The 911083-nt window shown below is 55.5% G+C and carries 910 protein-coding genes, 13 tRNA genes, 3 rRNA genes, 1 other RNA gene, 11 pseudogenes and 3 riboswitches (1 of these 941 cut by a window edge); of the genes and pseudogenes, 473 read left to right on the forward strand and 465 right to left on the reverse strand.

The features are described 5' to 3' along the window. Positions 1-418 (forward strand): annotated as a pseudogene (locus RCCS2_RS00005) (acetyl-CoA carboxylase biotin carboxylase subunit); the annotation flags it as partial. A 4-nt stretch (positions 419-422) separates the two neighbouring features. Then, positions 423-1073: a leucyl/phenylalanyl-tRNA--protein transferase gene (gene aat, locus RCCS2_RS00010; protein ID WP_008230344.1), complete on the forward strand. Its 651-nt coding sequence runs from the start codon at positions 423-425 to the stop codon at positions 1071-1073. Here the strand turns inward: aat and RCCS2_RS00015 are convergent. The 6 genes from RCCS2_RS00015 to RCCS2_RS00040 form a co-directional block, all read right to left on the reverse strand. Then, the gene (locus RCCS2_RS00015; protein ID WP_008230345.1) at positions 1037-1477 is read right to left on the reverse strand and encodes a DUF2155 domain-containing protein; all 441 of its coding nucleotides are present in this window, start codon (positions 1475-1477) and stop codon (positions 1037-1039) included. The two genes, aat and RCCS2_RS00015, sit on opposite strands and share 37 nt — an antisense overlap. A 46-nt stretch (positions 1478-1523) precedes the next feature. Continuing rightward, complete coding sequence (locus tag RCCS2_RS00020; RefSeq protein ID WP_008230348.1) at positions 1524-1907, reverse strand: NADH:ubiquinone oxidoreductase subunit NDUFA12; 384 nt, start codon at positions 1905-1907, stop codon at positions 1524-1526. A 60-nt stretch (positions 1908-1967) separates the two neighbouring features. Continuing rightward, entirely contained in the window at positions 1968-2351 is a 384-nt protein-coding gene (locus RCCS2_RS00025; protein ID WP_008230351.1) for a RidA family protein, read from the reverse strand. Next, positions 2348-2716 (reverse strand): glyoxalase superfamily protein, encoded by a 369-nt coding sequence (locus tag RCCS2_RS00030; RefSeq protein ID WP_037292923.1) that lies wholly within the window; start codon positions 2714-2716, stop codon positions 2348-2350. The genes RCCS2_RS00025 and RCCS2_RS00030 overlap by 4 nt, the downstream gene beginning before the upstream one ends. Positions 2717-2718: 2 nt before the next feature. Next, positions 2719-3984 carry an ATP-dependent Clp protease ATP-binding subunit ClpX gene (clpX, locus tag RCCS2_RS00035; RefSeq protein ID WP_008230358.1) on the reverse strand — a complete coding sequence of 422 codons (1266 nt, stop codon included), beginning with the start codon at positions 3982-3984 and terminating at the stop codon, positions 2719-2721. Between the two features lie 222 nt (positions 3985-4206). Further along, complete coding sequence (locus RCCS2_RS00040) at positions 4207-4827, reverse strand: ATP-dependent Clp protease proteolytic subunit (RefSeq protein ID WP_008230360.1); 621 nt, start codon at positions 4825-4827, stop codon at positions 4207-4209. Between the two features lie 131 nt (positions 4828-4958). On the opposite strand from RCCS2_RS00040, the gene RCCS2_RS00045 reads away from it, so the two are divergent. The 3 genes from RCCS2_RS00045 to RCCS2_RS00055 all read left to right on the forward strand — a co-directional run bounded on the left by RCCS2_RS00045 (position 4959) and on the right by RCCS2_RS00055 (position 6570). Then, positions 4959-5288 (forward strand): ArsR/SmtB family transcription factor, encoded by a 330-nt coding sequence (locus RCCS2_RS00045; protein ID WP_008230362.1) that lies wholly within the window; start codon positions 4959-4961, stop codon positions 5286-5288. Then, positions 5272-5721 carry an SRPBCC family protein gene (locus tag RCCS2_RS00050; protein ID WP_008230364.1) on the forward strand — a complete coding sequence of 150 codons (450 nt, stop codon included), beginning with the start codon at positions 5272-5274 and terminating at the stop codon, positions 5719-5721. The genes RCCS2_RS00045 and RCCS2_RS00050 overlap by 17 nt, the downstream gene beginning before the upstream one ends. A gap of 75 nt (positions 5722-5796) precedes the next feature. Beyond that, positions 5797-6570, forward strand: a complete 774-nt coding sequence (locus RCCS2_RS00055; RefSeq protein WP_008230366.1) for a fumarylacetoacetate hydrolase family protein — start codon at positions 5797-5799, stop codon at positions 6568-6570. Here RCCS2_RS00055 and folE2 read toward each other — a convergent pair. Then, a complete protein-coding gene (folE2, locus tag RCCS2_RS00060) occupies positions 6567-7670 on the reverse strand; it encodes a GTP cyclohydrolase FolE2 (RefSeq protein ID WP_083791157.1) in 1104 nt (367 codons plus the stop codon). The genes RCCS2_RS00055 and folE2 overlap by 4 nt on opposite strands. 307 nt (positions 7671-7977) lie before the next feature. Then, on the reverse strand, positions 7978-9153 hold the full coding sequence (metZ, locus tag RCCS2_RS00065) for an O-succinylhomoserine sulfhydrylase (RefSeq protein ID WP_008230370.1): 1176 nt from the start codon (positions 9151-9153) through the stop codon (positions 7978-7980). Between the two features lie 62 nt (positions 9154-9215). After that, a riboswitch (SAM riboswitch) is annotated at positions 9216-9293 on the reverse strand. Between the two features lie 88 nt (positions 9294-9381). Here metZ and RCCS2_RS00070 point away from each other — a divergent pair. Continuing rightward, a complete protein-coding gene (locus RCCS2_RS00070) occupies positions 9382-10089 on the forward strand; it encodes a glutathione S-transferase N-terminal domain-containing protein (RefSeq protein WP_008230373.1) in 708 nt (235 codons plus the stop codon). 58 nt (positions 10090-10147) lie between these two features. Beyond that, positions 10148-10474: a PilZ domain-containing protein gene (locus RCCS2_RS00075; protein ID WP_008230374.1), complete on the forward strand. Its 327-nt coding sequence runs from the start codon at positions 10148-10150 to the stop codon at positions 10472-10474. A 13-nt stretch (positions 10475-10487) separates the two neighbouring features. Here the strand turns inward: RCCS2_RS00075 and RCCS2_RS00080 are convergent, their stop codons facing one another. The 5 genes from RCCS2_RS00080 to RCCS2_RS00105 form a co-directional block, all read right to left on the reverse strand. Continuing rightward, the gene (locus RCCS2_RS00080) at positions 10488-11099 is read right to left on the reverse strand and encodes an inner membrane-spanning protein YciB (protein WP_008230375.1); all 612 of its coding nucleotides are present in this window, start codon (positions 11097-11099) and stop codon (positions 10488-10490) included. 11 nt (positions 11100-11110) lie between these two features. After that, positions 11111-12013 (reverse strand): DMT family transporter, encoded by a 903-nt coding sequence (locus RCCS2_RS00085; RefSeq protein ID WP_156788440.1) that lies wholly within the window; start codon positions 12011-12013, stop codon positions 11111-11113. A 5-nt stretch (positions 12014-12018) separates the two neighbouring features. Continuing rightward, positions 12019-12837 (reverse strand): hypothetical protein, encoded by an 819-nt coding sequence (locus tag RCCS2_RS00090; protein WP_008230378.1) that lies wholly within the window; start codon positions 12835-12837, stop codon positions 12019-12021. Next, positions 12834-14345, reverse strand: a complete 1512-nt coding sequence (gene ftsY, locus RCCS2_RS18045; protein WP_083791118.1) for a signal recognition particle-docking protein FtsY — start codon at positions 14343-14345, stop codon at positions 12834-12836. Before ftsY ends, RCCS2_RS00090 begins: the two co-directional genes overlap by 4 nt. A gap of 70 nt (positions 14346-14415) precedes the next feature. Beyond that, complete coding sequence (locus RCCS2_RS00105; RefSeq protein ID WP_008230381.1) at positions 14416-16107, reverse strand: NAD(P)H-dependent oxidoreductase subunit E; 1692 nt, start codon at positions 16105-16107, stop codon at positions 14416-14418. Between the two features lie 142 nt (positions 16108-16249). On the opposite strand from RCCS2_RS00105, the gene RCCS2_RS00110 reads away from it, so the two are divergent. Next, positions 16250-17266 (forward strand): alkane 1-monooxygenase, encoded by a 1017-nt coding sequence (locus RCCS2_RS00110; RefSeq protein ID WP_008230382.1) that lies wholly within the window; start codon positions 16250-16252, stop codon positions 17264-17266. Next, positions 17259-17648, forward strand: a complete 390-nt coding sequence (locus tag RCCS2_RS00115) for a hypothetical protein (RefSeq protein ID WP_008230383.1) — start codon at positions 17259-17261, stop codon at positions 17646-17648. Before RCCS2_RS00110 ends, RCCS2_RS00115 begins: the two co-directional genes overlap by 8 nt. Before the next feature lie 22 nt (positions 17649-17670). Here the strand turns inward: RCCS2_RS00115 and xseA are convergent, their stop codons facing one another. After that, a complete protein-coding gene (gene xseA / locus RCCS2_RS00120; RefSeq protein WP_008230384.1) occupies positions 17671-19158 on the reverse strand; it encodes an exodeoxyribonuclease VII large subunit in 1488 nt (495 codons plus the stop codon). Further along, the gene (locus RCCS2_RS00125; protein ID WP_008230385.1) at positions 19155-19748 is read right to left on the reverse strand and encodes a glycine-rich domain-containing protein; all 594 of its coding nucleotides are present in this window, start codon (positions 19746-19748) and stop codon (positions 19155-19157) included. The genes xseA and RCCS2_RS00125 overlap by 4 nt, the downstream gene beginning before the upstream one ends. Positions 19749-19909: 161 nt before the next feature. Here RCCS2_RS00125 and purD point away from each other — a divergent pair, with 161 nt between their 5' ends. Together purD and RCCS2_RS00135 are read left to right on the forward strand one after the other, a co-directional pair. Then, complete coding sequence (gene purD / locus RCCS2_RS00130; RefSeq protein WP_037292928.1) at positions 19910-21172, forward strand: phosphoribosylamine--glycine ligase; 1263 nt, start codon at positions 19910-19912, stop codon at positions 21170-21172. Positions 21173-21423: 251 nt separating this feature from the next. Further along, on the forward strand, positions 21424-21681 hold the full coding sequence (locus RCCS2_RS00135) for a hypothetical protein (RefSeq protein ID WP_008230393.1): 258 nt from the start codon (positions 21424-21426) through the stop codon (positions 21679-21681). Between the two features lie 183 nt (positions 21682-21864). On the opposite strand, the gene RCCS2_RS00140 is transcribed toward RCCS2_RS00135, so the two are convergent. Both RCCS2_RS00140 and fdxA read right to left on the reverse strand, forming a co-directional pair. Then, the gene (locus RCCS2_RS00140) at positions 21865-22371 is read right to left on the reverse strand and encodes a CarD family transcriptional regulator (RefSeq protein ID WP_008230395.1); all 507 of its coding nucleotides are present in this window, start codon (positions 22369-22371) and stop codon (positions 21865-21867) included. A 212-nt stretch (positions 22372-22583) separates the two neighbouring features. Beyond that, entirely contained in the window at positions 22584-22919 is a 336-nt protein-coding gene (gene fdxA / locus RCCS2_RS00145) for a ferredoxin FdxA (protein WP_008230397.1), read from the reverse strand. 218 nt (positions 22920-23137) lie between these two features. On the opposite strand from fdxA, the gene RCCS2_RS00150 reads away from it, so the two are divergent. Beyond that, entirely contained in the window at positions 23138-23854 is a 717-nt protein-coding gene (locus RCCS2_RS00150) for a DUF533 domain-containing protein (protein ID WP_008230398.1), read from the forward strand. On the opposite strand, the gene RCCS2_RS00155 is transcribed toward RCCS2_RS00150, so the two are convergent. The 3 genes from RCCS2_RS00155 to RCCS2_RS00165 are packed head-to-tail and all read right to left on the reverse strand — an operon-like array spanning position 23851 to position 27645. Further along, a complete protein-coding gene (locus RCCS2_RS00155; protein WP_008230400.1) occupies positions 23851-24222 on the reverse strand; it encodes an RNA-binding S4 domain-containing protein in 372 nt (123 codons plus the stop codon). The two genes, RCCS2_RS00150 and RCCS2_RS00155, sit on opposite strands and share 4 nt — an antisense overlap. Continuing rightward, positions 24219-27053, reverse strand: coding sequence for a helicase-related protein (locus RCCS2_RS00160; protein WP_008230402.1), 2835 nt, complete (start codon positions 27051-27053; stop codon positions 24219-24221). The genes RCCS2_RS00155 and RCCS2_RS00160 overlap by 4 nt, the downstream gene beginning before the upstream one ends. A gap of 31 nt (positions 27054-27084) precedes the next feature. Then, positions 27085-27645 carry a tetratricopeptide repeat protein gene (locus RCCS2_RS00165; protein WP_008230404.1) on the reverse strand — a complete coding sequence of 187 codons (561 nt, stop codon included), beginning with the start codon at positions 27643-27645 and terminating at the stop codon, positions 27085-27087. A 75-nt stretch (positions 27646-27720) separates the two neighbouring features. Here RCCS2_RS00165 and RCCS2_RS00170 point away from each other — a divergent pair, with 75 nt between their 5' ends. Together RCCS2_RS00170 and RCCS2_RS00175 are read left to right on the forward strand one after the other, a co-directional pair. Next, positions 27721-28011: an SCP2 sterol-binding domain-containing protein gene (locus RCCS2_RS00170; RefSeq protein WP_008230406.1), complete on the forward strand. Its 291-nt coding sequence runs from the start codon at positions 27721-27723 to the stop codon at positions 28009-28011. Next, positions 28011-28961, forward strand: a complete 951-nt coding sequence (locus RCCS2_RS00175) for an alpha/beta hydrolase (RefSeq protein WP_008230407.1) — start codon at positions 28011-28013, stop codon at positions 28959-28961. Before RCCS2_RS00170 ends, RCCS2_RS00175 begins: the two co-directional genes overlap by 1 nt. Here the strand turns inward: RCCS2_RS00175 and RCCS2_RS00180 are convergent. Continuing rightward, the gene (locus RCCS2_RS00180) at positions 28958-30172 is read right to left on the reverse strand and encodes a threonine ammonia-lyase (protein ID WP_008230408.1); all 1215 of its coding nucleotides are present in this window, start codon (positions 30170-30172) and stop codon (positions 28958-28960) included. The two genes, RCCS2_RS00175 and RCCS2_RS00180, sit on opposite strands and share 4 nt — an antisense overlap. Positions 30173-30275: 103 nt before the next feature. Between RCCS2_RS00180 and RCCS2_RS00185 the strand changes: the two genes are divergently transcribed. From RCCS2_RS00185 to RCCS2_RS00200, 4 genes are all read left to right on the forward strand, one after another. Further along, positions 30276-31289: a ligase-associated DNA damage response exonuclease gene (locus tag RCCS2_RS00185; protein WP_008230409.1), complete on the forward strand. Its 1014-nt coding sequence runs from the start codon at positions 30276-30278 to the stop codon at positions 31287-31289. Beyond that, positions 31286-32875: an ATP-dependent DNA ligase gene (locus RCCS2_RS00190; RefSeq protein WP_008230410.1), complete on the forward strand. Its 1590-nt coding sequence runs from the start codon at positions 31286-31288 to the stop codon at positions 32873-32875. Before RCCS2_RS00185 ends, RCCS2_RS00190 begins: the two co-directional genes overlap by 4 nt. A 64-nt stretch (positions 32876-32939) precedes the next feature. Beyond that, entirely contained in the window at positions 32940-34757 is a 1818-nt protein-coding gene (locus RCCS2_RS00195; RefSeq protein ID WP_008230411.1) for a M3 family oligoendopeptidase, read from the forward strand. Continuing rightward, positions 34754-35236, forward strand: coding sequence for a GNAT family N-acetyltransferase (locus RCCS2_RS00200; protein WP_008230412.1), 483 nt, complete (start codon positions 34754-34756; stop codon positions 35234-35236). The genes RCCS2_RS00195 and RCCS2_RS00200 overlap by 4 nt, the downstream gene beginning before the upstream one ends. On the opposite strand, the gene RCCS2_RS00205 is transcribed toward RCCS2_RS00200, so the two are convergent. From RCCS2_RS00205 to RCCS2_RS00230, 6 genes are all read right to left on the reverse strand, one after another. Beyond that, entirely contained in the window at positions 35233-35520 is a 288-nt protein-coding gene (locus RCCS2_RS00205; protein ID WP_008230414.1) for a DUF4389 domain-containing protein, read from the reverse strand. The two genes, RCCS2_RS00200 and RCCS2_RS00205, sit on opposite strands and share 4 nt — an antisense overlap. 9 nt (positions 35521-35529) lie before the next feature. Further along, on the reverse strand, positions 35530-36504 hold the full coding sequence (locus tag RCCS2_RS00210; protein WP_008230416.1) for a Gfo/Idh/MocA family protein: 975 nt from the start codon (positions 36502-36504) through the stop codon (positions 35530-35532). A gap of 125 nt (positions 36505-36629) precedes the next feature. Then, positions 36630-37526, reverse strand: a complete 897-nt coding sequence (gene rpoH / locus RCCS2_RS00215; RefSeq protein ID WP_008230418.1) for an RNA polymerase sigma factor RpoH — start codon at positions 37524-37526, stop codon at positions 36630-36632. Between the two features lie 168 nt (positions 37527-37694). After that, positions 37695-38720, reverse strand: a complete 1026-nt coding sequence (locus RCCS2_RS00220) for an RluA family pseudouridine synthase (protein ID WP_008230420.1) — start codon at positions 38718-38720, stop codon at positions 37695-37697. Positions 38721-38748: 28 nt separating this feature from the next. Then, a tRNA-His gene (locus RCCS2_RS00225) sits at positions 38749-38825 on the reverse strand. A 43-nt stretch (positions 38826-38868) separates the two neighbouring features. Continuing rightward, positions 38869-39348 (reverse strand): GNAT family N-acetyltransferase, encoded by a 480-nt coding sequence (locus RCCS2_RS00230; protein WP_008230422.1) that lies wholly within the window; start codon positions 39346-39348, stop codon positions 38869-38871. 81 nt (positions 39349-39429) lie between these two features. Between RCCS2_RS00230 and RCCS2_RS00235 the strand changes: the two genes are divergently transcribed. Both RCCS2_RS00235 and RCCS2_RS00240 read left to right on the forward strand, forming a co-directional pair. Beyond that, the gene (locus tag RCCS2_RS00235; protein WP_037292936.1) at positions 39430-39618 is read left to right on the forward strand and encodes a DUF6324 family protein; all 189 of its coding nucleotides are present in this window, start codon (positions 39430-39432) and stop codon (positions 39616-39618) included. A gap of 203 nt (positions 39619-39821) precedes the next feature. Further along, positions 39822-40487, forward strand: a complete 666-nt coding sequence (locus RCCS2_RS00240; protein ID WP_008230424.1) for a hypothetical protein — start codon at positions 39822-39824, stop codon at positions 40485-40487. A 153-nt stretch (positions 40488-40640) separates the two neighbouring features. On the opposite strand, the gene RCCS2_RS00245 is transcribed toward RCCS2_RS00240, so the two are convergent. Continuing rightward, positions 40641-41114: an MmcB family DNA repair protein gene (locus tag RCCS2_RS00245; RefSeq protein WP_008230425.1), complete on the reverse strand. Its 474-nt coding sequence runs from the start codon at positions 41112-41114 to the stop codon at positions 40641-40643. 476 nt (positions 41115-41590) lie between these two features. Between RCCS2_RS00245 and RCCS2_RS18485 the strand changes: the two genes are divergently transcribed. Then, a complete protein-coding gene (locus tag RCCS2_RS18485; RefSeq protein WP_198007018.1) occupies positions 41591-41737 on the forward strand; it encodes a hypothetical protein in 147 nt (48 codons plus the stop codon). A 698-nt stretch (positions 41738-42435) separates the two neighbouring features. Here the strand turns inward: RCCS2_RS18485 and RCCS2_RS00255 are convergent. The 7 genes from RCCS2_RS00255 to RCCS2_RS00285 form a co-directional block, all read right to left on the reverse strand. Continuing rightward, a complete protein-coding gene (locus RCCS2_RS00255; RefSeq protein ID WP_008230432.1) occupies positions 42436-42753 on the reverse strand; it encodes a hypothetical protein in 318 nt (105 codons plus the stop codon). 50 nt (positions 42754-42803) lie between these two features. After that, positions 42804-43283: a transcription antitermination factor NusB gene (gene nusB / locus RCCS2_RS00260; protein WP_008230433.1), complete on the reverse strand. Its 480-nt coding sequence runs from the start codon at positions 43281-43283 to the stop codon at positions 42804-42806. Beyond that, positions 43280-43819: a 6,7-dimethyl-8-ribityllumazine synthase gene (locus tag RCCS2_RS00265; RefSeq protein ID WP_008230434.1), complete on the reverse strand. Its 540-nt coding sequence runs from the start codon at positions 43817-43819 to the stop codon at positions 43280-43282. The genes nusB and RCCS2_RS00265 overlap by 4 nt, the downstream gene beginning before the upstream one ends. Beyond that, on the reverse strand, positions 43819-44949 hold the full coding sequence (gene ribB / locus RCCS2_RS00270; protein ID WP_008230435.1) for a 3,4-dihydroxy-2-butanone-4-phosphate synthase: 1131 nt from the start codon (positions 44947-44949) through the stop codon (positions 43819-43821). Before ribB ends, RCCS2_RS00265 begins: the two co-directional genes overlap by 1 nt. Positions 44950-45049: 100 nt before the next feature. Further along, positions 45050-45610, reverse strand: coding sequence for a hypothetical protein (locus RCCS2_RS00275; RefSeq protein WP_037293292.1), 561 nt, complete (start codon positions 45608-45610; stop codon positions 45050-45052). Further along, positions 45607-45828, reverse strand: coding sequence for a hypothetical protein (locus RCCS2_RS00280; RefSeq protein WP_008230437.1), 222 nt, complete (start codon positions 45826-45828; stop codon positions 45607-45609). The genes RCCS2_RS00275 and RCCS2_RS00280 overlap by 4 nt, the downstream gene beginning before the upstream one ends. Then, positions 45828-46424, reverse strand: a complete 597-nt coding sequence (locus tag RCCS2_RS00285; protein ID WP_008230438.1) for a riboflavin synthase — start codon at positions 46422-46424, stop codon at positions 45828-45830. The genes RCCS2_RS00280 and RCCS2_RS00285 overlap by 1 nt, the downstream gene beginning before the upstream one ends. Before the next feature lie 125 nt (positions 46425-46549). Between RCCS2_RS00285 and RCCS2_RS00290 the strand changes: the two genes are divergently transcribed. Together RCCS2_RS00290 and RCCS2_RS00295 are read left to right on the forward strand one after the other, a co-directional pair. Then, the gene (locus tag RCCS2_RS00290; protein WP_037293295.1) at positions 46550-47845 is read left to right on the forward strand and encodes a capsule biosynthesis protein; all 1296 of its coding nucleotides are present in this window, start codon (positions 46550-46552) and stop codon (positions 47843-47845) included. A 10-nt stretch (positions 47846-47855) separates the two neighbouring features. Beyond that, positions 47856-49850 (forward strand): capsular polysaccharide biosynthesis protein, encoded by a 1995-nt coding sequence (locus tag RCCS2_RS00295; protein ID WP_008230440.1) that lies wholly within the window; start codon positions 47856-47858, stop codon positions 49848-49850. On the opposite strand, the gene ribD is transcribed toward RCCS2_RS00295, so the two are convergent. From ribD to RCCS2_RS00315, 4 genes are all read right to left on the reverse strand, one after another. Next, positions 49847-50956 carry a bifunctional diaminohydroxyphosphoribosylaminopyrimidine deaminase/5-amino-6-(5-phosphoribosylamino)uracil reductase RibD gene (ribD, locus tag RCCS2_RS00300; protein ID WP_008230441.1) on the reverse strand — a complete coding sequence of 370 codons (1110 nt, stop codon included), beginning with the start codon at positions 50954-50956 and terminating at the stop codon, positions 49847-49849. The two genes, RCCS2_RS00295 and ribD, sit on opposite strands and share 4 nt — an antisense overlap. Then, positions 50953-51426: a transcriptional regulator NrdR gene (nrdR, locus tag RCCS2_RS00305; RefSeq protein ID WP_008230443.1), complete on the reverse strand. Its 474-nt coding sequence runs from the start codon at positions 51424-51426 to the stop codon at positions 50953-50955. The genes ribD and nrdR overlap by 4 nt, the downstream gene beginning before the upstream one ends. A gap of 154 nt (positions 51427-51580) precedes the next feature. After that, the gene (locus RCCS2_RS00310) at positions 51581-51985 is read right to left on the reverse strand and encodes a secondary thiamine-phosphate synthase enzyme YjbQ (RefSeq protein ID WP_008230444.1); all 405 of its coding nucleotides are present in this window, start codon (positions 51983-51985) and stop codon (positions 51581-51583) included. A 17-nt stretch (positions 51986-52002) separates the two neighbouring features. Then, positions 52003-52263, reverse strand: a complete 261-nt coding sequence (locus tag RCCS2_RS00315; RefSeq protein WP_008230445.1) for an HlyU family transcriptional regulator — start codon at positions 52261-52263, stop codon at positions 52003-52005. A gap of 190 nt (positions 52264-52453) precedes the next feature. Between RCCS2_RS00315 and RCCS2_RS00320 the strand changes: the two genes are divergently transcribed. Further along, positions 52454-52858 (forward strand): hypothetical protein, encoded by a 405-nt coding sequence (locus tag RCCS2_RS00320; RefSeq protein ID WP_156788384.1) that lies wholly within the window; start codon positions 52454-52456, stop codon positions 52856-52858. Between the two features lie 26 nt (positions 52859-52884). Here RCCS2_RS00320 and rpoD read toward each other — a convergent pair whose 3' ends face one another. From rpoD to RCCS2_RS00350, 6 genes are all read right to left on the reverse strand, one after another. Further along, complete coding sequence (gene rpoD, locus RCCS2_RS00325) at positions 52885-54867, reverse strand: RNA polymerase sigma factor RpoD (protein WP_008230448.1); 1983 nt, start codon at positions 54865-54867, stop codon at positions 52885-52887. A 130-nt stretch (positions 54868-54997) separates the two neighbouring features. Beyond that, a complete protein-coding gene (dnaG, locus tag RCCS2_RS00330; RefSeq protein WP_037293298.1) occupies positions 54998-56965 on the reverse strand; it encodes a DNA primase in 1968 nt (655 codons plus the stop codon). 89 nt (positions 56966-57054) lie between these two features. Next, the gene (locus RCCS2_RS00335) at positions 57055-57576 is read right to left on the reverse strand and encodes a sarcosine oxidase subunit gamma (protein WP_037293301.1); all 522 of its coding nucleotides are present in this window, start codon (positions 57574-57576) and stop codon (positions 57055-57057) included. Next, on the reverse strand, positions 57569-60475 hold the full coding sequence (locus RCCS2_RS00340; RefSeq protein WP_008230451.1) for a sarcosine oxidase subunit alpha family protein: 2907 nt from the start codon (positions 60473-60475) through the stop codon (positions 57569-57571). The genes RCCS2_RS00335 and RCCS2_RS00340 overlap by 8 nt, the downstream gene beginning before the upstream one ends. Next, the gene (locus RCCS2_RS00345; protein ID WP_008230453.1) at positions 60472-60735 is read right to left on the reverse strand and encodes a sarcosine oxidase subunit delta; all 264 of its coding nucleotides are present in this window, start codon (positions 60733-60735) and stop codon (positions 60472-60474) included. The genes RCCS2_RS00340 and RCCS2_RS00345 overlap by 4 nt, the downstream gene beginning before the upstream one ends. A 50-nt stretch (positions 60736-60785) precedes the next feature. Beyond that, positions 60786-62039, reverse strand: a complete 1254-nt coding sequence (locus RCCS2_RS00350; protein ID WP_008230454.1) for a sarcosine oxidase subunit beta family protein — start codon at positions 62037-62039, stop codon at positions 60786-60788. Positions 62040-62359: 320 nt separating this feature from the next. On the opposite strand from RCCS2_RS00350, the gene RCCS2_RS17760 reads away from it, so the two are divergent. The 3 genes from RCCS2_RS17760 to RCCS2_RS18245 are packed head-to-tail and all read left to right on the forward strand — an operon-like array spanning position 62360 to position 65446. Beyond that, positions 62360-64258: a Tad domain-containing protein gene (locus RCCS2_RS17760; protein ID WP_008230455.1), complete on the forward strand. Its 1899-nt coding sequence runs from the start codon at positions 62360-62362 to the stop codon at positions 64256-64258. A 16-nt stretch (positions 64259-64274) separates the two neighbouring features. Further along, positions 64275-64841: a TadE/TadG family type IV pilus assembly protein gene (locus tag RCCS2_RS00360; RefSeq protein ID WP_008230456.1), complete on the forward strand. Its 567-nt coding sequence runs from the start codon at positions 64275-64277 to the stop codon at positions 64839-64841. Beyond that, positions 64838-65446 (forward strand): TadE/TadG family type IV pilus assembly protein, encoded by a 609-nt coding sequence (locus RCCS2_RS18245; RefSeq protein ID WP_156788385.1) that lies wholly within the window; start codon positions 64838-64840, stop codon positions 65444-65446. The genes RCCS2_RS00360 and RCCS2_RS18245 overlap by 4 nt, the downstream gene beginning before the upstream one ends. On the opposite strand, the gene RCCS2_RS00370 is transcribed toward RCCS2_RS18245, so the two are convergent. Together RCCS2_RS00370 and RCCS2_RS00375 are read right to left on the reverse strand one after the other, a co-directional pair. Continuing rightward, complete coding sequence (locus RCCS2_RS00370; RefSeq protein ID WP_008230458.1) at positions 65443-65919, reverse strand: hypothetical protein; 477 nt, start codon at positions 65917-65919, stop codon at positions 65443-65445. The genes RCCS2_RS18245 and RCCS2_RS00370 overlap by 4 nt on opposite strands. Before the next feature lie 50 nt (positions 65920-65969). Beyond that, positions 65970-66557, reverse strand: coding sequence for a TetR/AcrR family transcriptional regulator (locus tag RCCS2_RS00375; protein ID WP_037293308.1), 588 nt, complete (start codon positions 66555-66557; stop codon positions 65970-65972). Positions 66558-66644: 87 nt separating this feature from the next. Here RCCS2_RS00375 and RCCS2_RS00380 point away from each other — a divergent pair, with 87 nt between their 5' ends. From RCCS2_RS00380 to RCCS2_RS00400, 6 genes are all read left to right on the forward strand, one after another. Beyond that, positions 66645-66875, forward strand: coding sequence for a hypothetical protein (locus tag RCCS2_RS00380; RefSeq protein WP_008230461.1), 231 nt, complete (start codon positions 66645-66647; stop codon positions 66873-66875). Between the two features lie 54 nt (positions 66876-66929). Further along, the gene (locus RCCS2_RS00385) at positions 66930-68216 is read left to right on the forward strand and encodes a homoserine dehydrogenase (protein WP_008230462.1); all 1287 of its coding nucleotides are present in this window, start codon (positions 66930-66932) and stop codon (positions 68214-68216) included. Positions 68217-68285: 69 nt separating this feature from the next. Continuing rightward, positions 68286-69251 carry a class II fructose-bisphosphatase gene (gene glpX, locus RCCS2_RS00390; protein ID WP_008230463.1) on the forward strand — a complete coding sequence of 322 codons (966 nt, stop codon included), beginning with the start codon at positions 68286-68288 and terminating at the stop codon, positions 69249-69251. Positions 69252-69373: 122 nt separating this feature from the next. Then, positions 69374-69730: a hypothetical protein gene (locus RCCS2_RS18820; protein WP_442852253.1), complete on the forward strand. Its 357-nt coding sequence runs from the start codon at positions 69374-69376 to the stop codon at positions 69728-69730. After that, positions 69714-71090: a single-stranded-DNA-specific exonuclease RecJ gene (gene recJ / locus RCCS2_RS00395; RefSeq protein WP_008230465.1), complete on the forward strand. Its 1377-nt coding sequence runs from the start codon at positions 69714-69716 to the stop codon at positions 71088-71090. Before RCCS2_RS18820 ends, recJ begins: the two co-directional genes overlap by 17 nt. A 74-nt stretch (positions 71091-71164) precedes the next feature. After that, a tRNA-Glu gene (locus RCCS2_RS00400) sits at positions 71165-71239 on the forward strand. 41 nt (positions 71240-71280) lie between these two features. Here RCCS2_RS00400 and RCCS2_RS00405 read toward each other — a convergent pair. From RCCS2_RS00405 to RCCS2_RS00470, 15 genes and pseudogenes are all read right to left on the reverse strand, one after another. Further along, positions 71281-72336, reverse strand: coding sequence for an ABC transporter ATP-binding protein (locus RCCS2_RS00405; protein ID WP_008230466.1), 1056 nt, complete (start codon positions 72334-72336; stop codon positions 71281-71283). 3 nt (positions 72337-72339) lie between these two features. After that, on the reverse strand, positions 72340-73176 hold the full coding sequence (gene ugpE / locus RCCS2_RS00410; protein WP_008230467.1) for a sn-glycerol-3-phosphate ABC transporter permease UgpE: 837 nt from the start codon (positions 73174-73176) through the stop codon (positions 72340-72342). A 20-nt stretch (positions 73177-73196) separates the two neighbouring features. Then, positions 73197-74078: a sn-glycerol-3-phosphate ABC transporter permease UgpA gene (gene ugpA, locus RCCS2_RS00415; protein ID WP_008230468.1), complete on the reverse strand. Its 882-nt coding sequence runs from the start codon at positions 74076-74078 to the stop codon at positions 73197-73199. Between the two features lie 51 nt (positions 74079-74129). Then, positions 74130-75440, reverse strand: a complete 1311-nt coding sequence (gene ugpB, locus RCCS2_RS00420; RefSeq protein WP_037292943.1) for a sn-glycerol-3-phosphate ABC transporter substrate-binding protein UgpB — start codon at positions 75438-75440, stop codon at positions 74130-74132. A 219-nt stretch (positions 75441-75659) separates the two neighbouring features. Continuing rightward, positions 75660-75947, reverse strand: a complete 288-nt coding sequence (locus tag RCCS2_RS18625) for a hypothetical protein (protein ID WP_232204211.1) — start codon at positions 75945-75947, stop codon at positions 75660-75662. A gap of 54 nt (positions 75948-76001) precedes the next feature. Continuing rightward, positions 76002-76217, reverse strand: a pseudogene (locus RCCS2_RS18825) (M56 family metallopeptidase); the annotation flags it as partial. Then, entirely contained in the window at positions 76127-76666 is a 540-nt protein-coding gene (locus tag RCCS2_RS18490) for a hypothetical protein (protein ID WP_198006994.1), read from the reverse strand. The pseudogene RCCS2_RS18825 and the gene RCCS2_RS18490, both read right to left, overlap by 91 nt. Positions 76667-76760: 94 nt before the next feature. Beyond that, positions 76761-77156, reverse strand: a complete 396-nt coding sequence (locus RCCS2_RS00435) for a BlaI/MecI/CopY family transcriptional regulator (protein WP_008230472.1) — start codon at positions 77154-77156, stop codon at positions 76761-76763. A gap of 82 nt (positions 77157-77238) precedes the next feature. After that, a complete protein-coding gene (locus tag RCCS2_RS00440; protein WP_008230473.1) occupies positions 77239-77517 on the reverse strand; it encodes a DUF2160 domain-containing protein in 279 nt (92 codons plus the stop codon). Between the two features lies 1 nt (position 77518). Further along, positions 77519-78316, reverse strand: coding sequence for a carbohydrate ABC transporter permease (locus tag RCCS2_RS00445; RefSeq protein WP_008230474.1), 798 nt, complete (start codon positions 78314-78316; stop codon positions 77519-77521). Further along, on the reverse strand, positions 78313-79176 hold the full coding sequence (locus RCCS2_RS00450) for a carbohydrate ABC transporter permease (RefSeq protein WP_008230475.1): 864 nt from the start codon (positions 79174-79176) through the stop codon (positions 78313-78315). The genes RCCS2_RS00445 and RCCS2_RS00450 overlap by 4 nt, the downstream gene beginning before the upstream one ends. Further along, positions 79173-80249 (reverse strand): ABC transporter ATP-binding protein, encoded by a 1077-nt coding sequence (locus RCCS2_RS00455; protein ID WP_008230476.1) that lies wholly within the window; start codon positions 80247-80249, stop codon positions 79173-79175. Before RCCS2_RS00455 ends, RCCS2_RS00450 begins: the two co-directional genes overlap by 4 nt. Further along, positions 80249-81322 (reverse strand): ABC transporter ATP-binding protein, encoded by a 1074-nt coding sequence (locus RCCS2_RS00460; protein WP_008230477.1) that lies wholly within the window; start codon positions 81320-81322, stop codon positions 80249-80251. Before RCCS2_RS00460 ends, RCCS2_RS00455 begins: the two co-directional genes overlap by 1 nt. An 88-nt stretch (positions 81323-81410) precedes the next feature. Next, positions 81411-83147 (reverse strand): ABC transporter substrate-binding protein, encoded by a 1737-nt coding sequence (locus RCCS2_RS00465; RefSeq protein WP_008230478.1) that lies wholly within the window; start codon positions 83145-83147, stop codon positions 81411-81413. Positions 83148-83537: 390 nt separating this feature from the next. After that, positions 83538-85100: a bifunctional metallophosphatase/5'-nucleotidase gene (locus RCCS2_RS00470; RefSeq protein WP_008230480.1), complete on the reverse strand. Its 1563-nt coding sequence runs from the start codon at positions 85098-85100 to the stop codon at positions 83538-83540. A gap of 154 nt (positions 85101-85254) precedes the next feature. Between RCCS2_RS00470 and RCCS2_RS00475 the strand changes: the two genes are divergently transcribed. Then, positions 85255-85587 (forward strand): DUF952 domain-containing protein, encoded by a 333-nt coding sequence (locus RCCS2_RS00475; protein ID WP_008230481.1) that lies wholly within the window; start codon positions 85255-85257, stop codon positions 85585-85587. Continuing rightward, positions 85584-86636, forward strand: a complete 1053-nt coding sequence (locus RCCS2_RS00480; protein WP_008230482.1) for a quinone-dependent dihydroorotate dehydrogenase — start codon at positions 85584-85586, stop codon at positions 86634-86636. The genes RCCS2_RS00475 and RCCS2_RS00480 overlap by 4 nt, the downstream gene beginning before the upstream one ends. Here the strand turns inward: RCCS2_RS00480 and RCCS2_RS00485 are convergent. Genes RCCS2_RS00485 through RCCS2_RS00495 form a run of 3 tightly spaced genes read right to left on the reverse strand, consistent with a single transcriptional unit; the run spans position 86613 to position 88874 of the window. Beyond that, the gene (locus RCCS2_RS00485; protein ID WP_008230485.1) at positions 86613-87950 is read right to left on the reverse strand and encodes an MATE family efflux transporter; all 1338 of its coding nucleotides are present in this window, start codon (positions 87948-87950) and stop codon (positions 86613-86615) included. The two genes, RCCS2_RS00480 and RCCS2_RS00485, sit on opposite strands and share 24 nt — an antisense overlap. Continuing rightward, the gene (locus tag RCCS2_RS00490; protein ID WP_008230488.1) at positions 87943-88437 is read right to left on the reverse strand and encodes a PaaI family thioesterase; all 495 of its coding nucleotides are present in this window, start codon (positions 88435-88437) and stop codon (positions 87943-87945) included. The genes RCCS2_RS00485 and RCCS2_RS00490 overlap by 8 nt, the downstream gene beginning before the upstream one ends. Beyond that, positions 88434-88874, reverse strand: coding sequence for a PaaI family thioesterase (locus RCCS2_RS00495; RefSeq protein WP_008230489.1), 441 nt, complete (start codon positions 88872-88874; stop codon positions 88434-88436). The genes RCCS2_RS00490 and RCCS2_RS00495 overlap by 4 nt, the downstream gene beginning before the upstream one ends. 135 nt (positions 88875-89009) lie before the next feature. Here RCCS2_RS00495 and RCCS2_RS00500 point away from each other — a divergent pair, with 135 nt between their 5' ends. The 7 genes from RCCS2_RS00500 to RCCS2_RS00530 all read left to right on the forward strand — a co-directional run bounded on the left by RCCS2_RS00500 (position 89010) and on the right by RCCS2_RS00530 (position 96599). After that, positions 89010-89378, forward strand: coding sequence for a MerR family transcriptional regulator (locus RCCS2_RS00500; protein ID WP_008230491.1), 369 nt, complete (start codon positions 89010-89012; stop codon positions 89376-89378). A gap of 323 nt (positions 89379-89701) precedes the next feature. Continuing rightward, positions 89702-90103 carry a MerR family transcriptional regulator gene (locus RCCS2_RS00505; protein WP_008230493.1) on the forward strand — a complete coding sequence of 134 codons (402 nt, stop codon included), beginning with the start codon at positions 89702-89704 and terminating at the stop codon, positions 90101-90103. Between the two features lie 44 nt (positions 90104-90147). Beyond that, complete coding sequence (locus RCCS2_RS00510) at positions 90148-91923, forward strand: acyl-CoA dehydrogenase C-terminal domain-containing protein (RefSeq protein WP_008230495.1); 1776 nt, start codon at positions 90148-90150, stop codon at positions 91921-91923. 87 nt (positions 91924-92010) lie between these two features. Beyond that, on the forward strand, positions 92011-92637 hold the full coding sequence (locus RCCS2_RS00515; RefSeq protein ID WP_008230496.1) for a glutathione S-transferase family protein: 627 nt from the start codon (positions 92011-92013) through the stop codon (positions 92635-92637). 27 nt (positions 92638-92664) lie between these two features. After that, on the forward strand, positions 92665-93876 hold the full coding sequence (locus RCCS2_RS00520; RefSeq protein WP_008230497.1) for an acetyl-CoA C-acetyltransferase: 1212 nt from the start codon (positions 92665-92667) through the stop codon (positions 93874-93876). 5 nt (positions 93877-93881) lie between these two features. Next, positions 93882-94340: a hypothetical protein gene (locus tag RCCS2_RS00525; protein WP_008230498.1), complete on the forward strand. Its 459-nt coding sequence runs from the start codon at positions 93882-93884 to the stop codon at positions 94338-94340. 60 nt (positions 94341-94400) lie between these two features. Then, positions 94401-96599 carry a 3-hydroxyacyl-CoA dehydrogenase NAD-binding domain-containing protein gene (locus tag RCCS2_RS00530; RefSeq protein ID WP_037292949.1) on the forward strand — a complete coding sequence of 733 codons (2199 nt, stop codon included), beginning with the start codon at positions 94401-94403 and terminating at the stop codon, positions 96597-96599. 178 nt (positions 96600-96777) lie between these two features. Here RCCS2_RS00530 and RCCS2_RS00535 read toward each other — a convergent pair whose 3' ends face one another. Continuing rightward, entirely contained in the window at positions 96778-97668 is an 891-nt protein-coding gene (locus RCCS2_RS00535) for a DMT family transporter (protein ID WP_008230501.1), read from the reverse strand. Between the two features lie 81 nt (positions 97669-97749). On the opposite strand from RCCS2_RS00535, the gene RCCS2_RS00540 reads away from it, so the two are divergent. Both RCCS2_RS00540 and RCCS2_RS00545 read left to right on the forward strand, forming a co-directional pair. Continuing rightward, positions 97750-99375, forward strand: coding sequence for an AMP-binding protein (locus RCCS2_RS00540; protein ID WP_008230503.1), 1626 nt, complete (start codon positions 97750-97752; stop codon positions 99373-99375). 123 nt (positions 99376-99498) lie between these two features. Beyond that, entirely contained in the window at positions 99499-100515 is a 1017-nt protein-coding gene (locus RCCS2_RS00545) for a hypothetical protein (RefSeq protein WP_037293310.1), read from the forward strand. Positions 100516-100518: 3 nt separating this feature from the next. On the opposite strand, the gene upp is transcribed toward RCCS2_RS00545, so the two are convergent. Genes upp through RCCS2_RS00570 form a run of 5 tightly spaced genes read right to left on the reverse strand, consistent with a single transcriptional unit; the run spans position 100519 to position 105028 of the window. Next, on the reverse strand, positions 100519-101151 hold the full coding sequence (upp, locus tag RCCS2_RS00550) for a uracil phosphoribosyltransferase (protein ID WP_008230507.1): 633 nt from the start codon (positions 101149-101151) through the stop codon (positions 100519-100521). Beyond that, the gene (locus tag RCCS2_RS00555; protein WP_008230512.1) at positions 101148-102137 is read right to left on the reverse strand and encodes an adenosine deaminase; all 990 of its coding nucleotides are present in this window, start codon (positions 102135-102137) and stop codon (positions 101148-101150) included. Before RCCS2_RS00555 ends, upp begins: the two co-directional genes overlap by 4 nt. Beyond that, positions 102134-103309, reverse strand: a complete 1176-nt coding sequence (locus RCCS2_RS00560; RefSeq protein WP_008230514.1) for a phosphopentomutase — start codon at positions 103307-103309, stop codon at positions 102134-102136. Before RCCS2_RS00560 ends, RCCS2_RS00555 begins: the two co-directional genes overlap by 4 nt. Beyond that, positions 103309-104610 carry a thymidine phosphorylase gene (locus tag RCCS2_RS00565; protein ID WP_008230515.1) on the reverse strand — a complete coding sequence of 434 codons (1302 nt, stop codon included), beginning with the start codon at positions 104608-104610 and terminating at the stop codon, positions 103309-103311. The genes RCCS2_RS00560 and RCCS2_RS00565 overlap by 1 nt, the downstream gene beginning before the upstream one ends. Position 104611: 1 nt before the next feature. Further along, positions 104612-105028 carry a cytidine deaminase gene (locus RCCS2_RS00570; RefSeq protein WP_269571744.1) on the reverse strand — a complete coding sequence of 139 codons (417 nt, stop codon included), beginning with the start codon at positions 105026-105028 and terminating at the stop codon, positions 104612-104614. Between the two features lie 92 nt (positions 105029-105120). Here RCCS2_RS00570 and RCCS2_RS00575 point away from each other — a divergent pair, with 92 nt between their 5' ends. Then, a complete protein-coding gene (locus tag RCCS2_RS00575) occupies positions 105121-105330 on the forward strand; it encodes a DUF3072 domain-containing protein (protein WP_008230517.1) in 210 nt (69 codons plus the stop codon). On the opposite strand, the gene RCCS2_RS00580 is transcribed toward RCCS2_RS00575, so the two are convergent. Continuing rightward, entirely contained in the window at positions 105327-106409 is a 1083-nt protein-coding gene (locus RCCS2_RS00580; RefSeq protein ID WP_008230518.1) for a cupin domain-containing protein, read from the reverse strand. The two genes, RCCS2_RS00575 and RCCS2_RS00580, sit on opposite strands and share 4 nt — an antisense overlap. Before the next feature lie 123 nt (positions 106410-106532). Between RCCS2_RS00580 and RCCS2_RS00585 the strand changes: the two genes are divergently transcribed. From RCCS2_RS00585 to RCCS2_RS00600, 4 genes are all read left to right on the forward strand, one after another. After that, positions 106533-108812 (forward strand): NADP-dependent malic enzyme, encoded by a 2280-nt coding sequence (locus RCCS2_RS00585; protein ID WP_008230519.1) that lies wholly within the window; start codon positions 106533-106535, stop codon positions 108810-108812. A 98-nt stretch (positions 108813-108910) separates the two neighbouring features. After that, the gene (gene prpE, locus RCCS2_RS00590) at positions 108911-110800 is read left to right on the forward strand and encodes a propionate-CoA ligase PrpE (RefSeq protein WP_008230520.1); all 1890 of its coding nucleotides are present in this window, start codon (positions 108911-108913) and stop codon (positions 110798-110800) included. A gap of 51 nt (positions 110801-110851) precedes the next feature. Continuing rightward, a complete protein-coding gene (locus RCCS2_RS00595) occupies positions 110852-111391 on the forward strand; it encodes a CIA30 family protein (RefSeq protein WP_008230521.1) in 540 nt (179 codons plus the stop codon). A gap of 39 nt (positions 111392-111430) precedes the next feature. Beyond that, positions 111431-111940, forward strand: coding sequence for a BLUF domain-containing protein (locus tag RCCS2_RS00600; RefSeq protein WP_156788386.1), 510 nt, complete (start codon positions 111431-111433; stop codon positions 111938-111940). A gap of 68 nt (positions 111941-112008) precedes the next feature. Here the strand turns inward: RCCS2_RS00600 and RCCS2_RS00605 are convergent, their stop codons facing one another. After that, positions 112009-112773 (reverse strand): NAD kinase, encoded by a 765-nt coding sequence (locus tag RCCS2_RS00605; RefSeq protein WP_008230524.1) that lies wholly within the window; start codon positions 112771-112773, stop codon positions 112009-112011. 186 nt (positions 112774-112959) lie between these two features. On the opposite strand from RCCS2_RS00605, the gene glyA reads away from it, so the two are divergent. Further along, a complete protein-coding gene (glyA, locus tag RCCS2_RS00610; protein WP_008230526.1) occupies positions 112960-114255 on the forward strand; it encodes a serine hydroxymethyltransferase in 1296 nt (431 codons plus the stop codon). 39 nt (positions 114256-114294) lie between these two features. Here glyA and RCCS2_RS00615 read toward each other — a convergent pair whose 3' ends face one another. Then, complete coding sequence (locus RCCS2_RS00615) at positions 114295-114699, reverse strand: hypothetical protein (protein WP_156788387.1); 405 nt, start codon at positions 114697-114699, stop codon at positions 114295-114297. A gap of 43 nt (positions 114700-114742) precedes the next feature. Between RCCS2_RS00615 and RCCS2_RS00620 the strand changes: the two genes are divergently transcribed. Both RCCS2_RS00620 and RCCS2_RS00625 read left to right on the forward strand, forming a co-directional pair. Continuing rightward, on the forward strand, positions 114743-115480 hold the full coding sequence (locus tag RCCS2_RS00620) for an alpha/beta fold hydrolase (protein ID WP_008230529.1): 738 nt from the start codon (positions 114743-114745) through the stop codon (positions 115478-115480). A 118-nt stretch (positions 115481-115598) separates the two neighbouring features. Continuing rightward, entirely contained in the window at positions 115599-115712 is a 114-nt protein-coding gene (locus RCCS2_RS00625) for an entericidin A/B family lipoprotein (RefSeq protein ID WP_008230530.1), read from the forward strand. On the opposite strand, the gene RCCS2_RS00630 is transcribed toward RCCS2_RS00625, so the two are convergent. From RCCS2_RS00630 to RCCS2_RS00650, 5 genes are all read right to left on the reverse strand, one after another. Continuing rightward, a complete protein-coding gene (locus RCCS2_RS00630) occupies positions 115709-116029 on the reverse strand; it encodes a hypothetical protein (protein WP_008230531.1) in 321 nt (106 codons plus the stop codon). The two genes, RCCS2_RS00625 and RCCS2_RS00630, sit on opposite strands and share 4 nt — an antisense overlap. A gap of 5 nt (positions 116030-116034) precedes the next feature. Next, the gene (locus RCCS2_RS00635; RefSeq protein ID WP_008230532.1) at positions 116035-116541 is read right to left on the reverse strand and encodes an alkylphosphonate utilization protein; all 507 of its coding nucleotides are present in this window, start codon (positions 116539-116541) and stop codon (positions 116035-116037) included. Between the two features lie 183 nt (positions 116542-116724). Beyond that, positions 116725-117423: a class I SAM-dependent methyltransferase gene (locus tag RCCS2_RS18050; RefSeq protein WP_198006995.1), complete on the reverse strand. Its 699-nt coding sequence runs from the start codon at positions 117421-117423 to the stop codon at positions 116725-116727. 141 nt (positions 117424-117564) lie between these two features. Further along, on the reverse strand, positions 117565-119364 hold the full coding sequence (lepA, locus tag RCCS2_RS00645) for a translation elongation factor 4 (RefSeq protein ID WP_008230534.1): 1800 nt from the start codon (positions 119362-119364) through the stop codon (positions 117565-117567). Between the two features lie 79 nt (positions 119365-119443). After that, complete coding sequence (locus tag RCCS2_RS00650; RefSeq protein ID WP_008230535.1) at positions 119444-120997, reverse strand: DUF4034 domain-containing protein; 1554 nt, start codon at positions 120995-120997, stop codon at positions 119444-119446. A 178-nt stretch (positions 120998-121175) separates the two neighbouring features. Between RCCS2_RS00650 and RCCS2_RS00655 the strand changes: the two genes are divergently transcribed. After that, a complete protein-coding gene (locus RCCS2_RS00655; RefSeq protein WP_037292955.1) occupies positions 121176-121499 on the forward strand; it encodes a hypothetical protein in 324 nt (107 codons plus the stop codon). On the opposite strand, the gene RCCS2_RS00660 is transcribed toward RCCS2_RS00655, so the two are convergent. After that, positions 121456-121884, reverse strand: coding sequence for a low molecular weight protein-tyrosine-phosphatase (locus RCCS2_RS00660; RefSeq protein WP_008230537.1), 429 nt, complete (start codon positions 121882-121884; stop codon positions 121456-121458). The genes RCCS2_RS00655 and RCCS2_RS00660 overlap by 44 nt on opposite strands. Then, positions 121884-122315, reverse strand: a complete 432-nt coding sequence (locus RCCS2_RS00665; protein WP_008230538.1) for a hypothetical protein — start codon at positions 122313-122315, stop codon at positions 121884-121886. Before RCCS2_RS00665 ends, RCCS2_RS00660 begins: the two co-directional genes overlap by 1 nt. 107 nt (positions 122316-122422) lie before the next feature. Here RCCS2_RS00665 and RCCS2_RS00670 point away from each other — a divergent pair, with 107 nt between their 5' ends. The 7 genes from RCCS2_RS00670 to RCCS2_RS00700 all read left to right on the forward strand — a co-directional run bounded on the left by RCCS2_RS00670 (position 122423) and on the right by RCCS2_RS00700 (position 129257). Beyond that, the gene (locus RCCS2_RS00670; protein ID WP_198007011.1) at positions 122423-123097 is read left to right on the forward strand and encodes an NAD-dependent deacylase; all 675 of its coding nucleotides are present in this window, start codon (positions 122423-122425) and stop codon (positions 123095-123097) included. Positions 123098-123136: 39 nt separating this feature from the next. Further along, complete coding sequence (gene meaB / locus RCCS2_RS00675) at positions 123137-124132, forward strand: methylmalonyl Co-A mutase-associated GTPase MeaB (protein WP_008230541.1); 996 nt, start codon at positions 123137-123139, stop codon at positions 124130-124132. After that, positions 124133-124780 carry a phytanoyl-CoA dioxygenase family protein gene (locus RCCS2_RS00680; protein ID WP_008230542.1) on the forward strand — a complete coding sequence of 216 codons (648 nt, stop codon included), beginning with the start codon at positions 124133-124135 and terminating at the stop codon, positions 124778-124780. It begins immediately after the preceding gene. Positions 124781-124935: 155 nt separating this feature from the next. Further along, entirely contained in the window at positions 124936-125220 is a 285-nt protein-coding gene (gene rpmB / locus RCCS2_RS00685; RefSeq protein ID WP_037292956.1) for a 50S ribosomal protein L28, read from the forward strand. Between the two features lie 179 nt (positions 125221-125399). Then, on the forward strand, positions 125400-127805 hold the full coding sequence (hrpB, locus tag RCCS2_RS00690) for an ATP-dependent helicase HrpB (RefSeq protein WP_008230544.1): 2406 nt from the start codon (positions 125400-125402) through the stop codon (positions 127803-127805). A gap of 67 nt (positions 127806-127872) precedes the next feature. Continuing rightward, the gene (locus RCCS2_RS00695) at positions 127873-128331 is read left to right on the forward strand and encodes an NUDIX hydrolase (RefSeq protein WP_008230545.1); all 459 of its coding nucleotides are present in this window, start codon (positions 127873-127875) and stop codon (positions 128329-128331) included. Positions 128332-128411: 80 nt separating this feature from the next. Continuing rightward, positions 128412-129257 (forward strand): EamA family transporter, encoded by an 846-nt coding sequence (locus RCCS2_RS00700; protein ID WP_008230546.1) that lies wholly within the window; start codon positions 128412-128414, stop codon positions 129255-129257. Between the two features lie 108 nt (positions 129258-129365). On the opposite strand, the gene argF is transcribed toward RCCS2_RS00700, so the two are convergent. The 3 genes from argF to RCCS2_RS00715 are packed head-to-tail and all read right to left on the reverse strand — an operon-like array spanning position 129366 to position 131967. Then, a complete protein-coding gene (gene argF / locus RCCS2_RS00705; protein ID WP_008230548.1) occupies positions 129366-130271 on the reverse strand; it encodes an ornithine carbamoyltransferase in 906 nt (301 codons plus the stop codon). Between the two features lie 39 nt (positions 130272-130310). Further along, complete coding sequence (locus RCCS2_RS00710; RefSeq protein WP_008230549.1) at positions 130311-130793, reverse strand: GNAT family N-acetyltransferase; 483 nt, start codon at positions 130791-130793, stop codon at positions 130311-130313. Further along, positions 130786-131967, reverse strand: a complete 1182-nt coding sequence (locus RCCS2_RS00715; RefSeq protein ID WP_008230550.1) for an aspartate aminotransferase family protein — start codon at positions 131965-131967, stop codon at positions 130786-130788. The genes RCCS2_RS00710 and RCCS2_RS00715 overlap by 8 nt, the downstream gene beginning before the upstream one ends. Before the next feature lie 183 nt (positions 131968-132150). Between RCCS2_RS00715 and RCCS2_RS00720 the strand changes: the two genes are divergently transcribed. Genes RCCS2_RS00720 through RCCS2_RS00730 form a run of 3 tightly spaced genes read left to right on the forward strand, consistent with a single transcriptional unit; the run spans position 132151 to position 133779 of the window. Next, a complete protein-coding gene (locus RCCS2_RS00720; RefSeq protein WP_008230551.1) occupies positions 132151-132375 on the forward strand; it encodes a hypothetical protein in 225 nt (74 codons plus the stop codon). 45 nt (positions 132376-132420) lie between these two features. Further along, entirely contained in the window at positions 132421-133323 is a 903-nt protein-coding gene (locus tag RCCS2_RS00725) for a DMT family transporter (protein WP_008230552.1), read from the forward strand. A 42-nt stretch (positions 133324-133365) separates the two neighbouring features. Further along, positions 133366-133779 carry a hypothetical protein gene (locus RCCS2_RS00730; protein WP_008230553.1) on the forward strand — a complete coding sequence of 138 codons (414 nt, stop codon included), beginning with the start codon at positions 133366-133368 and terminating at the stop codon, positions 133777-133779. Here RCCS2_RS00730 and RCCS2_RS00735 read toward each other — a convergent pair. After that, on the reverse strand, positions 133776-134579 hold the full coding sequence (locus RCCS2_RS00735) for an ABC transporter permease (RefSeq protein ID WP_037292959.1): 804 nt from the start codon (positions 134577-134579) through the stop codon (positions 133776-133778). The genes RCCS2_RS00730 and RCCS2_RS00735 overlap by 4 nt on opposite strands. 114 nt (positions 134580-134693) lie before the next feature. Here RCCS2_RS00735 and RCCS2_RS00740 point away from each other — a divergent pair, with 114 nt between their 5' ends. Both RCCS2_RS00740 and RCCS2_RS00745 read left to right on the forward strand, forming a co-directional pair. Beyond that, positions 134694-135305: an SH3 domain-containing protein gene (locus RCCS2_RS00740; RefSeq protein ID WP_008230556.1), complete on the forward strand. Its 612-nt coding sequence runs from the start codon at positions 134694-134696 to the stop codon at positions 135303-135305. Positions 135306-135458: 153 nt separating this feature from the next. Beyond that, complete coding sequence (locus RCCS2_RS00745) at positions 135459-136049, forward strand: GcrA family cell cycle regulator (protein ID WP_008230557.1); 591 nt, start codon at positions 135459-135461, stop codon at positions 136047-136049. A gap of 75 nt (positions 136050-136124) precedes the next feature. Here RCCS2_RS00745 and RCCS2_RS00750 read toward each other — a convergent pair whose 3' ends face one another. Both RCCS2_RS00750 and RCCS2_RS00755 read right to left on the reverse strand, forming a co-directional pair. Further along, on the reverse strand, positions 136125-137039 hold the full coding sequence (locus tag RCCS2_RS00750) for an acyl-CoA desaturase (protein WP_232204212.1): 915 nt from the start codon (positions 137037-137039) through the stop codon (positions 136125-136127). 10 nt (positions 137040-137049) lie between these two features. Next, positions 137050-138087: a hypothetical protein gene (locus RCCS2_RS00755; protein WP_156788388.1), complete on the reverse strand. Its 1038-nt coding sequence runs from the start codon at positions 138085-138087 to the stop codon at positions 137050-137052. Between the two features lie 75 nt (positions 138088-138162). Here RCCS2_RS00755 and rimO point away from each other — a divergent pair, with 75 nt between their 5' ends. Continuing rightward, positions 138163-139566 (forward strand): 30S ribosomal protein S12 methylthiotransferase RimO, encoded by a 1404-nt coding sequence (rimO, locus tag RCCS2_RS00760; protein WP_037293323.1) that lies wholly within the window; start codon positions 138163-138165, stop codon positions 139564-139566. 190 nt (positions 139567-139756) lie between these two features. Further along, positions 139757-140890 carry a sulfotransferase family protein gene (locus tag RCCS2_RS00765; RefSeq protein WP_008230561.1) on the forward strand — a complete coding sequence of 378 codons (1134 nt, stop codon included), beginning with the start codon at positions 139757-139759 and terminating at the stop codon, positions 140888-140890. 37 nt (positions 140891-140927) lie between these two features. Here RCCS2_RS00765 and RCCS2_RS00770 read toward each other — a convergent pair whose 3' ends face one another. After that, positions 140928-141164, reverse strand: coding sequence for a hypothetical protein (locus RCCS2_RS00770; protein WP_050770763.1), 237 nt, complete (start codon positions 141162-141164; stop codon positions 140928-140930). Between the two features lie 143 nt (positions 141165-141307). Between RCCS2_RS00770 and ppk2 the strand changes: the two genes are divergently transcribed. Genes ppk2 through RCCS2_RS00790 form a run of 4 tightly spaced genes read left to right on the forward strand, consistent with a single transcriptional unit; the run spans position 141308 to position 143444 of the window. Further along, positions 141308-142174 (forward strand): polyphosphate kinase 2, encoded by an 867-nt coding sequence (gene ppk2, locus RCCS2_RS00775; protein WP_008230563.1) that lies wholly within the window; start codon positions 141308-141310, stop codon positions 142172-142174. Between the two features lie 44 nt (positions 142175-142218). After that, entirely contained in the window at positions 142219-142839 is a 621-nt protein-coding gene (locus RCCS2_RS00780) for an MFS transporter (protein ID WP_008230564.1), read from the forward strand. 39 nt (positions 142840-142878) lie between these two features. Beyond that, positions 142879-143163 carry a hypothetical protein gene (locus tag RCCS2_RS00785; RefSeq protein WP_156788389.1) on the forward strand — a complete coding sequence of 95 codons (285 nt, stop codon included), beginning with the start codon at positions 142879-142881 and terminating at the stop codon, positions 143161-143163. A 2-nt stretch (positions 143164-143165) separates the two neighbouring features. Continuing rightward, positions 143166-143444, forward strand: coding sequence for a hypothetical protein (locus tag RCCS2_RS00790; protein ID WP_156788390.1), 279 nt, complete (start codon positions 143166-143168; stop codon positions 143442-143444). Here the strand turns inward: RCCS2_RS00790 and RCCS2_RS00795 are convergent. Both RCCS2_RS00795 and RCCS2_RS00800 read right to left on the reverse strand, forming a co-directional pair. Next, on the reverse strand, positions 143441-143737 hold the full coding sequence (locus tag RCCS2_RS00795; RefSeq protein WP_156788391.1) for a hypothetical protein: 297 nt from the start codon (positions 143735-143737) through the stop codon (positions 143441-143443). The two genes, RCCS2_RS00790 and RCCS2_RS00795, sit on opposite strands and share 4 nt — an antisense overlap. 30 nt (positions 143738-143767) lie before the next feature. Continuing rightward, positions 143768-144022 carry a DUF6455 family protein gene (locus tag RCCS2_RS00800; protein ID WP_008230568.1) on the reverse strand — a complete coding sequence of 85 codons (255 nt, stop codon included), beginning with the start codon at positions 144020-144022 and terminating at the stop codon, positions 143768-143770. Between the two features lie 123 nt (positions 144023-144145). Here RCCS2_RS00800 and RCCS2_RS00805 point away from each other — a divergent pair, with 123 nt between their 5' ends. From RCCS2_RS00805 to RCCS2_RS00815, 3 genes are all read left to right on the forward strand, one after another. Then, positions 144146-144994, forward strand: coding sequence for an MBL fold metallo-hydrolase (locus tag RCCS2_RS00805; protein ID WP_037292960.1), 849 nt, complete (start codon positions 144146-144148; stop codon positions 144992-144994). A 74-nt stretch (positions 144995-145068) separates the two neighbouring features. Then, positions 145069-146724 carry an energy-dependent translational throttle protein EttA gene (gene ettA / locus RCCS2_RS00810; protein WP_008230570.1) on the forward strand — a complete coding sequence of 552 codons (1656 nt, stop codon included), beginning with the start codon at positions 145069-145071 and terminating at the stop codon, positions 146722-146724. A gap of 199 nt (positions 146725-146923) precedes the next feature. Beyond that, positions 146924-147658, forward strand: a complete 735-nt coding sequence (locus RCCS2_RS00815) for a hypothetical protein (protein ID WP_008230571.1) — start codon at positions 146924-146926, stop codon at positions 147656-147658. Positions 147659-147774: 116 nt separating this feature from the next. Here RCCS2_RS00815 and RCCS2_RS00820 read toward each other — a convergent pair whose 3' ends face one another. Beyond that, on the reverse strand, positions 147775-148137 hold the full coding sequence (locus RCCS2_RS00820; RefSeq protein WP_008230572.1) for a diacylglycerol kinase: 363 nt from the start codon (positions 148135-148137) through the stop codon (positions 147775-147777). Between the two features lie 119 nt (positions 148138-148256). On the opposite strand from RCCS2_RS00820, the gene trhA reads away from it, so the two are divergent. After that, the gene (gene trhA, locus RCCS2_RS00825) at positions 148257-148913 is read left to right on the forward strand and encodes a PAQR family membrane homeostasis protein TrhA (RefSeq protein WP_008230573.1); all 657 of its coding nucleotides are present in this window, start codon (positions 148257-148259) and stop codon (positions 148911-148913) included. On the opposite strand, the gene RCCS2_RS00830 is transcribed toward trhA, so the two are convergent. Beyond that, the gene (locus tag RCCS2_RS00830) at positions 148910-149263 is read right to left on the reverse strand and encodes a GFA family protein (protein ID WP_008230574.1); all 354 of its coding nucleotides are present in this window, start codon (positions 149261-149263) and stop codon (positions 148910-148912) included. The genes trhA and RCCS2_RS00830 overlap by 4 nt on opposite strands. A gap of 148 nt (positions 149264-149411) precedes the next feature. Here RCCS2_RS00830 and RCCS2_RS00835 point away from each other — a divergent pair, with 148 nt between their 5' ends. Continuing rightward, positions 149412-149696 (forward strand): CBU_0592 family membrane protein, encoded by a 285-nt coding sequence (locus tag RCCS2_RS00835; protein WP_008230576.1) that lies wholly within the window; start codon positions 149412-149414, stop codon positions 149694-149696. Here the strand turns inward: RCCS2_RS00835 and RCCS2_RS00840 are convergent. After that, entirely contained in the window at positions 149693-150403 is a 711-nt protein-coding gene (locus tag RCCS2_RS00840) for a M48 family metallopeptidase (protein ID WP_008230577.1), read from the reverse strand. The two genes, RCCS2_RS00835 and RCCS2_RS00840, sit on opposite strands and share 4 nt — an antisense overlap. Positions 150404-150505: 102 nt before the next feature. Between RCCS2_RS00840 and RCCS2_RS00845 the strand changes: the two genes are divergently transcribed. The 4 genes from RCCS2_RS00845 to RCCS2_RS00860 all read left to right on the forward strand — a co-directional run bounded on the left by RCCS2_RS00845 (position 150506) and on the right by RCCS2_RS00860 (position 153268). After that, positions 150506-150739: a hypothetical protein gene (locus tag RCCS2_RS00845; RefSeq protein WP_008230579.1), complete on the forward strand. Its 234-nt coding sequence runs from the start codon at positions 150506-150508 to the stop codon at positions 150737-150739. Positions 150740-150804: 65 nt separating this feature from the next. Continuing rightward, positions 150805-151902 (forward strand): class II histone deacetylase, encoded by a 1098-nt coding sequence (locus RCCS2_RS00850; protein WP_008230580.1) that lies wholly within the window; start codon positions 150805-150807, stop codon positions 151900-151902. 101 nt (positions 151903-152003) lie between these two features. After that, a complete protein-coding gene (locus tag RCCS2_RS00855; protein WP_008230581.1) occupies positions 152004-152582 on the forward strand; it encodes a nitroreductase family protein in 579 nt (192 codons plus the stop codon). Further along, entirely contained in the window at positions 152579-153268 is a 690-nt protein-coding gene (locus RCCS2_RS00860; RefSeq protein WP_008230582.1) for an EI24 domain-containing protein, read from the forward strand. The genes RCCS2_RS00855 and RCCS2_RS00860 overlap by 4 nt, the downstream gene beginning before the upstream one ends. Here the strand turns inward: RCCS2_RS00860 and RCCS2_RS00865 are convergent. Both RCCS2_RS00865 and mce read right to left on the reverse strand, forming a co-directional pair. Then, on the reverse strand, positions 153255-153542 hold the full coding sequence (locus RCCS2_RS00865; RefSeq protein ID WP_008230583.1) for a DUF1467 family protein: 288 nt from the start codon (positions 153540-153542) through the stop codon (positions 153255-153257). The genes RCCS2_RS00860 and RCCS2_RS00865 overlap by 14 nt on opposite strands. Positions 153543-153605: 63 nt before the next feature. Beyond that, complete coding sequence (gene mce / locus RCCS2_RS00870) at positions 153606-154010, reverse strand: methylmalonyl-CoA epimerase (protein WP_008230585.1); 405 nt, start codon at positions 154008-154010, stop codon at positions 153606-153608. Positions 154011-154137: 127 nt separating this feature from the next. Between mce and RCCS2_RS00875 the strand changes: the two genes are divergently transcribed. Next, positions 154138-154851 carry a response regulator gene (locus RCCS2_RS00875; RefSeq protein WP_008230586.1) on the forward strand — a complete coding sequence of 238 codons (714 nt, stop codon included), beginning with the start codon at positions 154138-154140 and terminating at the stop codon, positions 154849-154851. Here the strand turns inward: RCCS2_RS00875 and aspS are convergent. Beyond that, complete coding sequence (gene aspS, locus RCCS2_RS00880; protein ID WP_008230587.1) at positions 154848-156701, reverse strand: aspartate--tRNA ligase; 1854 nt, start codon at positions 156699-156701, stop codon at positions 154848-154850. The genes RCCS2_RS00875 and aspS overlap by 4 nt on opposite strands. 184 nt (positions 156702-156885) lie before the next feature. On the opposite strand from aspS, the gene carB reads away from it, so the two are divergent. Both carB and RCCS2_RS17775 read left to right on the forward strand, forming a co-directional pair. Beyond that, entirely contained in the window at positions 156886-160215 is a 3330-nt protein-coding gene (gene carB / locus RCCS2_RS00885) for a carbamoyl-phosphate synthase large subunit (RefSeq protein ID WP_008230588.1), read from the forward strand. A gap of 42 nt (positions 160216-160257) precedes the next feature. Then, positions 160258-160983: a hypothetical protein gene (locus tag RCCS2_RS17775; protein WP_008230589.1), complete on the forward strand. Its 726-nt coding sequence runs from the start codon at positions 160258-160260 to the stop codon at positions 160981-160983. Positions 160984-161008: 25 nt separating this feature from the next. Here the strand turns inward: RCCS2_RS17775 and RCCS2_RS00895 are convergent, their stop codons facing one another. Next, positions 161009-161542: a BrnA antitoxin family protein gene (locus RCCS2_RS00895; RefSeq protein WP_232204214.1), complete on the reverse strand. Its 534-nt coding sequence runs from the start codon at positions 161540-161542 to the stop codon at positions 161009-161011. 73 nt (positions 161543-161615) lie between these two features. Here RCCS2_RS00895 and RCCS2_RS00900 point away from each other — a divergent pair, with 73 nt between their 5' ends. Then, positions 161616-162734, forward strand: coding sequence for a beta-ketoacyl-ACP synthase III (locus tag RCCS2_RS00900; protein ID WP_008230591.1), 1119 nt, complete (start codon positions 161616-161618; stop codon positions 162732-162734). An 83-nt stretch (positions 162735-162817) separates the two neighbouring features. Here the strand turns inward: RCCS2_RS00900 and arsH are convergent, their stop codons facing one another. Beyond that, the gene (gene arsH / locus RCCS2_RS00905; protein ID WP_008230597.1) at positions 162818-163531 is read right to left on the reverse strand and encodes an arsenical resistance protein ArsH; all 714 of its coding nucleotides are present in this window, start codon (positions 163529-163531) and stop codon (positions 162818-162820) included. After that, a complete protein-coding gene (locus RCCS2_RS00910; RefSeq protein ID WP_008230599.1) occupies positions 163531-163980 on the reverse strand; it encodes a hypothetical protein in 450 nt (149 codons plus the stop codon). The genes arsH and RCCS2_RS00910 overlap by 1 nt, the downstream gene beginning before the upstream one ends. A gap of 267 nt (positions 163981-164247) precedes the next feature. Here RCCS2_RS00910 and RCCS2_RS00915 point away from each other — a divergent pair, with 267 nt between their 5' ends. Next, positions 164248-164847 (forward strand): thymidine kinase, encoded by a 600-nt coding sequence (locus tag RCCS2_RS00915; protein ID WP_008230601.1) that lies wholly within the window; start codon positions 164248-164250, stop codon positions 164845-164847. A gap of 46 nt (positions 164848-164893) precedes the next feature. On the opposite strand, the gene RCCS2_RS00920 is transcribed toward RCCS2_RS00915, so the two are convergent. Continuing rightward, on the reverse strand, positions 164894-167086 hold the full coding sequence (locus RCCS2_RS00920; protein WP_008230603.1) for a primosomal protein N': 2193 nt from the start codon (positions 167084-167086) through the stop codon (positions 164894-164896). Between the two features lie 83 nt (positions 167087-167169). On the opposite strand from RCCS2_RS00920, the gene fsa reads away from it, so the two are divergent. The 4 genes from fsa to RCCS2_RS00940 all read left to right on the forward strand — a co-directional run bounded on the left by fsa (position 167170) and on the right by RCCS2_RS00940 (position 170327). After that, on the forward strand, positions 167170-167823 hold the full coding sequence (fsa, locus tag RCCS2_RS00925; RefSeq protein ID WP_008230605.1) for a fructose-6-phosphate aldolase: 654 nt from the start codon (positions 167170-167172) through the stop codon (positions 167821-167823). A gap of 151 nt (positions 167824-167974) precedes the next feature. Continuing rightward, complete coding sequence (locus RCCS2_RS00930; protein WP_008230606.1) at positions 167975-168670, forward strand: DUF484 family protein; 696 nt, start codon at positions 167975-167977, stop codon at positions 168668-168670. Between the two features lies 1 nt (position 168671). Beyond that, positions 168672-169586, forward strand: coding sequence for a tyrosine recombinase XerC (locus RCCS2_RS00935; protein WP_008230607.1), 915 nt, complete (start codon positions 168672-168674; stop codon positions 169584-169586). A gap of 42 nt (positions 169587-169628) precedes the next feature. Continuing rightward, entirely contained in the window at positions 169629-170327 is a 699-nt protein-coding gene (locus tag RCCS2_RS00940; protein WP_008230608.1) for a CDP-alcohol phosphatidyltransferase family protein, read from the forward strand. Here the strand turns inward: RCCS2_RS00940 and RCCS2_RS00945 are convergent. The 4 genes from RCCS2_RS00945 to RCCS2_RS00960 form a co-directional block, all read right to left on the reverse strand. Then, positions 170324-170773, reverse strand: coding sequence for a methylated-DNA--[protein]-cysteine S-methyltransferase (locus tag RCCS2_RS00945; RefSeq protein WP_008230617.1), 450 nt, complete (start codon positions 170771-170773; stop codon positions 170324-170326). The genes RCCS2_RS00940 and RCCS2_RS00945 overlap by 4 nt on opposite strands. Continuing rightward, positions 170770-171207: a PaaI family thioesterase gene (locus tag RCCS2_RS00950; RefSeq protein WP_008230618.1), complete on the reverse strand. Its 438-nt coding sequence runs from the start codon at positions 171205-171207 to the stop codon at positions 170770-170772. The genes RCCS2_RS00945 and RCCS2_RS00950 overlap by 4 nt, the downstream gene beginning before the upstream one ends. Further along, on the reverse strand, positions 171207-174098 hold the full coding sequence (ileS, locus tag RCCS2_RS00955; protein ID WP_008230619.1) for an isoleucine--tRNA ligase: 2892 nt from the start codon (positions 174096-174098) through the stop codon (positions 171207-171209). The genes RCCS2_RS00950 and ileS overlap by 1 nt, the downstream gene beginning before the upstream one ends. Positions 174099-174277: 179 nt before the next feature. Beyond that, positions 174278-175900 carry an FAD-dependent oxidoreductase gene (locus RCCS2_RS00960; RefSeq protein ID WP_008230620.1) on the reverse strand — a complete coding sequence of 541 codons (1623 nt, stop codon included), beginning with the start codon at positions 175898-175900 and terminating at the stop codon, positions 174278-174280. 128 nt (positions 175901-176028) lie between these two features. On the opposite strand from RCCS2_RS00960, the gene RCCS2_RS00965 reads away from it, so the two are divergent. Further along, positions 176029-177210 (forward strand): FAD-dependent oxidoreductase, encoded by a 1182-nt coding sequence (locus tag RCCS2_RS00965; protein ID WP_008230621.1) that lies wholly within the window; start codon positions 176029-176031, stop codon positions 177208-177210. Here RCCS2_RS00965 and RCCS2_RS00970 read toward each other — a convergent pair. The 4 genes from RCCS2_RS00970 to rpsD form a co-directional block, all read right to left on the reverse strand. Then, on the reverse strand, positions 177207-178109 hold the full coding sequence (locus RCCS2_RS00970) for an extensin-like domain-containing protein (protein WP_008230622.1): 903 nt from the start codon (positions 178107-178109) through the stop codon (positions 177207-177209). The two genes, RCCS2_RS00965 and RCCS2_RS00970, sit on opposite strands and share 4 nt — an antisense overlap. Continuing rightward, positions 178106-179029 carry a prephenate/arogenate dehydrogenase family protein gene (locus RCCS2_RS00975; protein WP_008230623.1) on the reverse strand — a complete coding sequence of 308 codons (924 nt, stop codon included), beginning with the start codon at positions 179027-179029 and terminating at the stop codon, positions 178106-178108. The genes RCCS2_RS00970 and RCCS2_RS00975 overlap by 4 nt, the downstream gene beginning before the upstream one ends. After that, a complete protein-coding gene (gene hisC, locus RCCS2_RS00980) occupies positions 179026-180114 on the reverse strand; it encodes a histidinol-phosphate transaminase (RefSeq protein WP_008230624.1) in 1089 nt (362 codons plus the stop codon). The genes RCCS2_RS00975 and hisC overlap by 4 nt, the downstream gene beginning before the upstream one ends. A gap of 148 nt (positions 180115-180262) precedes the next feature. Continuing rightward, on the reverse strand, positions 180263-180883 hold the full coding sequence (gene rpsD / locus RCCS2_RS00985) for a 30S ribosomal protein S4 (RefSeq protein ID WP_008230625.1): 621 nt from the start codon (positions 180881-180883) through the stop codon (positions 180263-180265). Between the two features lie 703 nt (positions 180884-181586). Here rpsD and RCCS2_RS00995 point away from each other — a divergent pair. Together RCCS2_RS00995 and RCCS2_RS01000 are read left to right on the forward strand one after the other, a co-directional pair. Then, positions 181587-182054, forward strand: coding sequence for a DMT family transporter (locus tag RCCS2_RS00995; RefSeq protein WP_008230627.1), 468 nt, complete (start codon positions 181587-181589; stop codon positions 182052-182054). Beyond that, positions 182051-182482, forward strand: a complete 432-nt coding sequence (locus RCCS2_RS01000) for a DMT family transporter (RefSeq protein ID WP_008230628.1) — start codon at positions 182051-182053, stop codon at positions 182480-182482. The genes RCCS2_RS00995 and RCCS2_RS01000 overlap by 4 nt, the downstream gene beginning before the upstream one ends. Here the strand turns inward: RCCS2_RS01000 and RCCS2_RS01005 are convergent. The 6 genes from RCCS2_RS01005 to RCCS2_RS01030 form a co-directional block, all read right to left on the reverse strand. Continuing rightward, complete coding sequence (locus tag RCCS2_RS01005; RefSeq protein WP_008230629.1) at positions 182479-183315, reverse strand: NAD-dependent epimerase/dehydratase family protein; 837 nt, start codon at positions 183313-183315, stop codon at positions 182479-182481. The two genes, RCCS2_RS01000 and RCCS2_RS01005, sit on opposite strands and share 4 nt — an antisense overlap. Further along, positions 183312-184097 (reverse strand): HpcH/HpaI aldolase family protein, encoded by a 786-nt coding sequence (locus tag RCCS2_RS01010; RefSeq protein WP_008230630.1) that lies wholly within the window; start codon positions 184095-184097, stop codon positions 183312-183314. The genes RCCS2_RS01005 and RCCS2_RS01010 overlap by 4 nt, the downstream gene beginning before the upstream one ends. After that, positions 184094-185299: an NAD(P)/FAD-dependent oxidoreductase gene (locus RCCS2_RS01015; protein WP_008230631.1), complete on the reverse strand. Its 1206-nt coding sequence runs from the start codon at positions 185297-185299 to the stop codon at positions 184094-184096. The genes RCCS2_RS01010 and RCCS2_RS01015 overlap by 4 nt, the downstream gene beginning before the upstream one ends. Further along, positions 185296-186981 (reverse strand): hydantoinase B/oxoprolinase family protein, encoded by a 1686-nt coding sequence (locus RCCS2_RS01020; RefSeq protein ID WP_008230632.1) that lies wholly within the window; start codon positions 186979-186981, stop codon positions 185296-185298. Before RCCS2_RS01020 ends, RCCS2_RS01015 begins: the two co-directional genes overlap by 4 nt. Beyond that, positions 186978-189056 (reverse strand): hydantoinase/oxoprolinase family protein, encoded by a 2079-nt coding sequence (locus tag RCCS2_RS01025; protein WP_008230633.1) that lies wholly within the window; start codon positions 189054-189056, stop codon positions 186978-186980. Before RCCS2_RS01025 ends, RCCS2_RS01020 begins: the two co-directional genes overlap by 4 nt. 81 nt (positions 189057-189137) lie before the next feature. Further along, complete coding sequence (locus tag RCCS2_RS01030) at positions 189138-190022, reverse strand: LysR family transcriptional regulator (protein WP_008230634.1); 885 nt, start codon at positions 190020-190022, stop codon at positions 189138-189140. A 158-nt stretch (positions 190023-190180) separates the two neighbouring features. On the opposite strand from RCCS2_RS01030, the gene RCCS2_RS01035 reads away from it, so the two are divergent. Further along, positions 190181-191320, forward strand: coding sequence for an Acg family FMN-binding oxidoreductase (locus tag RCCS2_RS01035; protein WP_008230635.1), 1140 nt, complete (start codon positions 190181-190183; stop codon positions 191318-191320). Between the two features lie 7 nt (positions 191321-191327). Next, positions 191328-191774 carry a MarR family winged helix-turn-helix transcriptional regulator gene (locus RCCS2_RS01040; protein WP_008230636.1) on the forward strand — a complete coding sequence of 149 codons (447 nt, stop codon included), beginning with the start codon at positions 191328-191330 and terminating at the stop codon, positions 191772-191774. Positions 191775-191782: 8 nt separating this feature from the next. Here RCCS2_RS01040 and RCCS2_RS01045 read toward each other — a convergent pair whose 3' ends face one another. From RCCS2_RS01045 to RCCS2_RS01055, 3 genes are read right to left on the reverse strand one after another with little or no spacing between them, the layout of a single operon-like run. Continuing rightward, positions 191783-195088, reverse strand: a complete 3306-nt coding sequence (locus RCCS2_RS01045; protein WP_008230637.1) for an error-prone DNA polymerase — start codon at positions 195086-195088, stop codon at positions 191783-191785. After that, positions 195088-196554: a Y-family DNA polymerase gene (locus RCCS2_RS01050; protein WP_008230639.1), complete on the reverse strand. Its 1467-nt coding sequence runs from the start codon at positions 196552-196554 to the stop codon at positions 195088-195090. The genes RCCS2_RS01045 and RCCS2_RS01050 overlap by 1 nt, the downstream gene beginning before the upstream one ends. Further along, entirely contained in the window at positions 196523-197143 is a 621-nt protein-coding gene (locus RCCS2_RS01055; RefSeq protein ID WP_156788392.1) for an ImuA family protein, read from the reverse strand. Before RCCS2_RS01055 ends, RCCS2_RS01050 begins: the two co-directional genes overlap by 32 nt. Before the next feature lie 232 nt (positions 197144-197375). On the opposite strand from RCCS2_RS01055, the gene RCCS2_RS01060 reads away from it, so the two are divergent. From RCCS2_RS01060 to RCCS2_RS01080, 5 genes are all read left to right on the forward strand, one after another. Beyond that, positions 197376-197465 (forward strand) — tRNA-Ser (locus tag RCCS2_RS01060). A 95-nt stretch (positions 197466-197560) separates the two neighbouring features. Then, a complete protein-coding gene (locus tag RCCS2_RS01065) occupies positions 197561-199294 on the forward strand; it encodes a site-specific integrase (protein WP_083791121.1) in 1734 nt (577 codons plus the stop codon). Further along, positions 199288-199884: a hypothetical protein gene (locus tag RCCS2_RS01070; protein ID WP_008230646.1), complete on the forward strand. Its 597-nt coding sequence runs from the start codon at positions 199288-199290 to the stop codon at positions 199882-199884. Before RCCS2_RS01065 ends, RCCS2_RS01070 begins: the two co-directional genes overlap by 7 nt. Positions 199885-200596: 712 nt before the next feature. Next, entirely contained in the window at positions 200597-201511 is a 915-nt protein-coding gene (locus RCCS2_RS01075) for a hypothetical protein (RefSeq protein WP_008230649.1), read from the forward strand. Then, entirely contained in the window at positions 201508-202476 is a 969-nt protein-coding gene (locus RCCS2_RS01080) for a site-specific integrase (RefSeq protein WP_008230651.1), read from the forward strand. Before RCCS2_RS01075 ends, RCCS2_RS01080 begins: the two co-directional genes overlap by 4 nt. A 93-nt stretch (positions 202477-202569) precedes the next feature. On the opposite strand, the gene RCCS2_RS01085 is transcribed toward RCCS2_RS01080, so the two are convergent. From RCCS2_RS01085 to RCCS2_RS01110, 6 genes are all read right to left on the reverse strand, one after another. Then, on the reverse strand, positions 202570-203565 hold the full coding sequence (locus RCCS2_RS01085; protein WP_008230653.1) for a metallophosphoesterase family protein: 996 nt from the start codon (positions 203563-203565) through the stop codon (positions 202570-202572). An 8-nt stretch (positions 203566-203573) separates the two neighbouring features. Continuing rightward, positions 203574-204485 carry a hypothetical protein gene (locus tag RCCS2_RS01090; RefSeq protein WP_008230654.1) on the reverse strand — a complete coding sequence of 304 codons (912 nt, stop codon included), beginning with the start codon at positions 204483-204485 and terminating at the stop codon, positions 203574-203576. Continuing rightward, positions 204475-205107 (reverse strand): hypothetical protein, encoded by a 633-nt coding sequence (locus tag RCCS2_RS01095; protein ID WP_008230655.1) that lies wholly within the window; start codon positions 205105-205107, stop codon positions 204475-204477. The genes RCCS2_RS01090 and RCCS2_RS01095 overlap by 11 nt, the downstream gene beginning before the upstream one ends. 502 nt (positions 205108-205609) lie before the next feature. Continuing rightward, the gene (locus RCCS2_RS01100; RefSeq protein ID WP_008230656.1) at positions 205610-206620 is read right to left on the reverse strand and encodes an NAD-dependent epimerase/dehydratase family protein; all 1011 of its coding nucleotides are present in this window, start codon (positions 206618-206620) and stop codon (positions 205610-205612) included. Positions 206621-206632: 12 nt separating this feature from the next. Further along, on the reverse strand, positions 206633-207799 hold the full coding sequence (locus tag RCCS2_RS01105) for a nucleotide sugar dehydrogenase (protein WP_008230658.1): 1167 nt from the start codon (positions 207797-207799) through the stop codon (positions 206633-206635). A gap of 185 nt (positions 207800-207984) precedes the next feature. Beyond that, the gene (locus RCCS2_RS01110; protein WP_008230661.1) at positions 207985-208503 is read right to left on the reverse strand and encodes a type VI secretion system-associated protein TagO; all 519 of its coding nucleotides are present in this window, start codon (positions 208501-208503) and stop codon (positions 207985-207987) included. Between the two features lie 466 nt (positions 208504-208969). Between RCCS2_RS01110 and RCCS2_RS01115 the strand changes: the two genes are divergently transcribed. Next, the gene (locus RCCS2_RS01115; RefSeq protein ID WP_008230663.1) at positions 208970-209722 is read left to right on the forward strand and encodes a sugar transferase; all 753 of its coding nucleotides are present in this window, start codon (positions 208970-208972) and stop codon (positions 209720-209722) included. 39 nt (positions 209723-209761) lie between these two features. On the opposite strand, the gene RCCS2_RS01120 is transcribed toward RCCS2_RS01115, so the two are convergent. Next, positions 209762-209959, reverse strand: coding sequence for a hypothetical protein (locus RCCS2_RS01120; RefSeq protein WP_037292974.1), 198 nt, complete (start codon positions 209957-209959; stop codon positions 209762-209764). A gap of 459 nt (positions 209960-210418) precedes the next feature. On the opposite strand from RCCS2_RS01120, the gene RCCS2_RS01125 reads away from it, so the two are divergent. Together RCCS2_RS01125 and RCCS2_RS01130 are read left to right on the forward strand one after the other, a co-directional pair. After that, positions 210419-211546, forward strand: coding sequence for a glycosyltransferase family 4 protein (locus RCCS2_RS01125; RefSeq protein WP_008230664.1), 1128 nt, complete (start codon positions 210419-210421; stop codon positions 211544-211546). Continuing rightward, on the forward strand, positions 211500-212921 hold the full coding sequence (locus tag RCCS2_RS01130) for a right-handed parallel beta-helix repeat-containing protein (RefSeq protein WP_156788394.1): 1422 nt from the start codon (positions 211500-211502) through the stop codon (positions 212919-212921). The genes RCCS2_RS01125 and RCCS2_RS01130 overlap by 47 nt, the downstream gene beginning before the upstream one ends. A gap of 6 nt (positions 212922-212927) precedes the next feature. Here the strand turns inward: RCCS2_RS01130 and RCCS2_RS01135 are convergent, their stop codons facing one another. Continuing rightward, entirely contained in the window at positions 212928-213548 is a 621-nt protein-coding gene (locus RCCS2_RS01135) for a sulfotransferase family 2 domain-containing protein (protein WP_008230666.1), read from the reverse strand. A 179-nt stretch (positions 213549-213727) separates the two neighbouring features. Between RCCS2_RS01135 and RCCS2_RS17780 the strand changes: the two genes are divergently transcribed. Further along, positions 213728-214564, forward strand: coding sequence for a sulfotransferase family protein (locus RCCS2_RS17780; protein ID WP_008230667.1), 837 nt, complete (start codon positions 213728-213730; stop codon positions 214562-214564). Positions 214565-214618: 54 nt separating this feature from the next. Here RCCS2_RS17780 and RCCS2_RS01145 read toward each other — a convergent pair whose 3' ends face one another. Beyond that, positions 214619-216154 carry a lipopolysaccharide biosynthesis protein gene (locus RCCS2_RS01145; RefSeq protein ID WP_008230668.1) on the reverse strand — a complete coding sequence of 512 codons (1536 nt, stop codon included), beginning with the start codon at positions 216152-216154 and terminating at the stop codon, positions 214619-214621. Between the two features lie 230 nt (positions 216155-216384). Between RCCS2_RS01145 and RCCS2_RS01150 the strand changes: the two genes are divergently transcribed. The 6 genes from RCCS2_RS01150 (at position 216385) to RCCS2_RS01175 (ending at position 224682) form a co-directional block, all read left to right on the forward strand. After that, on the forward strand, positions 216385-217521 hold the full coding sequence (locus tag RCCS2_RS01150; protein ID WP_008230669.1) for a glycosyltransferase: 1137 nt from the start codon (positions 216385-216387) through the stop codon (positions 217519-217521). Then, positions 217518-218807, forward strand: a complete 1290-nt coding sequence (locus RCCS2_RS01155) for an O-antigen ligase family protein (RefSeq protein WP_008230670.1) — start codon at positions 217518-217520, stop codon at positions 218805-218807. Before RCCS2_RS01150 ends, RCCS2_RS01155 begins: the two co-directional genes overlap by 4 nt. Next, positions 218804-219991 (forward strand): glycosyltransferase, encoded by a 1188-nt coding sequence (locus tag RCCS2_RS01160; protein WP_083791125.1) that lies wholly within the window; start codon positions 218804-218806, stop codon positions 219989-219991. The genes RCCS2_RS01155 and RCCS2_RS01160 overlap by 4 nt, the downstream gene beginning before the upstream one ends. A 121-nt stretch (positions 219992-220112) precedes the next feature. After that, the gene (locus tag RCCS2_RS01165) at positions 220113-221321 is read left to right on the forward strand and encodes a polysaccharide biosynthesis/export family protein (protein WP_008230673.1); all 1209 of its coding nucleotides are present in this window, start codon (positions 220113-220115) and stop codon (positions 221319-221321) included. Between the two features lie 132 nt (positions 221322-221453). Further along, entirely contained in the window at positions 221454-223814 is a 2361-nt protein-coding gene (locus RCCS2_RS01170; protein ID WP_008230674.1) for an exopolysaccharide transport family protein, read from the forward strand. Between the two features lie 28 nt (positions 223815-223842). Next, positions 223843-224682: a sulfotransferase domain-containing protein gene (locus RCCS2_RS01175; protein ID WP_008230675.1), complete on the forward strand. Its 840-nt coding sequence runs from the start codon at positions 223843-223845 to the stop codon at positions 224680-224682. 48 nt (positions 224683-224730) lie between these two features. Here the strand turns inward: RCCS2_RS01175 and RCCS2_RS01180 are convergent, their stop codons facing one another. Both RCCS2_RS01180 and RCCS2_RS01185 read right to left on the reverse strand, forming a co-directional pair. Further along, the gene (locus RCCS2_RS01180) at positions 224731-226362 is read right to left on the reverse strand and encodes an alpha-D-glucose phosphate-specific phosphoglucomutase (RefSeq protein WP_008230676.1); all 1632 of its coding nucleotides are present in this window, start codon (positions 226360-226362) and stop codon (positions 224731-224733) included. A gap of 109 nt (positions 226363-226471) precedes the next feature. Beyond that, a complete protein-coding gene (locus tag RCCS2_RS01185) occupies positions 226472-226813 on the reverse strand; it encodes a RidA family protein (protein ID WP_008230677.1) in 342 nt (113 codons plus the stop codon). A 223-nt stretch (positions 226814-227036) separates the two neighbouring features. Between RCCS2_RS01185 and RCCS2_RS01190 the strand changes: the two genes are divergently transcribed. Together RCCS2_RS01190 and RCCS2_RS01195 are read left to right on the forward strand one after the other, a co-directional pair. Then, positions 227037-228488: an aldehyde dehydrogenase family protein gene (locus tag RCCS2_RS01190; RefSeq protein ID WP_008230680.1), complete on the forward strand. Its 1452-nt coding sequence runs from the start codon at positions 227037-227039 to the stop codon at positions 228486-228488. Next, complete coding sequence (locus RCCS2_RS01195; protein ID WP_008230681.1) at positions 228488-229462, forward strand: membrane dipeptidase; 975 nt, start codon at positions 228488-228490, stop codon at positions 229460-229462. The genes RCCS2_RS01190 and RCCS2_RS01195 overlap by 1 nt, the downstream gene beginning before the upstream one ends. Here the strand turns inward: RCCS2_RS01195 and RCCS2_RS01200 are convergent. From RCCS2_RS01200 to RCCS2_RS01215, 4 genes are all read right to left on the reverse strand, one after another. Continuing rightward, positions 229456-230910, reverse strand: coding sequence for an aldehyde dehydrogenase family protein (locus tag RCCS2_RS01200; protein WP_008230682.1), 1455 nt, complete (start codon positions 230908-230910; stop codon positions 229456-229458). The two genes, RCCS2_RS01195 and RCCS2_RS01200, sit on opposite strands and share 7 nt — an antisense overlap. Further along, the gene (locus tag RCCS2_RS01205) at positions 230910-232358 is read right to left on the reverse strand and encodes a TRAP transporter large permease (RefSeq protein ID WP_008230684.1); all 1449 of its coding nucleotides are present in this window, start codon (positions 232356-232358) and stop codon (positions 230910-230912) included. Before RCCS2_RS01205 ends, RCCS2_RS01200 begins: the two co-directional genes overlap by 1 nt. A gap of 3 nt (positions 232359-232361) precedes the next feature. Then, on the reverse strand, positions 232362-233165 hold the full coding sequence (locus RCCS2_RS01210) for a TRAP transporter small permease subunit (protein ID WP_008230687.1): 804 nt from the start codon (positions 233163-233165) through the stop codon (positions 232362-232364). Positions 233166-233250: 85 nt separating this feature from the next. Then, complete coding sequence (locus RCCS2_RS01215; protein ID WP_037292978.1) at positions 233251-234297, reverse strand: TRAP transporter substrate-binding protein; 1047 nt, start codon at positions 234295-234297, stop codon at positions 233251-233253. A gap of 367 nt (positions 234298-234664) precedes the next feature. On the opposite strand from RCCS2_RS01215, the gene RCCS2_RS01220 reads away from it, so the two are divergent. After that, entirely contained in the window at positions 234665-235567 is a 903-nt protein-coding gene (locus RCCS2_RS01220) for a LysR family transcriptional regulator (protein WP_008230697.1), read from the forward strand. Between the two features lie 335 nt (positions 235568-235902). Here RCCS2_RS01220 and RCCS2_RS01225 read toward each other — a convergent pair whose 3' ends face one another. Next, complete coding sequence (locus RCCS2_RS01225) at positions 235903-237375, reverse strand: hypothetical protein (RefSeq protein ID WP_008230698.1); 1473 nt, start codon at positions 237373-237375, stop codon at positions 235903-235905. Between the two features lie 251 nt (positions 237376-237626). On the opposite strand from RCCS2_RS01225, the gene RCCS2_RS01235 reads away from it, so the two are divergent. Further along, entirely contained in the window at positions 237627-238034 is a 408-nt protein-coding gene (locus RCCS2_RS01235; RefSeq protein ID WP_156788395.1) for a hypothetical protein, read from the forward strand. A 25-nt stretch (positions 238035-238059) separates the two neighbouring features. Here the strand turns inward: RCCS2_RS01235 and RCCS2_RS01240 are convergent. The 3 genes from RCCS2_RS01240 to RCCS2_RS01250 all read right to left on the reverse strand — a co-directional run bounded on the left by RCCS2_RS01240 (position 238060) and on the right by RCCS2_RS01250 (position 239395). After that, a tRNA-Leu gene (locus tag RCCS2_RS01240) sits at positions 238060-238145 on the reverse strand. 182 nt (positions 238146-238327) lie between these two features. Beyond that, complete coding sequence (locus RCCS2_RS01245) at positions 238328-238867, reverse strand: tetratricopeptide repeat protein (RefSeq protein ID WP_037292989.1); 540 nt, start codon at positions 238865-238867, stop codon at positions 238328-238330. Between the two features lie 36 nt (positions 238868-238903). Beyond that, the gene (locus RCCS2_RS01250) at positions 238904-239395 is read right to left on the reverse strand and encodes an Lrp/AsnC family transcriptional regulator (protein WP_008230701.1); all 492 of its coding nucleotides are present in this window, start codon (positions 239393-239395) and stop codon (positions 238904-238906) included. Positions 239396-239501: 106 nt separating this feature from the next. Between RCCS2_RS01250 and putA the strand changes: the two genes are divergently transcribed. Then, complete coding sequence (gene putA, locus RCCS2_RS01255) at positions 239502-242975, forward strand: bifunctional proline dehydrogenase/L-glutamate gamma-semialdehyde dehydrogenase PutA (RefSeq protein WP_008230702.1); 3474 nt, start codon at positions 239502-239504, stop codon at positions 242973-242975. 31 nt (positions 242976-243006) lie between these two features. Beyond that, complete coding sequence (locus tag RCCS2_RS01260) at positions 243007-243741, forward strand: rhomboid family intramembrane serine protease (protein WP_008230703.1); 735 nt, start codon at positions 243007-243009, stop codon at positions 243739-243741. On the opposite strand, the gene RCCS2_RS01265 is transcribed toward RCCS2_RS01260, so the two are convergent. Next, positions 243738-244526 (reverse strand): inositol monophosphatase family protein, encoded by a 789-nt coding sequence (locus RCCS2_RS01265; protein ID WP_008230704.1) that lies wholly within the window; start codon positions 244524-244526, stop codon positions 243738-243740. The genes RCCS2_RS01260 and RCCS2_RS01265 overlap by 4 nt on opposite strands. A 161-nt stretch (positions 244527-244687) precedes the next feature. On the opposite strand from RCCS2_RS01265, the gene RCCS2_RS17785 reads away from it, so the two are divergent. Continuing rightward, positions 244688-246640, forward strand: coding sequence for a putative bifunctional diguanylate cyclase/phosphodiesterase (locus RCCS2_RS17785; protein ID WP_050770764.1), 1953 nt, complete (start codon positions 244688-244690; stop codon positions 246638-246640). Here the strand turns inward: RCCS2_RS17785 and RCCS2_RS01275 are convergent. Next, a complete protein-coding gene (locus RCCS2_RS01275) occupies positions 246637-247545 on the reverse strand; it encodes a LysR family transcriptional regulator (RefSeq protein ID WP_008230706.1) in 909 nt (302 codons plus the stop codon). The two genes, RCCS2_RS17785 and RCCS2_RS01275, sit on opposite strands and share 4 nt — an antisense overlap. A gap of 93 nt (positions 247546-247638) precedes the next feature. Here RCCS2_RS01275 and metF point away from each other — a divergent pair, with 93 nt between their 5' ends. After that, complete coding sequence (metF, locus tag RCCS2_RS01280; protein ID WP_008230707.1) at positions 247639-248505, forward strand: methylenetetrahydrofolate reductase [NAD(P)H]; 867 nt, start codon at positions 247639-247641, stop codon at positions 248503-248505. Between the two features lie 18 nt (positions 248506-248523). Further along, positions 248524-249009 (forward strand): PaaI family thioesterase, encoded by a 486-nt coding sequence (locus RCCS2_RS01285; RefSeq protein ID WP_008230708.1) that lies wholly within the window; start codon positions 248524-248526, stop codon positions 249007-249009. Here the strand turns inward: RCCS2_RS01285 and RCCS2_RS01290 are convergent. After that, positions 248971-250038, reverse strand: a complete 1068-nt coding sequence (locus tag RCCS2_RS01290; protein ID WP_008230709.1) for a DUF2235 domain-containing protein — start codon at positions 250036-250038, stop codon at positions 248971-248973. The genes RCCS2_RS01285 and RCCS2_RS01290 overlap by 39 nt on opposite strands. Before the next feature lie 217 nt (positions 250039-250255). On the opposite strand from RCCS2_RS01290, the gene RCCS2_RS01295 reads away from it, so the two are divergent. Continuing rightward, on the forward strand, positions 250256-253342 hold the full coding sequence (locus tag RCCS2_RS01295; RefSeq protein WP_037292992.1) for a valine--tRNA ligase: 3087 nt from the start codon (positions 250256-250258) through the stop codon (positions 253340-253342). Positions 253343-253375: 33 nt separating this feature from the next. Here the strand turns inward: RCCS2_RS01295 and RCCS2_RS01300 are convergent, their stop codons facing one another. Continuing rightward, positions 253376-253537 (reverse strand): hypothetical protein, encoded by a 162-nt coding sequence (locus tag RCCS2_RS01300; protein WP_008230711.1) that lies wholly within the window; start codon positions 253535-253537, stop codon positions 253376-253378. Between the two features lie 77 nt (positions 253538-253614). On the opposite strand from RCCS2_RS01300, the gene RCCS2_RS01305 reads away from it, so the two are divergent. Together RCCS2_RS01305 and RCCS2_RS01310 are read left to right on the forward strand one after the other, a co-directional pair. After that, a complete protein-coding gene (locus RCCS2_RS01305) occupies positions 253615-254730 on the forward strand; it encodes a pyridoxal phosphate-dependent aminotransferase (protein ID WP_008230712.1) in 1116 nt (371 codons plus the stop codon). Between the two features lie 47 nt (positions 254731-254777). Next, positions 254778-254963 (forward strand): hypothetical protein, encoded by a 186-nt coding sequence (locus tag RCCS2_RS01310; RefSeq protein ID WP_008230713.1) that lies wholly within the window; start codon positions 254778-254780, stop codon positions 254961-254963. Here RCCS2_RS01310 and RCCS2_RS01315 read toward each other — a convergent pair. Continuing rightward, entirely contained in the window at positions 254960-256156 is a 1197-nt protein-coding gene (locus RCCS2_RS01315) for a pyridoxal-phosphate-dependent aminotransferase family protein (RefSeq protein WP_008230714.1), read from the reverse strand. The genes RCCS2_RS01310 and RCCS2_RS01315 overlap by 4 nt on opposite strands. Before the next feature lie 117 nt (positions 256157-256273). On the opposite strand from RCCS2_RS01315, the gene RCCS2_RS01320 reads away from it, so the two are divergent. Next, the gene (locus tag RCCS2_RS01320) at positions 256274-258064 is read left to right on the forward strand and encodes an ABC transporter ATP-binding protein (protein ID WP_008230716.1); all 1791 of its coding nucleotides are present in this window, start codon (positions 256274-256276) and stop codon (positions 258062-258064) included. After that, complete coding sequence (ygfZ, locus tag RCCS2_RS01325; protein ID WP_008230717.1) at positions 258057-258791, forward strand: CAF17-like 4Fe-4S cluster assembly/insertion protein YgfZ; 735 nt, start codon at positions 258057-258059, stop codon at positions 258789-258791. The genes RCCS2_RS01320 and ygfZ overlap by 8 nt, the downstream gene beginning before the upstream one ends. A gap of 2 nt (positions 258792-258793) precedes the next feature. Here the strand turns inward: ygfZ and efp are convergent, their stop codons facing one another. Next, the gene (gene efp, locus RCCS2_RS01330; RefSeq protein ID WP_008230718.1) at positions 258794-259357 is read right to left on the reverse strand and encodes an elongation factor P; all 564 of its coding nucleotides are present in this window, start codon (positions 259355-259357) and stop codon (positions 258794-258796) included. A gap of 224 nt (positions 259358-259581) precedes the next feature. On the opposite strand from efp, the gene RCCS2_RS01335 reads away from it, so the two are divergent. Further along, positions 259582-259905 carry a DUF6280 family protein gene (locus RCCS2_RS01335; RefSeq protein ID WP_008230719.1) on the forward strand — a complete coding sequence of 108 codons (324 nt, stop codon included), beginning with the start codon at positions 259582-259584 and terminating at the stop codon, positions 259903-259905. Between the two features lie 56 nt (positions 259906-259961). On the opposite strand, the gene RCCS2_RS01340 is transcribed toward RCCS2_RS01335, so the two are convergent. Then, a complete protein-coding gene (locus RCCS2_RS01340) occupies positions 259962-260540 on the reverse strand; it encodes a hypothetical protein (protein WP_008230720.1) in 579 nt (192 codons plus the stop codon). Positions 260541-260592: 52 nt separating this feature from the next. Between RCCS2_RS01340 and RCCS2_RS01345 the strand changes: the two genes are divergently transcribed. Continuing rightward, positions 260593-262038, forward strand: coding sequence for a cobyric acid synthase (locus RCCS2_RS01345; RefSeq protein WP_037292996.1), 1446 nt, complete (start codon positions 260593-260595; stop codon positions 262036-262038). On the opposite strand, the gene RCCS2_RS01350 is transcribed toward RCCS2_RS01345, so the two are convergent. The 7 genes from RCCS2_RS01350 to RCCS2_RS01380 all read right to left on the reverse strand — a co-directional run bounded on the left by RCCS2_RS01350 (position 262035) and on the right by RCCS2_RS01380 (position 267470). Then, entirely contained in the window at positions 262035-262727 is a 693-nt protein-coding gene (locus RCCS2_RS01350) for a hypothetical protein (RefSeq protein ID WP_050770765.1), read from the reverse strand. The genes RCCS2_RS01345 and RCCS2_RS01350 overlap by 4 nt on opposite strands. Before the next feature lie 79 nt (positions 262728-262806). After that, on the reverse strand, positions 262807-264180 hold the full coding sequence (locus tag RCCS2_RS01355) for a TolC family outer membrane protein (RefSeq protein ID WP_008230723.1): 1374 nt from the start codon (positions 264178-264180) through the stop codon (positions 262807-262809). Between the two features lie 58 nt (positions 264181-264238). Further along, positions 264239-264892 carry a protein-L-isoaspartate O-methyltransferase family protein gene (locus RCCS2_RS01360; RefSeq protein WP_037293009.1) on the reverse strand — a complete coding sequence of 218 codons (654 nt, stop codon included), beginning with the start codon at positions 264890-264892 and terminating at the stop codon, positions 264239-264241. A 302-nt stretch (positions 264893-265194) separates the two neighbouring features. After that, positions 265195-265271 (reverse strand) — tRNA-Arg (locus RCCS2_RS01365). 57 nt (positions 265272-265328) lie between these two features. Continuing rightward, positions 265329-265640 carry an ETC complex I subunit gene (locus tag RCCS2_RS01370; protein ID WP_008230729.1) on the reverse strand — a complete coding sequence of 104 codons (312 nt, stop codon included), beginning with the start codon at positions 265638-265640 and terminating at the stop codon, positions 265329-265331. Positions 265641-265703: 63 nt separating this feature from the next. Beyond that, positions 265704-266939, reverse strand: a complete 1236-nt coding sequence (locus tag RCCS2_RS01375; protein ID WP_156788396.1) for an aminopeptidase — start codon at positions 266937-266939, stop codon at positions 265704-265706. A 75-nt stretch (positions 266940-267014) separates the two neighbouring features. Next, positions 267015-267470: a DUF6636 domain-containing protein gene (locus tag RCCS2_RS01380; protein WP_008230731.1), complete on the reverse strand. Its 456-nt coding sequence runs from the start codon at positions 267468-267470 to the stop codon at positions 267015-267017. A gap of 248 nt (positions 267471-267718) precedes the next feature. Between RCCS2_RS01380 and RCCS2_RS01385 the strand changes: the two genes are divergently transcribed. From RCCS2_RS01385 to uvrB, 3 genes are all read left to right on the forward strand, one after another. Continuing rightward, positions 267719-268573, forward strand: a complete 855-nt coding sequence (locus RCCS2_RS01385) for an aminoglycoside phosphotransferase family protein (RefSeq protein ID WP_008230735.1) — start codon at positions 267719-267721, stop codon at positions 268571-268573. A 186-nt stretch (positions 268574-268759) separates the two neighbouring features. After that, positions 268760-269632: an aminoglycoside phosphotransferase family protein gene (locus RCCS2_RS01390; RefSeq protein ID WP_008230736.1), complete on the forward strand. Its 873-nt coding sequence runs from the start codon at positions 268760-268762 to the stop codon at positions 269630-269632. Positions 269633-269728: 96 nt separating this feature from the next. Beyond that, on the forward strand, positions 269729-271939 hold the full coding sequence (gene uvrB / locus RCCS2_RS01395; RefSeq protein ID WP_008230737.1) for an excinuclease ABC subunit UvrB: 2211 nt from the start codon (positions 269729-269731) through the stop codon (positions 271937-271939). 120 nt (positions 271940-272059) lie between these two features. Here uvrB and RCCS2_RS01400 read toward each other — a convergent pair whose 3' ends face one another. After that, a complete protein-coding gene (locus tag RCCS2_RS01400) occupies positions 272060-272761 on the reverse strand; it encodes a DUF3800 domain-containing protein (RefSeq protein ID WP_232204216.1) in 702 nt (233 codons plus the stop codon). Positions 272762-273030: 269 nt separating this feature from the next. On the opposite strand from RCCS2_RS01400, the gene RCCS2_RS01405 reads away from it, so the two are divergent. Continuing rightward, entirely contained in the window at positions 273031-273459 is a 429-nt protein-coding gene (locus RCCS2_RS01405) for a hypothetical protein (protein ID WP_008230741.1), read from the forward strand. Here RCCS2_RS01405 and RCCS2_RS01410 read toward each other — a convergent pair. The 4 genes from RCCS2_RS01410 to RCCS2_RS01425 form a co-directional block, all read right to left on the reverse strand. Next, positions 273456-273971: an NYN domain-containing protein gene (locus RCCS2_RS01410; RefSeq protein ID WP_232204217.1), complete on the reverse strand. Its 516-nt coding sequence runs from the start codon at positions 273969-273971 to the stop codon at positions 273456-273458. The two genes, RCCS2_RS01405 and RCCS2_RS01410, sit on opposite strands and share 4 nt — an antisense overlap. 74 nt (positions 273972-274045) lie before the next feature. Then, positions 274046-275278: an ABC transporter permease subunit gene (locus tag RCCS2_RS01415; RefSeq protein ID WP_050770787.1), complete on the reverse strand. Its 1233-nt coding sequence runs from the start codon at positions 275276-275278 to the stop codon at positions 274046-274048. Between the two features lie 101 nt (positions 275279-275379). Then, positions 275380-276183, reverse strand: coding sequence for a taurine ABC transporter ATP-binding protein (locus RCCS2_RS01420; protein WP_037293011.1), 804 nt, complete (start codon positions 276181-276183; stop codon positions 275380-275382). Between the two features lie 106 nt (positions 276184-276289). After that, positions 276290-277291 carry a taurine ABC transporter substrate-binding protein gene (locus tag RCCS2_RS01425; RefSeq protein WP_156788397.1) on the reverse strand — a complete coding sequence of 334 codons (1002 nt, stop codon included), beginning with the start codon at positions 277289-277291 and terminating at the stop codon, positions 276290-276292. 484 nt (positions 277292-277775) lie between these two features. Between RCCS2_RS01425 and RCCS2_RS01430 the strand changes: the two genes are divergently transcribed. Then, positions 277776-279158, forward strand: a complete 1383-nt coding sequence (locus tag RCCS2_RS01430; protein WP_037293360.1) for an aminotransferase family protein — start codon at positions 277776-277778, stop codon at positions 279156-279158. On the opposite strand, the gene RCCS2_RS18250 is transcribed toward RCCS2_RS01430, so the two are convergent. Then, complete coding sequence (locus RCCS2_RS18250; RefSeq protein WP_156788398.1) at positions 279155-279292, reverse strand: hypothetical protein; 138 nt, start codon at positions 279290-279292, stop codon at positions 279155-279157. The two genes, RCCS2_RS01430 and RCCS2_RS18250, sit on opposite strands and share 4 nt — an antisense overlap. Positions 279293-279449: 157 nt before the next feature. Between RCCS2_RS18250 and pdxR the strand changes: the two genes are divergently transcribed. The 10 genes from pdxR (at position 279450) to RCCS2_RS01480 (ending at position 290981) form a co-directional block, all read left to right on the forward strand. Beyond that, complete coding sequence (gene pdxR, locus RCCS2_RS01440) at positions 279450-280910, forward strand: MocR-like pyridoxine biosynthesis transcription factor PdxR (protein ID WP_008230748.1); 1461 nt, start codon at positions 279450-279452, stop codon at positions 280908-280910. A gap of 161 nt (positions 280911-281071) precedes the next feature. Next, positions 281072-282844: a sulfoacetaldehyde acetyltransferase gene (gene xsc, locus RCCS2_RS01445; protein ID WP_008230749.1), complete on the forward strand. Its 1773-nt coding sequence runs from the start codon at positions 281072-281074 to the stop codon at positions 282842-282844. Positions 282845-282846: 2 nt separating this feature from the next. Continuing rightward, a complete protein-coding gene (locus RCCS2_RS01450) occupies positions 282847-283593 on the forward strand; it encodes a sulfite exporter TauE/SafE family protein (protein ID WP_008230750.1) in 747 nt (248 codons plus the stop codon). 1 nt (position 283594) lies between these two features. Next, complete coding sequence (locus tag RCCS2_RS01455; RefSeq protein ID WP_008230751.1) at positions 283595-284530, forward strand: phosphate acyltransferase; 936 nt, start codon at positions 283595-283597, stop codon at positions 284528-284530. Continuing rightward, on the forward strand, positions 284527-285591 hold the full coding sequence (locus RCCS2_RS01460) for an acetate/propionate family kinase (RefSeq protein WP_008230752.1): 1065 nt from the start codon (positions 284527-284529) through the stop codon (positions 285589-285591). Before RCCS2_RS01455 ends, RCCS2_RS01460 begins: the two co-directional genes overlap by 4 nt. After that, positions 285592-286356 (forward strand): sulfite exporter TauE/SafE family protein, encoded by a 765-nt coding sequence (locus RCCS2_RS01465; RefSeq protein ID WP_008230753.1) that lies wholly within the window; start codon positions 285592-285594, stop codon positions 286354-286356. Between the two features lie 11 nt (positions 286357-286367). Beyond that, complete coding sequence (locus RCCS2_RS01470) at positions 286368-289196, forward strand: molybdopterin oxidoreductase family protein (RefSeq protein WP_008230754.1); 2829 nt, start codon at positions 286368-286370, stop codon at positions 289194-289196. Further along, positions 289193-289339, forward strand: a complete 147-nt coding sequence (locus RCCS2_RS18495) for a hypothetical protein (RefSeq protein WP_008230756.1) — start codon at positions 289193-289195, stop codon at positions 289337-289339. The genes RCCS2_RS01470 and RCCS2_RS18495 overlap by 4 nt, the downstream gene beginning before the upstream one ends. Further along, a complete protein-coding gene (locus RCCS2_RS01475; protein WP_008230757.1) occupies positions 289336-290097 on the forward strand; it encodes a 4Fe-4S dicluster domain-containing protein in 762 nt (253 codons plus the stop codon). Before RCCS2_RS18495 ends, RCCS2_RS01475 begins: the two co-directional genes overlap by 4 nt. Next, entirely contained in the window at positions 290097-290981 is an 885-nt protein-coding gene (locus RCCS2_RS01480; protein WP_008230763.1) for a dimethyl sulfoxide reductase anchor subunit family protein, read from the forward strand. The genes RCCS2_RS01475 and RCCS2_RS01480 overlap by 1 nt, the downstream gene beginning before the upstream one ends. 52 nt (positions 290982-291033) lie before the next feature. On the opposite strand, the gene RCCS2_RS01485 is transcribed toward RCCS2_RS01480, so the two are convergent. Both RCCS2_RS01485 and RCCS2_RS01490 read right to left on the reverse strand, forming a co-directional pair. Beyond that, positions 291034-292095: an ABC transporter ATP-binding protein gene (locus RCCS2_RS01485; RefSeq protein ID WP_008230764.1), complete on the reverse strand. Its 1062-nt coding sequence runs from the start codon at positions 292093-292095 to the stop codon at positions 291034-291036. A gap of 3 nt (positions 292096-292098) precedes the next feature. Beyond that, on the reverse strand, positions 292099-292905 hold the full coding sequence (locus tag RCCS2_RS01490; RefSeq protein ID WP_008230765.1) for an IclR family transcriptional regulator: 807 nt from the start codon (positions 292903-292905) through the stop codon (positions 292099-292101). 160 nt (positions 292906-293065) lie between these two features. Here RCCS2_RS01490 and RCCS2_RS01495 point away from each other — a divergent pair, with 160 nt between their 5' ends. From RCCS2_RS01495 to RCCS2_RS01565, 15 genes are all read left to right on the forward strand, one after another. Beyond that, positions 293066-294322: an ABC transporter substrate-binding protein gene (locus RCCS2_RS01495; RefSeq protein WP_008230766.1), complete on the forward strand. Its 1257-nt coding sequence runs from the start codon at positions 293066-293068 to the stop codon at positions 294320-294322. A gap of 129 nt (positions 294323-294451) precedes the next feature. Then, positions 294452-295405, forward strand: coding sequence for a carbohydrate ABC transporter permease (locus RCCS2_RS01500; RefSeq protein ID WP_008230767.1), 954 nt, complete (start codon positions 294452-294454; stop codon positions 295403-295405). Then, entirely contained in the window at positions 295405-296253 is an 849-nt protein-coding gene (locus tag RCCS2_RS01505; protein WP_008230768.1) for a carbohydrate ABC transporter permease, read from the forward strand. Before RCCS2_RS01500 ends, RCCS2_RS01505 begins: the two co-directional genes overlap by 1 nt. Before the next feature lie 6 nt (positions 296254-296259). Then, positions 296260-298341 carry an alpha-galactosidase gene (locus tag RCCS2_RS01510; RefSeq protein ID WP_008230769.1) on the forward strand — a complete coding sequence of 694 codons (2082 nt, stop codon included), beginning with the start codon at positions 296260-296262 and terminating at the stop codon, positions 298339-298341. Next, entirely contained in the window at positions 298338-299096 is a 759-nt protein-coding gene (locus tag RCCS2_RS01515; RefSeq protein ID WP_008230771.1) for an SDR family NAD(P)-dependent oxidoreductase, read from the forward strand. The genes RCCS2_RS01510 and RCCS2_RS01515 overlap by 4 nt, the downstream gene beginning before the upstream one ends. Beyond that, entirely contained in the window at positions 299093-299998 is a 906-nt protein-coding gene (locus RCCS2_RS01520; RefSeq protein ID WP_008230772.1) for a 2-dehydro-3-deoxygalactonokinase, read from the forward strand. Before RCCS2_RS01515 ends, RCCS2_RS01520 begins: the two co-directional genes overlap by 4 nt. Before the next feature lie 3 nt (positions 299999-300001). Next, positions 300002-300607, forward strand: coding sequence for a 2-dehydro-3-deoxy-6-phosphogalactonate aldolase (locus tag RCCS2_RS01525; RefSeq protein ID WP_008230773.1), 606 nt, complete (start codon positions 300002-300004; stop codon positions 300605-300607). Continuing rightward, positions 300604-301425, forward strand: coding sequence for an SMP-30/gluconolactonase/LRE family protein (locus RCCS2_RS01530; protein WP_008230774.1), 822 nt, complete (start codon positions 300604-300606; stop codon positions 301423-301425). Before RCCS2_RS01525 ends, RCCS2_RS01530 begins: the two co-directional genes overlap by 4 nt. A 41-nt stretch (positions 301426-301466) precedes the next feature. Further along, positions 301467-303368: a beta-galactosidase gene (locus RCCS2_RS01535; protein ID WP_037293021.1), complete on the forward strand. Its 1902-nt coding sequence runs from the start codon at positions 301467-301469 to the stop codon at positions 303366-303368. After that, positions 303368-304333, forward strand: a complete 966-nt coding sequence (locus tag RCCS2_RS01540) for an aldose epimerase family protein (RefSeq protein ID WP_008230776.1) — start codon at positions 303368-303370, stop codon at positions 304331-304333. Before RCCS2_RS01535 ends, RCCS2_RS01540 begins: the two co-directional genes overlap by 1 nt. Positions 304334-304508: 175 nt before the next feature. After that, entirely contained in the window at positions 304509-305903 is a 1395-nt protein-coding gene (locus RCCS2_RS01545; RefSeq protein ID WP_008230777.1) for a cytochrome ubiquinol oxidase subunit I, read from the forward strand. 4 nt (positions 305904-305907) lie between these two features. Next, a complete protein-coding gene (locus RCCS2_RS01550) occupies positions 305908-306918 on the forward strand; it encodes a cytochrome d ubiquinol oxidase subunit II (RefSeq protein WP_008230778.1) in 1011 nt (336 codons plus the stop codon). A 129-nt stretch (positions 306919-307047) separates the two neighbouring features. Next, positions 307048-307124, forward strand: a tRNA-Met gene (locus tag RCCS2_RS01555). A gap of 179 nt (positions 307125-307303) precedes the next feature. Next, positions 307304-307843 (forward strand): GNAT family N-acetyltransferase, encoded by a 540-nt coding sequence (locus RCCS2_RS01560; protein ID WP_008230779.1) that lies wholly within the window; start codon positions 307304-307306, stop codon positions 307841-307843. A gap of 66 nt (positions 307844-307909) precedes the next feature. Beyond that, complete coding sequence (locus RCCS2_RS01565) at positions 307910-309319, forward strand: FAD-binding oxidoreductase (protein WP_008230780.1); 1410 nt, start codon at positions 307910-307912, stop codon at positions 309317-309319. A 1-nt stretch (position 309320) separates the two neighbouring features. Here RCCS2_RS01565 and hemC read toward each other — a convergent pair whose 3' ends face one another. Further along, complete coding sequence (hemC, locus tag RCCS2_RS01570; protein WP_008230781.1) at positions 309321-310256, reverse strand: hydroxymethylbilane synthase; 936 nt, start codon at positions 310254-310256, stop codon at positions 309321-309323. 94 nt (positions 310257-310350) lie between these two features. Between hemC and hemE the strand changes: the two genes are divergently transcribed. Together hemE and RCCS2_RS01580 are read left to right on the forward strand one after the other, a co-directional pair. Further along, positions 310351-311385 carry a uroporphyrinogen decarboxylase gene (gene hemE, locus RCCS2_RS01575; protein WP_008230782.1) on the forward strand — a complete coding sequence of 345 codons (1035 nt, stop codon included), beginning with the start codon at positions 310351-310353 and terminating at the stop codon, positions 311383-311385. 48 nt (positions 311386-311433) lie between these two features. Beyond that, positions 311434-311820 (forward strand): hypothetical protein, encoded by a 387-nt coding sequence (locus RCCS2_RS01580; RefSeq protein WP_008230783.1) that lies wholly within the window; start codon positions 311434-311436, stop codon positions 311818-311820. 1 nt (position 311821) lies between these two features. On the opposite strand, the gene hemF is transcribed toward RCCS2_RS01580, so the two are convergent. After that, the gene (gene hemF / locus RCCS2_RS01585) at positions 311822-312700 is read right to left on the reverse strand and encodes an oxygen-dependent coproporphyrinogen oxidase (RefSeq protein ID WP_037293364.1); all 879 of its coding nucleotides are present in this window, start codon (positions 312698-312700) and stop codon (positions 311822-311824) included. A 100-nt stretch (positions 312701-312800) separates the two neighbouring features. On the opposite strand from hemF, the gene RCCS2_RS01590 reads away from it, so the two are divergent. Then, the gene (locus RCCS2_RS01590; protein WP_008230788.1) at positions 312801-313187 is read left to right on the forward strand and encodes a hypothetical protein; all 387 of its coding nucleotides are present in this window, start codon (positions 312801-312803) and stop codon (positions 313185-313187) included. On the opposite strand, the gene RCCS2_RS01595 is transcribed toward RCCS2_RS01590, so the two are convergent. Genes RCCS2_RS01595 through clpS form a run of 3 tightly spaced genes read right to left on the reverse strand, consistent with a single transcriptional unit; the run spans position 313188 to position 315347 of the window. Next, positions 313188-313991 carry an SDR family NAD(P)-dependent oxidoreductase gene (locus RCCS2_RS01595; RefSeq protein WP_008230789.1) on the reverse strand — a complete coding sequence of 268 codons (804 nt, stop codon included), beginning with the start codon at positions 313989-313991 and terminating at the stop codon, positions 313188-313190. Positions 313992-314012: 21 nt separating this feature from the next. Beyond that, on the reverse strand, positions 314013-314981 hold the full coding sequence (locus tag RCCS2_RS01600) for a class I SAM-dependent methyltransferase (RefSeq protein ID WP_008230790.1): 969 nt from the start codon (positions 314979-314981) through the stop codon (positions 314013-314015). A 24-nt stretch (positions 314982-315005) separates the two neighbouring features. After that, positions 315006-315347 carry an ATP-dependent Clp protease adapter ClpS gene (clpS, locus tag RCCS2_RS01605; protein ID WP_008230791.1) on the reverse strand — a complete coding sequence of 114 codons (342 nt, stop codon included), beginning with the start codon at positions 315345-315347 and terminating at the stop codon, positions 315006-315008. Positions 315348-315708: 361 nt separating this feature from the next. Here clpS and RCCS2_RS01610 point away from each other — a divergent pair, with 361 nt between their 5' ends. Continuing rightward, positions 315709-317103: a serine hydrolase gene (locus RCCS2_RS01610; protein ID WP_008230792.1), complete on the forward strand. Its 1395-nt coding sequence runs from the start codon at positions 315709-315711 to the stop codon at positions 317101-317103. A 5-nt stretch (positions 317104-317108) separates the two neighbouring features. Here RCCS2_RS01610 and RCCS2_RS01615 read toward each other — a convergent pair whose 3' ends face one another. The 5 genes from RCCS2_RS01615 to RCCS2_RS01635 form a co-directional block, all read right to left on the reverse strand. Then, entirely contained in the window at positions 317109-318707 is a 1599-nt protein-coding gene (locus RCCS2_RS01615; protein ID WP_008230793.1) for an ABC transporter ATP-binding protein, read from the reverse strand. Further along, positions 318704-319900, reverse strand: coding sequence for an ABC transporter permease (locus RCCS2_RS01620; protein WP_008230794.1), 1197 nt, complete (start codon positions 319898-319900; stop codon positions 318704-318706). Before RCCS2_RS01620 ends, RCCS2_RS01615 begins: the two co-directional genes overlap by 4 nt. Beyond that, entirely contained in the window at positions 319900-320979 is a 1080-nt protein-coding gene (locus RCCS2_RS01625) for a microcin C ABC transporter permease YejB (RefSeq protein WP_008230795.1), read from the reverse strand. The genes RCCS2_RS01620 and RCCS2_RS01625 overlap by 1 nt, the downstream gene beginning before the upstream one ends. Positions 320980-320988: 9 nt before the next feature. After that, entirely contained in the window at positions 320989-322812 is a 1824-nt protein-coding gene (locus RCCS2_RS01630) for an extracellular solute-binding protein (protein ID WP_232204220.1), read from the reverse strand. Between the two features lie 258 nt (positions 322813-323070). Continuing rightward, entirely contained in the window at positions 323071-323589 is a 519-nt protein-coding gene (locus RCCS2_RS01635; RefSeq protein ID WP_037293368.1) for a c-type cytochrome, read from the reverse strand. A gap of 121 nt (positions 323590-323710) precedes the next feature. Between RCCS2_RS01635 and RCCS2_RS01640 the strand changes: the two genes are divergently transcribed. After that, on the forward strand, positions 323711-324553 hold the full coding sequence (locus tag RCCS2_RS01640) for a prephenate dehydratase (RefSeq protein WP_037293370.1): 843 nt from the start codon (positions 323711-323713) through the stop codon (positions 324551-324553). On the opposite strand, the gene RCCS2_RS01645 is transcribed toward RCCS2_RS01640, so the two are convergent. Both RCCS2_RS01645 and nudC read right to left on the reverse strand, forming a co-directional pair. Then, positions 324550-325014: an SRPBCC family protein gene (locus RCCS2_RS01645; RefSeq protein WP_008230801.1), complete on the reverse strand. Its 465-nt coding sequence runs from the start codon at positions 325012-325014 to the stop codon at positions 324550-324552. The two genes, RCCS2_RS01640 and RCCS2_RS01645, sit on opposite strands and share 4 nt — an antisense overlap. Before the next feature lie 23 nt (positions 325015-325037). Further along, on the reverse strand, positions 325038-325985 hold the full coding sequence (gene nudC / locus RCCS2_RS01650; RefSeq protein WP_037293373.1) for an NAD(+) diphosphatase: 948 nt from the start codon (positions 325983-325985) through the stop codon (positions 325038-325040). A gap of 90 nt (positions 325986-326075) precedes the next feature. On the opposite strand from nudC, the gene RCCS2_RS01655 reads away from it, so the two are divergent. From RCCS2_RS01655 to rsgA, 3 genes are all read left to right on the forward strand, one after another. Continuing rightward, positions 326076-327923 carry a bifunctional 2',3'-cyclic-nucleotide 2'-phosphodiesterase/3'-nucleotidase gene (locus tag RCCS2_RS01655; protein WP_008230804.1) on the forward strand — a complete coding sequence of 616 codons (1848 nt, stop codon included), beginning with the start codon at positions 326076-326078 and terminating at the stop codon, positions 327921-327923. A gap of 38 nt (positions 327924-327961) precedes the next feature. Next, an RNA gene (ffs, locus tag RCCS2_RS18055) (signal recognition particle sRNA small type) lies at positions 327962-328059 on the forward strand. A 177-nt stretch (positions 328060-328236) separates the two neighbouring features. Next, the gene (rsgA, locus tag RCCS2_RS01660; protein WP_008230805.1) at positions 328237-329268 is read left to right on the forward strand and encodes a ribosome small subunit-dependent GTPase A; all 1032 of its coding nucleotides are present in this window, start codon (positions 328237-328239) and stop codon (positions 329266-329268) included. 30 nt (positions 329269-329298) lie between these two features. Here rsgA and RCCS2_RS01665 read toward each other — a convergent pair whose 3' ends face one another. Further along, entirely contained in the window at positions 329299-329772 is a 474-nt protein-coding gene (locus tag RCCS2_RS01665) for a protein-tyrosine phosphatase family protein (protein ID WP_008230806.1), read from the reverse strand. 91 nt (positions 329773-329863) lie between these two features. On the opposite strand from RCCS2_RS01665, the gene RCCS2_RS01670 reads away from it, so the two are divergent. The 7 genes from RCCS2_RS01670 (at position 329864) to RCCS2_RS01700 (ending at position 335838) form a co-directional block, all read left to right on the forward strand. Then, positions 329864-331609 (forward strand): DNA polymerase III subunit gamma/tau, encoded by a 1746-nt coding sequence (locus RCCS2_RS01670; RefSeq protein ID WP_037293377.1) that lies wholly within the window; start codon positions 329864-329866, stop codon positions 331607-331609. Then, the gene (locus tag RCCS2_RS01675) at positions 331585-331998 is read left to right on the forward strand and encodes a hypothetical protein (RefSeq protein ID WP_156788399.1); all 414 of its coding nucleotides are present in this window, start codon (positions 331585-331587) and stop codon (positions 331996-331998) included. The genes RCCS2_RS01670 and RCCS2_RS01675 overlap by 25 nt, the downstream gene beginning before the upstream one ends. 1 nt (position 331999) lies before the next feature. Then, a complete protein-coding gene (locus RCCS2_RS01680; RefSeq protein ID WP_008230809.1) occupies positions 332000-332344 on the forward strand; it encodes a YbaB/EbfC family nucleoid-associated protein in 345 nt (114 codons plus the stop codon). 43 nt (positions 332345-332387) lie between these two features. Then, on the forward strand, positions 332388-332981 hold the full coding sequence (gene recR / locus RCCS2_RS01685) for a recombination mediator RecR (RefSeq protein WP_008230810.1): 594 nt from the start codon (positions 332388-332390) through the stop codon (positions 332979-332981). Positions 332982-333078: 97 nt separating this feature from the next. Further along, positions 333079-334368, forward strand: coding sequence for a hypothetical protein (locus RCCS2_RS01690; RefSeq protein ID WP_008230820.1), 1290 nt, complete (start codon positions 333079-333081; stop codon positions 334366-334368). Beyond that, entirely contained in the window at positions 334365-335204 is an 840-nt protein-coding gene (locus RCCS2_RS01695) for a hypothetical protein (protein ID WP_008230821.1), read from the forward strand. Before RCCS2_RS01690 ends, RCCS2_RS01695 begins: the two co-directional genes overlap by 4 nt. 10 nt (positions 335205-335214) lie before the next feature. Continuing rightward, entirely contained in the window at positions 335215-335838 is a 624-nt protein-coding gene (locus RCCS2_RS01700; protein WP_008230822.1) for a class I SAM-dependent methyltransferase, read from the forward strand. Between the two features lie 50 nt (positions 335839-335888). Here the strand turns inward: RCCS2_RS01700 and RCCS2_RS01705 are convergent, their stop codons facing one another. Then, the gene (locus RCCS2_RS01705; protein WP_008230823.1) at positions 335889-336647 is read right to left on the reverse strand and encodes a DUF1013 domain-containing protein; all 759 of its coding nucleotides are present in this window, start codon (positions 336645-336647) and stop codon (positions 335889-335891) included. Positions 336648-336785: 138 nt separating this feature from the next. Between RCCS2_RS01705 and RCCS2_RS01710 the strand changes: the two genes are divergently transcribed. Continuing rightward, positions 336786-337415, forward strand: coding sequence for a ribonuclease T2 family protein (locus tag RCCS2_RS01710; protein WP_037293026.1), 630 nt, complete (start codon positions 336786-336788; stop codon positions 337413-337415). Between the two features lie 72 nt (positions 337416-337487). Here the strand turns inward: RCCS2_RS01710 and RCCS2_RS01715 are convergent, their stop codons facing one another. Both RCCS2_RS01715 and RCCS2_RS01720 read right to left on the reverse strand, forming a co-directional pair. Next, a complete protein-coding gene (locus RCCS2_RS01715) occupies positions 337488-337793 on the reverse strand; it encodes a hypothetical protein (RefSeq protein ID WP_008230825.1) in 306 nt (101 codons plus the stop codon). Between the two features lie 107 nt (positions 337794-337900). Then, a complete protein-coding gene (locus RCCS2_RS01720) occupies positions 337901-338674 on the reverse strand; it encodes an alpha/beta hydrolase (protein ID WP_008230826.1) in 774 nt (257 codons plus the stop codon). 66 nt (positions 338675-338740) lie between these two features. Here RCCS2_RS01720 and RCCS2_RS01725 point away from each other — a divergent pair, with 66 nt between their 5' ends. The 4 genes from RCCS2_RS01725 (at position 338741) to RCCS2_RS01740 (ending at position 343890) form a co-directional block, all read left to right on the forward strand. After that, positions 338741-340219, forward strand: a complete 1479-nt coding sequence (locus RCCS2_RS01725) for an NAD-dependent succinate-semialdehyde dehydrogenase (RefSeq protein ID WP_008230832.1) — start codon at positions 338741-338743, stop codon at positions 340217-340219. Between the two features lie 254 nt (positions 340220-340473). Then, positions 340474-340980, forward strand: coding sequence for a porin family protein (locus RCCS2_RS01730; protein WP_008230834.1), 507 nt, complete (start codon positions 340474-340476; stop codon positions 340978-340980). A gap of 277 nt (positions 340981-341257) precedes the next feature. Beyond that, entirely contained in the window at positions 341258-341794 is a 537-nt protein-coding gene (locus RCCS2_RS01735) for an RNA polymerase sigma factor (protein WP_050770788.1), read from the forward strand. Beyond that, entirely contained in the window at positions 341791-343890 is a 2100-nt protein-coding gene (locus tag RCCS2_RS01740) for a vWA domain-containing protein (protein ID WP_008230836.1), read from the forward strand. The genes RCCS2_RS01735 and RCCS2_RS01740 overlap by 4 nt, the downstream gene beginning before the upstream one ends. 39 nt (positions 343891-343929) lie before the next feature. Here the strand turns inward: RCCS2_RS01740 and RCCS2_RS01745 are convergent, their stop codons facing one another. The 6 genes from RCCS2_RS01745 to RCCS2_RS01770 all read right to left on the reverse strand — a co-directional run bounded on the left by RCCS2_RS01745 (position 343930) and on the right by RCCS2_RS01770 (position 348130). Beyond that, complete coding sequence (locus RCCS2_RS01745) at positions 343930-344931, reverse strand: serine hydrolase domain-containing protein (RefSeq protein WP_008230837.1); 1002 nt, start codon at positions 344929-344931, stop codon at positions 343930-343932. A gap of 79 nt (positions 344932-345010) precedes the next feature. Further along, positions 345011-345694, reverse strand: a complete 684-nt coding sequence (locus tag RCCS2_RS01750; protein WP_008230838.1) for a helix-turn-helix transcriptional regulator — start codon at positions 345692-345694, stop codon at positions 345011-345013. Beyond that, positions 345695-346060: a VOC family protein gene (locus RCCS2_RS01755; protein WP_037293029.1), complete on the reverse strand. Its 366-nt coding sequence runs from the start codon at positions 346058-346060 to the stop codon at positions 345695-345697. An 89-nt stretch (positions 346061-346149) separates the two neighbouring features. Then, the gene (locus RCCS2_RS01760) at positions 346150-346905 is read right to left on the reverse strand and encodes a hydroxypyruvate isomerase family protein (protein WP_037293385.1); all 756 of its coding nucleotides are present in this window, start codon (positions 346903-346905) and stop codon (positions 346150-346152) included. Between the two features lie 226 nt (positions 346906-347131). Further along, positions 347132-347452, reverse strand: a complete 321-nt coding sequence (locus tag RCCS2_RS01765; protein WP_008230843.1) for a DUF1801 domain-containing protein — start codon at positions 347450-347452, stop codon at positions 347132-347134. Positions 347453-347554: 102 nt separating this feature from the next. Next, positions 347555-348130 carry a DUF1285 domain-containing protein gene (locus tag RCCS2_RS01770; RefSeq protein ID WP_037293031.1) on the reverse strand — a complete coding sequence of 192 codons (576 nt, stop codon included), beginning with the start codon at positions 348128-348130 and terminating at the stop codon, positions 347555-347557. Between the two features lie 69 nt (positions 348131-348199). On the opposite strand from RCCS2_RS01770, the gene RCCS2_RS01775 reads away from it, so the two are divergent. Genes RCCS2_RS01775 through RCCS2_RS01795 form a run of 5 tightly spaced genes read left to right on the forward strand, consistent with a single transcriptional unit; the run spans position 348200 to position 355822 of the window. Further along, the gene (locus tag RCCS2_RS01775) at positions 348200-349207 is read left to right on the forward strand and encodes an AAA family ATPase (RefSeq protein WP_008230847.1); all 1008 of its coding nucleotides are present in this window, start codon (positions 348200-348202) and stop codon (positions 349205-349207) included. Then, positions 349204-350076: a DUF58 domain-containing protein gene (locus RCCS2_RS01780; RefSeq protein ID WP_008230849.1), complete on the forward strand. Its 873-nt coding sequence runs from the start codon at positions 349204-349206 to the stop codon at positions 350074-350076. The genes RCCS2_RS01775 and RCCS2_RS01780 overlap by 4 nt, the downstream gene beginning before the upstream one ends. Further along, on the forward strand, positions 350076-352829 hold the full coding sequence (locus tag RCCS2_RS01785; RefSeq protein ID WP_008230851.1) for a DUF4159 domain-containing protein: 2754 nt from the start codon (positions 350076-350078) through the stop codon (positions 352827-352829). The genes RCCS2_RS01780 and RCCS2_RS01785 overlap by 1 nt, the downstream gene beginning before the upstream one ends. Before the next feature lies 1 nt (position 352830). Then, positions 352831-354897 (forward strand): membrane protein, encoded by a 2067-nt coding sequence (locus RCCS2_RS01790; RefSeq protein WP_037293387.1) that lies wholly within the window; start codon positions 352831-352833, stop codon positions 354895-354897. 4 nt (positions 354898-354901) lie between these two features. Continuing rightward, complete coding sequence (locus tag RCCS2_RS01795) at positions 354902-355822, forward strand: endonuclease (protein WP_008230854.1); 921 nt, start codon at positions 354902-354904, stop codon at positions 355820-355822. Here the strand turns inward: RCCS2_RS01795 and RCCS2_RS01800 are convergent. Then, positions 355819-356157 carry a hypothetical protein gene (locus RCCS2_RS01800; RefSeq protein WP_008230856.1) on the reverse strand — a complete coding sequence of 113 codons (339 nt, stop codon included), beginning with the start codon at positions 356155-356157 and terminating at the stop codon, positions 355819-355821. The genes RCCS2_RS01795 and RCCS2_RS01800 overlap by 4 nt on opposite strands. Then, the gene (locus tag RCCS2_RS01805) at positions 356154-356852 is read right to left on the reverse strand and encodes a DUF599 domain-containing protein (RefSeq protein WP_008230858.1); all 699 of its coding nucleotides are present in this window, start codon (positions 356850-356852) and stop codon (positions 356154-356156) included. The genes RCCS2_RS01800 and RCCS2_RS01805 overlap by 4 nt, the downstream gene beginning before the upstream one ends. 92 nt (positions 356853-356944) lie before the next feature. On the opposite strand from RCCS2_RS01805, the gene RCCS2_RS01810 reads away from it, so the two are divergent. The 9 genes and pseudogenes from RCCS2_RS01810 to RCCS2_RS01850 all read left to right on the forward strand — a co-directional run bounded on the left by RCCS2_RS01810 (position 356945) and on the right by RCCS2_RS01850 (position 364309). Then, positions 356945-358378, forward strand: a complete 1434-nt coding sequence (locus RCCS2_RS01810; RefSeq protein WP_037293033.1) for an FAD-linked oxidase C-terminal domain-containing protein — start codon at positions 356945-356947, stop codon at positions 358376-358378. Between the two features lie 58 nt (positions 358379-358436). After that, the gene (locus RCCS2_RS01815) at positions 358437-359558 is read left to right on the forward strand and encodes an FAD-binding protein (RefSeq protein WP_008230860.1); all 1122 of its coding nucleotides are present in this window, start codon (positions 358437-358439) and stop codon (positions 359556-359558) included. Beyond that, entirely contained in the window at positions 359558-360877 is a 1320-nt protein-coding gene (gene glcF / locus RCCS2_RS01820) for a glycolate oxidase subunit GlcF (protein WP_008230861.1), read from the forward strand. The genes RCCS2_RS01815 and glcF overlap by 1 nt, the downstream gene beginning before the upstream one ends. 39 nt (positions 360878-360916) lie before the next feature. Continuing rightward, entirely contained in the window at positions 360917-361741 is an 825-nt protein-coding gene (locus tag RCCS2_RS01825) for a trypsin-like serine peptidase (protein WP_008230862.1), read from the forward strand. Between the two features lie 132 nt (positions 361742-361873). Then, complete coding sequence (locus RCCS2_RS01830) at positions 361874-362341, forward strand: Hsp20 family protein (RefSeq protein WP_008230863.1); 468 nt, start codon at positions 361874-361876, stop codon at positions 362339-362341. Positions 362342-362487: 146 nt separating this feature from the next. Next, positions 362488-363201, forward strand: coding sequence for a helix-turn-helix domain-containing protein (locus RCCS2_RS01835; protein WP_156788400.1), 714 nt, complete (start codon positions 362488-362490; stop codon positions 363199-363201). A gap of 78 nt (positions 363202-363279) precedes the next feature. After that, entirely contained in the window at positions 363280-363603 is a 324-nt protein-coding gene (locus RCCS2_RS01840; protein ID WP_008230865.1) for a VOC family protein, read from the forward strand. A gap of 18 nt (positions 363604-363621) precedes the next feature. Then, a pseudogene (locus tag RCCS2_RS01845) lies at positions 363622-363912 on the forward strand (transposase domain-containing protein); the annotation flags it as partial. Positions 363913-363958: 46 nt separating this feature from the next. Then, positions 363959-364309 (forward strand): hypothetical protein, encoded by a 351-nt coding sequence (locus tag RCCS2_RS01850; RefSeq protein ID WP_156788401.1) that lies wholly within the window; start codon positions 363959-363961, stop codon positions 364307-364309. Between the two features lie 144 nt (positions 364310-364453). On the opposite strand, the gene RCCS2_RS01855 is transcribed toward RCCS2_RS01850, so the two are convergent. Further along, on the reverse strand, positions 364454-366694 hold the full coding sequence (locus RCCS2_RS01855; RefSeq protein ID WP_008230871.1) for a UvrD-helicase domain-containing protein: 2241 nt from the start codon (positions 366692-366694) through the stop codon (positions 364454-364456). Positions 366695-366980: 286 nt separating this feature from the next. Then, on the reverse strand, positions 366981-367553 hold the full coding sequence (locus RCCS2_RS01865; protein WP_008230873.1) for a hypothetical protein: 573 nt from the start codon (positions 367551-367553) through the stop codon (positions 366981-366983). Positions 367554-367757: 204 nt separating this feature from the next. Here RCCS2_RS01865 and RCCS2_RS18060 point away from each other — a divergent pair, with 204 nt between their 5' ends. After that, entirely contained in the window at positions 367758-368357 is a 600-nt protein-coding gene (locus RCCS2_RS18060; protein WP_008230874.1) for a recombinase family protein, read from the forward strand. Here the strand turns inward: RCCS2_RS18060 and RCCS2_RS18830 are convergent. Then, positions 368349-368990, reverse strand: a pseudogene (locus RCCS2_RS18830) (alginate lyase family protein); the annotation flags it as partial. The gene RCCS2_RS18060 and the pseudogene RCCS2_RS18830 overlap by 9 nt on opposite strands. Between RCCS2_RS18830 and RCCS2_RS18255 the strand changes: the two are divergent. From RCCS2_RS18255 to RCCS2_RS18510, 3 genes are read left to right on the forward strand one after another with little or no spacing between them, the layout of a single operon-like run. After that, positions 368966-369304 carry a hypothetical protein gene (locus RCCS2_RS18255; RefSeq protein WP_008230877.1) on the forward strand — a complete coding sequence of 113 codons (339 nt, stop codon included), beginning with the start codon at positions 368966-368968 and terminating at the stop codon, positions 369302-369304. The pseudogene RCCS2_RS18830 and the gene RCCS2_RS18255 overlap by 25 nt on opposite strands. A 7-nt stretch (positions 369305-369311) precedes the next feature. Next, positions 369312-369605 (forward strand): tyrosine-type recombinase/integrase, encoded by a 294-nt coding sequence (locus tag RCCS2_RS18505; protein ID WP_198006997.1) that lies wholly within the window; start codon positions 369312-369314, stop codon positions 369603-369605. A 3-nt stretch (positions 369606-369608) separates the two neighbouring features. Continuing rightward, the gene (locus tag RCCS2_RS18510) at positions 369609-369854 is read left to right on the forward strand and encodes a site-specific integrase (protein WP_008230879.1); all 246 of its coding nucleotides are present in this window, start codon (positions 369609-369611) and stop codon (positions 369852-369854) included. Between the two features lie 68 nt (positions 369855-369922). On the opposite strand, the gene RCCS2_RS01885 is transcribed toward RCCS2_RS18510, so the two are convergent. Next, a tRNA-Cys gene (locus RCCS2_RS01885) sits at positions 369923-369996 on the reverse strand. Between the two features lie 186 nt (positions 369997-370182). On the opposite strand from RCCS2_RS01885, the gene neuC reads away from it, so the two are divergent. The 3 genes from neuC to RCCS2_RS01900 are packed head-to-tail and all read left to right on the forward strand — an operon-like array spanning position 370183 to position 373832. After that, entirely contained in the window at positions 370183-371307 is a 1125-nt protein-coding gene (gene neuC / locus RCCS2_RS01890; protein WP_037293039.1) for a UDP-N-acetylglucosamine 2-epimerase, read from the forward strand. Beyond that, the gene (locus tag RCCS2_RS01895; protein ID WP_008230881.1) at positions 371291-372550 is read left to right on the forward strand and encodes a 3-deoxy-D-manno-octulosonic acid transferase; all 1260 of its coding nucleotides are present in this window, start codon (positions 371291-371293) and stop codon (positions 372548-372550) included. The genes neuC and RCCS2_RS01895 overlap by 17 nt, the downstream gene beginning before the upstream one ends. After that, positions 372540-373832, forward strand: a complete 1293-nt coding sequence (locus RCCS2_RS01900; RefSeq protein ID WP_008230882.1) for a 3-deoxy-D-manno-octulosonic acid transferase — start codon at positions 372540-372542, stop codon at positions 373830-373832. The genes RCCS2_RS01895 and RCCS2_RS01900 overlap by 11 nt, the downstream gene beginning before the upstream one ends. On the opposite strand, the gene modC is transcribed toward RCCS2_RS01900, so the two are convergent. From modC to RCCS2_RS01920, 4 genes are read right to left on the reverse strand one after another with little or no spacing between them, the layout of a single operon-like run. Then, the gene (gene modC / locus RCCS2_RS01905; RefSeq protein ID WP_008230884.1) at positions 373829-374890 is read right to left on the reverse strand and encodes a molybdenum ABC transporter ATP-binding protein; all 1062 of its coding nucleotides are present in this window, start codon (positions 374888-374890) and stop codon (positions 373829-373831) included. The genes RCCS2_RS01900 and modC overlap by 4 nt on opposite strands. Beyond that, positions 374887-375582, reverse strand: coding sequence for a molybdate ABC transporter permease subunit (modB, locus tag RCCS2_RS01910; protein ID WP_008230886.1), 696 nt, complete (start codon positions 375580-375582; stop codon positions 374887-374889). The genes modC and modB overlap by 4 nt, the downstream gene beginning before the upstream one ends. Then, positions 375582-376325 carry a molybdate ABC transporter substrate-binding protein gene (gene modA / locus RCCS2_RS01915; RefSeq protein ID WP_008230887.1) on the reverse strand — a complete coding sequence of 248 codons (744 nt, stop codon included), beginning with the start codon at positions 376323-376325 and terminating at the stop codon, positions 375582-375584. Before modA ends, modB begins: the two co-directional genes overlap by 1 nt. Positions 376326-376363: 38 nt before the next feature. After that, positions 376364-377527, reverse strand: coding sequence for an acetoin utilization protein AcuC (locus tag RCCS2_RS01920; protein ID WP_008230888.1), 1164 nt, complete (start codon positions 377525-377527; stop codon positions 376364-376366). A 27-nt stretch (positions 377528-377554) separates the two neighbouring features. On the opposite strand from RCCS2_RS01920, the gene RCCS2_RS01925 reads away from it, so the two are divergent. The 5 genes from RCCS2_RS01925 (at position 377555) to ptsP (ending at position 382753) form a co-directional block, all read left to right on the forward strand. Then, positions 377555-378028, forward strand: a complete 474-nt coding sequence (locus RCCS2_RS01925) for an NUDIX hydrolase (protein ID WP_008230889.1) — start codon at positions 377555-377557, stop codon at positions 378026-378028. A 62-nt stretch (positions 378029-378090) separates the two neighbouring features. Beyond that, positions 378091-378495 (forward strand): DUF1178 family protein, encoded by a 405-nt coding sequence (locus RCCS2_RS01930; RefSeq protein WP_008230890.1) that lies wholly within the window; start codon positions 378091-378093, stop codon positions 378493-378495. An 18-nt stretch (positions 378496-378513) separates the two neighbouring features. Then, entirely contained in the window at positions 378514-379164 is a 651-nt protein-coding gene (locus RCCS2_RS01935) for an SDR family NAD(P)-dependent oxidoreductase (protein WP_008230891.1), read from the forward strand. Positions 379165-379234: 70 nt separating this feature from the next. Then, on the forward strand, positions 379235-380473 hold the full coding sequence (locus RCCS2_RS01940; RefSeq protein WP_008230892.1) for an aspartate kinase: 1239 nt from the start codon (positions 379235-379237) through the stop codon (positions 380471-380473). Between the two features lie 36 nt (positions 380474-380509). After that, positions 380510-382753, forward strand: a complete 2244-nt coding sequence (gene ptsP / locus RCCS2_RS01945) for a phosphoenolpyruvate--protein phosphotransferase (RefSeq protein ID WP_037293393.1) — start codon at positions 380510-380512, stop codon at positions 382751-382753. On the opposite strand, the gene RCCS2_RS01950 is transcribed toward ptsP, so the two are convergent. Together RCCS2_RS01950 and RCCS2_RS01955 are read right to left on the reverse strand one after the other, a co-directional pair. Continuing rightward, complete coding sequence (locus RCCS2_RS01950; protein WP_008230895.1) at positions 382744-383547, reverse strand: EcsC family protein; 804 nt, start codon at positions 383545-383547, stop codon at positions 382744-382746. The two genes, ptsP and RCCS2_RS01950, sit on opposite strands and share 10 nt — an antisense overlap. Positions 383548-383578: 31 nt before the next feature. Next, positions 383579-384079: a GNAT family N-acetyltransferase gene (locus tag RCCS2_RS01955; protein WP_008230896.1), complete on the reverse strand. Its 501-nt coding sequence runs from the start codon at positions 384077-384079 to the stop codon at positions 383579-383581. Positions 384080-384148: 69 nt separating this feature from the next. Between RCCS2_RS01955 and RCCS2_RS01960 the strand changes: the two genes are divergently transcribed. Continuing rightward, positions 384149-384754, forward strand: coding sequence for a flavin reductase family protein (locus tag RCCS2_RS01960; RefSeq protein WP_008230900.1), 606 nt, complete (start codon positions 384149-384151; stop codon positions 384752-384754). Here the strand turns inward: RCCS2_RS01960 and RCCS2_RS01965 are convergent. After that, positions 384751-386373, reverse strand: coding sequence for a SulP family inorganic anion transporter (locus RCCS2_RS01965; protein ID WP_008230901.1), 1623 nt, complete (start codon positions 386371-386373; stop codon positions 384751-384753). The genes RCCS2_RS01960 and RCCS2_RS01965 overlap by 4 nt on opposite strands. Positions 386374-386545: 172 nt before the next feature. Here RCCS2_RS01965 and RCCS2_RS01970 point away from each other — a divergent pair, with 172 nt between their 5' ends. Further along, positions 386546-387412, forward strand: coding sequence for an S-methyl-5'-thioadenosine phosphorylase (locus tag RCCS2_RS01970; protein WP_037293396.1), 867 nt, complete (start codon positions 386546-386548; stop codon positions 387410-387412). 11 nt (positions 387413-387423) lie between these two features. Further along, positions 387424-387954, forward strand: a complete 531-nt coding sequence (locus RCCS2_RS01975) for an adenine phosphoribosyltransferase (protein WP_008230903.1) — start codon at positions 387424-387426, stop codon at positions 387952-387954. 66 nt (positions 387955-388020) lie between these two features. On the opposite strand, the gene RCCS2_RS01980 is transcribed toward RCCS2_RS01975, so the two are convergent. From RCCS2_RS01980 to RCCS2_RS02030, 11 genes are all read right to left on the reverse strand, one after another. Continuing rightward, positions 388021-389433 (reverse strand): FAD-binding oxidoreductase, encoded by a 1413-nt coding sequence (locus RCCS2_RS01980; RefSeq protein ID WP_008230904.1) that lies wholly within the window; start codon positions 389431-389433, stop codon positions 388021-388023. Positions 389434-389493: 60 nt separating this feature from the next. Beyond that, positions 389494-390618: a cobalamin-independent methionine synthase II family protein gene (locus RCCS2_RS01985; RefSeq protein ID WP_008230905.1), complete on the reverse strand. Its 1125-nt coding sequence runs from the start codon at positions 390616-390618 to the stop codon at positions 389494-389496. A 78-nt stretch (positions 390619-390696) separates the two neighbouring features. Beyond that, positions 390697-391662 (reverse strand): cupin domain-containing protein, encoded by a 966-nt coding sequence (locus tag RCCS2_RS01990; RefSeq protein WP_008230906.1) that lies wholly within the window; start codon positions 391660-391662, stop codon positions 390697-390699. Further along, entirely contained in the window at positions 391659-392651 is a 993-nt protein-coding gene (locus RCCS2_RS01995) for a nuclear transport factor 2 family protein (protein WP_008230908.1), read from the reverse strand. Before RCCS2_RS01995 ends, RCCS2_RS01990 begins: the two co-directional genes overlap by 4 nt. After that, entirely contained in the window at positions 392648-393652 is a 1005-nt protein-coding gene (locus RCCS2_RS02000) for a LacI family DNA-binding transcriptional regulator (RefSeq protein ID WP_008230911.1), read from the reverse strand. The genes RCCS2_RS01995 and RCCS2_RS02000 overlap by 4 nt, the downstream gene beginning before the upstream one ends. Next, positions 393652-394416, reverse strand: a complete 765-nt coding sequence (locus RCCS2_RS02005) for an SDR family NAD(P)-dependent oxidoreductase (protein ID WP_008230912.1) — start codon at positions 394414-394416, stop codon at positions 393652-393654. The genes RCCS2_RS02000 and RCCS2_RS02005 overlap by 1 nt, the downstream gene beginning before the upstream one ends. Next, a complete protein-coding gene (locus RCCS2_RS02010) occupies positions 394417-395091 on the reverse strand; it encodes a hypothetical protein (RefSeq protein WP_008230913.1) in 675 nt (224 codons plus the stop codon). A gap of 75 nt (positions 395092-395166) precedes the next feature. Next, the gene (gene hisD, locus RCCS2_RS02015) at positions 395167-396477 is read right to left on the reverse strand and encodes a histidinol dehydrogenase (protein WP_008230914.1); all 1311 of its coding nucleotides are present in this window, start codon (positions 396475-396477) and stop codon (positions 395167-395169) included. A gap of 12 nt (positions 396478-396489) precedes the next feature. Further along, positions 396490-397500 carry a nuclear transport factor 2 family protein gene (locus RCCS2_RS02020; protein ID WP_008230915.1) on the reverse strand — a complete coding sequence of 337 codons (1011 nt, stop codon included), beginning with the start codon at positions 397498-397500 and terminating at the stop codon, positions 396490-396492. Further along, positions 397500-397991, reverse strand: coding sequence for an ester cyclase (locus RCCS2_RS02025; protein ID WP_008230916.1), 492 nt, complete (start codon positions 397989-397991; stop codon positions 397500-397502). The genes RCCS2_RS02020 and RCCS2_RS02025 overlap by 1 nt, the downstream gene beginning before the upstream one ends. Before the next feature lie 47 nt (positions 397992-398038). Continuing rightward, positions 398039-399085, reverse strand: a complete 1047-nt coding sequence (locus RCCS2_RS02030; protein ID WP_008230917.1) for an ABC transporter ATP-binding protein — start codon at positions 399083-399085, stop codon at positions 398039-398041. Between the two features lie 227 nt (positions 399086-399312). Here RCCS2_RS02030 and RCCS2_RS02035 point away from each other — a divergent pair, with 227 nt between their 5' ends. The 4 genes from RCCS2_RS02035 to RCCS2_RS02050 are packed head-to-tail and all read left to right on the forward strand — an operon-like array spanning position 399313 to position 403503. Beyond that, on the forward strand, positions 399313-400542 hold the full coding sequence (locus RCCS2_RS02035) for an ABC transporter substrate-binding protein (RefSeq protein WP_008230918.1): 1230 nt from the start codon (positions 399313-399315) through the stop codon (positions 400540-400542). 58 nt (positions 400543-400600) lie between these two features. Beyond that, on the forward strand, positions 400601-401626 hold the full coding sequence (locus RCCS2_RS02040) for a carbohydrate ABC transporter permease (RefSeq protein WP_008230919.1): 1026 nt from the start codon (positions 400601-400603) through the stop codon (positions 401624-401626). 4 nt (positions 401627-401630) lie between these two features. Next, positions 401631-402509 carry a carbohydrate ABC transporter permease gene (locus tag RCCS2_RS02045; protein ID WP_008230920.1) on the forward strand — a complete coding sequence of 293 codons (879 nt, stop codon included), beginning with the start codon at positions 401631-401633 and terminating at the stop codon, positions 402507-402509. Positions 402510-402513: 4 nt separating this feature from the next. Beyond that, positions 402514-403503 carry a nuclear transport factor 2 family protein gene (locus RCCS2_RS02050; protein WP_008230922.1) on the forward strand — a complete coding sequence of 330 codons (990 nt, stop codon included), beginning with the start codon at positions 402514-402516 and terminating at the stop codon, positions 403501-403503. A 14-nt stretch (positions 403504-403517) separates the two neighbouring features. On the opposite strand, the gene RCCS2_RS02055 is transcribed toward RCCS2_RS02050, so the two are convergent. The 11 genes from RCCS2_RS02055 to coxB form a co-directional block, all read right to left on the reverse strand. Beyond that, the gene (locus tag RCCS2_RS02055) at positions 403518-404717 is read right to left on the reverse strand and encodes a tetracycline resistance MFS efflux pump (RefSeq protein ID WP_008230923.1); all 1200 of its coding nucleotides are present in this window, start codon (positions 404715-404717) and stop codon (positions 403518-403520) included. Positions 404718-404829: 112 nt separating this feature from the next. Next, positions 404830-406194 carry a sensor histidine kinase gene (locus RCCS2_RS17800; RefSeq protein ID WP_008230924.1) on the reverse strand — a complete coding sequence of 455 codons (1365 nt, stop codon included), beginning with the start codon at positions 406192-406194 and terminating at the stop codon, positions 404830-404832. A gap of 130 nt (positions 406195-406324) precedes the next feature. Beyond that, complete coding sequence (locus tag RCCS2_RS02065) at positions 406325-406909, reverse strand: GNAT family N-acetyltransferase (protein WP_008230934.1); 585 nt, start codon at positions 406907-406909, stop codon at positions 406325-406327. Further along, positions 406909-408177, reverse strand: coding sequence for a M16 family metallopeptidase (locus RCCS2_RS02070; protein WP_008230935.1), 1269 nt, complete (start codon positions 408175-408177; stop codon positions 406909-406911). The genes RCCS2_RS02065 and RCCS2_RS02070 overlap by 1 nt, the downstream gene beginning before the upstream one ends. After that, complete coding sequence (gene thrC / locus RCCS2_RS02075; protein WP_008230936.1) at positions 408174-409559, reverse strand: threonine synthase; 1386 nt, start codon at positions 409557-409559, stop codon at positions 408174-408176. The genes RCCS2_RS02070 and thrC overlap by 4 nt, the downstream gene beginning before the upstream one ends. Continuing rightward, positions 409559-410242 carry an SURF1 family protein gene (locus RCCS2_RS02080; protein ID WP_008230937.1) on the reverse strand — a complete coding sequence of 228 codons (684 nt, stop codon included), beginning with the start codon at positions 410240-410242 and terminating at the stop codon, positions 409559-409561. Before RCCS2_RS02080 ends, thrC begins: the two co-directional genes overlap by 1 nt. A gap of 93 nt (positions 410243-410335) precedes the next feature. Beyond that, positions 410336-411139, reverse strand: coding sequence for a cytochrome c oxidase subunit 3 (locus RCCS2_RS02085; RefSeq protein ID WP_037293041.1), 804 nt, complete (start codon positions 411137-411139; stop codon positions 410336-410338). 26 nt (positions 411140-411165) lie between these two features. After that, entirely contained in the window at positions 411166-411780 is a 615-nt protein-coding gene (locus RCCS2_RS02090; protein ID WP_008230940.1) for a cytochrome c oxidase assembly protein, read from the reverse strand. Further along, on the reverse strand, positions 411777-411980 hold the full coding sequence (locus tag RCCS2_RS02095; RefSeq protein ID WP_008230941.1) for a hypothetical protein: 204 nt from the start codon (positions 411978-411980) through the stop codon (positions 411777-411779). The genes RCCS2_RS02090 and RCCS2_RS02095 overlap by 4 nt, the downstream gene beginning before the upstream one ends. Next, on the reverse strand, positions 411980-412912 hold the full coding sequence (gene cyoE, locus RCCS2_RS02100; RefSeq protein ID WP_008230942.1) for a heme o synthase: 933 nt from the start codon (positions 412910-412912) through the stop codon (positions 411980-411982). The genes RCCS2_RS02095 and cyoE overlap by 1 nt, the downstream gene beginning before the upstream one ends. A 74-nt stretch (positions 412913-412986) precedes the next feature. Further along, positions 412987-413811, reverse strand: a complete 825-nt coding sequence (gene coxB, locus RCCS2_RS02105; RefSeq protein WP_008230943.1) for a cytochrome c oxidase subunit II — start codon at positions 413809-413811, stop codon at positions 412987-412989. A gap of 183 nt (positions 413812-413994) precedes the next feature. On the opposite strand from coxB, the gene tldD reads away from it, so the two are divergent. From tldD to RCCS2_RS02135, 6 genes are all read left to right on the forward strand, one after another. Beyond that, positions 413995-415416, forward strand: coding sequence for a metalloprotease TldD (gene tldD / locus RCCS2_RS02110; RefSeq protein WP_037293407.1), 1422 nt, complete (start codon positions 413995-413997; stop codon positions 415414-415416). Between the two features lie 188 nt (positions 415417-415604). Then, positions 415605-416744 (forward strand): DNA-processing protein DprA, encoded by a 1140-nt coding sequence (gene dprA / locus RCCS2_RS02115; RefSeq protein ID WP_008230946.1) that lies wholly within the window; start codon positions 415605-415607, stop codon positions 416742-416744. A 106-nt stretch (positions 416745-416850) separates the two neighbouring features. Continuing rightward, positions 416851-419451 carry a type I DNA topoisomerase gene (gene topA / locus RCCS2_RS02120; RefSeq protein ID WP_008230948.1) on the forward strand — a complete coding sequence of 867 codons (2601 nt, stop codon included), beginning with the start codon at positions 416851-416853 and terminating at the stop codon, positions 419449-419451. 83 nt (positions 419452-419534) lie between these two features. Then, entirely contained in the window at positions 419535-420230 is a 696-nt protein-coding gene (locus RCCS2_RS02125; RefSeq protein ID WP_008230949.1) for a CoA transferase subunit A, read from the forward strand. 3 nt (positions 420231-420233) lie between these two features. Further along, positions 420234-420857 carry a 3-oxoacid CoA-transferase subunit B gene (locus RCCS2_RS02130; RefSeq protein ID WP_008230953.1) on the forward strand — a complete coding sequence of 208 codons (624 nt, stop codon included), beginning with the start codon at positions 420234-420236 and terminating at the stop codon, positions 420855-420857. A 10-nt stretch (positions 420858-420867) separates the two neighbouring features. Continuing rightward, positions 420868-421140, forward strand: a complete 273-nt coding sequence (locus tag RCCS2_RS02135) for a GNAT family N-acetyltransferase (protein ID WP_008230955.1) — start codon at positions 420868-420870, stop codon at positions 421138-421140. Here the strand turns inward: RCCS2_RS02135 and RCCS2_RS02140 are convergent. Further along, positions 421137-421970: a lytic transglycosylase domain-containing protein gene (locus RCCS2_RS02140; RefSeq protein WP_050770767.1), complete on the reverse strand. Its 834-nt coding sequence runs from the start codon at positions 421968-421970 to the stop codon at positions 421137-421139. The genes RCCS2_RS02135 and RCCS2_RS02140 overlap by 4 nt on opposite strands. A gap of 352 nt (positions 421971-422322) precedes the next feature. On the opposite strand from RCCS2_RS02140, the gene RCCS2_RS02145 reads away from it, so the two are divergent. From RCCS2_RS02145 to pdeM, 16 genes are all read left to right on the forward strand, one after another. Beyond that, a complete protein-coding gene (locus RCCS2_RS02145) occupies positions 422323-422511 on the forward strand; it encodes a Flp family type IVb pilin (protein WP_037293047.1) in 189 nt (62 codons plus the stop codon). A gap of 132 nt (positions 422512-422643) precedes the next feature. Next, positions 422644-422877, forward strand: coding sequence for a hypothetical protein (locus RCCS2_RS02150; protein ID WP_232204223.1), 234 nt, complete (start codon positions 422644-422646; stop codon positions 422875-422877). 438 nt (positions 422878-423315) lie between these two features. After that, the gene (gene cpaB, locus RCCS2_RS02155; protein ID WP_037293049.1) at positions 423316-424128 is read left to right on the forward strand and encodes a Flp pilus assembly protein CpaB; all 813 of its coding nucleotides are present in this window, start codon (positions 423316-423318) and stop codon (positions 424126-424128) included. Between the two features lie 224 nt (positions 424129-424352). Continuing rightward, positions 424353-425783 carry a type II and III secretion system protein family protein gene (locus RCCS2_RS02160; protein WP_008230963.1) on the forward strand — a complete coding sequence of 477 codons (1431 nt, stop codon included), beginning with the start codon at positions 424353-424355 and terminating at the stop codon, positions 425781-425783. Between the two features lie 15 nt (positions 425784-425798). After that, complete coding sequence (locus RCCS2_RS02165; protein ID WP_008230964.1) at positions 425799-426449, forward strand: OmpA family protein; 651 nt, start codon at positions 425799-425801, stop codon at positions 426447-426449. 243 nt (positions 426450-426692) lie between these two features. Then, a complete protein-coding gene (locus tag RCCS2_RS02170; protein WP_037293410.1) occupies positions 426693-427937 on the forward strand; it encodes an AAA family ATPase in 1245 nt (414 codons plus the stop codon). A gap of 11 nt (positions 427938-427948) precedes the next feature. Continuing rightward, entirely contained in the window at positions 427949-429409 is a 1461-nt protein-coding gene (locus RCCS2_RS02175) for a CpaF family protein (protein WP_008230966.1), read from the forward strand. A gap of 5 nt (positions 429410-429414) precedes the next feature. Then, positions 429415-430380 carry a type II secretion system F family protein gene (locus tag RCCS2_RS02180; protein WP_008230967.1) on the forward strand — a complete coding sequence of 322 codons (966 nt, stop codon included), beginning with the start codon at positions 429415-429417 and terminating at the stop codon, positions 430378-430380. Between the two features lie 9 nt (positions 430381-430389). Beyond that, positions 430390-431355: a type II secretion system F family protein gene (locus RCCS2_RS02185; RefSeq protein WP_008230968.1), complete on the forward strand. Its 966-nt coding sequence runs from the start codon at positions 430390-430392 to the stop codon at positions 431353-431355. Beyond that, the gene (locus RCCS2_RS02190; protein WP_008230969.1) at positions 431355-431915 is read left to right on the forward strand and encodes a tetratricopeptide repeat protein; all 561 of its coding nucleotides are present in this window, start codon (positions 431355-431357) and stop codon (positions 431913-431915) included. Before RCCS2_RS02185 ends, RCCS2_RS02190 begins: the two co-directional genes overlap by 1 nt. Positions 431916-431942: 27 nt before the next feature. Further along, positions 431943-432797 carry a tetratricopeptide repeat protein gene (locus tag RCCS2_RS02195; protein WP_008230971.1) on the forward strand — a complete coding sequence of 285 codons (855 nt, stop codon included), beginning with the start codon at positions 431943-431945 and terminating at the stop codon, positions 432795-432797. Between the two features lie 5 nt (positions 432798-432802). Next, a complete protein-coding gene (locus RCCS2_RS02200) occupies positions 432803-433294 on the forward strand; it encodes a prepilin peptidase (RefSeq protein ID WP_008230972.1) in 492 nt (163 codons plus the stop codon). A gap of 125 nt (positions 433295-433419) precedes the next feature. Beyond that, positions 433420-434730, forward strand: a complete 1311-nt coding sequence (locus RCCS2_RS02205) for an ATPase (RefSeq protein ID WP_037293050.1) — start codon at positions 433420-433422, stop codon at positions 434728-434730. A 70-nt stretch (positions 434731-434800) separates the two neighbouring features. Then, entirely contained in the window at positions 434801-435586 is a 786-nt protein-coding gene (locus RCCS2_RS02210) for an NAD(P)-dependent oxidoreductase (protein WP_008230976.1), read from the forward strand. A gap of 42 nt (positions 435587-435628) precedes the next feature. After that, the gene (locus RCCS2_RS02215) at positions 435629-438034 is read left to right on the forward strand and encodes a ligase-associated DNA damage response DEXH box helicase (RefSeq protein ID WP_008230977.1); all 2406 of its coding nucleotides are present in this window, start codon (positions 435629-435631) and stop codon (positions 438032-438034) included. 38 nt (positions 438035-438072) lie between these two features. Beyond that, positions 438073-438717, forward strand: a complete 645-nt coding sequence (gene pdeM / locus RCCS2_RS02220) for a ligase-associated DNA damage response endonuclease PdeM (protein ID WP_008230978.1) — start codon at positions 438073-438075, stop codon at positions 438715-438717. Here the strand turns inward: pdeM and folD are convergent. The 20 genes from folD to RCCS2_RS02320 all read right to left on the reverse strand — a co-directional run bounded on the left by folD (position 438714) and on the right by RCCS2_RS02320 (position 457441). Continuing rightward, positions 438714-439607: a bifunctional methylenetetrahydrofolate dehydrogenase/methenyltetrahydrofolate cyclohydrolase FolD gene (gene folD / locus RCCS2_RS02225; protein WP_008230979.1), complete on the reverse strand. Its 894-nt coding sequence runs from the start codon at positions 439605-439607 to the stop codon at positions 438714-438716. The two genes, pdeM and folD, sit on opposite strands and share 4 nt — an antisense overlap. A gap of 94 nt (positions 439608-439701) precedes the next feature. After that, positions 439702-441378, reverse strand: a complete 1677-nt coding sequence (locus RCCS2_RS02230) for a formate--tetrahydrofolate ligase (RefSeq protein WP_008230980.1) — start codon at positions 441376-441378, stop codon at positions 439702-439704. 141 nt (positions 441379-441519) lie between these two features. Beyond that, the gene (locus tag RCCS2_RS02235; RefSeq protein WP_008230981.1) at positions 441520-442098 is read right to left on the reverse strand and encodes an MOSC domain-containing protein; all 579 of its coding nucleotides are present in this window, start codon (positions 442096-442098) and stop codon (positions 441520-441522) included. Positions 442099-442226: 128 nt separating this feature from the next. Further along, positions 442227-444146, reverse strand: coding sequence for an ATP-dependent zinc metalloprotease FtsH (gene ftsH, locus RCCS2_RS02240; RefSeq protein WP_269571712.1), 1920 nt, complete (start codon positions 444144-444146; stop codon positions 442227-442229). A gap of 79 nt (positions 444147-444225) precedes the next feature. Beyond that, on the reverse strand, positions 444226-445500 hold the full coding sequence (gene tilS, locus RCCS2_RS02245) for a tRNA lysidine(34) synthetase TilS (protein WP_008230987.1): 1275 nt from the start codon (positions 445498-445500) through the stop codon (positions 444226-444228). Continuing rightward, positions 445491-446306, reverse strand: coding sequence for a tol-pal system protein YbgF (gene ybgF, locus RCCS2_RS02250; RefSeq protein ID WP_008230989.1), 816 nt, complete (start codon positions 446304-446306; stop codon positions 445491-445493). The genes tilS and ybgF overlap by 10 nt, the downstream gene beginning before the upstream one ends. A gap of 23 nt (positions 446307-446329) precedes the next feature. Further along, positions 446330-446851: a peptidoglycan-associated lipoprotein Pal gene (gene pal / locus RCCS2_RS02255; RefSeq protein ID WP_008230990.1), complete on the reverse strand. Its 522-nt coding sequence runs from the start codon at positions 446849-446851 to the stop codon at positions 446330-446332. 78 nt (positions 446852-446929) lie between these two features. After that, positions 446930-448246, reverse strand: coding sequence for a Tol-Pal system beta propeller repeat protein TolB (tolB, locus tag RCCS2_RS02260; protein WP_008230991.1), 1317 nt, complete (start codon positions 448244-448246; stop codon positions 446930-446932). Positions 448247-448351: 105 nt separating this feature from the next. Further along, positions 448352-449458 (reverse strand): hypothetical protein, encoded by a 1107-nt coding sequence (locus RCCS2_RS02265; protein WP_008230992.1) that lies wholly within the window; start codon positions 449456-449458, stop codon positions 448352-448354. A gap of 3 nt (positions 449459-449461) precedes the next feature. Next, positions 449462-449938, reverse strand: coding sequence for an ExbD/TolR family protein (locus RCCS2_RS02270; RefSeq protein ID WP_008230993.1), 477 nt, complete (start codon positions 449936-449938; stop codon positions 449462-449464). Positions 449939-449940: 2 nt separating this feature from the next. Next, positions 449941-450615: a protein TolQ gene (tolQ, locus tag RCCS2_RS02275; protein ID WP_008230994.1), complete on the reverse strand. Its 675-nt coding sequence runs from the start codon at positions 450613-450615 to the stop codon at positions 449941-449943. A gap of 113 nt (positions 450616-450728) precedes the next feature. Then, complete coding sequence (gene ybgC, locus RCCS2_RS02280; protein WP_008230996.1) at positions 450729-451115, reverse strand: tol-pal system-associated acyl-CoA thioesterase; 387 nt, start codon at positions 451113-451115, stop codon at positions 450729-450731. After that, complete coding sequence (locus RCCS2_RS02285) at positions 451112-451741, reverse strand: hypothetical protein (protein WP_008230998.1); 630 nt, start codon at positions 451739-451741, stop codon at positions 451112-451114. The genes ybgC and RCCS2_RS02285 overlap by 4 nt, the downstream gene beginning before the upstream one ends. 28 nt (positions 451742-451769) lie before the next feature. Further along, positions 451770-452789, reverse strand: a complete 1020-nt coding sequence (gene ruvB / locus RCCS2_RS02290) for a Holliday junction branch migration DNA helicase RuvB (RefSeq protein WP_008230999.1) — start codon at positions 452787-452789, stop codon at positions 451770-451772. 9 nt (positions 452790-452798) lie between these two features. Further along, complete coding sequence (ruvA, locus tag RCCS2_RS02295; protein ID WP_008231000.1) at positions 452799-453458, reverse strand: Holliday junction branch migration protein RuvA; 660 nt, start codon at positions 453456-453458, stop codon at positions 452799-452801. Beyond that, complete coding sequence (gene ruvC, locus RCCS2_RS02300) at positions 453455-453961, reverse strand: crossover junction endodeoxyribonuclease RuvC (RefSeq protein ID WP_008231001.1); 507 nt, start codon at positions 453959-453961, stop codon at positions 453455-453457. Before ruvC ends, ruvA begins: the two co-directional genes overlap by 4 nt. 123 nt (positions 453962-454084) lie before the next feature. After that, positions 454085-454894, reverse strand: coding sequence for an ABC transporter permease (locus RCCS2_RS02305; RefSeq protein WP_008231002.1), 810 nt, complete (start codon positions 454892-454894; stop codon positions 454085-454087). Then, positions 454887-455654 (reverse strand): ABC transporter ATP-binding protein, encoded by a 768-nt coding sequence (locus RCCS2_RS02310; protein ID WP_008231003.1) that lies wholly within the window; start codon positions 455652-455654, stop codon positions 454887-454889. Before RCCS2_RS02310 ends, RCCS2_RS02305 begins: the two co-directional genes overlap by 8 nt. Positions 455655-455713: 59 nt before the next feature. Beyond that, positions 455714-456733 carry an ABC transporter substrate-binding protein gene (locus RCCS2_RS02315; RefSeq protein ID WP_008231004.1) on the reverse strand — a complete coding sequence of 340 codons (1020 nt, stop codon included), beginning with the start codon at positions 456731-456733 and terminating at the stop codon, positions 455714-455716. Positions 456734-456766: 33 nt separating this feature from the next. Further along, the gene (locus RCCS2_RS02320) at positions 456767-457441 is read right to left on the reverse strand and encodes a GntR family transcriptional regulator (RefSeq protein WP_008231005.1); all 675 of its coding nucleotides are present in this window, start codon (positions 457439-457441) and stop codon (positions 456767-456769) included. A gap of 342 nt (positions 457442-457783) precedes the next feature. Between RCCS2_RS02320 and RCCS2_RS02325 the strand changes: the two genes are divergently transcribed. Continuing rightward, the gene (locus RCCS2_RS02325; RefSeq protein ID WP_008231008.1) at positions 457784-457993 is read left to right on the forward strand and encodes a DUF1127 domain-containing protein; all 210 of its coding nucleotides are present in this window, start codon (positions 457784-457786) and stop codon (positions 457991-457993) included. A 74-nt stretch (positions 457994-458067) separates the two neighbouring features. Here RCCS2_RS02325 and RCCS2_RS02330 read toward each other — a convergent pair whose 3' ends face one another. The 5 genes from RCCS2_RS02330 to RCCS2_RS02350 all read right to left on the reverse strand — a co-directional run bounded on the left by RCCS2_RS02330 (position 458068) and on the right by RCCS2_RS02350 (position 461052). Then, the gene (locus tag RCCS2_RS02330; RefSeq protein WP_037293066.1) at positions 458068-458415 is read right to left on the reverse strand and encodes a hypothetical protein; all 348 of its coding nucleotides are present in this window, start codon (positions 458413-458415) and stop codon (positions 458068-458070) included. A gap of 95 nt (positions 458416-458510) precedes the next feature. After that, complete coding sequence (locus RCCS2_RS02335; protein WP_037293068.1) at positions 458511-459395, reverse strand: 50S ribosomal protein L11 methyltransferase; 885 nt, start codon at positions 459393-459395, stop codon at positions 458511-458513. A 31-nt stretch (positions 459396-459426) separates the two neighbouring features. Beyond that, positions 459427-460188 carry an SGNH/GDSL hydrolase family protein gene (locus RCCS2_RS02340; RefSeq protein ID WP_008231012.1) on the reverse strand — a complete coding sequence of 254 codons (762 nt, stop codon included), beginning with the start codon at positions 460186-460188 and terminating at the stop codon, positions 459427-459429. Next, on the reverse strand, positions 460172-460822 hold the full coding sequence (gene msrA / locus RCCS2_RS02345) for a peptide-methionine (S)-S-oxide reductase MsrA (protein WP_008231013.1): 651 nt from the start codon (positions 460820-460822) through the stop codon (positions 460172-460174). The genes RCCS2_RS02340 and msrA overlap by 17 nt, the downstream gene beginning before the upstream one ends. Continuing rightward, entirely contained in the window at positions 460822-461052 is a 231-nt protein-coding gene (locus RCCS2_RS02350; protein ID WP_156788402.1) for a hypothetical protein, read from the reverse strand. The genes msrA and RCCS2_RS02350 overlap by 1 nt, the downstream gene beginning before the upstream one ends. A gap of 84 nt (positions 461053-461136) precedes the next feature. Between RCCS2_RS02350 and RCCS2_RS02355 the strand changes: the two genes are divergently transcribed. Further along, positions 461137-461571 carry a hypothetical protein gene (locus tag RCCS2_RS02355; protein WP_008231015.1) on the forward strand — a complete coding sequence of 145 codons (435 nt, stop codon included), beginning with the start codon at positions 461137-461139 and terminating at the stop codon, positions 461569-461571. 2 nt (positions 461572-461573) lie between these two features. Here the strand turns inward: RCCS2_RS02355 and RCCS2_RS02360 are convergent, their stop codons facing one another. Continuing rightward, complete coding sequence (locus RCCS2_RS02360) at positions 461574-462803, reverse strand: MFS transporter (RefSeq protein WP_008231016.1); 1230 nt, start codon at positions 462801-462803, stop codon at positions 461574-461576. A gap of 169 nt (positions 462804-462972) precedes the next feature. Here RCCS2_RS02360 and RCCS2_RS02365 point away from each other — a divergent pair, with 169 nt between their 5' ends. The 11 genes from RCCS2_RS02365 to RCCS2_RS02415 all read left to right on the forward strand — a co-directional run bounded on the left by RCCS2_RS02365 (position 462973) and on the right by RCCS2_RS02415 (position 473171). After that, positions 462973-463296 carry a hypothetical protein gene (locus RCCS2_RS02365; RefSeq protein WP_008231018.1) on the forward strand — a complete coding sequence of 108 codons (324 nt, stop codon included), beginning with the start codon at positions 462973-462975 and terminating at the stop codon, positions 463294-463296. Positions 463297-463467: 171 nt separating this feature from the next. Further along, the gene (ccoG, locus tag RCCS2_RS02370) at positions 463468-464880 is read left to right on the forward strand and encodes a cytochrome c oxidase accessory protein CcoG (protein ID WP_037293070.1); all 1413 of its coding nucleotides are present in this window, start codon (positions 463468-463470) and stop codon (positions 464878-464880) included. Next, entirely contained in the window at positions 464880-465332 is a 453-nt protein-coding gene (locus tag RCCS2_RS02375; RefSeq protein WP_008231022.1) for a FixH family protein, read from the forward strand. Before ccoG ends, RCCS2_RS02375 begins: the two co-directional genes overlap by 1 nt. Beyond that, positions 465329-467476 (forward strand): heavy metal translocating P-type ATPase, encoded by a 2148-nt coding sequence (locus RCCS2_RS02380; protein ID WP_008231024.1) that lies wholly within the window; start codon positions 465329-465331, stop codon positions 467474-467476. The genes RCCS2_RS02375 and RCCS2_RS02380 overlap by 4 nt, the downstream gene beginning before the upstream one ends. Then, complete coding sequence (gene ccoS / locus RCCS2_RS02385; RefSeq protein ID WP_008231026.1) at positions 467473-467634, forward strand: cbb3-type cytochrome oxidase assembly protein CcoS; 162 nt, start codon at positions 467473-467475, stop codon at positions 467632-467634. The genes RCCS2_RS02380 and ccoS overlap by 4 nt, the downstream gene beginning before the upstream one ends. A gap of 144 nt (positions 467635-467778) precedes the next feature. Beyond that, positions 467779-468063: a co-chaperone GroES gene (locus tag RCCS2_RS02390; protein WP_008231027.1), complete on the forward strand. Its 285-nt coding sequence runs from the start codon at positions 467779-467781 to the stop codon at positions 468061-468063. Positions 468064-468111: 48 nt separating this feature from the next. Further along, positions 468112-469755, forward strand: a complete 1644-nt coding sequence (groL, locus tag RCCS2_RS02395) for a chaperonin GroEL (protein WP_037293423.1) — start codon at positions 468112-468114, stop codon at positions 469753-469755. 228 nt (positions 469756-469983) lie between these two features. After that, entirely contained in the window at positions 469984-470607 is a 624-nt protein-coding gene (locus RCCS2_RS02400; RefSeq protein WP_156788451.1) for a LysE family translocator, read from the forward strand. Positions 470608-470689: 82 nt separating this feature from the next. Further along, a complete protein-coding gene (locus RCCS2_RS02405; protein WP_008231033.1) occupies positions 470690-471535 on the forward strand; it encodes an NAD(P)-dependent oxidoreductase in 846 nt (281 codons plus the stop codon). A gap of 21 nt (positions 471536-471556) precedes the next feature. Further along, complete coding sequence (locus tag RCCS2_RS02410) at positions 471557-472402, forward strand: DMT family transporter (RefSeq protein ID WP_008231034.1); 846 nt, start codon at positions 471557-471559, stop codon at positions 472400-472402. Positions 472403-472445: 43 nt separating this feature from the next. Then, positions 472446-473171 (forward strand): alpha/beta fold hydrolase, encoded by a 726-nt coding sequence (locus RCCS2_RS02415; RefSeq protein ID WP_008231035.1) that lies wholly within the window; start codon positions 472446-472448, stop codon positions 473169-473171. 4 nt (positions 473172-473175) lie between these two features. Here RCCS2_RS02415 and RCCS2_RS02420 read toward each other — a convergent pair whose 3' ends face one another. The 3 genes from RCCS2_RS02420 to RCCS2_RS02430 form a co-directional block, all read right to left on the reverse strand. Then, positions 473176-474249 carry a 5-(carboxyamino)imidazole ribonucleotide synthase gene (locus tag RCCS2_RS02420; protein WP_037293072.1) on the reverse strand — a complete coding sequence of 358 codons (1074 nt, stop codon included), beginning with the start codon at positions 474247-474249 and terminating at the stop codon, positions 473176-473178. Next, positions 474242-474730, reverse strand: a complete 489-nt coding sequence (gene purE / locus RCCS2_RS02425) for a 5-(carboxyamino)imidazole ribonucleotide mutase (protein ID WP_008231037.1) — start codon at positions 474728-474730, stop codon at positions 474242-474244. The genes RCCS2_RS02420 and purE overlap by 8 nt, the downstream gene beginning before the upstream one ends. Positions 474731-474793: 63 nt before the next feature. Continuing rightward, a complete protein-coding gene (locus RCCS2_RS02430) occupies positions 474794-475012 on the reverse strand; it encodes a YdcH family protein (protein ID WP_037293428.1) in 219 nt (72 codons plus the stop codon). Positions 475013-475178: 166 nt separating this feature from the next. On the opposite strand from RCCS2_RS02430, the gene RCCS2_RS02435 reads away from it, so the two are divergent. Next, positions 475179-475592 (forward strand): Hsp20 family protein, encoded by a 414-nt coding sequence (locus RCCS2_RS02435; RefSeq protein WP_037293074.1) that lies wholly within the window; start codon positions 475179-475181, stop codon positions 475590-475592. Positions 475593-475595: 3 nt separating this feature from the next. Further along, positions 475596-475820, forward strand: coding sequence for a DUF1150 family protein (locus RCCS2_RS02440; RefSeq protein WP_008231040.1), 225 nt, complete (start codon positions 475596-475598; stop codon positions 475818-475820). A 28-nt stretch (positions 475821-475848) separates the two neighbouring features. Here RCCS2_RS02440 and RCCS2_RS02445 read toward each other — a convergent pair whose 3' ends face one another. From RCCS2_RS02445 to trxB, 3 genes are all read right to left on the reverse strand, one after another. Then, positions 475849-476445 (reverse strand): RNA ligase family protein, encoded by a 597-nt coding sequence (locus tag RCCS2_RS02445; protein WP_008231041.1) that lies wholly within the window; start codon positions 476443-476445, stop codon positions 475849-475851. An 85-nt stretch (positions 476446-476530) separates the two neighbouring features. Then, on the reverse strand, positions 476531-478240 hold the full coding sequence (locus RCCS2_RS02450; protein ID WP_037293431.1) for a bifunctional sulfate adenylyltransferase/adenylylsulfate kinase: 1710 nt from the start codon (positions 478238-478240) through the stop codon (positions 476531-476533). A gap of 178 nt (positions 478241-478418) precedes the next feature. After that, on the reverse strand, positions 478419-479387 hold the full coding sequence (gene trxB / locus RCCS2_RS02455; protein WP_037293433.1) for a thioredoxin-disulfide reductase: 969 nt from the start codon (positions 479385-479387) through the stop codon (positions 478419-478421). 164 nt (positions 479388-479551) lie between these two features. Between trxB and RCCS2_RS02460 the strand changes: the two genes are divergently transcribed. Continuing rightward, positions 479552-480052 (forward strand): Lrp/AsnC family transcriptional regulator, encoded by a 501-nt coding sequence (locus RCCS2_RS02460; RefSeq protein ID WP_008231049.1) that lies wholly within the window; start codon positions 479552-479554, stop codon positions 480050-480052. Between the two features lie 111 nt (positions 480053-480163). After that, positions 480164-480451, forward strand: a complete 288-nt coding sequence (locus tag RCCS2_RS02465; protein WP_008231050.1) for an SH3 domain-containing protein — start codon at positions 480164-480166, stop codon at positions 480449-480451. A 117-nt stretch (positions 480452-480568) separates the two neighbouring features. Here the strand turns inward: RCCS2_RS02465 and ccoP are convergent, their stop codons facing one another. The 4 genes from ccoP to ccoN are packed head-to-tail and all read right to left on the reverse strand — an operon-like array spanning position 480569 to position 484012. Further along, positions 480569-481441 (reverse strand): cytochrome-c oxidase, cbb3-type subunit III, encoded by an 873-nt coding sequence (gene ccoP, locus RCCS2_RS02470; protein WP_008231051.1) that lies wholly within the window; start codon positions 481439-481441, stop codon positions 480569-480571. Continuing rightward, positions 481438-481629 carry a CcoQ/FixQ family Cbb3-type cytochrome c oxidase assembly chaperone gene (locus tag RCCS2_RS02475; RefSeq protein WP_008231052.1) on the reverse strand — a complete coding sequence of 64 codons (192 nt, stop codon included), beginning with the start codon at positions 481627-481629 and terminating at the stop codon, positions 481438-481440. Before RCCS2_RS02475 ends, ccoP begins: the two co-directional genes overlap by 4 nt. Before the next feature lie 12 nt (positions 481630-481641). After that, the gene (gene ccoO / locus RCCS2_RS02480; protein ID WP_008231053.1) at positions 481642-482403 is read right to left on the reverse strand and encodes a cytochrome-c oxidase, cbb3-type subunit II; all 762 of its coding nucleotides are present in this window, start codon (positions 482401-482403) and stop codon (positions 481642-481644) included. Positions 482404-482416: 13 nt separating this feature from the next. Then, entirely contained in the window at positions 482417-484012 is a 1596-nt protein-coding gene (gene ccoN / locus RCCS2_RS02485) for a cytochrome-c oxidase, cbb3-type subunit I (RefSeq protein ID WP_008231054.1), read from the reverse strand. Between the two features lie 220 nt (positions 484013-484232). Here ccoN and RCCS2_RS02490 point away from each other — a divergent pair, with 220 nt between their 5' ends. After that, positions 484233-485066 carry a universal stress protein gene (locus tag RCCS2_RS02490; RefSeq protein WP_037293079.1) on the forward strand — a complete coding sequence of 278 codons (834 nt, stop codon included), beginning with the start codon at positions 484233-484235 and terminating at the stop codon, positions 485064-485066. Positions 485067-485201: 135 nt separating this feature from the next. Here RCCS2_RS02490 and RCCS2_RS02495 read toward each other — a convergent pair whose 3' ends face one another. Together RCCS2_RS02495 and fnrL are read right to left on the reverse strand one after the other, a co-directional pair. After that, entirely contained in the window at positions 485202-486131 is a 930-nt protein-coding gene (locus tag RCCS2_RS02495) for a hypothetical protein (RefSeq protein WP_156788403.1), read from the reverse strand. 371 nt (positions 486132-486502) lie between these two features. After that, positions 486503-487222 (reverse strand): transcriptional regulator FnrL, encoded by a 720-nt coding sequence (gene fnrL / locus RCCS2_RS02500; protein WP_008231059.1) that lies wholly within the window; start codon positions 487220-487222, stop codon positions 486503-486505. Between the two features lie 185 nt (positions 487223-487407). Between fnrL and RCCS2_RS02505 the strand changes: the two are divergent. Further along, positions 487408-487602 (forward strand): annotated as a pseudogene (locus tag RCCS2_RS02505) (hypothetical protein); the annotation flags it as partial. Here the strand turns inward: RCCS2_RS02505 and RCCS2_RS02510 are convergent. From RCCS2_RS02510 to RCCS2_RS02525, 4 genes are all read right to left on the reverse strand, one after another. Further along, positions 487599-488366, reverse strand: coding sequence for an IclR family transcriptional regulator (locus tag RCCS2_RS02510; protein ID WP_008231061.1), 768 nt, complete (start codon positions 488364-488366; stop codon positions 487599-487601). The pseudogene RCCS2_RS02505 and the gene RCCS2_RS02510 overlap by 4 nt on opposite strands. 18 nt (positions 488367-488384) lie before the next feature. Beyond that, on the reverse strand, positions 488385-489743 hold the full coding sequence (locus RCCS2_RS02515) for a TRAP transporter large permease (RefSeq protein WP_008231062.1): 1359 nt from the start codon (positions 489741-489743) through the stop codon (positions 488385-488387). Next, on the reverse strand, positions 489743-490411 hold the full coding sequence (locus RCCS2_RS02520) for a TRAP transporter small permease (RefSeq protein ID WP_008231063.1): 669 nt from the start codon (positions 490409-490411) through the stop codon (positions 489743-489745). The genes RCCS2_RS02515 and RCCS2_RS02520 overlap by 1 nt, the downstream gene beginning before the upstream one ends. A 121-nt stretch (positions 490412-490532) precedes the next feature. Next, positions 490533-491765: a TRAP transporter substrate-binding protein gene (locus RCCS2_RS02525; RefSeq protein WP_008231065.1), complete on the reverse strand. Its 1233-nt coding sequence runs from the start codon at positions 491763-491765 to the stop codon at positions 490533-490535. Between the two features lie 90 nt (positions 491766-491855). On the opposite strand from RCCS2_RS02525, the gene RCCS2_RS02530 reads away from it, so the two are divergent. From RCCS2_RS02530 to RCCS2_RS02555, 6 genes are all read left to right on the forward strand, one after another. Next, complete coding sequence (locus RCCS2_RS02530; RefSeq protein WP_008231067.1) at positions 491856-493466, forward strand: GMC family oxidoreductase; 1611 nt, start codon at positions 491856-491858, stop codon at positions 493464-493466. 10 nt (positions 493467-493476) lie between these two features. Beyond that, positions 493477-493815, forward strand: coding sequence for a hypothetical protein (locus RCCS2_RS02535; protein ID WP_156788404.1), 339 nt, complete (start codon positions 493477-493479; stop codon positions 493813-493815). An 84-nt stretch (positions 493816-493899) separates the two neighbouring features. Next, positions 493900-494118: riboswitch (cobalamin riboswitch) on the forward strand. A 119-nt stretch (positions 494119-494237) separates the two neighbouring features. Then, the gene (locus tag RCCS2_RS02540; protein ID WP_008231071.1) at positions 494238-494645 is read left to right on the forward strand and encodes a DUF1636 family protein; all 408 of its coding nucleotides are present in this window, start codon (positions 494238-494240) and stop codon (positions 494643-494645) included. Then, positions 494642-495424: an ABC transporter ATP-binding protein gene (locus RCCS2_RS02545; RefSeq protein ID WP_008231073.1), complete on the forward strand. Its 783-nt coding sequence runs from the start codon at positions 494642-494644 to the stop codon at positions 495422-495424. Before RCCS2_RS02540 ends, RCCS2_RS02545 begins: the two co-directional genes overlap by 4 nt. A gap of 11 nt (positions 495425-495435) precedes the next feature. Next, on the forward strand, positions 495436-496371 hold the full coding sequence (locus RCCS2_RS02550) for an ABC transporter substrate-binding protein (RefSeq protein ID WP_008231075.1): 936 nt from the start codon (positions 495436-495438) through the stop codon (positions 496369-496371). A gap of 3 nt (positions 496372-496374) precedes the next feature. Further along, a complete protein-coding gene (locus RCCS2_RS02555; RefSeq protein ID WP_008231077.1) occupies positions 496375-497430 on the forward strand; it encodes a FecCD family ABC transporter permease in 1056 nt (351 codons plus the stop codon). On the opposite strand, the gene RCCS2_RS02560 is transcribed toward RCCS2_RS02555, so the two are convergent. Further along, on the reverse strand, positions 497427-499709 hold the full coding sequence (locus RCCS2_RS02560; protein WP_008231078.1) for an adenosylcobalamin-dependent ribonucleoside-diphosphate reductase: 2283 nt from the start codon (positions 499707-499709) through the stop codon (positions 497427-497429). The two genes, RCCS2_RS02555 and RCCS2_RS02560, sit on opposite strands and share 4 nt — an antisense overlap. Positions 499710-499924: 215 nt before the next feature. On the opposite strand from RCCS2_RS02560, the gene RCCS2_RS02565 reads away from it, so the two are divergent. From RCCS2_RS02565 to RCCS2_RS02575, 3 genes are all read left to right on the forward strand, one after another. After that, positions 499925-500356, forward strand: a complete 432-nt coding sequence (locus RCCS2_RS02565) for a DUF1489 family protein (protein WP_008231080.1) — start codon at positions 499925-499927, stop codon at positions 500354-500356. 46 nt (positions 500357-500402) lie between these two features. Next, complete coding sequence (locus RCCS2_RS02570) at positions 500403-501935, forward strand: AMP-binding protein (RefSeq protein ID WP_008231081.1); 1533 nt, start codon at positions 500403-500405, stop codon at positions 501933-501935. Between the two features lie 61 nt (positions 501936-501996). Beyond that, positions 501997-502788, forward strand: a complete 792-nt coding sequence (locus RCCS2_RS02575; protein ID WP_008231082.1) for a YkgJ family cysteine cluster protein — start codon at positions 501997-501999, stop codon at positions 502786-502788. Positions 502789-502819: 31 nt separating this feature from the next. Here the strand turns inward: RCCS2_RS02575 and hisG are convergent, their stop codons facing one another. The 4 genes from hisG to hisS are packed head-to-tail and all read right to left on the reverse strand — an operon-like array spanning position 502820 to position 506381. After that, positions 502820-503509 carry an ATP phosphoribosyltransferase gene (gene hisG / locus RCCS2_RS02580; RefSeq protein WP_008231083.1) on the reverse strand — a complete coding sequence of 230 codons (690 nt, stop codon included), beginning with the start codon at positions 503507-503509 and terminating at the stop codon, positions 502820-502822. Continuing rightward, entirely contained in the window at positions 503503-504582 is a 1080-nt protein-coding gene (locus RCCS2_RS02585) for an ATP phosphoribosyltransferase regulatory subunit (protein WP_008231084.1), read from the reverse strand. The genes hisG and RCCS2_RS02585 overlap by 7 nt, the downstream gene beginning before the upstream one ends. After that, entirely contained in the window at positions 504582-504758 is a 177-nt protein-coding gene (locus RCCS2_RS18260) for a hypothetical protein (RefSeq protein WP_008231085.1), read from the reverse strand. The genes RCCS2_RS02585 and RCCS2_RS18260 overlap by 1 nt, the downstream gene beginning before the upstream one ends. Positions 504759-504761: 3 nt before the next feature. Beyond that, positions 504762-506381 carry a histidine--tRNA ligase gene (gene hisS / locus RCCS2_RS02590; protein WP_008231086.1) on the reverse strand — a complete coding sequence of 540 codons (1620 nt, stop codon included), beginning with the start codon at positions 506379-506381 and terminating at the stop codon, positions 504762-504764. A gap of 112 nt (positions 506382-506493) precedes the next feature. Between hisS and RCCS2_RS02595 the strand changes: the two genes are divergently transcribed. Next, positions 506494-506697 carry a SlyX family protein gene (locus RCCS2_RS02595; protein ID WP_008231087.1) on the forward strand — a complete coding sequence of 68 codons (204 nt, stop codon included), beginning with the start codon at positions 506494-506496 and terminating at the stop codon, positions 506695-506697. A gap of 40 nt (positions 506698-506737) precedes the next feature. On the opposite strand, the gene dnaE is transcribed toward RCCS2_RS02595, so the two are convergent. Beyond that, on the reverse strand, positions 506738-510235 hold the full coding sequence (dnaE, locus tag RCCS2_RS02600) for a DNA polymerase III subunit alpha (protein WP_008231088.1): 3498 nt from the start codon (positions 510233-510235) through the stop codon (positions 506738-506740). A 106-nt stretch (positions 510236-510341) separates the two neighbouring features. Here dnaE and RCCS2_RS02605 point away from each other — a divergent pair, with 106 nt between their 5' ends. The 21 genes from RCCS2_RS02605 (at position 510342) to RCCS2_RS02700 (ending at position 531428) form a co-directional block, all read left to right on the forward strand. Next, complete coding sequence (locus RCCS2_RS02605; protein WP_037293086.1) at positions 510342-510674, forward strand: ArsR/SmtB family transcription factor; 333 nt, start codon at positions 510342-510344, stop codon at positions 510672-510674. A 3-nt stretch (positions 510675-510677) separates the two neighbouring features. Continuing rightward, entirely contained in the window at positions 510678-511142 is a 465-nt protein-coding gene (locus tag RCCS2_RS02610) for an SRPBCC family protein (RefSeq protein WP_008231090.1), read from the forward strand. Between the two features lie 168 nt (positions 511143-511310). After that, positions 511311-512666, forward strand: a complete 1356-nt coding sequence (gene xdhA / locus RCCS2_RS02615; RefSeq protein WP_008231093.1) for a xanthine dehydrogenase small subunit — start codon at positions 511311-511313, stop codon at positions 512664-512666. Further along, positions 512663-515050: a xanthine dehydrogenase molybdopterin binding subunit gene (xdhB, locus tag RCCS2_RS02620; RefSeq protein WP_008231094.1), complete on the forward strand. Its 2388-nt coding sequence runs from the start codon at positions 512663-512665 to the stop codon at positions 515048-515050. The genes xdhA and xdhB overlap by 4 nt, the downstream gene beginning before the upstream one ends. After that, on the forward strand, positions 515047-515784 hold the full coding sequence (gene xdhC / locus RCCS2_RS02625; protein ID WP_008231095.1) for a xanthine dehydrogenase accessory protein XdhC: 738 nt from the start codon (positions 515047-515049) through the stop codon (positions 515782-515784). Before xdhB ends, xdhC begins: the two co-directional genes overlap by 4 nt. Next, on the forward strand, positions 515781-517304 hold the full coding sequence (locus tag RCCS2_RS02630) for an ABC transporter ATP-binding protein (protein WP_008231096.1): 1524 nt from the start codon (positions 515781-515783) through the stop codon (positions 517302-517304). Before xdhC ends, RCCS2_RS02630 begins: the two co-directional genes overlap by 4 nt. A 51-nt stretch (positions 517305-517355) precedes the next feature. Next, complete coding sequence (locus RCCS2_RS02635; protein ID WP_008231097.1) at positions 517356-518438, forward strand: ABC transporter permease; 1083 nt, start codon at positions 517356-517358, stop codon at positions 518436-518438. After that, entirely contained in the window at positions 518438-519352 is a 915-nt protein-coding gene (locus RCCS2_RS02640) for an ABC transporter permease (protein ID WP_008231101.1), read from the forward strand. Before RCCS2_RS02635 ends, RCCS2_RS02640 begins: the two co-directional genes overlap by 1 nt. Before the next feature lie 30 nt (positions 519353-519382). Continuing rightward, positions 519383-520456, forward strand: a complete 1074-nt coding sequence (locus RCCS2_RS02645; protein ID WP_008231102.1) for a BMP family ABC transporter substrate-binding protein — start codon at positions 519383-519385, stop codon at positions 520454-520456. 306 nt (positions 520457-520762) lie between these two features. After that, positions 520763-521701 carry a type IV pili methyl-accepting chemotaxis transducer N-terminal domain-containing protein gene (locus RCCS2_RS02650; RefSeq protein ID WP_198006998.1) on the forward strand — a complete coding sequence of 313 codons (939 nt, stop codon included), beginning with the start codon at positions 520763-520765 and terminating at the stop codon, positions 521699-521701. A gap of 170 nt (positions 521702-521871) precedes the next feature. Then, positions 521872-522684, forward strand: coding sequence for a type IV pili methyl-accepting chemotaxis transducer N-terminal domain-containing protein (locus RCCS2_RS02655; RefSeq protein WP_008231105.1), 813 nt, complete (start codon positions 521872-521874; stop codon positions 522682-522684). Then, on the forward strand, positions 522669-522818 hold the full coding sequence (locus RCCS2_RS18265) for a hypothetical protein (RefSeq protein ID WP_008231107.1): 150 nt from the start codon (positions 522669-522671) through the stop codon (positions 522816-522818). The genes RCCS2_RS02655 and RCCS2_RS18265 overlap by 16 nt, the downstream gene beginning before the upstream one ends. Before the next feature lie 166 nt (positions 522819-522984). Next, positions 522985-524010, forward strand: a complete 1026-nt coding sequence (locus RCCS2_RS02660; protein WP_008231108.1) for a LacI family DNA-binding transcriptional regulator — start codon at positions 522985-522987, stop codon at positions 524008-524010. Between the two features lie 95 nt (positions 524011-524105). Continuing rightward, a complete protein-coding gene (locus RCCS2_RS02665) occupies positions 524106-525419 on the forward strand; it encodes an ABC transporter substrate-binding protein (RefSeq protein ID WP_008231110.1) in 1314 nt (437 codons plus the stop codon). 130 nt (positions 525420-525549) lie between these two features. Continuing rightward, complete coding sequence (locus RCCS2_RS02670; RefSeq protein ID WP_008231111.1) at positions 525550-526413, forward strand: carbohydrate ABC transporter permease; 864 nt, start codon at positions 525550-525552, stop codon at positions 526411-526413. Between the two features lie 4 nt (positions 526414-526417). Further along, complete coding sequence (locus tag RCCS2_RS02675; protein ID WP_008231112.1) at positions 526418-527248, forward strand: carbohydrate ABC transporter permease; 831 nt, start codon at positions 526418-526420, stop codon at positions 527246-527248. Positions 527249-527260: 12 nt separating this feature from the next. Beyond that, the gene (locus RCCS2_RS02680; protein ID WP_008231114.1) at positions 527261-528265 is read left to right on the forward strand and encodes an ABC transporter ATP-binding protein; all 1005 of its coding nucleotides are present in this window, start codon (positions 527261-527263) and stop codon (positions 528263-528265) included. After that, positions 528262-529035 (forward strand): L-iditol 2-dehydrogenase, encoded by a 774-nt coding sequence (locus RCCS2_RS02685; protein WP_008231116.1) that lies wholly within the window; start codon positions 528262-528264, stop codon positions 529033-529035. Before RCCS2_RS02680 ends, RCCS2_RS02685 begins: the two co-directional genes overlap by 4 nt. Continuing rightward, positions 529035-530540 carry a mannitol dehydrogenase family protein gene (locus RCCS2_RS02690; RefSeq protein ID WP_008231130.1) on the forward strand — a complete coding sequence of 502 codons (1506 nt, stop codon included), beginning with the start codon at positions 529035-529037 and terminating at the stop codon, positions 530538-530540. The genes RCCS2_RS02685 and RCCS2_RS02690 overlap by 1 nt, the downstream gene beginning before the upstream one ends. A 240-nt stretch (positions 530541-530780) precedes the next feature. Continuing rightward, positions 530781-530987, forward strand: coding sequence for a cold-shock protein (locus RCCS2_RS02695; protein WP_008231132.1), 207 nt, complete (start codon positions 530781-530783; stop codon positions 530985-530987). Positions 530988-531218: 231 nt separating this feature from the next. After that, a complete protein-coding gene (locus RCCS2_RS02700) occupies positions 531219-531428 on the forward strand; it encodes a cold-shock protein (RefSeq protein ID WP_008231133.1) in 210 nt (69 codons plus the stop codon). A 58-nt stretch (positions 531429-531486) separates the two neighbouring features. Here RCCS2_RS02700 and RCCS2_RS02705 read toward each other — a convergent pair whose 3' ends face one another. The 3 genes from RCCS2_RS02705 to RCCS2_RS02715 are packed head-to-tail and all read right to left on the reverse strand — an operon-like array spanning position 531487 to position 533019. Next, positions 531487-531687: a dodecin family protein gene (locus tag RCCS2_RS02705; RefSeq protein ID WP_008231134.1), complete on the reverse strand. Its 201-nt coding sequence runs from the start codon at positions 531685-531687 to the stop codon at positions 531487-531489. 42 nt (positions 531688-531729) lie between these two features. Continuing rightward, positions 531730-532311, reverse strand: coding sequence for an SOS response-associated peptidase (locus RCCS2_RS02710; protein ID WP_008231135.1), 582 nt, complete (start codon positions 532309-532311; stop codon positions 531730-531732). Between the two features lie 3 nt (positions 532312-532314). Then, positions 532315-533019, reverse strand: coding sequence for an arylesterase (locus RCCS2_RS02715; RefSeq protein WP_083791129.1), 705 nt, complete (start codon positions 533017-533019; stop codon positions 532315-532317). On the opposite strand from RCCS2_RS02715, the gene RCCS2_RS02720 reads away from it, so the two are divergent. From RCCS2_RS02720 to RCCS2_RS02730, 3 genes are read left to right on the forward strand one after another with little or no spacing between them, the layout of a single operon-like run. Beyond that, positions 532997-533689 carry an ABC transporter ATP-binding protein gene (locus tag RCCS2_RS02720; RefSeq protein ID WP_037293099.1) on the forward strand — a complete coding sequence of 231 codons (693 nt, stop codon included), beginning with the start codon at positions 532997-532999 and terminating at the stop codon, positions 533687-533689. The genes RCCS2_RS02715 and RCCS2_RS02720 overlap by 23 nt on opposite strands. Then, positions 533686-536202 carry an ABC transporter permease gene (locus RCCS2_RS02725; protein WP_008231138.1) on the forward strand — a complete coding sequence of 839 codons (2517 nt, stop codon included), beginning with the start codon at positions 533686-533688 and terminating at the stop codon, positions 536200-536202. The genes RCCS2_RS02720 and RCCS2_RS02725 overlap by 4 nt, the downstream gene beginning before the upstream one ends. Next, positions 536199-536753 (forward strand): gamma-glutamylcyclotransferase, encoded by a 555-nt coding sequence (locus RCCS2_RS02730; protein WP_037293101.1) that lies wholly within the window; start codon positions 536199-536201, stop codon positions 536751-536753. The genes RCCS2_RS02725 and RCCS2_RS02730 overlap by 4 nt, the downstream gene beginning before the upstream one ends. On the opposite strand, the gene RCCS2_RS02735 is transcribed toward RCCS2_RS02730, so the two are convergent. The 5 genes from RCCS2_RS02735 to RCCS2_RS02755 form a co-directional block, all read right to left on the reverse strand. Beyond that, positions 536724-538136 carry an MATE family efflux transporter gene (locus tag RCCS2_RS02735; protein ID WP_008231140.1) on the reverse strand — a complete coding sequence of 471 codons (1413 nt, stop codon included), beginning with the start codon at positions 538134-538136 and terminating at the stop codon, positions 536724-536726. The two genes, RCCS2_RS02730 and RCCS2_RS02735, sit on opposite strands and share 30 nt — an antisense overlap. Positions 538137-538219: 83 nt before the next feature. Further along, on the reverse strand, positions 538220-539545 hold the full coding sequence (gltX, locus tag RCCS2_RS02740; RefSeq protein ID WP_008231141.1) for a glutamate--tRNA ligase: 1326 nt from the start codon (positions 539543-539545) through the stop codon (positions 538220-538222). A 125-nt stretch (positions 539546-539670) separates the two neighbouring features. Then, the gene (locus RCCS2_RS02745) at positions 539671-540099 is read right to left on the reverse strand and encodes a DUF1801 domain-containing protein (protein WP_037293103.1); all 429 of its coding nucleotides are present in this window, start codon (positions 540097-540099) and stop codon (positions 539671-539673) included. Between the two features lie 53 nt (positions 540100-540152). After that, a complete protein-coding gene (locus tag RCCS2_RS02750) occupies positions 540153-540986 on the reverse strand; it encodes a hypothetical protein (RefSeq protein ID WP_008231143.1) in 834 nt (277 codons plus the stop codon). Beyond that, positions 540976-542637, reverse strand: a complete 1662-nt coding sequence (locus tag RCCS2_RS02755) for an NAD+ synthase (protein WP_008231144.1) — start codon at positions 542635-542637, stop codon at positions 540976-540978. The genes RCCS2_RS02750 and RCCS2_RS02755 overlap by 11 nt, the downstream gene beginning before the upstream one ends. Positions 542638-542784: 147 nt before the next feature. Here RCCS2_RS02755 and RCCS2_RS02760 point away from each other — a divergent pair, with 147 nt between their 5' ends. After that, entirely contained in the window at positions 542785-544191 is a 1407-nt protein-coding gene (locus RCCS2_RS02760; RefSeq protein WP_037293438.1) for a 2-isopropylmalate synthase, read from the forward strand. A 61-nt stretch (positions 544192-544252) separates the two neighbouring features. Here the strand turns inward: RCCS2_RS02760 and RCCS2_RS02765 are convergent, their stop codons facing one another. Then, positions 544253-545776, reverse strand: a complete 1524-nt coding sequence (locus RCCS2_RS02765) for a cryptochrome/photolyase family protein (RefSeq protein WP_008231148.1) — start codon at positions 545774-545776, stop codon at positions 544253-544255. Then, positions 545773-546435: an SDR family NAD(P)-dependent oxidoreductase gene (locus RCCS2_RS02770; RefSeq protein WP_008231149.1), complete on the reverse strand. Its 663-nt coding sequence runs from the start codon at positions 546433-546435 to the stop codon at positions 545773-545775. Before RCCS2_RS02770 ends, RCCS2_RS02765 begins: the two co-directional genes overlap by 4 nt. A gap of 264 nt (positions 546436-546699) precedes the next feature. Here RCCS2_RS02770 and RCCS2_RS02775 point away from each other — a divergent pair, with 264 nt between their 5' ends. From RCCS2_RS02775 to RCCS2_RS02805, 7 genes are all read left to right on the forward strand, one after another. Then, positions 546700-548259, forward strand: coding sequence for a 2-isopropylmalate synthase (locus RCCS2_RS02775; protein WP_008231150.1), 1560 nt, complete (start codon positions 546700-546702; stop codon positions 548257-548259). A 309-nt stretch (positions 548260-548568) separates the two neighbouring features. Then, positions 548569-549606 (forward strand): rod shape-determining protein, encoded by a 1038-nt coding sequence (locus RCCS2_RS02780; RefSeq protein WP_008231151.1) that lies wholly within the window; start codon positions 548569-548571, stop codon positions 549604-549606. A 24-nt stretch (positions 549607-549630) separates the two neighbouring features. Continuing rightward, on the forward strand, positions 549631-550554 hold the full coding sequence (gene mreC / locus RCCS2_RS02785) for a rod shape-determining protein MreC (protein WP_008231153.1): 924 nt from the start codon (positions 549631-549633) through the stop codon (positions 550552-550554). Then, positions 550547-551086 (forward strand): hypothetical protein, encoded by a 540-nt coding sequence (locus RCCS2_RS02790; RefSeq protein WP_008231155.1) that lies wholly within the window; start codon positions 550547-550549, stop codon positions 551084-551086. Before mreC ends, RCCS2_RS02790 begins: the two co-directional genes overlap by 8 nt. Next, a complete protein-coding gene (gene mrdA / locus RCCS2_RS02795; RefSeq protein ID WP_008231156.1) occupies positions 551083-553023 on the forward strand; it encodes a penicillin-binding protein 2 in 1941 nt (646 codons plus the stop codon). Before RCCS2_RS02790 ends, mrdA begins: the two co-directional genes overlap by 4 nt. Further along, a complete protein-coding gene (gene rodA / locus RCCS2_RS02800; RefSeq protein WP_008231158.1) occupies positions 553020-554159 on the forward strand; it encodes a rod shape-determining protein RodA in 1140 nt (379 codons plus the stop codon). The genes mrdA and rodA overlap by 4 nt, the downstream gene beginning before the upstream one ends. Next, positions 554159-555091, forward strand: coding sequence for a 2-hydroxyacid dehydrogenase (locus RCCS2_RS02805; protein ID WP_008231159.1), 933 nt, complete (start codon positions 554159-554161; stop codon positions 555089-555091). Before rodA ends, RCCS2_RS02805 begins: the two co-directional genes overlap by 1 nt. Here RCCS2_RS02805 and RCCS2_RS02810 read toward each other — a convergent pair. Beyond that, entirely contained in the window at positions 555088-555864 is a 777-nt protein-coding gene (locus tag RCCS2_RS02810) for an SseB family protein (protein ID WP_008231160.1), read from the reverse strand. The genes RCCS2_RS02805 and RCCS2_RS02810 overlap by 4 nt on opposite strands. Beyond that, on the reverse strand, positions 555861-556442 hold the full coding sequence (locus RCCS2_RS02815; RefSeq protein ID WP_008231161.1) for a uracil-DNA glycosylase family protein: 582 nt from the start codon (positions 556440-556442) through the stop codon (positions 555861-555863). The genes RCCS2_RS02810 and RCCS2_RS02815 overlap by 4 nt, the downstream gene beginning before the upstream one ends. Before the next feature lie 242 nt (positions 556443-556684). On the opposite strand from RCCS2_RS02815, the gene RCCS2_RS02820 reads away from it, so the two are divergent. From RCCS2_RS02820 to RCCS2_RS02845, 6 genes are all read left to right on the forward strand, one after another. Beyond that, positions 556685-557338: an ABC transporter ATP-binding protein gene (locus tag RCCS2_RS02820; RefSeq protein ID WP_037293441.1), complete on the forward strand. Its 654-nt coding sequence runs from the start codon at positions 556685-556687 to the stop codon at positions 557336-557338. Then, on the forward strand, positions 557322-558875 hold the full coding sequence (locus RCCS2_RS02825) for a capsule polysaccharide transporter (protein ID WP_008231163.1): 1554 nt from the start codon (positions 557322-557324) through the stop codon (positions 558873-558875). The genes RCCS2_RS02820 and RCCS2_RS02825 overlap by 17 nt, the downstream gene beginning before the upstream one ends. Continuing rightward, positions 558875-559708: a 3-deoxy-8-phosphooctulonate synthase gene (gene kdsA, locus RCCS2_RS02830; protein WP_008231164.1), complete on the forward strand. Its 834-nt coding sequence runs from the start codon at positions 558875-558877 to the stop codon at positions 559706-559708. The genes RCCS2_RS02825 and kdsA overlap by 1 nt, the downstream gene beginning before the upstream one ends. Before the next feature lie 52 nt (positions 559709-559760). Further along, on the forward strand, positions 559761-561047 hold the full coding sequence (locus tag RCCS2_RS02835; RefSeq protein WP_008231165.1) for a mechanosensitive ion channel domain-containing protein: 1287 nt from the start codon (positions 559761-559763) through the stop codon (positions 561045-561047). A 63-nt stretch (positions 561048-561110) separates the two neighbouring features. Further along, positions 561111-561185, forward strand: a tRNA-Gln gene (locus RCCS2_RS02840). A 284-nt stretch (positions 561186-561469) separates the two neighbouring features. Next, entirely contained in the window at positions 561470-561694 is a 225-nt protein-coding gene (locus RCCS2_RS02845) for a hypothetical protein (RefSeq protein ID WP_008231166.1), read from the forward strand. Between the two features lie 137 nt (positions 561695-561831). Here the strand turns inward: RCCS2_RS02845 and RCCS2_RS02850 are convergent, their stop codons facing one another. From RCCS2_RS02850 to RCCS2_RS18070, 3 genes are all read right to left on the reverse strand, one after another. Next, a complete protein-coding gene (locus RCCS2_RS02850; RefSeq protein WP_008231167.1) occupies positions 561832-567453 on the reverse strand; it encodes a RecQ family ATP-dependent DNA helicase in 5622 nt (1873 codons plus the stop codon). Positions 567454-567609: 156 nt separating this feature from the next. Continuing rightward, positions 567610-568509 (reverse strand): HNH endonuclease, encoded by a 900-nt coding sequence (locus RCCS2_RS02855; protein WP_008231168.1) that lies wholly within the window; start codon positions 568507-568509, stop codon positions 567610-567612. A gap of 262 nt (positions 568510-568771) precedes the next feature. Then, positions 568772-568999 (reverse strand): helix-turn-helix domain-containing protein, encoded by a 228-nt coding sequence (locus tag RCCS2_RS18070; RefSeq protein WP_008231170.1) that lies wholly within the window; start codon positions 568997-568999, stop codon positions 568772-568774. 222 nt (positions 569000-569221) lie between these two features. Between RCCS2_RS18070 and RCCS2_RS18835 the strand changes: the two genes are divergently transcribed. From RCCS2_RS18835 to RCCS2_RS02870, 4 genes are all read left to right on the forward strand, one after another. Further along, the gene (locus tag RCCS2_RS18835; protein ID WP_198006999.1) at positions 569222-569479 is read left to right on the forward strand and encodes a nucleotide-binding protein; all 258 of its coding nucleotides are present in this window, start codon (positions 569222-569224) and stop codon (positions 569477-569479) included. A gap of 13 nt (positions 569480-569492) precedes the next feature. Further along, positions 569493-570053 carry a hypothetical protein gene (locus RCCS2_RS02860; RefSeq protein ID WP_083791131.1) on the forward strand — a complete coding sequence of 187 codons (561 nt, stop codon included), beginning with the start codon at positions 569493-569495 and terminating at the stop codon, positions 570051-570053. A 431-nt stretch (positions 570054-570484) separates the two neighbouring features. After that, a complete protein-coding gene (locus tag RCCS2_RS02865; RefSeq protein ID WP_008231173.1) occupies positions 570485-571042 on the forward strand; it encodes an FMN-dependent NADH-azoreductase in 558 nt (185 codons plus the stop codon). Beyond that, entirely contained in the window at positions 571042-571554 is a 513-nt protein-coding gene (locus RCCS2_RS02870; RefSeq protein WP_008231174.1) for a VOC family protein, read from the forward strand. Before RCCS2_RS02865 ends, RCCS2_RS02870 begins: the two co-directional genes overlap by 1 nt. Before the next feature lie 19 nt (positions 571555-571573). On the opposite strand, the gene RCCS2_RS02875 is transcribed toward RCCS2_RS02870, so the two are convergent. Further along, positions 571574-572446 carry an NAD(P)H-binding protein gene (locus RCCS2_RS02875; RefSeq protein WP_008231175.1) on the reverse strand — a complete coding sequence of 291 codons (873 nt, stop codon included), beginning with the start codon at positions 572444-572446 and terminating at the stop codon, positions 571574-571576. A gap of 83 nt (positions 572447-572529) precedes the next feature. After that, positions 572530-573117, reverse strand: a complete 588-nt coding sequence (locus tag RCCS2_RS17805) for a YybH family protein (protein WP_083791132.1) — start codon at positions 573115-573117, stop codon at positions 572530-572532. A gap of 97 nt (positions 573118-573214) precedes the next feature. Here RCCS2_RS17805 and RCCS2_RS02885 point away from each other — a divergent pair, with 97 nt between their 5' ends. Then, complete coding sequence (locus RCCS2_RS02885) at positions 573215-574120, forward strand: AraC family transcriptional regulator (RefSeq protein ID WP_008231177.1); 906 nt, start codon at positions 573215-573217, stop codon at positions 574118-574120. A gap of 119 nt (positions 574121-574239) precedes the next feature. Here RCCS2_RS02885 and RCCS2_RS02890 read toward each other — a convergent pair whose 3' ends face one another. Both RCCS2_RS02890 and RCCS2_RS02895 read right to left on the reverse strand, forming a co-directional pair. Further along, positions 574240-574902 carry a DNA-3-methyladenine glycosylase I gene (locus RCCS2_RS02890; protein ID WP_008231178.1) on the reverse strand — a complete coding sequence of 221 codons (663 nt, stop codon included), beginning with the start codon at positions 574900-574902 and terminating at the stop codon, positions 574240-574242. 24 nt (positions 574903-574926) lie between these two features. Next, a complete protein-coding gene (locus RCCS2_RS02895; RefSeq protein WP_156788405.1) occupies positions 574927-575331 on the reverse strand; it encodes a hypothetical protein in 405 nt (134 codons plus the stop codon). Between the two features lie 161 nt (positions 575332-575492). Between RCCS2_RS02895 and RCCS2_RS02900 the strand changes: the two genes are divergently transcribed. Then, positions 575493-575819, forward strand: a complete 327-nt coding sequence (locus RCCS2_RS02900) for a hypothetical protein (protein ID WP_008231180.1) — start codon at positions 575493-575495, stop codon at positions 575817-575819. A 262-nt stretch (positions 575820-576081) separates the two neighbouring features. Here the strand turns inward: RCCS2_RS02900 and RCCS2_RS02905 are convergent, their stop codons facing one another. Further along, on the reverse strand, positions 576082-576990 hold the full coding sequence (locus RCCS2_RS02905) for a LysR family transcriptional regulator (RefSeq protein ID WP_008231181.1): 909 nt from the start codon (positions 576988-576990) through the stop codon (positions 576082-576084). Positions 576991-577100: 110 nt separating this feature from the next. Between RCCS2_RS02905 and RCCS2_RS02910 the strand changes: the two genes are divergently transcribed. From RCCS2_RS02910 to RCCS2_RS02935, 6 genes are read left to right on the forward strand one after another with little or no spacing between them, the layout of a single operon-like run. Then, on the forward strand, positions 577101-578162 hold the full coding sequence (locus RCCS2_RS02910) for a dipeptidase (RefSeq protein WP_008231182.1): 1062 nt from the start codon (positions 577101-577103) through the stop codon (positions 578160-578162). A 54-nt stretch (positions 578163-578216) separates the two neighbouring features. Further along, positions 578217-579812 carry an ABC transporter substrate-binding protein gene (locus RCCS2_RS02915; protein WP_037293108.1) on the forward strand — a complete coding sequence of 532 codons (1596 nt, stop codon included), beginning with the start codon at positions 578217-578219 and terminating at the stop codon, positions 579810-579812. Beyond that, on the forward strand, positions 579813-580886 hold the full coding sequence (locus RCCS2_RS02920) for an ABC transporter permease (protein ID WP_008231184.1): 1074 nt from the start codon (positions 579813-579815) through the stop codon (positions 580884-580886). Then, on the forward strand, positions 580886-581797 hold the full coding sequence (locus tag RCCS2_RS02925) for an ABC transporter permease (protein ID WP_008231185.1): 912 nt from the start codon (positions 580886-580888) through the stop codon (positions 581795-581797). Before RCCS2_RS02920 ends, RCCS2_RS02925 begins: the two co-directional genes overlap by 1 nt. After that, positions 581797-582654, forward strand: a complete 858-nt coding sequence (locus tag RCCS2_RS02930; RefSeq protein WP_008231186.1) for an ABC transporter ATP-binding protein — start codon at positions 581797-581799, stop codon at positions 582652-582654. The genes RCCS2_RS02925 and RCCS2_RS02930 overlap by 1 nt, the downstream gene beginning before the upstream one ends. Beyond that, entirely contained in the window at positions 582651-583391 is a 741-nt protein-coding gene (locus RCCS2_RS02935) for an ABC transporter ATP-binding protein (protein ID WP_008231187.1), read from the forward strand. The genes RCCS2_RS02930 and RCCS2_RS02935 overlap by 4 nt, the downstream gene beginning before the upstream one ends. Positions 583392-583432: 41 nt before the next feature. On the opposite strand, the gene RCCS2_RS02940 is transcribed toward RCCS2_RS02935, so the two are convergent. Continuing rightward, the gene (locus RCCS2_RS02940) at positions 583433-584203 is read right to left on the reverse strand and encodes a sulfite exporter TauE/SafE family protein (protein WP_008231188.1); all 771 of its coding nucleotides are present in this window, start codon (positions 584201-584203) and stop codon (positions 583433-583435) included. Positions 584204-584350: 147 nt separating this feature from the next. Between RCCS2_RS02940 and RCCS2_RS02945 the strand changes: the two genes are divergently transcribed. Both RCCS2_RS02945 and RCCS2_RS02950 read left to right on the forward strand, forming a co-directional pair. Beyond that, complete coding sequence (locus RCCS2_RS02945; protein ID WP_008231189.1) at positions 584351-586036, forward strand: acyl-CoA dehydrogenase family protein; 1686 nt, start codon at positions 584351-584353, stop codon at positions 586034-586036. 58 nt (positions 586037-586094) lie between these two features. After that, positions 586095-587123, forward strand: coding sequence for an SDR family oxidoreductase (locus RCCS2_RS02950; protein ID WP_037293110.1), 1029 nt, complete (start codon positions 586095-586097; stop codon positions 587121-587123). Here the strand turns inward: RCCS2_RS02950 and recO are convergent. The 11 genes from recO to folK form a co-directional block, all read right to left on the reverse strand. Beyond that, positions 587120-587854 carry a DNA repair protein RecO gene (gene recO, locus RCCS2_RS02955; RefSeq protein ID WP_008231193.1) on the reverse strand — a complete coding sequence of 245 codons (735 nt, stop codon included), beginning with the start codon at positions 587852-587854 and terminating at the stop codon, positions 587120-587122. The two genes, RCCS2_RS02950 and recO, sit on opposite strands and share 4 nt — an antisense overlap. Before the next feature lie 105 nt (positions 587855-587959). After that, entirely contained in the window at positions 587960-588286 is a 327-nt protein-coding gene (locus RCCS2_RS02960; protein ID WP_008231195.1) for a DUF1491 family protein, read from the reverse strand. Further along, on the reverse strand, positions 588283-589200 hold the full coding sequence (gene era, locus RCCS2_RS02965) for a GTPase Era (RefSeq protein WP_008231196.1): 918 nt from the start codon (positions 589198-589200) through the stop codon (positions 588283-588285). The genes RCCS2_RS02960 and era overlap by 4 nt, the downstream gene beginning before the upstream one ends. Continuing rightward, positions 589197-589877, reverse strand: coding sequence for a ribonuclease III (gene rnc / locus RCCS2_RS02970; RefSeq protein WP_008231197.1), 681 nt, complete (start codon positions 589875-589877; stop codon positions 589197-589199). The genes era and rnc overlap by 4 nt, the downstream gene beginning before the upstream one ends. Then, the gene (gene lepB, locus RCCS2_RS02975; RefSeq protein ID WP_008231198.1) at positions 589874-590716 is read right to left on the reverse strand and encodes a signal peptidase I; all 843 of its coding nucleotides are present in this window, start codon (positions 590714-590716) and stop codon (positions 589874-589876) included. Before lepB ends, rnc begins: the two co-directional genes overlap by 4 nt. 53 nt (positions 590717-590769) lie before the next feature. Beyond that, positions 590770-591171, reverse strand: a complete 402-nt coding sequence (acpS, locus tag RCCS2_RS02980; RefSeq protein WP_008231199.1) for a holo-ACP synthase — start codon at positions 591169-591171, stop codon at positions 590770-590772. Continuing rightward, positions 591168-591911: a pyridoxine 5'-phosphate synthase gene (locus tag RCCS2_RS02985; RefSeq protein ID WP_008231201.1), complete on the reverse strand. Its 744-nt coding sequence runs from the start codon at positions 591909-591911 to the stop codon at positions 591168-591170. Before RCCS2_RS02985 ends, acpS begins: the two co-directional genes overlap by 4 nt. Before the next feature lie 27 nt (positions 591912-591938). Further along, entirely contained in the window at positions 591939-592580 is a 642-nt protein-coding gene (locus RCCS2_RS02990) for a DUF2062 domain-containing protein (protein ID WP_008231202.1), read from the reverse strand. A gap of 6 nt (positions 592581-592586) precedes the next feature. Beyond that, the gene (locus RCCS2_RS02995) at positions 592587-594737 is read right to left on the reverse strand and encodes a RelA/SpoT family protein (RefSeq protein WP_008231203.1); all 2151 of its coding nucleotides are present in this window, start codon (positions 594735-594737) and stop codon (positions 592587-592589) included. Positions 594738-594777: 40 nt separating this feature from the next. After that, a complete protein-coding gene (gene rpoZ / locus RCCS2_RS03000; protein WP_008231204.1) occupies positions 594778-595131 on the reverse strand; it encodes a DNA-directed RNA polymerase subunit omega in 354 nt (117 codons plus the stop codon). Between the two features lie 100 nt (positions 595132-595231). Beyond that, positions 595232-595819: a 2-amino-4-hydroxy-6-hydroxymethyldihydropteridine diphosphokinase gene (folK, locus tag RCCS2_RS03005; protein WP_008231205.1), complete on the reverse strand. Its 588-nt coding sequence runs from the start codon at positions 595817-595819 to the stop codon at positions 595232-595234. A 112-nt stretch (positions 595820-595931) separates the two neighbouring features. Here folK and RCCS2_RS03010 point away from each other — a divergent pair, with 112 nt between their 5' ends. The 8 genes from RCCS2_RS03010 to RCCS2_RS03045 all read left to right on the forward strand — a co-directional run bounded on the left by RCCS2_RS03010 (position 595932) and on the right by RCCS2_RS03045 (position 601066). Next, entirely contained in the window at positions 595932-596513 is a 582-nt protein-coding gene (locus RCCS2_RS03010; protein WP_008231206.1) for a LabA-like NYN domain-containing protein, read from the forward strand. Between the two features lie 111 nt (positions 596514-596624). Next, positions 596625-597575, forward strand: coding sequence for a 4-hydroxy-3-methylbut-2-enyl diphosphate reductase (gene ispH, locus RCCS2_RS03015; RefSeq protein WP_008231208.1), 951 nt, complete (start codon positions 596625-596627; stop codon positions 597573-597575). Then, the gene (locus RCCS2_RS03020; RefSeq protein WP_008231209.1) at positions 597575-598189 is read left to right on the forward strand and encodes a LysE family translocator; all 615 of its coding nucleotides are present in this window, start codon (positions 597575-597577) and stop codon (positions 598187-598189) included. Before ispH ends, RCCS2_RS03020 begins: the two co-directional genes overlap by 1 nt. Further along, a complete protein-coding gene (locus RCCS2_RS03025) occupies positions 598186-598635 on the forward strand; it encodes a DUF3429 domain-containing protein (protein ID WP_008231210.1) in 450 nt (149 codons plus the stop codon). Before RCCS2_RS03020 ends, RCCS2_RS03025 begins: the two co-directional genes overlap by 4 nt. Next, positions 598635-599228 (forward strand): class I SAM-dependent DNA methyltransferase, encoded by a 594-nt coding sequence (locus RCCS2_RS03030; protein WP_008231211.1) that lies wholly within the window; start codon positions 598635-598637, stop codon positions 599226-599228. Before RCCS2_RS03025 ends, RCCS2_RS03030 begins: the two co-directional genes overlap by 1 nt. 1 nt (position 599229) lies before the next feature. Further along, a complete protein-coding gene (gene rnhA / locus RCCS2_RS03035; protein WP_008231214.1) occupies positions 599230-599682 on the forward strand; it encodes a ribonuclease HI in 453 nt (150 codons plus the stop codon). Then, positions 599679-600374, forward strand: coding sequence for an alpha/beta fold hydrolase (locus RCCS2_RS03040; RefSeq protein ID WP_008231215.1), 696 nt, complete (start codon positions 599679-599681; stop codon positions 600372-600374). The genes rnhA and RCCS2_RS03040 overlap by 4 nt, the downstream gene beginning before the upstream one ends. Further along, entirely contained in the window at positions 600359-601066 is a 708-nt protein-coding gene (locus RCCS2_RS03045; protein ID WP_008231216.1) for an RraA family protein, read from the forward strand. The genes RCCS2_RS03040 and RCCS2_RS03045 overlap by 16 nt, the downstream gene beginning before the upstream one ends. A gap of 6 nt (positions 601067-601072) precedes the next feature. On the opposite strand, the gene RCCS2_RS03050 is transcribed toward RCCS2_RS03045, so the two are convergent. Together RCCS2_RS03050 and RCCS2_RS03055 are read right to left on the reverse strand one after the other, a co-directional pair. Then, positions 601073-602044, reverse strand: a complete 972-nt coding sequence (locus RCCS2_RS03050; protein ID WP_008231217.1) for an NAD(P)H-quinone oxidoreductase — start codon at positions 602042-602044, stop codon at positions 601073-601075. 12 nt (positions 602045-602056) lie between these two features. Continuing rightward, positions 602057-602755 carry a COQ9 family protein gene (locus RCCS2_RS03055; protein ID WP_008231218.1) on the reverse strand — a complete coding sequence of 233 codons (699 nt, stop codon included), beginning with the start codon at positions 602753-602755 and terminating at the stop codon, positions 602057-602059. A 107-nt stretch (positions 602756-602862) separates the two neighbouring features. Here RCCS2_RS03055 and rpsU point away from each other — a divergent pair, with 107 nt between their 5' ends. Continuing rightward, positions 602863-603069: a 30S ribosomal protein S21 gene (gene rpsU, locus RCCS2_RS03060; protein WP_008231221.1), complete on the forward strand. Its 207-nt coding sequence runs from the start codon at positions 602863-602865 to the stop codon at positions 603067-603069. Positions 603070-603130: 61 nt separating this feature from the next. Here the strand turns inward: rpsU and cueR are convergent, their stop codons facing one another. The 3 genes from cueR to RCCS2_RS03075 are packed head-to-tail and all read right to left on the reverse strand — an operon-like array spanning position 603131 to position 606804. Further along, a complete protein-coding gene (gene cueR, locus RCCS2_RS03065; RefSeq protein ID WP_008231223.1) occupies positions 603131-603526 on the reverse strand; it encodes a Cu(I)-responsive transcriptional regulator in 396 nt (131 codons plus the stop codon). Further along, positions 603523-606015: a heavy metal translocating P-type ATPase gene (locus RCCS2_RS03070; protein WP_037293114.1), complete on the reverse strand. Its 2493-nt coding sequence runs from the start codon at positions 606013-606015 to the stop codon at positions 603523-603525. Before RCCS2_RS03070 ends, cueR begins: the two co-directional genes overlap by 4 nt. A 60-nt stretch (positions 606016-606075) precedes the next feature. Then, positions 606076-606804 (reverse strand): DsbA family protein, encoded by a 729-nt coding sequence (locus RCCS2_RS03075; protein ID WP_008231226.1) that lies wholly within the window; start codon positions 606802-606804, stop codon positions 606076-606078. A 266-nt stretch (positions 606805-607070) separates the two neighbouring features. Here RCCS2_RS03075 and RCCS2_RS03080 point away from each other — a divergent pair, with 266 nt between their 5' ends. Continuing rightward, the gene (locus RCCS2_RS03080) at positions 607071-608651 is read left to right on the forward strand and encodes an ABC transporter permease (protein WP_442852255.1); all 1581 of its coding nucleotides are present in this window, start codon (positions 607071-607073) and stop codon (positions 608649-608651) included. A gap of 57 nt (positions 608652-608708) precedes the next feature. Here RCCS2_RS03080 and RCCS2_RS03085 read toward each other — a convergent pair whose 3' ends face one another. The 4 genes and pseudogenes from RCCS2_RS03085 to RCCS2_RS03100 form a co-directional block, all read right to left on the reverse strand. After that, positions 608709-609743, reverse strand: coding sequence for a Fe(3+) ABC transporter substrate-binding protein (locus RCCS2_RS03085; protein ID WP_008231228.1), 1035 nt, complete (start codon positions 609741-609743; stop codon positions 608709-608711). 122 nt (positions 609744-609865) lie between these two features. Then, positions 609866-610135: pseudogene (locus RCCS2_RS03090) on the reverse strand (enoyl-CoA hydratase-related protein); the annotation flags it as partial. A 28-nt stretch (positions 610136-610163) separates the two neighbouring features. Continuing rightward, positions 610164-610934 (reverse strand): annotated as a pseudogene (locus RCCS2_RS18080) (CoA-binding protein); the annotation flags it as partial. Positions 610935-610948: 14 nt separating this feature from the next. After that, positions 610949-611122 (reverse strand): annotated as a pseudogene (locus tag RCCS2_RS03100) (acyl-CoA dehydrogenase family protein); the annotation flags it as partial. A gap of 114 nt (positions 611123-611236) precedes the next feature. Between RCCS2_RS03100 and RCCS2_RS03105 the strand changes: the two are divergent. Next, a complete protein-coding gene (locus tag RCCS2_RS03105; RefSeq protein WP_008231233.1) occupies positions 611237-611515 on the forward strand; it encodes a hypothetical protein in 279 nt (92 codons plus the stop codon). Here the strand turns inward: RCCS2_RS03105 and bhcR are convergent. After that, positions 611512-612339, reverse strand: coding sequence for an HTH-type transcriptional regulator BhcR (bhcR, locus tag RCCS2_RS03110; protein ID WP_008231234.1), 828 nt, complete (start codon positions 612337-612339; stop codon positions 611512-611514). The two genes, RCCS2_RS03105 and bhcR, sit on opposite strands and share 4 nt — an antisense overlap. A 163-nt stretch (positions 612340-612502) precedes the next feature. On the opposite strand from bhcR, the gene bhcA reads away from it, so the two are divergent. From bhcA to bhcD, 4 genes are all read left to right on the forward strand, one after another. Further along, positions 612503-613693: an L-aspartate--glyoxylate aminotransferase BhcA gene (gene bhcA / locus RCCS2_RS03115; RefSeq protein WP_037293454.1), complete on the forward strand. Its 1191-nt coding sequence runs from the start codon at positions 612503-612505 to the stop codon at positions 613691-613693. Continuing rightward, the gene (gene bhcB, locus RCCS2_RS03120; protein WP_008231236.1) at positions 613693-614679 is read left to right on the forward strand and encodes a beta-hydroxyaspartate dehydratase BhcB; all 987 of its coding nucleotides are present in this window, start codon (positions 613693-613695) and stop codon (positions 614677-614679) included. Before bhcA ends, bhcB begins: the two co-directional genes overlap by 1 nt. A gap of 12 nt (positions 614680-614691) precedes the next feature. Beyond that, positions 614692-615855: a 3-hydroxy-D-aspartate aldolase BhcC gene (gene bhcC, locus RCCS2_RS03125; protein ID WP_008231237.1), complete on the forward strand. Its 1164-nt coding sequence runs from the start codon at positions 614692-614694 to the stop codon at positions 615853-615855. A gap of 81 nt (positions 615856-615936) precedes the next feature. Continuing rightward, complete coding sequence (bhcD, locus tag RCCS2_RS03130; RefSeq protein WP_008231238.1) at positions 615937-616902, forward strand: iminosuccinate reductase BhcD; 966 nt, start codon at positions 615937-615939, stop codon at positions 616900-616902. 63 nt (positions 616903-616965) lie between these two features. Here the strand turns inward: bhcD and RCCS2_RS03135 are convergent, their stop codons facing one another. From RCCS2_RS03135 to RCCS2_RS18270, 5 genes are all read right to left on the reverse strand, one after another. Next, positions 616966-617892, reverse strand: a complete 927-nt coding sequence (locus tag RCCS2_RS03135; RefSeq protein WP_008231240.1) for an ATP-binding protein — start codon at positions 617890-617892, stop codon at positions 616966-616968. Continuing rightward, positions 617877-618557, reverse strand: a complete 681-nt coding sequence (locus tag RCCS2_RS03140) for a response regulator transcription factor (RefSeq protein ID WP_008231242.1) — start codon at positions 618555-618557, stop codon at positions 617877-617879. The genes RCCS2_RS03135 and RCCS2_RS03140 overlap by 16 nt, the downstream gene beginning before the upstream one ends. Then, positions 618554-619990 (reverse strand): DUF4153 domain-containing protein, encoded by a 1437-nt coding sequence (locus tag RCCS2_RS03145; RefSeq protein WP_037293118.1) that lies wholly within the window; start codon positions 619988-619990, stop codon positions 618554-618556. The genes RCCS2_RS03140 and RCCS2_RS03145 overlap by 4 nt, the downstream gene beginning before the upstream one ends. Positions 619991-620080: 90 nt before the next feature. After that, positions 620081-620764, reverse strand: a complete 684-nt coding sequence (gene rpe / locus RCCS2_RS03150; protein WP_008231244.1) for a ribulose-phosphate 3-epimerase — start codon at positions 620762-620764, stop codon at positions 620081-620083. A 155-nt stretch (positions 620765-620919) separates the two neighbouring features. After that, positions 620920-621063, reverse strand: coding sequence for a hypothetical protein (locus RCCS2_RS18270; RefSeq protein ID WP_008231245.1), 144 nt, complete (start codon positions 621061-621063; stop codon positions 620920-620922). A gap of 57 nt (positions 621064-621120) precedes the next feature. Here RCCS2_RS18270 and RCCS2_RS03160 point away from each other — a divergent pair, with 57 nt between their 5' ends. From RCCS2_RS03160 to RCCS2_RS03170, 3 genes are all read left to right on the forward strand, one after another. Next, a complete protein-coding gene (locus RCCS2_RS03160) occupies positions 621121-621954 on the forward strand; it encodes a helix-turn-helix transcriptional regulator (RefSeq protein WP_008231246.1) in 834 nt (277 codons plus the stop codon). A gap of 171 nt (positions 621955-622125) precedes the next feature. Further along, positions 622126-623049, forward strand: coding sequence for a deoxyribose-phosphate aldolase (gene deoC / locus RCCS2_RS03165; protein ID WP_008231247.1), 924 nt, complete (start codon positions 622126-622128; stop codon positions 623047-623049). Positions 623050-623052: 3 nt separating this feature from the next. Beyond that, the gene (locus tag RCCS2_RS03170; RefSeq protein WP_008231248.1) at positions 623053-625371 is read left to right on the forward strand and encodes an aldehyde dehydrogenase family protein; all 2319 of its coding nucleotides are present in this window, start codon (positions 623053-623055) and stop codon (positions 625369-625371) included. Between the two features lie 71 nt (positions 625372-625442). Here the strand turns inward: RCCS2_RS03170 and RCCS2_RS03175 are convergent, their stop codons facing one another. From RCCS2_RS03175 to def (RCCS2_RS03235), 13 genes are all read right to left on the reverse strand, one after another. Next, complete coding sequence (locus RCCS2_RS03175) at positions 625443-626141, reverse strand: DUF1523 family protein (protein ID WP_008231249.1); 699 nt, start codon at positions 626139-626141, stop codon at positions 625443-625445. Positions 626142-626151: 10 nt separating this feature from the next. Next, the gene (locus RCCS2_RS03180) at positions 626152-626427 is read right to left on the reverse strand and encodes a hypothetical protein (protein WP_008231250.1); all 276 of its coding nucleotides are present in this window, start codon (positions 626425-626427) and stop codon (positions 626152-626154) included. After that, positions 626427-627779: a DUF6638 family protein gene (locus RCCS2_RS03185; RefSeq protein WP_008231251.1), complete on the reverse strand. Its 1353-nt coding sequence runs from the start codon at positions 627777-627779 to the stop codon at positions 626427-626429. The genes RCCS2_RS03180 and RCCS2_RS03185 overlap by 1 nt, the downstream gene beginning before the upstream one ends. A gap of 1 nt (position 627780) precedes the next feature. Beyond that, positions 627781-628125 (reverse strand): hypothetical protein, encoded by a 345-nt coding sequence (locus tag RCCS2_RS03190; RefSeq protein ID WP_008231252.1) that lies wholly within the window; start codon positions 628123-628125, stop codon positions 627781-627783. Continuing rightward, on the reverse strand, positions 628122-630068 hold the full coding sequence (locus RCCS2_RS03195) for an AAA family ATPase (RefSeq protein ID WP_008231253.1): 1947 nt from the start codon (positions 630066-630068) through the stop codon (positions 628122-628124). Before RCCS2_RS03195 ends, RCCS2_RS03190 begins: the two co-directional genes overlap by 4 nt. Before the next feature lie 121 nt (positions 630069-630189). Then, positions 630190-631305, reverse strand: a complete 1116-nt coding sequence (locus RCCS2_RS03200; RefSeq protein ID WP_008231255.1) for a hypothetical protein — start codon at positions 631303-631305, stop codon at positions 630190-630192. Next, a complete protein-coding gene (locus tag RCCS2_RS18275; RefSeq protein WP_156788408.1) occupies positions 631298-631447 on the reverse strand; it encodes a hypothetical protein in 150 nt (49 codons plus the stop codon). Before RCCS2_RS18275 ends, RCCS2_RS03200 begins: the two co-directional genes overlap by 8 nt. Before the next feature lie 89 nt (positions 631448-631536). Beyond that, positions 631537-632619: a hypothetical protein gene (locus RCCS2_RS03210; protein ID WP_008231263.1), complete on the reverse strand. Its 1083-nt coding sequence runs from the start codon at positions 632617-632619 to the stop codon at positions 631537-631539. Between the two features lie 130 nt (positions 632620-632749). Continuing rightward, positions 632750-633544 carry a L,D-transpeptidase gene (locus RCCS2_RS03215; protein ID WP_037293124.1) on the reverse strand — a complete coding sequence of 265 codons (795 nt, stop codon included), beginning with the start codon at positions 633542-633544 and terminating at the stop codon, positions 632750-632752. 137 nt (positions 633545-633681) lie between these two features. Next, positions 633682-634581: a methionyl-tRNA formyltransferase gene (gene fmt / locus RCCS2_RS03220; protein WP_037293126.1), complete on the reverse strand. Its 900-nt coding sequence runs from the start codon at positions 634579-634581 to the stop codon at positions 633682-633684. A gap of 52 nt (positions 634582-634633) precedes the next feature. After that, complete coding sequence (gene def / locus RCCS2_RS03225; RefSeq protein ID WP_008231266.1) at positions 634634-635134, reverse strand: peptide deformylase; 501 nt, start codon at positions 635132-635134, stop codon at positions 634634-634636. Continuing rightward, a complete protein-coding gene (def, locus tag RCCS2_RS03230) occupies positions 635131-635592 on the reverse strand; it encodes a peptide deformylase (RefSeq protein ID WP_008231267.1) in 462 nt (153 codons plus the stop codon). The genes def (RCCS2_RS03225) and def (RCCS2_RS03230) overlap by 4 nt, the downstream gene beginning before the upstream one ends. A gap of 3 nt (positions 635593-635595) precedes the next feature. Beyond that, on the reverse strand, positions 635596-636117 hold the full coding sequence (gene def / locus RCCS2_RS03235; RefSeq protein WP_008231268.1) for a peptide deformylase: 522 nt from the start codon (positions 636115-636117) through the stop codon (positions 635596-635598). A gap of 117 nt (positions 636118-636234) precedes the next feature. On the opposite strand from def (RCCS2_RS03235), the gene RCCS2_RS03240 reads away from it, so the two are divergent. The 3 genes from RCCS2_RS03240 to RCCS2_RS03250 are packed head-to-tail and all read left to right on the forward strand — an operon-like array spanning position 636235 to position 638071. Beyond that, the gene (locus tag RCCS2_RS03240; protein ID WP_008231269.1) at positions 636235-636642 is read left to right on the forward strand and encodes a hypothetical protein; all 408 of its coding nucleotides are present in this window, start codon (positions 636235-636237) and stop codon (positions 636640-636642) included. After that, complete coding sequence (locus RCCS2_RS03245; protein ID WP_008231271.1) at positions 636639-636845, forward strand: helix-turn-helix transcriptional regulator; 207 nt, start codon at positions 636639-636641, stop codon at positions 636843-636845. Before RCCS2_RS03240 ends, RCCS2_RS03245 begins: the two co-directional genes overlap by 4 nt. A 56-nt stretch (positions 636846-636901) precedes the next feature. Next, on the forward strand, positions 636902-638071 hold the full coding sequence (locus tag RCCS2_RS03250; protein WP_008231272.1) for a MalY/PatB family protein: 1170 nt from the start codon (positions 636902-636904) through the stop codon (positions 638069-638071). Position 638072: 1 nt separating this feature from the next. Here the strand turns inward: RCCS2_RS03250 and RCCS2_RS03255 are convergent, their stop codons facing one another. The 8 genes from RCCS2_RS03255 to RCCS2_RS03290 all read right to left on the reverse strand — a co-directional run bounded on the left by RCCS2_RS03255 (position 638073) and on the right by RCCS2_RS03290 (position 645146). Further along, entirely contained in the window at positions 638073-638420 is a 348-nt protein-coding gene (locus RCCS2_RS03255) for a hypothetical protein (RefSeq protein ID WP_008231274.1), read from the reverse strand. 89 nt (positions 638421-638509) lie between these two features. Further along, positions 638510-639277, reverse strand: a complete 768-nt coding sequence (gene cobM / locus RCCS2_RS03260) for a precorrin-4 C(11)-methyltransferase (RefSeq protein WP_008231275.1) — start codon at positions 639275-639277, stop codon at positions 638510-638512. Next, the gene (gene cobJ, locus RCCS2_RS03265) at positions 639274-641082 is read right to left on the reverse strand and encodes a precorrin-3B C(17)-methyltransferase (protein WP_037293128.1); all 1809 of its coding nucleotides are present in this window, start codon (positions 641080-641082) and stop codon (positions 639274-639276) included. The genes cobM and cobJ overlap by 4 nt, the downstream gene beginning before the upstream one ends. Next, positions 641073-641774, reverse strand: coding sequence for a precorrin-2 C(20)-methyltransferase (gene cobI / locus RCCS2_RS03270; RefSeq protein WP_037293130.1), 702 nt, complete (start codon positions 641772-641774; stop codon positions 641073-641075). The genes cobJ and cobI overlap by 10 nt, the downstream gene beginning before the upstream one ends. Continuing rightward, positions 641771-642973 (reverse strand): bifunctional cobalt-precorrin-7 (C(5))-methyltransferase/cobalt-precorrin-6B (C(15))-methyltransferase, encoded by a 1203-nt coding sequence (locus RCCS2_RS03275; protein WP_008231278.1) that lies wholly within the window; start codon positions 642971-642973, stop codon positions 641771-641773. The genes cobI and RCCS2_RS03275 overlap by 4 nt, the downstream gene beginning before the upstream one ends. Before the next feature lie 62 nt (positions 642974-643035). Continuing rightward, complete coding sequence (locus RCCS2_RS03280; RefSeq protein WP_008231279.1) at positions 643036-643671, reverse strand: precorrin-8X methylmutase; 636 nt, start codon at positions 643669-643671, stop codon at positions 643036-643038. 66 nt (positions 643672-643737) lie between these two features. Continuing rightward, a complete protein-coding gene (locus RCCS2_RS03285) occupies positions 643738-644934 on the reverse strand; it encodes a sirohydrochlorin chelatase (protein ID WP_008231280.1) in 1197 nt (398 codons plus the stop codon). Then, positions 644931-645146, reverse strand: a complete 216-nt coding sequence (locus RCCS2_RS03290) for a DUF6732 family protein (RefSeq protein ID WP_037293133.1) — start codon at positions 645144-645146, stop codon at positions 644931-644933. The genes RCCS2_RS03285 and RCCS2_RS03290 overlap by 4 nt, the downstream gene beginning before the upstream one ends. Positions 645147-645460: 314 nt before the next feature. Here RCCS2_RS03290 and RCCS2_RS03295 point away from each other — a divergent pair, with 314 nt between their 5' ends. Further along, positions 645461-646438 carry a glutathione S-transferase family protein gene (locus RCCS2_RS03295; protein ID WP_008231282.1) on the forward strand — a complete coding sequence of 326 codons (978 nt, stop codon included), beginning with the start codon at positions 645461-645463 and terminating at the stop codon, positions 646436-646438. Here RCCS2_RS03295 and RCCS2_RS03300 read toward each other — a convergent pair. Continuing rightward, positions 646392-646709: a hypothetical protein gene (locus tag RCCS2_RS03300; RefSeq protein ID WP_332249290.1), complete on the reverse strand. Its 318-nt coding sequence runs from the start codon at positions 646707-646709 to the stop codon at positions 646392-646394. The two genes, RCCS2_RS03295 and RCCS2_RS03300, sit on opposite strands and share 47 nt — an antisense overlap. Positions 646710-646989: 280 nt before the next feature. Between RCCS2_RS03300 and RCCS2_RS03305 the strand changes: the two genes are divergently transcribed. From RCCS2_RS03305 to RCCS2_RS03320, 4 genes are all read left to right on the forward strand, one after another. Beyond that, the gene (locus tag RCCS2_RS03305) at positions 646990-647364 is read left to right on the forward strand and encodes a DUF1636 family protein (protein ID WP_037293136.1); all 375 of its coding nucleotides are present in this window, start codon (positions 646990-646992) and stop codon (positions 647362-647364) included. Further along, positions 647361-648296, forward strand: coding sequence for a threonine-phosphate decarboxylase (locus RCCS2_RS03310; RefSeq protein WP_008231285.1), 936 nt, complete (start codon positions 647361-647363; stop codon positions 648294-648296). The genes RCCS2_RS03305 and RCCS2_RS03310 overlap by 4 nt, the downstream gene beginning before the upstream one ends. Next, positions 648293-649192 (forward strand): adenosylcobinamide-phosphate synthase CbiB, encoded by a 900-nt coding sequence (cbiB, locus tag RCCS2_RS03315; protein WP_083791161.1) that lies wholly within the window; start codon positions 648293-648295, stop codon positions 649190-649192. The genes RCCS2_RS03310 and cbiB overlap by 4 nt, the downstream gene beginning before the upstream one ends. 96 nt (positions 649193-649288) lie before the next feature. Next, positions 649289-650455, forward strand: a complete 1167-nt coding sequence (locus RCCS2_RS03320; RefSeq protein ID WP_008231287.1) for a lytic murein transglycosylase — start codon at positions 649289-649291, stop codon at positions 650453-650455. Here the strand turns inward: RCCS2_RS03320 and smc are convergent. Beyond that, positions 650452-653907, reverse strand: coding sequence for a chromosome segregation protein SMC (gene smc / locus RCCS2_RS03325; protein WP_008231288.1), 3456 nt, complete (start codon positions 653905-653907; stop codon positions 650452-650454). The two genes, RCCS2_RS03320 and smc, sit on opposite strands and share 4 nt — an antisense overlap. Positions 653908-654214: 307 nt before the next feature. On the opposite strand from smc, the gene cobW reads away from it, so the two are divergent. Genes cobW through bluB form a run of 8 tightly spaced genes read left to right on the forward strand, consistent with a single transcriptional unit; the run spans position 654215 to position 662116 of the window. After that, the gene (gene cobW / locus RCCS2_RS03330) at positions 654215-655282 is read left to right on the forward strand and encodes a cobalamin biosynthesis protein CobW (RefSeq protein WP_008231289.1); all 1068 of its coding nucleotides are present in this window, start codon (positions 654215-654217) and stop codon (positions 655280-655282) included. Further along, the gene (locus RCCS2_RS03335; RefSeq protein WP_008231290.1) at positions 655279-655731 is read left to right on the forward strand and encodes a GNAT family N-acetyltransferase; all 453 of its coding nucleotides are present in this window, start codon (positions 655279-655281) and stop codon (positions 655729-655731) included. Before cobW ends, RCCS2_RS03335 begins: the two co-directional genes overlap by 4 nt. Continuing rightward, entirely contained in the window at positions 655731-659429 is a 3699-nt protein-coding gene (cobN, locus tag RCCS2_RS03340) for a cobaltochelatase subunit CobN (RefSeq protein ID WP_008231291.1), read from the forward strand. Before RCCS2_RS03335 ends, cobN begins: the two co-directional genes overlap by 1 nt. A 34-nt stretch (positions 659430-659463) precedes the next feature. Continuing rightward, entirely contained in the window at positions 659464-660099 is a 636-nt protein-coding gene (gene cobO, locus RCCS2_RS03345; protein ID WP_037293458.1) for a cob(I)yrinic acid a,c-diamide adenosyltransferase, read from the forward strand. 14 nt (positions 660100-660113) lie between these two features. Further along, positions 660114-660773 carry a YrbL family protein gene (locus RCCS2_RS03350; protein WP_008231293.1) on the forward strand — a complete coding sequence of 220 codons (660 nt, stop codon included), beginning with the start codon at positions 660114-660116 and terminating at the stop codon, positions 660771-660773. A 15-nt stretch (positions 660774-660788) separates the two neighbouring features. Then, positions 660789-661133 carry a Lin0512 family protein gene (locus RCCS2_RS03355; protein ID WP_008231294.1) on the forward strand — a complete coding sequence of 115 codons (345 nt, stop codon included), beginning with the start codon at positions 660789-660791 and terminating at the stop codon, positions 661131-661133. Then, positions 661133-661492 carry a Lin0512 family protein gene (locus RCCS2_RS03360; protein ID WP_008231295.1) on the forward strand — a complete coding sequence of 120 codons (360 nt, stop codon included), beginning with the start codon at positions 661133-661135 and terminating at the stop codon, positions 661490-661492. Before RCCS2_RS03355 ends, RCCS2_RS03360 begins: the two co-directional genes overlap by 1 nt. Beyond that, positions 661493-662116: a 5,6-dimethylbenzimidazole synthase gene (gene bluB / locus RCCS2_RS03365; RefSeq protein ID WP_008231296.1), complete on the forward strand. Its 624-nt coding sequence runs from the start codon at positions 661493-661495 to the stop codon at positions 662114-662116. On the opposite strand, the gene RCCS2_RS03370 is transcribed toward bluB, so the two are convergent. After that, positions 662117-663769 carry a thiamine pyrophosphate-binding protein gene (locus RCCS2_RS03370; RefSeq protein WP_037293460.1) on the reverse strand — a complete coding sequence of 551 codons (1653 nt, stop codon included), beginning with the start codon at positions 663767-663769 and terminating at the stop codon, positions 662117-662119. 117 nt (positions 663770-663886) lie between these two features. Between RCCS2_RS03370 and RCCS2_RS03375 the strand changes: the two genes are divergently transcribed. Next, the gene (locus RCCS2_RS03375; protein WP_008231298.1) at positions 663887-664417 is read left to right on the forward strand and encodes an NADPH-dependent FMN reductase; all 531 of its coding nucleotides are present in this window, start codon (positions 663887-663889) and stop codon (positions 664415-664417) included. A 112-nt stretch (positions 664418-664529) separates the two neighbouring features. After that, positions 664530-664922 carry a hypothetical protein gene (locus RCCS2_RS03380; protein ID WP_008231299.1) on the forward strand — a complete coding sequence of 131 codons (393 nt, stop codon included), beginning with the start codon at positions 664530-664532 and terminating at the stop codon, positions 664920-664922. A 300-nt stretch (positions 664923-665222) separates the two neighbouring features. On the opposite strand, the gene RCCS2_RS03390 is transcribed toward RCCS2_RS03380, so the two are convergent. After that, entirely contained in the window at positions 665223-666797 is a 1575-nt protein-coding gene (locus RCCS2_RS03390) for a gamma-glutamyltransferase family protein (protein WP_008231304.1), read from the reverse strand. A gap of 128 nt (positions 666798-666925) precedes the next feature. On the opposite strand from RCCS2_RS03390, the gene RCCS2_RS03395 reads away from it, so the two are divergent. The 10 genes from RCCS2_RS03395 (at position 666926) to RCCS2_RS03440 (ending at position 678251) form a co-directional block, all read left to right on the forward strand. Next, a complete protein-coding gene (locus tag RCCS2_RS03395; RefSeq protein ID WP_008231305.1) occupies positions 666926-668080 on the forward strand; it encodes an acetyl-CoA C-acyltransferase in 1155 nt (384 codons plus the stop codon). A 372-nt stretch (positions 668081-668452) separates the two neighbouring features. Continuing rightward, positions 668453-668905, forward strand: coding sequence for a GAF domain-containing protein (locus tag RCCS2_RS03400; protein ID WP_008231308.1), 453 nt, complete (start codon positions 668453-668455; stop codon positions 668903-668905). Positions 668906-668972: 67 nt separating this feature from the next. Then, on the forward strand, positions 668973-669563 hold the full coding sequence (locus RCCS2_RS03405) for a helix-turn-helix domain-containing protein (RefSeq protein ID WP_008231309.1): 591 nt from the start codon (positions 668973-668975) through the stop codon (positions 669561-669563). An 8-nt stretch (positions 669564-669571) separates the two neighbouring features. Further along, entirely contained in the window at positions 669572-669955 is a 384-nt protein-coding gene (locus RCCS2_RS03410; RefSeq protein ID WP_008231310.1) for a GFA family protein, read from the forward strand. A gap of 14 nt (positions 669956-669969) precedes the next feature. Then, the gene (locus tag RCCS2_RS03415) at positions 669970-672423 is read left to right on the forward strand and encodes a GcvT family protein (protein WP_008231311.1); all 2454 of its coding nucleotides are present in this window, start codon (positions 669970-669972) and stop codon (positions 672421-672423) included. After that, the gene (locus RCCS2_RS03420) at positions 672423-672878 is read left to right on the forward strand and encodes a pyridoxamine 5'-phosphate oxidase family protein (protein ID WP_008231312.1); all 456 of its coding nucleotides are present in this window, start codon (positions 672423-672425) and stop codon (positions 672876-672878) included. The genes RCCS2_RS03415 and RCCS2_RS03420 overlap by 1 nt, the downstream gene beginning before the upstream one ends. After that, positions 672875-673753: a homocysteine S-methyltransferase family protein gene (locus tag RCCS2_RS03425; protein ID WP_008231313.1), complete on the forward strand. Its 879-nt coding sequence runs from the start codon at positions 672875-672877 to the stop codon at positions 673751-673753. The genes RCCS2_RS03420 and RCCS2_RS03425 overlap by 4 nt, the downstream gene beginning before the upstream one ends. Continuing rightward, positions 673750-674694 (forward strand): GlxA family transcriptional regulator, encoded by a 945-nt coding sequence (locus tag RCCS2_RS03430; protein ID WP_008231314.1) that lies wholly within the window; start codon positions 673750-673752, stop codon positions 674692-674694. The genes RCCS2_RS03425 and RCCS2_RS03430 overlap by 4 nt, the downstream gene beginning before the upstream one ends. A gap of 92 nt (positions 674695-674786) precedes the next feature. Beyond that, positions 674787-677231, forward strand: coding sequence for a GcvT family protein (locus RCCS2_RS03435; RefSeq protein ID WP_037293140.1), 2445 nt, complete (start codon positions 674787-674789; stop codon positions 677229-677231). Positions 677232-677732: 501 nt separating this feature from the next. Then, entirely contained in the window at positions 677733-678251 is a 519-nt protein-coding gene (locus RCCS2_RS03440) for an acyloxyacyl hydrolase (RefSeq protein ID WP_008231316.1), read from the forward strand. Between the two features lie 289 nt (positions 678252-678540). Here RCCS2_RS03440 and RCCS2_RS03445 read toward each other — a convergent pair whose 3' ends face one another. From RCCS2_RS03445 to RCCS2_RS03490, 10 genes are all read right to left on the reverse strand, one after another. Further along, positions 678541-679272 (reverse strand): amino acid ABC transporter ATP-binding protein, encoded by a 732-nt coding sequence (locus tag RCCS2_RS03445; protein ID WP_008231317.1) that lies wholly within the window; start codon positions 679270-679272, stop codon positions 678541-678543. After that, a complete protein-coding gene (locus RCCS2_RS03450) occupies positions 679272-680105 on the reverse strand; it encodes an amino acid ABC transporter permease (RefSeq protein WP_008231318.1) in 834 nt (277 codons plus the stop codon). The genes RCCS2_RS03445 and RCCS2_RS03450 overlap by 1 nt, the downstream gene beginning before the upstream one ends. Before the next feature lies 1 nt (position 680106). Further along, positions 680107-680925: an ABC transporter substrate-binding protein gene (locus RCCS2_RS03455; RefSeq protein ID WP_008231319.1), complete on the reverse strand. Its 819-nt coding sequence runs from the start codon at positions 680923-680925 to the stop codon at positions 680107-680109. Positions 680926-681052: 127 nt separating this feature from the next. Next, on the reverse strand, positions 681053-681976 hold the full coding sequence (locus tag RCCS2_RS03460; protein ID WP_008231320.1) for an MBL fold metallo-hydrolase: 924 nt from the start codon (positions 681974-681976) through the stop codon (positions 681053-681055). Between the two features lie 100 nt (positions 681977-682076). Then, a complete protein-coding gene (locus RCCS2_RS03465; RefSeq protein ID WP_008231321.1) occupies positions 682077-683420 on the reverse strand; it encodes a S41 family peptidase in 1344 nt (447 codons plus the stop codon). A gap of 13 nt (positions 683421-683433) precedes the next feature. Continuing rightward, entirely contained in the window at positions 683434-684507 is a 1074-nt protein-coding gene (locus RCCS2_RS03470; RefSeq protein ID WP_008231324.1) for a murein hydrolase activator EnvC family protein, read from the reverse strand. After that, the gene (gene gpmI / locus RCCS2_RS03475) at positions 684504-686018 is read right to left on the reverse strand and encodes a 2,3-bisphosphoglycerate-independent phosphoglycerate mutase (RefSeq protein WP_008231325.1); all 1515 of its coding nucleotides are present in this window, start codon (positions 686016-686018) and stop codon (positions 684504-684506) included. The genes RCCS2_RS03470 and gpmI overlap by 4 nt, the downstream gene beginning before the upstream one ends. A gap of 57 nt (positions 686019-686075) precedes the next feature. After that, positions 686076-686546 carry a 23S rRNA (pseudouridine(1915)-N(3))-methyltransferase RlmH gene (rlmH, locus tag RCCS2_RS03480; protein ID WP_008231326.1) on the reverse strand — a complete coding sequence of 157 codons (471 nt, stop codon included), beginning with the start codon at positions 686544-686546 and terminating at the stop codon, positions 686076-686078. After that, positions 686546-687001, reverse strand: coding sequence for a ribosome silencing factor (gene rsfS, locus RCCS2_RS03485; RefSeq protein WP_008231327.1), 456 nt, complete (start codon positions 686999-687001; stop codon positions 686546-686548). The genes rlmH and rsfS overlap by 1 nt, the downstream gene beginning before the upstream one ends. A 43-nt stretch (positions 687002-687044) precedes the next feature. After that, on the reverse strand, positions 687045-687560 hold the full coding sequence (locus RCCS2_RS03490) for a hypothetical protein (RefSeq protein WP_008231331.1): 516 nt from the start codon (positions 687558-687560) through the stop codon (positions 687045-687047). Positions 687561-687626: 66 nt separating this feature from the next. Here RCCS2_RS03490 and RCCS2_RS03495 point away from each other — a divergent pair, with 66 nt between their 5' ends. Next, complete coding sequence (locus RCCS2_RS03495; RefSeq protein ID WP_008231332.1) at positions 687627-688163, forward strand: hypothetical protein; 537 nt, start codon at positions 687627-687629, stop codon at positions 688161-688163. Positions 688164-688168: 5 nt separating this feature from the next. Next, positions 688169-688408 carry a helix-turn-helix domain-containing protein gene (locus RCCS2_RS03500; RefSeq protein ID WP_037293469.1) on the forward strand — a complete coding sequence of 80 codons (240 nt, stop codon included), beginning with the start codon at positions 688169-688171 and terminating at the stop codon, positions 688406-688408. Here RCCS2_RS03500 and RCCS2_RS03505 read toward each other — a convergent pair. Genes RCCS2_RS03505 through RCCS2_RS03520 form a run of 4 tightly spaced genes read right to left on the reverse strand, consistent with a single transcriptional unit; the run spans position 688389 to position 692416 of the window. Then, positions 688389-689414 carry a zinc-binding dehydrogenase gene (locus tag RCCS2_RS03505; protein ID WP_008231334.1) on the reverse strand — a complete coding sequence of 342 codons (1026 nt, stop codon included), beginning with the start codon at positions 689412-689414 and terminating at the stop codon, positions 688389-688391. The two genes, RCCS2_RS03500 and RCCS2_RS03505, sit on opposite strands and share 20 nt — an antisense overlap. Positions 689415-689428: 14 nt before the next feature. After that, positions 689429-690577, reverse strand: coding sequence for a DUF6630 family protein (locus tag RCCS2_RS03510; protein ID WP_008231335.1), 1149 nt, complete (start codon positions 690575-690577; stop codon positions 689429-689431). Between the two features lie 24 nt (positions 690578-690601). Next, a complete protein-coding gene (locus RCCS2_RS03515) occupies positions 690602-691390 on the reverse strand; it encodes an exodeoxyribonuclease III (protein WP_008231337.1) in 789 nt (262 codons plus the stop codon). A 33-nt stretch (positions 691391-691423) separates the two neighbouring features. Then, complete coding sequence (locus RCCS2_RS03520; RefSeq protein ID WP_008231340.1) at positions 691424-692416, reverse strand: asparaginase; 993 nt, start codon at positions 692414-692416, stop codon at positions 691424-691426. Positions 692417-692606: 190 nt separating this feature from the next. Between RCCS2_RS03520 and RCCS2_RS03525 the strand changes: the two genes are divergently transcribed. The 3 genes from RCCS2_RS03525 (at position 692607) to RCCS2_RS03535 (ending at position 694774) form a co-directional block, all read left to right on the forward strand. Next, entirely contained in the window at positions 692607-693137 is a 531-nt protein-coding gene (locus RCCS2_RS03525) for an invasion associated locus B family protein (protein ID WP_198007000.1), read from the forward strand. A gap of 98 nt (positions 693138-693235) precedes the next feature. After that, entirely contained in the window at positions 693236-694411 is a 1176-nt protein-coding gene (gene rlmN / locus RCCS2_RS03530) for a 23S rRNA (adenine(2503)-C(2))-methyltransferase RlmN (RefSeq protein ID WP_008231344.1), read from the forward strand. Positions 694412-694531: 120 nt separating this feature from the next. Further along, positions 694532-694774 (forward strand): hypothetical protein, encoded by a 243-nt coding sequence (locus tag RCCS2_RS03535; protein ID WP_008231345.1) that lies wholly within the window; start codon positions 694532-694534, stop codon positions 694772-694774. Here RCCS2_RS03535 and RCCS2_RS03540 read toward each other — a convergent pair. Beyond that, positions 694771-695616, reverse strand: coding sequence for a TIGR00730 family Rossman fold protein (locus RCCS2_RS03540; protein WP_008231347.1), 846 nt, complete (start codon positions 695614-695616; stop codon positions 694771-694773). The genes RCCS2_RS03535 and RCCS2_RS03540 overlap by 4 nt on opposite strands. Positions 695617-695753: 137 nt before the next feature. Here RCCS2_RS03540 and dapD point away from each other — a divergent pair, with 137 nt between their 5' ends. The 8 genes from dapD to rnr all read left to right on the forward strand — a co-directional run bounded on the left by dapD (position 695754) and on the right by rnr (position 701997). Next, positions 695754-696581, forward strand: a complete 828-nt coding sequence (gene dapD, locus RCCS2_RS03545) for a 2,3,4,5-tetrahydropyridine-2,6-dicarboxylate N-succinyltransferase (RefSeq protein ID WP_008231349.1) — start codon at positions 695754-695756, stop codon at positions 696579-696581. Then, positions 696582-696863 carry a hypothetical protein gene (locus tag RCCS2_RS03550; protein WP_008231354.1) on the forward strand — a complete coding sequence of 94 codons (282 nt, stop codon included), beginning with the start codon at positions 696582-696584 and terminating at the stop codon, positions 696861-696863. Then, on the forward strand, positions 696860-697189 hold the full coding sequence (locus RCCS2_RS03555; protein WP_008231356.1) for a hypothetical protein: 330 nt from the start codon (positions 696860-696862) through the stop codon (positions 697187-697189). The genes RCCS2_RS03550 and RCCS2_RS03555 overlap by 4 nt, the downstream gene beginning before the upstream one ends. A 15-nt stretch (positions 697190-697204) precedes the next feature. Continuing rightward, positions 697205-697927, forward strand: a complete 723-nt coding sequence (locus tag RCCS2_RS03560; RefSeq protein ID WP_008231369.1) for a heme-dependent oxidative N-demethylase family protein — start codon at positions 697205-697207, stop codon at positions 697925-697927. A 41-nt stretch (positions 697928-697968) separates the two neighbouring features. After that, positions 697969-698091, forward strand: coding sequence for a hypothetical protein (locus tag RCCS2_RS18745; RefSeq protein ID WP_008231371.1), 123 nt, complete (start codon positions 697969-697971; stop codon positions 698089-698091). A 63-nt stretch (positions 698092-698154) separates the two neighbouring features. Then, positions 698155-699297: a succinyl-diaminopimelate desuccinylase gene (dapE, locus tag RCCS2_RS03565; RefSeq protein ID WP_008231372.1), complete on the forward strand. Its 1143-nt coding sequence runs from the start codon at positions 698155-698157 to the stop codon at positions 699295-699297. Next, complete coding sequence (locus RCCS2_RS03570; RefSeq protein ID WP_008231380.1) at positions 699294-699707, forward strand: GNAT family N-acetyltransferase; 414 nt, start codon at positions 699294-699296, stop codon at positions 699705-699707. Before dapE ends, RCCS2_RS03570 begins: the two co-directional genes overlap by 4 nt. A 34-nt stretch (positions 699708-699741) precedes the next feature. Beyond that, the gene (rnr, locus tag RCCS2_RS03575) at positions 699742-701997 is read left to right on the forward strand and encodes a ribonuclease R (protein ID WP_008231381.1); all 2256 of its coding nucleotides are present in this window, start codon (positions 699742-699744) and stop codon (positions 701995-701997) included. 6 nt (positions 701998-702003) lie between these two features. On the opposite strand, the gene RCCS2_RS03580 is transcribed toward rnr, so the two are convergent. Continuing rightward, the gene (locus RCCS2_RS03580; RefSeq protein ID WP_008231382.1) at positions 702004-702423 is read right to left on the reverse strand and encodes a DUF1801 domain-containing protein; all 420 of its coding nucleotides are present in this window, start codon (positions 702421-702423) and stop codon (positions 702004-702006) included. Between the two features lie 130 nt (positions 702424-702553). Between RCCS2_RS03580 and RCCS2_RS03585 the strand changes: the two genes are divergently transcribed. After that, positions 702554-703741, forward strand: a complete 1188-nt coding sequence (locus tag RCCS2_RS03585) for a lytic murein transglycosylase (protein WP_156788410.1) — start codon at positions 702554-702556, stop codon at positions 703739-703741. Here the strand turns inward: RCCS2_RS03585 and RCCS2_RS03590 are convergent. The 3 genes from RCCS2_RS03590 to RCCS2_RS03600 all read right to left on the reverse strand — a co-directional run bounded on the left by RCCS2_RS03590 (position 703721) and on the right by RCCS2_RS03600 (position 705324). Then, positions 703721-704206 carry a hypothetical protein gene (locus RCCS2_RS03590; protein WP_008231384.1) on the reverse strand — a complete coding sequence of 162 codons (486 nt, stop codon included), beginning with the start codon at positions 704204-704206 and terminating at the stop codon, positions 703721-703723. The two genes, RCCS2_RS03585 and RCCS2_RS03590, sit on opposite strands and share 21 nt — an antisense overlap. A 73-nt stretch (positions 704207-704279) precedes the next feature. After that, the gene (locus RCCS2_RS03595; protein ID WP_037293478.1) at positions 704280-704762 is read right to left on the reverse strand and encodes an RNA pyrophosphohydrolase; all 483 of its coding nucleotides are present in this window, start codon (positions 704760-704762) and stop codon (positions 704280-704282) included. A gap of 67 nt (positions 704763-704829) precedes the next feature. Continuing rightward, positions 704830-705324, reverse strand: a complete 495-nt coding sequence (locus RCCS2_RS03600; RefSeq protein WP_008231389.1) for a L,D-transpeptidase family protein — start codon at positions 705322-705324, stop codon at positions 704830-704832. A gap of 128 nt (positions 705325-705452) precedes the next feature. Between RCCS2_RS03600 and RCCS2_RS03605 the strand changes: the two genes are divergently transcribed. Beyond that, positions 705453-706004, forward strand: a complete 552-nt coding sequence (locus tag RCCS2_RS03605; RefSeq protein ID WP_008231391.1) for a pyridoxamine 5'-phosphate oxidase family protein — start codon at positions 705453-705455, stop codon at positions 706002-706004. Positions 706005-706016: 12 nt separating this feature from the next. Here RCCS2_RS03605 and RCCS2_RS03610 read toward each other — a convergent pair whose 3' ends face one another. Next, positions 706017-706703, reverse strand: coding sequence for a hypothetical protein (locus RCCS2_RS03610; RefSeq protein WP_008231392.1), 687 nt, complete (start codon positions 706701-706703; stop codon positions 706017-706019). Positions 706704-706726: 23 nt separating this feature from the next. Next, positions 706727-707803: a GTP cyclohydrolase II gene (gene ribA, locus RCCS2_RS03615; RefSeq protein ID WP_008231393.1), complete on the reverse strand. Its 1077-nt coding sequence runs from the start codon at positions 707801-707803 to the stop codon at positions 706727-706729. Positions 707804-707958: 155 nt separating this feature from the next. Here ribA and RCCS2_RS03620 point away from each other — a divergent pair, with 155 nt between their 5' ends. Next, positions 707959-708645: a response regulator transcription factor gene (locus RCCS2_RS03620; protein WP_008231394.1), complete on the forward strand. Its 687-nt coding sequence runs from the start codon at positions 707959-707961 to the stop codon at positions 708643-708645. Positions 708646-708772: 127 nt separating this feature from the next. Here RCCS2_RS03620 and RCCS2_RS03625 read toward each other — a convergent pair whose 3' ends face one another. Then, on the reverse strand, positions 708773-710119 hold the full coding sequence (locus tag RCCS2_RS03625; RefSeq protein ID WP_008231396.1) for a TrkH family potassium uptake protein: 1347 nt from the start codon (positions 710117-710119) through the stop codon (positions 708773-708775). Between the two features lie 113 nt (positions 710120-710232). On the opposite strand from RCCS2_RS03625, the gene RCCS2_RS03630 reads away from it, so the two are divergent. Further along, positions 710233-710607, forward strand: a complete 375-nt coding sequence (locus RCCS2_RS03630) for a rhodanese-like domain-containing protein (RefSeq protein WP_008231397.1) — start codon at positions 710233-710235, stop codon at positions 710605-710607. Here the strand turns inward: RCCS2_RS03630 and RCCS2_RS03635 are convergent. From RCCS2_RS03635 to RCCS2_RS18085, 3 genes are read right to left on the reverse strand one after another with little or no spacing between them, the layout of a single operon-like run. Further along, complete coding sequence (locus tag RCCS2_RS03635; RefSeq protein WP_008231400.1) at positions 710604-711725, reverse strand: trans-sulfuration enzyme family protein; 1122 nt, start codon at positions 711723-711725, stop codon at positions 710604-710606. The genes RCCS2_RS03630 and RCCS2_RS03635 overlap by 4 nt on opposite strands. A gap of 42 nt (positions 711726-711767) precedes the next feature. Beyond that, positions 711768-712643, reverse strand: coding sequence for a phosphoserine phosphatase SerB (serB, locus tag RCCS2_RS03640; protein WP_008231402.1), 876 nt, complete (start codon positions 712641-712643; stop codon positions 711768-711770). A gap of 58 nt (positions 712644-712701) precedes the next feature. Then, on the reverse strand, positions 712702-712941 hold the full coding sequence (locus RCCS2_RS18085; protein WP_083791134.1) for a TFIIB-type zinc ribbon-containing protein: 240 nt from the start codon (positions 712939-712941) through the stop codon (positions 712702-712704). 231 nt (positions 712942-713172) lie between these two features. Between RCCS2_RS18085 and RCCS2_RS03650 the strand changes: the two genes are divergently transcribed. Genes RCCS2_RS03650 through RCCS2_RS03660 form a run of 3 tightly spaced genes read left to right on the forward strand, consistent with a single transcriptional unit; the run spans position 713173 to position 716745 of the window. Next, complete coding sequence (locus RCCS2_RS03650; protein ID WP_037293148.1) at positions 713173-714312, forward strand: phosphoserine transaminase; 1140 nt, start codon at positions 713173-713175, stop codon at positions 714310-714312. Positions 714313-714356: 44 nt separating this feature from the next. Continuing rightward, entirely contained in the window at positions 714357-715949 is a 1593-nt protein-coding gene (serA, locus tag RCCS2_RS03655) for a phosphoglycerate dehydrogenase (RefSeq protein ID WP_008231426.1), read from the forward strand. Positions 715950-715956: 7 nt separating this feature from the next. Next, entirely contained in the window at positions 715957-716745 is a 789-nt protein-coding gene (locus RCCS2_RS03660; RefSeq protein WP_008231429.1) for a metallophosphoesterase family protein, read from the forward strand. Here the strand turns inward: RCCS2_RS03660 and RCCS2_RS03665 are convergent. Further along, on the reverse strand, positions 716742-718667 hold the full coding sequence (locus tag RCCS2_RS03665) for a hypothetical protein (RefSeq protein WP_008231431.1): 1926 nt from the start codon (positions 718665-718667) through the stop codon (positions 716742-716744). The two genes, RCCS2_RS03660 and RCCS2_RS03665, sit on opposite strands and share 4 nt — an antisense overlap. 82 nt (positions 718668-718749) lie before the next feature. Between RCCS2_RS03665 and mnmH the strand changes: the two genes are divergently transcribed. Next, entirely contained in the window at positions 718750-719802 is a 1053-nt protein-coding gene (gene mnmH / locus RCCS2_RS03670; RefSeq protein WP_008231432.1) for a tRNA 2-selenouridine(34) synthase MnmH, read from the forward strand. On the opposite strand, the gene selD is transcribed toward mnmH, so the two are convergent. The 6 genes from selD to RCCS2_RS03700 form a co-directional block, all read right to left on the reverse strand. Further along, complete coding sequence (gene selD, locus RCCS2_RS03675) at positions 719789-721885, reverse strand: selenide, water dikinase SelD (RefSeq protein WP_008231433.1); 2097 nt, start codon at positions 721883-721885, stop codon at positions 719789-719791. The genes mnmH and selD overlap by 14 nt on opposite strands. A 24-nt stretch (positions 721886-721909) precedes the next feature. After that, the gene (locus RCCS2_RS03680) at positions 721910-722467 is read right to left on the reverse strand and encodes a pyridoxamine 5'-phosphate oxidase family protein (protein ID WP_008231434.1); all 558 of its coding nucleotides are present in this window, start codon (positions 722465-722467) and stop codon (positions 721910-721912) included. Beyond that, the gene (locus RCCS2_RS03685) at positions 722460-723488 is read right to left on the reverse strand and encodes a lipocalin-like domain-containing protein (RefSeq protein WP_008231435.1); all 1029 of its coding nucleotides are present in this window, start codon (positions 723486-723488) and stop codon (positions 722460-722462) included. The genes RCCS2_RS03680 and RCCS2_RS03685 overlap by 8 nt, the downstream gene beginning before the upstream one ends. Beyond that, entirely contained in the window at positions 723478-725862 is a 2385-nt protein-coding gene (locus tag RCCS2_RS03690) for an ABC transporter permease (RefSeq protein WP_008231436.1), read from the reverse strand. The genes RCCS2_RS03685 and RCCS2_RS03690 overlap by 11 nt, the downstream gene beginning before the upstream one ends. Further along, a complete protein-coding gene (locus RCCS2_RS03695) occupies positions 725859-726515 on the reverse strand; it encodes an ABC transporter ATP-binding protein (protein ID WP_037293152.1) in 657 nt (218 codons plus the stop codon). Before RCCS2_RS03695 ends, RCCS2_RS03690 begins: the two co-directional genes overlap by 4 nt. Positions 726516-726615: 100 nt before the next feature. Beyond that, positions 726616-726978: a VOC family protein gene (locus RCCS2_RS03700; protein ID WP_008231438.1), complete on the reverse strand. Its 363-nt coding sequence runs from the start codon at positions 726976-726978 to the stop codon at positions 726616-726618. Positions 726979-727229: 251 nt separating this feature from the next. Between RCCS2_RS03700 and RCCS2_RS03705 the strand changes: the two genes are divergently transcribed. From RCCS2_RS03705 to RCCS2_RS03715, 3 genes are all read left to right on the forward strand, one after another. Beyond that, entirely contained in the window at positions 727230-728405 is a 1176-nt protein-coding gene (locus tag RCCS2_RS03705; protein ID WP_198007001.1) for an acetyl-CoA C-acyltransferase family protein, read from the forward strand. Between the two features lie 33 nt (positions 728406-728438). Then, complete coding sequence (locus RCCS2_RS03710) at positions 728439-728774, forward strand: Dabb family protein (protein ID WP_008231441.1); 336 nt, start codon at positions 728439-728441, stop codon at positions 728772-728774. 188 nt (positions 728775-728962) lie between these two features. Continuing rightward, positions 728963-729802: a DUF2927 domain-containing protein gene (locus tag RCCS2_RS03715; protein ID WP_083791135.1), complete on the forward strand. Its 840-nt coding sequence runs from the start codon at positions 728963-728965 to the stop codon at positions 729800-729802. Here RCCS2_RS03715 and yaaA read toward each other — a convergent pair. Further along, positions 729799-730575: a peroxide stress protein YaaA gene (gene yaaA, locus RCCS2_RS03720; protein WP_037293154.1), complete on the reverse strand. Its 777-nt coding sequence runs from the start codon at positions 730573-730575 to the stop codon at positions 729799-729801. The two genes, RCCS2_RS03715 and yaaA, sit on opposite strands and share 4 nt — an antisense overlap. 98 nt (positions 730576-730673) lie before the next feature. Here yaaA and RCCS2_RS03725 point away from each other — a divergent pair, with 98 nt between their 5' ends. After that, entirely contained in the window at positions 730674-731513 is an 840-nt protein-coding gene (locus tag RCCS2_RS03725) for a fumarylacetoacetate hydrolase family protein (RefSeq protein ID WP_037293481.1), read from the forward strand. On the opposite strand, the gene hspQ is transcribed toward RCCS2_RS03725, so the two are convergent. After that, positions 731510-731836, reverse strand: coding sequence for a heat shock protein HspQ (gene hspQ / locus RCCS2_RS03730; protein WP_008231445.1), 327 nt, complete (start codon positions 731834-731836; stop codon positions 731510-731512). The two genes, RCCS2_RS03725 and hspQ, sit on opposite strands and share 4 nt — an antisense overlap. Positions 731837-731917: 81 nt before the next feature. Here hspQ and RCCS2_RS03735 point away from each other — a divergent pair, with 81 nt between their 5' ends. Together RCCS2_RS03735 and RCCS2_RS03740 are read left to right on the forward strand one after the other, a co-directional pair. Continuing rightward, complete coding sequence (locus RCCS2_RS03735) at positions 731918-732799, forward strand: AEC family transporter (RefSeq protein WP_008231446.1); 882 nt, start codon at positions 731918-731920, stop codon at positions 732797-732799. A gap of 75 nt (positions 732800-732874) precedes the next feature. Beyond that, the gene (locus RCCS2_RS03740; protein ID WP_008231448.1) at positions 732875-733465 is read left to right on the forward strand and encodes a transglycosylase SLT domain-containing protein; all 591 of its coding nucleotides are present in this window, start codon (positions 732875-732877) and stop codon (positions 733463-733465) included. A gap of 53 nt (positions 733466-733518) precedes the next feature. Here RCCS2_RS03740 and RCCS2_RS03745 read toward each other — a convergent pair whose 3' ends face one another. Together RCCS2_RS03745 and RCCS2_RS03750 are read right to left on the reverse strand one after the other, a co-directional pair. Continuing rightward, positions 733519-734124, reverse strand: a complete 606-nt coding sequence (locus RCCS2_RS03745; protein WP_008231450.1) for a LolA family protein — start codon at positions 734122-734124, stop codon at positions 733519-733521. A 116-nt stretch (positions 734125-734240) separates the two neighbouring features. Beyond that, positions 734241-735833: a PstS family phosphate ABC transporter substrate-binding protein gene (locus RCCS2_RS03750; RefSeq protein ID WP_198007002.1), complete on the reverse strand. Its 1593-nt coding sequence runs from the start codon at positions 735831-735833 to the stop codon at positions 734241-734243. A 428-nt stretch (positions 735834-736261) separates the two neighbouring features. On the opposite strand from RCCS2_RS03750, the gene RCCS2_RS03755 reads away from it, so the two are divergent. Continuing rightward, positions 736262-736798 carry a DUF3833 family protein gene (locus RCCS2_RS03755; protein WP_037293484.1) on the forward strand — a complete coding sequence of 179 codons (537 nt, stop codon included), beginning with the start codon at positions 736262-736264 and terminating at the stop codon, positions 736796-736798. Between the two features lie 4 nt (positions 736799-736802). On the opposite strand, the gene yidD is transcribed toward RCCS2_RS03755, so the two are convergent. From yidD to rpmH, 3 genes are read right to left on the reverse strand one after another with little or no spacing between them, the layout of a single operon-like run. Then, positions 736803-737024 (reverse strand): membrane protein insertion efficiency factor YidD, encoded by a 222-nt coding sequence (yidD, locus tag RCCS2_RS03760; RefSeq protein WP_008231454.1) that lies wholly within the window; start codon positions 737022-737024, stop codon positions 736803-736805. Continuing rightward, positions 737021-737407 (reverse strand): ribonuclease P protein component, encoded by a 387-nt coding sequence (gene rnpA / locus RCCS2_RS03765; protein ID WP_050770791.1) that lies wholly within the window; start codon positions 737405-737407, stop codon positions 737021-737023. Before rnpA ends, yidD begins: the two co-directional genes overlap by 4 nt. A gap of 14 nt (positions 737408-737421) precedes the next feature. Then, positions 737422-737556 (reverse strand): 50S ribosomal protein L34, encoded by a 135-nt coding sequence (gene rpmH / locus RCCS2_RS18090; protein ID WP_008231458.1) that lies wholly within the window; start codon positions 737554-737556, stop codon positions 737422-737424. A 290-nt stretch (positions 737557-737846) separates the two neighbouring features. Here rpmH and RCCS2_RS03770 point away from each other — a divergent pair, with 290 nt between their 5' ends. The 5 genes from RCCS2_RS03770 to RCCS2_RS03790 all read left to right on the forward strand — a co-directional run bounded on the left by RCCS2_RS03770 (position 737847) and on the right by RCCS2_RS03790 (position 745129). After that, positions 737847-738578, forward strand: coding sequence for a TVP38/TMEM64 family protein (locus RCCS2_RS03770; protein WP_008231460.1), 732 nt, complete (start codon positions 737847-737849; stop codon positions 738576-738578). Positions 738579-738580: 2 nt separating this feature from the next. Further along, positions 738581-739999, forward strand: coding sequence for a dihydrolipoyl dehydrogenase family protein (locus RCCS2_RS03775; protein WP_008231462.1), 1419 nt, complete (start codon positions 738581-738583; stop codon positions 739997-739999). Between the two features lie 16 nt (positions 740000-740015). Next, positions 740016-741416, forward strand: coding sequence for a sensor histidine kinase (locus tag RCCS2_RS03780; RefSeq protein WP_008231464.1), 1401 nt, complete (start codon positions 740016-740018; stop codon positions 741414-741416). A 60-nt stretch (positions 741417-741476) separates the two neighbouring features. Then, positions 741477-741553 (forward strand) — tRNA-Arg (locus RCCS2_RS03785). Between the two features lie 663 nt (positions 741554-742216). After that, positions 742217-745129: a leucine-rich repeat domain-containing protein gene (locus RCCS2_RS03790; protein WP_008231466.1), complete on the forward strand. Its 2913-nt coding sequence runs from the start codon at positions 742217-742219 to the stop codon at positions 745127-745129. A gap of 203 nt (positions 745130-745332) precedes the next feature. On the opposite strand, the gene RCCS2_RS18280 is transcribed toward RCCS2_RS03790, so the two are convergent. Then, positions 745333-745683: a hypothetical protein gene (locus RCCS2_RS18280; protein ID WP_156788413.1), complete on the reverse strand. Its 351-nt coding sequence runs from the start codon at positions 745681-745683 to the stop codon at positions 745333-745335. 364 nt (positions 745684-746047) lie between these two features. Between RCCS2_RS18280 and RCCS2_RS18095 the strand changes: the two genes are divergently transcribed. The 6 genes from RCCS2_RS18095 (at position 746048) to RCCS2_RS17820 (ending at position 752728) form a co-directional block, all read left to right on the forward strand. Next, the gene (locus RCCS2_RS18095; RefSeq protein ID WP_083791136.1) at positions 746048-746296 is read left to right on the forward strand and encodes a helix-turn-helix domain-containing protein; all 249 of its coding nucleotides are present in this window, start codon (positions 746048-746050) and stop codon (positions 746294-746296) included. 228 nt (positions 746297-746524) lie between these two features. Beyond that, positions 746525-747220: a hypothetical protein gene (locus RCCS2_RS03800; RefSeq protein ID WP_008231479.1), complete on the forward strand. Its 696-nt coding sequence runs from the start codon at positions 746525-746527 to the stop codon at positions 747218-747220. Further along, entirely contained in the window at positions 747217-749364 is a 2148-nt protein-coding gene (locus RCCS2_RS03805) for a Mu transposase C-terminal domain-containing protein (RefSeq protein ID WP_083791137.1), read from the forward strand. Before RCCS2_RS03800 ends, RCCS2_RS03805 begins: the two co-directional genes overlap by 4 nt. After that, positions 749357-750322, forward strand: coding sequence for an ATP-binding protein (locus tag RCCS2_RS03810; protein ID WP_008231483.1), 966 nt, complete (start codon positions 749357-749359; stop codon positions 750320-750322). The genes RCCS2_RS03805 and RCCS2_RS03810 overlap by 8 nt, the downstream gene beginning before the upstream one ends. Further along, a complete protein-coding gene (locus tag RCCS2_RS03815; protein ID WP_008231484.1) occupies positions 750323-752182 on the forward strand; it encodes a TniQ family protein in 1860 nt (619 codons plus the stop codon). Between the two features lie 75 nt (positions 752183-752257). Further along, entirely contained in the window at positions 752258-752728 is a 471-nt protein-coding gene (locus RCCS2_RS17820) for a HigA family addiction module antitoxin (RefSeq protein ID WP_008231485.1), read from the forward strand. 237 nt (positions 752729-752965) lie between these two features. On the opposite strand, the gene RCCS2_RS18515 is transcribed toward RCCS2_RS17820, so the two are convergent. Together RCCS2_RS18515 and RCCS2_RS03830 are read right to left on the reverse strand one after the other, a co-directional pair. Then, positions 752966-753244: a hypothetical protein gene (locus RCCS2_RS18515; protein WP_008231487.1), complete on the reverse strand. Its 279-nt coding sequence runs from the start codon at positions 753242-753244 to the stop codon at positions 752966-752968. Positions 753245-753297: 53 nt separating this feature from the next. Then, positions 753298-754299 (reverse strand): ABC transporter substrate-binding protein, encoded by a 1002-nt coding sequence (locus RCCS2_RS03830; RefSeq protein ID WP_198007003.1) that lies wholly within the window; start codon positions 754297-754299, stop codon positions 753298-753300. A gap of 311 nt (positions 754300-754610) precedes the next feature. On the opposite strand from RCCS2_RS03830, the gene RCCS2_RS03835 reads away from it, so the two are divergent. Genes RCCS2_RS03835 through RCCS2_RS03865 form a run of 7 tightly spaced genes read left to right on the forward strand, consistent with a single transcriptional unit; the run spans position 754611 to position 761405 of the window. Then, positions 754611-755459 carry an ABC transporter ATP-binding protein gene (locus RCCS2_RS03835; protein ID WP_008231490.1) on the forward strand — a complete coding sequence of 283 codons (849 nt, stop codon included), beginning with the start codon at positions 754611-754613 and terminating at the stop codon, positions 755457-755459. Further along, positions 755456-756442: a FecCD family ABC transporter permease gene (locus RCCS2_RS03840; protein WP_008231496.1), complete on the forward strand. Its 987-nt coding sequence runs from the start codon at positions 755456-755458 to the stop codon at positions 756440-756442. The genes RCCS2_RS03835 and RCCS2_RS03840 overlap by 4 nt, the downstream gene beginning before the upstream one ends. Further along, positions 756439-757488 (forward strand): FecCD family ABC transporter permease, encoded by a 1050-nt coding sequence (locus tag RCCS2_RS03845; RefSeq protein ID WP_008231498.1) that lies wholly within the window; start codon positions 756439-756441, stop codon positions 757486-757488. Before RCCS2_RS03840 ends, RCCS2_RS03845 begins: the two co-directional genes overlap by 4 nt. Before the next feature lie 49 nt (positions 757489-757537). Continuing rightward, on the forward strand, positions 757538-758491 hold the full coding sequence (locus RCCS2_RS03850) for an ABC transporter substrate-binding protein (RefSeq protein WP_008231500.1): 954 nt from the start codon (positions 757538-757540) through the stop codon (positions 758489-758491). Then, positions 758488-759486 carry an ABC transporter substrate-binding protein gene (locus RCCS2_RS03855; RefSeq protein ID WP_008231501.1) on the forward strand — a complete coding sequence of 333 codons (999 nt, stop codon included), beginning with the start codon at positions 758488-758490 and terminating at the stop codon, positions 759484-759486. The genes RCCS2_RS03850 and RCCS2_RS03855 overlap by 4 nt, the downstream gene beginning before the upstream one ends. A gap of 17 nt (positions 759487-759503) precedes the next feature. Then, positions 759504-760490 carry an ABC transporter substrate-binding protein gene (locus RCCS2_RS17825; protein ID WP_050770770.1) on the forward strand — a complete coding sequence of 329 codons (987 nt, stop codon included), beginning with the start codon at positions 759504-759506 and terminating at the stop codon, positions 760488-760490. A 12-nt stretch (positions 760491-760502) separates the two neighbouring features. Further along, complete coding sequence (locus RCCS2_RS03865) at positions 760503-761405, forward strand: sucrase ferredoxin (protein WP_008231503.1); 903 nt, start codon at positions 760503-760505, stop codon at positions 761403-761405. 173 nt (positions 761406-761578) lie between these two features. On the opposite strand, the gene RCCS2_RS18285 is transcribed toward RCCS2_RS03865, so the two are convergent. The 4 genes and pseudogenes from RCCS2_RS18285 to RCCS2_RS03880 all read right to left on the reverse strand — a co-directional run. Beyond that, positions 761579-761779 carry a hypothetical protein gene (locus RCCS2_RS18285; protein ID WP_156788414.1) on the reverse strand — a complete coding sequence of 67 codons (201 nt, stop codon included), beginning with the start codon at positions 761777-761779 and terminating at the stop codon, positions 761579-761581. A gap of 40 nt (positions 761780-761819) precedes the next feature. Further along, positions 761820-762719, reverse strand: a complete 900-nt coding sequence (locus RCCS2_RS03870) for a plasmid partitioning protein RepB C-terminal domain-containing protein (RefSeq protein ID WP_008231506.1) — start codon at positions 762717-762719, stop codon at positions 761820-761822. After that, positions 762716-763618 (reverse strand): plasmid partitioning protein RepB C-terminal domain-containing protein, encoded by a 903-nt coding sequence (locus RCCS2_RS03875; protein WP_008231507.1) that lies wholly within the window; start codon positions 763616-763618, stop codon positions 762716-762718. Before RCCS2_RS03875 ends, RCCS2_RS03870 begins: the two co-directional genes overlap by 4 nt. Further along, a pseudogene (locus tag RCCS2_RS03880) lies at positions 763615-765126 on the reverse strand (recombinase family protein); the annotation flags it as partial. The pseudogene RCCS2_RS03880 and the gene RCCS2_RS03875, both read right to left, overlap by 4 nt. 133 nt (positions 765127-765259) lie before the next feature. Between RCCS2_RS03880 and RCCS2_RS03885 the strand changes: the two are divergent. Continuing rightward, positions 765260-765628 carry a hypothetical protein gene (locus RCCS2_RS03885; protein WP_008231509.1) on the forward strand — a complete coding sequence of 123 codons (369 nt, stop codon included), beginning with the start codon at positions 765260-765262 and terminating at the stop codon, positions 765626-765628. A 449-nt stretch (positions 765629-766077) separates the two neighbouring features. Further along, positions 766078-768861, forward strand: coding sequence for an AMP-binding protein (locus RCCS2_RS03890; RefSeq protein ID WP_008231510.1), 2784 nt, complete (start codon positions 766078-766080; stop codon positions 768859-768861). Here RCCS2_RS03890 and RCCS2_RS03895 read toward each other — a convergent pair. The 5 genes from RCCS2_RS03895 to pyk form a co-directional block, all read right to left on the reverse strand. Then, positions 768834-769607 carry an SDR family NAD(P)-dependent oxidoreductase gene (locus tag RCCS2_RS03895; protein WP_008231512.1) on the reverse strand — a complete coding sequence of 258 codons (774 nt, stop codon included), beginning with the start codon at positions 769605-769607 and terminating at the stop codon, positions 768834-768836. The genes RCCS2_RS03890 and RCCS2_RS03895 overlap by 28 nt on opposite strands. A 339-nt stretch (positions 769608-769946) precedes the next feature. Then, positions 769947-770309, reverse strand: a complete 363-nt coding sequence (gene rplT / locus RCCS2_RS03905) for a 50S ribosomal protein L20 (protein ID WP_008231517.1) — start codon at positions 770307-770309, stop codon at positions 769947-769949. A gap of 17 nt (positions 770310-770326) precedes the next feature. Beyond that, on the reverse strand, positions 770327-770527 hold the full coding sequence (gene rpmI / locus RCCS2_RS03910; RefSeq protein ID WP_008231519.1) for a 50S ribosomal protein L35: 201 nt from the start codon (positions 770525-770527) through the stop codon (positions 770327-770329). 117 nt (positions 770528-770644) lie between these two features. Continuing rightward, on the reverse strand, positions 770645-770872 hold the full coding sequence (locus RCCS2_RS03915; RefSeq protein WP_008231521.1) for a hypothetical protein: 228 nt from the start codon (positions 770870-770872) through the stop codon (positions 770645-770647). A gap of 34 nt (positions 770873-770906) precedes the next feature. Beyond that, positions 770907-772352 (reverse strand): pyruvate kinase, encoded by a 1446-nt coding sequence (pyk, locus tag RCCS2_RS03920; protein WP_037293513.1) that lies wholly within the window; start codon positions 772350-772352, stop codon positions 770907-770909. Between the two features lie 130 nt (positions 772353-772482). On the opposite strand from pyk, the gene RCCS2_RS03925 reads away from it, so the two are divergent. The 4 genes from RCCS2_RS03925 to RCCS2_RS03940 all read left to right on the forward strand — a co-directional run bounded on the left by RCCS2_RS03925 (position 772483) and on the right by RCCS2_RS03940 (position 775127). Continuing rightward, a complete protein-coding gene (locus RCCS2_RS03925; protein WP_008231527.1) occupies positions 772483-773220 on the forward strand; it encodes an N-formylglutamate amidohydrolase in 738 nt (245 codons plus the stop codon). An 11-nt stretch (positions 773221-773231) separates the two neighbouring features. Continuing rightward, the gene (locus RCCS2_RS03930; protein WP_008231529.1) at positions 773232-773525 is read left to right on the forward strand and encodes a DUF1244 domain-containing protein; all 294 of its coding nucleotides are present in this window, start codon (positions 773232-773234) and stop codon (positions 773523-773525) included. Between the two features lie 9 nt (positions 773526-773534). Next, positions 773535-773975, forward strand: coding sequence for a TerB family tellurite resistance protein (locus RCCS2_RS03935; RefSeq protein ID WP_008231532.1), 441 nt, complete (start codon positions 773535-773537; stop codon positions 773973-773975). A 342-nt stretch (positions 773976-774317) separates the two neighbouring features. Beyond that, positions 774318-775127, forward strand: coding sequence for an aminoglycoside 6-adenylyltransferase (locus tag RCCS2_RS03940; protein WP_008231535.1), 810 nt, complete (start codon positions 774318-774320; stop codon positions 775125-775127). A 48-nt stretch (positions 775128-775175) separates the two neighbouring features. On the opposite strand, the gene RCCS2_RS03945 is transcribed toward RCCS2_RS03940, so the two are convergent. The 5 genes from RCCS2_RS03945 to RCCS2_RS03965 form a co-directional block, all read right to left on the reverse strand. Beyond that, positions 775176-776042, reverse strand: coding sequence for a D-amino-acid transaminase (locus RCCS2_RS03945; protein ID WP_008231537.1), 867 nt, complete (start codon positions 776040-776042; stop codon positions 775176-775178). Further along, positions 776039-776998, reverse strand: coding sequence for an N-acetyl-D-Glu racemase DgcA (gene dgcA / locus RCCS2_RS03950; protein ID WP_008231540.1), 960 nt, complete (start codon positions 776996-776998; stop codon positions 776039-776041). Before dgcA ends, RCCS2_RS03945 begins: the two co-directional genes overlap by 4 nt. A gap of 41 nt (positions 776999-777039) precedes the next feature. Further along, the gene (dgcN, locus tag RCCS2_RS03955) at positions 777040-778041 is read right to left on the reverse strand and encodes an N-acetyltransferase DgcN (protein ID WP_008231542.1); all 1002 of its coding nucleotides are present in this window, start codon (positions 778039-778041) and stop codon (positions 777040-777042) included. Positions 778042-778275: 234 nt separating this feature from the next. Next, positions 778276-779622, reverse strand: a complete 1347-nt coding sequence (gene amt, locus RCCS2_RS03960; protein WP_037293515.1) for an ammonium transporter — start codon at positions 779620-779622, stop codon at positions 778276-778278. A 169-nt stretch (positions 779623-779791) separates the two neighbouring features. Next, positions 779792-780130 (reverse strand): P-II family nitrogen regulator, encoded by a 339-nt coding sequence (locus tag RCCS2_RS03965; RefSeq protein ID WP_008231546.1) that lies wholly within the window; start codon positions 780128-780130, stop codon positions 779792-779794. Positions 780131-780409: 279 nt separating this feature from the next. On the opposite strand from RCCS2_RS03965, the gene RCCS2_RS03970 reads away from it, so the two are divergent. The 6 genes from RCCS2_RS03970 (at position 780410) to RCCS2_RS03995 (ending at position 786224) form a co-directional block, all read left to right on the forward strand. Next, positions 780410-782572, forward strand: a complete 2163-nt coding sequence (locus tag RCCS2_RS03970) for a transglycosylase domain-containing protein (RefSeq protein WP_008231548.1) — start codon at positions 780410-780412, stop codon at positions 782570-782572. An 82-nt stretch (positions 782573-782654) separates the two neighbouring features. After that, on the forward strand, positions 782655-783116 hold the full coding sequence (locus RCCS2_RS03975; RefSeq protein ID WP_008231550.1) for a RidA family protein: 462 nt from the start codon (positions 782655-782657) through the stop codon (positions 783114-783116). Next, positions 783113-783865, forward strand: coding sequence for a glycerophosphodiester phosphodiesterase family protein (locus RCCS2_RS03980; protein ID WP_008231552.1), 753 nt, complete (start codon positions 783113-783115; stop codon positions 783863-783865). Before RCCS2_RS03975 ends, RCCS2_RS03980 begins: the two co-directional genes overlap by 4 nt. 31 nt (positions 783866-783896) lie before the next feature. After that, positions 783897-785081 (forward strand): GNAT family N-acetyltransferase, encoded by a 1185-nt coding sequence (locus tag RCCS2_RS03985; RefSeq protein ID WP_008231555.1) that lies wholly within the window; start codon positions 783897-783899, stop codon positions 785079-785081. After that, positions 785078-785377, forward strand: coding sequence for a 4a-hydroxytetrahydrobiopterin dehydratase (locus RCCS2_RS03990; RefSeq protein ID WP_008231557.1), 300 nt, complete (start codon positions 785078-785080; stop codon positions 785375-785377). The genes RCCS2_RS03985 and RCCS2_RS03990 overlap by 4 nt, the downstream gene beginning before the upstream one ends. A gap of 1 nt (position 785378) precedes the next feature. Beyond that, positions 785379-786224 carry a mechanosensitive ion channel family protein gene (locus RCCS2_RS03995; RefSeq protein ID WP_008231558.1) on the forward strand — a complete coding sequence of 282 codons (846 nt, stop codon included), beginning with the start codon at positions 785379-785381 and terminating at the stop codon, positions 786222-786224. Between the two features lie 215 nt (positions 786225-786439). On the opposite strand, the gene RCCS2_RS04000 is transcribed toward RCCS2_RS03995, so the two are convergent. Both RCCS2_RS04000 and RCCS2_RS04005 read right to left on the reverse strand, forming a co-directional pair. Next, positions 786440-786919 (reverse strand): hypothetical protein, encoded by a 480-nt coding sequence (locus RCCS2_RS04000; RefSeq protein WP_008231560.1) that lies wholly within the window; start codon positions 786917-786919, stop codon positions 786440-786442. A 182-nt stretch (positions 786920-787101) separates the two neighbouring features. Continuing rightward, a complete protein-coding gene (locus tag RCCS2_RS04005) occupies positions 787102-787614 on the reverse strand; it encodes a peroxiredoxin (protein WP_037293159.1) in 513 nt (170 codons plus the stop codon). Positions 787615-787707: 93 nt separating this feature from the next. On the opposite strand from RCCS2_RS04005, the gene RCCS2_RS04010 reads away from it, so the two are divergent. The 3 genes from RCCS2_RS04010 to RCCS2_RS04020 are packed head-to-tail and all read left to right on the forward strand — an operon-like array spanning position 787708 to position 789701. After that, positions 787708-788922: an NAD(P)/FAD-dependent oxidoreductase gene (locus RCCS2_RS04010; protein ID WP_008231563.1), complete on the forward strand. Its 1215-nt coding sequence runs from the start codon at positions 787708-787710 to the stop codon at positions 788920-788922. Further along, the gene (rsmD, locus tag RCCS2_RS04015; protein ID WP_008231564.1) at positions 788919-789476 is read left to right on the forward strand and encodes a 16S rRNA (guanine(966)-N(2))-methyltransferase RsmD; all 558 of its coding nucleotides are present in this window, start codon (positions 788919-788921) and stop codon (positions 789474-789476) included. The genes RCCS2_RS04010 and rsmD overlap by 4 nt, the downstream gene beginning before the upstream one ends. Positions 789477-789512: 36 nt before the next feature. After that, on the forward strand, positions 789513-789701 hold the full coding sequence (locus tag RCCS2_RS04020; protein WP_008231565.1) for a hypothetical protein: 189 nt from the start codon (positions 789513-789515) through the stop codon (positions 789699-789701). Here RCCS2_RS04020 and RCCS2_RS04025 read toward each other — a convergent pair. The 9 genes and pseudogenes from RCCS2_RS04025 to RCCS2_RS04050 all read right to left on the reverse strand — a co-directional run bounded on the left by RCCS2_RS04025 (position 789698) and on the right by RCCS2_RS04050 (position 796196). Then, complete coding sequence (locus tag RCCS2_RS04025) at positions 789698-790585, reverse strand: 4-(cytidine 5'-diphospho)-2-C-methyl-D-erythritol kinase (RefSeq protein ID WP_442852254.1); 888 nt, start codon at positions 790583-790585, stop codon at positions 789698-789700. The two genes, RCCS2_RS04020 and RCCS2_RS04025, sit on opposite strands and share 4 nt — an antisense overlap. After that, positions 790542-790883: a tetratricopeptide repeat protein gene (locus tag RCCS2_RS18630; RefSeq protein ID WP_232204242.1), complete on the reverse strand. Its 342-nt coding sequence runs from the start codon at positions 790881-790883 to the stop codon at positions 790542-790544. The genes RCCS2_RS04025 and RCCS2_RS18630 overlap by 44 nt, the downstream gene beginning before the upstream one ends. Before the next feature lie 24 nt (positions 790884-790907). After that, a pseudogene (locus RCCS2_RS18635) lies at positions 790908-791279 on the reverse strand (tetratricopeptide repeat protein); the annotation flags it as partial. Next, positions 791189-792043, reverse strand: a complete 855-nt coding sequence (locus RCCS2_RS18640; protein ID WP_332249301.1) for a tetratricopeptide repeat protein — start codon at positions 792041-792043, stop codon at positions 791189-791191. The gene RCCS2_RS18640 and the pseudogene RCCS2_RS18635, both read right to left, overlap by 91 nt. Before the next feature lie 470 nt (positions 792044-792513). Further along, complete coding sequence (locus RCCS2_RS04035; RefSeq protein ID WP_037293161.1) at positions 792514-793017, reverse strand: hypothetical protein; 504 nt, start codon at positions 793015-793017, stop codon at positions 792514-792516. Further along, a complete protein-coding gene (locus RCCS2_RS04040; protein ID WP_156788454.1) occupies positions 793017-794258 on the reverse strand; it encodes a bifunctional folylpolyglutamate synthase/dihydrofolate synthase in 1242 nt (413 codons plus the stop codon). Before RCCS2_RS04040 ends, RCCS2_RS04035 begins: the two co-directional genes overlap by 1 nt. 29 nt (positions 794259-794287) lie before the next feature. After that, entirely contained in the window at positions 794288-795232 is a 945-nt protein-coding gene (accD, locus tag RCCS2_RS04045) for an acetyl-CoA carboxylase, carboxyltransferase subunit beta (RefSeq protein ID WP_008231571.1), read from the reverse strand. A gap of 59 nt (positions 795233-795291) precedes the next feature. Continuing rightward, positions 795292-795564 (reverse strand): hypothetical protein, encoded by a 273-nt coding sequence (locus RCCS2_RS18520; protein WP_008231572.1) that lies wholly within the window; start codon positions 795562-795564, stop codon positions 795292-795294. After that, positions 795546-796196, reverse strand: coding sequence for a CPBP family intramembrane glutamic endopeptidase (locus RCCS2_RS04050; protein ID WP_008231573.1), 651 nt, complete (start codon positions 796194-796196; stop codon positions 795546-795548). Before RCCS2_RS04050 ends, RCCS2_RS18520 begins: the two co-directional genes overlap by 19 nt. A gap of 87 nt (positions 796197-796283) precedes the next feature. On the opposite strand from RCCS2_RS04050, the gene ilvD reads away from it, so the two are divergent. From ilvD to RCCS2_RS04080, 6 genes are all read left to right on the forward strand, one after another. Further along, positions 796284-798017, forward strand: coding sequence for a dihydroxy-acid dehydratase (gene ilvD, locus RCCS2_RS04055; RefSeq protein WP_008231574.1), 1734 nt, complete (start codon positions 796284-796286; stop codon positions 798015-798017). Positions 798018-798022: 5 nt separating this feature from the next. Beyond that, complete coding sequence (locus tag RCCS2_RS04060) at positions 798023-798634, forward strand: hypothetical protein (RefSeq protein ID WP_008231575.1); 612 nt, start codon at positions 798023-798025, stop codon at positions 798632-798634. Between the two features lie 131 nt (positions 798635-798765). Next, complete coding sequence (locus RCCS2_RS04065) at positions 798766-799548, forward strand: GNAT family N-acetyltransferase (RefSeq protein WP_008231576.1); 783 nt, start codon at positions 798766-798768, stop codon at positions 799546-799548. Between the two features lie 128 nt (positions 799549-799676). Further along, entirely contained in the window at positions 799677-800450 is a 774-nt protein-coding gene (locus tag RCCS2_RS04070) for a DUF6478 family protein (RefSeq protein WP_008231577.1), read from the forward strand. Between the two features lie 11 nt (positions 800451-800461). Further along, positions 800462-800818, forward strand: coding sequence for a hypothetical protein (locus RCCS2_RS04075; RefSeq protein ID WP_008231580.1), 357 nt, complete (start codon positions 800462-800464; stop codon positions 800816-800818). Positions 800819-800947: 129 nt separating this feature from the next. Beyond that, entirely contained in the window at positions 800948-801439 is a 492-nt protein-coding gene (locus RCCS2_RS04080; RefSeq protein WP_037293163.1) for a fasciclin domain-containing protein, read from the forward strand. Between the two features lie 216 nt (positions 801440-801655). On the opposite strand, the gene RCCS2_RS04085 is transcribed toward RCCS2_RS04080, so the two are convergent. The 3 genes from RCCS2_RS04085 to RCCS2_RS04095 form a co-directional block, all read right to left on the reverse strand. Further along, positions 801656-801931, reverse strand: a complete 276-nt coding sequence (locus tag RCCS2_RS04085; protein ID WP_008231586.1) for a hypothetical protein — start codon at positions 801929-801931, stop codon at positions 801656-801658. 506 nt (positions 801932-802437) lie between these two features. Beyond that, positions 802438-803280 carry a sugar phosphate isomerase/epimerase family protein gene (locus RCCS2_RS04090; RefSeq protein WP_037293167.1) on the reverse strand — a complete coding sequence of 281 codons (843 nt, stop codon included), beginning with the start codon at positions 803278-803280 and terminating at the stop codon, positions 802438-802440. After that, positions 803277-804260, reverse strand: coding sequence for a fatty acid desaturase (locus tag RCCS2_RS04095; RefSeq protein WP_008231591.1), 984 nt, complete (start codon positions 804258-804260; stop codon positions 803277-803279). The genes RCCS2_RS04090 and RCCS2_RS04095 overlap by 4 nt, the downstream gene beginning before the upstream one ends. A 156-nt stretch (positions 804261-804416) precedes the next feature. Between RCCS2_RS04095 and RCCS2_RS04100 the strand changes: the two genes are divergently transcribed. The 4 genes from RCCS2_RS04100 to RCCS2_RS04115 all read left to right on the forward strand — a co-directional run bounded on the left by RCCS2_RS04100 (position 804417) and on the right by RCCS2_RS04115 (position 809869). Then, a complete protein-coding gene (locus RCCS2_RS04100; RefSeq protein ID WP_037293170.1) occupies positions 804417-806441 on the forward strand; it encodes an NADPH-dependent 2,4-dienoyl-CoA reductase in 2025 nt (674 codons plus the stop codon). A 43-nt stretch (positions 806442-806484) separates the two neighbouring features. Continuing rightward, positions 806485-807894 carry a hypothetical protein gene (locus tag RCCS2_RS04105; RefSeq protein ID WP_008231597.1) on the forward strand — a complete coding sequence of 470 codons (1410 nt, stop codon included), beginning with the start codon at positions 806485-806487 and terminating at the stop codon, positions 807892-807894. Between the two features lie 186 nt (positions 807895-808080). Continuing rightward, positions 808081-808986, forward strand: a complete 906-nt coding sequence (locus RCCS2_RS04110) for a LysR family transcriptional regulator (protein WP_037293173.1) — start codon at positions 808081-808083, stop codon at positions 808984-808986. A gap of 124 nt (positions 808987-809110) precedes the next feature. Continuing rightward, positions 809111-809869, forward strand: coding sequence for a GGDEF domain-containing protein (locus RCCS2_RS04115; RefSeq protein ID WP_008231599.1), 759 nt, complete (start codon positions 809111-809113; stop codon positions 809867-809869). A 4-nt stretch (positions 809870-809873) separates the two neighbouring features. Here the strand turns inward: RCCS2_RS04115 and RCCS2_RS04120 are convergent, their stop codons facing one another. From RCCS2_RS04120 to RCCS2_RS04135, 4 genes are read right to left on the reverse strand one after another with little or no spacing between them, the layout of a single operon-like run. Further along, the gene (locus RCCS2_RS04120; RefSeq protein WP_008231601.1) at positions 809874-810812 is read right to left on the reverse strand and encodes an OmpA family protein; all 939 of its coding nucleotides are present in this window, start codon (positions 810810-810812) and stop codon (positions 809874-809876) included. After that, positions 810809-811375: a peroxidase-related enzyme gene (locus tag RCCS2_RS04125; protein WP_008231603.1), complete on the reverse strand. Its 567-nt coding sequence runs from the start codon at positions 811373-811375 to the stop codon at positions 810809-810811. Before RCCS2_RS04125 ends, RCCS2_RS04120 begins: the two co-directional genes overlap by 4 nt. A gap of 4 nt (positions 811376-811379) precedes the next feature. Further along, positions 811380-812105: a GNAT family N-acetyltransferase gene (locus RCCS2_RS04130; protein WP_008231605.1), complete on the reverse strand. Its 726-nt coding sequence runs from the start codon at positions 812103-812105 to the stop codon at positions 811380-811382. After that, entirely contained in the window at positions 812102-812824 is a 723-nt protein-coding gene (locus tag RCCS2_RS04135; RefSeq protein WP_008231608.1) for a competence/damage-inducible protein A, read from the reverse strand. Before RCCS2_RS04135 ends, RCCS2_RS04130 begins: the two co-directional genes overlap by 4 nt. A 42-nt stretch (positions 812825-812866) precedes the next feature. On the opposite strand from RCCS2_RS04135, the gene sfsA reads away from it, so the two are divergent. The 4 genes from sfsA (at position 812867) to RCCS2_RS04155 (ending at position 817089) form a co-directional block, all read left to right on the forward strand. Beyond that, positions 812867-813568, forward strand: coding sequence for a DNA/RNA nuclease SfsA (gene sfsA / locus RCCS2_RS04140; protein ID WP_008231610.1), 702 nt, complete (start codon positions 812867-812869; stop codon positions 813566-813568). Positions 813569-813624: 56 nt separating this feature from the next. Then, positions 813625-814434 carry a type I methionyl aminopeptidase gene (gene map / locus RCCS2_RS04145; RefSeq protein WP_008231612.1) on the forward strand — a complete coding sequence of 270 codons (810 nt, stop codon included), beginning with the start codon at positions 813625-813627 and terminating at the stop codon, positions 814432-814434. 119 nt (positions 814435-814553) lie between these two features. Continuing rightward, positions 814554-815591: a TRAP transporter substrate-binding protein gene (locus RCCS2_RS04150; RefSeq protein WP_050770771.1), complete on the forward strand. Its 1038-nt coding sequence runs from the start codon at positions 814554-814556 to the stop codon at positions 815589-815591. Positions 815592-815817: 226 nt separating this feature from the next. Next, positions 815818-817089 carry an O-antigen ligase family protein gene (locus RCCS2_RS04155; RefSeq protein ID WP_008231628.1) on the forward strand — a complete coding sequence of 424 codons (1272 nt, stop codon included), beginning with the start codon at positions 815818-815820 and terminating at the stop codon, positions 817087-817089. Between the two features lie 72 nt (positions 817090-817161). Here the strand turns inward: RCCS2_RS04155 and RCCS2_RS04160 are convergent, their stop codons facing one another. After that, positions 817162-818160, reverse strand: coding sequence for a polyprenyl synthetase family protein (locus RCCS2_RS04160; RefSeq protein ID WP_008231630.1), 999 nt, complete (start codon positions 818158-818160; stop codon positions 817162-817164). A 55-nt stretch (positions 818161-818215) separates the two neighbouring features. Between RCCS2_RS04160 and RCCS2_RS04165 the strand changes: the two genes are divergently transcribed. From RCCS2_RS04165 to RCCS2_RS18105, 3 genes are all read left to right on the forward strand, one after another. Next, positions 818216-818434, forward strand: coding sequence for a putative signal transducing protein (locus RCCS2_RS04165; protein WP_008231632.1), 219 nt, complete (start codon positions 818216-818218; stop codon positions 818432-818434). Then, on the forward strand, positions 818427-819182 hold the full coding sequence (locus RCCS2_RS04170; RefSeq protein ID WP_008231635.1) for a tRNA1(Val) (adenine(37)-N6)-methyltransferase: 756 nt from the start codon (positions 818427-818429) through the stop codon (positions 819180-819182). The genes RCCS2_RS04165 and RCCS2_RS04170 overlap by 8 nt, the downstream gene beginning before the upstream one ends. A 116-nt stretch (positions 819183-819298) precedes the next feature. Continuing rightward, a complete protein-coding gene (locus RCCS2_RS18105) occupies positions 819299-819466 on the forward strand; it encodes a YdcH family protein (RefSeq protein ID WP_083791140.1) in 168 nt (55 codons plus the stop codon). 42 nt (positions 819467-819508) lie between these two features. On the opposite strand, the gene RCCS2_RS04175 is transcribed toward RCCS2_RS18105, so the two are convergent. From RCCS2_RS04175 to RCCS2_RS04190, 4 genes are all read right to left on the reverse strand, one after another. After that, the gene (locus tag RCCS2_RS04175; RefSeq protein ID WP_008231637.1) at positions 819509-820450 is read right to left on the reverse strand and encodes a transcriptional regulator GcvA; all 942 of its coding nucleotides are present in this window, start codon (positions 820448-820450) and stop codon (positions 819509-819511) included. Positions 820451-820761: 311 nt separating this feature from the next. Then, on the reverse strand, positions 820762-821487 hold the full coding sequence (gene phbB, locus RCCS2_RS04180) for an acetoacetyl-CoA reductase (protein WP_008231638.1): 726 nt from the start codon (positions 821485-821487) through the stop codon (positions 820762-820764). A 79-nt stretch (positions 821488-821566) separates the two neighbouring features. Then, on the reverse strand, positions 821567-822742 hold the full coding sequence (locus RCCS2_RS04185; protein ID WP_008231639.1) for an acetyl-CoA C-acetyltransferase: 1176 nt from the start codon (positions 822740-822742) through the stop codon (positions 821567-821569). A 152-nt stretch (positions 822743-822894) separates the two neighbouring features. Then, positions 822895-823701 (reverse strand): EAL domain-containing protein, encoded by an 807-nt coding sequence (locus RCCS2_RS04190; protein ID WP_008231641.1) that lies wholly within the window; start codon positions 823699-823701, stop codon positions 822895-822897. A gap of 68 nt (positions 823702-823769) precedes the next feature. On the opposite strand from RCCS2_RS04190, the gene RCCS2_RS04195 reads away from it, so the two are divergent. Then, complete coding sequence (locus RCCS2_RS04195) at positions 823770-824372, forward strand: DNA-3-methyladenine glycosylase I (protein ID WP_008231643.1); 603 nt, start codon at positions 823770-823772, stop codon at positions 824370-824372. On the opposite strand, the gene RCCS2_RS04200 is transcribed toward RCCS2_RS04195, so the two are convergent. From RCCS2_RS04200 to pgsA, 3 genes are read right to left on the reverse strand one after another with little or no spacing between them, the layout of a single operon-like run. Next, positions 824359-824799 carry a molybdenum cofactor biosynthesis protein MoaE gene (locus RCCS2_RS04200; protein ID WP_008231644.1) on the reverse strand — a complete coding sequence of 147 codons (441 nt, stop codon included), beginning with the start codon at positions 824797-824799 and terminating at the stop codon, positions 824359-824361. The genes RCCS2_RS04195 and RCCS2_RS04200 overlap by 14 nt on opposite strands. Continuing rightward, positions 824799-825044: a molybdopterin converting factor subunit 1 gene (moaD, locus tag RCCS2_RS04205; protein WP_008231645.1), complete on the reverse strand. Its 246-nt coding sequence runs from the start codon at positions 825042-825044 to the stop codon at positions 824799-824801. Before moaD ends, RCCS2_RS04200 begins: the two co-directional genes overlap by 1 nt. Then, complete coding sequence (pgsA, locus tag RCCS2_RS04210; protein ID WP_008231646.1) at positions 825041-825709, reverse strand: CDP-diacylglycerol--glycerol-3-phosphate 3-phosphatidyltransferase; 669 nt, start codon at positions 825707-825709, stop codon at positions 825041-825043. Before pgsA ends, moaD begins: the two co-directional genes overlap by 4 nt. Positions 825710-825873: 164 nt before the next feature. On the opposite strand from pgsA, the gene RCCS2_RS04215 reads away from it, so the two are divergent. From RCCS2_RS04215 to RCCS2_RS04230, 4 genes are read left to right on the forward strand one after another with little or no spacing between them, the layout of a single operon-like run. Next, positions 825874-826737, forward strand: a complete 864-nt coding sequence (locus tag RCCS2_RS04215) for an FAD binding domain-containing protein (protein WP_037293175.1) — start codon at positions 825874-825876, stop codon at positions 826735-826737. After that, positions 826734-827210 carry a (2Fe-2S)-binding protein gene (locus RCCS2_RS04220; protein ID WP_008231649.1) on the forward strand — a complete coding sequence of 159 codons (477 nt, stop codon included), beginning with the start codon at positions 826734-826736 and terminating at the stop codon, positions 827208-827210. Before RCCS2_RS04215 ends, RCCS2_RS04220 begins: the two co-directional genes overlap by 4 nt. Position 827211: 1 nt before the next feature. After that, positions 827212-829449 carry a xanthine dehydrogenase family protein molybdopterin-binding subunit gene (locus RCCS2_RS04225; RefSeq protein WP_008231650.1) on the forward strand — a complete coding sequence of 746 codons (2238 nt, stop codon included), beginning with the start codon at positions 827212-827214 and terminating at the stop codon, positions 829447-829449. A 4-nt stretch (positions 829450-829453) separates the two neighbouring features. Continuing rightward, a complete protein-coding gene (locus RCCS2_RS04230; RefSeq protein ID WP_008231651.1) occupies positions 829454-829699 on the forward strand; it encodes a MoaD/ThiS family protein in 246 nt (81 codons plus the stop codon). A gap of 183 nt (positions 829700-829882) precedes the next feature. On the opposite strand, the gene RCCS2_RS04235 is transcribed toward RCCS2_RS04230, so the two are convergent. From RCCS2_RS04235 to RCCS2_RS04275, 9 genes are all read right to left on the reverse strand, one after another. Then, entirely contained in the window at positions 829883-830440 is a 558-nt protein-coding gene (locus RCCS2_RS04235) for a hypothetical protein (RefSeq protein ID WP_008231652.1), read from the reverse strand. Between the two features lie 274 nt (positions 830441-830714). Next, the gene (gene uvrC / locus RCCS2_RS04240; RefSeq protein WP_008231653.1) at positions 830715-832583 is read right to left on the reverse strand and encodes an excinuclease ABC subunit UvrC; all 1869 of its coding nucleotides are present in this window, start codon (positions 832581-832583) and stop codon (positions 830715-830717) included. A gap of 285 nt (positions 832584-832868) precedes the next feature. Further along, positions 832869-833645, reverse strand: coding sequence for an SDR family oxidoreductase (locus tag RCCS2_RS04245; protein ID WP_008231654.1), 777 nt, complete (start codon positions 833643-833645; stop codon positions 832869-832871). Then, the gene (locus RCCS2_RS18290) at positions 833642-833809 is read right to left on the reverse strand and encodes a hypothetical protein (RefSeq protein ID WP_008231656.1); all 168 of its coding nucleotides are present in this window, start codon (positions 833807-833809) and stop codon (positions 833642-833644) included. The genes RCCS2_RS04245 and RCCS2_RS18290 overlap by 4 nt, the downstream gene beginning before the upstream one ends. Further along, on the reverse strand, positions 833806-834600 hold the full coding sequence (locus tag RCCS2_RS04255) for a S49 family peptidase (RefSeq protein WP_008231661.1): 795 nt from the start codon (positions 834598-834600) through the stop codon (positions 833806-833808). Before RCCS2_RS04255 ends, RCCS2_RS18290 begins: the two co-directional genes overlap by 4 nt. Positions 834601-834638: 38 nt before the next feature. Continuing rightward, the gene (locus tag RCCS2_RS04260; protein WP_008231664.1) at positions 834639-835400 is read right to left on the reverse strand and encodes an ABC transporter permease; all 762 of its coding nucleotides are present in this window, start codon (positions 835398-835400) and stop codon (positions 834639-834641) included. After that, entirely contained in the window at positions 835397-836323 is a 927-nt protein-coding gene (locus RCCS2_RS04265; RefSeq protein ID WP_008231666.1) for an ABC transporter ATP-binding protein, read from the reverse strand. The genes RCCS2_RS04260 and RCCS2_RS04265 overlap by 4 nt, the downstream gene beginning before the upstream one ends. Before the next feature lie 143 nt (positions 836324-836466). Next, positions 836467-836760 (reverse strand): hypothetical protein, encoded by a 294-nt coding sequence (locus RCCS2_RS04270; RefSeq protein WP_156788415.1) that lies wholly within the window; start codon positions 836758-836760, stop codon positions 836467-836469. Positions 836761-836886: 126 nt separating this feature from the next. Further along, complete coding sequence (locus RCCS2_RS04275; RefSeq protein WP_008231669.1) at positions 836887-837864, reverse strand: type I glyceraldehyde-3-phosphate dehydrogenase; 978 nt, start codon at positions 837862-837864, stop codon at positions 836887-836889. 469 nt (positions 837865-838333) lie between these two features. On the opposite strand from RCCS2_RS04275, the gene RCCS2_RS04280 reads away from it, so the two are divergent. The 9 genes from RCCS2_RS04280 to RCCS2_RS04320 all read left to right on the forward strand — a co-directional run bounded on the left by RCCS2_RS04280 (position 838334) and on the right by RCCS2_RS04320 (position 849330). Beyond that, positions 838334-840607, forward strand: a complete 2274-nt coding sequence (locus tag RCCS2_RS04280; RefSeq protein ID WP_008231671.1) for a serine/threonine-protein kinase — start codon at positions 838334-838336, stop codon at positions 840605-840607. Between the two features lie 57 nt (positions 840608-840664). Continuing rightward, entirely contained in the window at positions 840665-841498 is an 834-nt protein-coding gene (locus RCCS2_RS04285) for an FHA domain-containing protein (protein ID WP_008231673.1), read from the forward strand. Then, positions 841482-842549, forward strand: coding sequence for a PP2C family protein-serine/threonine phosphatase (locus RCCS2_RS04290; RefSeq protein ID WP_008231675.1), 1068 nt, complete (start codon positions 841482-841484; stop codon positions 842547-842549). The genes RCCS2_RS04285 and RCCS2_RS04290 overlap by 17 nt, the downstream gene beginning before the upstream one ends. Then, positions 842549-844030: a hypothetical protein gene (locus RCCS2_RS04295; protein WP_008231676.1), complete on the forward strand. Its 1482-nt coding sequence runs from the start codon at positions 842549-842551 to the stop codon at positions 844028-844030. Before RCCS2_RS04290 ends, RCCS2_RS04295 begins: the two co-directional genes overlap by 1 nt. Positions 844031-844191: 161 nt before the next feature. Further along, on the forward strand, positions 844192-846279 hold the full coding sequence (locus RCCS2_RS04300) for a dynamin family protein (protein ID WP_008231677.1): 2088 nt from the start codon (positions 844192-844194) through the stop codon (positions 846277-846279). Continuing rightward, entirely contained in the window at positions 846276-847163 is an 888-nt protein-coding gene (locus RCCS2_RS04305) for a dynamin family protein (RefSeq protein ID WP_008231678.1), read from the forward strand. Before RCCS2_RS04300 ends, RCCS2_RS04305 begins: the two co-directional genes overlap by 4 nt. A gap of 82 nt (positions 847164-847245) precedes the next feature. After that, positions 847246-847608, forward strand: coding sequence for a hypothetical protein (locus RCCS2_RS04310; protein ID WP_008231679.1), 363 nt, complete (start codon positions 847246-847248; stop codon positions 847606-847608). A gap of 31 nt (positions 847609-847639) precedes the next feature. Further along, positions 847640-848413: a hypothetical protein gene (locus RCCS2_RS04315; RefSeq protein ID WP_008231680.1), complete on the forward strand. Its 774-nt coding sequence runs from the start codon at positions 847640-847642 to the stop codon at positions 848411-848413. After that, positions 848413-849330 carry an alpha/beta fold hydrolase gene (locus RCCS2_RS04320; RefSeq protein WP_008231681.1) on the forward strand — a complete coding sequence of 306 codons (918 nt, stop codon included), beginning with the start codon at positions 848413-848415 and terminating at the stop codon, positions 849328-849330. Before RCCS2_RS04315 ends, RCCS2_RS04320 begins: the two co-directional genes overlap by 1 nt. Before the next feature lie 143 nt (positions 849331-849473). Here RCCS2_RS04320 and RCCS2_RS04325 read toward each other — a convergent pair whose 3' ends face one another. The 11 genes from RCCS2_RS04325 to msrP all read right to left on the reverse strand — a co-directional run bounded on the left by RCCS2_RS04325 (position 849474) and on the right by msrP (position 859404). Then, on the reverse strand, positions 849474-850178 hold the full coding sequence (locus RCCS2_RS04325; RefSeq protein WP_156788416.1) for a hypothetical protein: 705 nt from the start codon (positions 850176-850178) through the stop codon (positions 849474-849476). 384 nt (positions 850179-850562) lie between these two features. Beyond that, positions 850563-850639 (reverse strand) — tRNA-Met (locus RCCS2_RS04330). A gap of 102 nt (positions 850640-850741) precedes the next feature. Further along, positions 850742-851263, reverse strand: coding sequence for a hypothetical protein (locus RCCS2_RS04335; RefSeq protein ID WP_008231687.1), 522 nt, complete (start codon positions 851261-851263; stop codon positions 850742-850744). Between the two features lie 5 nt (positions 851264-851268). Then, on the reverse strand, positions 851269-851781 hold the full coding sequence (locus RCCS2_RS04340; protein ID WP_156788417.1) for a hypothetical protein: 513 nt from the start codon (positions 851779-851781) through the stop codon (positions 851269-851271). 136 nt (positions 851782-851917) lie between these two features. Continuing rightward, positions 851918-852032: ribosomal RNA gene (gene rrf, locus RCCS2_RS04345) — 5S ribosomal RNA — on the reverse strand. Positions 852033-852154: 122 nt separating this feature from the next. After that, positions 852155-854984: ribosomal RNA gene (locus RCCS2_RS04350) — 23S ribosomal RNA — on the reverse strand. A 346-nt stretch (positions 854985-855330) separates the two neighbouring features. Next, positions 855331-855407 (reverse strand) — tRNA-Ile (locus RCCS2_RS04355). Positions 855408-855410: 3 nt separating this feature from the next. Beyond that, positions 855411-855486 (reverse strand) — tRNA-Ala (locus RCCS2_RS04360). A gap of 165 nt (positions 855487-855651) precedes the next feature. Continuing rightward, positions 855652-857115: ribosomal RNA gene (locus RCCS2_RS04365) — 16S ribosomal RNA — on the reverse strand. Together the 16S, 23S and 5S rRNA genes with 2 tRNA genes alongside form the textbook arrangement of a ribosomal RNA operon. Before the next feature lie 770 nt (positions 857116-857885). Next, positions 857886-858503, reverse strand: coding sequence for a protein-methionine-sulfoxide reductase heme-binding subunit MsrQ (msrQ, locus tag RCCS2_RS04370; RefSeq protein ID WP_008231690.1), 618 nt, complete (start codon positions 858501-858503; stop codon positions 857886-857888). 1 nt (position 858504) lies between these two features. Beyond that, the gene (gene msrP, locus RCCS2_RS04375) at positions 858505-859404 is read right to left on the reverse strand and encodes a protein-methionine-sulfoxide reductase catalytic subunit MsrP (protein ID WP_008231691.1); all 900 of its coding nucleotides are present in this window, start codon (positions 859402-859404) and stop codon (positions 858505-858507) included. Positions 859405-859684: 280 nt separating this feature from the next. On the opposite strand from msrP, the gene RCCS2_RS04380 reads away from it, so the two are divergent. Beyond that, positions 859685-860158 (forward strand): fasciclin domain-containing protein, encoded by a 474-nt coding sequence (locus tag RCCS2_RS04380; protein WP_008231692.1) that lies wholly within the window; start codon positions 859685-859687, stop codon positions 860156-860158. A 180-nt stretch (positions 860159-860338) separates the two neighbouring features. Then, on the forward strand, positions 860339-860953 hold the full coding sequence (locus RCCS2_RS04385) for a hypothetical protein (RefSeq protein WP_008231693.1): 615 nt from the start codon (positions 860339-860341) through the stop codon (positions 860951-860953). Positions 860954-861091: 138 nt separating this feature from the next. Here RCCS2_RS04385 and RCCS2_RS04390 read toward each other — a convergent pair whose 3' ends face one another. From RCCS2_RS04390 to RCCS2_RS04400, 3 genes are all read right to left on the reverse strand, one after another. Beyond that, a complete protein-coding gene (locus RCCS2_RS04390) occupies positions 861092-861703 on the reverse strand; it encodes a YitT family protein (RefSeq protein WP_008231694.1) in 612 nt (203 codons plus the stop codon). A gap of 326 nt (positions 861704-862029) precedes the next feature. Further along, positions 862030-864645: an ATP-dependent chaperone ClpB gene (clpB, locus tag RCCS2_RS04395; protein ID WP_008231695.1), complete on the reverse strand. Its 2616-nt coding sequence runs from the start codon at positions 864643-864645 to the stop codon at positions 862030-862032. 302 nt (positions 864646-864947) lie between these two features. Beyond that, on the reverse strand, positions 864948-865397 hold the full coding sequence (locus RCCS2_RS04400) for a HEAT repeat domain-containing protein (RefSeq protein WP_008231696.1): 450 nt from the start codon (positions 865395-865397) through the stop codon (positions 864948-864950). 77 nt (positions 865398-865474) lie between these two features. On the opposite strand from RCCS2_RS04400, the gene pyrF reads away from it, so the two are divergent. Continuing rightward, positions 865475-866191, forward strand: coding sequence for an orotidine-5'-phosphate decarboxylase (gene pyrF, locus RCCS2_RS04405; protein WP_008231697.1), 717 nt, complete (start codon positions 865475-865477; stop codon positions 866189-866191). Between the two features lie 33 nt (positions 866192-866224). On the opposite strand, the gene RCCS2_RS04410 is transcribed toward pyrF, so the two are convergent. The 4 genes from RCCS2_RS04410 to RCCS2_RS04425 form a co-directional block, all read right to left on the reverse strand. Beyond that, positions 866225-866500 carry an NfeD family protein gene (locus RCCS2_RS04410; RefSeq protein WP_008231699.1) on the reverse strand — a complete coding sequence of 92 codons (276 nt, stop codon included), beginning with the start codon at positions 866498-866500 and terminating at the stop codon, positions 866225-866227. Continuing rightward, entirely contained in the window at positions 866500-867393 is an 894-nt protein-coding gene (locus RCCS2_RS04415; protein ID WP_008231700.1) for an SPFH domain-containing protein, read from the reverse strand. The genes RCCS2_RS04410 and RCCS2_RS04415 overlap by 1 nt, the downstream gene beginning before the upstream one ends. Positions 867394-867434: 41 nt before the next feature. Continuing rightward, positions 867435-868676: a D-amino acid dehydrogenase gene (locus tag RCCS2_RS04420; protein ID WP_008231701.1), complete on the reverse strand. Its 1242-nt coding sequence runs from the start codon at positions 868674-868676 to the stop codon at positions 867435-867437. A gap of 17 nt (positions 868677-868693) precedes the next feature. Further along, a riboswitch (glycine riboswitch) is annotated at positions 868694-868786 on the reverse strand. A gap of 177 nt (positions 868787-868963) precedes the next feature. Further along, positions 868964-869401, reverse strand: coding sequence for an NUDIX hydrolase (locus tag RCCS2_RS04425; RefSeq protein ID WP_008231702.1), 438 nt, complete (start codon positions 869399-869401; stop codon positions 868964-868966). A gap of 92 nt (positions 869402-869493) precedes the next feature. On the opposite strand from RCCS2_RS04425, the gene RCCS2_RS04430 reads away from it, so the two are divergent. Then, positions 869494-870747 (forward strand): DNA polymerase IV, encoded by a 1254-nt coding sequence (locus tag RCCS2_RS04430; protein ID WP_037293524.1) that lies wholly within the window; start codon positions 869494-869496, stop codon positions 870745-870747. Positions 870748-871186: 439 nt separating this feature from the next. Here RCCS2_RS04430 and RCCS2_RS04435 read toward each other — a convergent pair whose 3' ends face one another. Beyond that, the gene (locus RCCS2_RS04435; RefSeq protein ID WP_008231706.1) at positions 871187-872050 is read right to left on the reverse strand and encodes an N-formylglutamate amidohydrolase; all 864 of its coding nucleotides are present in this window, start codon (positions 872048-872050) and stop codon (positions 871187-871189) included. A 154-nt stretch (positions 872051-872204) separates the two neighbouring features. Here RCCS2_RS04435 and RCCS2_RS04440 point away from each other — a divergent pair. The 5 genes from RCCS2_RS04440 to RCCS2_RS04455 all read left to right on the forward strand — a co-directional run bounded on the left by RCCS2_RS04440 (position 872205) and on the right by RCCS2_RS04455 (position 875877). After that, a tRNA-Val gene (locus tag RCCS2_RS04440) sits at positions 872205-872279 on the forward strand. Positions 872280-872355: 76 nt separating this feature from the next. Beyond that, on the forward strand, positions 872356-872481 hold the full coding sequence (gene ykgO, locus RCCS2_RS18110) for a type B 50S ribosomal protein L36 (protein ID WP_008231708.1): 126 nt from the start codon (positions 872356-872358) through the stop codon (positions 872479-872481). A 144-nt stretch (positions 872482-872625) separates the two neighbouring features. Then, positions 872626-873327, forward strand: a complete 702-nt coding sequence (locus RCCS2_RS04445) for a hypothetical protein (RefSeq protein WP_008231709.1) — start codon at positions 872626-872628, stop codon at positions 873325-873327. Positions 873328-873372: 45 nt separating this feature from the next. Next, entirely contained in the window at positions 873373-874563 is a 1191-nt protein-coding gene (locus RCCS2_RS04450; protein ID WP_008231710.1) for an oxidoreductase, read from the forward strand. Between the two features lie 117 nt (positions 874564-874680). After that, a complete protein-coding gene (locus RCCS2_RS04455) occupies positions 874681-875877 on the forward strand; it encodes a DVUA0089 family protein (RefSeq protein ID WP_008231712.1) in 1197 nt (398 codons plus the stop codon). Between the two features lie 120 nt (positions 875878-875997). Here the strand turns inward: RCCS2_RS04455 and RCCS2_RS04460 are convergent, their stop codons facing one another. The 5 genes from RCCS2_RS04460 to RCCS2_RS04480 form a co-directional block, all read right to left on the reverse strand. Continuing rightward, positions 875998-877467 carry a peptidoglycan-binding domain-containing protein gene (locus RCCS2_RS04460; RefSeq protein WP_008231713.1) on the reverse strand — a complete coding sequence of 490 codons (1470 nt, stop codon included), beginning with the start codon at positions 877465-877467 and terminating at the stop codon, positions 875998-876000. Positions 877468-877593: 126 nt separating this feature from the next. Next, complete coding sequence (fdhF, locus tag RCCS2_RS04465; RefSeq protein WP_008231714.1) at positions 877594-880362, reverse strand: formate dehydrogenase subunit alpha; 2769 nt, start codon at positions 880360-880362, stop codon at positions 877594-877596. A 135-nt stretch (positions 880363-880497) separates the two neighbouring features. Next, positions 880498-881337: a PA2778 family cysteine peptidase gene (locus RCCS2_RS04470; RefSeq protein WP_232204227.1), complete on the reverse strand. Its 840-nt coding sequence runs from the start codon at positions 881335-881337 to the stop codon at positions 880498-880500. After that, positions 881325-881726, reverse strand: a complete 402-nt coding sequence (locus tag RCCS2_RS04475; RefSeq protein ID WP_008231717.1) for a PA2779 family protein — start codon at positions 881724-881726, stop codon at positions 881325-881327. The genes RCCS2_RS04470 and RCCS2_RS04475 overlap by 13 nt, the downstream gene beginning before the upstream one ends. A 129-nt stretch (positions 881727-881855) precedes the next feature. Then, complete coding sequence (locus tag RCCS2_RS04480) at positions 881856-882143, reverse strand: YggT family protein (protein WP_037293176.1); 288 nt, start codon at positions 882141-882143, stop codon at positions 881856-881858. A gap of 139 nt (positions 882144-882282) precedes the next feature. Between RCCS2_RS04480 and RCCS2_RS04485 the strand changes: the two genes are divergently transcribed. From RCCS2_RS04485 to RCCS2_RS04515, 7 genes are all read left to right on the forward strand, one after another. Beyond that, a complete protein-coding gene (locus RCCS2_RS04485; protein ID WP_037293178.1) occupies positions 882283-882828 on the forward strand; it encodes an acyl-CoA thioesterase in 546 nt (181 codons plus the stop codon). A 66-nt stretch (positions 882829-882894) separates the two neighbouring features. Continuing rightward, positions 882895-884271 carry an MFS transporter gene (locus tag RCCS2_RS04490; protein ID WP_008231723.1) on the forward strand — a complete coding sequence of 459 codons (1377 nt, stop codon included), beginning with the start codon at positions 882895-882897 and terminating at the stop codon, positions 884269-884271. Then, positions 884256-885158 carry a penicillin-insensitive murein endopeptidase gene (gene mepA, locus RCCS2_RS04495; RefSeq protein ID WP_008231724.1) on the forward strand — a complete coding sequence of 301 codons (903 nt, stop codon included), beginning with the start codon at positions 884256-884258 and terminating at the stop codon, positions 885156-885158. The genes RCCS2_RS04490 and mepA overlap by 16 nt, the downstream gene beginning before the upstream one ends. A gap of 39 nt (positions 885159-885197) precedes the next feature. Then, positions 885198-886010: an esterase-like activity of phytase family protein gene (locus RCCS2_RS04500; protein ID WP_232204228.1), complete on the forward strand. Its 813-nt coding sequence runs from the start codon at positions 885198-885200 to the stop codon at positions 886008-886010. Between the two features lie 77 nt (positions 886011-886087). After that, positions 886088-886729, forward strand: coding sequence for a queuosine precursor transporter (locus RCCS2_RS04505; RefSeq protein ID WP_008231728.1), 642 nt, complete (start codon positions 886088-886090; stop codon positions 886727-886729). A 335-nt stretch (positions 886730-887064) separates the two neighbouring features. Then, positions 887065-887481, forward strand: a complete 417-nt coding sequence (gene arfB / locus RCCS2_RS04510) for an alternative ribosome rescue aminoacyl-tRNA hydrolase ArfB (protein ID WP_008231730.1) — start codon at positions 887065-887067, stop codon at positions 887479-887481. A 73-nt stretch (positions 887482-887554) separates the two neighbouring features. Continuing rightward, positions 887555-888652 carry a GGDEF domain-containing protein gene (locus tag RCCS2_RS04515; RefSeq protein WP_198007005.1) on the forward strand — a complete coding sequence of 366 codons (1098 nt, stop codon included), beginning with the start codon at positions 887555-887557 and terminating at the stop codon, positions 888650-888652. A gap of 58 nt (positions 888653-888710) precedes the next feature. Here RCCS2_RS04515 and pncB read toward each other — a convergent pair whose 3' ends face one another. Beyond that, positions 888711-890003, reverse strand: a complete 1293-nt coding sequence (gene pncB, locus RCCS2_RS04520) for a nicotinate phosphoribosyltransferase (RefSeq protein WP_008231732.1) — start codon at positions 890001-890003, stop codon at positions 888711-888713. Between the two features lie 72 nt (positions 890004-890075). Here pncB and RCCS2_RS04525 point away from each other — a divergent pair, with 72 nt between their 5' ends. After that, positions 890076-890612 carry a hypothetical protein gene (locus RCCS2_RS04525; protein ID WP_008231733.1) on the forward strand — a complete coding sequence of 179 codons (537 nt, stop codon included), beginning with the start codon at positions 890076-890078 and terminating at the stop codon, positions 890610-890612. A gap of 41 nt (positions 890613-890653) precedes the next feature. After that, positions 890654-891511: a DMT family transporter gene (locus RCCS2_RS04530; RefSeq protein ID WP_008231735.1), complete on the forward strand. Its 858-nt coding sequence runs from the start codon at positions 890654-890656 to the stop codon at positions 891509-891511. Here RCCS2_RS04530 and pncA read toward each other — a convergent pair. Beyond that, the gene (gene pncA, locus RCCS2_RS04535) at positions 891508-892101 is read right to left on the reverse strand and encodes a bifunctional nicotinamidase/pyrazinamidase (RefSeq protein WP_008231736.1); all 594 of its coding nucleotides are present in this window, start codon (positions 892099-892101) and stop codon (positions 891508-891510) included. The two genes, RCCS2_RS04530 and pncA, sit on opposite strands and share 4 nt — an antisense overlap. Before the next feature lie 144 nt (positions 892102-892245). Here pncA and RCCS2_RS04540 point away from each other — a divergent pair, with 144 nt between their 5' ends. The 3 genes from RCCS2_RS04540 to RCCS2_RS04550 are packed head-to-tail and all read left to right on the forward strand — an operon-like array spanning position 892246 to position 895485. Then, a complete protein-coding gene (locus RCCS2_RS04540; RefSeq protein WP_037293181.1) occupies positions 892246-893493 on the forward strand; it encodes an Hsp70 family protein in 1248 nt (415 codons plus the stop codon). 24 nt (positions 893494-893517) lie between these two features. Next, entirely contained in the window at positions 893518-894423 is a 906-nt protein-coding gene (gene trhO, locus RCCS2_RS04545) for an oxygen-dependent tRNA uridine(34) hydroxylase TrhO (protein ID WP_008231738.1), read from the forward strand. Positions 894424-894432: 9 nt separating this feature from the next. Beyond that, complete coding sequence (locus tag RCCS2_RS04550) at positions 894433-895485, forward strand: AbrB family transcriptional regulator (RefSeq protein ID WP_008231739.1); 1053 nt, start codon at positions 894433-894435, stop codon at positions 895483-895485. Positions 895486-895505: 20 nt separating this feature from the next. Here the strand turns inward: RCCS2_RS04550 and gyrB are convergent. The 10 genes and pseudogenes from gyrB to RCCS2_RS04605 all read right to left on the reverse strand — a co-directional run bounded on the left by gyrB (position 895506) and on the right by RCCS2_RS04605 (position 906353). Continuing rightward, positions 895506-897919: pseudogene (gene gyrB, locus RCCS2_RS18750) on the reverse strand (DNA topoisomerase (ATP-hydrolyzing) subunit B). 94 nt (positions 897920-898013) lie between these two features. Continuing rightward, positions 898014-898634, reverse strand: a complete 621-nt coding sequence (locus RCCS2_RS04560; protein WP_008231744.1) for a LysE family translocator — start codon at positions 898632-898634, stop codon at positions 898014-898016. Continuing rightward, on the reverse strand, positions 898631-899059 hold the full coding sequence (locus RCCS2_RS04565) for a VOC family protein (RefSeq protein ID WP_008231745.1): 429 nt from the start codon (positions 899057-899059) through the stop codon (positions 898631-898633). The genes RCCS2_RS04560 and RCCS2_RS04565 overlap by 4 nt, the downstream gene beginning before the upstream one ends. Then, positions 899056-900156: a DNA replication/repair protein RecF gene (recF, locus tag RCCS2_RS04570; RefSeq protein ID WP_008231746.1), complete on the reverse strand. Its 1101-nt coding sequence runs from the start codon at positions 900154-900156 to the stop codon at positions 899056-899058. Before recF ends, RCCS2_RS04565 begins: the two co-directional genes overlap by 4 nt. Further along, complete coding sequence (gene dnaN / locus RCCS2_RS04575) at positions 900153-901271, reverse strand: DNA polymerase III subunit beta (protein WP_008231747.1); 1119 nt, start codon at positions 901269-901271, stop codon at positions 900153-900155. The genes recF and dnaN overlap by 4 nt, the downstream gene beginning before the upstream one ends. A 138-nt stretch (positions 901272-901409) precedes the next feature. Further along, positions 901410-902747 (reverse strand): chromosomal replication initiator protein DnaA, encoded by a 1338-nt coding sequence (gene dnaA, locus RCCS2_RS04580; RefSeq protein WP_008231748.1) that lies wholly within the window; start codon positions 902745-902747, stop codon positions 901410-901412. 600 nt (positions 902748-903347) lie between these two features. Then, positions 903348-903611 carry a 30S ribosomal protein S20 gene (gene rpsT / locus RCCS2_RS04590; RefSeq protein WP_008231751.1) on the reverse strand — a complete coding sequence of 88 codons (264 nt, stop codon included), beginning with the start codon at positions 903609-903611 and terminating at the stop codon, positions 903348-903350. Between the two features lie 385 nt (positions 903612-903996). Next, on the reverse strand, positions 903997-904773 hold the full coding sequence (locus RCCS2_RS04595; RefSeq protein WP_008231767.1) for an enoyl-CoA hydratase: 777 nt from the start codon (positions 904771-904773) through the stop codon (positions 903997-903999). 63 nt (positions 904774-904836) lie between these two features. Continuing rightward, complete coding sequence (mutM, locus tag RCCS2_RS04600) at positions 904837-905688, reverse strand: bifunctional DNA-formamidopyrimidine glycosylase/DNA-(apurinic or apyrimidinic site) lyase (protein WP_008231774.1); 852 nt, start codon at positions 905686-905688, stop codon at positions 904837-904839. Next, positions 905688-906353, reverse strand: a complete 666-nt coding sequence (locus RCCS2_RS04605; RefSeq protein WP_008231775.1) for a hypothetical protein — start codon at positions 906351-906353, stop codon at positions 905688-905690. Before RCCS2_RS04605 ends, mutM begins: the two co-directional genes overlap by 1 nt. Positions 906354-906440: 87 nt before the next feature. Here RCCS2_RS04605 and ubiE point away from each other — a divergent pair, with 87 nt between their 5' ends. Both ubiE and ubiB read left to right on the forward strand, forming a co-directional pair. After that, positions 906441-907193 carry a bifunctional demethylmenaquinone methyltransferase/2-methoxy-6-polyprenyl-1,4-benzoquinol methylase UbiE gene (gene ubiE / locus RCCS2_RS04610; RefSeq protein ID WP_008231776.1) on the forward strand — a complete coding sequence of 251 codons (753 nt, stop codon included), beginning with the start codon at positions 906441-906443 and terminating at the stop codon, positions 907191-907193. A 2-nt stretch (positions 907194-907195) separates the two neighbouring features. Continuing rightward, positions 907196-908725, forward strand: a complete 1530-nt coding sequence (gene ubiB / locus RCCS2_RS04615; protein WP_037293184.1) for a 2-polyprenylphenol 6-hydroxylase — start codon at positions 907196-907198, stop codon at positions 908723-908725. Between the two features lie 2 nt (positions 908726-908727). Here the strand turns inward: ubiB and RCCS2_RS04620 are convergent, their stop codons facing one another. Further along, positions 908728-909390 (reverse strand): flagellar hook capping FlgD N-terminal domain-containing protein, encoded by a 663-nt coding sequence (locus RCCS2_RS04620; RefSeq protein ID WP_008231779.1) that lies wholly within the window; start codon positions 909388-909390, stop codon positions 908728-908730. A 9-nt stretch (positions 909391-909399) separates the two neighbouring features. Next, a complete protein-coding gene (locus tag RCCS2_RS04625) occupies positions 909400-910692 on the reverse strand; it encodes a flagellar hook-length control protein FliK (protein WP_008231781.1) in 1293 nt (430 codons plus the stop codon). A 105-nt stretch (positions 910693-910797) separates the two neighbouring features. On the opposite strand from RCCS2_RS04625, the gene RCCS2_RS04630 reads away from it, so the two are divergent. After that, positions 910798-911083 carry the 5' portion of a rod-binding protein gene (locus RCCS2_RS04630; protein WP_008231783.1) on the forward strand. The gene runs 8 nt beyond the window's last position, so only the first 286 of its 294 coding nucleotides appear in the window; the start codon lies at positions 910798-910800; its stop codon lies off the right edge, out of view.

The raw sequence follows: 911083 nt of genomic DNA on the forward strand, positions 1-911083 counted from the left end.
ACAGTTGCGCGTGGCGTCGGGCATGCCAATGTCATTCGGTCAGGACGATCTGAAAATCAATGGCCACGCCATCGAAGTACGGATCAACGCCGAAAAGCTGCCCAATTTCGCACCCTGCCCCGGCACGATCACACAGTATCACGCGCCCGGCGGTTTGGGTGTGCGGATGGATTCAGCCCTATATGATGGCTACCGCATCCCGCCTTACTACGACAGTTTGATCGGCAAGCTGATCGTGCATGGGCGTGACCGTCCCGAGGCACTGGCGCGCCTGGAACGGGCCTTGGGTGAGTTGATCGTGGATGGTGTCGATACCACCGTGCCGCTGTTCCATGCGCTTTTGGCCGAAGAGGCCGTGCAAACCGGTGAATACAACATTCACTGGCTTGAACACTGGCTCGAAGAAAATCTGAACTAGGGCGGTGAAGGACAGCGGCCCCACCCTGACGGCAGACCTGCTTTTGCAGGCCTATCAGGTGGGGGTTTTTCCAATGTCCGAAGGGCGCAACGACCCGGAGGTGTTCTGGGTCGATCCGCGCATGCGTGGCGTTTTTCCCTTGGATGGTTTTCGTATTTCACGCAGTCTGGCCCGTAGAATGCGCCGCGGCGGGTTCACCATAGCCAGCGACACCGCCTTTCAACAGGTCGTTCAGGGCTGTGCGGACCGGGATGAAACCTGGATCAACGAAACGATCTTTGATTTGTACTGCCAGTTGCATGCCGGTGGTGTCGCCCATTCGATTGAGGTTTGGAACGATCGTGATTTGGTCGGCGGTGTCTATGGTGTCACGATTGGCGCCGCTTTTTTTGGCGAAAGCATGTTCAGCCGCGCCACGGATGCATCAAAACTGGCGCTGGCTTATCTTGTCGACAGGCTGCGCCTTGGTGGGTTTCAGCTTTTCGATACGCAATTCATCACGCCACATCTGGAAAGCCTTGGTGCTGTTGAAATTCCGCGCGATCACTATCGGGCGATGCTGATGGAAGCACTGGCAAAAGAGGCTTCATTCGACAGTCCCGGCCCTATACCGCCCGCTCAGGACGTCATACAGCGCAACGCCCAGACGTCGTAACGCGGGTGATCCATAGCATTCAATGCAGGAGCAGAGGCCAGCATCCAACCGGAAAACAAAGTGCCCTCGTTATCGCGCACCACAATCTGGGTGAATGCATCGCCAGATGGGTTCTCAATCGGATAGCGGCATTCGTTTAACTTAACAGACAAGAAACCCAGCGTGGCCGTTTGGCCAGTTTCAAGCGACACATCACTGACCTGTCCGGTCAGTTTGTCCAAAATCCGCAAGTCACCACCGGATGCTGTCGCCACGTCCTGCATGACAGCCTCGGTCGAGGTGGTGAGGAATTCTTCTTCCTCTTCGGTGGGTGTTGTTGTCAGTTGACCGATCAGCTCATCCAAGGGGATTTCTTCGATGGGCGTCGTCACGATTTCCTGCGCGGCCAAAGGCCAAGCCAGCATTGAAACTATTAAGATTGAAGTGACCGATACCCGCATGAACAAGACCCTATTCCGGCGTCCACGCCTCATAGTCCGACCGCTCCACAGGGGCTGTGCGGCGGATCGAACCGGCCGGCGCATAGGCCGCCATTGTTCCGGTCAGGTTTTCCTGATGTGGCTTTTCCCAGTCTTTACGGGGCAATGCCGCTTCGGTTGGTGGCTCGTCCCATGTGCGGTGCAGCCAGCCGTGCCATTCCGGGGCGACGCGCGACGCCTCGTTTTCGCCATTGTAAATCACCCAGCGGCGGCTGTCGTCGCTGTTGCGGTAGAATACGTTGCCTTGCGCATCTTCGCCTACTTTGGTGCCATTGCGGCTGGTCCACAGCTGGGTGCCGAACGACTGTCCATCCCACCAGGTAAAGATACGTTTAAAGTTGTGAGCAAGGCCCATATCGCGTCTCCGATTGCGTTGCTTATCCATGCACCAATAGGGCTGAAAGGTCCAGTGGGATCAGGCGGGGACCCGCGCAGTTACCTCGATTTCGATCAGCATTTCGGGGTTCTGTAAGCCAGCTGAAATCATGGTCGCCGCAGGCTTTGCCTTGGCAAACACCTCTGACGTAATCGGCCAGCATTCAGGCCAGACGTCTGCATTCGGCACGATATAGGTCACGCGCACAACATGATCGAGGCCACTGCCCGCCTCTTCCAACGCTTTGCCGATCGTCGCAAGCGCATTACGACACTGCGCCACAATACCCTCTGGCATTTTCATACTCTTGTAGTCGTAGCCGGTTGTACCCGCCACAAAGACCCAACCATCAATCACCACAGCGCGGCTGTAGCCGATTTGCGCCTCAAAGGAGGATCCGGTGCTGATATGGCGCACTGTCACGTCCCTTCCTCATAAAAGGTGATCCGATTGCCGAATGGGTCAGTCAGCGCCAGCTCGATATCACCCCAAGACTGCATCTGTGGTGGACCCAACCGTAAAGAGCTTTCGGGCCGCGATTGAAGGTCGTCGTAAAGGCCAGTGATGTTATCGCAGACGACACGGATACGCGTACCGGGCGTTGTGTCGCCACTATGACCGCTGAGGTGCAGGATAAATCCGTCCCGCTGCAAGCCAAGGTAAAGCGGCATGTCCGGTCCAAAACGATGTTCGAACAAAACAGAGCATCCTATCCAGCGCACATAAAAATCTCGCGCACGATCTTCGTCAAACATGCGAAAAATCGGTGTCGCAGGACCTAGTTTCATGTCTAGCTCGCGGTTGCAGGCTCTTTCTTTTTGCCTTCATCGTGGATCATCAATGGGGCGACTTCGGAATTAACGGCCTCTTCGTTGACCACAACTTCGGTTACCGTATCCATGCCCGGCAGATCAAACATGGTGTCCAGCAGGATATCTTCCATGATGGACCGCAAACCACGCGCACCCGTTTTGCGTTCGATGGCACGTTTCGCAATCGCGGCAAGCGCATCTTCGGTGAAGGTCAGTTTGGTGTCTTCCAGATCAAACAGGCGTTGGTACTGCTTGACCAATGCGTTCTTCGGCTTGGTCAGAATCGTGATCAGCGCGTCTTCGTCCAGATCGGTCAATGTCGCGATGACAGGCAAACGGCCCACAAATTCCGGGATTAGACCAAACTTCAGCAAATCTTCTGGTTCCAGATCGGTGAAAATTTCGCCAATACCGCGGTCATCATCTTCGCGCACATCCGCACCAAAGCCCATGGCAGATCCCTTACCGCGCTGCGCGATGATCTTATCCAGACCCGCGAACGCACCGCCACAGATAAACAGGATGTTTGTCGTGTCCACTTGCAGGAATTCCTGCTGCGGATGCTTGCGCCCACCTTGCGGCGGCACAGAGGCCACGGTGCCCTCCATGATCTTCAACAGCGCCTGCTGCACGCCCTCACCCGACACATCACGGGTGATGGATGGGTTGTCAGACTTGCGCGTAATCTTATCGACCTCGTCAATATAGACGATCCCGCGCTGCGCGCGCTCAACATTATATTCGGATGCCTGCAACAGCTTGAGGATAATGTTTTCAACATCCTCACCCACATAACCCGCTTCGGTCAGCGTTGTTGCATCGGCCATCGTAAACGGCACATCCAGAATACGTGCCAAGGTTTGCGCCAGCAGCGTTTTACCGCAACCGGTTGGACCAATCAGCATGATATTGGATTTCGCCAGTTCAATGTCTGATTTCTCAGCATGGTTCAGGCGTTTGTAATGGTTATGCACCGCCACAGACAGCACGCGCTTGGCATGCATCTGACCAATCACATAATCATCCAACACGCCACAAATCTCAGATGGTGTCGGCACACCGTCGCCCGCTTTCAGACCTGCTGTCTTGGTCTCTTCGCGGATGATATCCATGCAAAGTTCGACACATTCGTCGCAGATGAAAACAGTCGGCCCCGCGATCAGCTTGCGCACTTCGTGCTGACTCTTACCGCAGAAACTACAGTAAAGGGTGTTTTTGCTGTCGGTGCCGCTTGTATTCGCCATCTCAAACCTCTTGGCCCATAGGCCGATCAAACATCAATAGGACTGCTTTAACGCCAACACTAGGACAGCCCGCCGAGGTCCACAATGTCAAAATGAACTTGCGCAGTTTGTCGTTAACAATCCGCTAATGCCCCCGGCAAACCGTTCATAAAATGACATTTGGTCAGAAAAATGACAAACGCGACCAAAGCCGCGTTTGTACGTCAACGGGCGTTGACAGACTTAGTCGTCAGATTTCGTCCGGTTTTCGACGATTTCGTCGATCAGACCCCATTCTTTGGCCTCTTCCGGTGACATAAAGTTGTCACGCTCAAGGGCCGCTTCGACCTTTTTCAGCGTGTTACCGGTGTGCTTGACATAAATCTCGTTCAAACGCGTCTTCAGCTTTTGGGTTTCTGCCGCGTGGATCATGATATCGGTCGCCTGCCCCTGATACCCGCCGGATGGCTGGTGCACCATCACGCGGCTGTTGGGCAGCGAGAAACGCATGCCTTCGGACCCAGCGGTCAACAGCAGTGACCCCATAGATGCCGCCTGCCCGATCACCAACGTGCTAACCTTGGGGCGGATGTACTGCATCGTGTCATAGATCGACAAACCAGATGTCACCACGCCGCCGGGGCTGTTGATGTACATGCTGATTTCTTTCTTGGGGTTCTCGGATTCGAGGTGCAACAGTTGTGCGACGATCAGCTGGCTCATGCCGTCATGCACAGGACCATTGACGAAAATGATCCGCTCTTTGAGCAAACGGGAAAAGATATCGTAAGCGCGCTCGCCCCGTGCGGTCTGTTCGACCACCATTGGGACAAGGTTCATATAAGTCTCGGTGGGGTCTTGCATATTTACTGCCTCATGTTTGGACGGGACCGTCCTAGTTCAAATATCCTGACAGAGTCTTAGTGTTCGGGGTCAGGGGCTTCAAGGGCGCACGAAAGGTTTGACGAATCGTAAGCAATGACTTACGGTAAGTTATGGATTACGAAGATGCAATCACCGCCCTCGCCGACCCTACGCGCCGGATCATCATCGACCGGCTGCGCGGTGGTTCCCTGCCTGTTGCTGCCATCGCCAAAGGCATGGACGTCAGCCGCCCCGCGGTCAGTCAGCACCTGCGCGTGCTATCCGACGCAGGGCTGTTGACGGTGACACCAAAGGGCAATCGCAGACTTTACGCCATCGCGCCTGATGGTGTGGATGGGTTGCGCCGCTATCTTGATACGCTTTGGGATGATGCGCTTGCCGCCTTTGCCCGGGCTGCCGCAGAACAAGCAAAGGAAAACGCAAATGAACGATCCGATTAAGAAAACCTTGACCGTGCCACTCACCGCGGAAGAGGCCTTCACGCTGTTCACGACAAAGATGGACACGTGGTGGCCCAGCGCGAAATTCTCGGTGTTTGGCGAGAAGGCGAAGATCACGTTTCCCAACCACAAAGGCGGCGACATTGTTGAAACCAGCGAAGATGGGCAGCGCGATGTTTGGGGCACACTGATCGCTTATGATCCGGGTGTGTTCTTGTCGTTTACCTGGCACCCGGGCCGTCCCGCATCTGAGGCGACAGTTGTAACTGTTGAATTCACCCAAACCGAGGCGGGTACAAAGTGCGATCTGACGCATGGTGGCTTTGGCATCCTGGGCGATACGGCCGATGCGGTCAGCAACAGTTATCTGACAGGTTGGGACCTTGTGCTTGGCTGCTATGCCAGCGCAGTAAAAGTTCCAGCGATGGCCTAATTCAAGTCCTTGCGGCAGTATCCCTAAAATTGCATCCTGCGGGTGGTTTTATCATTCAAAACAGGAGGCAACGTCATGGAATGGGCACGCATTAAGACCGAAAGCGGTGAGGTTTTGACCGGCGTCATCCAAGACGGCATGTTGCATCCGCGCGCGGCACTGGGTGCGGATGCAACCGCGGGCGATCCAGTATCGATGGCTGGCAACACCTTGCTGCCGCCGTGCGAGCCGGGCAAGTTTATCGGGCTGTGGAACAACTTCCACGCAGCAGCAGAGCGTAACAAGCTCGATATACCGCAGCATCCGCTTTTCTTTTTGAAACCACTGTCATCCTTGGCCGGTCCAAACGCGCAGGTTGCCCTGCCGCCAAATATCGGGCGCGTTGTTTATGAAGGTGAGCTGGGCATTGTTATCGGCAAGACATGCAAGAACATCAGTGTCGATGCGGCCGAAAGCGCCATCCTTGGCTATACTTGCGTCAATGACATCACCGCATTGGACATTCTGTTCGAAGACCCATCATTCCCGCAATGGACACGGGCCAAAGGGTACGACGGGTTCGGCGTGATCGGCCCTGTCATTCAAACGGATTTAAACTGGCGTGATCTGACGGTGAAAGTCATGGTGAACGACCGCGAAAGGCAATCTTACCCCGCCTCAGACATGATCATGAATCCAGCGCAGATCGTCAGTCAGCTATCGACAGATATGACGCTTGAACCCGGCGATGTGATTGCCTGTGGCACATCCATCGGCGCGCGACCCATCAAGGCGGACATGGAAATCGTTGTTGTGATCGAAGGCATCGGTACGTTGCCGGTCACCATCACGGCGACCGACGCAGATTAACCGATGTGAAACAACGACTGAAACAGGCGTGGATCAATGCTCTCTGCAGCAAAAGTCTTGCCTTCAGTCAGAACTGACACAGCATCATGGCTGTGTAGGCTTTCTTGGTGGCTGGCGATTACCCGGAAGTCAGAAATCCGCGTATCCAACTGTAATTGCTCCGTAAACAGACGCGCGGCATCCTCAACGAAAATTGGGTTCGCGGCGTTCAGTTCTGCAAAAGCCTGCTCATCCTCGCGCTTGACCATCACTTGCGTTTCGGTGGGCACAGCGGCGCGGGCGCGATCAATCAGGTCCTCGAACCACAACACATCGCCACCGTTCTCTAGCAAGACCGAAATACGGGCGACAGAGCGTTGCGAATGCGGCGTCGCCAGCTGACCGCGAAACTGACGCGCGTGTTCGGACAATTCCAGCGAACATGGGCAGGTGGACGAGTAGACATAATCCAGATGTACGATCTTCTTACGGACCCCTGCACTTTCAACCAGCTCAAGCGCGATATCGTAATACTGATACCCCGACAGGCCGGACCGCAGGCTGTCAACTTTCATGGGAAAGCTGAAACGCATCTGAATGCGGGCATCAAAGCTTTCCAAATCGGTTTTGTAAGCGTCCAACGCCCGTTCGATTACTTCAAAACTGAACGTCTCTTCGGCATGCTTGTAAAATGTCCGCATGATGCGGGACATATTGATGCCCTTCTTTTCAGCTTCCAACGATACAGTGCCAGTGACCGATGTCTCAAGCGTCAGATCACCATTGTCGCGGGTATGAAACCGGATCGGCAAGCGGAAGTTGGAAATGCCAACGTGCTGAATTTGCTGCTGTGCACCACGGATCAAGCTAGCTGGACCATTTTGCAAATCAGGCATCGACGCCTTATAAGCATCATCCACCTCAAAAGCGTCAGGATAGGCACGGGCCAGGGCCGGATAGTTCGACACCTCTTGTCCGGGGATCAAACGCGACACGAGCGGATCAAGCGTTGCAACTTCCTCTGCCGTGACATCGCCGGCCCAGCGGCGTAGCAAAGTTAGTGCGGCCTCGGCTTCTGCGCGGGTTGGTTCACGATCCATATCAGGCGAATGGATATTCATGTCAGTACCCCCCATCGGTGCGTTAGACACCCCAACATGGGGCCGCTCATCGGAATTTCCAATGATTTCTTTGCAGATACGTTGCAATTCAGCGCGTGGATCAGTCACGAAAGTTGGCCTATCTTAGGGCTAAGCCTGCCAAAGTTAACCAGTTTTTTGCCCGCCGTCACGCCTTCTGTGTAACGCCAATTGACACTTGTCTGTGTCAGCTTGACGCGTCTTCAGGGGCAAAAGTACAAACCTTTAACCTTGGTCACACACAGATCTAACATCGTGCATCACGCCATATGATCGACGTAGCGCGCCCTCAAAGCCCATTGATCGCGTCGCGAAGATCGTCCAGCAGATCATCGCAATCCTCTAGCCCTACACTTAGTCGCAGCAGCCCCGGTGTGATCCCAAGCATGGCTTTGGTGTCGTCCGACAGACGTTGATGGGTCGTGGTCGCAGGATGCGTTACAATGGATTTTGCATCGCCAAGGTTATTTGAAATGGTCCAAATATCCAGCGCGTTCAGCAATTTAAATGCCGCTTCTTGCGTTCCAGCATCAATGGCCAGCACTGTACCACCTGCCCCCATCTGCGCGTTGGTCAAGCTATGTTGCGGGTGGCTGGCAAGGCCGGGATAAATCACGCTGGACAGCGTGCCATCGCCCTCTAGCCCTTGGGCCACATACAGCGCCGTCGCCGTTTGCGCCCGCACGCGCAGGTCCATGGTTTCCAAGCCTTTCAGCATAATCCAAGCCGTAAACGGGGACATCGCGCCGCCTGTGTGCTTCATGTAAGGCTCTACGGTCTTGCGAATAAAATCCTCAGTGCCAAGGATGACACCGCCCAATGCACGGCCCTGGCCGTCAATATGCTTGGTCGCCGAATAGATGATGACATCGGCCCCCTGCGCAACGGCCTTGGAATAGACCGGCGTGGCAAAAACATTGTCAACGACCACTGTCGCATCAACAGCATGGGCCAATTTTGACACCTCTGCGATGTCAATGACTTCCAGTGTGGGGTTCGAAATGCTTTCGAAAAAAACAACTTTCGTATCAGGCCGGATCGCGGCCTGCCACGCGGCAAGATCAGTGCCATCAACGAAAGTTACCTCGACACCATAACGGGTCAAGATTTCTTCCAAGATGTACAGGCAGGACCCAAACAAAGCGCGCGCAGACACGACGTGATCACCCGCCTTCAATATCGACGTCAACGCGCCATTCACAGCCGCCATGCCAGAGGCGGTTGCAAACCCAGCTTCGGCCCCTTCCAAGGCGGCAATTCGGTCCTCGAACATCGCAACCGTCGGGTTGCCGTAGCGGGCGTAGATGAATTCATCTTCACCGGCTTTGATAAACCGCGCCTCAGCATCCTCGGCTGTGTCGTAGACAAAGCCCTGGGTCAGATAGATCGCTTCACTGACCTCGTTATACTGGCTGCGTCTGATCCCCGCGTGCACCGCATTGGTGCGCTTTTTCCACGTTTTCATCTTCTGTCCTCGCGCATCTGTCGCGCAATAAAAAACCCCGACACCGGAAAAAGGTATCGAGGCGTAAAAACCTGCAATCCTCTTTAGCGGCATGTTTAACGTGGCCCGCAATCCGGTAACAAATCGCCACATGGCTACGCATACGCCTGTGCCATGTCTGCGTCAAGACGGGACCCTTGCCCTTTGAAACCATGATGCGATGGTATGTCTAATGCGAAAGGATATACCATGGCCCCACCACTTGACCTTTATTTCTGGCCCACACCGAACGGTTGGAAAGCCTCTGTCATGCTTGAAGAATTGGAATTGCCGTATCAATTGCATCTTGTCGATATCGGCGCAGGGGATCAGTTCAAACCTGATTTTCTGAAGATTTCACCCAACAACCGCATGCCTGCAATTGTTGATCATGATGGGCCAGATGGCGCACCAATCTCTATCTTTGAGTCCGGTGCGATCCTGCAATATCTCGCCCGCAAGACTGGCCGGTTTTGTGGCAAAACCGAACGTGATCGGATCAGTGTTGATCAATGGCTGATGTGGCAGATGGGCGGGCTTGGGCCAATGGGCGGACAGGCGCATCATTTCTTGAAATATGCGCCCGCAATGGACCCACCCAATGATCTGCCCTACGCAAAGGACCGGTATCGCAAGGAAACCGGGCGGCTATATGGGGTGTTGGACCGACAATTGGCGCAGCATGAATTTGTCGCCGGAGATTTCTTTTCGATTGCTGATATCGCGATCTGGGGCTGGGCGTCGCTTTGGGAGGGACAACAGCAAACATTGGATGACAAGCCACATATGGCCCGCTGGCTTGACACGATGTGGGCACGCCCAGGCGTTAAGCGTGGACGTGCCGTAGCGGCCGAAAAGCGTGGTGACTTTCGCAAAGACACCGCGGCACAGAATATTCTGTTCACGAAACAAAAGTAACCATTTGTTAGAATTGATGCCGTAAATCGAAGGGAACTTAATCAGATGAGGTCCCGATATGCAGTATCGTTCACATCGTTACCAAACCGAATTCCCTATTCAGTTGACAACACCAACTGGACGCCAGCAATGCCACGTCACCGACGTGAACAGTACAGGTGCCCGCCTTGTTGGTCCGCAAACGTTACAACGTGGCGATAAGGTCAGGTTCAAAGTGTTGAATTACGACGTAATGGGCGTGGTCTGTTGGTCTTTCGGCGATAAGGCTGGCATTACATTCCGGCCCCATCTTTCATCCATGCAAGTGGATATGTTGCGCTACCGTCGTGACGCAGCCCCCAACCGACCGCGCGGCGCAGTTGGTTTTGCATTTGCTGAACTATAGGCCAGATTAGGATTTACTTTTCTGGCACCTCTGGCTGTTCAATAAAGTATTCCTGCAATCTGTAGATTTGCACCCATAAAAACACCACCAAGACCACCGGAAATGCGAAAGTTTCCAGCTTGACCCATACGTCGGTGGTTTGCGTGCGCCAGATGATTTCGTTTGCCACACCCAATGCCGCAAACATAAAGCACAGACGGCGGGTAAATATCATCCAGCCTTCTTTGCGCATCGGTAGGAATTCTTCCATCACGTATTGAAGATAGCTTTGGCCACGCAGCAGGCCAATGCCCAACAGCCCCGCCATGACACCATAGACAATCGTGGTCTTCATTTTGAAGAAACGCTCATCATTGAAATAGGCCGTCAGACCCCCAAAGAAGATCACCATGAAGGCGGTAAAAACCTGCATCCGGCTCAACTTGCCCGTCAGCGCCCATAGAATGCCCATCGCCGCCAGCAAGATCGGGATGAAAATCAACGCCGCGACGATAAATCCGGTGTATTCCGTGCCAGCAATCGTAAAATTCTCATCACGGATGCGTAGATAGATTAGGAAAAACGCAAGCGTTGGCCCCAGTTCCAGAACCTGTTTGACCACCGGATTAATCGTTTTTTCTGCCATAGACATCTCCCTTAGCCACCCATTTCCACGATGACAGCGCCAAGTGCAACCAAGCACATCAAAAACAGGCGACGCGGCCCGACTTTTTCACCCATGATAAACCACCCGATGAAGGCGGCAAAAACAACTGATGTCTCACGCAGGACCGCCGCTTCACCCACTTTGTCCAACCGCGTGGCCATTAGCACACCGCCAAAACTGATCCATGCGATCAGGGCCCCGACAAAACCGCGCCAGACCAAGGGACCCAAGACAGGCTGCACCTTGAGCCGTTTATAGTGCCATGTCGCAAGTAGTGGAAAATCAATCGCGGTCACAAAAAAGAACCACGCCAAAAAGGTAAAAGGATCAGGGGTTTGGCGGATGCCGTAAGCATCGTATGTGGTATAAATCGCAACAAGACAGCCCCCCGCCAATGCCCACAATAGCCCTATTTTCAACGTGCGTGGGTCTATCACCTCTTCCGCGATGTTGCGCACCGCCAGCAATAAAATACCCCCTGACAGGCAAGCAACACCCAACCACTGGACAGGTGTGAAGTATTCGCCAAAGAACAGTAATGCTGCAATCACAGTGACCAAAGGCCCGGTGCCGCGCACGACAGGATAGACCACAGTATAAGCCGCACGTTCATACGCCAACGCCATGGTCACTTTATAGGCAAAATGCACAACAATCGCACCAGCCAGAATGAGTGCGGTCGTCAGATTGGGCCACGGCACAACAAACAGGGCGATTGGTGCCGATAATATGCAAAGCCACGCATCAATCGCGCCGCGCGTCAGCCAAGGGTCATAACGACCCTTCTGCATTGCGCCGAAAACGGCATGTGCCAAAGCTGAAACTAAAGCAAGGATCGTGGCAAGCTGCGCGCCCTCGGGCGTGCCTGCGACCGAGACTAACCATGCGCCCAGATCGTTCACATACGCCCCGGCTTCCAGGCAAGATCAATCTGTATCCCATCCAACGCCCGATCAAACGCATAGGCGATATCGGCATCACTGGGCGCCCGTCCAAGCGCTGCAAATGGCCTCACCACATCAATCATACGCGCATCATCGGCCATCTGCACGGCGATGCTAAGCGTCCCTTGCGCGTTTGGCATCGCACCAACAAATCGCAAAAACGCGCGTCGCGCCTTACCACTAATTTGCATATCACTCACATCGCGCAACGCGCGATCAAATGATGCGCGATCAATCTGCGCAAAATCGATCCCGGTATCAGCCAAGGCGGCAGGTGTGACGATAATATCAATGTCCGCAAACTGCGCGTCCGCCGCATTTTGGGACTGATGCTGGACCGGAAAAACAAGAACCCCATCCAGTTCTGCTTGCGCCGTTGCACGCACGCCGCGACCGTCTTGGCCAAGAAAACGCAACGCATGCAGGCGCACAAAGCCAGTGTCCGCGTGCATGCTTAATGCAACTGTGCCGTCAAACGTGCCAAACGGTGTGTCCACACCTTCAAGATCAAATTCAATTGTGCGGCTGTCATCCGGCGCAGATTGCATCTGATCAACCCGAAACGCCGCTTTTTCAATCTGCGTATCAACAAAAGTCGTGTGCGCCAGATCAACGTCACACCACCCATTCGCACCAACGGTAACCGCTTCAGCCCCCGAACCGCCGACCACAGTAGCAATATCTGCCCAAGCCTCAGCACAGGCAATGCGCGCGTCGCTGATGCTCGCCGTGGGCAACACCGCCAAAAGAATGGTAGCCAGCAGGTGCTTCATCGGTCCAGTCCGACCAAAGCGGCCGCGAAATCATCCGGGTCGAATGGGGCAAGGTCATCAATCTGCTCACCCACCCCGATCGCATGGATGGGCAGGCCGAATTTGTCAGCAAGCGCCACCAACACACCGCCCTTTGCCGTGCCATCCAGCTTGGTCATCACCAGCCCGGAAACATCTGCAAGCTCTTGAAATACCTTGACTTGCTGCACCGCGTTTTGCCCTGTGGTCGCATCAAGCACTAGCAAAGTGTTATGCGGCGCATCGGGATCTTTCTTTCGGATCACCCGCACGATTTTGGCCAATTCCTCCATCAAATCAGCGCGGTTCTGCAATCGCCCCGCCGTGTCGATCATCAACAAATCAGCGCCATCGGCCTGCGCTTGCGTCATCGCATCAAAGGCAAGGCTGGCAGGGTCCGATCCTTCGGGTGCTGTCAACACAGGCACATCGGCGCGTTCGCCCCAGACCTGTAATTGTTCAACAGCCGCCGCGCGAAACGTATCGCCCGCGGCAATCACAACCTTTTTGCCTGCGGCGCGGAATTGGCTGGCCAGCTTACCAATTGTTGTCGTTTTGCCAGAGCCGTTCACACCAACGACCAATACGACCTGCGGCGTTTTGGTGTAAAGCGGCATAGGCCGCGCGACCGGTTCCATGATCCGGCTGACCTCTTGCGCCATGAGTTCTTTAATCTCCTGCACCGACAGTTTGCGCCCCAGGCGTCCTTCGGCCATGTTTGCTGTAACGCGCAGTGCGGTATCCACGCCCATGTCTGCTGTGATCAACAACTCTTCCAATTGTTCAAGCATGTCATCGTCAAGTGTGCGTTTGACAACAGTTTTCGCCTCAGCCCCGCCAAAAAAACGCCCCAAGAGACCCTTTTTTTCAGGCTCTGGCGTGGCATCTTCGGTCAAAGGTGCGGTCAGGTCGACGTCAAACTGCACCGGGGTAGGCTCAGCAGCCTCCTGCGCTTCAATCTCCGGCTCTGGGCTTGGCACCGGTTCCGCAGCCCGCACCTCATCCGCATCCGGCTCATAAACTGTCGGCTCTGGCTCTGGCTCTGGCTCTGGCTCTGGCTCTGGCTCTGGCTCTGGCTCTGGCTCTGGCTCTGGCTCTGGCTCTGGCTCTGGCTCTGGCTCTGGCTCTGGCTCTGGCTCTGGCTCTGGCTCTGGCTCTGGCTCTGGCTCTGGCTCTGGCTCTGGCTCTGGCTCTGGCTCTGGCTCTGGCTCTGGCTCTGGCTCTGGCTCTGGCTCTGGCTCTGGCTCTGGCTCTGGCTCTGGCTCTGGCTCTGGCTCTGGCTCTGGCTCTGGCTCTGGCTCTGGCTCTGGCTCTGGCTCTGGCTCTGGCTCTGGCTCTGGAATAGGGTTCGCCACGGGCGATACCGCCGCAACCTCTTTTTCCACAACTTCCTCTGCTTCACCGCCATCTTGCACGATAGCGTCCAATCCTTCGTCGATCTTGGACGAGGATTTGAACATCCGGTCTTTAAGCTTTTTGAAAAACGACATGCTGTTTAACCATTTCTGCGTTGCATATCACCTAATGATGATCAGCAGATTTGGAAAGCCCGCATGCCGCTTAACCACTCACCTCATCTTTGAAGTGCTGCATCACCAGTTTAATCGGGTTCGGTGCCGCCTGCCCCAAACCACAGATTGAAGCATCCGCCATTGCGGTGCACAAATCCTCCAGTAACGGCTGGTCCCATGCGTCCGCTTGCATCAGCTTGACCGCCTTCTCACAGCCAACCCGGCACGGTGTGCACTGCCCACAGCTTTCATCCTCAAAGAACCGCAACATATTCAGCGCAGCATCGCGGGCGCGGTCCTGGTCCGATAGCACCACCACAGCAGCGGAACCGATGAAAGTGCCCAAAGGTTGCAACGTGTCAAAATCCAACGGGACATCGTTGATCGTTGCAGGCAGCAGGCCCGAAGACGGCCCACCTGGCTGATAGGCTTTGAACACATGGCCTGCCGCCATGCCGCCAGCTGCTTCGATAATATCAGTGATTGTTGACCCGGCAGGCAGCAAATAGACGCCGGGTTGCGCAACTCGTCCCGAGACCGAGTAAGACCGCAAGCCGACACGCCCGTTCTTTTCGGTTGAATTCAGCACCTCTGGACCTTCGCGACAGATCCGCGCCACCCAAAGCAAAGTCTCAACATTGTGCACCAGCGTTGGCCGATCAAAGATGCCAACCTGCGCCACAAACGGCGGCCGATGGCGGGGCAGCCCGCGTTTACCCTCGATGCTTTCAATCATCGCGGATTCTTCGCCGCAGATGTAGGCCCCCGCCCCGCGTCGCAGGTCAATATAGCCTTCCGCCACAATACCAGCGCCTTCCAACGCTTTGATCTCAAGCGCCAAAATATCAAGCACCGCGGGGTATTCATCGCGCATGTAGATAAAGCATGTGTCAGCTTCAACCGCCCAAGCGGCGATCAACATACCTTCCAAAAACAGATGCGGCATGCGTTCCAGATAATAGCGGTCTTTGAATGTGCCAGGCTCGCCCTCGTCCCCATTTACTGCCAGATAACGGGGGCATGCGTTACCGCGCACAAACCCCCATTTTTTGCCTGATGGGAAACCAGCGCCACCCAATCCGCGCAGACCAGAGGCCAGCACTTTGTCCTGCACGTCCTCCCAATCACCGCCTTCGCGCAGCGCTTGCAATTGCGCATAGCCGCCATTCGCGACATAAGCAGAATAGCCTTCATAATCAGGCACATGCGCATGCGTATCGCCCGCCGCAATTGCCGCCGCGACCTTGTCGAAGGTCGCATGATCAATGTGGTTATGGCCCAACTCAAGCGCGGGTGCTGTATCACATCGCCCCATGCAAGGCGCCCGAAGAACACGCACCTCGGACGCATCCAAACCATCCTCTAATGCTGTCTTTAATTGTTGTGCGCCTGCCAATTCACACGACAGCGAGTCGCAGATCCGGATCGTCAGCGCGGGGGGCACAGGTTCGCCTTCCTTGACCACATCGAAATGGGCATAGAAGGTGGCAACTTCGTAAACCTCGGCCTGGCTTAGCCGCATTTCTTCGGCCAGCGCCCGCAGATGGGCGGCTGACAAACAGCCATGCGCGTCTTGGATCAGGTGTAAAAATTCGATCAGCAGATCGCGGTGGCGAGGCCTGTCACCCAAAAGTGCCTGCACTTCGGCCCAGGCGGCATCATCCAGCTGGCGGCCTTTGGGGCGATGCCGCCCTTTGCCCTTGCCGGATTTCCAAACACCTTTGCGGTTGTCCAAAGCCATTGTGCTGTTCCTTCTCAGTCACCGCCAACATAGCTAGCGTCGGCCACGCAAACCACGCAAAAGCGACACCAGAGTGGACCAATACGCGCAGGTTTGCAGTTTCCACTACATTGGACGGAAACACGTGCTAACAATGCGAAACATGACATCCCGGCTTTGGCATTTTGGATTTGCGACGCTTGCACCAGCAGCACTGATTGCGCTGGGGTCCGTTTGGGGTGGTATCTGGATTTTTGCCGCTGTGATCCACCTGACTGCGATGACAACTGTATTGGACAGGCTGATAAAACCTGATGAAACAGCCGAGGCTAGTCAAAGCGACACAGCGCTTTCGGTGGTTATTGCAGCGGCGCATTTCGCCTTGCTGCCTTTGGTGATTGGCGCGCTTGTCAATCCGCAACTGGGCGCGCTGGAAAAGATCGCACTCTTTTTCGCCGCTGGTCTGTGGTTTGGACAAGTCAGCAATGCAAACGCGCATGAACTGATCCACCGCCAAAGCCGCGCGTTGCATCGGCTGGGCATGTGGTCTTACATCACGTTGCTTTTCGGGCATCACACATCTGCTCATGTTCTTGTGCATCATCAACACGTTGCGACACGCGCCGATCCGAACACCTCGCGGAAGGGTGAAAGCCTTTATCGTTATATGGTTCGCGCTTGGGTCGGTTCCTTTCAGCAAGGCTATGTTGCGGAACGCGATCGCCTTGTGCGGATCGAACGATCTGCTTGGCGTAACCCTTATGTGGTTTATGTTGGCGGCGCGGTGCTTTGTTTAAGCGTGGCAACCTTGCTGGGCGGTTGGCAGGCCTTGTTGGCTTATGTGGGCCTTTGTGGATACGCGCAATCACAGCTGCTTATGTCAGATTACGTGCAACACTACGGTCTGCTACGTGCAACCCACGCGAACGGCAAGCCAGAGCCTGTGGCGGCCAAACACAGCTGGAACAGCCCGCATTGGTTTTCCTCTGCACTGATGCTGAACGCCACCCGGCATTCAGATCACCACGCGCACCCCGGGCGACATTACCCCGCGCTGACCCTACCCAAGGATGCCCCAATGCTCCCTCGTCCACTGCCTCTCATGGCCAGTATTGCGCTGATCCCACCGCTTTGGCGCCGTATCATGGACCCAAAAGTTGACAGGTGGCGCAATGCGTAGCCTGCTGCTTCTTTGTTTCGCACTTGCTGCACCGGCGGCGGCCCAAGAGGGTATGACGGGCCAGGAATTTGATGACTATGTCACCGGGCGCACCATCACATTCAGCACGATCAACAATCCCGCCTATGGCATTGAACGCTACCTGCCCGGACAACGCGTTATGTGGTCCAATTTCGAAGGCACCTGTCAATATGGCGTCTGGTTCGAAAGCAAGGGTGACATCTGTTTCCGCTACGAAGGCAACCCCATTAGCCAGTGCTGGACAATCTTTGAAGACCCCGATGGCCTGCGCGGCGTCTACACGACATGGCCGAATACGACCGTCATCTACGAAGTGCGTGATAGTGGTGATGCGTTGATCTGCAACGATTTATCATCCTAAGCCAGCCTGAGAACAGGTTGCTTTATGTGTCCTTGCCCACGTGCAGGCGCCCATCCGCGAACTCGATCTCCAGCGCTTTGGCCTTCTGTGCGGCACCTTTGGTTGTCACCACAGCGCCGTCGCCGCGCACCACCGCATAACCACGCTTGAGTGTCTCGACATAGCCCAGTGTTTCGCGCAACCGATCAAGCGCTTCCAGCTTTGAGAGGCGCTCGGCTTGCTGTCGCGAAGCGCGGTCCGATAAGCGGCGCAGTGTGCCAATTAACCGGTCAGACTGACGGGACACACGATCTTGCAAGACCCCTGCCCGCAACCCGCGACTGGTCTGCTCAAGCGTTGTGCGCGCCTCGCGTGACCTGCGTTTTAACGCGGGCCCAAGGCGGTCTGATAACCCATCCAGCCGCCGCCGGTCTTCGGCCAGACGGCGTGACAGGATGCCGGGGCGCAAAGCGGCCTCGCTCATTTGCAACCGTTTCTTCGCCGCAGCCCCTGTAAGGGCCGCAGGCAACCGCTCGCCCAGATAATCCAGACGCTGACGCGGTCCTTCAACCAGCGCATCCACCTGTGGCAGGGCCCTGCCCAGATCGCGAACCCTTTGCTGGCGCTGCGTCAGCCCGGTGGTCAACGCCCGACTTAACCGCGCGCCCTGTTGGTCCGCCCAGGCCAGCAATTCCATACGCACCGGCACAGCCAGTTCAGCCGCCGCCGTCGGTGTTGGTGCCCGCATATCCGATACAAAATCAATCAACGTTGTATCCGTCTCGTGGCCCACAGCAGATATCAGCGGGATGTCCGACGCCGCTGCAGCTCGCGCGACAACCTCTTCGTTAAATCCCCAAAGGTCCTCTAGCGATCCGCCGCCGCGGGCAACGATAAGCAGATCAGGACGCGGCAAAGCACCACCGGGGGTCAATGTGTTAAATCCTTCAATCGCCGCCGCCACCTCTGGCGCGCATTTCTGGCCTTGAACGGCCACTGGCCAGACCAGAACCTTGCGCGGGAACCGGTCCCGCAACCGGTGCAGGATATCACGAATAACCGCACCCGAAGGCGACGTCACAACACCAATAATCTCTGGCAGATACGGCAGCTCTTTCTTGCGCTCTGGCGCAAAAAACCCCTCGGCCGCCAAAGCTGCCTTGCGTTTTTCAAGCATAGCCATCAAAGCGCCCGCGCCCGCAGGCGCAATATCTTCGATCACCATCTGATATTTGGACTGGCCAGGAAAGGTTGTCAGCTTACCGGTCGCGACAACCTCCATGCCTTCCTCTGGGCGATGCGCCAGTCCCTGCGCGCGGCCTTTCCAGATCACACCGGCCAGCACTGCGCGGTCATCCTTCAAATCCATATAAATGTGCCCTGACGCAGGCCGGGATACCCGCCCAATCTCGCCTTTTACACGCACATGGGAAAAACCACCTTCAATGGCCTTTTTGACTGCACCAGAAATCTCGGATACCGAAAATTCCGGCGTATTATCCGCCGGTTCATCTTCAAATAGATCGTTCATGTGACGCCCTTCTTGCGCTGTGTTTGCAGGGGAAGGGACGAAAACTTCCACTTTAGAAACAAAGTCGTCAGGAACAATACAGCACCAAGTCCCGCAAACAGTATGGAGTTGAAAACCAGCGAAAGCATAATCGCCAAAACACCGCTGATCCAGAACAGGATGCTCGACATCCGGACAGTGGCGACATCCGGATCAGGCCAGTACTGCACCTGCGCCCGGCCAAATTCTTCGGCGTAATAATCCAGTGTACGCAGATATGCCGGATCATTTTGAAAAGGGGGCAAATCACCGGGGTGGTGGATGGTCCGACCAATGATGCGCGGGCAAAAATCCTCAAAATAGGCTTTGCTGTCATCTGCATGCATTTGCCAAACAACATTGACAATCGGTGATGGGGCCAATGTCTCTCCGGTGCTGCCGACCAAATACATAAAACGGCGGTATTCTTCGACCAAAATATAGCAAACATCGATTGAATGCCCGGTTTCATCTTCCAGACGGTCCACAAGTGATCGCGTTAATGGACGCTCATGAAAGCTATAACCTTCAAGGCGATGCCAGAGCTGCCGGTCCTTTTTGATCGGTGTCATGTTTTGGTGTTCGCTTACTAACTGTCGCCCCACGCCAACAGTAATATGAAGTGGTCAATTGGCCAAGCGCCAAGCATCAAAAACATGGCCACCTGCGCCACTTGTCGTCATGCAGCAACCACCATAAAACCGGGACAACTTCAGCATGGGCAAGGATAGATATGAACATTCTCATTTTGGGCAGCGGCGGACGTGAGCATAGCCTTGCATGGGCCGTGAAACAGAACCCTAAATGCGATCGTTTGATCGTCGCGCCCGGCAACGCGGGTATTGCCACGATTGCAGAATGCGCCGATATCAATATCCTTGATGGTGGCGCAGTTGCGACATTTGCCGAAGAAAACGCCATTGATTTTGTCATCGTCGGACCCGAGGCCCCCTTGGCCGCAGGCGTCGCTGATCGCTTGCGCAAGGCGGGGCTTTTGGTCTTTGGCCCCAGCCAAGCCGCCGCCCAATTGGAAGCTTCAAAATCATTCACAAAATCCATCTGCGATGCCGCCAATGCACCTACTGCAGCCTATGCGCATTTTACGGATGCTGATGCTGCAAAAAGCTATATTCGCGCACAAGGCGCACCTATTGTTGTCAAGGCCGATGGGCTTGCTGCTGGTAAAGGCGTGATTGTCGCCATGACAGAGGATAACGCACTGGCCGCCATCGACGATATGTTCGATGGCAGCTTCGGGGACGCCGGTGCCGAGGTCGTTATTGAAGAGTTCATGGAAGGCGAAGAGGCTTCGTTCTTTGTTCTTTGTGATGGCAAAACCATCCTGCCTGTTGGTACCGCCCAAGACCATAAGCGCGCCTATGATGGTGATACCGGGCCAAACACCGGCGGCATGGGCGCATATTCCCCCGCCCCGGTAATGAGCGATGAAATCACACAAAAAGCACTTGATGAAATTATCAAACCAACCATGGACGAGATGTACAAACGTGGCACCCCTTTTCAGGGCGTTCTGTTTTGCGGATTGATGATCCAGAACGGGCAACCGCGTCTGGTCGAATATAATGTCCGCTTCGGTGACCCTGAATGCCAATGTCTGATGATGCGCCTTGGCGGTCAGATCCTTGATCTGATGCAGGCCTGTGCGGAAGAACGACTTGATGAGGTACAAGCCAACTGGGCCGATGATCACGCGCTGACAATTGTCATGGCGGCCAAGGGTTATCCCGGCAGTTACGCCAAAGGCACAGTGATCAAAGGATTAGAGAACCAACCGGAAGATAGTTTTCACGCCGTATTTCATGCTGGTACGGCGCAGGTTGATGGGCAAATCACAGCGTCTGGCGGTCGCGTGCTGAACATCACCGCACGCGGCAACAGCTTGTCGGAAGCGCACGAAAAAGCCTATGCCATGGCGCAAGGCATTGATTGGGATGACGGATTTTACCGCTCAGACATTGGGTGGCAGGCGCTTTGAGGTTATCGGATTTTAGTTTTCGGTCGGCCTAGTCAGAGTGCAAAGTTTGTAACCTCACCCAGCAATCTGCACGCGCGAATTTAGGTATGTGTGTTGGAATGGGCCCCGGCGCCATCAATTTAGGTGGTCGGCCAACATATCAAGTCAATGTCGTCATAGTTGTCGTTTCAAAAAATTGATATTAATCAGCGGCCCAGTATCCGGTGACTTGGTTTTGAAAACATACAACAACAGTCTAGGAAAAATCGAAAATGGATAAATTTGTCGTCTCGGTGTTAGCGCCTGTATTAAAGGTATTTATGGTCATCGGCGTGTTATGCGGTATTGCTATTGCTGGCTTAGGAGCAGGTAGCGCAATGGAGGCCATTAATTTGTCCAACGAATTCGGCGGCGTAGAGCCATCAGTCATCATTAGTGTTGGACTGGGACTGATTTTGTTTTTCGCAGTCCAGTATTTCGTGCTCAAGATGTTTGTCGGCAAAGCAAAAGCAAGATTAGCTGCACAGTAGCAACGACGAAACGAACGCAGATCTGTAGGTGGAAATGACAGTCCGTCTTCCACCTACAAACACGTTAGCATTCTATATAGATAAATAGCTATCCCGATCTAGAGATCGCGCTTAGTAAGCCTAAGCACCCACTCATTCTCAGTTCTGAAACATCTCCAAAACTCAAATCAATGGGTGCAGACTTTAAGCCGCGCGGCTCACGAGAACCGAGTCGATTTCAGCCGCAGCCGCATTCTCGTCATTGCCTGCCACCGCAGCAATTTCGCGGGTCAGTCGTTCAAGGGCAGCTTCGTAAAGCTGACGCTCAGAATAACTTTGTTCGCGCTGATCATCCTGGCGGTGCAGGTCGCGCACAACCTCGGCAATCGCGATTAGATCGCCAGAGTTAATTTTTTGCTCATATTCCTGCGCCCGGCGCGACCACATAGCTTTTTTGACCTTAGCCTTACCACGCAGTGTTTTCATCGCATGGCTGACCACATCCGGGGTTGCCAAAGCGCGCATCCCGACATGGGTCGCCTTGTCGGTTGGTACACGCAGGGTCATCTTGTCTTTCTCAAAAGAGATAACAAACATCTCAAGTTCAAAACCCGCAACCTCTTGTGTTTCAATCGAAACAATCTTGCCTACGCCATGCGCAGGGTAAACGACAAACTCGTTCGGGCTAAAATCATACTTCTTCTTGCTCATGATCGTCCTTTCATGGCGATACAGACTGATAAGCGACAAAAAAACCGCCGGGGGCAACGTGCCTCCGCCGGGGTGTGTCGGTTACGAAACTGGATCATTTTTTTCGCAGCATTAACACTACTGTATCACAAAAACCGCGTTTCTGAAAGCGCTGCATTGCAGCACAGCAAAACCTATAAATATGAATTACTTACGGTCACAGCTGTGCCGAATCATCCGCCTTCGCCAGCGGCCTCGGAAAAAAGCTCCATCTTGCCTTCTTTGCCGTCCATATCATCGGCGGTGGGCAGTGGATCTTTTTTTGTAATGATCACCGGCCACATTTCGGAATACTTGCGGTTAAATTCAACCCATTTTTCCATGTCAGGCTCTGTATCAGGGCGGATCGCATCGGCGGGGCATTCAGGCTCGCACACACCGCAATCGATGCATTCGTCAGGATGGATCACCAGCATGTTTTCACCTTCGTAGAAGCAGTCCACAGGGCAGACTTCGACGCAGTCAGTGTATTTACAGGCAATGCAGTTGTCGTTGACGATATATGTCATGGGGTGCAGGTTCCGAAGTAGCTAACGACGCCTTGCTAGAATAGACTGCCAAGGCATTCAAGGTCCAACAGACCAAGTGACGCGGTGGCGCGACAGAAACCGCGTGACTGGCGCAAACAAGCGCCGGAATGCAACGCGCAAAGCTGGACGAACGCCCCCATTTCGCCCATCGTTGTGGTAGGAATTGAAACTGGGTTTTTACGATTGGGGGAAATCACATGTCACTGATGAACACTGTTACCAAAATGGCCATCGGCTTTGCCATGGCAAAAGGTATGGATGCCATGCAGAAAAATGGTGGCCTTGGGAATGTCCTGCAGGGCCTGACGGCTGGCAAGGGTAACGATAATTCGCAACAGGCCGGGGGTCTGGGTGGGATGTTAGGGCAGCTGACCGGTGGTAGTGGCGCTGGCGGCGGGCTTGGCGGAATGTTGGGCCAACTTGGCGGCGGTACTGCTGCTGCGGGTGGGCTTGGTGGTCTTGGCGCGCTTTTGGGCGGGTTGGCTGGTGCGCGCGGTGGCGACGGGGGCGGTGGACTGGAAGCGATGCTGAACCAAGACAACCCCGCCGATGAACCCGACGAAGACGAGATGGCCAAACTAATGCTACGCGCCATGACGCAGGCCGCGCGCGCCGACGGTGACCTTGACGCGGCTGAAAAAGCGAAACTGACCGAAGCACTTAGCGACAGTGACCCGGGCACCATGAAAATCCTGCAGGATATTCTGTCAGCGCCCGTTAGCGCCGCGCAACTGGCCTCTGACACGCCAAAGGGGTTGGAAACGCAGGTTTATACCATGTCGGTTAATTCAATCACGCCGGACAATCAGGCCGAAGCACGGTATCTGCACGAATTGGCCAGTGGCCTTGGTATTCAGCCGCAAACGGCAAATACCATTCACGACAGCCTTGGCGCACCCCGGCTGTACGGCTAGTCCAGCCCCATATCGCGGCGGTCTTTCTTGGTTGGACGACCGCCTTTTTCGTATCTGGGGTTTGCACCCTTCGCGGCAACGGGTCGCTCTTTCGGCGCTGGTGTCAGGTCTTCGTAAAGCGCCTGCGCTTCGGGTGCGGGACCACGGCGTTCGCCACAAGCCAGAATGCGCACAACCTTGGTGTCATTTGCCTGCACAAAGGTCAGCACATTGCCCGGTCCAACGGCCCGTGCCGGTTTGCTGACTGGCTGGCTGTCCACACGCACCTTACCGCCTGTCACCACCCCGGCCGCAAGACTGCGCGATTTGAAAAACCGCGCATGCCACAGCCACTTGTCCAGCCGGATGGTCGGACGCAGGTCGGTCAATCCTTTTTGAAACCAGCCAAGGCGGCGGCAAAGGGGTTATCGGGATCAATCTGCTTTTCGCGCTTGGGCTTGGCCTGATAGGTTTGCGGCTTGTTGCTACCACCACCCTGCGGCTTGCCTTTACCCTTTGGTTTGCCTTTTCCGCGCGGACGGGCATCGCCCTGTGGGCGCGCGGGACGCGCGGCGCGACCACCCCATGTAAAGGTATAAAATACCTCTTGTTCGGACTCCGCATTCGGATCCGGCACAGGCGGCGTATCGGCTGGCGTGTCAGCGGGAAGCTCTTGTGGCACATCTGTCGGTGTCTCGGAAGGCGGATCGACAGGCGTTTCCTGCGGCGCATCAGGCGGTGTTTCAACAGGTGGCAGACCCGGTATTTCCTGAGGTGCATCAGGCTGCGGTGTGTCAGGCACTTCGACAGGTGGCGTATCAGGTGTTTGCGGCGGTTTCGCCGCTTTTACCTTTTCACGCTCGCCCTTTTCTGCCTTGTATCCAAGACCGGACATCAGATCCGCGAATTGCTCCAACGTCATGCCTGTGATTGAAAGCATATCGGGATTGGCTTCAAACCCGCCACGACTGTCCTGATCACGCAGCATATCGGCCAGACGTTCCAACATATCGATACGGATCGCCCGTTCGCCAGCGGCGCGATAGCCCGCCATTGCGTAATACCCCGGCACCGCATCTTTGGATGCTGGGACTGTCACCAAACCGGGCGGTGGACTTTCTGGAAACTCGCCCAGATCTTTGGACAGCGACCAAAGAACCAACCGCAACCGCGTCGGCGCGGGCTTCAGCAAAAGCGGCATGAAAATCGTAAACTGCCCAAAGCGCACGCCGTGTTTGCGCAGCGCGCCGCGCGCATCCTGATCCAGCGCTTTCACCTCATCAGCAACTTCGCCGCGTGGGATGATGCCGAACCCTTCGGCCATGCGGAAGGCAAAGCCCTTTGCCGTACCTGTCAGCGTCTCATCATTCTTAAGTGCCAAGAGCGGCTCAAAGCCGGCGGCAATTTTGCGATCAATGAAATGCTGCAACCGGCGTTGCACCTTAGCGGCAACATCGGCACCGGCTTCATCATCGACGAAAGCCTCGATCCCCGGCTTAAGGGCGTCATCGCCTTTCACCAGTTTACCAACGGCCTGATCGCCCCACATCAGACCACCTTGTTCGGTGAAATCAATTTCGGGGTCCGGTGCGTTGTAGAACCGATCCGCCAACAAATGAAATTGCGGGACCAGTGCCTGCACCGAAGCCTGGCGCAGCGTCTTGGCCTCATCGGGGCTGCCGGCCTTATCCATCCGGAACCGGAACCCTTCCAACCGTCCGACGAATTCGCCCTCTACGGTGACTTCGCCTTTATCATTCACGTCAGCCAAAAGGCTCTCCTTCTGTTTGAGCCGGCGAAGCAGAATACTGGTCCGCCGGTCCACAAATCTTTGCGTCAATGCGCCATGTAGCGCATCTGACAATCGGTCTTCTACAGCGCGCGTCTCGTCCCGCCAATGCGATTCGTCACGCAACCATCCGTTGCGTTGTGCCACATAAGTCCATGTACGGATATACGCTAGCCGTTTTGACAGCGTATCAATGTCGCCGTCGGTGCGGTCAATGCGCCGGACCTGCAAGCCGAACCAATTGGCGGACACATGCCCAAGCTGGTGCAGATCATTGTAGATATGCGTCAGTAGGCCGGCATGTTCACCTTTACTGATCCCGCGAAAATCGGGAACGCGGCAAACATCCCATAGCAGTTTGACAGACGGACCATCCGTGGCACGCGCCGCCACTTCGTCGTCCATCGCCAATGCCTTGAGTGCCGCAAGATCATCGCTTTCGCGCACCCTTGTCAGCCAGAAATCATCGGTGCGTTCTTCCAAAGTCGCGATCAAACGCTTGACTGATCCAAACTGCAAACGGCTGTTGCGCCACTGAAGTTTCTTGACCGGCTGAAAGCGGTGATCGCAAATGGCCTGTGCAACACCTTCATCCAAAGGTGGCGCTTCCCCTGTCACACCAAACGTACCGTTCTCAATATGCCGTCCCGCACGACCCGCGATCTGTGCCAGTTCTTCGGGCTGCAAGTGCCGCATGCGGCGGCCATCAAATTTGGTCAGCGAGGAAAAAGCAACATGGCTGATGTCCAAATTCAGTCCCATTCCGATAGCATCGGTCGCCACCAGATAGTCCACATCGCCGTTTTGATACATCTCAACCTGGGCGTTCCGCGTGCGTGGGGAAAGTGCGCCCATCACAACCGCTGCACCACCTTTTGTACGCCGCAAAAGCTCTGCAATGGCATAGACATTTTCAACCGAAAACCCCACGATTGCAGACCGGGCAGGCATTCTGCTTATCTTTTTCGAACCAGAGTAGGTCAATTGCGACATCCGCTCGCGGCGCATGAAATGCGCGTCCGGGACCATGGCCGAAATCGCATTGCGCATGGTTTCAGCCCCCAGAAACAGCGTTTCATGAAGGCCACGCGCATTTAGCAGACGGTCGGTAAAGACGTGACCCCGTTCAGGGTCAGCGCACAGTTGAATCTCATCGACTGCCAGAAAATCGCATCCCATGCCCTCTGGCATCGCCTCAACGGTACACACCCAATAGGCAGCGCGCGGCGGCACGATCCGCTCTTCGCCGGTGACCAGTGCAACAACACCGGGGCCTCGCACTGCGACAATGCGGTCATAAACCTCGCGCGCCAGCAGGCGCAGAGGCAAACCAATCACACCCGTGCGATACGACAACATTCGCTCAATCGCGTAATGCGTTTTGCCAGTGTTCGTCGGCCCAAGCACGGCCGTGATCCGGGAACCCGTCATATTCTTCCCCGAAACTTCGGAGGGCCTGCGCCTAGAGCGCCAGACCCTCTAACTGCAATTTCAAACGGTCAACTGATACCAGAACATCTTGTGAATTTGGATGCATCGTCAAGATCATCTCATAAAGCTCGAGCGCATCATCAGGGCGCTGCAATTCTTCCATAATAATCGCTAAACCGCGCATCGCTTCAAAGTGGCGGGGGTTCAGGGTCAGTGCCCGACGAATGTCATCCAGCGCAGGACCTGTCAGACCAAGCAAGTAATAGGACGATGCGCGCCCATAATACCCTTCTGAAAAATCAGGCGCGTGATCGATCAGCGCGGTAAAATGCTCGGCGGCGACATCCGGTTGCCCGTCTTCCAGCGCATCCTTTCCGCGGCGCAACAACAGGTCCATTGCCGCAGATCCGCTTTTTTCCCATTGGGCAATAATCTGCCCTTCGATGCGCGCATATGTGCTCTCGTCGGCCTCGGCCAAGTCTTGATAAAGTTCATCCAACGTCGTTTGCTGCGCGTAAACAGGTAGGGAAAACCCCACTGCCACGCAAAGTGCCGTAACGATACATTTGAAGCGATGTGAGTGCATAACCATACTAGTAATGTAGCGCACTGTGCGGCCAACACCAGAGGCCGCGCAGTCACATCAACGAATAGAGGACGAAAAAAAATGAGTGATGTTGTGACAGAGGCCGTCGCCGCCCTGAATGCAAAAATGGACGGGCAGGGTTTTGATGGCTCCGCCAAATTCGATATCGAAGGTGAAGGCAGCATTATCATTGACGAAAACGGCGCGCGCGCCGGTGATGACGACACAGACGTCACGCTGACGGCCACCACCGATACGTTCAAAGCGATCCTTGATGGCGAAATGAACCCGACAACAGCCTTTATGACCGGCAAACTGAGCGTTGATGGTGACATGGGCCAAGCGATGAAGCTGTCAGGCGTATTGTCATAATGATGGAAGCGGCCCCTTTTTTCGAAGATATCGCCAGCGGACCTGCTGGCGGGGTCGCCCATTGGCTTACCACATCCGATGGGCTGCGCATTCGCGTGGGCCATTGGCCCCTTGCGAATGCCAAAGGCACGGTACTGATTTTTCCAGGTCGCACAGAGTTCGTTGAAAAATACGGGCTGACGGCGCTGGGCCTTCAGGAACGTGGCTATGCCAGCCTTGCCATCGACTGGCGCGGACAAGGCATTGCCGATCGCATGACGCCAAACCGGGCCATTGGTCATGTTGGCGATTTTGCGGATTACCAAAAAGATGTTGCAGCAACGCTGGCCTATGCAGAAAAGGTCGGCCTGCCGCGCCCATACTTTTTGATGGGGCATTCCATGGGTGGTTGCATCGGGCTGCGGTCCCTTGCCGAAGGGCTGGATGTGCAGGCGGCTATGTTTTCGGCACCCATGTGGGGCGTTCAGATGGCCGCACCTTTGCGCCCGGTTGCTTGGGGGCTTTCTGCTGTCAGCACACCGTTAGGGTTTGATCAAACACTGGCCCCCGGCCAGTTTGAAGAAGGCTATGCCCTGCGCGCAACCTTCGAAGAGAACACACTAACGAACGATCCCGACATGTGGGCGTTCTTTGGCAAACAGCTGAAAGAGCACCCGGACCTGGGTCTTGGCGGGCCGTCATTACGCTGGCTCAACACATCACTGCGCGAGATGCACCGGCTTAGCAATTTGCCATCGCCGCGCGTGCCATGCCTGACCTATCTTGGCACTGACGAAGCCATCGTTGATCCGTTGCGTATCCGCGCACGCATGCGCGATTGGCCAGATGGTGCCTTGCGCGTCATTGACGGTGGCAAGCATGAAATGCTGATGGATACGCCAGAACTGCGCAACATGATCTTTGATGAGACAGCAGCGTTCTTTGACGCGCAACTGGCGCAGGCGGCCTAGCCCAGATCACTATCCGCACGAACCTTGAACCCGGCGTCACGTAGCTGACCCACTGTTTCTGCCACATGGCTTTGATCGCGCGCCTCGATCACAATCTCAAGCTCTGCCTGTTTCAGTGAGACAGATTGCATCATGCGCTGGTGGATAACTTCGATCACATTGGCGCCTGCCTCACCAATAATCCGCGAGATATCAGAGAGTTGGCCGGGGGTGTCGTCAATTTCAAACGTCAACCGGGTAATGCGGCCATCACGGACCAGCCCACGCAAGATCAAGGTTGAAAGCAAGCGCGAGTCGATATTGCCGCCGCAAACGACCAAGCCAACTGTCTTGCCATGCCAATCCTTTGCGTGCTTTTCGACAATTGCAAGGCCGGCACCAGCGGCGCCTTCTGCCACGATCTTTTCGTAAGACAGCAGATCAAATACCGCCGCTTCAATTTCGGCCTCGGTCGCGGTTTCAACCCGGTCCACATGGGTTTTGATCACGGCAAGGTTTGCCGCCGCAGGTTCACGCACCGCGATCCCTTCAGCAAGTGTGGACCCACCAAAGTTTGTGCCAACCTGATCAAACTGCGCTTTTACAGCATCAAAATTGGCCGCCTGCGCGCCGATAATCTGCACCGCGGGCTTCACCGACTTCGCCGCAACCGCCATGCCCGCAATCAAACCGCCCCCACCGACAGGAACGACAATGACATCCAGATCAGGCTCTTGTTCCAGCATCTCCAGCGCGACGGTTCCCTGACCCGCAGCGACAACTGGATCATCAAAGGGATGTACAAAGGTCATGCCTTTCTCGGCCGCCATATCCAGTGTGAACTGCACACTTTCATCAAAGCCCGTACCATGCAGCACAACCAGCGCACCAAAATCCTTCGTCCGTTTCACCTTATTGAATGGCGTACCCTCAGGCATCACTATGACCGCAGGAATACCCAGGCGGCTGGCGTGATAGGCGACCCCCTGTGCGTGATTACCCGCACTACAGGCTATCACACCAGCGGCGCGTTCTGCCGCATTCAAAGTCAGCAGTTTCGCCAGTGCCCCACGCGCCTTGAACGCATTGGTGTGCTGCAGGTTTTCCAGCTTTAGGTATAGATCAATTCCCAAATGCAACGATAACCGGGCCGCATGCACCGTCGGCGTGCGCATCGTCGCAGGTTTAATTGCCTCATATGTTTTCGCAATTAGCGCGGGATCAAGAGCCATGAAGCACCTCGTTCAGTCATAATCACCCACCGCTGTATACCGTAAGGTGGGTGAAACCCACCCCCGCCATTGGCGCAGCCGCAATGCGCTCTATAGTCAGATCATGGCTGACGTACTTACCTTCACAGATCGCGGCATCTATTGCGCTGCGGGGGATTTCTATATTGATCCGTGGCAACCCGTTGACCGCGCGCTTATTACCCATGGGCACAGTGATCACGCACGCCCCGGCATGGCGCGTTATCTGGCCACGACCGGGACGGCCCCGGTCATGCGGCATCGGCTGGGCGATATCACCTTGGAAACCATCAGCTATGGTCAAGAAAAACAAATTGGCGACGCCCGTGTATCTTTCCACCCCGCAGGCCATGTTCCAGGCTCTGCGCAGATCAGGGTTGCCGTCAAAGGCGAAGTTTGGGTCGCATCGGGCGATTATAAAACTGTGTCCGACGGCCTGTCTGAACCGTTTGAGCCGGTCAAATGCCACGCCTTTATCACTGAATGCACCTTTGGGCTGCCCATCTTCAAATGGACCCCGCAAGACATCCTGACCCAACAAATCAACGACTGGTGGGCGACGAACGCCACCGCCGGGCGCACCTCAATCCTTGGGGCTTATGCGCTTGGCAAAGCCCAGCGATTGCTGGCCACCGTCAACCCCGATATCGGCCCAATCCTGACCCATGGCGCTATAGAAAATACCAACACCGTTTTACGCGGCCAAGGTTTCACCCTGCCCGCGACGACACTTGTCACACCAGAGATCAGTCACAAAACCCATCCCGGCGCATTGGTTCTTGCCACGCCCAGCGCCCTTGGCACCACATGGGCCCGGCGATTTGGCACAGCATCAACAGCCTTTGCGAGCGGATGGATGGCGCTGCGCGGTGTGCGCCGCAGACGTGCCGCGGACCGCGGTTTCATCGTGTCAGATCATGCCGACTGGGACGGTTTGAACGACGCGATCAAAGCCACTGGCGCGACGAAAATTTTCGCCACACATGGCTACACCTCTGCCTTTCAAAAATGGCTCTCCAGCGAAGGTTATGACGCCCACATCGTCAGCACGGACTACCAAGGCGAGGGCTTTGATCAGACCGAGGAGGCTGAGGCATGAAAGACTTCGCCACCCTTTTTACCCGCATTGATGAAAGCACCAAGACGACGATCAAGACCGCCGCCCTCGCCGATTACTTTCAGACAGCAACCCCAGAAGACCGGCTGTGGACCATCGCCCTGTTCACCGGACGCCGCCCCAAACGGACTATTACAGCCACGCGGCTGCGCGAATGGGCGGCAGAGGTGGCAGGACTGCCCGATTGGTTGTTTGAAGAAAGCTATAGCATCGTCGGCGATCTGGCCGAAACGATTGCGCTGGTACTGCCCCCCGCGACGCAAAGCGAAGACCGGACGCTGACCTATTGGATTGGCTACATCAAAACCCTCTCAACGCTTGAAGATGATGCGCGTAAAACTGGCATCCTGACTGCTTGGAACAGCCTGCCCAACACCGAACGTTTCCTTTTTACCAAATTGCTAACCGGCGGCTTTCGAATCGGCGTCAGCGCAAAATTGATCACGCGGGCACTGGCCAAAGCCACCGGTCAAGACGAACCGCAATTGACCCACAAACTGATGGGGAACTGGACGCCGGACACAACAACCTGGGACGCCCTGATTGAGGCCGATGACCCTACCGCAGACCTATCCCGCCCCTATCCGTTCTATCTGGCGTATCAGTTGGATGATTTCGACGATCTTGGCGCACCTGCCGACTGGAACGCCGAACGCAAGTGGGATGGCATACGCGGCCAACTGATTATTCGCGGCGGCGAACATCACCTGTGGTCACGCGGCGAAGACCTGATGACAGACCGCTTTCCCGAATTGGCGCAACTGCGCGACTACCTGCCTGACGGCACCGTGATTGACGGCGAGGTATTGGCATTCATAGATGAAAGCCCCTTATCCTTCAACGCGCTGCAAAAACGGATAGGGCGCAAAACTGTGCCCAAGAAACTGCTGGTCGAAGCGCCCGTCATCCTGATGGCCTACGATCTATTGGAACATAAAGGCCAGGACATCCGTGACACGCCCCTGAAAAAGCGGCGCGAAACGCTCAACTCTTTGATCGCTGATGTGCCAGATACAGCCCCTCTCCGCCTTTCTGCCTCTGTCCCTTTTGAAACATGGGACGACCTCAGCGTTGCACGCGATGAGTCCCGCGCGCTGAACGCTGAAGGGCTTATGCTCAAGCGACTTGAAAGCCCCTACCTGTCGGGGCGCAAACGCGGCGACTGGTGGAAATGGAAAATCGATCCGCTGACAATCGACGCCGTGATGATCTATGCCCAAGCAGGGCATGGACGCCGCGCGAACCTGTTCACCGACTACACATTCGCCGTGCGCAACGGCAACGATCTGGTTCCTTTCACCAAGGCCTATTCCGGCCTGACCGACAAAGAGTTTCGCGAGATAACATCGTGGGTGCGCAAAAACACCCTTCAACGCTTCGGCCCAGTCCGGCAGGTGCCCCCCGAACATGTGTTCGAGATCGCCTTCGAGGGCATTCAGGAAAGCCCGCGCCACAAATCCGGCGTTGCACTGCGGTTTCCGCGCATGCTGCGCTGGCGGCGCGACAAACCTGTGGATGAGGCCAATACGCTGGATGATCTCAAAGAGATGTTGGCGACCTACGGCTGACGCCCTTTCCACCGTTTCAATCAATACCTATGTTGCGCGTAACAAATGATGAAAGGTTCCCCCAATGCAGCACCCTCAGCCCGTTTTTGATACCAATACCAGCGGTGGCAAGGACCTTGGTAATCTGCCCGAATGGGATCTGAGCGATCTTTACCCTGGCACCGACAGTCCAGAGTTGGAACGGGATATGGCATGGCTAGAAAAGGAATGCGCGGCCTTTGCCGTTGACTTTGAAGGTAAGCTGGCCGATCTGGATGCGCCGGGCCTGCTAGGTGCTGTGCAGCGCTATGAACAGATTGATGTGATCGCTGGGCGGATCATGTCATTCGCTGGACTGCGCTATTACCAATGCACGACCGACAGCGACCGCGCCAAATTCATGGCCGACTGTCAGGACAAGATCACAACCTACACAACGCCGCTTGTTTTCTACGGTCTGGAATTCAACCGGCTGGACGATGATCACCTCGCTGATCTGCTCGCTGCCAATGCCGACCTTGCCCGCTATCGACCCGTTTTCGACCGCATGCGCGCAATGAAGCCGCATCAGCTATCCGATGAGCTGGAAAAATTCCTTCACGACCAATCGACGGTCGGTGCTGCGGCGTGGAACCGTCTGTTTGACGAAACGATGGCCGGGCTTAAATTCACTGTCGATGGCGAAACCCTTAGCCTTGAAGCCACGCTCAACCTGCTGACCGAACAAGACCGGAACAAACGCGCGGCAGCAACGCATGCGTTGGCGGAGGTTTTCCAAGATAACATCAAGATCTTCTCGCGGGTGCACAACACGTTGGCCAAGGAAAAGGAAATCGACGACCGCTGGCGCAAGATGCCGACACCGCAAACCGGGCGGCACCTGTCCAATCACGTTGAGGCCGAGGTGGTTGAAGCGCTACGCAACGCGGTGGTCGCGGCCTACCCGCGCCTATCGCACCGCTATTACGCGCTGAAAGCCAAATGGCTAGGGCTGGACCGCATGCAAGTCTGGGACCGCAACGCGCCCTTGCCGATGGAAAGCGATAAGATTGTCGATTGGGACGAGGCAACAAATACTGTGATGGACGCCTACGCTGGTTTTGATCCCAAAATGGCTGAGATCGCAAAGCCGTTCTTTACAGATGGCTGGATTGATGCCGCCGTAAAGCCGGGCAAAGCACCCGGCGCCTTTGCCCACCCCACGGTGACACCAGTGCATCCTTATGTGATGCTGAACTACTTGGGCAAACCGCGTGATGTGATGACATTGGCGCATGAATTAGGCCACGGTGTTCATCAGGTATTGGCCGCAGAGCAAGGCGAATTGCTGTCCTCAACCCCCCTGACGCTGGCCGAAACCGCGTCTGTCTTTGGCGAAATGCTGACTTTCCAAAAAATGCTGGATGGCGCGCAAACCAAAGAAGAACGCAAGATCCTGCTGGCAGGCAAAGTCGAAGACATGATCAACACGGTTGTGCGCCAGATTGCGTTCTATGATTTCGAATGCAAACTCCACGCGGCCCGTGCAGAAGGTGAATTGACACCCGACGACATCAACGCACTGTGGATGTCTGTTCAGGCCGAAAGCCTTGGTCCAGTGTTCGATTTCGCCGAAGGGTATGAAACATTCTGGGCCTACATACCGCACTTCGTGCATTCACCCTTCTATGTCTACGCCTACGCCTTCGGCGACGGGCTCGTGAATGCGCTTTATGCAGTTTATGCCGAAGGTGACCCCGACTTCCGCGAAAAGTACTTTGATATGCTGCGCGCAGGCGGTTCCAAGCACCACAAAGAGTTGCTGGCCCCCTTTGGACTGGACGCATCCGATCCAAAATTCTGGGACAAGGGGCTGGCGATGATCAGCGGCATGATTGACGAATTGGAAGCGATGGAGGAGTGACCGACAAGGTCACCCTTTCACCGCTGACACTTGACCTGACTAAGGCACTGCGCGGTGTCCGCGTCGCTGATAATCAAGTCATGTTTTCGGGCCAACCGTCCGAGGTAATTGATAACCCTGACCCCGATCTGGATATCCATGTGATCCAGTTCGACCGGCAGGTTGTGGGCATGTTCCGGATCGACCGAAGATATCACGACCGCTACCCTTTCGCGCAGGCTGGCACATTGGGTTTGCGGACATTTCTGATTGATCAAAAGATGCAAGGGCATGGCATCGCCACGGCCTGTTGCAAGCAACTGCGCAATTACCTTACAAATCACTACCCGCGCGCCACGGCTGTCTTTTTGACAGTCAACCTCAGCAATCCTGCCGCGCGCAAAGTGTACTTGGCCGGTGGCTTTGTCGATACTGGCGATCAATGGCCCCATGGTGACGCTGGGCCGCAAAACATCCTTAGTTTAGACTTGATCGCCTAATCCAATTCCGTCCACGGCCATGGTTTCACTTCGCTAGCCGCCGTTTGATAGCGCGCGGCCTTGGCCATCCAGACACCCATCGTCGTGCCCATTTCGGCCAATTGCTCGTTCGGTTCTCGCTTATTGATGACCATAATCAAGAACTGTGCGGCGGTCATGATTCCCAGCAACGTACTTGCCATACTCATCAGCACCGCGATGATCACCATATTCAGCAGACGCAGCCAGATATTCTCGTAATCTGTCTCAACCTCGATGTCAGTGTTTTCCTGATCCTGTCCCATCGTCTTCTCCTACGCAGGCTGCGCGCCCGCTGCAAAAACCATATCCATCATGTGCTGTGTGCCACGCGAAAATTCAAGCGGGCATAGGTATTCGGCCCCAGTCTGCACCGAATTGCAGAAGTTTTCCACCTGTAGAACATATTGGTTCACACCCGGCCAGCGTTCGGTTGTCACGGTTTGGGCTGCATTCTCTAACGTCAATGTGGCCGCGTCAAAGACGTCGGCGTTAAAGGGGCAGGTCAGGGTCAAAACACCCTTTTTGCCATGGAAGGTGATCTGTTGTCGGGGGAACATGCGCATCGAAACCGTCGCGGCATAGGTAAAACCGGGGAAATCGGCGGCAACTTGGGCAAAAACATCGACATTATTGTCCAACTGCAGCTTGGCATAGGGAACCGTGTACGGCTCTTGCCCCGTCACAAAACGCGCGGCACCAAAGGTATAGACACCAATGTCGCGCAAACCCCCACCGCCCAGTTCAGGTTTATTTCTGATGTTTGTCGCGTCATCGTTGAAGAAACTGAAAGTCGCATCAACATGCACCAGATCGCCAATCGCACCACCTTGAACCAATTCGCGCGCCCGGATGAATTGCGGGTGGTGCACGATCATATACGCTTCAGCAGCAAGTTTGCCGGATTGATCTCGCGCCGTGATCAGTTGGTCAAATTCATCGGCCTGCAATGTCATTGGCTTTTCACACAGCACATGCTTGCCGGCAGCAAGTGCCTTCAACGACCATTCCACATGCAGGTGGTTGGGTAACGGTATATAAATGGCGTCAATATTTGCATCAGCCAAAAGCGCATCATAGCTATCATGAATCCGCAGACCGGGCGCAAAGGCCTGAAACCCAGCCGCTTTGTCAGCGCTGGATGTTGCCAGCGCCGCAAGTTCAGCGCCCTTTGCAGCATGGATCGCAGGCCCCATGTGTTTTTGGGCAAAATTCGCAGCACCCAAAATGCCCCATCGTATTGGTGTCATAGCCCTCTCCTTGTTGCGCAAAATGCTAGGGCCAACGTTGACGAAAGGGAAATGACGGCGCAAGCAACAAAAAACCCCGACGGACATGCCAGCGGGGTTTTTCGATTTCTCAAGTAAGTTTGGCCTTACGCGTCAGCCAACATACCCTTTTGACGGGCCAGTTCCTGCATTTTCGCTTGCAGCTTTTCGAACGCACGCACTTCGATCTGGCGAATACGTTCGCGGCTAACGTCATATTGACCGCTGAGATCCTCAAGCGTGACTGTCTCTTCTGACAAACGACGCTGCATCAGGATATCTTTCTCACGATCATTCAGCACTTCCATGGCTTCGGCCAAAAGTTCACGACGGGCGGTCAGCTCATCACTCGCTTCATAATCAGCGGCCGTATTTGCGCTTTCATCCTCAAGCCAGTCCTGCCATTGGGCCGCACCTTCGCCATCAGCGCTGACCGTTGCATTCAGCGACGCATCACCACCGGACAAACGACGGTTCATTGAAATGACTTCTTGCTCTGTCACGCCAAGATCATTTGCAATCCGTTCCACGTTTTCAGGGCGTAAATCGCCATCTTCCAACGCGCCAATCCGGTTCTTGGCCTTGCGCAGATTAAAGAACAGTTTCTTTTGCGCAGACGTCGTGCCCAGCTTTACCAATGACCACGACCGCAGGATATACTCCTGAATCGACGCACGGATCCACCACATGGCATAAGTCGCCAAGCGGAAGCCTTTTTCAGGGTCAAAACGCTTCACAGCCTGCATCAGACCGACATTGGCCTCGGAAATCACCTCGGCTTGCGGCAGCCCATAGCCACGGTATCCCATGGCAATCTTGGCTGCCAATCGTAGGTGCGATGTGACCATTTGGTGCGCGGCATCCGTGTCTTCGTGGTCCACCCACCGCTTGGCAAGCATATATTCCTGCTCAGGCTCCAGCATCGGGAACTTACGGATTTCCTGCATGTAACGGTTCAGACCACCCTCTGGGGTTGGTGCTGGTAGATTCTTATAATTACTCACTGTATCTGCCCTCCTATGTATAAAGGCTTAACATGGATATGGTAGCGCTCGCATTGGGTTTCAAGAGGAGCCCTATCCGATTTCCGTAAATTGAATATGAACTATCCGGTTTAGTTTTACGAGGCACATTTTCGTGCGCTCACGCACATGGGATAGAATATTTCAGCCCTAAGAACCAAGAGCGCGCAGTAAATCACGCATATCTTGGGGGATTTCCGCCTCAAATTGCAGAAACTCGCCCGAGACCGGGTGTTCAAAGCCTAAGGTGGCCGCATGCAGCGCCTGACGGGAAAACGCTGCGACGGCCTCAACACCCACCTCGCCAATCGCTTTTTGTGACAGCTTTCGCCGCCCGCCATAAACCGGATCACCAATCAAGGCGTGCCCGCAATGGGCCATATGCACGCGGATTTGGTGGGTGCGCCCTGTTTCCAGCCAACATTCGATCAGCGCAGCACAGGCAGGATTACCAAGCCCCTCAACAATGCGCGACCGTGTCACCGCATGGCGGCCAGCGGTAAAAGACACGGCCTGCCGCTGCCGATCTGTCCGATGACGCCCCAAAAAGGTTTGTATCTTTAGAATATTCCCCGGCTCAAATGATGTCCCCTTGATGCCGCGCAACCGCGGATCGTTCTGGTCCGGCAGACCATAGCAAACCGCCAAATACCGCCGTTCCACCGTATGTGCTGCAAACTGATCCGCCAAATGATGATGGGCACGGTCCGATTTCGCCGCCACTAAAAGCCCGGTGGTTTCCTTATCAATCCGGTGCACAATACCTGGGCGTTTCATGCCACCCACACCCGATAGCGTTTCACCGCAATGATGGATCAGCGCATTCACAAGGGTCCCATTTGGCGTACCGGGGGCAGGATGCACGACCATACCCGCGGGTTTATTGACGACAATCAGATCATCGTCCTCAAACACCACATCCAGCGGAATGTCCTCACCAACAATATGGCTTTCCTCAGCCATGGCGACCGTTACCTCAACCACTGAACCCTCCGCGATCCGGTGGCGCGGGTCCGTCACAACCGCCCCATCGACACTTACAGCACCTTCAGCAATCAGTTTGGCCAACCGTGACCGGCTCAGCGACGCGTCATCAGGCACATCACGGCCCAAGGCTTTGTCCAAACGCGGCGGTGGATTTGCCCCAATTTCAAATGTAATGAGCGTCTCACCCATGATCGTCTCCGGTACTGCATGGGAGGGATGGTACCGCCTCCCCGGCTTGAACGGGGGACCCCTGGTTCCACAAACCAGTGCTCTAACCAACTGAGCTAAGGCGGCAACAGGGCTGATCTAGCGGGATGGGATCACGATTGCAAGTCCCCTAGAACGCAATCTCCCACGTCTCTTCTACCAAATCGACGCCAAAGGAATGTACAGGGACGGCATGGGTGCGGGTCAGGCCGTTGCGGGTATAGATGCGGCCTGCTGCAGCGTGACTTTCATGAGTCCAAAGGGTTAGCCCGGCGTAGCCCGCACCGCGCGCAAAGCCAAGGCATTGATCCAAAAGCGCCTGCGCCACACCTGTCCCGCGCGCAACTTCGACAACGTAAAAAAGCCGAAGTTTGGCGGTCGTCTCATTCTGGCGCACGCAAAAGATGCTGCCCAAACGCTGTTCGCCACGATGTGCGATCCATCCCGCTTCACAGGTGTTATCATGAGCGGCCAGAAAATCGTCGACGATACCGCGCACCAATGGCCCAAAACTGTCGTCAAACCCTTCGACCATGGGGTAATGGGTCGCATGTTCTGACACCAACCAATCGGCGTCATCAGCATCAAAGGGGCGCACGGCAAATTCCATGCTCCATGTTTGCCCGCCCTGCCCTTGCCAATCAAGCCTGCCCCACGCTAGGACTTGATCCATCAGATCAAAGGGACCGTCATGGGTATCAACAAAGAACGCAACATCGAAGCGAACATGCAGATCGGGCCAACCGATCTGGGCATGGTCCGGATATTCATCGAGGCCGACGGGATCGAGATCCCGATGGATTTTGACCCCGAAGAAGCCGATGAAATCGCAGAAGAGATCAAGGCAGCAGCCTTGGCTGCTCGGGCTGTGAAGAAATAGCGCAACCTAAGCGACGCTCCACTTATGGACGATTAGCGGAAGAAGCTCACACTGGCGATTAAACCATAAATGGCAGCTTTTATCCAAATTGTGCCTAAACGTCCCAGAATGCAGCGATTGCTCCAGGCGCATCTTTGCTAGAGTCGAGAATGTTGTCGTCTAACGATACTAATTGGCTGACTATTTTAGAGTAGAAATGCAAAATGAAGTGGTATCAGGTTCAAACGGGTCAATTTGGATATCCTTACCCAAAGGACGATTTTGGTTATCAGGTCATGACATATGATCCATCGCAGGGATGTTCTACCTGTGAAATCGGCAAAGTTCAGAGAGCGCCCTTTCGATTTTTCAAAGAACCGAAGATTACGAACAAAGCTTTCATCGGCTTAAACTGGATTTTTGATGAGGTGTTCACTACGCAAGCAGTCCGCCAGTTGTTAGAGAAGGAGGGATTGTCAGGCATGACTTTTTCCAGTCCGGTCGTGCATAAAACGAATGAAAAACTAAAAGACTGGTGCCAGATGCATGTTAATACGGTCCTACCGCCTGCTATTCTCACTGACGGCATGACCACCGAAACATGCGCTATGCCAGCGGATGAAACGTCATCAAGGTTTCTGAAAGCTACTGGAAGCCGTCTAATGGAAGGGCCGTTCTGCGGTCATGAAAAACTAAACTGGCCACAAGGTACGCCACTGGCTGTTCGGAAGAGTGCGCTTACGAAAGCGCCAGACGTTGTGCGCACTTCAGAATGGTTCGGTAGTGGCGGCAGCGCAAGCCAAGCTATCCTTGTATCTGAGCGCTTTTTCGAAGTGATAAGGCAAAACAAGCTACGCGGGTTGTTCTTCGACGAAGTCAAAATCCTCTGAGGTCAGGCATATCAATACATCTGAATGCAGTGATTAGGCTGTTCTCGAAAATACCAAAGCCCAACTGCAGCCTAGAATGAAAGTAGCGACAGTACTGATATTCATATACCGCGCAGCATTCTTTAAAATGCACTCAAACCAGACTATAAGGGACTAAACCAGACTATAAGGGACTAAACCAACAAACCCCGGATCACGCGCCGCCTGTGCACGTACCGCGGCATGGCGCGCAAATTTCTGGACCATGACCTTGCGCCGCGCCGCTGCCAGCTTTGCTTCAGGCCCCATGCGGATAATTTCGGCATCATAGGCGTCGGCGATGATCAGGCCGGTATCATCCGGCAACAGCTCTGTCGGGAAATCGCTATCGACGGCCCAAAAGAAACGGTCGCACCATTCCAGATAACCTTGCCATTTATGGTCGGACTGAAAATCGGCGCGACTGGACTTGCATTCAATGATCCAAACCTCGCCTTTTGGCCCCAACGCCATGACGTCGACCCGTAAACCGGAAGTCGGCGTCAGTTCCTCAACACTGACAAAATCATGGCTGCGCAGCGCACGCGACACGCCACGGGCCAGCAATTGGCCGGGCATCAGGCGATTGGTGTCGTGATCATCTGGCATGCACAATACCCTGAACAATACGTGAACAAAACGCAAGATAAAATCACTTCACGTGATGCCACATGGTTTCGCAAAGCTAGTCAAGCTGACGTCTGGGCGTATCTGACTGACCCACACAAGCTGACGCTATAGTTTCACAAGTCCACCGAGACATTGGCGTTGGATAAAGGCTGGCATGATCACCTGGCACAGATGCAAGATTCGCTGCATGCTATATGAAGTGGATTGAAGCCGGATAAGGGCCATCGAAACAATGACGCGGCAAGACCTGCTATTGGCAACCCTGCCAATATTTTTCGATATGATTACAGATATTTACGAAAACTTTGTCATATTCGGTTCATCTAATCGAGACAGCTTTGTGACACAAACCAGACGTTTGACGCTAGGTCACCGGGTCAAAAGCCAAAGGATCGTCATCTTTTCGGCAGCTTCATTACCTAAAACTTAAACCAAGCAACAAGGGAATGCGGCCAATGTCACTGTTTACGAATATCACTTTTTTTGAAGTATCCATGGCCCTTCTGTTTATTGGTCTGGCCGAGCGTCTGCTGCTTGGTTACGCCCCTGCCGAAATGGTCGGCGCAAAAGGCTGGCTGATCCGTGGCGACATCGAGGAATAATTAGCTGAAGGCCTTGTCCTTTATCCCCCGCCCGCCTACCTGTTGGGCGACGGGCTCTGCGCCTCTCGTATACCATAGGTACAAATCCAGCGGCCTTACGCAAATCCTCGGGGGCTGGCTCTGTTCGGATCCTGGTCCGTTTACCTGGCGCCCACCTGTACTTACAGGTCCTCAGGATTAGCTACCTCTACGGTTGCCGTGGTCCCCGTCACTTCTCAAATCAGGTTTGACGGCTGGGCGTGTCGTCATAGTTTTCTGGTTGAAATTAGCGCGGTCCTTTTTTTTGCGTAGAATACGCCGCGTGTATGTACCTAGATTATTGAATGACTGCTGTACTGTCCCCAAGAATGTCGAAGTCACATGCACCTGATCCAATGCAACGGCGCGCGCCGGTCTTGGCGTTGGAAAAGGTGGGATTGTGCGCGACTGATAAATACGATCGTCGCGAATTTTTTTACGTAGTTTCGTTTGCTCCACAGCCTTCTGATTGAGGCCTTCTGCGTCGATAGGTTCAAACCGTGTCATCTATCTGCCATGTCCAAATAGTGTTGTCGTGCGCGCTGCTAGGGGCGGCACGCACAGGCAAATAAATGATTGAAGATCAGGGGTTTGTCAGCAAACTAAAGGCATAAAAGCATATAACTCTGGTTTATTTGCCCAATTTTTCGTCGTTAGTCAGCCATTGTCCATCGCAAAACCTAGCGGCGCCTGGACCCCGCCTGAGCCGACACGCGTATAGGGATCAGCGGCCCTCGGAAATCGTCATCATCGTCATCATCATCCTCGGCTTGTGACATGATCACGATGGCAAATTGTACACTACCAAAGATGGTGCCGTTGAAGAACCACAATAGCAGGATCGCAAGCCAACCAATGTCTGAACCCGCGATCAGCGATCCCAGCCCGGCCACGTTCTGCCAAAGGATAAGCGCCACAAATACAGCAGACAGCACAAACCCGACAGCACAGTGCCGCAGATAAAGACGCATTAAATCGGGTTCATTTTCTGGACGCATTTGCGATCCTCCTGACCATTAAGCATAGGCGGCGGATGCCTGATGGCAAATCACGATGTGCGGTTAAACGCTTCTGGCTGGGCTTCGCGTGCCATGTGATCCAGCACAGCGTTGACGAATTTCGGCTCTTTGCCATCTGCGGAAAATGCCTCGGCGACACTCACAAATTCACTGATGACCACCTTGGGCGGCGTGTCCTGAAGCGTCAGCTCAGCCCCCGCCGCACGGAAAAGCGCGCGCCACGTCGGGTCAATCCGGGCAATCGGCCATTTGGCAACCAGCGCACGGTCAGTCAACTGGTCAATCGCGGCCTGATCATCGACCGCCTTTTCCATCAGCGCGCGAAAGGTATCCACATCGCCTTCGGTCATCTCACCTTCGTCATAGACGGCACCCAGCCGATGATCTTCAAACTCGCGCGTGACCTGATCGACCGTCTGGCCCGACGCCTCCATCTGGAACAGCGCCTGAACAGCATAAAGCCGGGCGGCCGATTTCATCTTGCGCTTTTTGTTGTTCGAAAGGGTCATATGGTGGTCTTATTGTCCGTATCGCCAGCCATCAGAATTTCGCGGGTGAACCCCACGGTTTTCTCGGCTTTGCCCCACTTACGGGCGAGTGCGATCAGGTGCAAGGCCGCAGCGGCGGCACCGCCGCCTTTGTTCATCTCGCCCGGGTTAGCGCGCACCTCAGCTTGGGCGCGGTTCTCGACCGTCAGGATACCATTGCCGATGCAAAGCCCCTGTAACCCCAGCAATTGGATCGCGCGGCTGCTGTCGTTGCAAACCGTGTCATAATGGGTCGTCTCGCCCCGGATCACGCAGCCCAAGGCCACGTAGCCGTCAAAGTTGCTCATCCGTTCGGCAATCCCGATGGCCGTCGGGATTTCCAGTGCGCCGGGGACTTCGACCAGATCCCATGTCGCACCTGCCTTTTCAATTTCTGACTTTGCCCCGGCAATCTGATTATCCGAGATATCTTTGTAGTAGGGCGAGGCCACGATCAGAATCTTCACCGGTTTATCAAACTCAGGCAGCGGCATGATGTAGTGGGATGGTCCGGCCATTATCCGATCTCCGAGATTTTGCGCGTACCGACGATTTCTAGCCCGTAAGCATCAAGGCCAACCACCTTGGGTTGGGGTGAGTTCGTCAATAGTTCGATTTCATGCAGGCCAAGCGAGCTGAGGATCTGCGCGCCCAACCCATACTGGCGCAACGTTTGTGGTGAGGCTTCTTCGCTCGGATCCAGCTTCATATGCACATCGCGCAACAACACCAACGCCCCGCGGCCTTCATCCGCGATCAGCTTCATCGCATCACCAAACTCGTCCCGCCGCCCGTTGGGACCAACGCCAACGACGTCCAGCATTGGGTCCATCGCGTGCATACGCACCAAAACAGGTCCATCCGTTGTGATATCGCCTTTGATCAGCGCGATGTGCTCAGCCCCTTGGGTTTCATCGGTGTAGATGCGCAATTCCCATGCGCCGCCAAACTCTGACTGGATGGTACTGGTTTCGCGAACTCGCACCAAATTGTCATGGCGGCGGCGATAGGCGATCAGGTCACTGATCGTGCCGATCTTGAGGTTGTGTAGCTGGGCAAAGGCAATCAGGTCCGGCAAGCGCGCCATTTCGCCATCTTCTTTCATGATCTCGCAGATCACACCCGATGGGTTCAGGCCAGCAAGGCGGGAAATATCAACGGCTGCTTCGGTATGGCCCGCACGCACTAGCACGCCACCGTCGCGGGCGCGCAGCGGAAAGACGTGACCGGGGGTGGCAATATCAGCCGCACCTTTGGAGGCATCAATCGCCGTCGCAACAGTGCGCGCCCGGTCATGGGCGGATATGCCGGTGCTGACGCCCTCACGCGCCTCAATGCTGACGGTAAAGGCGGTTTCATGGCGGGACGAGTTATGCGAGGCCATCAACGGTAGACCCAGCGCATCAATGCGTTCGCCGGGCAACGTCAGGCAGATCAAACCGCGGCCATGCTTGGCCATGAAATTAATCGCATCCGGTGTTGCCATTTGGGCCGGGATCACAAGATCACCCTCGTTTTCGCGGTCTTCATGATCGACCAGCACAAACATCTTGCCGTTGCGGGCGTCTTCGATGATGTCCTCGATCTTGCTAATCGCATCAGACCAGTCTTGTTCGACTGGGCCGGGGGTTTCGAATGCACTGTTCATGGGTGTCTCCGCAGCGGTGTTGCCAAAGGCAGATAGCCCAGTGCAGGGGCTTTGGAAAGTAACTAAGGACGCTGTGACGTAAGGTGGATCATGATCCACCTTACTTTGAAAAGAACTGATCTGCCTGCAAATAGCCTGCGGTGCGTGCCGCTTCCGCCCACTCACGTTCAAACGCTGTATCACCGACGATCACAAAACGGTCCGCAGGGTATCCACGCGCGGTAATCATGGCGCGCATTTGATCCCGCATATCAGCCCAACTGGCGTTAAAGGCCGGGGCCGCATATGCGCCCAAAAGCCCCGGTAGATTGCCCAGATGTGTTGGCGTCACCGGCCGATGTGCGACACCGGTACACTGCGTCCGGGCCAATCCAGCAAGCTTTTCAGCCCTCGCTGGCGGCATCACCTGCCCGTCCCGCAAGACCTGCAAAGCGTTGTTCGAGAAAAGAAAGCCAATCAGATCATGACCAGAACTTGCCCTGATCCCGGCATAGGTCTGATAGGGGAGACCCAACTCTGCCGCGCGCCGCACCCGCAGGCGTACAACTTCGATGGGCAACGTTGGCAGCAGGTCTTTACGGGCCTTCGTCCATACATGTTTGCGCCAGCTTTTGCCCGGCTCATCCACCCGGCCCGCGTTATGTCCTATACCTGCCGTCATTCCATCATCCATCCGATATCGCGCATCGCAGCTTTGCGCGCGGCATCTTCGCTGTCAAATATCGCAGGCGGCGCAGCCGACAAATAACGCCAGCCATGCCCGTCTTCGGGATCGCGCCTGCATTCACGATAGGCAAACTGCCCATCGGATAGGCGGATGATATCGACACAACGGTCCCCTGACGCATCTTCAATTGACGCAAGGACCAACGGTTTCATCAGCCATAGTCCCGCAGTCGGGCCACGTAACGCGCCATCGTATCAATTTCGAGATTGATGTGATCACCGACACTTGTATCGCCCCAAGTCGTGGCTGCCTTGGTATGCGGGATAAAGTTGATCCCAAAATCGACGCCATCCACTTCGTTGACCGTCAGCGAGGTGCCATTAAGCGCGACAGATCCTTTGGGCGCAATAAATTTGGCAAGATCGCCGGGCGTACGGAAGGTCACGCGCGTGCTGTCGCCTTCATCCGTCATCGCGACGACCTCGGCCACACCATCGACATGGCCCGACACAATGTGTCCGCCCAGTTCATCCCCGACCTTCAGTGCGCGCTCAAGGTTCAGACGCACGCCCAAAGCCCAGTCGCCCACATTTGTTGCACCCACGGTTTCAGCCGAAATTTCTACATCGAACCAGTTCTGCGGCGCGCTGCCCAGCGCGATTACAGTCAGGCAGACCCCGTTGCACGCGATTGACGCGCCAATATCGATCCCCCCGATATCATAGCCGGTCCCAATCCGCGCACGCAGATCGCCGCGTTGTTCCAGTTCCAACACTTTGCCAATGTCTGTGATAATTCCTGTGAACATGCCTGATGGTCCCTTATGTCATTGCCTCTGACCTAGCGTTTCAGAACGACCCCGACAAGCCGCAGGCTTGCCAGAATGCCCTATTCAAGGCAGTAAGGTATATCTGTTTGTTCAAGATTGCCCTGATGTCACACGCCAAAGCCTATCTTTTCCTGCAAGGCCCGCATGGTCCGTTCTTTCGCCAGTTGGGTGATATGCTGCGCAAGGCAGACGCTACCATCTGGCGCGTGGGGTTTAATGCAGGCGACGCGGCTTTTTGGGGGCGTGCGTCCGGGTACATTCCGTTTCAGGGTGATGCAGCTGACTGGCCCGTCACATTGGCCCAAATTATTACTGAACACGCGATCACCGATATTGTGCTGTATGGCGATACCCGTCCAATCCATGCCGAAGCCGTGCAGCAAGCCAAAGCGCTTGGTCTGCGGGTCCATGTGTTTGAGGAAGGCTATCTGCGCCCTTATTGGGTCACTTACGAACGTGGCGGCAGCAACGGCCATTCGCGCCTCATGGATTTTTCGGTGGCGGATATGCGCGACCGTCTGGCGCGCTCTGACATCGACATGCCGACACCACCGGCCCATTGGGGCGATATGCGCCAGCATATTTTTTATGGCGCCGCCTATCATTGGTTCGTGATGTTCCGAAACAGGCGCTATCCCGGTTTCAAACCGCATCGCGCCCTGCCAGTACACCAAGAGGCGTTGCTTTATACCAAGCGCCTGTTGTTGATGCCTGTCATGGGGCTGCACAGGCGTTGGGCGACGCATCGGATCAGGGCCGGAGGATACCCCTATCACATAGCCCTGCTGCAGTTGGAACATGATGCCAGTTTTCAGGCGCATTCATCATTTGCAAACATGCAATCTTTCATCACCGAGGTGATCGTCGGCTTTGCCGATGGGGCCCCAGCCCACCATCATCTTGTGTTCAAAGCGCACCCTTTGGAAAATGGTCAATCACCGCTTCGCCAGATGATCCGTCGGATTGCAGCCGAACAAGGTATCGCCACCCGCACGCATTATCTGCGTGGGGGTAAGCTGGCGCAAATCCTGAACGATGCCCGCTCTGCGGTGACGGTCAATTCGACGTCCGGTCAACAAGCGCTTTGGCGCGGTATTCCGCTAAAGGCGTTTGGCACGGCGGTTTTTTCAAAACCAGAGTTTGTGTCGGACCAGCCTTTGCCAGCATTCTTTGCCGCACCACAGCGCCCTGATGCGCAGGCTTACCGCGAATATCGGCAGTTTCTTTTGGAAACCAGTCAGGTCCCAGGTGGCTTTTATTCTGCTTCAGGCCGGCAACAGCTGTTGCGCGAACTGGTCGACAGAATGCTGGATGACCAAGACCCTTATGATGCCTTGCTTGCCCAACAAACGGGTGGGGTCCCGCCATTGCGCGTTGTACGCGACACGGCTGTGCCATAGTTAACAATAGATGACACAAGATGCGCGCCAAAACCTTTATGTCTATAACGGCGGCCTGCTGACCAAAGGCCGCGTCAGGCGCATTATTGAACTGGCGGGTTATAACATCAAAATCGGTGCGCCCGGCGACGGTGATCTGGTCGGCGTCTGGGGTCACAGCCCCACATCCCCGCGCGGTGAGGCGATGGCCGAGATCAAGAACAGTCCCTTGTTGCGCATTGAAGACAGCTTTCTACGCTCTGTCGGTCTGGGCCGGGATGGCTATCCCCCCATCGGGCTGAATATTGATCGCAAGGGCGCGCATTATGATCCCAAAACGCCATCCGATCTTGAGATTATCTTGACCGAAGATCCGCTTGATAACACCGCGCTTCTAAACCGTGCACGTGCCGGTATTGCAGCCCTGAAATCGGATCATATTTCAAAATACAATCGCTTTGATCCAGCCTTGCCAGCGCCTGAACCGGGATATGTCTTGGTGATTGATCAATCCAGACAGGACGCGTCGATCAAAGTCTGCGGTGCCGACAGCAACACCTTTCGCGAAATGCTGTTCTATGCCCAGACCGAACATCCCGGCACGCAGATTATCATCAAATCGCACCCGGAAATGGTAGCAGGGCACCGCCAAGGATATTTCACACAAAAAGACAGCAGCGCCCAGATTGCGTTCGCAGACCATAATGTATCGCCCTGGGCGCTTCTGGATGGCGCAATCGCGGTCTATACCGTAAGCTCACAACTGGGGTTCGAGGCGATCTTGGCTGGACATAAGCCGGTTGTGTTCGGACAACCTTTCTACTGTGGATGGGGGTTAAGCGATGATCGAACCCCTGTGCAACGACGCCAGCGCAACCTGACGCGCGCGCAGCTTTTTGCAGGTGCGATGATCCTTTACCCTACATGGTACGACCCGTTTCATGACAGATTGTGCAGCTATGAAGAGGCCGCAGCGACACTGACAGTCGCGGCCAACGCATGGCGGGATGATTACGTTGGCTGGGTGGCTGCCGATATGCGGATGTGGAAGCGCAAGCCGCTGCAAGCGTTTTTTGGCACCCCGCGTCCTGTTTCCTTCGTGTCAGGCAAAAAGGCAAAAGCCCGTGCAGATGCAAAGGAACGCCGCCTGATGCGGTGGGCCACAGCACCGGCTGATGATGCGATTTTGATAGAAGACGGTTTTTTGCGCTCACGCGGTCTGGGGGCTGATCTGATCGACCCACTTAGCCTCGTGTTAGACGACACCGGTATCTATTACGATGCGACCCGACCCAGCCTGCTTGAAAACCTGATCAATACCTCGGACAAATTGAATGAAAGTGCACGGCTGCGCGCAACCGCATTGATTGACAGGATCATTGAGGCACGGCTTTCAAAATATAACCTGACGACCAAACCACTGCCGGAACTGCCCAAGGGCCGCCGTATCCTCGTGCCCGGGCAGGTCGAAGATGACGCATCCATAAAGCTTGGCACATCAGAGGTGGCCGATAACCTTACGCTGTTGGAAATCACACGCAAGGCCAATCCCGCGGCTGTGATTATCTATAAACCACACCCCGACGTCGAAGCCGGATTGCGCCCGGGCCGTGTCCCTAATGCTGCCGAACTGGCTGATGTTGTTCTGACCAAGGCAGACCCCATCGACGCCATTGAAGCGGTGGATGAGGTTTGGACGATGACGTCCTTACTGGGGTTTGAAGCCTTGTTGCGCGCCAAGAAAGTGACCTGTCTTGGCACCCCCTTCTACGCCGGTTGGGGATTAACCGATGACCGGGCCATGCCGATTGAGCGCAGGCAGGCACGTATTGATCTGCCAGCTTTGGTGCACGCCACATTGATCGCTTATCCGCGCTACCGCGATCCTGTGACCGGATTGCCATGCCCGGTTGAAGTGATCGTAGACCGTATTGAAAACAACGACTTGCCCAAGGCAGGGCTGTTCAACCGCAGCCTTGCAAAACTTCAAGGTGTCTTTGCCAGCTATGCGTTTTTATGGCGTTAGGGTTCGATCTCGTCACCGGGTGACTTGGACCAGACATGACAAATATCGCCGCCAATGGGTCTGACGCTTTCCAATGCAAAACGTGGCGCGCCGATCAATTGATCAACGCCCATCGCCGCCAGCATGGGCGTGCCTTCTGCCCCAATTGCAGCCCCGGCAGAAAAGACAACCAACTGATCGACCAAACCCGCGTTCAACAGCGAGGCCGCAAACATACCCCCGCCTTCGCAAAAAACGCGGGTGATCCCCTGGTCGGCCAATGTAGTCATGATCGCATGCGGGTCCACTTGGTTGGCAGCGGTGGCACAGGGCAAGCTGACGGCCCCTTTTGCGGTCCAGCCCGCAACATCAGCCTCTGGCCCGTGGCAAAGCCATACCGGCGTATCCCGCGCGGTTTGTGCCAATTGGCTGGTAACCGGAATTTTCAGTGCCCGCGAAACCACAACCCGCACTGGCTGATGGACAATCCCCAGACCACGCACCGTCAGCGACGGATCATCGGCCCGCACCGTCCCTGCCCCGACCATCACGGCATCATGGCGCGCACGCATCATATGAACCATGCGCCGCGCCTCTGGTCCGGTGATCCACTGACTTTCACCGGTCGCCGTTGCGATACGGCCATCAAGCGTGCCAGCCAGCTTTAGCGTCACAAAGGGCCGTCCTTGTGTAATGCGCGACAGGAACCCCGCATGGTCGCGCGCGGCCGCTTTGTTGCCCACGCCACAATCCACTTGCACGCCTGCATCACGCAGCATCGCAATACCGCGACCATTGACACGTTCGTCCGGATCATCCGCTGCGATAACCACCCGGGCGACATTGGCCTTGATCAGCGCATTGGAACAGGGCGGGGTTTTGCCATGATGGGCACAAGGTTCCAGCGTGACATACACGGTAGCACCATCTGCCGCAGAACCCGCCTGCGCCAAGGCAATCGCCTCTGCATGGGGGCGTCCGCCATCGGCGGTCCAGCCGCGACCGACGATGTTGCAGTCGTTCACGATCACACAACCAACAGCAGGATTAGGCCAGACACGCCCCATACCGCGCCGCCCCAGCATCAGGGCCAGCGCCATAAAGCGTGCGTCCGCTTGGGGGGTCACGCGTCGTCTTCGTCTTTGCTGTCGGGGCGCAGTTCACTGACGAACTTATCGAAATCATCTGCGGCTTGGAAGTTTTTGTAAACACTCGCAAAACGCACGTAAGCGACCGTATCAATACGGGCGAGGCTTTCCATCACGATCTCACCAATGGTCCCAGACGGAATATCCGTTTCACCCATGCTTTCCAGACGGCGGACGATACCGCTGATCATCTGATCAATACGCTCTGGTTCGACCGGGCGCTTTTGCAGGGCAATACGGATTGAACGTTCCAGTTTTGGCCGATCAAAATCTTCGCGGCGTCCGTTGGTTTTGATGACCACAAGGTCGCGTAATTGCACACGTTCATAGGTTGTAAAACGACCACCGCAGGCGGGGCAAAAACGGCGGCGCCGAATGGCGACGTGATCTTCGGCCGGGCGGCTGTCTTTGACCTGTGTGTCAACATTTCCGCAAAATGGGCAACGCATGTTCAGTCCTCATTGTTCCTGCTGGGGTCTATGGCTTGTATCGCTGCCCCATTTATCCACAGGCACTATATGAGCGCGCGTAGGTTTTGGGTAGAGGTGAAATGCAGCCGCAAGATGCGGGGCGCTGATGTTGCGGATCGGACTCGGTTTTTGGCTACGCCAAATGCGCAATAACGCTGCGCTGATGCGGCCTGTCACGATGTTCAAAAAGGTAAATGCCCTGCCAAGTCCCCAACGCCATTTTGCCATCGATGACTGGGATACTCAGATGCGTCGGCAGCATTGCGGCCTTAATGTGGGCCGGCATGTCATCGGGCCCTTCGTAAGTATGCGTAAGGTAAGCCATGCTGGGGTCGGTCGTGGGTGGCACCAAACGTGCGAAATAGTTCTGCAAATCGGTCTGCACCTCAGGATCGGCATTTTCCTGGATCAGGAGGCTGGCAGATGTATGTTGAATAAACAGGGTCAAAAGCCCCGTTCCGCTTACCCAATTGGCCACCGGGCCTGTGAACGCGTACAGACCGGGGCCATTTGTTGCGATCTCAAACCGTGTTTGCATAAAATACAATCAATGGGCTAACCAAACAGCCGCGTGCCTTGCTCATCAATCATCTGCTTGGCCTTGGCAATAGACGCGTCATCCGCCTGCTCTTTGGTTTGCAGAACGTCTGAGCGTATTAAAAGATGCTCCTGTCCATCCCTTTCGATCTTTGCCGCAAGCCGCCAACCACCGCTTTCCTTTTGCGGCTCAGGCGTGATGTCAAAGTCTTTGTAGGTCTCCGCCGCAGGAGGTTCGGGTGTTTTGCCGCCACCGAAAAGTTTGGAGAAAAGTGCCATGGGACCTCGTGTGTTTGTGTTGCTAAACTAACATCCGCGCCAGATATGAAGAAGCCGATATCTTGTCGCGGTTCTTCTTAGATGGGGTTTTCCCAGTGCACAACGCTGGGGCATTTGTTATTCATCGGGGAAATTTGCCGGATCATCCTCAATGAAGCACATTTTACAAGCGTTGGCCGTTGCCGGCATCATGACCGCTGCATTCTTTGCTTTCGTTCTTGCGCGCGAATACTTCAACGCGTCTCGTTATGATTTTACTGCAGAAGCGGCAGAGTTCCGCGATGAATGTGTCGATATCGTCCATGACGACTGGGCAGACCGCACGGGTGCTGCGCGATACGTACCTTTTCTTGAGCACGTTGTTTCATTTGGGCTGTGTGGCTGCGTCGTAGACAGGCTGCAAAGCAAAGATCCAACGCGCACCGAACTCTACCACCAAAACTTCATTGCCGCATCACGGCCAACCGCGGAGGCGCGGCGGGCGGCCCTGAACGTCATTATGAATGAACAGGAACTATCCGAAGACGCCATGTCCGCCATTGTTGGCGAACTCAGCGGAGCAATAAGGAGCTGTGGCGCTCAGAAGCGTGGTTAGCGTCTCAATCGCTCAATCTGTCAGTCCTACTGATCCAAGAACGAACGCAGTTTCCTACTCCGGCTTGGGTGCTTCAACTTACGCAAAGCCTTCGCCTCGATCTGGCGGATACGTTCGCGTGTCACGCTGAACTGCTGGCCCACTTCTTCAAGCGTGTGGTCGGTATTCATGCCGATGCCAAAACGCATGCGCAGCACGCGTTCTTCGCGTGGTGTGAGGGATGCCAGGACCCGTGTCGTCGTCTCTTTCAGGTTCTCCTGAATAGCGGAATCCAGCGGCAGGATCGCATTCTTATCCTCAATGAAGTCGCCCAGTTGGCTGTCTTCCTCATCACCAATTGGTGTCTCAAGGCTGATCGGTTCTTTGGCGATCTTCATGACCTTGCGAACCTTTTCCAAAGGCATTTGCAGCTTTTCTGCCAATTCCTCTGGTGTCGGCTCGCGACCAATTTCATGCAGCATCTGGCGCCCGGTGCGGACCAGTTTGTTGATCGTCTCGATCATATGCACAGGAATACGGATCGTGCGCGCCTGATCCGCAATCGAGCGGGTGATCGCCTGACGGATCCACCATGTCGCATAGGTGGAGAATTTGTAACCGCGGCGATATTCAAACTTATCAACCGCCTTCATCAGGCCGATGTTACCTTCTTGAATAAGATCAAGGAATTGCAGGCCACGGTTCGTGTATTTCTTGGCAATGGAAATCACCAAACGCAGATTCGCCTCGACCATTTCTTTCTTGGCTTGACGTGCTTCTTTTTCGCCCTTCTGGACTTGCTGCACGATGCGGCGGAATTCGGTGATATCGACGCCAACGTACTGACCAACCTGAGCCATATCGCCGCGCAGTTCTTCGATCTTGCCGGTCGACTTCTCGATCATCATTTGCCAGCCGCGACCGGACTTTTCGCCCATATCATCCAGCCAGTTCGGATCCAACTCGCGCCCGCGATACGCCTCGATAAACTCACGGCGGTTGATGCGGGCTTGGTCAGCCAGTTTCACCATAGAGCTGTCGATCGACATGATCCGGCGGTTGATGCCGTAAAGCTGGTCAATCAACGCCTCGATCCGGTTGTTGTGCAGGTGAAGCGAATTCACCAGTTCCACAATCTCGGACCGCAGCTTTTGATACTTTTTTTCCTGCTTGTCCGAGAAGGATGAATCCTCATTCAATGTCGCAGACATCCGCGCGTCTTGCATGTCAGACAATGCCGCAAAGTCGCGGGCAATCAGTTCAAGCGTTTCCAAAACGCGAGGCTTGAGCGCGGCTTCCATGGCAGCCAAAGACATATTGGCCTGATCTTCTTCATCATCGTCGTCATCTTTGGCAATCGGGTTGCCATCAGCGTCAAGCTCTTGTGTCTCTTCCTTCTTGGTCTCTGTCCCGGCGGCAGCAGGTGCAGCAACAACCGTTTCTTCTTCGCCATCTTCGCCCAGTTGGTTGCCAAAGGTGGTTTCAAGGTCGATCACATCGCGCAGCAGAATATCTTCGGACAACAGTTCGTCGCGCCAGATCGTAATCGCCTGAAATGTCAGCGGGCTTTCGCACAGCCCAAGGATCATCGTGTTGCGGCCAGCCTCAATGCGCTTGGCAATCGCGATCTCGCCTTCGCGGGACAGCAGTTCGACCGAACCCATTTCGCGCAAATACATCCGCACAGGGTCATCGGTACGGTCCAGCTTTTCAGCCTCGGCACCACCCAGCGTCACCTCACGAGAGCCCGCAACAGTCGCCACAGCAGTGTTGCCTTGGTTCTCTTCGGTTTCTTCGCTTTCTTCTTCTTCGGTGACCTGAATGCCCATTTCAGACAACATCGACATCACATCTTCGATTTGGTCCGACGAAACTTGCTCGGGCGGCAGCACCGCGTTCAACTGATCGTAAGTGATGTAGCCACGTTCACGGGCATCGGCGATCATCTTTTTGACCGCGGTCTGGCTCATATCCAGGCTGATATCGCCATCCTGGTCATCTTTACGGTCGTCATTGTCTTTCGCGGCCATTCGGAAAGCCCTTTCGAATACATAAATTCATGCCAAAGTGATTCGGCTGATTCGGTTAAGATCGAATCAACCTCGCATCGAGGTGATTCGCAAGCAGGTCACGTATTGTTCTTGCCATCTGTTGCGCAAACTACGACTTAGGTCGCTTGTCGCCCTTAGCAAAACCAATCTGTTCAAGAAGTTGATCAAAGGCGCTCTGCTCATCTTTCTTCATCAAGGCGCCATTTTCGCCAACGGCATATTCGGCACTGTCATCATCATCCCCACGCCCGGCCCTATCGACCGCTTTTGACGCCTCGGCCAGACGCCACGTAAGCCCTTCATCTGCAACGCCGCCAAGGTCTTCGACCGCATCTTCGATTTCGCGGACCTGACCCCTGCGCGCCGTCAGCTTCGCGAACTCTTCGGCCAGACACAGCCGTGCAATGTCCACGTCACCGCCCCGCCGGATTGCCGGGCTAATGGCCACATGGTTCTGCGCGAAAAGCTTTTCAAGGGGGGTGTCGCCCAGATCAGCAACAATCGCGGCACGCAGATCATCTGCGCCAAGATGACGCAGAAGGCAGGCCTGCAAGTCATGGTGAATCGGATCGCGGCACTCCATCTGCTCCAATCCCGTTTCGAACTCAGAGGCAACAGTGGGCGCTGCAATGAATGTCGCAAGTATCACAGCCTCGCGCAGATGGTCTTGGTCGGCGGCACCCGATGCAAGGGCCGAACTGCGTGACGTTGCAACGGGACTAACCTCGCGTTTCCAAGGATCCTGGCGCGAGTTCCAAGTACCGCCGCCTGCCTTGCGCACCGATGCTGCCTTGCGATTGGAAAACAGCGCCCAGCGCATATCTTTAAGCGCCTGGTCGTAATGGCTGCGAATTGTGGGGTCGCGGATCAGCTCTACTTTTTCGCGCAGTGCCTTTTCAAGGGCCGCTTTACGCTCCGGGCTGTCAAAAGTTCCCCCCTCAGTTTCGCGCCGCCAAAGAAGTTGCACCATGGGTATCGCTTGGTCGAGCAGCTTTTGCATCGCACCGGCCCCTTGCGCCTTGATCAGATCATCGGGGTCCAACCCTTCTGGCATCAAGGCAAAGCGCAGCGATTGGCCGGCCTCCAACAGCGGCAATGCGATATCTATCACCCGCATTGCCGCACGCAGGCCCGCCTTGTCCCCGTCCAGCGAGATAATGGGCTCGGGTGCCGTCCGCCACATCAGGCGCAGCTGATCCTCGGTAATTGCGGTGCCAAGCGGCGCAACCGTCGCAGTAAAACCAGCCTCGGATAGGGCAATCACATCCATATAACCTTCGGCCACGACCAAAGGTTTGCCCTTCCCGGCGGCTTCTCGCGCCGGTCCGTGGTTGAAAAGACTGCGGCCTTTATCGAACAGCGCGGTTTCAGGTGAGTTGTAGTATTTTGCTGGGTGGTTCGGGTCCATCGCGCGGCCACCAAACCCAATGGCCCGACCCCGCGCATCACGAATGGGAAACATGATGCGATCACGGAAGCGATTATATAGGCCATTGCCGCGATCACTTTCCGCCGCCAGCCCCGCGTCAATGATCAGCTTCTGATCGATGCCTTTGCCTGATAGCTGCTCCAACACACCGCCATTGGGTGGCGCAAAGCCAATTTCCCAGCGCGCCTGTGCGTCCGCACTCAGGCCCCGCCGCTCCAGATAATCGCGCGCATCCGCTGCCGCCCCGGTTTGCAACTGCAACCGATGGTACTGCACCGCCTGTTCCATCACATCGACGAGAACCGTCCGCGCATCCGCTTTTTCCTGCGCCTGCGGATCACGCTCTGGCACTGGCATCCCAGCCTCAGCCGCGAGAATTTTCACGGCTTCCATAAAGTCGACATTCTCGGTCTCGCGGACAAATGTGATCGCATCGCCTTTGGCGTGGCAGCCAAAGCAATAATAAAAGCCCTTGCGGTCATCGACATGAAAGCTGGCGGTCTTTTCCTGATGGAACGGGCACGGCGCCCAAAGATCACCCTTGCCTTGATTGGACTTGCGGGTGTCCCACATGACCTTGCGTCCGACGACCTGCCCCAATGACAGCCGATTGCGCAGTTCATCCAAGAATCCGGGTGGCAAGCTCATGACTGCATTATCGCGCATACCCCAAGGAAGGACCAGCCAACTCTCATCGGTCACTCAAACTTCCGCCGGAGGCATCCTGCACCCACAGCTTAGCGCGCGGTAACCCCACGCATCGCAACATCCAGATCATGCACCAAGGTTTGCGCCATTGATCGCATCACCATGATCTCAAAGGCATCCGGCCCTGTCCGAACAATCGCCACCGACATATGCCCCAGCATCGTCTTTGCGACATGGTTCTTTTTGAACACTTGCGCACGCAGATCAACGGGTACCAATCGCGCCAGAACATCCGTAGCACCAGCGCCCTTGATCTCGACAACCGCCCATGCATCAGACTGATCGGTCACTGCGGCCAGTCCGTCTAACGCGACATCAGCCGCAACAAGCCAAGTACCGTGACCAAACCACGTCACGCCCCCCACACGCCGGTTCACCGCAGACAGCCCAGTGCCAACCTGCTCTTTTAACCTAGCAGACGTTGCTTTGTTCTGCCCTGCATAAGGCGCGACCGACACCAGACACTCTGGCACGACCTCAGTCACTTCTGCTGCGCCATGGGCAATTGGCAACAGACCCGCGCAAGGCGTCAATGCAATCAGTTTAGCCACGCGCACGCCCTCCGGTTGGATCAAAGAAGACGGGATCGCAAACCTCGACCTCCTCGGTGATGTCCCGCAGATGATCGCGCAGTTTGATCACCTCGCCATGGCGCGCGCGCCCATTTTCAAGAAAGCCCAGCGCCAGATGCGTCTTAAGCGTTGGCGAATAACAGACCGAGGTGGTGTAGCCTTGGCTATTCACGCGTATCGCTGCCGCCTGTCTTTCAAACAAATGCGCCCCCGCAGTCAGTGCGTGGTCCCGGCCCTTGGCACGCAGACCAACCAATTGCTGCCGCCCCTCACCCAAAAGGCCCGGACGCGCCGCCGCTGATTTACCGATACAGTCTTTCTTTGCGCTGATCATCCGCGCCATGCCAATATCGAACGCGGTGGTCCGGCCATGGATTTCAGCGTGGGTGATAAAGCCTTTCTCGATGCGCAGCACATTCAGCGCCTCCATCCCATACGGCCCGCCGCCCATGACCTCGGCTTGCGCTGTCAACATGCGGAACAGGTTGTCGCCATAACGCGATGGCACCGCCACCTCATAAGCGTGCTCACCGGAAAACGAGATACGAAACAAACGGCCTGACACACCCGCGACAGACACCTCACCGCAAGCCATGAACGGCCAGCTTTCATCGTTAAGCTCTTGATCCAAAACAGTATTCAATAACGCCCGCGCTTGCGGCCCTGCTACGGCAAACTGCGCCCATTGCTCTGTGATCGAAATGACCTTTGCGTCCAGATCAGGCCGCAACACCTGCAACACGAATTCCAGATGCCGCATCACCAGACCAGCAGCCGCTGTCGTTGTCGTCATCACAAAATGCTGCTCACCCAGACGCGCGGTCGTGCCGTCATCCATGACATGCCCGTCTTCACGCAGCATCAAACCATAACGGACCCTCCCCACTTTCACGGTCGAGAACATGTTGGTGTAAACGAAATCAAGCAGTGCCGCCGCATCCGGCCCCTGAATATCAATCTTGCCCAGCGTCGACACATCGCACACGCCCACGGCATTGCGCACATACCCGACCTCACGGTCGCAGGATTGCTGCCAATGCGTCTCGCCCTTCTGCGGGAAATAACTGGGGCGATACCACAACCCCGCCTCGATCATCGGGGCATCACGCGCAACTGTCGCTTTATGCGACGTCGTAAACCGTTCCGGCGCAAAGCCTTTGCCCTGACTGCCCGCCCCCATCGCCGCGATGGATACTGGCACATAAGGCGGCCGGAATGTCGTGGTTCCTGTTTCCGGAATACCGCGACCGGTTGCATCGGCAAGCACAGCCAAAGCCACCACATTCGACGACTTCCCTTGATCAGGCGCCATGCCTTGGGTGGTATATCGTTTCATATGCTCGACCGAGCGAAAGTTTTCCTGCGCGGCCAGCTTGATATCTTTCACATGCACATCGTTCTGAAAATCAATCCACTTGCGGCCCTTGCCCGGCACAGCCCATAGCGGCGTCACCGAATATGCTGTGTGATCTGCGGCAGGCACTGTTGCTTTCGCGTTCAATCCAAAGTCGTCGGCTATTTCAGCGGCAACCGCAGCGCCTTCGGCCAAACAGGCTGCAGTATCAAAACTGCCATTGCAGGCACCCGCAGTCACCATTCCCGGAATACTCTCAGGCGTCGGTACAAATGACGCAATATCCTCGCGCCACTTAGGTCGCCCGTTCATATGACAGGTCAAATGCACCGTCAGGTTCCACCCACCGGACATCGCCAGACAATCGGTCTGGATCGTGCGGGTTCCCCCGTTATGCGAAATGGTAATGCTTTGCAGCGCATGACGGCCTTTGGTGGCGATAACCTGCGCCCCTGTGTAAATCGGATAATCACCCGATATATCTGCGTCATCGCGACTGTCGATCACTGCCGCAACCTTGATCCCGGCTGCGACCAGATCAGCCGCAGTGCGATGGGCGTCGTCGTTGTTGCCAAAGATCGTGACCCGCTTGCCCGGCACAACCCCCCAGCGATTGACATAGGCCCGCACAGCGCTGGCCATCATGATGCCCGGACGGTCGTTGTTGGGAAACGCAATCGGGCGCTCCAAGGCGCCCGCGCACAGGATTGCGCGCTTTGCGACGATACGCCAGAAACACTCGATTGGCTTGTCTGCGCTAGGTGCCCCACCAAGCCGCTCGACTGCGCCATAAGTGCCTTGATCGTAGGCACCAGTGACGGTCGTCCGCGTCATCCGGCGCACATTGGGCATGGCATCCAGTTCTGCCAAGGCCTCTGTCACCCACGCGCCCGCTGGCTTGCCGTCCACATCTTCACGCTCGCGCAACAGACGGCCACCCATAGCCGTATCTTCATCTGCAAGGATCACATCCGCCCCCGCACGCCCTGCCGTCAAAGCGGCCATCAATCCAGCAGGCCCTGCACCGATCACCAGCACATCGCAAAACGCAAAAGCCTTTTCATAGGTGTCCGGGTTGGTCTGCCCACTGAGCGCGCCTAAACCGGCAGCCCGCCGGATCACCGGCTCGTACAGCTTTTCCCAAAAACTGCGCGGCCACATGAATGTCTTATAGTAAAAGCCAGCCGCCAGAAACGGCGACACCAAATCGTTCACGGCCAAAGCATCATAGCGCAGCGACGGCCAGGCATTCTGGCTGGACACCTCTAACCCTTCCGACACCTCAAGCGTGGTCGCGCGCAGGTTCGGTTCAGCCTGCGCGCCATGCCCCACAGTGACCAGCGCATTTTGTTCCTCAGACCCTGCCGACATCACGCCGCGCGGACGGTGATATTTGAAAGAACGGGCAACAAGTTTGATCCCATTAGCCAGCAGTGCGGCAGAAACGGGTTCGCCCGGTACACCCTTCAACTTGCGCCCGTCAAAGGTAAAGGTGACGGTACTTTCAGGGGCGTGCAGCCTCATCGCTTTACTTTCTCAGCCAAGGTGGCCGCATGCACGGCGTGGGTGACCGTGTTACGCTCAACCACAAGCCACGCACCACACCCTGCCTCGTGAAACCACAGATCGCGGGTATCGCCCGCCGGATTGTCGCGATTGTGCAGATAATCATCCCAATCATCTAACCCTGCGTCATCGGCCGGGCGGCCCAACGCCAGCGCATCACCTTGATAATAGAACTCGCGCCGGTCACGTTCGCCGCAGTTGGGGCAGGTTATGCGCATCTGGCACCCTCATCATTTTGCCAAAAAAACTCAAAGAACATCGCCAGCCCCTAATGCAAGTTATGTTGAGAGCCGGTGCCCTCTTCATCCATCAAACCCGCACCTGAACGGAAGCGGTCCAACCGGAACTTGGCCGCAGCCTCATGATGGTGGCCGGTCGCCATCAGGTGGGCAAAGCTAAACCCTGACCCCGGCACCGCCTTGAAGCCGCCATAGCACCAGCCGCAATCGATAAAGAGCCCTTCGGTCGGCGTCTTGTCGATAATGGGCGATCCATCAGGCGTCATATCCATGATCCCGCCCCACGACCGCAGTACCTTGGCTTTGCCGATCACAGGCATCAGCGTCATGGCCGCGTCCATCACATGCTCTTTCATCGGCAAGTTTCCCCGCGCCGCGTAAGAGCTGTAAAAATCAATGTCGCCGCCGAAGACCAACCCGCCCTTGTCGGACTGGCTGATATAGAAATGTCCCATGCCAAAACTGACCACATGGTCAATCACCGGTTTCAGGCCCTCAGTAACAAAGGCCTGTAACACATGGCTTTCAATCGGTAACCGCATCCCCGCCATGGCCGCCACCTGACCAGAGCGGCCCGCCACGACAATGCCCACCTTCTTGGCTTTGATCGCGCCACGCGTGGTCTGGACGCCTTTGACAACACCACCTTCAATATCAATTCCGGTGACTTCGCAGTTCTGAATGATATCAACCCCGCGCTGGTCCGCGCCGCGGGCATAGCCCCAAGCCACCGCATCATGCCTGGCAGAGCCACCACGTGGATGGTAAAGCCCGCCATAGATCGGGAAGCGCACGTTATCAAAGTCGAGGTAAGGCAGGTGTTCGCGCACCCCGTCACGATCCAGCAGGATCGCGTCATCACCCTGATTGATCATGGCATTGCCACGCCGCGCAAAGGCATCGCGCTGCCCGTCCGAATGGAACAGATTGATCAACCCGCGCTGCGAATGCATCACGTTATAGTTCAACTCCTGCTCCATCCCTTCCCACATTTTCAACGAGTGCGAATAGAATTCCGAATTACCGGGCAAAAAGTAGTTGGCACGCACAATCGTGGTGTTCCGCCCGACATTGCCACCGCCGATATAGCTTTTCTCAAGCACCGCGATGTTTGTCATCCCGTGCTCTTTTGCCAGATAAAAAGCCGTCGACAGCCCGTGGCCACCGCCACCAATAATGATCGCGTCATATTCCGCTTTCGGGTCTGGATCGCGCCAAACAGGTTTCCAGCCCTTCTGGCCGAAAAGCCCCTCTTTGATCACGCGAAATCCGGAATATCCCATGCCGCATCCTTTTTGTCCCAGCCCCGACCCTAGCAAGCGTTACAGCGCAATGCATGTCCTCTTTTCGACATTGCGGCGACAAGGCGCGACCTGTCCGCAAATGGTTACTCGCAACAGGTTTCAGGTCGCGCGAATGATTCGCCTGTCCGCTGTTTCCGGACCCAAAAAGGTTAACGCTAGATGAACACTCTGGCGGAACCATGCCGATAAGCCGTGGAATTGTTTCCCAAAAATGAACAGTAGCTGTTGATTCCACCAAGTGTAGCAGCCAAAATGCGGCGAATTGCACAGACCGCCATATACGGTCATTTTTTTGCCACATGCTTATGGTGGGTATGGTAGAAAGTGTGAAACCAAAATTTGTGTTGGCGCCTGGGTTATGTCGCGCCGTCGATTGGGGATATGAAGAAATGCTGCACTCTAAACGTCGTCAGAACAAGCTGAAAAAAATGCAAGACGCGCGACGCGCTTACATCGAACAGTTGGCGTTCATCCGTCAATTCCGCAACGACGAAGATGGTGGATTGATTGTTCTTACTCTGCTGCTTTTGATCTCAATGTTGGTCGTCGGCGGCATGGCAGTCGATTTCATGCGATTTGAATCCGAACGAACAAAGCTTCAGAGTGTGGCCGACCGCGCCGTTTTGGCCGCTGCGAACCTTAATCAGGAGCGGGAAGCAGCCGACGTTATTACGGATTTCTTTACAGCCGAAGGTTTCGGCGGCTCAATCGTGGGAACGCCATCCATTCAAAAAAACCGGAACGGCAGTACAATCCGGTTAGAATCAATAGTCGATGTAGACACATTTTATTTGCGTTTGGTCGGGATTGATACCTTGTCTGCACCGGCAAATGCGACCGCAATTGAAGGCACTGGCAACGTTGAGGTATCGCTTGTCCTTGATATCTCTGGCTCAATGGGTAGTAGGATGACGGGCGATGCGTATCTGTACGACAGTGATGGAGAGATTCGTCTGGATCCGGATGGTAATCCTCTGACTGAGCGGCGTACGGAAGATCGTATGTTTTTCCTTATTCAAGAGGCGAACAAATTTATTGGCGACTTGCTCAAAGACGAGTACCGTGATCGCGTATCAATCAATCTCGTTGCATATTCCCAGCACGTAAGGTTGGGCGATGACCTATACACTGCTTTGAACACAACCCCAGACTCAATTGATGAAGACGACAATCTTGGCAGTTCTTATGGTTCAATTACAGACGGCTACACAGCACCTTTCACATATACATGGGTGAACGCTGAAGGCGACGAAGTAGAGGAAGGAACACCAGACGCGACTTTGGTCGGGCCTTTCGATAGTCCAATTGATCTGACTTGGGCCGGTGATAACAAGGTTATCAGGAACCCATCACGTTGCGTCACTTTCCTTGATGAAGAGTACACCAAGCTCGAATTCGATACGGACCGGGTATATCAACAAGTTGAGCATGTCGATTTTTACAACTATGAGACATTTTCTTGGCCCGCTTGTCCGGCAGAGGACTTTCAAGGCATTATCATGATGTCACAAGATAAAAAGCAGTTGCAGGACGCCATCAGTAAGTATGTCCCGACGTTGAATACATCTATTCACCGCGGCATGAAATGGGGCGTTTCACTTCTTGACCCAACCATGCGCGATCTGATGGCAGGTTTACCAACTATCGACGAAGCATTCCGCGGCACGCGACCAGCAGATTATTCTGATGCCTCAACAACGAAGTTCGTCGTTATTATGACTGATGGCCAAACGGTTTCCTCAGAGCGTCTTGTTCGTGAAAAAAAGGTCGATGACCCTAGTTACAACGGACTGGACATGTACGATACCTACGCAGAGTGGGAAGGCTTTCGTGACAACGGTGGCCAATCCTTTGTTGATGACGACGGAGATCCCACAACAACTTGGGAGTATCAACAGGTTAACGGTCGATGGGTACCATCTGGTAATGCGCATGAGACAATTGGTACTGTCGACGAACTTAACGCAAAACTGACCAGTCTATGTAATTTGGCACGTACTAAGAATGGTGATACGAATGATCGCTACACTGTGTTCACCATTTCAATGGGTCTCGTGAACGATACGATGACAACATGTGCGACGGATACTGGCGATGCTTTCACCTCCACGATCACCAACGATCCAGATGAGCCAGGCTTGCAAGAGATTTTCAAGACGATCTCAGATCAAATTACTGCTCTACGTTTAAGCCTTTAATCAGGGACACAAGGGCATGAAACACTTTTTGCAACGATTCTTGAAAGATCAAAGCGGAACATCTTCAATTGAGATTGTCTTGGTATTTCCCGTTTTCTTTGGGTTTTTCTTAATGACCTATGAGGCAGGCATATTGTCTTCTCGGCAAGTCATGCTCGAGCGAGGGTTGGACATCACCGTCCGAAAGGTGCGGGTGGGTGCAATTGATAAAGCAGATCAGGATGAATTGCGCACAGAGTTGCGTAAAAGCATCTGCGACAATGCGGGAATCTTGCCAGATTGTGAAACACAGCTTGAAGTAGAGATGATTCAACGTGACCCGCGTGCTGTTTGGAACCCAATCAGCACCGATATTCAATGTGTCGATCGAGGCGACATCAACGCACCGTCGACAAGTTCACTTGCCAACACGGCAAATAATGAACTTTTGTTTTTGCGGGCCTGTATTCGGATTGATCCATTCTTGGCAAGTTCCACCTTGGGAAAGACTTTGGTAGCGGGGAACGATACAGCAGCTGGTGACTCTTATGCCTTGATCGCAACCGCAGCATTTGTTGTCGAACCTTTCAGAGCAGATCCATGATGAACATTATTTCTGTCGCAGTAGACCGCTTTCGCAATGATGAACGCGGCTCAATGTCAATTGAATTACTTCTCGTGGTACCCATTCTCGTTTGGGTATTCCTATCAACGTATGTTTACTTTGATGTATACCGCGTCGAAACTAACTCGGTACGTGCCACTATTACGCTCGCTGAGATGTTCAGCCGCGAAGAAGATGTGGACAATACCTATATCGACAGCGCAAGAGAAGTACTTCGTACGTTGACTTACGAAGAAGCAAATCCTGACGTTCGCGTAACTGTATATCGCTACAGAGAAAGCGATAAAACGTTTCGCAGGGTCTGGTCTAGGCAACGTGGTTTTGGAACGAATTTAAACAATAGTGACTTGGCAGATTTGAAATCAGCGGGGCGTCTGCCACCGATGGATGAATTTGATCACAACATCTATATCGAAACACGTACACAGTATGATGCGCCCTTTAATATTGGGCTCGGTCCATTTGTTGTTACGGACCTTGAAGACCTGACATTCACGAGCGAAATGGTGATTCGTCCGCGTGGACCCAAACTTTGCTTTGAACGAGATAATGGCACAAAAATCTGCGGACCAGGCGGTCCCTAAGCCCGGATCATCATATTGATCCGCTCAGCCATGAACTTGGCCTGACCGGCGTTTGTAACACCACCTACACCAACACGGCGCCCGATGCGCCACCAAAGCCCCGGCAGCCATGCGCGGGGCTTTTTGTTGTGCAGGACCAGACTGAAGCCATTCGATGGTTTGAAGGCAAACGTCCCCCGCTCAACACTGCGGATTTCGTCAATGCGCGCCAGAACCGTTCCAGTACTGTCGCGCAATTCAGTTTCGGTCAGGGCCAATGTCACTGTTGTCGCCCGCCGCATCCGCTCTGCCTGCCAAAGCATCATAATCCCAAACCCCAGCATAAAAATCATCCAAGGCAATGATGGCGGCAAGGCAAGCGTGACATAGATCAGCAGCGCGCCCAGCCCAAACTGAACCCCATAGGCAAATATCCTGCGTGCCGGTGAGGCCTCGACCTGTGCATAAATGCCGTCTTCATCGGGTTGGAACATCAATTGTCTCCGTGTTTCTCAGCCGCCTTAGCGCACAGCATGGGCAATGCCTAGGTCATCACGCTGCGCCGCACCATATCCCAATAGATGCTTTCGATTTTCTGCGTCTCAAGCCGCCCACCAGCCCGGTACCAGTTGCTGATCCCGGTCAGCATCGCGATCAGTGCCATGGTCGTAATGCGCGGATCGGGCACCAAGAACACACCTTCAGCCTCACCAGCACGCAGTATGCGTTCTAATGCGTCTTCGTATTGGCGGCGCAGTGCCTCCACGGCGGTGAAATTTTCGTCCGAAAGGTTGCGTAGTTCCATATAGGAGACAAAAACCTGATCGGGCCGGGGCAAGTGAAATTGGATGTGAAACCGGGTAAAGCCTTCAAGCTGGGCAAGGGCGTCACCCCCCAAGTCAGCCGCATCTAAAGCCGCTAACAGATCTGTCATATGCCCCTGCATCAGATCAAACAGCAAGGTTTGCTTGTCAGGTGTGTAGTTATAAAGCGCACCGGCTTGCATCCCCACCTCGGACGCTATCTGGCGCATCGAAACAGCCGCATAGCCATGTCGCGCAATCAGCCGTAAGGCCGCATCACGCACCTTTGGGCGGGTCGTATCAGAATGAGAACCTTGCTTGCGTGCCATAACGCCCATTTAACTGAACGCTTGTTCACTTGTGAACCCCCGATCAGCGGTTGCCCCCGCCAGCATCAGACAGATAGAGTACGTGACATGCGATACGTTTTGATCCTGCCGCTTTTTTTATCCGCCTGCGCGACATTTCCAGCGCTGGAAGGCACAATCAGCGATGCCGCGCGGCAAGCCCCCTACGCTGACCTAACGCCATTGCCGCCACTGCCAGCAGCATCGGGCGATGATCAGGCCGCATTACAAGCGCGCATTGACGCGCTGCAAGCGCGCGCCGCCCGCATTCGCCGCATCGACATCGGTGCGTTGCAGTAACCGCATGCTTTCGCTAGACCCCTCGTGACGTATTTCAACGATGGAACCATACACATGACCACACCTCTTCGCCTTGGAATTGCGGGACTTGGCACCGTGGGTGTGGGTATTGTGCGCATCGTGCAAAAACACAGCACGCTTCTGGCGACCCGCGCCGGCCGCCCGATTGAAATTGTGGCCGTGTCTGCCCGATCAAAAACCAAGAACCGCGATGTGGACTTGTCCAAATACGAATGGGAAGACAATCCGGTCTCCTTGGCCAAACGCGCAGATATCGACGTGTTCATCGAAGTGATGGGCGGCCACGAAGGCCCCGCCAAAGACGCGACAGAGGCTGCAATTGCATCGGGCAAAGATATCGTCAGCGCAAATAAAGCACTATTGGCAATCCATGGCCAAGCACTGGCCGAGACCGCTGAACAGGCCGGTCGTGTCATCCGCTTTGAGGCGGCTGTCGCTGGTGGAATACCGGTCGTGAAGTCCATGACCGAAGGCCTTGCCGGGAATGAAATTACCCGCGTGATGGGTGTCATGAATGGTAGCTGCAATTACATCCTGACCCGGATGGAAGATGCCGGTCTCAGCTATGACGCGGTATTTGATGAGGCCAATCAACTTGGCTATCTTGAAGCTGATCCAGAACTGGACGTAGGCGGCATTGATGCAGGCCATAAGCTGGCGCTTTTGTCTGCCATCGCCTTTGGCACGCAGGTCGATTTTGATGCGGTCGAATTGGAAGGCATCGGGTCGGTCACCATCGAAGACATCCACCAAGCCGCTGATATGGGTTATAAAATCAAACTTTTGGGTGTTGCACAGATGACCGGGCGCGGGTTGGAACAGCGCATGTCACCTTGCCTTGTGCCGGACACCTCGCCCCTTGGGCAGCTGCAAGGCGGTACCAATATGGTGGTGCTGGAAGGTGATGCCGTCACCCAGATCGTCCTGCGCGGCCCCGGTGCCGGCGAAGGCCCAACGGCCAGCGCTGTCATGGGTGATGTGATGGATATCGCGCGAGGGCTGCGGGTTTCGACCTTTGGCCAACCTGCAAAAACACTTCGCAAAGCGCGTGCCGCGCGTGCCGCTGTGGCTGCCCCTTACTATCTGCGGATGCAATTGATCGACAAACCCGGTGCCTTGGCCAAAGTCGCCCATGCCTTGGGCGAAGCAGGCATATCGATCGACCGGATGCGCCAGTATGGGCACGAAGATACGGCGGCCCCTGTGCTGATTGTCACCCACAAAACCACACGCACCGCGTTGGAGGAGGCTTTGGCTGATTTCAAAGCGACAGGTGTTGTCACATGTGATCCCGTTGCGATCAGGATCGAGGCGGTTTAGCGCAAACAGTCTTGCCGCCATCGCATGGACAGGGTTTAGGGGTTATCAAGCCAACAAAGGACCATTGCCATGCAAGCTGCACCTGACTTCAACGACCGCAATCTTTCATTGGGGCTCGCCCGTGTCTCCGAAGCTGCGGCCATCGCCTGCACCCCCTTGATCGGACGCGGTGACGAAAAGGCGGCTGATCAGGCCGCTGTTGATGCCATGCGCACCCAGTTGAACAAGCTTGATATCGCTGGCGTCGTCGTGATCGGCGAAGGTGAACGGGATGAAGCGCCGATGCTGTTTATCGGCGAAGAGGTCGGCACCGGCAAAGGACCGGGCGTTGATATCGCGCTTGATCCGCTGGAAGGTACAACTCTGACGGCCAAGGATATGCCTAACGCGCTGGCGGTTATTGCAATGGGCCCGCGCGGGTCGATGCTGCATGCGCCAGATGTTTATATGGACAAACTGGCAATTGGTCCGGGGTTCCGCCCCGGTGTGGTGACGTTGGATATGTCACCGGCTGAACGCGTATCAGCACTTGCTGCGGCGAAAGGTTGCTCGACCAACGACATCACGGTCTGCGTTCTTGAACGCCCTCGCCACGAAGACATGATCGCTGAGTTGCGCGACACCGGTGCTGCCATTCGCCTGATCACAGACGGTGACGTGGCTGGCGTCATGCATTGCGCGGAACCTGATATGACGGGCATTGACATGTACATGGGCTCTGGCGGGGCACCGGAAGGTGTGTTGGCTGCGGCGGCACTGAAATGCATGGGTGGGCAAATCTATGGTCGCCTGATGTTCCGCAATGATGATGAACGTGGGCGGGCGACAAAAGCCGGGATCACGAATTTTGATCGCGTCTATACGCGCGATGATATGGTTACAGGCGATGTGATCTTTGCCGCGACCGGTGTAACCGATGGCTCACTCGTGCCGGGGATCAAACGTGAAGTTGGGTTTGTAACGGCAGAGACGATTTTGATGCGGTCCAAGACGGGATCGGTCCGGCGCATGATCTACCGCAATCCTGTCAGCTAACGTTGGAACCTGCGGCAGGGGTTTTCTGGGCAAGATGACAAACAGACCGTGGTCAAAAGGCTGAATGCCGCATATTGTGTGCGGCGATGGAAACGCCACTAGATAAACCCGCATTTTTAAATGTGACTGCATCGGCAAATGGGCGTCGCTGGGTCGGCCCTACGGCTGAAGAAGACCGGTTATCCGAAGCGATGGCACAACAAACCGGGCTTGCACCAGCCTTGTGCCGCGTATTGGTCCGGCGCGGTGTGGATGCACAGGACGCGCCCGCCTTTCTGGCGCCGACCCTGCGCGACCTGCTTCCTGACCCCCGCGTGTTGAAGACATGGACCGCGCAAAAAGCGGTTTTGACGCGGGGACAAACGAAACGGATCGCAGTTTCGCTGACTATGACGTGGATGCGGCACCTCTGCTGCATGTTGATCACGTGGTGCGGGATATGGGCTGCAAGCGACGCTTTATGTGCCGGACCGTATTGACGAAGGTTATGGGCCCAATGATGCAGCCATGTCAGCGCTCGCCAAGGACCATGACCTGATCATCTGTGTCGATTGCGGTACGCTGTCGCACGGGCCTATCGCCGCCGCTACTGGCGCGGACGTGATTGTATTGGACCACCATTTGGGCGGTGAAACGCTGCCCAAAGCTATCGCTGTCGTGAACCCAAACCGACAAGACGAAAGCGGCGAACTAGCCCATCTGTGTGCTGCGGGTGTGGTGTTCCTGATGCTGGTCGATGTGAACCGGCAGTTGCGCGAAGCAGGGCAAAAAGGCCCCGATCTGATGGCGATGCTTGATCTGGTCGGACTTGCGACAGTGGCTGATGTCGCCCCTTTGACCGGGGTGAACCGCGCTTTCGTCCGTCAGGGGCTAACGGTCATGGCGCGCCGCAATAGGGTGGGCCTGACAGCATTGGCGGATGTCGCAGGCCTTGATCAGGCGCCCACCAGTTATCATTTGGGCTTTCTTTTGGGGCCGCGTGTGAATGCAGGCGGCCGGATTGGCAAGGCGGACCTTGGTGCGCGTTTGCTATCCACAAATGACCCGGTCGAGGCCGAGGCCATGGCCGCGAAACTTGATGAACTCAACACAGACCGTCGCGAGGTCGAAGCGCAGGTGCGCGACTTGGCGCTAGAACAAGCTACCGTACGCGGGCTTGACGGACCCTTGGTCTGGGCGGCAGGTGAAGGGTGGCACCCAGGCGTTGTCGGCATCGTGGCCGCCCGCCTGAAAGAAGCGACCAACCGCCCCGCAATTGTGATCGGGTTAGACGGGGATGAAGGCAAAGGGTCCGGGCGGTCAGTGTCAGGGATTGACCTTGGCGCTGCTATCCAGCGCACAGCCCAGGACGGGCTGCTGATCAAGGGTGGCGGCCACAAAATGGCAGCGGGCCTGACAGTCGCACGCGACAAGCTGGACGATGCCATGGTGCGCTTGGGCGAACTGCTGGCCAAACAAGGGGCTGCCGATATTGGGCCGGCCGACCTCAACATCAGCGGTATCCTGATGCCTGGCGCCGCAACCATCGACCTGATCACCCAGATTGAAGATGCGGGCCCTTTCGGCGCAGGGGCCCCTGCCCCGCGCTTTGCCTTTCCTGATTGCCAGATCCACTTTGCCAAACAGGTTGGTGCAAACCATCTTAAGATCAGCTTTGGTGACGGGATGGGCGGGCGTATTGATGGGATCAGTTTTGGGGCCATGGACGGCCCAATGGGACCAATGTTGATGAATCACAATGGTGCGCGCTTCCATCTGGTGGGACGGTTGGAAATTAACACCTGGCAAGGGCGGCAATCCGTTCAGCTGCGTCTTGAAGACACCGCACCAGCGCATTGAAAGCTGCGTGCAAAAAACCAAAAAACCCCCTTGCGCGCGCGGCTGCGTTTCCCTAAAAGCGGCGCACCAACTGCGGTCCCTTCGTCTATCGGTTAGGACGCCAGGTTTTCAACCTGGAAAGAGGGGTTCGATTCCCCTAGGGACTGCCATTGGTTTTCCGAAAGCCTTGCAATTGCCCAATAGACAACGCTCAGCTCGTGCGGCGTAACCCTGTGTCGATATCAAACAGGTGTGACTTCATCGGTTGGATCGAAAACTGCATCGCCGTTTCTTCGCCGCTTATGATGTGAACGCCCGGTAGGCTGGCGGTGAAGCTGTCCTGCGTATCAGCTAGTTCGCAATGCAGCAGTGTATTTGCGCCAAGCGGTTCAGCCAATTTGGCATTGACCCGGATTGGACCGCTGTCTTCCGCAATCAGGTGCTCTGGCCGAATACCGAATTTGACCGGGCCGTCTGGACTGTCCGTTTCGACAATAGATTGATCACCCAGGGTGACCCAGCCATTTCTGATATCCGCATCCAAGATGTTCATTGCGGGGCTGCCGATAAACTGCGCGGCAAAAAGGGTACGTGGCGTTTCATAAACTTCAAGCGGCGTGCCGATTTGTTCAGCGACCCCACCGTTCATCACGATCATGCGGTCGGCCATTGTCATCGCTTCCACTTGGTCGTGGGTGACGTAAAGTGCCGTAATGCCCAGTTTGGACTGTAGTTCTTTGATCTCAAGGCGCATCTGAACGCGCAGTTTGGCGTCAAGGTTCGACAACGGTTCATCAAAAAGAAATACAGCTGGTTCACGCACGATCGCACGCCCCATTGCAACGCGTTGACGTTGCCCGCCCGACAATTCGCGCGGTTTCCGATCCAACAGTGGTTCAAGTTGCAACAACTTTGCGGCTGCCAGTACCTTGGCGTCAATCTGATCTTTGGGCAGCTTGGCGATCTTAAGCCCGTATCCCATGTTCTGGCGCACCGACATATGCGGATAAAGCGCATAGTTTTGAAACACCATGGCGATATCACGGTCCATGGGTTCCTTGTCGTTGGCCCGGTTACCACCAATCAGAACGTCGCCCGCAGTGACCGTTTCCAGTCCCGCGACCATACGCAGCAATGTGGATTTACCGCAGCCTGACGGCCCAACGATGACAATAAATTCACCATCGGCAATATCGGTCGTGATGCCGTGGATCACATCCGTGTCGCCAAAGCTTTTCTTGATGTCTTGCAGGGAAACCGTTGCCATTTCTTATTTCTCGCTATCGACAAGGCCGCGGATAAACAGCCGTTGCATGCCCACCACCACAATCACAGGCGGGATCATCGCAAGGATAGATGTTGCCATAATCGTCGGCCAATGGGCAAAGTCATCGCCGCTTGGGAACATCTGTTTGATGCCCATAACGATGGTATTCATTTCAGGATCGGTCGTGATCAGCAGGGGCCAAAGGTATTGGTTCCAGCCATAGATAAACAGGATCACAAAAAGCGCTGCGATGTTGGTGCGGCTCATCGGGACGACAATATCCCAGAAAAACCGCATGGGGCGGGCACCGTCGACGCGGGCGGCCTCGGCCAGTTCATCGGGGATCGTCAGGAAAAACTGACGGAAGAGGAAGGTTGCGGTGGCAGACGCGATGAGTGGAAAGATGAGGCCAGAGTAGGAATTCAGCATACCAAAGCCTGCGACCACTTCGTAAGTGGGCACGATCCGCACTTCGACGGGTAGCATGAGTGTGAGGAAAATCAGCCAGAAGAACAGGTTCCGACCGGGAAACTTGAAATACACAATCGCAAAAGCAGACAAAAGCGAGATGATGATTTTCCCGACTGCAATCCCAATCGCCATGACCAGACTGTTTAGCAGCATTGTCCCAACAGGCACATTGATGCCCGAGAACAACGCGTTCTTATAGTTCGTCCAAAGCTGGTCACCCGGCCAAACCGGCATCGGCGGGCGGATGATGTCAGCTTGCGTCACGGTCGACGCCACAAACGCCAGCCAGATCGGAAAGAAGATGACCAACACGCCAAGGATCATGAAGACATGGGTCAACCACAGGCCAGACCCGCGTTTTTCGACCATGCCATGCACCTGCCGCGCCATCAGTAGTGCACCCGCTTTTCGATGAACTTGAACTGCAAGACGGTCAGCAAGCCGACCACAATCAGCAGAATCACGGATTGGGCGGAAGAGGAGCCAAGATCCTGGCTGACAAACCCGTCAGAGTAGACTTTGTAGACAAGGATTGTCGTCGTCTGCTGCGGTCCCCCTGCGGTGATCGTATGGATCACGCCGAAGGTTTCAAAGAACGAATAAACGATATTGACGACAAGCAGAAAGAACGTCGTGGGCGACAAAAGCGGCAGCACAATCGTCCAGAAGCGTTTCCAGAAATGCGCGCCATCAATGGCAGCCGCTTCGATCACCGATTTCGGGACGGCTTGCAGGGCGGCAAAGAAGAACAGGAAGTTATAGCTAATCCGCCCCCAGGCAGAGGCGACTACGACAAGGCCCATCGCCTCGCCCCCGTTCAGCACATGGTTCCAGTCATAGCCTAACTGCCCCAGATACCACGACACCACGCCAACACGCGTGTTGAACATGAACAACCACAACACGCCAGCGACGGCAGGGGCCACGGCATAGGGCCAGATCAGCAAGGTGCGATAAACGCCAGAGCCTTTGATCAGGCGGTCGGCGATGACGGCCAAGAAAAGCGCGGGGATCATTGAGCAGAGGGTGACGAGGATTGAAAAGATCGCAGTGGTCACAAAGGACGCGCGGTAGAAGCGATCTGAAAGAAGGAATTCAAAATTCCCCAGCCCCACATACTGCATGGACAACCCAAAGGGATCAGGGATGAACAGCGATTGCCAGATCGCCTGCCCGGCAGGATAGAAGAAAAACACAGCCGAAATCACGACCTGCGGCGCGATCAGCAAAGCTGGCAATAACCAGCCTTTGAATTTTACGCGTTTTTCCATGCACCCAACCGGCAAAAAAGGCGGACCATTTGGCCCGCCTTTCCGTTTGCCTTAGCCGTTCGCGGCTTCGAACCGACGCAAGAGCGCGTCGCCGCGTTCTTTGGCGCTATCCATGGCTTCCTGTGCTGATTTATCGCCAGCCCAGATTGCCTCTAGCTCCTCATCAATGATCCCGCGGATCTGATCAAAGGACCCAAGGCGCAAGCCTTTGGAATTCGCCGTCGGCTCATTTGCAGTCATCTGGATCACAGCGATATCGGTGCCTGGGTTTTCTTCGTAAAAACCAGCGGCGCGGGTCGCTTCGCCTGCTTCGGATGTGATCGGCAGATAGCCAGTATCTTGGTGCCACTGCGCCTGAACGTCACTGGACGACAAGAAGGCAAGGAATTCGCCAACACCGGCGTATTCTTCTTCCTCATGGCCTTCCATCACCCAAAGCGACGCACCGCCAATGATCGTGTTCTGTGGGCCGTTTCCAACGCCTTCCCAATAGGGCAGCGGGCGCACATCAAAGTCAAACTCGGCCTCAGCCTTGATCCCGGCGTAACCGGCAGAGCTTTCGGTGAACAGTGCACATTCGCCAGACCGAAAGTTCGCGCCACCCTCATTGCGGCGGCCAGTGTAGACAAACTTACCGTCCTGCGCCCATTCGCCCATGGCGGTCAGGTGGGCGACCTGTGCTTCACCGTTCAGCATCAGTTCTGTATCAAGGCCCGCAAAGCCGTTGTCCTGGCTGGCAAAAGGCACGTCATGATAGGCCGAAAAGTTTTCCAGATGAATCCAGCTTTGCCACGCGGTAACCAGCGGGCATTCGGATCCGCCAGCCTGCAACGCGGTCAGTGTTTCACCAACAGCCTGCCATGTGGATAGGTCAGTATCAGGATCAACGCCGGCCTCTTCGAACGCATCTCGGTTGACCCACAAAACGGGGGTGGACGAGTTGAAAGGAAGCGAGAGCATATCGCCATCAGTGGTTGTATAATAGCCTTTGACGGACCCGATATAGGCGTCAGGATCAAACGTTGCACCGCTTTGGGCCATCACCTCAAACACCGGCCTTGTCGCACCTTGCGCTGACATCATCGTCGCTGTGCCAACCTCGAACACCATCAAGATATGGGGGTGCTCGCCCGCGCGGAACGCAGCGATGCCAGAATTAAGCGTTTCGGAATAGTTGCCTTTGTGGCTTTGCACGACAACATAGTCGCTTTGGCTGGCGTTGAATTCTTCAACCTGTGCCGCGACCAACTCTCCCAAGCGGCCAGTGAAGGCGTGCCAGAATTGAACTTCGGTTTGCGCGCTGGCCGCAATTGGCGACAGCATTGTTGTAACGGCAAGAGCGCCGAGTAGTGATTTTTGCATGGTTCCTCCCTTACACCGCAGCGGTGCTGTGTCATGTTTCGTAGTGATTCAAGAACTACGTTAGTTTTGTGACAGTTAGACGATACACCTGATCGGAGATTTATCAAGAACAGAGCCGTCATCCCCCCAACGTGCCCGTCAAACTGATTGAATAAAGCGGCGAAGGCGACTGCCGTCCTCAAGTCTTGGAAAGACAGTGCCCCATCCGCGTTAAATGGCCTACCTTGTGTTCAGCCGTTCTAGGTTAACAATGGTGGACAGCATCAGGCGATCATGGCTCCAGTCTTTGGCAGGTTGGAGTGCGACAATCGCAAAAAGTACCAGGACCAGCGAAAACGCAATAATCGCGTTGCCGATGCGCCGCCGCCCTGCTGCAACTTCACCGTCCAGCAAAGACACGATCCGCCGCTTTAGAAAACCACCCGAGTGGCTGGCGCATAGCCTGCGGTCAATCTGAACAAAAGGGACGCTTGGTGTGATGATCTGATTGGTCCGGTCGCCGGTCATGCTGGTGCGGCAGACCCGCAGCAGACATTCGCAATAATCCCTGACCAGATGCGTTTTCTTGCGTAACACTTGCTGGTCACAGATTAGTTCCCGCAACTGTTCTACGTCGCGTTTGCAAAAGGCGAAGGCCGGGTTCCAAAAGAAAAAGGGGCGGACTAGCTCAAGCGCTATTTCCCATATCAGATCATGCTGGCGAATATGCTGCAGCTCGTGGGCCACCGCAATCCGCACGTCGTTTTCATGCGCCAATAAATCCGTTGGCAGAACCACATATTGCCGCCATACCCCCCGGGTCGAAAAGGAACACGGGTTTGGTGGGTAAACCGTATGTCGACACGACCAACCCGGCGCAGCACATAGCTGCTGCGGATCATTTTCATAAGATAGAATGTGTCACATGCATTGCGCACCACGATTACGCAGAAGCCACCAACAAGCCCGCCCAGAACCACATAGCCAAGCCAGTTCGACAGCGATGCGATCTGATAGGTTACTTCCGTGCGCCACGCCAATAGATGTTCAAATTCGGTGGCCGCCAAGGCGATATTTCCATCAAGGTATTGCGCCACAAGGAAGTCTGAAAAACGCAAACCCGGCTGGGCTGTGATGATACCCCATCGCTGAAAGGCGTCTGCCCCTGCGATGATGAACGGCGAAAGTAGGACCATCGCGATCAGCCCGTAAAGCAAGCGTAGCTGTATCTGATAAGCTTTGCGCAAGGGGGATCGGGCAAATAGCATTTTTGCGCAAAACCATATGATGGCAACGGTGATCAGAACTACGTTTGCATCGATATAAGCATTGAGTAGGTGTTCAGCTGTCATTATCGTTCAACCTCCTATCCAGTAATGCCCGTATCTCCTCGAGTGTTTCTTCAGACAGACCTTGATCATCGACCAACCGTGCGACCATGGACGCTGGCGTTCCATCGAATAGTTTTTCCGACAGATCGCGCAGCGTCTTGGACTGATAGGCATCCTTGGCCAAAGCGGGTTTATAGACAAAGGTCTTGCCCTGCTTTTCGCTGGTCACGAAATGCTTTTGTTCCATGATACGCAGAATGGTGGCCGCTGACGTATAGGCAAGGTTGCGTTCCGGTGCGAGCCTGGCCAGCACGTCACGCACGCTGCCCGTCCCCAAGGCCCAAAGCTCTGTCATGAACTCTAGCTCAACCTCGGTCAGAAACTCGCTTTTCTTCTTTTGCCGCATACCGCGCCTCATCAACATCTGAACTACTCTCCCCCGGTGAAGAGTAGATACTAAGACTTTCGTACCACCAAGCGATTTTGCGTCAGACTTTCCAGAAACAGAAGGCACCCCATGCAATACTGATTGCCAAGGGTCCCCATAACGGCATGCCAAAAAAGAACAGCCAGGCCAGAAAAATATACGCAGCCCCTAGCAGCGACAGGAACAATCGGTCCCCCCGCGTTGTGGTCAGTCCCAAGGCCCCCTTACGTTCAGACGTGCCGGGATAGCGGATTTCAATGACAGTAATGATCGCCATCGCAGTGAACAATCCGATGAAAAATAACCCCGTGGGCCACGTCCATGCCATCCAGCCAAACATATCAGACCCGTCCCAGGGCAAAGCCCTTGGCGATATAGTTGCGCACAAAATAGATCACGATTGCCCCAGGAATAATCGTCAAAGTACCTGCCGCCGCCAGCAACCCGAGCTCGTATCCCGCCGATGAGGCCGTTCGCGTCATCGTCGCGGCGATAGGTTTGGCCTCAACCGAGGTAAGTGTCTTGGCCAGCAAAAGTTCCACCCACGAAAACATAAAGCAAAAAAAGGCCGCGACCCCGACCCCTGCCTTGATCGAAGGCAGGAAAATCGTGGTGAAGAACCGGGGGAAGGAATAGCCATCAACATAGGCCGTTTCATCCAGTTCCTTGGGCACCCCGCTCATGAATCCTTCCAGTATCCACACCGCCAGCGGAATATTGAACAAGCAATGCGCCAGCGCCACCGCGATATGCGTGTCGAACAACTCCACCGCGGAATACAATTGAAAGAAAGGCAGGGCAAAAACGGCCGCCGGAGCCATCCGGTTTGTCAGCAGCCAAAAGAACAGCGTCTTGTCGCCCAGAAACCGGTAACGACTGAACGCATACGCAGCTGGCAAAGCAACCGCGAGCGAGATGACCGTATTCAGCGACACGTAGATGATTGAATTGATATAGCCCCAGTACCACGTGGGATCAGTAAAGATCGTGACGTAGTTTTCCAGCGTAAAACTTTGCGGAAAAAGGCTGAAACCTGACAATATCTCATTCGTTGTTTTGAATGACATGGCCACCAGCCAATAGATCGGCAGCATCAAAAACGCGATATAGAGGATTGGTATAAGGGACCGCTTTTTCATTTCGCGTCATCCTTCGTCATAAGTGTGTAGAACAGCCAGCTGACCAACAGCGTGATCGCAAAATAGATCAGCGACATCGCCGCCGCCGGGCCCAAGTCAAACTGCCCAAGCGCGATTTTGACAAGGTCGATAGACAGCAGTGTTGTGGAGTTGCCGGGGCCGCCACCCGTTAGCACAAAGACCTCTGTGTAGATGTTGAAGCTGTCCATGAACCGCAACAGGATCGCGATGGTCAGCACCTGCTTCATCTTGGGCAATTGGATGTAGCGGAAAACTTTGAAAGGCGACGCACCGTCGATTTTGGCGGCCTGATAGTAGGCGTCGGGGATCGAAACGAGACCCGCATAGGACAACAACACAACCAGTGACGTCCAGTGCCAAACGTCCATTGTGATAATAGTGGCCCATGCCGCAAAGGGGCTTTGGGTCATATCATACTCAATGCCCAGCGTCGTGTTCATCAGATACCCCAGCAGGCCAATGTCAGGCAGTGTAAAGATGTTCCACATCGCCCCCACCACATTCCACGGGATCAGCATCGGCAGCGCCATCAGCACCAGACACACAGGTACCCACGGCCCTTTGCGCGGCATGGACAGGGCGATAATGATCCCTAGCGGAACCTCGATCAGAAGGATCAGACCTGTAAACAGGAACTGACGGCCCAAGGCGGCATGGAAGCGGTCAGAATTTAGCAGTTCTTCAAACCAGCGCAGCCCTTCCCAGAAAAACACGTTGTTGCCAAAGGTTTCCTGCACCGAGTAATTGACCACCGTCATCATCGGGATCAGCGCGTTGAAGGCCACCAGCAACAAAACCGGCAAGACAAAGAACCAGGCCTTGTTATTCTGCGTTCTCATGTGGGCCTACCTTCGGTTGCCAGCCAGCCATCACGGTAGAGCCGGGTTTGGTTCTGTTGGAATTGCAAGTGCACTGCGGCACCCTGCTGTGGCGCTGTCCCTTCAGTGATCGCCTTAATGGCGGTATCACCAACCATCGCCTCGACCACGCTGTGCCGCCCGATATCCGCAACTTTGCGGACGGTAGCTGGCAGACCAGTGTCGCTTATCTGTACAAATTCAGGACGAATGCCAATTTGCGGCGCGCCCTCTTGTGCGGTGACAGCCCCATCAAGCGCGATATGATGACCGTTCAGAAACGCACCGCCATCGCGCATTTCAGCGGCAAGCACATTCATACCCGGTGACCCAATAAAATGGCCCACAAATGTATGTGCAGGACGTTCAAACAATTCTACCGGCGTGCCGATCTGGACGATCTCACCGTCTTGCATGACGACGACTTGGTCGGCAAACGTCAGCGCCTCGGTCTGGTCGTGGGTGACATAGATCATGGTTGCGCGCAGCTTCTGGTGCAGCTCTTTCAGCTTGGAACGCAGTTTCCATTTCAAATGCGGGTCAATCACTGTCAGCGGTTCGTCAAACATCACGACATTGACGTCATCACGCACCAGACCGCGCCCCATCGAGATCTTTTGCTTGTTGTCGGGCGACAGCCCCGCCGCTTTGGTGCCCAGCATATCGGTCACTTCAAGCATCGTCGCAATCTCGGTCACGCGTTCGGCCACGCGGGCTTCGTCCACACCGCGGTTGCGCAAAGGGAATGCCAGATTATCAAAGACGGTCATCGTGTCGTAGATCACTGGAAACTGGAAAACCTGCGCGATATTGCGCTGATCAGGGGGGAATGCTGTGACGTCACGATCATCAAACAGCACCTGCCCTTCCGATGGCATAAGCAAGCCAGAAATGATGTTCAGCAAGGTCGACTTGCCACAACCCGAAGGGCCCAGCAGCGCGTAAGCACCACCATCCGACCAATCAAGGTCGATCTGTTTCAGCGCATAATCGTCAGGCGATGCGGGGTTAGCCATGTAGCTGTGCCGCAATTTGGACAGGGTGATCTTGGCCATCAGGAAGGTCCCCCCGCAACGGTCGCACCATCGGGTGCGAAGTAAAAACATGCAGATGGGTCAAGATAGAACGGGTGATCCGCCCCCACTTCATACGGGTGGACGCCATGCGACAGTGACACCCAATCGCCCACGTCCAGCCGGAAATGGGCGGAGCTTTCCGAACCGGACAGTTCGGTCACCAGCACATTGCCGGACAGTGGCACCGTATGTTTATGACTGGGCGTTGGCGTCACATGATGCGGGCGGATGGCCACGACATAGTCACCGTCGGACAGGCCTTGTGCGGCCCCTTGGGCTGTCCATGACGCATCGCCCATTGTGATCTGATCGCCAGCCTTGGTCACGGATGCTTTGTTGATCGGCGGGTCTGAAAATACTGCGGCGGCAGTCAATGATCCCGGCGTGCGATACAGATCGGCAGTGCGCCCAAACTGAACAACGTGGCCATCATCCATCAGGCCAGTATATCCGCCCAGCAACAACGCCTCTTCGGGTTCAGAGGTGGCATAAACGACCACTGCGCCGCGTCCTGCAAAAAGTTCGGGCAATTGTTCGCGCAGTTCTTCGCGCAGTTTATAATCAAGGTTCGCCAAAGGCTCATCCAGAAACACAGCGCGGCTTTCTTTGGCAATGGCACGCGCCAGCGCGGTCCGCTGTTGCTGGCCGCCAGACAATTCATGCGGGCGGCGGTGCAGCATCGGGCGCAGTTGCAGGATATCTGCGGCCTCTTCGACCCGGCCTTGGATTTCCGATTTCGCCATGCCAGCCACCTTCAATGGCGAGGCGATGTTATCGTAGACTGTCATATGCGGGTAATTGACGAAGAACTGATGCACCAATGAAATGTTACGCTTTTGCGTGCTCAGCTTGGTGACGTCTTGGCCATCCATCAGCACCTGACCATCGGCAATCGGGTCCAGCCCCGCCATCATCTTGATCAGTGACGTCTTGCCTGACCCTGTCTGGCCCAGCAGCACATTGAAATGCCCAGTTTCCAGCGTCAATGTCGTGGGCTTGATGTGGGTCTGCCCATTCACGACCTTGGTAATATTCTGTGTTTTAAGGGTCATAAGCGCACTTTGAAAAGTCAGTGTAAGTGACCGGGGCCCTGCGGCGGGCCCCGGTCGGTGTCGGCGCAAATTGCGCCAGACAGGGAGGTTACTCAGTTGCCCAGCGGGCGACCAATTCGTCATAGTTGACGGTTTCGCCTTGCGGTTTCTCGTTCTCAAGCGGTGGTTTGGCGCCGCCGTTTGCAAACCAGTATTCCGCCGTCTGTTCTTCGTTCAGACGTGGACCACACCCACCATAGACATTGGCAGCTTCATCAGCGGCCTGCATCCGGGACATAGTGATGTCCATTTCTTCGGCCAGACGGTCCATCGCCTCTTGCGGGGTAAACGCACCAGAGTTCACGTCACCAATCTGCTGCCACCAGATTTGGGCCAGCTTTGGATAATCCGGTACGTTGATGCCGGTTGGCGACCATGCCACGCGATCAGGCGAGCGGTAGAACTCTACCAATCCACCCAGCTGCGGTGCGCGCTCAGAGAACGATTCGTGGTTCACCGTGCTATCGCGAATGAACGTCAGACCCACATGGGACTTTTTCACGTCAACCGTCTTGGACACGACGAACTGCGCATAAAGCCAAGCAGCCTGTGCACGATCCAGCGGTGTGGAATTCAGGATCGTCCATGATCCCACGTCCTGATAGCCGACCTTCTGGCCTTCTTCCCAATATGGCCCATGCGGGGATGGGGCCATGCGCCACAGTGGGTTGCCGTCAGCATCGACCGTATTGTTGCCCGCTGACTGCGGGGCGACCATGTCGGCGGTAAAAGCTGTGTACCAGAAGATTTGCTGGGCTACGTTGCCTTGGGCCAACGCAGGCAGCGACTGATAGAAGTCATAGCTTGCAGCACCCGGTGGCGCATAAGCCCGCAACCATTCGTCCCATTTGCGGATCGCATAGACCGCGGCCGGACCGTTAGCCGCACCACCGCGTGTCACGGATGCACCAACAGGATTGCAGGTGCCTGCTTCCATGCGGATGCCCCATTCGTCGATCGGCACACCATTTGGCTCACCCACCGAACCGGCACCGGCCATCGACAACCAAGCGTCGGTCATCCGCCAACCAAGATCAGGCGCACGCTTGCCATAATCCATATGGCCGTAAATGCGGACGCCGTCGATTTCCTGCACGTCATTGCTAAAGAACTCGGCGATATCCTCGTAAGCTGACCAGTTGACCGGAACGCCTAGCGGATAGCCATATTTGGCCTCGAACTGCGCTTGCAGGTCAGGATCGTCGAACCAGTCTTTGCGGAACCAGTACAGGTTCGCAAACTGCTGGTCGGGCAACTGGTAGAGATCACCATCGGGGCCCGTCGTAAATTGAATGCCCATGAAATCGGCAAGGTCCAAACCTGGGTTCGTCACCGCCGCACCTTCACCTGCCATAAAGTCGGTCAGGTTGCGGGCCAGCTGCAGGCGCGAGTGTGTGCCAATCAAGTCACTGTCATTCACATAAGCATCGTAAAGGTTCCGACCGGTCTGCATTTGGGTTTGCACGGCCTGCACAACCTCGCCCTCGCCCAGAATCTGGTGGTTCACCTTGATGCCGGTGATTTCCTCGAACGCCTTGGTCAGGACGTCGCTTTCGTAGGAATGTGTTGGAATGCCTTCGGACAGAACGTTGATTTCCATACCAGCATAGGGTTGTGCGGCTTCAATGAACCACTGCATTTCAGCCATCTGTTCGTCTTTTGACAATGTTGATGGCTGGAATTCTTGATCAATCCAGCGCTGTGCTGCGGCTTCGTCAGCCAAAGCGCTATTGGACCCCGCAATCACAGCAGACACTGCAACCGCGGAGAGCAGATACTTGCGCATCTTTTCTCCTCCCTTGAGATGTTTTGTGCCGGTTTTGCCGACACGTTATTGTGAACGCCGAAGTTTCGATCTGTCAAACTAATATTTTAGTAGGAAAAAAGATGCATATTAAATTATTGAAATAATTATATTTTTTATGTGGGAAGCCAACGCATTTTCGACACGAACGTTCTTTGATCACCCTTCATGACCAAGAGATTGCAATGAAGACCCGCCCATTGCGGCCAAAACGTCATTGGCAATTTTCACCGCAAAGCCGCTATCGGTTTCAGCATGGCGGTGATGGGTGGCCATCCACCGTGCCTTGCCCGCAAGGACACCGGCCCTACCAACCACAAAAAACGCGCCGCAGGGGATCCTACGGCGCGTTCTACGATAACCAGTTCAGGTTTACTTCATTGTGATGCGGCCGTCAGTATAGGGCTGATAAGGCGCATTTTGCGCAATGTACTCTGCCGTGACATCAGCCAAGTCTGGACCGAAGTCATAGGCGTTCATTGCATCTTCAAACATGCTGTACCCGTCACCACCGTTGCGGACGTAGTTGTTGGAAACAACACCGTAAGTTGCAGCAGTGTCGATTGCTTCGCCGCCGACCATCACATCAGATACCCGGGATCCAGGCTCGGCTGACGCATCAACACTAAAGGACATGCCCGCCACCTGCGGGAAGCGCCCAGCGCCTTCTTCGATCTGGCCGACGCCATTTTCAAGCGCGGCCACAATCGCCTCGCCAGTAACTTCAAAGGTCGACAGGGTATTCTGGAAAGGCAGTACAGTCAGGACCTCGCCCATGGTAATTTCGCCTGCGTCAATAGATGACCGCAGACCGCCACCATTTTGAATGGCAATCTGAATACCCTGGTCCTTCACCCGGTCCAGCATCGCGTCAGCCACAAGGTTCCCCATCGGGCACTCCATTGCACGGCAAACTGTCCGGTCCCCCTCAATCGCTTCGACAGTATCCGCAACAACGCGTGTCTTCATCTCTTCGATGGGACCTGCAAGTTCAGCCACACGCGCGACAGTCGCTTCGTCTTCGGCAATGCTGGCGTCCAGCAGGATGGTGTCACCGGTCGCGGATGTCACATTACCCGCATCGTCAAAGACTAATGTCAGATGGCCAACGTATTTTGAATACGCATAAGCCTGCACCACAGGCACACCATTTACCATTGTCGGATACGCCATCGCATCTTCTTCGGTATTGGAAAACAGCGTGTGAGAGTGACCGCCAACAATCGCGTCAACGCCCGCCACTTGTTCCGCAATCGCTGTATCCTTTGGCACGCCCACGTGGGTAAGCGCGATAATCTTTGTGACACCTTCCGCTTCCAGTGCGGCCACATCAGCAGCAAGGCTTTCAGTTTCTTCGGTAAAGATCACCGCATCTGATGGGCTGGAGGTTTCAACCGTGTCTGCCGCCAAAGCAGAGATGATGCCGATACGCTCACCGCCCACGTCCAGCACGACATGGTTTTCGACCTGTCCGGCAAGGATGTTCGAACTGGACACATCGATGTTGCCCGAGATCACTGGGAAAGACACCGCATCCGTCAGCTTGCGCAGGCCTTCATCGCCATCGTCGAATTCGTGGTTGCCCACGGCCATCACGTCATAGCCGATCTGTTCCATAAACTCGGCTTCGACATCGCCTTTGTATGTCGTGTACATCAGGCTGCCCTGATACTGATCGCCTGCGTCCAGCAGAACGACATTCTCACCGGCCAGTTCCTCGCGCAGTTCATTGATCTTTGTGATCACCCGGGCGATGCCGCCAAAGCATTCGCCAGCAGCGTTGTCTTCGGCATTACAGGTCGAATCAAAGCGGTTGATCGGCTCGATCCGGCTGTGCAGGTCGTTGGTGTGGATGATATGCAGTGTATAGTCAGCAGCTGCCACACTTGCCGTCATGGCCAGCGCACAGGTCGTCGTCATCAAACGTAAAATCATTGGATTAGGTCCCCCAAGGTTGGAATGCCATCAGCTTGGCTAGGCGATTTAAGAGAGTCAAACGTTATCCTTGGTCAACCTGTGACCCGCAGCTACGGCACGACATAGAAAGCCTGCGCTTGACGATTTTTTACGCACAGGCCATGACGCATACATGCTGATTTACAAAATTTTTCGGGCCGAAGAGTGGACCACCTTTCAAACAGACGGCGAAACTGTTGGTGCGCCGATTGATGTGGCCGATGGCTATATCCATTTTTCAACAGCCGAAACTGTGGCCGAAACAGCGGCCAAGTACTTTGCCGGTATCGAAGGGTTGGTTCTGCTGGCCGTTGAAACCGACGGATTAGAGCCACTGAAGTGGGAACCTGCGCGCGAGGACGTTTTGTTTCCACATCTTTATCGCAAGCTGCGGATGGATGATGTGGTATGGTCAAAGCCGATGCCGTTTGTCGGCGGCGTCCATCAATTTCCTGAATTGTCATGAACACACTTGAGAAAATTGGCCTTGCTGCGTTGCGCAGGATTGATCCCGAAACATCCCATGGTTTGGCACTCAAGGCGCTGAACGCCGGGTTGGGTCCACGCAGCGGTCCCGTCACATCCGACCGCTTGCGCACACAGATCGCAGGGCTGCATTTGCCCAACCCGGTCGGACTGGCCGCGGGTTTTGATAAGAACGCGACGGCACTCAGCGCGTTGTCCAAAACCGGATTTGGTTTTCTTGAAGTCGGGGCCGCCACACCACGCGCGCAGCCCGGCAATCCAAAGCCGCGTTTGTTTCGACTGGCGCAAGATCAGGCCGCAATCAATCGGTTCGGGTTCAATAATAACGGGATGGACGCGATTGCGGACCGGCTCGCACAGCGCCCAGACGGTGCCGTTATCGGCCTGAACCTTGGCGCGAATAAGGACAGCACGGATAAAGCGATGGATTTTGCCACTGTCCTGACGCGCTGTGGTCCTGTCGTTGATTTTGCAACTGTCAATGTATCCTCACCCAACACAGAAAAACTGCGCGACCTTCAGGGCAAGGCCGCTTTGGCTGCCCTGCTCACCGGTGTGATGGATGCGCGCGCGGCCCTAGCCAGGCCAATCCCGGTTTTCCTGAAAATCGCCCCTGACCTGACGGAGGCAGAGATTGGCGAAGTCGCCGAGGTTGCGGATGCCTCTGGCATTGATGCAATCATCGCGACGAACACCACTCTGGACCGCGAAGGTCTGCATGGGCCGCATCAGGCCGAAATGGGTGGTCTTTCGGGCCAGCCTTTGTTTGAAAAATCAACGCGCGTACTGACACAGCTTGCAGGGCACACAACACTGCCGATTATCGGGGTTGGTGGTGTGGGCAGCGCGGACCAAGCGTATCAGAAAATTCGTGCGGGTGCGTCAGCGGTTCAGCTTTACACAGCACTGGTCTATGGCGGCATGTCCCTAGCGCGCGAGATCGCACAGGGCCTTGATGCCCTGCTGAAACGTGACGGCTTTGCCAATGTCGCAGACGCCGTTGGATCAGGCCGTAGCGACTGGACGTGACGACAGCTTGTCAGCTTCTGCTTCAAGTGCCGGATACTTCCAACCCAGCGTGACCCCGCGCACAATGAAGTTCAACAAAAGCCCGATCCAAAGCCCATGGTTTTGGAACATCGCCATCAGCGGGATCACCGTCACGAAATAGATCACCGTCGAGACGATCATCATGTTGCGCATGTCCTTGGTACGGGTTGCGCCAATGAATATCCCGTCCAACATCCAGGCCGCAACGCCAACAATAGGTGCCGCCACCATATAAGGCAGGTAAACGCGGGCTGTTTCGCGCACATCAGGCGCGGTTGTCATGATGTCGATGATCTGACCACCAAACAACGCAAAGCACAGCGCCAACACCACACAGATAATTGCGCCCCACAGGCTGCTGAGCACAGCGCTACGCCGTAACGCCGCCCGCGCCCGCGCGCCCAGTGCTTGGCCAACCAGTGCTTCAGCCGCGAAGGCAAAACCATCCAAGGCGTAAGCCGTGACCTGCAAAAACTGCATCAGGATTTGATTTGCCGCCAGTTGCACATCGCCAAAGTCGGACCCGTAGAACAGGAAGCTGACAAAGATCGCCTGCAACAGAACGGAACGGATCAGGATATCTGTGTTCACCAACGCCATGTGTTTCAGGCGCACCACATCAAAGACGCGCGCCGTCGACAGCCAAGCCGCCCTGCCAAATACACTGCGGCACAACCAAAGGCCCAGCACCAAACCGCCCCACTCTGCGATGAACGTGGCCCATGCCACGCCTTCGATGCCCCAACCCAGTTTAAGCCCCAGGATGAAACTCAGCGCGATATTCGCACCATTCATGCCGACTTGTATGACCAGAACCGCCCGTGTGCGTTCCTGTGCAATCAACCAGCCGGTGATCCCATAAAGCGCGATAGTCGCGGGCGCCGACCAGATGCGGATCGTCATATAGTCGCGCGCCAACCCTTCAACCTCGGCGCTGGCCGGGGACACCCAGAATGCCCCCTGAAAGATCGCGACTTGGGCCACGATCATAAACAGCCCAGCCGAAATCCCGATCAGCAAAGCTCGTGACAGCAGCGCATCAACCTCGTCCACATCCCCGGCCCCAGAGGCCTGTGATGTCAGGCCGGTTGTGCCCATGCGCAGGAAACCAAATATCCAATAGACCGCAGAGAGGATGATTGCGCCGATACCAACGGCACCAATCGGGGCTGCTTCGCCCAACTGCCCAACGACGGCCGTATCCACCACACCAAGGATCGGGACTGTCGCGTTGGACAACACGATTGGCAAGGCAATCGCCAGCACACGGCGGTGGGTCAGGGCATCAGCCATCACGCTGAGGCATCAGGAAATGTCCGGTGGCAGAGGCAAAAAGGCGGCTGCGGTTATCCTGCCACGTTTCCACATGGACAGAGGCGTAACGGCGGCCAGAACGGTTTACACGGGCACGCGCATAGGCGTCACGCGGCAGACCGGACCGCAGGTAATCAACGGAAAAGTCGATCGTCTTGGGTAGTGCAACCTTTGGCGCGTCCTCACTGAACTTTCCTGCCTCCATGTCTTCCCAGATCATCTGCCAGCTAAGTTCGATAATCGCGGTAACCTCTAGAAACGCTGCGGTGACGCCACCATGAAGGGCTGGCAACATCGGATTGCCGATCAGTTTGTCTGCGTATGGCAGAACCGCCGTCAACTCATCCCCCCTGCGATCAATCTGAATACCCAGAAACTGCACAAACGGCACGCCCTCAACCAGTTTTTGCAATGTCACATCACGGCGCTGTTTGACGATCTGAACGGGTTCGGGCCGGCGGCTCATGTCTTGGCCCTTTCAATAGTGAAGGCACCTGTTGCCGTTGCAACAGGGCGCGACGGGTCCGCATCAACGGCTGTTGCACGCACAAACGCCACAGAGCGAGTGACATGGTAACATTCCGCTGTCGCGGTAATACGATCACCGGGTGTGGCCGGGCGCATATAATCAATGCGCAGATCAAGGGTCGCCGTCGCAATCGCTGCCGCCGGATGCGCCATCACGGCGGCACCTGCGCAAGTGTCCATCAATGCAGACACTGCACCGCCATGAATAACCCCCGTTTCAGGATCACCGATAATGCGCGTGTCATAGTCCATTCCGATCACCGCCTTGCCATCTGCAATTTCGGTCAGCTCCATCCCAAGCTCTTTTGAATAGGGGATCGCTTCGATGAACTGGCGCGCCAGCATATCACGGCGGGTCTTTTGTACGTCAGACATGCGTTCTCCTGATCGGCATTTTCAATTGCGTATCCCTGATTGATACGATTGGCCACCACTGTCATCGCATTGTGATGCATCAGGCAGTTGCCCCAATACCTTGATACCGCTACGTTTGTATCAAGGGAGAAATACATGTCGGACACACGCCTGTCATTCAAAGAGATGTGCGCGAAATTCGATGTCACGCCACGCACATTGCGCTACTACGAATACATCGAACTGCTTCATCCCGAAAAAGAAGGGCGTTCGCGTTTTTATGGCAATAAAGAACTGGCACGTATGACGTTGATTCTGCGTGGGCGGCGGTTTGGGTTTTCGCTCGAAGATATCCGGCAGTGGCTGTTGATCTACGAAAAAGAAGGCACCACAGCACAGATGCACGAGTGGGTGGCGCTGGCGGATCGTCAACTGATAGAGTTGGCAGATCAAAAACAGCAACTGGAAGACACGATCGCCGAACTGAAGAATTTGCGCGACACAACAGCTGAAACGCTGGGATAAGCGCGACTGAGAGGCAAATTTGGTCACATCAACGTCATCAAGGCAAAGCCGATGGACGTGGTTTTCGGTCTAAAATCCAATTTTAGCGCTAAGATTCAAATCTCAAAATAACCAAAAAGCCCTTATCAAAGCGCTTTGAGGGGGAATAAATGAAACTTTTCCCCGTTTTTTTGTTGCGCCTGACCTAGCGTCATTTTTGCTGACCTTTCGTCAGCTTGCTCGTGACGCCACGTTACGTTTACGTACACGTCAACTTTGCTTGTATAGTCAATATATCCTTCGCAAGTGCGTGCCATTGAAACACGCATGATAGGAATGGAACAATGACGACTGAGACACTGAACATTCGGCAGATGTGTGACGCATTTGATGTGACGCCACGCACGCTTCGCTTTTATGAAGCCAAAGAACTGCTGTTCCCAATCCGTGAGGGCCAGAAACGCCTTTTCACGAAACGCGACCGCGCGCGGTTGAAGCTGATTTTGCGCGGCAAGCGCTTTGGCTTCTCCTTGGAAGAAATTCGCCAATTGCTTGATCTGTATCACATGGATGACGGGCAAGAAGCGCAGCTGTCAAAATCATACGTACTTGCCGAACAGCACCTTGCCGACATGGAGGCCCAAAAGGCCGAGTTGGAAGAAGCGATCGGTGAGCTGAAAGAACAAATGGCGTGGGGTGCTGAAAAGTTGGCCCAGCTATCAAAAGAGAAAACGGTCGCTGCCTGATCAAGGGCCGGACCACCCAACAAGACGAAACGGAGAGACACCAGATGCCGATCTACAACGCACCGAACAAAGACATCCAGTTTGTACTGCACGACCTTTTGAAGGTTTCAGAGCAGGACATCCCAGGGTTTGAAGACCTTGATCGTGACTTTACCAGTGCGGTTGTCGAAGAAGCCGGCAAAGTGGCCACCGAAGTGTTGCACCCACTGAATGTCGTGGGTGATACCGAAGGCTGTGTGATGGAAAACGGCGTCGTGCGCACGCCAACAGGTTTCAAAGAAGCCTTTGCGCAGATGAAAGAAGGCGGCTGGACCGCGATGGATTGCGATCCTGAATATGGCGGTCAGGGTCTGCCTTATGTGATGCACACCGCAGCGCAGGAACCTTTCGTATCCGCGAACATGGCCTTTAACATGTATCAGGGCCTGACCCACGGTGCCTACTCCGCGATTTACGCGCATGGGTCGGATGAGCAGAAACAGAAGTACCTGCCCAAGATGGTTTCCTGCGAGTGGACCGGCACCATGAACCTGACAGAGCCGCATTGCGGCACTGATCTGGGCCTGATGCGCACCAAAGCTGTGCCGAATGGTGATGGCTCTTACAAGATCTCTGGCCAAAAGATCTTTATCTCTGCTGGCGAACACGACATGGCCGACAACATTATCCACCTCGTGCTGGCGAAAATCCAAGGCGGACCCGAGGGCATCAAAGGCGTATCCCTCTTTATTGTGCCCAAGTTCATGGTCAACGACGATGGCTCTTTGGGTCAGCGCAATGGCGTCGCTTGTGGCAAGATCGAAGAAAAGATGGGCATCCACGGCAATTCGACCTGCGTGATGAACTATGACGAAGCGACAGGCTTTCTGGTCGGTGAAGAACACAAAGGCATGCGCGCGATGTTCACAATGATGAACGAAGCGCGGTTGGGCGTGGGCCTGCAAGGCTATGCACAAGCGGAAAGCGCGTATCAGAACGCCGTGGCCTACGCCAACGACCGCCTGCAAGGTCGTGATGTCACAGGTGCCAAGAACCCGGATGGCCCTGCCGATCCGCTGATCGTGCACCCTGACATTCGTCGCAACCTGATGGATCAGAAATCATTCGTCGAAGGCGCGCGCGCATTCACATTCTGGGGCGCTTACCTGATCGACCGGGCGCATAAGAACGAAGATGCAGACGCCGACGGTCTGATTTCACTGATGACACCGGTCATCAAAGGCTTCCTGACTGACAAAGGCTTTGAATACGCCACCGCAGCCCAACAGGTTTACGGCGGTCACGGCTATATCGAAGAATGGGGCATGTCCCAATATGCCCGCGACGCCCGTATTGCGATGATCTACGAAGGCGCCAACGGCGTGCAAGCGCTGGACCTTGTGGGGCGTAAGCTGGCCCAAGACGGCGGCAAGCACGTAATGGCGTTCTTTGAAATGATCAAAACCTTCATCAAAGAAAACGAAGGCAATGAGGCGCTGAACAAGGAATTCCTGACACCGCTGAAAGCCGCATCCAAGGACCTGCAAGCCGCTGGCATGTATTTCATGCAGAATGCGACCAAGCCGAACAATGCGCTGTCCGGGTCGTATGACTTCATGCACATGATGGGCCACGTCTGCCTTGGCCTGATGTGGGCACGCATGGCGAAAGCGGCGATGGAAGCACTTGAAAACGGTGCATCTGACACCGAATTCTACGAAACCAAGATCGCGACTGGCCGCTACTACATGGCGCGCCAATTGCCCGCCACGGCGATGCACCTTGCACGCATCAACACGGGCGGCGATACAATCATGGCGCTTGAGGCGGCAAACTTCTAAGCTCTGCAAGGGCGCGTCGATTATGGCGCGCCCTTATCGGATTTTCACAAGACGGAAATCCCCCGCCTGGGTTGGGAGGCCTGCAATATGACCATGAAACTACATTGTTTTGCTGAAAGCGGTAACGCGTATAAGGTTGCCCTGACATTGACCCTTGCAGATGCTGAGTGGGAGCCGGTTTTCGTTGATTTTTTCAAAGGTGAAAGCCGCAGCCCCGCATTTCGTGCACTTAACGTTATGGGCGAAGTGCCGGTACTTGAAGATGGCGATCTGATCCTGACCCAATCGGGCGTGATTCAGGATTATATCAGTTCAAAAACCGGTAAACTTGGCGGTAAATCTGCCGCCGAACGCCGCGAAGTCCTGCGTTGGATGTTTTTTGATAACCACAAAGTGTCTGGTGTCGCGGGCCCCTTGCGGTTCAATATGAATTTCCTGCCCGAAGACAAACGCAATGCGGATGTAAACAGCTTTATGGCCATGCGCCTCGCGTCAGCGCTGAAAGTGATGGAAACCCACTTGGACGGCCGCGACTGGCTTGCCGGTGATGACATCACCATCGCGGATATCGCCTGTGCCGGTTATCTTTTCTACACTGAAGATTTCACCTTCGACCGTGCTGATTACCCGAACATTGACCGTTGGCTGGACGCGATTGCGGCCCAACCCGGTTGGAAACACCCCTATGACCTGATGCCGCGCGCCCTTGGCTAACGCGGACCCAAATACCCGGAGGACACTATGACCGAAGCCTATATCTATGACGCGATCCGCACCCCGCGTGGCAAAGGCCGCAAAGACGGCAGCCTGCATGAGGTGACGTCTGCGCGCCTGTCCGCAGGCGTTCTGAATGCCCTGAAAGAACGCAACAACCTTGAAGGCCACGCTGTTGAGGATGTGATCTGGGGCAACGTCACTCAGGTGGGCGAACAGGGCGGTTGCCTTGCGCGGACGGCTGTGCTGGCCTCTGATCTGGATCAGTCCATTCCCGGTCTTGCGATCAACCGTTTTTGCGCCTCTGGCATGGAAGCCGTGAACCTTGCGGCCAACCAAGTCAAAGGCGGTGCAGGTCAGGCCTATATCGCCGGCGGGGTCGAGATGATGGGCCGCGTGGCCATGGGATCTGACGGGGCCGCGATTGCGGTTGATCCCTCTATCGCGATGGACACGTATTTTGTCCCGCAGGGTATCTCTGCCGATATTATCGCGACTGAATATGGCTTTAGCCGCGACGACGCTGACCAACTTGCGATGGAAAGCCAAAAGCGTGCGAAAGCGGCATGGGATGACAAGCGTTTCGACAAATCCATTGTGCCTGTGCGCGATGTGAATGGCCTCGCTATCCTTGACCACGACGAATACATGCGCCCCGGCACTGACATGCAGTCGCTAGGCGGTCTGAACCCAGCGTTTCAGGCGATGGGTGAAGTGATGCCCGGCTTCGATAAGGTCGCGTTGATGAAGTACCCGCATCTGGAAAAGATCAACCATATCCACCACGCTGGTAACTCGTCCGGTATCGTGGACGGGGCTGCTGGCGTGCTGATCGCCTCCAAAGAATGGGGCGAAGCAAACGGCATGAAACCCCGCGCGCGCATCAAAGCAACAGCCAAAATCGGGACCGACCCCACCATCATGCTGACCGGTCCAGTGCCCGTGACCGAGCATATCATGAAATCATCCGGCATGAGCATCAGCGACATCGACCTGTTTGAGGTCAACGAAGCCTTCGCATCTGTCGTGCTGCGCTTCATGCAGGCCTTTGATGTAGATAACAGCAAGGTCAACGTCAACGGCGGTTCCATCGCGATGGGTCACCCGCTGGGTGCAACCGGCGCGATTATCATCGGCACACTGCTGGATGAATTGGAACGCACTGGCCAAGGCACGGGCCTTGCCACGCTTTGCATCGCCTCTGGCATGGGGGCCGCCACAATCATTGAACGGGTGTAACACTGATGGCCACTGATATGCTGATTGCTGCTAATGATGTCTCGCAAAGGTTGCTTGATATCACCGGGGATGCGTTGCTGTCCGGTGATTTTGATGCCTTCGCATCGGTGTTTCACGCGCCGCAGCACATGGCGACAATGGCGGGCCCGATCTACATGGAAACGACCGAGGATATGCGGCGCGCCTTTGTTGAGATGCACAATCATCTACGCGGCATAGGTGCGACTGATACGGTGCGTAAATGCGTGGTTGCCGAATACAAAACGCCAACCCGTATTGAGGCGACCCACACAAACGAGGTCCTTAGACATGGCACGCGATTAAGCGGCCCCTACCCTTGCTTTTCTGTGCTGGAGAAGATCGACGGCAACTGGAAAGTCACCGGCAGCGAATACGCCCTTGAACCAAATGACGGACAGGCAATGGCTATTGCCTATGCAGATACCAAGCATCGCAACGCGTAATTTCTATTGGTCGCGCTGGCCCGACATGCCGCAGACCAACGACACAAAGGAACAAAAGATATGATCGATTTCACAATGAGCACTGATGCAGACGGCGTTGCCACAATCGTCTGGGACACCGTCGGCAAATCCATGAACGTGATGAACCAGCAAGGCTTCCTTGATCTGGACGCGCTAGTGGATCAGGCCTTGGCCGATGATACCATCAAAGGTGTGATCATCACATCGGGTAAGGAAGGGTCATTTGCCGGTGGCATGGACCTGAATATCATCGCCAAGATGAAGGAAAGCGCGGGCGACGATCCTGCACGCGGTCTGTTCGAAGGCGTCATGAATATGCACGCGGTGCTGCGCAAGATCGAACGCGCTGGCATGGACCCCAAGACCAACAAAGGCGGCAAGCCGATTGCCTGCGCCCTGCCCGGCACAGCGCTTGGGATCGGTCTGGAAATTCCGCTGGCCTGTCATCGCATCTTTGCGGCGGACAATCCAAAGGCCAAGATCGGCCTGCCCGAAATCCTTGTTGGCATTTTCCCCGGTGCAGGCGGCACAACACGTCTGTCACGCAAGCTGGGTGCGATGGGGGCGTCTCCGCTCTTGCTCGAAGGCAAATTGAACGACCCCAAGAAAGCCAAGGCCGCTGGTGTTGTTGATGAGGTCGTCCCTGCGGACGAACTGCTGTCTGCTGCGAAAGCATGGGTTCTGTCAGAGCCTGCGATCGTCAAGCCATGGGATGAAAAGGGCTACAAAATGCCCGGTGGTGCACCGTACCATCCTGCGGGCTTTATGACGTTTGTGGGTGCCTCAGCGATGGTCAACGGCAAGACCCAAGGTGTTTACCCAGCGGCGAAAGCTCTGCTCTCTGCTGTTTATGAAGGCGCACTGGTGCCTTTTGATACAGCCATCAAAATCGAAGCGCGCTGGTTCACCAATGTCCTGATGAACCCTTCATCCTCGGCCATGATCCGCAGCCTTTTCATCAATAAAGAAGCTTTGGAAAAGGGCGCCAACCGCCCCGAGGCACCGGACCAGAAGGTCAAGAAGGTCGGCGTGATCGGCGCTGGCATGATGGGTGCGGGCATCTCGCTCGTATCAGCGCTGGCAGGCATCGAGGTTGTCCTGATCGACAGCACGCAAGAAGCGGCTGACAAAGGCAAATCATACACCACAGCGCATCTGGACAAAGGCATCGCCCGCAAAAAGGTCAGCCAAGAAAAGAAAGACGCCGTGTTGGGCCTGATCAACGCGACAACCGACTACGACGCGCTGAAAGGCTGCGATCTGATCGTTGAGGCGGTGTTCGAGGATGTGGGCGTCAAGGCCGATGTCACTGCCAAGGTGCAGGCCGTGACTGGCCCCGACTGCATCTTCGCCACCAACACCTCGACCCTGCCGATCACGGAACTGGCGAAGGCATCCGCCGATGCAGAGAAATTCATCGGCATCCACTTCTTCAGCCCTGTCGACAAGATGCTGCTGGTGGAGATCATCAAAGGCAAGGAAACCGGCGATGTGGCTGTGGCTAAAGCGCTGGACTATGTGCGCCAGATTAAAAAGACACCGATTGTTGTGAACGACGAACGCTTCTTCTACGCGAACCGCTGCATCATTCCTTACATCAACGAAGGTATTCGGATGGTGAAGGAAGGTGTGGAACCGGCCTTGATCGAGAACGCAGCCAAACTGGTCGGCATGCCGCTGGGCCCACTGCAACTGGTCGATGAAACCTCGGTCGATCTGGGCGTGAAGATCGCCAAAGCGACAAAGGCCGCGATGGGCGATGCCTACCCCGATGGCGAGGTCGACGAGGTCCTGTTCTGGATGTTCGACCAGGAACGCCTTGGCCGCAAATCCAACGCGGGCTTCTACAGCTACGACGAAAAGGGCAAGCGCGGTGGCCTTTGGGAAGGGCTTGCCGCCCAATACCCTGTAGCCGACGAACAACCAGATCTGATCACCGTACAGCACCGCCTGCTGTTCGCACAAACCCTCGAAGCGGTGCGCGCGCTGGAAGAAGGCGTGCTGGAAGACATCCGCGAAGGCGATGTGGGTGCGATCCTTGGCTGGGGCTTTGCACCTTGGTCCGGTGGTCCGTTCAGCTGGCTTGATATCATCGGCGCACCTTACGCGGCCGAGCGGTGCGATCAGTTGACCGCTGAGTTCGGCGACCGGTTCAAGACACCTGACTTGCTACGCGAAATGGCGGACAAAGGTCAGGATTTCTACAAGCGTTTCGGCACTGCCGCGAAAGCTGCCTAAGCCAACACGGCGCATCCCTGATCCGGGGGTGCGCCAAATCAACCGTCTCAAACACATATTTCCTTTAGTATGAAATACTTATGCGCCATAGCATATGCGGCGTGCCAATCACCGCGCTTACGGTACAAAAGTTAGCCCTACAGCTAACTGATTGCTGGACCGATATACCGCTTTTACGTTATGCCCGACGCAGCGCAATGACCCCACCGGACAGGATAATTAACGCCATGCCAAACAGGGCCAATGGCGTCACTGCCTGATCCCATAAATACCACGCCCATGCGCTGGCAAAAATCAGTAGCGAAAACTCAAACACCGCGACCGAGCTTGCCTCGCCCACCTGATAGCCGCGAAACAGGAACATGATCCCGATCAGCGTGCCCACTGCCTGCAAGGCAATCCAAAACAGCATGTCCGCATTCAAAGGCATCCATCCACGCGCTGCAAATCCATCGGCCCCGGCACCAACACCGGGCAAGATCAGACAACCAACCGCACCCATCAAGGCCAGCATAACAAAGAACCCTGCGGTCAACGCCAACGTCCCCTCACCTTCACACCACGATCGGGTGGCGACGGCCCCGATGGCATAAAACAAGCCTGCGACGATGGGTAAAAAGGCAATCAAATCTAAATCTGCCGGATTGGGCTGAATGACCATCAAGGCACCCGCAAAACCCAAAAAGATGGCGACGGCATGCAGGGGCGTGATGCGTTTGCCCTGAAAGACCGCAGCGATCAGCGCCACAAACAAAGGCGAGGTAAAGAAGCCCGCAACCACCAAACCGACCGGCAGAATGGCCAGACACCCAAAATAGATCAGCATGGCGATGCCTTGTACCGCACTGCGCGCAGCGACAGCCCAGAAGCGTTTGGGCCTGATGACACCGGCACCAATCATCGCAATCACGATCATGACAGCCAATGCAATGACACTGCGCAGCAGGTGGAATTGCCAAAGCGAACTATCTTCAGTGATGTACAGAATGAAGTTATCGCTCAGGCCCAATGTCGCCATACCAGCCAAAATGGACAAGGCCGCACGTGTGGGGGCAATCACTTGGGTCATAGAAATTTCTGCCTTTTTAATTCTGACTTTCAAAAACGGCCAACATTGCGCAATACTCAACCCTCAAAGCGGGAGGGCAACATGGGCTGGATGCGTGATGAAACGGGATTGGGCAAACGGGCGGCCAACTATGTGCCACTGACGCCGCTCTCTCACTTACAACGGGCAGCACTGATTTTTGCGGATCGAGAGGCGGTTGTCTACGGCAAAACCCGGCTGACTTATGCGAAATACTATCGCCGTGTGTCGCGACTGGCCTCTGCGCTGACCAAAGCAGGGATCAAACCGGGCGATGTGGTTGCAACAATACTGCCAAACGTACCCGCACAATCCGAAGCCGCCTTTGGCGTTCCCGCGTGTGGAGCAGTGCTGAACACGATCAACACCCGGCTGGATATCGACACGGTCGCCTATATCTTCGACCATGGCGAAGCAAAGGTCGCCTTGGTCGACAGTCAATTTCTGCCGCTTGCTATGGCGGCCATCGAATTGATGGAAGGGCCCGCCCCCCTGATCATCGAAGTTCCCGACGATCAGGCCGGCGTGCATGCGATGGCCGAACAACAAAACTACGAAGATTTTCTGGCAACCGGCGATCCAGAGTTTGCTTGGATCCTGCCAGAGGACGAATGGGAAAGCCTGGCACTCAACTATACCTCCGGCACCACCGGGCGACCCAAAGGCGTGGTCTATCACCATCGCGGCGCGTACCTGATGACCATGGGCACGCCAATCAGTTGGGAACTGCCGCTTTTTATGCGGTACTTGCAGATCGTGCCGCTGTTTCACTGCAACGGCTGGAACCACACGTGGATGATGCCTGCATTGGGCGGAACTGTGGTCTGCTGCCGCGATATCTCGGCCAAGGCGGTTTATGATGCGATCGGCGACGAAGGTGTTACACATTTTGGCGGCGCCCCGATCGTGCTGAACCTGATCGTCAACGCGAAGGACGAAGACCGGCGCGCATTCGATCACGTCGTTGAAGTGTTCACCGCTGGCGCGCCCCCTGCCCCCGCAACGCTAGCGGCGATTGGCAAGCTGGGTTTTAACGTCAAACAGGTCTACGGGCTGACGGAAACCTATGGGCATGTGACCGAATGTATCTGGGATAGCGATTGGGACAGCCTGCCAGAAGATGAACAGGCGGCGATCAAAGCACGCCAAGGCGTGGCATTTCCGATGATGGAAGATGTCACAGTCGTTGACACATACATGGGTCAAGTGCCCCGCGATGGCGCCACACAGGGCGAAATCGTGATGCGCGGAAATGCGGTCATGAAAGGCTACCTCAAAAACGCCGAAGCGACCGATAAGGCATTCGCAGGCGGGTACTTTCATTCCGAAGATCTTGCCATTCAGCATCAAGGCGGCTCCATCCAAATTTCGGACAGGGCGAAAGACATTATCATCTCGGGCGGCGAAAACATCAGTTCCGTCGAAGTCGAAGGCGCGCTGATGCACCACGCGGCGGTCAATCTTTGCGCGGTGGTGGCGCAACCTGACGACAAATGGGGCGAAGTGCCTTGTGCCTTTGTCGAACTGAAAGATGGCGCGACAGCGGATGAAGCAGAGATTATTGCCTTCACCCGCGAACGGCTTGCAGGATTTAAATGTCCTAAGAAAGTCGTGTTTCAGGAACTTCCCAAGACTTCGACTGGAAAGATTCAGAAGTTCGAACTAAGAAAACAAGCCAAGACATTCTAAGCCAAGCTCTGGATGCGCCGAAAGGTCAGGTCTGCCCACCAGCACCATTGACCGCGGGATGTTTCCAACATGACAATCCGCGTCGCCCGCGCTACCCTGACCAAAAAAAGGGGCAATCAGCAGATGACGGCACTTGACCGATACGTCCGGTTGGAAAGCGAAGCACTCTGGCGCGCAGAACCTGACGGGCAGCGGCGCGATGTGACCTTGTCTTTTGGGGATGCAACGCTTGTCATTTCTGATGGCAATGGGCGCCCGTTGACGCACTGGTCTTTGCCTGCATTGATCCGCCAAAACCCCGGCGAAGTTCCAGCAGTTTACGCCCCTGACGAAGACGCCAGCGAAATACTAGAAATCGCTGATACCACGATGGTTGAGGCCATTGAAGAAGTGCGCCAAGCCCTTGCCAAGGCACGCCCACATCCCGGAAAGCTGCGCTTTTGGCTGACTGGCGGGTTGATTGGCGTGACATTCGCACTTGCCATATTCTGGCTACCCGGTGCGCTGACCCGACAGACCCTTGCCGTTGTTCCCGCCCCGAAACGAGTCGAGATCGGGGTCGAGATGCTGGGCTATATGCAAAATCAAACCGGGGCGGTCTGCCAGTCTGAACAGGCGAACGCCGCTGCGATGCGCCTGTCCCAAAGACTCTTTGGGGCCCAGACGATCACACAGATTGTCGTTGTGCCGTCCTTACCGCAAGGCGCGATCTCACTACCCGGAGGGTTGATCCTGCTTGATTACGGCGTCTTGCAGATGTCTGACGATCCTGCAGCGGCTGCCGGGTTTATCCTTGCCAGTCGCGCGGCCGTTGTGGACGATGACCCGCTAGAGAACCTGTTGCAGCAAGAGGGGCTTGGCATCACCTTCCGTTTGCTGACAACCGGTGAAATCCCAGGCGACATTTTGCGCCGCAATGCGATTAACCTTCTTGAAAGCGATGCGCCAAAGCCTGACGCCGACATTTTACGCCGTGCGTTGGCCGCGTCTGAAATTCCTCAGGCACCGTACCTTGCTGCGGCTGATGCCCGTACAGGCAACATGCCTGATCTGGGTACAGACCCATTGCTTGAACGCAGCATTCCGCTGATCTTACCCGACAGCGACTGGGTCAGCCTGCAAAACATCTGCAATGTCTAGAATTTACTTGGTGCCAAACATCCGATCCCCAGCATCACCAAGCCCCGGCACAATATAGCCCTGTTCATTCAGATGACTGTCGATGGCTGCGGTGACAATCGGCACATCCGGGTGCGCCTCGCGCATGCGTGCGATCCCTTCGGGTGCTGCCAGCAGACACAGGAACCGTATATTCGTGGCACCTGCCTCTTTCAGCAGATCAATCGCGGCGACCGAAGAATTGCCTGTCGCCAGCATGGGATCCACGGCAATTACCAGACGGTCCTCCAACTCTGTCGGCACCTTGAAGTAATACTGCACCGGTTTCAGCGTCGCCTCATCCCGGTATAGCCCGACAAAACCTACACGCGCCGATGGGATCAGTTCCAGCACACCATCAAGCAGCCCATTGCCCGCACGCAAAATCGACACCAGCGCAAGCTTCTTGCCGTCGATGACAGGCGCATCCATCGGCTCTAACGGTGTATCAATCCGCTTGGTGGTCATTGGCAATCCGCGCGTGACCTCATAAGCCAGTAACTGGCTGATCTCGCGCAACAGCTGCCGGAACACGGCTGTGGAGGTATCGGTCTGCCGCATCAGTGTCAGCTTGTGTTGCACCAGCGGATGGGTGACGTGGGTGACATGATCGGTCATTGGGCAGTCTCCAGTCTTTTGGCCACGCGGGCCTTTGTGTCATCGTCGCAGAAAGCGGCTGCAAGGGCGGTTTTGTTCAGCGCTTTGAAATCATCTTCGCCCCAGCCAAAAGTCTTGTTCAGCATGTCGTATTCTGCGGTCATCGTTGTGTGAAAAAAGGGCGGATCGTCAGTAGATACCGTCACCTTGACCCCGGCATCGCGCAGTTTGGCGATCGGGTGACTGCCCCAACCATCAACCGCTTTCAGAACAACGTTCGAGCCTGGACAAACCTCTAGCACAAGATCGTTTTCCACGATTTGGTCAATCACGGCATGATCATCAATCGCCCCAATCCCATGTCCAATCCGGGCAACCTTCAAATGTCGGATCGTTTCGGCCACCATTGCAGCACCACCCCATTCGCCCGCATGACAGGTCAGCGGCATCCCGGCCTCGCGGGCCATATCAAAACTATAGGCATAATCCGCAGGGCGCCTGACCATTTCACCACCCGCCATGCCGTAGCCGGTGACGAAATCGCCAAAGGTTTCGGCGGCACATCTGGCGGCAGGTTTACAAGCCTCTGGTCCGAAATGGCGAATGCCCGTGACGATCCCTTTCAGCGTAATACCAAGTTTGTCTTCCGCCTCGCGCGCGGCGTCTTCTATTGCCGCAAGATAGTCTTTCCATGCAGCAAGATCACCGCCACCGCAGAAATCGGGCGACACGAAAGTCTCCATATAAACAACGCCATGTGCGGCGGTTTCTTCAAGCACGGCCATGGTCAGACGACGGAAATCATCAGGGCTTTGCAAAGTGGTGCAAGCGGCCTCGTATACTTTCAGAAAATGGTCGAAATCGCGAAAGGCATAGCCGCCGCCAGCATCGAATATCCCACTGATATCAATCTTCTTTTCATGGGCGAGCTGTTTGATAAAGGCAGGTGGCGCACAACCTTCAAGGTGTGTATGCAACTCGACTTTTGGCATCGTCTGAAAGGTCATAGAAAGCTCTTTCCTTGGCCCGCATAAGGTACATCCAAATGGGCGGCGACCGATGCTGCGACATCAACAAAGGCAATCTGCCCCAGCGACTTAGCACCCAATCCATGCACCAGAACAGGCACACGTTCGCGGGTATGATCGGTCCCGGCCCATGTCGGGTCATTGCCATGATCAGCGGTGACGATCAACAGGTCATCGGGGCGTAATTTGGGCAGTACCTTGGCCAATTCAGCATCAAACCATTCAAGGTGCTTGGCATAGCCTGCCGGGTCGCGACGATGCCCGTATTCGCTATCAAACTCGACCAGATTGGCGAACACAAACGACCCATCCGCAGCCGCATCAACCAGATCGTTGATGTGCCCCATGAGCGCCACATCACGCCCTTTGCGCAGATCATCTATGCCGCGCATTGAAAAGATGTCCCCGATCTTGCCGACGGCATAAACCATCCGACCCGCATCATGCACATAGTCGCAAATGGTTGGTGATGGCGGCGCGATGGCAAAATCCTTGCGGTTGGCAGTGCGGGTGAAATTGCCCACGTCACCAACAAAGGGGCGCGCAATCACCCGTCCGACCTTCATCTCGTGCAGGGTCGGCGCGAGGTCTTTGCAAAGCGTCATCAGACGGTCAAGCCCGAACACCTCTTCATGGGCCGCAATCTGCAGCACGCTATCGGCAGAGGTATAGCAAATCGGCCAACCGGACGTGACATGCGCCTCACCCTCTTCTTCAATCACTGTGGTGCCGGATGCATGGCGATTGCCCAATATGCCCTTTGTCCCAGCCAGTTTGCAGATCAGGTCAGTCACATCATCCGGGAACGCGGGGTCCGCGTCGGGAAAGGTATGCCAATCCCATGGTACGGGAACGCCGGCCAATTCCCAATGGCCTGACGGTGTATCCTTACCGCGCGAAATTTCGGTCGCAGCCCCCCAAGCGCCGCTGGGGTCGACACCCAAACCTATAGCAGCCTCGCCGCAGGCCAGCTTGACCGCAGCCCCCAATCCCAACGCGTCCAAAGTCAGCACATTAAGGCCCGCATCACGCGCAATATGGCCGATGGTATTCGCACCAGTATCCGGCAGGTCACCGTTAAAAAACTGATCGGCATCAGGTGCGCCACCAATACCGACACTGTCTATGACAATCACAAAAGCACGGGGCATCAGGTAATCCCTTCAATAACTAATGGGCCGGGTGTCACCGCATCGCCGATTGTGATCGCCGCTTGCACCGCCATCGCCGCTTCCATTGCGGCATCTTCATCCGCGGCATGCACAACACAAAGCGGGTCGCCGCGGGTCACAGACGCGCCCAGTTCAATCATGTCTGTAAAACCAACCGCCGGATTCACCCGATCCGTTTCAACCCGGCGTCCACCGCCCAAGCCAACAACAGCCAGGCCCAGCGCCTCGCCATCTATCGCAGCGATGTGGCCAGTTGCTGGGGCGGTCACCTCGCCCACCACAGGCGCTTTGGGCAAGTGGGTGTGCCAATCCTGCGCCATATCTGGCGGCCCACCCAAAGCGGCAATCATTTGGGCAAAGCGTTCCATCGCAGTGCCCGAACTGATCGTCGTCTTGACCTTCGCCACAGCAGCAGTCGCATCTTCGCCTTGCATCATTAAAAGCTGCGCACAAAGCCCAACTGTCAGATCATAAAGGCGCGGGGCCGCCTTCTGATCACCTGCCAAAACCTCCATGCAGATACCAACCTCAACCGCGTTGCCCAGCGCGGGCGCCAGCGGCTGGTTCATATCGCTGATCAGGGCAGCGGTCTTGCACCCCGCCCCATTGGCTGCATCAACCAGCGCGCGGGCCAGTGCACGCGCCTCATCAGGTGTTTTCATGAAGGCCCCAGAACCGCATTTGACATCCAAAATCAGGCTTTCCAATCCCGCTGCAAGTTTCTTGGACAGAATTGAAGCGGTGATCAGGTCAATGCTTTCCACCGTCGCGGTCACATCGCGGATCGCATAAAGACGGCGATCGGCGGGGGCAATCTGGCCTGTGGCACTGACAATGGCACAGCCAACCTCGCGGGTGATCAAACGCAATTGTTTTTCGGTGACGTTGATATTCAACCCGGGAATAGCCTCCAACTTATCGAGCGTACCCCCGGTGTGGCCCAGCCCGCGCCCCGAAATCATCGGCACATAGGCACCGCAAGCGGCAAGCACAGGGGCCAAGATCAGCGACACACAATCGCCCACACCACCAGTCGAATGCTTATCAATCACCGGGCCGGGCAGATCCCAGCGCATCACATCGCCACTGTCGCGCATACCTTGTGTCAGCGCCACGCGCCCTTCATCTGTCAGCCCGTTCAGCACCACCGCCATTGCAAAAGCTCCGGCTTGCGCATCGCTGACGGCACCAGAGGCCAGACCTTGGGCAAACCATGCCAGTTCTTCTTGGCTTGGGGTCTGCTTGCCCCGGACCTTAACGATGATGGCACGTGCGTCCATGTCAGACGCGGCTCATATAATCAGCGTCAAAGCTGCCGGGCAACAGTGCCGCGACGGTCGTTTCGTGGACAACGCCATCCGTGGTGGCAAGCGTCACTTTCACGTCTCCTTGCGCGAATTCTGCTATTTTCTGACGACACCCGCCACAGGGGCTGACCGGTTTGGGACTGTCTGCGATGACCGCGATCTCAGCAATCGTTGTATCCCCGCCCGCAACCATCGCTGCAATGGCGCCAGCCTCGGCACAGGTTCCTTCGGGATAGGCGACGTTTTCGACGTTGCAGCCTGTATAAACGGTGCCCGACGCCGTCTTAAGCGCGGCACCAACTTTGAACTTCGAATAAGGCGCATAAGCGTTTTCGCGCACCGCACGGGCAGATTCTATCAATGACATTTGCGCCTCCGTTCTTTCGGACAGATTGTGCCCTGACGCGGCGCGATGCAAGCGCAAGATGGAACCTTCGACCGGTCGGGGCGTTGGCCATGTATCGACGCAAAAGGAGTATTCTGATGCCTACGAAACCAATCGTTGTCGCTGATGAGATGTTGCCAGACGACGCGCATGATGCAGACGCCCCGATGACTGCACAGCAAGCGGACATACTGCGCGCGCTTTGTGAAAGCGCAGGCGAACCCTTTGATGGTGGTTTGACGCAAGCTGCGGCTCATGAACGCATTGAACTGCTGCGGGAACAGGTCAACGACGCGCAAAACCTTTAACTGGTGGAAAAATCGCCCGGCAGTGCGACTTCAAGCAGTTCCAGATCGTCCGACGGATCAGCATAGCGCGTTTGCATCCCCGGCGGGATCACAAAAGCATCACCGGGGGCAAGCTGATATGGTTCTTTGCCTTCACCTTCCAGTGTCATGGTTCCCTCCATCACAAAAGTGAAATGGATATCCGCATCATGACGCGACCAAGCAGGGTCACCTTGCCCTTTGCGGATCACGTTCACACCAGCAACGTCTTTTGTGTTGGCTGAAATGGTCGTATCGCGCGCCACAAAACCGGGTATACGGGCGGCCTGCCAATCAGCTTTGGACCCTTCGTTGAACACAAACTTCTGTCCCTGCCATTGGCGGTCCGGCCGCAGGTGCGGCGTTGGCAGTTCCATAGCGTGATCAATTTCGGTGATGTGTTCAGCCGGCACACCAATCTCAATCACTTCAATACCATCTGACGCCTCAAGCACCCGATGCCTGATCTCTGGCGGTTGGATAAAGCAATCACCAGCAGTCAGCCGGATTGGCGGCCCTTGGTCTTCGTACACAACATCAACCCAACCACGATAGCAAAAGATCAGCTGAAATCCGACCTTATGGAAATGCACCATATCAGGGACCGGGCCGCCATCAGGAATACGGATGTGGCTGGCAATAATTGACCCGCCCAAACGGCTGGGGATCAAATCGCGGTACTGCATGCCTGCCCGGCCTATAACCCAAGGCGCCTGATCGGCCAACCTGCGGACCACAAAGGCATGGTCGGTTTCTGGCAACTCCAACGGTGGGTTCAACGGCAACACCTCAACCCGCGTACCGCCCGGTGATGTCAATGCGGTTGCGCCACTTGCAAACGCAGGATTATCCGTCAAAATCCGCAAGCCGGGGTTTTGCCCGACGCGCTGATCCAACCGCACACGTATTCCATGACCGGAATAAACCGCGACTGAAGGATCGTCAGCGGGATAAATCATATCCAGTCGCATCCCCAAGGTGCCGCCGAAAAACCCAAGGTCCGCACGCAGATCAGTCGTACTCAGGCAAACCTCGGCGCGGATTTCATGTGTGTCTGTCATATTTTGCACCCTGTCCTTGCAGTGAATTATTTGCAAGAGTGGGCGCATCGCGATTGACCCCGCGACGCAGTTTCCCTAAGGGAAAGAAAATGGTTTAATATTAAACCATATTGGGAGGACGCAATGCCAGACGATGCAAAAGACAGCCTGAGAGAAGCTGCACTTCACTATCATAAGTTCCCCAAACCCGGAAAACTCGAAATCCGTGCGACAAAGCCATTGGCAACAGGCCGCGACCTTGCGCGGGCCTATTCCCCCGGTGTCGCCGAAGCCTGCACCGAAATTAAAGACAATCCCGACACCGCCCGCGACTATACCTCGCGCGGCAATCTGGTGGCGGTTGTGACCAACGGCACCGCCGTGCTGGGCCTTGGTAATATCGGCGCGCTGGCGTCCAAGCCGGTGATGGAAGGTAAGGCCGTTCTTTTCAAAAAATTCGCCAACATTGACTGTTTTGACATCGAGTTGAACGAACCGGATCCAGAAAAATTGGCCGATATTGTCTGCGCGATGGAACCGACCTTTGGCGCGATCAATCTGGAAGATATCAAAGCGCCCGACTGTTTCATCGTGGAAAAGCTCTGTCGTGAGCGGATGAACATCCCTGTGTTTCACGACGATCAACATGGCACTGCCATTGTCGTGGGGGCGGCGGCAACCAACGCCCTGCGTATCGCGGGCAAGACATTCGAGGATATCAAAATCGTCAGCACAGGCGGTGGTGCAGCTGGCATCGCTTGCCTGAACATGTTGCTGAAGCTCGGCGTGAAACGCGAAAACGTTTATCTTTGCGATATTGAGGGGCTTGTCTACGAAGGTCGCGAGACAGACATGACGCCGCAAAAGGCAGAATACGCGCAAGGCAAGACAGCGGCCACGCTGGATGATGTCATCGCTGACGCCGACCTTTTTCTGGGGCTCTCTGGTCCGAACATCCTCAAACCCGCTATGGTCAAGAAAATGGCCGACCGCCCCATCATTTTTGCACTGGCCAACCCAAACCCAGAGATCAGCCCTGACGATGCACGCGCCGCCAACCCTGATGCGATTATCGCGACAGGCCGCAGCGATTTTCCCAATCAGGTCAACAACGTCCTTTGCTTCCCCTTCATTTTCCGTGGCGCGCTTGATGTTGGCGCAACCGAAATCAACGACGACATGAAAATCGCTTGTGTCGAAGGCATCGCTGCCCTTGCCCGTGCGACAACCAGCGCAGAAGCTGCCGCTGCCTACAAAGGTGAACAACTTACCTTCGGGGCGGATTATCTGATCCCGAAACCTTTTGATCCCCGCTTGATGGGTGTTGTCGCCAGCGCTGTCGCAGGGGCCGCGATCAAAACAGGCGTCGCAACGCGACCCGTCGCCGACATGAACCTGTACAAAGCCAACCTTGACGGCTCTGTCTTCAAATCCGCCATGATCATGCGACCGGTGTTCGACGCCGCCCGCACTGCCACCCGCCGCATCGTCTTTGCTGAAGGCGAAGATGAACGTGTGTTGCGCGCTAGCCAAGCCATCATGGAAGAAACCACCGATACGCCGATCCTGATCGGTCGCCCCGAGGTGATTGAAAGGCGCTGCGAACGGGCGGGTCTGAAAATCCGGCCGGGCGTCGATTTCAGCATCGTAAATCCCGAAAACGACCCTCGCTACCGCGATTACTGGGGCACCTATCATGATCTGATGGCACGCAAGGGCGTGACCCCTGATCTTGCCAAGGCAATCATGCGCACCAACACCACGGCGATTGCATCTGTCATGGTGCAGCGCGGCGAAGCGGACAGTATGATCTGCGGCACCTTTGGTCAGTATCTTTGGCATTTAAAGTATGTCTGCGAAATTCTTGGCACCGATGATTTCCATCCTATCGCAGGCTTGTCATTGATGATCCTCGAAGACGGCCCCTTGTTTGTTGCTGATACCCAGGTTCACCCAGAACCAACGCCGCAACAAATTGCCGAAACGGTGATCGGTGCCGCGCGACACGTGCGGCGTTTCGGGGTCGATCCCAAAATCGCGCTTTGCTCGCATAGCCAGTTCGGGAATTTGGATAGCGACAGCGGGCGACGCATGCGCAAGGCAATGGAAATTCTTGATAGTGCAAAGCGCGATTTTGAATACGAAGGCGAAATGCATGTCGATGCAGCGCTTGATGTTGAACTGCGCAACCGCGTCTTTCCTGCCGCCCACCTGCCCGGTGCGGCCAACACGCTGGTCTTTGCCAACACCGATGCAGCCTCTGGCGTGCGCAACATCTTGAAAATGAAAGGTGGCGGGCTGGAGGTTGGCCCGATCCTGATGGGCATGGGGAACCGCTGCCATATCGTGACGCCGTCGATTACTGCTCGCGGCTTGCTCAACATGTCAGCCGTGGCTGGCACGCCGGTCGCCCATTACGGGTAGTTAAGTTTTTGACATCGGCCGCGCTTGTTTGCGTGGCTCTGCTTGCCCTGTCGTAACACCATGCTTAACAATCCCTGCAGTAGGTTTGGGAGGACGACATGGGATATGCTGACGTTTATGGCGCGTGGAAAAACGATCCAGAAGGTTTCTGGATGGATCAGGCCAAGTCAATCGACTGGGTCACCTCGCCAACCAAGGCCCTTGATGACAGCAAGGCCCCGCTTTACCGCTGGTTTACCGATGCCGAGGTGAACACCTGTTACAACGCGGTCGACCGTCACGTTGAAAATGGGCGCGGCGATCAAGCCGCCATCATTTATGACAGCCCCGTTACTGATACCAAACGCACAATCACTTATGCCGAATTGCAAACCCGTGTCGCCTCGCTCGCCGGTGCGCTGCGCGCTAAAGGCGTCGAAAAAGGTGACCGCGTCATCATCTACATGCCGATGATCCCCGAAGCCTTGGAAGCGATGCTGGCCTGCGCCCGCCTCGGTGCCATCCACTCGGTCGTGTTCGGTGGGTTCGCCGCCAATGAGTTGGCCGTCCGGATCGACGACGCGACACCCAAAGCAATCATTGCAGGCTCTTGCGGGATCGAGCCGGGGCGGGTTGTGCATTATAAGCCGCTGTTGGATGGCGCGATTGAAATGGCGACACATAAACCTGACTTCACCGTGATCTTTCAACGCGAACAAGAAGTGGCCGCCCTCATCGAAGGCCGCGACTACGATTGGCACGCATTTCAAGCCGGCGTAACTCCCGCCGAATGTGTCCCCGTCAAAGGCGACCACCCGGCGTACATCCTTTACACATCTGGCACGACAGGGGCGCCCAAAGGCGTTGTCCGCCCAACGGCGGGTCATCTTGTGGCGCTGAATTGGACCATGAAAGCGATCTACGACGTCAATCCGGGCGAGGTTTTCTGGGCCGCCTCCGACGTGGGCTGGGTCGTGGGCCATTCCTATATTTGCTACGCGCCTCTGATCCACGGCAACACAACCGTCGTTTTCGAAGGCAAGCCCATCGGCACACCTGATGCAGGCACCTTCTGGCGGGTCATTGAAGAACATAACGTCAAATCCTTCTTCACCGCCCCCACCGCCTTTCGCGCCATCAAACGCGAGGACCCGCAAGGCGAGATGATCAAGAACTACGACATCTCAGGCCTGCGCGCGCTGTACCTTGCAGGCGAACGCGCCGACCCTGACACCATCGAATGGGCGCAGCGCGTGATGAACGTGCCCGTCTACGACCACTGGTGGCAGACCGAAACCGGCTACACCATCGCAGGCAATCCAGCAGGGATCGAGGCGCTGCCTGTCAAAATCGGCTCGCCCACCGTGGCGATGCCCGGCTATGACGTGCAAATCCTTGATGAAGCAGGGCACGAAATGAAACCGGGTGAGTTGGGCGCCATCGCGGTCAAACTCCCCCTGCCGCCCGGCACCTTGCCCACGCTATGGAATGCCGAGGACCGGTTTATCAAATCCTACCTCAACACCTTCCCCGGCTACTATGAAACGGGTGATGCCGGGATGATCGACGAAGACGGCTATCTTTATATCATGGCGCGCACCGATGATGTGATCAACGTGGCCGGGCACCGGCTTTCGACAGGTGCAATGGAAGAAGTCCTCGCCGGGCACCCGGATGTGGGCGAATGCGCGGTCATCGGCGTCACAGATGAACTGAAAGGGCAACTGCCTATGGGATTCGTCTGCCTGAACAAAGGCTGCGACCGCCCGCATGAGGAGATTGGAAAAGAGATCGTCACCTCTGTGCGCCAGACAATTGGGCCGGTGGCCGCCTTTAAGATGGTCGCGGTGGTGGACCGATTGCCGAAAACACGCTCTGGCAAGATCCTGCGCGCCACGATGGTGAAAATTGCAGATGGGCAGGACTTTAAGATGCCCGCGACCATTGATGATCCTGCTATTCTGGATGAAATCAAAGTAGCGCTGATACCCTTGGGATATGCGCAGTGATAACCGCCAACGCGGCATAGAAATCGCAGATCTGCGCGCTAGGTCAGGGTTATGAAGATGCTCTTGATCTTGCTGCTCCTGGCAGCCCCAGTGGTGGCGGAACCTATGCTGATTGATGATTTCTCTGAAGGTGCTGAAAACCGATGGCGCTATACCAGTGATCAGGTGATGGGCGGTGTTTCGGATGGCGGTGCAAAGTTTGTCACCGAGGATAGTGTGACTTACGTCGCACTGCGCGGCACTGTCAGTACCGCCAACAACGGCGGGTTTATTCAGGTGCGACAAGAGTTGTCGTCGCGCCTGCCCGCGGATGCCACCGGGATTGCACTTCGCGTCCGGGGCAACGGGGCGACCTACTATATCCACATCCGTCCTGATACATCACAACGCCCGTGGCAATTCCATCAAGCCGCCTTTGACGCATCGACAGAATGGTCCGAAGTGGTGTTGCCGTGGTCAGCCTTCAAACCGCAAGGTGGGCTATCAAAGGGTTTTGCACCCGGTGATATTCGTAGCCTTGGGATAGTGGCTTACGGGGCAAACTATGAGGCGGCAGTGGATGTGGATTGGATCGCCTCTATCACGGATTAGCAGCATCAAAGGCTACCCACACAACCATAGCGATTACACTTGACTAGACAATCGCGCAAAAACGCGCCACGGTTGGCCTATCTGGCGTCCTGCTATCCTGAGGGGTGGACACCCTCTTACCAAGAGCTGATCCGCCTTATGTCCTATCTTCAGATCGTTTACGCGTCGCGCCCCCTTGGGTACGATCCGGCTATACTTCTCAGCATCCTTTTCCAATCCCGTGCAAATAACGCACAAGCCCAGATCACCGGCTGCTTGCTTTGCCGCGATGATATTTACCTGCAACTGTTGGAAGGGCCCGCGCATAGCGTCAGGCGCATCTATGGTAAAATCGTCCAAGATGACCGTCACGTTGATGTCACAGAATTGGTGCGGCAAACCGCGTCTGAACGCATATTTGGGAAATGGGCCATGCGCGATGACCCATTCCAAAGCTGGATGTGGACGCGGGCCGAAGTTGACGCAGGCGTTGTCAAAAAAGTGCCGCCTGACGAGGTTCTAGGGGTATTTCGGCGACTTGCGCAGGACATGCCTGGGTCCGGTGACTGACGCTCTTGGGTATCGAAACTTACCTGATTTAATTGCAGCTTTTCAGGCGTAGTCGCAGCTTTCACACGTCACGCAAATTGTTCCCTGATCAGGCGTTCTTCCAAACCATGCCCCGGATCAAACAATATGCGATGCCGGATTGATGGCTCTGAGTGAATTTCCACACTCACCACATCACGCACAGACTTGCCGTCCGCATCCGCCATCACGGGCCGCTTGCCCGGGTCAATCACATCAAACCGCACGACGGCCTTTTTGGGCAATAGCGCACCCCGCCAACGCCGCGGACGAAACGCTGACATCGCCGTAAGCGCCAGAACATCAGATCCAATTGGCAAAATCGGCCCGTGCGCTGAATAATTGTAAGCGGTCGATCCCGCAGGGGTTGCCACCAGCGCACCATCGCAAACCAGTTCATTCATGCGCAGTTTGCCGTCCACCGTAATCCGCAGCTTTGCCGCCTGCGGACCCGCCCGCAACAGACTAACCTCGTTGATCGCCAGCGCCTCATGCATCGCCCCATCAACGCACAGTGCCGTCATCGCCAGCGGGTTGATCACCTCTTCCTCGGCCTCATCCAACCGGGTTTGCAGATCATCGGCATGATATTCGTTCATCAGAAAACCGACGGTCCCCCGGTTCATCCCGTAAACCGGGACATCCAAACCTTGTGTGCCATGCAAAGTCTGCAACATGAAACCATCGCCGCCCAAGGCCACGATGACATCAGCCTGCGCCTGTGGCACATCGCCATGCTTTGCGGCCAATTCGCGCAGTGCCGTCTGCGCAATGGGCACAGGGCTGGCGACAAAGGCGATCTTGGGGCGAGGCATGGCGCGATTTCCTTAACAGTTCCGATAAGTTGTGCGTTTATCGGCACGGAAACGCAAGCCGCCGATACGAAACGCAATGTGACGGCCTCATAATCGTCTTGGTCGTTTTGATGCTTTTGACCTTGGCCATGATAGGGTATCAGGGCGCAACTTTCAGTTTCTGGCACCTTGAGGGGGGACGCACCCATGAACGTCACAGTCCGCGATAACGGCTTTTTCACCGAAACCTTGGAGACCCGCGACCCGGAAATCCACGCCGCCATGCAAGCCGAACTCAAGCGTCAGCGCAAAGAGATTGAGCTGATCGCGTCAGAGAACATCGTCTCTGCCGCCGTCATGGAAGCACAAGGTGGCGTCATGACCAACAAATACGCCGAAGGGTATCCCGGCCGTCGCTATTATGGCGGGTGCGAACATGTCGACGTGGCCGAAAATCTGGCGATCAAACGCGCCAAGCAGCTGTTTAACTGTGAATTTGCAAACGTCCAGCCGAACTCTGGCTCACAAGCCAACCAAGGTGTGTTTCAAGCGTTGCTTCAGCCCGGCGATACGATCCTTGGCATGTCACTCGACGCGGGCGGCCACCTGACACATGGTGCCAAGCCAAACCAATCGGGCAAATGGTTCAACGCCGTGCAATACGGTGTGCGCAAGCAAGACAGCCTGCTGGACTATGACGAGGTGCAGCGCCTTGCGACCGAACATCAGCCCAAGATGATTATCGCTGGCGGGTCCGCCATTCCGCGCATCATCGACTTTGCGAAAATGCGTGAAATCGCAGACAGCGTCGGGGCTTACCTGCTGGTCGACATGGCACATTTCGCGGGCCTCGTGGCTTGCGGCTTGTATCCATCGCCCTTCCCGCATGCGCATGTGGCCACAACAACAACACATAAAACCCTGCGCGGTCCGCGTGGTGGCATGATTGTCACCAACGATGAAGCCATGGCAAAGAAATTCAACTCTGCCATCTTCCCCGGCATTCAAGGCGGGCCGTTGATGCATGTTATCACAGGCAAGGCGGTGGCATTTGGAGAGGCGCTGCGCCCCGAATTCAAGACCTACCAAGAACAAGTGGTCAAGAACGCCCAAGCGCTGGCTGATCAGTTGATGAAAGGTGGCCTCGATATCGTCACTGGCGGGACAGACAGCCACGTGATGCTGGTTGACCTGCGCCCCAAGGGTGTGAAAGGCAACGCGACCGAAAAGGCACTGGGTCGCGCCCATATCACCTGCAACAAGAACGGCATCCCGTTTGATCCAGAAAAGCCCATGGTCACATCCGGTATCCGCCTTGGTTCCCCCGCAGGCACCACACGCGGTTTTGGCGAGCCAGAGTTCCGCCAGATCGCCGACTGGATCGTCGAAGTAACCGAAGGTCTGGCCGCAAACGGCGAAGATGGGAACGGCGCGGTTGAAGCCAAAGTGCGTGCCGAGGTTGAGGCGCTTTGCGACCGCTTCCCGATCTATCCCGCGCTGTAGTTCTAATTGGCCCGGTCCAACCGCCGGGCCATAAAGCCGCTAGATAAATCCGCGCCACCACAGCACCACCAGCAGCAAGACCCCCGTCACCAACAGCGCAAATGCGATCGAGGCAACCAGATTGAGCACGGCATTACGACGCCCGGCGGCCACATCAAAGCCGTGCAGATGCGCCATGACGTTTTCATAGGCCTGTTGCGCCTTTGCCATATCCACCATCTTGGCCAGCTTCGGGTTCTGCACCAGCGTCACACCTTGCGCCAGATAGGTCGCATCCTGCCGGATACGACGTGGCAGTAAACGACCGGCCTTGCGTAACTGTACGTCAAGCGACCGGCCACGGATGCGCATCTGCGTCCCCATCGCTTCGCGGACCTCATCCACCATCTGTTGCAACGTTTGTGCCATGCCGGACCGGGTAACGGCTTGGGCGCGAATGCTCAATCCCTCTGGCCCCCGGGGGCGTCTGCGGATAGCAAGGAGATGCATGTTGAACACGGTGACATATGACGGACCTGCGGGAACGCCGCTTTTAATCGCGCATGGGCTTTTTGGGTCGGCGCGCAATTGGGGGGTGATCGCAAAACGGCTATCGGCAGCGCGGACGGTGATCGCGGTGGATATGCGCAACCATGCGGGCAGCCCTTGGGAAAATACCCATACATATCATGACCTTGCAGATGATCTGGCAGAGGTGCTGGATGGGCCTGCGGATGTGCTGGGGCATTCGATGGGGGGCAAGGCCGCGATGGTGTTGGCGCTGAAAAACCCCAATCTTATCAATAAGTTAATCGTGGCTGATATCGCGCCCGTCACCTACAGCCACAGCCAAATAGGACCGATTGAGGCGATGCGACAGGTTGATCTGAACGCCGTCACCAACCGGAGCGACGCCAAAGCGCAACTGGGCAACCTCGAACCGGGGGTCGATGATTTTTTGCTGCAAAGCCTTGATATGAAAGAGAAACGCTGGCGACTGAATCTCGATATTTTAGCCGCCGAGATGGATAAAATCATCGGCTTTCCCGAGATTTCAGGACAGTTCGACGGGCCGACCCTGTTCCTCTCAGGGGCCAACTCTGACTACGTGCAGCGCGACGCGCGTCCGCAAATCAAAGCGCTGTTCCCCGCCGCGAAATTTGCCAAAATTCCCGGGGCGGGGCACTGGTTGCACGCCGAAAAACCGCGCGAGTTCGCAGCAGCGGTCAGTGCATTTCTGGCCTGAACACCGCGTACACAACCTGTGCACAGCCCGTATGCACCCCGTATGCACACGGGGACTTGCCCACGCATCGGCAGCCCGCTAGAATTTCGCAAACGCAGACTATCAAAGAGGTTCGCTCATGACCCGTATCGCCCTGATCATCGCCATCCTTGGCCTTGCCGCCTGTGAAACTATGCAAGGGGTTGGGCGTGATATCTCGAACGCCGGGGCCGCGATCGACCGCTCGCTCTAGGCGTCGCCGCGGCGCTGCTTTGGCAACCAGCCAAACAGTGACACGATCCAATACCAGAACCAGGCCAGCACAGCTGCGACAAGGCCCGCAAAAATTATGACTGCCCCGATCAGAGCCAGCGCGCCGCCCATTTCGCCTGTCATCGGGTCTTCTATAATTGCGGGAATACCAAAAAGCAGGGCAACCGCCATAATCAACGCAGTGAACACCCAGACGCCCCGCGACCCGAACAAAACAGCAATCGAGCCCAACGGGGCGGATAGGACAACGACGCTGACAGGAAAGTTGTTGGCGAAAAAGTCGAAAATGATGTTCATGGGTCCTACTTACGCTTCACAAATGCGGTCAAAATGACAATGCGCTGACCTTCGACGCGGCCTTCGATATGGGCCGCGTTGTCGGGCACCAATGTGATACCGCGCACCGCCGTGCCGCGCTTGGCGGTAAAGCCCGCCCCTTTGACCGGCAAATCCTTGATCAACACCACCGTATCGCCCGCCGTCAGCGGAGCACCATGCGCGTCTTTATGGGCGGTGACGGCAGCCACATTATCGGCCCAGGCCTGCGTGTCGTCATCCAGATAAAGCTGATCCACCAAATCACGCGCCCAAGGGGTGTCCAGCTTGGCCAGCGTGCGCGCGGCCAACACCTGCACCGCTGTGTCATCCGACCACATGGTCGAAGCCAGCACGCGAAAATGATCGCCCGCCGGGGCATCGAGCGCATCCGCACAGGTGGCACAAATCGACACCGCCGCATCCGCAGGCCCGCCAGAGACAGGATGAGAGATCAGCGGAACGTCAGGCGTGGTGCAAAGGGGGCATGTCATGGGGAGAGATGTAGGCGGGTTTGGTGGGGGATGGAAGGTGTGCAGGCCGAAGTGCCGCTCAAGCGGTTGAACGCAGTGGATGAGGATGGATGGCGGGAGGTTTTGGAAAGGTGAGAACCATCTGCCTTGAATTACGAAAGCGAGGTGTGGCCTTAAAACATACTCTCGCTCTTTCACCACCGACTAGCTCTCGTCTTGGACGACTGGCTTTTCGGCTAGGAAAATAACATGGTCACGGTTGATAGAGTGTTTGGCTGCTTCGTCACCAGTTACCGGGATCGTCGTCAATGAAAAGCCCGCTGCCTTGATGCGGTCAATCAAGTCCCATCCGAAAAACCTAACATGGTCTCGCTGCCCAAAATAGAGATGTCGATCAGAGGGACGGGTGATGCCCTCCTTTTCAAAGGAATGCTCCCAGGTTGGAACGATGGGAACGGTAATCACAGCACGGCCACCAAAAGATAAGACGCGAAAAATCTCCGCCAATGCCTTTTTGTCGTCGACATGTTCAAGCACATGATTGCAAATTATCGTATCAAAAGAACGGTCTAGCAGCTCCATCGCTTCAATGTTCAGCACAAGGTCCGCCCGACCTTCGGTGATATCGGCTCCCGTCACGCTCGTAGAATTCACTGAAACTGCATCGAAGAGGCATTTCTCTGGCGCAAAATGCAAGGTGCGGCCAAACGAAGTGACCGGGGTGCCACGAATCCAAAGCGCGATATGTCGCTGTCGCTCCAGACTGCTGCACTTTGGGCAGTAACCATCTAACCTTATTTCGCTCGATCCGAAGCGGGGAGAGAAAAAGCCAGTATAGTCGCAAAGCGGACATTCGTATGTTTGCATGTCTTCCGGCTCACGCGCAGCGGCGGCAATTTTCATCGCAAGCTTCCGAAGCTTCAAGCGTCTGCGCCTTGGATCTGTGAACACTGACATTAATCTGGCGCGCCTTTATCATGCCGGATGGCCGTACATCCGTACCGGTTAAACACACGCACGCCAATAACAAATTGGTTGTGTTCTTTAGCCATCCATCTTCAACGCCGAAATAAACGCTTCCTGCGGGATATCCACTTTCCCGAATTGCCGCATCTTTTTCTTACCGGCCTTTTGCTTGTCCAGCAGCTTCCGTTTCCGCGTTGCGTCCCCGCCATAGCATTTGGCCGTCACGTCTTTGCGCAGCGCGGACAGCGTCTCGCGGGCGATGACTTTGCCGCCGATGGCCGCTTGGATCGGGATTTTGAACATGTGGCGCGGGATCAGGTCTTTGAGTTTTTCGACCATCGCCCGCCCGCGCATTTCTGCCCGGTCCCGGTGCACCATCATCGACAGCGCATCGACCGGTTCGTCGTTCACCAGCAAAGACATTTTGACAAGGTTATCGGTTTGGTAACCGGTCATCTGATAGTCAAAGGATGCATAGCCCTTGGTCACCGATTTCAGGCGGTCGTAGAAGTCAAAAACAACCTCGTTCAACGGAAGGTCATACACCACCATCGCCCGGCTGCCTGCATAGGTCAGGTCCTGCTGCACGCCGCGCCGGTCCTGGCACAGTTTCAGCACATCGCCGAGGTATTCATCAGGCACAAGGATCGTCGCCTTGATCCGCGGCTCTTCCAGGTGGTCCACATGCGTCATGTCGGGCATGTCGGCGGGGTTGTGCAGCTCAACCATTTCGCCGTCGCGCATGTAGACGTGATAGACGACCGACGGGGCGGTCGTGATCAGTTCGATATTATATTCACGCTCAATCCGGTCGCGGATGACTTCGAGGTGCAGCAGCCCAAGGAAACCGCAGCGGAAGCCGAAACCCAGCGCCGCTGACGTTTCCATTTCATTGCTGAAGGACGCGTCGTTGAGGGCGAGTTTTTCAATCGCATCGCGCAGATCTTCAAATTCGGAACTGTCCACCGGGAACAGTCCGCAGAACACCACCGGCTGCGCGGGCTTAAAGCCGGGCAGCGCGACCTCGGTCCCTTTGCGTTCCGATGTGATCGTGTCGCCGACCCGCGTGTCGCGCACCTGTTTGATGGAGGCGGTGATAAACCCAATCTCGCCCGGTCCCAGTTCGTCCACGTCCTGCATCTGGGGCCGGAACACGCCGATCTTGTCGATGCCGTGGATCGTCCCGTTGGACATGAATTTCACTTTGTCGTTCTTCTTCATGGTGCCGTCGATGATCCGCACCAGAACAATGACGCCGAGGTAGCTGTCGTACCAACTGTCGACCAGCATCGCCTTGAGCGGCGCATCGCGGTCGCCTTCGGGCGCGGGCAGCAGGTTGACGATGGCTTCCAGCGTGTCCTTGATCCCGATACCGGTCTTGGCCGACACCTGGATCGCGCCAGAGGCATCAATCCCGATCACGTCCTCGATCTGTTCCGCCACCCGGTCACATTCGGCCGCGGGCAGGTCAATCTTGTTCAGAACAGGCACGATTTCGTGATCCGCATCAATGGCTTGGTACACGTTCGCCAGCGTCTGCGCCTCGACCCCTTGGGTGCTGTCGACCACCAGCAAGGACCCTTCGACCGCGCGCATGGAGCGTGACACCTCATAGGCGAAATCAACGTGGCCGGGGGTGTCGATGAGGTTGAGGACGTAGTCCTGCCCGTTGTCGGCCTTGTAATCTATGCGCACGGTGTTCGCTTTGATCGTAATCCCGCGTTCCCGCTCGATATCCATACTGTCCAGCAACTGCGCCTTCATATCGCGATCGGCCACCGTATTGGTGGACTGGATCAAGCGATCAGCCAGCGTTGATTTCCCGTGGTCAATATGCGCCACGATCGAGAAGTTACGGATATGCGAAAGGTCTGTCATAACAGGGATATGAGCGGGATTGCAGGGGCGGTCAAGTGGGATGGTGTCGCGGTCTTATTTCGCATTTGCCGACGCGGCTTTAGCGGTTGGCAATTCCGTCGTCCCAACCAGTGAGGTCCACCTGAACAGGCGTATAAAGCAAATCGGCAATACTGCCGTTCCGCTCGTATTGGCAAAGATCGCCTGCTTCTACTTCGCTAAATATTTGATCTAAGCTATCGCTCAGACCTGCCGCTTCATTGCAGTCTTGGTCGCGTCCATCACAGACTGCTTGCATCAAGCGCGCCAAGCGGATCGCGGGGCAATGCACCACGTGATGCAGCTCTTCCTCTGGCAGCGGTGTAATGTTGCCTGTCGACACACGTTGCAGGTACTTTCGATAACCTCCAGTCTTTTTGATCATCAGTGCCCGCAATGAGAGCATGCTGTGATCGCTGTAGACGATCGCATTGATGAGGTAGGGATCGTAACTAGACAAACTTTCAATGGTGTTGCCGCGACCAAGGAAAGTCGCTGCACTCTCCCAATTGGATGAATCGTAGGGGCTGACCAAAATACTACGTTGCGCAAATATTCGGTTGCGTTCGCGGTCCGGTCTGATGGTTAGCTCGGCCAAAATGATGGTTTCGCGTTTGATAATGCTCATATGATCTATATTGAGCGGATCATGCCGCAACTGTTCAGCCGCATTGGCCTGCAATCGCGCATCAAGCGCCACCATCAACGCCTCAGTCTCGTCATCGTTGCGAAAGTTCCATTTAAACCGCGACGCAGTACGGATATCCATAAATCCGGGTCGCGACATATATTCGATGAGAAAGCGCCGGTCGCCCTCAGCTTGCCGTGCCATTGCACGCCGCGCACGCGCCGGGTCTGTGAGAGGATGAAACACGCTATCAAGCAACCCGTCAGCATAATTTCTTGCAGCATCGCTGCGATCAAACTGGTGGATCATGTCGATCGCGCAAACGTCCGTCGTGTACCCCGTAACATCGACAACCTTTGCCGCAAATTCATCGCATAGCGGTAGAATAACACGGTATCCGCCCCCACCCCAGTTTGGCAGAGTTACGCTGAGCGCATAAGCGAGTGACTGGCGTGAAGGTGTGGCCTCCATCACATCCCGAAGCATTGTGTAAAAGGCCCTATTACTTAAAGGCTTCGTCGCAAGTTGCCCACGAAACACAACATCAGAGGCCGCCACATAATCAGGTGCTGCGTCATAGGCCTCACGCGCCAAAGCGACTGCAGCGACTTGCAGTTCGTGGAACGCGCGCAGGGCCTCCTGATGCGTGTCGCGGATAGATTTAGTGCCACGAATGGTCCATGAATTCTGCATTAATTGGGCAGATCTGAGTGCCATGGCGTAGGGTGAATCCGGATACTCTTCGCGCCACTTTACTGTAAACGCGATGATATCCGGATGCGTGACTGTCAGAACATCACTCAGCGCCCGCAGATCGTTATAGCTGATCTGACCGGTCAAAGAAGCCTGATGCGCCTGCGCAAACGCGGCTTCGACGCGCAGGACGTCGCCAGAATAGGCGTAGTTACGAATTTGTTCGGGCGTGGTTTGTGCCAAGAGTGCGCGAGAGGTCAGCAGTAAGATGGCAACTAAAAATGTAAGACGCATATATTTATCTCTTTTCTCTGAAAGAAGATAATGCCGTCTTCCAAAAAATTACAAGTTGTCCTTGTGCTGCATCCCCGCCATTGCATCCACCCCCGCCCCCCGCCATACTCTGTCTTGTGGGGCATAACCTAACGTGGATCATCCGGGCAAACCCGGGGGCCGGGCAGAGGATAGGCGAATGCGGTATTTGTTATTGGCGGGTGCTTTGGCATCAGCGGCGGCCTGTGGTGGCGGCAGAGGTGGTGCGACAGGCGATATCAGTCGTGCATGTTTAGAAGCCGATCGTCGGGCCGCTTCGCCTGCGCTATGCTCTTGCGTGCAGCAAGTCGCCAATCAATCCCTTTCAGGCAGCGATCAGGCGCGCGCTGTCACGTTCTTTGAAAACCCGCAACTTGCCCAAGATACGCGTCAGTCCGACCGCCGTGGTGATGAACGCTTTTGGGATCGCTACCGCGCCTTTACGGATCTCGCATCTGAGATATGTCAGCCAGTAGACGTGTAGCAGCCACCGCGATGATATCCAGCGCGCCATCAAAATCACGCGTATAGTAAGGGTCGGGTACATCCGTATCGGCCATAAGCCGCACTGGTGTTGCATTCCCTGCCGGTCGCTGCCTTTCGATATCCGCTTTGTTTTGACGGTCCATCGCGATGATGAGGTCAAACTGCGCAAAGTCATCAGACGTGAACTGCCGCGCCCGCAACCCGCTCAGGTCGATCCCGCGCAGGCGCGCTGCCATTTGCATCGGCTGATAAGGCGCGTCCCCCACATGCCAGCCGCCTGTTCCCGCGCTATCAAGCGTCAAATCGGGTGCGAGGTTGCGCATCACCCCTTCTGCCGCAGGCGACCGACAGATATTGCCAAGACACACAAAGATCACCCGCATCAGCGCAACACCCCGCGCCGCGTCATAGCGCGCGCATAAATCCACAACAGAAAAAGAACCACGGGGATCGCGACGGTAAAGGCGATGGCCGCTGTGCCAGCAGCTGCAACCATATGGCCTCCGTCCGCAATGCCGTAGGTGTAGACAGATGATCCGATCAGCCCCAAAAGCGACAACGCAAAAGCCGGGCCTGCGAACCGAGACCGCAACAACAACAGGACCGACCCGATCACGGAAAACCAAACGCCAACGGCCCATGTCACCCCGAACCACATTGGCGCATCTTGCAACATCGCAAGCCGTTCCGGGGGTTGGGCTGCCATATATGCGGCGGCATTTGCACGTGTCATCACATAGTCGATTGCACCGCCCGCGTTCCACAACAGCGATAAACCCCCGACGATCCAAAGGTGAATAGGTGTTTTGTGCATGCGTGTCCCTCCCCCACATTATTGACATTACCTTAGCCGATCCAGGCCATGCGACCAAACAGGCCGCAAATGACTTGCTGATATGGGGCGTGTGCGGTCAGACTGGCATCATGAAAATTGCAATTCTCACCGGCGCCGGCGTTTCGGCGGAAAGCGGGCTTGGTACCTTTCGTGACAAGGACGGGCTGTGGACGAAGTACGACCTAAACGACGTTGCAACCCCCGAAGGATTTGCGCGCAATCCCGCGCTTGTGCATGACTTTTACAACGCCCGGCGCGCGAATTGTGTTGATGCCACACCAAACGCCGCACATGACGCCTTGGCGCAGCTAGCAGAAAGCGCGCATGAGGTGGCGCTGATCACGCAGAACGTGGATGATTTGCACAGTCGCGCAGGCTGTCTTGACGTCATCCACATGCATGGCCAACTGCGACGTGCGCTTTGTGCGCAGTGCGATGCGCGGTGGGATGCGCCGCTGGTGATGCATCCTGATGATCCTTGTCCGTTCTGCGCGCAAGCCACGATCCGTCCTGATATCGTTTGGTTCGGTGAGGTTCCCTATCACATGGACAAGATTGCCCAAGCCGTAGAGGACGCCGCACTTTTCGTCGCGATTGGCACATCGGCAGAGGTTTACCCCGCCGCCGGTCTGGTTGAACTGGCGCGCGGCAAGACGCTTGAGATTAATCTTGAACCCTCGGCCCGCGCCAATGCGTTTGACGAACATCGCTTTGGACCGGCGACCGAGGTTGTGCCTGCTTGGGTGGCTGCATTGCTCTGAGGGCTGGACCTTTGGCCTCTGCCCGATAAGAAGGTGTGCATGAACAAGACGACGGATATCAAGGCGCTGGCCGCTGGTGTGCAATCGGGTGACCGCAGGGCACTGGCGCGGGCGATTACCCTGGTGGAAAGCGGGCGGGCCGATCACCGCACCGATGCGCTGGCCCTGCTGGACACCGTCAGTACACAAAGGCAAGCGCTGCGCATTGGTCTGTCAGGCACACCCGGGGTCGGGAAATCGACCTTTATCGAAAGCTTTGGTCTGATGCTGACAGGCATGGGCAAACGGGTTGCTGTTTTGGCGGTTGATCCATCATCCGCGCGGTCGGGCGGCTCTATTCTGGGCGACAAGACCCGGATGGATCACCTTGCCCGTGATCCCAACGCCTTCATCCGGCCATCACCCAGCCAGACCCAACTTGGCGGTGTCGCGCGGCGATCACGCGAAGCGGTGGCGCTGTGCGAAGCGGCAGGGTTTGATGTTGTCCTGATTGAAACGGTGGGTGTCGGACAATCCGAAACCGTGGTTGCGCAAATGGCGGATTTGTTCGTTCTGCTGTTGGCACCCGCTGGCGGCGATGAATTGCAAGGTGTGAAGCGCGGCATCATGGAGATCGCAGATCTGATCTTGGTCAATAAGGCTGACGGTGATCTGAAGGCCCAGGCCACACGCACCTGCGCTGACTATGCGGGGGCGCTGCGGCTGCTTCGCAAACGCGCGCAGGACCCTGATGGGTTTCCCAAGGCACTGACCATCTCGGCGCTGGAAGCAGAAGGATTGCAAACCGCTTGGGACGAGATGGAAACACTGACCCAATGGCGGCGCCAACAAGGTATTTGGGATGCCAACCGCCAAGCGCAGGCAAACTACTGGTTTGGCGAAGATGTGCGCAACGGATTACTTGCGCTTTTGCTGGATGATCAGCAGACGGCCGAACGCATGAGGGCAGCACAGGCTAAGGTAAAATCCGGTGATGTTACACCGGCGGCGGCGGCCGAAGATGTACTACGGCCACTCAAGGATCGGTTGCAGTAAATGCGACAGCGCGCACTAACCGATGGCATGTTATGGCTGCGTCACGCACTGCGGGACGGTGAGCTGTCATCTTTGGATCAGATCAGCACATCGGCCAATATGCCCGGCAGCCGCAAACAACTGGATAATCCAACCAGCACGGCGCTTTCATCCGTCACCGGGCATATCAGAGGCCTCGACCAAAGGATGTCCCCGGTTCGTCTCGTTGCTTTTGACAAGACGGCAACATCAAACTGGGGTCTGCCTTGGCATCAAGACAGGGTAATTGCTGTAAATCAAAAGCATGATGTCCCCGGCTACGGAAACTGGTCATGCAAGAAAGGCGTCTGGCATTGTGAACCGCCCGTGTCGCTTCTTAAAGAGATGCTGTTCGTACGTGTGCACCTTGATGACACCAGTGAAGAAGACGGGGCCATGGAAATCGCGCTGGGCAGTCATCGTGACGGCAAAGTGATGGCCGATCAATCACAGGCTGTCGCTGATCGGTATCCCAAACATGTATGCCCAGCACAGCGGGGTGATATCCTGATCCTTGATATGCTGACATTGCATCGCTCTTTACCTGCAACGGTGCCATCGACCCGCAGGACGTTGCGCATTGATTATGCAGCGGTGGATTTACCGCCGCCGCTTGCGTGGCCCGAATGATTGATTTCAGCGCCCAAACCGGGTTGACGGGATCAAGGAATCCGCCTATCTCGCGCTGATCTTATATACGACCCTGCGGATGCGGGGTTTAACCCCGTATCACCGGATACCCCGCCAACCGGGTGGGTGCTGTCCCAAGGACAAGGAAAACGCTCATGTCGCGCCGTTGCGAACTGACTGGAAAAGGCCCAATGTCTGGCAACAATGTCAGCCACGCCAAGAACCGTACCCGCCGCCGCTTTTTGCCAAACCTGCAGGACGTGACGTTGCAATCCGACACGCTGGGCCGGTCTTTCAAATTCAAGATCTCTAACGCGGCACTGCGCACTGTTGACCACCGCGGTGGTCTGGATGCGTTCATGGCGAAAGCCAAGGATGCTGAACTGTCCGACAATGCGCTGAAGGTCAAAAAAGAAATCGCCAAGGCGACTGCAGCCTAAGCTATTCGCTTTTTGGATTTTGAAACCCGGTTGCTGATTGCAGCCGGGTTTTGCTTTTGGGGGTGGTGGGTTGAAACCCACCTTACAAACCCGCACCGATGGCAGTTGAAGGCAAACCCGGTGATTTGTCGTAAGGTGGGTCTTGACCCACCCCTGCCCCGTCGCTGACACAGGGCATCATGATCGCCCTGCCAATTGACCCTATCTTACCCGCACTGACCGCAGCCCTCGCTGATGCAGGCCGTGCCGTTTTACAAGCCCCACCCGGTGCAGGCAAAACGACCCGCGTGCCGTTGGCCATGCTTGAGGCGGGGTTGACCGAGGGCAAGATCATCATGCTCGAACCCCGCCGCCTTGCAGCCCGTGCGGCCGCCGAACGTTTGGCCGAAGGTCTGGGTGAGGCGCCGGGAAAAACCGTCGGTTACCGCATGCGGGGCGACAGTAAGCCCGGTCACCGGATTGAAGTCGTGACCGAAGGCATTCTGACCCGCATGATCCAGTCTGACCCTGAACTGTCTGGGGTTGGCGCTGTGATCTTTGATGAATTTCACGAACGCTCCCTCAATGCTGATCTTGGTCTCGCTTTCGCTTGGGAAAGCCGGGCAGTTTTACGCCCTGATCTAATTATTCTGGTTATGTCAGCCACGCTGGATGCAGCGCCGGTCGCAGCGATGCTTGATCATGCGCCGGTTATCACCTCCGAAGGGCGCGCCTTTCCGGTCACAACGCATTTTCTGGACCGGGCCATGCCCAAAACCCAACGACTAGAGGCCGCAACCGCGGATTTGGTCATCAAAGCGGTGCAGGACACACACGGCGGTGTGCTTGTCTTTTTGCCCGGTGAGGGCGAAATACGGCGCGTTGCATCCCAACTGGACGGGCGGCTGCCACCGGATTGCGATGTGCGGCCCCTATATGGCGCCCTGCCTTTTGCACAACAACGCAAAGCCATCGCCCCGATCCGCGACGGGCGCAAAATCGTCCTCTCCACCTCGATCGCCGAAACATCGCTGACGATCGAAGACATTCGCGTCGTCGTTGATGCAGGCCGTGCCCGGCGCGCGCGTTTCGATCCCGGCTCTGGCATGTCACGTTTGGTCACTGAGCGCGTGAGCAAGGCCGAAGCCACCCAACGCGCAGGCCGTGCAGGCCGTGTTGCTGAAGGCGATGCATTCTGTCTGTGGACGAAAGGCGAACATGGGGCGCTTCCTGCCTTTGCGCCCGCCGAGATTGAGGCCGCCGATCTGGCGGATCTTGCGCTGGAGCTTGCCGTTTGGGGCAGCGATGATCTGGCATTTCTAACGCCACCCCCCGAAGGCGCCTTAGCCGAAGCGCGCGCCTTGTTGCAAGCTTTGGGTGCGCTGGACACCGCCGGACGCATCACGCAACACGGTCGCAAGCTGACCGCCATCCCCCTTCATCCCCGCCTTGCGCATATGTTGCAAATCGCAGGGCGGGGGGCCGCACCTTTGGCCGCGCTTTTGGCGGGGCGTGATCCCTTGCGCGGCGCGTCTGTCGATCTGGCGCTGCGTGTTTCTGCGCTGGCAGGTCGGTATGACGGCCCGGGTGAGCGGAACCATGCGCAGCTTGCACAGATCAAATCCGAAATCCCGCGCTTGTCCAAAGGCCTCAACCACGCCGCACCACTGAGCCTTGGGCAACAGGCCGCCCTTGCCTATCCGGACCGGGTGGGATTGCGCCGCAAGGGTGATGATCCGCGGTATGTGTTATCCGGGGGGAAAGGTGCCGTTATGGATGCGGCCGATCCCTTGGCTGGTGCGCGCCTGATTGTTGCGACCGATCTGGATGGGGATACGCGTGAGGCCCGCATCAGACAGGCCGCCAGCATTACAGAACGACAGCTGCGCGACCTTTTTGAGGATCAGATCGCGTGGCATGACATGTGCGGATGGTCGAGGCGCGAACGCCGTGTTCTTACCCGTCAGCAGGAACGGTTTGACGCTTTGGTCTTGGACGACCGCCAATGGTCTGACGCCCCACCCCATGCGGTGGCCGAGGCGATGCTGGAAGGCGTCCGCCAACTGGGCCTGCGCCCATCACCTGCCGCACAACGGTTTCGGGCGCGTGTTGCCTTGGTTGATGATCTGCCTGTTATGGATGATGCAACGCTGCTGGATACGCTGGAGGATTGGCTTTTGCCGCATCTGGACGGCGTGCGCAGCGCCGATGACTGGAAGCGCTTTGATATCCTGCCCGCACTACGGGCCACGCTGGATTGGGACCAGATGCAGCGGCTTGACCGCGCCGCACCGGCCCATTTCGAAACACCCTTAGGTCGCAAGATACCAATTGACTATGATGGCGACGCACCGGGGATTACCCTGCGCCTGCAAGAGATGTTCGGCGTCACGACACACCCCACCGTCGGGCGCATGCCGCTGCGTGTCACATTGTTGTCGCCGGGGCAAAAACCAGTGCAGGTCACGCAGGATATTGTGGGGTTTTGGGCCACATCCTATGCGGACGTCAGGCGTGACATGCGGGGCCGTTACCCCCGCCATCCATGGCCCGAGGACCCGACCGAGGCGGACCCGACGCTCAGGGCGAAACCCCGCGGGACCTAGGCACATTTGCGCTTTGATTCGGGTCGTGTTAAAAGAAATTCAATAAAAATAGCCTATTGGCAGGTACATGAGTAATCTAGACCGCTCTTTCTGGACGGGCCGCGAGGTTCGTGTTGTCGATCCGACCGCGATTATGCAGGTCGGTGCCTTGTGTCTGCGCGATGGAAAATCAGGGCCAGAGGTCCTGTTGGTGAAATCCTCACGCGGGCGCTGGATCATCCCAAAGGGTTGGCCGATGGATGGGCACACAGATGCCGAAACAGCCAAGATTGAAGCATGGGAAGAAGCTGGATTGCGCAAAGGCGCAGTCAGCAAGGTTCCAATCGGTGGCTACGTCACCGAAAAACGCTTTGACGACGGGCGTGTGGCGACCTGTCATGTCAGCGTCTACCGCATCAACGTCAAAGAGATGACCAAAACCTATCCTGAAGCAACGTTGCGCAAGCGCAAATGGATGCCGATCAAGAAGGCCGTCAAAAAGGTCGATGATGTTGGTCTGCAAGCGTTGCTGGATGCATTGAGATAAACGCGTGGTGATCGTTTTGCTGCCATTGGTGCGAAACCAAACCTAGTTTTTTTTCGCACCGATTGATAACCTCTGTAGACATGACCAATGATGTGACTGTGTTGATTTTGCTGGCCGCGGCTTTGCACGCCGGTTGGAATGCACTGATCAAGGTAAGTGGCGACCGGGTTGCGGTGATGGCTGTTGTCACTTTGGCTGGAAGTGTTCTCTCACTCTTTGCGCTGCCGTTCGTAGAAAGCCCTGATCCAGCCAGTTGGCCCCTCCTCGTAATGTCGATCCTTATTCATACCGGATATCACTTCTTTCTTCCAATAGCCTATGACAACGGTGATCTTGGACAAGTCTATCCCATTGCCAGAGGCTCAGCGCCTATTCTGGTCACTTTAGGAGCATTTGTCTTTGCTGGAGAGCATATCAACCCAGTGGCCCTAATGGGTATTCTTTGCCTTTCTGTCGGTGTTATGGCGCTCACATTCGACGATGGAAAAGTAAGCAAGATCAATTCAAAAGCGCTGATGTTTGCGTTGCTAACGGGCATTTGTATCGCAACGTACACAATCGTCGATGGGTTAGGCGCACGTCAGGCCGGATCAGCACTTGGTTTCGCCGTCTGGCTGACGATAGGCAACGGATTACTGACGATCTTGATCGCATTTATTTGGAAGCGAAATGAGATAATTGAGGTTGCGAGAAACAACGCAGTGACCGGTATCGCGGGCGGTGCGATGCAAGTCGGTGCGTACTGGATTATCGTTTATGCTTTAACTGTCGCACCGATGGGCATGGTGTCTGGCCTGCGCGAAACCAGTGTTCTCTTTGCAGCCCTGATATCAACGTTTTTGTTGAAAGAAGGCTTTGGAGTTTGGCGTTTCGTATCAGCCTGTCTTGTTACATTCGGACTGATTTTGAGCAGAAATCGAAGCTAGGCACCGCTGCTACTGCCGCGCGTGCAAAGACGGTGACTCAGGTCTCAAACCAAACACACGCAGCCACCTGTCATCACGGTTCACCAACGCAAGTTGACAGCTTTTCCCCTAAACCCCCAGACAGTGCCGCATGATTGCTTTTTGCGCATGCAGACGGTTTTCGGCTTCGTCAAAGATCACGGAATGCGGGCCATCCATGACGCTGCTGGTTGCTTCGTCGTCGCGGTGCGCCGGCAAGCAGTGCATAAACAGCGCGTCATCTTTCGCCTTTGCCATCAATGCATCGTTCACCTGATAGCCGCGCAATTGGTTGTGCCGCCGTTCCCGTGCAGATTGCGGATCATGCATGCTGACCCAGGTGTCCGTGACCACAAGGTCCGCACCCTGCACCGCTTCATGTGGATCGCGCACGGTGGTGTAGAGCCCGTCAAGTGCTGGTTCAGGGTCAAGCGGCGGCGGGCCGGTGTATACCAGGTCAAATTCAAACTGCTTGGCGGCATGGGCGAAACTGGCGAATACGTTGTTGCCGTCCCCTGACCAGACGATCTTTTTGCCTTTGATCGGGCCGTTGTGTTCTTCAAATGTCATGATGTCGGCCATGATCTGACAAGGGTGCGTGCGGTTTGTCAGCCCGTTGATCACGGGCACCGTGGCGTATTCGGCCATATCCAGCAATGTCTGTTCCTCAAACGTGCGGATCATGATCAGATCGACGTAACGCGACAGCACGCGCGCGGTGTCTGCAATCGTTTCACCGTGCCCCAATTGCATGTCGGCCCCAGACAGGACCATCGTCTGCCCCCCCATCTGGCGCACGCCCACGTCAAAGGACACGCGCGTCCGTGTTGATGGCTTTTCAAAGATCAGTGCCACCATGTGGCCAGCCAGCGGTTGTTCAGCATCCGGCGTGCCTTTGGGTTGGCCCGCCCGCGCGGTTTTCATCGCTTGGGCATTGTCGATAATGTCCCGCAGGGCATCTGTGGGTGTTGTGTGAATATCTAGAAAATGGGTCATGTTTTTCGCTTTTTGGTGGGCCATAGAGGGCCGATCTAATCAAAGGTGTGTCATCACTTGGACAACACGTCCTTCGCGTGTGCTGGCCAATCGTCGGTTCATGAAACCGGCCTGGCGGTAGATGCTGATGGTGCGGGTATCCGTTGTGCCGGGGCCGACGGCGACCATGGGGTGTTTGACACGCAGGTTTCGAACATAGGCGTCGATATACCCCACCGAATGCCCCTGCCCCATAAAGTCGTTATCGCCCACAAAAGTCGCCATCACACGCGCGCCATGCGGTAAATCCGCATATTGCGGCAGACCAAAGGCGCGCGCGTCATGATCATGCACGTACGCAAAGGGATGGTTGATCAAGCTAACCACCTGCATATTGACATTGGGATCATTCATATCTCTTTCCATCAGCGCAATCTGCTTGTCCGCCGCAGGCCACCAGACTTTGACATGCGCCGTGTTCAACCACCGGTGCATCAAAGGCAGGTCCTCTTCGGTGAGGGGGCGGAACGTGTAGTTACGCATTGGCCTCCTTTACATGGGATGCCGCAGCATCAAGTTTATCTGCGGCAAGACCGATGTCTTCATCAGGGATGTTCAATGCAGGCAGCAACCGCACGACATTATCGGCGGCAGGTACGGTCAAGACACCTTTGGCAAATCCAGCGGTCACAAAATCGCTGTTCGCCACCTTGCACTTCAGCCCCAGCATCAGACCAGACCCGCGTACCGCCTCAAATACGTCAGGGTGTGCGGCAACCAGTCCTTCCAGCTTTTGGCGCATGAGGCCTGCTTTGCGGTTTACCTCTGACAGGAACGCATCGTCTGCGACGATTTCCATAACCTTTGCGCCAACAGCGCAGGCCAAAGGGTTGCCGCCATAGGTGGACCCATGGGTGCCTGCGGTCATACCTGATGCGGCAGTCTGGGTGGCAAGAACCGCACCCAATGGAAAGCCCCCGCCAATGCCTTTGGCCACCATCATGATATCAGGTGTCACCCCTGCCCATTCATGAGCGAAAAGTTTCCCGGTCCGGCCCATCCCGCACTGCACCTCATCCAGGATCATCAGGATGCCGTGTGCGTCACACAGATCACGCAGGCCTTTCAGGCAGGCATCCGGCAGGGGCCGGATACCACCTTCGCCTTGCACAGGCTCTACCATGATGGCTGCTGTTTTGTCCGACACAGCCGCCTGCAAGGCGTCGTGATCGCCAAATTCCAAATGGGTGAAACCGGGCAAAAGAGGCCCAAAACCCTTGGTCATTTTTTCAGAGCCTGCAGCGGCAATCCCTGCACTAGACCGTCCATGAAACGAGCCAGAGAATGTGATAATCTCGGTCCGCTCGGGCTGATCCTTGTCATACCAATATTTGCGCGCCATTTTCACGGCCAGTTCGCACGCTTCGGTGCCGGAATTGGTGAAGAAAACGGTATCCGCAAAGGTCTTGTCCACCAAAGCATCCGCCAACTGCTGCTGGGCAGGAATGTTGTAAAGGTTGGACACGTGCCACAACGCATTCGCTTGCCCTGACAATGCCGCAACCAGCGCGGGGTGTGCGTGGCCCAGCGCATTCACGGCAATGCCCGCCCCAAGATCAAGAAAACGTCGCCCGTCGGCTTCCGTCAACCATGACCCTTCGCCTGACACGAAAGTCAGGGGGGCCCGTGAATAGGTCGGCAGAATAGATGCGATCATGGCGATCTTCCTTAACGTAAGCTCGATTGGTGCAGGACCAGATACGAGGTGTCAATAATGTAGGGGTTTCAGATGGTCGTGACAAAGGGCGGCGCAAATCAGCGTCGGCGTCGGCTTTCGAATGTGGCACAGATCATCATGCCGGTGTGGTAGCGCAGTTGATCTGCGGATGGAACCCTTGAATTGATCAAGGGTGCGTTCTTGATTGATGGCACGGCTGGTCCATGCGCGGTCCGTTTTGCAACGGCTGGACATATGGCCGGTGACACCCAACAACCTGCTGGCATCTATTGCGATCATAACAGCGGGTCGGTTTTTGGAAGCTTTAACGAAAGCGACACGTGGGAGGAGGTCGCGCGCTCTCTGCCCACAATCCTCGCGCGCAAGGTGCCGGACATCGCGCCATAACGATCAGCGCTTGAAAGCCTGAACGCGCCAGTTCACTGATGGCGCATGACCCTGCGCGCTGCCAATCCACCTCTTGCTGTTGCTTTCATGCTGACGGCGACGGCCTTCATCGCGGGCACGATGGTGGCGGCAAAGTCGCTGGGTACTGATACGCTTGGGCCACCCTTGCATCCGCTTCAAATCAGCCACGGGCGCTTTTTATTCGCTTTCATGGTGATTGCGTCCGTCGCTGTTGTCTTGCGCCCGAAAATCGCCCAGCCCAACCTTGGATTGCATATTGGCAGGACGCTGTTTGGCTGGGGCGGCGTTACCCTGATGTTCGCTGCGGTGGCTTTTATCCCGCTATCGGATGCGACCGCGATCAGTTTTCTTAATCCGATCTTTGGCATGTTGCTGGCGATCCCGCTTTTGGGTGAACGGGTTGGACCGTGGCGCTGGTTTGCGGCCTTCATGGCCTTGCTTGGCGCGCTTATCCTGCTGCGCCCGGGGCCGGAAAGCTTTCAACTGGCCGGATTGCTGGCTTTGGGCGCTGCGGTGACCATGGGGATGGAACTGATTTTCATCAAAAAGCTTGCCAACCGTGAACCTGCGCTTCAGATTTTGCTGATTAACAACGCGATTGGCCTATGTATCGCAACGCTTGCCGTGTTGCCGGTGTGGACCATGCCGACACCCGCCCAATGGGGTGCTCTTGCCGCGTTGGGTATTTTGATGGCCTCTGCCCAGACCTGTTTTGTGAATGCGATGGCGCGGGCCGATGCAAGCTTTATTACGCCGTTCAGTTATGTCACACTGATATTTGCTACATTTTATGACCTACTCATTTTTGATGTCTGGCCGGATTGGGTCAGTATTCTTGGCGCTGTTACCATTCTCAGCGGTGCATCACTTTTAGCCTGGCGCGAACGCCGGGCACGACCCCAGATAAAACGGGAAGCCCTTGATTAACGCAGTCAAATTCCAGCCATGTTTCTACCATAGGTAGTATTCATGAGCCGTGTTTACGAGTACCGCCGCGCGCCCAACAAGGGGCCCGTATGGCTTGCCCTGATGGGCGCGATCATGCTGCTTGTCAGTGTGGTTCACTATGGCGCAACAGATTTGGTGTGGCTGGCATGGGCGGCCATCGCGTTGACAATCGCCTGGATGGTGCTGCCACGACCTGTTTCGGGCATTCGAATTGATAACACCCATTTGGTTCTGTCCGCCTGGCGCAATCCGCGTCCCATCCCACTTGACCACATTGCCCATCTGCAGGTCCGCGATATGGAGCTAGAAGGCGATGTGACCATCGTTTACCGCAACGGTGAGCAGGAAGATATCTTTACCAACGATCTTCCCGATGTGGATACGCTGATCGCTGTTCTTGCAGAACGGGGTATTCCCGTGCGTGACGTGACCTAGGATTTCAGGCGATACCCGGTGTGCATCCAGCGCAGACAAATACCCAACACAACGACACATGCAGCGCTGACCACCAAAAGCCCGATCCACGGGCTGCTGTCACTGACCCCGATCATCCCATAGCGCACCCCGTCAATGATATAGAAGAACGGGTTGGCATGGCTCAGTGCTTGCATGAAAGGCGGCAGCGCTTCGATCGAATAGAATGTGCCTGACAGAAAGGCCAATGGTGTCACCAAAAAGTTCGAGATAGCAGAAAGCTGATCAAATTTATTGGCAAAGATACCAGCGATCATGCCCAATCCGCCCATCAGAACGGACCCAAGCAATACAAAAACAATCACCCAAACGGGTGTTTGTATGCCCACACCCAAAAACAGGGCCGTCCCAAGTGCGATTACGATAGCCACCAATGCACCCCGCGCCACAGCACCACCGATGTATCCGGCCACCAGTTCAGCCGCTGACAAAGGCGGCATAAGGGTATCCACGATATTGCCTTGCACCTTAGCCGAGGCAAGGCTTGATGATGTATTTGCAAAAGCGTTCTGGATGACGGTCATTGTCAGAATACCAGGTGCAAGAAATACCATAAATGGCACCCCCATCACTTCGCCCCGCTGTGATCCGATCGCAATCGTGAAGATCATCAAAAACAGCCCTGCGTTGATCAAAGGCGCCATGACGGTCTGCGACCAGACATTCATGAACCGTGCAACTTCGCGCCGGGTCAGGGTCCATGTTCCCAACCAATTTACCCGCCCAAAACGGCGCACGCCCATTTGATTTGTATCTGTCATGGTGATCTTTCCTTCCAGATGCCCGGACATAGCGGATTGCGGCGAAATGGCCAGCCCTCTGGATGACAAGGCGCGAGATTGCTAGGATCAGGTCAAAGCCGCTGAGGAACCACAATGCGCCTCATATTGACACTTCTTGCCTGCCTTTGGGCACATGCAACATATGCCGATCAAACGGATCCACCGCTACCGGCACTTTATGCCGTCACCGGCGTAGCAGCTGACGATGTGCTGAACGTTCGGGCAGCGCCAAATGGTTCTGCTGCTGTGATCGGCACGCTGGCACATGACGCCAAAGATGTTGAGGTCGTGACACTCAGCCGCGAAGGCAGATGGGCGCGTGTCAACACAGGCGAAAGTGCGGGATGGACCGCCATGCAATTTTTGGCAGCACAGGACCAACGCTATACGCCGCTGGGCCTGCCCGAAGGTCTGACATGTTTTGGAACAGAACCCTTTTGGTCCATGACGTTCGGCGAAAGCCTCGTCCTTGATTATGCATCGCCGGGACGCATTGTACGTCACGCCATCGCATCACTGTCGCCCAACTCCAACACGGTTTCGCAAACGGACCTTAGGTATAGATTTGTCTGGGGATCGCGGCGCGACCCTGTTACGGCCCATATCCTGCCCGGCCAATGCAATGATGGTATGAGTGACAGGGCCTACGGGCTCTATTATATTGATGATCAAGGGCCGCGCATCGGCTGTTGCAGCCTTAACTAAGGCGGCACTGTTGCGACAGATCGCCAGAAGATGCGTAAAACCCACTTGCGCGCCTTCACATCACCGGTGGCAGTGATTAGTATGCTTGGGACTTGAACAAAGTGGCCTGATCATTGGAAGCTTGGATCCGGCCGAAAAACCAAAGGAATTTATATGTCCTGGACAGACGAGCGCGTTGAGACGCTTAAAAAGATGTGGGGCGAAGGCCAATCCGCAAGCCAGATCGCCAAAGAGTTGGGCGGCGTCACCCGCAATGCCGTGATCGGCAAGGTGCACCGTTTAGGGCTGTCAAACCGTGCAGGTTCTGGCGGGTCCGCTGCAAAAGCGGCGCCTAAGGAAAAACCTGCGGCAGCGGCGAAACCGACGACAAAACCAGCGCCCAAGCCAAAGGCCGCGCCGGCGTCCACCCCGCCAAAGGAAGAACCCGAGCTGGACGAAAACGGAATCCCGATTTCTGCGGCCCGCCGCGCGATCATTCCGGCAGGCCAGCCATTGCCGCCACAGCCATCAGCCAATGAAATCAGCCCAGAGGCGCTGGCCAAAGTCAGCGAAGTGGAAAAAGGTGCCAAGCGGATCAGCCTGATGGAATTGACCGAAAAAACCTGCAAATGGCCAGTCGGCGACCCTGCAACAGATGATTTCTGGTTCTGCGGTTTGGCCGTGCAGCAAGGCAAGCCCTATTGTGAAGCCCATGTCGGTGTGGCGTTCCAGCCGATGTCATCGCGCCGCGATCGGCGGCGATAGCAGATAGTGCAATAGGTAAGGTGGATCATGATCCACCTTACACAACCGAAAGGCCGCATGTAATTGCGGCCTTTTTCATGATGACGTCGCTGCTTTTCGCACCAACCCATCCCTTGGGGGCTGCGTATCAGGCAACGCGATGTCCCAGGCTAGGCCGGAAGCCACCAAACCCTTGATGAACCAAAAGCCAGGATCAGCCTGTCCCGGCTCAACCCCCAAACGGGCTGAATGGGGAAACGCGTGGTGATTGCCATGCCAGTTTTCACCAAACGTGACCCAACCCAGTCGCGGCAGGTTGTACCCCTGCACCGCAACGCCCGAAACATACCACCCTTGCGCGCCGGACCGATGGGCAAAATGCCCCACCATCCAGTGCCCCACCAATGACACGAAAATCCGCAAGCTGACGCCCCACAAGACAAATGCCCATCCACCCAGCATAAAAAGGCCTATCGCAAGCGGCAATTGCTGCAACATCCATGTCCGCTCGATGAACCGAAAGACCTGATCTTCGGACACCCGCGCCTCGATCATGAACGTCGGTGGGTGATCCAGCCGGAATGCACAACACAGCTGCCAATACGCGTCCTTCCAAAACCCTGCGGCATGGGCCGCGTGGGCGGGACATTCTGTCTGCCGTTGGTGCCAATCCCGCATGTCATGCGCTTGGATCATGCCCATTGGTCCCGCCATACCCACCAAGGTACCAAGCCAGACCAATACATATTCCACCCCGCGAAATGTCCGAAAACTCCGGTGGATCAGCAACCGATGCATCCCCACCGAATGCCCGCAGCAAATCGTCACCGCAGTCAGCACGACAAACACCAAAATCGCATCAAGCTGCATAAACCAAAGCACACCAATCGCACCCAGTATCCCATGCACGCCTAACCACAGCGCCTTAAGCGGTAGGAACTGCACATACCCTGCCATGGCAGATGTCTGTGGGCCGGGGATCACCCGCTCGGTTGCGATCAGTGCCGGCACCTGCGGCACCCTAACGCTCGGATCGTTGTTTGACGTCGCGGGCCAAGACATCCATCGCCAGATAGGACGCCCCCTGCATCACCGTGTCAAAGAACCATGCGGGTGCCAGTTTGCGATCATATGCCAGACTGACCGAAAGTTCGGTCACATCGCCCCGCGCCACGACATCATAGCGCAACGCCTGATATCCGATCCACCCGGCATAGGGTGTCGTGTCGGACAGAACTGCAAACGCTACGGTCGTATCCGTGGCCTCTGTCACGCGTAAATGCAACGCACCGGCCCCTTCGCGCCCTGCGAAATCAACGACGCGATTGGCTCCCAGACCCACCCCTTCGTCCACCGATACGGCCACGGGTTGCGGAAACAGGCCAAGTACCGCAGGCAGCGCAAAATCAGGCGATGTCGCGGTCTGCATTGCCTCCCAAACCGTCGCTGCGTCAGCCTGAACGACATGGGTCGCACTGGTGCTGCCTTGGGTCGAAAACGCGTAGGTCTTTGGCAAACCCTCCAAGCTACCTATGGTCAACGCCATACCGCAAATCACCAAGCTGCCAATATCAAACAGCCTGCTTTGCGGCGGATCGTCCTTGTCATTTTTCTTGCGCTCGAAAAAGACCCAGCCGATCCCGTCAATCAGCCCACCGAGCAGCAAAAAGACCACATAAACCGCGCCTCCCACAAGAAACATGACAGCCGCGATGATGGCTGCACAAAAGAGAACCCCCAAGACCAATCCGATCGCATCGTTGCCGTCGGCAAAGGCAGGCTGCGGCGCAAATAAGCTGCCCAGCAGCAAAGCCATCACCATAAACACAGCCGTGCCCGCCGCCTTTGCATAAAGCTGATTGGCAAATCCAGGGGTCAAGCGCCCCTGCGCAGCAAACCAGATCAAATGGACGCAGATCACGATGGCGACGGGTGCCACAAACTGAAGCCCTGTGGCCAGTAGGGCGGTTTGCGACACAAACCACGCATAGGTCAACGCCGCAGTTGCCGCGATCATATGCGGCAAAGCGCTTTGAAACTGATTGTATGTTTTAGCCATGCCGCGACCCTACGCAACGCACAGCACCGTGCAAGCGCCATTTCCCTTCCCGCGACCTTCGGTTACATGAACGCCATGACACAAAACCCACCATCTCTACGCCCAGACCGCGCCCCTGCGCCCAAAATCACCGACGCCTCCCGCGACGGCCAGCCAACCATCGGCATGGTCAGCCTTGGCTGCCCCAAAGCACTGGTCGACAGCGAACGCATCCTGACGCGGCTGCGCGCCGAAGGCTATGCCATCAGCCCTGACTATGCGGGCGCTGAGGCTGTGATCGTGAACACCTGCGGGTTTCTAGACAGCGCCAAAGCAGAAAGCCTTGATGCGATTGGTGAGGCCTTGCAGGAAAACGGCAAGGTTATCGTCACCGGCTGTCTGGGGGCCGAACCGGATTACATCCGCGACCATCACCCCCAAATCCTCGCCGTGACCGGCCCGCACCAATACGAACAGGTGCTGGATGCGGTGCATGCCAATGTGCCGCCCGCGCCAGACCCGTTCATTGATCTACTGCCCGCCAGCGGCGTTAGCCTGACACCTCGCCACTACAGCTATCTGAAAATTTCTGAGGGCTGTAACCACAAATGCAAGTTCTGCATCATCCCCGATATGCGCGGACGGTTGGCATCGCGGCCTGCGCATGCGGTGCTGCGCGAGGCGGAAAAGCTGGTGGATGCGGGCGTGAAAGAACTGTTGGTGATCAGCCAGGATACCTCTGCCTACGGGCTAGACCGCAAATACGATCTGAGCCCTTGGAAAGACGGACAAGTGCGCAGTCACATCACTGATCTGACGCGCGAGCTGGGGCAACTGGGTGCATGGGTGCGCCTGCACTACGTCTACCCCTACCCGTATGTGCGCGACCTGATCCCCATCATGGCTGATCCGGCGAACGGCGTCCTGCCCTACCTCGACATCCCGTTCCAACACAGCCACCCTGATGTGCTGCGGCGCATGGCCCGCCCTGCGGCAGGGGCCAAAACGCTGGACGAAATCGCCGCTTGGCGCGCCCAATGCCCTGACATCACCCTGCGTTCAACCTTCATCGTCGGCTACCCGGGCGAAACTGAGGCCGAGTTCCAACACCTGCTGGATTGGCTGGATGAGGCGCAATTGGACCGGGTCGGCTGCTTTCAATACGAGAATGTGGCAGGCGCACGCAGCAACGCGCTGCCCAACCATGTGGCGGCCGAGGTCAAACAAAACCGCTGGGACAGGTTCATGGCGAAAGCGCAGGCGATTTCAGAGGCGAAGCTAGAGGCGAAGGTGGGTCGCACGCTTGAGGTGATCGTAGACGATATTGATCAGGACAGGATCGCGACGTGCCGAACGTGGGCCGATGCGCCAGAGATTGATGGGAATTTGTTTATTGATGAAGGGGCGGAACGGTTGGCCGTGGGGGAGGTTGTGACGGTGGAGGTTGAGGAAGCGGGGGAGTATGATTTGTGGGGTGCGATTTCTGCAACAGAAAGTTAGATTGACCCGTGACGCCACACACGATCCTCCGCTCCGCAGCCTTGCAAATAGCACAACAGGTCATCAAAACGGCATAAGTACGGGTGCCAGCGCTCTGTGGGTTTCACAATGCGCGCCAGATGTTGCCTCTTCATCAACACGATGACAACATGCGAGGTTGCTGATCTCATGCATGGGAAGGAAGAACCACTTGCGACGCCTCATCGTTCATATCGGCCAGCCTAAAACTGGCACGACCACCCTGCAAAGCGCACTGCTGCTATCGCGCGAAGTGCTTCTTGAAGAAGGTATACTGTATCCTTTACCGATTGCAGGCAACAACCATGCGCATGTAGCGTCGCATTTTTTTGGCTATGAGGCAGCGCAATTCCATATCAAAGAACAACATCGCGAAAATCAGGGCGCGGTGCTGGCCGAAGGGGCAATTGCATGGGAAAATATCCTTTTCGAGATGCAGACCCACCACCCCCGAACAACAATAATTAGCGCCGAAAACCTGTTTGGCGCACAGAGTTTCGGCAATGTCGACGCGTTCATCGCTGAACTCAAACCTTATGCAGACGAACTCCATTTCGTGGCCTACATCAGATCTCCGGCCGATCACTACCTCTCTTTGCATCAACAAAGTCTCAAACACGGCGCATTGCCGGGTGAGCCCCGCAAAGGCAGCCATAACCGCAACGCACTTGAACCCTATCTCAATGTCAACGGCGTGTTTTTACATGTTCATCCATTTGATCGTGATAAGATGCATGGTGGTGACATCGTAACTGACTTTTTTGTCAAACACTTAACGCCTGAAGCGTTGCATGCGGTCACAAGACCGCAGACAGATCAGAACACATCCATCTCAGCCGAAGCCATGGTGATTTTAGATCACCTCCGACAAAAACAATTGACCTCGAAGCTTCACTATTACAGGCAGCATTACAGAGAGGCTGCAAGGCTTGTCATGCATGCTGACAACGACCTGCCGGGCAAGACACGCCCAAAATACAGGCCAGGCGTCGCAAGAATGATCTTTGAAGCGCATCAGGATCTTGATTGGTTAGAGACCACATTTGGTCTTCAGTTTAGGCCCCCGGACGCCGACCCTGCCGCTGATCATCGCACGCTGAGTGATCTGCGTTCTGTTCGTGCGCTGTGCCATGTTGACGAAACGCGATATCAACAACTCCGGCGAAGCGTACCATCACCACACATAGCTCCACTGCTGTCGGCAGGCCGAAAATTCAAAAAAGCCGGCAAGCAGCCCGTGCGGACACTGAGACGCGTCTTGACACTGCCAATACGACGCTTACGGAAGTTAACCGGCAAAACGTAATGCTGTGCAGGCCATCGTCACCGGATCGTAAAGAGTTTTAGGACATCACTTCCCGCGCAGCGCCATGGTTGCAGCCACCTTGACCGGGCAGACCTTTCATCGGTGATGCGCTGTCCACGGCTTCGGCGCAGGCGCCGGCGGCATCGCTCCAAGCCATGCCAATAGGGCAGCTTTGCGATTGGGCAACAGGTGCGGTCGGTGCAGGTACATTGGTTTCTTGGGCGAATGCTGTGGCTGGAAGCATCGCGAGAGCAAGTATTGTGAGACGCATCATGTCCTCCTACGGTTGGTGTATAACAGAATGTTAGCCCATCGCCCCCATTTATCAACTGTCTGGCTGTCGCACCCCTTGACCCACATCAAGGCGCTGAAACCCTATTTTGCTAGACTGACGTCAACCAAAGCAAGGAGAGGGACATGAAAGACACCGCCGCTGAGACAAAGCCAAGACCCCGCCGGTCGCGCCAACCTGCCAAACTCGCTAAACTGGCGCGCCGCCCTTATGAGGCCGAAAAAGCCGAATTACAGGCCGAATTGCTGAAGGTGCAGCTTTGGGCGCAGGAAACCGGTCAGCGCTTTGTTCTGCTGTTCGAAGGCCGCGATGCGGCTGGTAAGGGCGGCACGATCAAGCGCTTTACCGAACACCTGAACCCGCGTGCGGCGCGCGTCGTGGCCCTGAACAAACCGACCGATGAAGAGCGCGGACAATGGTATTTCCAACGTTATGTCAATCACCTGCCCACATCGGGCGAAATGGTTCTTTATGACCGCAGCTGGTATAACCGCGCCGGTGTTGAACGTGTGATGGGGTTTTGCGAACCGGAAGAATACCTCGAATTCATGCGGCAAACGCCTGAGTTGGAACGGATGCTCACCCGCTCTGGTATCCGGCTTTACAAATATTGGTTCTCAGTCACGCAGGACGAACAAAAACACCGCTTTGACGCCCGCGCAACGGACCCGCTGAAACAGTGGAAACTATCCCCCATCGACAAGGCCAGCCTTGATAAATGGGAAGACTATACCGAAGCCAAAGAGGCGATGTTTTTCTACACTGATACCGCCGATGCCCCCTGGACCGTGGTGAAATCCAACGACAAAAAGCGGGCGCGCCTGAACTGCATGCGCCATTTCCTGTCGACACTGGACTACCCCGGCAAAGATCACGCGATTGCCCAAGCCCCCCAGCCTGAAATTGTGGGCAGTGCCAAAAAGGTCATTCACAAGGCCGATCATATTCTGGGCACAGCGCTACATCCCGAAACGCGGCGGGTGAAGGCATAAAGGGGCGGCTTGCTGCCTGATACCGCTTAGGCTTTAACCAACGCATGACCACGCAGCAGTCTTTCACGCGACAACAAATCGTCGTCCTTTTCGTCTGCGTGGCAATCTTTGCGCTTGGTCAATTCCACCGTGCATCCGGTGGGGTGTTTACACCGATCCTGATGGACCGGTTTATGCTGTCCGCTGCGACGGTCGGGGGTCTGGTTTCGGCAATGTTCTTTGCGACAATTGCCGTGCAGGTGCCTTTTGGCGTGGCGCTTGACCGTGCGGGGCCACGCGTTGTTTTGGGCTTCTGTGTTCTGATCATTGCCATCGGCACCGGTGTTTTCGCTATCGCGCCCAGCTTTGATCTGGCCTTGCTATCGCGGGTCCTGATCGGGATCGGTCTGGCAGCGATGGGGGCCGCGACCCATGTGATCATCGCCCGGAATTTCACGGCGCGGGATTTTGGCTATGTCAGTGGCCTTGTTGTCACCTTGGGCGGCATCGGTGGCCTTTTAGGCACCTACCCGCTTGCTGTCGCGCTAGAGCGCCTGCCTTGGGGGTTGGTTTTTGGCGGTGTGGCCGGTTTCACGCTGGTACTGGCAGCGCTGGTTTTCCGCGTCGTCCGCCCCGGCCTGCCCACCGCTGGCGGTCAAGACCAGACGACGGCACAAGGCGGCTAGGTCACCCTGCTCCGCCAGCCTGAGTTTCTCAAGATATTGGTGCTTGGTGCCGTCACCTATGCGCCGATCACTACGATTACCGGGTTATGGGGTGGGCCATTTTTGCAGGATGTGGCGGGTCTGTCCGCGGGCCAAGCCGGGGCTGTGCTTTTGTTGCTTTTCGCGGCAACGGTCGCTGCTGGTTACACTTTTGGTTTGCTGGATCATTATGCAGCGTCGCGACGGGCGCTGATTTGCGCCGCTTTCATCGCCTCAGCCATCAGCCTCTTTACATTGGCAATCCTCAAGCAGCCGCCTGTCAGCCTGCCATCGCACTTTTGGTGATCATGGTGTTCAGCCAGCAATTCTACATCCCGCTTGGCGCCCATATGCGCAACAGCGTCGCGGACAACATGCTGGGGCGGGCGTCGACATTGCTGTCGCTGGTATCAGTGGCGGCTATTCCGATCATGCAACTGGGTTTTGGTGCCATTCTGGATGTTGGCGCCGTGAGGGGCTTGGCGACACCTGATCAGCACCGCGTCGCATTTGCGGCGATGGCCGCTGTCATCTTTGTCGCAGGGACAGTCTACATGACCGCCGCCCGGATCAACGATGAAAACTAGTCGTGATACTGAACGTGAGCCAACTTGAGCAAAAGATACTTCAAGCCAAAGGCCAACGGGCAGGCCGCCAACAAAACAAGAAAACTTGAGCCTACATCATTTTCACGGATGTAAATCCCGCCAAAATACAACACCGGGATAGTCGCAACGAGAGCAATATAGGTTGCTAGGAAATACGGCCCCCTCCGGCCCTCTACCCGCGCGGACACCAACCAGTCTGGCAGTGCTTCAAAGCGCAGCAGACCGGCAAACAAGTACAGCAACGGCATGCCAATCGCGAATTCAAGTAACATCGTTATCATGGCGCGTTTTATCGCGGGTGTTTAGCCGCCACGCAACAGCCCAAAGGTCGCACGGTTCACGCAATAGTCTGGTGCCTGGTCAACTTGCGCCGCTTCAGCCAGCAATCGGTCGCATCTGGCGACTTGGGTGCAACCCTGACAACCGGTGATCATATCAGCGTATTGCGCGATGTTGATCTTGTCTTCGTCCAACGCCGTGGACAGATCGACCTCACATGCTTTGGCCATTTTGATGACCCGCCAAAAGTGTGCGCGTGCGTCGCCTAGGGTTTGCATCTTTGATCCTCCGGTTGCGGATGATGGGGTGATAGCACCCGCGCTCGCACGATACTTTGCGCTAGATCAAGTCGGCATTTCGGCGTTATGTCTTTCCAAACGGCGCCGCAAAGGACCATACCCATGTCAGACAGTTTGGCCCTTCTTGGCGTCAAAGGCGGCCCCGCTATCAGGCCAGGCTCTAACATGCCAACATCCATGCTGCTTAAGCTGGCGGACAAAACGATCCTGATTGATGCAGGCCTTGGTGTTACGCGTGGCATCTGCGACCAAGGCACAGCTTTGACCCAGATTGATCTGATCGTGATCACCCACCTGCATTCCGATCATTACCTCGAACTGGGTCCGTTTTTTCATACCGCCTGGACGGCGGGGTTGAACCGGACAATCCCCGTTATCGGACCAACAGGGCTGGATGCCTACTGGACCGGGTTTCAAGATAGCATGCGCTTTGACATTGACCTGCGTGTGCGTGACGAAGGGCGCTGCGATTTCAACGGCCTTGCTGATATTCAAGTGATCCAAGATCAGATGACGTTTGGCGACATCATCATGCACAGCATGCGCAATCTGCACCCGCCCATCACCGACACATTCGCCTTGCGCTTTGAAACCGGCGGCAAAGCCATCGTCATCTCTGGCGACACCGCCTATATGCCTGAAATGGCCGTTTTCGCCAAAGGCGCAGACCTGCTTGTTCACGAAGCCATGCTGCGCGACGGGGTCGAGGCGCTTTGCGCGCGTATGACCAACGGTGACGAACGCCTGCGCACGCATATCCTGCGCAGCCACACGGATGCCGCGGACGTCGGGCGCATTGCAAAAGATGCAGGCGTCAAACAACTGGCACTCAACCATTTTGTGCCTGATGGCGACCCTGACTTCACGGATCAACATTGGGAAGCAGAAGTGCGCAAACACTGGGATGGCCCACTTTGGCTTGGCAAAGACGGCATGAAAATCACGCTGTGATACGCAACGCATTGCCCCTGCCCCGCACCACCGCTATCTAGGGCAAAACCCTGATCTTAGCGGAGCGTCCCCTCATGGCTGCCAATCAATTCGTCTACTTCATGGACGGCGTGTCCAAAACCTATCCCGGTGGGAAAAAGGTCTTTGAAAACATCAGGCTGAACTTTCTGCCCGGTGTGAAAATCGGCGTTGTTGGTGTGAACGGCACCGGTAAATCCACGCTGATGCGGATCATGGCCGGTCAGGACAAGGATTTCGCAGGCGAAGCATGGGCGGCAGAAGGCGCGCGTGTCGGCTACTTGCCGCAGGAACCGGAACTGGACCCAAACCTGACGGTACGCGAAAACGTCATGCTCGGCGTGGCTGATAAAAAAGCAATTTTGGACCGCTATAACGAAGTCGCGATGAACTATTCTGAAGAAACCGCTGACGAGATGGCGCAACTGCAGGATGAGATTGATAGCCAGAACCTCTGGGATCTCGACGCGCAAATCGACATCTCGATGGAGGCGCTGCGCTGCCCGCCAGATGATGCTGATGTGACCACACTTTCTGGTGGTGAAAAGCGCCGCGTTGCCCTGTGCCAGTTGCTGTTGGATGCGCCCGATATGCTGCTTTTGGACGAACCGACCAACCACCTGGACGCCGAAACAATCGCGTGGCTGCAACAGCACCTGATTGATTACAAAGGGACAATCCTGATCGTCACCCACGACCGCTATTTCCTTGATGCGATCACTGGCTGGATTTTGGAATTGGACCGCGGGTCCGGCATCCCGCATGAAGGCAACTATTCCAGCTGGCTGGAAGCCAAGGCGAAACGCCTGGAACGCGAAGCAAAGGACGACAAATCCAAGCAACGCACGCTGGCGCGCGAATTGGAATGGATGCAGCAAGGTGCGAAAGCGCGGCAAGCCAAATCCAAAGCCCGGATCAGCGCCTACAACGATCTGGTGAACCAATCCGAGAAAGAGAAGATGGGCCGCGCCCAGATCATTATTCCCAACGGCCCGCGCCTTGGGTCCAAGGTGATCGAAGTCGACAGTCTGAAAAAGGCCATGGGTGATAAGCTCTTGATCGAGGACCTGACATTCGACCTGCCCCCCGGCGGTATTGTCGGTGTGATCGGGCCCAACGGTGCGGGTAAATCCACCCTCTTCTCCATGCTGACAGGCCAAGCCGAACCCGATGAAGGCAGCGTAGAATACGGCGAAACCGTCAAACTGTCCTACGTCGATCAATCGCGCGATGCGCTGAACCCGGACACAACCGTCTGGGAAGAAATCAGCGGCGGGGCCGAGATTATCGAACTGGGCGACGCCTCCATGAACTCCCGCGCCTATTGCTCGGCGTTCAACTTCAAAGGTGGTGATCAGCAAAAGAAGGTTGGGCTGCTGTCGGGTGGTGAGCGCAACCGTGTGCATATGGCCAAACTGCTGAAATCCGGCGGTAACGTGTTGTTGCTGGATGAGCCGACCAACGATCTGGACGTTGAAACGCTGCGCGCGCTGGAAGACGCATTGGTCAGTTTCGCAGGCTGCGCCGTGGTCATCAGCCACGACCGCTTTTTCCTGGACCGGATTTGCACACACATCCTCGCCTTCGAAGGTGATGCGCATGTGGAGTGGTTCCAAGGGGCGTTCACCGACTATGAAGAAGACAAGAAATCGCGGTTGGGTGCGGATGCGCTGGAGCCGAAGCGGATGAAGCATAAGAAATTTGTGCGGTAGGGCGCCGCCGCGTTTTTGCGAAGTTGGCGACATTTTTATTCGGGAGTTTTCCGGGTGTCTGCATCGGCTTGCGGCCGACTACCAATGTCTGGTTTGAGCCCATTATGACCGATGCTGCGTGGCGCACGAATGGCGGCAATACCAATTCCACTCGTCGTCATGTCATTGCAAAGTCGAATGTTTGGCTTAGGCTGACTTCATGAACAGCTACGATGAACTCGAGCGGCTTCTAGTCCGCTGGTATGAATGCGCATCTAAGGATCTTGCTTGGGATGGTCCTTTACCACCATGGCTACGACCGGACGTTGCCGAGTTTTACAGACGATTTGGAGAGCTGACCCGCGATACTGGTTTTTTTCACATAGACGAGTTGCCTTCTCCATTGGCAGCACAGGACATTATCACTTCTGTCGAGGAGTTGATCCAAAGAGAAGATGGCAGTGTAATTTTGATATCCGAAAATCAAGGCTGCTGGATTGCTGGGCAAATGCCCGATACCGATACGCTTTGGTCGTCGATTGATCTCGAAATTGGCGATACACCCTACCCCGGCAAGCAACTGTTCGATATGGGTTTTCCGATTAAGGAGGCGCTCATAACGCATACGCTGCACGAAACCATTATGTCGGCGGTTGATTGTGGTCCTGCGTTTGATCTGATGGAATGGGAAACGGCAGAAGAGAAAATATTGTCGACAGGGGTTGTTACTAGCAGGCGTTACATCACCCCAGATGAAGGAACCTTGAGAGTTGGGTGGACCGACGAATTCATGGCCTCAAGATGGGCAGCCGAAGAGAAGTTCACTTGGGTGGTGCGCAAAGGGGATCGCAAGAATGGACCACGCCCAACGCCGTACATGGTTGGGCGCCCAAGAGCGGCAGCGACCCCAAAAGGGCAAGGCATGTTCCGAAAAGTCTTAGATCGTTTCCGCTAGTTGTCTGTTCAACCGATCCGGAATATCTAAATGCAGACCTTGGTGGTTATTGCATCAATGTCCGTAAAGTCCGCAAAGCAGATCTTAAGACAATCTCCAGACCTCGCCTTGTTCTGTTATCGCAAAACCAACCCCACCAGCACACACACCCAAGCCACCCCCACACCAATCGCCGTCACTGCCACGGCCGCTGATCCGCAGTCTTTGGCCTGCTTGGCCGCATCGCGTTTTTCCGTCCCGATATCATCCACAACCCGCTCAATCGCGGTGTTCATGCATTCGGTGGCCAGTACGATGATCCCACCCATCAGCAACATCCCACGTTCGCCAGCACTTAGCGGCAGCGCAAAGGCCAGCACTGCAAAAACCGCATTTGCGACCAGCCATTGCATCAATGATCCTTCGGTTTTGTAAACATGGACAAACCCGTCCCAGGACCAGATCGCCCGTTGCCGCACCCGCAGAATTTGTTGCCACATCTTTACCCACCTTTCGCAGTTTCAGCCGACTGTGAGCGATCCGGCCCAGACTGCCAAGGATCTGACCTGACCCTACGAAACATTTGACCGGCCCTGTGATGTCGCTACCGTTCAGGTATATGACAAAGGAAACCGCCATGTATCCCACCTATGCCCGGTCTGAACGCATCGCGGATGGCACCATGCATGCCGTGGGTGTGCTGGGCGCTGTGACGGGTGCAATTGTGCTGATCGTCTGGTCCTCGGGCCACGCGACTGCGGGACAGGTCGCTGCCATATCGGTTTATGGTGCCACGCTGATCGCCACTTTTGTGGCGTCGGCCTTTTACCACATGACCCCCTGGGAAGGGATCCGTCCTATTCTGCGCCGCTTTGATCATGCTGCGATCTACCTCAAGATCGCGGGCACCTATACGCCACTCGTTGTCATGATCGGCAGTGGGTTTGCCTATGCTGTCCTTGCGGTTGTCTGGGGGCTGGCCGTCATCGGCATGGTGCTCAAGCTATTTTTCTGGCGCACGCCGGGGCGGTTTGGACCGGCGCTTTATCTGATTATGGGCTGGCTTAGCCTTGCGCTGATTTGGTCGCTTTGGCCGATTGTGCCCGTTTCTGCGATGATCCTGATGGCGGTGGGCGGGTTGCTTTATACGGCTGGCGTGCCGTTTTATGCCAGCGAAACGATGAAGTTTTCCATCGCGATCTGGCATGGGTTCGTTGTGGCGGCATCTGCCTGCTTTTTTGCAGCGATCGCCATTGCGACCATGGCAATGGTTTAATCCAGAAACGCCCAGGTTTCAGCACCATCAAAGCGCCGCACCGGAACGGACGCAACAACATCCGGGGCGGCCAGTCGCAGGTTTACCGCCATATAAGGCTCAGCGCTGTCCGGAGCCAGGTTTTCCCAATGGGTTGTGCAGCCACAAATCACACAGTGATGAAAAGCGAGCGATTTTTGATCGCGGGTGTATCCGGTCGTCTGCCCTGTCACTGTGATCAGCGGTATCTTGGCGTATATCCACAATGCCCCCAGCCGCCGACATATCGAACAATTGCAGGATGTCGTCCACTTGGGTTTGTGATCAAACGCATAGCGCACTGCACCGCAGTGGCAGGTTCCAATGATCATGAATACGCCTCTTGGTCAGTGGTATGGAAAGCCTGACCTGACAGATTAGCACAGTTTCCCTAGGGTCACGTCATGGTGTCACAGCGCCACCTGCAAGGCAATTTTCGCCTGATCTATGCAGTTTTTGTTCATAAGTTGAGTTTGTTAAATGGTCGATCTGACAGATAAAACCCTGTTTGACGCTTTTGGTGTCGCGGGTTTCGGGCTTTACGTCCTGAATTACACCATGCTGACACTGCAGCGTGTCAAATCAGACAGCATCCGTTATTTTGCCGTTAATCTGGCTGCCGCCGCACTGGTGTTGATTGGGCTGACGACGGCCTTCAATCTGGCGTCAGCCCTGATCCAGATATTTTTCATATTCAGTTCCGGTGTGGCGATCCTGATCCGTTTGCGCGCAAGGCATCAAACCAAAGCGCAGCTTCAATACTAAAGCCCCGCCGCAACCCGTCTTACCGTCCGCAGGCGATCCGCATTTGGCGGGTGTGTCCCCAGAAAACGGTCCCCCGGATCAGGAATGCGGAAAAAGAAATCTGCCCCGCGCAACGGATCAAACCCAGCCGCTGCCGCAATTTGTGTACCCAAAGCATCTGCCTCAAGCTCAAAATCCTTGGAATAGGTGCGCGCGCCGACAGACGCGCCAAGCCGCTGCGCACCTTCGATATCTGTGGCCCCCAATGCGCCAGCCAGACTACCAATCAAGAGCCCGCCCAAGGCCGCGTTTTGCTGCTGTTGGGCGATGTGGCCGCGAATGTGGTGGGCGGCCTCATGGGCCATCACAAATGCCAGCTCATCGCGGTTGCGCGCCTCGGCAATCAGTGGGACGGTAAAGCCAATGATTGGACGACCACTGCGATCAAGGGTCTGAAACGCGTTCACCCCCTGACCGGGGCGATCGTCAACGACGATCCTGAAATCACAGTTTTCCTGTTGCGACCGGGCCCGGCAGAACTGTTCTGCAACAGGCTCTACCCGGCGCACGACAAATTCAAAGTTGTTAATGGCCTGCCGCTGTGACAGCCGCGGGGGCGTGTCTTGCGTTGGCTGAAGGGCTGGCGCAGGTGCCCCGCCCGGTTGGTCGACAACCACCGGCGTGCAGGCCCCCAGAACAAGCATGAAAACAATTGGCAACAAACGCATAGGCCACCCCACTCTGATATATTTCAGCATTAAACTAGCATTTTCAGCTGCTGCTTCCAGCCTTGATTGCGTGATGCGCAAACCATGGCTAGGGTCGGCCTTATGTTTACAATCGAACACGACTATGACGCCACCGTTGTGACCTTGGTCGACGAAGGCACAGCCCCGCTGAAAGAAGATGTCATCATCAACGCCTTTGATGATTGCGTCACGATTGCACAGGTCGACCCGCGCACGGATGAAGTGGTGCGGATCACACTATCCCTGACGCAGTTGCGCGATCTGGAGGCGGCATTGGATTTGCCCGAAGGTATCTATCAACTGCGCAAAGGCTGAGCGTTTTGACGCGTAAGGAGCCTCCGGCGGAGGTATTTTAGAACATGAGAAGATGGGTGCAGCGCATGACGACAGGTTTTTTCTGGGATGAGACATGCTTTTGGCATGGTGGGGGACATTATGCTGGCATGCTGCCTGTTGGCGGGTTGGTGCAGCCGCTTGACGGTGGTTTGCCCGAAAACCCCGAAACCAAACGGCGATTAAAAAACCTGATTGAAGTGACCGGGCTTGCAGCCGAATTGGCGATGCAAGGTGCCGATCCCGCAACGCGCAAAGATCTTTTGCGTGTGCATCCGGCCCATTATCTGGATGAATTCAAGGCGCTGTCTGATGCAGGCGGTGGTGAACTGGGGCGGCGCACCCCCTTTGGGCCCGGCGGGTACGAAGTCGCGGCCCAGTCAGCAGGATTGGCAAAGGCCGCCTTGGCAGCCGTACTGAAAGGTGAGGTCAGCAACGCTTATTCGCTGTCGCGCCCGCCCGGCCACCATTGCCTGCCCGATTATCCAAACGGGTTTTGCCTGCTCAACAACATCGGTATCGCGATTGAGGCGGCAAAGGCTGAAGGGCTTGCCCAGCGCTTTGCCGTGCTGGATTGGGATGTGCATCACGGCAATGGGACAGAGGCCGTGTTCTACGACCGGTCTGATGTTTTGACAGTATCTTTGCATCAAGAACGCAATTATCCCATGGATACAGGCGCATTTGCCGACCGTGGTAAGGGCAATGGCGCAGGCTTCAACCTTAACATCCCGCTTCCGCCCGGCACTGGCCACAGTGGTTATCTGGCTGCGATGCAGCGTTTGGCCCTGCCCGCCATCCGCAACTTTGCGCCTGACGTTCTGATCATCGCATGCGGTTTTGATGCGGCTGCCAACGATCCGCTGGGCCGCATGCTGGCTACGGCTGAAACCTTTACTATGATGACCCGGCAGGTCATGGCGCTGGCGCAGGACGTTTGCGCAGGCAAACTGTTGATGGTGCACGAAGGTGGTTATTCAGAAACCTACGTACCTTTCTGCGGCCATAACGTGCTGCAGGAAATGGTGGGCAGCGCGATCACAGCCCCTGATCCATTCGCAGAGGTTTTTCCACTGCGCCAACCTGACGCCCGTTTTGATGCGTTTCTCGACAGCTGGCTGGCAGAAATGGAAGCGGAACTCTGACAGCCGCCATGCCGCAACCTGTCATTCTGCGCGGCTGATTTACAATTATATTGCGGGGATGCCTGTGCGTGCATATCTGAAACGGAACTGAAAGGACGCTCATGCCTGTACCCAACCCCGCTGCACTCGATTTTCTGCTGACCCGCCGGTCCCGGCCCGCCAAAACACTGACAACACCGGTCCCTGATCGCGCAACGCTTGAGACGCTGTTAACGGCAGCCGCACGCACGCCCGACCATGGCAAACTGGAACCTTGGCGCTTTATCGTGCTGACCAAACCAGCGCTGGCAAGACTGGCCCAGATGGTGCCGGGACGCGGGGCCGCGTTGAGCATTGATCCTGACAAGATGACCAAGGCGCAGGACCAATTCGGCAACGCCGATCTGGCTGTGGCCGTGATCAGCAGCCCAAAACCGTCCGAGAAAATCCCCCGGATCGAACAGGTCTACTCAGCGGGGGCCGTCTGCTTGGCGCTGGTCAATGCTGGGCTGGCCGCTGGCTGGGGCGCCAATTGGCTATCTGGCTGGGCCAGCCATGACCGGCGCTTTGTCACTGAAGGTCTGGGGTTGTCAGAACATGAAACCGTCGCCGGTTTCATCCACCTTGGTACCGAAACAAATGCACCCCCCGAAAGACCACGCCCGCAACTGGACGCCATCACAACGTGGGTTGACGCATGATCCTTGCGTCTTTTCTTAAAGCGGTCGCGCAACTGCCGGACCGCCGCTTTCGCAGTGTGCTATGGCGGGGCATTGCCCTGACGATTGCCCTTTTGGTGGGTATCTATGCCTTGCTGCTGTGGCTGATCGAATGGCTGACAGACGACCCCATCACACTGCCGGGCGTCGGCGAAGTCACATGGGTTGGTGACCTGTTGGGATGGGGCTCACTCGGACTTGTCATATTGATGTCGATTTTTCTTATGGTGCCTGTGGCGTCGGCGATCACATCACTTTTCCTGGACGAAGTGGCACAAGCGGTTGAGGACAAGCATTTTACCGGCCTGCCAGACGTGCCGCATCTGACAATTTGGGATGGGCTGCGCGATACGGTGAACTTTCTGGGCGTGTTGATCGCCGCAAATATCTTTGCCTTCATCCTTTACATCATCTTCCCCTTTGCTGCGATTTTCATCTTCTATGCGTTGAACGGATACTTGCTGGGGCGGGAATATTTTCAACTGGCCGCCATGCGGCGTATCGGGCGTGCGGCGGCAAAAGACCTGCGCAAACAACACAGCATGAAAATCTGGCTCGCAGGCTGCCTTATGGCCGTTCCGCTGACATTCCCACTGATCAACCTGATCATTCCAATACTAGGGGCGGCGACCTTTACGCACCTTTACCACGCGGTCAGTCGCGGCTGACCTCTGGTGTCGACATGCGTTCAAACCAGTCAATATCGCGGATCGTAATCGCACCGGTCAGGATTGTCCCGGCAATCACAACCCAGATCGGAAAGGCCCATAGGGTGGTCACCTTGGCCTTCCGCTTGATATTAAAGTTCGCAGGCGATGATGCATGCGTGCCGGGCACAATTTCACCGGCCTCGCCCTGTGTCTCAAGGCGCAAGGGCAGCACGATGAAAAATACGACCGTCCAGATGACAGCAAACAGGACAATTGCGGATACAGGACCCAACGCGGTATTCCTTATATAGACCGATGGTTTTCAGATACGCTGAATAGGCGTTCAGACAAGGGGTTAAACCTGCTCTAATTCGACCAGACAGCCATTAAAATCCTTGGGATGCAGGAACAGCACAGGCTTACCATGCGCGCCGATCTTTGGCTCACCGCCACCAAGTACGCGTGCGCCTTCTGCCAGCAAATGGTCGCGGGCTGCAAGAATGTCGTCCACTTCATAACACACATGATGAATGCCGCCTGATGGGTTCTTATCCAGAAACCCCCGGATCGGAGAGCTTTCGCCCAGTGGATACAGCAATTCAATCTTGGTATTGGGCAGATTGATGAACACAACTGTGACGCCATGATCCGGCTCATCCTGCGGCGCGCCCACGTCGGCACCCAGCATGGTGCGATATTGCGCGCTTGCTGCTTCCAGATCAGGGACAGCGATTGCAACGTGGTTAAGGCGACCAATCATAAGCGTTTCTCCTGTTTTGCGCTTTATGGCGTTTGGGTGGGGCGGGTGCAACGGACGATGCGGTTAACGTCCTCTTCACCTTGCGGTGGTTTCAATGGGGCTCGCTGCCAAAAAGGGAAGAATCGCCATGGAAACGCTTGACGGCCTGATGTTCACCCGTGCACCCACTGCACGCCGCCCGCTGCTGGGCCTGACTGTGCTGGTGGTTGAAGACAGCCGTTTCGCAAGCGAGGCGGTGCGCTTGATGTGCCTGCGCTCTGGCGCGCGGATCAGGCGCGCAGATAGCCTTGAAAATGCACGACGGCACCTTGCGATCTATCGGCCAACCGTGCTGTTGGTCGATGTCGGGCTGCCCGACGGCTCTGGCCTCTCGCTTATCCGCACGGCAACAGAGGCGACACCAAGGATCGAAGTCGTGCTGGGGATGAGTGGTGAAGACCACAACGCCGATGTTGTGGCGGCTGGCGCAGATGGCTTTGTTACCAAACCAGTGCAAAGTCTTTTGGCCTTTCAAACAGCCATTCTGGAGCACCTACCGAAGGATCGGCAACCCCCATCCCCGCGCAGCGTGAATGATGAAACCATCCGCCCTGATCTGATCGCTTATCGCGATGACCTGAACCATATTGCGCAAGTCCTTGACGACACCAATGACGATGGCGCGCTTGATTATGTCACACAATTCCTGAGCGGTGTCGCGCGCAGCGCGCATGACCATGACCTTGACGCGGCGGTCGAAAACCTTAGCAAACTGCGGCGCGCAGGCGACAACCCTGATGCAGGTGTCGTCGCGCTGACGCAATTGGTACAAACACGCATCGCGGCAAGTGGGCCGCTTTAGCTTTCAGGCGGCAGGACGCGCAGGCGCAATTCGCGCAACTGTTCGTTCTGCGGCTCGCTTGGGGCGTCCATCATCAAATCTTCGGCACGCTGGTTCATCGGGAACATGATAACCTCGCGGATGTTGGATGCATCCGCGAGCAACATTACGATCCGGTCGATACCGGCCGCACAACCACCGTGGGGTGGCGCGCCGTACTGGAACGCGTTGACCATGCCGCCAAAACGCTTTTCAACCTCGTCCTTACCATAACCGGCCAGTTCAAACGCCTTAAACATAATCTCGGGACGGTGGTTCCGGATCGCGCCAGACACCAACTCGTACCCGTTGCACGCAAGATCATATTGATAGCCCAAAACCTTAAGCGGATCACCGTCAAGTGCGGCCATCCCACCTTGCGGCATCGAGAACGGGTTGTGCTCAAAATCAATCTTGCCGGTTTCTTCGTCCTGTTCGTAAATCGGGAAATCCACGATCCACGCAAAGGCAAAACGGTTCTGATCCGTCAGACCCAATTCATCGCCGATGACATTGCGGGCCTTACCGGCCACACCTTCAAACGCCTTCGGCTTGCCACCAAGGAAAAACGCCGCATCGCCCAAACCCAGACCCAACTGCTGGCGAATAGCCTCGGTCCGCTCCGGCCCGATGTTTTTGGCCAGCGGCCCTGCCGCTTCCATACCGCCTTCGACTTCGCCTGATTTCAGCTTGGCCTGCGCCTCTTTCACCGAAATGCCCAACTCTTGCGCCACCGCATCGGCGGTCTTTTCACGCCAAAAGATATACCCCATCCCGGGCAACCCTTCTTTCTGGACAAAGGCGTTCATACGGTCACAAAACTTGCGGCTCCCACCGGTGGGGGCCGGGATCGCGCGCACCTCGGTGCCCTCTTGCTCCAATAGCTTGGCAAAAATCGCAAAACCCGATCCCGCAAAATGCTCTGACACAACCTGCATCTTAATCGGGTTGCGCAGGTCCGGCTTATCGCTGCCATACCACAGGGCGGCGTCACGATACGAAATCTGCTCCCAAGTTTGGTCCACTTTCCGGCCGCCACCAAACTCTTCGAAAATCCCTGTAATCACAGGCTGGATGGTGTCAAATACATCCTGCTGCTCAACAAAGGACATCTCCAAATCCAACTGATAAAAATCAGTGGGCGAACGGTCTGCGCGCGGATCTTCATCGCGGAAACACGGGGCAATCTGGAAATACTTGTCATAGCCCGACACCATAATCAGCTGCTTGAACTGCTGGGGGGCCTGCGGCAGGGCGTAAAACTTGCCGGGATGCAAACGGGATGGCACCAGAAAATCGCGCGCACCTTCTGGGGAAGACGCCGTAATGATCGGCGTCTGATATTCACGAAACCCACTGTCCCACATGCGCCGCCGCATAGAGGCCACAACGTCAGACCGCAGTTTCATGTTGTCCTGCATCGCCTCACGGCGCAGATCCAGATAGCGGTACTTCAGGCGGGTTTCCTCAGGGTATTCCTGATCGCCAAACACCATGAGCGGCAGTTCTTTTGACGCACCCAGCACTTCAATGGCCCGCACAAACACCTCAACCTCACCGGTGGGCAGCTTGGTGTTTACCAGTTCCGGATCACGCGCCTTCACCTCACCATCAATGCGAATGCACCATTCAGACCGCACCTTTTCCACATCGGCAAAGGCCGCAGAATCCGGGTCACACAGCACCTGTGTGATCCCGTAGTGGTCGCGCAAATCAATAAACAGGATCCCACCATGATCGCGCACCCGATTGACCCAGCCCGACAGACGGACAGTATCGCCCACATTGGCGGCGGTCAGATCGGCACAGGTATGGCTGCGGTAAGCATGCATGAGTATATCCTCAAAGGGTCAAATGGTCGGCCCGATACACCCCTTTGCCTAGGCGAAGTCAACCATTCCTCATCATCTTGCTCAAAAAACTCTCGGCCAAAGCTGCAAAATCCGCCACAATACCTTGCGCCCGGACGCGCCATCCCTATAACCCACGACAATTTGCAAATAAGGGGGCACTGCCATGCCAAAGCGCACCGACATCCAGTCGATCATGATTATCGGCGCGGGCCCCATTATTATCGGACAGGCGTGCGAGTTCGATTACTCCGGTGCCCAAGCCTGCAAAGCGCTGCGCGAAGAAGGCTACCGCGTCATCCTCGTCAACTCCAACCCAGCCACGATCATGACTGATCCGGGGCTGGCAGATGCGACATACATCGAACCGATCACCCCCGAAATTGTCGCCAAAATCATCGAAAAAGAATGCCCCGATGCGCTGTTGCCCACCATGGGCGGCCAGACCGGGTTGAACACGTCGCTCGCGCTAGCCGACATGGGTGTGCTGGACAAATTCAATGTCGAAATGATCGGGGCCAAGCGCGAAGCCATTGAAATGGCCGAAGATCGCAAACTGTTCCGCGAAGCGATGGACCGTTTGGGTATCGAAAACCCCAAAGCCACCATTGTCACCGCCCCCGAAGTGGACGGCAAACAAGACCTCGACACAGGCGTCAAAATCGCGCTGGACGCACTGGAAGACATCGGCCTGCCCGCCATCATCCGCCCCGCCTTTACCCTTGGCGGCACAGGCGGTGGCGTGGCCTATAACCGCGAAGAATACGAACATTTCTGCCGAACGGGGATGGACGCGTCTCCCGTCGGCCAAATCCTTGTCGATGAATCGCTATTGGGCTGGAAAGAATTCGAGATGGAGGTCGTGCGCGACCGTGCCGACAACGCCATCATCGTCTGCGCCATCGAAAACGTGGACCCCATGGGCGTGCATACGGGCGACAGCATCACAGTCGCCCCCGCGCTGACGCTGACGGACAAAGAATATCAGATCATGCGGACACACAGCATCAACGTGCTGCGCGAAATCGGGGTCGAAACGGGCGGATCCAATGTGCAATGGGCCGTGAACCCCGATGACGGGCGCATGGTGGTGATCGAAATGAACCCGCGCGTCTCCCGCTCCTCTGCGCTGGCGTCCAAAGCAACCGGTTTTCCGATTGCCAAGATCGCCGCGAAACTGGCGATTGGGTACACGCTGGATGAGCTCGACAACGACATCACCGGCGTCACACCCGCATCGTTCGAACCCACAATCGACTATGTCGTAACCAAAATCCCGCGCTTTGCGTTTGAAAAATTCGCAGGCTCTGAACCCTATCTGACCACTGCAATGAAGTCGGTAGGCGAAGCGATGGCGATTGGCCGCACATTCCACGAAAGCATGCAAAAGGCGCTCGCGTCCATGGAAACAGGCCTGACCGGTTTCGACGACATCGACATCCCCGGCGCACCAGACACAGCGGCAATCACCAAAGCGCTGGCTAAACAAACACCCGACCGTATCCGCGTGATTGCCCAAGCCATGCGGCACGGGCTGTCAGACGACGATATCTTCGCCGTTACCAAATTCGACCCATGGTTCCTGGCCCGTATCCGCGAAATCATCGACGCCGAAGCCGACATCATCAAAAATGGCCTGCCCGTCACCGAAGATGGGCTGCGCGCTGTCAAAATGCTGGGCTTCACTGACGCACGCCTGGCCATCCTGACGGGTCGCAACGAAGATCAAGTGCGCCGCGCGCGCCACAACCTTGGCGTCACCGCCGTGTTCAAAAGGATCGACACTTGCGGCGCTGAATTTGAAGCGCAAACACCCTATATGTATTCCACCTACGAGACCCCCGTGATGGGCGACGCGGAATGCGAAGCGCGTCCCAGCGACCGCAAAAAGGTCGTCATCCTCGGCGGTGGCCCAAACCGGATTGGCCAAGGGATCGAGTTTGATTACTGCTGCTGCCACGCCTGTTTCGCCCTGACCGATCAGGGGTACGAGACGATCATGATCAACTGCAACCCCGAGACGGTCAGCACCGATTACGACACCTCTGACCGCCTGTACTTTGAGCCGCTGACATTCGAACACGTCATGGAAATCCTGCGGGTTGAACAAGACAATGGCACCCTGCACGGCGTTATCGTGCAATTCGGCGGGCAGACCCCGCTGAAATTGGCCAACGCGCTGAACGACGCTGGCATCCCGATCCTTGGCACCACGCCTGACAGCATCGATCTGGCCGAAGATCGCGAGCGTTTCCAGCAGCTCGTCCAGAAACTGGGCCTCAAGCAGCCGCACAACGGCATCGCCTCTACCGACGAAGAGGCGCTGAACATCGCCGAAGGCATCGGTTTCCCCCTCGTTATCCGTCCGTCCTTCGTGTTGGGTGGCCGCGCCATGGAAATCGTGCGCGATATGGACCAGCTGCGCCGCTATATCTCTGACGCCGTGGTCGTGTCGGGCGACAGCCCCGTCCTGCTCGACAGCTACCTGTCCGGTGCAGTCGAAGTCGACGTCGACTGCCTCTCTGACGGCAAAAACACCCATGTCGCGGGCATCATGCAGCACATCGAAGAGGCGGGCGTCCACTCCGGCGACAGCGCCTGTTCCCTGCCCCCCTACTCGCTCTCCGACGCGATGATCGCGGAAATCCGCAGCCAGACGGAAAAACTCGCCAAAGCGCTGAACGTCGTCGGCCTCATGAACATCCAGTTCGCCGTCAAAGACGAAACCGTTTATCTGATCGAGGTGAACCCCCGCGCATCCCGCACCGTGCCTTTCGTGGCCAAAGCCACTGATTCAGCCATCGCCTCCATCGCCGCACGGCTGATGGCGGGTGAACCGCTGTCGAACTTCCCCCTGCGCGACCCTTACCCGGAAACCGAAAACCCGATGGACGTGCTGCCCATGGGCGACGCCTTTACGCTCGCCGATCCACACACCCCATGGTTCAGCGTGAAAGAGGCCGTTCTGCCCTTCGCCCGCTTCCCCGGCGTCGATACGATCCTCGGCCCCGAAATGCGGTCCACCGGAGAGGTCATGGGCTGGGACCGGTCCTTCCCCCGCGCGTTCCTCAAGGCGCAAATGGGCGCAGGCGCCGAACTGCCAGAGGCCGGGACCGTCTTTATCTCGATCAAAGACGCCGACAAAACCGACGCCATGCTGGAAGCCGCGCAAATGCTGCTGAAACTGGGGTTCAGCATCGTGGCCACGCGGGGCACCGCCGCCTGGCTCACTGAAAACGAAATTGATTGCGAAATCGTCAACAAAGTCTACGAAGGCGGACTGACCATCGTCGACCGGCTCAAAGACGGGCACATCGCACTGGTCTTCAACACCACCGAAGGGGCCCAAGCGGTCGAAGACAGCCGCGACATCCGCGCCGTCGCCCTCTACGATAAAATCCCCTACTTCACGACAGCTGCGGCATCACATGCGGCAGTATTGGCGATGCAAGCACGGGTCGAGGGAGATGTGGGGGTGAGAAGCTTGCAGGGGTAGGTTTTCCTTTCCCAATCCCGCCCTTCGGCCTATGAATATTGTATGACAGAACAAGAAAAAACCTGCTTTGTGATTTCACCAATCGGCTCAATTGGGTCTGACGTTAGACGGCGGGCAGATTGCTGCCTTCAATACATCATAAAGCCAGCGTTTACAGAGTTAGGTTTTTCCAAAATTGAGCGTATCGATGAAGCTGATGAAGCTGGGCAAATTACGCCTGGCATTATCAAGCGTATTCACGAAGCAGATTGGTGCGTCGCAGACCTAAGCGGTCTAAACGCAAACGTATTTTATGAAATTGGTATACGCCATGCGTTCCAAAAGCCAATTATTCACATGAGTAGCGAAATGGGTGAAATTCCTTTTGATAACTCACATCAGAATACGATCGAATACGTTCACGATGATCCTCACTCGCATAAGAAATGTATTGACCGGATCAAAAACCAAGTCATGAAAGCCAATGAAACACCGGATCACTTTTCTACGCCAGTTAGCATGGCACTTGGAATGAGCGCATTGGAAGAATCAGGTGATAGTCGTGACGAAATTATTTCAAACCTGACAGAACGCATAGGGCGACTAGAAACGGATTATAGAAATGCTGATAAGATCACTACTCAATATGCTATAGAAAACCGAATACTAGAAGAAAGACTGCTCAAAAGGGATGCTAAGCGAGCGGGTGTGAATTGGAATATGCTGTATCGAGAGCCAATAACAGTGTTGGGGTCGGGTGGAGTTACTAAACGTGAAGATGACGATTGATCGCTCCTACAAACTTTAGCCACCCTCACCTTTCCGCCAAATACCGCGCCCTTCTCTCGTCCAACTCCGCCTCCATCTTCTGCAAGCCGCCCCAGCCCGGCCGCTCGACCCGGGTCTGGTCCAACCGCTCGGGGTGCAGCACATAATCCGTGGTGTCCGGTCCGTCGATAATTCCTGCCAGCCGGTAGTGCATGAACGCCCGCAGCACCCGGTTCATCCGGGGCTGATACCCTTCCCCCATCGCCTTGAAGAATTTCACCACATCCGCATCCAGCCGGATCGTTACGCGCATCTTCTTGGGATCGCGGCGGTCGAAGTCTTCCCAGATCTCATCCCATTCCTTGGGCATGCACCGCAGTTTCGTGGCTGTCGCATGCAGATCATATTCAATCATCCGCAGCGCGTCGGTCGCATAGCTCCAATGGATCCGCTGGGTCTTGGTCATGTCTTTGGGATTGGTCATCGTGGTGTCCTCCTTTGCCGCCCAGATTGCCGTGACTGGGTGAACAAGGTGATGACACAGCGTGCGCACGGGTTGTGTACGGGTTGTGTACGCCATGTGTACGCCGCGTTCCGGTGGACATTACCGCCCCCTTCCCCCTAGTGTAACCGGACCAATTTGAGGGGCCAGCATGCACAACGTCGCCATAACAGGAACCGGGGTTTTCACACCATCCGAGGTTATCACAAACGACGAATTGGTCGCCGCCTTCAACAGCTACGCGGACCTGTGGAATGCCGAAAACGCCGATGCGATTGCGGCAGGCACGGTTGCGGCGAAGACCCATTCGTCCAGCGAATTCATCGAGGCTGCATCCGGGATTGAGCGCCGCTATGTCCTTGATAAAGAAGGCGTTCTTGACCCCGCGCGCATGTTCCCCCGTCTAGCGGCACGCCCCGATGACCAACCGGGCTACATGGCCGAGATTGGCGTGGATGCCGCGCAAAAAGCGCTGGCTGCCGCTGGTGTTGATGCCGCTGACGTCGATCTGGTGATCTGTGCGGCCTCTAATATGGAACGCGCCTATCCCGCAATTGCCGTGGAAATTCAACAGCTTCTGGGTGCAGGTGGCTTTGCATTTGATATGAACGTCGCCTGTTCCAGTGCGACTTTCGGTATTCAAACGGCCGCCGACATGATCCGCGCCGGCTCCATCCGCCGCGCGCTGGTGATCAATCCTGAGATTTGTTCCGCCCATCTGGAATGGCGCGACCGCGACTGTCATTTCATCTTTGGCGATGTGGCGACGGCGACGTTGCTGGAACGGGATGAGGACCTGACAGCGCCGCATTTCAAAGTGCTCTCCACCCGTTGCGCCACCCAGTTCAGCAACAATATCCGCAACAATAACGGCTACTTACGCCGCACACAGGACCACATGGAAGACCGCCGCGACATGCAGTTCATGCAAAACGGGCGTAAGGTGTTCAAAGAGGTGCTGCCGCTGGTCAGCAAACACATCGCCGATCACATGGCTGAAGAAAGCATCGCCGCCACCGACCTGCGCCGCCTTTGGTTACATCAGGCCAATAAGACAATGAATGATTTTATCGGCAAAAAGGTTTTGGGCCGTAAGCCGGAACCGGACGAGCAGCCGAATATCCTGCAAGATTACGCCAACACCTCATCCGCTGGATCCATCATCGCTTTCTCCAAACATTCCAGTGACATGGAACGGGGCGATAAGGGATTGATCTGCTCTTTCGGGGCAGGATATTCCGTTGGTTCGGTAATCGTGGAACGCGCCTAGAGGGCTGAACACATGAAGACGACGATCGCCATCGGGCTACTGATCACCCTCACCGCGTGCGGCGTGCCTTTCGTGCCTCTGGTCTAACCGCTGACGCGCTTATGCACATCTGCCAACGTCTCAACCCGCTCTGAATAGCGGTCGGTCAGCATTGCACTGCGCCCGCGCGTCATGATCGTAAAGCGCGCCAGTTCTTCCATCACATCCACGATCCGGTTGTAAAGGGACGATGGCTTCATCCGCCCGTCTTCAAACTCTTTCCAGGCCATCGGCACGGATGATTGATTGGGGATCGCAATCAGCCGCATCCAACGCCCTAGGATTCGTAACTGATTGACAGTATTGAAAGATTGTGATCCACCGCCAACTTGCATCACGGCAAGGGTTTTGCCCTGCGTGGGCCGGATGCCCCCAATCGGCGACAGCGGTAACCAGTCTATTTGCGTTTTCATAATCCCGGTCATCGCCCCGTGCCGTTCGGGGCTGGACCACACCATACCTTCGCACCACAACGCCAGTTCGCGCAGCTCCGCGACTTTGGGATGATCTGCATCCGCGTCATCCGGCAAGGGCAAGCCGGAAGGATTGAAAAACTTCGTCTCACAGCCCAGCGCATGCAAGACCCGCGCGCCTTCTTCTGCGCAGAGCCGAGAATAGCTTGTCTCGCGCAGCGATCCGTACAACAGCAAAATACGCGGCGGATGCTGCGGCGCATCTGTTCCGGCCAAAGCCGCAATATCCAACGGGACCAACGCATCTGGCATCAGATTGGGCATATCGGCGGTATCAATCGCCATCAGGCCGTTTCTTCAAGGTGCAGCTTCATATCAATCAATACCTGCTGCAGCGACGTCGTCTCGCGTAGCATGCGTTTGGCTTCGTTAATGGTGATCACACCATCGGCGATAGATTGATTATATTCAGCCATCAGCATCGCAAACCGCTGACTAAGCTTGATCACATCTGTATTGATCTCACCGCTGCTGTTGGCGCGTGCTGTGTCGTAGGACATCGTCACGCCTTTCAGTTCCGCAAGCGCTGAGGTCACATGCGGATAAGACGCTGCTGCCTCCAACTGGGCCACGGCATCAACCGGCATAAAGCGGTCGGTGTGTTCCGCGCTATCAGAGTAGTACCGCCCAAGTGTTGCCTTGGATTTTCCGGTCAGTTCGCATGCCGCTTCAATGCCCACGTCCTTGACCAACGCCTCGGTGTGTTTTTTGAGGTAACTACCCTGTCCCGCCATGCGTATGCTCCATCGTCGTGCTGCCGCTTGGACGGCAGGGGAAAAACGCTTCCCAATTCCCATTTTATTGCAATGCACTGTATGGCAAAAATAATCCAGTCTCGTGTTTCTGAGACACATTCACCAGTTGTCGTGCTGAGTGGTACGATATGTTTTGGATCGCGATCCACCTTTTTATGTCGGGGGTGTCCCCAAATGTTGCACGGTGCCGGTTTGCATTGCGTGATAGGCTTGCCAAATACGCAAGGCCAACGCTAATCACCCGTTATGGCAAAACTGTATTTTAATTACTCCACCATGAACGCGGGCAAATCGACCGTGCTTTTGCAGGCGTCGCACAATTATATTGAGCGGGGGATGCAAACCTATCTGATGATTGCGCGCTTTGATGATCGGGCCGGTATCGGGCGTATCGGCAGCCGGATCGGGATTGGCGCCGATGCCGATACATTCGGGGCCGAGGATGATCTGTTTGATATGATCTCAAACCGGCTGGCGGCCGGACCATGCGCCTGTGTTTTCCTTGATGAAGCGCATTTCATGACGCCCGAACATGTCTGGCAACTGGCCCGTGTGGTCGATGATTTGAACGTGCCCGTCATGACCTATGGGTTGCGGGTTGATTTTCGTGGACGATTGTTTCCTGCATCCGCATCCCTGTTGGCCTTGGCTGATGAAATGCGCGAGGTGCGTACCATTTGTCACTGCGGAAAGAAGGCCACGATGGTCGTCCGCAAAGATGAAGATGGCAATGTGCTGGCTGCGGGCGATCAGATCGTCGTTGGTGGCAACGAAAGCTATGTCTCACTGTGTCGCCGTCACTGGCGCGAAGAAATGGGTGACTATGCGGACCCCAATCTTGACTAGCGCCTGTCATCTTGCCCAAAAAATGCCTGCCGGACGCTTCTGAGCATCAATAAAAACTCTGCGGATCAATATCAATTGCCATGCGCAGGTTGGTGGGTAGTCGGAATTGCCCTGCCCATTTCGCCAGCGCCTGTTGCAGCGGCGCAGACTTTTCTGCCTTGACCAACAGCCGCACACGGTGCCGTCCGCGCACCCGCGCGATCGGCGCCGGTGCCGGCCCAAAGACCTGCGCACCGATTTGGCGCAAAGGACCATCCATGCGCGCCATTTCAGACCCCAAATCAAACACCTCTTGCACGTTCGGGCTGCTGAGGATGATCCCTGCCATGCGCCCATAGGGCGGCACGCCAGCGGCCTTGCGTTCTTCGGCCTCTGCTTTCCAAAAACTTTCCTCATCACCTGCCAAAATGGCACGGATCACGGCATGTTCCGGTTGATAGGTCTGCAGCAGCGCCTCGCCCGGTGTATCAGCGCGCCCTGCCCGCCCGGCGACCTGCCGCATCAACTGAAACGTCCGCTCCGCCGCCCGCAGGTCGGACCCTTGCAATCCAAGGTCCGCGTCAATCACCCCCACAAGCGTAAGTAATGGAAAGTTGTGTCCTTTCGCGACCAATTGCGTGCCGATGATAATATCAGTGCCGCCTTGTGCGATCTCTTCGATATGTGCCTTCATCGCACGGGCAGACCCATAAAGGTCAGACGAAAGAACCGCGATGCGCGCATCTGGAAATAGCTCGGCCACTTCCTCGCCCATACGCTCCACGCCCGGGCCCACGGCACTTAACCGATCTTCCGCATCGCAGGACGGGCACCGCGTTGGGATCGGTTTCGTTTCGCCGCATTGGTGGCACATCAGACGCTTCAGAAAACGGTGTTCTACCATCCGCGCATCGCAATGGTCGCAGCCGATCTGATGACCGCAGGCCCGGCATAATGTGATCGGCGCATAGCCACGGCGGTTCAGGAAAATCAGTGATTGTTCACCCTTTTCCAATCGCTGCTGGATGGCGCTACGTAGGGTGGGCGAGACCCACCGCCCGCCGGGTAGATCCTCGACCCGCATATCAATAGCATTCATTTTCGGCATGACCGCAGCGCCATAACGCGCGGTAAGCTCAAGCCGCTGATACTTGCCTGCTTCGACATTCGCCCAGCTTTCCAAAGAAGGCGTCGCCGAGGCCAGCACGACCTGCGCACCATTGATCGCCGCGCGCAACACGGCCATATCGCGGGCGTTATAAAGCACGCCATCTTCTTGCTTGTAGGATGTATCATGTTCTTCATCGACCACGATCAGGCCTAGGTTTTGATAAGGTAGAAACAGCGCCGAACGTGCGCCGACAATCAGCTGTGCATCACCCTGCCCGACCATGCGCCAACAGCGGCGACGTTCGGTCATTGTCACCCCCGAATGCCATTCGGCGGGCTTCATGCCAAACCGGGCCTCCACCCGGTTGATAAATTCGCCTGACAGCGCGATTTCGGGCAACAGGACCAAGGCTTGCCGCCCCATGCGCAGGCATTCGGCCACGGCCTCAAGATAGACCTCGGTCTTGCCTGACCCCGTGACGCCCTTCAGCAATGTTGTCCCATAGCCGTCGGTGCGCAATGCGGCACGCAACGCCTTAGCGCCAGCGGCCTGATCCGCGCTCAACTCCTTGCCGCCATAGTCAGGATCAAGCTGCGGATAGGGCGTATCGCGCGGCGCTTCCTCTTCCGATACCGCCCCCAGTTTGACGAGGCCCTTCACGACAGAGGTCCCGACCCCCGCCATTTCAGCCACTTCGCGCAGCGTGAACGACAGACCGCCATAGTCACGCAGCACGCCCAGAACCTTTTCGCGCGCGCCCGTCATGCGATCTGGTTTGACATCACCCAGCCGGTACACCTTGCGCATGGATTGCGCATCGCCCAACCCCGGCGCGCGGGTCCCAAGGCGCAGCATTGCTGGCATTGGGGTCAGCGTATATTCGGCCGCACGGGTCAGGAAGCTGCGCATTTCTGCGCGCATCGGGGCCACATCAAGGACGCGCATGACCGAGCGTATCTTGGCAATATCATAATCGCCCTTGCCCGGGCCCCAAACCACACCCAACACTTTACGCGGGCCAAGGGGCACCTCGACAAAAGCACCCAAATGGCACCCGCCCTCGGGCGCTTTGTAATCCAACAGCCGATCCAGCGGTTGGGTCGTCAAAACCCCCACCAAATCACCTTCATGGAAAAAGCTGTCAGTCATAGCCGCCTTTGTGGGTTTCCGCCCGTTCCCCAATCAGGTAAACGCTGAGACAACAAACACCAACCCATGCGCGGAGTGAAGAGATGAAGTTTTTCGTAGACACAGCCGAGATCGACCAGATCAAAGAACTCAATGACCTTGGTATGGTGGATGGGGTCACGACAAATCCATCGCTGATCGCCAAATCCGGGCGCGATATTCTGGAAGTGACGAAGGAAATTTGTTCCATCGTGTCCGGCCCCGTCTCTGCCGAGGTGGTGGCACTTGAGGCCGACGACATGCTGGCCGAAGGCCGCAAGCTGGCCAAGATCGCCGACAACATCGCGGTGAAAGTGCCGCTGACATGGGCAGGCCTAAAAACCTGCAAGACGCTGACGGACGACGGTATCATGGTGAACGTGACCCTGTGCTTTTCCGCGAACCAAGCGCTGCTGGCCGCGAAAGCCGGGGCGACCTTCATCAGCCCTTTCATCGGGCGTCTGGACGACATCAACCTTGATGGGCTTGAGCTGATCGAAGACATCCGCACGATCTATGACAACTATGGGTTTGAGACAAACATCCTTGCCGCCTCCATCCGCACCGCCAACCACATGAGCGATTGTGCCAAGATCGGCGCCGACGTCTGCACAGCGCCGCCGAATGTAATCAAAGCGATGGCGAACCATGTGCTGACAGACAAGGGCTTGGCTGCGTTTATGGCGGATGCCGAGAAGGCGGGGATTAAGATCGTCTAAGCGACGTTCAGGTAAGGTGGATCATGATCCACCTTACAACCCCCTTGAGTAGGGCAAATCTGCCACGCCTAGCGACGCGCGCCAAAAAAGCATGAGACACGTCCCCTAACCCTCTGCTACCTTGCAAAAAAACGAAAAGCAGAGCAGGCAAATGAACCAAACAGTTATGGCCGATGACCTTCGTGAGAAGATCATCGCAAACCCCGATGTCCTTTTGGAAGATGCAGACGTCATGCGCGCCCTTGTCGGTGCGGATGCGGATCAGACGACGGGCAATATCGTTGATCTGCGATCCGTCGCGATGGACCGTCTTGAGGCGCGTTTTGATCGTCTTGAGGACACCCACCGCAATGTCATCGCCGCCGCCTATGACAATCTGGCGGGCACCAACCAAATCCACCGCGCCATCCTGCGCATGCTGGATGCCAGTACATTTGAACGTTTCCTTGCCGATCTATCTGGTGAAGTCGCCGATATCCTGCGTGTTGACGCGGTGCGGCTGGTGCTGGAAAGCAACCTGCAAGACTCGCACAAAAGTGCCGGTGATGCAGTGGCGATCATGCCAGAGGGCTTTGTCGAAGGCTACATCACGCTGGGCCGCAACATGCCCGCCCGCCAGATCACCCTGCGCGAAATGCAAAAGGTGGGTGGCAGCCTTTATGGTGATCGCGCCGCATACATCAAATCAGAGGCGTGTTTGAAGGTTGATCTTGGCCCCGACCGCCTGCCTGCGATGCTGGTCATGGGCAGTGAAGACCCCCAACAATTCACCCCCCAACAAGGCACCGATCTGCTGACTTTCTTTGTGGGTGTGTTTGAACGGGTCGTGCGCCGCTGGTTGGCGTAAGATGATTGCCCCTGCCCTGTCAGACGCGTTGGGCGCTTGGCTGGCAGGCCAACGCGCCTTGGCAGGTACAGCGGAAAATACGCTGAAAGCCTATCAGACCGACGTCATGGGCTTTCTGGCTTTCATGACCCAATACAATGGCGAAAGTCAGGGCCTGGCCCCGATTGCACGCGTGACTGTTCGCGATATGCGCGCATGGATGGCACATGAACGTGGGCGCGGCATTGGGGCGCGATCATTGGCGCGATCACTATCCGCTGTAAAATCATTCTACCGTTGGCTGGCTGAACGCGAAGGGTTTGAACCCACGGCCGTTCTGTCCACCCGCGCACCTAAGTTTCAACGCAAGCTGCCGCGCCCGCTAGAGGTGAATGCAGCCTCGGCCATGATCGACACGGTCGAATTGCAAGCAAACGAACCTTGGGTGGCAGCAAGAGACGCCGCGGTTGTCACACTTCTTTATGGCTGCGGTCTGCGGATTTCCGAAGCTTTGGGGCTCACCAGTGTGGATGTTCCCTTGCCTGAGGTGCTGCGCATTGTCGGGAAAGGCGGGAAGGAACGTATCGTTCCTGTTATCGCCGAAGCGCGCGAAGCGGTTGCCACCTATGTCAGGCTTTGCCCCTATCCTGTTGCACAAGACCAACCCATATTCCGTGCTGTTCGCGGCGGTATCCTGTCACCGCGCGCAATCCAGAAAGTGATGGAGCAGGCGCGCCTGCAACTGGGCCTGCCCGCCACGGCAACACCCCATGCGATGCGCCATTCCTTTGCGACCCATCTGCTGGCCGCTGGCGGTGATCTGCGCGCGATTCAAGAGCTATTGGGCCATGCATCGCTTTCAACCACACAAGCCTATACTGCGGTCGATGCCGCACACCTGATGTCGGTCTACGAAAAGGCGCATCCCAAAGCCTGACAACAGGTTGCCCCTTGCCCATTTTTCAACCATGAGAGTATCATGACACTTCGCGCCAAAGCCCTTCTTGTTCACCTTCTGACGGCCACAGGTGCCGTTTTCGCCATGCTTGCAATGCTGGCCGCGGTCGAAGAAGAATGGAGCCTGATGTTTCTTTGGCTGGTCGTTGCCTTCTTTGTCGATGGCATCGATGGACCACTGGCCCGAAAATATGATGTGAAGACCAATTCACCTGCGTTTGACGGCGTCTTGCTCGATCTGATTATCGACTATCTGACCTATGTCTTCGTCCCCGCCTATGCGCTGTTCAAATCAGGGCTGCTGCCGGGCTGGACCGGCTGGTTCGCGATCATCATCATCACCTTCACATCGGCGATGTATTTTGCTGATACGCGCATGAAAACAAGGGATAACTCCTTTTCCGGTTTTCCGGGATGCTGGAACATGCTGGTGCTGGTCATCTTTGCCTTGCAGCCAAATTTCTGGGTCTCGCTGATCCTTGTTGGCAGCCTTGCCATCACGATGTTCGTGCCGTTGAAATTTGTGCATCCCGTGCGGACGGAACGCTGGCGCATGGTCACGCTGCCCATGGCCTTGGGGTGGACGTTCTTTGCAGGCTGGGCTGCTTGGGTGGATTTCTATCCCAATAGCTGGGCGCATTGGGGTTTGATCGTGACGTCTGTTTACTTGCTGTTTGCGGGTGTCACGCAGCAAATCATTCCAGAGCGCAAGACAGCCTAGATTAACAAACCTGCCGCCCCTTCAAGGCGTAGCAAAGCGACCTTGGCCTCAATCCCACCGGCCCCCGAATACCCGCCCAACCCGTCTGCGGCCAGAACCCGGTGGCAAGGAATGATGATCGCAATCGGGTTGGCACCGCAGGCTTGACCAATCGCCTGCGCCGAAACACCCAAGTCCTTTGCCAAATCGCCGTAGGTGCGCGTCTCGCCATAGGGAATGGCACAAAGTGCGGCGTAAAAGTCTTGCTGAAAGGCACTGCCGCGCGGGGCGACGGGGGTTTGAAACGCCCGCAGATCACCCGCAAAATAGGCCGCCATTTCGTCATAAACCTGCTGATGCAGCGCACCTTCGGTCAACGTGCCGCCGCGTCCCCAAACCAGCTCTGTCACCGCGCCATCCTGTGCATGTGCACCCAGCGCCCCAACAGGTGACGCCGCGCAAATCATGGCTTTAGCCCACGCACCGCCATCATTGTTGCCGTAATGGTGGCGATCTTGGTTTCTTTGTCGCCATCAACCGCAATCGTGCGCCCTTCGGTAAAGGTCAGCGTGCGCCCCGCTTTGATCACGTCGCCTTCAAACCGAAACGATTGACCACGGGCAGGTGCGAGGAAACTGGACTTGAACTCAACGGTCAGCACTTCACTTTCCGCGTCCATCAAGGTGAGTGCCGCAAAGCCACACGCGCTATCCATGCCAGAGGTGATGACCCCGGCATGCATAAACCCATGATGTTGGGAAAATTTTGGATTAAACGGCATCCCCAAAATGACCTGCCCCGGTTTCACATCTGAAACCGTGATCCCCATAGTCTGCATCGCACCCTGGCGGTCAAAATCCGCCCGCATGCGTTCAACAGACTGGGGATCACCATATTCCATCAACCCAACGCTTCGTTACAGCGCCCGCAAACGCCCGCATGCGTGTGCGTGCCAACGTCAGGCAGGATTTTCCAACAGCGCTGGCACTTCTCACCCTCGGCCTTGGCAAAGACCACAGCGACATCGGCAACATCATCCAAACGGAATGCGCCATCTGGGGCCATATCGTTTGAAACAAAGATACCGGAGGTGATGCAGAGGTCGTCAAAGCTGACGGTCTCCAACAGCTTCGCTGTATCCGCGCTGACATAGACCGTCGGTGCCGCTTCCAGCGACGCACCAATCACCTTGGCAGTCCGTTCGACCTCCAACGCACCAGTCACAACGCGGCGCACTTTGCGCACGTCGGCCCATTTCGCAGCCAGCGCATCGTTGCGCCAATCGCTGGGTGTTTCGGCAAAGTCTTCGAGGTGGATTGAGCTATCGTCAGCACCGAACCGTTCCAACCAGACCTCTTCCATCGTAAAGGTCAGCATTGGTGCGAGCCATTTGGCCAAGCGGTGGAACAGAATGTCCAACACGGTTCGCGCGGCCCGGCGGCGTGTCGTATCCCCGTCGCAATAAAGCGCGTCTTTGCGGATGTCGAAGTAGAACGCCGACAGCTCAACCGTGGCGAAGGTAAAGACTGCTTGGAACACACCTTGGAAATCGTATTTGGCATAGCCTTCGCGAACCTGCACATCGAGTTCTGCCAAGCGGTGCAAAATCCAGCGTTCCAGTTCCGGCATATCCGCCGGTTCAACCCGATCAGCCTCGGTAAAATCCGACAGCGACCCAAGCATAAACCGCACCGTATTGCGCAGGCGGCGATAGCTGTCAGCCACACCTTTCAGGATTTCATCGCCGATGCGCAGGTCAGCGGTATAATCCGACTGCGCCACCCAAAGCCGCAGGATATCCGCGCCATATTGTTTGACGACCTGTTCGGGGGCGATGGTGTTCCCGATGGATTTGGACATCTTCATGCCCTTTTGATCCAGCGTAAATCCATGCGTCAGCACCCCGCGATAAGGCGCATGGCCCATGGTGCCGCAGGCCTGCAACATGGATGAATGGAACCACCCCCGGTGCTGATCAGTGCCTTCAAGGTAAAGGTCGGCCATGCCGTCCTCTGACCCATCCGCGCGGTCGCGCAGCACGAAAGCATGGGTGGACCCGCTGTCGAACCAGACATCCAGAATATCGAACACCTGATCGTAATCATCGTGGTTCACGTCATTGCCCAAGAACCGCTCTTTCGCGCCGTCTTGATACCATGCATCAGCGCCTTCGTTTTCAAACGCCTCAAGCACGCGGGCGTTCACAGCTTCGTTGCGCAGCAAATAGTCGTCATCGGTATATTTGGCGCCCTTTTTGACAAAGCACGTCAGCGGCACACCCCAAGCACGCTGGCGCGACAGCACCCAATCAGGGCGCGCTTCGATCATCGAATAAAGGCGGTTGCGACCCGTCTGCGGTGTCCATGTCACCAGCTCATCAATCGACCGCAGCGCGCGTTCGCGGATCGTAGTGCCGTAGCTGTCCTGCCCATCACCAACGGCCTTATCAATGGCGGCAAACCACTGTGGACGGTTCAGGCGGATCACAGGCGCTTTGGACCGCCAGCTATGCGCGTCAGAAATCGTGATGCGGCGACGCCCCAAAAGCGCGCCAATCTCAACCAATTTGTCGATGACGGCTTTGTTGGCGCTGCCCGGCTTTCCGGTGGGTTTCAGGATACTTTCACCGGCAAAGAATGGCAGATCGGCCCGATAAGAACTGTCATCAAGGATGTTATAGGTCATTGGCAAGCCATGTTTGACCCCGATGGCATAGTCATCGTCCCCGTGGCTGGGGGCCGTGTGCACAAAGCCGGTGCCCGCATCATCGGTCACATGATCACCGGGCAGCATGGGCACGTCAAAGTCCCATTCGCCCTGCGCATCTGTCGCGCCACGCAACGGGTGGGCGAGGGTGAGCGCCGATAATTCATCGCTTGAGACATCCCGGATACGGCGGATCATTTCATCACCCACCAAGCGGCCAGCGGCGAAAACCTCTTCGGCCAGCGCGTCCGCGACGATCATCTTTTCACCGATGCTGGCCCAGCATTCCGCTGGCCGACCGATGATTTCATAAAGACCGTAGGCGATGTTCGGACCAAAGCAGACAGCGCGGTTCTGCGGGATCGTCCAAGGGGTTGTGGTCCAGATCAGAACTTTCGTGTCATCAGTGGACCCGACAACAGGAAAGCGCACCCAGATCGCATCGGTCTGGCGGTCGTGATACTCAACCTCAGCCTCTGCCAGTGCGGTCTTTTCAACAGGCGACCACATCACGGGCTTGGAGCCTTGGTACAGCGTGCCGTTCATCAAGAACTTCTGGAATTCCTCTGCGATCACACGCTCGGCGTGGAAATTCATCGTCAGGTATGGATCAGCCCAGTTGCCGGTGACGCCCAGACGTTTGAATTCATCGCGTTGGATATCCACCCAGCCTTCGGCGAACTTGCGGCATTCCTGACGGAAATCAACGACATTCACGTCGTCTTTGTCGCGACCTTTGGCGCGGTACTTCTCTTCGATCTTCCATTCAATCGGCAGGCCATGGCAATCCCAACCGGGCACATAGCGCGCATCGCGGCCCATCATCTGCTGGCTGCGCACGACCATATCCTTGAGGATCTTGTTCAGCGCATGACCGATGTGCAGATGACCGTTCGCATAAGGCGGGCCATCGTGCAGGGTGAAGGGTTTACGCCCTTCGGCCTTGTCACGCAGGCGGTCATAGACCCCAATTTTTTCCCAACGTTCCAGCCATTCGGGCTCGCGTTTGGGCAATCCGGCACGCATCGGAAAATCAGTGCGTGGCAAATTCAGGGTTTGTTTATAGTCGGGCGTTTCGGCGCACATGGGTGGCGTCCTTTAAGCAGTCATTTGGGAATAGAGCGAAGGATCGGTGCGCACACGCAGACACCTTTTCCCGGCAGGTCTGAAGTTTCAAACCGCCGGGCAAATAATGCTTATGATCATCTGCCGCAACATAGGCGCGCTTATAGGCCCAGCCAGCAAAAGGGTAAAGCCCGCAAAGATCAGTCGTCGCCGCGCACGTAATCCCATACTTTTGAGATAGTGACAGAGCCTTCGCCAACGGCAGAAGCCACCCGTTTGACAGAGCCTGCACGGACGTCGCCAACAGCGAAGATCCCGGGATGGGATGTTTCATAAGGTGTCGATTTCTCGACCGCCGATCCTGTCAGCACAAAGCCTTTGTCGTCCAATGCCACAAGGCCGGACAACCATTCCGTATTCGGTGCGGCACCCACCATCACAAAGGCCGCGCGGGCAGCAATCGTCTGATCACGCTCCTCTGCTTTGTGGCGCACGGTCACTTCTTCCAGATGTTTATCGCCGTGCAATTGCTTGATCTCGGATTGATAGTGGATGGTGATCGCCGGATCAGCCTCAAGTCGCGACAGCAGATAGTCTGACATCGAGGCGGCAAGGCTGGATCCACGCACCAAGACGTGCACATGGCTGGCGGTGCGCGACAGATACATCGCCGCCTGCCCCGCAGAATTGCCGCCGCCCACAACAATCGCTTCGGTTTCACGGCAATAGCGTGCCTCAACATCTGTGGCGGCATAGTAGATGCCGATGCCTTCAAAGTCTTCGAGCCGCGGGATCGCCAAACGCCGGTACTGCACCCCTGTGGCCACCACAACGGCTTTGGCGCAAACTTCGGTACCGTCATCCATGACTGCGCAAAAGATACCATCCTCTTGTTGGCGCAGTTCCGATACCCGGCGCGGCACAGCGAATTGCGTGCCGAACTTCATCGCCTGCACTTCGCCACGCCAGACAAGGTCAGCCCCTGAAATGCCCGTCGGAAATCCCATATAGTTTTCAATCCGCGATGATGTTCCAGCCTGCCCGCCAATGGTCAGATCCTCAACCACCAGCGCCTTCAACCCCTCGGCCCCGGCATAGACCCCGGCGGCCACACCGGCAGGTCCACCGCCGACGATCAAGACGTCAAAAACACGGTCCTCGTGCACCGCCATATCGAGGCCAAGGATTGCCGCCACCTTTGCCGGCGTCGGATCATCAACAACCAAATGTTTGCCAAAAATCACAGCAGGTTTCGCAGCACCTATATTGCAGGAATGCGCGACAGCTTCGGCCTCATGCTCACCCAGTGTCAGACTGCGAAACGGGATACGGTTGCGCCCGGCGAACGCAGCTATTTGTCTGATTGTGCGGTCTTCTTCAGCCCCGATCAGGGTCAAGCTGGCCTCGCCGCTTTCCAGCAGGCGCCTGCGGCGTGCAGCAAAGACCGTGATAATAATATCTGACATCTCTGGAATGCGGCTCATCAATGTCAGCATGTCGGCGCGATCAACGGTAAGAATAGTAGACGGTTCTAAACACCGCGCGCCCATTATCGCGCTGCCCCCTGCCAGAAAACTGATTTCGCCGAAAAACTGGGTCGGCCCAAGGTGGCCGTTTCCATATTGCCCGCCGGTACGCGGATCAATTGCCACCACCGCGCCGTCGATCACATAATGAAATGCGTTCAGATCGCTGCCCGCTTCGACCAATGTCTCATCTTTGTCGTAACATCGCACAGTGCCAATCTTGTGCATTTCTTCCACATGGCTGTCATGCAATGGGGTGCGCACCATTGTGGCAAGGTCTTGGGCCAGCGTTTCCATTCATTTCTCCTGTTCCTGCCCACATAAATAGTGCTTTGAAGGCTTTTGTTAACCGGCATCTTCACATGCCCCCTTAACATGGCGAGTAACATATTGCGCAGGTCGACGATCACCTGCAAAACGTCCCCATGACAAAACGTATTTCTATCGCCGTTGCAGGTGCCGGCATTGGTGGATTGACGGCGGCGGCCCTATTGGCTGACCGCGGCCATCATGTGGAAGTTTTTGACCAATTTCATACACCTCAACCCGTTGGATCGGGTTTGGTCATCCAGCCTGTGGGTCAAGCCGTTCTGGACCATATCGGCGCTGGCGACACCGCACGCGCGTTTGGAAACCCCATTCAGCGGATGTTGGGGCATGAGGCTGACAATGACCGCAAAGTTCTGAACGTCTGGTATGATAAGCAAAGCGGCGGTCAGTATGGGCTTGCCATCCACCGTGCCAGCCTTTTTCAAGCACTCTATGATGCTGTGCAGGCACGCGATATCGCGGTGCACACCAAAAGCCTTATTGCAAAAGCACAAGACGGTATGCTGCATCTAAATGACCGCACTGTTCATGGCCCCTTTGACCTGATTGTGGATGCCACCGGCGCCGGTTCGCCTTTGTCGCCCTTGCAATCAACCCCACTGCCCTACGGCGCGATCTGGGGCACGGTTGATTGGCCTGAAACAGAAATGCCGGCCCATCACCTTAGTCAGTGTTATCGCCGCGCGGACAGGATGATTGGCGTTTTACCGATTGGAAAAGTGCCGGGTGATCCAAAGCCAAAAGCCGCCATTTTCTGGTCGATGCCACGCGACAGCCATGATGCATGGGTTCAGCAAGGCGTGCATGCTTGGCGCGATGCCGCAATCGCTTTGTGGCCAGCTTTTGCGCCCTTTGCGGCACAGGTCCACAGCCCTGATCAGATGACGATGGCGCGTTATGCGCATGGTACTTTACGCAAGCCGTGGTCGCCAGGGATCGTCCATATCGGCGATGCTGCCCACAAAGCCAGCCCGCAACTCGGCCAAGGGGCCAACATGGCATTGCTGGATGCGCTGGCATTGGCGCGCGCACTGGATATCGCCAGCGGCGATGCGGCACTGGCGCTTTATGCCAAAGCACGGCGCTGGCATGTGATGAGCTATCAAACGATGAGTGCGGCCTTTACCCCACAATACCAATCCGACAGCCGTTGGTTACCGGTGTTGCGGGACCGCTTACTTTATCCATTGTCGCAAGTGCCGCCGGGACCACGCGTTCTGACGGCGATCGTTTGCGGGACGATGCTGCCACCATTACGCGGGTTGGGTCGCATCTAACGGCAGAATGGTCCGCTGCGATAGCGTGCCGTATCAAAATGAAAGTGGTCGCGGTGAAACCGGTTCGCCTCAGGGCCCAATACCGTTCCAAATGGTCCGCAGGCCGCGCGCCACATCTGACGCAACTGCGCGCCGTCCTCTGAAGAATCCCAATCCGTCAGCAAGGTCATTTCTGTTCCATCACGCAGACGGATACCTGCGATGTCAATCGCCCGGCCAAAAGCGTGCTCGGACAGCCGCCCACCGGGTTGGTTGTTGCGCGTCCGACACGCGTAATGAGAAACAACGCGCAATGATGACACGCCGCCGCCCTCTGCGCCGACTGCAGGCAGCACGCCCTGCTCCACCCATGTTTTCAATGCGCGCGCAGTAGGGCAATCAATGGTCGCACGCGGGCTGAGTGTGACACCCGCAACGGACCGCAGCTTTATCGCACCTTCAATCCCGCAGGCCCCGGCGCCGTTCACGCGCCCGACGACCGTGCCTTGAATGGATGGATCACCACAAACCTGCCCGCGCAACCTTGCAACCCGCCGTTGCGCGGCGGCAGCCTCTATCGACGCGGGGCGCACGGTGGGGCGCAAGGACCGCGCTACCGCATAGGGGCTGAAGGCGAAAAGGTTACGTTCAGCCCGAAACAGCGGGCGGGTCTGCGCGCCGAACGACAGATCAGGTCTTTCAAAAGGGCGCACAACCGGGCGGACGCCACTGCCGGCAGGCTGCGCTGCCGTCGAACCGCGTGCGATGGGGCGCACAGTGTCCTCGGTTGGTGTTTGCACGACATTCACAGTGGGCTGTGCAACTGGGTCAATTGGGCGAGCAGTTGGCCGGATGATATCTTGGGCCAACAATGGCCCCGCCACCAGTAAAGCTGTCAGATAGGCCGCCTGACGCATCATTCCTGACGTGCCTTGACCCGGCCAAAATCTGGCGCATCGGTATCCTGCCCCGCCTCGATGATACCGCGCCGGATAGACCGCGTGCGCGTGAAATAATCGTGCAGATGATCGCCATCCCCCTGCCGGATGGCGCGCTGCAAGGCAAAAAGCTCTTCGGTGAAACGCCCAAGAATTTCCAGCGTCGCTTCCTTGTTGTTCAGGAATACATCACGCCACATCACCGGATCAGAGGCTGCAATCCGCGTGAAGTCACGGAAACCTGTGGCCGAGTATTTGATCACTTCACTGTCGGTCACCCGGCGCAGGTCGTCAGCAACGCCGACCATCGTATAGGCGATCAGGTGTGGTGCGTGGCTTGTCACAGCCAACACAAGATCATGGTGGTCTGGGTCCATTGTTTCAGTCAACGCACCAAGACTTTGCCAAAACATCGTCAGTTCCGCGACCGCTTGCTGGTCACTTTCGTCAACAGGCACGATAGCCGTATAGCGGTTGTCAAACAGCTCGGCAAAACCGGACCGGGGGCCAGAATGTTCGGTCCCGGCCAGCGGGTGCGCCGGGATAAAATGCACACCTTCGGGAACGTAGGGTCCAACCGCATCAATCACCGTCCGCTTGACCGAACCAACGTCGCTAAGTGTGGCACCGGGTTTCAAAACCGGTCCAATTTCCTTGGCTACAGCTTCCATTGCCCCCACGGGCACACAGAGAACCACCAGATCAGCGTCCTGCGCCGCCTCCACCGCACTGTCACACACCTGATCGCACAGCCCGATCTCGCGCGCGATGTCACGTGTTTCCTTGGACCGTGTATAACCCACAATTTCGCTGGCCATTCCGGCACGACGCATGGCATGGCACATGGATGAGGCAATAAGGCCAAGTCCGATGAAAGCAACGCGTTTATAGATTTGCGTCATTTTGCGGCCCCTTTGAATTGCGCGACCGCATGGGCCACACGCCGGCAGGCGCTTTCATCGCCCACTGTGATCCGCAGGCAATGTGGCAATCCGTATCCGGCAACACGGCGCACAATGATACCTGCGCTGCGCAAGTGGTCATCACATGCGCCTGCTTCGGCTTCATCTGTAAAGCGGGCAAGGATGAAGTTCGCCGTAGAGGTGTCTGAGGGAACACCAAGCTCGGCCAATGCACTGGCCAGCCAATCGCGCCATTTGGCGTTTTCGATCCGGCATTTCGCAGTGTGTTCGGTATCGCGCACGGCAGCTTCGGCGGCAGCCAATGCAGCAGCGGACAGGTTAAACGGCCCTCTGATCCGGTTGAGCACGTCAATCACCGCTTGCGGGCCATAGCCCCAGCCAACGCGCATCCCGCCCAGACCGTAAATCTTTGAAAAGGTGCGCGACATGAAGACGTTGTCACGCGCTTCGACCAAGGATTTGCCCGCGTCAAACCCATCGACAAACTCTGCATAAGCGCCATCCAGCACCAACAGCGCTTGGGGTGGCAGGCCGTCGGCCAGTCGGGCGACTTCGGCGCTGCCGATCATTGTTCCCGTTGGATTGGCAGGGTTTGCGATGAACACAAGCTTGGTTTTGTCAGTGCAGGCTGCAAGGATCGCATCAACATCAACCACGCGTTCATTCTCGGGCACGACCACCGGGGTCGCACCGCAAGCATGGGCATAGATCGGATACATCGAAAACCCGTGTTCGGTGAAAACAACCTCGTCACCGGGTCCGGCATAAGCCTCTGCCAGCAGTTTCAGAACGTCGCCAGACCCAACGCCACAGAATACGCGTGCGGCATCCACATCCCATACGTCGGAAATCGCCTGCCGCAGGCTGGCGTGATCGGTCGCGGGATAGCGGTGCAGATCATGCGTCGCGCGCACGACCGCCTCTTTGGCCGCATCGCTTGGCCCCAAAGGGTTTTCATTCGATGACAGCTTGAGCACATTGCGAACGCCGTCCAGATGGGATGCGCCACCTTGGTACAGCGCAATATCCAAAATGCCCGGTTGAGGTTGAATGCCGTCAGCCATAGTTACGTTCCCGTCTCGTTTCGCCCGTTCTATCGCCCTGCCCGGTGCAAGACCAGTGCCAAGGTGTCGCCCAAAATGCAAAAGGCCGCCCCTGATCGGAGCGGCCTTGTAAATCATGCTCCGGCTTTGTGCCGGATGTCTGCGAAGATTAGTTCTTCGCGTAGAATTCGACGACGAGGTTTGGTTCCATTGTCACCGGATAAGGCACATCGCCAAGGCCGGGTGTCCGTGTGAATGTCGCTGTCATCTTGTTATGGTCGACGTCCATGTAGTCAGGCACATCACGCTCTGGCAGCTGGGACGCGACCAAGACCAGCTCTAGCTGTTTGGACTTCTGACGCACTTCGATCACGTCGCCTTCTTTGACGCGGTAAGACGGGATGTTTACCTTCTTGCCGTTCACTGTGACGTGGCCGTGGTTTACGAACTGGCGTGCCGCGAAAACAGTTGGCACGAATTTGGCGCGGTACACGACAGCGTCCAGGCGACGTTCAAGCAGACCGATCAGGTTTTCACCTGTATCGCCTTTGACACGCTCGGCCTCACCATAGATGCGGCGGAACTGCTTTTCTGTCAGGTCGCCGTAATACCCCTTCAGCTTTTGCTTGGCGCGCAGCTGTGTGCCAAAGTCGGACAGTTTACCCTTACGGCGCTGACCGTGCTGGCCTGGGCCATATTCACGACGGTTGACGGGGGATTTCGGGCGACCCCAGATGTTTTCACCCATCCGGCGGTCAATTTTGTACTTGGCAGCGGTACGCTTTGTCATACGCTGATCTCCTTCTTTATATTGCGAAGGGCGTTGTCCTTTCCCCAGATTTAGCCGGGGCGACAGGGTTCCGCTTGCGCGGTCCACCAACACCAATGAATGGGCGGCTTATAAAGGGGATTCTGGGGGTGTCAACGACGAAGAATGGCCCGCTGGCCGTGCGTCATATCTATGACCTAGGAAAGTACATATTTCGTCCAATTGTCGCCAAAGGCACACAATATAAGGTATGCTGGGGCAGTAATGAGGATCAAACGTGCCTATTAGTCTTGTTGTCGTGTTCATCGGTTTGGCTGCGTTGTGGCTATTGGTCCATCAAACCGTGAAGCGGCGCTTCACCAGGTTGAATGCCAATTTGCCTCACATGTATGGGTCCGCGCTTACTGCTCCGACACAAGAGGGTGATGCCCCCCCGCTGATGGCGCTTTGCATTGATCTTATACGCAAAGAAAACTGCTGTGTGGCTTTCGATGGGCTTTCAGCACATGAGCGGAAAATGATATTACACGCTTATGCAATTGAGGCCGCGCCATCATGGATGTCGCATTATGGCGCCCTTTGGCTTTCACCTGCCAATCGCCTGCTGGTATCGCAGCTACGGCAGATCAAATCGTCCCGTCCCGATCTGCCAAAGCAACATTTTGGTGCCATAAAGCGCCAACAGCAATTGCGTTCCACAGCAGAAAGCTAGACACCTGCGGCTATGTCGCAACCGTCGCAACCCAATCAGCTGATCTATTTCGCCGCCGCTTTCGGAGCAGGCGGGCTTTTGTCGTTGATGGTGCTATTTAATGGCACGCTCGCGGCCTATGGATCACTGTTTTTTGCATCTTGGGTGCCGCATCTGACGGGCACTGTCGCGGCCTTGATTTTTTTGGTGTTTCTAAGGCCAAAACGGGCGCAACAAGCGCGCCCACCATGGTGGGTCTATTTGGGCGGTGTGTCAGGTGCGGTGACGGTGATGCTGACCTCTGCGACCCTGAACAGCGCTTTGGCACTTTCAGGCACCATCGCGCTTGGTTTGGCCGGGCAGATGGTGTTCAGCCTTTTTGCCGATATGCGCGGTTTATTTGGCTTGCCGCAACGCACGCCGGTTCGGCGTGACTATGTTGCCTTGATGTTTATCATCGCAGGCAGCCTGATCCTGATCTTCTTCGGAAGCGGGTCATGATCTGGTTTGCCACCCTCGCGATCCTTGCCGGTGTTCTGGTGTCACTTAGCCGTCAGATCAACGGGCGCTTGGCGCTGTCGACTTCGGCGATGGAGTCGTCATTCTGGAACCATATTGTGGGACTGGTTTTCATCACTGGCGTCGCCTTGCTGGTTGGCGGCTTGTTCGCCGGAGAACCCGAAGCATCCCCTTGGTGGGCGTATTTAGGCGGGCCAATTGGCGTGATCTTTATTGCGGCAGGCAGTTGGCTGATCGCACGGATCGGCGCCGCACAAACCGCCCTTTTGATCATTGCAGGCCAGATGATATCCGGTGTCCTGCTGGATATCATTATGGGCGCGCCCGGCAATCTTTGGGCGCGTACCTTGGGTGTGGCTTTGATCATGGCGGGCATGTGGGTGGCCCATGGCGGCAAAAAATCGTCCTAGTCGTCGCCACCAGTGTTCATCTGGGCGATGCCTGCAACGCCCGAATTTCCCAACTCAACCGTCGCAAAGGGGCCACCGATGCACAAATTGGCAAGGTCTGTGTTGTCCAAAGGTGGCGCCCCTGCAAACACGTCTTTAGCAAATTCTTCCGCGTTATCCTTGGGGCGATACCCTAGATGACCTGCTTTGGTATTATCAACCACGGCCCGGTCATTGTTGGAAATGCCATAGACAATCGTAAAGCCCACAACAGGACTATCGACGGACCGTTCCACCAGATGGATCAGATCGTCATAGGACAGCCACGTGCCGATGCTACGCGCATTTGTGGCCGGTGCGCAGGAAAAGATCCGCAAACACACGCTCTCAATCCCGCGTTTGTCCCAGTACAGGCTCGCAAGGTCCTCGGTAAAGCATTTGGCAAGGCCGTAATACGTGTCAGGGCGGTGCGGGGCATCAAGACCGATGGTGTCGGTTTTCTTATGCATACCGACCGCATGAACAGAGCTTGCATAGACCACCCGTTTGACACCGCAGCGATAGGCGGCCTCCCACACATTATAAGCGCCGATGATGTTGGATTGCAGTATGTCATCCCAAGCCGCCTCATCCGCGATAGCGCCGAAATGGATGACCATATCAGCCCCCTCGATGATCTTCAGCATTGCATCAAGGTTCGAGACGTCGGCCTGCACATAGGTTTCACCGTCCTGCAATGCGCCGATATCATCGACAATATCGGTCGACACCAATGCGTCGCACATCTTCTTCAAAGGCCCGCGCAGGCGGGACCCAAGCGCGCCGGCGGCCCCTGTCAAAACAAGCTTCTTCATTCGTTTTCCTTTCCAGTGGCCGCGCGCATTTGCGCAAGCAGGGCATCGGCGCCTTTCGCCAGTAAATTCGTATCGGTGCCGCAGGCCACAAAAGTGAACCCTTCTGCCAGCAGTTTTTGCGCAAATGCCGGATCGGTCACCAATGTACCGACCGGGATGCCTGCATCCATCAGTTTGCGGGCCGCGGGCAGGATCAGGTTCCAGACCTCATCCGACATGTGTTGGCCCAGAAGCCCCATATCGGCCGCAATATCAGCGGGACCAAAGAAAACACCGTCAACGCCATCCACCTGACCAATCTCAAGCGATTGCGCGATGGCCGATTGCGTTTCAACCTGTACCATCACGGCTGTTTGGTCATCTGCTTTGGCATAATAATTCGTGACCCGACCAAAATTATTGGCACGGATGGACCCTGCCACACCTCGCACACCATTGGGTGGATAACGACAGGCGGCAACCGCCGCCTGCGCTTCTTCGACTGACTGCACCATCGGAAATAAAAGGCCCGGTGCGCCCACATCCAGCAGGCGTTTCACCATCACGGTGTCGTTCCAGGGCGGACGTACAATCGCTGTGGACCCATGCGGCGCTATCGCCTGCAATTGCCCTAGAACCGTGCCTATTTCGCTGGGGGCATGTTCCATATCGACCAGTAGCCAGTCATAGCCCGCACTCGCCACCACCTCGGCCGCATAATTATGTGACAGGCTGATCCAAAGACCGATCTGCTGGTGGCCTTCGCGGATCGCGGCAAGGAAAGCGTTAGGAGCCATCTTCATATCACAGCCTTCTCGATAAATTTTTTGCCCTTCTCAAGCCGATCATAGTGAAACGAGCTCAGATCAAGCGCGCGATATTCGCCGTAGGTGATCATCTCTGCTGTCCCCCGCCCCATTGCGGGCGATTGCTGAAATCCGTGACCAGAAAAGCCGTTCACAAAGATAAAGTTCTCTACTTGGGTATGCGGCCCCAAAATCGCATTCTGATCAAAGGTGTTATAGGCATAATGCCCCGCCCAAGAGTTGCGCAACTTGATTGCTTCAAACTGTGGGATACGGGTGGCAAGCACAGGCCAGACTTTATTTTCCCAAATGCTGTGGTCCTGCACGAAATCATCGTAGTCGACCGCCGGGTCCTCATCCGGCGGGCAGCCTGCAAGATAATAGGTACCGTCGGTGCGCATATGCACGCCCGAGGGGTCAATCGTCAGTGGCAGGTCGCGATCAAGCGGCTTTTCTGCCTCAAAAATAAAGGTATAGCGTTTGCGCGGCTCGACCGGAATGTCGATACCCGCCATGCGGCTTGTCAGCACAGCGCGGGGGCCAGAGGCGTTGACGACCGTACCACATGTGATCACCTCACCGGATTTCAGGATCACGCTTTCCACCTTGTTCCCGGCCGCATTGCGGTTCATCGCCACGACCTCATTGGTCAGATAGTCCACCCCGCGTTCCTTGGCGGACCGTTTCCACCAGTCAAACAACGTGTTGCCGTCGAAATACCCTTCATCCACCAGATTATGGTTCGCCGCGACGATGTCATCGAGGTTGTAGAACGGATAGTCTTGCGCGATCTCATCGCGGGTCATGTATTTGGTGCCAGCACCGTTCGCCGCCTGCACCTTCTGGCTTTCGCGCAAGGTCGCTGCAAAGTCTTCATTATCGGCCAGATACATGTAGCCATAGCTTTGCAGCACCACGTCTGGCACGCGCGGGTCGCCACCCATATAGTCGCGAAAGTTCTTTACGAAATCAGCCGCAAACTGCGACACCTTCACATTGACTGCGGCGCTGAACTGCTGGCGCATGCAGGAATTGGTGTGCGAAGTCGATGTGAACTCATACGTCGGATCACGTTCCACCACGAGGATCGAACCGTCGAAATCCGGGTTGTCGGTGAGAAACCACGCAACAGACGATCCATACATCGCCCCGCCAACAATCACGACGTCATAGCTGGTTTTGGCTGGCGCTTGCGTCATGCGGTTTTCCCCTTTGCTGTGGCGGCAAGAACAGCATCCACTGCTTCTGCGCTCATCCCATAGTCGTCACGAGCAGCTTCGGCAGAAATATAGCCGCGTGCAAGATCGCGTTTGACCATTTCAGGGTCACGCTGCGACGGGTCGCCGTAACCCGCGCCACCGGGGAAGGCGAGCATCACGCGCCGCCCTTCGGCCACATGCTGTTTGCCTTTGCCTTGCATCAGGGTGCCGTCATCTTGCGCAATCGTTGTCGGCGCGCCATCCTGCCCGCCTTGCCGTCCACGCGCGGGGTGGTCAACGCGGTCAAACATGGCCGAGAAATCAAACTCATGGCCCTCGGCGGCACCCACTTCCATATATTGCCCCAGACCACCACGATATTCACCGGCACCACCACTATCGGGACGCAATTCCTTGCACCAAATGATGACAGGGCCAGTGTGTTCAGTCGCCTCAATCGGCATTGTCATCACGCCGGAGGGGAATGCTGTTGCGTTCAACCCGTCAACCGTTGGCCGCGCACCTGCCCCGCCAGAGTTGAAGGTCAGCACCTCAGCGCGTTGTCCTTGTTTGCCTTGCACCGGGCGCAGTGAGACCTGGAAATTGCATAGACACCCTGCCCCTTCGGCCGGCACTGTTGCTGGCAGGATTTTGTCCAATGCATCATAGACTGTATCGGGGATCATATGCCCGATGACATGTCGCAACGCGACAGGTGCTGGATGCACGGCGTTGACGATACTATCCTCTGGCGCCGATACCTCAAAAGGCGCTAATGATGCGGCATTATTGGGAATTTCGGGGGCCACAGCGCATTTCAGCGCATAGCAAGCGTAGGCCTTGGTATAGACCAGCGGCACGTTGATACCCTTTTTATCAAGGCCAGATGTGCCAGTGAAATCGCAATGCATCCGGTCCTTTTCGATGCTCAGTTTCACCTTCAGATCAATCGGCGTCGCAAACCCGTCGATGCGCATGGCACCCGTCGCGGTCTCGCGCGGCAATGCGGCAATCCGCTCTAACGTCGCGCGGCGCGAATTCTCGAGGATGAAATCGCCAATACCTTCCAGATCGGTGAGGTTGAATTCATCCATCATCTCGACCAGACGCCGATGTCCGATCTCATTGCAGGTGGCCAGCGCATAGATATCACCCACCAGTTGATCAGGCTCGCGCACATTGCCCCGCACGATGCGGATCAGGGTGTCATCGACTGTCCCGCGATCCACGAATTTCATGATCGGGATGTACAGGCCTTCTTCGTAAACGCTCGCCGCATCGGCACCAAAGCCGCGCCCGCCGATATCGACGACATGGGCCGTACAGGCAAAAAAGCCAACGTGGTGGCCTTTGTGGAAAGATGGGCTGACGACGGTAATATCGTGCAGATGTCCTGTGCCTTCCCACGGGTCGTTGGTGATATAAACGTCACCTTCGTTAATGTTCTCACGCCCGATGCGGCGGATGAAATGCGCCACGGCGTCTGCCATCGCGTTGACGTGGCCGGGGGTGCCAGTGACAGCTTGGGCCAGCATCAGACCTTTGGCGTTGTACACGCCCGCCGAAAGATCACCCGCTTCGCGCACAGAGGTTGAAAAAGCCGTGCGCACCAGCGCCTGCGCCTGTTCTTCCACGACCGAGATCAGGCGGTTCCACATGACTTGATAGGCAACGTTGCTCATGTCCGTTTCTCCGTGATGTCGATGGTGCCATCGGGCCGCGCGATGGCGGTACGGCTGTTGGGGATGACGATTGTGGTTTCATCCTCGGTGATCAACGCGGGGCCTGCCACCGTATCGCCGGGGTTCAGTGTGTCGCGTAAAACCACCGCGGCATCACTGGCGGCACCTTGGACCGGATCAAAAAGTGCGCGTGTACAATCGACAGCACCTGACTGACCTTTTGGCGTTTCATCCAAACTGTCGGCTTTCGCAGCCTGTGTCGTCGCATTCACGGCCCAGACGGTGATTTCGATATCCATGCCCGCGACGGTGCGCCCAAAGAGGGTTGTATAGTCTGCCTCAAACAGCGCTTGGAAGGTCGCAGCGTCTGGGTTTGCCGCTTGTTTCGCGCTCAAAGCGATGGGGATTTCCCAGCCTTGGCCCGTGTAGCGCATGTAGACTTTGTATTCGGCGCTGATCGACGCTTTGGCGTCGCAGGTGCGGACAAAACCCGTGGCTTCTGTTTCCAACTCGCGCAGCAGGGTCTGCACTGTGTCAGGCGCAAAGTGCGACAGTTTCATGTATACACTGCGGGTCGCTTCAAAGCTGAACGGCGCGCGCAGGAACCCAATCGCAGAGCCGACGCCAGCACCGGTTGGCACCAGCAACCGGTCCACCCCCAGCTTTTCACACAACCGACCGGCATGGAGCGGGGCCGCACCGCCAAAAGCGATCATCGTATAATCAGCAAGGTCTTCGCCATTCTCAACCGCATGGACGCGGGCGGCGTTTGCCATGTTTTCATCAACAACTTCGGCCAGACCAAAGGCGGCTGTTTGCGCATCCATATCCAAAGGTTCGCCCAATGCAGTCAGCGCTTGCGCGGATGCATCACTGTGCAGTTTCATCGACCCGCCTGCGAAGTTGTCAGGGTCCAGTTTACCTAAGATCAGGTCCGCGTCCGTGACCGCCGGGCGTTCGCCGCCCCGCCCATAACAAGCCGGCCCCGGCTCTGACCCCGCACTTTCCGGCCCCACACGGATTTGGCGCATCGCATCAACATGGGCAAGGCTGCCGCCCCCGGCCCCAATTTCGACCATATCAATCACCGGGATCGAAATTGGCATGCCGGACCCCTTTTTAAAGCGATAGGTCCGCGCCACCTCAAACACCCGCGCGGTTTTGGGGGTCTGGTTCTTGATCAGGCAAATCTTGGCCGTCGTGCCGCCCATATCAAAAGACAGCACCTTGTTCAGGCCATAACGTGCCGCGATATTGGCAGCAAAAACAGCACCACCCGCAGGACCGGATTCTACCAAACGCACAGGAAAGTCCGCCGCGCTCTCTAAGCTGATGATGCCCCCGCCAGAGTGCATCAGAAAGATCGGACAAGCCGCGCCTTCATCAGCCAGACGGCCCTTAAGACGGCCCAAATACGATTTCATCAAAGGTTTGATATAGGCGTTCGCGACGGTCGTATTAAACCGCTCATACTCGCGCATTTGCGGCGAGACTTCGGAAGACAGCGAAATCATCACACCCGGTAATTTGTCAGCGAAAACATCACGGATCATCTGTTCGTGGCGGTCGTTCAGATAGGCGTGGATCAGGCCAATCGCGATGCTCTCAAACCCGTAGGGTGCCATCGCATCGGCTAACGCCTCAATCTCAGTCCGCTCCAGCGGGATCAACACATGGCCTTGCGCATCCATACGCTCTTTCAGCGTAAATCGGTGCTGGCGTGGCAAAAGCGGCTCTGGCAGTTGCAGGTTCAGGTCATATTGCTCAAACCGGCTTTCTGTGCGCATTTCGATGACATCGCGAAAACCCATCGTGGTGATCAGCGCAGTCTTGGCCCCACGCCGTTCGATCAATGCGTTGGTTGCCAGCGTGGTGCCATGAATGATCTGTTCGATCTGCGCAGGACTGATCCCGGCCTTGGTGCAGACCTGATGCATCCCGTCGATGATCGCGTTTTCGGGGGCGGCGTAGGTTGTCAGAACTTTCGTCGAGAACTGGCGCTTGCCCACTTCAAGGACCACATCCGTGAACGTGCCGCCAATATCAACACCCAAGCGCGTCTGGTCTTGCATCATTGCCACCTTTTGATTTCGGATAAACCGTAACGCAGCGATTTGATCACTTCCAATTTTTTAAAGTAATAGAAAGGATCAGATTTATTGATCCTTCGTAATCTTCACCGCGACCTCTGCCGCCTCTGCCACGATACGAGGCGCACGCTCTGCATCATAGCGGGCAAAGAAATATAGCGGCTTTGGCACCCAATCATAGTGAAGCTGCATCAATACCCCCGACGCCAAATCTTGTTTCACCATCGCAAGCGGCAAGGCCGCAACGCCCATACCATCAATCGTCATGGTCTGGCAGGCGGCCAGATTTGTCGACGGCACCAAACAGGGTGCAAGATCACGGCGTGGTCCGAAATGTGCCGCGATTTCCTCAAAAAGCCGTGTGTCGCGGGCATGGGTCAGGATTGGTTGCGCAGCCAGCGTTTCTATCGTTTGTGATACTGGCAAGCCCAAGTCAGGTGACGCGACCCACACCAGCATATACGCCCCAATTTCAAGCTGCCCTGTCGCAAGGCGGCTGAAGGGTTCGTTTTGCAGCGCAAGATCAAGGGTTCGTTCAGCAAGGCCTTTTTCAAGCTGGACCGAAAAATCGACGGTCAATTCAACCGATAGCCGAGGATAGACCTCTTTCAAGCGCCGCAGATAAGCGCGCAACCACGTGTGCACAATCATCTCGGTCACACCCAAACGCAGCGTACCTTCAATCAATGCTTTCTGATCAGCAGCGGCAATCAGCGCATCCGTGGCATCCAACACGCGGCGGGCATGGGCAAGCAGGTCCTGGCCCTTGCCTGTTAATCGCACTGATCCTGCATCACGTGTCATCAGGGTCGTGCCCAGCGCCTGTTCCAGTCCCGCAATCCGGGCCGAGATATTCGGCTGCGTGGTATTCAAACGCTCTGCGGCACGGCGAAAGCTTTGCAAGTCAGCGACCCAGACGAAAGCTTCGAGTTGTTTGAGGTTCAGCCGCATAGTGGTCTTTCACATCAGATATCTGGGACATGAATATGATCAATCCAGCCAAAGGAACAGCATCGGATAGCGTCAAAATATAAAAGTACGACATCGCACTTGATTATAATTCGACATCGTACTATGTAGTGCGATATCGAATTATATGGAGATGACAAATGAACAGACGCAAGTTTCTTGCCCTCTCGGGCGGCGGTATTATTGTTGCAGCGACAGCCACTGTTGGCACAATCGCAAGCCGCACACCAACAGCAGCGCTGGCACCGTGGGATCAGGCCGGTGTGATTTATGAAGAACCGCGCAAACGCGCGCTATCCTACGCGATCCTTGCACCCAATCCGCACAATCGGCAGCCTTGGATGGTTGATTTATCGACACCAGACACCGTCATACTGCAAGTTGACCAAGACCGGATGCTCCCCCACACCGACCCGTTCAACCGGCAAATTACCATTGGCTTGGGATGCTTTCTGGAACTGATGGTGATGGCCGCCGCCGAAGACGGCTATGCGGTTGATCTTGACCTCTTTCCCGAAGGATCAGACCTGACTGCGCTTGATGGGCGCCCCGTGGCTGTCGCCACTTTCCGGCAGGATGACACACTGGGCAAGGACCGGCTGTTTCGTCATGTGATGTCGCGCCGATCAAACAAAGAACCGTTCGATCTGTCACGTACCGTTGATCCAGCATTGATTGGCACAATCGGCGCGGCGGCTGTGCATGGCAGTCGTATTGATGGTGATACGTCGGATCAGAGCATTGCAGAACTGCGTCTGTTGACATCAGAGGCACTGAATATCGAAATCGACACACCACGTACGTTTAAGGAAAGCGTCGATCTGTTCCGGATCGGCAAGGCCGAGGTTGAAGCAAACCCCGACGGGATCGACTTTTCCGGCCCCATGTTTGAAACGCTGGGTGCCTTTGGTTTGATGACACGCGAAGGTACGCTTGACACATCTTCCACGATGTTTGCGCAAGGCAAAGTGGCCGTGTTGGAAAACACCGAAACCGCGATGGGGCATCTGTGGCAAGTCACACAAGGCAATACACGTACAGATCAGATCAATGCAGGGCGCGATTGGGTGCGGCTGAACCTTGCAGCCACTGCCGCAGGGCTTAGCATGCAGCCCCTTAGTCAGGCTTTGCAAGAATACCCCGAGATGGCAGACCATTATACGCGCATTCACCAGATGCTTGCGCGCGCGGGCGAGACAGTGCAAATGCTTTGCAGGCTAGGCTATGGTATCGACGTCGGACGCAGCCCGCGCTGGCCTTTGGATGCCAAATTGATTTGAGACCGCGATGAACGACGACCACAAAGCACTGTTTCAATTCTTCAATGAGGTGGGGATTATCAACCAGCTCAGCAGTGCTGTGTTCCAGTCACGCTTGCCAGAAGGCTTGCACATCTCTCACTTTTCGGTGCTCAACCACCTTGTGCGGCTTGGTGATGGCAAGACCCCCCTTGCCATTGCCAATGCATTTCAGGTGCCCAAGACAACGATGACACATACGCTTGCAATGCTGGAAAAGCGCGCCCTGATCCGTATGGCACCCCATGACACCGATGGACGCAGCAAGGTGGTGTTTCTGACCGATGCCGGGCGTCAGATGCAATCTGCGGCTATTGCCGCAATGGCGGATCCTTTGCAAAAAATAGCGGATGACCTTGGACCATCCGCCGTCACTGCGCTGCTGCCTGCGTTGGAACAAATCCGATCATATCTGGATGACAATCGCGGGCTTTGATGCCGCCACTAATGAAAATCGCGCGATTTGGGTATGACGCGTACATTACGCGGATGTTGCCCGCGCGGATCATGCGGGATGGATTTTGCAATCTCATCTGCATGGGCCAAGGGTGGGTCCAGTTGGTCATGTGACAACCGCTCCAACGCATCACTGCGGTCCGTCAGATGATGGGCCACGACGTGGATCACATCTTCGCTGCGCTGCACCATGCCGCGCACGTCAATGATACGGGCGCGCATGATCACTTTGCGAAACGCCTCCATCACTTTGGGCCAGACGACCAGATTGGCGACACCTCTTTCATCCTCGACTGTGATGAAACAGACACCTTTGGCGCTGCCAGGGCGTTGGCGGATCAGGACGATGCCCGCGAGTTTAATTTGCTGACCGTTGCGTAGCTGATCCAGCATGCGGGTTGGTGTATAGCCTTGCTTATCCATACTTTTGCGCAGGAATGACATCGGGTGTGCCTTGAGTGACAACCGCGTGGTCTCATAATCGGCCACCACATGTTCGCAGATGGGCATCTGTGGCAAATCAAACCGCACTTCTGCACCTTCATCCTTGTTTTCAGAAAACAATGGCAAGTCAGGTGCATCGCGCAGCGCACGCGCATCCCAAAGCGCTTGTCTGCGGTCCAGCGTCATGGATCGCACCCCATCAGCCGACGCCAGCTTACGTATGGTGCCTGCATCCAGACGTGCACGGGTTTTCAAATCGGTGAGGCTGTCAAAAGGCTGCTGGCGCGCATCCACAATACGCTGTGCCATGTCTTCCCGCACCCCATCAATTTGGCGCAGGCCAAGGCGCACAGCGAACTGACCAGGCGCAATCGGTTCCAGCGTGTTGTCCCAATCGCTGTAATTAACGTCTGGCGCGCGCACGATTTTACCATGTTCGCGGGCATCGCGCACGATCTGGGCAGGGGCATAAAACCCCATCGGTTGGGAATTCAGCAAGGCCGCACAAAATACATCCGGGTAGTGGCATTTAATCCAGCTTGAGACATAGACCAGATGCGCAAAACTAGCGGCGTGGCTTTCGGGGAAGCCATAGTCACCGAAGCCCTTAATCTGGTTGAAACAACGAGTGGCGAATTCAGGATCATACCCGCGCCGGATCATGCGGCCGACCATCTTTTCCTCCAACGCGCCAATCGTACCGCGTGACCGAAATGTGGCCATCGCTTTGCGCAATTGATTGGCCTCATCAGGGGAAAACTCTGCAGCAACCATCGCAATTTTCATGGCCTGCTCTTGGAAGATCGGCACGCCTTTGGTGCGCTTGAGGACTTTGCGCAACTCATCCGGGTCATGGTCAGGCCCGGGCGAAGGATACTCTTCAGGCTCCTGTCCGTTACGCCTGCGCAAATACGGATGCACCATGTCTCCCTGAATTGGACCCGGGCGGACAATGGCAACCTGAATGACCAGGTCATAAAACTCACGGGGTTTGAGGCGCGGCAGCATATTCATCTGCGCCCGGCTTTCGACCTGAAACACCCCAAGGCTGTCGCCCTTGCACAGCATATCATAGGTGGGTTTATCACCCTCTTCGATACTCGCGAGCGTCAGCTTTTCCCCATAATGCGCTTCGATCAGGTCGAACGCCTTGCGGATGCAGGTCAGCATCCCAAGTGCGAGCACATCGACCTTCAGTATGCGCAACTCGTCAATATCGTCCTTGTCCCATTCGATAAAACTGCGCTCTGGCATGGCACCGTTGCCGATCGGCACGGTTTCCAGCAGCGGCTTTTCGGTCAGGATGAAACCGCCCACGTGCTGACCCAAATGGCGTGGCATCCCAATCATCTGATCGGCCAGTTTAATCGTGCGCGCCATCAGCGGGTCTTTGAGATCAATCCCAGCCTCTGCCGCTTCTTTTGCACCGACCTCGCGACCCCATGACCCCCAGATCGTTTTGGAGAGTGCCGTCGTGATATCCTCGGACAATCCCATGACCTTACCCACCTCGCGCACAGCCATGCGCGGGCGATAATGGATCACTGTAGCACAAAGGGCCGCGCGGTCGCGCCCATATTTATCGTAAATATGCTGGATGACTTCCTCGCGCCGCTCATGTTCGAAATCGACATCTATATCCGGTGGCTCTTTGCGTTCCTCGCTGATAAAACGCTCAAACAACAGGTCGTTTGTATCGGGGTCCACGGCAGTTATGCCCAGCACATAACACACGGCAGAGTTTGCAGCCGACCCTCGCCCTTGGCACAGGATGGGCGGCTTACATTCATAGCGGGCGAAGTTCACAACTTGTTGGATTGTCAAAAAATACTGAGCAATATCCAGCTTCGCGATCAGCGCCAGTTCTTTGCGCAGTGTCGCCTTTAAGCTGCCTGGCACACCGTTTGGATAACGCCACGCAGCGCCTTTCCACGTCAGATCTTCAAGATATTCTTGCGGTGTTGCGCCATCAGGTACAGTTTCCTTAGGGTACTCATACGCCAATTCAGTGAGCTTGAATGTGCAGGCATCCGCGACCTCACGCGTGGCGGTGATCGCATGAGGCCATTCCGCGAAAAGCCTTACCATCTGCGCAGGTGATTTCAGGTGTCGTTCAGCATTGGCATCCAGCAGAAAACCTGCTTTCTGAATCGTCTTTTTATACAGAATGCAAGTCATCACGTCCTGCAATGGCCGTCTATCAGGTACATGATAATGCACATCATTGGTTGCCAGAATGGACATACCATTCGCGCTTGCCAGCGCATCCAATTGATTGATCCGCGCCCGATCATCACCGCGATAAAGATAGCTGGCTGCGATATGTTTCAGCGTAGGCAATGCGCGTTTTAGGCGGCTGAGTCCTGCGCTGAAATGATCCAGATCCACCCCCGGCAGGGCAATCAATTGCACGCCAGCGCTGTATTTAGCCAAATCATCTAACGTCATGTCACACACGCCCTTGGCCTGCCATGCACCATCAACATCATGCATCTTGCCTTTGGAAAGCAGCTTTGTCAGCCGCCCATAAGCCGACCGATCACGGGGATAGGCAAGGAATTCTTCGCCTGTAATCAATTGCAAACGGCACCCAATAACCGGTGTGATCTGTGCCCTTAAGGCTTCTGCATGCAGCCGTACGACCCCCGCCATCGTGTTTAAATCCGCGCAGCCCAGTTTGTCATACCCCACCGCGTTGGCGGTCGTGGCAAGGTCCACTGCATCCGACGCCCCACGCAGGAATGAAAAACAGGTGGTGACCCCAAGTTCAACAAATGCCGCAGGTGTGTTGGGCGTAAACCCATCATCCTCAATCGTGCGCCTTGGGCGTTGGTTGTCCATCTCAGGCATCAGACAAACATTCCATGCACAAACCAGCGCGGATCGCCACCACGCCCATCCTCATGCAGCCCTTCACGGTAAAGCCACAACCGCCGCCCGACCTGATCCTCGACCTTGAAATAATCGCGCAGTCGCGTGCCGGGGCGATCCTTCCACCATTCCGGTGCAATGCGTTCCGGCCCAGCATAGCGGGCCACCCGATGGGTCTGCCTTCGCCAGACGAATTGTGCAGGTGGACCTTCAGGCACGGCAAAAAGCACACGCACTTCTTCGGGATGATCAAGCAACCGCAGCGGACGTTCTTTGGTCAGCGGTGCCCCTTTATTGGGATACTCCGCCAACGCTGCAATCTGCGTCTCGGCCCGTTCGGGCAAATGGCTTTGATGTAAAACAGGGCGGGTCACCGCATGCGGACCAAATTTAGCACTCAGCCTGTCGATCAACTTGGTCAGGTGTAGATCATTATCTGATCCGCCATCCAGACGGGTCTGCTTGTCCTGCATGTCTTCGACAGTACCAGCGGCAAGGGTGATCAGATCAAAACCAAAGCCGGGGTTGATCCGTTCCACCTTATCGCGAAACAGGCTATGCAAATGCGCTGGATCATGAGTCGAGGCAGAGGTCGCCACATCAATATGGCTCACATCGCCATCGGTTTTATAGACGGTCAGATGCAGGCGACGGCAGCCCTGCCCTGCTTCCTTAAGTTGCTCACAAAGGTCTTCGCAGAGATCCGGCAAGTAAGGGGTCGGGTCAAAGATCGGTTCCGCCAGACGTGCCTGTACGCGGATCACCGGCTTGACGTCGACGCTTGAGACAGGCTCGGCCAGCTTGCCCGTCACCTGATCCAACCGCATCAGCGGATTGGCGTGCAACTCTGCCTTCACAAAGCGACGTGTCAGCGACAGACGGGGAACATCCATGACGGCGCCAATCGTTTTCAGCCCTAAACGGCGCAGTAAAAGCACCGTCGGGTCATCCAACCGCAATCCTGTCACAGGCAGAGGTCCCAGCTTAAAATACGCCTCGTCCGGTTCACATACAGACCGCACCGGACCGTAGCGTGCCAAAGCCCAAGCCGCTCCCCAAGTGGGCGCCACCGCCAGCCGCGCGGTCAAACCCAATAAGGATAGCTGCGTTTCCATCTCAACCAACATCTCAGCTTCACCGCCCCACAGGTGATCAGCCCCGGTGGTATCCAAAATCAACCCATTATTGGCATCACGCACGGTCCAAGGGCACCAGCGTCGCGCCCAAAGAACCAACCGGTCAAGGGCCGCGTGATCGCCCGCTTCATCTGCGTATGCGACCTGCAATTCAGGACAGATCGCGCGCATATCGACCACGCGCGATCCCGGCTGAATGCCCTCAATCCGGGCAATCCGATTGGCAGCATGAATAACTGGCCCATGCTGCCCCTCGCGGGCCAGCACCATAGGCACATCATCCAGTGGCGCGCTCCCACACCGCTCCATCACGCGGCTCCACCGCTCGATCGCCATTTGAGGCAACGAGATGGACACGATCCGCCGCCCCGTCATAGGTCGCCACCCATTGCCCAGGCTTGGACCGGCGCGAACGGAACAGATCGAGCGACCAGCGCGGCGCACCCGGTGCTTGCGGGTCGTATGGATGTGGGGTGGATGGCAGACTGGCGATACGCCACCGATCGCGCGCGGCACTCAGATCGGGGCTGGCCGCACGGCGAATCAGCCAACACGAGACATCCGCCGCCTCTGCTCGCATGGCCAACCGCTTGGTTGCGGTGAAATCCAAGCTGGGCGGATCGCCCCATACCTCGCCAATTACAGCGCCCAGCGCATGACAGCGCAACCCATCCTCCATCGCCCAAAGCACATCTGCGGCGCGGGATAGATCGACCATGATAATTGGGCGGTCGGCAGGCATACCGGCCAAGGCGGGGCGCCCTGCCTCTTTGCGCGACAACCGGTCTTGCGCCCACAGGATTGGGGCATTGGTGGGGGGCAGCTGTGACAGCGCAAAACCCACAGCACTTGCATCTGTCGGTGGACTTAAAAACGCCTCCGATAAGGTGTGCGGCATCGTGACAGGCTGTTTTCCCTGCCCAGTTAAAGTTTTGAATACACGCAGCGACCCCATACACGACACACCGAATCCGTCTTAATGTTCATCTTTTGTTCTAATCCAAATTTCCAATTTCCACAATCTTCAGGACGCAATAAAACAAGGCCAGACACAGACATGGCATGCAAAGCGATAAACAAGACAGTTTTCCACTTGTGATTATAAGAAAATTCCTGCTAGACGCGTCAGCGGAGACGTGGCCGAGTGGTCGAAGGCGCTCCCCTGCTAAGGGAGTAACGGGGAAACTCGTTCGAGGGTTCGAATCCCTTCGTCTCCGCCATTAGGCCCCTAACCTGTTGTTATAAAACGATATCCGTTTTTGGGAAGGCCGAATTCCTGCCTCTGGGTCAATTCACTGGTACAGTGAGGGCAAGGATGGCCACAACAACACGCCTCGTCACACGCGGCAGAACCTTCTATTTTCGCTCGGCGGTTCCCAAAGACCTGCGCAGCTTTGCGGGCCGAAGCGAGGTTAAGATTTCATTAAGAACATCCGTGCAATTAATTGCAAATACGAGAAGTCGCGTGTTCAGCAACCACGTGGACATCGTGATTGCAAAGGCACGACGGATGGCAAAAGCCCAGAACACAGACGTGGATAACGCCGTACGCGGCTACTTCCGTGATGCGTTAGATTGGGGACAGGAATTCGCTGACATCTTCGCACCGGACCCCGAGGTGGATATTGACGACAGCATTGAACACATTGAAACGCGTCTTGCCCTCCTCCGTCGTAGACTTGCGGCACGGGACTTCCCACAAGACATCCAGAGCCGCGCAGACGCCATAGTGGGGGGAATACCCCAAAACCACCTTAAGAGCCGCTACGGGGCGACCCAGCGCGCCCAAGCAGGGCTTCTAAGGGCCGATATCGAGGCAGATCGCCTGCTGCTTGCCAAATTGGAAGGCGATTACAGCCAGACCGAAATCGCGGACCCCCTATTTAATCAGATAGCACAGACGACCGACGAACCAGCCGTACACAGCAGCACCCATTTAACCACAGGTCTACCGGACACCCCTATGCTGGGTGAACTGGCAACAAAGTATGAACAGGTTCTGCAAGACCAGAAATTAAAACAGAAAACCCTAGGGGACTTGAGACTGTCTTTCGAATTGGCGCGTGCCGTCATCACCTTCGACAAACCCGCAAGCCTACTAGATCTGAATGACATGAAGGCTTTGCGAGACCTTATCGGGCATATGCCTGCGCATCACTTGAAAAAGGCCGAGACACGCGACCTAGACCCGCTTGCAGCTGTGGAAGCAGGCAAAGACTTTCCGAAGCTTGGCTATGAGACCCAGAAGAAACGGTTCGACTTCTTCAAACGGTTCGCCGCTTGGATGGTGGCCGAGGAATACCTGACCAAGGTGCCGGGCAGTGAGTTGAAACTGCTCACCAAGAAGCCACCCAAAGGCAAACCAAAACGCCTGCCATATGAACCGGATCAGCTATCAATCATATTCCAGACCCCCATCTACACCGGAAGAAAAAATATCGTGAAAGCGGGCACGCCGGGTGAGTTGCGTATCAAGGATGGCAGATATTGGGTTCCCCTGATTGCCTTATATGCAGGCCTCCGGGCAGGTGAAATCATCCAGTTGCTGCATGATGATATCAGACAGGACAGCGGCATCTGGTACTTCGATATTTCCAAATTCGAAAAAGACGACGAGGAACAGATCAAAAACCTTAAGACCGGGTCCAGCTACAGACGGGTGCCCATCCATTCTGCCCTTCTCGACCTCGGTTTCCTTGAGTTTGTGGCTTTGCGAAAATCTGGCCGTCTTTTCAATGAGCTACCACGCGGCAGCGATGGAACCTACAGTCAGCCATGGTCGAAGTTTTGGTACAACCTTGGGAACCGCTGGAATTTCCGTACCACGCTGCATGTGTTTCATTCGTTCCGGCATAACTTCGTGGATGCCCTGCACGAGGCTAATGTCACAGACGCAGTGGCAATGCAGCTTTGCGGGCATACCAATGACGATGCACATTGGGGGTATGGGAAGGGAGCTTCCATCGCGCGACTGAAGGAAGAGATTGAGAAGGTCGAATATGCGGGCTTGAATTTGGGTCATGCAACCGGTCCGGGGTGGAAATGGTGACGGAAACAACAAGCAAGAAATCGTTCCTACATTCACCGAAAGCCAAAGCAGAAGCGCTTAAAGCATTGAAGACGGGGACAACATCAGCAAAGTCAGCAAAAATACCCCCAGGAAAATCTGAGACCGTTGCAAAGGAACTCTCAAAAGCTGAACAAAAAAACGCACTTTGGGAGCGCCCAAATCTAAATGCGATGTGCCGCAGACTGGCAGGCGGCGACATGATGGCTGGCCTATTCCTTTTTCATATCCTGTACGTGTGGCGAAACAGAATGATAAAGCTAGATCGCCACGGAAAGAAATGGTTGGCTCACAGTCGCGAAACTTGGGCAAATGCTTCAGGATTAACGAAGAGCGAGTTTAACAAAACCGCTCTGCCAAGACTTCGAAAGCACTGTTCGGAATTTTTAGTGATCAAAGCAATGGGAAACGGCCCTGCAAAACGGCTTTGGGTTCACGTCGATGAAGGGGCGCTAAATATGATCAAGGGCAGCAATAACACCATCCCGTGGGAGCTGTTTTATAAGGCATTAGAAGGGATAGGCCCCGGCAACGAAAAAGTACCCACTAATGCATACAAAAAGGATAAGTAGACGCCGCCTAAGCTGGTCGAATCCTTGAATTGACAACTATTATTAATCGTTCCGGAACAGCTACAATTAAGTACTATAAGTACTTAAGAGAACGGAAATATAGAGAAATGCAACTTATTAATAAATAAGGCTTCAATTTCGCTGCGCTCATTTTCAGCAAGCGTTTACTTTATGCGATCGTAAAATGATCCCGTAACTAGCCAGTCAAGCAATACTGGACAAACCTGAGACAAAAATCTGGGACAAATTGATCTCGGAGACATGAAATGGAATTTTTGAAATCGACGCTTTGCCCAAGCAGGCAAGGCGTGTGCGCGAATATCAAAAGTGGGAAGATGAGGGGGGTCTGAAAACTGCAAATTCACCACAAGACATAGCGATTTACCCTACAGGTCGTGATTTGCAATTAACTGCACCAGACATTTACTGGTTCAAACCGCCGATTTCCCTTCACCTGTCGGTGCCATAGGGTATTCTATAGAAGGTCAGACGTTTCCGACCCCCTCCAGATCAAGGAGGATCGGACATGAAAGACCAAACCAAACTCACCAGATTTCTGACAACTGCCGCAGCTGAGATAGCGACGCGGGATGGGGGGACCCGAATACCCCCGTTCGGCAGTACACAGTGGGTAGCCAGTTCATTGCTACAGAAGGCCATCCGCAGAAATAACCTTGCAGTTGCGCGGCAGGCCGGAAGGTTTTTGCTGGAGGTGAAAAGGGAACACCTCTTTCGCAGGCTCAATGCCATCGCAGCCGAGGATGTCGGCCTTGCAGATATTCACGCGTTGGGGATCACAGCCGCCTGCCTTGCCAGCGCAAAGATACGTCGCGATCTGGGCGGCGACGCCGTTGTCACTGATTACCTGATCTGCCGCATGGTTGACGCCCGCAAGTCCCGCGCAGCCGATGACCTGTTGATGGCTGTGGAACGCTGGCCTAACCTCGCGCAGGATCGCATCCGCTTCGCTGCGATGACCGACGCGCAACTGCGCCACATCGTACTTGGTTGCCCGTCTCTCGACCGGAAGGCCTTGGCGCTTTGGCAGTTGGTTGGGACAAAACGATGTCCCAGCGATCACCTGCCCACCAGAACCGGCAACCCCGACCAAGCCTTTAAGGCGTTAGCTGACCTTGGGGTGGCCCCAACCCTTCTCGCCATCGCCCAGCAGAACTCTACCAAAACCGCCAACATGCTGGCCCCGTTTGTCGCACTTTTGTCACTGGAAAACGGTATCGTCGCAACCGGGGTCTGTGATGATCCAACCCCGGTTGAAACCCGCATCAACGGGGTCCCCTCTTGGGCCTTCGATATGTACACCCGACCGGGACGCGCGGCGCTGCGACAGTTGTTGGTACGCAATGCAGGCATGGCAGCTTGGGCCAATTCCTACCTGCCGATGACAAACCAGGTTCAGGTTGCAGGCGAGTTGCTGTTCCGACTGGAAGGCCAGTGCCTGCACCGCAGAGCGGTCGGTCCGCTGAGTACATCGTTGCGCACCCGTTGGGAAACGAAATGCGCTGACTTGTCAGCCGAGGCGCTAACCGCTGGCATGAATGCCTTACAACGCGCCATGCCCGACCTGAATGCAATCAGGGCCGAGGTTATTGCGGGAGGCACAGTATGAAAGATTTGTCTCTAACCCGGGATAATATTTTCTTATCCCGCCCTACAAATTCCACGTTTAGCGCTGCTTTGACCAGTAGCGAAGCCGTCGAACACTTCATCCGTGAAAGCCTGTCAGAAAACACCCGAAAGGCCTATCGGTCTGACTTGGCCCACTTCACGGCTTGGGGCGGACAACTCCCCGCCTCGCCCGACATGGTCGCGATGTATCTTGCAGACCAAGCCGACACACTGGCCCCCGCCAGCCTTGCGCGGCGTATCGCAACCCTCAGCAAAGTTCACGCTGCAAACGGCTGGGATAACCCGTGCTGCGCAGAAGTGGTCCGCGCGACGCTGCGGGGCATCAAGCGGGTGAAAGGCACAGCACAGGATCAGGCAAAACCATTGCTGCGAGAAGACTTGTTCTTGGTACTCGATGCCTTGGGCAATGGCATCCGTACCAAACGGGATCGCGCCTTGCTACTGATCGGTTGGGGCGGTGGTTTCCGTTCATCCGAACTGACCGGATTGCAGGTGTCTGATATTGAGGACGCGCGGGAAGGCATAATCCTTCACCTGCGCCGCTCAAAGACCGACCAGACCGGAGAAGGCCGCAAGGTTGGCATACCCCTCGGACGCACCCGACATTGCCCTGTAGCGGCGCTGACAGCGTGGCTGGCAGCAACCAACCGACCCGTCGGGAAGATATTCCTGCCAGTAGATCGCCACGGCAACCTGCGCGGGGATCAACTACGCCCCGACGCGGTATCGACTATTCTGCGTGATCGGCTCACAGACGCTGGAATTGTTTCAGAGGGATACAGCGGTCACAGCCTTCGCGCGGGGCTGGCAACCAGTGCGATCAAGGCGGGTGTGCCGACATACAAGGTGCGTGCACAGACAGGGCATGCGTCCGACGCCATGCTGGGGCGGTATGTGCGGGATGCGGGGTTGTTCGAGGGGAATGCAGCGGGGGCGATGTTGTAAAAAACTCTTTTAAGATCAGTAACTTAACATGACTATGCAACAGTTGAATTGCGGCAGTGAGATCAGTCGACCTCATGTGAAGTGATGTCTACGCTAAGCCGCAATCGAAACTGGATAAGATACAAATTCCTGAAGATGCTCATCATATTTTAGATCAAACACTTCGAGCTGCAGCTGCTTGGTATCACTTTGCGAAAGTGTGCAAATGTGCAGGAAATGCTTATCCGAGGAGTCAATTGCTGACACGCTACCTGCGCAGTAGATGTGAGGATGTGTTCCCACTTGGCGTTTACGCAGATGAGTATGCCCACAAAAAATGTGGTTCACTCGTAATTTCTTAGCGAGATTAGTTACTTTCTCCCTTTCCTCAAGAACCAGTGATGTTGATACACCGTCCGCTGGGGAGAAATGCAGCGCCCAAACAACAGGCATATCAGGGTTGTCTCGTTGCCATTGTCTGGTCTGGTAGTCGAGTTCAGCAAGGACTATGTCGTCGACAGCACCGCGGCCAAGGCGTCTCAAGTATGCAAGTTCCCTACCAGCACTAAAGCAAAAGTCGGCTGAGATAACGCCGATAGCTAGATCATCATTCCGTACCGTGTCACTGCAGACACCTTTGCTTGGCTTGTAGACAGAGCCAAAGTAGCGGTCGAAGGCATCGCCTCCAGGGGTAGCTTTGTCATCTTGGTATCGATCATGGTTTCCCGGCACAATATGCATTGGGATGCCTAGTCCTCCTAGTCGAGGTTCCAAAGCGGCATTAAGATGTTGCTTGGTTCTGCCATCCAGAAATACCTGTGCAGCAACTTCAAGATCTTGATCCATGCCCGTGGTAGCGAGATCGCCCAGCACCACCAGACGGTCAAGTTCATTTGAAAACTCTTCTAAAAAATTGGCCGCGGCCAATAGCGGTACATCATCATAACTAGCGGGTTTTAGAAACGAAAAATGATGAGCTACGTCTTCATCCATATTGGATCCGAACACATCTAGATTCCGCCACAGCTTGCGTTCCAGAAGAGACATAACATTTCGCCTGCGTGCCTGCATGCACAGATGGGGATCTGCGATTAGAGCAATTTGGATCATAGCCTGCTTTACGCCTTCAGAACGGTAGACAATTTCCTAGAGCGCCTTTTGTGAAGTATCAACACGAGCTCATTTGCATCATCAATAGCTAGATTGCCCCAACGGCCCTTGAAGGCTGATCCGTCCGTAGACTGCGTGTATAATAGCTCTCTGAATGCCCTAAGAAATACAACTGCTTGTTCAGGTGGCAGCATTAAATGATCCACGATTAGGCTGGATATACTGGGGAGAAATTGTCTCCCAAACGTAATGCGGTACCTGCCGCCGTCGTAAGATTTTCGAATAGCAAAGTTGGATACGACCTTGCGCAACTGACGCGTCAATTCATTTACATATCGAATGTCTCTCTGCGCTTCGGATAGCTCAACTGTGCCCAAACCAGCTTCCAGGCGGACTGCATTCAACCCATCAATCCATGCTTCGAGCAAGTCTGAAGAAACCAAAAACGTGCCAACTGCTCCTTCGACGCCATCGTCTGGCTCATCATTAATCGGCGAGGTGACCGTTACGTTGGCAGGGTGACGTGAAGATTCTTCACCGTCTACCAATGTCTCATGAAACACGTCACGAACTTTGAAAATCCTTTTTGGAGGAGAGGAAACCACAACTCGGGCTTCTCCAGCCATGACACTTACATACTGCGCCCACGCCTTCTCTACCGATTCAATTTCCGGAGTTGCATCCATGAGCCGATGCACCCCCCTTGCCCTTAACGTTGGCAACAACAATTGCTGGACCCGGTGGCGTGATGCGGGGTGGGGAACCTTTTGAACCGCGAGCTTTGCCACCTCTCGTGCATAATGCTCTGACGGGGAATTATGTTGAGACTGATCAAGACCGGTATCTATGTCTACGCTATGTTCGAAAACGTTCTCACGAGCGACCATGGCAGGATGAAAATCTTCAAAGTTAAGCATCATTTCGACTCAATATCTCAAGTTTTTCCCTAATATCGTCGACCGCTTCCTGTAGCCTATCAAGTGTCCTCTCATCTAGCTGCAGTATAAACTCGCGTTCATCTGGCTTCGATGAGCTTGTCTGAATTCCCAACTGTATAATAGGTACTGCAGCACCTAAGTTGCCAGTCAACTGACCATCGGCATCCCGCTCAAAGTCACTTCTCAGGTCAACAAAATTTGCCAACCCCGTCACGTTTGGCAACAACCCATCACGCAACCGCGTCATCTTTGCGGCGTTTTCCTGAACTTGACGGTGCTTAAGTAAAAGTTCCAATTTTCCTGCAACGCGCTCTACTTCTACCTCGCCGCCATGTTCTTTCACGAACGAGACCAGGGTCTCTCGAAGCTCTGCTTTCGGGATATCAGCGGTCTGGGAGAACAAGAACGACAAGAATGAAAAGAAGTAACGTAGCTCAGCCTCTGTGATCTGGGCAAACTCAGCCAATCTGCGCAAGTCTTCATCACTTGGTTCTGTAGACGTTGGTTTCTGAATAACTGTGTTGAGCTGTTCATAAGTCTCATCGCTGAAGCTTGACGCTGTAGCCAAAATCACCTCAAGCGTCGGTGGCATAATGCCTTGCATGCTAACCACATCCTCCACGTTACTCAGCAGCAAATCAGCCTACGCGTTCACACGGGCAGGCTGACTTTAAAGCGTGTGTATAGCAATAGTCTTTATAAAATGGCAACATTACCTTATTTTTATGGTCTTTATGAGGTATTTTCTCCACACGAGCCTGAAATTTACCTGTCGCCGTAGAATCACCGAACGTACCGCTAAATCGCGACACAATTTCTGACATCGCAAAATCAAATAGACTTGGTCGCCAAGCGCTGTCCAACTGAAGAATCCTGAAGCAAAACCAACCCTAGCCTACGCAACAGCATCGCAATACGCACGGAATTTGTCAGGAAAATTTAGGTGGTTACTCTTCCCTTGGGTCAGTCATCTGGTACAGTCACACCAACAACCTAGGGAAAGGCTCCTGTTAACCCACTGACATCGTTAAAACTCAGGTTCGTCGTAGGAATTCCCTTCGTCTCCGCCATATCCACCTATTGGCATCAAAACATAAACCGCCTCATTAAGTATCGTAATACTGACGATACCAGCGCACGAAGCTTGCAACGCCGTCTTGGACAGATGTTTTTGGCGCATAGCCTGTCAACTTGTGCAATAGATCAGCATTTGCCCAAGTGGCTGGCACGTCACCCGCTTGCATTGGCATATAGTTCCGTATCGCGGGTTTTCCGATTGCAGCTTCGATGGCTGCGATGAAATCGGTCAGTTGGACCATGTCGTTGTTCCCGATGTTGACGACACGAAACGGTGCAACAGGCGACAGGCTATCACCATCGTCAACTTTACCATCAGCGGGCCGCGCGGGTACGGCGTCGATCAACAGCCTGATCGCATGCACGAGGTCTTCAACATAAGTGAAATCCCGCTTCATGTCGCCGTTGTTATAAACGTCGATGGGATCACCAGCGAGTGTCGCCTTTGTAAATTTGAAGAGCGCCATATCAGGCCGCCCCCAGGGGCCGTAAACCGTGAAAAAACGAAACATTGTCACCGGCAAATCAAAAAGATGGGCATAGCTGTGAGCCATGCTTTCCATAGATTTCTTGGTGGCCGCATAGAACGACATCTGGTGATCGGCGCGGTCCGTTTCAGTGTAGGGCATATCTTCGTTTGCGCCGTAAGCAGACGATGTCGATGCCAGCAGCATATGTTCTGGCGCGAAGGCGCGTGCCGCCTCCAGCAATTCAAACGTGCCCACGATATTGCTTTCCAGGTAAGCCCTTGGGTTTTCGATTGAATATCGGACACCCGCCTGTCCGGCGAGGTGGATCACGACGTTTGGTTTTTCCTCTTTGAACAGTGACATCAAAAGACCCGGATCTTCGACCATCCCATGGATGGAGCGATAATCATCATAAGCCATCAGCCCTGCTTCACGCCGTTCTTTGAGGCTGACGTCGTAGTAATCTGACAAGCAATCAAGCCCGATGACCCGCCAGCCTTCTTCAAGCAAAGTGCGGCACACGAAAGATCCAATAAAACCGGCAGCCCCGGTTACAAGTGCAGTACGCATCAGTGGATATCCTTAGTCAGCGCCAAACAGGTCGCGGGTGAAAATCTTGTCTTGGACGTCGTCCAATTCATCGGTGGCGCGGTTGGTCACAATCAGGTCTGCCTCTTGCTTGAAGGCGTCGAGGTCACGCACCACGCGCGAACCAAAGAATGTGTCTTCTTCCATCACAGGTTCGTACACAATCACCTCAAGCCCTTTGGCCTTGACCCGTTTCATGATGCCTTGAATTGAGGATTGCCGAAAGTTGTCACTACCGGCCTTCATCACCAACCGGTAAATACCGATAACTTTGGGCTGGGCCGCAATAATCCGGTCAGATAGGAAATCCTTGCGCGTGCGGTTCGCATCCACAACAGCACGGATCAGGTTTTGTGGCACTTCAGAATAGTTGGCCAACAGTTGCTTGGTGTCCTTTGGCAGGCAATAGCCCCCATAACCGAAGGACGGGTTGTTATAGTGGGACCCAATCCGCGGATCGAGCCCGATCCCTTCAATGATCTGCCGGGAATTCATGTTGCCGGCCATCGCATAACTGTCGAGTTCATTGAAAAAGGCGACCCGCATCGCAAGATAGGTGTTTGCAAACAGCTTGATCGCCTCAGCCTCATCAGGATCGGTGAACAAAACAGGCGGCGCGTCAGATATCGCACCCTGAACCAACAGGTTTGCGAAGGTTTCGGCACGCGGCCCACGATCGCCAACAATGATACGCGATGGGTGCAGGTTGTCATAAAGTGCCTGTCCCTCGCGCAGGAACTCTGGCGAAAACATGATCCGGTCGGTGCCAGTCTCTGCGCGCAAGCGCGAGATGAAGCCGACTGGAATTGTGGATTTCACGACCACCACAATAGATGGGTTCGCCGCGAGTATAGCTTTCGCCACCGTCTCAACCGAGGAGGTATCGAAGTAGTGTTCAACTGGGTCATAGTCGGTAGGCGTGGCAACAATTGCATAGTCCGCGTCGACCACAGCATCAGCCAGATCGGTCGTGGCGACCAGATCAAGGTCTTTGGTTGCCAGATATTCTTCCAGCTCGGTGTCTTCGATGGGGCTTTCGCGCCTGTTCACCATGGCAACCCGTTCATCCGACAGATCGACCGCAACGACTGTGTTGTTTTGCGCCAGCAGCACGGCGTTTGACAGGCCAACGTACCCAAGCCCGATAACAATAATCTTCACACTGAATTCCTATTCTGAATACTTACTTAAATCTGCGCGATGCATATCCTAATAGTGGCGGGTCAGACCAGACAAGTTTGTATATCACTACGCTTTAGAGCAGGCCCGCATCACTTAGATGCCATGTCTTTCGCTCAAACATATCGAAGGACACGACGCTGATCTGCTGGGCCAGCCGCTTACGTCTACCACCGACACAGATCGCGCAACGATCTGGCCGCCGGTTCGATATCTTGGATTGAGAAACTCGCGTTCAATGTGCGCCCTGTGAATGATGTGGCGCTGACAAGCAAACGCTCACTTCCAAACAGCCCGACGATCAGTGGAATAGCCTCTGCGCCGACGTAAAGCCCCAAGGCGTCGTTTTCCTCTGACGCGACCAAACGCAACAAGACAGGTGCTGCATCGTCAAGTTTATAGACCAGCGTGCCGAAGTCGCCGACGTCAGACATGAAATTCTGGCCAAAACGAACTTCGAACTGGGTCGTGTTTTCGATACATGACAGAATAAGTTCGGCTGGCTCCTCTAACCCGAACATGCCGGGCAGCGTTTGAAACGACTGTGAAGACATCAAAAGCGCGTTTTGACTGCCGACTGGTGGAACCAATTCCTGTATCTGCCAAGGGCCAACTTCCTCTCTGCGTTCGATGCAGCGGACGCCCACGGTTTCAGCACTGCAATCGGGCAGTGCATCGCTTGCCATCGCGGGAAAAGTGGCAAAGCTTAGGCAAAACGCCCACAAATTCATTAAAAATAAAGCTCTCATAAAAATCGGCCTCCGTCAGTCACTGGAGTCCACGGACACGCCATATCCGCGACATCAATAATAATAAACAAGTGGCCTGAACTTGACCAGAAACCTGCGGAAATCAAGCACTTTCATAACTGAACTGGCGAATCAGACAGGTCAGCATCTGTATTATTGTCATCGGCAGATAATCGCCGCCGATTCGCCGCTGCATCATTCACACTTTGCCTATTTCGACGGCAAAATGTCTGAAATGTGGCAAAAAATGTGAAGATTTGGTACGGTTTGCCCTGTACCCCGCTATATCTGGGCTGTACAATTAAGCAGGTTGTCGCCAATCAGTAACTTAACGTAAAGTAGCGTTGTAGTTCCGGATTTATATTACAGGCGCTACCGATTATTTTTTAGTTAAGAGGTTGCCATGAAGAACTCTAAACATTTGTTGGGACTGCCGGGAATTTCCACCGGTGTTTCGTCCGACTTTCAGACTATTTCTGGATTGCAGGGCTTTGACGTCAACGCGTTGAAGCGTGGACAGCGTGATCGCCTGCCAATGCCGCGTCAGGATTTGGCTTATTTGGTTTCCAACCGGATTTATGACCTTGTGGTCGCGACTATCGCTTTCATTTTGCTGTTGCCGCTTCTTCTTGCTGTTGCATTGACCATTAAGTTGACCAGCAAAGGCCCGGTGTTTTTCCGCCAGCAACGTTACGGTCTGAACGGTGAAACCTTCTTGATCTACAAATTTCGCACGATGTCCGTGGACAGCTGCGATGTGACCGGCGTGCAGCAGACAGTTAGAAATGACCCCAGAGTAACGGCAATCGGTCGCTTTCTGCGCCGCACCAACTTTGATGAACTGCCGCAAATCCTGAACATCCTGAAGGGTGAAATGTCTATTGTTGGCCCACGCCCACACGTACCGGGTATGCTGGCCAATGGTGAACTATATGAGACTTTTGATCCGCGTTACATGTTGCGCCATGTGGTCAAGCCTGGGCTGACGGGTCTTGCGCAGGTCAAGGGTTTTCGCGGTGAAACCACCAATGCGCAATCTGCGCGGATGCGGTTAGAGTATGATCTGCGGTATATCCGGCGCCAGTCGATCCCGCTTGATATCTTGATCACAGCACAAACATTCTGGAAAGAACTGTTCCGCAGTTCAGGCTATTAGGCCGACAGCATAGCGGCGTTCGCGATTTTCGCAGCGCCGCTAGATAAAGAGTTTGAACAGGAGATAGATTGTGCCGCAACTTACGGCTGCGGATCCCCAGATCACGAGATTTTTCAACACTAACGTGTCGACATTATCATCCCAGTCCTTGTCGCGATGAAGCCCATGGTCGATATTGCGCGAACCAAGACTAGCTGCCGTGCTTTCTGCTTGTGGTAAGTTACGATCTTTATACATGTTCGCGGTCCGAATGGCCCCCTTTTGTACACGTTGGGTAACTATTTCACTGACGACTTCGCTTCGTAACTGTTTATGTCACTCGTACTAACAAAACGTTAATCTACTTATAGTGGCAAACCGGTGTGCCGACAATGTGACCGAAGTGAGGCAAAAGCGACTTTCAGAGCTTGGAAAAACATGCCAAGAATATCAGTAATTTAGCGGCTCAAAAATAAGCAATCCCCCGCCGATAATAGCTGAGACGCCACCCGAATTGACCTTAACCACCTTACCGCGGCCACAAAGTACAGACGAAAGGCATGACAGATCGTATACACGGACCAAAGCATCTACCCCACACTATCAGCCTTGATCAGGACTGAAGCGCGCGGTCTCTCATCCGTGCAGATCAGGGCGAATGCTGACTTGCGGTCCGGCCCAATTGTTCCAGACGAGTGACCTGAAAGAAGACGTCGAATGAAAGTTTGCATCATCGGATTGCGCGGCCTGCCAAATATTGCTGGCGGGATCGAGACTCACTGCGAAAACCTGTTTGAAAACCTTGCCCGCGACCGGTCTGATCTGGACATCATGGTTTATGGCCGCACGCCTTATATCGGCAAAGCACCTTACATGACCGATGCGGGCATCAAAGTGATCCCTGTGTTTGCCGCACAGAACAAATACTTAGAGACGATTACAAACACCTTCGTTGCAATCCTTCATGCCCGGTTCCGCAGCAAGGCAGACTGCATCCACATTCACGCCATTGGGCCGGGACTGCTCGCGCCGTTTGCGCGGTTGCTGGGTGTGCCTGTGGTTTTGACCCATCATGGGGATGATTTTCGCCGGGCCAAATGGAACAGGTTTGCCAGCGCCGTGCTGCGTTTTGGCGAACGACTGGGTATCAAAAGCGCGACACAGACTATTGCCGTCTCGCCCACTTTGGCGGAACGCTTGCGCAGCGACTATCCAGACCGGGCGGATCGCATCCATTATATCCCGAATGGCGCTGATCATATTGTTGCACGCAGCAAAGGCGCCGACGGTACCACCGTGTTGGACCGGTTCAATCTGAAACAAGGGGCTTATTTTGTCACTGTTGGCCGCCTTGTGCCTGAAAAAGGCTTTGCGGATCTGATCCGTGCACACAAGATGGCAAACGCCACGACGCCTTTGGTGATTGTGGGCGGGCACAGCAACTCTGATCACGATCATGAACTGTCTGCACTTGCCCATGACAGCGTCACGATGACCGGCAGCCTGCCACAAGCAGAGGTTGCACAGCTTTTGGCAAACGCGCGTCTTTTCGTCCTGCCGTCCCATCACGAGGGGCTACCGATTGCAGCACTTGAAGCATGGGCCATGGGTGCGCCCTTGTTACTGAGTGATATTCAACCCAACCGCGACCTTGGTCTGCCACAGGACCATTATTTTCCGGTCGGCAATTTGGACAGTCTGGCAGAAAAGCTTGGCGATGATGCACCACGCATTCCCGCCCTGCCCCTCGCGCCTGCGTTCAACTGGTCGTTAATTGCCACCGAAACAGGCCAAGTCTATGATCTATTCCACAATGAACCCAGTTCCTTACAAACCCAAGGCTGATCGGATGCACCAATCCCGCCTTCGCCCGTCGCGACGCCACATGCTTTTGGGGTTTCTTGCCTCTGTGGCGCTTCCTCCGGCATGGGGTGTGGCACAGACCCAACCGCTGAACACGGCTTTGCATTTCCTGCCCGCCGGCACCGGAACGCAAGATGGCAGCAATTGGGAAAACGCAGCATCGCTGGATCAGGTCACGCAGTTTGTCGATAAGGCAAAGCCGGGTCAGACCATCTTTTGCGGTGTCGACACAAACACCATGCCAGTTGAATGGTCCGGACCACAGATCATTTGGAACTTGGGCGGATCACCGGCGGCACCGGCCGCCATCAACTTTGGCGCGCTGAGTAACGCAAGGCAATTTGTGTTACCGACTAACTCGGACGCACCCGCGCTTTTTCAGATGGTGGGTAACGAAACCGGACCTAACGAAAGGCCAGACGTTGGCGGCGATCCGCATGTCGTTCTGGGGCGTCAAAGCTCTCACTTGCGTATTTCAGGGCCTGTCTTTGATCGTGCCGGTGGCGATGGATTTTTTAATCTCGATGCGCGCGGCACACTGAAAGACCTGCGCTTTTCCAATATCCACGCCCGCAATGTGGGTCGTGTGATTGAGACCGAGGAAAATACAGCCATCGAAGGGCTGACGGTCAGCGACTGTACCGCACTTGGTATGATCCGGGGGTTTGCACGGTTCCGCGACTTATCCGACGCGGAGTTTCGTAATCTTGATCTGGATGCCGACTTTGTTGACGGCGGCGGCGGCATGGTATGCCAGATCATCAGTGTCAGCAAAGGGCGCGGGTTGAACTTTGATAACATCCGTCTTGCCAAAGCCGTGAACATGCTTGCCGCCCAAGAGCGCGGATCAACTTATATTCAAGGCGACGGTTTGGTTCTTGAAGAAGACACAGCCGATGTGCGGATTGAAAATTGCCACGCGTCCGACATGGGTGACGGCGGGTTCGATGTGAAAACCGAAAACGTCTATATGGCCAACTGTACGACGATCCGGTGCAAACTTGGCATCCGTATCTGGAGCCACCACCCCGATAACCTGCTTGAAAACTGCAGCATGACAGAGCCCGTCAGGCGCCCCAATAACGATGGATCATGCCTTTGGGTCGCGGGAAATGTCACTTTGCGCGACTGTAACATGGTCGCTGTGGATGAAATGTCGCCGATCCGTTTTGGCGAGGGACGAAACAAATCAAGGGACGGTACGGTCAAGATACAAGGTGGCTCGATTACGCATAAAGAAGATGTCAGATTGGCAACCGGTTCAAGGGGTACGGTCGAGCTTGAAAATGTGCTGGTCAACGGCGTTGAAACCAGTGGCCGATATCGCTGGAATGGCTGGTGGATGCGTAGCCTTTAGACCGTTCTAGACATCACTCCAATTATCCGGGTCATAGTTGAACTGTTTGAAATCTTCCGCATAGAATTCCCGGATTTGGCCTGCCGCATCATCACTGATCGCAGTCACTGTTTTCTTTGATGGGTTCTTATGTGGCAAGGCGGCTGCAAACGCGATCCCTGTCATCGCAGCAAGCCGTTGCTGAAGCGGCTCTAATCCGTCCTCCAGCCGAAACACCTCTGTTTTCTCGATTGGGAACATGTGTTGGGGGCGCAGGTGATTGGAAAAAATGTAGGGGTCTTTCTCGTATCGCGCAAAGCTTTTGCGCAACCACGACTCAAAGCTTGGTTTTGGCAACAGCTTGTTTTTCAATCGTGGGCGTGTGATGCGATAGTTGTATTCGCTCAAGGTGCGCGAAAACGGGTTCCGCGTGACACAAAAGCTGTAGTCAAAAAACGCGGGTGCAAACAACGCATCAAGCAGCTCTTTGTGGAAATGCTGCGGTACCAGCGGCAGCATATCGCGCCGGTCCTTCATATAAAGACTTTCGGGCGCATGTTCTGACATCCACGATTTGATCGATGTGCCGCCCGCCTTGGGAATATGAATAAAAAGGATCAGTTCTTTGCCAAAACGATAAGCGGGCATACCATACTCCTGCCAACCCTGACGGGCCGTTCCAATACCACTTACTAGATGCCAGAAAACCGTGGCCAACGTAACGTATTTATTAATTTTTTATGAATTTTTTGTAACAATCTTGATGACATCCCCGTCGTCTCGTGGCATTTTGCGTTCATTGTAATTGTTATGTTGGATAATTTGTTTTGAAACCCGATTATATTTTCATTGGACCACATAAAAGCGGCACGACCTGGATCGACAACTATCTGCGTCACAGGGGCGATGTCTGCCTGCCAGAGGCAACAAAAGAGACGTTCTTTTTTGACAAACAGTATCACAAAGGGTGGGACTGGTACGCCTCTCTTTATGGAAAGCGCACGCCTGAACACAAAATCTGTGTCGAAGTGGCCCCGTCGCTGCTGGACAAACCAGAGGCGGCGCAGCGCGTTGCAGAAGATTTACCAAATGTGAAAGTCATTGGCACCTTACGCAACCCGATTGACCGAGCCATCGCGCATTACTTTCACTACCTCAAAGGTGGTGAACCTGACTGGGGCTTTCGCAAAATGGCGGAAAACCACCCGGCCATGGTCAGTAACGGATTGTACTACAAAAACCTGAATATGTGGGTCGAACTGCTGGGCCGAGATCAAGTCAGGCTGCTGAATTATCACGATCTGAACACCAGTCCGGATGGCTATGTTCGCAAAATCTGCGACGTGCTGGACCTGCCCTATATGGCCGCAGAAGATGAGGTTCTTTATGCCCGCATTAACGAAGACGGCGATCCGCGTTTCCGCCTGCTTGCAAAAGCAGCGCGTCGCGGTGCGCGGTCATTGCGGTCGCAAGGCATGCATTGGCTGGTGAACGCGGTACGTCAACCAGCGGTGCGCAAGATCGTGTATGGCAAACGCCCTGACGAAACCAAACGTGAACGCCTACGCCACGAAGCGCGTGAGTTTTATCAAGAGTTCTTTGATGACTTCTCGCATCTGGATGCGGACTTCATGTTTGATACAACGACCTGGCGCACGCAGTAGAGCGCCCATCAGATTGATCGTTTTCAGGGGCCGCATCATGCGGCCCTTATTGTATCAACTGGATTGCCCACGCCGCTTAAAAAGGCGTTTCAGAACCTGTTCTGAAAGCACCTCACCCTCTTCGCCAAAAACCGCCGGGGCCATAAAGAACAACAGCGCGTAAGTTGCCACAAAGCCCGCAACAAGCACAAACAACAGCAACGCACCTTCAACGCCAAAAGACAAAAGACCTGCTTTTGCGCCAAACAGCGCCAGCGCCATTATGGCGCCAAGGGCAGTGTATCGTACCATCCGGCGCAAGCTGGCACCTGTGCCCAGCCCGATAAACCGGTGCACCAAACCCAACCCCATAAGATGGCAAATAACAGTCGCCACAGATACGCCAGCAGCAACCCCCCAAAGCCCGTAAGGTTGCCCGACATAAGCACCAGCGACTACCATCGCGGCATAGCTCCATTGCCAAAAGGCCGCGATATAGACCCGTCCTGCAGCCCGCAGGATTGCGCCAACGAACTGATAAGCCGTGCGAAAGAACAAAACACTGACAAGTATTTGGAACGGCAGAATTGCAGGGCCCCATTGCGGACCCATTAAAACAAGTATGACCTCTGGTGCCGCGACAACAAGCAAGGCCGTTAACGGGATTTGGGTCATGGCGACCAAAGACAGCGCACGGTTCAGCGCACGTTGAAGCCGCGGTTTGTCATCCTGTATCGACGCCAATGTCGGGAATAAAACCCTGTCCCCCATTTTTCCAACCAGTTGCGCACCCTGGCGCAGCAACAGATACGCGCGCGAATAATAACCCAGCGCCTCGGGGCCAAGCCAGCGACCGATGATGAAATAGTCACCATTCTGCGCGAGGTAATTTCCGATCTGCGTCAGCGTAATACCAAAGCCAAACTCGATCATTGATGTAAACGTTGACCACCGGAACCCGAACGCAAGGTCTTTGCGCACCGAAAAAAGGTAAAAGCCGGTTACCAAGGTCTGCTGAACAAGCTGCCCTAAAATCAAGGCCCAGGGCCCAAAGCCAAGTATCGACAGCGTGATCGCCACAGCCGCATAGCCAAAAATATAACTGAACAAGCGCATCAAGGCGATTTCGCGAAACCGCATCGACCGCTCCATCAGGGCCTCGCTGACCAGACCGGCCCCTTTGATGATGAAAAGCAACGAAAACACCTGAATAAACGGCGTCAATTCAGGCATCCGGTACAACCGCGAGATCGGTTCAGAAAGCCCATAGACAAGGCCCGCCATCAGGACACCCATGATCAGGGTCGTCACCATTCCCGTCGCAATATGATCCCGGGTCAAGGTTTTGGCCTGCACAATAGAGGGTGCGACGCCGATCCGGCCCACAACCTCTGCAAAGGCAACAACGGTTAGGGCGGCACCAACAAGACCAAATTCAGCCGGCATCAACAGGCGGGCAAGAACCAGTAGCACAATAATTTTGAGGATGGATTCAGCACCGCCACCGGCAAACATCCACAAAAAATGCCCCATGGTGCTGCCGGTCAGTGGCTTGGCTTTGCCTGCGCTTGACTTTGACGGGTCGGACGGTTTGTCGTCAGAACCGGTCATGTCTGTGCCTCGCATGGGATCAGCTTAAAAAATGTGCAAAATGAAAATATCATGGGACGATCAGCAACAGTACGCTCAGAAAAGATGATTGAAAACAAAAGCAATTTTAGAACAGTTGCGTCTGCCGCCGGGAAGAGTCAATACTAACGTACACGAAGCTGTTTTACGTGCAATTTTTTGAAGAAGCCGACACCGCAGTTGGTTTGAAGAGTTTTTGTTAGGTCGCCATTATGACACCAGCGGATTTGCTGTCTCCAGATGATGTCGTGCATTTCTATCTGCCGTCCTTTGCGGGCGGTGGCGCTGAAAGGTTCTTTATACGGATCGCCAATCAGATCGCCTCTGGCGGACGGCCCGTCAACTTTATCGTCAATCATGAAACCGGGCCGTTGCGCGATTTACTGTCAGACGCAGTGAATGTGCAGGTTCTGGGCGTGGCAAAGGCATCGCTGGCAGTACCGCGGCTGGTCACTTACATAAAAAAGCACAAACCAAAGGTGCTGATTTCGGCGCTGACCCGCACCAATCTTGCCGCACTTCTTAGCGCGCGCATTGCAAAGGTCGGCACTCGCGTGATTGTTTGCGAACGCAACCAGTACAGCGCCCTGTTGCGCGAGCTTGATCCAGTGCGGCAATCGGTGATGACATGGTTTGTGCGGCGGCTTTATCCCACAGCGCATGCTGTGATCGGCAACACCGCCGAAGTGACGCAGGATATCGCGCGGGTTGCCCGCCTTAAGCCGCAACAGACCGGGATTATCTACAATGCCGCCCCCGACGCCAACCAGATTGAGGCGGCACGCGCGGTCAGTGTGGTTCACCCTTGGCTGGCGGATGACGCACCAGTGGCCGTGGCCATTGGCAGACTTATGCCTCAAAAAGATTATCCTACCATGCTTGGCGCGGTGGCCCAGGCGACACAACCTTTGCGTTTGCTTGTGCTTGGCGAAGGACCAGAGCAGGAAAAGCTTGAACAAACGGCGCGTGATCTTGGCATCGCTGACCGTGTGGCATTTCTGGGCTTTCAGATGGACCGTTTCGCTTATCTGGTGGGGGCCGATGTTTTTCTGCTCAGCTCGCGCACCGAAGGTTTTCCCAACGCTTTGATTGAAGCCGTCGCAGCAGGCATTCCCGCCGTGTCCACCGATTGCGCAGGTGGCGGCGCGCGCGAAATTATGGGGCGGGAATTTCCAGATCGTATCGTTCCTGTCGCTGACACACAGGCAATGGCGGCTGCCATTGATCAGGTCCTCGCAACCCGACAAACGGCAGCAGCCACCCAAGACCGCCAGCGCATTGCGAATATCGCGGCGCGTTACCAAATCAGCGAAATTGCTGATGCTTTTCTGGCAAAGGCCGCAACATGAGAACGGTTTTCCGCATATTGGAGTTTGCAATCGCACTCTTTGGATTGTTCTTCATGACCGGGTCTTTGACCACGTATCTGACACCACAGGATGCCGAAACAGCGCCGTTGGTGCAGCTGATTGGCGCGTCCCTAGGTGTCTTTGCGATACTCGTATTGGTCAGCAACCGTGGTGCCGTCTCACGGATACTCGCCGAATATTGGCTCGCCCTCCTGCCTGTCGGCTTTGCGATTGTGTCGCTTGCCTGGTCAGAAGACCTGGCATTGACACTGCGGCGCGCTGGCGGGTTAAGTTTGACCACAGCCTTTGCATTCTGGTTGGCACTTCGGTTCAATCCGGCCGAAATTTTTCGTCTGGTGGTGCTGACAGCCGTAACAGTCATACTCGCCAATTACCTCTATATCCTGCAAGAGCCATCCCGCGGCATTCACCAATCCTATGATCTTGTTGGCGCGCAGCATGCGGGCTCTTGGCGGGGGCTGTTCGGTCACAAAAATGACTTTGGACGGGTGATTGCGTTTGTTGCGTCAATTCTGTTGGTGGGTTTTGCACTAGGCAAAGGTCAAAAATACTTGCGCTGGTTGGCCATGCCGCTCGCCGGGCTTGTGGTTTTGCTTATCATCAAGACCAGTTCGTCTCAGGCGGTGCTTTTGGGTGCCGCAGTGCCTGTCATCATGGCAGTGTTTCTAGGCATGCGGTCTATGTCAGCACCGGCGCGATCACTGGTTTTGATTATTGCCTTGCCATTCGCGGTGATTGGGCTGCTTTCAGCACAGCTGCTTTTTGAATACCTTCTGGGTCTTCTGGGGCGCGACGCCACACTGACCGGACGCACAATCATTTGGGAAGGTGTGTTCATCGCCCTTGGCGGCAATGTAGTTGCGGGCGGCGGATACGGTGCCGGATGGCAGGTCGTGGGCCCGCAACTGACGGCGTTGACCGGGTTTGAGGTTGGGCATGCGCATAACGGCTTTCTGGATCTTGCCGTCGATATTGGTGTTGTCGGTCTTGGCATGACCTTGGTCTTTATGATGTGGCTGGGCAGCTTTGCGTTCAGCAATCTGATGCGCGGCCATAATCCAGAACTGTCAGCGATTGCGCTGACGGTCGTTGTTTTTTCGTTGATCGGCAACGTCGCAGGTTCATTCCTGCTACAACACAACAGCATCTTCTGGGTGCTGGCCGTCGCCACATTCGCCAAGCTCAAAGAAAGAGAACGGGCCGCCAAAGGTGCCATGGACCGCGACGATACGGATTACGCTACAGCGTTCTTGCGTCCATCATGACTATGACACCGCAACTTTCCGCCAATATTAGGCCTGATGACACGCTAGCCCTAGGCCAACGGATCAGCTTTCTGATCAACTCAATGGAGGGTGGCGGCGCTGAACGCGCAATGGCAAATCTGCTCTCTCATCTACAAAGCGCGCTGGCTGAACAAACCGTTGAGCTTATTTTGCTTGATGATTTACCCCGAAAACAGGATCTGCCTGAAAACCTGCGTATCGTGACACTTGATGGGCGCGGGAAAATGGGGCGAAGCCTGTCAGAGCTGCGCCGATATTGGACATCACCTGACAACCGACCGGACGTCTGTGTCAGTTATCTCGCGCGCGCGAATGTCGTGAATGTCTGGTTGGCCCGGCGCTTTGGCCACCGCGCGTTGATTAGCGAACGGGTTCACACGTCCAGCCATCTGGCTGGCGCGCGCGCTGCACCTCTTCTTAAATTCATCACGCGCAGAACCTATCCAAGGGCTGATCATGTGATTGCCGTAAGCGGCGGTGTGTCCGAGGATCTATCCGAAAACTACGGCGTTTCACCGGATATAATATCGGTCATTGGAAACCCGATCGACAGTGATCGGTTGCAAGCATTGGCCGCAGAACCACCTGCCCTGTCACTGCCAAATGACTATTTTCTTGGCGTGGGCCGCCTTGTGGCCAATAAGAACTTTGCACTGACGCTGGATGCACTTGCCACCGTGCCTAACGCGCCTTCGCTGGTCATTCTGGGTCATGGCCCGGAAGAAGGCGCATTGCGGGCGCAGGCAGAACGGCTGGGGATTACCGCGCGCGTGATCTTTGCCGGGTTCATCGAAAACCCCTATCCGGTCATGGCGAAAGCGCGCGCGCTCGTCTCAGCCTCGCGGGCAGAAGGTTTTCCCAATACGCTCATCGAAGCAATGACACTTGGCTGTCCCGTGATCGCAACAGATTGCCCATCCGGCCCGGCGGAAGTACTTGAAATGACGGCAGAAAAAGGGCCGCCATGGCCGGCCTCAGCGCATGGTTTGCTGGTGGCAATGGAGGATGACACGGCACTGGCGTCGGCGATCAAAACACTTTGTGATGATACCGCACAGCAGGATTATGCTGCCCGCGCCGCCAAAAGAGCGGCCGATTTCGGGCATGACGCGGTCATAGCAGCATACATGAACCTTTTATCGCGGTATGCAGCCCATGATTGAAAATGCCGCCATCGCGCGTTTCCTCATTATAATGCGGGGCGAATCATGCAATAATGTAATGGTAAGACCCGCTAAGCTCCGATTTATTAAGGACAACTTAGTTCGTTCAGGAATTGTACAAATGAAATTTGGTTTTAGTTATCCATGGGCGCTGTCCATCTTGCTATCGGCTTTTGTCTGGCTTGGCGCACCTGCTTCGGCACAAGACAATTACCCAATCGGGCCGGGCGATGTGCTTGAAATATCCTTCTTGTCTAACCCCACTTTTGATCGCCGCGTGCAGGTCGGGATCGACGGCAGCGTTTTTCTACCGCTGATTGGCGAACTGAATGTCCGCGACCAAAGCATCAACAACCTGCGCGAGCGTGTCGCCGATTTGATGGCTGGCTCGGTCTTTCGTGAACGCGAAGGCAGCGAATTTGTCTTGGTGTCCGTCGACTCTGATGAGGTCATTCTGGAAGTCGCTGAATACCGTCCCATTTTTGTTGATGGTGCCGTTAATTCACCCGGTCAGCAGTCGTTTTTGGTTGGCATGACCGCACGCCAGGCGATTGCAGGCGCACGTGGTTTGGTCAATGAGATGCAGGTCACACCCAGCCAGTCAGAGGTGCGCAACCACCCTCGTGTTCTGATGGCTGATCTTGTCGGCGTCTTGGCCGAAATGGCAGTTTACGAGGCCATTCTGAACAATACAGGCGAAATTGATTTCACCGAGATTGAGCGCCTGAATGCGCCCGAACAACTGATCAACAACGCCATCGGGTTGGCCCGCAGCCAGCTTGCGACCTCAAGTGACATTCTGACAGAAGAGCTTTCTTTTTTGGACACCAGCGTGCTGGAAGCAGAGGCACGGATCATTTCTGCCTTGCGCCATGAAGAATCCGTCACCGGCATCGTCGAAACCGAAGAGGCCGAGGTCACGCGTATCGAAGGTCTTGTCGCGCGCAGGCTGGCATCAAGCGAACTGCTGACCCAAACCCGCCGCCTGTACCTGCAAGCCATTGATCGGCTGGGCAATGTGCAGGCAGACCGGCTCGAGGCCGAGGCTGATCGCCGCCAGCTGGTGCTTGAACGCAATCAGGCGGTCCGCGAACGTGCGCTTGAAATACAAGCACGTTTGCAAGAATTGTCGCAGCAGGCATCACAATTGCGGGTGCGAATTGAATTAACCTCGGTTGGGCCGGTGACCTTGGATGGCAACGAAACCGCCACTGTTGCACCGCGCATTGTGATTTTCCGGCAAATTGCCGGACAGGCCCAGGAAATTGATGCCCAACCTGAAACGCCACTCATCCCTGGGGATGTCGTGAACGTCAGCTTGCGCAACTGAAAGCAAACCAAAGGTCAGCAGCGGCGCCAATTTGAATGGCGCAAGCTGACCATAGTAACGAGTTAGATTAGATCGGTCGGTCCGCTGCGGCACAGAGCCCAAGACATTTGACCGACTTAAAGGAGAAGCCCGATGGACGAAAAAAGCGCTGTACTCCCGCGCACTGGTCGGCGGTTGACGATACCGCCCCGGCTGAATTTCGAACCTGTCTCGGCGGGCAGCCAAAGTGCGCCAACGCCATTGTTCGATTTCAAATCGGTCTGGCGCCTGTTCCGACGCCGCATCATTCTGATCTTGCTTGTGACAGCGCTTTGTACCGGCGCCACGGTCTTTCTGCATAGTCTGATCCCGAACGCCTACACTTCAAACACCCGCATTCTATTGGATGAGCAAAGCGTAAACCCCTTTGACGGCAATGAAGTCTTTGCCGAAATCGGCTTGTCGAACCCGGCTGTCGAAAGCCAAATGTTGGTCATGCGGTCCCCCTTTTTGCTGGCACAAGTGGTCGAACGTCTGGATCTTAGCAACGATGTAGAATTCATGTCGGCCCCAACGACACCAATGCGCGACAGGTTGATCGCGCTACGCAATGACGTTTTTCCCGGCTCAGTGAACACCTATGAAAAAACCGAACCCGAACGGTTTCAGCATGCGGTCGAAACGCTTCGGTCCAATCTTGATGTCAGCCGAAATGCCCGCACATTGGTTATTCAATTAAAGTTCACATCGACATCGCCGCAACTGGCGTCTGATGTTGTGAATGCGGTCGCCCAAACCTACGTCGAAAGTCGGCTTGGTGTCCGGCAGGATACCGCGCTACGGGCCGCCGAATGGTTCGATGAACGTATCGCAGAACTCAACCTGCGGGCCATTGAAGTTGAACAGGAAATGCAGCGCCTCAGCAATGGTGAGACGGCAGCATTGGCCGCATCCCAGTCTACTGCGGGCTTGCAAACGGCGCGTCAGGCCTTGCAGGACGCGATGTCCAACAGGGCCGAGATTCAGACCGATGTACTGCGCTTGCGCACGATCATCTCTAACGGGCGTGGACTGCGAAGCATTCCACCCAACCTGATGGATGATGAAATGCGCGCCCTTGCCGCACAAGCTGAAACCTTGCGCGATCAGGTTGCACGGATCACTGATGAAACGCCCGATGACACGGCGCAAATTGCAGCACTCACATCCGAGATAGATGCGCTTGAAGCTGCGGGAGATGCGCTTTTGAACGCTATGCTGGCTGACGCGGAAGAGCGGATTACCACCGCAGAAGCAGCAGAATTCGAAGCGCAAACAGCCTTTGCCTCTGCCCGCGATGCTGGCGGCGTCAATATCACTGACAGTATCGAAGTTGAGTTGCGTTCGCTGGAAGGCGAAGCACGCGTTTACCGTCAGCTTTATGAAAGCTATCTCGAAAGCTATTTGCGGACAGTGCAGCAGCAAAGCTTCCCATCAACTGAAGCCACGATCATTCAAACTGCCGTGGACCCCGACAATCCTGACGGCCCCGGATTGGCCCGGTTGCTGGTCCTTGGGGTGTTGGTTGGCCTGACGCTTGGGGCGGCTGGCGCTTTTGTGATTGAAGCCTCAGACGGGCGGCTGCGCACCGCCGGGCAATTGTCACGGGCGGCGCGTGCGCCTTTCCTTGGCGCGCTGCCAGAACGATGGGACGACCTGTCAGAAGCTGCGGCGCGTGCCGATCAATCAAAAATCCCTGTGATCCAGGTGGTCAAACGCGTACGCGAAACCCGCCAGGAAACAATTTCATTGCCTGAAAACCTCGTCTCACTGATCCGCAAGGAACCACAGATGTACGCGGCTATCAGCCATCCTTTGTCCGCCTACTCTGAAACGATCCGTCGCGTGAATGTAGAGGCTGACAACCTGCATGCGCTGATCGAACGGGACCACGGACCGGCGACCAAAATCATCGGTTTCATCTCTGATCAGAAAAGCAAAGGGCGCAGCGTAGCAGCTGTCAACTATGCCGAAATGCTGGCCGTTGGTGGCGGATTGACAGTGCTTGTTGATCTTGACTGGACCGGCTTGTACCTGACCGAAAGCATCGCCCCGGCGGCGCAGTGGGGGGCGGCTGAACTTGCCATGCGCAACTCTGCGACCCGGTCTGAAAAGGCGTTCTGGTATGATGAACGGACGTCGATGTATTTCCTGCCAAACCGCTCTGTCGCCAAAGGGGCCGCTCTTGATCCTCAGGCGTTTGATCAGACAAAGCTGAAAGAACTGATCTCGGCGCTGTCGATGAAGTTCGAGAATATCGTGCTGGATTTGTCGCCGATGGCAATTTCATCTGATCCGGCGGCCATGTCAGATATTGTATCCGGTTTCGTCGCCGTCGCAGATTGGGGTCAGACCCGCTCTACGTCGCTATCGACAGAACTGCGCCGCGCCGCCATTCAGCCGCCCAAACTTTTGGGCACTGTGATGAACGGCGTGTCGATGAAGAAACTGGCGGATTATGAAGCCGCAGGCTGACGACCAATCACGATAAAGGACCACATCCATGGCTATTCATGATCCTTTCGTTTTGTTTGTTGGACCGACAAAATCGGGCACGACCTGGATACAGGCCTACCTTGAAGCGCGCGGTGACATCGCGCTGCCTGAAGGCATGAAAGAAACGTTCTTCTTCGACAAGGTCTACGAAAAGGGCTTTGACTGGTACGCGGGCCTGTTTCCGCCCGCAACCGACACCCGCATCAGAGCAGAGGTTGCGCCATCATTGTTTCACAAACCTGTTGTTTCTGAACGGGTCGCAAAACATCTGCCCAACGCACGGATTATCTGTACCGTGCGTGACCCCCATGATCGCGCCGTGTCGCATTACTTTCACTATCGCATGCGGGGTGCGCCCAAAATGTCATTGCGCGAAATGGCCGACACCTACACCGATGTTATAGAAGCAGGCCTTTTTTCACGCCATGTCGCCCGATGGGAAGACACCTTTGGCCCTGATCGGGTGCATCTGATGTCCTATCAACTGCTCAGAGATGACCCTGATGCATTCTGTCGTCAGCTTTGCGACGCATTACAAATCGACTTCAAACCACCGCAAAGCGCATTGATCAACAGCAAGGTAAACGCCGCCAAAGTGCCGCGCAGCTTGCTTGCCGCGCGCGTTGTGCAATCGGTGACGACGTTTTTCCGCAGACGCAATGCCAGTATGCTCAAGTCCATGTTGAAACGTTTGCCGATCAAGCGATGGGTGTATTCTGGCGGCGCTGACCTTACGGAAGAACGCCAAAGTATCAAGAAACAGTCTGCATCGCTTTCAGATGTATTATCGGACGATTGGAACGCCTTTACCAAAAGGGCAGATTTTCCCGCACGGCAAACCGACTGAAAAACGGCGACGCCTTTCTGTTACAGGGTTCAGAGGTCGCATGTTCACTCAGGTTATCACATCTGGCGCCGTTCGGCCTGTGATTGCCGCAAGGTCAGACAGGCCCAATACAGCGTCGTGCACATTGGCCAGCACCTTTTGCGGGTCTTCTGACAGACGGTCATGGCGCGTTTCCAACTGTTCCAGATAAAGCCGGATCGTCGCCCCTTGTGTGCCCGTGCCCGAAAGACGGAACACGGCCCGTGCGCCACCCTCAAAAACAATCCGTATGCCTTGGCCATCAGACCGAGACCGATCAACCGGATCGACATAAGAAAACTCATCAGCCATTTGCACCTGCTGTTCACCAATCATCGCGCCTGCCAACATGGGTAATTTTGACCGCAAGCCGTCAATCACAGCATTTGCTTTTTCGCTATCGACAGCTTCATAGTCAAATCGCGCATAATAGCACCGACCATGTGCCGCCCAAAGATCTGCCATCAACGCGGAAACGGATTTTTGCGTTTCCGCCAGGATATTCAGCCATAGCAAAACCGCCCAAAGCCCGTCTTTCTCGCGCACATGATCGGATCCGGTACCGGCGCTTTCCTCGCCGCATAATGTGACCTTGCCTGCATCCAGCAGGTTGCCAAAAAACTTCCACCCTGTTGGCGTCTCAAAACATCCGATCCCAAGGCTTTCGGCCACCCGGTCAACGGCCCGTGATGTTGGCATTGAGCGCGCAACACCCGCAAGCCCATCGCGATAGCCAGGTGCCAAATGTGCATGTGCCGTCAACAGCGCAAGGCTGTCAGAAGGGGTGACATAGGCACCGCGCCCAACGATCATATTGCGGTCGCCGTCGCCATCCGATGCCGCCCCAAAATCAGGCGCATCGGGGGCATACATCTTGTTCATCAACATCTTGGCCCAGGTGGGGTTGGGGTCTGGATGTCCCTTGCCGAAATCAGGGCTGGGTGTGCCATTGATGACCGTGCCTTTTGGCGCGCCAAGCATGTCTTCAAGAATAGCGTGGGCATAGGGACCCGTGACTGCATGCATGGCGTCAAAACACATTGTGAAGCCGCCCGCGAACAGCGCGCCGATCTTATCAAAGTCGACGATTGTTTGCATCAGCGCGGCATAGTCCGACACTGGATCAACGATTTCGACAGCCATTTCGCCAAGGGTCTGATGCCCGATAGTCGCCAGATCAACATCATCTGCTGCGCATATTTTATAGTGTTTGATAGCCTTGGTACGTTCGAAAATCGCGTCTGTGACAGCTTCGGGCGCTGGTCCACCATTGGGGCCATTGTATTTCAAGCCAAAGTCCGCGTCAGGGCCACCGGGATTATGGCTGGCAGACAGGATCAGCCCGCCATCCGCTTGTTTCAGGCGAATAAGGTGCGATGCCGCTGGCGTCGATAACAACCCGCCCTGCCCCACAATGCATTTGGCCGCGCCATTGGCCGCTGCCATCCGCAGAATGATCTGGATCGCCGTATCATTGAAAAAACGGCCATCGCCGCCCAAGACCAACGTCTTGCCAGTCACACCGCCAATGCCGTCAAATGTTGACTGAACATAGTTCTCAAGAAAGTTGGGCTCTTGAAAAACAGCTGTCTTTTTACGAAGACCACTGGTCCCCGGTTTTTGGCCTGCGATGGGCGTCGTCTGCACGGTCTGCGTCAGCATTAAGTGTCCTCTCTACTGCCGTCATCTTCAATCAAATGCATCATGACATGCCAGACCTTATCGTCATTTCGGCGGATGAAAGCAGAAAGAGGCCGAAATCGCCCAGACCTTACGCGTAAGCCGCGTCTACGATGAATTCCACCTTCAATTCAGGCCGCGCCAGTTTCGCTTCGCCACAAGCACGCGCTGGGGCATGACCCGCGGGAACCCAAGCGTTCCAAACTTCGTTCAAACCGGCAAAATCCTGCATATCTGCCAGCCAAATTGTGACCCGCAACATATTCTCGCGCGATGATCCGGCCTGTTCCAGTAGCGCATCAATCTTGTCCAGACAGATGCGCACCTGTTCTTGGATCGTATCCCCTTCCGCAACCTGCCCGGTCAAATAGGCCACACCGTTATGCTTGACGATCTTCGAAGACCTCTTGCCGGTTTCAATACGTTCAATCATGGGACGATCCTTTCAATTCTTGCGGGCGGTCAAGCCACCGTTCTGTCGTAAGTGTCATGGGCTTTTCGCAACAGGAAAGGCAAGTGTTTTCAGGTTTTCGTCTTGAAACAGGCCTGTCATGTCGCTGGCGCAATGCAAAACCCGATCCCTTTATTTTATGAGTGCCTCCAAGATAGCAATCGGATACTCAGGCGTCACGTAATACACATTCAAGGATACGATTATGTCAGAACTGCACCAAAACTATATCGCAGGTGAGTGGGTTTCAGGCGCGTCCGAAATCGAAAACCGCAACCCTTCTGATTTGACTGACATGATCGGCATGTTTGCCCAAGCAAGCGCGGATCAGCTGGATGCAACATTGGATCAAGCACACCAAGCGCAGGCTGAATGGGCGGCCTATGGGATAGAGCGCAAGCAAGCTGTGCTGATGGCCATCGGTAATGAATTGATGTCACGCGCCGAAGAACTGGGCACATTGCTCAGCCGCGAAGAGGGCAAGCCTTTGGCCGAAGGCAAAGGCGAGGTCTATCGCGCCGGCCAGTTTTTCACCTATTACGCCGCCGAATGCCTGCGTCAGTTGGGCGAAAATGCGGATTCAGTCCGCGATGGGGTCGAGATTGATGTGCGCCGCGAGCCGGTTGGCGTTGTGGCGGTGATCTCACCCTGGAACTTTCCTATGGCAACGGCCTCTTGGAAAATCGCCCCTGCCCTTTGCTATGGCAACGCTGTGGTCTGGAAACCGGCGAATATCACCCCCGCCTCAGCCGTGGCCCTGACCGAGATTATTGCGCGGCAGGACATTCCCAAAGGTCTGTTCAGCCTTGTGATGGGATCAGGCCGCGACATTGGCCAGCGCTTAGTGGAAAGCCCGAAGGTGAACGCGATTTCCTTTACCGGGTCTGTGCCTGTGGGCAAAGGCATTGCGGCGGCTGCGATCCAGAACCTGACCAAGGTACAGATGGAAATGGGGTCAAAGAACGCGTTGGCCGTGATGGATGATGCGGACATTGATCTGGCGGTGACTTTGGCATTGGGCGGTGCCTTTGGCGGCACCGGGCAGAAGTGCACGGCCTCATCACGGTTGATCGTGCACGCAGCAGTCCATGACGCGTTCGTCGAAAAGCTGGTAGCAGGAACCAAAGAGATGAAGGTCGGTCATGCGTTAGAAGCAGGCACCCAAATGGGGCCGGTGGTCAGCGAACAGCAGTTGAACGAAAACCTTGCCTATGCCGATTTGGGTAAATCCGAGGGGGCTGAATTGGCTTGTGGAGGGGCGCGGTTAGAGATGCCACATGACGGCTACTACATGTCCCCCGGTGTGTTCATCAATTCCACCAATACGATGCGGATTAATCGCGAAGAAATGTTTGCCCCGCTCACATCTGTCATCAAAGTGGACAGCTATGACGAAGCATTAGCCACCGTCAACGATACCAACTTTGGCCTGACCTCTGGCATCGTTACGACCAGCCTTGCGCGTGCGACGCACTTCCGGCGCAATGCGCGGACCGGTGTGGTGACGGTCAACTTGCCAACCGCTGGTACGGATTATCACGTACCATTCGGTGGGCGCGGCGACAGTTCCTACGGTCCGCGCGAGCAGGGTAAGGCCGCGGCAGAGTTTTATACCACCGTCAAGACCGCCTATATCAGTGCCGGAAAGCCGCTCTGATGCCGCGCATCGACAATCTGCAATATGCCAACTGGTCGGAAAAGATTTTCCGCCAGATGCGCGAAGGTGGTGTCGATGCGGTGCATGTCACCATCGCCTATCACGAGAATTTTCGCGAAACGGTACTGAATTTCGAACAATGGAACCGCTGGTTTGAGCAGTACTCTGATCTAATCATGAAAGGGCAGTGGGCGGCGGATGTGAACCGCGCGCAGGACACCGGGCGCACGGCGATCTTCTTTGGCTTTCAGAACCCCAGCCCGATTGAGGATGATATCGGGTTGGTCGAGATCGTGCATACGCTGGGTGCGCGCTTCATGCAGCTGACCTACAACAACCAGTCGTTGCTGGCGACGGGCTGTTACGAGGCCGAGGACACAGGCATCACCCGCATGGGCCGCCAAGTGATCAAGGAAATGAACCGCGTAGGACTGGTGGTAGATATGAGCCATTCAGCGGATCGGTCCACCATTGAGGCCGCGGACATTTCCGAGCGCCCCATCGCGATCACCCATGCTAACCCCTACGCGTGGTCCCCTGCCCTACGTAATAAGAAAGACGATGTCATCCGCGCTGTCACGCAGAACGGCGGAATGATGGGGTTCTCGGTTTATCCGCACCACCTGAAGGACAAATCCGACTGCACGCTTGAGAGCTTTTGCGAGATGATCGCGCGGACGGCAGAGAGGTTCGGCGCAGAGCATCTGGGGATCGGCAGCGACCTATGTCAGGACCAACCCGACAGCATCGTCGAGTGGATGCGCGTTGGGCGTTGGAGCAAAGAGATCGACTATGGTGAAGGCTCTGCCACAGCCCCCGGTTTTCCACCAATGCCAAGCTGGTTTCAGGACAGCCGCGACTTTGGGAATATTGAGGCTGGATTGAAGACCACTGGTTTCTCAGATGACGAAGTTGCGGGGATCATGGGCGACAATTGGCACCGGTTTTACGGCGAAAACTTCACCCCTCAGTGATGCAGCGCGGCGACTGTTTTGAGGACAGAGAACCCATAAAGCGCCTCGAACCCCTTTTCGCGCCCATGCCCTGACAAGCCTGTGCCGCCAAAGGGCAGTTCCACACCACCGCCTGCGCCGTAGTTGTTGATAAACACCTGCCCTGCGCGCAATGCGCGTGCCATACGCATTTGTCGCGCGCCATTCTCAGACCAGCACGACGCAACCAATCCAAAGTCAGTACCATTCGCAATAGTAACCGCTTCGGCTTCATCGGCGAATGGGATGATTACTTGTACCGGCCCAAAGATTTCATCTTGGGCGAGCGTATGATCAGGGGCGACATCAGCAAAAAGGGTCGGCGCGACATAGGCGCCACCAATTGATGCATCGTCGATGATCTGCCCCCGCGCAGCGATGCTCAGATCGCGACCCTTGGCAAGGAAGCCTTCCACAATTTCCTTCTGCCGCAGCGACACCAAAGGCCCCACATCCAGATCAGACAGCGCAGGGCCGCATTGCAGGGATTGATAGCGGTCGATCATCGCATCAACGATCTGATCATAGACGCCCCGCTGCACAAGAATGCGCGATGAAGCCGAGCAGGTTTGCCCGGCATTCTGGATGCCCGCGTTAACAAGAAACGGTAGGGCCGCATCAATATCAGCATCATTAAAAACCACCTGCGGGGATTTCCCGCCCAGTTCCAGCGTCACAGGCACGACATTTGCACCCGCCGATTGCTGGATCAGTTTGCCAACCCCGACCGACCCGGTGAATGAAATGTGATGCACGCCTTTATGGGCCGACAAGGCAGCCCCCGCCTCGGCCCCCAATCCCGGTACGACGTTCAAAGCGCCATCCGGCAAACCGGCCTTGCGCGCAATCTCAACGAAAGCCAAGGCGGTCAGACAAGCCTCTTCCGCGGGTTTCAGCACGCAGGCATTGCCCATCGCCAAAGCCGCCCCGACAGAACGTCCGATGATTTGCATGGGGTAATTCCAGGGGATGATGTGCCCGGTCACGCCATGCGGTTCGCGTAAAGTGTAGACGGTGTAGCCATCCAGATAGGGAATAGTTTCGCCATGCACCTTGTCGGCAGCACCGCCATAGAACTCCATATAGCGGGCCAATGCGAGCACATCCGCGCGCGCTTGTTTCAGCGGCTTGCCCACGTCCATCGCTTCAAGCTTAGCCAGCTCATCAACATGCGCAAGAACGGCGCGCCCGATCTTGGCCAGCATGCGCCCACGTTCTGCCGCTGTCGCCTTCCCCCATTCGCCAGATAGCGCAGTTTCAGCCGCCTTAATTGCCGTATCGATATCGTCGGCCTGCCCCCGCGCAATATCGCAAAGGGTACTGCCATCGGACGGGTTGATCAGCGGCAGCGTATCCCCTGAAAGCGGCGCGACCCAAGCCCCTGCAATAAAGCAGTTGCTTGGGTCGATATTCAGCGGTTTGATCGACATCAGTTGCCGTAGGCCACCGAGGGCAGCCATGTGACCAGCCAAGGGAACTCGAACACAATGAACAGACCCAGAAGCTGCAACAACACAAAGGGAATAACGCCTTTGTAGATATCGCCAATAGTCACTCCCGGCGGGCAGACACCTTTGAGGTAGAACAGCGCAAAGCCCACGGGCGGCGTCAGGAACGAGGTCTGCAAGGTCACCGCCACCAGAATGGCGAACCAAGTGATCACAGGTGCGGCCACCTGCCCAAAATCAGGAATATCCCCTTCAATCCCCAGCCCCTGAATGATCGGCAACATCAAAGGCATGATGATTATCGTGATCTCGATCCAATCCAGCAGGAAGCCCAGCAGGAAGACGATAAACAAGATGAACAGGATGATCGCATAAGGGTCTTCAAAGACCGACAGGACCAGCCCTTCAATAATCTCATCCCCGCCATAGCGCCGCAGGATGAAAGCAAAGAAATTCGCGGCAAGAAAGATACCGACGATATAGCCAGATGTGTTCAGCGTGGACCTGCTAACCTCGCGCAGAACCTTCATGTTCAGGCGTCCGTTGAACAGCGCCAGCATCGTCGCACCAAGCGCGCCAAGGCCGGATGCTTCGGTCGGCGTGGCGATGCCGGCAAAGATGGAACCCAGCACCAACAAAATCAGGATCATTGGTGGGATAACGGCCAGCAGCACCTCTTTGACAACGGGCCAACCAACCTCTTCAGTCTTTTCCGGCACAGGCATCGCATCTGGTTTGATCAGGCCGTAGATAACGATGAAGGTGATATAAAGCGCACCAAGGATCAGACCGGGGAAAAGCGCGCCCATGAACAGATCACCAAGGCTGATCGCCAATTGGTCGGACATAATCACCAGCATGATCGACGGCGGGATCAGAATACCCAATGTACCGGCAGAGGCGATCGTGCCTGTCGCAATCGGTTTCGAATAGTTCTGCTGCATCATGGCGGGCAGCGCCATCACACCAAGCAGGGTCACGGATGCACCGATCACGCCGGTTGAGGCGGCCAAAATGATCCCGATCAACAGCACTGTCAGCGACAGACCGCCCCGCAAGCTGCCAAACAGCTTTTGCATCGACCGCATCATGCGTTGCGCCACACCGGATTGGTCCAGCATGAGACCCATGAAGATAAACATCGGCAAGGCGACCAGAACCGGGTTTTTAACCGTGCTACCGAAAATACGCCCCGAAAGCGCACCAAGGCGCTGGTAGTCGATGCCGGTGCGATCAAACTCGATGATATCGCGAAAATAGCTGCGATAAGGATCGAGGAAGACCTCAGCGATCACCACGAAGACAAGGCTGACGCCCACCAGTGCCATCGCCACCGGGATGCCGCGGAACAGCATCCAGATGAACGTCAGGAACATGACGATGACGGCGATTTCATTCAGGGTCAGGAATTGTCCAATAAATGACAGCATGAATTAAGCCCCCGACTTACGTGAGCTATCCATGGCGCGCAGCACAAAGATAAGGATCGGTGTGATGATCAAAGCGGCGATCACGGTATAGGTGATTTCGTAGTTGCCGAACTCTAATTCGCCAAAGGCCGGACCGCGTGCGATGTCACGGCTGCTGGTGCCTTCTTCGGCAAGCACTGACATGACGCCGTAGAGACCGTAATAGATGGCAAGGTTGATCAGCAAGAATGTCGCAGGGAAAGCACCCCACATTTGACGCCACAGCTTTGGCGGGTGAAAGCGCGCAATATTGCGAACAACCGCCGACCAGCATGCGATGCCGATAAAGATGAATGACAGGTTCATGAATACTTTCAGTATCCACAGGTTATGCAAACCGTTGGGACTGTCTGAACCTTCGTTGGCCCGCACAGAACTGAGGGCGTAATCATAGGTGACATCCCACGAAAGGATAATGAAAGGCAGGAAAAGCCAGCCTATCGCAAAAATATTGATCCGGGTCTTCTTTTCGCGGGGAAACCCATCGTACAGGATATCAACCCGGACATGACTGTCAGTAGTGACAGCATAGCCAACACCCATCAAAACTGCAGCACCATAAAGCCACCACTGCAGATCATCGAGCCAGGCCTGGTTCATGCCAGCATTGCGCAAGATCACCTGTGCGGTGATGGCCAGCATCAGGATCGGAAACAGCCAGGCCGCGATGTTGGACAGCTGCACCACAAAGCGATCGCCGCGATTATGCTCTTCACGTCCCACTTCGCCGGGGTCTGATACTGCGACAAGTTCTTCTGGTGATTCCATGACAGGTGGGTCCTTTGCGCTGGCGTGCAGTCAAAGGGGCGGACACGTGGGCCGCCCCTTTGCATATCGTCACATCAATTCAGGATCAGTTCCGTGGACGTGGCAGATAGATGTTGTTCACCCAGGTTTTGTAACCTGCTCGATACTCCTGCAGGTCATCCCAGACCAGTTTGAAGTATTCATCCTCGGCGGCCAGTTCTGCGGCAACTTCGTTCCATGTTGCCTCAAACGTATCCAGCATCTCGTCCGGCCACTGGCGGATCGTCACGCCGTTTTCTTCGACGTTGGCGATCATAGCGGCATAGTTCTTGGCTTCACCTTCCGCATAGTTGGTGGTGATGTTGGCCAGGCAAGCGACCTCAATCTGGTTCTGTGCAAACTCATCCAGATCATCCCAGCGGTCCTTGTTGATCAACAACTCAAACAATGTTGCAGGCTGGTGCCAGCCGGGGAAGTAATTGTTGGATGCGATGTTGTAGAAACCCAGACGCTGGTCAATTAACGGCATGGAAAACTCTGTCGCATCAATCGCACCACGCTCAAGTGCGGGGAAAATGTCACCCGCAGCAAGCAAGGATGTCGATACGCCCAAACGCTGCATCACTTCGGCACCCAGACCAAAGAAGCGCATGTTCAAACCTTCAAGATCGGCCACGCTTTCAATCGGTTCTTTGAACCAACCGGATGTTTCAGGCGCGATAATACCGCAAGGCATGACCTTCACGTTATAGCCATTCTCATCATACATACGCTGGAACAGCTCTGCACCGTCATCATACAGCATCCAGCCCAGGAATTCGCCGGCCTCTGGGCCAAACGGCACAGCAGCAAACAGCGACGCGGCAGTGATTTTACCCTGCCAATAACCAGACGTGGTATAGGCCGCATCAACTGAACCGTTTGATACAGCATCCAGCGCCTCAAGCGTTGGAACCAATTCGCCGGGATCAAAGTGTTCAAACTCGACCTCTGTCGAAATACTGTTGATCTTGTCAACAAAGTCGACACCCGCAGTGCCAAGGATCGGTAGGTTGCGCGAAAACCCAGACGTCATCTCAAGCACTTCTTGGGCTTGTGCCGCCCCACCTGTGGTCATTGCTGCCACAAGACCCATTGCCATTACTTTTTTCATCGTGTTCCTCCCAGAATGTCGCCGCCTAACTTTGCAGGCGGCATGTTGGTCAAAGTTACCAAAAGACGGGGTGTGACCAGCAAACCGTCTTTGTTTTGCTTCGGGGCAGTTGCCCGAACCTATGCGGCGGTGTGATGTGTCTCCTTGATCTCAGTCAAGGTTCCCAAACAATCCATGGCAGTGCCTCCCAACACCGCACGGACCTTTGCGTTCTGACCATCATCCCCGCCACAATATGAACCATCACTATTGACGACTTTTTTCGTTCTGTAAGCAAGATTTCCATAAATTTGGTTCAGAAAAACTTATTGACTATTAAGAAAATCAGAATGATTGATGGATTAAGACAAGAATCGCGAGACAGCCCATGTCGGACATCAACCTAAAGCTGTTGCAATCATTTCTCCTTGTCGCTCAGCATGGTAGCTTCCGCCGTGCGGCCGAAACGGCAAGGCGCTCGACCGCCGCGATCAGTATGCAAATCAAGGAATTGGAAGATCAGGTCGGCATGCGGCTGTTTGTGCGGCAACCCAAAAAGGTCACCCTGACCCCGAATGGCCACCTCCTTTATGAAAAAACTGCCCGCGCGATGCGTGATATTGACGATGGATTTCAGTCCCTGTCCGATATTGCCACGTTGCGGCAGTCCGCCGTTACAATCGCCTGCGCGCCAACTCTGGCCCCGAAACGCGTTGGCGGTGTACTGACCACTTTTCGGCGTCGTTTCCCCGACAGCAGTGTCCGCCTTATTGAGGCGCCCCCGGCCACTGCACTTGAAATTCTTGAACGGCAGGTGGCCGAATTCTATGTCGGGCCGTCCGTGTCGAACCTTAAAACCTTTACCTTCGAAAAACTGACGGACGAACCATTGCGAGCGTGCATTCCACCGGAATTTGACCGTGGCCAACGTGCAATCAGTTTCGAGGACCTCAAGGAGGTGCCGATCATTCTGCTTGATCGCTCAACCGCCATTCGCACATTGATTGACGATATTCTGCACCGCAAAAACCTGTCGTTGAATGTGGCTTACGAACTGCAAAACGCATTCACCGCCCTCAGCTTTGCGTCTGCGGGGCTAGGCGTTGCAATGTTGCCTTCGATTGCCATCGAGATGGCGGAATTTGACGGCTTTCGCGTCGTACCTTTTCGAGAGCCCGAGGCGGCGCGTTCGGTCGGTATTATTGCGGAAAAAGGGTATGTGCAGCACAACTATTCAGAACAGTTGATGCGTTTGATACGCGCAGCCTTTGTGGCGCCAGCTGACATATGACGCCTGTAAACTGATCAGGTTGCGATGGTGCCCGCGGCCGGACTCGAACCGGCACGGCCTTACGGCCAAGAGATTTTAAGTCATTGAATAATAGACATATTACCACCTAATAGCACCTAATCAGGGTAGGTACGTGTCAGTGATGATCGGCAGGACCGATGAGGTGTCGCTGCGCAACGCCAGAGAGCGTTCGGCAGAGCTCAGACCTCTGCACTGACCGAAATCATGCTGACCACGTCCGGCGGCGACATCCAGACCATCCAGCGCAAGCACAAGGATGACTTCATTGGCTAGGCTGTACCCTCACCTAAAGGACAACTTCCCCAAAAGTTCCTCTACAGGGCATTCTGCAAATCAAGCAAAACAATTATAGCCAACAGTAGGTAATTTAGAACCCGATGAATAGTATATGCGAACGCGACCAATCCTAGTACTTGGATGGTAACGCGAGTTGGAGATAGTTGACTAAGTCGCGTCACAGCCAAGGGCTGCACAGCTCCAGTCACGGCACGAATTCTTGATAGAACAAAACCGAATACTAGGAAGACGTAGTCGGGGCCAACGACACTGCCGGTATCGGTCAAGCTAAGTGAACCAAAGCGAATGATCGACGCCGGTCGATCAAAGAAGCAATAGAACTCACCTGCGGCGTTTGCGAAACGGAAAAGCAAAGGCAAGGAAAAGTAACTGTTGAACAGATCACAGACTGCCACTACCGCAATATAGATGAAGACGGCAAACACCACACGCCAAGCCGTGAAATGGAGACCAAGCACAAATAACATAGCAGCTATTAGGGTGCCATTTATCAAGCGAAAATTACTCCAGAACTCTATCCGCGGCCCGTCGACTTGTTCTATGAGAGCATCAGAGATCAGCCAACTTCTCTTCGAACTTTCGAAAGAAAGCTCGGGCTTCTGCATCAAATCGGATGCCTCTGCGATTTCATCTTCGGTGTTTTGGGTGGAGAAAGCGCTACCTACTCCAACCGTATATTCCGCCCGAAACCCAACCTGCGATAGACAAACTACGACTGCCAAGACACATAAGGCAACATTCTGGTTTTTTCCGTTGAGGATTTTGCGTTGAGTCCACTGGCGGTAGATAACACCCAATGCGGTCGATGCGATGGCAAGCACAAAGAAGTCTGGAGCTGAGTATGTCAAAACAAGAAATGTCTGGAACCAGTAGTCTGGAATTCCGACACCCCTTAAAACTAAAGATTTCGACAGATATGAGAACAGGAATAGCGCTGCTAGCGACATTAAAAAATGTCGCCTAGATGCATTTGACGCGCCAATAATGAAGGAGATGAGAACAACGAGCATTCTTGGGTCAAATGCAAATCCATTCACTGTCCAGTCAAAGATTTGTCGTTCATTAATAAATCGAAGGACTTGGAATTGCCCTTCAACAAAGAAAAATATTCCCACAAATAGAAAACTGAGCAGGCCCAAACCGATTGAATGGCGCGAGAGGAGTTCCTTCCGGAACTGTTGGCTGTAGCTCATTTTATGAACAATCAGGTTTGCAAAAAACAGACCAGTTGGCCCAAACTCTAGTGATACCCTGACGCCGGCTTCGGTAGCTTGGCTGATGTCCAGGCCAACAAGCAACGGAAGCGTCCCCACAATGATGTGCTTGCTATATTGAGACCCAAAACTGATTCCGCAGAAGATGGAGATGATTGGGATCAAATACTTTAGAGATAAATGGATGCCACCCGGATCGATCGGTACATCAACTGATACTGAGATCGCCCACAGGAGTAAGACGAAGGTAAAGTCGGTCTTAGGGTATCTAGACATATGACCCGACGACCGGTCATAGATTTTGAAGGTGTCAGAAATGCTCGGAAATTTCAAATTCTTAACTCAAGTTTATCAATAACACTCAACAACAACTTGACGCAGAACCCGCTGAAAAATGATCGCGCCAAAATGGCATTCGTCACCTTCGTCGCATTGTACGCGCTCGGTCAAGAGTCTTTTGCCTTCGCATAAGGCACATCGAACGTTCAGTTTCCTCACAAGTGCTATTTGCTGGTCTACAGGATCGCATGTTTCTTCGCACGATGCGCGAGAGAAAAGAAACGGAGAATACCATGTTTGAAGCTGCAAGAGACCTTGTCCTGAAAGACCGCGGGAAGGCCCGCAAGGCACTCGCCGACGAGATCAAGCGGAACGAGAAGGACGAACTGGACGCTGAACTGGATCAGCTTGAGCAAGAGGCAAAAGCGGAACTCGTTGCCGAGGAGGCCGATGCCGCACGCGCGCAGCGCGCTGCCGATGCCAGACTTGCACTGGAGGCAGTGGCGGCAAAGCAGCGTTCCGCTGCGATGTCCTTTGATGCCGCCATCAAGGCTGCAAACGACGCCTTTGACATGTTGGAAGAACTTCACGGCGAGGTCGCGACGCTAAGCAAACTCGAGGATATTGAACTAACCTCACGGGCGATACCTTCCTAAGGAACTGACTTAATAGAAGGTTTATTGGTGCGGGCGGGGGGACTTGAACCCCCACGGGCATTTGCCCAACAGATTTTAAGTCTGGCGTGTCTACCATTCCACCACGCCCGCAGTCTTCAATTTTCACCATCGGGCCTATTTTGGGCCTGAAAGTCGTCTCTTAGTCGCAACGCCTTGTTTCGTATGCATAATGCTGCAAAGACACAAGGATTTTAAGTCTCCAGTGTCTACCATTCCACCACGCGGGCACGTTGCTATTCCTAAGCGCACCTGCGCGGGTGGGCAAGCGGTGATCAGAGGTCAGTGCCAACAGGTTCGGTTAAAAGTGACCGTTCTTGCAGCCAAGGGTTCATTTCAACCGCCTGGCGCAACACAATCTGCGCTTCATCATTGCGCCCCAGCCCCATGAGGGTCAGCGCTTTGCCCGACAAAGCCGCAATGTGGTTCGGCACGATTTCAAGCGTGCGGTCAAGATCGACAAGCGCGGCGTCAAAGTTACTGCTCAGATAATTGGCAAAGGCACGTTGGTTATAGCCTTCAGCATAGTTGGGGCAGTACTCTACCAACCGATCAAGCACATGGCGCGCGCCCAAAAAATCGTAACTTGCCCGGCGCGACATGCCTTCATCCAGCATCGCCTGCGCAATCTCATCCGGTGCGTCGGTCCACATTTCCCACAATTCCTGCGTCAGCACGCGCGCATCACCTGCGCCGCGCGCCTGGCTAAGCTCAACAACAATTTCAGCGATCCGTTGGCTGTTATCTTTGACAGGCGGGCAGGTTTCGGCAAACACCGGTGCGGCGACAACGCAAAGAGGTATAATCCATTTCATACCTAAATATTTGCGGCGCGGGTTCATTGGGTCAAGTCAACTGCCCGTGCCTGGTGCGACGGGTGAAATACCTTCTTCCTTCACGGCCTGCATCGCAACATAGGTCGACGTATTCGCAACATGCGGCAAGGTCGAAATTTTCTCAGCCAAAACAGCGCGATACCCGGTCATCCCGGCGGTCCGGACTTTCAGCAAATAGTCAAAGGCCCCTGCGATCAAATGACACTGCTCAATCTCCGGCACACGCAGCACCGCATCGTTAAATGCCGCCAAAGCACTTTCACGCGTGTCAGACAGTTTGACCTCGACAAAAGCCACATGATCCCGGCCCAGTCTGATCGGATCATAAAGCGCGCGATAACCGCGAATGACCCCCTGATCCTCTAATCGCTTCAGACGTGCCTGCGTCGGTGACTTTGACAACCCGATGCGCCGGGCCAATTCTGTCACGCTGATCCGCCCTTCAACAGTCAGGATATCAAGAATCTTGCGGTCAAACGTATCCAGATCAGAAAGCGTTTCGGCCATGAATTACCGCCCCAATAAGTCATTTCGACCGCCTAGATGACAGAATGCGGGCAGAATGGCTATCTCTTTTACGATATCGTAGGCTATCATATTGGAGTATACGGCCATGCCCCGCGATCACAGCTCAGATTTACGTCACCAGATTGACCGGTCCATGTACATGGACGAAGCCACCACAGTAGCGGCCTTAGTCGACGCCGCCAAGCTGACAGATGCAGATCGCGCCCGTATTTCAGAACGTGCCGCTGATCTTGTGACCCAGATCCGTAATAGCGCTGATCCCGGTCTGATGGAGGTATTCCTGGCCGAATATGGCCTGTCCACTGACGAAGGCATCGCGCTGATGTGTTTGGCCGAGGCGCTGTTGCGCGTGCCTGACGCCGAAACCATGGATGAACTGATCGAGGATAAGATCGCACCCTCTGATTGGGGCAAACACCTTGGGCATTCAGCCTCATCTCTGGTCAATGCCTCCACTTGGGCGCTGATGCTGACTGGCCGCGTGCTGGACGATGAACAGCCCGGTCTGACCCGCCACCTGCGCAGTGCTGTCAAACGCCTTGGCGAACCGGTGATCCGCACTGCCGTCGCGCGGGCGATGCGCGAAATGGGCCGTCAATTTGTGCTGGGCGAAGATATCGGCAAAGCCATGAAGCGGGCCGAGGGTATGCAGGCCAAGGGCTTTACCTACAGCTACGACATGCTGGGCGAGGCAGCGCGTACCGATGCCGACGCCAAGGGCTATCACCTTGCCTATTCTCGCGCGATCAGCGCAATTGCGGAACACTGCACACATAGCAGTGTTGCTGAAAACCCCGGCATCTCGGTCAAGCTTTCAGCCTTGCATCCGCGCTATGAGGTCGCGCAAGAGGTGCGCGTGATGGAAGAACTGGTGCCGCGTGTCCGCGCGCTGGCGCTGCTCGCCAAATCAGCGGGTATGGGGTTCAACATTGATGCAGAAGAGGCCGACCGGCTGTCGCTGTCACTTGATGTGATCGGCGCTGTGTTGTCCGAACCGGCGCTGGCCGGATGGGATGGCTTTGGCATTGTGGTGCAAGCCTATGGCCAACGCGCCCCGTTGGTCATTGATTGCCTGCATGACATGGCAGTCCGACTAGATCGCAAGATCATGGTCCGCCTTGTGAAAGGTGCGTATTGGGACGCCGAAATCAAACGCACGCAAGTCGAAGGTATCGACGGCTTTCCGGTGTTCACAGCCAAGCAACACACCGATATCAGCTACATCAGCAACGCCCGCAAGCTGTTGGGCATGACAGATCGGATCTATCCACAGTTCGCCACGCATAATGCCCACACCGTCGCTGCCGTGCTGGATATTGCCGAACAGATGGGTTGCGGGGTGGATGATTTCGAATTCCAACGCCTGCACGGCATGGGCGAGACGCTGCATACCATTGTGCTGCAAGCGCAAAAGACGCGTTGCCGGATTTACGCCCCCGTCGGCGCGCACGAAGATTTACTGGCCTATCTGGTGCGCAGGTTGTTGGAAAACGGCGCAAATTCCAGCTTTGTGAACCAGATTGTCGATGAAGATGTCCCACCGCAGGTCGTTGCCGCCTGCCCGTTTGACGCCATCGGCCAAGGCCCGGTTCTGCAAACCGGTCCAGACCTGTTCCAGCCAGAGCGCGTAAACTCGCGCGGATGGGATCTGACACATGCGCCAACGCTTGCAACCATAGCCGAGGGGCGCGCGCCCTATCAAAAGGCGTCTTTCGTAGGTCACCCGCTTACGTCCGAAAATCATACCTATCCGCGCAAGACGTTGCAGGACGCGCGTGCCGTTACAAACCCCGCGATCCCGGGCGACACGGTTGGCGCGGTCCAGAACGCGTCTCAGCAAGACATCGCGGCGGCACTCGATACCGCGATCCCTTGGGCAGCCGATGTCAAAACACGCGCTGCCGCCCTTGATGCCGCCGCAGACGCTTATGAGGCCCACGCGGACGAACTCTTTGCAATTCTGACCCGCGAAGCAGGCAAGGGCTTGCCCGATGCCGTCGCAGAATTGCGTGAGGCTGTGGACTTTCTGCGCTACTACGCAGCCCAGGCAAAAGCCGACCAGACTGCGCGCGGCATATGGACCTGCATCAGCCCCTGGAATTTTCCGCTGGCGATCTTTACCGGACAGATCGCAGCCGCACTGGCTGCGGGAAACGCTGTCCTTGCCAAACCAGCCGAGCAGACACCGCTGATCGCCACCCGCGCCGTTGCACTTTTACATAAGGCCGGTGTACCGACGCGCGCCCTGCAATTGCTGCCCGGTGGCGGTAATGTTGGTGCGGCCCTTACCGCTGATCCCTGCATCAATGGGGTGGCCTTTACCGGATCGACGGCCACAGCACTCAAAATCCGCAGCAACATGGCCGCGCATTGTGCACCCGGCACACCGCTGATCGCCGAAACCGGCGGTTTGAACGCGATGATCGTGGACAGTACCGCCCTGCCCGAACATGCCGTGCGCGATATCGTCAATGGTGCCTTCAGGTCCGCCGGACAACGGTGCTCTGCCCTGCGCTGCCTGTATGTGCAGGAAGACATCGCGGATAATCTGCTGACCATGCTCAAAGGCGCCATGGACGAGATGCATGTTGGCGACCCGTGGCATCTGTCCACGGACGTGGGACCGGTGATTGACGCCGCCGCGCATCAGGGTATCGCCGATCATATCGAAACCGCCAAGACAGAAGGCCGCATCATTCACCAGATCGCTGCACCTTCTGCGGGTCATTTCATTCCCCCCACTGCCATCCGGGTGGCCGGGATTGACGAGATGACAAAGGAAATCTTCGGACCGGTTCTGCATGTGGCGACATTCAAGGCCGCGGCATTGGACGACGTGATCGAGACCATCAATGCGACGGGATATGGCCTGACCTTCGGGTTGCACACCCGCATCGACGACCGCGTGCAAACGATTGTCGAAAAGGTGCAGGCGGGCAATATCTATGTCAATCGTGACCAGATTGGTGCGGTCGTCGGCAGCCAGCCCTTTGGTGGTGAAGGCTTGTCGGGGACTGGTCCAAAGGCCGGGGGGCCATACTATTTGCCACGCTTCACCGCGCAATCCGCACCCATAACCGATGGCTTCTGGGCCGGTGCGGCGGATATCAGATCAATCAAGACCCGCATGGCACAGGCTGACAAACCGGCGCCAGCGACACCCACGGACCTACCCGGCCCAACCGGAGAATCAAACCGTCACAGCACGCACCCACGCGGTGCTATTTTATGCATGGGTCCCGGGGCGAAAGCGGCGCAGGATCAGACGGGTATGGTCAAGGCACTTGGTGGAATCGCTGTCAGCACCGAAGGCGATTTAACACCTGGTGATCTGACCGACATCGCCGCACTTGGCGGCGTCATCTGGTGGGGCGATGAAAAGACCGGTCGTGCCATCGAACAGGCGTTGAGCGAACGCAAAGGGCCAATCACCGCGCTGATAACCGGTATGCCGGATGCCGCCCATGTGCTGCATGAACGCCACGTCTGCATCGATACCACAGCGGCAGGCGGAAACGCCGCACTCTTGGCAGAGGTGGCAGGCCCAGCTTTGACTTGACCCTTGGATCCGGTTCGGGGACGGTCGCGCCATGTTTCCGATCCGCGACCACAACCCGTCTGAACGCACGCCTTATGTGACCCTAAGTTTGATCGCCATCAATGTGGTGATCTTTCTTATCGGTCTGGCGTTGTTTCAGGATCAGCGGGCGCTCTCGCAGCTGTACTACGATTACGCGTTGCTGCCTGTGCGCCTGTCGAACGGTGAAAATTACAGCGCATTGGTGACATCAATCTTCCTGCATGGCGGTTTTATGCACCTTGCAGGCAATATGCTGTTTTTGTGGATATTCGGCGACAACTTGGAAGATAAGATGGGGCACATCCCTTTCCTGATCTTCTATCTGGCCTGCGGGGTTGGCGCATCACTGGCGCAATTCGCGTTTGATCCCATGTCACAAATCCCAACCGTCGGCGCGTCAGGTGCAATCGCGGGCGTGATGGGGGGGTATCTGTTGCTGTTTCCCAAAGCGCGCGTTGATATTTTTATCTTCTTCATCGTGTTCTTCCGCATCTTCCCGATCCCAGCATGGATCATGCTGGGCCTTTGGTTCGCGCTTCAGCTTTTCAACGGGATCAGCATCGACACATCTGGCGGCGGCGTGGCGTACTGGGCGCATGCGGGTGGGTTCGTGATCGGGCTGATCCTGGCCCTGCCCCTTTGGTTCAAACTGGGGGCTGGGTTGTTCTGGCGACAGACAGACGGGCATCCGCCGCACCCAGAGGCGACTTACGGGCGCAGCAGCATTCCAACGGTCCGGCGTTAGGACTGGCGGATCACCTTGGCGAAGGTTTCAAAAATCGGTTCGTTCGCGCAGATCAAATGACCATCCGCAAGGATATCACCATCGGGGCGCAGCGGCTCGATAATGCCGCCTGCCTCGCGCAGGATCACAATGCCCGCTGCAATGTCCCATGCATGGAGGTTGCGTTCCCAAAATCCGTCGTAACGGCCTGCCGCCACATAAGCGAGATCAAGCGACGCAGCACCAAACCGGCGCACACCAGCACAGGCGGGCAACAGGCGGGCCAGGTCCTGAATCGTTTCCGGCAAATCAGCACGGCCAGCAAACGGCAACCCGGTCGCAAACAGACTTTCGATCAAACGGTGACGCCCCGAAACACGCATCCGGCTTTCGTTCATCCATGCACCAGAGCCTTTTTCAGCATAGAACATTTCATCCTTCACGGGATCATAGATGACGCCAGCAACGATCTGGCCTTTATGTTCTAGCGCGATGGACACAGCCCAATGTGGCAAACCGTGCAAAAAATTCGTAGTCCCGTCCAACGGATCAACGATCCAGCGGCGGGTTGGATCATCGCCTTCAACCTCTTTGCCCTCTTCCCCCAGAAAACCATAGGTCGGGCGCGCATACATCAGCTCTTCTTTGATCAGCGCCTCTGCTGTCTTGTCGGCGCGGCTGACAAAATCACCCGGGCCCTTGGTGCTGACCTGCAAATTCTCGACCTCGCCAAAGTCTTTCAGCAAACCACGCCCAGCCTTGCGGGCGGTTTTCATCATCACGTTCAGGTTTGCACTGCCAGCCATGTTGCGGGTCCTTGGTTCGGGGTCAAGCGCGGCGTATAGGCCCAAGAGAGGCGCGGAACAAGAGGCAACAGAACGTTAACCTTGCAAAGAAATTCTGGCCATTTTTAACCGGTTGTTTGGAGGCTGGGTCCATACCGTCACGCATAGACGTGAAAGATGGCATGCAACAAAAACAGATTGATCATTTTCTGCACCAAACACAAATCGCTGGACATATCTCGGGGCGGGATGTGGCCAAACGGGTGGCGTCCGCGCTTTTGATGGTCAGTATCTGCATTATTGCAGGGTTTGGCCTTCAAGGTGCGATTGCTGGTTTTTTCGTCGTCTTGTTGGAAATCCTTGCCTATCCTCTTAATAAACGCGCATCTCAATTTGAAAAACGGCTCAGCCTGCAAAGCGCTATCGCGGTGTTTGGGGTGAATTGGGCCGCCATGTTTCCGTTTTTAAGCTTTGCGATCATTTTAGCGCAAAGTGATACGCTGCCATTTATCATAATCGCCTATCTGTGGATCTTCGGAATATACGTGCACGTCAGTAACACGTTCGGACTACTGCCAGTCTATAACTGGAGCCAGATGACCGTCGCATTCGGAACAATATTCTTTATGCTTTGGGGGCTGTCACAAAATCCAGCATTCGAAGGTCGCCAACTTTACTGGCTGCTTACTGCCATTCTTACCGGCGTCTATATCGTGAACACCTTTGATACGATGAACCTGCAAAAGGACACACACCAAGCCCTTGAACGCGCCCGACAGGAAGCCAACGCAAGACTGGTGGATCTTGAACGGCTATCGCGCAGTGACAGTCTGACTGGCCTGATGAACCGCCGCGCCTTTGATGAGGTTGTGCAAAGCATGATGCATCAACACGCCAACAAACAGGGTGTGACAGTATTTTTGATTGATTTGGACGGGTTCAAACCCATCAACGACAGCTATGGTCACGAGGCAGGTGATGCCGTTCTGCGGGCCGTTGGAACACGCCTCGAAGCGCTCGCCAACAGGGGCGACCGGGTCGCGCGCGTCGGCGGTGACGAATTCGCAGTGCTGACCGCGAATGTTACATCCGTCAAACAGGCCCGCGCGCTTGCCACGGAAATCATCGCAAAACTAAGCGAGACTATTCCTTTTGGACAAAAGAAACTGGACGTCGGCGTCAGTGTTGGCATTGCGCGGCAAGGCCCCGATGCCAGCAACCCGCCAGAACTGCTGTCAGGTGCCGATCAGGCGATGTATCTGGCGAAACAAGATCCTGAAAAACAACTGAATATCTACGACAAAAGCGCCTTTCCGGTGCGTCCCACCCTAGAAGACCGGCGCATCCTGGTCGAGGCGATGGAAAGCGGACAGATCATTCCGTATTACCAACCCAAGATCAGTATCGAAACAGGCCAGATTGTTGGATTTGAGGCATTGTCGCGTTGGGAACATCCAACGCGGGGCACCCTATCACCATCCCATTTTCTACCCATGATCAATGAGTTGGCGTTACAAGGTACGTTTATGGCGCATACTGCCAAACATGTGATGAAGGATCTGGCGATACTGGTTGAGGATGGATTGGACCCCGGCCAGGTTTCGATCAATATGTCCGAGGTGGCAATGGCAACACTTATGGGGCGCAAAGAACTGTTCGCCATCATCGACCGCTACCCGGAGTTGCGCCCGCATCTGACGTTTGAAATTACTGAAGACATCTTTATCGCACGAGCAAGCGATATCATCCGGCGATCAATCCGTCTGTTTCGGCAGGCGGGCGTGCGCATCTCTTTGGACGATTTCGGAACGGGGTACGCATCACTTCAGCACCTGAAAGAACTCGAATTTGATGAACTCAAACTTGATACCGGCTTTGTAAGGGACTTGGGCATTGATCCAGCCGCCAAAATCCTGATCGAAGGTTTGGTAACCATCACCAAAGGCCTGCAGGTTGAACTGATCGCCGAAGGTGTCGAAACCGCCCAGCAACGCGATATGCTGCGCGACATGGGATGCAAATACGTGCAAGGGTTTTTCTACGGTGCGGCATTGCCGCTTGAAGAGACGCATTTGCGTCTATCGTCGGGTGGGTACGCGCAGCGTCGTCCGGCCAGTAATCAATCCGTCGCTTAAGGCGTGCGTTGCAGTTTGACGGCTTCTTGCCGCGCCAGCCGGATCAGATGCGCCATATAAGGACGACTTGTGTCTTCTTGCCGTGTCGCGGCAAACAGCCGGCGTGTGATCCCGTCTTTTGTCAACGGGCGGGTCACGTAATCGGAGTTGTAGCGCACTTCGTTCACAACCCAATCCGGCAACACGGCAACGCCACGGTTTGACGCCACCAAAAGCAGGATGACAGCCGTCAACTCAACCTGGCGCACCGCGGCGGGTTCCACTTTGGCGGGCGTCAACAACTGAGAAAAGATATCCAACCGCGCCCGATCAACGGGATACGTGATCAAGGTTTCGCCACGAAAATCTTCTGCTTCGATGATATCTTTTTGGGCCAAAGGATGGTTCGCTGCGGCAACAAAGACCGGCTCGTAATCAAAAAGCGGGGTGAAATCGGTCTCTGGCAGGTCTTCGGGATCGGAAGAGACGACCAAGTCCACCTCTTCCTTACGCAGTGCAGGCAAGGCATCAAACGCCAACCCCGGCCGGATATCGACATCAACCTCGGGCCAGGCTTTGCGAAACTGTTCCAACACCGGAAATAGCCATTCGAAACAGGCGTGACACTCGATGGCGATATGCAAACGCCCCGCACTGCCCGCAACAAGGCCAGCAAATTCTGCCTCCAACGCAGCGACCTGCGGCAAAATCCGCTCTGCCGCCGCAAGCATTTTCATCCCCGCAGCAGATAGCTTCAATGGCTTGGAACGGCGAACAAACAACTCAACCCCGGCCTGATCCTCGATCCCTTTGATCTGGTGGGACAGGGCCGATTGCGTGATATGCAACTGATCAGCCGCACGGGCCAAGCCCCCGGTATCATGGATTGCCTTGATCGTGCGCAGATGTCGAAATTCAATATGCATATGTGAGCAGGTTTCATGACCTTAGTGAGGTTTATGAATTTGTCTCAACTTCATAGCCATGGGACAAGGGCAGCGCAAGCAAGAGGTGCATCCATGACTGTCCCATCGGTTTCATTCGAATTCTTCCCACCCAAATCATTGGAAGGGTCATTTCGGCTTTGGGATTGCGTCAACACACTTGCGCCGCTTGACCCAACCTTTGTCTCCGTCACCTACGGTGCAGGTGGGACAACACGTCAACTGACGCATGAAGCCGTGACAACCATTCATAAAACAAGCGGCCTGACTGTCGCCGCCCACCTGACCTGCGTTGATGCCACCAAGGCGGAAACGCTGGACATCGCAAAAGGTTATGCAGATGCAGGCGTGACGGACATCGTGGCACTGCGGGGCGACGCGCCGAAAAACGTTGAAAAATTTAGCCCGCATCCGCAAGGGTTTGACAGTTCAGTTGCGTTGATCGAAGGGCTTGCAGCACTTGAAACGTTCAACATTCGCGTCGGCGCATACCCCGAAAAACACCCCGAGGCCGCAGATCAAGCCACTGATATCGCTTACCTTAAACGCAAATTCGATGCAGGCGCGACCTCTGCCATCACGCAGTTCTTTTTTGAAGCCGACACATTCTTTCGGTTCCGCGACGCCTGCGTGAAAGCAGGGATCGACGCGCCGATCATTCCCGGTATCTTGCCAATCGAAAACTGGACGGGAACGCAGCGCTTTGCCCAACAATGTGGCACGCATATCCCGCAAGTCGTGCACGACGCCTTTTCAAATGCAACCCGCGACGGCACCACAGAGCTGTTGGCCACCGCCATCGCGACCGAGTTGTGCGATGACTTGCTGCAAGGCGGTGTAGAGCATCTGCATTTCTATACGCTCAACCGGCCCGAGCTGACCCGCGATATCTGCCACGCTTTGGGTGTTACGCCGAAAGTGCGGTTGCAAAACGTGGCATAACCGGCCAGCTTCGGCCGCATGTTCACAGCCACGTCCCCCGACCAGATGCCTGACCTTGAAACGACGCTTTCGATGTCGGGCCTCGCATTCATGCAGGCGATGCGCGACGGGCAAATCTCGCGTCCGCCGATTTCGGCCCTCATGAACTATCAGCTTGAGAAAGTAGAAACAGGCGAAATCATTTTCCGCGGCACCCCAGAATTCCAACACACCAATCCCGCGGGCGGGGTGCATGGCGGTTGGTATGGTACCTTGCTTGATTCCTGCATGTCCTGCGCTGTGATGACTGCCACACCCAAAGGGTCTGTTTACACAACGCTCGAATACAAGGTGAATATGGTCGGCGCGATCCCGGTTGGTCGTGAAATTCGCGCCATTGGCACTATCACGCACGCTGGGCGATCAACCGGTGTGGCACATGGCGAAATACGCGATGCGGAAACGGATAAACTTTATGCCACCGGCTCAGCCACTTGTCTGATTATGAAGCTCCGGGGCGACTGACAACTCCGGCACTTCACCACTGATACTTTCATGCAGCCGTTCTGAGCGGCATTTGCCAACGACACGCTTGCGTCGCGCCAAAAATATTTTCGCCCAGCCACGCCAATTGCCGATCGATGGTGCATTTACATTCTGGGGAAACCGGCTGTGCCAATAGTCGGGCAAAGGCACACCACAGGCCGACAGCCGTTCCAGCATCCAGACCAACGGTATATTTGCCAAAGGGCGTGCTTCCGGGTGCTGCCAGACTTGCCCACCGACATCGCCATGATTGCCCCGAAACCAGACCTGTTCCATATGGCCGTCCCACCCGACTGGGCATTGCCACATGATTGGCGCATAGGCGGCGCGCCTTTCATCAATGGCCAGCGCGTGAAAACCGTTACGGATATGGCTGCCAAGCGCATGGTTGTGAAAATCATGCTGCGCCTGCCCCCAGCGCCAGACAATCGGCAGGCGTAACCCCAGTGCTTTGACCGTATCCCAAACCGCCACCGCCTCAACCTCGGCATTGGGGTGGCAATGATGATCGCGAAATGCTTGTGCGACAGGGCTGCGCGCGCCACTGCGATAATGACGATAGGCTTGACGGATAACCCTGACGGTCGCGCAATCGGACTTGACCAGACCAACCAAGTCAATCACGCCAGCCAATGACCTGACCGCGTAAGCGCCGCGCGAATACCCGATCAGGATGATCTTGTCGCCTGCCCGGTACCGTGTCGCGACCACACCATAAGCCCGCTCAATCTGGCGATTGATCCCCCTGCCGGTCATGACATCCCATGTGTTCGACCAATCACGCCATTGGATGCCCGCCTCGTAATGCACCGTTAGATTGGCTGATCTGCTCACTTCATTGAGCAGCTTGAACGTTAATCCTGCGTTCGTCTCATAACCCGGTGCAAGCGATGACATCGTCCCATCAAGAATAACGACATGGGTCGCAGGCCCGCGCCCACGTACCCCGCTTTCTTCGGTACGGGCCCGCCTGCCGAAAAGGCCAAAGAACCAATCACGCAGTGGCATGGCGTTTCCTTTTGATGCGAAAAGGCTGGCTATCGACCGTTTTCATCGTGTCACTCATTTCATGTGCATCGCAACCTAACGGGCTGCGGCCCCAAGTCTAGCCAGATCAAGTCTTTGTGCGCTTTCGGCATGTTGTGGGGCATCAACCGGGCCTGCCCCCTTTCCCTTGCCCCATCTGCGCGTTATCTGGCCTGTGCAGACAGCAAGGACCAAACCGATGCCGATGGAAAAGACATTTGACGCCAAAACAGCCGAACCCCGCATCTATCAGATGTGGGAAAACGCCGGTGCGTTCAAAGCCGGGGCCAATGCCTCACGGGATGAAACCTTTTGCATCATGTTGCCGCCCCCCAACGTGACCGGGCATCTGCACGTCGGCCACGCATTCAACCACACGATCATGGATATGCTGACCCGGTGGAAGCGGATGCAGGGCTATGACACGCTGTGGCAGCCGGGGCTGGATCATGCGGGGATTGCCACGCAATTGATGGTGGAAAAAGACCTTGCTGCAAAAGGTCAGCCAAAGCGCACCGAACTCGGGCGCGACACGTTCCTCGAAAAGGTCTGGGAATGGAAAGAGGCCAATGGCGGGCAGATCGAACAACAGGCGCGCCGTCTGGGCGACAGTATGGATTGGTCCCGCTCGGCCTTTACCATGTCAGGGGCCGAAAGCGCGCCTGCGGGTGAAAAACCCGGCAATTTCCACGATGCCGTCCTTAAAGTCTTTGTCGAGATGTACAACAAAGGCCTGATCTATCGCGGCAAGCGCTTGGTCAACTGGGACCCGCATTTTGAAACTGCGATTTCCGACCTTGAGGTCGAGAACATCGAGGTCAACGGCCACATGTGGCACTTCAAATACCCGCTGGCCGGTGGCGAGACCTATGAATATGTCGAAAAAGACGAAGACGGCAACGTCACCCTGCGTGAGGTGCGCGACTACATTTCCATCGCTACGACCCGGCCAGAGACGATGCTGGGTGATGGTGCGGTTGCCGTGCACAAAGACGACGAACGCTATGCGCCCATCGTTGGCAAGCTGTGCGAAATCCCTGTTGGGCCGAAAGAACAACGCCGCCTGATCCCGATTATCACCGACCCCTACCCTGATATGAATTTCGGTTCTGGTGCGGTGAAAATCACCGGCGCGCATGACTTCAACGACTACGAAGTCGCCAAGCGCGGCGGCATCCCGATGTACAACCTGATGGACACCAAAGGGGCGATGCGCGCTGACGGGAAGCCGTACGTGGAAGAAGCCGCAACGGCCCAAGCCATTGCGAACGGCGAGCAAAAATTTGACGAGGCGATGATCGCCGCGATGAACATGGTGCCTGAAGAATACCGCGGTTTGGACCGGTTCGAGGCGCGCAAACGCGTGGTCGCTGACATCACGTCAGAGGGCAACGCAGTGATGACCACCAAGATGGTCAAGAACGACGAAGGCGAAGAGGTGGAAACAACCGTGCCTTACGTCGAAGACAAAAAGATCATGCAGCCTTTCGGCGACCGCTCCAAAGTGGTGATTGAGCCGATGCTGACCGACCAATGGTTCGTCGACACCGCCAAAATCGTCGGCCCCGCACTGGACGCGGTCAAAGAAGGCCGCACCAAGATCATGCCCGAAAGCGGCGAGAAGGTGTATTACCACTGGCTTGAGAATATCGAGCCTTGGTGCATCTCGCGCCAGCTGTGGTGGGGGCATCAGATACCGGTTTGGTATGGCTTGCAGTTTCATAGGCTCGAGGTCGACGGCGAAAAAATTCTCGTGTTCGCTACGGATCAAGTGAACGACTCCCAAAAAGAAGATGCTACGGGCGCACGACTGAGAAATGTCACTGACTTTTGCGCCATCAACCTCGAACATGCGTCCGAAAAAGCTTCCGCATACGCGACTGGGTTTGCACCAAAACGAAGAACTGTTGTTGAGGTCGCAAACAAAGAAGCAGCAATCAAGCTACTAGATAAAGACAATTCTGTTTATCCAATCTGGCGGGACCCCGACGTCCTCGACACATGGTTCTCCTCCGGCCTCTGGCCTTTCGGCACCCTCGGCTGGCCTGCGGACGACGAGGCGATGAAATACTTCCCCGGCGATGTCCTCGTCACCGGACAGGACATCCTGTTCTTCTGGGTCGCCCGCATGATGATGATGTCCCAAGCCGTGCTGGAACAAGACCCGTTCCACACCGTCTATCTGCACCAATTGGTCCGCGACGCCAAAGGCGAAAAGATGTCCAAGACCAAGGGCAATGTCATCGACCCGCTGGATATGATCGACGCTTACGGTGCCGACGCCCTGCGCTTTTCCAACGCGCAGATGGCGGCCTTGGGTGGTGTGCTGAAAATCTCTGAGGATCGGATCAAAGGTTACCGCAATTTCGGAACGAAACTGTGGAACGCGTTCAGCTTTGCCGACCACTATCAGATCGCCTACCCCGGCGACGCAGCGCGGCCTGACGCGACCCAGACACTGAACAAATGGATCATTGGCGAAACCGGCAAAGTCCGCGAGGTCGTCGATGCCGCGATGGCGGCCTACCGTTTCAACGACGCCGCCGACGCGCTTTATGCCTTCACATGGGGTAAGGTCTGCGACTGGTATCTGGAGTTTTCAAAACCCATCCTGCAAGGCGATGACGCTGCGGCAAAGGCCGAGACCGAACAAACCCTGCGCTGGGTGCTGGACCAATGCCTGATCCTGCTGCACCCGATCATGCCCTTCATCACCGAAGAGCTGTGGCAACTGGCCGAGAACCGCAAAAAGATGCTGGTGCACGCCGATTGGCCGACATACTCAGCGGCGGAACTGGTCGACGCAGACGCCGATCGTGAAATGAACTGGGTCATTGATCTGATCGACAACGTCCGCTCCGCCCGCGCGCAGGTGCATGTGCCAGCAGGTGCGAAAGTACCGCTGCTGGTCACCGGGCTGGACGCGAAAGGCCAATCCGCATGGGACAACAACCATGTGCTGATCCAACGCCTTGCGCGGATCGAGAGCCTGTCACACATCGACGCCTTCCCCAAAGGCTGCGTCATCATCCCCATGGACGGCGGCACCTTCGGCATTCCACTGGCGGACCTGATTGACGTTGGCGAAGAAATCGCACGCCTTGAGAAAACAATGCAGAAACTGGGCAAAGAGCTGGGCGGCCTACGCGGACGCCTCAACAACCCTAAATTCGTAGCCTCCGCCCCGGATGAGGTTGTGGCAGAAGCCAAAGCCAACCTCGCCTTGCGCGAAAACGAAGAGGCGCAGCTGAAAGCCGCCATCGCGCGCCTGCAAGAGATCGGATAGATCGCAGCCATAAGGGCGCATTACTTGCGGCCCTTATGGCACCACACGCTCAACCGCGCGCATCATGCCCAGCGCTTTATCATAGACCAGCGTCAAAACACGCCGTCCGCTGACCTTGCCCGCAATCTGCGGCACAGACCGCACGGCAAGGGCGGCCCCGGAACTGGCTAAAAATCCGCGTCTACTCATCTTCATGGGGCCGCTCCTTTGTTGCGAACCATTCTCATATATGAACGGTTGCACAAAATTCAAGCAGCCGGTTATCTGGCGTCATGACAAAACCAACGCTGACCGCCCTTGCCCAATCGTTGCCAGCCTCTGTCCCCTTCGTAGGGCCAGAAGCGCAAGAACGGCAAATGGGCCGCCCTTTTGCCGCACGCCTTGGTGCCAACGAAAGCGCCTTCGGGCCCTCGCCCAAAGCCATCACTGCGATGCAAAAAGCCGCAGGTGAGGCATGGATGTACGGCGACCCGGAAAGCCATGATTTGCGCCAAGCGCTTGCCGCGCATCACAACGTGACGCCCGACAATATCATGGTCGGCGAAGGCATTGATGCGCTCTTGGGATTGTTGGTCAGGCTTTATGTGGATGCAGGCGATGCGGTCGTGACGTCCGCAGGCGCCTACCCAACCTTCAACTACCATGTGGCCGGTTTTGGCGGCGCATTGCACACGGTCCCCTATGAAGATGACCACGAAGACCCTAACGCCCTGATCACCAAAGCAACCGAAGTGTCAGCCAAACTGATCTACATCGCCAACCCCGACAATCCGATGGGCAGCTGGCACAGCGCGGCTATCATGCAAGATATGATTGACCGCCTGCCTGCCGGCTGCATGCTGGTTCTGGACGAAGCCTATATCGACCTTGCCCCGGACGGGACAGCGCCAAAGATCAACCCCAATGCCCCGAACGTCATTCGCATGCGCACATTCTCAAAGGCGCACGGTATGGCAGGCGCGCGCGTCGGCTATGCCATCGGATCGGCAGAGGTCACCAGCGGCTTTCACAAGGTCCGCAACCATTTTGGCATGTGTCGGATCAGTCAGGCAGGCGCGCTTGCGGCATTACAGGACACCGGCTGGCTTGCGCATGTCCAATCTCAGGTCGCAAAAGCGCGCCAGCGGATTGGGGATATTGCAGAAAATAACGGGCTAACCCCACTGCCGTCTGCCACAAACTTTGTCACCATTGATTGTGGTCGCGGCGGTGATTTTGCCCGCGCGGTCCTGGCCGCATTGGTCGCGGAAGGCATCTTTGTGCGCATGCCCTTTGTGGCCCCGCAAGACCGCTGCATCCGTGTCAGCTGCGGCACGCCAGCCCAACTAGACGCCTTTGAAGCGGCACTTCCTCGCGCGCTTACGCAGGTGCACGAAAAATTAGGGTGATTTTTGTATCGGTCTGGCTAGTCTAGGATATCAGCCAAGGAGTTTCGATGTCGCATCACCGCCCAATCCAAGCCGTTGAAGACTATACCGATGCGTTTTTGGGCACGCTTTGGGTGTTCCTGTTCATGGGTTTTTGGGTGATTGCAGCAGCCGCTGGTTACATCTGGGTTGCAGTGACTGCCTATGGCCTGCACCACTTTTTCAAGTGGATCGGCCGGGTCAAGAACAGCTAGGCACGTTCTGCCAAAGCCTGTGCCGCAGCCGTCAATGCACCATCGCCATGCGGAATACCCAGCGCCTTCAGCCCTGCATCAATCGTACCCAATGCCCCCATGATCATATGCGCATTCACATGCCCCATATGACCGATCCGAAAATAGGCGTCGGCAGGATCACGGCCCAATCCGATGCCAAGGGTCAGCCCGCATTGATTTTCGCACCATTTGCGCAACGCATCACCATTGGGTGACCCAATACCAACAGACGTCACAGCGTGCGACCGATGGGCGGGATCAGCGACGTTCAGCGCCATGGGGCCGGTCGTTGACCATTGATTAAAGGCAGCCCAGACGATCTGAGCCAGCTTTTCGTGACGCGTAAAGACGTTCTCTAGTCCTTCCGCCTTGATCATATCCAGTGCGGTACGCAATCCGTACAGATGATGCGTGGGCGCTGTCCCATCAAAGTACTTGAAATAATAGTCAGGGTTCACCCGCGGCCGCCAATCCCAATAAGCCGTCACCCGATCACCGCGCGCAGCATCGGCTTTGTCGTTGAACCAGACAAAGCTGACACCTGCTGGCGTCATCAACCCTTTTTGGCAACCAGACACCATGACATCGACGCCCCAGGCGTCCATTTCAAACCGGTCGCAGCCCAGTGACGCGATACAATCGGCCATCAACAAAGCAGGGTGACCGGTACGGTCCATCACCGCACGCAGACCCGCAATGTCGTTCTTCACACTGGTTGATGTATCCACGTGGACCGCAAGAACCGCCTTAATCCGTCCGGTATTGTCCTGTGCAAGCACCTCTTCTACCTGAGCCAGGTCAATGGGCGACTGTGCACCATAGTCAAGGGTTTCGACCTTGGCCCCCATCCCCTCGGCCATCTCACCCCAGCCGATACAAAAGCGTCCAGTCGCCAGTACCAGAACAGTATCACCAGCCGAGAGTGTATTGGCCAACGCAGCCTCCCATGCGGCGTGGCCGTTGCCAATATAGATGGCCACATGCGCATCCGTCATTGCGATGTCTTTCAGGTCAGGCACAAGGCTATCCGTCAGATCATGCAGTTCGCCCTCGTAAATATTGGGCGACGCGCGGTGCATCGCCTGTAAAACGGCATCAGGCATGACAGAGGGACCAGGAATGGCAAGATAGGCGCGACCATGTGACAATGACATAACGAAAAGGGCTTTCATCTGTGTGACTTCAGGCGGACACTAATACAGGGCTTTGCCGCGTCAACCTTGCTCAACTTGCTCTGACACCCCATTTACGCGTAGACGATGCATAGCTTAGTTTGCAAAAGGCCTTTGATGCCCCCTCCCATCCCAAAACCTGGCTCTGAAAAGGACCAATCGGCGTTCAAGCTATTCGCGTGGCTGTGGCGTGATTACCTTTATAAATACAAATGGTTGCTGGTTGGCGCCACCGTGTTGATGATGATCGAAGGCTCTATGTTGGCGCTGATCAGCCGCATGATCCAGCCGATGTTTGACGATGTCTTTGCCGAAGGGGACCAAAACGCGCTCTACTTTGTTGGCTTCGCCATCATGGGTATCTTTTTTGTGCGCGCGATAACGTCGTCCGGACAACGCATTCTGATGGCCTTGGTCAAACAACTGGCCGCAGCCGACATGCGCAAACATATGCTGCGGCACCTGATGTCACTTGATAGTGGGTTTTTCCAGCTCCATCCGCCAGGGCAGTTGATTGAACGTGTGCAAGGCGATGTCGGCGTCATCAACGGCGTCTGGAGCAGCCTGCTGACCGCTGTCGCCCGCGATCTGGTGTCGCTGATTGGTCTGCTTGCCGTTGCCATCTGGATTGACTGGCAGTGGACACTGATTGCCATCATCGGCATCCCGCTTTTGATCATGCCATCCTTACTAGTACAGGCCTATATCCGCCGTAGGTCACGCAATGCCCGCGAGATTGCAGGAAATATCTCAACCCGCCTTGATGAGGTGTTTCACGGCATCAATCCGATCAAACTGAACGCGTTGGAAACGTATCAGGCGCAACGTTACGACAAACTGATCAAGGACGGCGTGCAAGCCAGTATGCGGACCTCTTATGGTCAAGCGGCCGTACCAGCCTTGATCGACATCATGACCGGCATCGGGTTTCTCGGCGTCATGCTTTATGGCGGGTCCGAGATTATCTCGGGCGAGAAGACAAACGGCGAATTCATGGCATTCTTTACCGCGATGTCCCTCGCCTTTGATCCGCTGCGCCGTCTTGGCTTGATGAGCGGACAATGGCAGATGGCCGCTGCAAGTGTCGAACGGCTCCAGTATGTTTTGAACCTTCACCCGACCATTCTGTCACCCGCAAAAGCCGAAACCGTGCCCAAAGGCTCGCCAACCGTTTCACTTGAAAACGCGCACCTCAACTATGGTGAATTACCTGTCTTGCGTGGTGCGACCTTTGTGGCCGAGGCGGGCAAGACAACCGCCCTTGTCGGCGCATCGGGCGCAGGCAAAAGCACGGTCTTCAACGTTCTGACCCGACTGATTGAGCCGAATGACGGCAGCGTTCGCATCAATGATACGGCGATTACAGATTATGACCTCGCTGATCTGCGCAGTCTGTTTTCCGTCGTGACGCAAGATGCCGCCCTTTTTGATGAAACGTTGCGCGACAATATCTTGTTGGGGCGCGAAGACATTGATGAAGCGCATCTGCAATCCGTGTTGGATGCAGCCCACGTCAGTGATTTTCTGCCAGCACTGCCCAACGGATTGGACAGCCCCGCTGGCCCACGTGGGTCGAACCTGTCAGGGGGTCAACGCCAACGTGTCGCCATCGCGCGTGCGCTGCTACGCGATACGCCTATTTTGCTGCTGGATGAGGCGACAAGCGCGCTTGACACCAAATCCGAGGCCATTGTGCAAAAGGCGCTGGAAAAGCTCTCAGACGGGCGCACCACGCTTGTGATCGCGCACCGGCTGTCAACAATTCGCAATGCCGACTCCATCGTGGTCATGGATCAAGGCCGCGTTGTCGATCAGGGTGATCATGAAACATTGATTGCACGCGGCGGTATCTACGCTGACCTGCACCGCCTACAGTTTTCACAAGCGGAAAGCCAAGCCGATGCCTGAACGGACCGTTCTTTCAATCAGCGGCGATGACCGTATGTCTTTCCTGCAAGGGCTGGTCACCAATGATGTGACAAAGGCCGACGGGGCGATCATCTATACCGCACTATTGACGCCACAAGGCAAATATATCGCTGATTTCTTTGTGATCGGTCAGGATGACCGACTGCTGATTGATGTGGCCACGTCACATGCACAAACGCTGGGCCAACGTTTGACGATGTACCGTTTGCGGGCGGCCGTGACAATTGAACAAACCGATCTGGTCGTGTCGCGTGGGACAAGCCCGAAACCCGAAGGTGCTTTCGCCGACCCCCGGCATGACGCGATGGGGTGGCGCGCATACGGCGACACCAATATCAGCAATGATACAGATTGGGATGCAGTCCGCGTCAAACATCTGATCCCGCAAACGGGCGTTGAACTGACCGATGATACCTATGTCCTTGAGGCAGGTTTCGAAGCACTGAACGGTGTGGACTTTAAAAAGGGCTGCTTTGTGGGGCAAGAAATCGTCGCCCGGATGAAGCACAAGACAACCCTTAAGAAAGGTCTCGCGCAAGTCACGATCAAGGGCCACGCGATGCCCGGCGATGCCATTACGGCGGATGGCAAACCAGCAGGCACGCTTTATACGGTATCAGGCGACAACGCCCTCGCTTTTTTGCGCTTTGACCGCGCGGACGGGCTGATGCAGGCAGGTGATGCAACGCTTACCCGCCTGAAATAAGTTTACGCGCGTTCAGCGTATTCAAATGTTTCCGTGTTCACGACGATATCTTCGTCCTGCCCGACAAAAGGCGGGATCATTACACGCACACCATTATCAAGCGTGGCCGGTTTAAAGCTGTTCGCAGCCGTCTGGCCCTTAACGACAGGCTCTGTCTCAACCACCTTGCAGGTGACCTTTTGCGGCAGGCTGACATTCAACGCCTCTTCGCCGTAATACTCAATCTTGACGGTCATGCCGTCCTGCAAAAATGGACGGCGGTCGCCCAAAATATCGGCAGGCAGTGCAATTTGTTCATAGGTTTCACTATCCATGAAGGTCAGCATATCGCCGTCTTCGAATAGAAACTGCTGGTCTTTTTGATCCAGGCGCACACGTTCAACCTTGTCAGCAGAACGGAAACGTTCGTTCAACTTGCGGCCGTCGCGCAGGTTCTTCAGCTCGACCTGCGCAAATGCACCGCCTTTGCCGGGCTTGACGTGGTCCACTTTTACAGCGGCCCAAAGGCCGCCTTCATGCTCCAAAGTGTTGCCTGGCCGGATTTCGTTACCGTTTATCTTGGGCATGGGTCAAAGCGCCTCATATTCTTAACAAAGGTTGAATGGTTTCACCTGCGGCCTATATCTTTGCGGTGGGAGTCTGGCAAGTTCAACTGATCGATGTCTCTTCTGGCGTGCGAGCCATGCGTATTTTGCATGGCTGCCATTCCAAAAGAGACCCCCCGAATCGGATAAGAACAGGCATAAAGGCCCTCACGCGGGAACTACAAGAGCAAAAAAAGGGAAGCATGATGAGAGATTTCGTCGACGGTACTGCCTTCAACAATGAGCAAGGTAACCGTGCCCGCAAACTCTTTGCAGCTGTGGTATTGGCTGCACTCGACGATGCAATTGCAGATGACAAGAAGTACGGCAACGGCCCAGAACAGATTGCACGCTGGGCACGCTCACGCGATGGCCGTGAGGTATTGTCTTGCGCCGGTATCGACCCAAACGAGCGGGTTGTCGGCGGTCTGATGGAATTCGTCGGCAAAGGTGTGCGTACATCCGTGGCCTTGTCACGCGAAGAAAGCGAACGCCGCAATGCAGCCGAGCAAGAAGCGCGCGCTGCATAAAGCAACAAAGAGTTTTGCGCTAAAGACGCGGCCCCCAGGAGGGCCGCGTTTTTCGTTTAGCCCCCTGAAAACATGATCGCGAAGATGATAAAAGGGGTAAACTCTGCCAAACCCAGCGACACAATCAGAACGCGCATCCCGGTGCCGGTAAACCTGCGGATCAAAATTCCACAACACAGCAATGACAGCGCCACTTCGATGGCACCCACGATGTTGCCATAGTGATCAGGGTCCCAATAGCTGACGGGGCTTTGAAAAATCCAATTGCTGTACGGCCAGAAATGCGCCCGCCCGTCGTCATGATGCAACAGAAAATCCAGCCCAAGATGCAGCAAAGCTGCACCACACAGCGCAATTAGCACAGGCGACCGCAGCATTGCCCCCAGCGCAAACAAAATGCCCCAAAGGATGATTGAGTTGTCGATCCGAAAAACGCTTTGCCAGGCATCCGAAAAGTAAAGCTGCCCAAAGACCACTTCTGGCGATGTGCCCAGCACCTGTAAATGCCAGCCTGCCATCACATACAGCGACAGGTCCGGGATAAGCCCACCCGCCAAGGCCGCAGCCGTCACAGCAGGCCGCCCGACCTTACCAAATGCCGTTAGTCCGAAAATCAGATGCGCTGGCGTGTTCATGCTCTTTCCCCGCGCCCCTTGCGCCCCTATGAAGTTAGCGAAGGGGACAGCAATGACCAGAGCAATCATGATCCAAGGTGCAGGCTCAAACGTGGGTAAATCCATGCTGGTTGCTGGCATCGCGCGCGCCTGTGTGAAACGCGGTATGTCGGTTGCCCCGTTCAAACCGCAAAACATGTCCAACAATGCCGCAGTGACCGCAGATGGGGGTGAGATCGGGCGCGCACAGGCCTTGCAGGCAATGGCATGCGGGCTGGACCCCCTGGTGGATATGAACCCCGTCTTGCTGAAACCAGAATCCGAGATTGGCGCGCAGGTGATCGTTCAGGGCAAACGCTTTGCCACGATGAAAGCCCGCGACTATGGCAAACAGAAATCCAAACTGATGCCGCCAGTGCTGGAAAGCTTTCGCCGTATTGGCGCAGGCCGCGATCTAGTAATCGTCGAGGGCGCAGGCAGCCCCGCCGAGGTTAACCTGCGCGCAGGTGATATTGCGAATATGGGCTTTGCCGCGGCGGCCAATGTGCCCGTCGTACTGATCGGTGATATCGACCGCGGTGGCGTCATTGCCCAACTTGTCGGCACCCACGCTGTTCTGCCGCCCGAGGATGAGGCGTTGATCAAAGGCTTCGCGATCAACAAATTTCGCGGCGATCCAACCCTTTTTGCCGATGGCATGGATATTATCGCAGCCCGCACCAATTGGGCCCCGCTGGGGATTATCCCATGGTTTGCCGATGCATGGAAACTGCCCGCCGAAGATGTGATGGATATCGCCAATCGCAAAGGCGGGGCGATCAAGGTCGCCGTACCACGCTTGAACCGCATCGCCAATTTCGATGATCTTGATCCGCTGACGGCAACCCCTGATGTGACGGTCGATATCATCGAAGCGGGGCGACCCCTGCCCGGTGATGCCGATCTGGTCATCATCCCGGGGTCTAAATCCACAATTGCCGACCTCGCCCATTTCCGGGCGCAAGGCTGGGACATAGATTTGGCCGCGCATGTGCGGCGCGGGGGGCATGTACTGGGGATCTGCGGCGGCTATCAGATGCTGGGCACAGAGATTGTTGACGCCGACGGCATTGAAGGCGCGCCTGCAACAGTCGCAGGGCTTGGCCTGTTGGATGTCCGCACGGTCATGGTGCCTGAAAAGCGGCTGGCGCTATCGCAGGCCACCTATCTGGCGACGGGTGACACCATTGAGGGCTATGAAATCCACATCGGCGTGACGGAAGGGCCGGACCGTGACCGCGCGTGGCTGTCACTTGATGAACGACAGGAAGGGGCAGCATCTGCTGATGGCCGGATCATGGGCTGCTATTTGCACGGGCTATTTGCAGCGGACGCATTCCGCACCGCCTTTCTTGCCAACATCGGGAAACCTGTGACAGCGCACGACTACAATCAAAGCGTCGAAAACACGCTTGATGCACTTGCGGACCACCTGGAAACACACATGGATATTGATCAGCTGCTGGCGTTGGCAGGTTAGCCTTCGCCCATCTCACGGCTGGTCAGCACGCGGTTGATCTCGCGCCGCACCATCTTGCGGACATTGCGCGTAATCCGTTCACCCAATTCGCCACCCAGCTCATCGTGTACAATCTCTACGACAAGGCTGCGCAAGGCGTCTTCATCAAATCCGGACATCACAGATGCAGCCAACGCGCCTTCATCAATGCCGGACAGATCTTCGATAGCAGCATCAAGCGCTGGTTCGACAGGGTCTTCCGTATCCGGTAACTGTGGCGCATCTGCATCATCCGTCGCGGACAGATCCACCGACACGAGCGGGATTTCAGCGATAGCCGCCGAATCGTTCGGTGCAACGGGAAAAGCACTGGCTGCCCATGCCTCTTGATCAAAGCTTTCACCTTCATCGGCTTCCCAGTCATCGAACTGCGCCGTAACCGCCGCTTCCAATTCAGCGATCGTGGCTTCCAGCCCAGCTTTGTCGTAACGCTTGACTGGCGGCAACTGTGTTTCAGGCGTTGTCGGTGTGGCGTATGCAAGAGCAATATTTGTTGGTGTTTTGGCGATTTTTGTATCGTGCACACGTTGTTCAGGCGTCAGAATAAGACGATCCATAAGAATGCGCGACCGCGTGCGCGGCGGCTCTTTGTGCGAGACGAAATCGCGCACTGACGAGACGAGTTCATCAATATCATCAGTCGGCGCCATCTTGGACATCCTGTTCATCCCGAATTTTCACCAAGTCACAAGACTTTAGCGAACGGGATTACCCCGAACAACAGCGCCGTTACTCTTTTCCGATAGCCTCTAACACCCGGTCAAGTGCGGCCCCCTGCGAAGACAGCGCAGATGGCGCATCTTTCACAAGGTTATAGTACTCTGCCGGATCATACTGCTGTACCGGCAGATTAAGGTGATCAACCGTCAAAAGCCCCATGGCGGCCAATAGCGCATATGACGCAATAACCTCAGAGGATTGCGCGGCAATCCGGTTCGTTTCCGCATCCAACAGTTCTTGTTCTGCGTTCAAAACGTCCAGCGTGGTGCGCGACCCAAGTGTCGCCTCTTCACGGACACCTTCAAATGCAACACGCGCTGCGCGGATCTGCTGTTCGGATGCCTGACGCGAAGCCTGCGCAACCTGCAGCGATGCAAATGCAACGCCGACCTGCTGCTCGACCGCAAGTGTTGTCAGGTGCAAAGCAGAACGCGCCTGATCGCGGTTGGCCTGTACTTGGCGTAATTGGCTAAGAAGCAGGCCACCCTGATAAATCGGCCCTCCGATACTGACACCCAGTTGGGCGCTCTCGTTTGAATCCTCGTCCGTGCTGACAAACCCGTTCAAAGACACCCGTGGCCGCGTGGCCGCCCTGGCGCGCATGATGTTAAGCTCGGCCGCAGACACGCTGTGCTGGGCTTCCAAAATGGCGGGATGGTTGCGGACTGCGAATGCTTTGGCGTCAGCAATGCTGCGCGACACAGGCGCAGGGCTGACGGCGCGTGGCCCGCCGGGCCCACGACCCACAGCCACAACGTATTCTTCGATCGCCTGCGCCAGATCACCCTGTGCGCTTGCCAATTCGCTACGCGCACCAGCAAGTCGCGCTTCGGCCAAAGCCACGTCGGTACGCGTAACTTCACCTACTTCGAAACGATCCTGCGCCGCGCGAAACTCTTGCGTGATAAGGCGCATATTGTTCTGGCGCAGTTGCACAAACTCATTCGAGCTGCGCACGTTCATATACGCTTGAACGGCGCGCAACAGCACATCTTGCTCAACCCCGCGCAACGCTTGACGGGTGCCAAGGACCACTTCCTTTTGCGCGTCGATGCCAAGCGCATTCACGCCGAAATCAAAAAGCGTCAGATCACCGGTGATCCGTGCCAAAACAGAGTCTGTCGTGACCATCGAACCTGTCATAGGCGAGGTCGAACGCGTGCGGTCAGCGGAAATCGACCAGTTGATCACAGGCAGGGTCGCGGCAACGGATTGCGCAACCCCTTCATCAGCAGCACGCAACAAGGCCCGGTTCTGCTCCAGCAAACCAGAGTTGTTATAGGTGGCGGAAAGTGCGTCTGCCAGCGTGTCGGCTTTGAGTGCCGGTGCACCCATAAATGACATCGCAATAACGATTGCGGCCAGTCCTTTTCGTTTGATCATGCGATGCCCTTACCTCATTTATAATTGGTACGCGAAACCCCGCGCAAACGATCACTCTCTAAAGCGCAAATGCTGTGTCTTTTTCAAAGCCAGCAAGAACGGGCGCACTGGCGTTGAATGAAAACCGCCAGTTGACCACCCCGTCAATCTTATGCCCGATGCGCACAACGCCCAGCGTCCCTTCGGAAAAGACGGCGGCAATCCGACCACCCTCGCGCAATTGATCCAATAGCGTTTCTGGAACCTGCTCGGCGGCGCCTTGCAAAATAATGATGTCATAAGGACCTGATTTTGCAGCCCCGGCATTCAACTCAGCTGTCATAACGGCTGCATTGTCAGCACCTTGTTGGGACAGGATAGATTGCGCTTCCTGCGCACGCGCCGCGTCATCTTCGACGGCCACGACAAAATCGCTCATACGCGCCAGAACGGCGGTCGAATAGCCCAATCCACAAGCGATATCGAGAACAACATGCTGCGGCTGGATGTCCAGCGCATCAATCATCTTGGCCAAGGTCCGCGCCTCAAGCATCACGCGACCACCGCCGATATCCAAATTCTCACCCACATAAGCGGCTTCACGCTTTGCATCCGGCACAAAAGCTTCGCGCGGGACAGCAAGCATCGCATCAATAATCGGGAACTTGGTCACATCAGACGGGCGCACCTGCGTATCGACCATCATTGTACGGCGGGAGGTATAGTCAGTCACGATCTAAACTCTTTCGTTCAGTATGTTTTGTGTGTGATGCCATAGATGGCCGAAGGCGGCAACATTGAAGATAGGATCGGGGGGCCGACAAGCGGGCTTTGGCAATGCGACGCAATCCGGCCTATGACTATTGCGACATCAGATGTGCGACGAACGGGGAAACTATGGACCGGACGACCTTTGGAACATGATGCCAACAGAAAGATCCGGCAACACGCGATGCTGCGATATGACGTGCACAAAACACCACCGGAATTTCCGCGCTTAAGGAAAACCATGATCTCGTGATCACGATAATAAAATGGCGATCCGAGAAGGACTCGAACCCTCAACCTGCTGATTAGAAGTCAGCTGCTCTATCCAGTTGAGCTATCGGACCGCACGGGCTTTGGTATGGCGCGCAAGCTGTCGCTTTGGCAAGTGCAAATAGGCCGGTTTAATGCGTCCATGCACCACGCCGGTTGGTGGCGAAATTCTCACCATAGCCGCCGGGGCGGATATTTGCCTTACGCGCCTTGGGTTCGCGCACCACAGCGTCAATGCTGTTTTCACGGGCATATTCAAGGGCCGCTTCCTTTGTATCGAATTCCAGCTTCACCTGCGCTTGCGTATCAGACGATGACGTCCAGCCCATCAAAGGATCAACCTCGCGCGCTGTCTCGGCCACGTGCTCTAGCACCCAGTGCTTTGTCTTGGCGGTGCCAGAGGACATGGCGGTTTTGGCTGGCTTATAGATTCGTGCGCGCATGTCGGCGTCTCCCTTGGCTACGCTCTATATGTGCAAAACCACGCGCTGACGCAAGCATTTGGATCACGCCCATTCGCCACCACGCATCACCGGCACACGATCACCCGTCTTGGTGATCCCGTCGATATCAACCGCGTCCGACCCCATCATCCAATCCACATGAATAATGCTCTGATTACCGCCCTTCTGTTTCAGCTCCTCAGGCGACAACTCCGACCCGCCTTCAATCGTATCAGCGTAACACTGGCCCAGCGCGATATGGCAGGATGCATTTTCATCAAACAGCGTGTTGTAAAACAATGTCTCCGACTGGCTGATCGGGCTGGAGTGCGGCACCAGCGCCACCTCCCCAATCCTGCTGGCCCCGTCATCGGTCTTTAGCAAGGCGTTCAGCACATCTTCGCCCTTGCTGGCCGTGGCCTCGACAATCCGGCCCGCCTCAAAGCGCACGGCGATATCCTCAATCACGCGGCCTTGATGGGCCAGCGGTTTGGTAGCGGCCACCGTCCCATCAACCTTATAGGCATGAGGGCAGGTAAACACCTCTTCGGTCGGGATATTCGGCTGACAGGTCACACCGTTCAGCGCAGGCGACGCCCCGCCCTTCCAGATATGCCCATCCGCCAGACCAAGACGCAGATCAGTGCCCGGCCCGGTGTAGTGAAGTGCCGCAAAATTCTGGCCATTCAGCCAATTCACACGTTCTTTCAAAGCGGCCGTGTGTTCGGCCCAATTCGCCACCGGATCATCGCCATCCAAACGCGAGGCCGCATAGATCGCATCCATCAATTTGCCCTGCGCCTCTGCCACTGGCAGATCAGGATACACCTTCGCCGCCCATGCTGCACCGGGATAGGCCACGATGTTCCAATTCACCTCGAACCCTACAATCGGGTTCATCGCCGGTTTGGCGGCAATGGATGTGGCCTTGCTTAAGCGCGCCACCTTTGCAGGATCCTGCTCTGCCAATAGCATTGGGTCATCACCCGTAATCGCCATGCGGGCGGCACCACCTTTGAATGCAGCAGCCATACCTTCAAACAACCACTCTGGCGCGCGATCAAAGCTTTCATCGGGCGCGTGTTCATAGCGCGCCAAGGTAATGGCATCATCATTAAAGAACGGTGTCACAATGCCCGCACCCGCCTTATAGGCATGCACGGTGATCCGGCGGACAAGATCAAGGGCCGCCATCGGCGCGGTAATCACCAGATCCTGTCCCGGTTGCAGATTCACACCGGTGCGGACTGCAACTTCGGCAAGACGGTCAAGTTTGGCAGGATCAATATGGTCAGACATGGCAGCGGGCCCTTTCATGCGTGTCATACATCAACTGCGACAACACGGTTCAAAGGTCAACTGACGACGCTGCTTTCAAAAGATCCTTTGTTCGGCGCGGCGCACTTCAAAACCGCCGCCTTCGATATTGGTGCATGTCACACCAGAGCGTTCTGAACGACAGGTGATACCATCAAGAATGGCACGGCGTCCGTAGGGCAGCACAGGCCGGTCCTCGGGCGCGGGGACGGCATCGGTTGCACAGACCACAAGACCGGTCCCGGTTTGGCGCAAACCGAAAGATGTGCCCCAGTCCCCCTCACACGATGTTGGGCGATTGGTATAGCTTTGCTGATCAACACCCAATTCACACCGGACCGACAAAAGCGTGTCCCGCGACATGTCGCAACGGATATTGCCGGATGGTGATTGAAAAGCGATATCCGCCGCCCCGGAAAGGCTGCCGATCAAGACAAACAAGAACGCAAAAGCACAGCGAAGCATCAGAAAAACAAGCCCAAACCACCACCAGAACGAAACTAGCATGATCATCTGGCAAGTTGAAATTCAAACTATTGCGATGACGCTGGGTCAGCCGAAAACAACCTGTTGTCGGGTCAGACCTGTCCTTTGACCAGGGGCAGGTCGAAAATGCTATCTTCCGATCTTTTCAGTCTAGGCAAGTCATCGCACAAGATTGCTTTGTAACGGCGACATCACCATCCAACAGGTCTTGGGTCGACTTGCAAAAAAGCAGGAAATCCGTCACATCCACCTGATTGTCACGCATTGGATAACACATGCCGGAACAGAATTACCTGACGCACCGCGCATCTCGGATCGCGACCCGCTGGGACCTCACGTTACAAGATCAACTGCAGCTGACCAAGTCACGCGCAGTCTACAAGGTTGAGACCGCGAACGGACCCGCTGTTTTAAAGCTATATGGAAAGTTGCACTGCAGCGGCGAACGTGCAGCAGTTCCATTCCTGCGCACGCTTCCAGACGATATCGCGTTGAAAGTCTACAGAACAAGTCCCCTGCGCCGCGCAATCCTGATGGAATGGCTGGATGGACCGTCGCTAGCGACCCTTATGGCCAAAGGGCAGTCAATTGAAGCCGAACAGCACCTCGCAAATGTGGCAGGAAAGCTCGCAAAGGTAACTTTCAAAAATCACCTGCTTTACCGCAAAACGCGAAGCGCCAGAATGCCATCAGCCTTCAAAGCGGCTGTCGCCGCCGAGACCGGCACGCGGCAAAAAATGTTCCAGAAAATGCAAGACATTTTGGATACGCTGCTGAAAACAACAGAAGTCGAGACAATCATTCACGGCGACATGCAGTATCAACACGCGATATTGACACCAAAAGGTCCGCGCTTATTTGACCCTAAAGGCTTGCGCGCCGACCCGGCGGCTGAATATCGGCTGGTTCTCATCCCCAATCACCACGACACGCCTGTTGACGCTTTCAATGAGTGTGTCTTACGAAGGGCAACGCTTTTTGCTGATGCCACCGGAATTGATCGGCAACGCATTCTGATGTGGGCTACCGTAGGGTGGGGTAGTCGTGTCATGACTGGTAAACTCAAAGCGGCATCACCTGACACAGTCGACCCCTATCTGCACGCTCTCCTCGACCTTTCCCAGTTCTGAAACACGCCTGATACCCCCTGCCAGACGCCACCCTTGGACCCAAATCCAGACACATCAACCATAGGGTTCAGTCAAAAGGATCAAATATAATGGCATGCATAGAAGTACGTATTCACCTCTCTCACGGCAGCGTCACTTAAGCGCGGCGCCAACAGAGCGCATACGCGAAAACCAAAGGATGCACTGATGGCTACCGCCCGGACTAACCAATCACCACAAACCCAAGACCTGATTGAACGGGCTGAAAAGATTGCTGCGCGCTGGAACGTCCATCTGGATACTCCGCTCAAGCACACCGCGGATCGTCTCGTTTATAAAGTCAGTACTGCCGACGGAAACGCCGTCTTGAAACTGAACCGTAAACTTGGCTCAGAAGGTGGGGCCGTGCCGTTCTTGCGCGGCCTACCCGATGGCATCGGGGTTCAGCTCTTGCGGGTCAGCCCGCTGCGCCGCGCAGTACTGCTGGATTGGCTCGAGGGACCAACACTTGAAGAATGCTTGGCAGAGGGTCGTGCAACAGAGGCGGAGACCCACCTCGCCAAGCTTGCCTCCGCACTCGCCCAAGCATCTTTCCGATATGCATTTACACTGCCCAAACTTGAAACATGGCTCATGCGGCGCTTTACGCGTTGCGCGAAGGGCCTGCAGAATACCCCGCATCATCAAAACCTCACGCGCAGCATGCGCCTTTTCGAAAAACTGGTTCAAACCACGCAGCGTCAAACGGTGATCCACGGCGATCTGGATTTCAACAACGCCATCCTCACACAAGCAGGCCCACGACTGATCGACCCCAAGGGTTTTCGCGCAGACCCAGCTGCCGAATTTCACCGCGCCTTGGTGAAACGGCCAAGCGGACCCACGGTGCAGGATTTTATCAATTGCATTCAGCATCGCGCAGCGGTGTTCGCCCCGGCCATTAATGAAACACCGCAACGTGTGATCCAATGGGGCGCAGTCATGCGCGCGAACCAGGTGTTGTTCCATCACGCCGGTCGTGCAGCCGCCGACCGTGCCGACCCACATCTGACCGCATATCTTGATCTCGCAGAGGGATAAGGTGTCACAACCCTCATGACACATCCTGTCAGGAGACGCCCTTGAACCGCCCTCAAAACACATCAACTATAGGCGTGACCCCAAAGGACCGTTCCCATGGCATACGCCCAGACCGACAAACGCGAGGCAGAGCAATTCCTGTCCAACCCCGCCCCTGACGTCAAAACCCGCGAAAAGCTGGAAGGCGGCAAGCGCTTTGTGCTGTCAACCGAATTTGAACCGGCAGGTGACCAGCCCACAGCGATCAAGGAACTGTCCGAAGGCATCGTGAACGGCGAACGCGATCAGGTGCTGCTGGGCGCCACCGGCACCGGTAAAACCTTCACCATGGCCAAAATGATTGAAGAAACGCAGCGCCCCGCGATCATCCTTGCACCTAATAAAACCCTCGCCGCCCAGCTTTACGGCGAATTCAAAGGCTTCTTCCCCGACAATGCCGTCGAATACTTCGTCAGCTACTACGACTACTACCAACCCGAAGCCTATGTCGCCCGCTCGGACACCTACATCGAAAAAGAAAGCCAGATTAACGAACAGATCGACCGGATGCGCCACTCTGCCACCCGCGCACTGCTGGAACGGGACGACGTCATCATCGTGGCCTCCGTGTCTTGCATCTACGGCATCGGTTCTGTCGAAACTTACGGCGCCATGACGCAAGATATCCACGTGGGCCGGGAATACGACCAGCGCAAGATCATGGCAGATCTCATCGCCCAACAATACCGCCGCAACGATCAGGCCTTCCAGCGGGGCACTTTCCGGGTACGCGGCGATAGCTTGGAAATCTGGCCTGCCCACCTTGATGACCGCGCCTGGAAACTGTCGTTCTTCGGCGAAGAACTGGAAACCATCACCGAATTTGACCCGCTGACCGGTGACAAAACCGACACGTTTGAAAAGGTGCGCGTCTACGCCAACTCGCACTACGTCACACCGAAACCAACCATGAACCAAGCCGTCATCGGCATCAAAAAAGAACTGCGTATGCGGCTGGATCAACTGGTCGGCGAAGGCAAACTGCTGGAAGCACAGCGGTTAGAGCAACGCTGCAACTTTGACCTCGAAATGCTGGAGGCCACAGGCGTCTGCAACGGCATCGAAAACTACTCGCGCTACCTGACAGGCCGCGCGCCGGGTGAACCGCCCCCCACCCTGTTCGAATTCATCCCCGACAACGCCATCGTTTTCGCCGATGAATCCCACGTCTCCGTTCCCCAAATCGGCGGCATGTACAAGGGCGACTACCGACGCAAATTCACACTGGCCGAACACGGGTTCCGCCTGCCGTCCTGCATGGATAACCGCCCGCTCAAGTTCGAAGAATGGGACGCCATGCGCCCCCAATCCGTCTTCGTCTCAGCGACTCCGGCGGCGTGGGAGCTGGAACAGGCAGGCGGCGTTTTCACCGAACAAATCATCCGCCCCACAGGCCTGATCGACCCCGAAATTGAAATCCGGCCTGTCGACATGCAAGTCGACGACCTGCTGGATGAGGTGCGCAAAGTCGCCGCCGATGGCTACCGCACGCTGGTCACAACCCTAACCAAACGCATGGCCGAGGATCTGACCGAATACATGCACGAACAGGGCATCAAAGTCCGCTACATGCACTCCGACATCGACACGATTGAGCGGATCGAAATTCTGCGCGACCTGCGGCTGGGGGCCTTCGACGTGCTGATCGGGATTAACCTGCTGCGCGAAGGCCTCGACATCCCCGAATGCGGGTTGGTGGCAATCTTGGATGCGGACAAAGAAGGCTTCCTACGTTCTGAGACCTCACTGGTGCAAACCACAGGCCGCGCCGCGCGCAACGCCGAAGGGCGGGTCATCATGTACGCCGACCGCATCACCGGCTCGATGGAGCGGGCAATCAAAGAAACCGACCGCCGCCGGGCGAAGCAAGTGGCCTACAACGAAGAACACGGCATCACGCCGCAGACAGTGAAAAAGAACGTCGAGGATATCCTCGCAGGCCTCTACAAAGGCGACGTCGACATGAACCGGGTGACAGCCAAGGTCGACAAACCCATGGCCGGGGCAAACCTCGCTGCCGTGCTGGACGGGCTACGCACCGACATGCGCAAAGCAGCCGAGAACCTGGAGTTCGAAGAAGCCGCCCGCCTGCGGGACGAAGTGAAACGACTGGAAACGGTCGAACTCACAGTGGCCGACGACCCGCTGGCAAGACAGCAAGCCGTGGATAAAGCGGTGGACGATGCACAGAAAGCGTCAGGACGGAGTACCGGTGGACGTGGTGGTATGCGCGGCGGGAAAAGTAGGTATGGGGGGAAGAAGCGGTAAAGCGCAATCGACCAGACTTAACTTGAAATTAGCACTATTGGTGTGTATTTAGCCATTAAAGGTTCCCCCCCGATGATAAGAACCCAAGGGGTTCTCCGTAAGGTAGTCGGGGGGGTCACATCAATAATAATTACGGGTACCGGATCGGAATATCTCGAATTCGCTACGGATCAAATGTTTGATCTGATCGTAAGCGGTCTGATCACCCTTTTCCCACTTCCTTAAGATTGCCCAATTCAGGTAATCGGCAATTTGCAGTCCATAGTGAGATCGCGAAGCGTGGTGCATGATCGAATATGGTGTTCTTGTTGGCAACATATCTGCCAAAACAAGTTTTAGCGCCTTCTCTACCGCACGGCGCTTTCGATTGACGGGGATTGTATCGGTGATAATCACCAATTCCTCAATGCCAAGAGGTGTTTTTTCAAGAACGAAACGCAAAAGAAATCCCAGCATCTTTGGATAGAACTTTTCTGCCTCTTGCAACGCAGTCCCAGTTTTGCGTTTCTCAACTACAACCGCATCCACAGAATTTGGCTGCAAATCTGATGCAAGCAAATCAAACATGCGCCTACGCACATGTGGGTTATCATCAGCACAGTGAAAACACTCCAACTGCAGTCGTGGCATGATCAAATGTTCGATAAGATCATATTTGTAGGTATCAAGCTTAGTATGCAAACTGAACGGACGATGCATGCTGACACTGGTGAGAGTGAAGAACTGTGAACCGTTCGCAGAAAAGTCAAAATTACCTCCTTCGTCGAGAAATATGTATAAAGTAGACAAGGTGGTGTTCGCTCCAAGGTGAGTTAGACTCACGCATAGCGTGTATCTTGCCGGTCAGCAAATACACCTGAGGCACAAACCTTAACCCCAAATTCACAAATCCACTGCACGCTGCCTTAACCCGCACAAACCGTACACCGCGTACATACGGGTTGTGTACGGCCTGTGTACGCATTGCATACGCCCCAATCCCCCACAAATCCCAGCGTTAACACATGATTCCACGCGCCGGGGTCGCTGCCGCGCTCCGATCCCCACCGCGCGTTGCTTGCCCTGCGCTTTGATCCCGCTACATCCCCGTCATGCGCATCGCTATCGCCTTCCTGCTCCTCGCCTCACCCGCCGCCGCGTGGGAGTTTTCGGCCAGCCCGATCTGCACTTTGACGGACACATCTGCGGCAGGCGATATCACCGTCACCTACGACCCGGCCATGACCGAATATGCGGTCACCGTGACACTGCCCGAAGGCCAATGGCCCAGTGACCTGACCTTCGGTATGGCCTTCGCCAATGACAGACCGCTCAGTATCCAAACCGACCGTCATGTGATCAGCCCCGATGGCCGCAGCATCACTGTGAAAGACCGCGGTTTCGGCAATGTCCTCAACGGGTTGGAGTTCAACACACGCGCCTATGCGATGCTTGGTGACACCACTGTCGGTTTCGACCTGACAGACATCGGCCCTGCGATCACGGCCTTTCGCAACTGCCCGGCAGCCAACCTCGCCTAAAGCTTGCCGCGCCATTTCACGGCCCCGTCGCGCCACGCGCCCCCAATCAAAACGCCCCTCTTGTCCGCATGCGGAAACCGCAGCCGCCAATCGCGATATTTATCGTTGGTGACAACGCGCAAGTTATGATCCGTGGCGAACGCCAGAATACTCTCATCCGCCACAACGCCCTTACTTACAACGCAGACATGATGCGCAGGCACACCGATCAGCCAAGCGATCTTGGCCTCATTATAGTAATGATCATCAAGGACATAGCCGACATTGGCATCGAAAAAGACGATAGGGGTATACCCTTTTTCCTCCAAATTCCGCAGCACGCGCAGCACCATATCGGAAGACGGCTCATCCCCCCAATACAGCACATTTGATCCATCAACGACGATGGAATTGGGCGGCAGCTTGGCCACATCCAATGGGCGCGCAGGTGGCCGACGTCGTCGCCGCAACAGCACCAGAATAACGAAGGCGGCAAAGGCCGGCGCAAGTAAAAGAAGGTCAGAAAACTGCACGTAATTAAACCAAAAAGGGCGAAGGATTTGCACCCTCGCCCTTGTTCTTCAGGTTGTCAATGAAGGGTCCTGGATCAACCCTTGCCCTTCCATGGCACGAGCCATTTTTCGGCCTGACGCATCAGCATATCAATGCTGAACCCGATGATGCCAATCAGGATAATCCCCATCAAAACGATGTCTGTGCTTTGGAATTTGGACGCCACCATAATCATCATGCCAGCACCCTTTTCTGCCGCCACCAGTTCAGCCGCAACAACCGTGCCCCAGCACACGCCCATCGCCACACGGGCCCCGGTGAAAATCTCGGGAAGCGAATTCGGGATGATGACATGGCGCATGATCTGCCACTTGGACGCACCCAATGAATAGGCCGCATGCACCTTGGAAATCCGCACACCGGACACACCGGACCGCGCCGCAATCGCCATAATCCAAAGGGCCGCGAGGAACAGCAGGATGATTTTACCAACCTCACCAATCCCCGCCCAAATGATCACCAGCGGGATCAAGGCAAGCGGCGGCACAGGGCGCATGAATTCCACGATCGGATCAAACCACCCCCGGAACCAATTTGACAAACCCATCGCATAGCCCAGCGGGATCCCCACCAAAGCGCCCAAAAGGAAGCCCACGATCACACGAAACAGCGAATAGCCAAGGTGTTCAGCCAAGGTCGAGTTGCGATAACCCACCGTCGCGATCTCGCCCAAACGGCTCCACACCGCTTCGGGTGATGGCAGCCAAATCGGCTCCATCTGCAAGCCGGTGGACGGGATGATATTCAGCGTGCCTTTGTCAGACATTGCAATCCGCCCAAAGGCCACATCAACCGATCCGCCGGGTGCGATGGCGTCGCCGTCCACGGCCGTAATAAACGTCTCTTCGTCGCGGCCCATCTCATCATTGCGATCTACACGCAAAAGCTCGCTACGATAGACGGGGATCGCCACTGCGTCGTTTTTGGCTATGCCGTCGCCATCCGTCACCTCAGGCGCGTCCACTTCCTCACCGGTCGGGTGTACAACGACAGACACGGTGGCCGTATCGCTGTCCCCCGCAGGCGTGGTGATTGTATATTCAAAGCTGCCATCGCCTATGAACGGTCCCGGCGCATGCATGAAACCGGGCAGCAGTTTGGAGCCGGTAAACGCCCCCCAAAACACGAAGATCAACACGATCGACACAACAGACGCCGCCGTGTTTGACGTCACGGCGCTTTCATCGCCAAAAGTCACCGTTTTCAGGGAACTGTAGTCATGCTTTGGCGTCAGCAGGCGTTTGATGCCACTCCAGATCACCATCATCAAAAGGATGATCAGGATGTAGCCAATGATGTAAGGGGCCGCCGCCAACAGCGTTGTCAAAACGGCCCAAAGCTCGCCCCAGAGGTTTCCTAACAGTTCCATTATGCGTCCTCTGTCCGGCCCATGATTTCTTCTTCCATGTCCCAGATCATCCCGAGGATTTCTTCGCGGACTTCACCAAACTTGGGATGCTTTTTCACCTCGCGCAGGTCCTGACCCACACCCATTTCTGCAAATGGCAGGCGGTATTCAGTGTGAATACGGCCCGGACGCGGCGCCATGACGATCAGGCGTTCGCCCAACAAAAGCGCCTCTTCCACAGAGTGCGTGATCAGAATGATCGTCTTGCCGGTTTCTTTCCACAGCTTCAGCACAAGACCTTGCATCTTCTCGCGGGTCAGCGCGTCAAGCGCGCCCAGCGGTTCGTCCATCAAGATCACATCCGGTTCATTGGCAAGGCAACGGGCCAGGGCCACGCGCTGCTGCATACCGCCGGACAGTTCGTAAACCGCCTTTTCCTTGAAATCCTGCAAACCGACGACATCCAGAAGGTGATCGACGATTTTAGCCTTCTCGGCCTTCGGCATCCCTTTCATCGACGGGCCAAAGCCCACGTTTTCACGTACACTCATCCATTCAAACAAGGCGCCTTGCTGAAAGACCATGCCGCGTTCGGCGTCTGGCCCTTTGACAGTATGGCCATTAAGAATGATCTGTCCTTCGGTGGGTGCCAAAAACCCCGCGACGATATTCAGGAGGGTGGTTTTACCACAGCCCGACGGGCCCAATACCGACAACAATTCACCTGCTTTAAGATCAAGAGAGACGTCTTTCAGCGCCTGCACCGATGACCCGTTTGGCAGGTCAAAGCGCATTGATAGCCTATCTATTTGTAACCCTGACATAGCGTATCCCATTATTTCCCCTGAAAATTTCTGCGTCTGGGCAGAAATCATCATGACAAAGAATGGAAGACCGGCGCGCAGTATTCTGCGCGCCGGTCAGTGCGATTTACATTTCGCTTACAGCCATCAAAGGGCCAGTATTCACAGCGCCTTCGTAGCTGTCCAAGGACGATGGGATCGAACCGGATTCCACGAATACGTCAGCCACACCTTTCATAAAGGACGGGGCCGCGCCGCCAAGCCATGCTTCGGAAAGCTGTGTTGGCACGTCTGGGAAGACAAATGTTGCCATTGTTTCGGCAGTTGCTTCTTCGTCCATACCTGCGTCATTTGCGATCACAGGCAGCATTTCCGCGACGCCGGAACCATCATTCCACGCGCTGTTTGCGTCAGCAGTCACTTCTAAGAATTTGGCAACAAGATCTGGGTTTTCAGCAACAAAACCTGCGGGTGCAGATGTCACGTCAAACACCAGAATGCCCAGTTCTTCTTTCTCGGCGCCAGTCAGCAACACGTTGCCGTGCTCTTTCATGCGGCGCAGCGCGCCACCCCAACCGCAAGACATATCAACCTGGCCTTGGGCCAAAGCGGCGGCACCTTCGGCAGGGGCCATGTCCACGACGTCAAGCGACGCAAGATCAACGCCAAAGTGGTCCATCTGACGCAGGAAACCATAGTGCGCAGCTGTGCCCAGTGGAACAGCAACTTTCTTGCCAGCCAATTCGTCGGCGCTGTCGGCGTCGATCTCAAGGCCAGAAGACACAACGCAGTTGTCGTTTTCAGCGTAGGATACGGCCACATCCAGGATCTGAAGGTCCTGACCGGCAGAGGCTGCAACAACGAAAGGTGGTACACCTTGGCTGACTGCAATCTGTACATCACCAGATGCCATCGCAGCTGACATCGCCGTACCGCTGTCAAAGCTGACCCAGTTGACCTTGACGCCCATCTCTTCGTCATATGTCCCGTTCACTTTTGCGAACTGGAATGGCATTGGCCACTCAAGGAAATAAGCAACGGTGATTTCATCATGGCCGTCGGCCATAGCAGTTGTCGTTCCTGCCATCAGTGCGACGCCAGCAGCTGCGCCCATAAGTGCGTTTTTCATGTTCATCATTATTCTCCCATGTCGCGACCCTTGGCTTAAGGGCCACATCTTTTGACGGTTTACCCGCCTTGCAATAGTAGCTGAGCATGAATGGACTTGGGTTCCAAGCCCCAACATACGCAGCCGGTTGTTTGACGCCATAATGACGCCTGATTGGCCTCGCGCTTGTCTGAATGCACAAACCTGCGGCAAGTCGAGGCACAGCGAAAGAAATTCATGGGCTTACGTCAATCATTGATTTTTGTGGTTTCCGGGGGCGCGGGTGGCGATGCACGTCGGGGCGTTTGAACTATTCAAACAGTTTTTCAATGATTTAGAGGGCCAGTATCCGGCCCTGCGTTGTCTTGAAGGGTAATTTTGGATATAATCATGCATAATATCTGGCCCTATTGAGATACGCTGATCTGCAGGCAAACTAAAGATGTTGCGGACGGGCGCCGATGGATTCGTGCCCACCGCCCCTGATTTTTATGGAGCATCGGACATGGATACGCAGACATTCGCAAACGATCCCGACACCGTCATTGAAGCAGACCGGGCACATGTCTGGCATCACCTGAGCCAGCACAAACCCTACGAAACCATTGATCCGCGCATTATCGTCGAAGGCAAAGGCCTCCGCGTCTGGGACATCAAAGGTAAAGAACATATTGATGCGGTCTCTGGTGGCGTTTGGACCGTCAACGTGGGCTATGGCCGCGCACGGATCGGCAAAGCAATCTCTGACGCGGTCACCAAGATGTGTTTCTTTGGTGGCACCGCTGGCACCATTCCCGGCGCGCAGTTTGCTGAAATGCTGATCGACAAGATGCCCGGTTTGGACCGCGTTTATTATGCCAACTCGGGCTCTGAAGCGAATGAAAAGGCGTTCAAGATGGTCCGCCAGATCAGCCACAAGCATTATGGCGGCAAGAAACAGAAAATCCTTTACCGTGAACGCGATTACCACGGCTCTACCATCGCGACGATGTCGGCGGGTGGTCAGGATGAACGCAACGCACAATACGGCCCCTTCACACCCGGCTTTGTCCGTGTACCGCACTGCATGGAGTACCGTTCACAAGATGGCAGCCTTGGTGAAGAATATGGTGCAAAGGCCGCGCAAGCGATTGAAGATGTGATCTTGGCAGAAGGTGCCGACACCATCGGCGCGCTGTGCCTTGAGCCGATCACGGCTGGCGGCGGTATTATTGTGCCGCCAAAAGGCTATTGGGAACGTGTTCAGGAAATTTGCAAAAAATACGATATCCTGCTGCACATCGACGAAGTGGTTTGTGGCATTGGTCGCACCGGCACATGGTTCGGCTATCAGCAATTCGGTGTGCAACCTGACATCGTGACAATGGCGAAAGGTGTGGCCTCTGGTTACGCCGCAATATCTTGCTGCGTCACGACGAACCGGGTGTTCGATATGTTCAAGGATGATAGTGATCATCTTGGCTACTTCCGCGATATTTCGACCTTCGGCGGCTGCACGGGTGGCCCCGTCGCGGCAATCGAGAACATGAAGATCATTGAAGAAGAAGACCTGCGCGGGAACTCTGTTGCGATGGGTGAGCATCTGCAAGGCAATCTGCATGCGCTGATGGAAAAGCATAAATGGATCGGCGATGTGCGTGGCATGGGCCTGTTCGCAGGTGCGGAACTGGTGACAGATCGTCAAACCAAGGAACCTGTCGACGAAAAGAAAGTCGCGGCAATTGTGGCGGATTGCATGGCGCAGGGGATCATCATTGGTGCCACCAACCGGTCCTTGCCGGGTTATAACAACACGTTGTTGTTCGCACCTGCACTTATTGCGACTGTGGATGACCTGAACCAAGTCACCGCTGCCGTTGACGAAGCGATTACACGCGTCTTGGGTTAAGATATAATCGGTGCAGGAAGACCAAGCTCCTGCACCGAAACTTTGCACGGCGCATTAAGCGTCTTGGATGTGGCAACTGTCGCAAGACACATAATGCCCAGCCCGGCGATGAAGGCGATTTGGAATAGTTTCATTGCGCGTCTCCGAAAGGGTGTGATGATGAAACGCGCGACGGCCATCTTTCCGTCGCGAAAATCGCAAAACGGCTGGAAAATCTTTCTGCCACTATCTGGCATAGCTTGAAGCTATCTGAATTTAGGTCCAGTCTGGTAGGTAAATTAGGGCCAGACCATGTCCATCTCTGTTGAAACATTTTTCCTTGATCCCTCTGCCGAAGGCACGCTTCAGGCGCGCATTCAACAGATGGTCGCGCAGGGTATACTTGCCGGGCGGTTTCGTCCCGGTGAACGCCTGCCATCTTCACGCAAAATGGCGGCTCATCTTGGTGTCAGCCGGATCACGGTCACCCTTGCCTACACGGAATTAGTTGCGGACGATTATCTGATGTCGCGCGGCCGGTCAGGCTACTTTGTATCTGACAACGCGCCCGAACCCCCGGCCTTTCCCGCCCAGCGCTTCAACGCTGGTACGGTCGATTGGTCCCGGACCATCGGCCAACGTTTCACCCCGGGGCTCAGCCTGGATAAACCCGCAGATTGGGCCGACTACCGCTATCAGTTCATTTACGGCCAAGCTGACAAAACGCTTTTTGACAGCGCCAACTGGCGGTTATGCGCGTTGCGCGCGTTAGGGATGCGGGATTTCAATGCGCTGACATCTGACTATTTTGATGGCGATGATCCGCTGCTGGTGGATTTCATTGCGCGCCAGACCCTGCCGCGTCGCGGCATCCTTGCCAACCCCGACGAGATACTGGTCACGATGGGCGCACAAAACGCGCTTTGGCTTTCCGCACAGGTGCTTTTGAATGGTCGCCGTCGCGCAGCCATCGAAGACCCCTGTTATCCAGCGCTACGCACGATCCTGACGCAGTCGCGTTGTCAGCTAAGTGTCATTCCCGTTGATCATGACGGGCTGCCACCACAGGATTTACCGGACCAAACGGATGTGGTTTTCACCACGCCAAGCCACCAATGCCCCACAGCCGCGACAATGCCACTGAAACGCCGCGAGGCCCTGTTGAACAAGGCCGAGGCCGAGGATTTTGTGATCGTCGAAGATGATTATGAATTCGAGATGTCGTTTCTGAAATCGCCGTCACCGTCCCTCAAATCCCTCGATAAGAACGGTCGGGTGATTTATGTCGGCTCCTTTTCCAAATCACTGTTCCCCGGTCTGCGTCTTGGCTACCTTGTAGGTCCCGCCCCATTCATCCGCGAAGCCCGTGCCTTGCGCGCCACTGTTCTTCGTCATCCACCCGGCCACATTCAGCGCACTGTCAGCTACTATCTGTCGTTGGGACATTACGACGCGCTGGTGCGACGGATGAGCAAGACATACCACGAACGCAGGCAGGTCATGGTTGATGCGCTGCACGAACATGGGCTGACGATTGTAGGGCAAGGTACCTATGGTGGCTCTTCGGTTTGGTTGAAGGCACCTGAAACCGTTGACACTACGGAAATTGCCAAATGTTTGCAAAGCGATAGCGTGCTGGTTGAACCCGGCGCGCCATTTTTCGCAAGAGAAGACCCACCCAGCAACTACCTGCGGCTTGCGTATTCTTCCATTCCCTCGTCCCGTATTCCTGAAGGAATCCGCTTGATCGCCAAGGCTATCCATAATAGTTAATTTTTGAGACCCAGAGTCTCAAAATAATTACTGCTGGCCGTAAGAACGATAACCAATTGGACCTAACTCGAGTTGGTTGCGCACCATAATGTCAGCACAGCGAAAATCGGGGGATTCTGCGTCCCCGTTTTCTATGGAATTTTAGGGAAGGACCCACCGCCATGAAGATGACCACCGAAGAAGCCTTCGTCAAAACGCTCCAAGCGCACGGCATTCGCAACGCATTCGGGATCATCGGCTCTGCCATGATGCCAATCTCTGACATTTTCCCCAAAGCGGGCATCACATTCTGGGACTGCGCCCACGAAATGACCGCCGGCATGATGGCTGATGGCTATACCCGTGCCACTGGTGAAATGTCCATGATGATCGCCCAAAACGGCCCCGGCATCACAAACTTTGTGACATCCGTGAAGACAGCTTACTGGAACCACACGCCATGTTTGCTGGTCACACCGCAAGCGGCCAACAAGACAATCGGCCAGGGTGGTTTTCAGGAAATGGAACAGATGAACCTGTTCGCTGACTGTGTGGCCTACCAGGAAGAAGTCCGCGACCCGACGCGCATCTGCGAAGTGCTGGCACGCGTCATTTCCAAAGCACACCGTTTGTCTGGCCCAGCCCAGATCAACATCCCACGCGATTTCTGGACACAGGTTGTCGACATCGAAATCCCAGAGCCAATTAATTTCGAAGTCTCCCCCGGTGGGACAGAGTCCATCTCTGCCGCGGCCGAAATGCTGTCCACTGCAAAATTCCCCGTCATCCTGAACGGCGCTGGCGTTGTTCTGGCCGAAGGCGGCATTGAAGCATCCCGCGTATTGGCTGAAAAGCTCGACGCGCCGGTATGTGTTGGCTACCAGCACAACGATGCGTTTCCCGGCAACCACCCGCTGTTCGCAGGTCCATTGGGCTATAACGGATCAAAGGCAGGCATGGAGCTGATCAGCAAAGCTGACGTTGTTCTGGCACTGGGTACACGTTTGAACCCGTTCTCCACACTGCCCGGTTATGGCATTGATTACTGGCCCACCAATGCCAAAATCATTCAGGTCGACATCAACCCGGACCGCATTGGCCTGACCAAAAAAGTCACTGTCGGTATCGTGGGTGACGCGGCAAAGGTGGCCAAAGGCATTACAGAGCAATTGTCCGACACAGCCGGTGATGCTGGCCGCGCTGATCGCAAATCCATGATCGCGCAAACCAAATCTGCTTGGGCGCAGGAACTGACCTCGCTTGATCACGAAGAAGATGATCCGGGCACCACATGGAACGAACGCGCACGTGAAGCACGTCCTGATTGGATGTCACCACGTCAGGCATGGCGTGCCATTCAGGCCGCAATGCCAGAAGACGCCATCATTTCGTCTGATATCGGCAACAACTGTGCGATTGGCAACGCTTACCCAAGCTTTCCAACAGGACGCAAATATCTGGCGCCGGGCCTGTTTGGGCCTTGTGGCTACGGTTTGCCGGCCATCATCGGCGCGAAAATTGGCCAAAAAGATGTACCTGTCATCGGTTTCGCTGGCGACGGCGCATTCGGTATCTCTGTGAACGAATTGACGGCGATTGGTCGCGACGAATGGCCCGCCATCACACAGATCGTATTCCGCAACTACCAGTGGGGTGCTGAAAAGCGGAACTCTACATTGTGGTTCGATGACAACTTCGTCGGCACCGAACTGGACATGAAAGTGTCTTATGCTGGCATCGCCAACGCATGCGGTCTGAAAGGCGTGCAGGTCAAGACAATGGACGAACTGACAGCCGCACTGAACGAGGCGATCAAAGATCAGATGGAAAACAACACAACCACCCTGATCGAAGTGATCCTGAACCAGGAGTTGGGTGAACCTTTCCGCCGTGATGCGATGAAGAAGCCTGTCGAAGTGGCGGGTATCTCTGCATCCGACATGGCAGCTGAGTAAGCTTGCCATTCGACCTTGGCCCCGGCACAGCGGCGGCCCTTGCAATTGCTTTGCTGGGTGCCGCCTACGTCCGGGGCTATTCGGGTTTTGGGTTCTCGGCGATTTTTATTGCCTTCGCGGCCCTTGTCACAAACCCGCTCCCTCTTATTCCGGTAGTCTTTGCATGCGAAATGTTGATGACAGTCTTTCAAGCCCGCGGCATTCGCGGTCATGTAGACTGGCGCAGGGTTTTGTGGCTGTTGGCGGGGGCCGCGGTGGCACTGCCTTTTTCAGTCTCGGTGATCTTGTCGGTGGGCGAAGAAACCGCACGCATCGCGATATCAGCCATCATCTTGGTGATGTCTTTGGTGTTGCTGACCGGTTGGACACTCAAAACCCGGATCGGCCCACTGGGCCACGGCGGTGTGGGGATCGTATCGGGCGCGTGCAACAGCGCCGGGATCGGTGGTTTGCCCGTGGCCGCGTTCATGTCGGCGCAACCCATGAAAGCTGCGGTCTTTCGCGCGACAATGATCGTCTACCTCACCGGTCTGGACATGATCACGATGCCCCTGCTTTGGGCAGGCGGTTTGGTGACATGGGACACAGCCATCGGGGTTGCTATGGCATTTCCCATCTTGGGCGTCGGCGTTTGGCTGGGTGGGCGTCAGTTTCTGTCTGCTTCCCCTTCGACATTCAGACGATTTGCGGTGATGTTGCTATTGGCACTATCCGTTCTGGGTCTGCTTCGTGTTTTTCTAAGGATGTAATATGACGTCTCCGTTTCTTTCCACCCACCAGGCCGTGGCGCCCGCTGACCTGATCGCCCGCGCACAAACCTTTGGCGCGCCCCGCGTTGCCATCGCGCGCGCTGGATCGCCCTTGCCGATGCAAGCGGCAGAGGACGCAACCAAGGCAGGGATCATGGTGCCTGTCTTTGTGGGCGAAGCGGATATGATCCGTGCCGAGGCAGCCAAGCTGGATTGGGATATTTCCGGCTACGCGCTGCATGACACAACGGGCGAGGAAGAGGCCGGGCGCACCGCTGCTGCTCTATGTGGCGCGGGCGAAGCCGATGTCCTGATGAAGGGCCAGTTGCACACCGATGTGTTCATGAAATCCGCCGTCAGCCGCGATGCAGGTCTGCGCACGGGTGCACGTTTTGTCCATATCTTCCACATCTCACACCCTGACGGTGGCAAACCCATCCTGATCTCTGATGCAGCGGTCAACGTGGCCCCTGATCTGACTACGCGGCAGTCGTCGATTGTTGAGGTCAAAAAGCTGCTGAACAAGCTTGGCAATGACCACCCGAAGATCGCGATCCTTTCGGCGACCGAAAGCGCCATTCCGTCAGTGCCGTCTTCGATGGATGGGAAAGAGCTTGCCAATTGGGCGCAGGACAACGTTGAAGGAATTTCTGTCTCTGGCCCGCTGGCATTGGACTTGATCATTTCACCGCAGGCTGTCGCGACCAAGAAGCTGACAGATGACCCTGTCGCGGGACATGCCGACGCCATTATCGTGCCTGACATCGTATCCGGTAATGCGCTGTTCAAAGCCTTTGTGTATCTCACAGGTGGTTGCGCTGCCGGTGTTGTTACTGGTGCGAAGGTTCCAATCCTGCTCACATCCCGCGCAGACCCACCGGCCGCGCGTATTGCATCCGCAGCCTTGGCTGCCATCAGTTGCGGGTTGCTCAAGTGATCCTTGTTCTGAACGCAGGCTCTTCCTCGTTGAAAATCGAGGTGTTTGATCAGGGCTTAGGCTCTGTCGTTTCGGGCCGCGTGACGAACCTTGGCACGACAGGCGAGCTGAAACTCGGTGACACCAAAACACCGGTTGAAACCCGCGACCACGCCCATGCACTTGAACTGATGCTGGCGGCCTTGGCCGACGCTGGCTATCCGCTGACAGCCTTTACCGCCGCAGCACACCGTATCGTGCATGGTGGGGCGGTCATGACGCAGCCCGCGCGGCTGCGCCCGCCCGTCATTGCGACCATCGAAAGCGTGATCCCACTGGCCCCGCTGCACAACCCAAACAACCTTGCCGGTATCTATGCGCTGCAAAAGATGGCACCCGATTTGCCGCAATACTGCAGCTTTGGCACCGCCTTTCACGCAACAAACCCAGAGGTCGCAACCCGCTACGCCATTCCCCAAACGCACCATGATGCGGGCATCCGGCGCTATGGTTTCCACGGATTGTCCTACGCCAACATGGTCGCCGATTTCGGCGATGCCTTGCCCGAACACCTGTTGGCCTTCCATCTGGGCAACGGTGCCAGCCTTTGCGCCATTCGCAACGGCCAGTCCATCGCGACCTCAATGGGCTATTCCCCCCTGTCCGGCCTGACCATGGGCACGCGTTCCGGTGATATCGACGGGGCAGCCGTGCTGCGTATGTCCAAGTCGCTAGGCGAGGACGAAACCGACCGGATGCTGAATAAAAACGCTGGTCTGCAAGCGCTGGCTGGTGACAATAACATGAAGACGCTGCTTGAGCGTGATGATGATACCGCCAAATTCGCGGTAGAGCATTTCTGCTATTGGGCCGCACGCCATGCAGGCTCGGCGGTTATTGCGATGGGTGGGCTGGATGCCGTGGCCTTTACTGGTGGAATAGGTGAAAACGCAGCACCTATTCGTGACAGGATCATGGAAAAACTTGCCTGTTTTGGGGATGTGTCTGTGCACGTCATCGCCGCCGATGAAGAAAAGCAAATCGCGCGCGATGCGCTTGCGCTGATCGCAGAAGGGCGCTGAATGTTTGAAAGCCTGCTCAGCGCTGTTGATCTGACCGCACGGGAATTCCTGATCCTGACCGTCATCGTGATCGTTGCAGGCGTCGTGCGCGGGTTTTCCGGCTTTGCGTTGTCAGCCATCGTCATGGCCAGCGCTGTCATCATCTTGCCCCCGGTCCAACTGATCCCGATCTGCTGGTGGCTGGAAATGACAGCCTCGGTTTTGATGGCAAAGGGCGGCTGGCAAGAGGCAGATCGCGGTGTCGTGCTTGGTCTTGTGATCGGATCGACGCTGGGGGTGCCGTTTGGCCTGCTGCTCACTACCTCTCTTCCTGTGGAAACCAGCAAAGTGATCGTCCTGTTGCTGATCATCGGTCTGGCCATCACCCAACTTGCCAAAATCCGTTTGCAATTCCTTGCAACGAAACCCGGCCTTTACGGGTCCGGCTTTGCTGCAGGGATTGCGACAGGATTGGCAAGTGTTGGCGGCATGGTGATTGCGGTCTATGTACTGTCGCAACAGGCACCCGCCGCCAAAATGCGCGCGGCCTTGGTATTGTTCTTGTTCATTAGTTCGCTGACAACCGTCATCACCCTGCTTTGGTTTGGCGTCATGAACAGCACCGCCACCGCGCGCGGCCTTAGCCTTGCCATACCCACAACGATCGGCGTGATCATCGGGCAAAAGCTATTCAACCCGCGGTTTGCCCCCTACTATCGCCCTGTATGCCTGTCCTTGCTTTGCGCATTGGCAGGCACCGCCCTTGTCCGCACCCAACTCGTTTGAAAGGTTCTCAGATGTCACTTGATCAGCCCCAACTGGATACATCGCCCGACGTCTCGGACGAGGTGCGCAAGACGACCTGTTACATGTGTGCCTGCCGCTGCGGGATCAACGTGCATATGAAAGACGGCAAGGTCGCCTATATCGAAGGCAACAAGGACCATCCGGTTAACCAAGGTGTGCTTTGCGCCAAGGGCAGCGCGGGCATCATGCAGCACAACGCGCCATCGCGGCTACGCGCCCCGCTCAAGCGTGTGGGCCCGCGTGGATCGGGCGAGTTTGAAGAGATTTCATGGGAAGAAGCGCTGACCATGGCGACGGATTTGCTGGGGCCAATCCGCGAAAAGCATCCTGAGAAGCTGGCATTCTTTACGGGCCGCGACCAATCGCAGTCTTTCACCGGGTTCTGGGCGCAAGGATTCGGCACACCCAACTTTGCCGCCCATGGGGGGTTTTGTTCTGTGAACATGGCTGCCGCTGGCATCTATACGATGGGCGGCGCGTTCTGGGAGTTTGGCCAACCGGATTGGGAACGCACAAAACTGTTCATGCTATTCGGCGTCGCTGAAGACCACGACAGCAACCCCATCAAAATGGGTATCGGCAAGATCAAAGAACGCGGCGCACGCATGATTGGCGTCAACCCGATCCGCACAGGCTATAACGCTGTGGCCGATGATTGGGTAGGTATTACACCCGGCACCGATGGCCTGTTTATTCTTGCGATGGTGCATTGCCTGATGAAGGCCGGCAAGGTTGATCTGGATTACCTTGCGCGCTTTACCAACGCCTCTGTCTTGGTGAACGAAGACCCCAAGTCCGACCAATTCGGCCTGTTCCTGCGCGATGATGATGGGCAACCCCAGGTCATCGACCGCAACACCGGTCAGCTTGCGCCATGGAACGGCCAAGACGTTGAACCTGATCTTGCGGCCACCTACCGCGCCAAAGGCATCACACACCGCCCCGTTTTCCACCAAATGGCGGATCGCTACCTGTCGGATGAATACGCCCCAGAAGCCGTGGCAGAGCGTTGCGGCATTCCCGCCCAACGCATCCGCGCACTGGCCGCTGACCTTGCCCGTGTTGCGTTTGACGAAGCCATTGAACTGGACCGCCCATGGACCGACTTCCGCGGCAAGAAGCATGATAAAATGGTCGGGCGCCCGGTCAGCTTTCACGCCATGCGCGGCATCTCGGCCCACTCCAACGGGTTCCAGACCTGTCGCGCGCTGCATATCCTGCAAATCATCCTCGGTTCCGTCGAAGTTCCCGGTGGCATGCGTTTCAAACCGCCCTACCCCAAACCCGCGACAGCGCACCCTAAACCGCATGGCAAGGTCACGCCGGGCGCTGCCCTTGATGGTCCGCATCTTGGCTACACCCACGGCCCAGAAGACTTGTTGCTAGAGGATGACGGCACACCAAAGCGCATCGACAAGGCCTATTCATGGGAAAACCCGATGTCCGCCCACGGGTTGATGCATATGGTGATTTCCAATGCACACGCGGGCGTACCCTATAAGATCGACACGCTATTTATGTATATGGCAAATATGTCGTGGAATTCATCTATGAATGTTGGCGGTGTGCATAAAATGCTGACCGACAAAGATGAGGACGGGAACTATGTGATCCCGAATATCATCTACTCCGATGCCTATTCATCCGAAATGGTGGCCTATGCCGACCTTATCCTGCCCGACACAACTTATCTGGAACGGCACGACTGTATCTCACTGCTCGACCGCCCGATTTGCGAAGCAGACGGCGTGGCCGACGCGATCCGCTGGCCTGTGGTCGAACCTGACCGTGATGTGCGCGGCTTTCAATCAGTGCTGTGCGATCTGGGCGCGCGCCTTGGCATGCCGGGTTTCGTGAACGAGGACGGCAGCCAGAAATACCAAGACTACGCAGACTATATCACCAACCACATCCGCCGCCCCGGCGTTGGCCCGCTGGCCGGTTTCCGCAAAGGCGAAGACGGCCCGCAAGGTGGCCGTGGTGACGTGAACCCGAACCAAATCCAAGACTACATCGACAATGGTGGTTTCTGGTTGGAACACGTCCCCGAAAACGCGGCCTTCTACAAACCGTTCAGCATGGATTATCAGAACTGGGCGGTGAAAATGGGCTTCTACGATGCCGTCCAGCCCTACATCTTCCAGCTTTATGTTGAACCGTTGCGTAAATTCCAAGCGGCCGCTGAAGGCATCGGTGAACGGCAACCGCCCGAACACCTGCGCGAGCGGCTGAAGCTGACGATGGACCCGCTGCCCATCTGGTACGGACCGTTGGAAGACGACCAAGTCGATCTGGACGAATACCCGGTGCATGCGCTGACCCAGCGTCCTATGGCGATGTACCATTCATGGGGTACGCAAAACGCGTGGCTGCGGCAAATCCACGGGCATAACCCGCTTTATGTGCCGACCAAAATCTGGGAAGCGAACGGATTTGAAGACGGGGATTGGGCCAAAGTCAGTTCCACCCACGGGTCCATCGTGGTGCCTGTTGCGCACCAAGCGTCCCTGAACGCCAATACGGTCTGGACATGGAACGCGATTGGCAAGCGCAAAGGCGCATGGGCCTTGGATGAAGACGCGCCAGAGGCGACAAAGGGTTTCCTGCTGAACCACCTGATCCACGAACTGTTACCGCCCAAGGGTGATGGTCTGCGTTGGGCGAACTCTGACCCGGTCACAGGTCAGGCGGCATGGTTTGATCTGCGCGTAAAGATCGAAAAGTCTGACGTACCAAACGAGGCGCAACCGGTCATGCCTGCGATTAAGTCGCCGGTGCCTAAGGGCCCCAGCGCGTTGGAATGGAAGGTAGGCAAATGACCAACCGCCAAGTTCTAATGCTGATTGCCGCCTTCGTCATCCTGACGCTCGGCAGTTTCATCTGGTTCATCGCCACATGGGACGCTGACAAAGAACAACTTATCGGCTATGCGCCTGCACTTATCGAAGGGGCCACAGTATGACCCAACTGCCACCACCATCCGCCAAAAAGCTGGGCCTCGTCATTGACCTCGATACCTGTGTCGGCTGCCATGCCTGCGTGGTATCGTGCAAAGGCTGGAACACGGAAAACTATGGTGCACCGCTGTCCGACCAAGACGCATATGGCGCCAACCCGTCAGGTACATTCCTGAACCGTGTGCATTCCTACGAGGTGCAACCCGATCAAGGCGAAGCACAGCTGATCCACTTCCCCAAATCCTGCCTGCACTGCGAAGACGCACCTTGCGTCACCGTTTGCCCAACCGGGGCCAGCTATAAGCGCGCCGAAGACGGCATCGTCTTGGTCAATGAAAGTGACTGCATCGGTTGCGGGCTTTGCGCATGGGCCTGCCCGTACGGCGCGCGTGAATTGGACGCCAAAGAAGGGGTCATGAAGAAATGCACCCTTTGCGTGGACCGCATCTATAACGAAAACCTGCCGGAAGAAGACCGCCAGCCAGCTTGCGTGCGGACCTGCCCTGCTGGTGCGCGCCACTTTGGTGATCTGGGTGACGTAGACAGCGATGTGTCGAAGCTAGTGGCCGATCGCGGCGGGTTTGATCTGATGCCGGAACAAGGCACCAGACCGGTCAATAAATACCTGCCGCCGCGCCCCAAGGACGAAATGCCGGAATTCGATGTGCTGGCCCCTTATCTTGAGCCGATCGCCAGCGACGGCAAAGGCTTCGTCGGATGGCTCGACAAAGCGCTGTCCTCTCTGCCCGGAGGTGCGAAATAATGCATCCCGCAAGTTCAGTTATCATCTTCAACACCTTCTCTGGCCTTGGCTTTGGCCTGCTGTTCTGGCTTGGCATGGGTGCGCTTGTGCCCACAGGCATGGGCGCTTTCATCTGGTTCACCATCGCCTATATTTTGGCGGTCGGCGGCCTGATTGCATCGACCTTTCACCTTGGCCATCCAGAACGCGCGATCAAAGCGTTCAGCCAATGGAAAACCAGTTGGCTTAGCCGTGAAGGTATCTGCGCCGTCTTCGCGCTGATCACGATGGCGCTTTATGGCGCTGGCCTTGTTTTTGCTGAGGCGCGTATCCCTTTAATCGGGATCATCGGTGGCATTGCATCGCTTGGCGTCGTGTTCACGACATCCATGATTTATGCGCAGATGAAGACCGTACCCCGTTGGCGGCATTGGACGACGCCTGCGATGTACCTTTTGTTGTCCATTGGTGGCGGCGCGTTGCTGTCAGGGCAAGTGTGGATTGCGACAGTTCTGCTGATCGTTGGTGCGGCACTGCAAGTCTTTTCTTGGGCCTCGGGTGACACCCGGTTCAAGGCCTCTGGCACCAATATGGAAACCGCGACTGGCCTTGGGCACATCGGTAAGGTCCGCGCGTTTGAGCCGCCGCATACAGGCACCAACTATCTGATGCGTGAATTTATCCACCAGGTGGGCCGCAAACATGCGGATCAGTTGCGGATCATCACAATCGGGTTGGCTTTCGTTTTGCCCGTGATCCTGCTGATCGCGATTGAGGTGTCTTCGCTGTCGCATGCATTGGCGATCCCAGCCTTGCTGAGCCACGTTGCTGGTGTGCTGGCATTGCGCTGGCTCTTCTTTGCGCAAGCCGAACATGTGGTTGGCCTCTACTACGGGAAACGCTGAACAAATAAAGGCCCGCAAAACTGCGGGCCTTTGTTTGATGCTTTGGTTTAGCTCAGGTCCGGATACGCATCTCTGTTTCTGCATCAAACAGAAAGATCCGGCTCGCCTCAATCTTGATACCGACTTTGGCGCCTGCCGGCGTCCGTTCGTCGCCGCGTTCTTCAACGACAATCCGTTCGCCGGTGTCGCTGGTCAGGTAGGCGAATGACACACCGCCAAGGCTCTCGATCATCTCGACCGTGTGGGTGTCACCTGCCGGGTTAATCGTGATATGCTCTGGTCGCGCACCAACGCTCAGGGCTTTGCCCTCATACGCAGCGCTGATCATCCCTTCATAAGAGGCGGCCAGACCGGGGGCGACGACCGCCCCACCTTTGGCAGTGCCAGCGACAAAGTTCATCGCGGGCGAACCGATGAAGCCCGCAACGAATTTGTTATCTGGATCACGGTAAAGGTCCATGGGCGCGCCGACTTGTTCAATCACACCAAGGCGTAGCACCACGATCTTATCGGCCAAGGTCATCGCCTCAACCTGATCGTGGGTCACATAGATCATGGTTGCGCCAATTTCCTTGTGCAGGCGCGCGATCTCAACCCGCATCTCTACCCGTAACTCAGCATCAAGGTTTGACAGGGGTTCGTCGAACAGAAAAACTTCCGGCCCGCGCACAATCGCACGACCAATGGACACGCGCTGACGTTGACCGCCTGACAGGGCAGCAGGTTTGCGGTCCAGATAGGGTTCAAGTTTCAGAATACGGGTCGCCTCGGCGACCTTTTCCTCGATCTCGGGCTTGGGGTGGCCGTTCATTTTCAGGCCGAACCCCATATTATCCTTCACCGTCATATGCGGATAAAGCGCGTAAGTCTGGAACACCATCGCCACGCCGCGTTCTGACGGGTCCATGCGGGTGACGTCACGATCACCGATATGCATCGACCCTTCGGTCGTTTCTTCAAGGCCCGCGACCATACGCAACAACGTGGATTTGCCACACCCTGATGGTCCGACAAAAACGCAGAATTCGCCGTCTTCGATCTCTAGATCAACGCCGTGAATGACTTGCACATCGCCGTAGCGCTTGATGACCTTGTTCAGCGTAACACCTGACATGGCTTAAATCCCCGTTGTTTCTTTTGTGCTGTAATCGGGAAAGCTCCAGTTCTGGGCATCCCGTGTGATCTTTGCGGCTGTGTCTTTCAGGATCGGCACGAATGCCTCTAGCCCCGCCAGATTGGTGCGCGCGGTCGTACTGGTGACAGACAAAGCACCAAGCACGCGGCCTGTATCCGTCAGGATTGGCATCGCGACACAGATAATGCCCGGTTCATGTTCTTCACGATCAAAGCCATAGCCATTCTGACGAATATCTTCCAATTCCGCCCGCAATACATCAGCGCTATCAAGGGTATGTGCCGTAAAGACATGAAAGGACTGCTGCTCGATCACCGTATCAGCAGTTTCTTTATCCAGAAATGCCAGCATCACCTTGCCAACACCGGTGCAATAGGCTGGCCCGACTTTGCCTGCTTGGCTGTACATCTCAACCGGCTGACCTGCGTTGCGTTTGTCGATGTACAGAACCTGCGCGTGATCCAATTGCGCAAGATGGACGGTTTCACCCACAGCTTTGCTGAGCACATCAATATGCGGGCGCGCGACAGGGGCCAACGTTGATTGCTCCCATGCGGCATGGGCCAATCGCACAAGGCGTACACCGGGGCTGTAGGTCTGCCGCTCTGGATCGTAGGCCAGCATCTGTTGGTTGGTCAGTGTCTGGACAAACCGGTACAGTGTCGGCTTTGGGAAAGATGATTTCGCCAGCAACTCGCTAAATCGCACTGGCCGCCCGAAAGCCGCCACCTGATCCAGCACTTCAAGCGCTTTTCCGACTGTGCCGTCACCGGTCACGCGTCCCATCATTCCTCCCTCATCTCAGATCCGCTTTTGACACCGGTCGCCTCTCCGGTGCAGCTTTGAGATGTTGACAAGGCTAGCGGGTTCGCGGTTTAGTATCAACATCCAAAACTAAGTTTCAAATAATGAAACTAGTTTTTACGAGGAAGCATACTGGGAGGAAACCATGCATTCCATTTTGAAGACGTCGCTTGCGGCGTTTGTTGCTGTTGGCGTTACAGCGTCAACTGCCGCTGCCCAAGATCTGTCGGGCGAGCTCAACATCATCTCTGACATGTCGAACCCTGCGCCGCGCGCAGTGATGGAAGGCCTTGCAGAAGACTTTGATGCGCTACACCCCGGTCTTGAGGTCAACCTGACAATCGTTGACCGCGAAGCGTGGAAAACACAGATTCGCAATGCATTGGGCGCAAACCCGCCGGACGTTGTAAACTGGTATGCAGCCAACCGCATGCGGCCTTATGTTGACGCTGGTCTGTTCGCCGACATCTCTGATCTGTGGGCTGAACCCGCATTCGAAGCATTGGCATCCACCAAAGGCGCGATGACGCTGGATGATGCGCAGTGGGGCGTGCCCTACACGTACTATCAGTGGGGTGTTTACTATCGCAAAGACATCTTTGATGAGTATGGCCTGAGCGAGCCATCCAACTGGGAAGAAGAGAAATCGAACTGCCAAACACTGCTGGATAATGGCGTCAAATGCTACACTATTGGCACCAAATTCCTGTGGACCGCTGGCGGCTGGTTTGACTACATCAACTCGCGCACCAACGGTTACGATTTCCATATGGCACTGGCCCGTGGTGAAATTGAATGGACCGACGACCGCGTGCGTCAGACATTCGCCAACTGGCGTGAACTGATCGACATGGGTGCGTTTATTGACGATCACCAGACCTATAGCTGGCAGGAAGCCCTGCCCTTTATGGTCAACGGCGAAGCGGCATCATACCTGATGGGTAACTTCGCGGTTGCTGCGATGCGCGACGGTGGCCTGACCGATGATCAGTTGGACTTTTACCAGTTCCCTGTCATCAACCCGGACGTTGATTTCGCAGAAGATGCGCCAACAGATACGTTCCACATCGCATCTGGTGCACAGAACATGGACGCGGCGAAAGAGTTCTTGCGCTTCGTGACATCTGCCGAAGTGCAGACCGAGATTAACGCAGGTGCAGGCCTTGGCCAACTACCGGTAAACGCGAACGCGTCTATCGATGATGACAAGTTCCTTGCCCAAGGCTTTGACATGCTGTCGAACAACGCGGGTGGCGGCATCATGCAGTTCTTCGACCGTGACTTTGATGCGGAAATGGCATCTGTCGGCATGGAAGGCCTGCAAGAGTTCATGGTGTTCCCGGATAATCTGGACGACATTCTTGAGCGCCTCGAAGAGACACGCCAGCGTATCTACCAATAAGCTGTTAGCGGCGGGGTGAACCCCGCCCTACGCCCCGCCCTTACCTAGGGCGGGGTTCACCCCGCAAACAACCCATCTGCAAGCCCGCCCACGGTCTTTCACATGTGTTGACCCAGCAGGAGAAACGCCATGTCGGTGTCACCGGCCGTTCCAAGCACCCGTGCCAGCCAACCGCAACGCGGCTGGTATAAACGCAACGAAATCGCCATCACACCGTGGCTGTTCCTGCTGCCTGCGATGATCTTTTTTGCAGTCTACGTAATCATCCCAATCGGCCAATCGTTCTGGATTTCGCTGCATGAATGGGACGGCCTGGGTGAAAAGACTTGGGTTGGTACCTCCAACTATGAACGCCTGCTCGGCTGGGGTGACGCCAATATTGACCGCAAGTTCGAAGTGTCCTTTTGGAACAACCTTAGATGGTTGGTGCTTTATTTGCTGGCCATTCCCGCCGGTCTGTTCATCGCGCTTTTCCTGAACCAGACCGTTACAGGCATCCGATTTTACAAGTCGATGTTCTTCTTTCCCTTTGTCATCAGCCAGGTTGTTGTTGGCCTTGTCTTCAGCTGGTTCTACCTGCCCCGCGAGGGGCTGCTCAACGCGATCCTCGGCTTCTTTGGCGCAGGCCCTATCAACGTTTTAGGCGATCCCACACTGGCCACCTACGGCATCATTGCTGCGGGCCTGTGGCCGCAAACCGCCTATTGCATGATCCTGTACCTCACCGGCCTGAACGCCGTTGACCCTGAACAGGTCGAAGCCGCCCGTCTTGATGGTGCCAAGGGACATAAAATGCTGTGGTACGTGATCCTGCCGCAACTCAAGCCCGCGACGTTCATCGCCTTCGTCGTCACCATCATCGGTGCGCTGCGGTCCTTTGACCTGATCAGCGTCATGACCAACGGTGGCCCCTTTGGATCAACGCGGGTGCTGTCGTTTTACATGTTTGAGGAATCGCTGTCGGAATTCGGCTTCCGCATGGGCTTTGGCGCCGCCATCGCCGTCGTGTTGTTCTTTATCATGCTGGGGTTCATCACTTACTTCCTGTACTCCATGTACCGTGACGAAAAGGGAGCACGCTGATGTTTCCCACCCCGCTCGCCAAGACGTCGCGCCAATGGCAAATCTCTTACCAAGTGCTTTTGCCCATCATGCTGATCATCTGGCTGCTGCCACTGATCGCTGTGGCCAATTTCTCAATCAAGCCAGAATCCGATTTCGTCAACGGCAACTATTGGGGCATGCCCAGCAGTTTTGAGGCGCTGAACAACTACGGCAAAGTGTTCTTTGAATCGAACATGCCGCGTTACCTGTGGAATTCGTTGTTCATCACCATTCCAACGGTGATCGGCGCTGTCGCCCTGTCTTGCATGGCTGGGTTCGCGTTGGGTGTGTACAAATTCAAAGGCAATTTGCTGATCTTCTTCATCTTCATTGCCGGTAACTTTGTCCCCTTTCAGATCTTGATGGTGCCTGTCCGCGACCTGACAGTGAATCTGAACCTTTATGACACCAAAACCGGTCTGGTGCTGTTTCACATCGCCTTCCAAACCGGGTTTTGTACGCTTTTCATGCGTAACTTCATCCGCGCCCTGCCCTTTCCGTTGATTGAGGCCGCTCGGGTCGAAGGCATCGCGGAGTGGAAAATCTTCCTCTACGTCGTCCTGCCCTTGATGAAGCCCGCACTCGCCGCCTTGGCCGTGCTGATCTTTACCTTCATCTGGAACGATTATTTCTGGGCCGTTGTCCTGACCCAAGGGCCAGACGCCCAACCTGTCACCGCCGGGATCACCGAATTCAACTCGCAGTTCCGCGCCGCCTATCACCTGATGAGCGCGGGTTCCATCGTGGCCGCTTTGCCGCCTGTGGCCATGTTCTTCTTGATGCAGAAACACTTTATCGCGGGCCTCACCCTCGGAGCAGTAAAGTAACCGACCATGAACAGAACCTATCGTATCGACGATGGCCGCCAGACCCTTGTTTTGGCGGCCCGCCACGACCGTCTGCCAGAGGTCGTTTATTGGGGCGCATTGCTGCCCGACGACGAAAACCTTGATACGCTGCATGCCGCCCACGCGATTGACGTGACCGGCGGGATGCTGGACGAAAACCCAGATTTGTCGATCTGTCCCGAGGCAACGCGCAGCTTTCCCGGTCAGCCCGGGCTGATCCTGCGCGATAGTGATGGCACGCCATTGCTACCAAAGTTTTGCTTTGAGAGTGTTGAACAGAACGGCACGCTGGAACTGACCTACGCCGATAAAGACAACGGTCTTACGCTGACGGTCAGCTTTGTCAGCGACCCCGAAACACACATCATCACGTGCCAAACGACCTTGGACGCGACGCGCCCAGTGCATCTGCATTGGCTTGCCGCCCCCGTTCTGCCTGGCCCCCAACAATCGGACGAGATGATCGATGTCTCTGGCCGCTGGTGTGGCGAATTTCAACTGTCACGCACTGCCTGGGCCCCCGGCATGCGCTACCGCGAAAACCGGACCGGGCGCACAGGGCATGAACATTTTCCCGGTTTGATCGTCCCTTGCCGTGGGGCGACCAATACTGAAGGTGAAGCCTATGCGTTTCACTATGGCTGGTCAGGCGGCCACAAAATGATCGCCGAAGAGCTGCAAGACGGCCGCCGCCAGATCCAATGGGGTCATGCCGCGCGGATGGAGCCGGAAGCGGCGACGCAGTTCAAAACCGCACCGCTTTATATCGTTTATTCCGACACCGGATTGAACGGCTGTGCTGTTGCCTTCCAACGCCACCTGCGCGACCGGATCGTGACGTGGCCCAAGCCCGACGCCCCGCGTCCTGTGCATTACAACTGCTGGGAAGCCGTCTATTTCGACCATAAGCTGCCCGTGCTGCAAGACATCGCAGACCGCGCCGCGGCCCTTGGCGCGGAACGTTTTGTGCTGGATGACGGATGGTTCGGCAACCGTGATGATGACACACGCAGCTTGTCGGACTGGACCGTTGATCCGCGCAAGTATCCTGATGGCCTGCACCCCCTGATCGAACATGTGCATGGGCTGGGTATGACCTTTGGCATCTGGTTCGAGCCAGAGATGATCAACGAAGACAGCGACATCCACCGCGCCAATCCGCATTGGGTTTTCGGGGCCGAGGATCAAACGCTGGGTCGCCAGCAAAAGGCGCTGAACATGGCGTTGCCGGAAGTCCGCGATTTCCTGTTCGAACGGATGTCGGCAATCCTGCGCGACCATCATGTCGATTACATCAAATGGGACCATAACCGTGTGCTGCCAATGCCAGATGCGTCCCAGACCCGTGGGTCTTACGCCTTGATCGACCGCCTGCGCGCCGCGTTTCCGCATGTGGAAATTGAAAGCTGCGCCTCGGGTGGCGGTCGCATTGATTTCGGCATCCTGCAACGCACCCAGCGGGTCTGGCTCTCTGACAGCAACGATGCGCTGGAACGGCTGCGTATTCAGCATGACGCGGCACTATTCCTGCCTTTGTCAGTGACCGGCAGCCACGTTGGCCCGCGCCACTGTCACACCTCGGGTCGCACCCTCGATATCTCATTCCGGGCATGGGTCGCCGCACAGCGTCATATGGGGTTCGAGATGGATCCGCGCGAGCTGGATGAAACCGAAGCGGCCGTGCTGACCGAAGTCACAAGCTGGTGGAAACACAACCGCCATTGGATGCAAACGGCGGATATTCTGCGCCTTGATAGCGCCGATCCAGCGGTCATCGCGGAACAGCAACTGGCCCGCGACAAGGACCGCTTTGTCGTTTTCGCAGGCAAGGCCGCAACCAGCGCGCAGATCGCACCGCGCCCCTTGCGCTTGACAGGGTTGGACGCAACCGCGACCTACCGGATCAATCTGACCAATCGCAATGCACTGCACCGTTTGTCGCGCGGGACAACGGCGCTGAAAGAGAATGCCCTTGAACTTTCGGGGGCTTATCTGATGCGCCATGGTGTGACACTGCCGTGGTCCTTCCCCGAACGGATGTGGGTGCTGGAAGGCACGCGATTATGAACGCAACATTCCATGACCTCAAAGATACATCTGTTTTTGTCACCGGTGGCGGCAACGGGATCGGGGCCGCACTGACCGAAGGGTTCCTCGCGCAAGGTGCCAAGGTGGCCTTTATCGGGCGGTCGGACGCGTCTGATTTTGTTGCCAAGATGGCGGACAAACATCGCGCAGCACCGCTTTTCATCCAAGGCGACATCACCGATATAGATGCGCTGCAATTCGCGATGGATCAAGCGGTCGCCGCACATGGCCCGCTCAACGCGCTGGTCAACAATGCCGCCAACGATATGCGCTATGACGCGATGCAGATCACCGAAGAGATTTGGGACAGCCAGCAGGCCATCAACTTCAAAGCCTACTTCTTTGCTTGCCAAAAGGCAGCACAGGTGATGGCGCCCAAAGGGTCTATCATCAACTATTCGTCGATCACCTATATGATGGGTGCTGCCGGGCTTGCGCCCTATGTCAGCGCCAATGCCGGGATCATGGGGATGACCCGCGCGCTGGCCCGCGAATGGGGGCCCAAGGGTATCCGCGTCAATGCAATCGCACCCGGATGGGTACTGACAGAAAAGCAGGAAACAATGTGGGCCACACCCGAGGCGAAAGCGGCCTTTTTACAAAAACAGTGCTTGCAAGAATTTATGCAGCCCGAAGACCTGATTGGTGGAACGCTGTTTTTAGCCTCGTCCGCATCAGCTATGATGACCGGACAAACCATTGCAATTGATGCCGGCGTGGTGGGTACAGGATGACACAAAACACCGTGACAGCAGATTGGATCGCCGTCGATTGGGGCACCAGCAACATGCGCGCTTGGGCGATGTCGGCGTCCGGTACTGTTTTGGCAGAGGCAACATCTGATCAAGGCATGGGCAAACTGACCAAGGACGGCTTTGAACCTGCGCTGCTGTCAGCCGTCGGCGATTGGATCAACGGACCAACGACAGTGATTGCGTGCGGCATGGTTGGGTCCCGCCAAGGGTGGATCGAAGCACCCTATGTCGCTACTCCATGTGGCACCCTGCCGGACGGACTTGTCGAAGCGCCCACGCTGCATACTGACTTAACCGTATATGTGATCCCCGGCATTAAGCAGACTAATCCGGCAGATGTTATGCGTGGCGAAGAAACCCAGATCAGCGGGTTTCTGGCACGCAACCCTGGCTGGGACGGGGTGATCTGTCTGCCTGGTACGCATACTAAATGGGTGCATATCAGCGCTGATGAGGTGGTCAGCTTTCAGACTTTCATGACAGGCGAACTCTTTGCTACGATCGCGAATGAAACCGTGCTACGGCATTCGATCGCGGCCGATGGCTGGGATGATGCAGCTTTTAGCGCAGGCCTTGATATGGGGATATCGCGACCGGAACGCCTTGCGGCGCGCCTGTTCTCACTGCGTGCAAATGGGCTTTTGAACGACATGCCGGGTAACGCGGCCCGCGCGCAACTGTCAGGGCTGCTGATTGGGACAGAACTGGCGGCCGCCAAACCTTATTGGCTGGGCCAGCAAATTGCCGTGATCGGCGACAGCGGGTTGTCGAAACTTTACATCACAGCACTTGCCACGCAGGCCGCACCTGCCATGCAAGTGAACGCACAGGCGATCACACTTGCCGGGCTGACAACCGCCTACAAGCGCATGAAAGGATAACGCATGAGCCGTCCATTGATCGCCATTCTACGCGGCGTGACCCCAAAAGAGGCCGCACCAATGGCTGCTGCCCTGATCGACGCCGGGATCACAAAAATCGAAGTGCCGCTGAATTCACCCGATCCCTTTGACAGCATCAAGGCGATGGCCGACGCGCATGGTGCAGACGCGCTTATCGGTGCAGGTACTGTTTTGTCCACTGACGACGTCGGCCGCGTGGCGCAGGCGGGTGGTAAGCTTATTGTGTCGCCCAACTGCGACCAACGCGTCATCGTCGCGACCAAAACCGCTGGCATGCAAAGCTGGCCGGGCGTGATGACCCCAACCGAATGTTTCGCGGCCCTCAAGGCCGGTGCAGACGGCCTTAAGGTTTTTCCTGCCAGCCTGCTTGGCCCCGAAGGTATCAAGGCAATCCGGGCCGTCTTGCCGTCGGGCACGCAAGTCTATGCGGTCGGCGGTGCCGGTGCGGATAATTTCGCCAGTTGGATGGCTGCATCCGCTGATGGTTTCGGCATTGGGTCTGCACTTTACAAGCCGGGTCTGTCGGTCGCGGATGTCGCAACACGTGCACGCGATATGGTCGCTGCCTACGACGCTGCCGCATCATGATTTTTGACGACACACAATGCCAGTTGGGGGAAGGGCCATTGTGGCATCCTTTGCGCAAGCAGCTGTTCTGGTTTGATATTCTGGAAAAGCGACTGCATACAAAGGGCCACCATTGGCAGTTTGATGACTATGTCAGCGCTGCCGGGTGGACGTCAGAAACAACGCTGATGTTCGCGACAAGTAACGCGTTGCGCCACTTTGATATCGCAACCGGCGCACATCATGTGATCGTCCCGCTTGAGGCTGAAAACGACGCGACCCGCTCTAACGATGGGCGCGCCGACCCGCAGGGCGGATTTTGGATTGGCACAATGGGGATCGACGCCGAAGACGGAGCTGGCGCAATCTATCGCTACTATAAAGGTGAGGTGCGACAGCTTTTTGCGCCGATCACGATTTCAAATGCGATCTGTTTCAGTGCTAATGGCAAAACGGCCTACTTCACCGATACACCCACGCAGCAGATCATGCGCGTGGCCCTTGATACAAAGGGGTGGCCTGTGGGCGATCCTGTCTTGCATATTGACTTGCAGGGTACTGATTTCCGCCCGGATGGCGCGGTCGTCGATGCAGCAGGCAACCTATGGAATGCGCAGTGGGGTGTCGGCCGCGTTGCAGCCTACGATCCAGCGGGGATATTTATTGAAAGTTTCAGCTTCGCGGCAAAGCAAACTTCTTGTCCTGCTTTTGGCGGCGATGACTTTTCCACCCTGTTTTGCACCAGCGCCGCCGTCGGACAGGACGGTCCAGAGCAAGGCAAGACATTCTGTGCCAAAATCCATTACAAAGGCCAGGCAGAGCATCAGGTCATTCTCTGACCCACCCTCGCTTTGGTTCAAATATGCAAAAGGGCGCGCCCATGAAACGCACACTTGGTGTCTGTTATTACCCCGAACACTGGCCAGAGGATCAATGGACCAGCGATGCGGCGCAAATGGTTGCAACCGGCCTGACATGGGTGCGGATCGGCGAATTTGGTTGGAGCAGGATGGAACCCGCACCCGGCGCATTCACGTGGGATTGGCTTGACCGCGCCATTGCGGTGCTGGGGAACGCCGGCCTCAAGATCATCCTTGGCACACCGACCGCCACACCACAGCGCTGGATGATCGACAAACACCCTGACATGCTGGCTGTCGATGCAGAAGGACACCAGCGCAAGTTTGGATCACGTCGCCATTATGATTTTAGTCATCTGGGTTACCGTGACGAATGCAAACGCATCGCCCGACTGATGGGGGAACGCTATGGTCAGAACCCGCATATTGCGGCATGGCAAATCGACAATGAATATGACTGTCACGACACAACACTCAGCTATTCCGATGCGGCCCGGGCTGGTTTTCAGGACTGGCTGGCGCAAAGATACCAATCTACCGATGCTCTCAACCGGGCTTGGGGCAATGTGTTCTGGTCGATGGAATACGACAGTTTTGACCAGATCGATCTGCCAAACCTGACCGTGACGGAACCCAACCACCCGCATGTATTGGCCTTTCGCCGCTACAGTTCTGATCAGGTGGTGGCGTTCAACAAGGTGCAGGCGGATGAATTGCGCAAACACACCGACGCAGCTTTGATCCATAACTATATGGGACGCATCACAAGTTTCGATCATTGGAAGGTCGGGGCAGACCTTGATATCGCATCTTGGGATAGTTACCCGATTGGCTTTCTATCTGACAGGCTGGAAGGCAGCCGCGACTTTAAGCATGCCTTCCTGCGCCAAGGTCACCCCGATATGCAGGCCTTTCATCACGACCTGTACCGCGCCGTTGGCAAAGGCCGGATGTGGGTGATGGAACAACAGCCCGGACCGGTGAATTGGGCGCCTTACAACCCAGCGCCCTTGCCTGGCATGGCCCGGCTGTGGGCATGGGAGGCGTTTGCCCATGGTGCTGAAACCGTCTGCTATTTCCGCTGGCGACAAGCGCCTTTCGCACAAGAACAGATGCACGCCGGGCTATTGCGCCCCGACAGCGCGCCTGCCCCTGCATTGGCCGAGGCACGACAGGTTGCAGATGAAATCGAAACACTTGCAAAGGCAGGAACAGCGCCGGCACAAGCCGCTTTGGTATTCGACTACGAAAGCGCGTGGGCCTGGGATGCACAGCCGCAAGGTGCCGATTTTGAGATGTTTCGATTAGCCTTTGCAGCCTACTGCGCTTTGCGCCGTGCCGGTCTGAACATCGACATTCTGCCACCCGAAACGCGCGATCTTTCAGCTTACAAACTGATCATGGCACCGGGGATCATGACACTCTCTGATCCGCTGCGGCAGGCACTGGCCACCTTTAAAGGTGTCGCCCTAATTGGGCCGCGCACAGACACCAAGACAAATGAATTGAGCATCCCCACCCCGCTTGGTCCAGATCTGCCCAATGCCGATATCAGTGTCAGCCTGACCGAAAGCATGCCATCAGATGACGCCATTGCGCTACAAGACGGCGGGCAGTTTGTGCATTGGTTTGAGCATCTTGAAGGCGGTGCTGATGTATTTGCAAAGACGACCGCCGGGCAGCCAGCAATCATGGGAACCAGAAACCTGCGTTATCTTGCAGGTTGGCCTGATGATCCGACCTTCGACAGGATCATCAATGAAATCTGTGTTGAACTGGGTTTGGAAACGCAGGCACTGCCAAACGGCCTGCGCATCCGTGACACCACGACCCACCGTTTCGTTTTTAACTACGCCAACCATGCGCAGGATTGGCACGGCACATCTATTCCCGCGGCTGGCGTGCATTGGGAGCCCCTTTGATGGCGCATTTTGGCAAAACGCAGAATGGTACGAACGTTGAAAAAATCACCATATCTGCAGGCGGTCTGAGGGTGAGTATCCTGACCTTCGGTGCCATCGTACAAGACGTGCGGTTGGCGGGTGTCGCACACGGGTTGGCGCTTGGATCAGATCGGCTGCAAGACTACGAAGACACAATGGGGTATTTCGGCGCAATCGTGGGACCCATCGCCAATCGGATCAGCAACGCGCGCGTGCGGCTTGATGGAATGATGTACGAGCTGGAACGCAACGAGAATGGCAAGGTTCATCTGCATTCCGGCACAGAGGGCGTTCATCGAAGAGTCTGGCAGGTCGTATCCCAGACAGCAGATAGCGTGACACTCGCGCTGACACTGGCGGACGGCGATGCAGGGCTGCCGGGTCATCGTGATGTGCATGTAACCTATGCCGTCAGCGCACCGGCGATATTTACAATGACCATCAATGGCACAACCAATGCGACAACCTGCATGAACTTTGCCAGCCACATTTATTGGAACCTTGATGGAACATCGTTATGGGAAGGACATCAGCTGCAGATTGCAGCGGAACACTATCTGCCGGTTGATGATCGTACCTGCCCGACAGGCGAGATTGCGCGCGTCGCAGAGACAGATATGGATTTCCGCAAGGCACGTCAGCTGCAAATTGGCGCACCCGATCTTGATCACAACTTCTGTCTGACTGGTGGGAAATGTGGCCTGCGCGACGTTTTATGGCTGACCGGACAATCAGGTCTAAAAATGGCCCTCGGCACAACCGAAGCGGGGATGCAAATTCACGATGCCGCCACATCGCCCCGGCCTGGACACTCTTGCTACGAAGGTTTGGTCATCGAACCGCAAGCCTGGCCAGATACACCAAACCATCGGGCGTTTGGGTCGATTACGGTTACTGCTGATCAGCCGTATAAGCAGGTGACAACCTGGCGATTTTCGCGCTAAATATGTGCTTGTTTTGTCATTCATTGCGTAGCGGATTGCGGAAGCAAACAATCGTTTCGCAGTGGATAAAATTTGACCTATTTTGCCGCGCTTTGCTGTCGCACCCCCGTGCCAATTTCTGCAATGCAGCTATATCTGCATCAAGGGCTAAGAGCCCGTGAAACTGAGGCACTGAATGGAACTCGAAACACTCCTTCTCTCGCGCATTCAATTTGCGGCGAATATTTCTTTTCACATCCTGTTTCCGACGATCACGATCGCGCTGGGCTGGGTGCTGCTATTCTTCAAACTGCGCTACAATCGCACTGGCGAAGAGCGCTGGATGGAAGCCTATCGCTTCTGGGTGAAAATCTTTGCCCTGTCGTTTGCGATGGGCGTTGTGTCCGGCATCACCATGTCGTTCCAATTCGGCACGAACTGGCCCGGTTTCATGGAAAAAGTAGGTAATATTGCCGGCCCGCTACTGGCTTACGAAATCATGACGGCCTTTTTCCTTGAGGCGGTGTTCCTTGGCATCATGCTCTTTGGGTTTAGCCGGGTGCCCAACTGGGTGCACACATTGGCAACGTTCCTCGTGGCGTTCGGGACCATGATGTCGGCGTTCTGGATTATTGTTCTGAATTCCTGGATGCACACACCACAAGGGTTTGAAATGATCGATGGCGTGGCCCACGCGACTGACTGGTCCGCTATTATCTTCAATCCATCCATGCCATATCGCTTTACCCATATGGTACTGGCCAGTTTCCTGACCGTCAGTTTCCTGATCGCCGGTGTCAGCGCGTTCCGCTGGCTGATCGGTGGCCGCACCGAAGGCGTGCGCGTCGCAATGAAAACCGCGATTATTGCGGCGGCTGTGCTGATCCCTGTACAAATTCTTGTTGGCGACTTCCACGGTCTGAACACCAAGGAATATCAGCCAGCAAAAGTGGCGGCGATGGAAGGGAACTGGGAAACCGATACTGGCGTACCACTGATCCTATTTGCAATCCCGGATGAAGAGGCGCGGGAAAACCGGTTCGAGATCGGCATTCCCAAGCTTGCGTCATTCATCCTGACGCATGACTGGAACGGCGAAGTAAAGGGCCTGAATGATTTCGTGACCGAAGATGGCGAGGTGTTGCATCCACGCGTGTCACCTGTGTTCTGGTCCTTCCGCGTTATGGTTGGCACCGGTCTTCTGATGCTTTTGGTCAGTTGGTCTGCGACCTACATGATCATGCGGCGCAAACGCGGAATCGAAGGGTTGCCCAAGCCAATGCTTTACGGCCTTGTGGGGATGAGCTTTAGCGGATGGTTGGCGACCTTGGCTGGCTGGTACACAACTGAAATCGGGCGACAGCCATGGCTGGTGCAAGGTGTCATGACCACAAAAGAGGCTGTGGCCGATGTGCCAGCACCCTTGGTTCTCTCAACACTGATTGCGTATCTGGTGGTCTATGCGGCACTGCTTTTCGCCTACATCTTTGTTATCTTCTATCTGGCGCGCAAAACCGCGCGAGGCGAAGATATCGGAACACGCATTGCACCGTCGCCAGCGGCGGCACCCAAAGCAATGCCAGCGGAGTAGTCTGATGTATTATTTCGGTGATCCGACCATTTGGCTGCCCTTTGTCTTCGCAGGGCTGATGGGTGCGTCAATCCTGATCTATGTTGTCCTGGACGGGTTTGACCTGGGCGTTGGCGTGCTTTTTCCATTCGCCAATGAGGATGAAAAAGACCGCATGATTGCCTCTATCGGGCCGTTCTGGGATGCGAATGAAACATGGCTGGTTCTGGCTGTTGGGCTGCTGCTGGTGGCATTCCCATCAGCGCATGGTGCGATCCTGACGGCGCTTTACCTGCCCGTTGCGATTATGCTGATTGGTCTGATCCTGCGAGGTGTTGCTTTTGAATTCCGCGCAAAGGCGCCTGCACCGCATAAGCGGCTGTGGAACAATGCGTTTTTCACAGGCTCGCTGATGACCTCGCTAAGCCAAGGTTTCATGCTGGGCATGTATGTGATGGGTTTGGAATGGACATGGATCAATGTTGCGTTTGCGATGCTGACCGCTGTCTTTCTGACCGTTGGTTACAGTTTTATTGGCGCGACCTGGGTCATTCATAAGACGTCAGACGCTTTACAGATCAAAGCCGTTGAATGGGCGAAGGGCGGCATCTGGGGTCTCGTGCTCGGGATCGGTGCAATCTCTTTGGCGACACCGTTTGTGAGTGCACGTATCTTTGACAAATGGTTCAGCTGGCCTGAAGCGATTTATCTGTCGCCACTCCCAATCCTGTCGGCGCTCTTGGTGTTCTGGCTTTGGTCAATGCTGCGCAAAATGCCCTACGCTGGCGACCGTAGATCGTGGCAGCCATTTGCAGCGGCAACGGCGCTTTGGGTTATGGCATTTGGCGGAATGGCATATAGTTTTTATCCTTACGTGGTGCCTGAACAGATCACGATCTATGAGGCGGCGAGCGCACCAGAAAGTCTGTTTATTATCCTGATCGGCACGTGTGTCGTGCTGCCAACGATCATGGGATATACGGTGCTGTCCTACGTGATTTTCCGCGGCAAAGCGACAGAGCTGCGGTACGATTAGAGGTGCGTGGGTCAAGACCCACCTTACATGCAGGACTGTTGTTTGGCGTAAGGTGGGTTTTAACCCACCTTACCCGCAGAATCGGTTTGACACCCCAGCCCCCATTGCGTAACCCGTCGCTCGTGGAATGGCGCGGTAGCTCAGTTGGTTAGAGCGAACGACTCATAATCGTTAGGTCGGGAGTTCAAATCTCCCCCACGCCACCACCACCTCCTCGCCTTTATTCCCAAACCGCTGCTCTTAATTGGTAAAACGGGACCCGACTGACGGGCGTTTGGCTACGCCAAGCCACCCTGAGTGCGCGAGTTCAAATCTCCCCCACGCCACCACCACCCTTCAAGACGCACACTTTCGATTGCCGCAATTGCGTGTCACACTTGGCGGTATGTCTGACATTCCTGAAACAGCGACCATCGAAACAAAGCGCCTGCGCCTTGAGCCCTTTGCGGAGTCGCACGCAGCATCTCTGAACGCGATCAACACTGAACCGCAGGTGATAGCGTTTCTCAGCGATGGCCCGCCTGAAATCTTGGAAGACACGCTTCAGACAATAAAACGGGTCCGCGAACGCTGGAGAACAGTTGGCTATAGCTGGTGGGCAATCATTGAGACCGCCAGCGATAAAGTCATCGGGGCAGCCTGCCTTCAACACGTTGCGAACAAGCCGGATGCCGAACTTGAAATCGGGTGGCGACTGGCCAAGGCAGCCAACGGAAACGGTTATGCGACCGAAGCAGGAAAAGCCGCCGCTGACTATGCATTTGATGTCATCGGCGTTGATCATATCGTGTCGGTCGCAGACCAACGAAACACCGCGTCTCACCGGGTGATGGAACGCGTCGGCATGCGGTTTCGCGGGATTGAAACCCATTATGATGCGCCTTACACCACTTACGTGATGCACCGGTCGGATCGCCCCGCATAAGCATAGATACGCTTTCCCCTCTTCATCTTTCCGCTTAACGTATCGACACCAAAAGAAAGCGGGCAAATGACAGTTCTTGACCAAATCGCAGACGCTATTGGTGCGGATCGCATCCTGACCGGGCCGGATGCGGCTCCCTACGGCAAAGACTGGACCGGGGCATATACCTCCACACCAATGGCCGTGCTGCGCCCTGCGAACACTGCTGAAGTCTCGGCCATCCTCAAGATCGCGCATGCAACCAAAACTCCAATTGTACCGGCCTCTGGCCGGACCGGGTTGACCGGGGCCACATTGGCCGACGGGGCGCTGATGCTGTCAGTCGAACGGCTGAACCAGATTTCCGCAATTAACGTCGCGGGACGCACCGCAACTGTTGGCGCGGGTGTAATCCTATCCAACCTGCACGACGCGGCAGAAGAACATGACCTGATCTTCCCCCTCACCCTTGGCGCGCGTGGATCTGCGATGATTGGCGGACTTTTATCGACCAATGCAGGCGGGTCGAATGTCGTGCGCTATGGCAGCACCCGTGGCCTGTGCCTGGGGCTTGAGGTGGTGATGGCTGACGGGCGTATCATGAACCTGATGAGCGCGCTCCATAAGGACAACTCTGGTCTTGATTTACGCAATCTGATGATTGGGGCGGAAGGCACGCTTGGGGTTATCACGGCAGCAGTTCTTAAACTGCGCCCCAAGCCACAAGCCTATGCAACCGCAATGGTCGCTGTGCCGTCGTTATCTGATGCGCTGAACCTGCTGCATAAGCTGCAAGATGAAACAGGCGGCGGGGTCGAGGCGTTTGAATATATGCCACGCAGCTATATCGACAAACACAAAAGCCTGTTCCCCAATGTCGCAGGCCCTTTTGATGACAGCTATGACGTGAACATCATGATCGAAGTCGCCGCCACGCAGACCAAGGATGCCGTGCCAAACGAAGACGGCAGCTTGCCTGTTGTCAGCGCGCTGGAAGAGACGCTGGGTAACATGCTGGAAAACGGCACTGTGCTGGATGCTGTTATCGCGCAGAACGATGCGCAGCGCCGCGATATCTGGAAACAACGTGAAGATGCGGGCGAGGTTGCATTCTTCGGTGGGGTCTTTGTGAACACGGATGTCGCGGTTCCGCTGGATAAGGTTGCAGCGTTTGAAAAGGCGCTGACCCCGCGCATCAAAGCGATTGATCCAGACGCGGATGAGGTGATCGTTGCCCACCTTGGCGACGGAAACATCCATCACACCAGCTATATCACCCGCAATGATCCCGCCGTGATGGACGCGCTGGTCGAGGCGGTCGAGGATGTCGTGCAAGAACTGGGGGGATCATTCAGTGCCGAACATGGCGTCGGCGTATCAAAGCTTGAGACGATGAAGCGGCGCAAAGACCCGGTGGCATTGGATGCGATGCGTGCCATCAAAGCAGCGCTCGACCCTCACAATATTCTTAATCCCGGCAAGGTGATCCCAACCTAGGTTAGAAGAAATCGGGGCCCGCCTTCTCCAACAGCTTCGCCGCCATCGCATGACCCATGGCCGGACCGTCTTCGATGGAACCGCTCATGTCGTCAGCAAAAACTTCTGTCCCGTCGGTGCGCAGGATCTCACCGCGCAGCCGGATTGACCCGCCGTCCAATTCTGCAAGCCCGCCGATAGGGGTTTCGCACGACCCGTCCAGTGCTGCCAGAAAGCTGCGCTCGGCCGCCAGCCTGCGCCCTGTTGCATGGTCGTGGATGGCATCCAACATCGCGGCGGCGCGGCTGTCATCGCCACGGCGTTCAATCCCGATGGCCCCCTGCGCAACGGCAGGCAGCATATCTTCGGGTGCCACGGCTGTGCGCGGCACATCTGTCATATGCAGCCGATTCAGACCGGCCATGGCCAGAAAGGTGGCCTCTGCCACGCCATCACCCAGTTTTTTCAAACGCGTCTGCACGTTGCCGCGAAATTCCACGATGTTCAGGTCAGGTCGCTTGGCCAGCAATTGCGACCGGCGGCGCAGGGATGATGTGCCGACGGTGGCCCCTTCGGCCAAATCGTTCAGGCTGCTTGCATTCAGCGACACAAAGGCATCGCGCACATCTTCGCGCGGCAAATATGTGTCCAATAGCAACCCACCGGGCTGGTCCACGGGCATGTCCTTCATCGAATGTACGGCAATGTCGATCGAGCCATCCAGCAAAGCTTCTTCGATTTCCCGGGTGAATAGGCCTTTGCCACCGATTTCTTTCAGCGGGCGATCCTGAATGGCATCACCCGTCACTTTGATCACGCAAATCGCAAACGCCTCTTCCGGCAAATTGAATGCCGCCATCAGGCGGGACCGGGTTTCATGCGCTTGCGCCAAAGCCAAAGGCGAACCACGGGTTCCGATGTTGAAAGGCGAAGCGGGAGAAGGCAAATCAAGTGTCATGTTTGGATTGTTAGACGTGTCAACCTAGCCTGACAACTCCCTTGACAACATCTTCTGCAATTGGGACCACAGGGACGACATAAAAGGACACCTCATGGCGCAGCAAAAGACCATCCTTCGGGCCCTCGCGGGCGAAACACTTCCCACGCCCCCGATCTGGATGATGCGGCAAGCCGGACGGTATTTGCCAGAATACAAAGCCACCCGCGCGCAGGCGGGGGATTTCTTGTCATTGTGCTATAATCCTGAATTGGCCGCCGAAGTTACGCTGCAACCTATTCGCCGTTATGGCTTTGATGCGGCAATTCTTTTTGCAGATATCCTACTGCTGCCACAGGCCTTGGGCGCTGATCTTTGGTTCGTCACCGGCGAAGGGCCGCGACTATCCACGATCACCTCTGCTGATGAACTGGCGAAACTGAAGCCAACCGAAGCAATCCACGACACGCTGAATCCTGTCTATGAAACAGTGAAAATCCTGTCGCGTGAGCTGCCGGATGAAACCACATTGATTGGTTTTGCGGGTGCGCCATGGACAGTCGCAACCTATATGATCGCAGGCCAAGGCACACCGGATCAAGGCCCTGCACATGCGCTCAAGTCTGAAAACAGACCGGTTTTTGACGGGATCATTAACCGCCTGACCGAAGGTACGATCGCCTATCTGTCCAAGCAGATCGACGCGGGTGCGGAATGTGTCAAACTTTTCGATAGCTGGGCGGGATCACTGCAAGGCGATGATTTTACCAATTATTCCATCAAGCCAATGCAGCGGATCATCGCTGCGCTGAAAGAAAAGCATCCCGGTGTTCCAGTCATCGCATTCCCCCGCGGGGCCGGCACAAAATATGTTGGCGTTCATGCCGCCACAGGCGCTGACTGCGTGGCCGTCGATGACGGTGTCGATGCAGCTTGGGTTGCCCAGAATGTGCAAAACGATGGCTGCGTGCAAGGCAACCTGAAATCATCGCATATGGTGACAGGTGGCGATGCACTGGTTAGCGAAACACGCCGCATTTGCGATGCGTTGTCTGGTGGCCCGCATATCTTCAACCTTGGTCACGGGATCACACCGGATGCGAACCCTGAAAACGTGCAGTTGATGATTGACACGGTGCGTGGGTCCTAGAATTGCCGTAATGGACCGACAAGGTAGGCCCGGCATCGGGAGCATACCTTGAAGATACCATTCACATTGCGATTGGCCTACTATGGTTTCCGCGCGACTGTGCGTGCGGGACTTGTGTTTCTATTGGCTTGGATATTCCTGATCCCCGCCTCTGACGCGGACAACACGGCACTCGGCGCCCGGGATGGCACGACATATCCAGCGGGGTTGCGCGCCATGCGTGTGGCGAAATTGATCGTGACCGTTGCACCGCCACAAGCTTACAACCTGATTGCAGTCGGATTGGGCCGCGATATTTCGCCATTAATGGTGCGGATCGCCTTTACACAGATGGCAGCAGGCTACGTCATGCCTGCATCAACCCGTGGCAATGGGCTGCCCGGTTTGGAAAGTGACCGGGACATTGAAGGCCCACGCTTTATCAAGATCGACTAGTTCAGACCCATTTGGCCAGCGGCGGCAAGCTCATTAATACCGCATTGGCATCATGTCCTGTGGCCAAGCCAAACTTTGTCCCACGATCATAGACCAGATTATACTCGGCATAGAGCCCGCGATGCACCAGCTGTGTGTCCTTATCCGCCTCTGACCACGGCGTATCGCGGCGCTTTTCAACCAATGGAATGTAAGCAGGCAGGAACGCTTTGCCGATATCCTGGGTCAGCGTGAAATCAGCCTCCCAATCGCCTGTACAATAGTCATCCATAAAGATGCCACCAACACCCCGTGCACGATTGCGGTGCGGGATATAGAAGTATTCATCCGCCCATGCCTTTAGTTTGGGGTAATGCGCCTCACCATGCGGATCGAGGTGAGCTTTTTGCGTAGCGTGGAAATGTGCAGTGTCTTCGTCATATTCAATACAGGGGTTCAGGTCAGACCCACCGCCAAACCACCATGCATGCGGGGTCCAGAACATACGGGTGTTCATATGCACCGCAGGCGCATGCGGATTTTGCATATGGGCGACCAGTGAAATACCGGATGCCCAAAAGCGTGGATCATCCTCCATTCCGGGCACGCCACGTGCGGCCATCGCCTTTTGCGCGGATGCGCCGAGTTGACCATAAACCGTTGACACGTTGACACCGACCTTTTCAAACACGCGACCGCCACGCATCACCGACATCAAACCACCGCCCGCGTCTGACCCATCGTCCGAGGTGCGCATGGTTTCAGTGACTTCGAACCTGCCAGCAGTGCCATCACCTTTGTGGCTGTCTTCCAACCCTTCGAAAGATGCGACAATCTGGTCGCGTAATGTGCGGAACCATGATGATGCTTTGCTCTTTTCCGCCTCAAACCCGTCTGACATGTTTGGTCCGTTTCCCCTGATATTGAATAACGTGTTATCATTGTCTTTATGCACCATAGTCATCATGCAACGATGATCCAGATCAAAACCGGAGAGTGCCATGCGCCCCGCCTACATCGCCCTACCTTTCGTGCTTTTCGCCGTCTGCGCCACACCGCGCGAACAGTGCGTCAGCGACGTCACACGGGACACCAAGGTGCTTGCCAGCCTGATCAACGAAGTCCGGGGTAATCTGGCACGCGGCTATGCGCTTGACCGGCAACAAGAGGTGCGTTCGGTTCCCAAAACGTGCCGGGCCCAAGATGAGGATGGGGATGTGTTCAGGTTCCGTTGCGATGAAACGCGCACCGTGACGACAGTAACCCCCGAGGCCATCGACCTAAACGCCGAACGCGCCAAGCTTTCATCGCTCGAGGAAAGATTTGTGCAGTCGCAGGCAGCCTCTAATCAGGCGGTGGCGCAATGCATCGCGGTGCATCCCGAATAATCAGTGGGCAGAAACAGCCGCCGGATCAAGCAAGGTACGCCCGCCATCCACTGTGATAATCTGGCCGGTCACAAAGGCCGCTGCATCCGAGGCTAGATATTGTACCGCGTCTGACACCTCGCCGGGGCTGGCGATGCGTTGCAGTGGCGTGTTGTCGACGATCGCTTCGCGTACATCGTCATGATCTCGCAATGATCCCTTAAGGCTTGCACTCATCACGCTGCCAAAGGCCACGGCGTTCACGCGGATACCATGCGACGCAAGTGCGACGGCCAAAGACCGGGTCATTTGATCGGATGCGGCGGAACTGACCGAATAGGCCAGCAAATCCGGATGGGTGCGACGCGCGGCAATAGAGCTGAGGTTCACAATGGACCCGATGGGTTCGCCTTCCTCGCCATCGGCCTGTTTGATCATGCGCCGGGCAACGGCCTGACTGACACGCAAGGCGGTCATTGCATTTTGTTGCAACAACTCCTCGACCGAATTGTCATCGGGATCAAGCGGATCAGTCTGCATCACCTGACGCGACGCATTCACCAGAATATCCACACGCTCAAACGCATCAATGGTCGCAGATAGCAGGTTCGCAATCGTCAGTTTCTTGCGCAGATCACCGGCAAAAATGCGCACGTTTTCTTCTTTACCGGCTTCTTCGCCGACTTCGTGACACAGCGTCTTTTCGTCCATATCGGCGAACACGACATTCGCACCCATTTTCACAAAGTGGCGCCCAATCGCAAGACCCACACCATTGGCGGCACCTGTAACAATCGCAGTTTTTCCAGAGATGGAAAATGACATCAGAACTCTCCCTTGATCCGGTCAGCGTTGTGGCCGGTTGGCGTGGAACACTTTGAATGCACCATTGCTGGCGATCATGTCCACATTGCGGAAACATTCGTTCAACGTGGCTTCATAGGGCAAATGGCGGTTCGCGACCATCCACAGCTTGCCGTGCGGGGCCAATAGGCGGGCGGCAGCTTGAATGAACGCGCGGCCAAGGCTTGGATCAGCGGCGCGGCTGGTATGAAACGGTGGGTTCATGATGATACCGTCATAAACGGTCGCGTCGTGGCGCGTAGCGTCAGCCCAGTAAAAGGACACACGAGGGTCATCGACATTCAGCTTGGCGCAATCCAACGATAATGCCTCTGCTTCGATCAGGTCGAGCGATTTCACACCATCGCGCGCCAAGACAGGAGCCGCCAAATAACCCCAGCCAGCCCCCAGGTCAGCCATGCGCGCAGGCAGCTTCGTGGGCAGTGCATCAGCCAAAAACGCAGAGCCCTTGTCAATTGCGCCATCCGAAAACACACCTGCTGCGGTGAAATAGCCATGTGCACCTACAGCAGGTGGCGGTGCAGCCCAATCTGCAAATGCGTCTGTGGCCGCAAACCAAAAGATTCGGCCATGCCCTTTGGGAAGTGATGGGATGTCACCCAGTGTTTTGCGGCAAGCCTTGAACAAACTGTCCACGCCATCCGTCTTTTGCCCATCGACGATCACCAGTTCTGCCTTGGCGCATGCCTCTGCCACCATCGCGCGCGCAAGTGCTTTTGCACGGGGCACCACCACAATTGCAACGGACACCTTTGGCACATCTTGCATCACCGGATACCCGGCACTCTGCCAAGCCGCATAATCTGGAAAAAACCCGTGCATGACCTGCACAGCGTCGCGCGGCAGGCTGGACACATCATAAGTCGCAGGCGGGCGCATCAGTGCGATGTTGCCTTCTGGCAACGCAATCAAGCCATCTTCAATGGCGGTGCTGAGGCGGGATTGGGACATCAGGGTGCGAACAGCGACGAGGCGCTATTCTTTCTCCATCGTGCATTGGAGGGGGTGCTGGTGACGCTGCGCAAAATCCATCACTTGCGCAACTTTTGTCTCTGCAATCTCATGGCTGAAGACACCAACGACCGCGACGCCCTTCTTATGAACGGTCAACATCAGTTCAAACGCTTGGGCATGTGACAAACCAAAAAAACGCTCCAACACATGCACAACAAATTCCATCGGCGTGAAATCATCATTCAGGATCAACACCTTATACATCGGCGGGCGTTTTGTCTTTGGCTTCGTCTCAAGCACGACGCCGACGTCACCGTCGTCATCGTCCTTTTTGTCAGCCATCATGTAAAACTCTGCCAGCATTTGGTGCGCCTTGTTGGGTTGGCGTTATATATAAGGCACAGGTGCCACATGAAAACCCCATCAAATCACAATCAGGAAATGGGAGGGTGGACCGCGAAAATCACTTATCTAGCGGCCGCGCTATGTGTCCTTACTATATATGGACAAATGGCGTGATGAACGCCGCAAAAGTCTTTGAATTTAGGGTATTTTCTGAAAACCCGACTTATGCTAGCGTCATTTTATAACAATAAGACCACCGGAAAAATTCGGGGTCACTGAGGCAGAAAATGAGGCAAGCGACGTGACAAGTCGTACGGGACAGTGGGCCCTCCACGGGCTATTTCTTTGTGTATTTTTGGTATCTTTGCTTGCCGCACCCATGCGTGCGACCGCTGCACCCTATGCCGCGATGGTGATGGACGCGCGCACAGGTGAGGTTTTGCATTCGCGCAACGCCGACACCCAGTTGCATCCGGCATCGCTGACAAAAATGATGACGCTTTATGTTGCTTTCCAAGCGATTGAGCGCGGTGAAATCACGCTGGACACACCTGTCCGCATCAGCCGCCTTGCCGCATCCGAGCCGCCATCGAAACTGGGCCTGCGCTCTGGTCAAACGATCCGGCTGCGTTTCTTGCTACGGGCCGCTGCGGTCAAATCCGCCAATGACGCGGCCACAGCCATCGGCGAAGCGATCTCTGGTTCCGAAGACGCATTCGCCACGCGTATGAACCGCACTGCCCGCGCGATGGGCATGCGCAACACAAATTTCCGCAACGCACATGGGCTGACACAGTCAGGACACCTGTCGACTGCGCGTGATATGTCCGTTCTGGGTCGTCACGTTATCTATGACTTCCCACAGTATTATAACCTTTTCTCTCGCCGCTCTGCGGATGCAGGTGTCGCCCGGGTGCGCCACACAAACCGCCGTTGGCTGGACAGCTATGCCGGCGGTGACGGCATCAAGACAGGCTATACGCGTGCTGCTGGCTTTAACCTTGTTGCATCCGCCCAGCGCGGCCAAGAACGTGTTATCGCAACTGTCTTTGGCGGTTCATCCACATCGGCACGGAATGCGCGCATCACAGAGCTGATGGATATGGGCTTTAACCGCGCTCCGTCCCGCGCAACGATCCGCCGTCCGAACCCACCTGCGGCCATGCTGACAAGCTCTAACTCACAAGGGCAGGTGAACCCTGGTAAGATCGTTCGTGTCAGCGGCCTGATCACGCGTAGCATCAGACCAACCGCACGTCCGGTTGCAGCGCCCGTTCAAGAAGATGTTCTCGTTGCGGCTGTGGATGCAGATGTGATCAATGCCGCAATCGCTGATTCAGTCAATGCCGCCTTGACCGAAGCATTAAACGCGCCAACGCCTGCGCCTGCGCCGACACAAGTCATCGCCGCAACACCGCCCACTGTCACACCCATCGCGCGACCTGCAACTGAAACACAAGTCGCAGCGCTCGTACCAGAGGCGACGGTGGTGGATACCGGACCAGAGGTAGTCACCCGCATTTCAACCTCTGGCGGGCGCCATTGGGGCGTGAATGTTGGGCGCTATAACACGCGGTATGACGCAGAACGGGTCTTGCTACGTGTGGCCTTGAACGAGATGAGCACGCTTGACGGGTCTTTGCGCCGCGTTGTGCAACGCTCTGGCGGGTTCGATGCCAACTTTATGGGATTGACCCGTGAAGGTGCTGATCTGGCTTGCCGCCGTTTACAGGCGCGCGGCACAACATGCTTTATGATTGGGTCTGACGGCTAGGGCGTTCAGGCGACCTTGCCCTCAAACGCAGCTGCCATCAGCGCACGGGTATATTCGGTGCGCGGTGCATCAAAGATTGTGTCGGCATCGCCCGCCTCGACAACATCACCTTGCTTCATGACCATCACCTTATGCGATAGCGCGCGCACGACCTTGAGGTCGTGACTGATGAACAGATAAGCAAGCCCGTTCTTTTGCTGCAATTCACGCAGCAATTGCACGATCTGCACCTGCACAGTCATATCCAGCGCCGACGTCGGTTCGTCCAAAATCAGCAGTTTTGGCCGCAGGATCATCGCACGCGCAATCGCGATCCGCTGACGCTGGCCACCCGAAAACTCATGCGGGTAGCGGTCCATCAAAGATGGATCGAGGCCGACTTCATCCATAATCTCGGCCACCATATCGCGCCGGTCGCGTCCGGGATCTACGCCATGCACGCCAAGACCCTCTGCAATGATCTCGGCCACGGTCATACGCGGGCTGAGTGAGCCGTAGGGGTCCTGAAACACGATCTGCATATCACTGCGCAACGGGCGCATCTGCCGCTGGTTCAGATGCTGAATATCAGCACCTTGAAAGGCAATTCGCCCCTCCGAACGGATCAATCGCATTACCGCCAAAGCGAGCGTCGTCTTACCCGACCCACTTTCGCCGACGACGCCAAGGGTTTCGCCTGCGCGCACCGTCAACGTGGCGTCGTTCACGGCTTTGATGTATCCCACAGTCCGTTTGAGCAAACCGCGCTGGATCGGGAACCATATCTTTGCCTGATCCGTTGCCAAAACCACTGGCGCATCCGGCTGCACAGGTGCAGGCACACCGCTTGATTCAGCGGCCAGCAGCATTTGCGTATAAGGGTGTTGAGGGCTCGCAAACAGCTCTGCCGTCGGCCCGATTTCTACGATTTCCCCATCCTTCATCACGCAAACCCGATCTGCGATCTTGCGCACAATCGTCAGGTCATGGGTGATGAACAGCATTGACATGCCCTCATCCCGTTTGAGATCTGCCAGCAAATCCAAAATCTGCGCTTGAATGGTGACATCAAGTGCCGTCGTCGGTTCATCCGCAATCAACAGTTCAGGGCCGTTTGCCAGCGCCATCGCAATCATCACACGTTGCCGCTGTCCACCGGATATCTGATGCGGGTACGCCCCAAGGCGGCTTTCGGCGTCACGAATGCCAACGCGTTCAAGCAATTCGATAACACGTGCACGCACGGCCGCCCCACGCAGGCCCTGATGCAATTCAATACTCTCTGCCAGTTGCTTTTCCAGCGTATGCAGCGGGTTGAGCGAGGTCATCGGTTCCTGAAAAATAAAGCTGATATCGTTGCCGCGTACCCGGCGCAGGGCTGCTTCATTCGCGCCGACCATTTCCTCGCCCGCGTATTTGATGGACCCGGCCATCACAGCGCTATCACCCAACAACTGAACGGTCGACAGGGCGGTTACAGACTTGCCAGACCCGCTCTCGCCTACAATGGCAACGGTTTCACCTTTATGCACCTGAAATGAAACACCTTTGACGGCATGTGTGGTGTCCCCATCCTGCCGAAACGCCACGCGCAGGTTTTGAACGTCAAGGACTGCGCTACTCATCGTTTGTCGGTTCCGGTTGCAGTGGCTTCTGTAGCAGTTTCAAACACCGTTTCATCCGCAATGACATTACCGTCGGCCACGAATGTCTTGCGCGGATCAAAGGCATCGCGGACACCTTCGAACACAAAGACCAACAGCGACAACATGATCGCAAAGGTAAAGAAAGCCGTGAAGCCCAGCCAAGGTGCTTGCAGGTTCTGTTTGGCCTGCAACGTCATCTCGCCCAATGAGGGGGCCGAGGACGGCAGACCAAACCCAAGGAAATCAAGCGAGGCCAAGCCGCCAATCGCACCCGTTACCAAGAACGGCAGCATCGTCAGCGTCGCCACCATCGCGTTGGGCAGCATATGGCGGAACATGATCACACGGTCGCGCACGCCCAGCGCCTTGGCCGCGCGCACGTATTCCAGATTGCGCGCGCGCAGAAACTCGGCCCTGACCACCCCGACAAGGGCGGGCCATCCGAACAGCACTGTGAGGAATACAAGGAGCCAGTAACTGCGCCCCAGGATCGCAAAGACGATGATGATCACGTAAAGCGACGGCATCCCCGTCCATATTTCTATAAATCGCTGAAAGATCAGATCGGTCCAGCCGCCAAAATAGCCCTGCACAGCACCTGCCATGATCCCGATCAGTGATGCGGCAACCGTCACAGTCAGCGCAAAGGTCACTGATAATCGGAAGCCATAGATGACGCGGGCCGTCACATCGCGTTTGGTGTCATCCGTGCCCAACCAATTCTCGGCGCTGGGTGGCGCGGGGGCCACGCCGGACACATCCACAATCGTGTTGTAGGAATATGGGATAACAGGCCAAAGCATCCAGCCTGCCTGAAAATCCCCATCCAATGTTTGGCCATCATCAACAGCGGCGATCAGCTCTTCAGGATTATCAAAGCATTCCTCCAGCCCGCCGGTGACGATCAGGCAATCCACCTCGGGTTCGCCATAACCTGCCTCTGTCGGGAAATCGCCACCGAAGTCCCGCTCTGAATAAAAGCTGAAGATCGGCATTTTGATTTCGCCGCGATAGCTGACGGCGATGGGTTTGTCGTTGGCAATAAACTCAGCAAAGATCGACAGGCCGAACAGGACGCTAAAGATAATCAGCGACCAGAACGCCCGCCGGTTGCGGCGGAAATTACGCAAGCGGCGCTGGTTGAGCGGGGAAAGAAACGGACGTTTGGCCATCAATTTCGCGCCTCAAAATCAATGCGCGGGTCAATCAGCACATAAGTCAGATCCGTGATGATACCGACAACAAGACCAATCAACGAAAACGCAAAAAGCGTGCCAAAGACCACCGGATAATCGCGCGCGACCGCTGCCTCAAACCCAAGGCGCCCCAGGCCATCAAGCGAAAATAGGGTTTCGATGATCAATGAGCCGCCAAAAAACACGCCGATGAAAAGTGCCGGAAAACCAGAGATCACGATCAGCATCCCGTTCCGGAAGACGTGACCATAAAGCACGCGCCGTTCTGACAGCCCTTTTGCGCGGGCCGTGATGACATACTGCTTTTTGATCTCGTCCAGAAAGCTGTTCTTGGTCAGCAAGGTCAATGTCGCAAAGGCCGAAATGGTGGATGCCAGCACCGGCAGCGTGATGTGCCAGAAATAGTCAAGAACCTTGCCGATCAGCGATAGGTCCTCAAAGTTGGCTGATGTCAGACCACGTAGCGGGAAAACCCGAAAATATGACCCACCCGCGAAAAGGACGATCAGCAGGATCGCAAACAAAAACCCCGGGATCGCATAGCCCACGATGATCGCACCAGAAGTCCATGTATCAAAAGGCGTGCCATCGCGAACGGCCTTCTTGATGCCCAGTGGGATCGAAATCAGATAGGCAATCAGCGTGGACCACAGGCCCAGCGTGATCGAGACCGGCATCTTTTCCATGACCAGATCAAATACGCTGATCGACCGGAAATAGCTTTCGCCGAAATCGAACCGCATATAGTTCCACATCATATTGAGGAAACGCTCAAGCGGGGGTTTGTCAAAACCGAATTCACGTTCAAGTTCCACAATAAACTCAGGTGGCAGGCCACGCCCACCGACATAATCGCTGTCCGAACTCTGGCCGACATCGGCATCGCCGCCCCCGCCAGAGATACCTTCGAACACATCACCCTGCCCTTCCAGATTGGCCAAGATCTGTTCAATCGGGCCGCCTGGCACAAACTGGGTCAGCGAAAAGTTGATGATCATGATGCCCAACAACGTGGGGATCACCAACAACAAACGCCTGAGGATATATGCGCCCATCTGCGGTACTTACTGCAACGCGCCTGCGGCGACGAGATCGTTGTATTTATCCTGATTGACCCACCAGTAATCCAGATGGCCAAGGCCAAATTCCGGCAAGTTTTCGGGGTATTCGTAGAAATCGTAGTACGCGACCCAGTTCTTACCAAGATACCAGACCGGGACGACAAAGTAGTCGTAACGCATAATCCGGTCAGCGGCGCGGATCAGTGCCGCCATTTCAGCATAGTCTTCGGCCTCTGGAATCAACTCTCCAATGATGTCGATTGCTTCAGAGCAATAGGCCGCTGGATTAAATACATCATCTTTGTCTTCACATCCAAACCTTTGTGAAAACCCAGTGCCTTCCTGCAAACCGCTGGAATAACCGCCAAAGATCAAGTCATAGTCTTTCGCCTGCCGACGTGCCTGATATTGTGATGGATCAACACGGTTGTAAGTGACGTTCACCCCAAGACGTTTGAGGTTTTCAATGTAGGGATTGAATATCCTGTCAAAAGCCTGCCGCGTTTCCAACAGCTCAACGTCAAGCGTGTTGCCGTCTGCGTCTCGCAGCAGACCGTCTGTGTCTGTGGTCCACCCGGCCTCTTCCATCAGGGCAAGGGCACGGCGCAGGTTTCCACGATCAAGTGGACGGGTGCCTGACATATGCGGTAACACAGCCTCTTGCGTGAAAATCTCCTCTGGCAAGTTGTCCCGTAGGGATTCAAGGATTTCCAGCTCGCGGCCTTCTGGCAGGCCAACAGCTTTCAAGCGATCATTTTCCCAGAAACTTTCGCGCTGTTGAAACAGGCCATACTGCAAGTTTTCGTTCGTCCACGTGAAATTATAAACAAGGCCAATAGCCTGCCGTACCCGACGATCAGCAAATTTTTCACGGCCCATATTGAACACAAAACCGGTCGCACCCGGCAGCGTACCGTCTTCTAATTCTTCGCGCACGACCCAACCGTTATCAATTGCCGGAAAATCATAGGATGTGGCCCAGTTAATCGAACTGCTTTCACGACGGAACGTAAATTCACCCGCCTTGAAAGCCTCGAAAGCGGCCGAGCTATCGGCGAAATACTCAATCCGGATTGTATCATAGTTCCCGCGGCCAACATTGATCGGCACATCACTGCCCCAATAGTCAGGGTTGCGCACATAGGTAATCTTGCGCCCCGGATCGACCTCTCCGATCATGTATTCGCCCGTACCCGGTGACACATCTAGGCGCGACTCGTCCATTCGCGCCCCGGTTTCCTCAAACCACGCCTTTGACATCGCCAAAGCGCCACCCATCTGCGGGATGCGTGCGCGTGTTGGTGCATCAGGTGAAAAGGTGAACTTTACGGTGTGATCATCCAGCGCCTCGTAGGCCGTGACAAGCTGGGTCAGGCTAACCCGGATCGAGGGGGTGCCCTGTTCCCGAAACAGCTCATGCGTATGAATGATATCATGGGCAGTCATTGGCGTGCCGTCCGAAAACACAACATCATCGCGCAGATTGAAAATGACCCAGGATTGATCTTCGGGGTATTCGATTGTTGTGCACAAAACACAATAATAAGATCCGACCTCATCGGAAGTGGTCGTCATAATACGCTCGAACATTATGGATGACATAAGGCCCGGCGTACCAGTCAACGTCGCAAAAGGGTTCATGCTATCAAAAGACCCAGTCCATGAAACGCTGATCTCACCGCCTACAGGCGCGTCAGGGTTCACATAGTCCAGATGTGGAAAGTCCGGTCCATACTTCAGTTCACCATATTCATTAAATCCATGGCTTTCGATAATCACTTCGTGACCGTCCGCCAAAAGCTCTGATCCCGCCCAAAGCGTGCTCACTCCGATCAAAGATCCCAAGGCCCATTGTTTTAACAAACTGGTCCTCATATCACGCTTGGCTGTGATGGCACGTGCGCGGGGGCGATTTGGCATTCTGATCTCCGGGCTAAACAAAGTCTTGAACTGCTTAAATGAAGTAAATGGGCAGTTTGGCAAACTTTCAAGTTGAGTTTGCGTGATCGTGCGGTGAACCAACTGTAACATTCCACAAAAAAGGCCGTCCAGTGGACGGCCAATTTGCAGATTGAAAGGTCTTTCTTACCCGCCAATCGTGGAAAGATACGCGATCAGGTTCGCCCGGTCTTCCACATCACGCATGCCATTATAGCTCATCGCGGTGCCCGGTGCGTAACCGCGTGGGTTTTCAAGAAACGCGTTCAGTTCTTCTGGTGTCCAGACCTCTGCCGCTTCAATCAGCGCGCCAGAATAGTTGAAGTCATCGTAGAACTGCACGGGGCGATTTACGACGCCATAAAGTGCCGGACCCGTGCCATGCTGGCCAGCTTCAAGCGCATGGCAAGACCGGCATCCCCGCCACAGGCCTTCGCCATCTTCTGCACTGGCTGACGCGAATACGACTGAAAAAGGCTCTTCCTCGACAACTTCCGCAACTTCGCTTTCAGCATCTGCGACTTCGATGACATAGGCCTGTTCGTGGTGTTTACCGTGGCCGCCAGCGTGATAAATCTCTTCCGAGAGCCATGCACCAAGCAAGAAAACAAGGAAAGTACTGCAAAGACCACCGATCACTTTGGTCATTGTCATTGTGTCGAACATGTCGCGTTCCATTCAGTTCAAAGTTTCGTGGTTATCTATCCGCTTCCCACACCGGGTTGCAAGGTATACTGCCGCGACCAAATGCCTATTTTTGTAGGTTGCGCACATGGAGGTCACAGTGATGTCGCAGAAAATCGCGTTCCAAGGCGAATTAGGCGCCTACGGCCACGAGGCTTGTGTGACCGCGCGCCCTGAATTTGCCCCCCTGCCCTGTGCAACGTTTGAAGCTGCAATTGACGCTGTGCGCAGTGGTGCGGCTGATCTTGGTATGATTGCTGTTGAAAACTCTACCTATGGTCGGGTCGCGGATGTACACTCGCTTTTGCCTGAAAGTGGTTTGCATATCGTTGATGAAACATTTGTGCGTGTGCACATTAACCTGCTGGGCAAAACCGATGCGGCACTGTCCGATATCAAAGAGGCCCATGGGCATCCTGTTATCTTGCCGCAATGTGGCGAATTCCTGCGCGCCAACGGCATCACCGGACGCACAAGTTCAGATAACGCCCGCGCCGCCCGCGAAGTGGCATCTGGTGATGACCCAAGTATCGCCGCCCTCGCGTCAGAACTGGCCGCTGATATCTATGGTCTCAAGGTGCTGGCCCGTCATATTGAGGACCATGCACGCAATACGACGCGTTTTCTGATCATGGCACGCGAACCTGACTATGCCCGCCGCGGCACCTCCGGCATGATGACAAGCTTTGTGTTCCGGGTGCGCAACATTCCGGCAGCACTTTATAAGGCGATGGGCGGTTTTGCGACCAATAGCGTCAACATGACCAAACTGGAAAGCTATATGGTGGGCGGTGAATTCACGGCCACACAGTTTTATGCTGAAATCGAAGGCCACCCAGATGACCACAATGTCACACTAGCGATGGAAGAGTTGGGCTATTTCACCGACCATCTGCATGTGATGGGTGTCTATCCCGCCGCTGCCAGACGGCACGAGAAGGCCTAGGTACCCCGTCTGTAGTCATCTTCGATCGTCTCTGCATAGTCCTGCACGCGGGTTTTGAAACGCGCGGTCATCTTTGTCTTTGCAAGCTTCAGTGATTGCAAAAGCAATCGTGCCGTCAGTGTTTTTGCGCGCATGTCGAACGATACCAAAACGCGGGTACGGGTTGCGGACAAGGCGACAAGATCGACCTGTGTAAGGGCAATCAGCCCATCGGACTGGCTTTCAATCTCAACGGCTTGTTCCGGTTCCAGCTTGTTTAATGTCGCCTCAACCTTGCGTTTGCGGCCCCGGAATTCGAAAGCAATATCCCAGACTGTTCCTACCGCAGCCTCGCCCTCAGCGCGGCAACTTACATCAATGCCCTGACGCAATGCGCGACGCTCAAAACTCGCAAAGTCACTGACCCGTTGGTAGACATAGCCAATGGGTGCTTCGATATCTTCGCGTGTGCTGAATTTCATGGGTTTTGTTTCCTAGTTTCCGCTTAATCAAGCCGATCTGACAGCCATGCCTCAAGCAAGAAATGCGCAATCGCACCTTTGCGGGCCGGCAATAGTTTGGGGTGATTGCCAGCAAAGGCATCAGCCATCTCTTCGCGCGTGACCCACATCGCATCCTCGATCTCTTCAGGATCAATCGTCAAATCGGTGTTCAAGGCGTCGCCCGCGCAGCCGAACATCAAAGACGCCGGAAAAGGCCAAGGCTGGCTGGATAAATAGGATACGGCACCCACACGCACGCCTGCTTCTTCAAAGACTTCGCGCCGTACTGCGGCCTCAATCGTCTCACCCGGTTCCACGAACCCGGCCAACAGTGAATACATGCCCTCTGGCCAGCCCGGTGACCGACCGACAAGCACCGCATTGCCGTGCGTGATCAGCATGATCACAACCGGGTCCGTTCGCGGAAAATGATGCCCATCGCAGGCTGCGCAATTACGCTGCCAACCGCCCATCGCCATTACACTTTCGGCCCCGCAACGCGCGCAAAACCGGTGTGTCCGGTGCCATTCAGTCACGGCTTTTGCTGTTGCTGCCAGTTCCGCATCGCGCAGCGACAAACGGGTCATCACCGCGCGCAGTTCAGCAAAAACACCCTCGGGAACCGCCGGATGCCGTTGTTCTGACGGGTCCAGAAAAAGGTTCAGCGTTTCTGTATCCAGATCTGCGGGTTCCCAAGCGGAAAGATCAGCTGAAAAGATGGGTGTGCCATTCTCGCGTCCCAAAAAGATGGTAGACACGGACGCATCAGCCATCACTGGATGATTGAATGGGACGCGCATTAGATCATCACCACAAATCAGAGGCTTACCACGCCACAAAAGCATGGCGCGCGCGCCAGCCTGTGTCTTTAACGCATCAGCCTGCGCGCGCATTTCAGCTGCACGATCAAGGCCCGACCCACCAAATGTAACTGTTTCTGCAATTTTCATCGCGCCCGCATGACATGGACCTTGCGTAAGTGCAATTTTTTCCGGCATCTTGCCATGGAAGCTGCGTTAATTTCTCGCTAGGGTTGTGGGATGCAGGCCATTCCTTCTTCCAAATTCGACAGTCCGATCGGGCGTTTGCGCGTGCTTGAAACGACTGATTTGCATATGCAATTGCTGGATTACGATTATTTCGCAGATAAGCCCGATCACAGTATCGGTCTGATTGGCCTTGCTGATCAGATAAAGGCATTACGCGATGAAGATGGCGTGACGACGTTGCTGTTTGACAACGGTGATTTACTGCAAGGTAATCCGCTTGCGGATCATATCGCAGCTCATGCAAAGCCAAACGAAACCCATCCAATGATCGCGGCACTCAACACGTTGCAATATGACGCCATGACGCTTGGCAATCACGAGTTTGACTATGGTCTGGATTTCTTGCGCAACACGCTGACTAAAGCAGGTTTTCCTGTCGTAAGCGCCAATATCAGCTGTGATGACGGTGATCGGCTAGCCGTGCCATTTTGCATATTGGACCGCGAAATCCTCTGCAATGACGGCAATCAGCGTCCGATCAAAATTGGGATCACCGGCTTTGCACCGCCGCAAATCGCGGATTGGGATGATGCGCGCAGCAGTAGCGGCATTAAAGTTGATGATATCGTCGCGTCAGCATCCCGTGTTATCCCTCAGATACGGGCTGCAGGGGCCGACGTGATTATTGCGCTCTGCCATTCCGGAATTGGCGCTGATGAACATCTGCCCCGTATGGAAAACGCGGCACTGCCGTTGGCCCGCGTTGATGGCATCGACGCATTGCTTTTGGGGCATACGCATGAAGCCTTTCCCGATCCCGCCATTCCGTCCACAGCAAATGCCGACTATGGGACCGGGCTTTTGCATGGAAAGCCCGCTGTTATGGCAACATTCTGTGGCAAATCGCTTGGCGTTCTGGAGCTTGACCTCAAATGGGATGCGAATGGGTGGTATATTGCCGGTCAAAGAACGTCGTTGGTGCCCACTCGTAAAAGCAGCGAAGACAGTCCGCTGCGTCGCAAATTGCGTGGTCTGGTCAGCGTCCCGCATAACGCAACACTGAACAAGATGCGCGCACCCATCGCGCAGACGCAGGTTCCGATCGCCAGCTACTTTGCGACAATCCAGCCGGACCTCAGCCAGCAAATTCTGGCGCGCGCGATGAAAAGGGCTGTCGCAACCGCACTCAAAGATAGTGCGCAGTTGCCGTTGCTGGCCGCAAAATCGTCATTTCGGTTCGGCGGGCGCAGCGGATTGGGGCATTACATCGACATCCCTCCGGGGCCTATCACCTTGCGCGATGCAGCAGCGATTTTTCCGTTCACCGATGCGCTGTGTGCCGTGCGGCGGACAGGCAGGCAATTGCGGTTGTGGCTGGAACGGGCGGCGGCCCATTACAATCAGGTACAGCCCGGCGTAAGCGATCAACCACTGATCAATCCGCAAAGTGCCGGATATAACTGCGATACAATCTTTGGGTTGTCCTATCAAATCGACCTGACGCAACCTGCCCGGTTCAACACACACGGCGTTGAAATCAACGCCAAAGCTGCGCGTATTCAACATATCAGGTACCAAGATCAAGCGGTTGGTGATGACGATATATTTCTTGTTGCCACAAACAGCTTCCGCGCCAAGGGCGGTGGAGGTTTCCCCACTATTGCCCCTGCGGATATCGCACTGATGACAACGCAATCTGTCCGCGGGCATTTGATTGATTACCTTACGGAAAGCGGGACCATCGCAACCCCGGTGCATGCCACATGGTCCTTTGCGCCGATCCCGCGAACAGCCGCGAGGTTTGCCAGCGCCCCTGCCGCGCAACAGCACATGATCGGGCCGGTCACACATATCGGCCCGGGTCCTGACGGGTTTGACACGTACCAGATCGCACTCTGACATCTTGCGAAGGCGCGTGACTCACCTTATATCAGCGTTGAGAGGTTGGCGCGGGCGAGCGCCTCGCCAACCTGGTCAGGTCCGGAAGGAAGCAGCCATAACGAGCCCCGCTTGGGTCGTTGTCAGCCTCTCACCTCGATTTTGCTTTTGCAAAGTCGTGTTTTGGAAACCATCCAACACAGGAGGATGTTTATGATTGTCGCGAAAAACATCCTCCCGGTCCGGGTGCGCTGAAGCTATTTCCGCCCCCTCGTCCGGTTCCCGCTGATGCTTTGGTATCGGCGCCTGAATACCCTTTGACGAGGACAGATCATTGACAAATCTGACACGCGACGCCCTTGGCTGGTCGCCTTACTACATGTCCCAACTCGATCTGGAAGAGTTGGAAACCCTTACCCCTGCCCGCATTGCCACGGTCCATCGGGATCGTGTCGTGGGCTTTTCCGAGGTTGGACCGCTTGAATTGATGCTGGACCCCGGCATCACAACCGCCGCCGTTGGCGTAGGCGATTGGGTGCTTTGCGCGCCTGAACAACATCGCTTGATCCGGGTGCTTGACCGACAAACCGAACTGACACGCGGAACCGAATATCACACAGGTGAAAAGCAGCTGATTGCGGCCAATCTCGATACGCTTTTTATCACCTCATCTTGCAACAACGACTTTAACCCCGCGCGGTTAGAGCGTTATCTGGCACTGGCCCATGACGCGATGATCACGCCTGTGATTGTGCTGACCAAAGCGGATCAAACCGATGACCCGGATGCCTATATCGATCAGGCACGTGTGCTGGGGCGCGATCTTGATGTTATTGCGATGGACGCAAAAACCGATGATGTTCCCGCACGTCTGGCACCTTGGTGTGGTCAGGGACAGACAGTGGCGCTGGCCGGATCATCAGGTGTGGGCAAAACCACGATTGCGAACGCATTGACCGGCGGGGATGCAGCCACGCAGGACATTCGCGAAGATGACGCGCGTGGGCGGCATACGACAACAGGACGATCGCTGCACCGGATGGGCAGTGGTGGCTGGCTGATCGACACGCCGGGCATGCGCGGGCTGGGCGTGGCAGAGGTCGCTTATGGCATTGATGCCACCTTTCCTGAAATTTCCGAACTGGCGGAACAGTGCAAATTCCGGGATTGCGAGCATGAGACCGAGCCGGGGTGCGCCGTGCAGGCGGCGATTAAGGCGGGCGAAATCGACCCAGATCGATTGAAACGGTTCAAAAAGCTGAAACGTGAAAACCAGCACGCGACTGAAACAATCGCACAGGCGCGCGATCGCAACCGCAAACTGGGCAAGATGTATCGGTCAGCGGTTAAGAAAAAGGATAGGTAGTCCTGCGTGTAAGATGGATCACGATCCACCTTACCCCTGGCACGCCCAGCGCATCTGGTCATCTGTTTCGACTGCACAGGGCCGCACGGCACGCAGGCGCGCCAATGCCGCATCCGGCGCTTCTCCTGCTGCAACCATTACCCGCAGCACCATCATCCCAGACCTGCCGCAACCGCCAAAGCAATGCACCAGCACCCGGCCCTTCCGTTGCAAAACCGCAAGCACTTGGTCACGCACATGCGGCCAGTCCCTATCGTCCGGCACACCAAAATCAGGCACTGGCAGATGCATCCAGTCTATCCCTGTGTTCCGCAAATCCAACCCAAAGGTCCCTGCCCCTTTCCGGTCCAACTCGGCCTGCGTCGTCATCGACAAAACAAGATCGGGACACCAGTCTAACAAATGCAGCCAGTCGGTATAGTAATGCCGCGTCCGCCCCGGCATCGGCGACAACGCCAGGTCCCCACCGCCAACAGGCAAACGATAAATTGCAAATTCAATCATGCTTTTCCCTGTTGCCCCAAGCATTGCAGTGGACCATTCACTATCACCTGCTTACTCTGACGTAACGCGCGAATCCAAATCCAAGGCCATTATGACCGACCAGCCCCAATACCAAGTGCTTGCCCGCAAATACCGGCCTGAAACCTTTGCCGATATGGTCGGCCAAGACGCGATGGTCCGCACGCTGAAGAATGCGTTTGAGGCAGATCGTATCGCACAGGCGTTTATCATGACCGGTATTCGTGGCACCGGGAAGACGACAACCGCACGGATCATCGCGAAGGGGATGAATTGTATCGGCCCCGATGGTACAGGCGGCCCGACGACAGAACCTTGTGGGCAATGCGAACATTGCGTGGCGATCATGGAAGGGCGCCATGTTGATGTGATGGAAATGGATGCCGCATCGCGCACCGGTGTGGGTGATATCCGTGAAATTATCGACTCGGTCCATTACCGTGCGGCCTCGGCCCGGTTCAAGATCTACATCATCGACGAAGTGCACATGCTGTCGAAGAACGCTTTCAACGCGTTGTTGAAGACGTTGGAAGAGCCGCCAGAGCATGTGAAATTCATTTTTGCGACGACCGAGATCAGGCAGGTGCCTGTTACGGTGCTTTCCCGTTGTCAGCGTTTTGACCTGCGTCGGATCGAACCGGAAACGCAGATCGCGCTGCTGCGCAAGATCGCAACGGCCGAGGGTGCGGAAATTACAGATGAGGCACTCGCCTTGATTACCCGCGCTGCCGAAGGTTCCGCGCGCGACGCGCAGTCCTTGCTGGACCAGGCCATCAGCCATGGCGCAGGTGAAACAACCGCCGATCAGGTCCGCGCGATGCTGGGTCTGGCCGACCGCGGCCGCGTGCTCGACCTGTTTGATATGATCCTGCGCGGCGAAGCTGCTGCGGCCCTAACCGAACTTTCGGGGCAATATGCCGATGGGGCAGACCCTATGGCCGTCCTGCGCGATCTGGCCGAGGTCTGCCATTGGATCAGTGTGATCAAGATTACGCCAGAAGCCGCCGAAGACCCCACCATCAGCCCCGATGAACGCACACGCGGGCAAGCGATGGCCACCGATCTGCCAATGCGTGTGATGTCGCGGATGTGGCAAATGTTGCTGAAGGCGCTGGAAGAGGTCGCACAAGCGCCGAACGCCATGATGGCCGCCGAAATGGCTGTGATCCGCCTGACCCATGTGGCCGACCTGCCCAGCCCCGAAGAACTGGTGCGCAAGCTGCAAGATGCAACGCCACCGCAGGGTGGCCCTTCAGGCGGACGCCCCGCGCCGCAAGCGGGCACCACAACTGCGATAGGCAACACCCCCGCCCCCACACATCCCGGCCCCGGCGCACCATCGGCATCGGGCGCACAAACGGCGGTCGCGCTGCAAGCCGACGCGCTGCAACACTATGCCCGCTTCGAAGATGTCGTTGAGCTGATCCGCACCCACCGCGATGTGAAACTACTGGTGGAGGTTGAAACCGGGCTCCGGCTTGTCAGCTATCAACCCGGCAGGATTGAAGTAAATCCAACGCCCGATGCCGCCCGCGATCTGGTTGGCCGCCTTGGTGCGCGGCTGCAAGCATGGACCGGTAACCGCTGGGCGATCAGCGTCGCCGAGGGCGGCGGCCCAACGATTGCCGAAACACGCGATGCGGCTGAAAATGCCTTGTTGCAAGAGGCGCAAGACCATCCGCTGGTCAAAGCCGTGATCGCTATCTTTCCAAAGGCCAAGATCACTGAAATCAGGACCGAAGCCGAAAAAGAACAGCACGCATTGGAAGATGCACTGCCTGAAGTGGACGATGAATGGGACCCGTTCGACGAGGACTAATTGGCGGGGCGCTTGTTCTGGGCCCGGTGCCCGCTTGGGCAGAGGTCTGCGACAAGATGCGACCAAACTGGGACGGCGCGCCCGTCACTGCATTTGGTGAGTTTCTTTACCTTCTACAAACGCCTGTAGTTCTGCTTTTGATCATCGCCACCGCGCTTGCGGTTCGTTTCCGCAGCGAATGGGGCGGATTGGTTGTTGTTGTTGGATGGAGCCTATCGACATTTTTGGTAACCGGATGGGGCGCAGATGGTGACTTGCAGGCACTTGCCATGACCGAAGGATGCGTTGGCAATTCCACGATGTTCATCATCGCCGCTGCACTGGTGTGTGTCGGTGTAGTGCTTTACACTGCACCGTTGAAACGGGACAAGAAATCAGGAGATCAATAATATGCTCAAAGGACTTGGCGGCCTTGGCGATATGGCCAAGATGATGAAGCAGGCGCAGGAAATGCAGGGCAAGATGGCCCAGATACAAGAAGACCTTGAAAATATGATGGTCGAAGGCGTCAGCGGCGCAGGTCTGGTCAAAGCGACAGCAACCGCCAAGGGCGAATTAAAGGGGCTTGATATTGATCCATCCATCTTCAATGGCGACGATAAAGAGGTGGTTGAAGACCTGATCCTTGCTGCAATCAAGGACGCGCAAAGCAAAGCAACAGAGCGCGCCCAAGAAGAGATGGGTAAAATGACCGAAGGCCTTGGCCTGCCGCCCGGTATGAACCTGCCTTTCTAAAACGACAGCATCCTCGGCATTCGTGAACCGCAGAAAAGCGTAGATGACAAACGGTACAGAAGACCTCGACAATCTGATTGCACTGATGGCCAAATTGCCGGGGCTGGGCCCACGCTCGGCCCGGCGCGCGGTGCTGCATCTGATCAAGAAGCGGTCACTGGTGCTTTTGCCGCTGGCCGATGCCATGCAGCGGGTTGGTGCCACGGTGCGCGAGTGCTTGAATTGCGGCAACGTCTGCACCACCGATATCTGCGATATATGCAGCACCGAGAAACGGGCAACAGGTCAGATCGCCGTGGTTGAGGACGTGGCCGACCTTTGGGCGATGGAACGCGCACAGGTTTTCAAGGGCCGCTATCACGTGCTGGGCGGTACGCTGTCAGCACTGGATGCAATCGGACCTGATGAACTGCGCATTCCCAAGCTGATCGACCGGATCAAGGCCGAGAATGTAACCGAAGTGATCCTTGCACTTGGTGCCACAATCGACGGGCAAACCACCGCCCATTACATCGCCGACCAATTACCCGGCATCACCGTGACCTCACTGGCGCAAGGTGTGCCTGTGGGCGGCGAATTGGACTATCTTGATGATGGCACGATCACGGCCGCGCTGAACGCCCGCAAGGCACTTTGAAAGCGTATGCCAGTGATCAACATATTGCCACAACTTCGCACAGGCCTTGCCCCAATCGCGCATTACGCGGACACTGTAACGAGGGGTCTGGATTAAGATGACAAACGATCGACGCCAAGAAGATTTCGCACAAAGACTAAGCCGTATTTCCAAAGAACGCGGCGGCGGAGTGGAACCGGACCAGACCGGACCGGCCCGCGATACGTCAGATTTTGAATATAACGTACCACGCGAAGCACACCCGATCCGCAATGGCATCATTTGGGTGATTGTTTTGGCCGCCCTCGGCGCAGGCGGCTTTTATGGCTGGCAAGCCTTGCCACAAGACCTTAAGGCGATGATGACAGGTGGCGATGCTGACGCCACCGCGCTTGCCCCGGAAGACATCCTTGAAACTGAAACCATGTCCGATCAGGGACCGATTTTCGCATCCCCTGCTGTCGCGCATGCGGGGACCGACCCCATCGCGTTGGCTGATGTTGTAACGCAAGTCAGCTTACCAACTGAAAACACCGCAGTTCGCGGCATCATCCCCATTATTCGCAACGCGCAATGCGTGCTCCGCAGCCCGGCGGCGGGTGAAAAAGTGATGGGTGTGCGTCTTGAAAACGCACTTTTGCCTGGTCCACTGCACGCTTTCTCTGACGCGCAAATGGTGGATCAACTGCTGCAAAATATCGAAGCTGTCGCACAAGATGGTGCTGATCCGCTGACTGACATGAAACTCAGCGGCGAAAAGACGGTACTTGATTTGTTTGTTACAGATACATCGGCCCCACTTTACCTGGTGCTGCAAAACATGGGGCCCGGCATCGTCTGGAATTTGCACACGGTACCTGATGTGGCAATTGCCCATATCGCACTGATCGGGTCAGATTTCTCTGGTGTGGCGAACTTGCCCGTAAATGCGACGACCGAAGCGTTATTGGTCAGCGATTTTCTACCGCCACATCAATACGGAGCCGACGACGTGCCGCGCGATTGCATGATCCGGCCGTGGCGCACCCCGCAACCAGATTGGATTGGGTCGCTGAAATCCGAAGCGGGCAGCCTGCAATACCAAAACCAGATGTATTCATATGCAGGGGGCTATGCGGCCTATAACAGCTGGTATACCGAAACACTTGGGGTTGATGCCCGGGCGGATACTGTGACCGCACGCGATGCCGCCCATGTTCTGCTGGGACCTGTGCCACAGGCACCTTTCGCTTACAACTCATTGGCGGGACAGGACATTCACATGGTGGCAACAGATCATTTGATGACCGGTGATTTTGACACACGCACAGCCGCCGTCGCGCAATTACAAGATACGCTGCTGCGCGCCGCCGTTGGTGGTGATATCGGCGCACTTGATCCACCAGCGATGGAAAGGAACAGCCAATGAAACGCGGTCGTTTTTCGTTTCTGCTTTTTCTTCTGATCCTCACCGGTCCCGTGATCGCGCTGAATTTTGGTGGCGCGAACCTCGTCGGCTGGATAAGCGAACGGGCCGGTGCGTTCACGCCACAAGCGCCCATCGTCGCGCAAGAGGTCGCGCCTGAGGATATACCGCAAGATCCTTTTCAATGGCTCAACGACAGACCCGCGCTGCGTGACGTCTTCATCCCCAATGAATTGACTGCGGCGCGCTATGTAAGTGTCGAAAAGATTATGACGCCAGAGGCATTGCTGACGCCAGGTGAAACACTGCCCGACAATAGGTTGCTGGGGCTTTACGCCGCCGCGCGCGCACCGGCCCAGTTGATGGGTTACTGTGCTGATGTTGTGGCAACGATTGGCGCTTCCTGCGATATCATCCATGCAGAGGCGCGCGAAAATCGTGAGGGGAAGTGGGTGATGAATGGTCGCCTTGCCTATATCCCCGCCGCTGATCTTGGCACCCCGGAAAGCGTGGAAAACGGGCAACTGATCAGCACGAAAGTGCTTTTGCCATTTGAAGGCGACCTGCGTCCGGCAAATGTGGTACAATCACGCATCAACATGTTGCGACAAGCGCAAGCAGCCTGTGATATGGTGCGCAATCAACTGGGCAACTGCGTGCTGACCCAGCTGACACTTGATGTTCACGAACTTTGGATCACCGACCTAGAACCGCTGCCTGCCGGCACAAACCCGCAGCGTGTCGAAGCCACGGCAGAGTTTACAGTCTATGCCGACCCGCTAGAGTTCGACCAGGCGGCGCTTGCGGATCTGGTCGCCAGCATTGTGAACCCGACCTAGACTGGAAACTATGATGGCTGACGCTTCGTTTTGGGACAAAGCCGCAAAAAAATATGCAGCGTCGCCTATCAAAGACACAGCGGCCTATGAAGACACGCTGGATCGCGCACGACATTACCTGCAGCCCGCCGATCATGTGCTAGAAGTGGGATGCGGCACAGGCACAACAGCGCTGACCCTTTCGGCATCTGTTCGCCAGATCACGGCGACCGATGTGTCTGGCAAAATGCTTGAAATCGCCGAAGCAAAGCGTGCGGATCAAGGCCGCACGAACGTCAGCTTTCAGCGGTGTGAAACTATTCAGCCGATGACCGACGCGCCCTTTGATGCAATCTGCGCGTTTAGCATTTTGCATCTGGTTGATGATCTGCACATCACGCTGTCGCATCTTTACAGTCAGCTAAAACCAGACGGATACGTTATATCCAAGACGACATGTCTGCGCGATATGAACATGTTCATCCCGCCTATGATCAAAATCATGAAGATGTTTGGGAAGGCGCCGGATGTCCTGCTTTTTGACGCGGCGGCGCTAGAGGCTGCATTCCGAAATGCAGGATTTGAAGTCGTTGAAACCGGCTACTTTGGCAAAAACACAGCCGCACGCTTTGTTGTTGCACGCCGCCCCGTATAAACGCAAAGGGCGCCCGCAATGGGCGCCCAATTTTCAGCACTGTAGCTGGTTTAGTCTTTGCTTTCATCATCATCGGGCAAGTTGAAGAAGCTGTCTGCATCGGCGACATCGCGGTTATCAGTTGCTTCTTCTTCGCCGTCTTCATCGCGCGGATCAGTCAGGCTAAACGTTTCAAGCCCGGCCATTGCACTTGGCATTTTTGGCTCGGCCGGCATCGACAATGACTGCTCTGTGCCAACCAGTTTGCGGCGCTCGTCATCAGACATTGCAGCGCCTTCTTTCTCCTTCTTGGCGTTGGCCTTTTGCACAGCCGCGTCCAATTCAGACTGTTTGCACAGGCCCAAAGCGACCGGGTCAATCGGTTCGATATTGTTGATGTTCCAGTGCGTACGCTCGCGGATTGCTTGAATGGTTGGCTTAGTGGTGCCGACCAGTTTGGAAATCTGACCATCGGTCAGCTCTGGGTGGAACTTGACCAGCCAATAGATCGATGCCGGGCGGTCTTGACGCTTGGACAGCGGCGTATACCGCGGACCGCGGCGCTTTTCTTCACCGGTCGCAGCTGCATAGAATTTCAGTTTCAGCTTATGCGTCGGGTCAGCTTCGGCCTTGTCGATTTCTTCCTGCGTCAGCTGGTTATTCGCAATCGGGTCAAAACCTTTCACGCCAGTGGCCACATCGCCATCAGCAATGCCCTGCACCTCAAGCTCGTGAAAGCCGCAAAAATCGGCAATCTGCTTGAACGTCAGTGTTGTATTGTCGCAAAGCCAGACAGCGGTTGCTTTGGCCATAATCGGTTTATCGGACATCTTTCATCTCCATCATATCAGCAGACAAGCCTTTCCCGCGCCCTTAAGTTGGGCAGACTGTGTTAACAGCCGGGTTCGCATTGTCGGGGAACTTGCGGTATATATATAGTGGCGCAGATGGAAATAGGAAAGATCAAAATGCATCGTTTGTTTGCTCTGCTGTGCTTGGTGGCGACACCACTTTCCGCACAAGACCGCGCAGGGGACTTTGACTATTATGTCATGTCATTGTCTTGGTCCGCGAACTGGTGCGCGCTGGAAGGCGACGCGCGCAATTCGCCACAATGTGATGCGACGGCGAATTTCGGTTGGATTTTACATGGGCTTTGGCCGCAATATGAACGCGGCTATCCGGCCAATTGTGCGACCAGCGCACGCCCGCCCAGCCGCAGCGATACGTCTGCAATGGCTGATATCATGGGCACATCAGGGCTGGCTTGGCACCAGTGGCGCAAACATGGTGTGTGTTCTGGGCTATCATCGGACGACTATTATGCGCTTTCGCGCGAAGCCTATGCGCGCATCACCCGGCCCGAAGTGTTTCGCGACCTGACCCGCGAGGTCACGTTGCCAGCTTCGCTGATTGAAGAGGCATTCTTGCAGGACAACCCTGATTTAGAGGCTGACCAGATTACCATCACCTGCAAATCTGGCTATATTCAAGAGGCACGTATCTGCATGACCCGCGGTCTTGAATTTCGCGACTGTGGGCAGGATGTGATCCGTGACTGCACCATGACAAGCGCGCAATTCGACCCGATGCGATAGGACAAAAAACGACAAAGGCACCGGAAAACCGATGCCTTATCAATTCAGTATAAATACCGCTTATGGCGATAATTAGGAATTCGTTGGTTCCACTTCGGCTGGCATACGGCTGCCATCCTTGAGGACAATCTCACCGCGCGTATCCTGACATTTGGGCGTGCCATCACGGTTGATGCGTGGGGTCATAAACCCTTCCAATCCATCATCAATATACCAGTGCTGGCAACCATCAGGATCAATCCAGACGTTCGCCAAACCGTCGCGCAGAAACCCGCCATCAACACCACCATCAGTGACATCATTGTTGTCGCCTGTCCGTTCGCAGGCCACCAGCGCGCCCGCCGCGAGAACAATCAAAACACTTCGTGCAATTCCCATCTTAGATACCATCCACTTTTGCGCGATTCGCGCGTTTTACCCAGTTAAAGCACCATATGTTGAGATTGCGTTTAGGTCTACCACCGCCAAAGGCCATATATTGCGATTTATGCAAGAACAGCCTGCGTCAGGGCGCTCTCTGGCTCTGCCAGCTCCTCAATCACATCAAAATGATGTTTGTTTGCGGCCACGATTTTTTCGCACTGCCACGCCATAGCCAGTGCCGCGGCCTGTTGCAGAAACACAGGCCGTTCTTGGGCGCCAACCCATACGGTCACAGGACATTTCGGTTGCGGCTGATGTACCGGGCTTTCCATTGCGGCCTGAGAGGCATCCAATTCCAGATCAGCGTTCATTGATGTCTGCATAAGCGGTGCCAGATCAGCGACAGGCGATATAGGCACGGTACGTTCAAGCCGGTCTTGCCAGCGTGCGCCGGGCGTTGGAACGCTGGCCATCGCAACCAGCTGCCCGCCTGCCGAGTGCCCCACGAGCCGAACAGGGCCAGGCACGCGCAAAGCGACAAAACCAATCGCAGCCATTATTTGACGGCGAATGTCGGGGATGCGCACATCGGGACACAAATCATAGGACGGCATTGCCACAGTCCAGCCATGCGCCAACGGTCCTGTCGCCAGATGCGACCAAAAGGATTTATCAAAGCGCAGCCAGTACCCGCCATGGACAAAGATAACCAACCCTTTGGATAGTCGTGGTGGATGGAACAGATCAATGCGGTGCCGCGGCCCTTCACCATATGCCAAATCCAGTTCACACATGGCCCGCGCGCGAAAGGTCGCAGCAGCCTGCGTCCATTTGTCAGGATATGTATCTGCCCCCGGAATATAGGCCGCATTTGCGTAAGCGTCGTCCAATTCCATCATGTCCCCCCTTTACGGCACCACCTTGCCTAGGTCAGATAGTGCCCAAACCCTAGGGAGGCCACTATGCTTGACGAAACCACAAACCTCAAATCAATGCTGTCGCGTCCTGATCTGGTCTGCGAAGACACTTTGCTGGCGGGGGCCTGGGTACAGGCGGCCAGTGGCAAAACATTCGAGGTCACGAACCCTGCACGGGGCGATGTCATCGCAACCGTCCCGGATTTGTCCGTTGATGAAATTGCTCAGGCCATCGCCGCCGCCGATGACGCCCGCAAACCATGGGCCGCACAGACAGCGAAAGAGCGCGCAAATATATTGCGCAAATGGTTCGATCTGATGATGGAACATCAGGAAGACCTTGCCATCATCATGACCGCCGAACAAGGCAAACCACTGGCAGAAGCGCGCGGCGAAATCGCCTATGGCGCGTCATTCGTCGAATGGTTCGCCGAAGAGGCCAAGCGCGTCTATGGTGAAACCATTCCCGGTCATATGGCGGACAAGCGCATCACGGTTATCAAACAGCCGATTGGCGTGGCCGTCGGCATCACACCATGGAATTTCCCCAATGCGATGATCGCGCGCAAGGTCGCCCCGGCCCTTGCCGCTGGCTGCGCTTTCGTCATCAAACCATCCGAACTGACGCCCCTGTCTGCTTTGGCGATGGCCAAGCTCGCCCAAGAGGCTGGTGTGCCGGATGGCCTGTTTTCGGTGATCACATCTTCGGATGCATCTGCCGTCGGCAAAGCATTCTGCGAAAACCCAGCGGTGCGCAAACTGACGTTTACAGGATCAACCCAAGTAGGACGCATCTTATTGGCGCAAGCCGCCGATCAGGTCATCAAATGCTCGATGGAATTAGGCGGCAATGCGCCCTTCATCGTCTTTGATGACGCCGATCTTGATGCCGCCGTCGAAGGTGCTATCGCGTGCAAATTCCGCAATAACGGGCAAACCTGCGTTTGCGCGAACCGCATCTATGTGCAGGCCGGCATCTATGACGCATTCGCCGCCAAGTTCAAAACGGCGGTCGAGGAATTGAAAGTTGGCGATGGCCTGAAAGATGGCACCACATTGGGCCCACTGATCGAGCCCAAGGCCGTGACCAAGGTGCAAAAGCACCTTGATGATGCGCTGTCCAAAGGTGGGGAAATCCTGACGGGTGGCAAGCCGCATGATCTTGGCGGAGGGTTTTTTGAGCCCACGATCGTTGCCAATGCTACAAAAGATATGCTTGTCAGCACCGATGAAACCTTCGGCCCCTTCGCCCCGCTTTTCAAGTTTGAGGATGAGGACGATGTAATCACTCAGGCGAATGACACGATCTTTGGATTGGCCTGCTATTTCTATGCCAACGATCTGAGCCGCGTGACAAAAGTGGCCGAAGCACTGGAATATGGAATCGTAGGTGTGAATACCGGAATCATCTCAACCGAAGTTGCGCCTTTTGGCGGGGTCAAACAATCCGGACTTGGTCGAGAGGGGTCAAGCCACGGCATCGAAGACTATCTTGAGATAAAATATATTTGCACGTCCGTATAGCGACAAATCTTTTTCCAAAGCCTGGAGTTTCGGCATCATTCTGTAACGACGCGTCAAAAAGCCAACCTCACAAGGCGTATTGGGTGGTTGGCGCACGCCGAAATGAGGCTGCTTTATTGCAGGCCATTGCACTGAACAAGGCATGGTAGTGTGATACTTTTACCCTTTCATGCCGAAGGTATTTGAATGCAGTTGACCATCACTGAATGACAAGAATATCGAGTGCCTATTGTAACAAGACTGAGGTACTACAAATGAAAAATATTGTTCTAGTTTCCGCACTTGCGGTTTGTGTATCCGTTACTTCTGCTGCTGCCGAAGGGCTTTATGCTGGTGCTGCTTTGACAGCTTTGCAGGCAGACAACGATGGTTTTGAAATCGAAACAACGAACCTGACTGCAATCGTAGGTTACGAGGTCAGCCAGACTTTCGCAGTGGAAGGCGAGTTCAGCTTTCCTATTGAAGAAGATGAAATCTCGGGCGTTGATGTTAAGCTCAACACAGCTGCACTCTTTGCCAAAGCATCGTTCCCAATTTCTCCCGATTTTTCGGCGTATGGGCGTATTGGCTTTATGAATTTGGAAGTTGAAGCAAGCAGTGGCGGCGAATCAGCTGATGAGGACGAGACAGGCCTTGCTTTGGGTGCGGGGGCTGAGTACGCGATGTCTTCAACCGTTGCCATCCGTGCAGACGCCACGTTTGCAGATATTGATGACGTTGATGTGACAGCGGTGTCAATCGGCGCGGTATTTAGCTTCTAAGCAAGCGTGATCTACACAAAATTACCTAGGCCCTGATCAGGGCCTGGGCGTCCGAGCGTTTTCAATTCGCTATCACTTGGCCATGAACGCTCATGTCTGGTTTACCCCATGAAAATTTAAGACTTAGCGATACAGCCAACCTTGGGTATATTTGATCGCAGACAGGCCCATAGTGGCAGTACAAAGCCATATTCTGCTTTAAACTAATGCTTCCAAGAAAATTTCAAAATCATTCCAAGGATTGACCATTGGGCTGCGTCAAACCACCGTGATGCGCATGATGACAAGCGACGAAGATTTAGCCACAGCAGCGGCCGCCGGTGACGGTGCCGCTTTTGCAAGCTTGCTTGATCGCCACTATGACAGGCTCTTTGCGTTCTGCTTTCGCATCACCGGATCGCGCAGCGAAGCCGAGGACCTTACACAGGACATTTGCGCGGCTTTGCCTGCGAAACTTGCCAGCTATCAACGCCGCGCCAAGGTCACCACTTGGCTTTACCGGGTTGCCGTTAACGCGGCCCACGATCGCCGCCGCAAGCGCGCGACTTATGCCAAGGCCACCGCAGGATGGGGCGATTGGGAAGTGAACCGCACCGCCGCCCATGCAGACACCAGCCAGAAACTGGATTGGCTAACGGCGGCAATGAGACAGTTATCAACCGACCTGCGCAATACGCTCGCCCTCGTGCTGGATGACATGACACATGCCCAAGCCGCCGAAGTGATGGGCGTTTCTGAGGGGACCATCAGTTGGCGTATCTCAGAGGCGAAAAAGGCGCTCCGCGCACTCAAGGAACAAGAGGACATGGTATGACCGATGACCTGAATGACCTCAAAGCGATGATGGACAAGGCAACGCCACAGCCCGATGCGGCGCGGCGGGCCGAAAACATCGCGTTGGCACAGAAAAGTTTCGCGGACCTCCAAGGATCGCGCGATGCTGCGCGTCCCACTGCTGTAACCGGGCCAAAGGGCCTTTGGACAGGAGTGAAGACGATGCTGAACACAATCACGACAAAAGGTGGGCTGACCACAACAACGGCGCTGGTCGCCTGCGGTTTTCTGTTTTTGACACCACAGGGCCAGGATATTTTGCGCCCCCCATCCGCGCCGCAGATCACAATGACTGAGTTTGATAATGCGATTCCACAGCCACAGATCGAAACCGGCCCTTTGACGGATGATTTTTCAGAAGACGCGATTATCCAAGATGCGCCAGCTGACGCAGGCGCCGAACTGATACTAGGTCCAATGGAAGCGCCCGAACAGGAACTCTCTTTTGCGGATCGTTCGCGCCCGGCGGTGCCCAAGGAACTTCCGCAAGTGACAAACGAAGCGCTGATGCCGCAAATGGAGGACGCCGATATAGACGAGGCCATGCGACAACAGCAGACGCGCGCTGTTCAGGGCCGTCAATCGTTGAACGCAGCCCCCGCCGCGCCATCCGAGATCACGGCAGCGCCGCGTATCGTTGTGCCAGCGCCAAGCGTTGACGATGTCACAATCATGCCGGCCCCAAACACTGAGACCTTTGCCAACGATGACCCCAATCCGCTCAAGATCACAGCAGAGGAACCTGTTTCGACTTTTTCAATCGACGTCGATACCCCCGCCTACGCTGTTGTTCGGTCATCGCTATCGCGTGGCCAGTTGCCACCCGCGCAGGCCGTGCGGATTGAAGAGTTGGTGAATTACTTCCCCTATGATTATCCAACGCCGGATGCAGGCGAGGCCCCGTTTCGGCCGACCGTCACCACATTCCAGACCCCATGGAACGCGGACACACAGCTGGTACACATCGCCCTGCAAGGCCAGATGCCCGAAGTTGCAGCGCGCCCGCCGCTCAATCTGGTGTTCTTGATCGACACGTCTGGGTCTATGGACGACCCAACCAAGCTTCCCCTGCTCAAGCAGTCGTTCCGGCTGATGCTGGACCAACTGCGCCCCGAAGATCAGGTGGCGATTGTCGAATACGCAGGCAGCGCAGGGCAGGTTTTAGTACCTACATCGGCGTCCGAACGCACCACAATTCTGCAAGCAATCCAATCGCTGGGTGCGGGTGGATCAACCAACGGACAAGGTGGATTGGAGCAAGCCTATAGCGTTGCCGAGGCGATGCGCGAGGATGGTGAGGTGAACAGGGTCATTCTGGCCACCGACGGCGACTTCAATGTCGGGCTCAGCAACCCCGATGCGCTCAAGGATTTCATCGCGGACAAGCGCGAGACAGGAACCTACCTAAGCGTGCTTGGCTTTGGTCGCGGCAATCTGGATGATGCCACGATGCAGGCGCTTGCACAGAACGGTAATGGGACGGCGGCCTATATCGACACGTTATCAGAAGCGCAGAAGGTGCTGGTTGATCAGCTATCCGGCGCGCTTTTCCCGATTGCCGGGGATGTGAAGGTGCAGGTTGAATTCAACCCCGCGCAAGTCGCTGAATACCGGCTGATCGGGTATGAGACCCGCGCGTTGAACCGTGAGGATTTCAACAATGACACAGTTGATGCAGGCGAGCTGGGTGCAGGCCATGCAGTCACGGCGATTTACGAAGTGACGCCGGTTGGCAGCCCTGCACAATTGAGCGATCCGCTTCGCTATGGCGCCAATACGGTTGCGGAAACATCAGACGAGTTGGGTTTTCTGAAACTGCGCTACAAAGAACCCGGTGAAGCCGTCAGCCAACTGATCGAAACGCCAATCACTGGCAGCAGCGTGCCCGGAACCGAGGCCAATTTTGCCGCTGCGATTGCCGGGTTCGGACAGCTGTTACGGGATGACAGGTTTCTAGGTAATTGGGGCTATGATGACGCGATTGCGCTGGCCAATGCGAACCGGGGTGAGGATAGCTTTGGCTACCGCACCGAAGCGGTGCAGTTGATGCGGTTGGCGCAAAGCCTTTCGCGATAGATGTAAGACGTAAGGTGGATCATGATCCACCTTACCCCATCAACTGATTTGCGATTTCGCGAGCGGCAGGATTTGCCGCTCGATCAGTCTTTGCAGATCACCAAAATACCCACCACTGCGCGCCGGTCGCAGAGGGTCTGATGTGATCGCCAAGGTCAGTTCAATATCCGGCGCTACGCAAATGATCTGTCCACCATAACCCCGTGCCAAAGCGTATCGGACACCGGCCCCTTCGCCCAGAAACCAGCCATAGCCGTAATCAAGGCCAGAAAAGAAAGACTGCGTGCGCCGCTCAAGTGATCGCGTGACCCAATCAGAACTCAGCACGCGCACGCCAGCGAACTGCCCACCCAGACGGTACATTTCGCCAAACCCTACCATGGCATCAAGCGAAAGTGCCATTTCATTGCCGCCCAGGTAACGGCCCTGCGGATCGCGCGTCCATGCGGGGATATCAATGCCCAGTGGTGCGCCCAGCCTTTCGCGGGCAAGAGACAAAAGTGATTGTCCCGAAACCTCACTCAGCACGGCCCCCAAAACGTGAAATGACCCGGTCGAATATAGCATCCGCGCGCCCGGTTCGGCCACAAAGGGGCGCCCGAGTGCATTTGCAACCCAATTGCTGCTGCTCACCCACTCGCCATAATTCGCACCGGACGTCCGCTCTAACCCGGCTTGCATCGTCACCAGATTTTCAACCGTGATGTCGAACACACGCGGATCGGCATTGGCGGGGATCAAACGGGGGGCCACATCGCCCAAGGTGTCCGTCACAGAACCAAGTTCACCACGATCCAACGCTGCACCTGTCAAGGCCGCGACAATGGTCTTTGAAACTGACTTGATGGGTACTGCACCGCCTAAACCTGGTCCACGAAACCGTTCTGTCAGAACCACCAACCCCGATTGCCGCACCATCAACGCATGGCATTGATCAAAGCCCTGTGCGGTTTCGGATACACCCGCCCACGCATCTGTCTGTGCAAACATAGGTGACGCCAGCGATGCCGCCCCCGCCATAAGAAACCCGCGCCGTTTCATCTTCGTATCCTATCCACAAGACTATCCGTGCGTGAAGATAGGCTGCTGAACAGTTTCCGCCATTAACAATAGCGTGCGATCAGTGCCGGTAGGCAGCAGTCTCGTAAAACTCGCGCAAAGTCTGGCCTTTCACGGGGCGATACCGGTCAAGTTCCTCAAGCTGGGAAATACGGTCCAGCCGGAACATCCGGAACCCTTCGCGCAATTCGCACCAACATACTGCGGTCCAGACCTTACCCCAGAACCAGACACCCAAGGGGCGCACCACGCGCGAGGTCGTGTTCCCAGCCTCATCGGCATAGTCCATTTGCAGCCGGATATGCGCTTCTGACGCGGCTTCGAACCTGTCCAGATAATCGCGCCAATGCCCCTGTTGCTCGGCCCCTTCCATTACATGCACATTAACCTGGCCAACCTGTCTGCGCGCGTCATCGGGCAGTACAGCGTCGATTTTGACCAAGGCTTCCTGCGCCGCAGCGGCCATCTTTGTGCCGCCCCACGTCTGCAAAATCCGCGCGCCTGATACCAAGGCCACAATTTCATCATGAGTGAACATCAGAGGCGGCAGATCATAGCCATCGCGCATTAGATACCCAACGCCTGCCTCGCCCTCTATCGGCACACCAGAGCCGATCAGATGGGCCACATCGCGGTAAATTGTCCGCGGCGTGACCTCCAGTTTTTCGGCCAGTTGCGCCGCCGTGGTCAGCCGACCGCCCCGCAGATACTGCAGTATCTGAAAAAGGCGGTCGGCGCGGCGCATTTAAGCAGCCGCCTCGAACAGGCCGATGGAATTGCCGTCAAGGTCTTTGGCATAGGCAAAACGACCTGCCGGAATTGCGATGGCCGGGCTGATGACCTGACCGCCCGCTTTCCAGCAGCGATCAATCCCCGCTTCCAATGTATCTTCGATGGCAAGGTGAATGGTATTGCCCCCATCCGCCGCAGGCTTGCCCGGATAAAGATGTGCGCCTGCGCTATTCTCTGATCCACCCAGAACAGCCATTGGGTTCGGCCCGGAATTGTCGATTTTCATGTCATAGCCAAACACCGTATTATAAAATGCTACGGACCTATCCATGTCGGTCACCGGAATTTCACCCCAGGCCATTATTGTACGATCGCTCATGTCTCATCTCCTTGTTTTGAGGTTGATGGACATCTTTAAGCATACCCCTGCTGACAGCATTATGTCAGCATGGTTTCAGCAGGCGTCAGTTAACTGTCAGCAATCCAGCCCAAACCATCGGCCGTCGTCGTGCGTGGCTTATACTCCCCAGCGACCCAGCCCCGATAACCCTGCGCATCCAGCATCGCAAAGAACGTCGGATAGTCTATTTCACCCTGATCAGGTTCGCCTCTGTCAGACACCTGCGCGACTTGCACGTGCGCTGTAATATCGCGCATAGCATCCCACGTGCCCAAGACATCACCAGTAATTTTCGCGGCATGGAACGTGTCAAACTGTAGCTGCAGGTTTGCGGCGTCGATTGCTGTGATAACCTCTCGTCCAAGATTAAAATCGTTCAGGAAATACCCCGGCATTGTTTCACCATTGATAGGCTCAATTGTCAGGCTTTGTTCCGGTGCTTCTGCCGCTGCCCAGCGCAGATTATTGATAAATGTGGCTTTGGCCGCATCGCCCGCGGCCACGCCAGACATGATATGCAGATGTGTCGCACCAAGTGTTTGCGCGTAACGCAAAGCCCGTCCAAAATCTTTCTTGAACCGTTCTTCCAATCCGGGGATGGCCGCAAATCCCTGCGGTCCGCCGGTATAGTTTGGCGGCGGGCAGTTGATCAGTGCCATTTGCAATTCATGCTTGCCCAATTCGTTGACGATATCCTGCGCATTAATGTCATACGGGAAAAGAACTTCTACTGCGTCAAAGCCCGCCTCTTTCGCTGCTTCAAACCGTTCCAGAAACGGAAGTTCCGTGAAGAGCCAAGTCAGGTTGGCGCAGAAATTCGGCATTGGATGTCCTTCAGGCTGTTCACGGGTTTGAGCCGCACAAGACTGAAATTCATCTGTTTTTGCAAGTTGTACGCGAAACATCTAACGCGTCAGAATAGCAACATGATGGAAAGACTAAGTTCAGACGTCTCATAATCACGCTATTGATGCCGCTTTATGATCGGCCGCGGTGGCGCAATCACAAGATGGCGTATGACAATTGACTGGTATCCACTTTAGCGCCCGTTCAATCCGCAACGGCTTGCCGCACATAAGCGGCCTGTTCCTTTTCCTTTATGTCGCCCGGCGTGCGCAGCTTCAAATGCCGCCGCATTTTGCCGCTACCTTCCAGATGATCATCGGAATCATCAAAAGACGCGCCATTGGAGAACTCAACCGACACGTGGTCTTTATAGGTAAAAATGCCGCCAAAAAACTGCTTGTCGTCATCCGGGTCGAGGGCAAAAACCTCACCACCGTACTTTGACACAAACCGCACATCCGGCGCGATCTGGTCCACCAATTCCTTTACGGCAAGCGTAATCTCTTCACTGGTTGATTGGTCCATCTCACCCTCGCTTTGTCGTCATCTTTGGCTGTAGCCACCCTAAAGACCCCAAATCATTTGAAAAAACGGCAACGTATCTCTGCTGACATATCTTGTCGCAGGTTACTCCAGTTCTGCCGATGGGATGATCGGGAAAAACACACCTTGCGAGCGGATGCCGAACCATCGCGCGCCTTCGTGATCAGCGTGTACACCGATATCCACCAAGCGGTAGAAGGATTTGCGATCAATCAACGCCTCAAGATTGGTCCGCACCAGCACATAGGGCGATGGTTCGCCTGTTTCGGGGTCGCGCACAACGCGGATTGGGTGATCAGGGCCCGCCGTCATACGGTCGCCGACATTTGTTTCAAACTCCAGCCCATCGTCGCGTTTGTTGAAATCAACGGCGACAAACGGTGCGTCATCAACCGTGATCCCGACCTTTTCAACCGGGGTGACAAGCACGTAGTCATCCCCATCTTTGCGCAGAATCGTCGAAAATAGCTTGACCAGCTCAGGCCGACCAATCGGTGTTCCCAGGTAAAACCACGTCCCGTCCCGCGCAATCCGCATGTCGATGTGCCCGCAATGCGGCGGATTCCACAGGTGAACCGGTGGTAAACCGCCCTTTTGGGCAGCACGCGCGCTACTGGCGAGGCTTTCGGCGCTTGGTGTCACAATCTTTTGTGTGGTCATTCTTTTTGCCATTGGGTGTGATGGGATTATCTGTTGTGATGCACGATATAGTTCAACCGGAGGAATGTCATGGCCAACAATGCCGATCTCGTCGTTCAGATTGAAAACCTGGGCGCAAAGCTGGCAGAGGCGCGCACCAGCATCAGTGCCCGTTTCATTGGCCAACCACGCGTTGTGGACCTGACGCTGACCGCACTGATTTGCGGTGGGCATGCCGTGCTGATCGGCCTGCCCGGTTTGGGCAAGACGCGCCTTGTTGATACGCTGTCCACCGTGATGGGCCTAAACGGCAACCGCATTCAGTTTACACCAGACCTAATGCCTGCGGATATCCTTGGCTCCGAAGTGTTGGAAACGACCAAAGACGGTTCCCGCAGCTTTCGTTTCATTGAAGGTCCCATCTTTTGCCAACTTTTGATGGCGGATGAGATTAACCGCGCGTCCCCCCGGACCCAATCGGCCCTCTTGCAAGCCATGCAGGAAAAAGAAGTGACCATCGCAGGCGAACATCGCCCGCTTGGTGTGCCCTTCCACGTGCTAGCCACCCAAAACCCGATTGAACAGGAAGGAACCTATCCACTGCCAGAGGCGCAGTTAGATCGTTTCCTTGTACAGATTGACGTGCCCTACCCGGACCGTGACACAGAAAAAGACATCCTGATCGCTACTACTGGCGTTGAAGAGGCCGCATCAACAGCCGTCTTCACCGCACAGGAATTGCTTGACGCGCAAACCCTGCTGCGCCGCATGCCGGTGGGTGACAATATCGTCGAAATGATCCTTGATCTTGTGCGTGCTTGCCGCCCTGACGACGAAAACGCCCCTGATATTATCCGCCAGAACGTCAGCTGGGGTCCCGGCCCACGTGCTGCACAAGCACTGATGTTGACGGTGCGCGCACAAGCGCTGCTTGAAGGCCGCCTTGCACCATCAGCCGAAGATGTCCGCGCGATGGCTGTCCCTGTGCTGGAACATCGCATGGCCCTGTCCTTTGCGGCCCGTGCCCGCGGCGAAAGCATCCACCACGTCATCAATACTGTGGCAGATCAAATCACGACCGTGGCCAACGCTGCATGACAAACCCCCTCGCCCTCAGATCAGACGCCGAGGCGCTGGCCGCCCCGCTGCCCCCGCTTCTGGCGGAAGCAGAACACTTGGCGTCCGCAGTTCTGCTTGGCGATCATGGGCGCAGACGGGCGGGAACGGGCGATACGTTCTGGCAGTATCGTCCTGCGCAACCGCATGATGAGGCACGCAGCATCGATTGGCGACGCTCTGCACGGTCAGACGCCAATTTCGTGCAGGATAAAGAGTGGCAGATCGCACAGTCCATTATTCTTTGGGTAGATCAGGCGGCGTCAATGTCTTTTGGCTCTGATGACAACTTGCCAACCAAGGCACAGCGCGCACGCGCACTTGGGCTTGCCTGCGCGATCTTGCTGATCCGTGGCGGCGAACGCGTGGGGCTGACAGGGTTGCGCCTTCCACCGCGGCGGGGCGAAGCGCAATTGATGCAAATGGCGCAACTTTTGTCCCAAGAAGACGACACGGATTATGGCGCACCCGAAGCGCAAGGAATGCTGCCCCATTCTCGCGCGTTTTTCATCAGTGACTTTCTGGGCGACATCAAACCGATTGAAGAGGCGCTGCTGCGTGCAGCAGATCGCGGCGTGGGCGGGGCGCTTTTGCAGGTGCTTGATCCGCAGGAAGAGGCATTTCCTTTTGATGGTCGCACGATTTTTCAAAGCATGTCAGGGGCGATCCAGCACGAAACACTGAAGGCGGGCGACCTGAAAACCCGCTATCTTGACCGGCTGGCAGAGCGCAAGGATCGCTTGCAAAACCTTGCGCGTATCACCGGCTGGCAATTCCAAACCCACCATACAGGCGAAAGTGCGACCAATGCCCTTCTTTGGCTATACGGCGCGTTGGAGCATCACATCTGATGTGGTCTATCGGTCCCATAGGTTTTGCCGCCCCTTGGCTGTTGCTTGGCCTGATCGTGCTGCCGATCCTGTGGATTTTGCTGCGCGCGGTGCCACCTGCACCGATCCGCCGGCGCTTTCCCGGTGTGGCACTTTTATTAGGGCTGACCGACGACGAAAACCAAACTGACCGCACGCCATGGTGGCTGCTGTTGCTGCGTATCCTTGCTGTCGCGGCTGCAATCATTGGGTTCGCTGGCCCTGTTCTGAACCCACAAAACGCACGCGAAGGGTCTGGTGATCTGGTGATCCTGCTTGATGGGTCATGGGCCGGTGCGCCCAGCTGGCAAGCGCGTCTGGACCGCGTTGATACTCTGCTGACCGAAGCCGCACTTGCCGACCGGCGGACAGCCGTGGTCAACCTCAACGATCTGCCAGTGGGCGATCTGCCCTTTGCCGCCCCTGCCGATTGGCGAAATCGTCTGCCCAGCATTCAGCCACAACCATGGCAACCTGACGCACCGGCGGCGTGGTTTGCTGAGGTAGAAGGAAATTTTGAAACTTACTGGATTTCAGATGGGCTGGACTGGGATGGGCGCACAGATCTTTTAACCGAACTGGAACGCCGTGGCGGTGTGACTGTTTTCCAAACACCCCGTCAAACTATCGGCATCCGCCCGGCCCGCTTTGAAAACGGGGAAGTCATTGTGTCTGCCACCCGTTCCCCCATCGGCAACCCGCTTGAAACAATGGTTACTGCCGTAGGTTTTGATCCCGCTGGTGTCGAACGCCAGCTCGCAAGCGTCCCACTGACCTTTGAACCCGGCGCGCCGAGTGCAGAAACGGCGATGGTGCTGCCGCCTGAACTGCGCAACCGGATCACCCGGTTTGAAATTACAGGCCGACGCTCTGCTGGGGCTGTCAGCCTGACGGATGACGCGCTGAAACGGCGCGAGGTCGCCCTGATCGCCGGGCGGGACGATCGCGAAAGCCTCGAACTGTTATCCCCTCTGTTTTATCTGCGCGAAGCGTTGGAACCGACCGCAGATGTGATCGACGGCACGTTGGATGATATCCTGCTGGCCAACCCGGATGTCATTATTCTTGCTGATGTGGCCAACCTTGCTGGTCTTGAAGCGGACGCTGTATTGGAATGGGTCGAAAGCGGTGGGATGCTCTTGCGCTTTGCCGGCCCCCGGCTTGCCGCATCAGACCAAGGCCGCAACGCAGTGGACCCTTTGCTGCCCGTGCGCCTGCGCTCAGGTGGCCGATCGGTGGGTGGCGCGATGAGCTGGGGTGAACCTAAAACGCTGGCCCCCTTTGCCGCAGACAGCCCTTTCTTTGGATTGCCTGTCCCGGATGATGTCACCGTCACAAGCCAGGTTATGGCGCAACCTGACCCGACATTGGCTGACCGCGTGATCGCGCAGTTGACCGATGGCACCCCTCTTGTCACGCGCAACATCGTTGGTGAAGGCCAGATCGTGTTGGTGCATGTCACCGCGAATGCGGAATGGTCCAGCCTGCCCCTGTCCGGCCTTTTTGTACAAATGCTGGAACGGCTGGCCGTATCCACACGCCCGGCAAACCCCGATGCGACCGAACTTGTTGGGACAACTTGGCTGCCTAACAGGGTCTTGGATGGTTATGGTCGCCTTCAAGATGGCAGCGCCTTGCCCGGTGTGGCAGGTGAAGTATTGGCAGAAGGTATGCCCGGCCCCGCTTTGCTACCAGGGCTATACGCAGGTGGTGACCGCCAGCTTGCTGTAAATGTAATCGGAGAAGACACCGTGTTGAATGTTGCCCAGTGGCCTGCACGCATCGCAATTGAAGGTATGACAGTGGTCCGGGAAACCGCGCTAAAGGGCTGGTTGCTAAGCGCAACAGTGTTGTTGCTACTGATCGACGTCATTGCATCATTAGCTATTGGTGGCCGATTGAAGGGACCGCGCGCTGATGTCGCCGCAGCCTTCGCCCTTTTAGTTTTGTGGGCGCCGGACGCACAAGCGCAGACCACCGAAGACTTTGCTTTGCGCGCAACAACCGAGGTCGTTTTGGCGCATGTTCTGACCGGTGACGCCGAAATAGATGACATCGCCGAAGCTGGTTTGCTTGGCTTATCGCAAACACTGTTTCGACGTACGTCCATCGAACCCGCAGCACCCATTGGCGTAAACCTTGAAAGCGACGAGCTTGCCTTTTTCCCGTTCCTGTACTGGCCTGTTACTGCGGACCAACCACTGCCCAGTCGCGAGGCTTATGCCAAACTGAACCGCTATCTGCGTTCGGGCGGTATGATCATGTTTGACACCCGTGATGCCGATACCGCGCGCTTCGGCTCAGGCTCGCCCGAAGGGCAGCGTTTGCAGGCCATTGCCCGTTCCCTTGATATTCCAGGGATCGAACGTATCCCACCCGATCACGTTCTCACCCGCACGTTTTATCTCCTCCAAGATTTCCCCGGGCGCTATGCCAGCCGCGATGTCTGGGTCGAAGCCGCCCCGATTGACGCGCAACAGGTCGAAGGCATGCCGTTCCGCAACCTCAACGACGGGGTGACGCCTGTGATCATCGGCGGCAATGACTGGGCGCGGGCCTGGGCCGTTGACGGGAATGGGCGGCGCATGTTCCCGGTCGGGCGCGGCATGTCGGGCGAACGACAGCGCGAGATTGCACTGCGTTTCGGGGTGAACGTGATTATGCACGTTCTGACGGGCAACTATAAATCTGATCAGGTCCATGTCCCTGATCTGCTTGATCGGTTGGGGCAGTAGCATGAACGGCACGCTTGTCCTTGATCCGCTGATCCCACTTACCTTGCTTTATGGTGTTGCGGGCCTTGCCTTGCTTGCCCTGATCCTTGCAGTCTGGCGGCGGTTACCGGGCTGGTGGCTGCGCGGGTTGGCAGGGCTTGCCTTGCTGGCAGCCATCGCAAACCCAAGCATTCAGCAGGAAGACCGCGAACCGCTAAGCGATATCGTGATGATGGTGGTTGACGAAAGTGCCAGCCAACGCATCGGCGACCGCCCCGATCAAAACGCGGCGGCCATCGCGAATATCGAAAGCGAAATTGCGCGTCAGCCAAACACCGAACTACGGACCGTCACACTGGGCGATGGGGAAGGTGACCTTGGCACGACCCTGATGACCTCCCTGTCAGAGGCACTGGCAGAAGAGCCTCAAGCGCGGATCGCAGGCATCATTCTTGTCACGGATGGACGGCTGCACGATATCGAACGCGCACCCAGGCTGCCGGCACCCGTCCACACCTTGCTAACCGGCCAGCCTGATGACTGGGATCGGCGTTTGGTTGTCGAAAACGCGCCCGCCTTTGCAATCCTTGGTGAAGAGGTCAATCTGACCCTGCGGATCGAAGATCAGGGGGCCGCACCCGACGCAACCTCTGTACCGCTATCCATATCCATTGATGGCGACGCGCCTATCACCGTTCCGGTTCCAATTGGCGAAGATGTGCAACTGCCTATCACCTTGCCACATGGCGGTATGAACGTGTTGCAATTCACAATTCCAGACGCCGAGGGCGAACTGACCAACCGCAACAATGCCGCCGTCGTGCAAATCAACGGGGTGCGCGACCGTTTGCGCGTTTTGCTGGTGTCGGGCGAACCGCATCCGGGTGAACGCACATGGCGCAACCTGCTGAAATCCGATTCCTCAGTCGATCTGGTGCATTTCACCATTCTGCGTCCCCCCGAAAAGCAAGACGGCGTGCCAGTCAATGAACTGTCGTTGATCGCCTTTCCAACGCGTGAATTGTTCTTGGAAAAGATCAACGATTTCGATCTGATTATCTTTGACCGCTACCGCCGCCGCGGCATTCTACCCAGCGCCTATCTGGACAATATTCGGTCTTACGTCGAACAAGGCGGCGCGGTCCTGATTTCATCCGGGCCAGAGTATGGATCAGCCGAAAGTATCTATCGTTCACCCTTGGGGCAAATCCTGCCCGGTGCACCCACGGCGCGGGTCTTTGAAGAAGGGTTTGTGCCGCAAATCACGGACCTTGGTGCGCGCCACCCGGTAACCGAGGGGCTTGATGCGCTGTCCCCCAATCCCGATGGCGAAGGCCCCGGGTGGGGGCGTTGGTTCCGCCTTGTTGATGTGCTGGTGCCGCAGGATGCCATGACAGTTATGTCCGGCCTTGATGACCGTCCGCTGCTGACGCTGAACCGTGTCGGCGAAGGGCGCGTTGCATTGATCGCTTCAGATCATTCATGGCTTTGGGATCGTGGATACGAAGGCGGCGGGCCGCAATTGGAATTGCTGCGCCGTCTGGCCCATTGGATGATGAAAGAACCCGAGCTTGAGGAAGAGGCGTTATGGGTCGAACCGACCGGACAGACCATGCGTATCATCCGCCGCACCCTAGAGCTTGAGACTGGCGAGGTGACGATCACCCATCCGGACGGGACCGAAACAATACTGCAACTCGAAGAGGTTTCTCCGGGACGGTTTGAGGCCATTTGGGACGCGCCCGAAATTGGGCTGTATCGCCTGAACGACGGGGAAGAGACCGCTGTCATCGCCCTTGGCCCCGCGGCGCCGCGTGAATTTGAACAGACTATCGCAGATGCGGCATTGTTGACGCCGTTGGTGGACAGCACACGCGGTGGCATCGCCGCAATCTCCGCCGGCGATATTGACATCCGAACGGTACGCGAAGGGCGGCCCGCTGCCGGGCGCGGTTGGATCGGGATCACCCCGCGAGAGGCGTTCCGCACCGCTGAGATCAACATCAACCCGCTCTTACCTGCGTGGGCCTTCTTGTTGTTGGCGTCATTGCTGATAATCGGGGCATGGCTGCGCGAAGGGCGCCGATAGTACAATGATCGCCACGACCCTGAAAGCGCTTGGCATCATCATCCTTGCCGTGCTGACACTGGTGGGTTGCCAGACAATCCGCAATTCCGGAAACGTGCCGCTGCCCGAACCTGATGATAACACGCTGCGGGTCGCGACCTACAATGTGCACTACATCATCTTGGGCCGCGAAACCGGCGCTTGGTCTGTTGGGGATTGGGAACGGCGCAAGACGCCGTTTAACCTGGCTTTTAATGCCGTTGATGCCGATGTTATTGGGTTTCAGGAAATGGAAAGCTTTGGCCGTGGCAGTGGTGGACGGATAAACCTGACGCTTGATTGGCTATTGGAAAATAACCCCGATTATGCAGCCGCAGCCGTTGGTGACCCGGCTGCATTTCCTTCAACACAACCCATCCTGTATCGGTCCGACCGTCTGACCTTGTTAGACGATGGCTGGTTCTTTTTCTCAGACACACCGGATGTCATCTATTCGCGCACTTTCAACGGGTCTTTTCCGGCCTTCACATCGTGGGCGCAGTTCCGCGACAACACGAGTGGAGAGATCTTTCGCGTTATCAACTTGCATACCGATTATGCCAGCCGATCCAACCGCATCCAGTCGATCGAACTGGTGGCAGACCGCATTGCGCCTTGGATGGCGGATAATGAAACCCTTTTTGTGATCGGGGACTTTAACGGCCGGATCGGTGATACTGTGGTGAATATCCTTGCAGACAAGGGTTTGAACTTTGCGCCAGTGCAAGGATCGACCTTCCACTTCAACCGCGGGATCAACCTGTTCGGGGCCATTGATCACATAGCAAGCACCGGAAACGCCCAGCTGATCGGTCAACCCATAGTGTTGCGTCGTAAATTTGCGGGCGAATGGCCAACCGACCACTACCCCGTTATTGCAGACTACCGGCTTGGGCCAAGCCGCTAGTTGTCGAGAACAACTTCAAACAAGTCATCCGACCAGCCATCAACATTACAGCGGGCGCGCACGTAAACAACTGTGGCCCCTTCAGGAATGGCGACACCCGAAAGTGAACGCGTAAAGGGCTGTTCTGTCACATGAGGATGCAAAAGTTCACGGATGCCAAGGCTATTGCCGTCAGCATCCAGCACCTCCCATCCATCGGCATAGTGATCCCAACCCGTATCCGGATGGGACAGCGTTACGCTGAACCTGTCACCGCTCACAGTGACATTTTCTACAACCGGTCCGTCCGCAAATGCAGGGACGGCAAACAGGATCAAGGCACATGTCAGTCTCATGCCTCCTCCTTTAGCAGAATACTGCGCGGCAGCGACGCAAATTCCCGTGACCAGACGACCCAGACCACAAGCGCGGTCGCAATCATCAATGCAATCGGACCCAAGAGCCATGCGAGTGCGGCCAATGCAAAGTACATGGCGCGCAAACCGCGGTTAAAGTTGACCGCAGCACGAATATTCAGCTCTGCCGCTTGGGCTGCGCGGGGATAGGCAACCGGGTCTTTTGGATCATTCGGGACGGCCGCCATCATAACGGCGCAATAGCCAAAGACCCGGTTCGCCCAAACGAATTTCAAAAAGGCATTGGTCAGGAAGATTGCAACAAAAGCCAGCTTGAGTTGAAAAATCACAACCGGTACCGCCATCTCGGTCACCTCTGCTGCGACACCCCGCAAGGGTTCAGTGTTGCCTGCCAAGGCCAAGACGCCACCGACCGCCAACAAACAGGTAGATGCAAAGAATGACGTACCCTGCCGCAAGCTGGCCAAAATCTGACTGTCAAAGATGCGCGGATCGCGCGTAACAAAGACCTTCATCCAGTCGCGCCGCCGTTCTGACATCAGGATCGTGACCGACGGGCGTTTGGCGCCCGCATGTTCGATCATCCAACTGATCACAAACCATGCTATGACAATGGCCGCCGCCGCTGCCAAATCGAGCGGCCCCAAAAGTGCCATATGATCAAGTATTTGCATAAACGCTTATGTACCCTCTACAGTTGAGACTTGCTATATCTCAAAATTGGTAATATATTTTTACCAATCAGCTGATCAGGGGGAGTCGCCACGTGGAAATGCCAGCACCAGACGCCAATGTCATGTCACGAAAAGCACAGATCGTGGAGCGCTTGTCAGAGGTTTTACCGCGCGATGCCGTGATTTCGGACGAAAGTGAAACGCGTGCTTATGAATGTGACGCCCTGACAGCCTATAAATGTCCGCCGCTTTGCGCGGTCCTGCCTGCAAATACCAAAGAGGTCGCGGACGTCCTACGCATCTGTCACGAAATGGGCGTGCCTGTCGTGCCGCGCGGGTCCGGCACTTCGCTGGCTGGTGGTGCATTGCCGACAGCTGATTGCGTCATCCTTGGCGTGGCCAAGATGAATGATGTGATTGAGACGAACTATGACGACCGTTATATCCGTGTGCAAACGGGCCGCACAAATCTGTCGGTAACAGGCGCGGTTGAGACAAATGGCTTTTTCTACGCACCTGACCCGTCCAGCCAGCTGGCCTGTGCCATTGCCGGCAACATCGCGATGAACTCTGGCGGGGCGCATTGCCTGAAGTATGGCGTGACCACAAACAATCTGATGGGCGTGACCATGGTTCTGATGGATGGGACCATTGTTGAAATCGGTGGCGCGCATCTGGATGCGGGCGGTCTGGATATTCTGGGCGTGATCTGCGGCTCGGAAGGGCAGCTAGGCGTCGTCACCGAAGCCACACTGCGCATCCTGCACAAGCCAGAGGGCGCGCGCCCTGTTTTGATGGGCTACGATAGCTCGGAAGTGGCCGGTCAGGTGGTGACCGACATCATCAAGGCGGGCATCCTGCCGGTCGCAATCGAATTCATGGACCGTCCTTGCATTGAGGCGACCGAAGCCTTTGCCAAGGCAGGTTATCCGATGTGCGAAGCGCTTTTGATCGTTGAGGTCGAAGGGTCTGATGCTGAAATTGACGCGCAATTGAAACTGATTATGGATATCGCTGCCAAGCATAACCCAGTAGAGCTGCGCGAAGCGAAAGACGCTGATGAGGCAGGCCGCATCTGGCTGGGCCGTAAATCCGCTTTCGGTGCGATGGGCCAGATCAACGATTACATGTGCCTCGACGGCACGATCCCTGTGTCATCCCTGCCCTTCGTGCTTAAACGGATTGGCGAGATGTCGAAAGAATTCGGCCTTGATGTGGGCAATGTGTTTCATGCAGGCGACGGAAACATGCACCCGCTAATCCTGTTTGATGCCAACAAACCCGGCGATCTGGAGTTGTGCGAAGACTTCGGCGCGGAAATCCTGAAGCTTTGCGTCGAGGTCGGTGGTTGCCTTACAGGCGAACATGGTGTGGGCATCGAAAAGCGCGATCTGATGAACGTGCAGTATGATCCGGCGGATTTGGAAGCACAGATGGCGATCAAAGATATCTTTGATCCAGCATGGTTGTTGAATGCCGCAAAAGTGTTCCCACTGAACACGTCCGAAGCGCGGCGCGCGGCGTAAGGGGCGCTGCCCACGCTTCGCGCCCCCGAGGTATTTTCAAACATGAGAAGAAGATAACATGACGCCGAAAAACGAAAAGGAATTGGCCCAGATGATCACTGGGGCCAATGGTACTTTACGGATCAAAGGTGGTGGTACGCGGCCTATCGGGCAGTGTGACGGTGATGAGCTGAACACATCTGCGATGAGCGGGATCAGCCTTTATGAACCCGGCGCGCTGACGATTGTGGCTGGCGCAGGCACACCGATTGCCGAGGTCGAAAAGGTACTGGCCGCAGAAAACCAGCGCCTTGCATTTGAACCGATGGATCACCGCGCGCTGTTGGGCACCAAAGGCGCGCCGACACTGGGTGGCATGGCTGCCGCCAATGTATCCGGCCCCCGCCGCATATCAGTCGGTGCCTGCCGCGATTTTATGCTGGGTGTGCGGTTTGTCGATGGGCAAGGCAATATCGTCAAAAACGGTGGCCGCGTGATGAAAAATGTCACCGGGTATGACCTTGTGAAGTTGCTGACGGGGTCATATGGCACCTTGGGCGTGCTAACAGAAGTGTCGCTAAAAGTGCTGCCAAACGTCGAAACTATTGGCACCGTGATGTTGTATGGCCTAACTGATACGAAAGCGATTGAGGCTATGTCAGCCGTACTCGGTTCACCTTTTGAAGCGACCGGTGTCGCGCATTTTCCGAAAAGCAAATTTGGCGATCCGCTGACCATGATCCGCGTTGAAGGGTTTGAAACCTCTGTCACCTACCGCGCTGAAAAGCTGCGCGATCTGCTCAAACCATTCGGTGACGCAGAAATTCAGATTGGTGCGACAGAGGGGCCCGGTTCGCCCGAAGGGTGGTCTTGGGTACGGGATGTGACAGCATTTGCCGAACATCCCGGTGATGTCTGGCGTATTTCGGCCAAACCATCAGAGGCAGCAAACCTTGTGGCCAAGATGGAGGCGAATGCCGTACAATATGATTGGGGTGGCGGCTTGATCTGGGCGTTGACAGACGAAGGCCGCGACTTGCGCGCGGCGTTAGGTGACTTTGACGGTCACGCGACCCTCATCCGCGGCAAAGCCGATGTCCCCACCTTTCAACCTGAAGTGCCCGCCTTGGCCGCCATCACGGCTGGCCTGCGCGCGAAATTTGACCCACGTGGCATTCTTAATTCCGGGATCATGAGCTGATGCAAACGACCTTTACGCCCGAGCAGTTGAAAGATCCCGCTATCCAGCGCTCAAACGAGATTTTGCGCTCTTGCGTGCATTGCGGTTTTTGCACGGCAACCTGCCCGACCTATCAGGTGCTTGGCGATGAACTCGACAGCCCGCGCGGGCGAATCTACCTGATTAAGGACATGCTTGAGAATGAGCGTAAGCCGGACGCAAAGACGGTCAAACACATCGACCGCTGCCTGTCCTGCCTTGCCTGTATGACAACCTGTCCGTCAGGTGTGCACTATATGCATCTGGTTGATCATGCGCGCGCCTACATCGAAAAGAACTATGACCGGCCGTGGTCCGACCGCGCCCTGCGCTGGATTCTTGCGCGTATTCTACCCTATCCGATGCGGTTCCGTGTGGCCTTGCTGGGCGCTAAGATCGGGCGGCCTTTTGCGCGGCTGATGCCGGACGCCCGCCTGCGCGCGATGCTGGAAATGGCCCCGAAAACCATTCCACCAGTCAGCCGCAATGATGACCCGCAGACCTTTCCTGCACAGGACAAAAAGATGCGTGTGGCCCTTATGACGGGTTGCGCGCAAAAGGCACTGAATACGGATATCAACGACGCTACCATCCGTTTGTTGACCCGCTTGGGTGCTGAAGTTGTGGTGGCAGAGGGTGCAGGCTGCTGTGGCGCACTGACCCATCATATGGGCAAAGAAGATGAAAGCCATGCGACGGCGGCCAAAAATATCCGTGCCTGGGCCAAGGAAATGGACGGTGACGGGCTTGATGCCGTCGTCATTAATACGTCCGGCTGCGGGACGACCGTTAAAGACTACGGGCATATGTTCCGCAACGATGCGCTGGCTGATGACGCCGCGCGGGTGTCTGGTATCGCGATGGATGTGTCTGAAATTCTGATGAAGCTGGACATGCCAGAAGGCGAAGATAAAGGCACCAAAGTCGCCTATCATGCCGCCTGTTCATTGCAACACGGCCAGCAGATCAAGACGTTCCCCAAGGACCTGCTGAAGAAAGCTGGCTTCACAGTTTTGGAGCCTGCAGATAGCCACCTGTGCTGCGGTTCTGCGGGCACTTATAACCTGATGCAGCCTGAAATTTCAAAGCAGCTCAAGAACCGCAAGGTCCAAACGCTTGAGGCACTGACGCCCGATATCATTTCGGCTGGCAATATCGGTTGCATGATGCAGATCGGCGGCGGCACCGAGGTGCCCATCGTGCATACGGTCGAGCTTTTGGACTGGGCGACAGGTGGTCCGCAGCCCCCTGCACTGACGGCGCCGGGCAAACGTGAGCCGCAGATACCAATTTTGCGATAGTGTCATAATGCTGCCCCAACTCTTGGCCACAGTGCAGGTATGAAGCAGTTCTTGACGATACGACAGATCCTTATGGCGGCGGTTTTGGCCGCAACCAGTGTTATGCCAGCGCAAGCGCAGAACGCAGGTTTGGTCACATTGGAAACACGGCAAGACAGCCAAGGCTGGGAGGCCGTGGGCCGCCTTGATATTCGCGGTAAGGGCTTTTGCACGGCGGCACTTATCAGGGACAGATTGATCCTCACAGCGGCGCATTGCCTTTATGATGTCGACGGATCCCTGATTGACCCGCGGCGGTTTTCATTCCTTGCAGGGCTGCGCGATGGGCAGGCACAAACCACACGGTCGGTCATGCGCGCAATTGCACATCCTGATTACATCCACTCTGGTAACGCGACAAACGCAAGCGAGGTCGCAATCGATATCGCTGTGCTGGAACTTGACCGGCCTATCCGAAGCACGCGGATGCGGCCCTACCGCATTGCCCAGCGCCCCATTACAGGTGATGAGGTCGGTGTTGTATCCTATGGCCGCGGGCGCGAAGATGCCGCCAGCCTGCAACAGGTCTGCAACGTTCTGGGACGGCAAACAGGTGTCATCGTCATGACCTGCGACGTTGAATACGGCTCTAGCGGATCACCGGTTTTTATGGTCCGCGAAGGTGAAACCCGGATTGCATCAGTCGTTTCAGCCATGGCCCATGTGAACGGGCAGAAGGTGTCACTCGGCACATCGCTGGAGGGGCCTTTGAACGCGCTTCTTAGCCACTTTGCCACTTTGGGCCCTGCACGGCCCGGTGGCACGCAACGGCTGATTGATGTGAACGAACGCAACGATACTGGGGCGAAATTCGTCCGCCCTTGACCCCCTTGAAAGCGGGGAATGATATTCCCAAATAATGGTGACGGGGACGCCAATGATGGGTCCTCGGCAAACCGGCTTGTCCCCTATGGGAAAGCTAGAACATTGTTATCGCTTAAGAAAAGGATGACCCAAATGCGTGCATTTGATCTGACACCCCTCTACCGTGCCACCGTTGGTTTTGACCAAGTTGCCGATCTTATGGATCGTGCCCTTGCCAATGATGTCGGCCAAAACAGCTATCCCCCTTACAATATCGAAAAAACCGATGATGACGCATGGCGCATTTCCATCGCCGTCGCTGGTTTTTCCGATGACGACCTCGCGATTGAGGTCAAAGACCGCTCACTGCAAGTCACAGGCCGCAAAGCCGCTGATGAGACCGAGCGCAACTACCTGCACCGCGGCATCGCCACCCGCGCGTTCGAGCGTCGTTTCCACTTGGCCGACCACGTCCGCGTGACAGGGGCTGCGCATGAAAACGGCATGCTGCATATTGATTTGATGCGTGAAGTGCCAGAGGCGCTGAAGCCCCGCCGGATTGAGATTTCCGCGGCTGGCAAGACCGATGCGAATTTGGTTGAGGCGAAGTCGGTTAATTAAAGGTAAAGAGCAAAGCTACTGAGGCGCGCGACCTGAAAAGGTTGCGCGCCATTTCGTTTGCTTAAATTTGATAAGTTGTGAATGACGGCTTTGAGCCCAATTCGACAAATGCTGCGCTGACCACGAATGTCGGCTATAGTTTGTGAATGAGCCAAGTATCAGCCACAGAATTTCCTATCGCAAAACCACTTGGGCAAAACTCAAGCGAGATGGCGACAGCGCGCATCAAGATCATCGTCGCAGGCCAAGGTTTTTTCGATATCGCAGGTCAAATAAGAACCGCTTTCGTTGTCGGAAGCCGCGCTACGCCTATAGACGTATCTTATTCTGAAAACGCGAGCTGTACCGAGTTCACACTTCCAGCATGGGTCGGAACTGCAGTGCTTGGCGTTTCTGGGCGCGAGCTGAGCCATGAGGTTCATGACTTGTCCGACCTTCCAGTCACCCCGTTCCTTACCGCAATTCAGCGAGATGCACCTGATGCGCCCGATATCGCAAGGCTGGCTTACATGAACTGGAGTGCTTGGCGTGGCACCGCAGATGCCCAAATCGCTCAGCGCGTGTGGCACACCCTACAAGCTGCGCCGGCACGGAAGTTGAGTGATATCGCAGATCACCTTGGTTTGAGTGATAGACGCGTCAGGGCAGCGGTGAGGGAAGAAACCGGCCTTACAGCTGCCCAATGGCGAAAGCTGATCAGACTTGAGAAATCCAGCCATGCGATCACGACCAGCATAGAACCCATGTCAGCCGTCGCCTTCAATTCGGGCTATGCTGACCAGAGTCATATGAACCGCGACTTCAGAGAGTTGGCTGGCACCAGTCCAGCGATGTTGAGGCGATCCGCCTTGAGCGGGTAAGCCGTTACTTCCGTTCTGTTCAAGATCGGTCGGCCTTGATGGGTTATTGTTCTTTGCAAAGCTATAAGGACCGAAATCATGAAACCATCCTATCTTGAAATTGGCGCACCCGATGCCGCCAATGCCCAAAGCTTCTTTGCAGACCTTTTCGAATGGTCGTTCACCCCAATGGAAAACGGCGGCTGGTTCGAGTCCGGAGATATCAAGACCGGCCTGCATGGCAATGATGACCGACCAGCCATTGTTGTCTACTTTACCGTTCCTGACATTGAGGCCACCGTCGCAAAAGTGCGCAGTCTTGGGGGAACCGCTGACGATCCAACGGCAGAAGAGCCCGGGTTTGGAAGGTTTTCAACCTGCACTGATCCGCAAGGTATTCGTTTTGGTCTTCGCCAAGAGTGAAAAGCTATAGCTGACATTCGGATACCCAAAGCACGTGGATACCTCGATCATGGTTATCTGGAATTGGATAATAACACCGCCGAACGCGCAATGCGCCCGATTGCACTGGGCCGCAAGAACTACCTGTTCATGGGATCGCAGCGTGGCGGCAAATCCGCTGCTATTGCATACACCTTGATCGAGACCGCCAAGCTCAACAATGTCGATCCGCAGGCATGGCTAACATGGGTGTTGGACCGCATCGCGGATCATAAGATCAACCGCATTGATCAGCTGATGCCATGGCGTTATGCTGCTAAGGCAGCTTAGCTGGTATTGCAGACACCGCGCCAGAGCGCATCCAAAGAATGTCACTTTGAAAGGTATTGGTATGAACCTAATAAAGTCTTTTGGTTTATCGGCGTTGTTCGGAATTGTGTTCTCCAATCTGGCCTTTGCAGAACAGCATGCTCCAATATCTGGTGTTTTTCTTACTGAGTTAGCTGATGAAGGTTCCGTGAGTGTATTGCGGATTGAACCAGGCACCCAATCACAACTTCGGGTTGGCGATATTCTGCAAACCTACGTACCGACCGGAGAAAGCATTGGCTCCATTTCCGAGCTGTCTGAGATTGTAAATCGTGAACAGGGTTATGGACTGAGCGTATTTCCTTTTAGCGTTGTTAGGAATGACATGATGTGGGTGGTTACCTTGACATTGCCTTAGGGGCCATTGAACCTACAAAGGTTGCGTTCGTCGCCTGACCGGATTCATCGGACGGATAACGTGCACCCTCTCCTAAGCGTTCTCATGAGAAAATCAGGACTTTGCGCCGCAATTACCTGTATGTTTGAGTCTGCATAGGCAAGTTTACTTCTCTACCAAGCTGCCTCTATCGATAGCAAGGTCAAGGACGTCGGAAGGCCCACCCTCATCATCTGAGGAGGAAATATGCAGCCGGTTTTCTGCACGACTTGCCCCAAGGTACGTGTTTGAGATGAGTTGCCTCCGTCTACCGACACCAGAATTCTTTGGTGCTTCCGACCGGTTAACGTTTACTAAGAAGACGGTATCAAATTGAAGCCCTGCCACGTATTCCGGCATACTAAACACAAATCGTCGCCCAATATGTCGCAACTCGGAGGTCACCTCTCTACTATCGACGAGGAATGCATCTGACTTAAAACGTCCGCGCAAGGTCGGAAGGTATTTGTCGAAGATTTCTTCGGAAACACATAATACCGCAACTCGCCGTCCCCCACCTTCAATTTTCTTAGCAAGTTTCTTTGCTTCCGCAAAAACACCATCAAGTAATTTGACAACGTCGTCGAACCTCTCAACCGTCGGCACCGCCGCATCTGGCAATTCCGCCTCTCCAACATAGGCATCCCATTCGCCCGGAATATCAATTGCAGGGAAAGCGGAGTCTAGGTCCTTGAGAAACTCTGCAATCTGAGGGGTATACCGAAATACTTGATTAAGCTGCACCAATTCAGAATTTTGTAGTCCGCTCTTGGCAGATAGAATGGACCCATCCGCAGCAAAGTAATCAATAAACGAATCTCGCGGACTCTGCTTCAAATCATAAGCCATGAAAATGCTGGGACGGTCGGGTTTGCCGTCGATATCGAAATCACGTTTTACTAGCTTTTGCAGGGTTTGTTTTTCCAAGGCGGTAAAGAGATGGAGTTCGTCTACAAAGATTGCGTCATAGCCCTCCCGTTGGCGCTCACGATCCCAAGCATTTGAGTCCAAGAATGAGTCAAAATCTGCAACCATCTCATCGATACTTAAAGCATTCATATCGAAGAGGTGCTTTCGATAGATAGCGTGTACATCCAAAACAAAGCGTCGATCTATCTCGGCTGGTAGAGCTAGTAGCCAGTTAGGACGCCGCCCTCTCTTGATATATTTTTCACCCGTTTCTTCGCCGCGCCTGATCCCTTCGGCATCTATGACACTGGAAAATTCATTCATTAGCTCAGCAATGAATGCGGGGTCCTTGTCTAAGATAGACGACTTCCAACGCTTCGATAGTTCCTGACTGATTCCGCCGTACCGAGATTTAAATATTGGGGAACCCCAACCCTCCTTCAACGCAATTTTGATCAAATCATATTGAAAATGTCGCCCTTCAACACCATCAAGGGAGACAGGTGTCAGTTCTCTTAGCGGAAAGTTCAGATGATGGTTTGCTAAGTCGTACAAAGTACGAATTTCAATCCGACCACCCCCTGATGTGAACTCTCGAAGCTTTGCTTGAGAGATCAAGCTTTCGCTAATCGCCTGAATAAGATCAACGGATGCCTGACTATGAACTACGAAGCATAGTCTGAACGGCTCATTGCCGTTTTCGAACGCCAAACTATCCATGAGCATCTTGATGACTAAAGCCAATGTCTTGCCCGTACCTGCCGCTCCCCGCAGACGAACGGGACCATCATAGGGGAGGTCTACAAACCGCCTCTGCTCCTGTGTCAGTTTTTTCTCATACCACTCATTCAAGTCAGCGCCCTGAACAAATCCATGAGGTAGACGCTCACTTAGTACAATTCCTGCTGTATCATCTTCCTCTTTAAGTGTGCCATCTGTCAGGATCGCCTCGGCAAAGTGCTTTTTTGCGACTGTATAAATACTGTTGCCGTCCCCAAGCTCATCGAACTGTATGGTTTTCTTTGTATAGGCGAAGAAATACAGATCGCCCGAACCATTTGGGTTTTTTTTAGCGTTTAGTCGTGCACCCTTACCTGTGTGGTGATTACCTGCATAGAAAGACAAGACGTCGTTCTCCGAATACGGCTTCCAGTTTGTCGGAATTTGTGAGGATGCGAAAAAATGCGCCGCACTTGCTGCAATAATCCGGTCCAACATTGAAGCATTTGGGCGGCCATCAGCAAAGATTGAGTACTTACCACCAAGTCGGATCACTACTGTTTCCACTTCATCAGATTGGAGGTCGTCCTCAATGATGTAGACGAGCCCACCCTCTATGAGGACGCGCTTTAGACCATGATTGCCACTCGGCAGATTGAACTTGGAAAACCATTCATCGGAAATCCCAAATCTTTGCAAGCGGCTAACACTCTCTTTGGTTAAGATTAGTGCTTTCATGGTGCTGTCTCCGTAAATGTTAGTGCTAAGTCGTCCAGGACCATCGAGTGCATCTCTTTAAATGCATCGGGCAAGCCGACTCGACTAAATTGGTAAGCGAAGAGTTGAGCGAGCTTGAACTGAAATATGGGAGTGAGTTTCGCAGTCCTCACCGCACTTATTTTCTTTGTGCTCGCGCGTGTTAGATGCCCGCGTTGCGACCGAAAAACGTCTTTCTCACCAATAGCGTAGATTCTTCGCATCCTGACTACAAAGCCCAGTTCGCTCTGGCCAAAAATCTCGTTTATCACCAGATGACCATCGCCCATCTGTGTATACGCGCTTTGCAGTTGTTTTTTGCAAAACCAGACTCATCCTTTTGATTAGAGCAGATTCTGGCGAAAGTTTCGGCAGAAGTTCTCGCGACCCCAAATGCGCTCTGGTACTGATCAATGAGATCGGAAAGACGCTTCTGTGTCTTTTGGTTTAGGCTTGCCGAAACGGATAGACTTTCTACAATACAATCACAATCCTCACTGCCTAACCATTCAGTCAGATGCCGTTCTTCTTCGTGCGAAGCATCGCAAAGACCCAGTATGTTGCGTAGTATCTGGGTTTTTTGGTTGGCGACGAAATCAGCCAGCCAAAACTCATGGATGTATTCTGTAAGCGTGTAAACAGGCAGGTAGGACACGACTCCATCTATTTTCCCGTTCGCCAAATCACAGTCTGCATTTATCACAACGCCTAAATAGGGCGGTTCTTTTTTGCCTATTAAGTGGAAGATATCGCCTTGTCCCAAGACTTCCGCCTCCGACACAGATCGTGTTTCGAACTTATCACCATCAAAATCTTTTTTCACTGCTAATGCACCGTTCAACTAGATCACCTTACAACCATAAGGCGTGCTGCATCAACAGGTCCAGCCAAAATCTCAGAAACGGTCGTTTCCGACGTCTTGAAACCTCACGGCGATCCTTCGTGCCCTGCGCAATTGGCACAGCTATGGGAATTGTCGGAACTGCCTATCGATACAGTTGATGGGCACCGTTATCCCAGACTTGAGTTTCGAGAAGGAGAAATCATGAAGATTGGATATGCCCGCGTCAGTACTGACACCCAAACACACGATGCACAAATCACTGCGCTGGAAGCAGCAGGATGTGACCGAATTTTCACTGAGACCACATCTGGTGCAAAGAAAGATAGACCCATCCTCACAGAGGTGATGGATTACCTTCGTCCCGAAGCTGATGACACGCTCGTCGTCTATAAACTGGATCGCGTGGCCCGCAGTCTTCCCCATCTGATAGAGATCATGGATTGTCTGAAATTAAATGGCATCGCATTTCGATCTGTAACCGAAGCCATCGATACCAACACATCTTCGGGCAGGCTGATGTTCCACGTCTGCGCTTCAATCGCTGAGTTTGAACGTGATCTCATTCGTGAACGGACGCAGGCAGGATTAAAGGCGGCTAGAGCGAAGGGACGGATCGGCGGTCGGCCACGTCAGATGACCGACGACAAGATCAACGCAGTGCGTGAACTGCTGGCCACAGGCACTGCTGTTAAAGACGCTGCGGCGGCGGTAGGCGTATCCATCAATCAGGCTGTTGTCGTCATTGGCTGCGATCATAAAGCGGATCGCATCGTGGATAGAGACGCCATTGGGTGCATATGAATACAAATCGACGCCTTGATTGCGGGCAGCCTCGGCGATGGTCAGCAAATGGGCGATATTGCGGCTTTGGTAGACGACACCCCACTGGCCCCTTGCGGTCTCGAACGGAAAGCTGCCATCTGGCCGCAGTTGATCGATCTGGTCGTAGTAGCCGTCACGAACCCCGCTCTCAAACCAGTATTTGCGATTAAAGATGGCACCCGCGAACACGCGTGTCATCGCTTTGGACGTGTTGCGATTATTGCGATCTGGGCGTTCCTGCTGGGTGCGGCTTACCATCCGAAGCAGCCACGGCTCAATGGTCACTTTGTCGTCTGCATTCATGTTTGGGTACGTCAGCAGCACTTGCCACGCGGGCAACAGAAACTGGGTGACCTGACCAGCGGCATAAGACGACGCGTTCGTTTTGCCGGTCAGGCGGAACGCATCCGCATCTGCAAACCTACGCAGGTTTTTGATCGCATCCTGCGCATATATTGGATTACCCGTGTCGAGGTATTGCATGGCAACACCATTCACAGCTTCGGTAAACTTCTTTGGTTCTTGAGAGAATCCCGACCATCCACCTGTGCCGTTAATCACATTTGGCTGGAACTGCGCCAACGCTGGTGGCTGGTATCCCCGGCCAGTCATCGGTAAAGCGGATTGCACTGCAACTTGGCTTTAAAGAAGCGACCGACGGACGAGGACTCGCCAAGCTAGTGCTGGGTCATGCGTTAACTCCGAACAGCATGGAAAAGCTCTTCAACAAGGTCAGGCTGACTTTGGGGGAAACGCATACCAAACGGATGTTGCCTGCCAGCATAGACGAATTGGACAAACTGTATGAGGGTGACATTGATGGTTTCGAACGGCTGGAAAGAACACTGTCGCCTTGCCTGATGGTATGTGTGGAAAGAGCACGGGAACCCAGCCAAAGGAATTCCACTTTTCAAACAGCAAGGTGACGGTTGGTTGCCATGGCCTGAAGACGTGCGTGAGGAGTTCGAAATTGTTGCCACGGACCGGGCGCGGCTTGTTTATGAGCTTTGTCTAGGCTTAGGGCAGCGCATTGGAGATATTTTGAAGATCCGATGGGACCATATCAATGATGGTCACTATGACTTGACCCAAGGTAAAACGGGTAAGTTTCTCCGGATACCTTTGACTGACCGCCTCAAATCTTACTTAGATACCGTCGAGAAAAAGGGGTTAACCGTGATTACCGATAATGTGGGTCGTCCGGTGAAATACCGTACAATTGCTTAGGAAATGCGCGAAGTGAAGGCGAAGATGGAGCATCCTGACGCAAAAAAATATGTCACCCATGGTTTGCGGAAGAACGCAACAATAGAACTCTACGAAGCGTGTGGAGATGACGAATTGGTAAAAGCGGTGACAGGGCATTCTAGTATTGAAATGCTTAAGAAGTACGGGGGGCAGGTTCGTCAAAGAGTTTTGGCTGAGCAAGCACAAGAGGCGCGGAATCGGATGGAACGGAACAAGACCGAAACATGAAAGTTTCAACATCTGTTTCAAAAAACGGGTATCGAAAGTAAAAATATGACACAAGCCATTGAAAACATTGGAGGCGAGTACCGGAATCGAACCGGTCTACACGGATTTGCAATCCGCTGCATAACCTACCTGCCCACTCGCCTCGTGACCCCGTCACCTAAGGATGACGTCAGATAAGGTCAAGCGCTTATGATAGTGGGGATACAACACATCGGCAATATCTGCGCATCAGCATTGGTAATCCGCGTTTCCTTTCTGTTGCCATCACGATAACCTTTGCGTCAGAAGTGATCGGGTCTGCCGATAACGCGATGATGTGGAAGACAGGATGCCGCGTTCAGTTCTATTTGTCACCGGAACCCGGGCCGATTTTGGCAAGTTAGAGCCTTTGGCCATCGCGACACGCGATGCAGGGCTCGATGTATCCTTCTTTACCACTGGCATGCATATGCTTGAACGCTATGGGCTGACCAAACTCGAAGTGCACCGCACCCCGGGCGTTCAGGTGCATGAATTCCTCAATCAGCGCATCGGTGATCCGCAGGACATGGTACTGGCAAAAACAGTCATGGGGTTCTCGGACTTCGTCAAAGAGTTCGCCCCCGATCTGGTGGTGATCCATGGCGACCGGGTTGAAGCACTGGCCTGTGCCCTTGTTTGTGCCACCAACTACATTCGCTGCGCCCACATCGAGGGCGGTGAGGTGTCCGGCACCATTGATGAGATTTATCGCCACTGTAACAGCAAGTTGGCCAGCCAGCATTTCGTGTCGTCCGATGACGCCGCCCGCCGCGTAATGGCACTGGGTGAGCCTGAAGCCCACATCCACACCATCGGGTCGCCAGAACTGGACTTTCACGCAGGCCCATCAGGCGTAACCTTTGCGCAGGTACAAGAACGCTATGATCTCCCTTCGGATGACTATGGCATTTGTGTCTTTCACCCGGTCACATCAGAGGCTGCCACGATGGGCGCGCAAGCCAGCGCGCTGTTTGGTGCGCTGGACCAATCGGGCCACAACTTTGTTGTGATTGCGCCAAATAATGACCCAGGTTCGGCTGCTATTTTTGATGCAATTGCGCAGGTGCCCAGCAACCGGTTCCGGGTCTTGCCATCCATGCGTTTTGCCCATTTCTCTGAACTGATGAAGAACGCAAAGGCGATGGTCGGCAATTCGTCTGCTGGCGTGCGCGAAGCCCCGTTTCTTGGCCTGCCCTCGCTTGATATCGGCACCCGCCAGACCAACCGGGCAAAATCACCGTCGGTCTTTTTTGCAGATGCAGGCGACGCGGATACAATTGCGCAATTCCTGCAATCTGAATGGGGCAAAGCCTATCCGCGCCATAACGCTTTTGGCGGCGGCAGTGCGTCAGAACGATTTGCTGCAACATTGAAGGATCCCGCGTTCTGGGAAACCTCCCTGCAAAAGACATTTCATGACCTCCCCGGCTGACATGCATCGCGGGCTGGCGTTGCGCAGCTATCTGGCGGCCACGCATCTGATACCGCTTGTGGCAAAGCCAATGCTCAGACGGCGCTTGAAACGTGGCAAGGAAGACCCCGGGCGCTGGCAGGAAAAATTGGGGCACGGATTAGCATCGCGACCGGATGGCCCCCTGATCTGGCTGCATGCCGTTGGGTTGGGCGAGGTCTTGTCCTTGCGCGGCTTAATTGATCGTCTGGCCAAAGCACGTCCCGACCTGTCTTTTCTGGTTACGTCAAACACGGCCGCCTCTGCGAAGGTTTTTGCCGAAAACGCCCCGGCCCGAACAATTCATCAATTCCTGCCTTTGGATGCACCGCCCTATCGCAAGCGTTTTCTTGATCATTTTGCACCGGATTTATGTATCTGGGTTGAACAGGACATCTGGCCGGGCATGGTCAACGATCTGTCCGCACGTGGTATCCCGCAGTGCATGATCGCTGCACGTATGAACGCCAGATCGTTCAAATCTCATTACCGGGCAGCTTCGCTGTTCCGCGATATCTATGGCGCGATGGCTTTGGTGATGGCACAGGATGCGGCAACGGCGGATCATCTGAGGGCGCTAGGTGCTGCGGCAAAGGTTGGTGGATCACTTAAACCTGCCGCACCCGCATTGCGCAACGATCCGGATGAGGTGGCAAGGTTGCGCAAACATCTGACAGGGCGGCGCATTTGGGCTGTTGCCCCGGCACATGCCGAAGATATCGCCATTGCCTGCGCTGCTCATACGCAACTGTGCAAAGTTGATACCTCAGCACTGTTGATCATTGCGCCGCGCTTTCCTGATCGCCCATTGGACCTGCAAAGCCCCCGGCGCAGTCTGGGCGAAATGCCAGATCAAGATAATCCCATTTGGCTTTTTGACACATTTGGAGAGTTGGGGCTGGTGTATCGCTTGGCCGATGCCGCGCTGATTGGCGGTACTTTTGGCGACATCGAAGGGCACAACCCATGGGAGGCAGCCGCTTTGGGCTGTGCTATCCTGCATGGGCCGCACACCGCAAATTTCAGCGTCGATTTTGCGCATCTGGCCGATCTATCCGGGGCAATTCCGGTAGAAACCGCAGATGATCTTGTCGCAGCTTTGACCTCACCCGAACTGGACACAACGATCAATAACGCAAGCGATGCCATTGCTGCGGCCAGCGCACAGGTTGATGATTTAGCCCAGCGCCTTCTGCAAGTTTTGGAGGCATCCAATGCAGCCTAACTTTCCCAGTCTGAAACTGCGGGTGGCGTTGGTCCTTTACAGCGTGTTGTTGTGGGTTCTCTTGCCGGTTGTTCTGCTCTACCTGCGCCGCCGTGGGCGCAAGGATCCGCTTTATGCACAAAAACTGGCAGAACGGTTTGGGCGCTACGGCGTGCAGCTTCAAAACCCGGTTTGGGTGCATGCCGTGTCGCTTGGTGAAATGCGTTCGGCCACACCGCTGATCCGCGCGCTATTGGCACAGGGTGAAACTGTCGTGACCACCCATTTCACCCCCGCCGGTCGGCGCGAAGCAGAACGCGAGTTTGCAAAAGAAATGGCAGCAGGCACCGTTCAACCAGTTTGGGTGCCTTTCGAATACGGTTTTGCGTATCGCCGCTTTCTCAAACACTTCGCCCCTAAATACGGGCTTGTCATGGAGATTGAAATTTGGCCCCGCATGATCATGGCATGCCGTAAACATGACACCCCACTTTTCATGTGCAATGCACAATACCCCGCAAAAAGCTTTGAAAAGGACCAACAGGGCCTCGGTTTACGTGCCGCGCTTATCGCCGGGTTCACAGGTGGGTTTGTAAAATCGCAAGGTCAACAGGACCGCTTTGCAGCTGTCGGCATGCCAAACATTCACATCACGGGCGAGCTGCGTTTCGATCAACCCATTCCGCAAGCGCATCTGACGGCGGCTGCAACCTGCCGCAAGGCGCTGACCAAGGGCCGCCCCAGCTTTACCCTGACAAGCGTCGTTGAAGGCGAGGACGCGCTTTACATCGACATAATCTGCCAAACGACGGATGTCTTTTTCACTTATGTGCCGCGCGCGCCTGAACGGTTTGGCGAAGTAGCAGAAATGATGACAGCCGCAGGTCTGCGGTTTGCGCGCAGGTCCGATTTGCTCGACAGCAATCTGCACCTGACGGATCCCGCGCCTGATATCGACGTGCTATTGGGTGACAGCATGGGCGAGATGTACTTTTATCTTGGGCTTTGCGACCGCGCCATTGTCGGCGGTGGGTTCGTACCCAAAGGCGCGCATAACATCATTGAACCATTGGCACTTAAGAAACCGGTCGTTGTAGGCCCCCATATCTGGACAATCGAATATCCCGCGACCGAGGCGATCGCGACAGGCGTTTGTCAGCTGGTGCCTGATGCAGCTGCCCTTTTGGCCGAAGTGCAATCGCCAACAGATGTGTCCAATGCTCAGATCACGGCCTTTTACGATGATCACGCAGGCGGGGTCGCACGAACACTGGCAGCGATACCCATCGCACTGCAGGCTTAGCTGCCAATATCCTCGGGTCCTACTGCGGTGGCTTTGATAATCGCATAAATCTGTTGGCCTACCGCCAATTCCATCCGCAACGCACTGCGCCGTGTGACACGCGCCAAAAGCTGGTCTTTACCGGCCTTCAGGCCAACGGCCACACCCGGCCCCCGCCCGTATTCGATCCGCGTAATGGTAACGGGCAGCACGTTCAGCGCGCTCAGGCCGGCCGGGGCCTGCTTTGCCAAAATGACATCCTGTGCGGGGATGCGGATACGCACGGTTTGTCTCAGAACCCCCAAAAGACCAGGTAAAACGATGCGCCCGCCAGAGAATGCAAGCTCGGTCAAACCGTCATCCAACAACCGCCCCGCAACTTTCGTTTCGATGACAGCACCTGCCGCGCGTGGACCGACAAGTGGCACTGTTTCAGGTTGGGATAAGACGGTCCCAACAGGACCAGCGATTGTCACCCGTCCGTCCTCGATCACCACCAAAGTTGTCGCCAGTCGCGCCACTTCAGATACGTCGTGGCTGACGTAAAGCATTGGAACCTGCATTTCGTCGCGTAGCCGTTCAATGAACGGCAGGATTTCGGCCTTGCGCGGCGCATCCAAAGCGGCCAGCGGTTCATCCATCAGCAAAAGCTGCGGGTCACACATCAAGGCCCGGCCAAGAGCCACGCGCTGGCGTTCCCCGCCGGAAAGATGCGCAGGCATACGGTCCAGCAGCTGTTCCAGCCCCAGCACTGCAATCACGCGGTCCGCGTCATGACTGCCGCCGTAATTCAGGTTGCGCATGACGGTCATGTGCGGAAACAGGCGGGCATCCTGAAAGACATAGCCAATACGGCGTTGTTGCGGGGACAGATGAATTTTTGATGCCTGATCAAAAAGCACCGCATCACCAATCGCGATCCGCCCTGCATCCGGGCGCAACAGACCAGCGACGGCATTGACGGCAGATGTTTTGCCAGAGCCAGAGCGCCCGAATATCGCTGTCACACTCGTTGGCGCGTCGAATTGCAAATCAAGCTGAAAATCACCAAGCCGCTTTTTGATATCCACACTGATCATTTGCCACCCAGCCTTTTGGCCATGCGGCGGGCAAGCCACTCCGACACCAAAAGTGCCCCCATGGCAAGGACAACGGACACAATAACAAGACCGACAACAGCAGGTTCACTGCCGGGCACTTGCAACAAGCCATAAATCGCCGTGGGGATCGTTTGGGTTTGCCCCGGAATAGCCGCGACGAAAGTGATTGTCGCACCAAATTCGCCCAAGGCCTTGGCAAAGCCCAATATTGCGCCTGCCAGAACGCCCGGCACGACCAAAGGCAATGTGACCGTGAACCAGATCCGCCAACGCGATGCCCCAAGCGTGGCTGCCGCGTCTTCCAATCCCGGGTCAACAGCCTCAAATCCCAGTCGAATGGCCCGTACCATTAACGGAAAGGCCATAATGGCTGCCGCCAATGCCGCACCGGTCCAGCGGAAAGCAAATGTGATCCCAAACGTCTGATAAATAAACGCGCCAACCGGTCCTTGCTGTCCAAAAAGAACAAGCAGCAAATAACCGGTTACAACCGGTGGTAAAACCAACGGCAGATGTACCAAACCGTTCAGCACCTGCCGCCCCGGAAAGGACTTGCGCGCCAATACATAGGCAATCCAGACGGCCACCGGCAATGCAGCAAGGGTAGCAACAAATGCCACCCGCAAAGACAGCCAGATCGCCGTCCATTCTTCTGGTCCCAACGCGTCCATTATCGCACGATATCCTGTGGCGGTAAAAACCCCGCCGTCGCAAGAATATCTTGGCCTTCACCGCTTAGCAGATAATCAAGAACCGCTTGCGCGTCGCCATCCGCCCCGTGCCCCAAAGCGCCTGTATAACGGATCGGCGGATGGCTTTCGGTCGGGAACACGGCAACTTCTGTGACCGCATCGCTGATCCGGGTGTCGGTCCGATAAACAATCCCCAAAGGTGTCTGTCCGCGCGCCACCAGCGCCAAAGCGGCGCGCACGTTATCAACCTCTGCCAATCTGTGTTGGACAGACTCCCACAGGTCCAGATGTTGCAAAGCCGCTTTGGCGTAAATCCCCGCAGGTACGGCCTCGGTCAGCCCAACGGCCAAGCGCGCGTTCGCAATCGCAGCATTCAAGGCCTCTTGCGTAAGGGGCACAGGCGCATGCCCTTGGGGCCCTATGAGGACAAGACTGTTACTGGCAAAATCCATGACAGTGTCGCCTTTCACATGCCCACCCGTAACAAGCACATCCATCCATTGCGTGTTTGCCAGCAGGACAATATCCGCAGGCGCACCAAAGGTGACCTGACGCGCCAAAGTACCGCTTCCCCCGTAGGAGACGACAACGTCTTCAAAACGTGCAGTCAGCTGATCCAAAGGCTCTTTCAAACTGGCGGCGGCAAAAATCAGAACCTCGGCACGCGCAGCAGGGGCTGCCAGCGTACAGATGATGCCAAAAAGAAGCGCGCGTAAGACCATGGCGCGACTATCAGCGCGTTTTCAAAGCCTTGCAAGGGTCAGCGCCAGACCGCGCGGCGACCTGCCAACTGGCGCACATTGGCGCGCACGCTGTCGCGGATTGGGCCGTCGCGCGGCACATCGCGCAGGGTGGCGATCCAATGCGGCTCTGGATGGTGCTGGCGGAATGGGCCGGCCCATGTAAGAGCACCCAAAATGCCCTGTGCCGTAGGCGGCAATACATCAGGAATGTCATAATTATTAAGTATCGCCCAGACGCCTGTCCAAAGCCTGCCAACCGACCACGGGTTATAGCCGCCGCCACCCAGCACAAGATAGCGCGGCGCAAGCGGCCTGAGTGCGGCAACAACCGCCCAGTGTGCATTATTTGACAGGGTCAGGCGCGACTGAGGGTCTTCAGTCACAGCATCTGCCCCGCATTGCAGCACAATGGCATCGGGGCCAAAATCAGCGACCAAAGGCAGGATCAGGTCATGCAGGATCAATCTCATTTCCGTATCATTCAGGCCTGATGCCACCGGTAAATTGAAAACCTGCCCTTTGCCTGCATTACCGATCTGCCCGGTTCGCGGCCAGCGGTTTTCCTCATGCACCGAAATCTGCAACGTGTCCGGGTCATCCGCAAAAGCATACTCAACCCCGTCAGGGTGATGCGCATCAATGTCAACGTAGGCAATCCGCCGCGCACCATTGCGGCGAAGTGACTGGATCGCCAGCACAGGGTCGTTGAGATAACAAAACCCGTTTGCGCGATCCGGCAAACCGTGGTGCGTGCCGCCCGCAGGCGAATAGATCACACCACCGTGGTTTAGCAGTTCACCTGCCAAAAGCGATGCGCCCGCAGATGTGGCGGGACGACGGTACATTTCCTTGAAAACCGGATTGGATGGGGTGCCCAGGCCATGACGCTGGCGCACATCCTCTGTCACCTCTTGCATGGCCTCAGCCGCTTGAAGCGCTGAGAGGTATTCCGGCGTATGAAAACCGGTCAACGCGGAAGGTTTCGCGCGCGGGCTGGTGATAAACTGCGCAGGCGGCAACCACCCCAGACTGCGCGCAAGATCCATTACGGTTGACACGCGCGGCACCCGCAACGGATGCCATGACCCATAACTTGAGTGCCGATAAATCTCAGACCCGATAAATCGCGGTGGTGGGGTTGCCCCGGGATCACTTGCCTGCATATCGTCCGTCATAGGCATGATGTAACGCTTTTTGCGACGGAGAACATGGCGAAAAAAGTCGCAAAACAGCTTCCCCTGAAACTGCGGACCGGACGCAAGACGGATGTGCGTGCGCAGTTTGCGGCACTTTGCTGGCGCGTGAAAAACGACAAGGTGCAGGTTTGTCTGGTGACCAGCCGCACCCGCCAGCGTTGGATCATTCCCAAAGGCTGGCCCATGCACAAGCAAACCCCGGCAAATGCAGCCGCCACGGAAGCCTATGAAGAGGCAGGAGTGAGTGGTGATGCCGTCGATTTCTGCCTAGGCGTCTATAGCTATCACAAACCTCAAAAGGTCGGGAACGCGCCCATCATCACGATGGTTTATCCGGTGCACGTCACCCATGTGCACAGCAAATGGCCCGAGAAAAAGCAACGAAGACGCAAGTGGATGTCGCCTGCCAAAGCCGCCAAGAAACTGACCGAGCCAGAACTGAAACGCATCGTGGCCGGGTTCAAGCCAAATAGGATCGCGCGCTAGCAAATGCTTGCAGCGCCCCACAAAAGGCCTAACTATCGGTCAGACGCAAAAGACAGGCCGCAATGATCCGTTTCCACCTCAAATGTGACCAAGACCATGCATTCGAAAGCTGGTTTCAATCAGGCGATGCCTTTGACAAGCTTGTGGCCGCTGGCATGGTGACCTGCGCATCATGTGGGTCAACCAAGGTGACGAAATCCATCATGGCACCCGCTGTCAGCACCTCCTCTGAAATCGCGGCACCCAAGCCCGTTGACAAGGCGCTGGCTGAATTGCGGGACAAGGTGGAAGCCAATTCTGATTACGTCGGCAAAGGTTTTGCCAAAGAAGCGCGCGATATGCACGACGGCGTCGTGCCAGACCGCCCGATCTATGGTGAGGCGAACTTGCAAGAGGCGAAAAAACTGGTTGATGACGGCATCCCCGTCGTCCCACTGCCCTTTATGCCACGCAAGAAAACCAACTGAACCGAAAAGAGGCCGCAAATGACAGTACTGATCACAGGCGCAAACCGCGGCATCGGCAAGGCACTTTTTGACGGCTATGTCGCCCGCGGCACACAGACATTTGGCACGCACCGGCAGGCCGAGGATGGCGCGATGTTGCAGCTGGACGTGACCGATGCCGCATCCCAGTGCGCGCTGGCCACCCGGATGAAAGACACAAGCCTTGATTTGCTGGTCTGCAACGCCGGCGTAAACCTTGATCAAGGACAAAAGCTGGAAAGCGGCTATCCATCTGCGATGTGGGAGGCGACCTTTGCGGCCAATGTCGCAGGTGTCTTCATAACGATCCAGTCGATGCTGTCGAACCTCAGGCTCAGCGAAACACCCAAAATAGCCATCATCGGATCACAGCTTGGGTCCCAGACCATCGCATCGGGCGGCGGGTATATCTACTGCGCCAGCAAAGCAGCCGTGCTGAACTTGGGGCGCAATCTTGCGGCTGATCTGGCACCCGAAGGCTTTGGCGTTGGCGTCTATCACCCCGGCTGGGTCCGCACCGATATGGGTGGCAGCGGCGCTGATATCACGATGCAGGAAAGCGCGGACGGGCTGATGGCCCGCTTTGATGCCCTGAGTGTCGAAACAACTGGCTGCTTTGAAACATGGGACGGACGCCCACATCCTTACTAACGGATTGCCCTTGGGGCAAAGCGGCATTAAGGAAGCGCCTGAATTAACAGATGTTCCCCTAGGACAACCCATGCCCACGCTTGTGATGAAATTTGGCGGCACGTCGGTGGCAAACCTTGACCGGATTGCGCGCGCGGCCAAGCGTATCGCGGTTGAGGTCGCCAATGGCTATGATGTCATCGTGATCGTCTCTGCCATGTCGGGCAAAACCAATGAATTGGTCGGCTGGGTGGATGAGACATCCCCTTTCTATGACGCGCGTGAATATGATGCGATTGTATCGTCAGGCGAAAACGTCACAGCGGGCCTGATGGCGCTGCGCCTACAGGAAATGGATATCCCCGCGCGCAGCTGGCAAGGATGGCAAGTGCCGGTCCAAACCACGTCGACCCATTCCAGCGCGCGGATTGAAGATATCCCAACCGACAATATCAACGCCAAGTTCGGCGAAGGCATGAAAGTTGCGGTGGTTGCCGGCTTCCAAGGCCTGAGCCCCGAAGGACGGATCACAACGCTGGGGCGCGGCGGGTCTGACACCACAGCCGTGGCCTTTGCCGCCGCGTTCAACGCTGATCGCTGCGATATCTATACCGATGTGGACGGCGTCTATACCACCGACCCACGCATCACGACCAAAGCGCGCAAGCTGGATAAGATCGCGTTCGAAGAAATGCTGGAACTGGCGTCACTGGGTGCAAAGGTCCTGCAAACCCGATCGGTCGAGTTGGCGATGCGCTATAAGGTGCGCCTGCGGGTGCTATCATCATTCGAGGAACCATCGGACAGCGCAGGCACGCTGGTCTGCGATGAGGAGGATATCATGGAATCCAATGTTGTGGCCGGTGTGGCCTATTCCCGTGACGAGGCAAAGATGACGCTGATCTCGGTCGCTGACCGTCCGGGCATTGCAGCGGCGATCTTTGGGCCGTTGTCCGATGCGGGTGTGAACGTCGATATGATCGTGCAGAACATATCGGAAGAAGGCCGGACGGACATGACGTTCTCTTGCCCCACCGATCAGGTGAAACGCGCGGAAAAGGCGATGCAAGCGTCCAAAGACAGCGGCGACATCAACTATCATGATCTTGTCGCCGATGAAGGTGTCGCCAAAGTTAGCGTCGTGGGCATCGGCATGCGCAGCCACACAGGCGTGGCGGCCAAAATGTTCCGCGTGCTGTCGGCCGAAGGTGTGAACATCAAGGTCATCACAACCTCCGAGATCAAAATTTCCGTACTAATTGATCGGAAATACATGGAACTTGCCGTGCAAGCCCTGCATGATGCCTTTGAATTAGAGAAATCAGGCTGACCCGCACCATCGGTCGCCTGTATGGGCGGGGGATCTATGCCACATCGGCTCGAATCTGAAAGTCGCAAGCTGCTTGGACGGCTCCGCGAGGCGCTCGCCGCTGACAATGAAGGTCAGGCGCGGCTGGATTCTGTGGTTGATTTGATCGCAAACTCCATGGGCACCGAGGTGTGTTCAATCTATCTGTTCCGCGACGCTGAAACGCTTGAACTATGTGCCACGAAAGGCCTGCAAGCCGAAGCGGTCCACCAAACCCGTATGCGGTTGGGCGAAGGTCTGGTTGGGCGCACAGCCAAAAGCCGTAATGTGATCAATACCGCTGACGCGCCATCTTCAAAGGGGTTCCGCTATATGCCGGAAACGGGCGAGGAACGGTTCTCGTCTTTTTGCGGTGTGCCTATCCAGCGCCTTGGTGACGTTTTGGGGGTATTGGTTGTGCAGTCCAAAGACGCGCGCGAATACACAACAGACGAAGTATATGCCCTTGAAATCGTCGCGATGGTCATCGCAGAGATGACCGAACTGGGTGCATTTGTTGGCGAAGGTGCCGCCCTTTCGGCGCGCCATCAGCAACCGGTCTTGTTGCGTGGCTCAATTGCACAGGAAGGTGCAACCGAAGGTGTGGTTCATCTACACGAACCCCGTGTCGTTGTCACAAACCCGATTTCAGACGACCCTGAAACCGAAAGCGCGCGCCTGCATGCCGCGATTGAACAACTGCGCGCCGGTGTCGATGATCTACTAACCGGCGCAAACACTGCGGACAGTGATCAAAAGCAGGTACTCGAGGCGTACCGCATGTTTGCCAACTCCAGCAGTTGGCTGAAGCGCATGCAAGAAGATGTGCAAAACGGCCTTTCGGCGGAAGCGGCAGTTGAAAAAGAGCAATCGCTGGCACGTGCCCGCATGTCGAGGGCCACCGATGCTTATCTGCGCGAGCGTTTATATGACCTAGATGATCTGTCCAACAAACTACTACGTCTGCTGACCGGCCAAGGGGCCGATGCCCGTGCTGATATGCCCGACAATCCGATCCTTGTTGCGCGCAACATCGGGCCGGGCGAATTACTGGAATACGGCAAGACCATTAAAGGGATTGTTCTGGAAGAAGGCTCTGTTGGCAGTCATGCCGCTATTGTTGCACGTGCCTGGGCGATCCCGCTTATTATCAACGCCAAAGGTGTCACACGCGAAGCATTGAACGGCGACCCAATTCTGGTCGACGGCGAACAGGGCATTGCACACCTGCGGCCTGATGAAACAGTGCATGCCGCCTTCCGCGACAAGATCGAAATGCAGGCACGCGCGCAGGAACGCTATGCGTCTATCCGTGATCTGCCAGCGGAAACGAAATGCGGTCAGGTGATTTCACTACAGATGAACGCCGGGCTTATTGCCGATCTGCCATCACTTGAAGGATCGGGCGCAGAGGGCGTAGGCCTGTTCCGCACAGAGTTACAATTCCTGATCCGCAACCAGATGCCGCGGCGCGCGGAACTCTCTGCGCTCTATTCGCGCGTTGTCAAAGCTGCGAATGGAAAGCGGGTTGCTTTTCGCACACTTGATATCGGGTCTGACAAAGTGCTGACCTATATGAAACCCAATGACGAACCCAATCCCGCGATGGGCTGGCGCGCTATCCGTGTGGGTCTTGATAAACCCGGTGTGTTGCGGATGCAGTTGCAGGCGCTTTTGCGGGCGGCAAACGGGCAACCCCTTGCCGTCATGTTCCCGTTTATCACACAAATTAGCGAATTCCGCGCGGCACGTGCCGAAATGGATAAGGCTATCGCACGCGAAACCAAACTGGGACATGCGCTGCCATCCAAGCTCGAAGTTGGTGCGATGCTGGAAACACCGTCGCTAGCCTATGCGCCTGATGCATTCTTTGAAGAGGTTGATTTCATCTCTATCGGAGGTAACGATCTTAAGCAGTTCTTCTTTGCCGCCGATCGCGAAAATGAACGGGTGCGCAAGCGATATGATACACTCGACAGTAGCTTTCTGGCCTTCATCCGCAATGTGATCCTGCGTTGCGAGGCTTCAGGCACGCCATTATCCTTCTGCGGCGAAGATGCGGGGCGACCGGTCGAGGCGCTTTGCTTTGCGGCTCTTGGCCTGCGCGCGCTGTCCATGCGCCCGGCCTCGGTCGGCCCTGTCAAACATCTGCTGCGGCGCGTCGATCTGAATGAAGTGCGCAAGGTCATGGATGATGCGATGGCCAATGGCGATCAATCGGTGCGCCGCGCCGTCGCTGACTGGCTGGTCTATCAGGTCTGAGGAAGTTTGCCTGAGGCCAAGATTGCATGGAAATGGTCGGTGACGGCTTTGTCACCATAAACACGCGCCAGTTTGCGCAATCCAAAATGTACATGTGCCATTGCAACATAGTAATCGACAAAAGCATAGTTCGTGCCTGCCCCGGCTGCTGCACCTAGAATTGGTACGGCTTGTGTTGCAAGCTTCTGCGACAGAACCGCCGCAAACCGAGGCGCAACCTTGCTAATCAACCCATTGACCGCAGCACCCGAAATGCTGAGCCTTGCACCAATAAAGGCGGTATCAACGCCATCATCCCCGGTGCCCGGACCACCGGCACCAAAAACAGCAAGGCATTCCATCTTGGTTTCTTCTGCGTCCGGGTCTTCGCCATATGCCACAGCAACGTGATGGACCGCGCGGAAAATCACCGTCGTTGCAACGGGCAGTTCTGCCAGTGCGGTGGGCAAGCCACCAATGCCACCAAGCGCCCCTGAAATGGTACCCAATATCTTATGAATGCGATCTGATCCGATGGTTTCACCGCGCCCCATGCGCGACTTGCTCGCCACATCGAAACTTTGACGCAGCGCTGCGCGGGCCAAATCATCTATCTGGTCGCGGGCCGACGCTGGCAGCAGCTTAAGCCCGTCTTCCACCTGACCACCAACAAAGTTGATTGCAGACATCAACACACCATTCGCTTTGCGCTGGCGTGCGGCAAGTGCCGCGATTTCGGCCTTCGCCGCTTCGGTCAGCGGCTGTGGTGGATCGGTAGGGTTGATCTGTTTCATCGCGGTACTTTGGTCATCCATGTTAACAAAATGGTGACCGAATGCCGTAATTTCAATCACCTATCGCAGTTACCTGTCCGCCAACACCCTGCCAGGCCCCCGCCTCCAATGCGACGCCCAGCACACGATCAGGGTTTGTGGGCGGCGGCATTATCACACCAGACACCTGTTCAAACCCGAACCGGCGGTAGTAGGGCGCGTCACCCACAAGCATCAGCCGCGACCACCCCAAATCACGCGCATCAGCCAGGCAGCGCTGCATCAAAAGCGAAGCAACCCCTTCGCCTTGCCGGGTCGGGTGCACCGCAATCGGACCCAGCAGAACGGTTTGCTGGCCACCAACCAGCACTGGCCAATTGCGCACTGCCCCGGCCAAAATACCCTCTGCATCCCGCGCTGTCAGACAAAGCGGCGCAATCGGATCAACCCCTTCGCGCAAACGATAAGACGACAAAGCTGAACGCCCCGGTGCAAAACACAGGTCGTAAAGCGCCTCGACCTCCCACCAGTCATTTGGCGTTTCTGTGGCCAATGTCAGTGCCGTCTGCTGCATGTCTCTTTCATCTGGCCAAGGGCATTAGGGCAAGCTAACCCTAGGATACACAAACGAAAAGGCACTGCGATGTTCTATGAACCCAAAAATGGCCACGGCCTGCCGCATAATCCGTTCAACGCCGTCATCTCACCGCGTCCCATTGGGTGGATCGCAACGCGTGGGACGGATGGGAAAGATAACCTCGCGCCTTATTCGTTCTTCAATGCTGTGGCATACGTCCCGCCACAGGTCATGTTCGCCTCAACCAGTACCAAACCGGACCGCGACGGCACCAAGGATTCCGTTGCCAATATCCGCGGCACCGGCGTCTTTGCTGTCAATATTGTAGAGTACGCAGCGCGCGACATCATGAATCAGACGTCCGGCCCATGGGAACGTGAGACGGATGAATTCGCGCTTGCAGGCGTTGAGAAAGGCGCATGCGAGACGATCAACTGTCCGCGTGTGCTGAATGCGCCCGCGACCTTGGAATGTAAACTCACGCAGATCGTGCAATTGCCTGGTGAGGCAAACTTTACCGTCTTCGGCGAAGTGACAGGTGTGCATTTACGCGACAATTGTCTGGTCGACGGCAAGTTTGATGTGACCACCTTTAACCCGCTGACACGATTGGGATATCGTGACTATTCTGTCGTGCGCGAGGTCTTCAGCCTGCAACGCCCTGACGACTAGTGCCCACCGATGATCCCGGTTTTGACGCTGTAATCCACCGCCAACGCATAATCAGGATCATCATCACTATCGACCATCAGGTGACCCGCTTTCGACAGCAATTCGTGACAATCACGGCTAAGGTGGCGCAGTTGGATTTGCTTGCCCGCATCAATGTACTTTTGGGCCAATGCCTCAATCGCCTGCAGTGCTGACTGATCAGCCACACGGCTATTGGCAAAGTCCACGATGACCACATCCGGGTCAGTGGCGATATCAAAGATTTCCATAAAACCATCCGCAGAACCAAAGAACAGCGGCCCTTGGATTTCATAAACCTGCGCACCCGCCTCTGTCCGGCTTTCACGCTTGATGGCGTGAATACGTGTCGCGTTGCTCCAGGCATAGGCCAAGGCCGACACGATCACACCGACAACCACCGCAGTCGCAAGATCAGTCGCAACAGTCACGATGGTTACAAGGATCGTCACAAAAGCATCCGTGCGCGGCACCTTGCGCAGGATACGCAAAGAATTCCAGGCGAATGTCCCGATCACGACCATGAACATCACACCGACCAAGGCAGCAAGCGGGATCTGCTCAATCAGGCTGCTTGCGAACAAAATGAACGCCAGCAGAAACAGCGCCGCAGCGATGCCCGCGACCCGCGTCCGACCGCCAGATTTCACGTTGATCATCGACTGACCAATCATGGCACAACCGCCCATACCGCCAAAGAAACCGGTGACTGTATTGGCCGCACCTTGGGCAAGACACTCTTGGCTTGCGCCGCCACGTTTGCCTGTCATTTCACCAACAAGGTTAAGGGTGAGCAGGCTTTCGATCAGGCCAATCGCAGCAAGGATCAGGGCGTAGGGCAGAATGATCTCGAACGTTTCCCAATTCAGCGGCACCATCGGAACGTGGAACGGCGGCAAGCCACCTTCAATGCTGGCCAGATCGCCCACCAACGGGACATCCAAACCAAAACCAATCACAATCGCAGCCACAATGCCGATCCCCGCCAGCGGTGCGGGCACTGCATTGGTGATCTTGGGCATCGCCCAGATGATCGCCATCGTTACAACCACCAGCCCCAGCATCAAATAAAGCGGCGCACCTGACAGCCATTCCCCGTTGGCCATGCCGTGTCCGCCACCTTCGGCCGACCCCGGCACTTGAAACTGGCCCAATTGGGCCAGGAAAATCACAATGGCCAGACCATTCACAAAGCCCAGCATGACCGGATGCGGCACAAGGCGAATGAACTTACCCCAGCGCATAATGCCGACGAAAATCTGGATCAGGCCCATCAAGACCACGGTCGCAAACAGGTATTCGACCCCATGCACAGCGACAAGACTGACCATCACAACGGCCAACGCACCTGTCGCGCCAGAAATCATGCCGGGGCGGCCACCAAAGACAGCCGTAATCAGACCAACGATAAAGGCGGCATAGAGGCCAACCAACGGCTCGACACCCGCGACAAAGGCAAAGGCAACCGCTTCAGGGACCAAAGCCAATGCCACAGTCAAACCCGATAGTATCTCAACCCGCCATTGACCGGGGGTCAGCGGGGCATCGGGATCACGAAGTGAAAGACTGTCAGCGAAACTCGCTAAAAGGGCGCGGGCCATGAAGTATCCTGTCGAAAGGGGAGTTTATCTGCCCCCTAAAGGAGCAAACACAACTTGTCACCCCTCGACCTTGCGTGAATATGCGGTGTTGCTGCTTTGGCACTGCGTACAAGGGTTCCATTCTGCTGCATTCCGTTTCAATGTGGGGGTGGGGATTGCGACAAGGCGGAACATGCAAACAAAAATCGGGATTATCGGCGGCTCGGGCATCTACAATATGGACGGGTTGGAAAATGCCGCCTGGATATCAACCAGCAGCCCTTGGGGTGCGCCGTCAGACAATATATTGACGGGGCAATTGAACGGCGTCGATATGGCCTTCCTGCCGCGTCACGGACGCGGGCATGTGCATTCGCCCACAACGGTGCCTTACCGCGCCAATATTGACGCCCTCAAACGCATAGGCGTGACCGATATCATCAGCGTCAGCGCCTGCGGATCGTTCCGCGAAAAGATGGCACCGGGTGATTTCGTGATCGTCGATCAGTTTATTGACCGCACCTTTGCGCGGGAAAAATCCTTTTTTGGCACAGGCTGCGTGGCGCATGTCAGTGTGGCGCACCCCACCTGCGCACGCCTTTCTGACGCCTGCGAAACAGCAGGCCAAGACGCCGGGATCAACGTTCATCGCGGCGGCACCTATCTTGCCATGGAAGGCCCGCAGTTTTCATCCATGGCTGAAAGCAAACTCTACCGTGACTGGGGCTGCGATGTGATCGGCATGACCAACATGCCCGAAGCCAAACTCGCCCGCGAAGCCGAAATTTGCTATGCCTCCATCGCGATGGTCACCGATTATGACAGCTGGCACCCCGACCATGGTGCTGTCGATGTCAGCGACGTGATCAAAACGCTGCAAGGCAACGGGACCAAGGCGCAAGACCTTGTCAGCCGCTTGCCCGCTTTGCTTGGTCCCGACCGCGCGCCCTGCCCGCATGGCTGCGACCGCGCGCTGGAATACGCGGTGATGACCGCCCCAGACAAACGCGACTCTGCATTGGTCGCCAAACTCGACGCCGTTGCTGGCCGTGTCCTTTAGAAAGCCCCATAATGAAAACTGTCCAAGACTATATCCGCACCATCCCTGACTTTCCACATGAGGGGATCATGTTCCGCGATGTGACGACATTGTTCAGCGACCCACGCGGTTTCCGGATTGCGATTGACCAATTGCTGCACCCTTATGCGGGCCAACCCATCGACAAAGTTGTCGGCCTAGAGGCCCGCGGTTTCATTCTTGGCGGCGCTATCGCACACCAACTTTCATTGGGTTTTGTGCCAATTCGCAAGAAAGGCAAACTCCCCGGAAAAACCATTGAGCAGGATTATACGCTGGAATACGGCACCGCCACGATGGAAGTGCACGACGACGCCCTGCAACCGGGTGAAAAGGTGCTTTTGGTTGACGATCTTCTTGCCACCGGCGGCACCGCAGAAGCCGGGATCAAACTGATCGAACGCATGGGGGCAGAGGTCATTGGCTGCGCCTTTGTCATTGATCTGCCCGATATCGGTGGACGCAAGAAACTGGAAGCGCTTGGAATGGATGTCCATGCACTATGCCAATTCGAAGGCGAATAAAGCGTCTTTCGTCGTTTTATCAAACGTCCGCCGCAGGCGTCCGGGCACCAGCATCTGGCGCAAAAGCTAGTGCTGGCGCAACACAGCGCCGGGATTCATAATCCCGTGTGGATCCAACGCATCTTTGATGGCCCTTAACATCGCCATTTTTGCCGGATCGCCATAGGTCTCGAGGTCTTTCACCTTCAGCCGCCCGATCCCATGCTCGGCGCTTACAGACCCTTCCATCTTATGCACCAGATCATGCACCACGCGTTTAACCTTGGGGCGTTCGGCCTCGTAATCAGCGCGGCTTTTTCTTGGCATCGGAAACACATTGTAGTGCAAATTGCCGTCTCCCAGATGCCCAAAACAATTGATCCGGAAAGCGCCCACCGCAGCCAAGGCCTGTTTGCCACGTTCGATAAACGCCGGGATCGCACTCAGCGGGATTGAGATGTCATGCGAACTCACCGACCCGATCCGCCGGTTCGCCTCTGGAATGCTTTCGCGGATGTGCCAGAATGCATCGCGTTGGGCGACGTTTTGGGCGATGGCGCCATCTGTCACCAGACCCGCCTCAAAGGCGCTGGCGAACAGCCCTTCCAGTGCCTCTTCGGGGTGCAGCCCCGCAGGCAATCCCACATCAATCAGCACAGACCATTCAGGGATTTCAGCAAAGGGTTGTTTAATGTCAGGGCCAACTTCAGTTAAAAAATCAAAGCCTTGGCGATGCATAATCTCAAAGGCAGAGACCCCTTCGCCAATCTGCTGCCCTGCCATGGCCAGCAATTCCAACGCCGCCGCAGGCGACGCCACAGCCATCATCGCTGCCCCAACACCAACAGGCCGCGGGGCCAGTTTCAAAGCAGCCCCTGTGATGATCCCAAGGGTCCCTTCGGCGCCAATCATCAGGTTACGCAGGTCATACCCGGTATTGTCTTTACGCAGCCGCGTCAGCCCATGCCAGATCGTCCCGTCAGGCCGCACAACTTCCAGCCCCAAACACTGCGCGCGGGCATTGCCATAACGAAGGACGTTCACGCCGCCTGCATTGGTTGACAGCAAGCCGCCAATGCGCGCCGACCCTTCAGAGGCAAGCGAAAGGGGAAACAAGCGCCCCACCTCCTCGGCGGCCCGCTGAACATCGGCAAGGATCACCCCGGCATCGCAAACCAATACATTCTCAGAAGGATAGATATCGCGGATGCGGTTCATACGCTCCAAGGAAAGCACGACAGGCACCGGCCCCTCGTCTGACAGCTGTCCGCCAACCAAACCCGTCCCGCCGCTGTAAGGCACGATGGGCACGCGGGCATCGGCACAGGCCTGCACGACTGCGGCGACCTCTTCGGTCGATCCGGGCGCCACGATAAAACCTTGGCCTGCCCAGCGCCCACGCGGTTCTGACAGATAAGGCGCGCTGTCATCCTTGAACGCCGCTTTGGGCAGCAGACTGCGTAGCGTGTCTTCAAAGTCTCGCGTGACCGGGTTCAGCATGCAAATTCCCTTTCAGGTTCATATGCTACATGGCCCAAAAATGCAGGACGTCCAACCAGATTAGCTGGCCCGCGCCGCGCCTTCTGACAATGCGCCCAGCTTGGCATAGGCGATTTCAGGATCGACCGCGCCGAAACCAGCGAAGGTGCCAAAGCCACAATCCGATCCCGCGATCACACGGTCTGCGCCAACGATGTTCACAAACCGCGCGACACGTTCGGCCACTAGATCAGGGTGTTCGACAAAGTTTGTCGTTGTGTCCACGACACCAGGCACTAACACCTTGTTATCAGGGATATCTTTTGCGCGATCACGGAAGACGGACCATTCATGCCCGTGGCGCGGGTTCGACGTTTCAAACAGCACATACTGCGACTTGGTGGCCATCAGCGTGTCGAACATTTTGGACATTGGAATGTCGCAAACGTGCGGCCCTTCGTAATTGCCCCAACAGATATGCACGCGCACTTTTTCCGCTGGCACATCCGACAACGCATAATTCAACGCCTCGACATGGCTTGCAGCAATCTTGAGGAATTCATCATCCGACAAATCGTTAAACAACATATGACGTGACAGTGCGAGGTCGGGACAGTCGAGTTGCAGATCAAGGCCGGAGGCCACGATCGTTTCATATTCCGTCTTCATCGCATCGGCCAAAGCGGCAAGGTAATCCTCACGCGACTTGTAGTAATCATTCTGCAAAAACAAAGAGATAACACCGGGTGAGGCCGCATTCATAAAGCCTCGTTCGGCCCCATGTTCGGCCATCGCTGCCTTAAGGTTGGCGATGTCCTTTTCCAACTCGCCCTGCCCTTTGGATTTCACCTCGCCCACGCACATGGGTCGGGCGTATTGCGGAGTGCCGCCGTCATCGGCCAAGCGTTTGAGAAAGCTTGGAAATTGCTTGAGGTCGGCAGGTGCATTGCGTGGGCTGTCACCGTCGAAACCGGTGTAGCGGTCTTTGACGTAAGTGGCGTAACTGATCTTGGACGTCTCGCCGTCGCTGACAATATCAATCCCGGCATCTACTTGTTTTTGCACGGTTTCTGAAACAGCCGCCGTCATTGTTGCGTCAAAGTCACCTGCGTCATAGGCGTTTCCGTTTTCACGGGCGAAGATGAAATCGACGACTTCTTGGGTGCGGGGCAATGACCCTACGTGTGTTGTTAAGACTTTCGACATTTCATCATCCTTGTTTTGTATGTATTGCGTACACAACCTGTACACATGTTGTATGTACAGCTGGCTTACGGCGCGCGGTTAACCTTTCCAGGTCGCGCCCGCTGGATCGCCTGTTGCCACGATGTGGTACAGGCTTGCCTCACCCGTCATCGACGGCACAACGCTATGCGCCACATTTTCAGGCACAGACATGGTGTCACCCGGGGCCAGCGTTGCGGTGCCACCATCCCACGTCACCCGCCAATGCCCGCGCATGGGCATCAGGACGCAGGGGAAGGGATGGCTGTGTTTGGCGTCGGTCGCAGAGCCACGGGTGATAAAGTCGATTGCGAACCCCGGCTTGTCACGCAGGATGCCGTTTTCACCAATCACGCGCGCCGGTTTTTTATCGGCAAGCGCGTAAAGGTCCCAATAGCGCGCGACGTGGTTGGGCAACACCTCGGCTGTTGTCGGCTCTGGCCGTTTGGCCAGTTCGGCCTCTGACATCAGCGGCATCGGCCCCACACCATCTGGCAGTTGCTGCTGGCGCTTGGTGTCATAAAGCTTACCGTTGTCGCCCAAGATCAGACCATGGTCTGCCGCGTCTTCGATCACTTGCGGTGCCCACATCACGCCGCCGCCAGCATCATCGCCACCAAGCACGGCCATAATCATCCCATAGTCGGTGCCGATGTTTTCGAACCCGCGGAAGATGCCGGTTGGGATGTTGAAGATGTCACCTTCTTCCAACACGACCTCGCCCGCGTCGCCCCAGCGGCCCCAGAAGAAGCGCCATTTGCCTTTCAGGACAAAAAACACCTCGGCTGTGTGATGGTCATGCAAGGAGTTGCGCACCCGCGGCGGTTGACCCGCAGCCCCAATGTTGAACCCATGCGGAATACCGATATGGACATGCTGATCAGGGCTTTCGGACACGCCGCCGCCAATGATCGTGAAGTTTTCCTTTTGATCAGACCCTGGGGTGTGTGCGTCAATGAAGGCGGTTTTGCAAGGTTGCAGATCACCATAGCGGACGATGCGGGATTCCATCTCGGATGGGGTCATGCTTGGTCTCCTGCATGCATCAAGATCTGCTTCCAGATGGCGATTTCATCATAAAGCGCGAATTCGCGGCGCAAGCCGACACCATCCGGGCCGTAGGGTCCGAACTCGGCGTGGCACATGCCCATGACGTGCACATACGCGCCAGTGGGTTCGCCAAAGCTGCCCCACCCGTCGTGTTTGCCGTCAAGTGACCAGCGGATCGCGGCACGCGGCGACAGCATGTCGGCATCCATGCCAATCTGGTGATGTATTTTGAACTCTGCGTGCGGAAAGGACGACCGCAGACCAACCCAAAATTCCAGGATGTCTTCCCAACCAACGGCCCGTTTGGCCCCGGCATATTCACCAATACAGGCCCGATCATAGCTGTCGCGGATATGGGTAAAATCGTGGTTCATGATGCGGGTCAATGTATCGGCGTAGCGTTGACCCCATTGGTTGTTATTTCCGGTGCCATGATAGCCACCATCGACGTCCACAGCAGGTGTAAATGGCTTGCCCGCCTTATCCTTGCCACCCTCAATGGCGATCACCTCTGCTGCATAGTCACGCGGGTTCATGCCCAGTTGCCGGACGATCCCACCATAGTCGCGCACCAGCCATTCGTCATAGATGGTGTCTTCTTTTGCCGCACAATCAGCGATCACATAGACTTGCCATTTCTTGCCTGTTGCCGGTCCAAATTGGCCGTCGCGGGTATGCGTCGCTTTGGTCAGCAGCCTATGGGATGAGAGGTAGCCTGTGTTCTCGTCACCTGACCAGATCACATCTTCGCCGAGTAGTTCCCGGTCGGGGAATTCGTTGATCGTCGCCATTGTTGCGGCAATCACGTCTTGGTTGCCCTTTTGGATGCCCATCGGCGACCGCACAGGAATGTCTGGCGCGTAATAGTGGTTCAGCGTGCCGACGCCCCGGTCCTCCCAGATTTCCTTGGTGATCCCGATGATATAGTCGGGGAAATCTTTCCAGCGGTTGGAAAAACCTTTCATGTCTTTGGTCCTTTGGTGGTGCCGCGCTGGATCAGCGGGCTGTCTATTTCAATGCGTTGCGCAGGTGTCGATGGATTTTCGATCCGGGTAATCAGTGCGTCGACCGTCGCCTCAACCATGCGGTTCACAGATTGGCGCATGGTGCTGAGGTTGTAGGCGGGCCATGCGGCAAGCGGGACGTCGTCATAGCCGATAATGGCAACATCGTCCGGCACACTAAGCCCCATTTCCTGACGCAGCGTATCGAGTACGGCAAAGGCCATATGGTCATTGCCGACGAAGATTGCGTCGGGTGGCGTGGCACTTTCCATCATCGCTTGTGCGGCGGCGGCGGCAGTTTCACGGTCAAACATGCCATCAATAATCTGCGGGGTGATATCGTGCCGGGCAAGGGCCTCGCAAAATCCGGCCTGCCGGTCGCGCCCGGTCGAGGAGCCCGACCAGCCGCTGATATGTCCAATGTGTGTGTGCCCACACGACAGCAGGAATTCAGCCACCGTCGCCCCACCCGTTTTGTTGGCTGAGGTGACCGAGGACACCTGTGCACCTTCTTGCCCGCGGTTGAACATCACAACTGGAATGCCGGCGGCCGTGCAGCGTTTGGTCAGGTCGTTGGTCATACCGACCGAGGCTGTGATGATCCCGTCGACTTGATAATCAAGCAGTTCTTGCATGACTTCTTCGGCTGCCCCTTGGCTGTTTGACGCCGTAAAGACGAGGATATGATAGCCCTTTTCTTGCAATGCATTGGACAGCAGTTGCAGGGCGAGCGGGTAAAATTGATTGTCCAGATACGCTACGACCAGCCCGATAATCCGGCTTTTGCCGGTGATCATCGCGCGGGCCATCATGTTGGGGCGGTAGCCAAGTTCCTGAGCGGCGCGGCGCACCTTCTCAACCGTTTTGGCGCTGGCAGAGGCGCCGGGTGTGAACACCCGGCTGACCGCCGACTGGCTGACGCCAGCGCGTTCCGCAACCTGAAGAGAGGTAACTTTGACCATCAGTCTGCCGTCCAACCCCCGTCAATCAGCATGTGCGTGCCGGTCATCAGCGCCGAGGCATCAGAGGCAAGGTAGACAACAGGGCCCATGATGTCGGTGACTTCACCGATACGGCCCAGTTTGATTTTGTCCATGATCCACGCAACCCGATCTGGATTGTTGAACGTCTGTTCTGTCAGTGGCGTGCGAATGAAGGTGGGGCAGATCGTGTTGACCCGGATACCCTGCTTGCCCCATTCAATCGCCATCGCTTTGGTAAACCCTTCGACGGCGAATTTCGTGCTGCAATAGACGGCCCGGTCAATCCCGCCGACATGGGCCATCTGGCTGGTGATGTTGATCAGGCTGCCGGGTTTGCCCGCGGCAAGCAGACCTTTGGCAACCGCGCGGGTAAGGAAGTAGGCCCCTTTGAAGTTGATGTCCGAGACGGCATCAAAGTCGGCTTCTTTCGTGTCGACGGCAGGCGAATGGATCGCGAAGCCAGCGGAATTCACGAGGATATCGAAGGGGCCGTGTTCAGCGACGGCAGCTTCTGTCGCGGCAACGTCTACGACGTCCATTGCGATGGCATTGGCCTGAAAACCTGCGTCGCGCATTTGTTGGACGACCGCATCCAGCTTGGCTGTGTTGCGCGCCGAAAGCGTCACCTCTGCCCCGGCCTCGGCCAATGCGGCAGCACAGGCCAGTCCGATACCAGAGGAACCGCCCGCAACAAGTGCCCGTTTGCCGTCAAGCCGAAAGGATGGGGTTTGTGGAAGTGTCATTTAAGCGCGCCCTGCTGGATAAGAGATGCCACGATAGGCTGGAAAATCTGCATAGCGGGCGGCGCGTGCCTTGTCATCCTCTGCCGGTGTTTTGCCGGCACCGAGGAGGGTGCCTTTGGGGGCAATGTAGCTGCCGATTGTGCGGTCGGGATTTTCGCGCCATGTCAGGTTAAAGGCCGCGAGTTTGGGGAAGAAATACATCGCGTGGTAGGGCAGATGATCATGGATCCACCATGCCAGATCGCGCCAATCGCGCCCTTGATCAAACTGGTCAGCGAACCAAGGGATAACAATGCTCGCACAAGCGCCCATGCGCCCTTTGCCATCGCGGATATCCCAGATGTGGTGCGCATAATTGACTTCATTGCGTGAACAGCGTTGGGGTTTGGCTTGCGTCGCCCCGTAGTGGTTAAGCGACGGTGACCGATAAGCGGAGCGCACAGCGATCGGGCCGAAGGTTTCGGTCAACGGATCAAGCAGTTCTTCGCAAAGTTTTTCACCTGCCATAATCGCTAGGTTCGGATCATCGGGGATATTTTGGATGCCGTGGAAATTTCCGATCTCAGAATAGAGAAAATCCCGCATAAAGAAATGCTGCGAGAGCCGCACACGCCCAAGGTCTTCTAGGCCGCTGTAGCTTTGGGGTTTGCGTTTGTTGGGGCGGGTGGTTTGCATATCAACGTGCCCTACCCACCGAAGGCTGGGGTGCTTTCGGCGGGCCTTTTTGAGGCAAGATAATATGTGGCTGGGTCATTCGGCGGCTGTGCCGTAGGCCACGTTTTTGCCGCCATAGCGGCGCACGCGGATGTTGCATTGTTCGGCGTGTCCAACGAACCCTTCCAGCATGCAAAGCCGCGAGCCGTATTCACCGACCAGCGTCGCCGCTTCGTCTGTGAGCACTTTTTGGTAGCTGTGGGTCTTGAGGAATTTTCCGACCCAAAGCCCGCCGGTATAACGCCCCGCTTTTTTAGTGGGCAGCGTGTGGTTGGTGCCGATGACTTTGTCACCGTTGGCCACATTTGTGCGTGGCCCAAGGAAAAGTGCGCCATAGCATGTCATGTTTTCCAAGAACCAGTCGTCGCGGTCGGTCATCACCTGCACGTGTTCCGACGCGATATCATCTGCCACTGCCAGCATTTCATCATAGGTGTCGCAAAGGATGACTTCGCCGTAGTCGTCCCACGAGGTCCGCGCGGTTTCTGCTGTTGGCAGGATTTCGAGGATGCGATCAATCTCGGCCAGCGTTTCTTTGGCAAGCTTTTCGGAGTTGGTCAGCAGCACCGCAGGAGAGTTATAGCCGTGTTCGGCCTGTCCCAAAAGGTCAGTCGCACAAAGTTCAGCATCAACCGTGTCGTCTGCGATGACCATTGTTTCGGTTGGACCGGCGAAAAGGTCGATGCCCACCCGTCCGAAAAGCTGGCGCTTGGCTTCGGCGACAAAGGCGTTGCCAGGGCCCACAATCATATGCACCGGGTCTACCGTTTGCGTGCCTAGTGCCATCGCACCCACGGCTTGCATGCCGCCAAGGACGTAGATTTCATGCGCGCCGCCCATATGCATCGCGGCGACAATGGCTGGATGCGGGGCGCCGTTTTGCGGCGGTGCAGACGCCACGATGCGGGGAACTTCGGCCACCGAGGCGGTGAGGACCGACATATGCGCGGAGGCGACCATGGGGAATTTGCCGCCGGGGACATAGCAGCCCACTGATTGCACGGGGATGTTTTTGTGGCCGAGGATCACGCCGGGGATGGTTTCAACCTCGATATCGGTCATCGACGCCCGTTGTGCTTGCGCGAAGTTGCGGATCTGGTCCTGCGCGAATTTGATATCTTCCATGTCGCGGGTGGCAACTTTGGACATGGCCGCTTCGATCTCGGACTGGCTGAGGCGGAAGTTGGGGGGCGAGTATTTGTCGAATTTTTCGGACAATTCCCGCACCGCCGCGTCGCCGCGCTTTTCGATATCGCCCAGAGTGGTTTCCACGATGCCGCGGACCTTAGCGTCATCTTCGGCGCGCTCTGCTTCGGGTTTACCGGATTTGAGATAGGTGATTGCCATTTTGCGGACCTCTTAAGATGTCATGCGGGGGCCGGGGTCCACGTCGTGAAACCCGGGGAAAAGATCGACGCCCATTTGCAAAAGGACGTCAGGAATATCGACGAAAACCCAGTTTTCGACCAGCAGATCGCCTTCGCGCCGCCACCAGTCGCACACCCGCATCAGCAACGTGTCGGTTGTGGGCGGTTGATCCAGAAACGGGCCTTTGCGCACACACATGAGCGACGGCCAACCCGCGCTCCAGATGTAATCGCCGTCAGCGGCGCGGGTCAGATGTTGCGTGACCCCGTTGCCGGATGCGCCGCCTGTCCAGAGCGAGAAAGCCCCTTCAAACGGCACCTGAAAGCCTGCGAAGTTTTCGATGCCAACGAAAGACCCGAAAGCCGCCGGGCCATACCAGACCATGTTGTCATGCCAGTAAGGGCGCCATGCTTCGTCCTCGGTTGCGAGGCTCTTGAGCATGTTGGTGACCATCTTGGCGGAGCTTGCGCTGCGGGCGGGGTCGTTGTCGTGCAACTGAAAGCCGTCCTGCGTAGCCGGGCCACGATGCGGGCCGGTATAGCCGCGGTCGCGGCCTGGGCTGTCTTTGATGGGCCACTGGCCTGCGGCGATCATCAGTTCGGGGATGTCGAGGTAAATCCAGCTTTCGACGGCCTGCCCATTCTCCATACGGTGGAATTCGCCGACGCGAAGATAGGACAACGTATCGGTCGCTTTGATGCCCAGCCAGTCTTGCGCGAAATGGCCGGCATAGTAGCCAGTGCAGGTGACCCAATCGGCGTTGTCATAGTGCCCGCCAGTCAGGATGTAGTCGCGGCGGAATAGCCCTTGGAAGGCGGATTGCAGGGGGGCGAGGAAGGCGTTGATGTAGGCGTCTGGCCCCGCAAGATCGTTGAAGGGGTGACTGTGGTGGATCACAGCGTCAGGCGCAAAAAAGGTGCGCACGGCTGCCTCGTGCCCGCCGGGGTGCGCGAACGCATCTAGGTAGGTTTTTGCGATCTGTTTGTTGGCCAGGTGGGACATCAGTATCCTTCTGGCTTGGGCGGTTCGGCGTCGCCGTTGTCGTATTTCTCCCAACCTTCACCGCCGAAGACATCGACGCCAAGTTGCATCATGACGGATGCGAAATCGACAGAAACGGGGTTGTCGGCGATGCGTCCGTCCTCAACCCGCCAGAAATCCATGTAAGGGATTTTGACGCGTTTGCCGGTGGCGGGGATGCCCATAAAAGTGCCTGTGTGCGTGCCTTCGATGTGCCCGAAACAGGCGGCCCATTCGCCATCGGCGAGGAATTGATCAGTCTTGTAGTCCCGGTCGGTAAAGGCCGCCCGCAAGGGCCATTGCCAGTTGCGTTGGAAGGCGTGAACCCCGTTTTTGGTCCCGCACCCTTGGTTGCCGCGCCATGTGAAGCTTTCGGTGAAATACTTCAGCATGTCCATTTCGTTGTTGGCCAGCCCCTGTTCCATCGCTTTGACGGCATCAAGGGAAGCTTGGGATTTGGCATCGCGCGTCATGCGGCGTCCTATTCGTTTTCTTGTTTGGTGATGGTCAGCCGACGATGTCAGATGCGCTCACCTGTTTTTTGGTCAAACAGGTGGCATATCTCAGCTGGAATACTGGCGTGCACGGCTTCGCCAATTTCGACGCGGTAATCCTTGCCGGACTTAACCGACACAATTGTACCGCCCGCCCGCATGGTCACCATCGTCGCCTCGCCCAGAAGTTCGAGCGAGTAGACAGCGGAATTGATCTCAGCATCGCTTGCCGCGACGGTTGCGTCCTCGGCCCGGAAGCCGAGGGTGACAGGCCCGGAATGTGTTGTGGGCAGGCCAGCGATTGACATGTTCTTGGCGGTAAAGGTGCCGTTCGACACCTCACCATCCACAAGGTTCATAGCAGGGGAACCGATAAACCCTGCAACGAAGGTATTGGCCGGGTTGTCGTAGATTTCAGTCGGTGTGCCAACCTGCTGGACGACCCCTTTGCTCATCACGACAACACGGTCTGCCAGTGTCATCGCTTCGATTTGGTCGTGGGTCACGTAGATCGTTGTCACCTTCAGTTCGTGACTAAGGTTCTTGATCTGCGCCCGGGTCGAGACGCGCAGTTTGGCGTCAAGATTGGACAGCGGTTCATCCATCAAAAAGACGTTGGGTTCACGCACGATGGCACGGGCGAGCGCCACGCGCTGGCGCTGACCGCCCGAAAGCTCTGCGGGTTTGCGGTGCAGAAATTCATCAAGCTCCACCATGGCAGAGGCACGCATCACCCGCTCTTCATGTTCAGACTGCGGAATGCCCCGCACTTTCAGCGGGAAGCGGATGTTTTCATAAACGTTGAGGTTGGGATAAAGCGCGTAGCTTTGGAACACCATTGCCACGTCCCGATCCTTGGGCTCAAGGTCGTTGATACGCTTGCCATCAACCAGAATATCGCCGTCTGTGACGTCTTCTAGCCCGGCGATCATCCGCATCGTTGTGGTCTTGCCGCAACCTGATGGCCCAAGCAGAACGAGGAACTCTTGATCGGCAATTGTCAGATCAAAACTTTGAACACCCACAAAGGACCCCCACCGCTTTGATACTTTGCGTAGCTGAATTTCGGCCATAATGCGCCCCTTGCATACGTTTGCAAAAAGACTGGAGCGATTCCGAAAATCTGGCAAGTCCTAATTGGAAGAACGATAAATTCTTTCTTTTCACCCGCAAAATGCTTGCGTGGTAACTGCCTTTGCAGGTTAACTTGCAAACGTATGCAAAGCGAATCCGATTCGTAAATCAATCGAAAATCCGGGAAAGTCCGGGACGTAAAGAACAACTGGGAGGTTCTTATCACATGAAAATCTGGAAAAATGCTATGTTGGGTACTGCTGTTGCAGCGCTCACTGCAACGGGCGCTTATGCGTGTGAAGCGGACGGTCGTGTCAGCATCATTGGCAACGAATTCCCGGCGATCCAAACAGTTGCCGCCGCCGCCGGCGCATGTGAAGGCGTCGACTTCAGCGCGAACCTGACCGCTGACCACCAAACGCTGAACGTGGCTGGCATGACAGGTAACCCTGCCGAATACACAACGGCGATTGTTGCAAACTCGTCCATCGTGGCATTGATCAATGAAGACGTTATTCGCCCGCTTGATGATCTTGTTGCGCAATACGGGCAGGATATTCCGCAGCAGCAATTGATCACCGTTGACGGTAAAGTCATGGCTGTCGCCTTTATGGCGAACGCCCAGCATCTGGTTTACCGCGCGGACGTGCTTGAACAGCTTGGACTGGATGTACCAACGTCCTACGAAGAGGTTCTTGCTGCGGCCGAGGCCATTCGCGCCGCTGGCGTCATGGAATACCCTGTTGGCGGGTCTTATGCTGCGGGTTGGAACCTCGCGCAGGAATTCACCAATATGTATATCGGTACGGGTGGCGAATTCTTCACGCCCGGCACCGCCGAAGTCAGCATCAACAACGCCCAAGGTGTAGAAGCGCTGGAAATGATGAAGGCGCTGACCGCATACATGAACCCTGACTATCTGACACACGACAGCAACGCGACATCAGCTGAGTGGGAAGCAGGTAACGTGGCGCTGATGAACATGTGGGGCAGCCGGACCGGTGTTCTGATGGATGACGAAGGTTCCGCGCCCGAGGTTTATGAAAACACGGCTGTGTCTGGCCCGTTGACCGTTGGTGACAGCGGCACACCAGCAACAACCTTGTGGTGGGACGGCTGGACCGTCGCCAAGAACGTCAGCGACGCGGATGCGGCTGCAACGTTTCAGGCAATGGCAGCAGGCGTGTCATCCGACATCCTGAACGATGAAACCATGAGCCAGGCTGTTTGGCTGATGAATGGCTTTGAAGCCGCACCTGTAAACGAAGGTGTGCTGGCATCTGTCGCGGCAGGTTCACGGCCCTATCCGATGCGCCCCTTCCAGGGCCTGCTGCACACGGCATTGGGCGACAACATCGCTGACTTCCTGCAAGGCAACGAAAGTGCCGAGCAGACATTGGCAGACGTCGAAGCAGCTTATACCGCTGCGGCGACCGAAAAAGGCTTCCTGCAGTAAGGAAACCACCGGGAAGGCGCACGCCCGCCTTCCCGCTTTTTGATTTGGGGCAAATCACATGAAACACTCCTCATTCTTCTGGTTTGTCCTGCCATCAGCCCTGCTGATGCTCACATTTATCGCCTTCCCTATCGTTTCAGTCGTGACCCAGTCGCTGTATCAAGAGCATGAGCAGGTCATCATTGAAGTTGAAAACTGCGGCCCCTTTGGCTGCACCGTCTCTGAATCAGTTGATCAGGAAGCGACCGCCGCCCTGCGCGAAGCCCAGCCTTTGGGCCAATGGGCGGGCCTGGAGATTTACAAAGACCGCAACCACCTTGCTTTTGCAGAAGTGGGCGAGGCGTGGACCAGTTCTGTCAGTATGCGCGATTTCGCTGGCACGCTGATGAACCTGCCGTTTTATGACGCGATTGCCTTTACGCTGACCTACACAGCCATTGTGACACCGCTGACGATCATTTTTGGCTTCCTGATTGCCATTGGTGTGAATGCCGTCGCCCGGGCCATGCGCGGGCCAACGATCTTTCTGTCGCTCTTGCCGATGATCGTGACCCCGATCGTAGGGGCGCTTGTCCTGTTCTGGATGGTCGATGCGCGCGGTGTTCTTGGGGCTGGCTTGCAATGGTTGGCTGATGATCCAAACCTGTCGGTCAAGGCATCGACCCCGCTGATGTGGATCATGTTGATGGTTTACGGCATTTGGTCGTCGGCGCCATTTGCGTTCATCGTTTACTATGCGGGCTTGCAAACCGTGAACACCGACACACTTGAGGCGGCTATGATTGATGGCGCCACCCGCTGGCAGCGCATTCGCTATGTGGTTATCCCGCATCTGGTGCCGCTGACCACGTTTATCGCCTTGATCCAGCTGATGGACAACTTTCGCGTCTTTGAACCCATCGTGAGTTTCAGCGCGCAAGCCCATGCCCGATCATTATCGTTCGCGATCTTCAATGATCTGGGTGGCGAAACGCGGCTATTGTCATCCGCCGCCGCCACGTCGGTTCTGACCATTATTGGTGTGGCGATCTTGCTGTCGCCGGTCCTTGTGCGCACATGGCGCGATTTTGGAAAGGCACGGTGATCTGATGTCAAAAGCAACCCGCCTTTCCCCGACGACCAAAATTGTAGCCTATGGTTTTCTGGGCCTGTGGCTGATCATGGCCGCCTTCCCTTTCATCTGGACCCTTTGGGGATCGTTCAAAGTTGAGGGCGATTTCTTTTCCAAGGCAAACTGGGCCAATTCACTTTTTGGGACATTGACGATTACCGAAACCGGCGGAAGTTTCACTGGTGATGGCTATTACGGCGCGTGGGTGCAGGAAGAGTTTTGGCGCGCGGCCCTGAACACATTCATCGTCTGTGTGTGCGTCGTCACGATCTCGCTGACCTGCGGCACTTTGGGCGGATATGCCTTGTCCCGGTCCACTTATCGCTATGCGTTCTGGTTTTTGCTATTCGCGCTGATGTTCCGTGCGATGCCGCCACTGACGCTGGTATCCGGTTATTTGCTACCGTTTTTTGAATGGAACCTTTGGGGGCATCTAAGCACGACCATCATTGTGCTTGTGGCGATTAACCAGCCTTTCACCCTGTGGATGCTGCATGCGTTCTTTAAGAACATCCCCAAAGATCTGGACGAAAGTGCGATGGTTGATGGCTGCACCCGCTTTCAGGCATTTCGCCATGTCATCATTCCGGTGATGTGGCCCGGCGTCATTACCACAGGCCTGTTCAGTTTCCTGCTGGCCTATAACGACTTTGCCGTGACCACGATGCTGCTCAGCAAGGAAAACCAGACGATGGTGCCAAAGCTGGTCAGCTTTCTTGGGACAACGCAGACAAAGGGCAACGTCATGTTTGCAGTTGCCGCGGTTGTGTCGATCACCGCACCGCTTTTCGTGATGATCATCTTCTTCCAAAAACAGATCGTCTCTGGTCTGACTGCGGGTGCTGTGAAAGGCTAAATTCATGTCATTTCAATCTGAAAAAGCGCTGGTGCGCGCCCATTATGATGCGCTGGCCAAAGCCACGCCTGACACCGTCGCATCGGTTCTGGCCGAGCGGACAAGCGACGACTGGCACTGGCGCGGAATGCACCCGTTTTACGAACAATATGGCGCGCAGGCTGTGGCCGAAAGTTTCTGGGCCCCTTTCCTAAGCGCCATGACCAAGGTCCAGCGCCGGCAGGATATTTTCATTGCCGGACATAACGAAATAGATGGTTTCCAATCGGTCTGGGTGATTTCGATGGGCCACCTAATGGGGCTTTTTGATGCGCCCTTCGTGGGGATCAAACCAAACCGCCGGATCGCGATGCTGCGCTATGCAGAGTTTAACAAAGTCGTCGACGGCAAGATCGTTGAAACAGCGATGTTCTGTGATTTGATCCATTTGATGAACCAAGCTGGCCAATACCCCCTGCCCCCGCAAACAGGCATGCATCTGGTGCAGCCGGGGCCTGCCACCCATGACGGATTACTGTTTGATGACGCCGATCCGGCACAAGGGCAAAAAACGCTTGAGCTGGTGAATGCGATGATTGGCGACATCAATACGCATAAGAAATACAATAGCCCGCAAGAAGAATTGGCCCAAACATGGCATGACGATTTTATCTGGTGGGGGCCGGATGGGATTGGCGCGACCTATACTATTGACCGCTATGTCGAACAGCACCAGCAACCGTTCCGCAGTCAAATCAGGGATCGCGTGTATAACGGCCATATCTGCCGTTTGGCGGAAGGCAACTTTGGCGGCTTCTTTGGCTGGGCAAACCTGAGTGTCACAAATGGCGGGGGGTATCTGGGAATGCCCGCTGGTGGACGGTCAGAAATGCGTGTGGTCGATATGTACCGCCGCGATGGTGATAAGCTGGCCGAGAACTGGATTTTCATCGACATGCTGCATTTTCTGCATTTGCAGGGGCTGGACGTCCTGGGGCGGATGAAAACGCTTTAGCAGCGCTGTCACGTCTATTTGGCGTCCTTAAGCCGTAAGATCAGCGGCACAATTGCGACAACCAATAATGCCGCCAGTAGATAAGGGGCACCCGGCAGGTAGATGCCGCCGCCATTTACAAACCGCTCAAACACGCCCGTCAGGGTCAGCGGGGCGGCCACCGCCGCGATAGATGATAACGATGCAATGACACCCTGAACCAATCCTTGTTGGTCTTCCTCGGCGCAATTGGCGGCAAAGGCAGTCATTAGCGGCGGCGCCATGTCGGAAAGTGCGGCAAAGGGCAAAAATATAACTACGGCCCAGACAGCACCCGTGAAGCCAAAGCCGATCATGCTGATCACAGCCGCGACGATTGCGATGACAAGGGTTCTGAAATCGCCAAAGCGCTTTGTCATTTGCGGCAACACGCCAGCCTGCACGACAGCGATAAGCACACCATAGGCCGACAAAGTCAGGCCAATGGTAAACCCGTCCCAGCCAAAAACTTCGCGGCTCCAAAAAGCCCAAAGCGTTGGATAGACCATATTCGCAAACTCAAAGACGAAGATACAGATCAGCGGGATCGCAAGACCGGGGATCAGGAATGCCCGCCTGATTGTGCCAAAGGGGTTCAGGTCGCGCCTGCCAAAGGGGCGGCGGTTCTTGTCTTTCAGGGATTCAGGCAGGACGAAAATACCAAAAGCCACATTTGCCGCTGACAGCCCTGCCGCAATCCAGAACGGCGCCGTGATATGCCAGCCAGAAGCGACACCACCCAGTGCAGGCCCCAGTACAAAACCGACACCAAAGGCCGCCCCGATCATACCAAAGGCGGCCCCGCGTTCGTCGGGTTTGGCAATATCGGCGATATAGGCTGTGGCCGTGATATAGGTCGCACCCGCCATCCCCGCGATGACGCGCCCGACAAGCAGCACCCAATAGGTCTGCGCCAATGCCATGATCACGTAGTCAATCGTCAACGTCAGAAGGGCCGCGATCAGAACAGGCCTGCGCCCGTAAGCGTCTGAAAGGCTGCCAATAATGGGCCCAAAAACGAACATGGCGGCAGCATAGGCAGACATCATGATGCCACCCCAGAACGCACCTTCGGCTGTGCTGCCTGCACCGACCCGGTCCATCAAGTCGGGCATAATCGGGAACACGATCCCGATGCCAATCGCGTCGATCATCAGGGTGGCCAGAATAAAAAGGAAGGGACCATTCAGCTTCATGGCGTCACACGACACTTGTGCAAGACGTAACACAAGAGAAAACCGCAGGCTGTACCAACCATGCTGACAACAGCCACAAAGTTGAGAGACGCAAACACACCGCACCGGTGCTTTACCGACTGTCTGGATCGTTCCCGCTGGCGTCTTGCATCACAGGGAAAAACAATGTCACGCGCGTGCCGTAACCAACGTTGCTTTCAAGGCGCACGCCGCCGGACGATTGTTCGGCGAACCCGATGACCATCGGCAGGCCAAGGCCCGACCCTTTGCCAACGGGCTTGGTCGTAAAAAACGGATCAAAGATGCTTTCCTGCAAATCATCAGGGATACCGGCACCATCATCAGCGACGCTGATCATAACGTATTCGCCCGGTGCCAGATTAGTTTCGGTCTGCCCCAGATCGCTACCATCAAAAGCGATCGCCTCTGCCGTGATGTCAATGCGGCCCGCGCCAGTGATCGCGTCGCGCGCATTCGTCGCAAGGTTCACAAGTGCCGTTTCCAATTGGTGTTTGTCGACAAATACGGTTGGCACGTCAGGCGCAACGGAAAACACCAACTGGATGTTCTCTGGCAGCACCCTTTGCAAAAGGGTTTGGATATCTTCGAAGAAAGGTTCGATCTGGATAGGTTCGGGCGACAGCATGCTACGCCTGCCAAATGCCAAAAGCTGCCCGGCTAAAGCAGCACCACGATCACTTGCCTTTACGATCTCATTGACCAGTTCATCCTGCGCCTGACCAACAGTGCCCGACAACAGTTCGGCGTTGCCGCGTGTCACGGTAAGTATGTTATTGAAATCATGCGCCACCCCGGCAACCAGATGGCCCAGCGCATCAAGCTTTTGCGTATGGTTGAAAGATTGCTGGATAATGTCATTTTTGGTCCATCTTTCCTGCGCAGACTTAAGGGCGAGCAGGAAATATGGCAGGATACAACACGCGGTCAGTAGGAACATAAAAGGCTCTACCGCGAGGCCAAACTCGATGAAGGCAAGCGCGGTGATTACAAGGTAGCCAATCCAAACCGGAACAAAAACGGCGACGATGATTTCAGAATGCGTGGCATGATAGACAAAGATATTGATAGTCGCCGCGACAAGAAGCGCTGTGGTCACGAACTTGAAAACATCCCCGTCAAAGGTCCATACATGGACACAGATCGCCGAAAATGTGGATGCGCGTATGAAAAGTAATCCAAGCACCGGCCAGTAAAGCGATGCGCGCTGAGCCTTTACAACGCGCTTGGCTGTCCATTTTTCCAACGTCAGAACGCTGATATGGACCATGACAACCAGCAGCGGGGACCACATGCCAAACACGATCCCACCGGCAACGCCCCCAAACACCAGCAGCCCGATATGGGTGAAGAACTCTACACTGCCCAAAGCTTCTGCTTCTGCAATGGACGATAACTGCCTTAAGCGGTTGCTGGGTGTTTTGTTCTGAAATAACCGGTTGGGGTGTTTAGGTGGCATTACTCTTTACCGTGACCATTCGGCGGATGATAGGCCAGCAATAAGACAAGGTCTAATCCTTTAGATACCATCGGGCGCGGCGTTCAGCCGCTGGCAATTCAGCAACGCACCTGCGCGAAAGCCAGACGCATTAGCCCACATCGGTCTTGCCGCGCCTGTCACCGCGCAGGTTGGCATAGAGCACATGGTTGCGCCACCGCCCGTTGATTTGCAGATAGCTTTGGGCGACGCCTTCGTATTTATAGCCGCATTTTTCAAGCAAATCGCGTGAGGCGTTGTTTTCAGGCAGGCACCCCGCCTCGATCCGGCTAAGGTCCAGTGCTGTAAAGGCGTGATGTACGACCGCCTGAATGGCCTCGCGCATATACCCTTGTCGCGCAAAGGGTTCGCCGATCCAATAGCCGGTGATCCCCGACTGCGATGGGCCGCGTTTGATATGGTCCAGCGTGATTGCCCCCAGCAGGCCGTTGTCATCACGCCGCACCAGAAACAGCGGCATCGCCGTGCCGTTCGCGATAGACCGCTGCGCCCAATAGACCCGGTTGGTGAAGGCCTTGCGCGACAGATGGTCGGTCGCCCATGTGGGTTCCCATGGTTTAAGAAAGGCTTCGCTGTCGCGCCGCAAACCGGCCCATGCGCGAAAGTCGCTGTGGATCGGCGGGCGCAGTGTCAGCCGTTCAGTTTCGATCCGGACCTTTTTCTTGGTCCCAAGCATTACGCAGCCAACCGCGCTCTCAAAGCGTCCAGCGTCGGTGCGGCCTCTGCCGGGCCGTAAAGGGCCAATGCCGTACCAGCCTGCCCAGCCATTTGACCTGCGAGGTCTTTAACATCGCCTGTGGTGACATCGTCGATGTGTTCAATCGTTTCGTCGATACTCGGGATGCGGCCCCAGATCGACAACAGCCGTGCCAGACGTTCCGCCCGGTTGGAAGGGCTTTCCAAGCCCATCAGCAGACCCGCCTTCATCTGCGCGCGCGCGCGGGCAACTTCTGCGGCGCTCATATCATCAGCGGCGCGTTTCATTTCATCAATCGTGATATTGGCCAATTCACCGATCTGTTCCGCGCTGGTGCCAGCGTAGATTGTGGTCAGGCCGGTGTCTTCATAGGCCCCAGCTTGTGCAAAGATCGTATAGCAAAGCCCGCGGTTTTCGCGGATTTCCTGAAACAAGCGCGACGACATACCGCCGCCCATGGCATTGGCATAGATTTGCGCGGTGTAGATTGCAGGGTCGAGGTATGTCGGCCCTTCAAGCGCCAGCGCAAAATGGACCTGTTCGAGGTCCTTGTTTTCGCGCCGCTCACCACCTCCAAAGGCGGCAGGCTGCATCAGGTCTGGCGCGCGGGCGACAGCTGGCAAATGGCCGAACAGCGCTTCGGCCTGTGCGATGACCGCGTCGTGGTCGATGGCCCCTGCCGCCGACAGGATCATCTGATTGGGGCCATAATGTTCACCCACAAACCTTTGCAGATCATCGCGGCTAAAGCTGCTGACCCGCTCGGATGGGCCAAGGATAGTGCGCCCCAATGCCTGATCTGGATAGGCTACCTCTTGCAGCCAGTCGAAGATGATATCGTCTGGCGTGTCGAGCGCTTGACCGATTTCCTGCAGGATCACGCCGCGTTCGACTTCGATCTCGGCGGGATCGAAAACGGGGTTCAATAAGATGTCCGAAATCACATCAAGGCCAAGCGTCGTGTCGTCTTCCAACACGCGTGCATAATACGCTGTCATCTCGCGGCTGGTGTAGGCGTTGATATAGCCGCCCACGTCTTCGATGCTTTCAGCGATCTGCAGTGCACTGCGCGTCTTGGTCCCTTTGAACGCCATATGTTCAAGGAAATGCGCGATCCCGTTCTGCTCAACCCGTTCGTGGCGTCCGCCTGCCTGGACCCAAATGCCGATAGAGGCTGATTTCAGCCCAGGCATATCTTCGGTGACGATGCGAAAGCCGTTGGACAGCGTGTGCAGTTGGATGGTCAATTCTTAATCCGTTCCTTGATGACAGCCTGAAGTGCTGCCAGATCGTTTTTGACACGCGTGATGCGCTCTGATCGGTCATACAGGTCCGCCATGCGTGGGGGAAGTGGCGCGGTGATACCTGATGCCGCTTTTACGGCGTCGGGAAACTTAGCTGGGTGTGCTGTGGCCAGTGTGACCATAGGGGTGGTGCCAAGATGGGCCTCGGCCACATGGACGCCGACAGCGGTGTGCGGGCAAAGCAGTTCGCCGTGATGTGTCAGGTAAGTTTTGATCGCGGCGTGCGTTTCATCTTCGGATGCGCGGCCTGATTTGAATGTGTCTTTCAGCATTTGATAGGCACCTTGGCTGATCTGAAAACCACCTTGGTTGAGGTCGCCCATCTGGCCCGCAACGGCCGCGCCATCGCGGTTATAGGCATCAAAGAGCGCGCGTTCGAAATTAGAACTGACTTGGATATCCATCGACGGGCTGATCGTGGGTTCAACACCTTCTTTGGTGTAAGTGCCTGTTTCCAATGTGCGATGCAGAATGTCGTTGCGGTTGGTGGCGACGACCAGATCTGCAATGGGCAGACCCATCTTCTTGGCAATGTAGCCGGCGAAGATATCGCCAAAGTTGCCCGTCGGCACCGTAAAGCTGACCTCGCGGTGCGGTGCGCCCAGTGAAACGGCGGCAGTAAAGTAATAGACGACCTGCGCCAGCACGCGCCCCCAGTTGATGGAGTTCACACCGGCCAGTTTCACCTCTTCGCGGAAGGCAAAATCGTTGAACATATCTTTGACCGCCGCTTGGCAATCGTCAAAGTCACCATCCACCGCCAATGCATGCACATTCGCCTCGGACGGCGTTGTCATCTGGCGGCGCTGCACTTCGGACACGCGACCATGTGGGTACATGATAAAGACGTCGACGGCCTTGAGCCCGCGGAACGCTTCAATCGCGGCAGACCCGGTATCGCCTGACGTCGCACCAACGATGGTGACGCGGTCGTCAGATCGTGTCAGGGCCGCCTGGAACATCTGACCGATCAGCTGCATGGCGAAATCTTTGAACGCCAGTGTGGGACCGTGAAACAGCTCAAGCAGGTAATGATTGCTGTCGAGTTGCACCAAAGGCGCGCGGGCGGCGTGGCCGAAGCTGGCATAGGCTTTGGTGATCAAAATGCGAAATTCATCGTCTGTGAAAGTGTCGCCGATAAAAGGGCGCATCACGTCATAAGCGACCTCTTCGTAAGACTTGCCTGCCATCGCCGCGATCTGACGCGCGGTCAGGGTTGGCACCTCTTCGGGCACATAAAGGCCGCCATCGCGGGCTAGCCCTGTCAGCATCGCTTCTTCGAAACTCAGGGCGGGTGCTGTGCCGCGGGTCGAGATATAGCGCATCAGTCTTGGGCGTCCTTTGGGCGCAAGGTGCGGCGTATCAAATACAAGCTCATAATCGCCCAGACCAAGGCCAGCAAGAACCATGTGACCGCATATTCGAAATGGTCGTTCTTGATGGATGCTGTATTGACAGGAAGCGGTGTTATGCGGGGGTCCGCAGGTGATGTCTGTGAGGCAACAACCATAAAGGGCAGTGTGTTCAACACCTCGGCCATGATTTCGACATTGCGGGCAAACCAGATGTTTGCGGCTAGGTCAGGGTCTGGTGTGCTGCTGTTTTGATCATCAGGCCACAAAAGCGTACCGGTCACGTCCATGGGGGCGATCAGGGGTTCAGCGTCTTTGTTGTCGATCGCCAGCAGGCCTTGATCAATCAGGATGGCACCCAAGGCGGTTTCAAACCGCGCGATAACACGGTAGCCGGTGCCCGCTTCGGTGCCTGATACCAAAACATGCAGTTCTTCCCCGGTGGGCGTACCCGATAGGGACACGCGCGCGTATTCATCCGCCGTTTCGTTGGCAAAGATCGAAAATGGTACAGGGGGTGACATCAGCCGCGCGTTAATATCGGCAAGGATTGCTTCTTTTTCAGCCAGCCTATCGACCTGCCAGAAACCAAGGCTGATCAGCACGCCGCAGCCCGCCAGGCCAAGGATCAATGGAAAGAGAATTTTACGCAGCATCTTGCGCCCTTGAATGTTGAAAACGCGCGAGATTGCCCTCGCGCGTTTGGTAACCAGATTGGTGGATCAAGATCCACCTTACGTGAACAACGCTTAGATACCCCAGATGTAGACTGCGAAGAACAAAAACAGCCAAACCACATCGACAAAGTGCCAGTACCAAGCGGCGGCCTCAAAGCCGACGTGCTTTTCGGGCGTGAAATGCCCAGCCTTTGCCCGCATATAGCAGACAAAGAGGAAGATTGTCCCGATGATCACGTGAAAACCGTGAAACCCGGTTGCCATGAAGAAGTTCGAGAAAAACTTGTCGCCGCCGAATGTCCAATCCTGCTCTACCAGCAGATACCAGTATTCATAGGCCTGAAGACCAGTGAACAGAATACCAAGAACAACAGCCAGCAACAGCCCGTTTTGAAGGTCTTTACGATTGTTTTCGTGGACCAAAGCATGGTGCGCCCATGTGACCGCCATACCGGAACACAGCAAGACCAACGTGTTGATCAGCGGCAGGTGGAATGCGTCAACCTGATAGAACGTTGGCTCAACATATGTGGTGCCAGCGTATTCGCTCATTGGATAGATCGTATGCTTGAAGAACGACCAGAACCAAGCGGCAAAGAACATGACCTCGGACATGATGAACATGATAAAGCCATAGCGCAGGCCGATCCGCACAACCGGAGTGTGATCGCCGACGTTGCTTTCGGCCACAACCTCTGCCCACCAGGCAAACATGACGTAAAGCACAGCGGCCAGACCCATAAGGAAGATATATGGCCCAGAACCATGCATCCACAGGGTCGCCCCGAAGAGCATGAAAAACGCACCCGCACCACCCATAAGCGGCCAGATTGACGGTGGCAGAATGTGATAATCGTGGTTCTTAGCGTGCGCCATGTGGTGCGTTCCCTATCGGCTGGTCTTTAGTAATTTTGTATGGCGTCTTGTGACGTCGGTGTCAAAGCTTGCGGTACGTAAGATGCCTGGATTTCTTCGTCTGGCAAGTCAATTTCATAGAAGGTGTAGCTGAGTGTGATCGTATGCACATATTGCCCTTCACGGTCATCGACGATAGCCGGATCCACGAAGAAACTGACGGGCATCATCACGGTTTCGCCCGGCATCAGTACCTGCTCAACAAAGCAGAAACACTCGATCTTATCGAAGAAAGCACCGGCCTCGTAAGGGGTGACGTTATAGGCCGCCTGCCCCGCAATCGGTACATCCAGCGGATTATGCGCCTCATAGAACGCCAAACCGGTTTCACCGATCCGGATTTCCATTTCACGGACTTCAGGTTTGAAGGTCCATGGCATGTCCCGCTCAAGCGAAGCATCAAAGCGGACCTTGATCGTTTCATCGAGGATCACATCGCTGCCGGTTTCAGCGACATTGGTCGCACCGCCAAAGCCAGTGACGCGGCAGAACCAGTCATAAAACGGGACCGACGCCCAAGCCAGCCCACCCATAAGGATCACGACAGACACGGTTTGCGCCACTGTCCGCTGCGGTCCTTGAAGGTTTGGAAAAAGTTTCATTCGCCTGCCCCCTCTTCTGGGATGATCTGTGGTCGTGCCACGTGGTCAAACCGTTCAAATTGTGCGGCATCGCCAAGCTGCAAAACCTTTACCACCGTCAACCCAAAGATAATGGCGATAAAACCGGCCAAGATCAGGCCAAGCCCATAGTTGCGCCCTTTGCGCCGCTCATGAAGTTCGTGTTCGACTTGCAATGCCATCACCAGCCCCCGATCCCGTAAAGGCGTAGTGCCGCTTCCAGCAGCAGCGCACCGAAATGCGCAAACAGATAGTAAAGCGATACTTTAAAGACCTTGATCTCGACCCGGTGCTTATCGGCCTCGCAATCCGCGTCTGTACGGCGCCAGATGTCATACGCGCCCTTGAGGAACCATGCGTTCATCCAAACGGCAACGGCCATGTATATGGGGCCACCAATGGATGTGAACCCAAGTCCGATCGCAACCGGCACCAGCAAAAGGGTGTAGATTATGATATGCTTGCGTGTCGCATCGCGCCCGTGCGTTTCGGTCAACATCGGCACGCCTGCGTTGCCGTAGTCCGATTTAACAAACAGCGCCAGCGCCCAGAAATGAGGCGGCGTCCACATGAAAATCAACGCGAACATCAGCACACTTTCGATGCCAACCCCACCGGTGGCGACCGCCCAACCGATCATTGGAGGGAATGCGCCAGCGGCACCGCCGATCACGATGTTCTGCGGTGTCGCCCGCTTGAGCCACATGGAATAAATGACAGCATAAAAGAAGATAGTGAATGCGAGCAGAAACGCAGCAAGGAAGTTCGTTGCAAGGGCCAGAAGAACAATGGCAAAGCCTGACAAGGCAAGTCCGATGCCCAGCGCTTCGCCCGGTTCAACCCGGCCTGACGGGATGGGGCGACCCGCCGTCCGCTTCATGCGTGCGTCAATATCGGCATCCCACCACATGTTCAGCGCACCAGACGCACCAGCGCCGACAGCGATGCACAAGATAGCGACAAATCCAATAAAGGGATGAACCGGCACAGGCGCCACCAAAAGCCCCACCAAAGCCGTGAAAACAACCAGCGACATGACGCGTGGTTTCAGCAGGGCAAAATAATCGCCCATGCTTGTCTCATAACTTTGATCTGATGCGCTGATATCGCTCATGCCGGACCTTCAAAACCCATCTGGTGTGGTCGAACCGTTATTGATGTAAGGTGGGCCTTAACCCACCTTACGCTTTAGGATGTGCCAGTCGCCTCAGCGAGCCATGCATCATATGTCTCTTGGCTCACAACCTTGACCGTGATCGGCATATAGGCGTGGTCTTTGCCGCAAAGTTCGGAACATTGCCCAAAGTAGATGCCTTCACGTTCTGCTGCGAACCACAGTTCGGCCAAACGACCGGGAACCGCATCTTGCTTCACACCAAATGCCGGAATGGTCCAAGAATGTATCACATCCGCAGCCGTCACCTGCATCACAACGGTCGCACCGATTGGCACAATGACCGCCGTGTCGGTGGCCAGCAAATATTCTTCCTGACTATAGCCGTTCTCTTCCAACTCATCCCGCGCCAGCATATAGCTGTCGAACTCTACACCGTGGTCAACGTATTCATAGCCCCAGTACCACTGATACCCTGTGACCTTGATCGTGATGTCAGCTTCTGGAATTTCCTGCTGTTTGAACAGTACGGGCAGGGAAAACGCGCCGATAAAGACCAGGATCACGACCGGTACAACTGTCCAAGCCACCTCAAGCGGTGAGTTGTGGGTAAAGGTTGCAGGCTCTGGATTTCTGGTCCGGTTATAGCGGATCGCAACCCATGCCAGCAGACCGGTCACGAACAAAGTGATCGCGGTAATGATCACCAACAGCATGTTGTCCAGCCAGACCACATCACGCGCCAGTTCTGTCGCGGAGGGCTGAAAGCCCATGCCGCGATCAACCGGACGCCCGACAATTTCAAGCTCTTGGTCAATCTGTTGTGCTGTTGCGGCGGACCCCGCCATAATCAGACCGGCTGTGGTCCAAAGTGATGCGACGATGCTGTTTAAACGCATATCATACCCTATCTTGATGCCCCTTGTGCGGGGCGTATCCCTAGCGATTCCATTCCGGCTTTGGACGGAATCCCATTGTATTCGATGGACCGTGTCCCATATCCTGATGAACAACTCAAGAACTGCTATTGCGTCAAACAGACGCTAACGTCACAAAATTCACCCGTGCCCAAGGAAAAATTCATGTCAGCAGACCCGTTTCGCCCGTTTGAGACCAATCTCGATCAGGACACAGCCCTGACACTCTTGCGCGAAGCGACCGCTGGTGCTGATGATGGTGAACTGTTCCTGGAACGCCGCAAGTCCGAAGTCATCTCATTCGATGATGGCCGCATCAAAACCGCGAGCTTTGATGCGTCCGAAGGGTTTGGCCTGCGCGCGGTGCGTGGTGAAACGGCAGGATACGCCCATTCCACCACCATTGACGAACATGCGTTGAAACGCGCTGTTTCGACCGCCCGCCTTGCCGTGGGCGACGGTGGCGGGACAATGGCGGATGCCCCTGCCGGGACCAATCGTAAGCTTTATCCTGATGACGACCCGATGTTGCAAGCCACATTTCCTGCCAAAATCGACCTGCTCCGTGAGATTGATGAATTTGCCCGCGCGCTTGACCCGCGCGTGGTGCAGGTATCGGCCACGGTTGCAGCTTCGCATCAAGAGGTTCTGATCTTGCGCCCGGAAGGCACGTTGGTCACTGATACGCGCCCGATGTCACGCCTGAACATCAGCGTTATCGTTGAAGAAAACTGCAAACGCGAAAGCGGTGGCATGGGCGGCGGTGGCCGTGCTGGCCTGATCGGTCTGATTGGTCGCGATCATTGGGAGCCGGTCGCCCGCGAAGCCCTGCGCATCGCATTGGTGAACCTTGATGCAGAGCCTGCACCTGCGGGCGTCATGGATGTGGTTCTGGGCCCCGGATGGCCCGGTATTTTGCTGCATGAAGCCATTGGGCACGGGCTTGAGGGTGATTTTAACCGCAAAGGTTCAAGTGCCTTTGCAGGCCTGATGGGCCAGCAAATCGCCGCCAAAGGCGTGACCGTACTTGATGACGGCACAATCCCTGATCGGCGCGGATCCATCACCATTGACGATGAAGGCACGCCCAGCGCCAAGAATACCTTGATCGAGGACGGCGTTCTGGTGGGCTATATGCAAGACCGCCAAAATGCGCGCCTGATGGGGGTCGCGCCAACCGGTAATGGACGCCGCGAAAGCTTTGCCCACGCGCCAATGCCACGGATGACAAACACATATATGCTGGCAGGCGATGCCGCACCCGAAGCATTGATCGCCGACCTTAAGGACGGCATTTATGCGGTTGGCTTTGGCGGCGGCCAAGTTGATATCACCAACGGTAAGTTTGTCTTTAGCTGCACCGAGGCATACCGCGTGAAAGACGGTGTGGTGGGTGCGCCTGTGAAAGGGGCGACATTGATTGGTGACGGGGCAACAGCACTCAAACAAATTCGGGGTATCGGCAACGACTTGGCACTTGATCCGGGGATCGGCAATTGCGGCAAGGCAGGCCAGTGGGTGCCTGTTGGCGTCGGCCAACCGAGCCTGTTGATTGGTGGCCTGACGGTTGGCGGTGCCGCCGCTTAGGTGATTCTGTTTTGCTGGAAAAGGCCCACCTACCTGCGCGACATCGGTGATTGCCGCTGCATAGATCCGGTCCGCGCCCGTAAATAACTTAGAAAACGGGCGTTTTGCCTAAACTCGTCCCAGATTGATTCAGAACTCATTAACTTCCATCGCGCTAGAGTGATCACGCAATATGGCGGAGGTTCGGGATGGCCGAAACACATTTATCTTCCAATCACCCCCCACTCCTACCCACCACGGAAGACGAAGCGGTTGACCGCCTTCGCCTATTGCGATCGCGGCGGGTTGGCGTTGCAACATATCGCCGGCTGCTGGCAGAACACGGCAGCGCGGCAGATGCCCTGAACGCTTTGCCTGACGTGGCAAAAGCGGCAGGTGTCACCGATTACGCGATCTGTCCTGAAGGCGTTGTGATGGCGGAACTTAAAGCAGGCAAAGCCGCCGGTGCCAAGTTGCTGGTCGAAGGATCACCGGAATATCCCACAGCATTAAATGATATCAGCGACGCGCCACCTTTGCTTTGGGCCCTTGGCAATGTCGCGCTACTGCAAAAGCCGATGATCGCACTTGTCGGCGCGCGCAACGCCTCATCACTGGGCACACGCATGGCAAAGCGCTTGGGCGCAGATCTGGCTGAGGCTGGCTTTGCCGTCGTGTCAGGCCTCGCTCGTGGGATTGATGCAGCGGCCCATCATGGCGCATTGTCCGGCAGCACGATCGCTGTGATGGCCGGTGGTGTCGACATTATCTATCCGGCGGAAAACACACAACTTGCCCACGATATCGCCAAACGCGGACTGCGCCTTTCTGAGATGCCGATGGGGCTGCAACCGCAAGCACGGCATTTCCCAGCACGTAACAGAATAATCTCAGGCCTCTCGCGTGCGGTGGTGGTGGTGGAAGCCGCAGGAAAGTCCGGCAGTCTGATCACAGCGCGTAATGCGCTTGATCAGGGGCGCGACGTCTTGGCGGTGCCCGGCCATCCCTTTGATGCACGCGCTTGGGGTTGCAATATGTTGATCCGCGATGGTGCGACACTGGTGCGCAATGCAGAAGACGTGATTGATGCGGTGCGCCCGGCAGTTGCGGCGGCACCCGAACTTGATCTGTCTACACCCACCCCGACCGCCGCGACACGTAGCCTGCGCGATGTTGCAGCCCTGCACTCTGAAATTTTGTCACGCCTTGGCAGCGCACCAATTGCGGAAGATCAACTTCTGCGCGACATCAAGGTGGCCGCCACCGAGATCGCACCGGTCCTTGTTGATCTGGAACTTGAAGGCAAAATCACCCGTCAGTCCGGTGGGCTGCTGGCGCGCGTTGTCTGAAAGATCGGGCAATTTTGCGCAAAGATTTTTCCCCTCATTGACATTCGGCAAACAGACGCCACATCTTGCCCAACTTAAGGAACCGCATTTTTCGTAAAGGATTCTCATGCCCGTTGTCGTTGTCGAATCCCCCGCGAAGGCCAAGAAAATAAACGGTTATCTTGGCAGTGACTATACTGTTCTTGCCTCTTATGGCCACGTCCGTGATCTGCCGCCAAAGGACGGGTCGGTCCTGCCGGACGACGATTTTGACATGAAATGGGAAATCGCGTCAGACAGCAAAAAGCACATCAAGGCCATTGTGGACGCACTGAAAAACGACAACGAACTGATCCTCGCAACCGACCCTGACCGCGAAGGCGAAGCCATTTCCTGGCACCTGACCGAGGCGTTGACAGCCAAAAAGGCCATCAAGAAAGATACCCCCGTCAGCCGGGTTGTTTTCAACGCCATTACAAAGTCAGCCGTGACAGACGCAATGGCCAATCCGCGTCAGGTGGATGAACCGTTGGTCGAGGCTTATCTGGCGCGCCGCGCTTTGGATTACCTAGTTGGTTTCAACCTGTCACCTGTCCTGTGGCGTAAACTGCCCGGTGCAAAATCCGCTGGCCGCGTCCAATCTGTTTGCCTGCGCATCATCGTTGAACGCGAGATGGAAATCGAAGCGTTCCGCAATCAGGAATACTGGACGGTCAAGGCACTGCTGCAATCGGCCCGCGGTCAGACATTCGAGGCCCGCCTGACCACACTGGCTGGCAAGAAGCTGGATAAGTTTGATCTTGGCAATGAAACACAGGCCGAAATGGCCGTGCAGGCCATCAGTTCGCGTGACTTGGTGATCAAATCGGTTGAGGCCAAACCAGCCACGCGCAACCCTTCGCCGCCGTTCATGACATCGACCCTGCAACAGGAGGCCAGCCGCAAATTTGGCATGGGTGCCAAGCAAACGATGAGCGTGGCACAACGCCTTTATGAGGCAGGCCTTATTACTTACATGCGGACCGATGGCATTGATATGGCGCCCGAAGCCGTGACCGGTGCGCGCGATGCGATCAAGGCAAAATTTGGTGACAAATACCTGCCAGATCAGCCGCGTATGTATAAAAACAAAGCGAAGAACGCGCAGGAAGCCCACGAATGCATCCGCCCAACTGAGATGTCGGTCAGCACCGAGGACGCGAAGATTGCCGATGCCGATCAGCGCAAGCTTTATGATCTGATCTATAAACGCACCATGGCCAGCCAGATGGCTGCGGCCAAGCTGGAACGCACAGTTGTCGATATCACCAGCGCCGATGAACAGGTCGTGCTGCGCGCCAACGGGCAAGTCATGGTCTTTGACGGCTTTATCGCGATTTACGAGGAAGGCAAGGACGACAGCGTTGTTGACGATGATGACAAGCGCCTGCCGCAACTGACCGAAGGCGAAAAGGCCGATAAGAAATCGGTCAATCCCGAACAGCATTTCACCCAACCACCGCCGCGCTACACTGAGGCGACGCTGGTCAAGCGCATGGAAGAATTGGGCATTGGCCGCCCGTCAACCTATGCCTCGATTGTGACCACCATTCAGGACCGCGGCTATGTCGAGAAGGACAAGAACCGCCTGATCCCACAGGATAAGGGGCGGTTGGTCACGGCGTTCCTGACCAACTATTTCCGCAAATACATTGGGTATGACTTTACCGCCGATCTGGAAAACCAACTGGATGAAGTCAGCGCAGGTGATGCCGACTATAAAAAGGTACTGGGCCAGTTCTGGCGCGATTTTTCGGCCGCGATTGCCGAAACCGCTGATTTGCGCATCACCGAGGTGTTGGAAAAAATCAACGAGGTGCTGGAGCCACATCTGTTCCCGCCAACCGAAGGTGGCAGCGATCCGCGCCTTTGCCCCAACTGCGGGGCTGGCCGTTTGTCAATGCGCACCGCCCGGTCCGGTGGCGCTTTCATTGGCTGTTCGAACTATCCTGAATGTCGTTACACCCGCGCGTTTGGCCCCCCCAACCCAGAAGCAGAGCTTTCGGCCATTCCACCCGAAGGCAAGTTGCTGGGAACGGATGAAGGTGACGAAATCCGCATCTTTAAGGGCCGCTTTGGCCCCTATGCCCAACGGGGTGAAGTGACCGAGGACAACAAGAAACCGAAACGCCAGAGTATTCCCGATGGTTGGGAACCTGAAGAGGTTACGCTTGATCAAGCGCTGATGCTGTTATCCCTGCCTCGTGAATTGGGCCCGCACCCCGAAGATGGTGTGGCCGTTTGGGCGAACCTTGGGCGCTATGGCCCGTATCTGAAACACGCCGAAAGCACATCGCATCGCGGTGGCACCAACGCCAATTTGGAAAGCATTGATGAGGTGTGGACCGTTGGCATGAACCGCGCCGTACAATTGCTGGCCGAAAAGGTCGCGTCGCGTGGTCAACGCGGCAAGGCCGCCGTGCCGGTACGTGAGTTGGGCGAACATCCAGAGGCCGGTGGCCCAGTCAATATCTTTGATGGCAAATATGGACCCTATGTGAAGTGGGAAAAGATCAATGCGACGATCCCGGACACGATAGAACCGTCCGAACTGACGATGGCGCAGGCTGTGCATCTGATTGATGAACGGGCCGAGAAAGCAGGCAAGAAGAAACCTGCCCGCAAAAAGGCGCCTGCGAAAAAGAAAACAGCCGCTAAGAAAAAGCCCGCAGCGAAGAAGGCGAGCTGACCCCTTTCTGCATCGCGGCAATTTATTGACTCTTTTCGGCGTGGGCGGCACAACATGCCCAAACCACGCCGGAGAGTTCGCTGATGAAAAAGATCTACCCCAATGCGGCCGCTGCCCTTGATGGGCTTTTGCATGATGGCATGTTTATTGCGGCTGGCGGTTTTGGCCTATGTGGTATTCCCGAATTGCTGCTTGACGCGATTAAGGATGCTGGCACGCAGGATCTGACGTTTGCGTCAAACAATGCGGGTGTCGATGATTTTGGCATCGGCATTCTACTGCAAACCCGGCAGGTCAAAAAGATGATCAGCTCTTACGTGGGTGAGAATGCTGAGTTTATGCGCCAGTATTTGTCAGGTGAGTTGGAGTTGGAGTTTAACCCGCAAGGCACCTTGGCAGAGCGCATGCGCGCCGGTGGCTGCGGCATTCCCGGTTTTTATACAAAGACCGGTGTGGGCACCGTGATCGCCGATGGCAAAGAGCACAAAGACTTCAACGGCGAGACATGCATCATGGAAGAGGGCATTTTTGCCGATCTATCCATCGTCAAAGCTTGGAAAGCAGATGAAACCGGCAACCTTGTGTTCCGCAAGACAGCCCGCAACTTTAATCCGCCTGCCGCGATGTGTGGTAAAACCTGTGTCGTCGAGGTGGAAGAAATTGTGCCAACCGGTTCGCTTGATCCTGACAGCATTCACCTGCCCGGCATTTATGTGCACCGCCTGATCCAAGGCGAGCATGAAAAGCGGATCGAGCAACGTACAGTAAGGAGCGCATGAAGCATGTGGGATCGCAATCAAATGGCCGCCCGCGCCGCGCAGGAACTGCAAGACGGCTGGTACGTCAACCTGGGGATCGGCATTCCGACCCTCGTGTCCAATTATATTCCAGATGGAATCGAAGTGACCCTGCAATCCGAAAACGGCATGTTGGGCATGGGCCCCTTCCCGATTGAGGGTGAAGAAGACGCTGATCTGATTAATGCAGGCAAGCAGACGATCACTGAACTGCCCCAAACCGCGTACTTTGATAGCGCGCAATCCTTTGGCATGATCCGCGGCGGCAAAATTGCAATGGCGATCTTGGGCGCGATGGAAGTGGCTGAAAACGGCGATCTGGCGAACTGGATGATCCCCGGCAAGCTGGTCAAAGGTATGGGTGGCGCCATGGATTTGGTTGCTGGTGTTGGTCGCGTTGTTGTTGTGATGGATCACACCAACAAACACGGCGTCAGCAAAGTGCTGAAAGAATGCACGCTGCCGCTGACCGGTAAAGCTGTTGTCGACCGGATTATCACCAATCTGGGTGTTCTTGATGTTGTAGAGGGCGGTTTAAAGATCGTCGAAACCGCAGAGGGTGTCACCGAGGACGACCTGCGTGCTGCCACGGAAGCCGCTATTGTCTGATTTGTCTGTCATGCGCGAAAAGGGCGACAAAAAAGGTCGCTATTATATAGTACATGCCTCAGGCCAGAGTGAGCTGACCTTTTCAATCATGTCCGCAAAGCTTGTGATTGCGGATCATACACAAGTCGCCCCCGGCCATGAGGGCGAAGGGATTGGTCTGATCATGTTACGCGAGATGATCGCGGATGCGCGCAGTGAGGGCTTTCAGATTGTTCCGCTTTGCCCCTTCGTAAATGCACAGCGCCGCAAACACCCAGAATGGGCCGATGCGTTTTCGGTCTAGCTGCCGTTCACGTTAAAGACACAAGCATCCGTAATTAATTCAGGTGGCGTTTGGCACAAGCCTTTGGCGACCTGCCATGCGGCAAGAACCTTTGGAACATAGGCGCGGGTTTCACGGAAGGGTGGCACACCTTCGTGCCGACGCACATTGCCTTCGCCAGCGTTATACCCTGCAAGCGCCAGTACCGCGTCATTATCGAAATGATCAAGCAACCATTCCAGATAAGCCACGCCACCTTTGATGTTCTGCGCGGGATCTGTGCTGTTAGTGACGCCAAAGCGCGCAGCAGTCGCAGGCATCAGCTGCATAAGTCCTTCCGCCCCAGCCGAGCTTACCGCGTCAATGCGTCCAGCGCTTTCAACGGAGATGACCGCAAGAACCAAAGCAGGCGACACCGATGTGCCAACTGTTTCAATAAGGATGCTGCGACCATGTGCATTTGCGATGTTCTGCAAGGCCTGTAGCCGGGGCGCAAAGACGCCTTGACCGGATGGCGGATCGTTCAGCTGCGCCATCGCCTTTTGGAACCGCGATGCGCCCTGCGCTGTCAGCTGTGAAGGTACGGTTGTCCAGAACCACTCTAGCCCCGAGGGTTGTGGCAAGGCCACTGCGGCGGCTGCCGCGGGTTCCGGTTCTGGGTCCGCATAAACCGGACCACGCCGGGGGGCGTTGGGATCAATCTGCACGGTGATGCGATTGCTGTCACTTTCTGACGGCACCGGGACCCGTTTGAAGGTAAAGTCAGGTTGTAGTCTTTCGACTTCTGCCAATACCGGCGACGCGCATAAGACTGCACCCGCCATAAGTATGCCTGTTAATCTACGACTCATGTTCTTGCCTGCTCGTGGCTTGTTTGTTCATGTTAAAATGGCAGAAAATCGCCCAAATGCCAGTTTCTAAAGAACAATTCCTGCGATTCCATGCGGATTGAGAGCATTTTGGCAACGGAAACCGCAAGAGATGAACCGGAGATGAATATTTCTTTCATTTAAAAACAATGACTTACGCTACATCATCCGAGTTTTGTTATTTGAGGCGAAAAAAACCGTTTGATGCCAAACTCCCGCCCCAATCAACTGGCTATATGTCTGCATCCAAGACGGCGTTCGCGTTAGCGTACCAATCAAATTGATGCCGGCGCGGAACGAAACAAAACCTGCAATACCCTGAGGAGGGAATGAAATGCTTAACTTTATCAAAAACTTCCGTAACGACGAAGACGGTGCCGTAACAGTTGACTTCGTTGTTCTGACAGCTGCAATCGTTGTACTCGGCCTGGCCGTAGGCAGCGCAGTCAGCCAAGGTGCTACTGATCTGGCAAACGACATCGAAAAAGATCTGAAAGCTCAGTGTTCCGGCGGCAACTGCTAATAAGCTGACGTTGTTCACTTGATACAAAGTAGCGCCGCTTGTTGGTGGCGCTACTTGCACAAATAGCGCATCGCAAATCTAAGAGTGCTTTGTACACGAGCAGATGCTGAACTACCGCCACAGGCAATTTGCATGTCGCGGCAAACAAGTTTCATCATAAGAGAAAGTGAGACAGGCATGAGAAGATTAATTGCTACTTTTCTCGCGGATGATGAAGGTGCCGTCACTGTCGACTTTGTTGTGTTGACCGCTGCGATCTGTCTTTTAGGCGCGATTGTAGTTGGAACATTTGCCGAAGAACCGGTAAGAATAAGTAATAACATCTCGACCTTCATGCAGGATCAGTGCTCCAACGGTTCCTGCTGATATGTAGATTGGGTTTTAACCCATTGCCCCAGAAGCAATGCACTTGATCTTGATACAACCGCTGTATTCTAGAGATAGAGCAGACCAATCTTTAAAGACCACCCAAACTGCCCCCAAAAACTGCTATGCGCGCATAAATGTAACCATTTGTTGTTGATGGCGGCCCTATCCTGGGCTTATTTGCAGAAATAGCTTGTGTTGAACGGTGCATAAAAACTCATGCCTGTCTGTTACTACCGATATAAGGCAACAGACCGCCACGGCGTAAAGTGATGGCTTTATTCAACGCTTCAAAAATTGTTTAACTTCTTTATATCATGTGTAAGCGTAAAGATGTACATGCATGTGCTTTACATCGCTCTGCGGTCATCAATGCGACCGCGGATCATAAACAAATAGGCCATCCGACTGGATGGCCCGAATTGCAGAGGCCTACGAATGCGAGCAGTTTTTGGATTGGTACTTTTGGTCGGCATGGGACTGGCAGGTTTTGCCGTGTACATGGTCAATCAGTATATGGATACGCAAGCTTCCGCGTTGGAGCAAGAACGTCAGCGTTCGGCTACAGCCATTCGCACTGTCGACATCTACGCCCCATCACGAGACCTTACTTATGGTGAACTGTTGACGGCAGACGATGTACAAATCATCAAATACGCCCGCGATCACTTGCCAGAAGGCGTGTTCGCCACTGAGGAAGAGCTTTTCCCGGAAGGTTTGAACACTCCGCGCGTTGTGCGTTTGCCGATGCAAGTGAACGAGCCGATTTTGACCGCCAAAGTAACAGAAGCGGGTGCGCCGCAAGGGATCACTGCATTGTTGGATTCGGGCATGCGCGCTTTTCCTTTGCCCGACAGCATAACACGGGCGTTCGCCAGCGAGCTTCGCCCGACGGACCTGATTGATCTTTATTGGATCGGTAGAGTGGGTAATGGTCCAAGCAGCTCCCGCCTAGTCAAAAGCCGCATGGAAATCATTTCCTTGGAACCGAGCGTTGTCATTCAGGTGTCGCAGGAAGACTTCGCTGACCTTCAGGTTCTGAGTGCAGCGGGATCGCTTTCCCTGACACCAGTTGGTCGCGATGACCTCGAGGCAGGTGACCTGACCATTGAGACCAACATTCGCGACGTACTTGGTATTGTCGCCCCAGTGGTAGAAGAGACGGTAGAAGAAGCCGCTCCGGAACGTTGCTTTGTGACGCAGCGCAGCGGGACTGAGCGTCTACAGGTTGAGGTCGAGTGCGCTAACTAACCGCCCTGACTTTTTGAAATCTCAAAACACTCTTGCGCCACGCTAAATCTTGTGTGTGGCGCAACATCTTCACACACAGAATTGCGAGTGTTGCGTTTTATCCACATTCGCTATGTCGTGCAAAGCCTTGATTCTTGCAATAAATCTGGAACTGTCCCATGGTCATCCAATCATGGGCGGGAAGACCCGTTAAAACGAGGCGTGATCGGAGAGGCAGGTCACTTATGAAATATGACAAATTCTTAAAGGCAGCTATTGCTGGCTTAACGTTGTCGCTTACAGCGGCAGCACCTAGTATCGCACCGGCCGAAACACTGCGCGTCTTGCGCGGTGCGGCGTCCAGTGCACTGAGCGTTCCGATGAGTCGGGCCGTTGTGGTGGAGAGCGATGTGCCCTTTACCGAACTATCTATCGCGAACCCTGGCATTGCGGACATTTCGTCTTTGTCGGATCGTACAATCTATGTTTTGGGTAAAGAGCCCGGTCGTACGACACTGACCTTGCTTGGCGAAAACGGTCGTTTGATTACGAACGTGGAAATTCATGTATCCCCCGATATGGCAGAATTCAAAGAGCGTCTGACGCAGATTTTGCCCGGTGAAAACATCGAAGTCCGTACAGCCAACGATGGTATTGTGTTGTCCGGTACAGTCAGCTCAATCGCACGACTTGATCGCGCGCTTGATTTGGCCGAACGGTACGCACCAGAACGTGTGTCCAACCTAATGATGGTTGGTGGCACACAGCAGGTTATGCTGAAAGTTCGTTTCGCAGAGATGCAGCGGTCTGTCAGTAAAGCATTATCAACTTCGGTCGCATTAAGCGGTCTTGGTTTTGACGATGACGTCAGCATCACAGGCGGTACGAACCGAACTATTGGTCAGTCTGCAATCAATGGCGCGCTATCTGGTTCAGTTCCAGGATCTAACGCCAACAACGGCGCGGTTCTGTTTGGATTTGGCGCAGGTGGTCTAGAAGTAGGCATTTTGCTCGAAGCGCTGGAAACACGTGGTGTTGTACGGTCTTTGGCAGAACCGAATTTGACTGCACTCAGCGGTCAGGAAGCAACCTTCCTCGCGGGTGGTGAATATCCAGTACCTACAGCCAACGACGGCGGTACAATTTCGGTTGAGTTCAGACCTTTTGGTGTCGAGTTGAGCTTTGTTCCACGCGTTGTTGATCACGACATCATCAATTTGGAACTGTCAGCAGCTGTATCAGCGATTGACCCATCCAATGGTTTCCAAGCCAATGGTTTCTCGGTCGACGCGTTTACACGTCGCGAAACTTCAACCACGGTTGAGATGCGTGATGGTGAAAGCTTTGCGATCGCAGGCCTGTTGTCTGACGACTTTACCGACCTGAATGGCCAGTTGCCTTGGGTTGGTGATATCCCAGTCCTCGGGGCCTTGTTCCGCAGTGCAGAATATGCGCGTCGTCAAACAGAGCTGGTCATTATTGTTACGCCGCACCTTGTGTCACCGACACGTGGCGAAGCACTGGCATTGCCAACAGACCGGGTACGTCCACCAACCGAGCAAGGCTTGTTCTTGTTTGGCCAGGTAGCGAACGAAGGTGGCCCATCTAGCGGTGGTGCAGGCGAAGTGGCACGCCAGGACTTTAGCGGGTCCTATGGCTATGTCCTTGACGAATGATTGGAGCGTAAGTCGATGAAATATGTAATCACAGCGGCCATTGCAGCCGCAACACTTAGCGCCTGTTCGTCAGCGGATCGGCAAGTTGGTACAGCTTCTTTCTTTACAGAAGCTGGGTCAGCCCTCGATGCGGGTGATTTTGGCGAAGCCACGATGAACAACCGCCTCGTACAGACCGGTGCACAGGATTATACCATTAACCTAGCGCGTCGTTTTGCAGCAGAAGTGAACACGACGGTTAACTTCGCTTTCAATTCCACAGTGCTTGACGCGGATGCGCGCAGCACGCTGATGAGGCAGGCGGATTGGATCCGACAGTTCCCTGAAGTGCGCTTCAAGGTCTACGGTCATACTGACTTGGTCGGTAGCCAAGGCTACAACCGTTCGCTCGGCCTGCGCCGTGCACAAGCAGCTGTTGCGTTCTTGGCCTCGCAAGGCATCAATCGCAATCGACTAGAAGCGGTCGTTTCCTTTGGTGAGACACAGCCGCTTGTTGTAACCGACGGTCGCGAACGTCGCAACCGCCGTACAGTGACCGAGGTCACCGGGTTTGTTGAGAGCGATCCGTTGGTGTTGAACGGAAAATATGCCGAGATCATCTTCCGTGACTATGTGCAAAGTGCGTCACAACAGGTCACAACGTCAGCAGGCGAATTCGGCGGTTAATACTGTCCTTTTGACGCCGGATCTTTGGGTCCGGCGTCAACTTACGACCAAACAATGGCAAATCGTAGCAAGTATCTGCACAGTAGCTCTGATTTGGTCCTATTATCGACAAAATTCCCAGTAATGTTGAGATCAGACGCGTAACTTGCCGCAGGGATGTGGGCAAACCAGTGTGTTATGCTAGGCTTGCCTTTATCCGTGGCAAACATTGAATATAATTACCGTGATGGGGACATCAAAGACATGAATACAAGCCCGGTCGTCCAGAGCGATCCTCCACAGATTGTCGCATGCACGATCAGCCGTGATGTGCAGAATTTTGACCTTCTGATCGAAGACATGGAAGCCGCCTTGGGTGATGCCTGGGGTGATTTGGGCTTTGACGATGCAGCTGCATTTTTGGGCCAGCCCGACGCAAAAAGCCTGCAATTTGTCACCATTGCGATGGATGCTGAAGATGAAGACAATCTTGCCGGCATCTCAGGCGTTATCAGCGCTGCGAAAGAGGCCCAAATCAAGGTTATTTTGATTGCCGAGGACGTAAGCCCGACGGCGCTTCACCAGCTTTTGCGCGAAGGCGGCGACGAATTTGTCCCCTATCCCTTGCCAGAAAACGAGCTCGCCCGCGCGATTGAACGTGTTCTGACGAAAGAAGATCCTCAAGCGCCACAAAGCGGCGAAAAGAGTTTCAAAACAACTGGTGATCGTTCAGGCGTGATTATTCCTGTGCATGGTCTCGCGGGTGGTACAGGCGCATCGATGATGGCAGTCAACCTCGCTTGGGAATTGGCGAATATTGAGGGTGAAGAACCAGCAAAGGTTTGTTTGCTTGATCTGGACTTTCAGTTTGGGTCGGCTTCAACCTATCTTGACCTTCCACGCCGCGAAGCGGTTTTGGAGCTGTTGACAGATACAGCCACAATGGACGCCGAATCGTTCATGCAGGCCATGCTTACGTTTGGTGATAAGTTGCATGTTTTGACGGCGCCGATGGACATGATTCCATTGGATATGATCACACCGGAAGACATTGGCCGCTTGATCGAGATGGCAAGTAGCCATTTTGACTATGTAATCATCGATATGCCCTCGACTATGGTTGAATGGTCGCAGACTGTCCTTGAGATGGCTCACGTCTATTTTGCAATGATTGAACTGGATATGCGCTCTGCGCAAAATACGCTGCGCCTGAAGCGCGCGCTGCAATCCGAAGACTTACCGTTTGAGAAAATCCGGTTTGTTCTGAACCGTGCGCCTGGATTTACAGATATGAACGGGAAAAGCCGCGTAAAACGTCTGTCTGACAATTTGGGCATCTCGATTGAAGTTCAACTGCCTGATGGCGGCAAACCCGTCATGCAAGCCACGGATCACGGCGCCCCACTGGCCGAGACGATTGCCAAAAATGCACTTCGCAAGGAGATCCTGAAACTTGCGAAATCTATTCATGAAGTGAACGAAGCTGATGCTGCCGAAGCAAGAGCTTAAGAGGTAACGCAATGTTTTCAAAATACAAAAAACCATCCCTCCCTGGCGACGCAGGCAAACCAGCGTCGGCTGCTTCCTCTAAAATTGATGCGGCCGTCGTTGCGGCAGCCAAACCAGAGGAAACGCGCCAGCCGCTTATAAAGACCGCACCGGCGCGGCGTCCTGGTGAGGTTGCACCGATGGACAAAGACAAGCGCCGTAAAGAACGGTTGGGCGAGATCAAGCTGGAATTGCACAAAGCGTTGCTCGACAATCTCAACCTTGCTGCCCTCGACACTGCGTCCGAGCAAGAATTGCGCACTGAGATCAATGCAATTGCTAACGAAACCCTTGAAGATATGGGTATCGTGCTGAACCGCGATGAGCGTCAGACTCTAAGCCAGGATCTGTTCTTCGAAGTGACAGGTCTGGGCCCGCTTGAAACTCTGCTGAAAGATGACACCGTCAACGATATTTTGGTGAACGGGCCGCAGCAGATTTTTGTGGAACGCGACGGTAACCTTGAACTGACAGACATTACGTTCAAGGACGAACGTCACCTTTTACGCATCATCGACAAGATTGTTTCGGCGGTTGGACGTCGTGTTGACGAATCCAACCCATATGTTGATGCCCGTTTGGCCGATGGTTCGCGTTTCAACGCCATGGTGCCACCCATTGCGGTGGACGGATCACTAGTTTCTATTCGTAAGTTCAAAAAAGACAAGCTTGGTATCGAGGAACTGGTCAAATTCGGTGCCTTCACCGAGGAAATGGCTGCCTATTTACAAGCTGCCGTGTCAACGCGGCTGAACGTGATTGTATCCGGTGGTACAGGTTCTGGTAAGACAACCACGCTTAACGCGCTATCGGGCTTCATCGACGATGATGAACGCATCCTGACGATTGAGGATACAGCGGAACTTCAACTGCAACAGACACACGTTGGCCGAATGGAAAGTCGCCCACCAAACGTCGAAGGCCGCGGCGGTGTTTCACAGCGTGATTGCCTGAAAAACGCACTGCGTATGCGCCCTGACCGCATTATTGTGGGTGAAACGCGTGGCGAAGAGGTTATCGACATGTTGCAGGCCATGAACACAGGTCACGACGGATCAATGACTACGATTCACGCCAACAGCGCACGAGACGGTGTTTCGCGTTTGGAAAATATGATCGCGATGGCCGGCATTGAGATGCCGATCAAAGCGATGCGAAGCCAAATTTCTTCTGCTGTGAACCTCATCGTGCAGGCATCACGCTTGCAAGATGGTTCGCGCCGCATGACGTCGATCACAGAAATCACCGGCATGGAAGGCGACGTTATTTCGATGCAGGAAATCTTTCGCTATCAGCGCGTCGGCCTGACGCCTGACAACAAGATTATCGGTCACTTCACAGCGACCGGTGTGCGAAGCCACTTCTCAGAGCGGTTCAAGCTTTGGGGTTATGATCTGCCACCTGCCATCTTTGAACCGATGGTCGCGGAGTAAACGACATGATTTCAGTTGAACCACTCATTTATGTCCTGATCTTTGTCGCCGTTCTGGCGCTGGTTCAGGGTGCCTATCTTGTGATCTTTGGCAAATCTATCAGCATGGATGGTAAGGTAAACCGCCGTCTTGATATGCTTGACAAGGGCGGTAGCCGTGAACAGGTGCTTGATCAACTCCGCAAGGAGATGACGCAGCATATGAAGTCACAAAGCATTCCGATCTATGCTTTGTTGGCTGATCGGGCGCAAAAAGCGAACATTGTATTCACCCCTATTCAGTTGATCATCATGATGTTCGTCCTGAGCGGTGTTTCATTTGGGCTGTTGACCATACTAACCGGTGTGGGTGTTCCAATCCGCATTCTTGTTGCTGTGTTGATGGGCGTTGGTGGCATCTATGTCTGGGTGAATGGCAAAGCCAAGAAACGCATGAATATGTTGGCCGAACAGTTGCCAGAGGCCGTTGAATTGATGGTCCGATCATTGCGTGTTGGCCATCCGTTTTCATCCGCTATCGCAATCGTTGCGCGTGAGGTCCCCGACCCACTGGGAACAGAGATTGGGATGATTTCGGACGAAGCTGCTTATGGTCGCGACATGGGTGAAACGCTCAAGTCTATGGCAGAGCGCTTGGATAACCAGGACATGCGCTTTTTGGCTGTTGCTGTGACCATTCAGCAAACGTCAGGTGGTAACCTTGCCGAAATCCTTGATGGTCTGGCCAAGGTGATCCGTGCCCGTTTCCGTCTGTTCCGCCGGGTTGCGGCGATTACAGCAGAAGCGAAATGGTCAGGCAATCTTTTGTCTGCATTCCCCATCTTTGCGCTGATGGGTATCAATTTGGTGAAGCCAGACTATTATGATGATGTCATGGAAAGCCCGCTGTTTATTCCGGCGGTTCTGATTGTTGTCGCATTTTTGGTTGTGAACCTGCTGGTGATGCGTGCCTTGGTTGATATCAAGGTCTAGGGGGACGAAATGGAAAATATTCAAACAATGATTACCGACGTGTTGGGGCCTTTTGGGCCGCTCATGATCGTTGGCCTGCTTGGCGTATTTCTTATCCTGATCACGCTGCCCGTGCTGCTGAAAAAGGAAGTCGACCCGCTTGATAAGATCAAGGCGGCAAACAGCGGAACAAAGGGCGACAAGTCCAAAGACAAAAAGTTGCGGTCCGCAGCGGGTAAAGACAAACTTGAAAAGTATTCGAACTTCCTTGAGCCACAGAACGCAGAGGAATATTCCGCCGTTAAGCTGAAGCTGTTGCAGGCGGGTTACCGCAGCACTAACGCTGTGCGCATTTATAACTTTATGCAATTCGCCTTGGGTATCTTTGGACTTTTGTGTGGTGGTGCTTACTCTTTAATCCAGATGTCCGGCACGGTCGAGGTTACAACGCAGCAACTGGTGATGTGGATCATGATACCCGGTGGTGCTGGTTACTTGCTGCCAAAGTACTGGGTCACACGACGCCAGCAGATGCGCCAAGAAGCGATCGAAAATGCGTTCCCGGACAGCCTTGATATGATGCTGGTCTGCGTTGAGGCTGGTCAATCACTCGACCAGTCAATCATCCGTGTGGCAAGGGAGCTAAAATCAGGTTTCCCAGAACTTGCTGAGGAATTCGAAATTGTCAGCCAAGAAGCGAAAGCCGGTAAGGACAAGAACACTGTTCTTAAAGACATGTCCGACCGGTGTGGTGTGCCAGACATCGCAAGCTTTGTAACCGTCCTTGTGCAGTCATCGCAATTTGGTACGTCAATTGCTGATGCGCTGCGGGTCTACTCTGCTGAGATGCGCGACAAGCGGGTGATGCGCGCTGAAGAAAAGGCAAACAAACTACCAACAAAGATGACGCTGGCCACAATGATGCTCACAGTGCCGCCGTTGATGGCCATGCTGATCGGTCCATCCATCTACGCGATTGTCACTAGCCTGGGTTAATGATGATCAAGTCTGCCTTCATTGGCCTATTCATGGTTTCTTTGGCCGCCTGCACATCGGGCGGCCTTAATCGTTCTTCGGATGGGGTCTTTGCGCCCGGCGTTGCAAGCGGTGCGGGCGCAGATGGGCTGATTGTTGGGCATCGCCTGATGGCTGCCGGCGAATATGAACTGGCGCTCAAAGCCTACAACAGGGCCGCCGCCGCACAGGGCCTGAATGTTGATACGATGTCAGCGATTGGATCTGCCAATCTGAACCTTGGTCGGCTTGGTCAGGCGGAACGTTGGTTGCGGATGGCGGTTGAGGAAGACCCCACATTTCCGCCAGCATGGAACAATCTGGGCGTGATTTTGATGGAACGCGGCGAAATCGGCGAAGCGAGTGAGGTTTTTCGACGCGCATTTGCCGCAGATAACGGAAATTCGGACGAAATCCGCGACAATTTGCGCTTAGCGCTCGCAAAATTAGAAAATCCGGGCAATAATGCGATACAGGAAAATCAGAATTTCAATCTGATCCGGCGCGGTGCAGGCGATTTTGTATTGATGTCGGACCTATAGGCAAGAGCAGCAAAAGGACGCAGAAACATGCGCCACCCAATTATTCTGACGCTTTGCGCGGCGGCCATTGGCCTGTCTGCGTGTGAACAATCCGGCGAAGCAGAGGTTGAACGCGCCCTGCAAGACATCAACGTCGTGGATGAAACCAACCTCAATGACGTGATGTTGACCGTCGGCGATCCTGATGAGGCAGTGCGCTACTTTGCAAACGCCAACGCCAATGATCCCGGACGCATTGATTTGCAGCGCGGTCTGGCCAAGTCACTGGTTCGCGCAAAACGCGCAAGTGATGCCGTCGCAGCATGGCAGGTAGTGGTGGCCAACGAAGAATCCACCAATTCTGATCGTGTGGATCTGGCTGATGCCTTTATCCGGGCCAATGCATGGGATGACGCGGCCGCAACACTGAACACTATCCCCCCCACACATGAGACGTTCAAACGTTACCGGCTAGAGGCCATGGTCGCTGACAGCCGTCAGCAGTGGGACAAAGCGGACAGTTTCTATGAAACCGCCGTTGGCCTAACCACACGTCCTGCCACAGTCTATAACAACTGGGGTTTTTCCAAACTGACCCGTGGCGAATATGGCGAGGCAGAGCGGATGTTTACTGATGCACTGCGTTTCAACAGCAATATGTTCACGGCCAAGAACAACCTCGTTCTGGCCCGCGGTGCACAGCGCAACTACACGATCCCGGTGGTTCCGATGACGCAAGTTGAGCGGGCGCAGTTGATGCACACAATGGCCCTTGCCGCGATCAAGCAAAACGATGTGACGATCGGCAAGTCGCTGTTGAACGATGCGATCACGACGCATCCACGGTATTTTGAGGAAGCCGTGCGCGCGCTCGAAGCACTCGAAAATAATGCTGTGAACTAAACACAATGGGTATCACCGCAGAGGCCGCGTACTGGTTCCTGCCAGCCATCATCCCGATCACGCTGTTCATTTCTTGGAACGACATGCGCGATATGAAGATCACCAACAAGTCGGTGATCGTGGTGATGGTTGTTTATGGTGTGCTGGGTCCATTTGCTTTTGGGTGGGGAATGTATTTTTGGCAGTGGCTGCATTTTCCCATAGCGCTTGTTGTTTGCATGGCGCTGTGGGCTTTGCGGTTCATGGGCGGTGGTGATGCCAAATTGATTGCTGCCATGGCCCCCTTTTTCGTCATGGCGGATATCGAATTTATTCTGCGCATCTTTGCGGCAAGCCTGATCGCGGCATTGATTGTGCATACCCTTTTTCGTCTGACCCCGCTGAAACGCCCGGTCAGCGAATGGAAAAGCTGGAATGCCGGATGGTATTTCCCAAAAGGCTTCCCGCTCAGCATGACTTTGCTACTATATCTAGTGGCTGCGGCCGTTTACCTTTAAGCAAGTGGTCAATGCCTTGGACAGGCACATCTTTGTTCACTATTTTGCCATAGTTACTGTTAATGTTTATCGAGACCACGGTCGAGTCTACGGCCATGGTGTTATTTGTAAAAGCGGGATCTGATATGAACGTGCAAACATCCAGTGTAATGGCGCCTCCTGCGCCGCGCAGCATCGAAGGCATGCTTTTGCCGATTGCCATGATGCGGGATATTTTGATCAAAACCATGTTCCGCATGAACCTTGATCTGGTATCCACCATCAGCCGCGCAATCTGTTTGCCCATCCCGGTTACCCAAGAACTGGTTGATATGGCACGCGGTCAGCTTCTGTTGGAAGCGACCGGTACATTGAACGCCAACAGCGGCAATGAAATGGGCTATCAGCTGACCGATGCAGGCCGCGCCCGCGCGCTGGATGCCCTGGGCCAGTCTGAATACTACGGCGCGATGCCGGTTCCACTTGATATCTACCGTCAGCAAATCCAACGCCAGTCGATCCGCAATATCCAATTGACCCGTGATCAACTGCAAACAGCGATGGGTCACTTGATCTTGCCTGATGATCTGCTTGGCAACCTTGGCCCTGCGGTCAGTGCAGGTCGTTCGATCCTGATGTACGGCCCACCCGGTAACGGTAAATCCTCTATTTCAAACGGGATCCGCGATGCTTTGGGCGATAAAATCTATGTCCCCCGCGCTATCGAATATTCCGGTCAGGTGATCACCGTCTATGACCCCATCGTGCACAGCGCGGCAGAGAATGATGTGGATGACCCCAACAGCCTGCGCCGCACCTCTGGCCGCTTTGACACGCGCTATGTGCGTTGTGAGCGTCCGACTGTGATTACCGGTGGTGAATTGTCGCTGTCGATGCTTGACCTTGTTTATAACCCGACGGCACGAACCTATCAGGCGCCATTGCAGCTGAAATCCACCGGCGGCATCTTCATCGTGGATGACCTTGGTCGTCAGCAAGAACCGCCGCAGACCCTTGTGAACCGTTGGATTGTGCCACTGGAAGAAAACAAGGATATTCTAGCCCTGCAATCGGGTGAAAAATTCGAAGTGCCGTTCGACACGCTTGTTGTCTTTTCGACCAACTTCCACCCCAACGCGATCTTCGATAAAGCGGCGCTGCGTCGTATCTTTTACAAGATCAAGATCGATGGTCCCAATCAGGAAGACTTCCTTAAAATTTTCGCGATGGTCGCGCGCAAGCGTAAGATGCCCTTGGATGAAGATACGCTCGTTCACCTGCTGAACGTCCGCTACCCTGAGATCGACAATGTCTATGCGAACTATCAGCCGATCTTCCTGATCGACCAGATGATTTCAATCTGCGAATTTGAAGGTATTCCGTACCAGATGTCACCCGATCTGATCGACCGGGCATGGGCCAACATGTTCGTTAAAGAAGAAGACATCATTCACTAATCGCTTTCGACATTTCCAATACAAAGGCTTCCCTCTACGCTGCGGGAAGCCTTTTTCGTTGGAGGGATTGATGGCGGATATCATTGGCGTCGCGGGTTGTGGCCGCATGGGCATGGGGATGTTGCGAAACCTGCAAAAGGCGGGATTTGATGCGCGTGGTTTCGATGTGCGACCGCTGCAAGGTGTGGGGAACGATGTAAGTGCATTTGTCGATGGGCTGACAACGCTGATTACCGTCGTGCGCGATACCGCTGAAACAGATGCACTACTTTTTGATGACCAAGCTGTCGTCGCCAACGCTTCAACACTTCAACGGATCGTTGTCAGCTCAACGCTTTCTCCCAAATATGTCAAAGGCTTACGGAATCGCGTGCCAGATCAGATTAACCTGATTGATGCGCCAATGTCAGGCGCACAAATCAAAGCGGATGCCGGTACATTAACCTTCATGACCGGGGGCCCGGCCAATAAGGTCACCCCGCTATTGCAGTCAATGGGCGACACCATTCATCATATGGGGGATTTTGGCGCTGGCATGACAGCCAAGGTACTGAACAATCTTTTGGCCGCCTCAAACACCGCAATGACACGTCTTGTTCTGGACTGGGCCGATGCAGCAGGCGTTGAAGAGGGCAAGCTGCTTGCCTTGATCCATACCGCATCCGGGCAGAACTGGCTGGCGTCCGGGTTTGACGAAATCGAATTCGCACGTGACGGCTATGACCCCGACAATACCATCGGTATCTTGGTAAAAGACGTAGCTTCCGCCCTTGATATTGCGCCTGATGATGCGATGGCACTGCCATTGGCCGTGCAAACCGCCATTCGTAATCTGCAACCACGGCGCAAAGCGTAAGGTGCGTCTTGACGCATCCGCACTTAGGGTCACTTTACTCTTATGACCACCCTGCCCCCAAAATTTGAAACATGGTTTGCCACACGCGGCTGGGCGATCCACCCTCATCAACAGGCGATGCTGAACCAAGCAGATGCGCCCGCGCTGATGCTCATCGCGCCAACCGGTGGTGGTAAAACCCTCGCGGGTTTTCTCCCCTCTCTTCTCGAACTTTCTGATGGGCAGCATGATGGGCTGCACACGCTCTACGTTTCCCCACTCAAAGCACTGGCGGCTGATATCAAACGCAATCTGCGCACGCCTGTAGCGGAAATGGATTTGCCCATCCGTATCGAAGACCGCACTGGTGATACCTCATACACCCAAAAACGTCGTCAGCGCGCCGATCCCCCACATATCCTGCTGACAACACCAGAGTCATTGGCACTGCTCACCAGCTATGAAGATGCCCCGCATATCTTCAAAGGTTTGCAGCGGATCATCGTTGATGAAATCCACGCCCTTGCCGAAAGCAAACGTGGCGATCAACTCATGCTTGCGCTCAGCCGCCTGCAAACGCTGGCACCCAATCTACGCCGCGTTGGGCTTTCCGCCACCGTCGAAGACCCTGACGCAATCGCCGCCGAACTTGCCTGCCACCCTGACCCTTGCGCGATCATCAATGCAGACCCCGGCCCTGACCCCGATATTTCGATGCTCATCACACAAGAAAAGCCGCCTTGGACGGGCGGAGGTGCGAAATACGCCATCCCTGCCGTTCTGGAGCAAGTCAAGAACCACAAAACCACGCTGATTTTCCACAATACGCGCGCACAGGCCGAGATTTTCTTTCACAATCTGTGGCTTGCCAACATTGACGACCTGCCTATCGGTATTCACCACGGCAGCCTTGCCCGCGAACAACGTGAAAGGGTCGAAGCTGCGATGGTGGCCGGGGAGTTGCGGGCCATCGTTTGCACCGGCTCGCTTGACCTTGGTATTGACTGGGGCGATGTCGATTTGGTGGTGCAGGTCGGCGCACCCAAGAACGTGAAACGCTTGGTCCAGCGTATTGGCCGCGCCAACCACCGCTACAACGCACCATCCAAAGCGCTGCTGGTGCCTGCCAACCGCTTTGAAGTTGTTGAATGCGTGGCCGCCTTGGAGGCCGTGAAAGAACACGACCTTGATGGCGACCGAAAGGGGCCCGGACCGCGCGATGTTTTGTGCCAACATATTCTGATCACGGCCTGCGCCGGCCCCTTTGATGCTGATCAACTTTATCAAGAGATCAAGACCGTGGGCGCCTATCGCACGTTGTCTCGTGCCGCCTTTGATGACTGTCTCGATTTCTGTGCCACCGGTGGCTATGCCCTGCGTGCCTATGACAAGTGGAAGCGGTTACTGCAAACCGCTGATGGCCTGTGGCAGCTGCGTGACCCGCGTGCGGCCCAACGCATCCGTATGAACATCGGCACGATACAGGATACTGATACGCTCAAAGTTCGCATGAAAGGCAACTTCAAGGCTTTGGGCGAGGTCGAAGAGGCCTTCGCCGCAACCCTTACCCCCGGCGACACCTTCCTGATCGGAGGGCAAGTGGTGCGCTACGAAAACCTCAAAGAAATGACCGTTGAAGTGTCGCGAAGGGGCGATAAAACGCCCAAGATCGCCACCTTCATGGGCACAAAATTTGCCAATTCCACCCAGCTGTCCCAACGCATCCTGCGTATGTTCGAACAACCTAATTGGCCTGAACTGCCCGCGCACACGGCTGAATGGCTGGGCCTGCAACGAAGGGTTTCAAAACTGCCCGAAGCTGACCGCATCCTTGTTGAAAACTTTCCGCATGAAGGGCGTCATCATATCTGCGTCTACGGATTTGCCGGACGTAACGCGATGCAAACGCTGGGTATGCTGGTGACGCAACGGATGGAGGAGTTAAATCTTCATCCTTTGGGATTTGTCGCAACAGACTACGCGACGCTGATCTGGGGATTGGATCCAATTGATGACCCTGCCCCGCTATTCAAACCCGACAACATCCGCGCTGATTTTGAAACGTGGTTATCGGGCAACGCGGTGATGAAGAAAACTTTTCGAGGTGCCGCCACGATCGCTGGCCTGATCGAACGTAACCTGCCACAAGCCCGCAAAAGCGGGCGGCAAGCGACATTTTCCTCTGATATTCTCTACGACACGCTGGCGAAATATGACCCAGATCACCTTATGATGCGCATCACCCGCGAAGAAGCGATGCGCGGCCTTGTCGATTTTGGACGGATCGAAGAAATGCTGTCCCGAACAGCAGGGCGGATTGACCACATCGCGCTGGATCGCGTCACACCGCTGTCATTGCCCATGTTCCTTGAACAAGGCCGCATCGCCGTGGCTGGTGCAGGCCAGGACCGCATTTTAGAAGAAGAAGCAGCGCGCCTGATGCACGAAGCAGGCGTCGGTTCACTTTGAGCCTTGATCTGCCGTACGGCTTGCCCCAAGAACAGAGCATGAACGCCTACAGCTTTCTTTTCTGCCAAACACGATGCACCGCCCTGCCTTCCGGGGCGCTGCATTTACCCGATCACGATGTGCTATGTGTGTCCGACTTGCACTTAGGCAAATCCGAACGGATCGCACGGCGCAGTGGCGTCATGTTACCACCTTACGAAGTCGTTGAAACGCTACAAAAGCTGGAAACGGACATTGCTGCGACAAATCCAGACCACATCATCTGTCTTGGCGATAGCTTTGATGATCTTGATGCTGCGATAAGTCTGAACGAAGATATGCGGCTTTGGCTGGCCCGTTTGCAAGCCGGCAAAACCTGGGTCTGGATCGAAGGCAACCATGACCCCGGCCCGGTTGATATGGGTGGAACGCACAAAGCTGATATAACCGTGGGCACCCTGACGTTCCGGCATATCGCAACCAATGCAACGGCCGAAGTGTCAGGTCACTATCATCCGAAACATCGGGTCACCGGGCGTAGTCGTCCTGCTTTTCTATGTGATACGCAGCGGCTGATCATGCCCGCCTATGGTGCTTACACAGGCGGTCTTGCCAGTCATGCACCAGAGCTGCGTAAGCTCTTTAACGGACGGATAATGGCAATTCTGACCGGGCATAAGGCGATCCCCGTTCCGATCACTTAGACGGTCAAACCCTCAGGTTCGGCCAAACCGTTTGCGCGACAACATGCAGTCAGCGTATTGGCCAGCAAGCAGGCAATCGTCATTGGGCCAACACCGCCTGGGACAGGTGTGATTGCCCCTGCGACAGCCGCGCAGCTTTCATAGTCGCAATCGCCAACCAAACGCGTACCGCCATCTGGTTTATCGATCCGATTGATACCCACATCAATCACAGTTGCACCCGGCTTGATCCAGTTACCTGTCACCATTTGCGGGCGCCCAACAGCGGCAACAACAATGTCGGCCTGCCGCACAACGGCCTCTAAATCCTGTGTCCGGCTATGTGCAATCGTCACCGTACAACTATCACCCAACAACAATTGCGCCATCGGCTTGCCAACGATGTTGGACCGCCCAATCACCACAGCGTTCATACCGGACAGTGACCCGTGATGGTCACGCAGCATCATCAGACTGCCCAAAGGCGTGCAGGGCACCATGCTTTTCTGCCCGGTACCAAGCAGGCCCACATTCGAAATATGAAACCCATCCACGTCCTTGGCAGGATCAATGCTATTGATAACCAGATCACTGTCCAGATGGTCTGGCAAAGGCAGTTGTACCAATATTCCATGGACCGCAGGATCATTGTTCAACTGATCGATCAGTGCCAAAAGATCTGCCTCAGACGTTTGAACATCAAGTTTGTGTTCAATGGATTTCATGCCCACTTCGGCAGTCATCTTACCTTTGGACCGGACATAAACCTGACTTGCAGGATCTTCACCCACCAAAACCACAGCAAGGCCGGGTATGATACCCTGCTCTTCTTGCAGCTTGGCCACGCCTTTGGCGACTTGGCCACGTACTTTTGCGGCAAAGGCTTTTCCATCAATCACTGTCGCTGTCATGGTCATCTTCTCATGTTCAAAAATACCTCCGCCGGAGGCAATCGGGAGGGTGGGCGGGGCGATGACGCAGTCAAGCGTCGCCCCGCCCGATCAATCAGAACAGGCCTTCGATTTCACCTGCGTCATTCAGCATAATCTGTTCAGCAGACGGCACACGCGGCAGGCCCGGCATCGTCATGATTTCACCGCAGATCGCAACGATAAACCCAGCACCTGCGCTCAACCGCACTTCGCGCACCGGCACAGAGTGACCAGTTGGCGCACCGCGCAGGGTAGGATCCGTCGAAAAGCTATACTGCGTTTTGGCCATGCAAACCGGCAAGTTGCCATATCCTTGCTCTTCCCACTTTTTCAACTGATCACGAATTTTGCTATCTGCAATCACCTCATCCGCGCGGTAGATACGTTTGGCAATCGTATCGATCTTATCGAAAAGGCTCATATCATCGGGATAGATCGGGGCAAAGTTGGCCTCACCCGCATCAGCAATCTGCGCCACACGAGTCGCCAGCTCTGTCGTGCCTTCAGACCCATGCGCCCAGTGCTTGCACAAAATCGCCTCGGACTCTTGGGTTGCGACATAGGCTTTGACCGCGTCAACCTCAGCATCCGTATCCGTGACAAAGTGGTTGATGGCGACCACGACAGGCACACCAAAGGATTTTACATTCTCAATATGACGGCCCAGGTTCGGGCAGCCTGCATTGACCGCCTCAACGTTCTCGGCCCCCAGGTCAGCTTTCGCAACACCGCCGTTCATTTTCATCGCACGTACTGTCGCAACAACCACAACACACGATGGGGCAAGACCAGCCTTGCGGCATTTGATATTCAGAAATTTCTCGGCACCCAAATCAGCACCAAAACCGGCCTCTGTCACAACATAATCTGCGAGTTTCAGCGCTGTGGTCGTCGCAGTGACCGAATTACAACCGTGCGCGATGTTCGCGAATGGGCCGCCGTGCACGAAGGCCGGATTATTCTCAAGCGTCTGTACAAGGTTCGGCTGCATCGCATCTTTCAACAGAACAGTCATCGCACCATCAGCCTTGATATCGCGGCAATAAACCGGGCTGCGGTCGCGCCGGTAAGCCACGATGATATCGCCAAGGCGCTTTTGCAGGTCATCCAGATTACGGGCCAAACACAGGATTGCCATGACCTCTGATGCGACAGTGATATCAAAACCGGCTTCACGGGGGAAACCATTGGCAACCCCACCCAAGGACGCTGTAATCTGGCGTAACGCGCGATCGTTCATATCCAGCACCCGGCGCCAAGCCACGCGGCGGATATCAATTTCAAGCGCGTTGCCCCAATAGATGTGATTGTCGATCATCGCAGACAGCAGGTTGTGCGCAGATGTGATCGCGTGAAAGTCACCTGTAAAATGCAGGTTCATATCTTCCATAGGCACGACCTGCGCGTAACCACCACCGGCAGCCCCGCCCTTCATACCAAAGCACGGGCCAAGCGACGCTTCGCGAATACAAATCGCAGCTTTCTTGCCAATCGCGTTCAGCCCGTCGCCCAAGCCCACTGTCGTGGTTGTTTTACCCTCACCCGCCGGTGTGGGGTTTATCGCAGTGACAAGGATCAGCTTGCCGTCTTCGCGATCTTGCACACTATCAATCAAGCGCTGGCTGACTTTTGCCTTGTCGTGGCCATAAGGCAGCAAATCATCACTGTCGATGCCCAGCTTCGCTCCGATTTCCTGAATGGGGCGCTTTTGGGCACCACGAGCAATCTCGATATCAGACTTGTATTCCATGCAAAACTTCCCTGCGCGTTGGCAAATGCCATTCTTGTTCAATATCGCTTCTAGCGGTTGGATACCGCTGTATGCACCGTGATTACGACATTTTCACCGCCGGAATCGTCGGCATGCACTATGCCTGTGTCGGATTGGAAACTAAGGTGCCCAAGCGCGTTGGTCTGGGATATGCAGACGAACACTATCGCCGACATGGATATGCCCTTCGCATTCGACCCACGCGGTTACACCGCGCTTGCCCTTGGCCGCCGCTTTGAACTTATCACCTGCACCCGGATGGTCTGCGTTGATTGGCTTGGCCGGCAAATGGCATGGTCGGTTCTCCATATCGACGACAATCGATGATCCATCAGGAAATTGGAGCCGCGATGACGGCGGAAGATGGGTAAAATCAGGAATACCGCTGATCACAAGCGATGCACCAATATGGCGGGGGTCAAACGCATCCAATCCACACTCCGCCGCCACCTCGGCCAATTCTTCGGCCGACATGACCGACAACTGCCGCACATTTCGAATTTCGGTATCTTTAGGGTACTGGCTGCGCACCCGCACGCAGGCTGGTCGCGTCAGACCACCGTGGGCTTCGCCAGGAATACCTTCATATGTCAGTTGCGCATCCTGCGTGGGCTCTGATTGCAACGATGTGTCACGGTCCGGAACATGACCGATCCAGACAATTTCACCTGTGATGTCTGTGGGTAATAATGCGGGCACAATACTCTCCTGTTGCGTGTTGGGACATGCTTAGGACAGGTCTCAATGCGCTTCAACAAAACAGTTGCTTCATGTTGGTTGCAAAAAAGAAAAACGCCGCTCTTCGAAAGAGCGGCGTTTTAATTTTCTTACGTGGATGGTTCCGGTTCCATCCCGCCATCGTCAGATGCCCGCGGTTTCTTTGGTTTCGTCTTCGGGATCGCTGTCACTGACGGCGTTCCACCAGATGGCGGCGTATCATCTGCGTCGTCGCTGGTATGCGGTGGTTCACCGGCCATCACGCGCTTGATCTCGTCACCGGTGAGTGTCTCATACTCAAGCAAGCCTTGGGCCAGCCGTTCGAACTCAACATTCTTCTCGGTGATGATCTGATGCGCGCGGTCATAGCCAGCTTGAATAAACCCGCGGACCTCTTCTTCGATCAGCTCTTTCGTGTGGGCTGATACGGACAGACCAGCGGTGTTGCCAGAATAGCCTTCGTGCGCTTCCGAGTAGTCGATGTTGCCGACCTTATCAGACATACCCCAACGCAGGATCATTGCGCGCGCCAGCTGGCTGGCCTGCTGGATATCACCTGCAGGACCATTGCTGACCTGATCTTCACCATATTTAATGATCTCAGCCGCTTTACCTGCCATTGTCATCGCCAAACGCTGGTGGCATTCGTCCTTGAACATGTTCAGGCGATCCATTTCTGGCAGGCTCATCACCATACCCAAGGCACCGCCACGCGGAATGATCGTGGCCTTATACACCGGGTCACACTTTGGCAGACTGATGCCGACAATGGCATGGCCTGCCTCGTGATAAGCAGTCATTTCTTTCTGCTCAGACGTCATGACCATCGACCGGCGTTCGGCCCCCATCATGACTTTGTCTTTCGCGGACTCAAAGTCGATCATTGTCACAAACCGGCGCCCGACACGCGCCGCCATCAAGGCAGCTTCGTTCACAAGGTTGGCCAGATCAGCACCCGAGAACCCCGGTGAACCACGTGCGATGATCCGCAGATCAACATCAGGGCCCAACGGGATTTTCCGCGCGTGAACGCCCAAAATCTTTTCGCGACCTTTGATATCCGGGTTCGGCACAGTGACCTGACGGTCAAAACGACCCGGACGCAGCAAAGCGGGGTCAAGTACATCACGGCGGTTGGTGGCCGCAACGATGATCACACCTTCGTTGGCTTCAAAACCGTCCATCTCGACCAGCAATTGGTTCAATGTCTGCTCACGCTCGTCATTGCCGCCGCCAATACCGACACCACGGGACCGACCGACCGCGTCAATCTCATCGATGAACACGATACATGGTGCATTCTTTTTGGCCTGCTCAAACATATCGCGGACGCGGGATGCACCTACACCAACGAACATTTCCACAAAATCAGAACCCGAAATTGTGAAGAATGGCACGCCAGCTTCGCCGGCAATCGCACGCGCAAGCAGTGTTTTACCGGTTCCCGGGGGGCCCACAAGCAGCGCACCTTTGGGAATCTTACCACCGAGTCGCGAGAATTTCTGCGGATTACGCAGGAATTCGACGATCTCTTCCAGCTCTTCTTTGGCTTCGTCAATACCGGCCACATCATCAAATGTGACCCGCCCATGCTTTTCCGTCAGCAGTTTCGCGCGCGACTTGCCAAAGCCCATCGCGCCACCTTTGCCACCGCCCTGCATACGGTTCATGAAATAGATCCACACACCGATCAACAGCAGGAAGGGCAGCAAGCTCAAAAGGAACGATTGGAAGGCCGAAGTTTCTTGGCTTCGCGCCTCAACCGGGACATCAGCATCAATCAAAAGCTGTGTGATTTCAGCATCTTGCGGCATAATTGTCGAATAAGTGCGCCCGCCTTCGGCAAAGCGTACACTTTCGCCATCGATCACCACATCGGTGACCCGTCCGCCTTCTACTGCTTCAACAAATTCAGAGTAGCTGCGCGCCTCACTGTTTGTCGTGCCCGCCGGGCTGCTGAATAGATTAAAGAGCGCTAGGACCATCAAAAACAAGACGACCCAAAAGACCATGTTACGCGCGTTGCCCAAGGGGAAAACTCCTTTGAAATGGGGAAGTGGAACGACAGAGTCGCATCACAAGCGTTTCCTCTAAAATAGAGGCGAAAGATTAATCTTCAATGGCAAACGCAGTTGAATGAAAATCCGCGACAATCCGCGCGGACCAGCCGTTGGATAAACCTGCCAATGGTGCCGCGATCACAACGTCGCCTTCCCATACCGAAGGTGACGCCAAAAGTGATGTGCGTGGCATACCGCTGTCGCGCCAGTTCGGACACTCCATGATCCCGTCACCAAGTGCCTTGAAGGTCAAACTATCCTGCACCGGCCCTTCCAGAAACCACCTGTGATCCCAAAACGCGCCTGTCATATCAGGTTTGGGGGTGGGGCGCCGGGTCGCGGCTGTTGCGGCCGCTTCGCGCGTTAACCGCACAATGCCATTCGGTTCCGGGGTCATGATACAACCGGCCAGCGTAACGGTCATCCCTTTGCGCGCGCGCGCCACAGTATCCAGCAGTTGTTCAAAGCGGGGCCGATAGGTACGGCTACCAACCCAAGCAAAAGCTGCGGCCATCACACGCCGCGGCGCGTCAGCCTTTTGTAGATCAAGCGCCGGAGGATCACAAAGAAGATCACCCGCATCTTGACGCACGTGTTGCCTGGCAAAACCATGGGCCGCGATTTGCAACGACAGATGGGCAGCCTGCATATGATCAATGGTCTGCAACAACCGTTTGCGCGTCAGGCCCAGCCCTTCAAGCTGCGCAAACATTTGACGGGCGCGCACCCGATCAAAACGCGGGTCGTCGTTGCTGGGGTCTTCGCACCATGGGATTTTATTCGACTGTAACCAGTGACGCAGATCCGCGCGCGCGCAACCCAACAAAGGGCGCAGAATACGCAAATCATCCCGTTCGGACAGCGGGTACATTGCCGTCAAGCCATCGATACCAGACCCGCGGGCCAGCCGCATTAATACGGTTTCGACCTGATCGTCCTCGGTATGGCCCAACCACACTTCGCGCATGTTATGCATTGCAGCCCATGCGCTGACCGCAGCCCAGCGCCTTGCGCGAGCGGCAGCTTGCAGGTTGCCTTGGCCATCCCAGGTCCATGGCATCACCGCATGATCGATGTTGAGGTCGGCCGCCTGCGACGCCACCAGCGCAATTTCCTGCTGTGCCTCGGGCCGTAGCCCGTGATCCACGGTCAGTACACGTAGCCTCTTTGGATCGCGCAGGCGCGCGGCCAAATGCATCAAGGCAATGGAATCGCCCCCACCCGATACCGATAGACCGATTGTTTCTTCAGAAGCGGTCGGCGAGGCAGCAATTGCATTTTGAAATCGCGCACATACGTCAGCCGATGTCGTATCTACTGACATCCCAACGCTTGCATTTCCGTTTGCGCGTCAACCACCGCGGGGTTGCCGGGGAACCGGACATTGACCTCTGCCAATGTCAGGCAGGCATCCTGTGTCTGGCCTATTTTACCAAGTGACGATCCCAGCTTGAACAACGCGTCTGGCGCTTTCGGGCCAGTTGGATCACCGGAAAAGGCTTCAAGATATGCGCGCGCGGCCTCTGTTGTGTCACCCAGACCTTCCAGCGCTTCACCTTTAAGATAATTGGCGTCAGTTGTTAGCGGGCTACCCGGGTAGGTCGTGACAAAGGCCGTAAGCTGGTCAACGGCGCTGCGAAAGTCACCGGATGCGAGCGCCCCCTGCGCCCGCTCGATATCTGTTTGTTCACCAATTGCGAGCGCCGGACCATCGGCCGGCGCAATGGGGTTCGTTCTACCGGTAACGGCACCCGGATCAATACCACCAAGCGGCGTGTCATCCAGCGTACCAATGTCGCAGCCTTCTTCCAACTCGCACAGGCGGAAGTTCAGATCACCAATGCGATTGCCAGCATCAACCGTGATACTGTTGATGCGGAATTCCAACTGTTCGGTATTCGAGGTGAGGCGTTGCAATTCAGCCTCAATCGCGTTCAGCCGTTCCAATGGGGTGTTCCCCACGGTGCCGGACGTCAAACCACCGGTTGTCGACAGTTCACGCTTCAACCGCTGCACATCGACAAAGAGCACTGTCAATTGTTGTCGAATGTCCGCCAATGTTTCTTCCTGCGCTGTGGCAGGCAGTGGCGACAGCAATAAAGCGCAAACAACAACAATTCGGTGCAACATCAGATGGCTTCCTCCGGTCCGGTTCAGCTTGTAACGTCTGAGAATGAAAGAACAGTAACGGCCCGGCGGTTTTGCGCATAACAGCTTTCTTCCGAACAGATCGCGATGGGGCGTTCCTTACCAAAACTGGTCACTTGCAGGCGCGTCGATGGTACACCGCGTGATACCAGATATTCACGCACCGCATTGGCGCGACGTTGACCAAGGGCAAGGTTGTATTCGCGTGTACCCTGTTCATCCGCGTGGCCTTCAATGACCGCGCGGTAGTCCGCATTTGTCAGCAACCATTGGGCCTGACCATCAAGGATCGTCTGACCCTCTGGCGTGATCGTCGAGGTATCGACCGCAAAAAGAACACGGTCGCCAATTGTCTGATTGAAGAAAAGTGGGCTTGCAGGATCGCTGGCTGATCCGGCCGCGCCAGTATTCAATCCCGCACCGTCAGCACCACCTGCGCCAGCGCCACCACCAAATCGATCAGGGTTCGTGCAGGCCGCTGTGGCCAATACCAATGCCACAATCGCCGCTTTCTTAAAGACTGTCATAGGGTTTCATCCTGTTTTTTGACTGCTCTGTTTTCTTTTACCTTAGCACGGCTTTCCGCATTAGGGAATCACACATCGTTACGGCTGTAGCGGACCCCAAGATGGGTCAGACGCACCGCCTTGCAATGGCACCGCTTTAAGGTTCCGCCCAGAGATATCGACAGAGTACATCGACGATGTACCACCTGCCCCTTGGGTTTCGCGGCTGAACATGATTACGCGTCCATTGGGCGACCATGTAGGACCTTCATCAAGGAAAGAGGAGGTCAGCAAACGCTCTTCCGATCCATCAATACGCATCACGCCAATGTGGAACCGCCCGGCGTTTTGCTTGGTAAACGCCACTAAATCACCGCGCGGCGACCAAACAGGTGTGCCATAGCGCCCTTGCCCAAAGGAAATGCGGCGCGCTTCGCCACCATTGGCGGACATCACGTAAAGCTGCTGATTACCGGAGCGGTCACTTTCAAATACGATCTGGCTGCCATCGGGTGAAAGGCTGGGCGCTGTTTCAATCGACGGCGCAGATGTCAGGCGCACGTGTTGGCCTGTAGACAGGTCCGTGCGGTAAATATCAGTATTGCCGCCATTGGACAGGCTATAGATCACTTGGCGTCCATCACGCGAAAAGCGGGGGCTAAAGGCCATTTCGCCCGGCGCGGTCTGCAATTGCTGGCGACCGACATTGGCCACGTTCAGAACATTAATACGCGGGAACCCGCTTTCAAAGCTGGTATATAGCACACGGTCACCATTGGGCGAAAAGCGGGGTGCCAGCACGATACTGCTGCTATCGGTCAGGAACTGCACATTTGCGCCATCAAAGTCCATAATTGCAAGGCGCTTTTGGCGATTATCTTTTGGTCCACTTTCGGACACAAAGACAACACGGCTATCGAAATAGCCCCCCTCGCCCGTAATCCGGCTATAAACGGCATCGGACACTTTGTGGCCCATCCGACGCCAGCCATCGACTGTGCCCGCAAATTGCAGCCCCTGCCCCAGCTCTTGCCCCGAAAAAACATCATAAAGGCGAAACTTCACCGACAACTGGTTGCCGTTCACATTCACAGCCCCCACGATCAACGCCTGCGCATTGATGGCGCGCCAATCGGGGAAAGCGACCGGCTGCACAAAGGAACTGACTTGGCTGATGAACGCGGTTGCAGGGACTTCCCGGAACAGACCCGTTCCGGCCAAATCCTGCACGACAAGGCGCGAGATGTCAGATGCAGCTTGCTGAGCGGCGGGGCTTTCGGCCTCGAAACTGGGCACAGCAAAGGTGATCGGTTCGATTACACCATCTGTAATGGTCAGCCGCAATGGCCCGTTCTGGGCCAATACCGGTCCTGCCAGCATCAGTGCCACCAATAGGGTCAAAAGTCGTTTCATCATCTTTGCCTCACTCCGCCTGTCCGGGTTCGCGCCCAAAACTGCTCTTTCTTGCTTCGTTATAGCAGGGGGAAAAATTCAAGTCTCCTCACCTGCGCGTGTCTTTGCCTATCTCAAACGCATGCCGCTGGGATCAAAGGTGATCACAACATCCTGCCATTGGTCGTATTTATCCGCAGGTAGCTGGTAACCACCTGATTGACAGCGCAAGATCGCGCGGCGCGCGGCCTCAAACGCAGTATTTGTCGCAGCTTGGTCACCGTCCGACGAAATCAGGCGCACCTCATTGCCCTGTACGCGGCCCTCGCGATCAAGACTAAAGCCGACCTCAACAGTCACGCGTGCTGCGACTGACCCCGGATCAACATTCCAACAGCGGTTTACTGCGACGCGAAAACTGTCACGCTCGGCCCCGGTCATGGGGGGACCTGCGGCAACCGCAGGTGCGTCAGGTGTCGCACTCAAAGCAGCCTCCAAAGCGGCTGCGACATCATCCTGAGTGGGTTCTGGGTCTGCTGCTACTGGTTCTTCTTGTGCAGGTTGCTCTGCACTTGCCGTTTCGACTGGCGGCGTCGGACGGCTCGGCCGGGCAATGGGGCGGACAGAGGCCAAATCTTCAATCACTATGGCTGTCGTCGTCTCTTCCGGCGCGGTCGCCTCCTGCTCTTCTTGAACAACTGCAGCCTCCGCACTGTCATCCGGCACAACTTCGTCGCGGACGACGTCATCAACATTCGCATCCGGCGGCGGCGGCGCGTTAATAGTGGACGCTACGGTGGGGGCCTGCGGTGGGGTTTGCGTTTCACTCACCTCGACATCCGGGGTTGGTGGCGGTGCAATAGGCGGTGCCGGTTCGGCCGGGGGCGCATCTGTCACTTCAGCTTCCGGGGGCGCCGGCGGCGGTGGCGGTGGTGGCGCTTCGGTTTCGGGTGGTTCGACGGGCTCTGGCGGCGGCGCTATCTCGGCGGGTTCTTCTTCGGCCGGCGGCGGCGGGGTCGCATCGTCAACAATAGGCGGCACAGGGGCCGTCGGGTCCGCATCACCAGGCACTGGTGTGGTGCGCGCGCGCATTTGTTCAAACTCTTCACCGGACACAACGGACACATCCATCGTCTGGATTTCCAGCGGCTCGGACGTCAGCCCCCAGCCGACAATCAGCCAGCCGATCAGCCCGACGTGGCCAACCCCTGAAATGATGGTGCCTGGGCTCGCCATGATCTAACCGTCAGCGCCGCCTGCTGTGGGCGGCGCGATATCCGTCACCAATCCGATATCGGAAAATCCACCCGCATTCAGCAAACCCATGATCTGCGCGACACGGTTCCAGTCATTGCGGCCATCTGCGCGTAGGAAAATCTTGTTGCTGGTGCGTTCGGCGGCGATGGCGGTTAAACGCGCGACCAATTCTTCCTCGGTCGTGTCCGTTTCCTGAATCATTACGCGCCCATCATTGGTGATGGTCACAGTCAGCGGTTCTTCGTCATCACCGGGCAGCGCTGTGGCAGAGGTTTCCGGTAACTCCACCGGCACACCGACAATCGACAACGGCGCAGCGACCATGAAGATAATCAAAAGCACCATCATGACATCCACGAAAGGCGTCACGTTGATTTCGGACATCGGTTTACCCTTGCGCGAACGCCTGCGGCGGCGTCTGCCACCGTCATCGCCCGAATTCATTACTCCAGCGCCCATAATCAGCTATCCAACTGACGGCTAAGGATGGTGGCGAATTCATCGGCAAAAGCTTCATAACCGCTGACAATCTGGTCGCTGTCCGCCGAAAACTTGTTGTAATAAATCACGGCGGGGATCGCGGCCAAAAGGCCAAGGCCGGTCGCCAAAAGCGCCTCGGCAATGCCGGGGGCCACGACCGCAAGGTTGGTTGTCTGCGCCTCGGCAATCTCGATAAACGCGTTCATGATACCCCAAACGGTGCCAAACAAGCCAACAAAGGGTGCCGTCGATCCCACAGTCGCAAGGATGGGCAGCCCCTTTTGCAAGCTGGACGCCTGTTTCGCGATAGCGACATCCATAGATCGGTCGATCCGCGCTGTGGCACCCGCAATCAATCCCCCGTCCTGCCTGTGCGACCTGCGCCATTCCAACATACCCGAGGCGAATATCTTTTCCGACTGCCCGTCCGGATCCGCACCGATTTGATCGAAAAGTGCGTCCAGCGGCTCTCCCGACCAGAAAGACCGGTCGAAAACATCCGCTTCAGCGCGTGCTTTGCGGTATTGGATTGTTTTATCAATAATCACAGCCCAACACCAAACTGAGGCTGCAACCAACATGATCATAACGATTTTTACGGTAATTGTGGCGCGTGCGAATAACGCCCACATGGTGAATTCCTGTGCTGCTTCCATATGCCTGCTCTGCCTATAGGCCCGATTTTGGGCTCTGATTATGGCAGAGCGTAGCGCATCATCGTGCAGAAATCCAACCAATCCCGCATCACATCTGCGAAAACGAGGCGTTTTTAGTGGGTAGGGCGGCGGATCACTGCCGGAAGACGGGCCACTGCACCTTCTTCGGTCATACAAATGATCGTCAAGATGGCCGAGAATAGTAATGCCTCGCCACGCATCACATCCTGTTTGACGACCAAGCGCGCGCCCGATCCCGGCTCCATCTTGGTGACGACGACAAGTTCATCGTCGTATTTCGCCGGCGACAGATAATCCGCTTCAACACGGCGCACGGCAAAGACCAGCCCATCAGCTTTCATCTGCACTTGATCAATACCCAACGCACGCACCCATTCGCTGCGCGCACGTTCGATGAATTTCAGGTAGTTGGCGTAATAGACGATACCCGCCAAATCAGTGTCTTCATAATACACGCGGATCGGGAAACGGTGAGTCATGAGGGGGGCCTTATTCTGGCAGCCAATCGCAACGCATGGCTGGCGTCCTGCACCGCAGCGGGCATGACCGGATCGTAGGCCGCACGGATCACATCTGCAATTTCGGGGCGCAAAACGGCGTTGCCTTCAATCAAAGCAAGGGGCGGGTGTTCATCAAATGCCGTATCGGACCAAAGCAAAATTGTCTGTACGGCCTGACTTAACGCCAGCGTATCTGCGGCAACGGCGGCCATATGCGCATCCATGCGCAAAAACACAAAAGCCGCCCGAATGGCGCCCGCCTCATCAAACCTGAAAATGCGGTATTGATTGGCATCCGCCTGTTTCAACTTGCCCACCAGTGGCGCCAAATCAGGCACAAGCTGGTCAAGATGCGGCACCTCTGACAGCTCGTCCCATTGCTGGCAGAAAAAGATCATCAGGTTCGCACCCAATTCAGGATCCGTTTCCGCCATCTGATGCGATGCCAAACTTACCACCGCCTCGATCGCGCCTTTGAACACGCCAAGCGAGGCCGCGTCTACGCCAAACACCACAGGCACAATCGGTCGTCCCCAGCGCGCAAAGACATATGCCCCATCTGCGCGGGTAAAAAGGCGCTCAATCTGTTGGCTGTCTGTGTTCATTAAACTTCCGCCGGAGGTTTCACGCCTCTTACCCAAATAAATCCGTCTGCGATTTCGGCGCATCCAGCCCCAAATGCGCCCAGGCCGCCTGCGCCAACATGCGGCCACGCGGCGTTCGCTGAATCAATCCTTTTTGCAACAAATAGGGTTCGATCACGTCTTCCAGACTATCGCGGCTTTCAGATAAGGCCGCCGATAGCGTTTCAACACCAACGGGTCCACCCCCATAGCTTTCCGCGATCAAACGCAGATACCGGCGGTCTGCATTATCAAGCCCCAGATGATCGACACCAAGCCGGGTCAGCGCGCGATCTGCAATCTGTTGGGTAACGGTGCCATCGCCTTCGACAATTGCAAAATCCACCACACGGCGCAGCAAACGGCCCGCGATCCGCGGCGTCCCGCGGGCGCGGCGTGCAATCTCGCGCGCGCCTTCGGGCGATGCAGGCGCGCCCATCAGCCGCGCGCCGCGTGTAACGATCTCATGCAGCTCATCTTCAGTGTAAAACTCCAGCCGCGTTGGAATGCCAAAGCGGTCACGCAAAGGCGTGGTCAGCAGGCCCATCCGGGTCGTGGCACCGACCAACGTAAAGGGCTGCAACTCAATCCGCACGGTCCGCGCGGCGGGGCCTTCACCAATCACCAGATCAAGTTCGAAATCCTCAAGTGCGGGATAAAGCACCTCTTCAACCGCTGGGTTCAACCGATGAATTTCATCGATAAACAGCACATCACGCGCTTCCAGATTGGTCAGGATTGCCGCCAGATCACCGGCCTTAGCCAGCACCGGGCCAGAGGTCATGCGAAAATTCACGCCCAATTCCCGCGCCATGATCTGTGCCAGCGTGGTTTTACCCAGACCGGGTGGGCCGTGAAACAGCGTGTGATCCATCGCCTCGCCCCGGCGGCGGGCGCTTTCGATAAACACCGACAAGTTTGCGCGCGCCGCTTGCTGTCCGATGAACGCATCAAGCGTTTGCGGGCGCAAAGCGCGATCCGCGTCTTCTGGTTGTGGCTCTGGGCGCAAAGTGGGGTCAGGCTGGTCCATGGCGCACCCCTACCCTTTTGGCGCCAGCAACTTCAAGGCGGCGCGGATCAGCGCAGATGTATCCGCATCAGGCGCTGCACCTGCGGCTTCGGCCACGGCGCTTGCGGCTTCGCCCGGTGCGTACCCCAGATTGCCCAAAGCCGAAAGTGCTTCGGCAGATGCGGCATTTGCTTTCGGTGCAGCGGCGCGCTGCACAGGTGCTGTGGGTTCAGCCTCGATAACTGCATCGCCTTGCGCTTCTGCCACAGCGCCCCCCATCGCCATCACGCCGGGGGCCTTGTCTTTCAGTTCTATTGTGACGCGCTGTGCCGTCTTGGGACCCACGCCTTTGGCCTTGGCCACGGCATTCCAGTCACCCAATGCAATGGCACGGCTGACGCCTTCGGCACCCAATGTTCCCAAAATCGCCATGGATGCCTTTGCGCCAATGCCTTGGACGGACATCAACAGGCGATGCCATTCCTTTTCCACCAAAGTGGTAAACCCAAACAGCTGTAGATTATCCTCACGCACCAGCAGGTCAGTAAACAGCGCAACAGCCTCACCATTGCTTGTCAAACCGGCCATGACGCGTTCCGAGACGTAAACAATGTATCCCACGCCGCGCACATCAATCAGCACGTGATCCGTGCTGCGGTATTCCAGCCGCCCTGCAATTTTACCAATCATGCTGACGCCTTTGCGAGCGCAGCAGCAAGGCTACCTGCCGATTGCACATAGAAGGAATGGCAAATCGCGATGGCCAACGCATCGGCGGCATCGGGCCCAGCCAATTGGACGCCCGGCAATTGCACTTTCACCATATGCGCAATCTGCGCCTTATCGGCATGGCCTACACCGACAACAGCTTTCTTTACCGCATTTGGCGCATATTCACCCACGACCAGACCGGCCTGCGCGGGGACAAGCATGGCAATGCCGCGCGCCTGCCCCAGCTTGAGGGTGCCTGCGCCATCTTTATTGACGAACGTCTGCTCAACCGCCGCCGCCTGTGGCTGATGCTGCGTCAGCACCGCAGTCAGTTGCTGATGTAATGATAAAAGGCGTGCGGCAAGGTCATCACCCTGCGACCTGCAAACACCGTTGGCCACATGGCCCAGCCGCGATCCTGATACTTCGATCACGCCCCACCCCATGTTCCGCAGGCCCGGGTCGATGCCTAAAACGCGCATTGCTCGCCTCTTTTTTTGTTCTGTGTTTATCGCTAGCACAAAACGCGAACAAAGACCAAGCGCATTGGTTTCCAATGTGTTATTTACGCGATGTCAAAAGTGCGGTGCGCGTACTTTTGCACCTTAAGACCGCCACGCAAGTAACCGCTTTTCGATAAGACCAATAACAGTGCTCAGGATGACACCCAGAAGCGACAAAATCACAACCCCGGCGAACAAGCGTTCCAGATCGTAAAGCGACCCTGCCTGAAGAATATATGCGCCAATACCATATTCTGCGCCGAGCATTTCAGCTGCAACCAGCAAGATGATGGCGATGGCCAGTGAAATGCGCAGCCCCGACAAGATGCCGGGCATCGCGCCGGGCAACACGATTTTGCGCACAATGGAAAACCACGACAGACCAAAGCTTTGCCCCATACGGATCAACGAGCGGTCGACGTTGTCAACAGCACCATAGGTCGCCACAACGGTTGGTGTGAACGTCCCAAAGGCGATAAGCGCATATTTAGACGCTTCATCAATGCCAAACCAAATCACAAATAGCGGTAAAAGTGCGATTTTGGGGATCGGAAAGATGGCAGCGACAAGCGGGACCAATCCAGCACGGACATAGGAAAACAGTCCGATCATAACACCCACAGCAATGCCAATCGACGCGCCAATAGCGCCACCTATGGCAAGACGGCTGAGCGATGGCGCGAGATGTTTGAACAGTAATCCTGTTTCCCAAAGCTCACCAAACGCGGCCAAGACATCAGAGGGCTTTGGCAGGGTGAGTGACGATATAAAACCGGTTTGCGTTGCGATTTCGATGCCTGCAATCAAAACTATAAAGACGGCAAAGCCGACCCAGCGCGGCGATTTTGGTGCAAAGCCGCCGCCACGAAAGCGGACTTCGATAGGCTGACTTTTGTGTGCGGCATCAGACATCTAGCAATTCCTCATCAGCGGCGCGGGCTTCTTCGCGCATCAGGTCCCAAAGGTGCTTTTGAATTACCTCAAGGTCAGCATCGCCATAGCCGCGTGCGCCCAACGGTTTGTCAATTTCGACAATCTCGCGGATTGCACCCGGCCGGCGTGACAGGACAACGATGTAATGACCAAGGCGAACAGCCTCGGCCAGATTATGTGTGACATAGACAGCCGTGAACGGCTGGCGCGTCCAAAGTGCCACAAGATCGTCCATCAGCAATTCGCGGGTCTGGCTGTCAAGCGCAGACAAAGGTTCATCCATCAACATCACAGCCGGATTAACGGCCAAAGCACGGGCAATGGCGACACGCTGTTTCATGCCGCCCGATAGCTGACGGGGCAGTGCGTTACTGAAATCGCTCAGCTTGGTGCGTGCCAGCACATCGTCGATAGTGGCATCTGCACGAGCCCCGCGAATACCGTGATCTTCCAATACAAGCGAAATGTTCCCCTGTACGCTGCGCCAAGGCAGAAGTGCAAAATCCTGAAAGATATACGTCAGCGGATTGAGACAATCCGCCGGTGGGGTACCAAGCTGCAAAACACGGCCCTGGGAAGCGCGCTCCAACCCGCCGATCAGACGCAGCAATGTGGATTTGCCACAGCCCGATGGACCGACAAGACAGACAATGCGGCCTGCCGGTATCTCAAGCGAGATATCGCGCAGCACCTCGGTCTCGCCATAGGCATGGCTGATTGCATCCAGACGAATGTCCATGAACCGCTCCTTCACACATTGTGGCGGGCGGCACCAAGGCACCGCCCGCCATAAGGACCTTAAGCCGTGTAGGTTTCAACGTAGCTTGGGTCGACAATCGTATCGAGCGTGATATCCGCATCGACCAGATCTTCGGACTGGAACCAGCTTAGCTGATCTTGCAGCGACGCCGTATTCATTCGCGCGCCTTCGTTGATACGCATGGTGCCGTTGATGATGGATGGCGCGGCGCGGTCACGCTCGCGATCTGTGTAGACATATTTATGGATCAGATCGACCATTTCATCCATGCCTTCCTGACCGCCCGCACCGTCAATCATGGTCGCATTATAGTCGGCGGCCCCCATGCTGAAGGCTTTGATGAAATCAGCGGTCTGTTCTTGTTCGTTCGTAGCATTCTCGGTCGATGTGAAGACTGTCGTGACCTGATAGTTGGGCAGGTAATCGGACACATTGCCGATGATATGCACGTCACCTGATCCGGCCAGCGGCTTGGCTATATGCGGCACAATCGACCACGCATCAATCTGGCCCGACTTCAGCGCGCCGATGATCGCGCCAACTTTCTGAAGCGGCGTAAAGGATAGCTCGATCCCCTCTGCCTGCGCGATGCGCGACCCCACATAGTGAAAAGAGGATCCCGCGGTGGAGATACCAAATTTCTTACCGCCCATCTGCGCAGGTGACGTCATACCGCCTTGGAACGCCGCATCGGACGCCAAGATTTTTTGACCGTCGATCCCCGGTTCTTCGCTTAGCGCGCCACCGATAACCCTGATCGCCCCGCGATTGGCAAGCGAGATCAAACCGCCCGACATCGCTGTGACCGCATAATCGACATCGCCTGACGCAATCGCGACCGCCATGGGTTGCGCCGCTTGGAAAAAGCGTAGCTCAACATCAAGACCGGCTTGTTCGAAATACGCGCGTTCTGCTGCGATAAAACTTGCCGAATGCGATGTGAAGCGCAACGCACCCACAACGATAGGCCGGTTTTGCGACAGTGCTGGTGTGGCAAGCCCCGTTGTGGCGGCCGCACCAAGCAGACCCATCGTCTGACGTCTGTTAAAAGTGATCATTGTTTCCTCCCTAAATGATCCGGTTTGTTTCAGTCAGGCGCCCAAATCAGCGCCAATTTCGTCGGTGAGAATGGAAAGCGCACAGCTGGTATCACGCGCAATGATCGCGGTTTGCAGATCACTGCGCCTTGCCTTGCGGGCCGCAAAATCAATCCGGCCCTCACGCAAAAGGGCCAGACGAAACCGTCGCGATTGGCCATAAAACCGTGCGGCCATATTGATCAGACGGGGTGACCCGCTTCCCGATATCAGTGCCATGCTCAGATCACGACACGCTTCGTCCCAGCCAAGCGCGGTCAGATCATCCGGGTTGTCCTGAACATTTGCATCGGCGCGATCAACGGCATGTAACGCTGCGATAACCCGGCTTTCCCAAACCACATCACCGCGTTCGAGCGATCGTGCGAGCCCCAGCTTTTCGACTTCAAGCCGGACAAACAAAATATCGCGAAGATCATCTTCGGTCGCGGACGTGACGCGAAACCCACGTTGATTGATGGCTTCGACAACCCCTTCGGCGGACAAGACCCGCAGTGTTTCACGCATGGAGTGATTTGATCCGCCATAGGCCTGACGCAGATCTGTCAATTTCAGTTTCTGATCAGGCCGCAAAACCCCGAACGAAATGTCGCGCCGGATCGCGGAAGCCAGCATTTCAACCACTGTATCGTCATCATCGTTGCGACCGCTGAAGAACACTTTGCCCATCACTCTCTAAAATATTGGATATTTTGGATCGTGTTGGAGGCTGCATGTCAAGGTTGGTTACATAAATCTTGCTCGAAAGCTTTGTTCTTGACGGTAGGCGCGACGCCACTGCGCGGTGCTGTTGACCTATTGTTCAAAGGTCGGAATGCGCCGTTTGTCCGCCTGAATACGACGCTATTAACCCCTTATAAACTAAGGGTTTGCGGCAAAATATGCACAAAAATGAGGCATGCTGAAAACGCATATGACCCTTGCCAAAATGGCACTAGTCATCGCGCGCTATCCCACCTAGATGCGCCTCATGAGATTAGCGCTGCAGGATGCAGCACAAAACTAAGGAATATGGCCATGGCCTCTTTTGACACCAACCGCACCACTGCTGGCCTTTCCGCTGGCAAAACATCTTTCTTCGCAAATATTATTGCGTCTTTTACCGCATGGAACGATGCACGCGTGACACGCAATTCTTTGTCAAAACTGACTGCGCGTGAGCTGGACGATATCGGCCTGTCTTACGGCGACATCGAAAAGATCGCGACACGCACACGCTAAATTCAGCGTATCCGTAAAAGCGAAAGGCCGCGTTCATTGCGAACGCGGCCTTTTCGTTTGTCTGATGTGATGACTTAGTTTTGCGGCAGGATTGTCGCGATACCATCAGCGGCAATAACTGTCACCGGATCAGGCTGCATGACCCATGCGCCAGCTTGTTCAAGAACGCTACCACCCTGCAATGCGGCAACACGCTCAATATATTCGGCCTCGCCAAGATAAGCGAAAAGGAAGCCTTTAAACAAAAATCCAAGGAAAAGAACTGCAAGCAGTCCCTTAAGCGGAAAGCGCGGACGATAAAGCCGTGGCTTTGCAACGATCAAACCATCTGAATTGATAGATTTCACCACGCCATTCGACATCTTGTCGTGGCGGCGCACAATACGCTTTAGTCGTTTATCGAATGGGACCTGGGCTTGCACCTGTTCATCCTCCGGAAATTACGCGAATATATACACTCATAACTTCGCCAATTAATACATATCAAACAAGCTATACCTCAATGACAAGGACACATTTAGTCAGAATTGAGCCTATTTTTCCGCAAAGTTAGCGTTGTCCAGTCAACAATAACCCGTTTTTGGGTAAGATTGAACCCATTTTGCTGATAAACAGCGATCACGTCGTCCGCTTGTTCATTCAGAATCCCCGAGAGAATCGCATAGCCGTCATCCGCTGTATGCGCGCCCAAATCAGGGGCAAGTCCGATAAGTGGCGCTTTGAGGATATTTGCAAAGATCAGATCATAAGGGCCGTTTTCTGTCAGCGCAGGCGCGCCAAAACCCGCAGCCACAACGCAGGTCACGCGGTCCTTTAGACCGTTGCTGATCACGTTGGCTTGCGCAACCTCAACCGCGACCGGATCAATATCGCTGGCCAAAACAGGATGCGGCAACACTTTGGCCGCCGCCATACCCAAGACGGCAGTACCGCAGCCTACATCAAGAATTTTCTCGCCTTCGAACCCATCCGACAACAGCGCGTCAAAGGCCTCTAGACATCCTTTGGTGGTGCCGTGGTGGCCAGTGCCAAATGCCATGGCCGCATCAATCAGCAGGGGGATTTTATCATCTGGCACCTTGTCTGCGTCATGACTGCCATACACAAAAAACCGTCCCGCAGGCACAGGCGCAAGTTCGCGCTGCACCTTTGACACCCAATCCTGTTCGGGGATGTCCGAGATATTGAAAGGTTTGGCCAAATGCAGGGCTGACAGCACGGCCAATCCGCCCGCATCCGGGGCATCCATAAAATACGCCGCGACCTCCCATAAACCCGAACCGTCTTCGATCTCGAAAACGCCGACACCAGTGGGTTCAGGGGTCAGCGTTTCAAGATCATCCGCCAGCCGATAGGCGGCATCCTCGCCCTTGATCGTGGTCAGCGCCGAGTAGCTTGTCATGGTGATACCTTTGTGTTGGGTCGCCTGTCGGTTATGGCGCGTCCTTGTCCGCGTCAAGCAAATCAGGATCGGCCAACACGATTTGCGCCACCTCCTCGGCCCAGCGGGCATAGACCGCAGGTCCGGGGTGAAAACCGTCTGCGGACATGTTGCTTTCGTCCAATCCCATGTCGAATTGCAGGGCAACACAATCCGCGCGCTGTGCGGCAAGCGCATGAAGATATCTGTCAAAACGCGCTGCCTGCCGCCCCAGCACCCAACGTAGCGGATGCGGCAAAAGCGGGAATTGCCCGACCGGCGGCAAACCCGATAAAATAACCTTTGGCTGGCGCAACTGTGACATTAGCCTGTCAACAAGCTCTGTCTGCTGGCGCAGCCATTTGCGCAATGACACACCTTTGGTCACATCATTCACGCCCAGCGCTGTCACGACCACATCATAGCTTTCGCCCGGCAAATCATCGACCCACGTCAGGACATCGGCTGTTTTCGCACCCGTCTTTGCCACCAGATCATAAGAAATGGTGGCATGGTCGCGCAGCCGGGACGTCAGTTGACCCAGCAACGCGTCAGATTGCGTGGTCACGCCAATGCCCAAAGCAGAACTGTCACCGATGATCAAAAGCCGCAGCGGCGGACCACATCCTATGGTCCCACTGCGCAGGCCGGTGGGTTCAGGCAATTCAATATAGTTGGCACGTACATGAACCGCCTGCCCCAGCAGGACCGGCATCAACAGGACCCGCGCAGTGATATCCAGATAATCGCGCGTGGGTTCAGACCCCGACGCCAATCGGACAGGTCACGCCCGTTCCGCCAATACCACAATAGCCGTTGGGGTTCTTGGCCAGATATTGCTGGTGGTAGTCCTCGGCGAAGTAAAACGCGGGGGCCTCAATGATCTCGGTCGTGATGGCACCATAGCCCGCTTGTGACAGGCGCGGGGCGAAAGCCGCTTTCGATGCATCCGCTGCTACCTTTTGCGCCGCTGAATATGTGTAGATACCTGACCGATACTGCGTCCCTGCGTCGTTGCCTTGCCGCATCCCTTGGGTTGGATCATGGCCCTCCCAGAACACCTGCAAAAGCTGATCATAGGATATGATCGTCGGATCATAGATCACGCGCACCACTTCGTTATGGCCGGTCTTGCCAGAGCAGACCTCTTCATAAGTTGCGTTCGGTGTGTATCCACCCGCATACCCCACCATTGTCGATTGCACGCCGTCCAGTTTCCAAAACATCCGCTCGACACCCCAAAAACAGCCCATACCAAACATGGCTTCTTCCATGCCCGCAGGCACTTCGCCTGTGAGGGGGGTATCGAAAACGAAATGCGTGCTTGCTGTCGGGATCGCAGTGGGGCGACCGGGCAAGGCGGCATCTTGGCCGACCATTTCAGACTTTGCGCGGGACATAAAAAACATCAGTGTGCTCCTTGTTTCTGACCTTTCAGATAGGGCGTTTGCACCACTTTACCAAGACCGCAGTTTGCCACGTCTTTGTGAGCAAATTTTTCAGAAACCTTGAAAATCAACGTATCAGCTCCCAATTGTATACTTATGCATACCAAGGTTTCTATTTCAGCCAATTCAATTGCCCGCCCCATGCTGGCGGCATCTGTTGGCCTGACACGGCATGCATCCTTGGGCAGCAAACTCTAGCGCCACTAACAACCAATAGATCGAAAATCATCAGGGGCGCGCCTGCGCGACCCCCTTCAACAGGAGTGTGTAATCATATGACTGGTGCAATTATCGTCGTGGCTTTTTCATTTTATATTTTGGAGTTCATTATTGGCTGGGGCCTGCAACAAGCGGGGATTTCAGCACCTTGGGCTTCCATGATCATCCCGCCGCTGCTTGGCGGATTATGCGGGGGTATGCAGTTCGCCCGCACTGAACGGCGCGGCATGCGTATCCCGCGCAGGCTGTCATGTGCGTTTAGCAGCTGTCTGGCCATCGTCTTTGCACCATTGCTGTTCGCCTTTGCGGTGCTGCTGATACATGCAATTGCTGGCGGCCTCAGCTTTCTGCCCCTGGTGCCAAACATCGCATCATTCCTGACTTTGGCCGGATTGATCCAGATGGCTGTTTTTACACTTTACGGGCTGCCGGCGATCTTCATTGGTCTGACAGCGGGACAATGGCTACAGTACAAAAGAATGATACAATAGTTTTATTCGGCCGCCGCCAAAAGCCGCCCTTGAAACACGGTCTCATGACCGGGGGCGGGGTGGCGTGGGATCAGCAGTGACAGCAAAAGCGAGATAATGGCCATCGCAGCAGCCATCAAAAACACCAGACCCGGCGATTGCAGCCAGACATAGCCCAGAAGCGCCGGCAAAAAGACAGCTGCAATGTGGTTAATGGTGAACGCCACGGCAGCAGTGGGTGCGATATCCTGCGGATCAGCGATTTTCTGGAAATATGTCTTGATCGCCAGCGCGAGGCTGAAAAAAAGGTGGTTAATAATGTAGAGTGCTGTCGCAAGCATGACGCCCCACCCGAAGTAATAGATCCCGCCGTAAGCAAAGAACACGAGACAAAGACCTGCATATTCGAAAACCAGCGCGCGACGTTCCCCAAACACCTGTACCAGCTTACCCAAAAGCGGGGCCACCAGCATATTGATCAACAGCGTGACCATGAAAAGCTTGGTGATGTCGTCAACGGCAAAGCCAAACTGTTCGACCATCATAAAGCCCGCAAAGACCACAAAAACCTGCCGCCGCGCACCCGACATGAATTGCAGCGCGTAATAAAGCCAATACCGCTTGCGCAAGATCATCTTTTTGATTTGCGGATGGGGGGCTTCGAACTGTGGATAGGCCAGCAGACAGATCGTCGCGACCACGGCTGTAAACCCGCCTGACAGCCAATAGACGATGCTGTAGGTCAGGCCAAAGCGATCCCAACTGATGACGATTAGCAGATACACCACCAGCGTGGCCGCAGAGCCGGCTGATAGGATCCAACCAAGGGTTTGCGGCGCTTTCTTCTTGTCGATCCACTGCAATTGCAGCGACTGATTGACGGTCTCATAGTAATGAAAGCCAATTGAAGACAGCATCGTCACCGCCAAAATGCCACCCATCTGCGGAAATTGCGCGGTCACAGCCGTAGCAGCCCCCAACATGATCAAGGCCACCAGCCCCAACACCTGCTCTCGGATAAACATGATCAGCGCGATGACCCCAATCGCGAAAAAGCCTGGGATTTCGCGGACCGTGTGCAGCCAGCCGATGTCAGAGCCATCAAACTCCGCGACCTCAATCACGAAGTTATTAAGCAGCGCCGACCATGTCGCAAAGGCAATCGGCATCGCCATTGCCATCACAAACAAAAGCGACGTTGGCCTGCGCCAAAGCGGGAGGGTATGCGCTTCTTCAAGGCGGATAATGTTCATGAAAATAGGCTTACGCCTATTGGGTCGTGAAAGCGAGAACGAAGAAAGCAGCTATGAACATGTGATGTTCAGCGTCTTCGAACAATGCAAAGGACCGCTTCGAGCCCAATGTGTCTGTAGGCTTGGGTGATTTGCAGTTGCCATTTGTGTAGCTAAAAGACAGTTTTGGATGATGAAAAAAGTTCACCCGAAGATCAATACTAACAGGCTCAGGGAAATCGGATGGTCTCTGTGGGACCCTATCGGTTTGAACAAGACAATGGGTGGCTGGAAAGGTCGACCGTTCGAAGATGAATATGATACCTACTTAGCTAAGGCTGCGGGAATGTTGCGAAATAATAGCGATTTTACCGAAGTTGTTGACTATCTTTTCTTCATTCAATCGCAGCATATCGGCATGGGTCCCAAAGAAATTGACCTTCGAATTCGAACAAAGCTGTTGGCGGTCGTTCAAGCAATCTCCGACGATCCATTGATATGGCGCAAGCCTTAAAAACAGAGACCTATGCTTGCGAATTAGATTACAGCTTTGTCCGCAAAGCACACAGATCGCTCGCAAGACATTTAGCCACACCACACACATCATTGATCCACATCAAAGATATTCCCAGAGGACCGCTTACAAGCAATCCTGCGAACAGAACTCTAGCCTTGTAGGTCATCCATGTCCTCATCCGAAAACCAACCACTCTACGCCCCGCGTGAGCCTATTTTTCCGCGCCGCGTCAAAGGGTTTTACCGGAACCTGAAATGGTGGGTGATGGCTGTGACATTGGGCATTTACTACCTGACACCCTGGATCAGGTGGGACCGCGGCCCGAACCTGCCCGATCAGGCGGTTCTGATCGATATGGCGCACCGCCGTTTCTATTTCTTCTGGATCGAGATTTGGCCGCATGAATTCTACTTCGTCGCAGGCCTGCTTATCATGGCCGGGCTGGGTTTGTTTCTCTTCACTTCGGCCTTGGGCCGCGTTTGGTGCGGCTATACCTGCCCTCAAACCGTCTGGACCGATCTTTTCATTCTTGTTGAACGCTGGATTGAAGGCGATCGTAACGCGCGGGTTCGCCTTTGGAATGCAGATTGGTCTTTGCGCAAAACCCGGCTTCGCCTCACAAAATGGACTGTTTGGCTGCTGATTTCAGTGGCAACAGGCGGTGCTTGGGTCTTCTATTTCGCCGACGCGCCAACCTTGGCTGTCAATCTTGCGACATTCAACGCACCCCCTATCGCGTGGGCAACAATCGCTGTTCTGACCGCCACCACCTTTCTTTTTGGTGGCTTCATGCGCGAACAGGTATGTAACTATATGTGCCCTTGGCCGCGTATTCAGGCCGCGATGATGGACCCTGAAACCCTGACCGTCGCCTACCGTGAATGGCGGGGTGAACCGCGGGGCAAACAACGCGTCGAAGGGGCGGGCGATTGTATCGACTGCATGGCCTGCGTGAACGTCTGCCCGGCGGGCATCGATATTCGTGAAGGCCAGCAGATGGAATGCATCACTTGTGCGCTGTGTATCGACGCCTGCGACGACGTGATGGACAAGATCGGCAAACCGCGTGGCCTGATCGATTATCTGGCACTGTCGGATCAGGAAGAAGAGGCCAAGGGCAAGCCTGCCAAAAAGCTGTGGCAGCATGTCTTTCGCTTTCGCACCATTCTATACACAACGATGTGGGCCGCCATTGGGTTTGGCCTTGTCTTTGCGCTGTTTATCCGCGCCGATATTGAAATGACCGTCGCTGCGGTACGCAATCCGACCTTCGTGACATTGTCCGATGGCACGGTCCGCAACATCTATGATATTCGCCTGCTGAACAAACATGGTGAGGATCGAGAATTTCACCTGTCACTGACCTCAGACGACATCCTGCGCATTGATCTTGAGGGCACGGCCCAGCGCAGCATTATCGTGCCCGCCAATGAAACCTACCTACAGCGCGTTTACGTATCTGCCCGCCCGATTGACCCTGCATCAACCACCGACCGCACGGAATTGCGGTTCTGGGTCGAAGATCTGGTGTCTGGCGAACGCGCGCACAAAGACGCAATCTTTAACGGGAGAGCCCAATAATGACACGTGAGTTTACTGGATGGCACATGCTGGGTCTTATGGTCGGCGGTTTTGGGATTATTATCGCGGTCAATCTGACGCTGGCATGGAATGCCATCGCGACATTTCCAGGTGTCGAGGCCCGCAATTCCTATGAGGTCAGCCAAAGGTTCCAAGCTGACCGCGCCGCGCAAAACGCCCTGCGTTGGGATGTAAGTGCTGATATCGCGGATGGCGTCCTGACCGTCGCAATCTTTGACCACATGGGCGCCCCTTTGCAGGTTGAAGTCACCCGCGCGGTTCTGGGGCAAGCGACAAACGTCAACATGGACACTGTGCCTGATTTTACGTGGACTGGTGCGGCCTACACGGCCCCCGTCACGATGACCGAAGGCTACTGGAACCTGCGGCTTGAGTTGTTGGCACCTGACGGCACCAAGTTCCGCCGCCGCTTTCCCATCACCGCGAAATGAGCGATACTGCGATTTGTCCGGCCTGTGTAGGCTTGCCTGAAGGGCAGCTTGAAAAAGCGGCCTCGAACGGTACCGCACAGATCGTCCTATCACTGCCCGGCATCCACTGCGTTGCTTGCATCAGCGGTGTGGAACGCGCCTTGCGCGCGGTGGACGGGGTTGCCAATGCACGCGTCAACCTCAGCATGAAGCGGGTGACCGTTGGTACCAACCAGCCCGTTTCGCCCGAAGCCTTGATCGACACGCTGGAACTGGCCGGGTTTGAGGCGCGTATCCTTGATACCAGCATGCTTGGCACGGAAACTGATGCTTATGGGCGCGGTTTGATGACACGGCTTGCGGTGTCCGGTTTTGCCAACATGAACATTATGCTATTGTCTGTTGCCGTCTGGTCCGGGGCCATTGGTGCCACGATGCATATGTTCCACTGGATCACCGCAATGATCGCGATACCGGCGCTGATCTATGCAGCACAACCGTTCTTTGCCAGCGGGTGGCGGTCATTGAAAGTTGGCCGTCTGAACATGGACGTTCCCATCTCATTAGCGATTTTGCTGGCCTCGGGCATATCGCTTTATGAAACGCTTTATGGCGGGCATCATTCTTATTTCGATGCTGCCGTAACATTGACCTTCTTCCTGCTGATTGGCCGTTATCTGGACCACCGCAGCCGTAAGGCCGCTGCTTCTGCTGCCGCACAACTTGCGGCGCTTGAAGTGCCGCGTGTGATGCGGGTGCGCGACGGGGTTCGTCAAATGGTCGACTTTGCCGATCTGGCGATTGACGATCTGGTACAGGTTCTGCCCGGTGGGCGTATTCCAGTCGATGGTACGGTCATCAAAGGCACCAGCCAAATGGACCGATCACTGCTGACAGGCGAAAGCCAGTTAAGCACTGCAAACGTCGGCGCGACCGTTACAGCTGGTGAAGTGAATATGACCGGCCCTTTGACGATCCGCGCCACCACCGTCGGGGCAGACACAACCTTGCGCAAAATGGTGACGATGGTGGATGAGGCCGAAGCCACCCGTAATCGCTATACCGCTGTCGCGGACAAAGCCGCTGCCCTTTATGCCCCCGTTGTACATTTGCTGGCGCTTGCTGCTTTTGCAGGCTGGATGCTGTATTCCAACGACGTTCGCTTGTCGTTGAACATCGCGGTCGCGGTTTTGATCATCACCTGCCCTTGCGCGATGGGCCTTGCCGTGCCTGCCGTTTCAACAACGGCAGCCGGACGCCTATTCCGGGCGGGTCTGTTAGTAAAGGACGGCACAGCGCTGGAACGGCTGGCAGAGGTGGACACTGTTGTTTTTGATAAAACAGGCACGCTCACTATGCCGGCTGCTGCGCGCGACGCGCTGACGGCGGAAACACAAAGCATCGCCATTGCGCTGACCCAAAACGCAACCCACCCCGTCAGCCAGGCGATTGCTGCATCATTGGACGGGATCACACCTGCCCGACTGGACAAGCAGCAAGAACATGCAGGCAAAGGTCTGAGTGCGAGGTATCGCGGGCAAACGGTCCGGTTGGGATCCGGTGCTTGGCTTGGTGCGGGAAACGGCACCTATATTCAAATCGGTGATAACACACCTCAGAAAATCACACTGCGCTCTGAATTGCGTGATGGGGCCAAAGCGCTTGTGCGCGCGTGGCAGGATGCCGGGTTGGATATCCATCTCGTCTCTGGCGATGATGCAGATGAGACAAAGAAGATCGCTGGCGCGCTGGGGATCAACACCTGGCAAGCCGGAACAAAGCCCGCCGATAAGATCGCCTATATTAATGATCTTTCATCCAAGGGCGCGAAAGTTCTGATGGTTGGTGACGGTTTGAATGATACCGGCGCATTGGCCGCCGCCTATGCCTCTGTTTCGCCTGCGACAGCCGCGGATGCATCGCGCGCGGCATCTGACATTGTATTGCTGAACGATAGTTTGGACCCGTTGATCGAACTGCCGCTTGTTGCACGCGCCGCCCTGCGCCGGATCAAAGAGAACTTTACCATCTCGACCCTTTACAACGTGATTGCTGTGCCGGTCGCATTGGCTGGCTTTGCAACGCCGCTGATTGCCTCTATAGCGATGTCAGCATCATCAATTACTGTATTGCTGAATGCGCTGCGGCTGAAAGGCAGGCTATGAACGTTCTGGTTTTTCTGATCCCTGTTTCGCTGATCCTTGGTGGTATCGGCCTTGCTGCGTTTCTGTGGAGCTTGCGGAACGATCAGTATGAAGACCTGGAAGGCGATGCATGGCGGATATTGTCCGAAGATGACGATGCGCCCACGCCCCGCGACTAAGTAAGTTTACCAAATCCAAAAAATGCGAAATTCCCAGCCATTGGGCTGTTGACAGGCGCATGGCTGATCCTTACCTACGCTGCGTTATCACTCGACATGGTTGAGTGCTAACATGGGAGAAACACGAACTGGAGAAGTTCTGAAATGGCATTTACACCACTTCACGACCGTGTACTGGTCCGTCGCATTGAAGGCGACGAAAAGACAGCAGGCGGTCTTATCATTCCTGAGAACGCAAAAGAAAAGCCAGCAGAAGGCGAAATCGTCAGCGTTGGTGAAGGTGCACGCAAAGACAGCGGTGAGCTGATCGCGATGTCCGTCAAAGCAGGCGACAAAGTACTGTTTGGCAAATGGTCTGGCACCGAAGTCAAGATCGACGGCGAAGACCTGTTGATCATGAAAGAAAGCGACATCCTGGGCATCATGTAAGCCCGGCGATTTCCCTCTCACTTTATCTCATTCAAGGAGCACATGAAAATGGCTGCTAAGGACGTCAAATTCGACACAGATGCACGCAACCGCATGCTGACAGGTGTCAACACCCTCGCCAACGCGGTGAAGGTTACGCTGGGCCCAAAGGGTCGTAACGTTGTACTGGACAAATCGTTCGGTGCCCCACGCATTACCAAAGACGGTGTATCTGTCGCCAAAGAGATCGAGCTTGAAGACAAGTTCGAAAACATGGGCGCGCAGATGGTCAAAGAAGTTGCATCGCGCACCAACGACGAAGCCGGTGACGGGACAACAACTGCCACAGTACTCGCTCAGGCGATTGTCAAAGAAGGCATGAAATCTGTTGCTGCTGGCATGAACCCAATGGACCTTAAGCGCGGTATCGACCTTGCCACGCTGAAAGTTGTTGAAGCGATTAAATCCGCTTCTCGCCCCGTATCCGACAGCGACGAAGTCGCACAGGTTGGTACGATCTCTGCCAACGGCGAAGAAGAAATCGGCCGCCAGATCGCAGACGCGATGCAGAAGGTTGGCAACGAAGGTGTCATCACTGTTGAAGAAAACAAGGGTCTGGAAACAGAAACAGACGTTGTGGAAGGTATGCAGTTCGACCGCGGTTACCTGTCCCCTTACTTCGTCACAAACCCTGACAAGATGACAACAGAGCTGGAAGATCCGATCATCCTGCTGCACGAAAAGAAGCTGTCTTCGCTGCAGCCAATGGTGCCATTGCTTGAATCAGTGATCCAGTCCGGCAAGCCACTTTTGATCATCGCAGAAGATGTCGAAGGCGAAGCACTGGCCACTTTGGTTGTGAACAAGCTGCGTGGCGGCCTGAAAATCGCTGCTGTGAAGGCACCTGGTTTCGGTGACCGTCGCAAAGCCATGTTGCAGGACATCGCGATCCTGACCGGTGGTCAGGTCATCTCGGACGATCTGGGCATGAAGCTGGAAAGCGTCACAATCGACATGCTGGGCACAGCCAAGCGCGTTGCCATCACTAAGGACGAAACAACAATCGTTGATGGTGCAGGCGACAAAGCCGAGATCGAAGCACGCGTTGGTCAGATTCGTGGTCAGATTGAAGAAACAACATCCGACTACGACCGTGAAAAGCTGCAAGAGCGCGTTGCCAAACTGGCAGGCGGTGTTGCTGTGATCCGCGTTGGCGGCATGTCCGAAGTGGAAGTGAAAGAGCGCAAAGATCGCGTTGACGATGCCCTGAACGCGACTCGCGCCGCTGTTCAGGAAGGTGTTGTCGTTGGTGGTGGCGTTGCCCTGATCCAGGGTGGCAAAGCGCTTGACGGTCTGGAGGGTGCAAACTCTGACCAGAACGTTGGTATCTCGATCGTGCGTAAGGCGATTGAAGCACCACTGCGTCAGATCGCTGAAAACTCTGGTGTCGACGGGTCCGTCGTTGCTGGCAAAATCCGCGAAAGCGACGACAAGGCATTCGGCTTTAACGCACAGACCGAAGAATATGGCGACATGTTCAAGTTCGGCGTTATTGACCCTGCCAAGGTTGTGCGCACAGCCCTGCAAGATGCAGCATCTGTCGCTGGCCTTCTGATCACAACCGAAGCCATGGTTGCAGATAAACCAGCCAAAGAAGGTGCAGCAGCCGGCGGCGGCATGCCCGACATGGGCGGCATGGGCGGCATGATGTAAGCCGAAACGCCAAGCGTTTCGGCGCGGGCAGCAAAGCGGCAGTCGTTTCATATGAAATGGCAAAAGCTTTGACCCCGCATCGGCAAAATGAAGGGCGGTTCCATAGGGAGCCGCCCTTTTTCGTTGGCCTTCAACCACGCGCGGCGGGCGCCATTGAAAGACATCGGCGGACCGGATACCGTTCTGGCAGAACGAACGCCCCCCTTTACCTTACGGATGACATCCCACATGGACCCTGTCCTTTTCCTTGCCTTCCTGACGACCACGCTGATGTTTGTGGCTGTTCCCGGACCATCCGTCGCTTTTGCAACGGCACAGGCCTTACGGTCGGGTCCACGCGCAGCTTATATCGCCGTGGCCGGCGATGCGTTGGGCACGATGGTGCATGTCGCGGTGGCGGTTGGTGGCCTGACGGTGCTGATCGCCCTATCCGAACGCATTCTGCCAATCCTGCAAATCGCAGGTGGCTGCTTTATCCTGTTTATGGCTTGGCAAAGCTTTCGGCACGTCGTGCATCCAACGGGTGCGGCACCGCTGAAATCAGACGCTGGCACATTCTGGGCCGGTTTCTTTGCCTGTGTGACAAACCCAAAGGCAATCGTCTTTTTTGTGGCGCTGTTTCCAGCCTTCATTTCGCCGCAGCACAATGTCCTGTGGCAAGGCGTGGTCTATGGCGTGGTGTTCATCATGCTGGATGCTATTTCTATCCTTGCATATGCGCTGCTGACCCGCGCGGCAGTCAGACGTGCCGCATCACGCTGGTTAAACGTTGATGTGCTTAGTGGGCTTGGCCTGACAGGGGTCGGGGTCGCGATGATCGTCAAAGGATACCGCGCGATCCCATCAAATTGACACACCTATCAAAATAGGCTGTGACCCTTCCCATTCTGACGCATCCGGTATCAACTCTACGCATCGAACAGGGAGAGACGGTATGGAACGCATCGGCGTTATCGGACTAGGGCGCATGGGCAGCGCAATTGCCAGGCGTATGCAGGCGCAGGGGCATCAGGTCACCGGGTGGACCCGCAGCGGCAGAACGGTAGAGGGCGTTGAAATTGCCGATAGTCTTGGCACGCTGGTCGCGCAAAGCAATACATTAATCCTTAGCCTGCTCAACGATGAAGCGGTCGCCAGTATTCTGGACAGCTGCCTTGAGATGAATCTAACCGGCAAGCAAATCATTGAAACCAGCACCGTCGTTCCAACCATTCTAAAAGATAGGATCGAACGCATCACAGCAAAAGGGGCAACCGCTGTTGATGCCCCCATCTCTGGCGGGCCGGAACTTGTGCTGGCAGGCGCATGTGGCGTTTTCATTGGTGGCGACGCCGCAGCAGCAGCGCGCGCGCAGACCACTATCGCGGGATTTTCAGGCCGTATTTTTCATGTCGGGCCACTGGGGACCGGCATTGTCATGAAGACCATCAACAACAGCATGATCCAATGCTATTTCAGCGGTCTGGACGATATGATGCCTTTGGCCAAACGCGCAGGTCTGCCTTTGGAAACAGCGTTACGTATCCTATGCGGCGGGCCTGCTGGCATGCCAATGATCGCAGATCGTATTCCAAAGATCCTTGGCGAAGACGAAACAGTAGGCTTTGAAATTCAAGCGGCCCACAAAGATAACGATGTATTCCGGCGCGTTGTCCAAGCCTATGGGCTGGCATCACCAACCTTGGACCATACAGCCGAAAGGCAACGTGTTGCACTGGACGAGGGGCTGGGTCATGCCGATCCCGCCGCACTTGTTTCGGCAGCCTATCATCGTGGCTAGCAGCTTGGCGGGGCATCACACATGAGGCTCTTTGCGCTTGTCGCGCTTGTTATGTGTGCTTTTGCGGCCAATTCCGTGCTGAACCGGATTGGCGTGGCACTGCAAGGCATGGACCCGATGAATTTTGCGACAGTCCGGACAGGCGCTGGTGCGGGCATGCTTTGGGTGTTGGTGATAGCGCGCAAAGCGCCACGACCCATCGTATTTTCCGCCAAAAGACTGGCGGGCGCGACGGCGTTGGCTGTCTATATGGTTGGGTTCTCTTGGGCATATATCACGTTGGATGCAGGACTGGGCGCGCTGATCTTGTTTGGTGTGCTGCAAGTCGTTGTGTTTGGCTGGGCTATCATCGAAGGCGGCAAAATACCGATGTTGCGCTGGGTCGGCGCGTCTATCGCGTTGCTGGGCCTATGCGTTTTGCTTTGGCCCGGCGGCGACGCACCTGTACCGTTAGGTGGCGCGATTTCCATGACTGTCGCAGGTGCCGCTTGGGCCGTTTACACGCTACTGGGCCGGGCAGAGGCCGATCCACTGGGTGCAACCGCAGGCAACTTTCTGCTGTGCTTGCCTTTGGTCGCCATCGCGATGATCTGGTCGGGCATAGGTACAATGCCGTCGCAAGGGATCATCACTGCGATCATCGCAGGCGCAATTACATCCGGGCTTGGCTATGCGCTGTGGTATCGCGCCCTACCCTTTTTGCCGACAACGGTTGCAGGGATCGCGCAACTTAGCGTCCCGGTCATTGCCATTGCCGCAGGCGTGCTGTTTTTGGACGAGCCGCTGACACTGCGCTTAATCATCGCCGCCGGGTTGGTTTTAGGTGGTATTGCAGTGTCATTGACAGCGCGACGCAAGGTTTCTTGACTTCAGGGGTTTTGCGCAGGCCGGTCGGTGCTACTTTAAAGGCATGAGAGTTTTCTGGGCGTCCATTTTTGGCATTTTCACCGCTTCCGCAGCCATGGCGGAGGAGTGTGTCGTGATGCTGCACGGGCTGGCCCGCACTGAGATTTCATTCACACCGCTGCAACTGGTGCTGGAAGACGAAGGTTATCTGGCCATCAATCGCGGCTACCCGTCGACAACTGCCAAAATTCAAACGTTGGTCGATGAACACCTTGCCGAAGACGTTGCGGCCTGCGGTGAAAGGCGTGTGAATTTCGTGACCCATTCGATGGGCGGGATCCTTGTGCGCGCCTGGTTAACGAATAACCGGCCCGAACAGATGGGGCGTGTTGTGATGTTGGGACCACCCAACAACGGGTCCGAGCTGGTAGATATCTTTGGCGATTTCGAACCGTTTCAATGGGTCAATGGCCCGGCGGGCCTGCAACTGGGGACAGAAGAAGACAGCTTGCCCAACCGGCTTGATAATCTGCCCTATGAGATTGGGATTATTGCAGGGAACCGGACGCTTAATCCGGTCTATTCCGCCTTGATCGAAGGGCCGGATGACGGCAAAGTTTCTGTGGCCTCGACCCGATTGGACGGCATGCAGGACCACCTCGTCTTGCCGGTGACGCATACTTTCATGATGAACAACCCACTTGTCATAGAAGAGGTGCTTGCATTTCTGCGCGATGGGGTTTTTGATCGAAACCTTAGTCTGACGGGCATCATCTTTGGCACCGATTAACCGGCTATGATGCAGATCGTATCACCCGGTTGATGTGTCCCATCTTGCGACCTGCTTTCACGTCGGCCTTGCCATAAAGATGAATTGCGGCGTCGGTTTTGGCCAGTTCAGGTACGCGGTCCATATCATCGCCAATCAGGTTTTCCATCACGACATCTGAATGCCGCGTACCAGCCCCAAGCGGCCAGCCAGCCACAGCACGAATATGCTGTTCAAACTGACAAATTGTGCATCCATTCTGTGTCCAATGCCCCGAATTGTGCACACGCGGGGCAATTTCGTTCACGATCAGACCCTGCGACGTCACGAAAAGCTCGACCCCCATAACACCCACATAGTCCAGCGCGTTCAGAATGCGGGCGGCGATCAGGACTGCATCGGTCCGCTGGCCGGAGGTCAATTTGGCCGGCACTGTTGTCGTCCGCAAAATACCGGCGTCATGGACATTTTCGCCGGGATCGTAACACGCCACATCGCCCGATGGCCCCCGGGCGCCAATGACCGAAACTTCATGACTGAAATTCACAAAACCCTCAAGGATCGCAGGCGCGCCAGCCATATCGGCCAGCGCCTGATCGGCATCTGTAGGTGACATGATCCGCGCCTGCCCTTTGCCATCATAACCAAAGCGCCGGGTCTTCAGGATCGCAGGCGTGCCAATATCGGTAACCGCTGCCTTTAGGTCTGTTGCATCTGCGATATCTGCGAAGGGGGCTGTTTGCAGGCCAAGGTCTTGTAGGAATGCCTTCTCTGTTAACCGATCCTGACTTGTGGCAAGTGCCCGCCTGTCCGGATGGATCGGGGCCAGCGTTTCCAGCAGATCAAGGGCGCTGGTGGGAATGTTTTCAAACTCGTAGGTGATAACATCGACGGAATTGCCGAAAGCTGTCAGAGCGTCCTTATCTTCATAGCTGGCTGTGGTCACCAGATGCGCCACGTCGCCCGCGGGGGCATGCGCCCCGGGTTCAAAGATGTGGGTTTTGAGCCCCAGACGGGCTGCGGCAACCGACAGCATACGGCCGAGTTGCCCGCCACCCAAGATACCGATTGTGGCCCCAACGGGCAAAGGCCTAGTCATCGCTTGGCTCATCCGGGATCGACGCGCTGAGTGCTGCGCGCCAGCCGTCCAAACGTGTGGCAAGATCGGGGTCTTGCAAAGCAAGAATACCGGCAGCCATCAGACCACCATTCTTTGCCCCCGCAGCCCCAATCGCCATGGTCGCAACCGGATAACCGCGCGGCATTTGCAAGATCGAATAAAGACTATCAACACCCGAAAGCGCATTGGTCTGCACAGGAACGCCAACCACCGGCACCCGTGTTTTAGAAGCCATCATGCCTGGCAAATGCGCCGCACCACCGGCACCCGCAATAATCACCTGCAAACCGCGGTCTACGGCTGTCTTGCCATATTCCCAAAGCCGGTCTGGGGTGCGGTGCGCCGACACGATCTTGGTCTCGTAAGCCACGCCCAATTCATCAAGCACATCGGCTGCCTCACGCAGCGTGGGCCAGTCAGACTGGCTGCCCATAATGATACCGACAAGGGGTTTGGTCATCGCATTGTCCCACCTTCATAAGGAAGCGGCACTATAGCCAAGGCAGGCCGCGCGGCAATGCTATCATGCGATGATATCTGGCAAAATTCGGTCTTCAAGTTGGGTAATCTGATCTTTCAAGGCCAGCTTTTGCTTCTTGAGGCGTTTCAGCGTCAGCATATCGGATGACCCGCGGGCATGCAGCGCCTCGATCGCCTCGTCCAGATCGCGGTGTTCGACGCGCAGCACGGCGAGTTTGACCCGAAGAACCTCGTCTTGTTCCATTTCGGCGGATGTGTTCATCGACAGGGGATCCATCAAGCAATGTGTTACGGTAATCTACACCGCTTCGTCGTGAAGAACCTAATACTTCCTCTTGATCAATGCACCCCGGAACCCCATATTTTTAGCAATGGTCGCCGCACGCGGGGCCAAAACCAGACAGTCGCTTAAGAAAAGGACGTGTCGTATGACAAAATTGGCTTTGGGAACACATCCGTTCCTTTTGGGGTTTGAACAGCTGGAACGGCTGGTCGAACGCACCGCGAAAAGCGGGAACGAGGGTTACCCCCCCTATAATATCGAGCAAACTTCAGAGAATTCTTACCGGATCACGCTGGCCGTAGCCGGCTTTGCCGAGGGTGATCTGGCGATCACCGTCGAAGACAGCGCGCTTGTGATCCGCGGGCGTCAGTCAGACGATGGTGAAGGCCGTGTGTTTTTGCATCGCGGTATTGCTGCGCGCCAGTTTCAGCGCTCATTTGTGCTGGCTGATGGCGTTGATGTCGGCGAAGCGATTATGGAAAATGGTCTGCTCCACGTCGATCTGACCCGCGCTGTACCAGAGCGTATTGTCCAAACCATCAATATCAAGAAAGGATAAGCTATGGATACCAAATTTGATTTTGAGAAGTTCGAGCAGGGTATTGTCTATGTGAAGCCTATCCTGGCCGCTGATCTACCCGATGAGATGCGGGCAAAAGTCGGTGATCTGGAAGAGCTGTTTTCGGTGCATAATGCAGAAGGCGAACAACTGGCGCTGGTCGCAGACCGCAAGCTAGCATTTCACCTTGCGCGTGAGAACAACATGGAACCTGTGACGGTTCACTGAAACGAGTAAGATGGATCAGTAATCCATCTTACGCTTTGCTCAATCCATTCGGGATCATCGGGCATTTTGACCAATGCTGCGCGCCGGGCTGCACGTGACCAGGTCTGACCCATTTCATAACTGAACGCTGGAAGTTCGAGATTTGAAACGCTGATGCAAGACGGATCACACAGCCCTCGACTTGGTCGAGGTTAAGCTCGCCTGTGACGTCCAAAACGGTTGTCGGCCCGAAAGTACCGCGCCAAAGGGTGCGCACAGGTTCAACATTCCAATCAGTAAATCGCGCCAGAGTTTCATCCCAAGACAAGCAGTCGTTCGCATCATTCCAGACAGAAAAACCCAGAAAATAAGCAGGAAGATCCTCATAAGCCAACGCATGACGGGCATACAGATTCTCGCCGCAGATACGCCACCCAGGTGGAATCAGATATCCACGTTCAGCTTGAAATCGCGCCAGCCAATCTCGCGATGGATGCCGACCGCTATCAAGCGAACGGGCATGAAACCCGTCCGCATATAAGGTCGTATTCTCTCCATCCATCTTCTCAGTTATGACGACTTCAGCACCTTCAAATGCACCCAGATCGGATGCGATCTTATCGTCCGATTGCACCCCCGGCGACATAGGATGATGGAGCGTTCGCGGATATTTGACACGCATCTTAAATTTCTTCCCAATTTGGCAAATCTAAGATGCGTGGCAAAGTGCCTTACGCCTTGATCAGCCCAAGGCTTTCAAGTTTCAGCAAAACCTGATGTGCGCAGTTATCAACAGGAATGCTTTCCGTTTCCAGACGCAACTCAGGGTTTTCAGGCGCATCATAGGGATCGGAAATCCCGGTGAACTCTTTGATCTTGCCTGCGCGCGCCAGCTTATAAAGGCCTTTGCGGTCCCGGCGTTCACATTCTTCGATTGAGGTCGCGACGTGCACCTCAACAAATGCGCCAAACTGCTCAATGTCTTCACGCACAGCGCGGCGCGTTGTGGCATAAGGTGCAATTGGCGCACAGATCGCGATGCCACCGTTCTTGGTGATCTCGGAAGCCACATACCCGATACGGCGGATGTTCAGGTCGCGGTGTTCTTTGCTAAAGCCCAGCTCTGACGACAGGTTCTTGCGGACGATATCACCATCCAGCAATGTTACCGGGCGTCCGCCCATTTCCATCAGTTTGACCATCAACGCGTTGGCGACGGTCGATTTGCCTGAGCCAGAGAAACCCGTGAAAAACACGGTGAACCCCTGGTCCGCCCGTGGAGGGCGCGTCTTGCGCAATTCTTCGACCACCGCCGGGAAAGAAAACCATTCTGGAATTTCCAAACCTTCGGCCAAACGACGGCGCAACTCCGTCCCTGAAATATTCAGGATTGTCACGTCATCCTTATCGGCAATCTCATCCGCTGGCTCGTATTGGGCGCGGTCCTGCACATAAACCATGTGCTTAAAGTCGACCATTTCGATGCCCATTTCAGCCTGATGTTCGCGAAACAGGTCTTGTGCGTCATAGGGGCCGTAAAAATCCTCACCTGCTGAATTTTTACCCGGTCCCGCATGGTCACGCCCAACGATGAAATGCGTGCAGCCATGATTTTTGCGGATCAGCCCATGCCAGACAGCCTCGCGCGGGCCAGCCATGCGCATGGCAAGGTTCAGCAAGGACATGGTTGTCGTGGACGACGGATACTGGTCCAGCACAGCCTCGTAGCATCGCACGCGGGTAAAGTGATCAATATCTCCCGGCTTGGTCATGCCCACAACGGGGTGGATCAACAGGTTTGCTTGCGCTTCTTTCGCGGCACGAAAGGTCAATTCCTGATGGGCGCGGTGCAGTGGGTTGCGGGTCTGGAAGGCCACAACCTTGCGCCAACCCAATTTGCGAAAATAGGCGCGCAATTCGTTTGGTGTATCGCGGCGCGCGCGGAAATCATAGTGAACAGGCTGCTGGATACCCGTAATTGGGCCGCCCAGATAAACCGCACCCGCACTGTTATGCAGATAGTTCACAGCCGGATGCGCGCTGTCGTCTGCGCCAAAGACTTTCTTTGCCTCATGCGCCTTGTTTGGCACCCATTTGTCAGTGACGGTCATCGTGGCAAGAATAACGCCCTCTTGATCACGCAGGGCGATATCCTGTCCAAGCTCAACCGTTTCGGCAAAGCCTTCGGACACATCGAGCGTAATTGGCATTGGCCACAGCGTGCCGTCAACAAGCCGCATTGTGTCGACGACACTTTCGTAGTCTGCCTGCGACAGAAAACCCTTCAGCGGGTTAAATCCGCCATTCATCAACAGTTCCAGATCGCAAATCTGACGTGGCGACATATCGTGGCTGGTCAGCTCTGCCGCTTCCAGCTTCATCTTTTGGGAACTCTCGTAAGAAACATAGAGTTCGGGAATGGGTGCTAAATCTAATGACATCTTAATCTCAACGGTTACTGGTTCAATGAGCGGTGGCATAGACCAGTCACAAACAGAATGTCCAGCGAACATAGGCAAAAACAACGCAGCATTGTCAGACCGCTGACACAACGGGCACTTGAGCGCTTTAAGCGCGCAACTTTAGCCTGAAACGTTAGATAATAGACGTCTTGAAAGTCTACTCTGCCGCGGCGACCGCGCCCGCATCTTCCATTTCGGCGATGTATTTTTCTGCATCAAGCGCCGCCATGCAGCCCATACCAGCCGATGTGACCGCCTGACGGTAAATATGATCTGTCAGATCGCCAGCGGCAAAGACACCTGGGATTTCAGTTTTGGTCGTGCCGGGTGCCACTTTTACGTACCCGCCATTATGCGTTTCCAATTGATCCTTGATCAGCTCGTTCGCTGGGGCATGGCCGATCGCCACAAAAACACCCTTGGCCGCGATATCTGTGATCTCGCCCGTTTGGGTATGTTTCACACGCACCCCTTCCACCCCCAGTGGGGTGTCTGCACCGTGGACTTCCTCGACCTCATGGAACCAAAGCGTTTCAATCTTGGGGTTATTAAACAGCCGGTTTTGCAAAATTTTCTCTGCCCGCAGTTCATCCCGGCGATGCACCAATGTCACTTTGGACGCAAAATTCGTCAGAAACAGCGCCTCTTCCACGGCTGTATTCCCGCCACCGACAACGACAATTTCTTGGCCGCGATAAAAGAAGCCATCACAGGTCGCGCAGGCGCTGACACCGAAGCCTTTAAACTTTTCTTCCGACGGCAGACCAAGCCACTTTGCCCGCGCACCAGTGCACAAGATCACAGCGTCGGCCGTATAGACCGCACCACTGTCACACGTCGCCGTGAACGGACGTTTCTGTAAATCCAAGGATGTGACGATATCGCCCACGATCTCGCACCCCATTGCACGTGCGTGCGCTTCCATCCGCACCATCAGGTCGGGGCCCTGCACCTCGGTATCACCGGGCCAGTTTTCAACTTCTGTTGTTGTGGTCAGCTGCCCGCCCGGTTCGATCCCTTGAATCAACACGGGTTCCAACATTGCGCGTGCTGCGTAAACACCAGCGGTATAGCCCGCAGGGCCGGATCCGATGATCAGAACTTTGATATGTCGCGTGTCGGTCATGGCAGCCTCATTAATATGTTGAACCCGATATAGCGCCGCAAAGGCCATGAGAAAAGGCCAACAAAGCGCAAGCTTCACACGTTCTTTTGTTGCGACATCTTGAAACATTCTTGCGCCCACACCTACATCAGCGTAGTATTTGCAAAAATATCGGGGGGCATTTGATGCCGGGCACTAAATTAGATGAAATTGACCGGATGATTCTGGCTGAACTACAGGCTGATGGGCGTATGACCAATGTCGAATTGGCCAAGCGTGTGGGAATCTCTGCCCCGCCGTGTTTGCGCCGCGTGCGCACGTTGGAGGAACAGGGATTTATCCAAGGCTATCATGCTGATGTTAATTCCCGCGAACTTGGGTTTGAGGTGCAAGTTTTTGCGATGGTCGGATTGGTTAGTCAGGCCGAAGCGGACCTCAGTGCATTTGAAGGTCTTTGCCAAGGCTGGCCGCTTGTGCGCGAATGTCACATGCTTAATGGTGAGGTTGATTTCATCCTGAAATGTGTCGCCCCTGACCTGCGGTCATTCCAGCGGTTTTTGACCGAGGACCTAACCAGCGCAGAGAATGTGGCGTCAGTAAAAACCTCATTGGTTATTCGTGGGGCCAAGGATGAACCCGGCGTGCCTTTTGATGTGCTTGAGGCGCGTTTGGCACAAGAAGCCTAAACATATTTTCATCTAAAATATCTAAATTTGCCAAAAGAAATGGCTGTTGTAACAGGCCCGGATTGCATGAAAATCTGTGTCTATTGCCACGAACAACAATGAGGTCAAATCATGAAACGCAGTGCTTTTCCGTTTTTCTTTATCGTGGTGTTCGCTGCTGGTTGCGCATTGCAAACCGGCGACAGAACGTTGGTCAAAGGCACGGGTCCTGACGAACTGCTTAAACTGCGCTCGGGTCCGGGACTTGGGTTTAATATCATTTTGGGGCTGCCTGATGGCACCGCGCTTAACCGACAGGATTGCGTCACCGAAGTGGGGCAACGTTGGTGCAGGGTTTCGCTTGCTGATGCGCCGCAGATTTCAGGATATGTTTCGGCTGATTATATCTCAGAGCGTTGATGATACTGAAAAGTGGCACAATTCTAAAACGAAAAGGGCGTCCACTGCAGCGGACGCCCTTTCCTTCACGTAAACCCAAAGCCTTTGCGCGAACAGATGGCTTTAGGCCGGTGATGCTTATTCGCCGCCGCCCAACTGGTGGACATAAGCGGTAACTGCTTTGATTTCGGCTTCGCTCAGGCGTTCGCCCCATGGGGGCATCACACCAAAGCGTGCATAGCGCACCGTTTCTTCCAGACTTGCCAGATCACCACCATAAAGCCAGATCGCATCGGTCAGGTTCGGCGCACCCAGATCACGGTTGCCCATGCCATTGTCGCCATGACAGGCCGCGCAATTGTCCAAAAACAGTCCTTCACCCGCAGCAGCCAAGCCTGCGTCATGTTCCTGTCCGGAAATCAGACGCACATATTGCACAACCTGATCAACCTCATCGTTGCTGAAAATGTCGTCATAAGCCGTCATTTCTGACCACCGCGCATCCCAGTCTTCTTCGTTCCGGATGCCATGGCGAACGGTATATTCGATGCTCGCGAAATCACCGCCCCAAAGCCAATCATCATCCAACAAGTTGGGATAGCCAACGAACCCAGCCGCACCGGACCCGTGGCATTGCGAACAATTGTTACGAAACACCGCACCACCGGCAGAATTCGCATACCGCAGCAGTTCAGGGTTTTCATTCAATACGTTCAGGTCCGCCGCGGCAAGCTGCGCTGAAATTTCGGCGTTGGCGTCTTCGAAACGCGCGATATCCTGGGCGACTTCACCACGTGTCGAATAGCCCAACATGCCCGAGGTCGCGCTGCTGACCAACGGCCATGCAGGGTAAGCGATTGTATAGGCGATGCCCCAGACAATGGTGATGTAGAAGCACCAAAGCCACCAGCGCGGCAAGGGGTTATTCAGCTCTTTGATCCCATCCCAAGAGTGACCGGTTGTGTCGGTCCCTGTGACTTCGTCAATGTCTTTTTGATCATTGCTGCTCATTTTTGCAGATCCTCAGTCTCGGAAGAACCGGGGTGGTCCTCGTTGCGGAAAGGAATGTTTGCCGTCTCGTCGTGGACGTCACGGCTGCCGGGACGAAGCGCCCAAAGGATGGCCCCGATAAACAGCGTGAACATGACCACAAGCATCCAGTTGTCTGCGACTTCAGCCAGAAAAGAGGTGTTTTCCATCTGTATACCCTCCTAGCGGCTTGCGTCTGGGGTGAAGGTCGAAAAGTCGACCGTCGTGCCTAGCATTTGCAGATAAGCTATCAAAGCGTCCATTTCGGACACGCCCGGTTCACCATCAAAGTTGCGGATTTGTGCGCCCGGATATCGTTCAAGCAGATCGTCGTATGCGTCTGTATCCGGGTCGGCTTGCGCCAATGTATCAGCCGCTGCCACTTCGATCATATCGTCAGTGTAAGGCACGCCGACAAAGCGATGGGTGGCGACAAGGTCAGCGGTGTACTCTGCATTGACTTGGGTATCGAGCAGGTAGGCATAGCCCGGCATGATCGATTCAGGCACCACAGAACGCGGCGCGATCAAGTGATCAAGATGCCAAGCGTCAGAGTATTTGCCCCCCACACGGGCCAAATCTGGCCCGGTCCGTTTGGACCCCCATTGAAACGGATGGTCGTACATGGATTCCGCAGCAAGTGAGTAGTGACCATAGCGCTCAACCTCGTCCCGCATAGGACGGATCATCTGGCTGTGGCACACATAACACCCTTCGCGGACGTAGACATCGCGCCCTGCCAGTTCCAGCGGGGAATATGGTCGCACGCCGTCGACTTCCTCGATGGTGTTTTCGAGGTAAAACAAAGGTGCAATTTCGACGATCCCGCCGACCATGACCACCAAAAGGGAGGACACAAGCAGCAACGTCGGGCTACGCTCAAGAAATGCGTGCTTGGCAAGAAAGCCTTTGGCCGGTGCGTCGTTTGGTGTTGTCTCAGACATTTTCCAGCCCTCCTTATTCTGCCGGCACGCCAACCGGGGCAGCGACACGTGCGCCACCTCGGATGGTCATGAACATGTTCCACGCCATGATCAGCGCGCCGCTGAGGTACAGAACCCCACCAAGGCCACGGACCACATACATCGGGAACTTCGCGGAAACGGTGTCGGCAAAGCTGTTCACAAGGAACCCGTTTGCGTCGACTTCGCGCCACATCAGACCTTCCATGATCCCCGTGACCCACATTGAGGCCGCGTAAAGGATGATACCGATTGTGGCCAACCAGAAGTGCCAGTTGATCGCAGACATGGAATACATCTGTGCCCTGCCCCACAGTTTTGGTGTGAGGAAGTAAAGTGCAGAGAACGTAATCATCCCGTTCCAGCCCAGCGCACCCGAATGTACGTGACCGATGGTCCAGTCTGTATAGTGTGACAGGCTGTTGACCGCGCGGATCGACATCATCGGGCCTTCGAATGTGGACATGCCGTAGAAGGCAAGGCTGATCACCATCATCCGAATGATCGGATCGGTGCGCAGCTTGTCCCATGCGCCTTGCAGCGTCATCAGGCCGTTGATCATGCCACCCCAGCTTGGCATCCACAGGATGATCGAAAAGACCATACCAAGGGTCGATGCCCAATCCGGCAGCGCTGTGTAGTGCAAGTGGTGTGGACCTGCCCAGATATAGAGAAAGATCAGGGCCCAGAAGTGGATGATGGACAGTTTGTAGGAAAAGACCGGACGCCCCGCCTGCTTGGGCACGAAGTAGTACATCATGCCAAGGAAACCCGCAGTCAGGAAAAAGCCCACCGCGTTATGACCGTACCACCATTGCACCATCGCATCTTGCACACCGCTAAAGACCTGCACAGATTTGCTGCCCCAGATGCTGACAGGGATCGAAATATTATTAACGATATGCAGCATCGCAACCGTCACAATGAACGACAGCAGGAACCAGTTCGCCACATAGATATGCTTTTCCGTGCGTTTGAAGATGGTCCCAAGATAAACCAGCAAGAACGCCACCCAGACGATTGTCAGCCAGATATCAACGTACCATTCAGGTTCGGCGTATTCTTTGGATTGTGTGCCACCAAGCAGATATCCGGTCGCGGCCAGGATAATGAAAAGGTTGTAACCCCAAAACACGAACCAAGCCAGATTGCCGCCCCACAGCCGCGCACCGCAAGTACGCTGCACGATGTAGAAGGACGACATGATCAGGGCGTTGCCCCCGAACGCAAAAATCACCGCACTGGTGTGCAGTGGGCGCAAACGTCCGAAATTGCCGTAAGGTTGAAGAACCTCGAAGTTGAGCTGCGGAAAAGCCAGCTGGAAGGCGATGACCACCCCAACAAGAAATCCAACAACACCCCAGAAACCTGTCGCAATGACGCCGGCACGGATAACATCGTCCATGTAGCCGTCAGGTGTTGCGTAAACCGGCTCATCCATTTTGCGAAGAACACGCACAAACATGAAACCTGCAACGGCCAAGATAATCATGGCATGGACGATGTAGGATACATCACGTCCCCAATTTGCAGCAACAGCAGCAAAGAGCGCAACGCCCCCCAATGCGATCAACTTGATATAGTTCCCCATAAGAGATCCCCTTCCTTGGCCGGATCGCAAACGGGTCCGACAACTACTTGGTATTTTCGCTTATGGAATCTGATGGGCGCGGGGTCTTTGATGTGGATCAATGGCGCACTTGATATGGATCAAGGCGATAACGCCCCAAGCTTGGCAGTCTTTGTTTGAGGAGCGGTTTGCGCGAACGATCGCCCCCCTGCGTTGAACCGATATGGGGAAGGCCGAACCAATGACGTACAAGATCATTGCGACGATTCTGACAGACACGGACCAGTCCACAGAAGGGCTGGATGCTGCCATTTCACTTGCTGATCGCATGGGCGCGCATCTTGACGTCTATGTCGTCACGATCAGCCACACCGAAACGAACAACTATTATATGGGTGCCGAGGCGCTGATGATCGCCGAACAGACCCGCGATGCCATGGCGCAACGCGACAAGATCGAAGTTTGGCTGAATGACCGCATGCATGGTGAACTGGTGCGCTGGTCCATGCAAACGGCCACTGTGCAGGGGCCTGCCCTGACCGGATACCTTGCGCGCAAGTTGCGGTTTTCTGATTTGGTCGTTCTTCCCAAACCGTATCAGAACAATCCAGAGGCTGCGACTTTGGTCGAAGCTTGCCTTTTTGCCGCCGAGCGCCCTGTTTTAATGATCCCAAAAGGCTGCAAAGCCCCTGATGCAGGTGGCCACGTCCTGATGGGATGGAACGACGGGGCCGAAGCATTGGCCGCCGCCCGTGCCGCCCTGCCATTGCTTGAACAAGCGGATGTTGCCGATATTTGCATTATTGATCCGCCCGCGCATGCGGCGGACAGGTCCGACCCCGGTGGGGCCATGGCACAATACCTGATGCGCCATGGCACTAAATCAGAGGTGGCAGTGCTTGCAAAAACGGAACCGCATATCGGCGATATCCTACTACGCCGCGCAAAAGAGGTTGGTGCACAAATGATCGTCAGCGGCGCCTACGGCCATTCACGCCTGCGCGAAGCCGTCTTTGGCGGGGCCACACGTAATCTGTTGGAAACCGCTGATCTGCCGATCCTGATGTCGCGGTGAAGATGTCTGTTGTGCGGGCAAAGTTATTATTTGTTGTGTCCATCTAGGTGCCCGCTTTTGCTGGTGGCAGTTCAGTTGGGCGTAATTCGTAGGATGTTCTTTGGCTAATGCAACACGACACTTTGACGTCATCAATCAATGTTTCATACCTTCATGTCCGTCGCCACCATGCTCACTCATTGCGGCGATCCGGCGACGTTGCGTAGGCGTCAGGGTTTGCTGCCAAACGGCATCGAACCTTGCCCAGGCCTGTTCGCCCGCTGTGTTGATGCGGGACTTGCCGCCTTCTGAGATCGCTGACCGCACCTCATCCGCGCCAATCCGGCAGGCCTGCTTGATTGCGCGGTCCTGGCTGCGTGTCACATTGGCAATCCAGAGCGTTCCGTTCTGCGTATCGCACCCACCATCAGTAGCGAGGTTCAGTCCACGCGCGGCGGCAATGCTGGCGCCTTGCCAATATCTCTCCGGCAGGTCGAGCTTGCGGTATGGAAGGGTCCGATTGAAGTCTGCAAACATCCCATCCGGGTTCTCAAGCGTTACCCAGGCATGGACCATCGCCAGGCGACCACGATTATCGCCCTTATTGCGGTAGTTCTGGTCGAGCCACCAGTTGGCGATGCCCCCAAGGATGGGGCGCTCTTCTGCGGCTGCATCGATTGCAGCGACGAAGTCGTGAACGTGCCATCGGTCCATGGACCCTGCAAACCCATCAGGCACCGATTCTCCCGGACCAATCCGGACTACAAAGGCAACACCGGTCAGCACCTGTTGACCGCCGATTTCGGTATACATCAGATTGTTCGGGCGGCTGAAATCAAGCGCGTCGCCCGCCACGTAATCTGGTGCGGATTCGTTGTAGTAATGCGTGCCCATCAACGGCTCGTCGTCGCCAAATGGTCGCCAGCCCTCGCGACGCGCTACCGCGAAGTCACTGTAGCGCGCAACCGCTACCCGGAGCTCTTCGACCTGTGCCGAGCGGGTCGTCGGACGGTATTCGTCAACGAGAGCGGGTGCAGGTGGTGTCGAAATGTCTTGTGCGGTGCAGGCTGCAAGAGACATAGTCATAAGGCCGACAGTGAGCGCAAATTTCATGATTTAACCTTCTTGATCTGCCAACCGGGATGATTGTCAATTTTATGGTCCGAGTTTATGCAGCACCAAGGATGTTATCAAATATCGACCACAGGATAGACGCCAAGTTCCTGTCACGCTTGGACACCATGCAAGGCATCAGATGATTTTTTGCTTTGTCCAAAACCATAGGAAATAAACGGGATAAAATACGGGAAGTGCCCACAGCCTGTCTGAGCCATGACGCAAGTCATCACCATTCTTCAGGCCGATACGGTTGCCTATAAAATTAGCATTACGACAAAGCTGTCGTTCGCATGTTCCAAGGCACTGATCCGGATGGGCTCAAAGCAGACCTCCCGCAGTTACCCATCCTCACCCGTTTCAGCCTTTAGCGCCTCAATGTCCGGCACCCGAATATCGCGCCGCTCGTCAAAGGCGATAAAGCCATCCTTTTTCAGTGCCGACATCTGGCGGCTTACCGTTTCAATCGTCAGGCCCAGATAATTCGCCATGGTTTCGCGGGTAATTGGCAGTGTAAACGTCATTTCAGCGGTCTCACCGGGCTTCAATGATGCCATGCGCACCGCAATCATATGCAAAAGCGAGGCGATCTTTTCGCGCGCGGTCTTACGGCCCAACACCAGCATCCATTCGCGCGCTGCATCCAATTCATCCAACGTCATCTCAAGCAACCGCTGACCGACATGGGGCGTTTGTTCGATCATACCCTCAAAGGGTTTGCGGCGGAAACAACACAGCATCACATCCGTCTCGGCGACCACATCACAATCTATAGTATCGCGATTGGGTCGGCCGATAAAATCGCCGGGCAACAACAGGCCAACCATCTGCACGCGGCCATCAGGTAAAGTACGGGTCAGGCTTGCAACGCCCGATACAACAGAGCCCACGAACTCCAACGGGTCACCCCCGAAAAAAATCGTCTGACCGGCGGAATATGTGCGGTAATATTTAATCTCTTCCAGCTGATCCAATTCATCCGGTTCGCATTTTGAGCAAACTGCATTGTAACGGATCGGACAGTCCGCGCAGGAGCGCAGTTTCGGGACGGCAAGCGTCATAGGATGAATCCCCGGTCGATTTGGCTGACATCACTATGAACCAAACGTGCAGCCTTCACCAAGGGTAATTCTGACGCAGGTCAGTGTCTAGTTCTGCTGACAGTTTTTTCTTGACTCGGTCAGCACCCGTGATCCCATACTCTATCCAATTGTAAGACATTTAACGCCAGCATTTTTGGCGTCCGGCCTTCATCGTGGCGGGCGTTCACACCGCAGCGATGACCCTCGCAGGTGGCGCGTTGGCAACAGGCATGTATTTCTGGCTTGGTCTGAAATTTCTGACCCGCAGCTGGTTCAATTTGGACGTGGTCTGGGCGCTTAGCTTGATCCTTGTTGGCGGGATCGGCGTCATGACGGCCTCACATACAACGCAAATTTAGCGGCCCACGATTGCCGCCAGCTCATCTGCGGCGGCACGCAACGGCTCAAGATACTCTACCAGATCAGGCAGGTGACGCCGCTGTTCCGGCGCGTGGATCGACAAGGTCGACAAAAGCCGCCCGCGGTTATCAAGGATCGGCACGGCGATGGCTGTCATGCCCGGCATGAATTCTTCATTGTCAGTGGAATAGCCTCGCTCACGTGTCTTTACCAACTCGTCTTGCAGCTTGGCAGGATCTGTAATTGTCTGATCGGTTTGCTTGTCCAGACTATGGTTCTTCAAAAAACGATCAAGGTAATCAGGGCGCAACGTCGATAGATACATCTTACCGCTGGCCGTACAGTGAAACGGGACTTGGGTGCCGACCGGCAGTTGGATACGTAGCGGCCAATGTGTCTCAACCCGGTCCAGATAGAACATGCCTTCGCGTTCCGGGATCGCAAGGTTGCAGGTTTCGCCCACCTTCACGGCAAGTGATTTCAGCACCGCCAGACGCACGGTGCGTACCCGTTCAGAAGACAGCGTATTGATCGACAGTAGGCGCATCCGTTTGCCAGGGCTATAGGACCGGCCGTCGATATCGCGTTGCAGGAAACCTTCGGCCTCTGCTGTGGCGAAAAGGCGGTGAATGGTGGGTTTGGGCAGACCCAAGGTTTCATTCACGACAGATGGGGTGACGGGGACACCGACCTTCGCGACTTCCTCCAACAGCAATAACAGCCGCAGGTTCGTCGGAATTTGACCGGTGTCCTCGTCTTTCATATCGCTACCCTATGCGCCCTATCTATCCGGAAGGATCAGTAGCGCAGTTTCGGGCACGAGCGCCACAAAGAACCACACGCTGATCAGTGCGATTAGGTACGGGATGATATAGCGCAGCAGTCTAAAGTACGGCACGCCCGTCACACCCGAGGCCACATAAAGGTTGAGCCCATAGGGTGGCGTGACAAAACCGATGGATGCACCCACCAAGAACACAACCGCAAAGTGGATCGGATCAATACCGACCGACGCCGCAATGGGTGCCAGAATAGGTGCCAAAATGATTGTCACCGGCAGGGATTCAAGGATCATCCCTGTGACAAATACAATCGCCATTGACGTAAACAGCACCGCATAATAGCCACCCATGCCCGTCACAAAGTCACCGATAAAGTCCTTGGCGCCAAGCGATGACATCACTTGCTGCATCGCAACTGACACGGCGATCAGTGGCACCAAGATGCCCGAGATCTGCGCAGAGCGCGATACGATTGATGGGATCTGCGGCACGGTAAAGCCTTCGACCACAAACATTGATGCAAAGCTCTTTTGCTCGACCGGCATATCAGACGCGCTGCCCATGATCTTGTTCAATGGGTAGGACACCAAACCGATAAACACACAGAACCCCACGGTCACGCCCGCCGCCTCGGTTGGGGAGAAGCGACCGGTGTAAATGCCCCAAAGCACCAGACCGATAGCAAAGAAACCCAACCACGCACCGATGCCTGTCTTGATCATACGTGACACCGAAAGGCCGATCAGAACGCCCCAGCCATTGATAGTGCAGATGATAAACGCAGCAGTCATCATACCCAGAACCATCAGCGCGCCGGGAATGATACCTGCCACAAACAGGTCAGAGATCGGCAGGTTCAACAGGAAACCGTAAACGATGAAAATGATGGATGGCGGGATAATGATCCCCACCGTACCACCCGCAGCAGCAGTCGCAGCTGAGAAGCGTTCGTCGTAGTTGCCCTTGACCATCTCAGGATGCAGCATGGAACCAATGGTTGCAGTTGTCGCCGAGTTGGAGCCAGAGATCGCCGCGAAAAGGCCACAGGCCGCAATAGATGCCATCGCCAGACCGCCCCGCAGCCAACCCAGGACCGAGTAGGCAAAATCTGACAATCGTCGGGCAATACCAGATTGATTAATCAAGTCCCCCGTCAGAATGAACAGCGGCATCGCCAGCAGCGCAAAGCCCTTGCTGAACACGTTGATCAATTCGTTGCCCGTGTTTGCCAACGGCAGATCAATGACAAAGCTGATGCCGATCACCCAGTAAAAGATAACCAGCAAGACAGGTGTGCCGAGCATGAAGAAAAGCGTCACACCCAATGAAATCAGCGTAATCCAAGTACTGTCAGCCATCAGACATCCCCCCCGATCACAGCTTGCTTGATGATCTGATCACCGGATTTGAAGTTCCGCCAATCCTCGATCCAATTGCCGATCACACGGCCGGACATAAAGGTAAAAGCGATGGGCACGGTGATATAGAACCACCATTTCATCACGTCATCGACGCCATCGACCAATTGGAAGTTGTCGGCTGATAGTGCCGTAAACCGCAGCGATGTCGTAATCGCGATCCAGCAGAAACCGAACCAAAGCACCGCATCCAACGTCAGCGTGGCCATCTGCCCCGCAGGCGGCATCTTGGAACGGAATTCACTAAAACTAAGGTGTGTGCGCAGTTTGACATTATAGGCGCAGGCAAACCATGCCATGACCATGAACAGGAACGGCGGCACCGTTGTTGACCCGGACCACTGGTGCGAGAACACGAACCGGTCAATGACGCCCCAGCAGATAATACCGGCAATAATCAGATACATAACAACGGCTGTTGTGCGTTCAAAATGGCGCTCAACAAAAGGAACATAGGTATAGAGCAGGTGAACAAGATAGCCGCCCACAAATGTAAAAACAAAACAGAACAACCACATGCCATCCGCATCGAATGCCTGTCGCTTTTCCCATGAACTGCCCGAGAACATGGCCGGAATAACGGCCACCGCTTCAGCGAGTATCGACATCTAGGTCTCCCCCCTCATGTGTCAGAATACCGCTACTATGGAGCGGTCTTTTTGCGTTGAAAAGGGCCGGCCGAACTCCCACTCGGCCGGCCCTATTCCTACGGGTCAGATGTGGGCTTTATCAGCCCTTCCACCAACGACGTGGTTCAACATTCTCTGGCAAGGTATCTGCCGAAATTGTGCGGACCTCGTCATAGATTTCCTGATACGTGTCCAAACCACCGGACCAGCCGTTCAGGCGCTCGCGCCAATCTTCCCAGAGTGCCGGTTGGTACTCAGGTGAACACATTTCTTCGGCTTTCTTGATCTCTTCAGGCGATAGGAACGCGTTGCGCACACCGTGTTCTGCAAAGATTGTGCCTGGCAGCTGTGGATCAGATTGACCAACGGTGCGGATCAGCGCCACTTCGTTGGCAGCCTGCACGTGGGTCTGCGCCCAATACGCAGATTCCATAACGGCATCCTGCAGATATCCTTCTAGGCTATCAAAGACCGAAGCAGACATCGCCGTGTGCTCTGTCCCGCAGAAGAAGTTCAGGTGAACCGATTGCGATACAACCGGTGCCATGTTTGCATACGCCACCGCAGACGCCCATGTTTCCGCACCATCAATCAGGCCCTGCTTCAGGCCATCAAGCGTTTCTTCCCACGCAACAGGCACAGGATTCAGGTTCAGCGCTTCCATCGCGATACGGCCCAGCTGCGTACCCGTGACACGGTTCTTTGTACCAGCCAGATCTTCAACAGAGGTCACCAGCGGTTTGTCGTCAAAGTTCAGACCCATCTGGATACCGCGCAATTCAGCATGGCTGAACAGGAACTTCAAACCATGACGACGCTCATAGGGTTCACGCAGCAGACGCATGGACGCAGGTGAATATAGGAAGTGGTATTGGTCTGCCCGGTTCCGGAACATATACGCATAGTCCAGAACGTTCAGATAAGGTGCACCACCGGCAGAGTTTTGCGTGGAAGCCGCAAAGATATCTGTGATGCCCTGCTGTGTTTTCTCAACACAGGATGTCTGGCCACAGATCTGGTTGTCGCCGATAAACTCGATCCGAATCTCACCATCGGTTCGTGCTTCCAGGTCACGTGCAAATTCCAACGCGCCAGCGCGTTCGATCAGCAGGTTGCGGGCGTTAAAGCCGGATGCACCGAACTTGAGGTTATACTTCGCTTCTTTCGAAAACCGGCGCTCATAGGTCGATTCAGCCGCAGACGCCAGGTTTGCAAGGCTCATCGCTCCCCCGAATGTCCCCGCCGCCATCAGCGTAGAGCTCATTCCGTATTGCCCTGCCAGCTTGAACAGGTCCCGCCGCGAAATACGGCTGAGTTTATCTCCAATCATCATGTTTCCTCCCATGTTGTCGATTATTGAGACTTATAGTTTCAAAAAAGCCTAGTATAGTCTGGTCGTTCTGCATAGAGTTTTTTCAAATAAATGGAGAACGATGCCGTGGAAGCCGATTTTATCGTCGTAGGCGCAGGGTCTGCCGGGTGCGTCCTTGCCAACCGTCTGAGTGCAAATCCAGCGCATAAGGTGATCCTGCTTGAGGCTGGTGGAAAAGACAACAATCCTTGGATTCACATCCCCGTCGGGTATTTCAAGACGATCCACAATCCCAAGGTCGATTGGTGCTATAAAACAGAACCTGATCCGGGCTTGAACGGACGGTCGATTGAATGGCCACGCGGTAAGGTCTTGGGCGGATCGTCGTCGTTGAACGGCCTCCTTTATGTACGCGGTCAATCCCAAGACTACGACCGCTGGCGTCAAATGGGCAACACCGGTTGGGGTTGGGATGACGTTTTGCCGCTGTTCAAGCGGTCCGAGAATAATGAACGCGGCGCTGATGCGTATCATGGGAACGAGGGCGGATTATCTGTTTCCAACATGCGCATTCAACGCCCTATTACTGATGCTTGGGTCGCAGCGGCGCAAGCCGCCGGGTACAAGTTTAACCCCGACTACAACAGCGCAGATCAAGAAGGCGTTGGTTTCTTCCAGCTTACCGCGCGCAATGGTCGCCGGTGCAGTTCTGCTGTCGCCTTTCTTAATCCGGTCAAGTCCCGCGAGAACCTTCAGATTATCACCCACGCGCAGGTCGAGAAGGTGATCATTGAAGGCAAGCGCGCGACAGGTGTGACCTACACGGACCGTAGCGGGACCCTGCAAACGGTCAAAGCCCGCAAAGAAATCGTTCTGTCGGGCGGCGCGATCAACTCTCCCCAACTCCTGATGCTGTCCGGCATCGGTGAAGCCGCGCAATTGGCTGAAAATGAGATCGCAGTTGTGCAGCACTTGCCCGCTGTGGGCAAGAATATGCAAGACCACTTGCAGGCGCGCCTTGTCTACAAATGCAACGAACCGACGTTGAATGACGAAGTCAGCTCACTTTTCGGGCAAGCCAAGATCGGCCTCAAATACCTGATGTTCCGCGCAGGACCGATGACGATGGCGGCCAGCCTTGCCACCGGTTTTCTGAAAACGCGCGAAGATGTAGAAACGCCGGACATACAGTTTCACGTCCAGCCGCTCTCAGCCGAAAACCCCGGCAAAGGGGCTGACAAATTCTCTGCCTTCACGATGTCGGTCTGTCAGTTGCGGCCTGAAAGTAAGGGTGAAATCAGGTTGCAGGGCCATGATCCCAAGGCATATCCGAAAATCATCCCGAATTATCTCTCAACCGAAACCGACTGCCGCACGGTCGTCGCAGGCGTGAACATCGCCCGCAAGATTGCGCGCCACGCGCCGCTGACGTCCAAGATCAGTGAAGAGTTTCGGCCACATGCCAGCCTGCCAATGGACGATTATGACGCAACGCTGGATTGGGCGCGCAACAATACCGCGTCGATTTATCACCCCACTGGCACCTGCAAGATGGGTCAGGGCAAAGAGGCGGTCGTCGACGAACGGTTGCGGGTGCACGGGATTGATGGGCTGCGGGTCGCGGATTGTTCGATTATGCCAGAAATCGTGTCAGGGAACACGAATGCGCCCGCGATTATGATCGGCGAGAAGGCCTCGGATTTGATTTTGGAAGATGCATAGGAGGCACGCCATGAGACCACAACAGTCCATGCAAACGTTTGACTGGTTCAACTGGCTTGCCCTTGTTGCCGTTGGTGTTTTTCTTGGCTTAGCGATTGATGGCCTCGTGGACCTTGCGACCGTAAGCGCATGGGGCAGTATCATCATGATACTGGGGCTATCCGCTGGGGGGCTAGTTTTTTACTTCTTGATCGAGCGCGTTATTAATTTCATTTCCATCGGGCGTTTCTCAGAGCCGCAACAACTTCAAAAACCGCGCAAGCCCTTGGCGCTTTATTTTGCCCTGCCTATCGGCATCATCATCGGCGTGATCGGAGCACAGTTTGGTTTGGCAGAGCTAATTCTTTAGCGGTCAAGTCGGCGAGCCAGGTCATATCCGCGCCGCGTGACACCACATACTGTCAACTCCACCCTTGACCCACCCTTCGGAATCGCAAACAGTACCCGTGATGGTTCCCAAAGCGCCGAAAATGCGTCTGGGATGAAAAGGGAATACGGTGAGGAAGAGCCAAAGCGCGCCAAATCCGTAACTGCCCCCGCAACTGTGAGCGGCGAGCGACCCCGATGATCACCACTGAGCAAACGCTCGGGAAGGGATCGGGCAAGCAGCGACCCGCGAAGTCAGGAGACCTGCCATCAAAGGGCGTCGAAATACGCCAAAGAAACTCAAACCGGGCGGGGTGTCCGGAGCGGAGATCATGATGGTGAAACAGGCTCTATTGGCCACACAAACATGCCGTTCCAATTCCTCGCTTATGCGCGGAGGGCTGCATGGACCGGACCACACAACATCGAATAACTGTCTGCACATCGTGTAAACATAAAGGGACGGATTGCCGCCCGGGTTACGAACTGATCGAAAAGCTGCGCCGCGCCATTGCGGCAGCGGGCGATAGCATTTCCGAAAACTTTGCCATTTCTGGCGTCGCATGTATGGCAGGATGTGACCGTCCCTGCACGGTTGCCTATCATGGCACCCAGAAGGCAACATATCTCTTCGGCGATATGACACCCGAAGATGACATCGACGATCTGGTCGATTTCGCCAAACAATACGCCGTTTTACATGATGGTTGGTGTTCATCCGTCGACCGCCCCGGCAAGCTGCGCAAATCCACCTTGGCGCGCATCCCTGCCGCGATGATCGCACTCGAAGACAGCAAGGCGCTGGCATCATGAGCAGCGCACATCTGAGCGTGACAGACGTTAGCTGGCGTCCCCATAAACGCGCCGCCCCCGTCCTGCGCACCACCAGTTTTGAGGTTCAAAAGGGTCATGTCCTTGGCGTTGTCGGTCCCAACGGGGCAGGCAAATCAACCCTGCTACGCCTACTTTATCGCTTTCAGGTACCCACAACAGGCCACGTGAAAATCAACGGCACTGACATCTGGAAAATCCCCCCCCGTAAGGTGGCGCAACACGTCGCGGCTGTCCTACAGGAACAGGCGGCCGCCTTCGGTTTAAGCGTGCGTGAGATCATCGCGCTGGGACGCACCCCATATCGTCGCACCTACGGCAGCGCTGATATGCGCGACTTGGACGTGATCAAAAATGTGATGGCGATGCTGGACCTGACCGGTCTTGAGCATCGTGATTTCGGCACCCTGTCCGGCGGCGAACGGCAACGGGTCATGGTGGCGCGCGCACTGGCGCAGGAACCTGAAATCTTGATCCTGGATGAGCCCACAAACCACCTTGATATCCGCCACCAGCTTGAGGTGCTTGCCTTGATCCGACAGCTTGACCTGACCATCGTGGTGTCCTTGCATGACCTGAACATGGCCGCAGATATCTGTGACAATATTCTGGTGCTTGAAGACGGGCATCCGCGCGGCTTTGGCACGCCTGACAGCCTGCTGACCGAGGTATTGGTATCCAACACCTTCCGTGTCGATGCCCGCCGCGAAAAGCTGGCGCCGAGCGATACAAATCACCTGTCTTTCCACCTTCCGCATTAGAGACCGTCATAATGAAACTGACCCTGACAACCGCACTCTTTACCCTCGCGGCCGGCACTGCCTTGGCCCAAACCACCGTGCAAAGCTGCGATCGTGAAGTGACCTTTGACGCGCCACCACAAGCCGCGATCTCCCATGATATCAACCTGACCGAGATGATGCTTGTCCTCGGCCTGACGGACCATATGGTTGGCTACACCGGTATTTCCGGCTGGAACAAACTGGACGCTGAAATGCGTGCCGGCGTTGATCAATTGCCGGAACTGGCAGCGGAATACCCATCGAAAGAAGTGCTGATCGGCGCGGATGCCGATTTCTACTTTGCAGGCTGGAACTATGGCATGCGCGTGGGTGGTGAGCTTACACCAGAAACGCTCGCGCCTTTCGGTATTCAGGTCTATGAACTGACTGAAAGCTGTATCCATATCAGTGAAAAAGGCGCGGCTTCGATGGACGACATGTACAACGACTTGCGCAATCTTGGCGCGATCTTTGACGTCGAAGACCGGGCCGAAGCATTGATCACAAACTATCAAATAGACCTCGCCGCATTCTTGGCCAGCCAACCTGCCCTGCCCGCCGCCCCGCGCGTCTTTGTCTATGACAGCGGCGAAGACGCACCCTTTACCGCGGGTCGTTACGCGATGCCCAATGCGCTGATCGAGGCGGCAGGCGGCGTCAATATCATGAACGACTTTGAGAAAAGTTGGGCCACTGTCGGCTGGGAAGCTGTCGTTGAACGCAACCCCGAAATCATCGTTATCGTGAACTACGGCGAAGTGACTGCGGAACAAAAGCGCGATTTCATGATGTCCAACCCGGCTTTTGCAAACCTCGACGCGGTCAGGAACGACCGCTTTGTTGTGTTGGACTATGTCGAGGCCACACCGGGGCCGCGCAATGTTCAGGCGGTCAAAACGCTGGCCGCTGCGTTTCGTGCCGACTAGCGGATGGACCAAGCCGACAGACAAATCACCACCCTTCGCCCGCACAAGGCCCGGCTGCTGCTGACCTTTGGGCTGGGGTTTGTGACACTGTTTCTGTCTTTGTCGGTTGCAGTCAGCGTTGGCGCGGTTTCGGTGCCGCTGACAACCGTTTGGGGTGTTCTGATCAATAAGATTTCCCCTGACTTTATCGCGCAAAACTGGTCTGCGGGACGCGAAGCAATCGTTTGGGATATCCGTTTTCCCCGCGCGATCCTTGCTTGCCTCGTCGGTGCAGGGCTTGCTCTTGTCGGCGCGAGCCTGCAAGCGGTGACGCGCAACCCACTCGCCGACCCGCATTTACTGGGAATTTCGGCGGGCGGTGCGTTTGGTGCAATCCTCGCCCTGCTTCACACCGGGCTTTTCATTGGTCTGCTAACCGTGCCTTTCATGGCGTTTCTTGGTGCGTTGGGCGCTACACTCATTGTTCTGGGCGTTTCGCAATTCGCCGCCGCAACCAGCGCGGACCGTCTTGTCCTGGCTGGCGTCGCGGTTTCTTTCATCGTGATGTCCGGCGCGAATGTACTGATCTTCCTGGGCGACCCGCGTGCTGTGCATACGGTCGTTTTCTGGATGCTTGGCGGCCTTGGCCTCGCGCAGTGGGGACAGTTGATGTATCCTCTGGTGATCTTGATCGCTTGCGGCACCTTCCTTTGGGCGAACGCCAGCAACCTCAACGCGATGACCGTAGGCGATGAAACTGCATCTACACTGGGCATCCCGGTCGGTCGGTTCCGGCTGACCGTCTTTGTTGTGGGTGCGATGATCACCGGCGTTATGGTCGCCTTTTCTGGCATCATCGGTTTTGTTGGGCTGATGATCCCGCATATCGTGCGGTTGATCGTCGGTGGAGATTACAAACGCGTGCTGCCGGTCTCGGCCCTTTGCGGTGCGATATTTCTGCTTTGGGCTGATATCTTCGCGCGCACCGTTATGGCGCCCGATGACATACCCATCGGGATTGTCACAGGGTTGATCGGTGGTGTGTTCTTTGTGTGGTTACTGCGCCGAAACCCGGTCTAGCCGCATTTGGAATAACCGCAGGACCCGCAGGTCATACACCCTTCAACCATGCGCAATTCGTACGACCCGCACGAAGAACAGGCCTTCCCGCGCGGCCCGCCATTGATCGCCACCACGTCAGCTTGTGGATCAGCCTTAAGGCCCATCCCTTCACCGGCCAAGAACCCGGTTGAAACCATGTGTTTTTCGATCACGCCACCAATCGCCGCAAGGATCGAAGGCACATATTTGCCCTGCATCCATGCGCCGCCACGCGGGTCAAACACCGCTTTCAGTTCTTCGACCACGAAAGAGACATCGCCACCGCGCCGGAACACAGCCGAAATCATCCGGGTAAGCGCAACAGTCCACGCGAAATGTTCCATATTCTTGGAGTTGATGAAGACCTCAAAAGGCCGCCGGTGTCCGGCAATCACCAGATCATTGACTGTGATGTAAATGGCATGTTCGCTATCCGGCCATTTCAGCTTGTAGGTCGCCCCATCCAGTTCCTGCGGACGGTCCAGAGGTTCTGACATATAAACGACTTCAGCACCTTCGTCTTCGGTCCGGACTTGGGCGGGAACCTCTGATGGGGACGCCTCTTGTGACACGGAAAGAACCGATCCTGTCACATCGTTGGGCCGATAGGTGGTGCAGCCTTTGCAGCCTTGATCCCATGCGGCCATGTAGACCTCTTTAAAATCATCAAAGCTGATATCTTCGGGGCAGTTTATGGTTTTTGAGATAGAGCTGTCGATCCACTTTTGCGCCGCCGCCTGCATGCGCACATGGTCCAGCGGGGCGAGCGTTTGTGCGTTGACAAAATAGTCTGGCAAAGGCGCGTCGCCCTTCAGGTCGCGCCAAAGCTGGACGGCGTAATCCACGACCTCTTCCTCGGTGCGCGATCCGTCTTTTTGCAGCACTTTGCGGGTGTAGGCGTAAGCGAACACCGGCTCGATCCCGGATGAGACATTGCCAGCATAAAGGCTGATTGTCCCCGTCGGCGCGATTGAGGTCAGCAGCGCATTGCGGATACCATGTTCGGCGATGGCGTCGCGCACATCCGCGTCCATCCCTTGCATCGCGCCGCTGGCAAGGAACTGTTCGGCATCAAACAGCGGGAATGCGCCCTTTTCCTTGGCCAGATCAACAGACGCAAGGTAAGCGGCGCGCGCGATCTGGTGCATCCATTTGTCGGTTTGGGCTGCGGCTTCCTGGGATCCATAGCGCAGGCCGACCATCAGCAATGCGTCCGCCAGCCCTGTAACGCCAAGGCCAATCCGGCGTTTCGCCTTCGCCTCGGCCTGTTGCGCCTCTAGCGGAAACCGCGAGGCGTCGACGACATTGTCCATCATGCGCACAGCTGTCGCCACAAGATCGGTTAGCGCGGCTTCATCCAGAGCTGCGATGTCTTCAAACGGGTCTTTTACCAACCGCGCCATGTTGATCGACCCCAGCAGGCAAGCCCCATAGGGTGGCAGAGGCTGTTCGCCGCAAGGGTTCGTCGCTGCGATCGTTTCGCAGTAGTTCAGATTGTTCATCTGGTTGATACGGTCGATGAAAATCACACCCGGTTCCGCGTAATCATAAGTGGAGCGCATGATCGCATCCCACAATTCGCGCGCCTGCACGGTGCGGTAAACCTCCCCACCGAAGATCAGATCCCAAGGACCGTCGGCTTTCACCGCCTCCATAAAGGGGTCTGTAATCAGCACCGACATGTTGAACATGCGCAGGCGGGCCGGGTCGGATTTCGCGGTGATGAAATCCTCAACATCCGGGTGATCGCAGCGCATCGTCGCCATCATCGCGCCCCGACGCGATCCGGCAGACATGATCGTGCGGCACATCGCGTCCCACACATCCATAAACGACAACGGGCCTGAGGCATCAGCGGCCACGCCCATCACGCCTGCACCTTTGGGGCGAATGGTTGAAAAGTCGTAGCCGATACCGCCGCCTTGCTGCATGGTCAGCGCGGCCTCTTTCAGCATATCAAAGATACCGCCCATGCTGTCGGGGACAGTGCCCATGACAAAACAGTTAAAAAGGGTGACCGACCGCGCCGTTCCCGCGCCTGCTGTAATCCGACCCGCCGGCAGATATTTAAAGTCCTCCAGCGCGTCGTAGAATTTACTTTCCCACGCTGTTGGATCGTCCTCAACCGCAGCCAGCGCACCCGCGATACGCGTCCACGTGTCTGCGACCGTTTCGTCAATCGGTGTGCCATCCGCCTCTTTGAACCGGTACTTCATGTCCCAGATTTGTTCAGCAATAGGGGCGGAAAACGCGGTCATGGCGGGGAATCTCCTGATGGGCAGCGGGGCGAGGCCTGCATATTAGGGGGTGGATGACAACTTTGGAATGACGAATTAAAGGCGAAAACGACGCATGTTTTATAATACCATATATTGTGGTTGATCTCAACACTGCCACCACATAAACCAATTTAGCGCCTTGCGTTGAAACTGGCCCATAATGCCTTACCTCTAACGCATCCCGGGGGGGATTGATGTCGAAAACCGTTCATATGCTGAAACTCTCTGTCGGTACAGATGATGTTGCCGGACTTGAAGCATGGCAATCGACACGGCGCGCGCAGACCGATGATGGGCTGCCGCGCCACATCACCCGGATGTGGCCCAAGCGGGGCGACGAAATCCTCAATGGCGGATCAATCTTTTGGGTGATCAAGGGCGTCATCCTGTGCCGCCAGCCGATCCTGCGCCTTGATGAATACCTGTCGGCAGACGGCATCCGCCGCTGCGCTATTGTCTGCAAACCGGGCCTGATCCGGGTCGAGGCAACGCCGAAACGTGCCTTTCAGGGGTGGCGTTATCTGCCCACAACAGATGCTCCACGTGATCTACCCGCAGGACGGCAAAACGAAGAAGCGCTGCCGCCGGAACTTTCTAAAGCGCTCGCCGCCATTGGCGTTCGCTAGGCAGACAGAACCACCTGTGCCATGATCGCGCGCAGGAGGAACCAGTATGACAGTTTTCACCAGTCCTTACCCGGATGTCGCTGCGACGGACGTGTCAATCACCGAGCGTGTTTTTCAGGGCCTTGAAAACCGCCCCGATGACGTGGTTCTTACGGATGGCCCAACCGGGCACAGCCTGACCGCAGCCGTGTTTATGGATCAGGTCAAACGCATGGCTGGCGGACTGGCTACTGCTGGTTTCGGCGCCGGGAAAATTGTTGCGATCATGGCGCCGAATATGCCGGATTACTGTGTGGTCTTTCATGCGGTTGCATGGAGTGGCGGCACGATCACCACACTTAACCCGACCTATACCGCTCATGAAGTTGCCCATCAGATGGCCGATTCCGGTGCGCAACTTTTGATTACTATTCCGGATTTTCTGGACACCGCAAAAGAGGGCGCGGGTGAAACACCGGTTATTGCAATCGGTAGCCCGGAATATGCCGCACTCTTTGGACATCCGATCCCGGATCAGGTTCCGGTCGATCTGGATGAATTCACAGTCGTGCTTCCCTACTCCTCTGGCACGACGGGCCTGCCAAAAGGTGTCATGCTTTCGCACCGCAACCTTGTCATCAATGTCGATCAGTCAATTGTCGGAACCGACTTTAAGCCGGGTGAAATCACTGCGGCCTTTCTGCCGTTCTTCCATATCTATGGAATGACCGTACTGATGAATATCCACCTTGCGGGCGGTGGCGCGCTTGTCACGATGCCGCGCTTTGACCTGCCGCTTTTTCTGCAAATCAGCCAAGACCACAGGACCAAGCGTATGTGGGTCGTTCCACCTGTCGCACTGGCGTTGGCCAAGCACCCGCTGGTCGATGGCTATGACCTGACATCGCTGGAACAGGTCTTTATCGCCGCCGCACCATCAGGTCCGGAACTATCTGATGCTATCGCCGCCCGATTAGATTGTGTGGCGCTGCAAGGCTACGGCATGACAGAACTCAGCCCCGTGTCCCATGTTGTCCCCGGCCACGCGCCCCGTTCAGGCGCAGCCGGTCTTGCCGTTCCGAACACAGACTGCCGGATCGTTCACATTGAAACCGGGCAAGATTTGTCCGCTGGTGAAGAAGGCGAGCTTTGGATCAAAGGCCCGCACGTGATGCAAGGCTACCTCAATAATGCAAAAGCAACGCAGGACACGATGGCAGAGGGCGACTGGCTGCGCACCGGCGACATCGGCAAGATTGACGCCGATGGGTACCTTTTTATCACGGACCGCCTGAAAGAACTGATCAAATACAAAGGCTTCCAGGTCGCCCCGGCCGAGCTTGAGGCGACGCTTGTCGCGATGGAAGGGATCGTTGACGCTGCTGTCATTGGCAAGAAAGATGAAGAGGCAGGTGAGCTACCCATCGCCTTTGTTGTCACAGCTGAGCCTGCACCTGATGCAGCAGCGATCAAAGCGTATCTTGACGCACAACTGGCCCATTACAAACAAGTGCACGAGATACATTTTATCAACGAAATCCCCAAATCGGCTTCTGGCAAGATACTGAGGCGTCTGTTGCGCGATGGGTCGCAGGGCTGATCACTGGACGGGCGCGCGCGTACCTTTATAGTTAGATGGTGCGATCAAAAGGCCTCCGATCATGAAACCAACATCTTCCCGCGCCGCCCGCCGGCTGGCCCAAAAGGGTGGCAAATCCGCGCCGCTATCGATCGGCGATCTGATCAACCGGGTTGCCAAGACCAAAGTAAAGGGCGTGGATAAGGCGCTTGAAACGCGGGGAAAACGTATTCTGACCTCATACCTTGAAACGGCGCAGTCTTATGCGCTGCCGGTCAAAGACGTCGTGACCGAAATGGCCAGCGGCCAGACCGCTTGGCGGCTTGGGTCAGCGGTACGCGATGAGATCCTCAAGACACCCCCCGATGCTGTTCGCAAAGCCGCTTGCACACAGGGCTGCGCCTTTTGCTGTATCCTGTCTGGTGGCGAAGGCGGTGTAATCACAGCGTTCGAAGCCACACAGTTACATCATGCAGTTGCGCCACTTGCAGGCCAGCCCGACGGCCGCGGCTGGCACCCAGAGGCGTGCCCGGCGCTGGACCCATACACGCGCAGTTGCCGGGCCTACGACGCGCGGCCCATGATCTGCCGTTCTTTTCTGTCGATGGACGCCAGCGCATGCGAGCGTAATGCGGCAGGCGGCGAAGAACAGGGTGCCGGACTTTTGGGCAGCCATCTTGATTATCTCGTCGTGCATGCTTTGTGTCGTCAGGCGCTAAAGGGTATCACGCAGGTCCACACCTACAGCATGGCAGCAACGGCCGCGTCAGCCGTTGCTGGCAATGACACCGAAAGCGGATTGGTCAGCGCTCGGCACAAACCCTCTGCCCTCGATACAGCATGCAAGGACGGCGCGCGGGCAGCACAGGCCTGATAAAAGTGGGACACTGTCAACGAAAACGCGCCTAAAGCCCCAACACCATCTGTAAGGCCTTCAGCTTTGCACGCTGTTCGTCGGTCCAATCGCGACGACGGCCCCGGAAAAGCGTGGCCTGTGATGCATGGATCAACCCATCATCAAGGATTTTCAAACCGTTGGCCCGAAGCGTTTCACCAGTTGACGTGATATCTGCAATCGCCTCAGCAGTTTCGTTTTTGACCGTCCCTTCGGTGGCGCCCTGACTGTCCACCAGCTGATAATCGGCTACACCCTGCTCGCGCAGAAACTCGCGGACCAGGCGGTGATACTTCGTGGCAATCCGCAAACGGAAGCCATGCGCCCGCCGAAACGCAGCCGCAGCCGCATCCAGATCATCAAGGGTTGCAACATCAACCCACGCCTGTGGGACCGCGATGATCAAATCTGCACCACCAAAGCCCATTGGGGCCAGTTCAGCCACCCGTGCATCCCAATTGGCCAGCTTTTCGCGCACCAGATCAGACCCCGTTACACCAAGGTGGATGTTGCCTGCCGCCAGTTCGCGCGGGATTTCCCCGGCAGAGAGCAGTACCAGTTCGACCCCATCAATGCCATCGACCGCACCGGCATATTCCCGATCCGATCCCGACTTGCGCAAGCCAATGCCGCGCGCGCCAAACCAGTCAAAGGTCTTGTCCATTAAACGGCCCTTGGAGGGCACACCAAGCTTCAACATGCGCGTAACCCCAAAGCCAGATCAGGGCGGATCACACCCCCCACCGCAGGCACCGCACGGCCCTGCCCCAGTTGCGCAGTCAGCGCATCGTAGCGCCCCCCGGTGGCCACAGGGGGATGATCAGGGCGATCCGTGGCATAAAAGCCAAAGACAAAGCCATCATAATACTCAAGCGAGGTGCGCCCATAACTGCCTTCAAATTCAAGGGCAGCGACGTCAACACCGTGCGCGTTCATCGCGTCCAATCGCGCGTCCAGGCCCGCCACGGCAGTGCCAATGGCAGGCATATCTACGGCTATATCGCGCAAGGCGCTTAGCACATTAGGTGCGGTTTCGCGCAAGCCCAGAATAGCGTCGATTAGGGCAATTTCTTCCGCCGCAATCGGTGCGGTTGCCGCATCCGCACGCAATGCCTCAATCCGCGCGGCAACCTCTTTGCGGCTGCGCAAGCCAATGTCAGCGCCTGCTTGTGCGAATGGATCATCCGCGGCCAACAAGGCCGCGCGTGCAGGTGGCACTTGCCCCGACCCAAACCGCCGCATCAACGCGCGAAACCGGCCCGGTCGCCAGATATGACGCAGCAATGCCGCCTTGCGGTCATCTGTGGTGCGCAAGCCACGCACGGCGGCCATCAGCACCCCGATGTCGCCCGTCGCAGCACGTACAGGCAGATCAGACAGCCCTTCGGCAATCGCAGCAAAGACTTCTGCATCTGCATTGGCTGGATTTTGACCGTCGAAAACCTCGTATCCGACCTGCACGTATTCATTGGCGCGGGTCTCATCGGTTTCCTGTTTCCGAAAGACTTTGCCAGCGTAAGTATAACGCGCGGGGTCCGCATGGGCCTGCATATGCATCTGCACGACAGGGACCGTAAAATCAGGGCGCAAAACCATCTCGCCGCGTAACGGATCAGAGGTCAGATAAGATCGGGCGCGGATATCTTCACCGTACAAATCCAACAGCGTATCGGCTGGTTGCAGCACATCTGCCTTGACCACTTGCGCGCCTTTCGCAGCAAAGAGATCACGCAAACGACGTGCTTCGATCAATGTCTCGGGTGAGGTGGGCATTAGCTCGATCTCCACAGCGCGCCAATAGCACCAGTCAGCGCGATGATGCTGCCAAGCACTGCAAACCACCAAGTCGCCAACATCAGGGACGCGACGAACAATGCGACGCCGATTAACAGCGCCCAAAACCACCACGGCAGCATGGCGATATCACTAAGAATGCTTAGAATATCCATCCGCTAGCTGTGCTCTGCCAAAATCGCGCGTACCTTCATAATCATCTGATCACGCGGTACCTCGTACTGGCTGGGACGGTCTTTCCATTCTTCAAGCGTCGCGTTCTTGGCAATCTCAGCGCCCAGGATCAGGTCCTTGATCTGGACGATGCCTTTGTCAAACTCATCGCTGCCTGCAATGATGGCGACGGGTGACTGACGCTTATCAGCATATTTCAGCTGATTGCCGAAGTTCTTGGGATTGCCCAGATAAACCTCGGCCCGGATACCCGCGTTGCGCAGATCAGCAACCATGGTTTGATAATCGGCCATCCGGTCACGATCCATGACGGTGACAACGACGGGGCCTTGGGCAGCCGTATCAATCTGCCCCTTCGCGCGCAAAGCCGCCAGCAAACGATCCACGCCAATAGAAACACCGGTCGCAGGGACCTCCTGCCCGGTAAAGCGCTTGACCAAATCGTCATAGCGCCCGCCACCAGCGACAGAGCCGAAGTTGCGGGGGCGGCCTTTTTCGTCTTTGATTTCGAAGGTCAGTTCGGCTTCGTAGACGGGACCGGTATAGTAGCCAAGACCACGAACGACCGATGGATCAATAAGGATACGGTCAGCACGATATCCTTGACTAGCAAGAAGACTCTCAATCTCTTGTAATTCGTCGACTCCGTCCACCCCCACTTGGGAGGAGTAGACCAGCTCGCGAAGGTGATAGAGTGCTGCTCTATTTATCAACTTGTTAGCATCGGTGCGAACCGACGGATCAGCAAATTCTTCTATTTCTTTTATATGCTGCGCGTTCTTGAAACTGCCCCAAGCGTCACTTCGCGCAATTGCTGAACTCCGGACACCTTCAGCGAGCAAGCGGTTTTTTTCTTTTTCCCAATCGACGAAACCCATGACAATCTCGGCCTGCTCATCCGCCAGTGCCGCACCCTTGGTAAAGTCTCCACTGGCATCCTTGCGGCCTTCGCCCAATAACGCTCGCACACCTTCAACACCCAGCCGATCCAGCTTATCAATCGCGCGCAGCACGATCCCGCGCTCGGCTTCCTTGTCGTCACCTGACAGGCCCGCGACTTCCATCACGCCATTCAGCACCTTGCGGTTATTCACCCGGATTACATAGTCTCCGCGGTCAATCCCCACGGCCTCAAGTGTATCCGACAGCATCGCGCAAATCTCGGCATCCGCTGCCACAGAAGACGCACCCACCGTATCCGCATCGCACTGATAAAATTGACGAAAGCGACCCGGTCCAGGCTTTTCATTACGCCAGACAGGCCCCATCGCGTAGCGGCGATAAGGAAACGGCAGGTCATTGCGATACTGGGCCGCAACCCGCGCCAGCGGTGCCGTCAAATCATAGCGCAGCGCCAGCCAGTCGTTGTCTTCTTCCCAGGCAAACACACCTTCATTCGGGCGGTCCACATCGGGCAGGAACTTGCCCAGCGCCTCGACCGTCTCAACAGCAGACGTCTCCAGCGCATCAAACCCATAGCGATGATAGACACCCGCGATCGTGTTCAGCATCTCAGCGCGTGCGGTGACGTCAGCGCCAAAATAGTCCTGAAAGCCTTTGGGCGTTTGTGCCTTGGGGCGCGGTTGCTTCTTGATCTTGGCCATTGGGTTGGTCCTGCTGGTCACGTGATGGTCCCGCGCCGTTTAACCCGGCAATGTGACAGGGGCAATGCAGTCGTGACTTTCGCAACGCAGGCAGTTGGGTTACGACGATTGCATGGTTGACGTGACACATCTTGAAGAACAAATCGCCCACCTGACCCGCACGGTCGAGGAGTTGTCGGATATCGTGGCACGACAAGAGACCGAATTGGCCGTCGCAACACGCCGATTGGCGATGCTGATGGAGCGGGAAGCAGGGCGCGAAATGGAAGCGGGCGGTACGGTGCCTTTGGCAGATCAGCGTCCGCCGCATTGGTAACAGCGTGGTCTATGTATGGTGGATCATGATCCACCATACTTCAGGCATCTTCCACCTCAATCACGCCACCCAGTGACCTGATCGCACCCTTGATCTGCGGATTGACCGGAAATTCCTCACCCAGGTCCAGCTCAACTTCTCCTGGCAGATCATCGTGCATCAAACAGAAATAAACTGGGCCACGCCCAGCGCGCACAGCGCCACCCGTTGCATTGGCCAAAACGCTCTGCACTGATCCGATCACTTCGGGCCCATCAATGAACACCCGCAAACCCGCGCCACCGGCATCGGCCACAACCGCATCCACAGGCGAAACGGATCGGCCCAACAGCTTGAGCTGATCAGCCTCCATCGTCGCTTCGCATTGTAATACAACCTGACTGCCCGTTTCCAGATATTCGCGCGACGCCTCCAGCGTGTCCGAGAACATCGTTACCTCATACTGCCCCGTCGGATCAGACAATTGCACAAAAGCAAAACGGTTGCCCCGTGCAGATTTGCGTTCCTGACGACCCGAAATTGTCCCTGCCATCTTTACGATAGCAGCGCCTTTTCCGGCCCGCACAATCACATCATCCAGCGTCAGCACCTGTTTGCGTTTGAGCGGCCCCATGTAATCATCCAGCGGATGGCCTGATAAATAGAACCCGATGGCTTTGAATTCTTCAGCCAACCGTTCAGCAGGCAACCAGTCCTCACCACCCATTAAACGCGGCTCTTGCAGATCATCCCCTGCATCACCGAACAAAGACACTTGATTAGAGGATTTCTGATCGTGGATCGCCGCTGAATAGGCCGTCAGCGCATCCAAACTCATCATCACCCGGCGGCGATTGGGATCAAGCACATCAAACGCCCCGGCCCGCGCCAGCATTTCCAAAGGTCGCTTGCTGATCCGCTTAAGGTCGCAGCGGCGCGCAAAATCAAAGAGGTTCACGAACTCTTTGTCGCCGCGCCCTTCGACAATCAGCTTCATCGCTTCAACGCCTACGTTCTTCAGCGCGCCCAGCGCATACACCAGCTTTTGATCTTTCACATCGAAGGTGGCCATGGATCGGTTCACACAAGGTGGCGTATACTCAATGCCCAGCCCCTTCTTCACCTCTTGGAAATAGATGCCCAGTTTGTCGGTCAGGTGAATATCGCAGTTCATCACACCGGCCATAAACTCCACCGGATGGTTCGCCTTTAGCCAAGCCGTTTGATAGCTGACCACGGCATAGGCCGCCGCGTGCGATTTGTTGAAACCATAGTTGGCGAATTTTTCCAAAAGGTCGAAAACCTCGCGCGCTTTCTTGGGCTCAACCCCGTTGGCCTTTGCGCCTGCCTCAAACTTGGGGCGTTCCTTGGCCATCTCCTCGGCAATCTTCTTACCCATCGCGCGACGCAGCAGGTCGGCGCCGCCAAGGCTATAGCCTGCCATGACCTGCGCTATTTCCATCACTTGTTCTTGGTAGACAATAATGCCTTGGGTTTCAGCGAGGATATGATCAATCGACGGATGGATCGATTCGAGGTCTTTTTGCCCGTTCTTCACCTCGCAATAGGTTGGAATATTCTCCATCGGGCCGGGACGGTAGAGCGCCACCAAGGCCACGATATCCTCGATACAGTTCGGCTTCATACGCTTGAGCGCATCCATCATGCCGCTGGATTCCACCTGAAATACAGCGGTGGTTTTGGCACTGGAATAGAGCGCATAGGATTTTTCGTCATCCAGCGGAATCGCCCCGATGTCGTATTCAAATCCCTCTAGAACGTCATAGAGCTGCGTGCCATCCGCCGCGATATTCAGTGGGCGACCAGCCTTTTTGATCAGCTCAACCGCGTTTTGAATAACGGTGAGCGTTTTCAAACCCAAAAAGTCGAACTTCACCAACCCTGCCTGTTCGACCCATTTCATGTTGAACTGGGTCGCGGGCATATCGGATCGCGGGTCTTGATATAACGGCACCAGTTCGTCCAAAGGACGGTCGCCAATCACCACACCTGCCGCGTGGGTGGATGCATTGCGCAGCAAACCTTCGACCTGTTGCGCATAGGTCAGTAGGCGGTCGACCACTTCTTCGTTCTTGGCTTCTTCGCGCAAGCGCGGTTCATCGGCCAAAGCCTTTTCGATTGAGACCGGTTTGACCCCTTCGACAGGGATCATCTTTGACAGGCGATCCACCTGCCCATAAGGCATCTGCAACACCCGACCTACGTCGCGCACAGCAGCCTTGGACAAAAGCGCACCAAAGGTGATGATCTGCCCGACCTTATCGCGCCCGTATTTGTCCTGCACATAGCGGATCACCTCTTCCCGCCGGTCCATGCAGAAATCGATGTCGAAATCCGGCATCGACACACGTTCGGGGTTTAGGAAGCGTTCAAACAGCAGCGAATAGCGCAGCGGATCAAGATCGGTGATCAGCAGCGCGTAGGCCACCAACGACCCCGCGCCAGACCCACGGCCCGGCCCCACGGGAATACCCTCGTCCTTGGCCCATTTGATGAAGTCAGCCACGATCAGGAAATAGCCGGGAAAACCCATGCCTTCGATAATCCCCAACTCGAACTCAAGGCGCTTCTCATACTCTTCAACCGGGGCGGCATGAGGAATGACGGCCAGACGATCCTTCAACCCCTGCTCGGCCTGACGGCGTAGCTCGGCGACCTCATCATCGGCGAACTTGGGCAAGATCGGGTCGCGCTTGTAGGTTTTGAACGCACACCGTTTGGCGATCTCGACCGTGTTTTCAATCGCCTCTGGCAAGTCAGCAAATAAGGTCGCCATTTCCTGTGGCGATTTCATATAGTGTTGCGGGGTCAGCCTGCGACGCGCCTCTTGCTGGTCGACGTAGGCTCCTTCCGAGATACAGATCAACGCGTCATGCGCCTCATAAAGCTCGGTCTTGGGGAAGTAGACATCATTGGTCGCAACCAGCGGCAGGCCTTTGGCATAAGCCATTTCGACATGGCCACGCTCGGACAAACGTTCTGCCTCGGGCAGGCCATCACCGGGGTGGCGTTGCAATTCGATATAGAGCCTATCGGTATAGATGGCCGCCAACCGATCAACAATGGCTTCAGCCTTGGGTCGCTGCCCTTGGCGCAACAAACGGCCTACCGGGCCGTCCGGGCCGCCGGATAAGCAAATCAGCCCTTCGTGATATTGCGCGAATTCATCCAAGCTGACCTGCGGCAACTGACCGTCTGCATCCAAATAGGCGCAAGAGTTCAGCTTCATCAGGTTCATATACCCGGCCTCGGACTGTGCGAGGAGCACGATAGGCGCAGGTGCCTCAGCCCGTTTGCCAGGTTCTGGGGTGGCGAATGTCACATCGACCTGACAACCCACGATAGGCTGGATACCTGCTTTTGATGCCCCTTCCGAAAATTCCAAAGCGCAAAACATGTTGTTGCTGTCTGTGACAGCAACCGCTGGCATCCCCATGCCGGCCACCAAACCGGGCAGCTTTTTGACGGGAATCGCACCCTCAAGCAGCGAGTATTCGGTATGGGTTCGCAGGTGAATGAATCGGGGATCATTGGTCATGCCCGCAAAGTAGCGAAAGCGGGTCAGGCTGCAAGCGAGGTATTTTTGTTAGCAATGTGACTAACTATCTTGACAGCAGGATCATTAAAGCGCAATACTTAGCTTTATGACTAACCAACTCGATTCCTTTTTCGGCGCGATGGCCGACCCGACCCGCCGCGCTGTCATTGAACAGCTCGCATCCGGCCCTGCCAGCGTCAGTGAGCTGCACGCGCCACATCAAATGGCGCTGCCTACTTTTATGCGGCACCTCAAAGTGCTCGAAGACACCGGCATCATGCGGTCTATCAAGAAAGGGCGCGTGCGCACCTGTCATATTGAAGCTGCGCCGCTGATCGAAGCGCAAGGCTGGCTCGCTTGGCAGCGCGAGATTTGGGAAAGCCGGTTGGACAACTTGGATGCGCTTGCCCACAACATTGCAAACCTGAAGGACACTTAAACCATGCCGCTTGATACCAAGTCATTCGATCTGCACCGTACCCTACCCCTTTCAACAGAACGGCTTTGGCAGGTCCTGACCGACGCCAAAGAGCGGGAAAAATGGGCCGGCCCCGATGCCGCGACAATGTTAGAAACTGACTTTGCTGATCTGCGGGTCGGTGGACAAGACCGGCACAGGTTTGGTCCAAAGGATGCACCTGAATTTCTGGTTGATACCCGTTGGTATGATCTGACAAAGCCAGAACGTGCCGTTTTTACCGAAACCCTTATCTTCGGAGGTGAGGCAGTGTCCACAAGCCTTGTGACCTATTTGCTGTTAGGCGATGGCAATGAAACCAAACTAAGCATCACGGTAGCAGTATCATCGTTTTCCGGCCCCGAGGCGCTGGATGAAATCCAACAAGGCTGGGCGGGTGGCGTGGATAACCTTGCCGCATATGCAAAGGCAATTACACAGCCCATATGATCCATTTCGTAAGGTGGATCATGATCCACCTTACACGACGGCCAAGAAATGCTTGCCAAATCCGCCATCAGTCGCTTTCATGGTGCGCAGCAAAGAGGCTGGTGTCTACGTCGCATCGACACCTGAACCCCCTCGCACAGAATTGGTAAGGCGGCAGGTCTATATATTATGAACGTCACGTTTCTTCTCAATGGGGAAACCGTGAAGGTGGAGGCGGAACCAACGCGCACCCTGCTTGATTGGCTGCGCGAGGATCGCGCGCTATGCGGCACCAAAGAAGGCTGTAACGAAGGTGACTGCGGCGCTTGCACGGTGATGGTGACTGACGCCGATGGTGCGAAAGCCCTCAACGCTTGCATCCTGTTTCTGCCGCAACTTCACGGCAAGGCGGTCCGCACCGTTGAAGGCATCAGCGGACCCGACGGCGCACTTCATCCCGTGCAACAGGCAATGGTTGATCATCACGGCGCGCAATGCGGTTTCTGTACGCCGGGATTTATCGCCTCAATGGCAACCGGGCATCTGCAAGGACGCAGTGATCATGACGATGTGCTGGCGGGCAACTTGTGCCGCTGCACGGGCTACGCCCCGATTGTGCGCGCGGCAGAAGCGACTGCAGACGCACCAGTGCCGCCTTGGATGAACGACAGCGTGCCACAGGTAGAGGCCCAGCCTTATGGCCCGGAAACACTTGATGAATTGGCAGATTGGTATGCCGCCCATCCTGACGCAACGCTGATCGCGGGCGCAACAGATGTGGGGCTTTGGGTGACCAAGCAACTGCGCGACCTGCCTCAGGTTGCGTTTCTGAACCGCTGCAAGGAACTGCGGGGCATCACCCAAACCGACAAGACCATTCACTTTGGCGCTGCGGTGACAATGACCGAAGTTCTGGCTGCGATTGGCAAGGATCATCCATCCTATGCTGAATTGATCCGGCGCTACGGGTCCGAACAGGTGCGCAATGCCGCGACGATTGGCGGGAATATCGCCAATGGATCGCCCATCGGGGATAATCCGCCAGCTTTGATCGCAATGGGGGCAACGCTGCATCTACGCCATGGTGACATGACGCGCGAAATGCCCCTTGAGGACTTTTTTATCGACTACGGCAAACAAGACCGCGCGCCGGGGGAACTGGTCACTTACGTGACGCTGCCGAAAAAGGCCCCGGCATTACGGTGCTACAAGATCTCGAAACGGTTCGATCAGGATATCTCGGCCGTGTGCGGCTGCTTCAATGTTATCGTAGCGGATGGCATTGTGTCTTCCGCCCGGATCGCATTTGGCGGCATGGCTGGCACGCCGCACCGGGCCCATCAGGTCGAAGCTGCACTGACAGGGCAACCCTGGACCCGCGGCACTATCACCAATGCGGCAGCACGGTTTGGCGAAGACTACACCCCGATGTCCGACATGCGCGCGAGCGCCGCTTACCGATCAGAGATCGCGCAAAACCTGCTGCATCGCTATTTCGCAGACATGACCGGGCAGGCCACGTCCGTGTTGGAGGTCACACCATGAGTGTCGCCAAACCCCTGCCCCACGACGCAGCGGCGCTGCATGTCACCGGTGCGGCCCGCTATATTGACGACATACCGACACCGGGCGGCACCCTGCATTTGACTTTTGGTATGGCCGAGATCGCTTGCGGGACCATTCGCGCAATGAACCTCGCAGAAGTGAAAAGCGCCCCAGGTGTCGTGGCCGTATTGACGGCGGACGACCTGCCTTTCGCCAATGATGTGTCGCCTTCGGTACATGATGAACCGCTGCTGGCAACCGGAACAGTGCACTATGTCGGTCAACCGCTGTTTCTGGTCGTGGCCCGCAGCCACTTGGCCGCGCGCAAAGCGGCGCGTTTGGCAAAGGTGCAATACGACGAAGACACGCCAATCCTGACAATGGACGACGCAATTGCAGCCGACAGCCGCTTTGAAGACGGCCCGCGCATCTGGTCCAAAGGTGATGTCGATGCCGCCCTTGCCAGCGCCCCCCACCGCCTGCAAGGCACGATTGAAATGGGTGGACAGGAACATTTCTACCTTGAAGGCCAAGCGGCCCTCGCCCTGCCGCAAGAAGGTGAGGATATGGTGGTGCATAGTTCCACCCAGCACCCGACGGAAATTCAGCATAAGGTGGCAGACGCGATAGGTGTTCCCATGCACGCGGTCCGCTGCGAAGTGCGCCGCATGGGTGGTGGTTTTGGCGGCAAGGAAAGCCAAGGCAATGCACTGGCCGTTGGCTGCGCTGTCGCGGCACGCGCCACAGGGCAGCCCTGCAAGATGCGCTATGATCGCGATGACGATATGATGATCACCGGCAAGCGTCATGATTTCCGCATTTCATACGACGTGGGATTTGATAGCGAAGGACGGCTGACCGGCGTTGATTTCACCCAGATGACCCGCTGTGGATGGGCGCTGGACCTGTCGCTTCCTGTGGCTGACCGCGCCATGCTACATGCCGACAACGCCTATTACCTTCCTACCACGCGGATCACGTCGCATAGGTTCAAAACCAATACGCAATCAGCCACGGCATTTCGCGGATTTGGCGGGCCGCAGGGTGTGCTGGGGATTGAGCGGGTGATGGACCATATTGCGGCGGAGTTACGCATTGATCCCGTGCTTATTCGCCAACGCAATTACTATGATGCAATGACCGAAGGGGGGCTGTCTGCCCCCCACGCTGCGCGCCCCCCCGAAGGTATTTTAGAACATGAGAAGATAGGGCGCGGCACCCGGTTTGGCGGGACCTATTCCCCAAATACGAAAGTGCAAACGACGCCTTATCATATGCCGGTCAAAGACTTCCTTTTGCATAAGATGACCAACAGTTTGCTGGCATCATCAGACTATCACGTGCGCCGCGCAGCGGTTGCGGATTGGAACGCCGGACAGTTGATTTTGAAGAAGGGGATCGCCTTTAGCCCGGTAAAATTTGGGATTTCTTTTACCCTCACCCACCTTAATCAGGCGGGTGCATTGGTGCATGTGTACCAAGATGGCTCAGTCCACATGAACCATGGCGGGACCGAGATGGGGCAAGGTTTGTTTCAGAAGGTCGCACAGGTCGCAGCACATCGGTTCGGTATTGATGTGGACGCGATCAAGATCACCGCCACCGATACCGGCAAAGTGCCCAACACGTCAGCGACCGCGGCCTCTTCCGGGTCTGACCTGAACGGTATGGCCGTCGCCAATGCCTGCGACATCATACGCGACCGGATCGCTGCATGTTTGGCTGAATTGCATCAAAGCGGCGTTGAAAATGTCCGCTTTGAGGAGGGGCAGGTTTTTGTCGGTGACGCGCAAATGACTTTCGCCGAAGCGACGCAAACGGCTTACCTGAACCGCGTCAGCCTTTCGGCCACGGGCTTTTACAAAACCCCGGATTTGGCGTGGGACCGGATCAAGGGCGAAGGCACGCCCTTCTTCTATTTCGCCCAAGGCGCGGCTGTCACTGAAGTGGTGATCGACACGTTGACCGGTGAAAACCGCATCCTGCGCACGGATATTCTGCATGATGCAGGCGCTTCGCTGAACCCGGCACTGGATATCGGACAAGTCGAAGGGGGCTATGTCCAAGGGGCGGGTTGGCTCACAACCGAAGAACTGGTTTGGGATGATACGGGCCGCCTGCGCACCCATGCGCCTGCGACCTACAAAATTCCCGCTTGTTCGGATCGGCCTGACATCTTTAACGTCGCCCTTTGGGATGAACCCAACCCTGCGCAGACGATTTATCGGTCCAAGGCCGTGGGTGAGCCGCCTTTCATGTTGGGCACCTCAGCCTTTCTTGCCTTGTCAGATGCCGTGGCATCTTGCGGCCCGAACTATCCCGACCTGCAAGCCCCAGCGACCGCCGAAGAAATACTGCGCGCCGTTGGACGAGCCCGCGCATGACGGCGATCCGCATCACGGTCACAAAAACCGCAGGGTCGGTCCCGCGCGAGGCCGGAACGCAGATGCTGGTGTGGGCAGATCGGATCGAAGGCACCATCGGCGGCGGCACGCTGGAGTGGGAAGCAATGGCCGAAGCGCGGCGCATGCTGCGCGATGGGCGCAAGACACATCAGGCGCGTATTCCTTTGGGTCCGGCGATGGGCCAGTGCTGCGGCGGGTCGGTAAGCCTGCTTTGGGAAGAAGCGGAGGTGATGCAGGTGCCGCCTGCCCAACCACTTTGGATTTATGGCGCGGGCCATGTCGGGCGGGCCTTGGTCAACGTCATGGGTGCGCTGCCGGACTTTGATATCACTTGGGTTGATACAGATGCAGATCGGTTCCCGGAAACGAACGTCACGACGTTGGTCGCCATCAATCCTGCGCGTGTCGTTAGACATGCGCCTACAAATGCAGATCATCTGATTCTCACATACAGCCACGAAATGGACCTTGCTTTGTGCCATGCGGTGCTTGGGCACGATTTTCACAGCGTCGGATTGATCGGATCGGCCACCAAATGGGCGCGGTTCAAGACGCGCCTCGCCGCATTGGGGCATAGTCCGGCACAGATTTCGCGCATCGCGTGTCCGATTGGCGATCCATCCTTGGGAAAACACCCCACAGCGATTGCACTTGGTGTAGCAACTGCCATGATCAGCGGCGGAAAACGCGCCACGAAGGACCGCACTGCATGACCGAACCGCTTTTGCGCCTGTCTGGCCTGACCAAAGCCTATCCCGGTGTTGTCGCGAATAAAGATGTGTCCTTCAATATCGGGCGCGGCGAAGTACACGCGCTGCTGGGCGAAAATGGCGCGGGCAAATCCACCCTGGTGAAAACAATCTACGGGCTGGTCAAACCGGATGCTGGCACGATGACGCTTGAAGGACAGCCGTTTCAGCCACCAGAACCGCGCGCGGCGCGGGCCGCAGGGGTTGCGATGGTTTTCCAGCATTTTTCGCTTTTTGATGCGATGAATGTGGCGGAAAACATTGCCCTTGGTATGGAAAATCCACCACCGCAGGCCGAAATTGCGGCACAGGTGCGCAATGTGTCTGACCAATACGGGCTGCCGCTGGACCCAGACCGCGTGGTGGGTGAACTGTCCGCCGGGGAACGTCAGCGGGTCGAGATTATTCGCTGTCTGCTACAGGACCCCAAGCTGTTGATCATGGATGAGCCGACCTCGGTCCTGACACCGCAAGAGGTGGATATCCTGTTCGAAACGCTTCGTCAGCTCCGTGCTGAAGGGACCGCGATCCTCTACATCTCGCATAAACTCGAAGAGATCCGCGCGCTTTGTGATAATGCAACAGTACTGCGTTTGGGTGAAGTCGTAGGTGAATGTGATCCGCGCCAGACATCCGCGCGCGATATGGCCGAGCTGATGGTGGGTTCGACCCTTCATGTCCCTGAAAAGGCCGACAAGCCCGCCGGAGACGTTGTACTGTCCCTGAATGGTCTTAGCGCCAAAGCGCCACATCAATTCGGGACAGCTTTGCGCGATATCACGCTGGATGTACGCAAAGGCGAGGTGCTGGGCATTGGCGGCGTCGCTGGAAATGGTCAAGACGAACTTGTCGCGGCGCTATCGGGTGAGATGAAAACGAACAAGGCGATGATCACCTATAAAGGCCAGAACATCGCGCATCTGCCGCCCAATGCACGCCGCAAAATCGGCCTGCTAGCGGCCCCGGAGGAACGGATGGGCCATGCCGCCGCCCCTGACATGAGCCTGACGGAAAACGCGATCCTGACCGCGATGACCCGCGAAAAACTGACAAGCAATGGTTTTTTGCATTGGGCCAAGGCCCGTAATTTTGCCCAAGAGGTGATTGCCGCATTCGATGTGCGCACCCCCGGGCCGCAAAACGCGGCACGGTCATTGTCGGGTGGTAACCTACAAAAATTCGTCATTGGACGCGAGATTATGCAGACGCCAGAGGTGTTGGTCGTCAACCAGCCCACTTGGGGCGTTGACGCCTCTGCCGCTGCGGCAATCAGGCAAGCACTTTTGGATTTGGCCGAGAAAGGGTCGGCGGTTATCGTGATTAGTCAGGACCTTGACGAGCTGATGGAGATTTCTGACAGCTTTGCCGCGCTAAACGAAGGACGGCTGTCTGCCCCACGTCCAGCAAAGGGGCTGACGGTTGAAGAGATTGGTCTGATGCTCGGTGGTGCCCACGATATGGAGGTGGCGCATGTTGAAGGGTAAGGGGGCCTCGGACGGGCGTTTGTGGGGCAAGATGAAGAGCGGAGCCTGCGCATGATCATGCTGGAAAAGCGCCCGCAGCCATCGCGTGGCTGGATTTTTGCGACGCCTGTTGTGGCTGTTCTTATGACGATGTTTTTTGGCGCACTCTTGTTCGCGGCCCTTGGCCAAGACCCGTTGGTGACAATCAGGACGATCTTTCTTGATCCGCTTTTTTCGGAATTCGCGTGGTTTTATCGCCCACAGTTGCTGATCAAAGGCGCGCCCTTGGTGCTAATTGCGATTGGGCTGTCCTTTGGTTTTCGGGCCGGGATCTGGAATATCGGGGCTGAGGGTCAGTACATCGTTGGCGCGATCTGCGGCGCGGCCGTCGGGTTGGCATTTTATCCGATGGAAAGCTTTATCATCTTTCCATTGATGATCATCGCTGGCGCGATCGGCGGCTTGATGTGGGCCATGATCCCCGGTGTATTGCGCGTTCGCTTTGGCACCAATGAGATTCTCGTCTCCCTGATGCTGGTTTATGTGGCCGAGCAATTGCTGGCCTCAATGGCCCTTGGCGCGTTGCGTAATCCCGATGGCATGGGTTTTCCGGGAAGCAGGAACCTGTCTCAATACGACAGTGCCGCCAACCTTGAGATTATCGCCGGCAGCGGCATGCATTGGGGGGTGGTCACAGCCTTTATCGCGGTGATTTTGGCTTATATCGCCCTGTCCCGGCACATCTTTGGGTTCAATGTGCGTTTATCAGGTCAAAGCCCACGGGCTGCACGGTTTGCCGGCGTCAATCCCGGGAAACTGATCCTGATTTGCATGGGGATTTCAGGCGCGCTGGCCGGGCTTGCGGGCCTTTTCGAAGTGGCCGGACCTGCCGGACAGATCAGTATCGACTTCAACGTGGGCTATGGGTTTACCGCGATTATCGTGGCTTTCCTTGGCCGCTTGCATCCTGTTGGTATCCTGCTGGCCGGTGGTCTGATGGCGCTGACGTACATCGGTGGCGAGATTGCACAGTCTAATCTGGGGCTGCCAATAGCGGCGATACAGATCTTGCAGGGGATGCTGTTGTTCTTCCTTTTGGCAGTGGATGTGCTGACAAACTATCGCATCAAATTCGGCCGGGAAAGGACTGCGTAGTGGACCTTTCCTCAATCAATCCCATTCTTTTGCTGGCATCGCTGATGGTGGCAGCCACCCCGATCATGCTGGCGGCCATTGGTGAACTGGTGGTCGAACGCGCGGGCGTTCTGAACCTTGGTGTCGAAGGGATGACGATCACAGGGGCCGTTTGCGGTTTCGTGGTCGCCGTTGCCACCAGCTCGCCCTGGCTGGGGTTTCTGGGGGCGGCGATAGGCGGCGCTGTATTGTCGCTGATTTTTGGCATTCTCACGCAGTTGTTTTTATCCAATCAGGTGGCCACCGGCCTTGCGCTAACGCTTTTCGGTCTCGGCCTTTCGGCGTTGATGGGTCAAGGCTACATCGGGATCAAAGCGCCGGAGTTTCCCGATTGGTATATCCCTCTTTTGGGCGACATACCGGTGATCGGACCGATTGTTTTCCAACATGACCCAATGGTCTATGTCGGGCTGGCCATCGTCGCAGGCGTCTGGGCGTTCCTGAAGTATTCACGCGCGGGGCTGATCCTGCGCGCGGTTGGTGAAAACCACGAAGCCGCCCATGCGCTGGGCTATCACGTGGTGCGGGTGCGGATGCTGGCGATCATGTTCGGCGGGGCCTGTGCCGGGCTGGGCGGTGCCTACCTTAGCCTTGTCCGTGTCCCGCAATGGACCGAAGGCATGACCGCGGGCGCTGGCTGGATCGCGCTGGCGATTGTTGTTTTCGCAAGCTGGCGGCCGGGCCGCCTTTTGCTGGGTGCCTATTTATTTGGCGGCGTGACCGTTTTGCAGTTGAACCTACAGGCAGCCGGGGCTGCCATTGGGGTCGAGTATCTTTCTATGGCCCCCTATCTGGCCACCATCGCGGTTCTGGTTATTATGCGTGCCGGACGTGCGCCCGGGTCACTGGGTCAATCATTCCATGCCTCACGTTGAGGCAACAACAAGACCACCAAGGGGAAACACATGACAATGAAAACAATTCTGGCCGGTGCCACGCTCGCGCTTGGCCTTGCAACAGGGGCCGCGGCGCAAGACACAACAACCGTTGGCTTTGTCTACGTCGGGCCGATTGGCGATGGCGGCTGGACATATGAACACAACAAAGGCCGCTTGGCTGTGGAAGAGCATTTTGGCGATGCGGTAGAGACCGTCTTTGTTGAAAGCGTACCGGAAGGTGCCGATGCAGAGCGCGTGATGACACAGATGGCATTGCAAGGCGCTGACCTGATCTTTACCACATCTTTTGGCTACATGGACCAAACGATCGCCGTGGCAGAGAAATTCCCTGATGTACGCTTTGAGCATGCGACAGGTTACAAGCGCGCTGACAACGTATCCACATACTCTGCACGCTTTTACGAAGGCCGCGCGGTCCAAGGTCACATTGCCGGTCAGATGACCGAAAGCAATATCATCGGCTATATCGCGTCCTTCCCGATCCCCGAAGTGATCCGGGGCATCAACTCGGCCTATCTCCATGCGCAGGAAGTGAACCCTGATGTCGAGTTTAAAATCATTTGGGCCTACACGTGGTTCGATCCTGCAAAAGAAGCAGAAGCAGCCAACGTGCTGATCGAACAAGGCGCTGACGTGATCTTGCAGCACACAGATTCGACCGCACCGCAAGCAGCGGCTCAGGCGGCAGGTAATGTTGTGACCTTCGGTCAGGCCTCTGACATGTCGGAATTTGCACCGTTCCCACGGGTGTCGTCCATCATTGACGATTGGGCACCTTACTATATCGCCCGCACACAAGCGGTTATTGATGGCACATGGGAAAGCACTGACACATGGGACGGCATCGGTCCGGGCATGGTTGGGATTGGCGAAATCACTGATGCTGTACCCGCTGACATCAAAGCTTCTGCCGAAGACTTGGTCGAGCGTTTGCGCACGGGCGAATACCACGCGTTCACTGGCCCTATCAACAAACAGGACGGTTCCGCCTGGCTGGCTGATGGTGAGATTGCGGATGACGGTACTTTGGCTGGTATGGACTTTTACGTTGAAGGGCTGACCGGCGACATTCCACAGTAAGCGTTACCAGCTAAAAACGCGGAAGGCCTCGTTTATAGCGGGGCCTTTTGTGTTTCTTGCGCGGCGAAATTACGGCCCGAATGGGGCATACCTTTCTTTTGGATGTATTTTCAATATTTTACGCGCGTAAAATATTTTGATGATCTAACGCTAATCTTCGTCTAGATTGATGTTAGGGAATCAACCGTGGCTGTGTTTGCGCACGAAATTGGTCCCTGCACGTGGAAAAGCCTCATAGGTCGTTCTTGCGTAACGAGTGAATTGTTTTCCACCAGTGTCATGGTGGTGTCAGAAGGGACGACTTATATGAAGTGCACGACAAACCGCTGGGGTTTGAACCCAAACTTGCGCGCATTGGGCGCATCCGCATTGCTTGCGACAACACTGCTTATTGCAACAAGCGCCAACGCCGCAAACCACACCGATAGCTATATTGAGGACGTCGGCGCATCAGAGCGTATCGATTATTCCGGTAAGCTGCGAATGCTAAGCCAGCGTGTTGTTGCTGCCTCATGTTACGCACAAGCGGGTGCTGATACCGAAGAAACAACTGCTGTGCTGACTGCCGCGACCGAAGAGTTCAAACTGATCACGGCCGCGTTAGAGTTCGGCAACCCAGACCTTGGCATTTACGGGGAAGAAGCCAAACCAAAGGTGCGCGCTACGATTGAACGATTGCAAGCACTGTGGGCCCCCATCGAAGTGATTGCTGACAAGGCTATAGCTGGGACCGCTACTCAAGAAGACATCGCACAGTTGGCGGCGCAGTCCGAACCGCTTCTTGAAATGGCACAGCGTCTGGTGTCTGCCATAACCGCCGAATATTCTTTGGGGGCGGCGCTGGTGATGCGGGATGCTTTGGCAATTGATATCGCCGGACGACAGCGCATGCTGGCGCAGCGCATTTCAAAAGATGTTTGCCTGCTTGCCACCGGGATCGATACGGAACATTCGATGGCTGACCTTATTGCGACAACCCAGATTTTTGATACCTCGCTCACCGCATTGCAAGCTGGAATGCCATCATCCGGTATTGCGGCCCCAACGGATGATCAGGTTATCGCAGACCTTGATGCTGCCGCGGCGGACTGGGCCACGTTGCAGCCCAAAATCGCAGATGCCCTATCGGGTGACACGATTGATAACGCGCGACTGGCAGTCATGTTTGAACTGGCCAACACACTGACTGCGGACATGAACAAGGTTGTCGTTGACTACACAGAGGCCGCCAAAGACGCAGAGTGAGTTCTGCGCAACAACAGCACCGCTGATGACCAAGGTAAACCGCTGCAATCAAAGGATACATCGCAAAAACCGGGATCAACCGTAATTCAGCATCTGTACCAATGCAGCCCAAATGCGGGCCGCCATTGAGAAAAGTAGTGATCGAACACGCGTTAAAGAGGAAACAAACAATGATGAATGTCTTCGCCCCATGCACCAGAGTGACATCAGGTCTGACGATACGTGCAATTGCGATCTCAGCGCTGTTGGCAATAAGTACCGCATCTGCCGGATACGCAGATAGCACCCAAACACAGGCAGAGTTTGTAACGGATACGGGCGCGGGCGCACGCATCAACCTTTCAGGAAAGCTGCGTATGCTCAGCCAGCGTATTCCTGCGTCTGCATGTTACCTTCAGGCTGGTATCAGCACCGATGACACGGGCGCAATGCTGGTATCTGCGCAGGAAGAGTTCGCCTTGATCACCGATGCCCTGCAGAACGGCAATCCTGATCTGGGTGTTTTTGGTGCGGAACCGCGTCGCAAAACGCTGTTGGGGATCGAACGCCTTCGCGGGCTTTGGAACCCTGTCAGCACAGGCGCGGATCAGGTCGCCGCTGGCAATGGATCGCAACAGATCGTGCAGCAGATTGCCACCGACTCCGCCCCTTTGCTTGAATTGGCAAGAAAGCTGGTCACGGTCATCTCTACCGAATATTCAAACCCCGGTGATCTGCTGGTCAGAGACACTTTGGCGATTGATATCGCCGGTCGGCAGCGCATGTTGGCACAACGTATCTCCAAAAACGTCTGCCTGTTCTCCGTTGGTCTGGGCTCTGACGCTGTTTTGGCTGAACTAGAAAGCGCGGCGACCACCTTTTATGCATCATTGCGGCATTGCGATCCGGAATGCCCGAATCCGGGATCCAACTGCCACCCACCGCGGAAATTGAAACCGGGCTTGATGGTGTTATTGCAGATTGGCGAATGGCAGAGCCATTGATTGCTACGGTGCTTGCAGGCGAACAGTTGGATGACGAAAAACTCTCGATCATGTTCGCGACCGCAAACCGCTTGACTGGCGGTATGAACGCCGTCGTTGCACTTTATGCTGAGGCATCAAAGCTGGGCGACTAGCCCGCGCTTGCCAACAAGGGCGACCCGCAAGGGATATCATGATGTCCACGAACGCCCCAGCGCCTTGATGGGTTCGTGCACGACCGGCACATAAAAAAGTTGACGCGCGCAAAGAAATTGTCTCGTATGTAAAAATATTGAACAAAGCATTTAATGGGCCGTGACCATGTCGGAAACAACGATCAAGAATATGGAGGAATTCTCTGCGATCAGTGGGATTTCTCGACCAACGGTTTCAAAATACTTCCACGACCCCGACAGTGTGCGCCGATCAACGCGTGAACGTATTGAGCGCGCGCTTGAGAAATATGACTATCGCCCCAACATCTTTGCGATGAACCAAAATCGCAAGCTGACCAAGAACGTCGGTATTGTTGTTCCCTTGCTATCCGACCCTTACTTCGCCGAAATTGCGCGCAATCTTGAACAGCGTTGCATTGATGCGGGTTATCGCCCCACTTTGTTTAGCGCACATGGCGATCCAAATCTCGAAATTGAAGTGCTTGATAACTTGCGCGCGCTCAAACCGGCAGGTGTTTTGCTGGCGCCATTGGGGCGCGCCTCTCATCGTGACGCATTGGAAAAGTTTTGCGATGACGTTCCAACACTGATTTTTGACAGCAGCGTTGACCAGCTTGGCCTGGCATTTGTCGGGTCCGACAACTTTCAATTCACCTCGCATATCTCGGATTATTTGTGCCGCACCGGTGAACCGCCCTGCTTTTTTGAGATGAAGACGCCTGCGAACCCTAATGCCCACCGACGGCGGCAAAGCTATCTGAATGCGATGGAGGCATTCGGGCATGATCCGCAGGTGATTTCGATAGAAGGCGAAGGATGGGCCTTTGAGGAAATCGGCCGCATCGGCGGACACGAAGCTTTCGCCAGCAAGCAATTCTCGACCAATACGATCCTGTGCAGCAATGACCGTCTGGCCATTGGACTGCTGACAGCCTGTTACGAACGCGGCATCAAAGTTGGGCGCGGACCAAACTGTACGATTCGCGTTGCAGGGCAGGATGGGCACCCGCATTCGCGCTATACCTGCCCACCGTTGACGACGATTTCACACGACTATGACGCCGTTTCCAAACATGCCGCCGATAGCTTGCTCGCCGCCATTGAAGGACACGTAGAGCCTTGGAAAAGCACAAGATTAGAAGGCAAACTGATCTTGCGGGACTCCGCCTGAGTTCGCAATTCTTTACGCGCGTAAATTTTTTGTTGACGCCGCGTCGTTCTTTCCACTAGCGTTGGTACACAACATCCAACTAGGGAGGATACCGGATGTCTTTGAAGAGCACACTTTGTGCTGCAACTGCGCTTTCGCTGATCACAGCAAGCAGTGCTTTTGCGGACGGCCATTCAGCAACGATCACGATCGCGACCGTCAACAACGGCGACATGATCCGTATGCAAGGCTACACTGACCAATTCACTGAAGAGACCGGCATCGCTGTTGAGTGGGTGACATTGGAAGAAAACGTACTGCGCCAGCGCGTGACAACGGACATCACCACAAACGGCGGTCAGTTCGACATCATGACAATCGGTATGTACGAAACACCAATCTGGGGCGCCAACGACTGGCTTGTGCCACTGAACGATCTGTCTGATGAATATAACGCCGATGACATCCTGCCAGCAATGGCCGGTGGTCTTTCACACGACGGCACACTTTATGCGGCGCCATTCTATGGTGAAAGCTCCATGATCATGTACCGCACCGATTTGATGGAAGCGGCCGGTCTTGAGATGCCAGACGCACCAAGCTGGAACTTCATCGCCAAAGCGGCGCGTGAAATGACAGACCGCGAAAACGACATCAACGGGATCTGCCTGCGCGGTAAGGCCGGTTGGGGCGAAGGCGGCGCGTTCATCACAGCAATGTCCAATTCTTTCGGCGCACGCTGGTTTGATGAAGAGTGGAACGCACAGTTCGACACACGCGAATGGTCTGACACGCTGAACTTCTACAAGAACATGATGGATGATGCGGGCCCTGCTGGTTTTGCAACAAACGGTTTCAACGAAAACCTGTCTCTGTTTAACCAAGGCAAGTGTGGCATGTGGATTGACGCGACTGTTGCGGCGTCTTTCGTGACTGGCGACGATTCAACTGTCGCAGACTCAGTTGGTTTCGCACTGGCACCAGACAACGGTATGGGCAAGCGCTCTAACTGGCTCTGGGCTTGGGCATTGGCTATTCCTGCCGGCACGCAGCAAGAAGCAGAAGCCAAGCAGTTCATCGAATGGGCAACAGGCACTGGCTATATCGAGTTGGTTGCTGAAAACGAAGGTTGGGCAAACGTACCGCCCGGTGCGCGTACATCCCTGTACGAGAACCCCGACTACCAAGCTGTTCCTTTCGCACAGATGACATTGGATTCAATCCTGTCAGCGAACCCGAACGACAGCACAGTCGACCCAAGCCCATACGTTGGTGTCCAGTTCGCTGCGATCCCAGAGTTTGCGGGCATTGCGACCGAAGTAAGCCAGGAATTCTCTGCCGCTTATGCAGGTCAGCAGTCGATCGAAGAAGCGCTTGAGAAGGCTCAGGCCATCACAAACGAAGCAATGGAAGCTGCTGGCTACCGCTAAGCAGTTCTCCAGCCCAAGGGGTGGCGGCCTCACTCTGCTGCCCCTTGGTTTAAAACACCCCTTTCAGTACCTTTTCACCTGAAACAGCGCGTGAGCCCGCTCCGCCTGTGACCAGAGGAGATGCATCCAAATGGCGACCAAAGCTTCCCGATCCGCTGCCCGTATCATGATGGCACCCGCTGTGATCCTGCTCTTGGGCTGGATGCTGGTTCCTCTCATCATGACCTTGTGGTTCTCTTTCCGCGTCTATCTGCCGCTGCGTGGTGGTGACCAGGGCTGGGCCGGATTTGACAACTACACCCGCTTTGTGACCTCAAGCGCCTTTTGGCCTTCGGTCCAGACCACCCTTATTATCGTGCTCGGCGTCCTCGCAATCACAGTGATCTTCGGTATTCTGATTGCGCTGCTTCTGGACCAACCGATCTGGGGGCAAGGCGTGGTGCGTATCCTTGTCATCGCCCCATTCTTCGTCATGCCGACCGTATCTGCGCTGGTTTGGAAAAATATGTTCATGGATCCCGTGAACGGTCTTTTTGCCCACCTTTGGCGGTTCTTCGGGGCCGAACCGGTCAGTTGGCTATCGGATGCGTCGATGGGTTCGATCATCATGATCGTCAGCTGGCAGTGGCTGCCATTCGCAACCCTCATCTTGCTGACAGCCGTGCAATCGCTGGATAGTGAACAATTGGAAGCCGCCGAAATGGATGGCGCACCATTCCTCAAGCGGTTCTGGTTCATCGTGCTGCCACATCTGAGCCGGGCAATCACAATCGTGATCCTGATCCAAACCATCTTCTTGCTTGCGATCTTCGCCGAGATTTTCGTGACCACAGGTGGCGCATTCGGAACGCGCACGCTGTCTTACCTGATCTTCCAACGGGTTCTGGAAAGCCAGAACGTTGGTCTCGGCTCCGCCGGTGGTGTTTACGCCATCATCCTTGCAAACATTATCGCGATCTTCCTGATGCGGATCGTCGGTAAGAACCTGGATTAAGAATATGGCACGTTCTGTTACACCCCGTCGGAAGCTTCTCAATACCACTGTCGCTTGGGCGATCGGCTTACTGATCTTCTTCCCAATCCTTTGGACAATCCTGACCAGCTTCAAATCCGAAGCACAGGCCATCGCTGCCCCGCCAATTTTCCTGGGCTTTGATTGGACGCTGGAAAACTACCGCGTCGTGCTGGAACGGTCTGATTATGCGCGGTTCCTGTGGAATTCGATCATCATTGCGGGGCTGTCCACGGTCCTTGGCTGTATCATCGCAGTACCTGCGGCCTGGTCCATGGCCTTCGTGCCATCTAGACGAACCAAGGACATCCTGTTGTGGATGCTATCAACGAAGATGTTGCCCGCCGTTGGTGTGCTTTACCCCATCTACCTGATTTTTATTGAATTGGGTTTGCTGGATAGCCGCGCAGGATTGGTCGTTGTGCTGATGCTCATCAACCTGCCGATCATCGTATGGATGCTTTACACTTACTTTAAGGAAATCCCCGGTGAAATCCTCGAAGCTGCCCGTATGGATGGCGCCACACTGCGGCAAGAATTGCTTTATGTGCTGACGCCGATGGCGATCCCCGGCATTGCATCCACGCTGTTGCTGAACTTTATCCTTGCTTGGAACGAAGCGTTCTGGACCCTTAATTTGACAGCTGTCAACGCGGCCCCTTTGACCGCTTTCATCGCCAGCTACTCCAGCCCAGAAGGTTTGTTCTTTGCCAAACTCAGTGCGGCTTCGACCATGGCGATTGCGCCGATCCTCATCCTTGGCTGGTTCAGCCAGAAACAACTTGTCCGCGGCCTGACGTTCGGCGCGGTTAAATAAGGAACCTGAATTATGGGACAGATCCAACTTAAACAGGTGACCAAGTCGTTCGGCGATGTGCAGGTCATTCCACCCCTTGACCTGACCATAAAAGACGGCGAATTCACCGTCTTTGTCGGTCCGTCAGGTTGCGGTAAATCCACGCTGCTACGTCTGATTGCCGGGCTTGAGGATATCACAAGCGGCCATATTGAGATTGATGGCACAGATGCCACTGATCTGGTGCCTGCAAAACGCGGCCTTGCGATGGTGTTTCAATCCTATGCGCTTTACCCGCATATGTCGGTGCGCAAGAACATCGCCTTCCCGCTGCGGATGGCCAAGATGGACCAATCCGAAATTGACCGCCGTGTGAATGCAGCCGCCGAGGTTCTGAACCTTGCCGACTACATCGACCGTAAACCGGGCCAATTGTCCGGTGGTCAGCGTCAGCGTGTAGCGATTGGCCGGGCAATTGTGCGTGAACCCTCTGCATTCCTTTTTGACGAACCACTGTCGAACCTTGATGCCGCCTTGCGTGTCGGCATGCGGATGGAAATTTCTGAACTGCACAAGAAACTTGCCACAACAATGGTCTACGTGACCCACGATCAGGTCGAAGCCATGACAATGGCTGATAAGATCGTTGTGCTGCAGGCCGGTGTGATCGAACAGGTCGGTTCCCCGCTCGAACTGTACCGCGCACCGCGTAACACCTTTGTGGCCGGTTTCATCGGTTCACCCAAGATGAACCTGATCACTGGCGAAGAAGCCACCAAGCATAACGCTGCAACCATCGGCATCCGCCCCGAACATATCGACGTTGTTCAAAGCGATGGCATGTGGCAAGGCACCGTTGGCGTGGCCGAGCATCTTGGCTCTGACACTTTCTTCCACATCCACAATACCGGACTGGCGGAAACACTGACTGTACGCGCCATCGGTGATATCAGCCTGACGCATGGCGACACGATCCACCTGAATCCGCGCATGGACGAATTGCACCGCTTTGATGCGGGTGGCCTGCGGATTGCATGAAACGGCTTGATGGCAAAACGGCCCTGATTACAGGGGGAGCGCGGGGCATTGGATTTGCCTTTGCCCGGCGCTACGCGCAGGAAGGCGCGCGCGTTGCCATTGCCGATATCGACCATGATCGCGCTGTCGCCTCGGCCAAAGAGATCGGGGGCCAGACAATTGCCATCGACTTTGACGTCACGGATCAGGCAAGCATTGATGCGGGTGTCGCAAAAACGGCGGCGCAGTTTGGCCAGATCGACATTCTGATCAACAACGCCGCCATCTTTAGCGCAGCACCCATCACAGAGATTATGCGCGACGACTACAACCGCGTGTTTGATATCAACATCAGCGGGTCGCTTTTTACAATGCAGGCTGTTGCGCGGCACATGATTGGCCGCGGCATCAAAGGCAAGATCATCAATATGGCCAGCCAGGCCGGGCGGCGCGGCGAACCCCTTGTCGCGGTCTATTGTGCCAGCAAGGCCGCGATCATTTCACTGACCCAGTCAGCAGGCCTAGACCTGATCCAGCACGGCATCAACGTGAATGCGATCGCACCGGGTGTTGTGGATGGCGAACATTGGGATGGCGTGGATGCATTTTTTGCCAAACACGAAGGCAAAGCACCGGGTCAGAAGAAAAAGGAAGTTGGCGAAGCCGTGCCATATGGCCGGATGGGAACGGCTGACGATCTTACCGGGATGGCGGTGTTTCTCGCCTCTTCGGATGCCGACTATATCGTCGCGCAAACTTATAATGTGGATGGCGGCAATTGGATGAGCTGATGAAAGACCAAGCACGACACGAAGCGCCCATTGTGCTGAGCAACGAGCGGCTTATGGATTTACCGGCAACCGTTGCGGTGCCTACTTACGACCGGGCGCAGTTGACCCCCGGCATTGTCCATATCGGGCTTGGTAATTTTCACCGCGCGCATCAGGCGTGGTATCTGCACCGGCTGATGCAGCAGGGCCTTGCGCTGGATTGGGCCGTCATCGGTGCAGGCGTGCGCGCCGGTGATGCCCAACAACGCGACAGGTTGGCGGCGCAGGACTATCTGACAACGCTGATTGAGTTGAAGCCATCACAAACCACCGCAGAAGTGATCGGCCCCATGATCGGTTTCACCCCGGTTAAGCCACATAACGCGGCCTTAATTGCGCAGATGGCTGATCCTGCCATTCGCATTGTTTCACTGACCGTGACCGAAGGTGGCTACTTTATTGATCCCGCCACCAAGGGGTTTGATGCGTCGCATGCCGACATTCAACACGATGCATCGCACCCTAACACCCCCAACACTGCCTTTGGCGCGATCATTGCCGCGCTTAAAGAGCGGCGCGATGCGGATACCGGGCCTTTCACCTGCATGAGCTGTGATAATCTACAAGGCAATGGCGCGATCCTGCGGCAAACGGTTGTGTCGCTGGCGCGCCTGTCCGACCCAGATTTGGCTGATTGGATTGACCAAAACTGTACTTTCCCCAATTCCATGGTCGATTGCATCGTACCTGCTACCGGCCCCAGTGAGCTGGCGCTGGTGCGCAGTCTGGGCATCGACGATGCCTCGCCTGTTACCCATGAAAATTTTCGCCAGTGGGTGATCGAAGACAGCTTTTGCGCAGGCAGGCCCGATTGGGATAGGGTTGGCGCGACATTCACCAATGATGTGCACGACTTTGAGGCAATGAAGATCAGGGTGCTTAACGGCGGGCACCAGATTATCGCAAACGCGGGGGAGCTTTTATCAATCGAGACGATTGCCGAATGTATAGCCCATGAAAAGATCAGCGCCTTCTTCCAAAAAACCGCCCGCGAAGAGATCCTACCGCATCTTGCCGCAGTGCCGGGCATGGAGCCCACGGCCTATGTCACACTGATCAATGATCGGTTTGCCAACCCTCGGATCATCGACACAACGCGGCGCGTGGCTTTTGATGGGTCGGCGCGGCATCCCGGTTTTATTGTGCCATCAATCAAGGACGGCCTGAAACAAGGCACGCCTATCGCCGGGCTTGCACTGGTCGAAGCCGTCTGGGCGCGCATGTGTGCTGGAATCCGCGAAGATGGCAGCGAAATTGAACCAAATGATCCCTTTTGGAATGATCTGCAGGTGACTGCGCTGCAAGCAAGGGACTCCTCTAAAATCTGGTTATTGCAAGAACAGTATTATGGTGATCTTGCGCAGAATGATCACTTTGCGGCCCGTTTTGATCACTGGTTGCAACTGATCTGGCGTGATGGCGTCGAAAGCGCGATAACACAGTATCTTGGAAAGGCCGCTAGGTAAGCCGTGCCAAGCTTAGTATGACGTTTTGTGCTATTTTCTAACGATATTTATACTGTCCCCTTTGATGCTGTTACAAAATTTTCACTTGATTTGTGTACCGTTAAGCCCCAAGTGAAGGGTGCAGACGTTATCCAACTCGACCACTGTTTTCCCTTTCGGCTACAGTCTCTCGATCTTGACACTGACTCGGCCAAGCTGTCGCAATATCGCGGACAGCATTGATACTAAAGGAAAAACACGATGGCTACTGGCACCGTGAAATGGTTCAACACAACAAAAGGCTTCGGCTTTATCGCACCTGATGGCGGCTCTAAGGACGTTTTCGTTCACATCTCCGCTGTTGAGCGTTCCGGCCTGACAGGCCTGCAGGACGACCAAAAGGTAACTTTTGACGTCGAGGCTGGCCGTGATGGGCGTGAATCCGCTGTGAACCTCGCACTCGCGTAAGCGAACCTGCATATGAAAGTGGCGCGCGGCTTCCGCGCGCTCACACCTGTTTGTTCTCATATTGGGAACAATACTCACGTTTCCTTGAAATTTTGGCAGAATTGTGGCACGGTGCTGAAGCGACGTTGACCAATCGACCACTGTTTCCCTACCCGGCCCAGTCTTTCGATCACGTTTGACCGAGCCGCGCCGCTGCACTTCCGCGAGCGGGTTATATAAGGAAATAAGGACATGGCTTCAGGCACTGTCAAATGGTTCAACACCACCAAAGGTTTTGGCTTTATCGCACCTGATGGTGGCAGTAAGGACGTTTTTGTTCACATTTCAGCTGTCGAACGGTCTGGTCTGACCGGACTCAAGGATGACCAGAAGGTCAATTTTGATATCGAAGCAGGCCGTGACGGACGCGAAAGCGCCGTGAACCTGACACTGGCCGATTAAGGCACATTATTGTTTAGTAAATTTTGGAAATGGCCGCCTGATCCGGCGCCCATTTTTCTTAGTCCAGAACAAATGTGACCTTCATCACAACGCGGTATTCATCGACTTTGCCGTCTTTGACGGTGACCTTCTGATCGGCAACCCAAGCGCCGGTAATCCCTTTCAGCGTCTTTGATGCGCGCTTGATCCCGTTCTCGACAGCATCGTCGAATGATTTCGACGAGGACGAAATAATCTCTGTGACCTTTGCAACTGACATTCATATTCTCCCTTTTGTTGATTGTACCGGGAAAACCTAACCCTACGCCCCGTCCCAGTCCACATCATCGACTTTTTCGACGCGCAATTTACCATCGGGAAAAGGCTGCATCAGCAACTTGGCATCTTCTTCATCGCCCTCAAGCCACTGCGTGCATTGGTCTTCCGTCAGGATCACGCCCATGCGGTGATGAATGTCGCGGACATCCGCCGATGGCGCGCAAGTAACTGTCGCCACCTGTGGGACTTGCACCCCGCCCGGGCCGTTCCACACGTCATAAACCGCTGCAAAGTAAAGCAAACCGCCATCCTTGCGCTTGATCCGCCACGGCTGCTTATGCCGTTTCTCACCCGTCCATTCGTACCAGCCGCTTGCGGGAACAATGGCGCGTTTCACATCGGCAAACGCGGATTTGTCGAACACCGTTTCGGACCGCGCATTGATGATCGTTTCCATCACGGGACGACCACGGGCGTTGACCCGACCAACCGGGATCATGCCCCAGCGCATATGTTGCGTACCATCAGTGGTCAGTGTGATCACCTCTTGACCGGGGGCGATGTTCAGGCGTGGCGCATCCGCTTTTTGGCCAACCTGTTCAGTCAGGAAAAACTGCCCCGGCATCGCCTATTGCGCAGCCGTCACAAGATCAAGCACCGCAGGCCCAATCGCTGCAACAATGACTGAAACCCCTTCGGGATTGGGGTGAATGCCGTCGGGTTGCAGAAACTCTGACATACCTTCCTGCATGCCAGCCGCGGCACGCAGACCAGCGGCGAAATCAGCGTAAAGCGCGATGTCGTATTTTGTGGCAAGCTCCACATACATGCCTTCAAATTCTTGTTTGTACTCCAGCCCGTAATTCGCGCCAACTGACAGCCCGACCAATAGCATTTCAACCCCTGCGTCTTGTCCGGCGGCCAGCACCCCGTCCAGATTGGCGCGACTTACAGCAGGGTCGATGCCGCGCAGATAGTCATTACCCCCCAGCGTCACGATCATGGCGTCCACCTCTGGGGTCAGTGTCCAGGCGACACGGCTAAGGCCACCAGCCGTGGTATCGCCGGATACCCCTGCGTTCATGACTGTCACATCTGCGCCTTGCTGTTCCAGCCACGCCTCTAGCTGCGGTACAAATCCATCGTCTTGCGCAAGACCGTATCCAGCAGTCAGACTATCGCCCAGTGCCGCAATTGTTACCGTTTCTGCCTGCGCCAGCGTCGTTGTCAGCAAAAGTGCCGCCCCTAACTTGGCAGCACGCGAAACGGCCCCATATGCAAAGGCAGACCCCCCGATTGAGGCCCATTTGATGACCGAAGCTGTTCTATCCATCGCAAATGCCAATCTATCGCTCGACGGTAACGCAGGACGCGTCGATATCCTGCATGACATCTCTCTCGACGTTATGGCGGGGGAAACGCTAGGGTTGGTCGGGCCGAGTGGGTCTGGCAAATCATCGCTCCTGATGTTGATGGGTGGGCTGGAACAGGCAACATCAGGGCAGATCATGGCCTTGAAGCAGGATCTGACGGCGATGAACGAAGACCAGCTTGCCCTCTTTCGTAGGGATAATATGGGGGTGGTGTTCCAATCTTTCCACCTAATCCCCACAATGACGGCCTTGGAAAACGTCGCAACCCCGTTAGAACTGGCCGGCGCAAAAGATGCTTTTGCCCGCGCCGAGGCAGAGTTGGCGGCCGTGGGCCTTGCTGACCGGATCAACCATTACCCAAATCAAATGTCTGGGGGTGAGCAGCAACGCGTCGCACTTGCCCGTGCTTCAGCCCCGCGTCCACGCATCCTTTTGGCAGATGAGCCAACGGGCAATTTGGATGAAACCAACGGGCAAGCGATCATTGACTTGCTGTTTGACCTGCGCGACCGGCATGGGGCCACACTGGTTATGGTCACGCATTCGGGCGAATTGGCCAGCCGTTGTGACCGGGTGGTGCGCCTGCGCGATGGACGCATTGATGCACCAGTGGCAAAGGCCGCCGAATGAGCCTTGCAATCTCGGCCAGACTTGCGGCGCGTGAATTGCGTGGCGGTTTACGTGGGTTCCGCGTCTTTCTGGCTTGTCTGGCCTTGGGCGTTGCAGCCATTGCCGCTGTCGGCACTGTGCGTGCTGGCATTGAGGCCGGGCTGAAACGCGATGGCGCGGCCCTTTTGGGTGGTGACGCAGAGGTGGAGTTTACGTACCGCTTCGCCCGTGAGGCTGAATTGGACTGGCTTCAGTCCATATCTGACGATATTTCTGAAACTGTTGATTTCCGGTCGATGGTCGTGGTCGAACAAAACGGCGAAACCGAACGTGGGTTGACACAAACCCGTGCGGTCGATGACCTTTATCCTTTGATTGGTGAGGTCCAGCTTGATCCACCTATACCCTTACCCCAAGCATTGGCTGACAAAGGCGGTGTGATGGAACGTGTGCTGGCCGACAGGCTGGCACTCGCACCCGGTGATCTGTTTCGGCTGGGCGAACAGACCTTCACATTGCGCGCGATCCTTGATCGCTATCCAGACAACGCCGCTGGTGGTTTTGGCCTTGGGCCGCGCACCATCGTGCGAACAGATGATCTGGCGGCATCCGGGCTGATCGCGGAAGGGACACTGTTTTCCACCCAATATCGCCTTGATTTGCCGCAAGGCGCCGATCTAGCAGTATTGGAACAAAACGCCGAAGCACAGTTCCGCGACAGTGGACTGCGGTGGCGTGATAGCCGCCGTGGGGCTGGCGGGGTGGCGCAATTTGTGGATCGGATCGGGGCATTCCTGATCCTTGTTGGGCTGTCGGGGCTCGCCGTGGGCGGCGTTGGTGTTTCGGCGGCCGTGCGCGCGTATCTGGCGGGGAAAACGGGGGTTATTGCCACGCTGAAAACTGTGGGTGCCACGCGTAAGATCATCTTTCAAACGTACTTTATCCAAATCGGCGTGCTGACCCTAGCAGGGGTTTTGATCGGTCTGATCTTGGGGGCAGCACTGCCGGTTCTATTCGCTCCGCTGATCGAAGCACGTCTGCCCATTCCGGCTGTCTTTACCGTCTATCCTGCACCGCTGTTTGAGGCCGCGGTTTACGGTCTGCTTGCCGCGCTTGTCTTTACACTTTGGCCGCTTGCGAAAACCGAAGATGTCCGTGCCGCTACCTTGTTCAGAGACGCATTTACAGCAAGCGCCGCCCTGCCCGCAGCTCGTTATCTGATCGCGATACTGGCTTTGCTTGCCTTATTGATCGGCACCGCCGTTTGGTTTTCCGGCACCGTTTTCCTGACGCTATGGACAGCAGGCGGCATCGCAGGCGCGCTTTCGATCCTCGTAATTGCAGCCTACATCATTCGCTGGGTCGCAAGACGGCTGCGCAAGGCCACACGCGGACGCCCTGCCCTACGGCTTGCCTTTGGATCCATTGGCGCGCGCGGGGGTGAGGCGACATCGGTCGTCTTGTCTTTGGGCCTTGGCCTGACGGTTCTGGCAGCGGTCGGTCAAATTGATGGGAACCTGCGCAGTTCGTTTTCCAATGATCTGCCCGAAATCGCCCCCAGCTATTTCTTTGTTGATATCCAGCCTGACCAAATCGAAGGGTTTCGTGAAAGGCTCAATTCCGATGCGGCAGTCAGCCGGGTTGATACAGCGCCAATGCTGCGCGGCATCATCACGCAAATCAACGGCCGTCCCGCAGAAGAGGTCGCAGGTGGCCATTGGGTGACCCAAGGCGACCGGGGCATCACCTATGCAGACGCACAGCCCACGGGCACCGAAGTAACCGAAGGCACTTGGTGGCCTGCCGGGTACGATGGTCCGCCGCAAATCAGCTTTTCAGCTGAGGAAGCCGCCGAGATGGGCTTGCAATTGGGTGACACAATGACCGTCAACGTATTGGGCCGCGATATCACCGCAGACGTTACCAGCTTTCGTGATGTCAGTTGGGAAGACGCAGGCATCGGTTTTGTCCTAGCCATGAATCAAGGTGCGCTGGCAGGCGCGCCGCACAGCTGGATTTCGACCGTCTACGCCGAGGAAGAGGCCGAAGCGGCGATCCTGCGCGATCTGGCGACTGCCTATCCCAACATCACGGCCATCCGTATCCGTGACGCGATTGATCAGGTGATCGAATTGGTCGGCGGGATTTCAGCGGCGACACGGTATGGCGCACTGATCACGCTTGTCACTGGTTTCTTGGTGCTGATTGGTGCCGCAGCTGCGGGCGAACGGGCGCGCACCTTTGAAGCGGCGGTTCTAAAGACATTGGGTGCACCACGCCGCCGCATCATCGCAAGCTTTGCACTGCGCGCCGCAATCCTTGGATTGGCGGCGGGGATGGTTGCATTGGGCGCTGGTATCTTGGGCGGCTGGGCAGTATCGACCTTCATTATGGAGACCGGCTATACCATCATATGGTCGAACGCATTGCTGATTATCGGCGGCGGTGTGCTGGCCTCACTTTTGGCTGGATTGGCATTTGCATGGCGTCCGCTTTCGGCGAAACCAGCGCAGGTGTTGCGCGCACGCGAATGAACGATCCTGCTTTCTTTGGCTATGGCAGCCTCGTCAATCTGGCAACGCATGCTTATGATGATCCGCGCCCGGCTGTGCTGCATGGCTGGCGGCGTGTATGGCGGCCGACCAATTTGCGCAAAGCGGCTTATCTGTCGGTCATGCGATGCGGACAAACCAGTTTACACGGCGTGATTGCCCGCGTTCCGGGCGCGGATTGGGTATCGCTGGATCAACGCGAGGCGGCGTATCAACGCCATGACGTCAGTCATACAATCCATCATGATGGCCCCTATGCGCCGACTGCAGTCTATCAAGTTAAGCCCGATCATATTGCCAATGCGGGCAGTCACCCGATCCTGCTCAGCTACGTCGATGTGGTCGTGCAGGGCTATCTGCGGGTACATGGTCATGCAGGTGTCACCCACTTCTTTGAGACCACAGATGGTTGGAACACGCCCATCCTGAATGATCGCGCGAACCCGATCTATCCGCGCCACCAGATCCTAAGCCGGGCCGAACAGGCCTTGGTCGATGACCACTTAACGGCGGTGATGGAGAAGGCTGAATAGGCGCGCTTGCCGGGCGAAAGGTTCGGCTGGTGTCGTCCCTGCCGCTTGCCTTGCGATAACACGGCGGGCGAGCAGAAAAGCAGCCAGCGCGAAAACCGCACCACCCAGCGATTGGCCAATCAAGACACCCGGTGCACCAAACCATACGGCCCCGACAATGACAAAAGGGATCGTGCCCAGCGTGTGGCGTCCCCAATTCACGATTGTGGAATAGAATGGACGCCCCAGATTGTTGAACGCCGCGTTGGCCACAAAGATAACGCCATTAAAAAAGAACATCAGCGACAGTGGACCAGCAAAGAGAAACACGAGCGTCAGGGCAAGCCCGTCTTCCAGTTGGAAAAGCATCTGAATGCCCGGACGAGCAAGAAAGAACAATGTGGAGACAACAATCACCACTATCCCTGTGAAAACCAAACCCTCGCGGAATGCCCCACGCACGCGGTCGCTGAGCCCCGCCCCGGCGTTCTGCCCGATAATGGGCCCGATGGCACCAGACAGCGCAAAGATGATCCCAAAACCAACCGGTGTCATACGGGCAACAATCGCCATGCCGGCAACGGCCTCTTCCCCGAAATCTGCCATCGCCCGTGTCACGTAAGCTTGCCCAATTGGCGTCGCCAGCTGTGTCAGAATAGCTGGGATCGCAATCGCCAGGATCGGGCGCAGATCAATCGTCAGGCTTGCGGCGGTAGGTTTATCGAAACCGTCATAGTGCCGGATCAGTGGCAAGAGCGCTGTGATCGCAATAACGACCCGCGCGCAAACGCTGGCAAGGGCGGCGCCGGTTAGTTCCAAATCAAGCCCGAAGATTAGGATCGGATCAAGAACCGCGTTAACCAGCCCGCCCCAGATCGTGGCCATCATGGCACGTCGGGCATCACCATGGGCCCGCAGAATGGCGCCGCCGATCATCCCAACCATAAGGAAGGGCAAAGATGGGACGATGATCTGCAAATAGTGGACCGCCAGTTCCAGCGTTTCACCGGTCGCGCCCAACAACGATGCAAGTGTGCTGAGATTGAACCAGACAGCTGCCGCAAAGACAGCACCGAAGATCACGCCGTAAATTAATGCGTTTGTCGCGCGCCTGCGGGCTTCTTCTGCCTGACCAGCACCCAAGGCGCGCGCGACCAAGGCGCCAGCTGCAATTGTCATCCCAATCCCGAATGAGGTCGTAAAAAACAGGATTGCACCGGCGTAACCCACCGCAGCGGCCAATTCAGCCTTACCCAGCATCGAGATGAAGATCATGTCGACAAAATCGACAAGAAAGACAGCCATCAGCCCGATGGAGGCCGTGAGCGACATCACCGAGATATGCCCAAACAGACTGCCTTGAGTGAATTTCGCCTGGGCGTCCGGGGCTTTGCTATCGCTCATGTCAATCGTGCGCCTGCGCTGGGGTGATCATACCCTATGGAGCGCAGGACGCCTTGCAAAGTTCAAGAACTTTCGGGCCGGGTTTAGTCTTCGAATGTGGGGCGCGTCTGCAAAAGCGGCATCACATCCGCCATTTCGGGCCCGCGCTGACGGCCTGTTACGGCCTTGCGCAGTGGCATGAACAGGCCTTTGCCCTTACGCCCTGTCGCTTCTTTCACCGTCGTTGTCCATTCGCTCCAGGTCGTGGATGTGTAGGGTAAAGGTGGCAACATCGCGAAAGCTTCGGCAACAAAGGCGCGGTCGTCGTCTTCGACCAATGGTGTTGCTCCGTCGCGGAAAAGAACCCACCAGTTGGCGACTTCATCAAGACTATTGATATTCTCGCGCACCACATTCCAAAACGGTTCTTTGATCTCATCCGGCACACCAGCCGATGTTAAAACATCGGCCACGTCACCCGCGCTAAGTGTTGCAAGATGACGGGCGGTGAGTGGGATCAGGTCTTGGGCGTCGAATTTCGTAGGCGCAGAGCCGAACTTTGACAGGTCAAAACCCGCGACAACGTCGGCGATGTTGCTGCGCAATTCAACCGGATCAGATGAGCCCAAGCGCGCCATCAGCGACAGGATTGCCTGCGGTGCAATCCCTTGCTTGCGCAGGTCGCGCAGCGCCAGCGTGCCAAGGCGTTTGGACAGCGCCTCGCCCTGCGGGCCGGTCAGCAGCGAATGGTGCGCAAAGCGCGGCACATCGCCGCCCAGCGCTTCGATCATCTGGATTTGCGTTGCAGTGTTCGTGACATGGTCAGAACCGCGCACCACGTCGGTGATACCCATTTCGGTATCATCCACGACGGACGCCAATGTATAAAGGATCTGGCCATCATTCTTGAACAAGACCGGGTCACTGACGGACGCCGCATCAATTGAGATGTCGCCGATAATCCCGTCAGTCCATTCAATCCGCTTGTGATCCAGCTGAAAACGCCAATGCGATCCGCGTTCGGCCCGCAGCGTGTTCTTTTCATCCTCTGACAGGTCCAAGGCCGCGCGATCATAGACCGGCGGTTTACCCATATTCAGCTGTTTCTTGCGCTTGAGATCCAGTTCAACCGGTGTTTCAAAACACTCATAAAGCCGCCCCATGTCGATCAGCTTTTGCTTGGCGGCCAGATAGTTGTCCATGCGTGCCGACTGATGTTCAATCCGGTCCCATGTAAAACCAAGCCATGTCAGGTCTTCTTTGACGCCTTCAATATATTCGTCCTTGGATCGTTCTGCATCCGTATCATCAATCCGCAGAATGAAGGTGCCGCCCTGTTGCCGTGCGATGGCATAGTTGAATAGTGCCGCGCGCAGGTTGCCGATGTGCAACCAGCCGGTGGGCGATGGGGCGAATCTGGTGGTGGTCATGGGTCCGTCTCCTGTTGATGGGCTTTGAGCATGAGACGGATGGGATGTCCAGTTTGGCCGGTGCTTTCAGATGCGCGCGCCCAGCTTCGCCTCTGCCAGAGTTTGATGGAACGACGAATGACAGGCTAGCTTGGCTTGATGGGCCAGCGTTTGCCTAAATCATCAAGACCCGCACGGATCAATTCGTCCAACACAGCCATATCAATGTCGGCAAGCTTGTTGATGTAGAGGCAGGATTTGCCGATTTTATGTTTCCCCAACCGGGACAGGATCGTCCCAAAGTCGGCATATCCGGGCATAATGTAGATCGACAGGTTACTCTTTCGTGGGCTAAAGCCGGTGGCCAGAAAATCGCCGCTGCGACCGCTGTTGTAAGTATAATGATACTGCCCGTAGCCGATCATAGTGGGCCCCCACATTTGCGGCTCCCATTCTGTAGTTTTGCGAAACAGCTTATCGAGTTGTCGCGCATCCGACTGCCGCGTTGGATGCGCGACCGCGGCGATAAAATCATCAACGCTTTGAACTGTTGCTTGGGTCTTATTTTCGGCCATGCGCAAGGTTATCATGGTTAGGCGCAGCGACAAAGGCGCAGCAGAGCACTGCCTTATGCGTCATCCGTATCAGCGGCCTGATATTTTACAACCAGCGCATTAAATTGCGCTTCATACTTGGCCAATCGCGCAACATCTTTGGTACTACTTAGGAACGGCTTGCGTCGTCCGGTGACCATAATGTTCTTACCCTCTGAAACATAGCTCGCCTTTTGATGCGCAGCGAGCGTCATGCAGCGCAGATCTGGGCGTTTGGCGCGTAAGTAGGCATAGTCTTCGGTCGGGAATGTACTGGGCAGGTTGAGGTCGCGTAATGCCCCGCACCGGGCCAACGGACGCAAGCTATCATCATCCAGCTTGATGGCCATCATCCGCAACTCTCTTAGATGAGGTAGCTTTGTCAAAGGCTCCAGCGTATTTATCTTTTGGTCGCTGTTTATGCCGCCCGCGATTGTAAGCGCACGGAGTGTCTTGATGGCACTGATAGGCGTGATATCATTGGCGTTGCGGATGCCATCAAGAACCAGCGCCGCAAGCATCAGGTCCGACAATGGCGACAGATCCGCAAGCTTTTGGACCCACCATAGGCTAAGATTTCGAAGCCGGCGCAGATCTTGCAAAGGTGCAATCGTCGTTGTGCGCAGTCCCTTAAATCCAAGTACCGCAACATCCAGATGCGCGCACATATGGATCAGTTCTTTTTCGTTCACCGAAAAGGCGTACGCCGCAGTCCCTTTCAAACGTCGCTTGATATCAAGTATTCGGTGAAGTGTCCCATCGACATAGACGTGACCCCCCTTGCCTTCTGGTACCCGCGCTGGGCCGCAGGCTATACCAAGCGCTTGGTTTAATTGCGCATGGATCGGAAAATCTGGTTCAACTGTCATCCCGCCAACGGTTCACAATCGGATAGCGCCGGTCAAGCCAGAAAGCGCGATCTGACAGGCGTGGCCCCGGTGCCGATTGAAAGCGTTTGTATTCGCTGATGTAAATCAGATGTTCGACACGCTTGACCGTTTCCCTGTCATATCCTGCAGCAGCGCAATTGGCGACAGATGCTTCCCCATCAACCAGCATCATCAGGATGCCATCAAGTACGTCGTAGGGCGGCAGGCTGTCTTCGTCTTTTTGGTCGGGGCGCAGTTCGGCTGACGGCGGTTTATCAATGATCGCAACCGGAATGACTTCACCCGCAGGCCCGTTCATCCAGTCACGGTGATTGGCATTGCGCCAGCGTGCCGCCTCAAACACCCGGGTTTTGTACATATCCTTGATCGGGTTATACCCACCCGCCATATCGCCATAGATCGTGGCATAGCCAACTGCGACCTCGGACTTGTTACCGGTGGTCAGCAGCATTTCCCCGAATTTGTTGGATTGCGCCATCAATAGCAGGCCGCGAATGCGGGATTGAATATTCTCTTCGGTCAGATCGGCCTCTAGCCCTGCGAAAAGCGGGGCAAGCGCATCCGTTACCGCGGCGCGCGGGCCAGCGATGCTGATTGTATCGTATTTGCACCCCAGCGCATCAGCGGCCGCGGCCGCATCATCAAGCGAGCCTTGCGATGTATACTCAGACGGCAGCATCACACAGCGGACGTTGTCGGCACCCAGCGCATCGGTGGCGATGGCCGCAACAATTGCGCTGTCGATCCCGCCGGACAAACCCAGCAGTACTTTCTTGAAACCGGTTTTGCGCATGTAGTCGCGCAAAGCTTCGACCATGACGCGGTAATCCTGTTCAATTATGTCAGGCAGTGTTGCCTTCTCGCCATCCAGCGCGACCCAACCGCTATCTGTCAGCTCAAAATCCACATGCGCCAATGCGCTTTCCATCAGCGGCATCTGCACTGCCAATTTTCCGCCACGATTAAGCACGAACGACCCACCATCAAACATCTGATCGTCCTGCGCACCGACCAGATTGATATAGACCAACGGTACGTCATTTTCGATGACACGGCTGACCATGTTATTCATGCGGATCGGAAACTTGTCCCGAAAGTAAGGAGAGCCATTGGGAACGACCAATATCTCTGCCCCGCTTTCGACCATCGCCTCGCAAACGTCTGGATACCATGCATCCTCGCAAATCGGATGGCCGATGCGGGCCCCGTTGTTGTGGGCGTAGGGGCCTTCGATATCAGCGCTTTTGAAAAGGCGCACCTCATCAAAGACATTGAAGTTGGGCAAAAAATGCTTGCGCGCGCGTGCCACGATTTCGCCGCCGCGCAAGGTGAAATAGGCGTTATAAAGCCGCTCTTCTTCCACCAATGGCGCACCAATCGACAGGGCTGGACCATCAGCACAATCTTTCGCAAGTGCCATCAGATGGACCATCGCATCAGCAACAAATGCAGGTTTGGCGACCAGATCCTGCGTTTGGTATCCGGTTAAAAACATCTCTGGCAGGGCGACCAGATCAGCCTTGGCAGCTTTGGCTTCAGCCCATGCCGCACGCGCCAGATCAGCGTTGCCTGCAATATCGCCAACTGTTGCATTTAACTGTGCCATCGTGAGGCGAAGAAATTTTGTCATAGTTTTGTCCCAATGCCTTGGCATGCATGTAGCAGAAAGAGGCGCGGGGGAAAGCCGTTTGACGACTTGAGGCAGTTCGCCGTTGTCAGGTGGCACCTCCTCTCATAAGCTGTGCCAACCATGAAGCGATCGGAGATAATGATGACGATGTTTGGATTACCTAAAGCCGTGGCGGTCGCCATCATTGCCGCGAGTTTGGCAACAGGTGCGGCAGCGCAAGAAGTTCAAACAAAGCAATACGATGACGGTGGTATCTACGAAGGTACCTTTGTCGATGGCAAGCAAGATGGCACCGGGACTTACCGCCTCCCCAACGGATATGAATATACCGGTCAGTGGGTTGCAGGCGAAATTCGCGGTGAAGGGATCGCGACCTTTCCGAACGGGTCCGTTTATGAAGGATCGTTTGTCGCTGGCAAGCCAGAAGGTCAGGGCCGAATCACATTTGCCGACGGCGGCACATTTGAAGGCGAATGGGTCGACGGCAACATCACTGGGCAAGGAATCGCCGAGTATGCGAACGGCGTAGTTTATGAAGGCGAGTTTCGGAATGCCCGGCACCATGGCACCGGCACAATGACAAGCCCGGGTGGCTACATCTATGAAGGTGCATGGCTGAATGGCGAAAAGGAAGGTGAAGGCAAAATCACCTATCCCGATGGCGCGATATACGAAGGGACGCTGAAAGCAGGCGAACGTGATGGCACAGGGACGCTGACCATGGCCGATGGTCTGGTTTACAGCGGTGCATGGGTTGACGGCCAGATCCAGGGTCTTGGCACATTATCCCAGCCCAATGGCGATGTTTATGAGGGTGTACTAGAAAACGGCCGCCGCGAAGGCGAGGGGCTTGTAACTTATGCCAACGGCGACACTTACGAAGGCACATTCGTCAATGACCGTCGCCACGGCACCGGGACATTTCGTGGAACGGACGGTTATGTTTACGTCGGCGAATGGGTCGAAGGTAAAATCGAAGGTGAAGGCGAAGTTACCTACCCCGATGGCTCTGTTTATGTTGGCACGTTTATGAACGATCTGGCCGACGGTACTGGCAAGATCACTTATCCAGATGGGTCAACCTATGAAGGCGCTTGGGAAGCCGGCGTTATCAACGGTATTGGTGTGGCGACGTATGCGAACGGTCTTGTCTACGAAGGCGAGTTTCTGAACGCCAAGAACCACGGCCAAGGCAAGATGACGTATGCGGACGGTTATGTCTACGAAGGACAATGGTCCGAAGGCCAGCGCAACGGTCTTGGGCGTGCTGTTTATGCTGATGGTACGGTCTATGTTGGCGAATTCCTGAACGGTCAACGCAACGGCGACGGTGAAATCACCCTGCCCGATGCCTTCAACTATGTAGGCGAATGGCAAGATGGTGAAATCAATGGCGAAGGCCTTGCCACCTATGCCAACGGTGACGTCTACGAAGGCAACTTTGTACGTGGCCGCCGCGAAGGCGAAGGAACCATGCGCTATGCGACAGGTCAGGAAAGCGTCGGCATTTGGTCCGATGGCGCGCTGGTGTCCGAGACAACCGGCAGCGAATAAACGAAACCTCTTTCAATCTGATCAAGGCCGGTTTCAGACCGGCCTTTTTCATTGGAAACCCTTAGACGTGCTGACCCGCATCCATACGATCAAGGAAATCGCCAGCCTCTTTCAGCACCGTTTCCTTGCGCGCATCATCCATCCGGTCCCAGACGCGGTACATATTGCCCATCCGTGGATTGCCTTCAAACCGCGCGCGATGCCGGTCCAGGAAGTGCCAGTATAACACATTAAACGGGCATGCATTGTCGCCCGTCTTGTCCTGCACGCGGTATGCGCAAGACCCGCAGTAATCCGACATCTTGTGAATATAATTGCCGGACGAAATGTAAGGTTTCGACGCGATGATCCCATTATCGGCGAACTGGCTCATCCCGATGACATTGGGGGCCTCGACCCATTCATAGGCATCCGCATAGACCGCCAGATACCACTCATGCACCTCTGCAGGTGCAATCCCGGCCAGCAAGGCAAAGTTGCCTGTCACCATCAGGCGCTGGATATGGTGGGCGTAGGCCTCCTGCTTGGTCTGGCCAACCGATTTGGCGATACAGTTCATCTTCGTCTCACCGCCCCAGTACATCGCGGGCAGCTTGCGATCATGACCCAAAGCGTTGCGGGTCACGTAATCTGGTCCTTCGCGGAAATAGATGCCGCGTACATATTCACGCCATCCAATGATCTGGCGGATGAACCCTTCGACGGCATTTAACGGGGCATGACCCTCGCGATAGGCATCCTCGGCTTTCTGACAAACCTCTAGCGGATCAAGCAAACCTGCGTTGATATAAAGCCCAACGATCGCATGATAGAGAAAACGGTTGTCGTTCAGCATCGCATCCTGAAAATCACCGAACTTTGGCAGACCACCCTTGAGCCAATGGGCCAGATGCTGGCGGGCCTGACCCGTATCAGTGGCAAACCAGAACGGTTCCAGATCACCAAAATTGTCAGCAAAGCGGTCACCAACAAGGGTAAGCACCTCTGAAACGGTTTCATCCGGGGTGAATTGCATCGGCCCACCGAAATCCACCTGATCTGGCGCTGGTTTGCGGTTGTCATGGTCGTAATTCCATTTGCCGCCTTCTGGCTTATCGCCATCCATCAACAGGCCCGTCTTGCGGCGCATATCGCGATAAAAATATTCCATCCGCAGCTGCTTGCGGCCCTCAGCCCAGTCGTCAAAATCCTGATGGGTTGCGATAAAGCGCGTATCAGGCAGGCTGTGGGTCTTAAGCGGCATATCACCCAGCGCCTCAATCAACCGCCATTCGCCCGGTTCGGTATAGACCACCCCCGCCGCGTCAAATTCTGCGGCGCGCCGGATCAATTCCCCGGTGATAGACCCGGAATTCTCGGGATCATCCAGTTTGGTGTAGGCTACTGTCCAACCGTCCGCGCGCAGCACCTGCGCGAACTTGCGCATGGCAGCAAAAGTGAAAGCGATCTTTTTGGGGTGATGGGGCACATAGCTGGCCTCATCGGCGACCTCAGCCATGACAACAACATCTTTATCCTTGTCAGCCTTAAGAAGGGCCGACAGGCCTGACGAAAGTTGATCACCGAGAACAAGAACAAGCCTCACCAGACGACCTCCTGTCCCGCATAGTCGTAAAACCCACCTGAATGTTCTGGCGTCAGCTTTTCAATGACCGCCAGTAGATTACTAGCTGCTTCTGTTGCGGGAACCGTCTTATGGCGGCCAGCGTAATTCTGGGTAAACGATGTTTCCACAGTGCCTGGGTGCAAAGACACGCAAACAGATTGCTTATGTGACCGCCCCAATTCAATCGCTGCCCCATGCACGATTTGGTTCAGTGCAGCCTTGGACGCACGATACGAATGCCAGCCGCCAATCTTATTGTCGCCAATTGACCCAACACGCGCCGATAAAGTTGCCACAACGCCGCGCTTGTCCTTTGGCAGCAAACGGGCGGCATGCCGCAAGATCAGAGCAGGGCCAATTGTGTTGACCGCTAAAACACGCGCCATATCGTCAGGCTTGATCGCAGACAGCGCTTTCTCAGGTGCACCACCAAGCGGGGCCAGAATGCCGACGGCGACAAAAATCAAATCAAAGGTGCCCGATTGCAGCGTCATGCCGCGTTCAACCGAAGCGGCATTTGCAACGTCAAACCCGTCAACAGACCGCGACAGGCCAGTCACGTCCCACCGATCACGTTGTAATTGCTGTGAAATGGCCGATCCAATCCCGCCACTTGCCCCGATCACCAATGCCCGCATTACACTCTCCTCTGGTTTGAACGAACTTAGCGCCAGCACTACAGCGGACAAGGCAGGGCGCGGGACACAAAACCCTTTTCAACGCAAGTTTCCACGTTATAGTCTGGCCCATGATGATCCGCGCACATATCACAAGCTTTGCCCCCAAGGGGCTGCTTTCGCGCGACATCCTACTCCTTAGCTGCCTCTGAGCGTGCCTGTCGGCGCGACCGCTCAGAGGGTGAAACGCGCCAAGACAAGCTAAGGATCAAAGGAATACAAGACATGACCAAATCGAACGAAGTGTTGATTTTCGACACAACCCTGCGCGACGGTGAACAATCACCGGGTGCCACCATGACCCACGACGAGAAACTGGAAATCGCCGAGATGCTGGACGACATGGGCGTCGACATCATCGAAGCGGGCTTTCCAATCGCCTCCGAAGGTGACTTTCAAGCGGTGAGCGAGATTGCCAAGCTGGCAAAATCTGCAACCATCTGCGGCCTGTCCCGCGCCAATTACAAAGATATTGATCGCTGTTGGGAGGCCGTGAAACACGCCAAATCGCCGCGCATCCACACGTTCATCGGCACGTCCCCTCTGCATCGGGCCATTCCGAATTTGGATATGGATGAAATGGCAGAGCGGATCCATGACACAGTGACCCACGCCCGCAACTTGTGTGACAACGTGCAATGGTCGCCCATGGATGCGACGCGGACCGAGTGGGACTATCTGTGCCGCGTGGTCGAGATCGCGATCAAGGCGGGTGCGACAACGATCAATATTCCCGATACGGTGGGCTATACGGCCCCCATTGAAAGCGCTGATCTGATCCGCAATCTGATCTCAACCGTGCCGGGTGCGGATGATGTGATCTTTGCCACCCACTGCCACAATGATCTTGGTATGGCGACGGCAAACTCATTGGCAGCTGTCGAAGGTGGCGCGCGTCAGATTGAATGTACGATCAATGGTCTGGGAGAGCGCGCCGGGAATACCGCACTGGAAGAGGTCGTGATGGCGCTGAAAGTGCGCGGCGACATCATGCCCTACACCACCAAAATCGACACGCGTAAGATCATGAACATCTCGCGCCGGGTCGCGACGGTGTCGGGCTTTGCGGTGCAGTTCAATAAAGCTATCGTGGGTAAGAATGCATTTGCCCACGAAAGCGGTATCCATCAGGATGGCATGCTGAAGAACCGCGAAACGTTTGAGGTCATGAAACCCGAAGATGTGGGACTGGCTGGGACATCTCTGCCCTTGGGCAAACACTCTGGCAGGGCCGCATTGCGTGCGAAACTGAATGAACTGGGGTTTGATCTGGCCGACAATCAGCTGAACGACGTATTCGTGCGGTTCAAGGATTTGGCGGATCGCAAAAAGGAAGTCTTCGACGACGATCTGATGGCCTTGGTCACCCAAAATGATGCCGAAGATGACCGCCTGAAACTGAAATCCCTTCGCGTCGTTTGTGGCACGGATGGTCCCCAAAAAGCGGATATGGTGATGGAAGTTGACGGCGCCGATGTTGAAACATCGGCCACAGGTGACGGCCCGGTGGACGCCACATTCAACGCTGTGAAAGCAATCTTTTCCCATGGTGCACGCCTGCAAATTTATCAGGTAAGTGCGGTCACTGAAGGAACGGACGCGCAAGCGACCGTATCCGTGCGGATGGAGGAAGAGGGCCGGATCGCGACAGGACAATCCGCCGATACCGATACGGTTGTTGCAAGCGCAAAAGCCTACATCAACGCGCTGAACCGCTTACTGGTGCGCCGCGAACAATCAGAGCCCGGATATGATGTAAAGGGCGTCAGTTACAAAGACGTATAGTACAACTGGCGCGACTCAATCTTAATGCGGCGATCCAAGTCCTTGGATCGCCGCTTTTCGTTTTGGATGAAGTGACGTTGCAACATAATCACAGACAAACGACAGGTAAGGTTGTAAAAATGTAAGTTTGAATGCAGTTGATACAGCGAAATACCACTGAAACACGCAGAAAAAGACAAGCGGCAGATTGCCGCCGCGTTTCGTGTCAGCAGGGGTTCTATCCCTAAGCCACTGTCTCTATAACCAGATGAAACGCGCGAAACAGGGCATGCGCGATAAAGACACACTGGGATTGGGAAGGCCACTGGCATGGCAGGCTTCGGCGGATTGTTTTCTTCGGATATGGCGATTGATTTGGGTACAGCGAACACGCTGGTCTATGTCAAAGGCAAAGGCATCATTTTGTCTGAACCGTCAGTGGTTGCCTACCACGTGAAAGAGGGCGTGAAAAAGGTTTTGGCCGTCGGCGAAGACGCCAAGCTGATGCTAGGGCGAACCCCTGGCAGCATCGAGGCAATCCGCCCGATGCGCGATGGCGTGATCGCAGATTTTGATACCGCCGAAGAAATGATCAAGCATTTCATTCGCAAAGTGCACCGCCGCTCTACTTTTTCAAAACCCAAGATCATTGTCTGTGTGCCGCATGGCGCAACACCGGTTGAAAAGCGCGCGATCCGTCAGTCGGTTTTGTCAGCTGGTGCGCGCCGCGCCGGTCTGATTGCAGAACCCATCGCGGCAGCCATCGGTGCAGGCATGCCGATCACGGACCCGACCGGTAACATGGTTGTGGATATCGGCGGCGGCACGACAGAGGTGGCGGTTTTGTCACTGGGCGACATTGTTTATGCGCGGTCCGTGCGCGTTGGTGGTGACCGCATGGATGAGGCGATCATCAACTATCTGCGCCGCCAGCATAACCTGCTGATCGGCGAAAGCACCGCGGAACGGGTCAAGACGTCTATCGGCACGGCACGCATGCCCGATGATGGCCGTGGGCAGTCGATGCATATCCGTGGCCGTGATTTGTTGAATGGTGTGCCAAAAGAAACCGAGATTTCGCAGGCGCAAGTAGCAGAGGCTTTGGCCGAACCGGTGCAACAGATTTGCGAGGCTGTCATGACCGCGTTGGAGGCAACGCCGCCGGACCTTGCCGCAGACATTGTAGATCGTGGCGTGATGCTTACCGGTGGTGGTGCATTGCTTGGCCAGCTTGATCTGGCATTGCGCGAACAGACCGGTCTGGCGATTTCTGTCGCCGACGAGTCACTCAATTGTGTAGCCTTGGGTACAGGCCGCGCACTGGAATATGAAAAACAGCTGCGGCATGTGATAGACTACGACAGCTAAACCAACGCGAGGGAACAGCCGCCCTTGGCACGCGATAAGAACAGCGAAGATTTCGTCGGCCCGATCCGCAGACTGCTGGTCGGGGTTTTGGTGTTGGCTTTGGTGGGTCTGTTTTTGGTGTGGCGGATCGACAGTCCACGCGTAGAGCGGCTGCGGGCAGCAGCGATCGATGCGATCGTCCCATCCTTTGATTGGGCAATGGCACCGATTACAGGGGCGACAAACCTGATAAGTGATTTCCAAAGCTATCAGCAACTGCGCGAACAGAACCAGGATTTGCGCCGCGAGTTGCAGCAAATGAAGGCATGGAAAGAAGCGGCCCTGCAATTGGAGCAAGAGAATGCCAAACTGCTGGACCTGAACAATGTAAGCCTTGATCCGCAGCTGACTGTTGTAACCGGCGTCGTCATTACAGACAGCGGTTCCCCATTTCGTCAGTCGGTTTTGGTCAATGTCGGTGCACGCGATGGGATCATTGATGGATGGCCCACTATGGATGCGATTGGCCTGGTTGGCCGTGTCGCTGGGGTTGGCCAAAATACCAGCCGCGTGATGCTGTTGACAGACACATCAAGCCGTATTCCCGTGACGATTCAGCCTTCTGGGCAAAAGGCTATTTTAGCGGGTGATAACTCACTCAATCCGCCGTTGGAATTTCTGGAAGACACAGCACTTGTGCGCCCGGGCGACCGGGTTGTGTCCTCTGGTGATGGTGGCGTTTTCCCTGCGGATCTGCTGGTTGGGCAAGTTGCGCTGGGCACGGACGACCGGTTACGGGTGCGCTTGGCAGCAGATTACCAAAGGCTTGAGTTCTTGCGCGTTCTTCGGTCGCAACCCCATGAAGATATCGCCGACCCCAATAACCTGCTGACACCCGAAGCCGAATTTTTTGGACCCGCAGGGATTAACCCCGCGTCCGTCAACACATCGGAGCTGACCGATGGCTGAGCAGATGGATCGCAAAATCTGGGTGCAGGGTGGTGTCTTTCTCGCTTTGGCGTTCGTGTTGATCGTGGTCGACCTTGTCCCACTGGATATGCGTCCATCGCTATGGGTTTCGCCTGATCTGCTTTTGGCGACAACCTTGGCTTGGGTTGTGCGAAAGCCGACTTATGTTCCCGTCTTGGTTATCGCGTTGTTGTTCCTGATGACTGATTTCCTATTTATGCGCCCACCGGGACTATGGGCCGCCCTCGTTGTAATCTTAAGCGAAGTTCTGCGCCGTCAGCACCGCGAATTCCGCAATATGCCTTTACTTGTCGAATGGGGCACAGTGGCGGTCGGGATCATCGCCATCACAATCGTTAACCGCATCGTGCTGGCTATCGTGGTGTCTCCGCAGGCCCCCTTGGGCCTGACTTTGATCGAAATGATTGCGACGATCCTTGTTTACCCTATCGTGCTTCTTGTCGCCCATTTCATCTTTGGCATATCGCGCATATCACGCGGCGAGATCGGCAGTAAGGGACAAATCTTATGAAACGCCCCCCAAAGGATATCATCGCAAGTGCGCGCACAATCAGTCGGCGTGCTTTGGTCATGGGTGGCGTGCAACTTGGCGTCATTGCCGCGTTGGGATGGCGACTGCAATCCATGCAGGTTGAACAGGCGGATGAGTTTCGCCTGCTGGCCGAAGAAAACCGGATCAACATTCGTCTTCTGCCCCCTTCACGCGGACTTATCTTTGACCGCAACGGTATTGCGATTGCGGCCAATGAACAGAACTATCGCGTTGTTATGGTGCGCGAAGATGCCGGCGACGTGGGCGAAGTCCTCGCCAAATTGACCGAGATTGTTAACATTGACCCCAGCGATCTCTCGCGCGCGATGGAGGAAATGCAACGTCGCTCGCCTTTCGTGCCCGTCACCATCGCGGACCGTTTGTCGTGGGAGGACGTGGCCCAGATCAACCTGAACACCCCTGCTCTGCCCGGTATTCAGGCCGAGGTGGGGTTGAGCCGCGTCTACCCCTGGGGTGCTGATCTGGCACATGTTGTTGGCTATGTCGGCCCAGTCAGTGATTTTGACCTCAGCCGCATTGATGATGCTGATCCGCTGCTGCAAATCCCCAAATTTCAGATCGGCAAGACAGGTGCCGAGAACAAGCTGGAACGTACGCTGCGCGGCAGTGCAGGCACACGCCGGATTGAGGTGAACGCCGCAGGTCGCATTATGCGCGAGCTGGACCGCCAAGAAGGTGATCCCGGCAAAGATATACAACTCACGCTTGACAGCCGACTGCAAAGTTATGTGCAGGCCCGGCTGGACGGTGAATCCGCTGGTGCGGTGGTCATTGATCTGGAAAATGGTGATCTGCGTGCCATCGCCTCTGCCCCTGCATTTGACCCCAACCTATTTGTGCGCGGTATTTCTGTTCCTGATTGGGCCGCGCTGAACGAAGACAAGTATCGCCCATTGGCGGCCAAAGCGGTGCAAGGTACGTATCCGCCAGGTTCCACATTCAAAATGGTCACCGTCATGGCAGCCATGGAAGCCGGCCTCGTTACCCCGGATGAAACGGTCTATTGCCCAGGCTTTACCGATGTCTTCAACATACGCTTTCATTGCTGGAAACGCGGCGGACATGGCAACATCGACTTGCACGAAAGCCTGAAGCAAAGCTGCGATTGTTACTATTACGAGATCGCCCAGCGCGTCGGGATCGACAAGATGGCCGAAATGGCGCGCAAACTGGGTTTGGGCGTCCGCCATGATCTGCCACTGTCTGCGGTTGCAGAAGGCTTGGCTCCTGACAAAGAATGGAAGGCGCGTGTGCGTGGCGAAGACTGGCGGATCGGTGACACCGTGAATGCGTCAATCGGGCAAGGCTATGTGCTGACTTCACCGTTACAACTGGCGGTGATGACAGCGCGCATTGCCACTGGCCGGACCGTGACGCCACGCTTGATCCGCTTGATTGATGGGGTAGAGCAACCTTCCGGTCTGGGTGAAAGCCTTGGCATCAATGAAAATACGCTGCGCCGCATTCGCGCGTCGATGGAAGATGTGTGCAATCATCGCCGCGGCACCGCTTACGGATCGCGGATTACCGATGATGCGCATAAGATGGCCGGTAAAACGGGCACCAGCCAAGTCCGCCGTATCACACCGGAAGAGCGCGCCGCGGGGGTGACCAAGAACGAAGACCTGCCGTGGGAACGCCGCGATCATGCGCTTTTTGTGGGTTATGCCCCTTATGACAATCCGCGCTATGCCGTGTCTGTCGTTGTCGAACATGGCGGCGGCGGATCACGCGCTGCAGCACCCATCGCCCGTGACATCATACTGCAAGCACAATACGGCGGGCCACCCCCGCTAGAGGCATATCCCGCAGGCGTCCGCGACAAGATCGCCGCGCAGCAACGCCGGATCGAAGAACGCGTACCGCCAGGTGCGAAAGGGCGCAGCCGGGTATGAGTTATCTAGAGTATAACACCAAATATGTGCCAACCGGCCTGCGCAAGGTGCTGCACCTGAACTGGCCGATCATCCTATTGCTGATCGCGGTCGCATGTGCCGGTTTTCTGATGCTCTATTCCGTGGCCGGTGGTTCCATGACCCCATGGGTCGAACCGCAGATGGAACGCTTTGCACTGGGTATGGTCCTAATGATCATTGTTGCGATGGTTCCCATCTGGTTTTGGCGCAACATGGCCTTTGTGGCCTATGGTGGTTCAATACTACTGCTTCTGGGGGTCGAGTTTTTCGGCGAGGTGCGTATGGGTGCGCAACGCTGGATCGATATTGGTTTTATGCGTTTGCAACCGTCTGAGTTGACCAAAATCACTTTGGTGATGTTTTTGGCGGCTTATTACGATTGGCTGCCAAATAAGAAAACATCGCACCCTTTATGGGTTGTTTTGCCGGTTTTATTCATTCTTGCACCGACGATGCTGGTCCTTAATCAACCTGACTTGGGAACCGCACTTTTGCTGTTAATCGGCGGTGCTGCGGTCATGTTTCTGGCAGGGGTGCATTGGGCCTATTTCGCCACAGTTGTTGGTGGTGGCGTTGCCGCCATTGTGGCTGTTTTCCAGTCGCGCGGCACGCCGTGGCAGTTGCTGCAAGACTATCAGTACCGCCGGATTGATACGTTTCTGGACCCCGCAAATGACCCGCTGGGGGCTGGTTATCACATCACCCAAGCCAAGATTGCGCTGGGGTCCGGTGGCTGGACTGGCCGGGGTTTTATGCAAGGGACGCAATCGCGCCTGAACTTCCTGCCTGAAAAGCACACCGACTTTATCTTTACCACACTGGCCGAAGAGTTCGGCTTTGTGGGGGCCTTCACATTGCTGGTGCTCTACCTGCTGATTGTTCTGTTTTGCATCATCTCTGCCTTGGGCAATCGCGACCGCTTTGCGTCCTTGCTGACCCTTGGCATCGCCATGACATTCTTTTTGTTCTTCGCTGTAAATATGGCGATGGTCACCGGGCTGGCCCCCGTTGTCGGTGTGCCCCTGCCATTGGTCAGTTACGGCGGGTCAGCGATGCTGGTCCTGCTGGTGGCCTTCGGTCTGGTTCAAAGCGCCCATATCCATAGGCCCCGTTAATGCTGAACGTTTTGTTTTCTGCGCAACCCGAACGCTGGGATGAATATCGCGCGCCACTGACCAATGCATTTGCAAAGGCCGGTCTTGAGGTGGATCTGGCGCAAAGCCACACGCCAGCGGATGTCGATTATATCATCTTTGCCCCCAACGGCCCGGTGACCGATTTCAGCCCATATACCAAGACCAAAGCCATCATGAGCCTTTGGGCAGGTGTTGAAACCGTCGTCGACAATGCCACCCTGACACAGCCGCTTTGTCGGCTGGTCGACGACAGCTTAACCAACGGTATGGTTGAATGGGTCGTCGGGCATACCCTGCGCCATCATCTTGGCATGGACGCGCATATCACCAAGCAAGACGGCACATGGGATAACTTTATCTATCCACCAATCGCCGCCCACCGGCCTGTGACCATTTTGGGCATTGGCGCGCTTGGTGCCGCTTGCGGTCAGGCGCTGCACGCGCTTGGCTTTCCAGTGACCGGATGGAGCCGCCGCGCAAAGGATATCCCCAATATCCGTTGCCTACATGGCGACGATGGGCTGCGCACAGCCTTGACCGGTGCACAGATTGTCATTCTGTTACTGCCGCAAACACCACAGACAACCAACATCCTGACTGGTGATACCCTTGCCCTGATGGCCAAGGGCAGTTCCGTGATTAACCCCGGTCGTGGTCCGCTCATTGATGATGCAGCTTTGTTGGCAGCGCTTGACAGCGGGCACATTGCCCATGCGACATTAGATGTGTTTCGGATTGAGCCTTTGCCGCCGCAAGACCCCTATTGGGCCCATCCGCAGGTGACCGTCACCCCGCATATCGCATCCTCGACCCGGCCTGAAACGGCAGCTGAGGTGATTGTCGAAAACATCAGCCGCGGCGAAGCGGGTAAACCGTTTCGCTATCTTGTGGACCGTGGGCGCGGGTATTAACGCAGCTTAGGCGGTTTGTCCGGGTTCATGCCCGGTGCACCGGGTACGTGCGGGGTTTCCGGTTCAGGCAAATCAAAGCGCAAGCCCACTTTGGCAAGATGTGCAGCCAACGGATCGGTCGCCCTGACAAACAAGACATCCATAACGCCTGCCTCAATGCCAGAGAACGTCAATGCTTCGCTGGCCGCAGACGCCAGCGCCTTTTCGGCACCTTCAACCGCATCGACAAACGCCAAAACATGCCCGCGCGCGCCATCTTCATAGGTAGCCGCCGCAAGATAGGCGAACCGTGCCAACCCGGCGGCAATGGCAAGTTTGCGATCTAACCCCGAAACAACAGCTTCGGGCAGGCCACCCGGCGCCAAGACTTCGGTCAATCGCGCCTCTGTTTCATCGGGACCATGTGACAGGGTCGCGACCAGCCACTCCACAGCCTCTGCCGGGATCAACATCGCCGATGGTGCCACATCAAGATTAAGCGCCAAACCAACACCCTGCCCCGCGAGCATTTCAGCAAGCGCACGCCCTGACACACCTGCATAGGGCGCGACACGGCCAACGAATTGTGACAACCGTTCTTCGCGGTCAAACACAAGCGTGAATTTCTGGTCTTCAATCTCAAACAATTCTGGCGTGATCTGATCGCCTTGCGCTTCGGCCCCCAGCAGTATGAACAGTTCGGTATCGACCAATCGTTCATAAAACCGCAGGCGTGCTGCATCATCATCGGGTGCGGCTTCCATGGTGGCATGGGCCTGATCAAGGTCGGTCATTTCAAAACATCTTTCACGGCAGCGCGCAGTTCGGGAAGCAGATCAGCCTCGAACCACGGGTTCTTCTTAAGCCATGCGGTATTGCGCCACGACGGATGAGGCAAGGGAAAGACGCGCGGTCCAAGGTCGCGCCAACCGCGTACCGTTTCCGTCACCCCTGACCTGCTGTTCAAATGCCAACGATGGGCATAGCCGCCCACAAGCAGCTTCAGCTGCACCTGACCCAACGCCGCCATGACCCGATCATGCCATGTAGCCCTGCAAATCGGGGGTGGCGGCAGATCAGAGCCTTTTGCGTCATATCCTGGAAAGCAGAACGCCATCGGAACAATCGCAATCTTGCTGCGGTCATAAAACGTGTCAGGATTCACGCCAAGCCAATCGCGCAAACGATCCCCGGACCGGTCCCAGAACGGTGTGCCTGCCGCATGAACCCGCATACCGGGTGCCTGACTTGCAATCAAAATACGCGGTGGCGTTTCAAACCAGACAATCGGGCGCGGCTGATGGCGTGTCGCGGTCGCTGCAAAGCGGTCACGACAAAGCGTACAGGCTGAAATCTCTTCTTGTAGGGTCATCAGTAAACAACGTTGGGATATCTTGATAAGAACGGCCACATAACAAATAGATCAGCAGCCCGGTTGAACCAGACCATTGCGGAAACGAAATAGGGCCGTGATAGGGCCTTGCCGAACATAAATCACGAAAACGTCGCTATAATCATGCCTTAAAGTCGCAGTATGGAAACCGCATGAGGCATGTTAACCTTTGGCCCATATAAGAAAGCGCGCCGCATCATGCGGACATGAGCGGGATTGAGATGTTAGAATTTGCCGAAGTCAGCAAATCGTTTTGGACAGGTACGCAGCGCAAGGTGATCCTTGATCGCGCGTCTTTCCGCGTCGAGCTGGGAAATTCGCTGGGCATTCTGGCACCCAACGGGACAGGCAAGACAACGCTGATCAATATGATGTCAGGTCTGGAAAAGCCTGATGAGGGCACAATACGGCGGGGCTGTCGGATTTCTTTTCCTCTTGGGTTTATGGGCGGCACGGACAATACGCTATCTGCGATGGAAAACAGCCGCTTTATCGCGCGCCTTTACGGGCTTGATCCAGACTATGTTGAGGCGTTCTGCCGTTGGCTGTGTGGTCTGGAAGAATACTTTGACATGCCACTTGGCACATATTCGTCGGGCATGCGCGCACGATTTTCCTTTGCGCTATTGCTTGCGCTTGATTTTGATATGTACCTGATTGACGAAGGCATGCCCGGTGCCACAGATGCCGAATTCAACCGCAAGGCGGGGGAAATTCTGCGTGAACGGCTGGAAAAGGCAACCGTAATTATTGTATCCCACCAACCTGCTGTACTTGAGCGTCTTGCCAAGACGGCGGCAGTGCTCAAAAACGGGCAACTGCATATGTTTGACACCTTGGAAGAGGCGCGCGTGCTGTATGACTACCAATCCTAAGGTTAAAAAGTTCCGCATCCGCCGGAAAACGCCCGACGAACAACAGCAGCCAGAGGCCGCTTCGGATGCTGTGGAAGCAGCGAAAGAGCCTTCGCATGCAGAACAGATCGCCGCAATCAGCAAAGAAGGTCTGACCGGCCGTCAATTGCGTATGGCCAGACGCGTCGCCATGAAAAACGGGTTTGAAGCATCTTCGGATTATGATGCCGTGCGCCAATTGCGGGCCGCAGGTATTGACCCGTTCCAACGCAGCTCTGTACTTGAGCTTGTGAAACCAGAGGGTGCCAAAGTACCGGGCCGACGGGGCCGCATCCAATTGCCCGATACACAGCGGGACGACGGTATCTCACTGCCATCGACCAACAACAACGAAGCATTGAACCGCAACGCGGCCGAAATCCTGCAAATTCAGCGCGATATCGCAGCGCGGCGCAAACGCAAGCTGGCCTTACTTTTTACGCGCCTGTCTTTCTTTGTGTTTCTGCCCACGTTTCTGATCGGCTGGTATTTCTACAATATCGCCACCCCGATGTATGCAACCAACTCTGAAATCGTGATCCAACAGGCCCAACCGCAAGGCGGCGGGCCACAAGGTTTGGCGACGCTGTTCCAAGGCACGTCAATGGCCACGCAACAGGACAGTATTGCTGTTCAATCCTATCTGGCATCACGGGAAGCGATGCTGCGATTGAACGATGACCACGGCTTTAAAACGCATTTTGCCGATCAAAACATCGACAGCATTCAGCGGCTTGAGGAAAATGCGACCAATGAACAAGCTTTTGGGCTGTACACCGATCACGTAAAGATCAGCTATGACCCCACCGAAGGATTGATCCGGATGGAGGTGATCGCCGCCGATCCGGTCAAAAGCTACGAATTTTCCGAAGCGTTGATCGGCTATGCGGAAGAACAGGTTGACCAACTGACAGGGCGTTTGCGCGAAGATCAGATGCGCGGTGCCTTGCAAAGCTATGAAGAGGCCGAGGAACGCCGTGCAGAGGCGCTGGCCACATGGCTTGCTATTCAAGAGGACGTTCGCCAGATCGATCCGCAAAGCGAAAGTGCGGCACGCATGGGGCAGATCAACACGCTTGAAAGCGAAAAACAAAGGCTGGAGCTGGTCTTGCAATCGCGGCTGAATGTTGACCGCCCAAGCGAAGTGCAGGTGCAGTCACTACGTGATCAGATCGCCAATATAGAGGCATTGATCGCCGAACTGCGCGATCAGCTTGTGGGTGGTGCGGGTGAAGAAGTATCTTTAGCTGCGCGCAACACAGAACTCCGGACTGCTGAAGAAAACTACACCTTCCAGACCGCGATGGTCCAACAGGCGCTGACACAAATGGAAACCGCCCGCATTGAAGCCAACCGTCAGGTCCGTTACCTGTCGCAAAGCGTGCGCCCGATTATTCCCGATCAGGCGACTTATCCACGTGCCTTTGAAAACACGATTTTGGCATTTTTGATCTTTGCAGGCATCTATCTGATGGTTTCAATAACTGCCTCAATCCTTCGCGAACAGGTCAGCTCTTGATGCATACAGTCAATATCGGTGATTTAGCGGTCAGCAATGACCTGCCCCTTTTGGTCATTGCAGGGCCTTGCCAGTTGGAAGGGGCCGACCACGCCCAGATGATCGCTGGCAAGATGGCAGAGATTTGTGCGGAACACGGTGCACAGTTCGTCTTCAAAGGGTCCTATGACAAGGCCAACCGCACATCATTGGGCGGTAAACGCGGGCTTGGGATGGATGAAGGCCTGAAGGTCATGCAATCGGTTAAAGACAGCATCGGCTGCCCTGTATTGACCGACATTCACGCCCCCGATCAATGCGCGACAGTGGCAGAGGTTTGCGACATCTTGCAGATCCCGGCCTTCCTGTGCCGCCAAACCGATCTGTTGCTTGCGGCCGGCGAAACCGGTGCTGTGATCAACGTCAAAAAGGGCCAGTTCCTTGCGCCATGGGACATGCCCAATGTGGTGTCCAAAATCGAAAGCACAGGAAATAAGCGCATCCTGCTGACCGAGCGTGGCGCATCCTTTGGTTACAACACCCTCGTGGCTGATATGCGGTCGTTGCCCACAATGGCGCGCACCGGTTATCCCGTGGTGATGGACGCGACCCATTCGGTGCAACAGCCCGGCGGTATGGGTGGATCATCCGGCGGGCAACGTGAATTCGCCCCGGTGATGGCGCGGGCGGCTGTATCCTTGGGCATTGCTGCTGTCTTTATCGAAACGCATGAAGACCCCGATCATGCGCCGTCAGATGGGCCCAATATGATCCCGCTTGATCAAATGCATGGTGTCATCAAAAGCCTGATGGCGTTTGATGGGCTGGCCAAAGCCGATCCATTGCGTGTGTGACCCCCCGCGAATTCCCAGCTATGCTGTAATTTTTCCTGGTAGATTAATTTCCATGCGCTTTTTGATGATCCTTGTCCTGTTTCTATCGCTTGCCATGCCTGTCACGGCGCAAGAGGCGAATGGCACCATCACCACCGAAAATTCGGCGCAGCAGGACGCGGCGATTGCGATGCGTATCCGCGAAATCCTTGGCGAGCTGGGAAACTACAACGATGTCAGTGTAACCGTGAATGAAGGGGTTGTGACCCTGCGCGGAACAACAGCATCCGCGATCGAGGCTGTCGAACTTGAACCCTTGGCATCCCGTGTTGAAGGTGTTGTCGCGGTCCGCAATCAAGTGACCGAAACCACAGATATCGGCGAACGGCTTAATCCCGCAATCGAACGGTTCCGGGCACGCATTGATCAGCTGGTTATCTTTCTCCCGCTTGCTTTGATTGCGGGTGCGGCCTTTGCGCTTGTCGTCTTGCTTGGCTTCGCGCTTGCGCGGATGCGCCAACCTTGGGAACGGCTGGCCCCCAACACGTTTATTGCTGAAATTTACCGGCAACTCTTGCGTATCGCCTTTGTGATTTTCGGCATTGTCATCGCCTTGGATATTCTCAATGCGACAGCCCTTCTCAGCACGATCCTTGGGGCTGCAGGTATTATCGGTCTGGCCTTGGGTTTCGCAGTCAAAGACACGGTTGAGAACTTTATCGCCTCGGTCATGCTCTCATTCCGCCAACCCTTTCGGCCCAATGACACGGTCGAAATTAACGGCGATATCGGCAAAGTCATTCGCCTGACCAGCCGCGCCACGATCCTGCTGTCCTTTGATGGCAACCACATTCGTATCCCCAATGCGACCGTCTTCAAAAGCCGGATTATTAACTACACGCAAAACACAGAACGCCGGTTCATGTTTTCGATCATGGTTGAACGGGACGCGGACCTGCAAGAAACCCGCGCGATGGTGGCCAAAACGGTGCAGGACCTGCCTTTCGTATTAAGTGAACCCGCCGCGCAAACTTGGATCGAGGCGCTTCACCCTGCCGGGGTCGAACTGGTGATCACCGGATGGGTCGATCAAAACGAAACCTCAATTGTTTTGGGCAAAGGCGAAGCGCTGCGTCAGGTCAAACTGGCGATCCAAGCTGCTGGGGTTGTGATCCCAGATGCGACGCAGGCCATTCATCTTTCGCGAGATATAAAACCCGTCACAACCGAACCACTTGAGACCACACAAGTTGAAACCGTGGATGCCAGCGAAGACGCCGCCCTTGACCGGATTGTAGATGCGGAACGGCAAGAGGAAATCGCAGAAGACCTGCTGCGCGAAGACAGCCTGAAAGAATAGACATTTCTTTGCAAAACGGGGCTTGAACCAATCTCGCCTTCGCAGTATCTAGCGCTTCGCTGCTGGGATGTAGCCAAGTGGTAAGGCAACTGTTTTTGGTACAGTGTACCGTAGGTTCGAATCCTACCATCCCAGCCAGCTTTTCGGATTGTGCCGTCCGGCGTGAATCGCAACTTGTCCGGCGAGAAACGCGACTTATGTCGGGTAAGACAGCAACTTCTACTGAATTTGTCGTATTTGAGGGTCGTATCTTCACTCAGGTGGTGTGATTTCGCATTTCCAAGAACCGCCCCCGATAGACAGGGCCCGCTCGATATGAATTCGGCACCTAGGCATCTGATCCCATGGTTTGATGGTGCGATCTATTCTTGGGAATGGAAGGAAGCATTGTGGCGCATTGGTGCAAACCTCATAGTAGAGGTATGAGTGGATATACATTTAAAGTAGTGACGCAGCGGTTGGGTGGTGGTGAGCTAGATCGGGCGATTTATCATGTGTTCGGTGAGACCCAGCAGGACGCTGCACAAAGGCTATCGGCTTTCATTGGTGGCAGGCTTGATGAAGAAATTCGCTGTGTTCGCGAGTTGACCGAGAACGAGATTGAAGGTCTCGACCTCGCAAATCTCAAGGTGGTTCCATCCGGCTAGTTGCGACCGGGCTAGGGTTTGTTGATCAGGGATTATGCGTTCAACTGCGCAAGTTGGGCATCAATCTCAGCAAGTGCAACAGTACGGCTGTTCAAGACTTCTCTGCGCATTGCTGAAATACACACCTTCTCGCACTCTTAGTCTTCGATCAGATCGAAATCGTCCCCACTCGACTGCTTTCCAGAGCTCCTCTTCTTTTTCGGCCGCTTGGAACCCTTTGGCACGTATTCATCGCTTAACGCACGCTCAACAAGCCATTTGGCGGTGTGCTTGGGAAAACCCTCACCGTAGTGGCGGATAAGACTGATATAGCTAAGCTTGAGCGCTGAGAGCTTACAAAGTTCTTCGTCGGTGTCTGAATTGCTGACCACCAGGCCTCCACCTTTTGGTGCAAGTTTGATGTTGCTGTTACTTAGACGTTCAGAAAGCTCACCCCATGTCCTCGTTTGGGCAACAGCATTCTCCACGATTCCTTTCAGAACATCCAATTGGAGGTCGTCCGCATCGTTGGTCTCCAGTGTTTCGACAGCAACGGTTTCAACGCCTTCCTCTTCGGAAACACTATTTTCGGGCTCAACTCGGGCGGTGTTGCTTACGTTGACCACTGCCGGGCAGCTGCCAGAAACACTCTCTAATTCAAAGGTCATTTCGGGCAGCACGGTTTCCCAATTGTCACGTTTGAGGTACTGAACAAACTCCTTCTCATTATCCGCCTTGCCCCAGCGAATGACCGCACCGACGTGTCCCGCCACGAAGACATGCCCTTTTGGCGGTTGCCACGCTTTGGCCATGCGACCTAGCGTTTGGCCTTGAAGGTTCTCCAACGTCCATCGACCATCACGTTGGATCAATCGGATCTCATACCCCACTTCTGCAGCGGCGATGGCAAGGTGTGCAGGATGATTTTGGCCAAGGCGTCCCGCGAAGGAAAGATCTACTGATGCTGTGTCCGGCAATTCGTAATGCTTCATTGCGGGTAACTCTGTCCGCATGTCGGCTGCAATCGGTCGCCGGATGACGCTATTACCTTCCGGCTTCAGGAAAAGGTGTTGGCCGGTAGTCGTCAAGGCCAAGGTCTTTTGAGCGCGTGTCATAGCAACATAAAAGAGACGCCTGGGCGCGTCCGCGTCTTCGTTGTCAGATTTGCCCTGCCAGCCACCATCCAGAATGACAACATGATCAAATTCCAGTCCCTTCGCACGATGGGCGCTGAGTAAAAGCAACCCACGTTGGTCACCGCGCGTGTCGCGTGACCACTCTGCCAACCATTCGATCACATCAAGGGCTGGCATCGTGCCTTTGCCAAGCTCGCGCGCCAGAGCGGCAATGCCTTCGGCGATCATGTCGATCCATCGGTTTCCGGGCTGCTTGTTTAATATCGCAATGATGTCTTCTACCGACAGCAGCAGCCCCGGATCCTGTCGCATATCGGCAATGAGAGTTTGCATTTCCCTCAGACGCCAAATGCTGGGCAAGGCCTCGTTTGCCAACTCAACCGTGATGTCCAGCTTTTCAGCGTAGGACCGCACAGGGCCTAGCCGCTTCCATTCACGCGCTATGATTGCGGTCCGATCCCAGCGAAAATCAGGGTCCAGCTTTGATATACGGACCAATTCATCAAGCGCCGCCATAGCGTGAGGCACATCCCCAGTCGCGCAGTCTAAAAGCTGTACCCGCCCTTGCGCCACGGCATCATGTCGGGCCATTGCGCCACCAGCGGCCTCAGAATGCCTGCCGCGATTGACGGTGATGTCATGTTCGGCCTTCATGCGATCTTTACCCGATCGGATCACCGCATTCGCCGCAGTGATGATAGCCTGCGTTGACCGATAGTTTTCTGTCAGAAAAGCGGGGCGCGCGTTATAGTCTTCATCAAATTTGCGGATGTATTGAATGGAAGCACCCTTGAAAGCGTAGATATTCTGATCATCATCGCCGACGGCAAACAGACTTAGCTTCAGGTCGGGATCGACCAATGACCGCCCGGCAACCGCTGAAATCAATTCATATTCGTGTGGGCCAATGTCTTGGTATTCATCGACAAGGATCCAGCGGTAGCCTTGGATCAGGGCGTCACGCTGTGCCTCGGCATCGCTGGGACTCAGGCCTTCGCCTTTCAACTGCCGGATGGCCTCTAGGATTACACCGTCAAAATCATGATCCTCGGATTTTTGGCCCGCAAAACTTGTCCCGACAAGACGCATGGCCAGTGCGTGGCAAGTGGATACCGTGACCCCGTTTACGTCATCACCGACCAGTGCGCGTAGACGTGCCCGGACTTCAGTCGCCGCATGGCGGTTATAGGTGAGAACCAAAATGCCGTTTGCGTCTTCGCGTTTTATCCGCAAGAGGTAGGCAATCCTGTGTACCAGCACCCGCGTCTTGCCGGAGCCCGGCCCGGCAAGCACAAGAACATTTGTTTGCTCGCGCGCATCGGTCACAATTTTTTGATGCACCGCATTTTCCAGCACATCGACGATCGCTTTCCACGAGGCGCTTGTCGTTTGTCGCTTGATCTCGCGGCTTCTGCCCGGCATCCAACGATCCAGAAATGTATCATTGTCGCTGGTAAAATAATCTCCTGATAGTTGCTCTGCGTCTTTCATTGCGACCAAGCCAAGCTCGGCATAGGCCGCCATGACATGCGTCTGCATCGTCTGCTCGGCGTAGTGGTCTTCTAGCGGTGCAAAATGGGCTTGCGTGAACCGACCCGCGTCTGGTTTCAGGTGAACGGTCATCGCGGGCCGAAAGACCGTCAGCCCCTTGCCAAGCGTGACAATGCTTTGTTCATGAAGCCACAACAATGCGCGCTCCAAAAGCTTCGTCATGTCGCGCACGTTGCTTGATTGCAGTTCGATATCGCCGGTCAATGTCTGCAACAGGTCACCCACCGTCGTCTCGACCTGAATGTCCTTGCCGCGCGTCCCTGCAGGAACGAGACCGATTAGATATTCCAGCAGGCTTGCTGCCGCCTTTTGACGAATTTCAGCCGTTTGGTCGATTGAGCCCCACGTACGATTGAGCGTGATCGACAGTGCATTTCGCGAGGCTTTTCTGATGCTGATATTGCCTAGGCCGCCGTCTTGGCCCCTGCCGTCTCGGGCCATCCCGCGCAGCAGTTTTTCGATCACATCCGGGCGCGCGGCAGTCTGATCTTTGTCACGCAAATGTTGGCATGTTTCGGACAGATGCAGTGGAACCGCCTCTGACTGGGCTGTATCGGGGGCCGCTTCACGTAGAGCCGCGATCAGGTTTTTCTCAAGGGCTGCGACCTGTGTCAGGCGACCAGCAGAATGGCCTTCAACACCGATATGCACGAAAAGCGTCACGGCAAGGTCATTGCGTGCAACCCCAAAGGTTTCCAAATCGGCCATCGCCTTGTTCAATTCGTTCGGCCAAAGCCCGCTGACCCCACACAGCTGATCGGTCGAAATGCCTTCATCGGCAGGTGCGTCTATCAGGTGTTGGACGATAGCAATCAACGCCTTGCGTCGCTTATCGCTGATTTGCAGGCCGTTAAGCTTACGCTTTGCTTCAGAAACAGTGCTGACAGTCAGCGAAGAAGGATAGACTTGGACGCGGTTTTCTTCCCGGCTAAGCAGCGTGGCCTCTTCCAGCCAAGACACGGCCGTCTTGACCCTCGTATCGTCAGTGACGCTATCGCGCTGAAAGTCCCGGTCTTTTTCTTCCTGAACGATTTCTCCGGCCGTGGCCACGACCTTTCCGGTCTTTTTTGTCCGTTCGTCAATGCGCCGAATTGCCTTGAGGATTGCGCCGATTTCGTGGCGGGCGAGCCGCGAACGGGCCGACAATTGAAACTGCCGTTCGACGTCATCAATGGCGTACAGCAGCACGCAGTTTGCATCCTGGCGGTCACGCCCTGCGCGGCCAGCCTCCTGTAGGTAGTTTTCAAGCGAGCCTGGAATATCGCAGTGGATCACAAGCCGAATGTCGGGCTTGTCGATCCCCATGCCAAACGCATTCGTCGCGGCAATCACCCGCAGATCGCCAATACGAAATTTCTCTTGGGTATCTTTCTTCTCATCTGGACTTAACCCGGCATGGAAATGTGCAGCCGCCATGCCCTGATGCGCCAGAAATGCGGCGACGCGTTCGGTCGATTTCCTGCTTGAACAATAAACAACCGCACCTGAACGCCCATCCTGTGGCAGCATTTCTGATATGACATCATAGATGTCACCCAGTTTGGCTTCTTTCCGCGTTGATCGCACATCAAATGTCAGGTTGTGGCGGGCCGCACCGCCATCCAATAACTTCAGATCGACGCCAACCCGGTCTGCAAAATGTGCCGTGATATCGTAAACGACCTCTGGCTTTGCGGTTGCGGTCAGACAAAGGACTGGTGCGGGCGGTTCATCGCCGGAAAATTCTTTGATGAAGCGTGCAACATAGCGGTAGTCGGGTCTGAAATCATGCCCCCACTTGGAAACACAATGGGCCTCATCAAGCACCCAAAACCCGATTTCGCGTTGCTTTAATATGTTGCGTATCGAAGTGCTACGAAGCTGTTCGGGCGAAATGATCAGGATGGACGCATCTCCCATGCGCACCTTTTCGAGCGCGTCCTGACGTTCCGGCATGGACATCATACCGTTGATCGTGACCGAGGATGAAATCCCAGCGCGTTCCATCCCATGCACTTGATCGGCCATCAGCGCCACAAGTGGCGATACCACGACGGTCAATGCGCCTGTCTTATCAAACCGGGACAACGCCGGGATTTGATAGCAAACAGACTTGCCCGTGCCCGTGGGCAGGATGCCCAAAACGCTCCTACTGCCCATGGTTTCGCCGACAATACGTTCCTGCAAGGAATACCCACTGCAGTCTTTTGGTTCCGGCCTGAATGCTTCGAACCCAAACCATCTTTGCAGTGCTGCGGTCGGGTCATTTTGTTCGGCACACCACTGGCAGCTTGGATCCTTGCAGGAGGTATCGCGCAGATGCCCTACGATGAGAGACGCTTCTTTGAATTTGGCACGTACCCATGGCGGCATGACGGAGTCGCCACCCGCGACGGAGATCCAAGACAACGCATAGGCCATCGGCCAACCTATGTTTGCGTCATCCAGGCGAACGAAGACTTGTTCGAGGCGGTTCTCGCAAACCTTTTTTCTGACCAGACGACCAATAGCCGCGAACACCTCTTGCTGTGCTGGCCTCACCGCCCCTCTGACGTGATTGAACACAGCGTCAAATCCGGGCGACAGATCGCCGCGTGTCGTAAGCCAGTGATAAGCCAACAGGGCATCGGGGGTGTCTCGATTGAGCTGAGCGAACGCCTCCAGCTGGTTCGCCAAAACCTGAAAAACCAGTTTTGCATCAAGCTCCGGGTCATTCAATCGTCCGGCCTGTAGCCGCCCGTCATGGTAATGTTTGACGAGGTGGTGATAAGGATTGCGTGGAAAGGCCAGCGGATTCAGCCAAAGTGTGTCGATGGGAGCCTGCATGATTTGGGCCAGACGCGGTCGTAACGCCACAAGGTGCGCCATATCATGTTGCAGGAAGTTATGGCCAATCGGATGTTCAATGCCATCGATTGCCTGTTCCAAACGATCAAGCCCCGCTTCAATCTGTTCGTTTTTCGAGACAATTGACGGGCTTTGGTCGAATGGGACCGCCGCGAACGCAAAGACCCGTGCCGTCTTTGGGTTGACTTCTAAATCAACCGACAAACACCGCTTCAAAAAAGCGCGGTGCTTCTCGGGCAATGAAGATGAGGTATCTGAGTCAATCATTTGGGAGGATGGAACACAAATCTTAGGATGTGTGCAACTGGAACGTTATTGCTGCCGAATGCAGGCCAAACCGCGCAACAAATATATTTCAATGGCTGCTTTCAGGTCTAAGTCTAAGGGCTGCCGCTCGTAGCTCAGATTTGGCGTGGTTCACAGCTAGTGCTTGAAGCAGTGCTCCCTATGCCACGACACAAACTCTGCTCTCGGGTGTTCCGCCGCCCTTTCTGGCACCAAAAGCTTGCCCGATGAATTGATCATTGACGTCACCGCATCCGGATCGTTGGCCTGTCTCGATACCAAAACCGATAAATCATCAGACAGGCCGACAAGTCCCCTGTCGAACATCCAATGAGCCGTACCAGACAATGCGATACCATTGCTGATGATGTCGGGACCATCGTGTTCAACCGGCCTAATATGTGCAGCTTCTACTTCTGCACGTCCGCCACCGTTGATGAGACGCAGACCGGTTATCGCGCAGCGTTCGCCATAGGCACGGAGAACGGTTTTGCGGAAGTTGCGGTCGCGCACCGCCCTGTTGGTTAGTTGATTGATGCGTTCTCTGGCGGTTGGCAACTGGAAGGGCACTTGATCTTCTTTGAACCCGCCATTTTCGCTGAGCCGACCGACCCGAGGAAGGATGTCGTGATCTGTCCCGAGGCCGAGCTCCACGATCCGGGCAAAATCAGTTGGTGATAGCGGTCGGACAGCCGCTTGAGCCCGTCCGGAGATCTTCCCGACATCATTGAGCAAACCTTGCTCGACAATCTTGTGTTCAAAGCGAAACGGCACCGGATCGCCAAAGTCGAGATATGTCCCCGGTTCAATCACCGCTAAGTGCATGTCCGCATTCCTGTGATCAGGAATGACCTCCTGCACTTTGGCGACGGCGAAATAGCCCTTAGTGTTTCTGACCTTGCTGGGCTCGAGGTAGACAATCCAGTCACCCTCACATTGCTGAACCCGTGTCAGATACTGCTTTGGGAACTGGTATCGCTTCGACGGCACGTCGTCATAAATGGAGTCAGTCCGGTGGATGAAAACGCCAAATCCCATGATTTGGAAGATGACGATAAAGGACTACGATGCCAACCCGCCAAACCATTTGAAGGTCAGCGAAGAATGTGATGCGAAACCAATGATTGCGTCAGCATGGAAACAAGTTGCCCGTTTTATACAACATGTTTCCGTACCTGGTGTGCTATACTGAATCGACGCGATAACTGGACGCCACCAAACGGGATGGGCCCCGAGACGGCTGTCACTAAGTTGCACTATCTGACGGAGCGGCGAGTAACTGCGGCTATGAGGCGTTGGTCTAAGACCTAACCAACAGAGTATGGGCTTCGACACGCATCGCTGAGGCAAGTCTGGCAATGTTGTCGACAGAAATGTTCTGCTCAGAGCGCTCAACGGCACTAAGATAGGTCCTATTGAGGCCTGCCTCATGGGCAAGACGTTCTTGCGACCAACCTTTCTCGGCTCGATAGAGCCGGAGGTTCCGTGCAAGCACATCTCTCAGTTCACTTTTGGGCGTTCGTTCCACAAACGGTAAAGTGCCGTTTGTTGGTTTTAACTCTACCTGTTTTAAGATACATTACATCTGTGAAGTTACATTTCATCATAACTCTTGCGCCCAGTGAAGACGCTAGCCCAACCGCGGCCATCGTGGCGTTGGCATTCGCCGTTGTCGAAAGGGACAGCTTGGTAGGCGGCGACCGCGTGCTGAATCGTACAAGTACAATTTGAAATGGAACCAAACCTGCAAATGATCTCATGCCTCGGTTTCAAGGGTGGGGCCGGTCGGACAACTACAGCGGCTGCGTTGGCTGTCGGCCTAGCATCAATTGGTCAGCGGGTGGCTCTTATTGATGCAGGATATGCGGTTCCGCTTGAGGAAGGATTTGTCTCAACAGGGCGCGCCCACGGCGCTGTGCCGGATCATAGCGTCCTTGGGGGTGAAGGGCTTCGGCAGCCTAGTCCACGATGGAATTCTGAGCCCTATCAAATCTCAGGTTTATGTTAAGCCGAGGTTCGACATGGTCGATCTCGACACGCTAATGGCCAGAGTTCAGCGGCACATGCATCCAAACCTCGCGTGCCGCTCCGCTGAATTCGCCTCCATCCCGAAAGCTTGTTTTGAGGTATCGTGCGCGACATCGACGGTCATCAATCTGCTGATGGACGGGCATTTGAAATCCGCCGCCTGGACGCACCAGGGCAAAGGGCTTGCTGGGATCGTCATTGATCCGGTCGAGCTTAAATCAAAACTCGCGTCGTTTTCGAAAACTGGCCTGACTATCGAGGATTTGAGGGACAGGCTTGGTCTCCAATACACGCAGGTCAAAAAGCTGATCGCGCGCGATCTCTTGCCCGCATTTACGGGCCGAAAGAGCAGTAGTGGCCGGAGGGCGGTGCTTGTCGACCCGTCTGATCTCGCCGCTTTCTTGGATGATTTTCAAACCATCCGGACAGCTGCTGCTCGGCTCGGCATCAGCGAAAATGCCGTTCGAGCCGGAATTTCTAACGGCAGCATTGTGCGAGCGCCCGACGGCGGCGGCCTGCCCATCTATCGAACTGCCGTGATTATCACCATCTAACGCGTGTCAAAATGGCCGAATTTCTGCACCGCCGCTGGTGGTTTTTTTGTGCCTGCATCGCACCCAAGTTGCAGTCTTGCCCGGACGAAGTTGCATTTCTAAATGGTCGACGGAACTTTTTCACTTCAACATCAGAGGCTTAGAAAATCGCCAGACTCTAATTCATGCCGGACGCCACACTATTGTGCCGTCCGGCGTGAATCGCAACTTGTCCGGCGAGAATGCGGGCTGCAACCGCAGCATCATGAACGGCTGGTCAATGGCGGGTTTGGGCCGAGTGAGCCCAAACTAAACCGCACCTTGTTCGTCGGAAACCCAGAAGTAAGTATGTTGGGTTTGTAAAAGAAGGGGCAACTCAGATTGCATTGGGCTATTACTGTTTTTGAAGTCTTTTTAGGAGCCAGCGCCCAGCAGGACCCGGCTGGCAATCCTTGATAACCAAGCGCTTTATCGAAGACTGGCGAGGCGCGCATCACAATGGCGAGATCGTTAGTCGCGACCTGACCGAAACGCCGCTCGAGTTCGTCACCGCACCATGGCTGCAAGCGTATTTTACGCCACCAGATGCTCAAACGCCCCAGATGCGAGACGCACTGGCATTGTCTGACACCCTTGCAAATGAGGTACTGGCGGCAGACGAAATTGTTATCGCAACGCCAATTTACAACTACAACGTCCCCGCATTGCTCAAGGCGTGGATCGACCACATCGTTCGAAAAGGGATGACCCTGGGGTTCGACGACCAAGGTCTCGTGAAAGACACCAAAGCCACGGTGATCTTTGCGGCTGGAGGTGCATACGGACCGGATTCACCTATCGCAGACCGCGCAGTCGCTCAGCACTACATGAAGGTCGTTCTGGGTGTGATCGGGATCGACGATGTCACGATTATCGCGGGCGAAAACGCCAAGCTTGTGGATATGGGTGAAACCACCATGGATGCATTCGTGGATACCCATGGAAGCGCATTGGCCGAAGCGGCCGCGTGATGGCCACGCGTTATCAAGCGCCGGTCGGAACCGGGGTCGGCCACGTGCATTTACGCGTGGCCGATCTCGACCGTGCACTGGCATTCTATGAGGGGGTTCTCGGCTTCCATGTTCAGGCACGGGTAGGAAACGCCGCCGCCTTTCTTGGAGCGCGCATGGCCGGTGGGACGGTGTATCACCACCACATCGGCCTGAACACGTGGGAAAGCCGTGGCAGCACACCGCCACCGCGTGGACATACTGGCCTTTACCACGCGGAAATATTGTACCCGTCTCGCGCTGACTTTGCAGAAGCGGTATCTCGCATACTCGGAGCTGGATGGCAGCTAACCGGGTCCACGGATCATGGCATTTCTGAAGCAGTCTACCTTGATGATCCCGACGGCAACGGCTTGGAACTCTACCGCGATCGCGCCCCGGCCGATTGGCCCCGCACGGCGGCAGGAGACCTCGTCATGGATCTCAAGCCGCTTGATGTAGACCGTCTTTTGACCGACCGGAACTCGATCTAAAGACCTCTGTCCCATCCTCCTACGAAAACGCTGGCTTCAGCTCGTCCTCGACCCAACTGCGGAAGCTCGTGGGACTCGCGTCTCGCGGGACACTCGGTTTTATTTCATCGAGGCCAGCGTATTTGGCAGTCATCATAGCAGCGTAGTCATGGACCATACCGTCGGAAGCACCCATGTTGCGTAACATCGCTGCGAAATCAGGCATAGGCGTTTCGTGGAACGCGACAGAACGGCCCAAGACATCTGACAGTATCTCTGCCATTTGCGCATGAGATAGGTTCTCCGGACCAACCATTGGCACCTCTTCAACTCCGGTCCAGTCTTTGTCTGTCAAGAGACGCACAGCTTCTCTCGCGACATCGGCTTTCGCGACCAGCGGCATGATCCGGTCCGGTGGAGCCAGCGCGTAGAGCGCGCCGCCACGGATTGCCTCAAGCTGGCGCATGAGATTGTCCATGAGAGATGCGCAGCAAAGGGCGCGATAGGCCACCCCGGTTTTTCCAATCAGATCGTCCATAGCGATGCTCGCTGTGACCAGTCCTGCGGGCCCCGGCCAGCCGCGTCCGAGCGCAGAAATGCCCACTACATGCGTGACGTCCGATCCTGGCAACGCCTTAGCAAATGCGCGCGAGAAGTCCACATAGGCGGCATGGGCACTGGCTTCAATTGGACTGCCAGGTGGAAGCCAGAATACCGCGCGCACTCCGGTCAAAGCTGATCCGATTACGTCCGCATCTCCATGAGAACCCTCTACTATGTCGATACGATCCCTCAACGCGGTCGGCAGCTTTGCGGGATCGCGGGCGATGACCCGGAGAGGAATGTCAGTTTCTGACAGGCTGCGAAAAACGCGCGAACCGATGTCGCCGGTAGGTGTCGTAATAAGGATCATTTGAATAGCTCCAGAAATATGAATTCAGAATTGTTTAGGAAGTCGTCCAGACTCCCGTCAGCGGGTTCGGATCCGACTGATCCTCATTGGCTTGACGGCGTCAGGTTCATCAGAGCTTCGCCGCTTGCGAAATTGATCGGTACCGATACGTGGTCGTGAACAACCAACCAGTCTCCGTCGACCCGACGCAGAACATTGGTCTCGCGGGCCCACATATCGATGTATTGGCCAAACGCCGTGCCTTCGAGACGGGTCAGTCCGCGCACGGTTGCGATATCGCCCGACTGATAGACTGTGAGGTTCTCGATAGTGACTTCCAGGTCGTCCTCGAACATCTCGAAGAAGCTGACCCAGTTCGCCCGCCAGATCGGCTCGCCATCAAAGGCCATAGCAAGACCATCATCGGTCGGCGCCGCCATCATGTCATAGGAGTAGATCTCATCTACATAGAAGGACATGATGCTTTCAACATTTTGATTTTCGAACGCTTCGACCCAAGATGCGCGTGCGGCTGCTATTTCATAGGCGGCGTCCACGTCCTCTGTGTATTCCGGTACAATAACCTCAAACGGCAGCTTGTCGGACACGTCCTGAGCGATCGCTTGGCTTGACATTGTTAAACCCAGAGCCACCGCGACTGGTGGCAGAAGTCGATTAATTGGTTTGTGCATACTCTCTCCTACTGCTGTCTCCGTGAACACATAGCCTCGACCTTTGGAACGAAAAATGGCTATATGTTCGCATTTCTGTAGCGAGCGTTCTTAGGTCATGGACCCATTGTCGGATATTGTGTCGATGCTCCGCCCTCATGACTGCGTTGCTGCTGGTCTTGATGCCGGTGGCCATTGGGCGATCCGATTCGGAGCCCACGAAGGGTTGAAGTGCAACGCAATCATCAATGGAACATGCTGGATCACCGTCGAAGGCGAGACCCCGGTTCGCCTCCAACAAGGCGATTGCGCGGTACTTCCTCACGGGCTGCCATTTATCCTGTCATCGAAAAAAACGCGGCAGGGCCGCGATGCCGAAACGGTCTACGCGCCTGTCCGACATGGCGGTACAGCGACCTATGGAAGTGGCGGTGAGTTCTTTATGACTGGTGCGCGATTCCGCCTCGATGGAGCTGCTTCGAAGACATTATTGCGGTCATTGCCCGCACTTGTTGTTTTGCGAGATGGGCCGACGAGCAGGACAATCCAATGGACACTTCAACACATAGCAGACGAGCTCAGGACGCCTCGCCCTGGAGGCGCGCTTACAATTACTCATCTTTCGCATGTGTTGCTCCTTCAGGTGCTGCGGGATCATCTTGTAGGTCTAGAAAAGAACAAAGCTGGCTGGTTGCATGCACTCGCCGACCCACAACTCTGCGCTGCCCTCGTCGCGCTTCACAATGATCCGGCACGTAAATGGACGTTGGAAGCATTAGCCTCTGAGGCGAGCCTTTCCCGCACTGTGTTCGCGGTGCGGTTCCGCAAAGTGGCCGGGCAGACACCGATGGCCTATCTGACCGAATGGCGCATGCTGCTGGCAGCCGACCGGCTCAGACGCAGCCGTACGTCCGTCGCACGGATCGCCGCAGAGGTTGGTTATGGTTCGGAAAGCTCTTTTGGCGCGGCATTTCAACGTGTGATGGGGAGCTCACCGCGCCGCTTCGCACAAGAGAAAATTTAAATACGTCTCAGTTTCTAGAACAGCGATGCATTCATTAGGGCCAGTGGAACCGCCGCGAATGTCTCGAAAGAGCCCAAATTCACCAATGCCGCAACTTGTACGAACGGCCGCTTCACAACTTAAAGTCGTCCAGTACTTGTCGCGAGGGTACGGCTGATTTTCTTCAGCGAATATCCAGTTTCGGCATGCCAAGTGGAGAACGCATCCTGAATGGTACGCAAACCTTTGGCAGAGTACGTCACTTTCTCAACAACCCCTTCTGCCACCAGACGGGCCGAAACATCACGGGAAAGAATCCATCCGTCTACACCAACAGAACGCAGAAAGTACTGGCCCGTAGTGCCCCCAAGGCGAGAGCCATCCGATTTCAAAGCAAGAAGCAGTTTAGCAAAGTGATCCGGATTAAACTCGGCGACCCATGCCGCAAAATCCGATTTCGATTGTATAAGGGACGCGTTCTGCGCAACGGCCTGAATTTTCGGGCCGTGCCGCACAATCGCTTTTTTGCCAATCAATGCATCAAAACGTTCGTCTTCTATGTGCGCGCACCAGCCGGGATCAAACCCACTAAATGCGTCCTCGAAACCCGGCCACATGCGGTCCACGACTTTCCAGTTGAAGCCCGCCTGAAAAATGGCACGTGTCATCTCTGCCAGCCACCTGTCGCTGGGGATTGCCCTCATCTCGCGGGAAGACAGCGACGGGGTAAGGTCGCCTAAGACCGCCTCTGTTCCTCCCTTCCGCTCAGCGGAAATAGCGAGGATTTGCTCAATGCTGCGCATAGCTGCACTCCTTCTTGAAAATTGCTACCATAAAACGCCGATCAGGATTTGGTGAATAGAAGACAAGCCACTGCAAGTGGTGATTCCCAACAGCAAAAAGGCAACGCCCGACCATATGGTGGTCAAGCCGAAGTTATAGAAGAAAGGCAAACCCATCAGGGGCATCAATGCACCCATTAGAATGATCCAAGCGATCGATGCGATCGCCACGGCTAAGATGGCCTTTGTCGGTTGCGGATATTTTCCAGCGACAAACTGCCATGACAGCGGAATCACGAAGACGAAGAGCAACCAATGCACCGCCGTTCCCACGCTTGTTGGCACCGGAGAGCCAATGATGGACTTCAACATAAACGCGTAAATAGCTGATGCAGAGAAGGTGGCTCCTGTCAGTAAAATTGCCATGGGATCCATGATCAGCCGAACCATCAAGGCCGCGATCAAGCCTGCGGCGCAGGTTAACAGGATGGGTAACAACGGCCCAACTAACGATATTGCTGGTCGCAGGGCTATTGCCTTCTTCAAAACAAATTGCCGGTATCCCGGGATTTTTGGGCGTCCGGGTAAAGCGCAATGAGGTCACTGCTGCGATGAAAGTCTTCACCGATGATCAAATTACACCTCGTGCCCTAAGTCAGCACCTTGGTTTGACATTCGACGAGTTGCGATGCCTGCGCGAACTACGGCTTCTTCCAAGTTTTCCTGCCCCGGCTGATCATGCGTATCGATCCAAAAAGTCTGTTGGTAAAACGGTGCTCGCCCGGTTCTTGGCCGTTTATCAAACCGTTACGACTGCAGCGCGTCACTTGGGCATCGAGAAGAACGAACTTCGGTCAAAGATTTCTAGGGCCAGCATTCAGCCTGCGAAAGAGGGTGCTGGTTTGCCGATGTACTACCGGTCTGACCTAATCGACTGACCAATTTCCGAAATTGCCGATGCAGACACGCCGCCATGAGCGGCTTTTTATTTGCCTCCTTGATCGGCAGAGTCAGCTCTTGCCCGGATAAAACTCCGTTTCTAAATGAATGATTTTAAAAATATCATTTATTATCAATATGTTAAAACTTATCCAGACTCCGATTCATACCGGACTCAACATCTATACTCGAAATCGGTCGTTCACGGACCCGGTGCGACAAACGTTTATTTGCCGTTTCACCGCGTGTCTTGAACCTGTGCTAAGCTTTCAATGAAAATGGATCATTGGCGGTGTGCAGTCGCAGATGTCGCATAAATGCGCGTGCAATGCTGGGGACCGGGGAATGGTCGGGTGTCACGAAATAGCTGCGATATACGATCTGCGATGCAAATGGCCGGAACACGACGTCATCAGACCGATACTGCACAACCGGAAACGGGTTGATGATCGCAAGGCCCAGTCCTTCCTTAGCCAGATCCACCGCAGTGACCGCGGTTGACGTTTCGGCGACCACGCGCGGTGTTACACCGCAACTATGCAGCACTTTCTCCAACTGGGCGCGGCGGGCATGCCGATGGGTCAATGCAATGAGTGGTTGGTCATCAAGGTCTTCGGGATGAACCGTTTCACGTTGCGCGAGTGCGTGGGTACTAGCCATGGCACAAACCGCGCTGGATTTACGGTAGGGGGTCAGCCTTACACCATCGCGCGACAGTTCCACCCCTGTGACGCCAAGATCAAACCGCCCTTCTAGTATGCCGCGTATGACATCCTCTGATGGAGCAACCTCAAGACTGACAAAAAAATGCGGATTGATCCGCAGGAATGTTGCGACGTGATGCACCAGAAAGCGATGTGCATATGTTGGCGGCGCAATCAAACGCAAGGTTTCCTTGGCGACCTCTGGCGGGCCATCAATCCGGTCAAGTGCTGCAAAAAGCGGGTCCAGGCGGCGATTCATCTGGGCGGCTTCGCTGGTCGGGCGCAAACGCCCGCCATCTCGTTCAAATAAAATGCGGCCGGTGCGCGCCTCTAAGCTGGCGATAGAGCGGCTGATAGCGGATTGAGACAATCCCAATCTTATGGCGGCGTTTGATGTTGTCCCGCTTTCCATCAACGCGCGCAGTGCTTGGTATTCCGGCAGGCTGTGCCAAGATTTAGCGGCCATTATGCCCTCTGCGAAACCTTCATGACTCTATGAGATAATATCATTGTCTTTGATCTCGTCTATGAAAATAACTGCAGTAAGGTGACAGGACTCAGATTAAGGTAGACAGTTTGACTGATCCGGTGTTCCCAATCATCTTTGACGGCCACAATGATGTTCTGTCCAAACTCTACAGACAAGGCGGCCTATCCGTTTCCGAAAGCTTCGTCACCGGACGTTCCGGCGCGATCGACCTGCCTCGCGCCAAAGCGGGTGGTTTAGGCGGCGGCTTTTTTGCAGTCTACGTCCCATCCCCCAGTAATCTTGAATCCAAGATGGCCGCGATGGCCAAGCCATCTTATGATCTTCCGCTCCCGGAACAGATCGACTGGGAAGATGCTTTTCCTGTTGTGATGGCGCAGGCCGCCATTTTGTTTGATCTGGAAAAACGCGGTGGTCTTAAGGTTTGTCGCAGCGTGCGGGAATTACGGGCGACCTTGGCAGCCGGTCAAATCGCTGCGATTTTCCATATGGAGGGCGCAGAGGCCATTGATCCAGACCTGCACACCATTGATGTTCTATATCAGGCGGGCCTACGATCCCTTGGTCCAGTGTGGAGCAGGCCGACTATCTTTGGGCATGGTGTGCCCTTTCGCTATCCCAGCGGGCCTGACACCGGTGATGGGCTGACCGATCATGGCATAAGGCTGGTGCGACATTGCGATGAACTGGGTATCATGGTGGACCTGTCGCACCTGAATGAAGCCGGATTTTGGGATGTGGCGCGTCATTCCACAAAGCCGCTTGTCGCAACACATTCCAACGCGCATGCCATTTGTCCACACAGCCGAAACCTGACCGACAAACAGTTGGCTGCAATTCGCGAAAGTGATGGTATGGTTGGTGTCAACTTTGCTGTTGCGTTTTTGCGCGACGATGGTCGGATGTTGGCGGATGTGCCGATTGAACAGATGCTAAAGCATTTTGATTACCTGATTACACATTTGGGCGAAGACAGGGTTGGACTGGGATCTGATTATGATGGTGCGGTGGTGCCAGAGGTGCTTACTTCTTGTTCAGCACTGCCCAAATTAAGGATCGCGATGGCAGAACATGGCTATGACGACGCGTTGATGGCCAAATTATGTCACGGGAACTGGTTGCGTGTGCTTGAAAAAACATGGGGAGAATAACCCCAGAAGGCGCGCGCAGACATAATTCGAAACAGAACAGGAGAGGTTCTAAGAATGACTATGTTATCGAAACTACTGACCGGGGCATCACTTGCCCTAGCGGTTGGAGTGACGTCATTTCCAGTATACGCGGAAACACCTGCGAACATGCTGGTCATTGCAAACCGCATTGATGATGTGACGACAATTGATCCGGCTGAAAGCTTTGAATTTGCCGGATCTGATATCAGCCGCAACGTTTACAGCCGTTTGGTCATCCTTGACCCGCTGGATCTAGAGGCAGGCTATAAACCTGACCTTGCTGAAAGCTGGGACGTATCAGAGGATGGTAAGACAATTACCTTCACAATGCGTGATGACGCCACATTCCATTCGGGCAACCCTGTGCGCGCCGAAGACGCCGCATTTTCCCTGCAACGGGCCGTCATCCTGAATAAGACGCCTGCATTTATTCTGACACAGTTCGGCTTTACGCCTGAAAATGTCACTGAAACCATCAGAGCGGATGGCAACAAACTGATCATCACAACCGATCAGCGCTATGCAACGTCATTTGTCCTGAACTGTCTGACCGCCACAATAGGTGGTGTTGTCGACAAAGAAACAGTCATGGCGAATGAAGTCGACGGTGACATGGGGAACGTCTGGCTAAGAACGAATTCGGCCGGTTCAGGCCCCTATATGTTGGATCGTTGGACACCAAATGACAATGTAACCCTGTCATCCAACCCGGATTATTATGGCGGTGCCCCTGCCATGGAACGCGTTATCGTGCGCCATGTGATTGAAAGCGCGTCACAGCGGTTGTTGCTGGAACGTGGCGATATCGACGTCGCACGCAATTTGAACCCCGAAGATATTGCAGGTGTTTCAGATGCTGATGGTATTCAGGTGGTAGATGAGCTGAAAGGCCGCCTGATGTATCTGGCGCTCAATCAGCAACACCCGGAACTGTCCAAACCCGAAGTACGTCAGGCGTTCAAATACCTTGTCGATTACGAGGGGATGCAGAACAGCTTTCTGAATGGTCAATATACGATCCACCAGAATTTCCTGCCCGCAACTTATCTGGGCGCGTCAGATGAGAACCCGTTCTCTTATGACCTCGACAAGGCGCGCGAACTGCTGGAAGCCGCTGGCGTTGAAAACCTGGAAATCGAAATAGGCGTCCGTGAAGCGCAAGAGCGTATGGAAATTGCGCAGTCTTTCCAAAACTCTGCCGCCCAAGTTGGCATAACAGTTAACATCACAGTGGGCACAGCCAAGCAAATCCTTGATCGTTACCGCGCACGGGAATTAGATGTCTATCTTGGTGCTTGGGGTCCGGATTATCCTGACCCCCAGACGAATGCAGGTACGTTCGCCTATAACCCCGACAACTCTGATGAGGCCAACGCAACAGGCCTTCTTGCATGGCGGAATTCTTGGGATACTGGCGGTTTGACCGAAAAGGTCGATGCAGCCGTTGTCGAAGGTGACCGTGAGAAGCGGGTTCAAATGTATCTGGATATTCAAGAGGAATTCCGCGAAACCTCACCGTTCGTGATCATGTTTCAGCAGATTGAGCAGTCGGCGATGCGCGATAACGTCACTGATTTCTCAACCGGTCAGGCTGTCACAAACGCCGCTTATTGGCAGGTCACAAAGTAAATGGCCCTCACGGAAGATAACAAACAAAGGCGCCCTACCAGGGCGCCTTTTTCCAACCACGTCTGGCCGATCCTTAAGACGGCTTTACTGACATTAGGGTCTATCGCAGTCACGTTGATTGGGCTGGTTTTCATCACTTTTGTCATCGGTCGGGTGATGCCAATCGACCCTGTGCTGGCCATCGTCGGTGAGCGGGCGTCGCAAGCGACCTATGACGAAGTCTATTTTCAGTTGGGTCTCGATAAACCAGTTATCGTACAGTTTTTGTATTATTTGTGGGACGTCGTGCACCTTGATTTCGGCATCTCACTTTTGAACGCACGGCCTGTTTCTGAAGACATCGCACGGGTGTTTCCTGCCACGCTTGAACTGGCTACTTTGGGTATCTTTTTTGGCGTCGTCTTGGGCATTCCGCTGGGCGTTTTAGCTGCTGTCCACAAAGGATCATGGATTGATCAGATTGCACGTGTTGTCGCGCTGGTTGGATACTCAATGCCGATTTTCTGGCTGGGTCTGATGGGCCTGTTGGTTTTCTACGGCATTCTTGGCTGGGTTGGCGGGCCAGGTCGCGTTGGTATTTTCTATATTGATGTTGTGCCCAGCGTCACCGGACTGATCCTTGTTGACACGGCCTTGGCGGGAAACTGGGACGCATTTAAAAATGCTTTTTCCCATATCATCCTACCGGCATCATTACTGGGCTACTTTTCACTGGCCTATATCAGCCGGATGACCCGATCCTTCATGCTGGAACAGCTGAGCGCTGAATACATCACGACGGCGCGGGTGAAGGGTATGTCGGAATGGAACGTTGTATGGAAACACGCCTTCAAGAATATCCGCGTGCAGCTGATCACTGTTATAGCGCTAAGTTATGCAAACCTGCTGGAAGGGTCTGTCCTGACCGAGATTATCTTTTCATGGCCTGGTATCGGCAGCTATATCACCACGGCTTTGCTCAGTGCTGATATGAATGCTGTTTTGGGCGGTACAGTCGTGGTGGGGCTGATATTTATCCTGCTCAACATTTTTTCCGACCTGCTTTACAGGGTTTTTGACCCGAGGGCGAAATAATGGCTGATACTCAAACGCTCCGCCAATGGCTGCTCACAGAAACGCCAACCTCGCGCAGGCATGCAAAGCTATCAGCTATCTATCAGGGATGGTTGTCCTTTCGGTCAAATACAATGGCGATGATCGGTCTGGTGATTTTGCTGTTGCTCTTGTTCGTCGCTATTGCGGCACCGCTTATCGCGCCGCATGATCCGTTTGCACAGGATCTGGGCAACCGGCTCGCGCCGCTGGGTACAGATGGCCATATCTTTGGCACCGACAGCCTTGGCCGCGATATCCTGTCGCGACTGATCTATGGCGCGCGCATCACGCTCTATATCGTGGCGTTAGTCGCGTTGATTGCACCTATTGCAGGGTTATTGATGGGAACGATCGCGGGATATGTCGGCGGATGGACCGATACTGTTCTGATGCGGATCACCGACATATTTCTTGCCTTTCCCCGATTGGTACTGGCGCTCGCTTTTGTCGCAGCTTTGGGCGCTGGCATTGAAAATGCCGTATTGGCCATTTCGCTGACGGCGTGGCCGCCCTATGCCCGTATTGCCCGCGCCGAAACACTGACCATCAGATCATCTGATTATATCAGCGCAATTAAACTACAAGGCGCAGGCCCATTGCGGATCATCACCAAGCACATCTGGCCTTTGTGCATTTCATCACTGATCGTCAGGGTAACCTTGGACATGGCGGGGATTATCCTTGCCGCTGCCGGTCTTGGGTTTCTCGGGCTTGGCGCACAGCCCCCCAGCCCTGAATGGGGTGCGATGATTTCCGAAGGACGGCGGTTTATTCTTGATCATTGGTGGGTAGCGACTGTGCCCGGCTTGGCGATCTTCACAGTCTCGCTGGCGTTTAATCTGCTAGGTGATGGATTACGCGACATTCTTGACCCAAAGGCAAGTGAATAATGGAAACGCTGTTGGATGTTGAAAATCTTTGGGTGAAGTTTCCATCGCGTCACGGCGTGTTTGATGCGGTGCGTGGTGTGTCATTCACATTAGGTCGCGAGCGGTTGGGCATTGTGGGCGAAAGCGGCTCAGGCAAGTCAATGACGGGCCGCGCCATACTGCGCTTGATCCGCCCACCCGGTATTGTGGAGGCAGATCAGATCAGCCTTGAAGGTGTTGACCTGATGAAATTGCCTGAAAAAGACATGCGATCAGTGCGGGGGCAACGGATCAGCATGGTGATGCAGGATCCAAAATTCTCGCTCAACCCGGTTATGACGATCGGCGATCAGATTATAGAAGCCTATCGGCTACATACCACTGCGACCAAAACACAAGCTTATGAAAAGTCTCTTGAGATGCTTGAGGCCGTGTCGATCCGCGATCCTGAACGGGTGATGCGCGCGTATCCACATGAAATGTCGGGCGGGATGGGACAGCGGATCATGATTGCCATGATGTTGATCCCTAACCCCGAAATCCTGATTGCCGATGAACCCACAAGTGCGCTTGATGTGTCGGTTCAACGACAGGTTTTGGATATTATGGACAAACTGGTGAAGGACCGCGGTATGGGTCTGATCTTTATCAGCCATGACCTGAACCTTGTCGCTGATTTCTGTGATCGGGTTCTTATCATGTATGCCGGCCGCATTGTTGAAGTGTGTGATGCCGACAAACTGCACGAAGCCCAACACCCCTATACACGCGGTTTGTTGAATTCATTACCGCGGCTTGATCAACCGCGTGATCGATTGGACGTGTTGAAGCGGGACCCGGATTGGTCCATAGCCCCCAGTGTGAGTGCGCGCTTATGAGCATGCTTCAAATAAACGGCCTTAACGTTTGGTTCGGTAAAAATCAAAACCGGGTCGATGCCGTCAGACAGGCAAAATTCACCGTGGCCAAAGGGGAAAGCTTTGGGCTGGTGGGCGAAAGCGGATCGGGCAAATCGACCGTTTTACGCGCGATCACCGGGCTAGCGCCGAATTGGTCAGGGACGATGGACATTGATGGCCAATCGCTGACCCGAACGCGCCCCAAGTCATTCTTCAAAACCGTCCAAATGGTGTTTCAAGATCCCTATGCATCATTACACCCGCGTCATTCGGTCGATCAAGTACTCGGAGAGACGCTATATTTGCATGGTTTCAGCGATATCGATGCCCGGGTCGTGAAGCTGCTGGACGATGTCGGCCTGGGGCAAAAGTTTCGTTTTCGGTATCCACATCAATTATCCGGCGGCCAGCGCCAACGCGTTGCCATCGCCCGTGCATTGGCGCCAGAGCCGCGTCTGCTTTTGCTGGACGAGCCGACCTCTGCGCTTGACGTTTCAGTGCAGGCTGAAATCCTGAACTTGCTGGCCGATCTCAGGGCAGATCGCGGTTTGACTTATCTGATGGTGTCGCATGATTTATCCGTCGTCGGACATATGTGTGACAGACTGGCGGTGATGAATAACGGCGAAATCGTTGAGATTTTGGACGTTGACGCCTTGCGCGCGATGAAAGCATCACATCCGTATTCTCAACATTTGCTCGAGGCGTCTTTGTAGCTGGGACACCATACCCTGTCATCAAAGATAACGGCCACATCCTAGCCCATCACGCCCCGTCGGATCAGGTTTCCTCCGGCAATGATCAAGACCCATAATGTTACTCGCCGGAACCGTTCCTGATCAAATCTGTCGCCAAGGCGAAACCCCAGCCACATCCCGATCAATGCAGGCGGCACAAGCGCTGCCGAAAAGGTCCAGGTTTGTGCGTTTAGAATGCCCGACTGCAAATGCCCAAGCAAAAGCATGACGGACCCCAGCCCATAGATAACCCCCTGCACGGACATTTGCCTGTCGCGCGGCGTGTTCAATGCAAGCAAATACAGCACCGTTGGCGGCCCCCACGTGCCGGACAGCCCGCCCAGCACGCCGGCCAGCCAACCCGCCACCCACTCAAACGGTCGGCGCAGATGTGGTTTGATCTGCGGGCGCCAGCCAATCAGCTGAACAAAACATAACCCAACGACTGGCACACCGAGAACCACAAACATCAAATTACCCGGAATGCTGCGCACGAACTGCGCTGCCACCAAGATCATCACACAAACCACAAGCACATAGCGCCAATGCTCTTTCAGCGCGATTTGTGCATTGCCAAGGCCTGATCGCGCCACCTGCAAACCATTGCTGATCACAATCGGAATAATGATGCCCGCAACCACCAGTTCAGGTGGGATCACAATGCCCATGCCTGAAATCATGATCAGCGGCATCGCGAAGCCAACCGCACCTTTGACAAATCCACCAACCAACGTCACCGCAAAGGCGAATGCAAAGATCGCTGGTGTGATAAGGGGTGCAAACTCTGGCATACTTTGTCTTACGACATTGCGTCGGACATGCCAGTGCGAATTTACTTGCGACACTTTTGTGCGCTATCAATCCTTTTTGTGAATAATTATTGCGCTGCACTTGCAAAGTGATTATCTCTGCGACTGCAAATTGATAGGAGTCGCGAAATGGCGCATGATGGTCAAGATATGACGTTGAAGCAAAACCCCATTCTGGCTGACTTGCTGGCGACGACAGCGGCTGCGATCCCAGCGGTAGAAGACATCTTGACCCGTGCCAAAGGCGCGGTGCGTGCCATAGTGACAGAAGGCGAACGTATTTCTGGCAAGCTGATTGAAGAACACCAGACAGCGGCGCATGGCCTTGCCTGGTTGGCCACCTATGCGCAATCCTTGCAGCAAATGCAAAACTGGGCCGCGCGCCTGCAAGAGGCTGGCAAGTTTGGTGAGGTGGAACAGTTGATCCACCAGATCGCCTTTGGTGAATACCTGTGGCAGATTTACGGCGGCATCCCGATGAGCCAAGGCGAAATTTTGCGCCTGCAAGATATCGGCCTGTCACAGGACGATATGCGCGCATTGATGCAGCCCGCAGTTGCGACACTGACCCAAGAAGGCAACACCCAAGCCGCGCGGATGCGTCTTGTGGATCTGATGCAAGAGCAATCTGCAAACATCACCGTTGGCGCGTCGGGCCTTGATGAAGAGCTTGAAATGATCCGCGAACAGTTCCGCCGTTTCAGCATTGAACGTGTGGAACCCGATGCACATGACTGGCATCTGAAAGACGAACTGATCCCGCTTGAGATTATCGACGAGATGGCCGAAATGGGCGTCTTTGGCCTGACGATCCCCGAAGAATACGGTGGGTTTGGCCTGTCAAAAGCATCCATGTGTGTTGTGTCCGAAGAACTATCGCGCGGCTACATCGGTGTCGGCTCACTTGGCACCCGGTCTGAAATCGCGGCAGAGCTGATCTTGTGTGGTGGCACCGAAGAGCAAAAGCAGAAATGGCTACCCGGTCTTGCCTCGGCCGAGGTTTTGCCGACAGCCGTGTTCACTGAACCCAATACTGGATCAGACCTTGGCAGTTTGCGCACCCGTGCGGTCAAACAAGGCGATGATTGGAAGGTGACGGGCAATAAAACATGGATCACGCATGCGACCCGCACCCACGTCATGACCATGCTGGCACGCACAGACCCAGACACGACTGACTATCGCGGCCTGTCCATGTTTCTTGCCGAAAAAACACCCGGAACCGAAGAAAAACCCTTCCCCACCCCCGGCATGACCGGCGGTGAGATCGAGGTGCTGGGTTATCGCGGCATGAAAGAATATGAACTGGCCTTTGATGGTTTTGCGATCAAGGATGAAAACCTGTTAGGCGGCGAAACCGGCAAAGGCTTCAAGCAGTTGATGCAGACGTTTGAAAGCGCCCGCATCCAAACCGCGGCCCGCGCTGTTGGTGTGGCACAATCAGCTTTGGACGTTGGGATGCAGTATGCACAAGACCGCAAGCAGTTTGGCAAATCGCTGATCAGCTTTCCGCGCGTAGCAGGTAAGCTTGCCATGATGGCGGTTGAGATCATGGTCGCACGGCAACTGACCTATTTCAGCGCGGATGAAAAAGACAATGATCGCCGCTGCGACCTTGAGGCTGGCATGGCCAAGCTGTTGGGCGCGCGCGTCGCGTGGGCTTGTGCGGACAATGCATTGCAAATCCACGGCGGCAACGGGTTTGCCCTTGAGTATAAGGTCAGCCGTATTCTGTGCGATGCACGTATCCTCAACATCTTTGAAGGTGCCGCAGAAATTCAGGCGCAGGTGATCGCACGACGTCTGCTTGACTAGGTTGCTTTTGCGTTACCTGTCGCTAAGTGCAAGAGGGTAGCACAAAGAGGAGCGACAGGTGCCAACGACTGTATTACTAACCGGGTCTTCCGGATATATTGCCAAACACATCGTGTTACAGCTGTTGAACGCAGGGTATCACGTGCGCGGTACAGTCCGCAGCATGGACCGTGGGGCAGAGGTGACAGAGGCAGTACGCCCACACGTAAATGATGCCGCTGACCTCGACACCCGGCTAACATATGTCGCGCTGGACCTGTCTTCTGACGCGGGTTGGGATGCTGCGATGGAAGGTGTTGACGTATTGATGCACACTGCGTCGCCCTTTCCACTGACACAGCCCAAGAACGAAGATGACCTGATCCGCCCTGCCGTCGACGGCGCGTTGCGCGCATTGCGGGCCGCACATAAGGCGGGGGTAACGCGTGTTATCTTTACATCATCAACTGTCGCCATCTCTGGCTCTGCTTTGCCACCGGGTGACAGTTCTTTTGATGAAACCAATTGGACCGATCCGGCCGACCCTGATGTATCGGCCTATACCCGGTCAAAAACACTGGCCGAACAAGCCGCATGGGATTTCATCCGCGACGAAGCACCTGACATGCAGCTGACCGTAATCAATCCTGGTTTTGTGCTGGGCGCGCCATTGGACAAAAACTTTGGTACGTCTGTGCAAGTGATTGAACGCCTGCTGCGTGGCAAAGACCCGATGCTGCCCAACATCGGCTTTGGCACTGTTGACGTGCAAGACGTTGCTGAAATGCATGTTATTGCTATCGACAAGCCGGAAACCCACGGACAACGCATTATGACGGTCGACAGCTTTATCAGCTTTAAAGAGCTCGCTCTCTCGATCAAAGCGGCCCACCCTAATCGCAAGATCCCAACACGCGTTGCGCCGGACTTTCTGATCCGTTTTTTGGGGCGGTTCGACCCTGCCATCAAATCTATCATCCCCAGCCTTGGGCGTGTGGACAAGATGGACAATGCACGTGCCATATCTACGTTGGGTCGCGGGATGCGACGGGGCCAAAAGGCGGCGGCGGCCTCTGCGACTTATCTGATTGAAAACAAATTGGTCTAAGTGCGCTCTGCGCGCATGATGGCGTCAAGTAATCTGGTGCGGGCGGCGGGCATGGGGCGATCACCCAATCCTTTGATCAAGCGATGTTCGATAAAATATCCTGTCGTTCCCAAAGCCTTTGCAATTTGCGCGTTCGATGCATCTCCCTTGCCAGTCAAGACCTCTGGCAGTGGCAACATGCGGTCAGCCCATTCGCCAGCGGCCTCACGACTGACGGCGCGACCGGATTTAGGCGAGACATAGATCAGATCTTCGTTCACGCCGCGCACAGCACAGGCAGACAAATCCATGGCAAACCCCATTTCCTCTAACAAGGCTTGTTCCCACCGCAAATAGGCCAATGGCCAAACGTCCTGCTGTCCCAACAAGTCCAGCAGCGCAATTGTGCGCTCATAAAGCGGTTCATGCGCCTCGCGTTCAGGCAGGACCATCGCCAACAGGCTACAAACAGCATTAAGGCCCGCCAGTGCAAGCCGGTCACCCATCGCAGCCGCCGCCCGGCTGCGGATCGGTTCAACAGCGAAGCTGCCAAGATGGCTTTCAAGGCGCGCTTTCCACGCCACAGAAAGCTGCGCACCGGGCTGTAAAACAGGCGCCAGCTTACGGCTCGCACCGCCGCGGACAACACCCGCGTGACGCCCGTGCAACGCGCTAAACACCTCGATGATCACGCCGTTTTCGCCAAAGGGGCGGCTTGACAGCAGCGCCGCTTCCGAACGCCATTCAATCATTTTGGATCGCCCATGACATGCGGTCTATAACAGACCGGTTGCACGTTAGTTGCAAGCCGATGTCCGGCTTGGAATAGCAGAAGCCTCCGGCGGGAGGCATAAACGTCAATCAAGCCCCGGTTCATCCAACAAGTGTCGGCCCTGTTTGTCCTCCACCTCGATCACCCAAAGATCGGGATCAAAGCTGCATTGCTTTGATACCGATTGGTCAACCTCTGCCTCATCGCCCTCGGCCAATACCATCCACTTACGATCGCCAGTCATCAGATCAAAGCTGCGCTGATAACAGCACGCTTTGCCATCAAGTGTGTTTATTTTGACCAAAACAGCGCCTGCGGTTCCATCACCGCGCTGAACGATAAAGGCAGGAATTTCGACAAGTCGCAGCCGCGTCAGATAGGCCGAAACCCAGATGTCTGCCGTCAGCTTCAAGCGTTACCATCTTTGAAATCGAGACCCATTTCCGAATACCGCTCTGATTCTTCCAGCCAATTCGGGCGCACCTTGACCTTCACAAACAGATGCACGCGGCGGCCCAAAAACTCTTCTAATTCCAAGCGCGATGCCTGACTGATGGCCTTGACCGTTTCGCCACCTTTGCCCAGCACAATCCCCTTGTGGCCATCGCGCGCGACATAGATCAGCTGATCAATCCGCGCCGATCCATCAGGGCGTTCTTCCCAGTTTTCCGTCTCAACCGTCAGTTCGTAGGGCAATTCCTGATGCAAACGCAGCGTCAGTTTTTCGCGCGTCATTTCAGCGGCGATCATCCGCATGGGCAGGTCCGCGATCTGGTCTTCGGGATAAAGGAACGGGCCTTCCGGCACCTGTGTTGTCAGCCAATCGCGCAGGGCATCACAGCCATGTCCACGTTCTGCCGAGATCATGAAGGTTTCGGCAAAAGGATAGGCGTCATTCATCTGCTGGGTCAGCGCCAGCAGAACTTCGGACTTGACCTTGTCGATCTTGTTGATGGCCAGTGCGACAGGGGATTTGCCAGCACGTTCGGATAGCGTTTCCAAAATCGCCTTCACACCGTCCGTGACCCCGCGATGTGCCTCGATCATCAACACCACGACATCCGCATCGGCGGCCCCACCCCACGCGGCGGCGATCATGGCGCGGTCCAGACGGCGGCGCGGCTTGAACAGGCCGGGCGTGTCGATAAAGATCAGTTGCGCATTCTCTGCCATCGCAACACCCCGAATGCGCGCACGTGTCGTTTGCACCTTATGCGTCACAATCGATACTTTCGCGCCGACCATCCGGTTCAGCAGCGTCGATTTCCCGGCATTTGGTTCGCCAATAAGCGCAACAAAGCCAGCTTTGGTTGGGGCGTCGGTCATGTATCGACTTTCTTTAAAAGGGCCGTTGCCGCGGCCTGCTCGGCCTGACGTTTGGACCCGGCTGTGGCTTGCTCGGACGGGCCAGAGGCCAAACGTGCCTCAATGGTAAACACGGGCTGATGGTCTGGTCCAGTGCGGGCAACCTCCACATACTGCGGTGGTACTTCACCACGCGCCTGCGCCCATTCTTGTAACGCAGTCTTCGCGTCACGTGCATCAGCGGCAACATTATGGATCCGGTCGCCCCAAAGGCGTAGGATGGCTGCGCGCGCGGCATCAAACCCGCCATCCTGATAGACAGCTGCAATAACCGCTTCCATCGCGTCTGCCAGCAGCGCCTCTTTGCGGCGCCCGCCGGATTTCATCTCGGACCGACCCAATTTCAGGACCGCGCCTAGATCAATCTGGCGGGCCACCTCAGCACAGGCCTCACGGCGCACCAATGCGTTATAGCGGGGGGCAAGCAAGCCTTCGGGCGCGGAAGGATCCGCCTTTAACAAAGCCTCGGCCATCACCAGACCCAAAACCCGGTCGCCCAGAAATTCCAGCCGCTGATTGTCATCGCGGTGCGGGCTGACGATGGATGAATGCGTGACCGCGCGGATCAGGATTTCGGGCTTGTCAAAGCTATGCCCCAGCCTTTGGGAAAAGGCCGTCAGTTCAGCTGAGAGTTTCAATCAAGCGCCTTAAAGAAACGATCAGACCGCCATGTCCAGAAGGCCAGCATTGACCGACCCGCAGACGAGAACATCACACGGTCTGCACGTCCAACGATATCTTTGCGCTCAACAAACCCAACACCGCGGGCCGCTTGTGCCACACGGCTATCGCTTGAGTTGTCACGGTTGTCCCCCATGAAGAAAAATTGCCCTTCCGGCACAGTGAAAACGCCAGTATTGTCCGTTGGGCGCGGCGCGATATCCAAAATCGCGTGGCTGGCCCCATTGGGCAGCGTTTCAATATACCGCTGTTTTTCGCAAATCGCGTCTCGACCGGGATTGTTCGAACATGATGGCGCTGTGCCAAGTGGCCCCTGCGGTTCAAAAACCTCGGTGAATGTCCCTGCCGGTTCAACCTCGACCGGTTCGTCATTGATCTGCAAAACACCGTCAATCATCTGAACGCGGTCGCCCGGCACCCCGACCAAGCGCTTGATAAAGTCACGCCCATCAACCGGGTGGCGGAAAACAACAATATCACCGCGTTCTGGGTCACTGCCGAAAATCCGCTCTTCACGGTCTTCAAGAAATCCGCAAAAATCATCTGCACCCAGATCAATCCCGACTTGTGGAATACGGATAGAGGGGCAGGACGCGTAGGAATACCCATAGGCCATCTTGTTGACGAATAGGAAATCACCAATCAGCAACGTGTCTTTCATCGACCCTGACGGAATCCAGAATGGCTGAAAGAAAACGGTGCGAAAGATACCGGCAATCACCAGTGCCCAAAACACTGTCTTTACTGTCTCAATGAGCCAAGGGAAAAATCCTGTCTGCTCAGTCTTATCAGCCATTGCCTGATCCTTGAATGTGGTTTGAGGCTACATGAGGGCGCAGGCCTGTGCTGTCAAGCGATGGGGCGCGCCTCGATCACCACAAAGGCCTGTGCCCAAGGGTGATCATCGGTCAACGTTACGTGAATAATTGCCTCGTGCCCTGGGGGGGTCATCTGGTCCAGCCGTTCCTTGGCCCAGCCGGTGACCGCCATTACCGGCTGTCCGGTGCGTAAGTTGGACACCGCCATGTCTTTCCACGAAATCCCCATGCGCAGGCCAGTGCCCAGCGCCTTGGAACATGCTTCTTTCGCAGCCCAGCGTTTGGCGTAAGTGCCTGCGACGTCTTTACGCCGCTCTGCTTTGCGCTGTTCGATATCGGTAAACACCCTATTGCGAAAACGATCGCCGAACCGATCAAGCGTTCCAGCGATCCGGTCAATATTCGCCAGGTCAGTACCAACCCCCAAGATCACGCGCGTGCCTGATCCATGACGCGGCGCATTTCCGATATCGCTGGCGCAAGCCCGCGAAAGATCGCTTCGCCAATGATGAAATGTCCAATGTTCAATTCAACGACCTGCGGCAGGGCCGCCACCGGACCTACGCAATCATAGGTCAGCCCGTGCCCGGCATGAACCTCTAACCCCAAGTCATCCGCAAACGCGGCCATATCGGTAAGCTTACGCAGCTCATCATCACGTTCATCAAAGCGACCTTCTGCATGTGCGTCACAATAGGCGCCTGTGTGCAGTTCAATCACCTCCGCGCCAATACGGTGGGCCGCCTCGATCTGGCGTTGATCGGCGGCGATAAAGATGGATACGCGACAGCCTGCTTCACGCAATGGCGCTATGTAATGTGCCAGGGAATTCTCTTCGCGCGCAACCTCTAGTCCGCCTTCTGTGGTCCGTTCTTCACGCTTTTCGGGGACGATGCAAACCGCATGCGGTTTGTGGCGCAGTGCAATCTGCTGCATTTCCTTGGTCGCTGCCATTTCAAAGTTCAACGGACCTTTCAGTGCCGCCATCAGCCCTTCAATATCCGCGTCAGAGATGTGGCGACGATCCTCGCGCAGATGCGCGGTGATGCCATCGGCCCCTGCCTCTTCTGCAATTACGGCGGCACGGATGGGATCAGGCATCGCACCACCACGCGCATTACGCACGGTCGCAACATGGTCGATGTTCACGCCAAGGCGTAAGTTCTTGGTCATCTTCAACGTTCCTTTGTCGTCCGCAGCCTAGTTGCTGGATTGATCGCTAGGTGATGTCTTTTTCTTCAACTGGTCAAGCTTTGCCAGCAACGCTTTTTTCCGGCGTGTCTGGTAGGCGCTAATCACAGGCACCGATAGATAATATGCGATTGTCGCAGTGATCAGGCCAGGAACTATGCCGCCGATAAGGTAAGGAAAGAACACATCGTCGTAAAAAACCTGCAACCCCCGCCAGTTGATGTGATCGGGGGTAAAGACCGCGACAATGTTGTTCCACAAATCAAAACTGGCGTCTGCGAATTTCTGACCAAGGTGATCATTCCGGCCCGGCGGCAGGCCCAACATCCACGACCCAAGGCTAATCGACAAATAACCAATAGGCGGGAATGTCAGCGGATTGCCAAAGAACGTCGCCATCAATGCGGCAAAGATATTGCCACGCAGCAGCCGTGCGATGATAGCGCCAAAAACGAAATGCAGGCCAAAGAGCGGGGTAAAGCAGATAAACACACCCGCCCAAATCCCGCGACTGATCTTTTGCGGCGTATCTGGCAGACGGCGCACCCGGTGTTTGACGTATTCAAACGCACGGGTCCAGCCGCCGCGGGGATAAAAGAAATCCAGCACGATCTGCCAGATCGCGCGTCTATCCCTGCGTTTGAAGACCAATACTCGTCATCCTTCTCTGCGGGGTGTTCCCGCGCCCAGTGCCGCAAGCCCCGGATCCTTGTGCCGTACAATTGTCGACACGTTACTTTCTGCCTCAAGCGCGGTCTGAATGCGGTGCAAGTGTTCCGCGTCGCGCAAATCTACGTCTATCAGTAACCTAAAATAGTCTGGTTTCCGGTCAATGAACTTAAGGTCAGAGATATTGGCGTTCTGTTCGCCGATCAATGTGCAAATTCGTCCCAATACGCCAGAATCGTTGGCAATCGTGGCATCAAAGGTCACTGTATTCACGGCACCGTGTGTGCCGTCCTGCCAGCGCAGGTCAATCCAGCGTTCCGGCTGGTCTTCGTAATCGGCCAAGGCTGCGCAATCAATGGCATGCACCACAACGCCATGACCCCGGAACGTGATGCCAAGAATACGCTCGCCCGGTACGGGCTGGCAGCAGGCGCCGCGCTGTTGGATTTGATCAGGTGTCAGACCGACAACAGCGCGCCCTTGGTCAATTTCTTCACCTTGCGCGTGCTCCAACTCTGGATATATCGCTGTGACAACCTTGCGCCCGGTAATCTCGGCGCTTCCAAGACGGGCAAGCAGTTCTTCGACACCATCAATCGCCAAAGCCTTTGCTGCCGTTCCCAGCGCTTTCTCTGTGCTTTTCTTGCCAACATTTTCGAAGGCCACGCGCGCCAGCTCGCGCCCCAAGCGCACAAAGCGTTCGCGATCCTCTTCGCGTAGTGACCGCCGGATCGCCGTTTTGGCGCGGCCCGTAACCGCAATATCAATCCAGGTCGCCTGCGGCGTTTGCCCTTCGGCTGTGATCACCTCGACCGACTGGCCGTTCTTTAATCGCGTCCAAAGCGGGACGCGCAGCCCATCAACCTTGGCCCCAACGCATGCCGACCCGATGCGCGTGTGGATCGCATAGGCGAAATCAATCGGGGTCGCCCCACGCGGCAGCTTGATCACGTCACCCTTGGGCGTGAAGCAGAACACTTGGTCTTGATACATCTCAAGCTTCACAGCTTCGAGAAATTCATCATGATCCTGATCTTCGTCCAACCGTTCGGTCAGCGAGGAAATCCATTTCACCGGATCAACCGCAAAGCGGTTCTCTACCCGCTCACCGTTTTTGTAAGACCAGTGCGCGGCAACACCAGTCTCTGCGACCTCGTGCATTTCTCGGGTCCTAATCTGGACTTCAACCTGCTTACCGTCGCGCCCGGACACGGTTGTGTGGATCGAGCGATAGCCGTTAGACTTTGGCTGACTGATGTAGTCCTTAAACCGCCCTGGAACTGCGCGCCACCGCTGGTGGATCGCCCCTAGGACGCGATAGCAATCAGCCTCGGTCGCGACGATAATGCGGAAGCCGTAGATATCAGCAAGACGGCTGAACCCCTGTTCTTTCTCCTGCATCTTACGCCAGATCGAATAGGGCTTTTTGGCACGGCCAATAACATCAGCGGTGATATTCGCCTTCTCCATCTCAACCCGCATGTCAGCGGTGATTTTTTGGATCACATCGCCTGTTTCGCGTTGCAGCGTAATAAAGCGGCGGATGATTGAATTGCGGCCTTCAGGGTTCAGCACACGGAATGATAAATCTTCCAACTCTTCGCGCATCCACTGCATACCCATACGGCCCGCAAGTGGCGCAAAGATATCCATTGTTTCACGCGCCTTCTGGGCCTGCTTTTCGGGCCGCATAGATTTGATCGTGCGCATGTTGTGCAGACGGTCGGCCAGTTTCACCAAAGTCACCCGCAGATCGCGAGACGTCGCCATAAAGAGCTTGCGAAAGTTTTCGGCCTGTTTTGTCTGGGTCGAGGTCAGCTGCAAATTGGTCAGCTTGGTCACACCATCGACAAGTTCGGCAATCTCGCGGCCAAACCGCTTTTCAACCACGCCAAAGGACGCTTTGGTATCCTCTATCGTGTCATGCAGCAGTGCAGTGACCAGCGTCGCGTCATCCATCTGCTGTTCGGCCAGAATACCAGCGACCGCAACAGGGTGCGTAAAATATGGTTCACCTGAATGGCGGAATTGCCCTTCGTGCATTTCGGCACCAAAGGCAAAAGCATCGCGCAACAGCGCCTGATTTGAGTTGGGGTTGTAGGTGCGGACCAGTGCAATCAGATCATCTGCTGTCGTCATCTGGTCCCGCGCCTATCTTTGTAAGGCCGGTCAGGCGGCCTTAGCGCTGCCCTTGCGCATCCATCAATGCGCGCAGCAATTTCTCTTCTGACATATCATCTTCGGCAGGCTTGTCAGTCTCAGCACCCATAAGAAGGGACATGCTGTCCTCTTCGGGTTCATCCACCTCGATCTGTGTCTGGTTCGCTTCGATCATACGTTCGCGCAGATCAGCGGCCTGTTGTGTTTCCTCGGCGATTTCACGCAAGGATACGACCGGGTTCTTGTCATTGTCACGGCTCACGGTGATCGGCGCACCAGAGGAAATTTCACGGGCACGATGTGCCGCGAGCATCACAAGCTCAAAACGGTTTGGAACTTTATCGACGCAATCTTCTACGGTGACGCGGGCCATGGGCGAACTCCAGTCGGGGTCATAGGGGCTTTGGAAGCCGCCTACTTAGAGCCTTCGGGCCAGATTGACAAGGGCTAGAGGCGCGCGAGACCTTAGTTTTCTAAAGGCCACCCTTATCGGTTAGCCGTGTGACATCCGCGCGTAAACTGTCGGGTAGATTGGCGCAGATTTGCGCGATTGAAAGATGCAGTAGCGGATGCGTCCAATCGGGTGCGACATCCAGCAACGGCACCAACACAAACGCCCGATCCTGAAGACGCGGATGTGGCAAGATCAATTGCTCTGGCGTCATGCGCTGCTGCTCTGACAGTGGCAGATCGCGCCACTTTTGCTGTGTTGCGACATCTGGCATCACAAGGTCACCAAGTGCGATCAGGTCCAGATCAAGCGTGCGCTGCCCCCACCTTTGGCTGCGTTTTCGCCCTGCCTTGGCTTCGATTTCGTGTAAAACACTCAGCAATTCTCGCGCTGAAAGCGCTGTTTCAAACGCCATCGCAGCATTCACATAGTCCGGCCCCGCACCCACAGGAAACGCAGGTGTCACGAAAAGCCCACTCGTCTTTATCGTGGACGACGCGAGTTCTGCGACCAAATGCATGGCCTTTTGTACAGTTTCCCTTGCGTCACCCCAGACCGAATTTTCATTGCTGCCAAAGGCGATAAGCGCACATTGGCCTATAGGCGGCATATTCGACTCTTGTCTCAATCGTGAAAACCTTTAGATAAGTTTCAATCTTGCTGTTTTCATAACACTCACGAACAATAATTACGCGCAAGACCACATTTGGAAGGACGACCCTATGTTTTATCGGGACGAGCGATTGGCGCTCTTCATCGATGGATCAAACCTATATGCAGCGGCAAAGTCGCTTGGTTTTGACATCGATTACAAACTTTTGCGACAGGAATTCATGCGTCGCGGAAAAATGCTTCGGGCTTTCTACTATACGGCATTACTTGAAAACGACGAATACTCACCAATACGCCCGTTGGTTGATTGGCTGAACTACAACGGTTTCACCATGGTGACGAAACCTGCGAAAGAATACACAGACAGCATGGGCCGCCGGAAGGTAAAGGGCAACATGGACATCGAACTTGCCGTCGATGCAATGGAACTCGCCCCTTATGTTGACCATGTGGTGCTGTTTTCCGGCGATGGTGATTTCCGACCATTGGTTGAGTCGCTGCAACGCAAAGGGGTTCGCGTCTCAGTGGTTTCAACGATTCGCAGCCAACCACCAATGATTGCTGATGAACTGCGGCGTCAGGCTGACAACTTCATCGAACTTGATGAGTTGCGCGATGTTGTGGGTCGCCCGACACGCGAACCACGTCAGGAAACGCAGCAACAGCAAGAAGAAGTCACGCAAGAGACGTGATCTTATGAGTGCAACGGCGCGCAGTCCTGCGCGCCTCAATGGGTCGCAGCAACTGGCGCTGGACCTGTCCGCGCCAAACCCTTACCTCTGGTAGCATAACCGGAGCATATAATGACGAAACCACCCCTCACCCTTTATCTTGCAGCCCCCAGGGGGTTCTGCGCTGGCGTCGACCGCGCGATCAAGATTGTTGAGATGGCGTTGGAAAAATGGGGCGCACCTGTCTACGTCCGCCATGAGATCGTACATAACAAATTTGTTGTTGATGCATTGCGCGATCAAGGTGCTGTGTTCGTCGATGAACTGGACGAATGCCCAGATGACCGCCCTGTCATCTTTTCTGCGCATGGTGTGCCGAAATCCGTTCCAGCCGCAGCCGCAAAGCGCGAGATGGTCTTTGTGGATGCCACCTGCCCTCTTGTCAGCAAGGTACATATTGAAGCGCAGCGGCACGCTGACAATGGTCTGCAAATGATCATGATCGGCCATGAAGGCCACCCTGAAACTGTCGGAACCATGGGGCAATTGCCCGAAGGCGAAGTGCTTTTGGTCGAAACCGTGGCTGATGTGGCGACCGTCGCCGTGCGCGATCCTGACAAACTGGCCTTTGTCACTCAGACCACACTGTCGGTTGATGATACCGCTGATATTGTTGCTGCCCTATACGACCGTTTTCCCAATATCGTGGGACCGCATAAGGAAGACATCTGTTACGCTACGACAAACAGACAAGAAGCAGTCAAGGCGATGGCCCCCAAATGCGATGCAATGCTGGTCGTGGGTGCCCCGAACTCGTCCAACTCCAAACGTCTGGTCGAAGTGGGCGCGCGTGCGGGCTGTAATTATGCGCAGCTGGTGCAGCGGGCGACTGACATCGACTGGCGTGCGCTGGAAGGGATCACATCGATGGGGATTACAGCCGGTGCATCAGCCCCCGAAGTGCTGATCGCCGAGGTTATTGATGCCTTCAAGGACAGGTTTGATACCACCGTCGAAATGGTGGTGACCGCAGAAGAAAACGTCGAATTCAAAGTGCCGCGGGTACTGAGGGAGCCTGCCTGATGATCAGTCTGCAATTTTTGCTTACCGCCATTGTCGTCTGTATCGCACCGGGCACCGGCGTGATTTATACGCTTGCTTTAGGGGTGGGACAGGGACGACGGGCAGCTATCGCCGCAGCCTTTGGTTGCACGATCGGGATAATTCCCCACCTCGCCGCAGCAACATTGGGTTTGGCCGCCCTTTTGCATACCAGCGCGCTACTGTTCCAGATCGTCAAGTTCGCAGGTGTGGCTTATCTGCTATATCTTGCGTGGCAGGCACTGAAGTCAGACGGTGCTTTGGCAATCCGCCCAAACGCGGCCAGCCAGCCACTATTCAAAATTGCTAAACGCGGTGCGCTGATCAATATCTTGAACCCAAAGCTGTCGATTTTCTTTCTGGCGCTGCTGCCACCTTTCCTGTCCGGCAGCCCCACGACCGCAACAGCCGAAATGATTATGTTGGGCATTGTCTTTATGGCGCTGACCTTTGTTATCTTCGTTTTCTACGGGGTCTTTGCCGCACTCGCACGTGACAAGCTGCTACAGAGTGAAACCGTGATGCGCTGGCTTAGCCGATCATTTGCAAGTATCTTTGCGGCACTCGGATTGCGATTGGCCTTCGAAAAAGCATGAACACAATCCCGCGCTCTGCACTGATCCTTGGGCTGGCCGGCCTGTTGCCCTTTGCTTGGGGGGCAGCGACCGTCATGATCCCGGATCTTGCCTTTTGGGGGCAAATGAACCTCGGCGGTCGCTTTATCGGACCTTATGTGCAGCTTTTCTACGGGGCTATTATATTGTCGTTCATGTCAGGCGTGCTTTGGGGGTTTGCCACCAAAGCAACCGGTCAGATCGCCACTGCAAGCTATATTCTATCGGTGATCCCGGCGCTTTGGGCTTTTTTCATGACAGGCGGCGGCCCGACCACAGCGGCCGTTAATCTGATCGTCGGTTTCCTAGGACTGTTACTGCTGGATTGGCATTTCTGGCGGCTGGGCCTTGCGCCGCCTTGGTGGATGTATCTCCGCGGGCTGCTTACAGTGATCGTTATCATCACATTTTTGCCTTTGGTGTTTTGATGACCGACGCCCGCACCATCGCAACTTACGACGAAAGAGCCGCGGAATACGCACAGATCGTAACGCAGGATGCACCCGACGAAAGCCTGCAAGGCTTTATCGACCTTATCCCGAAGGGTGGCAAAGTGTTGGACCTTGGCTGCGGCCCCGGTGCCGCGTCATTTCATATGCAAAACGCGGGACTTATCCCTGATCCCATTGATGCCTCAGAAGGGATGATTACGATCGCACGGGAAAAATATGCCTTAAACGCCCGCGTTGGCCGTTTTGACGACGTGACAGAGCAAGAGATTTACGATGGTGTCTGGGCCAATTTCTGTTTGCTTCATGCACCCCGCGATCATCTTGCACGTTACTTTGCAGCACTGTTTGCAGCGACCAAGCCGGGCGGTATTTTGCACGTCGGCATGAAAACGGGCATGGGAACAGGGCGCGACACGATCAACAGGTTGTATACATATGTAACTGTCGATGAACTGTCAGTCTTGTTCACGGGTGCTGGGTATACGGTCACCTATGTCAGGGAAGGCAAAGAAGCCGGCCTTGCTGGCACAATAGATCCCTTTGTGATCATGCGCGGAAAGAAGCCCTGAAATGCCAGACCTATTTGCCTATACAGACGGTGCCTGTTCAGGCAATCCCGGTCCCGGCGGCTGGGGCGCGCTACTGGTGGCACGCGACGGCGACAAGGTGCTGAAAGAACGCGAACTGTGCGGTGGCGAAGCCGATACAACGAACAACCGCATGGAGCTGCTTGCAGCCATCAGCGCGCTGGAAACGCTCGACCGGTCTACGGCGCTAACGATTGTCACGGACAGTTCCTATGTCAAAGACGGCATCACCCAATGGATTCATGGCTGGAAAGCGCGCGGTTGGAAGACGGCAGCCAAAAAACCCGTAAAGAACGAAGATCTGTGGAAACGCCTTGATGAGGTGACCGCGCGCCATGACGTGACGTGGGAATGGGTCAAAGGCCACGCGGGGCACCCTGAAAACGAAAAGGCTGACGAACTGGCCCGCGCAGGAATGGAGCCGTTTAAGCCATGAAAGAGCCCCTTCTGCTGCTACCCGGCATGATGTGTGACGCCCGCCTTTACGGCCCGCAGATCGAAGCATTTTCGCATGAGCGACCAATTGTAACCGCGCCGCTGAATGACCACGCCACTGTTGAAGCGTTGGCGCGCGACATTCTTGATACTGCGCCCCAACAGTTCGCGCTTGCTGGCTTGTCGATGGGTGGGATTGTCGCGATGGAAGTGATCCGCCAAGCCCCGGATCGCGTTACCCGGTTGGCATTACTTGATACCAACCCAAAGGCTGAACATCCCACGGTCGCGCAAAACCGCGAACCACAAATGCAAAAAGTGCGCGACGGGCATCTGCGTGCTGTCATGCGTGATGAGATGAAACCGAATTATCTGACCGATGGTCCCCGTATGGGCCAAATCCTTGATTTATGCATGGCGATGGCCGACGCGCTTGGCCCTGACGTTTTCATCAACCAGTCCCGCGCGCTGCAATCGCGCCCCGACCAGCAAGACACCTTGCGTTCGGTCAATGTGCCGACCCTGATCCTTTGTGGCGAAGATGATGCCCTCTGCCCGATCCACCGGCACACGCTGATGCATGAGCTGATCCCGGGGTCGGCCCTGAAAATTATCAAGAATGCGGGCCACCTGCCGACACTTGAACAACCCCAAATAACAAACGAGGCTTTGGCACAATGGCTGAACCAGTAATCTCCGCCGACCTTCTCGCGCTGCTGCAACGGGTCGACACGCCCACGGTATGCAACGCCATTGAAGTGGCGCAAGGCAAACGCGGCTTTGACGCCTATACCAAAGGCACAATGCAATGCTCTGCCCCGGGTCAATCCATGGTTGGTTTTGCGCGCACAGCCAAGATCGCAGGACGCGAGGCCCCGACCGAAGCCCCAGACGTGATCCGTGCCCGGCGTCTGGATTATTTCCGCAACATGGCAGGCGGACCACGCCCTGCCATCGCGGTGCTGGAGGACATCGACTATCCCCACTGCGTTAGCGCCTGGTGGGGCGAGGTACATACGAACGTGCATAAGGGGCTGGGCCTGAACGGTGCGCTGACCAATGGCGTGATGCGTGATCTGGGTGATCTGGCACAGGGGTTTCCCGTTGTTGCGGGCTCTATCGGGCCCAGCCATGCGTTTGTGCATGTGCGCGAATTGGGAACACCAGTGAACGTGATGGGTATGACAGTGAACCAAGGTGATCTGGTGCATGCCGATCAGCACGGCGGTTTAGTGATCCCACCCAAAGTCATCCCTGATCTGAAGACCGCGATTGAAAAGATGTGGGCGGGCGAGCAAATTATCCTCGGGCCAGCAAAAGAGGCTGATTTTAATTTGGATAAGCTGCTTGAAGCGTGGGCTGCGTTTGAAAAGGCGCGCACCTGACGCGGTCTAGCTGACCTTCAGAACAATCTTGCCAATATGTGCGCTGCTTTCCATGCGCGCATGTGCGGCGGCGGCATCTTCCAGCGTGAACTCCTGATCCATGACCGGGGCCACTTTACCCGCCGTGATCAACGGCCAGACATGCGTGCGCAGTTCATCCGCGATCCGCGCTTTTGCCAGATCGGACTGCGGACGCAGCGTTGAACCAGTGATCGTCAACCGCCGTGTCATCAATTGTACGAAGTTCAATTCAACCTTCGGTCCTTGCAGAAACGCGATCTGCACCAGCGTTCCGTCATCTGCCAGCGCCTTTAGGTTACGCGGGATGTAGGACCCACCAACCATATCAAGGATCAGATCGGCCCCGCCAACCGCACGCATCTGTTCAACAAAATCCGCGTCACGGTAGCTGAAAGCAGCCTCGGCCCCCAAAGCAATGCACGCCTTACATTTCTCATCCGACCCAGCCGTCGTGAAAACACGCGCACCAAACGCCTTCGCCAGTTGAATGGCGGTTGTTCCAATCCCGGAACTGCCACCATGTACCAGAAATCTTTGCCCGGCCTGCAAACCACCGCGCATAAAGACATTGGACCACACAGTAAAAAAGGTCTCTGGCAGGCAGGCTGCTTGTTTCAATGTCAAACCATCGGGGATCGGCAGACAGTGTGCGGCGGGCGTCGCCACATACTCTGCATATCCGCCGCCGGGCAGCAGCGCGCAGACTTGATCACCGGGCTTCAGATTTGCCACACCAGCGCCGCAGGCAGCAACCTCGCCTGCGGCCTCAAGCCCGGGCAGGTCACTGGCCCCTTTTGGCGGATTATAAAGCCCGGCCCGTTGCAAGGCATCGGGGCGATTTACACCCGCGTAGGCCACTTTGATGACGACCTGATCATAATCAGGTTCCGGCATGGGCCGATCCGCCAGCGTCAACACCTCGGGTCCACCAGCCTGAGAAATTTCAATCGCCTTCATGAATACGCGTCCTTACTGCGGGTCGCGCCAAACGCCGGGCAAATTGGGGTCAGAGACCGCCCCCGGTGCTTTGACAGAGGCCATCATCCGCTCCAACGTGCTTGTCAGCGGTTTCAGCAAAGGGTTGGCCTTGGCCTGCGCCTTGAGCTTTTCAAACTGCATGACGTTATCAATACGGCGGTCGATGAAGGCATCGGTTGCCTGCAAATCGAGACTGTCATCACCCAGCCAATATAGCACGACCGAGCTGTAGACACCCGACAACGTCATCCGCTTTGTATACCAATTCACATCGCGCGATGTATCACCAAGCGCGTTCCAAATCGCATCAGCGGTGCCCCAAATCAGCTTGGCCCCATCAGCTGCCATATGTGGCAAGGCAAAAAGCGTAGTGCCACGGCGCACAGCTTCTTTATCGTCGATCACCTGCAAGCGCAGGCGAATAGCATGGGCAACCTTGTCACGAAAGCGCATGTTGGTCAGATCGGCTGCTTTCAGGGATGTAACCATCGCTGCATCACCGCGATGATGATAAGCGATAGCCAAATCCACTGCACCACGCGGACACATCGTTTTGGCGACTGCTGGATCAATGTCAGCATCCGCAACAGCGGCCTTGAACGTGGCTGGCGACCAGCCATCAAAGGCGACATGCGGCAAGGCCGCGTCCAAAAGCTGGTTCAAAATCGGGTCGAGAGGGGCATTTGTCATTGGTCACTCCTGCAATCCGTGCGCACTGGACAAACTAGCCCGCCTTTGCTATCTGCCCACTTCCTGCAATTTTTGCAAATTTAACTTAGAGAGGTGGTGAAAACCACATGCAGGTTAGTGTTCGTGATAACAACGTCGATCAGGCGTTGCGTGCTCTGAAGAAAAAGCTTCAGCGTGAGGGCGTTTTTCGTGAAATGAAGCTTAAGCAGCATTTCGAAAAGCCGTCCGTGCGTAAAGCGCGTGAAAAAGCAGAAGCGATCCGTCGTCAGCGCAAGCTGGCACGTAAGAAGCTCCAGCGTGAAGGTCTGCTGTAAGGCGACCCTTCGACGTTACGATCAAGAAACCCCCGGCTGAGAGATCAGGCGGGGGTTTTTCTTATGCAGGGCGCGGATCACCCAAGGAATTCAGAATTGGACAATCGGGTCGATCATCACCCGCACAGTCACGCACCAAAGTCGTGAGCGTGTCGCGCATGTTCTGCAAATCCGCGATCTTATCCTCAATCCGCTGTAGATGTTCCTGCGCAATACGGCGTACGTCCGCGCTTGCCCGCTGTGTATCCTCCCACAGCGCCAACAGATCGCGGCAGTCTTCAATGGAAAATCCCAAGGCCCGCGCATGTGCCAGAAATGTCAGCTTGTGAATATCCTTGTCACCAAAGGCGCGATAGCCGTTTGTGTCGCGCCCCGGTTTCACCAGCCCGATATCCTCGTAATAGCGGATGGTCTTGGGCGGTAGACCTGCTTGTTCTGCCGCTTGTCCGATGTTCATGCTGTCACCTCCTGATAAGGTATCTGCTGGGGCGCAGCCCCAGCCCCATGTTGTGGTGCCACCCACCGCAATCGCAGTGCATTGGATAAAACAAACACGCTGGATAGCGCCATGGCACCGGCGGCCAGCATCGGCGACAACAGCGGCCCGCCAAACAGATAAAGCACACCCGCCGCTACTGGAATAAGTGCCGTATTATAGGCAAAGGCCCAGAACAGATTTTGCCGGATGTTACGCATCGTGCGTTGGCTGATCTCAAATGCATTACAGACGCCGTTGATGTCACCTGACATCAGGACCACATCGGCGCTTTCTATCGCGACATCCGTTCCGGTGCCGATGGCAATGCCGACGTCGGCGGCGGCCAATGCCGGGGCATCGTTAATGCCATCTCCGACAAATGCGATCTTTTCGCCCTCGCGGGTCAGATCGCGTAGCGCGGCGACTTTTCCGTCGGGCAACACCTCAGCGACGACTGTGTCGATACCCAATTCAGCGGCAATCGCCTGAGCGGTTTTTTTGTTGTCTCCGGTGATCAAGGCGACGCGCAAACCCATCTGATGCAGGGCTTTGATTGCAGTAGGTGTTGTCGGTTTGATGGGATCAGAAATACCAATCAGTCCTGCCAGCTGTCCATCAATCGCAGCATAAAACGGTGTCTGACCTTCCTGCGCGATTTTGGCAGCAAGGGTCGCAAGCGTATCAATCGCTATCCCTTCGCGCTGCATAAGCCGGTCCGCACCGACCACAACGCGATGACCGGCAACAACACCGCTGACCCCAAAACCGGGCTCTGCGCTAAAATCATCCACATCCTGCAATGCATAACCCCGCCCTTGCGCCATACGCACGATGGCCGTGGCAATCGGATGCTCGGATAGGGCCTCAACACTGGCGATCAGCCCAAGCGCGTTTGCCTCATCGGTGCCGGGAACAAATGATAGGGCGCTGACTTCTGGCCGCCCTTCGGTCAGCGTGCCTGTCTTATCAAAGGCCACAATGCCAACGGACCTTAAGGCCTGCAATGCGTCACCCTTGCGAAACAGCACGCCCAGATCTGCCGCGCGCCCGGTGCCGACCATAATGGACGTTGGTGTGGCCAGCCCCATCGCGCAAGGACATGCCACGATCAGAACAGACACACCGGCGACCAAAGCAAAGCTAAGTGCGGGATCAGGCCCAAAGATCAGCCAAGCCCCGATTGTCAGCGCTGCAATGACCAATACAATCGGGACAAACCACAATGTGATCTTATTCACGAGATCCTGAATTGGCAGTTTCGCGCCTTGCGCGTCCTCTACCATGCGGATGATCTGGGCAAGCATGGTATCAGCGCCGACCTGTGTAACACGGAACGTAAATGACCCAGATCCATTCACGGTGCCGCCTGTAACAACGTCACCGCTGATTTTTTCTGCTGGCAAAGGTTCACCCGTGATCATGCTTTCATCCACGAAGGCCGTGCCATCCAGCACCACACCGTCCACCGCGATTTTTTCACCTGGTCGTACCCGGATAATGTCATCGACAACGATGTCAGCAATGGCAACCTCAGCGGCAAGGCCATTTCGTACGACGGTCGCGTTTTGTGGCTGCAAGCCGACCAACCGGCGGATCGCTTCACCGGTTTTGCCTTTCGCGCGTGCCTCAAGGAAACGACCAAGCAGGATCAGTGTCACGATGACGGCGGCAGCCTCAAAATAAACAGCGCGTGTGCCAGCAGGCAGCATAGCAGGAAAGAAGGTCGCGACGGTGGAAAACGCCCAGGCCGCACCTGTCCCGATCGCCACCAATGCGTTCATATCCGGGGCCCCTTTGAATAAGGCAGGCAACCCTTGGACGAAAAACATGCGTCCGGGGCCAATCAGGACCAGCGTGACAACCGCAAACTGAAACAGCCAACTGGTTTGCATCCCAATATTTTGATGCACCCAAGCATGAACGCCCGGGATAAAGTGACTGCCCATTTCCAACACAAAGACAGGCGCCGTCAAAATAGCAGCAATTGTGAACTGGCGGCGCAGGGCGTCAATGCGGGCGTCTTTCCGGTCCGCATGCACGTCTGCCGCTTCACGCAATTGCGCGGGATAACCAGCATCTGTCGCAGCTTGCGCAATCGACCTTGGGGAACCGGCCCCCGCCAAATAGGTCACTTTGGCCGTTTCAGCCGCCAAATTGACCGAGGCGTCTGTCACCATGGGGACCGCAAGCAACGCTTTTTCGACCAGCCCGACACAAGACCCGCAATGCATACCCCCGATATCAAGGGTAATCTGTGCGACACGGGCTGGATAACCCGCCTTTTCCAGCGCTTTTATCAATTGGGCAGGCGTGGCCGTAGGCGCAAAGGTTACTTTGGCTGTTTCCGCGGCCAAGTTGACAGACACATCAGTGACGCCACTGACGTCACGCAGTGCCTTTTCCACCCTGTCAACGCAGGAACCGCATGAAAGCTTGGTGATTTGAAGGGTAAGAGACGTATCAGACATGGGCGTGCTACCTTTGGTACACGCTTTAGATAGGCCTTCCACTCACTGGAAGGTCAAGGCCTAATTGTTTTCTTCATCCGCACGCGCATCGGCGATAAGCCCTTGCAAGTCAGAAAGCGGTACAGCACCCGGCACCAATGCATCACCAATCACAAATGCAGGTGTTCCGGTAAACCCAAGGGTTCGCGCCAATTGTTGAGATGTGGCAAGGTGGCTGTTGACCTCTTCGCTTTGCATATCCGCCACCAGTTGATCCACATCCAGCCCAACCGACCGTGCCAAAGCCAAAACAGAGGCCTCTTCAGCGCGACCGCGCATTTCCATCAGACCCCAGTGCATGTCTTCATATTTGCCCTGCGCGCGCGCAGCCAATGCTGCACGGGCCGCAAATTCAGACCCGTCACCCAAAATCGGCCATTCACGGTAGACGATACGCAGATCATCATCTGCTGCGATCAGCGCCTTGACGTTGTCAGCAGCGCGTTTGCAGTAGGGGCAGTTGTAGTCAAAAAACTCGACAACAACGGTTTCACTATCGGCATTGCCGACGAAGGGCGCATTGGGATCACTTTCCAACGCCGCGCGTTGCCGCACCAAGGCCTCGGCCTGCGCTGCCGCCTCTGCTACGTTGCGCTCTTCTCGCAAAACGGACAGAGCCTCTGCAATGATTTCTGGGTTTTCACGGATCGCCTCAAGCGCCAGCGCCTTGATCTGATCCTCAGACAATTCCTGCGCCACAGCGCCGAACGGCAACAGTGTCATCAAAGCGACTGCAAGCAATTTGCGCATGTTTCATCCACATCATTGGGTTGGTTCAAAATACATCCGCATAGAAACATTTTGGGGGCGTGATGACCACACACATCTGCGTAATATCTGCGGCGCAAGGACGCGGTTGGGGATAGCCACAAGGATGCTGGTGTTGCAGACGCGCCTGCTGCTTGCCCCTCTGCCCTACATTCGATTAGGTGCACCCTATGGAGCAGCGCCTTTCATCACGAACATCTCGCAGAGCAGGTCTGAGCCTTGGGTTCAAAGCCGTGGCGATTTTTGTCATGCTTGTCTGCGTCATTCCTTATCTGGGTGTGCTGGCAGCCGCGTTTTCCGGATCGTTTGAAACGCTTGGGCACCTCGCCGATACAGTTCTGGCACGCTATACGTTCACAACCTTGATCCTTGTTAGTTTAGTCATGGTGGGAACCGCGTTTATCGGGGCCGGGGCGGCATGGTTGGTCACGATGACAGATTTCCCCGGGCGGCGCTGGGTCGAGATTGCTTTGGCATTGCCATTGGCGTTCCCCGCCTACGTCCTTGCCTATGGATACACGCACGTGCTGGACCACCCCGGCATCGTGCAAACGCTACTACGCGACATGACCGGGTGGGGACCCCGCAATTACTGGTTCCCAGAAATTCGGTCGCTCGGTGGGGCGGCGGTGATGTTAACGCTGGTCCTGTATCCTTATGTTTACCTGCTGGCCCGCGCCGCCTTTGCAGCACAAGGGGCCAGCACATTTTTGGCAGCGCGCGTTTTGGGGCGGTCGCCCCTTGCGGCGTTTATGCATGTCTCGCTTCCGATGGCGCGCCCCGCAATTGCATCAGGTGTGATGCTTGTTGCGATGGAAACGATCGCTGATTTCGGCACGGTCGCCTATTTTGGTGTCCAGACCTTTGCTGTTGGCATTTACACAAGCTGGTTCACGCTGGCAGACCGGGCGGCAGCCGCACAGCTGGCGCTCGGTCTGCTTAGCTTTGCCCTGCTGCTGGTCATGCTGGAACGCTACAGCCGTGGGGACGCGAAATATGCCAGCGGGCGGCGGAATGCGCCACTGCAACGGCTGGCCCTGACCAAGGGGCAGAAGGTCGGCGCGTTGATTTTTTGCCTGACGCCCGTTCTGCTGGGTGTTGTGTTACCTGTCATCGCACTTAGCGCCATGGCGTTGGGATCAGAGCAAGACCTGTTTAGCCCGCGTTACGTGGGCTTTATTCGTAATTCACTGACACTGGCAAGCATCGCCGCTGTTCTGACTGTGCTTGCTGCCCTGATCCTTGGCACGCTGCACCGCGTCAGTACAAGCAGGCTGACGGGCACATCGCTTTATCTTGCGCGGATTGGTTACGCAGTGCCAGGTGGCGTTATTGCGGTCGGCCTTTTGGTACCATTTGCCGCTTTCGATAACGCATTGGATGCTTGGATGCGGGCGACGTTTGATATCTCGACCGGGCTTTTGTTCACCGGATCGATCTGGCTTTTGATCTCTGCCTATCTGATCCGCTTTCTGGCGGCCGCAATTGGCGCATATGAAGGTGGTATCGCGTCGGTCGCGCCAAACATGGACGCAGCAGCACGCACTTTGGGCCAAGACATGCCGGGATTGGTGCGGCGTGTACATATGCCGCTGTTACGGACCAGTCTGCTGACCGCCGGGCTGATCGTCTTTGTCGACGTCATGAAGGAATTGCCAGCAACCTTGATCATGCGCCCCTTCAATTACGACACGCTGGCAGTGCAGGCCTACAGATTGGCGTCGGATGAACGGCTGGAAGGTGCGGCAGTGCCAAGCCTTGTCATTGCCGCCATTGGATTAATCCCCGTCATCCTGCTATGTCGCAAGATTGGCACGGGGCGCGCTTGAAGCAAAAAAGGGGCGCCATTCACATGGCACCCCTCGCGTTTGTCTATTGGGTCAGATTTATTCCCAGCCAACCTGATTAAAGATTTGCTGCGCGACCGGGACGTTCTGGGCTACCGCACTCAGGTCGACCGCGTCAGGGCGGAACAGCCCCATGGCCGCAACGGATGGCGACAGACCAACACCCGCAACTGCCGGGTATTCATCGTTGCCTGCACTAAAGTATTCCTGCGCCTGATCAGAGGCCAGATATTCCATGAACAAAACCGCATTTTCACGGTTTGGCGCATTCGCGGCCACACCACCACCAGACAGGTTCATATGCGCGCCTTCGGCGTTTTGTGCGGGGAAAATCCAGCCGATGTTTTCCATCGCATCTGAATCAAGGCCGTCGACCTCTTTGCGCAGTGCGCGGGCGAAGTAATATGTGTTCGAAATCGAGATATCACATTCGCCTGACACCAGACCGCGCAACTGATCCGTATCGCCGCCCTGCGGGTCGCGGGCAAAGTTGTTTACAAAACCCTGCGCCCATTCCGTGGCTGCTTCCTCACCGTGGTTTTCGATCACGGCGGACAGCAGCGTCTGCGAATAGACATTGGTAGAAGAGCGGTGGCAAATCATGCCTTCATAAGCCGGATCAGCAAGTGCGACATAATCCGCCGGCGGGTTGTCGACCTCGGTCTTGTCATAAAAGATGATGCGCGCGCGCTGGCTAAAGCCGAACCATTGGTTGTCAGCATCTTGCAGGCTGTCTGGAATACGCGCTTCCAGCACATCGCTTTCGATGGGTTGCAGCACACCGGCTGCCTTGGCCCGTTCCAGACGCGAGGTATCGACGGTCAGCAAAATATCAGCGGGCGAATTCACGCCTTCGGCCTGCATTCGGGCAATCAGCTCATCTGCGTTGGCTTCGATGCGATTGATGGTGATTCCGGTCAGATCAGTAAAGTCAGAATACAGACGTTCATCCGTATCATAGTGGCGCGATGAGTAGAGGTTCAGTTCACCTGCATGGCTTTCGGCATAAACAGCCGTGGCGAGCGAGGAGACCGCAGTCATAAGAATAAACGAAGTTTTAAGTGGCTTACGCATGAGAGGTTCCTTGCGATGGGTTGTAGTCACGCGCAGAACCTGACAAAAAAAATCAGGTTAAGCAAGATATCCTGATACTTTTTGTCGGAATAATTTTTAGACCATATTTTTATGGCTCTAGATTACTTTCCCTTCCAGACCGGATCGCGTTTTTCCGCAAAAGCGAGCGCGCCTTCTCGCTGATCTTCCGAATTATAGAGCGTTTCAACCGTCGCAAACTGGCTTTTCGTAATGCGATTCATGGCATCCTGAAATTTCATATCTTCGGCTTCCCGCACGACCTCTTTCAGCGCGGCATAAACAAGCGGCGGACCCGATGCGATCAACGCTGCCAACTTACGCGCCTCATTCATCAGTTGATCGGCAGGCACGACACTGTTGATCAACCCCCATAACCACATGCAACAATTTGAGTTTTTAAACGAACGCCGAAAGCGAAGTGACGCACCCAATCCCCAGCCGTTCAAATAACGCAGTTGCCCCCGCATCGTTGCCCGTTAAAGACGCCGTATGCGATAGTGCCGCCTGCTGCGCCTGTTCGGATTGTCCGGTTTTCAGCGCGATGATTGGCTTGCCCAACGCGCGCGCCGTTTCCGCCAGTGCAACCATTGCCGCGAGATCATCAATATCTTCAATATAAAGGCCCAGCGCCGTCACTTTAGGGTTGGTCAACAGCGTCTTGCCAATCTCGGAAAGCCCCGTTTGCGCCTGATTGCCCACGGTCACCACATAGGCCATAGGCAGCCCGCGCGCCTGCATCGTCAGATTGATCGCAATATTCGACGATTGCGCAGGATCGCCACACCGCTGTCAGCCTGCAACTCACCGTGCTGATCCGGCCACAGGGCCACATTGTCCAGATAATTCAGGAAGCCATAGCAATTGGGGCCTAGATCGGCATCTCACCAGCGGCATCAAGCAAAGCAGCTTGCAACGTATCGCTGTCAGACACCTCATGCGTGGCTTCTCGAAACCCCGATGCAAAACAAACGGCACCACCCGCGCCAATCTGCGACAGCGCTTGCACCGCTTCAACCGTCGCATGGCGATTGACCCCGATGAACACCGCATCCGGCGCGGCGGGCAAGTCCGCAATCGCACGGTAAGGCACAAGGCCCGCGACATTATATTTTGTTGGGTGCACCACCAAATATCACCGGCAAAACCAATCTTCTGGCATTGGCGGATCACTTCGCTTCCCCATGTGCCACCTCTTTGGAAACCTCACCACTCCGCTCAATCGCGTCTTCATGCGGATAAATCTCATGCTCGACAAAGGACCGGACCGTATCCACGATCATTTGCTGTTCATCGGTCAGACAAACTGCATCAGGCAAGCTCCGTTCTGCATTTTCCGAAGAAAACCCTAAGAAGCGCATTTCAAAATGTCATGCAGAATTCCGTGGACGATTGTACTTTCTCAGCCGATCCGTGGTTTGCTGTTCTTGAACGACACCGCTAGACTGATCCGGAAAAAGAAAGGGCGCACAGCTATGTTTGGCGATTGCACAGAAACGGTCAGCATTCTTTATGCCATCGTGTTCGGCGCGGATGGGGCCTGCATCGAGATGAGCACCACATCCATTCTGACCGCCTTTGGGGCTTTCATGGTATTGGTGGTGATCCTGCAATTCTTTGCGCGTTGGCTTTGGCGTAAACTCATACAGCGTCCCGATCCAATTGCACAAGACTATGTCGATCCACCACGCGACACGCCCTATCATGATAATCCTCAGTATCGAAACAGCGCTATTCGATCCAGCAAACGCTAACCCGCAGGTCGGTTATTACCGCCAATTGCGCGGGTCAGACGGGCGGCTGCATCCATGACGGGCGTCGCCAGTTCTTCAATGCGATCTTCGGTGATCCGCGATGTAGGACCAGATACGGAAATACCGGCAACGGCTTCGCCGAATACGTTGTAAACCGGGGCCGCGATACAGCGCATACCAATGTTACGTTCCTCTCCATCAATGGCATAGCCACGCGCCTTGGTCGCGTGCAAATCAGCGATCATCGCTTCGGGATCGGTCAGGGTGAAAGGGGTGTACTGTTCTAACTGACTGGCAGCGAGGACTTCGCGTTGGCGCTTATCATCCATACGGCACAGCAAAGCCTTGCCAATCCCTGAAGAGTGCATCGAAGACGCCGTGCCGGGGGCAAAGAAGGCGCGGATCGTGGCATGGGTTTCGACCTGACCAAGGAACAGCACCTTACCATCACGTTCTATGCCAAGGTTGGCCGTTTCGCCTGTTGCTTCCATCAGATCGCGCATGATCGGGCGTGCGCGTTCAACCAGGGACGTGCGCCGCAGGAAATGTGATCCTGTCAGAAACGCGGCGGGACCAATGCTCCAGGTTTGGGCTTGCTCATCAAAATCGGCAAAGCCGCGCCCCTGAAATGTCGTAAGCACACGGTAGACCGTTGCCGGCGATTGATCCAAGGCAACCGCGATTTCTGACAAAGTGCTGCCTTGCATTTCGCCAAGTTGCACCAAAACCTCTAGCGCGCGATCAAGCGATTTGATGGTGTTCTGTGCTGCCTTGTTATCCCATGATTTGGGGCGCCCGCGGCCTCTTTTGACATCGTCTTGCATTATTTTTCTCGTTTGTGAAATTGTATTTCATCTTATGAAAAATACAACCCACTGACAATAAACAATTTATTTTGTATTATTCGTTTTGAAAAATAATTTCAAAAAAATATGCAGACGCGGGTCACTCTGACAAAACACACTCAACCCAATGGAGGATTGGATGATGAGCTTTCAGAACCCCGTATTTATTCCCGGCCCAACGAATATGCCCGAAGCTATTCGCAAGGCGTGCGATATGCCAACAATTGACCACCGGTCGCCATTGTTCGGTCAGATACTGCACCCGGCCCGTGCGGGCGTTCAGGAAATACTGAAATCTGAAACAGCCGAGATTTTTATCTTTCCCTCTACCGGCACGGGGGGCTGGGAAACAGCGCTGACAAACACATTGTCCGCAGGTGATACGATACTTGCCGCACGCAACGGCATGTTCAGCCACCGCTGGATTGATATGTGCCTACGCCATGAGTTGAACGTGAAGATCGTTGAAACGCCATGGGGTCATGGTCTTCCGGCGGATCGTTATGCAGAAATCCTGAAGGCTGATACCGAACATAAAATCAAAGCCGTTCTTGCCACACACAATGAAACGGCAACGGGCGTGAAATCCGACATCGCCGCAGTGCGCAAGGCACTGGATGCTGCCAACCACCCTGCCATGTTGTTTGTTGATGGTGTCAGCTCAATCGGGTCTATGGACTTTCGCTTTGACGAATGGGGTGTTGATGTTGCTGTGACGGGTTCGCAAAAAGGCTTTATGCTGCCAGCGGGTCTGGCCATCGTTGGGTTCAGTCAAAAAGCACTAGACGCCAGCAAGACAGCCGGTTTGCCGCGCACCTTTTTTGACATTGCCGATATGAGCAAAGGTTACGCTGCGAACGCCTATCCCTACACGCCTGCTGTTGGCTTGATGAATGGCCTTCTTTTGGCGACCGAGACGTTGTTGAAAGAAGGTTTGGATAATGTATTTGCCCGCCACACCCGCATTGCATCTGGTGTGCGTGCTGCGGTTGACGGATGGGGTTTGGAACTTTGCGCGGCAACGCCGGATATATATTCTGACACGGTCAGCGCGATCAAAACGCCTGAAGGCTTTAACGCCACCGATATCGTGACCCATGCTGCGGACAAATATGGCGTCGCCTTTGGTGTGGGCCTTGGCGAAGTGGCCGGTAAGGTGTTCCGTATCGGCCACTTGGGTAGCATGACCGATGTCATGGCCCTGTCCGGGATTGCCACAGCCGAAATGTGCATGGTGGACCTTGGGCTTGATATCAAATTGGGGTCAGGTGTTGCCGCAGCGCAGGAATACTATCGCACCAGCACCGGCCTCAGCCTTGAGGATGCAGCGTAATGAAAGATCAAAACGATATGTACATCCCAACGTATCAAGACGTGTTGGACGCGCATGAGCGTATTAAGCCCTATATCCACCGCACCCCGGTACTAACGTCGGAGTATTTGAACAACCTCACCGGGGCAGACCTTTTTTTTAAGTGTGAAAACTTTCAAAAAGCCGGTGCCTTCAAGGTTCGTGGCGCCTCAAATGCTGTATTTGGGCTGTCTGAAGAAGCCGCCAAGAACGGCGTCTGCACACATTCGTCGGGCAATCACGCCCTATCGCTGTCTTATGCAGCAGGCCGCCGGGGCATTCCGTGCAATGTCGTCATGCCGCGCACAGCGCCGCAAGCGAAGAAAGATGCGGTAAAAGGCTATGGCGGGATCATCACTGAATGCGAACCCTCAACAAGTTCCCGCGAAGCAGTCTTTGCTGGTGTGCAGGCTGAAACAGGCGGGGACTTCGTACACCCTTATAATGACCCACGGGTTGTCGCGGGTCAGGGAACTTGCAGCAAAGAACTGATGGAGCAGATGCACGAAGAGCACGGGGGTGGCCTTGATATGGTCGTAGCCCCCATCGGCGGCGGCGGCATGATTTCAGGCACCTGCCTGACGTCGTCAAACATTGCGCCAGATGTGCAGATCATCGCGGCAGAGCCTGAGCAGGCCGATGACGCCTATCGTAGCTTCAAGGCCGGTCACATCATCGCCGATGATGCGCCCGTCACTGTGGCGGATGGGTTGAAAGTGCCGCTGAAAGACCTGACATGGCATTTTGTCAGCAACCATGTGTCCGAGATTTTCACAGCTTCCGAGAAGGAAATCATCGATGCGATGAAATTGACATGGCAGCGGATGAAGATCGTGATGGAACCCAGCTGCGCTGTGCCGCTTGCCGTCATCATCAAGAACAAAGACTTTTTCAAAGGCAAACGCGTCGGTGTCGTTGTGACCGGCGGTAATGTAGACCTCGACAAACTACCTTGGATGCAAGGTTAAAGGGAGAAAACCATGAACGATATGAGCAACCTCAAAAACCTCGAAGTCGGCTATGACGTTCCTGCCCTGCCCGGCATGGACGAAGCGGACATCCAGACACCGTGCCTTGTGCTGGATCTGGACGCGCTGGAGCGCAACATCAAAAAGATGGGCGATTTTGCGAAATCCCACGGCATGCGGCACCGCGTGCATGGCAAGATGCACAAATCCGTCGATGTAGCCCTGTTGCAGGAAAAGCTGGGCGGGTCCGTTGGTGTCTGCTGCCAGAAGGTATCTGAGGCAGAGGTCTTTGCCCGTGGTGGCATCAAAGACGTGCTGGTATCGAACCAAGTGCGTCAGCCCGAAAAGATCGACCGTCTGGCACGTCTGCCCAAACTGGGCGCGCGCGCCATCTGCTGTGTCGACGACATCGACAATGTCGCGGACCTGTCAGCTGCGGCGATGAAGCACGGAACGCAGATTGAATGCCTTGTGGAAATCGACGTCGGCGCAGGCCGTTGCGGTGTGCAGTACGGTCAGCCCGTTGTTGATCTTGCCAAAGCAATTGATGCCGCTGACGGCCTAAAGTACGCAGGCATTCAGGCCTATCAGGGCGCCATGCAGCACCTCGATTCATATGAAGAGCGTCAGAGCAAAACCCAGATCGCGATTGATCAGGTGGCAGAGACGCTAGAAATGCTGAAAGCCGAAGGGATCGAAAGTGATATCGTTGGCGGTGGCGGCACAGGGTCCTACTACTTTGAAAGTGCCTCTGGTGTGTTCAACGAATTGCAGTGCGGATCATACGCATTCATGGACGCGGATTATGGTCGCATCCTGGACAAGGACGGCAATCGCATCGACCGTGGCGAATGGGAAAACGCGCTGTTCATTCTGACGTCCGTGATGAGCCACGCCAAGGCTGACAAAGCCATCGTTGATGCTGGCCTGAAAGCACAGTCCGTAGATAGCGGCCTGCCGACCATCTTTGGTCGTACTGACGTAGAATACGTGAAGTGTTCGGATGAACACGGCGTTGTGGCTGACCCTGACGGTGTGCTGAAGGTCAATGACAAGCTGAAACTAGTGCCTGGTCACTGTGACCCGACCTGCAACGTACATGACTGGTACGTCGGTGTGCGCAACGGCAAGGTTGAAACGCTGTGGCCTGTATCTGCACGCGGCAAAGCCTACTAAGCGCTCTTCCCTCCCTAACGGTCGCTCATCGCGAAGAATGCCCGCAAGGGCTGATGAGCGACCGACAAAGAAAGAACACCCATGATTATCGTTCCCGAAAAAGAAATGGCGGGTCTGCTGAACCGCGCTGATGCGTTTACCGCCGTTGAGAATGTGTTCGCGTCGATGTCCAAAGGCGACGCTTATAATTTTCCTGTGATCCGCGAAGCGATCAGCCACGAAGATGCGCTTTATGGCTTCAAAGGCGGGTTCGACAAGGCGGGCATGGCGCTAGGCCTCAAGGCAGGTGGCTATTGGCCGAACAACCTTGAAAAGCACGGGCACATCAACCACCAGTCCACGGTGTTCCTGTTTGATCCAGATACAGGCATGGTCAAGGCGATGGTTGGGGGCAACCTTTTGACAGCGCTGCGCACAGCCGCGGCATCGTCCGTTTCAATCAAGCATCTGGCGCGCAAGGATGCACGCGTCATGGGCATGGTTGGTGCCGGCCATCAGGCCACCTTCCAATTGCGTGCCGCACTTGAGCAGCGTGAATTCGAAAAAGTGATCGGTTGGAACTACCACCCCGAAATGCTGCCCAATATCGAAAAAGTCGCTGACGAGGCTGGCGTTCCATTCGAAGCAGTCCCACTCGAAGGTATGGTCGAAGCCGACGTCGTCATCTCGATCACCTCGACATTTGCACCGACCATTATGGCGGATCACATCAGCCCCGGCACGCACATCGCTTGCATGGGTACAGACACCAAAGGCAAGCAAGAGATTGAGGCCGCGTTGCTGGCGCAGACCACCGTTTTCACCGACGAAGTTGCGCAATCCATCAGCATTGGTGAGGCACAGCACGCCATCGCGGAAGGCATGATCCAGCAAAGCGATGTGAACGAACTTGGTGCCGTAATCAACGGCACCCATCCGGGCCGGACGTCTGATGACGAAATCACGCTTTTTGATGGGACCGGCGTTGGCTTGCAGGATCTCGCAGTCGCTGCTTCTATCGTCGATGTGGCCGTCGAAAAGGGCATCGCGACAATCGTTGAATTCTAGACGTGTCTCGCGGTGCGCAACTGGCCTTCGTTCTTCAAGAACGGGGGCTTTTTGTTGCCCGGTCTAAAAGACAATCTCGAACACAGCACCCGGACTGTCCAGCAGTCTGATGTCGGCACCCTGGCTTTGCAGCATCCGCCGCACAATCGGCAGGCCCATGCCGGTGCCCCCGTCTTCGCGTCGCGTGGTAAAAAACGGATCGAAGATGCGCGCGCGGTTGCCTTCGCTGATCCCTGCGCCGTCATCCGAAACCAACAGACGCGCGCCTTGAACGTCGAATGTCACAGTCTTTGCGCCATGCGCCAGGGCATTCCCCACCAGATGGGTCGCAACCACGTTCATGACCTCTCGCGGCAAGGGGACCTCGCCATCGGTCACGATCACTGCACCTGCGACACCGGCCAAAACGTCAGATAAACGGCAAACCCCCGGCGGAATAACCTCCTGCGCCTGCGCCAAGGCGCGTTGCCCGTCCAAAAGCGCCTCCATCCGGCGGGTATTATCCGTGATACCCTGCAATAACTTGGCGCGATCCGCTTCGTTCAGGTCAGGGTTTTCTAACAGCTCAGCGGCCCCTTGGATAACCGTGAGCGGGGACTTCAATTCATGTGTCACATGATCCGCATAAGACCGCAAAACCGCCTCACGGCCGCGCAAAGCCGATGTCATCTCAAGCACGGCCTGCCCCAATTGTGAAAATTCCGGTGTGCCGAAGTGCGACGGTGCGACGGTTTCGCCCTCGCTTTCGGCATAGGCCGTCAGCGTGCGCACGGGCCGCAATACCAAGCGCCACAATAGCGCACCAAGAATAACGGTCGCCACAAAGGCCATCCAACCGATCATCCACGACGTTTCAGCCCAGCCCAGCACGCCACCCGCAACCCGAAAATAGCCGATACCCATCAGCGGAAGAAAGAACACCGCTGCCAAAGTCCCCCCCAGCACCAGCGCCAAAGGGGGGCGCCATTTTCGGATTACCCGCCGCGGCATGCGCCCATCCTGATGCCAACACCATGCACGGTTTCAATTGCATCAGCACAACCCGCTTTGCCCAGCTTACTGCGCAGGTTGCGCAGGTGGCTGTCCATCGTCCGGTCGCTGACATTGACGTTAGTGCCATAGATCGCATCCACCAGTTGCGGGCGCGACATGACGTGATCAGGCCGTGCGATCAGACGTTCCAGCAAGTCCATCTCGCGCGAGGTCAGCGTGACTGTGGCATCTTTCACATGACAAAGATGACGCGCCGGATCGACACTGATAACACCGCGGCGCATCACGACCTGTTCAGCCACTTCGCCATTGCTGCGCTTGAGGATCGCACGCACACGCGCCACCAGCTCGCGCGGTGAGAACGGTTTAGAGACATAATCATCCGCCCCCAGTTCCAGACCAACAACGCGGTCAATCTCATCCGCCCGCGCCGTCAAAAACAGGATTGGCACATCCGAGGTTTTGCGCAACGCGCGGCAAACCTCCAGTCCGTCCATCTCTGGCATACCGATATCAAGGATAATCAGATCAGGGCGCAAGCTTTCGGCCTTTTCCAGTGCCGCACGCCCATCGCCCGCCTCGGCCACGCCAAAACCCGCTTGGGTCAGCCCAATCCGCACCACATCGCGGATCTGCGCATCATCATCAGCAACAAGGATCATTGTTCAATCTCCATCGTCGCCAAACTACGGTGCAGGCGCGCGTTACGGTAGCCCCATTCGCGCCAATCGGTGCGTTGTGACACCTGAACGCGATACGGATCGCAAATTTCCCTACCTATTGCCACTTGGTGGGCGCGAATTGCAGGGGCGGCACCTTCGCTTAGCCCGCAAAGATAGTAATCATTGTCGCGGTCATCGGCGAGGTTGTGTCGCGCGATATGGCCATCAATGTTCACCAAATTACACAGGTAAATCGCTAATAGCCCCAAACCGAACGCCCGTTGAAAAAACCATCCAACCGTTTGGCGCCCCATCAATTGCATGATGATCAGCACCAAACCCAAGGCGACGACGGTCATCCAGACAAAGGCCGCAAAGCGCAGCCGGGTCAGGCCATAGAAATCGACATAAAGATCCAGCCGCAGGATGGACGAAATCACCAAGACGACGTTCTGCGCGATCCATAGATACAGCAACCGCCGCATGCCAGACCCTGCGCCAAGGTAGGGCTGCGTCAGCAATGCAAACACCCCGGCAAGCAAGGCTGTTGCCAACAGCGGATAGGCCCCACGATGCGCATATTCGGCGTAGGTCATCCCTTCGGGCAAGGCCACGCCACCCCAAAGATAGCCTACATCAAGGGTCGTCTGGATCAGGAAGATCAGGTTAAAGACGACCAATGCCCGGCGCACCGAACGCTCATTCAGAAACCCTGACTGAAAGCTGCGTTTGCGCGCAGGTCGTGCCCGCATTAAGGCCGGCATCATCGTGGTCAATCGCAGCAATGGCCAGATCGCAAGCGCTAAAAGGCCCCAGAAAATTACCCGCTCAATGCGCGGCAGGAAATTGGGTTCAAGATGCGCGATGGCCAGCATCCATTGATCCACCAAAGGGTTTGCCGTCGCGAAAAGGATCAAGAACACACCACCGACGCCGACAGGCAGCGCCCAATCAAACAGCACGCCACGTAGGCTGCCCTTGGACGGTGCTGACACCCGCATCGCAAAGGCGTCGCGGACTGTTTGCACCACACCGTAACCGGGGATCCGTCCGATGGCGCGCAAAATATCGGCCATGTTCCATTTGTCAGTTGTGATGATCACACCAAAGGCAAGTAGCCCGAGCAGTGCAATCATAACTGTGCTGAATTGCACGATCTCTACCAAAGGAAGGACAGCAACAACCAGCACCGCTGACGCCTTCAATAAACGCCTCGCATCCGTGGTTTTCACAACCGTCAGCGCAATCGCCGCACCCATTGCCACAAGCCAAAGTGCCAAGCCCAGCCCCGGTCGCAAACCCCACATCAGCGTATCGGCCAGAAACAGGGCGACGATCAGAATTGGGCCCGCCCGCACCCCTTTTGGTGGGTCCGTATCATCCAGCCACCACGCATCTTTTGCAATCCGATGCGGTACACCTCGCACAACCATATCTGTCCCTTTCTGCTTTTGTTGTGAAAGGTCTATCGGTGCGCCGTGCAAAGGCGCTTGTGCAAATGTGCAGGTTTTGTGCAGAGGTTCTTAGACCGCAGCAGCAGCCCGGATCGCGCGGATGTTGTCGCCATAAGGGGCCGGATCGGTCACAGACCCGCCGCGAAACACCGCAGAGCCTGCCACAAGAACATCCGCCCCGGCCGCGGCAACCAAGGGTGCGGTCGCAGGATCGACCCCGCCATCAATTTCGATATGAATGGGTCGGTCCCCGATCATCGCGCGTAACTCGCGGACCTTTTCGATCTGACTATAAATGAACTTTTGCCCCCCAAAGCCGGGGTTCACTGTCATCACGCAAACCAGATCAACCATGTCCAGCAGCATCTCAACCGATGCGGCTGGCGTGCCAGGGTTCAGCGCGACACCGGCCTTGGCCCCTGCCCCACGGATTGCCTGCAAGGTGCGGTGAATATGTGGACCAGCCTCAACATGGGCGGTGATCACATCGGCACCGGCTTTGGCAAACCCTTCAATATAGGGATCAACCGGGGCAATCATCAGATGCACATCCATCACGCCTTTGATGTGAGGGCGGATCGCAGCACAGGTCGCAGGGCCAAAGGTGATGTTGGGCACAAAGTGGCCATCCATGACATCCACATGCACCCAGTCAGCGCCCTGCGCCTCAATCGCTTCGCATTCCGCGCCAAAGTTGGCGAAATCTGCGGATAGGATGGATGGGGCAATCTTGATGGAACGGTCAAATGACATGAGGGCACCTTTGTAGCAGCTAAAGGGGCCATAGCATGATGACACAAGGGTTCGGAATACCCGCATTACCCAAAATGCAGACGACTTGCATCGTTCTGCTATATTGTGAGGACAATTTTCGATGAATATGCTCTTTCTTTCTCTAACAGTGATGATTATCGGCGTTGTGGCGGTGCTGGCTTTTCAGGCATCTTGAACGCCGCGCTGATCATCGACACGAGCTGTCTGCTGGGGTTAGCAACCCAAAAGATCAGCATTGCGCGTATGACATCCATCGTCTTGGTCGCAATCGGCGTCATTCTGTCATACCGATAAATTCGTGCTGCAATGCAGCAATTCATGTGTTATTCGGATGTATGGTTCAGAAATTGCTTTATAAAGATATCCTGCAACCGGGCAGACAAGTGCGCCTGACGCGTGCGACTTTGACCCCTGCACGTCCGAAGTCCCTGCATGATCACGACTTTTTTGAACTGTTTTGGGTGCTAAACGGCACTATTCGGCACCATCTGACCAGCGGGGCCGAGACATTGAAGGAAGGTAGCGTCGTTTTCATCCGCCCAGGTCAGGAACATGCGCTACAAGGGCGCGGCGAACACGCACTTGTTGTTTCGCTCTGCATTCATCCTGATACGGTTAAATCGCTCGCCAAGCGCCACCCCAACTTGAAAGGTCATCTTTTTTGGTCACACGGTGACCCGGTCAAGGCACACCGTGACATCAGGCAAATGACCGCATTGAACCAAGGTGCGGTTCAACTTGAAAACAGCCCCTGCGATACGCTCGCAACAGAGGCATTTTTATTGCCTTTATGTGCCGAACTGACCGCCGCCAGCTTTGCGGAAGACGTTCCCGTTTGGCTGGCGAATGCTTGCGCGGCGGCTAAATCGCCTGATGTGTTCCGTGATGGCTCTGCCGGTTTGGTCGCAATCGCTGGCAAGGCGCACTCTCATGTCAGTCGGATGATGCGCAAGCACCTGGGGCAAACGCCGTCTGATTACGTGAACAATATACGCATGCAGCACGCGGCCCGGGCACTGACCACAGACGATCAGGCCATCAGCGAAATTGCTGCCGATTGCGGCATTCCCAACATGTCACATTTCCATAAACTCTTTCGGGCGGCGTATGGCCTGACACCACTGCAATACCGGCAAAAATTCCAACGGCAGGTTGCCCAACCAACCTAAGGGACGCGACGGCACACGACATAGTATTTGACCAAACGGTCAAAACTTGCCAAGAGAGGCCCAAAGTGCCACCCTTACACGGCACCGCAGGAGGCCACCTTGCAAACCACGCAGTCCCCCACTTTGACGGCCACTCAGTTGCCGCAAGTCCATCTACCACGCAACCAAGGCATGCCGCTTGATCTTGATTGGGTCATGGCAGTGCAAGCCAATACATCTGCGATTGAACGGCGGGCGAAAACACTGCCGGGGCGGCGCAGCGTAAAAAAGGACTATCAGGCCGCATGGCTTTGCAAGGCGATCAGCCTGATGGACCTGACAACGCTTTCGGGTGACGACAGCGAAGGGCGCGTCCGGCGGCTCTGCGCTAAAGCGCGCCAGCCGGTGTCCAAGTCGCTCCTAGACGCTTTGGACATGGAAGGCCTGACGACCGGGGCCGTGTGCGTTTATCATGACATGGTGCCGACGGCAGTTGATGCGCTGCAAGGGACCAGTATTCCGGTCGCCGCTGTTTCCACCGGCTTTCCCGCAGGCTTGTCCCCTTTCCATCAGCGCATCGCCGAAATCGGCGAAAGCGTTGCAGCGGGTGCGCAAGAGATCGACATTGTCATCAGCCGCCGCCATGTGCTGACCGGAAACTGGCAGGCGCTTTATGATGAGATGAAGGAAATGCGCGCGGCCTGCGGCGACGCCCATGTCAAAGCAATCCTTGCCACTGGTGAACTTGGCACGTTGCGCAACGTCGCCCGCGCATCACTGGTCTGCATGATGGCCGGGGCAGATTTCATTAAAACATCCACGGGTAAAGAACCGATCAATGCCACCCTGCCCGTCACCCTGACCATGATCCGCGCAATCCGCGATTATGAGGATCGGACCGGTGCGAAGGTCGGCTACAAACCGGCAGGCGGGATCAGCAAAGCCAAAGACGCGCTGGTCTATCTGGCAATGATCAAAGACGAGCTTGGCGACCGCTGGCTGCAACCTGACCTTTTCCGTTTTGGCGCGTCCAGTCTGCTGGGTGATATCGAACGGCAACTCGAACATCACGTCACCGGGGCCTATTCGGCCTCATGGCGGCACGCGATTGGATAAGCCATGACAATCAAAGAAATCTTCGACACCATGGACTATGGCCCCGCCCCTGAAAGCAGCGCCGAGGCGCTGAAATGGCTGGCTGATCGTGGCGGCATCGCGGGCCATTATATCAACGGCAAATGGGGCCCGCTGCGCGATGACTTCGCGTCCAACAATCCCGCCACCGGTGAAAAGCTGGCAGGGGTGACCAAAGGGACCGCCGACGAAATCGCAACCGCCGTCGCTGCCGCACGCAAGGCCCAACCCGCATGGGCCAAGTCAGGCCACAAACGCGCCCGTGTCCTCTATGCGATCGCACGGCTAATGCAGAAACACAGCCGCCTGCTGGCGGTGATGGAGACGCTCGACAACGGCAAACCCATCCGCGAAAGCCGCGATATCGACGTGCCATTAGCAATCCGGCATTTCTACCATCACGCAGGCTTTGCCCAGTTGATGAAAGCCGAACTGCCAGAGCGTGAAGCTTTGGGTGTCTGCGGCCAAATCATCCCGTGGAACTTCCCCTTGCTGATGCTGGCATGGAAAATCGCGCCCGCATTGGCAATGGGGAACACGGTCGTGTTGAAACCTGCCGAATACACATCGCTTTCAGCAATGATATTCGCCGAAATCTGCACTGAAGCGGGCGTGCCGCCCGGTGTCGTCAATATCGTCACAGGCGACGGCGAAACAGGTGCCGCGCTTGTCGACGCCGATGTCGACAAAATCGCCTTTACCGGGTCCACCGAAGTGGGCCGCAAAATCCGCGAAGCAACGGCCGGATCGGGCAAGGCCCTTTCACTCGAATTGGGCGGCAAATCCCCCTACATTGTGTTCGAAGATGCAGACATCGACAGCGCGGTTGAGGGCCTCGTCGATGCGATCTGGTTCAACCAAGGCCAGGTGTGCTGCGCCGGGTCGCGCCTGCTGGTCCAAGAAGGTATTGCAGATCGGTTCTACACCAAACTTAAAACCCGCATGGATGGGCTGCGCATCGGCGACCCTTTGGACAAATGCATCGACGTGGGCGCCATCGTGGACCCGGTTCAGCTGGATCAGATCACCAAAATGGTCAACGCCAATACCGAAGGCGAAACCTATCAAATCAAAGCGCCCGAAGGCTGCTTTTATCCACCAACGCTGATCACCGGCCTGTCGCCAGCATCCACACTGATGCAGGAAGAAGTCTTCGGCCCAGTCTTGGCCGCGACAACCTTCCGCACACCTGCTGAAGCGGTCGAAATCGCCAACAACACCCGCTATGGGCTGGCCGCTTCTGTCTGGTCTGAAAACATCAACCTCGCGCTGAATATCGCCCCAAAACTGGCGTCCGGCATTGTTTGGGTGAACGGCACCAATATGATGGACGCCGCCGCCGGTTTCGGCGGCGTGCGCGAAAGCGGGTTCGGGCGCGAAGGTGGTTGGGAAGGGCTGGCTGGCTATACCAAACCCAAAGGCACGGCCAAACCGCTTAAGAAAATCGACGCTTTCACAACCGACGACGGCCACCCCGCCGACCCGCTGGATCGCACCGCGAAACTGTATATCGGTGGCAAACAGGCGCGGCCCGACGGCGGCTATTCAACGCCTGTCTACAGCCCCCGCGGCAAGCTGCTTGGTCACGCATCCACCGCCAATCGCAAGGATATCCGCAACGCGGTCGAGGCCTGTAACGCCGCCAAAGGATGGTCCAAAACCACCGGGCATCTGCGGGCACAAATCCTCTATTATATTGCTGAAAACCTGTCCGCCCGCGCTGACGAATTTGCAACGCGCATTAACCAGATGACCGGCGGGCGTAGCGGCGCGGATGAGGTGGAAACATCCATCCGCACGCTATTTACCTATGCCGCATGGGCTGACAAATATGACGGTCAGGCACACGGCGTCCCGATCCGCGGTGTCGCACTCGCCATGAAAGAACCTGTCGGCAACATCGGCATCCTGTGCGACGATGCAGCCCCACTTGCCGGGCTTATCAACGCCATGGCCCCCGCCATTGCGATGGGCAATCGCGTGGTCCTTACGGCCAGCGAATCTTTCCCACTTGCCGCAACGGACTTTTATCAGGTCTTGGAAACATCCGATGTGCCAGCAGGCGTCGTCAACATCATCACCGGCAGCCATGCAGAGCTGGCACCCACGATGGCCAAACACCTCGACATCGAGGCAGTCTGGTCTTTCTCCAGCACTGACCTCAGCGCCGCGATCGAAAAAGCCAGCGCAGGCAACCTCAAGCGCACATGGGTGAACAATGGTATGGCTATCACACCTTCAACTGCTGACTATCTTGCAGCCAGCACGGAAGTAAAAAACATCTGGATACCTTACGGCGAATAAACCTTTCACCTTCTCATGTTCCCAAATACCTCGGGGGAGCCGAAGGCGGGGGCAGCGCCCCCATATGACGGTCAGTCGATGGGGCGGTTTTTGTTTTTGTCCCGCCACGTCCCAAACCAACGGGACATGCGCCCCTTACGCTCGGCCACATCCGCCTGCACCTCGTCAATCTGGTGGCCTGCGGCATCCAGCAATGGATCAACCGACCGTTCGCGAAACTGCCGCCACATCGCGCGAATGAACAAGATCGCCGCCATCAGGAAAATGAAGAAAAAGATATTGAACCACGGAATAATCGTGACGTGTGGCCCCGCGACGGGACGGATCGCAATCGCATTGGGAAAGGCAGAGACATATTCATTGCGCCAGCCGTAATGGGTCATCACGGCCCATTTTGGGGTCTCAGCCGTTGACACCAAATCATCCGCTTCTGTTTGCAGGTTTGCGGTGTCAAACTTGAAATAAAACGGCCAGCCCCAGCCAGTATCCTCATTGCGATACACCATCACTTCGGTCGTTTCACGCGGGATAAAGCCCAAGGCCCAAGTCCGCTTTTTTACCGTCTGAATGAACTGCACATCGCGGTTGACCAATGTTGCAGATTGATCGTCCGGGCGTGCCCAGAAAATCCGTGTCCAATCATTAAGGTCCTGACGTTCCTGATACGTATTCACCACCCGAACCACATCATGCTGCGGCAACGCGTAGTGCAGCAAACTGCCCAGCACCAAAAAGACAAGAACACGGAAAATGATTTTGATCCTACGCATGAGCCGTCCTTCAGTTCGCATTAATCATATAGACGATCGTCCCAAGCACGACGGTCGGAACAACATAAACCAGCCCAATCAGCTTAGGCCGGATAGAGGCATCATAGGACTGCAACCCCTCTGACACAAAGGCATCGCGGGCGTCGGATGTGCCATCTTCGGGGTGATTGGCTTCGTATTCATCTTCCAACCGCTCTTTACGGACAGAACGGGAATAAATCGAGACGGAGAAATAAATAACCGTCAAACCAATGAACCCAAAAATCACAAGTTTGATAAAACCCATCAGCGCCTTCCTCTTGTCACCGCACCCCACGGCCCGACACGCGTGATCAAATCAGGTTGTCTGATCCGTGGTATTTCTGTCATCGGGTCCTCGTGCCCGAACAACGCCTCGCGCGTACCTGCCTTATCGACTTGGTACTCGCGGTCAAGAAAATCAACGACATAAGCACGCTTTTCGTCGGACCAGTCGGCATATTTGCGGTAGAATACCTCTTTGTGGCAAATGAATAGCTGACGAATATCCAGCGGCGTCAGTTCTGCCAGCAACATATTTACAAGGTCCGCATCCGGGTGCGCCTTGGCGCGCAATGTATAAAAATAGGCCGGATGCTCTGACGTGATGGTAGGCCAGGGCCCGTCCTCTTCGGCCCAACGCAGCAGTGCGGCTAACCCCTGCCATGCCTCTGGCAACTGATCCGCATATTGCCGCCCCAACCGGCGCAGATCGCGACGGGTGGCACCGGCCAAATCCTCTTTCATCTCAGCCGCGACAGAGGCCACGATGAAATCCATCTTCTGATGCAAAATCGCCGCCGAATCTACGCCGCGCGCTTCCATGATCGGTTCGACCAGGTCGTTTAGCGTCAGGAATTTCGCAATTGCCGAACGGTCATCAAAATCAAAAACAAAGGGGATCGGCAGTGCGCCAATCTCATCCTTCTGTGTCGCCACAATCGCCGCCGGATGCGCCACCCCGCGAAATACATACATTCCGCCAAAATGATCGGTCCAGAAATTCTCTTGCCCGAACGTCATCTGCCGCAGGGCCACCGGGTTACGCACCACATCGCCCGTTTTCTTGGCCATCCCGATCATGTCAGCGATCAGCACATCGTCGTACCACCCATTCGGTTCCGTCTTGAAACGATCAATCATTGCGCCCAGTTTCTTGGCCGTCGCAACTGTGCCACTTGTCGTGTCCGCCTCAATCGCGATCTTGCGAATATTGAACAGTTTTGCAGGCGTATCCGCCACATAGACCGAATTCACCAATTCACCCGCAACCGCATCACGCGCCGTCAGCGCAAAAAGCTCTGCCCGATTTTCTGTGATAAATTGACGTAAGATGCTGCGTGATGTCGAAAATTTCGCGTTGAGCAAAGGCGCTGTCGCCTGTTCGGTCGTCAACAATATAAACTGCCGATTGACGCCTTTATGGTTTAGGTAAAGGTCATCCTCCAACTCATCCCCGATTTCAGGTGAGTATCCGGAAATATCAATATGGAACACTTCCTGTTCTGTTTTGAGGCCTGTAAGGTGATTAAGCGCACGATTGTAGCGTTCTACCAAGATCGGCGAATCCACCCTGATCAGGTTCCCAAACATCAGCCCTTTTTCAATTAACCGATGCATTCTACCACGTTTCCTTTACCCATTTGCGCGGCAAGCTTGCGACAGATAATACCATGATCGGCGCCCATATCAGTGCGGCGATCAGGCCCAGCCGTCCAAACAGTGCAACACTCGTGACCACACCCGGTTCAAGTACTTCTGCGATACTCAGCCCTTGCCAAAGGTAGAGGCAAAAGAAAAACAGCGCTGACAGAACGAAAAGTAGGATAGTCGACAGAAACGCATTCAGCATCAGGGGCTTCACCCCTTCCGGTAAGGCACGCGCCAAAACACGCGGCACTGCAAAAGAAACAAGTCCAAGCACAAGCGCCGGCAGAAATAATGCATCTGAAAAAAGCGTGCTCACGAGCCAGCCTTCCCCTCCAGATACCGCTTCTTGGCAATTTCTTGGCGGCCAAAATCACGCACCATATTTTCAATCGCGACCTCGTCAGACTTATCAGCATAACGGAATTCACTGTCGGCATAGCGGTTGATTTCTTGGATCACCATTTCAACCGTAATTGGCTGGCGCAGTTCGGATATCATGCCCTTCTTGGTGTCATAATCCTTAAACAGGAACAGATCGGGTTCTTCCATCCACTCATCGGGCAGTTCAAAATCCATCGCGCGGACCTTCACCGCATCGGTGATGTTCTTGATCGCACGGCCGGTAAAGCGCGGATCCGCCTCCTGAATGCCCTTCAAATATGTACCCAGCTTGGCAATCGTATCAAGATCACCAATCTCACCACGCACCCGCTCAAAGACCTTCTGAAGGCCTTCTTCATGCGGTCGGGCGTGGCTTTCAAAACTGGCTGTGACGGCCTTTTTGATCTCTTGCGCATCAAACACCTCATGCGCACCAACGGGAATATCGTGGTTCTTACCCATCAGCAGATAAAGGATGTCGATATAATCCTCACGCGTCTGCGGCCCATCCACCAGAAACCGCGCACCAGCCCGTTGGCGCAGCGCATCGTCCACGTTTTCTGGATAGTTCGAGAACATTCCAAAGGTGCAATTGCCCCGCACGACCGTGTTAGCCCCCGCAAAGCTTTCCATCAGCACCGCCGTAATTTCGAGCTGACCCGCAGAGGATTGCCTGTCGCCGCGCTTGCCAGCCAGCTGATCAATGTCATCAATCGTCCCAAACCCGATCACACCGGGATCAAGTACATTATTGATAAACGCTTTGGCATTCTGACCTGATTTACCCTGATAGCTGTCGATATTGTCGGTTGAAAGGTTCTGATAGCGAAACGGATAGCCCGCCGTCTGACAATACTCATTCACCAAACCCGCCATCATCTGGATCAGGGTGGTCTTACCCGTACCGGGCGCGCCATCCCCCATGAACGTAAAGATAAACCCGCCCAATTCGGCAAAAGGGTTCAGCTTGCGGTCAAAGTCATAGGCCATCAGCATCTTGGACAGTTTCATCGCCTGATATTTGGCAATGTGGTTGCCCACGACCTCATTGGGCTTTTTGAAGGTCATTGTCAGGGCACTGCCCTTGGCCTTGCGGGCAGGCGTAAACCCTTGGACGACAAAATCATCTTCTTCCACCCGCCACGACGACGCATTAAACGACGCCAACCGCCCCGCGGTGGACGCCCGCAATGACACCTTCGCCATCAACTGTTCAGCATAGGCCAGCATCGTGGCAATCAGGGTTGGCTCATCCTTGGCAAACTGCCCCAGCTTCTGGTCCAACTCCCAAATCGCACCGTGCAAGGCCAGCGGGGCGTTGTCAGTCAGAACTTCATCCACACTGCCAACATCAACACTCTGCTCACCCGCTTGGGTCGCCAATAGAAACGAAGTGGCATTGGCAAAGGTGTACAGGGCCACCAAGGACTCAGCCGTCAGATACTCGGTAAATTCAACCGACCGATCCTGCGGCAATCGCCCTTCCAGATTAATGCGCTTCAACTCCGTCAAAGCCGTCTGATCGGAAAACGCATCCGCCACCGTCAAAGCAATGGACAAGGCACGGCGTAGTGCATGGGCGACAGCGGCCTGCGCAGGCGAGGTCAGCGGATCATCATCATCCGTCTCTGCAATGCGATCCAACAGCCGCACACCACCCGAAGGCGCTGAGGTCCGCGACAACAACCCTGGTGTCGTGGAACGGAACCTGCGACGGGTCGCCGCGACATCCGGCGATTTCTCCGGCGCCTCCAGCGACAAGCGTGCTTTGGCCAAGCGCGGGCTATGATCCAGATGCATCAACATCTCAGCCGCAGGAATATAGTGTTTGCGGATATCCTCTTCGCGCAATTCCATTTGATCACTTGACTGGCTCATGCCGCATCCTTCTTCTCATGTTTCCAAATACCTCCGCCGGAGGCATCCATCACGTCAAAATAAACCGGCATCTGCCATCAGTGCAAAACAGCGCGGCGCGTAAGGTGGGTTTTCACCCACCCTATCTGTAACTCAATACCCGTCCGCTATCGCTGACGACAAACTTGCGCACATCCCGAAAGCCCGCCGGATTACGCTCCGCCAACGCCTGATAGGGGCGTTCCGGCATAATCAATGACCGCTCCATCCGGCTGGCACCCGTCTCTGCACCACCACACTCGAAGGGATCTAACGCAAAGATCTGGCGCTCCACTGATCCAAACCAGCCCGATTTCACATTCTCAACGCGCTCCGACACCAACTCTTCCTCCGTCCAGACCAAAGCCCAGTCTTCACCGGCTGGCGCATTCGCCTCACGCAGCACATCGCGCAACGGCCCGGTCTGGCGGGTAAACGCATTGCTATACATCGGGCCGATATGAAATCGGCGCAGGCGCGTCGGATGCAAATCCCCAAAATCCTCATCAAATCCCTTCGCAATCGTCAGTAACTTGAGATGCGCAAGCGACTGCGCCATCAAATGCGCCTGCGCTTCGGGCCAACGGTGCTCATCCTTGGGCAGCCCCGTGCGCCCTGTATCTTCCAACTCCATCAGATAGATCGTGGGCAGGTTCACCTGACTGTCGTAGACCGCCCAATGCACCAGAAACCGACGCCGGTCGCCTTCATTTCCCAGCCACAAACACTGCGGATCATTACGCGCCCAGAACTGATCCCCGCGCGAAAGCTCTTCATAGTAAAGCCGCTGCGACAGCGCATATTGCAGCTTGGTCGGGATTTCCTGCTCACTCAGGATCACCCGCACCATCTGATCTTTCAGATCGCCTGCATTGGGCTGCGCCTCAAGGTGGCGATCCGCTTGCAACGCATCATTCGCCATCTCCAAAAGCTCTTGATAGACGGGAAATCCACTTTCACGCCGATCAAACGTCAGCTTACCCGCATGGGCAAAACGCCCCGCAAAATGATACTTGTGCGCCAGCGCAGTGAACGTCCAATTGAGGCCAATCAGATAGCGCGCCATCACCTCGATCTCTTTGCGATCAAAGCGACCCTCCGCTTCCATCGTCGCGGCCACCTTGGTCAGATAGCCCGTGATCTTGGCGAACTTATCAAAATACCGGCGCGTGACGCGAGTATCTTCCAGCTTCATATGATCGGCTTGGAGGTCAGTCATGACGATGCCAAGGCAGTGGGCCAAGCCATTCTTGCACCTGAATGCCAAGAAGTGTTATCCGCGGTGAAAAGCGGCCAGCGATGAACAAGACAACGTCCAGTGCTGCGAGCATTTGCGTGATCAAAAAAACTGTGATCGCCACACCACTTGGCATGCGTGTGAATATCAGTGCAATCAATAGGATAACTCCCAGCAATTGAATTGCATCACGACGATGGTACACCCGCCGCTTCAGGTCTGATCCCCATACTGATTACTATCATGCTTCTTCACGATCTCTTGGAACCGGCGCACAAAGCGTTCGTCCGCTTTCGCCTTCTGCTCCAGCACCTCGCGAGCGAAGACCATGTGATCTTCATGCGCTTCCATCATATCGGCCATCCGTGATGTCGTCGCAGCCCCAATTGCCGCCATCGCCGATTGCGCCTCTTGGTCGGTCTTCACACCAATCTCGTTGATCTGGTGGGCCACGTCCTGCTGCTGTGCGGTCTTCAAGGACTTCGACAGTGCATCATACAACACAACACGCTGCTTGGTATCTGTCTGCAATTTGTTGATCAGCACCATCTGCGTCGCCGCCTGGTTCTGCAAACTGTCGATCCAGGTTTTACCTTTCTCGATATAGCGCTCAAGCGTCTGGCTTTTCGCCAATTGCACCTGCTCGTTTTGGATCATCTCATTGTACTGGCCATTCAACCCAGCCAATTCAGTTTCCAGCTTAGTGCGCGCAGCCGCGTCCTGTTCAACCGAGATCTTGTTCTCAAGCTCAATAATCTTGGGATCCATCCCAAGAATCTCCGCACGCAGCGCTTCCAGTTCACCAACGGTCACTTCACGCTCTTCCAGCGTGCCGCCAAGGTTCTTCTCAACGCTGACCTTTTGCTCGTTCAGGACAGCCAACTGGCCTTCCAACAACTGCATGATCACGTCGGATTTGCTGATCAGATCTTGCAATTTATCGTCAATGGACGCGGTACGCATACGCTCTTGACGCATGCTGTCGGCCTTACCCTTGCTGAAAAACCCAATAAGGCTTTCCATGCCCGTTTTCGACCGCATCTCATCAAAATCTTTGGAAAAGGCGGATGTGACGTCATCAAGACCCATGATCAGTTCAGCAATATTGGCATTCATCAACTCGGTATGGGCGTGCACATCCTCTAGACTGGCATTTTCGATATCGACAGAGATATCGGTGCCTTCTGCCATTTTCGTGCGCGCAATCTCAATCCGGCTGGTCAGCTCTGAAATTTTGCTTTGTGCCTCGGCGACTTGCGCCTGGCTGTCCTTAATCTGTGTCTCGAAATTCGCCATATATCATCCCTCATTTTTTCTTTGATAACAGATACGTAAGCACTGTTGTCGTAATTTTCAACATACGCCCGCACCACAGCGCGCCGTCTCAGACGCAAGTCTGAACGTCAATCATCATAAAGAAAAGGGGTTATACGCCGTCTAATTCAGGCGGACGATCTCTTGCAACAGCATCATCCCCCAACAATTCCTCTGCAGAGATGATTTTTGGCGGCAATTCAATCCCACGATCAAAGTTTTCGGGATCAACGCGCATAGACTCCTCGGGTGATCGAATGACCACTTTCATCGGGGCTTCAATCTGATTGTAAAGGTGGATCACGTCCTGATTGAACATGCGAATACAGCCCGCAGATCCTGAATTACCGATAGATTCCAAATCGTTGGTGCCATGAATACGGTAATGGGTATCGCGGCTACCCCTAAACAGGTACAGCGCACGCGCGCCCAATGGGCTGCGCAGACCGCCGGGAATGCCTGCACGAAACGGGCCATACACCTCTGGTTCGGTGCGCAACATATTCTGGGTCGGTGTCCAACCGGGCCACTGGCGCATGAATTTCATGGTCGTGGTCCCGCGGATCGACCGGCCAGCGCGGCCCACCCCGACAGGATAACGCGTTGTCGTGCCGTCTTCGCGGACGTGGTAAAGAAACTTGGCGTAAGGATCGACATCCAGGGTGTTTGGGCCCGCTTCGCCGTTGTAAATCCCTGATCTGCGGCGATTCACGCCTTGCAGATACTTTGATGGGATACCCGGCAGAATGTATCCTGCGTCCTCAATCGGGCCATACCCTTCGACGAAAGACATGGGGCCTGATGGCGCAACTTCTGTTATTGGCACACGGGGTCCACAGGCAGCGGCTGCGCTGGCCAACGCCATTGCCGTAAACGAGCGGCGAGAGAGATTTTTAACTGACGACATTGCGCTACCTTGAAATATCCGAATCTGGTCATACCACTCTGACCGGGGCAGATAAAACGGCGATCAGGCGGATTTTCGCGAATATTGTCAAAAGCGTAACATTCACGGTATTCGCGCAGTACCGGGTGCAATGCGCATCAATCAATAACCGCACCAAGTGCCAGACCTTTCAAAACCTCATCTGCCGACATGGCTTTCTTTCCGGCACGCTGCGCTTGAGTAACCTCAACAGCCCCTCTGCCACATGCGATCGTAAATCCGGACATCACCCGCCCCGGTGGCCCCGCCCCATCTACAATCCGGGCACTAAGCAGCTTCACACGCTCACCAGCCACATCACACCATGCACCGGGAAACGGGGATAGGCCGCGGATTAACCGGCTCACGTCTTCGGCTGATTTTGACCAATCAATGCGCGCTTCGGATTTGTCGATCTTGGCTGCATAGGTCACGCCTTGGTCCGGCTGCGGTACAGGCGCATACAAGCTTGGGTGCGACAGTACTTTCACAATCAAATCCGCGCCCATTCGCGAAAGCCTGTCATGCAGTTGCCCCGTCGTTTCTTCAGCGCCAATCGCCGTCGCCTCACGCAATAAGACCGGGCCGGTGTCCAGCCCTGCTTCCATCTGCATAATACAAACACCGGTTTCGGCATCACCCGCCATAATCGCGCGATGAATAGGCGCCGCCCCGCGCCAGCGCGGCAAAAGAGACGCGTGAATATTCAAACACCCTGCCTTTGGCGCATCCAATATCGCTTGCGGCAGGATCAAACCATAGGCAACCACCACCGCGATATCAGCATCCAACGTCAGAAACGCGGCTTGTTCTGCCGCCCCCTTCAGCGATACCGGATATCGGACATGCAGCCCCAACGCCTCGGCGCGCAACTGTACAGGCGACGGTCGGTCTTTCTTTCCGCGACCGGCCGGGCGCGGCGGCTGGCAGTACACCGCAGCAACCTCGTGCCCGGCATCGACCAACGCATCCAGAACAGGGACCGAAAAATCAGGTGTTCCCATAAAGATAATTCGCATGGCCTATCGACTTTCTATATTTATTCAAACGCCCGCTGGCAGAGTTCCGGCATCAGCCGCGTCGCAGCTTGGCCGATTTCTTAATCAACATATCCCGCTTCACCCGTGTCAGGTGGTCAAAGAACATTTTTCCAGACAGGTGATCAATCTGGTGCTGCACTGATGTCGCCCAAAGCCCGACAAAATCCTGCCTGTCCCACTGACCATCTGCATTCAGAAATCGTACGGTTACCGCACGTGGACGTGTGACCTTTGCCCAGACACCCGGCAAGTTGGGTGACCCTTCCTCATGAACGCGCGGCTCTACGCTGCTGTGCAGGATCGTCGGGTTCGCCATGCGGATCGCCTGTCCGCGCTCTTCCGAAGCATCAATAACCGCCAGCGCCATTTCGACCCCCAGCTGCGGGGCCGCCAGCCCGACACCCGGCATGGTATCCATCGCCACGATCATCTCATCCCAGATTGCGCGTACCTCATCCGTGATCACGGCAACTGGCGTTGCCGCCGTGCGCAACGCGGGGTGTGGCCACATAACAAAGGGGCGGTGCGTCATTGCAACGTTCCTGTTTGGGTGATCAAAAGCCCCTCAAGGTGATCAAACTCGTGGCAAATGCAAACGGCATCTACATCTGTGAAGCGGCCTTCGTGCCATGCGCCGTCCAAATCCTGCCACTTCAGTGCAACCCAAACAGGACGACTGACATCAAAGCTTTGGTCAGGGATGGATAAGCAAGCCTCGGTGCCCAAGGCCTCTTCCTCAGCATGTGCAGTAATTTGCGGGTTCACAAAAATCATCGGCGCGGGGTCAGCCTCTTTCCACGTGGTGTCCACCACGAACACACGGCGACTGACGCCGACCTGCGGGGCGGCCAAGCCGCGTCCGGGTGCGTCGTACATGGTTTCAAACATATCGCGAACAAGGGTCGCCAGTGAAGCGTCAAACGCCTCAACCGGTGCTGCCGTTTCCAGCAAAACCGGATCACCTTCAAACCGGATCTGGCGAACAGCCAACCCTTAGCCCCGCGCCATTTCGCGTTTCAGCTTTTGCATTTTACGGGTGATCATCTGGCGTTTAAGCGGCTTGAGGTAGTCGATAAAAAGTTTGCCATCCAAATGATCAATCTCATGCTGCACACACGTTGCCCATAGGCCATCAAACCGTTCGCGCTTGGCCTGACCGTCAAGGTTGGTCCACGTCACCTCAACCTCGGTCGGGCGTTCCACTTCGGCGTATTGCTCGGGGATCGACAGGCAGCCCTCTTCATAAACGTTTTGCTCTTCCGAGGTCCAGACAACCTCTGGATTGATCAGCACCATAGGCTCTGGTGTTGCATCGTCTTCCTTGGCGCAATCCATCACCAACATACGGTTCATCACCGCGATCTGCGGGGCGGCCAGCCCAATACCGGGGGCATCATACATTGTCTCAAGCATGTCATCGGCCAAGCGACGCAGATCATCATTCACAGACGGCACAGGGGTCGCCACTTTCTTTAGACGCGGGTCAGGATGAATAAGGATGTTTCGCAAAGCCATACCGCTGATTTAGGCCGCAAATCGCGGAATTGCAACTCAGCCATAGTGTAACCTTGACGTTACATAACCGATCAAATATGTAACCTACAGGTTACGCGATCAGAAAGAGGAGACGTCATGCCTGCAAACCCCATCAGCCGCGCCCGCCTTTTTGGAAGCATCGCCACTGTCGTAACCACACTGACCGCCATCATCATGGCGTCGCTCTCAGTAGGGCCATCAGGCCTGATCTGGGCAGGCGTTATAGCCACTGTCGCACTTGGCTATGCGCTGTGGTCATTCATACTACACGTGCGTCACCCCAAAGCCGCAGATGCCGCTTGGGATGAACAAAACACCATCGCACATCGCGATAGCCTGATCTTTGGGTTTTGGGCTGTGCTGTGGGTCTTTATTGCATTTCTGGGGCTTAGCGTGACAGGCCATATGGACCCCGCGGTTGCGTTTTATTGGCTGGGGCCGGTGCTGGGGGCGGTGCCACCCGCCCACTACGTCGTGTCTGTGCTACGTGGCCGTGCCGAATGACAACAAAACTGATTGTGCACCTGCGGGCGCACCGCACGCAGGCCAAGCTGACCCAGGCGGAACTGGCGGATCTGGTTGGCGTCTCGCGTAAAACTATCAACACCATCGAAAACGGCGTTTTCACGCCCTCCACAACACTTGCGCTGACACTTGCGGATCAGTTGGGCTGCAGCGTGCATGATCTGTTCGCACTGCCACAATAGCGCTTGCACTCACCGCCCCGCTGCTTAGCTTGATCCGGCCAAGACAGGAGTACGCCATGACATTCGACCACGCCCCCGACCGCCGGAACACCCACTGCGTCAAATGGGACAGCATGGAAGCGCTTTACGGCGTCCGCCCGGACGAAGGGATTTCAATGTGGGTGGCCGATATGGAATTTGCGGCAGCACCCTGCATCCAGAAATCTGTGCAGGATATGGTTGATCACGGGGTCTATGGCTATTTTGGCGATGACAGCAAATACAAGGCCGCGATCCAATGGTGGATGGAAACCCGCCATAACTGGGCGATTGATCCGGCATGGATTTTCACGACACACGGGCTGGTCAACGGCACAGCGATGTGTGTGGACGCCTTTACCAACCCCGGTGATGGTATCGTGTTGTTTACCCCAGTCTATCACGCTTTCGCCCGCGTGATTGAGGCCGCCGACCGGCAGGTCGTGGAATGTGAACTGGTCAACAACGATGGCCGCTATGAAATGGACTTTACCGCTTACGACGCGCAGATGACGGGACACGAGCGGATGGTTATCCTCTGCTCACCTCACAACCCCGGCGGGCGCGTCTGGACCAAGGCCGAACTACAGGCCGTCGCCGCCTTTGCCAAACGGCATGAGTTGATCCTTGTTTCGGACGAAATCCATCACGATCTAACCATGCCCGGTCAGACCCACATCCCGATGGCGCATATCGACGGCATCACCGACCGGCTGGTGATGATGACAGCGACAACCAAGACCTTCAACATCGCAGGCAGCCATTCCGGTAACGTCATTATCGAAGACCCCGACCTGCGCGCACGCTTTGGCAAACGCATGGCAGCACTTGGGCTGTCGGCCAATAGTTTTGGCCTGTTCATGGCAACTGCCGCCTATTCGCCGGAAGGGGCAGCATGGGTTGATGAGTTGCGTGGCTATCTGGACCAGAACCGGCAAATCTTTGATGCAGGCGTCAATGCCATCCCCGGCCTGGCGTCCATGAACCTAGAGGCCACATATCTTGCTTGGGTCGATTTCGCCAATACAGGTATGTCGCGCGACGAATTCACAGCGCGCGTGCAGGACAAAGCGAAAATCGCCGCGAACCATGGGCCAACATTTGGCAAAGGCGGTGATAGCTTCCTAAGGTTCAACCTCGGCGCGCCAAAGGCACAGATCGAAGATGCGGTTGCACGTCTGCAAAGCGCCTTCGCTGATTTACAATAGGCTAGCGGCCGATCAGGCCCGCGGGCACAAAATCGGGGCGCACAAAATCGGCAGCAGGCTCTGTTGCGACAGGCGTCGCCCATTTGAACTCAAACACCCGCTCAAAATCCTCATCAACCGAGGATACGACAAGGCAGGTATAAAGGTGCTTGGGACCGTCATAAATATCGACATGACCACGCAGACGATCTGACCCATCAAGGTCCAGCGCAAAGCCGCCATCCCAAAACCGCCGAATGCGATAGGTGTCATCCCCATCATGAACTGACAGGCGATCCTTGCGCTTTAACGCTGCTTTGCGTGCTTCTTCTAAACCCTGACGTACAGCATCAGGCAAAAACGTATACATACCAAGCCCCTCCAGACTATGTGAAAGATGACCCGAGATAGGTAAAATTCAAATGACAAAATCCGCCGCAGTGCAGAAACAGCTTAATTTTATGCCTTCACACGCGGTCGCAGCACATGCGGTTTGGCCGCATCATAGAGTGCGCTATCAGGAAACCCGTGCGAATCGGCCAAGGCCGGGCCAACAAGGATCAAGGCAGTGCGCGTGATCTTTGCCGCCCGCACCTTTTCGCGGACATCCATTAACGTGCCCCGAATAATCATCTGATCTGGCCACCCGACACGATAAATCACAGCGACTGGGCAGTCCGCGCCATAGTGTGGGGCCAGCTGCCGCTCAATCTCGCGCAGCGCCCGAATACCTAGATGGATCGCAAGAGTGGCCCCGGTGCGTGCGAAATTTTCAAGCGTCTCACCTTCAGGCATCCCTGTCGATTTCATCGACATGCGGGTCAGGATGATCGATTGCGCCACCTCTGGCACGGTCAATTCGGTCCCTAACGCCGCCGCCGCAGCGGCATAGGCAGGCACACCGGGGATAATCTGATAATCAATACCATCTGCTTTCAACCGCCGGATCTGTTCTGCAATCGCCCCGTAAAGCGACGGGTCACCAGAATGCACGCGTGCCACGTCCTGACCCTTGGCGTGGGCCTTTAAAATCTCACCATGGGTATCATCCAGCGTCATCGGTGCGGTATCCATCACCAACGCCCCCTTTGGCGCACAAGCAACAACCTCTGCTGGCACCAATGATCCTGCATAAAGACACACAGGACAGGCCCCAATCATCCGCGCGGCCTTTAACGTCAGCAGTTCAGGATCACCGGGACCCGCACCAATAAAGTAAACGGTCATCCCGCCAAATCCCCATCAATCTTGCGGGCATACCCGCGCGGCGTATACATCCGTGGCCCTTCACCAAGGGCAGCCAACCGCGAATGCGATGATCCAATTAATACAACCGTCAACATATCTACCTCGTCCACTTCCAGTTCATCCAAACGGCGATAGCGCACATGCTCCTCCGGGCGTCCAAGGGACGAGGCCAACATCACAGGCGTATCCGGCGGACGGTGCTGCAACAGAATTTCGCGCGCTTCCGCCAGCAAGGTCCGACGTCGCATCGACACCGGATTGTAAAAGGCGATCACAAAATCCCCTTCCGCCGCTGCCTTTAACCGTTGCACGATATCTTCTCGCGGGGTCAACAAATCCGATAGTGAAATCGCACAGAAATCATGACCCAAAGGCGCACCCGCCCGGGCCGCCGCCCCTTGCAACGCACTTACCCCAGGCGAACACACCACTTCAACCCGGCGTGCCGCATCCGTCACACCCATCTGATCTGGCCCGCGATCCAGCAGTTCAAACACCAAAGCTGCCATTGCATAAATCCCTGCATCGCCTGAACAGACCAAAGCCACGTTTTTGCCCTGCCCTGCCTGCTCCAATGCATAGCGACACCGTTCTTCTTCACCGCCCAATGGAAAATCGGACCGCGCTTTGCCCACAGCCAATGGCCCCAGCAAATCAATATAAAGCCCATAGCCCACCAGCTCTTCCGCCTCAGACACCAAGCGCGATACCTCAGGCGTCCGCCACGCGGCCTGCCCCGGACCGATACCCACAACAGACAAACGCCCGCGCGCGCGACCCGCGAAATCCACCAATGGCTCAGGTGTTACAACCAAAGCGCAGGTGGCATTGGCGGTCTTGCGTTTGGGCACCAGAAATGCGCCCGCATCACCGGCCTGCGCCAATGCTGCCGCCTCAGACACGCCATGGGCGCCCACTTCAGCAAAAACCACGTCAGAGGGGGTCTGCAACCTTGGTGTCTGTGCTTCCAGTACGTCAGCTTCAAACAGGCGCAGTGGCACACCCAAATCAGCAGCCAAATTAATGATCGCTGGCTCATCCGCCTTCAGCGAAATTGTGTTCACCGAGTGTACAGCTTCGGGCGCGACACCCGCTTCATCCAAGACATCGGCGACCAGTGTCGCCAGTTCGTCCGCAGGGCAATTGCGCGCGCAACCAACACCCAAGGTCAGGCGCTGTGGTGCAAACTGCAAATGTGTATCACCCAGATCGTCCTGGCGATCCATCGTGCAGGACAGGCGCACCGCATCACCCTTTGGCAACTTGGCCAACCAAGGTACCGCGCCAATCACCTCAGCGCCCTCTCCGGCCAGCAAGGCCGCCATCGCCGCTTTCGCGTCATCCCGATTGACCAGCCGCCACCCTTTGGGCGGCTCGTCCAATGCGATGCCCAGCGCCACGTCTCCTGCGGTGGTCACTGCGGAAACCGCGCCTAAAGCCTGCGCTATCTGCGCGGAAAGCTTGTTTGCCCCGCGATGCCCCCCCAAAAGCGGGACCACCACCGCGCCATCATCAGACACAGAAATCACCGGCGGTTCGGTTGTCTTATCCACCAATAATGGGGCAACGGCCCGGATCAGAATACCAGACGCGCAAACCCCCACAATCGGTACACCTGCCGCAAACAAATCACGCGCGTGATCCAATGCATTGGCAAAGAACGCGTCCGCCTGATCAACGCGACCTTCACGCCCATGCACCTGCGCACCAAGGGTCGCCGCTATACGATGCGCGGTCGCCTCACCAGAGCGCGAGAGCGCCAATACTACGGGTTTCAAAGCCAAGGATCAGCCCCTTTCGTGAGCAAAATCATCGAAAAATACGGTGCCTTTTCAGGGGCATCTGCCAGCGGCAGCACCACCTCTTCCGCCAGCGTTGCACGCGCGACATACATGGCATCCGCAGTCAGCCCAAGGGCGTCAATCACGCCACGGATCTTGGCCAGATGGCGCCCTACTTTCATGATGACAACGCTTTCAGCGCCTTCGATCCGCGCACGCAATTCATCTTCGGGCAATGGCCCCGGCAGCACGGTCAACCGTTCATTGCGGGCAGCAAGCGGCATACAGGCGGCAGCGGCACAGGCCGTGACAGATGTCACACCCGGGACAACTTCGGTTTGGTAAGTTTCGGACAACCGCGCGAACAGATACATGAAAGAGCCATAAAAGAAGGGATCACCTTCGCAAAGGCACACCACGTTCTGACCGGCATCTAAAGCTGCTGCAATTTCAATCGCCCCTTTGTCATAGGCAGCCTGTGCCGGGGCGCGTTCCACCGACATGGGCACATCCATCACAATCTCCCGCACCCCCGGCGCGATCAGATCAGCGGCAATGGATCGCGCAAAACTATCTGCACCGGCCAGCGTGGGGTAGGCCACAACCGCAGCCCCTTTGATCAGGCGTGCTGCACGCAGCGTCATCAGATCAGGTGCCCCGGGGCCCAGACCAACACCATAAAGAACACCCGTCATCGCTTCACCAGGCTCCACTGCGTCACAGGCATCAGCGGGCGCCAACCTGTCAGACGCCCAACAGGTTCCGCCCTGTGAACCGATAGCTTCACCAGATTACCGCCATGGGTCTTGTGCAGGTCGATCAATGCGGCCTCGCTTTCCAATGTCACCGCGTTAGCCACCAATCGGCCCAAAGGGCGCAACGCAGCCCATGCAGCGTCAAAAGTTTCGCGGCTCAGCCCTCCCCCGATGAAGATCGCATCGGGTGCGTCCAGCCCATCGAGCGCGTCTGGCACCGATCCTTCGATGATGACCAGTTTCGGCACACCCAGCGCCAATGCGTTCGCAGCGGCCATCGCACGGCGATCCGCGCGCGGCTCAATCCCCACAGCGCGGGCATAGCGGGCCGCACGCATCCATTCGATGGCGACCGATCCACAGCCGCAGCCAATGTCCCAAAGCAATGCACCGCGCATCGGCATCAGTTTGGCGACGGTAGCGGCGCGCACTTCCTGTTTGGTCATTGTACCGTCAGATTGAAACAAATCATCCGCCAGACCCGGCACGCGTGGCAGCAATGCCGCGTCAGGGGCCGCAACGCAATGCACCGCCAAAGTGTTGAAAGCCGGCACCGTATGATCCCAATCCTCGGCCAATCCATCGAAACGGGCTTCGTCCTTGCCGCCCATCGCGGCCAAGACGGTCATCTTTGATTTGCCAAAACCACGCGCGGTCAGGAAGGCCGCGATCTGCGCGGGTGTTTCGGCACCGGTCGTCAGAACCAGTAATTGCGCATCCGGCTGAATGAACGCAATCATCTGTTCCACCGGGCGACCATGAACGGTCAGCGTTTCCACATCAGGCAGCGACCAGCCCATGCGGGCCGCGGCTAGTTGGAATGCCGATAGTTGCGGATGATAAATAATCTCGGACGGGTCAATCGCGCGACCAATACGGGCACCGACGGAAAACCATAAAGGATCGCCCGTTGCCAGAATAACGACGCGCTTGCCGCGCAAGTCTTCAATCGTCGAAATCAGCGCATCAAACGGGTGCGGCCAGGCAAGGCGTGCGGCCGTCAGATTTTCAGTCAGCGTATGATGACGCTCACCACCGATGATGATCTCTGCGGCCTCGACCACCGCGCGCGTGGCGGGGACAAGACCATCCATACCGTCTTCGCCAATGCCGACAATATGCAGCCAGGGATCAGCCATTGCTTGTCACCCCCTGTCGGGGGCTTCGCGCAGAATGCCCGAAGGGCATGAAAAGCGTTTGATCACGCATCTTCTGGCAATCCCGCCGCCAAAGCATTCACCGCCGCTGAGGCCATCGCCGATCCACCACGCCGCCCGCGCAAGGCCACGAAATCGCACCCCCGCGGACGTGCGGCCAATTCAGCCTTGCTTTCGGCGGCCCCAACGAAACCGACGGGAAATCCAAGAATGACCGCAGGCTTTGGCCACCCGGCATCAAGCAGCTCAAGCAGATGAAAAAGCGCCGTAGGTGCATTGCCAATGGCGACGATGGCCCCTTCGATGTGGTTTTCCCAAAGTTCTACTGCCGCCGCAGACCGCGTATTTCCAATATCAGTTGCACGCGCAGGCACTGTCGGATCGTTTAATGTAACGATTACCTCGTTCTTTGCAGGCAAATAGCGGCGAATAATCCCGGCACCGACCATTTCGCAATCACACAGGACCGGCGCACCCGCCTGCAATGCATTGTGCCCTGCTGATGCGGCGTCTTCCGAAAAAGCCAAACGGTCTGCGATTTCAACCATACCGCAAGCGTGGATCAACCGCGTGATCATCGGCTGCATTGCCGGGGCAAAGCGCTCCAACCGCGCTTCCGCGCGCACCGTCGCAAAACTTTGCGCGTAAATTGCAGAAGGGTCTGTTTGGTAGGGACGCAAGAGGCAGGCCTTTGTTTGTTATAGCACCCGCCAGAGCCTTTGGTAGGCGTTCAGCGGGCAAGATGATTAGCGGACTTTGGTTTTCCGCGCGCTTTCAGGCCCATGGGGGTGTTTGGCATGCGGGTATGGCGCATGATGATGGTCATGGTCGTGATGATGATCATGCCCATGGTGATGATGATGGTGATGATCAGCGGCCTGCAACCGACACATCCCAGTGCAGAACGTATCACAAAGCATACAGTCAGCCACATTGGACCCGGGTGCGTTGGCACCTTGCCCTTCGACGTGGTGGTGATGGCTTTCCTGCACGGCACCCACTTCGCCTTCAAAGCCCAGTACGGCGGTGCGGTACTTACACAAAACACATGTTGGCGGCGGAACAGCCCCAAAGGCGGGGTGTGCGCGGTCCTCAGCGCTGATGTGGTGATGTGCGCCTTCTTCCAGTGCCAGCACCTGACTGCGGTAACCACAAATGCCACAGTTGGGCGGTGGTGTATCGCTGACCTGTTCCATGATCCGTTCGGCAAAGGTTTCCAGCACCTTTGGGTGGTCGCCCAGATAGCCAGCTTTGATGAATTGCATATCGCTGTGTTCGGCCGCGACCTGATCAGTGTAACCATAGATGCGGTCGATCAGAATGCCCGAGAACAGGAAATACGGAAACACAATGACCCGCTTGTAAGGCAAGCGCGCCACATGTTGCAGACAGGGTTCGACCAAGGGGAAAGTTACACCAGAATAGCCCACCTCGCACCAGCCAAAGCCCATGCCCTCTTGCAGCATCCTTGCAATCTTGGCCACGTTGCCATTGGCATCCGGGTCGGACGCGCCGCGCCCGATCACAACAAGACAGGTTTCAGTCAGGGGCATGTCGCCGTGATCGGCATTGGCCTGATCAACTGCGTCCTGAATGCGGCCAGCGGCGGCAGCGATCATCTTGGGATCCACACCCAATTCGCGGCCATATTGCACCGTCATGCCGTGTTTGGCGGCATAGGTATTCAGCACCGTCGGAATATCATTCTTGGCATGCATTGCCGCAAATAGCATACCGGGAACCGCCAGAATGCGTTCGCATCCCGCCTCGCGCAGTTTGTCCAGACCGTCACGGATCACGGGGTTCGCAAATTCCAGATACCCATAGTCGGTCATCCAGTCATCGGGCAGATAGGCCGGTAGTTTGTCCGCCAAGGTCGCGAATTCATCAACAGCAGACTGGCTGCGCGACCCGTGACCGCAAATCATGACACCGGTTTTCATGCGGTTTCCTCTTCCAGCTCTTCTTCGCTGTTAGCTTCGGCTTCTCTTTCTTTCTTGCCCTTCATGGCACCCCAGATTGCGGCCAGCCCGGCCAGGCCAATCGCAATGCCTGCGGCCCAATGGTCGTGACCGGCTACATCGGCCAAGTGACCGGGGTGGGCCATGACCGATGACCCGGTACAGATAAGCAAAACTGTTAGCAACTCCCGCATGGGTGTTCCCCCTTGTTGTCGCACTGCCAGAGAGCCCGTTTACCGGGTTTTCGACGATGAGATGCACTGTCCCCGTTTTGGGTCAACCGTGCGCTCTCCAACCTCTCTGGCCATTGCATTGGCTTCGTCTGCAACAGGTATAGGCGGCAGGGCTGCGTAGAGCAAACGCTTAAGCGACCCAAATGCGGCAAGGGGCGGCAACATCACGCTTTGGGGTATTGTGCATGAACGCACCGACGATGCGCCCTTATGCCGGTTTGTTCGCGGATGCTAAGGCGCTACCTCAACCTTAATGCAATAAAGGGATGATACAGATGGGCCAATTGGTTGACGGCGTATGGCATGATGTTTGGTACGACACCAAAAAGACAGGCGGAGCATTCGTGCGCAAAGACGCGCAATTTCGCAACTGGATCACGGCAGATGGGGCGGCAGGGCCATCCGGGACCGATGGTTTCAAGGCCGAAAGCGGACGCTATCATCTTTATGTGTCGTATGCCTGCCCGTGGGCGCATCGCGCGTTGGTCTTTCGGCAGCTTAAAGACCTGACCGATCACATCAGCATTTCAGCGGTTCACCCGGACATGTTGTCCGATGGCTGGACTTTCGAAACGGACGCGCATGGTGCAACGGGCGATACGCTTTTCGGGCTACCCTTTGCCCGCGATATCTACACCAAGGCGCTGCCGGATATGAACGGTCGGGTGACAGTGCCAATCCTGTGGGACAAGGAACGTGACACCATCGTATCAAACGAAAGCTCAGAGATTATTCGGATGTTCAACACAGCCTTCGACGCGATTACGGGAAATACCAAAGACTATTGGCCCGAAGAATTGCGCGACGACATCGCGCCGGTGAACGACCGTATTTACGATACGTTGAACAACGGCGTCTACAAATCCGGTTTTGCGACATCACAAGAAGCATACGATAAATCCGTCCATGCCCTGTTTGACACACTGGACTGGCTGGAAGACCGGCTGAATACGAACCGTTACCTTATGGGCGACCGACTAACCGAGGCAGACTGGCGGCTTTGGACCACGCTTGTGCGTTTTGACCCCGTTTATCACCTACATTTCAAATGCAACCGCAAACGCATCGCCGACTATCCAAACCTGTCAGGCTACATGCGCGAACTCTACCAAATGCCGGGGATCGCCGCGACGGTGAACATGCACCATATTGTGCGCCACTATCACTACAGTCACGAAACCATTAATCCGCACAGAATTATCCCGATCAACCCGGAACTGGACTATGATGCGCCGCACGGTCGGGGTGACTGATCCCATAGTGATGCACGATCGCAGCAAGGTCTTTGGGCGGTGTTGCAGTTTCAATCAATGCGCGGGCGTTGGCCGCGTGATTAAAGATTGACCCGTCTGAAAAGAAGGTCGTATCCGTTACAAAGACAACATTCGCGTCAGGCTGGCGGAACCGTGCAAGATCCGCCACCGCAAAGGCGCTGCCCTCGGCCAGCACCAAGTCCAGCACGATGACATCAAAGGTCGCATTTTCAAGCGCTGCCAAGGCAGATGCAGCGCTGTTGACCAACATCACATCGACATCAAGACGGGAAAGGTGACGCTGCCAGAGGCCACCCAAATCTGTATTTCTATGAACAATTAACGCGCGCATCTATCCCCCCACGGGTCTGGCGCCACAAACAGCGCCGCAAACGAATTTTTAACCGAACATGACCATCGGAGCGCCTAATTCGTTAACGAATGGTTAACGCGGGTTGGGCACCTGTACCAAAGAACATGATCTCGCCGATGGGCTTGTGTTCAGAGCGAGAATCCGCTTGAAAGTGCGCATAAAAATGAGGCAACGCAGCATGACAACCTGGATTACGATTTGCGATACCTGCAAGCAGGAAGGCTGGGAATCAGGCGATATGGCCCAGACTGACGGCGAAGCCCTTGCCACATTGATTGAAGCCACAGCAACCGGCCTGCAAGATGTGAAGACCCGGCGCGTCTCTTGCCTGATGGGGTGTAAACGGGCTTGCAACGTGGCCATTCAAGGGGCGGGCAAGCTGAACTACACTTTAGGCGAATTCGAACCAACAACCGATGCGGCCAGCGGCATCGTGGCTTACGCAATGGCTCATGCAGAATCGGATACCGGTCAAGTACCGTACCGGGACTGGCCGCAAGCCATCAAAGGCCATTTCGTTACCCGCCACCCGCCATTGCCCCAAGACGAATGAGTGAAAAGCGCGATCATGGCGGCGGTCTTGATGCCGCGATTGCGCAATATGGCGGGACGCGTGCAGATTGGCTGGACCTGTCGACGGGCATCAATCCGGTCCCTTACCCCATGCCCGCGTTGCCACCGGATGCATGGACCGCCTTACCTGATGAAGCCGCATTCGCGCGGCTTTACGCATTGGCACGGCGCTTTTGGACCATTCCTGACGAGGCCGCGATCATCGGCGCAACCGGTGCGTCAGCCATTATAGCAGCACTTCCCCGTGTGATCCCGCAAGGGGATGTCTGCATTCCGGGGCCCACATACAACGAACACGGGGCGGCCTTTGCCGCATCGGGGTGGAACTTGGGTCAAGACCCAAGCCACGCGCTGGTCGCGGTGCATCCGAATAATCCAGACGGGCACAGATGGCAGATCAAGGATTTTGACGCCACCTATACCATCATCGACGAAAGCTTTTGCGATGTAACGCCAGACCAGTCTTTGGTCCATCTTGCCGCCCGCCCCGGAACAATCATCCTGAAAAGTTTTGGAAAGTTCTGGGGGCTCGCTGGTCTGCGTCTGGGTTTTGCCATCGGCGACCCAAAAATCATCGCCCGATTGACCGACATTCTGGGGCCCTGGCAGATCTCTGGTCCGGCCCTGTCTATCGGGGCCGAGGCGCTGTCTGACCCAGCATGGGCCGATGACACGCGCGCGCGCTTGGATGCAGATTCAGCAAGGCTGGACGCGATGATGACACAAAACGGGGCACAGCTGATTGGCGGGACGACCCTGTTTCGTCTTTACAATGTGAACGATGCGCAAAACGCACAAGACCGTCTGGCCCAGCATCACGTCTGGTCGCGCACTTTTCCTTACGCGCAAGATTGGCTGCGGCTGGGGCTGCCGGCACCAGACCGCTGGGCGCAATTGGAAGCCGCGTTTTGACCCTCATCCTTGGGATGTTGTTGGATGCGATCTTGGGGGAACCAAAGTGGCTCTGGTCCCGCTTCCCCCACCCTGCGGTTTTGATGGGTCGGCTGATCGGATGGTGCGATCAGACCTTTAACCATGATGATCGCAAGGGCCTGATGGGTTTTATAACCATCGCCGCACTTTGTATTGGGGTAGGTTTGTTGGGTTGGATCATCCAACTGGCACCCGGGTATGTCCTTGATGTGATCGTAGTTGCTATATTACTGGCGCAGAAATCGCTGGTCGAACATGTGCAGGCTGTGGGCGATGCCTTGCGTCTGTCGCTGGGGGATGGGCGGCGCAGCGTGGCGATGATCGTGGGACGCGACACCAAAGAAATGGATCAATCAGCCGTCGCCCGATCTGCCATTGAAAGCGCGGCTGAAAATCTGTCCGATGGCGTCATCGCGCCGATTTTCTGGTTCGCAGTCGCGGGCCTGCCGGGCCTGTTGATCTATAAGATCACCAACACCGCCGACAGCATGATTGGCTACCGCACACCAAGACATGCCGAATTCGGTTGGGCCTCTGCCAGGTTGGATGATCTACTGAACCTGATCCCTGCACGGTTGACCGCCTTGCTGATCTGGACGGTAACCGCCCGCCCCAACCCCAAACCGATCTTTAAAGACGCCCCGCTTCACCGGTCCCCCAATGCAGGCTGGCCAGAGGCGGCGATGGCACATGGGCTTGATATCGCACTTAGCGGTCCGCGCAGTTATGACGGCGAAGCCCGAAACTATCCTTTCGTCAATGGCACGGGCGAACGCGTATTGAACGCAGATCATATAGACCATGCTGTCGCCGTTCTTTGGAAAACCTGGGCGCTGACACTTGGGGTGGCTTTTGTGGCGATGATCCTCATTTAATCGGCGGCTTGCTTTGCGCAACTCAATTGGCACTGGACTTGCGCTGACTGATGTCCCTGCTACGCTTGCTGCAACATAAATGTCCGGAGACCGCAAATGCGCACCGCAGCCCTTGTTCTTTCGCTTTTCGCCAGCACAGCCACAGCGCAAACATGTGGGGGGCCTGTGGGCGCATTCATCGACGGGGTCAAAGCCGAGGCGCGGGCCGAAGGCATTCCGGCACAAACCATCGACGCTTTCTTTCAAGGCGCGCGCATTGAACAGTCCGTCATCAACGCAGACCGCGCCCAAGGCGTCTTTCAACGGGATTTCATCAGTTTCTCACGGGCGCTGATCAGCCAAAACCGGATCGACAACGGGCGGGTCTATGGGCAGCGTTTTGACAGCACTTTTGACACAATCGAAGCGCGGTTTGGCATCCCCCGCGGTGTACTTCTGGCCTTTTGGGCATTTGAAACCGACTACGGGCAAGTGCAGGGCAGCTTCAATACACGCAACGCGCTGCTCACCCTCGCGCATGATTGCAGGCGGCCAGACCTTTTTCGCCCGCAACTGATCGCCGCGATTGAGCTTTACCGCCGCGGCGGGATGAACCCGGCCACAACGACCGGGGCATGGGCAGGCGAAATCGGGCAACTCCAGAAACTCCCACGCGAGATTGTACGCCAAGGTATGGATGGTGATGGCGACGGGGTGGTCGACCTGAAGGGGTCATCGCCAGATGCGCTGATGACCGGGGCCAATGTGCTGTCGTCACTGGGCTGGCGCGCGAACGAGCCTTGGTTGCAGGAAATCGTCGTGCCCGAAAACCTTGATTGGTCACAAACCGGTCTGAACCACAAAGCATCCGTGCGTGATTGGGCCGCACGTGGGGTGCGGGCGCGCGAAAGCAGTCTGGGACCATCAAACCTGCCCGCCTCAATCCTTTTGCCCATGGGCCGCAATGGGCCAGCCTTTCTTGCCTACCCAAATTTCGAAGTTTATTTCGATTGGAACAAAAGTTTCGTCTACGTCACCACAGCCGCCTATTTCGCAACCCGCCTTGGCGGTGCCGCAGTCTATGACGCAGGAAATCCAACCCCCGCACTCAGTGGGTCGCAAATGCAGCAGCTGCAACAAAAGCTGACGCGACGGGGGCATGATGTGGGTGGTATTGATGGCATCTTAGGGGCGATGACACGCGCCGCCGTTCAAGCAGAACAAGTACGCTTGGGACTGCCCGCTGATGCATGGCCAACAATCGACCTGCTCAACAGGCTTTAAGCCACCATTGCCGCTGCGCGTTTCAGATCAACTGAAACCAGCTGCGACACACCTTGTTCGCCCATCGTCACACCAAAAAGACGATCCATCCTGCTCATCGTCACCGCATGGTGCGTAATGATCAGGAAACGCGTTTCCGTACGGCGGGTCATTTCATCCAGCAGGTCACAAAAACGCGTCACATTGGCATCGTCCAAAGGCGCATCAACCTCGTCCAGCACACATATCGGCGCGGGATTGGCAAGAAACACCGCAAAGATCAGGGCCAGTGCGGTCAGCGTCTGCTCACCACCTGACAACAATGACAGTGTGCTCAGTTTCTTGCCGGGCGGCTGACACATAATCTCAAGCCCTGCTTCCAGTGGATCATCGGATTCAACCAATACAAGCTTGGCCTCACCGCCCCCAAAAAGATGCGTAAAGAGCAGGCCAAAGTTCTCATTCACCTGCTCAAAGGCTGTCAAAAGCCGTTCGCGCCCTTCCTTGTTCAGGCTCGCGATACCGGACCGTAAGGCCGCTATCGCCGCCTCAAGATCGGCTTTCTCGGACACCAGCCCATCATGTTCAACCTGCACTTCCTTTGCGTCTTCTTCGGCACGCAAGTTCACAGCACCCAAACTGTCCCGCTGACGTTTCAACGCATTGACCTGACCTTCGATCACCTCTGCCGCCGGCATCTGATCGACATCAGTCTCAAGCGTCTCAAGCAGCTTCTCAGGCGTGACCTCTTGCGCTTCCATGATCCGCTCGGCCGCATAGGCCACCGTTTCCTTGGCTGCATCCGACCGCGCCTCGGACCGTGCCCGCGCTTCGCGTGCTTCCGATGCATGGCGCTCCGCTTCGCGCTCTTGATGGCCCGCCTCGCGCAACACGTTATCGGCCTCTGCCAGTTTGTCTGCTGACGCTTTGCGACGTACCTCTGCCTCGTCAATCGCATCAGCCAATTCAGCGCGTTTCGCGGCAATTTCCTCGGGCGCGGCAGTCGCTTCGGCCAAGGCTTCTTCGGACTCAGTCTTGCGCTCCGCCAGTTCTGCTGTCCGCTTGTTGGCTGTTTCCAACCGGTGCTTCCAGCCGCTGATTTCCTTGGTGATTTCCTGACTGCGCTTCAAACGCGCCTCGCCTTCGCGACGCACCTCGTCATGGGCAGACCGGCGCGACATCATCGTGATCCGCGCGGCCTCGACTGTCATTTTGACGTCTTCAACCGACGCGCGAGCTGTATCCAGATCGCCTAAATCTTCTGCGGCTTTCTCGGCCGCGGTCAAAGCGCGACGCGCCGTCAACGCCTCTTCTTCATGCCGCTTCAAGGCCAACCCAAGGCTTTCCAACTTGCCCTGCGACAGGTTGCGATCTGCCTCGGCGCGGCTGGCCGCACGGTTCGCATCAGCAACCGCACGATCCGCATCGCGGCGCGCTTGACGGGCCGCATGATCCGCCTCTGTCTGTGTTTTGAGCATACCTGTGAGTGCTTCATGCGCCTGTGCCGCACCCATTGCAGTGGCGGACGCTTCTTCCAGATCACGTTTCAGCTCTGTCAACCGGTTCAACTGCTGCAAACGCAACGCAGCCGCCGAAGGCGCATCCTCTGCTCCTGCACGAAACCCGTCCCAACGCCATAGATCGCCTTCGATGGACACCAGCCGTTGCCCGGGTTTCAAATCAGCCTGCAAACGCGGGCCATCTGCGGCATCGACCAAGCCCACCTGGCTCATGCGGCGCGCAAGCACCTCAGGCACGGTCACGTAGTTCGTCAGCGCCAATACGTCTTCGGGTAAGGTCTGCGCAGACCCATAGCTTGGCAACAAAGCCCAGCCCGATTTTGCGCTCGCATCCACCGCAGGCGCACGCAGGTCGTCGGCCAACGCCGCACCCAGCGCTTTTTCGTATCCGCCCTGTACGCGCAGCAGGTCAAGCACCTGCCCGCCTTCGGCTGTATCGCGCTCGACCAGCTTGGCAAGGGCCGCAACTTCGGCACGCAAGGCATTCGCCTCGCCCTCCGCCTCGGACCGCAAGGCACGTGCATCGCTTTCGCGCGCTTGCGTGTCAGCCCGTGTGCTTTCGGCCTCAAGCAGCGCCTTATCAGCGGCTTCGGCAGCGGCAACAGCCGCTTTTTCAGCTTCACCAGCCGCCGCAAAATCAGCCTCGGCCTTTGTCAACGCCACCTCAGCCTCTGCCATGGCAGCTTTTGCCCGTTCCGCTTCACCTTCGCTTTTCGACAACGTCGTCCGGTTGTCATCCAACAAGCGTTGCGCGGATTGGTGCCGCGCGGCCAGTCGCGCTACATCTTCGGTCAATTGCGCCAGATCGGCCTCGCGCTGCTGCAAAACACCCGCCGCTTCGCGCGCCGCAACCTGTGCTTCTTCCAGACGCGCATCATGGCCTTCGCCTGCTTTGCCAATTTCCCGCGCTTCCCACTCCAGCCGCGCGATCGTTTCGCCAGCGTCCTTGTTCAGCCCGCTTTCGCGCTCCATGTCGTGGGTTAGCTGTTCAATACGACCGCGCAACGTCTCGATCATATCCAGCGCGCGCTGTTCCTGATCTTTCAACGTATCACGCTGGACCTGCAAACGCTGCAAGACGGCAGCGGCAATCGCCTCTTCTTCGCGCAATGGCGGCAAGGCTTCTTCGGCGGCGGTACGGCCCTTGGCCGCCTCACGCGCCGCCTTTTCTGCCTGCGCGGCCGTTGTCGTGCGCTCACGTAACTGATCCGCCGCAGCCAGCAGTGCCTCATCCGCCTCTTTCCAGCGGCGGAACAACAACATGCCTTCAGCCTTGCGCAGCTTATCGCCAATCTCGCGATATCGCGCCGCTTGCTTGGCCTGCCGCGCCAACTGACCCAATTGCGCGGCTAGCTGTTCAATCACGTCATCCACGCGGGTCAGGTTGGTCTCAGCACCCTTCAGCTTCAACTCCGCCTCATGGCGACGTTGATAAAGACCTGAAATCCCCGCCGCCTCTTCCAGAATACGGCGCCGCGCCTTCGGTTTGGCATTGATCAATTCCGATATCTGCCCCTGCCGCACCAAGGCAGGCGAATGCGCCCCGGTCGAGGCATCTGCAAACAGCATCTGCACATCACGCGCACGCACGTCTTTCGCACCGACCTTATAGGCAGAGCCCGCATCGCGTGTAATCCGGCGGATGATCTCAAGATTATCGTCATCATTGAACGCCGCTGGGGCCAAACGCTCACCATTGTCGATAACCAAAGATACTTCGGCAAAGTTCCGGGCAGGCCGCGTGGCCGCACCGGCAAAGATAACATCCTCCATGCCGCCGCCGCGCATCGCGGTCGGGCGGTTTTCACCCATGACCCAGCGCAAGGCTTCCAACAAATTCGACTTGCCACAACCATTTGGTCCCACAACGCCTGTCAAACCATCAGCGATGATCAGATCAGTGGGGTCTACGAAGCTTTTAAAGCCGTTCAGTCGCAGTTTGCTAAAGCGCAAGGTTTTTGGCCTATATGATTCCTAAAGGTGCGAAAGCATCACCCTCTGTCGCACCACGAGTCAACGCCCAGAACCCCGCATGTGCTATGTTCCGCCATCTTATCCACAAGATATTGCGGTTTTCGTGCTATTTTCGGCGAAATCATGTGAAACAAGAGCCGTTCATGCGCCCATAAATGTCAATTTCCATCTAGACGGCGCGGCCCATTCAAAAGCACAAAAGGTCGCGACCCCAAGACACCTCTTGAAACTTGCCTCACGTGACGCGACAACCATCCAGCACATGCATTTCTGATAGGACGCTGCCATGCCCGCCAAGATCCCTGCTACCGTCGTCACCGGATTTCTGGGCGCTGGTAAAACCACGCTGATCCGCCACATGCTGCAAAATGCCCAAGGCAAGAAAATCGCGCTGATCATCAACGAATTTGGCGACCTTGGGGTTGATGGCGATATCCTTAAGGGCTGCGGGGACGAGGTGTGCACCGAAGACGATATCGTTGAACTGTCCAACGGTTGCATCTGTTGCACCGTCGCCGATGACTTTATTCCGACGATGGAGGCGCTGCTGGCGCGCGATGTCAAACCCGATCACATCGTGATCGAAACCTCTGGCCTGGCCTTGCCGCAACCTTTGGTGCGCGCGTTCAACTGGCCCGGCATTTCCACCAAAGTGACAGTCGACGGCGTCGTGACCGTTGTGGATGGCCGCGCCGTCCACGACGGCCAGTTTGCGCATAACGTGGCCGCAGTAGATGCCCAGCGCGCGCAGGATGAAAACCTTGATCATGAAACACCGCTGTCCGAGTTGTTCGAAGATCAGGTCGCCTGCGCGGATATGATCGTGGTGAATAAAACCGACCTTCTGGCAGCGTCAGAAGCGGAAGAACTGACAGGCAAACTCAAGTCCGACTCCCGCGACGGTGTGCAAGTTATCAAAGCCTCCATGGGCGCGCTGCCGGTCGATGTATTGCTTGGCCAAGGCATCGGCGCCGAAGCTGACCTCGCCGCACGCCACGAAGTGCATCACCATCATCACCACGATGATGACGAGGACGATCACCACCATGATCACGCACACGAACATGGCCATGACGAATTCGAAAGCTTCATTGTCAGCCGTGGGGAAATCGCCGACGCCGCTGCATTTGTAGAACAAGTCGCCGACGTTATTCGCGCCCACAACATCCTGCGCCTCAAAGGGTTCGTTGCCATTGCAGGCAAACCCATGCGCCTGACCCTCCAAGCCGTCGGCCCGCGCGTCGACACGTATTTCGACCAACCTTTCGGCGACGCCCCGCGCGAAACCCGTCTGGTCGTTATCGGCGAAACAGGCCTTGACCAATCGGCAATCACCGCTGCCCTGCAAGCATGATCATCGTCGAACGGACAGATCCGCATCACCCACAGGCAACCGCTTTGCTCAAGCAAAGCCACGCCTTGATGGAAAGCCTGTTTCCGCCCGAAGATAATTTTTACCTTGATGTGGGCGATTTGGTGTCGCCTGACATTCATTTTTACACCGCCCGCGAGGGCGAAACAGTGTTGGGAACCGGTGCGTTGATGATCAAATCCGCATACGGCGAAGTGAAATCCATGTTCGTGTCCGAGGCCGCCCGTGGCAAAGGCATTGCCGCCGCGCTGCTACGCCAAATCGAAGATACGGCGCGCGAAGAAGGCGTGACAATCCTTAAACTCGAAACCGGCAATCTGCTGCACGCTGCCCACCGGCTCTATGCCCGCCATGGGTTCACAACATGCGATGTGTTTGGTGATTATGTCACCGGCAAAAGTTCAATCTTCATGGAAAAGCCCCTCACCTGATGCACCTGCTCGCCGCCACCCCCGGAGCTATCTCGGACGGCACAGAACCCGTCGATCTGGGGCAGACGCCAGCCGATGTGGTGATCATTTCGGCTGCTGATACCGAACTGGCCGCCCTGTCAGACGCACGCGCCGAAATGATCGATGCGCCAACACTGCGGTTGGCCAATATGATGCACCTGACCCACCCCATGTCGGTCGATCTGCATCTGGACGATTGCGCGACCAAATCGCGCCTCGTCATCGCGCGCATCCTGGGCGGTGCAGGCTATTGGAAATACGGGCTGACCCAATATGCCGCCCACCTGCGCGACGCAGGCATCCCCTTCGCCGCCCTCCCCGGCGACGATAAACCGGACCCCGAATTGCGCGCACTCTCAACCGTCAACAGTGAAGATTACGACACACTCTGGTCATACCTCGTCGAAGGCGGGCCGGAAAACAGCACCAACCTGCTGGCCTACGCCAAAGCCATGCTTGATGGCGGCGACAGACCAAGCGCGCCCGCGCCTTTGCTGCGCGCCGGCGTTTATTGGCCCGGTGCAGGCATCGCCGACCTGAAAGCCGCGCAAGCGGGTTGGACCAAAGACGCGCCCATCGTGCCCATCATCTTTTACCGCGCCCTTGTGCAAGGCGGTGGGCTCAACCCCATCAACCGCCTGACCCGCAGCCTATCGCGCGCAGGGCTCAACCCGCTACCCATCTTCGTGGCCAGCCTCAAAGACCCCGTTAGCACCGCGACCTTGCACCAAATCTTCACCGATGCGCCCCCTGACGTCATACTCAACTGCACCGCCTTTGCTGTCGGCAGCCCACATGACGGCGACGACAGCCCGCAAAACCCCCTGCTGAACAACGACGCGCCTATCTTCCAAGTTATCCTATCCGGCGCATCCGAGGCCACTTGGGCCGAAGGCCTGCACGGCCTTACTGCGCGCGATATCGCCATGAATGTGGCCCTGCCAGAGGTCGACGGACGCGTCCTTTCCCGCGCTGTCAGCTTCAAAGGCGAGGCGTTCTTTGACGACGCCACCGAATGCCCGATCGCGACCTATCAAGCCCGTGGCGACCGGATCGACTTCGTCACGCAACTGACGAAAAACTGGGCCATCCTGCGGCGCACGCCCGCCGAGACGAAGAAAACAGCCCTCATCCTCGCCAACTACCCCAACAAAGACGGACGGCTCGCCAATGGTGTCGGGCTTGATACACCTGCCGCCACAGTCCACGTGCTCAACCTGCTCAAATCTAATGGCCATAACGTCACACCTCCCCATGACAGCGCCGCGCTGATGGCGCAGATCATGGCGGGGCCCACGAACTGGCTCACCGACCGGGCTGACAAGGAAGGCGGCGCCTTCCTGCCACTCGATCTCTACATGCAATACTTCGACGCCCTCCCTTGGGACATCAAAGACCAAATCACGACCAGCTGGGGCACACCCAACCAAGACCCCTTCTCATGTTCAAAAATACCTCCGCCGGAGGCTCCAACATCAGCCCCGCAAACCGGCTTCGCCCTCAGCATCCACCGTTTCGGCAACGCCGTCGTCGGCCTGCAACCCGCGCGTGGCTATAACATCGACCCAACCGACACCTACCATTCGCCTGATCTGGTCCCGCCACACAACTATCTGGCATTCTACTTCTGGCTGCGGCACTACTGGGGCGCCGACGCCATCGTGCATATGGGCAAACATGGCAATCTCGAATGGCTGCCGGGTAAGGCGGTGGCCCTATCCGAAACCTGCTGGCCCGAAGCTGTCTTTGGACCTACGCCGCACATCTACCCTTTCATCGTCAATGACCCCGGCGAAGGTACGCAGGCCAAACGGCGCACATCTGCGGTGATCATCGATCACCTGACCCCACCGCTGACGCGCGCCGAAAGTTATGGCCCCTTGCGCGATCTTGAAGCACTGGTTGACGAATACTATGAGGCCGCAGGCGTCGACCCGCGCCGGATTGATCACCTGCGCAAAGAGATCCTGTCGCTCTCAGACGTGACGGGGCTTGCCAAAGACGCAGGCTTCACCGGCGACCAAGACGGCGATCTGGGCAAGCTTGATGCCTATCTTTGCGAGCTCAAAGAGGCACAAATCCGCGATGGGCTGCATATCTTTGGCCAATCGCCAACAGGGCAACAGGAACGCGACCTCGCCATCGCATTGGCCCGTGTTCCACGCGGCACTGGCAAAGCCGAAAACGCATCACTGCTACGCGCACTGGCCACCGACCTGAACCTCAGCATCGACCCACTGGATTGCGATATGGCTGCCGCACCACCCGAAAAACCGGATGCGCTCGCCGATGGCACAACATGGCGCACCAACGGCGATACCATCGAAAAACTCGAAGCGCTTTCGCAACGCCTCGTCTCCAGCGAAGAGAGCCCGCCAGGGCCGATGAGCACAGCGGTCCTGAACAAAATCAAATCGTACATCTTGCCAATCGTCCAAGCCTGCGGCGACGCCGAAGGATCAGCGCTGCTTACCGCACTCGCAGGTAAATTCGTCCCCCCCGGCCCGTCCGGCGCACCCACACGCGGGCGGATGGATGTCCTGCCCACAGGCCGCAACTTCTACTCCGTGGACAGCCGCGCGGTCCCCACACCCACAGCATGGGCATTGGGGTGGAAATCCGCAAACTTGCTGATCGAAAAACACCTGCAAGACCATGGCGACTGGCCCCGTAGTATGCTCGTCACCGCTTGGGGCACAGCCAATATGCGCACCGGCGGCGATGATATCGCCCAAGCGCTGGCGCTGATGGGCGTTAAACCCAAATGGGACAGCGCCAACCGGCGCGTGACCGGGTTCGACGTGCTCCCACAATCGGTACTGGGTCGCCCACGCGTTGACGTCACCTTGCGCATCTCCGGCTTCTTCCGCGACGCCTTCCCGCAACTGATCGCCTTGGTCGATAGTGCGGCCCGCGCCGTGCAGGCGTTGAACGAACCCGCCGATCTGAACCCCGCCGCCGCCCGCACCAAAAAGGGCGAAGACCAAACCCGCGTCTTCGGCTCCAAACCCGGCGCATATGGGGCAGGTCTGCAAGCCTTGATCGATGAACGGATCTGGGCTGACAAATCCGACTTCGCCGAAGCCTATCTTGAGTGGGGCAGTTACGCTTACGGCAAAGGCGCTAAGGGCCGGAAGGACCGAAAAGCCTTTGAAGAACGCCTAACGCAAGCCGAAGCGGTGGTGCAGAACCAAGACAATCGCGAACACGATATCCTCGACAGTGATGACTATTACCAGTTCGAAGGCGGGGCCGCCGCCGCCATCAGCACCCTGCAAGGACAAGACCGCCCGATCTATCACAACGACCATTCGCGCCCCGAACGGCCCGTGATCCGCACGCTGGACGATGAAATCGGACGGGTCGTGCGCAGCCGCGTCGTAAACCCCAAATGGATCGACGGTGTGAAACGCCACGGCTACAAAGGCGCATTCGAAATTGCCGCCACGGTCGATTACCTGTTCGCCTTTGCAGCCACCACCGGGGCTGTGCGGAACCACCATTTCGATCTGGTGGAAGAGGCCTTCATCAAAGACGACGCCACCCGCGATTTCATCGCAGATGCCAACGCCCCCGCGCTCAAGGAAATCGCCCAGCGCCTGCAAGAGGCCATCGACCGCAATCTCTGGCAGCCCAAATCCAACTCTGCCCGTGCGCGCATCGCCGGGTTACTATAGGATGGGTGCAACCCACGGACCGAAAGTGAACGCCATGACCGAAGACCGCACCCCAGACGCCCCGAACAGGGACGATGATCGCCACGCCATGAAAATGGCCAAGAAGAAGGCCGCCCGCGACAAGATCATGGCGACCAAGACCGATAAAAAAGGTCTGGTCATCGTCCATACGGGTAAAGGCAAAGGTAAATCCTCTGCCGCGTTTGGGATGATCTTTCGCTGCATCGCGCATGACATGCAATGCGCCGTCGTGCAGTTCATCAAAGGCGGCATGTCCACTGGCGAACGTGATCTGATCCTCGCCAAATTCAGCGACACCTGTGCGTTTCACACAATGGGCGAAGGGTTCACGTGGGAAACCCAAGACAAATCCCGCGACACGGAAATGGCGCAGGCGGCTTGGGCCAAAGCCAAAGAACTGATCCTGGATGAGGCCAACCACATGGTGCTGCTGGATGAAATCAACATCGCGATCCGTTATGATTACGTGAGTGCCGCCGAAGTTGTGGCCTTCCTGCGCGACCATAAACCAGAAATGACCCATGTCGTCCTAACCGGACGCAACGCCCATGAAGACCTGATTGAACTCGCTGACCTCGTGACTGAGATGGAATTGGTCAAGCACCCCTTCCGGTCGGGCATCAAAGCGCAAATCGGCGTCGAATTTTAAAGACGCGTCACAGGATGCTCCACCTTAACCCCGACGACCAAATTGCAACTGGCGTACAGCGCGCGGTTTTCCTGCATCCGCATGACAGCGGCAAACTGGTCAAGGTTCTCAAAGACGCCAGCACCATGCCCCGGCGTACCAACTTCAACGGGGTGATGGACCGGTTGTTTCCAAGCACACGGCTGCGGCAAATTCGCAAGGAATATCAAGAATACCTGCGGGTCATGCTCACCCATCCCGACCCGGCGTTTCACGCGCCAATATCGCATATGTTCGGTTTTGCGACCACCAACCTTGGCGTGGGCTGTCTGACCGAACGGGTGATGGAACCTGATGGCACGCTTGGACAAACCGTCGGTGCGAAAGCCAAGGCTGGAACGCTGGAGGACGCGGACATCGCCCTTCTGAATGACGCCATCAGTCGTATCTACGGTTATGGCATCAGGGCCAGCGACATGAACCCGAAGAACTTTGTCATTGGCCACCGCAAAGACGGCAGTGACCTGGGCCCGCGTGAATGTGTTCTGGTGGATGGTTTTGGCGATATCCACGCCATCCCCGTCCGGTCGCTATCCAACTGGACCAATCAATTGGGGCTGGATGACAGTTGCGCGCGGCTTGCCAAAAATACAAAACTGCAATGGAACGCACAGACGCGTCAAATCCATCGGTAAAGGAAAATAGCCGCTATGCCCAAACACCGCGTCCTGACTGAATTCGGCATGGGCACCAGCCTGCGCCGCCAAGATTATACACAAGCCGCGCGGCGCGGTTTGCAAGACGCGCTCTGGCACAACTCCATCAATATGGCCGAACTTTTTGGCTTTCCGAAAGAGGCGATGCTGATTGATGTGCAGATCGGCGTGCAAGAACCAGATCAAGTTGATACTGCCAGTCTGTTGGATATTTTTCCCTACGGCCAACCCACAATCACGGTCCACCATGGCGGCCTTGATATACCGCGACCCGATGGCAAACCGACCGTCATCGCGAATGTCGCGATCAACGTATCGTTTGAGATGGAGCGCGCATAATGGAACAACGCATCATCATCGAAATGGGCATGGGCAACAACTTGCATGGGATGGACTATCAAAAGGCCGCCGCCCGCGCGATTGAGGATGCGATCCGCCATTCGACCCTACCTATTTTTCAAAGCATCGACATGCCCCACACCGAAATGCGCGTGCAGGTGACGGTTGGGGTGCAGGAGCCCAATAAAATCAACGCTGACGCGCTCACATCAGGGCTACCGCGTGGCCGGGCCGTTGTCAGCGTTTTGCAAGGTGGGCTGAATATCCCAAATCCTGAGACGGGCGATACGGCTGTTGTCGCGACTGCCGCAGTGGAGGCCTTTTTGCCCTCGCAAGCAGGTAAGTGGGTTCAAACCTGAATGGAACTGACGCAAGCGCATCGTGACGCATTGCAAGATATCTTGCTGTGGCGGCGGGATGTGCGGCATTTTTTGCCGGACCCCGTACCCCAAGATGTGCTGGATCGGCTGCGCAAGGCGATGGATTTTGCGCCTTCCGTTGGGAACGCCCGCCCTTGGCGTGTGTTGCATGTCAAATCAACAAAGCGGCGCAATGCGGTCATCCAGAACTTCGAAGCCGAAAATGCGAAGGCGGCAAAGCTTTACCAAGATGATCAGCGCGCCGCCTATAATGCATTAAAGCTCGCAGGATTACGTGAAGCGCCTGTACATCTGGCCATCTTTACCGAAACCGAACCGGATGCCGGGCATGGGCTGGGCCGTCAGACGATGCCAGAGATGCTGAACTATTCCACCGTCGCTGCGATCCATACACTTTGGCTGGCAGCGCGGGCGGAAAACCTTGGTGTGGGTTGGGTGTCGATCCTTGATCCCAAAGCTGTCGCGCAGGCGCTTGATGCCGTGCCGAACTGGCAACTCACCGGTTATCTTTGCATTGGCAAAGCGGCCTCTGATGATGACACGCCACTGCTGCATCGCAACGCATGGCAAGCGAACGCCATGACAAAGTGGCAGGAGATCTGATCAGGTCTTCTGCGCTGCTTGGCGCACCGCACTTAGGGTTGCGCCAGTTGCAAGCGCCTCTTCGTCGACCTGGCATTCGATCACAGCGACTGTTTCCGCGGCCTGTGCCCGCGCAAATGCCTCTGGGAAATCATCTGACCGTGTCACCATTTCCCCGTGCCCGCCGTAGGCCCGCGCCAGTGCTGCGAAATCTGGGTTGATCAAAGCGGTCCCTGACACTCGCCCCGGATACGTCTTTTCCTGATGCATGCGGATCGTGCCATAGCGCCCGTTATTCATCACGATAACAATGGGCTTCGCGCCGTGTTGGATTGCCGTCGACATCTCATTACAGGTCATCTGGAAGCAGCCATCACCGGCCAGGCAAACGACGGTGCGGTCAGGATGCGCCAGCGAAGCAGAGGTCGCGGCAGGAAACCCATAACCCATTGAGCCAGAGGTCGGGGCAAGCTGTGTTCCGTATTGTTTATAAACGAAATAGCGATGCAACCACGCAGCATAGTTGCCAGCCCCATTCGTCAGGATCGCGTCATCTGGCAAGTGATCGGACAACCATTTGATCACATCCTCTTGCTTAAGCGCGCCGGGGCTTTCCTGTGGCGTCAACCAACTTTCATAATCCGTGCGGGCTTCGGCAGTCCAACCGGCCCATTCACCCGCATGTTCCGCATTTGCCAACGCACGAAGCACAGCAGGTGCTGTCGCATTGATCGCAATATCAGGTGTGTAGACGCGCCCCAATTCATCGGCGTCTGCGTGAACATGCACGATCCGCTTGCCCGGATCTGCCGGATCAACCAAGGTGTATCCTTGCGTTTCAATGTCGCCGAAACGCGTGCCTATCAAGATCAGCGTATCAGCATCACGCACCCGCTGCGCGAGCTTTGGATTGATACCGACATTCAGGTCCCCCACGTAATTGGCATGGTGATTGTCCATGTAATCCTGACGGCGAAAACCTGCGGCGATAGGCACCTGCTGGTTTTCAGCAAAGGCTTGCAAATCAGCTTGCGCTTGCGCAGACCAATGCGGGCCGCCAACCACAACCAGCGGACGCGCGGATTGCGCAATTTCGTGAAGAATGGTGCGTGCGGTTGTCTCAGGCAATGGTTGGGATATCGCTTCGGGGATCGTCAGATCAGGCACATCCGCGCTGGCGCTTAGCATGTTTTCGGGAAGTGCCAGAACCACCGGACCGGGGCGCCCTGACATGGCGATACGGAATGCGCGACCAATGTATTCTGGCAGACGGTCGGTGTCATTCACCTGTGCCACCCATTTCGCCAACCCGCCAAAGACCGCTTTGTAATCAACCTCTTGAAACGTCTCGCGATCCGTATGCCGGTTATCAATCTGCCCAACAAACAAAACCATCGGCGTGCTATCCTGCATCGCAATATGAATACCGGCAGAGGCGTTGGTTGCCCCCGGCCCGCGCGTGACAAAGCACACGCCGGGCTGACCTGTCATCTTGCCGTAAGCGTCTGCCATCATCGCGGCACCGCCTTCTTGGCGGCACACGATGTTGGGAATGCTGCTATCGTAAAGGCCATCAAGGGCGGCAAGAAAGCTTTCTCCAGGGACAGAAAAGACGCGTTTGACGCCTAGCTTAACCAATTGATCGCTCAGTATTTTTCCGCCATGCCGGATCATTTTGCGCTCCCGTTTCTTCGGCCTCACAATGTGCCAACCGACACCGCCTTGCAAGTCTTGTGCTGGCCAGCGCGCGCCCATGCGCTACCTCTGCTCAAACCAGTAAAAGGAACACCCATGACCAAACTTCTTGGCATCTCAGGATCGCTGCGCAAAGCGTCAACGAACACACTGCTTATTCACAACGCAGCCCGCATTTTCGGGGCGGATGAATTCACCCTCGCTGATATTAATGTCCCCCTTTACGACGGTGATCTGGAAGAGGCGAAAGGCGTGCCTGCCAAGGTGCAAACCCTGTCCGATCAGATCGCGGCGGCGGATGCCGTGATCATCTCAACCCCTGAATATAACAAGGCAATTTCGGGGTCTTTGAAAAATGCACTGGATTGGGTCAGCCGTACGGAAGGTGGACCATGGAACGGTAAGCCAGTGGCGATTATGTCGGCTGCTGCAGGGCGCGCAGGTGGTGAACGCGCGCAGTTTTCACTGCGGCTGGCGATGATGGCGTTTCGCCCGGACATCTTGCAGGGGCCAGAGGTTTTGGTGGCCAATTCCAGCAATGAGTTCGATGAAAACGGCCAGTTAACGGGTGAGATGTACATCAAACTGCTGACCGAGCTGATGGATGCTTTGAAAGCCCGCATTTAACGTACAGATCGCGTACACAACCTGTACACAAGCTGTACATACACGTGTGTGGCTGGCAAAAGCGCGGGGGCGGCCCTAAACTCTGCCGCAAGACCACAAACGGGAGACACCGATGGCAAGAGGCGCAGGCGGCAGTGACGGCGGGACCGGCACATTTCTGATCGGGCTGATCATGATGGTGGGCGGTGGCTATCTGCTGCTGAACGGCATCGTAGTACGGCCCAACTTTGGGTTCGGGTCGCGGGTTTTTGGTATCGGTGGCGTGCCGATCACGTCAGGTATGATCCTGATCCCGTTCATGTTTGGTGTGGGGATGATTTTCTACAATTCCAAAAACCTGATCGGCTGGGGTATCGCCGGGGCGGCACTGATCGCCCTGATCTTTGGCGTCATCGCGAATATGACACTGCAACTGGCGCGGATGAGCGCATTTGATCTGATTGTGATTTTGGTGCTGCTGGTTGGCGGGATCGGGTTGTTTTTGCGGTCGTTGAGGGCGGGGTAAGCGAAAGCGACGTCAACCGATGATTTGTTCTTTGCAGCTAGCGATCAGGTAGGTCCACAAGGTTAGCGGAACAATCACAGTGAATACGTAAAAACTAATAATCATTGGCGTAAGGCGCACTTTCCTAATGCCAAACATAACCAGCAATGTCTCTTTGATACTCAGTTGGTAGGTTCTAGCTGTGATGATGCTTGTGACCATAACGCTGATCCAAAAAATTATCATTGGCCAGTGTTGCGTCATGCCGATACAGTTGCTTTCCATCCGTCTAAGGATCCTTCTTTTGCCAACGAACCTGTATCAATACCCAATCGCGCACCCGTCTTTCCGCGGGTCACTTCCCCCCTCTAGCACGCCATCCTTATGCAGCAGGATCGCTTGTGAACCGCCGATCGCTGTGTCGGGCCGGACAACGTTGTGGCCCAGCGCGCTCAACTCATCTTTCACCGTGTCGCTATAGCCATCCTCGACCCGCAGTTCGTCGCCTTCGGCAAAGCAGCGCGGCGCATCCATTGCGGCTTGCGGTGACAGCCCGAAATCGCTGATGTTCGTCACGAAACGTGCGTGGCCGGTGGACTGGTATTGCCCGCCCATGACGCCGAAGGGCATGTGCACTTTGCCCTCTTTCTTCAGCATCGCGGGGATGATCGTGTGCATGGGGCGTTTGCCGGGGCCGACTTCGTTCGGGTGACCCTTTTCCAGCGTGAAACCTGCGCCGCGGTTCTGGAACAGCACGCCGAATTTATCCGATGCGATACCGGACCCGAAGGAATGGAAGACCGAATAGATCAGCGACACGCACATGCGGTCTTTGTCGACGACTGTGATGTAGATGGTGTCTTTGTGCACCGCCTCGGCCCCCGGCAGCCCTGCTGGCATCGCCTTTTTGGGGTCGATAAGCGCTGCGAGTTTTGCTGCCGTGTCGGGTGATGTCATATAATCCAGCCGCGTCATGTGATCGGGATCAGCAAGGAAGCGGTTGCGTGCGTCATAGGCCAGTTTGGTGGCTTCCGCTTCGATATGTGCGCGCTGCGCGCCCCATGGATCCATGCCTGCGATGTCGAAGTGTTTGAGCATATTCAGCAGCAGGATCGCGGTTGCCCCCTGCCCGTTGGGTGGATGCTCGTACAGGTCCAGCCCGCCATAATCGCCCATGATCGGGTCAGTATAATCGCAGGCGGTGTTTGCGAAATCATCCAGCGTATGGGTGCCGCCCAAGGCGTTCAGGCTGGCGACCATATCTTCCGCGACGTCGCCTTCATAAAACCCTTCGCGCCCGTCCATGGCGATGCGCCGCAAAACCTTTGCCTGTTCGGGTGCGCGGAAAAGCTGCCCTGCTTTGGGGGCGGATTTGTTCAATAGGTACAGATCGCGGGCGTGGCCAGATAGGTTACCCACAGCTTGCGCCCAATCAAAGGCAACGCGTTCTGCAACCGGGATACCTGCCTCGGCATAGTGGATTGATGGCGCAAGAACGGCCTTCAGCCCCAGTTTGCCCCAATCCTTGGACAGTTTGCAAAATGCGTCCACAGCACCGGGAATGGTCACAGCGTCGGCTGTGTAAGGTGCGATCGTCGCACCTTTGCTGCGCAGGGCCGCTGCATCAATCCCCGCAGGTGCCCGGCCCGATCCGTTCAACGCCACGACCCTGTCTTCGCCCGGCGGTGTCATCAGCACAAAGCAATCGCCGCCGATGCCCGTCATTTGCGGTTCGCACAAGCCCAGCAACACCGCGCCTGCGATGGCCCCGTCCATGGCGTTACCGCCTGCTTCCATCATTTGCACCGCAACTTTGGCCGCCAGCGGATGCGATGTGGCGCACATTCCGTTTGTTGCATAGACGGGTGATCGGCCGGGATGATGGAAGTTACGCATGAGATGTCCTTTATCTGCCTTGCAGCGAAACTTAGACCGATCCCCCACAGGCGCAACGACAATGTTGAGGGCTTTTCCTTTTGCCACGGCAGGCGTAGCTTTGACGGCAGCTATAGGAAGGCCAGAACATGCGCGATGTATTCATCACCGGAGCAGCCCGCACGCCGATGGGCGGGTTTCAGGGAATTTTCTCGACTGTGGATGCACCCAGTTTAGGCGGTGCCGCGATCAAGGCTGCAGTTGAAGGTGCAGGCGTCAATACTGTCGATGAAGTGCTGATGGGTTGTGTTCTGCCCGCAGGTCAAGGGCAGGCCCCTGCCCGGCAGGCCGGGTTTTTGGCCGGACTGGATGACAGCGTGCCGGCGACGACGCTGAATAAAATGTGTGGGTCTGGTATGAAAACGGCGATGATGGCGTTTGATCAGATTGCACGAGAGGGTGCCGAAACGATGGTTGCAGGCGGCATGGAAAGCATGACCAACGCCCCCTATCTGATGCCCAAGATGCGTAGCGGCGCCCGGATCGGGCATCAAACCGTGCAGGACAGCATGTTCCTGGATGGGCTGGAGGATGCCTATGACAAAGGCCGTCTGATGGGTACGTTTGCCGAAGACTGCGCCGAAAAGTATCAATTCACCCGCGAAGCGCAGGATCAATACGCGATTGCGTCGCTGTCAAATGCACTGGATGCAGAGCGGTCAGGTGCCTTTGATGCTGAGATCACGCCGGTCACGGTCCATGCCCGCACTGGTGAAGAGGTCATTACCCGGGATGAACAGCCAAGTAAGGCGCGCCCTGAGAAGATCCCGACATTGAAACCTGCGTTCCGCCCCGACGGCACTGTGACGGCCGCAAATGCATCAAGCATTTCGGATGGCGCGGCAGCTGTGGTTTTGTCAGCCGATGGCACGAACGCCCGCGCCCGTATTGTCGGCCATGCCAGCCATGCGCAAGCGCCGGGGTGGTTTACCACGGCCCCTGTGCCTGCTGCACAAAAGCTTTTGACAGCGATTGGCTGGGCCGTCGACGATGTCGACCTGTGGGAGGTGAATGAAGCCTTTGCCGTGGTTCCGATGGCTTTCATGCAAGAGATGCACATTTCCCGCGATATCGTGAACGTGAATGGCGGGGCATGTGCTTTGGGTCATCCCATCGGGGCGTCGGGGACACGGATTATCGTGACCTTGCTTAACGCGCTAGAGACCCGGGGGCTGAAGCGCGGGGTGGCCGCGATCTGTATCGGTGGTGGCGAAGGCACGGCCATCGCGATTGAGCGCGTGTAGACGACCAACGTCTTCAAACCTCTTTTCCAACCTTTTGTGAATAGCTCAGCACGCTCATGCGTAGACGTCGTGATGTTGCATCAAGTTTTTGCCGTGATTGCGGCAGATGACCTGTGCGGCGACAACTTTTGCTTGAGGGATCGTATTCCTTGACCTGATACATGAGAACACTGTGATGACCACGCCTGCGCCTAAACTTTTGCTGACCAGCGCGCTGATCACTCTTGCTGCCTGTGGTGGCGGCGGTGAGTCCGACCCTGACGCACAACAACTCGGGCTATTTTTCGGCAGCACGAACTCGTATGTGGCGTTGCCTTTTGGTAGCGCGCAAGCATAGCTTGCGCTGTCTTGTCCCCTACCGAAAGCACCCGCATGCGCGTTGACTATTCCCAGTTGTTGAACACTGTCACGGCCCTGACGGAGGGCGAAGATGACGTCGTCGCGTTAATGGCCACGGTCGCCTGCGAGGTGCACCACAGCGACGACCGCTTTGACTGGACAGGGTTTTACCGGGTGACCGCACCTGAATTATTGAAAATCGGCCCCTATCAGGGCGGTCATGGCTGTCTGGTGATCCCGTTTGAACGTGGCGTTTGTGGTGCTGCGGCACGCACCGGTCAGGTGCAGCTTGTACCGGATGTTGATGCCTTTCCCGGCCATATCGCCTGCGCCAGCAGCACACGTTCGGAACTGGTATTACCCGTCTTTGACCACACTGATAAGTTGATCGGTGTTTTTGATATCGATAGCAATCAGCCGGATGCCTTTACGCAAGCAGACGCTACAGAATTGCAGAAGATGCTGAAAATGACCTTTAAAAAGTAGTCCTTTAGTGGCACTGTTTGCGGATTGAAAAGATTGCTAAAAAGTGAGGCTGGATTTATGAACCGGTATGGATATTTTTCACGGCACAACCATGCCGGATGATCGTCTGACAGTTCCGTCGCTTGGCGCTGACGTGCGTGCGATCCGCAAGGCCCGCAAGATGACGTTGATTGATCTATCCGATGCGATGGGCCGGTCCGTTGGCTGGTTAAGTCAGGTTGAACGCGACAAGTCCTATCCCACGATTGCGGACCTTAATAAAATGGCTGCCTTGCTGGATGTTTCGGTGTCCAGTTTTCTGCAAGTGGGTACAATGCCCGGTGAAGAAGGGGTGATTGTACGCTCGCATGCGCGCAGGCCCATCGGCAGCCGCACGCCCGGCCTGACCGAGGCGTTGCTGTCACCCGATCTGACCGATGATTTTGAGGTTATCCATTCAACCTTTGCCCCTAATTCATATCTGCCAGAGCCGTTGACCCGACCAACCCAAGAAGTCTGCTACATTCTAAGCGGCAGCTTTGAGATTGCGCTGAACGGCAAGCGTTTCCTTTTGGAGCAGGGCGATAGTTTCCGTTTGCGCGGTGAAGAATTTCAGTGGTGGAACCGCGGTGATACCCCGTGCGAGATCGTCTGGGTGATCTCGCCTCCGATCTATTAGGGAACGGAATGGCGTTGCATGGACACTGCGAATGCGGCGCTGTCGCCTTTGAGGTGGCCCGCGCGCGCGACACCATCACCTTTTGCCATTGTAGCCAGTGCCGCCGCACCAGCGGCCATTACTGGGCCTCGACCCGTGCGGATTTGGCGAATGTGACTTTTACGCGCGATGATGGGTTGGCGTGGTTTCAGTCATCCGACACGGCGCGCCGGGGCTTTTGCAAAAAATGCGGCTCAAGCCTTTTTTATCAACCGATTGGCGCAAATCACCTTGGTATTGCCGCAGGTTGCCTTGACCTGCCCACGGGTATGACCCCTGCTAAGCATATCTTTACTGCTGATGCAGGCGATTATTATACCGTTCCGGATGATGCCCCGCACATCCCCGACTAGAAAAGGCGAATGATATGGCTGATTTTCCAACGACGGCGCGTGTTGTGATTATCGGTGGCGGTGTTGTGGGCGTGTCGACCCTATACCATCTGGCCAAAATGGGCTGGACCGATTGCGTTCTGCTGGAAAAGAACGAACTGACCGCCGGGTCCACGTGGCATGCCGCAGGCAACTGTCCAAACTTTGCCCCCAACTGGGCCGTGATGAATATGCAGCGCTATTCGCTGGAGATGTACCGGACGCTGGCCGACGATGTTGATTATCCGATGAATTATCACATGACCGGCGCGCTGCGTCTGGGCCACACCAAAGAGCGCCGTCAAGAATTCGCACGCGTTGCAGGCCAAGCCAAGGGGATGGGTCTGCCGCTGGAAATGATCGGCATTGATGAGGTCAAGAATTACAACCCGTTCGTGGAAACCCATGATCTGTCAGGCGTTCTTTGGGACCCGCTTGATGGTGACATTGACCCTGCTCAACTGACCCAAGCCTTGGCCAAAGGTGCGCGCGATCTGGGTGCCAAGATTGAACGCTTCTGCCCGGCCACCGGCGTAACGCAGAAAGACAGCGGCGATTGGGTTGTGCATACCGACAAAGGCGACATCACCTGCGAAAAGATTGTGAATGCTGCCGGTTACTATGCCGCCCGTGTGGGTGAATGGTTCAAGCCTTATGGTGGCCGTGATGTGCCGCTGACGGTCATGTCGCACCAATATTTCCTGACCGAGGAGATCGACGAAATCAAAGCCTGGACCAAGGAAAACGGCAAAAAGACCCCGATGATCCGTGATGTGGATAGTTCCTACTATCTGCGTCAGGACAAGAACGGTCTGAACCTTGGTCCTTACGAGCGGAACTGTAAGGCCCATTGGGTGACGCCCGAAGACCCGATGCCGCATGATTTCAGCTTCCAGCTGTACCCTGACGATCTGGACCGGTTGGAGTGGTATATTGAGGATGCGATGGCGCGTGTGCCAGTCTTGGGCACAGGCGGCGTTGGTCGCAACATCAACGGCCCGATCCCCTATGCCCCCGATGGCCTGCCAATGATCGGCCCGATGCCCGGTGTGAAGAACGCGTTTGAGGCGCATTCCTTTACCTTTGGCATCGTGCAGGGTGGCGGTGCCGGCAAGGTCATGGCCGAATGGCTGACCGAAGGCGAGACAGAGATGGATATGTGGGCCGTCGATCCGCGGCGGTATACTGATTACACTGACAAAGACTACACCCATGCCAAGGCGCTAGAGACTTATGGCCACGAATACGGCATGCATTTCCCACATAAGATGTGGCCAGCTGGCCGTGACAAGAAGCTGTCGCCAGTTGATGGACGCGTCCGCGCGCTGGGTGGCCAGATGGGCGCATATAATGGGTGGGAGCGCGCAAACTGGTTCGCCAAAGATGGTGACGATACATCCACTGCAGCGACCGAGACGTGGGAACGTGACGGCCCCTGGAAGATCCGCGTGCAGGAAGAATGCGAAGCGGTGCGCGATGGTGTCGGCGTTCTGGACTTGCCCGGCTTTTCGCGCTTCAATCTGGAAGGCGAAGGCGCGGCAGAATTCCTGCGTGGCATGATCGCAGGTGCGCTGCCCAAGATTGGGCGCATGAACCTTGCCTATTTCCCCGACAGCCAAGGCCGTATCCTGACCGAGATGTCGTTGATCCGCCATGATGATGATCACTTTACGCTGATCACTGCGGCTTCTGCCCAGTGGCACGACTATGATATTCTGGACAAATATCTGCCTGCGGGCCTGACCCTGACAGATATCACACGCGATTTTTCGACGCTTATTGTGACCGGACCGAAGGCGCGCGATTTGTTCACCGCCATGGGCACTGATGCGGACCTTAGCCTTGGTTGGCTGACGCACCAATCCGCGACAGTCGCTGGCCAGCCCTGCAAACTGGCCCGCGTCATCTTTGCTGGTGAGTTGGGTTGGGAAATCCACGCGCGTATGGACAAGATACCAGCGCTTTATGATGCCGTTCTGGCCGCTGGTGCGACACCATTTGGCATGTTCGCGCTGAATGCACTGCGGATTGAGAAGGGATATCGCGCGTGGAAGGGTGATTTGTCCACGGACTACACCTTGTTGGAAGGCGGAATGGAGCGGTTTATCAAGTTCGACAAACCCCAGGACTTTCCCGGCAAGGCCGCTTTGCTGGGTGAAAAACAGCGTGGGCGCAGCCGCGGCTTTGCTATGCTGACCATCGACACTCCCGGCCCGGCTGACGCGCCATATATGTCGCCGATTTGGGTAGGTGATGAAAAAGTTGGCGAAACGACCTCTGGCGACTGGGGGTTCCGGGTGAACAAGTCCATCGCACTTGGCATGCTTCGCACAGACGTCAACACACTTGGCAGCAAGGTCGAGGTCGAAATTTATGGCGAACGCTACGTGGCGACCGTGCAGGAAAATCAACCGCTGTGGGACCCGCAAAACGAACGGATCCGCGCCTGATGTTGACGGCAGCGATGAAAGATCTGATCGCCACGTTCCCGCTAGGGTTCGTGGCGACGGTAACTGCGGACGGTGCACCTGCGGTATCGCCCAAGGGCACGTTTTTGGTACTGGATGATACAACCATCGCCTACAGTGACATCCGTTCACCCGGCACGCGCCGCAACCTGATGGGCAATCCGGCGGTTGAGATAAATTTCATTGATCCGTTTAAACGCAAGGCTGTCTGGGTCGGCGGCAATGCGGTGATCCATCCAAAAGGCACCGACTGGTTCACACAGATGCACCCCAAATGGCACGACGCTTTTGGCGATTTGGCCAAACGCATCTCAGCCTTGGTTGTGATCAATCTGGACAGCGCATCCGAAATATGGACCCCGCCTTATGATGATGGTGTGACCGAAGACGAAATGATAGCGACATATAAAGCAAGATTCGGAGCGCTTTATACGTGACAGACATCATTCTTCTTGATGGCGGCATGGGTCAGGAATTGGTCCATCGTGCGGGCGACCGCCCGACGCCGTTGTGGTCGACCCAAGTGATGATTGACCACCCCGGATTGGTCGCCAAGGTTCATGCAGATTATGCCGCCGCAGGTGCAACGGTGCACACCACAAATACCTATGCCATTTTGCATGATCGTCTGGATGGCACCGGGATGGAGGACCAGTTCGCCGCACTTTATACGGCCGCTTTGAAAGAGGCCGAGGGTGCGGGTGTTCTGGCAGGTGCTATCGGGCCACTGGGGGCATCTTATCGCCCTGATCTGATGCCTGCCCATGATGTCGCGGTCGCCACATATACCGAGGTTGCAAACCTTCTTGCCCCCAAAGTTGACCTGATCATTTGTGAAACAGTCGCCTCGGTCGCCCATGCGCGCGCTATACTTGAGGCGACTGTCGCGACAGCTAAACCGGTTTGGCTGGCGCTGACTGTGGATGATGCGGACGGCACCAAACTGCGCTCGGGAGAGCCGTTGGCGGATGTGTTCGCCGTTGCAGGTGCCGCAGATGCCATTCTGGCAAACTGTTCATCCCCCGAAGCAATCAGCGCGGCAATTGATGTACTTGCCACAGGCGACAAACCTTTTGGTGGCTATGCCAACGGGTTCACCCAGATCAGCGAAGGGTTTCTGGGTGACAAACCAACCGTGGATGCCCTGACTGCGCGCCATGACCTTGGCCCCGATGAATATGCGGCATTCGCGATGCAATGGGTCGCGCAGGGGGCCACAATCGTGGGCGGCTGCTGCGAGGTAGGGCCAGCGCATATTGCCAAACTTGCGGATAGCATCACAGCCGCCGGGCACCGCATCGTCGCGCCATGAGCGCGCCATGTGTTTTTGATATCTTCGTCGCCGACGGGTTTGTCCTGACCGAATTTGCAGGGGTTGTCGAAGTGATCCGGTTGGCCAATCGGATCAATGCAAGCCCGCTGTTTGAATGGCATGTCAGATCAGCCACAGGCGGGCAGATCACGGCAAGCTGTGCGGTTACTGTCGACAGTACACCCCTGCCTATACGGCCTGATGCAGATTATCTTTTAGTGCTGGGTAACAGCGATCCTGACTGCCCCGCTTTGTCGCTGGGCAAAGCATTGGCCAACTACACCAGTAGGCAAGCCCGGGTTGTTTTATTGTCAGAGGCAGCGGCCCGCTATATTTCTGAAACCAAGGGCGATCCTGGCACCCACACGACGCATTGGGAAAACCGAACGGTCCTGATGGAACGGCTGGGTCTGTTTGATACCAAGGCCACCCTTGCTGTGGAAAGCGGATCAATCATCACCTGCGCGGGGATGGGTGCGACCTTTGATATTGCACTGTCAATTGCCAGTCAGCATGCCGCGTCCTCTACGATGACGACGGTTGCGGATATTCTGCTACATGAACGGGTCCGGCACTTTAACACGCTCCAACCCTTTGCGGGCAAAGAGGTCACGACCACGGGCGACACAGCGCTTGATGCCTGCCTTGCGTTGATGCAGGACAATATGGAGTTTCCCCTGCCAATCGGTGAAATCGCGCAGCGCGCCAACCTGTCAAAACGGTCGCTGGAGCGGAAATTCAATCGGCTGATGAAGATGACACCCAACGGATATTACCGCGGACTGCGGTTGAACAAGGCGAATAATTTGCTACTCAACACTGCCATGCGGATTAATGAGATCGGTCTGGCCTGCGGTTTTCCCAGCGGTTTCACAACGATCTATCGTGAAGCCTTTGGGATGACACCCAATGCGGCGCGCAAGAAAGGCCGTATCAAATAGCTGATTTGCGTCAGAAGTGACGCTTTCACAACTTAAAAATGATGCCGGGATGGCATAAATCGTCCGATCACCAGTCTACAGGAAATCAATTTATGCCTACGCTTCCTTCTCATGCGCGTGCTGTCATTATCGGCGGCGGTGTCATCGGTTGCTCTGTTGCCTATCATCTGGCCAAGCTGGGCTGGACCGACGTGGTTGTGCTGGAACGCAAACAACTGACATCGGGAACCACTTGGCATGCTGCCGGTCTGATTGCGCAACTGCGCGCGACGGCAAACATGACAAAGCTCGCAAGATATAGTCAGGAGCTTTATGGCAACCTTGAAGAAGAAACTGGCGTTGCAACCGGATTTAAGCGCTGCGGTTCGATCACGGTTGCGCTGACGGAGGAGCGCAAAGAAGAAATCTTTCGCCAAGCCGGTATGGCGCGCGCTTTTGGTGTCGATGTGGAGGAAATTTCACCGCAAGAGGTAAAAGCCCGCTATGAGCACATGAACATCAATGGTGTCGCGGCAGGTGTCTATTTGCCCAAAGACGGACAAGGTGATCCTGCCAACATCGCGCTGGCATTGGCCAAGGGCGCACGTCAAAACGGTGCTGTTATTGCAGAACAGACCAAGGTGACCAAGATCAATAAAACCGGCCGCCGCGTGCAGTCGGTTGAATGGGCCCAAAACGGCGAAACGGGCACCATGACCTGCGATATGATCGTGAACTGCGCGGGCATGTGGGGCCACGACGTTGGCCGCATGGCAGGGGTGAACGTGCCGCTGCATGCCTGTGAACATTTCTATATCGTGACAGAGGCGATTGCGGGGCTGACACAGATGCCCGTTCTGCGCGTGCCGGATGAGTGTGCGTATTACAAGGAAGACGCTGGCAAGATGCTGCTTGGGGCGTTTGAGCCGCATGCAAAGCCTTGGGCGATGGACGGTATCCCGGAGGATTTCGAATTCGATCAGTTACCCGAAGACTTTGACCATTTTGAACCAATCCTAGCGCATGCAGTTCAGCGTATGCCAATGCTGGCTGATGCCGGTATTCACACATTCTTTAACGGCCCCGAAAGCTTTACCCCGGACGACGCCTATCATCTGGGGTTGGCGCCCGAGATGGATAATGTCTGGGTCGCTGCTGGATTTAACTCGATCGGTATTCAATCTGCTGGTGGCGCAGGCATGGCCCTGTCGCAGTGGATGGATGCGGGTGAAAAGCCGTTTGATCTGGGCGACGTCGACATCAGCCGGATGCAGCCGTTTCAGGGCAACAAAACCTATCTGTTTGAACGGTCCAAGGAAACGCTGGGTCTGCTTTATGCCGATCACTTTCCCTTCCGCCAAAAGGCCACCGCACGCGGTATTCGCCGCACGCCGTTCCATCAGCATATGCTGGACAATGGCGGGGTAATGGGTGAATTGGCCGGTTGGGAACGCGCAAATTGGTTCGCCGATGCAGGGCAAACCCCGGCCTATGAATACTCTTGGAAGCGTCAGAATTTCTTTGGCAACGTAGGGCGCGAAGTTGAGGCCGTGCGCACCAATGTGGGCATGTACGACATGTCCTCTTTTGGCAAAATACGGGTCGAAGGCCGCGATGCGACAGCGTTCATGAACGACGTGGGCGGTGGTGATTACGATGTGCCGGTGGGCAAGATCGTCTACACCCAGTTCCTGAATAGTATGGGCGGGATTGAGGCAGACGTGACCGTCACCCGCATTTCCGAACTTTGCTATCTGGTCGTCACCCCCGCCGCGACACGCCTGGCTGATCAGACATGGATGCGGCGCCATGTTGGCGACTTTAACGTGGTGATCACAGATGTGACCGCTGGCGAAGGTGTGCTGGCCGTGATGGGGCCGAACAGCCGCAAACTGCTAGAGGCTGTTTCGCCTGCCGATTTCAGTAACGCTGTGAACCCCTTTGGCACCGCGCAAGAGATTGAGATCGGCATGGGCCTCGCCCGGGTGCATCGCATCACGTACGTGGGTGAGTTGGGTTGGGAAGTTTATATGTCCTCGGATATGGCGGGCCATGTGTTTGAGACGCTGCACGACGCAGGTCAGGATATGGGGCTAAAGCTGTGCGGGATGCACATGATGGATGCCGCACGCATGGAGAAAGGCTTTCGACACTTTGGGCATGATATTACTGCCGAAGATCATGTGCTTGAGGCCGGGCTTGGCTTTGCGGTGAAGACTGACAAGCCGGATTTTATTGGTCGTGATGCCGTGCTGCGAAAGCGTGAGACGGGCTTGGAACGGCGATTGGTGCAGTTCAAGCTAACTGATCCTGAACCGCTGCTATATCACAACGAACCCATCGTGCGGGACGGCGAAGTGGTCAGCTATCTGTCATCGGGCGGCTACGGTCACCACCTCGGTGCCGCGATTGGGATGGGTTATGTGCCATGCAAGGGTGAAAGCGTGGCGGAGCTGTTAGCAAGCGATTTCGAGATTGATGTCATGGGCACGCGGGTGAAGGCCGAAGCACAGTTGAAGCCGTTTTATGATCCGACGAGTGAGCGGGTGAAGGTTTGATGATGGGCCTGGGGAAGTTTGGTTTGAGCCCAAAGTGTCGAATGCTGCGTAGTGCCTGAACGGCAGCGGCGCGCGAAAGACGGACACCGCAAAATTGCAAACTCGGATCAGTCTATGGCGTTCGGACCGCCTAGTGTTCTATGCGATAGGGCTGATCCGGTGCTGTGCCAGTGATCAGAATTGCCGACCCTCGACCCGCTTGTAACATGTCGGTGCGGAGCTATCGTTTGTGGTAGATTTCAATCCGCTTCGGCTGCCCGGACGTTCGGGGCACTGCATACATCAACCACAAGGAAAATGCCCCGTTGTGGCGGCTACTGACGCGCTGTACCCTGCCTTTACGAAGATGTAGATTGATAGTCCAAAAGCCGTTTCTTGGGCAGATTACTCAAGGCATTTTGTTTAGCTGCGCTGTTGCAGGCCGATATGCGCCTTAGTTTTATCTATCTCTAATACACCTTTCGGAAGGCTCCACCGGGCCACAAAAAATAGGATGACATCATGGATGGTACACTTGGTCTAGTCTGGCTGCTGACGAGTTTGACAGATATGGCGTTGAATGACTGCCCCAACGGTTGCCTTCGCACCGAAAAGCAAGAACCACAGATATTTTATCAGCTGGGACAACTGCAATCTGATGAATTTCAGAGTGCGAATGAGTTCTACCTTGGCTACGACAGCCATCGTCGACGCGGCCCCTCCCGCCCCACTTATGGCCTTTCGCTCACAACTGATGGGGCGGCATGGTTCGGGATTGGCGGGAAATGGAGCAGCCAATACGTTTACGATAGCCCATGGTTCGTCGAAACCTCGCTGATGCCTGGTTTTTACAGACAAGGTGACGGCGCTGATCTTGATGGGACTCTGCAATTTCGAGCGGCACTTGGTATTGGTTATACGTTTGACAACGGCACTAACCTGACTGTCATCTACGACAGTATGTCCAATGCAGATTTTTTCGATGACAGCCCGAGCCGCGAAACGCTTGCCATCCGTTGGACGACAAACTGGGAGGGATAGCGCCATCCTTCAAAAATGCTTGATGATAAAGATACCCGCGCAAGGCGGCCGCGTCTTTCGACACTACTGCCAAGCGCACTGGGTCGCTGTTACCAATCATATCGGCAATCTTTACCCTTCATGCAAACGCTGGCCCGTAACGCACATGGTGGCCGATAGGTCCATCCAATATCTTCTTTTGGCTGGTTTCTGCCATCGTCGGCAAACGCGCGAATGACGAACGTATCCGCACAGCGGACATTCCCGGCCCTATAGAAGTCGCTCCGATCACCCGCCCGACACACTCACCTTACTTCAGCGCCCGCGCCAAAAACGCCTTTGTCTCTTCCCGCTCAGGTGCATCAAACAACGCCTCCGGCGGGCCTTCTTCGATGATTTTGCCATCTTTGAGGAAGCACACCTTATCTGCCGCATGACGCGCAAAGCCCATTTCGTGGGTGGCAAGTACCATTGTCATGCCCTGCTGCTTTAGCATCAGCAGCACGTCCAGCACCTCGCCCACCAGTTGCGGGTCCAACGCTGAGGTGATTTCGTCGAACAGCATCACTTCAGGCCGCATCGCCAAGGCACGAATGATTGCGACGCGTTGTTGTTGCCCGCCCGACAACTGGTCGGGGTAATTCTGCATCCGGTCCGCCAGACCAAAGCGTTTGAACAGATCTTCGACCTCATCCACCAGATCCGCCTTTGATCGTCCATGTACGCGGCGCGGCGCCAGCATCGCGTTTTCAAGGGCGGTCATATGCGGGAACAGATTGAAGCTTTGAAAAACCATGCCGATACGGGCGCGCACGGCTTGGGGGTTCAGCCCCGGTTCAGCAATGTCTTCGCCATCAAGAAAAATCTCACCGTCTTCGACAGCTTCCAGCAGGTTAATGCAGCGCAGCAATGTGGATTTGCCCGCCCCGGATGCCCCGATCAGGCAAACCATTTCCCCTTCGTCCACATCCAGATCGATGCCATCGCAAACGGTATTCGCGCCAAACTGTTTGACCACGCCGCGCAGGGAAAGCTTCGCCATCAGCTGCGGTCCCGCATTTGTTTGGCCATCAGGTAATCGGCATAGCGGGTAGCGGGGATCGTCACGATCAGAAAAATGATCGCGGCGCCGACGTAGGGTGTGAAATTCGCGGTGAGCGATTTGAACACACCCGCTTGGCGGAATATCTCAACAGGGCCGATGAAGCTAAGCAGCGAGACGTCTTTTTGCAACGCAATCAGCATGTTCATCTGCGATGGGACCACGTTGCGGATGGCTTGGGGTAAGACGACATCGCGCATGACCTGCCTTTCGGACAGGCCCAATGACAGGGCCGCCGACCGCTGGCTTTGATGCACGCTGTCGATGCCGGAGCGGAAGATTTCGGCAACATAGGCCGAATAGGTCAGGATCAGTGCAAGCGATCCCCAGATGTAAGGTGAATTCCATGGGCGCGGCAGGCCAAGGCCGGGGATGCCGAAACCGATGAGGTAGACAGTCAAAATAACCGGCACGCCCCGGAAAACATCAGTGAAGGTCGCACCGAAGATGCGTAAGGGAAAAAGCGCTGGTGATTTTGCATCGCGCGCCAAAGCGATCAGCAAACCAAGGATTGCAATCGCGGGGGCGGACCACGAAAAGATCATCAGGTTAATCTTGAAGGCATCGAGCAGTTTGGGAAACGTATCAGCCAGTACAGCGCCGTTGAAAAAGCTGCGCTGCACCTTTTCCCAGCCCGGCGTCATGGGCACGAAAATGACAATGCAAGCAACAACCGCCAGCGTGCTGGTTGCGGCGATCATCAGCGACCGCTTGCGCTGTTGTGCCTCGTATCGTGCGCGGCGGGTCATGCCCGCCGCCTTGGTCGTGGTCATATTAGAAATCGATCAGCGGAACACCGGTGGTGTCCTGTAGCCAGGTCGCCTCAATCGCGGCCAGTTCACCGCTTTCGGTCAGGGCGACCAGTGCGTCATCCACGCAAGACTTGAGCGGATTGCCCTCTTCCATCAGCATGCCAAACTGATCTGGGTTATCGCTGGCGTCGGGCGCAAATTGACCGATGACTTTGGACCCTTCGATCATCACCGCACTGAGGAACAATGCTGTTGGCAGATCAAACAGGGCTGCGTCGATCTGGTTTGCCGACATCGCCGCATTCACATCGGCGTTGTCGCCGTAAAGCAGTGGATCACTGGTGGGTTGGATCACGTTCGCCAGTTTCGGCACGGCGGTGGTCGATCCCATCGCACCCCATTTCAGATCACGCAGGGCATCCAAGGTGGGTTCTGTGTCCGTTGCATTGGGGCTGACAAGAACAGCCATAGGGGCGGTGTAATAAGGCATCGAGAAATCGACGATCTCATCGCGCGCGGCGCTGATCGAATACTGCTGAATGTTCACATCAAAATTCTTGGCACCCGGTTGGATCGCCTCATCAAAGGATGACCGGACCCAAACCACATCTTCGGCGGCAAAGCCCATTTCACCTGCAACCGCATAAGCGACAGCAGCTTCGAAACCTTCGCCGCTTTCGGGCGCATCATCAAGGACCCATGGGTAATAGGCCGGGTTGCCTGTTGCGATTGTCAGCTTGCCTTCGGTCAGCGTTTTGTCCGCAGCACAATGGCCGGCCGCAAAAGCAGCAGAGGTTGTCAGCGCGAGCGTCATCGCCGCAAGGGAAAGAGTTTTTGCCATCGGTCTCACCTATTGTTGGATCAGTCAGGTGACACGGTAGTTTCACAACACACCGCTGTCCAGCAATCGGAGCGCGTTGGTTTGCTGACCGGGCCACATATCTGTCGCCCGGCCTGTGTATCAGGCATTAGCCCATCAATTGACCTGCTTCTGGCACCCATTGGAACTCTGCGTCATTGCTTCCGGTATCCACGTAACCGACAGCCGGGAACGGCATGTGATAGCCAATCGCTGGCACACGGTCTGCGGCAATCATGCCCAACACATTGCGGCGCGACGCGGCAGCGGCTTCTTTATCCGCATCAAAGCGGACTTCCCAATCAGGGCGCGCCAGCGACCAAACGGGGTGATTTGCAAGGTCAGCAAAAATCACAAGACCCTTGTCTGCGCTATCAAGCCGGTAAACCATGTGGCCGGGTGTATGCCCAAAAGCGGCCATGCCTGTGATCCCGCTGACAACATCATTGCCATCCCCGATGAAGGTCATCTGATCCGCCAAGGGGCGCACATTCGCCTCAAACCCGTCATTTTCAGCCGCGGCCCAGTGATCAAATTCAACTTGGCCGGTGACATAGCGGGCGTTGGCAAAGGTCGGCCCACCATTGTTCATCAGGCCACCAATGTGGTCGCCATGCATATGGGTCAGCACAACCACATCAACCTGATCGGCGCTGTATCCTGCACCTTCAATGGCGCTAAGCGTGGCGGCGGCGTTCAATCCGGTATCAAACAACACCAGTTCTGATCCGGTATTCACCAGTGTCGGCGTAAAGAAGAACTGAGAGGCCTCTGTGGACAGGAAATTTTCCTCGCTCACCGTGGCGAATTCTTCTTCCGACACGTTCATGCCGAAGATGCCTTGCGGGTTTTCGCGCGGCGTCGTGCCACCAAGGATCGTCGTCACCTCAAAATCGCCGATCATGAAGCGGCGGTGCGAGGCAAAGCTTGCCCCTTTCATAGGGGCCTCGGCGCGGGCGGCACCAGCGGCCAATCCAACAAATGGCAGTGCCGTGCCGGCGGCAAGCATATTGCGGCGGGTCAATGTGGTCATGTCGTCTCTCCTGTTGGTCATACAAATCGGATGCATGACCAACAGATAGGGCGAAAGTGTCGCAGGTCACTCACACTGACGTGAGCACCCAAGACCGGCTTTAGTTATCCGCCTGTGCCGTCGGACCCAGCGCATTCAGACCTTTGAGAATATCAATGGCATAGGCCAGCTGATAATCATCCTCGCGCAGGGCCGCTGCGGTTTCAGCGCGCGCGCGATCTTCTTCGATCTGGCGGATTTCATCCTCGCTCAGGCTGTCGTTTTCCAATGAACCACGCAGGCCTGCCTCTGACCGCTGTGCGCGTTCTTCGGCCTCTTCTTCGGTTTCTTCACGCGGGCGGGGTTGTTCAACGATAATATCGGGTGAAATGCCCAGCGATTGAATAGACCGGCCAGAGGGCGTGTAGTAACGCGCCGTTGTCAGGCGCATCGCACCATCCTGGCTAAGCGGGACAACCGTTTGCACAGACCCTTTGCCAAAGGAATTTGTCCCGATCACAATCGCACGGCGGTGATCCTGCAATGCACCTGCCACGATTTCCGATGCAGAGGCAGAGCCACCGTTGATCAGCACAACAATCGGCTTGCCCTCGGCCAGATCACCCGGCGTTGCATTAAAACGGTCACCATCTGCGGCCTCGCGTCCGCGGGTTGATACGATCTCGCCTGCGTCAAGGAACGCGTCGGCGACATAAACTGCCTGACTAAGCAGGCCACCGGGGTTATTACGCAGATCAAGTACAATCCCGTCGATATTGTCGAAACCGCCTGCTTCTTCGACCTGTTCTTCCATACCCGCGCTTAGGTTGGGGAAGGTCTGTTCGTTGAATGTCGTGATCCGCATAACAACGGCGTCGCCTTCCGTCCGGCCACGCACGGCGGTCAGTTTGATCGTATCGCGAATGATCGACACGTCGAATGGCTCAACCTCGCCTTCGCGCACGATGGTCACGATAATTTCGGCACCGACAGGTCCGCGCATCATGCGCACGGCTTCGTCCAAGGTCAGGCCCAGCACGCTTTCACCATCCACAGCCGTGATGAAATCACCGGCCAAAACGCCGGCAGCTTCGGCCGGTGTGCCATCCATGGGTGAGACAACTTTGACCCAACCTTCTTCCTGTGTGACCTCGATCCCAAGACCGCCAAATTCGCCGGATGTGCTGACACGCATGCGTTGTGCGGCATCAGGGGACAGATAGCTGGAGTGCGGATCAAGCGATGTAAGCATCCCGTTGATCGCCGCTTCGATCAGCTCGCGGTCATCGACCTCTTCGACATAGTTTGATCGGATCCGTTCAAAGATATCGCCAAACAGGTCAAGTTGTTCATAAACGCTCGTGTTCGATTGCGTTTCCTGCGCGAGCACTGGCCCTGCAATCTGTGTTGTGGCCACCAGTCCGATTGCGGCACCACCAACAGCAGCAAAAATCATCTTCTTCATCACATATCCTTACCTACTCGACCGCAAACCACGTGTCGGGGTTTACCGGAGTTTGCCCATCTCGCACCTCAAGATAAAGGGCTTGTGGCGCTTGCCCACCCGCATTGCCCAAATTATCGGTCAAAATCCCGTCATCAAGCCCTTCAGAGGCACCTAAAAGCCCGACTGGCGCATTGGCAGGCAACACTTGGCCAGGCTCTCCAAAAACTTCGGCAAAGCCTGCGAGAATGAACATGACGTCAGCGGCCGGTTCCAAAATCACGACGGTGCCGTAGTTCAACAATGGACCGTGAAACAGAATTGTCGCTGGCACGGGCGTCGTCACAAGGGCGCGTGGTTCAGCTGCAATGCGGATGCCGGACCGACCGCTGCCATCATCAGGCAAGACAACCCCAGACACCGGCAAAGGCAGATTACCGTCCGGTGCCAGCGCTGTGGTTCCTTCTGGTCGGGCTGTCGCAATCTGTGTTGCGAAATCATCAAGGGTTTCGGCGCTTGCGACCAGCAAGGCGGTCTGCACAGGATCATCGGCAAAGCGGGTGGGCAGATCGGTCCGTTCTGACACCGCCAACGCCAATGATGCCCGTGCTGTCTGTGCGCCTTGCAGGCCGTCCATCAGGGTTTGCGCCGCCGCGTCCTGTACTTTGCGCACTGCCCGCGTTTCATCCAACAGCTTGTCCAGCCGCGCCACCTCTGCCTCAAGCCCCGGTGTGACATCGGCCACCAACATCCCTGCCCGGACCGTGTTCAGCGGCCCATCGGGATGGGCGCGCAAAACCGGTTGCGGTGTGTTGCCAATTGCGGAAAGCACCCCCAGAAGCTGGGCAAATTCAGCGGTGCGCAGTTCCAGTTCCTCGGTCAATATGCCCTCGCGCAACGCGATGTCGCGCTGCTCTGTACGCATGGCGGCAAGGCCTGCTTCATAGGCCTGGACCGCTTGGGTAAGCGCCGCGATCCGGTCGCGTGCGCCTTCCGTTGCCTCAAGCTGGGCCTTGGCGGCCTGCAATTGTGCGGCCGCGTCCTGTGCGGCTTGCTGCGCAGACAGGCCGGTCGCTAGGCAGATCAAAAAGGCGGTAAGGCGGATCATCTTTCAATCAAACTCCGCCCGGTCATTTCCGGCGGCAAATCAAGACCCATCAGTTCAAGCACGGTTGGGGCAAGATCAGCCAAACGCCCATCGCGTAGCGTGACATTTTCAGGGCCGCCCACCAGCGCCACGGGTACCGGGTTCAGTGTGTGGGCGGTGTGCGGGCCACCTGTTTCAGGGTCAATCATTGTTTCGCAATTGCCGTGGTCGGCTGTGACGATCATCGCGCCCCCTGCTTTTTCAAGCGCAGCCAGCACCTGACCCAAGCCAGCATCAACAGCCTCACATGCTTTAATCGCGGCATCCAAATCGCCTGTATGGCCGACCATGTCAGGGTTCGCGTAATTTGTGACGATCAGATCATAGCCATTCTCAATCGCCTTGACGAAATGTTCTGTCACCTCGCCGCACGACATCTCTGGTTGCAAATCATATGTCGCGACATCGGGCGATTTTGGCATATAGCGGTCTTCGCCTTTCTCTGGCGTTTCAATCCCGCCATTCAGGAAAAAAGTCACATGAGGATATTTTTCAGTCTCAGCCAACCGAAACTGGCGCAGATCATGTTTGGCAACCCAAGCGCCGAGGGTGTTCTGAATATCGCGTTTTGGGAACACTGTGTCAAACCATGCATCATGGCGATCGGAATAGGTGACCATGCCCAGTCGCGCCACCAAAGACGGTTGCGTGCGCGCAAAGCCGTCAAAGTCAGGGTCCGCTATCGCCGCCAAAACCTCGCGGGCGCGGTCTGAGCGGAAGTTGAGGCAGAAAAAACCATCATCCGCCGCGAACCCTGCATAATCTGCAATGACAGTCGCCGGGATAAATTCATCCGTTTTGCCATCGTCATAGGCCGCCTTGATTGCGGCTTGCGGTGTGTCGGCTTTGCGCCCCTTACCTTTGGCCATCGCATCATAGGCGGTTTCAACCCGGTCCCACCGGTTATCCCGGTCCATGGCAAAGTAGCGCCCGATCACAGTAACGATCTGCGCTTGCGGCGGCAGGTTGTCTTCCAGCGTCTGCATAAAGCTTTCAGCAGAGGAAGGTGACACATCACGCCCATCAGTGATTGCATGAATGGCGACGGGAACATCCGCATCTGTCAACGCTTTGGCAGCGGCGATAATGTGGTCAACATGCCCATGCACACCACCATCTGAAACGACACCCATCAAATGTGCAGTGCCACCGCTTTCTTTCATGGTTTTGATAAACTGCACCAAGGCCGGGGCCTCAAAGAACGACCCATCTTCAATCGACAACTCAATCTGACCCAAATCCATCGCAACGACGCGGCCTGCGCCGATATTTGTGTGCCCGACCTCGGAATTGCCCATCTGGCCACCCGGCAGTCCCGCGTCACGACCATGGGTCAAAAGCTGCGCATGAGGGCCTTGCATGACGGCGTCAAAGTTTGGCGTTTTGGCTTGCGCAGGCGCGTTGCCTTCGACCGCGTCACGCAGGCCCCAGCCATCCAGAATGCAAAGAACAACGGGTTTGGGGGTGGGCATGGCGAACTCCTGATATTTTAGGCGTGGTTTAGCGTATCATGGCCGGGGCGCAAACCGCTAAGCGCGATGATATGGCCCGCCTGACAGAATAGAGGCGGCACGATACAACTGTTCTGCCAGCATCACGCGGACCAACATATGCGGCCAGACCATCTTACCAAAACTCAAGGATGCATCCGCGCGGGCGCGCAAAGCAGGATCAATCCCGTCCGCGCCTCCTATCACAAAGCTGACATCCTGCCGCCCCTGATCCCGCCAAGTGGCAAGAAGGGCTGCAAAGTCGGGCGAGTTCATCACCTTGCCGCGTTCATCCATCGTGCAGATCAGGGCGCCATCCGGTATCGCACGATCAAGTAAAGCAGCCTCGGCCGGCATGCCGCCGCCCTTTTTGTCTTCGACTTCGATCAATTGTGCGGGGCCAAGGGCCAGTGCCCGCCCGGTCCGGTCAAACCGGCTGAGGTAGTCATCATAAAGGTCGCGCTCGGGCCCGTTACGCAAACGGCCTACAGCGCAAATCTGGACGCGCATCAGACGGCGGTTGCCGCCCCGGGCTGCCACATCTTTTCAAGCTGATAAAACTCGCGCACTTCGGGTCGGAAGATGTGCACGATGATATCGCCTGTGTCGATCAACACCCAATCGCCGGTATCTTTGCCTTCGGTTTTGGAGATGATCCCGAAATCCTGCTTAATCTTGTCGGCCAGCTTTTCAGCCATGGCCGTCACCTGGCGGGTCGAACGGCCCGACGCGATGACCATATAGTCGCCGATCTCGGACTTGCCGCGCAGATTGATCTGCACGATGTCTTCGCCTTTGTCGTCTTCAAGGGATTTCAGAACAGCCGCCAAAAGGCTGTCGCTGGTCGTTGCGTGCTGGGCCGTCATTGCGGCGTCCCCGGCTTTGGCTGATGTATCAGCAGCTGTAGAAAGAGACAGTTCATTGTCCTCCTTAAAAAACGTCGTCATGGCCCCGACGCCGGGCATAATGCAAAGCTAGCAACGCCGACGCGATTTTTCAACATCTGGGTTAAGGGCAAAGAGGCATCTGGCGAATTTCATCCTCGGACGCCACGGCAGACAGCGGTCCATTGCGCACCAGTGGCAGGAATGCGCCATCCTGCGCAAGGCGCAACCCCACGCTGACGCGCGCCTTAGGATCAGGGCCATCACCAATCCGGCAGGGCGAGAGTATGACACCAAGCACCCCTTCGGTTGCCGCGTCATTTTCGGCACCCCACTGGCGGGCTGTCGCTTGCAACGCCCGCAACCTGTCAACGTCGCTGGCGGCGACAAGAAAGACCGAACCCGCACGTTCCAACACGAAATTTCCTGATTGTTCCTGCCCTGTATCCGACCGGGACACGCCAAATATCAACTGCGCTGTTCCCGGTTGTATATCGATCCCGGCTGGCAAGGCCAGGTCAATGGCAAAGTCAGCGGGGTCTGCCGTTGTTGGGGAAAGCCCGCTCAGGCGCAGGGCAGTGGACGGCACAATGCTTGAGCATGCACAAAGTGCGATAGTGGCGAGGATTGGAAGGCGCATAAGAATCTCCTTTGACAATATGTTTTTATTGTTTTACGATAAAATATATAAATAGAAAGGTATAAAATGACAAAGCTTAGTAAGGTCTCTCAATGGGCCGCTGTTTTGCGCGGTCTTACCATTGCGGCGATGATCGTTTTGCCGGTCACGATCATGGGCGGCCTTTTCGCGACGCCATTGGTTCCTGAAGCGATCAATAGATCCCTAAGCGATATTAACGTATCTCAGGACATCACGCGCACGCAGCTAATAATCGTTGTCGCATTGAACCTGATCAGCCCCGCGATCTTGCTTGTCACACTGAATGAAATGCGCAAGCTTTTCGGGGCTTATGTGGGTGGCGATATCCTGAGTGAAAAAAGCGCACACCTGATACAGCGCGTCGGTCAAGGCTTTCTGGCGCTTGCGATTGTGCCCTTTATCCTGCGGCCAATCCAAACCGTTCTTTTGACCTATGCCAATCCGCCGGGCGAGCGCAGTTTGGCAGTAGGTCTGGATAGCGATATGATCTTCTTTGCCCTCTCGGGTGGGCTGATCGTGATCATCGGCTGGGCGATGCGCGAAGCTTCTGACGTTGCGGCAGAAAACAAATCCTTCGTATGACTGACATGCAAATTATTGTCCGCCTTGATGTGATGCTGGCACTGCGCAAGATGAAATCGCGCGATCTGGCTGCGGCAGTGGGCATCACCGAACAGAACATCAGCCTGCTGAAGTCCGGCAAGGTCAAAGGCATCAGGTTTGATACGCTGGCCAAGATTTGTGCGGTGCTGGAGTGTCAGCCGGGGGACTTGTTAGAGGCGCAAACCCCTGCGGATGACGCTGATTTTATGCGCGCGGGTCGATGAAGGCTTTGCCATCAGGCCGGGCCAAGACTTCGGGCAATTTATCCATAGCGTTGGATAGCGGCACGATCCCTGCCACATCCGTTTTCCATGTACCGCTGATGAACCGTTCCTGAATTTCAACAAAAGCCTGTGGAATGCGCGATGGATCGACCTCTTTCATCCAGCGGGTCAGCCAGAACCCTTCGATCTGCTTGTTTTGAAAGATCATCTGCCCCAGTTGTGTCAGCGCAGGCGCATCAGTGGACAGCTTGCCATAGTTCACCCAACGTGCGTGGCTGGGCATGGCGAAGAACAGATCAGACGTGAATTGGTCACCAACAGCGTCCAACAGGATGCGCGGTTTGAGCGTTTGAAAGACATCTTTGGCGGTGCCCAGCGGGTCCAACTCTCCGGTCACGATCACTTCGGCGGCACCCAAAGCGCGCAAACTTTCAGCTTGCGCCGTGCGCCGTACAACCGCAATCGGCTTGATCCCGTGATCCCGGCCCAGCGCGATCAGCAGCTTGCCTAATTGCGACCCAGCGGCGTTGAGCACAAAACTATCCGCGCCGCTTTCTTTCACGATATCGAACATCGCAATCGCTGTTAGCGGATTGACCAATTGTCCGGCTGCATCGACTTCGGCCAGATCGGGACGACACGGGACCAGCCCGCTTGCATCCGTCATCGCATATTCTGCCCATGCGCCCGACGCCGAGGCAAAGAAACTCACCCGCTGTCCCAAAAGGGGTGTGTCGCCCGCCACAACTTCACCCAAACCTTCAAAACCAGCGGGCACACCCTTGATACGGGGCTGGCCGTATTCGCCTTTGATAAAATGGATATCGGACGGGTTCACTGCGGCCAAATGCACCTTGATCACCGCTTGCCCGTCGCCGGGTGCGGGTACGGAAACCGTCTCATCCGTCAGAAACGGCGTAAGATCGGTGATATTTGGCCCAGTTTGCGTGCCAGAATAACCATCATGCAGTTGGATCAGGGCCTTCATTTGCGCGGGCAATGTCATGGGGTAGGTATCCTCTATGCGCTGAATGGGTCAGCCATCATATGCGTAGGTTCAAATAACTTTGCGACCCGCTTGCGCGCTTTCAGCGGTGCGACAAACAAGAAATGCGTGTCAGATCCGTTATCAATAGACCACAGATCAAATCCTGCCGCCTGCAATGCCTTTGCATAGGCCTCAAACACGCCGGGCACACCGACTGAGCCGTTTTCAGGAAAGTCGGCGAGGTCAGGAAAAGTAATTTGATCACTTTGATCGCCCAGCGCGGTGGTGATCTGTGCGGGAAGGTCTTGGATGTCAGCCTTCCAATCCAGTGTGAACATAAAGGTCGTATGCCAGTCATCATTGAACATATAGGCAATTTCCATCGTAACACTTTCGGGGGTATCGTGCTGTTTGAAAATGGCCTTTATGTTGGTTTTGACTGTGGCCGGGTCCGCATTGTAGATCGCAATATCGGCCAGTTTCACATAGTTATTGCGGGCTTTCGTCGGGTCATAAAGCTCGCGCCGCAGCATTTGGAAAAGATCAACGTTGGGACCCGGCAGCAGTGGAACAGGGTCATGTAGCTTTTCCTTTTTCAGCAACTTTATCGCGCCCGCATCATCAATGGTTTCGGTTGGACGCGTCCGGCGCGCAGAGATAAGGTATCGCATTTCCGACAAAACACAGCGACGCCACACATCGTCGCCTACTTTTGTCAAATCGCCAGAAAAATCCGCAGGCGGTTCAAATAAGAAACGCGTGCGGTTCATTTTTTCATTATTGCCCTCTCCACCCATCAGCACAATTTTTGAGCCATCCACCCAAAATCCGGCCTCATCCAAGTGTTCATCTCGAAATTCGCCCAGAGTCGTACGCCCAATCTGGTATTCCCCTAAACAAAGCGCCTGCGCATTATGGGCCGTGATTGAAAACGCATACCCGCTATCTTGATCCGGCGCGACGCACAGTGCAGGTGCGCTAGGGTCGCCCGCATAAAGCGCAAAACCGTCTTCCGTTTGGGGTCCGTTGTAGCTTGGGACCGGTTCGGCCTTTACTGTCAGATGAGGAAACGCCAGTTGCAGTGCCTTATGGGAACATGGCAACCATGTCAGCGCATATCCAGCGATTTGGTCATAGTTCAGCACCAGATCGCCTTTGGGTTTTTTTGAGAATAGTCGCATGGACAGCTCCTTAATTTGACAATTTTATAAATCAAATGTCGCAAACACCGGCGCGTGATCGCTGGGCTTTTCCCACCCACGCGCATCACGCAGCACGCGGCTGCTGTGGGCGGCGTTCTTGATATCAGGTGTGGCCCAGATGTGATCAAGCCTGCGGCCCTTGTCGGCCGCATCCCAATCCTTGGCGCGGTATGACCACCAGCTGTACAGTTTGCCATCGGTAATGTCGTTGCGCGTGACGTCCGACCATGCACCGGCATCCATGACGTCGGCGAAATGTGCAACTTCAACCGGTGTGTGGCTGACCACCTTAAGCAGCTTCTTGTGATCCCAAACGTCATCTTCGCGCGGCGCGATGTTCAGATCACCGACAAGGATCGACTTTGTGGGCTTCTGCGCGTGATAAGCATCCCGCATATCGGTCAGGTAATCGAGCTTTTGGCCAAATTTCTCATTCACTTCCCGATCCGCCACATCGCCCCCTGCCGGGACGTAGTGGTTATGGATAGTCACGCCGTTTTCCAGCTTGCCCGCAATGTGACGGGCATGACCCAAACCAGCGTAGTCTTCTGCACCAGCTTCGACCATCGGGATTTTGGAAAATATCGCGACGCCGTTATAGCCCTTCTGCCCGCGCGCGGCCATGTGGGTGTAACCCAATGACTGAAATTGCGCCAAAGGGATCTTGTCGACCGGGCTTTTGCATTCTTGCAGGCACAGCACATCGGGCGCTTCATCACGCATGAGTTTCGCAACGATATCTTCGCGCAGGCGGACCGAATTGATGTTCCAGGTGGCAAGGGTAAAAGGCATGATGCTAACTTTCGTTGAAATGCGGTTCAGGACTTAGGACTGCAATGTGGCGGCGGGCCGGATAAACCCGGTTTGGATGCCGCGCCAGTTTTTCACCGGCGGATGCATGCGCGCAATCGCGGCCGGGTGGTCGGCATCCAACACACCGTATTTTACCAGCAGCGTCGTAATGGCGGCCTCACTCGCGCGGGTGGCACCATCTGCGATTTTCAGCGCGATGCCGATCCGTTTTTCCGGAACAATGGCGATAAACACACCTTCGGCCCCGGTTTTGATGGCAACCTTATGGTCCATCGCGCGCATCAGGTCAGTGCATGCGCGGGTTTCGCCCGCGACCAGTTCAGGATAGCGCGCCATCGCCGCAACCAGTTTTGCAGCAGCGTCACTGCGCCTGTCTGAACGATCTTTTGCTGTGGCAAAGAACGACATCGCCCGCGCCAGCCCGTGCACGGTGCAGGCATGGTTCGGGGCAGAGCAGCCGTCGATGCCATACATCGGACTGGTTTCCTGCGTCACCTCTTCAAAAGCCGTTTTGCAGGCTTGTTGCACCGGATGGTCGATCAATTCGTAGTCCGGCCCAGCTTTCAGGTGTTTGCTCAACATCAGGAAACCGGTGTGTTTGCCGGAACAGTTGTTATGCATCTGGCACGGTTCTTGATGCGCGCGGATCAGCCCATAACGCGCATCGGTATCCGCGGGCATCTGCGGCCCGCACCGAAAATCGTCATCGGTCAGGCCAAGATCTTTCAGCCACGTTTGCACGCGGTCGGTGTGAATAGCTGCCCCTTGGTGCGACGCACAGGCCAATGCCAGCTGTTCTTGGGTCAAATCTGCGCCTGCCCCGCTTTCCAACAATGGCAGCGCTTGGATCATCTTTGACGATGACCGGGGGTAGATGATGGCCTCGGGATCGCCCCAGGCCTCAATGATTTGGCCTGCGTCATCACACACAACAGCGTGACCTTGGTGGACGCATTCCAGCAGGTCCCCCCGCCACACTTCTACAAGATCAACAGGAATTGCCATTTTATTGCCTTTTTGGATTGTATAAGTCGGTCACGTAGCACAGAGCAGAGGGGCTTTCCCCCGCGGGCGATTTTTTGCTATGCTCTAAGCTATCGAGTTGAACAACGTCTCGCCAGTCGAAAAGGTGCCGGAAGATGCGCCAATGACCGGATGAGGCATCCAGAGGCAAGGACAGCTTGGAGGCTGTAAAATGATTTTAAATATTTCGCGTATGATTGGTGTGTCACTGGCACTGCTACTTGCAAATGCGGCAGTGGCGCAGGAAGAAAGCGATAATCGCGTGTCTGCAAACACCGATTGGAGCGTGTTTGTCGAAAGCGATCCAAGCGAATGCTGGGCCGTATCGGCACCCAAAGAGACGCTGAACACCCGCGACGGCAACTCAGTCGATGTCAGGCGGGGCGATATCCGCTTGATCGTGTTCTACCGTCCATCCGAAAACGTGAACGGTCAGGTGATGTTCACAGGCGGCTACCCTTTTGCGAACGAATCAACCGTCAGCATGCAAGTGGGCAACACGACCTTCCAGATGTTTACCAATGGTGAAACAGCTTGGCCTGCAACGCCAGAAGATGATGCCAAATTCGTCGCGGCCATGAAGCGCGGGGCCAATGCGGTCCTTACCGGTCGCTCAGGCCGTGGCACGCAAACGCAGGATACGTTCAGCCTGCTGGGGTTCACCGCAGCCGTGGATGAAGCAGCGAACCGCTGCTCAGGCTAAAGCACCCTTTTCCACCCAGCTAATAAAGAGGCGGTTTCCTTGTGAAAACCGCCTCTTTCTCTTATATGCCGCGCTAATCCGAGTTTGAGAGTGACCCCATGGACGCCAAGGCCCCCATCACCCAGGACGTGCTGACCATTCCGCGCAAGCTGCCGGAAGGGCCGCAGAACCTAATCGGTCTGTCGCGCGATCAGATGCGTGATGCGCTGATCGCTGTTGGTACGGCAGAAAAGCAGGCCAAGATGCGGGTCGGTCAGATTTGGCAGTGGATTTATCACTGGGGCGTGCGCGATTTTAGCGCGATGACGAACCTGTCCAAAGACTATCGTGCGATGCTGGCCGAGACTTTTGTGATAGCATTGCCCGAGGTGGTGACGCGTCAGGTGTCGGATGATGGCACCCGCAAATACCTTGTCCGCATTGCTGGCGGTCATGAGGTTGAGGTGGTTTATATCCCTGAAACGGACCGCGGCACGTTGTGTATTTCCAGCCAGGTGGGCTGTACGCTGACCTGTTCATTCTGTCATACTGGCACGCAAAAGCTGGTGCGCAACCTGACGGCGGCTGAGATCATTGGTCAGGTGATGATTGCCCGCGATGATCTGGACGAATGGCCAGAGCCCGGCACCCGCACAGAGGACACCCGCCTTTTATCAAATATTGTGCTGATGGGCATGGGCGAGCCGCTTTATAATTTTGAAAACGTGCGCGACGCGATGAAGATCGCGATGGACCCAGAGGGGATTTCACTATCACGCCGCAGGATCACGCTATCGACATCGGGCGTGGTGCCAGAGATTGCGCGGACTGCACAGGAAATTGGTTGTCAGTTGGCCGTGTCTTTTCACGCGACGACAAATGATGTCCGTGACCGATTGGTGCCGATCAACAAGCGTTGGCCGATTTCTGATCTGCTTGATGCGCTGCGTGAATATCCGAAAGTGTCAAATTCTGAACGGATCACCTTTGAATATGTGATGCTGGATGGGGTGAACGACAGCGACGAAGATGCCCACCGCTTGATCAAGCTGATCGAAGGCATCCCCGCCAAGATCAACCTGATCCCATTCAACGAGTGGCCCGGCGCGCCATACAAACGGTCATCGAACAACCGTATTCGCAAATTTTCTGAGATTATCTATCAAGCTGGGTATGCATCACCTGTGCGCAAACCCCGCGGCGAGGATATCATGGCCGCATGCGGACAGCTGAAATCCGCGACCGAACGGGCGCGCAAATCCAAGGCGCAAATCGCGCAAGAGGCCGGACTTTAACGGCGCGTTTACCATGCTGCGGCATGGTGAGAAAATGGATACTGCGACAGTACATATGCCACCTGAAATGGTGGCCGCCCTGCGGCAGATCGCAGAGCGGATGAGCGGCTTGTCGCGCCCTTGCGGGCGCTTCTCGCGGATGATCTGGCTTATGCGACCGGTTGGGATGATTTACAGGCGCGGTTATCGCGCAAAGGTTATCAATTGCGCGAAGCGGGCGGCGGATTGGCCTTGCATGATGCCGCTGGTGCGCGGTTCTGCAAAGGGTCTGATCTTGGCTATAGCTACAGTCGCTTGATGCGCCGCTTTGATGCCCCGTTTCCGGGGCACCGGCATCGCTATCTTTACCACAAGGCGCATTAGCGCCCCGGGATAACCCCGCGTTTTTCGCCCTTGCCTTCCCAATTCTCCAAGGCGGATATGGCCTCTTCTGCCGTATCGACAAACCGAAACAGCTTTAGATCATCCGCCGAAATCGTGCCCGCATCTGCCAGCGCATCCCAATTGATGATTTTTTCCCAAAAGCTTTTGCCGAACAACAGAAACGGCACCTGTTCCATGCGCCCGGTCTGAATTAGCGTCAGGGCCTCAAACATTTCATCCAGCGTGCCAAAGCCGCCCGGAAAAACGCACACCGCAGAGGCGCGCATCAGGAAATGCATCTTGCGGATCGCGAAGTAGTGGAAATTGAAGCACAGCTCTGGCGTCACATAAGGGTTCGGCGCCTGCTCATGCGGCAACACGATGTTCAGGCCGATGGACCGCCCGCCTGCTTCCTCAGCGCCGCGATTTCCAGCCTCCATAACGCCGGGACCGCCGCCTGTGACAATCACATCGTCAGTGCCGCCGGTTTGCATCGACTTTGCCGTGATCATCTGGGCAAAGCGCCGGGCCTCTTCATAATACTTTGACAGATCAGACAGCGTTTGCGTGCGCGCGGTGTCTTTCTTGGCAGGCTCTGGAATGCGTGCACCGCCAAACAAAACAATGGTCGAATTCACATCCGCCTCGTTCATCAACATCTCTGGCTTCAGCAGTTCCAACTGCAATCGCACAGGCCGCAGTTCTTCGCGGCACATAAAATCGTCGTCTGCAAAGGCCAGCGCATAGGATGGTGCCCGCGTTTGCGGCGTGTCGGGGACTTGCTTGACCTCTTCGCGGTCCTGATGGCTGTCGCGGAACGGGTGGTGGCGGTTGTCTTTCATAAATTCTGTATCCTGACTTTCGGTTCCCGGCAGAGTTGCCCGTCACCGCCCAAGATGCAACGCCATAGACATAGATTGATTGATCCGCCCCACCCCGCTAAATACCCCAGTAAATTATCTGACCGGAGAACGCGCCTATGTCTAATGCCGCCCTAGAGACCGCCATCGAAGCCGCTTGGGACGCCCGCGATCAGGTCACGACATCCACCCAAGGTGAAACCCGCGAAGCGATCGAAGACACGTTGAATGCGCTTGATAGCGGCAAACTGCGCGTGGCCGAAAAGCTGGACGACGGCAGCTGGCATGTGAACCAATGGGCTAAAAAGGCGGTTCTGCTGTCCTTCCGCCTAAACGACATGGAGCCGATTTCTGGCGGCAATGGCGGGTCAACGTGGTGGGACAAAGTGCCCTCAAAATTTGATGGCTGGGGCGAAAACCAGTGGCGTGATGCGGGCTTCCGTGCTGTTCCCGGCTCTATCGTGCGTCGGTCGGCTTATATCGCCAAAGACGTGGTGTTGATGCCCTCTTTCGTGAACCTTGGCGCTTATGTCGATGAAGGGTCTATGGTGGATGGCTGGGCAACAGTCGGGTCCTGCGCGCAGATCGGCAAGAACGTGCACCTTTCTGGCGGCGTTGGCATTGGTGGTGTTCTAGAGCCGATGCAGGCGGGTCCAACCATTATCGAAGATAATTGCTTTATCGGGGCTCGTTCCGAAGTCGTCGAAGGTTGCATCGTGCGCGAAGGATCGGTCCTTGGCATGGGTGTGTTTATCGGCCAATCCACCAAAATCGTGGACCGCGAAACCGGCGAAGTGATGTATGGCGAAGTGCCGCCTTATTCTGTTGTCGTGGCAGGGTCGATGCCGTCCAAAAACAATATTAGCCTGTATTGCGCTGTGATCGTGAAGCGGGTTGACGAGCGGACACGCTCAAAAACCGGCATCAACGAATTGCTGCGTGACTAAGTGATTATCAGCCGCCTTCTGGCGCGCAAGCGCATCGCGAGGGGCGAGCGCCCGTCGTTCAAAGCAGCATGGTTGCCGGTTGCAGGTGATATCATCGTGATTGCTATTTTGCTTGCGATGTTGTGGCAACCCGCCCTGACATTTATCTATGTCATGGAATTTTCCCTGCCCCTGACGATTCTTGTTTTGATGCTGGTGATCTACGCCCCGTTACAGATCGTCATCATCGTTTCAACCATCTGGGCAGTCCGGTCGCGCTGGGAAGAGAAAGAAACGAAATGAGCAAGAAAGAAAGCCGTCAGCAGGTCTATACGCTCTTGGTCGAAGTGGGCCGAAACACCGATGATGGCCTGCCGGCAGAGGCAACAGGTGCGGCATTGATGTGCTATGCCAGCGGCGTGGATGAGGCAGAGGCGGTGCGTGAAACCGTCGCGATCCTCAAGCAAGCAGACCTCGCGCCTTTGGATGTCTCGGGGTATGGCACGCTGGACGAACGCCTTGCTGAGGGGCACGATATTTCGGATGACGAAAAGGCGCTGATGGTCCGTGCTTTGGCAGAAAACAGCGTAATCGTGGCCCAGATGACGCCGTTTTTTGACAAAGCTTAACAACAGGCCCCCGCTATGCCTGTGATCCTTCAGGGCGCGCTGCCTGCGGCCCAATCTGGCAATCCGCGCTTACCCGGTACGATGCCTTGCGGTCCGAATGACTGGCTGCGCGTTGATGATGCATATCGCGCACAGATGGCCTATCGCACGCAATTATTGGCGGACCGGCGGGATGCTGTGCTGCGCGAAAACAAAACGGTCGGCCAAGAGCTGTTGGCCGAAACGCTCAAGCTCTTACCTGACAAGGGGTTCAAGGTTGCGAAAGATAGCGTCACTTGCCCCGATGGGCGCAGGGTCGTTCTTGACTGGAACGCGCCACTATACACGCTGGGCCATGTTGTGCAGGAGGATATTTGCCTGCTGGAAAAACGCGGCGACGCGCATGTGCTGACAGGGGCTGTGTTGTGTTTTCCGGCCAACTGGCGTCTTGCTGAAAAGATGAACCAACCCTTGATTGGCATTCATGCGCCTGTTCCTGAATACACCGAAAATATCGCGCGCCGTGTGCAGCGCTTGTTTGATGGGGTAAAGGTTGGGCGCCCCCTGTGGCGCTTTAATAAGCTAGGTTATGGCGACGCCGACCTGCATCAACCTTATAAGAAAACCGATACCGATAAGATGCCATTTGTGCGGTCAGAAAGGCAGTGTATTTTGCGGCTGCCCCGCACCGATGCGGTCGTCTTTACGATCCACACCTTCGTGGTGCGCGATAGACCACAGCTGCTGAATGTGCTATAGGTGTTGCACCCGCTGACGGGTCACACAAAGAAAGTCAGATCATGAAAAAGATCGACGTAGACGCAGATACAAAACGCTCAAAATTCTTGATCAAGGCGATGGTCATTCAGGTCGTACTGGTGTTGGTTCTAATGTTTGTGTTCTGGGCCTATCTGGCAGCCTGATCAATTTCAAAAATTGCATCCTTGCACCCTTCCCGCTAGCCATAGCGCAAAGGAGCTTTATTCATGCCAATTGATCCCGTTGCTTTGACCGCTGAACTGGTCCGCTGCCCATCTATCACACCGCACGAAGGCGGTGCTTTGGTATTGCTGGAAGATGTGCTGACCAAAGGCGGGTTCACCTGCACGCGTGTGGATCGCGGCGATGTCTCAAACCTCTATGCCCGTTGGGGCCGGCAAGGTGCGAACCGCACGTTTGGCTTTAACGGGCATACCGATGTTGTACCTTTGGGGGATGAGGCTGCCTGGACCATGCCACCCTTTGAGGCCGAGATTAAGGATGGCTATCTTTATGGGCGCGGGGCGACGGATATGAAATCCGGTGTCGCCGCTTTTGCCGCCGCTGCGATTGATTTTGTCCAAAATACGCCCCCAGACGGGGCGGTTGTTCTGGCCATTACCGGCGATGAAGAAGGCGACGCGGTTGATGGCACGACCGCCTTGCTGGACTGGATGGCCACCAATAACGAGGCCATGTCCGTTTGTCTGGTGGGTGAACCGACCTGCCCTGACGTGATGGGTGAGGCGATGAAAATCGGACGGCGCGGGTCTATGACAGCGTTCTTTACGATGACCGGCGTGCAAGGCCATGCGGCCTACCCCCATCGCGCCAAGAACCCAATGCCTGCGATGGCTCGGCTAATGGATGTCCTATCGTCGCGCGTGCTGGACGAAGGTACCACGCATTTTGATCCGTCGTCTTTACAAGTGCTGACCATCGACACCGGCAATCCAGCGACCAATGTGATCCCGTCACACACCAAAGCGACTGTGAATATTCGCTTCAACGACACACACTCCAGCGCTGATCTGACCACATGGATGCAGGAAGAGGCCGATAAGGTGGCGGCTGCGTTCGATATTCAAGTCGACATGCGTGTGCGTGTGTCAGGCGAAAGCTTTGTCACACCGCCGGGCGATTTGTCTGATCTGGTCGGCAAGGCCGTTGAGTCCGAGACCGGGGTGAAGCCTGAACTGTCAACAACGGGGGGGACGTCGGATGCGCGCTTTGTGAAACATCATTGCCCGGTCGTGGAATTCGGGCTGGTCGGCAAGACCATGCATCAGGTGGACGAGCGTGTCGCGGTCGAACAGATTGGCCAGCTTAAGGCCATCTATACACGTATCTTGCGCGACTATTTCGCATGATTTCTGTCGTTACCGATTACGCGCCTTGTATCGCACTCCGGCGTCAGGTCTTCATTAACGAACAAGGCATCTCAGAGGCGGATGAAATCGATGATCTTGATCCTGTTGGGGTGCATCTGCTGGCAGTGATTAACGGACAACCGGTCGGTACGGCGCGGATCCTGATTGATGGTGCGATTGGTAAGATTGGCCGGATTTGTGTGGTGCGCGAACAACGGGGCACCGGGTTGGGTGCCGCATTGGTCAACGCATCAATTGACTATCTGCGCGGCCAGAATGGTATCACGCACGCCAAACTGGGCGCGCAAGATCATGCCATCGGGTTTTATGCACGCCTTGGTTTTGCGGCCACCGGCCCATTTTATGACGATGCGGGCATCCCCCATCAGGACATGATCCGAGAGTTGTGATGACGCCCGCATCGCACCGTGTTAGGCGGGTGACATGACACGTATTCCTTCCAAAGCCGAAATCCTTGCCTGGATTTCAGAACACCCCACCAAAGCCGCCAAACGCGATATCGCAAAGGCCTTTGGCATTAAAGGGGCCGCGCGGATTGACCTGAAACGCCTGCTGAAAGAGCTTGAGGAAGAAGGCAAGCTGACCAAGCGGCGCAGTTCTTATCGCGATGCCGAAGACTTGCCACCGGTGGCAGTGCTAGAGGTCGTTGGCGCGGATGCTGATGGCGATCTGTTTGCGCGTCCCTTGGAATGGAAAGGCGAAGGTGCCGAACCGCGCATTTTGATGATGTTACGTTCAAGCGATCCTGCTTTGGGCGCAGGCGATCGCATATTGGGCCGCCTGACCGTCGATCAGACAGAAGATCACAGCCACACCGCCCGCATGATCCGCCGGATTGGCACGAACCCGCAGCGTATCTTGGGCGTCTTCCGCGCAGGTTCGGAAGGTGGGCGTGTTCTGCCCATCGATAAGGGTGCAGACAAACAATGGACAGTTGCTGCGGGTGCTACGGGTGGTGCCAAAGACGGTGAACTGGTCGAGGCTGAACAGGCTGGACCCAAAGGCCGGATGGGTCTGCCCAAGGCGCGCATCGTCGCCCGTCTGGGTGATCCAACCGAACCGCGTGCGGTGTCACTGATTGCGATCCATCAACACGGCATTCCCGATCATTTTCCCGACGACGTGGTCGCAGAAGCAGATGCCGCCAAACCCGCAGGGCTAAAAGGGCGCAAAGATCTGCGCGACCTGCCTCTTGTGACAATCGATCCATGGGACGCCCGCGACCATGATGATGCCTGTTTTGTTGAACCCGACCCTGACCCAAAGAATGCGGGCGGTTTCATCATCTGGGTCGCGATTGCGGATGTCGCCCACTATGTCACGCCGGGGTCCGAACTGGACCGCGAGGCGCGCAAACGCGGTAATTCCACATATTTCCCTGACCGTGTTGTGCCGATGCTGCCGGACCGTTTGTCGGGTGATCTGTGTTCGCTGCACGAAGGGGTTGAGCGCGCCTGTCTGGCCGTGGCCATGCGCGTTGATATGGCGGGTAACAAGATAGATCACGCCTTTCATCGCGGGCTGATGAAATCGGTCGCTTCATTGAATTACGAAGAGGTGCAGGCGGCCGTTGATGGCCAGCCTAACGACAAAACCGCCCCGTTGATGGATGATATCATCACACCGCTTTACGACGCATATGCTGCGTTGACCAAGGCCCGCGCCCAGCGTCAGCCGCTGGAACTGGACCTGCCAGAACGCCAGATCGTGCTGGATGACAATGGTAAGGTCACGTCTGTACAATACAAAGAACGGCTGGACGCCCACCGGCTGATTGAAGAATTCATGGTTCTGGCCAACGTCGCCGCAGCCGAAACGCTGGTTGCCAAGAAATCCCCGCTGCTGTTCCGCGTGCATGAAGAACCGAGCCCCGAAAAACTGGAGGCGCTACGCGAGGTGGCGACCGCCTCTGGTTTGGTTTTGGCCAAAGGACAGGTTCTGAAAACGGCCCACCTGAATAAGCTGCTGAAGGGTGCTGCCGGCACCGAGAATGACGAGTTGATCAATATGGCGACCCTGCGGTCAATGACGCAGGCATACTATTTCCCCGAAAATTTTGGGCACTTCGGGCTGGCCCTGCGCGCCTATGCGCATTTCACCTCACCCATCAGGCGCTATGCCGACCTGATCGTGCATCGTGCGTTGATCAAGGCGCATGGCTGGGGCGATGATGGGCTGAGTGCGTGGGATATGGAACACCTGACGGACACGGCAAAGCAGATCAGCGATACCGAACGGCGGTCAATGACGGCAGAACGGGATACGACGGATCGCTATCTTGCCGCCTTTTTGTCAGACCGGATCGGGGCAGAGCTGACCGGGCGCATTAGCGGGATCGCCAAGTTCGGTGTCTTCGTCAAGCTGGACGAAACAGGCGCCGACGGCATGATCCCGATCCGCACGTTGGGACGTGAGTATTTTCATTATGATGCTGAGACGCAAACCCTGATGGGGTCGGATACCGGCGTGGTGATCGGCTTGGGTCAGCGCGTCACAGTCAAATTGGCAGAGGCCGCACCCGTGACAGGTGGGCTGATCGTGGAGCTATTGACGCTGGAAGACCGCATCATGCCAAAAGGCCCATCGCGCGGACGCGGAAAACCACCACGACGCAAGGTCGGGTCGGCGCGCAAGAAGGCGGCAAAGACCGCACGCAAGGTCAAGCGCACGCGTAAGTGAGCCGGTCTATCTATTCTGTAAATGATACGTCAGTCCGTGCCGGATAAGCAGGCGCAGCCGATCGGGTGCGCTGGCGTCGGCGTTGTCGAATATAACCGCACGATTGCCCTCGATCCGGTCCATATTGGGAAACGTCGCGGCATAAGTGCTGATAATCTGCGTACCACAATGGGCAAAGATCGCCGCCTCTCCGGCCTTGGTCGCACCTATGCGCAGGGTAGACCCTGCTTTTGTTTTCGGCGTGATGTAGGACGGCTGACCCCAGCGTAGTGTTTCCTCAATCGGTCCTGCCTTGGGCGTTTCAGCCGCGACTGCAAAGATCAGATCGCGCAAAGTGAATGCCGCTTCACGCGCAGATGCAGGCAACGCCTGATACGCGTCAGACACGGCGACACTGGCGAACGGCGGTGTGCTTTGCTTGATCATGTGAATAGCCTAACATCAGCGCAACAATGATCAAATCCTGTTCTCTTCGGCGACATTTCGACCGACATTGAAGCTATACCTTTTTCCGCGCGCAATTTGCGTTAAGCTAAGCAAAAAAATGGAGGCAAACATGCACCGCAGGCACTTTATCGCAGCAAGTCTTTCAACCATCGCATTGCCGTCGCTGGCCACCGCGCAGGCGTCCGGGTTTCAGAACTGGATCGCCGCATTTCGCGGGCGCGCCCGGGCCGCAGGCATCAATGACCGGACCTTCAACGCAGCCTTTGCAGACATCCAGTACCTGCCAGACAGTATTGAACGTGACCGCAATCAGGCCGAATTCGTGCGCCCCTTGGCAGACTATATGTCGACCGCCGTATCAGACACCCGCGTCAGCAACGGGCGCGACATGGTCCGCCGCTATGCGGGCCTGCTGGCGCAGATCGAAGCACGGTTCGATGTGGAACCGCAGGTCGTCGTGGCCGTTTGGGGTATGGAAAGCAACTATGGGCAAAGGCGCGGCGATACGCCTCTGATCTCGACCCTTGCGACGCTTGCTTATGACGGGCGGCGGGGGCAGTTTTTCGAAAGCCAGTTGATCGCGGCATTGAAAATCCTGCAAAATGGTGACGTGGCCCCCCGCAACATGACAGGATCATGGGCCGGGGCGATGGGGCACACGCAGTTTATCCCAACATCTTACGAGGCCTACGCCGTTGATTTCACCGGTGACGGGCGGCGCGATATCTGGACCGATGATCCAAGCGATGCGCTGGCCTCAACCGCTGCATATTTCCGTCGGTTTGGTTGGCGCAAAGGGCAGCCTTGGGGTGTTGAGGTGCGTTTGCCGCGCGCGTTTGACTTTGGTCAGACCGGGCGCACGGTCACACGCCGACCCAGTGAATGGGCCCGTTTGGGTGTTGTTGGCGTCGATGGACGCGCTGTGCCTGACTACGGCGATGCCACACTTAGTACGCCGACAGGTGCGGGTGGACCTGCCTTCCTGCTGTTCCGCAATTACGATGTGATCGGGCGCTATAACAACGCCGAAGCTTATATCATTGGTGTTGGCCATCTATCTGATCGCATTCGCGGGGCGGGGCCGCTGCAAACAGCCTTTCCCGCCGACGAAAGGCGTCTGCGCCGCGCTGAACGACGCGAATTGCAACAACGGCTGACCAATAGAGGCTTTTCGACCCAAGGGGTTGATGGGCGCATCGGACCAAATTCCCGTGCGGCAATCAGAGCCTATCAGCGCAGTGTTGGTTTGCCGCCGGATGGGCACCCGTCGATGGGATTATTGCAAAGGCTGCGTTGAACAGACCCCACCTTGCATGCATGTGGTGAGCATCTGAAGAACCGCTTCGCTTGGTTGCTCAAAGATCATGCCGCCACAGGCCCCGGCCTGCATGGTGACCGGGGCGTCGGCGGCTTCAACAAAGTAAACCGCATCAACCCCGCTGCGGGCCGAGCCGCACCATGGACCAGCGCAAGTCACCTGTAAGGTTGCGTCGCTGTGGTAATCGATTGTGAAACCATCACGGCTAAGGCCCTTTCCGGCAAAGCGGGCGGCAATCGGATCAGGTGCGCGGGATTGATCCATAGAAACACCTGCGGGCAAATCCGCCTCATCAAAGGTCAGTTGCCCGTAAAGAACGAAATAGCTTTCAGGCGCTGCGGCCAGTCGCTGAAACGTCTCAACCGGATCAGGGCGCATGCAGCTAAGGGCATGGCCTTGCCCGGCAACCATTGCAATGACGGCGGCAAGAAAAAGTGGTTTCATCGTGCTGATCCTTTTGTTGGGTCCCGGATTTGACGGATCTGGTATGACAATCCTTGGCCGTTATTTCAAATATTCACAGTTTGGCGGCAAACTCCGCCAAGACCTGCTCATATACCTTTCGTTTAAATGGTACGATGTTATCGACAATTTTGTCAGCCGCCATCCACTGCCACGCGGTAAATTCCGGGGTCTTGGTCTGAAGATCAATTTGGTTATCCAGCCCGTGAAAGCGCATTAAATACCATTTTTGTTCCTGCCCACGATAGCGGCCTTTCCAGATATTTGGCACCAATTCGTGGGGAATATCATAGCGGATCAGACCAGCACTTTCGGCCTCAATCGTGACCATTTTGGGGGACACACTGGTCTCTTCTTCAAGCTCGCGTAGTGCGGCATCACGGCTACTTTCGCCTTTATCTACACCACCTTGGGGCATCTGCCAGGCATCTGTATCACGGTCTTTGCGTTGGGCGACGAAGATATGTCCGCGCGGGTTGATCAGCATGATCCCCACGCAGGGGCGGTAAGGCAGTTCGGCAATTTCTTCTGGAGTCATAAATGGGCCTTGGTGTTTCATATGCGTACCTCTTGATTTGACCCAAGAGTACAACCATTGCGAGCGGTTATGCGATAACAAGCCGGGTCTGATGCCGGATGCGCGCGGCGACCCAACGCAGGTGATCAGGGCGACACGCCACGCACCCGGCGGTGGGCCGGCCGGGGCCACGCCATGCATGAATAAAGATCGCCGAACCACGCCCTTTGACGGCATATGGCCAGTTCCAGTCGGTCAGGATCACAAGGTCATACATCGGATCAGCACGGCGCAAGCGTTCATGGCTGTAGGCGTGCGGCGCATGAACCATCATGTTGTAGTCTTCGTCGCGCACATCGTCCGACCACAGGTCAGACGGGCCAATCGGCAGTGCCCAGTCAGCAGGCCGCGCCATCCGATCCGGGCGGTAAAGCATACCGACAAGACGGTGAGTGCCATATGGAGTGGCGCCATCACCCTCTTGCTTGCGGTGCGTCAGCCCCCCGCGTCCAATCGTGCAGGGAAAGCGGCGGTTCATAAAACGCAGGTAGGTGGGGGTTAGAACGAGATCGAGTTGTTTCATAAGACGATGTAACCACAAAAGGAGCGGCGGTGACGACCCCAATGTTGCCGCTTACCCAAATGGCGTAAGTTCATTATAGCTATGCATAAGTGTTCATGTTACGTTCCAACTAACGAGGGGAGTGTATCATGCCGACAGCCAAGAAACTGAATGGAACGCTGCGCGCTTTTATCGAGAAGCAGAAGCTGTTTTTTGTGGCGACAGCTACCGCAGACGGGCGGGTTAACCTTTCGCCTAAGGGTATGGATTCACTTCGGATTATTGATGATAATCGCATCGTTTGGTTAAATCTGACTGGTAGCGGCAATGAAACGGCAGCCCACTTGCGCGACGTCAACCGCATGACATTGATGTTTTGTGCCTTTGAGGGTGACGCGCTGATCCTGCGAACCTATGGACAGGCACAAACACTGCATCCTGCTGACGAAGGCTGGGATGCTGCGATTGGCCATTTCCCTGAGATGGCGGGCAGTCGGCAGATCTTTGATATGACCATTGATCTTGTGCAGACATCTTGTGGTACGGGCGTACCGGTGATGTCGTTTGCGTATGACCGCGGACCGGCGGAACTTCTTCCCTATTATGCTGATATGGGCACAGATGGGGTTGAGGACTTCTGGAACCGTCGGAATTCAGAAAGCATCGATGGGAAACCGACAGGGATCGTTAGACGAAGTTAACGGGTATTGATCCTATCCTTCTTGAATGTCTTGCCCGGCGTCCAAGTGCAGCTGTCTCAATACATCGCTTGCGGTGGTTTCAAGTTGCTTGATGGCGTGACTTCCAGGATCAAGCGTGCGCACCGTTTCAATATCCTCAAGAGCTTGGTACACTTGCGCCTCATCTTTGGTTTGCCAAGCCAAGATAAGAAAAATAGCGGCACGGCGTTCATAGTAGTTAGCGCGAGGGGTCTCGTTGCGCAGTTCAATCGCCGCGCTGATATCTGCGAGCGCCTCAAACGGCGCGTTACGCTGGCGCAAGTTCAACAAGGCGCGGTTTGCATATGCGGGGGCGGCATCTTCTTTCGCATCAATTACGTAAGTAAAGTCCCGATAGGCCTGATCGCGGTGCGCATCTGTAATACCTTGATGAAACAAATAAAGCGCGCGCGAATAGGTCGCGTTGATTTTGTCTTCAGCGACCAAGACATAGGTATCGCAAGCAGCAATCTGTTTGAGAGTTGAAAGATCATTGCCAGAGAGAGGGTCGATGCCTTCGATACACCCGCGCAAAGCGATTGTTTCGGGGGTCGTCTCATCAGTTGGGATTAGCGGAGACTCTGGTCGCGTTGCGACAACGGCGGCGTCGTGAGACATCAGCGTTAAAATACCGGCCGCACCCAAAATAACTGCGGTCAACATTCGCAACCAAATCTTCATTCAGTGACCTGCATTTTTTCGTTCTACAAAAGATGTCCTGATTTCGCGGCTTTCGTCGCGAGATATGCGTGATTATGTGCATTCTCGCCCACTTTCAACGGCACCCGTTCAATGACGCTGATCCCGCAAGCCTCCATCCGGGCGATTTTTGCGGGGTTATTCGTCAGCAACCGCACTGATCCAAACCCCATCCGCTTGAGGATTTCTGCACCGATCCGAAAATCACGCTCATCATCCTCAAACCCAAGGCGATGGTTGGCCTCGACCGTGTCAAACCCTTGATCTTGCAAGGAATAAGCGCGCATCTTGTTGGCCAGTCCGATACCCCGCCCTTCTTGGTTCAGATACAGCAAGACCCCTGCACCTTCGGTTCCCATCTGCGTCAAGGCACCGCGCAGTTGCGGGCCACAATCGCATTTCAAAGACCCCAGAAGGTCACCGGTAAAACAGGCTGAATGCAACCGAGAAAGCACTGGCTGGCTGCGATCAGGTTTGCCAATCTCAACCGCGTAATGCTCTTCTGCGCCATCATCCGGGCGGAAGATGTGCAAGCGCCCGGCCTCGGACACATCCAGGGGCAAACGGGCCGAAATGATAGGGTTCAAAGGGCTAAGGCCAGTGTCCAATGCCGCATCAGCCGGCACCAGCGTTAGATTGTTTTGCGCTGCAAATCCGGCGGCATCATTCAGCAAAAGAACAACTGCGGCAGGCAACAGCCGTGCCGCTTTGACCATGGCAATCGCGGCACGGTGCAGGTCTGCCGACCCATCACGCGTTGTTTGCAGCGGACCTTTCATCGGTGCGCGCAGGTCATCGGCCGGGTCAGCGACCGTGCGCACCCAATTCAGGGTTGCGTCAGGCGGCAGAACGATACGTGCGACATCGCCATCATACACGCGCGCTTTCAATGTCTCTGCCCGCCGCCCTGTCACGGCAAGTGCGGCCTGCCCGCCCAACGTGCGTACATCTGCCAATCGCGCAGCGTCTAGTGTCTCAGCCGCCAGAACCAAGGCACCGCCTTCCAGCACGACGGGGACGCCCATTCGCAAATCGGCCCGGGCGCGGGCCAGTCGTTCGGTAATATCGGGGGCAAATCCCATGATGCAAACCTTTCAATTGTTTCAACTGATAGTCGTTTTCGCCGGAAAGTGAAACATTTGAACGTTAAATCACACGTCCGTGTGAAACGGTGAAGCCACTGGTTGTTTGATACGTAAACAAATCACAAATCTAATTCGTAACGAAGGAGGATGTCATGGGACAACTCAAGAAGATTCTACTCGTCGATGATGACGATGACCTGCGCGAGGCACTTGGCGAACAATTGCTGATGACCGAAGACTTTGACGTCTTTGAGGCAGACGATGGTGCCAGTGCGATGGTGAAAGCCAAGGAAAGCCTTTACGATCTGATGATCCTTGATGTGGGCCTGCCCGATACCGACGGTCGCGAACTTTGCCGCCTGATGCGCAAGCAAGGTGTGAAGTGCCCTATCGTGATGTTGACGGCGCAGGACACTGATGCAGACACGATCTATGGGCTGGATGCCGGTGCCAATGACTATGTGTCTAAGCCATTCAAATTCCCCGTTCTTTTGGCCCGTATCCGCAGCCAATTGCGCACCCATGAACAGTCTGAAGACGCTGTTTTCCAGCTTGGGCCGTATACGTTTAAGCCTGCCCAAAAGATGCTGGTAACAGAGGACGAAAAGAAGGTTCGTTTGACGGAAAAAGAAACGAATATCCTGAAGTTTCTGTACCGCGCAACCGAAGGTGTTGTCGCCCGCGACGTGTTGCTGCACGAGGTTTGGGGTTATAATGCGGGCGTGACCACGCACACATTGGAGACACATATTTACCGTCTTCGCCAAAAAATTGAACCAGATCCGTCCAATGCGCGCCTTCTTGTGACCGAATCCGGTGGCTATAGATTGGTGGCGTAGTACTCCTCCCGGTGATTTTGAGCCCTCCCTCTCACGATCACCGGGTTCCCAAGAATCCCGCCGGAGATCGGGTTATATCTCCACCTCCCTGTTGGACTTGCCCGGACCTTTGTGTCCGGGCTTTTTTTTACAAAACCAGATCGTTGTCTTCCTCTTCCTCGCGACTTTCATCATGGGCAGCTAATGCGATCCCGAAGGTTAGAATACCAACGCGCCCTGCGGTCATAAGGACGATAACGACAATCTTGCCGATATCGGACAAGTCACCGGTTAACCCCATGCTTAGCCCCACCGTGCCCATCGCTGAAATCACCTCGAACATCACAACCTCAAAGGCCGCATCTGTTTCTGTTAACAAAAGCACAAACATCGCGATCAAAAGCAGGGTCATGTAAAAAGCAAGGCCCGCTGTCGCGGCCTGCAACTTGACCAGCGGGACTTCGCGTTTGAAAAACCTGATACGGTCACGTCCTTTCAAGGTAGACCGGACAAGCCCGACTAAGGCCGCGAAAGCAGTTGTTTTCAGACCACCGCCGGTTCCTGCCGGTGACGCCCCGAATATCATCAGGAAATACATGATAATCAGCACCGCCGCACTAAGCGCACCAATGGGATGCGTATTAAAGCCCACAGTCGTGGATGCGGTCATCGCCTGAAAAAAGGCTGCAAGCCAACGTTCTTCGGCAGGCAAGGTAGCAATCGTCGGTTCAGCCAGCGCCAAAAGGACCGTCCCGATCAGCAAGAACCACAGGGTGATACGCACAATGACCTTGGATGTGAAACCAAGATGCCGTGCTTGCCCCGTCAGCGTTCGCCACGTGTCGACAACAATAAGAAAGCCCATCGCGCCCAGCAGGCTAAGCGTGGCGATGATGATATTCAGCGCGCCATCAGCCCTGAAAGCCTCAAACGATGTTGAAAACAGTGAAAACCCTGCCGTGCAGAAAGCCGAAACCGCATGAAAAATGGCCATCCAAACCGGGTTTTCCACGCCCTGCCCTGCAAAAACAAAATAAAGCGCGATTGCGCCCACAGCCTCGACCAAAAGTGTGAAGACGATGACCGCCCTGACAAATACGGCAGGGCGCACATCTGATGGTAAATTGAACGCATGTTTGACAGCATGCGTGCGCAGGCCGGACATCTTGTTCTGCACGGCAAGGACGGTAAACGACCCGATGGTCATATAGCCTAGGCCGCCAATCTGTATCAGCAAAAGTATGATCAATTCACCCGCAAAGCTGAAGCTGCCCCCGGGGTCCACCGTGACAAGACCTGTCGTCGACACCGCTGATGTCGCGATAAACAACGCATCAAGCGCGCTGACGACACCCTCTTGGGCGAAAGGCATCGCAAGCAATGCCCAACCAATGATCATATAACTCAAATAGCCCAGCAAAAGCATCTTTGCTGGCGCCAGACGCAGCAGGCTGGTGCGGGTACGCGCAACAGCTTGAAGTGCGGATTTGAACATTGGGTGCTCCTGTGACAGCATTGAGTGATCAGTTTGCGAGCTGCAACAGGCCCGGGGCTATTAACAATGACATAGGGCAACACAATTGTGTTGCCCAGATCAAGAGGTTCAAAATGAAAACTGCCAAAGACTTCATGGAAGATGCCAATGCTGTCGTGCCGCGGATAACCGCCGAAGACGCCGTTGCAAAGTATAATGCCGGCGGCGGGGTCTTTGTGGACGTGCGCGACAGCGGCGCGATTGACAAAACCGGCACGATCAAAGGCGCTCATCGCATCGCCCGCGGCATGATGGAGTTTGTCGCCGACCCGGCGACCCCCTACCACAACGAGGCGTTGCAAAAAGATGCGGATCTTTATCTTATCTGCGGCGCAGGTGGGCAGGCCGCACTGGCTGGCAAAACCCTCAGAGAGATGGGTTTTGAAAAGGTCACCAACATCGGTGGTTTCGGCGACTGGAAAGAAGCGGGCGGCCCCACCGAAGACTAGGCCAGCGCCTGATCCCAATCAGCGATCAAATCGCCAATATCCTCGATCCCGACAGACACGCGGATCAGGTTTTCAGGAATGCCGGTATGCGGTTCAATCGTGTGCCGGTGTTCCACCAGACTTTCTACACCGCCAAGGGATGTGGCGCGCAGAAAGAGCTGCAATTTACCAACGACACGCAAAGCGTCGTCTTTGTCGCCTTTGACCAGCACGGACAGCAGACTGCCATATCCGCCCGTCATTTGGTGCTTTGCTGTTTGATGCCCGTTGTGTGACGGCAGCCCCGGATAAAACACATCATCTACCGCCATATGCGCCAGTAAATGTTCTGCCAATGCTTGCGCGTTCTGCGACATGCGTTCCACCCGCAAGGGCAAGGTCCGCATTGCACGTGTCAGCATCCATGCTTCAAACGGGCCAAGGATGGCGCCCGCCATCTTGCGGTCATCGCGGATCATTCCCCAGATTACAGCATCTTTGGCTTTGGTCGACAGCACACCTGCCAAAACATCCGAATGTCCGTTGATCCCCTTGGTCGCAGAATGCATCACGATGTCCGCACCGAAATCCAGACAACGCGTCAGGATTGGCGTTGCGGCGGTCGCGTCCACAACGAGGGTCGCATCGGATGCGTCAGCGATTGACTGAATGTCGACCGTTTTGAGCCACGGGTTCGACGGCGTCTCAATAAATACCAAATCGGCTTTCGTGGTTTTGCAGGTTGCGCGCAGATCATCCGCGTCAACCTCGACCAACGTAATCTCGCGGCGCGCGCAGAAATCCCTGATCCAGGCGGTTGTGCCCCAATAGATGCCAGATTGCACAATCACGGTGCTGCTGTTCGGCAAGGTGCGGAACACGGCTGCAATTGCCGCCATACCTGAGGGAAACAGAAACGTCTCCGCGGCCCCTTCCAATTGTCGCAGGACCTCTTCCGCTTGGCGCAAATTGTCTGAATCCGCGCGCGCATAAATATTGTCGGATCGCACCAACGCATAATCCGCATCGCGCAAATAGGTGGTTGAAGGCTGCAACGCGGGCACGACGCCGCCTGATTGCGGATCAATGGCACCTGCGGCATGGGCTGCAATAGTGGCGGGCTTGCTATCTTTGTTCATAACATCTTGTGCCGTGTGATGGGCACCTGATGCAAGTGACGACTACGTCACAAATTCATCCCGACTGTAGCCCTGCACATACAAAAGCGCGGTCAGATCACCATGATTGATCCGCACGTCGCAGCGGGCCTGCACGGTCGGTTTGGCGTGAAGTGCCACACCCGTACCGGCCAATTCCAGCATACCAAGATCGTTGGCACCATCACCAACGGCCAGCACATCATCTGCTGACAAGCCCAAGCGCGATGTGATGTCTTTCAACGCGTCAACCTTGGCCGCTTTGCCCAAAATCGGGCGACCGACATCTCCGGTCAGCTTGCCATTGGCGGCGATCAACGTGTTTGCCCGGTTTTCGTCAAACCCAAGGGCGGCTGCAACGCGCGCGGTAAATGCCGTGAACCCACCTGAAACAAGGGCAGCATAGGCCCCGTGTGCTTTCATCGTGTTCACTAATTCATAGCCGCCCGGCATATGGCTGATACGTTCATCCAACACCTGTTCGATCATGGCTTCGGGCATACCTTTGAGCAATCCAACACGCTCAATCAGCGCCTCTTCGAAATCCAGCTCGCCATTCATTGCCCGCGCTGTGATGTCAGCGACCCGCGCACCAACCCCCGCTTCGGCGGCCAGTTCGTCAATGCATTCCTGCCGGATCATGGTGCTGTCCATATCGGCCAGCAACATCTTTTTACGGCGTCCTTCAAGCGGCTGGATCACCAGATCAACACAGCCTTTTTGCAGGTCTGCCCAGACATCCCATTGATTGTCTGGTGCAACCGGAATGGCGAATTCCGCCGCTTCATCGACAGCCAGCCAATTGGCATCCCCGCCGCCCCACGCATTGCGCAGGTTATCGACTAAAGCCGCATCTAAATTGCGTTCTTTTGGCGTGGTGATCAGTGTGACAACCTGCATGGCGGACCTCATTAAGATGATAAAGCAGGTCTACGTCCCATGGATCGCGAACACACCCCTAAAAGTCGAAAAGCTCGCCAAGAAAGCTTTCGCGCTTTTTGCGCGGGCGTTCCTCATAGCGATCATCGCGCCGATCAGGGCGGCGGCTGTCACCACCACCAGCACCCATGGAACGCTCAATGATTTTATCCAGCTCACCTCGGTCCAGCCAGACACCGCGGCAGTCGGGGCAGTAATCAATCTCTACGCCGCTACGATCCGAGATCACGAGTGTGGCACCGTCAATGGGACATTTCATTAGGTTATCCTTCCAAAATTGTGCACTATAAATATGCGCGACGGCCTGCAATTCAATGGATGCGGCGGAAGGCCGCGCAGGTTTCCGATTGGCAACATCAATGTCGTAAAAAACGAAACAAGCGCCGGATTTAAACCGCTTTCAGTGTTGCGAAGATCCCAAGACCGATCTATTCGCACAGGTGGGACACCCTTCCCCAACGAAGGGCGCATATCTGTGAGGATACCACTGATGGTTATTTCGAAACCGGCAACGCGGCCGGCTAATCCGCGTTTTTCTTCTGGCCCTTGTGCCAAACCCCCCGTCTGGAAATTGGATGCACTGCGCGATGCCCCTTTGGGCCGTTCGCACCGTGCGGCTGTTGGCAAGGCAAAACTGGCCGAGGCGATTGATCTGACCCGCGAAATTTTGGGTGTGCCTGCCGACTATCGCATCGGCATTGTGCCTGCCTCTGATACCGGCGCGTTTGAGATGGCGATGTGGTCGCTTTTGGGTGAACGCCCGGCCCAGATGGTCGCATGGGAAAGCTTTGGCGCGGGTTGGGTCACGGACGTGGTCAAGCAACTGAAAATCGACGCGGCTGTGCACACGGCTGAGTATGGCGAGATCGTCGATATGGCAGCGTTGAACTATGACAATGACGTTTGCTTTACTTGGAATGGCACGACATCCGGCGTGCGGGTCGTATCGGGCGATGTAATCCCCAGCGACCGCGCTGGTCTGACGCTCTGCGATGCAACCTCTGCCGCCTTTGCGCAGGATCTGCCATGGGACAAGCTGGATGTGACGACCTTTTCTTGGCAGAAAGTCATGGGCGGTGAAGCGGCCCACGGCATGCTGATCTTGTCACCCCGCGCGGTGGAACGTTTGGAAAACTACACCCCAGGATGGCCGCTGCCGAAAATCTTTCGCCTGACCAAAGGTGGCAAACTGATCGAAGGTATCTTCCGCGGTGAAACGATCAACACGCCGTCCATGCTGGCGGTCGAGGATTATCTTGTTGCCCTGAAATGGGGTCGCTCTATCGGCGGTCTGGATGCGCTGATGCACCGGGCGAACGCGAATGCGCGTGCGATCTGGAATTTCTGCGCTGATAAACCGTGGATCGCAAACCTTGCGGTTGATCCGGCCACGCGGTCGAACACATCCGTCTGCCTGAAATTCACCGATGACCGTATCAGCGATGGTGCTGCCTTCGCCAAGGCCGTCGCCAAGCGGCTTGAGGTTGAAGGCATCGCCCTTGATATCGGCGCTTATCGCGACGCCCCCGCTGGCCTGCGCATCTGGTGTGGTGCCACGGTTGAGACGTCCGACATTGAGGCCATGTTGCCATGGCTGGAATGGGCGTTTGAGGCCGAAATCAACGCATAACGTGGGTTTCACCCACCTGACGATCTTTCAAAAGGAGCGGCAAAATGGCCCCCAAAGTACTTATCTCTGACAAACTCTCACCCGCAGCCGTGCAGATCTTCAAAGATCGCGGCATCGATGTGGATTTCCAGCCTGACCTTGGCAAAGACAAGGCAAAACTGCTTGAAGTGATTGGGCAATACGACGGGCTTGCGATCCGGTCCGCGACCAAAGCGACTGAGAAAATCATTGCCGCCGCCGAAAACCTCAAGGTCATTGGCCGTGCGGGGATCGGGGTGGATAACGTCGATATCCCCGCTGCCTCCAAGAAGGGGATCATCGTGATGAACACGCCCTTCGGGAATTCAATCACGACCGCAGAACACGCGATTTCCATGATGATGGCGGTTGCGCGCCAAATCCCAGAAGCAAACGCATCCACCCACGCAGGCAAATGGGAAAAGTCCCGCTTTATGGGTGTGGAACTGACAGGCAAAACGCTGGGTGTGATCGGTGCGGGGAATATCGGGTCTATCGTGATCGACCGCGCACAGGGCCTAAAAATGAAAGTTGTGGCTTATGACCCCTTCCTGTCAGAAGAGCGCGCTGTTGATATCGGCGTTGAGAAGGTGGAGTTGGATGAGCTGTTGGGGCGTGCTGATTTTATCACCATGCACGTGCCGCTGACTGATCAAACAAAGAACATCCTGTCCGAAGAAAATATCGCTAAGCTGAAGAAAGGCGTGCGCATCGTGAACTGCGCGCGTGGCGGTCTGGTGGATGAGGCGGCCTTGGCAGAGGCGCTGAAATCCGGTCACGTTGCAGGCGCGGCATTCGATGTTTTCGCGGTTGAGCCTGCCACCGAAAGCCCGCTGTTCAACTTGCCAAACGTGGTTGTCACGCCACACCTTGGTGCGGCCACGACCGAGGCGCAGGAAAACGTCGCCTTGCAAGTGGCCGAACAGATGTCGGACTACCTGCTGACAGGTGCGGTGCAGAACGCCCTGAACATGCCGTCTGTCACCGCAGAAGAAGCCAAGGTCATGGGCCCCTGGATCAAGCTGACCGGGCATCTGGGCAACTTCACCGGGCAGATGACGGATGAACCGATCAAGGCGATCAATATCCTGTTTGACGGCGAAGCCAGCGAGATGAACCTCAAGGCGCTAACAGCAGCGACCATCGCAGGGATCATGACCAAGGCGAACCCGGATACCAACATGGTGAGCGCCCCGGTGATTGCCAAAGAACGCGGGATCAAAGTCTCAACCACCAAGCAGGACCAATCAGGTGCGTTTGAAGGCTATGTAAAAGTGACCGTTGTCACCGAAAAGCGCGAACGCTCGGTCGCGGGTACGGTTTTTAGCGATGGCAAACCACGGTTCATCCAGATCAAAGGCATCAATATTGATGCCGAAATTGGTGAACATATGGTCTACACCACAAACGAAGATCGTCCGGGTGTCATCGGCACCTTGGGCACGACATTGGGGGCCAACAACGTGAATATCGCGAACTTTACGCTTGGCAGGTCCGAGGCCAAAGGCGAGGCGATTGCGCTGCTTTATGTTGACGAACCTATTCCAGCGCAAGCGATCGAAGCTTTGGAAACAACCGGGCTGTTCCAACAGGTCAAGCCGCTGACGTTCAACGTCTGACCGGCGCATGAAACCCGTTTACGCGATTGGTGATATTCACGGCCAGAAAGAGATGCTTGATCAGGCGCTTGCCCTGATCGTTGCAGATGGTGGTCCTGATGCACAAATCGTGTTTTTGGGCGATTACACTGATCGCGGCCCGGACAGCCGGGCCGTGATCAACACGCTGATTGCAGGTCGGGACGCGGGGCGCGATTGGGTATTCATCAAGGGCAATCACGACCGGTTGTTCACGAACTTCGTAAAGCACGGGATCGAACATGATACCCATGTAAAGTCAGGCATCAGCTGGCTCAACCCACGACTGGGTGGCAGCATGACGTTAGCATCCTATGGGCTGGAAGGGGTGATGCACTTTGCCCACCGCAGCGGCACAGAGCCTGAAGTACTGGACTATTTCGAAGGGCCGACCGGCCAGATTGATAAGGATGCGTTGCAAGCCATGGCACGCAGTGCCGTTCCAGAAGTGCATGTTGATTTTCTGAAAAACCTGCCACTTTGGTATCAAACGGATGATTTGTTTTTCGTACACGCTGGCCTGCGCCCCGGTCTGCCGCTTGCCTTTCAGGACCCAGAAGATCTGATCTGGATACGCGAACCTTTTCTGGGCAGTCGCGCGGATTTTGGCAGGCTGGTCGTTCACGGTCATACTGCCCTTGACCACCCGCAGCATTTCGGCAACCGCGTCGATCTGGATGGTGGCGCGGGTTATGGCAACCCGCTGATCCCTGCGGTGTTTGAAGGCCGCGATTGTTGGCTGCTGACGGATCAGGGGCGCGTGCCGCTTACCCCTTAATCCCTGCGAATGACCCCGGTCACCGCAGCGGCACCGATTGCGGTGACAATCCAGCCAAGGGCAATCAACCACCACCGCGCCCACCACAGCCACCACCCCCATGGGCCGCGTGTGGTCGAGGGGGCCCATGCCGCCTCTTGTCCCAGTGACACAATCGGCACTACAAGATCGACGGCATAAGAGACCGCATTGAAGGTTTCATAGTCACGCCCAGCTGTCAGGACAGGCGTTCCATCCGGTGCCAGCATGTATTTGTCTGACCAGACCTTGGCGGGGTTCTGAATGTTGGGATCAGTTGCCAGCATCTGCCAGCTTTCCGACATTAAAACAGGTCCAGCCGTTGGCGCAAAATCGCCCTCTTCCCAAGACCGATCAGCCAGGAACCAGCCAATAAAGACCAGCGTAAGCAGCATATAGAAACTGCGCTCTGGTTTGTGCCCATAGCCCACAACCAAGCCAAACACCCGATCCGCAATCAAACTGCCCGCATTGCGCCAACCGACGCGAATGCCATGCCAGCGCTGTTCGTCCCGGAACTGCTTTTGCGCAAGCTTCAATGTCAGTGCACCAACGGCCAAGCGGCTTTCATCTGCGGGATGCAGCATAGCCAATCGCGCCACGTGCGGATCAGCGGGGCGACGCTTTTGCAGCGTCTCAATCTCGGCTTGTCGTTCGTCTGGTGGCATAAGACTGGCTTCGCGTAACGACATCCGCCAGTCCCGTTCACGTCGCCACCGCGCGCGTGAGGCTTTGCGCTGCTCTTTTTCCTTGGCGACCATAATCGCGCGCGCATCAGACCGATGGCCGGTCTCGCGCAACAGCTTGGCCAGTTGCTCATAAGGTTGCGGGTAGAATTCCCGCTGCGATATCGCCCCCATTTTTAGCCACGCCAGCCTGTCCGGTACATTGATCCCGCCATGCAACACGTCATAAATGAACCCGCTCAGGTAAAGCCGTTCACACAACGCCCAGCTTTCTGGATCATCCCAAAGGTCGCCAACATGCGCTGAGGTTAAATCAACTGCGCCAACCACATCCTTCATCCGCCGCCAAATGAACCCTTCGCGCACGATCAAGCGTTGCGCATTCAGCGCATACCCATCAGCGTTTCGCATCACAGCGTGACTGCAATCCAGCACACCGCTGATTTCTGCGCCCATAAAGCTGACTTCGCCATCGGTGGCCGCATAGCGCAAGAACGCGTCACCACGCACCTGCGTGCTTTGGGCGTTCAGCGCATGACCGCCCGGATTATGAAATGCGCCACCGATAGCCACCAGTTGACCCCCGATTTGCGCACCCAACAAACTGACCTGCCCAGAGGCGGTGGTCCCTTCCAAAAGCACGCTACTGGCGACTTTCATGCCCTGCGCTTTAAAGGCCGAGGCTTCGGGGTTGCGCAAGATGGCTTGCGTACACGACAGATGCCCTTTGATATCACTGCCAGACAGCGACACTTTCCCGTCAATCCGACTGCCGTTCAGCGTCACGTTGCCACTGATCTGAATACGCGCCGCATTTATCCCATCGGTCATCGTACAACCGACAATCGTCAGTCCATCAGCCTGCAATTGCACCATCTGCGCACGTTCTGCAAAGTGACAGTTGAAAAAATCCACCGGTCCACGGGCCTGCGTAAAGCTTAGATCCAGCTTGCCGCCAATCCATGCGCCATTCACCGTAATGCCCGATGGCTGGGTGCGAAAATCATTGCATCCGCCAAGGATCAGATACCGCAAAAGGGCGGATCGGATCAGTACACCAGGCGCTTTGAGGTTCGGTACGGTCTGGCCGACCCGCGCCGTTGTTCCCGTTTGCGCGCTTTCCAGCAAAACCAGTTCAGCGGGGGTCAGCAGGTCATTGTCGCGCAACTGGACGACTTGCGCCCAGCGCGTGATCAAATGCAGGTCTTCATAATTCATACACTCACGCTAGGGCGCTGTGGGAACGCTCGCAATGGTTTTCGCCCTTTTGCCCCCGCCTGAACTGCCGTAGACCATTGCAATGCCGATTAAATTCACCAGCCTCGACGCAATCCTTAACCACGGGTTTGACACCGTGATAGACGTGCGATCGCCTGCTGAATTTGCGCAAGATCACGTGCCCGGTGCCATTAACCTGCCGGCCCTGTCGAATGAACAGCGGGCCAAGGTCGGCACGATCTACAAACAAATCAGCCCTTTTGATGGGCGCAAGATTGGCGCGGGCATGGTGATCCGCAACGTGGCTGACCATATCGATGGCCCATTGATGGAAAAGGACGGCGCATGGCGTCCTTTGGTCTATTGCTGGCGTGGTGGCCAACGTTCTGGCGTGTTTTCGACGCTGTTGTCCGAAATTGGCTGGCGCGCTGATACGGTAAAGGGCGGCTACACGGCATTTCGGCGGCTGGTAAAGGCGAACCTTTATGATGACCCGTTGAAGCATCGTCTTATCTTGCTTGATGGCTACACCGGCACCGCCAAAACCGAAATTCTACCTCGGCTTGCGACCCGCGGCGTGCAGGTGATTGATCTTGAAGGTTTGGCTGGTCACCGCGGATCACTTTTGGGAAAAATGCCTGGTGGGCAACCTTCGCAGAAAGCGTTTGAAACCGGTCTTGCCTTGGCCCTGAGTAAGCTTGATCCGGCGCGGCCAGTCGTCGTTGAGGCCGAAAGCAGCAAGATTGGGCGCATTGTGATCCCTGCGTCTGTGTGGGTCGCGATGCTTGCAGCGCCTCGTATTGTCATTCAAGCACCAAAGGCCGCACGCGCGGCCTATCTGGCCACCGCATATCGCGACGTGATCGAAGACCCAGCGGTTGTTGCCGAAAAACTAGCGCCGCTGCGCCGTTTGCGTGGCCATGCGATCGTAGACCGCTGGATTGCATTATCGCAAGAAGGTGCTTTGGTGGACCTGTCACAGGCCTTGATGGTTGATCACTATGACCCGGCCTATGCCAAATCGCGCCGCATTGATGAACGCGAGGTGCTGACAGAGGTCGCGGTTGAAACGCTGGATAATGATGGGCAGGAACGTGCGGCGGACGGGATTGCCGCCGCAGTTAACGCGTTTTGATGTTCGAACCTTCGGTTATTTCGCCAATCACGGCAGCGCTATAGCCTTCATCGTGCAGTTTTTGCAGCGCGGTATCAGCCGATCGCGCAGACACAGCTGCCAAAAGCCCGCCCGCCGTCTGCGGATCGAATAGCAAGTCCATGCTGGCACCACTGATCTGCCCGGCCCCAATACGGTTGTCTTCAAATAGTGTTGAACGCACGCCAGCGGTTGCAAGGGCCTGCGCCCCGTCCATCAGCGGGATCGCATCCAAATCCAGCACGGCACCAACGCCCGAAGCATCGCAAATACCCCGCAAATGTCCTGCCAGACCAAACCCCGTAATATCAGTCATCGCGTGGGCGTTGCCTAGAATGGTTGAAGCTTTGGCCTGATCCTGCACCATATGCGCCAGACATCGGATCACGTCAGCACCATTGGCTTTGCCTGCCATCTCAGCCGCCATGATCGTACCACTGCCGATGGGTTTTGTGACGATCAGCTTATCGCCCGGTTTTGCCCCGGACAGGGTGATCGGTTTCTTGGTCAGTCCCGTTACAGTAAAACCAATGGTCAATTCATCCCCCAAGGACGAATGCCCGCCGATGATCCTGCCACCAGCCTTGGCAAAGATCTCTGACGCGGTCGCCATAATTTCAGTCATTGTTCGCTCTTGCAGCTCTACCGACATGCGCGGCAGGATCAGGCTTGCGGTTGCGGCCTGCGGTTTAGCCCCCATCGCCCAGATATCGCCCAGCGCATGAACCGCTGCAATCTGTGTCATTAGGACTGGATCATTAGTCAGCGCGCGCAGGTGGTCCGTGCTCATCACCTGACCGGGCTGTACCACTGCTGCGTCATCACCAAATTGATCGGCCAGAACGGTTTGCAGCGCTGCACGGCCCACCTTGGCCCCGCACCCCCCGCACATCGGCTTGTCGCCCAGCGCCTCTTTCACCCCAAGCGCGACAGTGCGCGGCAATTTGGGGGCCGCCATGGGTTTGAGCGTATCAAACTGATCCATGAATTTGCGGTCAATATAGTCTTTCAACGTCCACAGTATTGGCCCTGCATGGGCTGTACCGAATTTTTCGGCCAGCGCAGTCTTTGACCCCAATGATACCAGCTTAAGATAGTCGCGTTGTGGCTTGTACGGGCGCAACGTACCACCGGACAAAGCGGCGCGCAGATTATCAAACAGCACCGGCGCTTGGCGCACGGCATAAACCCCGGCCTTTGGCCTTGGATCATGGGGCATATGCGCGCAGTCACCTACGGCGAAAACCTCTGACGCGCTTGATTGCAGGTTTGCATCGACGGTGATGAAACCTTCATGCAGTTCCAGACCAATCTCAGCCACCCAATCATGCGGTTTGGCACCGGCCGCCCCGGTCGTAAAATCACTGCGGATGGTGCGGCCATCGCGTAGCACCACACCTTCTGCGAAAATCTCGGTGACTTCGGCATATTCGATGATTTCGATATTGCTGGCAGTCAGCGCAGCAAGCATCTTTTGCCTTGCTTTATAGCCAAGCGCGGTCAGAACGCGACTGCGGTCGATCAAGCGCACGGTTGGTTGTTTGTCGCGCAAGGAATGTGCCATCGCCATGGCAAGTTCGGCGCCGGCCACGCCACCACCGATAATTGCGATCTGCGGTGCATCGGCCTGTGCGCGAAAGGTATCCCAACGGCTGGCAAAGGTGCCTAACGGCTTGGCCGGGATCGCATGAGTGGTGAACCCCGGCAGGTCCGGCATGGCTGACGTGATGCCGATATCGACCGCCGCCACATCATAGGCTACCGGCGGACGACCCGCGACATGGATCGTGCGTGCGTCTTCATCAATGCCAGTCGCATAACCGTTGATGATCCGCGCGCCGGCAAACCGCGCGAGTTTCACCAGATCAATATCCAGATCATCCCGCGTGTAGTGCCCTGCAACAAATCCTGGCAGCATCCCCGAATAAGGTGCTGTTGGCCCGGGGTTGATCACCGTCACACGCACCCCCGGCAACGGGTTCATCCCCCAACTGCGCAAGACCAGCGCATGGGTATGACCGCCGCCGATCAGGACAAGGTCACGGGTGAGTGGTAAGCTGTTCATGACGCTGTTGTAGCGGGCGTGTGGTTAAGGGGAAAGCCACTGTCCTTGCCAATGACGGGCACGTGAGAAACTGACACGGCGGTGATCTGCACCAAGATGCACCGCGTCGATGGTGATTAAGGTACAGTCAAGCACAGCAAAAGTCGCAGGATCAGGGTCTTTGACATAGTCCAATCCAGTTTCAATCGGTGTGCCGGGCGGCGGGGTCACCCCATAGGACTGTTGCGCATGATCTGGGATCTTGTCCCACAACGCACGGGTCTTTGCGCCTGAATTGATCGACACCTCGGCCTGCAACCGGATTTGCAGGTCTTGTTTGGCATCCCAGATATGCAGTGCGGCGCGCGGGGTCGCATGCAAGCTCTTGATTTTGTCGGAATAAAGATCGGTATGCACTGTCACGACCCCCGCTTCGCGATCAGCGGTGCGCAACACGACTGTCCGCGCCTCTGGCCAGCCATCGGGTGATATGGTTGCGAAGGTTGGCCTGCGTGCCGGGTGTTTGGCATCAGCGACACCGCGCCCCAATGTTCCCCAAACCTTGGCAAGGATACCGTCAGCGGTTTCAAACCATTCACTCATAGCCTGTCATCTCCAAATACCCGATGCCCTGATGGCTGCCGATGACCGTCACCGGTCCTTCCCAATAGGGTACGCTGGTTGTCATCCAGGCATCTTCGTTGATCGCATCTACCTTCACGTCCACACCGCGCACCGGCAGTTCAACACGCCAGCGTACCGGTACATCATCATCGTTCAGCGCCAGCGGCGTCGCGGTAAGCGCGCCATCGGTATAAGCGGTCGTCACACCGTCGGGGGTGATCCACGTCGCGGAGGTAAAGTTGTTTCCGTCGGTCTGCTGTAGCCGGAAGCCCATCATCTTGTTGCCATCGTCAAACGACAGCGAAAACCAATCCCACCCGGTTTGATTATCCGCCAAAGGCTGCGATGACCATTCACGGTCCAGCCATGCATTCCCCGTCACGGCAATATCACCTTCGGGCAATTGCAACGTTCCTTCAATCGCAAAAAACGGCTGCGAATAATAATAAGACGCCTGCCCCGCCGCCGACTTCACCGAATACCCGTCATCTCCATGAAAGATCAGCGGGCCCTGCGCCGTCAGTGCCATATCGTAAGCAAAGTCAGGGGCGCTGGCCGTCATGCGCAGTGTATCCCAATCGCCTACCAGCGACCAATCATCAATCCACGCCTCAAACGGGTCGGCTGTGACACCGGCCTGTCCAATCCCGCCGCGCGCGAGCCGTTCCGCAACAAAGTGATCATCAGGCGTTGTCACCGCCGCATGCCCCATCCAAAGTTGGGGTGCGGTCCAGCCTTCGCCAGCCTCTGGCGCAAGGGCAGATCGAAACAGCGTCCATTGCAACCCATAAGGTGTGCCATCAGCCGCAGTCAGGTTCGCTGTCAGATACCACCATTCGATGCGATAGTCGGGGTGTGCGCCGTGATCCGTCGGGAAATCAAATTGCGGGTCAGGTTGCGGAACGGAAAAACCGTCCGCATCAGTGCCAAGACCTGCAAACCCTTGGGCGAAAGCGGCGATGGGCAAGAACAGTGCCAGCATGAAAACTTTAACGTTCATTCGAAAACACCTTCAGCAAATCCGCAGGCGGGGTTCGGGCCAAACGCCGCGCAGGCCAAAGCGCTGCAATGGCCGCTGCCAACAGCGCAAAAAGACCCAGCCGCGCATAATCCATCGGGAAAAGATACATCGGTAACTGCCACCCAAAGGCGGCAACATTCACCACCGCCAGCAACGCCCATGCCAGCGCCAGGCCCAAAGGCAGCGCCACCACAGCCGTTAACAGCGCCAGCATGACTGCGCGCACCAGTTCCAGTCTCCCTATCTGGCTACGTGTCATCCCCATTGCCCAGGCCGGGGCCAGTTGCGGGATGCGCATTGTGGCAAGGGTCAGCAAGCTCATCAATATTGCAAATCCTGCGACAGCAAGTGTCAGGATATTCAAGGCGGTGGTCACCGTGAAGGTCCGCTCAAAGATCGACAACGAGATCGCTTTGATGCTTGCCTGGTTCACAGCCTGCGTCGCGCGGATGCCTGTTGTAGCCTCCAAATCGGTCAGAAAATCAGGGACGGCAACTGGGTCCATCCGCAAGCCAAAATTCTGCGGGATGATGGCAGGATACAGCGTCGCAAAAACACCCTCACCAATCACGGCTTGCCCAATTGGATTGCCATAATCGCCGTAGACGCCGGCAATTTGAAATGACGTGCCCTGCAGCACGATTGCGTCACCCACATTCAGCCCCGCCCGGCGCGACAACTGTTCGTTGATCAAAACGGTCTGTCCGCCAAAGGTGCTGTCCCAAGGCCCCGCTGCCTGCTGCAGGAAAACCCAGTTGTCGCGATAAGTGGCATGATCGCGCGCGCCGTAAACTTCGGTCGGTTGACCTGCGACCTCCGTATCGGCGCTTTGGATGGGTAGGATGATATCGGTGCGCGGTGTAGCAAAAGCGACCAGCGCCGCGGACTGTGCTTCATTTTCAGTTCGAATATAGAGTTCTGACGCAAGACGCTGATCAAGAAAATCAGTGAAGGTCAGCCGAAAGCTGGACACCATCGTCGACACGCCAACATTGGCTGACATGGCCAGTAGCAAAGCCATCAGGGCCAATGACAGCCCGGGCAATTGCTGGCGCGTGTCTGCCCAGAACCACTGCGCCGTCACCGACGTGGCGATCTTGCTGCTGGCGGCCAAAATCCGATCCAGAATAAGTGGCAGCGCCAGTGCCGCCCCGATCAAAAGAGACGCCAGCAGGGTAAAACCCCCGATCAGACCATTCGCCGTGAACATCATGACACCAGCAACACACAAAAGGATCGCGGCAAACACCCCTTGAACCACGGCCTGCCTGCCAGCCGCCATGGCAAGCGCGCGCGGTTGTGCTGCCGCCAGCAACGGCATCTTGCTTATTTGATACAGCGCGCCGCTGGCCGCAATCGCCGTACCCCCCAGCGCAATAGCCAGACCTGACAACCACCACGACGGGCGTAACTGCAACGTACCGGACACATCTGCCCCGTAAAGACCGCGCAGCGTGGCCGCCACATCAGGCAACAAAAGCGCCGCGATACCATAGCCCAGCGCCACGCCAATCACCCCTGCGATCAGGGCGAATATCATCAGCTCCGCCCCCATCAGGATGACCACGTTCCGCAGCGGCAACCCCAAGGCGCGCAGGGTACGCACAACAGGTCGTCGCTGCTCAAACGCCAAACCGATGGCGCCATTCACAATAAAGATGCCCACCGCAAATGACAGTAACCCAAAGGCTGTAAGGTTAAGGTGAAAACTATCCGTCAGCCGCCCAATATCGCTGCCACCTTGCGCAGGTTGTAAAGTAAGATCAGGTGCAACAGCGGCGAGGTCTGCGCGGCCTTTCGGCTGCCCCGGCAGCACGATAAGACTGTCGATCTGGCCCAGTTTGCCCAGCAGGCGTTGTGCAACACCGATATCGGTAACAGCCGTCCCCGGCGCTGCCTCTGGCGTAAGGATCACGTTCAGATCGGGCAATGCCAACGCGGTCTCTGCATTGGCGAAAAGCTGGCCTTCACCTGACAGGAATTCCGTGATGTCGCCGCCTTGTACAGGGTCGACCGGGCCGATGCCACCCGGTGCTGTCAGCGGCTCAACCCCCACAACGCGCACGCCGTCCAAGCGCCCTTGCACCACCGGACTGACCAACCAGCCCGCGCGGCGCAACGCGACATAGGTTTCTTGCGGCATCGGTTGCCCATCGCGGCGCACCAGCCGGTCATATTGTCCTTCGCCCAATGTGGCTGCCGCTGCATCATAGCTCGCGCGCGCCTCGGCATTGACGGCCTGCACACCGGACCACAGCGCTGTCGCCAGCGCCAATCCGGCCAGCAGTGTGAAAAGCTGCAAGGGATTGCGCCACCAATGGGACAAAAGCGCCTGTAAGGTGGCCCGTGTCATGCCACCTGCCCGGCGCGCAGATGCAAACGGCGTGACATGCGGCCAGCCAGTTCGGTCGAATGGGTGACTATTAACAAACCGGCACCGGTCTCAGACACAAGCTCCAGCATCAGGTCAAGAACGGCGGCGGCGGTTGCCTCATCCAGATTACCGGTGGGTTCATCCGCCAGTACAAGGCGTGGTTTTGGCGCCAGAGTGCGCGCGATGGCAACGCGCTGTTGTTGGCCGCCTGACAGCTGCTCTGGGTATTTGTTCAAATGCGGTGTCAGGCCCATGCGTTCAGCCAATGTGGCGTCCCATAAGGGATCATACCGATCGGCCAAACGCGCCTGAAAGGCAATGTTGTCCGAAACCCGCAAGCTGGGGATCAGATTGAATTGTTGAAAGACAACGCCAACAGTGCCCCGACGCAACGCAGCGCGACCATTGTCGTCAAGGGTTGTAATATCCAGTTCGCCCAGATGAATATGCCCTTGATCCGGCGTATCCAACCCACCGATCAAATGCAGCAATGTGCTTTTCCCGCTTCCGGATTCGCCCGTTAGCGCAAGCGTTTCGCCGGCGTCCAATGTCAGATCGACACCGCGCAGCACCGCGAACGGGCCGTCCGCGGTTTGATAGGTTTTGTGAATATTCTGAACAGTCAGCAGCATGTTTTTCATTTCCTCGGACAGAGGTAACACGCGCAATGCAGAAGGAAACGCCCCTTGCGGCGTTTCGTCCCCAAGACGGGCGATTTGCGTACCTACGGGTTCAGACGTTGGTTGCAATCAGTTCAATACGGTTGCCGACAGGATCAGCCGTAAAGAAGCGTTTTACGTCCGCTAAGGCAGTGTCCCATTTTATCGGATAACCCGCCTTAGCCAATCGACGCGCCAATGCGTCAAGATCATGAGCGATAAATGCAGGATGCGCTTTGGTCGCCGGATGAAAATCCGGATCAACACCAAAGTGACATTCCAGCGAAGCCGCACGCGCCCAGAAACCACCGCGCCCTTGTAAGGCAGCGGGTTTGGCCTGCTCTGTCATGCCCAATAAATCACAGTAGAACGCAAGCATCTGGTCTTCTGCCCCTGCGGGCAGTGCCAGTTGAACATGATCCAATCCAACAATCATTCGTCATCTTTTCGGTTCTTACGCTGCCCGCCACTATAGCGCACAAGCAACCAGACAACGGCAATAAATACAGCGACAACCACCATCGGGTTGCCCCCAGTCAAGTCTAATAGCATGACCACCTCTTAAATGTATACGATAGTATACTATTTAGGAATAATGAGGGATATTTCAAGGTTTGCCGCCACGTTTCCCTGTCTATTTACGCATGCTGCGGTACGATCAAAGCGAAAATGACAAAAGGATCCGACATGACCGATATCGTAATTCTGGGTGGTGCACGCACTGCGATTGGCACTTTTGGTGGATCATTGGCAGGCACCTCTCCTATTGAGTTGGGGACTATTGCTGCAAAGGCGGCGCTTGAACGCTCTGGCGTTGAAGGTGCACAGGTTGGGCACGTGGCGATGGGCCATGTTATCAACACCGAACCCAAGGACATGTATGTCAGCCGGGTGGCAGCCATGAATGCTGGCATTTCAGAAACGACGCCCGCAATGAACGTCAACCGCCTGTGCGGGTCCGGTGTGCAGGCGATCGTCTCAGTCGCGCAATCCTTGATGCTGGGCGATGCGGCCTTCGGTCTTGCGGGTGGGTCCGAAAACATGAGCCGCTCACCCTATATTATCTCGGATCAGCGCTGGGGCGCGAAAATGGGCGATGTTCGCACACAAGACATGATGCTGGGCGCGCTGAACTGTCCTTTTGGCACAGGGCATATGGGTGTAACGGCGGAAAATGTTGCGGGCGAACATGATATCAGCCGCGCCGATCAAGATGCCTTTGCGCTGCAAAGCCAGCAACGTGCGGCGGCGGCGATGGAAGCAGGGTATTTCGACAGTCAGATCATACCAGTGCCGGTCAAAAAGCGCCGCGAGATGGTGGATTTTGTGACGGACGAACACCCCAAAGCGACAACGCTAGAGGCGCTTTCTGGCTTGCGTCCTGTTTTCCAAAAGGACGGATCGGTGACCGCTGGCAACGCGTCTGGCCTGAACGATGGTGCGGCAGCGATTGTACTGGCAACAGCTGAGGCGGCTGAAACGGCCGGATTGACACCCAAGTTTCGTATCCTCGGCTATGCCCATGCAGGGGTCCGCCCAGAGGTGATGGGCATTGGCCCCGTTCCTGCGGTTGCGAACCTGTTGGTTAAAACCAAACTGACCGTTGATGATTTTGATGTGATTGAATCAAACGAAGCCTTCGCATCCCAAGCGCTTGCTGTGTCAAAGAAACTGGGCTTTGATCCGGCCCGCGTAAACCCCAATGGCGGGGCCATCGCATTGGGCCACCCGGTGGGCGCGACAGGGGCGATCATCACCGTCAAGGCGATGTACGAACTGGAACGGACTGGCGGCAAACGCGCCCTGATCACCATGTGCATCGGCGGCGGCCAAGGCATCGCGCTGGCGATTGAGCGGATTTAACGCAGGGCTGGCACTTGCGGTTGGTGGAACGTCATGCTTCTAACGCGTAACCGCATTAACAGAGATGTATCTGCTGTGACCGCACGCCCCACCCTTCGCCATGTTGTATTCTTCAGTGCCAAGGACAAGGCGGATATTCCGGCTATCGTCGAAGGCTTGCAACTGCTCTCAGCCATTCCGCATAGCACTGTGTTTGAAGTGCGCCAAAACAATCACCGCGATGCGCTGTCATCTGAGGTTGATGTGATCGTGTACGCCGAATTTGATAGCGCAGAGGCATTGTCAGCCTATAAAGCTGATCCGCTTTATGAGGCATCTATCAAAGCTGTGCGTCCGCTGCGCGACATGCGGATTGCCGCAGATTTTTAGGATATCATCCATCTGTTGATGGCAGCGGATACAACCGCTGACTGCACCTGTTGCGGCCAAGACACGTCGATCAATGATTTTCTGCAAAACAGGCATACTAAGCGATAAACCGCTCGCTTTTTTGCTGGCCGCCACCAATACTCAGATCATTGGGGCGACTTCACTGTACCAGCCAGAGAGTACTGAAAATGCCACGAATACCAAGAATACTCACGTTATTATCTTTTGTCTTCGCGACGCTGCCAGCGGTAGTCACAGCACAGGAAAAACCCGTCTACGATCAGGTGGTCGAGATTTTGGCATCTGAACGCGGAACGTTGCGTCGTTGGGCCTATCCACCCAAGCTGACCGTTATTCACACCGGCGATCCGCATCGCGATCAGATCAGCCGCATGGTGGACATGGTGCATGCGCAGGTCCCCGACTTTCCAGGCATCGGCGCGGTTGAGTTCTTTGACCTGACCCAATTCAACCGGCGGCTGGCGGGCAACACGCAATTCCGCATGCCTATCGTTGATTTCGATGGGATCGAAGGGTCGATTGTTCGTGCCCTCTTTGCGGGCGAAGAAGAAGAACAGGACCTGTCAGTCACCGGCAGTATCTTTATTTTTCTTACAGGGTTGGAGGACGGCATCACCTTTGGCGCCCTGACCCAAAGCACCAAGCGCCTTAGCCGCCAGTTTGCTGAAGGCGGAGATATGCGATGCTACTTCAATGTCATGTCAAAGAATGATGAACTGCGGGCCGGTTTCATTTTCATCAACATGGATGATGCGCTGACGCCCGTGTCAGAATGCCTTTATGAGGAATTCATGCAAACGCTAGGCTTGCTGAACGATTCACAAGATTCGTCGCTGTTTACGTTCGATAACACTGGCATCACACGCGAAGACCGCGATCCTGATTTCCAGCTGTTGCGCGCGCTTTACAGCCAGGACGTGACACCGGGTGATAAGGCACAAACAGCCGCAGATATTTTCATGAACATGCAGACTAACATGCTGGTCGGTGTCGTGGCCCAGCCTTAGTTGGCGGCCGGATAATCCCGTACGAAAACCCATTTGTCACCTTCAGAAAGGTCGGGATCATAAGCGTAGCCGCCCGAGGTGAAGCCTTTGATCCCGTCCGCGTCAGTTACCCGGTTTTCGACCATAAAGCGTGCCATAGCACCCCGTGCACGTTTGGCAAAAAAGCTGACGATGCGTGGTTTGTCGTCCTTCACCTCCACAAAGACAGGCGTGATGACCCGCAGCTTCAGCGCCTTGGTATCCGCCGCACCAAAGTATTCCTGACTGGCGCAGTTAATCAGCGTATCGGCACCCACCGCCTCGGCCTGTGCATTCAGCGCCTTTGCAATCGTGTCGCCCCAGTATTCATAAAGCGATTTGCCCCGACGCGTTTTCAGACGGCTGCCCATTTCCAACCGGTACGGTTGAATCGCATCTAGTGGGCGGAGCAAACCATAAAGGCCGGACAGAATGCGCAAGTGGTCTTGCGCCCATGCCAGATCATCCTCGGTCAGCGTTTTGGCCTCTAGCCCCTGATAAGTGTCACCGTTGAAGGCCAAAGCCGCAGGTTTCGTCGCATCCGCATCAGGCGATGCCGCAAAGGCGTTGAACCGGTCGCGGTTCAGGCGCGCAAGATCGTCCGAGATGCTCATCAAACCTTTTAGTTCCGTCAACGTCAGGTTCTTGGCTGTTTTCGACAGGCGCACCGCATCATCCTGAAAATCAGGGGCAGTGGCAGTCACATCAACCGGGTCCATGTCGAGGGATTTGGCAGGGGAAACGACAACGAGCATTTGGGTATCCTTTCGGGTCTTGCCGAAGATGTAACATGGCAGCGGCGTTGACCACCCCTTTGACCTGCGGCATGTCTTTGGCAAAGAAGGACAAGCTGATGAAGTTATGTCGGATCAAAACAAGCGATGGGATCAAGCCAGCGGCAGTCGATCAGGAAGGTCTGCTGCGTGATCTGTCGGGGCATGTAGCCGACATTGACAGTGCTGCCATCACACCTGACGGTTTGCGACATCTTGCAGGTCTTGATCTGAATACTTTGCCCGAAATCAAAGGTGATCATGCACCATTCCTAAGCGATGTGCGGCGTGTCTTTTGCATCGGCCTCAATTACTATGACCACGCTGCGGAAATGTGTATGCCGATCCCGGAACATCCCATCTTGTTCATGAAGGCTTGTGATGTGACCGGTCCGACAGACCCCATCGTCATTCCAAAATGGGCAGAAAAGACCGACTGGGAGGTCGAGCTGGGTATTGCTATCGGCAACCGTGCGCTGCATGTCGCCGAAGCGGATGCGATGAACCATATCGCCGGGTATTTTGTGGCAAACGATGTATCAGAGCGGCATTTCCAGACAGAGCTTGGTGGCCAATGGGTCAAAGGCAAATCCGCAGATAGCTTTGCCCCCATCGGCCCCTATCTGGCGACCAAGGATGAGGTTGCTGATCCACAAAACCTGACCATGTGGCTGGATGTGAATGGCAAGCGGATGCAAACTGGTTCAACAAAAACCATGATTTTCAGCGTTGCCCATATTGTTGCGCACGTCAGCCAGTTTATCACCCTTCACCCCGGCGATCTGATCCTGACCGGCACACCCCCCGGTGTAGGTGGCGGGCAAAAACCACCGCGTTTCTTAAAAGCAGGGGATGTTGTGACGGCTGAAATCGAAGGATTGGGTGCGATGCGACAAGAGGTTGTCGCCTTCGCGGACTAGTTCAGTTGGACCTGCAATGGGTACTGACCATCCTCGAACGGACCAAACAGATCATCCAGATCAGGGTGATCAACAGGTTCGCCCGAATAGTCGGCGACAAGGTTTTGTTCAGACACATAAGCTACATAAAAGCTCTGATCGTTCTCGGCCAGAAGGTGGTAGAACGGCTGGTCTTTCTTAGGGCGGCTGTCTTCGGGAATAGCGTTATACCACTCATCCGTGTTCGAAAACATGGCGTCCACATCAAACACCACACCCCGGAAAGGATGCTTACGGTGGCGCACAACTTGGCCCAAATGATATTTCGCGCGTGTTTTGAACATGGTCTTCCTAGCTATGCTCTTTATATGTCTGCTGCGGGTGCAAAGTCCATTGTTTGCACTCAAAATTGAAGGAAACAGTCTGTGGAACTTGCCTTGACAGTGCTGAACATCACCGCGCCGGTGTTTCTTTTGGCGGCTGTGGGGTTCGTTTGGGTGAAGCTGGGGTTCGAATACCGGGTCGAGTTTGTGACCCGCATGGCGATGACCCTTGCAGTGCCTTGCCTGATCTTTGTAGCGCTGATGAATATCGAGGTAGCGCCAGAGGCGGTTGCCGCGCTGACGCTTGCGTCTTTTGTGGCCTACGCCCTTGTTATGATTGGCTGTTTCATCGTAATAAAACTGGCCAAGCTGGACAGCCAGACATACCTTGCACCGCTGATTTTCGGCAATACCGGCAATCTGGGATTGCCACTGGCGTTGTTTGCCTTTGGTGAGGTCGGGCTGGGATACGCCGTTGTTGTCTTTGCGGTCATGGCGATTTTATCGTTCACAATCGGTATCTGGATGGTTGCTGGCGCGGGATCACTGAAACGTGTTGTGCAAGAACCTCTTGTCGGGGCCACTTTGCTGGGGGCGTTGTTTCTGTGGCAGGGGTGGGAAACACCTGCATTCCTGACCAACGCGATTGAACTGATCGGCCAGATGGCGATTCCGATGATGCTGATCACACTTGGCGTTGCGGTGGCGCGACTGCAAACAAAGGCGATGACCCAAGCCGTGATCTTATCGGTGGTGAAGGTCGCGATTTGTGGCGCGGCAGGTTGGGCTGCAGCCACATGGTTTGGCCTTGATCCGGTTGCGGCAGGTGTTTTGATCTTGCAGGTAGCGACCCCTGTCGCGGTGACATCTTACCTTTTGGCCGAAAAATACGGGGCTGACGCACAGCCGGTAGCAGGCCTTGTTGTCGCCTCCACCCTGCTGTCCGTGCTCATTTTACCGCTGATTCTTGCAATTGTGATCTGATTGCTGCGCGAGAGGGATTCCCAGACGCCGCCCGACACGCTATGCTAAAAGAAAACAACGAAAAGCGAGAGGCAGATGAGCAGTTTCTTTCGCGCCATGGCATGTGTGATGCTACTCGCAAGTTGCAGCGGTGGATCGAGAGAATTCTCGGCACCACGCAATCTTGACGATGCATGCAGTATCGTGTCCGAGCGCCCAGAGTACCTTCGTGCATTCCAGGCAGTGGAACGCAAATACGGCGTGCCAGTGCCGTCGCTGATGGCGATTATCTATCAGGAAAGCAAATTTATCGGCAACAACCGCACACCCCAACGGTATGCTTTGGGTGTGATCCCGGTGGGGCGTCAGTCATCCGCCTTTGGCTATAGCCAAGCGCTGGACGGCACATGGGCAGAGTATCAGGACGGGCCCGGCGGCAGCCGCGCGCGCCGCGATGATATCTTTGATGCCACCGATTTTATGGGCTGGTATATGGTGCAGACCGTCGCCGAAACCGGTGTCCCCATCAACGACACCCGTAATCAATACCTCGCCTATCATGACGGACGCACCGGGTTTAAGCGCGGTACATGGCGCGCGAAAAGCTGGCTGGTGCGGATCGCAGGTGAAGTTGAAGGGCGCGCTGTGATGTATGATCAGCAGTTGCGGGCCTGCCGAAGACGGTAAAAAAAACGGGGCGGCCTGCACAGGACCGCCCCATTTAATGTCTTTTTATCTGTTTAGTTGCCGCGATTGCGCATCTCTGCGCGGATATTGAACAGGATATCGCGGATCACACTGCCCGCGATCAGGTCGTTCAAAATCACGGTTGTCTCGGCCCCGAATTCATCCGTCACAATCCATTGGCGCAACTCAACCGGGTTGGCGGTGAACACCATCTGAATGCTGCCATAGTTGGGGTTATCGGGGTCCTGCGCCGTCACCGTCGTGGTTGTACCGTCAGATACAACGTTCGTGACCATATCTTCGCGCTCTAGGTTGACGTTTTCCTGCAAGATGATGCTGAGCGGTGTCTGGTTCAACGGATACCGTTCAGGTCCTGTGTTGGATCTGGCATCAAAGATCGCCAACTGGCCACCACTGGCCAAAACCAATGAATCAGATGGCGCGTTATATTCAAACCGAATACGCCCCGGACGTTTAATGTAAATCTGACCAGTGCTTAGCGTGCCATCCGCGTTGATCTGCGTAAAGCCGCCCTGTGCTGTCTGCAACTGGTTCAAATAGGCCGAAATTTGCCCCAGACTAAGCTGCTGGGCCGAAGCCGCGCTCGCATAAAGTGTCAATGCGACAGCGGCGATGATGGATAGGAAACGTTTGCTCATGTGTCTTACCTATGTGTCTGGGTGACGAAATGCACCCTTTGGATAGGCGTGACAACAGCATGTGAACGGCTGTTAAGCGATATCATGCCACTTGATTTGCGATAGCGGAAATGCGGTCAACGCAGCCAAACCTCAATCCGGGTGTATTCCGATCCGGCCACCTGACCATCCACGCATGTGGCCGGGGAAACGTTACCAAAGCCATAGGACGATACGGTATAACCACCTGACGCGATAGTGCTGGCCGCGACGCGTTCGAACAGCGTTTCAAACGCATTGGCGGCTGCAACTGACGCGTCAATGGCTGCAGTGCTGCCTGCCGTGCTTTGGCCGAAACCCACAAAAACAACCTCACGGCCGTTGTTTGCATTGTCTTCCAGCAAATCAATCAGGTCGATCATTGAGGCACGGTTCCATGCACCCTCTGGGCCGCTGGCGACACCACCTGTCATTGTGGGCGACAGCCGTTCGGCATCGAACAGCACTTGAAACATCTCGGCGGCAGCGGCGCGTTGTGCCTCATCAAAAGAGGCCTCTAGCAAACCACTAAGCCGCGCGTTTTTCTTACCGCTGTCCATCATTATGGCGCTGTGATTGATGAAGCCTTCGTTCTCAAGCAGGCCCTGTGCAACGTCCGAGGATGCAAAGTCAAAAACGTCAGCGATAAGCGTAGTGGTGGCCCGTGTGCCGTAGGTCGCCATGACCGGGCGCACCAAAGGATAGTCACCTGAGATAATATTGAACGGGGTCGGCGCGACAGAGATACCGCAGGCCCCAACGATATCGACGACCAGATCCTCGTTTGCGATACCTGTTGTCACAACGCTCACGCTGCCCGGGAATTGATTGATTGAGGCCGAAACGCCCGCCTCATCAGACATCGTCAGAACATTACCGGCAATGTCCTTGCCCGCAGGATCCATAACCAAACGCTGAACCTCTGCCCCGATCCGGGAATTTGGCGGCAGCTGAAGCGGCAACACATTGACGTCAGCGCCCCCAATCTGAGACCAGTTCGTGATTTCACCTGCAAAAATACGCGCCACATCATTCAATGAGATTTCCGAAATACCCGCGTTGGGCGCAACAATGACGGAGAACGCGTTCAAGCCCAGCATCTGATGTGTCAGACTGGTGCCAAATGCCCATGCTGCCGGCGTATTATACTCTGCCGGGGCTGTGCCATTCAGCGACACAGCACCAATGATGATGTTGGCTGTGGCATCACGCGCGCTTAGCGAAAGCGACGCGGTCTGGCCAGAGCTGCTGTCTTCCATGACCAATTCACCGACCGATGTCAGATCAACACTGGTGGCAGACGCATTGGTGACAGCATAAGCCCCGGTGATTGTGCGGTGCAACGCAGCATAATCTGGTGCTGCAAACCCAATGGTAAATGCGTCAGACGCACCTGGTGTTGCCTCAACCACCGTGTCAGAGGCATCGACACCCTGAAAAGAGCTTGCTGTTAATCCAAAGTTGTTGGACGCGATAATGTCACCGCATCCGTCACCAAAACAAATCACCTCAGAGGCTGGGACAGCCACCACACCAACCGATGTTTCGACCTGAACCATCACACCGTTATAGCCAACGATCTGACCTTCCACATTGATGAAATTGTCACTTGAGCGTAACTCAACCGCCTGTGCAAAAAGCGCAAACGGTGCGACGGAACACAACAAAGTTGTACAAATTCTTGAAATCATTTTGCTTAAGGGCTCCGGACATTCGTCAAGGTATTATTGGATGTTGGTAACAAGATGAGAACACTAAATACTGGCAAAACTAGGGAAATTATGGCCTTACGCGCCTAATTGTGCAGTTTCTCGCAACAATCAAACGGCCCTTTTTTGTTGGGCCCTGCATTCTGTTCAAGCGTTGCGCGCACATCGTATTCCATAGTGTTGACACATTGTGACGATGACATGCAGCACCTATGACCACAACCCGATGTACTTTGTAAAACAAGAGATTCTAGGTCAAATTTCTGCGACCTGCGGCGCGATACGACGCCAATCAATGAAGGGTTGATACTGGGCTGCGCCGATACCTCAAACTGCGCCCTATTATGAACGTCACACATCTAAAACGATCACGGGTTCGTATGAAGATATGCACCACGGAGACACCCATTATGCGCCTGATCCTTGCCGCCGCCTTTGCCTTGCTTGCCGCCTGTACAGGCAAACCATCCCTTGATGATCCCAGCCTGAGCGATCGCAAACTGAACCTTGAAGAGTTTTTTGACGGCGATTTAGTCGCCTATGGCCAGTTTCAGGATGTTCTGGGCACCGTGCGCCGTAGTTTTGTAGTGACCATCACCGGGGACTGGGACGGGGAGCGTCTGAGACTGGTTGAAGATTTTGTTTACGAGGATGGATCGACAGAGCAACGTATCTGGACGCTGACCAAGACCGGACCGGATAGCTGGGTTGGCACTGCCCCCGGCGTGATCGGACAGGCCACGGGGATTGAGCAAGGCGATCGCTTCAACTGGAAATACGAAATTGACCTGCCCGTGCCCTCCGCCAACGGCGAGACGGAAACGCTACGCGTGACTTTTGACGACTGGATGTGGCTGCTGGCCGATGATCGGTTGCTGAACCTTGCCTATGTAAAAAGGTTTGGGTTGGATATCGGGACTGTCACGATTTCATTCGAGAAAGAGTGACACCTTAGTCCGGCACATTATCTATCCCCGACCCACCCCAAGGGTGGCAGCGCAGGATGCGACGTATGGTCAGATAGCTGCCTTTAATCGCCCCGTGCTTTTCCAACGCCTCTAACGAATAGGCCGAACAGGTTGGGTGATAGCGACAACTCATGCCCACCCAAGGCGACAGCACCAAGCGGTAGGCCCGGACGGGAATTGACACGATGTAGGCAAGCGGGGTCATCCGTGGACCTTTTTCATGGCGCGGCGCATATCGGCGATCAGTTGATCAAAAGGTAGGGTCGCGGTGATGTCTTTGCGACCCACCAGCACGTAATCCCAACCATCAAGGCCCATTTCAGGCAGAACGATGCGCGCGACCTCGCGCAAGCGCCGCTTGGCACGGTTGCGGGCCACGGCGTTGCCGACTTTCTTGGAACAGGTGAAACCAACACGGATCCCCGCAGCCTCGCCCTCAGCGCGTTTGCGGCCTTGCAGGTGAATACCGGGGGTGCCTTGGCGGCGGGCGTTTGATGCGCGCACAAAGTCGGCGCGCTTGGTCAATACGCAAACAGAAACCGCCGGAGTGCCTGTCAAAGGCCCACCCGGCGGTTTCAAATCGGTCAAAACGGCTGGTGCGCTTACGCGCTCAGCTTCGCGCGGCCTTTGGCGCGGCGATTGTTCAGGATCTTGCGACCAGCCTTTGTGGCCATACGTGCGCGAAATCCGTGACGGTTCTTGCGAACCCGGTTCGATGGTTGGAACGTGCGCTTCATAGCGTGCTCTCCGGTTTATGGCCAAACCCGATCAAAGGATTCGAAGCCGAACTACAATTCAAGCCCGTCGTTTAGAGGGGGTCGCTATCCATGTCAACGCGCCTGACGCAGTGAAACTGCAACAATTGGCATATTTCGATCACGTCAAATGTTACAGTCTTCACGGACCCACCCTGCAAAACTGAAACATCAGGGGTGCTTTGCATCAATGGGCCGTGAAGTGGGTATCGCTGTGGGCTGCTTGCGTTCATCTAACCTGCAACCAATAAGACACCCATAGGACCCGAGAGATGACCGATATGACCGAAGCCCCTGCCAACCCGCTACTTAAAAAGCTCCCTCTGATCATTATCGGTATTGTTGCCGCGCTGGGTGCGTTTTTCCTGCGCGATTACCTGACGTTCGAGGCTTTGGCCGAAAACCGCGAAGCCCTGCTCGGCTTTCGTGACGCCAATTACCTGCTGACCGTTTTTGTGTTTATTGCAGCTTATGTCGTGATTGTTGCCTTCTCCCTTCCCGGGGCGACAATCGCCACGCTGACCGGTGGTTTTCTTTTCGCCACCTTCCCCGGCGCGCTGTTTAACATCACCGCAGCGACGATCGGTGCCACCGCGATTTTCCTCGCGGCCCGTTGGGGATTTGGTGAAAGCCTTGGCAAAAAGCTGGAAGGGTCGGAAGGGTCCGTCAAGAAGATCAAGGATGGGATTAATCAAAACCAATGGTCGATGCTGTTTCTGATCCGGCTTGTGCCTGCGGTACCATTCTTTCTGGCCAATCTGATTCCGTCGTTCCTAAGCGTGCCGCTGCATCGCTTTGTCATCTCAACCTTCCTCGGGATTATCCCGGGCACAGTCGTCTACACATCTGTTGGCGCTGGCTTGGGCGAGGTTTTCGCCCGTGGTGAGACACCGAACCTTGGCATCATCTTTGAGCCACAAATCATCTTCCCCATCATCGGCTTGTGTGTACTTGCCGCTCTGCCCATCGCGATCAACGCCATTCGCGGCAAGAAAGGCCTGTAATCATGAACCGGATCAAAACAGATATTTGCATCATCGGCGGCGGCTCTGGTGGCTTGTCCATCGCAGCAGGTGCCGTTCAGATGGGCGCGAAAGTGGTCCTGCTGGAAGGCCACAAGATGGGCGGTGATTGCCTGAACTATGGTTGTGTGCCCTCCAAGGCGCTGATTGCATCCGCCAAGCAAGCGCATGCCATGGCACATGGCGCGAAATACGGGGTAGCTGAGGTTGAACCAACCGTCGATTATGCTGCGACCAAGGACCATGTTCATGACGTGATCGAAACCATCGCCCCGGTCGACAGTGTCGAACGCTTCGAAGGTCTGGGCGTTCACGTCATTCAGGAGTTCGGCAAATTCATCTCAAAAACCGAAGTACAGGCTGGCGACACCATCGTCGAAGCGCGCCGCTTTGTGGTTGCGACCGGCTCCGGCCCGTTTGTCCCCCCCATTCCCGGTATTGACGACGTCACCTATTACACCAACGAAAACATCTTTGATCTGCGCGAAAAGCCAAAACACCTGCTTATCATTGGTGGCGGCCCCATTGGCATGGAAATGGCGCAGGCGCACCGTCGCTTGGGTTGCAATGTGACCGTGATCGAAGGGGCAAAAGCATTCGGTAAGGACGATCCAGAAATGGCGGCGATTGTGCTGGAAAACCTCACAGCTGAAGGGATCAACATCGTCGAAGACGCCCAAGCCGAAAAGATCAGCGGCAAAGGCGACACGATCACCGTACATACACCCAAAGGGGATTTCACCGGTTCGCACCTGCTGATGGCGGTTGGGCGTAAAGTGAACACCGATAAGCTGGATCTGGATACAGGCGGCGTCGCCCATGACCGTTCAGGTTTGAAAGTGGGCGCTGATCTGCGGTCCGTGACCAATAAAAAGGTCTATGCGGCAGGTGATGTCGCGGGCGGGCTGCAATTCACCCATGTTGCGGGTTATCATGCGGGCGTTCTGATCCGGTCAATGCTGTTCAGTCTGCCGTCCAAGCAACGCACAGACCATATCCCTTGGGCGACGTATACTGACCCCGAACTGGCACAGGTTGGCCTGACCGAAGCGCAGGCGAAAAAGAAACATGGGCCCGCGCTGGAAGTTGTGCGCTTTGAATTCCACCACAATGACCGCTTGATTGCTGAACGCAAAACCAAGGGGCTGATCAAGGTCATGGCCGTGAAAGGCCGCCCTGTCGGGGCGTCAATTGCAGGCCATATGGCGGGTGAATTGATCGGCATGTGGGCCATGGCGATTGCCAACAAGATGAAAATGTCGGCCATCGCCAACACCGTTCTGCCCTATCCAACAGTCAGTGAGGTTAACAAACGGGCCGCAGGTGCCTATTTTAGTCCGAGACTTTTTGAAAACCCGACGGTAAAGCGTATCGTAGGCCTTGTTCAGCGATGGCTGCCATAGGCCCTAGCGAGGGACCATGACCAATTCACTTTCAGGTCGATTTCTGATCCTTACAGTGATCTTCGTGATGCTGGCCGAAGTGTTCATCTTTGTGCCGTCGGTCGCGCGGTTTCGTGAGGATTACCTGCTGGCACGGCTTGAGCGGGCCCAGATCGCATCACTTGCGCTGGAAGCGGACGATATGATCAGCCCAGCTCTCGAGGCGGAACTGCTCAAAAACGCTGAAGTCTATAATGTCGTCCTGCGACGGGATGAAATCCGGCAGTTGGCGCTTTCATCGCCCATCCCCTCGCCGATCACAGCCACCTATGATCTGCGTGATCCAAGCAGTATGACGTTGATTGCAGATGCGATGCGCACGCTGGTCGATACCGAAGAACGGATTATCCGGGTTATTGGCAATCCGGTGCGCGACGGTGGTCTGCTCATCGAAGTGACAATGGACGAAATGCCACTGCGCGATGCGCTTTTGGCGTATGGGCGCAATATTCTGTTCTTATCTGCCTTTATTTCGATCATCACGGCCAGCCTGTTGTTTCTGTCGGTGCAAATTCTGTTGGTGCGCCCGATCAAAGGCGTGGTCGAACATATGCAAGCCTATGCAAAAGCACCCGAAGACGCGCGCCAGATCATCACGCCCTCTGCCAGCGTGAAGGAACTGCGCGATGCCGAAGAGTCTTTGCAGATGATGCAAACCCAGCTGACAGGCGCCTTGAAGCAAAAAGAGCGCCTCGCCCAGTTAGGCGGCGCTGTTGCGAAGGTAAGCCATGATCTGCGTAATATTCTAACCTCAGCTCAACTTTTCACGGACCGGATTGAATCGTCAGACGATCCGCTGGTCAAACGTATGGCCCCCAAACTGGTGAATTCCATCTCGCGCGCCGTGAACCTATGCGAGACGACGCTGGCCTTTGGCCGCGTGGAGGAACCTGCTCCGGCACTGACCCGTGTCAACCTTGCGCAGATCGTCGGTGACGTGATTGACAGCGAACGGTTGGCCGCGGCTGACTATCCGTTGTCCTTTTCCGAAGATATCCCCGCCTCTATGACCCTGCGCGCAGATGGAGAACAGCTGTTCCGGGTGATTTTCAACCTTGTGCGCAATGCGCGCCAGGCGATCATGGCGACAAACCAACCCGGTGAAATCGGCCTGCGGGCCACCGAAGACGACCACACATGGTGCGTTACCATCACCGACACTGGCCCCGGCCTGCCTAAGAAAGCACAAGAACACCTGTTCCAACCCTTCCAAGGCGGGGTACGCAAAGGCGGTTCTGGTTTGGGGCTGGTCATCGCAGCCGACCTGATCCGCGGGCATGGTGGCCGTCTTGAGTTGCAAAGCACGGATGCGGAAGGCACGACCTTCATGATCCAACTACCCAAAGAGGACCTTGCACTTGCGCCCGCAGCGGAATGAGAAAGATTGCGATTTGGGCCTTGCATCATCAGCCAAGCAAGTCTAAATCCCACGCTACGCGGATTGGTAGCTCAGCTGGATAGAGTACTTGACTACGAATCAAGGGGTCGGGGGTTCGAATCCTCCCCAGTCCGCCATTTCAGTATTTGTGAGACGACACATAGTTCTGCACTTTGCGACAGACCCTTTCCTTTTTCGACGTATAGCTTTGCCGTTTTGTGGTGAGGTTAGTCATGGGTTCCTGTGAGACGACACATAGTTCTGCACTTTGCGACAGACCCTTTCCTTTTTCGACGTATAGCTTTGCCGTTTTGTGGTGAGGTTAGTCATGGGTTCCCTTTCAAAGTGGTTTTGAGCGAAGCACTTCAGGGCGCTCGTCTCTAAAACCTGCTCCCGGCGAGGGTTGGGGGTAGCAAGTGCAACACAATTCGACTGGGTTGGTGCGGCCCGCAGGCGTAGCCGAGGACACGGCCCTGTCTAATTGTGTTGCAGGCGCGTGGGGACGACGTCCCCTAGTTCTTCCTGAACAGAGGGCGGATTCTGATCATTCGCTGCTGCGCAGCGCAGGCTTTCCGAGTTGGTCACAGCGGACTTTCAACACCACGAAACGAAGCCAGTTCTGTTTCGCGGCAGTTCGTCGGAATTGTCGTCATTCGCTACACCGGCAACAATCGCTCCCTATTGCAGCCGTAGCAGACACTTGTATCATCTGAGAGTTTTGGGGCTCCAAACTATCTGTTGATGCTGAACCATAAATCGGTAATTCTCAGTGTGAAAACAGAGTAAAATATCGGTGTTTCATGTCAACTCAGAAAACTGCTTCCATTTCGAATATCATCCAAAAGGCCAAGAAGGAAAACCTCAAAGAAGTAGATTTGTCGAATATGGGATTGTCAGAGATTCCCTCTGAGCTGTTTGAAATTCCTGACTTGCTTTCACTAGACTTATCTCACAACCAGTTCAAAAGATTTCCTAAAGAAACTTTCGCACTGAGTTCTCTCCGTACGTTTGAGATGTCGCACAATCCTATCAAGAAATTGCCCGAGGATTGGCACCATTTACAAAACCTTGCGCTACTAAATCTTACAGAAGTGGAGCTTGATGAATTACCAGATGGATTTTGTGAGCTAGGCTCCCTGCAGTTCTTGTATCTTGGATACAATAATTTGTCATACCTTCCAGAAAGTTTCAATAACCTCAAAAAATTGAGGCACTTGTTCCTGCACAGAAATAGATTTAATTCTATTCCGGGTAACCTCAAGCTCTACAAGAGTCTGGAAACCCTCACGCTTGGATCGAAAGTAAGAAGCATACCGAAGCGGATTTCACGCTTCGCAAATCTCAGAAGGTTGTGTATTGTTGATAATGAACTTGCTTCTCTCCCGAAAGAAGTCGCGAAGCTTGAGCGCCTAAACTCCCTCGAGCTGAGTGGTAACAAGTTGCAGGCCATACCGTCAGAGATAGGGTTTATGTCGGACCTGACGACGCTAACTATACACGGAAATGACCTACCAGCCTCGCTTGTAAGTGCTGAGAAGGATGGCGCGGGTGTGCTTCTCTCCCAGATCAGGAGCCTGCTCGACCCGAAAAATACAAGCATCCTATCTGAAGCAAAACTTATGATCACAGGTGAAGGTAAGGTTGGCAAAAGCTGTTTGCGTATGGCTCTTGATGGCACGATCAATCCAGACCGGGACCTGCTCAACTCGACAACTTGGGGAGTGGATTGTGGGACCTTTAGCTTACCAGACGCTGAAGACCCCGAAAAAGAAATTGACTTCAACTACTGGGATTTTGGTGGGCAAAAGATCTATAGGATTACTCATCAGTTCTTCTACTCAGATCAAGGATTGTACCTACTCGTATGGGATCCACGGTTGGGTGAGGAGCAGTGCCTCATCGCAGATTGGTTGCGTCGAATTGGAGCACGGACTGCAGGAGAAGCTAAAATCATTCTTGTTGCTACACACGCAGATGTAGATGGAGGCAATTACTCCCCATATGTTGATCTTGACCGATATGACAACTCCCTGACTTCGATGATCGTCGATCAAATTAGCGTCGATAGCTTTACAAAGAAAAATATCGACAAATTGAAATTTGCAATTGCCAAGCATGCTCAAGGGATGCCGGGGGTAAAAAGCCCGATTAACAATACTTGGGACGATGCTCGCAAAGCCGCACTGGATACGGCAAACACATCGCCTTGGATGAGCTATGTGGAGTTCAGCGACTTATGCAAGGAGCTGGGCATAGGTGATACAGAAGCAGTACGTTCAATTGCAGCAACTTTCCTTCATCGTTTGGGTCGCGGAATCTGGTACGGTATCGACTGGGAAAATGATGCCTTCTTGCATGATACTATTGTCAGAGATCCATCTTGGCTTGCCATGGCATTTATGGAGATCGTTCAGCACGAACGTACGAAGTCTGCGGGTGGTATCTTGGATCACAGTGATCTCACTGATGCGTGGATAAATCATGGGCGTGAAGAAGATGGCTGGCGAGTGTATCAATTGGATGATCATCCGAGGCTCTTGAGAATGATGCGTGCCCAAGGTGTCGCACTTCCCATTAGATCATCCCGAGGGGAAAAAAGCCTGATCCCACAACTTGTTCCGTCAGAAAAGCCTAAGCTGCCCTGGTGCGATCCCAATGATCTAGAACAAGATGATAGAGTCTTGAGGATGGAAGTTAAGGTAGTACCTGCAATTGATGGTTTTATGTCACATCTAATCGCTGCGCTTGAACCGTATCATTTCTATACGAAGGATGGGACCGGTGCATTTTGGCAAAGTGGAATTTTTCTAAAAGATACCGAGGGTCGCTTTAGGAATGAAGCACTCATCGAATTGAATACCGAGAGAAACTTTTTCTCAATCAAAATCGCGGCCTCCGGGGAGGAGCCAGGCTTCTTGCTGCAACAAATCGACGCTTCAATTGCAGAATGCCTAAAATTTTGGCCGGGAGCGAAAAGAGAAGACAAAATTCGGTGTCCACACCGCGTTGGTGATCACCTGTGCCAAGGCGACTTCAAGCTTTCTAGCGTTGAACGATGGCTGGCGCGCGATATGGAGAATGCAATATGCCACGAATGTGATCAAGTGTCGAGGCCATCAGATCTTATCTATGGTCTTCGCGGGCGCAAGCGCAATGACGAAACTGCCGACCGCCTTCTTGAGTACCTTGCATACAAGGAAAGACGGCCTGCTCCTGGCAGCATAGTTTTGTTACCTGCAAAGGGGCGATGGAGAAATATCACAACCTGGGAGATTCTTGGCAAAAGCAGAATGAAAGCCCAGCTTCGATCTGAATTTAGTGGTGCATTGGTTGCTGAAAAGGAATTCACATCTTCCCCTGGCTTGCTCCGGTACTTAGGGCCAGCCGCAAAACTTGGCTCATTGTTCTTTGCCGCTGCACCGCTGCCGTTGGACCTTGCCCCGGGTTTTGCCGATAGCTTTAATGGGTTGAGTGACTCACTTGATAAGCTTGGCGATCATCTTCCCGATGGCGAACAGGCACAATCGGTAGATCCCAGTTATTCAAGTCGAAACCTTGCTTTGGTTGCCGAATTCTTAGAGCAAATCGAGTTAATGCCAAGACGCTATGGGATGGACTTAGAGCGCGCTCCAGATGGGAAATGGTATTGGATGTCCGCAGCAGAAGTTGAACAATATCGCCCAACACAAGCTTCGTTGCCTTCAGGCACTTAAACTTAAATTGATTTATTTACCCGCTAGTCGACACAAACCAACAAGGTGATCTGAACTTCACGGCAACGAATTTCCGTTTTTTTCTGCAAACCGTAAGTTCGACCTTGTTCAGATTTTGCGCATGCAGCGAATGGCGGGTTCGACGGGCCGCAATGCAGCGGGCAGTGACATGGGTGAACGGCAGCTTTGGGCCGAAATCGCCACTACGAAGTATCAAAGGGTGCAGGGGAAATTGAGTACGGTGCCCCTTTTTCTGCATCTGATTCACTTAGAAACCCATATTCCACCAGTACCTTTTTCGCTGTTTCCCAATGAACTTGCAGTTTGGTAGCGATCGCGTTGATGGTTGCGCGTTCAAGCACGGCTTTAGAGATCTGACTTTGTATGAGTTTAGGTTTCCGTTTTCCACGACTGACTTTGTAACCAGCTTCTTTGAGTTGTTTCGAAAGGTTCGAAGGGTGCATTCGGATGCTGGCGGCTATGTCTGATATTCGTTCTCTTCGTTCATGCCGGTCGAATAGAGCTCTTAGATAATCGATCCCTGCCACTTTCATGATCTTCCTGACGAGACGAGGCGTTACACCGTAAAATTCGGCTAAAGACAGGTGATTATTGCATGACTTGTACGATTTCCGGACGTCTTCAAATGCGTGGAAGTGCAAGTGATTTCGGTCATCAAGGATGGTTATGAAGGGCTGACCGTTGAATTTGCACTTCCTCAGTCTCAAAGCTGTTTTCCTCCGCCTCCTGTAAACTGGGCCAAGAAAAGCTCTATTTGCAACCGAAAATTTGAACATCTTACAACGAGTGCCATAACTATTTTCATATTGTAAGTATTTGATACAGAACAGAAAAATTGACTCTGAAGCAGCCGCATGCGAATAAAAGTAAATCTAGCGACAAGCGAGGTTGATACTGATGCACCGGCCAACACCCACCGATCTTCGGAAACATGAGAGAATCAAATTCGAGCTGCGGTTGGTGGGGAGTTCTCTTGCCAAGGTGAGCCGTTCCCTGGGGCTGGCGCAAAGCACCGTGTCTGTCGTTTCAATGGGACATGGCAGATCGCACCGCATTCAAGAGGCCATTGCGTCGGAGTTGGGCAAGACCCCTGAAGAGCTTTGGCCAAAGCGCTATCGGACAAAAGAAGGATTCAAAATGAACTAACAAAGCTCTTTTGGGAAAAGTTAGGCCTCGAGTGCGTCAACACTCAAGGCCCGTAATCTTCGGTGTCAAATGAACTTCGACCTCACCTTTCTCCCCTGACCCACATGCAAAGTCAACAGTTTCGTCGTCCTTTCGGGCGTCGGCCTTGCACGTCTTTGCCTGACTTCAACTTCAGCAAAAGGTGGAATCCTTGTGTCGCCGAACGGCGTGCAAGGTCCAAATCACAACATGAAAGATGATATTTTTAACGGAGCTGGTGACCAGCCGCCGCTTCCCAGCCGCGCGACGCGACGGATTGCCAAACGATCAAAGTACAGTTCGCGGGGGGGCATTGTTGTCCAGCTTCGAGGATGGGCGCGTCCAAGGATCGTTTTTTTTGAAAGCAAGCTGGAACAGCGCGTGTTGTTCCTGCTGCTCGCTCGCGGTGATCTTATTGATCTGTGGGAGCAACCTCCTTCAATAGCATACTGGGATGACGAAGGGCGCCGACGCACACATTTCTTCGACTTCCTGATCCGACTCTCATCAGGTCGACGCGTCGCGATCGCGGTGAAGCCCGCAAAACGCGCTTCACGCATTGGTTTTGTTCGGGACCTTCAGTGCATTCGCGCAGCTATGACCAAAGACTTCGCCGATGATCTGGTTCTGATAACGGATCAGGATTTCACTAAAGCCGAAGCGTTGAACGCGGAGAGATACCATGAATTCTCAAGGTCCAGGAATGAAATGGCGTTCGAACGGCTCAGTGACGTCGTTCGATCCATGTCATTCCCCACATCTGTGGGAGCGTTGGCGAAATTCTTGGACGCGGGAGACCAGAGTTTCAGAACAGTCTTCATCGCGATCTACGAAGGCCTGCTGTCGGTTGATAGGACAATGCCCATTGATACAGACACCGCCGTTTATCTGGGAGTTGTTCGATGACAAATCCTATGCAGATATCGACATTCGCAAGATTGAGCGTTGGACCACTTAGCTACCGGAATGCCGCTGCAGCGGCATCTGGGTGCTCTTTCGAAAGGACAGACCGACCGGGAGTACAGGTTTACTTTTCGTTCGAAGAGTTGCGCGAATTGCTAGCTCAGCCGGAGAACTCTCTTGAGCCAGATTACTTCTTATTTGAGCGCCACGAATTGCGGGCAACTGGTGTTATCGCGGCAGTCGGCATGCTTCCTGATAAGATAAAATCTGAGGTGGTTTGGCGTTATGCCTATGTCGAAGTTGCACGCCAACTTGTCAAAGCAGGACGGTTGAAGCGAACCGAATTTTCAGTCCAAGTTCTGCTAGATGAAATCGAAAAATGCGTGAACAAGCAAGCCGGGGCGGCGCAGGATGGCTGGGTTCCCAAACGCGCCGGACGGAAAAAGGAATTTCGAGCGCCGCCGTGCGCAGGAACGCTCTTAGAGTGGATGCGCCGTTACGAACGCGCCGGGAATTCGCCTCTAGGGCTTGTTCCTCGAACATTCCGCTCGGGCAACTGGAAAGACCGTTTCAGTCTTGAAGAACTGCGGCTTTTGGGGACCTGCATCGGTAGGTATTTGACACGCGACCGACGATCCAAACGGCAAGTGGCGGATGATACTAAGACGCGGTTCGACGCTGAAAATGTGGAAAGAGTGGAGAAGGGTTTGCCGCCACTCCGCGTGCCATCCAAACGAAAAGTCGAGCGCGAAATTGCGAAGCTTGATCCTTATTCAACGTATGCCCAACGGCACGGGGTGGATGCCGCAAATCGTGAATTCATGCTGTATGAACAAGGTATCGATGCGAGCTATCCAATGGAGCGGATCGAGATCGACGAGTGGTACGTTGATTTGATTTCAATCTTGGCGGAACGCGGTGCACTTGATCACCTGTCAGCAGAACAGCTTGCAGAACTTCCGCGGGGTCGTCGCTGGCTCTATCTCGCAATCGATTGTGCAACCCGCTGCGTCGTCGGTATGCGATTGGCAGTTACGCCGAACTCGCAAGATGCAATTGCACTATTGGCGGACATTACGCGCGACAAGACCGATCTTGCGATAGCAGCTGGTTGCAAGTCAGCCTGGGCTCATTTTGGTGGTCTGAAAACGGTCGCAACCGATCTCGGTGCTGCATTCGTAGACGACAACTTTCAAACAGCCATTTTTGATGCACTCGGCTCACCTGAGACACCTACAGGTGGATTGCCGCAGTTGCGGGCGCGTGTTGAAAGGATTTTTGGCACATTTGGTACTAATCTGATGCCCGGTTTTGCGGGCCGAACGTTTTCCAACCCAAAGGACCGCGGTGACTATCCATCACAGGAAATGGCGTCGATCACCGACGACGCTTTGATACAAGCGCTTATCTTGTATGTCGTGGATGTGTATCACAATCGAGAGCATCCTGGTCTCGGCGGCGAAACCCCGAATAATTGCTGGAACCGGTTAGCACAAGAAAAGGGAGTTGTAGCGGACGTTCCCGAACGGACGCGGCGTAGAGCCTTTGGAAAGCTGTTAAATCGGAAGGTGACTGGTCGTGGTGTTCGGGTTTTTGGAATCGACTACACCTGTCAGGCTCTGCGACAGTTTCATCCGCATAGTCACGAAACACATGTAGACTTGCGGATCGATCTGAGGGACCTCGGCTGGATCATGGTGCGCATTGGTGATGAGTGGTTTCATGCGATGGCACTTCAGAATTGCTTTGCAGGTGTCTCCTACGATGAATGGCAAGCCGCCGCTAAAGAGCTGAGGCTCAAGTACCGCGATGAAGCGAGGTTGCAGGAAAAAATTGTAGCAGAGGCGCTTGCAAAAATTGCCTCAATCAATGCTGCCGAACAGAAAACCTTTGCAACGCTGTTGCGTAATGTCACACCCGCTGGCTTAGCACGTGGTGAAGAGGATCTCTTTCTTGGGTTGTCAATTGATCCTGAAGATCCCGAAAACTTCGATTTACCTCCGGATGACGACTTGTTTGGTCATGTAATCCCTGTTCCCAAAAGGGACGATGGGGGCAGCAGCGCAACTGTCGCAATCGAACCCACAACCGATAGCGATGCCGACGACGAAGACGCGCCTTTGAATTGGAGCTTTGACGATGATTGATCGCAAGGACATCCACCGTCGTCTTGCTCTGCTGCGCGACGATTTCGTTCGCAACGAGCCGTATCACAGCTTCTTTGAACAGTTTGATCGTCAACTTCAGAGACGGCGTGCAGCCCAATCTTTGGACCTCATTGAAGAGGCGCGAGCTATCGCCGTCATAGGTGCGGCTGGGAGCGGGAAGACCAGGCTGGTCAAACGCGTCCTCGAGCAAAATCAAGACCTGACGGATCCTAAGGATGGGGATGAGCTTATCGACTATATGCGCATTATCGTTCCCGCATCTGAAACGATGAAGAACTTGGCGATCCTTCTGCGGGAGAAATTGGGCTACGAGTCCGAGCGCAAAAGTGACAACGCATCTGAGATTTGGCGACAAGTTCACGTTCAGCTCAGAAATCGGAGAACATTCTATATCCATTTGGACGAAGCGCAGCATTTGATTGCGAGTCCGAATGAAAATGTTCGTGCAGGTGTCGTAGACAGACTGAAAACTCTGTTGAACAATGATACTTGGCCTGTTGGGCTGATCCTTTCGGGCACACCGAAATTGCTCGAGATGCTAAATTCTGACCCGCAACTTGGGCGTCGTGTAGATCTTGTGAAATTGCCGGCTATCAGCCGGGTTTCGCACGCTAAGGAAGTTCAGGCGATAATTTCTGCATATGCCGCAAAAGCCCAAATTTCACTAAGCGAAGATTTGGATTTCGATGATTTGGTGCCTAGGCTCATCCATGCTGGTGCGAATGAGTTTGGGAACACGATAGCCATGCTCGGCTTTGCTCTCGAAGATGCACTGCTGGAGGGGGCCGCCGAATTGAAATTAGGTCACTTCTCTGAAGCCTTTCGACGGACGGCTGGCTGTGTACCAGCTCTCAACATCTTTGTCGCCGCGGACTATCTGAGCATCGATGCGCGCAAAATGTTCTGGGATCACTTCTCCAAATTTGGAGGGAAATAAATGGCAGAAAATTTCCGCCTCATTTTCCCACTTAAGCGCTTTGAAACGGCAACGTCCTACGTCTCGCGTTTGACGCGATATTGCGGACTGCAGGAGCCTCGCGTTCTTTGTTTGGACTTTGGTTTTCGTTGGCAGGACTTTGTTCGCGGTGATGATGACCTCCTTGAGAAAATTGCAACGATCGGCGGTGCATGCCCAAGGGATTTGAAACGCTGGGCCGTGCGAACAGTTGATAAAAACCGGTTTGAGGTTTGCGGTCAAAAGGCGACCAAGGCATCATTGGTTCGTTCGCGCCTGCGTGTCTGTCCGCGATGTCTGATAGAAGATCATCAAAATGGCGGCAGAAATGGTGTTTTCCGTCGGGTCGCATGGCATTTTTGGTCGATCCGGACATGCCCGGTACACAACGTGGCGCTCGTTGTCGTTCCGCCTGAACTGCACACACTCCACAACTATGACTTTGTCGGACAGGTCCTCAAAAACTGGGCGTTTATCAATTCTCAAGCGGACAATGGCGCCAGTCACAAACCTACCGAGTTTGAGGGCTATGTTTCGGATCGGCTTAACGGCGCAGCATCCAATCCTTTCCTTGATAGCCTACCGATGCATGTCGCAGCGCGGCTATGTGAGGTTCTAGGATTTGTGATCAATAACGGCCCTAAGCATAGAATATCTGAAGCTACACAAGATGATCTACGCTTGGCAGGTCAAACCGGCTTCAATGCTTTGCGGAGTGGAGAAGACGGATTGTATAAAGCATTGGAGACGATGGTGAGCCCGATTGCGCTGCGCACGGTGCGACATCAGTCAGACTTTGGAGCGTTCTTTGAATGGCTGCGAACGTCGACCATGGGCAATGACTTTGAGAAATTGCGCGACAAAGTGCGCGATTTCATATTTCGCACATATCCTTTTCAAGAAGGCGCCACCGTCCTTGGTAAAACCTGCCCATCGCCAGCTGTGTTCACCATTTCTGGAGCATGGCAATCGCTGGGCATCCAGCGTCATCGAATGAACCGGATACTTCTGGCCGAAGGTTTGGCACACACGGATATGGCGGACAAATCAGTGCGGCTGCACGAAGGGCTGAAGTCGGAAGCGATAGATGATCTGAGGTGCCGGTTCGCGTCCCGGCTGAACGCGATTGAGGCTCAATCGGTGATGGGCGTAAGCTTGGAACTTCTCAATCAATTGCGGGATCATGGCATTGTCACGACCACTGTGGATGCTCTTGATCAAATTCCTAAGTTTAACCGTGATGAACTGGAACAGCTGTTGGCAAAACTGAGCGCTTTGGTCACGGAAACGCAGCCTGATGGAACAGATATGGTGTCCATTATCGACGCGACACAGCGTGTGAGATGTCCGCTTACAGATATTGTTAAGCTGATACTTGGTGGAAAGCTGACGCAACTATATCGAAATGCAGAGATGTCTGGACTAGCGGCATTCCGCGTCAATTTGTCCGAGCTACGTGCGGCCCTGCCGCAATTTGAGATGCCAGGGGTCACAAAAGGGGATGCATCCAGACGCCTTCGGGTGAACTACCCAACAATAAACTTCTTGATCGCTGACGGCGTGTTGATTGAGCGACGATTGCGAAATCCGCGCTCTCGGCAGTTCTTGGATGCAGTTTGTAGCAAGAGCTTGACTGCATTCGAGGCGAAGTTTGAGACTCTGGGTCAACTTTCAAAACGTTATCGTAGGGCATCGGGTCCGTTTAGTTCACATCTGGAAGCTAAAGGTATCTGCCCGATCGAAACGCCTGACGGGATAAGTTTGTATTATGAACGTAAGGGGCTTGAAGGGCGTTTGCGAAGGGCAGGACTTACTCCACCATGTGAAAAGGTGCCAACATGACGGATCGCTGCGGACCTTACGCGGATGAGCACCTATCGTTAACAACCGGGCAGATGGCTACCCAAAGGGGAAAAGATGATTAAACTTTCCAATGCGGTACATCCTGGCGAAGTTCTTGCTGAGGAATTTCTTAAGCCAGCAGATATAGATGTCATCAGTTTTTCGAGAGAAGCTGAAATTGACCCTCAAACAGCTATTGCTTTGATTGAAGGGCGTATCGGTATCACTGAAATGTTAGCCGGGAAACTAGCGCCATACTTTGGAAACAGCGTCGGCTTTTGGCTTAAATTGCAGGAAAACTATCAAATTTCAGCCCACCTAGAACAGGATTCCAGCTCGCAGCGAAATGTCGATCACCCCGATCAGCATGAAATCGATGACTGGGTCCTAAATGGACCAAAGAACGCAAAAATTGTAGAGTTGGTACGAGACTTGACGTTGGATAACGGTCTACGCCTTGCAGAGGTGGAAAGTTTCATTGTGACGGCCCTTGAGAAGCGGCGGCGGTTAATTCCTAACGCGCCAACTCAATCAGAGGGCGGTTAACATAACATCCGTTCAGCGAGGTATAGTAGCCTATCGCTAATTTTTGACTCTCCAAGAAAGCAAAACCGGACATTCATGCAAAGCGCGGCTAAAGTCTCAAACGAGCCCACTTTGACAAATGCTGCACTGCGCATGGATGTCCGCTTCTCAGGATGCAGCCATCAACGTGACAAAATCAAACCGAATTTTGCCAAAGGTTTGTGACCTTCATCGCTAACTGGCGCAGTTTCTTCAGCGCTATATGACACCGATGACGAGGGTAGAGCGCGCGGCTTCGACCACATCGTCGGTGACGAGCGAGAGGTCGTTGATCTTCAGGATGCGCTCGATCTGGACGAAGAGCCGGTGCAGGAGACGGAAGCCGCCCCTTACACTGCCAGCCAAAACACTGCCTTCGGCCGCGATGACAGCGGGTTGGGAAAGTTCGCTCCCACCAAACACAACATCTAGTGGGGCGAGTTTTTCACCAATATCGACCGTTTTCGACGCATCGACTACGGGTTCTTTTATGGCCACGATACTAATCGTCGCACCTTCAACAGATCATAACCGAAAATGCGAGTTCTTACTTATTGAGGTTCTTCAAACGGTACGAACGGCTTCGTGACGATATTTGTCATAATAATTGCAAGTGACCTATCAAGAGTCTGGAACATTGCTGGACGAATGAACTCCCGATTAGCCAAAATGACCTGACCGTTCTGTGGAGCATGTAAGAACTCGCGCCAACCCGGAAGGCTTTGTTCAAATGCTTCTGCCTTATCGAAGGCAAAGTCGCCCTCATAAATGTTTGTATAAGTCGTGATCATGAAATCAGAGTCGATCTGCTGTGCAACCTCTGCGCTGATTTGTGACCAAGGGTCTTCGCTATCGAGCACAAGTTGTGGCTGGCTGAATCCAAGATCATTTATCACTTGGGTAAGGGTGTATTGCTCGCGCGTAACCCAAATACCTTCGTCAAACGTAGGTTCGACAAATGCGACCGTTACGTCCGAAGGATCATCAATTGTTGTCGCGAGAACACCGCGTGCAAATTCCAGTGACCTTTCATATGCCGCAAGACCTTCTTCAAATGCGTCCAGTCGCCCAACTGCATCTGCAATCATACGATAGTTATCAAGCATCGGATCTGATTCAGGGACTACGACGACAGGCGCAACTGCGGACAGTTGATCGTAAAGGTCCATAGAGAAGTCCAAAATAATAATGAGGTCTGGTTGCAAACCTGCGATCACTTCAAGATCAGGCGTACGCCAATTTCCAATAAAGGACATGTCACTATTCTCAAAAGTGACATTGGCAACGTCCAGCAATGACCGGAGATATGGTTCGCCGTCATTGTAATTGACATCTATTCTACCCACAGACCCAACAATAGGTGCACCAAGTTCATAAAGTGGTGCAGTGATACCTTGCTCATCAAAAGCAATGATGCGTTGCGGATCGACAGGTATGCAGGTTTCGCCTGCATCGTGCGTGAACGCCCGCATACCTTCATCACAATCAAGCGCCAGTGCGGGTGTTGCAGCAAAAACCAATCCAGTAACAGCCATTAAATTTCGAATCTTCATTTTATCCCCCATGAGGCATCTTAGATGTCGGCTGGCGGATAGCTGGCTGTGTACGCGAACTGTGATGTTGTTGGCTGGGTCTGTCCATCTTTGCACAGCCCCCAAAAAACTACCATTTTAGCTACGTGAGTATCTTGGAGGAAACCGTAACAATTCACCAAGGAAATCACCAGTGTCGTATTGAGTTTTCCTACCAATTTTATCCCCTCTTCACAATATCCTACTAAAATAGTAAAGAACTAAGCAGGCTGCTGGTTACCATAAGATCGGGATCAGTTTTACGTATTAAGCATGCGCCGGGGGGCATTAGTTTGGAACATTCGGTCGTAGATATCGAAGCGCGGGTGACGCACAATCAAACCCGGCATATTCCACGCTTGAAAGTGACCGAACTGACTGTAGGCTACGGCACCAAGGCAATCGTTTCCGATGTCACGATAGAGGCTTTGCCCGGAGAAGTGACAGTTCTTGTCGGTCCCAACGGTTGCGGAAAATCGACATTGCTCAAAGCGATGGCACGCGTGCTGCAACCTATGACAGGACAAGCAACACTCGATGACGCTCCTGTTCATACGACACCAACCCGCAAATTGGCCTGCAAGCTGGCTCTCTTACCTCAGGGACCAGTCGCGCCCGAAGGGCTCACTGTACATGAACTGGTGAGTCAGGGACGATTTCCACATCAGACGCTCACGCAACAGTGGTCAGCCGAGGATAGCCGAGCCGTAGATGCCGCATTGGAAGCCGCAGATGTTGCGCAATTTGCAGAGAGACGCGTGGACAGCCTGTCGGGCGGACAGCGTCAGCGATGCTGGATCGCCATGGTTCTTGCGCAAGAAACTGACGTCATCTTACTTGATGAACCAACGACGTTTCTGGACCTCAAAGTACAGGTCGATGTGATGACGCTGTTGCGCAAAATCGCGCATGAGCAAGGACGCACTTTGGTTGTTGTTTTACACGAGTTGAATATTGCCGCGATGTTTGCGGATCAAATTATCATGATGCGAGGTGGCGCGCTGATTGCACGCGGCGCACCGGAACGGGTGATCACCCGTGAAAACCTTCGACTGGTCTTCGACCTTGATGCACATGTCATCGCAGATCCCATAACGGGACGACCGGTGTGCTTGCCGGTTATGTCTGGCTCATCTTCATGACACGTATCACGTGGCTTGGAATGCCAGTCATTCTTACGATGATGGTGTTTGCCTTTGGGTGGCATATCGCCGTCGGGGCAAAAACTGTTCCGTTAGCGGATGTGTTCACTGCACTGACTTCATATGACAGGACAAACTTTGACCACGTCGTTGTGGTTGATCTACGTCTTCCTAGGGCAGTCTATGCGGTTCTTGTCGGCGCGTCACTGTCGGTTGCGGGGGCACTTATGCAAGGTATCACCCGCAACCCTCTCGCTGAACCTGGCATTCTCGGATTGCTAACCGGGGCCTCTTTTGTTGTCGTCTTGGCTGTTGGTTTCTTCCGCGTGGTGGACCCGGTTTGGATTCCACTGTTAGCTGCTATCGGCGCAACAGCCACAGCGGCACTTGTCTGGGGTATTGCCGCCGCGGCACCTGGTGGCTCAACCCCGCTTACGCTCGTTTTGGCAGGGGCGGCAATTACGGCGTTTCTTGGGGCGTTCATTGCCTTGGCAAACTTGTTGGACCAAGAGAGTTTTGAAGCAATGCGCGTTTGGCTGACCGGAACCCTCGCGGGCCGATCTACAGATGTCCTGTTGTGGTCATTACCGTGGATGATCGGCGGTCTGGCGTTGGCCTTTGGACTTGCACGACAGGTGACCGCTCTCGCAATGGGCGATGACACAGCCGTAGGCCTTGGGGTCAACGTCGCAAAGATCAAAGCACTGGCCATGCTTGCTGTTATCGCGCTGACAGCGGCCTCTGTCGCGATTGCGGGACCTATGGGTTTCGTCGGCCTTGTAATCCCCCATGTCGCGCGATTGATCGTCGGTGCCGACTACCGCCTGATCGTTCCATTCTCAGCGGCGCTTGGTGCAGTTTACCTCCTGCTCGTAGATATCGCAGCCCGAATGGTGCTGGCACCCGTTGAAATCTCGACCGGCCTCGTCACAGCCTTACTTGGCGCACCGTTCTTTGTCTGGCTGGTGAGGGCGCGACTATGAGCACCTTTGTTCTTTCTCGCTGGAATGGGCGTTTAACACTGCGTTTGCAGCGCAAGGCCTTAATCGTTGCGCTGATACTCGCAACAATCCTGCTGAGCATCTGTGCAGCAAGTCTCATGAGTGGCAGCTACCCTCTGACTTTGCGAGAGGTCTTAGCTACCCTTGCGGGCGATCCCCCGGTTGATACAGCTGAAACCATCGTCTGGCAGTTCCGCTTTCCGCGCACTTTAGTGGCCGGGATGGCCGGGGCGCTGTTCGGTCTGTCGGGTGCCATACTGCAATATGTAACCCGCAACCCACTGGCCGATCCCTCGCTCGTCGGCGTAAGCCAAGGTGCAAGCCTCGCCGTGGTGACACTTATCGTCATCTACCCCGAAGTTAACATTGCCCTGCGCCCGCTCATAGCCTTTGGCGGTGCCTTGCTTGTGGCCGCGCTGATACAATGGATTGCGATGCAGCGCACCGGCGGCGCGACAATGCGGTTTATTCTGACTGGGATCGGCGTCGCTGCCTTTATCAGCGCCGTGACCACTTCAATGCTGACCTACGGAAATATTGATCAAGCGCAATCGGCACTGGGTTGGCTTGCGGGCTCTATCCATGCAGTTGGCTGGGGTGAGGTTTGGTCATTGGCGGCTTGCCTGATTGTTCTGACCCCCTGCCTGATTTGGTCAGCGCGGTATCTGTCTGCCCTGCGCATGGGTCCGGAAGTTGCCACTGGCCTAGGTGTCCCCATCAAATGGGGCCGCATCGGGATGATCACATTGTCCGTTGCATTGGCCGCGTTCGCGGTGGCCGCTGTTGGACCGCTGGGGTTTGTTGGCCTCGTCGCCCCGCATCTGGCACGCAGGTTGGCCCATTCCGGCGTTGGCCAACACCTGTTGCTCACAGCACTGACAGGGGCCGTCATGGTGGGGCTGGCCGACTTCATTGGACGCACGGCCTTTGCACCCATCCAGATCCCGGCAGGTATTCTGACCGCCATTCTAGGCGTGCCTGTCTTTCTGTTCATTATCGTCAAACAAAACACCACCCGCCAGCTCTAGCGCCTGCCGCTTCGCCAGCCTTTCACGACTGAAAAACTGGAGAATTACTATGCACCGAATTGCTGCGGCGGCGATTGCCGTCTTTATGACCACCCCCGCTTTCGCACTCGAATGCCATGAGGGGTTCCGCGCCTTTGTCCATGGCGAGGGTGAAACCTGTATCCCTGTTCAGCCCGAACGGATAATCGCAACCCGTGGCGATTCAGTGGCGACACCACTGATTGACATAGGTGCACCCCTTGTCGCGGTCGCCTATCGAACAGCGGATGACGGGTCACTTTGGTTGCGCGGTGCATCAGATATCTTCGGTGATGATGCAGTTGCCGCACTGAATCTAGCAAATGTAGGTAGCCCCAATGGCGTCGATCTTGAAGCTGTTGTTTCCGCACGTCCTGATCTGATCGTAATCACCGAGTTTCAGACCGATCTGATCCCGCAACTTTCTGAAATTGCGCCGGTGATCGTGACATCGCGCCAGATGACCTATTTCGAACATTTGTCTATGCTCGCCGATGCCGCTGGCATGGCGGATGTCTTTACCGAACGGGAACAGGCGTATCGGGACCGCATTGCGGAAGCGCAATCGCGGATTGGCGATCCTTCAGCGATCAAGGTATCGCAACTCAACATCAGCGAAGGCGTGATAGAATATTTCCCTAACTTTGGAGCCTTGACCCAGGTTGTGCGCGATATTGGGTTAGGCCAACCGCAGATGCAGGCTGATGCCGCAACGGCGCTACGTGACATCAGCATGGAGCAAGTGAATGAGTTTGATGGCGATATCATTCTATCCAGCTTCGCGCCCCGTTTTGATCAATCGATTGAATGGATGATGACAGAACGTTTCGACGGGGCATCCCCTGTCTGGCGCAGTCTATCGGGCGTGCAGTCCGGCAATCATTTCTGGTACGAACGCGATCTTTGGGGTGGCACGTCGTTCGCGTCACTCCACGCAGCCATTGATGGCCTAGAACTTCTGACAGCCGGGAGGACCTTTCAATGACTCGATTCAATCCAAAACACGCGCTGGGGTTTGCCGCCATGAAACTCATCCTCGCCGCCATTGTGATGGTGCTGATCTTGCCTGTGCAGGCCATCGCCCAAGACATGCGCACGGTCGTTGATGACACGGGGGTTGAGGTCACGATCCCCGTCAATCCACAGCGGATCATTTCCGGTCATGACCTTGTCATCACCATTCCGATGATCGAATTGGGGGTATTCCCCGTCGGAAGTCACGGGCGTGGTGAAACACTGGACGAGGCGTTCATTCGCGGCTCCGCCCCTCTGACGGGCGTGGACTTTGACAATTCTGATATCGAATGGGTTGGCAACCGCCCGATTGAGGTCGAACGCATCGCGGCCCAGAACCCTGACCTGATTATCACAACGGCATGGCAACCCGCCGATGTGGAACAACTACGTCTGATTGCACCCACATTCGTGGTCGACATCAGTACTCGCGATGAATGGAGCGTCTTCGACCTTTTGGCCGACCTCACGGGCACTGACGCCTCCCTGAAACTTCTCAAACGGCGTTACCAAATCCAGATTGATGCCATCCGAGACGAGATTGACACTGGAGCCATGACCATTTCGACGATTCATGCCTATGAGGGGCAGTTGTTTGCATACAACCCTTACGGCACCATCGGGAAGGTCCTGATTGATGCCGGGTTTGATCGCCCTGATTTGATCGAAAACGCCAAGCAAAACGTGATCGAAGAATTCAGCGCAGAGCTTATGCCCGAGTTTGACGGGGATTTCATCATCACCACATACCGCTCGTCAGCGGGTGACACTCCGGACGCTGTGCGTGACTATTTTGAGGGCGTTTTGCCGGGGTATTGTGATGTGCTACACGCCTGCCGCAATGACCAGATGTATTTCCTGTCCCGCGCCGAGGCTGCCGCAACCTCATACGCCGCCCTGATCCAAACCGCCTACACGCTGCGCACCATCCTTGGTGGGCGCACGTTTGTGCCGCTTGCTGATTAATACTGAAAGGAAAACCAATGAGACTTATCTTAACCATTTGCCTCGCTCTGCTTGGCACACATGCAACCGCGCAGGACATGCGCACCTATGTTGATGATCTTGGCACAAGTGTCGAAATTCCTGTTCAGCCACAACGAATTGTCTCGTTGCGCGGTGAGCAATTTACAGCGCCGTTATGGGAACTTGGCGCGCCTATCGTCGGATCAAGCGGAAGAACCGACGATGTTATCAATAACGGCGAACCTTACGTGCGCGGGGCGTTTGACCTTTTTAACTTAACCTTTGAAAACAGTGGAATTACATGGATCGGAAGCCCAAATAATCCCGATTTCGAAGCTATCGTGGCGCTTCAGCCCGATTTGATCCTTATTCCCCATTGGCAAGAAGATATTCAGGATCAACTCTCTCAAATCGCGCCGACTGTCGTTATCGCAATTCAACCCAACCCAATGCTGGAGCGCTATCGTAAAGTCGCGGACGTTGCCGGTATGTTGGATCGGTTTGAATCGTTCATGCCCGCTTACGAAGCCAAATTGGCTGTCGCACGCAACGTCATCGCAGATACGATCGGCGATCCTTCGGACGTCAGTGTGGTGATCGCAGAAGTCTGGAAAGACGACGGCGGGCTTGTTGTTTTTCAGGACTACGCCGCGATGAGCCAGGTCTTGCGCGATTTGGGGTTCGCCATGCCCGATTTCGTGGCAGCACTCGAAGAAACATTCGCGAATATCAGCCCCGAAATCCTGCCTCAGATCGATGCGGATTTTATGATCGGAACCTATAACTTTGCATTTGGTGAGCCTCCATCGCAACGGGTCGCTGAATGGGAAGCACTGATTCCTGTCTGGGACGAGGTATTGCATGCCCCGGCCAACAATCAGCACTTCTTCATTGACCGCGAAACCATGCGTGCTTTGAGCTTCCGCTCGCTTGAAACAACGCTGGCAATTTTCGTGTCCCAAATCGCAACACGCGATTTTGTGCCGTTGGCAAAAGCCGAGTAACGGAAAACACGAATGACAAAGCAACCAACCAAACACGCCTTTTGCACAGATTACGCCCGTGCGGAAGGCGAACCCTTGGCAGGATGGGGTGCACATCAATCCCGCAACATTCTAATCCAGTGGCCGAAACGCCATTGGAAACATTCATTGCGCATCGCGGCTGGTATGTCCGATGATTTGGTCGCCGCAATCGACGAAAGCGTCGAACTGGGATGGCGGGTGAACCTGATCGACCGCAAACCCTATTTGGGCGAAACGCTGCGGGTCTACCAGTTTCCAGATGCGGTCGCCTTTGATATCTCACCCGATGATTTGCCCCGTTTGATCCGTGACATTACGTCTGGGAACACCAATGCACAGGCACCGCACCCCCTAACCAAACCTGTGATAACCTGCTGCACCCACGGAAAACACGACCGCTGTTGCGCCAAGTTCGGGTTTGCCAGCTACAAAGCGCTCGCTACCGCCGCCGAAGGCCGCGTCTCGGTCTGGGAAGTTACCCATCTTGGCGGATGCCGTTTGTCCGCCAGTGTCCTTGTGTTTCCGCAACTGCATAAATACGGACGGGTTGGCGTCAGCGATGCTGCGGGTTTGATTGATGCCGCCATAAACGGTGCTCCATACTTGCCAAAATATCGCGGCGCATCCCACCTGTCGCCGCCCGCCCAAGTTGCCGATCTCACTGTGTTGAAATCTTTAGCCGAGCAAGGTCGCGTTGGCCCCGTTTCGTTGACTGAAGTCAGCACAGGCGAAAATCACGTTCGATTTCACTTTACCTCTCCGAAGTTGACTGGAGAAGTCATCAGTACAGCCAACCAAATCGCCACCTACGGAAGCTGCGAAGATCTTGAAAACGAACCTGGCCCTAACAGCAAGACCATTTGGACTGCTAAGATTGTCCCAAGCGGTCCTTGAAGTGATCTTCACGCATTCGACAATTATTCTCGGTGGCATAAAATGCCAAAGCGGTCATTAGCGTAAATGCAGTGAATGCACAGTTTGTCCGCACTGCGGCTATTTATAATCATGCGACCGAACGTCTGTAACTCAACCCTAAGGCGGTTAACATAACACCCCTTAGCCGACGTTCACGCTTCGTTACGGCAAGCGATTTCAGCCAAAGGTTGTCTGCGCGTGAAGTTCATTGAAAGCGCACGCGCAGACACAATTGCCACAAACTGCCGGACATATGGTCCGACATGATGGGCCCAAACGGGATCGCCGCCATTCCCATCACCACGCTCGATCCGCCCCACAGTGCGGCGTCTCCTGTGGTCCCCGCGCTTCATGGATCCGGGTCCCCAAAATCTACTTCGCAAATCAAACTGCTTAAGACGCGAATGCCTCCCGTTCAGTGATCTTCTCAAACTCAGGCAGAAATTCCTCATGGTGCAGGGCGAGGTATTTGGTGATCCGCTCATTGCTCACCAACCGCGTAACGTAGCCCCGCGCCAAAACAAGGTCGAGATGATCAGCCCCATAACTGTCTTCGACCAAACGCACTTCTCGTTCGAGGTTGGCGGACTCGCGTTCCATCAGATCAAGCTGTTCGCGTGAGATGCCTTTTATCTTCTTCGGTGTCGCACCAGAGACCAGTTGGCTTTCAGGTGTCCCCGCCAAGAGAGATTGGGCGTAGTTAACGGTATATTTGTTCATCGTCATCATCAGCTGTGCCGCTTCTATCTGGCGCATTGGTTTCATTTTCTTGAGGATACGAAACCCGGTCAAAGCAACCTGCTTGTCTTTCAGCATTTCGGCGGCTTCAGGACAGATGCCATCAAGCAAACGCCGCTTTTCTTGAAGCGTCTTGATGTTCACATTCAATGCTTTTGCCAAACGTTCCTCAGATGCACCCAGGGTTAACGCGCGCAAAATCATCTTATGTTCTTGGATTGTCGCAAGCCTGCTGATCCGCTTGTTATAGGTGAAGGCTTCATCATCGGTGGAAATGATGCAGGGCGTCTCGCTCACGCCTTGATCCTTAAGCACTTCCAAGCGCAGATGCCCATCAAGCAACGTGTATTGCGTGGGATCTTGTCGATCACGGGTCACAACGATCGGCTCGACGAGGCCAATCTCTGCAATGGATGCGACAATCCGTTTGAATTTGACCGTCTCCTTCGTTTGCGGAGTCACGACATAAAGTGGTGCGATATGATCGAAAGCGATGCGTCGTAAGTCGCGCTCGAATGCGGCGGCAACAATCTGTTCTTTGTCTCCAGTTGTCATGTCATGGCACCATCAATGCGGGTCAATCGATCTGCGATTGTCTTGGGAATATTGGACAGGCCTTCTGCGCGCAAAAGCGTGACAAAGTTCTCGTCTGAAAACAGCGTTTTCAAGGACTGGGTCAGAAACATGATTTCGCTTCGTGTCGCCCCGGCCTTACGCAGCAGGATTTTCTTCTTTTCCACATCGTTTTGATAGGTTCGCAGCAATGTCTCAACAGAGAGGTTTTTGCGCGACCTCTTGTCTGAAGTGCCACGTCCTTTGCCAAACTGTTTGCGCGCTTCGACCAAACGCTTCGCCGCCATCAGACGACCACCGCGCAAAACCTTGCTTTCATAGGCCTGACGCAGCACCGTCTGTACGCCAACATCATCGGCCTCGGCTATATCGACGGCGACGCTAACTGGAATTTTCCCACTTTCAACGGCGCGCAAGAGCCGATGTTCATGGCTTTCCAGCAATCGAATGACACCGTGCACGTATTTGACCGATAGCTGGGTCTTCGCGGCGATCTCCCGCTCAGAGTATCCGCTGTCTTTGAGGCGTTTGATGTCCCTCAGTAGATCAAGCGAGTGGTGCTGCCTGCGTGCTAAGTTTTCGACGAGGCTCATCACGAGACAATCCTCAGAGCTGGCGGTGATGACAACTGCGGGTATTTTCTCTTGCTTTAAGGCCTTGAAGGCTTCCAACCGGCCTTGGCCACAGACCAATTCGTATGTCAGATCCCCGCACTCATCATTTTTGCGAGCGGCAACAGTGATCGGGCGTTTCAGGCCAAGTTCAGCGATGTTCGCGACGATTTCATCAAAGACCTTTTGATTGCGAATGCGCGGGTTGACCACGGTGATCGCATCAACCGCAATGAGCTCGGTGTGTTCCTGTGGGGCATCAGACATCATGCGACCTCCAAGACTGAAGTGCGCTCACACATGGTGAAGAATTTTGTGAGGTCATCAAGTCGATAAGCGTCGAGCGACAAGCCATTGCTTTCCGAAAGGCGCAATTTGGAACGTGTCATGTCGACAGTTGGCAGGAGGTAGTAATCTAGCGGTGTTTCATTTGCCTGATCCATGCGCACCACAACTGTGATGTCTGGCAAGAGACCCGTATCTAACCTGATGTTCCATCGATACGCACCGGCACCGGTCTGTGTGCATCTGGCGATGACAACAGAAGCGGAAAATTCATCATTCATGGTCAGAAGGCTCGTCTTGGTACCATGCTTGACCAGGCCGCCAACCTGTTCGATCCCACCTACTGTCTCATGGATGATTTCCGCATGCATCTTACGCAGGCGCTTGTTGATCTCGATGTAGCGATAGTCTCTGTCAGGGGTGAAGCCGACCAACTTATATGCTCTGAGTAAGCTACCAAACCTGCTTTGATATGCGCCACTGGACGGCAAGGCGCTGGCTTCGTTGATGACAATGCCAGATAGAAAGCCATGCATCTCAAGGGCGTCCCGCAATCCGTCCAACATTTCTTCGTCGGAGTAACGTTGTGCTTTGGTCGCAAAGATTGCCTTGGCTGCGGCAAACAATCCGGCATCTACAATGGCTTCGAACGCGCCCTCGGAGCGTACCCAGCTGTCAGGACTATTGTGTACATGGCGTTTCTTCAATTTGAATGAGCTGCGGTTCCAAATGTTGTTACCGATATACTTCTCGTTTGAGAGCAGCTGACGTACGACGGCAGGTGTCCAATCCCGGTCCAGATCCGTTTTGATCCCCTTGCTGTTCAGATCGGCGGCGATCATGGCTTCGGATTGATTGTCATCGACAAAGTTGCGGAAAATCTGGTTCACAATCGCGATCTCATCGTCCGGGCCCGGTACAAGTGTCACACGGTCCGTTTGAATGCTCTTATGTTCGCCACGAACGAGAATACCTTTCTGATTGCCAGTCTCATCAATCAGCATGCGGCGCAGGCCGTATCCGGGAGGGCCACCCTGACGATAGCCCATCTCAATCAACCGAGACTGACCCGCAAAGACCTTTTGCGATAGCTCGCGGCTATATTCACCGGCCATCGCGCGTTTGACGCCTTTTACAATAGTGGAAACAGGAGTGCCATCATTCTCAAATTGCTCGGCGCAGTACTCGACTGAGATGCCCGCACGTTTGCAGACAAATTCATAATATGCGCCTTCATCCGCGTCTTGAAACCGACCCCAGCGGCTGATGTCGTAGACTAGGACAGTGTTGAAGTCCGTTTTCCCGGCTTGGATGTCATTGAGCAGCTGCGTGAGGCCATCACGGCCCTCAATCCGCAGTCCGCTTTTACCCGCGTCGGAATAGGTTTTGACAATCCGATACCCCCGCTGTTCAGCGTATATGCTGATAGCATCTGACTGGTTTTCGGTAGAGTATCGCTGATGCTCGGTCGACATGCGGACGTATTGCGCAGCCCTCTGGCAGTTGTCGTGCTTGTGATCATCGTCTGGCTAACTCAATGCTGTGGCCCTCCATTATTCAAATTCGCAAACCTGTACGGGAACTCTGCGATTCCTTCCTCAATCTTAACGGGAAAGGATTGGAAGCATGTTTCATAAAAAGGGCAGCTTGTTTCATCGTGAATGCAAGGGACTGGTTTCTGCTTCAGAATACCGAAAGGCGATCAGTTCGGCGCTGTCTCAGGAATTGGGCGGCGCTGGTCGCGCGGCGAAAGAAACAGCTCGTTGGACGGGAAAAAGCGAACGAACAGCTAAAAACTGGATGTCGGAAACCTACGGTCCAACTGGTGAAAACCTGATTGAGCTGATGCGGCATTCAGACACCGTCCTTGACGTTGTCCTAGTTTTGGCAGGTCGTCACGAGGAACGGTTAGCTAGACGGTTCACCTTTGCTAGGGATGAAGTAGCTGAAGTTTTGCGTGGTCTTGATTCGATCTGTAGGCCCGATGACGGCTGATTGACCGCCTGCACCGTAATTCTTGAGATCTATCGCCTTTGGGCGAAAGGAAATCCTTTGAGTCGCAAAAGGCAAAGTTAGTGCGTTGCGGCTTCAAAATTCCCTTTCAAAATCAGACCTTGGTCATCTCGAAAAAGGTAAAACTATGTGTCGCCCCACAATATTATGTAAAACGACACATAGCTTCGTCTTTGATAAGCTGCGTCGTGCTTTCCCATCCAATAGTGGTTTTGCGCCCGACTTTAAAACCTCTTCTTCGGATAGATGTGGAGATGGTATGCGCGGCTCATAGAAGCTGTCGTGGAAATTTAGAAACTCTGCTGGATAGCCGCTGGTTCAACTGCGCGCCTAAAGCAGATCAAATTCATAAGTCCGCCGCTGGCTGAAAGTCAGGCTGTTTCTTTTCCACTAAGCTGGTAATCCTAGGGCCAGAAAAAGAGGCTAATCCTATGACATCACCTCAAACTGTTGGCAGTGAACTTGCGCAGGCGATTGTGGAATTTTCGCACTTGCCTGCGATGTCCGACAACGCTGGTACACTCACATATGACAGGTTGGGCCAGTTTGTTGCGGACTTGGGCCATCATTTGGATACATCGCAGGTTGTCGGTATTTTTGGCTCACCGGGTGTTGCAATGGCTGCAAGCGCGACGGCCTGCGTCATCTCTGGTCGTCCGTTTGTCCACCTTGATCCTGCCATGCCGCAGATCGTACAGCACAACATTGTGTCCGAACTGCAGGCCAGCCTGATTATTACCTGCGAAACACCTGAGCCGGGCCAATTGCCGGGCAGTTGCGAAACGATTGATGCCAATGAACTACTTGGACGCGCGGCAGCACCCTATGCACCGCTGTGTCCGGCCCCTGTCGCGCCGCATGATCCCATCTATCTTGTGGCCACATCTGGCACCACGGGTCGGCCCAAGTGCATCCCCGTAGCCCAAGACGCCGCTTTCCTGTCATATCAATGGCGCGACGCATTCACGCCATATGGCGTGGACATGCGCATTGGTATCTACGTCTTTGCGATTTGGGAGATGTTCCGCCCGCTCCGCAAAGGTGCAGGTCTGTGGTTTCCCGATGCCAGCACATTGTTCGCACCAAGAAAGTTGGCCGATTTTCTGATCGCGCATGACATTGATGAAATGCTGTTCACGCCATCGTTCTATGACACGTTTCTTAACGCGCTGGACGATCAAAAGGCAGCTGCGCTACCGCTCAGGCGGATTGTCCTGAACGGAGAGATCGTGAGCGATGATTTAATCACCGCGTCATTGTCCAAACTACCCGATGTTGCCTTGTGGAACCTCTACAGTATCTGTGAAACCCATGATGTCTGCATGTCGCATTTGACGGAACCGGCAGGTGATGCGCCCGCATCCGTTGGTGTTCCGATGGAATATTTGCGCGCTGTTATACTGGATGACAACGATACGCCCTGCCCGCCCGGCAGTTCGGGGCAGCTTCACTTTGAAGGGCCAAGGATGCTTGGTCCGGGGTATGTCAACCGTCCCGAGGAAACACGCCTGCGGTTTCGCGAACTGACCATCGACGGGCGCAAGGCGCGGCTTTATGACACCGGCGATCAGGCTTGGGTGGATGATACCGGCGCGCTGCATATTGAGGGGCGGATTGCCCATATGCTGAAATTACGCGGATTTTCGATCCAGACCAGAGAGCTGATTGATACCATGCGCGACCGCTTGGCCTTTTCCAGTGCAGCACCTTGGGTGTCAGAGGTCGGCGCGCGGGGTCAATCCCTGATCTTTTACTTCGCAGCTGATGCGGAACAGGCAAAACGCAATACTGACAACTGGGGGCTTGCGGCGGGCGCAAACAAAACCCCACCATCCCTTGCCGCTGACCTGCGATCTGTGCTGCCTGCGTATTGTGTGCCTTCATTCATTGTTCAGATGGATGCGCTGCCATTACACCCTGTATCCGGCAAGGCAGATATGCGGGCGTTGCCGCCGGTTGAGGAAGACACGTCTGCCATCGACAATGCGGAAGATGCGGTGATTGCTGCGGCGGCTTTGGCTATGTCTTGTGGACCGTCCGACATTGATCCCGCCCTTAGTTTTCATGATCAGGGCGGTGATTCACTGATGTGCGTCACGCTGATGCTTGAGCTTGAAAAAACCTATGGCATGCCCATCGACTTTGATCTTGCGATGAATGTACCGCTGCACCGGCTTGACCAGCTCATGACACAAGAGGCCGATGCGCCCGCACCAACAGAGGATTTCAACCGACGGGGTATTCTGTTGACCGGTACAACAGGGTTTTTGGGCGGGCATGTTTTGGCAAAGGCCGCTGGCGATCTGTCCGCGGACGAAGTTGTCTATTGCCTTGTCAGGGATAAAAATCGCGGTGCACGTGATCGCTTGAACGACGTGGCGCTTGCGCATGGTGTGCCCAAGGACCGCTATGTTATCGTGCACGGAACGTTGGATGCACCGCAGTTTGCGCTTGAACCTGATGCCTACGCCGCGTTGGCAAAATCAGTCACAAAAGTTGTTCATTGCGCGGCGATGGTCAACTTGGCCATTGGACGCAAAGACATGCTGGATTGGTCTGCACGCGGCATGGAAACGGTGCTTGGTTTCTGCACCGACGCGCAAGCAGATCTGCGCTTTACCTCATCAAGTGCGGTATTTCCCGACCAAGGTGGCCCGTGGCCGGAAGCGCCGGTGACACTGTGGGAAGGATGCACCGGTTATGGCGCAGCAAAAATTGCGGCTGAAGCTGCAATTCTGGCCTCGGGCATATCAGCCGCAATTGTGCGTTTGCCGTCACTTTATGATCTGGACACACCAAACCCACGCGACATCTATGAGATTATTCTAAAGGCGTCGCTACGTGCCGGATCTATGCCACAAGCGCTGGAATTTCCGATGACCGATGTGACCGCAGCCGCTGCATTTTTGCTGGGCGATGTCACCGCACCGGGCGGTGCGATCTACAACCTGATGGCCGATACCCGTATTCTACCGCAAGATCCGGCGGCATTGCCGACAACGCAATGGCTGGCGACAGCGGAACTGCCGCAAGGCATTGCCAAGGTCATTGCCGAGTTCCCGGACACTTTATGCGCCAATTCAGATTTTGAAAACGCCGCCGCACGCGCCGCTTGGGCCCGGGTCAGCGACCAGCCTTTCGACACAATAAGCGACGCTGACACTTTGCTGGCACGCCGCGCACGCGATTACCACAAAGATCCCGCATTAACCTGAAAGTCTTCCATCGTCAGTGCACGTGCTGCATCGCTGGCCAGAAACGCCGCAAGCTCGGCCACCTCGGAGGGCTGAACAAGCTGGTTCTGCGGGTTTGACTTGGCATATTCGGCCCTGACCTGATCCAGTGTTTGGCCTGTTGATTGCACATCGGCGTCGATAAACCGCTTAAGCATCTCGGTCTCGACCCAGGTTGGGCTGATAGAGACGCATGTGATGCCATGCGCCGCACCTTCAAGGCTGACGCAGCGACCCAAACCCAACAGTCCCGCTTTCGACGTACAGTATGCAGCGTTGTTTGCCATGCCATGATGTGCAGCCACAGAGGCCAGATTGATGATCCGCCCCCAACTAGCGCGTTTCATATGTGGCATCACCGCCCGTATCATGCGGAACGTGCCGCTGAGGTTGATGTCAATGTGATCGTCCCAAACCTGATCGGGATGATCAATCACGCCCGCTTCTTCGTAAACACCAGCGGCATTTACCAAAATATCAACGCCACCCCGCGTCACCACAACATGATCAACAAATGCATCGACACTTTCACGCGATCGAACGTCGAGGGCGGCTGCATGAATATGATCAGCATCCGCACCAAGCACGCTGCGCGCATAGTCCGCATCACCTGCACCGCGTGTACCAACAAAAACAATGGTTCCGTCCTTCGCTAGCCTGCGTGCAATGGCAAGCCCCATCCCCGACAGTCCACCTGTTATGATCGCTGTCTTGTGTTCTGATGTCATGCTGCGCCGCCTCTGCAAAAAATTCCCTGAGTTCGTATGCTAATTGCGGCACATCCAGACATGCAACACCACAAATTGCCTAGGCGGTCTCCTTACGCTTTTGTGCTGCTAACAGAAGGTGCTGCAACAACCCCGAATAGAGTTTTGTAAAGCTATGTAGCGTTGACCGGATAGGGTTTTACCAACCATACATGCACGTTTTTGGTCCCGATATATATTAGCAATCCACCTGCGCTGTGGCCTGACCTGAGCGCCTTGATGATTACTATGTATTCCCATAGCCCATAGAAAAAGGCCGCCCCGAATGGAGCGGCCTTTTCTTTCAGTCCAATGCCTAGCTTAAGCTGCCAACGCATCCTTGGCTTTGCCGACAACAGCAGCAAATGCCTCAGGCTCGTTCACGGCAAGATCGGCCAGGACTTTACGGTCCACTTCGATCCCGGCCAGTGTCAGGCCATTGATGAACTTGGAATAGTTCAGTGTTTCGTCAACCGAACGCACACCTGCGTTGATCCGCTGAATCCACAAAGCGCGGAAGTTGCGCTTGCGGTTGTGGCGATCACGGGTTGCATATTGGTTGGCTTTGTCGACTGCCTGTGCGGCTACCTTGAATGTCTTGGAACGACGGTCATAATAACCTTTGGCCTGATCCAGAACTTTCTTGTGACGACGGTGCGTGACGGTTCCACCTTTAACGCGCATATCTCAAATCCCCCTGATTAACGTGCGTAAGGCATCATCGGTTTGATGATACCTTCGTCAGCTTTGCTCAATGTGGTTGTCCCACGAGCGTTACGAAGGAATTTGTTGGAACGTTTGATCATCCCGTGGCGCTTACCGGCCTGGCCAGCAAGCACACGGCCAGTCGCCGTAACCTTGAACCGCTTTTTGCAGCTCGATTTTGTCTTCATCTTCGGCATTTCCGTCTCCTATTTAAGTCGGTCGAAACGCGCGACTCGGCATGCCATTTAAGCCGGACGCGCGGGTTGAAGGCGGCAAATACGACAGCCCTCGCTTTATTGCAAGGGTGTTTGGCGTTAATTGTTAAGCAGATCACCCACAACACTGACGATCACATCATCCACTGTGTCCAGCGCATAAGCGCCGGGGTTTTCCTGTGCGGCATAGGCCATTGCCACACCGCCAAGTATCAGCAATATAATCGCCGCTTTGGGCCAGCGCCAATCAGCATAGGCGCTGACAGCAGATGGAATTGCAAAGGCCACCAAAGCCAGCCCCGTCACGAAAAGAAGATCGAAATCCATTGCTGTCGTCCTGCTTTACGCCCCTAACAAGACCTTACTCTTGCTCAACAGCGTAAATCAAACGTTCAGCACAAGGTGCAACCCGCAAAATATTTGTAGACCCAGGTGTGTTGAACGGGACACCCGCTGTTACAACGATCATATCGTCCTCGCCGGCCAACCCTTGCGCCTTTGCAGCGCGCACAGCGGCGATGACCGCATCTTTAAAACGGTCCACATGCCCTGTCACAGCACAGTTTGTGCCCCAAGACAGGCACAGACGCCGTGCGGTGGTGATATGGTTGGTCAATGCGATGATCGGAACACGGGGCCGTTCACGTGACGTCAACAATGCTGTCGTGCCCGACTGCGAAAAGCAGCAGATCGCTTTGACATCCGTCGTTTCCGCAATTTCGCGGGCGGCTGATACGATGCCGTCAGCAACAGTCTTGCCTTCGGCCTTGCGCGACGCTTCGATAATGTCGGTATAGGTCGGATCTGCCTCCACCTCGCCTGCGACGTTGTTCATCGTGGTAACTGCTTCGATGGGGTAGGATCCGGCGGCGGATTCAGCCGACAGCATGATCGCGTCTGCACCTTCGTAAATAGCTGTGGCCACGTCTGACACTTCGGCGCGTGTCGGCATCGGGGAATCGATCATCGATTCCAGCATTTGTGTGGCCACAATTACAGGCTTGGCCGCCGCACGGCACTTGCGCACCAGTTGCTTTTGGATGGGGGGCACGTTTTGGACAGGCAATTCAACACCCAGATCGCCCCGCGCGACCATGATGCCGTCGGACGCGGCCAGAATGCTGTCAAAGGATTTCACCGCATTGGGCTTTTCGATCTTCGACAGGATCGCCGCGCGTCCCTTGGCCAGTCCGCGCGCCTCTTCCACGTCAGCGGCCCGCTGCACAAAGGACAGGGCCAGCCAATCGACACCGAGTTCGCAAACAAATTCTAGATCTTTGCGATCCTTTGGCGACAAAGCCGCCACAGGCAGCGTGACGTCAGGGACGTTTACGCCTTTGCGATTGGAAATCGTACCACCCACGATGACTTCGCAATTGGCGAAATCCGCACCGCAGTCCTTGACCCGCAGTTTAATCTTGCCGTCGTTGACCAGCAAATGCGCGCCGGGTTCCAACGCGTCAAAAATTTCCTTGTGGGGCAGTTTCACGCGGTTCACGTCACCTTCAGCATCATCCAGATCAAGACGGAAAGGTGCGCCCGGCACCAGTTCTTCTTCACCATTTGCAAAGACACCTACGCGCAGCTTTGGCCCCTGCAAATCGGCCAGAATGGAAATCGGGCTATCAAGGTCTTTTTCCACTTGCCGAATGATTTCATGACGCACCTTAATTTCGGCATGATCGCCATGAGACATATTCAGCCGAAAGACATCTGCGCCCGCTTCATGTAGCGCCCGGATCATGTCGTAATCGTTTGAGGCTGGGCCGAGTGTGGCAACAATTTTCACATTGCGGTGGCGTCTCATATCAAATCCTTCGTGCGTCGGGTTCATATCGCTGGGCCGTTAGCGGTAACAGCATGCGTTGCGCCCTTATTGCGCAATTCCATTCCGCCTACAACTAGCCTAAAGCTCGTGTCAAAGGAATGACACGACAATGACGCAAGAACCATTTGAAATCATAGGGGCAGATCGCCCCGGCCGGTGGCTTGTGGCCTGTGACCACGCCACCAATATCATTCCCGATTGGGTCCATAACGGCGATCTGGGGTTGCCTGCCGCCGATATGGGCCGCCACATCGCCTATGACATTGGTGCAGCGGGGGTGACACGGCAATTGGCCAAGGCCTTGGACAGCCCTGCCATCCTGTCCCGCTTTTCCCGTTTGGTCTGTGATCCAAACCGCGGCGAGGATGATCCGACCATCATGATGCGCCTTTACGACGGCACGATCATCCCCGGCAATCGCAACGCCGATGACGCAGAAAAGGAAGAGCGGCTGCAAAGGCTTTACCGTACGTATCACGCCGCCTATGCCAGCTTGGCGAACACGATGAAGGCCCCCGTGATCTGTGCCGTGCACAGCTTCACCCCGCGGCTGAACGGTCGTCACCCCCGCCCGTGGGAAATCGGCATTCTTTATGCCGATGACGCCCGCCTTGCGATCCCGTTCATGCAGGCCTGTCGTGACCAAGGCTGGTGCACCGGCGACAACCAACCCTACGCAGGCCACCTGCCCGGTGACGCCGTGGACCGCCATGCATTGCAGCATGGCCGCCCGAATGTGCTGATTGAGTTACGTCAGGACCTGATCGCCGACGAAGCCGGACAAACCCTTTGGGCAAACAGACTGGCCCCTATATTATCAAATGTACTGGCCCAGTCGGGTCTTTGAGAGGACACGCCATGGACGACCAAACACGTATTGAGCTTGAAGCCGCTGCATTCCGCCGCCTGCAAAAGCACCTGATGGAAGACCGAACCGACGCGCAGAATATCGACATGATGAATTTGGCCGGGTTCTGCCGGAACTGCCTGTCACGCTGGTATCAGGAAGCCGCGAATGAGCGCGGGATCGAGATGACCAAGGACGAAGGCCGCGAAGCGTTCTATGGGATGCCTTTCGCGGAATGGAAAGAGAAGTACCAGACCGAGGCATCGCCTGATGCGAAAGAAGCCTTCAAGGATAGCCACGGATAGGACCCTGCCATGCTCGAACGCCTGACCGCCTTTTTCGGCAACCCCGCTGGATACCATACTGCACTACCGGAGGCTGATGCTGGGCATGCATTGGGCGCGTTGTTGGTGCGGGCAGCCAAAGCGGATGACGCCTATCTGTTCGAGGAAATCGCCCTGATTGACCGCATTCTTGGACAACGGCACAATCTAAATCCGGTCGAGGCCGCCAAAATGCGCGCCGAATGTGAATTGCTGGAACGGGAAATTCCCCGCACCAAAGAGATCGCCACGATCTTGGAAAAGGCGATCAGTACCGACGAGAAAGAAGCGACGCTCATCGCACTTTGGCGCGTGGTTTTTGCCGATGGGGTAAGGCGGGACGAAGAAAACAAGCTGCTGCACCGGATCGAAGAGGTGTTGGGGGTGGCACCGGCGCGGGCGCAAGAATTGCAGAAGTTGGCTGAGGGGTAGGACTTGCGCATTCGTGTGTACGCTCTCGTCACTCTAACTTGTTGGATTTTTGCATGAATAAACTCCCGAAGACCGACGTAGAAAGAGAGTTTGTCGACTGGCTGTTAGAGCAGAAACACCTCGAATATTTAGTCAATTTCGATCAATGCATCGAACCCAATTACGACGACTATGACCAGCGAAGCTACATTCTCAGATTGCGAAGTAGTGATCGGTCGTCACTGCACGTCATTTTTACTGCAAAGGACTAGAATTGGTGGCGCGGACACTGAAGACATCTTTTGCCCCATCGGGCTGCATCACTCCATCTGTCGAGACCTGAGTCATCAAAGGACCAGCCACATGACCCATGACGAGATTATCCAGACGATTGCCACTGCCACACGCGATGCCGCTGGGGTCAAAGCGCTGTTTCTCAGCGGAAGTTACGGCAACGGGATGGCGGATGCTTACAGCGACATTGATTTCATCATGGTCGCCGAGGATGGTGCGACCGATGCAATTGCCGAAATGTGGAAAAATGCGGTGGGCCAAACCGGCGAAATCGTTCTTTGGTGGGACCGTACAACGGTACCTGTGCTAATCAATGCAATCACGGCAGACTGGACCCGCACCGATCTGATTATTCTCAAGCCCGACCAGATGAAGGCCCATGCGCAAAACACACTGAAACCATTATTTGACCACGACGGTATTTACGGCGGTTTGCCGGAAAACGCCTTGCCACCGCAACCCAGCTCGGCGCGGTTTTTATATCATGTTGAAGAGTTCATTCGCGTCTTAGGCCTGCTGCATCTTGCCGTGGGGCGCGAAGAATACATCAATGGGGTGTTGGGGGTTTTCCACTTACGCAACAAACTGGTAGATTTGTTGATTGCAGAAACAAATGCGCCCAATCGTGGCGGTGTGTTGCACCTTAACCGGCTTATTCCGGATGAACAGAAAGCGCTGATGATGTCGCTGCCAGCCCCGGTGGCAGAGCGCGACGCGATCATCAAAGCACATCTGGCCTACGCCGCGGCTTTCCTGCCACGCGCGCGCAAAAGAGCTGCCGACTTAGGTGTCGATTGGCCAGGACGGTTTGAAGCGGTGACCTGGGCAAAGTTGCAAGACGCATTAGGGATAGAGCGACCTTATGATCACGTCCCGTAGGTCGCAGCCCGCCCTGAAGCTACGCGTATTGTCGAGGAGAACCCCGACCTACACCGCCATCTTGCGGCTCTCATCCAGATAAATCTCGCGCAGTCGCGCGGCCACTGGCCCCGGCGCACCTGCACCAACAGCCACCCCGTCAACCTCGACCACAGGCATTACGAATGTGCTGGCTGAGGTGATGAACGCTTCATCCGCGTCTTGCGCCTCGGCAATAGTAAAGCTGCGCTCTTCGACTTTCATCTGCGCCTCTTTGGCAAACCGCAAAACTGCGGCGCGGGTTATCCCGTGCAGAATTTCATTGCCCAGATGGCGCGTGATGATCGTGTTGCCTTTGATAATATAGGCGTTGTTCGAGGTGCCCTCGGTCACCGCCCCATCCTCGACCATCCACGCGTCATCGACGCCGGCGGCCTTGGCCATCATCTTGCCCATTGAGGGGAAGAGGAGCTGCACGGTTTTAATGTCACGGCGCGCCCAGCGCTGATCTTCGATTGAGATAACCTTGATGCCTTTCTTGGCGGCTGGACTGTTGGCCAGACCGGGCTTGTCTTGGGTAAACAGCACAACGGTGGGAGTTGTTGTTTCAGGGTCAGGAAACACGAAATCACGATCATCAGGTGCGCCGCGGGTGATCTGTAGATAGATCAGCCCGTCTTCAACATAATTAAGACGCACCAATTCGCGGTGGACCTCCAGCAAATCGGGCAGCACATCCGGATGCGGCATGTCCAGTTCATTCAGTGACCGCTCCAACCGTTTGGCGTGGCCTGCAAAATCAATCAGCTTGCCATCCAGAACAGAGGTCACTTCGTAAACACCATCGGCCATCAGAAATCCGCGATCAAAGATCGATACTTTGGCTTCGTTTTCGGGCAGATACGCGCCGTTGACATAGACTGTTCTCATGATCATCCCCAAAGTGCTGTGGCGGGCGGGTGCACGCCGTGTTCATCGAATTGCAAAGGCTCATCCCGGTCTTCGGCTAACAGAAGCGGTCCGTCAAGGTCTGTGAACGCCACACCCTGCGCAAGGATGGTGGCGGGGGCCATGGCAAGCGATGATCCGACCATACAGCCGACCATTACGCTATGGCCTTCGGCCAGCGCCTGACGTTTCAACGCCAAAGCTTCGGTCAGGCCACCGGTCTTATCCAGCTTAATATTCACCATATCGTATTTACCACGCAGCCCCGGCAGGCTGGCACGGTCATGGCAGCTTTCATCGGCACAAACCGGCAGCGGGCGGGCAATCTCGGCCAGCATATCATCCTGACCGGCGGGCAAAGGCTGTTCGACCATCTGCACACCAAGGCGGATCAGATGTGGGGCAAGGTCGGCGTAAATGTCTGCGGTCCAGCCTTCATTGGCATCCACGATGATCGGCACATCAGGCGCGCCACGGCGCACAGCCTCCAGACGGGCCATATCATCCGCTGTGCCCAGTTTGATCTTGAGCAGAGGACGATAAGCGTTTTGTGCTGCCTGTTGTGCCATCTTTTCGGGAGTATCCAGCGATAGGGTATAGGCTGTCATCTCTGGCTCTGGGGTGGGCAACCCCAATAGATCCCAAACCCGCTTGCCCGCGCGCTTTGCGGCATGATCCCAGAACGCGCAATCCAGCGCGTTGCGCGCGGCACCGGCGGGCAGCGCATCGGGAAGATCGGGCCATGCCCCCGAAAAACCTTCAATCTGGGCCGTCACACTGTCTATCGTTTCGCCGTAACGACCATAAGGGACACATTCACCTCTTCCGCGCGCACCATCGCCTTGCACCGAAACGGTCAAAACTTCGGCCTGCGTGCGCGACCCGCGGCTGATCGTAAAGACCTGCGCCAATTGAAACACATCACAGGCAACGGATATTTGCATTACTTATCTTCTCATGTTCAAAAATACCTCCGCCGGAGGCATTAAAGTTTTTCGAGGGCATCCACCAAACGTCCAGCGCCCTGCCGGAAAGTATCGACCGTGGGCAGGCCCATACGGTCTTCAACCTGGGCCATATAGGCCAACGCGTCTTGTTCTGACAGATGCTGGGTGTTTACCGAAATGCCAGTGATCTGGCATGCTGGGTTCGCGACACGGGCGATTGGCAAAGCAGTGTCCCGCAAGGTTTCAAGGCTGGGCAAATCATAATCGGGCAGGCCGCGCATGTGGGTGCGTGTCGGCTCGTGCGACAGGATCAAGGCGTCAGGCTGGCCCCCGTGGATCAACGCCATGGTCACGCCGGAATAAGAAACATGGAACAGGCTGCCCTGCCCTTCGATATGGTCCCAGTGATCGGTATCATTGTCAGGGGTCAGGTATTCGACGGCACCGGCCATGAAGTCGGCAATCACAGCATCCAAAGGCACGCCGCCACCTGTGATCAAAATACCTGTCTGGCCGGTCGGGCGGAAGGTGGATTTCATGCCGCGCCTTTGCATTTCAGCGTCCATCGCAAGGCCGGTGTACATCTTGCCAACAGAGCAATCGGTGCCAATCGCAAGACAACGCTTGCCGATCCGTTTCTTCCCATTTGCAATCGGGTAAGCAACCGAGGGAATACGCACATCAAACAATGTGCGGCCGTTCACGCGGGCAGCAGCAACCAGCTCATCCTCGTTCCGCAACAGATTGTGCAAACCAGAGGCAATATCAAACCCCATCTGCAGTGCTTTGACCAACACCTCTTTCCATGCCTTTGAAATATAACCGCCCCGGTTTGCCACCCCGATGACAAGGGTCTGCGCGCCAGCGGCGCGTGCCTCTTCCAGCGTCATGTCACCGATGCCAACGTCAGCGCCGCAACCGGGCATCCGGAATTGGCCAACAGCGTTTTCTGGCCGCCAGTCCTTGATCCCCTGCGCCACCTTGGCGGCAAGTTGATCCGGTGCATCGCCGAGAAACAAAAGATAGGGGGTCTGGATCATGACAAGGCTCCAATAACAAAAGATTCGCGTTGTGGCGAAGATATTGGGCATGGCAGCGCAATGTCATCGCAGAATAGATCGGTATTGATATTGATTGCGCCAGTTTCTTGCGCAAATAGCTTCAATCATCGAAGGAATAAGCGTCGATCCATGTAAGGTGGATCATGATCCACCTTACCAAACAAAAAACCCGGGCGCGAACGCCCGGGCATTGCAAAACTGATCCGAAAGATATCAGCCCTTTGCGAATTCCGGGTAGGCCTCCATGCCAAGCTCTGACACATCCAGCCCATCAATCTCGGACTGTTCAGAGACACGGATACCCACGACCCCTTTCAGGATCGTCCACGCCACAAGGCTGACCACGAAGGTGAAACCGCCGATAGCGATAAACCCGATGAACTGCGTGACAAAATTGCTGTCCGCGCCGGCATAGACCGGCACAACAATCGTGCCCCAAAAGCCCGCAACAAGGTGAACCGAGATTGCACCAACAACGTCATCAATCTTGAGCTTGTCAAAGAATGGCACCGCAAAGACCACGATGATACCACCGACAGCACCGATCCAAAGCGCACCAAACAAGGTAGGCTCTAGTGGGCTGGCTGTGATGGACACCAGACCGGCCAATGCGCCGTTCAGCACCATGGTCAGGTCAGGCTTTTTGTACATCACATTGGTCATGATCAACGCTGCAACAGCACCGGCAGCCGCCGCCATGTTGGTGTTGGCAAAGATACGGCCCACGTCTGTGATGTCGCCCACTGTACCCGCAGCCAGCTGCGAACCACCGTTAAAGCCGAACCAACCCAGCCACAGGATGAATGTACCCAAAGTGGCCAGTGCAAGGTTTGAACCCGGCATCGGGATGACTTTGCCATCCTTGTATTTGCCGATCCGCGCACCAAGCACGATTGCACCTGCAAGGGCTGCGAAACCACCGGCTGCGTGCACAACAGTTGAACCGGCGAAGTCATAGAAGCCCATCTCGGACAACCAGCCGCCGCCCCACTGCCAGGAGGCACCAATTGGGTAGATCAGACCCGTCAGGATCACGACGAAGATCAGGAAGGGCCACAGCTTGATACGCTCAGCCAATGTACCCGATACGATAGAGGCCGTAGTTGCACAGAACATCAACTGAAAGAAGAAGTCAGAGGCAACAGAGGCGTAGTCAAGCGCTGCATCTGCAGTAGCCAAACCGACGGGTTCAAGCGATGTTGGAAGGAATGTGCCGAACCAACCTGGGATGATCCAAGCGTCGCCCGGGTACATCAGATTAAAACCGACCAACCAATACATGATGGCGGACAGTGAATAAAGCGCGATGTTCTTGGTCAGCTGTGTTGTGACGTTTTTTGACCGCACAAGGCCCGCTTCCAGCATGGCAAAACCAGCGGCCATCCAAAACACAAGGAAACCACCGATCAGGAACAATAGCGTCGTGTAGATGTAGCCGCCAGAAAACAGAGGGCTGTAGAGTTTATCAACCACACCTGCTGCTGCTTCTGCAGGATCATCACCTGCATCAATAGCTTCCTGTGCAGCCGCGGCTGCTTCTGCAATCACACGCTCGCGCATGATTTCGTCTGGCGTAAGATATGCTGCTTCACCGGCCGCAACCGCTTCGGGTGATGGCTCGTCCTGGGCCATGCTCACGGATGGGATCGTGATCAGCGCGGCCGTTAGCAGCGCGAGCATGCTAAAAAGTAAATTCTTAAGTTTCATAAATCTGTCCCTCGTTCCGCGATCAAAGCGCGTCATCATTGGTCTCGCCGGTCCGCACGCGCATGGCACTTTCCACGTCGAGAACGAAAATCTTGCCGTCGCCGATTTTCTCGGTCTTGGCGGTGGTTGCGATGGTGGATACGACCTGATCAGCCATGCTGTCTTGCACCACGATCTCAAGCTTGACCTTGGGCACGAAATTCACGGCATATTCCGCACCGCGGTAAATTTCAGTGTGGCCGGATTGAGAGCCGAAGCCCTTGATTTCAGACACCATCATGCCGCGCACGCCAACGGTGGTCAGTGCTTCGCGGACCTCCTCCAGCTTGAACGGTTTGATTGTTGCAATGATGAGTTTCACGTTCTTCCCCTTGCAAATTCTCTTGCAGACCCTCGTTTCGGCAGCGCCTGCTTGCACGCACTGACAAAGCGCGAGTCTGGCGGCGCGACAAGATTGCCGCACCTGCATAATGATCTGTTAACGATAGCTTTTGCACAATTTTTGCACAAATCAACTGCTTCGCCTAATTATTATGCAAAGTAAAAAGGCGCCTATTGCGACTCATCCCCGCTCTACATTCGGTTCGGATGGCGTTATAGTGATTTCAAAATAGACCCAAAGCAGTCAATCGAGCGGATCATGAGTGGAAACGGCAAAAAGCGGCCCCCTTTGGTGGCTGACAAGCGCTATGCAGCCAAACCTGCGGCCAAAAAGACGGGCGCGCCCAAGAAAACAACCGCAAAACCTGCGGCCCGCAAACGCAAGGTGGCCCCAAAGAAGGCCCATCCAAGCGGGTCCATGGGCTGGTTCCTGACCCCTTTTCGATGGCTGGTCCGCCTGATCTGGGCCTTCACATGGCGCGTTGGTCTTGTAACCGCGCTGATTATCGGCGGATTTTCGTTCTATTTCGCCGCTCAAATGTCCGACATCGCCGAACTGGTTGATCAACGCACCCGTGGCTCTGTCACCATGACCGATCTGCAAGGCGAGGTTTTCGCATGGCGCGGCGACCAGTTTGGCGGGATGGTCACGACCGATACGGTGTCACCGCATTTGCACAATGCCGTTGTCGCGACCGAGGATAAGCGGTTCTATCGCCATCTTGGAATTTCGCCGCGCGGCATCGCCTCTGCCGTCCGCATCAACCTGCGTGAAGGGCGCGGTCCACTGTCTGGCAACGGCGGCTCGACCATCACGCAACAGACAGCAAAGCTGTTGTGCCTTGGTGTGCCGTATGATCCTGCCAAATGGGACAGCGAGCGCGACTATGAGGCTGATTGCCGCCGTACCACGCTGTGGCGCAAAGCACGCGAGGCTGTGTTCTCGGTTGGCATGGAGATTGCCTATACCAAAGAAGAAATCCTGACCATCTATCTGAACCGCGCCTATCTGGGTGCAGGCAGCCGGGGATTTGAGGCCGCAGCACAGCGTTACTTTGGCATCTCCGCCGCTGAGGTGAACCCGGCACAGGCAGCGATGCTGGCAGGTTTGTTGACCGCCCCTTCCGCGAATGCGCCAACCCGTAATCTGCAACGCGCCCAAGATCGCGCGTCTATTGTCATCGGATTGATGGAAGATCAGGGCTATATCTCAGAGTCGCAGGCCCGCGAAGCACGCCTGAACCCCGCGACCTTGTCAGAGGCGGCGCGCGCCAGTTCTGGCGGGTTCTTTGCTGACTGGGTGATGGCCAGCGGGCCAGAATTCTTTACCCGCGACACAACCGAAGATGTGGTGATCCGCACAACGCTGGATCAACGCATTCAAACTGCGGCAGAAGATGCCCTGATCCAAGTGTTCCAAAACGACGTGCGCGAGGGGTCAGAGGCGCAGGCAGCCATTGTCGTTATGTCTGCCGATGGTGCGGTCCGTGCCATGGTCGGTGGGCGCAACATTAGTGCAACAGGCGCGTTCAACCGGGCCACACAGGCGCTGCGGCAGACCGGATCGGCGTTCAAACCGTTCATCTATGCTGCGGCCCTTGATCTGGGCATGTCGCCCTATGACATGATTGACGATGCCCCTGCGTGCTGGACGCGCCCCGGCTCACCGCAATGGTGCCCTGAAAACTATGACCGTGAATTCGTTGGTCCAGTGACTTTGGTGGACGCGCTGGCGACCAGCCGCAATATCCCGGCCATTACCTTGTCGGAAGAGGTCGGGCGCGGTTTGGTCAGCGAAGTCGCCAACGGTTTTGGTGTGCAAGGCGATCTGGCCGCTGGCCCTGCGCTGGCGCTGGGTGTGTCCGAAAGCACATTGCTGGATATGACAGGTGCCTTTGCCGGCATCCTGAACGGTGGATCACAGGTCACACCTTATGGGCTGACCGACCTGCGGTTGATGGGGGATGATACCCCATTGATGGACGCAACCGGCGTGGGCATCGGAGAGCGGATCATCCGTGAAGAGGCCGCGCGCCAACTGACGTGGATGATGACCAAAGTCGTCGAAGACGGCACCGGGCGTCGTGCCCGTATTGACGGATGGCCGATTGCGGGCAAGACCGGCACGACCCAAGGGTCGCGTGATGCGTGGTTCATTGGGTTCACCGGGGATTACGTGACCGGTGTCTGGATGGGATATGATGACAATAGCCGCCTAAGCGGTGTTACCGGCGGTGGACTGCCTGCCACGATCTGGCGCGAAACGATGTTGCGTGTGCTTAGTGGGCGACAGCCAACGCCATTGCCGCTGATGATCCCGCAGCAACCGGCCTCAACAGGTGTTTTGGAAAGCCAGGGCGGGCAAGCGCCAGCGCAGGATATCCTGAACCTGTTGGACAGTATTCTGACAACCGGCAACTAGGTCGCGTTCTATAGAGCTGCAGTTGATTGCACCCTGCCCGTTTGCCCGCTAGCGTCTGGGCAAATAATAAAGGGAGACCGCAATGAGCGTGATTGAAACCAAGCTGGCTGAACTGGGCGTGACATTGCCAGATGCACCCGCACCAGCGGCCAATTATGTGCCTTATGTTGTCTCAGGCGACATGGTGTATGTATCGGGCCAAATCTCGGCCAATGCTGACGGTATGATTACGGGCAAACTGGGTGCTGATATGGACGCGCAGGCTGGAGCGGATGCGGCGCAAACCTGTGCGGTCAATTTGTTGGCGCAACTCAAAGCAGCGTGCGACGGCGATATTGATCGCCTTGTCCGCGTTGTAAAGCTGGTGGGTTTTGTAAATTCGACCGCTGATTTCGGGGATCAGCCCAAGGTTATCAACGGCGCATCCGATTTCATGGTTGCCGCTTTAGGCGATAAGGGTCGCCATGCCCGGTCTGCCGTAAGTGCCGCCAGCCTGCCTTTTGGCGTCGCTGTTGAAATCGAAGCGATCTTTCAGATCAAATGACCCTGCCTGCGTCGTTTATTTCCCGCCCGATCACCCATCGCGCCTTGCATGACCGCAACGCGGGGCGGGTTGAGAATAGTGTGAAATCCATTCAGGCCGCTTTGGATGCTGACTATGGCATTGAGATGGATGTGCAATTGACCCGCGATGGTCATGCGATGGTGTTTCATGATGATCGGCTGGATCGGCTGACGGGCGAAACAGGACCAGTGTGGGATCGAACGCGCGCAGAGCTAGAGGCGACCCCCCTGACCGATGACGGTGGCACAATCCCATCGCTTGAGGCTGTGCTGGCGCAGGTTGCGGGTAAGGTCCCGCTGCTGATCGAGATCAAGGATCAGGACGGTGCGATGGGGCCAGACATCGGCCCGCTTGAGGCTGCGACCTGTGCAGCCTTGAAGGACTATGAAGGCGATGTCGCCTTGATGTCGTTTAATCCGCACGCGGTTGCAGCCTGCGCTGACATTGCCCCGGACATCCCCCGCGGCATCGTCACCTCAAGCTATCAGGCGCAGTTCTGGCCAGAGGTCCCTGATCGCGTCAGGGGCGTGCTGCGCGAAATTCCTGATTATGACCGGGTTGGCGCTTGCTTTATCAGCCACGAATCCACCGATCTTGATCGCCCGCGTGTGGCCGCGTTAAAGACGCAGGGTGCGCAAATCCTGACTTGGACCATCCGGTCCGCCAAAGCCGAGGCTGAGGCAAGGCGCATTGTCGATAATGTCACATTCGAAGGCTACTTGGCTTGACGCCGCGCGCGATGCGCCCAAGTTGCACCTTATGAGCGACGCACCCATCGAGATTACCGCCCACCCGACGATGAACGCGATTGATGCGGATGATTGGGATGCCTGCGCCTGCCCCGAGGCTGCGGATGGTCGCCCTTATGATCCGTTTACGACGCATCGGTTTTTAAAGGCGCTGGAGGAGAGCGGTTCGGTTGGTCCGGGCAGCGGCTGGCAGCCGCGCTATGTGACGGCCAAGCAGGATGGCGAAATGATTGCGGCAGCCCCGCTTTATGCCAAGGGGCATTCACAGGGCGAATATATCTTCGATCATAACTGGGCGCATGCTTTTGAAAATGCAGGCGGACGGTACTACCCGAAGTTACAGATCGCTGTGCCGTTTACACCAGCGACAGGCCGGCGGTTTTTGACCAAGCCCGGGCACGAGGTGACGGGCATGTCGGCCCTGATCCAAGGTGCGGTACAGATTGCTGCCGATAATGAGCTATCATCGGTTCATGCCACCTTTTGTACTGAAGCAGAGGCGATTGCCGGGGCTGAGATGGGGTTGCTAACCCGGATCGGCCAGCAATTTCATTGGCTGAATGATGGCTATGCGGATTTCGATGCGTTCCTTGGGTCACTTTCCAGCCGCAAGCGCAAGAACATGCGCAAAGAGCGCGCGCAAGCGAATGGCTTTGGTGGTGATATTGTTGAACTGACAGGCGACCAGATCAAACCCGAACATTGGGACGCGTTTTGGGTATTCTATCAGGACACCGGCAACCGCAAATGGGGCACACCATATTTGACGCGGGCGTTCTTTGACCTTGCCCAAGAAACGTTACGCGATGACATGCTGATGGTGCTGGCAGTCCGTGATGGGCGGCCTGTAGCGGGCGCGCTGAATTTCATCGGGCGCGATACGCTTTATGGCCGCTATTGGGGCTGCACCGAACATCACCCCTGCTTGCACTTTGAGGTCTGCTATTACCGCGCCATCGACTATGCGATCCGGCACGGGCTAGGTAAGGTTGAGGCAGGGGCGCAGGGCGAACACAAACTGGCGCGCGGTTATCTGCCGGTGGCCACCCATTCGTTGCATTGGTTTGGCGATGCGGGGTTCAAAGATGCCGTCGCCCGCTATCTAGAGGCTGAACGCGACGCCGTGGACAATGAAATCGAAGTGTTGACCACTTATGGCCCATTCCGCAAAACAAATATGGAGGATCACCAATGACCGACAAACTGACCGCAGCAGAACATGCAGAGAAAATTGACCCGCTCCTCGAGAATGGATGGACTTTGGTGGATGGGCGCGAGGCGATTTACAAAAAATTCGTCTTTGCAAACTTCGTCGAAGCCTTTGGGTTTATGACCCGTGCGGCGATCCATGCGGAAAAGCTGAACCACCATCCTGAATGGTCCAACGTCTATAAAACCGTCGAAGTGACCTTGACGACGCATGATGCAGGTGGCCTAAGCGCGCTCGACGCGCAATTGGGTGCGACATTGGATAAACTCGCCGGGGGCTGACTTGGACGAACTGCTGAATACCGTCATCTGGGATGGAAACACCATTGCGGACCTGCTGACACTTGAATTTCTGGCATCCGCCGTGGGCAATGTGCTGGCCGCGCTTGCGATCTTGTTCATTGGCTTTCTGGTGGGGGGATGGGTCCGGCGCAGACTTGTCAGTCTGGGTGGTAAACATGCCCACCTTGATATCACATTGTTCAACTTTCTGGGCAATGTGGCGCGCTACATTGTCATCGGCTTTGCGTTTCTTTTCGTGCTCAATACCTTTGGGGTGCAAACCACATCCGTCGTCGCCGTCATTGGTGCTGCGGGTCTGGCGATTGGTCTGGCACTGCAAGGGACGCTGTCGAATGTGGCCGCTGGCGTGATGATTGTGTTTTTCCGTCCCATCAAAATCAGTGATTTTGTCGAGGTGAACGGGCAAATGGGCACGGTCAAGGACATCACCCTGAACTACACAGAGCTTGCGTCGCTTAGCAATGTCCAAATCATTATCCCCAATTCAGAAGTGTGGGGGAATACGATCGTCAACTATTCCACCTATGACACCCGTCGCGCAGAGTGGACCTTTGGTGTCGGCTATGGCGCCAACCTAAAACTGGCAGAAGAGACAATCCGCACAACCATCCTGGCCGATCCCCGCGCCAAGCCTGACCCGGCGCCGTTCATTCAGGTGAATAACCTTGGTGACAGTTCGGTCGATTTTCTGGTGCGGGTCTGGTGCGACAGCAGTGAATATTTCGCCTTTCAGGCCGACATGAAACGGCAGGTAAAAGAAGCGCTGGATGGGGCTGGCGTTGACATTCCATTCCCGACGCGGACCGTGGTGCAAGTGCAGGGTTAACAAAGAACGCCACGCCCGCTTGGGCACGATTAATCGGGGCATTGGTCATCCTCAGAAAGTGACGCTTTGAAATAGAACACTTGGTATGTGGCTTGAGTTTGGGTTTGCCTAGCAGGGACGAAGCCGCGGAATTTTGCATCAGCGACGTCTGTTTTTTGGTCCCATATCTAGTATGCGATAATACCAACGCCTCATCCGAAAGCGGTCATGGCGGCTTACCAAAAACAGGCCCCAAGCTTGGATCGGTTCAAGGTGTAAGTTGTTGAAGAGCTACCTGTCTCTAACAAGTCTGAATAGGTTTCTTCACCCCCGCACCCATCAACGGAAAGGCGAAAGCGACGGGTTTCTATCTCAATGGTGTCCATATCAAACGAGACAATATCAAAAGATCCACCATCGCATTCCACACCAAATTCGAGAGGCTCGTTAAAGTTGCCTGCTGTTTCGGACAGGTACCTGCCGCCAATTCCATCGCGTGATGCATGACCTTGATCAGCTAATAAGACTTTCACGTCAGCCCATACAATGCCCTCGTATGGACCAAACATAATGCTAATGCGATCCACCACTTGCTCGGGATACTTCGCGAGGTGTTCATCAGAATAATCTCTGACATAACAACCCACAGGGACATCCTGCGCAGTCACAGGTGTGGCGATGAAAACGGCAAGAGATAAAACAGTGAGGTATCGCATAGAGAGGTCCTAAGCCACAACGCAAGTCAGACCTTGGTACAGAACTGGGCAAATTACAAATGTGCGCTTCTGGCGACCATTCGCTGCCAGATTACCTAGCGCTGCATTCAACAACCCGGCAGCCGCGCTTTTGCAGTAATTATACGGGTAACGCCCACCCGAACGAGCGGGCCTTACCTGACCTAGTCCAGTGCTTTTTCCTGAAAGTCCAACGCCTCCAGCAAGGTCTCTCCCGCCGAAATCTCGCACTCGCCGGGGCTGAGTTCTTCGTTCAGGATCGCAACGACGCCATTTTCAACCAGCATCGCGTAACGCTTGGACCGGTTAACGAAACCAACTGGTGGCGCGCTGAAGTTCATGCCGATGGCGGTGGTAAACGCGCTTTCGGCGTCAGCCAACATTGTAATGCCTGTTTCGGTTGCACGCGTGCTTTCGCCCCAGGCTTGCATCACGAAGGGGTCGTTGACGGACACGCAGATAATCTCATCCACGCCTTTGGCTTTGAAATCATCATAGGTGACCATGAAGCTGGGAACATGCGCTGTTGAACATGTACCGGTATAGGCACCGGGCAGACCAAACAGCACGACTTTGCGGTCTTTCAGCTTGTCGGCCAATGCCACTTGCTGTGGTCCGTCTTCGCCCATCGCCAGCAATGTTGCATCCGGCAAAGTGTCGCCTGTCTTGATTGTCATATCTGAAGCCCCTGTTCGCAATTGTTTCTGCTGTCGCTTCACATATAGAGGATACACAAACAAGTGCCAGTCGGACGGAAAGGTAAACCGCACATGCCCCATGTTGTTGTCGTTGGTGCCGGACAGGCAGGCGCGTCGCTGGTCGCCAAATTGCGCACCATCGGGTTTGAAGGTGAGATCACCCTGATCGGAGCAGAGAAAGTACCCCCCTATCAGCGCCCCCCCCTGTCCAAAGCTTATTTACTTGGTGAAATGGCCGAAGAGCGGCTTTATCTGCGACCAGCAGAGTTCTATACCAACCACAACATTACCCTGCGTTTGGACACGCGCGTGACAGCCATAGACAGTGCCGCACGAACCCTGACTTTGAGCGATGGCACCCATCTGACGTATGATGAACTCGCACTCACCGTCGGCGCACATCCGCGCACGCTGCCCTCCGCCATCGGCGGCATGCTGGACGGTGTGTTTGCGATGCGCGACCTCAGCGACGCCGATACGATGGCACCGGCATTCACGGCTGGTAGCCGCGTTTTGATTATCGGCGGCGGGTATATCGGGCTTGAGGCGGCGGCGGTGGCATCCAAGCTGGGATTGCAGGTCACTTTGGTTGAGATGGCCGATCGCATCCTGCAAAGGGTCGCAGCACCTGAGACGTCAGATTACTTTCGCGCGCTGCATACCGCACATGGCGTCGATATTCGCGAAGGCGTCGGACTGGATCGGCTGCTGGGTGACACCCATGTCACCGGCGCCCGGCTGACCGACGGTACTGCCTTGGATATCGACTTTGCTGTTGTCGGCGTCGGCATCGACCCTGCCACGATCCTTGCGGAAAGTGCTGGGATTGATGTGGGCAATGGGATTACCACGGACGATCATGGTCGCACCTCCGATCCACATATCTGGGCGGCGGGGGATTGTGCCTCGTGCCTGTACCACGGCCAGACGATCCGATTGGAAAGCGTCGGCAATGCCATTGATCAGGCCGAAGCGGTGGCCGTGAATATTGCGGGCGGCGATCAACCTTATGTGCCGAAACCTTGGTTCTGGTCGGATCAGTATGATTGCAAGCTACAGATTGCCGGGCTGAATATGGGCTACACGGATGTCTATCTGCGCAAGGGCGATGCGCCCGGTGTGCAATCGAACTGGTATTACAATGGCGACGCGTTGCTGGCTGTCGACGCGATGAACGACCCGCGGAATTATATGATCGGCAAGCGGCTGATCGAGGCAGGGCGCAGCCCTGACCCGGCGCTGATTACCGATCCGGCCACGGACATGAAAGCCCTGTTGAAGCCGTGAGGATCATTGGTGGCACCCATCGCGGCACAACGCTGGCGTCCGTTGGCAAGGGCGATGCGGGCGCGCACCTACGCCCCACAACGGACCGGGTGCGCGAGAGCCTTTTTAACGTGCTGCAAGGTGGGCGGTTTGGCGATCCGATCAATAAAGCGCGTGTGCTGGATTTGTTCGCGGGCACGGGTGCACTGGGGTTAGAGGCGCTGTCGCGCGGTGCCGCGCATGTAACCTTTGTCGATAGCGGGCGGGCAGCGCAGAAACTGATCCGCGAGAATATCGCGAAACTGCGCAGGCAAGGCGACACGATCTTGCTTGCCATTGATGCCGAAAAGCTGCCGCCGGGTGATGCCTGTCAGTTGGTGTTTCTTGATCCGCCCTATGGGCAAGATCTGGGCGGCAAGGCGCTGGCAATGGCCAAGGCGGCAGGACGGATTGCACCAGAGGCGCTGATCGTCTGGGAAGAAAGCCGTGCGCAGATTGCGCCGCTTGGATTTAGCAGTCTTGATCAGCGCCGTTATGGCGACACTTGGATCAACTTTCTGCAAGCCGACCGCTAATTTGCGCGGTTCTGCAACTTTCGCTAGGCTCGTATTATGACCGACGCGACTGACTTCAGCACCATCCCACGGGTCGCAAAGCCCGAACAACCCAGCGTGCCGCTGCCGGCGCCTGTGCCGTTTGGCGCGCCTGTCTTGATCTCTGACTGCGTGAACCCGTTGGCGGGCGAGACCCTGCTCAGCCTGCTTTGGAAGCGGCTAGAGCAGTCGCCGGACGCGGACTAAAGCACCGCTGCCGGGGCAACCCACCAATCCATCTTGGCCACTTGCACGATCCGCGCTACATGCCGTGCCGTCGCCATGTCCTTGACCAGCGCAAAACATGTCGCGCCTGACCCGGACATGCGCGCCAGCGAAACCGCGGGCAGCGATTCCAACTTTGCAATCGCATCGGTAATTTCGGGCGCAATCGCTTCGGCTGGCATTTGCAAGTCATTGCGTTGCGCCATCAGCCAGCGGACAAAAGCATCATAGTCCAGCCCTTCGGGCAAGGCGGACATTGGACTGCCCTCTTTTGACGCGAGCCCTTTGAAGACTGGCCCTGTGGGCACATCAACGGGCGGGCGCACCAACACAAGCGCGCATTCCGGCAACCCTGCAACAGGTGACAGAACATCGCCAATCCCGGACATGCGCACCGGACGCGGCGCGCCAACACAAACGGGAACATCCGCGCCCAAAGCCACAACTTCGGGGGCGGTGGTGGGCAATGGAGCGACTTGCCAAAGCTCGGCCAGCATCGCAAGGGTCGCGGCGGCGTCAGACGATCCACTGCCGATACCGGCGGCATGCGGAAGATGTTTTTCAAGGGTCAGGGCTGCCCCTTTGGTCACGCCCCGGGTGGTCCGAAGCGCGTCGGCGGCCCGCATGATCAGATTGGTATGGTCTGTCGGCATTCCGATTGAAAAGGGGCCCGTCGCGGTCATCCGCAAGTCCGGCGCAATACTGGCACTGATCTGATCAGCCACATCAGCAAAGACCACCAGACTATCAAGCAAATGATACCCGTCGTCCCGCTGACCGGTCACGTGCAAGGTCAGGTTAACCTTGGCGGGGGCGCTGGCCTTAATCGTCGCCACTGGCGATCCGAATGGGCGCACGCCCCTCATCGACCAAAACCAGATCTAACCCACGCTGCAACTTGTCACGAATACGGTCTGCCTCGTCCTGATCAGGATCAAAGGACAGGGCACGCTGCCACTGAAAACGCGCCTCAATTTCACGGCCCACCGCCCAAAGCGCATCGCCCAAATGATCGTTTATCACCGGATCGACCGGTTCAAGCGAAGCGGCGCGTTCCAAATGCACAACGGCCTCTTCATAGCGGCCAAATTGGAAATAGACCCAGCCAAGGCTATCGACGATCGCCCCGTTATCTGGCCGGGCAGCGGCGGCTGTTTCGATCATACCCAGCGCTTCATTCAGTTTTTCGCCGCGTTCCACAAGCGAATAGCCCAAATAGTTCAAAACTTGCGGATGATCGGGGCGCAAAGCAAGCGACGCCCGGAAATCGGCCTCGGCCTCTGACCAGTTATCGCTTTTATGATGCGAAATCCCACGTGTGAAATAGACAAACCACCGCGAACTGTGTGTCGCGTCATATAGGTTCAGGGCGCGTGTGTAAGTTACGACCGCCTCGTCATGGCGTTCGGCCTGCCGCAATGTATCGCCTTTAGTGGCGTAAACCTCGGCAAGGTCAGGGTGGCTGCGGCTTAGCGCATCAAGCACCTCAATCGCGGCGTCTTTGCGCCCGGCGGCCCGTAACACCTCGGCCCGGCCCAGTTCTGCTGCATGAAAAGATGGGTCATCAGGCGCGACCGTGGCATAGGCGGCATTGGCCAGATCGTATTGTTCAAGTCTTCCAGCAAAGCGGCATTCATCAGCACCGCTGGCGTATTTTCTGGCCAAAGATATGTGGCGGCACGTGTGTACATCAGCGTGAACTGCTTGGGTGCGTCTTCGCGCACCATGCCAGCGATGACATGAAACAGATCAGCCAGACCTTGGGCAGGGGTGCGTACGGCGCTATAGGCCACGGCTTCATCCGCCATAAGTTGCGCATGCAATTGGGCAATGCCAGGGTCGCGCTGGCTGCCGAAAACCGCGTCAATGATGCCCAAAGCGTCACTGTTACGCCCGAGCTGGCTTAATATCTGTGCATGCGCAATCGCACTTTGACGGCTATAGCGCATACCACCGGGAACAGCAGAACCGGATAGGATCGCCTCGGCCCCTTCAAAATCACCGACCGACGCCAAAGTGTAAGCTTTGTGCGTCAGCCCATAAACTATCATTCCGTCTGTTGCGATCACCTGATCAAAACTGGCAATCGCTTCGGCCATATCGCCCTGCCCCAGATGCGCCCAGCCTATGGCCAAACGATCAACCAGCGGCCCAACCGAACGTCCCATCTCAAGACCATTGAAAATTGCGGCCCAGTCGTCTGCTTTGGCGTCCGCGATCATCAAGGTAAGATGCGCGATCTGACTGTCATATTCATTATCGACGATGGTTTGGGCTATGGGAATAGCCCGCCCGATATCGCCCAGCGCGATGTAGGACGTCATCGCGTTTTCCAGCAAAAAAGGGTTCGCGGGGTCGGCTTTCAGACTTTCGGTGAAATGGCGCGCGGCTTGTCCGAAATCATTGGCAAGCCCAGCTTGGCGTGCCGCAAGGTAGGCGCCTGCATCAGGCCCGGCCGTCACCGGCTGCGCCCCGGAAATAAGCAGCGCTGCAACTGCCCCTATGAATGTATGTTTCAGAACCGACAAACTCTACCCTTCCCTACCTGTTTGCGCACCCTAGTCAGGCAAAGACTTGCATGCAAATAGCACGAAGTCGTGGCGGCAAATTGTTGCGGGTGGGGCTAACTGTGATAGACGATGGCACACGCCAAAAACAAGAAGACAGGCCATTACAGCCCATCTGCTCGCCCTGCCAATACTGCTCGCACGCGCCTATTTCTTATAGCGCTTCACGTTAGCAGCGACACTAGGGGCGAAGTGATTCGGCGTCAAGAGACTGATTCGCGAATCGGTCAACTTGTTGGCGCATAAACCCGGCAAAGTGGATCGACAGGTACAGGGCTGACCAGAAAAGGTGTCTCTGGTGGCATCCCGCTTTCTTCCAGCCAGATGCCGTTAAGGCAAAAATCCTGTGCAAAGTTGCCAAGGTTGAACCCAAAGCCTGGGTTGCCACAATCGGTCGCTGTGCCATCCGCGTTCCAGGCCTGGCTGACGCCCAACCCCATTTCGCCGGGCGTCATAAAGACACTGCGTGCCGGATCATAGTTCAAAATCCAGCTCGTGCTGTCGGTCCGGTTCGCAAGGTCCCATTTACCCAACAGCCGCCCGTCTTGGTAGCCTGCGATCTTGAACAGGGTCACATCGCTTTCGGTAACAATTGGTTTGTTCAATGACACCGGGTTGATCGTCATTTGTCCGGTCATCGTGTAACCGTTGGACCCCTCCCAGCAGAAATAGAAATCGGCCGCATTGGCGCTGTTTGCCAGCACACAGGCCGCTACTATCCAACCTTTCATCAAACACTATTCTCCCGCATCACGTGCCCCGCCAGATACAGCGATCCGCAAATCAGAATGCGCGCGTTTGGCGTTTGAGCAATAATTGTTGCAATAGCAGTTTGCACATCGTCTGCAACCTGCGCTGGCAGGCCTGCCTTTTCGGCCTCTGCTGCGGTCTGCGCCGCAGGGATTGTTGCCGTCTCACCCGGAATTGAAACAGCCGTCAGTGTTTCGGCCACGCCCGCCAAATGTCGCAGATAGCCACCGATGTCTTTGGTGTTGAGCATGCCGCAAATCAGATGTGTCGGTTTGGACGGCTGTGCGCGAAGTGTGTCGGCCAAGGCCTGACCTGCTGCCGGATTATGGCCGCCATCCAACCAAAGCTCTGCCGGGGACGTCATATCAACCAAAGCGCCTTTGGTCAGTTTTTCCATCCGTGCAGGCCAATAGGCCCGCGTTATGGCAGCCTCACAAGCCGCTTCGTTTTTGCCCAACGCGCGCAGTGCCGCGATAGCTGCGCCAGCATTCTTAACTTGGTGGGGTCCAAGCAAGTTTGGCAACGGCAGGTCCAGCAATCCACGATCGTCCTGATAGATCAGCCGGTCACGCTCAACCCCCACATGCCAGTGCTGACCATAGGCGATTAGCGGAGCGCCGAGTGCCCCTGCTTTCGCCTCGATCACATCCATGCTTTCGTCGTGCTGTGGGCCAACAACACAAGGCACACCACGTTTGATAATGCCAGCCTTTTCGCCCGCAATGGCCCCCAATGTGTCACCAAGGAACTGCTGGTGGTCCAGATCAACGGGCGTGATAATTGTCATGGCAGGGTCCGAGATCACGTTTGTCGCGTCCAATCGCCCACCAAGACCCACCTCAAGTAGTGTGTAATCAGCGGGGGTTTCTGCAAATGCCAACAGTCCAGCCACCGTTGTAATTTCAAAATACGTGATCGGATCGGGGCCGTTGGCGACATAACAGCGATCCAATACATCGGTTAGCGCGGCTTCTGTGATCAGATCACCAGCCAACCGGATACGTTCGTGAAAGCGCGCCAGATGCGGGGATGTGTAGGCATGGACCTTTGATCCACCTGCCTCCAGCCCCGCGCGGATCATCGCTTGGGTTGAGCCTTTGCCATTGGTGCCTGCAATATGGATCACAGGGGGCAAACGGTCTTGCGGGTGGCCCACAGCAGCAAGCAAACGCCAGACACGGTCCAGGGTCAAGTCAATGACCTTGGGGTGCAAGGCCATCATCCGTTCCAGGATCACGTCAGAGGTTTGGGTCACTTGGCCTTTTCCGCAGCTTCTTCTGCGGCTTCAATTTCTTCGGCCGCTTCAGACTGGATTTCCGGCGCTGGCAAATCGCCCTTCACCGGGGCGGGTTGCTGCATCAACAGGCGCACAATCGTCACTAATTCATCCTTCAGCACGGTCCGTTTCGTCACCCGGTCCAGCATGCCATGATCAAGCAAGTATTCAGCGCGCTGGAACCCTTCGGGCAGCTTTTCCCCGATGGTTTGTTCAATCACCCGCGCACCGGCAAAGCCAATCAGCGCATTAGGTTCGGCAATTTGCACGTCACCCAGCATCGCATAGGACGCAGTAACACCACCGGTCGTCGGGTGGGTCAAAACGACGATATATGGCAGTCCTGCTTCTTTCAGCATCTGCACCGCAATCGTCGTGCGGGGCATTTGCATCAGGCCAAGGATACCTTCCTGCATTCGCGCGCCACCCGCGGCGGAAAACAGGATCAGCGGGCGTTTGAGTGCGATGGCACGTTCAGCGGCAGCCACAATCGCGTTGCCCACATACATCGACATCGACCCGCCCATGAAGGAAAAATCCTGCACGGCGACAATAACGCCTGTGCGCCCCATCTCGCCTTCGGCGACCAGCATCGCATCTTTTTCGCCGGTCTTGCGCCGCGCTTCCTTGATCCGGTCGGTATAGCGTTTCTGATCACGAAAATGCAGCGGGTCGGCAGTGGGCTCTGGTACGTCTACTTCCACAAAAATGCCGCCGTCGAAGATCGACTTTAGCCGGTCACGCGCCCCGATTGCCATATGATGATCGCAGTTGGTGCAGACATTCAGGTTATCGGCCAATTCACGGTGAAACAGCATCGTCCCGCAATTATCACATTTCGTCCAAAGATTGTCCGGCACCTCGCGCCGTGAAAACAGCGAGTTGATGGTGGGGCGAACGTAATTGGTAATCCAGTTCATATGCGCGGCCTTTAAGCGATGTTACGTCTTCAAATATGACGGTGCGTGATGAAATGCAATCAGCGCCGGATGGCGATCCGTGCCGCAAGCCACATGATCAGGACTGAAAGGCCCGCCATGATCATGCTAAAGATCACCCAAGGCGTACCTGCTGCAATAATCTCGGCGCTTAGGACATCAGGGTCGAAATAGGTGAACAGCACCAGCGCCAGCCCGGAAACTGGCCAATCCTGAATGCCCACAAACATGATCGCGACGATATTCACCCCGAAATGCAAACCAATTGCCGCCCCAAGCGTGCCAGTCCGTGCCGTCAGATCCGCGCAAGCCAACCCCAGCAACCCGGCCCAGACAGCGTAGACAAATCCTTCGGGGGGCTGTTGCCATTCCAGTAATGGATCGCCCCAAACAATGCAGATGGGATGACCATCCAGACCCATGGGTTATCTGTGATACACGCCAGTTGTTGTTGCAAGTATCCCCGAAAAACCAGTTCTTCGGTGCTGACCTGTATGAAGATGACCAACAGACTGAAAGGGGCCAACGCCAACCAAAGGGCGACAGGACGTACCTCGGCCACATCGCCCCACGACCCCCAAGGCAGCACAATCTGCACAAGAAATTGCAGCGCAAAAACCGCGACCAATACGCGGCGCAGGTCTGTAAACGCTTGGCTGTAAGGCCCGATCAGTGACCAAAACCCACGTTTGTGAAAAAACCTGACGGTTCTGACCAAAACATAGGCTGTGATCCCAAAGGTCGCGAATGACAACAGCGACCCTACCGGCGTGACCATTTCAAACAAATCGGCGTTCAACGGTGCAGGCAGGACTATGTAAACCAAGGATGGCGCGATCATAAAAGTAACCGCATAGATCACCACAACCGAAAAGACGTAGCGCAAGCTTGGCTCTGCCCGCGCGGGGTGGATAAAGTCTTTGTGCGGGGCATAGTCGTAGGGCATCGCAAACTGTTGTCAGGCTTTGTGCCCTTGCACAACTGCAGCCTGCTATTTAGACCGTTTCTAACGATTTCGCGAGGAGACAACCAGATGCCCAAAGATCAGGTCAATAAGACACACCTGCCCAGCCGCCATGTGACCGAAGGCCCATCGCGCGCGCCGCACCGGTCGTATTTTTACGCCATGGGTCTGGATGAAGAAGCGATCAAGCAACCTTGGGTTGGTGTCGCGACCTGCTGGAACGAAGCGGCCCCTTGCAACATCGCCCTGAACCGTCAGGCGCAGTCGGTCAAGCTGGGTGTGAAAAAGGCGATGGGCACGCCGCGCGAATTTACAACGATTACTGTCACCGACGGCATTGCGATGGGGCATGAAGGGATGCGCTCTTCGCTGGCGTCACGCGAAGCAATTACCGATACGGTTGAGCTGACGATGCGCGGCCACTGCTATGATGCGCTGGTCGGTCTGGCCGGTTGCGACAAATCCCTGCCCGGTATGATGATGGCGATGGTCCGTCTGAACGTGCCGTCCGTCTTTATCTATGGCGGGTCCATTCTGCCGGGTCGTCTGGATGGCAAGGACGTGACTGTTCAGGACGTGTTCGAGGCTGTGGGTAAACACCAAGCGGGCAATATGACTGATGCGGAACTGGAAGTGCTGGAACGTGTAGCGTGTCCATCTGCTGGCGCTTGCGGTGGTCAGTTTACGGCCAATACGATGGCTTGTGTGTCCGAAGCGATTGGTCTGGCCCTGATGAATTCTTCCGGTGCCCCTGCCCCTTATGAAAGCCGCGACCAGTATGGCATTGCATCGGGTGAAGCGGTCATGAACCTGATTGAAAAGAACATCCGCGCCCGTGATGTTGTCACCCGCAAGTCGCTTGAGAACGCCGCGCGCGTTGTGGCCTGTACCGGTGGGTCCACCAATGCCGGTCTACACCTGCCGGCCATTGCGCATGAGGCTGGCATTGATTTCGACCTTTTTGATGTCTGCGACATCTTCCGTGATACGCCTTATTTTGTCGATCTGAAACCGGGTGGTCAATATGTGGCCAAAGACCTTTACGAGGCTGGCGGCGTACCCGTCGTGCTGAAAGAACTGCGCAAGGCCGGTCTGATCCACGAGGAGTGCATGACAGCATCAGGCCGGACCATGGGCGAAGAGCTGGATATGATCAAAGGCGAGGCGGACAATAAGGTGATCTATTCTATCGAAAACCCGCTGACACCAACCGGTGGCGTTGTTGGTTTGAAGGGTAATCTTGCCCCCGAAGGTGCGATTGTGAAGGTCGCGGGGATGAATACGCAAGAACAGTCTTTTACAGGTCCCGCCCGTTGCTTTGAAAGCGAAGAAGATGCGTTTGAGGCTGTGAAAGCCCGCCAATACGAAGAAGGCGAAGTGCTGGTGATCCGCAATGAAGGCCCCGCCGGTGGCCCCGGTATGCGCGAGATGCTGGCGACGACTGCCGCACTGTCCGGCCAAGGCATGGGCAAAAAGGTCGCGCTGATCACGGATGGCCGCTTTTCTGGTGCGACACGCGGGTTCTGTGTGGGTCATGTGGGGCCAGAGGCCGCGCACGGTGGCCCGATAGGCCTGTTGCAGAACGGCGATGTCATCACAATCAACGCTGTCACTGGTGAACTGTCAGTCGATCTGAGTGACGAAGAACTGGCGACGCGCAAGGCGAATTGGAAAGGCCCGAAAGAGACGATCTATGCATCCGGTGCTTTGTGGAAATACGCGCAACTTGTGGGTGGTGCGCGTTTGGGTGCGGTGACGCATCCGGGTGCGAAGTCTGAAAAACACATTTACATGGACCTCTGACGCTGATGATCCGTTTATCTGTTGCGCTTTGCGGGGTGTTGGCTATCACCGCCTGCACCCCGGTGCCCACCGCTACGCGGTCTGTATCGCTTGGCCAAGGCGAAGTGGTTGCAACCACGCCCGCTGGTTACTGCGTCGATGATGTGGCAAGCCAGACCGCGCGCGATTTCGCCATACTTGCGCCCTGTGCCACTTTGGGTGCATTGGCCGGTGTGCCCGCCGTCATCGGTTTTGCAACGGTGCAAGTCGGCCCCGCCGACAGCGGCAGTGTGGCGGCGGATGAACTGGCCTTACGGGACTATCTGATCACGCAGGATGGCGCCCGCCTTCTTAGCCAAAGTGGTGACGCAAAGGATGTCGATATCCTGTCAAGTCAGGCCTTTAACAGTCAGGTGATGATCCATTTCACCGACGCAGGGCCGCCCCCTTTTGCGGGGTTGCAGCAAGAAGAATGGCGGGCTTTTACGAACATCAACGGACGGTTGGTGACAGTTGGGGTCCGTGGTCTTGCCGTTGCGCCACTCAACGAAGGACCGGGGGCGACATTGTTAAAGCTTGTCCTTGCAGGTGTCCAAGCAGCAACCACGGCTGCGGATCAGACAGTACCAGACGCCTGACCTGAACTGTCGGGCGGGCCATTTACCGCGCTCAAGTTCGCGGATACACCATCGCCGAAGGGACGCAGATCATGGATAAAGTCATGCTCCGACCCGCATCCGGGTATGCACCACAAGACTTGTGTCGTGCAATGAACGCCGCGTTTTCGGATTATAGCGTGCCAACGCAACTTACACCCTCTGCATTTGACAGAATGATGTTGCAACGTGGCTTGAATACAGAGGTGTCAAAGGTCGCCGTTGCAAGAGGCCGCATTGTATCGTTTTGGTTTATGTCTGTACGCGGTGATCAGGCTTATCTGATAGCAAGCGGCACGCTTCCTGCATTTCGCGGTAGAGGGTTGTCAACTCAACTGGCCCACAGTGTTCTGGATGACCTGCGCGCCAGCAACGTATCATCTTTTCACACAGAAGTATTAGAGCACAATAATGTTGCCCAACGGCTGTATGCGCGCATCGGTATGACGCGCGTGCGGCGGTTGGGATGCTGCACTGTATCGCAACCTATGTCGGGGCCACACTTCGACATCGACTTGGTTGAACGCAAGTGGTCCGACGTCATGGCGCAGATCGCTGATATGCGCGATTGGCAACCTACATGGCAAAACAGCGACGCGTCCCTTGCTGCACTTGGGACGGATGTGATGTGCATTTGCGCGACACAAGCGGACCAGATAAGCGGTTACATCGCAGTATTCAAAAAGACCCACACAGTGGCACAGCTTGCCGTCAAAAAAAGCGCGAGACGAAAAGGTATCGGTCGTGAATTGCTACGCAACGCGTTGCGCGGTGCGCCGGGCGCGGCCTTGAGGTTCATCAACTATGCTGATGATGATCCCGGATTTTCAGCTTTTCTTAAAGCGCATCACGCAAACTCAATCAAAGGCCAGTTCGATCTGATACTGCGTCTTTGATCGTTAGTGTAAGGTGCAGGTGGCCGTGACCACGTTGACACGTTACTGCGCGCCGCTCTACATCTGATCCGTTTTCAAAGCGGCCCTCGTTTGGCATAGTCCATCGCAATAAAAGGAAAAAACCGCAGATGTCATTGCCCCTGCCCGGCCCTCTTGACCGGTTCTTGCAACGCCGCGCCATCGCGCGCTGGCGCAGTGCGACACAGGATGTATCAGAGATGGGACTTGCAGCACTTGATCGCAGAAATGATGTGGCCAAAAGGCTTTTACATCATATCGGGGCATTCAAGGTCGAGGCGGACAGCAGGCTTGCATTGCCCCGGGTCGGATCAACCACTTTTCCGCAACCGCCCGGCACCGATTGGGCATGGCGACCCACGCCGTGGCGTGCGCCGGTGACGCCAATGGGCATTGCCCCTGCATTACCCAAGATGGCGATGACGAATGAGCTTGTGATCTTTCACGATTGCAAGCGCGCCGAAGTCAGCCTGCGACAGGTTCGCAACGGACGCGAGACTGATCTGGCCCCGTTTGGGATTGACCTACAGGCCTTTCATTTTGAGGGCAGCTATCTGTCACTGGTTATCGAAATCCCCAAGGCCTCATGCGAGGGCCTGAAGAAACGCCACCTCATTCGTCTTGGTGCGGTGATTGAACGCGAACACCCGACCCCAATTTATGCCCGCCTGAACGTCAAAAATGGGCCCAATACCGAACAGGTCTTGCTGACATTGCCCGATGACACGCCCGAAACGATTGTTGAATTTGACCTTGCCTATAGTGGGCTGAACGAAAAGCGGGCTGAACGGATGTGGATTGATCTGATGATCGAACGCCCTGCGATGAATAAGGTCAGCATCCGTGACCTCACGTTCTGCCGCTATCCGCGCGCGGATATTTAAGGAGCAGACCGATGCAATTCATCAATACGACGATCAAAGCAGGTGTTTGGCAAGGTGACTTGTTGGGCGCCAAGGATGAAACACCCGACTTGCGAGTGACACATCTGGGAGAGGCGCTGGAACAGGTGTCGTTTGAACGTGACGGGTCGCGCAATCTGTGGCGGGTCAGTGTCACGCTGCCCCAAGAAATACTTAGCGATGGTGTGCAGACTTGCGTGATCAGCGATGGCAGCGGGGCGACTATCGGAACCATCTCAATCATATGCGGCACACCATTAACGGATGATCTGCGGGCCGAGATTGCGTTGCTGCGCGCTGAACTGGATCTGTTGCAAAAGGCCTTTCGCAAACATTGCGCAGAGACATAGGCGCAGGATACGTATCAAACACCCAATTGGATGCGTTTAATACGGTTCATAAACTCATTGTCAGAATGACAACCAATCCGTCCATCCCCCCGTAACAACATCGTTAACAGGGACACGAAAGGACACCCAATGAACCGTCGCTTTGCTATCAAATCCACCATTCTCGCCGCTGGCGTAGCTTTTGCCGCCGCTTGTGCACCCATGATGGAAAAAGAGCCCGACATCGTCGATATCGCCGCATCCAACGGCAACTTTAACACACTTGTTGCTGCTGTGACTGCGGCCGGCCTTGTGGACACGCTGAAAAGCGAAGGTCCATTCACAGTATTCGCACCGACAGACGCCGCTTTCGCAGCGCTGCCAGCCGGCACCGTCGATAGCCTGCTGTTGCCAGAGAACAAGGATCAGTTGGTTGCAATCCTGACATACCACGTGGTCCCAGGTGCCGTGACATCTGATCAGTTGGCCGGCCAGCGTTTGAGCGTCGCGACAGTCAACGGCGCGAACGTCCACATTGATGGTCGTAACGGCGTAAAAGTCGAAGACAGCAACGTGACAACAGCGGACATCATCGCGTCCAACGGCGTGATCCACGTGATCGACGCCGTTCTGCTGCCATAAGTCAGACCGGGTAGCCCTAACAGGGCATTCCCCCGCCCCATCGCTACAAAGCGGTGGGGCTTTTGCGTAGTAAGGTCCGATTTGAGCACAGATTGATGGCGCGACTTGAATGAATGATCACTTTGGTCTTCTAGGACTGAACACATTTAGAGTGTTATCTTGCAGCCACTAAAAACTTCCGCCTGATGGCGATGTCATCTTCATCCTTAACGGAAACTACCACGTAGACTGGAAAATCAAAAAAACCGCTGGCAATACTGCGACGGCGTAGAACTTAAGCAAAATGACCAGCTTGCGGGTGAAACCAACAGCCGTCCGCCAGTGTGGGATAGAAAATATGGTCACCGCCGCCACAACGAGGGCCCAAAGCGATGTTGCAGCCACTTTCAAGGTTTCGGCATCCATGTAAGGCGGATCGCAAATGTCCCGGTGTCCGCCCGGCGAAAATATGCGGTAAACACCATCAAGCGCATCCAGTGCCATTGCACCCATTACCACAGTGAGAACGGCAAGAAGCACAATCGCGACGGGACGCCAAGGGACTAACGTCGGCAGTAGGAACACAAAACTGGCAACGACAAAAGCCAGCCATATATACGGCTCTGCTGGCCAATATATGCCACAGAGGTTCATTAGCGCTTCGCTTGAGCAGTGATTTGACGACTATTGTGGTTCAACGAGCCGTCGCCATAACCAATGTGACAGGGTATTCCCGATATGTGCGGTAATCCAAACTGCGTGTCTTTCGGATGTGCGGTTGGTGAGGCAATCGCATATGTGGATCGTGTGAATACTATCATTAGGCTTTCGCTTATCTTCGCTGCTAGAATTTCACATAGATACTTCATAACTATAAAGTGCGCACGAAAATAGGCCGCGGTAACGCGGCTTGTTCACAGATGGGTATGATAAAAGCCGTCATCAACGATGATCTACCGGCCCAAGACATTCAACTGGAAGAACTGAGGGGCTGTGTTGTCCCGCACAACGGACATACCCTACCCATCCCCACCTAATTCATCCCAGATTTCCTGCACCCAGCCTTTGATCATCTGCGCCTCCACCCAGCGGTTTGACATCTCGCGTCCGTCTGGCCCTGTCATTGCATATTCCGGCGGCCCAAGTTCACATACAAAGATGCAGTCGCCTGATGCATTTCGTGCCCGCCAATCGGCCAGCCCTTCACGCCACCAGCCTTTGAACAGGTCCACCCATTTTTGGTGTTGCGGAAAGTCCAGTTGCAGTTGGATTTGTTGACGTGACGCAACACGCCCTTGGAAGCTGTCAGATCTTTGCAGGATGCGACTGATCAGCCCGATATCGTGGTCAGACAGCGGGAACCAGAATTCGCGGTCCACCACGTAATGTGACAGGTCCGCGCAAATGCGCATGTCGGGAATGCGGTCAAGCAGTTGCAGCGTCGTGTAAAGGTCGTTGGTGATGCAGTTGCGGTGTGTCTCAAACTGTACGGGCATGCCGATACGGTCGGCCATACCTATCCAAGTCTCGATCACCGGCACCATGTCGTCCAGCGCAATGGGCATAACCTGCCCGATCACATCAACGAAGGGCACACCAAAATCGGCGGCCATATGCAGCGTGTCTTCCAAGCTTTCGATGGTTTTCGGAAAGGCCACGATCAGTGGCGTGAGCCCGTTGCGTTCCATATGCAGGCGCACTTCATGGGCGACCGCCACATCGGACGCGCCCAGATCAATTGCCATACCATCGAACCCTGCCCCACTGACCATTTCGCAGACCTGATCATAGGGCAGTTTCACTCCGGTCTGGTCATGCGGCTGCATTGCCCAAAGCGAGGTATAGACCTGAAGCCGCCTCATTCCGCTGGCATGCGCGTGACGCGGTCACCGCTACGGGGGATGATCCAGACCTCGTCCATCGGATATTGGCTTTCGTCCTTGGCCATCAGTTTGCCGATCACCTCACGCTGGAATTCCAGCCAGCCCATGCGATGCACTTCGCCCGCTTTGTCTTCAATCCGGTCGTTCAATTCGCGCAGTTTCCAGAATGGCACGGCGGGGAACGTATGGTGTGCTGTGTGATAGGGCATTTGCCAACAAAGCCAGCGCTGCAAAGCGTTGGCGCGGGTGGACCGGGTGTTTTCCATAATGTCGTTTTCATGGGAAAGCCCCAGATGCTCGATAGTATTTTGCAGCTGGTGGATGGGTTTGGTCAGGACCATCGGGATGATCCAGAAGGTCAGTGCTGCCCATGATGAAAAGATCACAGACAGCAGACCGATCATCGCATAGCCCAGCACATGCAGGCGGCTTTCAAAGATCACGCGGGCCTCTTCCTCAGTGCGGATGAAGGGTTCGATAATGATGCCTTGCGCACGGCGGACAGTGCCAAAAACGCGGTTGCGCCAATAGGTGATGCCGCTGAGCCACAACAAGTATGTTGTCAACGTATAGGGTTCGCGCACCAGCTCACCGTCCCGCTCCCAATCTTGGGTGTATTGGTGGTGGGCGAAGTGCATGATCTGGTCAAAATCACGGGGAAAGATTTGGATGAAACCAATGATACGGCCGAAGACTTCGTTCAGTTTGCGGGTTTTGAAAACGGTGGCGTGTGACAGCTCATGTTGGGCGGCGTAGAGGAAGTTGAGCAGGACACCCAAGGCAAGACCTGTTAGCCAGACCCAGCCGGTGCCGATGGCTTGCGCATGCAGGGTGCCGACGATGACAATCGCACCTATGTGGCTGGCCATTTGCAGGCCCCCTTGCAGGTCCGACCGCTCTGATAATGCCCGCAGTTCTGTTGGCGTGAGCAACTTGCGCCGAGAGAAACTTGCTTCCATTTTGCACCCCTTTCACTGTCGCCCGTCAGCCTAGCGTAGCTTGCCCATTTCGCAAAACCTTTCGCGCGGGCCGCATCGCCGCAAATATTACGCGACGTTGAGGGTGACGGGGGCGTCAGGTTTCGCCATGATTGCGCCATAAGCGGAGGCAATTTCATGACCCAATATCCCAATCTTCTCTCCCCTCTCGATCTGGGTTTTACCACCCTCAAGAACCGCGTGCTCATGGGGTCGATGCATACCGGGCTGGAAGAGACCAAGGATTGGAACCGGGTGGCAGAGTTCTATGCCGAGCGGGCGCGCGGCGATGTGGCCTTGATGGTGACGGGTGGCATGGCGCCTAACCCGGAGGGCGGTGTATTTCCCGGCGCGGCTGGGCTTTACACGGATGAGGATATTACCAACCATCGCATCGTGACCAACCGCGTACACGATGCGGGTGGCAAGATTGCGATGCAGATCTTGCATGCAGGGCGATATGCCTATTCGCCAGATTGCGTGGCACCATCTGCGATCAAATCACCCATCTCGCCGTTCCCACCCAAAGAATTGGATGAAGATGGAATTGAAAAGCAGATCAGCGATATCGTAACGGCCGCCATTCGCGCCAAAGAAGCTGGCTATGACGGGGTCGAGGTAATGGGGTCCGAAGGGTATTTCATCAACCAGTTCCTTGTGAACCATACCAACAAGCGCACCGACCGTTGGGGCGGGTCCTATGAGAACCGCATGCGTCTGCCGGTTGAGATTGTGCGCCGCGTGCGTGATGCGGTGGGCACTGATTTCATCGTGATCTACCGGTTATCGATGATTGATCTGGTGCCGAACGGATCGACCTGGGAAGAAGTTGTGCAGCTTGCCAAGGCGGTTGAGGCTGCAGGGGCCACGATCCTGAACACAGGGATTGGCTGGCACGAGGCGCGCATTCCAACGATTGCGACCTCGGTCCCGCGCCGCGCCTTTACCTGGGTGACCAAGAAACTGATGGGTGAAGTGCAAATCCCGATCATCACATCCAACCGCATTAATATGCCTGAAGTTGCCGAAGGCGTGCTGTCGGACGGCTGCGCCGATATGGTCAGCATGGCGCGCCCGTTCTTGGCTGATGCGCATTTTGTGGCGAAAGCGAAAGCAGGTAAGGCTGCTGAAATCGCACCTTGTATCGCCTGCAACCAAGCCTGTCTTGATCATACCTTCAGCGGCAAACTATCGTCTTGTTTGGTGAACCCGCAGGCCTGCCATGAGACAGAGCTGACGATTGCCCCCGCAGATGTGGCAAAAACCGTTGCTGTGGTTGGTGCGGGTCCTGCCGGGCTTTCTGCTGCACTGACGGCGGCTGAACGCGGGCATGCCGTTACGATCTTTGATAAACTTGATGAGATTGGCGGCCAGTTGAACATGGCCAAGCAGGTGCCCGGTAAGGAAGAATTCTGGGGGCTGGTTGACTATTATCGCACCATGGTCGCGAAGGCTGGGATTACGTTGCAGATGGGTGCAACAGCAACGTCTGACGCGCTGGCCGATTTTGATGAGATCATCATCGCCACCGGCGTCGCACCGCGTAACCCTGCCATCCCCGGTCAGGATGGCCCGAATGTGATGTCCTATATTGACGTGCTGCGCGGCAAGGCAAACGTCGGTAAAAATGTTGCCGTGATTGGTGCGGGCGGCATTGGCTTTGATGTGGCCGAATTTCTGGTCACTGATGAAAGCCCCACCGAGGACCTTGATGAATGGTTAGAAGAATGGGGTGTGGGTGATCCTGCAAAAACGCGCGGCGGATTGCGCCCAGAAGGGCCCAAGCCAGAGGCGCCTGTGCGGCAGGTCACGTTGCTGCAACGTAAGTCCGAGAAACTGGGCAAGCGTTTGGGCAAAACAACCGGCTGGATTCACCGTGCCGGGTTGCAGATGAAGAACGTGCAGATGATCGGCGGTGTGAACTATGAAAAGATCGACGCAGATGGGCTGCATGTCAGTCACGGCGAAGCGCGCGAAAACCCAAAGGTCATAGCGGCGGATACTATTGTTCTGTGTGCAGGACAGGTGCCAGAACGCAGTTTGGCTGATGAATTGACCGCGTTGGGGCGCAATGTCCATGTGATCGGTGGTGCGGATGTCGCCGCCGAACTGGACGCAAAACGCGCTATTGATCAGGGAACACGGTTGGCAGCACAAATCTAACAGGTGTGCGCAGATGTGGTGCTGGGATGACAAAGGAATAACTATGTTTCGACGTTTATTTGGCAAAGACAAAAGCAACACGGCCGATACCACAAGGTGGAATGAGATCGGGCGCAAGGTTGCGCAGACGAACACTGCCGAAATCACGGCGTTTCACCTTGGCACCTCGCAAGAGCCAAATCTTATTGAAGATACGCGCACGCCAAAAATGGCCGAGGCGGTTTTGCAAAAGGTAATTGACCTGAACAATGCTGGGCGTGGCACAGAGGCGCGCGCGCATTTTGACCCGGCCCATACCCCTTTTATTTCACAAATGGAGCAAGGCGGGCGCGGCCTAACCTGCTGTGCGATTTTGGGCAACGATCGCTATCTTGTGCAGCAAGGAACCACATATCAAGACAACACGACCTGGCTGATCAGCGGTGATGAGATCGAACAGGTTGCTGACATTGCAACCTTTGCCTGGTCCCGCAATCGTCAGTTCTTTGTCACGGTGCACCAAGACGGCAGTATGGCGTTGGGCCGCACATTTGCCGACAGTGAGGCAGAGCGTATCCCTGCCTTGCCAGGATCTGCTTTTGTACCACAGGACCTGTCCACCGATAATGCCGCTGCGTTTGGCACCCCCGGCGATAGCCCGGCCTATGCGCGGGTATCGGTGTCTGATGACGGAACCAAACTGCTGTTATGTGATGCAGAACGTGGCGTCGTTGTGCTGGCAAAGACCGCATCGGTATGGCAGTCACAGCTGCTGTTTCCGGCGGTGGATTTAGGGCTATTGGCGCAGATGAAAGAGTTCGCCGACGACGATGACACCTTTCATCCCTTCTTTGATATGCTGCACGCGGCGTTATCCCCGGATGGCCGCTATGCCGCCCTTGGCACACAAGATGACGGGCATCATATACTTGCGCTGGACGCAGATGGGACACCACATGTTTTTGCGCATCTGGGATACCTCAGCGAATACCCCCATAACACCTGCTTTAGTGATGACAGCCAGTGTATAGCGTTGAATTCTTGCCATTTCTACAATGGCGTCACTTTCGCCAGCACTTTGGCACAGGTGCAAGGGCTGACGACGGAACCTTACGACCAGCACGACACACAAATCCTTTTGAATACTTATCTACGTGTCTATGCGTCGGGCTATCTGCCACCTTCTATGACGGACAGCGGCACGGGTGCCTTTCTTTTGGCCGGTTCAGGATTTGCAGCCTGCGTGACACCTGACGGCAAATTATTGTGGGAGGTGGGCTTTGGCTCTAGCGCGGGCGGGGTGGATATATGCCCCGCCACAGGTCGTGTCCTGATTGCCAGCTATTCGGGTATGTTGCATCTGCTGGATCCGTCCCAAGAACAGTCGCCGGCGATCTGCGATGGCTTTCACGTGCCACAGGAAAAACGCCGGTGGATATTCTGGGACAGGTTGGATCGCCCTATTCTGTGGTAATAGCACAGCATTTGATCAAAACACCAAACCCCTTGTGATTAAGGCCAATCGTGCTGACTAGCTGTTTCCGCATCGTCACCAAAGCGGATTCATACCCCCTTATTGTCAGGCATTTGTCCCATTCCTGCCCGATTTCATCTTCAAAGAGGAAACAACGGTATCAAAAAACAGTACTAGGAATTTTGCATGGATCGTCTGACGGAAATGGAAGCCTTTGCCACGGTGGTGGATCAAGGCGGCTTTACAGACGCGGCAAAAAAGATGGGGATTTCCAAGTCTGCTGTGTCGAAACACGTCTCCTCGCTTGAAGCGCGTCTTGGCGCGCGTCTGCTGAACCGCACCACCCGCCGTGTCAGCCCGACAGAAATTGGCCTAGCCTATTACGACCGTGCCCGTCGCGTGCTGAATGATGCTGGCGAAGCAGATGCGCTGGTCACATCCATGCAGTCAGCACCTTCGGGATTGTTGCGCATCAGCGTGGCCACCGATTTTGGTGTGAACCATCTATCGCCTGTTTTGGGTGATTTCCTGACAGAATTTCCCGATATCACCGTCAACATGGCGCTGAACAACCGCTATGTTGAGCTGATTTCCGAAGGCTTTGACATGGCCGTCCGCATTGGAGAGCTGGAAGACAGCACCCTGCGCGCCCGCAAGTTGACTGACACCACCAAACGCATGATCGCGAGCCCTGCTTATTTTGAGCAGTATGGCCGTCCCGAAAAGATTGATGACCTGAATGAGCATAAGTTGCTGCATTATTCCAACCAAGCCAATTCGGCCGTTTGGAAACTGACCGCCCCTTCGGGTGAAAAGCGTCAGGTGCGCACCGCCGGTTGGCTGACTGTGAATGATGGGCAGTCGCTGTTGAACGCCTGTATCGGTGGGCTTGGCATCGCGTATTTGCCCAGCTTTCTTTATGCGGATGCGATGCAGCAAGGTTTGGTCGAAGAAGCCATTCCCGACCTGCCGGTCGAGACGCAAGGTATCTATGCCGTCTATCCACCGGGCCGCTTCACGCAGCCCAAAGTCCGCGCGTTCATTGATTTCCTGGCGCATGAATTTGCCGACAAAGGCCCCGATATCTGGTAATTCCCCCAAGGTGCAAATCCACCTAACTGGCGCGGTCGACATGTCGGCCGCGCTTTTTTGTTGGGCATTAAACTTATCACAACGCCTGTCTCCTAGGGTCTGCTCGACCTTTAGGAGGGAACTGATGGACCAACTCATGCGCCGGCTTGCGCCAAAAGGCTGGGTGGGTTTCATCACGCGCTTGATCGGTATGATTGGTCTTGTTGCTATCGCGAACCTTACATTTGCGCATTACTTTGACACCATCGAAGTTCGCGGCATGCAATCCCCCCTTTATCACATTGGACATGCAACCGTCGTTGGTGGACCCTTGATTGCGTTTTTCCTCACTGTGTCATTGTTCCAGATCCGCTTACAACGCAGGCTTTGGCAGTTGTCGCGAAAGGATGCACTGACGGGTCTGAACAATCGCCGTACCTTTTTTGAATTGGTCAGTAAGGCGCGCGCAATTAATCACCGTGGTGTACTGGTGATGATGGATGCCGACAGATTCAAGGCAATCAATGATACCCATGGTCACTTGGCCGGGGACCGGTGTTTGAAATCAATTTCTTATACGTTGCAGCGCAATGTCCGGCGCGACGATGTACTCGCCCGAATAGGTGGAGAGGAGTTCGCCCTATATCTGACAGGCGCGACACCTCAAACAGCCCGCGTGATCGGCGAGCGTATCACAAAGCCTATAACATTTGACACCGATACGGTGAAAGGTCTGTCCGTGACGCTGTCACTTGGTGCGGCACAAGCGCTTCCTGATCTGTCGATTGACGCGGTTTTTGCCCGGGCGGATGCAGCGCTTTATCAGGCAAAACAGGATGGGCGTGCCCGATATCTGCAATGGGAAGACACGATAGTGACAAAGGAATGCGCACAAAGCGCCTGATGGTTCATTCCTGTGTTGAGGTCACAATCACCTCAACCCGGCGGTTTGCCTCGCGCCCTTCTTCGGTCAGGTTTGGTGCAATCGGGGCCAGATATCCCATGCCTTCTGCTTCGATCTGCCCCCGGCTGGTGCCATAGGCACTGACTAATCTTTCCAAAACAGAGGCCGCCCGGCGCTTAGACAACGCGATGTTCGCTTCAAGCGAGCCGGAGGAATCTGTATGGCCGACCAAAGCAACCCTGAGCTGTGGCGCGCCGGCCAGATAGTCCGCAAGTGCCTGTAACGACGCATAGTTACCCGCAGCCAGCTGCGCCGAACCGGTTTCAAAACTCAAATCACTCAGGACGCTACGCCCGACCACTTCCAACTGTTCGGCAAGTGCGGCATCCGGGGTGGCGCCAAATGCACGCAACGGCGCGGCCTCAGCCTCTGCGATGGGTTCTGGGTCAACGGCCATCGGACCGACATGGGTGATTTGCACAAAACCTGCCTCTGTGGTGCGACTGATAAAAAGCGACAGATATTCCGGCCCGTTCGCACCGGTGCGTTCAGCGGCAAGAAAGCGGAAATCACCGATGTTGATGCGCATCTGGGGGGGTGGAAATGTTTCCACCCCAAAGCGAAAATCAAAGCCGCCGCAGGCTTCGGTCTGGCATTCAAAGATGATGCGATAACGGTCGTTGCGCAATTGTTCACGCAAAGGGCGGACAAGTTGCAAGGTCGTCAATGAAGGTGCTTCGATCCGCCATGCCTGCTGCGTGACACGGCCCTCGACCGTCTGGGTCGGCATTTCGCCACGATCCCAGATATCGCGTGGCAACTCATAGCTGTCCGCGTCGCGCACGACCTCGGCTTGCAGGCTGGCATTGCTGGGAAAATCTAGTGTTTGGGCCTGCCCCGAACTACAGGCAACGGCCAGAAGAACGGCGCAAATACGGATCATCGGGCGAGGGCGTGATATTCATCATTGGGCCGCATGTCGGTGGCCGAAGCCATGCGATTGCTCATATTATAGAAGCCTGCGACGGCAGCGATATCCCAGATATCGCGATCGGAAAATCCAACCTGGCGTAATGCATCGCGGTCTTTTTCTTCAATCTTGGCGCTGGCCACTGTCATTTGCTCTGTAAATTCAAGCATGGCTTTCTGGCGTGCATCCAACGGTGCGACCCGCCAGTTCATCACCAGCATTTCGCCCAGTTTCGGATCGCCGGACAATTGCCGCACCACAGCCCCATGCGCCGTCAGGCAATAGTAGCATTTGTTGATGGAGGACACGACAACCGCGATCATCTCGCGCTCAAGCTTCGAAAGCCCAGAGTCCGCCAGCATCACGTCATTATAAAGTGCGGTGAACGCGTTTAGCTTATCGATATCAAAAGCATAAGCTTGCAGAACGTTGGGCACCATCCCCAGCTTTTCCTGACAGATGTCAAAATATTTCTGCGTTGCTTCGGGCAGCGGATCGGCCATGGGCAGATCAAGGGCGGTGGGTTGGTCGGTCAAAGGATCACTCCGGCAAAGTCCTATAATGGTACTGTCCCACAAGCGTCATGCCGAGGGAAGAGTAGAGCGTGTTTGCGCCAATATTCGCCTGTGTCGTGACCAGCGTCAGATAGTCCGCCCCATTATCTTGCGCCCAGAACGCCGCCGCCCGCGTAAGGTGCCGGGCAAGGCCTTGGCGGCGATGCCCTTCGCTGATTTCCAGCGCATGGATCATCGCGCAATCAGCCGCAATGCCAACATAGCCGGTTCCAGCAGGTCGGTCATTGAGCCGCCCCAGCAGCGTTGTTTTCGGTTCTCTTGCGCGGTCCATCACCGCCAGCCGTCCTGTGCCGATCCCACCTTGAGCCCAGATTTCGGCTTGTGCTGCAAGGGGTGGCCAGACTTCAAAACTGGTGACAGGTGGGGGTCTGTTGATGGCTATGTCCGCAACCGGTGCGGCATAGAGGTTTGTCGGGTCTTTGATGACATAACCGCGTGCCTCAAGGTGGTGATCCAAGTCGTCCTCGCCCTCGCGGATCATGAAAAGCGGCGTCTGGCTGGCCTCGCGCATGGCGTCTTCAGCGACTGGGATATCTGCGTCTGTGATTGGCAATTCTGCCGTTGCAGCGCTGACGCGATTTCCACCGCCACTATCTATTCTGATGGTCCACGGGCCCAGCGCCTGTTTGGCCGATGACGGCCATGTGCCGTCGATCACGGCGTAAAGCTTTTGAACCGTGGGCAAGCTCATCCAGAAAACCGCGCTTCAAGCGTCGTCATGGCGGTATCAAGCAAAGCGGCGTCGCTGCCGCGCACGACGATGTTACAGCCATAACTGCCATCCCTTTGGAATGGGTAAGAACCGACCGAAAGATCAGGAAAATCATCTGCAAAGGCGCCCAGCGGCCCAGCGACATCCCCCTCGCCCATCATCAGACGCAGGGTCCGTGACAAAAGCGGCGCGCCACCGGTTAGGGTTGGCAGGATGCTGGCAACCATCGCCTTAAACACGGATGGGACGCCCGCCATGACGTGCACATTTTGCAGACTGAACCCCGGTGCTGTGCTGACCGGGTTGTCGATCAGCGTGGCACCATCCGGGATACGCGCCATGCGCAAGCGCGCCTCGTTCAGTTCTAACCCTGATCTGTCGTAGTGGGCCTGAAGCAGCGCGCGCGCATCATCCCGCACGTCGATATGCGCGTCAAAGGCGGCGGCGATGCAGTCAGCCGTGATGTCATCATGCGTCGGCCCAATACCGCCGCTGGTAAAGACGTGGTCATAGCTTACAGAAAGCGCCTTGGTCGCCGCGATGATCGCGTCCCGGTCGTCGCTGACGACGCGCACTTCCTTCAGGTCGATCCCCATTTCGGTCAGTTGCCCTGCAAGGTAGTGCATATTTGCGTCGCGCGTGCGGCCTGAAAGGATCTCATCGCCTATGACAAGCATTGCAGCGGTTGGGTTGGGCATCTGGGTGTTCTCCTGTCTGGTCTAACAGGTTATAGCGCGCCTATGGAATTTGCCACGCCCCTTGTCCCTGCCCGTCTGATGCGTCGCTACAAACGGTTTCTGGCCGATGTGACATTGGACGATGAGCGCGACGTCACCGCCCATTGCGCGAACCCTGGGTCAATGATGGGGTTAGCAGAACCCGGCATGAAGGTGTGGTTAGAGCCAAATGATGACCCCAAGAAAAAGCTGAAATTTGGATGGCGCTTGGTTGATCATGAGAATGGGCACTTTACGGGTGTCGATACATCCGTGCCAAACCGTGCGCTAAAGGCTGCCTTGATCGCGCATCAGGTGCCCGGACTGCCAGCCTATGATCTTGTGCGCCCGGAAGTGAAATATGGCAAGAACAGCCGCATTGATTTTCTGCTGAGCGGGGATGGCCCCGATACCTATGTCGAAGTCAAAAGCGTGACGCTGTCGCGCCAACCGGGTTTGGCCGAGTTTCCCGACAGCGTGACGGCCCGCGGGGCCAGGCATTTGACCGAACTGTCACGTATGGTCGCAGAAGGTCACCGCGCGGTCATGTTTTATCTGGTGCAACGCACCGATTGCGCGGCGGTCACTTTGGCCAGCGATATCGACCCCACCTATAAGGAAGCTTTTGACAGCGCCATGGTGGCGGGCGTGACCGTTCTGGCGCAATCCTGTATGATTAGTCCTGCGGCGATCACATTGGGCCGTCCGATCACGTTCCAGCCCTAGAATTTGGTACGGGGTTGGCCTATGTCGCCTGTAACATGTGAAAAGGAATTAACCCGTTGGAAACGAATACTGCGCACCTGACCAAAGATGGTATCCGGCTTTATCAGGCGGACGACTTTGCTGGCATGGCAAAGGCGGGGGCGCTGGCTGCGCAAATTCTGGATAATATCGCAGAGCATGTCGTGCCTGGACAAACCACCGGTGAGTTGGACCGGCTGATCACCCAATGGGTTGATGAAGCGGGTGCTGTGTCGGCCACCATTGGCTACAAAGGCTATCAGCACGCCAGCTGTATTTCGGTAAACCATGTCGTGTGCCACGGCATTCCCGGTGATAAAAAGCTGAAGGATGGGGATATCCTGAACATCGACGTCACCGTCATCGTTGATGGTTGGTTCGGCGATACCAGCCGTATGTATGTCGCAGGCAACCTGCCCCGCAAGGCAGAGCGTTTGATCCAAGTGACCCATGACGCCCTAATGAAGGGCATCGAGGCCGCAAAGCCCGGCAATACCTTTGGCGATATCGGCCATGCGATCCAGCTTTATGCCGAAAGTCATCGCATGTCCGTTGTGCGCGATTTCTGTGGGCACGGGCTGGGCCGGGTGTTTCATGCGCCGCCCAATGTACTGCACTATGGCCGCCCCGGCACAGGTGCTGTGCTGGAAGAAGGCATGTTCTTTACGATTGAACCGATGATCAATCTGGGCCGGCCTGAGACGAAGGTATTGGGCGATGACTGGACAGCTGTGACGCGTGACAAATCACTGTCGGCGCAGTTTGAACATTCCATCGGAATTACGGCAGACGGGTGCGAGATCTTTACGCTTTCGCCCGGTGGGACCTTTCACCCAACATACGGTTGAATGGGGAAAATCGCCCGCGATTTCCCCTCTTGCGAATGACTTGCAACTAAACGCCCCCTATCCTATATTTCCTGTGTCGCTAGCGGTGACGCCTTTCCCCTGAAAACCTGATGAAAAGGATGCACGCTATGCACCTGATGAAAACTGCCGCTATGGTGGCCGCACTTGGCCTGTCCGCAACGACCTTGACCGCTCAGGAAGTCACGCTGCGCTTTCAGCACTTTGTGTCTCCTGCCAGCGCGAATCCGACCTATTTCATGCAGCCTTGGGCTGATGCCATCGAAAAACAATCCGATGGCCGCATCAAGGTTGAGCTTTATCCCTTTATGCAATTGGGCGGCTCTGCCCCGAACCAATACGATCTGATCCGCGATGGCGCGATTGATGGCGGCTGGGTGATCCCCGGCTATCAGCCAAACCGCTTTCCAAAGGCAGAGGCGATGGAACTGCCTTTCATGACCACCAAATCGGGTGAAGAAGCCAGTGCCGCCGCCTGGGAATTCACACAAGAATACCTTATGGATGATTTCGCCGATGTGCATGTCATCGCCGCCCATATGCATGGGCCGGGGATCGTGCACAAACGTGGCGCGTCTGTTGAGACGATTGAGGATTTTGCAGGGCTGAAACTGCGGGGGCCGTCACGCCCGACGACCCTTTTGTTGGAGGAACTCGGCGCTACTCCAATCGGGATGCCTGTTCCGCAATTTCCTGAGGCCCTGTCCCGCGGCGTTGTGGATGGCGGTGTGATCACTTGGGAAATGTCGCCGTCGCTCAAGCTGGACGAATTGACCGACAGTCATACAGATGTAGCCGGTGATCAAGCGCTTTATAACCTGTATTTTATCTGGGCGATGAATAAGGACGTGTATGAAGGCATGCCCGACGATCTGCGTGCGGTCATTGATGTCAACGCTGGCATGATGGCAAGCCAGTGGGCGGGGCGCGCGCATGATACCGGTGACATTGTTGGGCGTGATCTGATGGCGGCGGATGGCAATGAGATTGCGCAACTATCCGAGGCAGAGACAAACCGGATCAAAGCGCTGGGCGCGGATGTGACCGCAGCTTGGATTAGCGAAATGGACGCCAAAGGCTATGACGGCGCAGCGCTGGTTGCGGCAGCACAAGAAGCTGTGCGCGCCAACGCGAATTGATCTGTTTGAGAAGGTAACACAACAGGCAGGGGTATGACCTATCCCTGCCTTAATCCGTCCTCATTTGTCTGCAACATGACAACAATGTTTTGCTCACAGATTTTTTTGTTCTGTCTATCACTGCCCGGTCCGCGTGGTGCATCGGCAGAAGGAAGCTTGAGTATACCAATCATCGTGGCACACTTACCTTTGGTGTCAGCACACATTTGAAGTTACGCGTCATATCATGCAAAAAACAACACTCTTCGACCCGCAACGCCTGTTGAAAACACTATGTTTCATCGTTTTGGTGTTCATACCGGTCAACATGCTCGTTTCTCCGGTTGCTGATTTTTTTACTATTGAACAACGGCCGGCAAACTGGACGGTGACACTGTCTGCATTTGTCTTTCTTCTGGCCTCCATGCCTCTTGTTGCCATAGCATTGTTTTTTCTGAAATCGCGTGGCGAAAAGCTCTTTCTGTTGGGCATGGCGGTATTCTTTATCTACGCTTTTTCCATCACACTATATTTGGCTGGCGACCTGTTTTACCCCATGTTCGGCCTAACCTCGGTACTGGGATCCACTCTTGTCGGTGTATTATTCTATGTGTCCATAAGGGACGGTATCATTTCACCCAAACTTGTTTTTCATGTTTTGGCTGGCGCTTCAGTCTTGGTGGTGATGCCCCTGCTGCTTGTGCAGATTGATCCTGAACGCTACGCCCAAGTGGCCGAAAAAATTACTACTGCCACCGGCATACTTTACGGTTATGAAAATCCGCGTGCTGTGGGTTGGGCTTCCACAAGTTGTCTTTCATTGCTGGCTGCTTACCTTTCGACACAATCCAAGGAAATCAGAATTAACCCAATCTTTTTGATATGCGCCATCATCTGTTCAACGACGCTATTTTGGAGTGGATCACGCGGCGGGGTGGTTGCCTTTGTAGTAAGCCTGTCCATCGTGTTTGGTCTTTCGCAAACGAAGAATTACAAAGGCCTTGCATTGGTCCTGCTTTGTATCGTCGTGGGCGGTGCCGTCTCTTACTTTTTGCACTTGCCGAACCACGCATACGGCATGTTTTCCAGAATTGGCCAAAACCTGGGCCAAGAAGGTATCGACGCAATAAGCTCTGGGCGTATCGAGCTCTGGCAGACCACTTTGGCTCACATATTAGAGCGTCCATTTACGGGATATGGATATCTGCCTCATAAAAGTCTGGAAGGTTTCACCCACGGCAGTGCGCATAATATCGTGCTGGATTCCTGGCTTTGGTTTGGTTTCTTTATCGGAACGATTGTCGCACTGTTCGGAATAATGTTTTGGGTGATGGCCTTTTTGTTTTTTCGCAAGCCTAATGATCCGTACGTTTCAGCACTGTTTTGCGTGATAACGACCTTGATAGTGTACTGCATGTTTTCGGGACCCTATGCACGCACGTTCCCCTTGCTTCTTTTTGCTATTTCATCAGGCGTTATCTTTGGCATCAGGTCTGCACAAGCAGACAAGCAAATCTGACGCAATCAGAGAACGAACCGATGTTGTTAACAGGCCGCTATTACTGTGCGTGATCTGATAGGTTGCACCACTTCAGGTGATCCGCGCCACGACGTAGTCAGCCAGATCAACCAGCATCTGTTTCAGCGCATGATCCGGGATCGCATCCAAGGCTGACTTGGCCTTTTCCGCCCATGCCAAAGCATCTAATCGGGTTGCTTCCATTGTCCCGTGCTTTGCCAGCAGTGCGATCGCATGATCAAGGTCGCCCGCTTCCTGTCGCCCTTTTCCAATAGTCCGAACCCAAAAGTCCCGTTCACCCGCATCAGCGGCAGCGATTGCGCGGATCACTGGCAACGTCAGCTTACGCTCGCGAAAATCATCACCGACGTTTTTGCCAGTAGCTTTGGTGCCGCCGTAATCCAGCAGGTCGTCAACGATCTGGAACGAAATGCCTAGCGCATCGCCATAGTCAAAGAGCGCTTGTTTAGTGGCAGCATCTTGATCTGCAATTTCACCCCCGACCTCCATCGCAGCGGAAAACAGAGCGGCGGTTTTACCGCGCACGACTTGCAGATAGATGTCTTCGGTCGTCGCAAGGTCGCTGGCGGCAGTGAGTTGCAAAACTTCGCCTTCGGCAATCGTCGCCGCAGCGTTGGCCAGAATATCAAGGACCCGTAGTGACCCCGTTTCAACCATCAACTGGAATGAACGCGCAAAAAGGTAATCACCAACCAGAACGCTCGAGGTATTGTCCCACAACAGGTTTGCTGTGGGTCGCCCACGGCGCTGGCTGCTTTCGTCAACAACATCATCATGCAGCAAAGTGGCCGTGTGAATAAACTCGACCGTGGCGGCCAAATGCACATGGTAGGGTCCGTCATAGCCACACATCCGCGCCGCGGCCAAGGTTAGCATTGGGCGCAACCGCTTGCCGCCTGCCTCAACCAGATGTGCTGTGACTTCGGGGATGCGCGGCGCATGTTCGGACGCCATCCGTTCGCGGATCAACGTGTTCACCGCTGTCAGATCATCGGCCAGTGCCGCGGCCAGTTGTTCGTGTGGTTTGGTGGCGGCGTGATCAAGGCTCATGCAAGTTTCCGTCATGTGAATAGACAACGCCTGCGCGTCGTCTTAGGTCTTGGTTATGAAAGAGCTTTTGCGCACCAACGACCCAACCGTCCTTGCCTTTGCAACCGCCCTGCTGGACAGCGAGGGTATAGACTGGTTCGCCTTTGACGTAAACATGAGCGTGCTGGAAGGCAGCATAGGCATTATGCCGCGTCGGCTGATGGTTTTGGACCGTGATTTGTTCATGGCAGAGGCTGTGATGCGCGATGGCGAGATTGATTTAGGCCGTGTCTGAGCAACTGACGCAAGACGATTTTCTAGGTGGCAAGATCAAAGTCTGGCAGCCCCGCCGCGGCTATCGGGCAGGTGTTGATCCGGTGATCCTAGCGGCGTCCGTTCCCGCCAAGTCTGGGCAAACTGTATTGGAACTTGGGTGCGGCGTTGGCGTGGCGTCACTTTGCCTGGCGGCGCGTGTGCCTGGCTTGCATGTCACAGGGGTTGAGGTGCAAGACGTTTACAGTACCCTCGCCCAGCGCAATGGGGTCGCGAATGATTTACCGTTCGAGGTGATCACCGCCGACCTGCGCAGCCTACCTGCAGGTCTGCGCCAGAAACGCTTTGATCACGTGATTATGAATCCACCCTATTTTGATAGGGGCGCTGGCACGATGTCTGATGACGCTGGCAAAGACATTGCCTTTGGCGGCGATACCCCCTTGGGCGATTGGCTTGAGGTTGGGGCGCGACGTGTCGGGCCACGTGGATATTTGACGGTCATTCAACGGATAGAGCGATTGCCAGAGGTTTTGGCAGCACTGCAAGGACGGCTTGGTTCTTTCATTGTCAGGCCGATCGCCGGGCGGATCGGGCGGGCGCCTGAGTTGTTCTTGCTGCAAGCCCGCCAAGAGGGGAAAACGCCGTTTCGCATGGCACCCACGCTGATCATGCACGCAGGTGACACACACCAAGGTGATCAGGAAAGTTATACCCCTGCAGTCCTGGCAGCTTTGCGAAGTGGCGCGGAATTACCCATTTGGCCTTAACGAATTGGCAAGGAATCCCTGACACGCTGAAATTCTATCGAATTGCTGCCGTGCAGCGTGACAGAACTGATCAGATGTGGTGCAATCAATTTACACCAAACCAGAGGAGGACGACCATGAGCTTGAGTTCGCATTTGCAGGAACTGAAGAAAAAACACCAAACCCTCTCCGAGAATGTCGAAGTGATGCAGCGAAGCCCTGCAGCCGACGACATTGAAATTGCGAAGCTTAAGAAGCAGAAGTTGATGCTCAAGGAAGAAATTACGCGCCTGAGCACGCACTAACCACTCACACGACGCACTGACAGCTGATGTCTGCATCCGCTGTCAGAGCAAATCACTGGCATTGATCAACGTTCGACCCTCTGCGATGCGTTTGGAGGTTTGGATTTCTTTCAAAACCCATGCCTCAAAAGCCGCAATATGCGGGCGTCGTTCATTGCCCAGTGGGCAGACAAAGCTGTAGTGCGCCTGAGAGATCAATCCAATTTCAAATGGCGCGACCAATTGGCCTTCCTCCAAAGCGCGTGCCACCAGCGATGCACGCCCCATGACAACACCAGCGCCCGCAACGGCCGCATCAATAGCGTGGTCCGCCTGCGAAAACCGTGGCCCATGTGACGTATCTGCCTCAATCTTCGCGGCCTTCAGCCACGCATCCCATCCGGTAGGCAGTTTGAGGAAATTGATCGAATCGTCATGAATGAATGTCGCTTGCGCAAGCTTTGCGGGTGTGTCGTATTCTTTAGCCAATTGCGGGCTCATCATTGGCGTCATCCATTCGTCAAAGATGGGCCGCGAATACACACTTTCATCCCCACCCAAGCCAAAGCGGATCGCAACATCCACCTCATCGCGATTGAAATCGACGATCCGCAATGTTGCTGAAAATCGCAGATCGATATCTTCGTGGGCCTGCGCAAAATCATACATGCGCGGGGCCAACCACTTTGACGTAAAGGCAGGCCCTGCTGTGACAGTAAGCACGCCACTATCAGTTAACCTTTTTGTACTACGCCACGCGGATGATAGTGTTGTGAAGGCGTCTGTTGCACCCGGCGCAAGGCAGCGTCCCGCCTCAGTCAACTCTACCGCGCGATTGAGGCGGCGGAAGACGGGTTGTCCTAAATTTGCCTCTAAAGCCTTTATTTGATAGGATAATGCAGCGGGTGTGACGTTCAATTCATCTGCTGCTTTGGCAAATGACATATGGCGCGCGGCGGCTTCGAATGCGCGAAGTGCCGTGAGTGGAGGCAATCTATCTGACATAGTTCAGTTTAATAAAGCTTAACTGAAGCAATAGAAAGTCTCGTTTGTCGAAAGGCTGCGTAATACACATAATAGAGGCATCAAGACAAACATAGACACACGCGAAGGAACGCAGCATGTACGAGACAACAACAAGCCCCCGCATCCGTGAAGGTATCCAACGCGCGCACCACGAACGTGCATTGGCACTACGTAACGCAGTGCGTTGGTTCACACGCCGCCGTTAAGAGTTTCGCTCCGGCGACATGTGTCGCCGAACGAAAACGGGCCACTCCCGATCAGCGTGGCCCTTATTTTTTGTTTTGCTTGGCTTAGGCCAAATATTGGCCGCCGTTTGCCGACAAGGTGGACCCTGTGACAAACCCTGCATCGTCGGACGCGAGGAAGCAGACAGCGCGCGCGATCTCAGACGCTTCGCCAAGGCGGCCCACTGGAATTTGCGGCAGGATCACTTCGTTCATGACCTTTTCCGGGATCGTGCTCATCATTTCGGTGTTGATGTAACCGGGGGCCACGATGTTCACCGTGATGCCAGCGCGCGCGCCTTCCTGGGCCAGCGACTTGGTAAAGCCGATGTCGCCCGCTTTGGTCGCGGCATAATTGGCTTGGGCGAATTGCCCCTTCTGACCGTTGATGGAAGAGATCGTGACAATGCGCCCAAATTTACGTTCACGCATACCGCCCCAAACGTTATGCGTCATGTTGAAGACGCCGTTCAGATTGGTGTCGATGCATTCGTGCCATTGCTGCGGCGTCATTTTATGGAACGGCGCATCGCGGGTGATGCCGGCGTTATTCACAAGGATTTCAACCGGGCCAAGGTCTGCTTCGATCTGGGCGATGCCGTCTTTGCAAGCGTCGTAGTTACCCACGTCCCATTTGTAGGTCTTGATGCCTGTCTCGGCGGTAAAGGCTGCGGCCTTTTCATCATTGCCAGCGTAGGTGGCAGCAACATTGCAACCTGCGTCTTTAAGAGCCGTAGAAATAGCTGCGCCAATACCGCGCGAGCCGCCTGTTACAAGTGCAACACGGGACATGAGTTTCTCCTCCAGATATTTTTTTACGTAATCTTGTTATCGTTGCGCCACATCAGGCGCAACATTATTTCATAGACGGTTAGGGGCGCTCAACGCAAAGCGCCACACCCATGCCACCGCCAATGCACAACGTGGCCAGGCCTTTTTTGGCGTCGCGCCGTTTCATTTCAAACAGCAACGTATTCAAAACACGACAACCGGACGCACCAATGGGGTGGCCAATCGCGATGGCACCGCCGTTGACGTTCACAATTTCCGGGTCCCAACCCATTTCCTTGTTCACGGCACAGGCTTGCGCGGCAAAAGCTTCGTTGGCCTCAACAAGATCCAAATCACCGACAGACCAGCCTGCTTTGTCCAGCGCCTTTTGCGATGCATAGATCGGGCCGACACCCATGATGGATGGGTCGAGGCCAGCTGTGGCGTAGGATGCGATGCGCGCCAAAGGTTCAATCCCGCGCTTTTCTGCTTCATCCGCGGACATCAGCAATGTCGCGGCGGCACCATCGTTCAGGCCAGATGCGTTGGCGGCTGTGACGGACCCGTCTTTCGTAAAGGCGGGGCGCAGTTTTTGCATCGCTTCCATGGTTGCGCCGTGGCGGATGTATTCGTCTTTATCGACGATGATGTCGCCCTTGCGGGTCTTTACGGTGTAGGCTGCGATTTCGTCGTCGAATTTACCGGCCTTCTGTGCCGCTTCGGCTTTGTTCTGCGACGCGACTGCAAATTCATCCTGCATGTCACGTGTGATCTGGAATTTTTCTGCCACGTTTTCAGCAGTTTGACCCATATGATAGTTGTTGAAAGCATCCCACAAACCATCGCGGATCATTGTGTCGATATACTTCATATCGCCCATTTTCTGACCTGCACGCAGGTGTGCAGCGTGGGTGGAAAGTGTCATGTTTTCTTGGCCGCCAGCGGCGATGATAGTTGCGTCACCCAGTTGAATGTGCTGTGCGCCAAGTGCAACGGCACGCAGGCCGGACCCGCAAACTTGGTTAATGCCCCAAGCCGCCGACTCTTGCGGCAGCCCTGCGTTGATGTGCGCCTGACGCGCCGGGTTTTGCCCTTGCGCGGCTGTCAAAACCTGACCAAGGATCGTTTCGCTTACTTCGGATTTATCTACACCGGCACGTTCAACAACGGCTTGCAGAACGGCGGCCCCCAGATCGTGGGCAGGTGTGTTTGCGAATGATCCGCCAAAACTGCCTACGGCTGTGCGGGCGGCAGATGCGATAACGACGTTGGTCATAGGTGGTTCCCTTCAGGTTTCTAATTGGCCCAAAGGGTGCCATTTACACGTATCAGGTGCAAGACAATCCCCATTTGCCGTTTGGCGCGCTGGGTATGCGCAAAGTTGACGTAGGGCAAATCAAAGCCCTTATGCGCGCGGTGCAACCCCGCTCAAAGCTCTAACCGAGGCACCCCGAAGTGATATCCTTGCAGGCAGTCCACGCCAAGTTCTTGCAAAAATGCAGCCTCTCCTGCGGTTTCCACCCCGTCGGCGACGGCAAACATTTCGAATTGGTGGGCGACGTTGATCAACGCTTCGGCCAAGACCTGGTTATCGGGGTCACGGTCGATGCCACGGACAAAGCTTTTGTCGATTTTCACCAGATCGAAAAAGAAGGATTTCAGATGCCGGAACGCGATCAGTCCTGCACCAAACCCATCCAATGCAAAACCGACCCCCTTTGGTTGCATCTCGCTCATGAAGCGGATTACATTTTCATGCAGCATCATGGCCGATGTTTCACTGATCTCAAAAATCAGCCGGTCCCCTAAGTTCCCTTTGTCCATCAACCCCCGGTCCAGCGTGCGCCGCCACTCCCCATCGCCGATGGATCGTGCCGACAGGTTAACTGACAGCCGCAGACTGGGATTTCTGCGCAATTCATGCAGCGCCAGTTCCAACGACAGGCAATCAATTTCCCGTCCAAGATCGGTTTCTTCTACTTGCGGCATGAAATGGGCCGCCGGGATCAATCGCCCCTCTTCGTCAGACAAACGCATCAACCCTTCATGGAAGGCCACAAGGTTTTCTGCATCAGCCGTTACCACCGGATGAAAGGCCAATTGCCCCCGCCCGCCCGACAACGCGTTGCGCACAAGCCGCGGCACATCTGCATCGCGGCTGGCCATGGCATAGATCAACGGATCAACCAGCGCCTGCTCTTCCTGTTGGGCACGGCTGAGCGTGGTGTTTTGCATATCTGCACTCCATACTAACGCGGTGAATATGCGCGCGACTGCGCTAACAACCGGTTAAGGACAGAGCGATGACGGAAAGATGTGGCTGGGCCGGACCTGAGCAGATTTATATCGATTATCACGATACCGAATGGGGCGTGCCGGAGTATGACAGCCGAACCCTTTGGGAAAAGTTGATCCTAGATGGGTTTCAGGCGGGGCTGTCATGGATCACCATCCTCAAAAAGCGCGAAAACTTTCGCGCGGCGTTTGAAGGGTTCGACCCCAACGTGATCGCGGAATGGACGGAAAAGGATATTGAACGTCTGCTGGGTGACGCTGGCATCATCCGGCATCGTGGCAAGATCGAAGCGACAATTGGCAATGCCCGCGCCTGGCAAGAGATTGAGGCACGCGAGGGATTTGACCGTTTCCTATGGAACTACGTTGATGGCGTTCCATTGCGCACCATCCATGCTGATCGGTCGTTGATCCCCACCCAATCGCCGATGACGGCCCAAATCTCCAAGGATCTGAAAAAAGCGGGTTTCAAGTTCTGTGGTCCCACGATTGTCTATGCGTTTATGGAGGCGACAGGGCTGATAAATAACCACCTGACAACCTGCCATCGCCACGACCCATGTGCGGCCCTCGCGCGTGATCCCAAAGACGTCTGGCCTACCAGCGCTTAAGCGCGTCTTCATCAGTGTCTTTGGCATCGACCCACGCCGCACCCTCTGCGGTCACTTCTTTCTTCCAAAACGGTGCGCGGGATTTAAGGTAATCCATCAGAAAATCTGCCGCCTCAAACGACGCGGCCCGGTGTGCAGATACGGTGGCGACCATCATAATGGGCTCACCGGGTTTCAGCGGGCCGTAGCGGTGGATGACAAGCACATCTGCCAGCGCCCAACGCTGCACAGCCTCGTCCGCGATCTTGGTAATCGCGCTTTGGGTCATGCCGGGGTAATGTTCGATCAGCATTTCTTGCAGGTCGCCTTTGGTGTCGCGCACAACGCCGGTAAAGCTGACGACTGCGCCGATATCAGTGCGGTCTTGGGCAAAGCTGTTCAGCTCTGCACCGGCGTCAAAAGGGTCTGACTGAACGCGGACTGTCATCAGCCGCCTGTCATGGGTGGGAAGAAGGCAACTTCGCGCACGCCGTTCAAAGGGGCGTCAAAATCCGCTAGCTCTTGATCAAGCGCCACCCGCAGCGCAGAAGTATCCGCGAATGCTGCGGCATAGCGGTCCTCGCGGGCGCTTAGTTCGGAAATAAGGTCTTTGACTGTAGCCGCGTCTGTTTCGACCGTCTCTTGTGGCAGACCGATCCGTTCACGGACCCAAGCGAAATAAACAACATTCATGCGTTTGTATCCCTGAGATAGGGGCGCGATTTGTTGAAATAGTCCCACCCAGTGACCAGCGTCAGGACAGCAGCCAGCCAAAGCATGATGATGCCACCCCACCAGCTAATCATCATCCCCTGATATTTCCACCACAGGCCCAACTCATCAGGGCCAGTGCGTTCAATCGCCTCGGTTACCATTTCTTGGGTCATGGCCAGCGATTGCATCCCAAAATAATGCTCAAACGCACCCGTCGCAAACAGCATGGAAATCGCGACCATCTGCGCCGTTGTTTTCCATTTGGCAAGGTTCGTCACCTTCAACGTACCCGCCGTATCGCCCAAGAATTCACGCAAGCCTGAGACAAAGACCTCGCGAAAGATGATCACAGTCGCAGGCAGTAATATCCACGGATTCATACCGGAAAAGCCGGTGATCACGACCAGCGCGATAATCACCATTGCCTTGTCAGCAATCGGATCCAGCATCGCGCCTAGTTTGCTTTCCTGTTTCCATGCGCGGGCCAGATAGCCATCAAGGAAATCGGTCAGCGCCGCGACGACGAACAGCACCAAGGCAAACCAATCCGCCCAAGGCCGGGCAAAGTATAAAAACATCACCACAACGCCGGGCGCTGCGGCCAGACGCAGGATGGTCAGTATGTTGGGCAGGTTCAATGTCATGGCAAAGTGGTAGCGCGGCTATCCCTGCGATACCAGTGGGTGTGGCGAAAATCTGCGTTGGCATGCCGCGAATGGGTTTGACCCTTTGGGGGACTCGCGACACAATATCAAGGAAAGCGGCCCGATGTGATCCGCACCCCCCTACCAAGACATGGGAACACCCGATGAGATACGTTAAGCCCGAGAGCTTTGAGGCGGCAGCAACCCTATTGCGCAACGAAGACGGCATCGCACGCATTTTGGCGGGCGGTACGGATGTGCTAGTTCAGTTGAAAGCCGAGATGGTTGAACCTGACCTGATGGTTGACCTCAAGCATCTGCCCGGCATGCGCGATATCGTGGCCGAAGATGGCGGGTTCCGTGTGGGTGCCGCTGTCTGCGGGGCCGAGATGGGCGAAGATGCGGCATTGAAAGCGATGTGGCCGGGTGTGGTAGAAGGGGTTGAGTTGATCGGCTCATCTCAGGTGCAAAGCCGCGCGACGATGGCAGGCAACCTGTGCACCGGATCGCCTGCGGGGGATAGTGTGCCAGCGATGGTCACGGCAGGGGCCGTGGCCCGTGTGCAAGGGCCAGATGGCGTGCGTGATGTGCCAGTGGTCAATATTCCAACTGGACCGGGCAAGAATTCACTGGCGAAGGGCGAATTTATAACGTCGATCTTCCTGCCTGCCCGCCCTGATAATGCGTCCGATGCTTACCTGCGCTTCATTCCGCGTACTGAAATGGACATTGCGGTGTCATCCGCTGCGGTGAGTTTGGCGTTGGATGGCGATGGTGTTGTCACTGATGCGCATGTTGCTGTCGGTGCAGTCGCCCCCACCGTTTTGCTTGTGAAGGAAGCAGGCGATACCTTGGTTGGGTCAAAACTGGACGACGCCGAAATCGCTGGTCTTGTCAGCGCGGTTGAGGCCGCTTGCAACCCGATCACTGACAAGCGCGGCACTATTGAGTTCCGCACCAAAACCGCAGGCGTTCTGGCCAAGCGCGCCGCACATATCGCGTATTCCCGCGCCGGAGGTCAGGCATGAAAACGATCCCAGTCGAGACAACGATCAACGGCGATAGCACAGAGTTTCTGTGCCACGCCGATGAAAGCCTGCTGGACGTGCTGCGCGATAGGCTGGGCATGACAGGCTCGAAGGAAGGCTGCGGAACCGGTGATTGCGGTGCCTGTAGTGTGATGCTGAACGGGCGGGTGGTCTGTTCCTGTCTGGTGCTGGGCGTCGAAACCCAAGGTGCTGAGATTGAAACCATCGAAGGCATGGCGAATGGTGAGGAATTACACCCTTTGCAGCGCGTGTTCCTTGAAGAAGCCGCCCTGCAATGTGGCGTCTGCACGCCGGGTATTCTGGTGGCGGCGAAGGCCCTGCTCGAAAAGAATCCTGACCCGACCGACACCGAGGTCCGCTATTGGCTGGCCGGCAACCTGTGCCGCTGTACCGGCTACGACAAGATCATCAAGGCGGTCCAGACCGCTGCGGCTGAAATGAGGAGCGCATAACATGGCTTTTGACGCACAAGCAAAGCGCAATTTCAAGGTTGTCGGCACCCGGGTCACCCGCCCCGATGGGATTGATAAGGTGACAGGCAAGGCCGCTTATGGCGCGGATATCGCGGCCCCCGGCATGTTGTACGGGCGCATCCTGCGCAGCCCGCATGCCCACGCGCGGATCGTGTCGATTGATACGTCAGCGGCTGAGGCACTGGCAGGGGTCAAGGCGGTTGTAACGGGCGCGGACCTTGCACAGCCGGACGATGAAGATTTCGCAGATGTCGCGATCAACTGCCTCGCGCGGGACAAGGTGCTTTACGATGGACACGCCGTTGCGGCGGTCGCGGCCAAAAGCAAATCCATCGCGAAACAAGCAATCCGCTTGATCAAGGTGGACTACGAAATCCTGCCGCATGTGACCGATGTAGACGCCGCGATGCAACCCGACGCGCCAGTTGTTCAGGAGGGCCGCGCGCTGGAAACCGTGCCTGCGGGCATGTCCCAGAACGTGACGACCCATTGTCAGTTTGGGCACGGTGACTTGGATGCGGGCTTTGCCAAAGCGGACAAAATCATTGAGCGCAGTTTCAAAACTGCGGCCACCCACCAAGGCTATATCGAACCACAGGCCTGCATGGCGAGCCTCGGATCTGATGGCCGAGGCGAGGTCTGGTGCTGCACCCAAGGGCAATACATGGTGCGCGCGAATTGTGCCGCGGTGCTGGGGGTTGAGGAAAGCCAGTTGCGCATCACTTCGTCCGAGATTGGGGGCGGTTTCGGCGGCAAAACGTCAACCTTTATCGAACCTGTCGCGCTGGCACTGTCACGCAAATCCGGCAAGCCGGTGAAGATCGTAATGACCCGCGATGAAGTGCTGAAGGCGACCGGCCCAACCATCTCATCCTCCATGGATATCAAGATTGGCATGACCAAGGACGGGCGCATCACCGCCGCGCGGGGCGAGTTGCGCTATTCCGGCGGAGCGTACCCAAATGGCACGGTCAACATGGGGGCACAGGCGGCTTTCGCAGCCTACGATCTGGAAGCGGTGGAAACCGTTGGCTGGAATGCGATGACGAACCGGCCCAAAGAAATCCCCTACCGCGCACCGGGTGCGCCGACGGCGATCTATGCGGTTGAGAGTGTGGTAGATGAGCTGTGTCAGGAACTGGGCCTCGACCCGCTGGACGTGCGCTTGATGAATGCCGCACGCAAAGGCACGGTTTCGTCCTACGGCCCGACCTTCAACGACATCGGCTTGGTCGCAACGTTGGAAGCGGCGAAGGCACACCCACATTACACCGCACCTTTGGGTGAAAACCAAGGACGTGGTTTGTCCTGCGGGTTCTGGTTCAACTTTGGCGGCAATACCTGCGTGTCGCTGAACATCAACGACGATGGCACGGTCGGCGTGGTTGAAGGCAACCCTGACATCGGCGGTTCACGCGCGTCTATCTCGATGATGGCAGCGGAAGAACTGGGTGTGCCTTACGACAAGGTACGGACCGTGATCGCCGACACCTCCTCACTCGGGTTCAACGACATCACAGACGGTAGCCGGGTGACCTTTGCGGTCGGGCTGGCCACGATTGAGGCGGCGCGCGCGGCCATCAAAGAGATGTGCAGCCGGGTCGCGAAAATCTGGGACATCGACGAGGACGCTGTGATCTGGGAAGACGGTTGCGCCAAACCGGCGGGGCCGAATGCGGGCACGCATCCGCCGATGACGCTGGCCGAGATTGCCGCCATTGCAGGCAAAACCGGCGGGCCGATTGCAGGGCACCATGAGGTGAACGCAGACGGCGCTGGCGTCAGCTTTGGCGTGCATCTGTGCGACACCGAAGTGGACCCGGAAACCGGGGCCACGAAAATCCTGCGCTACACCGTGTTTCAGGACGCAGGAAAGGCCGTGCACCCCGATTACGTCGAGGGACAGATGCAAGGCGGGGCCGTGCAAGGCATCGGTTGGGCGCTGAACGAAGAGTATATCTACGGCGAGGATGGGCGTTTACAGAACGCGGGCTTCCTCGACTACCGCGTGCCCGTTGCGTCTGACCTGCCAGACATCGAAACGGTGATCTTAGAAATCCCCAACCCCGGCCACCCCTACGGCGTGCGCGGCGTGGGTGAGACGCCGATTGTGCCGCCTTTGGCCGCAATATCGAACGCGGTGTCACGAGCGGCGGGCGGGCGGATGACGGAGCTGCCGATGTCACCACCACGCTTGCTGAAAGCGATGACTGGCTGAGGCGATGGTCCGTGTGAAACTCTGGGGATCGCTGCGCGCATTGGCGGATGGCGAGGAATGGGTCGAGGTGGAGGCCAGCAATTTTAAGGAATTGCTGGACGCCTTGGCCGAGAAGCATCCGGGGCTCGCGCCGCAGATCAAACGGGGGGTATCACTGGCACTGGACGGGGTGATTTACCGCGAAGCGTGGTTCACGAAGATCGGACCGGAGAATGAGGTGATTTTGATGCCTTATATGGTGGGTGGGTGAAGTTGTGGATGGCTGCTATTACGTGAGAGCCAAAAGCGTTCAAAAAACAACTAGGATTTTGAATGGGGTTTTCTGCAGCATCAATTGGTATGATTTGAGATCGAGCCCAAAACGAGTATCTTTGACACATGCCTGAATACCGGGTCGGCAAAATACATTCCAACCGTCATAAATCAAAGATGGCTATATTTCGCCGCTACGGATCTTCTGAAGAAGATCGAATACTAACTTTGGGTTTTCAATAGCCCGAAACGTAAAGTCACCATTGTCTCCGCTCCAAACTCCGAACTGCTTCTTTATCGAAAAGAAAATCGAGAAGGCACTCGGTGGCCTACCTAGCTGAACCGACCCTCGAGTTCCGTCTTTGAGTTTGACAAAAAGCTTAGGTGTAATTGGAAGAGTTCGGACTTTCAGACCAAAGGCGGAAGTCTCAATCAATGCCTGTTTTTCAGTTAACGCATAGACGGTCCTGCGACGCTTGTACTGATCAATCATAAAACGGCCAACAGTAAAGTAGAAACAAGCTGTAAGAAGTATGAATTGTACTGCCATGCTTAGTAAATCCGGTTTATGGAATGCAGAGATCGCTTGTGCCGCGAGACCCGACCATAAGATAGAACCTGGAATCAATAGAACTTCGATTGGCCGCAACACGAAAAGCTGATCAGTAGGACGTCCTTCCCAAAGAATCCGTTCCTTTGCTTCAATGTATGCCTCCCAACTACCTTCTGGTCTCGCCATGCACCATTCCTTCAGCTGCGGACCACCAAACTACCAGGGCATTGCGCCAAAAACTAGGCGGATGGAAATAGCTTCAGGTCTATAGTGTCTTAACGAGGACGCTTGAAATGAGCTTGAAGCGTTCCTGAAGCGGCTTCTCAAAAACGACCGTCTATTGAACGTCAACCAAAGCGGACTTTGACGCGCTTGCAGACCAGGTTCGATTTGTCCGCGAAGCGGACATTCATAGTTCGCATAAGAATTATCAGGACACACTCCAAACAAGCTCTCCCTCCTACCCATTCTCATGAAAATAATCATACACCGTCTGCGCCAGCTTCGCTGACACCCCGTCCACCGCTTTCAAATCCGCCAAATTCGCCCGCGCGACTGCCTTGGCTGATCCGAAGTGCGCCAATAGCGCCCGTTTCCGTGTGGCACCAACGCCGGGGACGTCGTCGAGCGGTGTGGCCCCGATGGCTTTCGACCGTTTCGCCCGGTGTGTGCCAATCGCGAAACGGTGTACTTCGTCGCGCATCCGCTGGATGAAATAGAGCACCGGGTCGTTGTGCCGCAGCGCCATGACGGGTTTGCCCGTGCGGTGGAATTCCTCTTTGCCCGCGTCGCGGTCTTCGCCCTTCGCCACGCCGACCATGGGGATGTCACTGACGCCGAGGTCGTTCATGATCTCGCGCACGGCACTGACCTGCCCTTGTCCGCCGTCGATTAGCAGCAGGTCGGGCCACGTGCCTAAGGTGCGCTCGGGGTCTTCTTTCAGCAGGCGCTGGAAGCGGCGGGTCAGCACCTCTTTCATCATGCCGAAATCGTCGCCTGGGGTCAGGTCATCACCGCGGATATTGAATTTGCGGTATTGGTTTTTGTCAAATCCGTCGGGGCCAGCCACAACCATAGCACCCACCGCATGGGCACCTTGGATGTGCGAGTTATCGTAGACCTCGATCCGTTGGGGCGCCCTGTCCATCTCGAACGCTTCAGCCACGCCTTTGAGCAGCCGTGCTTGGGTGGCGGTTTCGGACATTTTGCGCGCAAGGCTTTCGCGGGCATTACGCAGGGCGTTCTGCACCAGTTCCGCCTTTTCGCCGCGCTGGGGGACAATAATTTCGACCTTGCGTTCCGCCTTTTCGGCCAGCGCGTCTGCCATCAGATCGTCGCTGTCTAACCCATGTGACAGGATCAGCATGCGGGGCGGTTCGCGGTTGGAATAGAATTGGCCGACAAAGGCCTCCATCACTTCGGATGGGTCCTCATCCCCGGACACGCGCGGGTAATAATCGTGGTTGCCCCAGTTTTGATTGGCGCGGATGAAGAAGACCTGCACGCAGGCTTGGCCGCCGTCGCGGTGAAGAGCGATCACGTCAGCCTCTGGCGTGTTCTGTGGGTTGATGCCTTGGGCGGATTGCACTTGGGTAAGGGCCTTAATCCGGTCGCGCAGGGCGGCAGCGCGTTCAAACTCCATAGCTTCGCTGGCATCTTGCATTTGTTTGGCAAGCGCTTCTTGAATGCCCTTCGTGCGGCCTTGCAAGAACTTCTCGGCATCGCGCACCGACGCCTCATAATCACCTTCAGCAATTAGCCCACAGCAGGGGCCAGAGCAGCGTTTGATCTGGTATTGCAGGCAAGGGCGCGTGCGTGTTTCAAAATCACTGTCGGAACAATTGCGCAGCAAAAAGACCCGTTGCAGTTGATTGAGCGTGCGGTTGACGGCGCCTGCACCGGCAAAGGGGCCGTAGTAATTCCCTTGCTGTTTCTTTGCCCCGCGATGTTTCTTGATCATCGGGAAGGCATGATCTTTGGTGACCAGTATGTTGGGAAAGGATTTGTCGTCGCGCAGCAGCACATTGTAGCGCGGTTTCAACTGCTTGATCAGGTTCTGTTCCAGCAACAGCGCCTCTGTTTCCGTGCGCGTTGTCAGGAACATCATCGACGCTGTTTCGCGGATCATACGCGTGATGCGCGGCGAATGCTGGCCGGGGCGCGCATAATTCGACACACGCGCCTTTAGGTTGCGGGCCTTGCCAACATACAAAACACGACTGTCAGCATCGAGCATGCGGTAAACACCCGGTGAGCTATCCAGCGTACGCAGATAGCCATGGATCACATCGTATCCGGTCTTGGTTTGTTTGATTGGCTGCTCTGTCATCTATCGGTTCTGTGATTCTCGTTTGGCTGCAATGGTAACGCACCGGGGACAAGAGAAAAGGCATCCACGGTTTCTGTGGATAACTCCGTGGGTTATTCCCTGACAGGTGGATTTTTTCGTTGTATTTGGCTGGCTTCGTTGATTTGCCTAAAAAATAGGCAGTTTCGCAAGGTATTGAAAAACCTGTATATTATTATTGCTATTTGGTTAACGCCTTGAAAAATAGGCCCTTTGTGACAGTTCCGTGAACGGGCAGCGGCGCAGGTGCACAACTTGACGCAGATGCTATTCAACGCCCAATACGTCAGGCGTTTCCCAAGCAAGGTGCTGACCCCCATCAACGGCCAACATTTGGCCTGTGACGGCAGGCGCATCGAGGAAATATCCAAGCGCTGCAGTGATATCAGACGGGTTCGCACCACGCTTCAGGATCGTTGCGGCGCGTTGTTTGTCGAAGTGTTCTTTGCTTTGCCGATGCCCTTGCAACGTCGGCCCCGGACCGATGCCGTTCACCCGCACGCGCGGGGCAAGTGCCTGCGCTGTGGTGCGCGTCATCGCCCACAGGCCCATCTTGGCGATGGTATAGCTCATAAACTCTGGCGTGAGCTTGTGGATGCGTTGGTCAAGCATGTTGATGACAAGCGCCTTGGCTATCGGTTCACCTTGGTCATCTGTGTCAGGGTCCGGCACTTGGGCGGCGAAATTTTGTGTCAGAACGAAAGGCGCGCGTAGGTTGGATTCCATGTGCCGGTCCCAGCTGTTGCGCGTGCCCGTCTTCACATTATCGTATTCAAAGATTGAGGCGTTGTTCACCAGACAGGTCAGCGGCCCGCCCAGCGCGTCAGCGGCACGCTTGACCAAAGCTTGTGTGGCGTTTTCATCCAGCAAATCAGCCTGCACAGTGGCGCCAGAACGCCCCAACGCTTCGAGTTGGGCCACGGTATCCTGCGCGCCAGCCTTAGAGCCGGCGTAGTGCACCGCCACATCGTAACCGCGGTGCCCCAGATAAAGCGCCATGGCTTGCCCCAGCCGTGCGCCCGCCCCAGTGACCAGCGCCCTCATTTGCGGGATTTTTCGCATTGGCACGGCCCTTTGCCGATCCGGTAGCGCAGGCATTTGGGGCATTTCGCCTGTGCCAGCCGGGCCTGCCCCGGAAACCGCCATTTGCCGAACATGGCCAACACCAGCATGAAGGCCAGAAAGATAAAGATCGCTTTCAGGATCAAAGGCCGAACCTCGCAAAGGCCGCACGTTCTTCGATGCCTGCGACAGCGTCATCCACGATCTGCGCACCAAAGCGCGCCAACAGCGGTTTCTTTTGCCCATAGCGGCGGAATTGCACCTTGTCGCCGAAGCGTTCTTTCATCACCGGGGCAAGATGGCCGATGCCATCGGCCAGCCCTTCGTCGATCCCTTTTTGGCCGATATAGACTTCGCCAGTGAACAGGTCGGGGTTGTCAGACAGTTTGGTGCCGCGCCGCGATTTGACGTAATCAATAAAAGTCGCGTGCAGATCTTCCAGCCAACCTTTCAGCTTTTTCACATCGGCAGGTTTTTCCGGCTTGAACGGGTCCATCATGGACTTGGATTTACCAGCAGTATGCACCCGACGCTCGACCCCGATTTTGTCAATTGCCTCGGTCGCGCCAAAGCCTGCGCTGATCACACCGATAGAGCCGGTGATGGAACAACTGTCGATGAAAATCTCATCTGCGGCGCAAGCGAGCCAGTAGCCGCCAGAGGCTGCGACATCCTCGACAAAAGCAAAGACGGGGATTTTCTTTTCATCGGCCAACCGGCGAATGCGTGAGGCGATAAGCGACGACTGCACGGGCGACCCACCGGGGCAGTTAATTTCAAGCGCGACAGCTGCGGGCTTGCCTTTGCTGAACGCCTTTTCAATGACGGGGGCAAGGCCGGGGTTATCCAAACCGCGCCCGGAATTGGCGATAGCGCCTTGCAGCCGGATCACGGCAACGAAAGGCTCTGATTTCATGAAGGGGATGTATTTTTTCATGCTTTGCTACTTAGGCCTTCTGGTGGCACTCGCAAGGGTCACTGTCTGATCCGCCAACCAGTGCGGAAGATCCACCAGATGATCGCAAGACATGCGCCCGTAAAAAGCGCGATCGCGAATAGGGAAACGCCGATGGCCACGTCAGCCTCGCCAAAGAACGACCAGCGGAAACCACTGATCAGATAGACGACCGGATTGAACAGCGTGATCGTTTGCCAGACAGGAGGCAGCATGCTGATCGAATAGAAAGACCCGCCAAGGAACACGAGCGGGGTGATCACCAAAAGCGGGATCAGTTGCAGCTTTTCAAAGTTGTCTGCCCAGATACCGATGATAAAGCCAAGGAGCGCGAAACTGACGCAGGTCAGTACCAGAAAAAGCATCATCGCGAAAGGATGCGCGATCTGGATATCGACGAAGAAGAACGCAGTGATCAGGATGATCACGCCGATGAAAAGTGCCTTTGTAGCGGCGGCCCCGACGTAGCCTGCGACGACTTCAAGAAAGCTGATGGGGGCAGAGAGCAGCTCGTAGATCGTCCCAATGAACTTTGGGAAATAGATGCCGAAACTGGCGTTCGATGTCGCTTGCGTCATGACAGACAGCATGATCAGTCCTGGCACAATGAACGCGCCATAGCTGACGCCCTCGACCTCTTGAATACGGCTGCCGATGGCGGCGCCAAACACCACGAAATAAAGTGATGTCGACAAGACGGGTGAAATCAGGCTTTGTGTAATGGTGCGGAAAAAGCGCCGCATTTCAAAGATATAGATTGTCCAAACGGCGTTCAGGTTCATGGTTTTTCCTTTACGAGGCCAACAAAGATGTCTTCCAGACTGCTTTGCTGGGTTTGGATGTCCTTGAATTGCAGACCGGCCTTTTGCAGGTCGTTCAGTAGCGTGGTGATCCCGGTGCGTTCGCCCGTGGTATCGTAACTGTAGGTCAGGCTAAGCCCATCATCCGCGCGCGCCAGATCATAACCTGCAAGCGCATCAGGGATCGTCGCGGCCGCATCGGTCAATTCGATCTTCAATTGCTTTTGACCCATCTGTGCCATCAGATCAGCTTTGTCCTGCACCAGCAGAATTTCACCCTTGTTGATGACACCGACCCGGTCGGCAATCGCCTCGGCCTCTTCAATATAGTGGGTGGTCAGGATGATCGTCACGCCAGATGCCTTCAGTCGTGCCACGACCTCCCACATATCTTTGCGCAACTCCACGTCGACGCCTGCGGTGGGTTCATCAAGGAACAGCACGCGAGGTTCGTGGCTTAATGCCTTAGCGATCAGGACCCGGCGTTTCATGCCGCCAGAAAGCGTCATGATCTTGCTGTCCTTTTTGTCGTGCAGCGACAGCTGTTTCAGCACATCTTCGATATAAGCGTCATTGCGCGATTTACCGAAGATACCGCGCGAAAAGCTGACAGAGTTCATGACCGTCTCGAACGGTTCAAGGTTGATTTCTTGCGGGACCAGCCCGATCAAATCACGAGCAGCACGAAACTGGGTTTGCGTATCAAAGCCGCCAACGGTGATCTTGCCAGATGTCGGCACCGTGATACCACAGATGGTTGAGATCAGGGTTGTCTTGCCTGCACCGTTGGGGCCAAGCAGGGCAAGTATTTCCCCCTCTTCGATATCAAGATTTACGGATTTAAGGGCCTCAAAGCCCCCCGCATAAGCCTTGCGCAGGTTTTTGACAGATACGATCGCGGACATGGGGTGACCTTTGGTTTGGTCAGCCGAAGGTAATGCGGTCCGTAAAGAAGTAAAAGTCCTAACGATACATGGTGGTGATCTAGCCTATGTGCAAAAACGCACCATGGTGCGCGATCAGCTTTGCCTAATCAAAAAGGGCGCGCTTACTGTACCCTGACGAAGGTGATACCGGTCAATATGGTGTCAAAGTCTTCGATGATAAGAAGCGGATTGAGCTCAACAAGCTCATCAAATGTAATCCGGCGAGGCAGGTTATTCAGGAAGTCCCAGATGTTTGTCTCTGAAAAAACAGCGGTGCAAACAATATCGTTTTCTTCAAGGAAAATGGCATCATTGTTGCAATCTTCGTTGCCATATGTGGTGCCAAACGCGCTAAGTGGTGTTGCAAACAACGCAAACAATATCATGGCCGCTATGCGTGAAGTGTCTCTGGTCATGCTAACTCCTCGTTACCTTTGACCCCCGCAAAGAGCCTAGGATAACTTGGTGTTTGTCACAAGAGACATGGCAATGATGTGAACAGGCGTCAGGGGCACGGTCGTTTTATTGGTCGGCCTAAACACCTATTTTGGGCCCATCATCTGCGCGACATCCAGCATCCGACAAGAGAACCCCCACTCATTGTCATACCAGCCAAAAACCCGCACCAGCCCGCCCTGCGTGACACGCGTTTCAGGCAGGGAAACAATCAGGCTTTCGGGCCGGGCGCGCAGATCGGTCGACACCAGCGGCTTATCGGTCCAGCCAATAATACCGGATTGCGCCCGTAACAGCGCATGCACATCTTTCAGTGTCACGCGCGCATCAAGCGTGACGGACAAATCGACGGCAGAAACGGACGCAACGGGAACACGCACCGCCGCTGCCTCGATCCGACCGGCAAGGTCTGGCAGGACTTGGTTCAATAGCTGTTGGGCAGAGGTCGTTGTTGGCACCATCGACAATGCCGCCGCCCGACTGCGCAACATATTACCGCGTGGCGCGTCAACGCTGGGCTGACTGCCGGTGTAGCAGTGGATTGTCGTCATCCATCCCGTTTGCAGCCCCCACGCATCATCAATCAAGCGCACCAAGGGCGCCAGCGCATTCGTTGTGCAAGAGGCGTTCGACACAATCGGCTGATCGTCCAGCAGATCATCGTTGGCCCCCAGCACCATGGTCAGATCAGCCGCGTCAGAAGGCCCCGAAATTAGCACCCGTCCCGCCCCAGCCTGTAAGCCGCGCGCAGCAACATCGCGGCTGTTGGCCTTGCCGGTGCATTCCAGCACGATATCGACATCCGACAAATCAAGCGCTGAGATATCAGCGGCCTGTGTCCAGGGAATAGCCTGACCATCAAGTACAAGCGCGTTGTCTACAAAACTGACATCCCCGGCAAATGGCCCAAAGACGCTGTCGTAGGAAAAAAGATGGGCGCATAGGTTTGGGTCCGCAATGTCATTGATTCCCACGATTTCGACCTCTGGCCAGGCGCCCGACGTTTGCACACGCAGCATCGTGCGACCGATCCGGCCAAACCCATTTATAAATACGCGCACCATGCGTCCGTCCTCCACCTTCGGGGGGATGCTGCAACTTTGTGCAGGGCGCGACAAGCTGGGTTTCTTCGTCGCGCGAAACGGCCTTATTCATATGCCGTTCATAGAATCGGGCGGATTCTGACCGCAATTCATCCCAGAATCAGAGCAGAGATCGCTTAGAATCGACACTGAGCCGTCGAAATTTTAAGCATGATTACGATTTTTGCGGCTTTTCGTGCGAAATTTGCCGCATTTACCCCACACAACACAGGTCGGACACAAAGCTATGTGTTTTCAGTTAAAATTAAGAGAAATCGGCGATTTCTTGCCGGTCACTGTTTCACATTCCGCACCTAATCCGTGATAAACTGGTAGATTAAGAACCACTAAACAACAAGTTAGCGTCACTTTTTGGCCTAATTTGAATGAGACCTAAGAGCCTGAGATCGGGAAACCGATGTATGAGTGATTTTGAAAGCTGGGTAGACAGATGGCTAAGCCACAAGAGAAAGAGACCGATAACGACAAGGACAGCTTTGTTGATGAGCTAAAGCCGGGCACAAAACTGATGCACGGCCAGTACACAATCGACAGCTTTCTGAATGCTGGTGGTTTCGGGATCACTTATCTTGCCCGCGACAGCCTGGACCGTAAGGTTGTCATCAAAGAATGTTTCCCCGGCGCGTTCTGCCGTCGCAGCCGGTACGTGGTGCAAGCCCGTTCGCGCGCGCACCAGAATGAATTGAAATCCATCGTCCGTCTGTTTGTACAAGAGGCCCGCAGCCTTGCCAAACTGGACCACCCGAATATCGTTGGCGTGCATCAGGTTTTCGAAGACAATGAGACCGCTTATATGGCGCTCGACTTTGTCACCGGTCGCGACCTGCTGGATACAATCGAGGATCCAAACCACGGTCTGAACCCAAGCCAGATTAAGTCGATCCTGAAAGAGATCCTTGGCGCCGTGAGCTTTATTCACGATCAAGGCATCCTGCACCGTGACATCTCGCCAGACAACATTTTGATCAACAAAGACTTCCACCCTGTCTTGATCGACTTTGGCGCCGCCCGCGAAGAAGCAACCAAGCAAAGCCGCGTTCTATCTGCGTTGCGCGTTGTCAAAGACGGCTATTCGCCGCAGGAATTCTATATTGCCGGGTCCGAGCAAAGCCCAAGCAGTGACCTTTATGCTTTGGGTGCATCGTTCTATCACTTGATCAACGGCGATGTGCCGCCAAACTCGCAAGCACGTCTGGCCGCAATCGCGTCGGGTGAACCTGATCCTTATCAGCCTCTCGCTGGTCGCTTTTCGGATTATGAGCCAGAGTTTTTGGCTGCAATGGATAAGGCTCTTGCTGTTCTTCCAAAAGACCGTGTTCAGTCCGCGAAGGATTGGATTGCGATGATGGACGGGACCCATGGCAACGTCACACCACTGAATGTCGGCGGCGCTGTCGCAGGCGACGATGCGGATGGTTCATCTGATGCGTCACCACTGGCTGCAACACAGCAAAAATCGAAAATGCCTTTGCTGCTTGGCTCTGCTGCAGCAGTAGCACTGCTTGTCGGCATGGGCGTGATGACAATGACAGGTGGCGACGAGACGCCGGTTGCAGAGGCCCCGGTTGTTGCCGAAGCGCCAGCCGAAGAACTTCCGCCGTTTCTTGCTACACCTGCAGAGACACCTGAACCAACCGCGACTGAAACGGTAACAGAAGTGGCACCCGCAGCCCCTGCACCAGTTGAGGAAGACGTTGTCGTTGCTGAACCAACAGCACCATCTGTCGCAGAAGAGTTGGCCGCTGAATTGGCCGCAACAGACACACCACAGATTTCCAGCGAACCAACTGTGACTTCTGAACAGGAGCGCGCTGTGTCTTCAACAGTTGTAGAAGGCCCAGAAGCCGGCGATGCGCCGACCCCTACAGTGCGCCCATCGACACGCCCCGAAGCTGTCGAACTGGCCGCTGTGCCTGAGTCAGAGCCACTTCCCGAGCCTGTCGCGACCCCGCGTCCGGTCACAGAAGAGCCTGAGACGGGTGCAGCCCTGCCCGAAGTGTCCGCAAACCGTACACTTTCGACATCTGAAATTGCAGCAGTTGAGCTGCCATCAACGCCTGACACGGTCGAGGCGATTGGCAACGGTCCTGTCGTTGATATCGCGGCCGTTACGCCCGGCAACGAGCTGGTAACCGGCCCGATTGAAGCTGACTGGAGCGTTCAGTTGCCGTTTGTTGCAGCTGGTGACCGGTCAAACATCATTGCCGAGGCTGGTCCGATTTCACCTGTCTGGGTCGAGCCTGGCCTTGTGATCACTGGCGTCAACGGAACATCGGTCGAGGCCATTGCGGATATCCCAGCTGTTTTACGCGAACAAGCTGGCGCCCCGGAAGAGTCACCAACTATTGCTGTGTCATTCAACACCTTGAACCCATCAACTGGTGAAGCGCTGCAGCAAAACTGGATCCTTCCTGTTGTGCAGACTGTGAAACTGGAAGATGGCACACAATTCGAAACCGTCTTCGCAGGTTCAGGCTGGCGCACATCGGTGGTTGAATTGGATGCAGGACAGACCGGTGGTCTGGCCGTCGGCGACGTTATCACATCCTACATCCCGACCGGCGAAGTTATAGATCAGCGCGACTCGATGGTAGACTTGTTTGAGCGCGAATTCGACAACGGCACAGAGCAGTTTATGTTCGCCGTGCAACGTGATGGCAGCCTGTGGGTTGCGTCGCTCGCCTCAACGGGCGGGACAGAGTAAAACGATATAGCGGGCCCTGCGGCATGCTAGCGTTATGTAAATTGGAAGGTAGCTAAGATGAAATTCATTCGTGATCTGCTTGGTAAAAAACGCAATGAAGAGGCCGCGCGACCAGCGCCGCCAGTGGAATCTCTTGAGCAATCCTATCGCGACACGATCGGATCAATGGTCGATGGTGATGGTCAGTTGGACGAAAAGCCAACGCCCAGTGATGTTCTCACAAAAGAAGTGCGCATCATCAGCCCAGATAAGGCAAAGGCCCCATCAGAGCCGGTCGCCGTTAATATCTGGGACATGGAAGACGATGGGTCCTCAACCACCCTGCCGGAACCAACAGCCCCAGCCGCACCAGCGGCCCCAAGGGCAGAGCCTGCGGTGGCGTCAGCTGCGGCAGCCCGGTCTCCGGCGCGGTCGCGTCGCACCAAGACCCGTTTGATTGGTTTTGATAAATCCGACGGCGATGTTGTGGATCTGTTCAATGATACGCCAAAAACCGCACCAACAAAGAGCTTGAAGTTTCCTGTTGGTTGGCTGGTCGTGACAGAAGGCCCAGGGCGTGGCGAAAGCTTTTCGCTTTTGGCCGGGATGTCGCAAATCGGGCGCGGCGAAGATCAGGCGGTCCAGCTTGATTTTGGCGACAACTCAATCTCGCGCACGAACCACGCGGCGATTGTTTTTGATGCGGACACCAAGGAATTCTTGCTTGGTCACGGCGGTAAATCAAATATTGTACGTTTGAATGACAAGCCTTTGATTAGCAATGAAACGCTGAACACAGGCGATGTTATCCGCATCGGTGAAACTGTTTTGCGCTTTGTTGCCCTGTGCGGCAAGTCATTCAACTGGTCGGAAGGTACGACTGAGGAGGACGAAGATGTGGCGATCGCCTGAACCACGTTTTGACGTTGCATCTGCAATTTGTCAGGGCGGGCGCGACTATCAAGAAGACGCTATTGTAACCGATTTTCCCTTTGGGGCGGACAGTGGCGTTGTCGTACTTGCGGACGGAATGGGCGGTCATGCTGCCGGTGACGTGGCAAGTAAGATCGTCGTTACCGAAGTCTTTAGCGAACTCAAGTTTGAAAGCGCAAATTTTGCGGATTTCGAAAGTGAAATTCCGCGTTTCCTGACTGAATCTGCGTCCAATGCGAACAGCTATGTCCGTGACCACGTGGAATCCCACCCGGAAACACGCGGTATGGGTGCGACTTTGGTATCGGTCATCTTGATCGAAAACCGGATGTACTGGATGTCGATTGGTGATAGCCCGCTTTATCATTATCGCGCTGGTAAGATGAAGCAGCTGAACGAAGACCATTCGATGGCGCCACAGATTGATTTCATGGTTCAGCAAGGTTTGCTGGATGAGGAAGCTGGCAAAAACCACCCTGATCGTAACTGCCTGACTTCGGTAATCCTTGGTGATCGCGTTGCAAAGTCTGATTGCCCAAAGACACCGTTTGAGTTGCAGGTCGGCGATATCGTTATCGTCTCTAGTGATGGCTTACAGTATCTTGATGATCCCAAAATCCAAAAGATACTGCACCGATATCGCCGCAAGAAAGCGGCCGAGATCGCAGGTTACCTTCTGGAAGCGATCGAGGCGCTGGCTGATCCTGATCAGGACAACTGTACCTTCTCGGTCATCAAACTGAACCACAACAAGCCGGTCATCCGCGCTATCCGCGCCAAGCCGGTTGGCCATGTTGATGCGCAAACCGCAAACGTGACGCGTGTGGTCGAATTGGACGAGGTCGAGAAAACCCCGGAGAAGCCGGAAGATAAGCCTGAAAAGAAGCCAGCGAATGCTGCTAAATCAGAACCTACGGTGATCAAAGAGGTCAAACCGCTCAAAAAAGTTGAGCTTAACGATGACATTGATATGACAGAGGAGGTTGATGCGGCTGCGCCGCCGGCTAAGATTGCCGCCGGAGGTAAGTAATGTCGAATCAATCGCTGGGGAACCGGGTTCAGGCTGAACTCGAGCAGGCCGTCAAAAGTGGCCTGCTTCCTGATTCTATACAACCGAAAGCCGAACAGCTGCTGTCGCGCCTGATGAAACCGGTGCGCCTTGCTCTGTTGGGCATGCCTGGATCGGGTAAATCTACTTTGCTGAACCTTTTGGTCGGTGATGAAGTGATCCCTGATGGTATCCGCCTGCCCACCCTTCAACTTGCCTATGGTCAAAGCGAAAAGGCTGTCTGCACCCTTTCGGACGGGTCAAAAACTGTGCTGGATGGTGTCGATATGACCGAAATCGCGGATCTTTCACCAGTTTTTGTCGAAATGCTGCTGCCACTGCCTGCTTTGCGCAAGATTTCCTTGCTTGAGGTTGTCGCGCCCAATGACGCGAACGCGATCCACCGGGCATCGCAATGGGCCGCTAAGCGTTCTGACGTGACCCTATGGTCAACACGTGGCTTCAACGAAACCGAACAGCGGATCTGGAGCACGATGCCCGATCTGACGAAAGATCACGCATTTTGCATGATCACACGGGCTGATTTTCTGAAAACAGAAGGCATGTTGGAAACAACTGTTGGCGCGGTCAAACTGGCGGCGAAAGATGAGTTCGCCGAGGTGCTTGCAATTGCCACGACACAAGCCGTCAACGCACGCCGCGCTGATGGAACCGTCGACAAGGTCGCAATGCGCGACAGTGGCGGATCTGCGTTGATCTCTGCCGTGCTGAAGCAGGTAGAGCTTGGACGCCAGTCTGCGGTGGATATGGCCGATGTGATGCTACATCAGTACAATGATATTTTGGCAAATGAACCCGCACCAGCCACCAAAGCCACCCCCGTTGAAGATATAGCGCCAGCGCCAGAGACCCCAGAGGAGGCCTCAGAGGACATCGCCATAGAAGATGATGCGCCTGCTGCGCCACCTCAGATGGAAGAACCCCCTGCACCCGCAGAACCAGAGGAAGTGACAGACGCCAAACCGGCAGCACAAGACGCCATTTCCCGTCTGCGCGAAATCGCAGCCCGCAAAAACGTATCTCGTGATGCAGCGGCTGAAGCGCAGGCCGAAGCCGAAACACCAAGCGCGCCAGAGCCAGAGATGGAGGCGGAAGAGGCCACACCCGCCCTGCAACCGGCCACTCGCGAAGCCTATGCTCATGTGATTGCCTACATCGAAGAACGCGGCACAGAACTTGCGGCTGTGTTGGAAGAACAAGGCGAAAACGGCCCAGCCGAGGTGATGACACTGACCGCTGATCATATCCAGTGGCTGTGCGATTATCTGAATGAAAATGGCGATGACGCGGACCAGTCGCTGCAACGCGCACGGGATACTGCATTTGATGCGGCAGATATGGTGCAGTTGATGCAAATGGAGAAACGTGACGACGTCGCCCTTGAAGCTGTTAGCCTTATGCTCCAAATAAAGCGTGAGTTGCAGGCAGATATCGCAGCGTAAGTTGCGGTTAATCTTGTAGAAATTTTAGCGAATACGCCATACTTTTGCCGTGCTGGTCTGTTTCCATTATGGCAATAAAGAGGGCGTTCTTATTGCTATTTGGCTGCATGCGGAACAGGTGCTAATGCTAGTACTATCAATTTGCTAAGGACGAAACTGGGATGAAGATGGAAGAGGTCGCAAATGAGGACGGTTTAGCCGTCCCGCCAAAGCAGCTGCCTTTCATGCGATTGGGTCTGGAAAAGCTGGACGCTTTCCATGATGAGGTTGTTGATCTAGAGGCGACCCTTGGCGACGTTGTAAAACTGGGTGGACTGGAAGCTGACAAAAAAGCAGCCCGTCTTATCAAGCAGTTACGCGCTTTTGAACCTAGCATTACAATGATCGGGCAGATCAAGGCAGGTAAGACATCCTTGGTGAATGCCATGATCGGGCGTCCTGATTTGCTGCCTGCGGATGTGAACCCGTGGACATCTGTTGTGACGTCACTTCACCTCAATGCACCCCTCCCGGACGATGCGCCGACAGCAACATTTCAGTTCTTCAGCCAAGGCGAATGGGACCATCTTGTCGAGAACGGAGGCCGAATCGGTGAACTGTCCGAACGTGCCGGTGCTGACGATGAGTTGGAAAAAGTCCGCCTGCAAATTGCTGAGATGCGGGAAAAGACCAAGCAGCGCCTTGGTCGTAAGTTCGAATTGTTGCTGGGACAGAAACACAACTACGCCGAACTGAGCGATGAATTGGTGCAGCGTTACGTCTGCATGGGCGATGATTTTGAGGACACGGACGAAGACGACCAACAGGGTCGTTTTGCAGATATCACAAAGTCGGCCGACCTGTATCTGTCCGCCGACAAAATCCCGATGCCGATCTGCATTCGCGATACGCCCGGTGTGAACGATACCTTCATGATGCGCGAGCAGATCACGATCAATGCGCTGCGCGACAGCCGAATCTGCGTCGTTGTTTTGTCTGCGCATCAGGCCCTCAGCTCAATGGATATGGGGCTGATCCGCCTGATTTCGAACGTCAAAGCGCGCGAAGTTGTGATCTTTGTCAATCGTATTGACGAATTATCGAACCCCGCCGAACAAGTGCCCGAAATTCGCGATAGCATCCTGCAGACTTTGGCCGACAACAACGGTCCCGAAAATCCGCAGGTCATCTTTGGCAGCGCCTATTGGGCCAATATCGCTTTGTCCGACGACTTGGATGATATCGTGGCAGACAGCGCAGAAGCCATGTTTAACTGGGCCGAAGCATCCTTGAGCGCGGAAAGCGCTGGCATGGATACCAAAGAACTGGTTTGGCATCTTTCTGGCGTGCCACAGCTGTATCGCGCCCTATCCGAACGGATTGCCGAAGGCCCCGGTGCTGAAATTCTATCCGCTTCACGCAAACGCGCACTTAATCTTGTGGGCGGTGTCCGCGCATCGAACGCTGTTGTATCCATGCGTCTTGATGGCGACACGGTTGAGGTGATGTCGGGTGATAAGCTGAAAACGCACCTGACAGAGCTGGAAGAGCAAAGCCTCAAATCACTTGATGAGCGGCTTGATATCGCGTTCCAGCAATTCGGATCGCGCGTGGACCAATCCCACAAACGGTTCTTGGATCGTGCTTTGGAATCCCTGCTGCAACATCTGGAAACCAACGGCGAAGAAGAGGTTTGGCAATACAGCCCTGATGGGCTGCGCATGTTGTTGCGCACCAGCTATCAGGTGATGCGCCGGAACGTCACGGCGACCTGTCAGGACGTTTATGGTGCCGCGGCCTCTGATCTGGCGAATACCTATCGGTCAGCCTTTGGCGTGGATGTTGAAAACTTTACAATTACACCTCCCTCTGCGCCGGAAATCCCTGCCCCCGTTTCACTGGGCCAGACCATCGCGCTGGATTTGCAGACGTCATGGTGGAAGGGCTGGTGGAAGCGCCGCAAGGGCTATCGTGCCTTTGCCAGTGGCTTTTACGATCTGATCGAAGCTGAAACCGCGCCAATCGTGGATGAACTCAAGGTCCGGCAGGCGGATGAAATTCGCGCCAAGGCGAGAGTCGAGCTGCAGGAATTCCACGCTGAGCAACGCGCGATCTTACAGGACATCAGCAGTAAATCAGAAATCGCCATTGACGATTTGGAAGACATTTTCGGTATTACTGCACAGCAGGAACGGGATGAGTTGTTTGACTACATCTTTGAAGAACTGACCGAAGGCGAACCGATTTTGGCGGTGGGAGTTGATAAATGAGTGTAGGTGAAGCCGCCTCTGGCACACGTCGCAAGCCACGTATCGCCCTGATGGGGGAATTCAGCGCGGGCAAAAGTACGCTGTCTAACTTGCTGATGGGCCAGCGCCCGTTGCCCGAAAAAGTAACCGCGACCCGTTTGTCGCCTGTCTGGATCACATACGGCACGCGCGCGCCTTACCGCGTTGACGTCGATGGCACGACCGAACCTGTTGATATTGAAAACCTTGAAGGTATCCCGGTTGAGCAAACCCGCAATATTCGTCTGTTTCTTGAATCAGATATTCTGGAAGTCTGCGATCTGATCGACTTTCCGGGGATTTCGGACCCGAATATGTCATCCGCAGTCTGGGAACGCATGTTGCCAGAGGTTGATGCCGTGATCTGGTGTACCCATGCCACGCAGGCCTGGCGCCAATCAGAAGCCGCCGTTTGGAATGACATGCCAGAAGCCGTGCGCGAAAATTCGATCCTGCTGATCACGCGCTTTGATAAGCTGACAAATGAAAAAGACCGCAGCCGCGTGATCAAACGAGTGAGCCGTGAAACCAAAGGGCAGTTTGGCGGAACCTTCCCCGTTTCGCTGTTACAGGCAATTCAGGCTGGCGATGACTATGATCGTTGGGATTCCAGCGGTGCCGGCCCATTTACTGCGCATCTGATTGACGTCATCGAAAAACTGACCGCACTAACCGCGCGCACAGAGCTGCCACTTTATAACGTGGACAGCCTAGCCGATGTGCCGCAACCTGTTGCCGCAGCCGTTAGTCCACGCCGTGTGCAACGCGCCCCTGATGGTGCGCGCCCGTCGCGTCCACGCACGCGTGCTGAGACACCAGAGGATCTGCCTACATCTATCGCAGACCCGATTGTCCCCTCGTCTTAATGTTGATCCGCGTTCGCGGGTCTTTCACAAACCGTACAATTGCCGTAGTCAGGTCATGACGTGGTAGAAATGCGGGCTGCTAATGGTTGTTGATGAGTTGGATGCTCTGCGGGAAAGGTTTGAAGGCTGCACTGCGCTGGCCTTTGCAGACCTGTCCACAAAGATGATCCTTGTAACTGACTCCAATTCAAATTTACGGCGCGAGGCTTTGGATGTGCTGTGTGCTGAGGCCGCGCTTTTGTTGGGTGCGAACGGCACGCCTGCATTGGGCGAACAGCCAAGTGACCGGGCGGCCGTCGCAAGCGCGTCACAATTGCGCGTCTTTCTGCGATCTGAACAGGAACCGAATGACGTTCTGTGTTGTATCTGTCTGCCAAATCTGGATGCAGATGCTTTTGTTACTGATGCTGCTGCATGTCTGGACCGTATAAGTGGCGGCGAATGAGAAAAATTAACGTAGAGCTGGAAACAGGCTGATGAGCGAATTAGACGCTTTGGCACAAAAACTCGCGACGCTAACGGCGCGCGATAGCATCGATCCTAGCGGCGCGCGTCTTATTTCCGTGGGCGGCGATCCTGCGCCCCTTACGGCGATGTTGCGTGAAGTGGATGACACCGTGCTGGAACGCAGTCTGGTATTTGAATGCGCAGGGACCACAGTGACAATTGTCGCTGCTGGCCGCCGCCTGCGCGGTATTGTCAGCGTAACACCCGAAAACAACGCCGACATTATCGGCCAAGTCATCTCGCGCGAAGAACCTGACGGCGTGCAAGCCGCCTTGGATCTGTTGCAGAATTTATGCGGTAAGGCCGACCGTATGACAGTCCGTAGCCTGCCCCCCCAAGCGTTCGGCAAAGGCGGTGAGCGCGGCATTTCGGCCAAAGGCCTGTCAGAGCTTTGGGGTGTCACGATGGACACCACGCCAAAGCCACCGATGGAACAATTTCTCAGCCAGAATGCAGAGTCATTTTCTTCCGTGCTGCACGTCCGAAAGGGAGAAGTCATCCAAACAGCCGGCGATTTCGCGGCCCTGCAAGCCATTTGGAAAGACCAAGTCGATGCTTTCCGCAAAGCCCATGCCAAGACTTTGCGCGGCGAAGAAGGTGCGCAACTTGTTTGCCTTGAAGGTGCCTTTGATGATGGGTCTTCGGCTGCCGTGGCGCTTTATGAAAATGAGGTTGCTTTGGTTGCATATAAGGCCGAATGTTTTGGGCACATGCAGTCGTCCTGGCAGCGCATTTTCACCTGATGCACCCCGCCGCCGCATCCGCCACGCCTGCGACCCGTTTCTTTGACGGGTTCGAAGAACGCTATTTGGATACAGCAGAAGGTCGCATCTTCTACCGTATCGCAGGCGATGGCCCCCCGCTTGTTTTGTTGCATGGCTATCCGCAAACCTCTGCCATGTGGCACGCGGTGGCCCCGGTTTTGGCGCAGACCTATCAGGTGATCTGCCCTGATTTACGCGGCTATGGGCGATCATTGAAACCCGTCACAGATGCCGCCCACGCGCCCTATTCCAAACGGGCCATGGCCGGTGATATTCTGGCACTTATGGATCATTTGAACCATACGCGCTTTTTAATCGGCGCGCATGATCGCGGCGGGCGCGTGGCCCATCGGCTGGCGGCGGATCACCCCGATCGTGTTTTGGCGCTTTCGACCCTCGACATCGCACCGACACGCGAAATGTATCGCGATGCGGACAGCGGTTTCGCCCATACCTATTGGCATTGGTATTGGCTGACATTGCCGCATCCTTTCCCAGAGCGCTTGATTGGCGCTGATCCTGCCTTCTATTGGCTAAGTAAATGTGGGGCGGGTAAAGCCGGGTTATCGCCTTTTGTGCAACAGGCCTTGGATGAGTATCTGACTTGCTTTTCAGCGCCTGACGCAATCCATGGCGCTTGCGAAGATTACCGCGCGGCCGCCACCATTGATATCACCCATGATGATACGGACATATCAAAACTGCCTATGCCATTGCTCGCCCTTTGGGGCGAAGATGGCGCGATTGAAGCCCATTTTGATTGTCTGGCACTATGGAATGAACGCGCGGCGGATGTGCGTGGTTGGGCCTTGCCCGGCGGCCATTATCTGGCAGAGCAGCACCCAGACAAGGTGCTGGAAGCTTGGATACCGTTTTTTGCGAAAGCTACAGTCTAAGTCAGCCGCACGGGAAAACCTTCTGCCCGCAAATCAGACTTCACCAAACCCTCAAACAATTTCATTGTTATAGGTGCCTGCCCTTAAAAGCGGTCGCCGTGACCGAAGCATATCTATCGGCAGGGTGAATTACACCATATCGATTACTGCAACACACCATCAACCCGCTTTAAAAGCTCTGTCAACTGCGAGATGTGCGAAAACCCACGAACGTTTTGCGCGTCAAGCCACGCTTGATGGACCCCGACAATACGAAGCGGAAACGGCGTCCGCATACCGACAATCCGTGCCGCCGCCAAACGATGGGTGGCCCCGTTTTCGTGCCGGATCCGCCCGTCGCGCCAGATAACGGCCTTTCCTGTACCACCCGTCCCATACGTCGAGGTCTTGCCATGTTGATAGCCCTCCTCAGCCAAGCTGTTAAGCAAATCAAGAAAGCAGGTCTGTAGCAGCAAGGTGATCTCATCAGAATTGACAATTTTGTAATTCTTATGCTGATACTGTCCGTCGCGCGCCAGTGCGTCCGATATTTGTTGATAGGTCGTGCTATCCTGAAGTGCGCTTCGATGCGTCCAAACATCTTGCATGCGCTGGTAGGTGTTACCGCTTTCAAACGATACCAAGTCAATATCGCCATCATCGAAATTGAAAGGGCGTGTTGCACGGGCCATATGGGTGATAGCGGCACCGGCGAACCGCGGCAGTAACCTATTCTTACGCGTCGCCCGCCAGATGCGACGAAGCCGTATATCACGTATTTTTCCGGCAACGCGTGTCGCATCGACCCCTAGGATCAACGCATCACTGCCAAGCTTTTTACGAACACGGTACTCTGAAAAAGGGCGCAAATAACTAAACCTAATCGGCGGAATAACGCCGATAGGGTGGGGTGAGAGACCTACACGATGCAATGGTTAGGTGACGATATGCTGCTCGATTTCGGTGCAGTTGCGATAAAAATACAGCAATTAATTAACAAGAGCGGCGGTTTAAATTGCCATATTTTGCGGTGCGTCGCACCATCTTATGGTTGCCCCTGTATAGGCATTACCGTACGAAAATATGCATCATCACTCATGCATAGTAGGATTTTGATGTCATTATGCGGCAGCGCTAAAATACACCATCCGTAGGTATCAAGAGCCATACCGTTGACCTATGTTACGCGCGATCAAAAACGCCAAAAGCCCCGCGAATGCGAGGCTTATCTGGCGAAATTATATGCTGAATTTTGGTTGCGGGAGTAGGATTTGAACCTACGACCTTCAGGTTATGAGCCTGACGAGCTACCGGGCTGCTCCATCCCGCGCCAAAATTATAAGGCGGTTGCCTTACGTTCGCTGGTCTTACTGCAGTGATATGGGAAGCACAAGAGGGCTTCAGCCGAATTCACACTGAATCTTTTCAAACCTTATTCGACGGTCACGCGAACTTCTGCAGGGAAGGTCCACGGATAACTGGAGGCGATATTTCCGGTCAGTGGCACAAATGCAGTAGACACGGTGGTCGTGCCTGATGTCGATGTCGAATTTGTGGTTCGGCTGCCCGGTCCGCCTTGTGTCACTGCTGTGACGACCTGTGTGCCAGCTTTGTCGCCGTTCCGGCATGTCACGACCAATGGATCCGGCCGGCCACGGTTTGCAAACCGCGATGCCTGCAAAAAGTTTGGATAGGTCACAAATTGTGGCGTGATCACCTGCGCCGTAAATTGATCAGAGCGCAACCGGCACGTCACGCCAGACACTTCAACGACATCACCAGCAGCGTCTGCGGCAAAGGTACGGATCAATGTCGTCGAACCGCCGATCGTCTGTCCACTATCAACAGCACGAGATTGGATCATCGCGACCGGTGTTCCCGAAACCGGAAGAGAGGTGCCAGCACAGGCCGCGATCGCGACCAATGCCGACGCACAAAACAAAACACGTTTCATGATGATCAGTTCGCTAACGCGACGTTTGCAATGGTAGGATAGTTCCAAGGTGTCGTATTCGCAGCAATGCCTGACACGGCCAGACCAAGCAACAGACCACCCATGCCAGCACCTTGCACAACAGCGAGGTCTTTTTCCTGCGCGGTCAACAGTGCACGACCTTCGCGGCCTTCATAATCGCAATCGACCAAGATTGCGCCAGGCACACCACGGTTTTCCATCGATCCACGCTGCTTGAATGCAGGCAATATAACCGCCTGGGGCGTTGTTACGCGTGCAGTCAGTTCATCGGACGTCAGGCTGCATTCTGCGCCAGCAACTTCTGTGCCAAGTCCGGTTTCGCCGGGTGCAGCGGGCAGGTAAGCACGGACCATCGTCTCATTCCGACCGTTTGCAAGACGCTCTTGTACTGAAGCGCTGGTTACAGAGGCCGCAACTGGACCTTCAGTGGGCGTCAGATTGGTGGCGCAGCCTGCGGTTAGCAATGCGGCGGCGAATACGAAGGGAAGTTTGGTCATTTTTGGTTCCATAAAAGCTACTTAAAGTTGCAGCCTATAAAACTCACAAACGTGTGATCGACAAGGGACCGACATCAAATCAATTAAGGTAATTTTGGGGCGCATCGATAGAGAGATAACTTGTACTTCTTATTAGGTTTGGCAATGACTTACTCTCCCACGCCTTAAGACGCAGTACCATCAGCGCTGCGGCACTTAACTGCCGAGTTCGGGATGGGATCGGGTGTTTTGCTCGCGCTATGATCACCAAACCAAAAAAGAAGTACAAAACATCAGCTAGGCAGTATGCACTACCATTGTTGTTCCTTGATCATCGTATACTGATGATTGTGTGTGTATGAACTTTGATTTGCCAGTCTTACTATTACTGGATCAAATCAAGCCTATCGAGCAATTAGTACCAGTCAACTGAACGCCTTACAGCGCTTACATCTCTGGCCTATCGACGAGGTGGTCTACCTCGGCTCTCAGGGATATCTTGTTTTGAAGGGGGCTTCCCGCTTAGATGCCTTCAGCGGTTATCCTGTCCGATCATAGCTACTCAGCACTGCCGTAGTCGACAACTGATCCACCAGTGGATCGTTCACCCCGGTCCTCTCGTACTAGGGGCAACTCTTCTCAAATATCCTACACCCACGGAAGATAGGGACCGAACTGTCTCACGACGTTCTAAACCCAGCTCACGTACCTCTTTAAACGGCGAACAGCCGTACCCTTGGGACCTGCTCCAGCCCCAGGATGAGATGAGCCGACATCGAGGTGCCAAACGGTGCCGTCGATATGGACTCTTGGGCACCATCAGCCTGTTATCCCCAGCGTACCTTTTATCCGTTGAGCGATGGCCCTTCCACTCGGGACCACCGGATCACTATGGCCGTCTTTCGACTCTGCTCGACTTGTCAGTCTCGCAGTCAGGCTGGCTTCTGCCATTGCACTCAACGAGCGATTTCCGACCGCTCTGAGCCAACCTTCGCGCGCCTCCGTTACAATTTGGGAGGCGACCGCCCCAGTCAAACTACCCACCACGCAGGGTCCCGGACCCGGATAACGGGCCGCGGTTAGACATCAAGCAGAATAAGGGTGGTATCTCAAGGGAGGCTCCACCGAGACTAGCGTCCCGGCTTCAAAGCCCACCACCTATCCTGCACATACTGTGCCTGATGCCAATGCGAAGCTATAGTAAAGGTGCATGGGGTCTTTCCGTCTAACCGCGGGTATCCTGCATCTTGACAGGAAATTCAATTTCGCTGAGTCCACATTTGAGACAGCGGGGAAGTCGTTACGCCATTCGTGCAGGTCGGAACTTACCCGACAAGGAATTTCGCTACCTTAGGACCGTTATAGTTACGGCCGCCGTTTACCTGGGCTTCAATTCGGAGCTTGCACTCCTCCTTTTAACCTTCAGGCACCGGGCAGGCGTCAGACCCTATACGTCGTCTTACGACTTCGCAGAGCCCTGTGTTTTTAGTAAACAGTCGCCACCCCCTGGTTTGTGCCCCCGCCCAAAAGTTGCCTTCTGAACGGGCCTCCTTCTCGCGAACTTACGGAGGTATTTTGCCGAGTTCCTTAAATGTGGTTCTCTCAAGCGCCTTGGTATTCTCTACCTATCCACCTGTGTCGGTTTAGGGTACGATCTTATGGAGGGCTATTTCCAGGAACCAATTAACTGCTGGGGCAACTACGCCTGATCCAACAATCTTCATGATCCGTCACCATCTCCTGGCCCAGGAATATTAACCTGGTTCCCATCGACTACGCCTTTCGGCCTCGTCTTAGGGGTCGGCTTACCCTGCTCAGATTAGCTTTAAGCAGGAACCCTTGGATTTTCGGCGAGGGAGTCTCTCACTCCCTTTGTCGCTACTCATGTCATCATTCTCACTAGTGATCTCTCCACCGGATCCCTCACAGGCCGGCTTCACAGAAAATTCCTTGCGTCCAATGTACCCGAAGGCACTAAGGACGCATGGAATTATGTCACACTACGCTCTGCTACCATGCAATAAATTGCATCCTAGACTTCGGCTCATGGCTTGAGCCCCGTTACATCTTCGCCGCAGGACAACTTATTTAGACCAGTGAGCTGTTACGCTATCTTTAAAGGATGGCTGCTTCTAAGCCAACCTCCTGGTTGTTTTGGTCGTCCCACCTGCTTTCCCACTTAGCCATGAATTAGGGGCCTTAGTCGTAGGTCAGGGTTGTTTCCCTCTCCACAACGGACGTTAGCACCCGCTGTGTGTCTGCCGGATATTACTCCTCGGTATTCGGAGTTTGATTAGGATCAGTAAGGCTGTAGGCCCCCATTACCCATTCAGTGCTCTACCCCCGAGGGTATTCGTCCGACGCTCTACCTAAATAGATTTCGCAGAGAACCAGCTATCTCCGAGTTTGATTGGCCTTTCACCCCTAGGCACACCTCATCCCGACCTTTTTCAACAGGTGTGGGTTCGGACCTCCAGTAAGTGTTACCTTACCTTCATCCTGGACATGCCTAGATCACTCGGTTTCGGGTCTAATGCATCTAACTCAGTCGCCCTATTAAGACTCGCTTTCGCTGCGCCTACACCTAACGGCTTAAGCTTGCTAGATACACTAAGTCGATGACCCATTATACAAAAGGTACGCTGTCAGACCTCAAGGGTCCTCCAACTGATTGTAGGCGTTCGGTTTCAGGTACTGTTTCACTCCCCTCGTCGGGGTGCTTTTCACCTTTCCCTCACGGTACTGGTTCGCTATCGGTCAGTAAGGAGTACTTAGCCTTCGAAGGTGGTCCTCCGATGTTCAGACAGAATTTCACGTGTTCCGCCCTACTTAATACGTCTGATCATGCTTCTTATACGGGACTGTCACCCACTATGGTTGGCCATTCCAGACCATTCTAATCACACTCACAGCTCGGCTGGTCCCCGTTCGCTCGCCGCTACTAGGGGAGTATCTATTGATTTCCTTTCCTCCGGGTACTTAGATGTTTCAGTTCCCCGGGTTTGCTTTTTTAACCCTATGTATTCAGGTTAAAAATACCTGGTTTACCTCATTATTAATCACCCCGAAGGATAATAATAACAAAGTATCAGGTGGGTTGCCCCATTCAGAAATTCATGGATCAAAGCTTATTCTCAGCTCCCCATGACTTATCGCAGAGTATCACGTCTTTCATCGCCTCTTACTGCCAAGGCATCCACCAAACGCCCTTTTCGCGCTTGATTTGATCCAGAAAAAGCAAGGCTTTTTCTGTGCCCTCCCCCTTTTGTAAACTTCAAAGGAGGGCTTAATCAAAATGCATACATTGCAATGTCAGCCGCTGGTTCGCAACTGACACTGTTCGAACAAGATTGCTCTTGTTCCGGTTAGTGTACTTGACTTGGAACAAAATAGATTTGTTGCACGAAGCAACCGGTTAATCCTTACGCGGATAACCATCTATTCTGATGTTTTGTATCTCTCTAAACGATGTCAATCCCGGTGAAACCCGAAGGTTCCGCCGAAGGTCGTCCAGTTGGACGGCAAAACAGCGATGCTGCTTAACGGTCTAACTGGTCTATTTGATGTTGATGGTGGGTCGAGGAGGACTTGAACCTCCGACCTCACGCTTATCAGGCGTGCGCTCTAACCACCTGAGCTACCGACCCATCTGGTGGAGCGTATCGGGATCGAACCGATGACCCCCTGCTTGCAAAGCAGGTGCTCTCCCAGCTGAGCTAACGCCCCATTAGGTGCGTCCCACTAAGGTGGAACTGAACTGAAGAGATATGAGGACGGCTTGGCTCTAGGTCACGTCCAAGGAAGACGTGCCTGAATTGACCGGCTTTGATTGCCGATCTTGCTAAGTGTTCCACGAAGATTGCGAACAATCTTGACTAGGAACATCCTTAGAAAGGAGGTGATCCAGCCGCAGGTTCCCCTACGGCTACCTTGTTACGACTTCACCCCAGTCGCTGATCCTACCGTGGCCGCCTGCCTCCCCGAAGGGTTAGCGCAGCGTCGTCGGGTAGAACCAACTCCCATGGTGTGACGGGCGGTGTGTACAAGGCCCGGGAACGTATTCACCGCGTCATGCTGTTACGCGATTACTAGCGATTCCGACTTCATGGGGTCGAGTTGCAGACCCCAATCCGAACTGAGACATCTTTTGGAGATTAACTCACTGTAGATGCCATTGTAGCACGTGTGTAGCCCAACCCGTAAGGGCCATGAGGACTTGACGTCATCCACACCTTCCTCCCGCTTATCACGGGCAGTTTCCCTAGAGTGCCCAGCCGAACTGCTGGCAACTAAGGATGTGGGTTGCGCTCGTTGCCGGACTTAACCGAACATCTCACGACACGAGCTGACGACAGCCATGCAGCACCTGTCACTTGGTCTCTTACGAGAAAACTAGATCTCTCTAGCGGTCCAAGGATGTCAAGGGTTGGTAAGGTTCTGCGCGTTGCTTCGAATTAAACCACATGCTCCACCGCTTGTGCGGGCCCCCGTCAATTCCTTTGAGTTTTAATCTTGCGACCGTACTCCCCAGGCGGAATGCTTAATCCGTTAGGTGTGACACCGAAGGGCAAGCCCCCCGACGTCTGGCATTCATCGTTTACGGTGTGGACTACCAGGGTATCTAATCCTGTTTGCTCCCCACACTTTCGTACCTCAGCGTCAGTATCGAGCCAGTGAGCCGCCTTCGCCACTGGTGTTCCTCCAAATATCTACGAATTTCACCTCTACACTTGGAATTCCACTCACCTCTCTCGAACTCTAGACTGATAGTTTAGGAGGCAGTTCCAGGGTTGAGCCCTGGGATTTCACCCCCTACTTTCCAATCCGCCTACGTACGCTTTACGCCCAGTAATTCCGAACAACGCTAACCCCCTCCGTATTACCGCGGCTGCTGGCACGGAGTTAGCCGGGGTTTCTTTACCAGATACTGTCATTATCATCTCTGGCGAAAGAGCTTTACGACCCTAAGGCCTTCGTCACTCACGCGGCATGGCTAGATCAGGCTTTCGCCCATTGTCTAAGATTCCCCACTGCTGCCTCCCGTAGGAGTCTGGGCCGTGTCTCAGTCCCAGTGTTGCTGATCATCCTCTCAAACCAGCTATAGATCGTAGACTTGGTAGGCCATTACCCCACCAACTATCTAATCTAACGCGGGCCAATCCATCTCCGATAAATCTTTCCCCCGAAGGGCGTATACGGTATTACTCTCAGTTTCCCGAGGCTATTCCGTAGAGAAGGGTATGTTCCCACGCGTTACTAACCCGTCCGCCGCTCACTCCGAAGAGTGCGCTCGACTTGCATGTGTTAGGCCTGCCGCCAGCGTTCGTTCTGAGCCAGGATCAAACTCTCAAGTTGAAAGCATCTTGCGATGCTAACCTTGACGTTCGAACCTCTGCACATCACCACTTGGCCTTACTGAAACCAAATGGCGTTTCTCTGTTTATCGTGCTTCAGTTATCAAAGATAACTGGAAGCCGTCCAAACAGTGAAGCTGACACTCTATCATCGAACCGAAGTTCTAAGAGCGTTGATATACAGACGTCTGATCCATCGAACTGAACCAAACCGCCCACATATCTCTTCAGATATATCAATTTCAAACAGCGTAGAGACAAAAAGGAACCAGATGCGCCCTATATCTTTGGCGCGCCTCGCCTGTATTATCTCTGTTTTTAGTCTTGCGTCTCGTTGCCGTGTGGCCCGTCTGGCGCCCCGTTGGTGCTTGTTAGCGCCGCCGGTGAGGGGGGTTCTACGGTTAGTGGGGGGTACCCGCAACCCCTTTTTTCGAGAAAAATGCATTTTTTATCAGAAACACGATTTTCCCTGTGTTTTTAGTGGTTTGTAGCAATTTCAATGCGCGGACCCAGGGTCATATCGCAATAATCTTAGGCAGAATGGAAACAGAACATACCAGATTTGGGGTTATCCACAGAGTCACCCACAAGACTCTTGCAGATTTAGGCAGACTCAGTCGTCCAAATCACCCTGAATCGCACCGATTCATGCTTTTTTAAGCGACTCGTTGTCATGTGATCGGTGTGTTTCATTGCGATTCACTTCCTCAGAACGCAAAGACCCGGCAGTTTTACTGCCGGGTCGATGAATCAATTCGCCTTGGTCGGGTGTTACGCCAACTGTCGCTTTCGCTGAAATGTTATGTAGCGGCTTGCCACCAGCCCTACGATCACAATCAGATAGATGATCGGCTCTAGCTGGAACCCTTTTACCAGCCATAGATAATGAACCGCACCAAGGATCGCCGCCGGATACGTCAGCTTGTGCATCTTGCGCCAAGCAGCTGCGCCCATTTTCCGCACCGACAAGTTATTTGATGTCACGGCCAGCGGGATCAGCATCAGGAACGACACCATGCCGACGGTAACATAGGGCCGTTTCACAACCTCTTCCCAAACGCGACTGACGCTTTGTACGTCAAGGATTGCGAAGACGAGGAAATGCGCAAGGACAAAGAAGAACGCCGTCACCCCAATCGCCCGGCGGAACTTAATCAGGTTCACCCCTGTCCAATTCCGCAATGGTGTCACCGTCAAACCGACGACCATCAGGATCAACGCGATCTCACCATAGGCGCGCTCAAGTACATTGATGGGTTCCACCAGATACGGACCAATCTGGTTAAGGGCGCGCCAGAACTCCCATACCGCGTAAACGGCGCCGACTATATATATAGTCCACGCTGGAACCCGGCGGAGTGCGCCGTTGATGGTTTGGGCAACAGCCATTTTAGATATCCACGCTCAAGTCTTGGCCTTCGTAAAGCGGGGCGACTTCGGGGTACCCGTTGAACATCAGCGTGTCTTGGCGTGCTGCAAACAGGCCGCCACCGATGCGACGTTCGGATGCCTGGCTCCAACGTGGGTGATCCACGGTTGGGTTCACATTACTATAGAAGCCGTATTCACGCGGGTTGGCCTTGTTCCAACTGGTTGGCGGTTCTTGGTCGGTCAGTGTGATACGGACGATCGACTTGATTGATTTGAAGCCATATTTCCACGGCACGACCAAACGGATGGGGGCACCGTTCTGGTTATAGATCGGCTCATCATAAATGCCAGTCGCCATGATAGTCAGCGGGTGCATCGCCTCATCCAGACGCAGGCCCTCAACATAAGGGAAATCAAGGACACGGCGCTGCACACCAATCATGTTTTCTGGCTGTACGACCGTTTCAAAGGCCACGTATTTCGCGCTGGACTGGACGCCCACCTTATTCAGGATGTCCGCCAGCTCGATCCCGTTCCATGGGATAACCATCGACCATGCTTCAACACAGCGGAAGCGGTAAAGACGATCTTCGACTGACAAACCAGACAACAGATCATCCAGCGCATAGTCGCCCGGGTTATCCACCATACCGTCCACTTTGATAGACCAAGGTGATGTGACCAGTTGGTGTGCGTTCTGCGCAGGGTCGCTTTTGCCTGTGCCAAATTCGTAGAAGTTGTTGTAGCTGGTGATCTCTTCCAGCGTATTTGGCTCCAAGGCGTTTTGGGCAGATGCGCCACCGGCCAAACCAATCGCACCCAAACCGATCGTGCCCGCCAAAATTTGACGGCGGTTCAGATAGGCTGCCTTTGGCGTGATGTCGGCTTTGGTCAGGGTGTTGGTCCAGCGATATGCCATGTGGGTCTCCGTTCTTTTCGATTCTATCGTCATATAGGTGAGAACGCGTGAAAGATGTCTCACGTTGCCGCCAGAACACTGAAATGTTCCAAAAATAGGGCGGATCAATCACGAAGACTCACGCAGCTGTGACTGGAAACCTGAAAATGACGTGGCTTAGGAGGATCGCCATTATCGTCAAGCCGCACTGGCGGAAATCCCCGGTGATCTGGACGCTGTATGCCCCGTAGAAACCTCGATGCACAAGAAACGCATCTTATGCAAAATGGGAGACTACCACATGCTACGCAGAACTTTTATCGCCGTGACCGCAGCCGCAACAGTTGCAACATCCGCTTTCGCAATGTCTGAAAAAGACATCGTGGATACAGCTGTTGAAGCTGGCACATTCACAACACTGGTTGCCGCAGTTGAAGCCGCAGGTCTTGTTGAGACACTAAAGGGTGATGGTCCTTTCACAGTCTTCGCACCGACGGATGAAGCATTCGCAGCCCTGCCAGAAGGTACGGTTGAGGGCCTGCTGGAAGATCCAGAAGCACTGGCTGCGATCCTGACATACCACGTTGTCCCCGGCAAAGTGATGTCCACTGACCTGTCCAACGAAATGATGGCAACAACAGTGAACGGTGCCGACGTGACAATCATGACCGAAGGCGGCGTGATGGTTGACGGCGCAAACGTTGTGACTGCTGACATCGAAGCATCGAACGGCGTCATCCATGTGATCGACAGTGTAATCCTGCCCGCAAGTTAAGCGCTTGTATCAGGTTTGATCGGAAAACCCCGGCCATTTGGTCGGGGTTTTTTTTACGGGAACAATGACTGCGAGGGCAGTTTGGTCGGTGCTGCGCGATGAATGAAGTTCCGCTTTGCGAAGATTAAAACCTGCACTTTAGTTCTGCTTGATAAAGCCGCTCTTAAAGGTGGTTTTTAGATGCGCGTTCTGACCGAAGCAGCCGTTGATTACCAATTGCCGGTATCAAGATTTTCACCTAATTCATTGCCTACGCTATTTTGCCCGTTCAAAAAGGAACACCTGTTGAAAAATTGGCCGCTCATCGCCTGCGCCGCTATCATCTCTGTCGGCGGATTGCTTGGCATTGCCTACGCGCAAGATGATCTCGATAACCCCCGCATAACGCAACAAACCCAAGATTATGTCCAACTTCGCCAGAATGGTGAACTCTCGCAAGCATGGGACATGTGGGTAGATGGACGCAAACTGGCGATCCCCTTCGACAGGTTCACAGCGATATACGATGATCTTAATAGTCGTTTGGGGGACCTTATTGAATTTGAGGTCTTGCGTGTTGTGCAAGACGAAGATCCAACAATCTTCCTCGCACATTTTTCTGCGGCTTATAGCAACGACTATTTCGAATGTGGCTACTTCATATGGCAAGATGAAGCGAACGATCTGCGTTTGGTCAGCTTACAGCGCGTTCAGCTTTCTTTCGCGACCATTCAAGGTGAAGGTGGCTACGATAGACTGGTATTAGCGGGATGCACTGCATTGCCTGACACCTTGTACGACAACGCTGGGCAGTAAAGTGCGGTGTATCCTCAATGCTAAAGTCAGAAATGCGTTGATACTTTAAGCGAAACAGCAGTCGTTCAGTTCAAAACTTAAAACGGCCGCTTGGTCCCACCCAGCCGCCGTCGGCACTAAGCAACTGCATACAGTTCCTTACCGTGCCACGTATCGGTCCCGCCTGTGATTGATCGCGATCATCAGGTTGATCACTACGGCCCCCAGTAGTGAATAAAAGACCAGCACCGGATCAAAGAGGAAAAACGCCAGCCCAAATAGACAAACGTCAAAGATCAATTGCACCCATCCGGCCCGAAACCCCGTCGTGTCCTGAATAAGCAAGGCCACAACTCCCAAACCGCCCAGTGATCCGTTGTGCCGAAACAAGACAAGCAAAGCGACACCAGTCAACGCCCCAAACGTCATCGCACCCAAAAGCGGGTCGAGGTATGTAAACACCATACCCATTGGAATAATCTCAGTCAGAATGGACAGCAACGTGACCGAAATAAGTGATTTGATGGTAAATGACTTCCCCAGCCGCCGCCACGCCAGCACATAAAACGGCAGGTTCACCAAAAAGAAAACCACGCCAAATGAATATCCGCTGAGGTAGGAAATGATCACGGCAATCCCGGCCGTTTGCCCTGTTATCAATCCCAGCGTCGTCAGCATATGCAGGCCAATCGCAGCAAGGAAAACGCCCAACGAAAGCCCCTGAATATCGTCAAGCAAGGAATGGGTGGATTCGGATGTATGCACTGTCATGGCTTCCTTATAGGACAGTTACACTGCCCTACAAGAGGTGATGGATACGTGAAACAGGTGCCATCGGCTGCAGAGGGACGTCGCGCCAAATGCGACATCTTGCGTTTCCATTTTAGACTTCTTTACACCGTCGTCATTCATGCGGTGTTGCAGGGCAGCATATTGTAACGCGACCAGCCTGAGTGTTCTGGACATCTATAAAGGGCCTTTGCACCTGCTTTTGCCTAAGCTGATGCAAAGAGGATTTTGATCGGCTGTTAATCGGCAATTCGCCCTTGGCCTTCAAACCATCAAAAAGGGCACCCGAAGGTGCCCTTTCAAATCACTTAGTGAACCACCGCATCCTCGGGCGGTTGCCTGTTGCTGGATGACACCCGGTCACCCACCAACAGCCCATCTACACCCGCGCTTACACTGATCGTATCACCATCCATGACGTCACCAGCGAGGATCATTTCCGCCAGTTGGTCTTGCAGCGCACGCTGGATTACCCGCTTGAGTGGGCGCGCACCGAACACAGGGTCATAGCCTTCATCGGCCAGCCATTTCAACGCGGCATCATCCAGATCAAGGTGGACGTTGCGCCCGGCAAGCCGTTTGGCAAGCAATCCAAGCTGGATCGTAACAATACCTGCCATGTCTTCACGCGCCAGACGGTCAAAGATGACAGTTTCATCCAGACGGTTCAGGAACTCTGGCCGGAAATGCGCCCGGACTGCATCCATCACATCGCGCTTTGCCTCGGCCGCATCCGCGCCATCAGGCAATTGGCTGAGCGATTGCGCCCCAAGGTTGGACGTCAGGATGATCAGCGTTTGCTTGAAATCCACAGTGCGCCCCTGACCATCGGTCAGCACACCATCGTCAAGCACCTGCAACAGCACGTTGAACACATCAGGGTGCGCCTTTTCGACCTCGTCGAACAGGATCACCTGATAGGGCCTGCGCCGGACCGCTTCGGTCAGCACACCGCCTTCGTCATAGCCAACATACCCCGGAGGTGCGCCAATCAGACGGGCGACCGCGTGTTTCTCCATGAATTCCGACATGTCGATGCGAACCATAGCTGAATCATCGTCAAAGAGGTATTCGGCCACAGCTTTCGTCAGCTCAGTTTTACCCACACCGGTTGGCCCGAGGAAGAGGAACGAACCTAAAGGTCGGTTCTCATCATTCAGCCCAGCGCGCGCACGGCGCACGGCATTGGCCACAGACCGCACGGCGGTTTTCTGACCGATCACACGTTTGCCAAGCTCTTCTTCCATGCGCAGCAGCTTGTCGCGTTCACCTTCGAGCATTTTGGAGGTCGGGATACCCGTCCACCGCTCAACCACTTCGGCAATCTGTTCTGGCCGCACAGCTTCTTCGACCATCAGGTCGTCGTCGCCGTCTTCGACTTGTGCCACCAGACGCTCCAGCTCTGGAATGACACCGTAAGACAGCTCACCCGCTTTCGCGAGGTTGCCTTCACGCTTGGCGATATCCAGTTCGGCACGGGCACGATCCAGTTTTTCCTTCACGTCGCGCGTGCTTTCCAGCTTGTCGCGCTCGGTCTGCCATTTTGCGGTCATCTCAGACGCGCGGTCATTCAGATCAGCCAGTTCCTTTTCCAGCTTTTCCAGACGGTCCTTGGACGCTTTGTCGTCTTCTTTCTTCAGCGCCTCGGATTCGATCTGAAGCTGCAGGATCTGACGGTCCAGCGCATCCAATTCTTCCGGCTTGCTGTCCACTTCCATACGCAAACGGCTCGCCGCCTCATCCATCAGATCGATGGCTTTATCAGGCAAAAAACGGTCGGTGATATAACGATGCGAAAGCGTGGCGGCAGCGACCAGCGCGCTGTCGGAAATACGGACACCATGGTGGAGTTCGTATTTTTCCTTGATCCCACGCAGGATGCTAACCGTATCCGTCACCGTCGGTTCCTCAACCATCAATGGTTGGAAACGGCGGGCCAGAGCTGCGTCTTTCTCAACATACTTGCGGTATTCATCTAGCGTCGTAGCACCCACACAGTGCAACTCACCCCGCGCAAGCGCAGGCTTGATCAGGTTGGCAGCGTCCATTGCGCCGTCAGCCTTACCGGCACCGACAAGTGTGTGCATTTCGTCGATGAACAGGATGATTTCACCGGCAGCAGCTTCGATTTCTTTCAGAACCGCCTTTAAGCGCTCCTCAAACTCACCACGATACTTGGCGCCCGCAATTAGCGCACCCATATCCAGCGCCATCAGCTTTTTGTTGCGCAGGCTTTCAGGCACGTCACCATCAATGATGCGCAGTGCCAAACCTTCGGCAATCGCAGTTTTACCCACGCCGGGTTCACCAATCAGAACAGGGTTGTTCTTGGTGCGGCGTGACAACACCTGCATGGCACGGCGAATTTCTTCGTCGCGGCCGATGATGGGGTCGATTTTCCCTTCGCGCGCGGCCTCTGTCAGGTCGCGGGCATATTTTGCCAGCGCTTCAAAGCTATCCTCAGCCGTCGCACTGTCAGCGGTACGGCCTTTGCGGATGTCATTGATTGCAGCATTCAAGGCTTGCGCCGTGACGTTGCCTGCATCCAACGCATCCTTGGCCTTGGATTTCACCAAGGCCAGCGCCGTTAGCAACCGTTCAACCGGCACAAAACTGTCGCCCGCTTTCTTGGCGACCTTTTCGGCCTCATCCACCACTTTGGCGGTGACATTATCAAGATAAACCTGTGCCCCCTCGCCCGATACCTGCGGTATCTTGGCAAGGCTCGCATCGACGGCAGCAAGCACCGCCGTGGGATTCCCGCCCGCACGGGTGATCAGGTTGGAGGCAAGCCCCTCTTCATCATCCATCAATGCTTTGAGCAGGTGTTCGGGCGCAAGCCTTTGGTGGCTTTCGCGCATTGCGATCGTCTGGGCGGCTTGTACGAAACCGCGCGACCGCTCAGTGAACTTTTCTAAGTTCATGGGTCTCTCCTTTATATAAGCGCCCGGATTTTGCGGTGCCCGCTATGCAGCACACCTTTGTTTGGGCCTCATCAGATAGATGGGTATTTGACCGTGTCCTCGCAAGTCTGTGATCCGTAATTTTCCACTTACGGGGAGATCGGAGATCTTATTCCCCGCGCATAAATCCGCGAATCGCGCAAAAAGAGTGTGCGAAGATCGCCCTACAAATTGGGCAGACCACCACTCACGCGACCCTCTTTGGTCGTTATTGGTGATGACGATCAAGGTGCAATGGCGCAGTCACGGAAGAGGCTGCGTCATTACTTTTTTACAAGGTTGCGTGCGCGTGCACGGACCGAGGCAGCGGGATCATTTGCAGCCTGCACCAGTAAGCTTTCCGCCTCTGGTCCACCCAATCTGACATAAGCGTCCAGCGCCCAAGCACGCAGCATTGGTTTATCATGGTTAAGGTAATGCACGACCATCTCTGGCGGCAAATCGACGGGGGCATGTTGCACTGATTGCAACAGATGAAGGGCCGTTTCCCAATGCGGATCGGCAGTCAGAACATCAGCAGGGAACGGGATATCAACGCCGGCATCATAAGCGGCTTTAAGCACCCAACTGGCCGCCCGCGCAATCTTTGCATCCTTCCCACGACACCCAGCGATCAGGGCCGCATAGTCACATGGTTCCAACGCATCGGCGGCAGCGCGCAAATCGGCAACGCGCTTGCCATCCCAATCCTCAAACATCGCGATCATATCCATGACCGTAACATACCGCGATTGCGCCTTGGCAGGCCAGCCGATAGACCCGGTGCAATGACGCTAAAGGAGCCTGCCCTATGTCCGATGACCGTTTGATTGTAGCGCTAGACGTGCCCAATGTCCTTGACGGGTTGGAACTTGCGAAAATGCTGGGCGACAGTATCAGCTTTTATAAAATCGGGCTCGGTATGCTGACGGGTGGTGGTCTGGCATTGGCCAATGAACTGAAGCAGGAACATGACAAACGCATTTTTCTTGATATGAAGTTCTTTGATATCGGTGCTACGGTCGAGGCCGCGGTGCGTGGTGTGGCTCAGTTTAATCTGGATTTCCTGACCGTGCATGGCGACCCCCATGTCGTGCGTGCAGCCCGCGAAGGGGCTAGCGCGTCAGATATGAAAATCCTGGCCGTGACCATTCTGACATCGCTGGACCGCGACGATCTGGATGCATCCTGCGTCAAATCTGGTGACGTGGCCGATTTGGTGCAGGAACGGGCAGGCATCGCTTTGTCCAATGGGGCTGACGGTGTGATCGCATCGCCGCAAGAGGCCGCCTTGATCCGCGCACTGCCAGAAGCCAAAGGCAAACTGATCGTGACCCCCGGCGTGCGCCCCGCAGGTGCCGCACTGGGTGATCAGAAACGCGTTACGACACCAGCCCAAGCTATTGCAAACGGGGCTGACCATGTGGTGGTCGGCCGCCCGATCTGGCAGGCCGAAAACCCAAAGGCCGCGGCGCAAAGTATTTTGGCTGAATTGGCTTCACCACAAGCAAAAACCCCCAACCACTAGGGTCGGGGGTTTTCAATTCAAACGGCAATAAACTTAGTTATCGTTTACATCGGTTTCCCAGATTTTGACCTGACCGGTCTTCAATCCAAAATACTTGCGCATCGCCAGATATGATATCAGTGACAGCACTGCAAAGATAACGAGTGTTAGTGCCAAGCCGGTTCCAGAGACCCCGAACAGGATCAGCAATCCCATCATCGCGGCGCCTAAGGCAAATCCCAGAAAGATATAGCCCGGGATCAACACTTCGAGTGTTGCGAGGATCAGCGCCCCCGACATCCAAACCCACCATTCCGTCCAAAGCGGCATTATCCACGTCCTTTCAACATTGCGAAGGCATTCGAGAAAGCATCGACCGCGTTGGCAGGCAAGACAACTGTCTGGCTCCCAGCACCATCACCCAGCTTTTGCAAAGCCTCGACCTGCTTGAGGGCAACCTGATATTGAGCAGCCTCCAAGCCATTTTCCGCAATCGCTACCGCAACCACTTGGGTCGCATAAGCTTCGGCATCGGCCAACACACGGCGGGCTTTCGCATCCTGCTCAGCGGCATAGAGTTCAGCATCCGATTGCAGTTCGACCGCGCGCTTTTGGCCTTCGGCCTCGGTCACCTGTGCACGACGTGCGCGTTCGGCGTTCAACTGCTGCAACATCGCTTCGCGGGTTGCTTGATCAAGGTTCACGTCCAAAATCTCGGCACGTGTCACTTCGATCCCCCAGTCATCGACCTGTTGGGCGACTTGGGTGCGCACGGCTTCAATCAGGTTAGATCGGTTCGCCTGGACCTGATCCAGCTCCATCCGGCCAATTTCAGAACGTACAATACCGGCAACTGTCGTGGAAATCGCACCATCCACGTCGCGGATACGGTAAACCGTCTTTTCAGGCTCGATAATCCGGTAAAACACCGATGTTTCGACCTGCACCAGCACGTTGTCGGATGTGATCGCGTCTTGGTTCATGGACGGCAACTGGCGCTCAAGGATTGAAACCTTATGGCGCACGCGGTCCAAAAACGGCACGATAAAGTTGATACCGGGCCCAAGCACAGAGCGTAGCCGCCCCAGCCGTTCCACCACAAATTTTTCCGACTGCGGTACGATGCGCACACCGGCCATAATGCAGACGATGATAAACACCGCCAGCAACAGCCAAAGCACGTTTTGTCCAAAGAATTCAGCGAATAAGTCTTCAATTGGCATATATCTGTCCCTCATTGTTATGAAGGACAGATAGGGATGATTTAGGCTGATTTCAATGTATGCTGTTGTATACTGTTACTTTTAAATCGTGCTGTGACTACCGCGCCGATCGTATCTGCGGTGGCTGGGCTTAGCGTCCAACCAAGGTGTCCGTGGCCCGTATTGTAGAACACCCGGTCGCTTTTCCCCGGCCCCACACGTGGCATCATATTTGGCATCATTGGGCGCAATCCGGCCCAAGGCACACAGCTTTCTGTCGACACATCTGGGAAATACTCTTCGCACCATTTGATCAGCGGACGCACCCGGCGTTCTAGAATGTCGCGATTTTCGCCATTGAACTCGGCAGTACCCGCAATCCGAAAGCGGTTCTTGCCCAAGCGCGACGATACAATCTTGGCTTTGTCGTCCAGCAGCGATGTCGTTGGTGCAGCCGCCTGACTTACCTCATCATCCAGGTTCACTGTGATCGAATAACCTTTTACCGGATATACATTCACACGGTCGCCCAGCATTTGCGCAAATTTGCGGCTACCAACACCGGCGGACACGACAACTGCATCATAGCGTTCTTCATGGCCGCATTCGACATGTACGCCATCGGCACGCACATGCAGATCAGTCACTGGGGCGCCCAGCTTGAAGACGACGCCTTGCTTCTTGAGCCAATCAGCCAAACCAATCGTGAACTTGTGAATGTCACCTGTGCTGTCGCTTTCGGTCCAGAAACCACCAATGATATCACCACGAAGCGTAGGCTCTTTCGCCATCACCTCATCGACGGTCAATTCGTGCCGCTCCAAACCGCCTTCGGCCAACAATCCGTTGACCATACGCGCATGCTTGAGGTCTTTTTCGGTTTTATAGAAATGCAGAATACCAGCAGGGCTGAAATCAAAATCAACGCCTGATTTGTCAGCCATTTCGGCCAAACCAGCACGCGCGGCAACAGCCATTGCAGCGGTTTTGGTGGTGTTCGTCTTGTAACGCGGAATGTTCGCCAAAAATTCAGTCATCCAGCTGACTTTATGCCAACCCGGACGGGGGTTTACAGATAACGGGGCTTCGCCCTCAAACATCCATTTGATGCCTTTAAGGACGGTGGACCATTGGTTCCAGACTTCCGCGTTCGACGCGCTTAACTGACCGCCGTTGGCAAAACTGGTTTCCATCCCGGCATAACGCTGACGATCATAGACCGTCACGTCAAAGCCACGAACCATCAGTGAATAAGCAGTGGTAACGCCGGTAATTCCGGCACCAAGTACAGCAACGCTAGGCATGGTAAATCTCCTTACCAAATGCCCCCGCCGTCTGCTGTACCTGAGAGATTCGCCGGATTGGGCTTGCTCCTTCGGCGGACCATCTAAGGTCTCTCTTCGGCGTATTGCACCCCAACCGGTCCTTCTGCCTGAGAGTGACCGGGGCGGTTGCTCCTTCGGCGACGGACTGAACCGGCTCTCCCGGTCAGCGTGTTTCCTATTGGAAACTCATAGACAGACTGCGCCGTAAAGCAACAAGAATCTTATGCGCATTTCACCCACCTTCAAAACACTGAAAACCGTGTGATTTAAGTCGCAAACCCACCGGTTTCGGCCATCCAGCGTCGTAAGCGTGCACCGTAAGGCGGCACGCGGTTTGGCAGATCAATAAACCTGTCCAAATCATACAGCGCCCAGCGCTGTCCTTCGTTGCCGAAGACGATATCAGCAACCGACGTCGCAGGAAGCCGGGCCACAAAAAACGCAACCCATTTGCCCGCATTGTCATTGGCCGGAAACGCGCTTTCCCACACAATGGCGGATCGTGGCAAAACCAATCCCACTTCCTCTCTCGTCTCGCGGGCGACTGTGTCAAACGGACTTTCCCCGGGGTCACGTGCACCGCCGGGCAAATCCCAAAGATTGGGGTAGGGAATATGATCAAGGTTATCGCGCAGAATGCTGACAATCCGATCCCCCAGAAACAACGCCACCTTTGCCCCGTCATGCGGGCCAGACATCTGCATAGCCAGCTCCTTTACCATCGTCTTGGCCCAAAAACGCCCGCCAAGGACACCTGCCCGTTGTGTCTAAACGCAGCGGCCCATATCTTGGCACCATGCCCGCCCTTTGCCGCGATTGCCTGACCACATTTGACGATGAACCCCGTTGTCCGCAATGCCGCAGCCCAAGGGTGACGCGGCACCCGGAATTATGCGACCTTACCATCGCCCATATGGATTGCGATGCTTTCTATGCATCCGTCGAAAAGCGCGACAATCCTGAACTGGCGGACAAACCCGTCATCATCGGCGGCGGGCGGCGCGGGGTCGTCTCAACCGCCTGCTATGTTGCGCGGATCAAAGGCGTGAAATCAGCCATGCCGATGTTCAAAGCGCTGAAACTCTGCCCCGAGGCTGTGGTGGTTCGGCCTAATTTCGACGCCTATGTCGCAGCTTCAAAAGCGATCCGGGAAATGATGGATGAACTGACGCCGGTCGTTGAACCGCTTTCCTTGGATGAGGCGTTCATGGACCTTACAGGCACCGAACGCCTGCACCATGCGCCGCCTGCGGTGATGCTGGCGCGGTTGATCAAACGGATGAAAGATGAATTGGGCCTGACCGGATCAATCGGCCTGAGCCACAACAAATTCCTCGCCAAAGTCGCCTCTGACCTTGATAAACCACGCGGTTTTTCGATCATCGGGAAAGAGGAAACGACGGCCTTCCTGCGCCCCAAATCCGTGCGCTTGATCTGGGGCATAGGCCCTGCCGCACAAACCAGCCTCAACAACGCCGGAATCCGCACCTTTGACGATCTGCTGCGCTGGGACAGACGCGATCTGCATGATCGGTTTGGGGGAATGGGTGAGCGACTTTATAGTCTGGCACGCGGCGAAGATGGACGGCGGATATCGTCGCACAGCCCGGTAAAGACACTGTCGAATGAAACAACATTTAACGAAGATACCGGCGACGTAGATATCCTTGATGGACACCTGTGGCGGATGGCTGAAAAGGTCAGCGCGCGGGCGAAAGCCAAGGATAAGGCGGGACGCGTTGTGACGCTGAAACTGAAAACATCGGATTTTAAACTGATCTCAAAACGCCAAAGCCTGCATCACCCGACCCAGATTGCGGATACGGTCTATCGGACAGCAAGGGGTTTGTTCGATCAAGTCAGCGGGCGCGGACCATTTCGTCTGCTGGGCGTGGGCCTGTCAGAGATCACGTCAGACGCCGATGCAGACCGCGAAGGCGACCTGCTGGACCCCGGCGCGCAAAAGCGAGCGCAGGCGGAAAAGGCCGCCGACAAAATCCGCGAGCGGTTTGGCAAGGATGCCATTATCAAAGGGCGCGCACTGCGATGAAAAGTAAGGTGGGTCTCGACCCACCTTACATGCTGGACATACGGTTTTTCCAATGGTCACAGGCAAAACAGGAAGACAGTGCTGAACATGGCTTTCACTCGCAGGCTTCGCTGCAAGCATCAAAACTGCGCCAACAATCGCGATAGGCTATTCTGACCAGCACCTAAATCAACTGAATGATCAAGACACCCCAATGATAGCGGTCGTCGGGCAATTCGACCTGGGCGATCAGCGGGCGCGGGGCTTATTGGCTGGGCTACGACGATATCGCATATATTGAACCGTCGCCGATGACTGCGTTTGAGGGGGACATAGCCGCCCGTATGAGTGCATGAATGCTAGCAGCCTTGTTGGCCGGAAAATTGATGATGTCATCCGCATCTTTGGCTACCTGCCGCATGGGACAGATGCAACGCGGCTCACACTTGGCAGATGATCCCTATTCTGCTGCGACCTTTTGATCATCCGCCTGACCAATCTGCGCAATTTCAGCAATCACCCCCGTCAGAAGGGTCTTGAAAGCCGCAAAGTTGTCATTCGGCTCTAACGTGCGTTCGTTCATGTACAAGGCGCGATCAATCTCGACCTGAATGGCGTGCTGCTGGCGGGATGGGCGGCCATAATGCTGCGTGATAAAGGCACCGGCAAACGGCATATTGCGCGCCACACGCAAACCCGCGCTGGCAAAAGCGGCCTCGACCCGTTCCACGATTGACCCAGCCGCAGTTGCGCCAAACCTGTCACCCAACACGACATCAGGGCGTGCGCTACCGGGGGAACCTACGTTTTCCAGCGCCTCATGCGGCATTGAATGACAATCAATCAAAATAGCTTCGCCAAAGGCGTTATTGCTTTCGTCCAGAAGCGTCTGCAACTGGTCGTGATAGGGGCGCCAGTATTGGGCGATGCGCTGGTGGGCCTCGACCAAGGTCAGCTTGCCGCGATAGATTTGGCGTCCATTTGCAACAACGCGCGGGATGACACCCAAACCGCTGGCAACACGCGGGTTGTGCGCGCTGCGCCGCACCCCTTCAATCAAAGCAGAATCAAGCTCGTCGGCACCACGGTTCAGATCCAGATAAGCGCGTGGGGCAGTGGCGGTCAGCAGCGGGGCACCTTGTGTTGGTACAGTTGCGAACAGTTGATCGACATAAGCATCCTCTGACGACCGGATCTCGCTTGCATTCAGGACTGCGCGGCGCAAAAAGGCGTCAGGGTAATCGCGCCCACTGTGCGGAGAGGCAAAGACAACACTTGTCGTGCGGGCCTTGGGGCGGGTCAGATTGTAAGCTGATTTTAGCACGTTGTTCGTCCCTTCGTGCCAATAGATAGCGCGTTTTGGGAAAATACCAAAAGCCCTTGATCCCTTTGTCGACTCCTTTTATAGACCGCACGACTGACGCGGTTCGCCCCGCGTCCTATTTCGTTATGGGACGATGGTGACACGCAGATGACATGGATGATTAGCTCAGCGGTAGAGCACTTCGTTGACATCGAAGGGGTCACTGGTTCGATCCCAGTATCGTCCACCATGAATTCACCGGGCCGCAAGGCCTGAACAGCAACCCCAAGGCGCAATCCGCGCGCCGCGACAGATAGGAAACGACCATGAAGGTACGTAACTCCCTCCGCTCGCTCAAGCAGCGCCACCGCGATTGCCGCATCGTGCGCCGTAAGGGCCGCGTCTATGTGATCAACAAGACGCAACGCCGGTTCAAGGCCCGTCAGGGCTAACCTGAGCATAGCAGATTTGGAACAAGGGTCGTGCCGATGGCGCGGCCTTTTTTTTGTTTGTGACTCACACAATGTGAGTGACCAAACGGAATAAAGCGCAAAGCTGACACGTAAGGCCGGTATAACCCGAAAGGAACCTGTCTTATGTTCGCAAGAAACTGCATCTCACTTATTGCCCTAAGCCTTGTTACCGCCTGCGGTAATCATTCTGACGGCCCCGCCGATCCGGTGCCCCCGTCGATAAGTGCCGAAGTCACGCAGGCAGATGGCATTATCAGCGCCAATGATGCGTTAGTGGCGTTCGACACGACAACCGATAGCACCACGGTGTTCCTCTTTTTTGAAGGCACCAATCAGGCTGGGTTCTTTGGTTTTGAGCACGGACAACTTGAAGAAACGGGCGAGTATGCGGGGCTTGCCGTATTTGCACCCAGCTTCAGGGGGATCGAAGGACAGGTCCCTACTGCTGGCACCGGGACTTACGATGGAAGCTTCAGACTGGCGCATGTCACGGACATCTCGACGGGGTCAGATGGGACGCAGACCGCGGGCAATACGCAAAACGTCAGGGGTGACCTCAGCATCGAGATTAACTTTGACAATCTGGACTTTACCGGAGGGTCAAGCGACGGCAGTGGCCTGACCATGAACGGACAAATCACGAACGGCGGCCAAATGTCTGGGATCGCCAGTTTTGGCGGCACAGACGCTGTCTTGGGCGGGCTGGTCCTCGGCAATACGTCAGAGCAGGTCGATTCATCCGTTACCGGTGCATTCGCGGGAGGCACAGAGACAGAGTTATTAGTTGGTGGCTTCGGCGCCAGCGATCTCGTTGAAGACGGATAGCGGCATGGGATTGACACTGCATTCACAAATGCCAAACGTCAGGTGATGATAACAAACGCACAACTGTTTTCCCCTTTGACGCTTCCTTGCGGTGTCACCCTCAAAAACCGCCTCGCAAAATCGGCAATGTCGGATTCACTGGGCGACGGCTGCGGCAACCCGACGTCGAAGCAAATCAGGCTTTATGAACGCTGGGCGGAAGGCGGTGCCGCGCTGAGTATCATTGGTGAAGTCCAAGGCGATCCGTATGCGGCAGAGAAACCCGGCAATCTGGTGCTGGGGCTGCAATCTGACGACAGTTTATTGCGGGAACTTACCCAGCGAGGAGCCCAGAATGGCGGCCTGCTGTTTGCGCAACTCGGCCACGCAGGCGCGATGACGCATCCCCCGATCGGCACGCCGAAGGGACCCAGCGCGCTGTCACTGCCCAGTTTGACCTGCGCGGCCCTGACAGCGGGCGAAATCCAACACTTGCCTGCGCAATTCGCCCGCACCGCGCTGCATGCAAAGACCGTTGGCTTTGGTGGTGTGCAAATCCATGCAGCCCATGGATTTTTGCTTAGTCAGTTTCTGTCACCGCTCTTTAACAAACGCACCGATGGCTATGGCGGCAGCCTGGCCAATCGCGCGCGTCTGCTGCTTGAGGTGATTGCAACCGTTTGCGATGCCGTGGGTCCCGCGTTTCCCGTCATCCTCAAATTGAACGCAACCGACCAATTGGATGGCGGCTTCACCGAAACCGACGCACTGGCCGTCATTGCCATGTTGGACACATCATCGCTCGACCTGATTGATATCAGTGGTGGGACCTACTTTCCTGGTGCCAAATCCGCATCCGATAGCACCGGCAACGGCCCTTACTTTGCAGCTTTTGCCAAAGCGGCGCGGGCGCAGACCACCATACCGTTAATGCTGACCGGCGGGATCAAGACGAAAGAACAGGCGGTCGCACTGCTGGAAACGGGTACTGCCGACATGATCGGTCTGGCGCGGGCTTTTATTCTGGATCCCAGCCTGCCCACGACTTGGCACGATGGCGGCGCACCACCGCCCTTCCCGCGCTTTAGCAATCCGCCCGAAGGCGGAATAACCGCATGGTACACTCAGCAAATTGCGCGGATCGGGCAGGACACACCCATTGATTTGCACGCTGACCTAAATGAAGCCATTAGGGCCTACAACGCGCGCGATGACGCGCGAACGGCGCTTTGGAACGCTCATTTCAGCAAACCGTAGCGGACATAAAAAAGGTCCGGTTTTCAGGACTTTTCCCAATCCGCCCTAGCCAATCTTGTCACTGTCACGTTACCCTGCACCACAATAAATCATGTGCAACGACAAAGGATGTGCCCCATGACCCGCTTCACCCTCAAAACAACCGCGATGGCAGCCCTGATGCTTAGCGCCGCTGCACCCGCCATTGCCCAAGACATTTGCGGCGGCTTTGGCAGCAATGGCCAATGGATCGGCGGCGATGAGGCCAGCTCTGACATTACAACTGCGGATGTGTACCGCGAACAGATGGCACTGGTTCTGGGCGGCAACGAATATGTATCGCTTTTTACCCTCAGCGCCCCCACAGACGTCCGGGTTGAGGCCGCAGGCCGTGGCTCTGGCGATCCGATCATTGACCTGCTCGATAGTACGGGTGGAATTATCCTGTCTGATGATGATTCCGGCGGCAATGCTGCGTCTCGCGCTGAAACCACACTAGAGGCAGGCACCTACTGCATGTCCATGCGCAGCTATGACGGCGGCCCCATGACCGCCTTTGTGCGTATTGGCCGCCAAGAGCAAGAGCCATTGACTGATGGGATCGACACCAGTGGCGGCAGTGATCCCGCTGGCAGTTGTGAAAGTGCCACCCCTTACGGCGATCTTGGCACTAGCGTTTCGGCCTCTGTCAATGACACGCCTTACTGGAGCTTCACGCTTGATGGCCAGACACCCATTACTATTGTCGCTGAAAACGAATCCGCTGATCCGGTCATCACGCTTTATGGACCGGGTGAGACTTATATCGATGAAAACGATGATTACGACGGGCTGAATTCGCGGCTCGATTTTATTGATGGCTTGGCTGCGGGCACCTATTGTCTTGCGGTGACCTCTTTGAACGATGATAACATGCCGATCACCGTCAGCATCAGCGAATATGATGCCGAAGAGGCCCTGCGCGCCCTTTATGCCCGCGGTGAAGCTGCTCCACCTCTTGACGGCAGTATCCCCGTCACAGATCTGGGCGCACTGACGTCGCGTCTACGCCAAGACGTGTCAGCGACCGAGGATGTCACCTGGTTCAGTATCGATTTTGAAGACGCGGGCCTTCTTGTGGTTGAAGCGATTGCCAATGGCAACAGCGACCCGTGGCTTGTGGTCTATGATGATCTGGGCCGTCAGGTTGGGTTGAATGATGATTATGGCGATGGGCTGGATAGTCTGATTGCGGCCCGCCTACAGGCGGGGACCTACATCATCGGTGTGCGCCAGTATGAAGGTGGGCAGGGCTTCATTCGGCTGCTGGCTGAACGCTATGTCCGCGCGCAATAAGCCACAATTGAAATGAATGATCGGGCGCTCTGGCAACAGAGCGCCCGCTTTACGGATGGCAATGTCAGAGTGAAACGGGGCGGCCCATCCGGCATTCGCGCACCCCGTTCCTTTATCTTGCTACCGCCCGAATGTATCTGCCAGCAGCCGTGCAAGCGTCGCTTGATCCAGATATCCTGTGGCGGTCAAACTGCCATCGCGCTGGTACCGGGCGATAGCGCGGCGGGTGTTGTTGTCAAAGCGGCCATCGACCCGCCCGGGGTTGTAACCCAACTGCTCAAGCCGGTTTTCAATCAGGCGTCGCAAAACCGGATTTATATTAAGCGCCTGCTCTCGCGCGCGCGCTTCGTCATTGTTTTCCTCTTGTGTCGCAGCAAGCCTTTCACGCGCCTGGTCGGCAAAGATACCTTCAGGATAGCGTTCCAGATAGGCGCGATATCCTGCGACCGTGCCACGCGCACCAGTTTCTTCCCAATAGTCGCGATCAAGCGCGCGGGCCTCTTCGCGGGCGCGTTCTTCTTCGGCTTCCGCCTCTGCGGCAAGGCGACGGGCCTGCGCATCAATGCGGTTAATTTGCTCTGTCGTCAGGAAAGACGTCTGTGCAAACCCATTGTCTTGCTGCCAATTGCGGATGGCACCGCGCGAGCCGGGACCAAAGATACCATCCACGCCACGGGTGTTGAATTCCATCAATGTCAGATTGCGCTGGATCGCCCGGCGTTGGTTGCGCGTCAGGTTCAGCCTCTCTTCCTCAATCTCGGCCAATCGCACAGGATCACGTTCGATCTGGTCCAGTTTGCGCCGCGCCTCGGTCACATAGGGGCTATCTGGGTTGTCAAAGATAAAGTCGCGGTAAGCCTGTGCTGTGTCCCGGTCCTGCGCGAGGGTCCATGCCCGCAAACTGGGTTCGATTGTGGGTAAAGATGGTTCCCTTTCGGCATCAGCAGACTGCATAATCAGGCTTTGCGGTGTATAGCCAGTCGCGTTCAAACGCCGGCTATCGCGGACAAACGCCATCACGTCAGCACCCGGTTCGGTTACAGCTTGCATGACAACGCCATCTGTCACGTTCGGCGGGCCAAACAGCACCGTCACACCTTGCGGAACATCAAGTCTGCCAACACCTTGGCGCAGATAAGACCCTATCTCGTTATCCGCGTCCTGATCATACCCTAGGATCAAGATCGCTTGTCCGGGGGCTTGGGCCAAGACATGCATCACCATTTCGATCGACACGGCCTCATCAAGCCCGAATGGCGACGGGCGATCACTATCCGCCGCTAGAAACCAGCTGCGTGTTCCATCCGTGACGAACCGCCCGGCCAGTCCGACGATCAAACGCTCTGCATCCGTTGCCTCTGCCGCAAAGCGGTTCAAAAGCCGGTCCATATCATTCGCTGATCCGTTGGACAGCGTGCTAACCGCATATCCCGCAGCGCGCAGATCATCGGCAGAGTTCAGCACCTCTACCCCGTTGCTGACCCGCCGAAATTCGTCATAGCGCGAAACCCCCATCAACAGGGCGGCGTCATCCGCAAATGCAGGCAAAGCAAGGCCCGTCAGGGCGGCGATGAGGGGCAGTTTGCGCATGGCGCGTCTCCTTTGGTTATTCTTGCAGGTCGCCGTAAAAACAGCCGTCTGCATCAAAGACGCTAGGCCAAACGGCCGCTGCTATTCAATAGCGCGGCATAAACCCAAGTGGGCATGCCCGGTTTGCTACTCTGCCGCCACCGGATTTATGGCCTTTTCGACCTTGACCGCCGAAAACTTGAACTCGGGAATTTTGCCGTAAGGATCAACCGCCGGGTTGGTCAGCACGTTCGCTGCCGCCTCGACATAGGCGAAGGGGACAAAGACCATATCAGGGGCCACGGCCCGATCTTCACGCGCCATAATCGTGATGCTGCCGCGCCGTGTGGAAAGTGTGACCAAGCCACCCGGCGCCACCCCCAGTTTGCGCAGCGTTGAAGGATGCAAGGAACAATTCGCTTCGGGTTCAACCGCGTCCAGCACCTTTGACCTGCGGGTCATCGACCCTGTGTGCCAGTGTTCCAATTGCCGCCCCGTGGTCAGGATCATCGGATACTCTGCATCGGGTGTTTCATCCGGTGCAATCACGCTGGCGGGTGTGAACTTTGCACGCCCGTTTTCGCGCGGAAAGCCGTCACCGAAGACAATCGGTTGACCGGGGTCTGTGGGCGAAAGTGACGGATAGGTCACGGCGTTCTGCGCTTCCAGACGGTCCCACGTGATGTTGGATAGCGATTTCATCGACAGCGCCATTTCAGCGAAGATTTGGGATGGATGCGTATAGGTCCAGTTCAGGTCCAGCCGTTTTGCCAGTTCTGTCGTGATCCACCAGTCTTCTTTCGCGTCACCAGGTGGCGGCACCGCAGGACGGCCCATTTGCACTTGGCGGTTGGTGTTGGTCACTGTGCCTGACTTTTCGGCAAAGGCGGATGCAGGCAGGATCACGTCCGCAAAATTGGCCGTTTCAGTGATGAAGATATCCTGCACCACCAGATGTTTGAGTTTCGCCAGCGCATCACGGGCATGTTCAACGTCAGGGTCAGACATGGCCGGGTTTTCGCCTAAGATATACATCCCATGGATGTCTCCTGCATGTACTGCATCAAGGATTTCAGTGACCGTCAGGCCCTTGTTGGGATCAATCGACCCTTCCTGCCAAATCTCTTGAAATGCGGACCGCACGCCCTCATCACCCACGGGCTGATAGTCGGGCAGGAACATCGGGATCAGGCCCGCGTCAGAGGCACCTTGCACGTTGTTCTGTCCCCGCAGCGGGTGCAGGCCTGCACCGGGGCGACCGACTTGGCCGGTCATCAGCGCAAGGCTGATCAAACAGCGTGAATTATCGGTGCCGTGGATATGCTGGGACACACCCATGCCCCAGAAAATCATCGCCGCATTGGCACCGGCAAAGGTGCGTGCCACATCGCGGAGTGTCGCGGCGGGGATGCCACAGATGTCTTCCATCTTTTCGGGGATGAAGTCCGCAAGATGCGCTTTCTCGGCTTCCCAGTTTTCGGTGTAAGCCTCGATATACTGGCGGTCATAAAGCTCTTCTTCCACGATCGTGTGCATGATCGCATTCAGCATCGACACATCCGCGCCGGGGCGGAATTGCAGCATATGCGACGCAAACCGCTTGAGCGCCTGGCCGCGCGGGTCCATCACGATCAGCTTGCCGCCACGTTTGGTAAACTGCTTGAAATAAGTGGCTGCGACGGGGTGATTTTCGATGGGGTTTGCGCCGATGACAATGGCGACGTCCGCGTTCTCAATCTCATTAAAAGTCGCGGTGACTGCACCAGAACCGACGTTTTCCATCAGCGCCGCAACAGAGGACGCGTGACACAAACGTGTGCAGTGATCGACGTTATTATGTCCGAAACTTTGGCGGATGAATTTCTGGAACAGATAGGCCTCTTCATTCGTGCATTTCGCCGAACCAAAGCCAGCAACACCTTTGCCGCCTATGTCTTTCATCCCACTGGCGGCAAAATCCAAAGCCTCTTCCCAGCTTGCTTCGCGGAAATGCGTTTGCCAGTTGCCCGGATCAACGTTTAGCCCCTTTGCAGGCGCGTCGTCGCGCCGGATTAAAGGTTTGGTCAGGCGGTGATCGTGGTGAATATAATCAAATCCAAAGCGCCCTTTGACACAGAGCCGCCCTTCATTGGCTGGGCCGTTTATCCCTTCAACGAATTTGACCTTATTGTCTTTTATTTTCAGCGATACCTGACAGCCGACACCACAAAACGGGCAGACACTTTCAACCTCGCGGTCATAATCTTTGGTGTCACCCATCTGGTTTTCGTCCGTCACCGTTGCAGGCAGCAAAGCCCCCGTCGGACAAGCCTGCACGCATTCACCGCACGCCACGCAGGACGACGCGCCCATGGGGTCATCCATATCAAACACCGGGTAAGCCGTGCCGCCACGCCCGGCCATACCGATCACGTCATTCACCTGCACTTCGCGACAGGCACGCACGCAAAGGCCGCATTGGATACAGGCATCAAGGTTGACGGACATCGCCACATGGCTGTCGTCAAGCAGCGGAATATGGTCTGGCTCTTTCTGCGGAAAACGGCTGTCATGCACGTCTTGCGTTTCTGCCATGTCCCAAAGATGGGATGATCTGTCGTGGGCGACCTCTTGTGCAGGTTGGTCTGCAACCAGCAATTCCATGACCATCCGGCGCGCCTGCTTTTCACGCGGCTGATCGGTGGTCACGACCATCCCTTCGGATGGTTCGCGAATACAGCTTGCGGCCAGCGTCCGTTCGCCATCAATCGCAACCATACAGGCGCGGCAATTGCCATCAGACCGATAACCGGGCGCTGGCTTTTGACACAGATGCGGGATCACAAGGCCACGTCCATTGGCAACTTCCCAGATCGTTTCGCCCGGTTCCGCAGTTACGGATTGGCCATCAAGCGTAAAGGTAATGCGGTCTGACATCAGGATTCTCCGGGCGTTGTTGCGCAGACTACACCATTTGCATCACTTTGCTGAAAGGCCGTGGGCGACTGCAAGCGGCGCATTTGCGCCATGCAAGATTTCCGATGGGTTACGGGCGTTTCGGTTGCACAGCAACTAGCCCGCCAGTTCACCGTCTACGAACGCGAGGTTGGCACGCACTTCAGGAATAGATGGATCAAGCGCGCGGGCACGCCTGAGGGCACGCCGCGCGCCGCGCAGGTCGCCCATCGCATAGCGTGCATTGCCCAGACCAAATTGCCAAAGCCAGCTTTCCGGCCATCGCGCAGCACCTGTTTCATAAAGCGTGGCGGCGGCTTGATATTGCTCTACACGCTCCAACGCGGCGGCGGCAGATAAGATGTCTGCCTCAGAAGGGCTGACCGGCAGTTGATCGGGCGGCAAAACGACCAAACCCCAATAATCACCGCGCCGCCACGTCCGTTCAAATACGGCGAAAGCCATGACCATTTGATCCAGCTGGCCAGAGTTCAGATAGACCTCGTCCTTTTCAAAGTCATATCCGGTGACCACGCCGTAATGCCATGCGGGCAACACGCCAAGCCCAAGGTTCTGAAAAACGATGACAGGGTGTCCTCCCGTGACTTCGGCCAGCAACTGATCAAAATCGTTGATTTTAACCGCCAGTTGGCCAAGCCTGCGGCTGCTGCCGATCATGTCGGCCAGATAGGTGCCACCGGCGCCGGGGCTAAAGGCAAGCGCTGCGACATCGTCTTGTGTGACATCAGATCCGGCCCATTGCATGACCATCGCAATGGATGTCGGCCCGCAATAGAACGCTTCTTGCTGGATCAGCGGAACATCAGGCACACTGGCCCGTGTTGGTGCATCAATGCTAAGTCGGGTGTCCGGGTCAAACGGCTGCGCGCATGCTGCCAGCCAGCTGAGCATCAGCAGGCAGACAAACCGTTTCAAAAGTACGTTTAGCGCACGCACCGTGTAAAGTTGAAGAACCGCGTCAGGCACAGCAGATCTGTGACCAGCAGGATCACAAAGATTGTAAAGATCGTGCCGACAATGTCTGCACCAGCGCTGTCATTTTCCATCTGTGTCAGCATCGTTGCGATCTCTGCATCAGACAGGGCCGCCAGACGCGCCTCGGCTTCGGCGGGGTCGATCCCAAGAGCCACAATTTCAGCCCGGATATCATCACGCTGGATTTCATCCATGAGCGTATTCCGGTTCGCCAACGCAGTATATTTGTTGATCGCCTGATCAGTGCCAAGCATTTCGGCCTGCGCCATTGTGACGGCCTGCGTGGCCAGAACCAATTGTGCTGACAGCGCGATGGCGATGCCTTTTTTGCTGAGATTTAGAAAACTCATGTCGCTATTCCTGATTTAGCGGCGCAGGATAAATCCGCCGCGTTGCCCCAATAAGGTACAGCTTTCAGCAATTTCTGCCGTAACGCAACCATTTGCTGCGCCACATCCATGAAACTGGCGGGAACCTGACTAGGCGAAGGCGATCATGTTGTTAATCAAGAAAATTCTCAAAATCTCGATCCCGACCAACACAACGATGGGCGTCAGGTCAATGCCCCCTAAATCAGGCATAAAACGCCGAATACGGCTGTAAATCGGGTCCAATATACGTTCCAGCCCGTACCATACCTGACCGACAAACTCTTGCCGGATATTCAGCACCTCAAACCGGATCAGCCAGCTCATGATGAAATGGGCGATCACGAAGAAGCGCAAAACACCAAGGATCAGAAGCAGGATTTGGAAAATTGTCAGCATAGATATGTGGCCCTTCGATTTGCCTGCCATGACCTAAGCGCTCTGACCTGTTCCGACAAGCCCAAGGTTGCCGCGAGGTCAAAGTTGACGTTTACGTCAACCTTGCGCATCTGTTTCACAAAAGCAAAGGACGCCGCTTATGTATCCTATGGTACGTTTGATTAAAGAAGTCATGAAAGCCAACCGCATGCCCCCGCTTCATGCTTTGGGCAGTCATGTGTCGCATCACCGCTGCTGGCCGCAGGACCTTGATTACTTCCTAGAGATGAACAACGGACGCATTCTGACGATTCTGGACCTTGGCCGCACGGGTCTGGCCCAGCGCGTTGGCCTTTTGGGCGCATTGCGCAAGAATAAATGGGCATTGACCATTGCCGGATCTTCCGTGCGCTATCGCAAACGTATCAAACCGTTCGTCAAGTTCCGCATCGCCAGCAAAGCCGTGGGCTGGAGTGATCGGTTTTTCTATCTCGAACAAACCATCTGGATTGGTGACGAATGCGCCGTGCAGGCCCTTTATCGGTCGGCCGTGACTGACAAGAAAGGCATTGTGAATCCTGCCCTTGTCTTTGGCGCGGTGGGCGTCAATCAGCCTTCCCCTGAAAAGCCTGCGTGGGTACAAGCATGGATCGACGCGGACAATACCCGCCCTTGGCCACCACAGGACAACGGGACGTCGCAGTAAAGATTTCTTGCCAGCCCACAGCTTATCTGTGTCTTATCCTTGCGAGGGAAGAGCAGGAACAAGACGATGGCAGTGGCGAAGAAACGCATCTGGGGGTGGATGGCCTTTGATTGGGCATCACAACCTTTCTATACCCTTGGCCTGACCTTCATTTTCGGACCTTATTTCGCGGTTGTCGCAACAGAATATTTTCTAAGCACCGGCATGGAAGATGGCGCTGCAAGGGCGCAATCGCAGGCCGTTTGGTCACTGGGTCAGACAATTGCGGGTCTGATGATCGCGTTTACGGCCCCATTCCTGGGGGCTTTTGCCGATAACTCTGGCCGTAAAATGCCATGGATCGCTTTCTTTTCCGTCATCTATGTGGTGGCTGCTTTTATGCTGTGGGGTCTAACGCCTGATGGGTCCACCATTATGCTGACCCTCATTATCTTCTATGTCGGGTTTTTTGCTGCCGAAAGTGCGCTGAACTTCGTCAATGCAATCTTGCCATCGCTTGGCAACGACCAAGAGGTCGGTCGCATCTCTGGCTCTGGCGCGGCCTTTGGATATTGGGGCGGTGTAACGTCCCTGTTCATTATGCTGATCTTCTTTGCAGAAAACGATCAAGGGGTGACGTTCGTTGGCCTGACCCCGTTGTTTGGGCTGGACCCAGACCTGCGCGAAGGCACCCGCTTTGTCGGTCCCTTCATCGCGCTTTGGTATGCGATTTTTATCATTCCGTTCTTTATGTTCGTGCGCGATGATCCCAAGGCAGAAAAGAAGTCAACAAAACTCAGCGCTGTTTGGGCTGAACTTCTGGAAACGCTGCGGGCTGTTTTTCACCGCAAGAGTCTTTTGAATTTCCTCATAGGGTCAATGTTCTATCGGGACGCTTTAAATGCGCTTTATGCCTTTGGCGGTGTTTATGCGGCGTTGGTGCTAGATTGGCAGACCACGCAAATTGGGATCTTTGGGATTATCGCGGCGATTGCCGCCGCTGTGACGACATGGTTGTCCGGGTTGGCGGATGCCCGTGTTGGTCCGAAACCAGTGATCAGAATCGCGGTTTGGGTGCTGATTATGGTGTCTGTCGTTATCGTTGGCATGTCCCGCGAGACGCTTTTTGGTGTGCCATTGGCCGCCGACTCCAGCTTGCCCGATATCATCTTTTATATTTGCGGTGTTTGCATCGGGGGTGCGGGTGGTGCGGTTTATGCCTCTTCCCGGTCCATGATGGTGCGACACACCCATCCTGATCGACCTGCCGAAGCTTTCGGCTTGTTCGCGCTGACCGGCAAAGCCACTGCGTTTCTGGCACCAGCACTGATTACTTTGTTCACAATCATGACCGGTAATAATCAATTAGGGTTCTTGCCTGTAATCTTCCTTTTCCTAATCGGGCTTTTGTTGTTACGGTGGGTGAATAAAGACGGAGATCGCGCAGAATGGTCCGCTTCCTAATCGCAGCAGTACTTAGCCTTGGATTGGCCGCTTGTCAGGCAGATGAACCGCCTGTTGTCAGCTTCGCCAGCCAGAACGCCAATGACACCCGCATTGCCAAGAACCTGTTTGGCGCAATGCCAACAGGATCCCCGCAATCGCCACAACCCATCGGCGGCTACGCTCGCGGCTGTCAGGCAGGTGGTGAGCAGTTAGAGGAAACCGGACCGACATGGCAGGCAATGCGCTTGTCGCGCAACCGCAACTGGGCGCAACCTGATACGCTTGATTATGTCCGTGATCTTAGCCGTTTTGCCGCGACACAACCCGGCTGGGAAGGGCTTTATGTCGGTGATATGAGCCAACCACGCGGCGGCCCGATGCTGACCGGTCACCGTAGCCACCAGACCGGTCTGGATATTGATTTTTGGATGCTGCCGCCGGACCGGCTTAATCTGACGGTGGCAGAGCGTGAAAACCTTTCGTCCATCTCTATGCGTAGGCAAGCAGGCGCATTCACCAATAATCGTTGGACTCCCCAACACGAAGCAATCATCAAAGCCGCGGCATCTGACCCGCGCACGGCACGCATATTTATTTTTCCCGGTGCAAAAGTGGCGATGTGCAACTCTGCCACCGGTGATCGTAGTTGGCTGAACAAAGTGCGGCCTTGGTGGGGCCACCACTACCATTTTCATGTGCGTCTGAATTGCCCTGACGGCGCTGCAGGCTGCACGGACCAAACCCCGCCGCCGCCGGGCGATGGATGTGACGACGCACAGGCGTGGGTTGACCGCATTCTAAATCCACCACCCCCTGACCCCAACGCACCACCACCCACGCCACGCGCGGAATTAACAATGGCCAACCTGCCCGGTCAGTGCCTTGCCGTTCTGAACGCCCAGTAATTGCTGCGTCTTATATGCCTTCTGGCCCTTTTCAGGGCCGTGCCCGTTTATGCGGACGCCACATTTGTCGCCAGTTATGAATGGACCATAGCGGACCCCGCTTTTGGCGGCTTTTCAGGGATCGAGGTGTCTGATGATGGGGCCGAATTTGTCGCCCTTAGCGACAGAGGCACCATTATGCGCGGCGCGTTCCAACGACAAAACGGCACCATTGTCGGGATCGAGGCTGGACCGATCCGACGATTGCGCGGCGCTTTTGGCATCCCACTAGACCGGGCAAACAGCGATAGCGAAGGGCTTGCGATTGCGGCGGATGGGCTAACCTATATATCGTTCGAATGGATGCATGGGCTGCGTGCATTTGACGACGGTTTTGAACCAGCATCCGACTTGATCACCAACGCAGCCTTTGCCGGAATGCAGGATAATGCCTCACTCGAAGCGTTGGCTGTTGGCCCCAATGGGGCGCTTTATACCATGCCGGAACGGTCCGGGCGGGCGACCGAACCGTTTCCCGTTTTTCGGTTTGATGCAGGACACTGGGATCAGCCGTTCACCATTCCGCGGCGCGGCCCATTCGTGGTGTCGGGCGCTGATATTGGACCGGATGGGCTGCTTTATGTGCTTGAACGCGATTTCGTGGGGATCGGCTTTCGCAATCGTGTCCGGCGCTTTGCCCTTGATGGAAGTGGCGAAAAACTGGTCTTCGAAACGGGGCTTGGCACCCATGACAATCTTGAAGGCATCAGTGTCTGGCAAGATGCCAGTGGCCTACGCATGACGCTCATTTCAGACGACAACTTTCGGATGTTTCAACGGACCGAAGTCGTCGAATACCAATTGACGGATTAGGCGAAGGGGTTTAGGCCGCCGTTGTCCCCGGTATCCGGGGGCCAAGTGCCGCACCCTTGTCAAAACGGATTAATCAAATGACACGTATCCTTCCCGGCGTTATCGCCATGGCCACTATTGTTGTGGCGTCCAATATTCTTGTGCAATTCCTCATCCTTGATGGGCTGCTGACCTGGGGGGCGTTCACCTATCCGCTCGCGTTTTTGGTCACCGATATAATGAACAAGGTCTACGGACCAAGTGCGGCGCGGAAGGTTGTGTTTTCGGGATTGATCGCAGGTATCATTTGTTCACTAATCGGTAGCCAGATCATGCTGCAAGGCGACGGGTTCACATATCCGGCGGTTGCCCTGCGGATCGCGATTGGTTCCGCCACCGCATTTCTGATCGCGCAGTTGTTGGACATTGTCGTGTTCCAACGCCTGAATGCAGGGTCATGGTGGAAAGCGCCCTTGGGCAGCACGCTTGTGGGATCGACCGTCGATACCGCCATCTTCTTTTCGATCGCGTTTGCCGCTGTCTTCAACGGCTTCAGCGCATCTGCTGCAGAAGAAGTGATGTGGGCGCAAGACGCTGCACCATTTCTGCTGACCGGCCCGGACATGCCGCTTTGGGTGACTTTGGCCGTGGCGGACTGGGGCGTAAAGCTGATCATCGCCCTGCTTGCTTTGGTGCCATTTCGCATCATTGTGACGCGTCTTTTGCTGCGGGGCGCATAAACACGACATCAGGTGTTTTTTTACTTGAAATATACCAAATCTGTGCGAACCTCCTTTCAGGCGAAACATTTGAAAGGAGGTGATCCAGTGCATCATGAGGTATTGGAGAAGTGTGTCGGGACAACTTGGGAGGATCGCAGCTAGGGCAGTCCTTGGCTGAAGATAACCTAAGGTGGAGTTCCTAACCGACCCACCTCCGTAATTCAGGAAAGGGCCATCCCACAGCCAGGGGTGGCCCTTTTTCTTTGGCGAAACTGGCGTATGTAGTGTGAGCAGACGAAATTGCGGCCCCCGTGGCCAATGCCGGAGCCATCGGCGGGAGTTTTTAAGGCAAGATGATACGCGTGAACAACCAGATCGAGATTGCCGATTGGGAGCTGACCGAAAGCTTTACCCGATCTTCTGGTCCGGGCGGGCAAAACGTTAACAAGGTATCAACGGCTGTCGAGTTACGGTTCGAGGCGGCGCGATCGCCCAATCTGCCGGCCCAGGTCAAGGCGCGCCTGAAACGATTGGCTGGGCGGCGCTGGACGCAAGACGGCGCGCTGGTTCTGTTTGTGCAAGACACCCGCAGTCAGGCCCGTAACCGCGAAATCGCGCGCGAACGGCTGGCCGAACTGATCAAGCGCGCATGCGAAAAGCCCAAACGCCGCATCGCAACCAAACCAACCTACGGGTCCGTGAAACGCCGTTTGGCCGGTAAAAAAGCCCGCGCCGAAGTAAAAGCGCTTCGCGGAAAGGTTAATGAATAAAATACGCCGTATCGTCATAAGATATTAATAGGAATCGCAAACAGTGGTGGCAGTCGTTTAGCGGATGCCTTTTATGCTACAGATTCAAGTCTTGATCCCACCCATTGTCGCGCTGCTTGGCATGGCATTTCTTTTCAACGCTGTACTGCGCAAATTCTACGACTCGACATATCAGCAAGTGGCTTTCGGCATATTGTTCGGAACAGTCGTTGCGATGGGCATGACCAATCCCCTGTCACTTGGGGATGGATTGATTTTTGATACACGTACTTTGCTGGTTGGCGCCGCCGTGGCCTTTGTTGGCCCTTTGGCAGGACTAATCACGCTTGGCATTGGATTGGTCTGTCGCATCTTGATCGGTGGGACAGGCATGGGTGCGGGTATTGTTGGCCTTATCCTTGCCTTTGGGTTGGCGTATCTTTGGACAGTAATGACCAAAGGCCGTATCAAAAACCTTGTTCTGCATGATGTATTCCTTGGCTTAGCCATTACGCTGTCTGCTGTAGCGTTCTTCGTATTGCCATATGAACTTGCCATGACATTGTTTCTATCGGTTCTTCCAACGCTATTGTTTGTCAATGTCGTTGGTATGGTGGTCATCGGTTTGGTGTTTCGGCACGGGGTGCACCAACTGCGGTATACAGAACAGTTAATTAACGCGGCCAAAACGGATTCGTTGACCAACCTGCTAAATCGCCGCGGGATGGATGAAGAAATCGGTGCGACGCAATATGACAGGAAAATGGGGCATGCGATGTTCTATTTTGACATCGACAACTTTAAATATGTGAATGACACATATGGCCACGGTGCAGGCGATGCTGCATTGGCCATTGTTGCGGCACGTATTAAAGACAGCGTTCGCGGCGAAGCTCTGTTCACCCGGCATGGTGGTGATGAATTCTCAATCTACATGCCCCGGCTTGAGGCTGCTGACGTGCGTCATGTGGCGGATAGATTATGTGCCTGCGTCTCAAATCAGGCCTTTGGGTTTGACAGCCACACATTTGACGTATCAATCAGCATTGGGGCGATCTGGACCAAGCAAAATCTGCCACCGCAAAAAATGATTGATCTCGCCGACGCGCAATTACTGTTGGCAAAACAGGCTGGCAAAAACCGGGCGCAGGTGGCCTACGACAATCAGCAAGGTGAGGCGGCGGTAGCCTAGTCTAAACCGCAGTGATTTTATGACCTAAAGCCAGCCAACTGATAGATGGCGGTCATCATTACACGACCACGTCGATAGCGTCTTGCGCGCCGACGTCAAAGACCTGCTTATACCGCGCGATCTCCTCCTGCGGGCCCATCGCTTTTTTGGGATTGTCACTTAACTTGACGGTTGGACGTCCATTTGCAGAAACGGCCTTACATACAAGTGAAAAAGGCGCGAGTGCATCACCAGCGACTAAGCCTTTGAAGTCGTTGGTCAGCATCGTGCCCCATCCAAAGCTAACCCGGCAGCGCCCAACAAACTGTTGATGCAGCTCGACGATTTTGTCAGCGTCAAGCCCGTCCGAGAAGATCACCAGTTTTTCACGTGGATCTTCGCCGCGCGAAAGCCACCAGTTAATGGCGGTTTCAGCCCCGGTCGCAGGATCGCCGCTGTCAACCCGGATACCTGTCCAACCAGCAAGCCAATCAGGTGCGCCTTCCAAAAACCTTTTGGTGCCGTAAGTATCAGGTAGAATGATCCGCAGATTACCATCATGTTCCTCGTGCCAATCGGCAAGGACGTCATAGGGCGACTGCCGCAAAGCATCGTCCGTTTCTGCCAGCGCCGCATAGACCATAGGAAGCTCATGCGCGTTTGTGCCAATCGCCTCAATCTCGCGCATCATCGCAATCCGGCAATTCGACGTCCCTGTAAAGCTCTGTCCCAACCCTTCCATCATCGCCTGCACACACCAGTCCTGCCACAGATAGGAATGCCTGCGCCGGGTACCAAAATCCGCAACCCGTAGATCTGGAATACCCTTCAGCCGGTCGACTTTCTCCCACAGCTTGGTCATGGCACGGGCGTAAAGTACCTGAAGTTCAAATTTGCCCATGTCTTTGAGGACCGCACGACTGCGAAGTTCCATGATCACGGCCAACGCCGGGATTTCCCATAGCATGACCTCTGGCCATGTGCCCTCGAACGTCAACTCGTACTGCCCATCCTTTTTTTCCAAGTGATAAGGCGGCAGCTCAAGCTTCTCGAACCATTCCATAAAAGCGGGGGTGAACATCTGGCGTTTACCATAAAATGTGTTCCCGCGAAGCCAGGTGCTTTCGCCACGGGTCAATCGCAAAGAACGGATATGATCCAGCTGTTCGCGTAGCTCACCCTCATCCACGAGATCCGCAAGCCGAATGGTTTTGGTCCGGTTGATCAGCGAAAATGTGACCTGAGTATCGGGGTGATTGCGGAACACGGACTGGCACATCAACAGCTTGTAAAAGTCCGTATCAATCAACGACCGTACAATCGGGTCGATCTTCCATTTGTGATTCCAAACCCGTGTCGCGATATCTACCATATTCGGTTCCCCCTGTCGGCGCTTACGTGTTAGATCAAGAGGGCGCTGGTGTGGCAAGGGGGCCGTCAAGACATGGCATTGCGTTACGATTTCGACATGGTCGCATTAACACCCGACGGGTTACCTGACCAATTTGGGGATTTAGAGGCCACAGGGGTCGCAACCGAAAAGGTGGCAATGTTCCGTGATCCCGATACAGTTACCGCCTTGAAGGCGGCCGACACGGCAGTTCGCACCTACTTTATTGACAGCGGGTTCGCATTGAAACAGTTCGACAGCGGCGCACCTGCAGGACATTTCGCGATGCGTGATGAAGATGCCCGCATCGCTGTCATCAACCGGCTGACGGCCAACCTTGAAACCCACGATCTGGCAAATGCCGCATGGGGCGGTTTTGACTTTGATGCTTTCATGGATGCCATGGCGACAGCCGAACCTGTTGAAGACACGCTGCTGGCGCCACCCAAGAAACGACCGGTCTTTGACCAGGATCTGGCGACAGCCCGCATTGCATCCCAAAAGAAAAAGGGGCGCCGGATGATGGCGTTGGGCGGCCTGATGCTGGGACTTATTTTGTTGTTCTACGTCGCAAGCCAGTCTTTGATGTGATCTAAGCCCAGCGTCAGCGCACAAAAAGGCATCCCTGTTCCATGACAACCTCACCCTATTCCATTCGTTTGGTTGGCGCGGTTGTTCTAGCGATGACCCTGATTGTGGGCGGCGACGCGGCGGCGACTGTACTGACAGGTGCGGGATTTCCGCAAACTTTTGTCGCCTGGACGCGGTTTGCTTTGGCAGCCGCCTTGCTTGCCCCTTTGTGCGGTTTGGTCCGCGCTGATCTGGCCCTTTTTCGCGACTGGCGGTTGTATCTGCGCGCCGGTCTGATTGTCGGTGGCATCGTGAGTATTCTGACTGCACTAAAGACGGAACCGATGGCAAATGTATTTGCGGGCTTTTTCGTCGGACCTGTAGTGTCTTATTTTCTGTCAGCCGCATTGTTGGGTGAGCGGATTACCCCTTTGCGGACGTTCCTTTTGCTGATCAGCTTTGCAGGGGTTTTGCTGGTCGTCCGCCCGGGGTTCGGGATGACGACAGGCATGGGTTTCGCCATTCTAGCAGGGTGCTTTCATGGGGCCTATTTGGTGGCGACCCGGTGGTTGGCAGGTGGCTTTCGGCCCCGTTTCCTGTTGTTTTCGCAACTGTTGATTGGCGCGATCCTGTTATCACCGTTTGCGTTCGCGCCTGTACCCCAAATCACCTTACCCCTTTTCGGGTTGATCACGATCTCAGCCTTGGGTTCTGCTGGCGGCAATCTGTTGTTGGTCTTGGCAAACCGCACTACGCCTGCGGGCGTGGTCGCGCCGCTTATCTACAGCCAGTTGTTGGCAGCGATGGTTATTGGTTGGGCTGTCTTTGGGCAATGGCCCGATAGCCTCAGCCTGGTGGGCCTTGCCATCATCATGGTCGCGGGGGTGTCTTCGGTGTGGTTTGCTGGCAAGGGCCGCTAGGCGAGTGTCACGCCAGCCGCCGCCATGCCAGACTTGGCCGCATCAAGCGAGCCGTCAAAATCAATCGCGCGACACAGCGCCAGGTTCACGCTGACATCGAATCCCAGCTTAGCTGCATCCACGGCGGAATAGTTTACACAAAAATCCGTCGCCAGCCCCACCAACGTCAGTTTATCGATGCCGCGCGTGCGCAAATATCCTTCCAGCCCAGTGGGTGTCGTCTTGTCGTTCTCAAAAAAGGCGGAATAGCTGTCAATTTCAGGGTTATATCCTTTTCGGATAATCAAATCAGCCCGGTTGGTTTGCAGATCAGAATGGAACGCCGCGCCGGTGCTGCCCTGAATACAATGATCGGGCCATAGGACCTGCGGACCGTAAGGCATTTCTGTCATGCTCATCAGGGCGGCATTATGGGTCGATGCAAACGACGAATGCCCGGCAGGGTGCCAGTCTTGTGTCAGGACCACGGCGTCAAATCCGGCCATGGCCGTGTTAATCCCTGCAACGATTTCATCCCCACCAGCGACAGCCAGCGCCCCGCCGGGGCAGAAATCATTCTGGACATCAATGGCGAGTAAGGCGTGGGTCATACAGCGCTCCGATTTTGCTGATCATAAAATAGCGGGTTCTGGCCGGGTCTGCGACCGCTTTGTTTGGGTCGCCGCAAAACAGCACTTGTCAGGACCGCGCGGATTTCATATCAGCCGCGTCTTTCGTATTTGATAGAGGCTAAGATGGCGATTTTGGGTATCGACTTTGGAACCTCCAATACTGCTGCGGGAATAATGGCCGCGGGCCAACCGCATTTGATTACGGTTGAGCCGGGGCGCAAGACGTTGCCGACCTCTGTATTTTTTGACTACGACCGCAAGGTGACGACCTACGGATCGGTCGCAAATGCAGCGTTGATTGATGGCCGTGAAGGGCGGTTCATGCGTGCACTGAAATCTGTGCTTGGCACGCCGTTGATGCACGAGAAACGTCAGATTGCCTATGAACGACTAACATTGATCGAGGTCGTCGCGCGGTTTTTAAGCATGATCCGGGAACGGGCCGAAGCGGAAACTGGACAGACCTACGATGTGGCTCTGTCCGGTCGCCCGGTCAGGTTTCACTCAACAGATACGGCGCGCAATGCACAAGCAGAACATGACCTGCGCGCGGCTTACATGATGGCCGGGTATAAAGATGTTTCATTCATGTTTGAGCCAGAGGCAGCGGCGCTGGCCAGCGGGCCGCTTGCCAAAGGTGATCTTGGTCTGATCGTGGATATTGGTGGCGGCACGTCGGATTTTTCCGTGTTTGAACGTGACGGCGACACGACCCGCATCATCGCCAGCCATGGCGTGCGTATCGGTGGTACAGATTTTGATCGCAGCATCAGTATTTCCAAAGTCATGCCGCTATTGGGTCGCGGGGCAGAGGTGCGCAATGCGTTAGGCGATGGACGCCATATGGCGCCAAATGCAATCTTCAATGACCTCGCAACATGGCAAAAAATCCCATTCGTCTACACCGCTGATAATAGACGGATGGCCGCAGATTTCGCGAAACTGGGGATCGAACCAGCGCTTTTTGCCCGGCTAAAGCAGGTACTGGACATGGAGCTAGGGCATGATCTGGCCTTTGCGGTTGAGGCGGGGAAAATCCAACTTAATCAACCGGACTTGGATGAGGCGGGTATTGATTTGCGGATCGTCGAACCAGCGCTTTGGGCGCAGATCACGCAAGTGGCGATGGATGATGTGTTAGCTGACCATGCCGCACAAATCGCTGCATGCGGGCGCGAAACGCTTCAGATGGCGGACGTTTCTCCGGCGCAGATCAGCAAGGTGGTATTTGTTGGTGGCTCCAGCCTGTTGAAAGTCGTCGAAGATGTAATGATCGCAATGTTCCCCAATGCCAGCCTTGAGCGGACCGAAGCCTTTACCGCTGTTGCAGATGGTCTGGCCATCGCAGCATCGGGTGACTTGCCCCTTTGAACAGACAGGCGTATCTGAAACCACATGTATATTGTCGCTGCTCTTTATCACTTTACGCGCTTTGATGATCCTGCCGCTTTACAAGGCCCATTGTTGGATTTGTGCAAGTCCAAGGGGGTGATGGGGACGCTTCTTTTGGCGAAAGAAGGTATCAACGGCACTGTCGCAGGTGACCGCACAGCCATAGACGCCGTGTTGGCCCATATTCGCGCCTTGCCCGGATGTGTTGATCTGGACTGGAAAGAAAGCTCTGCCAGCCTACCCCCCTTTCATCGCATGAAAGTACGGCTAAAAAAGGAAATCGTGACGATGGGTCAGCCCGATGTGGACCCCGTTGCACGGGTTGGCAACTATGTTGATCCGACCGATTGGAACGACCTGATCAGCGCGCCAGATGTGGCCGTTATTGATACGCGCAATGATTATGAGGTCGCGATTGGTACATTCGCAGGGGCCGTTGACCCGGAAACCAAGAGCTTCGGTGAATTCCCCGAATGGTGGGAAAACAACAAGCACCGTTTTCACAACAAACGCGTTGCCATGTTCTGTACTGGCGGGATTCGCTGCGAAAAATCAACGAATTACCTGCTCGGCAAAGGTGTTGAGGATGTGTATCATCTGAAAGGTGGTATTCTGAAATACCTTGAAGATGTGCCCCAAGAAGAGAGCAAGTGGGACGGCGAATGCTTTGTCTTTGATGCGCGCGTCAGCGTTGGACACGGATTGGCAGAAGGACCGCATATCTTATGCCACGCCTGCCGTTGCCCGATTATGCCCGAAGATCGTACGCATCCTGCATTCGAACAAGGTGTGTCCTGCCATCAATGCATTGATGAAACCACTGCCGCCGATAAGGCCCGTTTCCGCGAACGTCAGAAGCAGATGCAGTTGGCCAAGGAACGCGGCACCCATCACATTGGTGGCCTTTAGGCGCGTAAGATGAGCGAACCTAAAACACTCCTGCCGCAATTCACGGCCCTTGCAATTGGCTTGGCTGGCGGGGTGATGGCCTATTTTGCTGGTTTACCGCTGCCTTGGATGCTGGGCCCGATGATTGCGAACACGGCGGCTGCCATGCTGCGCGCGCCCACTGTGGGGCCAGATCAACTGCGCCCTTTTGTGATCCCGGTCATTGGTGTGATGCTTGGGTCCGGTGTCACAGCAGAGATTTTTGGCCTGCTTGGTACATGGGTGCTGACCTTATTGTTGCTTCCTGTGTTCTTGGCCTGCGCTGCCGGGATTTCCTATGCGGTTTATCGACGTATCGGGAAATATGATCCTGTCACTGCATTCTATTCAGCCATGCCGGGCGGCTTGAATGAGATGCTGATCCTTGGTGGTGAAGCAGGCGGTGATGAGCGGCGTATCGCCTTGGCACATGCGGCGCGTGTCCTGATTATTATCATCTTCGTGGCACTTTTCTTTGGTCTGATACTGGGCGTGTCCAGCGGGGGGCGTGGTACAGTCCAATGGATCGGGCTTTATGAAATTACGATGCTGGACTATGCGATCTTGGGATTTTGTGCCGTTGCTGGTGCTCTTTTAGGACGATGGATTGGCCTGCCGGCAGCCCCGGTATTCGGCCCTATGATCCTAAGTGGGATCGCCCACATCGCGGGTTGGGTCACAGTGGCGCCTCCGACGATCTTTGTGATTGCGGCGCAGATTACGATTGGCACGATAATTGGCACACGCTTTATCGGGGCGACATTGGCCGAGATCAGAACGGACATTGGGCTGTCTGCTGTTGCATCCACCCTGATGCTGATTGCTGCCGTCGGATTTGCCGAACTGATTGTGCTAATCAGTGGCATCCCACTTGCACAGGCGTTCTTGGCTTTCTCACCAGGCGGTCTGACCGAGATGTCTTTGCTGACACTCGCGATGGAACAGGACGTCACTTATGTTTCGATCATGCATATTATTCGCATCACACTGGTCATCGCGCTTGCGCCGTTTGTATTCAAATTGATCCGAAAGCGACGGGACTGATCAACCGAATAGCTTGCGCCTTAGAAATCCAGGTTTTCCACGTTAAGTGCGTTATTTTGAATGAACTCGCGTCGTGGCTCGACCACATCGCCCATCAGCTTGGTGAACAGATCGTCAGCTTCGGCAACATCTTCGACCTTTACCTGCAGCAACGTGCGCGCATCAGGGTCTAGCGTGGTTTCCCAAAGCTGATCCGGATTCATTTCGCCCAAACCTTTATAGCGTTGCAGCGACAAACCCTTTTCGCCTTCCTCAAGGATTGCCTTGAGCAGGTCCAGCGGGCCATGGATAACCTGACTGCGGTCCTTTCGGACCAAAGTGGCAGGCAAATTATAGACGTCTTGCAAGCTTTGCGTGAACGTCCCTGTCCGCCGTGCTTCGCCACCGCGCAGCATCGGGCCATCCAGTGTGCGCACCTCTTCCACGCCACGCAGGATACGTGCCAGACGCATGCCCTTGTCTTGTGTGATGCGCCCTTGCCAACCGCGTTCCCATTCCAGTGCGATCAGGTCAAGGCGTTGCGCCACCCGATCTGCGGTCCCTTGCAGATCATTGTCGACAGCACCAGCCACGAAAGCGCCAGCGATTGCCGCCTGTTCAAGGATGTGACGCGGGTAATGCGTTGGAAATGCTTCCAATACGCGTTTTAGCTGCCGCGCTTCATCCACCACGCGGCGCAGGTCATTGCCGCTGATTTCTTCGCCATTACCTTGCCGCAGCATCGCGCCATCAATGCCTTGTTCGATCAGATATTCATCCATCGCAGGCTGATCTTTAAGGTATACCTCGGATTTGCCACGCGACACTTTGTAAAGCGGCGGCTGCGCGATATAGAGGTACCCCCCCTCAACCAATTCAGGCATTTGGCGGAAAAAGAAGGTCAGCAGCAGTGTACGGATGTGCGCCCCATCAACGTCCGCATCAGTCATGATAATGACTTTATGATAGCGCAGTTTGTCGATGTTGAATTCATCGCGGCCAATACCGGTGCCCAACGCCATGACAAGGTTACCAATCTCTTGGCTGCCCAGCATTCGATCAAAACGCGCACGTTCAACGTTTAAAATCTTACCTTTAAGTGGCAAAATCGCCTGCGTACTGCGGTCGCGACCGGTTTGGGCAGACCCACCGGCCGAGTCGCCCTCGACCAAGAAGACTTCGGTCTTGGAGGGGTCTTTTTCAGAGCAGTCTTTCAACTTTGACGCATTAAAATTCACATCCATCGCCGACTTGCGCCGGATTTCCCGGGCCTTGCGGGCCGCCTCGCGTGCGGCGGCGGCTTCGACGATCTTGGAAATGATCATCTTGGCCTCATTAGGATTTTCTTCGAACCATTCGTTCAGCTTTTCACCCATCAGGTTTTCGACGGCAGGGCGCACTTCGGAACTAACCAATTTATCCTTGGTCTGGCTGGAAAACTTGGGGTCAGGCACTTTGACCGACAAAACACAGGTCAAACCTTCGCGGGCATCGTCGCCGGTAAGCGACACTTTTCTTTCTTCGAAATCCCCGTCTCGGTCGCGTATTTCGCAATCGCACGGGTCAGCGCGCCGCGAAAACCCGCCAAATGCGTGCCGCCATCGCGCTGCGGGATGTTGTTGGTGAAGGGCAGGACCATTTCATTATAGCTGTCGTTCCACCACATCGCGACTTCGACGCCGATGTCGTCACGCTCGCCGGTCACATAGATTGGGTCGTCCATCAAAGGCGTCTTTGAGCGGTCAAGGTATTTGACAAATTCCTTGACCCCGCCTTCGTAAAACAGGTCCGCCTTCAGCGGCTCTGCCGGGCGCAAATCCTCAAGAATAATCCGCACGCCAGAGTTCAGGAAGGCAAGCTCGCGCAGGCGTTTTTCCAACGTGCTGAATTCAAAATCACGGTTGCTGAATGTGTCGGTCGAAGCAAGAAACGTTACCTCTGTTCCTTTGCGCCCATTTGCAGGACCCTCAACGCGCAGATGTTCTTTCGTGAAACCGCCTTCAAATCGGGCGTAGTGTTCCTTGTCGTCACGCCAGATGCGTAGCTCCAGATAATCGGACAGCGCGTTCACAACGGACACGCCAACACCGTGCAAACCGCCAGAGACCTTGTAGGAGTTGCTATCGAATTTACCGCCAGCGTGCAGCTGCGTCATAATCACTTCAGCCGCCGAAACGCCCTCTTCCTCGTGGATGCCCACCGGAATACCGCGCCCGTTATCGCCCACGGTGACCGACCCGTCAGCGTTGATTTTCACATAAACATGGTCGGCGTGACCGGCCAAAGCCTCATCAATGCCGTTGTCCACGACCTCGTACACCATGTGGTGCAGACCGGACCCATCGTCGGTGTCGCCGATATACATGCCAGGGCGCTTGCGAACCGCCTCTAAGCCTTTGAGAACTTTGATAGAATCTGCGCCGTAGTCTTCTTGTTTTTGTGGGTCGTCGGCCATGAAGGTAATCCTGTATTCTTATCCCCAAAATATATGCGTTTTAGGGTGGTTTGTCACGCAAATGACACAAGATTTTGTGGTTTTTGGTTGACCTTCAGGTCAGCCCGATAACAACGCCCACACCGATCAAAAGACAACCCGCGACAACGTTCATCCGGCGTACCGCGGCGGGCGATTTCAGCAGCCCCCTAACCCGGTCTACGGAGGCCGCAAGAACCAGATTTCCAACCAGAGGCACGATGAAGCTAAGCGTACAAATCGCGATCATATCAATGACGGTCACGGCGCTAAGATCAAAGAAACCGGGCAGCACACCCATATAGAACAGCACCGCCTTTGGATTGCCGATAATCACCGCGACACCGGCCACAAAGCCGGCCCACATGCCCGGGCGTGTCAGGCGGCTGTTGGCGTCAAGCGCATGGTCCGCATTGCGGATCAGCGCCGCACCCATCAGCATAAAGACAAGGATTGCAACGTACTTCAGCACATCCATGAAACCCGCAAATTCAGAGACCAGCCAAGCGACACCAAGCACCGCCACCAAAGGCCACAGAATATCCCCTACAGCGACACCAATCGCGAGCGGCCAAGCCGCCTGAAACCCGCCAGAGAGCGACCTTGCCAGCAAGGCAACCCACACAGGCCCCGGCGTCATAAACAAAATGACTAATGCGCCCGCGTAAAGCAGCAGGTCGTAAGGCGAGATCGTCATGCGGTCGGCAACGTCAGACTGCCGTCTTCCTCAAGTTCCCAGAAAGGGTTTTGCGCAACTTCCCAGACGTGCCCGTCAGGATCGGCATAATAGCCTGAATAACCGCCCCAAAACACCTTTTCCGGCGCTTTAAGAGCGGTCGCCCCAGCTTTGAGCGCCAAAGCATAAGCTGCATCCACTTCGGCATCAGTGGTAAAATTTTGCGCCAGTGTCATAGCACCTGTTCCCAATTTGGCGTCTGGTCGCCCTTGGTCTTTGGCCAGTGGTCCCAGACCAAAGAACCCCAGCACCATGCCATTGATCTGATAGAAAACCACTTCGCCTTCGTCATTTGTCGGGGTCCAACCCAGAGCGCCATAAAACGCCTTGGATTTTTCCAAATCAGCCACCCCAAGGGTAATCAGTGTCACGCGTTGTGGGGTCATGGTGTATCCTTTTGTGTGACGATGGATTGTCCATCGGTTTCGGTGACTTCGACGTATTGTGCCCGGCGACCCAGTTCTGCGAACAGCTCTGCCCCCGTACCGGTCATAAAGGCCTGCGCGCCAAGGCTGCATATTTCATCATAGAGCGCGGCGCGGCGAGCTGCGTCAAGATGTGCGGCGACTTCATCCAGCAACAGGATCGGCGGCGCACCAAAATCACGGGCCAACGCGCGGCCATTGGCAAGGATCAGGCTGATCAGCAGCGCCTTTTGTTCACCGGTAGAACAATCTTTGGCTGGCACGCCTTTATCTGCAAAGACCGCGTCAAGGTCCGCACGGTGTGGGCCAATTAGGGTGCGCCCGGCGGCCATGTCACGGTTGCGGTTGTCAGCCAGCGCCGTTTGTAGGTTATCGGGGATCGGTTCGGCGGACGTGAGCGTCAGCATTGCTGTGGGGAAGGCTGTCGTCGCCGCCTCTTGTGCAGTTGTCAGTTCTGCAATGGCCCGGTGCCGGTTCTTTTGGATCGCAGCCCCGGCTTCTGCCATTTGTCCTTCAATCGCGGTGTACCAATGCGGATCGCGGACCATGTCCTTGAGTAGGCGGTTACGTTCGCGCATCGCCTTGTCATAGGTCAGGACCGCCTCTGCATGGGTCGGCTCAAAGCTAAGCGTGGCGCGATCCAGAAAGCGCCTGCGCCCTTCAGCCCCTTCGATCCAAAGGCGATCCATCGAAGGCACAAGCCATAGGATGCGCGCAATACGCCCCAACGCAGTTTGCGGGGCCGCCTTGCCATCGATCCGCAACTGGCGGGGGTTGCCTGCTTCCGCCCATGTTTCGATCTCATGCGTCTGGTGTAGCGATTGTAGGATAGCGGTGATTTTCCAGCCCAATGCCTCTGGTCTGCGCGTCAAATCATCGGCCCCTGCGCGGCGCAGACCACGACCGGGTGACAGCAATGAGGCAGCTTCAAGGACATTGGTTTTGCCAGCCCCATTGGGGCCGAAAATTGCCAATGGGCGCGCGTCAAGCGTTATGGCCGCACGCTTGTGCGACCGAAAATGCGAAAGGGTCAGTTCTGTGAGTGCAAGCGCCGTCACACGCGCATCGGCATGACAACATAAACCGCAGAGGTGTCGTTGCCTTCGCGCATCAGTGTCGGATCGCCGGATGTGTTGAACATGAACACAGCATTCTCGCGGTCAACCTGGCTTGCGATTTCAAGCAGGTATTTGGCGTTGAAACCTATTTCCAACCGCTCGTCACCGTAAGCCACGGCAAGCTCTTCCTCTGCCGCGCCGCTGTCGGGCGCATTGACCGAAAGGACCAACTTGTCCTCATCCAGCGCCAGCTTCACAGCGCGCGATCGCTCAGACGATACGGTCGCCACGCGGTCCACAGCCTTGGCAAATTCGCTCGCGTCCACTTCCAGCTTGCGCGTGTTCCCTTGCGGGATCACGCGGGTGTAGTCTGGGAAGGTGCCGTCGATGACCTTGGATGTCAGGGTAATGTCGGGGGTCGCAAAGCGGATTTTGGTTTCTGAGACTGAGACGGCGATTTGCATATCGTCGTCGTCCAGAAGCTTACGTAGTTCACCAACCGTTTTGCGGGGCACAATCACGCCTGCCATATCCGCGGCGCCGTCGGGTAGATCGGCGTCAATGCGCGCCAAACGGTGCCCGTCAGTGGCCACACAGCGCAGCACCTTGCCACCGTCGCTGTCAGACACATGCATGTAGACACCATTGAGGTAATATCTTGTTTCCTCAGTAGAAATTGCGAACTTTGACTTATCGAACAGGCGGCGCAGAACCGGGGCTGGGGCCGAAAAGTTGGCGGCGTATTCGGACGACGCCATCACCGGAAAGTCCTCTTTCGGCAAGGTCGCAAGCGAGAAATTCGACCGGCCTGCTTCGATGGTCAATCGGCCTGATGCGCCATCTTCGGTCAGCGTGACCAAAGCACCATCCGGCAATTTGCGCACAATCTCATTCAGCGTCACAGCGGCGACTGTTGTGGCCCCTGCCCGTTCAACCTTGGCTGATGCGCGGTCGACCACCTCGATGTCCAGATCGGTCGCCCGAAACTGCACGCTGTCACCTTCCGCTTCGATCAGGACGTTTGCTAAAATCGGGATCGTGTTGCGCCGCTCAACAACAGACTGCGCTTGTGCGACAGCTTTCAAAAGTACCGCACGTTCGATGCTGAATTTCATGTCCCAATCTCCGCATATCTTGATACCGGGCGCTGCCGGGACGCGAAATGTATCCTATTTCGCGCTACTCTCAAGCGTTTTGTTGGACTGTTTACGATGGGTTTGTCCGCGTCAAGCGCCAGGCCTGTTTTGCGGGGTTTATTCCTGCAAAGCGCGGCGCAAGAGTTCCAGATCATCGGCGATCTGACTGTCGAGCGCCTTAAGTTCCTCAATCCGCTTTACGCCATGCATGACCGTCGTGTGATCACGACCACCAAAACGACGCCCAATCTCTGGCAACGACCTGCTGGTCATTTGCTTGGCCAGGTACATCGCAATCTGTCGCGGACGGGCATAGTTGCGCACCCGCTTGGGGCCGATCATGTCAGACAGGCGGATATTATAGTGTTCAGATACCTTACGCTGAATTTCTTCGACAGTTACCTTGCGATCAGAGGCTTTCAGCACATCCGACAGACAATCCTGCGTCAATTCGAGCGTGATTTCGCGACCCACCAAAGAAGCAAAGGCGAAAAGACGGGTTAGCGCGCCTTCCAGCACACGCACGTTGGTTGAGATGCGATGCGCGAGAAATTCCAGCACGCCATCGGCGATCACAAGCTCTGGATATTGCGCAGAGTATACATCAACCTTGGACTGCAGAATGCCCAAACGCAGTTCATAGTCGGTGGGGTGCAGATCGACAACCAGACCACATTGCAAGCGTGATTTAATACGCTCTTCAAGGTCCTTGATTTCACCCGGGGCACGATCAGCTGAAATGATGATCTGCTTTTGGCCATCGACGAGCGCGTTGAAGGTGTGAAAAAATTCTTCCTGTGTGCTGTCCTTGCCGCCGATGAATTGGACATCATCAACCATCAGAACATCAACAGAGCGGAAAAGCTGTTTGAAATCCATCATCTTGCGTTCGCGTAAGGCGGTGATAAAGCGATACATGAATTGTTCAGCTGACAGATACAGAACGTTCAACTCGGGCGAGCGTTCTTTCAATTCATGCGCGATGGCGTGCATAAGGTGCGTCTTACCCAAACCCACACCACCATAAAGAAACAGTGGGTTAAACGTAACAGGGCCACCTTCGGCCACACGACGGGCAGCGGCATGGGCCAGTTCATTCGGTTTACCAACAACGAAAGTATCAAAGGTAAAGCGGTTATCAAGCGGCGCGCCAGAGCCGTTTTCGGCCTCAATCGTTTTCTTTACGGATTTGGCTTTCGTCGCCGGGCGCGTCTGGCTTGGCACACGGAATTGCAGGCGTTGGACGTCTTCGCCCGCTTTGTTCATATGATAGATGATTTGATCACCAAAATTCTGGGATACATAGTTGCCGATAAAGTTGGTCGGCACGTCAAAAATGGCGACACCATCGGACAGTTGCGTGAATTCAAGCGGTTCAATCCAGCTGGAGTAGCTGTTCGCCCCCAATGCGCCTTTCAGCGTGTTCAACACCTTTGCCCAGATATCGTTCGTCATCTTGTCCCCATTGCCCCAAACTTGTCATACATATTCAAGCGCCAGATGGACGCCTACGACACACAAGACCGGGACAAAAAAGACAGTGCGCTCAGGTTGCCCAACCTGAACGGATCGCCTTCCACCCAAAACCATAGACCGTAACGCCCATCGCGCATCCATAGGAACACACGTCAGCATCAATCGGCAGCAAAAGGGCCACGAACAGCCACCATCCCCAAGGAGCAGACCTTGGTTCAAGCGCAGACACAACTTTGGCGAAGTTCCGCAGCTTTTGCCGCTTGTTCTACGCCATCATTGCATGAAGTTCGCAGCTTATTGGGCAGACAATCATGATGCCACACAGGGCAGTCATCTTATCGTACTCAGCGCAAACTTCCTCATGTCCCCCCGGAACGATGTGAATCGCATGTGCAACGTAGCAAGGCGTTTGGGGCCGCTTCAACACAACATCGTACTTGACTCAGTGATTGACGAAAAAGAATCTATCGGCCCTTTGAAATGTCTGGTTTTCTGCGCAGCCAGATCACACCAGAACAAAAAAAACGCGCCCTGCTTGGACGCGCTTGAATTCTTGGTTTTCCGCCGAAAATGACAGAATCAGCCGATCGCTTTGACCCGTGAAGACAGGCGCGACATTTTGCGGGCTGCTGTGTTCTTATGCATCACACCTTTGGTGACGCCGCGCATCAATTCGGGCTGCGCTACTTTAAGTGCGGCTGCCGCGGCTTTCTGATCACCAGATGCAATCGCCTCTTCTACAGCGCGCAGATATGTACGGATACGCGAGCGGCGCATTTTGTTGACTGCAAAGCGGGCTTCGTTTTGACGGGCGCGTTTTTTCGCCTGGGGTGAGTTTGCCATGTGTTCGTTTCCTAAGCTGGGCCTGGTATGGGCCACATTAAAATATGTTCAGCGCAATAAGCCCAAGCCCCGGGTTTTCGAACCGGATGATCTGGCCAAAGCGGGCCTCACGCGCATGTCTGGGGCGGCTGTTAGGCCAATTGCTGTGTTGGTGCAACAGCAAAACGCAAAGTCAGCATAATAGTGAGGCGTTCAGCGCCCTCAGAATATCCGTTTGGAGTAGTCTTGGTAAAGAACCTCAAGTTGGCGCAAATCCTGCTTTATTGTGCGCCCTTCGGACCCTTATTACACACGCCTTGAGTGGTCCTGATACAGCTATTCGATTTCTTTAAACTTAGCTGCCGGTGCGGCGAAAGATGCGTTTGTCGAAATGGTCGGTATCTATCTATTTGTCACGGAACTGCGCTTCGCGCTTTTCAGTAAAGGCAGCCATACCTTCGCGCTGGTCCTCTGTCGCAAACAGCGAATGGAACAAGCGCCGTTCGTAATTCAGACCCTCTGCCAAAGTCGTTTCATAAGCCCGATTGACAGCATCTTTCGCAGCCATTGTAGCGATCAAAGACTTTTCGCCAATCTTTTCTGCGGCGGCTTTCGTCTCGCTTAGCAATTTCTTGGTCGGAACCACGCGGCTGACCAAACCACTGCTTTCAGCTTCGGCCGCATTCATGAAACGTCCTGTCAGGTGCATGTCCATGGATTTCGCTTTGCCTACAAAACGGGTCAGGCGCTGTGTACCGCCCAAGCCCGCGATAACACCAAGATTGATTTCAGGCTGGCCAAATTTCGCATTCTCGGCGGCAATGATAAAATCGCACATCATCGCCAGTTCGCACCCACCGCCCAGCGCATAACCTGCCACGGCTGCGATAATCGGCTTACGCGTGCGGTTAAATCTGTCAGTTTCATTTTCAAAAAACCGCTGACTATACATTTCAACAAATGACTTGTCGGCCATTTCGGAAATATCCGCCCCTGCGGCGAAAGCTTTCTCTGACCCGGTGATGATAATGCAGCGGACCTTGTCGCTGGCATCGGCCTCTTCCAAGGCGGTGCACAGTTCCCCCAGCAATGCGCTGTTCAACGCGTTCATTGCATCCGGTCGGTTCAACTTGATGGTCGCGACGTAGTCGCTGATGTCTACGATGATCGTTTCAAAGGCCATGCTGCCGTCCCTGTTGCCGCTGGTCAGACCCCAAGGGTTAGCAAAGCGTGGCTGCGGATCAAGCTATCTTTGGCATTGCGGACAAAAGAAAGATGAGCGTCCCGATTGAACGATTCGGGTGATTGTTCTGTCACATCCGGGGGTTACGCATGGTTCGCCTTCGCGGTCATAGACCTGAAAAACATGCTGAAAGTAACCAAGTTCACCGTCAGACTGTCGGTAATCGCGCAGTGATGACCCGCCTGCGGCGATTGCTTCGGACAAAACATCGCGGATAAGGGGAACAAGGGTCGCGACCCGTGCAGCGCTGATCCGCCCTGCTTTGCGCGCCGGATGGATGCCTGCACGAAACAGCACTTCGCAGACATAAATATTGCCAAGGCCAGACACGATGCGCTGATCCAGCAAAGCGGATTTGATCGGTGTGTTGCGACCTTTCAGCCGTTCAATCAGATAGCTTTCGTTGAACGCATTTCCCAAAGGCTCTGGCCCCAGGTCGCGGATCAACCAGTGATCGTCCTGCGTAGCCGTTTCCATCAGATCCATCGCCCCAAACCGCCGGGCGTCGTTAAAGGTAATGCGCGCGCCATCATCCATATGAAAAACAACATGGTCATGCTTGGCCGGAACAGGATGAGGATGATGAAATTCGCCAACGGTATGACCAGAGATCAGCATACGACCCGACATGCCCAGATGGATCAGCAATGTCTCGGCACTATCAAGATCAACGAGAATATACTTTGAACGTCGCCGCAGGCCCAGAACGCGTTTACCCGTCAGACGCTTTGCCATCTGCGCAGGAAACGGCCAGCGCAGGTCCGGGCGGTTTACATCTGCTTGCGCAATAACATGCCCCTCCATCACAGGAGCAATGCCCGCTTTGACAGTTTCGACTTCGGGTAATTCAGGCATTAGTAAACTTCATTTTTGGCAATTGACGCCCTGACAGTGCGCACAAAATCCTCGATACCAATCAGATGTTTGGGGATATAGGCCGTTTTGCCATCATCAGCACGAAGAATGTAAAAATACATGCCGTCATCACGAATACTAAGCAGCTGCGACAACGGCAGTTCAATCTGTCGATAGAACCACGTGCGATGCAGTATCCGCCGATCATCGTAACGCAGCTCGTAGATGTTGAAATAAACGATATTGTGGATCATCAGCACCAAAAGGATGGCTGAAAAGGCCGCTGTCAGATTTACGCCACCAGCGTGTATCCCCTGAACCGCTTCGAGGCTTTGCAAAATGAAGTAAAGCAGAACGGGAAATCCAAACATGATCAATCGAAGGCCAATCGTGGGCCGCAGATAGGTGTCTTGAAAGGTTTGGGGTGCTTGGCCCCGGCGCCCGGCCCCGGCAATCAAACTTAGATCAAGCGGCAGTCCGCCGTCCAATTTAGCGATCAAAGTTTTCTGCACACCTGCACTTGGATCCTTTTCACGGTTGGACAATCGGTTGCGCAGGCGCAAGGTCAACAGAATAGCGGCGGCAACAAAGGTCGGACCAAGCGCCCAGACTATGGTGCGGTAGATTTCAGTCATGCTGAACATCTCAAACGCCTGTGCGTTCATTTAGCCCTCCGTGGCACATTGACAGTTTGTCTATCCTGTCGCTTAGGTATAACCCCTTTCGGGACAGTATTCAGGCGAAAGCATGACATGACCGACAAGGCTGATACCACCACCCATTTTGGATTTGAAACAGTCCGCGAAGACGAAAAGGCAGGCCGCGTCCAAGGCGTGTTTTCATCCGTCGCTAGCAAATATGATATCATGAATGATGTGATGTCAGGCGGTGTGCACCGGATTTGGAAAGACGCAATGATGGATTGGCTCGCCCCACGCCCCGGTCAACGGTTGCTGGATGTGGCAGGCGGGACCGGCGATATCTCGTTTCGCTTTTTGAAACGTGCAGGCCGCGGTCATGCCACAGTGCTGGACTTGACCGAACCGATGCTGGTTGAAGGCCGCAAACGGGCAGAGGCTGAACGCATGTCAGACAGCCTGACCTGGGTTGTGGGTGACGCGATGGCGCTGCCATTCGATGCCAATACCTTTGACGTTTATACAATCAGCTTTGGCATTCGAAACGTGACCCGCCCGCAAGATGCGTTAGCTGAAGCTTACCGCGTATTGAAACCCGGCGGGCGCCTGATGGTGTTGGAGTTCAGCCAATTGCCGAACCCGATGATGCAAGCCGCATATGACGCCTATTCTTTCAACGTGATCCCGCGCATGGGTCAAATGATTGCAGGTGATCGCGACAGTTATCAATATCTGGTCGAATCGATCCGCAATTTCCCTGATCAGGATACGTTCCTCGGGATGGTCTGCGATGCAGGGTTCGGCAATGCCAAATACCGCAATCTGACAATGGGCGTGGCCGCGCTGCATTCCGGCTGGAAGCTGTAAACATGCGTGGACCCCACAATATTATCCGCCTGATCCGCACGGGAGCCACATTAGAGCGTACCGGCGCGATGAAAGTGGTATTGGATGCGTTTGATGCGGGGCCATTGCTGCGCATCATATTCCGCACACTGGTTTGGCCGTTTCAATGGCTGGGGTACAAAGGTGATGTGACGATGCCGCCTGCGGTGCGTGCCCTTACGGCACTGGGCCCCGCTTACATTAAGTTTGGTCAGGTGCTTTCGACGCGGCCGGATGTGGTAGGCGATGAATTGGCCGTGCAACTGCGTGTCTTACAAGACAAGCTGCCGCCCTTTTCGATGGCTGAGGCGAAGAAAGCGATCCAATCAGAGCTTGGCGCGTCTTTTGATCAACTTTTTTCGTCGTTCTCAGAACCTGTCGCAGCGGCATCACTCGCGCAGGTGCACAAGGCACATTTGGCAGAGACGGGCGATGCAGTAGCCGTAAAAATCCTGCGTCCGGGAATTGAGCGGGCTTTTCGAACCGATATTGATGCCTTTTATTTCGCCGCTCGCACGATTGAGGTACTTTCGCCTGCGTCCCGCCGATTGCGTCCAATGGATGTCATCACGCATTTCGAAGGCGTTGTGATGGGCGAATTGGACCTGCGGTTAGAAAGCTCTGCCGCGGCGGAATTTGGGGCCAATACGAAAAGCGACGCTGGCTTTCAGGTGCCGAAAGTGCGCTGGCACCTGTCTGGTCGTCGTGTGATGACGATGGACTGGGCTGAAGGCACAAATATTGGCATCAATGATGCGTTGGATGCCGCCGGGCATAATCGTGTTGAACTGGCAACGCGTGTTTTGCAGCTGTTCCTGAACCATGCCTTGCGCGATGGGTATTTTCACGGTGACATGCACCAAGGCAACCTCAAGGTTGCGGCAAATGGTGATATCATTGCTTATGACTTTGGCATTATGGGGCGGATTGATGAATACACCCGCCGCGTCTATGCCGAAATTCTGTTTGGATTTATTCGCAAGGATTATCAGCGCGTTGCCGAAGTGCATTTTGAGGCGGGCTATGTACCCGCCGATCAGGATGTTGATGAATTTGCCCGCGCTCTGCGCGCAGTCGGCGAACCGATCTTTGGCATGGACGCTAGCCGCATTTCAATGGCGCGCCTGCTGAGTTACCTTTTCGAGGTGACCGAACGCTTTGGCATGGAAACCCGGACCGAGCTGATCTTGCTGCAACGCACCATGGTCGTTGTCGAAGGGGTCGCCCGGTCGCTTGATCCGCATATGAACATCTGGCAAGGCGCGAAACCTGTGGTCGAAGACTATATCAAGCAAAGCATTGGACCCAAAGCGCTGTTGCGTGACTTGCAGAAAACCGCCTTGATCCTTGCCCGGTTTGGACCACAACTGCCGCGTTTGGCCGAAGACGCATTGATCCGGCTGAATAACCCGCCCCCACCACCAAAACCGCAGCGCCGTATTGCGCGCCTGTCCTGGATGGCTTTGGGCGGTGTTTTGGTGGGTGGCGCAGTCTGGATCAGCACGCTGTTTTAAGATCAGGTGTCACTTTCGCGCAGCGCAGTGACCTGGTCGCTTGCCACGCTGACGCCACCAGACAAGACCAGAATAGTGGCACTCCCCTCAAGACGCACTTCATTGACGGTGCTGTAGGTTTCCACCGGGGTTTGCGCAATAATGTCGTCGCCAGACTTAGACACGATTTCAAATTGATAAATTCCTGCTGCAAATGGCGACCCGTTTGGGCTGACGCCAGCCCATTCCAATGTCTGCGCACCGGGATCAATCGCTGTGCGCTGAACTTCGTCTCCTGCCTCATTGCGCACGACAAGTTCAGCGGTATCCGCCGCGACATTCTGTGCGGGCAGCAGGGTTAGTGGCTGCCCATCAAAGTAGGCGGGCGCCGTTGACTTTACTTGCTTGCCGACAAGGGCCGCCATGTCTACCAACCCGCCAGTGTTCATCTGCGTTGTCAGGGATTTCAACAGATCGTTTGTCAACACGGCCTGCTCCACCCCCGAGAATGTCGCCAACTGCGTGGCATAATCCGTGGAATCGACCGGATTCAGCGGGTCTTGGTACTTCATTTGTGCGGTGAGCATTTGCAAAAATACCTCAAAATCAGAACCGATCTGCGTTGATGCCGCAGAAGGTGCCGGCGGTGTTGATGCGACTTGTTGGGTGGGTTGGGTAACGTCCATGTCCGTTCCTTATATACGTAAATCGAGGCCAGTGGTCTGAGGCGCTGTCAGGATTGCGGGCGTGTCAGCTGCCTCGGACACGTCTAATTCAGCGGGCTCATCTCGGGGCGCTTCGTCAGATCGCGCCTCACTCTTTTGGTCGCCGAAAGTGAAAGAAATCGAAGTATATCCAAGATCGCGGAACTCCTGCGCCAAAAGGTCCATATGACGCCGCAGCAAATCCTGCGTTTCAGGCCGCTCGGCCAAAACGTTTAATACTATTGCCCCATCCGCCGCCGAAAGGCTTAGCCTGACGCGCCCCAGTTCTTCAGGGTTCAGAGCGATTTCTGTCGCTTTGCCGGGCGTGTTGGCTACCGCAACAGCGATCTGCGATGCGACATGCCGTGCCGTTTCAGGCGTGGCGGTTGCCGCAGGCACAGCCTGCGTCGTTGGTATCATCGTCTGCCGCTCAATCGGTGTTGAGGTGATGTTACCCTCTCCGAGGTTAGCCTTAACACCCTTTTCCGAAATATCCTGCTGAAGCTGCGCTGTCATCTGCGCCAAGGCAACCGCAGGCGGCGGCCCGGTGGTGAGGGCAGGCGCCGTTGGTTTTATGGCTGGAATGGCTGTGGCAACGGTTTCTTCCCGCCGCATCCTTGGTGTTTCGTCTGCAAACACGCCAACCGCCACTTTTGCCAAACCGTCCTTGGCTGGCTGGGCTGGTTTATCAGCTGTGGATGTGGGCATGGCCACAGGCGGCGTTGGTATATCCAGATCAGCGGCAGGTGCCATGCGCGCCGATGCAGAATTTGGCACTGGTTTATCGGGTATAGATGTTTGTGGCAGTTTTCCTTCCACAACAGATTGCGCAACCGAAGGGCGTTGCGCCTTGCTTTCAACCAACGGCGCATCGGCTTTATCACCCTTTGCCTGTAGCGCCATTTTTGCATCGACAGCGGTGTCGGCATCAAGAGACGATGGGGACGCAGGCATACCAGAGGGCACCTGTCTACCGTCGACCGGCATGTCTTTCGCATTGGCCTTTGGCGGCTGCGAAACGTCAGAAGTAAGGGATACCAAGAGCTTTACCTCGGTTTCGGCCTTTTTCGTATCGGAGGATATAGGCGCGACCTCAGCCTCATTTTCGGACAAAATGATATCAACCTCTTCCCGTGTGGGCAGTGGCAGATCATCGGCCACAACCTCTGCATCGGTCATCAGGTCGCCAAAAGAGGTTGCCTTTACATCATCTGCTTTGGCGTCTGTTCTTGGAACAGGTTTTCCGGTGCCTGTTGCCGGGTCAGCAAGGATTAAGGGAATCATCGGTTCTCCGATTGGATCAAATCATAACTGCTTTTTGACTCAAAAAACTTACTGAATGTTTAGGACTGTCCGTCAATCTGCCCAAATCACCAACCGGAGAATCCGATGACCATGATCGCTGACCTGCCGCCGCCACGCCCGGCCACCGCCCTGCCTGACTATATACAAAACGATGCGAAACTGCGTGATGCTGCCCAAAAAATGGAAGCCACCTTTCTGGCAGAAATGCTCAAATCTGCCGGGGTTGGTGCACCACGCGAAAACTTTGGTGGTGGGGAGGGTGAGGAGCATTTTTCGTCTTTTCTGCGCGACGCACAAGCCGAAGAGATGGTGAAGGCCGGCGGAATTGGTCTGGCAGAGGCGCTTTTCGAAGCCATGAAGGTGCGTAGCA

It is taken from the genome of Roseobacter sp. CCS2, from assembly GCF_000169435.1.
Taxonomy (GTDB): Bacteria; Pseudomonadota; Alphaproteobacteria; order Rhodobacterales; family Rhodobacteraceae; genus Yoonia.

Coding starts and splice junctions, on each gene's coding strand:
- RCCS2_RS00015 (WP_008230345.1), bottom strand. CDS start 1,477: ATGCTGGCTTGGCCTTTGGCCGCGCAGGAAATCGTGACGACGCCCATC.
- RCCS2_RS00020 (WP_008230348.1), bottom strand. CDS start 1,907: ATGGGCCTTGCTCACAACTTTAAACGTATCTTTACCTGGTGGGATGGA.
- RCCS2_RS00030 (WP_037292923.1), bottom strand. CDS start 2,716: ATGAAACTAGGTCCTGCGACACCGATTTTTCGCATGTTTGACGAAGAT.
- clpX (WP_008230358.1), bottom strand. CDS start 3,984: ATGGCGAATACAAGCGGCACCGACAGCAAAAACACCCTTTACTGTAGT.
- RCCS2_RS00040 (WP_008230360.1), bottom strand. CDS start 4,827: ATGCAAGACCCCACCGAGACTTATATGAACCTTGTCCCAATGGTGGTC.
- RCCS2_RS00045 (WP_008230362.1), top strand. CDS start 4,959: ATGGATTACGAAGATGCAATCACCGCCCTCGCCGACCCTACGCGCCGG.
- RCCS2_RS00050 (WP_008230364.1), top strand. CDS start 5,272: ATGAACGATCCGATTAAGAAAACCTTGACCGTGCCACTCACCGCGGAA.
- RCCS2_RS00055 (WP_008230366.1), top strand. CDS start 5,797: ATGGAATGGGCACGCATTAAGACCGAAAGCGGTGAGGTTTTGACCGGC.
- folE2 (WP_083791157.1), bottom strand. CDS start 7,670: ATGAATATCCATTCGCCTGATATGGATCGTGAACCAACCCGCGCAGAA.
- metZ (WP_008230370.1), bottom strand. CDS start 9,153: ATGAAAACGTGGAAAAAGCGCACCAATGCGGTGCACGCGGGGATCAGA.
- RCCS2_RS00070 (WP_008230373.1), top strand. CDS start 9,382: ATGGCCCCACCACTTGACCTTTATTTCTGGCCCACACCGAACGGTTGG.
- RCCS2_RS00075 (WP_008230374.1), top strand. CDS start 10,148: ATGCAGTATCGTTCACATCGTTACCAAACCGAATTCCCTATTCAGTTG.
- RCCS2_RS00080 (WP_008230375.1), bottom strand. CDS start 11,099: ATGGCAGAAAAAACGATTAATCCGGTGGTCAAACAGGTTCTGGAACTG.
- RCCS2_RS00090 (WP_008230378.1), bottom strand. CDS start 12,837: ATGAAGCACCTGCTGGCTACCATTCTTTTGGCGGTGTTGCCCACGGCG.
- ftsY (WP_083791118.1), bottom strand. CDS start 14,345: ATGTCGTTTTTCAAAAAGCTTAAAGACCGGATGTTCAAATCCTCGTCC.
- RCCS2_RS00105 (WP_008230381.1), bottom strand. CDS start 16,107: ATGGCTTTGGACAACCGCAAAGGTGTTTGGAAATCCGGCAAGGGCAAA.
- RCCS2_RS00110 (WP_008230382.1), top strand. CDS start 16,250: ATGACATCCCGGCTTTGGCATTTTGGATTTGCGACGCTTGCACCAGCA.
- RCCS2_RS00115 (WP_008230383.1), top strand. CDS start 17,259: ATGCGTAGCCTGCTGCTTCTTTGTTTCGCACTTGCTGCACCGGCGGCG.
- xseA (WP_008230384.1), bottom strand. CDS start 19,158: ATGAACGATCTATTTGAAGATGAACCGGCGGATAATACGCCGGAATTT.
- RCCS2_RS00125 (WP_008230385.1), bottom strand. CDS start 19,748: ATGACACCGATCAAAAAGGACCGGCAGCTCTGGCATCGCCTTGAAGGT.
- purD (WP_037292928.1), top strand. CDS start 19,910: ATGAACATTCTCATTTTGGGCAGCGGCGGACGTGAGCATAGCCTTGCA.
- RCCS2_RS00135 (WP_008230393.1), top strand. CDS start 21,424: ATGGATAAATTTGTCGTCTCGGTGTTAGCGCCTGTATTAAAGGTATTT.
- RCCS2_RS00140 (WP_008230395.1), bottom strand. CDS start 22,371: ATGAGCAAGAAGAAGTATGATTTTAGCCCGAACGAGTTTGTCGTTTAC.
- fdxA (WP_008230397.1), bottom strand. CDS start 22,919: ATGACATATATCGTCAACGACAACTGCATTGCCTGTAAATACACTGAC.
- RCCS2_RS00150 (WP_008230398.1), top strand. CDS start 23,138: ATGTCACTGATGAACACTGTTACCAAAATGGCCATCGGCTTTGCCATG.
- RCCS2_RS00160 (WP_008230402.1), bottom strand. CDS start 27,053: ATGACGGGTTCCCGGATCACGGCCGTGCTTGGGCCGACGAACACTGGC.
- RCCS2_RS00165 (WP_008230404.1), bottom strand. CDS start 27,645: ATGGTTATGCACTCACATCGCTTCAAATGTATCGTTACGGCACTTTGC.
- RCCS2_RS00170 (WP_008230406.1), top strand. CDS start 27,721: ATGAGTGATGTTGTGACAGAGGCCGTCGCCGCCCTGAATGCAAAAATG.
- RCCS2_RS00175 (WP_008230407.1), top strand. CDS start 28,011: ATGATGGAAGCGGCCCCTTTTTTCGAAGATATCGCCAGCGGACCTGCT.
- RCCS2_RS00180 (WP_008230408.1), bottom strand. CDS start 30,172: ATGGCTCTTGATCCCGCGCTAATTGCGAAAACATATGAGGCAATTAAA.
- RCCS2_RS00185 (WP_008230409.1), top strand. CDS start 30,276: ATGGCTGACGTACTTACCTTCACAGATCGCGGCATCTATTGCGCTGCG.
- RCCS2_RS00190 (WP_008230410.1), top strand. CDS start 31,286: ATGAAAGACTTCGCCACCCTTTTTACCCGCATTGATGAAAGCACCAAG.
- RCCS2_RS00195 (WP_008230411.1), top strand. CDS start 32,940: ATGCAGCACCCTCAGCCCGTTTTTGATACCAATACCAGCGGTGGCAAG.
- RCCS2_RS00205 (WP_008230414.1), bottom strand. CDS start 35,520: ATGGGACAGGATCAGGAAAACACTGACATCGAGGTTGAGACAGATTAC.
- RCCS2_RS00210 (WP_008230416.1), bottom strand. CDS start 36,504: ATGACACCAATACGATGGGGCATTTTGGGTGCTGCGAATTTTGCCCAA.
- RCCS2_RS00220 (WP_008230420.1), bottom strand. CDS start 38,720: ATGGGTGAGACGCTCATTACATTTGAAATTGGGGCAAATCCACCGCCG.
- RCCS2_RS00230 (WP_008230422.1), bottom strand. CDS start 39,348: ATGGAATTTGCCGTGCGCCCCTTTGATGCTGATGACGCCGATTGGTTG.
- RCCS2_RS00235 (WP_037292936.1), top strand. CDS start 39,430: ATGGGTATCAACAAAGAACGCAACATCGAAGCGAACATGCAGATCGGG.
- RCCS2_RS00240 (WP_008230424.1), top strand. CDS start 39,822: ATGAAGTGGTATCAGGTTCAAACGGGTCAATTTGGATATCCTTACCCA.
- RCCS2_RS00245 (WP_008230425.1), bottom strand. CDS start 41,114: ATGCCAGATGATCACGACACCAATCGCCTGATGCCCGGCCAATTGCTG.
- RCCS2_RS18485 (WP_198007018.1), top strand. CDS start 41,591: ATGTCACTGTTTACGAATATCACTTTTTTTGAAGTATCCATGGCCCTT.
- RCCS2_RS00255 (WP_008230432.1), bottom strand. CDS start 42,753: ATGCGTCCAGAAAATGAACCCGATTTAATGCGTCTTTATCTGCGGCAC.
- nusB (WP_008230433.1), bottom strand. CDS start 43,283: ATGACCCTTTCGAACAACAAAAAGCGCAAGATGAAATCGGCCGCCCGG.
- RCCS2_RS00265 (WP_008230434.1), bottom strand. CDS start 43,819: ATGGCCGGACCATCCCACTACATCATGCCGCTGCCTGAGTTTGATAAA.
- ribB (WP_008230435.1), bottom strand. CDS start 44,949: ATGAACAGTGCATTCGAAACCCCCGGCCCAGTCGAACAAGACTGGTCT.
- RCCS2_RS00275 (WP_037293292.1), bottom strand. CDS start 45,610: ATGACGGCAGGTATAGGACATAACGCGGGCCGGGTGGATGAGCCGGGC.
- RCCS2_RS00280 (WP_008230437.1), bottom strand. CDS start 45,828: ATGAAACCGTTGGTCCTTGCGTCAATTGAAGATGCGTCAGGGGACCGT.
- RCCS2_RS00285 (WP_008230438.1), bottom strand. CDS start 46,424: ATGTTCACAGGAATTATCACAGACATTGGCAAAGTGTTGGAACTGGAA.
- RCCS2_RS00290 (WP_037293295.1), top strand. CDS start 46,550: ATGTCACACGCCAAAGCCTATCTTTTCCTGCAAGGCCCGCATGGTCCG.
- RCCS2_RS00295 (WP_008230440.1), top strand. CDS start 47,856: ATGACACAAGATGCGCGCCAAAACCTTTATGTCTATAACGGCGGCCTG.
- nrdR (WP_008230443.1), bottom strand. CDS start 51,426: ATGCGTTGCCCATTTTGCGGAAATGTTGACACACAGGTCAAAGACAGC.
- RCCS2_RS00310 (WP_008230444.1), bottom strand. CDS start 51,985: ATGCAAACACGGTTTGAGATCGCAACAAATGGCCCCGGTCTGTACGCG.
- RCCS2_RS00315 (WP_008230445.1), bottom strand. CDS start 52,263: ATGGCACTTTTCTCCAAACTTTTCGGTGGCGGCAAAACACCCGAACCT.
- RCCS2_RS00320 (WP_156788384.1), top strand. CDS start 52,454: ATGACCGCTGCATTCTTTGCTTTCGTTCTTGCGCGCGAATACTTCAAC.
- rpoD (WP_008230448.1), bottom strand. CDS start 54,867: ATGGCCGCGAAAGACAATGACGACCGTAAAGATGACCAGGATGGCGAT.
- dnaG (WP_037293298.1), bottom strand. CDS start 56,965: ATGAGCTTGCCACCCGGATTCTTGGATGAACTGCGCAATCGGCTGTCA.
- RCCS2_RS00340 (WP_008230451.1), bottom strand. CDS start 60,475: ATGAGGCTGCACGCCCCTGAAAGTACCGTCACCTTTACCTTTGACGGG.
- RCCS2_RS00345 (WP_008230453.1), bottom strand. CDS start 60,735: ATGCGCATAACCTGCCCCAACTGCGGCGAACGTGACCGGCGCGAGTTC.
- RCCS2_RS00350 (WP_008230454.1), bottom strand. CDS start 62,039: ATGGGATATTCCGGATTTCGCGTGATCAAAGAGGGGCTTTTCGGCCAG.
- RCCS2_RS17760 (WP_008230455.1), top strand. CDS start 62,360: ATGCTTATGGTGGGTATGGTAGAAAGTGTGAAACCAAAATTTGTGTTG.
- RCCS2_RS00360 (WP_008230456.1), top strand. CDS start 64,275: ATGAAACACTTTTTGCAACGATTCTTGAAAGATCAAAGCGGAACATCT.
- RCCS2_RS18245 (WP_156788385.1), top strand. CDS start 64,838: ATGATGAACATTATTTCTGTCGCAGTAGACCGCTTTCGCAATGATGAA.
- RCCS2_RS00370 (WP_008230458.1), bottom strand. CDS start 65,919: ATGTTCCAACCCGATGAAGACGGCATTTATGCACAGGTCGAGGCCTCA.
- RCCS2_RS00375 (WP_037293308.1), bottom strand. CDS start 66,557: ATGGCACGCAAGCAAGGTTCTCATTCTGATACGACCCGCCCAAAGGTG.
- RCCS2_RS00380 (WP_008230461.1), top strand. CDS start 66,645: ATGCGATACGTTTTGATCCTGCCGCTTTTTTTATCCGCCTGCGCGACA.
- RCCS2_RS00385 (WP_008230462.1), top strand. CDS start 66,930: ATGACCACACCTCTTCGCCTTGGAATTGCGGGACTTGGCACCGTGGGT.
- glpX (WP_008230463.1), top strand. CDS start 68,286: ATGCAAGCTGCACCTGACTTCAACGACCGCAATCTTTCATTGGGGCTC.
- RCCS2_RS00405 (WP_008230466.1), bottom strand. CDS start 72,336: ATGGCAACGGTTTCCCTGCAAGACATCAAGAAAAGCTTTGGCGACACG.
- ugpE (WP_008230467.1), bottom strand. CDS start 73,176: ATGGTCGAAAAACGCGGGTCTGGCCTGTGGTTGACCCATGTCTTCATG.
- ugpA (WP_008230468.1), bottom strand. CDS start 74,078: ATGGAAAAACGCGTAAAATTCAAAGGCTGGTTATTGCCAGCTTTGCTG.
- ugpB (WP_037292943.1), bottom strand. CDS start 75,440: ATGCAAAAATCACTACTCGGCGCTCTTGCCGTTACAACAATGCTGTCG.
- RCCS2_RS18625 (WP_232204211.1), bottom strand. CDS start 75,947: ATGACCGGCGACCGGACCAATCAGATCATCACACCAAGCGTCCCTTTT.
- RCCS2_RS00435 (WP_008230472.1), bottom strand. CDS start 77,156: ATGCGGCAAAAGAAGAAAAGCGAGTTTCTGACCGAGGTTGAGCTAGAG.
- RCCS2_RS00440 (WP_008230473.1), bottom strand. CDS start 77,517: ATGTTTGGCTGGATGGCATGGACGTGGCCCACGGGGTTATTTTTCATC.
- RCCS2_RS00445 (WP_008230474.1), bottom strand. CDS start 78,316: ATGAAAAAGCGGTCCCTTATACCAATCCTCTATATCGCGTTTTTGATG.
- RCCS2_RS00450 (WP_008230475.1), bottom strand. CDS start 79,176: ATGAGAACGCAGAATAACAAGGCCTGGTTCTTTGTCTTGCCGGTTTTG.
- RCCS2_RS00455 (WP_008230476.1), bottom strand. CDS start 80,249: ATGGCCAAGATCACCCTGTCCAAATTGCGGCACAGCTACATGGCTAAC.
- RCCS2_RS00460 (WP_008230477.1), bottom strand. CDS start 81,322: ATGACCCTTAAAACACAGAATATTACCAAGGTCGTGAATGGGCAGACC.
- RCCS2_RS00465 (WP_008230478.1), bottom strand. CDS start 83,147: ATGCGCAAGTATCTGCTCTCCGCGGTTGCAGTGTCTGCTGTGATTGCG.
- RCCS2_RS00470 (WP_008230480.1), bottom strand. CDS start 85,100: ATGATTTTACGTTTGATGACGACGACCTGTGCGCTGGCCATGACGGCA.
- RCCS2_RS00475 (WP_008230481.1), top strand. CDS start 85,255: ATGCTGATTTACAAAATTTTTCGGGCCGAAGAGTGGACCACCTTTCAA.
- RCCS2_RS00480 (WP_008230482.1), top strand. CDS start 85,584: ATGAACACACTTGAGAAAATTGGCCTTGCTGCGTTGCGCAGGATTGAT.
- RCCS2_RS00485 (WP_008230485.1), bottom strand. CDS start 87,950: ATGGCTGATGCCCTGACCCACCGCCGTGTGCTGGCGATTGCCTTGCCA.
- RCCS2_RS00490 (WP_008230488.1), bottom strand. CDS start 88,437: ATGAGCCGCCGGCCCGAACCCGTTCAGATCGTCAAACAGCGCCGTGAT.
- RCCS2_RS00495 (WP_008230489.1), bottom strand. CDS start 88,874: ATGTCTGACGTACAAAAGACCCGCCGTGATATGCTGGCGCGCCAGTTC.
- RCCS2_RS00500 (WP_008230491.1), top strand. CDS start 89,010: ATGTCGGACACACGCCTGTCATTCAAAGAGATGTGCGCGAAATTCGAT.
- RCCS2_RS00505 (WP_008230493.1), top strand. CDS start 89,702: ATGACGACTGAGACACTGAACATTCGGCAGATGTGTGACGCATTTGAT.
- RCCS2_RS00510 (WP_008230495.1), top strand. CDS start 90,148: ATGCCGATCTACAACGCACCGAACAAAGACATCCAGTTTGTACTGCAC.
- RCCS2_RS00515 (WP_008230496.1), top strand. CDS start 92,011: ATGACCATGAAACTACATTGTTTTGCTGAAAGCGGTAACGCGTATAAG.
- RCCS2_RS00520 (WP_008230497.1), top strand. CDS start 92,665: ATGACCGAAGCCTATATCTATGACGCGATCCGCACCCCGCGTGGCAAA.
- RCCS2_RS00525 (WP_008230498.1), top strand. CDS start 93,882: ATGGCCACTGATATGCTGATTGCTGCTAATGATGTCTCGCAAAGGTTG.
- RCCS2_RS00530 (WP_037292949.1), top strand. CDS start 94,401: ATGATCGATTTCACAATGAGCACTGATGCAGACGGCGTTGCCACAATC.
- RCCS2_RS00535 (WP_008230501.1), bottom strand. CDS start 97,668: ATGACCCAAGTGATTGCCCCCACACGTGCGGCCTTGTCCATTTTGGCT.
- RCCS2_RS00540 (WP_008230503.1), top strand. CDS start 97,750: ATGGGCTGGATGCGTGATGAAACGGGATTGGGCAAACGGGCGGCCAAC.
- RCCS2_RS00545 (WP_037293310.1), top strand. CDS start 99,499: ATGACGGCACTTGACCGATACGTCCGGTTGGAAAGCGAAGCACTCTGG.
- upp (WP_008230507.1), bottom strand. CDS start 101,151: ATGACCGATCATGTCACCCACGTCACCCATCCGCTGGTGCAACACAAG.
- RCCS2_RS00555 (WP_008230512.1), bottom strand. CDS start 102,137: ATGACCTTTCAGACGATGCCAAAAGTCGAGTTGCATACACACCTTGAA.
- RCCS2_RS00560 (WP_008230514.1), bottom strand. CDS start 103,309: ATGCCCCGTGCTTTTGTGATTGTCATAGACAGTGTCGGTATTGGTGGC.
- RCCS2_RS00565 (WP_008230515.1), bottom strand. CDS start 104,610: ATGGACGCACGTGCCATCATCGTTAAGGTCCGGGGCAAGCAGACCCCA.
- RCCS2_RS00575 (WP_008230517.1), top strand. CDS start 105,121: ATGCCTACGAAACCAATCGTTGTCGCTGATGAGATGTTGCCAGACGAC.
- RCCS2_RS00580 (WP_008230518.1), bottom strand. CDS start 106,409: ATGACAGACACACATGAAATCCGCGCCGAGGTTTGCCTGAGTACGACT.
- RCCS2_RS00585 (WP_008230519.1), top strand. CDS start 106,533: ATGCCAGACGATGCAAAAGACAGCCTGAGAGAAGCTGCACTTCACTAT.
- prpE (WP_008230520.1), top strand. CDS start 108,911: ATGGGATATGCTGACGTTTATGGCGCGTGGAAAAACGATCCAGAAGGT.
- RCCS2_RS00595 (WP_008230521.1), top strand. CDS start 110,852: ATGAAGATGCTCTTGATCTTGCTGCTCCTGGCAGCCCCAGTGGTGGCG.
- RCCS2_RS00605 (WP_008230524.1), bottom strand. CDS start 112,773: ATGCCTCGCCCCAAGATCGCCTTTGTCGCCAGCCCTGTGCCCATTGCG.
- glyA (WP_008230526.1), top strand. CDS start 112,960: ATGAACGTCACAGTCCGCGATAACGGCTTTTTCACCGAAACCTTGGAG.
- RCCS2_RS00620 (WP_008230529.1), top strand. CDS start 114,743: ATGTTGAACACGGTGACATATGACGGACCTGCGGGAACGCCGCTTTTA.
- RCCS2_RS00625 (WP_008230530.1), top strand. CDS start 115,599: ATGACCCGTATCGCCCTGATCATCGCCATCCTTGGCCTTGCCGCCTGT.
- RCCS2_RS00630 (WP_008230531.1), bottom strand. CDS start 116,029: ATGAACATCATTTTCGACTTTTTCGCCAACAACTTTCCTGTCAGCGTC.
- RCCS2_RS00635 (WP_008230532.1), bottom strand. CDS start 116,541: ATGACATGCCCCCTTTGCACCACGCCTGACGTTCCGCTGATCTCTCAT.
- RCCS2_RS18050 (WP_198006995.1), bottom strand. CDS start 117,423: ATGAAAATTGCCGCCGCTGCGCGTGAGCCGGAAGACATGCAAACATAC.
- lepA (WP_008230534.1), bottom strand. CDS start 119,364: ATGACAGACCTTTCGCATATCCGTAACTTCTCGATCGTGGCGCATATT.
- RCCS2_RS00650 (WP_008230535.1), bottom strand. CDS start 120,997: ATGCGTCTTACATTTTTAGTTGCCATCTTACTGCTGACCTCTCGCGCA.
- RCCS2_RS00655 (WP_037292955.1), top strand. CDS start 121,176: ATGCGGTATTTGTTATTGGCGGGTGCTTTGGCATCAGCGGCGGCCTGT.
- RCCS2_RS00660 (WP_008230537.1), bottom strand. CDS start 121,884: ATGCGGGTGATCTTTGTGTGTCTTGGCAATATCTGTCGGTCGCCTGCG.
- RCCS2_RS00665 (WP_008230538.1), bottom strand. CDS start 122,315: ATGCACAAAACACCTATTCACCTTTGGATCGTCGGGGGTTTATCGCTG.
- meaB (WP_008230541.1), top strand. CDS start 123,137: ATGAACAAGACGACGGATATCAAGGCGCTGGCCGCTGGTGTGCAATCG.
- RCCS2_RS00680 (WP_008230542.1), top strand. CDS start 124,133: ATGCGACAGCGCGCACTAACCGATGGCATGTTATGGCTGCGTCACGCA.
- rpmB (WP_037292956.1), top strand. CDS start 124,936: ATGTCGCGCCGTTGCGAACTGACTGGAAAAGGCCCAATGTCTGGCAAC.
- hrpB (WP_008230544.1), top strand. CDS start 125,400: ATGATCGCCCTGCCAATTGACCCTATCTTACCCGCACTGACCGCAGCC.
- RCCS2_RS00695 (WP_008230545.1), top strand. CDS start 127,873: ATGAGTAATCTAGACCGCTCTTTCTGGACGGGCCGCGAGGTTCGTGTT.
- RCCS2_RS00700 (WP_008230546.1), top strand. CDS start 128,412: ATGACCAATGATGTGACTGTGTTGATTTTGCTGGCCGCGGCTTTGCAC.
- argF (WP_008230548.1), bottom strand. CDS start 130,271: ATGACCCATTTTCTAGATATTCACACAACACCCACAGATGCCCTGCGG.
- RCCS2_RS00710 (WP_008230549.1), bottom strand. CDS start 130,793: ATGCGTAACTACACGTTCCGCCCCCTCACCGAAGAGGACCTGCCTTTG.
- RCCS2_RS00715 (WP_008230550.1), bottom strand. CDS start 131,967: ATGATCGCATCTATTCTGCCGACCTATTCACGGGCCCCCCTGACTTTC.
- RCCS2_RS00725 (WP_008230552.1), top strand. CDS start 132,421: ATGACCCTGCGCGCTGCCAATCCACCTCTTGCTGTTGCTTTCATGCTG.
- RCCS2_RS00730 (WP_008230553.1), top strand. CDS start 133,366: ATGAGCCGTGTTTACGAGTACCGCCGCGCGCCCAACAAGGGGCCCGTA.
- RCCS2_RS00735 (WP_037292959.1), bottom strand. CDS start 134,579: ATGACAGATACAAATCAAATGGGCGTGCGCCGTTTTGGGCGGGTAAAT.
- RCCS2_RS00740 (WP_008230556.1), top strand. CDS start 134,694: ATGCGCCTCATATTGACACTTCTTGCCTGCCTTTGGGCACATGCAACA.
- RCCS2_RS00745 (WP_008230557.1), top strand. CDS start 135,459: ATGTCCTGGACAGACGAGCGCGTTGAGACGCTTAAAAAGATGTGGGGC.
- RCCS2_RS00755 (WP_156788388.1), bottom strand. CDS start 138,087: ATGGCTAAAACATACAATCAGTTTCAAAGCGCTTTGCCGCATATGATC.
- rimO (WP_037293323.1), top strand. CDS start 138,163: ATGACACAAAACCCACCATCTCTACGCCCAGACCGCGCCCCTGCGCCC.
- RCCS2_RS00770 (WP_050770763.1), bottom strand. CDS start 141,164: ATGATGCGTCTCACAATACTTGCTCTCGCGATGCTTCCAGCCACAGCA.
- ppk2 (WP_008230563.1), top strand. CDS start 141,308: ATGAAAGACACCGCCGCTGAGACAAAGCCAAGACCCCGCCGGTCGCGC.
- RCCS2_RS00780 (WP_008230564.1), top strand. CDS start 142,219: ATGACCACGCAGCAGTCTTTCACGCGACAACAAATCGTCGTCCTTTTC.
- RCCS2_RS00790 (WP_156788390.1), top strand. CDS start 143,166: ATGGTGTTCAGCCAGCAATTCTACATCCCGCTTGGCGCCCATATGCGC.
- RCCS2_RS00795 (WP_156788391.1), bottom strand. CDS start 143,737: ATGTTACTTGAATTCGCGATTGGCATGCCGTTGCTGTACTTGTTTGCC.
- RCCS2_RS00800 (WP_008230568.1), bottom strand. CDS start 144,022: ATGCAAACCCTAGGCGACGCACGCGCACACTTTTGGCGGGTCATCAAA.
- RCCS2_RS00805 (WP_037292960.1), top strand. CDS start 144,146: ATGTCAGACAGTTTGGCCCTTCTTGGCGTCAAAGGCGGCCCCGCTATC.
- ettA (WP_008230570.1), top strand. CDS start 145,069: ATGGCTGCCAATCAATTCGTCTACTTCATGGACGGCGTGTCCAAAACC.
- RCCS2_RS00815 (WP_008230571.1), top strand. CDS start 146,924: ATGAACAGCTACGATGAACTCGAGCGGCTTCTAGTCCGCTGGTATGAA.
- RCCS2_RS00820 (WP_008230572.1), bottom strand. CDS start 148,137: ATGTGGCAACAAATTCTGCGGGTGCGGCAACGGGCGATCTGGTCCTGG.
- trhA (WP_008230573.1), top strand. CDS start 148,257: ATGACAAAGGAAACCGCCATGTATCCCACCTATGCCCGGTCTGAACGC.
- RCCS2_RS00830 (WP_008230574.1), bottom strand. CDS start 149,263: ATGATCATTGGAACCTGCCACTGCGGTGCAGTGCGCTATGCGTTTGAT.
- RCCS2_RS00835 (WP_008230576.1), top strand. CDS start 149,412: ATGGTCGATCTGACAGATAAAACCCTGTTTGACGCTTTTGGTGTCGCG.
- RCCS2_RS00840 (WP_008230577.1), bottom strand. CDS start 150,403: ATGCGTTTGTTGCCAATTGTTTTCATGCTTGTTCTGGGGGCCTGCACG.
- RCCS2_RS00845 (WP_008230579.1), top strand. CDS start 150,506: ATGTTTACAATCGAACACGACTATGACGCCACCGTTGTGACCTTGGTC.
- RCCS2_RS00850 (WP_008230580.1), top strand. CDS start 150,805: ATGACGACAGGTTTTTTCTGGGATGAGACATGCTTTTGGCATGGTGGG.
- RCCS2_RS00855 (WP_008230581.1), top strand. CDS start 152,004: ATGCCTGTACCCAACCCCGCTGCACTCGATTTTCTGCTGACCCGCCGG.
- RCCS2_RS00860 (WP_008230582.1), top strand. CDS start 152,579: ATGATCCTTGCGTCTTTTCTTAAAGCGGTCGCGCAACTGCCGGACCGC.
- mce (WP_008230585.1), bottom strand. CDS start 154,010: ATGATTGGTCGCCTTAACCACGTTGCAATCGCTGTCCCTGATCTGGAA.
- RCCS2_RS00875 (WP_008230586.1), top strand. CDS start 154,138: ATGGAAACGCTTGACGGCCTGATGTTCACCCGTGCACCCACTGCACGC.
- aspS (WP_008230587.1), bottom strand. CDS start 156,701: ATGCATGCTTACCGCAGCCATACCTGTGCCGATCTGACCGCCGCCAAT.
- carB (WP_008230588.1), top strand. CDS start 156,886: ATGCCAAAGCGCACCGACATCCAGTCGATCATGATTATCGGCGCGGGC.
- RCCS2_RS17775 (WP_008230589.1), top strand. CDS start 160,258: ATGACAGAACAAGAAAAAACCTGCTTTGTGATTTCACCAATCGGCTCA.
- RCCS2_RS00895 (WP_232204214.1), bottom strand. CDS start 161,542: ATGGCGTACACAACCCGTACACAACCCGTGCGCACGCTGTGTCATCAC.
- RCCS2_RS00900 (WP_008230591.1), top strand. CDS start 161,616: ATGCACAACGTCGCCATAACAGGAACCGGGGTTTTCACACCATCCGAG.
- arsH (WP_008230597.1), bottom strand. CDS start 163,531: ATGGCGATTGATACCGCCGATATGCCCAATCTGATGCCAGATGCGTTG.
- RCCS2_RS00910 (WP_008230599.1), bottom strand. CDS start 163,980: ATGGCGGGACAGGGTAGTTACCTCAAAAAACACACCGAGGCGTTGGTC.
- RCCS2_RS00915 (WP_008230601.1), top strand. CDS start 164,248: ATGGCAAAACTGTATTTTAATTACTCCACCATGAACGCGGGCAAATCG.
- RCCS2_RS00920 (WP_008230603.1), bottom strand. CDS start 167,086: ATGACTGACAGCTTTTTCCATGAAGGTGATTTGGTGGGGGTTTTGACG.
- fsa (WP_008230605.1), top strand. CDS start 167,170: ATGAAGTTTTTCGTAGACACAGCCGAGATCGACCAGATCAAAGAACTC.
- RCCS2_RS00930 (WP_008230606.1), top strand. CDS start 167,975: ATGAACCAAACAGTTATGGCCGATGACCTTCGTGAGAAGATCATCGCA.
- RCCS2_RS00935 (WP_008230607.1), top strand. CDS start 168,672: ATGATTGCCCCTGCCCTGTCAGACGCGTTGGGCGCTTGGCTGGCAGGC.
- RCCS2_RS00940 (WP_008230608.1), top strand. CDS start 169,629: ATGACACTTCGCGCCAAAGCCCTTCTTGTTCACCTTCTGACGGCCACA.
- RCCS2_RS00945 (WP_008230617.1), bottom strand. CDS start 170,773: ATGATTTGCGCGGCGTCACCTGTTGGGGCGCTGGGTGCACATGCACAG.
- RCCS2_RS00950 (WP_008230618.1), bottom strand. CDS start 171,207: ATGGAATATGGTGATCCCCAGTCTGTTGAACGCATGCGGGCGGATTTT.
- ileS (WP_008230619.1), bottom strand. CDS start 174,098: ATGTGCGCCGAAACGCCCGACTATAAACAAACCCTGAATTTGCCACGC.
- RCCS2_RS00960 (WP_008230620.1), bottom strand. CDS start 175,900: ATGGAAACGCTGGCCCAAGACCTTGCCACAATGGTGCGCACCCCATTG.
- RCCS2_RS00965 (WP_008230621.1), top strand. CDS start 176,029: ATGACAAAACGTATTTCTATCGCCGTTGCAGGTGCCGGCATTGGTGGA.
- RCCS2_RS00970 (WP_008230622.1), bottom strand. CDS start 178,109: ATGATGCGTCAGGCGGCCTATCTGACAGCTTTACTGGTGGCGGGGCCA.
- RCCS2_RS00975 (WP_008230623.1), bottom strand. CDS start 179,029: ATGACGCAAATCTATAAACGCGTTGCTTTCATCGGACTTGGCCTTATT.
- hisC (WP_008230624.1), bottom strand. CDS start 180,114: ATGGCTGACGGCATTCAACCTCAACCGGGCATTTTGGATATTGCGCTG.
- rpsD (WP_008230625.1), bottom strand. CDS start 180,883: ATGACAAAGCGTACCGCTGCCAAGTACAAAATTGACCGCCGGATGGGT.
- RCCS2_RS00995 (WP_008230627.1), top strand. CDS start 181,587: ATGTCGCAACCGTCGCAACCCAATCAGCTGATCTATTTCGCCGCCGCT.
- RCCS2_RS01000 (WP_008230628.1), top strand. CDS start 182,051: ATGATCTGGTTTGCCACCCTCGCGATCCTTGCCGGTGTTCTGGTGTCA.
- RCCS2_RS01005 (WP_008230629.1), bottom strand. CDS start 183,315: ATGAAGAAGCTTGTTTTGACAGGGGCCGCCGGCGCGCTTGGGTCCCGC.
- RCCS2_RS01010 (WP_008230630.1), bottom strand. CDS start 184,097: ATGAAGATGGCTCCTAACGCTTTCCTTGCCGCGATCCGCGAAGGCCAC.
- RCCS2_RS01015 (WP_008230631.1), bottom strand. CDS start 185,299: ATGACGCAAGCGCCAGCCAAAACCAGCTATGACGTCGTGATTGTTGGC.
- RCCS2_RS01020 (WP_008230632.1), bottom strand. CDS start 186,981: ATGAGCAACGTTGCCTATCAAGTCATGTGGAACCGCCTGATCTCGGTC.
- RCCS2_RS01025 (WP_008230633.1), bottom strand. CDS start 189,056: ATGATGCAAGACCAGACGCGCTTGGGTGTTGATATTGGCGGCACGTTC.
- RCCS2_RS01030 (WP_008230634.1), bottom strand. CDS start 190,022: ATGCGGCTGAACCTCAAACAACTCGAAGCTTTCGTCTGGGTCGCTGAC.
- RCCS2_RS01035 (WP_008230635.1), top strand. CDS start 190,181: ATGAACAGACGCAAGTTTCTTGCCCTCTCGGGCGGCGGTATTATTGTT.
- RCCS2_RS01040 (WP_008230636.1), top strand. CDS start 191,328: ATGAACGACGACCACAAAGCACTGTTTCAATTCTTCAATGAGGTGGGG.
- RCCS2_RS01045 (WP_008230637.1), bottom strand. CDS start 195,088: ATGCCTGAGATGGACAACCAACGCCCAAGGCGCACGATTGAGGATGAT.
- RCCS2_RS01050 (WP_008230639.1), bottom strand. CDS start 196,554: ATGGAGCGGTGTGGGAGCGCGCCACTGGATGATGTGCCTATGGTGCTG.
- RCCS2_RS01055 (WP_156788392.1), bottom strand. CDS start 197,143: ATGCCGCACACCTTATCGGAGGCGTTTTTAAGTCCACCGACAGATGCA.
- RCCS2_RS01065 (WP_083791121.1), top strand. CDS start 197,561: ATGGCCACAACAACACGCCTCGTCACACGCGGCAGAACCTTCTATTTT.
- RCCS2_RS01070 (WP_008230646.1), top strand. CDS start 199,288: ATGGTGACGGAAACAACAAGCAAGAAATCGTTCCTACATTCACCGAAA.
- RCCS2_RS01080 (WP_008230651.1), top strand. CDS start 201,508: ATGAAAGATTTGTCTCTAACCCGGGATAATATTTTCTTATCCCGCCCT.
- RCCS2_RS01085 (WP_008230653.1), bottom strand. CDS start 203,565: ATGATCCAAATTGCTCTAATCGCAGATCCCCATCTGTGCATGCAGGCA.
- RCCS2_RS01090 (WP_008230654.1), bottom strand. CDS start 204,485: ATGATGCTTAACTTTGAAGATTTTCATCCTGCCATGGTCGCTCGTGAG.
- RCCS2_RS01095 (WP_008230655.1), bottom strand. CDS start 205,107: ATGCAAGGCATTATGCCACCGACGCTTGAGGTGATTTTGGCTACAGCG.
- RCCS2_RS01100 (WP_008230656.1), bottom strand. CDS start 206,620: ATGCGTACTGCACTTGTAACCGGGGCTGCCGGTTTTATTGGATCTTTC.
- RCCS2_RS01110 (WP_008230661.1), bottom strand. CDS start 208,503: ATGGCAAGCGATGCACTGCCCGATTGCAGTGCTGAAACCGTGGGCGTC.
- RCCS2_RS01115 (WP_008230663.1), top strand. CDS start 208,970: ATGAAGAACTCTAAACATTTGTTGGGACTGCCGGGAATTTCCACCGGT.
- RCCS2_RS01120 (WP_037292974.1), bottom strand. CDS start 209,959: ATGTATAAAGATCGTAACTTACCACAAGCAGAAAGCACGGCAGCTAGT.
- RCCS2_RS01125 (WP_008230664.1), top strand. CDS start 210,419: ATGAAAGTTTGCATCATCGGATTGCGCGGCCTGCCAAATATTGCTGGC.
- RCCS2_RS01130 (WP_156788394.1), top strand. CDS start 211,500: ATGATCTATTCCACAATGAACCCAGTTCCTTACAAACCCAAGGCTGAT.
- RCCS2_RS01135 (WP_008230666.1), bottom strand. CDS start 213,548: ATGCCCGCTTATCGTTTTGGCAAAGAACTGATCCTTTTTATTCATATT.
- RCCS2_RS01145 (WP_008230668.1), bottom strand. CDS start 216,154: ATGACCGGTTCTGACGACAAACCGTCCGACCCGTCAAAGTCAAGCGCA.
- RCCS2_RS01150 (WP_008230669.1), top strand. CDS start 216,385: ATGACACCAGCGGATTTGCTGTCTCCAGATGATGTCGTGCATTTCTAT.
- RCCS2_RS01155 (WP_008230670.1), top strand. CDS start 217,518: ATGAGAACGGTTTTCCGCATATTGGAGTTTGCAATCGCACTCTTTGGA.
- RCCS2_RS01160 (WP_083791125.1), top strand. CDS start 218,804: ATGACTATGACACCGCAACTTTCCGCCAATATTAGGCCTGATGACACG.
- RCCS2_RS01165 (WP_008230673.1), top strand. CDS start 220,113: ATGAAATTTGGTTTTAGTTATCCATGGGCGCTGTCCATCTTGCTATCG.
- RCCS2_RS01170 (WP_008230674.1), top strand. CDS start 221,454: ATGGACGAAAAAAGCGCTGTACTCCCGCGCACTGGTCGGCGGTTGACG.
- RCCS2_RS01175 (WP_008230675.1), top strand. CDS start 223,843: ATGGCTATTCATGATCCTTTCGTTTTGTTTGTTGGACCGACAAAATCG.
- RCCS2_RS01180 (WP_008230676.1), bottom strand. CDS start 226,362: ATGCTGACGCAGACCGTGCAGACGACGCCCATCGCAGGCCAAAAACCG.
- RCCS2_RS01185 (WP_008230677.1), bottom strand. CDS start 226,813: ATGATTGAACGTATTGAAACCGGCAAGAGGTCTTCGAAGATCGTCAAG.
- RCCS2_RS01190 (WP_008230680.1), top strand. CDS start 227,037: ATGTCAGAACTGCACCAAAACTATATCGCAGGTGAGTGGGTTTCAGGC.
- RCCS2_RS01195 (WP_008230681.1), top strand. CDS start 228,488: ATGCCGCGCATCGACAATCTGCAATATGCCAACTGGTCGGAAAAGATT.
- RCCS2_RS01200 (WP_008230682.1), bottom strand. CDS start 230,910: ATGTCGATCAAACCGCTGAATATCGACCCAAGCAACTGCTTTATTGCA.
- RCCS2_RS01205 (WP_008230684.1), bottom strand. CDS start 232,358: ATGCTGTCATTTATTGGACAATTCCTGACCCTGAATGAAATCGCCGTC.
- RCCS2_RS01210 (WP_008230687.1), bottom strand. CDS start 233,165: ATGGAATCACCAGAAGAACTTGTCGCAGTATCAGACCCCGGCGAAGTG.
- RCCS2_RS01215 (WP_037292978.1), bottom strand. CDS start 234,297: ATGAAAAAAGTAATGGCAATGGGTCTTGTGGCAGCAATGACCACAGGT.
- RCCS2_RS01220 (WP_008230697.1), top strand. CDS start 234,665: ATGTCGGACATCAACCTAAAGCTGTTGCAATCATTTCTCCTTGTCGCT.
- RCCS2_RS01225 (WP_008230698.1), bottom strand. CDS start 237,375: ATGTCTAGATACCCTAAGACCGACTTTACCTTCGTCTTACTCCTGTGG.
- RCCS2_RS01235 (WP_156788395.1), top strand. CDS start 237,627: ATGTTTCTTCGCACGATGCGCGAGAGAAAAGAAACGGAGAATACCATG.
- RCCS2_RS01245 (WP_037292989.1), bottom strand. CDS start 238,867: ATGAAATGGATTATACCTCTTTGCGTTGTCGCCGCACCGGTGTTTGCC.
- RCCS2_RS01250 (WP_008230701.1), bottom strand. CDS start 239,395: ATGGCCGAAACGCTTTCTGATCTGGATACGTTTGACCGCAAGATTCTT.
- putA (WP_008230702.1), top strand. CDS start 239,502: ATGCCCCGCGATCACAGCTCAGATTTACGTCACCAGATTGACCGGTCC.
- RCCS2_RS01260 (WP_008230703.1), top strand. CDS start 243,007: ATGTTTCCGATCCGCGACCACAACCCGTCTGAACGCACGCCTTATGTG.
- RCCS2_RS01265 (WP_008230704.1), bottom strand. CDS start 244,526: ATGGCTGGCAGTGCAAACCTGAACGTGATGATGAAAACCGCCCGCAAG.
- RCCS2_RS17785 (WP_050770764.1), top strand. CDS start 244,688: ATGCAACAAAAACAGATTGATCATTTTCTGCACCAAACACAAATCGCT.
- RCCS2_RS01275 (WP_008230706.1), bottom strand. CDS start 247,545: ATGCATATTGAATTTCGACATCTGCGCACGATCAAGGCAATCCATGAT.
- metF (WP_008230707.1), top strand. CDS start 247,639: ATGACTGTCCCATCGGTTTCATTCGAATTCTTCCCACCCAAATCATTG.
- RCCS2_RS01285 (WP_008230708.1), top strand. CDS start 248,524: ATGTTCACAGCCACGTCCCCCGACCAGATGCCTGACCTTGAAACGACG.
- RCCS2_RS01290 (WP_008230709.1), bottom strand. CDS start 250,038: ATGCCACTGCGTGATTGGTTCTTTGGCCTTTTCGGCAGGCGGGCCCGT.
- RCCS2_RS01295 (WP_037292992.1), top strand. CDS start 250,256: ATGCCGATGGAAAAGACATTTGACGCCAAAACAGCCGAACCCCGCATC.
- RCCS2_RS01300 (WP_008230711.1), bottom strand. CDS start 253,537: ATGAAGATGAGTAGACGCGGATTTTTAGCCAGTTCCGGGGCCGCCCTT.
- RCCS2_RS01305 (WP_008230712.1), top strand. CDS start 253,615: ATGACAAAACCAACGCTGACCGCCCTTGCCCAATCGTTGCCAGCCTCT.
- RCCS2_RS01310 (WP_008230713.1), top strand. CDS start 254,778: ATGTCGCATCACCGCCCAATCCAAGCCGTTGAAGACTATACCGATGCG.
- RCCS2_RS01315 (WP_008230714.1), bottom strand. CDS start 256,156: ATGAAAGCCCTTTTCGTTATGTCATTGTCACATGGTCGCGCCTATCTT.
- RCCS2_RS01320 (WP_008230716.1), top strand. CDS start 256,274: ATGCCCCCTCCCATCCCAAAACCTGGCTCTGAAAAGGACCAATCGGCG.
- ygfZ (WP_008230717.1), top strand. CDS start 258,057: ATGCCTGAACGGACCGTTCTTTCAATCAGCGGCGATGACCGTATGTCT.
- efp (WP_008230718.1), bottom strand. CDS start 259,357: ATGCCCAAGATAAACGGTAACGAAATCCGGCCAGGCAACACTTTGGAG.
- RCCS2_RS01335 (WP_008230719.1), top strand. CDS start 259,582: ATGAGAGATTTCGTCGACGGTACTGCCTTCAACAATGAGCAAGGTAAC.
- RCCS2_RS01340 (WP_008230720.1), bottom strand. CDS start 260,540: ATGAACACGCCAGCGCATCTGATTTTCGGACTAACGGCATTTGGTAAG.
- RCCS2_RS01345 (WP_037292996.1), top strand. CDS start 260,593: ATGACCAGAGCAATCATGATCCAAGGTGCAGGCTCAAACGTGGGTAAA.
- RCCS2_RS01350 (WP_050770765.1), bottom strand. CDS start 262,727: ATGGCGCCGACTGATGATATTGATGAACTCGTCTCGTCAGTGCGCGAT.
- RCCS2_RS01355 (WP_008230723.1), bottom strand. CDS start 264,180: ATGATCAAACGAAAAGGACTGGCCGCAATCGTTATTGCGATGTCATTT.
- RCCS2_RS01370 (WP_008230729.1), bottom strand. CDS start 265,640: ATGCGCGCACGAATCTATAAGCCAGCCAAAACCGCCATGTCCTCTGGC.
- RCCS2_RS01375 (WP_156788396.1), bottom strand. CDS start 266,939: ATGTCTGACCATATTGATCCTGCCAAACTTGACCGTCTTGCCGAAGTT.
- RCCS2_RS01380 (WP_008230731.1), bottom strand. CDS start 267,470: ATGATCATGCTAGTTTCGTTCTGGTGGTGGTTTGGGCTTGTTTTTCTG.
- RCCS2_RS01385 (WP_008230735.1), top strand. CDS start 267,719: ATGCCGGAACAGAATTACCTGACGCACCGCGCATCTCGGATCGCGACC.
- RCCS2_RS01390 (WP_008230736.1), top strand. CDS start 268,760: ATGGCTACCGCCCGGACTAACCAATCACCACAAACCCAAGACCTGATT.
- uvrB (WP_008230737.1), top strand. CDS start 269,729: ATGGCATACGCCCAGACCGACAAACGCGAGGCAGAGCAATTCCTGTCC.
- RCCS2_RS01405 (WP_008230741.1), top strand. CDS start 273,031: ATGCGCATCGCTATCGCCTTCCTGCTCCTCGCCTCACCCGCCGCCGCG.
- RCCS2_RS01415 (WP_050770787.1), bottom strand. CDS start 275,278: ATGATGGTGATCTGGAGTGGCATCAAACGCCTGCTGACGCCAAAGCAT.
- RCCS2_RS01420 (WP_037293011.1), bottom strand. CDS start 276,183: ATGTCAGGGTTACAAATAGATAGGCTATCAATGCGCTTTGACCTGCCA.
- RCCS2_RS01425 (WP_156788397.1), bottom strand. CDS start 277,291: ATGAAAAACGCACTTATGGGCGCAGCTGCTGGCGTCGCACTGATGGCA.
- RCCS2_RS01430 (WP_037293360.1), top strand. CDS start 277,776: ATGGATACGCAGACATTCGCAAACGATCCCGACACCGTCATTGAAGCA.
- RCCS2_RS18250 (WP_156788398.1), bottom strand. CDS start 279,292: ATGAAACTATTCCAAATCGCCTTCATCGCCGGGCTGGGCATTATGTGT.
- pdxR (WP_008230748.1), top strand. CDS start 279,450: ATGTCCATCTCTGTTGAAACATTTTTCCTTGATCCCTCTGCCGAAGGC.
- xsc (WP_008230749.1), top strand. CDS start 281,072: ATGAAGATGACCACCGAAGAAGCCTTCGTCAAAACGCTCCAAGCGCAC.
- RCCS2_RS01455 (WP_008230751.1), top strand. CDS start 283,595: ATGACGTCTCCGTTTCTTTCCACCCACCAGGCCGTGGCGCCCGCTGAC.
- RCCS2_RS01465 (WP_008230753.1), top strand. CDS start 285,592: ATGTTTGAAAGCCTGCTCAGCGCTGTTGATCTGACCGCACGGGAATTC.
- RCCS2_RS01470 (WP_008230754.1), top strand. CDS start 286,368: ATGTCACTTGATCAGCCCCAACTGGATACATCGCCCGACGTCTCGGAC.
- RCCS2_RS18495 (WP_008230756.1), top strand. CDS start 289,193: ATGACCAACCGCCAAGTTCTAATGCTGATTGCCGCCTTCGTCATCCTG.
- RCCS2_RS01475 (WP_008230757.1), top strand. CDS start 289,336: ATGACCCAACTGCCACCACCATCCGCCAAAAAGCTGGGCCTCGTCATT.
- RCCS2_RS01480 (WP_008230763.1), top strand. CDS start 290,097: ATGCATCCCGCAAGTTCAGTTATCATCTTCAACACCTTCTCTGGCCTT.
- RCCS2_RS01485 (WP_008230764.1), bottom strand. CDS start 292,095: ATGTCAGGTGTTACGCTGAACAAGGTCATCAAGCGCTACGGCGATGTG.
- RCCS2_RS01490 (WP_008230765.1), bottom strand. CDS start 292,905: ATGATGGGACGCGTGACCGGTGACGGCACAGTCGGAAAAGCGCTTGAA.
- RCCS2_RS01495 (WP_008230766.1), top strand. CDS start 293,066: ATGCATTCCATTTTGAAGACGTCGCTTGCGGCGTTTGTTGCTGTTGGC.
- RCCS2_RS01500 (WP_008230767.1), top strand. CDS start 294,452: ATGTCGGTGTCACCGGCCGTTCCAAGCACCCGTGCCAGCCAACCGCAA.
- RCCS2_RS01505 (WP_008230768.1), top strand. CDS start 295,405: ATGTTTCCCACCCCGCTCGCCAAGACGTCGCGCCAATGGCAAATCTCT.
- RCCS2_RS01510 (WP_008230769.1), top strand. CDS start 296,260: ATGAACAGAACCTATCGTATCGACGATGGCCGCCAGACCCTTGTTTTG.
- RCCS2_RS01515 (WP_008230771.1), top strand. CDS start 298,338: ATGAACGCAACATTCCATGACCTCAAAGATACATCTGTTTTTGTCACC.
- RCCS2_RS01520 (WP_008230772.1), top strand. CDS start 299,093: ATGACACAAAACACCGTGACAGCAGATTGGATCGCCGTCGATTGGGGC.
- RCCS2_RS01525 (WP_008230773.1), top strand. CDS start 300,002: ATGAGCCGTCCATTGATCGCCATTCTACGCGGCGTGACCCCAAAAGAG.
- RCCS2_RS01530 (WP_008230774.1), top strand. CDS start 300,604: ATGATTTTTGACGACACACAATGCCAGTTGGGGGAAGGGCCATTGTGG.
- RCCS2_RS01535 (WP_037293021.1), top strand. CDS start 301,467: ATGAAACGCACACTTGGTGTCTGTTATTACCCCGAACACTGGCCAGAG.
- RCCS2_RS01540 (WP_008230776.1), top strand. CDS start 303,368: ATGGCGCATTTTGGCAAAACGCAGAATGGTACGAACGTTGAAAAAATC.
- RCCS2_RS01545 (WP_008230777.1), top strand. CDS start 304,509: ATGGAACTCGAAACACTCCTTCTCTCGCGCATTCAATTTGCGGCGAAT.
- RCCS2_RS01550 (WP_008230778.1), top strand. CDS start 305,908: ATGTATTATTTCGGTGATCCGACCATTTGGCTGCCCTTTGTCTTCGCA.
- RCCS2_RS01560 (WP_008230779.1), top strand. CDS start 307,304: ATGTCTGACATTCCTGAAACAGCGACCATCGAAACAAAGCGCCTGCGC.
- RCCS2_RS01565 (WP_008230780.1), top strand. CDS start 307,910: ATGACAGTTCTTGACCAAATCGCAGACGCTATTGGTGCGGATCGCATC.
- hemC (WP_008230781.1), bottom strand. CDS start 310,256: ATGACACTTGATTTGCCTTCTCCCGCTTCGCCTTTCAACATCGGAACC.
- hemE (WP_008230782.1), top strand. CDS start 310,351: ATGGCGCAGCAAAAGACCATCCTTCGGGCCCTCGCGGGCGAAACACTT.
- hemF (WP_037293364.1), bottom strand. CDS start 312,700: ATGTCAGACGGGTTTGAGGCGGAAAAGAGCAAAGCATCATCATGGTTC.
- RCCS2_RS01590 (WP_008230788.1), top strand. CDS start 312,801: ATGCGCCCCGCCTACATCGCCCTACCTTTCGTGCTTTTCGCCGTCTGC.
- RCCS2_RS01595 (WP_008230789.1), bottom strand. CDS start 313,991: ATGTCATTTTCCATCTCTGGAAAAACTGCGATTGTTACAGGTGCCGCC.
- RCCS2_RS01600 (WP_008230790.1), bottom strand. CDS start 314,981: ATGTCCCAATCCCGCCTCAGCACCGCCATTGAAGATGGCTTGATTGCG.
- clpS (WP_008230791.1), bottom strand. CDS start 315,347: ATGCTGGCAGAGTTTTACATGATGGCTGACAAAAAGGACGATGACGAC.
- RCCS2_RS01610 (WP_008230792.1), top strand. CDS start 315,709: ATGCGTGCGACCGCTGCACCCTATGCCGCGATGGTGATGGACGCGCGC.
- RCCS2_RS01615 (WP_008230793.1), bottom strand. CDS start 318,707: ATGAGTAGCGCAGTCCTTGACGTTCAAAACCTGCGCGTGGCGTTTCGG.
- RCCS2_RS01620 (WP_008230794.1), bottom strand. CDS start 319,900: ATGGCCAAACGTCCGTTTCTTTCCCCGCTCAACCAGCGCCGCTTGCGT.
- RCCS2_RS01625 (WP_008230795.1), bottom strand. CDS start 320,979: ATGGGCGCATATATCCTCAGGCGTTTGTTGTTGGTGATCCCCACGTTG.
- RCCS2_RS01635 (WP_037293368.1), bottom strand. CDS start 323,589: ATGTTCGACACAATGACAATGACCAAAGTGATCGGTGGTCTTTGCAGT.
- RCCS2_RS01640 (WP_037293370.1), top strand. CDS start 323,711: ATGTCGCAGAAAATCGCGTTCCAAGGCGAATTAGGCGCCTACGGCCAC.
- RCCS2_RS01645 (WP_008230801.1), bottom strand. CDS start 325,014: ATGAAATTCAGCACACGCGAAGATATCGAAGCACCCATTGGCTATGTC.
- nudC (WP_037293373.1), bottom strand. CDS start 325,985: ATGAAAATTGCAGAAACAGTTACATTTGGTGGGTCGGGCCTTGATCGT.
- RCCS2_RS01655 (WP_008230804.1), top strand. CDS start 326,076: ATGCAGGCCATTCCTTCTTCCAAATTCGACAGTCCGATCGGGCGTTTG.
- RCCS2_RS01665 (WP_008230806.1), bottom strand. CDS start 329,772: ATGATTGAATTTGCAATTTATCGTTTGCCTGTTGGCGGTGGGGACCTG.
- RCCS2_RS01670 (WP_037293377.1), top strand. CDS start 329,864: ATGACCGACCAGCCCCAATACCAAGTGCTTGCCCGCAAATACCGGCCT.
- RCCS2_RS01675 (WP_156788399.1), top strand. CDS start 331,585: ATGGGACCCGTTCGACGAGGACTAATTGGCGGGGCGCTTGTTCTGGGC.
- RCCS2_RS01680 (WP_008230809.1), top strand. CDS start 332,000: ATGCTCAAAGGACTTGGCGGCCTTGGCGATATGGCCAAGATGATGAAG.
- recR (WP_008230810.1), top strand. CDS start 332,388: ATGACAAACGGTACAGAAGACCTCGACAATCTGATTGCACTGATGGCC.
- RCCS2_RS01690 (WP_008230820.1), top strand. CDS start 333,079: ATGACAAACGATCGACGCCAAGAAGATTTCGCACAAAGACTAAGCCGT.
- RCCS2_RS01695 (WP_008230821.1), top strand. CDS start 334,365: ATGAAACGCGGTCGTTTTTCGTTTCTGCTTTTTCTTCTGATCCTCACC.
- RCCS2_RS01700 (WP_008230822.1), top strand. CDS start 335,215: ATGATGGCTGACGCTTCGTTTTGGGACAAAGCCGCAAAAAAATATGCA.
- RCCS2_RS01705 (WP_008230823.1), bottom strand. CDS start 336,647: ATGTCCGATAAACCGATTATGGCCAAAGCAACCGCTGTCTGGCTTTGC.
- RCCS2_RS01710 (WP_037293026.1), top strand. CDS start 336,786: ATGCATCGTTTGTTTGCTCTGCTGTGCTTGGTGGCGACACCACTTTCC.
- RCCS2_RS01715 (WP_008230825.1), bottom strand. CDS start 337,793: ATGGGAATTGCACGAAGTGTTTTGATTGTTCTCGCGGCGGGCGCGCTG.
- RCCS2_RS01720 (WP_008230826.1), bottom strand. CDS start 338,674: ATGGAATTGGACGACGCTTACGCAAATGCGGCCTATATTCCGGGGGCA.
- RCCS2_RS01725 (WP_008230832.1), top strand. CDS start 338,741: ATGCTTGACGAAACCACAAACCTCAAATCAATGCTGTCGCGTCCTGAT.
- RCCS2_RS01730 (WP_008230834.1), top strand. CDS start 340,474: ATGAAAAATATTGTTCTAGTTTCCGCACTTGCGGTTTGTGTATCCGTT.
- RCCS2_RS01735 (WP_050770788.1), top strand. CDS start 341,258: ATGATGACAAGCGACGAAGATTTAGCCACAGCAGCGGCCGCCGGTGAC.
- RCCS2_RS01740 (WP_008230836.1), top strand. CDS start 341,791: ATGACCGATGACCTGAATGACCTCAAAGCGATGATGGACAAGGCAACG.
- RCCS2_RS01745 (WP_008230837.1), bottom strand. CDS start 344,931: ATGAAACGGCGCGGGTTTCTTATGGCGGGGGCGGCATCGCTGGCGTCA.
- RCCS2_RS01750 (WP_008230838.1), bottom strand. CDS start 345,694: ATGCGCCGCGCCGACCGCCTTTTTCAGATACTGCAGTATCTGCGGGGC.
- RCCS2_RS01755 (WP_037293029.1), bottom strand. CDS start 346,060: ATGAGCGATCGTACAATAATGGCCTGGGGTGAAATTCCGGTGACCGAC.
- RCCS2_RS01760 (WP_037293385.1), bottom strand. CDS start 346,905: ATGCCGAATTTCTGCGCCAACCTGACTTGGCTCTTCACGGAACTTCCG.
- RCCS2_RS01765 (WP_008230843.1), bottom strand. CDS start 347,452: ATGGACCAATCAACCAGTGAAGAGATTACGCTTGCCGTAAAGGAATTG.
- RCCS2_RS01770 (WP_037293031.1), bottom strand. CDS start 348,130: ATGACCACACAAAAGATTGTGACACCAAGCGCCGAAAGCCTCGCCAGT.
- RCCS2_RS01775 (WP_008230847.1), top strand. CDS start 348,200: ATGGCCAACAATGCCGATCTCGTCGTTCAGATTGAAAACCTGGGCGCA.
- RCCS2_RS01780 (WP_008230849.1), top strand. CDS start 349,204: ATGACAAACCCCCTCGCCCTCAGATCAGACGCCGAGGCGCTGGCCGCC.
- RCCS2_RS01785 (WP_008230851.1), top strand. CDS start 350,076: ATGTGGTCTATCGGTCCCATAGGTTTTGCCGCCCCTTGGCTGTTGCTT.
- RCCS2_RS01790 (WP_037293387.1), top strand. CDS start 352,831: ATGAACGGCACGCTTGTCCTTGATCCGCTGATCCCACTTACCTTGCTT.
- RCCS2_RS01795 (WP_008230854.1), top strand. CDS start 354,902: ATGATCGCCACGACCCTGAAAGCGCTTGGCATCATCATCCTTGCCGTG.
- RCCS2_RS01800 (WP_008230856.1), bottom strand. CDS start 356,157: ATGAGACTGACATGTGCCTTGATCCTGTTTGCCGTCCCTGCATTTGCG.
- RCCS2_RS01805 (WP_008230858.1), bottom strand. CDS start 356,852: ATGCAAATACTTGATCATATGGCACTTTTGGGGCCGCTCGATTTGGCA.
- RCCS2_RS01815 (WP_008230860.1), top strand. CDS start 358,437: ATGACGCCGAAAAACGAAAAGGAATTGGCCCAGATGATCACTGGGGCC.
- glcF (WP_008230861.1), top strand. CDS start 359,558: ATGCAAACGACCTTTACGCCCGAGCAGTTGAAAGATCCCGCTATCCAG.
- RCCS2_RS01825 (WP_008230862.1), top strand. CDS start 360,917: ATGAAGCAGTTCTTGACGATACGACAGATCCTTATGGCGGCGGTTTTG.
- RCCS2_RS01830 (WP_008230863.1), top strand. CDS start 361,874: ATGCGTGCATTTGATCTGACACCCCTCTACCGTGCCACCGTTGGTTTT.
- RCCS2_RS01835 (WP_156788400.1), top strand. CDS start 362,488: ATGAGCCAAGTATCAGCCACAGAATTTCCTATCGCAAAACCACTTGGG.
- RCCS2_RS01840 (WP_008230865.1), top strand. CDS start 363,280: ATGAAACCATCCTATCTTGAAATTGGCGCACCCGATGCCGCCAATGCC.
- RCCS2_RS01855 (WP_008230871.1), bottom strand. CDS start 366,694: ATGAAAGCACTAATCTTAACCAAAGAGAGTGTTAGCCGCTTGCAAAGA.
- RCCS2_RS18060 (WP_008230874.1), top strand. CDS start 367,758: ATGAAGATTGGATATGCCCGCGTCAGTACTGACACCCAAACACACGAT.
- RCCS2_RS18510 (WP_008230879.1), top strand. CDS start 369,609: ATGCGCGAAGTGAAGGCGAAGATGGAGCATCCTGACGCAAAAAAATAT.
- neuC (WP_037293039.1), top strand. CDS start 370,183: ATGCCGCGTTCAGTTCTATTTGTCACCGGAACCCGGGCCGATTTTGGC.
- RCCS2_RS01895 (WP_008230881.1), top strand. CDS start 371,291: ATGACCTCCCCGGCTGACATGCATCGCGGGCTGGCGTTGCGCAGCTAT.
- RCCS2_RS01900 (WP_008230882.1), top strand. CDS start 372,540: ATGCAGCCTAACTTTCCCAGTCTGAAACTGCGGGTGGCGTTGGTCCTT.
- modC (WP_008230884.1), bottom strand. CDS start 374,890: ATGATCAGTGTGGATATCAAAAAGCGGCTTGGTGATTTTCAGCTTGAT.
- modB (WP_008230886.1), bottom strand. CDS start 375,582: ATGGACGCGTTGGGACCAGAAGAATGGACGGCGATCTGGCTGTCTTTG.
- modA (WP_008230887.1), bottom strand. CDS start 376,325: ATGGTCTTACGCGCGCTTCTTTTTGGCATCATCTGTACGCTGGCAGCC.
- RCCS2_RS01920 (WP_008230888.1), bottom strand. CDS start 377,527: ATGCCTATGACGGACGATATGCAGGCAAGTGATCCCGGGGCAACCCCA.
- RCCS2_RS01925 (WP_008230889.1), top strand. CDS start 377,555: ATGGCGAAAAAAGTCGCAAAACAGCTTCCCCTGAAACTGCGGACCGGA.
- RCCS2_RS01930 (WP_008230890.1), top strand. CDS start 378,091: ATGATCCGTTTCCACCTCAAATGTGACCAAGACCATGCATTCGAAAGC.
- RCCS2_RS01935 (WP_008230891.1), top strand. CDS start 378,514: ATGACAGTACTGATCACAGGCGCAAACCGCGGCATCGGCAAGGCACTT.
- RCCS2_RS01940 (WP_008230892.1), top strand. CDS start 379,235: ATGCCCACGCTTGTGATGAAATTTGGCGGCACGTCGGTGGCAAACCTT.
- ptsP (WP_037293393.1), top strand. CDS start 380,510: ATGCCACATCGGCTCGAATCTGAAAGTCGCAAGCTGCTTGGACGGCTC.
- RCCS2_RS01950 (WP_008230895.1), bottom strand. CDS start 383,547: ATGGATGACCAAAGTACCGCGATGAAACAGATCAACCCTACCGATCCA.
- RCCS2_RS01955 (WP_008230896.1), bottom strand. CDS start 384,079: ATGCAGCAGACGGCACTGACATTGGCCACAGAAACGCCAAATGACTGG.
- RCCS2_RS01960 (WP_008230900.1), top strand. CDS start 384,149: ATGTTCTATGAACCCAAAAATGGCCACGGCCTGCCGCATAATCCGTTC.
- RCCS2_RS01965 (WP_008230901.1), bottom strand. CDS start 386,373: ATGGCCCGCGCCCTTTTAGCGAGTTTCGCTGACAGTCTTTCACTTCGT.
- RCCS2_RS01970 (WP_037293396.1), top strand. CDS start 386,546: ATGCAAACAAAAATCGGGATTATCGGCGGCTCGGGCATCTACAATATG.
- RCCS2_RS01975 (WP_008230903.1), top strand. CDS start 387,424: ATGAAAACTGTCCAAGACTATATCCGCACCATCCCTGACTTTCCACAT.
- RCCS2_RS01980 (WP_008230904.1), bottom strand. CDS start 389,433: ATGCTGAACCCGGTCACGCGAGACTTTGAAGACACGCTACGCAGTCTG.
- RCCS2_RS01985 (WP_008230905.1), bottom strand. CDS start 390,618: ATGTCGAAAGTCTTAACAACACACGTAGGGTCATTGCCCCGCACCCAA.
- RCCS2_RS01990 (WP_008230906.1), bottom strand. CDS start 391,662: ATGACCCCATCCGAGATGGAATCCCGCATCGTCCGCTATGGTGATCTG.
- RCCS2_RS01995 (WP_008230908.1), bottom strand. CDS start 392,651: ATGAAAGGTTTTTCCAACCGCTGGAAAGATTTCCCCGACTATATCATC.
- RCCS2_RS02000 (WP_008230911.1), bottom strand. CDS start 393,652: ATGGTCAAAGTTACCTCTCTTCAGGTTGCGGAACGCGCTGGCGTCAGC.
- RCCS2_RS02005 (WP_008230912.1), bottom strand. CDS start 394,416: ATGACACTTCCACAAACCCCATCCTTTCGGCTTGACGGCAAACGGGCA.
- RCCS2_RS02010 (WP_008230913.1), bottom strand. CDS start 395,091: ATGCAAACCACCCGCCCCAACAAACGCAAACCCCAAAGCTACAGCGGC.
- hisD (WP_008230914.1), bottom strand. CDS start 396,477: ATGGCAATCACCTATCTCAAATCCGGTAAACCCGAAGCAGAGCGCGCC.
- RCCS2_RS02020 (WP_008230915.1), bottom strand. CDS start 397,500: ATGTCCCACCTGGCCAACAAACAGATCGCAAAAACCTACCTAGATGCG.
- RCCS2_RS02025 (WP_008230916.1), bottom strand. CDS start 397,991: ATGACGCGCGATGCCAAATCCCAAGCTTCCCTTGATGCCGTCAAAGCG.
- RCCS2_RS02030 (WP_008230917.1), bottom strand. CDS start 399,085: ATGGCCGAAATTCAGCTACGCAAAGTATCAAAGCGGTGGGGGTCCTTT.
- RCCS2_RS02035 (WP_008230918.1), top strand. CDS start 399,313: ATGAAAATCTGGAAAAATGCTATGTTGGGTACTGCTGTTGCAGCGCTC.
- RCCS2_RS02040 (WP_008230919.1), top strand. CDS start 400,601: ATGAAACACTCCTCATTCTTCTGGTTTGTCCTGCCATCAGCCCTGCTG.
- RCCS2_RS02045 (WP_008230920.1), top strand. CDS start 401,631: ATGTCAAAAGCAACCCGCCTTTCCCCGACGACCAAAATTGTAGCCTAT.
- RCCS2_RS02050 (WP_008230922.1), top strand. CDS start 402,514: ATGTCATTTCAATCTGAAAAAGCGCTGGTGCGCGCCCATTATGATGCG.
- RCCS2_RS02055 (WP_008230923.1), bottom strand. CDS start 404,717: ATGAAGCTGAATGGTCCCTTCCTTTTTATTCTGGCCACCCTGATGATC.
- RCCS2_RS17800 (WP_008230924.1), bottom strand. CDS start 406,194: ATGCCACCTAAACACCCCAACCGGTTATTTCAGAACAAAACACCCAGC.
- RCCS2_RS02065 (WP_008230934.1), bottom strand. CDS start 406,909: ATGCTTGGGACCAAGAAAAAGGTCCGGATCGAAACTGAACGGCTGACA.
- thrC (WP_008230936.1), bottom strand. CDS start 409,559: ATGCGCTATATCTCGACCCGCGGCACAGCACCCGCCCTGAGTTTCGAA.
- RCCS2_RS02080 (WP_008230937.1), bottom strand. CDS start 410,242: ATGCTGCGTAAAATTCTCTTTCCATTGATCCTTGGCCTGGCGGGCTGC.
- RCCS2_RS02085 (WP_037293041.1), bottom strand. CDS start 411,139: ATGGCGCACGCTAAGAACCACGATTATCACATTCTGCCACCGTCAATC.
- RCCS2_RS02090 (WP_008230940.1), bottom strand. CDS start 411,780: ATGAAACTTTTTCCAAACCTTCAAGGACCGCAGCGGACAGTGGCGCAA.
- RCCS2_RS02095 (WP_008230941.1), bottom strand. CDS start 411,980: ATGGCATTGCAAGTCGAACACGAACTTCATGAGCGGCGCAAAGGGCGC.
- cyoE (WP_008230942.1), bottom strand. CDS start 412,912: ATGAGCGATATCAGCGCATCAGATCAAAGTTATGAGACAAGCATGGGC.
- coxB (WP_008230943.1), bottom strand. CDS start 413,811: ATGCGTTTAAACAGCATCGTCGCATCACTTTGGACCACAGCCGGTCTG.
- tldD (WP_037293407.1), top strand. CDS start 413,995: ATGTCAGCAGACCCGTTTCGCCCGTTTGAGACCAATCTCGATCAGGAC.
- dprA (WP_008230946.1), top strand. CDS start 415,605: ATGGCCGAAACACATTTATCTTCCAATCACCCCCCACTCCTACCCACC.
- topA (WP_008230948.1), top strand. CDS start 416,851: ATGCCCGTTGTCGTTGTCGAATCCCCCGCGAAGGCCAAGAAAATAAAC.
- RCCS2_RS02125 (WP_008230949.1), top strand. CDS start 419,535: ATGAAAAAGATCTACCCCAATGCGGCCGCTGCCCTTGATGGGCTTTTG.
- RCCS2_RS02130 (WP_008230953.1), top strand. CDS start 420,234: ATGTGGGATCGCAATCAAATGGCCGCCCGCGCCGCGCAGGAACTGCAA.
- RCCS2_RS02135 (WP_008230955.1), top strand. CDS start 420,868: ATGCGCGAAAAGGGCGACAAAAAAGGTCGCTATTATATAGTACATGCC.
- RCCS2_RS02140 (WP_050770767.1), bottom strand. CDS start 421,970: ATGAGTCGTAGATTAACAGGCATACTTATGGCGGGTGCAGTCTTATGC.
- RCCS2_RS02145 (WP_037293047.1), top strand. CDS start 422,323: ATGCTTAACTTTATCAAAAACTTCCGTAACGACGAAGACGGTGCCGTA.
- RCCS2_RS02150 (WP_232204223.1), top strand. CDS start 422,644: ATGTCGCGGCAAACAAGTTTCATCATAAGAGAAAGTGAGACAGGCATG.
- cpaB (WP_037293049.1), top strand. CDS start 423,316: ATGCGAGCAGTTTTTGGATTGGTACTTTTGGTCGGCATGGGACTGGCA.
- RCCS2_RS02160 (WP_008230963.1), top strand. CDS start 424,353: ATGAAATATGACAAATTCTTAAAGGCAGCTATTGCTGGCTTAACGTTG.
- RCCS2_RS02165 (WP_008230964.1), top strand. CDS start 425,799: ATGAAATATGTAATCACAGCGGCCATTGCAGCCGCAACACTTAGCGCC.
- RCCS2_RS02170 (WP_037293410.1), top strand. CDS start 426,693: ATGAATACAAGCCCGGTCGTCCAGAGCGATCCTCCACAGATTGTCGCA.
- RCCS2_RS02175 (WP_008230966.1), top strand. CDS start 427,949: ATGTTTTCAAAATACAAAAAACCATCCCTCCCTGGCGACGCAGGCAAA.
- RCCS2_RS02180 (WP_008230967.1), top strand. CDS start 429,415: ATGATTTCAGTTGAACCACTCATTTATGTCCTGATCTTTGTCGCCGTT.
- RCCS2_RS02185 (WP_008230968.1), top strand. CDS start 430,390: ATGGAAAATATTCAAACAATGATTACCGACGTGTTGGGGCCTTTTGGG.
- RCCS2_RS02190 (WP_008230969.1), top strand. CDS start 431,355: ATGATGATCAAGTCTGCCTTCATTGGCCTATTCATGGTTTCTTTGGCC.
- RCCS2_RS02195 (WP_008230971.1), top strand. CDS start 431,943: ATGCGCCACCCAATTATTCTGACGCTTTGCGCGGCGGCCATTGGCCTG.
- RCCS2_RS02200 (WP_008230972.1), top strand. CDS start 432,803: ATGGGTATCACCGCAGAGGCCGCGTACTGGTTCCTGCCAGCCATCATC.
- RCCS2_RS02205 (WP_037293050.1), top strand. CDS start 433,420: ATGAACGTGCAAACATCCAGTGTAATGGCGCCTCCTGCGCCGCGCAGC.
- RCCS2_RS02210 (WP_008230976.1), top strand. CDS start 434,801: ATGGCGGATATCATTGGCGTCGCGGGTTGTGGCCGCATGGGCATGGGG.
- RCCS2_RS02215 (WP_008230977.1), top strand. CDS start 435,629: ATGACCACCCTGCCCCCAAAATTTGAAACATGGTTTGCCACACGCGGC.
- pdeM (WP_008230978.1), top strand. CDS start 438,073: ATGAACGCCTACAGCTTTCTTTTCTGCCAAACACGATGCACCGCCCTG.
- folD (WP_008230979.1), bottom strand. CDS start 439,607: ATGACAGCGACAGTGATTGATGGAAAAGCCTTTGCCGCAAAAGTACGT.
- RCCS2_RS02230 (WP_008230980.1), bottom strand. CDS start 441,378: ATGGAATACAAGTCTGATATCGAGATTGCTCGTGGTGCCCAAAAGCGC.
- tilS (WP_008230987.1), bottom strand. CDS start 445,500: ATGTCAGTAGATACGACATCGGCTGACGTATGTGCGCGATTTCAAAAT.
- ybgF (WP_008230989.1), bottom strand. CDS start 446,306: ATGTTGCACCGAATTGTTGTTGTTTGCGCTTTATTGCTGTCGCCACTG.
- pal (WP_008230990.1), bottom strand. CDS start 446,851: ATGACAGTCTTTAAGAAAGCGGCGATTGTGGCATTGGTATTGGCCACA.
- tolB (WP_008230991.1), bottom strand. CDS start 448,246: ATGATGAAACGACTTTTGACCCTATTGGTGGCACTGATGCTGGCAGGA.
- RCCS2_RS02265 (WP_008230992.1), bottom strand. CDS start 449,458: ATGGCGAGCCCAGGCACCATCATTTCAGGGGTTGGCCACGTCGGGCTG.
- RCCS2_RS02270 (WP_008230993.1), bottom strand. CDS start 449,938: ATGGGCGCTGGAGTAATGAATTCGGGCGATGACGGTGGCAGACGCCGC.
- tolQ (WP_008230994.1), bottom strand. CDS start 450,615: ATGGAAGCAGCACAGGAATTCACCATGTGGGCGTTATTCGCACGCGCC.
- ybgC (WP_008230996.1), bottom strand. CDS start 451,115: ATGACTCACCGTTTCCCGATCCGCGTGTATTATGAAGACACTGATTTG.
- RCCS2_RS02285 (WP_008230998.1), bottom strand. CDS start 451,741: ATGAACACAGACAGCCAACAGATTGAGCGCCTTTTTACCCGCGCAGAT.
- ruvB (WP_008230999.1), bottom strand. CDS start 452,789: ATGGACCAGCCTGACCCCACTTTGCGCCCAGAGCCACAACCAGAAGAC.
- ruvA (WP_008231000.1), bottom strand. CDS start 453,458: ATGATTGGTAAAATTGCAGGGCGGCTGGAATACCGCAGCACGGATCAC.
- ruvC (WP_008231001.1), bottom strand. CDS start 453,961: ATGCGCGTTTTAGGCATCGACCCGGGCCTGCGGAACATGGGGTGGGGC.
- RCCS2_RS02305 (WP_008231002.1), bottom strand. CDS start 454,894: ATGTCTGATGCCGCACACAAAAGTCAGCCTATCGAAGTCCGCTTTCGT.
- RCCS2_RS02310 (WP_008231003.1), bottom strand. CDS start 455,654: ATGGACATTCGTCTGGATGCAATCAGCCATGCCTATGGCGAGACCGAG.
- RCCS2_RS02315 (WP_008231004.1), bottom strand. CDS start 456,733: ATGATCACTTTTAACAGACGTCAGACGATGGGTCTGCTTGGTGCGGCC.
- RCCS2_RS02320 (WP_008231005.1), bottom strand. CDS start 457,441: ATGGGCAAAGTGTTCTTCAGCGGTCGCAACGATGATGACGATACAGTG.
- RCCS2_RS02325 (WP_008231008.1), top strand. CDS start 457,784: ATGGCCATGGCCTCTTTTGACACCAACCGCACCACTGCTGGCCTTTCC.
- RCCS2_RS02335 (WP_037293068.1), bottom strand. CDS start 459,395: ATGACAAGCTACTCGGCGCTGACCACGATCAAGGGCGAGGATGCCGCC.
- msrA (WP_008231013.1), bottom strand. CDS start 460,822: ATGTTTTTTATGTCCCGCGCAAAGTCTGAAATGGTCGGCCAAGATGCC.
- RCCS2_RS02355 (WP_008231015.1), top strand. CDS start 461,137: ATGACTGGTGCAATTATCGTCGTGGCTTTTTCATTTTATATTTTGGAG.
- RCCS2_RS02360 (WP_008231016.1), bottom strand. CDS start 462,803: ATGAACATTATCCGCCTTGAAGAAGCGCATACCCTCCCGCTTTGGCGC.
- RCCS2_RS02365 (WP_008231018.1), top strand. CDS start 462,973: ATGATGAAAAAAGTTCACCCGAAGATCAATACTAACAGGCTCAGGGAA.
- ccoG (WP_037293070.1), top strand. CDS start 463,468: ATGTCCTCATCCGAAAACCAACCACTCTACGCCCCGCGTGAGCCTATT.
- RCCS2_RS02375 (WP_008231022.1), top strand. CDS start 464,880: ATGACACGTGAGTTTACTGGATGGCACATGCTGGGTCTTATGGTCGGC.
- RCCS2_RS02380 (WP_008231024.1), top strand. CDS start 465,329: ATGAGCGATACTGCGATTTGTCCGGCCTGTGTAGGCTTGCCTGAAGGG.
- ccoS (WP_008231026.1), top strand. CDS start 467,473: ATGAACGTTCTGGTTTTTCTGATCCCTGTTTCGCTGATCCTTGGTGGT.
- RCCS2_RS02390 (WP_008231027.1), top strand. CDS start 467,779: ATGGCATTTACACCACTTCACGACCGTGTACTGGTCCGTCGCATTGAA.
- groL (WP_037293423.1), top strand. CDS start 468,112: ATGGCTGCTAAGGACGTCAAATTCGACACAGATGCACGCAACCGCATG.
- RCCS2_RS02400 (WP_156788451.1), top strand. CDS start 469,984: ATGGACCCTGTCCTTTTCCTTGCCTTCCTGACGACCACGCTGATGTTT.
- RCCS2_RS02405 (WP_008231033.1), top strand. CDS start 470,690: ATGGAACGCATCGGCGTTATCGGACTAGGGCGCATGGGCAGCGCAATT.
- RCCS2_RS02410 (WP_008231034.1), top strand. CDS start 471,557: ATGAGGCTCTTTGCGCTTGTCGCGCTTGTTATGTGTGCTTTTGCGGCC.
- RCCS2_RS02415 (WP_008231035.1), top strand. CDS start 472,446: ATGAGAGTTTTCTGGGCGTCCATTTTTGGCATTTTCACCGCTTCCGCA.
- RCCS2_RS02420 (WP_037293072.1), bottom strand. CDS start 474,249: ATGACTAGGCCTTTGCCCGTTGGGGCCACAATCGGTATCTTGGGTGGC.
- purE (WP_008231037.1), bottom strand. CDS start 474,730: ATGACCAAACCCCTTGTCGGTATCATTATGGGCAGCCAGTCTGACTGG.
- RCCS2_RS02430 (WP_037293428.1), bottom strand. CDS start 475,012: ATGAACACATCCGCCGAAATGGAACAAGACGAGGTTCTTCGGGTCAAA.
- RCCS2_RS02435 (WP_037293074.1), top strand. CDS start 475,179: ATGACAAAATTGGCTTTGGGAACACATCCGTTCCTTTTGGGGTTTGAA.
- RCCS2_RS02440 (WP_008231040.1), top strand. CDS start 475,596: ATGGATACCAAATTTGATTTTGAGAAGTTCGAGCAGGGTATTGTCTAT.
- RCCS2_RS02445 (WP_008231041.1), bottom strand. CDS start 476,445: ATGTCGCCGGGGGTGCAATCGGACGATAAGATCGCATCCGATCTGGGT.
- RCCS2_RS02450 (WP_037293431.1), bottom strand. CDS start 478,240: ATGTCATTAGATTTAGCACCCATTCCCGAACTCTATGTTTCTTACGAG.
- trxB (WP_037293433.1), bottom strand. CDS start 479,387: ATGACCGACACGCGACATATCAAAGTTCTGATCATCGGATCCGGCCCT.
- RCCS2_RS02460 (WP_008231049.1), top strand. CDS start 479,552: ATGCCGGGCACTAAATTAGATGAAATTGACCGGATGATTCTGGCTGAA.
- RCCS2_RS02465 (WP_008231050.1), top strand. CDS start 480,164: ATGAAACGCAGTGCTTTTCCGTTTTTCTTTATCGTGGTGTTCGCTGCT.
- ccoP (WP_008231051.1), bottom strand. CDS start 481,441: ATGAGCAGCAATGATCAAAAAGACATTGACGAAGTCACAGGGACCGAC.
- RCCS2_RS02475 (WP_008231052.1), bottom strand. CDS start 481,629: ATGGAAAACACCTCTTTTCTGGCTGAAGTCGCAGACAACTGGATGCTT.
- ccoO (WP_008231053.1), bottom strand. CDS start 482,403: ATGTCTGAGACAACACCAAACGACGCACCGGCCAAAGGCTTTCTTGCC.
- ccoN (WP_008231054.1), bottom strand. CDS start 484,012: ATGGGGAACTATATCAAGTTGATCGCATTGGGGGGCGTTGCGCTCTTT.
- RCCS2_RS02490 (WP_037293079.1), top strand. CDS start 484,233: ATGACGTACAAGATCATTGCGACGATTCTGACAGACACGGACCAGTCC.
- RCCS2_RS02495 (WP_156788403.1), bottom strand. CDS start 486,131: ATGACTATGTCTCTTGCAGCCTGCACCGCACAAGACATTTCGACACCA.
- fnrL (WP_008231059.1), bottom strand. CDS start 487,222: ATGACGCTTGCCGTCCCGAAACTGCGCTCCTGCGCGGACTGTCCGATC.
- RCCS2_RS02510 (WP_008231061.1), bottom strand. CDS start 488,366: ATGAAAGACGAGGACACCGGTCAAATTCCGACGAACCTGCGGCTGTTA.
- RCCS2_RS02515 (WP_008231062.1), bottom strand. CDS start 489,743: ATGGCTGACAGTACTTGGATTACGCTGATTTCATTGGGTGTGACGCTT.
- RCCS2_RS02520 (WP_008231063.1), bottom strand. CDS start 490,411: ATGTCGATACTCGCTGAAGCGGTGGCCGTTATTCCGGCCATGTTCTCG.
- RCCS2_RS02525 (WP_008231065.1), bottom strand. CDS start 491,765: ATGATGATTGGAGATAAACTCAGCCGTATTTCGCGGCGGGACCTGTTC.
- RCCS2_RS02530 (WP_008231067.1), top strand. CDS start 491,856: ATGGAGAACGATGCCGTGGAAGCCGATTTTATCGTCGTAGGCGCAGGG.
- RCCS2_RS02535 (WP_156788404.1), top strand. CDS start 493,477: ATGAGACCACAACAGTCCATGCAAACGTTTGACTGGTTCAACTGGCTT.
- RCCS2_RS02540 (WP_008231071.1), top strand. CDS start 494,238: ATGGACCGGACCACACAACATCGAATAACTGTCTGCACATCGTGTAAA.
- RCCS2_RS02545 (WP_008231073.1), top strand. CDS start 494,642: ATGAGCAGCGCACATCTGAGCGTGACAGACGTTAGCTGGCGTCCCCAT.
- RCCS2_RS02550 (WP_008231075.1), top strand. CDS start 495,436: ATGAAACTGACCCTGACAACCGCACTCTTTACCCTCGCGGCCGGCACT.
- RCCS2_RS02555 (WP_008231077.1), top strand. CDS start 496,375: ATGGACCAAGCCGACAGACAAATCACCACCCTTCGCCCGCACAAGGCC.
- RCCS2_RS02560 (WP_008231078.1), bottom strand. CDS start 499,709: ATGACCGCGTTTTCCGCCCCTATTGCTGAACAAATCTGGGACATGAAG.
- RCCS2_RS02565 (WP_008231080.1), top strand. CDS start 499,925: ATGTCGAAAACCGTTCATATGCTGAAACTCTCTGTCGGTACAGATGAT.
- RCCS2_RS02570 (WP_008231081.1), top strand. CDS start 500,403: ATGACAGTTTTCACCAGTCCTTACCCGGATGTCGCTGCGACGGACGTG.
- RCCS2_RS02575 (WP_008231082.1), top strand. CDS start 501,997: ATGAAACCAACATCTTCCCGCGCCGCCCGCCGGCTGGCCCAAAAGGGT.
- hisG (WP_008231083.1), bottom strand. CDS start 503,509: ATGTTGAAGCTTGGTGTGCCCTCCAAGGGCCGTTTAATGGACAAGACC.
- RCCS2_RS02585 (WP_008231084.1), bottom strand. CDS start 504,582: ATGCCCACCTCACCCGAGACATTGATCGAAGCACGTCGTTTGCGTGAT.
- RCCS2_RS18260 (WP_008231085.1), bottom strand. CDS start 504,758: ATGGATATTCTAAGCATTCTTAGTGATATCGCCATGCTGCCGTGGTGG.
- hisS (WP_008231086.1), bottom strand. CDS start 506,381: ATGGCCAAGATCAAGAAGCAACCGCGCCCCAAGGCACAAACGCCCAAA.
- RCCS2_RS02595 (WP_008231087.1), top strand. CDS start 506,494: ATGGTTGACGTGACACATCTTGAAGAACAAATCGCCCACCTGACCCGC.
- dnaE (WP_008231088.1), bottom strand. CDS start 510,235: ATGACCAATGATCCCCGATTCATTCACCTGCGAACCCATACCGAATAC.
- RCCS2_RS02605 (WP_037293086.1), top strand. CDS start 510,342: ATGACTAACCAACTCGATTCCTTTTTCGGCGCGATGGCCGACCCGACC.
- RCCS2_RS02610 (WP_008231090.1), top strand. CDS start 510,678: ATGCCGCTTGATACCAAGTCATTCGATCTGCACCGTACCCTACCCCTT.
- xdhA (WP_008231093.1), top strand. CDS start 511,311: ATGAACGTCACGTTTCTTCTCAATGGGGAAACCGTGAAGGTGGAGGCG.
- xdhB (WP_008231094.1), top strand. CDS start 512,663: ATGAGTGTCGCCAAACCCCTGCCCCACGACGCAGCGGCGCTGCATGTC.
- xdhC (WP_008231095.1), top strand. CDS start 515,047: ATGACGGCGATCCGCATCACGGTCACAAAAACCGCAGGGTCGGTCCCG.
- RCCS2_RS02630 (WP_008231096.1), top strand. CDS start 515,781: ATGACCGAACCGCTTTTGCGCCTGTCTGGCCTGACCAAAGCCTATCCC.
- RCCS2_RS02635 (WP_008231097.1), top strand. CDS start 517,356: ATGATCATGCTGGAAAAGCGCCCGCAGCCATCGCGTGGCTGGATTTTT.
- RCCS2_RS02645 (WP_008231102.1), top strand. CDS start 519,383: ATGACAATGAAAACAATTCTGGCCGGTGCCACGCTCGCGCTTGGCCTT.
- RCCS2_RS02650 (WP_198006998.1), top strand. CDS start 520,763: ATGAAGTGCACGACAAACCGCTGGGGTTTGAACCCAAACTTGCGCGCA.
- RCCS2_RS02655 (WP_008231105.1), top strand. CDS start 521,872: ATGATGAATGTCTTCGCCCCATGCACCAGAGTGACATCAGGTCTGACG.
- RCCS2_RS18265 (WP_008231107.1), top strand. CDS start 522,669: ATGGCAGAGCCATTGATTGCTACGGTGCTTGCAGGCGAACAGTTGGAT.
- RCCS2_RS02660 (WP_008231108.1), top strand. CDS start 522,985: ATGTCGGAAACAACGATCAAGAATATGGAGGAATTCTCTGCGATCAGT.
- RCCS2_RS02665 (WP_008231110.1), top strand. CDS start 524,106: ATGTCTTTGAAGAGCACACTTTGTGCTGCAACTGCGCTTTCGCTGATC.
- RCCS2_RS02670 (WP_008231111.1), top strand. CDS start 525,550: ATGGCGACCAAAGCTTCCCGATCCGCTGCCCGTATCATGATGGCACCC.
- RCCS2_RS02675 (WP_008231112.1), top strand. CDS start 526,418: ATGGCACGTTCTGTTACACCCCGTCGGAAGCTTCTCAATACCACTGTC.
- RCCS2_RS02680 (WP_008231114.1), top strand. CDS start 527,261: ATGGGACAGATCCAACTTAAACAGGTGACCAAGTCGTTCGGCGATGTG.
- RCCS2_RS02685 (WP_008231116.1), top strand. CDS start 528,262: ATGAAACGGCTTGATGGCAAAACGGCCCTGATTACAGGGGGAGCGCGG.
- RCCS2_RS02690 (WP_008231130.1), top strand. CDS start 529,035: ATGAAAGACCAAGCACGACACGAAGCGCCCATTGTGCTGAGCAACGAG.
- RCCS2_RS02695 (WP_008231132.1), top strand. CDS start 530,781: ATGGCTACTGGCACCGTGAAATGGTTCAACACAACAAAAGGCTTCGGC.
- RCCS2_RS02700 (WP_008231133.1), top strand. CDS start 531,219: ATGGCTTCAGGCACTGTCAAATGGTTCAACACCACCAAAGGTTTTGGC.
- RCCS2_RS02705 (WP_008231134.1), bottom strand. CDS start 531,687: ATGTCAGTTGCAAAGGTCACAGAGATTATTTCGTCCTCGTCGAAATCA.
- RCCS2_RS02710 (WP_008231135.1), bottom strand. CDS start 532,311: ATGCCGGGGCAGTTTTTCCTGACTGAACAGGTTGGCCAAAAAGCGGAT.
- RCCS2_RS02720 (WP_037293099.1), top strand. CDS start 532,997: ATGACCGAAGCTGTTCTATCCATCGCAAATGCCAATCTATCGCTCGAC.
- RCCS2_RS02715 (WP_083791129.1), bottom strand. CDS start 533,019: ATGGATAGAACAGCTTCGGTCATCAAATGGGCCTCAATCGGGGGGTCT.
- RCCS2_RS02725 (WP_008231138.1), top strand. CDS start 533,686: ATGAGCCTTGCAATCTCGGCCAGACTTGCGGCGCGTGAATTGCGTGGC.
- RCCS2_RS02730 (WP_037293101.1), top strand. CDS start 536,199: ATGAACGATCCTGCTTTCTTTGGCTATGGCAGCCTCGTCAATCTGGCA.
- RCCS2_RS02735 (WP_008231140.1), bottom strand. CDS start 538,136: ATGAGCGATAGCAAAGCCCCGGACGCCCAGGCGAAATTCACTCAAGGC.
- gltX (WP_008231141.1), bottom strand. CDS start 539,545: ATGACCACCACCAGATTCGCCCCATCGCCCACCGGCTGGTTGCACATC.
- RCCS2_RS02745 (WP_037293103.1), bottom strand. CDS start 540,099: ATGGCCGAAAATAAGACCCAAGCAACAGTTCAAAGCGTTGATGATTTT.
- RCCS2_RS02750 (WP_008231143.1), bottom strand. CDS start 540,986: ATGACAGTTGAACCAGATTTTCCGATCCATGCGCAATTAAACCAAGCG.
- RCCS2_RS02755 (WP_008231144.1), bottom strand. CDS start 542,637: ATGACAAAATTTCTTCGCCTCACGATGGCACAGTTAAATGCAACAGTT.
- RCCS2_RS02760 (WP_037293438.1), top strand. CDS start 542,785: ATGTTTGGATTACCTAAAGCCGTGGCGGTCGCCATCATTGCCGCGAGT.
- RCCS2_RS02770 (WP_008231149.1), bottom strand. CDS start 546,435: ATGCGGGCATTGGTGATCGGGGCAAGTGGCGGGATTGGATCGGCCATT.
- RCCS2_RS02775 (WP_008231150.1), top strand. CDS start 546,700: ATGACCAAATCGAACGAAGTGTTGATTTTCGACACAACCCTGCGCGAC.
- RCCS2_RS02780 (WP_008231151.1), top strand. CDS start 548,569: ATGGCAGGCTTCGGCGGATTGTTTTCTTCGGATATGGCGATTGATTTG.
- RCCS2_RS02790 (WP_008231155.1), top strand. CDS start 550,547: ATGGCTGAGCAGATGGATCGCAAAATCTGGGTGCAGGGTGGTGTCTTT.
- mrdA (WP_008231156.1), top strand. CDS start 551,083: ATGAAACGCCCCCCAAAGGATATCATCGCAAGTGCGCGCACAATCAGT.
- rodA (WP_008231158.1), top strand. CDS start 553,020: ATGAGTTATCTAGAGTATAACACCAAATATGTGCCAACCGGCCTGCGC.
- RCCS2_RS02805 (WP_008231159.1), top strand. CDS start 554,159: ATGCTGAACGTTTTGTTTTCTGCGCAACCCGAACGCTGGGATGAATAT.
- RCCS2_RS02810 (WP_008231160.1), bottom strand. CDS start 555,864: ATGACCGACCTTGATCAGGCCCATGCCACCATGGAAGCCGCACCCGAT.
- RCCS2_RS02815 (WP_008231161.1), bottom strand. CDS start 556,442: ATGACCCTACAAGAAGAGATTTCAGCCTGTACGCTTTGTCGTGACCGC.
- RCCS2_RS02820 (WP_037293441.1), top strand. CDS start 556,685: ATGTTAGAATTTGCCGAAGTCAGCAAATCGTTTTGGACAGGTACGCAG.
- RCCS2_RS02825 (WP_008231163.1), top strand. CDS start 557,322: ATGACTACCAATCCTAAGGTTAAAAAGTTCCGCATCCGCCGGAAAACG.
- kdsA (WP_008231164.1), top strand. CDS start 558,875: ATGCATACAGTCAATATCGGTGATTTAGCGGTCAGCAATGACCTGCCC.
- RCCS2_RS02835 (WP_008231165.1), top strand. CDS start 559,761: ATGCGCTTTTTGATGATCCTTGTCCTGTTTCTATCGCTTGCCATGCCT.
- RCCS2_RS02845 (WP_008231166.1), top strand. CDS start 561,470: ATGAGTGGATATACATTTAAAGTAGTGACGCAGCGGTTGGGTGGTGGT.
- RCCS2_RS02850 (WP_008231167.1), bottom strand. CDS start 567,453: ATGATTGACTCAGATACCTCATCTTCATTGCCCGAGAAGCACCGCGCT.
- RCCS2_RS02855 (WP_008231168.1), bottom strand. CDS start 568,509: ATGGGATTTGGCGTTTTCATCCACCGGACTGACTCCATTTATGACGAC.
- RCCS2_RS18835 (WP_198006999.1), top strand. CDS start 569,222: ATGATCTCATGCCTCGGTTTCAAGGGTGGGGCCGGTCGGACAACTACA.
- RCCS2_RS02860 (WP_083791131.1), top strand. CDS start 569,493: ATGGTCGATCTCGACACGCTAATGGCCAGAGTTCAGCGGCACATGCAT.
- RCCS2_RS02870 (WP_008231174.1), top strand. CDS start 571,042: ATGGCCACGCGTTATCAAGCGCCGGTCGGAACCGGGGTCGGCCACGTG.
- RCCS2_RS02875 (WP_008231175.1), bottom strand. CDS start 572,446: ATGATCCTTATTACGACACCTACCGGCGACATCGGTTCGCGCGTTTTT.
- RCCS2_RS17805 (WP_083791132.1), bottom strand. CDS start 573,117: ATGCACAAACCAATTAATCGACTTCTGCCACCAGTCGCGGTGGCTCTG.
- RCCS2_RS02885 (WP_008231177.1), top strand. CDS start 573,215: ATGGACCCATTGTCGGATATTGTGTCGATGCTCCGCCCTCATGACTGC.
- RCCS2_RS02890 (WP_008231178.1), bottom strand. CDS start 574,902: ATGCGCAGCATTGAGCAAATCCTCGCTATTTCCGCTGAGCGGAAGGGA.
- RCCS2_RS02895 (WP_156788405.1), bottom strand. CDS start 575,331: ATGGTTCGGCTGATCATGGATCCCATGGCAATTTTACTGACAGGAGCC.
- RCCS2_RS02900 (WP_008231180.1), top strand. CDS start 575,493: ATGAAAGTCTTCACCGATGATCAAATTACACCTCGTGCCCTAAGTCAG.
- RCCS2_RS02905 (WP_008231181.1), bottom strand. CDS start 576,990: ATGGCCGCTAAATCTTGGCACAGCCTGCCGGAATACCAAGCACTGCGC.
- RCCS2_RS02915 (WP_037293108.1), top strand. CDS start 578,217: ATGACTATGTTATCGAAACTACTGACCGGGGCATCACTTGCCCTAGCG.
- RCCS2_RS02920 (WP_008231184.1), top strand. CDS start 579,813: ATGGCCCTCACGGAAGATAACAAACAAAGGCGCCCTACCAGGGCGCCT.
- RCCS2_RS02925 (WP_008231185.1), top strand. CDS start 580,886: ATGGCTGATACTCAAACGCTCCGCCAATGGCTGCTCACAGAAACGCCA.
- RCCS2_RS02930 (WP_008231186.1), top strand. CDS start 581,797: ATGGAAACGCTGTTGGATGTTGAAAATCTTTGGGTGAAGTTTCCATCG.
- RCCS2_RS02935 (WP_008231187.1), top strand. CDS start 582,651: ATGAGCATGCTTCAAATAAACGGCCTTAACGTTTGGTTCGGTAAAAAT.
- RCCS2_RS02940 (WP_008231188.1), bottom strand. CDS start 584,203: ATGCCAGAGTTTGCACCCCTTATCACACCAGCGATCTTTGCATTCGCC.
- RCCS2_RS02945 (WP_008231189.1), top strand. CDS start 584,351: ATGGCGCATGATGGTCAAGATATGACGTTGAAGCAAAACCCCATTCTG.
- recO (WP_008231193.1), bottom strand. CDS start 587,854: ATGATTGAATGGCGTTCGGAAGCGGCGCTGCTGTCAAGCCGCCCCTTT.
- era (WP_008231196.1), bottom strand. CDS start 589,200: ATGACCGACGCCCCAACCAAAGCTGGCTTTGTTGCGCTTATTGGCGAA.
- lepB (WP_008231198.1), bottom strand. CDS start 590,716: ATGGCTGATAAGACTGAGCAGACAGGATTTTTCCCTTGGCTCATTGAG.
- RCCS2_RS02985 (WP_008231201.1), bottom strand. CDS start 591,911: ATGACCAAGAACTTACGCCTTGGCGTGAACATCGACCATGTTGCGACC.
- RCCS2_RS02995 (WP_008231203.1), bottom strand. CDS start 594,737: ATGACGACAGCAGATGATCTGATTGCACTGGTCCGCACCTACAACCCC.
- rpoZ (WP_008231204.1), bottom strand. CDS start 595,131: ATGGCCCGCGTCACCGTAGAAGATTGCGTCGATAAAGTTCCAAACCGT.
- folK (WP_008231205.1), bottom strand. CDS start 595,819: ATGCCGCCTATAGGCCAATGTGCGCTTATCGCCTTTGGCAGCAATGAA.
- RCCS2_RS03010 (WP_008231206.1), top strand. CDS start 595,932: ATGTTTTATCGGGACGAGCGATTGGCGCTCTTCATCGATGGATCAAAC.
- ispH (WP_008231208.1), top strand. CDS start 596,625: ATGACGAAACCACCCCTCACCCTTTATCTTGCAGCCCCCAGGGGGTTC.
- RCCS2_RS03020 (WP_008231209.1), top strand. CDS start 597,575: ATGATCAGTCTGCAATTTTTGCTTACCGCCATTGTCGTCTGTATCGCA.
- RCCS2_RS03025 (WP_008231210.1), top strand. CDS start 598,186: ATGAACACAATCCCGCGCTCTGCACTGATCCTTGGGCTGGCCGGCCTG.
- RCCS2_RS03030 (WP_008231211.1), top strand. CDS start 598,635: ATGACCGACGCCCGCACCATCGCAACTTACGACGAAAGAGCCGCGGAA.
- rnhA (WP_008231214.1), top strand. CDS start 599,230: ATGCCAGACCTATTTGCCTATACAGACGGTGCCTGTTCAGGCAATCCC.
- RCCS2_RS03040 (WP_008231215.1), top strand. CDS start 599,679: ATGAAAGAGCCCCTTCTGCTGCTACCCGGCATGATGTGTGACGCCCGC.
- RCCS2_RS03045 (WP_008231216.1), top strand. CDS start 600,359: ATGGCTGAACCAGTAATCTCCGCCGACCTTCTCGCGCTGCTGCAACGG.
- RCCS2_RS03050 (WP_008231217.1), bottom strand. CDS start 602,044: ATGAAGGCGATTGAAATTTCTCAGGCTGGTGGACCCGAGGTGTTGACG.
- RCCS2_RS03055 (WP_008231218.1), bottom strand. CDS start 602,755: ATGACAAATGCCCCTCTCGACCCGATTTTGAACCAGCTTTTGGACGCG.
- rpsU (WP_008231221.1), top strand. CDS start 602,863: ATGCAGGTTAGTGTTCGTGATAACAACGTCGATCAGGCGTTGCGTGCT.
- cueR (WP_008231223.1), bottom strand. CDS start 603,526: ATGAACATCGGACAAGCGGCAGAACAAGCAGGTCTACCGCCCAAGACC.
- RCCS2_RS03070 (WP_037293114.1), bottom strand. CDS start 606,015: ATGTCTGATACGTCTCTTACCCTTCAAATCACCAAGCTTTCATGCGGT.
- RCCS2_RS03075 (WP_008231226.1), bottom strand. CDS start 606,804: ATGCGCAAATTGCTTGCAGTCGCTTTGATGACACTGTTGCCGTTCGGC.
- RCCS2_RS03080 (WP_442852255.1), top strand. CDS start 607,071: ATGCTTGTCTGCGTCATTCCTTATCTGGGTGTGCTGGCAGCCGCGTTT.
- RCCS2_RS03085 (WP_008231228.1), bottom strand. CDS start 609,743: ATGCGTAAGCCACTTAAAACTTCGTTTATTCTTATGACTGCGGTCTCC.
- RCCS2_RS03105 (WP_008231233.1), top strand. CDS start 611,237: ATGTTTGGCGATTGCACAGAAACGGTCAGCATTCTTTATGCCATCGTG.
- bhcR (WP_008231234.1), bottom strand. CDS start 612,339: ATGCAAGACGATGTCAAAAGAGGCCGCGGGCGCCCCAAATCATGGGAT.
- bhcA (WP_037293454.1), top strand. CDS start 612,503: ATGAGCTTTCAGAACCCCGTATTTATTCCCGGCCCAACGAATATGCCC.
- bhcB (WP_008231236.1), top strand. CDS start 613,693: ATGAAAGATCAAAACGATATGTACATCCCAACGTATCAAGACGTGTTG.
- bhcC (WP_008231237.1), top strand. CDS start 614,692: ATGAACGATATGAGCAACCTCAAAAACCTCGAAGTCGGCTATGACGTT.
- bhcD (WP_008231238.1), top strand. CDS start 615,937: ATGATTATCGTTCCCGAAAAAGAAATGGCGGGTCTGCTGAACCGCGCT.
- RCCS2_RS03135 (WP_008231240.1), bottom strand. CDS start 617,892: ATGCCGCGGCGGGTAATCCGAAAATGGCGCCCCCCTTTGGCGCTGGTG.
- RCCS2_RS03140 (WP_008231242.1), bottom strand. CDS start 618,557: ATGATCCTTGTTGCTGATGATGATGCGCAGATCCGCGATGTGGTGCGG.
- RCCS2_RS03145 (WP_037293118.1), bottom strand. CDS start 619,990: ATGGTTGTGCGAGGTGTACCGCATCGGATTGCAAAAGATGCGTGGTGG.
- rpe (WP_008231244.1), bottom strand. CDS start 620,764: ATGTCATTTGACCGTTCCATCAAGATTGCCCCATCCATCCTATCCGCA.
- RCCS2_RS18270 (WP_008231245.1), bottom strand. CDS start 621,063: ATGACGCCGATTGCGACCAAGACGATGGATGTCATACGCGCAATGCTG.
- RCCS2_RS03160 (WP_008231246.1), top strand. CDS start 621,121: ATGGTTCAGAAATTGCTTTATAAAGATATCCTGCAACCGGGCAGACAA.
- deoC (WP_008231247.1), top strand. CDS start 622,126: ATGCCGCTTGATCTTGATTGGGTCATGGCAGTGCAAGCCAATACATCT.
- RCCS2_RS03170 (WP_008231248.1), top strand. CDS start 623,053: ATGACAATCAAAGAAATCTTCGACACCATGGACTATGGCCCCGCCCCT.
- RCCS2_RS03175 (WP_008231249.1), bottom strand. CDS start 626,141: ATGCGTAGGATCAAAATCATTTTCCGTGTTCTTGTCTTTTTGGTGCTG.
- RCCS2_RS03180 (WP_008231250.1), bottom strand. CDS start 626,427: ATGGGTTTTATCAAACTTGTGATTTTTGGGTTCATTGGTTTGACGGTT.
- RCCS2_RS03185 (WP_008231251.1), bottom strand. CDS start 627,779: ATGCATCGGTTAATTGAAAAAGGGCTGATGTTTGGGAACCTGATCAGG.
- RCCS2_RS03195 (WP_008231253.1), bottom strand. CDS start 630,068: ATGAGCCAGTCAAGTGATCAAATGGAATTGCGCGAAGAGGATATCCGC.
- RCCS2_RS03200 (WP_008231255.1), bottom strand. CDS start 631,305: ATGACTGACCTCCAAGCCGATCATATGAAGCTGGAAGATACTCGCGTC.
- RCCS2_RS03210 (WP_008231263.1), bottom strand. CDS start 632,619: ATGGCGAATTTCGAGACACAGATTAAGGACAGCCAGGCGCAAGTCGCC.
- RCCS2_RS03215 (WP_037293124.1), bottom strand. CDS start 633,544: ATGTCGTCAGTTAAAAATCTCTCTCGCCGCTCGTTTACGGCAATGGCG.
- fmt (WP_037293126.1), bottom strand. CDS start 634,581: ATGCGAATTATCTTTATGGGAACACCTGATTTTTCGGTCCCTGTTCTG.
- def (WP_008231266.1), bottom strand. CDS start 635,134: ATGACGCACCGCCCCTTTGTTATGTGGCCACACCCCGCGTTGCGCACG.
- def (WP_008231268.1), bottom strand. CDS start 636,117: ATGGCTTTGCGAAACATCCTTATTCATCCTGACCCGCGTCTAAAGAAA.
- RCCS2_RS03240 (WP_008231269.1), top strand. CDS start 636,235: ATGCCTGCAAACCCCATCAGCCGCGCCCGCCTTTTTGGAAGCATCGCC.
- RCCS2_RS03245 (WP_008231271.1), top strand. CDS start 636,639: ATGACAACAAAACTGATTGTGCACCTGCGGGCGCACCGCACGCAGGCC.
- RCCS2_RS03250 (WP_008231272.1), top strand. CDS start 636,902: ATGACATTCGACCACGCCCCCGACCGCCGGAACACCCACTGCGTCAAA.
- RCCS2_RS03255 (WP_008231274.1), bottom strand. CDS start 638,420: ATGTATACGTTTTTGCCTGATGCTGTACGTCAGGGTTTAGAAGAAGCA.
- cobM (WP_008231275.1), bottom strand. CDS start 639,277: ATGACCGTTTACTTTATTGGTGCGGGTCCCGGTGATCCTGAACTGCTG.
- cobI (WP_037293130.1), bottom strand. CDS start 641,774: ATGACGGGTGTTCTTTATGGTGTTGGTCTGGGCCCCGGGGCACCTGAT.
- RCCS2_RS03275 (WP_008231278.1), bottom strand. CDS start 642,973: ATGGCTGATCCCTGGCTGCATATTGTCGGCATTGGCGAAGACGGTATG.
- RCCS2_RS03285 (WP_008231280.1), bottom strand. CDS start 644,934: ATGAAAACCGGTGTCATGATTTGCGGTCACGGGTCGCGCAGCCAGTCT.
- RCCS2_RS03290 (WP_037293133.1), bottom strand. CDS start 645,146: ATGCGGGAGTTGCTAACAGTTTTGCTTATCTGTACCGGGTCATCGGTC.
- RCCS2_RS03295 (WP_008231282.1), top strand. CDS start 645,461: ATGGGCCAATTGGTTGACGGCGTATGGCATGATGTTTGGTACGACACC.
- RCCS2_RS03300 (WP_332249290.1), bottom strand. CDS start 646,709: ATGTTGGTCAACAGCGCTGCATCTGCCTTGGCAGCGCTTGAAAATGCG.
- RCCS2_RS03305 (WP_037293136.1), top strand. CDS start 646,990: ATGACAACCTGGATTACGATTTGCGATACCTGCAAGCAGGAAGGCTGG.
- RCCS2_RS03310 (WP_008231285.1), top strand. CDS start 647,361: ATGAGTGAAAAGCGCGATCATGGCGGCGGTCTTGATGCCGCGATTGCG.
- RCCS2_RS03320 (WP_008231287.1), top strand. CDS start 649,289: ATGCGCACCGCAGCCCTTGTTCTTTCGCTTTTCGCCAGCACAGCCACA.
- cobW (WP_008231289.1), top strand. CDS start 654,215: ATGCCCGCCAAGATCCCTGCTACCGTCGTCACCGGATTTCTGGGCGCT.
- RCCS2_RS03335 (WP_008231290.1), top strand. CDS start 655,279: ATGATCATCGTCGAACGGACAGATCCGCATCACCCACAGGCAACCGCT.
- cobN (WP_008231291.1), top strand. CDS start 655,731: ATGCACCTGCTCGCCGCCACCCCCGGAGCTATCTCGGACGGCACAGAA.
- cobO (WP_037293458.1), top strand. CDS start 659,464: ATGACCGAAGACCGCACCCCAGACGCCCCGAACAGGGACGATGATCGC.
- RCCS2_RS03350 (WP_008231293.1), top strand. CDS start 660,114: ATGCTCCACCTTAACCCCGACGACCAAATTGCAACTGGCGTACAGCGC.
- RCCS2_RS03355 (WP_008231294.1), top strand. CDS start 660,789: ATGCCCAAACACCGCGTCCTGACTGAATTCGGCATGGGCACCAGCCTG.
- RCCS2_RS03360 (WP_008231295.1), top strand. CDS start 661,133: ATGGAACAACGCATCATCATCGAAATGGGCATGGGCAACAACTTGCAT.
- bluB (WP_008231296.1), top strand. CDS start 661,493: ATGGAACTGACGCAAGCGCATCGTGACGCATTGCAAGATATCTTGCTG.
- RCCS2_RS03370 (WP_037293460.1), bottom strand. CDS start 663,769: ATGATCCGGCATGGCGGAAAAATACTGAGCGATCAATTGGTTAAGCTA.
- RCCS2_RS03375 (WP_008231298.1), top strand. CDS start 663,887: ATGACCAAACTTCTTGGCATCTCAGGATCGCTGCGCAAAGCGTCAACG.
- RCCS2_RS03380 (WP_008231299.1), top strand. CDS start 664,530: ATGGCAAGAGGCGCAGGCGGCAGTGACGGCGGGACCGGCACATTTCTG.
- RCCS2_RS03390 (WP_008231304.1), bottom strand. CDS start 666,797: ATGCGTAACTTCCATCATCCCGGCCGATCACCCGTCTATGCAACAAAC.
- RCCS2_RS03395 (WP_008231305.1), top strand. CDS start 666,926: ATGCGCGATGTATTCATCACCGGAGCAGCCCGCACGCCGATGGGCGGG.
- RCCS2_RS03400 (WP_008231308.1), top strand. CDS start 668,453: ATGCGCGTTGACTATTCCCAGTTGTTGAACACTGTCACGGCCCTGACG.
- RCCS2_RS03405 (WP_008231309.1), top strand. CDS start 668,973: ATGGATATTTTTCACGGCACAACCATGCCGGATGATCGTCTGACAGTT.
- RCCS2_RS03410 (WP_008231310.1), top strand. CDS start 669,572: ATGGCGTTGCATGGACACTGCGAATGCGGCGCTGTCGCCTTTGAGGTG.
- RCCS2_RS03415 (WP_008231311.1), top strand. CDS start 669,970: ATGGCTGATTTTCCAACGACGGCGCGTGTTGTGATTATCGGTGGCGGT.
- RCCS2_RS03420 (WP_008231312.1), top strand. CDS start 672,423: ATGTTGACGGCAGCGATGAAAGATCTGATCGCCACGTTCCCGCTAGGG.
- RCCS2_RS03430 (WP_008231314.1), top strand. CDS start 673,750: ATGAGCGCGCCATGTGTTTTTGATATCTTCGTCGCCGACGGGTTTGTC.
- RCCS2_RS03435 (WP_037293140.1), top strand. CDS start 674,787: ATGCCTACGCTTCCTTCTCATGCGCGTGCTGTCATTATCGGCGGCGGT.
- RCCS2_RS03440 (WP_008231316.1), top strand. CDS start 677,733: ATGGATGGTACACTTGGTCTAGTCTGGCTGCTGACGAGTTTGACAGAT.
- RCCS2_RS03445 (WP_008231317.1), bottom strand. CDS start 679,272: ATGGCGAAGCTTTCCCTGCGCGGCGTGGTCAAACAGTTTGGCGCGAAT.
- RCCS2_RS03450 (WP_008231318.1), bottom strand. CDS start 680,105: ATGACCACGACCAAGGCGGCGGGCATGACCCGCCGCGCACGATACGAG.
- RCCS2_RS03455 (WP_008231319.1), bottom strand. CDS start 680,925: ATGGCAAAAACTCTTTCCCTTGCGGCGATGACGCTCGCGCTGACAACC.
- RCCS2_RS03460 (WP_008231320.1), bottom strand. CDS start 681,976: ATGACCACATTGACCCGCCGCAATATGCTTGCCGCCGGCACGGCACTG.
- RCCS2_RS03465 (WP_008231321.1), bottom strand. CDS start 683,420: ATGAAGAAGATGATTTTTGCTGCTGTTGGTGGTGCCGCAATCGGACTG.
- RCCS2_RS03470 (WP_008231324.1), bottom strand. CDS start 684,507: ATGATCCGCCTTACCGCCTTTTTGATCTGCCTAGCGACCGGCCTGTCT.
- gpmI (WP_008231325.1), bottom strand. CDS start 686,018: ATGCCCACCCCCAAACCCGTTGTTCTTTGCATTCTGGATGGCTGGGGC.
- rlmH (WP_008231326.1), bottom strand. CDS start 686,546: ATGCGCGTCCAGATTTGCGCTGTAGGCCGTTTGCGTAACGGGCCCGAG.
- rsfS (WP_008231327.1), bottom strand. CDS start 687,001: ATGCCCGGCGTCGGGGCCATGACGACGTTTTTTAAGGAGGACAATGAA.
- RCCS2_RS03490 (WP_008231331.1), bottom strand. CDS start 687,560: ATGCGCCTTCCAATCCTCGCCACTATCGCACTTTGTGCATGCTCAAGC.
- RCCS2_RS03495 (WP_008231332.1), top strand. CDS start 687,627: ATGACAAAGCTTAGTAAGGTCTCTCAATGGGCCGCTGTTTTGCGCGGT.
- RCCS2_RS03500 (WP_037293469.1), top strand. CDS start 688,169: ATGCAAATTATTGTCCGCCTTGATGTGATGCTGGCACTGCGCAAGATG.
- RCCS2_RS03505 (WP_008231334.1), bottom strand. CDS start 689,414: ATGACATTGCCCGCGCAAATGAAGGCCCTGATCCAACTGCATGATGGT.
- RCCS2_RS03510 (WP_008231335.1), bottom strand. CDS start 690,577: ATGCGACTATTCTCAAAAAAACCCAAAGGCGATCTGGTGCTGAACTAT.
- RCCS2_RS03515 (WP_008231337.1), bottom strand. CDS start 691,390: ATGCCTTTTACCCTTGCCACCTGGAACATCAATTCGGTCCGCCTGCGC.
- RCCS2_RS03520 (WP_008231340.1), bottom strand. CDS start 692,416: ATGGCAATTCCTGTTGATCTTGTAGAAGTGTGGCGGGGGGACCTGCTG.
- RCCS2_RS03525 (WP_198007000.1), top strand. CDS start 692,607: ATGATTTTAAATATTTCGCGTATGATTGGTGTGTCACTGGCACTGCTA.
- rlmN (WP_008231344.1), top strand. CDS start 693,236: ATGGACGCCAAGGCCCCCATCACCCAGGACGTGCTGACCATTCCGCGC.
- RCCS2_RS03540 (WP_008231347.1), bottom strand. CDS start 695,616: ATGAAAGACAACCGCCACCACCCGTTCCGCGACAGCCATCAGGACCGC.
- dapD (WP_008231349.1), top strand. CDS start 695,754: ATGTCTAATGCCGCCCTAGAGACCGCCATCGAAGCCGCTTGGGACGCC.
- RCCS2_RS03555 (WP_008231356.1), top strand. CDS start 696,860: ATGAGCAAGAAAGAAAGCCGTCAGCAGGTCTATACGCTCTTGGTCGAA.
- RCCS2_RS03560 (WP_008231369.1), top strand. CDS start 697,205: ATGCCTGTGATCCTTCAGGGCGCGCTGCCTGCGGCCCAATCTGGCAAT.
- RCCS2_RS18745 (WP_008231371.1), top strand. CDS start 697,969: ATGAAAAAGATCGACGTAGACGCAGATACAAAACGCTCAAAATTCTTG.
- dapE (WP_008231372.1), top strand. CDS start 698,155: ATGCCAATTGATCCCGTTGCTTTGACCGCTGAACTGGTCCGCTGCCCA.
- RCCS2_RS03570 (WP_008231380.1), top strand. CDS start 699,294: ATGATTTCTGTCGTTACCGATTACGCGCCTTGTATCGCACTCCGGCGT.
- rnr (WP_008231381.1), top strand. CDS start 699,742: ATGACACGTATTCCTTCCAAAGCCGAAATCCTTGCCTGGATTTCAGAA.
- RCCS2_RS03580 (WP_008231382.1), bottom strand. CDS start 702,423: ATGATCAAGCAAAGCACACCGCCGTTCGCCAGTGTCGCCGTGTCTGAC.
- RCCS2_RS03585 (WP_156788410.1), top strand. CDS start 702,554: ATGCACCGCAGGCACTTTATCGCAGCAAGTCTTTCAACCATCGCATTG.
- RCCS2_RS03590 (WP_008231384.1), bottom strand. CDS start 704,206: ATGAAACCACTTTTTCTTGCCGCCGTCATTGCAATGGTTGCCGGGCAA.
- RCCS2_RS03595 (WP_037293478.1), bottom strand. CDS start 704,762: ATGACTCCAGAAGAAATTGCCGAACTGCCTTACCGCCCCTGCGTGGGG.
- RCCS2_RS03600 (WP_008231389.1), bottom strand. CDS start 705,324: ATGAAACAACTCGATCTCGTTCTAACCCCCACCTACCTGCGTTTTATG.
- RCCS2_RS03605 (WP_008231391.1), top strand. CDS start 705,453: ATGCCGACAGCCAAGAAACTGAATGGAACGCTGCGCGCTTTTATCGAG.
- RCCS2_RS03610 (WP_008231392.1), bottom strand. CDS start 706,703: ATGAAGATTTGGTTGCGAATGTTGACCGCAGTTATTTTGGGTGCGGCC.
- ribA (WP_008231393.1), bottom strand. CDS start 707,803: ATGGGATTTGCCCCCGATATTACCGAACGACTGGCCCGCGCCCGGGCC.
- RCCS2_RS03620 (WP_008231394.1), top strand. CDS start 707,959: ATGGGACAACTCAAGAAGATTCTACTCGTCGATGATGACGATGACCTG.
- RCCS2_RS03625 (WP_008231396.1), bottom strand. CDS start 710,119: ATGTTCAAATCCGCACTTCAAGCTGTTGCGCGTACCCGCACCAGCCTG.
- RCCS2_RS03630 (WP_008231397.1), top strand. CDS start 710,233: ATGAAAACTGCCAAAGACTTCATGGAAGATGCCAATGCTGTCGTGCCG.
- RCCS2_RS03635 (WP_008231400.1), bottom strand. CDS start 711,725: ATGAACAAAGATAGCAAGCCCGCCACTATTGCAGCCCATGCCGCAGGT.
- serB (WP_008231402.1), bottom strand. CDS start 712,643: ATGCAGGTTGTCACACTGATCACCACGCCAAAAGAACGCAATTTAGAT.
- RCCS2_RS18085 (WP_083791134.1), bottom strand. CDS start 712,941: ATGAAATGTCCCATTGACGGTGCCACACTCGTGATCTCGGATCGTAGC.
- RCCS2_RS03650 (WP_037293148.1), top strand. CDS start 713,173: ATGGTTATTTCGAAACCGGCAACGCGGCCGGCTAATCCGCGTTTTTCT.
- serA (WP_008231426.1), top strand. CDS start 714,357: ATGGCCCCCAAAGTACTTATCTCTGACAAACTCTCACCCGCAGCCGTG.
- RCCS2_RS03660 (WP_008231429.1), top strand. CDS start 715,957: ATGAAACCCGTTTACGCGATTGGTGATATTCACGGCCAGAAAGAGATG.
- RCCS2_RS03665 (WP_008231431.1), bottom strand. CDS start 718,667: ATGAATTATGAAGACCTGCATTTGATCACGCGCTGGGCGCAAGTCGTC.
- mnmH (WP_008231432.1), top strand. CDS start 718,750: ATGCCGATTAAATTCACCAGCCTCGACGCAATCCTTAACCACGGGTTT.
- selD (WP_008231433.1), bottom strand. CDS start 721,885: ATGAACAGCTTACCACTCACCCGTGACCTTGTCCTGATCGGCGGCGGT.
- RCCS2_RS03680 (WP_008231434.1), bottom strand. CDS start 722,467: ATGAGTGAATGGTTTGAAACCGCTGACGGTATCCTTGCCAAGGTTTGG.
- RCCS2_RS03685 (WP_008231435.1), bottom strand. CDS start 723,488: ATGAACGTTAAAGTTTTCATGCTGGCACTGTTCTTGCCCATCGCCGCT.
- RCCS2_RS03690 (WP_008231436.1), bottom strand. CDS start 725,862: ATGACACGGGCCACCTTACAGGCGCTTTTGTCCCATTGGTGGCGCAAT.
- RCCS2_RS03695 (WP_037293152.1), bottom strand. CDS start 726,515: ATGCTGCTGACTGTTCAGAATATTCACAAAACCTATCAAACCGCGGAC.
- RCCS2_RS03700 (WP_008231438.1), bottom strand. CDS start 726,978: ATGATTGTTGGATTGGATCATGTTCAACTGGCACTGCCCGCAGGGGCA.
- RCCS2_RS03705 (WP_198007001.1), top strand. CDS start 727,230: ATGACCGATATCGTAATTCTGGGTGGTGCACGCACTGCGATTGGCACT.
- RCCS2_RS03710 (WP_008231441.1), top strand. CDS start 728,439: ATGCTTCTAACGCGTAACCGCATTAACAGAGATGTATCTGCTGTGACC.
- RCCS2_RS03715 (WP_083791135.1), top strand. CDS start 728,963: ATGCCACGAATACCAAGAATACTCACGTTATTATCTTTTGTCTTCGCG.
- yaaA (WP_037293154.1), bottom strand. CDS start 730,575: ATGCTCGTTGTCGTTTCCCCTGCCAAATCCCTCGACATGGACCCGGTT.
- RCCS2_RS03725 (WP_037293481.1), top strand. CDS start 730,674: ATGAAGTTATGTCGGATCAAAACAAGCGATGGGATCAAGCCAGCGGCA.
- hspQ (WP_008231445.1), bottom strand. CDS start 731,836: ATGTTCAAAACACGCGCGAAATATCATTTGGGCCAAGTTGTGCGCCAC.
- RCCS2_RS03740 (WP_008231448.1), top strand. CDS start 732,875: ATGAGCAGTTTCTTTCGCGCCATGGCATGTGTGATGCTACTCGCAAGT.
- RCCS2_RS03745 (WP_008231450.1), bottom strand. CDS start 734,124: ATGAGCAAACGTTTCCTATCCATCATCGCCGCTGTCGCATTGACACTT.
- RCCS2_RS03750 (WP_198007002.1), bottom strand. CDS start 735,833: ATGATTTCAAGAATTTGTACAACTTTGTTGTGTTCCGTCGCACCGTTT.
- RCCS2_RS03755 (WP_037293484.1), top strand. CDS start 736,262: ATGCGCCTGATCCTTGCCGCCGCCTTTGCCTTGCTTGCCGCCTGTACA.
- yidD (WP_008231454.1), bottom strand. CDS start 737,024: ATGACCCCGCTTGCCTACATCGTGTCAATTCCCGTCCGGGCCTACCGC.
- rpmH (WP_008231458.1), bottom strand. CDS start 737,556: ATGAAGCGCACGTTCCAACCATCGAACCGGGTTCGCAAGAACCGTCAC.
- RCCS2_RS03770 (WP_008231460.1), top strand. CDS start 737,847: ATGACCGATATGACCGAAGCCCCTGCCAACCCGCTACTTAAAAAGCTC.
- RCCS2_RS03775 (WP_008231462.1), top strand. CDS start 738,581: ATGAACCGGATCAAAACAGATATTTGCATCATCGGCGGCGGCTCTGGT.
- RCCS2_RS03780 (WP_008231464.1), top strand. CDS start 740,016: ATGACCAATTCACTTTCAGGTCGATTTCTGATCCTTACAGTGATCTTC.
- RCCS2_RS03790 (WP_008231466.1), top strand. CDS start 742,217: ATGTCAACTCAGAAAACTGCTTCCATTTCGAATATCATCCAAAAGGCC.
- RCCS2_RS18280 (WP_156788413.1), bottom strand. CDS start 745,683: ATGAAAGTGGCAGGGATCGATTATCTAAGAGCTCTATTCGACCGGCAT.
- RCCS2_RS18095 (WP_083791136.1), top strand. CDS start 746,048: ATGCACCGGCCAACACCCACCGATCTTCGGAAACATGAGAGAATCAAA.
- RCCS2_RS03800 (WP_008231479.1), top strand. CDS start 746,525: ATGAAAGATGATATTTTTAACGGAGCTGGTGACCAGCCGCCGCTTCCC.
- RCCS2_RS03805 (WP_083791137.1), top strand. CDS start 747,217: ATGACAAATCCTATGCAGATATCGACATTCGCAAGATTGAGCGTTGGA.
- RCCS2_RS03810 (WP_008231483.1), top strand. CDS start 749,357: ATGATTGATCGCAAGGACATCCACCGTCGTCTTGCTCTGCTGCGCGAC.
- RCCS2_RS03815 (WP_008231484.1), top strand. CDS start 750,323: ATGGCAGAAAATTTCCGCCTCATTTTCCCACTTAAGCGCTTTGAAACG.
- RCCS2_RS17820 (WP_008231485.1), top strand. CDS start 752,258: ATGATTAAACTTTCCAATGCGGTACATCCTGGCGAAGTTCTTGCTGAG.
- RCCS2_RS03830 (WP_198007003.1), bottom strand. CDS start 754,299: ATGAAGATTCGAAATTTAATGGCTGTTACTGGATTGGTTTTTGCTGCA.
- RCCS2_RS03840 (WP_008231496.1), top strand. CDS start 755,456: ATGACACGTATCACGTGGCTTGGAATGCCAGTCATTCTTACGATGATG.
- RCCS2_RS03845 (WP_008231498.1), top strand. CDS start 756,439: ATGAGCACCTTTGTTCTTTCTCGCTGGAATGGGCGTTTAACACTGCGT.
- RCCS2_RS03850 (WP_008231500.1), top strand. CDS start 757,538: ATGCACCGAATTGCTGCGGCGGCGATTGCCGTCTTTATGACCACCCCC.
- RCCS2_RS03855 (WP_008231501.1), top strand. CDS start 758,488: ATGACTCGATTCAATCCAAAACACGCGCTGGGGTTTGCCGCCATGAAA.
- RCCS2_RS17825 (WP_050770770.1), top strand. CDS start 759,504: ATGAGACTTATCTTAACCATTTGCCTCGCTCTGCTTGGCACACATGCA.
- RCCS2_RS03865 (WP_008231503.1), top strand. CDS start 760,503: ATGACAAAGCAACCAACCAAACACGCCTTTTGCACAGATTACGCCCGT.
- RCCS2_RS18285 (WP_156788414.1), bottom strand. CDS start 761,779: ATGAAGCGCGGGGACCACAGGAGACGCCGCACTGTGGGGCGGATCGAG.
- RCCS2_RS03870 (WP_008231506.1), bottom strand. CDS start 762,719: ATGACAACTGGAGACAAAGAACAGATTGTTGCCGCCGCATTCGAGCGC.
- RCCS2_RS03875 (WP_008231507.1), bottom strand. CDS start 763,618: ATGATGTCTGATGCCCCACAGGAACACACCGAGCTCATTGCGGTTGAT.
- RCCS2_RS03885 (WP_008231509.1), top strand. CDS start 765,260: ATGTTTCATAAAAAGGGCAGCTTGTTTCATCGTGAATGCAAGGGACTG.
- RCCS2_RS03890 (WP_008231510.1), top strand. CDS start 766,078: ATGACATCACCTCAAACTGTTGGCAGTGAACTTGCGCAGGCGATTGTG.
- RCCS2_RS03895 (WP_008231512.1), bottom strand. CDS start 769,607: ATGACATCAGAACACAAGACAGCGATCATAACAGGTGGACTGTCGGGG.
- rplT (WP_008231517.1), bottom strand. CDS start 770,309: ATGCGCGTTAAAGGTGGAACCGTCACGCACCGTCGTCACAAGAAAGTT.
- rpmI (WP_008231519.1), bottom strand. CDS start 770,527: ATGCCGAAGATGAAGACAAAATCGAGCTGCAAAAAGCGGTTCAAGGTT.
- RCCS2_RS03915 (WP_008231521.1), bottom strand. CDS start 770,872: ATGGATTTCGATCTTCTTTTCGTGACGGGGCTGGCTTTGGTGGCCTTT.
- pyk (WP_037293513.1), bottom strand. CDS start 772,352: ATGAGACGCCACCGCAATGTGAAAATTGTTGCCACACTCGGCCCAGCC.
- RCCS2_RS03925 (WP_008231527.1), top strand. CDS start 772,483: ATGACGCAAGAACCATTTGAAATCATAGGGGCAGATCGCCCCGGCCGG.
- RCCS2_RS03930 (WP_008231529.1), top strand. CDS start 773,232: ATGGACGACCAAACACGTATTGAGCTTGAAGCCGCTGCATTCCGCCGC.
- RCCS2_RS03935 (WP_008231532.1), top strand. CDS start 773,535: ATGCTCGAACGCCTGACCGCCTTTTTCGGCAACCCCGCTGGATACCAT.
- RCCS2_RS03940 (WP_008231535.1), top strand. CDS start 774,318: ATGACCCATGACGAGATTATCCAGACGATTGCCACTGCCACACGCGAT.
- RCCS2_RS03945 (WP_008231537.1), bottom strand. CDS start 776,042: ATGATCATGAGAACAGTCTATGTCAACGGCGCGTATCTGCCCGAAAAC.
- dgcA (WP_008231540.1), bottom strand. CDS start 776,998: ATGCAAATATCCGTTGCCTGTGATGTGTTTCAATTGGCGCAGGTCTTT.
- dgcN (WP_008231542.1), bottom strand. CDS start 778,041: ATGATCCAGACCCCCTATCTTTTGTTTCTCGGCGATGCACCGGATCAA.
- amt (WP_037293515.1), bottom strand. CDS start 779,622: ATGCGCGAGCGTGTGATTGCAGAAGCAGCCGCGGCTGCACAGGAAGCT.
- RCCS2_RS03970 (WP_008231548.1), top strand. CDS start 780,410: ATGAGTGGAAACGGCAAAAAGCGGCCCCCTTTGGTGGCTGACAAGCGC.
- RCCS2_RS03975 (WP_008231550.1), top strand. CDS start 782,655: ATGAGCGTGATTGAAACCAAGCTGGCTGAACTGGGCGTGACATTGCCA.
- RCCS2_RS03980 (WP_008231552.1), top strand. CDS start 783,113: ATGACCCTGCCTGCGTCGTTTATTTCCCGCCCGATCACCCATCGCGCC.
- RCCS2_RS03985 (WP_008231555.1), top strand. CDS start 783,897: ATGAGCGACGCACCCATCGAGATTACCGCCCACCCGACGATGAACGCG.
- RCCS2_RS03990 (WP_008231557.1), top strand. CDS start 785,078: ATGACCGACAAACTGACCGCAGCAGAACATGCAGAGAAAATTGACCCG.
- RCCS2_RS04000 (WP_008231560.1), bottom strand. CDS start 786,919: ATGCGATACCTCACTGTTTTATCTCTTGCCGTTTTCATCGCCACACCT.
- RCCS2_RS04005 (WP_037293159.1), bottom strand. CDS start 787,614: ATGACAATCAAGACAGGCGACACTTTGCCGGATGCAACATTGCTGGCG.
- RCCS2_RS04010 (WP_008231563.1), top strand. CDS start 787,708: ATGCCCCATGTTGTTGTCGTTGGTGCCGGACAGGCAGGCGCGTCGCTG.
- RCCS2_RS04020 (WP_008231565.1), top strand. CDS start 789,513: ATGACCGACGCGACTGACTTCAGCACCATCCCACGGGTCGCAAAGCCC.
- RCCS2_RS04025 (WP_442852254.1), bottom strand. CDS start 790,585: ATGAGGGGCGTGCGCCCATTCGGATCGCCAGTGGCGACGATTAAGGCC.
- RCCS2_RS18630 (WP_232204242.1), bottom strand. CDS start 790,883: ATGATCGAAACAGCCGCCGCTGCCCGGCCAGATAACGGGGCGATCGTC.
- RCCS2_RS18640 (WP_332249301.1), bottom strand. CDS start 792,043: ATGACGTCCTACATCGCGCTGGGCGATATCGGGCGGGCTATTCCCATA.
- RCCS2_RS04035 (WP_037293161.1), bottom strand. CDS start 793,017: ATGAAAGGTTGGATAGTAGCGGCCTGTGTGCTGGCAAACAGCGCCAAT.
- RCCS2_RS04040 (WP_156788454.1), bottom strand. CDS start 794,258: ATGATGGCCTTGCACCCCAAGGTCATTGACTTGACCCTGGACCGTGTC.
- accD (WP_008231571.1), bottom strand. CDS start 795,232: ATGAACTGGATTACCAATTACGTTCGCCCCACCATCAACTCGCTGTTT.
- RCCS2_RS04050 (WP_008231573.1), bottom strand. CDS start 796,196: ATGCCCTACGACTATGCCCCGCACAAAGACTTTATCCACCCCGCGCGG.
- ilvD (WP_008231574.1), top strand. CDS start 796,284: ATGCCCAAAGATCAGGTCAATAAGACACACCTGCCCAGCCGCCATGTG.
- RCCS2_RS04060 (WP_008231575.1), top strand. CDS start 798,023: ATGATCCGTTTATCTGTTGCGCTTTGCGGGGTGTTGGCTATCACCGCC.
- RCCS2_RS04065 (WP_008231576.1), top strand. CDS start 798,766: ATGAACGCCGCGTTTTCGGATTATAGCGTGCCAACGCAACTTACACCC.
- RCCS2_RS04070 (WP_008231577.1), top strand. CDS start 799,677: ATGTCATTGCCCCTGCCCGGCCCTCTTGACCGGTTCTTGCAACGCCGC.
- RCCS2_RS04075 (WP_008231580.1), top strand. CDS start 800,462: ATGCAATTCATCAATACGACGATCAAAGCAGGTGTTTGGCAAGGTGAC.
- RCCS2_RS04080 (WP_037293163.1), top strand. CDS start 800,948: ATGAACCGTCGCTTTGCTATCAAATCCACCATTCTCGCCGCTGGCGTA.
- RCCS2_RS04085 (WP_008231586.1), bottom strand. CDS start 801,931: ATGGGTGCAATGGCACTGGATGCGCTTGATGGTGTTTACCGCATATTT.
- RCCS2_RS04090 (WP_037293167.1), bottom strand. CDS start 803,280: ATGAGGCGGCTTCAGGTCTATACCTCGCTTTGGGCAATGCAGCCGCAT.
- RCCS2_RS04095 (WP_008231591.1), bottom strand. CDS start 804,260: ATGGAAGCAAGTTTCTCTCGGCGCAAGTTGCTCACGCCAACAGAACTG.
- RCCS2_RS04100 (WP_037293170.1), top strand. CDS start 804,417: ATGACCCAATATCCCAATCTTCTCTCCCCTCTCGATCTGGGTTTTACC.
- RCCS2_RS04105 (WP_008231597.1), top strand. CDS start 806,485: ATGTTTCGACGTTTATTTGGCAAAGACAAAAGCAACACGGCCGATACC.
- RCCS2_RS04110 (WP_037293173.1), top strand. CDS start 808,081: ATGGATCGTCTGACGGAAATGGAAGCCTTTGCCACGGTGGTGGATCAA.
- RCCS2_RS04115 (WP_008231599.1), top strand. CDS start 809,111: ATGGACCAACTCATGCGCCGGCTTGCGCCAAAAGGCTGGGTGGGTTTC.
- RCCS2_RS04120 (WP_008231601.1), bottom strand. CDS start 810,812: ATGATCCGTATTTGCGCCGTTCTTCTGGCCGTTGCCTGTAGTTCGGGG.
- RCCS2_RS04130 (WP_008231605.1), bottom strand. CDS start 812,105: ATGAGCTTGCCCACGGTTCAAAAGCTTTACGCCGTGATCGACGGCACA.
- RCCS2_RS04135 (WP_008231608.1), bottom strand. CDS start 812,824: ATGCCCAACCCAACCGCTGCAATGCTTGTCATAGGCGATGAGATCCTT.
- sfsA (WP_008231610.1), top strand. CDS start 812,867: ATGGAATTTGCCACGCCCCTTGTCCCTGCCCGTCTGATGCGTCGCTAC.
- RCCS2_RS04150 (WP_050770771.1), top strand. CDS start 814,554: ATGCACGCTATGCACCTGATGAAAACTGCCGCTATGGTGGCCGCACTT.
- RCCS2_RS04155 (WP_008231628.1), top strand. CDS start 815,818: ATGCAAAAAACAACACTCTTCGACCCGCAACGCCTGTTGAAAACACTA.
- RCCS2_RS04160 (WP_008231630.1), bottom strand. CDS start 818,160: ATGAGCCTTGATCACGCCGCCACCAAACCACACGAACAACTGGCCGCG.
- RCCS2_RS04165 (WP_008231632.1), top strand. CDS start 818,216: ATGAAAGAGCTTTTGCGCACCAACGACCCAACCGTCCTTGCCTTTGCA.
- RCCS2_RS18105 (WP_083791140.1), top strand. CDS start 819,299: ATGAGCTTGAGTTCGCATTTGCAGGAACTGAAGAAAAAACACCAAACC.
- RCCS2_RS04175 (WP_008231637.1), bottom strand. CDS start 820,450: ATGTCAGATAGATTGCCTCCACTCACGGCACTTCGCGCATTCGAAGCC.
- phbB (WP_008231638.1), bottom strand. CDS start 821,487: ATGTCCCGTGTTGCACTTGTAACAGGCGGCTCGCGCGGTATTGGCGCA.
- RCCS2_RS04185 (WP_008231639.1), bottom strand. CDS start 822,742: ATGACCAACGTCGTTATCGCATCTGCCGCCCGCACAGCCGTAGGCAGT.
- RCCS2_RS04190 (WP_008231641.1), bottom strand. CDS start 823,701: ATGCAAAACACCACGCTCAGCCGTGCCCAACAGGAAGAGCAGGCGCTG.
- RCCS2_RS04195 (WP_008231643.1), top strand. CDS start 823,770: ATGACGGAAAGATGTGGCTGGGCCGGACCTGAGCAGATTTATATCGAT.
- RCCS2_RS04200 (WP_008231644.1), bottom strand. CDS start 824,799: ATGACAGTCCGCGTTCAGTCAGACCCTTTTGACGCCGGTGCAGAGCTG.
- moaD (WP_008231645.1), bottom strand. CDS start 825,044: ATGAATGTTGTTTATTTCGCTTGGGTCCGTGAACGGATCGGTCTGCCA.
- pgsA (WP_008231646.1), bottom strand. CDS start 825,709: ATGACATTGAACCTGCCCAACATACTGACCATCCTGCGTCTGGCCGCA.
- RCCS2_RS04215 (WP_037293175.1), top strand. CDS start 825,874: ATGAGATACGTTAAGCCCGAGAGCTTTGAGGCGGCAGCAACCCTATTG.
- RCCS2_RS04220 (WP_008231649.1), top strand. CDS start 826,734: ATGAAAACGATCCCAGTCGAGACAACGATCAACGGCGATAGCACAGAG.
- RCCS2_RS04225 (WP_008231650.1), top strand. CDS start 827,212: ATGGCTTTTGACGCACAAGCAAAGCGCAATTTCAAGGTTGTCGGCACC.
- RCCS2_RS04230 (WP_008231651.1), top strand. CDS start 829,454: ATGGTCCGTGTGAAACTCTGGGGATCGCTGCGCGCATTGGCGGATGGC.
- RCCS2_RS04235 (WP_008231652.1), bottom strand. CDS start 830,440: ATGGCGAGACCAGAAGGTAGTTGGGAGGCATACATTGAAGCAAAGGAA.
- uvrC (WP_008231653.1), bottom strand. CDS start 832,583: ATGACAGAGCAGCCAATCAAACAAACCAAGACCGGATACGATGTGATC.
- RCCS2_RS04245 (WP_008231654.1), bottom strand. CDS start 833,645: ATGAGGGCGCTGGTCACTGGGGCGGGCGCACGGCTGGGGCAAGCCATG.
- RCCS2_RS04255 (WP_008231661.1), bottom strand. CDS start 834,600: ATGAAAAAATACATCCCCTTCATGAAATCAGAGCCTTTCGTTGCCGTG.
- RCCS2_RS04260 (WP_008231664.1), bottom strand. CDS start 835,400: ATGAACCTGAACGCCGTTTGGACAATCTATATCTTTGAAATGCGGCGC.
- RCCS2_RS04265 (WP_008231666.1), bottom strand. CDS start 836,323: ATGTCCGCGATCGTATCTGTCAAAAACCTGCGCAAGGCTTATGCGGGG.
- RCCS2_RS04270 (WP_156788415.1), bottom strand. CDS start 836,760: ATGACCAGAGACACTTCACGCATAGCGGCCATGATATTGTTTGCGTTG.
- RCCS2_RS04275 (WP_008231669.1), bottom strand. CDS start 837,864: ATGGTGCGCGTATTTATAAATGGGTTTGGCCGGATCGGTCGCACGATG.
- RCCS2_RS04280 (WP_008231671.1), top strand. CDS start 838,334: ATGGCTAAGCCACAAGAGAAAGAGACCGATAACGACAAGGACAGCTTT.
- RCCS2_RS04285 (WP_008231673.1), top strand. CDS start 840,665: ATGAAATTCATTCGTGATCTGCTTGGTAAAAAACGCAATGAAGAGGCC.
- RCCS2_RS04290 (WP_008231675.1), top strand. CDS start 841,482: ATGTGGCGATCGCCTGAACCACGTTTTGACGTTGCATCTGCAATTTGT.
- RCCS2_RS04295 (WP_008231676.1), top strand. CDS start 842,549: ATGTCGAATCAATCGCTGGGGAACCGGGTTCAGGCTGAACTCGAGCAG.
- RCCS2_RS04300 (WP_008231677.1), top strand. CDS start 844,192: ATGAAGATGGAAGAGGTCGCAAATGAGGACGGTTTAGCCGTCCCGCCA.
- RCCS2_RS04305 (WP_008231678.1), top strand. CDS start 846,276: ATGAGTGTAGGTGAAGCCGCCTCTGGCACACGTCGCAAGCCACGTATC.
- RCCS2_RS04310 (WP_008231679.1), top strand. CDS start 847,246: ATGGTTGTTGATGAGTTGGATGCTCTGCGGGAAAGGTTTGAAGGCTGC.
- RCCS2_RS04315 (WP_008231680.1), top strand. CDS start 847,640: ATGAGCGAATTAGACGCTTTGGCACAAAAACTCGCGACGCTAACGGCG.
- RCCS2_RS04320 (WP_008231681.1), top strand. CDS start 848,413: ATGCACCCCGCCGCCGCATCCGCCACGCCTGCGACCCGTTTCTTTGAC.
- RCCS2_RS04335 (WP_008231687.1), bottom strand. CDS start 851,263: ATGAAACGTGTTTTGTTTTGTGCGTCGGCATTGGTCGCGATCGCGGCC.
- RCCS2_RS04340 (WP_156788417.1), bottom strand. CDS start 851,781: ATGACCAAACTTCCCTTCGTATTCGCCGCCGCATTGCTAACCGCAGGC.
- msrQ (WP_008231690.1), bottom strand. CDS start 858,503: ATGGCTGTTGCCCAAACCATCAACGGCGCACTCCGCCGGGTTCCAGCG.
- msrP (WP_008231691.1), bottom strand. CDS start 859,404: ATGGCATATCGCTGGACCAACACCCTGACCAAAGCCGACATCACGCCA.
- RCCS2_RS04380 (WP_008231692.1), top strand. CDS start 859,685: ATGCTACGCAGAACTTTTATCGCCGTGACCGCAGCCGCAACAGTTGCA.
- RCCS2_RS04385 (WP_008231693.1), top strand. CDS start 860,339: ATGCGCGTTCTGACCGAAGCAGCCGTTGATTACCAATTGCCGGTATCA.
- RCCS2_RS04390 (WP_008231694.1), bottom strand. CDS start 861,703: ATGACAGTGCATACATCCGAATCCACCCATTCCTTGCTTGACGATATT.
- clpB (WP_008231695.1), bottom strand. CDS start 864,645: ATGAACTTAGAAAAGTTCACTGAGCGGTCGCGCGGTTTCGTACAAGCC.
- RCCS2_RS04400 (WP_008231696.1), bottom strand. CDS start 865,397: ATGGATATGATCGCGATGTTTGAGGATTGGGATGGCAAGCGCGTTGCC.
- pyrF (WP_008231697.1), top strand. CDS start 865,475: ATGTCCGATGACCGTTTGATTGTAGCGCTAGACGTGCCCAATGTCCTT.
- RCCS2_RS04410 (WP_008231699.1), bottom strand. CDS start 866,500: ATGCCGCTTTGGACGGAATGGTGGGTTTGGATGTCGGGGGCGCTGATC.
- RCCS2_RS04415 (WP_008231700.1), bottom strand. CDS start 867,393: ATGCCAATTGAAGACTTATTCGCTGAATTCTTTGGACAAAACGTGCTT.
- RCCS2_RS04420 (WP_008231701.1), bottom strand. CDS start 868,676: ATGCCTAGCGTTGCTGTACTTGGTGCCGGAATTACCGGCGTTACCACT.
- RCCS2_RS04425 (WP_008231702.1), bottom strand. CDS start 869,401: ATGCAGATGTCTGGCCCGCATGACGGGGCAAAGGTGGCGTTGTTTCTG.
- RCCS2_RS04430 (WP_037293524.1), top strand. CDS start 869,494: ATGCCCGCCCTTTGCCGCGATTGCCTGACCACATTTGACGATGAACCC.
- ykgO (WP_008231708.1), top strand. CDS start 872,356: ATGAAGGTACGTAACTCCCTCCGCTCGCTCAAGCAGCGCCACCGCGAT.
- RCCS2_RS04445 (WP_008231709.1), top strand. CDS start 872,626: ATGTTCGCAAGAAACTGCATCTCACTTATTGCCCTAAGCCTTGTTACC.
- RCCS2_RS04450 (WP_008231710.1), top strand. CDS start 873,373: ATGATAACAAACGCACAACTGTTTTCCCCTTTGACGCTTCCTTGCGGT.
- RCCS2_RS04455 (WP_008231712.1), top strand. CDS start 874,681: ATGACCCGCTTCACCCTCAAAACAACCGCGATGGCAGCCCTGATGCTT.
- RCCS2_RS04460 (WP_008231713.1), bottom strand. CDS start 877,467: ATGCGCAAACTGCCCCTCATCGCCGCCCTGACGGGCCTTGCTTTGCCT.
- fdhF (WP_008231714.1), bottom strand. CDS start 880,362: ATGTCAGACCGCATTACCTTTACGCTTGATGGCCAATCCGTAACTGCG.
- RCCS2_RS04475 (WP_008231717.1), bottom strand. CDS start 881,726: ATGAGTTTTCTAAATCTCAGCAAAAAAGGCATCGCCATCGCGCTGTCA.
- RCCS2_RS04480 (WP_037293176.1), bottom strand. CDS start 882,143: ATGCTGACAATTTTCCAAATCCTGCTTCTGATCCTTGGTGTTTTGCGC.
- RCCS2_RS04485 (WP_037293178.1), top strand. CDS start 882,283: ATGTATCCTATGGTACGTTTGATTAAAGAAGTCATGAAAGCCAACCGC.
- RCCS2_RS04490 (WP_008231723.1), top strand. CDS start 882,895: ATGGCAGTGGCGAAGAAACGCATCTGGGGGTGGATGGCCTTTGATTGG.
- mepA (WP_008231724.1), top strand. CDS start 884,256: ATGGTCCGCTTCCTAATCGCAGCAGTACTTAGCCTTGGATTGGCCGCT.
- RCCS2_RS04505 (WP_008231728.1), top strand. CDS start 886,088: ATGACACGTATCCTTCCCGGCGTTATCGCCATGGCCACTATTGTTGTG.
- arfB (WP_008231730.1), top strand. CDS start 887,065: ATGATACGCGTGAACAACCAGATCGAGATTGCCGATTGGGAGCTGACC.
- RCCS2_RS04515 (WP_198007005.1), top strand. CDS start 887,555: ATGCTACAGATTCAAGTCTTGATCCCACCCATTGTCGCGCTGCTTGGC.
- pncB (WP_008231732.1), bottom strand. CDS start 890,003: ATGGTAGATATCGCGACACGGGTTTGGAATCACAAATGGAAGATCGAC.
- RCCS2_RS04525 (WP_008231733.1), top strand. CDS start 890,076: ATGGCATTGCGTTACGATTTCGACATGGTCGCATTAACACCCGACGGG.
- RCCS2_RS04530 (WP_008231735.1), top strand. CDS start 890,654: ATGACAACCTCACCCTATTCCATTCGTTTGGTTGGCGCGGTTGTTCTA.
- pncA (WP_008231736.1), bottom strand. CDS start 892,101: ATGACCCACGCCTTACTCGCCATTGATGTCCAGAATGATTTCTGCCCC.
- RCCS2_RS04540 (WP_037293181.1), top strand. CDS start 892,246: ATGGCGATTTTGGGTATCGACTTTGGAACCTCCAATACTGCTGCGGGA.
- trhO (WP_008231738.1), top strand. CDS start 893,518: ATGTATATTGTCGCTGCTCTTTATCACTTTACGCGCTTTGATGATCCT.
- RCCS2_RS04550 (WP_008231739.1), top strand. CDS start 894,433: ATGAGCGAACCTAAAACACTCCTGCCGCAATTCACGGCCCTTGCAATT.
- RCCS2_RS04560 (WP_008231744.1), bottom strand. CDS start 898,634: ATGACGATCTCGCCTTACGACCTGCTGCTTTACGCGGGCGCATTAGTC.
- RCCS2_RS04565 (WP_008231745.1), bottom strand. CDS start 899,059: ATGACCCCACAACGCGTGACACTGATTACCCTTGGGGTGGCTGATTTG.
- dnaN (WP_008231747.1), bottom strand. CDS start 901,271: ATGAAATTCAGCATCGAACGTGCGGTACTTTTGAAAGCTGTCGCACAA.
- dnaA (WP_008231748.1), bottom strand. CDS start 902,747: ATGACGAACGATATCTGGGCAAAGGTGTTGAACACGCTGAAAGGCGCA.
- rpsT (WP_008231751.1), bottom strand. CDS start 903,611: ATGGCAAACTCACCCCAGGCGAAAAAACGCGCCCGTCAAAACGAAGCC.
- RCCS2_RS04595 (WP_008231767.1), bottom strand. CDS start 904,773: ATGGCCTTTGAAACGATCATCGTAGACATCAGCGACTACGTCGCGACC.
- mutM (WP_008231774.1), bottom strand. CDS start 905,688: ATGCCTGAATTACCCGAAGTCGAAACTGTCAAAGCGGGCATTGCTCCT.
- RCCS2_RS04605 (WP_008231775.1), bottom strand. CDS start 906,353: ATGAACGCACAGGCGTTTGAGATGTTCAGCATGACTGAAATCTACCGC.
- ubiE (WP_008231776.1), top strand. CDS start 906,441: ATGACCGACAAGGCTGATACCACCACCCATTTTGGATTTGAAACAGTC.
- ubiB (WP_037293184.1), top strand. CDS start 907,196: ATGCGTGGACCCCACAATATTATCCGCCTGATCCGCACGGGAGCCACA.
- RCCS2_RS04620 (WP_008231779.1), bottom strand. CDS start 909,390: ATGGACGTTACCCAACCCACCCAACAAGTCGCATCAACACCGCCGGCA.
- RCCS2_RS04625 (WP_008231781.1), bottom strand. CDS start 910,692: ATGATTCCCTTAATCCTTGCTGACCCGGCAACAGGCACCGGAAAACCT.